Source organism: Frateuria sp. GZRe12 (genome assembly GCF_051900535.1).
Taxonomy (GTDB): Bacteria; Pseudomonadota; Gammaproteobacteria; order Xanthomonadales; family Rhodanobacteraceae; genus Frateuria_A.
This window is the reverse complement of sequence record NZ_JBHZGI010000001.1, coordinates 1-912,031: the sequence shown is the minus strand read 5'-3', so window position 1 is coordinate 912,031 and position 912,031 is coordinate 1. Positions and strand designations below refer to the sequence as shown.

The window sequence follows — 912,031 nt, the reverse complement described above, 5'->3', positions numbered from 1 at the left end:
CAGTGACGCCACCCACGTCGCGGGCTACGACGACCCGCTCGGCCTGCCGGCGACACCCGTGCGCGCCAGTTCCGGCCGCAGCGAGGCGTTCGGCTTCGCGCCGGCCATCGAATACAACTTCAACGCGAACGTCGGCGTGCTGCTCGGCGTGCGCGTGATCCCGGGTGGACACAACGTCACCCGCTCCGTCACGCCGGCGATCGCGGTCAACATCGTCCACTGAAAAGGACTGTCGCCATGAAACGCCTGCTGCTCCTCCTCGCGATGTGCGCCGCCGCTGCCGCGGCCTGTGCCATGACCACTCACACTGCCGCGCGCGATCCCCTGGCCGCGGCCCTCGCCGACCCCGCCCGGCCCGCGGCCGACCGGGCGCAGGACGCCGATCGCAAGCCAGGCGAGGTGCTGGCCTTCGCCGGTATCCATCGTGGCGACGTGGTGGTCGACCTGATGCCCGGCGCCGGCTACTACACGCGGCTGTTCAGCCGCCTAATCGGTCCCACTGGCAAGGTCTACGCGCTGGAGCCCGCCGAAATGGCGAAGGCCGCACCCGATCCGCTCAAATCATTGCAGGCCTTCGCCGGCAAGGGCGAGTACGCCAACGTGGTGGTGCTGGTGCAACCGGTGAACACACTCGCGGCGCCTGAGCCGGCCGATGTGGTGTGGACCTCGCAGAACTACCACGACCTGCACGACCCGTTCATGGGATCGCCGGACGTCAGTCGCGTCGACAAGAGCCTGCTCGCCATGCTCAAGCCCGGCGGCGCCTTCGTCGTGCTCGACCACGCCGCCGCCCCCGGCAGCGGCTTCGCGCGCACCGACGACCTTCACCGCATCGACCCGGCGGTGGTGAAGCAGGAAGTCATCGGCGCCGGCTTCCAGTTCGTCGCCGCCAGCAATGCGCTGCGTAACGTCGCCGACGACCACGCCGCCGCCGCCTTCGACCCGAAGATCAAAGGCCACACCGACAAGTTCCTGCTCAAATTCCGCAAACCACGCTGAGCCGACACGCCCGCCTCTGCTCCCTCTCCCCGCCGGGGAGAGGGCTGGGGTGAATGGCCAAGGCTTGCGGGCAAACCAGGCCGAAGCACGCCCTATCCGCTCCCTCTCCCGCCGGGGAGAGGGCTGGGGTGAATGGCCAAGGCTTGCGGGCAAATCCGGCCGAAGCGTGTTGTATTAGCTCCCTCTCCCCGCCGGGGAGAGGGCTGGGGTGAGGGGCCAAGGCTTGCGCGTAAACCCGGTCGAAGCGGGTCGTAAAGGGCCAGGTCGCGAGAACTCCCACGCAAACCGCGCCTGCTCCGCTGCCCGATCCACTCGTCTGAACGCCGCGCCCGCGGCCCCACCGACGCACCGCTGCCCGAGCTAGTGGCCACCCCGACTCCCCGCGCCCTTAACCCCGATCCACTAGAATCAAGCGGTTCAGAGCACACCGATGTCGGAGTCCCCATGAGTTCCCCCGCCAGCCACGTTCCCGCCACCGCCGCGCAGGCCGAAACCACCCCGCTGCGTTTCGTCACCGCCGCCAGCCTGTTCGATGGCCACGACGCGGCGATCAACATCATGCGCCGCATCATCCAGAGCCAGGGTGCCGAGGTGATCCACCTGGGCCACAACCGCTCGGTGGAAGACGTCGTGCGCGCCGCGCTGCAGGAAGACGCCGACGCCATCGCGCTGTCCTCCTACCAGGGCGGCCACGTCGAGTACTTCAAGTACATGGTGGACATGCTGCGGGAGCGCGGCGCCAGCCACATCCGCGTGTTCGGCGGTGGCGGCGGCACCATCACCCCGGAAGAAATCCGCGAGCTGCAGGCCTACGGCGTCGAGCGCATCTACCACCCCAACGACGGGATGAAGATGGGCCTGACCGAGATGATCGAGGACGTCATGCAGCGCACCCGCGCCGCCCAGGCCCAGCGCCTGAAGGCCGAGCAGCCGGGCGTGCCGCAGGTCGACATCGACGACGAGATCTCCGTCGGTCACATGCTCACCGACATCGAGGAAAGCCGCCTGGGCGAGCCGGAACTGACCCGCCTGCGCAAGGAATGGGACCTGGCCGGCCGCAAGACCCCGGTGCTCGGCCTCACCGGCACCGGCGGCGCCGGCAAGTCCTCGGTGGTGGACGAATTGCTGCTGCGCTTCCTGCACGCCTTCCCGGAAATGCGCATCGCCGTGCTCGCGGTGGACCCGACCCGCCGCCGCTCCGGCGGCGCGCTGCTGGGCGACCGCATCCGCATGAACTCGCTGCGCTCCCACCGCGTGTACATGCGCTCCATGGCCACCCGCCGCCAGCACATGGCCACCAACGAGGTGCTCAAGGACTGCATCGCCTTCCTCAAGAGCCAGCCCTACGACCTGGTCATCGTTGAAACCGCCGGCATCGGCCAGAGCGACTCGGAGATCGTCGACCTGGTCGACTTCCCGATGTACGTGATGACCTCCGACTACGGCGCCGCCAGCCAGCTCGAGAAGATCGACATGATCGACTTCGCCGAGCTGATCGTGCTCAACAAGTTCGACAAGCGCGGCGCCGAAGACGCCCTGCGCGACGTGCGCAAGCAGTGGAAGCGCAACCGCACCGCCTTCGCCCTGAAGGACGAGGACGTGCCGGTCTACCCGACCATCGCCAGCCAGTTCAACGACCCGGGCGTGACCTGGATGTTCGTCAACCTCTGTCGCCTGCTGCGCGAGAAGGTAAAGAAAGGAAAAGGGGGTCAGAGTCCCTTTTCGGACGAAGGTGCAAGCAAGAACGGGGCAGGCGGGCCGAAAAGGGACTCTGACCCCCTTTTCCTTTCCTCCCCGAACTGCGACTTCCAGCCGCAGCTCGACACCAGCCTCAAGGAACCGCGCGCCACCGTGCTCATCCCCGGCAGCCGCGTGCGCTACCTCGCCGAGATCGCCGAGCAGGGCAGGGGCATCAACAGCTCCATCGCCCGCCAGGCCGAAGCCGCCAGCAAGGCGCAGCACTACTACGAGTCGCTTAAAGAGTTGGGCGACGAAGCGCTGCCCAAGCCGCTGGACCGCTACCCGGTCGACCAGCTCAAGGCCGAGGGCGACCGCACCCTGACCCTGCTGCGCGAGCGCTACAACGAAGCGGTGAAGGAACTCTCCGCCGAATCCGTGCACCTGCTGCGCGACTGGCCGGCGCTCCGCGAATCGGTCACCAAGGACGTCAACGAATACCAGGTCCGCGGCAAAACCATCCGCGTCGAGAACTACCGCGAATCCCTGAGCCACCAGAAGATCCCCAAGGTCGCCCCGCCCAAGACCGACAGCTGGGGCGACCAGCTCCTCTTCCTCGGCAAGGAAAACCTCCCCGGCCACTACCCCTACACCGGCGGCGTCTACCCCTACCGCCGCACCGGCGAAGACCCCACCCGCATGTTCGCCGGCGAGGGCACCCCGGAGCGCACCAACCGCCGCTTCCACTACCTGAGCCAGGGCGGCGCCGCCACGCGCCTGTCCACCGCGTTCGACTCGGTCACCCTGTACGGCGAAGACCCGGCCCCGCGCCCGGACATCTACGGCAAGATCGGCAACTCCGGCGTCAACATCGCCACCCTGGACGACATGAAGAAGCTCTACTCCGGCTTCGACCTGTCCGCGCCGACCACCTCGGTCTCCATGACCATCAACGGCCCGGCGCCGATGATCCTGGCGATGTTCATGAACACCGCCATCGACCAGAACGTGGAGAAGCACCTCAAGGCCGACGCCGCCCGCTGGGCCGAGGCCGAGAAGGCCATCGCCAAGCTCTACGAAGGCCGCCAACGCCCGCGCTACTCCGGTGAGCTACCCAAGGGCAACGACGGGCTGGGCCTCGGCCTGCTCGGCGTCACCGGCGACCAGCTCGTCGACGCCGAGACCTACGCCCGCATCAAGCAGGAGACGCTGCAGGCCGTGCGCGGCACCGTGCAGGCCGACATCCTCAAGGAAGACCAGGCGCAGAACACCTGCATCTTCAGCACCGAATTCGCCCTGCGCATGATGGGCGACATCCAGCAGTACTTCGTCGAGCACAAGGTCCGCAACTTCTACTCGGTGTCGATCTCCGGCTACCACATCGCCGAAGCTGGCGCGAACCCGATCAGCCAGCTCGCCTTCACCCTCTCCAACGGCTTCACCATCGTCGAGTACTACCTCGCCAGGGGCATGCACATCGACGACTTCGCGCCGAACCTGAGCTTCTTCTTCAGTAACGGCATGGACCCGGAGTACACCGTCATCGGCCGCGTCGCCCGCCGCATCTGGGCCCGCGCCATGCGCGAGCGCTACGGCGCCAGCCCGCGCAGCCAGATGATGAAGTACCACATCCAGACCTCCGGCCGGTCGCTGCACGCGCAGGAGATCCAGTTCAACGACATCCGCACCACGCTGCAGGCGCTCTACGCGCTGTTCGACAACTGCAACAGCCTGCACACCAACGCCTACGACGAAGCCATCACCACGCCGACCGAGGAAAGCGTGCGCCGCGCCGTGGCGATCCAGATGATCATCAACAAGGAACTGGGCCTCAACTTCAACGAGAACCCCTGGCAGGGCAGCTACGTGGTCGAAGAGCTGACCGACCTGGTGGAGGAGGCGGTGTACAAGGAGTTCGAGGCGATCAGCGAGCGCGGTGGTGTGCTTGGCGCCATGGACACCATGTACCAGCGTGGGAAGATCCAGGAAGAATCGCTGTATTACGAGCACAAGAAGCATGATGGGTCGTTGCCGCTGATCGGGGTGAACACCTTCCTGGCCAAGGAGCACGGCGGGGAAGTGGCGACCGAGATCGAGCTAATTCGCTCCACGGAGGAGGAGAAGGGGCAGCAGATTGCGAACGTGCGGGCGTTCGGGGAGGCGCGGAATGGGTTGGCGCCGGAGAGCCTGAAGCGGTTGCAGCAGACGGCGCGGGAGCGGAGGAACGTGTTCGAGCAGTTGGTCGAGGCGGTGAAGTACAACTCTTTGGGGCAGATCAGTCACGCGTTGTATGACGTGGGTGGGGAGTATCGGCGGAATATGTGACGGTTGATCAGGATGTCTTCTGAATTAAATCCGAATAATGGAGCTGCGGTGAAGGCAACTAACGCAAAAATCGAAATTTCGCCGATCCAGAAGGATCTTGCGGACGCGCAAATTCGTGAGAAACAGAGCGAAGTTAAATACGATCTGCGCGACTTCACCGTTGAGCACATTGTCACAAAGTTCGTGGCTGATGAGTTCTACGTTCCCGAATATCAACGCGCACAGGTTTGGACAAACGACAAGCGTAGCCGCTTTGTTGAGTCGATCTTTCTAGGGCTTCCCATTCCCATGATGTTCCTGGCGGACATGGAAGATGGGAGGTTCGAAGTTGTTGATGGTGTTCAGCGCATGGGCGCACTTGAAGCTTTCACCAGCGGAGACCTTGAGCTTTCAAAACTGGAGCGTCTTCAAGCCTTGAATGGCTTCCGCTTTGCAGATGTTCCCTTGGCTCAACGACGCAAGTTTTTGGCTCGCGCGCTTCGTTTGGTCGTTCTGGAAGAATCTACGACTTTCGAAACTCGCCAGGACATCTTCAATCGCGTAAACACAGGGGGGGAATCCGCAAGGCCCAGCGAGGTAAGGAGGGGGGCGTACCAGGGCGCGTTCATGACCTTTCTTGAGGGCTGCGCCGAAGATCCAAGATTCCGGCGACTTTGTCCCATTACGCCGTCTCTGGTGTCGAGGCGTGAGCCGCTAGAGCTTGTACTGAGGTTTTTTGCGCTGTCTGAACGTTACAAAGCCTTCCGGCACGATGTTGCCGGTTTCCTTGATGAGTTTCTAAAGGACCATCGAGAGGAATTTGAAGAGCAAAGGTTTCGCTCTGAGTTCGACCGGATGCTTGACTTTGTACAAAAATTCTTTCCTTACGGATTTGCAAAATCCGCAATAGCAAAGACTACCCCAAGGGTAAGATTTGAGGCCATTGCGGTCGGCGTTAACCTCGCATTACGGGCACGGCCCGAGCTGATACCAACTTCCATGGATTGGCTGGAATCAGACGAGTTTAAGGAAAAGACAACTACGCACGCCAGTAATTCAGGGCCACGCATGCGCGGTCGCATCGAGTTTGTACGAGATAGCTTGCTTGCCGCTGCGGCATGAGTGGCCCGTTGCTAGATGAGTTTAAGCTTCGCAAGGTCGAGGTTGACCTGTGGTTCGGCGTACTTCGGTCTCAAGAGGCTCGTGCCACCGGGCGGCGTAAAAGCAATGCCGCGGAAGCGAAGTTTAAACTCTTAAAGGCGGGTACGTTCTTGGTTTTGTACAACTTGACCGAGGCGACTGTCCGCATCTGCGTAGACGCTTTATGGGATCGAATAAAGGAACAAGGGATCCCCGTGGTTGATCTCAAACCCGAGGTCAGAGAGTTGTGGGTTGGATCCAGGTTTCGGCAGGCAGGGGACGCGTTTTCCGCGTCTGGAAAAAAGTATCGCGATGAGGCGATAGCGATTCTGCGGGATGTTATCGGTAGTAAGCCGGCTGAGGCGCGGTTTCGCACGCTAAGTGGCGGCGGAAACTTGGATCAATTTGCAGTGCTCGAAATTTGCAGGTCGCATTGCCTTCGCTTTCGTCCACCTCTTCGATCACGTGCTGGGGCAGATTTAGCCACCATCAGAGACAGGCGCGTTCAATTGGCGCACGGCTTAATGACATTTGACGAGGTAGGCGCAGGCTACACGACCAGCGAGTTGGAACAATTGAAGTCGCGCACGGTGGCCTATCTAGAGTCGTTCGTCAGGCAGTTTGAGAGGCATGTTTCCCGAGAGGGGTTCAAGCTCTAGATGCCGAACTTGCCTGTTCCTTCCCAGCCAGCGAGCTGCCTGCGGGGGACCCTGGGGCATCGGTGCCGGAAATCGATGAAACCGGGTTGGTGGATTCCTAGAGGGTTGCCCAAGCGAAGGCGTGTATGAAGCTTTTCAGGTCCGCACAGCTTGCCGTGGCGCAGTACGTGGGTTCTCATCAAACGACCCGGTCCTGTCTGGATGCTCTGTCGCGTCTCTTGGCTTCGTCGGCTGCGATCGAACGTGCTCTTCTGCTGTCTGCCGAGGGACGCCACGGCTTCTATATTGCGGGCAACGATCCGGAGCCGATATTTGTGCGCTGCGGCTTCGCCTCTGGCTACTCCGGCGAAGGAACTGCCGGTCTTTCCATAGCACTGCATCTTCTCGAACGCTTCGGAGTCGATGTCGAAGAGGTTGTGGTGTCGTCGTACCTCTTGCATCGGCTGGACGAGAATCGCCTCACGAATGCGGACGTGAGGTCCATCTTGCAAGCGCCAATCGTCAGGCCGACTCGGATTTGGGACTATCGATACGAGGGGTTGCAGGGGCGAGGGCCTGCTGAGGCAGCGATGCGAGAGCAGTTCACACCGTGCGTCCCATGGTCAGTGGTCGACGAGCGCATTGTCGACTTGGCGCTGGCGTTGGAGCGAGACCCCGACAAGGCCGTTTTTGAAGCGTTCCGCAGGCTTGAGTCAATTGTCGCGAGGCGTGCCGGGCTACCTATCGGTACCTCTGGCAAAGAAGTGTTTCGTAAGGCTTTCCGGGGCTCCGGCGCTTGTCTTATATGGAACGGATTGCCTGCCGGTGAGGTCGAGGGGCGCGCTCAGCTGTTTGAAGCTTCATTTCTGGCTTTTCGCAATCCGCTTGCTCATCGTGAAGAGCAGCGCAACGTCTATCAAGCCTATCGAGAGTTCTATCTGGTCAACGAACTCTTCTTACTGGAAGGGGAAGCCGTTCCCGCGAGCGCTGTCGTTGGCGGCGATTAACCTGGGTCAAGTACGCCGCGGACCCGGTGGGCCGAACTGGCACGACAACGCTCGGGAAGGGGCGGTCTCCATTCCGGGGTCTGTTACCTTGGTAGTTATCACTTTTCCTCTCAGGAGGCGGCATGCTCGGCCCGCAAATTCTCGTCAGGACGCTCAGTATCCCAACGCGGCGAGGGAAAGCTCAGGGCGCGTGGCAGTATCACCCACGTAGTGACGTCCACTCGAAGATTGCGTGCTGGACGTTGCTTCTCGATTGCCTGCTCGAGTGTGATGCCCTTTACGAAGATGCGCGCGCTGGCAAGATCGGCTTTGCCATCAACCACCTGATGGTGGGGCCCATCAACAAGACACTCGATCTCGTGCTGACTCGGGTCCCGAGAAGCCGTGGAAGCCTAGGAGGTCGACGAACTTTCCTTGACGTAGGAAAGAGTTATGGCATCGCTCTGACAGCCGAAGAGGAAGGGCTGCTCGCCGAGGTAGTCAGCGTCCACGAAGAAACCAGGAGTGACGTTTCAGAGGTCGCGGTGGCGGTCGAAGCAAAGGCCTGCATGACCGATCACATCGGAGCGTTGCCGAGGCTGCATGCGGAGATCTTGGCGACGGGGTATCTGGCCAAGCGCGCGGCGCCGGAATGTACGGTTGTCTCGTATACGCTGGTCAACACTGCGGAAACCTTCAGGTCTGGTGCCGACAGTCCCAAGAAGATGCGTCAGCCCGAAAGCGCGAAGGCCGTACTGAACATGCTTGCCGCCGCGGTGCCGCTCTGCAGGGATCATCACGGTCTTCTTGGTTACGACGCGGTTGGAGCCTTATCGATTGCGTGCCGCAACGACGGTACGCCGGTGACTGTATCTACCGGCGAGTGCTCCCCTGCCACAGATAGCTCGATTCACTACGAACGAATGGTCCGTCAGATTTGTGCTGCTTATCGCAGAGGCGCAAGGCGGTAGCCCCAGCCCAGGATTCTCTTTTGCACCTTTGTGATGTAAATTGGTGCAAAGAGTGCTGGAGCGATGACGTGCAAAAAACTCGAATTGCAGCGAAGCCCCGAATCGGCACGGACGACATTACTCGAGCGTCCGTGAGCTTTCCTTCTGGCATCTACGCCGAGCTGGAGCGTATTGCAGCCGCTAAGAAGGTATCGGTCGCTTGGGTGGTCAGAGAGGCGGCCGAGCGTTACGTGGTCGGGGAGGCCGACCTATCGACGGCCAGCTCCCGAGGTCGCAAGTGAGCCGGCAGTCCGCCTCTCGTTCTTCCGTAAGCCAGGTCGAGTTGCCGCTTCGGCTTGAACAGAAGAAAAGTGGCGCCTCTGATGAGGTACCGGATGGGGTCGTACACCGCGTAGCCGGCCTCTTTGCCGGAATCGGCGGGGTGGAACGTGGTTTAGCTCGAGCCGGGCACGAGGCTTTGTTTTTTTGCGAAAACGACCCGGGCGCCATGGCGGTCCTGGAGGATCGCTTTTCGCATGTTTCGCTGCATGACGACATACGCACACTGAAGCGAGTCCCCGATGGCACCTCGCTCGTGGTTGCGGGCTTCCCTTGTCAGGATCTCTCGCAGGCTGGCACTACGAAAGGTTTGGCGGGTGCACGGTCCGGTCTTGTCGGTGAGGTGTTTCGTCTAATCGAGAAGCACCGTACGTCCTGGGTGCTCCTCGAGAATGTGCCGTTCATGCTTCAGCTCGGGCAGGGCGAGGCCATGCACGTAATTACTAGCCGCTTGGAGGCGCTGGGGTACCGATGGGCCTATCGGGTGGTGGACTCGCGTGCGTTCGGTCTCCCGCAAAGGCGCCGGCGTGTCTATCTCCTCGCAAGCTTAGAGGGGGATCCGCGCAACGTACTTTTCGCTGACGAAGCGGGAGCGCAACCTGAGCCGCTGCTCAACGGGCACCCTGTTGCCTGTGGCTTTTATTGGACGGAAGGGCTTCGAGGCCTTGGGTGGGCCGTAGACGCGGTGCCGACACTGAAGGGCGGGTCGGGGATAGGCATTCCGTCGCCACCGGCTATCTGGATGCCCGACGGAAGTTTGGTGACTCCAGACATCCGTGATGCCGAGCGGCTCCAGGGGTTTCCGGCGAACTGGACGCGCACAGCTGAAACAGTCGTCAAGAAGGGAGCGCGTTGGAAGCTGGTCGGTAACGCCGTGAGCGTGCCGGCAGCTGTCTGGATCGGTCGTCGAATGCGGAAACCCGGCCGACTGCTCGATCTCCCTGTGATGCCAATGCAAGGGCATCGAAAGTGGCCAACCGCCGCCTGGAACGTCGGGCAAGGTAGGCACGTCGTTTCGATTTCGGAATGGCCGATGCGGAGAGCCACGCCGCCACTCAACGAGTTCCTGAAATACGCTGTAGTACCGCTTTCGGCGAAGGCGACCGGGGGATTTCTTGAGAGGACACGCCGAGCCAAGTTGCGGTTCCCCCATGGTTTCATCCATGCGGTGGAGCGCCATTTGGCTACTGTCTCCGGGTGAGCTCGAAGGTTCCCCCTCGTGTCCCAGAAAAGACAAGACAGTCCGTTCAAAAATGCCGGTCTTCGTGTCCGGGGCCTACGGACGACTTTGGATCGTTCGGAGGTAATGTCGAAAGTCCGCCAAGCTGGGACAAAGCCGGAGCTCGCTGTTCGGGCAGCCCTGAAATCGCTGAGGGTTCGCTACACCATCGATAACCGTGACCTCCCCGGGTCGCCAGACTTGGCCAACCGTAGAAAACGGTTTGTAATCTTCGTACACGGATGCTTTTGGCATCGCCACATTGGATGTTCCCGTACCACAACTCCAACGCGTAACAGGGAGTTCTGGCTACAAAAGTTTGAGGCGAATGTTGATCGCGACGTACGAGCGACCGAAGCTTTAGCACACGCGGGCTTTCGGGTTCTGACCATCTGGGAGTGTGAAGCGCTGGACGCATCTAGGCTTCTTGAGATTTTGTCCAGGTTTTTCGACGCAGAGAGCGAGCTATAGATCAGCCGGCACGCGCTAACAACACGTGCGTACACTGCAAAAACCCGAGCCAGAGTGCACTTTCCTGACATCGCAAAAACCCGAGCCAGAGTGCACTTTCCTGACATCGTACGGCTGTCCTCGCTGATAGCGAGGCGCGAAGAGGATGCCGCAGTCTTAAGGCTTTCGCGTTTGGGGAGTGCCCATGCCACGCCAGCCAAGGCTCGATCTGCCGGGGATCCCTCAGCACGTCGTGCAGCGAGGCAACGATCGGCAACCCTGTTTCTTTGAGGAGACCGACTACCTGCGTTACCTGCAGGAGCTGAAGGAACTCGCCCTGCGCAGGCATTGCGCGGTGCATGCCTATGTGTTGATGACCAACCACGTGCATCTGCTGCTGACGCCCACCGGGTCCGGGCAGGTAGCGGCGCTGATGCAGGCGCTCGGGCGAAGGTACGTGCGCTATATCAACGATCGCCACCATCGCACTGGAACGCTGTGGGAGGGGCGCTACAAGGCGTGTCCCGTGGACCGCGAGAGCTATCTGCTGCACTGCTACCGCTACATCGAACTCAACCCGGTGCGCGCCCGCATGGTCGAGGGTCCCGATGGCTATCGCTGGTCGAGCTACGGCGCCAATGCGCACGGTAGACCTGACCCGCTGGTCACGCCGCACGCGAACTTTTTCTCCCTGGGCCGTGATGCGGAGTCCCGGCAGAGTGCTTATCGCGAACTGGTGAGGCAAGCCATCTCGGATGACGAACTGACGGCCATACGTCTGCACCTGCAGCGCCAGCATGCGTTAGGTACGGACCGCTTCCGCGCAGCCATCGAAGCGCAACTGGGGCGGCGTGCCGGCCCAGCGAAGAGTCGGTCGTCCAGGAAAAGGCTCGGAAAGTGCACTCTGACCCGGCTTTTGGCGTCAACGCGCGGCCTGCGTCACCCGCCACACCACGTTGCCCACGTCGTCGGCGATCAGCAGGGCCCCGTCCCGGTCCTGCGCCAGCCCCACCGGAGCGCCGTACAGCTCCGACTCGTCCGGCGAGTAGAAGCCGGTGACGACCGGCTGGGGCTTGCCGACCGGGCGGCCCTGCGGGAAGGCGACGAAGGTCACGCGATAGCCGCTCAATGGCCGGCGGTCCCAGCTCCCGTGTTCGCTGATGAAAGCACCGTCGTGGTACTGCGCGGGCAGGGCGTTGGCCTGCGTCATCAGCAGCCCGAGGGGCGCGACGTGCGAGCCGATCGCGTAGTCGGGCACGATCGCCTTTGCGACCAGGTCCGGCCGTGGCGGCTGCACCCGCCGGTCGACGTGCTGGCCCCAGTAGCTGTAGGGCCAGCCGTAGAAGCCGTGGTCCTGCACGGAGGTGAGGTAGTCGGGCACGAGGTCGGCGCCGATCTCGTCGCGCTCGTTGACGATCGTCCACAGCTTGCCGGTCTGCGGTTCCCACTGCAGACCGGTCGGGTTGCGCAGGCCCGAGGCATAGATGCGGCTGGCGCCGGTCGTCGCGTCGACCTCGAGGATGTCCGCGCGACGGTATTCCACCTCCAGGCCGTTCTCGGTGATGTTGCTGTTGGAGCCCACGCCGACGTAGAGCTTGCGACCGTCCGGGCTGGCGAGCAGCGCCTTGGTCCAGTGGTGGTTGACGGTGTCGGGCAGGTCGGTGAAGGGCTGGGCCGGCGCGGCGATGTGCGTTTCGCCCGTGGTGTAGGGGAAGGTCACGATGCCATCGGTATTGGCCACGTAGAGGGTGTTGCCGATCAGCTGCACGCCGAAAGGCGAGTTCAGGTGTTCGATGAAGACGTGCTTCTCCCACGCTCCATTGCCACCGGCGGGCCGCAGCAGCGTGATCCGGTTGCCGCCCTTGGCCCCCTTGCCCGAGCCGTTCTTGATCTTGCCGGCAATCAGTTGCTTGGGCGTGGTCAACTCCTCGGTTCCCGGGCTGTTGGACTCCACCACCAGCACGTCGCCATTGGGGAGGGTATAGAGCTGGCGCGGGTGCATCAGGCCGCTGGCGATCTTGGCGATCGCCAGGCCCTGCGCAACCTTGGGCGTCTGGCCTTCCTTCCAGCCCACGCCGTTGGGCACCTTCATCGGAGGCAGCAGGAAGTTGCGTGGCTCGGGCAAGGGGGGTTTGCCGTTGCCCGATTGCTCGGCCATGGAATAGGACGCCTTGTCGCCGCACCCGCCCAGCAGCCCCACGCAGGCGAGCGCGAGAAGGCCTGGACCCAGAAGCTTGTTCATGCCCGGACCTCCCCGGTGCGATAGGGGGCGAGCGCCGTGACCACCTGGGCGATCACCAGCAGCAGGACGGTGCATGCGGACAGCCATACGTTCGCGGGAACCACGCCGTAGGCGTCCCGCGAGTGGACGAAGGCGTTCAAGATGGCGAGCACGACCGCCACCAGGTTGAGCCAGAAGTCCAGCTTGTCGGCTGGCAGAGCGAACCGGCGACCGGTGATCCAGACCTGCACGAGGTTCACCAGCCGCGGAATGATCGCGAACAGAAGCCCGATGGTCACCAGCCAGGCGGCTGCGTGGACCCACAGGATGGTGGCGGTCTTCGCGTAAAGGATGTCGAAGATGAGCGTGGCGACGAAGCAGCCGTAGGGGATCGGGTTGAGTACGTCGTAGACGGCATTGGCCACGAAGGAGCGCTGGGGTGGGGCACGGTAGCTCATCGGCTGGGATCTCCTCGGGTGGCGCGATCCATCCTTGCGTACGGGCGACGGGCCGCGGGCATGGACAGTCGTGCGAGCGTAGACGCCACGACGTCGAGTGCATGGGAAGCCGACGTGAGCTGGCAGCGATATACGCCTTGGCCCAGGGCTCCTTTCCCGGGAGCGGGCTTCTCGACCAGACGTCGATACCAAAAAAGGGGGCAGGTTGGGCTGGCCCGCGGCGGCATCGACGTACGGGTCAACAACGCCAGTGGCTCCCATCGCGCACTCGGCAAGGCCATTGAGAGGATCACGCGCATCGCCGCTTAAGCAGCACATCAGTGCGTAAGAAAGAGGCCGGCTCAAGCTGGACTTTTTCCGGGCGAGCCGCCCAACCGGGATCGAGCACACGAAAACGGCGAGGCTTGCGCCTCGCCGTTTCCCATCAGGCCGCGGTTACGCCGCGAGGGCTTCCGGAACATTGACCTTGTCGATGCCGTGGATCACACCGTTGCTCGTGGCGATGTCCGGCGAGGTGATCTGGGCGCCGTCCACGCTGACCTTGTCGCCGGTCATCTTGATCGGAGCTTCCTTGCCGGCGATCGTCCTGGCGGACGTCCACTTGCCGATGTCGGCGAGGAGCTTGCTGCCCTTCAGGACGTGGTAGTTGAGCAGCGAAACGAGTTCTTCCTTGTTCCCGGGCTGGAAGAGCGTTTCCAGGCGGCCGGCCGGCATCTTGTCGAACGCGGCGTCGGTCGGCGCGAAGACGGTGAAGGGGCCGGTGCCGCGCAGGGTGTCGATCATGCCGGCGCGTTCGAGGGCCTTGCCGAAGGTCTTGAACGAGCCGTTGGCGGCGGCGGCGTCGACGATGTTCTGGTTGCTGTGGGTTTTGGTCATGGTGGTCATCAGGTTCATACCTTTGAGGAACGATCCGCAGAGACACGGAATCGCGGGCGGCCGAAGCCGGACTCCTGCCTGGGGCAGGGGGCGATAGGCTCAGTGCGGGTGGGGAATGGGACGTGCTGCGCGGCTGAGTGGCCGTTACGACCTTGCGTCGTAGTGCCAGTGCAGGATGCGCGCCGGGGCGTGAGGCGGGTGTTATCCGGGACCGCGGAGCATGAACGGGACGAGGGTCCTGTTCATCTGGGGTGCCAAACCAGAACTCGGGATCTGGTTCGCGCGGTGGGGACGATACCTGGCGAGTACCCCGATGGCTGAGCCGATCCCGATCACGTTGGCAGTCCGCGCAAGCAGTATCCGCGCCTTGGGCCTGCCCGGCCTCAAGGCTGCCGGCGTATCGGCGTTGTTCGATGAAGCCCTGACGCCCGGGCGGGACGAGGAGGTCCGCCCCTACCTGCAGCAGCGCGCCCTGGGGTGGCATGCGCGGGGTGGCCTAAAGCCTTCGTCGTGGGCGCGGCTCGAGCAGAAGGACGGCAGCGCCGCCGCCCGCTTTAAGGTTTGACCAGCCGCAGTGTCATCCGGTCCGATTCGCCGATCGCCCGCATCTTCGCGTGTTCGCTGTCATCCCCGGCGAGGTCGGGCAGCAGGCGGTGGACGTTGATGTCCTCCGGGTCCTTGGGGTTGGCGTTGATCTCGGAGACGCCGTCCAGGCGGAAGCCGGTCTTCAGGGCCAGCGCGATGAGGTAGTCCTCGGGGATCCGGTGCAGCTCGCGGGCGCTTTGCCGTGCATCGGCGAAGGGCCTGGCGCGGTGCTCGACGATGCCGAACACGCCTCCGGGCTTGAGTACGGCGAACGCGGCCTTGAAGGCCGCGGCGAGCGTGTCCGGTCCCTGGTTGAGCCAGTCATGGGTGTTGCGGAAGGTCAGGACCATGTCGGCCGAGCCGTCCGGGCCAAGCCGGACTTGCCCGGGCGGCGCGAAGTCCACCATGGGGCCGACCTTGCCGTACACGGTCGGCATGGCCTTGAGCTTGGCGGTGAACGCGCTGGCGCCCGGCGAGGTGGCCTCGATGAGATGCCCGTGCGCAGCCAGGTAAGGCGCGAGAATCTCGGTGTACCAGCCGCTGCCCGGTGCCAGTTCGACCACGGTCATGTCGGGCTTCAGACCGAAGAACTGCAGGGTCTGCACCGGATGCCGGTAGACGTCCCGTGCCTTGTTGGCGTCGGAGCGCCAGCTGCCGGCGGCTGCCTGCTGCAGCGAGGCTGCGGCGGGCGTGGCGGGTGCCGCAGCCACGGCGGTGGTGGCCACGGCGGCCAGCACCACGCTGGCCAGCCAGGGGATCGATCGGCGGTTGTGCAGCACCATGGCTCGGGCCTCCCTTGTTGGCATCGGGGCCGGAGCCTACTCCCTGGCGCGTGCGTACGAAGTGTCCGGCCGCCGCGCGGGTCGGACGCGAGCGCCACGCATGGAGGCGATCTCCGCTCAAGGGAAGCCGCCAGGGGTCACGTCGTTCACGCTGCTTGGAGCCGGCCCGGCCAGCCATGGACGTCGGTCGTGCTGGCTTGCCGTGGGTAAACCGGACCCCATTGGCGTGCCATGCACCAGCCGGGTCGGGGCGACCCCGGGTCAGATGGAGTGAGGGCCCTTCACCCCCAAGGCAAACTATTCGCGCAACAACTGCGCCGCCTGCACGCCCCACTGCGCCGCATCCTCGATACCGACGATCCGGTCCCCGCCGTCTTCCAGCGTCAGCACTTCGGGCTCGAGCGGCTCGCCCTCCGGCACGGTGCAGATCAGCCGCACGGTCGGGGTGAGCGAGCTGCCCGCGCTCTGGCCAAGCACCACGGCGAGCCGGTCGGAGGCCAGCCGCACCACGGTGCCGGCGGGATAGATGCCGACGAGCTTTACGAAGGCGTGGAAGATGTCGCGGTCGAAGTGGCCTTCCTGCCACTCGGCCATCCGGCGGATCGCGTCGGCCGGTTCCCAGCCGCGCTTGTACGGGCGGTCGGAGGTGATCGCGTCGTACACGTCGCAGATCGCGCCCATGCGGGCGACCTGGCTGATCGCGTCGCCGCCCAGCCTGTGCGGGTAGCCGCTGCCGTCGGTCTTCTCGTGGTGGTGCAGGCACACATCCAGCGCCACCGGGCCCGCCGCCGACTCGCGCCGCAGGATGTCCCAGCCGATCTCCGGGTGCTGGCGTACCGAGGCCCACTCCAGCGGCCCCAGCCGGCCGGGCTTGTTCAGCGTCGCATCGGGGACGCCGACCTTGCCGATGTCGTGCAGCAGCCCGGCGAGCCCGAGCTCCGCCAGCGCCGCGCCCTCGAAGCCGAGGCGCCGGCCCAGTGCCATCATCAGCGCGGCGACGGCGACCGAGTGCAGGTAGGTGTAGTCGTCCTTGTTCTTCAGGCGAAGCACGCTGAGCAGGGCGGCCGGGTTGTGCGCGATCGCGCGGTCCATCTCATCGATCACGCTGGCCAGGTTTTCGACGGGCAGCGCCCGGCCCATCCGCGCGTCGTCGAAGAGCGCCCGCGCGGCGGCCTTGGCGCGGTCGCGGAGGGCTTCGGCGCGGACGACATCGTCGCCGAAAGCCGTGCGCGGCGCGTCCGGTCGGGGCGGCTCGGGCGACCAAGGCGGCGGCTCATCCTCGGGTCGGGATACCGACGATGCCGGCGCCGGTTCGTCCGCTCCCTTGCTGGTATCGATCCAGATGCCTATCGGGCCCATCGCGTGCAGCCGTTCCAGCGTCGGCGCATCGGCCACGCGGAAGGCGCCGAGCCAGAACGGATGGTCCCGCCAGCGTCCATCGATCCGCCGTACGTACATGCCCAGCGTGGCCTGGGTGGCGGGAATCTTTGTCAGCGGCGACTTCATGTCTCTGGGTGCTTTCTGCGCTGGTCGGACGAGTGTCGGCATTCTGGGGAGCAGGGGCTGCCCTTTGCGGGAGGCAGGCCTTCGGTACGGAACGCCAAAGGCGGATATCGGCCGGACGCCGGCTAGCTTGAGCGCGGCGGGAAGGGCGGGCGCCTGTCGCGGGTCGTCGGTTGATGCGTGGCCCTCGGTTCCTGCGCACTGCACGAGCGGATGGCCCGCGGTTCGGTGACCCCGCCCATGGTTGACCGCGCCTGGAAAAGGCTAGGCCGTGCCCTGCGCCAGCGCGCCGCGGCGGGAAGCCGCCGCCACGAGATAGAGCGCCAGCCCCAGCTCCACCGCCTTGATCGCCCACTCCGCGCGCTGCAGCACCAGCGCACCCGCCGCTGCCTCGATGTTGGAGTACATGCTGGCCAGGTTGAGGATCATGTGCAGCCCGATGAGCAGCCACAGGCTGCCGGTGCTGGCGCGCGCCGCGGCGAACATCATGCCGGCGCACGAGCTCATCAGGGCCCACACCAGCGCATGGCCCCAGTTGCCGTCCATGTAGCCGTGGATGAGGTGCATCGAGCCGAACAGCAGGCCGTTGAGGGTGATGGCCTGCCACAGCGGAAGGCGAAGCAGGATCAGGAAAATGACACCGCGGAACAGCAGTTCCTCGCCGAACGCGTTGAAGAACTGGATCAGCAGGTCGCCGCCCAGTCCTCCCGCGGGCAGGCGCACGCCCATGGATGCGAACAGGAGCACCGGCAGCAGGCAGGCGGCGAAGAACCCGGTCGGCCTGATGCGATTGAAGCCGACCTCCCGCCACAACCCCAGCGCGTGGGTGAGCAGCAGCGGCAGGATCACCGTGGAGGCAAAGGCGAGCAGCTTGACCTTGCCGTAGGCCTCGGGCGGCGCGTACTGCTTGCCGAGCGCCAGGATGAGCAAGGTCAGGCCGACTTGCAGGCCCGCGCACAGGAGGGCGGCGGGAATCGGATGCCGGTCGGCGTACGGGCGAAGCGTCATGGCGTTCTCTCTCAGGCGGCGCTGCCCGGATGTCGGCACTGTAGCGACGCGCAAGAAGGGGGACCAGCGCCCCCTTGGGCACTTGACCTGCTGCCCCGCCGTCGATCAAGCACCTCAGATGCCCATGGCGCCGGTACTGGTCGCAACAGCAAGCGCGGACACCGCCGTGCGCCTGGCGACGGCACTGGGCGCCAGCGAGCGCTTCTGGCTGGGGCTGCAGGCGGACTACGACCTCGAGGAAGCCCATCGCGCGCTCGGCAAGGCCGTCGAACGGATCACGCGCATCACCGCTTGAGCAGGTACGACAAAATTACGCCTCATCCAGCGAGCGGTCTGAGCGCCGTGGCCGACCGCGGTCCCGTACATGGACTGGGTGGCCCATGGCCGCGCGGGCGGTAGGCGCGGCCGCTTGGCCGCGGACCCGCTTTACGGACTTCATTTAACGGCGCCCGGGCCGATAACACTGGGCCCTCGTTCGCGCCTGCCTCCAGAAATGGGGGAAACGCAATCTCGACTAGACTCGGAAGCGATCCCCTGGTCTCCCGGATGCCCGCGCAAGATCCAAACGATCACTACGTCCGCGTCGCGATGCTGGTCATGCTTTCGCTGGCGCTGCTCGCGGGCGTCTGTGCGACGGCCATCCATTGGCTGGGCCGGGTCCATCACCCCATGGACATGATCGTTCCACCGCTGGCGAGCTTGCTGTTCGGCGGACTGATCGTGGCGCTGTTGCGGCGACCGACATGGGTGCTCGGCATCACGCGGATCGCACTGGGCGCCTCGGCCCTGGCACTGATCGCGCCTGCGTGGCTCTACACCGCGCAAGCAAGCTTGTCGCCGGACGTGCGGTTGATTGACAACCTGCCACCGATCTCGTCGCTGTTCGTGGTGTACCTGGCGATGCTGATGATCTTTGTTCCCGGGCGGCGCGCGTTCCTCGCCGCCGCGCTGGGCTGGATGCTGATTGCGATGCCTGTGCTGCTCTACCTGTTGGGTCATCGCCAGGAGCTGTGGACGCCACGGGGCCAGGACCTCGTCATGGCGTTTGGGCCGGTCAGCATCATGGTGGTCGTCCTGCTGCCGGTGCAACGCGGGCTGGTGGGCAAGATCCGGCGGCTTGCCTCCGAGCGCGATGTCATGGAAGTCATGCTGCACCGGGACCCGTTGACGGGCGTGCATAGCCGCCTGCTCGGCGAGCGGGTCCTGCACGAAGCCCTAGCCAGTCACGCTACGGGCGGGGTGATCATGCTCGACCTCGACCGCTTCAAGGGGATCAACGATACCTACGGCCATCCGGTCGGCGACAGCGTCCTGCGAAAGGTGGCGGATGGCTGCAAGCGACGCCTGCGCGCGAACGAATGTATCGCGCGCTGGGGTGGGGAGGAGTTTCTGGTGATCGTGCCCAATGTCGATGCGGCGGGCCTGCAGCGCGTAGCTGAGCGGCTGCGCGCCGCGATCGCCGCCGTGCCGGTGGACCCGGTGCCGCAGGTGACCGCCTCGCTCGGCACCACCATGCTGCAAGCCGGCGATACCCTGGATACGGTGCTGCAACGCGCCGACCTGGCGCTTTATCGTGCCAAGGAACTGCGCGGCAACCGCGTCTGCTCCGGCGATCAGCAGGAAGCGGAAGGGGCACTCTGATCGGCTGCTGTAGCCGCCTTCCAAAACCGGGGACGGAGTGCGGGCCGGCCCGGCGAAGACAGGTCGCCCGTGGAATGATGCGAAAAGCGCACTCTGACCCGGCTTCAAACCGGACCCGGCTTCAAACCGCGGGGCGTGCAGGAAGTTGGCCGGGCGATTAGTTACGCAGTCGGGGAAGTGCGCTATCGCGGTCGGCTTCCGCCTGCGTACGTAATTTGCTCCTTCCCCGTCCCCTGCTGGTCTTGGCAGCATGCGCGAACCTGCCCCGTCCGGCCAAGCCTCCGTAAAGCTCCGGAGAGGCGTTCCTTCGTGCGGCCGCGTCATGGCTGAGGCTTGCGTCTGCGAGCAGCCCGAACGTTTCCCGGGCGCCCTTGACGCCCCCTCGCTGCGTCCAGACCGGCGACGGAAGAGTGCGCTCCGATCCTGGTCTTGCTCCGCCCCCCGTCTTGCGGGTGGTTTCCTCCTTGCACGCTCGCCGCACGTAGCGAACCCCAGAATGCTGCGCGTGGCGGCCGTGCCGCAGCGGCCTGAGTGAAGGCAGGCCTCGCTGAAGGCGCCGCCTATCGCCGCAATCGAAAAAAGCGAATGGGCTGCAGCCGGCCGCGACCACACACTTGCCCAACCCGCAATACGACCTGCCACTGGAGGAACGACCATGTCCGCGTCTGGAAAAAAGCCAAACGCCGGTTCGACCACGGGTGCCGGCGCCCCTGCCGTCAGCGACCGCAATGCGCTGACCATCGGCCCCGACGGCCCGATCGTCCTGCACGACGTGCATTTCCTGGAGCAGATGGCGCACTTCAACCGCGAGAAGGTGCCCGAGCGGCAACCGCACGCCAAGGGTGGCGGCGCGTTCGGGGTGCTGGAAGTCAGCGAGGACGTGTCGGCGTACACGAAGGCGGCGCTGTTCCAGAAAGGCGCATCCACCGAGGTGCTGGCGCGCTTCTCCACCGTCGCCGGTGAGATGGGAAGCCCGGATACCTGGCGCGACGTTCGCGGTTTCGCGCTGAAGTTCTACAGCGACGAGGGCAACTACGACCTGGTCGGCAACAACACGCCAATCTTCTTCCTGCGCGATCCGATGAAGTTCCCGCACTTCATCCGCAGCCAGAAGCGCCTGCCCGACTCCGGCCTGCGCGACAACCACATGCAATGGGACTTCTGGACGTCCAACCCGGAATCGGCCCACCAGGTCACCTACGTGATGGGCGAGCGTGGCCTGCCGCGTACCTGGCGCCACATGAACGGCTACGGCTCGCACACCTACATGTGGATCAACGCCGCCGGCGAGAAGTTCTGGGTGAAGTACCACTTCCACACCCGCCAGGGCATGGCGTTCTTCGACAATGCCGAGGCTGCCGCGATGTCCGGGCAGGATGCCGACTACCACCGGCGCGACCTGTTCGAGGCCATCAAGCGCGGCGAGTTCCCCTCGTGGGAACTGTCGGTGCAGGTGATGCCGTACGCCGAGGCAAAGGACTACCGCTTCAACCCGTTCGACCTGACCAAGGTCTGGCCGCATGGCGATTACCCGCTGATCAAGGTCGGCACGTTGACGCTCAACCGCAATCCGGAGAACTTCTTCGCGCAGATCGAGCAGGCCGCGTTCTCGCCGGGCAACACCGTGCCGGGCATCGGGCTGTCCCCGGACAAGATGCTGCTGGGCCGCGCCTTCGCCTATGCCGACGCCCAGCGCAACCGCATCGGCACGAATTTCCACCAGTTGCCGGTCAACCAGCCCAAGGTTCCGGTGAACAGTTACATGTTCGACGGGCAGATGGCTTACCAGCACAGCGGCGCGGCGCCGGTGTACGCACCCAACAGCGGAGGACGCAGCTGGTCGGACGAGAGCGGCCCGATGGAAAACGGCTGGGAGTCCGACGGCGACATGGTGCGTAGCGCCTACACGCTGCACGCCGCCGACGACGACTTCGGCCAGGCCGGCACGATGGTCCGCAGGGTGTGGAACGACGCCCAGCGCACGCAGTTCGTGGAGCAGGTCGCCGGCAGCCTGCTCGGCGGCGTGCGCAGTCCCGTGCTGGAGCGTGCCTTCGCCTACTGGAAGAGCGTCGACCCGGCGATCGGCCAGCGCATCGAAGACAAGGTCCGCGCCGGCGGCGCGCCGGAGCCGGCCGAGGGCATGGGCGAGGGTTGACCTCGCGAACTGCGAAAGCCCTTCGCCGTCGAGCGAGGGCGCACGGCCGACCCGGCTGATGCCTGATGCTCCTGGGCCGCCAGCGGGGTCAGCCGTGGCCGAGGACCTGACCGGTCAAAGCCCCTTCCTCGGTACTTCCGGCACACTCCCCGGCCCGCCATCGGGTCTAGCTTTCCCCCGCATCGATCATCGCGATCTGCCGAAGGCGAGGGGACCTCATGCCAACCATGGACCGCCGCCAATTCCTGAAGCTCTCCGCCACGCTCGGCGCGGCGCTGGCTTTGGGTTGTACGCCCGTGCGCCCGTCATCGAGCGGCTGGCGCGAGCGGCGGGAGCTGTACCCGCAGGGCGTCGCCTCGGGCGATCCGGACGACAACAGCGTCCTGCTTTGGACGCGTCGCCCGTATGCGGACGCGCGCAAGAGCGCCACGCTGCGGGTTGAAGTGGCCGAGGATCCGGACTTCACGAAGGTGATCGCGACGACGGCGGCGCGGGTGTCGGCCGCGTCGGACTGGACCTGCCGGGTGCTGGTCGGCCATCTGCCATCGGCCCGCGAATACTGGTACCGCTTCGTGGACGAGGAGGGCAACGGCAGTCGCATCGGCCGCACGATGACCGCCCCAGGCCCCGACGATCCGCGACCGGCGCGCTTCGCCTTCGTCAGTTGCCAGGACGTCTGCGAGGGCGCGCTGAACGCCTACCGGCGCATGATCTTCGAAGACGAGCGTGCCGCGCCCGAGGACCGCATCGGCTTCGTGCTGCACCTGGGCGATTTCGTCTACGAGGTCGTGCAATACCCCGACCAGGTCAAGGACGGCCATCGCTACGACCGCCGCATCACGTTCCCGGTCCACTACCCGACCGGCAAGACGGTGGCCGACAATCGTTACTGGGTGCCGGCCTCGCTGGAGGATTACCGCGCCCTCTACCACGGCTACCTGCAGGACCCGGACCTGCAGGATGCGCGTGCGCGTTGGCCGTTCGTGGCGGTCTGGGACAACCACGAATTCTCCTGGCTGGGCTGGCAGTCGATCCAGGAATTTCCCGGCACAGCAGGTTTGATTCCCGCGCAGACGCTCAAGGTCGCGGCCAACCAGGCCTGGTTCGAATTCCAGCCGGCGCGGGTCGCGGCGCCGGGCGCCCGACTGGACACCTTCGCCGCGCCGCACGTCGTCGATACCCCGGTCACCGCGTTCGATGACGATGGGCTAGGGCGCGAACCCAACAACCTCGCCGCCATCGACAGCCTGATCGTGTATCGCGCCTTGCGCTGGGGCCGGCACATCGACCTGATCCTCACCGACCAGCACAGCTTCCGCTCGCGCGACCCCGGTTCGCACGACGAGCTCGGCCCGCTGTTCGACGGCGACGCCCTGGGTTGGGTGCCGGAGGAGCTGGCGATGCAGCTCGACGCGGGTCGCGACTACGCCAACGGCCATCCGCCGGCGACGCTCTCCTTTCGCGGCAAGCGCGTGGCCAACTACCGCGCCGGCGAAGCCGCGCAGACGCTGCTGGGCGCGAAGCAGAAGGCCTGGTTCCTCGAACGCCTGCGCGGCGCGCAAGCCACCTGGAAGATCTGGGGCAATTCGCTGGGCACGCCCGACTGGCGCGTGGATCCGCAGCACCTTCCGCCCGCGCTGGGTCCATGGTCGGGGGCGGGCTATGCCGTCCTGGGCACCAGCGACTGGGGTGGCACGTACCACGAACGCGCCGAAATCTTCGACACCGTGCGCGATGCCGGCATCACCGGTTTCGCGATCGTCTCCGGCGACCGCCACAGCTTCTGGGCCGGCTACGCGGCCAAGGCCTTGCCACCCGCTGCGTTCGAGCCCGTGGGCGTCACCTTCGTGGGCGGATCGCTCATTTCCCCGGGCATGCTCGAAGCTTCCGAGCACAACCTGAAAAAGGACGACCCGCTGCGCCCGTTGTACGTCGCCAATCCGGGCGACGGACCCACGCAGCCCACCGTCAACCTGCTGATGCACCATGGCGTGCGCTCGGCGCTGGAGTTCGCCAAGAGCGGCGATCTGAAGAAGGCGCACGCCGTCAGCAACCCCGACCTGGCACCGCACCTGACCTTCGTCGACATGGGCGGCCACGGCTACGCGACCGTACGCGTCGACGCCGGCACGATGACGACCGATTTCGTATGCATCCCGCGCCCGATCGAGCGCAGCACGAGCCCGGACGGCGGACCGTTGCGCTACCGCGTCCGCCACGAAGTACCGCTGTGGCAAGCCGGCGAGCGGCCGCGGATGCGGCAGACGGTGGTGGAAGGCGATGCGGGACTGGCGCTGTGAAACCGGGTCGATCGCGCGGAGTCATTGCCGTGGGTCCGTTCGCCCCGCGCGAGCGGCAGGCAGCCAGAATTCGATGACGTCCGGCCCGCCATGCAGGCGTATCGGCAACGCCAGCGCACGGGGTGCGGAGTCCTGGAATGCCGGTTGCGCGGCCAGCCAGTGTGCCAGCGCACGCGCGCAGGTGGCCGCCTGTTCGCTGTAGCTGCTGTAGAGGAATACCGGCTTGTCCCACGCGGCTGGCCGGCTGCGTTCCGAACGGCTGGCACTGCTGACCACATTCTCGATGCCGGGCGTGGCCAGCCCGAAGCCGGCGAACTGGCGCAGCAGCGCGGCAGCCGGCGCGCGCTGTTCTTCGCTGTAGATCTGCGCGTAGAGCACCAGGTGTTGTGGCTGGTCGGTGCCCGCACCACTGCACGCCTGCGTGGCGGCGTCGCTCAGCGCCGATATGTCGGCCGACGGCGAGGCCGTTGCAGCCGGCACTGTGGTTATCGGCATCGGCGACGGTTCCGGTGGCGGTGGCGGTGGCGGCGGTGGCGGTTCGGCCGCGGCCGAGGGCTCCTCGGCCGGTGGCGCGGCGGCTGCATAGTCTTCCGCGGCTGGCGCCGCCGTCGTCGCTGCTGCGGGTGCCGGTGCGCTGGTCATCGGTGCGTCGACGGGTAACGGTTCGCTCGTGTCCGTCGTCACTGCGCCGTACTCGCCGGACGGCGGACCGAGCACGTCCGGCAGTGCCGAGGGAACCGCGTTGCGGTAATCCTGCATCGCCTTCTGCCAGGCCGTGGGCTCCGTCACCGCGCTACGCAGCGCAGCGTAGTCGGCCAGGCAGCGATCGATCAGCGCGCTCTCGGGAGGCAGCCGCCCGCAGGCGCGGTTCAGCGTGTCGGCCAACTGGTTCATCGTGCGGGTCATGCCTTCGGAATCGCGCACCTTGTCGTAGCCGCGCATCAACGCGTAGAGCTTGCCGTGCATGCCCGGGTCGTAAGCGAGGCCGGCATCGAGATCGGTCTGTACCGCGTCGGCGGCACCCTGTTGTACCTCCACGTCGCGCCCGCTGCTGGCACGTTGGGCCTGGTGCGAATCCCACGCCTGCCAGCTAGTCAGCGCCACGGTGGCCAGTGCGCCCAGGCTCAGCGATGCGCCGATGGTGGCGCCCATGCGTTGGCGCCGCGTCATCACGTTGGGCTGATCGGCAGCGGAGACGGCATTGGCACTGACCGCCGCGCCGCTCTCCGCAAGCCTGGGCAGCATATCCAGCAGGTGCGCGTCGATCGGCAGGCCGAGCACTTCGCCCAGTTGGCAATAACTCTCCCACTGCGACTCGTCGAAGAACTGCTGCGCGGTGCTTTGCTGCGGAAAGTCCCGGTTGCGATCGGCGTAGCCGGCGACGTCCAGCGGCAGCTCGCAATACAGCCGCGGCTTGACCACCAGCAGACAGCCGCTGACACCACTGGGATAGCGGATGCGTGCAAGCAGCAGATGCTGGTTGCCGGGGCTGGGCATGATGCTGTCGGGCGTGCCGAAACGCGCACGCAGTGCGGCCGGCAAATCGGTGGGCAGGCTGTCCGGATCGATGAACTCGATGTCGGTATCGAAGTCGATGCGTGCCTTGCGGGTTAGATTCTCCACGTCGCCGAAAACGTAGTTCGGGTCCGCGCCGCAGTCGGCCAGCACGATCAGCTTCAGTTCGCGCTTGAGCAGGCTGTAGACGCCGGTGTTGTCGAAATGGCCGCCATCGGACAGATACCAGACAGGGCTGCGCAGGCCCGGAAAGCGCGCCAGCATTTCCTGCAATGCCGCTCGCGACTTGCCCAGGCGCGACCACCAGAACCGCGACGGATTGAGTGTGTTGCGCCACCAGTAACCAAGCCGGAAGCCGCTCAGGAAAAACAGCGCCGAAATGCCGGCGCGCGTCATCGAACCCATGCCCGAGCCGGCGGCCGCGCCCGAGATCGCGATCCATTGGGACAGGGTGCTGCGCGCCAGCGGATCGTCGGCGCCGGTGCGCAACAGCGGCAGCTGGGCGCCGTTCTCCAATCCAAGCGAACTCACCGTCAGGCACACGCCCTTGCGGTCGGCGTTGTAGCTGTCGGTGCGGTCGTCGATGGTCTGGTTGATGCAGCAGTTGATCAGATGGATCGGCCCGCCATAGGCGTGCGGCGCGTAGTCGGGCAGCGCGATGTCGTCGCTTTGCAGAAGCTCGGTGAGCTTGATCACCGCATCGGCGTTGTCGCGGGTCTTCGGACTCAAGGGGGACATCGGAAAGCGCGTACGTCCGGCCGCCCGTTGCGCGCCTTCGTAATTGCCCACCGACACGTAGGTGCGCGCGATGCGCGAGCGGTAGAACGCATGCAGCGACGAGCGGTTGATCATCTGCAGGTTGTTGCCGGTCAGCATCACGTAGGCCAGGCTGGGGATGGCCACGGTCAGCCAGCGCAGCCAGTTGTCGGCGGCAGGCGGTTGGCCAATGCCAGGCACCAGCACGGCCAGCCAGTGCATCCATGTATCCAGTGCCGATACCCGCGCGACGAACACGAAATACTGCAGCGCGCTGAGCCAGAACAGCGAGAGCAGCACGAGCAGCAGCAGTCCGCACAGATTCGCCAGCAGCGCGAGTGGCAGCTGGGAGAGGCCGTTCTTGTGGTCGTGCGGCTGCAGCAGCGGCAACGCGAATCGCGCCACCGCGACCAGCATCGCCGCAAGGCCGGCACTGGTCAGCACCGAGCCGTGCTGGAAGGTAACGCCCACCTGGTCGGCGAGGAACCAGCTGAGCAGGTCCGCCGCGCCCAGCAGGAACAGCAGGGTCAGGTATTTCAGCGCTGTGCTGAGCGCGATCGTGTAACGCACGCGATCCTCGGCCGGACGCGACGGTCGCAGCAACAGCCACAGCCGCGACAGCGGCACCGCCAGCAAGATGCCGCCGACCACCGCCATGGCGACCTGGCCATGGCCGGCCAACGTGACGTGCCATAGCGGACTCAGCAGATAGACGGCCATCAACGAGGTCGATACGCAGATCGTGAGGTCGCTCCACACCGACCAGTCGTCCGCGTCGCGCGACCACCAGTAGGCGAATGCCATGAAGATGACGACCCACCCGGCCAGCGGTGTCGCCGCCCACCACAGCGTGCCGGTCGGCAGCGGTGCGGACGCGGCCTGCCAATGGAATCCCAGCAGATGCGGCAGGACGATCAAGCAGGACAGCAGCAGGATCAGCGCGGTGATCTCGAACTGGGTGGCGACGAAGCCGCGCAGTTGGCCTGCCCAGGTCTGCAGCAGGTCGCGCGGACCTGAAGGAATCAGGTAGCGGCCGTTGCTGCGCAGCCACCACAGCCAAAGCGAACGGTCGTCGGCCAGGCCCCGCTCGACCTCGCTGGCCCCGGCCTTGGTGCCGAACAGACGTCCAAACGCAGACCCCGCATAGCCGCCGCCCGACACGGTCGAGAGATAGTCGAAGCGATGCAGCACGCCGTTCTTCGCCAGTGCCCGCAGCACGCCCAGGCAGAACGTCGCGCTGCGCACTCCGCCGCCGGACAGCGCCAACCCGATCGTCGGCGCCGCGGCATCGATTCCGCCGATGGCGCGCCGCCGGTTCAATGCCTCGCTTTCGTGTGCGGGAATGCCGTCACGCTGCACGTGCGCTTGCGTCGTCTGATCCATGATCGGCCTCCCCGGCGCGCATGCATCGAAACCGCAGGTATGAAGCGGGCTTCTTATGGGCCAGTTCCGTCTGGCCGGCAAGTGCCGCGCCGTCGCCCCGGCCGCGCGGGCCGAATGGAACGATCCCGAACGGCGACTGGCGGCGAGCTGTTGGGACCGCCCGCGTCTGGCCGTCCAAAAGAAAAGCGCCCCCGGGCCGCAGTTCGCTGTCCGTAGCCGACGTATTTCCCGCCAGCCCGGACAGGCCGGGCTGGCCAGAAGCGTTCCTTCGTGCGCCTGTTTGCGCGTTGCTGCATGTCCTTGCCGCCCTCGGGGCAGGGCAGGGAGTGCCCGTGGGGACCGACCATTCGGCGTCGGGGCCATGCGATTCCAGTAGCGGCCGGTGATCTTCTTGCAGCATGCGCTCGTCGACTTGTGCCAATGCGCAATACATCGGCATCTCAAGGCAACGGCGGCAGAAAACTCACGAACGCATCACCCCGTTGAACAACCGAAAGCCGGGTAAAACCCGGGTGGGTAAAACCCGGGTCAGAGAGCACTTTCGCGACAGGCTGGTGCTGGCCAGGCAGTCAACCGAACTGCACGCTGAGCATCGAGATCGAGCCGCCGTCCATGCCCTCGACCGGGAAGCTCACCGCTTCGCCCGGCTCGCTCGCGCCCAACACGTACAGCAGCGGCAGGAAGTGGTCCGGCGTGGGCACCGACAGTTGGGCGTCGCGGCCGAGCGACTCGTAGTCCAGTAGTGGCCGGTGGTCGCCCTTGAGCATGAGCTCGCGGGCCTGGGCCTCGAAGCGAAGCGCCCAGTCGAACGGTTCGGCGGGGTGTCGACCCCAGGCGTAGGCGTGCAGGTTGTGCACCACGTCGCCGCTGCCGATCAGCAGGACGCCCTCGTCGCGCAACGGTCTCAGCCGGCGTCCCAGTTCGTAGTGGTACGCCGGCGGCTGCGCTTCGTCGATCGAGAGTTGCACGACCGGTACGTCTGCCTCGGGAAATACATGGTGCAGGACCGACCAGGTGCCGTGGTCCAGGCCCCATTCGAGGTCGGCGCGCACATCGAGCGGATCGAGCAGCTCCCGCACCCGGTGCGCCAGTTGCGGATCCCCTGGGGCCGGGTACTGCACAGCGAACAGCTCGCGCGGGAAGCCGCCGAAATCGTGGATGGTGCGCGGCGCGGGCATTGCGGTCACCGCCGTGCCGGGCAGGTACCAGTGGGCCGACACCGACAACACGGCGCGCGGACGAGGTAGCCGTCGCCCGAGCGAAGCCCAGCCCCGCGACCAGGCATTGTCGAGCAGGGCGTTCATCGGATTGCCGTGTCCGAAGAAGACTGCGGGCATGCGTGCGGTCGAGGCGGGCTGCGCGTTCATCGAGCGACCTTGCAGGGGAATGCCTGAGTATCGCCAACGGCATTTGGCCTGGGTGAAAAGGGGCGAAAGACCGGGTATGGAGTGCCTCTTCTGTCCGCTGACGTGCCCTGTGGCGAAGCGGGGCAGCCCCATGCCTTCGGGGTCGGTCGTGCAGTAGCCCTTCCCGGTGGAGTCTGGTGGCGTGCGAGCGGGCTGAACATTCCCGCAGGATCTTGACGTCCCCACTTCCGCGGGCAGGAAATCGGCATCGGAGACATCGCCGGCAGAAAACTCACGAACGCATCACCCGGTTGAAACAACCATCCCACCAAAAGCCGGACCTCGGGGTGGAACGATGAACACGATGTTGCGCTTGAACAAACGCCTGCTGGCGAGCCTGATCACCGGCTCGGTGGCCGCTTTCGCCGCCGCCCCGGACGTGTCCTGGGCGCAGACCGCCAACGCCACCCTGCGCGGCACCGGCCCGGCCAACGCCCAGGTCACCGCCCGCAACGTGGCGACCGGGTCGGTGCGACGCACGCGCACTGGCGCGGACGGCAGCTATGCGCTGCCCGGCCTGCAGCCGGGCACCTATCAGGTCGATGCCGGCCCCGGAACCAAGCAGACGGTGACGCTGACGGTGGCCTCCACCGCGACCTTGAACCTCCAGGCGCCGGTCGCGGCCGGTGCGCCGGTGGCCGCGGGTGCGCCTTCGCCGGCCGCCGCCACCACGCTTGGCGGCGTGTCGGTCACCGCGACCACGCTTACCGAGGTCAAGACGCCGGAAGTGGGCAACACCATTTCGCTGCGCCAGATCCAGACCATCCCGCAGATCTCGCGCAACTTCCTGGAGTTCGCCGACACCGTGCCCGGCATGGTCTTCACCGTCGACTCCAAGGGCAACACCTCGCTGCGCGGCGGCGCGATGAACAACAGCTCGGTCAACGTCTACATCGACGGCGTGGGCCAGAAGAGCTACGTCAAGGAAGGCGGCGTCAGCGGCCAGTTCGGCAGCCAGGGCAACCCGTTCCCGCAGCTGGCGATCGGCGAGTACAAGGTCATCACCTCCAACTACAAGGCCGAGTACGACCAGATCTCCTCGGCCGCGGTGACGGCGCAGACCAAGTCCGGCACCAACGAATTCCACGGCGAGACCTATTACCGCTATACCAACGATGCGTTCCGCGAGCGCACGCCGGCCGAGCGCGACTCCGGCACCAAGACGCCGTCGGAGGAAAAGGAATACGGCTTCGCCATCGGCGGTCCGATCATCAAGGACAAGATGCATTTCTTCGCGACGTACGAGGCCAAGCGCTTCGATACGCCGATCACCGTCGTGCCCAGCGCCGACGGCGCGCCGGGCGTGGCCTACCTGCCCGCCGACGTGGCCGGGCTGTTCGGCCCGGCCGGGCTGAACTTCAAGGAAGACCTCTACTTCGGCAAGCTCGACTGGGAGCCGACCGACCGCGACCGCTTCGAGGCCAGCGCACAGATCCGCAAGGAAAACCAGCTTGGCGGCATCGGCGACCAGAACGCTCCCTCCGTCGGCTACAGCACCCGCAACAACGACAAGCGCTACACGCTGCGCTGGCAGCACAGCGGCGAGGCGTACTTCAACGAGCTGCTGCTGACCTACGAGGACGCCTTCAACGCACCGACCGCGCTCAACTACGGCAACGGCCTGGTCTACACCTGGGAGCGCCCGACCGACGACCCGGTGATCATCCAGACCGGCGCGGCCAACCCGTTGGCCACGCAAAACAAGGGGCAGAAGGGTCCGGCCATCCAGGACGACTTCACCTTCAACGACCTGCAGTGGCACGGCGACCACGTGATCAAGCTGGGCTTCAAGAAGAAGATGGTCACGCTGAACGCGGCCGACGCGGCCGACGTCAACCCGCAGTTTTCCTACAACGTGACGACCGCCGGCACGGCGGCCACGCCGTACAAGGCCTTCTTCACCAAGCCGGTGACGGGGCTGGGACTCACGCCGTCGGTGTCCACCAAGAGCCACCAGTTCGGCGCCTATATCCAGGACGACTGGGACATCACCGACAAGTTCACGCTGAACCTTGGCGTGCGCTGGGACTACGAGCGCACGCCCTCGTACACCAACTTCGTCACCCCCGCGAACGTCGTGGCCGCGCTCAACAGCCAGGACCCGAACGGTCCCCCGGGCCAGACCTACGCGCAGTCGCTGGCGCTGGGCGGCATCGACGTCAACGACTACATCAGCACCGGTCGGAACCGCTCTGCCTACAAGGGCGAGTGGCAGCCTCGGCTGGGCTTCTCCTACGACCTGTTCGGCGACGAGGCGCACGTGATCTTCGGCGGCGCCGGCCGCGCCTACGACCGCGACCTGTACGACTACCTGCAGCTCGAAACGACCAAGTCGGCGCTGCCGCAGTACACGATCTACTTCCGTGACCCCGCGACCGGCCTGTGCCACCGCAACTCGACCCCCTGCTACGACTGGAACCCGAACTACCTCAACGGTCTGTCTAACCTGCAGGCGTTGCTTGGCCCCAGCAGCAATGCCGGGACCGAGGTCGACCTGATGAACAACCACCTGAAGGCGCCGTACTCCGACCAGTTCAGCCTCGGCATGCGCAACCAGGTGGGCGACTGGAACACGAGCGCGACGGTATCGCGCATCCTCAGCCACGACGGCTTCGCCTTCACGCTCGGCAACCGCTACCCGGACGGCGCGTTCTTCCAGAACAACAGCCAGCCGTGGGGCAACGGCGTGCCCGGCTTCGGCGCGCTGATCGTAGGCAACAACGGCATCGCCACCCGCACCACCCAGCTGCTGCTCTCGGCGGAAAAGCCGTACACGAAGGAATCACACTGGGGCGCGACGTTCGCCTACACCTTCACCCACGCCAAGCAGAACCGCGACATCAACGAGCATTACTCGTTCGACGAGGCAACCATCGGCGACTACCCGTTCATCACCTCCAATGCCGCGGCCAAGCATCGCTTCGTCGCCACCGGCAACGTCGACGGACCGTGGGGCACCACGCTGTCGGCGAAGCTGACCCTGGCCACGCCGCTGCCGTTCAACGGCATCGCCTGCTACGACGGCGCGGTGTTCCCAGCCGGCAACAACTGCATACCGCAGGCGGCGACGCCGGGTGGCTCGCGCTTCATCTTCGGCGGCAAGATCTGGGGCTACCGCGACATCGACTTCCAGGCGACCAAGAACTTCGACCTCGGCCACGGGGTGACGCTGTTCGGCCGGTTCGACGTGTTGAACGTGTTCAACTGGGACAACTTCGTCGACTACGTTCCGACCTACGCGAACGGGCAGGCGACGGTGGAGTACAACCGCCTGGGCAACATCACCTTCGTGCCGCGCACGTTCAAGTTCGAGGTCGGCCTGAACTTCTAGCGCGTATTCGCACTCCCTCACGGCCATGGCCGTGCGGGAGTGCAGCTCCCACCTGGCGCCTTCCATGAGCGGACCCATTCGCGACATCGTCATCGTCGGTGGCGGCACGGCAGGCTGGATGGCTGCCGCCGCCTTCGCCAAGGTGCTCGGCGGACGCTATGCGATCCGGCTGATCGAGTCTGACGAGATCGGCATCGTCGGCGTGGGCGAGTCGACCGTGCCGCACCTGAAGCTGTTCAACAACCTGCTCGGCATCGACGAAGCCGAGTTCGTACGGCGCACGCAGGGCACGTTCAAGCTCGGCATCCAGTTCAACGACTGGGGGCGCATCGGCGATCGCTACTTCCACAGCTTCGGCAACCTCGGCCCCGACCTGGGGCTGCTGCCGTTCCACCAGTACTGGCTGAAGGCACGCCGGCAGGGCAAGGCAGCCGACCTTGGTGCCTACTCGCTCAACGCGCTGGCGGCCGGGCAGGGCAGGTTCATGGTGTCGGCCAGCGACGTGCCGCCGACCTCGCCGCTGGCCAACATCGCCTATGCCTACCAGTTCGATGCCGGGCTGTACGCGCGCTTCCTGCACGACTACGCCGAACGCCACGGCGTGCAGCGCATCGAAGGCAAGATCGTCGATGTCGCGCTGCATCCGGACAACGGTTTCGTCGAGGCGGTCACGCTGGCCTCCGGTACGCGAATCGCAGGCGACCTGTTCGTCGACTGCTCCGGCTTCCGCGGCCTGCTGATCGAGCAGACGCTGCACGCCGGCTACGACGACTTCAGCCGCTGGCTGCCGTGCGACCGCGCGGTGGCGGTGGCCTGCGAGAAGGTTGGCCCGCCCACGCCGTACACGCGCGCCACCGCGCGTGCCGCCGGGTGGCAGTGGCGCATCCCGTTGCAGCATCGCACCGGCAACGGCCACGTCTATTCCAGCGCTCACCTGAGCGACGACGAGGCGGCGGCCACGTTGCTGAAGCATCTGGACGGCCGCCCGCTCGGCGAGCCGCGCGTGCTGCGCTTCACCGCGGGGATGCGGCGCAAGTTCTGGGACCGCAACGTGGTCGCACTGGGCCTGGCCAGCGGCTTCATGGAACCGCTCGAATCGACCAGCATCTACATGGTGCAGTCGGGCATCGCCCGGTTCCTCAACCTGTTCCCCTGGAACGACTTCGACCCGGTGCTGATGGAGCGCTACAACGCCCAGTCGGTGTTCGAGTACGAGCGCATCCGCGACTTCCTGATTCTGCATTACCACGCCACGACACGCACCGACAGCGCGTTCTGGAACGACTGCCGCACGATGGCGGTGCCGCCGGCGCTGGCCGAGACCATCCGCCTGTTCCGCGACAGCGGCCGCTTCTTCCGCCAGGGCGAGGAGATGTTCGCGCTGGTCAGCTGGGTGCAGGTGATGATCGGCCAGGGCATCGTGCCGGCGCAGTACCACCCGCTGGTGGACCAGGTCGCCCAGTCCGACGTGGACGGCTATATCGCCAACGTGGGACGTGTGATCGCCAGTTGCGTGCAGGCGATGCCCAGCCACGCCGCCTTCATCGAGCGCTGCTGCGCCGCCGTGCCGGTGCCAGCCTGAGTCGCATCTTCGGTCCGTTCCTCGCCGTTCGGCGGTGGCCGGTTGTCTCCCACCCCTCGACGGATGTCGTCCCCATGCCTTTCCGATTCTCCCAAGCACTGACGACCGCCTTCCTCGCCACCGCCCTCGCGGCCACCTCGCCGGTCCGCGCGGCGACACCCACGCCCGCGGCGACCACCTATGCGTCGCTGCCGCCCGCGCAGCAGAAACTCGTGGACGACCTGGAGCGACGCACCTTCGACTGGTTCTGGGACAGCGCCGATCCGAAGACCGGGCTGGTGCCCGATCACTATCCGGGCGAGTCATTCTCGAGCATCGCCGCCGTCGGCTTCGGTCTGACCGCCTACGGCGTGGGCGTCGAGCGCGGCTACATCACGCGCGAACAGGCGGCCGAGCGCACGCTCGCCACGCTGCGCTTCTTCCGGGACGCGCCGCAGAACGACAGCGAGGACGACACCGCCGGCTTCCACGGCTTCTACTACCACTTCCTGGACATGCAGACGGGCAAGCGCTTCGGGCGCTGGGTCGAACTGTCCAGCGTCGACACCACGCTGCTGCTCGGCGGCGTGCTGTTCGCGCAGTCCTACTATGACCGCGACACGCCCGCCGAACGCGAGATCCGCGCTCTGGCCGACGCGATCTACCGCCGCGTCGACTGGCCCTGGATGCAGGCGCGCGCGCCGCTGATCAGCATGGGCTGGACCCCGGGTGGCCAGTTCATCCCCGCCGACTGGAAGGGCTACAACGAAGGCATGCTGGTCTACATCCTCGCGCTGGGCTCGCCGACGCATCCGGTGCAACCGACGGCATGGAAGGCCTGGACATCGACCAACGACACCACCTGGGGTGCGTTCCACGGGCAGACCTTCCTCAACTTCGCGCCGATGTTCGGCCACCAGTACAGCCATGTGTGGGTGGATTTCCGCGGCATCCGCGACGACTGGAACCGCGAGCACGACCTGGACTACTTCCAGAACAGCCGGCGCGCTACCTACAGCCAGCGCAACTACGCCATCGCCAACCCCGGCCACTGGACCGGCTACGGCGCCAACGTGTGGGGCCTGACCGCCAGCAACGGGCCGGGCGGCATTGTCGTGGAGCAGGGCGACAAGACGCTGAAATTCGAAGGCTACACGGCGCGCGGCGCCGGGCTCGACTACATCTCCGACGACGGCACCATCGCCCCCACGGCGGCAGGCGGCTCGATCGCCTTCGCGCCGGAGATCGTGATTCCGGCGCTGGCGACGATGAAGCAGCGCTACGGCAAATCCATCTACGACCGCTACGGCTTCGTCGACGCCTTCAACCCGAGCTTCCATACGGACACCGAATTGCGCACGGGTCGGCTGGTGCCGGGGCTGGGCTGGGTCGACAGCGTGCAGCTGGGCATCGACCAGGGCCCGATCGTGCTGATGATCGAGAACTGGCGCAGCGACTTCGTCTGGAAGGTCATGCGGCGAAACCCGTACATCCGCAAGGGCCTGGAGAAGGCCGGCTTCACCGGCGGCTGGCTGGACGCGCCTGCGCCCTGATGTTCGTCAAGCCCACCTGGCGGAGCCTGTAGAAACGCGCCAGGGCGCGACCGGGAACCAGCTCCGCGGGTCGCACGGCGGTCGCAAACAGGGTGGGGTCCTACAACGAAACCAACCTGTCGGACGATGGCTCAGGGCTCGAGCGTCGCCACCCGCGAAAGCTTCGACACGCCGTGTTCGTCGAACGCCTCGACGGCCACCACGTAGCGCACGCCCTTGTTGAGCGAACGCAGCTGCAGGTGCGTCGGCTGGTCGGCGAAGCGCTGGTAGGTCTCGTGCAGGCGGTCGGCGGACAGTCCCCAGCGCACGTTGTAGCCCACGGCGCCCGGTACCGGCTTCCAGGCGATCTCGGCGTTGCGCGTGTCCGCATCGCGCTTGGCAGAGATCAGTTTCGGCGGTGGCGGCGGTGCGCCGTCCGCATTGCCGAACACGCGCAGGTCGGAGATCGCCAGGTGTTTTGCGCCGACGTGCCCGTGCACGTAGCGCACGTAGCGCACGTGCGCGGGCGCCTCGAGCTCCAGGTAGGCGTTGGGCCGGTCGCGCTGCTCGTGCGACAGATCGGCAAGCAGGGTCCAGTGCTTGCCGTCGGTGGAGCCTTCGAGCTTGAACCGCGTGACGATGTCCGGCGCGTCGCCGTAACGGCCGGCCTTGTAGTCGGTGAAGTTCACCTGCACGGCGCGCACGCTGCGCGTGTCACCAAGGTCGATGGCCAGCGTCTGGCCGGGATTGTCCTGCGCGGCGACCCAGTAGGTGCGCGGATTTTCGTCGGTGACCTCGGCCGGGCCGTGCCCGGGCAACTGCGACGAGGCGGTGGCGTGCTTGCGCCAGGACAGCAGCATCCAGCCGGTGAACGTGCTCTCGCCGGGCTTGAGCTTGTGGTCGGGCATGCGCTGCGGGAAATCGCCGAAGCGGGTATCGACCCACATCTGGCCGTCGTCGTGGTAGCCCGCGGGAAATAGATCGACGCGCCGCTCGAAGCGCCAGTTCACCGCGACCCACATCGTGCCGGTGTTCCATGTGTTGCCGTAGGCGTCGTCGAAGGTGGAACCGTGGCCGGCACCGACCACGAACCCGCCGGGCTTGTAGCCGATGGGGTTGTACGGTGCGTAGCGGAACGGACCGAGCGGCTTGTCGCTGGTGTAGAGGCCGGTGGCGTAGACGTTGAACTCGGTGCCGGGCGCGCCGTACTGCAGGTAGTAGGTGTCGCCGTGGCGGTTCATCCAGGCGCCCTCGACGTAGGGGTGGATGCTCTCGTCGGTATGGTCCTGGCCGAAGCGCTCCCAGCCGTGCTGGTCCGGATGCAGGCGCAGCAGCGCTTGCGGCTTGCCGACGAAGGTGACGCGCTTGCCTTCGCCTTCGGCCGCATGGTCCAGCGCCAGATCGATCTGCGCGCCGTAGAGCGGGAAGACGTTCGATGAATCCCAGTACAGGTAGGTCTTGCCATCCCGATCGCGGAACAGGCCCGGGTCCCACGGGCCGGGCGGCAGGTCGCCGGGCTTCATCTCGCTCTCGTGGCCGGCCCAGACGGCGCCGGGGACCGGCGGCAACAGGCGCGTCCAGAAATTCCAGTGGCCATGCGCGGGGTCGGTCGAGTACAGCAGCGGCACCGGCTGCATCGCCGACTGCATCAGGAACAGCTTGCCGTCGGCGACCAGCGTGGCCGGCGCCACCGGGCCGTCGAACGGCCAGCGGTCCGGCTTGACGAAGTCCCAGTGCACCAGGTCGGTGGAGCGCCAGTAGCCATCGGCCAGGGTCAGGAACAGGTAGTACGCGTCGCCGTAGCGCACCACCGCCGGATCGGCGCCGGTGCGGTAGGAGATGCCCTGGTTCATCTGTTCGTAGTTGTAGCGGTAGTCGACGTCGACCGGGTTGGCCCAGGTGCGCGCGTGGGGATTCACCGCGGCGTCGGCATCGGAGGCGGAGAGGCCGCCGACCACCATCAGAACGAGTGCGAGGCAGGAGCGGGCAGGGCAGGCGTGTGGCATGGCGTGCGGCCTCGGCCGGGTCGGGAACATCTGATCTTTTCACACCCGGTCGTGTAAACGTCTTCACGCTCAAGCGGGCGCTGCCGCTCGCATCCCGTGCTGCCATGAACCGATCATCGATCTTCCGTTTGCGCCCCGCCGTGTTGCTGCTCGCAAGCACGTTCACGTGCACAGTCGCCCTGGGGCAGGTCGCCGGTACTTTGCCGCACGCCACGGCACCCTCGAACGCGCAACTGGCCTCGCCGGAGATCGAACGGCGTGTCGATGCGCTGCTCAAGCAGATGACGCTGGAAGAAAAGATCGGCCAGCTCGTCCAGTACAACGACCAGGGCTTCAGCGCGCCGACCCCGTCCGCCGGCGACCAGGCGCTGGCCGCCAACCCGGAGACCAAGACCGAAGTCGACGCCATGGCGCTGGCGAAACAGGGCCGGCTGGGGTCGATGCTCAACGTGATCGGGGCGGAAAAGACGCGCGCCTTCCAGGAAGCGGCGATGCACAGCCGCCTGCACATCCCGATCCTGTTCGGCGCGGACGTGATCCACGGCTACCGCACCATCTATCCGGTGCCGCTGGGCCTGGCGGCATCGTGGGATACGGCGCTGGTCGAGGACCTTTCGCACATGGCCGCCACCGAAGCCACCACCGCCGGCGTGAAATGGTTCTACTCGCCGATGGTCGACATCTCGCGCGACGCGCGCTGGGGCCGCTCGACCGAAGGCGCGGGCGAGGACCCGTACCTGGGCTCGGCGATGGCGCGCGCCTACGTGCGCGGCTACCAGGGCAACGACCTTTCCCGGCCGGACCATGTCGCCGCCTCGGTCAAGCACTTCGCGGCGTACGGCGCGGCCGAGGCGGGGCGCGAGTACAACACCACCGACATGTCCGACATCCGCCTGCGGCAGGTCTACCTGCCGCCATACAAGGCCGCGGTGGAGGCGGGCGCGGCGACGATGATGAGTTCGTTCAACGCGCTCAACGGCGTACCGGCCACCGCCAACCCCTACGTGATGGACGAGATCCTGCGCAAGGAATGGGGCTTCAACGGCTTCGTGGTCAGCGACTACACGGCGGTGATGGAGCTGACCCACCACGGCATCGCGCTCGACGCCGCCACCGCGACGGAGAAAGCGCTGGAGGCGGGCGTGGAAGTGGACATGATGTCCCACTTCTACGACACGCAGATCCCCAGGCTGCTGGCCGAGCACAGGCTCTCGATGGCCACCGTGGACGAGGCCGTGCGGCGCGTGCTGCGGGTCAAGTTCGCACTGGGACTGTTCGAGCATCCCTATGCGCACGGCACCGAAGTGACGCACGCGGTGCCTGCCCATCGACCGCTGGTGCGCCGTGCCGCCGAGGAGTCGTTCGTGCTGTTGCGCAACGCGCCTGCCGGCGGCAAGCCGGTGCTGCCGCTGGGCAACCAGGTGAAGTCGGTGGCATTGATCGGCCCGCTCGCCGATGCTTCCAACGAGATGCAGGGCGCCTGGGGCGGCGCAACGCAGGCGTCCGACGTGGTGACGCTGCGGCAGGCGATGGAGCGCCGCATGCAGCAGCATGGCGGCCACGTGCTGTTCGCCCATGGCACGGACATCCTGGGCGACTCGGCGACGGGTTTCGATGCCGCGCTGCAGGCTGCGCGCCAGGCCGACGTGGTGGTCATGGCGCTGGGCGAGTCTTCGGAAATGAGCGGCGAGGCGGGCTCGCGTGCGCACCTCGACCTGCCGGGCAACCAGCAGCAACTGCTGGAGAAGATCGCGGCGACGGGCAAGCCAGTGGTGCTGCTGGTGTTCTCCGGTCGACCGCTGGTGCTGGACTGGGCGGCCCAACACGTGCCGGCAATCATGGCGGTGTGGTTCCCGGGGACCGAGGCGGGCAACGCGCTGGCCAACGTGCTGTTCGGCGACGCGGCGCCCAGCGGCAAGCTGCCGATGAGCTTCCCGCGCGCGGTCGGGCAGGAGCCGCTGTACTACGCGCAGTTCCCGACCGGGCGTCCCGCCGGCGACGCCGACTTGAGCAAGCCTCCCAGCGGCGGCGAAACGCGCTTCGTCTCGCGCTACATCGACGTGCCCAACGACGCGCTGTTCCCGTTCGGGTATGGCCTGGGTTACACGAGCTTCGCCTACTCCGACGTGCGCGTGTCGCGCGGCACGCTGCCGCTGGTCGAGGCGAACCGGCCCGGCGCCAGATCGCTGGTGACGGTCACGGCCACGCTGACCAACACCGGCAAGCGCGAAGGCACGGAAGTCGCGCAGCTCTACGTGCGCAACCTCGGCGCCAGCGTCGAGCAGCCGGTGCGCAGCCTCAAAGGCTTCCAGCGCGTGACCCTGAAGCCGGGCGAGTCGCGGCAGGTGCGCTTCGAGCTCGGCTTCCCCGAACTGTCGTTCTACGACGTGCACAGCCGTCAGGTGGTGGAACCGACGCACTACACGGTGTGGGTCGGCGGCAGCTCGCAGGCGAGGGAGCAGGCTGACTTCGACGTCACGCCGTAGAGGACGATCGCCGGTCGCCCAGGGACATCCGTGGCCGTTGCGTTGCCGGAAGGCACCGGTCCAGAATGCGGTCTTCAACGCCGGCACCGCTCCTGCTACCGGGAAGACGCCGTTTTTTCGGGACGTAACTCCCAGGGTTTGCAGCGACAAAGTTCCGTAGGTGCGCCTCTTGCGGGCGCATCTAGGGACGGTGGGCCCCCCGGACGTGCGTCCTGCCGCCAACCCAGGAAGGCAGATGACTCTTTCCGCTTCGTACTTGCGCCGCGCCGCGATGGCCCTGTCCATGGTGATATCGCTGGCCTGGGCGACCGCCACGCCAGCCCAGACCGCCGGCCCCGTCGTTTCGTTCGGCAACCTGCCGGTCCTGCAGCCGGCCACGCCCCAGCCGGGTCGCTCGCACATCCAGAGTGACTTCAATGGCGATGGCATGTCGGACGTGCTGTGGTTCAACCCGACGACGTCCCAGCTCGGTTACTGGACCATGTCCATCGGCGTGCCCACCGCAAGCGACCGCGCCATAAGCCATGTGGCCAGCCGCATATGGACGATCACCACGGGATATTTCGCCGGCGCAGTGGGCGATTTCAACGGGGATGGTTTCGCCGATATCGTCTTTACCAGCGCCGCGCGCGACCTTTGGTTGTGGACGAATAACAAGCAAGGTCGCTTCAAGTCCACGCGCATTTACAACTATCCCGCCGGGTGGCAGTTGGTGGGCTCCGGAGATATCGACGGTGACGGCTTCGACGATCTGCTGTGGCTGAACCCCGACGGATGCCAGTTCGCCTACTGGCGCATGCAGGGTGGGAAGCGCATCGGCAGCCAGATCATGCCGGTTGCCTGTGGTTACTATCCGGTCGGCGTCGGTTATTACACGCCGTCCAGCCGGCTGAGCATCCTGTGGACGAGCCCCGCGCACGACTTCTACGTGTGGGACGGCGCAGGCACAGGCTTCCGCAGCTACGACCTTTCCGCGTACGTGGACACCAGCACCGTGTGGGCTTTCGGCGGCGGATACGCCGGGGCCCAGATTGGCATCGAGCATTGGGACGCGGCGAACAACGTCTACGGTGACGCCCAGTTCATGACCCGGACGTTCGATGGCACGGGACGGCAGACAGGGGTCCAGGTCACCCGGTACTGGACGGGCGCGGAAGGACCGCTGGTGGGTGCTGCCGGCTACGCCATTCTCGGCAATGGCAAGAACCTGACGGGCCTGTACATGGTCGATCAGGGCACCTGGACGCTTTCCAACAGTGGCGTGACCGGCACGCTCTTCAGTGGAAATGCGCCGCTGCCCCATCATTACGCGGTGAACTGGAGCTATCCGGCTGGATGGTATGTCGTCGGTGCGCCCGCCAATGGGACCTCCGCGCCGCCGTGGGACTGACGCACGTCCGGATCATCGGAAAGGGAGGTCTGGCATGGAGCTGACAAGTAACGGAGTCTCGCGGGGAAGGTCCGTCATTGTCGCCGGCGCGGCGCGCACGCGGACGGGAATGCTTGCGGCGCTCGCAAGCGTCGCCTTGGCCGCCACGCCGGCGGCCCGGGCGAGCGGGCCCGTCGTCTCATTCCATACGTTGCCTGCCTTGCAGGCGCAGACGCCGATTCCAGGCAGCGACCGTATCCCGGGCGATTTCAACGGGGACGGCACCTCCGATCTGCTCTGGTTCAACCCGGCCGAAGCCACGCTCGGGTACTGGCTGATGCAGGCAGGCGTGCCGACGCTATTCGATCCTGGCGTCAGGAGGATCGGCATCCGCACCTACAAGATCACCCCCGGCTACTTCGTCGGCGCGGTCGGCGACCTGGATGGCGACGGTTTCGCCGATCTGGTGTTCACCAGCGGCGCGCATGACCTTTGGTTGTGGACCAATCACCGTAACGGGGCCTTCGCTTCGCGACGGATCTACGACTATCCGTCGGGCTGGCAGCTGATCGGCGCCGGCGACATCAACGGCGACGGTCGCGACGACCTGCTCTGGCTGAACCCGGAGGCCAGCCAGTTTGGTTACTGGCTGATGGACGGGCCGACACGAATCGGCAGCAAAGTGGTCGGCATGGCTCCGGGCTACTACCCGATCGGGCTGGGCTACTACACGCCGTCCAAACGGCTGAGCATCCTGTGGACGAGCGCGGCCGAGGACCTCTACGTCTGGGACAGCCAGGGCAACGGGTTCACGTCCTACGACCTCAGTCCGTATGTCGATCTGAACGGGGCCTGGGCTCTCGGCGGTGGCTTCATGGGAGCCTATATCGGGGTCGAGCACGTGTTGTATGACTCCGACGGGAAGGCTTACGCCGGAAGCGGGACCGTCTTCTCGCGCATCTTCGATGCGCGGGGAAAGCAGATTGGCGTGGAACCGGTGTCCGGAGGCTGGACGGGTGGATCGGCGGCCGATCCCCTCTCCGGCGGATACATCATCAAGGGTGGCACCACCCGCTTCACGGGCCTGTACGTGCTGGACAGGCATGCGCCGACCATCGGCGCCGCGGGCGTCATCGTGTCGCCGTACGGCGGGGAAACCGGTACGGCACCGGTGCCCGACGACCTGCGGCAGTGGACCTATCCGCAGGGCTGGTACGTGGTGGGCGCACCCTCGACAGCGACGCCCGCACCGGCGTCCTCCCGCTGATCGCGCCGCGGACGGGGCGCGAGGCAACCGCCATGATCCGCGTGATCCCAACCGGCGAGATCGCGCGCCGTTTACCAGCTGAAATCGGCGACCACGGGAAAATGGTCCGACGGGTAGACCTTGCCCTCGTGCGTGGTGATCGTGCGCACGTCGTCGGCCTTCAGGCCGCGGTACAGGATCCAGTCGATGCGCCTGGTCGCATGGCCGGTGAAGTCGTGGAAGCTGCCCGCCGGGCCTTCGCGTCGTGGCGCCGACGTCCGCGCATCGCGCAGGACTTCAGCCAGGGAAGCGTGCGTCCTGCTGTCCGGCGTCGTGTTGAAGTCACCGGTCAGGATGACGGGAACCGAGCCAGGCAGTTGCGCCAGGCGCTGCCGGATTTGCTCGGCGCAACGCTCGCGGGTCGCCTCGGCCTCCTCGCCGTCGCGGTAGGGAAAGTGCGTGTCGTAGTAGTAGAAATCCTTGCCGCTGCGCCGGTCGTGGAATTTCGCCCAGGTGACCATCCGGGGCATCAATAGGCCGGCTCCGATGCTTCCGGGCTTGTCCGGCGTCTGCGACAGCCAGAAGTTGCCGGACTCGAGCACTTGCAGGCGCGTGCTGTCGTAGAACACGCCCATGTGCTCGTTGCCGTTCTCGTCGATCTCGTTGCCGTTGCGCCCCATGCCGAACCACGTGTAGCCCGGCAGATGCTGCTGCAGGTAGTCGCCCTGGGGCGAGAGCAGTTCCTGCGTGCCCATGATGTCCGGGTGTTCCTGCCGGATGACCCGGACCATCAGGTCACGGCGTCGGGGCCAGGCGTTGATGCCGTCGTCGGCCGTGCCGTAGCGCACGTTGAAGGTCATCACGCGAAGGTCGTGTGGGGCACGCGAAGCGGCGGCGTTGGCCATGCCGGATGCGAGCGCAAGTCCGCAGACCAGGAAGATGTGTGACAGCAGACGCATGGAACAACTCCTGTTGGGGAAGCGAAGGACGCGCTGGGCGACAGCCGGGAGGGAGCTTGGCCTGCCACGGGTTCACGCGTTGCGAAAGGCATGGCGCCATTCGCGCGCTCCGCACACATGGTCGCGCCGTCCGGCGCCTTCCAGTATCCCCTCCATCTTTGCGCCCATCCACTTACACCCTTGGGGCGCAGACACAGCTTCCGACTGTCGCAGAAAAGACGGTTCCGGTCGTTGCGGCCATCACCCGCATCGCACGCAGCCGATCAAGACCACTGGACTGATACCGGAAGGATTGTCTGACAACAGACGGGTTGCCCGGATGACGGTGGGACGCGTGTTGCGCCGATCGTGGCGGTCACGGCATTGGGAGATCCTGTCGGACACGGCTCGACCTTTGCGTCCAGCTGCCATTGGATCGCAGCCCCGGGTGCAGCCCTAAGCATCATCTGCCGTGTCCCGGTGCGGCGGTCAAAGTTGGCGTTTCTCTCGTGAGCCTTGCGCCTGGCCTTGCAGCCAAAGTGTCGCGCTCACCAATGATCATCAAAGGAGATACACATGATCGGTTCGACCAGAAAGCGCTTGTTCGTGGTTGCCTTCGCATTGGCCATGTCCGGCTGCACTACGCTGGACCAACTGACGGGGCGTGGAGTGGTTACGGAACGTACCTCCGGCTTCGACAACGCCACTCTCATCGAAGCCTCGCCCAATGCGCTCGCCAACGTGGATGGAACATGGACAGAGCCGCTGGAGCTTGGAGCCCGTTGGTCGAGCGCTACGCCGGACAGCATCGCGCTTGTCATGGGTTGGGCTCCTGGGACTGGCGGCACGCTGGTTTTCAGCGACACGCGCGCCTTCTTCTTGAATATCGATGGCAAGATCTCGCAGTACTCGGCGGGCCAGCCAGCCAGCCCTGCCGCGGCAGGAGGCGGGGCAGCAGGCGCCGACCGGCTGTATGGCATCAACGAAGTCGTTATCCCGTACTCCGTGCTGGAGCAGATGACGGCGGCCAAGGACTGTCGGATCCGCGTTCAAACAAGCAACGGATTCGTGGATTTCGATTTCACTCGAGCGCATGCGTTGGGCGGCAAACCGACGGCGATCAACGCCATAAACCAGCTCATGGCCAAGGTCGCTGCCCTGCGCAACAAGGCCTGATCGAGGCCGCCAACGCCCGGCCCGAGTGCCGAATCCTTGATCGACCGACAACGGGGACAGGTTCCTTTTTTCGGGAGCCAGTCCCCGCCGCGCGATTCAGTTCAGGCTGGTCAGCAGCGCCTGGAAGCGAGGCTTGTCGCGCAGCGAGGCGAGGTCGCTGTCGTTCGCCATCCAGGCGCGGTCGCCCCAGCCGAGCTTGACCGCGCGTTCGAGCAGGTCGATGGCCCGGTCGTGTTCCTCCAGCACCGCGAACGTGCACGCCGCGTTGTAGAACACCATCGGCTCATCTTCGCTCGATCGCAGTGCCAGGTTGGCCCACTCGATCGCCTTGGCCTTGTCGCCCATCGCCGCGAAATTCGCGGCCCCCATGTAGCGGGCCCGGGCATCGTCGGGGTTCACGCTGAGGGCGCGTTCGATCAACTCGATCGCGCGATGGCGGGATTTGCGTTCGTCCTCCTTGCGGCCCATCTCGCTGTAGGCCTGGCTGAGGTAGACCAGCGGCAGGTAGTCGGCGGGACTGACTTCGGCGGCGCGCAGGTACAGCCAGGCGGCTTTCTGGAAGTTGCCCAGCGAGCTGCAGATCATGCCGTACAGGAAATAGGCTTCCAGCAGGTTCGGGTTGAGCATCATGGCCGTCTCGAATTCCCGCTCGGCCTGCTTGAACCGCTTGCTGACGTACAGCGCCAGGCCGCGCGAGGCATGCGCCTCGGCCGAGTCCGGATCCATCTGCAGGGCTCGCTCGCTGGCTTCCATGGCCTGCGCCACGTGTGCCGGGTTCGCATCCAGGAAGCGATGCCGCATGACGTACGCATCCGACAGGCCGGCCCAGGCCGCGGCGTACTTCGGATCCCGTGCAATGGCGCGCTCGTACATATCGATGGCGCGCAGCGAATCGCGCCGGTTCCACGCATAGAAATATTTGCGCCCGCGCAGGTAGTCGTCATAGGCCTGCACGTCGGCGGTGGCGACGTACTGGATCGCGCGGCGCTCCTTCGGCGACAGGGTGACCTTCAGCGCGTCGACGATGCTCTGGGCGATGTCGTCCTGGATGGCGAACACGTCGCGCAGTTCGCGGTCGTATGTCTCGGCCCACAGAGTCGAGTCCGACGCCACGTCGATCAGCTGCGCGGTGAGGCGCACCCGGCTGCCCGCCCGGCGCACGCTGCCTTCGAGCACGGTGCCGACGTCCAGCTTGGCCGCGATCGTCGGGAGGTCGATCTCCTTGCCCTTGAAGAAGAACGAGGAGGTCCGCGAGGAGACTTTCAGCTGCGGCAGCTTGGTGAGCAGGCTGAGGATCTCCTCGGCGATGCCGTCGCTGAAATATTCGTTCTCCACGTCGCCGCTCATGTTGACGAACGGCAGCACCGCGATGCTGCGCCGGTCGCGGTCGCCATCGGCCATGCGCGATGGCCGGACAACGTCGCCCCTGGCAACGGCAATCTCCGCGGGATCCTTCGCAGTGACGCCGGCGATCAGGCGATAGCCCAGGCCGTGCACGGTCTGGATGTAGCGCGGCTCGGACGCTTCATCGCCGAGCTTCTGGCGCAACAGCGAGATGACCCGGCTCAGCGATGCCGGGGTGACGCACTTGTGTCCCCACACGTGTTCCAGCAGATCGTCGTGCTGGATCAGTTCGCCCGGATGGGTCACGAACTGCAGCAACACCGAATACGCCTTCGGTTCCAGTTCGAGCTCGTGGCCGTCGCGCAACACGCGGTGGGCCGCCGGCTCGACGCGGATATCGCCGAACGCGTAGTCCATGCGCGGACTGTTCGATTCAGTGGCCACCGGGCCGCAATATCACAGCGAAGGTTAAGGATGGATCGAACTGGCCGGCGATGGTGGCGGTGGCGAAAAGCGAACCCGGCGCAGCAAGTCCCTGAAGATCAGGCGCGCGTGGGTGTGGGCGCCAATGCGGGGCGGGCGGGGTAGGCCATTAGTCATGCACGCGCGTAAATGCCGCAATGGTCGCATGCGTTTATCGCGGACCACTCGTTGGATCGCTATATCGCGAGCAGGTAGTTGCAGAGCCCTCGACCAAATGGAATGACCCGCCGGAAATCCTCATGGAATCCACGCGGATTCCTCCGAAGTTCCTCAAGCAAGTGCGCTGGCCGCCGGCCGAAAATCATCCCACGGACATTGGCGTCCGTCGGGAGGCTTCCATGAAACATCTGATCAATGCCACCACACTTGCATTCGGTCTTGTTCTTGCCGGCGGCGCCAGCGCAGCCCAGGACCAGACGCAGGCCACCAACCTGCGCGATGTCACCGTCACCGCGGTGCCGGGCCAGTACGAAACCTACGTGGCCAACCTGCATACGGGCTACACCTTGCACGCCCTTGTCGGCAACACGCACAGGCAGTACGTACAAGCACGACAGGCAGCCGACCGATCGGAGGCGATGCGTATGAGCGGCACGCCCGTGACGCATATCGCCGTCGCCATCGACAACTCCGCAGGCCCGGGCGTGGCGAAACAGATCCAGGTAATCGACCCCGCCCGGAACACGGTTTCCATCGTCAACGTGTACTGCAAGCGTGCGACGCCCTCGGGAACCGCACGTTGCGCTTTGGCGCCCCGGCTGATGCAAGGCGGCAACGAGGGCCAGCGCGTGGCATCGACGCAGCCAGCCTACCCGCAGGTCGCAGAGGTGAATCTGCGTGACTGAGCAGGATGTGCATGAAAACGCGCCGGATGCACTGATCGTACGGAGCTGGTGACTCCCCCACTTGCCGGCCCGCCCGAAAAACCGGGGCAGACTCGACCACCCACTCGAGTGCTGCCCCGGCCGGTCATGAAGACGCCTTCGCCTGACGCCATGGCCGGGTATCTCGACTCAAACCGCATACCCTAACTCGCGCAACGGCAGCCCATATGTTTCTGCCAGTTTCCGGTTTCCCTCGCGGTAGAGATCGCCCAGCCTTTCCGTCCACCCGGCAGGAAATTCGACCTGTTGCGCGCCGCCGCGCCTGAGCAATCCACCGCCGAGGGTGCGCACCCCGCCTGGCAGGCGCGCAGCCATGCGGCCGGCGGCGGGAAAGCGTTTGCACAGGCGGTCGTAGAGGACGAATCGCCCGGTCTCCTGCGCGTGGGTGCGCCGGTTGCCCAGCAACTGACGCGTGGTGGCGGCATCGATCCCCAGGATGGCCGACAGACGGTCGGCGAAAGCCTGGTGGTCGGCCGCCCACAGCTCCAGCGGCAGGATCGCGATGCGTTCGGCACCAAACAGCGTGCCGTAAATTTCGATAGTGCGCTGGTAGTCCGCAACGCCAAGCACGCCGGCGGGACGATTGCGGTAGGCATGTTCCAGCCAGGCGGCAAAACCCACGTGCCTGTCGGCATAGGGCGCCGGAACGTTGACGAGCACCCTGCCGTGACGGCCATAGAAGGACCGGATCATGTCCTCCTGGCGCCGGATGGTGAACAGGATCCGTGCCTCCGGAAAATGGCGATGCAGCCGCCGGGCAACGCTCGCGGTCAGGCGCGGATCGGCCGTGAGGGTCTCGTCGGAAAGGAGCGGTACGCGGCCGCCGGGGCAGGCTTGGAGCGCCATGGCCAGCGCGCTGCGCAATTCCTGCGGATCGTCATCGAAGCCTTCGATCCGTCGCAGCGCCTGCGAAAGGCGCATATCCACGCCCGCCCTGTGAGGATGGCCTAGCGCATGGATCCCGGGATGGACGAAGAACAGGAACTCCTGCAGCGATGTCGTCCCCGTCTTGATGAACCCGGGATGGATGATCATGGCGCCGGTCTCCAGCAGACGCCCCGGATGCTAGATCGTCCGGGGTATGCCGGGAACTGCCGGGCTCCCTTGAACGGGCGGCTCAGTTACCGATGCGCCGCCAGACCGAGACGGGCACGTCGCCGTCCGGACGCGGCGGCACCTGGTAGCTGAGCGTGTCGCCTTGCACCTCGAAGGCGCGGCGTTGTTCCTGCCCCTCCCAATTGGGGAAGGAGGCGCCTTCGATATGGAACACCAGCTGGTGCCGGCCCGGCTCGACCGCGACCGTGCCGTAGTGGGTGCTCGCACCCATCACCGCCGCCCGGTATTCCTGCGCGGTGGCCTTGGCCTTGCTCGGGTTGGCAAAGCGCGGGCGATCGGCGCGGTAAAGCTGCAGCGAGTAGTGTCCCGTGCGGTCGATCAGCAGCAGGCCCTTCGGCGCGTCCCCGTAGTCGTGCGAGCGCGAGCCGTCCGGATGCAGTACATCGGCTGCCACCAGTGTCCAGGTCCCGGCCAGCGAAACGTCGCCGGTGTCGGCCGCCCCTGCGCCGGATGACCAGGCCAGGCCGGGCAGCAGACAGGCGATGACGGCGAGACGGGAGAACGTGCGATGCAGGCTCATGGGGTTTTCCTCGTTTGATCGGGGGAGCTCGTGGATGAGGCCTCGCCGATCGTACGAGTTGCCTGCATGCCGAAAAATCGAATAATTCGAGGACAACACTTTCGAATTGCTTACTTATGTCGCTCCCCAATCTCGACATGGATGCGCTGCGCAGCCTGGTGGCGATCCTGCACACGGGCGGCCTGGCCCGTGCCGCGGAACGCATCGGGCGCTCACCTTCGGCGGTCAGCCAGCAGATGCGCAAGCTGGAGCTGCAGTTGGGCGAGCCGCTGTTCCGCAAGCAGGGCCGCCGCGTGGTGTTGACCGAGGCGGGCGACCGGGTCCACGCGTACGCGCGCCGCATCCTGGAACTGAACGATGAAGCGGTCCACGCGGTGCGCGGTGCGGCGATCGACGGCGTGGTGCGCTTCGGCCTGCCGGGCGACTTCGCCGAGTCCTGGTTGCCGGCGGCGCTGGGGCAATTCAGGAAGGCCTACCCGGCGGTACGGGTGGATGTGCTGGTCGAGCCGAACCGGCTGCTGCTCGAACGGCTCGATCGCGGCGAGCTCGATCTGGTGCTGGCCATGAACCAGGGCGGGCGCGCGGACGCCGAGCGCCTGGCCACGCTGCCGATGGCCTGGATCGGGCCGGCAGGAACGGTCGAGGTCGTGCGGCCGGGCACGGTACTGGATCTGGCGCTCTACCAGCCGCCGTGTTTCTTCCGGCAGGCGGGTACGGCCGCACTGGATCGGGCCGGCATCGCCTGGCGGCCGGCCTTTGTCACCGCGAGTCTGCAAAGCCTGTGGGCGGGCGTCGCCGCGGGGCTGGGCATCACCGTACGCACGGGGACCGACCTCCCGCCCCCGTTGATGCGACTGGACGAGCGCCACGGCTTGCCGCCGCTGCCGGGTGTGGATCTGTGCCTGCATGCCGCCTCCGGCCCACCTTCCGCGGCGCTGACACGGCTGCGCCAGGCAGTGGTGGAGCAGGCGCGAACGCATCTGGGTCGAACGGGTCCCCGCGGCTAGTGACCGGATGCCCGGCTCTGTCGCGCTACAGGAAAGAGAGTGCGACGCCGGTCCGGACGCCGCCCGGTCGCTTCGCTAGCGGAAGACAGCCCGGCACGTCGATTCCATCGACAACGCGGTGCCTCGGGTTACATGGGCGATCGGGGCTTTTCGCTTCGCTCCGGGCTTTTTCGTCGCCCACACGCCGCTGGGCGTAAGAAGCGATGATCCGTGTCTCTCACGTTCTGCCGATGACCAGCAAAGTTCTGCAGATCGATCTGCACGACGCCGGACGCGACGGCATTTATCGCGTCGTGCCCGACGACCCGATGACATTGGCGGACGACGCTGCCCGCGCCGGTCTGCGCCTCACGCGCATCGATCTGCGCGAGTGCGCGAGCCACGAGCGCGCGGTGCGGCGCCTGGCCGAGGCGTTCGACCTGGCGGTGTCGGGGGATGACTGGTCCGCGATCACGGCCAGCCTGCGCGATCCGGGCTGGCTGACGGCGCCGGGCTGCGTGCTGGTGCTCGATCATGCCGACGTCCTGCGCGCCGAGGCGCCCGACGTCTACGCAACACTTCGCGACCGCCTGGCTGGCGTGGCCAGGGAGTGGCACGCCCGCGGCGTGCCGTTTTTCGTTTTCATGGTGTTCCCGGACAGCGAAACACTGGATGCCGCAATAGATGCCTGAGCCGGATTGACGGGGCCGGGCCCTAGCGGGCGAGCCAACGATCCCGGTCCGCAAGAGACGGTCGAAAGCCCGGCGCAGGGCGCTTCCGTTGGAGTCTTTGACGTCCCACTTTGCCGTGGCGGTTTCGGCGCCACGGCGAGCTTGCCGGAGGTATCGCATGCCGATCGACGAGGTCTGGCCCGAACTCCCTTATGACGCATGGCGGGAGACCTATGCCACGTTGCACCTGTGGTCGCAGGTGGTGGGCAAGGTCGCGCTGGCGCTGGCGCCGCCGCTCAACCACTGCTGGGGCAGCGCGCTCCACGTCACGGCGCGCGGCCTGTCCACCCGGCTGCTGCCGTACGGAGCGCGGACCTTCACGCTGGCATTCGACTTCATCGACCACGCGCTGGTGATCGACTGCACCGATGGGCAAACCCGGCGGGTGCCGCTCGAGCCGCGCAGCGTCGCCGACTTCCATCGCGCACTGATGACCGCGTTGCGGGAGATGGGCTTGGCGGTGCGGATCTGGCCGGTCTCGGTGGAGATGCCAATGCCGGTACGGCTGGACGAGGACACCAGCCATTGCAGTTACGAGCCCGCATGGGCGCACCGGTTCTGGCGAATCCTGGTGCTCATCGAGCGCGAGTTCGCGCGCTGGCGTTGCGGTTACGTGGGCAAGAGCAGTCCGGTGAATTTCTTCTGGGGCAGCTTCGACCTGGCGGTGACACGCTTCTCGGGTCGCCGCGCGCCTTCGCGCGAGGGCCCGGCGTTCGAGCGCGACGCGTATTCGCACGAGGTGATCAGCCACGGGTTCTGGCCCGGCAGCGCGCCGTTGCTGGAACCGGCCTTCTACGCCTACGCGGTACCGCCACCGGATGGGTTGGCCACGGCGCCGGTCGAGCCGCGCGAGGCGTATTTCCATCCATCGCTCGGCGAATTCATCCTGCCGTATGAAGCGGTGCGCAAGGCGTCTTCGCCCGAGGCCGCGCTGCGAGCGTTCCTGCAAAGTACGTGGCACCAGGCGGCGACGCTTGGGCACTGGAACCTGGCCGAGCTGGAGCGGCATTGACCGCGCGGGCGGACGCGACATCCGGCAACGACATGCTTCGCGCGGACGCCGGCCGCAACGTCGCGCTTTCCGGTTCCTGCACCCGCCACCGGTAAACTGGGCGACCCCCCATGGCCCCGTAGTCAATCGATGATCAACAACGACGTCCTGCGCAGCATCCGTTACATGCTCGACCTCAGCGACAACAAGGTGGTCGAGATCGCCCACCTGGCCGATCCGGCGTTCGCCCTGGAGAAAGACGACGTGCGTGCCTTCCTGCTGAAGGAAGACGAGCCTGGCTACGTGGCCTGCCGCGATGCCGTGCTGGCGCATTTCCTCGACGGACTGATCATCCATCGCCGCGGCAGGGACGAAAGCCTGCCGCGGCGGCCGGTGGAGAAGCGCGTCAGCAACAACGTGGTGTTGAAGAAGCTGCGGGTGGCCTTCGAGCTCAAGGACGTGGACATGCACCAGGTTTTCGAGGACGCGGGATTGCCCGTATCCAAGCCGGAGCTGTCGGCCCTGTTCCGCCAACCCGGGCACAAGAACTACCGTCCGTGCGGCGACCAGCTGCTGCGCAATTTCCTCAAGGGTCTGACGCTGCGCGTGCGCGGCGCCTAGGTCGCCTTCTTCAGAAGCGCTCGCCGACGGGCAGGTAGCGCCACATGCCGACGGGCATCTTCGCCAAAGGCACCTTGCCGATGCGGATGCGCCGGATCGCCACCACGTCCAGGCCGACCTGTGCGCACATGTCGCGCAGTTGCCCCTCCTGCACGCCCTTGAGCGCGAAGCGCAGGCGGATCTCGTTCTGCCAGCTGACCTTGCACGGCCGCAGCGGACGGCCGCGATAGTGCAGGCCGTGGTTGAGCTTGTGCAGGCCGTAAGGCGCGATCCGGCCGTTGACCTCGACCACGAACTCCTGCTCGATCTCGTCGCGGTCCTCGGTCAGCCGGCGCCACACGCGGCCGTCCTGGGTCAGCACCATCAAGCCGCTGGCTTCGGTGTCCAGCGGCACCAGCGGCGTCAGGCGATGGAAGTGGCGCTCGAGCAGGCGCACGCCCGAGGGATCGTCCGGCCAGCGTGTCTGCGGTTGCACCAGCCCCGCCGCGGCCTTGCGGCCCTTGATCGCGTCATGGCCGACCGGCTTGTGCAGAAGGATCGTGGCCGGTTCGACGGCTTCCAGTTGCGCGGCCGGGTCGAGCGCGACGGCTTCGGTGGAGACCGGATACGCCGGGTCCTCGACCACGCGCCCGTCCACGGATACCCAGCCGTTCTTGATGTACTGCTCGGCCTCGATGCGGGAGCACCGGACCAGGTCGGCGACGTATTTCGCCAGTCGAACCGGATCGGACATGGGTCACTGCCAGGCAATCAGGGCACCCAGTGTATCAATCGCCCACCGCGGCACTTCCACGAGAAAGCAGGCAGGTCGGTGCGGCGGCCCCGGGTCACGCGGCCACGCCGTTACACCTGCGGGCAGCCTGTGTTGCGTCCCGAAGGGCATCGCTCAAAACGCGCCTTGAACGGCTTTGATCAATCCGCGCCGCAAGGTTCGCGAAGGATCGGCCTTACGCTTCCAATTGCCAGGCAACGGTGTCCCCCGCGCGCATCGGCACGCCGGGCACGCCCCCGAAATCGAGCTCCTCGGGCACCGTCCACGGTTGCTTGCGCAAGGTGATGGTGCCGGTGTTGCGGGGCAAACCGTAGAAATCCGCGCCATGGAAGCTTGCAAAGGCTTCCAGCTTGTCCAGCGCGCCAGCCGCTTCGAAGGCTTCGGCATACAGCTCGATGGCGGCGTGCGCGGAATAGATGCCGGCGCAGCCGCAACTGCTCTCCTTGGCGTGGCGCGGGTGCGGCGCGCTGTCGGTGCCCAGGAAAAAGCTCGGATCGCCGCTGGTGGCAACCTCGACGAGCGCCTGGCGGTGGCTTTCGCGTTTGAGCACCGGCAGGCAGTAGCTGTGTGGCCGCAGGCCGCCGGCGAAAATGGCGTTGCGGTTCATCAGCAGATGCTGGGGCGTGATGGTGGCGCCGACGTGCGCCGGCGCGTCGCGCACGAACTGCGCCGCCTCGCGCGTGGTGATGTGCTCGAGCACCATGCGCAGCGCCGGGAAATCGCGCAGCAGCGTGGTCAGGTGGCGCTCCACGAACACCGGCTCGCGGTCGAACACGTCGACGTCCGGGTCGGTGACCTCGCCGTGCATGAGCAAGGGCAGGTTGTGCTTCTGCATCGCCTCGAACACGGCGTAGCAGCGGCGCAGGTCGGTCACGCCGCTGGCCGCGTTGGTGGTCGCGCCGGCCGGGTAGTACTTGACCGCGTGGACGAAGCCGCTGGCGCGGGCCTCGGCGATGTCGTGGGGCGTGGTGGCTTCGGTCAGGTAGAGCGTCATCAACGGCTCGAAATCCGCACCGGCGGGAAGGGCTGCCAGGATGCGCTCGCGATAGCCGCGCGCCAGCGCCACCGTGGAGACCGGCGGCTTGAGGTTGGGCATGACGATGGCCCGCGCGAAGCGGCGCGCGGTATGCGGCAGCACCGCGGCCAGCATGGCGCCGTCGCGCAGATGCAGGTGCCAGTCGTCGGGGCGGGTCAGCGTGAGGTCGATCGTGCTCATCGGCAAAGTTTAGCGGGATTGACGTTACGTGGAGCGCGACCGGACCAGCGCCGCGGCGCCGGGCGGACTAGTACGGATGCTGCCGGTAGAACTGCTCGAGCTGTCGATACACCTCAGGCAACTGGGCGCGCAGGTTGGCCGGCTCCTCGAAAAACTGCTCGCTGGCCACTGCGAAGAACTCGGCCGGATTCTCCAGACCGTACGGATCGATCGGCAGGGGCAGTCCGTTGCGATGGTCATCGCGCAGGCGATCCCATGCTTCGGAGAAGACGCGCGTCCACGTGCGCCGGTCCATGCGCCGGTGCAGGGGCGGGAAGCCGTTGGCATCCCCGTTGAGCATGTCCAGCTTGTGGGCCATTTCATGGATGACCACGTTGTGCCCGGGCTTCCTTCCGGCGTCGAGCACGTCCGCCCACGACAGGATTACCGGACCGCGGCCCCAGGCCTCGCCTGCCATCACGGTGCGGGTCTGGTGGACCACGCCCGCCGCGTCGGTGTGCGTGCGCCGCGGAATGAAGGCATCCGGATAGACGATGACGCTGTGCCAGCCGTCGTACCAGTCCAGGCCCAATTTCAGGATCGGTATGCAGGCGTGGGCTGCGAGCAGCACCCGGTCGGCATCGTCGAGTTCGAGCCCCTGGGTCGGCTCCAGCGACTTGCGTTCCAGGAACAACGTGGCAAGCACGCGCAGCGTGGCCTGGTCCGAAGCGCCGAGGCGGCGGGCCGGCGCGCATCGGCGCAGCGCGTCCCGCCACAGCGGTTCGGCGATGGGGCGCCGGGCGACGATGCGTCGCTCGCGCCAGTTTTTGATTTTGGCGAACATGGCCCTCCGAGATGGGGTCTTGGCCTCTCCAGGCAATCAGGGCGATGGTCGCGTTCTCAACGACTCCGGGAAAAAAAGTGCAGCGCCCGGGTTCGTGTCGATCCACCGGGGGCTGGATCGTCGTGGGAATGAGTCGCCACGGGCGAGGGCCTGCAGGGATGCGATGGCAGGCAATCGCCCGCCGACCGGGCGGTATCCCTGACCGGCGGCGCAGCAGACAGATCCATCCACCAGCGAGGAGTTTCACGATGACCATCACCATCACCGCCTTCGAACGCTCGCCCGATGGCGGCAAGGGGCTGGCGCGCGATACGCGCGTGCGCTGGGCGCTGGAAGAGGTGGGCCAGCCTTACGACGTCCGCCTTGTTTCGTTCCAGGCCATGAAGGAGCCCGCGCATCTGGCGATCCATCCGTTCGGCCAGATTCCCACCTACGAGGAGGGCGGTCTCGCCCTGTTCGAGAGCGGCGCGATCGTTTTCCATATCGCCGAGCGCCATGCGGGCCTGCTGCCGGACGATGCGGACGCCCGGGCGCGTGCGATCACCTGGATGTTCGCCGCACTCAACACAGTCGAGGCACCAATCCTCGAACTGGTCATCGCCAAGTTCGTGGAGGGCGACAAGCCATGGACCCAGGAACGCCTGCCTCTGGTCGCCGAGCGCATACGCACCCGGCTGCGCCAGCTCTCCGCCAGGCTGGGCGATGCCGAATGGCTCGATGGTGCGTTCAGCGCGGGCGACCTGATGATGGTGTCGGTGCTGCTCAGGCTCAAACCCTCGGGCATGCTCGCCGAATTCCCAAGCCTGGCCAGCTACGTCGCCCGCGGCGAAGCGCGCCCGGCCTACCAGCGGGCCTACGCGGCCCAGGCGGCGGTGGCGGCCCGGGCTGAAAAGGTGAAGGGAGGGGCCTGAGTCTCGTCCCCGCAATCCGGGAACGGCTGGCCGGCGGGGAAGGCGGCGATCCAGCAGGCGGTGCCATCGGCACCCGGATACAAAGGTGCCTACGCCGCCATGGGTCATGCCCGCGGCCAGTCCTGGACGGTCGTGAACGGTCGTCACCCCGGGGGCCGGCTACCGGCCGTGAAGAAGAGGCCAACCCACCCCTAGCCAAGGGCCGGCCGTCGCCGCGTCGCATGGCGCGACCGGCGACGTTCCTTTTCTGCGCCCGTCACGCCCATCGGCGTAAGGAAACTCCGGTCCGCGCCATGCGGGATGGATGCCCGCCCGCATTCCCTGCGGCGCGGAAGGGTGTCCTGCCCATGAGAAGCCTCACGCCATCCATGCGCGGCCTGCTGCCCGGCGAACAAGCCACGGTGCTCGCCCAGTTGCGCGAGGGCGTGATACTCACCGACCGCGAGGGGCGGATCACCTTCATCAACGAAGCGGCCGGGCAGTTCCTCGGCGTGTCGCAACTGGGCGTGCTTCCGGTCGACTACAGCCGCGTCTTTCATCTCCTTACCGAGGACGGCCAACCCTATCCGGCCGTCGACCTGCCGCTGGCGCGCGCGGTGAGGGGGGAGACGATTCCCCATGCGCGCTGGAGCATCCAGCGCGACGACGGCACCCGGCGCATCGCCGGCGGGGCCGCGCAGCCGCTCTTCGACACCGAGGGCGTGATGACCGGCGCGGTGCTCACCTTCCACGACGACACCGCGCGGGTGCAGGCCGAGCGCGCGCTGAGCGACGCCGAGCAACGCTACCGGCTTGCCACCGAAGCCACGGAGGATGCGATCTGGGACTGGAATCCCCGGACCGATCGCACGGTCTGGAACGAGCGGCTGTTCGAAGCCTACGGCCATCGGCAGACGGAAACCTCCTACGCCTGGTTCATTTCGCAGATCCACCCGGACGATCGCGGGCGCATCGATGCAGGCCTGCGGGAGGTGGTACATGAGGGCGGCGGTACCCATTGGGTCGACGAGTACCGTTTCCGCCGTGCCGACGGTACCTACGCAAAGGTGTGCGACCGCGGCACCGTGGCGCGCGATGCCCAGGGCCGCGTCATTCGCATGATCGGCGCGATGGTCGACGTCACCGAGCGCAAGCGGGCCGAACGCGCGCTGCGCCGGCGCACGCGCACACTGGAGATACTCAACCGCACCGCCGCCGAAATGGCCGCCGAACTGGACCTCCCCCAGGTCGTGCATCTGGCCACGGAGGCCGGCGTCGAACTGACCCGGGCAAGCATGGGCGCGTTTGTCTCCGAAACCGTCGACGAGGCGGCTGGCGACACCCGGCTGTGTGCACTGGCCGGCATCGATCGCGATGCGTTCGGCAGCCCGTCCAGGACGTGCGTGGCGGAATTGTTCGGTCCGGTGATCGAGCATCGCCAGCTCTTTCGCTCGGACGACGTCACCATCGATCCACGCATCGCGCACGACGCCATGTCGGCGACGCCCGCGCCGATACGCAGCCTGCTCGCCGTTCCGGTGACATCGCGATCCGGCGAGCCGCTGGGCGCCCTGGTGTTCGCCCATCCGGAGCCGGCGCGCTTCAAGGCCCGGCATGAGCGCCTGATGGCCGGCGTGGCCGCGCACGCTGCGATCGCGATCGACAACGCACGACTGCTGGCCACCGCCAAGCGCGAAGTGGAGGAGCGCCGCATCGCGCAGGAGCGCCTGCGCGAACTGAACGAAACGCTCGAGGCCCGCGTCGAGGCGCGCACCCGCGAGCGTGACCGCGCCTGGGCCATGTCGCGCGACCTGCAACTGGTGATGGACGCCACCGGCATCATCCTTGCGGCGAACGAGGCATCCGACATCCTGGGCTATCGGCCTGACGAGCTGATCGGGCGCAGCGCCGAGGCGTTCGTGCACCCGGATGACGTGGCCATCCATCTGGAAGCGATGTCGATGGCCGCGCTCGATCGGTTCCCTCCCGAGGAGATCCGCTGCCTGCACAAGGACGGCGGCTATCGCTGGCTGTCCTGGGTCAAGTCCGCCGACCATGGCGTGCTCTACGCCAGCGGGCGCGACGTCACGCAGCAGAAGGAACAGGCCCAGGCGCTTGTCGCGGCGGAAGAGGCCCTGCGGCAGAGCCAGAAAATGGAGGCGGTCGGCCAGCTCACCGGGGGCATCGCGCACGACTTCAACAACATGCTGGCGGTGGTCATGGGGTCGCTCGACCTGCTCAAGCGGCGCGTGGGCGACAACCCCCGCGCGGTCCGGCAGATCGAGAGCGCGACCGATGCGGCCGGACGTGCCGCCCTGCTGACCAAGCGGCTGCTGGCCTTTTCCCGCCAGCAGGCGCTGAATCCGCAGCCGATCGATCCCAACCGGCTGGTCGGCGAGATGTCGGAGCTGCTGCGCCATTCGATCGGCGCGGGCATCCGCCTGCACACGACGCTGGCAGACGGGCTGTGGCGCACCCGGGTGGATGCCAACCAGCTGGAGAACGTGCTGCTCAACCTGGCGGTCAACGCGCGCGATGCCATGCCCGATGGTGGCTGCCTCACCATCGAGACGGGCAACGTGCAGCTGGACAGGCACTATGCCGCTGCCAACGGCATCCGTGCTGGCGACTACGTCGTCATCGCCGTGACCGACAACGGCAGCGGCATGCCCGCCGACGTGCTGGCGCGCGCCTTCGATCCCTTCTTCACGACCAAGGACGTCGGCAAAGGCACCGGCCTGGGATTGAGTCAGGTGTACGGGTTCGTGCGGCAATCCGGCGGCCACGTGAAGCTCTACTCGGAGCCGGGGCATGGCACCACGGTCAGGATCTATCTGCCGCGGCTGCGCGAAGAACCTTCTACAGGCTGGATTGCCGAGGACGATGCGGCCACCGCGCCCGGCGGGCTGCAGGAATTGATCCTGGTAGTGGAAGACGAACCGTCGGTGCGCCAGTTCAGCGTCGATGCGCTGGAAGAGCTCGGCTACCGGGTGCTGCAGGCCGACGGTGCGCCGGCCGCGTTGCGGTTGCTCGACCGGCACCCGGATGTCGCCCTGTTGTTCACCGACATCGTCATGCCCGAGGTCAACGGACGCAAACTCGCCGACGAAGTACGCCATCGCCGGCCGGAGCTGCCGATCCTGTTCACCACCGGCTACACCCGCAATGCGGTCGTCCATCAGGGCGTGCTCGATCCGGATGTCGAACTTCTCGGCAAGCCCTTCACCATCGACGAGCTGGCGCGGAAGGTGAGGGCGATGCTCGATGGAGGCGAGTGACTGCAGGGCGCGCGTCGCCCGTGCGGTGGGGTATCGACCGACCCCGCTTCCAATCACGCGATAATCCCAGGCTCCTTCGCCACGCCCAGCGCCGCATGTCCATCGTCCTCACCGACTTCGCCCTTCCGCGATTGTTCCCGCGCGAGCCTCGCCGCAACACGATCCAGGACTGCACGCCCGAGGCGTTCGAGCGCCACCTCGACACGGTCCCCCCGCTGAAGGTGCTCGACGGCTATGCGCCGTTCTGCAAGCTGCACGTGCATCGCAACTGGACGTCCACGCGCTGCCTGGCGGTGCCGGTCACCGACGCGAACCGGCACCTGCTGCGCTCGGACTACGAAGCGCGCACCCGCGACGAACTGCCCGTGCTGGTGCGCTGGTTCGAGGGACTGGAGCCGCCCGTGGCCGGCTACCTGATCCCGATCCTCTACAGCCGCGAACAGCTGGCGAAGGAGGGCACGTCGATCGCGGCCGACTGGGGCGTGGTCGGCTGCATGTACACCGCCGAGCCGGAAGAAACGCCGATGGCCCCGATCACGATGATGCGCAATGCATTGGGCGTGGAGGAAGGTGGCTCCGGCGTGCCGCTGGATCGGGAAGCCTATCGTCGCAGCGTTGAGTTCTGGCGCACGCACGCCAACTGGCGGGGGTAGCCGACGGCGGTACGGATGCAGCTGCGCGGCTATGGCTCGCCGTCCCGGGACGGTACGCTTCGGATTCCCTGCGGACCCATCGATATGGCAAGGAAGAAAGGCATTTTCCGATTCGACGCAAGGCTGTTGCGCCCGGCGCAGCCGCATAATGCGTCCTGGGCGTTCGTGGTCCTTCCCGAAGAAGCCAGCGCGCGATTCCCGCGGCGGGGAAGGACGACCGCGGAAGGCACGATCAACGGGCAGCCGTTCGAGGCCACGCTGGAGCCGGACGGCCGGCTGAGCCATTGGTTCAGGGTGGATGCGGCGCTGTGCAAGGCCGCGGGCGCGGGCGCCGGCGACATGGTCGCGCTGGAGATCGCGCCGGTCGCCAAAGAACCGGAGCCGGAACTTCCGCCAGACCTGCGCCAGGCGCTGGAAGACGCGCCCGAGGCGTTGGCGACCTGGCAGGGCACCACCACTTTGGCGCGCGTGGACTGGATCCACTGGCTGACGTCGGCCAGGCAATCCGCCACCCGCGCCAAGCGCGTCGCCGACGCCTGCGACATGCTTGCATCGGGCAAGCGACGGGTGTGTTGCTTCGACCCGTCCGGTTACTACAGCAAGGCGTTCGCGGCGCCGGAACCGGCGGGCGAGCCGTAAGCGGATACCCGCCGCGGGCGGCAGCGCCGGCTACCTCCCGGGCGGCGGGTTCGCTCCCTGCACACCAAGGCTAGCGCACGGGCTGGACCCGGATGATCTTGGGCTTGTGGTTGTGGGTCCTGGGTTTGTGGCTGGCCGGCGAGGGCTTCACCAACCCGAAGTTGCGCAGGCGCCTTTCCATTTCCGGATCCTCGGCCGCGCCTTTGAACTGGGTCGTGATCAACCACAGGTAGATCTCCGCCTGCGCCCGCTCGGCCTCGATCTCTTCTTTGCGGATTTCCGCAGGCGTCTGCTTGCGATGGGGTGGCAGCTTCTGTCGCGCCAGGACATGGACCGCCTCGTGGACCAGTTCACCTGTCGTCTGGATGATCTTCCCGCCGAAATCGCTGTTGATCCTGATGTAGGAGCCGTCCCAGTCCGCCCTGCCGCCTTCCAGGGTTCCGCCGTAGGTGATTCTCCCGGTGTCATTGAGCTTTTTGAGGACTTTCACGATCTCCTTGCCCTTGGGCGTCTGGCCCAACGGAGAGGTCTGGATCTTGGCGATGTCGTCCCCGAACATGGCTTTCATGGCTTCGTCGGCGAGGGGTGGTGCTGTTCCCATGGCGGGTTCCTTCCTTCCGGTGGGTGAGGGGGCGCGATGGAGCGCGTCGAGGATGGCATCTTCCGCGTGCGCCAGCCCAGGGTCGTGTGCTTGAAGTCGTGGTCGGCGCCGATCGGTAGCTCCCGCTCGCCGCAGGCGGGCAAACCCTGGCCGCCCCGGCTGCATGGCCCTGGAACGGCGTAGGCTTCGCGCATCCGGTGGCTGGAGGAGCGCACGCCATGCAGATGCCCGGCAACGACAGGCGGTTCGGTCAGGATATCGCCGCGCTTTACCAGGAGCTCCTGGTGCCGCTGATCTTTGCGCCGTATGCCGTGGATCTCGCGACCCGGCTTGCGCGGCTGCCGGTGGCCAGCGTGCTGGAACTGGCGGCGGGCACGGGCGTCGTGACGCGCGAACTGGACTCGCGCCTGCCGCCGGGCGTGCAACTGGTCGCCACGGATCTCAACGAGACCATGCTGGCCGTGGCGCAGAAGCAGGGCATGTCCAGGCCCGTGCTCTGGCGCCAGGCCGATGCGATGGCGGTGCCGTTCGGCGATGCGTCCTTCGATGCCGTGGTGTGCCAGTTCGGGGCGATGTTCTTTCCGGATCGGGCGCGCGCGTTTGCCGAGGCGCGCCGGGTGCTGCAACCTGGCGGCACGCTGTTGTTCAACGTGTGGGACCGCATCGAAACCAACGATTTCGCGCAGGTCGTCCAGGACGCCGTTGCCGGGCTCTTTCCCGACGATCCGCCGCGCTTCCTGGAGCGCCTGCCGCACGGGTATTTCTCCGGGTCGCAAATTGCGCGTGACCTGGCCGAGGCCGGGTTTGCCGGGAATCCCGTGATCGAAACCGTCGCCGCCGACAGCACGGCCGACACCCCCGCCATCGCTGCCGTGGCGTACTGCCAGGGCACGCCGTTGCGCAACGAGATCGTGGCCCGCGATGCGTCGCGACTGGAAGCGGCGACCGAAGCGGCCGCGGCGGCCATCGGCGCGCGGTTCGGCGCCGGCCCGGTCACCGGCCGGATCCAGGCGCTGGTGGTGCGTATCGAGCGTTGATGGATCGGCATCACGTTCGAGCCGGCTGGCAAAGGCGGTTGACCGGGATCAAGGCGGGAAAGCGCGCGCAACCGGACCATGCGCGGGCCGGCAGTTGCCGGGATCCCCCATTGGAGCCCCACGATGCAATTCGAACTGTCCACCGCCCACCACGATGCGGGCCTACTCACCACTGCCGTTCAGGCGTTGGATCCCCACGCCACGGTCGTGCTGGATGCCGGACGCGGTCGCCTGGAAGTGCTGGCCAGCGCGAGCAGCGCCCAGGTCCTCGACGCGCTGCTTGGCATCGGTTGCGTGGCCAGGCCGCTGGAGAAAGAGGTGCACATCAGCGGTGGAAGCACCTGTTGCGGCCACTGCGGCTAGCAGTAACGCGGCGAGGCGACAGCCGGCGTCTGGAACAATGGGCAGGCCGCATCCTGCGGTCCGCGCAGGCGGTTCTGCATGACGAACATTGGCCGCATCCCATGACGAGCTGGCGACGGCCATCGCGGTGAACCGGGTGGTTCAGGGAGTGGTCGCTTCGGTACGGGAATGCCTGCCGTGACGTGACCGGTCGACCGGGCGCGTCACGTCAAGGGGGGCGAGGAGGTGGAAGAGGGGCAGCGCTCCGGCTGGGGGATGGGGCGGGGGTCTCGCTTGCCATCGGCATGGTTCGGCAGGGTCTCGCGCGCATCCGCGCCGCGCTGCCGGCACCATCCCTCTTCCACCTGCGTGTTATGGGCCGGCGCGGAGCGGCGGATGTTGACCTCGATCAATTCGGACCGAGACCTTCGAGCGCCCGGGGCGTGTCGAGCAGCGTCACGCCGGGCGTGCCGCGCAAATGCCCGCGCAGCCAGTAACCGTGTTCGGCGCCGACGAGGACGACGATGCGCCGCCCCGGATTCTCCCGTGCCGCACGCTGGACGATCTCCAGGAAATGCCCGTTCCAGGCTTCCCATCCGGTGTGCTCGGCCGGCCCCATCAGCGCTTCCTGCAGCGCGTGCTTGGCGCGCAGCGCCTCGTCGGTGACGCGATCATTGACGGCGGCGGGCGACGTCCAGCGCGCCTTCAGCACCGTGTACAAGCCATCGACGTATTGGCCGAACGCCTTGGCCTGCGCCGGCTCGCGCTCGTTGAAAGCCATGGTGTTGGCGCGATAGGGCGCGAGCAGCGTGTCGTACAGCGGCTCGGCCGGCTCCATCGCGTAGACGCGCAAATGGTGGCGATCGATGAGCGGATAGATGACGGAGGGATATTCCTGCTTGGTCTTCTCCGGCGGCCGGGCGGTGAGGTCGTCCGGCTGCAGCTCGACACACAACACGTCCGGCTTGAGGTGTTCGATGGCGCGGCCGAGCGCCTTGTTGTCGTAGGCCGGCACCTCGGCATGCATCTGGTGCAGCGTGTCCAGCACGACCACCTTCGCCGGCGAGGTTTGTGCCACCGACGTCATCGGCAGAGTCACCAAGGCACCAAGAATCAGCCACCAACGCATTGCACGCTTCCGTAGTTTCGGGGTGCGTCAAGGTAGCGGGTGGCGTGCGGTCGCCGCAGTGCCGGAAGCCACGCGTCGGCGGGGCATGCGCCGGTATCCGATGCCTGGGAGGGCGGAAATGGGTCGCGCCGCACAGCCTGTTGATCTTCCGGTCACAGGGCGTAGTCATCGGCCGACAGACAGGCGCTAGATGCCGCGGCAAGCTTCGCTTTCGTAACCAAGCCAGGAGTTGCCATGGAACGCATCAGGATGACCGTCATCGCATTTGCTCTTTTCGCTTGCGTCTCGGCTGCAGGAGCGGTTGAGCGGCCGAGTGATCCGCTCCGGAACAATGCCCCGAAGGGGGTTGCTGAGGCTTTCTATGCATGCGTCGATCACGCGAACTTCAACGAGATTGAAGAGGCCTACTGCACGTCGCAAGAGCGTACACGGCAGGAAAAACGACTCAATACCTCCTATCAGGCTTTGCTGCGAAAGCTGAATGGAGGTCAGAAGAAGCGTCTCGTCGAAGCAGAGCGCGCCTGGATCAAGTTGCAAGACGCCACGGGGCCATTCGAGGAATCGCTTTACGGTCACGAGATCATCGACAACCTCCAATTGGCCCAAAACGAACTTTTTGCCGTCACGCGCCGTGCCGATCAGCTGGACGAGTACCTGGCGGTCGCCAGTGGTCTTTGACCATCGTTCTTGATTGCGTTGAAGGAGTAACGGCATGCAAGGACCTGACACGCACGACATCGATGCAATCGCCGGCGCCATGTATTTTGTCGTCGGGCGTGCTACCGAAGGCGGCCCTCATCCCTACCGGCTGTCCATCGCTGGCATTACGCAGCAGAGAGGCGACGAGTATTGGGGAATGGCGGAAAAGGTGATCGCGAACAGCGGTTACTCGCTAGGGGCAATCCAGATCGACCTTGGTCAACGTGGGACGTGGCCGCTGGGTGCAACGGAAGATGGACCGCTTAAGCCTGGTCAATCCACTTATGTGGATGCCCTCATCGCGCAGGCAGCAAAGTACGCCGAGGCGCATCGCTTGGAATTCACTTCGGACAGGGCGCAACTTCGTGAGCAGCTCTTGACCCATGGCAATGGGAAAGGGCACCACAGTGCGCTGCAATTCATGGACTCCGGAACCCGCGACAGCTTTAACGCATGGGCGGGATCCGAAGTAGGGAGTCAATGGATCCACAAGAATGTCGACTACCCACAGGTTCGCAATGCGGCCCAGCAGGCGCTGGATCTTCTGGACGCCGTCGGTAAGAACATTCCCGAGAACCGTCGGTTCGAAACACTGGCGCTCCTCACAAAGACTGCCAATCAAAGGCCATCGGAAATGGCCGAGTTCCGCAAGCTTCTCTCGGGCGGTGGCGGTTACGAAGATCTTGTGGCCAGAGCTCAAGAGATAGCGAGCCACCATCGCGGATACGCGGGCGCCGCGGCTGTCGCATCTGCGGGCCGTTACCTCAAGGCTTACGATGATCCGGCGAAAGCCGCCGCGCTTGCTCGCGCGCAAACCAAAGTGGGAAGCGCGGACTTCAATCCCGCAGACTTTTCCAGTGATCAGGATTTGCAGGTCGGATTGAGAGCCATCGGCCAAGGTCGTCCTGTGCACGTCCTCCGCCAAGGCTCCCACGGGGAGGAAGTCATCTCTCTGCAGACCGAGCTTGCCGGGTTGGGCATCACCGATGCCCGCGGCCACGGGTTGAAACCGGATGGCGATTTCGGCCCGAGCACCCGGCAAGCTGTCGTCGCGTTCCAGCAAGCGCATGGCCTGAAGGCTGACGGTCGCGCGGGCCCGACGACGCTCGGCATCCTGGGAGAGGCCATCCGGCAACAAGCCGCGAGCCTGGCCGATCGCAGCCATCCAGGGCATCCGCTGTTCTGCCAGGCGCTGGAAAAGGTCCATCTGATCGATGCGAAGTGTGGGCGCACGCCAGACGAGCTGTCGAACAACGTGGCCGGTTCACTGGCCGTGGCGGCGCAGGCGCACGGGCTCGTCCGCATCGACCACGTGGTGCTGGGCGAGAACGCCACGCGCGCTTTTGCCGTGCAGGGGGCGCTCGATTCGCCGTTCAGGCGATTTGCGGGTGTGGACATCCTGCAGGCGGTTGCCACGCCGCTTGCGCAAAGCAGCGCAGCCTTCCTTGCAGCGCCCCGGCCGCGCGCGGAGGAATCGCTGGCGGCGCTACCTCAACAGACGCTCTCCCCGCCCGCGCTGCAGGACGCCCATCGCTAGCAAACTGTTGCTTTGGATGGCGGAGGCGAAAGGGAGGGGCGGATAAGGTTTCATCCGGCCATTCCTATCCTTGGTAGTCGCTAAGCGATACATCGCAAGGCGAACGGTCGATGCGCAAGCCGTCGCAGCCGGCCGGCAAGAACCTGCGGCGCCGATTGCTGCTAAGTTCCGAGGCTGTCCATACGCCTGCCGGAGGTCTTCCATGTCCCGTGTCGCTCTCGCTGGTTCACCGGTCGCCGCGCACCACAGGCCATGGCGTCTCGCGCTGGCCGTATCGATGGCCCTTGCAGCCGGCGTGGCCAGTGCCCAGCAAACCTCGAGCGCCCACGTGCCACCGCCCCAGGACACGCCTTATCCGGGCACGGTCGAGATCCACGTCGATGCGGGCGACACCCGACAGGGCATCTTCCGCGTCCACGAGACCCTGCCGGTGCAGGCCGGTGCGCTGACGCTGCTGTATCCGCAATGGATCCCCGGCGACCATTCGCCGAGCGGTCCGGTCGCGATGCTTGCCGGCCTGAAGCTCAGCGCCGGTGGCAAGGCGATCAAGTGGACGCGGGACGAATACGACGAGTACGCGTTCCATGTCGACGTGCCGGCTGGCGTGTCCACGATCGATGCGGATTTCCAGTACCTGTCCAGCCGCGATGGCGGCTACGAAATGACCGACCGCATGCTGGACCTGGAATGGAACAAGATGGCGCTGTACCCGGCCGGCCATTTCTCGCGCGGCATCACCTTTGCGCCCAGCGTGACGTTGCCGCACGGCTGGCAGTTCGGCAGCGCCCTGGAACCGGCCGGCCAGGCGAAGCTGTCCTCCTCGGGCGACACCACGACCTTCAAGCCGGTGCCGTTCAACACGCTGGTCGATTCGCCGATCTATGCGGGCCAGTACTTCAAGCGCGTCGACCTTACGCCGAAGGGTGGCGCGCCGGTGCACCTGGATGTCGTCGCGGATGCTCAGAAATATCTGGAGATAACCCCCGAACAGCTGCAGGCGCACCGCGCGCTGGTGGCTGAGGCGGCGACGCTGTTCGGCTCCCACCACTACGACCACTACGACTTCCTGTTCTCGCTGTCGGACCAGTTGGGCGGCAACGGGCTTGAACATCACCAGTCCAGCGAGAACGGCCTGGAGTCGGACTACTTCACCGCGTGGAGGGAGGCCGCGCCCGGGCGCGACCTGCTCGCACACGAGTACACCCATTCCTGGAACGGCAAATTCCGCCGGCCGGCCGACCTGTGGACGCCCAACTTCAACGTGCCGATGGGCGACTCGCTGCTGTGGGTGTACGAGGGGCAGACGCAGTACTGGGGTTATGTGCTCACCGCGCGCGCCGGTCTGTGGACGCCCGAACAGTTCCGTGACGCACTGGCCATGACGGCCGCCAACTATGACCGCAACCGCGTGGGCTTCCACTGGCGCACGCTGGAGGACACCACCAACGACCCGACGGCGGCCCATCGCACCGGCCTGCCATATCGCAGTTGGCAGATGAGCGAGGAGTACTACAGCGCCGGGCAGATGATGTGGCTGGAAGTCGACGCCAAGCTTCGCGCGCTGACGCACGACAAGAGATCGCTGGACGACTTCGCGCGCGCGTTCTTCGGCGTGGACAACGGCAGCTTCGTGACGAAGACCTATACCTTCAACGACGTGGCGGCGGCCTTGAATGGCGTGGCGCCGTACGACTGGGCGGGCTTCCTGCGCGCGCGCGTCGATACGCTCGATCCGCCGCTGCTCGATGGCCTGGAAGGCACCGGCTGGAAGCTGGTCTACACCGACCAGCCGAGCGACTACGAAAAGCAGTACAACAGCCGGCCGCAGTCGCCCCGGCATCTGTACAACTTCGCCTGGTCGATCGGCCTGACGCTGGACGATCATGGGCAGGTCAACGACGTGCGCTGGGACGGTCCGGCCTTCAAGGCAGGCGTCAGCACTGGTGCCACCGTCGTCGCCGTGAACGGCAAGGACTATTCGACCGACGCGCTGAAGAGCGCGATCACCGCGGCGAAGGACGGCAACACGCCGATCCAGCTCATGCTGAAGTTCCAGGGCGGCTACCGCACCGTGCCGGTGGATTACCACGGCGGCCTGCAGTATCCGCATCTGGTGCGCGTCGAGGGCACGCCGGATTACCTGAGCCAGATCATCAGGCCGCGCACGAAATAGCAGCCTCGCAAGCGGTTGCCTGGCCGACTCTGAAGGCGGGACGGCCCGGCCCGCCTTCAACATGGCATAACCGACCGCGATCTACCCTGCCGCCATGAAAGGGCGGCGGGCCTTCCTCAAGCGATGGGGCCGCATCGCGTTGGGTGCGGTCGGAGGCATGGTCGTGCGTCGCGTACCCGCGGAGAAGGCGACGGGCCCGCCGGATCACGAAAGTCGAGCGCCAGTGACCTTGTTCCTTTGCGGCGACGTGATGCTCGGGCGGGGTATCGACCAGATCCTGGCCCACCCTTCCGATCCCGCGCTGCACGAAGGTTACGTACATGATGCGCGCGGGTACCTCGCGCTGGCCGAGCGTGCCAGCGGGCCGATCCCGCGGAAGGTCGCCGCCGACTACGTCTGGGGCGAGGCGCTGGCGCAGTGGCGGGCGCGCCGGCCGGCGCTGCGCATCATCAACCTGGAAACCAGCATCACGCGGTACGAGCGCGCCTGGCCGAAGGGCATCAACTACCGCATGAATCCGGCCAATGTCGATGTGCTCGCGGCCGCCGGCATCGACTGCTGCGAGCTGGCGAACAACCACGTGCTGGACTGGGGTTACCAGGGGCTGGCGCAAACCCTGGCGGTGCTGCGGGCGGCGAAGATCGCTGTCGCCGGGGCGGGCGAGCGGTTGGCAGCGGCGCAGGCGCCCGCAGTGCTGCCGCTGCCCCACGGTCGGCGCCTGCTGGTATTCGCCGCGGCCACCGATGATGCTGGGGTACCGGCGGACTGGGCGGCCGAAGCGACCCGCGGGGGCGTCTGGCGCCTGCCGGACCTTTCGGCGCAAACGGTCGCGCACATCTCGACCGAGTTGGCCCGGCACCGACGGGAGGGCGATCTGGTGGTGTTCTCCCTCCATTGGGGCGGCAACTGGGGTTACGAGATCGCCGCGGCGCAGCGTGCGTTCGCCCACGCGCTCGTCGACGAAGCGGGCGTGCATCTGCTCCATGGCCATTCCTCGCACCACCCCAAGGCGGTCGAGGTGCACCACGGGCATCTCGTGCTGTACGGCTGCGGCGACTTCCTGAACGACTACGAAGGCATCGGCGGCCACGAGGCTTTCCGCGGGGAACTTGGCCTGATGTATTTCCCTCAATTGGAGACCGCACACGGGCGTCTGTGTGAACTGGCGCTTGTGCCGACCCATGTGCGGGCCTTCCGCATCCAGCAGGCGACGCCGCAGGACCGACGCTGGCTGCTCGATGCGATGCGCCGCGAATACGGGCGCATGGGTTGTGACATCCAGGAGAACCCTGATGGCACTTGGGCGTTGGTGTGGTGATGGGAAGGTCGTGCGTTTTTGCGTGCCAGTGCACAGTACCGATGTAGGAAAAACCTGATCGATGCGCGGCTTGCCAGTGCCTTCACGAGAGGTGAAACACGCTTCACACAATTGGGCCGTCGACTCTCTGGACGGCAGTGCAGTGGTATCCCCGGCCACCGGTTCGCCTCCCCAGCGGACGAGCGCCGATACATACAGGAACCATGAATGGCCAGTTTCGTTGCTCGCGTAAAAAAAATAAGAAGAGCCATCGTCAAGAGAATGCCCGACCCGGTCTACTACCCTTACAGGTATTTCCAGATCTACGGCCGGGTCGGAAACCTCGCGCAGCCCAAACGGTATTCGGAAAAGATCTTCCACCGGATGTGGCACCCGCTGCCTGACTTCACGCGGCTTGCCGACAAGGTGGCGGTGCGCAGCTACATCGCCGATGCGGTGGGCGAGCAGTACCTGGTACCGGCCTTCTTTTCCTGCGACGAAGTCGCCCGCGAGACCTTCGACACGTTGCCCGACACCTTCGTCATGAAGGCGAACCACAGCGCAGGACAGACGCGAATCGTCCTGGACAAGGGGAACGAGGACCTGGACATGTTGGCCGACCTCGCCAACGGATGGCTCAAATCGGACTTCTCGATACGGCAGCGCGAAAAGCACTACCAGAAGATCCCCAGGAAGATCATTTTCGAGGAGGCGTTGCTTGGTCCCTCGGGCGAGCCGCCCGACGACTACAAGTTCTTCGTGTTCAACCCCGGTGGCGGGCAGGAACCGTTTCTTTTCGTACAGTACGTCCACGATCGCTTCAAGGACGAGATGACGCAGGACTTCTACCTGGACGATTACTCCCCCGCGCCCTTCCGCTTCCGTGGCCTCAAGTCCAGCGGCAAGCCCTTGCCGATAGTCGACGGGCTGGACGAAATGGTCAGCATCGCCAGGAAACTGGCCGAGCCGTTCGGCTTCATGCGCGTGGATTGCTATTACTACCAAAACAAGGTCTACGTCGGCGAACTGACCTTCACGCCAGGTGCCGGCATCTATGCGCTTTCGCCTCCGCATTGGGACGCGATGCTTGGAGGCAAGTTCCGCTGGCCGGAGACGGCCGGACGGGGCGGGTAACGCGCACAAAAAGAGGCGGCCTTTGCCGCCTCTTTTTTTGTGCTCGAAACGTCGGGCGCAGCGCCGGCCGCAGTGTGGTGCGCGCCTGTCGACAGGCGCACGCGGCGGGAAGGCCGGTGCGTGGCTCGAAGCTCGGCGCGCCGAGCCTCGAGCGGCGCTGCCTCAGTAGCGCGGACCGGTGTTGAGGTTGTTGCCCGTGGTTCCGCGGGTGGTGCCGAGCCCGGCGCCGGTGCCGGTGGCGATGTCCGCCGCGCCGTGGCGCTCGAAGATGGCACGGGCGCGGTCGCGTTCGGCCATGTCTTCGGTGCTTACGGTTATCAGCGCGTTCCCCTCGCGGACGCGCTCGTCGTAATGCTTGGCTTCCACCTCGGGAATGCCCATGCCGATCAGCGCGCCGACGATGCCGCCGGTCGCGCCGCCGACCGCTGCGCCGCCGAGCGCGGCCATGATCGGTCCTGCCGCGATGAACGGCCCCAGGCCCGGGATCGCCAGCGTACCGATGCCGACCAGCCAGCCCAGTCCGGCACCGACGCCCATGCCCGCGACGCCACCGGTGGTCGCACCTTCCGGCGCCTTGGTGTTGTGTTCGGTGGCGAACTCCCGCGTGCCGCGGCGGTTCTGCATCAGCACGGAAATGTCGTTGTTGGAAAAGCCGGCGTCCTTCAGGTCGTCGACGATGGCCTCGGCCTTGTCCTGGTCGCGGACGGTGCAATAGACGGATGCGTACATGGCGGTCTCCTCAATCGGAATCGGTGGCGATATCGAGCTGGTTGTCGACGCGGGTCACGCCGCGCACGCTGGCGGCATCGCGCTCCACGCGCGCCTTCTCCTGTGCGTTGGCCACCGGCCCACGCAGTGTCACCACGCCGCCGTTGGCGACGACCTTGACGTTGCGCGCCTTCACCGAAAGGCCGTCGTCGTCGACGATCGCCTTGCGGACGTTTGCGACCAGGTCGACGGCATTGGAGCTGTTGGACTGGTCCATGGGCGTGGTGGAGGCGTCATTGCGGTCACGTCGGTTCAAACGTGTGTTGTCGGCATCTTCGCCGGTCACGCCACCGGCCGACTGGCTGGCCGCAGGTGATGACTGCATGGGCGTGGCCTGCTGCGCGAAAGCGCCGGTGCTTGCCGCGAGCGCTGCGAACACGCCCACGGCCAGGGGTCTGGGCAATGCGACTTTCATGCGTTCCTCCTCATTGGGAGCCATGCGGGACGGTCCCGCACTCCAGGTCCGGCCGCGAGCCGGGCCGGAAAGCCCACGCTAGGGAGTCGGCGGTAAAAGGTCCGTGTCATCGAGGTGAGCAGACTCGACGATTACGCGCATGGGCGGGCACGCGGGCGTTCACTTCGCCGCGGTCGTCTGCTATGAGTTCCCCACCCGCGCGCGGCATGGACGATCCGGTGACCACCAGCCCTTCAGCAACGCAACTGCGCGACTTCGCGCGACTGCGCCGCGTGCGCGATCGCATCGACCGCGAGTACGCGCAGCCGCTCAACGTCGAGGCGCTCGCGCGCGGTGTCCACATGTCGGCCGGGCACCTCAGCCGGCAGTTCAAGGCCGCGTTCGGCGAGTCGCCGTACAGCTACCTGATGACGCGGCGCATCGAGCGCGCCATGGCGCTGCTGCGCCGGGGCGATCTCAGCGTCACCGAGGTCTGCTTCACCGTCGGCTGCGCCTCGCTGGGCACCTTCAGTACGCGCTTCACCGAGCTGGTGGGCGTGTCGCCAAGCGTCTACCGGAGGGATGCGGCCGACGCCACCGCGGGCATGCCTTCCTGCGTTGCGCGCCAGGTGACCAAACCGATCAGGAATCGAGAAGCGCCCGATCGCGAGCCCGACCTAGCATGAGCGCTCCTTCCACACCGAGCGTCACCGCCATGGACATCACCATCCACGCCAGTTTCCTCCCGCACACCGATCCGGAAGCTTCGCTGGCTTTCTACCGCGATGCCCTTGGCTTCGAGGTGCGCAACGATGTCGGCTACAACGGCATGCGCTGGATCACGGTCGGTCCGGCCGACCAGCCGGGCACGTCCATCGTGCTGTTCCCGCCGGCGGCGAGCCCGGGCGTCACCGAGGAAGAGAAGCAGACCATCGCCGGGATGATGGCCAAGGGCACCTACGCCATCATGCTGCTGGCCACGCCGGACCTCGATGCCGCCTTCGAGCGTCTCCAGGCCAGCGGCGCGGAGATCGTCGAAGAGCCGACCCGGCAGCCTTACGGCGTGCGCGACTGCGCCGTGCGCGATCCGGCCGGGAACCTGCTTCGCGTCCAGGAACGCGCGCCGTAAGGAAGACGTCGGTGCACCTTTTGCGCACCTGTGCCGGTGGGCTGGAGCCGAAGCCCACCGGCGTGACCGGGCAACACACCTGAAGAGGACGAACGATGGCGACCATGCGCGAACAGGCCACTGCTACGGCAGGCCCCTCGCCTTCCGAACGGATCGACGCGCGGATCGAGGAACTGGGCGATTGGCGAGGCGAAACCCTCGCCCGCGTCCGCGCGCTCATCAGACACGCCGATCCGGAGGTCGTCGAGGAATGGAAATGGCGCGGCGTGCCGGTGTGGTCGCACGCCGGCATCCTCTGCACGGGCGAAACCTACAAGAACGTCGTCAAGCTGACGTTCGCCAAGGGCGCCAGGCTGGACGATCCAGCGGGGCTGTTCAATTCCAGTCTCGAGGGCAATACGCGGCGCGCCATCGACATCCACGAAGGCGAAACCGTCGACGAGGCCGCCCTGGCGGCGCTGGTGCAAGCGGCCGTGGTCCTCAACACGCGCTGACGTCGGCGCATGGCCCGGGGCGACCTGGATATCGGGCCATGCAGCATGGCCGGGCGGGAAAAGCCAAAGAGCGCTGCCTTTCGATGTCCCGCCGGTGCGGACTATCGCTCGCTTGCCGAGGGCTTCGGGCCGCCCCGATCATTACGCCTCCGGCCGCGCGTGTCTTCTTGCGCGAGGTGACGATCCAGGGACGCCGTGCGATACCGCCGTGTCGAGCACGGCTTCACTCTCCGCCACGCGGATGTCACGCCCGGCTTACCGTCGGCGAGTAGGATCGCCGCCCGGGTGCGGGAGCAGCGAGCAAACGACCTTGCTGGCGAGGGCAGGTGGCATGTGTGCCGCGCCCGAAGCTGCGCCACCGTGTACGGACCGGGCGACGCAGCCACCCGCTTCGTACAACGCCGGCCCGGGTGGCCCGCGACCCACGAGGCGCACGCGGCACCGCCCGATCCTGCCGCACTCTCCCTGGAGGGTCCTCCCATGACTCCTCGCAAGCGACTCCTGGTCGGCGCACTGGCGCTTGGCCTCTGCCTGGGTGCCGCGCCGCCGGCGCGCGCCGCGGATACCGCCGCAATGCCCGGCACGCGGGACATCGCCAGCCTGGTGCAGACGCACACGGGTTATCCGGTGAAGATGTCGGTCTACGCCACGGGGCTCAACAACCCGCGTGGCCTGAAGTTCGGGCCCGACGGCTACCTCTACGTGGCCGAGGGTGGCCGCGGCGGCAGCCACACGACCACCGCCATGGATTGCACGCAGGTGCCGGAAGTGGGGCCGTACAGCGGCAGCTACACCGGCGGGCGCATCTCGCGGATCGACCACCACGGTCACCGCATCACGATCACCAACAAGTTCCCCTCGAGCCAGACCTCCGCCCAGACCGGTTCGCTGGTCAGCGGCGTAGCGGACGTCGCCTTCATCGGCCGTACCCTGTATGCCATCACCGCCGGGGCGGGTTGCTCCCATGGCCTGAAGGGCACCTACAACGGCATCGCGCGCGTCGATACGGACGGCTCGATCCACTGGATCGCCAACCTCAGCCGCTACCAGAAGAACCATCCGGTGCAGAACCCGGAGGAAGAGGATTTCGAGCCCGACGGCACCTGGTACAGCATGGTGGCGCTCCATGGCGAACTGTTCGCGCTCGAGCCCAACCACGGCGAACTGGTGAAGGTGAGTCTCGACGGCAAGGTGCGGCGCGTGGTCGATGTCTCGGCCAGCCAGGGCCACATCGTGCCGACGGCGTTGGCGCATCATGGGCAATTCTTCATCGGCAATCTCGGCACATTCCCGATCACGGCCGGTTCGTCGAAGGTGCTCAAGCTGACCCGCAACGGGCAACTGTGGCCGGTGGCGGACCGGTTGACCACGGTGCTCGGGATCGCCTTCGACCGGCGCGGATGCATGTACGTGCTGGAAGACACCACCGGCAAGGACAACCTGGCACCCACGCCGGGCACCGGGAAGGTGGTGCGCATCGAGCCATCCGGCGACCGCCACGCGGTGGTGACCGGGCTGGTGTTGCCCTCGGCGATGACTTTCGGGCCGGACGGCGCGCTGTATGTGTCGAACGCGGGCTTCGGCCTGCCGGCGGGCATGGGACAGGTGCTGCGCTTCGACTTCGATGGCTGGCGCCATTGACCCTGGCGTTACCGAGCTGGCGCGGTCCGGTTGGGCCGCGCCAGCCGTCGGCTGACGCAAGGATTCATGGTCGGGGAGATCCGGCCTCGCCCGCTTTTCCCGGGGCCGTGCGTCGGGCCTGCTGCTCGATGTATTTCAGTTCGGCCAGCGAGCGCGGCTCGTCCGGGATCAACTTCAGGCACGCACGGTAGGCGGCGCCCGCCTCATCGAAGCGATGCATCTCGGTCAGCGCGAAGCCCTGGCCGCGCAGGGCCTTGCAGGTCGTGTCGGGGACGTCCGCCGCGGTGATCGGGGCGTAGGCTTGCGCGGCCTGGTAGTGAGCCAGCGATTCGTCCCATTGGTGTTTGCCCTGGTAGGCGAAGCCGATCTCGATGTTGTACTGGCTGTCCATCGGCGCGCGCCGAAGCGCTTTTTGCAATTCGGCGATCGCATCGTCGTAGCGCGCCATCTCGTTGTAGGCGAAGCCGCGCGCCCAGTACGCCATCGCCCAGGCGGGTCCCAGGACGAGCACCTTTTTCGGTTGCCGCGGGGCGACCATCGCCGAGTAGAGCAGGGCGTCCGACGGGCCGCGGGCGCTGTAGACGATCTCGTCGGCGCGCGCATAGGCGGCCTCGTACTTCGCCACCACGGTGTCCAGCGGGCCGTCGATCGCCGCCATGATCTGTCCGTCCCGGATCATCTGCGCTGCTTTCACCACGAGCTGCACGTCGGCGTCGCCGTGGGTGTCGCCGGCCGTCGACTCGATGGAGGCGGCAGCAGGCGGCTTGTCGGGCGCGCCGGTGCAAGCGGCGAGCAGCAGCACGAGGCTCCATCCAGCGAGCCTCGCGGTGGTCCGCACAAGGGGGCTGGGCCCAAGGTGCGTTCCTGCAAGTTGGCGAGGGTGAAAAGTGCCGTTCCTTGCCAAGCACAGCATGGCCTTCCTCCCTGTGAACGATCGGGCCCGACCGGACGCCGGCCGGGCACGGGCTGCAACGGGACGGCGGTGGCTTATTTCTCCAACGCCTTCACCGCATCGAGCGTTTCCTGCACGTGCTTGTTCGGCTTGAGGTTCGAATAGACGTGGGCGATCTTGCCCGAGGGCGCGATCACGTAAGAGGTGCGGTCCGACCAGCCGGGCCGCATCGTCAGCAGGGCGTCGTATTCCTTGGCGATCTTCGCGTCGGCGTCCGCGGCGACCGGGAACTTGCCGCTGCAATGTTCGGTTTCCTTCGAGAAGTCGGACAGCTGGTCGGTATTGCCGGCGGTCACGCCGATGACCGTGGCGTGCAGCGCCTTGAACTGGTCGATGGCCTGGGAGAACAGGTGGGCTTCGAGGTTGCAGCCGGAGGTATGCGCGGCAGGGAAGAAGTACACCACCACCGGACCTTTCTTCAGCGCATCGGCCAGGTTGAAGGTGAAGGCCTTGCCGGCGAGATAGGCCGGCGCGGTGAAGTCTGGCGCCTGCGTGCCTTCCTTGAGGGCGGCGAAAGCCGGCGAGGCCAATGTGGCGGTACCGACGAGGGCGAGCGCGGCGAGCTTGAGCGGGGACTTCATGGCGGGGCTCCTGGGGCGTCGTGGAAGCAACGTTTATACGCTACAAAGGCGGCAGCGGATGTCGTTCGGGGAAACGCGTTCTCGTCGTCGACGACGGCCCAACCATTTTCCGCATTCGTGGCACCAACGGGATCGGCTTGCGCGCGATGCCGCGGCATGCGCAGGATTTCGACAGGGGAACAGGGGGATTTCGATGAGACTGAACGCACCTTCCAGGGCGCCGCTGCTGCACTTCGTCGACATCTACGGCCGTCGCGTCGATATCGGCGGCTCGGGGCGGCGCACGCTGCTGTGCTTCTTCCGCGACGCGGCGTGCCCGTTCTGCAATTTCCGCATCTACGAGCTGACCAACCACCATCCGGCGCTCTCGTCGCTGGGGCTGGACATCGTGGCCGTGTTCACTTCCTCGCCCGAAGCCGTGCAGCGCTTCGTCGCGCGCAAGCCGCGGCCGTTCAGCGTGGTGGCGGACCCGAGCTCGCACGCGCACGAAACCTACGGGATCGAGCGCTCGCTGTGGCGCAAGCTCAAGGGCATCCTCACCCGCGTGCCGACGCTGATCAAAGGCCTGCGTATCGTCGGCCTGGCCGGCCTGAACACCACCAACCTGATGCCTGCCGATTTCCTGATCGACGAGGAAGGCAATATCGCCGAGGCGTACTACGGCGGCGACGCGGGTGACCGCATTCCGCTGGAGCGGGTGGAGCTGTTCCTGGCCCGCGGCATGCTCGCCAGGGCCGGAGTGAAGCCCGCGCAGGCCGCTGCGCATTCCTGAGGCGCCGGATTGGGCAAAGAAAAAGGCGGGCTTGTGCCCGCCTTTCTGTTTCCTGTGGCCAACGCCGAAGATCGCTGAGGGGCGGTGGTGCGGTTTTTCGCAAGCCTTGGCCACTCGCCCGAACCCTCTCCCCGGTGGGAAGAGGGGGCAGGTCGCGGCGTGCTACTTGTGCGGATCGAAGTCGACTGCAGCTTCCACCGCGGCCGCGGAGTCCACGATGCCCGCGCCGATGGAGTACTTGCCCTCCGGCCGGATCATCGGCGTGTAGGCGGTCTTCTGCAGCAGCTTGAGCACCTGCTTGGGCTTGAGCAGCGGCAGGCACAGCTCCTTGCGTGCGCTCTGCATCAGCGCGACCGTGCCGGTGACGTGCGGGGCGGCCTGCGAGGTGCCGGCGAAGCCGCCGTACGTGGTGCCCTCGGGCACCGGCGTGGTGTCGCCGTTGTTGAGCGCCTGCCAGATGAAGCCGTCGTAGGAGATCACGCCGGTGTTCGGGTCGTCATCCTGGTAGACGCCGCCGCCGGGCGCGGCGATCTCCACCGCATGGCCCCAGTTGGAGTAGAAGGCGCGCTGGCTGGTGATGCCCGTGGCTGCCACGGTGATCACGCCGGGGCAGCCGGCGGGCGTGTACTTGGCAGCGTCGTCGCCGCTGTTGCCGGCCGAGACCACCACCACCGCGCCGAGCGAGTTCGCCTTGGCCACGGCCTTGGCGGTCACGTCGCTGGGATTGCAGCGGCCTTCGCCACCCAGGCTCAGGTTGATCACCTGCGCCGGATGGCGGTTGCGCGGCACGCCGTCCACCTTGCCGCCGGCCGCCCAGACGATCGCGTCGGCGATGTCACTGGTGTAGCCGCCGCAGTGGCCGAGCACGCGCACCGGCAGCACCCTTGCGTGGAACGCGATGCCGGCCATGCCCTGCGCGTTGTCGGTGATTTCGGCGCCGGCCGTGCTGGCCACGTGGGTGCCGTGCCAGGAGCTTGCTTCCGGCGGATTGTTCTCGTTGGTGCAGGCCGACAGCCACGGTTCGGTGGTGGTCCAGTCGCCCAGGTCCCAGCCGCCCGGCACGCGGTCGTCGGTGGCGCGGCCGGAGACGAAGGCGTCGGTGATGAAGTCGTAGCCCTGGTCGGCCAGGCCGGTGTTGACGTCCACGTGGCGGGTGATGCCGGTATCCAGCACGGCGATGATGACGCCCTTGCCGTCGGACAGGTCCCAGGCGTCATTGACGCGCGTGCCGCCGTGGTTGGCGTCGCCGAAGTAGGTGATGGTGCCGTCGGGTGCCTTCAGGTCCCACTGGTAGAACGGGTAGTAGGTGTCGCTGGGAGTGAACGTGTTCGGCGCTAGGCTGGCCGGCGCCTGGATGTCGCGCACGCGGTGCAGCATCACGTCCGGCGCCACGAAGGCGACCGCCGGATCGGCCGCGATCTGGCGGATCAGGGTGGCCGCTTCGCTGGTGTCGAGCTTGCGCGAGGTGTGGACCAGGTCCGCGCCGGTGGCGAGCTTGCGCTGGTAAGCCGCCTGCACCCCCGCGCCGCGGCCGCCGGCCGCGGTGGCGCGGTCCAGGCCCGCCCGGCTGATCGCCGCGCCCACGTTCTGCAACAGCGCGGCATGGTTGCTGCGCTCGGTGCTGCCGTCGCGATACGTCACGATGAAACGGTCGTAGTGGCCGCCGGGCGCGAGGCTGCTGATGTCGAATCGTGTGCCGGACGGCCCCTGCGGCGTGGCCGCGTGGGCGGAGAGGGACAGGGCAAGGGCGATGGAGGCGCCCAGCAGCGCCTTGATCGCGTAACGATGTGTCATGCGGTGGTCCTCCGGTGGTGGGCGCCACACATGCGGCGCGTCAAGCGACGACAGCGCCGGATGGCGCCGTCTTGTCACGGGAAACCTGGTGCCGGAGAGCCCCCGCCCCCAGCCAAAGCACTGACCGCGGCCTCCCCGCGGGAAAACTGGCGTAGACACTAGGCAGACGGTTGTGGGGCTGTCGTGAAAGTGGCAGGCGCAGTCCGGGCGGCGATTAGCGGGCCAATCAGCGGCCCGAAAGCTCCAACCGCTGCGTCCCGCAAGGTGGGCTCGAGCTCTCCAGCCGCATTTGCCGAGAACGTGGCGAGGTAACGCCCACCTTACGGACGCTCCTGGATGGGAGCGAACTCTTCCAAAAATACTGTGGCAAGCAGCCGAACCCGGGCGTATCGTCCGCGCACGCACACCCATGTGTGCGTACTTGCGTAGACGCTCGTCGGCCTGATCGACGGCGGCGCCTGTCAGGGGGACGCGGTCACCTAACCGACTCACGGATTGACAGGAGACCGTCCATGAAAACTCGACTGCTCATCGCCCTCGCGGCGATGGCGTTTGCCACCTGTGCGATGGGGGCAACCCCCGTCACGCTGAAGTTGCAGAAAGGCACAACCACCGTGCCACACACCACCCCCGTGGGCGGCGCGCCGCTCACGAGCCTGGAGCAGGATCCGGCGATGACGGCGGGCGACGCCGATTCCGGTGATGGCGAGGACGACCTCGGGCAGGAGCCGGTGGTGAACCGCACCATAAGCCACGGTCATCGCAACAACGGCTTGAACGTCATGGGCAATGCGACACGCGCGAAGTCGCATCCGCAGCTGGCGGGCGGCTTCGAAGGGCTGAACTTCCACGACCAGCGCTACGCCAACAACGGCAACCAGTTCTCGGTCGAGCCGCCGGACCAGGGTCTGTGTGCCGGCAACGGCTTCGTCGTGGAAAGCGTGAACGACGTGCTGTCTATCTACGACCGCGCGGGCAACGAGCTGGTCGGACCGGTCGACCTGAACACGTTCTACGGCTACCCGGCCGCGATCAACCGCACCACCGGCGCCTACGGACCGGACATCACCGACCCGTCGTGCTACTACGACGCCGACACCCGCCGCTGGTTCCACGTCGTGCTGACGCTCGATCGCGTCGGTACCACCTCGGCGCTGTCGGGCACCAACCACCTGGACATCGCGGTCAGCCAGACGGCCGATCCGACCGGGGCCTGGACGGTCTACCAGTTGCCGGTGCAGAACAACGGCACTGACGGCACGCCGGACCACGGATGCACGGATGGCTTCTGCCTGGGCGACTATCCGCACATCGGCGCCGACGCCAACGCGATCTTCCTGACCACCAACGAGTTCTCGCTGTTCGGTCCGGGCTTCTACGGCGCGCAGATCTATGCCATCTCCAAGCGCGCGCTGGTGGCGGGTGATCCCTCGCCCAACGTGGTGCTGTTCAATGCCGGCGACCCGAGCGTGCCGGCCCCCGCGTTCACGGTGTGGCCGGCCATTTCCACCGGCGGGCAGTACGCCGGCGCGCATGGTGGCACGGAATACCTGCTGAGCTCCGACGCGGTGTTCTACGATGAAGGCACGTCGAACACGATCTGGCTTTGGTCGGTGTCCCACACCGGCGCGATCGACAGCGCGCCCATGTCGCTGACGCTGGACGTTTCTGCGGTGGGCGTGCAGACCTACGCGGTGCCCACCAGCCTCGCGCAACAGAAGCCCGGCGACGCACCGCTGCGCGACTGCTTCGCACTCACCGGCTGTGCGCCGACCTACCTCGGCTATCCCAACATCGTGTACTCGACGCCGCGTGCGCTCGCGGTCAACGACTCGCGCATGCAGCAGGTCAGCTTCGCCAACGGCAAGCTGTGGGGCACGCTCGACACCGACGTGCTGCTTGAGGGCGGCAACCATGGATCGGGCGTTGCGTACTTCGTGATCGATCCGAAGTCCGGCGGCGTGTTCGCCAACGGAACGCTGGCGCTGCCGGATGCCAACCTCACCTACGGCACCTCCGCGGTGACGCAGAGCGGTCGCGGCGTGATCGCGTTCACCGTGGTCGGCCCGAACGACTGGCCCAGCGCGGGCTATGCCAGCTTCGACGCCAAGCTCGGCGCCGGCGACGTGCACATCGCCGCCGCGGGTGCGGCGCCGTGGGATGGCTTCACCGGCATTCCCTACCTGGGTGGCGGCCGTCCTCGCTGGGGTGACTACGGCGCGGCGGCGGCCGAGGGCAACACGATCTGGACCGCCTCGGAATACATCGCGCATTCGTGCACGCTGGCCCAGTACCTGACCCCGCCGCTGTTCCAGTGCGGTGGCACGCGTGGTGCGCTCGGCAACTGGTCCACGCGCATCTCGCGGCTCCAGCTCTGAGATAGAACGCGGCCGGCGATGGACGCGGGAACCGTATCCATCGCCGGCCACGCCGTCCAGTTCAGTTCACTTCCTGCGCCGGTGTGCCGTTGGTCCTGAGCGCACGCACGGCCAGCTGCTGGCGGCCGTTGATCCCGGCGCGCTCGAAGATGTTGTGCAAGTGGGTCTTCACCGTGGTCGGGCTGATCCCCAGGTGTCGGCCGATTTCCTTGTTGCTCATGCCCTGCGCCACCCAGCGCACGATCTCGCGCTGGCGATCGGTGAGCGGTCCGATGCCCGGTGCGCGCGGCGGGTCCAGTTGCAGCAGGTGCCTGAAGTCGGACAGGGCCGCGGCCATCAGTGCGCGGGGAATCCAGGCATCGCCCGCATGGATGGCCAGGATCGCGCGGCGCCATGCCGGCAGAAGCGCGTGGCGGGGCAGGCAACCGTGCACGCCCAGCTTCACGGTGGCCAGAACTTCCGGTCGCGCCAGCGTATCGGCGTAGGCGAGGATGCGCGGCGCGGCGGGGCGGGCCAGCAGGTAGCCGAGCAGTCCGGGACTGGCGTGGGCCCAGCACGCTTCGATCACCACCACCGAAGGACGGTGGGTGGCGACCAGCATCGACAAGTGCTCCGGCGCGCCGCTGTCGCCAAGCACCCGCAGCTCGTCGAAGTGTTCGAAACCGGCGGCGAGTGCACGCCGATTGGCAGGGTCCGGGCCACCTAGCACGATGCTGATCACGCGGCCCTCCCATGGTCCCGCGCCTTGTCCCCGCGCGAAGGATCGATTCGGTGGCGTGAGTGGGATGTGTAACGGCGGGACCGTGCCGCCGGCTCCGCTTGTCCCTTCCGCCGGACGGGACGTGGGCGTACTCCGTTCGGAGTATTCAACCGGCGTGGCGTGCACTGCATGCTGCGCTCCCCCGCTGCGGCGGTCCCCGGGAGTACACGCTCATGAAGTCCAGGCTCATGAAGATCACCCGCTTGCTCGGGATGCCCTTGCTGGCCCTGCTGCTGACCCTGGTCGGCGCCGCGCCGGCATGGGCGACCACGGTCGTCACCTATACCGGTCAGGGCTTCAGCTTCGACGGCAACACGCACAATCTCCAGGACGAGCGCTGCGGTCTCACGGGGCAGGACGATGCCGACGATGGCGGTACCGGCCTGTTCGCCAACTGGAATGGAACGGGCCAGCCCTACCAGACCGGGCAGGGTTATCTGGTCTGGGTGCTCACCGCCAATGGCGCGGTGTCGGCCACGTTGACCCTGCCGGATCGCACCGTGCAAATGATCCAGGTCGGCGGCACCTTCAAGTACGCGAGCAAGTACTACCGCTACAGCAAACTGGTCGGCCTGCCGGTGACGGCCACGTACGAGGGCGAGGTCGCCCACGGCAACGTGCAGCTGGTCGTCAGCCACGGTTGCCAGCCGATGAAGACCCCGGGCGCTTGGTGCTCGCCGGGCTTCTGGAAGAACGCCTCGCAGGATGCCTGGAACCTGGTCGGCGTGGACAAGTACGCCGCGTTCAACGACACCGTCGTACCCAGCTTCTACATCACGCCCTCGGCCGCCCAGCCGACGCTGTGGCAGGTGCTCACCACGCCCGGCGGCAATACCTTCGGCTCGGCCAAGCCGCCGTACGGGCTGAATGCCTACAAGGCGACGGCCGCCTATCTCACCAGCCGCATTCCGGGCTACCACTTCGCTCCCAAGCAAGTGGGTAACGAATGCGCCTGCCCGATCGACAACCACGGCAATTACAAGGTCCCGCTGGACTGACCGCACTGCCTGGCGCACGCCCCCGGTCCATGGCCGGGGGCGTGCGCGTGATTGAAGTCGGCCCGCCGCCGCGTCGGGTTTGCTTTACCATCACGCGATGGATACGTTCTCTGCGCTAGCGCACAAGACACGCGGCAGCCTGGCCTGCGTCGGCATGGGCATGACCCTCGGCTCGCACCTGACGCCGCTGGCGCGCAGCCACATCGAGCAAGCCGACGTGGTGTTCGCGGGGCTATCCGACGGCATCGTCGAGAAATGGCTCGAGCGCATGCACCCCGACGTCCGCAGCCTTCAGCCGTATTACCGCGAAGGCAAGTCGCGACTGAAGACCTATCGCGAGTGGGTGGAATTGATGATGGTCGAAGTGCGCGCCGGCAAGCGGGTGTGCGGGGTTTTCTATGGACACCCTGGCATTTTTGCCTGGTCGCCGCATAAGGCGATCGAGGTGGCGCGCGTGGAGGGATTCGAAGCGCACATGGAGCCGGGTGTCTCCGCCGAGGACTGCCTGTATGCGGACCTGGGCATCGATCCGGGCCGTTTCGGTTGCCAGCATTTCGAGGCGAGCCAATTGCTTTTCTACGAACGGCGGATCGATCCCGCCGGTTATGTGGTGCTTTGGCAGGTCGCCCTGGTCGGCGATCGCTCGCTCGGGCGTTTTGCCACCGGCCCGGCATACCGCCAGTTGATGGTGGAATTGCTGCGGCGGGACTACCCCGCCGACCACGAGGTCATCATCTACCGCGCGGCCACCTTGCCGATCGAGAAGCCGAGGGTGCGGCGCGTCGCCCTTCAGGACCTCCCGCGAGCCGCGTTGAGCGCCGAGGAGACCGTGGTGCTGCCGCCGGCATTCGCGCTCAAGCCGAACCGGGAAATGCAGGCGCGATTGGCCGAGCTGGACGAGTTGGACACCGTGGCGAGAGTCGGATAATCCTAGCCAAAGCCCCGCGCCGCTCCCGGGGTTCAGGCGTACAGAGCCGGTTGCAGGCCCAGGGCTTTGATCACCGTTGACGAACAGGGGAAGAAACATGAAGGACACGATCGATCTGCTGGAGACCATTGGCGGCAACGCCTCGTTGCGTCATGCGCCCGCGGACGAGATGGCGCGCCTGCTCGAGCAGGGGCAGGCATCCCCGGCGCTGGTGGCAGCGGTGGCCTCCCGCGACCGTTCGATGCTGTCCGCGGAATTTGGGCAACAGCCCAATCTGTCGCCCCAGTCCGTCCAGATGCCTGCCCACGAAGAGCAACCTCTCGAAGAGGAACCGCTCGACGGTCCTGCACCCGCCCAGTCGTAATACGGGCCTTTCGCCGTGCCACGGCTGCCAAGCCGCACTATCTCCTGGTCCGCATGGGTGGGCTTGGCTTGGTGCCTGCTTGCGCAGGCGAATCCGGCGGTTGCGACGATCGCGGACCCTGGACAGTTCCTCGACCGGGCCGAAAGTCTGCGGACCAAGGACCATGCCGTCTTCGTGGAGATGTTGGCCCGGATCCATCGTGAAGCGCCGCGCTTGACCCCAGCCGAACAATGGCAGCTGCGATATCTCGACGCCTGGGAAACGATGTTCCAGGGCGACTACGCCAAATCGGAATCGCAGCTGCGCGATGTGGCCGATCACTCCGGTAACGAGCTCCTGGCCGCCAAGGCGTCGGGCCTGCTCGTGAACAACCTGACGCTCAGCCGTCGCTATGAGGATGCCTTCACCCTGGCCAACAGCCTTGCGGCCAGCTTTCCCCGCATCAAGGATCCAGAGGCCCGGTACTACCTGGCGTCAGACCTCTCCCAGACGCTCAACTTCGCCGGCGAGGTCGATCTGGCGATCCAGTACGCAAAGATGGCCGAGGACGCCGTGCCACCGGGCGAGAACCTGTGCCGTCCGTTCTCGCGGGAGGTCGCGGCGCTCTACAACGGCAAGCGACTGACCTCCGCCAGTCCGGTGGTGCAGCACGCCATCGATATCTGCGAAACCGCGCATGAGCCGGTCATGTCCAATTCCATTTGGCTCCTCCTGGCGAGCCTTTACCTGGAGGAGAATCAGCCGGCCAAGGCGCTGGCCCTGATCGATCGGCGTGGCCCCAGCGTTCGGGCCAATGACTATTTCCCGCACCTGCTGTCCTCGCAAGTGGAGCGGGCGCAGGCCTACGCCCAGCTGGGCCGCGATGGCGCGGCCAGGAAAGCCGCCCTTGCCGCCGTGGCGATGGTCCCGCCGGGCAACTTCAACGATTGGCTGGCCGATGCTTACGACGTGCTCTACAAGATCGAAAAGCGCGAGGGCAACACAGCGGCCGCGCTTGCGTATTACGAAAAGTACGTCGCCCAGAACACCGGATACCTCGACGAAGTCAGAGCCAGGACGCTGGCCTACGAATCGGCCAAGCAGCACATGCTTGCCCAGAAGCTGAAAACCGAGAGCCTGAGCAGGCAGAACAAGATCCTGCGGCTGCAGCAGGCACTGGCCACCAAGGCGGTCGAAACCAGCCGGCTCTACAACATCCTGTTGCTGGTGGCCATCGCCTCCATCGTCTTCTGGATGTTCCGCCTGAAGCGTTCCCAGCTGCGCTTCAAGAAGCTTTCGCGGCTGGACGGCCTGACCGGCATCCTCAACCACCAGCACTTCATGTGCAGGGCAGAGCATGCCCTGCAGCAGCTCGACAGGAAGGTGGGGCATGCCTGCCTGATCGTGCTGGACCTGGATCACTTCAAGCTCATCAACGACAACCACGGCCATGCGATGGGCGATACGGTGCTCAAGCGCGCTGTCGCCGCCTGCCAGCACCAGTTGCGCCCCATCGACCTGTTCGGCCGCCTGGGCGGCGAGGAGTTCGGCATCCTGCTGTACGAATGTTCGCGAGAGCAGGGCATGGAAATCGCCAACCGCATCCGCGCGGCGATCGTCGCGACGCCGGTGGTCAAGGACGGCTGCGACATCACGGTGTCGGCCAGCGTCGGACTGGCCTCGACCGCCACCTCCGGCTACGGCGTGCAGCGCCTGTGCAGGGAAGCCGACGCGGCGCTCTATCGCGCCAAGCGCGCGGGGCGCAATTGCGTGATGGGCGATGTCGAAGTGGCCAGCGCGCTGGCCCATTTCTGATCTTCGCGGCGTTGCGGCTTCGCCGTCGCTTCGGCGTGCAAGTCCGAAGCCCGCCGCCGTGAAGACTACCGGCGCGTTGCCAGCACCCCGTCCAGCGCCAGGTGCGCGGTGAAACCCGCCTTCTCCAGCCGCTTGGCCACTTCGCGCGGCACGTCGCGGCCGCTGGTGAGCTTGTTCGGGCTGCCGGTGTAGTGGAACAGGCGGCCGCCGCGGTGGAGTACGCGCGCCAGCTGGTCGTAGAAAGCCTGCGAATAGAGCTCTCCGGCGATGCCGAAGCGGGGCGGGTCATGCAGCAGCGCGTCTATCGAGGCATCGGCGACCTGCGCAATCGCGACGGACACGTCGGCATGGTTCAGGTGCAGACGGCCGCCGCTCGCGGGCGCGTCGGGGTCCGGCGACCAGGGGTTGATCGTGCGCAGCCAGAGCACGTCCGGGTTCTTTTCGAACGACTGGATGCGCGCCACGCCTGCCTCGAGGCAACAGGCGGCGAAGTAGCCCAGCCCGCCGCAGGTGTCGAGCACCACCTTGCCCCGCGGTTCCACGAGCGCCACCTTGCGGCGCGCGTCCTCGACCGGCGAATCCTTCGCGGTGGGCAGCATCTTGATGCCGTCGATCTCGAATGTCGGCGCGCCCCATTCGGTCGGCACCAGCTTGATCAGCGAACCGGAGAAGCGCGACACGGGCGCGAACGCCTCGCCGTCCCAGTAATAGATCGTGCGGTCCTTGAGCTTCGCCGGATACGGGTAATACGAGCCCTGCCACTGCCAGGCGTCCGGCTGCAACGGCACGGCCGTGACCGAGCGGCCCAGGTCCAGCGATCCGTTCCAGGTGCCAGCGCCGGCGTCGCGTGCAGCGACCAGCGCCTCGGCAACCGAACGGGTAAGCAGGGGACCGCTGTAATGCGACACGGGAAGCTTCCTGGCGCGGCGGCGCCGCGGCGTGGAGCGCGACCATAGCGAATCGGCGCCAAAGCGGCCATTCCCGCCTTCTCCAGGAACGCACCCGCCGCGACCGCCATGCCCCAATGCCACGCCTTGCCCCAACATCCGGTGGCTCACAGGTGCGCTCCCGCAGGTTCGGTTACAACGCATCGGCCGCGGCGTGCATCCAAGGCAGTCCAACCGGAGCCGACCCATGCCGACCCAGCGCACAAACGAAGACACCCGCATTCCCTGGCGCTGGCTGGTCGCGCTGGTGCCGCTGGTCATGCTGGTGCATGAGGCGCACGAGTTCGCACACACGCTGACCGGGCGGCTGGTATGCGGGCGCTGGGCCGAACGCGATTTCAACCGCTGGTCCATCCAGGCTTGCGACAGTTGGCTGCCCACAGCGGCCGGTCCGCTGTTCTCGTACCTGCTGATGGCGATCGGCGCGCCGCTCGCACTGCGGCGCGGGCGCGCCTGGCCGGGGCTGGCGCTGGTGTTCGCCGCCAATCCCCTCGCGCGCCTGGTGACCGTACTCAGCGGGCATGGTGACGAGATGCTGGTGGCCCGCACCTGGGCCGGCACGCAGGCCGATGCCGCCTGGGTGCATGTCGCGGCGGCGGCGGTCGTGTCCGGGTTCTGCGTGATCGTGCTGGCGGTGGCCTGGCGGGCCCTCGCCGGTGCGCAACGGCGGCCCGGGATTTTCCTGCTGGCGCTGGCGGCGGGGATCGCCATCACCGGTCCGCTGCTGCCGCTGCTCAACCGGTTGCTGGAAGCCGGTATCCTGGCTGGGACGGTGGCTGGAGCGCCGTGGCTGGTGCACCTGGTGACGCTGGCCAGCGCGGCCGGCGTGCTGCTGGGAATGCGCTGGCTGGCACGCCCCACGCGCCCGTGACACTGCCGCTCCCTTGCGACGGATGGCGTCGGGTCCTCGTCAGCCGCCGAGCTTGTCGAACACCTTGCCCAGGCTCTGCCTGACCTCGTCGATGCCGGCCCACGGGTCCTTGCGCAGGCGCTTGAGCCGGGCAGGCAGGGTGCGGATGTCGAACTGCGCGCCGCTTTTGATCTTGCCCAGTTCTTCCCAGCGCAGCGGCACCGCCACCGGCGCGCCGGGACGACCGCGCAGCGAGTAGGAGGCCACCGCGGTCGCACCGCGGCCGTTGCGCAGGTAGTCGACGAAGATCTTCTGGTTGCGTATCGACTTGGTACTGACCGCGACGAACTCCAGCGGATGGATGCCCGCCAGCGCGCCTGCGAAACCCTGCGCGAACTGCTTGACCGTGCCCCAGTCCGACGGCGGATTGAGCGGCACCACCACGTGCAGACCCTTGCCGCCGGTGGTACGCAGGAACGATTCGAGCTCAAGGTCGGCGAGCAGCTTGCGTACCAGGCGCGCGGCGGTGACTACGCGCTCCCAGGCCACGTCCGGGCCGGGGTCCAGGTCGAACACCACGCGGTCGGCCAGGTCCGGCGTCTGTACCTTGGAACCCCAGGGATGGAACTCCAGCGTGCCGTACTGCACCAGTTCCATCACCGAATCGGCTGACTGCGGATAGAGGTAGACAGCGGCGGCGCCGGTTTCCTCCTTCAGTTTCACGCTGCCCACGTGTTTGAGGCCACCGGAAGGAATGTGCTTCTGGAAGAACGCGGGTTTCTCGATGCCATCCGGGAAGCGGATGACCGAGGTGGGTCGGTCGATCACGCCGGGCAGGAACCAGTCCATCACCGTGCGGTAGTAGTCCGCCACGTCCTGCTTGGTGTAGCCGTCGGCCGGATAGACCACGCGCTCGGGATGGGTGATGGTGATGCCCGCCGACTTGGGCGCCGACGGCGCGCGCGTGGAGGATTTGCGCCGGGTCGCGGCTGGCTTGGTGGCCGGCGCCGCACGGTCGCTGTCGTGCAGGTCCGCCGGCGTCTTGTCCGCGCGCATGGTCTTGAGGCTCGGCTGGCGCAGCAGGCCCTGGTTGCCGATGCCGCGGTAGTTCACTTCCGCCACCGCGGTGGGCTCGATCCACTTCACGCCGCGCGGGGCGTCTTCGGGATTGCGCACGGTCGGCTTGCTGCCTCCGCCGGTGGCCAGCGTGCGGCTGAGGTCCAGCAACTGCTTGTGGCTGAAGCCGCTGCCGACCTGGCCCATGAAATGCCAGCCGCCCTCCGGTGCCGGCTTCGCCAGCAGCAGTGCGCCGAAGCCCTGGCGTCCGCCCTTGGGTGCGGTGTAGCCGACCACCGCGAATTCGTCCGATTCCACGCGTTTGATCTTCAGCCAGTCGTCGCCGCGGCCAGCGCGGTAGTGCGATTCCACGCGCTTGCTGAGGATGCCTTCGAGCTTCTGCTCGCTGGCCATGGCGAACACCTGGTCGCCGTTGCCCACCACGTGGCTGCTGTAGGAAAGGTGCGTGGGCGGATCCTCGAGCAAGGCTTCCAGGATCGCCTTGCGCGCGTGCAGCGGCGTGCGGGAGAGGTCGTAGCCTTCCAGGTACGGCACGTCGAACAGCATGTAGGCGAGCGGTGCGCTGGCCTCGCCGGAGAGCGTTTTCTGCAGCGCGTTGAAATCGGCCTGGCCGTCCGCGTTCAGGGCGATCAGTTCGCCGTCGAAGCGGGCCGAATCCACGCCCAGCGATTCGATCGCCTGGCGGATGTCGGGGATCCTGTCCGTCCAGGACAGCCCGTTGCGCGACCACAACTGGACCTCGCCCTTGACCACCGTGGCGAGGATGCGATAGCCGTCCCACTTCACCTCGTGCAGCCACTGCTCGCCGAGCGGCGGGTTCTCGCGAAGGATGGCCAGCTCCGGCTTGAAGAAATCGGTGCTGGCCTTGGCCTTCTTCGCGCCCTCCGCGCCAGCGGCCAGCTTGCCGGCCTTGCTGGCCGGGTGACCGGCGACCGGGACCTTCTTGCGCTTGCGCGTGTCCAGCGTTGCGGCCACTTCCTTCGCGCCGCCGGAACGGCCAGCGGCGGCCCGGGTGCTGGCGATCATGCGCGCGTCGAGCAGGTCGTCGGCTTCCACGTCGCTGGCGTAGGCGTCCTTGTCGTGCATCAGGAACCACTGCGGTTGCTTTGCCGGCTTGCCGCTGCGCACCAGGTGCCAGCTGCCCTTCAGCCGCGTGCCGAACAGTTCGAAGCGCAGGTGGCCTTTCTCCAGTTGCGCCTCCGGGTCGTACTGCGTCGACCACACGCCGCTGTCGAAGGTGTCGACGTGGCCACCACCGTACGCGCCCTCGGGAATGTCACCCTGGAACTTGGCGTAGGAGATCGGGTGGTCTTCCACCTCCACGGCGAGGCGCTTGACGTTGGGGTCGTAGCTCGGTCCCTTGGGGCAGGCCCAGGATTTGAGCGTGTCGCCGACCTGTAGCCGGAAGTCGTAATGCCTCCGGCTGGCGTGATGCAACTGCACGACGAAGATCGGTCGCCCGCCCTGCGCCGCCGAACCCTCCGACCGGGGCTCGGGCGTGGTGTCGAAGCGACGCTTGCGATCGTATTCCCTGAGGCTCAACCGATGGCTCCGCGACGGTGGTCCGGATTCGTTGTGGCACCGGCGTCGTGAATCCCGGGTGGAGCGCAGTACCGATGCCACGCCTCCGACGCTCGTGCATGCAGGAGAGCCACTCGCGGGCGATGTTCCTGCTTTGGTGAAGCTCCGCCACAAGTGGAGCGCGTCTGTACTACCAACGGCACTTATCAGGCGGCGGCAACGGAAGGCAAAGTTGCGCGACCTGAATCGACGGAATATGTCATGCGCCTATTGTTCGCCGCCGCGCTTCTTGCCGGCCTGATCGCTCCGTCATCGCACGCGCGAGCCTCGGAGGCACGCCACGACGATGTGATCAACGGCGTCCGGCTCGCCTACTGGACCTCGCGGCCGATCCGGTCGACGGACGAGCCGGTGCTGTTCCTGCACGGTGGGCCGGGCTACAACTCCTACAGCTTCCGCATGACGGCCGGCAAGGCGCTCGATGCGCGTTATCCGATGGTCTACCTGGACGAACGCGGCAGCGGCGAGAGCGAGCGGCCGTGGCGGGGCGACTATGCGCTGGCGACGCTGGTCGAGGACATCGAGGGACTGCGGCATCAGCTGGGCGTCGAGCGGATGGTGGTGGCTGGGCACAGCTTCGGCGGCACGCTGGCGGTGGAGTACGCGCAGAGGTATCCCGATCACGTGGCGCGGCTGATCCTGATTGATGCCGCGGTGGATCTGCCGGGTGCGATGGAAGGCTGGATGCAGACGCTGGCCACGCAGTTTCCTGAAGCCTACGCAGCGGCCGAGCATTCCGATGCCGGCAAGGCGCTGCGTGCCGTCCCACCGGGCGATGCCTGCGCGCTGGCCCGCGCGCGCATGGCTTTCGTCGGGGCCGGGACGGCCATGCTGCCGGACGGACACGTGTTCCACGATCGCCAGCAGTTCCACGTGGTGGCCGCCAGGCGGGAACAGGAGCGGCTGGATGCACAGAGCGGCCTGCGCAACACCGGCGAAATCGGCGCAGCGCTGATGGCGCCCGAATCGAACTTCATCTGCTACTCGGTGCGCCATCCGGAGCGGCTGCGCATGCCCACGCTGGTGATGGTAGGCGCGCACGACCGGGCGGTCGGGGTGGCGCCGCAACGTGCGCTGGCGCGGCGTCTGCCACAGGCAACGCTGGTAGTTTTCCCCGGCAGTGCGCACTTCCCCTACCAGGAGGAGCCAGCGGCGTTCCTCCAGGCCATGGATACGTTCATGCAGCACCGCTGACCGGCGTAGCGGGCAGACGCGGATTTGCTTCGACGGGAGCGAAGCCACAGACTCGCGGGCCTTGCCTTGTCAGCCACCGCAAGTCCGTTCACAGCGGAAGCCGAAGCGGATGGTGGGCGCAGACCGATCGAACCATGCGGCACATCGTCGTTCATTACCATCTCTTCAAGAACGCAGGTACCACGCTGGACGCGGTACTGAAACAGCACTTCGGCGAAGCATGCGGCGCTATCGAGGGCGCCCATCCGTGGGAAACGCTCGCGCCGGACGATGTCGCCGGCTATGCGGTGGCCAACCCGGGCGTGCGGGCGATTTCGAGCCATCAGGCCCGCCTTCCCCTTCCGGAGGCGCAAGGGGTCGTCTTCCATCCGGTTGTCTTTCTCCGGCACCCGATCGACCGCGTGGGTTCGGTCTTCGAATTCGAGCGGCGCCAGCCACCGCAGAGCCCGAGCCTGGGCGCGCGCATCGCCAGGGAACAGGATTTTGCCGCGTATGTCCGGTGGCGCCTCACGCCGGGCAACGGCGCGGTGATCCGCAACTTCCAGACCACCCACCTGAGTGCGCGCGAGCGCGACATGCGCACGGCGCAGGCTACTCCGTCCGACCTGGCGCAGGCCCGCGACCGCCTGGCTGCGCTGCCGTTTTTCGGGTTGGTGGAGCGGTTCGAGCGATCGCTGGAGAAGATGCGCGACTGTCTTTCGCCCCACGTCGGTGACTTGTCGACCCGCCATACGGTGGCCAACAGCAGTGAAGGCAGGAAGGCTACGCTGGACGAGCGGTTGCGCGACATCGAGAGGGAACTCGGCAGTGGGCTTTATGCCCGGCTGCAGGAAGAAAACGCCCTGGACCTCGATCTCTACCGGCACGCCTCGCGGCTGTTCTGCGACGGGGAGCCCGCCACCGCGTCAGCGGATGCGTTTCTTTCCGTCCGGTAGCGGCCGCGGCGGCGGCGCACCCGGGTGGCCGGCCTCCCGTACCGAGAAGGATGCCTTGCGGTAAGTGGCCGAGCCTTCGCTCTTCGGAGCCGGGCGTTCGCCGCCGTAGATGTCATGCAGGTCGGCGACGGAAACGGGTCGTTGCTTGTGCGGCATAGGGCGCTCCTTGCAGCGGTAACGGAAAGGCCGCACGCATGCGGAAGACGGGCAACCATTCGGCAGGCGACCCGTGAAGGCATCGTTCCCGACCATGCGCTTGTTCGCGTTAGAAACAAGTAATCCATCCACGCCGTGGCGAGGCGGTCGCACCCGAGCGAGGCCAAGGACATCGAGGACCGGCGGCAGCCCCACGCGGCTCCAGCAGGGCCATCACGCCCAAGCCAGCAGCCAGGTAACTGGTGCGCGGGATGGTGGCGACCATGACGACAAGCGTCGGTAGCGATCCACCAGGTGGTCGCCCACGACAACGACAAGTGCGCCCGGCTTGAGCCCGGCCTACGGACGGCCGCCGTACTCGAGGCTGGGATACCAATCGGTGCCGCGTCCCTCGGGCGTGCAGTCGAACACGGTCCACAGCGGCATCAGGTCGGGCGCGCCGCGCGGATCCTGACCGGGGTCGGCCGATTCGAAGCCCATCTCGCCGCTCCAGAAGTGGCGGATGATGCCGTCTCGCCGGGTGAACACGTTGATGGCCGCCTGGTCGCCGTCGCTGCCGTCGGCGGCCGTGCCGAAATAGTCGCGGCTGTAGGCGCCGTCGACGTCCGAATAGAGCTTGAGGTGGCGCCAGCCACGTTCGCGCTTGAAGGCCACGAGTCGCTCGATCGGCGAGCGCGCCACCACCGCCAGCGCGATGCGCTGCTCCATGTCGCGCGCCTCGCCGTCCCATGCACCGAGCAGCGAGGTGCACATGGGGCAGGGACGCTTGCGTTGCGGGCCGAACATATAGCTGTAGACCACCAGTGTCTGTTTGTCGCCGAACAGGCCGGCGAAGCCGGTTGGCGCGCTCTCGCCATCGAAACGGTAGTTGCCGGTGACCGCCCCGCCGGGAGGCAGTGCGCGGCGAAGTTCCGCCACGCGCTCGATGTGGCGGCGAAGTTCGATTTCTTCCGCGAGCAGGGCCTGGCGCGCATGGCGGTAGGCGGCGCTTTCGTTGGGAAAGCGCAGAGGGTTGCGGGCGGCCAGTTCGCCGGCGGGCACGAGGTCTTGTGTCATCGGGATCTCCTTGGAGTCAGTCGCGATCGGGCGCGCCAAGCGGGAAATAGGCGCGATAGGGCCGGCCCTCGTCGACCGCGCGTGCGAACGAAGGCCGCGCCAGCAGCCGGGCGCGATACGCATGCACGTTGGCGAAGGCCGGGTCGATCGGATGGGTCCAGTCGGCGTAGAACAGGAAGGGTGCGGCGGCGCAGTCGGCCAGGCTGAAGTCTTCGCTGGCGGCCCACTCGCGTCCGGCCATGTGCCGGTCCAGCCAGGCGTAGGTGGTCTCCAGCATGGTCCTGGCCTCGGTCACGCCGTAGTCGTCGCGGCGTTCTGCCGGACGCAAGCTGTCGAATACCACCTTCTGTTGCGGCGTCGACACGTAGTTATCGAACACGCGATCGAGCATGCGCACCTCCAGCGCCGCCGAGGGATCGGCGGGGATCAGCCGCACCGGGCCGGGATAGTGGATTTCCAGGTACTCGACGATGCAGCTCGCCTCCAGGATCGTGCTGCCCCGGTCGACCAGGACCGGAAAGCGCCGCATCGGCCAAAGCGCGGCCAGTTCCTCGCGGGCTTCCGGCTGTTCCAGCGAGCGGTACTCGAAGGCGGTGTCGTTTTCGTAGAGGGCGATGAGCGCCTTCTGCGAATAGGAGGAGAACGGATGGGCGTAAAGGCGGGGCAGGTTCGACGGCATGGTGCGCTCCAGTGGTCTGCATCCACGACGAACCACCGGGGACGGAATCGACAAGGCCCGCTGGCACGCCGGACGCCGCAGGACTACCATCACCTGCGGAGGGCAACGAACCCCCGGAGGTCCTCATGAAACCGTTCTGTGCGTTCCTTCTGTTGGGCACGCTGGCCGCCGGTCAAGGCGCGTTGGCGACCTCGATGTCGATCAACCAGTTCACGCCCAAGGTCCTGCCCGTGCTGGTGCAGGTGGACAGCCACGGCAAGGTCACCCAGGTATCGCCCTCGGTCGAACTGGCGCCGCGCTATGACCGCCTGCTGCGCCAGACGCTGGACGAGATGATCACCAAGCCGGCGAACGATCACGGGCGTCCGGTGGCAAGCCAGTTCGTGATCAACCTCGGCCTGCAGACGATGGCGCGGCCCGACGGCAACTTCGACGCGAAGTTCGTGTACGTGTCCACTTCGCCGGTGCCACCGGGCTCCTGGTATTGGGTGCACGTCGATGGCCACCGGCTGGCACTGAGGAGCCAGAGCGCCGATTCGGCGCGGCAGCGCTTCTTCCGGCGGCCGCCCAGCTACTACTGGCCCACCCCGTCGCAGCGTTACTACCCACCGGTCCAGAACAGCGCCAGCAAGCCCGCCAGCCGTCCCCCGTCGCATCCGCCGGGTCATCGCTGAGCCCAGCAATCCTTTTCCGGGGGGATCGGAATCGACGGTGAAGCCCGGCCGTCGACCACGGCCGTGATTTGGCGACGCCGCCGTGCCGCCGGTTGCGATGGCGGGCCTGGATGCGGCGAAGACGGGCGTTGTCCTACATTGGCGCGATCCCGCCCCCATGGACGCCCCCATGCTCGACCAGCCCCGCCTCGTCGGCCGCAGCAGTTCCCATTTCACACGGCTTGCGCGGATGTTCGCCGAGGAGCTGGACATCGCCTATCTGTTTGCTCCCGTCTACGACCTGGCTTCGCGCGACCCGGCCGATTACGCCGGCAATCCGGCGCTGAAGCTGCCGGTCCTGGTGCTGCGGGAAGGGCCGGTGTTCGGCACCGAGAACATCTGCCGCACGTTCGCCGCGCGAGCGAGCGAGCCGCGACGCATCCTCTGGACCGAACAACTGCCCGACCTGCGTGCGCGCAACGCCCAGGAGCTCATCTGGCACGGCATGGGCGCGCAGGTGCAGCTGGTGTTCGGCATGCAGGTGGCGCGACTGCCGGCGCAAAGCGTGTACTTCGCCAAGGCCACCGACGGTTTCCGCAACGCCCTGGCGTGGCTGGATGCAAACCTGGAATCGGTGCTGCAGACGCTTCCGCCGCGCGACCTGAGCCTGCTCGAAACATCCCTGTTCTGCCTGCTTGAACACCTGGCGTTCCGCGACACGCTGCCGCTCGCCCCGCACGGCCACCTGGCCGCCTTCGCCGCGGCCTGGCGCGAGCGGCCCGCCGCGCAGCGCACGGCATACGCGTTCGACGTGGCGGCGCCCGGCTGACGGGGTTCGGGCCTGGCCTGCTGACACGATGCTGTCAGCAGGCCCATCCCATGCTGCGCGGCACTTTCCCCGGAGCCGCCCATGTCCGCCTCGAACCTGACCCTGTACGCCACCCGCGCCGGCTTCGACCTGCCCGACACCAGCCCGTTCGTGCTCAAGACCGAGGTGCAACTGCAGATGGCGCAGGTGGCCTACGAGCGCGCTTCCGCGATTCCGCCCGAGGCACCCAAGGGCAAGCTGCCCTACATCGACGATCACGGCGTGGTGGTGGCCGACTCGACCTTCATCCGCGCGTACATCGAGCGCACCCGGGGCGTGGATCTGGACGCCGGCCTCGATGCGCCGCAGCGCGCGCAGGCCTGGGCCATCGAACGCATGCTCGAAGACCACCTGTATTTCGCCATGGTGTGGTTCCGCTGGCTGGAACCGGCGAACTTCGCCAAGGGGCCGGCGCACTTCGCCGATACGGCGCCGGAGGATCAGCGCGAGCAACTGCGGCGCGACCTGCAAGCGCGCAAGCAGTCGGAGTTGTACGCGCAAGGCCTGGGCCGGCACGCGCCCGAGGGAATCGCCGAACTGGGCACGCGCTCGATCGACGCACTCGCCACGCTCCTGGACGACAAGCCCTGGCTGATGGGCGACGCGCCCAGCGGCGTCGATGCCACCGCTTTCGGCATGCTGGCCTGCGTGCTTACCCCGTTCTTCGACACCCCGCTGCGGCGCGTCGCCGAGGCGCACGCCAACCTGGCCGCGTATGTCGCCCGCATGATGCGGCGCCACTATCCCGGGCATCCGTGGCCGGAATGAGCTTGGCGCGCGCAGGCGACCCGGTCAGCGCGGATCGCGAACGCGCGCCGGATTGCCGACGGCCGTGGCGCCATCGGGTACGTCGCGGGTGACCACGCTGCCGGCACCGACCAGTGCATCGTCGCCGACGGTGACGCCGGGCAGGATGAGCGCGCCGGCACCGATCCAGACGTTGCTGCCGATCCGCACCGGCCGCCCGAATTCCAGGCCGGTGGAGCGTTTGGCCGGATCGCGCGGATGGTCGGCGGCGAGGATCTGCACGCCCGGGCCGATCTGCGTCCGCTCGCCGATGTGCACCGCCACCACGTCCAGGATCACGCAGTTGAAGTTGAGGAAGGCGCCGGCGCCCAGATGGATGTTGAAACCGTAGTCGCAGTGGAAGGGCGGACGGATCACCGCGCCATCGCCGACCGCGGCGAGGCGTTCTTTTAGCAGGGTGTGCCAGCGTTCCGCGCCCTCCGCCAGGGTGGCGTTGTAGCGGGCCAGCCAGCGGTGGTTCGCGGCCAGTTCCGCCTGCAGCTCCGGAGCGCTGGCGTCGTAGAGGTCGCCCGCCAGCATCTTTTCCTTTTCGCTGCGCACGCCGGTGGTCAGTCCTTCAATGCGCCTTCCTTCGGATCGGTCGCGGCGTAAACCGAATCCGGGTACTCGGCGGCATGCGGGTGCCTGAGGGCCTCGCGCACGGCCTGCGGCAGGTGGTCGACGTCCAGGATCACCTTGCCTTCGTGCACGTCGCGGATGGCATCGGCCGGCAGCGTGAAGTCGCCGCCGTTCTGGATGTTGACGATCAGCTCCCGGCTGCTGGGATGCACCTCCCGCACGGCGCCAACGCCCAGTTCGCCATCGGCGACGAACACCATGAAGCCCGGTTCGATCGGTTCTTGCATGAGGCTGACCTCGCTGTGGGACGATTCCAGTGTCGCCCCCGGCCCGTGCGGGCCGGGTGACGGTCAGGGCGTCACCTCGCGCACCCGCAGCAAGGCCAGCGCGCGGGCATCCGGCACGCCGATGCCGTTGGGATCGCCGCGCACGTAGTGGGTCACGTGTGGCACCGGATCGGCGAACCCCGGGCCGAGCTGGCGGGCAAGCTCGCCGCGGAAGGCGTGCATCGCGGGGAGGTCCAGGTGTTCGATCAGCGACCAGCAGTCGAGCATGCCGATATCGGTCGGCTTGGCCGTGTGCAGCAGGGCATAGCAGCCGGTGCGGCGGGGCGTCCATGGCAGCGATTCGTACAGCGCGCGGAGCGCGGCTTCGCCAGGGCCGTCGGCCGCCGCGCGCGACATGTCCCGGCTCAGCACGGTGACGTGGAACTCGGACTTGCGTCGCAACCGCACGCCGTCGATCTCGCATATGTCGCCGAAGGACGTGGCCATCCGCCCGGCCGGAAGCGGCAGCACGAATGCGCGTTCCGGCGAGAAGCCGGGCCAGGGAATCGCGGGGAGGCGGGTATCGTCCATGCAGCGCATGCTCGGGCGGCGGGCGTCGATGATGGGCGAACGCAACGCCTCCTGTCGCGTGTGGCCGACCCCGGACTGGAGCTGGCGGCATCCTGTACGCTCAGCGCATTTCACCTTGCCTGCCAGGAACCATGGACCCCAACACCTCCGCGCACATCGGCATCATCGGACTGGGTTACGTCGGCCTGCCGCTGGCAGTGGAATTCGGGCGCCATTTCGACACGCTGGGCTACGACATCGATGCCGCACGCGTGGCCGAATTGCGCGGCGGCAACGACCACACGCTGGAGACTTCGCCCGAACAGTTGCGCGCCGCCACCCGGTTGTCGTTCACCGACCGCGCGGGGGACCTGGCTCGCTGCAACGTCTACATCGTCACCGTGCCCACGCCGATCGACGAGGCGCAGCGGCCTGATCTCAAGCCGCTGGAAGCGGCCTGCCGCATGCTCGGGCCGCAGCTCAAGCGCGGTGACCTGGTGGTGTTCGAATCGACGGTCTATCCGGGCACCACCGAGGAAGTCTGCGTGCCGCTGCTGGCCGAGGGCTCGGGGCTGACCTTCAACACCGACTTCTTCTGCGGCTACAGCCCGGAGCGCATCAACCCAGGCGACCACGCGCGGCGCGTCACCGACATCGTCAAGCTCACCTCCGGTTCCACGCCGGAGGCGGCCGAACGGGTCGATGCGCTTTACCGCACGATCATCCGCGCCGGCACGCACAAGACCTCCTCGATCCGCGTGGCCGAGTCGGCCAAGGTCATCGAGAACGTGCAGCGCGACGTCAACATCGCGCTGGTCAACGAACTGGCGTTGATCTTCCACCGTCTCGGCATCGACACCGAGGAAGTGCTCACCGCGGCCGGCACCAAGTGGAACTTCCTGCCGTTCCGGCCGGGCCTGGTCGGCGGGCACTGCATCGGCGTGGACCCGTACTACCTCACCCACAAGGCCGAGGTCACTGGCTACCACCCGGAGTTGATCCTGGCGGCGCGGCGGATCAACAGCCGCATGGGCAGCGTCGTGGCCGACCGCGTGATCCGCCTGATGAGCGAACGACGCCTGCACATCGTCGACGCGCGCGTGCTGGTGCTGGGCTTCGCCTTCAAGGAGAACTGCCCGGACCTGCGCAACACGCGGGTGATCGACATCGTGCGCGAGCTGGAGTCCTCGGCCGCGAAGGTGGACGTGTACGACCCCTGGGTGGATGCGGCCGAGGCCGAACGTGCTTACCGCGTGCGGCCGGTGGAGCAGCCGGGCGAGGGCTACGACGCGATCATCGTGGCGGTGGCGCACCGGCAGTTCCAGGCGATGGGCGCCGAACGCATCCGCGCGCTGGGGAAGCCGGGCGCGGTGATCTACGACGTGAAGTCGGTGCTGCCGCAGCAGGCCGTGGACGGGCGGTTGTAGGGGCGCCTTTCAGAGTATCCGTGGCGTCCGGTTGACCTCGACTCGCCTAATCCGTACCATTTTGGTCTGGATTTGACGAGGCTTTCCCCATGCTCCGCGTCAGCCGCCTGACCGACTATGCCGCGGTGGTGATGACCTGCATCGCCGCCCACCCGCACGACGTGCTCAGCACGGCGCAGATCGCCGATGAAACGCGGCTGGAGCTGCCGACCGTGAGCAAGCTCCTGAAGTCGCTGGGCCACGCGGGCCTGGTCGAGTCGTTCCGCGGCGTCAATGGCGGTTATCGCCTGTCGCGTCCGGCGCGCGAGATCAGCCTGGCGCAGATCGTGGAGGCGATGGAAGGGCCGATCGGCATGACCGAATGCAGCGTCGAAGGGCAGTGTGACCGCGAGTCGCAGTGCGGCGTGCGCGGCAGCTGGCGGCGCATCAGCAGCGTGCTGGACAACGCGCTGCGCGCGGTCAGCCTGGCCGACATGCTGCAACCGCCGCGCCCGGCGGTCGCCACCGTGGCGCTGAGCGAACTGAAGGGCAGGACCCACGCGTGACTGAGAACACCGACAACACCGTGCTGCGCGACAACGCCGAGGTCGCCGAAGCCCTGGGCCGCAACTACGCGGCCGGCTTCGTCACCGAGATCGAAAGCGAAAGCCTGCCGCCGGGGCTCGACGAAGGCATCATCCGCCAGCTCTCCGCGATCAAGCGCGAGCCGGAGTGGATGACCGACTGGCGCCTGGCCGCGTTCCGCCACTGGCAGACCATGCCCGCGCCCGACTGGGCCAAGCTCAAGATCGACCCGATCGACTACCAGGCGGTCAGCTATTACTCCGCGCCCAAGGCCGGCCCCAAGTCGCTGGACGAGGTCGACCCGGCGCTGCTGGAAACCTACGAGAAGCTGGGCGTGCCGCTGCACGAGCGCGCCGCGCTGGCCGGCGTGGCGGTCGATGCGGTGTTCGACTCGGTGTCGGTGGGCACCACGTTTCGCAAGAAGCTCGCCGAGGCGGGCGTGATCTTCTGCTCGATGAGCGAGGCGATCCGCGAGCATCCGGAACTGGTCCAGAAGTACCTGGGCAGCGTGGTGCCGCAGGGCGACAACTATTTCGCCGCGCTCAACTCGGCGGTGTTCTCCGATGGCAGCTTCGTGTTCGTGCCCGAGGGCGTGCGTTGCCCGATGGAGCTGTCCACCTACTTCCGCATCAACGCGCAGAACACCGGCCAGTTCGAGCGCACGCTGATCGTCTGCGAGGACCGCGCGCAGGTCTCCTACCTGGAAGGCTGCACCGCTCCGCGGCGCGACGAGAACCAGTTGCACGCGGCGGTGGTCGAGCTGGTCGCGCTCGAGGGCGCGAACATCAAGTATTCGACCGTGCAGAACTGGTACCCCGGCGACGAGAACGGCGTCGGCGGCATCTACAACTTCGTGACCAAGCGCGGCGACTGCCGCGGTGCGGACAGCAAGATCAGCTGGACGCAGGTGGAGACCGGTTCGGCCGTGACCTGGAAGTATCCGTCCGTGGTGTTGCGCGGCGACCGCTCGGTCGGCGAGTTCTACTCGGTGGCGCTGACGCACCACTTCCAGCAGGCGGACACCGGCACCAAGATGATCCACATCGGCCACGACACCAAGTCGAAGATCGTCTCCAAGGGCATCTCGGCTGGGCGCAGCTCCAACAGCTACCGCGGCCTGGTGAAGGTGGAGAAGGGCGCCGAGCGCGCGCGCAACTACACCCAGTGCGACTCGCTGCTGATCGGCAAGAAATGCGGCGCGCACACCTTCCCGTACATGGAAGTGAAGAACCCCACTGCGATCGTGGAGCACGAGGCGACCACCTCGAAGATCTCCGACGACCAGCTGTTCTACTGCCGTTCGCGCGGCATCGGCGAGGAAGATGCCGTGTCGATGATCGTCGACGGCTTCTGCAAGCAGGTCTTCCGCGAGCTGCCGATGGAGTTCGCGGTCGAGGCGAAGAAGCTGCTGGAAGTCTCGCTCGAAGGTGCGGTCGGATGAATACCGCTGCCACCAGCTCGCATCCGGGCGGCACCGACCTGCGCGCCCTGCTCGCCGGACTGAGCCCACGCCTGCATCCGACGCCGCGCCGCTTCCTGTTCGTCTCGCACGACAAGGCGCTCGCGCGCATGCACGAGGCGCTGATGATGTTCCGCGAGGACGAGGGCGTCACGCTGATCGTCGACCACGACCTGGAAGGTACCGAGCTGGTCGCCGACCGGTTGTTGTGGGCGCAGATCACGCTGGGCGTGGAGTCGAGCCTCGACGCGGTCGGCATGATGGCCGCCGTGTCCGCCGCGCTGGCCGCGCGCGACATTTCCTGCAACCCGGTTTCCGCGTTCCTGCACGACCACGTGTTCGTGCCGTGGAACCGCCGCGAGGACGCGCTCGACGCGCTCGCGCACCTCTCTGCCTGATGGACACGACCATGCTCAAGATCGACAACCTGCACGCCCGCGTCGAGGGCAAGGACATCCTCAAGGGCCTCTCGCTCGAAGTGAAACCGGGCGAGGTGCACGCCATCATGGGGCCCAACGGCGCCGGCAAGTCCACGCTGGGCAACGTGCTGTCCGGGCGCGAGGGCTACGAGGTGACCGAGGGCTCGGTGCTGTTCGAAGGCCGCAATCTGCTGGAGCTCGAGCCCGAGGAGCGCGCCGCCGCGGGCGTGTTTCTGGCCTTCCAGTACCCGGTCGAGATCCCGGGTGTGAACAACACCTATTTCCTGCGCGCGGCCTTCAACGCGCAGCGCAAGGCGCGCGGCGAAGCCGAGCTGGACTCGATGCAGTTCCTCAAGCTGGTGCGCGAGAAGCTCAAGATCATGCAGCTCTCGCCGGACCTGTTGAACCGCGCGGTCAACGAGGGTTTTTCAGGCGGCGAGAAGAAGCGCAACGAGATCTTCCAGATGGCGCTGCTGGAACCGAAGCTCGCGATCCTGGACGAGACCGATTCGGGGCTGGACATCGACGCGCTCAAGCAGGTGGCCGAGGGCGTCAACGCGCTGCGCTCGCCGGAGCGTTCGTTCATCGTGGTGACGCATTACCAGCGACTGCTCGACTACATCGTGCCGGACTTCGTGCACGTGCTGGCCGGCGGGCGCATCGTCGAGAGCGGCGACCGCAGCCTGGCGCTCAAGCTCGAAGAACACGGCTACGCCTGGGTCGCCGAGCACGGCGAACCGGCCGGGGCGTCCGTATGAGCCAGCCGGCCCGTACGCCGTTCGTCGCCGCGCTGGCCGACGCGCCGCTGCCGGCCAGCGGCATCGCCTGGCTGGACCAGGCGCGGCGCGAGAACCTCGACGCCTTCGCGGATGCCGGCCTGCCGGATACGCGCGTGGAGGCGTGGAAATACACCGCGTTGCGCGCGCTCTCGCAGCGCAGCTTCGCCGCCGGCGACGCGCAGGCGGCCAGTCGCCCGGTCGATCCAGCCGCGCTGGCGCTGCCGGGCATCGACGGGCCCGTGCTGGTGTTCGTCAACGGCGCGTTTCGCGCGGACCTTTCCGCGCTCGACGCCCTGCCGGCCGGGCTGAGCCTGCAGCCGCTGTCGCGTGCGCTGGCCGAGGATGCGGAACCGTTGCGCTTCGCCCTGTCGCGGCACTTCCGCGAGCCGGGCGACGCGTTCGCGCGCCTCAACAGTGCCTTTGCCAACGATGGCGCGGTATTGCGCGTCGCCGCCGGGACCCGGGTCGCCACGCCGCTGCGCCTGCTGTTCGTCGGCGCCGCGGCGGACCAGGACGTGTCCTGGCACGTGCGCAACCACGTCGAGCTGGGCGAGGGCGCCGAACTCATCCTGATCGAGCAGTACCTCGATGCGGGCGCACAGGCGCACCTGGGCACGCAGCTCGCCGGGATCACCCTGCGGGCCGACGCGATCCTGCACCACACGGTGCTGCAGCAGGAAGGCACCGGCAGCAGCCTGGTGCGCCGCAGCCATTACCGGCTGGACGCGCGTGCGCAGGCGCACCTGCACGTGCTGGAACTCGGTGGCGCACTGGCGCGGCACGACCTGTGGGCCGAGCTGATGGGCGACGCGGCCGCCTTCCATACCCATGGAGCCTTTTTGCCTGATGGCCGCCAGCACATGGACACCCAGCTGGCGATCCACCACCGCGCGCGCGATACCGTGTCTTCCTCGACCTGGCGCGGCGTCGCCAGCGGCCGTGGGCGCGGCGTGTTCCGGGGCGCGATCCTGGTGGCCGCCGGGGCCGACGGCGCGGATGCCTCGCTGGGCAACAAGAACCTGTTGCTGTCGGCGCAGGCCGAGATCGACACCAAGCCGGAACTGGAGATCTACGCCGACGAGGTGAAGGCCGCGCACGGCGCCACCGTCGGCCAGCTGGACGAGCGCGCGCTGTTCTACCTGCGCTCGCGCGGCATTCCGGGCGCGCAGGCGCGCACGCTGCTGACCACCGCCTTCGCCCGCGCGCCGTTCGAGTCGCTGCCGCACGAGGCCCTGCGCCAGCATATCGACCAGTTGCTGCTGTCCCGGCTGCCCGCTTGACGGGAGCTCCACGCCGGGGAGATGGCCGGGGTGAGGGCCGGGGCTCGGCAGGCTTCCTTCGAAGCCCAACTTTCCTTCACATCCGGCAGGCTAAAAACCTCGTGATCCCTTCTTCACAAAGCGAGTCACCGATGTCCGCCACCGCCGCCCACGCACACCCGGCGCCTGCCCTCGACATCGAGCGCATCCGCTCCGATTTCCCATTGCTCGCCCGCAGCGTGCACGGCAAGCCGCTGGTCTACCTAGACAACGCCAACACCAGCCAGAAGCCCGCGGCGGTGATCGAGGCGGTGGACGCGCACTACCGCATGCACAACGCCAACGTCTCGCGCGCCGTGCACCAGCTCGGCGAGGAAGCGACGCTGGCCTACGAAGGCGCGCGCGACAAGCTGGCCCGTTTCATCAACGCCCCCTCGCGCAATGAGCTGGTACTGACCTCCGGTACCACCCAGGCGATCAACCTGGTGGCCTACAGCTACGCCTTGCCGCAGCTCAAGCCCGGCGACACGATCCTGACCACCTTGATGGAGCACCACGCCAACATCGTGCCGTGGCAACTGGTTGCCGGGCGCAGCGGCGCTTCGGTGAAGTTCGCGCCGATCGACGAGCGGGGCGAGCTGGACGTGGAGCGGTATCTGGAGATGCTCACCCCCGAGGTGAAACTCGCTTGCGTGGCGCACGTGTCCAATGTGCTCGGCACCGTGAACCCGGTGCGCGAGATCGCCCGCGAGTGCGCGCGCCGCGGCATCCCGCTGCTGGTCGACGGCTCGCAGGCGGTGCCGCATCGGCCGGTCGACGTGCAGGCGCTCGGTTGCGATTTCTATGCCTTCACCGGGCACAAGATGCTCGGCCCCACCGGCACCGGCGCGCTGTGGGCGAAGCGTACGCACCTGGACGCCATGCCGCCGTTCTTCGGCGGCGGCGACATGATCCGGCAGGTGCGCGTGGATGGCACCACGTTCGCCGATCCGCCGCACAAGTTCGAGGCGGGCACGCCCAACATCGCCGGTTTCGTCGGCCTGGGCGTGGCGGTGGACTACTACCGCGCGCTGGACCTGGAGGCCATCCACACCTGGGAGCAGCAGTTGCTCGCCTACGCCACCGAGCGCCTGCGCGACGTGCCGGGGGTGCGGCTGTTCGGCGATGCGGCGGAGAAGGAGCCGGTGATCTCCTTCCTCATCGAAGGCACGCAGTCGACCGACCTGGCGACGCTGCTGGACCTGGAAGGCGTAGCCGTGCGCTCGGGCCATCACTGCGCGCATCCCCTGATGCAGCACTACGGCGTGCCCGCGACTCTGCGTGCGTCGCTGGCGTTCTACAACACGATGGAAGAGGTCGACGTGTTCGTGGCCGCGCTGCAGAAGGTGCGCAAGCTGCTGATGTAACTGTGGGGTGGCTTCAGCCCACCGCTGCAACCGTTCACCGGAGCCGGTGGCCGAAGCCCGCCCTACGGGTTCGTCGGTGCCACCCGCCATACCGTATTGCCCACGTCGTCGGCGACCAGCAGTGCGCCGTCGCGCGCCACCGCCACGCCGACGGGGCGACCCTGCGCATGGCCGTCCTCGTCGACGAAGCCGGTAAGCACGTCCTGCGGCGGACCGGAGGGCTTGCCGTCGGCGAACGGTACGAAGATCACCCGGTAGCCGCTCAGCGGCTTGCGGTTCCATGAGCCGTGTTGGCCGACGAAGGCGCCATTGCGGTACTGCGGCATCAACGGGGCGTCGTAGAACGCCAGGCCCAGCGACGCGGTGTGCGGGCCCAGTGCGTAGTCGGGTACCACGGCGCGGGCGACCAGCGCCGGATCCTGCGGCTCGACGCGCTCGTCCACGTGCGCGCCGTAGTAGCTGTACGGCCAGCCGTAGAACGCGCCCTCGCGCACAGCGGTCATGTAGTCGGGCACCAGGTCGCTGCCCAGCTCGTCGCGCTCGTTGACGGCCACCCACAGCGCGCCACTCCGCGGTTGCCAGGCCATGCCGACCGGGTTGCGCAGGCCGGTGGCGTACGCATGCGTGGCGCCGGTGGCCGGATCGATTTCCAGGATGCGCGCGCGATCCTGCTCTACCGCCAGGCCGTTCTCGCCGACGTTGCTGTTCGAGCCGATGCTGACGTACAGCCGCTTGCCATCGGGACTGGCGACCACGTTCTTGGTCCAGTGGTGGTTGATCGGTCCGGCGGGCAGGTCGGCGACCTTGGCGCCGCTCGCCTGGATGTGCGTTTCGCCGTCGCGGTAGGGAAAGCGCAGGAGCGCGTCGGTGTCGGCTATGTACAGCGCGTCCCCGACCAGCACCATGCCGAAGGGCGAGTGCAAATGATCGAGCAGCACGCTGTGGGTTTCGGCCACGCCATCGCCGTCGGCGTCGCGCAGCAACGTGATGCGGTCGGCGCTGGGCACGGCGGCGCCCGCGCGTTTCTGCACCCGGCGCATGAACCAGCCCTTCAGTCCGTTGGCGTCCTCCGGCCGCTGCGGCGCATTGGTCTCGGCCACGAGCACATCGCCGTCGGGGAGCACGTAGAGCCAGCGCGGGTGGTCGAGATCGCGCGCGAAGGCCCGCACTGCCAAGCCGGGCGCGGCGTCGGGGCGGGCGTTGGCTGGCCAGCCGCTGGCCGGGGCGATGTTCACCGTCGGTATCAACGAGGCGTTGGGCGGCGGCAACGCAGGATCGGAACCGATGCCAGCCGTCACCGGCAGGCGCGCACGGACACCGCAGGCGGTCAGCGCCAGCAGGCAGGGAAGAAGCCATAGCGTGCGGCGAATGTGCGACACGGGAACGCCTCCACGGAAGTGGCCAGTGGAACCGTTGCGGCAGCAAGCCTGCGTGAACCGCCGGCCTGTCCCAGGTCATCGACCGCGGTACGTCCGTCGCTATCATGGGCGCATGACCACGCTCTCCACATGCACCTTTCGCGCGGCCACCGAGGCCGATGTCCCTGCCATCGTCGCGCTGGTCGAATCGGCCTATCGGGGCGATTCGGGCCGGCGCGGGTGGACCACCGAATCGGACCTGCTCGACGGCCAGCGCACCGACGCGGTCGATGTCGCCGATGCCGTCGCCCGCCCCGACAGCCGCATCCTGCTGCTGGAGCGCGACGGCCGGCTGCTCGCCAGCTGCCATCTCGAGCGCAAGGGTGAGGCCGCGTACTTCGGCATGTTCGCGGTCGATCCGGCACAGCAAGCCGGCGGCCTGGGCAAGCAGCTGCTGGGCGAGGCCGAGCGTCTCGCGCGAAAGGACTGGGGATGTCGCCTGATGGAGATGACAGTGATCGTGCAGCGCGCGGAGTTGATCGCCTGGTACGAACGCCGCGGCTATCGACGCACCGGCAGCTACAAGCCGTTCCCTTACGGCCAGGAGCGCTTCGGCATCCCGCGCCGCGACGACCTGCGCTTCGAGCTGCTGGTGAAGGAACTGGCGGGGGGCGCCGCATGAGCCTGGCAGCGCAGGGCTGGGTGCGCGTGTGCGGGCAGGGCGGGTTGCTGCCCGGCGAGTTCACCGTGGTGTTCGACGGCGACACGCCGATCGCGGTCTACAACATCGATGGCCAGCTTTACGCGATCGAGGACGTGTGCACCCATGACGGCGGTGATCTCGCCGGCGGCGAGGTGTTCGGCTTCGAGGTCGAGTGCCCCCGCCACGGCGCGCGCTTCGATGTGCGTACCGGCGCGGTCACCCGTCCGCCGGCCTACGAACCGATCGCCAGCTTTCCGGTACGCGAGGACGAAGGCGCTGTCTGGACACGCGACGACCGCTGAGGTTGCACCCACTTCGACTCCCGAAGAGGGCAACTGGGCCGCAGTGGCTCGCCGAACGCGCTTTGGAGATCTCTCCCCACGGGTGAGTGGCTGAGGCTCGCCTGGCAGGTCGTGCATGCAGGCGCAACGGAACCGCATCGGGGCGGTGGCGGGTTCCGCAAGCGCGCCCCTCACCCCGACCCTCGCCTGAAGGGGAGAGGGAGCGAGCGTTCCGCACCGCCGACCTCATCCCCAGCGCCTTTCATGAGCATGACCTTTGGCCTATGTGAGCCCGTCAACGGATGCCGCACGCTGCGCGCTTGCGGTGGCGCTTTGGGGATGGCCGCCAGCGTCTTGGATTGCGGTGGGCCCAGGGCCTGCCAGGACAGGGGGATCGTCAGATGAAACCGACCTTTACCGGGTGGCTGGGCGCGCTTGCACTGTGCAGCGCCACCGCCATGCCGGCGCTGTTGCATGCCCAGGCCCAGCCCGCGGTGCCAGCGCCCGCGACGAGCGTGGTGGCGCCACCCGCGCCGATCCTCTTCGCGCCAGCCCATGCCTCCGCGCCGCACGTACCCAGCGCGCCGGATGCGTGGGGCGGTCCGCGCACCGGCAGCGAACCGACGCTGTCCGATCGCGTGGTCGACTACCGCATCGACGCGGCCCTCGACGCGGCCAGGCACGCGGTGAGCGGCAAGGAACAGCTGATCTGGCGCAACCGTAGCAACCGCGAAATACGCAGCATCTACGTGCACCTGTACCTCAACGCCTTCCAGAACGAGGGCAGCACGTTCTTCACCGAGCGCGAGGTGCTCACCGCGCACAGCGGCTCGCGCGGCGCGGCCAAGCTGGAGAAGGGCCAGTGGGGCTGGATCGACCTCAAGCAGGTCAGCCAGGACGGCAACGCGCTCAAATGGACGTTCGTGCATCCGGACGGCGGCCCCACGACCGACCAGACGGTCGCGCGCATCGACCTGGCGCAGCCGGTGCCGGCCGGCGGCACGCTGACGCTGGACATCGACTTCCTCAGCCAGCTGCCGCGCGTGGTCGAGCGCACCGGCTGGTGGGGCGACTTCAACCTGGTCGCGCAGTGGTTCCCCAAGATCGGCGTGCTGGAACTGCCGGGCGAGCGCGGCGCGACGCAGGTGCGCTGGAACGTCCACGAGTTCCACTTCAACAGCGAGTTCTACGCCGACTTCGGCCGCTTCGACGTCACCATGACCGTGCCCAGCGACTACACCGTGGGCGCGGTAGGCGAGCAGCAGGGCGCGCCGGTGATCGCCAACGGCAAGACCACCTACCACTACGTGCAGGGCGATGTGCACGACTTCGCCTGGGTGGCGGCCAAGGGCTACAAGGTGCTCGACGCCAGCTGGCAGGGCCCGGGCAGCCCGAAGGTCGCCGTGCGCGTGCTCTACCCGCCGGAGTACGCCGCCAGCGCGCAGCCGGTGCTCAAGGCGAGCACCGATTCGCTGACGTACTTCTCCGACACGCTCGGCGCGTATCCATATCGCACGCTCACCGCGGTGGTGCCGCCGTACAACGCGGGCGAAGCCGGCGGCATGGAATACCCGACCTTCTTCACCGCCGAAGGCTACAAAGAGGTCACGCCAGGCACCATCAGCCAGTACGCGATCGACTTCGTGACCATCCACGAGTTCGGCCACGGCTACTTCTATGGCCTGCTCGCCTCGAACGAGTTCGAGGAGCCGATGCTCGACGAGGGGCTCAACGAGTACTGGGACCAGCGCATGCTGCGCGCGCGGGGCCAGGGCATCGATATCACCACCGAAGGCCTCAGGCGCCTGGGCTTCGCGCCCTCGATCAGCGGCTTCGCGATGGAACGGACGGCGGCGGGCCTCAAGCAGCCCTTCGACCCGCTCGGCGAGAACGCCTGGGACCGGCTCTCCAGCGGCAGCTACGGCACCGTCTACTCGCGCACCGCCACGGCCATGCATGACCTGGAAGAGCGCCTGGGCAAGGATGTCACCGAACGTGCCTTCCGCGAGTACTACAAGCGTTGGCATTTCCGCCACCCGTCGGCCGCCGACCTGCGCGCGACGCTGATCGACGTTTCGGGTGACGCGAAGAACGTCAACGAGGTGTTCGACCAGTACGTCTACGGCACCGCGCACATCGACGACCGCGTGGCCAACATCGACAGCGAGGAGGTACTGCCGCCGGCCGGCAGCACCATCGCCAATGGCAAGCGCACCGATGGGGACAGCACCGCGCTGGACAAGCGGATCGACAAGCAGCGCGAGGACTGGAAGAAGGCCCATCCGAACGCCAAGGCCGGCACCGGACCGTTCCCCTGGCACAGCACGGTGAGCGTGGTGCGCGAGGGTGCACCGGTACCGCAGACCCTGCGCGTGACGTTCGCCGACGGCAGCCACCAGGACCTGCGCTGGAATGACGACCGGCGCTGGGCGCGCTTCGAGTTCACCGGTCCGAGCAAGGTGGTGTCGGCCGAACTCGACCCCGAGCGGAAGATCTACCTCGACGCGAACAAGTTGAACGACAGTCGCACGGTCGAGTCCGACGGCGCCGCCTCGCGTCGCTGGAGCGCCGATTTCGCTGCCCTCGTGCAGGCCTTCTACTCCTTGCTGGTGTCGCTGTGATGATGACCTCGACCCGACGTACCGATGTGGGTGCCGTGATGCTCGCGCCCGTGGCGGCGCTGCAGTGGCGCCTGTTGTTGCTGTGGTTGCTGTTCCTGCTGCTGCCCACCGCGGTAGCCGCGCTGCCGGCATGGCGAACGCTGGCCGACCTGCTCGACCGTTCCGTGCACGCCGCCGACTGGGCGCAGCGTTTCGATGGACTGGCCTTCGGCGACGTGATCGGCAAGCTGGGCGACAGCGGCGCCGCGCTGCACGGCTCGCTGCTGCTGGCGACCGTGTTCGCGCTGCTGCTGGGCCCGTTCCTGACCGGCATGACGGTGGCCACCGGCCGCGCCGGTCGCGCGCTGGGCTTCGGCCAGCTGGTGCAGTCCGGCGTGATCGAGTACGGGCGTATGTTCCGCCTGATGCTGTGGTCGCTGCTGCCCTACGCGATCGCCATCGGCCTGGGGGCGATGGCGATCGGCGCCGCGCACAAGTCAAGCGAGCACGCGGTGCTGCAGAGTGCCGCCGACCGCTACACGCACACCGCACTGTGGGTCCTTGGGGTGCTGTTCGTGCTGGCCCATGCCGTGGTCGAGTCCGCCCGCGCGGCCTTCATCGTCGACCCTGGCCTGCGCTCGGCGACCCGCGCACTTGGACGTGGTTTCATGCAGCTCCTGCGCCGGCCGCTGGGCACGCTGCTGAGCTACCTGCTGATCGGCGCCATCGGCTCGGCGATCGCGTTGGCCTGTGGCGTGGGCCGCGTGCATACCCCGGCGGTGGGCCTTGGCGGCTTCCTGCTGGCGCTGCTGTTCGCCGAGCTGGCAGTGCTTGCGGTGGGCTGGATGCGCATCGCGCGATTGTTCGCGCTGGCCGCGGTGGGTCGTTCGCTGGTGTCGCGGCGCGGCGGCTTCGCGCCTGCCCTGTAGCGACGTGGTTGGAAGCGCGGCCCCGTGCGGGGCTGCGTTTTTCTTGGTCGATGGTCACCGCGCCCGGAGACTACTCGTCGTCCACCTCCGGCAGCGGCACCGCCATGTGGCAGGCCAGGCCGCTTTCGCGATAGTCGATGCTGACCGCGCCGTTGCGCGCGGGATTGAGGCTGCGTTCGACCAGGCGCGTGCCGAATCCCTTGCGGGCCGGCGGATGCACCGGCGGCCCGCCGTGCTCGATCCAGTCCAGATGCAGGATGCGCCGACCGTTGGCCTCGCCGGTGCGCCAGTGGATGCGCACGCCGCCGCCGCGGTCGCCCAGCGCGCCGTACTTGATCGCGTTGGTGGCCAGCTCGTGCAGGGCCATGGCGAAGGACAGGGCGTTCTGCGGCGACAACCGCACGCGCGGCCCCTCGATGTCGAAGCGCTCGCTGCCCCGGAAATTGTGGGAATGGGCCATCTGCTCGACCAGGTCGCTCAGCAGCGCGCTGCGCCAGTGCTCGCGGGTGAGTACGTCATGCGCGTGCGACAGCGAGATCAGGCGCGCGTTGAACACCTCCGCCGCGCTCTCCACCGACGGGGCGCCGTTGAACGATTGCGCGGCCAGCGACTGCACGATCGCCAGGGTGTTCTTCACGCGATGGTTGAGCTCGTTGATCATCGTGCGCTGCTGCTGTTCGGCCAGCTTGCGCTCCTGCACGTCGACCATCAGCCCGGGGAAACAGGTGGGCTTGCCATCCTCGTCGTACTCGCAGCGCCCGGATGCCTCCACCCACAGATAGCTTTCATCGGGCTGGCGGATGCGGTACTGGCAACGGTATGGCACGCCGTGATCGATGCTTTCCTGGATGCGCACCTCGACCTCCGGCAGATCCTGCGGATGGATGCGCTCGAGAAAGGTTTCGAGTGGCAGGCCGGTTGCGCCCTCCACGGGGTCCAACGAGAAGGCGCGGGCCAGGCGACAATCGACCACGACGCGATTGCCTGGAATGTCCCACAGCCAGGTGCCGATCGCCGCACCCGCATTGAGCGCCAGTTCGACCTGTTCGCGGGCGCGATGGTAGGCACGCTCGGCCTTCACCCGCGCGGTGGTTTCGACCACGGTCGCGAGGAAGCCACGCGGCACGCCGTCGGCATCGCGCACCGGGGTGTAGTCCAGGTCCATCCAGACGTCTTCGGCGTGGCCGTGGCGGAACAGCACCAGCGGCTGATCGGTGTAGGAAAGCGGCTGGCCCGCGAGCGTCACCTCCAGCACGTGCTGGTTGAACTCGGCGACCTCGGGCCAGGCGGCCAGCAGGTTCAGGCCGAGCAGGTACGGATGGCGCCCGCCGGCGAACACAGCGTAGGCGTCGTTGTAGATCAGCTGCGCGTCCGGTCCCCATGCCATCACCATCGGCAGGTTGGACGACAGAACGATGTCGACCACGGTGCGCAGCGGCTGTGGCCAGGTGTCCATCGAACCCATGGCGGTGGCGCCCCAGTCGTAGGCGCGCACGCGCTGGGCCATCTTCGGTTCGGCTTGCATCCGTTCGTCGTCCATGGGCCGCCATGCTTGTTGGTCTTGTTTTTCGCGACTGCAGGCACATCGATGTAAGGCGATGTCGTCGCCGCGCCCGCGGGGCGGAGTCTTGTCCGGTGCCGCGTGGTGCAAGGCGATGCCGGAGCTTAAAGCGGCGGCGTGTAGGCGTGGGCTGACACCGGCGCAGCCGGTCAGGTAGCGGCAGGTGGCGGCTGGCGCAGGTGAGTGTCGAGCTCGGCCAGGCGCCCGGGCGTGCCCACGTCGGTCCACGCGCCGTGGTGGTGCACCCCGTGCACGCGTCCGTCGTCCATGGCCGCGCGCAGCAACGGAGCAAGCTTGAAACGCGGCGGGTTGGCATCGACGCCGGTCGTGTCGCCGATCACGCGGCGCCAATGCTGCAGCAGTTCGCGCCGATACACGCCGATGCCGCTGAAGGTCAGCCGCGGCGCGCCCTGGGCGTGCAGCAGGCCGTGGACGTCGAGCAGGAAATCGCCGTCCGGGTGGTGCGCCGGGTTGTCGACCATCACCAGGTGCGCGTCGCCCCGGGGCTCGGCCGGCAGGGAAGCGTAGTCGACGTCGCTGTGGATGTCGCCGTTGACCGCGATGAAGGGCCTCTCGCCCAGCAGCGACAGCGCGTTGAGCATGCCGCCGCCGGTTTCCAGCGGCGTCGCGCCTTCGTAGGCATAGCGGATGCGCAGGCCCCAGCGGCTGCCGTCGCCGAGCATTTCGGGGAACCGGTCGGCCAGGTGAGAGGTGTTGATGACCACGTAATGCACGCCGGCGGCGGCGAGCTTTTCCAGATGCCAGGCGACCAGCGACTTGCCGCCGGCTTCGAGCAGCGGCTTGGGCGTGCGGTCGGTGAGCGGCCGCATGCGCTCGCCCAGGCCCGCGGCGAAGATCAGTGCGTGCCTCATGCGGCGGCCGGTGCGGTGATGTCGCGCTCGCCCACGCAGCGTTCGATCAGTGCCGCCAGGTCGGCCAGCTCGGGATAGCGATGCGCGACGGTGAGCACGTAACCGAGCACGCGCGGCAGGTCGGCGAGGTAACCGCGCTTACCGTCGCGATACCAGAGCCGGCAGAAAATGCCGAGTACCTTGATATGGCGCTGCAGGCCGATCAGGTCGAACCAGCGCTGGAAGCGCTCGCGGCCGACCGTGGCGTCGAGCAGGCCCGCCTGCTGCGCGCGCTGGCGGTACTGCTCGACCCACTGCGCCACGCGGGTTTCGTCCCAGGCGATGTAGCAATCGCGCAACAGCGAGGCCAGGTCGTAGGCGAGCGGGCCGTGCAGCGCGCCCTGGAAGTCGATGATGCCGGGGTTGCGCAACATCGGTTGTCCGCCAAGCTCGGCGCGCGGACCGGCCTCGATAAGCGTGGTCAGGCAAAGGGGGCGAAGCGCGCCGGACGGCTTGTCCTGGACCTGCATCAGGTTGCGGCTGTGAAAGTCGCGGTGCACGAACACGCGCGGCTGTTCGGCGGCGTTGTGCAGCAGCACGGTGAACGCCTGTTCGATCACGTCCCATTCCTCGCACTCGGGCGTGTAGCCCAGGTGGCGCTGGAGGAACCACTCGGGCATCAGTTCGAGTTCGCGCTGCAGGAAGGCACGGTTGTAGGGCGGCAGGTCGGAGCCGTCGACGTTGGCCTGGATGCGCAGCAGGGCGTCCATCGCCTGGGCGTAGAGCGCATCGGCCGTGTCGGGGTTCAGGCAGGACAGGTAGTCCTGCCGACCGAAATCCTCGATCACCAGGAAGCCCTGCGCCAGGTCGTGCGCGAGCACGACCGGCGCGTGCAGGCCGGCGTCGCGCAGGCGTTGGCCGATGGCCAGCCAGGGTGCGGGGTCTTCCAGCGCCGGCGGCGAGTCCATCACGATCCAGCCGTCCTCGCCCTGCGTGCGCCAGTAACTGCGGAAGCTGGCATCGGACGAGGCCGGCGTCAGGGTCAGCGTGTCGTCGTGCAGCGTGGCGCGGGCCCAGGCAAGCCGGGCGGCGGCGCGGTCGGAGGCGGTCATGGGCAGGTCGGTGGCAGGCATCGCATCAGCTTAGCGAGCCGGCGCGCACCCGGTCCATCGGCATGCGCAGGCGCCGGCCGGCGGTGGTTCATCCGGTGAGACGGCCGTTTGCGATACTCGAAACCCTGGGTTTCGCACCCTACCGACCGTATTTGCGCTGGAGTCCTCACATGACCCGACGATCCGGAAGCGCCGACCTGCCGCTGCATGGCGGGCGCGTGCCGCGCTGGCTGGCGGACCGCATGACGCGGCTGGGCGCCCTGATGGCCGAGGCGATCGTGCGCGAGTATGGCCGCGACGAGTTCCTGCGGCGGTTGGCGCATCCGTTCTGGTTCCAGTCCTTCGGCGCGGTGATGGGCATGGACTGGCATTCCTCCGGCATCACCACCAGCGTGATCGGTGCGCTCAAGCGTGGCCTCGCGCCGCTGTCGGGCGAGCTGGGCATTCACGTCTGCGGCGGGCGCGGCAAGCATTCGCGTGCAACCCCGGGCGAACTGGTGGCCATCGGCGAAAAGGTCGGCTTCGACGGCGCCGCGCTGGCGGGTGCGAGCCGGCTGGTGGCCAAGGTGGACAGCGCCGCGGTGCAGGATGGCTTCGATCTCTACCTGCACGGCTTCGTGGTGAGCGACGACGGCCACTGGGTCGTGGTGCAGCAGGGCATGAACGGAGAGCGCCGGCAGGCACGCCGCTACCACTGGCTGTCGCAGAACCTGAAGAGCTTCGTGGATGATCCGCACGCGGCGGTCGACGGGCCGGGGCAGGGGCGGATCGTGAACTTGGCCGACCACCGCGCGCAGGCCTCGCGCCTGGCGCAGATCGAACTGCTGCGGACGCTAGGTCCGGACGGCATCGCCCGCGAGATGGCGCAGATCGAGGGCATGGCCGCGCCCGTGCAGTCGCCGACCGACGGGCCGCTGCAACTCGGCCTGCTGCCGCATCTGGTGATGCCTGACCACCACGACGTGCGCGCCAGCGACGTCGTGACGCGCCGCCTGCACGGTGCGCTCGCCGCCGCGGCGGAAAACGGCCCGCGCGATTTCACCGAACTGTTGCAGGTGCCCGGCGTGGGTGCGCGCACGGTACGCGCGCTGGCGATGGTGGCCGAAGTGGTGCATGGCGCACCCTGCCGCTTCAGCGATCCGGCACGCTTCTCGCTGGCCCACGGCGGCAAGGACCGCCACCCGTTCCCGGTGCCCACGCGCGTCTACGACCACACCATAGGCGTGTTGAAGTCGGCGGTGGAGAACGCCAGGCTCGGCCGTGACGAACAACTGGCCGCGCTCAGGCGGCTCGACGAGCAGGCGCGTCGGTTGGAGCGGCACGCCAGGGGACCGTCGGTGGAGCAGTACATCGCCGAGGAGTGCCTGCGCTCGCACGAGTACGGCGGTCGCAGCGTGTTCGGCTGGGAGCCGCCCGCCACCGGTCCGATCGGGCAGAAGAAGGCCTCGTAGCGAGGCGTAGGCCGGGTTTTCGTCCGCCGCATTCAACGCGGTTTCGCCAAAGAGCCGGAGGGCTGAAGCCGACCCTGCGAGTTTCGGTCGTGGTCGCGTTTCAGGAGACCGGTTTCCGCAGGCTCAGCCCCGCGAGGCCTGCGCCAGGCAGCGCTGGTAGCGCCCGTCGACACGTTTGGCGAACCAGGCGGTGGTGAGCTTGCGGGTGATCTTGGGGCTTTCCAGCCGGATGCGCGGCAACATCTCGCGTGGCAGCGGCTTGCGCGCATTGGCGTCGGCAAGTTCGAACACGCGCGTGTACAGGGCGGTATGCGCGAAATCGGGGCCTTCGCCTTCGGCCAGCGCGTCGTGGATCTCGCCCGGCTCGAGGTCCAGGCGTCCGGCCAGCGTGCGCGCCGCCCGTTCGGTGGCACCCAGGCCGCCGTCGTAGCGGATCAGGTCGCCGTCGAAGTCCAGCGCAATGCCGGTGACCTCGCTCAGCGCATTCTGGAACGCCGCGTTGCGGCTGGCATACCAGCCGGCGTTGTAGTCCGCGAAACGGTAGAGCATCTGCGGGTAGTCGGCCGGGTAGGCGAGCAGGTGGGCGATGCCGAAGTACAGGCCGCCGCGACGGCTGAACACCTCGTGGCGGATCGAGCCGTCGACCGGGTAGGGATAGGTGTGGTCGTCGGCGTAATCCTCGGCGAACGCCACACTCACCTGCATCGGGCCGCCGGTGTGCACCGGGTTGTCGTCGCCCAGCAAGCGGCGGCCCAGCGGCACCATGCCGATGAAGTCCTCGTACAGGCGGCTCAGTTCGCGTTCGGTGCGCACGGCGGCCAGGCGGTCGCCATAACGCTTGCCGTCCGGCGACTTCAGCGCCAGCGCGGCACGTACCAGGAACTGCGGGACGTGGTGCAGCGCGGCGCGGCGATCGATCTCCTTGCGCGCAATGCGGCCCAGGCCCGGCACCGCGGGTTCCGCGTGGTAGTTCGATTCCTGCGCGGCGACGGCGAGGGCGGCGCAGAGGTTGCTGTCGGTCGGCGGGATGTCGAGCGCGGAGAACGCCGCGTACATGTCGGTCGCCCAACCGGCGCGGTCCGCGGTGTCGCCGGGCAACAGGCGCACGATCTGCGCGCGCACCTCGTCGGGTCGGCGCTGCGGCGCTTCCACGCGCGGACGCGCGCAGCCGGCGACCAGGGCCAGCAGCGCGAGCAGGACGACGGGACGGGCGGGCGTTCGGATACGCATCCGGCATAGGTTGCCGTAGCGCCCGCCAATGGCGACTGAAGCCATGACCGGCGGCGCCGTCACGAAACCCGCCGCGGATGGCGTCTTCCGAAGCCCACCCTAGCGCAACCGTCCGGCCCGGCGCCGGCGCCGCTTCCAGCGCAGCCACTGGCGCTCCAGCAGGATCAACGACCAGCGCGTAGGCCGGCGCAGGAACGGCAGGTCCTGGGCGAGCAGCAGCACGCCCAGCGGGAGCATCCACAACCCCAGCAGCGGCAGGAAACTGAAGAACCCGGCCACGATCAGCAGCACGCCCACTGGAATGCGCAGCCAGCGGGACGAGGGCGCGCGCAGCCAGCGCAGTGGTGTTGCGATCCAGCGTGGCAACCGTCGCTCGAATCGATCGAGATGGCGGTTGAGTCGGTCGATGTCCTTGATCACCCGGGACTCCGGTAGAGGCTGCCCGTCATTCGACTACGCGCCGGATCGAAAGGCCAGCACGCGTGCGGCATGCGGTTCAGCGACGACCGCGCATGAGGTGGATCAGCCAGCCCATGCCGGCGATCCCAAGCACGAGCCCGGCACCCGCGCCCCACAGCGCGCCCGGCGTGCCGTCGATGGCGTAACCGGTGCCCAAACCGAGCAACAGGAACAGCGGAACCGGTAGACAACCCATGGATCAGGGAAGTGGGTCCGACCGGGGTCATCTTCAGCCGCGTGTGCCCGCCGCCCGCGTAGGCGGGCCTGCGTCACGCCCGCGCGGCCGGGCAGTCGGAGCGTGCGCGGGGTTTGGTTAGTATCGGGACACTTTGCCGGGGAGATGCACTCATGAAGCGCCTGCTGGTGGGATCGATCGTCGTCGTGCTGGCCCTGGTCGTGCTCGGCGCCGCCGCGCTGCTGCTGGTGGACGCCAACCACTTCCGCCCGCAGATCCAGGCCTCGCTGGGCAAGGCGCTGGGTCGCGAGGTGAGCATCGGCAAGCTGCACATGGCGTTGTGGACCGGCTCGCTGGAGGCGGACGAGATCCGCATCGGTGACGATCCGGCGTTCGGCAAGCAGCCGTTCGTCAGCGCGCGTTCGCTGGACCTGGGCGTGGAGCTGTGGCCGTTGCTGATCCACCGCGAGCTGCACGTGACCTCGCTGACGCTGGACCAGCCGGTGGTGCGCCTGCTGCAAAACCGCAAGGGCGATTGGAACTTCGCCGGACTCGGCGGCGGTCCGGCGCCGTCGGAAGGCACCGGGGCCGGCGTGCCGGCCGGACTCACGGTCGACCGGCTGCGCATCGACGATGGCCGCATCGAACTCACCCGCATGGCCGGCGACCGCAAGGTTTACGACCACGTGCATCTGGGTGCGGATCATGTCGACACGCGGGCGGCTTTCCCGTTCGAACTCAAGGCCGATGTCGCCGGGGGCGGCACGCTGGCGCTGGAAGGCAAGCTAGGGCCATGGCACGCCGGCAATGCAGTGCTCACACCGGTGGACGCGCACCTGGTGATGCATGATCTGGACCTTGTAGGCGCTGGGCTGATGGCACGCGGAAGTGGCGTCGGCGGCGTGCTCGACCTGGACACGAAGATCGGCTCGGCCAAGGGCGTGCTGCGCTCGAAGGGGCGCATCGATGCACGCAAGCTGCAACTGGTCGCGTCAGGCTCGCCCTCGCCGCAGCCGCTGCGGATCGACTACCAGGCGAACTACCGGCTCGATGCCGGCACGGGACAGATCGCGAACACGGTGCTGCACGCCGGCGCGGCGCGGCTGTCCATCGCCGGCAGCTTCGACAACCGGCCTGCGGTGATGCGCATGGACCTGAAGGTGAAAGGCCTGCGCCAGCCCATCGACGACCTGCAGCCCCTGTTGCCGGTGTTCGGCGTGATCCTGCCGAAGGACTCACGCCTGAGCGGTGGCACCGCCAGCATGGACCTTGGCGTGCGCGGGCCGCTCGATGCGCTGGTCATCCAGGGACCGGTCTCGCTCGACGGCACGCGGCTGGCCGGCTACAGCCTCGGCGACAAGCTCGGCGGCGCGTTGGCGCTGGCCGGCATCAGCGCGCCGAAGGACACCGTGATCCGCCATGCCGAGGCCATGCTGACCATCTCGCCCAAGGGCATCGACGCCGACCCGGCCAAGGCGCAGATCGCGCAGCTCGGTAGCTTCACCGGCAAGGGCCGCATGGCCGCCGACGGCGCGCTCGACTTCCGCATGCTGGTCAAGCTCGATCAAGGCGTCACCGGCGCGGGCCAGGCGGGCCAGGGTCTCGCCGGCCTGCTGGGCGGATCGAAGGCCGGCGGCGCGCTCGGCGGCCTGATCAAGGGCATGAGTACCAACGGCGTAGGCGTGCGCGTGGGCGGCACGGCCAGCGCGCCCAGCTTCAGGCTCGATCCGAAGGCGGCGGTCGGCCTGCTGGACGTCGGCGCGCGCGGCAAGGGCACGCAGCCGGCGCCGAAGCAGCCTGCCAGCAACGAGGACGTGCTCAACAACCTGCTGCAGAACGCGCTCAAGCCCAAGCAGCCGACCTCGGGGCATTGAGCATGGGCGACGGGGAGAGCGCCGATTTCATCGTGGTCGGCGCCGGCCCGGCCGGCTGCGCGGTGGCCGCGCGACTGGCCGATGCGCCAGGTCGGCCGACCGTGTTCCTGGTCGAGACCGGTCCGGCCACGCCCTCGTGGCTGAGCCGCGTGCCGATGGGCATCGCCGCGCTGGTGCCCTTCCGCAGCCGGCACAACTACGCCTATCAAACGGTGCCGCAACCGCACCTGGACGGGCGCCGAGGCTACGTGCCGCGCGGGCGCGGTGTCGGTGGCAGCAGCCTGATCAACGCGATGATCTGCACCCGTGGCCAGCCCGAGGATTACGACGGCTGGTCGGCGCTCGGCTGCGCGGGATGGAGCTGGGACGACGTGCTGCCGGTGTTTCGCAGCATCGAGGACAACCAGCGCGGCGCCGATGCCTGGCACGGCGTCGGCGGGCCGCTGCCGGTGAGCGACCTGCGCTCGCCCAGCCCGATGAGCCGCGCGTTCGTGGAGGCGGCGGCGCAGTGTGGTTATCCGCGCAACGACGACTTCAACGGCCTGCGCCAGGAAGGCGTTGGCCTGTACCAGGTGTACCAGCGCGACGGCCGCCGGGTCGACGCCGGACGTGCGTATCTGGGCGATGGCCAGGCGCGGCCGAACCTGCGCGTGCTGGCCGGGCGGCCGGCGCAGCGCATCCTGTTCGAGGGGCTTCGCACGAGCGGGGTATTGCTCGGAGGAAAACGCCTGCTTGCGCGGCGCGAAGTCATCCTCTGCGGTGGCGCGATCGGCTCGCCACAGTTGCTGATGCTTTCCGGCATCGGCCCGGGAGCGCACCTGCGCGAGCTGGGCATCCCCGTTGTGCAGGACGCGCCGGACGTGGGCAGGCATCTGCAGGACCACATCGACTACACCGCCAACCTGCGTGTCCGCGCCAAGGGCCTGTTCGGCATGAACCCGGCGACGCTGGCACGGATGGTCGCCAGCGGCGGCGCCTACCGTCGGCGCGGCGAGGGCATGCTGACCAGCAACGCGGCCGAGGCCGGGGGCTTCATTCGCAGCCGGCCGGAGGTCACGCGGCCCGATCTGCAGCTCCACTTCTGCATCGGCATGGTCGACGACCACAACCGCCGCATGCACCTGTCCACCGGCTTGGCGCTGCATGTCTGCGTATTGCGGCCGGCGAGTCGGGGACGCGTGCGCCTGACGGGTGCGGACGTGGCGGCCGCACCGCTGATCGATCCGGATTTTCTCTCGGCGCCGGAAGACATGGAACTTCTGGTCGAGGGCGCGCGCATCGTCCGGCGCATCCTGGCGGCGCCCGCGCTGGCGGCGTACGGCGGGCGGCTGTTGTACGGCACCGGCAGCGAGGACGACGATGGCCTGCGCGCGCTGATACGCGCTCACGCCGACACCATCTACCACCCGGTGGGCACCTGCCGCATGGGCGCCGATAAGGGCGCGGTGGTCGATCCGCGGTTGCGCGTGCTTGGCATCCGGGGGCTGCGCGTCGCCGACGCCTCGATCATGCCCGCATTGATCAGCGGCAACACCGAGGCACCCTCGGCGATGATCGGCGAGATGGCCGCGCGGTTCGTGCTGGCCGATAACCCATAAACCGATCCGACGTGGGGCGAGGCCTTGTGGCACCCCCCGCAGGTGCGCCTACGGGGTTCGTGGCTCCTCACTTCGTCGTAATGGCATGCGCTAACCGAAGGTGGTCGCGCAACATCGGCAGGCCGTCCCGCGCGATCTGGCGCAATTTCGGATCGTGTCCATCCTTTGCGGCCCGTTCGTAGAGCGGGATGATCCTTTGGTGCTCCGCGACCATCATTCCGGCGAACGCCTGGTCCAGCGCGTCGCCGTGCAACCGCTGCAGGCGCAGCTTGTCCTCGGTGACGTCCTCCGGCGGCGTTCCGTGAGCCTGGCCGTGCGCCTTCCTGGCGACCGAAAAATCGGTGAACTTGCGATTCAGTGCCTCGTGGTCATCGATGATGTCCTTGGCCAGTTCGCGCACCTGCGCCGAGGAGGAGCGGTCCCGCGCAACCTTGGCCAGTTCGATCTGCATCGAGTTGTCGGCCGTGGCCTTGGCGACGAACGCCTGTTCCTGCTTGTCCAGCGTGGGATTGTTTGCGGCTGGCGCGGGCAGGGCGAGTGCGACTACCGCTAAACCGAGCAGGCCGCGGGCGAGGAAGGAAGGCAGGAAGGGCAGCTTCATGGCAGGTCCGGTCGATGCGGGGCCTACGACGCTAGCCGCCGTACCGGCAACGCGTGCTCTAGACGCCGTGAACGCGTGGGTAACGCCAAGCCACGGACGAGGCTTGTGCGGCCGCCACCGGGCCGATACGGTCGCACTTTCCAACCTCTCCGGAACTGCCATGTCCGTCCAGGTTCGCCAGGCCACCGTCCATGACCTCGACACGCTGGTGCCGTTGTTCGACGGCTACCGGCAGTTCTACGGCAAGCCGTCCGATCCCGAAGGCGCACGCGCCTTCCTCGGCGCGCGCTTCGCGCACCACCAGTCGGTGATCCTGCTGGCGCTGGATGCCGAAGGCGCGGGGCTGGGCTTTACCCAGCTCTATCCGCTGTTTTCCTCGGTGCGGATGGTGCGCACCTATCTGCTCAACGACATGTTCGTGGCGGCCCGGGCGCGCCGGCAGGGCGTGGCGGCAGCGTTGCTGCACGAAGCGGCGGCGCATGCGCGTGCGCTGGGGGCGGCCAGCCTGTCATTGTCGACCGCGCTCGACAATGCGCCTGCGCAGGCGCTGTACGAATCGCTGGGCTGGGAGCGCGATCGCCAGTTCTGCGAGTACTCGCTCACGCTTTAGCCGGCGATGCCGCCACGACGGCCGCTCGGCGGACCTGGTTGCGTCCCCCGCGCTTGGCCGCGAACAGTGCCTCGTCGGCGACGCGCAGCAGCTTTTCGCTGGCCAGCGTGGTGCCCGCGGCCATCACGGCCACGCCGGCGCTGATCGTGACCGCACCGTGGGCGGAGTTGATGTGGCGAACCTGCAGCGCTTCCACGCGCAGCCGCAACCGTTGCACGACCGCTTCGGCGCGGTCGATGTCCAGGTCGCTCAGCAGGATCACGAACTCCTCGCCGCCGTAGCGCGCCGCCACCACGCCCGGCTGCATGCCGGCCTCCTGGCGCAGCGTGTGGGCGACCAACGACAGGCAGTCGTCCCCGGCGAGGTGGCCGTAGGTGTCGTTGAAGGACTTGAAGTTGTCCACGTCCACCACGGCGATCCCGAACGCCCGTCGTGCACGCACCGCTTCCTGCCACGAGCGTCGAAGTACCTGCCGGAAACCGGCGCGGTTGAGCAGGCCGGTCAGCTCGTCGCGAACGCTCTTGTGGTGCAGGTCGCGGCGCAGGCTGCGCAGCTCGTCCTCCACCGCCTGGTGGTAACCCAGCAGCACGGTGGTCCGCACGCCATAGGCGGCGACGGCCAGGATCAGCGCGCCCATCGCCAGCGGCCGGTCCGCGCCGAGCTGGGCGAAGCCGAGCAGGCACAAGGCCAGACTCAGCATCAACGGGGCGATGCTGGCCGCCACCTGGCGGGTGCGCGGCGTTGGTCGGTAGCCGCGCAACCACACGGTTCGGCGTCGGCTGAGCAGTAGCCCCAGCATCACGAAGGGCCATCCGAGCAGCCACTCAGGCAGACACGATTCGCTTGCCAGGATGAAGCGGCTGTGGATTGCCGGCAGGATCGCATCCACCCAGGCGAAGGCGGCCAGCACGAAATGGAAGCGCCGTTCGTCGGCGCGCCGCGTGGCAACGAAGCGAAGCGTGGCGAACAGCGCCACGAACAATCCCATGCCGTCGAACATCCACATCACGTAACGGCCCGTGGCCTGCGCCGGATGGCCGGCGGCGAGCAATCGGACCAGCATCAGGTAGAACAGCGCCACGATGGCGCAGGCCAGCACGCCGTCGATGGCGGTGGTCCACCGACGCACCGGGGTCAGCGGGTTGTAGGCCGCCGCGGCGATCAGCCAGAAGCTTCCAAGGCAGAAGTAGAACGTGGGATCGAACGCCACCAGCGTGCCCTGAGGGTGATGCAGGGCATCGACCAGCAACAGTGCGAAGGCGGCCGATTGCGCGAGCAGCGCGCCGAGCAGCAGGCCCCACAGTGGCGTGTTGTGGTTGACGCTAAGGTGCAGCCGGCGCCAGCACAGCATTACGGTGAACGCCAGAATTGCCAGCACGAACGCGTAGCTGGACGCCAGGATCCAGCGCTCGCCGACGAACAGCAGCACGCCGAGATGGCCGAGCAGGAGCGGCGCGTAGATCCTGGGCGTCCAGCTCTGAAGTTTCACGAAGCCCCCGGTGGCAGCCGCGCATGTCGGGCAGGGAGGCTCGATTGTGGAAGCGGGCGGGGTCGGGCACAACGCCACCACGGCCGCAGTGCCGACTGGGTCGCGGTAAGTGCGCGCCCGGATGACGTTATGCTGGTTTCTTCGCCTCGTCCCGACACGCCATGCTTTATCTCGCCTCGCAATCTCCCCGCCGCCGCGAGCTGCTGCAGCAGCTCGGCGTTGCCCACACGACGCTGGACGTGGACGTACCCGAGATACGCGCCAGGGACGAGTCGCCGGAGCGCTACGTCGGCCGTGTCGCCCGCGACAAGGCGCAGGCCGGGCTCGCCCTGGTGGCGGATGTCGCGGGCGCGCTGGTAATCGGCTCGGATACCGAGGTCGTGCTGGAGGACGAGGTGTTCGGCAAGCCGTCGGACGCGGCGCAGGCTGCCGCAATGTTGCGACGCTTATCCGGTCGGACCCATGCGGTGATCTCGGCGGTATGGGGCGTCGATGCGCAGCAGGCGCGCTGCGAGCTCTGCATATCGAAGGTGCGTTTCGCACCGCTGGACGAGGCGGCCATCGCCACCTATGTCGCCACCGGGGAGCCGTTCGGCAAGGCCGGCGGCTATGCCATCCAGGGGCGCGGCGCCGCGCTGGTGGAACATCTGGAAGGGAGCTATTCCGGGGTGATGGGATTGCCGCTGTTCGAGACGGCGCGGCTGTTGCGCGGCTTCGGCGTCTTGCCGGGCTGAGCCTGCTCCCGGTCCGGCCAAGGATTGGCGCTGCTGGAATCATGCCGCGCGGTTGCTGCTCCCCATCGGTGGAAGACGGGATTCCTCTCGCCTGATTCAGTCCGGGCTCTCGACCGAAAGCGGCGGGGGGCTGGCAAGCGCCCATCCTTACGCTCTCCGATGGCAAAGGGCACCAGGGAACGTGGCGTCCTTCCCTGCCGGGGTACGCTCGTCTACGGCTGGACCACCAGATATTCGCCCCGGGCTCCGCTGCGGCGCGGCCGGGTACCCATCCTGACGCATAGCGAACGGCTGTCAGGGCAGCGTACGAGCGCGCCCGAGCGCACGGCCTCCAGCACGGCGCCACCAAGCGCGGCGCTGTGCATGTTGCGCCAGGCCAGGTAGCCGCTGCCGCCTGCCGCCAGCACCGATCCCACCAGCAGAGCGAGCAGTCCCCTGCGGACCAGTGACTGCTGCGCCTGGGTGAGCAGCTTGCGTTGTTCGGCCAGCGCGTCTGCCGCCCATTTCGCTGCGTCGGCGGCGTGGCGCAACTGCGCGTCCATAGGGGCCAGCGCCTGGCGGGTGGCGCCGGCGATGCTGTCGCGTGCCTGCGCGCCGAGGGTCTCCAGCACCTTGCGGGAAAACTCCTCGCCGCCTTCGGTCCAGCGTTGCGCGCTGCGATCGAGCGCCGTTGCGCTGGTATCGATGCGCTGCAGGGCACCGCGGCCGCGCGTGTCGAGCTGCTCGGCGATGACCGCGAGCTTGACCAGCAGTTGTTTCACGTCATCGATATTGCCGCCGTCCATGGCATCTCCTCGGGTTGGTTCAGCGTTGCATGTTGGTCGCCATCGCCGGCTCCGCCGCCTGTCCCTGATAAGCGAGTGCAGGCTCCGGGGCCTGCATCGCCTGGCTGTATTGCTGGATCTCGCGCCACCAGGCGGTCCCTTGGGGTGATTGCAGGTAATCGCCCGCCACGGCGTCCATTGCGCAGGCGTCCTGCTTCAGGGCGGCCTGGTAGAGCCGCTCGACCATCGCATCGACCGGGTCCGCAGCGGTGGCCCTGGCAGGCTCCCTGGCGGTTTCCGGGGTAGCGTCCGGCACGGAACTGATCGCCACGGCGCGAAAATCGAACTCGCCGCTGAGGGCCTCGTTGCGGGGTTCGGCGTTGTAGGGATCGCCCGTCACGCGACGACCGTGGTGATGGTGACGAGGTGCTTCCAGGGTGTTGTATCCCTCCGGCTTGAGCCGGTCGATCTTGTCCCATACCCGGTAGAGCCATAGGCCCTCGGTCGAGCGGTGCACGACGTTGAGGCGCGGGTCGGTCGGCTCGGGCGACTTTTCGAGGAAGGCGCGGTCGCTCAGCGAATTGAGGTAATCGACCATCAAATTGCCGCTGCGTATGGACAGGCCATTGCGCAGATAGCCTCCGCCGACGTCCGAGTGCGCGCCCGGCACCAGCACGCCGAGGAAGCGCCCGTCGGGGGTCAGGCCCGGATCGATGATGTGGTCGGACTTGAACAGACCGCGGTGCTCATCCTTGGAAAAGATCTGCACCCCCGAGATCACCGACGGCGGCAGTCGCCGGTCGTAGTCGTTCACCGGCGCGCCCGTGCCCACCGCGTCGAACAACCCGACGACCTGGGCCACCTTGCCTGGTTCGACCAGGGGCGGTTTGGTGTATTCGACGTGGGTGATGTTGCCGTGGGAGTCGCGGGTGTAGATCGCTCCACGAGGATCCTGGATGCCACGTTCGTGTACCAAGCGCGCGAAGCTCGCCGCTTCTTCCGCTCCACGGCTGAAGCCGATGTCGGCAAGTCTAATCGTTGCCCGCGGGTCCTCGCGAAGCCACTCCGCTGCCTTCACTACAAACTGTGCGTACATTGCCTCGACGCGTGCTTCATGTGTAAACCCGATCGCACCATCAAGGACACGCCTGATTGAGTGGGCCTCTGTGCCTGGCCCGGGCATATAGCCAACACTGATGTTTTGCCGACCACCATCAACTAGCTCTTCCATCTGAATGTCGATCTTGGCGACGTTGGTGGCGTGCAGCGGATCCTTGAATTTGTCGTTACCGGTGCCATCGAAAGCGGCGACGTACAACCGCTCATGAGGGTCATCCGAATGAAGGAATACAGGGGATTTGAAGCGAGAAAGCGCCACATTGGCATCCCGATACAGCTGCATGTCGCTGTTACTCGCGAGATAAGTGGAGACGCCGTCCTGCGGCAGATCGCCGGCGATATTTTCGTTGCCCATCCTTGGCTCCGGTCACTGCCGTCAGTAGGTGCGAGTCCAGGCCAGAACCAAATCCTCCCGGAAATTGCTGTATTTGTTGCCAGGCTCCTGCTCTTTCTTGGTGGGTATGAACGCCTTCATGAAGACGCTTATCGTGCGGTCATTCACTTCCAGGAAAATGCTGGGTTCGCCTGCGGGGCCGGGGCCGGGGTACAAGCCTTCGACGATTTCTTCGTTCGACACCGAGAATCGGATCAGCTCATCCTTGAAAATCGCACCGATATCAACCGAAGCCTCGTGAGCGACGCCGTCCAACGACTTCCACTTCACCTCTGCAGGTGGCGGAAAATTGGGTATTCCGAGGTAACTCGCCAGACCCCAGGCATCCCTGTAATCGGGGGAGCGCGGTGGCGGTGCCACCTTGTCGCCGTAGTAACGGCGAGTGAAGTTGTTGTTCGCGTAAATCACCTCGCATCCGATGGTGTTGTAGCAATAGGCGCGAAAATCATGCCGCTTGAACGTCAGCGGAAAATGGTTCGGCGCCGGATGCTTGGTCGAGGTATCGGAAGGAAATGCCATGGCAGATAGACATCCTGTCAGTGCGATAAGAATCAGCAAGGCGCGGGAGGCAAGGCGGGCGTGTCGCATGATCGGGCGTCCTGCTCGATGCGGAAAAGGGAAGGTCGAATCTAGGCGATGCCGGCGCGAGACCGCAATGGACGATCCCCTACAAACGGGACGGGGATTGCCGATCTTCTAATGGATGCCCGAGGCGGCCACGAACCAGGCGACCACCGCCAGCAGGTTGTTCACGCCATGCGCGACCACCGCGGGCCATAGCGAGCCCGATCGCAGCCGCAGCCAGGCCAGCGCCGCGGCCAGCAGGGCCAGGTTGGGCACCGCGTACCAGAGGAAGCCCAGGTCCGGCAGGTGCACGCAGGCGAACAGCAGGGAGCTGACCGCGATCGCCCAGCCGGCATGCATCCGCCGCAACAGCGCCGAGAGCAGGGCACCGCGGAAGAGCAGTTCCTCGACCAGCGGGCCCAGGCTGACCACCACCAGCGCCAGCGGCAGGCGCAGCAACAGCGAGGCGGCGCCGCCGATCTGCTTGACGTCCTGGGTGACCGGGTGGCCGTGCGCCACCCAGCGGGTCAGCCAGCCGCCGGCGATCGGCAGGGCTAGGCCGAGCAGCACCGCCGCCAGGTAGAACAGGGGGCGGCCCGGGCGCGTCAAACCCAGGCCGGGCGGTGCGCCATGCGACCAGGCCGCGGGCCACAGCCTTCGCACCAGCACGATGGTCACGCTGGCAGCCAGCAGCAGCGTCAGGATCACCATCAACGCATTGGTATCCGGCTGAGCCAGCACCGCCTTGATGCGCGCGGCCATGCCGGCCGCCGGCGCGCCGGAGACGCCCAGCGCAAAACCCAGCCCGACCCCGATCAGGCCGCTGGCGAGGAACTGCAGCGCGAAATAAAGAACGATCATGCCGATCGCGCTGCCCAAGTGGGGCAGCCGCGCATCGTGCAGCGATGGGTGGAGCGGGCGGGAGGGCATCGGCCGGAAACAACCTGCGGGAAAAGGACGGACGTGCGTGGCCCGATCGCCCACGCTAGCCGCGGGGCCGGGCGCGGCGCAATCCTGCGGACCGTTCAACCCACCAGCATCGCGCGACCCAGGCCGGTCAATGCCATGAGCAACGTCGCCGCCCATGCGGCCATGCCGAGCACGAAACCGCCGCCACGCCTGGCAGCCTCCTGCAGGTAGGCCAGCGCGTACCAGGTCCGCGCGACCAGCCAGACCAGGCCGGCGATACCCGCCCAGAAGGCGAAGCCGTAGTGCGCCGCCAGCCACAGCGTGGGCAGGAACAGCAGCGCGGCCTCGAGCGTGTTCATCTGCACGCGGAACGCCCGCTCGAATGCCGGGTGGCCGCTGGTCGCCGGCGCGTGGACCTGGTAACGGCCACGTGCCCGGCCCACCGCGAAGGCGGTGCCGAACATCAGCAGGACGGCGAGCAGGGTGACCAGGGCGGGCAGGTTTTCTTTCATGGAGGATTGCGCAGTTGAACGGTGGCCTACTGTAGCGGCAACGTCCACACGCGGGAGACGTGCCGGCGGTTAGGGTGCCCTGACCGCGCTGCGGCGCATGGCGAGGCGGACGGCATGGACTGGCAGAAAGGCGAGCGTAGCCGGAACGTGGAGGTCGACAGCGGGCGCGGTGGCGGCGGCGGTTTCGGCTTCGGTGGTGGTCGCGGGATGGGCATCGGCGGCCTGATCGTGCTGGCCATCCTGGGCTGGGTGTTCTTCAAGGATCCGACGGCGCTGCTCGACCAGGGCGGTCAGGCCGGCCCGACCACGACGCAGGTGAGCGAGCCGGCCCAGGTCGACCCGCAGCAACGCGACTTCGTCAGCGCGATCCTGGGGTCGACCGAGAAGACCTGGGGTGACATCTTTGCCGCCAACGGGCGCCAGTACGTCGATCCGACGCTGGACCTGTTCAGCGGCGGCGTGCGCACAGCGTGCGGGCTGGCTTCCACCGCGGTGGGTCCGTTCTACTGCCCGGGTGACCAGAAGGTCTATCTCGACCTCTCGTTTTTCCAGGAACTGCAGGATCGATTCGGCGCGGCCGGCGACTTCGCACGCGCATACGTGATCGCGCACGAGGTGGGCCATCACGTGCAGAAGTTGCTGGGCGTGTTCGACCAGGTGCAACAGGCGCGCGAACGGGGCGCGCCGATGGAGGGCGCCAACGGCCTTTCGGTTCGCCAGGAACTGCAGGCCGACTGCTTTGCAGGCGTGTGGGCCAACCGCAGCGAGCAGCGGTTGCACTGGCTGCAGGCCGGGGATGTCGAGGAGGCGTTGAACGCCGCCAGCAAGATCGGCGACGACACACTGCAGCGCGAGACCCGGGGAACGGTGGTGCCCGACTCGTTCACTCATGGCACCTCGGCGCAGCGGGTGAAGTGGTTCAAGGCGGGGCTGGAGAGCGGGCAGGTGTCCCGTTGCGACACGTTTTCCGGAGATATCTGATTTGGGTTGCCGCGGCATGCAGGCCGTTTGATTTCGGCCCCTTCGGGATCAGGGGCGGTTCGAAGTTGTCGTTCACCCCGAGCGTAGCCAGGCGAAGTCGGAGATTCCTCGCCGCCGAAACCCAACCCGCGCTAAACAACTGCCGGCAAAGCTTTTTTTGCCGCCATCGGCATCTTCCGCCAGAGCTCGCCACGCCCTAGAATCCGCGCGCTGCGCGCCAGGGGGTGCGCCTTCCCGTTCGGTCCATGGCCCATCCCTGCCTGAGTTGCGGCGCCTGCTGCGCCTTCTTCCGCATCGCCTTCCACTGGTCCGAAACCGATCCCTTCCTGGGCGGCACGGTGCCGGTGGAACTCACCGAAAAGCTGGACCCGCACCGCGTAGTGATGCGTGGTACGCAGGCCAGGCAGCCGCGCTGCGTGGCGCTGAAGGGAACCATCGGCGAGGCGGCCTATTGCGGCATCCATCCCATCAAACCCTCGGTGTGCCGGGAGGTCGAGCCGTCGTGGGAGTTCGGCCGGCACAGCCTGCAGTGCGACAAGGGCCGCATCGCCCATGGCCTGCGCCCGCTGACGCCGGAAGACTGGCTGGATCCCCCCGGTGACAGCGCGCCGCCGTTGCCGCAGAGCGCCTGAAAGTCTCAGCGCAGGGGCGCACCCTCGCGGAACTCGCGCACGAATTGCCGCAGTTCCGCCTCGTTGAGGTCCGAGACGGCGACGTAACGCATCCCCCCGCCGCTCCACTCGATCGCGGTGTAGCCATGCTGGCGATAGGGCTGCGGGTCGGCAGCGGCCTCTCCCGGCCACTGGAAAACGTTGATGACGTGCAGGTGCCGGCGGTACACCAGGGCCGCGACGGTGCGTCCGCCGACCACGTCCAGACGGCCGCCCGCCAGCGGGAAGCCCTCGCTGGCCAGGTCCTTCACTTCGGGCGAGAAATCCAGGCGGCCCTCGAACCATGGCTTGACCGTGTGCCGGTCGGTGGACGCCACGTCCATCAGATGTTGTGGCTGCAGCGAACGCAGGTGGCCGGAAACGGCCTGCGCGACCAGGATGTCGTCCGCCGTGCCGGGAGCGCGCAGGCTACCGATCCAGGCCGGGCTGGTGAGCAGCAGCGCGCCGGCAAAGCCCGCGGCCAGAGCGAACGCGAGCGGGCCACGTCGCGGCCTGGCCGCGGAAGAGGCCGGTGCGGCGACCGGTGCAGTCGCTCGCCACCGCGAACGCAGCGCATCCGGCGCGCGACGGTACAACCCCGGTTGCGCCAGTGCCGTGCGCAGCTGGGCGTGGTCTTCGTAACGGGCGGCGCAGGCGTTGCAGGTGCTCAGGTGTGCCAGCAACGACGCGCTTTGCGCCGCGTCCAGTTCGTCGTCCAGGTAGGCATGCAGCAGCAGCCGGATCTCATCGCACGTCATGGCGGCCTGCCTCCGTCGAGGATGGGGAAAGGTCGGCGCGCAGCCGTTCGCGCGCCCGCGCCAGCCGGGACATCACGGTGCCGATCTTCTGTCCGGTGACCGCCGCGATCTCCTTGTAGGAACACTCCTCGAGTTCGCGCAGCACGATCACCTCGCGCAGCGGCGGCGGCAGGCGTTCGAGCGCCTGCTGCAGCGAGCCGATGTCCACCGCCAACAGCGTGCGCGCCTCCGGCGAAGGCCCCTCGTCGGGCAATGCCAGGACCTCGTCGTCCAGGCTCTCGCGCTGGCCTTCGGGCGCGTGTCGGGCATGCAGGGTGTAGCAGGTGTTGCGCACGATCGCGAGCAGCCAGACGCGGGCATCGCCGCCGCGGAAGCTGCCGAAATAGCGCAACGCACGCAGCAGCGATTCCTGCACGACGTCCTGGGCGTCGGCGTCGTTGCGCACCAGCCACCGGGCCAGGTTGTAGGCCGCATCCAGCCAGGGCAATACCGCGGTTTCGAAGCGCGCCGTGACGACGGCGTCGTGGGGTGGGGCGGCGAACGAATCGGCGGACATAACGGTGGGTACCTCGCTCGCGGCGACTTTATTCCCGGCGCGTTATGGCCGGAATAGGCGGTCCGTCCGCGCGGTAACGCAGGGAGGAACGCGCGGATCCTCCATGCGTCCTGCGCGCGCCATCCGGCATGCGCTCCACCGGAGTACCCGACATGAACGATTCCCGCGACGACGCACCGATCGACCGGCGCCAGTTCCTCAAATGCATGGCCTGGGCCGGTACCGGCACCCTCTGGCTGATGAAGGGCGGCGTGCTGCATGCGCGCACGCTCGACGCCAGCGCCCGGCCGGACCCGGATGCCAGCTTCAGCTTCGTCCAGGTCAGCGACTCGCACATCGGCTTCCACAAGGCACCCAACCTCGACGTGGTCGGCTCGCTGCGCGCCTCGCTGGCGCTGGTCGATGCGCAGCCGCGGCGGCCGGATTTCCTGATCCACACCGGCGACCTCACCCACTTGTCCCGTCCCGAGGAGTTCGAGACGCTCGCCGGCGTGATGGGCGAGCGCCGTGCGCGCCAGGTGTTCTACGTGCCGGGCGAGCACGACGTGATCGGCGACAACGGCGCGGAATTCTTCCGCCGTTTCGGCCAGCATCAACAGCCCGGCGGCTGGTACAGCTTCGACCATCGGGGCGTGCACTTCGTCGGCCTGGTCAACGTGCTCAACCTGAAGGCAGGCGGGCTTGGGTTCCTCGGGCCTGACCAATTGGCCTGGCTGAAGAAGGATCTGGCGCCGCTGTCAGCGGAGGCGCCGGTGGTGGTGTTCGCGCACATGCCGATGTGGCCGCTGTACCCGCAGTGGGGATGGGGCACCGACGACAGCGCGCAGGCAATGGGTTACCTGCGCCGGTTCGGTTCGGTCAGTGTGCTCAACGGGCATATCCACCAGATCCAGCAGAAGGTCGAGGGCACGATCACTTTCCACACCGCGCGCTCCACGGCGTACCCGCAGCCGCCGCCCGGCATGGGGGCGGGACCGGGTCCGTTGCAGGACGTGCCGCCCGGCCGCTTGCACAGCTACATCGGTGTGCGGGAGGTGCGGCACGTGCGCGGCCGCCAGGCGCTTGCCGTCACCGAGGAGGTGTTGCCGTGAGCGGTCGGTGGCGTCTGCCCGGTGCGCTCGCCGTCGCCTTGGTGTCGGCCTTCCTGCCGGCGAGCGTCGGTGCAACGCAGGCTACGACCGTGAAAGTGGAGATACGAAACTTCGCGTTCGGCCCGAAAGCGCTCACCGTCCACGCCGGCACGCGCGTGGTATGGACCAACCTGGACGAGGAACCGCACACCGTCACCAGCGCGGGCGGGGCATTCAAATCCTCCGCGGCGCTGGACACCGACGACAGTTACGCGGTGACCTTCGCCAGGCCCGGCACCTACACCTATTACTGCGCCATCCATCCGATGATGGTCGGTACCGTGGTGGTGCAGTAGCGCCTCAACCGAAGCGGTAGATGTCCATCGCCAGGATGCCGTAATCGATACCAGCCTCGATGCGCTGCGCGCGCGGTTGCGCGCCCGCGGCGCCGAGCGCCACGAACAGCGGCAGCAGGTGTTCGTCGGTCGGATGGGCGCGCTGGGCGAAGGGCGCCTGCCGGCGGTAATCGAGCAGTGCATCCACGTCGCCTGCGGACAGGCGCTCTTCCACCCAGCCGATGAACGGACGCACGTACGGTGCTTCGCGCTCCGCGCCATAGCCCATGCGCAGGTCGCCCAGGTTGTGGGTAATGCTGCCCGAACCGATCACCAGCACGCCTTCGTCGCGCAACGATGCCAGCGCGCGGCCGACCGCGAGGTGGTGGGCCGGATCGCGTCCGGGCTGGATCGAGATCGGCACGACCGGTATGTCCGCTGCCGGATAGAGCAGGCGCAATGGCACCCAGGCGCCGTGGTCCAGCCCGTGTTGCGGGTCGAGGCGGGCGTCCAGGCCGGCTTGCGAGAGCATCCCCAGGACACGATCGGCCAGTGCGGGGGCGCCCGGGGCGGGATAGTGGATCTCATAGAGCTCGGCGGGAAAGCCGAAGAAGTCGTGCACCGTTTCGGGCTGCGCCGCGCCGCCCACCTGGGGGCCATCGCTCAGCCAGTGCGCGGTAGCGATCACGATCGCCTGCGGGCGCGGCAGCTGGGCGGCCAGTTCGCCCAGGCGCTCGCGCACGGGCCCCGGCTGGAGCGCGGTCATCGGCGAGCCGTGGGAGATGTAGAGGCTGGGCAGGGTGGTCATGATCCGGGAACCTGTGGCGCGCATTCGCGGGCGATGTCCTGGATAAATCGGGGCGAAACCCGCGCCCGCAAGCTGGCCGTTACGCCAGCGGCCTGCCCAATCCTAGGCGCAGCGGATCGAGCAGGCGGCCATAGTGCTCGGCGCGCGCGGTGTCGCGGCTGAGCGGCTGGCGGACCTGCGCGGCGCTGGGCGTGCGGATGGCGCGCATGGCGCGGTGGAAGTCGAGGCAGGCCGCATCGAACGGCAGGCCGCAGAAGTCGAGCAGGGCGCGGATCTCGCCTTCCGGATCGGCCAGCAACGCCTCGTAGCGCTGGGTGCGGATGCGCTCCGACGCCGTGGCCTGCCAGCGATCCAGCGCCGCCTCGTAGTCCCGCACGTAGGCTGCGATGTCCGACAGCGTGCAGGCGAAGTGCGGCAACCGGTAGAACTGCTGCTTGAAGCACGACCAGCCGGCCTCCAGCGCATCGCGCCGCACGTCGACGATGCGCGCGTCCGGCAGCATCGCGCCCAGCACGCCGGCGTAGAGCCAGTTTTCCGGCAGCTTGTCGGTGAATCGAGGGCGCTGCCGGCGCCATCGCGCGGTGCGCTCGAGGTAGCGCTGGCCCATGCGCTGCCAGTCCTGTGCCGTGGCGGACGGTACCCATCGGGGGAACGGCTGGCCGCGTCGGCTGGACTCCTCCACCAGCACCTCGCCCAGGTCCGGCAGTTCGCTGGCGCCCTCCACCATGGGATGCGCGGCGAGGATCTGTTCGAAAAGCGTGGAGCCCGAACGCGGCAGGCCGACGATGAATATCGCCTCGCCGCCCTGCGCGGGGTCGACCGGCGCCGGCAGCTTCGCACCGGCGGCGACCACCGATTCCACGAACGCATGGAAGCCGCCGGCGTGCCACGGGGCCAGTCGACGCTGGCGCGCGTTGGCGTCGCCCAGGGCGGCGAATGCGTCCTCGTAGCGACCCTGGTCTTCGCTGGCCTTGCCGAGCGCGAAACCCATGGCGATGCGATCGGGCTCGGGCACGTCAGCGCGTGCGAGCAGGGCAGCGAGCCGGGCCCGATCGTCTTCCGAAAGCGGCCGCGTCTTGATGTTTGCCAGCCCGCGCCAGGCGTCCCCGCAGGCCGGGTGCAGCGCGAGGGCCGCGCGGTAGCGCTGGTCGGCTTCCACGAAACGGCCCAGGTGCACGAGCGCATCGCCGAGCAGCACGTGGGCGGGAAGCAGGGTCGCCTCCAGCGAGCAGGCGCGTTCCAGCGCCTCCACCGCGGGTTCGGTGTAGCCCAGCACCTGCAGGTTGCGGCCCAGGTTGAACCAGCCCACCGGATAGTCCGGCGCCAGCGCGCAGGCCTTCCGCCAGTGCGCGAGCGCCGCCTCGATGTCGCCGGCCGCCTGCTCGGCATTGCCCAGGTCGGTGAGCGCCAGGGGATCGTCCTGCCACTGCCGCAGCACCGCGCCCAGCGCCTCGCGTGCGGCGTCGTACTGCCGGGCCCGGGTATGCAGGATGCCGAGCATGCGCAGGGCCTCCGGATGTTCCGGTGCGCCCGCCAGCACGGCGCCGAGCATCTGCTGCGCGGGCGCCAGTGCACCATCGCGGATCGCCCGCGCCGTCGTCTCGAGCTGCTGGCGCTGTCCCGGCGACAAACCGGCAACGCGCGTGGCCATGTCGGTCGGGTGCTCGGGACGGGGCCAGGAAGCAGACATCGGAAATCTCGCCGGGTGGAAAGGCGATGGTACCCGGGCCAGCTCCGCTCGCTGCGCAAACCTACGCTCAATCGGAACGGGTCGTGGGGGCCTGGGTAATCAAACCCTCCCCGCCCGAAACCATTGACCCTGAGCGTAGGTTGCAGGCTAGAGTCGAAGGGCCCGCCAGATGGCTACTCGGGCGGGCGAAGGACCCGCCCGACGCTTCATTTGTGTCGCGGCGGCTTCCCACCCTGGCGTGGCTTGAATCCGCCCGGCCGCGGCCGGCGCGGTGGTGCGGCGCCGGCCGGTTCTTCCGTGCCGTCCCATTCGCTGATGCGCAGCTGCTGCTGGCTTACCCAGACCTTCTTGAGGTGATCGAACACTTCCTTGGGCATGCCGTCGGGCAGGTCGATCAGGCTGTAGTCGCCGCGGATGCTGACGCGCCCGATGAATCCGCTTTCAAGACCAGCCTCGTTGGCAATCGCACCGACGATGTTGCCGGGCTTGACGCCATGTTCGTGGCCGACCTCGATGCGATAGGTGCGCTTGCCCGGCTCCGGTGCGTTGTGCGGGCGTGGCGGGCGGCTGTCGAAGCTCCGCGGCGGGGCGCCCTCGCGGGCCTCGCGCGGCTTGCGCTCGTGAGGCGGGCGGCGTTCGCCATCGCGCTCGCGCGCTTCACGCGGCGCCGGTTCGCGGCGCTCGTACTCGAGCTTGGGCGGCGGCGTCAGCAGCAGCGGGCGGTCGCCCTGAGCGATCCGCGCCAGCGCGGCGGCGATCTCGAGCGCCGGCACGTTGTGCTCCTGCTCGTACTGTTCGATCAGCTGCTGGAACTGGCCCAGTTCGCCCTGCGCCATGGTGTCGGTGATGCGCTGCTTGAAGCGGGCGATGCGCACGTCGTTGACTGCCTCGACGGTGGGCAGCTTCATCTCTTCGATCGGCTGGCGCGTGGCCCGCTCGATCGCGCGCAGCATGCCCTTCTCGCGCGGTGTGACGAACAGGATCGCCTCGCCGCTGCGGCCCGCGCGGCCGGTGCGGCCGATGCGGTGCACGTAGCTTTCGGTGTCGTAGGGGATGTCGTAGTTGAACACGTGGCTGATGCGCTCGACGTCCAGGCCGCGCGCGGCCACGTCGGTGGCGACCAGGATGTCCAGCTTGCCATCCTTGAGTTGCTGGATCACGCGCTCGCGCTGCGGCTGGGCGATGTCGCCGTTGATCGCGGCGGCGGCCAGACCGCGGGCGGTGAGTTTCTCGGCCAGCTCCTCGGTCGCCTGCTTGGTGCGCGCGAAGATGATCATCGCGTCGAACGGCTCGGCCTCAAGGATGCGGGTCAGCGCATCGAGCTTGTGCATGCCCGAAACGAACCAGTAGCGCTGGCGGATGTTGGCGGCGGTGGTGGTCGAGGACTTGATGGTGACCTCGACCGGCTCCTTCAGGTGGCGCTGCGCGATCTTGCGGATCGGCGCGGGCATGGTCGCGGAGAACAGCGCGACCTGGCGGGTCGGCGGCGTCGCTTCGAGGACTTTCTCGACGTCGTCGATGAAGCCCATGCGCAGCATCTCGTCGGCTTCGTCGAGCACCAGGTACTTGAGGTCGGAAAGGTCCAGCGTGCCCTTGTCCAGGTGGTCGATCACGCGACCGGGCGTGCCCACCACGACGTGCACGCCGCGGCGAAGCGCGTGCAACTGCGGGCCGTAGCTCTGGCCGCCATAGATCGGCAGCACCTGGAAGCCGGGGATGTGCGCGGCGTAGCGCTGGAACGCTTCGGCCACCTGGATGGCCAATTCGCGCGTGGGCGCCAGCACCAGCGCCTGCGGCTTGCCGGGCCTGGCCTCGATGCGCGAAAGGATCGGCAGCGCGAACGCGGCGGTCTTGCCGGTGCCGGTCTGCGCCTGGCCGAGCACGTCGCGGCCTTCGAGCAGCGGCGGGATCGTGGCGGCCTGGATCGGCGAGGGCGACTCATAGCCGACGTCGGCGAGTGCCTGCTGGATTTCGGGACGCAGCGCGAGCGCGGCAAAACCGGCCGGCGCCGGGTCGTGGTCGGCCGGCGTGGGACCTGGAACGGGGGATGACATGGGAACCTCGGATATGGGCAGCGGCGAGCAAGGGCGGCGCCGCGCAGCGCGGCATTCTAGCAGCCTCGCCGCAGTGGCGTCGGCGTCGAGTACACGTGGCGTGGGCGGGTCGTGGTTATGATCGGGCGCTTGTGTGGTTGGAGAGCGAAGGGATGGCAATGGTCGAAACGCTGTCGGAGCAGCGCTGCCACGGCGGCGTGCAGGGCTTCTACCGGCACGTGTCCGAGGCGTGTGGCCCGATGCGCTTCGCGGTCTTCCTGCCGCCGCAGGCGGAGCGCCAGGCCTGTCCGGTGCTGTACTTCCTCGCGGGGCTGACCTGTAACGAAGAGACCGCCACCATCAAGGCCGGCGCGCAACGCCTCGCGGTGGAGCTGGGCCTGGCGTTGGTGATGCCCGACACCAGCCCGCGCGATACCGGCTTCGCCGGCGCCACGGGTGACTGGGAGTTCGGCGAAGGTGCGGGGTTCTACCTCGATGCCATCCAGGCGCCATGGGCGTCGCGCTTCGCCATGCGGGGCTACATCGTCGATGAACTGCCTGCGCTGCTCGCGAAACGGTTTCCTCTGGACGTTGCTCGCGCGGGCGTGTGCGGCCATTCGATGGGCGGCCATGGCGCGCTCACCCTGGCCTTGGCCTACCCGCACCGTTACCACTCGGTGTCGGCCTTCGCGCCCATCGTGGCGCCATCCCGGGTGCCATGGGGACAGAAGGCGTTCGCCCGTTACCTGGGCGACGACCGGCAGTCCTGGACCGACTACGACGCCTGTGCGCTGGTGGAGCGGCGAACCTTTCCGGGCACGATCCTGATCGACCAGGGCGAGGCCGACCGCTTTCTCGCCGAGCAGTTGCGTCCGGAGCTGTTCGAGAAGGCCTGCGCCGCGGCCGGCCAGTCACTGGTCCTGCGCCGGCAGCCGGGCTATGACCACAGCTACTGGTTCGTCAGCACGTTCATCGAGGATCACTTGCGCCATCACGCGCAAGCACTGGTGTTGTAGTCGGTCACCGAGAGCCTGTCGGCACCTTCCCCCGCGTTGCGGGGGGAAGGGTCGGAGCGGATCGGGTCGAACGCTTCCGATCAGCCGCGCGTTTCCGGCCGCGTGGCGCCGCCGGCGGGGCGGCTGCGGCGACGGTTGTTGCGCCCGGCGTTGGCCGGCGCGCGGCCCTGCCCATGGTTGCCGCCATGGCCTGCATGACCGTTGCGCGCGGGGCGCGGCTGGCGCTGGCCCTGCACCGGACGCGGCGCACCGGCGTCGAGGCGCAGCGGGGTGGAGGGTTCGAAGCCGGCCACGTCGCTGATCGCGATTTCCTGCTTGAGCAGCTTGCGGATGTCGCGCAGCAGGCCCGATTCATCGTGGCTCACCAGCGACACGGCCATGCCCTCGGAGCCGGCACGACCGGTGCGCCCGATGCGGTGCACGTAATCTTCGGCGACCATCGGCAGGTCGTGGTTGATCACCATCGGCAACTGGTCGATGTCGATGCCGCGGGCGGCGATGTCGGTGGCGACCAGTACCGTGATGCGGCCGCTCTTGAAGTCGCCCAGGGCCTTGGTGCGCGCGTTCTGGCTTTTGTTGCCGTGGATCGCGGCGGCACGCAGGCCGGAGGTTTCCAGGAACTTCACCAGCTTGTCCGCGCCGTGCTTGGTGCGGCTGAACACCAGGCTCTGGCGGCGGCTGTCCTGCGAGAGCACGTGCAGCAGCAGGTCACGCTTGCGCGACGCATCGACCGGATGCACGTGGTGGGTGACGGTCGGCGCCACGGTATTGGGCGGCGTGACCGACACCTCGCGCGGCGAGCGCATGAACTGCATCGCCAGCGCCTTGATCGGCTCGGCGAAGGTGGCCGAGAACAGCAGCGTCTGGCGCTGCCTGGGCACGGACTGGAGGATGCGCTTGATCGCGGGCAGGAAGCCCATGTCGAGCATGCGGTCGGCTTCGTCCAGGATCAGCACCTCGACGCCGGAGAGGTCGACCGAACGCTGCTGCATGTGGTCGATCAGGCGGCCGGGAGTGGCGATCACCACGTCGACGCCGCGGCGCAGCGCCTGCATCTGCGGGCCCATGCCGACACCGCCGAAGATGGTGGTGCTGGAGACGCGAAGGTGCTTGCCATAGTCGCGCAGGTTGTCGTGCACCTGGGCGGCCAGTTCGCGCGTCGGGGTCAGCACCAGTGCGCGCGGACGGCGGGTTTGCGTGGCGCCGGCAGTGGAAAGGTGCTGCAGCAAGGGCAGCGCGAAGGCGGCGGTCTTGCCCGTGCCGGTTTGTGCGGCGGCGAGCAGGTCGTGGCCTTCCAGCACCAGCGGAATGGCGCCGGCCTGGATCGGGGTGGGCTGGGTGTAGCCCTGGTCGGCAAGCGCGCGCAACAACGCGGGCGCAAGGCCCAGCGATTCGAAAGACATGAAAACACTCCTGTGCAACCCGGAGCGTTCTTTCAGAACCGCGTTGCGATATGGGGAAGGGGCGGTTGGAGGCCGCAACGGCTTCGAAGCCGTCCGCACAGTATAGCGCAAGCGGCACGAGCCTGCCTGAGGGAGCCCCTGGCCTGACCTGGAGGCGGTCGCGCCCGGGGCGCCCTACACGGAAGGCGCGGCGGCGGGCCGCCTGGCCACGATCAGGTAGCTGTTGAAGGGCGTGCGGCCCCACAGCGGGGTGAGCGTGGTGACGAGGCCCGCGCGTTCGAGCGGCGCGGTCACCTCCTGTGCGGTCGGGTAATGGTCCGCGCCCACGCGCATCCAGCCAGTGGCATGCAGCACGTGCTCCTCGAGCACGGTGGCGTGGAAGCGCCAGTGCTTCGCCCGCAACACGTTGCGGATCATCAGCTGCGCTCCGGGCGCCACGTGGGTGGCCAGCTGTTCGAGCAGCGGTGACTGGCGGGCCGCCGGAAGGTAATGCAGGACGTCGAGCAGGCTGACATGGCCTCGGAAATCCGGCAGGTCGGCAACGTCGGCGCAGCGCAGGTCCAGCGCGTCGCCGATCGCCGCCGCGGCGCGGCGTCCGGTGGCGATCTTGCGCTCGTCGTGATCGATCCCGACATAGCTACGCAGCGCGCCGCAGCCATGCAGGTAGTGCCCGAGCAGGCCGATGCCGCAGCCGACGTCCAGCAGCGGGAAGGGCGGCGATTCCTGCAGCAACCGGGCGACGGCACCGTACACCGGGTCGCCCGCCAGTTTGCCGCGCACGTACTGGCGCTGGTTGAACCCGGTGAAGCGCGCCGACAACGTGGCGCGCATCGAGCGATCGAGATGATGCCGCGGGCGAACCGTCAAGGCTGGCGCTCCGGTGGCACGGCCGAGTGGCGGAACGCGTGTCGGGACGATCGTGGCATGGCCGGGCTCCGGGGGCGGGAAGCCAGTATAGGCAGGCTACGGACGCCGGATGTGCAAGGAGCGCATGCATGCGCGCGGGGCCCGTGAGCGACGAATGCGCGACGAAAAGAACGAGCCCGGCGCAGGGCCGGGCTCGTGGGTACAGCTAGGGATGACAGTTTTACTGGCAGGTCACGCCCACCGCATTGAACGCCGCCACTACGTCGCTGCGCGAATAGCCGTAGTCGTCCGCCGCGCTCTCAACGCCACAGGCGCCGGAGTTGAAGGTGGCGGTGGCGGTCCAGTACATCGCGTTGGCGCGCTCGAAAACTTCGAACGCCTTGCGCGTGTTCCAGGTCGACGTCTTGGCCAGCGTGCAGAACGCCTTGTTGTAGACGCCACTGGAGTAATGCACGTCAAGGCCGCTGTAGTACTGCGAGGCGTTGTCGATCGAGCCGCCGTCCTTGCTCGGCGTGCACATCCAGCGCAGCGCCGGATCGGTCTTGGTGATGTCGGCGCCGACCAGCCAGTCGTTCGCACCGCGGTCGTAGTACTCGGCCGCTTCGCCGGCCATGTCCGAGAAGGCCTCGTTCATGCCGCCGGACTGGCCGGAATACTGCAGGTTCGAGTGCTGCTCGGTGAAGCCGTGGCTGATCTCGTGGCTGGTCACGTCCAGCGCGGTGAGCGGGTAGAAGTAGCTCGCGCCGTCGCCGAAGTTCATCGACGAGCCGTTCCAGAACGCGTTCTCGTAGTTGCGGCTGTAGTGCACGTTCATCACCAGCTGCATGTTCAGCGGCGGCGCGCCGAACCAGGCGTTGTACATGTCGTGCACGACGGCGCCGAAGTGGTGCGCGTCGTTGATCGGCGAGTAGGCACCGTTGATGCCATCGCCGCTGCTGGTGGGGCAGGTGAAGGTCCACAGGGTCGCGCGGGTGCGACTCTGGTTCATGTTGTTGGTCTTCACGTTGGTGTTGACCATCGAGCAGGTGCTGCCCGACTGGGTGACCGCCAGCGCCGGATAATCGGTGCCGTAGAAGTACTGGCCGGTCTTCTGGTTGCCGCCCGGGCCGTTGGCCGAGGCCGGAGTTCCGCTGCCGCCACCGCCGCCGCCGGGCTTGCCCTTGGTGGTCAGGCCTTCCCAGCTCTTCACCACCGCGCCGGTGTTGGCGTCGATGATCGCCGTCGGACGGGCGGGACGGCCGTTGTGGTCGTCGAAGAACGAGGTCAGGTAGACCAGCCGCGCCTTCTTGCCTTCGGCATAGACGTAGAGCTCGTGCTTGACGTTCTGCAGGCTGGCGTCGGAGATCGCGTGGGCGCCGATGCCGTAGGGCAGGAAGCCGGCATGCTGGCGCAGCGCGGCCAGTGCCTGGGCGCCGCTCAGGCGCGGCGTGACCGAGGCCAGGTCGAAGCCCAGGCCATTGGACAGGCGGCCATCGACACTCCGGACGTTGCCTGCGGCATCGCGTTCGACCACCACGCTGCGGCCGTACACTGGCACGCCGCGGAACATCTGGTGCTCACGGGTTTTGATCGTGCCGTGGGCGGTACGCAGCTGCAGGCCCGGGGCCAGCGAGGCTTGCGGGTCCATGCCAAGACGCTGGGCAAGCGCGCCGGAACTCAGGTGGCCCAGCGCGGGCGCGTGGATGTGGCTCGGCGTGGCAGCCTGGGCAGCGGCGGCCACGAGCAGGCCGAGGGCGCCCAGCAGAGCGCCGGCAAGCGGTTTTTGCATCATTGGTGTTTCCCTCCCAAGGAAATGGATGGGCGGTCCGTGGCCTCCTGCCGCGTTCCGCCGTCACATCGGCACTCGCCGATCCTCCCCAGGAAGCGAATGTGCCGACAGGGCAACCTACGCCGTTCCGGGGAGCGTGTCATCCTGCCGCGCAGCATCCTGTCGGCGGCCCCCTGGAGACCGCGTGCTAGCCTGATGACCGGTCTCGATGCTGGGAGCGGCCGCATGAGTGTTCTGTCCACGTTGCGTGAGCTGGACCATGACCAGCGCCACACGGTGCTGGCCAGCTTCCTGGGCTGGACACTGGATGCCTTCGACTACTTCCTGCTGACCTTCGTGATCGTCGGCGTGGCCAACGAGTTCGGCGTGGACAAGACCGACGTCACGCTGGCGCTGCTGCTCACGCTGGCCGCACGGCCCCTCGGGGCGCTGATCTTCGGGCGGCTGGCCGACCGCTACGGCCGTCGGCCGATCCTGATGCTGGACGTGGTGCTGTTCTCGCTGTTCGAACTGGCCACCGCGTTTTCCACCTCGCTGACCATGCTGCTGGTGCTGCGCTTCCTGTTCGGCATCGCCATGGGTGGCGAATGGGGCATTGGCGCCTCGCTGGCGATGGAAGCGATACCACCGAAGGCGCGCGGCATCGTTTCCGGTCTTCTTCAGAGCGGCTATCCCTGCGGCTTCTTCCTCGGTGCGCTGGCCAATTGGCTGTTGATCGACCACATCGGCTGGCGCGGGCTGTTCGTCGTGGGCGCCGCACCGGCGTTGCTGGTGCTGTACATCCGTCGCAAGGTGCCCGAGTCGCCGGTATGGAAGCAGCAGCGTGCCGCACCACGGCGTGGCCTGCGCGAGGCCATGCGCGGGCATTGGAAGCTGGCGCTGTACCTGATGCTGCTGATGACCGCGTTCAACATGTTCAGCCACGGATCGCAGGACCTCTACCACACGTTCGAGGAGGTCAACCTGCACTTGCCCACCGGTTCCACCGCTGCGTTCGTGCTGGTGGCGCTGTTGAATCTGGGGGCTCTGGTGGGCGGGCTGTTCTTTGGAGCGCTGTCGGAGCGGATCGGGCGGCGGCGCGCGATCGTGATCGCCGCGCTGCTTTCGATCCCGGTGGTCCCGTTGTGGATGTACGGCGGCACGCTGGTGCTCTACGGCGCGGGCGCCTTCCTGATCCAGGTGATGGTGCAGGGCGCCTGGGGCGTGGTGCCCACGCATCTGAACGAACTGTCGCCGGGCCACGTGCGCGGCACGCTGCCGGGCTTTGCCTACCAGACCGGCAACCTGCTGGCTGCGGTCACCGCCACGGCGCAGGCGTGGATCGCCAAAGCGCACGGTGGCGACTACGCCTTCGCCATGGCGGCGTGGATCGCGGTGGTGGCGCTGGTGCTGGCGCTGCTCGCCTGGCTGGGTCCCGAGGCCCGTGGAGTAGGCTTCGGCCGGGCGCCGGACTGATAGAATCGCGCTCTTTGCACCCCAACGAGACAGGCAATGAAGGCAGGCAAGGACAAGGTCATCGCGTTCCACTACACGCTCACGGTGGATGGCGACAAGGTGGAGAGTTCGCACGACAACGGCGAGGCGCTGTGGATCCTGCTTGGCCACGGCCAACTCATTCCCGGCCTGGAAAAGGCGCTCGAAGGCCATGAGGCGGGCGGGACGCTTGCAGCGGACATCGCCCCCGCCGAGGGCTACGGCGAGCGCGAGGACGGACGCATCCAGCGCGTGCCCAAGAAGTACTTCCAGCAGGCCAACAAGCTCAAGCCGGGCATGGCCACGGTGCTGTCGCTGAAGGAAGGTGGCCATCGCGCCGTGACCGTGCACAAGGTGGGCATGAGCACGATCGACGTGGACCTCAACCATCCGATGGCCGGCAAGACGCTGCATTTCGACGTGGCGATCGAGGAAGTGCGCGACGCCACCGAGGACGAGATCAAGCACGGGCACGCGCATCCGCCGGGGCAGGAAGCGCACTGAAGTGCATCGAAGTGCGCTCCGGAACGATAACGAAAACGGCGTCCATGGGCGCCGTTTTCTTTGCACTATCCCCTGCAGGGAAAGGCCGGGGTGAAGGGCTGATCTGACTTCAGCCCGCTCCCCTCAATCCAGCAACCGCTTCCCGAACGCGAAGTGGTCCCGCCAGTACGGCCCGTCGATGTCGTCCAGCCGCACGGTGCCGCCGCTGTTGGGCGCGTGCACGAAGCGTCCCTTGCCGACATAGACGCCCACGTGGCTGATGTCCCCGCCGATGTCGAAGAACACCAGGTCGCCGCTGGCCAGGTCGGTCATGCGCCTGACCTTGCGGCCGTCCACACCGGACATGGCGCGCGAGCTGTGCGGCAGCAGGATGTCCGCCGCGTTGCGATAGATGTAGTCGACCAGCCCGCTGCAGTCGAAACCGCTCTCGGGAGTATTGCCGCCCCAGCGGTAGGGCGTACCTACCAGCGCGATCGCGCGGAACAGCACGTCGTTGGCGGTGCCGGCACTCGCCGCCGATGGCGCCTTTGCGGGCAGGTCGGCCAGCAACGAATGCGAAGTCTTGAACGTGGGCTCGCGCCGATGCGGATTGCCGGCACAGGCGGCCAGCAGCAACACACCCGTCCCGACCAGGGCCAGGCGCAGTCGCAGTCGCAGTCGCGTGGCGGCGATACGGCATCCGGACGCAGTCATGGCAACCTCGGCAGTGTTTTGCCGGAGCTTAGCCAATCAAGGGCTTGCGTCAAGCTCGTGAGGCAACGCAGCAAGTTTCAATTTGTCACGTCGACCTGCATGGGACGTTCGGTCAGCACCTTTCCAGCCGCATTCATGCTGCGCAGGCGATAGCGCCCAGGGCGCAGCCAGAGCGTGTTGTTGCTGCCGCCTTCCAGGAACACGTAACGGTCGGCGGCTACGGCGTCGTCCGCCTCATCGGCGTAACGGGCTTCCACCAGGCAGGGAAAGGCCCCTTCGCAAAGGCCGGAACTGACCGCGACCGCCACGCGCCTGCCGTACAGCGATAGCCAGTCCGGACGATGTCCGCCGGCGGCCGGAGGAAGCGCGATGGTGGCCTTGCCGTCGATCTGCAATGAAATGACGCGGTCGCGCACGTAGGAGCTGACATGCTCGTTGGCTGGCGGCAGGATCACGTTCATGTCGTAGAGCCGCGGGCGCGCGCTCCACAGTCGCCCGTCTCCCACGTGGCGCAGCACGATGGCCCGCTGCGGATGGAAGGCCGCGACAAGTTGGTGATAGGGCTCGCGCAAGGCGGCACGCGTGTCCAGTTGGGGCGTCAAGCCGTTCTGCGGCACGCCGCGAAGGGAGTCGTCGGTGCGCACCGCGTTCTTGACGGTCCGGTACGCTTCGAGCTCGTTGAAGGGCTCTTCCTCGCGAAGTTCGGTCTGGTCGATGTTGAGGATGTCCAGGCCGGTCAGCGCCTGCAGGCGTGCCGCCATCGGCAGGATGTCCCCTAGTCGCCCCTTCGCCTTGTCGATGTGCGCATAGCCGGCGTGGACGAACAGCTTTGCTTTCGGGTTCCCAGCCAGCACCTTCCGGTAGAGCGCGCGTGCCTGTTCCGCTTCGCGCTCCTGCCCGCCGGGCGTGGTCGACTCGTACGGCACCAGCACGTAGCCCAGTCGCAGTGCTTCGCGCACGATTTCGCCGTACACCGGCTCGCGCATGTATTCGGTGCCGCTATGGCCAGTCGGGTAGCCGCGCTGGCGCAGCGCGTCGCCGTCTTCCAGCAGCGCCTCGATGGCCAGATGGGTGAAGCCGAGCGCGCGCAACCGCGGCAGCAGCGCGAGCGTGAGCAGTCGTGTATGGGCGTCGTGGTGCGCCTCGTTGATCATCACCACGCGTCGCCGCGCGGCCAGGTCGACGATGGAGTCCACCGCATCGGCCGCCTGCCATTCGACGGGCGAGGGCAGCACGATGCCTGCGGGCAGGCGCGCCTTCAGCGGGAAATCGCGTACCGCCTCGCCATAAAGCCCAAGCTCGCTTTCGCTGAAGGCGAAGTATTGCTGCGCCGTCGGCCTGTCCCCCGCATCCAGCTGCGGGATGGCCTGCAGCAGGTAGCCGTAGCGACCCAGTTCGTTGGTGCCGCGCATTGCCTCCAGCAGCTGCCGCGAGGAGATTCCGCTGGCGCGCGCCGGCATGGCGTGGATCGACGCAGCGGCAAGCACGAGGGCAAGGACGGCGGACAGGCGGAACGGCATGCGGCTATCCCTCGAATGGGTCTGGGCCAGACTAGATTTCACCCGGCTTTCAGGCAAGGGGCACGTGGACGTGCCTGCTCGTGTCCGTCACCGTCAGACAGGCATGCTGGAGAAGCAAACCTAGGGAGGCGGCATGACTAGCGATTTCGACCTGATCGTGCTTGGCGCCGGGTCCGGCGGACTGACGGTGGCCCAGCGCGCGGCACGGTATGGCGCCAAGGTGGCGCTGATCGAACCGGGCCCGCCGGGCGGCACATGCGCGAATCTGGGCTGCGTACCGAAAAAGGCGCTGTGGTTTGCCTCGCAGCTGGCGCATGCGCAGGCGCTGGCGGTCGACTACGGTTTCGACCTTACGCCCGGCCGGCTGGACTGGAACCATTTCCGCCTGCTGCGCGATCGCTACATCGAGGGCATCCGCGAGCGCTATCTCGCACGGTTGCAGGAAGCCGGCGTGACGTGGATCGGCGCGGCGGGCCGCTTGCTGTCACGGGACACCGTGCAGGCAGGCGGCGCGCAGTACCGCGCGTCGCAGATCACCATCGCTACCGGAGCACGGCCGCGGCGGCTGCCCTTGCCGGGCTTCGAGCTGGGCATGGTGTCGGACGACATTTTCTCGATGCGCACCCTGCCGCGTTCGATCGGCATCGTCGGCGGCGGCTACGTCGCGACCGAATTTGCCTGCCTGCTGCGCGCGCTGGGCTGCGAGGTCGAGCTGCTGATCCGCAAGCAGTTGCTCGACGGCTTCGATGCCGAGGTGGTGCAGGCGCTCGCCGCGCAGATGCGCGCGCAGGGCATCCGCATCACGCCGCAGAGCAACGTCAACGGCGCTCGCGGCGAAGCGGACGCGCTGCTGCTGGATGATGCCCGCGGCGCCGCGCACGGGCCGTACGAGGCGGTGCTGTGGGCGGTCGGACGGGAGCCCAACAGCAATGCGCTCGGACTGGAGGAGGTCGGCGTGGCTCGCGACGGCAAGGGGTTCATCCAGGTCGACGCGCACCAGAACACCACGGTGGCCGGCATCACCGCCATCGGCGACGTCACCGCCTGTCCCGCGCTGACGCCGGTGGCGGTTTCGGCAGGATACGCGCTCGTCGAGCGGCTGTTCGGCGGCCAGCCGGAAGCCTTTTTCGATTATCAGGCGATTCCCACCGTGGTCTTCGCCGATCCGCCGCTGGGCAAGATCGGCCTGACCGAGAAGGAGGCGCGGGCGCGCCACGGCGATGCGGTGCGGGTCTACAGCAAGCGCTTCGTGCCGCTGCAGTTCGCGGTGGCGGGCCAGCGCGAGCCGACCGTGATGAAGCTCGTCTGCACGGGCGACGACGAGCGCGTGCTCGGGCTGCACGTCCTGGGACCCGGGGTGGACGAAATGCTGCAGGGCTTCGCCGTGGCGATGCGCCAGGGCCTCACCCGGCGCGAGTTGCGCAGCGCGGTGGCGATCCACCCGACCGCGTCGGAGGAACTGTTGCTGATGCACTGAGGGTCGCGATGCCGGCGTTACACTGCTCCGATGGACATCTTCCGCCTCGACCAGGGCAGCGCGCCGCTGCTGATCAGCCTGCCCCACGATGGCAGTCACATTCCCGACGACATTGCCGCGCGCATGCATCCGGCGGCGCGGCGTTCGCCAGATACGGACTGGCACGTCACGCGCCTGTACGCGCCGCTGGCGCAGGCGCTCGGGGCGAGCCTGCTGCGCCCGCTCGTTTCGCGCTACGTGGTCGACCTCAACCGGCCGGCCGACGGCCACGCGCTCTATCCGGGCAAGCGCGAAACAGGCCTTGTTTCGACCATCGGCTTCGACGGCGAGCCGTTGTACCTGGAGGGCGAGCCGGAGGCGTCGGAAGTTCAACGCCGCGTGAACGAATACTGGCGTCCCTACCACGCCGCGCTCCAGCAGGAACTTGCGAGGTTGCGCTCGTTGCACGGACGCGTGGTGCTGTGGGAAGGCCATTCGATCCGAAGCCGCGTGCCGATGCTGTTCGACGGGCGCCTGCCCGACCTGAACCTCGGTACCGCCGACGGTGCCAGTTGTTCGCCGTCGCTGCAGCAGCGGCTGGAGGATGTGCTGGGTGCGCAGGACCGCTTCGATTACGCGGTGAATGGCCGCTTCAAGGGCGGCTACATCACACGGCAGTATGGACGTCCAGACGACGGCGTCGATGCGGTGCAGCTGGAGATGACCCAGCGCAACTACATGGACGAGGACAGCTTCGCGTGGGACGAAAACAAGGCCGCCGTCCTGCGTAACGCGATCGAGCCGTTGTTGCGCGCCTGCGTGGCCTGACGCAAGTTTTTTCGCCGAAATAGCGGCGCGTCGCAAGTCAAGGGGCCGACGCGCGCGGCGTGCATGTCCGGGCGCTGGATGTTCAGTTGCCGTATCCGGCGGCCGCCGCATCGTGCATCCGCCGCGCCGCCCGCGATGCCGGGTTCCGGCCGGGTCCGCGGCTCATTCCAGTTCCGAGGTTTCCTTATGCGTAAGCTCGTGATCGCTTCCCTGCTCGTGGCGGGCGTGGCTCTTTCCGGTGTTGTGCTGGCCCAGGACGCTGCCCCGAAGGCGGCGACCAAGACCGAGCAGGCGGCCGCGGCCCCGAAGAAGACGATGACCCATCATCACGCCCACAAGGCGATGAGGAAGGCGGCCGAGAAGCCGGCCGCCGGCAAGTAATCCGGTCGGATGCGTCACTGGCCCCGCCGGCGTCGCCGGCGGGGCCTTTTGTTTCAGTGCTCGGCGGGCAGCGCCGCGATGCACTTGAGTTCGATCGCGATCGGCGTCGGCAAGGCGTCGATGCCAACGGTCGTGCGGCAGGCGTCGACGCCGGCGAAGTACTCGGCGTAAAGCTTGTTGTAGACAGCGAAGTCGCGCGCCATGTCGGTGAGGAACACGGTCACGTCGACCAGGTCCTCCCAGCGCGCGCCGCTCGCTTCCAGCACTGCGCGTACGTTGGCGAACACCTGCCGGCATTGCGCCTCGATGTCGTAGGCGGCGAGGCTGCCGTCGTGCTCGTGGACGTTTCCCGGCACCCGGTTCGTGCCCGGTTCGCGCGGGCCGACCCCGGAAAGGAACAGCAGGTTTCCCGCCCGTCGCGCGTGCGGATACGCACCCACCGGCGCCGGTGCGGCCTCGGTGCGGATGCCCCCGCTCACGCCTGGGCCTGCCAGCGCTCGGCCATGCCGTCCAGCGCCGTGCGGTAGGCCTCGGCCATGCCTTCGCGGCCGGTGACGACAAGTCCCAGGTCGTGCATATGCCCGTCGGTGAGACCGTAGATCCAGGCGTGCACGGCCAGCTTCTGGCCGCGCTCCCAGGCATCCTGCACGATGCTGGTGCCGCAGACGTTGAGCGCCTGCTCGATGGCGTTGAGTTCGCACAGGCGATCATGCCGGGCGGTGAAGGGAACCTGCGGCTGCAGCGAGGACTCGTGCTTGAAGGCGACGTCCTTGACGTGCCGCAGCCAGTTGTCGATCAGGCCGAGCCTGTCCTTGCGCAGCACCGCTGCCACGCCGCCGCAACCGTAGTGGCCGACCACCAGGATGTGTTCGACCTTGAGCACGTCGACCGCGAACTGGATGGTGCTCAACGCGTTGAGGTCGGTGTGCACCACCACGTTGGCCACGTTGCGGTGGACGAAGATCTCGCCCGGAGGCAGGTCGACGATCTGCGTGGCCGGCACGCGCGAGTCGGAGCAGCCGATCCACAGGTACTTGGGCGCCTGCTGTTGCGAAAGCTGTTCGAAGAAGTGCGGGTCCGCGGCGGTGACGCTGGCGGCCCAGCGGCGGTTGTTGGCAAGCAGGTCCTTCAGGGTGTGCGGCATGGTTTTTCCAGATCAGTAGCGGATGCAGATGTTCTTCGGCTCGGTGAAGAAGGCCAGCGCCTCGGTGCCGCCTTCGCGACCCAGGCCCGACTGTTTCACGCCGCCGAATGGCGTGCGCAGATCGCGCAGCAGCCAGCAGTTGGTCCAGACGATGCCGAAGTCGAGCGCGGCGGCGACGCGATGGGCGCGGGAAAGGTCCTGCGTCCACAGCGAGGCGGCCAGGCCATAGCGGCTGTCGTTGGCGAGGGCGACCGCTTCGGCCTCGTCCTCGAACGGGATGAGGCTCACCACCGGGCCGAAGATCTCGGTCTGGTTGGTCGCCGAGGCGTTGGACAACCCCTCGATCACGGTGGGAGCGACGAACCAGCCGTTGGCGCAGCGGCCTGGCATGGATATGGCTTCACCGCCACACAGTACGGTCGCGCCCTCGGCTCGCGCCTGGGCGATGCAACCCATCACCTTGTCGAAGTGCGGTTGGGAGACCAGCGCGCCGAGGTTCGTCGAGGGCTCGTCCGGATCGCCCACCACCAGTTCCCGCACGCGTTCCAGATAGCGTTCACGGAAACGCTCGTAAATCGAGCGCTGCACCAGCAGGCGCGAGCCGCACAGGCAGATCTCGCCCTGGTTGGCGAAGCCAGAGCGCACGATGGTGTCGAGATTGGCGTCGGAAAGATCCGCGTCGGCGAACACGAGGGCCGGGTTCTTGCCGCCCATCTCCAGCGACACTTTCTTGAAGCGCGGCGCCGCGGTGGCGGCGATGGCCGCACCGGTCGCGGTGCTGCCGGTGAAGGAAATCGCCTTGACCTGCGGGTGTTCGACCAGCGGCTGTCCCACGCTCGGACCACGACCCTGCACGATGTTGAGCACGCCGGGCGGGAAGCCCGCCTCGATGCTGAGCTCGGCCAGCCGTGCGGCGGTGCAGGGCGTGACTTCCGAGGGCTTGGCCACCACCGCGTTGCCGGCGGCGAGCGCGGGCGCGATTTTCCAGGTGAACAGATACAGCGGCAGGTTCCACGGGCTGATGCAGCCGACCACGCCCAGCGGCTGGCGCAGCGTGTAGTTGACCGCGCCGATGTCCGGCTGGCCGAGCGCCATGGCATGCGACTGGCTGTCCCAGCCCTGGATCGCGGCGGCGAAGTAGCGCAGGTTGCTGACCGCGCGCGGGATGTCGAGGTTGCGTGCCAGCGCGAGCGGCTTGCCGCTGTCGCGCGATTCGAGCGCGGCGAACGCGTCCAGGTCCTGCTCGATCAGGTCGGCCAGGCGGTTCATCAGCCGGGCGCGCTGCTCGAGCGGCGTGTGCGCCCAGGCGGGTGCGGCGCGATGTGCCGCGGTTACGGCATCAGCGACATCGTCGGCGTCGGAATCGGGGCAGTGCGCGAAGAGTTCGCCGGTGGCCGGTTCGTACACGTCGAGCCAGCGGTCGGCCCTGGGAACCACGAGGCGGCCGTCGATCAGGTTGGCGAGGCGCAAGGAAGGCATCCGGACAAGCTTACGACCTGCGACGAGGGATTGCACCGGACGGAGGCGTATGCACACGCCTTCGTGGGATGGGCATCACCCGGCCGTGCGGAGAGCGGATGGGCCGAAGCCCACCCGACAGGCTAGCTCAGCGCGCGCGTGCGACCGCCGTCGACGGCGATGCTGACGCCGTTGACGTAGGCGGCGGCAGGCGTGCACAGGAAGGCGATCACCGCGGCGACCTCGGCGGGTTCGCCGAAGCGGCGCGCGGGAACCGTCGCCATCAGCTCGTGCGCGATGTCATTCTCGCTGCGACCGCTGTTCTTCGCCTGCGTGCCCAGCAGGCTGTCCAGCCGACCGGTGCGGGTGTAGCCGGGCAGTACGTTGTTGACGGTGATTCCATCGGCGGCCAGTTCGCCGGAGAGCGTCTTGGCCCAGGCGGCGACCGCGGCGCGCACGGTGTTGGACACGCCCAGGTTCGGGATCGGTTCCTTCACCGAGGTCGAGATGACATTGACGATGCGGCCGTAGCCGGCTTCGCGCATGCCCGGCAGCAAGGCCTGCACCATCGCCTGGCCGGCGATCAGGTGCTGGCGGAAGGCGGCCTCGAACGCGGCCGGGTCGGCGGTGTTCGCCGGGCCGCCGGGCGGGCCGCCGCTATTGTTGACCAGGATGTGCACCGGGCCGGTCGCGGCGAGCTCGGTGACCACGCCCTGCAGGCGCGTGGTGTCGAGCATGTCAACCGCCTGCCAGCGATGATCCTGTTCGCGCGGGCGCGGCAACTGGCCGGCCAGCTCTTCCAGCGGGCCGGCCGAGCGTGAGAGCAGGGTGACGGTCGCGCCCAGTTCGGCCAGCTCGATGGCGCTGGCGCGGCCGATGCCCTGCGAGGCACCGCAGACCAGTGCGTGGCGGCCGGTGAGATCCAGTTGCATCGCATGCCTCCTTGGTTGGACGTGCCTTGGCGGGAGCCCGTTTGGGGCGATGCCCTTTCTCGCCCTGGTCCTGAAGCATCCCCGCAGACGGGTTCCCACGAAAGGCGGAACAGGGTCAGCGTGCCTTCCACTGCAGGAACATGGCGGCGAACCAGCAGCCCCAGGCCAGCCATGGAGATACCCGCCACAGGCCGAACCAGCGAGTGATCGCATCGTCCTGCAGCAGCTCCGGCAGGCGCGGTTGGGAGGAGCGCAGCACGTGCTGCATGCGCATCCAGGTGCGCATGCCGCTGGGTTTCCCCTGCTCGGGCTCGGCAATGATCTTCCACTGCTGCGGGTGACGCTCGCGCAACAGCCGGGCAATGCGGTACTGCGCCAGGTAATACAGCACGAAGCAGGCGATGCCGCCGGTCAGGAGCAACAGGTAGAGTTCGACGAGGGAGTTCACGTGCCGCTCTTGCTCCAGTGCGTGGGCAGGGCGGTGCGCAGCGTGTTGAGCAGGCCCTTGCCTTCGGGCGCCTTGTCACAGATGCCGTTCTCCACCGCCTTGGCGTAGGTCTCGTTCATCATGCCGATCCAGACCGTGCCGTCAGGCCCGTGCGGAATGCGGAAGCTGCCGTTGGACGTCATGCGCACCGGAGCCTCGGCCGAGAACGTGGCCGGCGACTGCTCCCAATAGGTGTCGCTGGCCTGCTGGTCGGCCGAGCTGTAGACCACCAGGTAGCGTGCCTTGTCGTTGGTCACCTTGAGCTGGCCGAAGGCGCCGGTGGTGGCGCTGCTCCAGCCCATGTACTCGCACAGCGGTATGTCCTGCGAGTCGACCGGCTGGAACGCGGCGTCCAGCAGCACGGTGGTAGGCGCGAACAGGTAGCTCGAGTGCAGCCAGCGGCCGTTCAATTCGGACTTCAACGCGACCCGGTAGGGCAGCTTGACGTCAGTGGGCAGGCGGAAGGCGAGGAAGTAGCTGCGCACGCCATTCAAGCTGGCCACCATGCTGCCAGGGCCCAGTTCGAATTTCTTCGGGCGCCACGGCAGCGGGGTCAGGTAGGAGAAGTCCGCGAAGCTGCCGCAGCATGGCGTGGCCTGCTGCAACTGCAGCTTGGCCTGCGCCAGCGCATTGCCGGTGTCGGTGGGCGCGCGCAGGTTCGGCGGGACCAGCACCTTGACGCTGTGGCATGCGCCAAGCAGCAGGGTGAGGGCGATCAGCAGGAAAGTCAGCGGAAGGCGACGGAGCATGGCGATCAGAAATCGGCGGATCCGGCGGCGCGCGGGTAGGGGATCGCGTCGCGGATGTTGGAGAGGCCGCACACATAGCACAGCAGGCGCTCGAAGCCCAGTCCGAAGCCGGCGTGCGGGACGGTGCCGTAGCGACGCAGGTCGCGGTACCAGCTATAGGTGTTGAGATCCAGGCTGAACTTGGTCATGCGCCGGTCCAGGTAGTCCAGGCGCTCCTCGCGCTGGCTGCCGCCGATGATCTCGCCGATGCCCGGCGCCAGCACGTCCATCGCCGCGACCGTCTTCTCGTCGTCGTTCAGGCGCATGTAGAAGGCCTTGATCGCCTCGGGATAGTTCATCACCACCACCGGACGGCCGACGTGCTTCTCGGCGAGATAGCGCTCGTGCTCGGTCTGCAGGTCCACGCCCCAGGCGACCGGGTATTCGAACTTCTGGCCGCAGTTCTTCAGGATATCGATCGCGTCGGTGTAGTCGATGCGCTCGAACGGCTGGGCGATGAAGTTCTCCAGGCGCGTGATGGCATCCGGCGTCACGCGCTCGGCGAAGAACGCCATGTCGTCGGCCCGCTCGTCCAGCACCGCCTTGAAGATCGCCTTGAGGAAACGTTCGGCGCAGTCGGCGTCGGCCGCCAGGTCGGCGAAGGCGATTTCCGGCTCGATCATCCAGAACTCGGCCAGGTGGCGCGGGGTGTTGGAGTTCTCCGCGCGGAAGGTCGGACCGAAGGTATAGACCTTGCTCATCGCCAGGCAATAGGCCTCGACGTTGAGCTGGCCGGACACGGTCAGGAACGCCTCGCGGCCGAAGAAGTCCTTGCGGAAATCGATCTTGCCTTCGGGCGTGCGCGGCAGGTTGGCCAGGTCCAGCGTGGACAGGCGGAACATGTCGCCGGCGCCCTCGGCATCGGAGGTGGTGATGATCGGCGTGTTGATCCAGAAGAAGCCTTCGGACGTCAGGTGGCGATGGATCGCCGTCATCATCGTGTGGCGCACGCGGGTGACCGCGCCGAACAGGTTGGTGCGCGGGCGCAGGTGGGCGACCTCGCGCAGGAACTCCATGGAGTGCTGCTTGGGCTGGATGGGGTAGGTTTCCGGGTCGTCCACCAGGCCGGTGACTTCCACGCCGGTCGCCTGGATCTCGAACGCCTGGCCCTTGCCTTGCGAGGGCACCAGCGTGCCGGTGACGATCACGCCGGCGCCGGCGGTCAGGTGCCGGATCTCGCTCTCGTAGTTGGCAAGCGTCGCCGGCGCCACCGCCTGGATCGGGTCGAAGCAGGAGCCGTCGCTGACGTTGACGAACGACAGGCCCGCCTTCGAATCGCGCCGCGTGCGCACCCAGCCGCGGACGGTCACGGTACTGCCGGCTTCGATGGCGCCCGAAAGGGCCTGCTTCACGCTAGACAAGGTCGGGCTGACTGCCGCCATGGGTTGAAACTCCTGCGCGCGCGCCGCATCTGGACGCTGTCGTGTTCGATTCGCACGCCGTACTTCGGCGCGTCGGGGCAAACCCACATGATAATGTAGGCCCGCGACCTTCTTCACCTTCAGGCGCCATGAGCATCTCGATCACTCCCCCCGCGCGCGAGCGCATCCGCCAGTTTCTCGCCCAGACGCCCGAGGCGGTGGGCGTGCGTTTCGGCGTCAAGCGCACCGGTTGTTCCGGCTTCGCCTACGTGGTGGACCTGGCCGAGGACGCGCGCCCGGATGACCAGGCGCTGGAAGTGGACGGCATCCGGCTGATCATCGATGCCAAGAGCCTGCCCATGGTGGAGGGCACGGTGATCGATTTCCGCCGCCAGGGCCTCAACGCCGCATTCGTGTTCCACAACCCCAATGCCACGGGGGAGTGCGGGTGCGGGGAGAGCTTCACCGTCGGCTGAACGGCCGCGTTTTACCGGGTAAGGTGCCATCGGCCGCGACCGCCACGCTTGGCCGGCCGCGCCGCAAAGGCCGGCCGAATCACGTTCGCTTTACGCCACCCCGCGCGTCGCGATACACTTCCGCTTCTGTCCATGCCCGATCGGCGTGGACAGGTACTTGCCTCACCGCCATGCGCGGGAGGCTGCGAGGCCCCTCGGGGCCGCATCCACAAGGAGCCAACACCACAATGACCATGCGTCATTACGAAATCGTGTTCCTGGTCCACCCTGACCAGAGCGAGCAGGTCCCGGCCATGATCGACCGCTACAAGGCGCTGATCGAGGCTGACGGCGGCAAGGTCCACCGTCTCGAGGATTGGGGTCGCCGCCAGCTGGCTTACCCGATCGAGAACCTGGCCAAGGCGCACTACGTCATGCTCAACATCGAAGTGGGCCAGAACGCGCTGAACGAGCTCGAGTCCGGTTTCCGCTTCAACGACGCGGTGCTGCGTCACCTGGTCGTCAAGCGCGACGAGGCCGACACCGAGCCGTCCTTCATCCTGAAGTCCAAGGAAAAGGATGACGCCAAGTCCTCGCGTCGCCGCGACGACGATGGCGACGGTGACGACCGTCCGGCGCGCCGCGAGCGCGATGACCGCGACAACGATCGCGACAGCGACTGATCCAGGAGCACACACCCATGTCCAAGTTCTTCCGCCGCCGCAAGTTCTGCCGCTTCACTGCCGAAGACGTGAAGGAGATCGACTACAAGGATCTCAACACGCTGCGCCAGTACGTCACCGAGAACGGCAAGATCGTTCCCAGCCGCATCACCGGCACGAAGGCGCGCTACCAGCGCCAGCTGGCCACCGCCATCAAGCGTGCCCGCTTCCTGGCGCTGCTGCCGTATACCGACAACCACGACGTCTGAGCTTGATCCTTCTTCCTTCCGGGGGAGAGGGGCAGACGCAACTTCGGACAACCGTCCACGGCTGCGCCGGCCTCACCGGCGCTAACGAAAGGAAAGACCCATGGAACTGATTCTTCTCGAGAAAGTCCGCAACCTCGGCAACCTGGGCGACAAGGTCAAGGTCAAGCCGGGTTATGGCCGCAACTACCTGCTGCCGCAGGGCAAGGCCGTGCCGGTCACCGCCGCCAACCTCGAAGCCTTCGAGAAGCGCCGCGCCGAGTACGAGGCCAAGGCCAACAACCTGCTGTCCGACGCCGAGGGCCGCAAGGCCAAGCTGGAAGGCGCCGAGGTGACCATCGCCGCGCACGCCAGCCCGGAAGGCAAGCTGTACGGCTCGGTCGGCCCGCGCGAAATCGCCGAGGCGCTGGAAGCGACCGGCCACAAGGTCGGCAAGGGTGAAGTGATCCAGGGCGAAGGCCCGATTCGCAACACCGGCGAGTACGACGTCGTGATCAGCCTGCACGCCGACGTGCAGACGCAGGTCAAGGTGATCGTGGTCGGCGAGAAGTAAGCCGATTCGTCACTGCGGTAAACGGACGGGCGCCTTCGGGCGCCCGTCTTGTTTTTGAGTTCCTCGCCAGCGCGCGAGAAAGCCCTTGGGCGCCGATGTGGCAAGGCGGTTGCGCCCCGACAGGGCGCTCCTCAAGTGTGTTGGCACCGAGCGACGCTCCGGAAGCAGCGCCGGCGCCCAGCGGTGTGATCACCTGTAGGACGGGTCGTCTGGTTCGATCGGCGCAACGCCGATACCCAACGGCTTTTCATCCATGCCGGGAGCGCCGGCCGTGGCCGCGTCACCCATGCGGTTGCCCCGCTCGGGCACTACCATCCCGCTGCCCAGGCTTGGATCGGCCGCGTCGCCAGTGCTGGCACCTTGGGCGGCATCGTTGACGGTGCCGGCCTGCACGCCGCCGACGACATCGGGGCCAGACGCGTTGTCGGCACCCATGCCGGTGCCGACACCGCTGATGGCGGGATTGCTGGTTGTCTTGCCTTGACCGGGACCGGTCGGCGTGGTCGATCGGGACATCGGGATTCCTCCTCGAAACTGGACCCCATGCTGCCTACCGGGCAGTGATCACGTCGTGGAACCGGCCGCAGCGGTGTGCCTGCCGTTCGGGCCGGTGCGTCAGATACAAGCGACCAGCGCCGTTTGGTCGAAGGCTGGCAACGGTATGCTCGCGTCACCCGCATCCGAGGAGTGCACATGCGCCGCCATCACCCCGAACGCCACCGGACCGGCCACATGGGCTGGCTGCGCGCCGCCGTGCTGGGCGCCAATGACGGTGTCGTCTCCACCGCCAGCCTGCTGATGGGCGTGGCGGCCGCGCACGCCGACCGTCACGCGGTGTTGCTTGCAGGCGTCGCCGCACTGGTGGCCGGAGCGATGTCGATGGCCGCCGGCGAGTATGTGTCCGTGCATTCGCAAGCCGACAGCGAACAGGCCGAGCTCGCCCGGGAACGCGAGGAACTGGCCACCGACACGGATGCCGAGCATCGCGAACTGGCGAACATCTACGTCGGCCGCGGACTGGAACCGGCGCTGGCGCGGCAGGTCGCCGAACAGCTGATGGCGCATGACGCGCTCGATGCCCACGCACGCGACGAGCTGGGCATCACCGAGGTATTCCGCGCCCGCCCACTGCAGGCGGCGGCGGCCTCGGCGGCGAGTTTCGCGATCGGCGCCCTGGTCCCGCTGCTGGTGGCGGCGCTCGTGCCGGCGTCGATGCAACTGGCCCTGGTGTTCGCCATATCGCTCGTCTGCCTCGCGCTGCTCGGTGCCGCGGCTGCGCGGATGGGTGGCGCCGCGGCCGGCGTCGGCGCGATGCGCATCGCCTTCTGGGGCGCGCTGGCGATGGGCGTAACGACCGGCGCGGGCATGCTGTTCGGCACGGTTCCCTGAGCGCCGGCCGCCATCGCGCGGCTTGCACATCGTGCCTACCGGCGTTATGCAGGGAGAAGGCAAATCACACGGCGGGATGCGCAATTGAAAAAGAAGCAGTCTTCGATCGGGACGTGGCTGGTCTCGGGCGTGGTGGTGATCGTGGCCATTGCGGTGGGCGTGTTCATCTGGCGAAAGGCCACCCAGGCGGGCGGCGAGCCCGCGCCGGTGGCGACGTCGCCGATGCCCGGCAATGCCGGTACCGGTCCGGCCGCTGCGTCCACCGCGATCCAGCATCCCATTGCACAGGCCGGTCCGGCGCCGGCCACGACCGCGCCGCTGCCGGCGCTGGACGCCAGCGATACCGACGTTGCCAGCGCGCTGCTGTCGCTGGGTGGCAACTCGCTCGGCGGGCTGCTGCAGCGCGACCAGATCGTCCGTCGCGTGGTGGCCACGGTGGACGCATTGCCGCGCCAGAGCGTGGGCACCAACATCCTGCCGCTGAAAACGCCCAAGAACGCGTTCCTGGTCGACCAGGCCAATGGCGCCATCACGCTCAGCCCGCGCAATGCCGAGCGCTATGCGCCGTACATGCAGGTGTTGCAGGGCACCGATCCCAAGGCGCTGGTGGCCTGGTATGTCGCGAACTATCCGCTGTTCCAGCAGGCCTACCGTGACCTGGGCTACCCGAAGGGCTATTTCAACGACCGGCTGGTGGTGGCCATCGACGACATGCTGGCCGCGCCGGTGCCGGATGCGCCGGTGACGCTTGTGCAGCCGAAGGTGTTCTACCGCTATGCCGATCCCGGCCTGGAGGCGCGCTCGGCGGGGCAGAAGCTGCTGATGCGCCTGGGCGCCGACGACGAGGCGAGGGTGAAGACGAAGCTGCGGCAAATCCGCGATCTGCTCACCGGCGCCACGCTGCCGGCCGGAGCCGCGTCGGCACGATGACGGGCAGGGTGGGCTTCGGCCCACCCTGCGTGGTCCCTAGCAGTGGTTGGGCGGAAGCCGCCGGTGGACGGTGGTTGCCGCGATAGCCGCATGGCCCACCGCAACGCTGATCTGGTTCAGCGCGCTGACCACGTCGCCGATGGCATAGATCCCCGGCACGCTGGTCTGAAGGTGATCGTCCACCACAAGCGCGCCCTCGTCGTCCAACCGGGCACCGAGCGCCGATGCGAGTTCCGATTGCGCGTCGGCGCCCAGCACGGGATAGAGCGTTTCCAGCCGCAGCCGGCGACCGTCGGCGAAGAACGCCTGGCAGGCCCCGTCGATTAGTTCCAGGCGCTGCGGGGCGGGCCATAGCTGCACGCCGCAGTCGGAGGCGCGCCGCTGCATCGGCTCGTCCAATGGTGAGTCGTCCGCGGCCAGTGCGCAGACATGGCGGGAGAACGTACGCAGGAACGCCGCGTGCCCGATCGCCGTGTCGGCCGGTCCCAACACGCCGATCACGTCGTCGCGCGCCTCGTAGGCGTCGCAGACCGCGCACAGGCGCACCGTGCCGGCGGCGATCGCGTCCTCCACGCCCGCCACCGACGGCAACCGGTCGACCACGCCGGTGGCCAGCATCACCGTGCGTGCGTGCCAGTGGCGCTTGCCGTCGCTGGCGGTAAAGCCGTCCGCGTGGCGCTCGAGCTGGGTGATGCGCGTGCGCACTTCCGGCACGTTGTAGGCCTGCGCCTGCAGCCGGAAGCGCGCCAGCAGTTCGTTGCCGGCCACGCCGAACGGAAACCCCGGGCAGTTGTGGCTGGCCGGGATCCATCGCGCACGGCTGGCTCCCGCGTCGGCCACCAGGATGTGGCGTCGGAAGCGGGCCAGATAGGTAGCCGCGGTGAGGCCAGCCGGGCCGGCTCCCACGATCAGGCAATCGAGCAGTTCGTCGGACATGCGGGTGTGCCATGGGGCGACAGCATGGGTGGCCGGAGCGTGAAGCGACGCCTCAACTGCAGCGGGCGCAACGAGACAGCGCCCTCACGGACCCTTGCCAACGCGGCGACAGTGGGAGGCCGATAGTGTGAATTGCGTCACAGGTTGAGCCCTGCGACGGGTCCCCGGACTGCCTTGGTGGTTCGCGCGGGGGGCGCGGGGAGCCGACACGGATCGCACGAACTGCCGGAACCGACACTTCCAATCACCAGCCCGGCGCGCACGGAGGCTCGCGAGGAGTGCGCTTGCCAGGATCCTCCACGCCAGCATCAACAGGGGGCGATTTCATAGCCGGCAGCGGCGAGATGGCGGCGAGCATCCGCGCTTTCGACTGGGCCACCACCCCGCTGGGCCCGTTCGACCAGTGGCCAGGTTCGCTGCGCACGCTCGTGTCGATGATGCTGGAGAGCGAATTGCCGATCGCACTCGGCTGGGGCCCGGAGCTCACCTGCCTCTACAACGATGCATACCGGCCGCTGCTGGGCAGCAAGCCGGAGGCGCTGGGGTGGCCCTTCCGCGAAGTCTGGCCGGAAGCGCCCGACATCACCGAGCCGGTGATCCATCACGTCCTGGAAGGCCGCCCCAGATGTTTTCGCGATGCGCGTTTCCTGCTGGAGCGGGACGGTTTTCGCGAGGTGGCCTATTTCGACTACTGGATCGGCCCGGTCCGCGACGAGGGCGGGCAGGTGCAGGGCCTGATCAACGAAGCGATCGAGACCACCCAGCGCGTGCTGGCGGACCGGCGCCTGCGCTTCCGCACGCGGCTGGGCGACACCTTGCGCGACCTGACCGACCCGCGGGAGGTGATGGCCGCTGCCGCGCGCAGGCTGGGCTGGCACCTGCGGGCCGATCGCGTGGGTTACTGCGAGGTGGACGAGACCGGCGAGTACTTCACCGTCGAGCGTGACTGGACCCGTGGCGGCATGCCCAGTGGCGTGGGCCGGCACCGCCTGTCCGAGTTCGGGCCCAGGTTGATCGCCGAAGCGCTGACCGGGGTGGCCATCCGTGTCAACGACCCCTTCGACGATCCGCGGGTCGAACTGGATGAGGCCAAGGTCCACCACGCACTCGGCGGCCTGCGTGCGAGCCTGACCGTGCCGCTGGTCAAGGGCGGCCGGCTGGCTGCCTTTCTTTCGGTGCAGCAGCGCGAGCCACGGCGCTGGACCGACGAGGACGAGGCGGTCGTGCGCGAGGTGGCCGAGCGCACCTGGGCCAACGTCGAGCGCGCGCGCGCCGAGTCGGCACTGCGCGCGACCAGCAACCGGCTCAAGCTGATCCTCGAAAGCACGACCGGCTACGGCATCCTGACGCTCGACCTGGAGGGCCGCGTCACCCTCTGGAATGCCGGCGCGCAGCGGCTCCTGGGATGGCGGGAAGACGAGGTGCTGGGCAAGCGCGCGGACATGGTCTTCTTCACGCCGGAGGACCGCAGGCAGGGCGTGCTGGAGGAGGAAATGGAATGCGCCGCAGAAACCGGGCGGGCGCAGACCGATCGCCAGCGCGTGCGCAAGGACGGCTCGCGTTTCTTCTCCAGCGGCTCGATGATGCCGCTGCGCAATGGGGGCGGTCGGCTGCTCGGCTATCTCAAGGTGTTGCGCGACCGCACGCTTGAACACCAGGCTCAGGAGGCGCTCGAGCGTGGCGTGGCCGAGCGTACCGCCGAGCTGGCCGCGACCAATCGCCAGTTGCTTGCGCAGATCGAGGAGCGCGAGCGGGTGGAGGCCACGCTGCGCCAGATGCAGCGACTCGAAGCGGTCGGCCAGCTCACCTCGGGCGTGGCGCACGACTTCAACAATCTGCTGACCGTCATCACCGGCAACATCAGCATGCTCGAGCGCGTGTGCGCCGAAAAGCTCGAAGACGATCCGCGGATTGGCCAACGGCTGACCTACATGAAGGACGCCGCCACGCGTGGCGCCAAGCTGACCGCGCAGCTGCTGGCGTTTTCGCGGCGGCAGCGGCTGGAGGCCAAGGCGGTGGACCTCAATGGCATCGTCACCAGCATGCGCGACCTGTTGCAAAGCTCGATGGGTGGTTCGGTCCAGCTGACCATGGAACTGCAGCCCGGCTTGTGGACTGCGCTGGTCGATCCGACCCAGATCGAACTGGTGATCCTCAACCTGGCGATCAACGCACGCGACGCGTCGGCCGTGGGCAGCGAGCTGATCGTCGAAACGGCAAACGTGTCCCTGGGCGACCTGGCCTCGCGGCCGGAAGAACCCGCGCCGGGCGATTATGTGATGGTCGCGGTGACCGACCATGGCAGTGGCATGGCGCCGGACGTGCTCGCGCGGGCGTTCGAGCCGTTCTTCACCACCAAGGAGGTCGGCAAGGGTTCCGGGCTCGGGCTGGCGCAGGTGTACGGCTTCGCCAAGCAGTCCGGCGGCGGCGTGCGCATTGCCACGCGGCTGGGCGAAGGCACCTCGGTCAAGGTGTACCTGCCGCGTGCGGTCGATGCCATCGTCCAGGCGGACGACCTGCCGCACGCGCCGGTGCACCCGGTCGGGAGTACGGTGCGGCAGTGCATCCTGTTGGTCGATGACGATACCGACGTGCGCGAGGTGACCGCGGCGATCCTCGCCGAGCGCGGCTACGAAGTGATCGAGGCCGGCAGTGGCGGCTCGGCGCTGGACGTGCTCGACCGCGAGGGAGGCGAGGTCGACCTCATGCTGATGGACTACGCCATGCCCGGCATGAACGGCTCGGAGGTGGCGCGCGAGGCGCACGCCAAGCGGCCGTCGCTGCCTGTCCTGTTCCTTACCGGCTATGCCGACTTCGGTGCCTTCAAGGACATCGGCGACGACCGCATCGTCAGCAAGCCGTTCCGCGACGAGGACCTGCTGGCCAAGGTGCGGAACATGCTCGGTGCCGACCGCCGGGACGTTCCGGCGCGCCGCGCATGAGCGTCACGCGCTCCTCAAGCCGATACCGCCACGCGCTGCTCGGCCACGACCGGGGCCGCACGGACGGTCGGGCCTGGCACCATTTCCAGATCCACCTCGCCGGCATCGCGCGCCTGGGCCAGGTCGCGAACCAGTCGCGAGGGCTCGACATCGGCCGAGACGCGAGTCAGGCAGAAGGCGCGATTGCGGCCGCTGGCCTTGGCCTGGTACAGCGCCAGGTCGGCCAGGCCCAGGGCGGCCTCCCAACCCTGGCCCGGGTTCGCCGGAAAGCTCACCGCGCCGATCGACGCGGTGACGATCACCGCGTGGCCTGCGACTGTCACCGGGGCGTCGCCGATCGCGTGCAGCACGTGACGGGCCAGCGCCGGCAACGCGCCGGCGGGCGTGTCGGGCAGCACCAGCACGAACTCCTCGCCACCCCAGCGCGCGATCGCATCGCCCTGGCGCAGCAGGCTGCGCAGGCGTTGCGCGACCGCCACCAGCACGGCATCGCCGGCGGCGTGTCCCCAGCTGTCGTTGATCTGCTTGAAGAAATCCAGGTCCAGGATCATCAGGCCGGTGCCGGCATTCCATCCGGTGTCGTCCGCGCGCCGTTGCACCGGCTGCTGCAGGCGCTCGAGCAGCCCTTGTGTATGGCGCCGGTTGTACGCGCCGGTCAACGGATCGATCGAGGACTGCCATGCCAGCCGGCGATTGGCCTGGCGGGCACGGCGAATCGAATGCATCAGCCACACCGAACCCAAGGCGAGCATCACGGCCAGCGCGATCCACAGGCGATTGCGCCAGCCCTCGGCCGCCAGCTGGGCCTGCTTGAGCTGGTTCTGCGCCGACAGTTGGGCGATCTGCTGGCTCTTGCGTTCGGCCGCATATTTTTCCTGCAGGTCCAGCACCGCCTTTTCGCGCTGCTGGCGGGTGAGATCGGCCTCCAGCGCGTCGGCCTTGTGCAACTGCGCCAGCGCCTCACGGTCGCGGCCGGCGCCCTCCAGTATCCGCACCAGCTCCTGCGTGATGCCGATGACGTAGGTCGTGTTGCCGTGGCGCTCGGCGATGTCGATGGCCTGCTGCAGGGTAGCCACGCTTTCATCGAGCTTGCCTTGTCGGCCAAGCGCGATGCCGATGTTGGCCAGCGGTGCGGCGCGGTCGATTTCGCTGCCGGCGGCGCGGGCGAGGGCATCGGCGCGGCGGGCATAGTCGAGCACGCGCTGGTTCTGCCCGGGTTGGCTGAGGTAGTAGTCGGAAAGATTGTTGAGCGCCAGGATCAGGGTATCGATCTGGTCGGGGTCGTGTTCGGAGATGGCCAGCGCGCGTTCCAGTGCGACCCGCTGGTGCGGACGATCGTCCAGCAGCGAGTAGGCGTGGCCCAGATCCAGGGCGATGGTGCCCATGAGCGCCCGGTAGTTCACCGCGTCGGCGCGGGCATAGGCCTCCTCGCCCATCTGGACGGCACGGCGGGGATCGCCCAGGTTGGCATTCGCGCCGATCATGCTGGCGAGCAGGCGGATCTGCGCGGCCTCGTCATGGTGGTCGGCCGCCAGCGCATAGGCCTCCAGGGACAGTTCGATGGCCTGGTTGAAACGTCCGTCCACTGCGCTGTTCCATGCTTGCGCGGACAACAGGGCCTCGCGCGCGCCATCGTCAGGCAATTGCGCCAGCAGCGCGGCGGCCTGGTCCAGATAGGTCTCGCCCGCGGCGGGCGTGGAGGCGCGCACGGCAAGCCGGGCCTTGGCCAGAAGCAGGTCGAAGCGGCAACGGGCGCAGTCTTCGCTGGTCGCCATGGCCTCCATGGCAGCCATGCCCGCCTTCAGCGGTGCAGCCCGATCGCCCCCCAAAGCGAGATCGAGCATGGCACTCTGGTAGCGCCAGCGACGCGCCAGTGGCGCATCCGCTCCTGGCACGTCGTCGACGTTGCGCAAGCGCTCCATCGCCGCGGCCACCGAGCGGAACCCGTGCAGACGCTGGTCACGCAGTGCCTCCTCCAGATGCTCGCCCGCGGCCGCGCGGACCGGCAGCACCAGGAACAGGCACAACAGGAGGAAGGTCTTCATCGCCCTGTATCGGCCGGTTCCGACGGGCGCTTGAGCCGTCGCGTGCGTGCAGTTGCGCCACGGCGCAGGCCGATTCAAGCTTGCGCGCGCATGGCCGATAAGCGATCAGGAGTCTTGTTGCCGAACGCGCCCGCCCACGGCGCGGAGAAACATGCTTGAACCTGTCCGTCGTCCCCGACTTCCTTGCCATTGGCGGCCTGGTGCTGGTGTTTGCCGGGCTGCTCAGGCGAACCCGGCAGATGCGGCCGCGCTTCTGGCTGGTCGGATGGGCGATGATCCTGGTGCACATCGTTGCGCAGTTCGTCGAACGCAATCTCGCGCCCGGACCCGCGGCGGACGCTGCGCTGGCCGTCTCGCTGTCGATGCTGCTGCTGGCCAGCGTCGCCTTCGTCTGGGCCGGCTCCGACGCGCGCCTGGCCTGGTGGCGGGACCTGGGCATCACGCTGTTGGCGGCGGCGCCGGACGTGGCGTTCTTCGTGCTGGCCGCCTATGGGGCGGACGTTCGCTTCCCGTATCTCCTGTGCACCGGGCTAGGCATGGCCTCGACCGCCTGGCTGTTCCGTCGCGATCGGCGCAAGCCGTCCTGGTGCGTGCCGGTGGTGGTCGGGATCTATGCGCTGCAAGGCATGTTCGCCTGGCAGGGCGCGATCGACCAGGCGCTCAACTGGATGCTGTTCTGGCACTACCTGGCGGTGGCGTTCTGCTTCTACCGCGGCGCGGCGGGTCCCTCGGTCGGCGTGGCGTTCACCACGGTGAGCTTCGTCGCGTGGGCGGCGGTGTTCCCGGTGGCCGCCGCGCTCGCTCCGTGGCTGGCCGGCTGGGGCATCGAGGACGAGGCCTGGAATTTGCCCAAGTTCCTGGTCGCCACCGGCATGATCTTCACCCTGCTGGAGGAGCAGATCGGCCATGCCGAGCATGCTTCCCAGCACGATGCATTGACCGGCCTGCCGAACCGGCGCGTGTTCGCGAACCGGCTGGAGCAGGCGCTGCGGCGTGCGCGCGAGAGCGGGGGGCGCGTCGCGATGCTGGTCATCGACCTCAACGATTTCAAGCGCATCAACGACACCCTCGGCCACGCCGCGGGCGACGCGCTGCTGCACTTCGTAGCGCAACGCCTGCAGCAGGGCATCCGTGCGGGCGACACGCTGGCGCGGCTGGGCGGCGACGAGTTCGCGGCGATTTTGCCCGACGTGGCCGATCGCGCCGCTGCGCAGGTGCGCGCCGAACGCCTGGCGCGCGCCTTCGATGCAAGCACCGACTTCCAGGACCTGCAGCTGTCCATCGGCGCGAGCATCGGCCTGGCGCTGTTCCCGGACGACGGCCAGGACGAGACCCGGCTGTACGCCGCCGCCGATCGCGCGATGTATGCCAGCAAGCTGGCCGAGCGAGGGGGCCAGGAGGATAGGGATCCGGAAATGGCATAAGGCAGGCCCCTCCCGGTTTTCACTCTCGAGGGAAGGGGAGAACCTGAGGACGTCCCGCTGAAGGAAGCGGTGCCCCGCTATGAGGCCTTCTTCCAGCGGGAGCGCACGGGCGCAATGGCCTAGCCTGCGCCCCGGAACCGATCAGTCCCCCGACAGGTTCCTGTCGCGCGAAGCCAGGTCGCGGGTTTCCGGCGCATCGGGTACGTTGCGTTGCGCCTGCGGCAGCGCGCGCGCCTGCTGGTGCTCGGCGAGCCAGCGGCGAAAGCCGGGCTCGTCCACCGGCCGGCATATCAGGAACCCCTGCAGGCCGTCGCAGCCGATCCGTTCCAGCGCAAGGCGCTGCGGCACGGTTTCCACGCCCTCGGCCACGGCGGCGATGCCCAGGCGATGTGCCACGTCGATGATGAAGCTGGCCAGCGGATTGGCCGCGTTCGGGCTCAGGCCGCTGACGAACGCCCGGTCGACCTTGAGCACATCCAGCGGAAGGCGCTGCAGGTAACTCAGTGAGGAGTAGCCGGTACCGAAGTCGTCCAGCGCAAGCCGGAAGCCGGTTTCGGACAGCTGGTTGAGGGTTTCCAGCGCGCTGTCGAAGTCCTGCAGCAGCGCGCTCTCGGTCAGTTCCAGGGTCAGCCGCGATGGCTCGATGCCGGCAGCGCGTACCTGTGCTTCCAGTTGCGCGGCGAAATGCGGATGGTTGAGCTGCCAGGCGCTCACGTTCACCGCCAGGCGGCCGCCGAAGGCCACGCCGTCACGGTCCCAGGCGCGGATGTGTGCGCAGGCCTGGCCAATTACCCAGGTGCCGAGCGCGTGGATCAGCCCGGTTTCCTCGGCCAGCGGAATGAACACCGACGGCGAAAGCTCGCCCAGTTGCGGATGCTGCCAGCGCAGCAACGCCTCCGCGCCCAGCAGTTCGCCGCGACGGTTGACCTGCGGCTGGAAGTGCAGGGCAAATTGCGTGGGCATGCGGTCCTGTTCCAGCGCGGTACGCAGGCCGCGTTCCAGCGTGAGCCGGGTATCCGCTTCCTGCTGCATTGGCTCCAGGAACAGGCGCACGGTGTTGCGCCCGGCGGCCTTGGCACGATAGAGCGCGATGTCGGCGCGGCGCAGCAGGTCGGCCACGCCCTCCTCGCCAGCGGGGAACATGGCCACGCCAACGCTGGCCCCGACCGCCAGGACGCGACTGTCCACCGTCACCGGCTCGGCCAGGCGCGCGACCATCCGTTCGGCCGCTTGCTCGGCCTGCGCCTGCACCGCCGCAGGCGCGCCCGCCAGCGGCCCCAGCACCAGCACGAACTCGTCGCCACCGAGCCGCGCGAGCATCGCGTCCGGTGGGGCGGCGGCGAGCAGGCGGTCGGCGATGGCCTCCAGCATGCGGTCGCCGATCGGATGACCGAGCGCGTCGTTGATGGTCTTGAAGTTGTCCAGGTCGATCAGCAGCACGGCGCCGTGCTGGCTCCGGGCCAGGGTGTCGGCATGCAGTTCGGCAAGGTGGTCGAGCGCACGCAGGCGGTTGGGCAGGCCGGTGAGGCTGTCGTGGTAGGCCACGTGGCGCAGGCTGAACTCGGCCTCGCGACGGGTGTGCGCCTCCGCTTCCAGCCGGCGCGTGGTCTGCTCCAGCTGCACCGTGCGCTGGTGCAGCTGGGCGGCAAGCGACAGGCCCATCAGCAGCACGAAGGGCAGGAACGAGAAGGCATCCAGGTAGGGATAGTGATGGTCGAGCGCGTCCACCACCACGTCGCCCCAGAGCAGCGCGGCGAATTGGGCCAACAGGCAGATGGCCAGTAGCGCGCCGCGCAGGCTCTCGCCTCCGCGCATCTGCTTCACCGCGCGCCCAAGCGCCCAGAGGAAGGCGACATAAGTCAGCGCGTGGAACAGCAAACCCCACGGCGAGGCGGTGCCGGCCACGTCGTACAGGCGCTCGCCCCAGGGCAGGGCGATGCCTGTTCCCGGCACCAGCCGGGTGAAGAACACGGTGCCGGGCAGTGCGAGGTTGAGCCAGACGAAAAAGCCGACCACGACGCTTACCGCCAGTTGCAGCCGTGGTTGCGGCGGGCCGCCGGTGTAGGCGCGGATGAAGATCACGAAAGGCAGGAAGGAAGTCGCCGCCGCGCCGATCATGGTGCGAAGCGCGCCGGTGGCCATGGCCAGGCTGGTCGCCGTATGCAGCAGGGCGTTGGCGAAGGCGAGGGTGGCGACGCACAGGCACAGCGACGCGTAGGAGAGATACATTGCCTCGCGCCGGCGCCAAAGCCCGACGACGGCGAACTGCGTGCCCGAGGCGAGCGCGATGCCGGCGGTCGCTACCAGCGCGGCTGTGTAGTAGCCGAACGTGATCGGGCTTGCGTCAACCACCATGCTCCCCTGCGCCTAAGGGCTGCCCGCGCACGATAACCGAACTGTGTCCACGCGCACAGCGGGCGCGGCCGGGCGGTCAGAAGCGGTCCAGCGGTTCCAGGCCATCCAGCGGCACCTCGATGGTGCAGACCACGCCCTCGGGCGCGAAACCCAGCGCCACGCGCCCGCCGATCTCGTGACGCAGGCCGCGTTCGATCAGCCGCGAACCAAAGCCGCGTCCCGTCGGCGGTTCGACCGGCGGCCCGCCGGATTCGGTCCACGTCAGACGCAACGTGCCGTTGGCCTGCCAATCGATGTCGATCCGGCCTTCCTGGTTGGAAAGCGCCCCGTACTTGACCGCGTTGGTGCCAAGTTCGTGCAGCACCATGGCAAAGGCCAGCGCGTGGCGTGGTGGAAGCCAGACCGGCGGCCCGGTCGCCTTCAGGCGCTCGTGGTGCTGGTCGCGGTAGGGCGCGATCGCCTCGCGCACGATCTCCGCCAGCGGCGCGCGACCCCAGCTCTCGCGGGTGAGGATGTCGTGCGCGCGCGACAGCGCCATCAGGCGCCCCTCGAACTGGAGCCGCGCCAGTTCCGGATCGACGCCGGGACGGTAGCTCTGCATCGCCATGGACTGCACCGTCACCAGCGTGTTTTTGACCCGGTGGTTGAGCTCGTGCAGCAACAGTCGCTGGTGCTGCTCGTGGCGTTTGCGTTCGGTAATGTCGTGGAAGAGCACCGCGACGCGCCGGTGCGTGCCGTCGTCCAGGCGACAGGCGTAGACGTCGAACACCCGCCCGCGGCTGACCATGCCGTGCTCGAAGCGGAAGGAATCGCCGCTGCCGATGACGCTGTCGAAGGTGTCGTACCAGAACGCCGAAGCGTCCGGGAACACCTCGCGCATGGTCCTGCCGACCACCCCGCCGATGCCGGTGTGCGTCACGAACGCCGGGTTGGTGACCAGGTAGCGGTAGTCCGACGGCTGGTCCGGCGCGGTGTCGACCCTTTCGAGCAGGCAGAATCCCTCGTCGAGCGCGTCGAACAGGGTGCGATAGCGCCGCTCGCTTTCGCGCAGCGCGCGCTCGGCGCGGGCCCGCGCCACCGCCGCCCAGATGCGTTCGGCCACTTCGCCCAGCAAGGCCACCTCTTCGTCGCGCCAGTGCCGCGGGCGGCTCTGGTGCACGTAGAAGGCAGCCACGAATCGGCCGCCCTTGAACAGCGGCACGCCCACGCCGGCACGCACGCGGCCCGTCTCGGCATAGCTTTGTTCGGCACCACGCGTGCGGGCGTCTTCCAGCGTGTCGTCGAGCACGACGGTCTGGCCCGCGCGGTACTGCTCCACCACCGCGGCCCCGAAATCCATCAGTCGCACGCGTCCGGCCAGGCTCGGCATCCGGCCGTCGGTCCAGTCGCGCTCGACCATGAAGAACTGCCCGCAATCGGTCACTTCGCCGTAGCCGCAACGGCCCACGTCCAGGTGGCGACCGACCATTTCGCCGACGGTGCTGGTGATCTGCGCGGCGTCGGTGAGCCCGCGGATGCGATCGCCCAACTGCAGCAGGAACGACTGCCGCGCCTCGCCCAGGCGCAGGCGCTCCTCCATGCGACGGCGCTCGCTGGTATCGCGCGAGACGCCCACTACCTGCTCGATGCGGCCGCTGTCGGCGCGTACCGGCCCCCACACGAACTGGAAGTAGGCCCGCGGTCCGGTCGGGCCGGTGAAGAAGACCTCGTCCTCGACCGTTTCGCCGGTCTCGAAGATATGCCGCAGGTGGCCGTCCAGCCGTTCCGCGAGCGCGGGCGGGTAACCAAGTTCCTGGAACGTCTTGCCGACGGGGTTGTCGGCGGCCCCGAACAACTGGTGCATGGCGCGATTGGCGTAAGCGAAGCGGTGTTCGCGATCGAATGCGTAGATGTAGTCGGGGATCGAGTCGAGCATCGCGGTGAACAGGCGCGATGGCCCCGGCGCGATTCCCTCGTAGCCGGCCACGCCCGAATCGCGCAGGCGCGCGATCAATACCTGCTGGTCGCGGTCCAGATGCGCTTGTGCTTCGCTGGCACTGCGCAGGCGCACCAGCTCGGTCACGTCCTCGCAGCGGTGGAGCACCAGCGCGACCTGGCCATGCGGGTCCATCACCGGGGTGTTCATGATGGTCCAGAAGCGCGGGCTGCGCTGGCCCGAGCGCCTTCGCTGGACCACCATCGGCAGGGTGTCCGGAACGCGGTGCAGGAGTACACGTCCCAGCGAAAGGCGCAACTGTTCCTCGACCTCGGCGCGATTGGGCCAGGAAGCGAGCAGGTCGAAGCCGGGACGGCCCAGCAGGTTCTCGCTCGACTGGCCGCTGGCGCGCAGCATGGCATCGTTGGCGGCGACCACGCGGAAGTCAGGCGGGGCGAGCATCAGCAATGGCGCCGGCGCTGCCTGGAACAGCGCACGAAAGCCTGCGCTCAGGCCGGCTTCGCCCATCACGTCGTGTAGGCGGTGTTCGGCGCTCAGCCGCGAGGTGTTTTCCACGGCGGTGTGAAAGGCGCCGGTCACCCGGCCGTAGCGGTCGCGGATGGCCGAGAAGGTGTAGGTGAAAAACCGTTCGGTCGCGGTGCCGGACTCGTTGTTCAGCAGGACCGGCCAGTTCTCCGCCTCGCTCGGTTCGCCGTGGGTGAACACCCGGTCCAGCATGGGGCCGATCAGTTCGCGCGCCTCGGTCCAGTTCTCCAGCACCGGCCGGCCCAGTATCGAAGGATGCCGGTGCCGCGCGATGGCGCAGTAGGCATCGTTGTAGATCTGCAGGCGCTGTTCGCCCCAAAGGATCGCAATCGGCAGCGGCGAGGCCAGGCAGATGTCGACCGCGGTGCGCAGGTGCGGCGGCCAGCCGGCGATCGGCCCCAGTGCGGTGGCGGCCCAGTCGTGCCGGCGAATGCACTCGGCCATCTCGCCTTGGCCCACCGGCCATGTGGATGAGTGCCGCGTGCTCTGGACCATGGAAAGCTCCAAGGTGTCGACCGCGCAGGCATCATGGCAGCAAGCTTTCCCGGCAAAAAGCTGACGCGGTAGGTACTTCCTGCGGCGATTTTCGCGGCCGTCCAGCCGCCCCGGGGGCGGTTCCGTTTGTCGATTCCAGGCCGGGTCGCGCGTCGGTTTCCATGCCGGCGCCGAGGGCGCCATCCATCGAAGGAGATCCCATGCGCATTCCATCCCGCCTTGCTCGCCGACTGCTGCCCGCCGCGCTGCTGCTGGCCGGCGCCGCCAGCGCCGCGCCGGTGCGCTACACGTTCGACAAGGACCACACCTACCCGAGCTTCGAGGCCGACCACATGGGCATCTCCACCTGGCGCGGCAAGTTCAACCATAGCGAGGGATGGGTGGAGCTGGACAAGGCGGCCGGCAGCGGCAGCGTCGAGGTGAGCATCGCGCTGGACAGCATCGATTTCGGCCAGGATGCGCTCAACACCTGGGCCCGCGGCAAGGATTTCCTCGACACCGCGCACCACCCTCGCGCGGTGTACCGGGGCCGGCTGACGGGCTTCGTCGACGGCGCGCCGACCCGGGTCGAAGGCAGCCTGACGCTGCAGGGGGTGACTCGGCCGATGGAGCTGCGCATCGACCACTTCAAGTGCATCCCGCACCCGCTGTTCAAGCGCGACTACTGCGGCGCCGACGCGCTGGGCAGTTTCGACCGCAGCGCGTTCGGGTTGGATGCGGGCAAGGACTACGGCTTCGACATGCGGGTCGCGTTGCGCATCCAGGTCGAAGCGCTGCGCGACAAGTGACGCACGCTGCGCGCTTCCTCGCCGGCGTCTTCACGCGCGGCTGGGCAAGCTCGCGTCCGCTGGCGCATCGCGCGTCCTTTGCCGGGTGGCACCCGGCTCCCGCCCCCGTTGCGGTGGCCCATGGCGGAGCCAGGGCAAGGAAGCGCGATGCGCCGCTTTGCTTCGAAGGATCGCAAGGCGCGCCGCCGGGTCAGTAGGGCGTGCCGTCCTTGTGGACGTAACCCCGGTCGCCTTCGACGTACAGGTCGATGTCCGGATAGTGGCAGGCATCGTCGGCAGAACGCGTGCCGACTTCGAGATAGACGGCCACTTCGCCGCCGCGGTTGATCAGATGGTGGCCATCGGCCACGTTCTTGGGAAAAGCGGCGCATTCGCCCGCACGCAACGGCTGCTCGCCCGCGTCGGTGACCAGCACCAGTTCGCCCGACAGCACGTAGACGAACTCGTCCTCGCGCTCGTGCCAATGGCGTTGGCTGGACCAGCCGCCGGACGGCAGCTGCGTGAGGTTGACGCCGAAGTCGGAGAGGCCGCCGGCATCGCCCAGCGCCTGCTTGACGCGATCCCCAGCGGCCGCCGCATAGGGCGCCGGATAGCCCGAGCCGCGGCGTTCGGGAACTTTCGGAACATCGATCTTGGGCATGGGATGCTCGCCATGGGAGGGCGCTCCATTGTGCACCGGCTCCTACAATGGTGTTTTTCCTCCCGACGACGCCATGCATCAGAGCTCCCTGGGCGGCTTTGCCGCGCCGCATCCCACCGACCGGCTGTTCTTTGCCGTCATGCCGCCTCCAGCGGTGGCCGAACGGGTCGCCTCGCTGGCGGGCGAGCTGCGCCAGCAGCTCCGGTTGCGTGGCCGACCGCGACCCACCGGGCACCTGCATGTGACGCTGCATCACCTGGGTGACTTTGCCGGGCTGCCGCAGCAGCGGGTGGATGAGGCCTGCGCGGCCGCGGCCAGCGTGGAGTTGTCGTCGTTCGAGGCGCATTTCGATCGCGTCGCCAGTTTCCGCGGACGCGCCGGCAAGCACCCGTTCGTCCTGCTTGGCGCCGACCGCGCGACGGGTCTGGCGGGGTTGTACGCAAATCTTGGGACGCGCCTGGCGGCGGCAGGCCTGGCGCGGCGCGAGCCGGCGTTCGTGCCGCATGTCACGCTGCTCTACGACGCCCTCACCATCGCCCCGCAGCCGATCGAGCCGTTCGAATGGACAGTGCAGGAGTTCGTGCTCATCCACAGCCTGCTGGGGCGCACCGAATATCGCGTGCTGGGCCGCTGGCCGCTGGCCGCCGGCGCGTAGGCATGCGCACGCGGCCACGACAACGGCACGGATAGCGTGGAGCAGTCGAACTCTGGGGGAATGCCATGAAGGGCAAACGTCGACTCGGATTGATTCTTCTGTTGGTAGCAACGCTCGTGCTGCTGGTGCTGGGTGCGCTGCGCTGGCGCCAGCAGTTCCAGCCCGCGCCCGCGGATCCGGGGCTCAGCCCGGCCGCGAGCGCGCCGATGCGCTGAGCTCAATCGTCGCTGTCGACCACGCGGCCGTTCGCCGGATCGATGACGAGCTTGACGCGGTGATCGGCCTTGTCGTCGGCCTTGGCGTGCCACACGCCGTCGTCGAAGTCGACGTCATGCACGTTGGTGTAGCCCTGCGTGGCGAGCGATGCGCGCACGTCGTCCTCGCTCAGGCGCGAGACCTTCTCGTCCGGATACACCTTGCCGCTCTCGGGGTCGATGCGCAGCGACACATCGTTGCCGTCGGCGCTCTCGGCCTCGGCGCGCCACATGCCGCCATCGAACTTCAGGTCGTCGATGTCGGTGTAGCCCTGGTGGATCAGCGACTCGCGCACCTGGGCCTCGGTCATCGCCTGCTGCGCCATCACTGCACCGGAGGCGCCCAGCGCCAGCGCGAGGGTCATCGAAGCGAGCTTTTTCATGGCCGTTTTCCGTGGGGGTGGTGCGCCCGAGTCTTCAAGCGCAGACGGCAATGGGTGATGAAAAGGCTGTGAGACGCGGCGGATTTGTTCAGGCAGACGGGTGTTCGAGCTTCGACCGTCCGCTCCGCCTGAACCCCCAACCGCCTTCGGTACCCTCTCCCGGGGGAGAGGGAGCTGTCTCGAGGCTCAGCGCCCCTGGTCCAGCCGATCGAAATGCGTCAGTGCATTGAGTACCAGCGGGTAACTCCCCAGGGTCTCGCCACGCCAGATCGGATTGCCAGCAAACAGCAACACATGTCCCTTGCCATAGCGAGCATCCACCACAGCCGCGCGCTCCGCCATTTCGCTGCCGCCATCGAGCAGGCCGGAAACCAGCAGCCGCCTGGCATCGGCAAAGCGCAGGATCACCCGCGGGCGGTGGTCTCGCGGGATCACCCACGGGTTGTTGTAGGCCTGGTCCTCGTTGAGCGGCAATGCCTGCCAGGGCTTGGCGTCGGGCAGGGCGGGCGGCTGGGCGAACGGGCGGCCCTCGGGCATGTCCTCGTCCTGCGGGCCACCGCGGCCGGTGGGTCGTTCGGCGTCGCGGGCGTTGGGCAGGCCGCGGTCGCCGGTGAGCAGGTTGGCGACGGTGAAGGACTGGCCTTCGGAGCTGTACAGCGCCAGATCGTCGCCATAGCCGGCGGCGACCGGGCTGTCGTGGTCGACGAAGTCGGCCTGCAACACGCTGCCGACCACCTTCAATTTCGTCTTGGGTGTGACGAACACGCCAGGCGCCAGGCCTGCGTCGATCGCGAACCGCGCGGTGTCCTCGGCGGTGACCAGCAGTCCACCCTCCTGCACGAAGCGCTTGAGGTTGGCCAGGCCGGCCTCGCCCAGGCCCGGGCGGATGTCGGGCGTGCTGTCGATGTGGCCGAGGTTCGGCGTCAGCGGGCCGGTCTGCCAGGGCAGCGGCGGGCCCCACATCGGCAGGCCGTCGACGATATGGCGCAGGCTGGCGCCGCCGACGGGAGCGAACAGGATCGCGTCGTACCTCGCGTGCAGATCCGGGATGCGCGCCACGTCCTGCGTGCTGATGTAGTCGTAGTGCACGCCCAGCTGGTCCAGCGCCATGCGCCACCAGCCCTCGGTCTGCGTGCTGAGCCAGGTGTGCATGAGCGCGACGCGGGGCAGCTTCGCGTCCGTCGCATCGACGCCGGCCAGGCCCGGCGGGACGCTGACCGGCTTGTCCAGCCGCGCCATCGATGCCTTCAGCACGTCCGGATCGGTGACGCGCACCACCTCGACGTCGAACAGATCGCCCATCGACCAGCCGGTGTCGTCGTAGGGATGCTGCTGCGGGTCCTTGGGTGACCAGTACTGGCGGTCCAGCAGGGTGTCGGCCACGCGCGAGTAGGGCTGGTCCATGCGCACCACGTAGCTGCCGGCGGGGAAGCGGCGCGTGTGCGTCTTCTTGCCGTCGCCGGTGGTGGGCAATGTAACGCTGAAGGACGCGCTGGCGCGGCTGATCTCCACGTGCTGGCGATCGAGCACGCGCAGCAACTGGGCCTGGGTGCCGGAGCGCTTGTCGTCGCCCGGCAGCACGTACGCGGCGGGGCCGGCTTCGGTGGGCTTCTCGATCGAGCGTTTGCCCTTCAGGTAAAAGTTCTTGAGGAACGCCTGGCCGTTGTGCGCGAAGTAGTCCAGCGCGGTGAGCACGCCGGTCTGCTCGTAATTGTTGTTGTTGCGCTGCGACCAGGTCACTTCCGGCATCGGCGGGTTCGGTCGGTACCAGGTGCGCGCGTATTCGGACGGGTCGAGGATGCGCTTGCGTGTGTCGGCGCCGCCGTTGCCGAACGTTTCATACAGGCGGCTGATGCCGTTGTGCATGGCCGCGATGAACATCAGGTACCCGGGGCTCCAGGTATCGAAATCGCCGTGGGTGAACACGCCGGGCAACCCGAGCTGAGTCATTTTCTGCACGTTGTCCCAGCCCAGCTGCTGCCATTCGCTGGTGAGGATCGGGTCGATCCAGGCGTTGTACGGGCCATCGCCCACGGTGTTGTCGTAGAGGAACGGCACCGATTCGTGCAGGTCGTGCAGCACCTGCGCATGCCAGCCGAGGTAAGTGTCGGCGACGTTGCGGGTGAGCGCGAGGGTCATGCCCATCGCATCGCGGTTGTTGTCGTGCGCGACGTAATGGCCCCAGTAGAGCAGGTCGGGATAATCCTGGCCCGGATGCGCCTTGTGCCAGTTGTAGAGATCGACCATGCGGTCGCGGCCGTCCACCTCGACGATCGGCGTGATCAGGGTGATCACGTGCGAGCGGATGTTCCTGATGTACGGCGCATCGTCCACCGCCAGCCGGTAGGCCAGCTCCATCAGCGCGGTGGGCGCGCCGGTTTCGTCGGAGTGGATCGAGCCGGTGACGTAGTAGACCGGGGTGGTTTCCCTGATGAGCGCATCGGCCTTGGCATCGTCCATGCCGATCGTGCGCGGATCGGCCAGTTGCGCCAGGCGTGCGTCGTTGGCCTGCAGGTTGGCCAGCAACGCTTCATCGGCGATGGCCACCGCGATCATCTCGCGGCCTTCTTCGGTCTTGCCGATGCTGAACACCTTCACCCGCGGACTGGCGGTGTCCAGCGCGCGGAAGTAGCGATACACGTCGGCCGAGTAGGGCAGCCAGTCCGCCGCGCCGGCAATGTGGCCGAGCAGCTGCAGGGGCGTGGGCACGCCGGGCGAGGCGGGCAGGTAGTCCGTCAGCGGCGTGTTGAACGCCGGATCGGTGGTGAACCGGGCGATCTGCGCGGTGTAGGCCTGGTCGACGGGTTGGGCCGGGTCGCGCGCGAAGGCGCTGGCGGCGAGGGTGTCGGCGGCCTGGCTGGCGAGGCAGGTGGCGGCCAGCGCGAGGCCGGCGAGGCAGGGCAAGAGGCGCATGGATTCCCCGAGGAGGGCGGACGGCCGCGCCACTTTGCCAGAAATGGGGCGCCGTGCATTTGTGGCATCGGGGAACCCATCTCTACCCAACGCTCCGCTGGAGGGCGGGTATAACCGCGCCGCGAGCCGCTCCCTTCATCCCTGGAAGGGCTGGTGAGGATGGGTTCTCCTGGAGCAATCCACCTACCGCCGCAACGAAATCCATGTGGGCGCGTGATCGCTAGGATGCGGCAACGCCCGCACCCACCGGTCCACCCCGGCATCCTTCAGCCGCGGCGCCAGCTCGCGGTTGAGCAGCAGATGGTCGATCCGCAGCCCCGAGTTGTGCTCCCAGTGCTGCCGGAAATAATCCCAGAACGTGTACACCCGCTCCTCGCCGAACTGCTCGCGCAGCGAGTCGGTCCAGCCCTGCGCCAGCAGGTCCGCGTAACGCTCGCGACTCTCCGGCTGCAGCAGCGCATCCTTGCGCCAGGAGCGCGGGTTGTAGATGTCCTCGTCGGTGGGTACCACGTTGTAGTCGCCGGCCAGCACCACCGGGTGTTCGCTCTCGACCAGGCCCTGCGCGTAGTCGATGAAGCGGTCGAACCAGGCCAGCTTGTAGTCGAACTTGGGACCCGGCTGCGGGTTGCCGTTGGGCAGGTACAGGCAGCCGACGATCAGGCCGTGCGCCGCCGCTTCCAGGTAGCGACTCTGCACGTCCTTCGGGTCGCCCGGCAGGCCGCGGCGGCTTTCCAGCGGATCGGCGCCGCGGGCCAGGATCGCCACGCCGTTCCACGAGCGCTGGCCATGCCAGATGGCGCCGTAGCCGGCATCGCGGATCGGCTCGACGGGAAAGGCCTCGTCCGGCGCCTTCAGTTCCTGCAAACAGACGACGTCGGGCGCCTCGCGCTCCAGCCAGGCTAGCAGCGAGGCCAGGCGCGTGCGCACGCCGTTGATGTTGAAGGTGGCGACCTTGAGCGGTTTTCGCGCGGCCATCGGGAGCCTGTCCTAGTACTGCGCCGCACCCAGCGCGGAGAGCCAGTCGAGCACGCGGCGGGTCCACGGGCGGTGTTGCCACTGTTCGAGCGACAGCTCCTTCGAGCGCCCGATGTCGCGATCGACGACCTCGGTCATGTGCGCCGCGAAAGCGTGGTCGAACACCAGCACGTTCGATTCGTCATTGAGGCTGAAGGAGCGGTTGTCGAAGTTGGCGCTGCCGGCGATGGTGAGGTAGCCGTCCACGATCATCAGCTTGTTGTGGAACAGCGCCGGCTGGAATTGGTAGATGCGTGCGCCTGCCTGGAGCATTTCGCCCCAGCGCGTCTGCGAGGCGCTGGTGATGATCTTGCTGTCGGTGTACGGGCCAGGCACCACCAGGCGGATGCGCACGCCGCGCGCGAGCGCGCGCTTGAGCGCGGCCATGGTGAGGTCGTCAGGCACGAAATAGGCCGCCTCCAGGTCGATCGCCTTGCGCGCGCCGTCGATCGCCATGAGGTACATCAGCTGCAGGTTCTCGCTGCCGCCTTCGGGCGAGCTGGCGACGGTCTGCACCGCGACGTCGCCGGCCGGCGCCACGTCGGGGTAGTACTCCGCGCCCAGCAGCGCCTGGCCGGTGGTGGTGATCCAGTTGTCCTCGAACACCGCCTGCATCTGCAACGCGCCGGGGCCGGTCACGCGGATCTGCATGTCGCGCCAGATGTCCGGCTTGTCGCCATGCCCGTTCCACTCGTCGGCGATGCCCACGCCGCCGGTGAAGGCGACGCGGCCATCGACGATCAGCAGCTTGCGGTGGGTGCGGTTGTTGAAGCGGTCGATGTCGTACCAGCGCAGCGGATGGAAGTACTCGAAATGCACGCCGCCGGCGCGCAACGCCTCGACCACGTCATCCTTCATCTTGGAAGAACCGACAGCATCGGCGATCACGTGCACGCGCACGCCGGCGCGGGCACGCTCGGTAAGCGCGTGCACGAACTCGTCGGCGATGTGGCCGGACCAGTAGATGTAGGTCTCCATGTCCACGCTGACCTTGGCCGCGCGGATCGACTCGAGCATCGCGGGGAAGATCTCCGCGCCGTTCTGGAAATCCGCGACCGCATTGCCGTCGACGATCGTCGGCCCGAGCAGGTTGCCGATTTCGCGGCGGAACTGCGGGCTCTCGACCGGGCTCAACGGACCCAGCGGATGGACCAGCTGCTGAGTCTGCGGGACCAGATTGAGCACCAGCACACCGATCACCACCGCCGCGAACGCGCCCAGGCCGGCCCACAGCAGGCGCCGCTTCCAGTGCGGCCTGGGCGGGGAGGCCTCGCCGTTGTCGCGGGTCGGGCGGGCGGGTTCGGCGGGCATCGTGTCTCCTGGCTGGTGGTTGCAGGGGCGCCCGTGGGCGCGACCGGGAGGTTCCGGGGCGCGCGCAAGGGCGCTCTACGAAAACCAGGCTCATCATCCGGCGCGTGCGTGCAGCGGGGGTCAACGCCTTCACTTGTCCGGCACCGCCGCGGTTGTCTGCTGTGCGTGGACGCCCCGGGAGAACCCATGACCGACAAGGCCGTACGCAAGGTCGAACGCCGCGCCGACGTGCGTCGCGCGCTGGCCACCAGCACCGCGACGCACCACAAGCACCAGCGCGCGGTGCGCTCGGGTCACAAGCTATGGCTGGTCATCTACGCCTTGGTACTGGCGGCGCTGGGCATGCTGTTCTACCTCTTGCGGCTGGAGTTCTTCGGCATCCTGGGCCGCTACCTGCCGATGGCACGGCGCGCGACCGTGGGCGCCATGGCTATCGTGCTGACGCTGGTGGCCTCGCGGATGGTGCGGGCGTTCGCCATCGAGCGCGCGCAGACGGCAGTGACGCGCTACAACCTCAAGCGCATCCTGCGGCTGGTGGTGTACGTGATCCTGGCGCTGATCGTGGTGTCGGTGCTGTTCGCCAACTGGTATGCCGCGGTGGCCTCGCTGGGACTGATCTCGCTGGTGCTCGGCTTCGCGCTGCAGACACCGATCACCAGCTTCATCGGCTGGGTGTACATCCTCGTGCGCGAGCCTTACCGCGTGGGCGACCGCATCCAGATCGGTGACGCCACCGGCGACGTGATCGACGTGACCTACCTGGACACCACGCTGTGGGAAGTCGGCGGGCCCTATCTTTCTTCGGACCACCCGAGCGGGCGGATCATCAAGTTTCCCAACGCCAACGTGCTGACCAGTCCGGTCTACAACTATTCCTGGCCGGTGTTTCCGTACGTCTGGAACGAGATCAAGTTCCAGGTGGCCTACAACAGCGACTTCGCCTTCGTGGCGCAGGTGATGCGCGAGGCGGCCGAGGACGAGCTGGGCGAGGCCATGCTCGAGCATGTGCGCATCTTCCGCGAGGTGCTCGCCAAGACGCCGGTGGACGAGCTGCAGGTCAACGAACGGCCGTCGGTGCTGTTCCGCATCGACGCCAACACCTGGGTGGACGCGATCGTGCGGTACGTGGTCGACCCGCGCCAGGCAGGCAGCGTCAAGACGCGACTGATCGGCACCATGCTGGCGCGGCTCAACGCCGAACCGGAGCGGGTGAAATTCCCCAGGGGCGACAACCGCTAGGCCATGTCCTTTGTGGGCCGCAGCCTCACCCCAGTTCTCTTCCCGGCGGAGACACGGGGCCGGACATCTCGGCGCTGTGGACGGCATGCGACCAGCGCTGGAGCGTCTGGTACAGGCGCTCCCGCCGCGTCAGTACGCCCTGGTGGCAACCCTTTGGCCGGGTCTGCTCGATCGGCTCGCGACTCAGTTCGCGCCAGCGCTTGACCAGTTCGGCCGGCGCCGGGTGCGATTCGACCAGCGCCCGCAGCACCAGCGACATCGCTTCCACTTCGTTCTTCAAGCCATCCAGCTCGTTGCCGACCTGGGTGAAGGACACCGGCCGGCTGCTCGAAATCTCCATGACAGCTCCCTTCGCTTGCCGGCGCCCCCGCACCGGACGTCCCGACGTTGCACCCACCGCCGTGGTCGCCATGTGCACGCGCACGAAAAAGCCGCCTTGCGGCGGCTTTTTCGTGTCCCGGTTGCGACGATGATCACGCTGCGCGCGAGGCGCGCTTGCGGTCGTTCTCGGTCAGGTGCTTCTTGCGCAGGCGGATTTCCTTCGGCGTGACCTCGACCAGCTCGTCGTCGTCGATGAAGTCCAGCGCCTGCTCCAGCGAGAACTTGATGGCGGGCGTGAGCTGGATTGCGTCGTCCTTGCCCGAGGCGCGCATGTTGGTCAGCGGCTTGGGCTTGATCGCGTTCACGGTCAGGTCGTTGTCCTTGGCGTGGATGCCGACCAGCTGGCCCTCATACACGTTGTCGCCCTCGGCGGCGAACAGCTTGCCGCGTTCCTGCAGCGGCCCCAGCGAGTAGGCGGGGGTGGTGCCGCCGGCGTTGGCGATCATCACGCCGTTCTGGCGCTTGGCGATCTGGCCTTCTTCCTTCGGGCCGTAGTGGTCGAACACGTGGAACAGCAGGCCCGAACCCTGGGTGAGGGTCTTGAACTGGTTCTGGAAGCCGATCAGGCCACGCGCCGGGATCATGTATTCCAGGCGCACGCGACCCTTGCCGTCCGGCTCCATGTTCTTGAGCTGGCCCTTGCGGACGCCCAGGCGCTCCATCACCGGGCCCTGGTGGATTTCTTCCACGTCGACCACCAGCTGCTCGATCGGCTCCATCTTCTGGCCGTCGATCTCCTTGATGATCACCTCCGGACGCGACACCGCGAGCTCGTAGCCTTCGCGGCGCATGTTCTCGATCAGTACCGACAGGTGCAGCTCGCCACGACCGGACACCAGGAACTTGTCCGCGTCCGAACCCTGCTCGACCTTCAGCGCGACGTTGTGCACCTGCTCGCGATCCAGGCGGTCCTTCAGCTGGCGGCTGGTGAGGAACTTGCCGCCGGAGAGGTCCTTGTTGCCGGCGAAGGGTGAGTTGTTCACCTGGAAGGTCATGCTGATGGTCGGCTCGTCGACGGTCAGCGCCGGCAGCGCCTCGGGGGTGTCGAGCGCACAGACGGTGTCGGAAATCGTGAGTTCCGCGATCCCCGAGATGGCGACGATGTCACCGGCCTCGGCGGTGTCCTGCTCGATGCGCTCCAGGCCCATGAAACCCAGCACCTGCAGTACCTTGCCCTGGCGCTTCTTGCCGTGGCGGTCGATCACCGCGACCGGCATGTTCTTCTTGAGCGTGCCGCGCTGGATGCGGCCGATGCCGATCACGCCGACGAAGTTGTTGTAGTCCAGCTGGCTGATGCGCATCTGGAACGGGCCTTCCGGATCGACCTCCGGCTTGGGCGCGTGCTGCATGATCGCTTCGTACAGCGGGGTCATGTCGCCTTCGCGGGCGTTCTCGTCCAGCGAAGCGTAGCCGTTCAAAGCCGAGGCGTAGACGATCGGGAAGTCCATCTGCTCCGGCGTGGCGCCCAGGCGGTCGAACAGGTCCCACACCTGCTCCACGACCCACTCGGGGCGCGAACCGGGGCGGTCGATCTTGTTGATGACCACGATCGGCTTGAAGCCCATCGCGAACGCCTTCTGCGTCACGAAGCGCGTCTGCGGCATCGGACCGTCCATCGCGTCGACCAGGATCAGCACGGTGTCGACCATCGACAGCACGCGCTCGACCTCGCCGCCGAAGTCGGCGTGTCCGGGCGTGTCGACGATGTTGATGCGGTTGCCCTGCCAGGTGATGGCCGTGTTCTTGGCCAGGATGGTGATGCCGCGTTCCTTTTCCTGGTCGTTGGAGTCCATCACGCGCTCGGCCAGCACGGTACGCTCGTTGAGCGTGCCCGACTGTTTGAGCAGCTGATCGACGAGGGTGGTCTTGCCGTGGTCGACGTGGGCGACGATGGCGATATTGCGCAGTTTTTCGATGGACATGGCACAGGCCCGGGCGGCGCTTGGTCAGCCGCCACGTAAGTTTCGGAGGGGTAAACTCCGCAATTATACGGATTTGCGGGGGTTTTTGCCCGTGCCGCGCATGAACGGCTAGCGCCAGCCCCGTTCGCAGGTGGGAAGCATCCCGCAGGGTGGGCTCAGCCCGCCCGCACCTGTCGGGAAAGGGGCGGTGGACTGGAGCCCGCCCGGCGTCAGGTCAGGCCGGTCAGTGTGAACAGCGCGATCACCACGAACACTGCCAGCGTCTTGATCACCGTGATGGCGAAGATGTCGCGATAGGACTGCCGGTGCGTCAGCCCGGTCACTGCCAGCAGGGTGATCACCGCGCCGTTGTGCGGCAGGGTGTCCATCCCGCCGGACGCCATCGCCGCCACGCGGTGCAGCACTTCCATCGGAATGCCGGCGGCCTGCGCGTTGGCGATGAACGTATGCGCCATCGCAGCCAGCGCGATGCCCATCCCGCCCGACGCCGAGCCGGTGATGCCGGCCAGCGCAGTGACCGTCACCGCTTCGTTGACCAGCGGGTTGGGAATCTCGTGCAGCGCGTCGGCGACCAGCCTGAAGCCGGGCAGGGCGGCGATCACCGCGCCGAAGCCGTACTCGGACGCGGTGTTCATCGAGGCGAGCAACGCGCCGCCCACGGCGCTGCGGCTACCCTCGGCGAAGCGCTCGACCACCGGCCGCCAGGCGGACGCGAGCACGCACAGGATGCCCACGAGCAACGCTCCCTCCACCGCCCAGATGGCGGCGAGCTTGGAGACTTCCTGCACCACGGGCTCGGCCTTGCCGACAACGCTGGGCGCGAATGAAGCGGTCTCGCCGTAGGCGCGTGGGATCCAGTCGGTGAACAGCTTGTTGGCCACGCCCACCAGCACCAGCGGCAGCAGCGCCACCAGCGGATGGGCGAGCTTGTCGTGCTCGAACGGCGCCGGCTCGTTGACCAGGTCGGTGCCGTAGCCCTCGCCCGCGGCGGCGGCCTTGCGCCGGCGCGATTCCAGGTAGGCCAGCCCCACGATCAGGATGAACACCGAGCCGATCGTGCCCAGCCACGGCGCCGCCCAGGCGGTGGTGCCGAAGAACGACGTCGGGATGATGTTCTGGATCTGCGGCGTGCCGGGCAGCGAGTCCATGGTGAAGGTGAACGCCCCCAGTGCGATGGTGCCGGGGATCAGCCGCTTGGGGATGTCGCTGGCGCGGAACAGCTCCGCCGCGAACGGGTAGACCGCGAACACCACCACGAACAGCGACACGCCGCCGTAGGTCAATAGCGCGCAGACCAGCACGATCGAGAGGATCGCGCGGCCGCGCCCGACCAGCCCGATGGTCGCCGCCACGATCGCCTTGGAGAAACCCGACAGCTCGATCAGCTTGCCGAACACCGCGCCGAGCATGAATACCGGGAAGTAGAGCTTGAGGAAGCCCACCATCCTGTCCATGAACAGGCCGGTGAACATCGGTGCCACCAGCGCCGGATCGGTCAGCAGCACCGCGCCCAGCGCCGCGATCGGCGCGAACAGGATGACGCTGTACCCGCGATACGCCGCCACCATCAGGAACGCCAGCGCGACCAGAACGATCAGGAAAGCCATCGACCTTTTTTCCCAGCGGCGCGCTGCCGCGCCGGAATGACCAGTGCCCGGCGAGTATCGGCAGCGCACCGGCGGCCGGGCACTGTACGAAGGTACAAGTGTCCCGCCGTCCCCTCGTGCCTAGGATCGATGCATCACAAGGCACCCATCGTCGATGGCTGCGTCCACAGGCAACCCTCGACGGTTGCGTCCAAAGGGGAGGGGAGTCATGCAACGCACGCATCTGAGTCTGGCCATCGGCATGGTGATCGGTCTGGCGTTCGCCATGCCGGCGCTGGCGCAGCAATCCGTCGGCGCGTCGCCGCAGGACAGCGGCAAACCGGTCAACGCCAAACAGCTGGAACAGGTGACGGTCACCGCCCGCAAGCGCGAGGAAACCCTGCAGGACGTGCCGATCGCGGTCAGCGCCTTCACCGCCCAGGCGCTGGAAAAGCAGAACGTGCAGAACCTGTCCGACCTGCAGGGCAAGGTGCCTTCGCTGCAGATCTACGCCGCACGCGGCTCCAACACCACGCTCACCGCCTACATCCGCGGCGTCGGCCAGGCCGATCCGACCTGGGGCTTCGATCCGGGCGTGGGCATCTATCTCGATGACGTGTACCTCGCCCGTCCGCAGGGCGCGGTGCTGGACGTGTTCGACGTCAGCCGCATCGAGGTGCTGCGCGGCCCGCAGGGCACGCTGTACGGCAAGAACACCATCGGCGGCGCGATCAAGTACGTCTCCAACCCGCTGCCGGTGAAGACCGAAGGCTCGGTGGAAGTGACCGCCGGCACGCACGGCGAGAAGGACATCAAGGCGAGCATCGGCGGCGCCAGCGCCGACCAGATGTGGCGCGGCCGCATCGCCTACGCCAGCGGCCACAACGACGGTTTCGGCGAGGACATCCTCACCGGCAGCCGCAACGGCAACAAGAACACCAACGCCGCGCGCGCGACGATCGGCTTCTTCCCCACCAGCACGTTCAACATGCAGCTGTCGGTCGACGGCGTGCGCGACAACTCCAACCCGCGCGGCGCCAAGATGCTCACCGTCAACGCGCTCGACCCGGCCTACCCGCCGCTGGAGAGCGACTTCGACACCCGCAGCGGATTCGCCCAGCTCAACCACACCAAGCTCTACGGCACCGCGCTGACGATGAACTGGATCGCCAGCCAGGACTGGTCGCTCAAGTCGGTCACCGCGGTGCGCGGCTCCTCGACCGACACCAACATCGACTTCGACACGCTGCCGGAAAAGATCGCGGACGTGAACGCGGTCTACACCGACCACCAGTTCAGCCAGGAATTCCAGGCCAACTACGACGCCGGCGGCACCGTGCACGGCGTGTTCGGCGCGTACTACTTCGACGGCAGCGCCAACGGCCACATCCACAACATCTTCCTGGGCTCGCCGCCGTACTCGACGCTGGGCCTGACCCAGTTCGGCGGCACCGGCGGCAGCATGGGCACCAAGAGCTGGGCCGGCTACGGCGACTTCACCTGGGACCTGACGCCCGACTGGAGCCTGGACGTGGGCCTGCGCTACACCCACGAGACCAAGACCGCGCTGATCCAGAACTACGGCTACTCCGACGACACCTTCACCACGCCGATCGCCACGCTGGCCGATTTCAGCGGCTCGCACGCCACCAGCAACTTCTCGCCCAAGGTCTCGCTGGACTGGAGCGCGAGCGACCACGTGAAGTTGTACGCCAGCTACTCGGAGGGCTTCCACTCCGGCGGCTACAACATCCGCGCCAACTGCGTGGCGGTGCCCACCTCGTGCCGTCCGATCGACGACGAGAAGGTGCAGTCCTACGAGGTGGGCAGCAAGATGACCTTCTTCGACGACGCGCTGATGATGAATACGGCGCTGTTCCGCAACGTCTACTCGAACATCCAGCTGTCGGTGTTCAGCTCCTACACGCTGCCCAACGGCAGCCAGGGCTTCTTCGGCGATTTCACCAACGCCGGCAAGGGGCACATCGACGGCCTGGAAGAGGAGTTCGCCTGGAAGCCGTCGGAAAACTGGACGCTGCGCGGCAACGTCGCCTACCTGCACACCAGGTACACCCAGTACATGACCGGCGGCGTCAACATCGCCGACCAGCAGAAGTTCACCAACGCGCCCAAGTGGTCCGGTGGCCTCTCGCTGGAAAACACCACGCCGCTGGCCAATGGCGGCAGCATCTCGGCGCGGATCAACTACACCTACCAGACCATGGTCTACCCGGAGACCACGCTGTCGCCGCTGATCGCGCAGCCGGCGTACGGCCTGTGGAACGCCGGCGTGATCTGGCAGGTCAACGACCCCTGGTCGCTCAGCCTGCAGGGCACCAACCTGGCCAACAAGTCCTATCGCGCCACCGGCTACAACGTCGGCGCGCTGGGCATCTACACCGGCTTCTACGGTGCGCCGCGGATGGTCACGCTGAGCGCGAAGTACAGGTTCTGACGCCGGGCCTTTTCCTTCTGCAGCAGGGGAGGCGCCGGGATGCCACCTCCCCGCCGCCCGGCTCCTTTCCTGCCTGCGGGGGAAACGGTGGACTTCCCGCCTATCCTGTAGGGGCGCACCTGAGCGACAGGGAAGACGACGGTCGCGCACAGGTGCGCTCCTGAAACGATCGCCGGAGATCGACATGCGCAAGACCCTCGGCCTGCTGGCCCTCCTGTTCGCCAGCGTGGTTGCCCATGCCGGCGACGCCTCGCCGCTGCCGAAGCTGAAGCTCGACCCCACGCGCGTCGCCGTGGCCGGCCTTTCCTCCGGCGCCTACATGGCCACCCAGGCGCAGCTCGCCTATCCGGAAATCTTCCACGGCGCCGCCATCGTCGCCGGCGGCCCGTACGGTTGCGCCGGCGGCCAGCTCGCCACGGCGCTCGGAAGCTGCATGAAAGGCACTCCGGCGCCCGACGTGGACGCGCTGGTCGCCCGCGCACGGAAACTGTCGGCCGACGGTCGCATCGGACCGCTCGCGGATCTGGCGGGATCGCACGTCTACCTGCTGCACGGCAGGGACGACGCCATGGTCGCGCCGTCGGTGGCCGGGGCAGGCGCGCGCTTCTACGAAACCCTGCGTGACAGCGTGCCGGGTCTCGCGAACATGCGGGTGCGCGACGATGGCGCACGCGCCTTCGCGCACAACCTGCCGGTGGCGGGGAAGGGCGACGATTGCGACAAGTCGGTGTCGCCGTTCCTCGGTCACTGCGGTTTCGATGCGGCGGGTGCGATCTTCGCCGAACTGTTCGGCAAACCCGCCCACGCCGTGGCCGCATCACGCGGCGAGCTGCACACCTTCGATCAGGACGCACTGCGCCCGGACGGCAAGGATGCTTTCCTCGCCGCCGAGGGCTATGTCTACCTGCCGCCCTCCTGCGCCGCCGGCAAACCCTGCGGCCTGCTGGTCGCGCTGCACGGCTGCAAGCAGAACGCCGAGGCGGTGGGCGAGGCGTTCGTGCGCGACGCCGGCTTCAACCGCTGGGCCGACGCGTACGACGTGGCCGTGCTGTACCCTCAGGCACGCGCGAGCTTTGCGCCCTTGAATCCGCAAGCATGCTGGGACTGGTGGGGATACTCCGGAGCCGACTACGACACCCGCCAGGGCGTGCAGCTGCGCTGGCTGGTCGACGCCGTGCACGCGCTGGGGCTGCCCGCCACCCGATGAGCCCACGCTCCGCTCCCTCTGCCCGGGAGAGGAGCGCACCGCGCAGCGTGTAACGCCATGCCCAGCCCCACCCTGATCGCCCTAGCCGCCGCCTGCTGGCTGGGCCTGCTGTTCGGCGTCGCCTTGCTCGGCGAGCGGCGCCCGCGGCTGTTCGAGAAGCGCTGGGCGGTCGTCTATGCGCTGTCGCTGGCGATCCATTGCACCTCCTGGACCTTCTACGGCACGGTGACCCAGGCCAGCCGCTCGGGCTGGTGGCTGCCGCCGACCTTCGTCGGCGCGATCCTGATGTACCTGCTGGCGATCGCCGTGCTGCGGCGGCTGGTGGAGCTGGCGCGCGAGTACAACGCCGGCTCGCTGGCCGACCTGATCGCGGTGAGGCTGGGGCGCCACTCGGGGCTGGCGGCGCTGGTCACCGCGGTGGTGGTGCTGGGCATCGTTCCCTACATCGCGCTGCAGCTGAAGGCCGTGGCGATGAGCTACATGCTGCTCAGCCACGGCCAGCTCGCCGAGTCCGAGCCATGGCAGGACAGCGCGCTCTACATCGCGCTGCTGATGGCGCTGTTCGCGATGCTGTTCGGCACCCGCCGCGCGTCCACCACGGCGCACAACCGCGGGCTGGTGCTGGCGATGGCGTTCGAATCGCTGTTCAAGCTAGGCGCGATGCTGGCGCTGGGCACGCTGCTGTTCACCCCGCTGCCCGCCGGCCTGCCGCCGGTGCCGGCGCTGCCACACGAGAGCACCGGCTTTCCGGCCCTGATCCTGCTGGGCGCACTGGCGATGTTCACCCTGCCGCACCAGTTCCATGCCGGCGTGGTCGAGTGTCGCGACGGCGGTCACCTGCGCACCGCGCGATGGTTGTTCCCGCTGTACATGCTGCTGATCGCCCTGCCGATCCTGCCGCTGGCGAAGCTCGGCGATGCGTGGCTCGGGCCCAGCGGCGTTCCGTCGGACCTCTACGTGCTTGCGTTGCCGCTGGCGCGCGGTCAGCACGCGCTGGCGCTGGTGGCGTTCCTCGGCGGCCTGAGCGCCGCCACCAGCATGGTGGTGGTCGCCACGCTGGCGCTCAGCCTGATGATCGTCAATCACTTCATCGCTCCGTTGCGCGTGCGCGCCGGCTGGGGCCGCGACGAGCGTGGCGACCTGCGTGGCGAGGTAATCAACCAGCGCCGCGTGGCGATCGTAGTGGTGATCCTGCTGGCCTGGGGCTACAGCCGCGTGCTGGCCAGCCATGAGGCGCTGGCCGACATCGGCGCAATCTCGTTCTCCGCGCTGGCGGGGCTGGCGCCGGCGCTGCTCGCGGCGGTGTACCGGCCGCAGGTCGGGCCGCGTGCGGTGACCGCGGGGCTGGCCTGCGGCACGCTCGTGTGGCTCTACGTGGTGCTGCCCTCGCTGTGGCCGGCGATGCCGGCGGGGTTGCTGCACGGTCCGATGGGCATCGCCTGGTTGTCGCCCGGCGGACTGCTCGGGCTGGGCGACTGGAGCCAGCTCGGCCGCGCCGTGGTGTTGAGCCTGGCGGCGAACGTGGCGGTGACGTGGCTGGTGGCCCAGTCGCGCTTTGGCCAGGCCACGCGCGTGGCGGGCGTCGGCGATGTCGGGGTGGTGGAGCTGCGCGCGCTGGCCGAGCGTTTCCTGCCGCCCGAGCGCGTGGGGCACCTGTTCGCCACCGCGCCGGCGCAGGGCGCCGCCGGCCATGCGCGGGTCGACGCGGTCGAGCATGAGCTGGCCGCGGTGATCGGTGCGGCGTCGGCGCGGCTGCTGCTGGAAGTGGTGCACAAGCAGGGCAGCGCGCAACTGGACACCGTCGCGGCGATCGTCGGCGAAGCCACCCAGGACCTGCGCTTCAACCAGCGCGTACTGGAGGCGGCGCTGGAGAACATGAGCCAGGGCATCTGCGTGGTCGACGCGGACCTGCGCGTGGTGGCCTGGAACCGCTGCTACGCGCGGCTGTTCCAGTACCCCGACGAGATGCTGCAGATCGGCCGCCCGGTCGCCGACCTCACGCGCTTCATCATTGGCGAGGGCCTGATCGGCGAAGGCGACGTCGAAACCCGCGTGCAGCGCCGGCTGACCCACATGCAGGCCGGCACGCGGCACCTGTCCGAGCGTCGTTTTCCCGACGGCACGATCGTGGAGATCCGCGGCAATCCGATGCCCGGCGGCGGCTTCGTCGCCACCTTCACCGACGTCACCGCATTCCGCCGCGCCGAGGACGCGCTGAAGAAGGTCAACGAGACGCTCGAATTGCGCGTGGAAGAGCGCACCCGTGCGCTGGCCGCCGCCAGCGCCGAGGCGCAACGCGCCAACGAGGCCAAGAGCCGCTTCCTGGCCGCCGTCACCCACGACCTGATGCAGCCGTTGCACGCGGCGCAGCTGTTCGCGCATACGCTGACCGAGCACGGGGCCGACGCAGCCATCGCCGGCAACCTCAATGGCGCGCTCACCGCGACCGAGGGCCTGCTCGCCGGCCTGCTCGACATCGCGCGGTTGGAGGGTGGTCGGCTGCAGCCGCAGCCGCGCGTCTTCGCGCTGGCCGAGGTACTCGATCCGCTTGCCGCCGAGTTCCGCGCCATCGCCCAGGACCGCGGCGTGCGGCTGGACGTAGTCGGCACGCGTGCCTGGGTGCATTCCGATCCGCAACTGCTGCGCCGGGTGCTGCAGAACTTCCTCTCCAACGCGTTGCGCTACGCCGAACACGGCCGCGTGCTGCTGGGTGTGCGCCGTTGCGGCGCGCAGCTGCGCGTGGAGGTGTGGGATACCGGTCCGGGCATCGCGCCGCAGGAGCGCGCGATGATCTTCCAGGAGTTCCGGCGCGGCAGCGCCGCGGGCGGGCAGGGGCTCGGCCTGGGGCTGTCGATCGCCCGGCGCATGGCCGGTCTGCTCGGGCATCCGCTGGGGCTGCGCTCGTGGCCGGGCCACGGCAGCGTGTTCGACCTGGCCGTGCCGGTGGCGCGAATGCCGGCGAGCGTGCCAGCGGCCACGGCGACGCTTCAGCCGCTGCCGGCCGGGCGAGCGCTGGTGCTGGACAACGAACCGGCGGCGCTGGCCGCGCTAAGCACGCTGCTCACCGGTTGGGGCTGGCAGGTGCATGCCGCCCGCGATGCGGCCCAGGCGCTCGCGGCACCGTGGCAGGCGGACCTGCACATCCTCGACTATCACCTCGACGCGGGGCGTACCGGCTGGGACGTTTGGCGCGAACTGAGCGGGCGCCACCCGGACGTGCCGACCGTGATGCTGACCGCCGACCGTGACGGCGAGCTGCGCCAGCGGCTGCTCGATGCGGGGATCGGCGTGCTCTACAAGCCGCTCAAGCCGCTGGCGTTGCGCCAGTTGCTGCAGCGCGTGACGGCTGACGTGCGAGTGTAGGAGCGCACCCGTGCGCGACCGCGGGACGCGGTAGTGAATGGCGGTCGCGCACAGCCGGGCTCCTGCGGGGCAACCCCATCGTCAGGCGGCGGCGTATTCGCCCATGCGTGCACGGGGGCGGATCGCGACCGTGGTGTCGCCGCTGATCAGCTGCAATTCGCCATCCTGGATCAGGCACTGCAGCCGCATGCCGCGGTCGCACAGGGCGGTGATCCCGCGCACGGTGGCTTCGTCGATGTCGAGCACGGTCAGGTTGTCGTTGCGCGAGAGCGCATTGCCGACCTTGTCCCACCAGATGTCAGCGACGCGGCCACCGTAGTTGACGACCACGACCTGCCGTGCGCGCCCGCAGGCCTTGCGGATGCGGGCCTCGTCCGGCTGGCCCAGTTCGATCCACTGCTCCACCTCGTCGGTGTACGCACGCCGCCACAGCGCGGGCTCGTCCTCGTCGCTCAGGCCCTTGCCGAACTCCAGCCGGTCGTCCGCGTGCAGCGCGAAGGCGAGCAACCGGACCATCAGTCGCTCCTCGGTTTCCGAGGGATGGCGGGCGAGGGTCAATGCGTGGGTCGCGTAGTAGTGCCGATCCATGTCGCTGATCGACAGCTCGGCTTTGTGGATGGTGGCGTTGAGGGCCATGGTCGTGCCTGCTGCGGGTAATCGGCCATTGTACGCCGCGGCCGGCGCTAAGCTGTCCGGATGATCCACGCGACCGCGCCCAGCACCGTGCACCTGCCCGAAGGCGACTGGGTGACCGCGCTCGACGGGCTGTGCGCATGCTTTCCACGGATCGGCCGCGCGCAGTGGCTGGACCGGATCCGCCGTGGCCGCGTGATGGATGCCAGCGACATCCCGATCGACGAACACACGCCCGGCCGCGCCGGCATGAAGCTGAAATATTTCCGCGAGGTCGAGAGCGAACCGGCGATTCCCGGCGAAGAGGTAGTGCTGCATGTCGACGAACACCTGGTAGTAGTCGACAAACCCCATTTCCTGCCGGTGGTCCCGGCCGGCGGCTATGTGCAGCAGACTTTGCTGGCGCGCCTGGTGCGCCGGCTGGGCAATCCGGCGTTGGTGCCGTTGCACCGGCTCGATCGCGAGACTGCCGGGCTGGTGCTGTTCTCGGCGCGGCCGGCTACGCGGGATGCCTATCTGTCACTGTTCCGCGAGCGGCGCATCGTCAAGCGTTACGAGGCACTGGCCGCGCCCTTGCCGCAACTTGCGCTACCGCACCTGCACCGTTCGCGGCTGGAGGCGGGCGAGCCGTTCTTCCGCATGCGCGAAGTGGAGGGCGAAGCGAACAGCCAGACGCGTGTGGATGTGCTCGAACGGGGCGCACAGCTGTGGCGCTACGCGTTGGAGCCGCACACCGGGCGCAAGCACCAGTTGCGCGTGCACATGGCGGCGCTTGGTGCGCCGATCCGCAACGACCGCTTTTATCCGCAGCTGCAGGAACGGGCAGAAGACGATTTCAGCCGGCCGCTGCAGTTGCTGGCGCGCGGGCTGGCGTTCGTCGATCCGTTGAGCGGGCAGGCGCGGGAGTTCCGCAGCAGGTTGTCGCTCGAACCCTTGTAGGCGTGCACCTGTGCGTGGGCCTGCGGTGCGGGTACGCCGCGGTCGCGCACCCGGTGCGCTCCTACAGGACGCGCGACGGCTCGCCCAGGTCCAGCGAACGCAGCAGCAAACCGGCCTGCGTGCGGTTGCGCACGCCGAGCTTTTCGAAGATCGCCGTCACGTGAGCCTTGACCGTGCGCTCCTGGATGGCCAGTCGATCGGCAATCTGCTTGTTGAGCAGGCCTTCGCCGATCAGCGCCAGCACGCGGTATTGCTGTTCGGTCAGGCGCGCCAGGCGGGCGGCGAGGTCGGCGTCTTTCGGATCGGGCGCGAGCGCGCTGACCGCGCTGGCCAGGCCCGGAGGGACCCAGCTGCCGCAGTCGAGCACGGTGCGGATCGCTTCGCCGATCTGGGCGGGCGTGGCGCTCTTGGGGATGAAGCCGGCCGCACCGTGGTCGAGCACCCGACGCACGGTGCGCGGCTCGTCGTGCGCCGACACCACCAGCACCGCCACGCCAGGATGCTGGCCGCGCAGCGCGGCCAGGCCGGACAGACCCTGGCTGCCGGGCATGTGCAGGTCCAGCAGCACCAGGTCGGTGTCGGGGGCGGCCGTCAACGCGGCGAGTGCGTCGGCGAGGTCGGCCGCTTCGCTGACCTGGCAGTCTGCGACACACGCGATGGCCGCCTGCCGCAAGGCGGCGCGGAACAGCGGATGGTCGTCGGCGATCAGCAGGGAAGGCATGGCCATGCAAACTAGCGGGTGCGCGCCGTGGCGTCGAGTTCGCCTCTGTGCAGGAGCGCAGCGGTGCGCGACCGCGCGTGACGCAATCGGGGCGCTCATCTGGAAAAGGCGCCAACATGGACCTTCGTACGATGGCGTCCGCGCGCGTGCTTGCTAAGGTGCCGCAATGAACGCGTTCGTGAAGCGCCTGACCCTGTTGCTGGTGCCGGTCCTGGCCGGCGGTGCCGCCCACGCCGCGGCCGCGGAGCCTGCCATGCCATCGATCGAATTCGTCCCGGGCGAGGTGCGGGTCACCACGCACCGCGACCATGACGACCTGCTCAGCGCCGGACTCGGCCTCACGGGCCTGGCCGGCGCGCCGGTGCCTTTCGCCGATCCAGCCCACCCCACGTCGCAGGAACTGCGTCGCCGCGCGATCCAGATGAGCTGGAAAGGCATCGCCGACCTCGGTCCGCTGGGCGGTTATGGCCAGGTCTACGGCGGCGTCCCGGCGGTGCCGGGACGCGAGTACGAGGCCTTCGCGTGGGTCCGCGGCGCGCACCAGCCCCACCGCGTGCTCTTGCAGGCGCCGGACGGCTTCGACAAGGACAAGCGTTGCCTGGTGGTCACCGCTTCGTCCGGCTCGCGCGGGATCTACGGCGCGATCGCACTGGCCGGCGCCTGGGCTCTGCCGAAGGGCTGCGCGGTGGCCTATACCGACAAGGGTGCCGGCAGCGGCTTCTTCGACTACGCCGACGACGGCGGCGTGGCGCTCGATGGCCGCCGCGCGAAGCGCGGCGAGGCGCCACTGGAGTTCACGCCGCCACCGCTGCCGGCCGGCGCGGGCATCGCGGTCAAGCACCTGCACTCGGGCGACAACCCGGAAGCCGACTGGGGTCGTCACGTGCTGCAGGCGGCCCGCTTCGGGCTGGCCATGCTCGACCGTGCCTATCCGGAGCTTGCGCCGTTCACGCCGAAGAACACGCGCATCATCGCGACCGGCCTTTCCAACGGTGGCGGCGCAGTACTGCAGGCCGCGGGCCTGGACGACGAGCGCCTGCTCGACGGTGTGGTCGCGCTGGAGCCCAACGTGCAACTGGCCGGGCAGGGCCGCAAGCTTTACGACTACGCCACCGAGGCGGCGATCTGGCTGCCTTGCGCACTGACCGGCGCGCGCTTCGATGCGGTGCCCTTCGCCCGCGCGCCGACGACCCACGGATGGCCGCGGCGCTGCGCCAGCCTGCACGCGCGGGGCCTGCTTGAGTCCGCCACGCCTGCGGCGCAGGCGGCTGAAGCGTACGACCATCTCCGCGCATCGGGCTGGACCGACGCGGCCATGGAGGTCGCGGCCACATCGACCGCGTTCGACCTGTGGCGCGCGATCACCGCCGGCTACGCCTCGGCCTATCTGCGCCGCGGCCCAGCCAACATGCCGTGCGGCTTCCACTACGCCGCGGCCAGGACGGACGGCACACCCGGCATCGCCGACGCGGCCACCCGCGCGGCGTGGTGGTCGGACAGCGCGGGCATTCCGCCTGGCAACGGCATCGGCCTGTTCGGTGGCACCGACGGCTCGGCCGATCCCACCCTCGTCGGCGAGCAATGCCTGCGCGCGCTCTGGGACGGCGACGACGCCACCGCGCGGGCGCTGCACGCGGGCGTCGAAACGACCGTGGCGCGACTGCCACGCGCGGACCTGCCACTGTGGGTCGTGCACGGTGCCGATGACGGCCTGCTGCCGACCGCTTTCACCTCCGAGCCGTACATCGCCTGGCTGCGCGCCGAAGGCCGCCGTCCGCTGTACTGGAAGGTGCCGCACGCGCAGCACTTCGACGCGTTCCTGCCGTTGCCCGGCTTCGGCGAACGGCACCTGCCGCTGCTGCCGTATGGCTATGCCGCGCTGGATCGTCTGTGGGCGCACCTGTTCGAAAGCGCGCCATGGATGGCCGATATCCGCACGCCGTCGGGGCATCCGCGGGGCGCGCAGGCGCTTACGCGGGCGGCGCTCGACCTGGAGTAGCCGTCCAACTTCTGCTTGTGCCCGGCCTGCGCAGCACGCATAGTCGACCGCCACCAGCTGTCGATGCAGGACGCGCCATGCGGGTACGCCTGGAAGATGTGGCACGCGCCGCGGGGGTGTCGCCCAAGACTGTCTCCCGCGTGCTCAACGACGAAGCGAACGTGCGTGGCCCCACGCGCGAGAAGGTGCTTGCCGCGATGGCGGCGATGGACTATCGCCCGCACCAGCCGGCGCGCAGCCTGGCAAGCAACCGCTCGTTCCTGATCGCGATGCTCTACGACAACCCTTCGTCCAACTACCTCACCGAGATCCAGGCTGGCGTGCTGGAGGCTTGCGACCTGCACCACTACAGCATGATGGTGCGGCCGCTGCACATGGAGGAGGCCGGCTTCGTCGATCGCGTCGACCGGCTGCTCTCGCACCACCATCCCGACGGCCTGCTGCTGACGCCGCCGATCACCGACAACCCCGCGCTGCTGCAGCGCCTGCGCGAGCGGCGCGTGCTCTACGCCAGCGTTTCGCCGATCGAGCGCGCCGGCACCATCGGCGCCTTCATCGACGAACCGGAAGCGGCGCGCCAGATGATGGCGACGCTGCTGGCGCTGGGGCACCGGCGCATCGCGCACGTCATCGGGCACCCGGACCACGGCGCGAGCCAGTGGCGCCTGGCCGGCTATCGCGCGGCGCTCGCCGAGGCCGGGCTGCAGCGCGACCCGGAGCTGGAGGTGCCTGGCGACTTCTCCTTCGGCAGTGGCGTGGCGGCGGCGAGGCGGTTGTTCTCGCTGCCACGAGGACGCGGGCCGACCGCGGTGTTCGCGGCCAACGACGACATGGCCGCCGGCGTGATCTGGGCGGCCGGCGAGCACGGCTTGTCGGTGCCCGGGGACGTTTCGGTCTGCGGCTTCGACGACACCCCGATCGCGCGCCAGATCTGGCCCACGCTCACCACCATCCACCAGCCCAGCCGCGAAATGGGCCGCATCGCCGCGCTGCAGTTGCTCGACACCCTGCGCGGGCGGCCCGGCGCGATGGTGCAGGCCACGTTCTCGCTGGAACTGCGCGAGTCCACCGCACAGGCGGCGTAAGGGAAAGAACGTGTAAGAAATTTGTTGCAAGGCAAATTGACAGCGCTGTCAAAGCAAGGCAAACATGTGCCCCGCTTGCGGCAACAGACCGCGGGTGCAAGGCACACAAGTGGGGCGCAACAAGGGCGAAGCGGCAGGCCGCGCGCGCGGTCCATGCCGTCTGAACATCACTTATGCGGGGAGCGAAGCTGATGAACAAGCACGTGCGACTGGCCTTATCCGCGGCGATTGCCGCCTGCCTGATGCCCAGCATCGCGCTGGCGCAGAACGATGATCAGGCGCAGAACACGGCGCCGCAAACGGACGCCACCCAACCGGCCGATGCCCAGGCGCAGCAACAGCCGCCCAGCAAGGCGAGCGCCAAGAACCTCGAGCAGGTCGTGGTGACGGGCAACACCGCCACCGGCGGCCTGCGCAAGATCGACACCAGCTATTCGGTCACCACGGCCACCGCCGAACAGATCAAGCTGGCCAATCCCAAGAGCACGGCCGACCTACTGAAGATCTCGCCCGGCCTGTGGCCCGAGTCCACCGGCGGCCAGACCGGCGCCAACATCGAAATCGCGGGCTTCCCCGGCGGCGGCGATGCGCCCTACTTCAGCACCCAGATGATGGGCTCGCCGCTGTACGGCATGCCCACGTTGTCGTTCTTCGAGACCACCTCGATCTTCCGCCTCGACGACACGGTCGATCGCGCCGAGATCGTGCAGGGTGGCCCGTCGGTCGTGTTCGGCGACGGCCAGATCGGCGCGACCGCCAACTTCATCCTCAAGCAGGGTACCGAGGTGCCTTCGGGCAGCATCGGCGTGACCTACGGCAACGAGAACCTCAAGCGTGTCGACGGCTTCTTCGGCTTCCCGATCGCCAAGAACACCTACGGCAGCATCGGCGGCTTCTACCGCGATTCCGACGGTGTGCGCGATCCGAAGTTCGCGGCGGACAAGGGCGGCCAGCTCACCGGCACGTTCACCCACGACAGCGACAACGGTTCGATGACGCTGTACGCGCGCTACCTCAACGACCGCAACCAGTTCATCACGCCGATCCCGCTGATCCAGAGCGGCACGGACAATTTCAGCGCCTACCCGGGCTTCGATCCGCTGACCGACACCTACAACGGCCCCGCCATCCAGCACGTGTTCCTGCGCGGCTATCCCGGCGGCGGGCGCGATGCCAACCTGGCCAATGGCCGCGGCGCCAAGGTCGGCTTCCTCGGCGGCAACTTCGACTACGACCTGGGCAATGGCTGGAACCTGTCGGACAAGTTTCTGATCGATGGCGGCGACGTCGACACCAACGCACTGTTCTCCGGCACCAACCCGGGCAGCCTCAACGACATGCTCTACACCGACCAGAGCCAGATCGGCGCGTTCAACCTGACGCCGGGCTCGGCCACCGCCACCTACGTGGGCGGCGGCGCGGTCGATCCCAACCAGAGCGTGATCCACCAGGGCTGGTGGTTCATCCACAAGCACCTGAAGAACATCAACAACGATTTCCGCCTGAGCAAGGAAATCTTCGAGGGCAACACGCTCACCGCCGGCCTCTACCTGGCGCATTACACGATGGACGACGAATGGGCGCTGGGCAACCAGATGCTCATGACCAACACGCCCAACGCGCGGCCGATCACGGTCACCTACGTCGATGCAAACGGCGTCAACCAGCTCACCGACAACCAGGGCTTCCTGGACTACGGCGGCTACAACATCGCCCAGCACGGCACCGCCAACAACAAGGCGTTCTACCTGTCGGACATCTGGCGCATCGGAAAGTGGCTCATCGACCTCTCCGGCCGCGTGGAGAACCAGAACGCCGTCAACGACGTCTGCAACCTGACCAACCAGAACCTGGACGGCAACGACAACACGATCTACGACAACAACGTGCCGGTGTGTAACGGCACCTTCGCCCATACCCGCTACGACAAGACCCACCCGTCGTGGACCTTCGGCGTGAACTACGAGCTCGCCGACAACATGAGCGTGTACTTCCGCGCCAACCGCGGCGCGCACTTCGACGACTTCGACAACGGCATCCGCGGCAACACCACGGGCAACACCGCGCCGATCCAGAAGATCCAGAACTTCGAAGGCGGCTTCAAGTACCAGAGCGAGCAGTTCTACGCCGACATCAGCGTGTACCACCGCCAGTTCAACGGCCTGCTGTACCAGCCGACCGACGAGCAGGGCGTGCCGAACGGGCCGCAGAGCACCTACGGTTCGGATTCGAAGGGCGTGAACATCAACACGGCCTGGAGTCCGATCGAGCACCTGAAGTTCCAGCTGGTCGGCAACTACCTGGACGGTGTGTACTCGCACAACCGCTCGTGCCTTCCCTACACCAACCCGGTCGCCGGCGACGGTTGCGCGAACATCAACGGCGTGCAGCTGCAGCGACAGCCGAAGGTGCGCTACATGTTCACGCCCAGCTACGACATGCCGTTCAGCTGGGGCGACGTGCTGGCGTTCGTGACCTTCACGCATGTCGGCCCGCACACCCAGGACATTTCCGGCCTGCAGCAACTGGGCAGCTACCACACCTGGGACTTCGGCATCGTGGCCAACATCCAGCAGAGCTGGCAGGTGCGCCTGCAGGGCACCAATATGACCAACGAGCTGGGCCTGACCGAAAGCAACTCGCGCATCTTCGGTTCGGCCGCCGGCACCACCGGCGTGATCCTGGCCCGTCCGCTGGAGGGTCGCGAGGTCAACCTGCAAGTGAAGTACATGTTCTGAGGCACCCCGGATTGCCTGCGCCCTGCCGATGGCGGGCGCAGGCGCCTTTTTTGGGTTCCCGGGATGGAACCCGGAAAGGCCCGGGCGTCGTTCCAGTGAGAACGGCAAATCCAGGGCCGCCCTCGACGAGGGCGGTATCGAAGTCCCGCAGTCGCTGTTGAAAGGCGCCTCCCGCTTCCGCGGGAATGACGGCCAGGCGGTGCCGCCTTCGCACTAAGCCCGGCAGCAAAGAGGAGTGCCCATGAAGCGCTTTCCCGTCGGACTCGCGGTGTTCCCGCTCGTCATTGCGTTGGTTGCCGCGCCGGCCTTCGCCGCCACCGATCCGAGCTTCCAGTTCACCGCGTCAGCCAAGGATTTCGGCAACTACTTCCCGAGCTATCTGGCCAACGGCTACTTCTCCACCATGACCTCGCCACGCGGCACCGAGCCCAGTGCCGCGTACATGGTCGCCTTCATGGACTACAAGCCCGGCGACATTTCGCGCCCGGCGGCGATTCCCGGCTGGAGCGAGATCGACTACAACCCCGGCGGCGGCTGGCTCAACCGCACGCGGCTGGACGCGGGCATCTTCCAGGACTACGCGCAGACGCTGGACATGCAGGGCGCCACGCTGACCACGCGCTACCGCTTCGCCTATGCGAACAAGGCCAGCGACATCCAGGTCACCTCGTTCGTCAGCCAGGCCTCGCCGCACCTGGCGGCCACGCAGATCGCCATCACGCCGCGGTTCGACGGCCCGGTGCAGCTGAGCTTCCCGCTGCGGCTGTGGTCCGAGCACCAGCCGCGTTTCCCGATCGCCAGCATGGGCGGCGAGGAGATGATCGCGGCGGTGATCGCCAGCGGTCAGAACCTGGACAACAAGCCGGTGCCGACGCCCGACCGTGCCCCGGTCTGGTATCCGGGCTACACGCAGGTGCTTTCCGCCGATGGCGATGCCAAGGCGCTGACGCTCGGACTGAAGGGCAGGGCGCAGCATGGGCTCGGAATGGCGGAGGCCGCCGCGATCGGCCTACCCGAAGGCCTTTCGCCCGACGCGGTGAAGCTCGAGCGGACACCGACCCGGCTTTCGCTGGAGATCACCGCCACGCTGCACAAGGGGCAGCGCTACGTCTTCACCAAATACCTGGCGCTCTCGCGTGAGGGCTGGAGCGACGACCAGGACGTGCTTGCCCTGGCGAGCGCCGCGCGCACTACCGGGTTCGACCGCCTTCTGGCCGAGCACCAGGCCGCCTGGCACGCGCTGTGGCAATCCGACATCGTGATCGACGGCAACCCGGCGGTGCAGAAGGCGGTGCATTCGGACCTCTACTACCTCTTGTCCAACAGTACCGTCGGCACCGCCTGGCCGATGGGCGCCTGCGCGCTGACGCCCAACTACGCGGGTCATGCGTTCTGGGACAGCGATTCGTGGGTGTTACCGGCGCTGTTGCTGCTGCATCCGGAGCGCGCCAAGCCGATCGTGATGTTCCGCGACCGCACCACGGAACCCGCACGGGCGCGGGCACGCCAGTACGGCGTGAAGGGCATCATGTACCCGTGGGAGGCCGATCCGCAGACCGGCGTGGACGTTACGCCGCACTTCGCCTGGGAGGTCTACCGCGAGGTGCACGTCAACGCCGACATCGCCATCGCGCAGTGGCAGTACTACCTCGCCACCGGGGACGAGGCGTGGCTGAAGACGCAGGCCTGGCCGGTGCTGGAGGGCATCGCCACCTTCTGGACCAGCCGCGTCACCTACGACAAGGCGCACGACCGCTACGAGATCCACCACGTCACCTCGCCCGACGAGGCCTACAACGATGTGCCGAATGACTCGTTCACCAATGCCGCCGCGCGCAAGGCGCTGCAGATCGCGGTGAAGGCGGCGCGCGTGGTCGGCGCCGCGGCCGACCCGCGCTGGAGCGAGATCGCTTCGAAGATGTACATCCCCTTCGACGAGGCCGAGCAGCGCCACCTGGACTTCGACAAGTCGGTGCCGCACGACAAGATCACCTGGATGGGTTCCTCGCTGGTCTGGTTGATGTATCCGAACCTCGACCTTGCGATGTCGCCGCAGGTGCGCCGCAACGACTTCCAGTTCCAGTTGCAGGAACTGAAGAGCCACGGTGACGACCCGAACGAGATGATGATGGTGATGATGGCCGTCGGCGCCGCGGAACTGGGCGATGCGGCCGCCGCCGGTGCATGGATCGAGCGCAACCTGGTCGGCTTCCTCAAGGCCCCGTTCAACGTGCGCACCGAGACCGCCGCCAACAACGCCGGCTACATCCTCGCGACCTCGTCCGGTTTCCTGCAGAGCATGCTTTACGGCCTCACCGGCCTGCGCATCGACGATGGCGGTTTGAGCGAAAAGTACGCGCCAGTGCTGCCGCCGGGCTGGAGCGGCCTGACGCTCAAGGGCGTGCACTTCCGCGGGAAGCGCTTCGACATCCACGTCGGGCGCGGCGCCGACGGCAAGGTGCAGCTGGTGCGCAAGGCGGCGCCATGAACCGCGATCCCTGCAGGAGCGCCCTTGGGCGCGACCGCCATGCCCGGGTCGCGCCGGGGGGCGCTCCTGCAGCCACGCTGTTCGGCAAGGGATCGCTCGAGGGCATCGCCCTGTGGATGCTGTGGCTGATCGCCTGCGCCGCCCTCGCACTTTCCGCGCCGGCCGCCGCCACCGACCCGAGCTTCCTGCTCACCGCCACCGCCCGCGACTTCCCCACGTACTTTCCGACCCAGCTCGGCAATGGCTATGTCGCCACGCTCAGCGCCCCGCGCGGCACCGAGGACAACCTGTCCTACATGGCCGCCTTCATGGACTACGCCGAGGGCGACGTCTCCCGTCCCGCGGCAATACCCGGATGGAGCGGCATCGACTACAGCACCGGCACGTCGTCTTCCGGGCATTTCTGGCTCAACCAGGTCGCGCTCGATCCGGCCGTGTTCGGCGACTACCGCCAGGTGCTGGACCTGCACGACGGCACGCTGACCACGCGCTACCGCTACGACGACCACGGCCGCGCCACGCGCATCGAGGTGGTCTCGCTGGTCAGCCAGGCCTCGCCGCACCTGGCGGCGACGCAGCTGTCGATCACGCCCGAGTTCGACGGCGAGGTGGAGCTGTCCTTTCCGCTCGCGTTGTGGGCGCCGCACCAGCCGCGCTTCGACCTGGCCCGCCTCACCGGCGAGCAGATGCAGGAGGCGGTGGCGGCGAACAACCTCAAGCTCGAGCCTATCCCGCCGGCCACGCCCGACCGCGCGCCGCTGTGGTACCACGGCGACACCCACGTGCTCGACGCGCATGGCGATGCCAAGGGGCTGACCCTGTCGCTGGACGGCCGCGCCGAACAGGGACTGTCGATGGCCGAGGCGGTCGCCGTGGCGCTGCCCGAAGGCCTCGCGCCGAGCGGTGCCCGCGTCTACCGCAGCCCTTGGCGGCTTTCCCTCGAACTGAAGGCCAGGGTGCGCAAGGGCCACACCTACACCTTCGGCAAGTTCGTGGCGCTGTCGCGCGAGGGCTGGGGAGGTGACGCCAGCGCAGATCTGGCGCTGGTGCGGCAGGCGCGCGCGAACGGCTTCGCGCGCCTGCGCGCGGACCACGTCGCCGCGTGGCACGACCTGTGGCGCTCGGACATCCGGATCGAGGGCGATCCCGAATCCCAGCGCATGGTGCACTCGGACCTGTACTACCTGCTGTCGAACGTCACGCCCGGCACCGCCTGGCCGAGCGGCGCCTGCGGCCTGACTCCTGGCTATGCCGGGCACGTGTTCTGGGACAACGACACCTGGGTGTTCCCGGCGCTGCTGCTGTTGCATCCGGAGCGCGCGCGATCGCTGGTCGACTTCCGCAGCCGCACGTTGCCGGCTGCCGAAGCGCGCGCCCGGGAAAGGGGACTGCGCGGGGCGATGTATCCGTGGGAGTCCGATCCGCAGCACGGCACCGAGCAGACGCCGCACCCGGCTTATGTGCTCGGCGAGCGCGAGATCCATGTCACGGCGGACGTGGCCATCGCGCAATGGCAGTACTGGCTGGCCAGTGGCGACAAGGGCTGGCTGCGCGACCATGGCTGGCCGGTGATCCACGCGGTCGCCGACTTCTGGGCCAGCCGCGCGACCTGGGTGCCCGAACGCAAGCGCTACGAAATCCCGCACGTCACCTCGGTGGACGAGGACTACAACGACGTGCCCAACGACACCTTCACCAACGTCTCGGCCCGCAAGGCGCTACAGCTGGCGGCGCGGGCCGCCGCGGTCCTGGGCGAGAAGGCCGATCCGCGCTGGGCGGAGGTCGCGGACAAGCTGTTCGTCCCCTTCGACGCGAGGGCCGGGCATCACCTGGACTTCGACCCGTCAGTGCCGCACGACATCGATTCCTGGGGCGGCAGCTCGTTGCCGATGCTGGTCCTGCCTTCGCTGGACCTGCCGATGGAGCCGGGCGTGCGGCGGCGCGACTATGACTACGCGCTGGCGCCGATCACGCAATCGCATCGCGATCCGAACAGCATGGGCCTGGCGCCGCTGGCGATCTACGCGGCCACGCTGGGCGATGCCGCCGGGGCCAATGCGTGGTTCCAGCGCAACCTCCACGCCGGCGTGATGCAGCCCCCATTCAACGTGCGCACCGAGACGCCGAACAACAACACCGGATACTTCATCACCGCCGCCGGGGGGCTGCTGCAGACCATCGAGTACGGTTTCACCGGCCTTCGCCTGCAACCCGGCGGCCTGGTCGCAGCCTATCCGCCGGTGCTGCCGCCGACGTGGCACGCCTTCACGCTGACCCACGTAGCGTTGCGTGGTGCGTACTACGACATCACCGTGAGCCGCGATCGGAACGGACGCGTCGCGCTCACGCGCCGACCCGCGGAGGACCGGCCATGAATGCCCGCGCCTTGTTCACGGTTATGGCTTGCCTGTTCGCGGTCGCGGCCGGGGCCGATGAGCAGGCCGGGGTAAGGCCCGACGGCACGGTGACCGCCGCTTCGGTGGCGATCCCGTATTCGCAGTTCGCTTCGCCGCCGGCGCGCGCGTTCTTCCCCGGGATGCTGGCGGCGGGTGCTCAGTCGCCGCCTCTCAGCGCGCCGATCGAGCGGAGCCGGCGCTTCTACGATCGCCTCAACAGCGACCGCGCCGCGCGCATGCGCAAGCTCTATCCGGTCACCGTCCGGCACGAAACCATCGCCGGCGTCGGCGCCGACGTGGTGCTGCCCGAACAAGGCGTCAGCGCGGCCAATCGTCATCGCGTGCTGGTCAACCTGCACGGTGGCGCTTTCCTTTGGGGCGCCGGCAGTGGCGGCCTCGTCGAAGCGATTCCGGTCGCCAGCCTGGGCCGGATCGAGGTCATCACGCTGGATTACCGGCAGGGGCCCGAGCACACCTTCCCCGCCGCCAGCGAAGACGTCGAGGCCGTCTACCGCAAGCTGCTCCAAACCCATCGGCCAAGCGAGATCGGCATCTACGGCTGCTCGGCCGGCGGCATCCTGACCGGCGAGGCGGTGGCCCGCTTCATCGCCGACAAGGTGCCCGTGCCCGGCGCGATCGGCACCTTCTGCGGCTCGCTGGTAACCATCGCCGGCGACTCGGCCTACGTCGGGCCGTTGCTCAACGGGCAGGGCGTGCCGGCGGAGCCGCTGGACCTCGCTACGTTGCCGTATTTCCACGGCATCGACGCCAGCGACCCCAGGGTGCAACCGGGCCTCTCGCCCGAATTGCTCAAACATTTCCCGCCGACCCTGCTGATCACCGGCACGCGCGACATGGCGATGAGCTCGGTGGTGCACAGCCAGACGCTACTGACCGAGGCCGGCGTCGAGGCCGAGCTGCACGTGTGGGAAGGCATGTGGCATTCGTTCTTCTCCGACCCCGAACTGCCCGAGTCGCGGCAGGCCTACCGCACTATCGTGGCGTTCTTCGAGCGCCACCTCGCCCCACCGCAAGAGGAAGCCCATCCATGAAGACCCGTCCGCGGATCGTTTCCCTGCTCGGCGCCACGGCGCTCGTCCTTTCCACCGTGGCGAGTGCCGCCACTCCCGACCCTGCGAAGACACAGGCCTACATCCACAAGGCCTGGGACACGCTCACCCGCTCGCTCGATGACTGCTCCGCGCTGCACGATCCGAAGATGGACGCGCGCCCCGTGCTCTACCTGCCGGCGGACCTGGACAAGCCCGCGGGGATCGACGACATCGCCCGGCGCTGCAAGGTCGAGGTGCGCACGCTGCCCCGGCGCATCGAACGGCTGGGCGAGCTGATGCCATCGAAGCTTCCGGCCGAAGGCCTGCTCTACCTGCCCAGGCCGTACGTGGTTCCGGGTGGCCAGTTCAACGAGATGTACGGCTGGGACAGCTACTTCATCCAGTTAGGCCTGCTCGCCGACCACCGCGATGACCTGGCGCGCGACATGACCGACAACATGCTGTTCGAGGTCGAGCACTACGGCGGCGTGCTCAACGCCAACCGCACCTACTACCTGACGCGCTCGCAGCCGCCGTTCCTGAGCCGGATGGTCTCGGACGTATTGGCCGCGCCCGGCGCCTTCAAGGATGAGGCCGAACGCCACGCCTGGCTGGCCCGCGCGTATCCGCTGGTGGTTGCCAACTACCACATCTGGACGCGGCCGGAGCATCGCGCGGGCGACACGGGCCTGGCGCGCTACTTCGACCTGGGCGCCGGGCCGGTGCCGGAGATGCACGGCAGCGAGTACTACCAGGGCGTGATCAATTGGGTGCTGGCCCACCCCAAGCAGGATCCCGGCTATCTGGTGAAGGCGTCCGAGCATCCGGACTCGGCTGAAACGGCGAAACTGAAATCCAGCAGTTGCGACCTGCAGGCGTCGACCGTCTGCGCCGGCGCGTGGGCCCAGGGCTATCGGCTGAGCGCCGACTATTACCTGGGTGATCGCGCGATGCGCGAGTCCGGCTTCGACACCAACTTCCACTTCGGTCCCTACGGCGGCACCACTCACCACTACGCGGGCGTGGGCCTGAACAGCCTGCTCTATCGCTACGAGCGCGACCTGCACGACCTTGCCCTGCAACTGGGCAAGGTGGCCGAGGCGCAGCAGTGGGCCGATGCCGCGGCGCGCCGCAAGGCCGCCATGGGCAAGTACCTGTGGAACGAGCAGCGCGGCATGTTCATGGACTACGACGTCGTCCACCGCAAATCCTCGGATCAGCCCTATGTCACCACGTACTGGCCGTTGTGGGCGGGGCTTGCCTCCAGGGAACAGGCTGCCTCGCTGGACAAGCACCTGGCCGTGTTCGAGCGCAAGGGCGGCCTGTCGATGGACAACCTGAGCAGCGGCGCGCAGTGGGACGAGCCGTTCGGCTGGGCGCCCACCAATTGGCTGGCGGTCTCGGGCCTGGACGCCTACGGCTTCCATGACGATGCGCAGCGCCTGGCGCACAAGTTCATGGCCACCGTGGAAACCGGCTTCGCCCACGACGGCACGATCCGCGAGAAATACAACATGGCGCTGGGCAACGCGGACGTAAAGATCACCGCCGGCTACACCACCAACGTGATCGGTTTCGGCTGGACCAACGCGGTCTACCTCAAGCTGCACCAGCTGCTGCAGAACGCACCCGCAAGGGCGCCTGCCACCGCGGGCAGCGCCGAGGCGCCGGCGGTGCACTGATCAGACGGTTCACGGGCGACGGCCGGCTGCTGCGCTATCCTTGCCGGCCTTTTCGCCCACGTCCCAAGGGATTGCCATGACCATCAACGTCACGTTCGAGACCAACCGCGGCCCGATCCACCTGCGCCTGCACGAGGACAAGGCGCCGGTGACCGTCGCCAATTTCGTCAACCTGGCCCGCCGCGGCTATTACGACGGGCTGTCGTTCCACCGCGTCATCAACGACTTCATGATCCAGGGCGGTTGCCCGCTGGGCACCGGCACCGGCGGCCCGGGCTACAAGTTCGAGGACGAGTTCCACTCCTCGCTGCGCCATGACAAGCCGGGCGTGCTGTCCATGGCCAACGCCGGCCCGCGCACCAACGGCAGCCAGTTCTTCATCACCCACGGCCCGACCCCGTGGCTGGACGGCAAGCACAGCGTGTTCGGCGAAGTGGTCGGCGGTGACGACCAGAAGGTCGTCAACGCGATCCGTCAGGGCGACACCATCGAGCGTGTGGCCGTCGAGGGCGACGTCGATGCGCTGATGGCCGCGCAGGCCGACCGCATCAGGGAATGGAACGAGAAGCTCGACCAGCGCGGTTGAGCAAACCGGCCCTTCCCCCGCCCGGCGGGGGAAGGCGCCCGCAGGGCGGATGGGGCGGTCGGAGCGCGGCCGCCACGCACCGGGGGGTTCCGGCCTACCGCTCGCGCCGAGCGGCTTCGAGTCGCGTGCTAAAATCCGCCGGTTACCTCACCCACACCCCCCGAGGAAGCCATGCCCCAGCTCGCCCAGCGTGTCGGTCGCGCCAAACCCAGCGCGATCATGGTCATCGCCGAAAAGGCGAAGCAGTTGAAGGCGCAGGGCAGGGACATCATCAGCTTTTCCATAGGCGTGCCCAATTTCCTGCCCGGCGAGCACGTCTACGCCGCGGCGCGCGAGTCGCTCAGCCACGACTCGGGCCAGTACGGCAGCAATCGCGGCGCCGAGCCGCTGCTGGATGCCTTCCTCAAGCACATTGAGGCGCTGGGTTTCTCCGGTTACGGCCGCATGAACCTCTCGATCGGCATCGGCGCCAAACAGGTGCTCTACAACCTGGCCGAGGCGCTGCTGGACGAGGGCGACGAAATCTGCTTCGCCGCGCCGTACTGGACCACCTACCGCGACATCGCCGACATCGTCGGCGCGAAGATGAACGTGCTGCCGTGCCCGTCGACGCAGAACTACAAGCTCGCGCCGGCGCAGCTCGAAGAAGCCCTGAAGCGCAAGCCGAAGGTGTTTCTCTTCAACAACCCGTCCAACCCGACCGGCATGGTCTACACGGCCGAGGAAATCGCCGCACTGGCCGACGTGCTCGTGCGCTATCCGGACACCTGGATTGTCACCGACGACATCTACAACTCGATGGTGTTCGACGGTATCGGCTACCACAACTTCGTGTTCGCCCGGCCCGAGCTGCGCGAGCGGCTGGTGTTCGTGGACTCGGTGTCCAAGACCTACGGCATGCCGGGCTGGCGCGTGGGCATGCTCGCGGGCCCCGAGCCGGTGGCCAAGGCGGTCACCACGCTCAACTCCAACCACATCACCAGCGTGCCGGAAGTGATCACCGCCGCCGCGGTGGCCGCCTTCAGTGGACCGCAGGACGTGCCGCAGGCCAAGTGCGCCGAGTTCGCCGCCAAGCGCGACGTCGTGGTTGCCGCGCTGCGCGCGATCCCCGGCGTGATCTGCCCGCGCCCGCAGGGTGCGTTCTACGCCTTCCCGGACATCTCCGTCGCCTTCGGCAAGTCGCACAACGGCACGCCCATCAACAGCGACGTGGACGTCTGCGCGGCGTTGCTCGAAGCGAAGGGTGTCGCCTGCGTGCCCGGCTCCGCCTTCGGTGAACCGCGTTCGCTGCGCATTTCCTATACCTGCCCGACGGCGCAGCTGGAGCCGGGCTTGAAGCGCATCCAGGAATTCTTCGCCGAACTGGCCTGAACCTTTTCGTTTACCTGCCTTGGTGGGCCGCACGTCCACCTCTTGAACTTTAGGAGTGAAGTGATGAAAGCCCCCGTCCGAGTTGCCGTCACCGGCGCCGCTGGCCAGATCGGCTACGCGCTGCTGTTCCGCATCGCCGCCGGCGACATGCTGGGCAAGGACCAGCCGGTCATCCTGCACCTGCTGGAAATCACCCCGGCGCTGCCCGCGCTGCAGGGCGTGGTGATGGAGCTCAACGATTGCGCGTTCCCGACGCTCGCCGGCGTGGTCGCCACCGACGACCTCAACGTCGCCTTCAAGGACGTCGACTACGCGCTGCTGGTCGGCGCCCGTCCGCGCGGCCCGGGCATGGAACGCAAGGATCTGCTCGAAGCCAATGGCGCCATCTTCGGCCCGCAGGGCAAGGCGCTGAATGACCACGCCAAGCGCGACGTGAAGGTGCTGGTGGTCGGCAACCCCGCCAACACCAACGCGCTGATCGCCCAGCAGAACGCGCCGGACCTGGATCCGAAGTGCTTCACCGCGATGGTGCGCCTGGACCACAACCGCGCTCTGTCGCAGCTGGCGGAGAAGACCGGCAAGCACTCGACCGACATCAAGAAGATGACCATCTGGGGCAACCACAGCTCCACCCAGTATCCGGACATCCACCACGCCACCGTGGACGGCAAGCCGGCGCTGTCGCTGGTCGACCAGGCCTGGTACGAAAGCGACTTCATCCCGACCGTGCAGCAGCGCGGCGCGGCCATCATCAAGGCCCGCGGTGCTTCGTCGGCCGCCTCGGCCGCTTCGGCCGCGATCGACCACATGCGCTCGTGGGCGCTGGGTACGGAAGAGGGCGACTGGGTCTCGATGGGCATTCCGTCGGACGGCTCGTACGGCATCGCGCCGGGCGTGATCTACGGCTATCCGGTGACCGTGAAGGATGGCAAGTACGCCATCGTGCAGGGTCTGGAGATCGGCGATTTCTCGCGCGCCCGCATGGACGCGACCGACAAGGAGCTGCGCGAGGAGCGTGGCGGCGTCGAGCACCTGTTTGCCAAGAAGTAAGAGCACCTTTGGTGGCGCGGAAAAGGGCGGCCTTGGAGCCGCCCTTTTTTTGCGGGCTTCAACCCGGGTTCCCCGCAAGCCTTGGCCCCTCACCCCAGCCCTCTCCCCGGAGGGAGAGGGAGCGAATCGGCGAACCGTAGCATCTGCCAGGTCGCCCCAGGGCCGGCTCCCTCTCCCCTTCGGGGAGAGGGTTGGGGTGAGGGGCCACTCTTGCGACAGTGCATGGATGAACTGCGCAGGCCCTTGGCACCCAAGAGGCCTTCCATCCCTGCGCAGGGGGGAAGGTTGGCTCGCGCTATCCCATCGCTTCTATCGCCGAGCGCACGTAGGCCAGCATCGCCGGATCCACCGAACTGCCGCTGCGCAGGTCCGGCTCGTTCGCGTAGGCCTCGCGGATGCGCGCGTGCGTGGCCGGATCATCGCCGGCATAGGCGCGGAAAAGTTCCATCCAGCGCCGCGCCAACCCCCGGGCATGGGGATCGGTCGGCGGTACGCCCTCGTTGATGGCGTCGCGCACTTCCGCAATGAGTGGCGGCCATTCGTACATCCCCGCGCCGTAGTTCGTGCGCATGCGCTCCATGTCCGAGGGATCCAGGTAGCGCTCGAAGATCACCAGGCGTGCGTCGACCAGCGCCCGCTCGATGAATCGCTCCAGGGCCGGCGTGATGCCGTTGCGTTCGCGCATCCCCGGCTCATTGTCCTGCATGGTTTTCAGGCGGGTGATGAAGCCGGGGTTGTTGCCCGTGCCGCGCTGGACCATCTCCATCCACTGCAATGCAAGCGCATGGGCATACGGCGACTCGGGCGTGACACCTCGATCCATCGCGGCCTGGACCTCGCCGATCAGCGCATCCCACTGCGCCACGACGTCCGGATCGTTATGCAACGGCAGGTTTTTCAGTTCCTCGGGCGAGAAATACTTTTCGTACATGGTCATCAGCTCCAGCGTGTCCAGCCACTCGGCCAGGTCGGGGGATTGTCCGGCGGCGAGCTGCCCACGCAGCGCGACCAGGCGTCCGCGCAGCCGGGCGGCTCGCTCGAGCTCGTGGTCCAACTGGGCGATCTGGCGGTCGATGACCTCGCCCAGCGGCTGCTCGGGTCCGGACAGGACGGTTCCGATGTCGGCCAGCGACAGGCCGAGCTGGCGCAGCGCCTGGATACGGTGCAGGCGTTCCACGTTGGTCCGGTCGTACAAGCGATAGCCGGCATCGGAGCGCAGCGAGGGCTTGAGCAGGCCGATGGCGTCGTAGTGGTGCAGCGTGCGGACGGTCAGTCCACAGCGGCTGGCGAGTTCGCCGACGGTTAGCGGCATGGGAGGTCTCCTCGGTGCGTGCCGGCAGGTTCCGGCCTCACGTTACGTGAGGGTCAAGTCCCGGGACAGGGGGGCAGGGCTGGCGGTGCGCTAAAATGGCGCTTTTCCCGCGGAGCCTTCCATGTCCCCCACCGCATCCCCCGGCGCCCGCTTTCGCGCCGCGCTGGCCGCAGAACAACCCTTGCAGGTGATGGGCGCGATCACCGCCTACGCCGGACTGATGGCCAAGCGCGTCGGCTACAAGGCGCTTTACCTTTCCGGCGGCGGCGTGGCGGCCAATTCGCTGGGCATGCCCGACCTCGGCATCAGCACGATGGAGGACGTACTCACCGACGCGCGCCGCATCGTCGATGCCACCCAGCTACCGTTGCTCGTGGACATCGATACCGGCTGGGGCGGCGCGTTCAACATCGCGCGCACGATCCGCTCCTTCATCAACGTCGGCGTGGCCGCCGTGCACATGGAGGACCAGGTGGGCCAGAAGCGTTGCGGCCATCGCCCCGGCAAGGAAGTCGTGCCCAAGGCCGAGATGGTCGACCGGGTCAAGGCGGCGGTGGACGCGCGCACCGATGCGGGGTTCGTGATCATGGCGCGCACCGACGCGGCGGCGGTGGAAGGCATCGACGCGGCGATCGAGCGCGCCTGCGCCTATGTCGAGGCGGGCGCCGACATGATCTTCCCCGAGGCGATGAAGACGCTGGACGATTACCGCCGGTTCAAGGCCGCGGTAAAGGTTCCGATCCTGGCCAACCTCACCGAATTCGGCTCCACCCCGTTCTTCACCACCGACGAGCTGCGCTCGGCCGGCGTGGATATCGCGCTGTACTGCTGCGGCGCCTATCGCGCGATGAACAAGGCCGCGCTCAACTTCTACGAGACCGTCCGCCGCGAAGGCACGCAGAAGGGCATCATCGATACCTTGCAGACCCGCGAGGAGCTGTACGACTTCCTGGGCTACCACGCCTACGAGGACAAGCTCGACGCCCTGTTTTCCAAAGAGAGCTGATCAGGCTCCCTGTAGAGCGCACCCTGTGCGCGACCGCTTTGCCACACATCCGGTCGCCGCACAGGGTGCAGTCCTACAGAGTCCCCGCCTGGCACCCAACCCTTGCATCCAGGAGATACCCGATGACCGAGCAAGTCCTTCCCAAGGCCAAGAAATCCGTCGCGCTGTCCGGCGTGCCGGCCGGCAACACCGCGTTGTGCACGGTCGGCCGCAGTGGCAACGACCTGCACTATCGCGGCTACGACATACATGACCTGGCGGCCAAGGGCAGCTTCGAGGAGGTGGCCTACCTGCTGGTCCACGGCGTGTTGCCGAGCTGGACGGAACTGCAGAACTACAAGGCCAAGCTCAAGCGCCTGCGCGGCCTGCCGGCGCCGGTCAAGTGCGCGCTGGAGCTGTTGCCGGCGGCGACCCACCCGATGGACGTGCTGCGCACGGGCTGCTCGGTTCTGGGCACGGTGTTGCCGGAAAAGGAAGATCACAACGTCACCGGCGCGCGCGACATCGCCGACCGCCTGATGGCGAGCTTCGGCTCCATGCTGCTGTACTGGTATCACTTCAGCCACAACGGCAAGCGGGTGGAAACGGAGACCGACGACGAGTCGATCGCCGCGCACTTCCTGCATGTGCTGCATGGCAAGGCACCGAGCGAGCTGCACGCGCAGGCGCTGGACAAGTCGCTGGTGCTGTACGCGGAGCACGAGTTCAACGCCTCGACCTTCACCGCCCGCGTGATCGCCGGTACCGGTTCGGACATGTATTCGGCCCTCACCGGCGCGATCGGCGCGCTGCGCGGTCCCAAACACGGCGGCGCCAACGAGGTGGCGATGGAGATCATCGCGCGCTACCGCAACGCCGACGAGGCCGAGGCGGACATCCGCGCGCGCGTGGAACGCAAGGAAATCATCATCGGCTTCGGCCATCCGGTCTACACGGTGTCCGATCCGCGCAACGAGATCATCAAGGAGATCTCGCGCAAGCTCTGCACCGATGGCGGCAATCCGACCCTGTTCGAGGTCTCCGAGCGCATCGAGAAACTGATGGGGGATCTCAAGAAGATGTTCCCCAACCTCGACTGGTACTCGGCCAGCGCCTACCACATGATGGGCGTGCCGACCGCCATGTTCACGCCGCTGTTCGTCATCGCGCGCACTTCCGGCTGGAGCGCGCACGTGATCGAGCAGCGCCAGGACGGCAAGATCATCCGCCCGAGCGCGAATTACACCGGTCCGGAAGACCAGACCTACGTGCCGATCGAGAAGCGCTGAGGCGCCCGGCTGGAAGTCCCCTCCCACCGGGAGGGGCGCTTCAGCGGAAGGGGCTTGCGGCGGATGCGCGCATCCCTTGCATGAACTACTAGGGTGCGATGCGCCGAAAGCGCTGGCCCACGAGTGCACTTCCGCAACAAGCATGCGATGGCCGTGGATGGGCGCTGTCCACGGCCTGTCCACGGGGGCGCTGGCTACCATGGCCCGCCATCCCGAGAGAGCCTCCGCATGCGACATCCCGCCAAGCGTCCGTCGTGGTCCCTGCTTCCTGTCCTGGTCACGCTCGCGTTGGTGAGTACCGCCGCTTTGGCACAGGATTCCACTCCGGCCCTGGACCGCGCCAGCGTGCGGCTGGGTGGCTACTACGCCGGCGTGGACACGGACGTGAGGATCGCCGACCCGAGCGACACCCTCGGCGGCACCATCAATCTCGAGGACGACCTTGGCTTTGACAAGAACAAGGCCGTGCCGCGCGTGCGCGCCGACTTCCTGTTCGGCGAACACCAGGGCCTGGCGCTCGACTACTACAACATCGACCGCGCCAGCCACCAGGTACTCGCGCGCGACATCACCTATGACGGCGTGACCTACAGCGCCAACGCGGACGTCCGCGCCAAGCTCGATTTCAACTTCGGCAGCGTCGCCTGGCGCTGGTGGTTCGGACAAGGCAACGACGCCTATGGCATCGGCCTGGGCGCGGGCTGGTATCGGGTGAAGACCGCGCTGGCGGGCGATGGCGCCTACGACCTGGGGCAGGGCGGCGAGCAGGTGGTATCGGTCGCCACCACCAGCAACGACAGCGCCTGGGCGCCGATGCTGCAGCTCGGTTGGCGCCACATGTTCAACGACCAGCTGCGCATGTACCTGGACGCCTCGGGCGTGCGCAAGAACGGTGGCCGCATCAGCGGGCATATCTACAACGCCGCGCTGGGCGTGGAATGGTTGCCGTGGCGGAACCTCGGCTTCGGCGTCGAATACGGCTACAGCCAGATCAAGCTGCACTGGAACCGCAGTGCCTACGACGCCGACCTGGACATGACCCTGAGCGGACCGTCGGCATTCGCCAAGCTGCGCTGGTAACGGTAGGACCGCAACCGTTCCGGCTGCGGTCCTTAGCATTCATCCCAGCCGGGCCCTGCGACGCTGGGCGAGCCAGCCGCCGCCGCAGACCAGCGTGATCAGCAGGATGTCCAGTGCGTAGCCCTGCCAGGGGTGAGCATCGAACCAGCCGCGCAGCAGGTGGTCATGGGCGATCATGCGGCCAGCGGTCCAGGCGATCGCGCCCGCGCCCAGGTAGACGATGAACGAGAAGCGCTCGATGAGCTTCAGGATCAGCGTCGAGCCCCACACCACCAGCGGCACGCTGATCAGCAGGCCAAGCACGACCAGTCCCAGGTGGCCTTTCGACGCGCCGGCGATCGCCAGCACGTTATCCAGGCCCATCAATGCGTCGGCCACCACGATCGTGCGCAGCGCGGCCCAGAAGCTGTCGGCCGCGCTTACTTCGTGTCCGCTTTCCGCCTCGGGCTTGATCAGCTTCCAGGCGATCGGCAACAGCAGCACGCCGCCGGCCAGCATCAGGCCGGGCAACTTGAGCAGGTAGACGACGACCGCGGTCAACGCCACGCGTACGGCCACCGCGCCAAAGGTGCCCCAGAACACCGCTTTCCTCTGCAGCGCCTTGGGCAGGTTGCGCGCGGCCAGCGCGATCACGATCGCGTTGTCGCCGGCGAGCACCAGGTCGAGCAGCACGATGGCCAGGAGGCCGGAGACGAAATCGGTACCGCTGATATCCATGCAAAGCTCCCGCGCGTGACTCATGGCGATGACGGCGGACACGCGCACAGGCCCGTCGCCACCGCAAAAGTCTCGTTCGCGAAAGGCCTCGCCGGGGTGACCGGGACGCGAAGGCGTCCGTGATGACGATCACCGCACGGCACCGCGTGGGAAACCGCGGTGCCGGAACTACTCCCCTTTGGGTGTGCGGCGATTGTCGAGGTGGCGCCGGCGACGGTCAAGCACGGCATTGCCATGCAGGGGCGCACCTGTGCGCGATCGTCATTCCAGGCAGCCGAGCACGGGGTCCTCCTGCCGGGAATGGAGCAGCCATACGGTCGGCCGGATACAATGGCCGTTTTTCCTCCCGCGAGAAGCCCTCCATGAGCGCCCACGACATCCGTTCCGCCGTTCGCCCCGATCCCGACCAGCCGATGGTCGACATCGCCAACTACGTGGCCGACTACCGGATCGAGTCGAAGGAAGCCTACGACACCGCCCGGTACATGCTGCTCGATTCGCTGGGCACCGCGATGCTGGCGATGAAGTTCCCCGAGTGCGTCAAGCACCTTGGACCGCTGGTGCCGGGCGCCAACCTGCCGGGCGGCACGCGCGTGCCGGGCACCAGCCATGAGCTCGATCCGGTGCAGGGCGCCTTCGCCATCGGCACCCAGATCCGCTGGCTCGACTTCAACGACACCTGGCTGGCGGCCGAATGGGGCCATCCGTCGGACAACCTGGGCGCGATCCTGTCGGTGGCCGATTATCTCAGCCGCAAGGCCGAGCGCGAGGGCGGCCAGCCGTTCACCGTGCGCGACGTCCTCGGCTACGCCATCAAGGCCCATGAGATCCAGGGCTGCTACGCGCTCAAGAACAGCTTCAACCGCGTCGGCCAGGACCACGTGATCCTGGTGCGCCTGGCCTCCACCGCGGTCTCCACCGCGATGCTGGGCGGCTCCAAGGAGCAGATCACCACCGCCGTGTCGCACAGCTGGATCGACAACGGCGCGCTGCGCACCTACCGCCACGCGCCGAATACCGGGCCGCGCAAGAGCTGGGCCGCCGGCGACGCCTGCCGCCGCGCCGTGACCCACGCGATCAATGCGGTCTACCGCGGCGTCGTCGGGTACCCGTCGGCGCTCAGCGCCAAGACCTGGGGCTATTACGACGTCGCCTTCAAGGGCAATGCGTTCGAGTTCGAGCGGCCCTTCGGCAGCTACGTGATGGAGAACGTGCTGTTCAAGATCAGCTTTCCCGCCGAGTTCCACGCGCAGACCGCGGTGGAATGCGCCATGCAACTGCACGCGCAGGTGGCCGGCAAGCTCGACCAGATCGAGAAGATCGTGCTGGAGACGCAGGAAGCGGGCGTGCGCATCATCGACAAGACCGGTCCGCTGGCCAATTACGCCGACCGCGACCACTGCATCCAGTACATGGTGGCGGTGCCGCTCATCTTCGGCCGCCTGACCGCAGAGGACTACAACGACGACGTCGCGGCCGACCCGCGCATCGATGCGCTGCGCGACAAGATGGAAGTGCGTGAGAACCCGCAGTTCACGAAGGACTATTTCGATCCGGACAAGCGTTACATCGGCAACTCGGTGCAGGTGTTCTTCAAGGACGGTACGTCCACCGAGAAAGTCTCCATCGACTATCCGATCGGTCACCGCAAGCGTCGCGCAGAGGGCATCCCGGTATTGCTCAAGAAGTTCGAGGCGGCCCTGCGCGGTCACCTGCCGGCGCATCGTGTGAAGGCCATCCTGGAAGCCACTGCCGATCCGAAGGTGCTGGACGGCATGCCGATCCAGCGTTTCCTCGGGCTTTTCACGCTTTAACTACAATTAGCCGTACCCATGGCATTGGGCGGCAATGAAAACAGGCTAACGCCTGCAATGTCCCCGACGAGAAAACCCGGCCCAAGCGGCCGGGTTTTCTCGTATTCACGCCATTTCGACGCCATTCGGGCGGCAATGGAGATGGGGCTTTGCTGAACAAGGCCTCACCGGGGGACCTGCGCCGTTGTGAGAACGGCTTAACGGTTTTGCTACACTCGTGCCGCTTGCCCGTAGGGACTAAAAGCGAGGGGGCGGCTCAAGCTTCCGGAAGTCAAAGTGAGTTTGACGCGCGGTCCGTATGAGGTGAAACGGCTGCGAACACCAATAATTGAAGGAGACACCTGATGAAACGTAAGGGCTTGTATTTCCTTATTGCCTTGGCCCTGGGCGGCGTAGGTGCCGTTCACGCGCAGGACAATACCGCTGACGCCGCCGCCGATACCGCCCCGATGACCACCACGGGCGATTATGACGGCCGTTGGTATATCGCCCCGACCCTTGGCGGCTACTACAACGATTCCGGTCGCAACACCAACAGCCGCCAGTTCTATTACGGGCTCGGTGTTGGCCGTTTCATCGCTCCGAACGCCTCGATCGATCTGTTCATCGACCGCACCAACCGCGACCGCGATACCGCGGTGGGCGGCGGCAACTGGTCGAGCACCAACTATGGCGTGGCCGCGCGTTTCTACGGCGGCGATTGGAATGCCTGGCGTCCGTACGTGCTCGCCGGCGTGATGGGCAGCTACCACAAGAACGCGGCTGACCACGGCTTCTCGCCGGCTGCCGAGCTGGGCGTGGGCGTGTCCAAGAGCGTTGCCGAGAGTTCGGACATCCGCATCGAGACCGGTTACCGCTACGACTGGGACGACAAGAGCCAGCCGACGGAAGATGGCTACGGCGACTGGTTCCTGGGCTTCAGCATCGTGTCCCGCTTCGGCGAGCCGGCTGCAGCGCCGGAACAGGCTGCCCCGCCGCCGCCCCCGCCGGCCACCGACTGCTCGGCGCAGGACAGCGACAACGATGGCGTGAACGACTGCGAAGACAAGTGCCCGGCCACCGCCGCCGGCACGATCGTCGGTCCGGACGGTTGCCCGCAGAAGGTCGTCATCGACCTGCGCGGCGTCAACTTCAAGTTCGACCGCCCGTCGAAGGGCGAGACGGACATCAGCAAGGCGCTGGCCGAGCCGACCTCCGACTCGCTGGCCATCCTCGACCAGGCTGTCGACACCCTGCAGCGCTACCCGCAGGTGCACGTGACTGTTGCCGGCTACACCGACTCGGTCGGTACCGACGCCTACAACCAGTCGCTGTCGGAGCGTCGCGCGAAAATCGTGTACGACTACCTGACCTCGCACGGCATCGACGCCAGCCGCCTGGAAGGCCCGATCGGCCACGGCGAGGCCGACCCGATCGATTCGAACGACACCAACGATGGCCGCGCGCGCAACCGCCGCACGGAGCTGCAGGTCCAGCAGTAAGCGGAGCTGCCATGCAACAGGAAAAGCCCGGCGCAAGCCGGGCTTTTTTTTTTGATTCTTCATCGAAATGGGGAAGCGCGGTCATCTCCACGCATCCACGCATCCACGCATCCGCGCGCCGCAACCACTCACCTGCAGGAGCGCACTTGGGCGCGACCGCATGCCACCTGCAAGCACATGGAAGCGCCCAACGGTGCCCTTGGAAGATGCGAGTCCAGGCCGGGCAGGTGTCGGCTCGCATTGCGGCTGCAGCAACAAGGAAGCCGGAAGGTATGCCCAAGCCCGCCCTATGGGCGCATCATTCGCGCCGGCTGAAACGGTAATGGCCGACCAGCCATTCGTTTCCGTCGTCGTAACCGAACAATTCTGCGCAAGCCATCCAGAACATCCGCCAGCGCTGGTGCCACAACGGGGCGGCGGGCTTGCCGTAAACCTCGCCAAGCACACGCAGCACCTGCCCGCGGTTTGCATCCTGGCGTTCCAGCCAGGCGTTGGCGGTGCGCTGGTAATGGGTGCCGGGCAGACGCCATTGGTGCTCGATGGCGAGGTGCTGCTGGAAATGCAGGAAGGTATCGGCCGCCGGCATCAGTCCACCGGTAAAGAAGTGCCGACCCATCCAGTTGTCGCTACCCGCCGTCTCGAACGGATACATCAGTTCGCGATGGCAGAAGATGTGCACGAACAGCTTGCCGTCAGGCCGCAGCCATCGCGCGATCTGCTCGAACAGCCGCTGGTAGTTGCGCACGTGCTCGAACATCTCCACGGACACGACGCGGTCGAAGGCCGCCCCTTGCAGCGCCAGGCGGTTGACGTCGCAGGTGACCACCGTGACGTTGGTCAGCCCCCGCTCACGGCAGCGCGCCTCGATGTGCTCGCGCTGCAGGCGCGAGTTAGAGACGGCGGTAATGCGCGCGGCAGGATAGCGTTCGGCCATCCACAACGTCAGCGAGCCCCAACCGCAGCCCAGCTCCAGGATGTCCTGGCCGTCGGCCAGCTGCGCGCGGCGCCCGTACAGCCCGAGCATCGCTTCTTCGGCCTGGTCCAGGTTCTCGGTGCCGAGCGGGTAATAGCAACTGGAGTACTTCAGCCGCTTGCCCAGGCAGAGCTGGAAGAAGGGCGGGGGCAATTCGTAGTGCTGCGCGTTGGCCGCGTCGGTGTGCAGTGCCAGCGGGCTGTGGCGCAGCTCATCCAGCAGGGCGCGGAAGCGCTCCCAGCTGGCCTCCGCGCCGCCCTGGCGCTCCTCACGCAATCGCTGGGTGCACAGGCGGCGGATGCCCCATCGCAGCAGGGCATCGGGAACCAGCCCGCGCTCGGCGAGCTGGATCAGGCCGCGCTCGGGGACGGCGGCGGTAGGCGCGTCGAGCACGAGACTATCGGTCATGGCGGGGATCCTCGGGAAACCACGGAAAGAACGGGCTGGTGCGGCGCTGGTAGTCGCGGTAGTCATCACCGCGGCTGCGCAGGGCCTGCGCTTCGGTGAAGGGGATGCCGGTGATCCAGTACAGCGACACCAGCATCAATACGGGACCCAGCAGCGCCAGCCACCAGAGCGTCGAGCCGACCGCGAGCAACAGGTAGGCGAACCAGTGCAGCCACTCGAAGAAATAGTTTGGATGCCGCGAGTAGCGCCACAGGCCCTCCCGGCAGGTGAGGCCGTGGTGGGCAGGATCGGCGCGGAAGCGCGCCAATTGGCGATCGGCGAGGCTTTCGCCGCCGATGGCGAGGAGCCACACGGCGATACCCAAGTTGTCCCAGCCCGACCAGGGGGCGCGATTGGCCGCCGCCGCCAGCAACGGCAACGAGAACAGCGCGGCCAGCCAGGCCTGCGCCTGGAAGAACAGGAAGAACTTCACCTGGTTGTCGTGCCAGTGCCTGCGCAGATGGCGATAGCGGCCATCCTCCGCTTCACCAAGGATGCGCAGGCCCAGATGCAGCCCCAGACGGGCGGCCCACAGGCTGCCGAGCAGCGCCGCGGCGAGGCGGCGGTCGGGCAGTCCTTCGCCCAACGCAGCGTAATAGAGCGCGCTGCCGCCCAGGCCGGCCGTCCAGATCGCATCGACGACACCCGCGTTGCGCGTTCGCCACTGCACCACCCAACCCAGCGTCATCGCGAGGGCGCTTGCCGCCCAGACCCAAGCGGGCTGATACCAGAGTTCAGCCATGGACATGCGTTGCCGTCCGCGGGTGCGCCTGATGTTCGATGGCCATGGCCAGGCGCAGCAGCAGGGGAAGTACGACCGCCCAGCCGAGGGCAAGCGCCCCGATCGCGACCACGACCCCCTGCGGGAATCCGACCGCCTGCCAGCTGCGGGCTGCTGCAACGTATGCCAGTGGCGCTCCGGCGGCGCCGAATGCCATCGCCAGCAGCCAGCGTCCCTGCAGGAATCGCAGGCTGTGCCGCAACGTCAGGGCGAACGCGGCCCACAGGGTGATGATCCACGCCGGGGCGGCGTATCCCGACGGGAACGGCGACGCATAGTCGATCGTCCCGGTGGCCGCGTAGAGCGAATCGAGCACCGTTCCGGCGCCCGCGGCGGCAAGCAGCAGCCATGCATCCAGCCGTCCGTCGCGGCGGTGCAGATGGATCGCCGCGAACGGCAGGAGCGCCAGCGGACCCAGCCAGGCCCGGTCGTGCGTGGCGCCCCAGACGGTGGCCAGCCACACAAGCTGGTAACCGACGGCGTTGAACCAGATGTTCATCGCAGGCCCAGGTCCGGCAGGTAGGAGTCGCGCCGGCAACCGGGTCGGGTCAGCAGCATCTGCACATCGCCGATGGAACGCTCGCGGAAACCGCCCTCGCAATAGGCGAGGTAGAACTCCCACATGCGGATGAAACGCGCGTCGTAGCCGGCCGCCAGCACGTCGGCGCGGCGAGCCATGAAGCGTTCGCGCCACGCCTTCAGCGTGAGGGCGTAGCTTGGGCCGATGTCCTCCAGGTGGAACAGGCGCAAGTCGCTCGAGCGGCGCGCGGCCTCCAGCATCGCGCTCACCGCCGGGATGAAACTGCCCGGGAAGACGTAGCGCTTGATGTAATCGACCGACTTCAGCGCCTGCTCGTAGCGGTGGTCCTCGATGGTGATTGCCTGGATGAGCGCCAGGCCGTCGTCTTCCAGCAGACGCGTGATGGCGGCGAAGTAGGCCGGCATGTACGCCGCGCCGATCGCCTCGATCATCTCGATCGAGACGAGCTTGTCGTACTTGCCGGTGAGGTCCCGGTAGTCCTTGAGCAGCACGGTGACCCGGTCATCGAGCCCGGCGGCGTGTACGCGCTGGCGCGCCAGGTCGAACTGCTCCTGCGAGATGGTCGTGGTGGTGACGCGGCAGCCATGTTGCGCGGCCGCATGGACCGCGAGGCCGCCCCACCCGGTGCCGATCTCCAGCAGGTGGTCGTCGGGGCCGAGCGCGAGCTTCTGGCAGATGCGCTCCAGCTTGCGGCGCGATGCCGATTCGAGCGATTCGTCCGGCCGGGCGAAGATTGCCGAGGAGTACATGAGATCCTCGGAGAGGAACAGGCCGAACAGCTTGTTGCCCAGGTCGTAGTGCGCGGCGATGTTGCGCCGGCTGCCGTTCTTCGTGTTGCGGTTGAGCGCGTGCCACGCCTTCAGCGCCAACCCGCCAAGCCGCGCCAGCCCGCGCTCCATGCCGTCGAGCAGATCGCGGTTGCGCACCATGATGCGGACCAGCGCCACCGGATCGTCGCATCGCCACAGGCCCTCGATGTAGGCCTCGCCCGCGCCGACGCTGCCGTTGGCCGCGACCAGGCGATAGAAGCGCGGATCGTCGACGTGCAGTTGCACCCGCAGCGGCGATTTGCCTTCGACCGGGGAGCCCAGTTCGACGCGGCCGAGCGCATCGGCGAGCACGAGCTGGCAGCCGCGCAGTCGCGCCATCTGCGCGAGCAGGCGGGAGCGCAAGACGCGGTCGAGTGCGCCGTAAGTCCCGGTCGGCACCCGCTCCGCTTCCGTTGCCTCGGTCGGCAGGTCGGCAGAGCGGAGCGCCGGGTCGATGGTGCCGGCGGCAGCGCGCTCGTCGGATGGACGCAGTTCCAGATCCATGTCAGGTCCCGTGGTGGCGTGGATGGTCGTAAACCGGATTGCGCTTGAGCCAGAGCCTGAGCGCCTCCCAGTGGATGGCGGCGACGACCTTCAGGGTCATCAGCGGGAAGCGCCACAGCACGCGGGCCAGCTGCGTGCCGTCGAAGGGGCGGCGCTGAAGCACGAGCGTGGCGTCGAAGTCGCGAGCGCCGCTGTGCAGCACGTTCATGTGCACGCGCAAAGCTTGATCCGGCTCGGAGAAACGCCAGTCGTAGGCGCGCTCCATCGGCATGAACGGCGATACGTGGAAGATCTTGTCGAAACGCCAGGCGTGCACGGTGCCATGATGTTCGCCCTCGTCCAGCGGAAGCACGTAGGCATGGCGCTCCTTCCAGGGCGTGTTTGTGATTTCGGCGAGGATGGCTTCGAGCGTGCGACCGTCCGCGCCGTAGCAGTAGTAGAAGCTGACCGGGTTGAAGCAGTGTCCGGCGTAGCACAGGTGGGTGAGCAGGCGGATCGGTCCCTCGGGACGATGTCCGGTGTGCTCTGCCACGCGGCGCCGAACCGCCTCGTCGAGCGAAAGATCGGTGGGTCCGAGGTAATCGCTGCGGCGGAACTGGGCCACGTTGGCGCGACCGTACGACCACAACCAACGACCCTCGAACAACCGGGGCAATTCGGTCAAATCCAGGTAGAGCATTGCGATGCGGTAACGGAACGCGTGCGGCCGCGGCGCGAAGCGGCGGTGGCGCACCCATCCTTCGTAGACCGCGCTGGCGAGCGGTGCGTCCATCACCAGTGCACTCCAAGCGCTTCGGCCACGGCGACCGCGCTGCGCATGCCGTCTTCGTGGAAGCCCCAACCCCAGTACGCGCCCGCGTACCAGAGCCGGTCGACACCCTGGATCTCGGCTTTGCGCCGCTGGGCGGCGACCGAGGCATGGGTGTACTCCGGGTGCGCGTAAGTGAGCCGGCGCAGGATCTTCGCCGGGTCGATCCGGTCGGTGCAGTTGAGCGACACGCAGAAGGTTTCCGGTGCCTGGAGCGACTGCAGCAGGTTCATGCAGTAGGTGACCGTGCAGGCATCGTCCCTGCCGCCTGGCACCAGCGCGTTCCAGGCCGACCATGCGCTGCGCCGGCGCGGCAGCAGGCGCGTGTCGGTGTGCAGTACCGTATCGTTGGACCGGTAGGTGATTGCACCGAGCACCTCGCGTTCGGCCGCGCTCGGCTGGGCCAGCAAAGCCAGTGCCTGGTCGCTGTGGCAGGCCAGCACGGCCTGGTCGAAGCGTTCGGATCCGGCCACGCTCTGCACCTCTACGCCGCCGACCGCCGGCCGGTGCACGGCCAGCACCGGGCAGGCGATCCGCTCGCGCACCCGCCAGCGCATGCGCAGCGCGTCGACGTAGCGGCGGGAGCCGCCACTGACCACCCGCCATTGCGGCCGGCCTTCCACTTGCAGCATGTGGTGGTTGGCCATGAAGGCGACCAGGTACTTGGCGGGGAAGGCGAGGATCTGCCGCGAGGGCGAGGACCACAACGCCGAGGCCATCGGCACCAGGTGGTCGTTGCGGAACATCGCGCCATAGCCTTGCCCGGCCAGGTAGTCGCCGAGCGTCGGGCCTTCGCCTGCCTGGTCGAGCAAGGCAGGTGCCTCGCGGTAAAAGCGGAAGATGTCGCGCACCATGGCGAGGAAGCGGGGCGAGACCAGGTTGCGACGCTGACAGAAAAGGCTGCGCAACGAGGCGGCGCCGTATTCAAGACCGCTGCGCTCGTTGCGCACGGCGAAGCTCATCGCGGTCGGTTGCGTGAGCACGTCCAGCTCCTCGAGCAGGCGGCTGAGCAACGGGTAGTGCTGCCGGTTGAAGACGATGAAACCCGTATCCACCGCGTAGCGGCGCCCGCCCAGCGGTACGTCATGCGTGTGCGTGTGGCCGCCGATATAGGCGTTGGCCTCGTAAAGCGTGACCTCGTGCTGGCGCGAGAGCAGCCATGCGCTGGCCATCCCGGCGATGCCTGACCCGATGACCGCGATACGCATGGTCAGTCCCCGCGGCGCTTGAGGCCGGCCGGGACCGCCTTCAGTTGGCTCACCAACCCGACGAGGGCAAGCAACCGCAGCAGGTAGAAGGTCAGGTCCACCTCCCACCAGCGGAAGCCCTGCCGCGCGGAGCCGGGAAAGAAGTGATGGTTGTTGTGCCAACCTTCGCCAAAGGTAAGCAGTGCCAGCAGCCAGTTGTTGCGGCTGTTGTCGCGCGTGACGAAACGCCGGCTGCCGAAGCGGTGCGCCAGCGAGTTGATCGTCACGGTGACGTGGAAAAGCACGATGGTCGACACGAAGAAGCCCCACACCAGCAACTGCGGGCCGTCAGTTCCCAGCTCCGGGCGCGTCGTGCGCAGCCGGTCCCCGAGCAGGAACAGGCCCACCGCCAACGCTACCGGTACCAGCAGGTCGAAGCGGTCGAGCAACCGCAGTTCGGGGAAGCGCGCCAGGTCCGGGATCACTTTCCAGTCGGTGCGGAAGCCGTTGCGGCTCAGGAACCAACCGACGTGGCTGCGGAAGAAACCGTGCTGCACCGGTGAGTGCACGTCCGCCGGGGTATCGGCGTGGCGATGATGGTTGCGGTGGTGCGCGGCCCACCACAGCGGCCCGCGCTGGACGGCGCTGGCGCCGATCACCGCAAACACGAACTGCACCAGACGCGGGGCACGGAAGGCATGGTGCGAGAAATAGCGGTGGTAGAACGCAGTGACCGCGAACATCCTGAGCGCGTAGAGGCCCACCGCCACCCAGAACGCGAACCACGAGAAGCCCACCCAGAGCACGCCGATGCAAGCCACGTGCATGCCGATGAACGGCAGCACGCGAGCCCAGTCGATGCGGTCGTCGCCGGAGGTCTCGACGGCACTGGTGTCGAACCAGCGAAGCACGCCGGTAGCCAGGCGTCGGGTAAATCCGGGTACGGCAGCTTGAGCGGTTTCGTTCATGGGTGGCCCTGTCGATGCGTCTTGCCCATGTGAATACGGACGAACCGCACGGGCAGATGCACCACCAGGCTTGCCGCGGTTCCTGCGCGGTCGATACGCTTCGCCGATGCCAACTACGCGCCGCCCCTCGACTACATCGGTCTCTACCGGTCCCCGCTACGGGTTGGCGCGGGTCTTGTCCAAGCGTGGCGTGTGTTCGCGCAGCCAAGCCGAGCAGTGGGTGCGCGCGGGAAGGGTGGCGATGGGTGGTCGCGTGGTGCGCGATCCGGAATACCCGACCGCGCCGGGGCAGGGCGGCATTACCGTCGATGGCCAGCCGATCGGCGAGGCGGCGCCGGTCTACGTGATGTTCAACAAGCCGCGCGGGTTGGTCGTCAGTGCGGCGGACGAGCGTGGGCGAACTACTGTCTACGACGCGCTGGCTGCGGCGGGACTGCCCTGGCTCGGACCGGTCGGACGGCTGGACAAGGCCAGCGAAGGCCTGCTTTTGCTGAGCAACGACACGGTGTGGGCGGCCGGCATTACCGATCCGGCCACGCACCGCGAGAAGACCTATCACGTGCAGGTCGACTGCGTGCCCGACGCGGCGCTGCTGACTCGCTTGGGTGAGGGCGTGATCGACCAGGGCGAGCGGCTTGTCGCTCGGCGGGTCGACCTGCTGCGCACGGGCGAGAAGAACGCATGGCTTCATGTCGTGCTGGACGAGGGGCGCAACCGGCACATCCGGCGCCTGCTGGCGGCCCACGGCATCGGCGTGCTGCGGTTGGTGCGCGTGGCGATCGGCAACCTTGCTCTGGGCGAGCTGCCCAAGGGCCAGTGGCGCCATCTTTCAGCCGAGGAAGTCCGGGCGCTGCGGCTCGCTTGAGCCGTCTCCCATTTCAAGGAGAGGGCTACCCCTCCCAAAGGAGGGAGGGAGTCACAAGCTCAGATCACGCCCAGCTGCTTGCCGATCTTGGTGAATGCCGCGATCGCCCGGTCCAGGTGCTCGCGTGTGTGCGCCGCGCTCATCTGCGTGCGGATGCGGGCCTGGCCTTGCGGCACCACCGGGTAGAAGAAGCCGGTGACGTAGATGCCTTCCTCCAGCAGCGCCGCGGCCATCGCCTGCGCCTTGGGCGCGTCGTAGATCATGACCGGAACGATCGGATGCACGCCCGGCTTGATGTCGAAGCCAGCATCGGTCATCGCCTTGCGGAAGTAGGCCGTGTTCTCCTGCACGCGCGTGCGCAGCTCGCCGGCCGAAACCAGCATGTCGAACACCTTGATCGCGGCGGCGACCACGTGCGGTGGCAGCGAGTTGGAGAACAAATAGGGCCGCGAGCGCTGGCGCAGCAGTTCGATCACTTCCTTCGGTCCGGTGGTGAAACCGCCCAGCGCGCCGCCGAGTGCCTTGCCCAGCGTGCCGGTGAAGATGTCGATCCTGTCCATCACGCCGTGCACCTCGGCCGAACCACGGCCGGTGGCGCCCAGGAAACCGGTGGCATGGCATTCGTCGATGTGCACCATCGCACCGTACTTCTCGGCCAGGGCGGTGATCTTGTCCAGCGGCGCGATGAATCCATCCATCGAGAACGACCCGTCGGAAGTGATCAGCTTGGTGCGCGCGCCGGCGGCGTCGGCCGCCTGCAACTGCTGCTCCAGGTCGGCCATGTCGCTGTTGGCATAGCGGAAGCGCTTGGCCTTGCACAGGCGGATGCCGTCGATGATCGAGGCATGGTTGAGCGCGTCGGAGATGATCGCGTCCTCCTCGCCCAGCAGAGGCTCGTACAGGCCCCCGTTGGCGTCGAAGCAGGCGGCGTAGAGGATGGTGTCCTCGGTACCGAAGAACTCGGCGATCTTCGCCTCCAACTGCTTGTGCAGGTCCTGCGTGCCGCAGATGAAGCGAACCGAGGCCATGCCGAAACCGTGTGTGTCCAGCGCTTCCTTGGCGGCGGCGATCACGTCCGGGTGGTCGGCCAGCCCGAGGTAATTGTTGGCGCAGAAGTTGAGCACCTTGCGGCCGTTGGCCAGCGTGATCTCCGAGGACTGCGGCGACACGATGATGCGCTCGCCCTTGAACAGGCCCTGGTCACGGATGGAGTCCAGCTCGGCGGCGTAGCGGTCACGGGCGGTGTAGGTCACGAGTGGTCTCCGATCTGAGGTGGGTGGCCCGTGGCTTGCGAAGCCGCTCGGCCGTCATTCCCGCGAACGCGGGAAATGACATGGTGAAGGGGAGGGCGCGGCCGGCGCCGGCGTTGCCACCTGTGCCGGTGCCTGCGTCAACGCTGACGACCACTTTGTGGTGGCCGACGCGCCGGTTAGGTCCAGCTGCAAACCACCTTGCCGCAGGTGCCCGCGTCCATCAGGTCGAAACCCCGCTGGAAATCGTCGATGGCGATCTGGTGGGTCAGCACCTTCTGGAGCGGGAAGCCGGTCAGCACCATCTGCGTCATCTTGTACCAGGTCTCGTACATGCGACGGCCATAGATGCCCTGCAGGGTCAGGCCCTTGAAGATCACCTTGTCCCAGTCGATGCCGGCGCCCTTGGGCTGGATGCCGAGCAGGGCGATCTTGCCGCCGTGGTACATCACGTCGAGCATGTCGTTGAAGGCGCGCGGGTTGCCGCTCATTTCCAGGCCCACGTCGAAGCCTTCCATATGCAGGTCCTTGACCACCTCGCGCAGCGACTGGTTGGCCACGTTGACGACGCGGGTGGCGCCCATGTCGGCGGCGAGCTTCAGACGGTAGTCGTTGACGTCGGTGACTACGACGTTGCGCGCGCCCACGTGCTTGGCGATGCCCGCGGCGATGATGCCGATCGGGCCGGCGCCGGTGATCAGCACGTCCTCGCCGATCAGGTCGAATTCCAGCGCGCAGTGTGCGGCGTTGCCGTAGGGGTCGAAGAAGGCGGCCAGTTCGCTCGGGATCTGGTCGGGGATCGGCCACAGATTCGACGCCGGTACCGCCACGAATTCGGCGAAGGCGCCGTTGCGATTGACGCCGATGCCCACGGTATTGGGACACAGGTGCTGGCGTCCGGCGCGGCAGTTGCGGCAATGCCCGCAGACGATATGGCCTTCAGCCGAGACGCGGTCGCCCACCTTGTAGCCGGTCACGGCACTGCCGAGCTCGGCGATACGGCCGACGAACTCGTGTCCGATGGTCAGGCCCTGGGGAATCGTGCGCTGGGACCATTCGTCCCACTTGTAGATGTGCAGATCGGTGCCGCAGATGGCGGTCTTCTCGACCTTGATCAGCACCTCGTTGGGGCCGATCAGGGGAACCGGCACCTCTTCCATCCAGATGCCCTGTTCGGGCTTGCGCTTGACCAGGGCTTTCATCGTCTGCGGCATGGGACCACCATCGTCTGGCCCGCAAAGGCGGGCGGGGAAGCTGACGATTATAGGGCCTCGCCGCGGGGTAGGGCCGCGCCGCAGGGGAGGCCGAGCCTCAGCCGATGGCGTGCCAGGCGATCGAGAAGACGAAGCTGATGAGGATGCACACCGTCAGCCAGAAACCGAAGTTGTCCTTGTCCCACACCGGCTTGCGAGCCACCGGAGGCTTTCCATGCGGCTGACGCGACGGAGCCGGTTGGGTCGCCGGGCGGACGCGCGGCAGGGACGTGGCGGCGGCTGGCCGCAGCATCACGACTGCCCCGTGACCACCGTCCTGGTCGTGTTCCGCGTCGATCGAGTGCACCATCGCGTGAATTCTATGTGGTCGCCTGCCAGCATGGTGCGCCCGCGGTCGTTCATAGGCAAGTCACAAAGGGTCGCACGTGGCCTGCGAATGTGACCGGCGTCACTAACTGGCCGCAGTCGGTCCCTCTGACTGTCAGGCGCCCGTGCCGCCTACAATGGCCGGAATGCCGGCCGATGCGCGCCCCCTTGCCGTATTTCTCATGGGCCCCACCGCCTCGGGCAAGACCGCGCTCGCCTGTGCGTTGCGCGAACGCTTTGCCCTCGAGCTGGTAAGCGTGGATTCGGCCCTGGTCTACCGCGGACTGGATATCGGCGCAGCCAAGCCAGATGCGGCCACGCTGGCGCTGCATCCGCACGCGCTACTGGACCTGCGCGATCCGTCCGAACCGTATTCCGCTGCCGATTTCCGGGCCGATGCGCTGGCCGCCATGGCGCGTATCCATGCGCAAGGGCGGGTCCCGCTTCTGGTGGGCGGCACCGGGCTGTATTTCCGTGCGCTGCAGCGCGGTCTTTCAGCGCTGCCCGACGCGGCGCCCGCGATCCGCGCGCGGTTGGCCGACGAAGCGGCGGCGCACGGCTGGCCCGCGCTGCACGCGCGGCTGGCCGGGTGCGATCCGACCGCCGCCAGTCGCATCGGTCCCAACGATGCCCAGCGGCTGCAGCGCGCGCTGGAGGTCATCGAGCTGACGGGACGGCCGCTCTCCGAGCAGCAGACCGGAGGCAGCGGCGAGCGCTTTCCCTGGCGCGTGCTCAAGCTGGCGCTGCTGCCGGCCGACCGAGGCGAGCTGCACGCCCGCATCGCGCGGCGTTTCGACGCGATGCTGGCGGCCGGCTTCCTCGACGAGGTGCGCGGCTTGCGTGACCGCGGAGACCTCGCCCCGGACCTGCCGGCGCTGCGCGCCGTCGGATATCGCCAGGCGTGGGAGCACCTGGATGGCGCCATCGATGCGACCCTCTTTCGCGACAAAGGCATCTTTGCCACCCGGCAGCTGGCCAAGCGGCAGATGACCTGGCTGCGCGCGGAGCTTGATGCGCGGACGCTCGATCCAGATCGGGCCGGTCTGCTCGATCGTGCAAGCGGCGCCCTGGAACTGTTCCTGTAGTGCCCGCTGCGGAAGCGCATCCTGCAAGCGCCCAGTGGTGGGCGATGTCTCAACGCCGCTGCTTATTCGGAGCAAAAGCCCCGCCCACAGGTGGGCTCCAGCGTCGAAGCGGCGTTCCCGCGACGCATGTCGTGGTTCCCGCGCTTCCGCCCATCATTTAAAAGCGGTTAATATCCCTTCGACTTGGGCCGGCGCGTCATGCGCGCGTTTTTTCTCCGGCCCGCGCAGGTTCGCGAGGGGGTACAACAACATGTCCAAAGGGCAGTCATTGCAGGATCCGTTTCTCAACGCACTTCGCCGTGAGCGCGTTCCGGTGGCCATCTATCTCGTCAACGGCATCAAGCTGCAGGGCACGATCGAGTCGTTCGACCAGTTCGTGGTGCTGCTGCGCAACCAGGTGAGCCAGATGGTCTACAAGCACGCCATCTCCACCGTCGTGCCCAGCCGCAACGTGCGCATGGGCAATGGCCATGAAGGCCATGTCGATGCCCACGCGCCCGCCGAGGGCGAAGACTGATTTCACGGATGGTTTGACGTGCCGCAGGCGGGCCGCCCGGTCCGCCGGCGGCCGTCGCCCGTAGGGGCTTGCCGTCGACCGCCTGCCGATGGGCATACAATGCCGATCCCATGCCACCGGCACGCTGCCGGCGGCGCGAATCCGTTCCCCCAGGCCACGCCAACCCAGTGTTCGATAGACAGAAGAAGGGCGAGCGCGCCGTACTGGTGCTGCCGCACTCCCGCGGCGAGGGCGACACCGCCCGCCGCGGGGAAGAATTCGCCGAGCTCGTGCGTTCGGCCGGCGCCGAAGTGCTCGCCAGTGTTTCCGCGCGCGTGGAAGACCCCAATCCCCGCTATTACATCGGCACCGGCAAGGCTGAGGAGGTGGCCGAGGCCGTGCGCGCCACCGAAGCCGACGTGGTGCTGATCGACCACCTGCTCACGCCGGTGCAGGAACGCAACCTGGAAAAGCTGCTCGCCGTGCGCGTGGTCGACCGCGCCGGACTGATCCTGGACATCTTCGCCCAGCGCGCCCGCTCGCACGAAGGCAAGCTGGAAGTGGAGCTGGCGCAGCTCAAGCACCTTGCCACGCGCCTGGTACGCGGCTGGACCCATCTGGAGCGCCAGCGCGGCGGCGCCATCGGGCTGCGCGGTCCCGGCGAAACCCAGCTGGAAACCGACCGCCGCCTGCTCGGCGAACGGGTCAAGATGCTCACCCGGCGCCTCGAGAAAGTGCAGGTACAGCGCACGCAGCAGCGCCGTGCGCGCTTGCGCAATACGGTGCCGCGGGTCGCGCTGGTGGGCTACACCAACGCAGGCAAGTCCACGCTTTTCAATGCGCTGACCGAAGGCGAGGTGTTTGCCGCGAACCTGCTGTTCGCCACGCTCGATCCGACAGTGCACAAGATCGAGGACCTCTCCTGCGGCCCGGCCGTGCTGGCCGATACCGTGGGCTTCATCCGCGAGCTGCCACACGACCTGGTCGCCGCCTTCCGCGCGACCCTGGCCGAGGCGCGCGACGCCGACCTGCTGCTGCACGTCAGCGACGCCGCCGACGACGAACGCGTGCGGCTGCACCGCGTGGTCGATGGCGTGCTGGAGGAGATCGGCGCTGGCGACGTGCCGCAACTGCACGTCATGAACAAGATCGACATGCTGCGCGAAGGCGAGGACGAGCCGCGCGCCGGCACCGAACCACGCATCGTGCGCGATGGCGAGGGGCGGCCGACGCAGGTCTGGCTGTCGGCCCACACCGGCGAGGGGCTGGACCTGCTGCGCCAGGCGCTGGGCGAACTGCTCGGCGGCGAACGTGTGCAGACCGAACTGCAGCTGCCGCTTTCCGCCGGCCGTCTGCACGCGCGCCTGCGTGCGGCCGGCGCCATTGCCGGTGAGTCGGTCGACGAACACGGCTGGCGCCTGCAGATCGATGCGCCGCGGAGCGTGATCGCGCCGCTGGGTGGCGGCCATCCGCAGGACGCGGCGTTGCTGCGGAGCGTGCTCGGCTCGCCGGACGGCCTGTAGGCCGATCCATTCCCAGGCAACCCTTTCCTTGAAGGGAAGGGCTTCGCTCCTGGCTTGCTCTATCACACGGGAGTGGCTGGGATGGGAATGGGTCTTGCGCCTGGACCCGACAGGCGCCCAGGCCATCCCCCAGCCAGGCCACGCCCGAATTCACCTCTGCTAGACTAAGCGGCGTTTGTGCGGCGTTTTTCCCGCCCGCACCGAGATCGATCGCGGCGCGCCGCGGTTCACCCATCCCCGACCTCGACGCCGCGTTCCATGACCCTCATCCCGCATTACACCCACCGGCTCGTCCCGCCGGCCTGCCCCTTGTCCCAAGGAGACTGACATGGCCTGGAACGAACCCGGCAACGGCCAACGCGATCCCTGGAACAGCAAGCGTCCCGGCGGCAACGGCCACGGCCTGGATGACGCCCTGCGCCGCCTGCGCGCGCGCCTGGGCAAGCACGGCGGCCCCAGCGGCATCATCACCATCGTGCTGGCACTGGTGCTGGCCTGGCTGCTGCTGAGCAGCTACACCATCGTCGACGCGCGCCAGGCCGGCGTGGTACTGCGCTTTGGTCAGTACAGCCGCACGCTGCCGCCGGGCTTCCATTTCAAGCTGCCGCAGCCGGTCGAGACCGTCACCAAGGTCGAGACCACCCGCGTGCGCTCGCTGCAGGACAGCGTGCGCATGCTGACCCGCGACGAGAACATCATCACCATCGATTTCACCGTGCAGTACCAGGTGTCCGATGCACGTGCCTATCTGTTTGCAGTGGACGACGTGGAAGACACCATCGCCGCCTCCTCCGAGGCCGCGGTGCGCTCGGTGATCGGCCGCAGCGACATGGATACGATTCTCTCCGGCGAAGGCGCCGCGCTGGTCAGCGAGGCCGGCCAGGCCCTCCAGAAGACGCTGGACAGCTACCACTGCGGCCTGCAGGTGACCGCCGTGAGCTTCCAGAACGTCTCGCCGCCGGCCGAGGTGAAGGACGCCTTCGACGACGTCAACAAGGCGCGCGAGGACAAGCAGAGCATCGAGAACAATGCGCTGGCCTACGCCAACAAGGTCGTGCCGGTCGCGCGCGGCGACGCTTCGCGCATCGCCGCGGAGGCTGCCGGCTACAAGGCCGAGCGTATCGCCCGCGCAAACGGCGACGCCGCGCGTTTCGATCTGCTGCTCAAGGAATACAAGGCGGCGCCGGAAGTCACCCGCAAGCGCCTGTGGCTGGAGACGATGGAGCAGGTGATGGCCGGCAACCGCAAGGTCATCGACGCCTCCAACGGCCGCACCATCATCAACCTGCCGCCGGCCACCCCGGCGAGCCCGCCGGCCGCGGCCGCCGTGACCACCGATGACGCCAGCGACAAGGGGAACCAGCCATGAAGATCGTCTGGACCGTGATCGTGGTGCTGCTGGTGCTGCTGGGCCTCAACAGCGCGTTCGTGGTGCGTGAAGGTCAGAGCGCGCTGCTGCTGCAGTTCGGCCGCATCGTGCAGACCGACTACACGCCCGGGCTGCACTTCAAGGCACCGGTGATCCAGCAGGTCATGCGTTTCGACAGCCGCATCCAGGGTCTGGACGCGCCACCGGAGCGTTACTTCACCTCCGAGAAGAAGAGCGTCAACGTCGACTTCTACGTGAAGTGGCGCATCGCCGACAACGCCGCCTACTACCGCGCCACCAGCGGTGACGCCAACCAGGCGGCACAACGGCTGAGCCCGGTGGTGAAGGATGCGCTGCGCTTCGAGTTCAATTCGCGCAGCCTGCAGGACCTGATCGCCGGCGGCCGCAAGGACATCACCGAGCGCGTGCGCAAGCAGACCGACGCCGCCGCCCGCAAGAATCTCGGCATCGCCGTGGTCGACGTGCGCATCAAGCGCATCGACCTGCCCGAGGAGGTCAGCGAATCGGTCTACAAGCGCATGCGCGCCGAGCGCCTGCAACTGGCCAACGAGCTGCGCTACACCGGCCAGGAACAAGCCGAAAAGATCCGCGCCGATGCCGACCGCCAGGGCCAGGTGCTGCGCGCCGACGCCGATCGGGACGCCGCAACCGTGCGCGGCCAGGGCGACGCCCAGGCAGCCGCCATCTATGCGGGCGCCTACGGCCAGGATCCGGAGTTCTTCGCGTTCTATCGAAGCCTGTCGGCGTACAAGACCGGTTTCGCCGATGGCCACGGCACCCTGGTGCTCAAGCCGGACTCGGAACTGCTGCGTTATTTCGAGGACAGCGCCAAGCGCTGAAGCCATGCCGCACGAATTGTCCGTCGCACTTTGCCTGGTGCTGGTGATCGAAGGCCTGATGCTGTTCGCCGCCCCGGCCCACTGGCAGTCGATGGTGCGCCAGGCGCTGGAACTGCAGCCGCGCACGCTGCGCGTGTTCGGCGCGGTGGCAGTGATCGCGGGGCTGGCCGTCCTGCAGCTGGTGCGCTGAAGCTTTCCTGTTTCCCACACTCACGGCTCCCGAAGGGAGCACCCAACGAGCGAGAACTTTCATGGGCAAGTCAGTCGTCATCCTTGGAGCCCAGTGGGGCGACGAAGGCAAGGGCAAGATCGTCGACCTGCTGACCGAGCGGGTCAGTGCCGTGGCGCGCTTCCAGGGCGGCCACAATGCCGGCCACACGCTGGTGATCAAGGGCAAGAAGACCGTGCTGCACCTGATCCCATCGGGCATCCTGCGCGACGACGCGTTGTGCCTGATCGGCAACGGCGTGGTGCTATCGCCGGCGGCGCTGATGGAAGAGATCGCCGAGCTCGAAGGCAACGGCGTGGACGTGCGCTCGCGCGTGAAGATCAGCCCGGCGACGCCGCTGATCATGCCCTACCACATCGCTGTCGATAAGGCGCGCGAGGCGGCCGCCGGCAAGAGCGCGATCGGCACCACCGGCCGCGGAATCGGCCCGGCCTACGAGGACAAGGTCGCCCGCCGTTCGATCCGCGTGGCGGATCTCATGTACCCGCACGAGCTGCCGGCGCAGATCAAGGCGGCGGTCGAGTACCACAACTTCATCCTGACCCAGTGGCTGAAGGCCGAGCCGGTCGACTACCAGAAGGTGCTCGACGACGCGCTGGCCTGGGGCGAATACATCCGTCCGATGGTCGACGACGTCGCCACGATCCTGCACGACGTGCGCGCCGAGGGCGGCAACATCCTGTACGAAGGCGCGCAGGGCGCGCTGCTGGACATCGACCACGGCACCTATCCATACGTCACCTCGTCCAACACCACCGTGGGCGGCGCGCTGGCCGGCACCGGCGTGGGCGCCTGCGACATCGACTACGTGCTGGGCATCTGCAAGGCCTATGCGACGCGCGTGGGTGGTGGGCCGTTCCCGACCGAGCTCAACGACGAGATGGGCGAGCGCCTGCGCAAGGTCGGCAATGAATTCGGCGCCAGCACCGGCCGCCCGCGTCGCTGTGGCTGGATCGACCTGGTGGCGTTGAAGCGTGCCGTCCAGATCAACGGCATCAGCGGCCTGGCCATCACAAAGCTCGATGTGCTCGACGGCCTGCCGTCGATCAAGGTCTGCGTGGCCTACGAATACCGCGGCAAGCGTCGCGAGCTCGCCCCGCTGGACGCTGATGGGTGGGCCGAGTGCAAGCCGGTGTACCTGGAATTCCCCGGTTGGGAGGAATCCACCGCCGGCATCCGCGACTGGAACAAGCTGCCGGCCGCGGCCCGCGCCTACCTGCGTGCGGTCGAGGAGCTCTCCGGCTGCCGCCTGGCCATCGTCGCCACCGGCGCCGACCGCGACGACACCATCGTGCTGGATGATCCGTTCGCCTGAGTGATCGTTCGCAGGGATTTCGACAGAAAAAGCCCGCCTCGGCGGGCTTCTTCGTTTGAGCGCCTGTGGCAGCCGCTGGCGGCTGGATGCCCTCGCGATGGGTTGGAGGGCGGCTCATTTTCAACACAAGCATTGATTTTGCGCATTTCAATCCGTATGTTGATTCATGTCGCATCAATGCAAGAGTTGATTTTGCCATGGATATCATCCGCGTACCGGATCAGCTGGGCCCGAAACTGCGTGCCGTGCGCATGCAGCGAGGGCTTACCCAAGCCGACGTTGCACGCCAGCTCGGCGTGACCGTGCAGGCGGTCTCCCGGCTGGAGGCCAACGCGGGCCGTGCTTCCTTTGACCGCATTCACCGACTGTGCCTCCTGCTTGGCATGGACCTGGCCTTGCAACCGAGGGATCGACGCACGGCTGAGATGGCCGAGCCGCAGGCGGAGTGGTAGGTGGTGGTCTCGCGAATTCCTGCGCTGGACATATGGATGAATGGCCTCCACGTGGGCCGCTGGGAGCGCACACGCGGCGGTATGGACCAACTGGTCTACGACCCGGCCTGGATGACCGCGCCGGAGGGGCGTCCGCTGTCGCTGTCGCTGCCTTTCACCGGCGTGCCATTGCGCTCGCCACGGGTGGCCTCGTACTTCGAGAACCTGATTCCCGACAACGAGCGTATCCTGCGTCGCCTTCGCGACCGCTACCACGCCCGTTCCAGCTCCGCGTTCGACCTGCTGGCGACCATCGGTCGCGACTGCGCCGGTGCCGTGCAACTGGTTCCGACCGGGGAGGAGCCGGGCGATCCGCGCCGTATCGAGGCCTTCGCGCTCGACGAGGCTGGTGTTGCCCAGCTCCTGCGCGACGCGACGACCGGCGGCCCTCTCGACGCGAGGGAGGCTGACGCGTTTCGCCTCTCGATCGCCGGCGCCCAGGAAAAAACCGCGCTCCTCCGACATCGCGGCCGCTGGTGCATCCCGCGCGGCGCTACGCCCAGCACGCACATCTTCAAGTTGCCACTCGGGCTGGTCGGGAACGTTCGTGCAGACCTTGGCGCCTCGGTCGAACTGGAATGGCTGTGCATGGAGATCGCCCGCGAGTGCGGCTTACCGGTAGCCAGAGTGGAGATTGGCCGCTTCGAGGACCAGAAAGCGCTGATCGTCGAGCGTTTCGACCGGGCTCTGTCGCGCGATGGAAAATGGTGGCAGCGCGTTCCCCAGGAGGATTGCTGCCAGGCCTTCGGCCTGCCGCCTTCGCAGAAATACGAGACCGATGGCGGCCCTGGCATACGGCGCATCATGGAATTGTTGCGTGGCTCGGAAGCCGCCACCGAAGATCGCGCAACCTTCTTCAGAACCCAGATTTTGTTCTGGTTGCTCGCCGCCACCGACGGCCACGCCAAGAACTTCAGCTTGCGTCTGCTTCCCGGCGGCGCTTACCGCCTCGCGCCGTTGTACGACATCCTCTCGATCTACCCGTTGATGGGACGGGGAGCCGGCAAGCTGGATCCACGCAAGGCCAAGCTCGCGATGGCGGTGGAGGGCCGCAACCGGCACTACGTGCCGCACGACATCCACCGCTGGCACTGGGTGGCAATGGGCGAGCAACTGGGTTTTGCGGACGTCGAATGGCTGGAAGGCTTTCCCGCCGCGGTGGTGGCCGCTCTTGACCGCGTAGCGCAACGTCTGCCCGAGGACGTTCCCGGGTCCCTGTTCGAAAGCGTGGCCGAGGGCGTCCGACAGGCCGCCCGGCGACTGGCTGGCGAACCGGATCGACGCGCATAACAAGCCGCCGGGAAGTGACTGCTCCCGGCTAGTACAGCCGCATCGACGAAGCGCGAATCACGAACGGCGCCTGCTCCGCATCCGGGCCGGAGGCGATGCGTGCCAGTTCATCATCGAGGCGCTGCACCGACTGGCCAGCTCCCTGCATCCGTTCGCGCAACATGGCGTTCTCACGCATAAGGCGGTCGCATTCGTCGTGCAGGGCGCGCATCGAGCGCTCCAACTGGTTGCAGCGCAGTTGCAGGGGGTTTCGCATGGCTTGGGTCTCGTTCGACGGTCAGGCGCGGGTGGGCTGGCATGCGTTGCGAGGGGGCGGCCAAAAGGCCGCCACTCAAGGGCGATGTTGGCCGACGGACCGTGAGGCCATCGTCTAACTGACGCTAGGAAAAGCTCAGGCGGGGCGCCCAGGGGCAGCGTGATGCCTGCCCGCCGCCGGTCGACCGGCCATTCACGCGCTGCGTGCCAAAGCTCGCGTTGTTGCAACGTGGGAGAGCGGCGTGGGAGCAGCGGTCATGCAGGGCAATGTGGGCTGGCCTCAGCGGTTATGGGTGATTCGCCACGGCGAGAGCGCGGGGAACATCGCGCGCGACCATGCGGAATCTTCCGGCGCGACGCTGATCGACCTGAAGCACCGCGATGCCGACGTGCCGCTGTCGCCGCTGGGCCTGGAGCAATCGCAGGCGCTGGGCGCCTGGGTGCGCGCGCTGCGGGAGGACGATCGGCCGACGACCTTCATGGCCTCGCCCTACAAGCGTGCGCGCGAGACCGCCGTGGCGGTCGCCGCGGCGCTGGGCCGCGCGCACGAGGACGTGATGGTCGACGAGCGCCTGCGCGAGAAAGAGTTCGGCGTGCTCGACCGTTACACCCGCGCCGGCATCCGCAGCAAGTTTCCCGAGCTGGCCGAGCAGCGGCTGCTGGTCGGCAAGTTCTATTTCCGCCCGCCCGGCGGCGAGAGCTGGTGCGACGTGGTGCTGCGGCTGCGCAGCATGCTCGGCGACCTGCAGCGCAACCATGCGGGCGAGCGCGTGATGATCGTCGCCCACCAGGTGATCGTGAACTGTTTTCGCTATCTGCTGGAGCGGATGGACGAGGACACCATCCTCGCGATCGATCGCAACGGGGACGTGCCCAATTGCGGCATCACCGAATATGCCGAAGCCCCGGACGGTTGCGGCCTGCTGCTCCAGCGCACCAACTTCGTGGCGCCGCTGGTGGAGGCCGGCTCGCCGGTGACGATCGAGTCGGACCGGCCCAAGGGCGCGCGATGAGCGAGCCAGGCGCGAAGCCGCAGCGTCTCACGGCGCGGCTCCTGCGCGGCATGCCATTGCCCGACCCGGACGGCGGCAAGGAACGGCGGGGGCGCGTGCTGGTCATCGGCGGTTCCAGCCGCGTGCCCGGCGCGGTGTTGCTTGCCGGCACCGGCGCGCTGCGCGCCGGTGCCGGCAAGCTGCAGGTCGCGACCGCCGATGAGGTGGCTCTGCCGCTCGCGGTGGCGATGCCAGAGGCGCTGGTCATCGGCCTTCCGGTGAATTCCCGCGGTGAGATCGTGCGTGGCAACGCGGCACTGGAGGAGGCGATCGAGGGCTGCGACGCAGCGCTGATCGGATCGGGAATGAACCCCGCATCGGCCAGCGCCCCGCTGGTTCAGCGGGTGCTGCGGCAGGCCGGCGGCACGCTGGTCATCGATGCCGGGGCACTCTCGGCGGACTTGCGCGCGCCGCCGGGACGGCCGTACGTGCTCACTCCGCATGCCGGCGAAATGGCCAAGCTGTCCGGACGGGAGAAGGCGCGGGTCGAGCAGGAACCTCAGGCGCTGGCGTGCGCGTTCTCGCGGCGCACGCGCAGCGTGCTGGTCCTCAAGGGCGCCACCACGTGGATCGCTGCACCGGACGGCCGCCTGTGGATCCATCCAGGGGGTTGCCACGGGCTGGGCACCTCCGGTTCCGGCGACGTGCTGGCAGGCGTGATCGCGGGCCTGGCGGCGCGCTGCGGGGATGCCCTCCAGGCCGCGTTGTGGGGCGTGTTCGTGCACGCCCAGGCCGGGCGCGCGCTGGAAGCCTCGGTCGGCTCGCTGGGTTTCCTGGCGCGGGAGATTCCCGGACCAATACCGGGCATTCTGGATCGCCTCCGGCCCCGATCCGCCTAACGGCGACCAGGTGTCAGGTCTCCGATGGCTGGCTCCAGCATGCAAGCATCGGCCCTTGTTCACCGCTGACTGGATCGCAAGCCGGGAAGGGGAGTTGCGCGATGCGATCGAGCATCTCCTGCGTGGGCGCCTCGCGGCGGATGTCCCACTTCTGTCCGGGCGGATAAGCGCCGACCACCAGGAACCCGTCGCTCGATTCGACGCTGCAGTGGCCGGTGCCGGCAGGCAGCAACACCACGTCGCCCGCGCCTACCCCGACCTCGCGTCCGCCCGGTCCGCCCAGCACGAGTCGTGCCGTGCCCCTGGCCACGCCGAGCACCTCATGCGCGGTGGAGTGGTAGTGGTGGAAGTCGTAGATGCCTGCGCGCCACTGCGGAGGCCAGCCGTTGCCATCGAAGCGCGCTTCGAACGTGGTCGCGGCGTCGTTCCCCGGATCATCGAGCGCCTGGTGGTAGAGCAACACGGGCAGGTGCGGGTGGTTGGGAACCCATTCGTGGCGAGCAAGCCGGAAGGCTTCGGTCTGCATCATCGTTGGCCTGTGCGTGGCGTCGCGGAAGCTTGCCCCGGTCCATGTGCACGAAGCGACTAACGCTGCGGCCATTGTCGCTGCACGCCCTGCAGACCTTCGCTCGGGCACGATCGCTTCTAGCAACCGGAACTGGAGAACCCCATGGGCAGCATCGACGATCCGCGCGGTCGCACCAACGAGAACCTGCAGGACGCCATCGGCAAGCGCGCCGGGCAGAACCAGGTTCAGGTTCAGGGCGAAACCGGCGAAGCGGTCGAGCCGGCAGGCGGCACCGGCGGAGAAAGCGGCAACGGCCAGATGCGTCCGCATCATGGCTTCGGCGACCCGCATGGGCAGAAGGCGATGGGCGAACCGGTCGATCCGGAATCGATCGTGCCGATGCCAGAAACCGGTCCCACATACCAGACCGGTGGCGTGGGCCAGGATCGCGCGCAGCACATCCAGGAACGCAAGAACCGCGAAAGCGGCATGGGTTCGACCAAGGGCCACGGGGTCGGCGGCAAGGGCGATGGCGGGCTCGATCCGCCGCCGGGCGCGCCGAGCAACGGCGGTCGCGTCTGACGGACCAGCCTGCAAGGGGCGGCCCCCCCCCGCAACCGGCGGGTGGAGGCCCCGCGGGCGTGTTGGCGTCCCCTTGCCACCACCCATACGCCCACTGCACTGGCTCCCAGGCATGGTGGCGTGACCGAGACACCGGAACCCGCCATGCACATCGACGAGTCCCTGCCCAGTTCCCGCCCGCCGTCGAGCGACGGCAGCGCCCACGCCGACATCAAGCCTCCCGTGATGGCGAAAGGATCGGCCATGCACGGAGGCGTGCCACCGATGTTCGCCAGTCCCGACGCGAGGCCTGCCCCGCGCGGCGATGCGCCGGAATATTGATCCGTCGGTCCATGCCCGCCTGCAACCCCGCCTGGGTGACAGGCGGCAACCCATCGACACTGCGGCCGTACGGTGCAGGCGCAGGCGTTAAGCCTGATCCTTTTCGGATATTGCCATGTCATGCGCAGCGACCCGACGGCCGCCTCCCTGGAAGTCGGTGAGGCAATCGAGGAGGCGGACGGGCGACTGATGCCGCCCCCTGGATGCCAACCGGCTGACCGGGGGGGAGGGAGGAACTGATCCGGCGCACGACCGGGCCAGCGGTCACGCTGGAGGTCGATCACGCCGACGAACTGTGGATCACCCTGGCCGTCACCGTGTTCGGCTGCGGCCAGCTCGCTGACCAAGCCGTTCGTGATCGATCAGCTGGCGGGGAGGGTCAAGAGCCTGGTCGAGGCGGGCGGGGACTGAGCAAGTGCAGGCGCGCGGAAGCGGAATGCGCGTTCGCACCCGCTGGTTGGTACTAAAGAAATACGCCACGCGGCCGCTAGTACCGGAGATTGCCGGCTGGTCGGCTTCGAGTACGCCATGGTCGGTAGCTATCGCCTCAGTCTGGAGCTGTTCTCCCTGCTCATCGGCGGCCTGGTCGCCTATCAGGCGACCGATGCCACCGGACGCATCGCCGCGTCGCGCACGGCCGCGCATCGCGTGATCTGGTACGGCGTGGGCGCCTGGATGCTGGGGCTCGGCCTGTGGTCGGTACATTTCGTGGGCATGCTGGCGCGCCTGCCACGGGCGGTGGGCGCGTTCGATCCGGTATTGAGCACGGCGTCCGCGTTCGCGGCGCTGGCCGTGGGATTGGGCCTGTTGTGGGTGGCCGACTGCCAGGTCATGGGCCGGCTGCGCTGGCTGGGCGGTTCGCTTGCGCTTGGCGTGGGCGTGGCGCTCATCCACATGTTCAGCGAGGGAGCGCTGCACGTCGCCGGTGGCATCAGCTACCAGCCGCGGGTCTGGTTGTACTGGGTGCTGCTGTGCACCTTCGGGGTGGCGTGTGGCCTGCGCCTGATGCATGCGTTCCGCCCGCGTCCGATGCGCGGGCTTTACGGTCGCCGGGCATGCCTGTCGATGCTGATGGGCGTGTTGATCGTGGTGTTGCTGGACCTCTCCACGCGGCTTTCCTACGGCGACCGGCCGGTGCTGTCGCTGGTGGCGTCCCCGGGGACGGTGTGGCTAGGCAGCGTGGTCAGCATGGTCGCGGTGCTGGCGATCGGGGCGACACTGGCCCTGTCCGAGATCGTCGCGAGGCTGTATGTGCGCGCACAACGACTTTCCGGATCGCTGGACCATCTCAACAACCGCCTGCACCATCTGGCCACGCATGACGCACTGACCGGTCTGCCCAACCGCCATCTCCTGGCCGAGCGCATGGAGCGCGCACTGGCGCGCGCGCGCGGCGGGCACGGCCACCTGGCCGTGCTGTACATCGACCTGGACGGCTTCAAGGCCATCAACGACACGCTGGGCCACGGTTTCGGCGACGAGCTGTTGCGCGCCGTGGCCGGGCGGCTGTCCGGCGTGCTGCACATCAACAGCCTGGCGCGCATGGGCGGCGACGAATTCGTGGTGGTGCTGGAACACATGCGCAGCCCCGACTCGGCGCTGCGCATCGCACAGCAACTGATCGGGCTCATGCAGGAAAGCTTCGACGTGCGCGACACCCCGCTTCGGGTCACCCCGAGCATCGGGGTGGCCTATTACCCGCGCGACGGCGAGAGCGTGGAAGAACTGGTCGCGCACGCCGACGCGGCGATGTACGAAGCCAAGGAGGGCGGCCGCAACGGCTACCGTTGCTACGACCGCTCCATGCGAGATCGTGCGATGCGCATACTGGCGATCCAGCGCGGCCTGCAGACCGCGCTCGATGACGGCAGCCTCTCGCTGCACTTCCAGCCCAAGCACCACGGCGACACCGGCGCCCTCGTCGGCGCCGAGGCGCTGCTGCGCTGGTGCCATCCCGAGCTCGGTTCGGTCCCGCCGCTGGAATTCATCGGCGTGGCCGAACGCAGCGGGCAGATCGCGCGGCTCGGTGAATGGGTGATCCGCGAAGCGTGCCGGCAACTGCGCGACTGGCACGACCGCGGCCTGGCGCCGGTGCGCATCGCGATCAACCTTTCGCCCATGCAGATCCAGCAGCCCGGGCTGGTAGAGACCGCGGCCGGCATCGTCGGCGCGGCTGGGCTGGACACGTCACAGATCATGTTCGAAGTGACCGAGAGCATGGCCATGCGCGACGCCGAGCGCACCACCGCGATCCTCCAGGACTTCCGCGCGCACGGCTTCGAATTCGCCATCGACGACTTCGGCACGGGCTATTCCAGCCTGGCGTACCTGCAGAAGTTCCAGGTGCGCCAGCTGAAGATCGACCAATTCTTCGTGCAGGCGCTGGACCAGGGCGGACACGAGCCACGGGCGATCATCGCCGCGATCATCGAATTGGCGCACACCCTGGGCATGGAAGTGGTGGCCGAAGGCGTCGAAACGCCCGCACAGGCCGCCGCACTGCGCGCGCTGGGTTGTGACCAGATACAGGGTTACCTGCTGGCCAGGCCGATGCCGGCTTCCGAGTTCGAACGCCGCTGTTTGCCCGCGGTGATGGCAGCGAGCTGACCTTTAGCGGGGCCCCAAGGCCGGGGTATGCGCGTGCCGAGCCATCCCGTACGGGATACGCTCGAGGTCAGTTGGTGATTGACGCTCTCGGATTTACAGGACAGGAGTTCGCCCATGCCGATCCAGCTCGACCACGTCATCGTTCCCTCGCGCGACCGGAAGGCTGCCGCCAGGCTGCTCGCCAGCCTGCTGGACGTACCCTGGTCGGAGGACACCCCGACGGGCCCGTTCTCCCCGGTCTACGTGAACGACGGGCTTACCCTGGACGTGGGCCAGATCGGCGAGTTCACGATGCAGCACTACTGCTTCCGCGTCAGCGAGGCCGAGTTCGATGCCATCTTCGCCCGGTTGCAGGCCAAGGGCATCGCCTACCGCAGCACGCCGATGGGCGAGGTCGACATGCAGGTGCGGAGCCAGCCGGGCGGCGGTCGCAACGTGTACTGGAGCGAGCCGGATGGGCATGCCTGGGAGATGCTGACGGTGAGCTACGCCCGGATGCCCGCGCCGGAGTCGTGAGCGAAGGCCGCCGTCGGGAGAAAAAACGCCGCCGGTGATACCGGCGGCGTTTTCGCTTGCGATCCTGCCGAGGTGTCAGGACACGTTCGGTTCGCTGAATGCCTCGATCTCTTCCTTGAAGTCGTTGATCGGCACGCAGCTGCAGAACACGTTCTTGTCGCCGTAGATGTTGTCCACGCGGGCCACCGGCGACCAGTACTTCTGGAACTTCAGGCTCGGCAGCGGGAAAGCGGCCAGTTCGCGCGGATAGGCGTGGGTCCACTCCGTGGCCGACACCTGGGTAGCGGTGTGCGGGGCGTGCTTGAGCGGGTTGTCCTCGCGGTCCAGGCGGCCGTCCTCGATCGCGCGGATCTCGTCGCGGATCTGGATCATCGCGTCGATGAAGCGGTCCAGCTCCTGCTGCGATTCGGACTCGGTCGGCTCGACCATCAGGGTGCCCGCGACTGGGAAGCTCAGCGTCGGCGCATGGAAGCCGAAGTCGATCAGGCGCTTGGCGACGTCCTCGGCGCTGATGCCGGTAGCGTCCTTCAGCGGTCGCAGGTCGAGGATGCACTCGTGCGCCACCAGGCCGTTGCGGCCGGTGTAGAGCGTCTCGTAGTGGTCGGCCAGACGCTTCGCGATGTAGTTGGCGTTGAGCAGCGCGACCTGGGTGGCGCGGCGCAGGCCCTCGCTGCCCATCAGCGTGATGTACATCCAGCTGATCGGGAGGATGCTCGCGCTGCCGAAGCTCGCCGCGGAGACCATGCCCACGGGGGTGTCTTCGCCCAGCTTGCGTGGCAGGAACGGCGCCAGGTGCGACTTGACCGCGCACGGGCCCACGCCCGGGCCGCCGCCGCCGTGGGGGATGCAGAAGGTCTTGTGCAGGTTGAGGTGCGAGACGTCCGAACCCCACTTGCCCGGCTTGGCCACGCCGACCAGCGCGTTCATGTTGGCGCCGTCGGTGTACACCTGGCCGCCGTGCTGGTGGACGATGTCGCAGATGGCGACGATGTCCTCCTCGAACACGCCGTGCGTGGACGGGTAGGTGATCATCAGCGCGGCGAGGCGGTCGGAATACTTCTCCGCGTTGCGGCGGATGTCCTCCACGTCCACGTTGCCGTTGGCGTCGCACCTGGTCACCACCACCTGCATGCCGCACATCTGCGCGGAGGCCGGGTTGGTGCCGTGGGCCGACTCGGGGATCAGGCAGATGTCGCGATGGCCTTCGCCGCGCGAGCGGTGGTATGCGCGGATCGCGAGCAGGCCGGCGTATTCGCCCTGCGCGCCGGAGTTCGGCTGCAGGCTGACCGCGTCGTAGCCGGTGCATTCGACCAGCATGGCTTCCAGGCCATCGATCAGTTCCTGGTAGCCCTGGGTCTGCGCGGCCGGCGCCAGCGGGTGGATCTGGCCGAACTCGGGCCAGGTCACAGGGATCATCTCCGCGGTCGCATTGAGCTTCATGGTGCACGAACCCAGCGGGATCATCGTGCGATCCATCGCCAGGTCCTTGTCGGCCAGCGCGCGCATGTAGCGCAGCAGCTCGTGCTCGCTGTGGTGGGTGTTGAACACCGGATGGGTGAGGAAGTCGCTCTGGCGCAGCAGCGTCCGCGGCAGCGCGTCGTGCACGGCCGCATCCAGCGCGTCGATGTCGGCCTCGGCGCCGAACAGGCCCGCCAGCGCGACAACATCGGCGCGGGTGGTGGTCTCGTCCAGGCTGATGCACAGGCTGCCGGCGTCCACTTCGCGCAGGTTGATGCCGTTGGCGCGCGCCTTGGCATGGATGGCCGCGGCGTCGACGCCGGTGACGTGCAGGGTGTCGAAGAAGTCGTTGCCGACCTTCACCCCGGCCCGGCGCAGCGCGACGGTCAGGATGACCGCCAGGCGATGCACCCGGCGGGCGATGCGGGTCAGTCCTTCGGGGCCGTGGTAGACGGCGTACATGCTCGCCATCACCGCCAGCAGCACCTGCGCGGTGCAGATGTTGGAGGTCGCCTTCTCGCGGCGGATGTGCTGCTCGCGGGTCTGCAGGGTCAGGCGGTAGGCCTTCTTGCCTTCGGCGTCGATCGAGACGCCGATCAGGCGGCCCGGCATCGAGCGCTTGTAGGCGTCGCGGCAGGCCATGAAGGCGGCGTGCGGACCGCCGAAGCCGTAGGGCACGCCGAAACGCTGCGTGTTGCCGACCACGATGTCCGCGCCCCAGTCGCCGGGCGCGGCGATGAGCGTCAGCGCCAGCAGATCGGTGGCCACGCAGACGATGCCGCCGCGCGCGTGCACGCTGTCGGCCAGCGCCTTGTAATCGCCGATGTGGCCAAGCGTGTCGGGGTACTGCAGCAGCACGCCGTAGCTGTCGACCGTAGCGGCGTCCTGGTCGCTACCGACGTGCAGGTCGATGCCCATCGCCTCGGCGCGCGTCTTGAGCACTTCGAGCGTCTGCGGGTGCACGCGGTCGGAAACGAAGAACACGTTCGACCTGGACTTGCCCGAGCGCTTGGCTAGCGTCATCGCCTCGGCGGCCGCGGTGCCCTCGTCCAGCAGGGAGGCGTTGGCGATTTCCATGCCGGTGAGGTCGGCGCACATCGTCTGGAAGTTGATCAGCGCTTCCATGCGGCCTTGCGAGATTTCCGCCTGGTAGGGCGTGTAGGCCGTGTACCAGGCCGGGTTCTCCAGGATGTTGCGCAGGATGACGTTAGGCGTGTGGGTGCCGTAGTAGCCCTGGCCGATGAAGCTCCTGAAGACCTTGTTCTTGTCGGCGATCGCGCGGATCTTGGCGAGCGCCTCGACTTCGCTGACCGCCATCGGCAGGTCCAGCGGCGCAGGCGACTTGATCTTGCCCGGCACGATGGCGTCGGTCATCGCCTCGAGCGAGTCGTAGCCGATCGTGCGCAGCATCTGCGCGATCTCGGCATCGTTGGGGCCGATGTGCCGCGCGATGAAGGCGTCGTGGTTTTCCAGGTCGCGCAGCGAAGGAGTGGGGTTGTGGCTCATGACGGGCGTCCGAAGGCAACGCGTGCGTGCCGCACGCGGGGCGCCCCTCTGTCCTTTTGCCTGAGAGTTTGGAAGCGGAACGCTTCGTGCCCCTTCGGCGGCGGATCGAACCGCTCTCTCCAGAGTTTTTGCACGCGGCGGTATCGGGCCTGAGCGATTACGGGCGTTGCGTCTTCGGCAGCGGGCTGTTCCCCGCTTCTCCCGCCGCGTGCGAAGGGTCGATTATACAGGCAGGCCATCCACGCGCGTGGAATCGGGCTTAACGACGGACACGCACGGACGTGTGTCCGGCCGGTGCCTGTACCATCGAATTTCCCCACCTGGCAGGAGCCTCCATGCCTCCCTTCCGACTCCGGCAAATAGACCACCTAGTGCTGCGCGTTTACGACCTGGCCGCGATGCAGGCGTTCTATTGCGGCGTGCTCGGCTGTACGGAGGAGCGGCGCCAGGAGGCCATCGGGCTGGTGCAATTGCGCGCCGGCGATTCGCTGATCGACCTGGTGCCGGTGGACGGCAAGCTCGGCCGCCTGGGCGGTGCCGGGCCGGGCAGGGAGGGGCACAACGTGGACCACCTGTGCCTGAGCGTGGAGAACTACGACGAGGCGGCCATCGTGGCGCATCTGAAGGCGCACGGCGTGCGCGTGGGTGATATCGGCTCGCGTTATGGCGCGCAGGGCGAGGGGCCGTCGATCTACTGCTACGACCCGCAGGGGAACATGGTGGAACTGAAAGGCCCGCCAGCCACCTCGGACTGAGCCTACTTTCCCTGCGGGGAGAGGGCGTAGAAGCCCGAAGCTTGCGAGCGAACGCCGGAAACGAAAAAGCCCGCCTTGCGGCGGGCTTCATCTACAATTGGTGCCCAGGAGAGGACTCGAACCTCCACGGTTTTACCCGCTAGTACCTGAAACTAGTGCGTCTACCAATTCCGCCACCTGGGCAGGTGTCGCGCAAGCCGTTCGGGCTGCGCGAGCCGCGTAGAGTAGGCACCTCCCCCCAGCTTGTCAACACTTCGTTGATAGGAAATTCATTGCACCGTGCGGCATGCTGCGCGGCGCTCCACCACAAGGACATTTCGTGACCAGAAAGAAGACATCCCGCACCGGCAAGGGCGGCGATACGGGCGCTGGCCCGCGCACTCCGAAGCCCGGCGCACGAAGCGGTTCGCGGCGCACGCCGCCGGCCGGCGCGCCCCCGCACGCCAAGGGCGGACGCGATCCGTTCGCCGACCGCGAGGCGCAGCGCTACGAGCGGCCGATCCCCAGCCGCGAGGCGATCCTGGCGCTGCTGGACGACCGTGGCGAGATGCTGAGCGAAGCTCGCATCGCCGAGGCGCTTGAGCTCCACGACGAGAGCGACATCAGCGCTCTGCGCAAGCGGCTCGGCGCGATGGTGCGCGACGGCCAATTGCTGCAGGGCCGCCGCGGCGACTACGCCCCGGTGCGCAAACTGGACCTGATCCCCGGCGTGGTGCTGGCCAACGCCGAAGGCTACGGCTTCCTGCGCCCGGACGAGGGCGGTGACGATCTTTACCTTTCGCCGCAGCAGATGCGCATGGTGCTGCACGGTGACCGCGTGCTCGCCAGCGTGGTCGGCATCGACCGGCGCGGGCGGCGCCAGGGCGCGATCGCCGAGGTACTGCAGCGGCGTTCGCCACGGCTGGTCGGACGCGTCGTGGTCGAGAACGGGGTGACCCTGGTCTCGCCGGACGACCGGCGCCTGCATCAGGACGTGATGATCCCGCCGGGGCAGGAGCAGGGCGCACACGCCGGACAGATCGTGGTCGCCGAGATCACCGATCCGCCGACGCCGCATCGTGGCCCGCTCGGCCGCATCGTGTCGGTGCTGGGCGAACGGCTGCAGCCCTCGCTGCTGGTCGAGATGGCCATTGCCAGCTACGACCTGCCGCACGAATGGCCCACTGAAGTGCTGCGCGACGCCGCGCATATCGAGCCCGAGGTGACGGCCGCGGAGCGCCAGGGCCGTGCCGACCTTCGCAAGCTGCCGCTGGTGACCATCGACGGCGCCGACGCGCGCGACTTCGACGATGCGGTCTACGCCGAGCCCCGCCGCGGTGGCGGCTGGCGGTTGATCGTGGCGATCGCCGACGTGTCGCATTACGTCAAGGTCGGCAATGCGCTGGACCGCGAGGCCTACGAGCGCAGCACGTCGACCTACTTCCCGGGCTTCGTGGTGCCGATGCTGCCGGAGACGCTGTCCAACGGCATCTGCTCGCTCAATCCCAAGGTCGAACGGTTGTGCATGGTCTGCGACATGCAGATCACCGACGATGGCGAGGTCGTGAAGTCGAAGTTCTACGACGCGGTGATGCGCTCGCACGCGCGCCTGACCTACGACATCGTGTGGCAGGCGGTCGGGCTGCTCGATCCGGAGGCGCGCGAGCAGGTTTCCGACGTGCTGCCGCAACTGGAACACCTGCACACGCTGTACAAGGCGATGGCCGCCCAGCGCAAGCGCCGCGGCGCGATCGACTTCGAGACGCCGGAGGTCAAGTTCCGGCTCGACCAGCGCGGCGAAGTCGAGGCGATGGGCGCGACCGAACGCAACGACGCGCACAAGCTGATCGAGGAATGCATGATCGCCGCCAACGTGCAGGCGGCCACGTTCCTGACGAAGAAGAAGATTCCCGCGCTGTTCCGCGCGCACGAGCCGCCGCCGGCCGAGAAGTACGAGGACCTGCAGCAGTTCCTTCGCGAGTTCAAGCTGCGCATGCCGCCGGTGGAGGAAGTCACTCCCGGCGACTTCGCGGACGTCCTGCGGATGGTGCGAGACCGCCCCGAGAGCGAGCTGATCCAGTCGGTGCTGTTGCGCTCGCAGAGCCTGGCGGCCTACCAGCCGGAGAACCGCGGCCATTTCGGCCTCTCGCTGGATGCCTATGCGCACTTCACTTCGCCGATCCGCCGCTACCCCGACCTGCTGGTACACCGCGCGATCCGCTACGCGCTGACCGGGGGCAAGCCGAGCGACTACGTCTATTCCCCCAGCGACATGGCTTCGATGGCGGTGCATTGTTCGCAACGCGAACGCCGTGCCGAAGAGGCCGAGCGCGACGTCGACGAGCGCTTCAAGACCGCCTGGCTGTCCAAGCACATCGGCAGCGAGTTCGACGGCGTGATCACCGGTGTCACTTCCTTCGGGCTGTTCGTGGAGCTGGAGGAATCGCGCGTGTCGGGTCTGGTGCACATCAGCCAGCTGGCCAACGACTACTACCACTTCGACCCGATCCGGAAACTCCTCAAGGGAGAGCGCACCGGCGAGCAGTTCCGCCTGGGCGACCACGTGCGGGTGCAGGTGCTGCGTGCGAGCATCGAGGATCGCAAGATCGACTTCCGGTTGGCGCCGCGGCGCGAGCAGGCCAAGCCGCCCACCCCATCCCGCAAGGCCTACGACTACAGCGCCAGCGGTGAGCGTTACTCGCTGCCCAAGCCGGCCGGGGCGCCGGCCGCCAAGCCGCCCGGCATGTTCGGCCGTGCCGCCAGGGCCGTCGGTCGGGCGTTCGGACGCGGTGTGCCGGCACCGGTCGAGGCAGCGCCACCGGCGCCAGTGATGAGCGATAATCGCGCGCCGCGCGGCAAAGCGGCCAAGGTGGCGTCCGAAGCCATGGGGCGGCAGGCGCTTCCGTCCGAGGCCGGCGTGCCGAAACCACGCAGCAAGGCGACCAAGCTTGCATCCGAGGCGTTGGGCCGCTCGGCGCTCCCGCCTGAGTCCAAGCGGCAGCGCAGGGGTGGCCAGGCCGCGATCGGCCAAGCCGGGAGCGCCAAGGGCAACCGAGCACAGGGCAATCCTGCTGCGGCGGCCAAGAGCGGGGGCAAACGCAAGGCGTTGGAGGCTGCTTCCGCGGCCGCCAAACGATCGGATCGCCGGGGCAAACCGAAGGGCAAGGCATGAGCGAGAGTTGGATCGTCGGTATCAACCCGGTCGAGGGCGCGCTGGCCAACGACGCCTCGCGCGTACGCGAACTGCTGGTCGATATCGCCACTGCGCAGCGCAATGCGCGCATCAAGGAATTGATCGACCAGGCGCGCAGCCACCACATCCCGGTGCACCACCGTCCGCGCGAGCAGCTGGACAAGCTGGCCGGGGAGGCACGCCACCAGGGCATCGTCGCGCTTTACGAACCGCCCCCGATGACCCACGAGGACGACCTGGCCGCACTGATCGAGCGCGACGGCATGGAAACGCTGGTGCTGGTGCTCGACGGCATCACGGACCCGCACAACCTGGGCGCCTGCCTGCGTTCGGCGGCGGCGGCCAAGGTGACCGCGGTGATCGTGCCGAAGGATCGTGCGGTCGGCCTGACGCCCGTGGTGCGCCGTGCTTCGGCCGGCGGCGCGGACCGCGTGCCGCTGGTGGCGGTCACCAACCTGGCCCGCACCCTGCGCGAGCTCAAGGATGCCGGCGTCTGGATCACCGGGCTGGCCGGCGACACGGAGACGTCCGTGTATGAGGTCGACTTCCGCGGGCCCGTGGCGCTGGTGCTGGGAAGCGAGGGCGAAGGCATGCGCCGGCTCACCCGCGAGCTGTGCGATTTCGTGGCGAAGATCCCCATGCCGGGCGTGATGGAGAGCCTCAACGTGTCGGTCGCCACCGGGGTGGTGCTGTTCGAGGCGTTGCGCCAGCGCGGAGCGAAGCGATGAGCACGCTGTTCTGGTACGACTGGGCGGGCTTCGCCGGGGTGCTGCTGGTGCTGCTGGCGTTCCTCCTCCTGCAGGCCCACAAGCTGCACGGCAACGGGCTTACCTATCAGTTGATGAACGTCTTCGGCGCGTTGGGAGTGACGCTGTCGTTGCTGTTCGGCAGCTTCAACGTGTCGGCGTTTGCGCTGGAAATCGCGTGGATGGCCATCGGCATCTTCGGCATCGTGCGGAGCGCGCGACAACGGCGGGCGGAGAAATTGGCGGGGCCGGACCTCTAGTCAGCGGCAAGATTGTCCCAGGCCCCCTGTCGGTCCCTCCCTCGCGAACGAGGGAGGGACGGGTCCCAAAAGGAGGGTGCCGTTGCCTCAACCTCCCAGCTTCGGCATCTCCGGATTCGACGTCAGGTCGCGCTTGTCCCTCTGCTTGTCCAGCGGCTCGCCGTACACCTGGTACCACAGGTTCTCGGCGATGTTGGTCGCGTGGTCGCCGATGCGCTCGATGTTCTTGGCCATGAACAGCAGGTGCGTGCAGGGCGTGATGTTGCGCGGATCTTCCATCATGTAAGTCAGCAACTGGCGGAAGTAGCCGGTGTATGCCTCGTCCAGCCCCGCATCGCGCTTCCACACCTGGTAGCCCTGCTCGGCGTCCTGCCGCGCGTAGGCGGTCAGCACGTCGCGTACCTCGGCGGCGGCCAGCTTGGCGAGCAGCCCCAGGCCGCTGGTGGGCGTCACCGGCGCCACCATCGAGAGCGGGATCGAACGCTTGGCCACGTTGGCGGCGTAGTCGCCGATGCGTTCGATGTCGGAGGCGATGCGCAGCGCCGCGAACACATTGCGCAGATCGCCGGCCATCGGGGCGCGCAGGGCGAGCAGGCGCACCACGTCGTGGCTGATCTCCTGCTCCAGCGCGTCGATGGCATCGTCGTTGGCGACCACGCGCTGGGCCGCACGGTCGTCGCGGCGTTCGACGACGTCGATCGCCGCCTCCAGCTGCGCGGCGGCCAGTTCGCCCATGCGCACGATCTCGCCGGTCAGGCGCGCCAGCTCGCTGTCGTAGCTCTTGATGATGTGGTCTTTGCTGCTCATGGGAGTCTCGTGGTGTTCGCGCTGTTTGCAGTGTCCGTGCGCCATCCCCGCTGCGCGGGGACGACGTCAGGGCAGGGTGCAGGTACCAGGGATCAGCCGAAGCGTCCGGTGATGTAATCCTCGGTCTGCTTCTTGCCCGGCTTGGTGAAGATCTTCTCGGTCTCGTCGAACTCGATCAACTCGCCCAGGTACATGAAGGCGGTGCGGTCGGATACGCGCGCGGCCTGCTGCATGTTGTGGGTCACGATCACGATGGTGAACTGGCTCTTGAGTTCCTCGATCAACTGCTCGATGCGACCGGTGGCGATCGGGTCGAGCGCGGAGGTCGGTTCGTCCAGCAGCAGCACCTCGGGACGCAGCGCGATCGCGCGCGCGATGCACAGTCGCTGCTGCTGGCCGCCGGAAAGGCCAAGCGCATTCTGCTTGAGCTTGTCCTTCACCTCGTCCCACAGCGCCGCGCCGCGCAGGGCCTGCTCCACGCGCGCCTCCATGTCGGCCTTGGACAGCCGCTCGTGGTGGCGGATGCCATAGGCGACGTTCTCGAAGATCGTCATCGGGAACGGCACCGGCTTCTGGAACACCATGCCGACCTTGCTGCGCAGGCGGTTGAGCGAATAGCGCGGGTCGAGGATGTTCTCGCCATCAAGTTCGATGGAACCGGTCGCCTTGAGCTTCGGATAGATCGCGTAGATGCGGTTGAAGATGCGCAGCAGCGTGGACTTGCCGCAGCCGGAAGGGCCGATGATCGCCGTGACCTGCTTCTCGGGGACGTCCATGGCGATGTTCTTCAGCGCATGGAAGCTGTCGTAATGGAAATTCAGGTCGCGGACCTTGAGCTTGGGCTCGGTCGCGGGCGGCGCCATCGAAGGCGCAAGGGCGAGGGCGGCCGAATTCATGGAACCACTAGTCATGTGACACCTTGCGGGTAAACAGCAGGCGGGAGGCGAGGCTGAGCAGCAGCACGAACAGCGTGACCACGAAGGCGCCGGCCCAGGCCAGCGCATGCATCGCCTCGCCGGGGTCGTTGGCGTACTGGTAGATCACCTGGGGCAGGCTGGACATCTTGTCCAGCGGGTTGAGCGTCATGAAGTTGTTGCCGAAGGCGGTGAACAGCAGCGGCGCGGTTTCGCCGCTGATGCGCGCCAGGGCCAGCAGCACGCCGGTGACGATGCCCGAACGCGCGGCGCGCAGCAGGATCTGCGAGGTCAGCTTCCACTGCGGCACGCCCAGCGAGAGCGCCGCCTCGCGGAGCGTCGAGGGCACCAGCCGCAGCATCTCGTCGGTGGTGCGCACGATCACCGGCAACGCGATCAGCGCCAGCGCCATGCCGCCGGCAAACCCGGAGAACGTGGTGTTGCCGTGGGTCAGCGCGGTGCTCGGCAACACGATGATGGTGTAGACGAACAGGCCCATCACGATCGAGGGAGCGGAAAGCAGGATGTCGTTCAGGAAGCGGACGGTCTCGCCCAGTCGCGTGCGATTGGCGTACTCGGCCAGCCACGTTCCGGCAAGCACGCCGATCGGCGTGGCGATGGCGATGCCGACGAAGTTGATGATCAGGCTGCCGACCATCGCATTGGCCAGGCCGCCCTGGTCGCCGTAGGCGGTGATCTTGGTGAACAGCTTCAGATCGAGCGCGGCGATCCCCTGGCGCAGGGTTTCCCACAGGATCCAGGCGAGGAACGCCAGGCCGATCAGCGTGGCGAGCGTGCTGAGGATGAGCGCCAGCGCGTTGGTCAGGCGGCGACGCAGGTACAGCATGTCCATCAGCGGCCCTCCCGGCTGGCCAGTCGGCGCAGCATCAGCCGCGCGATCAGCAGCACGAAGAAGGTCACCACGAACAGCAGGAAGGCCAGCGCCATCAGCGCGGATTTCTGCAGGCCCACCGCCTCGCTGAACTGGTTGGCGATGGTCGAGGCGATCGAGGCGCCCGGGTCGAGCAGCGAGGCCGAAAGGTCCATCGCGTTGCCGAGCACGAAGGTCACCGCCATCGTCTCGCCCAACGCGCGGCCCAGCCCCAGGAAGATGCCGCCGATCACCGCCGAGCGCGTGTACGGCAACACGATGTCCCAGGACACCTCCCAGGTGCTCGAGCCCAGTGCATAGGCCGACTCCTTCAGGCGCGTGGGCACGGTCTGGAACACCTCGCGCATCACCGATGAAATGAACGGGATGATCATGATCGCCAACACGATGCCGGCCACCAGGATGCTGGCGCCGAACGGGTAGTCGCTGGCGAACATCTTGCCAACGAACGGCACATGCGTGGCGATCCAGGAAGGATTGTTGTCATCGGGGTTGTTGCCCAGGTAATTGGTCAGCCAGGGCTTGATGTGTTCGGCGAAGAAGGGCGCGAAGACGAACAGGCCCCACATGCCGTAGATGATCGAAGGGATGCCTGCCAGCAGCTCGATCGCCGAGGCGACCGGCGTGCGCAGCCAGCGCGGCGCGACTTCCGAAAGATACAGGGCGATGCCGAAGCTCACGGGCACCGCAATCAGCAGCGCGATGAACGAGGTCGCCAGCGTGCCGTAGACCGGCACCAGTGCGCCGTACTCCTGGCTGCTGGGGTCCCACGCGGAGCTGGTGAGGAAGTGCCAGCCGAACGTGCCGAACGCCTCGCGGCCACCCCACAGCGTAGCGAACGCCGCGCCCAGCAGCGCCGCCAGGACGATCATCGCGCAGGCCTTGAGCAGGCCGGCGAACAGGCGATCGTGGCGGGCGTCGTGGCTTGCCCGTTGTTCGGGCGCGACGGAAGCGGGGATAGTGGACATCAGTAGGGATCAGCCGTGCGGGTCAAAGGCGAAGGGTGCTGTTGCGTCCCCCGCGTTGGGGGCAGGAAGACCGATGGGGGCGTATCGCCAGGATCGCCCCCATCGGCCTTGCCGGCGCCCTCCCCGCGGAACAGGGGAGGGCAACGGTCATCGCTCAGTGCTTGTATTCCGACGCCCAGTAGGCCTCGATCTTCTGCACCAGGCTCTGCGGCAGCGGCACGTAGTCCAGCGCGGCGGCCTGGTCCTGGCCGTTCTCCAGCGCCCACTTGAAGAAGTCGAAGGCGACCTTGCTGTGCTCGGCGTTCTTCGGCTGCTTGTACATGATCACCCAGGTGGTCGCGGTGATCGGCCATGCCTTGGCGCCCGGGGCGTTGGTCATGATCAGGTTGAAGTCCTTCGCGCTGGCCCAGTCGGCGGTGCTGGCCGCGGCGGCGAAGCTGTCGGCGCTGGGAGCGACCACATTGCCGGCGGCGTTCTTCAGGTCGACCCAGCTGATCTTGTTCTTCACCGCGTAGGCGTATTCGACGTAGCCGATCGAACCCTTGATCTGCTTGACGTACTGCGACACGCCCTCGTTGCCCTTGCCGCCTACGCCGGTCGGCCAGTCGACCGAGGTGCCGAACTTGACCTGGCTGGCCCACTCGGTGCTGACCTTGGACAGGTAGTTGGTGAAGTTGAACGAGGTGCCTGAACCGTCGGAGCGGTGCACGACGGTGATCTTGCCGGCCGGCAACTTGAGCCCGCTGTTGAGCGCGGCGATCTTCGGGTCGTTCCAGTTCCTGATCTTGCCCAGGAAGATGTCAGCCAGCGTCGCGCCGTCGAGCTTGACCTGGCCGGCCTGCACACCGGCGATGTTGACCACCGGCACGATGCCGCCGACCACTACCGGGAACTGGCCCAGTCCGAATTTCTGCAGGTCCTCGGCCTTCATCGGCGCATCGGAGGCGCCGAAATCGATGGTGCCTTCCTTGATCTGCGCGATGCCGGCGCCGGAGCCGACCGACTGGTAGTTCAGGTGGTTGCCGGTCTTCTCGGCATAGCTCGCCGACCAGCGCGACAGCACCGGGTAGACGAAGCTCGAACCGGCGCCGGTGATGTCGGTCGCCTGGGCGCCGTTGGCACCCAGCAGCGTGGCGGCAGCCAGTACGGCAGCCGTACCGAAGCGGGAAACGGTGGTGGTTGCTTTCAACACGGTCGGTCCTCTTGGAAGTGTGCGTCGCGGGCGGATTCCCGGCGGCCGCATTTGAGGTCAGCGGTGTTGCAATGAGATGAGATGAATGTTTCAGCGTGATGACACGCCGCATCCGGCTGTCATGAAAGCGGTCAGATCAGCGTCAGTCCGACCCGGTCGCGCTCGAGCGTTTCCAGCCGCCGCCAGCGGTTGACGATCGAGCAGAACAGTTCCGCCGTGCGCTCGGCGTCATAGATGGCCGAATGCGCCTCGCGACCGTCGAACGCGTGGCCAGCTGCCTGCACCGCCTTGCTCAGCACGGTCTGTCCGTAGGCCAGGCCGCTCAGGGTGGCCGTGTCGAAACAGCTGAAGGGATGGAACGGGTTGCGCTTGTGCCCGCAGCGGCGCACGGCCGCGTTGAGGAAGGCCAGGTCGAAAGCCGCGTTGTGGCCGACCAGCACGGCGCGCTGGCACTCGCTCTCGCGCATGGCCTGGCGGACCGGATTGAACACGTGGTCCAGCGCCTGCCGTTCGGAGAGCGCGCCGCGCAACGGGTTGTCCGGGTCGATACCGGTGATCTCCAGTGAGCGCGGGTCGATGCGGGCGCCGGGGAAAGGCTCGACGTGCGTGAACACCGGGGCGCGCGGGTGCAGGTAGCCTTCGCCGTCCATCGCCAGGGTGACCACGGCGATCTCCAGCAGTGCGTCGTGCTCGGCATCGAAGCCGCCGGTCTCCACGTCCACGATCACCGGCATGAAGCCGCGGAACCGCTGGCACATGCGGGCGGCCATGCTGTTGCTTACGTATTCCATCGACGAAGCATATCAGCGCCCGGCGGGGCTCTCGCGAAGTCCGCGTCTGCATTCCGATGCGCACTGTCTTCGTTCTGTCATGCAACCGGCACGGAACCGTAAACGAAGGGCCGCATCCTGCCGCCTGTCCCTGCTTGGCCATCCAGGATCGAAGGGGGCGGTCGAGTGGTTCCTACCAACAGTGGAGAGAATTACATGCGTTCGAAGATGCTCGTGGTGGCGATCGCCGCCGGTCTGGGCCTGGCAGCCGCCGGCGTGCACGCGGCACCGGTCCCGCAGGATGCGCAGTCCTCTGCGCGCAGCGCCGAGGTCGAGCAGCTCAAGGCCCAGCTGGCCGCCTTGCAGGCCAAGATGGACGAGCTGGAACAGCGCACCGATGCGCAGTCCGACATCAATGTGAGTACCGGCCAGAACATCGAGGCGCTGCAAAAGACGCAGGCCAGCTCGGCCTCGTCGCTGGACAAGGCGCTGGCCGACACCAAGTTCTCCGGCAAGATGTATTTCGATTTCAGCAACATCGACCAGAAGAACAGCGACACGGGCAAGACCGACGCTTCCGGCACGGGCCTGGACGTCAAGCGCTTCTACCTGGGCGTGGACCACCAGTTCAACGACATCTGGTCGGCCAACCTCACCACCGACTTCAACTACGTCAGCGCCGACGGCGAGACCAACCTGTTCGTCAAGAAGGCCTACGTGCAGGGCAAGTTCGACCAGGCGGCGGTGCTGCGCATCGGTTCGGCGGACATGCCCTGGATTCCGTTCGTGGAGAGCTACTACGGCTTCCGCTACGTCGAGAACACCCTGACCGACCGCCTGAAGTACGGCAACTCGGCCGACTGGGGCCTGCACCTGGGTGGTGACCTGGGCGCGAACAAGGTCGCCAACTACGCGGTGTCGGTGGTCAACGGCGGCGGCTACAAGAACCCCAGCCGCAGCAAGGGCGTGGACATCGAAGGTCGCGTGGGCTTCGTTCCGTTCGACGGCATGATCGTCGCCGTCGGCGGCTACAGCGGCCACCTGGGCAAGGAAACCGAGAACCTCAACGCCCCGCAGACCGCCCAGCGCGGCGACGTGATGGTGGCCTACCAGGACAAGAAGGTGCGCGTGGGTGCCGAGTACTTCACCGCGAAGAACTGGGGCAACCTGGTTCTGAGCCCGGTCGAGGACAAGGCCGACGGCTACTCGCTGTGGGGCTCGGTGGCGCTCACCGACGACGTCGCACTGTTCGCCCGCTACGACAACGCCAAGCTGAGCAAGGACCTGGACGACGGCGCCAAGGACGTCTACTACAACCTCGGCCTGCAGTACCAGGTCACCAAGGGCTTCAAGCTGGCCGCGGTGTGGAAGCACGAGAAGGCCGAACACTCGGTCGCCGATCCGGTGCCGCCGCATGTACAAAACGTCAAGACGAACGAAATCGGCGTGTTCGGCGAGGTCGCGTTCTAGGCGGGCGCTACGTTTGGCGCATCTTGAACAAACCTTCACGCGGCCCGTGGATCATTAGCCGCGTGTCAAGGAGTGGTTATCGGAAGGGAGTTCTACCCAGGGAGGGACAACGGCGGGCCGCAAGCCCGCCGTTATTTTTTTGAGGGTTGCCAGGTTGTCTTCGCAGGAGCCGCGCGTGGCGATTCGCTGATGCGCCAACGGAGCCCGGGGTATCACCACGCAAGCGGGTTCCTGCGAGAAGCGACTTGCCTTCATCGTCGACCACAGGAGCGCTCGATGCATATCCGCAAGCTGACCGACCAGATCAGCGTGTCGCCGCAGGTCCTGCCCGGCGAAATGGCCGACCTCGAAGCTGCGGGGTTCCGCAGCGTGATCAACAACCGGCCGGACGGGGAAGCGGACGATCAACCGTCCGGTGTCGAGATGGCGCAGGCCGCCGCCGCGCACGGACTGGCCTATCGCGACATCCCCGTCGTGCCCGGGCAGTACGGGGCCGCTGTCATCGAGGCCATGGCCCAGGCGATGGCGGAACTGCCCATGCCGGTGCTGGCGTTCTGCCGCACCGGCACGCGTTCGACCACGCTGTGGGCGCTGCAGGCGGCGCGCGCCGGCGACGCCGATGCGATCGTGAAGGCGGCCGGCGGGGCGGGCTATGACATCGCGGCCCTCGCGCCACGGCTGCGGGCGATGCGGCATGCCTGATCCGACGAGCTCCGGCCACCTGACCTGTTGTTGGACGACCCCGTGAGCCTGGTGCCGGGGATCGGCGAACTGCTGGCCGTGCTGTGCGGCTCTGCCGTGGGGTTTTCGCTTGCGCTCATCGGCGGAGGCGGGTCGATTTTGGCCACGCCGCTGCTGCTGTACGTCGTCGGCGTGCGCGATCCGCACCTGGCGATCGGCACCAGCGCGGTGGCCGTATCGGCCAACGCCTTCGCCAACCTGCTGCCGCACGCGCGCGCCGGCCACGTGCGCTGGCGTGCGGGATTCGTGTTCGCCGCGGCCGGCGTGCTCGGCGCCTGGCTGGGATCGAGCGTGGGCAAGGCGATGGACGGCCACCGGCTGCTGGCGTTGTTCGCGTTGCTGATGCTGGTGGTGGCGTTCCTGATGTTGCGCGGGCGACGCGACGGGGCGGCGGATCGCTATCCATTGCCCAATACCCTGCCGCGGCTGGGCGCAGTCGGCATCGGCGCTGGCGGCCTGGCCGGGTTCTTCGGGATCGGCGGCGGCTTCCTGATCGTGCCCGGGCTGATGTTCGCCAGCGGCATGGAGATCATCAACGCGATCGGCACCTCGCTGTTCTCCGTCGGCACCTTCGCGGCGACCACCGCGGGCAACTACGCGGCATCGGGCCTGGTCGACTGGCGCATCGCGGCGGAGTTCATCGGCGGTGGCGTGATCGGCGGCTGGCTGGGCGCCCTGGGCGCGCGTCGCCTGGCCGGTACGCGCGGTGCGCTCAACATGGTCTTCGCCGGCGTGATCGTGGTCGTGGCGATCTACATGCTCTACCGCTCGCTGACGCACGTCGCCTGAGCCGGCTTTCGCAGCCGACCCTATGGCCTACTGCGCGGGAGGCGTTTTGTGCCTGTATTTGCAGAGGTCGCGGATCGGGCAGATCGGGCAGTCAGGCTTGCGTGCCTTGCACACGTAGCGGCCGTGCAGGATCAGCCAGTGATGGGCGTCCTTCTTGAACTCGGCCGGCACCACTTTTTCCAGCTTGTCCTCGACCGCGCGCACGTCCTTGCCGGGCGCGAGGCCGGTGCGGTTGGAGACGCGGAAGATGTGCGTGTCCACCGCGATGGTGGGCTCGCCGAAGGCGGTATTGAGCACCACGTTGGCGGTCTTGCGGCCAACACCCGGAAGGGCTTCCAGCGCTTCGCGCGTGCGCGGCACCTCGCCGCCATGCTGCTCGATGAGGATACGGCACAGCGCGATCACGTTCTTCGCCTTGGCGTTGAACAGGCCGATCGTGCTGATGTAGCGCTTCAGGCCTTCCTCGCCCAGCGCCAGGATCGCCTGCGGTGTATTGGCTTTCGGGTACAGCTTGCGGGTCGCCTTGTTGACACCCACGTCGGTGGCCTGCGCCGAGAGCACCACCGCCACCAGTAGTTCGAAGGGCGTGCGGTATTCCAGCTCCGTGGTGGGGTGGGGATTGAGCTCGCGCAGGCGCGTGAACAGTTCGACGATATCGGCGCGCTTCATTCGGAGCCTTGTTTGGCGCGGGCGCGGGCGCGGGCGAGTGCGGCCAGCACGGGGTTTGTCGGCGTGGCAAGTGTATCGACAACAGCCTTGCGCGCCGCCAGCTCGGCCTCGCGCTCGGCGCGTTCGCGGACAAGGCGTGCCTCGCGGCGCAGGAAATGCGCGCGGGAAGCATCGGCGTGAGCCGGATCCTCGACCTGCGCCAGCGGCATGGGCTCGAGCACGATGCAGTCGACGGGGCAGGCCGGCACGCACAGTTCGCAGCCGGTGCAGTGGTCGGGCATCACGGTGTGCATCAGCTTAGCTGCGCCGACGATCGCATCGACCGGACACGCCTGGATGCACTTGGTGCAGCCGATGCAGTCGGCTTCGACCACGCGTGCGAGCATGCGCGGCTTCTCCACGCCGTGATCGGGATCGAGCGGCAATACCGGTGTGTCCAGCAGCGCGGCCAGCCTGGCGATGCCGGCCGCGCCGCCGGGCGGACAGCGGTTGATCGGTGCGTCGCCGCGCGCCATCGCCTCGGCATACGGGCGACAGCCATGGAAGCCGCACTGCTCGCACTGGGTCTGCGGCAGCAGGGCGTCGATGCGGTTGGCGAGATCGGTGACGTCGTTCATGGTGTTCCGGGCGCGGTGCCGGACGGGCATCGGCATAATCAGCGCTCTATTGTCCCGCAAGTCGGCAGGAGCTTCCCATGACCTTTTCCCGTCCGTCCGTACGCGTCGCCTCGCTGCTGCTCGCCGCAGCGATCGGCATGACCGGCACGCTGCTGCTCACCCATGCCGCGCCGGTGCGGGCGGAGACCGTGCCGGGCGATACCGTCACGGTGTTCGTCGACGCCACGCTGGGTTTCCGCAAGAACCACATGGCGAAGAAGTTGACCGAGACGCACGCTGAATACGCCGCGCGCGGCTATCACGTGGTGGATCTGTCGGCGTACAACGAGAACGGCGACCTGGTGGGGTTCTTCGTCACCTACGCGCGCTGAGTCTTCCTGCGGGACATCCAGCCTAGCGGACGGTGGCGCCGGGCCTGGCGCCCTGGTCGGCGTCCAGCAGGAACAGGTCGCCGCCGCCGTCACCGGCCGACAGGATCATGCCCTCGGACAGGCCGAAGCGCATCTTGCGCGGCGCCAGGTTGGCGATGAACACCACATTGCGGCCGACCAGCTTTTCCGGTTCCTGGTAGGCGGCGCGGATGCCGGAGAAGATCTGGCGCGTGCCTAGCGGGCCGGCGTCCAGCTCGAAGCGAAGCAGTTTGTCCGAGCCTTCCACGAACTCGCAGGCGACGACCTTGCCGATGCGCAGGTCGAGCCTGGCGAAGTCGTCGGTGGAAATGGTGGCGGGCGTGGCGGAAGGCTGGTTTGCGGCGGGCGCGGCAGGGTCGGTCATGGGCTTGCGGTTTTCCCTGGAAGGCTTGGGTGCGGCCGCCTGGGCGGGCGCGAGGGATTCTCTGGATGCATCGACCATCGACTCGATGCGCTTGGGATCGATGCGGCCGAGCAGCGGCTCGAACGGACCGATCGAATGGTTGTGCAGCTCCGCGCGGGCATCGTCGAAATCGGCGATGGGCGCGTCGAGGAAGGCCTCGGCCGCGGCCACGGTGGCCGGCAGGATCGGCTTCAGCAATCCCGCCAGCAGGCGGAAGGCGGCCAGGGCGAACGAACACACCTGGTGCAGCTCGACGCGGCGCGACTCGTCCTTGGCCATGGTCCACGGCGCGGTGGCGGCGATGTGGCCGTTGACCAGGTCCGCCATCAGCACGAAGCGGCGGGTGACTTCGGCGAAATCGCCCGCGTCGTAGAGCGCGTCGATGCCGTCGTAGTGCTCCAGCAGCGTGTTCCACAGGGCCTGTTCGGCGGCGCCGTGGCGCGTGGCGAGGCGACCGTCGAAGAACTTGTGCACGAAGCCCGCGGTGCGGCTGGCGATGTTCACCCACTTGCCGACCAGGTGCGAGTTGACGCGCTCCTCGAAGGCCTTCAGGTCCAGGTCCACGTCTACCGGCGCGTCGTCCAGCATGCTGGCGAAGTAGTAGCGCAGGAACTCGGGGTTGAGGCCGGCGTCCAGATAGGTGCGCGCCTGGATGAAGGTGCCGCGCGACTTGGACATCTTCGCGCCGTTGACGGTGAGGTAGCCGTTGACGTGCAGCGCGGTCGGGGTGCGGAAGCCGGCGCCGTGCAGCATCGCCGGCCAGAACAGGCCATGGAAGTTGATGATGTCCTTGCCGATGAAGTGGTGCATCTCGGCATGGCTGGACGGGGCGAGGAAATCGTCGAACTTCAGGCCCCGCCTGTCGCATAGCGCCTTGAAGCTGGCCAGGTAGCCGACCGGCGCGTCCAGCCACACGTAGAAGAACTTGCCCGGCGCATCGGGGATCGGAAAACCGAAGTAAGGAGCGTCGCGCGAGATGTCCCAGTCCTTCAGCCCGCCGTCCAGCCACTCCCGCAGCTTCGCCGCGACGCCCGCATTGGCGACCGGCTTGCCGTCGGTGTAGCGGCCGGCGAACCAGTCGCGCAGCAGCGCCTCGAACTTGGACAGCTCGAAGAAATAGTGCTCCGAATCGCGCAGCACCGGCGCGGCGCCGGAAACCACCGAGTAAGGCTCGATCAGGTCGGTCGGTGCGTAGGTCGCGCCGCAGTTCTCGCAGTTGTCGCCGTACTGGTCGGGCGTGCCGCAGCGCGGGCAGGTGCCCTTGATGTAGCGGTCCGGCAGGAACATTTCCTTCTCCGGATCGAACAGCTGCTTGATGCTGCGCCGCGCGATGGAACCGCCGTCGCGCAGTCGCGTGTAGATCAGCGTCGCCAGTGCGCGGTTCTCTTCCGAGTGGGTCGAGTGGTAGTGGTCGAAGTCCACGCCGAAGTCGGCGAAGTCGGCCTCGTGCCCGGCGCGGATGCCCTCGATGAAGGCCTCCGGCGTCATGCCGGCCTTCTGCGCGGCGAGCATGATCGGCGTGCCGTGCGCGTCGTCCGCGCAGACGTACACCACCTCGTTGCCGGCCATGCGCTGCGCGCGCACCCAAATGTCGGCCTGGATGTAGCCCAGCAGGTGGCCCATGTGCAGCGGGCCGTTGGCGTAGGGCAGGGCATTGGTGACGAGCAGGCGGCGGGTCATGGCGGGTGGCGTTGCGACGGGATCGCGCATTATGGCATGCATGGTTTGGATGGCTGAACGCGCAGCAGCGCCGGTAGGAGCGCACCCAGGGCGTGGAGGGGAACGCGCGGTCGCGTACCGAATGCTCTGCTGCCGCAGCGGCTCGATGTTGCAGCGCAGCGTCAGGGGTTCGATAATTGGCAAACGCAGGCTGTTCCTGCCGGAAACACATCTGTCATGCACCTGAACATGCTCAAGGCCAAGATCCACCGCGCCACGGTGACCCACGCGGAGCTGCACTACGAGGGCTCGATCGCGATCGACGGCCTGTTGCTGGATGCCTCGGGCATCCGCGAGTACGAGCAGATCCACGCGTGGAACATCAACAGCGGGCAGCGCTTCGTGACCTACGCGCTGCGCGCCGAGGAAGGCTCGGGGATCATCTCGGTCAACGGCAGTGCCGCGCGAAGCGCGCAGGCCGGCGACCTGATCATCATCGCCGCCTTCGTGCAGCTCAGCGAAGCGGAACTGGAGAAGTTTCAGCCGACGCTGGTGTACGTGGGCGCCGGCAACCGGATCAGCCACACCAACCGGTCGATCCCCAAGCAGATGGCGGTCGCCTGATTCGCGTCAGACAGTAGGGTGGGCGCCAGCCCACCCGCAAGGGTGCGACAAGGTACGGGGCTGAGGCCCACCCTGCGTGCGTCCTACGTGTTCCTCACGCTTGCACGGCTTAAGATGCAAGGCTTCCCTTGCCAGCGCGTCTGCCCATGCCAGCCAACGTCCCGACGTACGCCTCGCTGTTCGCCGACCACGCCCGCCGCCTTTCTCAGACCCACCTGCGCACGCTGATCGCAGACCCGGCCCGCGGTGAGCGCTTGCGGCGCCGCGCAGGTCCTCTGCTGCTCGATCTGAGCCGGCAGAAGCTGGACGTGGCGGCGCTCGATGCGCTTGGCGCGCAGCTGGAAGCCGGTGGCTGGCAGGCCGCGCGGGACGCGATGTTCGCCGGTGAGCCGATCAATGCCTCCGAAGGGCGCGCGGTGCTCCACACGGCGTTGCGTGCCGGTGGCTCGTCCATGCCTTCACCCGCGCCTGCCGAGGCGCGCAGCGAGATCGAGGCGACGCTCGAGCGCATCGGCGAACTGGTCGATGCCATCCATGACGGTCGCCAGGAGGCGCTCGGACTGCCCGGGACGGTGACCGACATCGTCAACATAGGCATCGGCGGCTCGGACCTGGGCCCGCGCCTGGCGGTGGCCGCACTGGCACCGTTCCGCACGCCGAAGGTGCGCAGCCATTTCCTGACCAACGTCGATGGCCAGGCCGCCTACGACCTGACCAACCGACTGGATCCGAAGACCACGCTGGTTGTGATGGTCTCCAAGACCTTCACCACGCAGGAGACGCTGCTCAACGGCAACGTGCTGCGTGGCTGGATTTCGGAAGCCTGCGGCGGCGACGAGCGCGCAGTGGCGCGGCACTTCCTGGCGGTCAGCGCCAATACCGAGGTGGCGGGTAGCTGGGGCGTGCCGCTCAGGCAGATCTTCCCGATGTGGGATTACGTCGGCGGGCGCTATTCGCTGTGGTCGGCGGTCGGGCTTTCGCTGGCGCTGGCGATCGGCATGCAAGGCTTCCGCGACGTCCTGGCCGGCGGCGCGCGCATGGACGATCACTTCCGCAGCGCGCCCTGGCGGGAAAACCTGCCGGCGTTGCTGGCGCTGACCGAAATATGGAATCGCGACGTGCTGGGGTTCCCCACGCGCGCGGTGGTGCCTTACGCGGACCTGCTCGGCGACCTGCCGAGCTACCTGCAGCAGCTGGAGATGGAGAGCCTGGGCAAGTCAGTCACGCCGCAGGGCGCGCCGGTGGGACAGCCGACCGTGCCGGTGGTGTGGGGCAGCGTCGGCACCAACGCGCAGCACGCCTATTTCCAGGCGCTGCACCAGGGCACCGAGGTGGTGCCGCTGGACCTGATCGGTGTCGTCAACCCGGCGCATCCGCTGCACGGCAACCACGATGCGCTGCTGTCCAACCTGCTTGCGCAGGCGGCCGCGCTCGCGCTGGGCAAGACCGCGGACGAGGCGCTGGCCGAGAACCCCGCCGGTGGTCGCGAACTGGCCGCACAGCGCACGTTCCCGGGCGATCGCCCCAGTTCGGTGATCCTGCTCGATGCACTCACGCCCGAAAGCCTCGGCGCACTGATCGCGATGTACGAGCACAAGGTGTTCCTGCTGGGCCACCTGTGGGGCATCAACGCGTTCGACCAGTGGGGCGTGGAGCTGGGCAAGAGCATCGCGCGTCAGATCCTGCCAGCGCTGCGCGGCGAAGAGTCGGACGTGCCGCCGTTGGATGCGGCGACCTGCGCCTTGATCGCAGCGATCCGCGAGCGCCGCAGCTGACCTTGTAGGAGCGCACCTTGTGCGCGACCGGTAGCGCCATGCATGCCGGTAATGCCCGGATGGCGGTCGCGCACAAGGTGCGCTGCTACAGAGGCCCGGCTCCGTGGCGGGCCAATGCCCAGGCAACGTGTTCGCGGACGACGGGCGAAGGGTGGCTCTCCCGCGCATGCAGGGCGGTGATGACTTGCGTGGACGAAGGCGCATTGCCCAACGCCACCGCGATGTTCCGCAACCAACCCTCGTAACCGGTGCGCCGTATCGCCATGCCTTCGGTGCGGCGCAGGAATTCCTCTTCGCTCCACGCGAACAGCTCCACCAGCTTCGCGCCGTCCAGGCTGTGCCGCGGCGCGAAGTCCGGCTCGGTCGCGTCCTGTGCGAACTTGTTCCAGGGGCAGACCAGCTGGCAGTCGTCGCAGCCGAAGATGCGGTTGCCCATGGGTGCGCGCAGTTCCTCGGGGATCGAGCCCTTGAGCTCGATCGTGAGGTAGGAAATGCACCGCCGCGCGTCGAGCCGGTAAGGTCCCAGGATCGCCTGGGTCGGGCATACGTCGATGCAACGCGCGCAGGTACCGCAGTGAGCGGTGGCGGGCGGATCGACCGGTAACGGCAGGTCGGTGTAGAGCTCGCCGAGGAAGAAATACGACCCCGCATCCTTGTTGATCAGCACCGTGTGCTTGCCGATCCAGCCCAGGCCCGCGTTGCGCGCAAGCGCCTTCTCCAGCACCGGCGCCGAGTCCACGTAGGCGCGATAGCCGAACTCGCCGATGGCCTCGCGGATGCGTTCGGCAAGCTTCTGCAGCCGGTTGCGCATCAGCTTGTGGTAATCGCGGCCCAGCGCGTAGCGTGCGACGTAGCCGGCTTCCCCGTCGTTGATCACGTCCCAGGCGTGCCGGGTGCCGGGTGCAAGGTAGTCCATGCGCACCGAGATCACCCGAAAGGTGCCCGGTTCCAGCTCGGCCGGGCGGCTGCGGCGAGTGCCGTGGCGAGCCATGTAATCCATCTGGCCGTGCAGGCCATCGCCCAGCCACTGTTCGAGGTGCGACTCGTCCTCGCCCAGTTCGATGCCGCTGATGGCGGTCTGGGAAAACCCCAGCTCGCGCGCCCACTGCTTGATGTCACGGGCCAGCGCGGCGTAGTCGGGGGAAGGGACAGCGGACATGACGCCATTGTAAGGGCGAGCCCGCACCTATAATCACCCGATGACCGCGCCGCATCGCCACGCCCTCTATACCGTCGCCCAGGTGCGCGCACTGGATCGGCGCGCGATCGGGGAGCTGGGCATTCCCGGCCATGAGCTCATGCGCCGCGCGGCCGCCGCAGCATTCGCCAGCCTTCGCCGCCACTGGCCTCAGGCGCGGCGCATCGCGGTGTACTGCGGGCCCGGCAACAACGGTGGCGACGGCTACCTGCTCGCGCTGCTGGCGCATGAGGCCGGCCTGGTCGCCGACGTGCACGCACTGGAAGAGTCCCCGGGCGAAGGCGATGCCGCCAGCGCCCGGACCGCCTGTGAGCAGGCGGGTGTGCCGGTGCACCGCTGGCAGGGAACATCTTCGTTGCCGGACGCTGACGTCCATGTCGATGCGCTCTATGGCACCGGCCTGAACCGGCCGCCCCAACCGGCCGCGGCCGAGTTGATCGAACGCCTCAACGCCAGCGGCAAGCCGGTCCTGGCGCTGGATGTGCCCTCGGGCCTGAATGCCGACACCGGGCACTGCCCGGGCGCGGCGATCCGGGCAAGCTTCACGGTGAGTTTCATCGCCGCCAAGCGCGGCCTGCACACCGGGCAGGCCAGCGCGCATACGGGGCGCGTGGAGCTGGCCACATTGGGCCTTCCCGACAGCCTGTGGCAGGAGGCGCCCGATGCTTATCTGCTCGAAGCGGGCGCGTTGGGACCTCGCCGGCGCGATGACCACAAGGGGCGCAATGGCCATGTGCTCGCCGTCGGCGGCGACCACGGCACGGCTGGCGCGATCCGCCTGTGCGGCGAGGCCGCCTTGCGTGGTGGCGCGGGCCTGGTCAGCGTGGCGACGCGGACCGAACACCTGGTCGCGCTCAACGCCGCCCGCCCCGAACTGATGGCGCACGCGGTCAACGGTCCCCAGGCATTGGAGCCGCTGCTCGAGCGCGCCACCGTGCTGGCGGTCGGCCCGGGCCTGGGACAGGGCGCGTGGGGCCACGCGCTCTGGCTGACCGCCCTGGACAGCCCGCTGCCACTGGTGCTGGACGCCGACGGCCTCAATCTGCTCGTGGCCGAGCCGCGGCGCTTCGATCAGTCCCGGCCGGTGGTACTCACGCCGCATCCGGGCGAGGCCGCACGGCTGCTCGGTTGCTCCGTTGGCGAGGTCGAGGATGACCGCTTCGCCGCTGCCCGCGCGCTTGCGCTGCGCTTCGGGGCGGTGGCGGTGCTCAAGGGTGCAGGCTCGCTGATCGCCGATCCGGATGGCCGTCTGGACGTCTGTCCATGGGGCAATCCGGGCATGGCCTCCGGCGGCATGGGTGACCTGCTGACGGGCCTCGTCGCCGCCTTGCTGGCGCAGGGTTGTACCGCCTCGGCTGCCGCCCGCCTCGGCGTGGGACTGCACGCGCGCGCCGGCGACCATGCCGCGCGCGGGGGCGAGCGCGGCCTCGTCGCCAGCGATTTGCTGTTCCCGCTGCGTCGCCTGCTGAACGGACTGGATGGATGAGCTACTGGACCCTCCCCGACGAAACCGCCACCTCGGCGCTGGCCCAACGCTTCGCTGCTGCGATCGACGGCGGCATGGTGCTCTACCTGCACGGCGACCTGGGCGCCGGCAAGACCAGCTTCGCCCGTGCGCTGCTTACCGCCCTGGGCGTGGGTGAGCGGGTCAAGAGCCCGACCTACAGCCTGGTCGAGTCCTATCGCGCCGGCGAACTTATCGCCTGGCACCTGGACCTCTACCGCATCGCCGACCCTGGCGAACTGGAATGGCTGGGCCTGGACGCCCTCGGCGATCCGGCTGCACTGGTGCTGGTCGAGTGGCCCGAGCGGGGCACCGGTGCCTTGCCGGCGCCGGACTTGGTCCTGGAGCTGGAGCATGCCAACTCCGGACGGTGTGCCAGGGCCGTCCCGCACAGCGACCGCGGAAGGGACTTGTTGAGGCGTTTGGCCGAGTCCTAAGTTACGGTTCCGTAAGAAAAAAGTGCTACTGGCGGTTTTGCGCCGGGAAAGCGCGGCTTGCTGGCCATACCTTGGACAGTCATGACAAATGCGATGCAGGTTATGGATATCCAAGGGAAAAACCCTTGCAATCGCATTTTTGCTGCGTTTCAATGCGACGCCATGACACGTACGTTTGCGCGCCTGGGAAGTCTCGGCCTGGTGGCTCTTGCCGCCGCGCTTCCGTTGCGCCCGGTGCAGGCGGCCGATGTCCAGGGCGCCCGCGTCTGGGCGGGCCCGGATTACACCCGCGTCGTGTTCGATCTGTCCGGCCCGGTGGATTACAGGCTGCGCCGCGACGGCGACACCGTCGAGCTGGAGCTGCCCGGCGGTGGCCTGGCGCGCGGTTTCGCCGCACCGGCGGCGCAAGGCCTCTACAAGAGCCTGGACAGCCGCGCTTCCGGTGGGCAATTGCATCTGTTGGCCCAAGCTGCCGAGGGCTCCCGGCCCAAGACCTTCCTGCTCAAGCCTGCCGGCGGGCACGGCTACCGCCTGGTGCTGGATCTCTATCCTCGCAAGGACGGGGCCATCGCGGATACGACGGACGACCCTGCGCCGGGCGTGCTGGCCAGCGTCAAGCCGACTTCCAGCGTGGGCAAGGGCGCCAGGCAGGCTGCCGCGTTGCTCGGCGGCGAGCGCAAGGTGATCGTCGCGATCGACGCCGGCCACGGCGGCAAGGATCCCGGCTCGCACGGCCCCAGCGGCACGCAGGAAAAGGACGTCACTTTGGCGGTGGCGCGCGCCCTGGCCGCCGAGATCAACCGCCAGCCTGGCATGAAAGCCGTGCTGACCCGTGACGGCGATTATTTCATCCCGCTCAAGCGTCGCTACCAGATCGCCCGCGAGCAGAACGCGGACATGTTCGTCTCGGTCCACGCCGACGCCTTCACCAGCAGCGATGCCAAGGGCTCGTCGGTGTGGGTGCTGTCGCCGCGCGGCAAGACGTCCGAGGCGGCACGCTGGCTGGCCGACCGCGAAAACCGCGCCGACCTGATCGGCGGCGTCTCGCTGGACGACAAGGACGACAGCTTGGCCGCGGTACTGCTGGACCTGCAGCAGGGCTACGCCATCCAGGCCAGCGAGTCGATCGCCGGCAACGTGCTCAAGGCATTGGCCAGCCTGGGGCCGACCCACCGCGGCCACGTGGAGCACGCCAATTTCGTGGTGCTGCGCTCGCCGGACGTGCCCTCGATCCTGGTCGAGACCGCCTTCATCAGTAATCCGGCCGAGGAGCGCAAGTTGCGCGATCCGGCTCACCAGCGCCAGCTGGCCGAAGCGGTGACCGGTGGCGTGCGCAACTACTTCGAGTCGACTCCGCCGCAGGGCACCTGGTTTGCTGCGCAAGCCATGCGCCGCAGCGGCGCGCTCGCTTCGGCCACCGAGGCGTCCACGCCGGTGGCGGACACGCGCGCAGACGCCAACGTGCGCGACTTGCACCGGGTCGAGCGCGGCGAGAGCCTGGGCAGCATTGCGCGCCAGTACGGCGTCAGCGTGAATGCGCTCAAGAGCGCCAATCGCATGAGCAGCGATACCGTGCAGACAGGCGCGGTGCTGGCCATTCCCGCCGGCTGAGCCAGCCTGACCTTCCCGTAGGGACGCTCCCGCGGGAAACGTCGCGGCATGGGCAACGCCACCGCCACCCTTTAAGCTTGCGCGATGCCCGTCATCCGCCAGCTTCCTCCCGACCTTATCAACCAGATCGCCGCCGGCGAGGTGATCGAGCGGCCGTCCTCGGTGGTGAAGGAACTGGTCGAGAACAGCCTCGACGCCGGCGCTACCCGCATCGAGGTGGACATCGAACAGGGTGGCGCCCGGCTGATCCGCGTGCGCGACGATGGCGGTGGCATCGGGCCGGACGACCTGCCCTTGGCGGTGGCGTCCCATGCCACCAGCAAGATTGGCAGCTTCGACGATCTCGAGCACGTCGCCAGCATGGGTTTCCGCGGTGAGGCGCTGGCGTCGGTCGCCTCGGTGGCGCGTTTCGCGCTGACGTCGCGCCTGCGCGATGCCGACAGCGCGTTCCGGCTGGAAGTCGACGGCGGGCGCATGCAGCCGGTGCGTCCGGCGCAGCATCCGGCGGGCACCAGCGTCGAGGTGCGTGACCTGTTCTTCAACGTGCCTGCCCGGCGGAAGTTCCTGCGCGCCGAGCGCACGGAACTGGCGCACATCGACGATTTGCTCAAATCCCTCTCGCTCGCGCGCCGCTCGGTGGAGTTCCGCCTGAGCCATAACGGCAAGCCGCTGCGCCTGTTCAGGGCCTGCCAGGACCAATCGGCCGCACTGGCCCGTGTGGGCGAGGTCCTGGGCGAAAACTTCCCGGCGCAGAGCCTGCACATCGACCACGCAGCGGCGGGCATGCAGCTGTCCGGTTGGGTCGGCTTGCCGACCGCTTCGCGCGGGCAGAACGATGGCCAGTATTTCTATGTCAACGGGCGGCTGGTGCGCGACCGCGTGGTCGCCCATGCGGTGCGCCAGGCCTATGCGGACGTGCTGTTCCACGGTCGCCATCCCGCCTTCGTGCTGTACCTGGAACTCGATCCGGCCGGCGTGGACGTCAACGTGCATCCGGCCAAGCACGAGGTGCGTTTCCGCGAGCAGCGGCTGGTGCACGATTTTCTCTTTCGCAGCCTGCACGAGGCGCTGGCGCAAACGCGGGCAGGGCTGGCAGCGCAGCCGTCGTCGCTCGAACCGGAGACGGCGTCGGCACCGTCGTATTCCTACGGTGGCCAGGCGAGTGGACGCCCCGCGCAGTTCGCGCAAAGCCGGCTCAGCCTCGGCCTGCGTGACGAGCCGCTGGCCGATTACGCCACGCTGCTGGGCGAGCCATCGGCGCGGATGGACGCTGCCGTGGCCACGGCGATGCCCGAGACCGACGAGCGCGAGGCGCCGCCGCTGGGCTTCGCCATCGCCCAGCTCAAGAGCATCTACATCCTCGCCGAGAATGCGCACGGCCTGGTGCTGGTAGACATGCATGCGGCGCACGAGCGCATCACCTACGAAAAGCTCAAGAACGGTCGCGCCTGCAGCAACCTGCGCTCGCAGATGCTGCTGGTGCCGCTGAGCCTGTCCGTGAGCGCGAAGGAAGCCGCGGCCGCCGAGGAACACGCCGAAGCATTGGCCGATTGGGGTCTGGAGCTCTCGCGTAGCGGTCCGTCGACCGTGGTGGTGCGGCGCATCCCGGCGTTGCTCGAGGGCGCCGACGTCGGCCAGCTCACCACCGACGTGCTGGCCGAGCTGGCCCAGCACGGCAGTTCGCGACGGTTGCAGGAGCTGGAGAACGAACTGCTATCGACGATGGCCTGCCACGGTTCGGTGCGCGCGGGGCGGCGGCTGACGCTGCCGGAGATGAATGCGCTGCTGCGCGAGATGGAGGCGACCGAGCGCTCCGGCCAGTGCAACCACGGGCGGCCGACCTGGGTGCAGCTGTCGGTGGGCGAACTCGATCGGCTGTTCCTGCGCGGTCGCTGATCCTGCAGGAGCGCACCTGTGGGCGAGCGCCCTGCGTCCCGGTCGCACAGGCGCGATCCACGGGGCACGCATGCGGGCTCGTCTATACTCGAACGCCACCCCACGCTGGAGAGCCCCATGCTTCGCGCCAGCCTGTTCCTCGCCGCCATCACCCTGGGAGCCGTTGCCGTGCACGCCGCCGATACCGATCCGTATTCCCGCCAGGTCGAGCAATGGCGCGCCGACCGCGTGGCACGGCTGACCGCTCCGGACGGCTGGTTGAGCCTGATCGGACTGGAGTGGCTGCATGAAGGCGCCAACCGCATCGGCAGCGGCGCCGACAACGACATCGTGCTCTCTGCCGGTCCGGCCCGCCTGGGCACGGTCACGCTCGCGGCGGACGGCAGCCAGCGCATCGCGCTCGACAAGGATGCGGGCGCCACCATCGACGGCAAGAGCGTCACCGAGGCGACGCTGGTCGACGACATGCACGCCGGCGCCGCGGGTCCCACCCTCGTGCGTTTCGGCAGCGCGAGCTTCTACGTGATCGACCGCGACGGCCGCAAGGCGCTGCGCGTCAAGGATCCCCAAGCGCCGACCCGCGCGCACTTCGCGGGCATCGACTATTTCCCGATCGATCCGTCCTGGCGCGTCCAGGCCGACTGGGTACCGTTCGCGCCCGGACACAAGCTGGAGATCGGTTCGGTGATCGGCACCATCGAGGCGGTGGACGTTCCCGGCAAGGCGGTGTTCCAGCGCGACGGCCACACCTTCGAACTGATGCCCTACCAGGAAGAACCGGGCGGCGAGCTGTTCTTCGTGATTGCCGACCGCACGTCCGGGAAGGAAACCTACGGCGCCGCGCGGTTCTTCTACGCGGCGTTGCCCAAGGGCGGCCTGTGGCAGCCGGGCAAGGTGGAGCTGGATTTCAACAAGGCCTACAACCCGCCGTGCGCGTTCACGCCATTCGCCACCTGTCCGCTGGCGCCGCCGGAGAACCGGCTGGATCTCGCCGTGACGGCCGGTGAGAAGAAGTATCGCGGCGGACACTGACGCCGCTGTTGCAGGAGCGCCCGAAGGCGCTCCTGCAGAAGGTCTCAGCGACCCTTGAACTCCGCCTTGCGCTTGGCAAGAAACGCGTTCGTCCCTTCGCGCATGTCCTCGGTGGCAAAGGCCAGCGCGAAGCCCTGTGTCTCGAACTCCAGGCCCTGGTCCAGCGCCGTCTCGCCGCCGAGCAGAATCGCATCGAGGATGCCCGCGGCGGCCAGCGGCGCGGCGGCGGCCAACTGGTTGGCCAGCGCGTCGACGGTTTCGTCCAGCGCCTCGGGCACCACTACGCGGTTGACGATGCCAAGCTCATAGGCTCGCGGCGCGCCGATCGGCGCGCCGGTCAGGCACAGCTCCAGCGCGGCGCTGCGGCCGGCCAGCCGTACCAGGCGCTGGGTGCCGCCGAAGCCGGGGATCAGGCCCAGGTTGATTTCCGGTTGGCCGAACTTCGCCTTCTCGCTGGCCACGCGCAGGTGGCAGGCCATCGCCAATTCCATTCCGCCACCCAGCGCGAAACCCTGGATGCGCGCGATCACCGGCTTGCCCAGCCGCTCGATCGTGCTCATCAGGCGCTGCCCGGTGCGCGAGAACGACTGCGCCTGCACCGGCGTATAGCCATTCATCTCGGCTATGTCGGCGCCCGCGACGAAAGCCTTTTCGCCCGCGCCGGTGAGCACCAACGCGCGCACCGCGTCGTCCTGCGCCGCCTGGGTGAAGGCGAGGGTCAGTTCGTTGAGCGTGTCGCGGTTGAGCGCGTTGAGCTTGTCGGGGCGGTTGACGGTGATGATGCGCACCGCGTCGCGGTTGGCGATTTCCAGATTGCGATAGGCCATGACAAGCGCTCCGGCGGAGGGAAAACGCGCATGGTAGCGCGGGAACCTTTGCCGTCGCGCGGGTTCGAAGCAACGCCGGCTGCGACGCTGCATGGCGTCGCCATAGCGCTTAGCATGTCGGTACCGTCGACGATGGAGGCAAGGCATGACACGACTGGGTGGGCTGGCGCTTGGCATGCTGCTGCTGGGAAGCGTGGCACATGCGCAGGATCGCGCCGCCGCGCCGTCGTCGCAGGTCAAGCTGGACAAGCACAAGCTGTCCTACGCGATCGGCTACCAGATCGGCAGCCAGTTCGCCGGCGGTGAACCCGACGTGGACCTGGCCACCGTGCAGAAGGCCATGGCCGACGCCTATGCCAAGCGCCATCCGGCCGTCCCGATGCAGGACATGCACGCGCAGCTCGAGCGCCTGGAGCAGCAACTGCATGCCAACGCGGTGGACGAGTTCAAGCACATCGCGGCGGCCAACGCGCGCAAGAGCGCGCAATTCATGGCACAGAACCGCAAGCGCCCGGGTGTGGTGCAATTGCCCTCGGGCATCCAGTACGCGGTGATCGCCGCGGGCGCGGGCACGCAGACGCCCAAGGTCACCAGCACCGTGACGGTCAACTACCGCGGCATGCTGGTCGACGGTACCGAGTTCGACAGTTCCTGGGCGCACGGTGCACCGGTGACGTTCCAGGTCGACAAGGTCATCCCCGGCTGGCAGGACGTGATCCCGCGCATGCACGTGGGCGATCGCTGGAAGGTGGTGATCCCGCCGCAACTGGCCTACGGCGAACGCGGGCAACTGCCGCGGATCGGGCCGAACGAGGCGCTGGTGTTCGAGATCGAGTTGCTGGATATCGCCAAGTAGCGAGCAGGTCCATTGATTCCGGCGCGTTGCGCCAGCGCTCAGGGTGAAGTCGAGGTACTTGCCGCACAGCCAGGCGTCCGCGCATCGGCTAAAATCGTGCGAATGCCGCACGACCCCCCCGTTCCCGTTGCCCCCTTGACCCCCTGCATCGGCATCTGTCGCCTGGATGCACGCGGCTGGTGCGAGGGCTGCCTGCGCAGCGGCGAGGAAATCGCGCGCTGGCGGACCATGGACGACGCCGAGCGCCTGCGCTACATGCGCGAGATCCTGCCGTCGCGCGCGAGGGCGTGATGGACGGCGCGCCGGAGCGTCCGGACGAGGGCGTGTTCGACGCGCTGCCTCGTATTCTGCGGCCACTCTCCGATCCGCCCGCGGCCCCGGGCTGGAATCACGCACAGATGGCCGACCTGCTCGGCGACACACCGAGGCGCCCCGCAGCCGTGCTGGTCGGCGTGCGCGAAGGCGTGCAACCGCGACTGGTCCTCACCGTGCGCACCGCCCACCTGCAATCGCATGCGGGGCAGGTAGCCTTTCCCGGAGGCCGGCAGGATCCGGGCGACCTCGATGCAATCGACACCGCCCTGCGCGAAAGCGAGGAAGAGATCGGGCTGGAGCGCGCGCTGGTGCAACCGTTGGGTTTCCTCGACTGCTTCGAGACGATCAGCGGCTATTGCGTCACGCCGGTGGTCGCGCGCATCGCCGAGCGCGCGATGCTCTACCCGACCCCGGCAGAAGTGGCCGAAGTCTTCGAGGTGCCGTTCGCGTTCTTCCTTGAACCGGCAAACCTCAGGCGCTACGTGATGGATTACCGCGGGCACCGGCGGGCGATGGCGGAATTCGTCCACGGCGGCCATCGCATCTGGGGAGCGACCGCCGCGATGCTCCTCAACCTGCTCGAGAGGATGGAAAACGCATGAGCCTGCACACCACGCTGATCGATGCGGCCACGCTGGCAGCGATACCGCCGGACCAGGTCCTGATCGTCGATTGCCGGGCGGATCCAGCCGGCGCCGGCGCGGCCGATCCGGACAAGCCCGAGCGCGAGTACCGCGAGGCCCATATTCCGGGCGCCGTGCATGCCAGCCTGGAACACGACCTTTCCGACCTCGGCCGCAAGGGCCAGGGACTGGGCCGCCATCCGCTGCCGCTGGAGCGGGCGTTTTCCGCCGTGCTCGGCCGCTGGGGCTGGCGTCCGGGCCTGCAGGTGGTGGCCTACGATGCCGGCAGCAGTGCGCTTGCGGCGGCCCGCCTCTGGTGGCTGCTTCGCCTGGCCGGCGTGCGCGAGGTTGCCGTCCTCGATGGTGGCTTCGCCGCCTGGCGCGAGGCCGGGTTGCCGGTCGAAAGCGGTGCCGTCGAGCGCACGCCGAGCCAGCTCGACGTGCACTTCGATCCCACCCAGGCGATCACCGATCACGCCGCGTTGCACGCCGATCCTGCCCCGGTGTTGCTGGATGCGCGCGCGGCCGCGCGTTATCGCGGCGACACCGAGCCGCTGGATCGCGCCGCCGGCCACGTCCCCGGCGCGCTCAACCGTCCTTATGCGGACAACCTCGACGCCAGCGGGCGGTTCAAGCCGCCGGCACGACTGCGCGCGGAGTTTGCGGCGGTGCTGGGCGACACGCGGCCACAGGACGTCGTGCACATGTGCGGCTCGGGCGTCACCGCCTGCCACAACCTCTTGGCGATGGAGCATGCCGGGCTGAAGGGTTCGCGTCTTTATGCGCCCTCATGGAGCGGCTGGGTGAGCGACCCGTCGCGACCGATCGCCACCGGCTGAGCTGACTGTGGAGCCCATTCGTGGGCGATGCCTTTTCCCCGGACGGGTTGAAGAGCGTCACCCGCGGATGGCCTCCGAAGAAGAGGATCGGCGGCTCAGGCGCCCTTGGCCTTCAGCCGCGCGACCAGTCCCTGCAGCGTCGCCTGTGTTTCCGCGTGGAAGTAGGCGTCCATGAAGGCGTCCAGCGGCAGGGCATCGACATCCTTCCATGCCGCGCGCAGGTCAGCGCGGGCCAGCTCGCGGGTGGCCAGCATCGCGTGGCGCGGGAGCGCCAGCAGTTCGGTGAGCCAGTGCACCGCGCGGGTGACCACCTGGTCCACGCCGGTCAGCTCGTCCACGAACCCGCAGGCCAGCGCCTGCTCGGCCTCGATCATGGCGCCGGCGACCAGCAGCCGCTCGGCGCGGTAAGTGCCGACCACGCGACGCAGCGCGAGCTGGATGCAGTCGGGCACCATCAGGCCGACCTGGACCTCGTTGAGGCCGATGCGGAACGGGCCCTGCGCCATCACGCGGTAGTCGCAGAACAACGCCAGCACGGCGCCGCCGGCGGGGCTGTGGCCGGTGATCGCCGCCACCGCCGGGACCGGCAAATGGGCGAGGTCCGCGCACAGGTCGAACAGCGCGCGCCAATAAGCCCGCACGCCGGCGCGGTCGCGTTGCAGCAGCTCGGGCACGTCCACGCCAGCGGAGAACAGGCCTTGCGCGCCGGAGATCACCAACCCGCGCGCGCCGTCGCGTGGCGCCTGTGCGAGGGCATCGCGCAGCGCCGCGATCAGGTCCAAGTTCAACGCATTGACCGGCGGGCGGGCCAGGCGGATCTCGGCGATGTCGCCGTCGTGCGGGAGGATGTCGAGCATGGCGTGATCCTTGGCTTGTTTGTTGAACGCGACGAATCGGCCGCTGCAGGAGCGCCCCTGTGCATGACCGTACGGATGGCGGTCGCGCACAGGAGCGCTCTGCAGCGATATGTCGTGGCTACTGGTCCGCGGCCCAGCGGTAATGCACCGCGTAGTCCAGTGTCGCCTTGCCCCCGGCTGGCACATTCACCTTGAACTCCAGCACGTCCGGCGACTGCTTGTCCGGCTTGACCGACGAGGACACCAGCGTCCATTCTCGCCAGCGGCTCGGGTGCTCGCGCACGGTCACCACGCGCGCAGACTCGCCAGCGTTGGTGAGGGTGATGCGGAACGCTTCATCCATCGCGCGCGCGGCCTTGTCCACCTTGAACGAGGTGCGCTCGCGCTCGGCACGCAGGTCGAAGGCAGTGCCGAGCGAGAGGGTGGCGTCGCTGCCCTTGGGCGTGTCGTCGATGCGGCCTTCGCCAAGGAATTGCGGCGTGCCCTGGTTGTCGTTGCCCAGTACGCGCAGATAGCCGGCCGGCAGGCTGTCGAAGGCGGTGAAACGCAAGGTGCTTTCGATGGTGTTGCCACCGCCGGTGTTGAAGTCGGGAGCAAGCATGGGCTCGGGCGGTGTCCAGGCGTTGCCGTTCTCGTACAGCGCGGTGCGCTCGCACGCCAGCGTCCGGGTCGCGTAGAGCGGCACCTGGCTGACACTGCCGTCGGGCAGGTCGACCGGCTGGGGCAGCGTGTAGAGGCGGTAATCTCCGAGCGAGGACTGCTGCGGCATGTCGGCTGCCCCGGCCTTGTAGGCACGGGCCATCGACATCGCCATAGGCTGCGGCGCTTCCAGTTTGGCGAAGCGCGGTTCGCCGGCGACCAGCTTCAGCGTGGCATCGTGCCAGTCGCGTCCGCTGCGGTTGGCGATGCTGGCGCGCGATTCGAACTGCATGCGGCACGTGCCGCCCGGCACAAGCGTGGCGACGTAGGCGGCGCGCCAACCCAGGCCGGCGGTGGGATAGCTCAATGTTGCAATAGCGGTGCCGGCACGCGCGGCGTCCACGCGCAGGCGCAGGCTGGCGCCGGTGGGGAAACTCCCGCCGGCGCTGCGCACCGCGGCGTAGTCGCGTACCAGCGTCGTGCCCATTGCGCCCTTGACGAGCAGGCCGGTGCCGGCGCGCAGCAGGGTGCCTTGCGCCAGCGACTCGCCGTTGTCGCCGAGCACCGTGATCTCCTGGCCGACCAGCCCGGCGAGTGCCGCCTCGTTGCCCTGGCCGAGCAACAGCCGTTGGGAAACCAGCACGGCCTGGTCTTTGCCGAATGAGAGCGCAATGGCTTCGGGATCGAGGTAGAGCGGCAGGTCGCCGACGGCGACGTCCTGCGTGCCGGCCTTGAGCTGCAACGTGCGCTGCTCGCGCACCACCGCATGGCCCTCACCCACGCTGCCGTCGCCGGAGGACGCGAACAGGGCGGCGCTGTCGCTTCGGTAAAGGGTAAGCGCGGTGCCGGCGTCTGCCGCCTGCGCCGTGGACATCGCCATGAAGGCAGCGCAAGCGGTGGCGAGAACCGTGGAACGGGGGAGTGTCGTCATGGGGCACCTTCCGTTTTGGGGAGCGCTCATCATAGCGACCGTTCCGCCGCCCGCGTGGCCACCGCCGCGCAGCCCGGCTCGCGCCGGTCAGGTCTGTCCAAGCCAGGTGCCCGCCACCCGGCTATGGTGGCTCCAGCCCTTTCGGATGACAGGCCATGCCAGCTCCTTCGATCATCGACATTGCGCCCGCGCGCCTGCCCGAGGATCTTGAACTCGTGCGCGGGCTTTTCGAGGAATACGTGGCCAGCCTGGATATCGATCTTTCCTTCCAGGACATTGATGCGGAACTTGCGCACCTGCCGGGAAAGTACGTGCCGCCGCGAGGGGTCGTGCTGCTCGCCCGCGACACGACGGGCGCCGCCTTGGGCTGCGTCGCGCTGCGGCCGTGGTCAGTGCAGGGCGAGTGCGAGATCAAGCGTCTGTACGTGCGGCCCGCGGCGCGAGGACGATCTCTGGGGCGACTGTTGGCAGAGGCGGCGATCGCCTGGGCGATCCAGGCGGGCCATCACCGCGTGTTGCTGGATACGCTCGCCTCGATGCACGCCGCACGCGAGCTTTATGCCTCGCTCGGGTTCCAGCCCGTCGAGCCGTACTACGTGAACCCGGTGCCCGGCACGCTGTACATGGCGCTCGGTCTTCCGCCCGGCACGGTCTGAGCGGTCAGCCGGCGACCCAGCCGGCACGGAAGGTGGCCGGCGTCATGCCAAACGTCCTCACGAACTCCCGGTTGAGATGGGCCTGGTCGTAAAAGCCGGCATCGAGCGCCGCCTCGCTGACGGGCGCATGCTGGCGCAGCCGCGCCTTGGCGTGGTGCAAGGCCAGCAGGACGTGGAAGTTGTGCAGGCCGGTGCCGGTCTCGCGGCGGAACGCACGTGCAAGATGGCCGGCCGAAACCCCGCATGCCTGCGCCACGCTTTCCACGTCGGTATGCAGCGATGAACGGTGCATCAGCAGCTCGCGCGCTTGCGCGCCGAGCGTGTTGCCGACCTCCGTGGCGACAGGAGCGCACGGGTTCGGCATGAACTCGGAAACGAAGGCCCAGCCGTATCGGTCGACCGGTTCGAAGCGATGGACCGTGCCCGCCGGCACCGTGACCGTGTCGCCGGCGCTCACCATGCGGCAGCCGGCTGGGAGCCACAGCCGCGCGCGGCCGGCAAGCATCCGTACGACCTCGTCGCCGGCATGGAAATGAGGGCGGAAGCGCCAGGCATGCCGGTCGCCGGCGATGCTTTCGACCGCGCCCGCTCCGCTGCGCTGCACCCGGAAGGCCGTGCGTGGTGCATGGGCGCGGGCGCGCATGGTCAGTCCTGCGCGGCCGCCTGGCGGATCGCGTCGGGCAACGGCACCGGCTTGCCGGTGGCCGGGTCCATCCAGACCATCACCACGTGGCCGTCGCCGTACAGGCGCTCGGGGTTCTCGACATCCAGGATGCGGTGGGCGATGGTCATCGAACTGGTGCCCAGCCGCTCGCAGAAGAGCTCCACGCTCAATTGCGCCGGCCACTCGATCGGCCGGCGGTAGTTGAGCTGGACGGCCGCCATCACCGGCATCGCGTTTTCGTCGAACCACGGGCCCGGCACATGGCTGAGCCACTGCAGCCGCGCCTCTTCCAGGTAGGTGAGGTAGTTGGAATTGTTGACGTGGTTGAACGCGTCCAGGTCGCGCCAGCGGACCGGCAACGCTGCGGTGAACAGCGGCGTGGGCGTGGCCGGCGGCGCCTGTTCGGCAAGGCGTTCGTCCGCGGCCTTCTTCGTCGACTTGCGCGGGCTCATTGGGCCTTCTTCTTGCGCGGCATGGGCCTGTGCTTGTCGGCCGAGGCGATGTGCTTGAGCGTGTTCTTGGTGCGCTTGGCCGCCGGCTTTTCCTCGGCAGGCGCCGGTGCCTTGAGATGCGGCACCAGGAAGCGTCCGGTGTGTGACTCGGACGAAGCGGCCACCTCTTCCGGCGTGCCGGCGATAAGGATACGCCCGCCGCCGGCGCCGCCCTCCGGGCCGAGGTCAACGATCCAGTCGGCGGTCTTGATCACGTCGAGGTTGTGCTCGATCACCACCACGGTGTTGCCCTGGTCGACCAGCTGGTGCAGCACGTCGAGCAACTGCTCGATGTCGTGGAAGTGCAGGCCGGTGGTGGGCTCGTCCAGGATGTACAGCGTGCGGCCGGTGTCGCGCTTGGACAGCTCCTTGGAGAGCTTCACGCGCTGGGCCTCGCCGCCGGAAAGCGTGGTCGCGCTCTGGCCGAGCTTGATGTAGTCCAGGCCTACGGCGCGCAGCGTGTCGAGCTTGCGCGCGATGGTCGGCACGTTCTCGAACAGCTTCAGCGCGTCCTCGACCGTCATGTCGAGCACGTCCGCGATCGTGTTGCCCTTGTAGTGGATCTCCAGCGTCTCGCGGTTGTAGCGCTTGCCATGGCAGACGTCGCAGGGCACGTACACGTCCGGGAGAAAGTGCATCTCCACCTTGATCATGCCGTCGCCTTCGCACGCCTCGCAGCGGCCACCGCGTACGTTGAAGCTGAAGCGGCCGGGGGTGTAGCCGCGCGCACGCGCCTCGGGCACCTGCGCGAACAGTTCGCGCAGCGGCGTGAACAGCCCGGTGTAGGTGGCCGGGTTGGAGCGCGGCGTGCGGCCGATCGGCGATTGGTCGATGTCGACCACCTTGTCGAACAGGTCCATGCCACTGACCGACTCGAACGGCGCCGGCTGCGCGCTGGCGCCATTCAACTCGGAGGCGGCCAGGCGGAACAGCGTGTCGTTGACCAGCGTGGACTTGCCCGAGCCGGACACGCCAGTCACGCAGGTGAACAGCTTGGCCGGGATCGCCAGGTCGACGTGCTTGAGGTTGTTGCCGCGCGCGCCCTTCAGGCGCAGCCAGGCGTCCTCGTCGACCGGCTTGCGCCGCTCGGCGGGAACCTCGATGGCGCGCGTGCCCGAGAGGTACTGGCCGGTGATCGAGCGCTCGGAGCCGAGGATGTCCTTGAGCGTGCCCTGCGCAACCACCTCGCCGCCGTGCACGCCGGCGCCAGGGCCGATGTCGAGCACGTGGTCGGCCATGCGGATGGCGTCCTCGTCGTGTTCGACCACGATCACCGTGTTGCCCAGGTCGCGCAGGCGGGTGAGGGTGCCCAGCAGGCGCTCGTTGTCGCGCTGATGCAGGCCGATCGAGGGCTCGTCCAGCACGTACATCACGCCGACCAGGCCGGCGCCGATCTGGCTGGCCAGGCGGATGCGCTGGGCTTCGCCGCCGGAAAGGGAGTCAGCCTGGCGGTCCAGCGTGAGGTAGTTGAGGCCGACGTCGTTGAGGAAGGTCAGCCGCTCGCGGATTTCCTTGACGATCTTGGCCGCGATCTCGCCGCGCCAGCCGGCGAGCTTCAGGTCGTCGAAGAATCCCAGTGCATCGTCGATCGAGCGGTTGGTCAGCGCGGGCAGCGGCTGGTCGGACACGAAAACGTTGCGCGCCGAGCGGTTCAGGCGCTGGCCTTCGCAGGTCGGACAGGGATGGTCGCTGATGTACTTGGCAAGCTCCTCGCGCACCGCGGACGATTCGGTTTCCTTGTAGCGCCGCTCGAGGTTGGGGAGGATGCCCTCGAAGGCATGCTCGCGGGTCACCCGGCCGCCGCGCTCGGTGAGGTAGCGGAAGGCGATCTTTTCCTTGCCGCTGCCGTAGAGGATCGCCTGCTGGATGTGCGGAGGCAGGTCGCGCCAGCGCGTATCGGCCTCGAAGCCGTAGTGCGCGGCCAGCGAGAGCAGCATCTGGAAGTAGTGCGGGTTGCGCCGGTCCCAACCACGGATCGCGCCGTTGGAGAGCGGCAGTTCGGGATGGCCGACCACGCGCGCCGGGTCGAACACCTGGGTCACGCCCAGGCCGTCGCAGCTGGGGCAGGCGCCGATCGGCGAGTTGAACGAGAACAGGCGCGGTTCCAGCTCCGGCAGCGAGTAATCGCAGACCGGGCAGGAGTAGCGCGAGGACAGCAGTTGCTCTGGCGCGCTGTCGTCGTCCATGTCGACCACGATCACCAGGCCGTCGCCGAGGCGCAGCGCGGTTTCGAACGACTCGGCCAGGCGCTGCTTGAGGTCCTCGCGCGGGCGGAAGCGGTCGATCACCACTTCGATGGTGTGCTTCTGGCGCAGCGTCAGCGGCGGCACCGCGTCGAGTTCGTACACCACTCCGTCGACGCGGGCGCGCACGAAACCCTGCGCGCGCAGTTGGTCGAACACCTGCACGTGTTCGCCCTTGCGCTCGCGGATGACTGGCGCGAGCAGCATCCAGCGCTTGTCGGCGTCCAGCGCCAGCGTGGCGTCGACCATCTGGCTGACGGTCTGTGCCTCCAGCGGAATGGCGTGGTCCGGACAGCGCGGCGTGCCGACGCGGGCGTAGAGCAGGCGAAGGTAGTCGTAGATCTCGGTGATCGTGCCGACGGTCGAGCGCGGGTTGTGCGAGGTCGACTTCTGTTCGATCGAGATCGCCGGGGACAGGCCCTCGATATGGTCGACGTCGGGCTTCTCCATCATCGACAGGAACTGCCGCGCGTACGCCGAGAGCGACTCCACGTAGCGGCGCTGGCCTTCGGCGTAGATCGTGTCGAAGGCGAGCGAGGATTTGCCCGAGCCGGACAGGCCGGTGATCACGATCAGGCGATCGCGCGGCAGGTCCAGGTCGATGTTCTTGAGGTTGTGCGTGCGGGCGCCGCGGATGCGTATGGTTTCCATGCGCGCTGGGATATGGGGGAGACCGGCCACTATACCAACCTGCCGAGGTCAGAAATTGAGTGCCCGGTAGGGTGGGCTTCAGCCCGCCGTTCTTTCGGACACCGCCGGTGGGCGGGAGCGCGTCCTCCGCGGACCTACGCAAAGGCTGGCGGCTGTGGCCAAATACCCGGCTCGGGACACGATGAGGAGACGCACATGCGCAAGTGGAGCCTGACGGGCATGGCCCTGCTGCTGGCGACCGGCGCCGCGGTGGCAGCCACGCCCAAACCGCCCAGCGAGGCGCAGGTACGCCAGCTGATGGACGTGTTTGGCGTGGATCGGATGCTGGGCCAGATGAACAGCCAGATGGCTGCGATGATGCAGCAACAACTGCCCTGCGTGCCGGCCGATTACTGGCAGGGGTTCATCGACGCCAAGGGGGCGCGGGAGCTCACCGAGCGCATGGTGCCGATCTACCAGCGCCACTTCAGCGCGGCCGATATCCAGGGGCTGTTGAAGTTCTACCGCTCGCCGCTGGGCAAGAAGGTCATTACCGAGATGCCCGCGACCATGGCCGAAGGCATGCAACTGGGTCAGGAGTGGGGCCGCGAACGCGCCCAGGCGATGCTGGCCGACCTGCAAAAGGGCGGCAGGATCGATGCCCAGGGTCGCTGCCCGGCCGCGCCGGCGGCGGCACCGGCGACGCGGCTGGTCGCGCCTGCCGCGGGCAGCTCTTCGGCGGGTCACTGAGCGTCCTGCTCAAAGATTGACCAGCCCCGGACGGCGTCGTTATACTTTGCCGTTCACCACGGCCGGTACGCGCGCGGTGAAACCCAAGAGAATAACGACAGAAGGGACAATCCCATGAGTTATGCAGTCATCAAGACCGGCGGCAAGCAGTACCGCGTCCAGCAGGGCGACGTGCTGCGCGTGGAGCTGCTGGATGCCGAGGAAGGCGCCAACGTGAGCTTCGACCAGGTCCTGCTGGTCGGCTCGGGCGATTCGGTCAACGTCGGCGTGCCGACCGTTGCCGGCGCCACCGTTTCGGCCACCGTGCGCCGCCACGGCCGTGCGGACAAGATCCGCATCATCAAGTTCCGCCGCCGCAAGCACCACAAGAAGCAGATGGGGCACCGGCAGCATTTCACCGAAGTCGAGATCACGGGCATCAACGCCTGATACACAGCCGAGGATTTAAGTCATGGCACATAAAAAAGGCGTAGGTTCGTCCCGCAACGGTCGCGACTCGAACCCGAAGTACCTGGGCGTGAAGATCTATGGTGGCCAGGCCATCGAGGCTGGCAACATCATCGTCCGCCAGCGTGGCACCAAGTTCCATGCCGGTACCGGCGTGGGCCTGGGCCGCGACCACACCCTGTTCGCGTTGACCGACGGCGTGGTCGAGTTCAAGACCCGCGGCGAGAACAACCGCAAGTTCGTCAGCGTCGTCAAGGGCTGATCGCTCCCGGCGCTGCAGCGAAAGCCCCGCTCCGGCGGGGCTTTTGTTTTTTGTGAAGCAAGGATCGGCGAGCGAGGAACGGGGAGCATGCAGCTTCCCGGTTAACCTTGAGCTTCGCGGTCACCTGTCACCCCTCCTGTTGCGGCTCCCTACACCATGAAATTCGTCGACGAAGCGATCATCAAAGTCCAGGCCGGTGACGGCGGCAACGGCTGCGTCAGCTTCCGTCGCGAGAAGTTCATCCCGTTTGGCGGTCCCAACGGCGGTGATGGCGGCCACGGCGGTTCGGTCTGGCTGGTGGCCGACGAGGGCCTCAACACGCTGATCGACTTCCGCCACCAGCGCAGCTTCAAGGCCCAGCGCGGCGAGAACGGCATGGGTTCGGACATGTACGGCAAGGGCGGCGAAGACACCGCCATCCGCGTGCCGGTCGGCACCGTCGTCACCAACGTCGATACCGATGAGGTGATCGGCGATCTCACCCAGCATGGCCAGCGTCTGCTGGTGGCCGAGGGTGGCAAGGGCGGGCTGGGCAACATCCATTTCAAGAGCTCGGTCAACCGGGCGCCGCGCAAGTCCACGCCGGGCACGCCTGGCGAGGTGCGCGAGCTCAAGCTCGAGCTCAAGCTGTTGGCGGACGTTGGCCTGCTGGGCTTCCCCAATGCCGGCAAGTCGACCTTCATCCGCGCCGTTTCGGCAGCGACGCCGCGGGTGGCCGATTACCCGTTCACCACGCTTCATCCGAACCTGGGCGTGGTCAGCCTGGGCACCGACCAGAGCTTCGTGATCGCCGACATTCCCGGCCTGATCGAGGGCGCCGCCGAGGGTGCGGGGCTGGGTATCCAGTTCCTGCGCCACGTTTCGCGCACCCGGTTGCTGCTGCATCTGGTGGACATCGCGCCGATCGATGGCACCGATCCGGTCGAGCAGGTGCGGGCGATCGAAGAGGAACTGGCCAAGTTCGACCCCGAGCTGCTGGAGCGTCCGCGCTGGCTGGTGCTCAACAAGGCCGACGTGCTGCCGGAGGACGAGCGCCAGGCGATCGCCGAGGACATCGTGGCCCGGCTTGAATGGAAGGAGCCGTGGTTCCTGGTGTCGGCGATCGCGCGCGACAACACCATGGCGGTCTGCCAGCAGGTGCAGCGATTCTTCGAGTCACAGCGCCAGGTACGCGACGAGCGCGTCGATATGCAACCGGGTGACGTGCGGCTGCGCGGCGAGCTGTAGCCGAACTTCTAGCGAGGTTTTCCACATCCGCCCTGTCGGTGCCCGTGAACGGGGGACAGTTTCGATAGGAAGCACCGCGCGTTCCTTCCCGGTTACGGGGCACGGGTCGGATTGAGAAGCCCTGCAGGAACCTCAAGTTCGCCTGCCCAGTCCGATTCGCGCATCATGCGGAGCTTCTGTCCGAAGAGTCTCTGCCATGCCCTCTCGCCGCGAATTCCTGAAGACCTCCGTGTTGGCCGCCGGTGCGCTTGCCGCGCCTCGCTTCGCGACCGCCGCCGCAGCCCCCTCGAAGGGCGCGCTGCCGGGCACCGACGGAGCCCGCGTGATCTCGACCTGGGATTTCGGCGTGCCCGCCAACCGGGCGGCCTGGGCTGTACTTGCTCGCGGCGGCAAGGCGCTGGACGCGGTGGAGCAGGGCGCGCAGGTGCCCGAGTCGGACCTGGCCAATCACAGCGTCGGCAAGGGCGGCTATCCGGATCGGGATGGCCACGTCACCTTGGATGCCAGCATCATGGACAGCGACGGCCGTTGTGGCGCGGTCGCATGCCTGGAACGCATCGCTCACCCGATCCGCGTGGCGCGGCGGGTGATGGAGGCCACGCCGCACGTGCTGCTGGTCGGCGATGGCGCGCTGCAGTTCGCCCGGGAGCAGGGTTTCCACGAGGAAAACTTGCTCACGCCCGAGGCCGAAAAGGCCTGGCGCGAGTGGCTGAAGACGGCGAAATACCAGCCGGTGGCCAACAGCGAGAACCTCGATTACCACCGCAGCCTGCCTGGCGGACACGACAATCACGACACCATCGGCATGCTCGCCGTAGACGCGCACGGGCGACTGGCCGGCGCCTGCACCACCAGTGGCATGGCGTGGAAGCTGCACGGTCGTGTCGGCGACAGCCCGATCATCGGCGCGGGCCTCTACGTGGACGGCGAGGTGGGTGGCGCCACGTCCACGGGCGTGGGCGAGGAGGTCATCCGCAATGCGGGCAGCTTCCTGGTGGTCGAGCTGATGCGCCAGGGGCGCAGCCCACAGGAAGCCTGCGAGGAGGCGGTGCGGCGCATAGTCAGGAAGCGTCCGGACGCGGCGAAGGAAATGCAGGTGGGCTTCCTTGCGCTGCGACGCGACGGTGCCGTAGGCGCGCACGCGATCCAGCGCGGGTTTACCTACGCCGTGTGCGATGCGAAGAAGCAGGACGGCCTGTTCGCCTCGCCCAGCGTGTACACGACCAGCTTCTCCTGACCCGGGAGCAGGGACACGGCCGGGTGGCTGCCTGCTTTTCTTACGAGCATACGAAAAGGCCGGCTTGCGCCGGCCTTCCCTTCAACCCTTGGATACGCGAGGCCGGCTTACGCCAGCTCGTGAATCTTCGCGTTGAGACGGCTCTTGTGACGAGCAGCCTTGTTCTTGTGGATGAGACCGCGCGCGGCGTAGCGGTCCATGACCGGCTGGGCGGCGGCGAAGGCTTCCACGGCGGCGGCCTTGTCCTTCGCCTCGATGGCCTTGACGACCTTCTTCAGGGCGGTGCGCACCATGGAACGGGCGCTGACGTTGCGCAGGCGGCGCTGCTCGGACTGGCGCGCGCGCTTCTTCGCGGACTTGATGTTGGCCAAGGTAGAACTCCAGAGAAGGCTTGGGTTGGAAAAAGACGGGCAATTATGCGGGCAATGCGCTGCCCGGTCAACTGTTTAGGCGGTCTCGACCGCGTGGGCATGCACGCCTCATGCGGGCCGCGGTCGCGCACAGGTGCGTTCCTGCGAACGACTCCATTTCCCCTTGTCGCCATATCGAGGCTACCGGCGCGCCCCGGCGGGCTGTCACACTAGGCCTTTGGCCGCGCCAGGTTCCGTTCCACGCATGAAATCCCCCAGCATGTTCCGCGGGCTGCTGTCCTTCAGCAGCATGACCATGATCTCCCGCGTGCTCGGCCTGGTGCGCGACATGGCGATCAACTCGGCGTTCGGCGCGAACGCGGCCACCGATGCCTTCTGGGTGGCCTTCCGCATTCCCAATTTCATGCGCCGGTTGTTCGCCGAGGGTTCCTTCTCCACAGCGTTCGTGCCCGTGTTCACGGAGGTGAAGGAGAAGGGGAGCCACGCCGATCTCAAGGAGTTGATGGCGCGGGTGTCGGGTACGCTGGGTGGCGTGTTGCTGGTGGTCACGGCGATCGGGCTGATCTTCGCACCCGAGGTCACCATGCTGTTCTCGCCCGGTGCGCTGGACGAACCGAAGAAGTTCGCCCTCACCGTGGAACTGCTGCGGCTGACCTTCCCGTTCCTGCTGTTCGTGTCGCTGACCGCGCTGTCCGGTGGCGCGCTCAACAGTTTCCACCGTTTCGGGTTGCCGGCACTGACGCCGGTGATCCTCAACCTGTGCATGATCGCCGGTGCGCTGTGGCTGTCGAAGTGGCTGGAAACGCCGATCCTTGCGTTGGGCTGGGCGATCCTGGCCGCCGGCATCCTCCAGTTGCTGTTCCAGTTGCCGGCGCTGCGCGGACTGGACCTGCTGTCACTGCCGCGCTGGGGCTGGAGCCATCCGCAGGTGCGCCGGATCATGCGGCTGATGGTGCCGACGCTGTTCGGTTCCTCGGTGGCGCAGATCAACCTGTTGCTGGACACCGTGATCGCCTCGCTGCTGATTGCCGGCTCGCAAAGCTGGCTATCGCAGGCGGACCGGTTCCTGGAACTGCCGCTGGGCGTGTTCGGCGTGGCGCTGGGCACGGTGATCCTGCCCTCGCTGTCGCGTCATCACGTCACCACCGACCGCACCGGCTTCTCGCATGCGCTGGACTGGGGCCTGCGCACGACGCTGCTGATCGCGGTGCCGGCCATGTTCGGCCTGATGTTGCTGGCCGAGCCACTGGTGGCGACGTTGTTCCAGCATGGCCGATTCGATGCGTTCGATACCCGGATGGCCACGCTGTCGATCACCGCATTGAGTTTCGGGTTGCCGGCCTTCGCGCTGGTCAAGGTACTGTTGCCGGCGTTCTACGCGAGGCAGGACACGCGCACGCCCGTGCGAGCCGGCGTGGCGTCGCTCATCGCCAACATGGCGTTGAACGTGCTGTTCGTGGCGGTGCTGTTCGCACTGTGGGCCACCCCGGCGCAGAAGCAGGCGCCCTGGCTGCAGGCGCTGGCCGAAGTGCCGGGCCTGCACATGGCGTTGGGCATGGCCAGCGCGCTGGCCAGCTACATCAACCTGGGTCTTTTGTGGCGTTGGCTCAAGCAGGCCGGGGTCTACGAACGCCAACACGGCTGGACGCGGCATTTCCTGCGGCTGGCGGTGGCGTGCGCCGCGATGGTGGCCGTGCTGTTGCTCGGGCGCTGGCTGTGGCAGGACTGGACCTCGGTATCGACCTTCACGCGCGTCTGGCACCTGGCCGTGCTGGTGGGGGCGGGCGGGATCACCTACGTCGTGGCGCTGTTTGCCATGGGTTTCCGCTTGCGCGAATTGCGTGGGGTCTGATGCCAGTGGGGCGCCCGGGACGCTCCGGCAGCGCGTGAACAGTCCGCCACAGGCGTCCGCTTATACTGGCCGGATGACAAGACTTTCCCGGGACCTTGCGGGCCCCTGCCTGGCCCCCGAGGGCAGCGTGGTGGCCATTGGCGCCTTCGACGGACTGCATCGGGGGCACCAGGCCCTGCTGGCCGAGGTGCACATCCGCGCCGCCGCACTGCGGGCGCAGCCGGCGGTGGTCAGTTTCGAACCCCTGCCGCGGGCGTACTTCTCGCCCGAGCCGGTTCCGCGGCTCTCCAGCGTGCGCGAAAAACTCAAGGGTTTCGCGGCCGCGGGGATGGCGCAGGCACTGATGCTGCGTTTCAACGCGGCGTTGACTGCCATGCCCGCCGGGGATTTCGTGCGGCGCGTACTGATCGATCGGCTGGCGGCGCGGGAAGTCTGGGTCGGCGAGGATTTTCGCTTCGGTCACAAGCGCACAGGCGACGTGGCCATGCTCGAGCGCATGGGCGCGGAGCTGGGGTTCACCACGCGCGTGATGCCACCGGTCCTGCTCGACGGTGCACGTGTGTCGGCCACGCGCGTGCGGGCGCTGCTCGCGGCCGGCGAGTTCGCCGGCGCCACGCCACTGCTCGGCCGGCCGTTCGTGATCGATGGGCGGGTCGAGCGCGGCAACCAGCTGGGCCGAACGCTGGGCTTTCCCACGGCCAACATCCACTTGCGTGGTCGGGTCAGCCCCATCCAGGGCATTTTCGCGGTGCGCGTCGGGCTCGGCGAGGCCCCGTGCAGCTGGCCGGGCGTGGCATCGCTCGGGCTGCGGCCGACGGTCAACGAGGTTGCGCAGCCGGTACTGGAGGTGTGCCTGTTCGACTTCGAGGGCGATCTTTATGGCCGGCGCATGGCGGTCGAGTTCGTCGCCAAGCTGCGCGAGGAGCAGAAGTTCGACGGCCTGGAGTCGCTGACGGTGCAGATGCACGAGGACGCGCGCCAGGCGCGCGAGCTGCTGGGCATGAATCCGCGTTTGGCGGAAGCCTGAATGTAGAGCGCACCTGGCGGCGACGGCGGTATGCCCGCGCCGCCGGTGGCGCACAGGTAAGCCCCCTGCGAGACTTCCTCTACCGCAACGCAGCAATTTCCACTATTTTCAACGGTTCGCCGGCGCGTATCGCGCCTTTCCGGCGTCGCCCCACGGACAGCCCTACATGACGCACGACTACAAGAGCACGATCAACCTGCCGCAGACGGATTTCCCGATGCGCGGCGACCTGCCCAAGCGCGAGCCGCAGTGGCTGGCCGAGTGGGAAAAGGCCGGCCGCTACGTGCAGATCCAGCAGAAGGTGGCCGGTCGAGACAAGGCGTTCGTGCTGCACGACGGCCCGCCCTACGCCAACGGCGCGATCCACATCGGCCACGCGGTCAACAAGATTCTCAAGGACATGGTGGTCAAGTCGAAGCTGCTGGCCGGCTACCGCTCGCCGTACGTGCCTGGCTGGGACTGCCACGGACTTCCCATCGAGATCGCGGTGGAGAAGAAGCACGGCAAGCCGGGCGAGAAGCTCGACGCGCGCGCGTTCCGCCAGAAGTGCCGCGAGTACGCGCAGGAACAGGTCGACGCGCAGCGCGCCGACTTCAAGCGGCTTGGCGTGCTGGGCGACTGGTCGCATCCGTACAAGACGATGGACTTCCGTTACGAGGCCGACATGCTGCGCGCGCTGGCGCGCATCGTCGCCAATGGCCACGTGGTGCGCGGCGCCAAGCCGGTGTATTGGTGCTTCGACTGCGGCTCGGCGCTGGCCGAGGCGGAGATCGAGTACGGCGACAAGCAGTCGCCCGCCGTGGACGTGGCTTACGACGCGGTCGATTCGAAGGCATTGGCGGACAGGTTCGGCGCCGATGCGGGTGACGCAATCGTGTCCGTGCCGATCTGGACCACCACGCCGTGGACGTTGCCGTCCAGCCAGGCGGTCGCGCTGGGTGCGGAGCTGGAATACGCCCTGGTCGAAGGGCCCGTGCGCGATGGGCGGCGGGTGCTGCTCGTGATCGCCAGCGCGCTGGTCGAGCCGGCCCTCAAGCGCTACGGCGTCGACTCTCCGAAGGTGCTCGGTCACGCCAAGGGCACGGATCTCGACGGTCTCAATCTGCACCATCCGTTCTACCCGCGCGAAGTCCCTGTCCTGCTGGGCGAGCACGTCTCCGCCGAGGACGGTACAGGCGCCGTGCATACCGCGCCTGACCATGGCATGGAGGACTTCATCGTCGGTCGCGAGAACGGCCTGGGAACGCTCAACTACGTCGGTCCGCGCGGAGCCTACCGCGAGGACGTGCCGGTGGCGGGTGACCTTTCGCTGGCGGGCATGCACATCTGGAAGGCCAACGACGCCATCGTCGAACTGCTGCGCGGCCGGGGTGTGCTGCTGGCGCACGCGAAGATCGAACACAGCTACCCCAACTGCTGGCGCCACAAGACGCCGGTGATCTTCCGCGCCACGCCGCAGTGGTTCATCGGCATGGAACAGGCGGACCTGCGCGCCACCGCGCTCAGGGCGATCAAGGACGTGCGCTGGGTGCCGACCTGGGGCGAGGAGCGCATCGCCGGCATGGTGGCGGGACGCCCCGATTGGTGCATCAGCCGCCAGCGCACCTGGGGCGTGCCGATCGCGTTGTTCGTGCACAAGGCTACGCAGGAGCCACATCCCGATTCGGTCGCGTTGCTGGAGCAGGTGGCGAAGAAGATCGAGCAGGGCGGTGTCGACGCGTGGTACGAGCTGGACGCGGCTGAACTGCTCGGCGAGGCGGCCGGCGACTACGAAAAGGTCACCGACATCCTCGACGTGTGGTTCGATTCGGGCGTCACCCATTTCTGCGTGATCGGCCAGCGGCCGGAACTGCAGCAGGGCGATGCGGCGCAATACAAGGTGATGTATCTGGAAGGCTCGGACCAGCATCGCGGCTGGTTCCAGTCGTCCTTGCTCACTTCCTCGGCGATCCACGGCCGCGCGCCGTACGACGAAGTGCTGACGCACGGCTTCACGGTCGACGCGTCCGGCCGCAAGATGTCCAAATCGCTGGGCAACGTGGTCGCGCCGCAGAAGGTGATGGACACGCTCGGCGCCGACGTGCTGCGCCTGTGGGTGGCCTCGGCCGACTACCGCAACGAGATGACCGTCTCCGACGAAATCCTCAAGCGCGTCTCCGACAGCTACCGGCGCATCCGCAACACCGCGCGGTTCCTGCTCGGCAACCTGGACGGCTTCGACCCGGCCACGCATCTGCTGCCGGTGGAGCAGACGCTGCCGTTGGACCAGTGGGCGGTGCAGCAGGCGTGCGACGTGCAGCAGGCGGTGATCGCTGCCTACGAGCGCTACGACTTTCCTGACGTGGTCGCCCGCGTGCAGAACTTCTGCACCAACGAGATGGGCGCGTTGTACCTGGACATCACCAAGGACCGGCTCTACACCATGCCGACCGACAGCCACGGACGGCGCAGCGCGCAGAGCGCGATGTTCCGCATCGCCGAGGCCCTGGTGCGCTGGCTGGCGCCGATCCTGGCCTTCACCGCCGAAGAGATCTGGCAGCAATTGCCCGGCGAGCGTGGCCAGAGCGTGTTGTTCGAGACCTGGTACGACGGGCTGGCCGCGACGCAGGGGTCGCCCGCACAGCGCGGTTGGTGGGCCGACCTGCTGGCGATCCGCGAAACCGGCGCACGGGTCCTGGAGAGCATGCGCAAGGATGGCAAGATCGGTGCGTCGCTTGAGGCGAACCTTGCGATCCAGGCCGATCCGGCCCTAGTCGAGCGGTATGCGGCCGCACGGGACGAGCTGCGTTTCTTCTTCATCACGTCCGACGCTTCGCTGGCGCCGTTGGCCCCGCGCCCCGACGAGGCCGCGAAGGTGGAACTGGCCGGCGGCGAAGCCTGGGTGTCGGCCACGGCGAGCGACGCGGCCAAATGCGTACGCTGCTGGCACCGTCGTTCCGACGTCGGCAGCCACCCGGACCATCCGGAGCTGTGCGGCCGCTGCGTCGAAAACGTGGCGGGGCAGGGCGAGACGCGCCGCTGGTTCTGATCGGAAAAAGACGTTCACCCTGAGCGTAGGCTCGTGGTGCCGGACTCGAAGGGCCGCCAAAAAGCTGGCCCTTCGCCTCCGCTGCGCTCAGGACGAACGGTGTTGGATAACTCGCTCTGGACTGGCACATGCATCCCAAACCCAACGCCTTGCCGTGGCTGCTTCTTTCCCTGCTGGTCATCGGCCTCGACCAGGTCACCAAGATATGGGCGCTGCACGCCCTGCAGCCGGCCGGCATGCCACATCCGGTGATCCCGGGTTTCCTCAACTGGACGCTGGCGTTCAATACGGGCGCTGCCTTCAGCTTCCTTGCGCAGGGCGACGGCTGGCAGCGCTGGTTCTTCGTCGTGCTGGCGCTGATGATCAGTGGCGCACTGGTCGTATGGCTGGCGCGCACCGCACGCCGCGACTGGCGCACGGCGCTCCCATTGGCCCTGATCGTCGGCGGCGCGCTTGGCAATCTGATCGATCGGCTGCATGCGGCGCAGGTGACCGACTTCATCCAGGTCTACTACCAGCAGTGGAGCTATCCGGTGTTCAACGTGGCCGACTGCGGCATCTCGGTCGGCGCGGTGCTGCTGATCCTGTTCGGCTTCAGGAGCGGCAAGGCCGGCGTGCGATAATGCCCAGTGCAGGAGCGCCCAGATGCGCTCCTGCAGCCATCCGTCCCACTTCTGCGAAACGCCCATGGACATCCTGCTCGCCAATCCCCGCGGCTTCTGCGCAGGCGTCGACCGCGCCATCGCCATCGTCGAGCGCGCGCTGGAATCCTACGGCGCGCCGATCTACGTCCGTCACGAGGTGGTGCACAACCGCTACGTGGTGGAAAAACTGCGTGCCGATGGCGCCATCTTCGTCGAGGAGTTGCACGAGGTTCCCGACGGCGCCACCGTGATCTTCAGTGCCCACGGCGTATCGCAGGCCGTGCGCGAGGAAGCCGGCCAGCGCGCGCTCAAGGTGTTCGACGCGACCTGTCCGTTGGTCACCAAGGTCCACATGGAAGTCGCACGCCTGGGTCGCACCGGCCGCAGCGTGGTACTGATCGGTCACGCCGGCCATCCGGAAGTCGAAGGTACGATGGGCCAGTGGAATCCGGCCAACAGCGGCGAAATCCTGCTGGTCGAGTCGGTCGAGGATGTGGCCGCGCTCACGCCCCGATTCCCGCACGAGCTGTCCTATGTCACCCAGACCACGCTTTCTGTGGACGACACCAAGGCGATCATCGCGGCGCTGCGCGCGCGCTTCCCCGATATCGAAGGACCGCGCAAGGACGACATCTGCTACGCCACGCAGAACCGCCAGGACGCGGTGCGCCGGCTGGCCGAAGCGGTCGACCTGGTGCTGGTGGTCGGTTCGGTCAACAGTTCCAATTCCAACCGCCTGCGCGAGCTGGCCGAGAAGCAGGGCGTGCGCGCGTTCCTGATCGACGGCGCCGAACACATCGACCGTGCCTGGCTCTATGGTGTCGCGCGCATCGGCATCACCGCCGGCGCGTCGGCGCCGGACAAGCTGGTGCGCGACGTGATCGCCCGGCTGCAGTCCTGGGGCGCCGGCCAGGTGAGCGAGCTGCAGGGCGAGGCCGAAACGATCACCTTCGCGCTGCCACGCGAACTGCGCCTTGACGGCGGCAACGTCCCAGCCAGCCTCTGATGCGGAGGCGCCGGCCCCAAGAAAAAGGCCCGCTTGCGCGGGCCTTTTTCTTGGGTCTGGTGCCGGAAATAGGAATCGAACCTACGACCTACGCATTACGAATGCGCCGCTCTACCAACTGAGCTATTCCGGCAAAGAGGCGGGAATTCTACGGATCGATCGGGATGCACGCAAGCGCGTCAGGCGTGGCAAGCTTGACGACCGCGGTGGATGGCGTATGGATGGAGGGGACGCCGCCCACTACAGTTTTCGGGTCTCCTGCCGTTACGAGAGGAGGCATACCGCCTAGAGCTCGCCAGGGAAGGGCGCCCAACGGATTCCTCAGCCTTGCCCATAGCCACTGCCAGAGCAAAACCGCTGCTGCGGGCAGTGTCGATATTGATCCTCGCCCTTTTCCTGGGGAGGGCGTTTGCGGCGGTGCCGCCCGACCAGGCAGCAGCGTTCGACCAGTACGCCGGCCGGCTGGAGCGCGGCGAAATCTCGCCCGACACCCAGGCGGGCGTGCTCGAAGCGCTGGAGCACATGAAAAGCCTGGTGCCGGCGGGCGATGCGCGTCGCGAGCTTCGCTACCGCTACATGTATTGCATCCTCGGGCTGGACACCTCGCCCGAACAGGCCATCGCATACGCGGACAAGGGCATCGAAGATGCCCGTCGCCTCGGCTACGTCGAGGCCGAAGTCAACTTCCACTTCTGCCGCGGCGCCAACCAGGAAGCGCTGACCACGCCACGCGATGCGCTGGCCGACTACGACGCCGGCATCACGCTGGCGCGCCAGCATGAAGACCAGCGACTGGTCGCCGATGGGCTGACCTGGCGCGGCAGCGTCCAATCGCTGCTCGGCGAACATGCCCTGGCGCTCGTGGATTTTCTCGAGGCGCAGAAGTTCTACGCCACCAGCGGCGCGCCGGTCGAGAGCGAGGACAACCTGTTCAACATCGCCGTGGCCTATCGCCGGTTGGGCGAGGAGGCGCAGGCGCGCGGGTACCTGGACAAGCTGCTTGTGCTGGGCGAACAGCGACACGATCGCGCGCAGCAACTCGCTGCGCACATGGAGCTGGGCTTCCTCGAAAGCGAAGCCGGCAACCAGCCGGCGGCCGAGCGGCACCTGCGCAAGGCGCTGGCATTGGCGCACGCGGTCGACAGCCGTTCGCGCGGCGCAAGCATCCACCTGGGACTGGCGCAGGTCGACAATCTGCAAGGTCGTTATCAGGAGGCGCTGAAAGAGCTCGCCCTGGCCAAGCCGGGGTTCGCCCGCATGGGCGACCGTTCCAACCGCGACATGATCCTGCTGCAGACCGCCGAGGCGCACGCGGGCCTGGGCAAGCAGGCCGAGGCGATCGACGAATACAACCAGGCCGAAAAGCTGCTGCAGGAAAGCGGCAACCTGCGCTACCTGGCCGAGTTGCTCGATGCGCGCGCGCGCAGCTACCAGGCGCTCGATCATCTGGATCTCGCGGTGGCGGACCTGCGCCGGCTGGTCACGGTGCACGAGGCGCTGGACCGCAAGGCGCACTCGGACAACGCCACGCTGATGAACTACCAGTTCCAGACGGCCCAGCGCGAGCAGGAAAACCGCCGTCTGGCGGCGGACCGTGCACTGAAGGAGCAGCAACTGGAGTCGCTCGAGCGGGTGCGGCACTGGCAGCGCCTGGCGCTGGTGCTCGGCGGCGTGTTGATCGTGTTGCTGTTGTGGCTCGCAGCGCGTCAGTTCCGGCGCTCGCGCAAGCTGCACAGGTTGGCGATGACCGATCCGCTCACCGGGATCGCGAATCGCCGGCACATCGAGCAACTGGCCCAGCAGGCGCTCGCCCATGCCGGCGCCAACGGCGAGTCGCTGTGCGTGCTGGTGCTGGACGTGGACCACTTCAAGGGAGTCAACGACGCCTTTGGGCATGCGGTCGGCGACCAGGTGCTGGTGCGCGTTGCCCAGGCCTGCAAGCAGGCGCTGCGCCGCTTCGACATGATCGGGCGAATGGGCGGCGAGGAATTCCTGGTGGTGCTGCCGGACACCACGCCGGACGTCGCCCTGCAGATCGCCGAGCGCCTGCGGCGGAAAGTCGAGTCGCTGCCGCTGGCCAATCTGGCACCCGGACTGCACATCACCGCCAGCGTCGGCGCGGCCGTGGCCGACCACGACACCGACGACCTTGCCGAACTGGTTCGGCGCGCCGACAACGCGATGTACCGCGCCAAGGATGCCGGGCGCAATCGCGTGGAGGTCGGCAGCCGGGCCCAGTTGGTGTGACGCAGGCCGCATCCGCCCAGGGGCCGGGTGCCGCTCGTCGGGAAAAACCTGCCTTTCGTCCGCCCGGGTCTGGCGGCCGATGCACGGTCGCCTATGCTGGGATTGGCGTGATCCGGAAGGGGGCTGGAATGAATCGTTACGCGCGCAGCCAGCGCGGTGTGTCGCTGGTCGAGGTAATGGTCGCGATCGTCGTGTTCGGCATCGGCATGCTCGGCCTGGCACTGCTGCAGACCAAGGGCGCCCAGTTCACCAAGGAATCGAGTTCGCGTACCAACGCGATCATCCAGGCGCGCAGCCTGGCCGACGCCATGCGCGCCAACCCGCAAGGCGTCGATCCAGCCGATGGCAGCAGCAGCTATTACATCTACGATGGCACGGTTGCGCCGGATCCGACGGGCTGCGCCAGCAATCTGCCATGTTTCCAGGCCAAGACCGACCTGAAGAACTGGCTGGACAGCCTGAAAAGCAGCACGATCGCTGCCAAGGGCGTGCCGGTGGCCAAGGTGGCACGCGACGCCAGCCTCGGAACGTTTACCATCACCGTGTCCTGGAACGGCCTGGATCTCAACGGCGACAAGCAGTTGACCTCCGCCGACAACGGCACCTACAGCTTCAGCATGCTGCCGTGAGGACGCCACGTATGGGATCGAACCGTTCCCGCCGGGCCGCCGGCGGCTTTTCGCTGGTGGAGATGATGATCGCGGTGGTGCTGGGCCTGATCGTGGTCGCGGGCCTGATCCAGGTGCTTCTGGCCAACCGCAAGTCCTATCAGCTGCAGCAAGGCACCAACATCCTTCAGCAGAACATGCGCTTCGCTTCCGATCGCATCGGCTGGTCGTTGCGAATGGCCGATTTCTGGGGGGGGAATTCGGGCAGCGTGGTCACAGGCTCCCCCGCGGTGACTGCGCGCGGCGATTGCAAGAGCGACTGGATCCTCGATACCCGGGAAGGCGTGTACGGCTATGAAGGCGGCGCTACGTTCCCGATTTCCGGTTGCGTAGACGACAAGGACTACATAAAGGGCTCCGACGTGCTGGTGGCTCGCTACGTCGACGCCGACGGCATGGACCCGGCCGCCAGTTCGACGATTTCCGCCGAGCCCAAGCAGGTGTACCTGGTGTCGGCGATCGGCCAGCAGGCCGCATTGTTTCTGGGCAGCGATTCGGTGCCAACCACGCCGCCGGCGTCCGCTATCGGTCGCTACGTCTACCCGTATCGGCTGGACATGTACTACCTACGCCCGTGCAGCAACCCGGATGGCGGGTCCGACACGTCCCACTGCGACGCCGGCGATGACGACGGCAATCCGGTTCCCACGCTCATGCGCATGCGCCTGGACAGCACCGGCAACCTCACCGAGGAGCCGCTGGTGGAAGGCATCGAACAACTGCAGTTCCGCTACGGCATCACCGGTACCGACGTCAGCCAGATGGTGCCGTCGGCCTACAAGGACGCCAGTGCAGTAGCAGCCGACGAGTGGTCGCGCGTGATTACCGTCAATGTCGGCCTGGTCGCGGTGTCGCAACAGCGCGACGTATCGATGCCACACACCGGCACGTTCCGCGTCGGCAACTGCACCTACGAAATTGGCGCAGCATCCACGACCACAACCGGCTGCACCGGCTTCTCCGTAGCCGGGACCCAGCCGTGGCAGTTCGCACGCACCCCGTTGACCCAGGTGGTGCAATTACGCAACCGCGTTCGCATGCTGGTGGCATCCCGATGAACGTTTTCCCGACACGCTCTCGCCAGCGCGGTATCGCCCTTTTTGTCGGCCTCGTGTTTCTTGTGGTGCTCTCGCTGGTGGCGGTGATCGCCATGCGAGGCACGCTCATGGAAATGCGTCTGGTCACCAACGTGGCCAATCACCAGCGGGCCTTCGAAACGTCCGAAACCCTGCGTGCGGTGCCGGTTGCCCTGTTCGACGAACACGTGTTCCAGCGGGGCTGGCCCGAACAGCTCGGTGGCACGCTGCCAGATGATGACTTCGATTTCGACCTCACCGAGGACATGCTGACCGTCGTCAAGAACGGCCTGCAGACAAACTGCGCCGGTGATGTGGATCTGTTCTACGGCAACCTGGAGCCGACCTGCGGCACTCTGCCGGCGGAAGTGCGGTACGACACAAGTACCTGGCATCCGGATGCGATCCTGTCGATGTGCGACGTGACCAGCACCGGGTGCTCGCGCGACGTTACCGCCACGGTCTCGATCGTCCCCGACGGCACGGTGCTGGCAGAAGGCTCCGGCGGCGCCCAGGCGGCCGGCTACCGCGGCATCGGCGGCGGGGCCGCGGCGGGTGGGGGCAGCATGTATTTCGAAGTGATGAGCGTTGGCACCGTACCGGGGGACGGCCGCGCCGTCACCATGGCCCAGTACCGCCAATCGATCCGCAACTGAAGCAATAGGGAACCATCCCATGCGAACCCTCCACGCATCCTTGCGCACGATCGCGGCGCTGTTTCTCATCACGCTGACCGCGGGCATCAGCGTCGTGCCGGTGGCGCGCGCGGCCAACGGCTCCGGCGGAAACGGCAACGGTGGCGGCACCACTTCCACGCCGGTAGGGCTGGACGCGCCGATTTCGACCACCAGCAACGGCGACAAGTCCAACGCCGACAACTACACCGCGTATCCGCTGCTCAACGTCGGCGCCGTGCCGCCGCTGGTGATGCTGGTGATGTCGCGCGACGAGCAGCTCTACATCAAGGCGTATACCGACTACACCGACCTGAACAACGACGGTGTCGTCGATATCACTTACCAGGACAAGTTCGACTACTCCGGCTACTTCGATTCCAACCTCTGCTACGGCTACGGCAGCGGCCAGTTCAAGGCCTCCGCGGCGGCCACGGATGCCAACGGCAACGGCGAGGCGCACGAGTGCGACGGCAAGACCTGGAGCGGCAACTTCCTCAACTGGGCCGCGATGAGCCGCATCGACGTGTTGCGCTACGTGCTGTACGGCGGCAACCGGTCCACCGACGATGCCGACCGGACCGTGCTCGAACGCGCCTACATCCCCAGCGACCTGCACGCCTGGTCGAAGGTGTACCTGGGTGCCGACGTCAATTCGTTCACCCCGTTCACCACTTCGGACACCAGCAGCAAGGGCCTGTCCATGTGCAACGTGACGCCGACCCTTACCGGCGCGCCGCAGTTGCGCGTGGCCAAGGGCGCGTATTCGGAATGGGCCTCCACTGCCCGTGAGCAGTGCCGCTGGCGCGAGGACATCACCCAGAGCGGCGCGGACATCAACAAGTCCGACTCGCCCTCCAAGACTAGCGACGGCCTGGGCAACTACGTCTACACCGTGCGCGTGGAAGTCTGTGACCCCAGCAGCAGCGCGGTGCGCGAAAGCTTCTGCAAGGCGTACGTCGAGACCAAGAGCGACGGCACCACGGCAACCCACTACAAGCCCTACGGGCTGCTGCAGCGCTACGGCCAGAACGGCGAGATGCGCTTCGGCCTTATCACAGGCACCTACAGCGCGCCCCGCGCGGGCGGCATGCTGCGCCGGAACATCGGCCTGCTGGCCGGCAACGTGCCCGGCACCGCGTGCTCCAACACTGCCGGCAAGGTCGACGAGATCAACCTGCAGACGGGCCAGTTCTGCAACCAGGCGGACGGCAACGAAGGCATCATCAATACGCTCCGGCGCTTCCGCCTCACCTCGTGGGATCCGTCCAACGACGTCTACTCCGACTGCAACACCTACGGCATCCTGCAGCGCGACGTGAAGGGCGCAAACGGCCACCTGCTCGATCCGGATGGCGCCAGCGGCAACACGACGGCCTACAAGTGCAAGGATTCGGGCAACCCGCTCGCGGAGATGTACGCCGAGGCTTTGCGCTACATCAAGGGCAAGTCGGCGACCAGTACGTTCAACGTCAGCGACGCGAGCATCGTCACCGGCCTGCCGCAGGCGAGCTGGCTCGACCCCTACCGCGACCCCGGCGAGGGCGGCAACGCCTACTGCGCCAACTGCAGCATCGTGCTGATTTCGACCGGCCTGAACTCTTTCGACAGCGACCAGATACCCACGGTCGAGGGCCTGCCCAAGCAGGCGAACGCAGCGACGACCGACGTGGGCGTCAACGAGGATCTTTCCGGTACGCTGAGCGGCAAGCCGCCCAAGTACCTGGTCGGTCGCGTCGGCGCGCTCGACTCGACCACCTACCAGGACGTCTGCACGCCGAAGTTCATCGCGGACCTTTCGACGACCTTCGGCATCTGCCCGGACATTCCGTCGCTGGAGGGCGGCTACCAACTCGCCGGTCTGGCCTACGAGGCCTGGACCAATGACATGCGCCCGGACTTGCGTCCGTCCAAGCCTGGCAAGACCAAGGTGCAGACCTACGCGATCGCGTTGGCCGAAACGCTCCCCACGTTCCAGATCAAGGTGCGCGCCAGTTCGGACACCACCGACCTGATCACCATCACGCCCGCGTGCCAGGCGAACAACGACGGTTCGGCCAGTCTCAACAGTGCCAGCGGCTGGCGCAGCTGCTATCTGGGCAACCTGACCATTGGCACCAAAACCTCCACCACGCTCTCTCAGAGTGACTGGCTAAGGGTCGTGGGCAACCTGGCGCCCAAGAACGCCGGTAGTTGCGGCGGCTCCAGCGCGCCCTGTCACGTGTTCGGCCTGCCGTACACACTTGACGCCAACGGCGAGCCGATCAGCGGCAGCTTCACCATCACCTGGGAGGACTCCCAGTGGGGTAACGATCACGACAACGACGTGGTCGAGATGCTGACCTTCTGCAAGGGTAGCGGCTGCAGCTACGACGGTAACAAGGATGGCACGGCCGACATCTGCGAAGGCACGTCGTCGAACGCCTGCAACAACGTCAAGTCGATCCAGGAAAGCCAGATCCTGGTCCGGACCGAGTCGCTGTCGGCCTACGCAGGCAACGCGCTGCAGGTCGGCTACACCACCGCCGGCGCCTTCAACAGCGGCAACCAGGACGTGAGCGGCGTGAAGTTCACCGTGCTGCGTCCGGGCAATACCAACGGCAGCCTGCTGTTCGGCGATTACGGCGGCGCGCGCAGCTGGACGCAGCCTTCCGTGGAGAAGTACAGCACCGGTCCGGCTGAACAGCTGCCGCTGGAGAACCCGCTGTTCTTCGCGGCCAAGTACGGCGGTTTTGCCGACCAGAACGCCGACAATAAGCCCGACCGTGCCGATTCGGCCGAATGGGATGCCATCGTCAATGACACGGGCGCGGCCGGGCAGGACGGCATTCCCGACAATTACTTCCTGGTGCGCAACCCCGCGCAGCTCTCTGATCGCCTGTCGCGCACGTTCGACGCGATCCTCAAGCGCGCCGGTTCCGGTACGGCAGCGGCGGTAGTGGCCAACAGCGCCAAGGGCGTGGGCCTGGTCTACCAGGCGCTCTACCAGGCCGAGCGCAAGGATTCCAACGAGCGATCTGCCGACTGGAACGGCACGCTCAACGGCTTGTGGACCGACAGCTTCGGCCGGCTGCGCGAGAACGGCAACGGTCTCTCCAGCGGCGTCGCGACGCTCGATGGCTACGACGTCGATCCCGTGATCGAGTTCTACTACGACCCCAACGACGGGCAGACGAAGTTCCACCGGGAAATCATGCCCGGTAGCGCGGATGGCTCGCCGGTGACGATCTTCGACAAGACCAAGGCCACCATCACCGATCATGGGCTCGATGAGCTGAGGACCGTGTGGAGCGCGCAGGAGCAACTGTGGGACATCGGTTTCAGCACCGGCGTGAACACCACCGACCTCACCAGCAGCAACCGCAGCTATACAGGGTTGACCAGCAGCGGGCGCTACATCTTTACCTGGATCGATGCGGACCACGACGGCGTGGTCGATGGTACCGAGCAGCAGCCTTTCGTTTTCAGCGGCACCACTGCCGGCAGCGGTTTCTACGGCAGCCAGAGCACCAGCAAATCCGGCGGAACCACTACCACGACCAGTACCGGCAACTTCCGCTACCTCAACACGGCCGATCCGGCGGTGGCCAAGCGCATCGTGGCCTGGATCCGTGGTTACGAAGTGGCCGACAAGGATAGCCAGGGCGCCGCGCTGTGGCGCTCCCGCACGGTCGACTACAACAACGATGGCACGCTGCGGACCCTGCGTTTGGGCGACATCGTCGACTCGACGCCGGTCGTGGTGGGTACCCCGTCCGAGGCGTTCGACCTGCTGTACGGCGACACCAGCTACGGCACCTTCCGCGACCACTACCGCAGTCGCCGCCAGGTGGTGTACGTGGGCGCCAACGACGGCATGCTGCACGCCTTCAACGGCGGCTTCTACAACGCGAAGGCGCAGAAGCTGCAGCTGACCCCGACCGACACCACCCAGACGGTGACGGCCGATCCCCTGGGCGGCGAGCTGTGGGCCTATGTGCCGGGCAACCTGTTGCCGCACCTTCGCTGGCTGGCCGATCCCGACTACAAGCACAATTTCTACGTCGACGGCAGCCCGATCGCCCAGGACGTCAAGGTGTTTGCCGACGACACCGACCACCCTGACGGCTGGGGCACGATCCTGATCGTGCCGTTCCGCTTCGGCGGCGGTCCCATCTCGGTCAATACCGCTACCGATGGCACCACTGCCACGCAGAACTCGTTCTCGGCGTACGTGGTGCTGGACGTGACCAACCCGGAGAAGGCGCCGGTGCTGTTGGCCGAGCTGACCAATACCGCGCTCTCGGATACCGACCTCAAGTGCGGCACGAATGCTGCCGTGCCGTCGTGCGCGGACATCACCAAGGTGGTCGATACGTACACCTCGTCGATCCCCGCGGCGGCGATCTTCCGCGACAACACCTCCGGCAGCCCGAACAAGTTCTTCCTCTTTACCGGGTCGGGTACGACGGACAACGGCGGCGTGGGCAAGACCGAGGGCGGCAACGCCGTGGCGACCACTTCGGTGAAGATCCGCGCTTACGACCTGGAGGATCTGACCGCTACCCTGCGTTCGGCCTCACCCGTCAAGACGTTCGACCTCACCTCCATCGGGGGTACGACGGACAACACGACGCCGGGCGCCAAGAGTTTTACAGGCGACCTGATCGCCTCGGACTACAACCTCGACGGGCGATCCGAGGGCATTTATTTCGGTAGCGTGCAGGACAAGGGCGCCAACGGCTTCGGTGGCTCGCTTTGGAAACTGAGCTTTATGAGTGATGGCGCGCCCGATCCGGATCCGGACAACTGGACGCCGCAACGGGTCATCTCGGACCTGGAGCTGCCGATAACGATCCGCCCGACGGTCGGTCGCAACGACCGCGGCGCGCCCATGGTGTTCTTCGGCACCGGACGTGCCTACACCAAGAGCGATCTGGCCTCGACGGCGCAACAAAAGATCGTCGGCCTGATCGACACGTCACTGCTGTCGACGAGCGACCAGCAATACAAGTTGCTGCCACTGTCCATGTCCGATCTGCTGGACGTCACCGACGTCGACGTGTTCACCGACAATTCGGTAACTGGTGGCGGCAGCGATGCCGACGGCAACAGCATCGACACTTTCAACAAGTTGCTGGGCAGTTTCGATTCGGCCACACGCCTGGGCTGGTACCAGGACTTGACCGCGCCGACCTCCACGACCGACAAGACGCCGGCCGAGCGCGTGGTCAGCGCACAGGGCCTGCTGGGCGGCGTGCTGCTCACCACTACATTCTTCCCGGGTACGGACACCTGTACCGACGTGGGCCGCGGCGCGCTCTATGGCCTCAACTACAAGAGCGGCACGGCCAGCCCGACGGAACAGTTCTTTGGCACCACGTCCAGTGGTGGCAAGGAAGCGGTGAACAAGTCGACCGATCTGGGGCCGGGCTTGCCTGCGCCGCCGAGCCTGCACGTGGGCGAGGGCACCGGCAAGAGCAAGGTGACCGCCTGCGTGCAGACGTCTACGGGCGCGATCATCTGCAAGGAGATCACCACGCTCAAGTCAGTGCTCAGTAGCGAGATATCCTGGCATGAACCGCTGGACAAGTAAGGAGCATTACATGCGCAGGCAAGGTGGTTTTTCGCTGATCGAGCTGATGATCGTGGTGCTTATTGTCTCCATATTGGCGGCGGTAGCGATCCCTTCCTACCGCAAGTACGTGGTGCGCTCCCACCGCGTGGACGCGCAACGTGCGCTGACCGAACTGGCGGCCAGGCAGGAGCGTTTCCTCTACAGCAACAATGCCTACGCCGACAGCGTATCCTCGCTGGGCGGCACCAGTTCGATGGCTGGAAGCTACTACACGGTTGCCGTCGATCCGGCCAGCGCTTCCACCACCACCTATACGGTGGTGGCTACGGCTGTGGGCTCGCAGCACGACGACGACAAGTTGTGCCAGACGCTCAGCCTCGATCAGGCCGGTCGCCAGGAATCGACCGGCTCCACCACCAATGATCCGGCATGTTGGGGACGCTGAGCATGGCGCGCGGCAGGTTACTGGCGGGATGTATCGCCGCGAGCCTCTGCCTGGCGGCGACCGCTCAGGAGGGCTCCTATTACAAGTGGACCGATGCCAGCGGCACGGTCCATTTCAGCGCCACGCCTCCGCCTGGGCAAAAAGCCGAGGCGCTTAAGCTGCAGGGGCAGGAAGGCGAGCAGGCCGCGCCCGCCCCGCCAGCGCCGGCGACAGAGCCGACGGCTCAGCTGGAAGAGGCACAGGCGGCCTATCGCAAGAACGCCTGTGACGCAGCGCGCAACGACCTGGGGTTGCTCGAAAAGAACCACATGATAGTCAGCGGCGATAGCCCCGATGCAGCTACCAAGCTCGATGCGGAACAGCGCAACCAAGCCAAACTTCGCGCCAAGCAGCGCATCACGCAGTTCTGCGGGACGGGGACCAAGCCATGAATATGCATGTGTCCAGGCTATCGCGCGGCTTCACATTGATCGAGCTGATGGTGACAGTAGTCGTGCTGGCCATCCTGGCGGGCATCGCCTTGCCCAACTTGCGCGATTTCACGCGCCGCAGCGCGGTGACCTCGCAATCGAACGCCGTGCTTGCTGACCTTCAATACGCCCGCAACGATGCCATCACCCGCCGGGTGATCACGGAGATTTGCGGCAGCACCGACGGTACCGCCTGCACGGGCACGAACGCTTTCGAGGGGGGCTGGGTGGTCTATCGTGAAACCGCGCCTGGTCCCACCGCCACGTTCACCTCGGCCGATGAGGTGCAGCGGGTTACCCAGGCCAAGTCGGGGATCAGCATCCGTCTGGTGGACGACACAGGCGCAGCGGTGAACGATGTTGGATTTAGCCAGGACGGTTCGACGACCAGCGACAAGCCGCTGAGCTTTCTGGTTTGCGCCAAGTCCAACGGCGACAGTGTGGGCGAAAGTGCCGGTCGGGTGCTCGGGGCGGAGGTCCTGTTGTCCACTTCCGGGCGTGCGTCTATCCGCAAGATCGAATCGGGTGGCAGTTGCGGCTAGCAGCAGGCACTACGCCAAGAAAAAACCCGGCGCGAGGCCGGGTTTTTTTTCATGCGTGGTGGGCGATGCAAGGATCGAACTTGCGACACCTGCCGTGTGAAGGCAGTGCTCTACCGCTGAGCTAATCGCCCGCCGAGAGCGCGCAACTATACGGGGGCTTGCAGGTGTGGTCAATGGCCACGTCGAACCAAGGCGGCGTTGGTTAGAATGCCCGCCTTTCAGGCAGGCGCCGACCCCATGGACCTTTTCGCCCCCATCCTGCACGCGCTGCAGCATTTCCAACTAACGCCATGGAAACTGGTCGGTTTCGCCGGCACCTTCATGTTCACCAGCCGCTGGTTCGTGCAGCTGTATTACACGCGCAAATACAAGCGGGTCGTGATGCCCCTGGCGTTCTGGTGGCTGTCGGTGGTCGGGAGTGCGCTGCTGCTTGCGTACTTCACGGTCGGCAAGAACGACTCGGTAGGCATCCTTTCCAATTTCTTCCCCGTGTTCGTGTCGGTCTACAACCTGGTTGTGCACCTGCGCCAGCGCAGGCACGGCATCGCGGAAGGAACCTGAAGTACTGGCCTCGGCGCGCCATCGCACACGGGACCCATCGACGCGGCAGACCTGCCCCCTGGGCCCGGTCCCGGTAGAAGCGAACCCTCTGTGCGACCGCCATGCGCGGCAGTTCTTCGGGACGCCGCGCTCGCGCCCGAGGGCGCTCCTGCAAGGGGCTAATCGGGATCGTAGTCGAGGTTGGAGGCGAGCCAGCGTTCGGCTTCCGCGCGACTCCAGCCCTTGCGCCCGGCGTAATCCTCGACCTGTTCACGGGTGAGGCGGCCGACCACGAAATACTGGCTGGACGGGTGGGAGAAGTACCAGCCCGAGACGGCGGCGGCCGGGTACATCGAGAAGCCTTCGGTGAGTTCGATGCCAGCGTTGGCCTGGGCGTCGAGCAGGCGGAACAGGGTGGTCTTCTCGGTGTGGTCGGGGCAGGCGGGGTAACCCGGAGCCGGGCGGATGCCCTGGTACTTCTCGGCGATCAAGGCCTGGTTGTCCAGCGATTCATCACGGGCGTAGCCCCAGAACTCGCGGCGCACGCGTTCGTGCATGCGTTCGGCGAACGCTTCGGCGAGGCGGTCGGCCAAGGCCTTGAGGATGATCGACGAATAGTCGTCGTGCTCGGCATGGAAGCGTTGCAGGTGTGGCTCGATGCCGAGCCCCGCGGTGACGGCGAAGCCGCCGATCCAGTCGCGCTTGCCGTATTCGCTGGGTGCGATGAAATCGGACAGGCAGAGGTTCGGGCGTTCGACGGGCTTGTCGGCCTGCTGGCGCAAGTGGTGGAGCATGATCGACTGGCCCGTCTCTTGCGTCGGAGAGGGGAGAAGTTCGATGTCGTCGCCCACGCTCGCGGCAGGCCAGAAGCCGATGACGGCGCGGGCGGTCAGCCACTTCTCGGCGACGACACGGTCGAGCATCTTCTGCGCGTCATTGAACAGCTCGGTCGCCTGTGGGCCAACCACTTCGTCGGTGAGGATCGCCGGGTAGTGACCGGCGAGTTCCCACGCCTGGAAGAACGGCGTCCAGTCGATGTACTCGCGCAGTTCGGCCAGGTCGTAGTCGTCGAACACGGTGAGGCCGGGCCTGGCCGGTTGCGGCGGGTCATAAGTGGCCCAGTCACAGGTGAAGCGCTGAGCGCGGGCCTTCTCCAGTGGCACCAGCTGCTTGCCGGGGCCGCGATGGCGATGGCGCTCGCGCACCTCGGCGTACTCGGCGCGGATCCTGGCCATGAAGCCGTCCACCAGTTCCCTGCTCACCAACGATTGCGCCACGCCCACCGCGCGCGAGGCGTCCTTCACCCACACGGTCGGCGCCTTGTAATGCGGCTCGATCTTCAGCGCGGTATGCGCGCGCGAGGTGGTGGCGCCGCCGATCAGCAAGGGCACGGTGAAGCCCTGGCGCTGCATCTCGCGGGCGACGTGGCCCATCTCCTCCAGCGAAGGGGTGATCAGGCCCGATAGGCCAATCATGTCGGCCTTCTCGGCGATGGCGGTTTCCAGGATCTTCTGCGCGGGCACCATCACGCCCAGGTCGATGACGTCGAAGTTGTTGCAGCGGAGCACCACACCGACGATGTTCTTGCCGATGTCGTGCACGTCGCCCTTGACCGTGGCCATCACGATCTTGCCGTTGTTCTTGCCGGTGTCGCCGGTGCGCGCCTTTTCCTCCTCGATGTAGGGCAGCAGATAGGCCACAGCCTTCTTCATCACGCGGGCCGACTTGACCACCTGGGGCAGGAACATCTTGCCTGCGCCGAACAGGTCGCCAACCACGTTCATGCCATCCATCAGCGGACCCTCGATGACATCGAGCGGGCGCGTGCATTGCTGGCGTGCCTCCTCGGTGTCTTCCACCACGAACTGGTCGATGCCATGGACCAGGGCATGGCTTAGCCGTTCGCGCACGGGCCTGTCGCGCCAGGCGAGGTTCTCGACGACGGCCTCGCCTTTTTTCTTCTTGTAATTGTCGGCGATGTCCAGCAATCGTTCGGTGGCATCGGCGCGCCGATTGAGCACGACGTCTTCCACGCGCTCGCGCAACATCGGATCGAGATCGTCGTAGATCGCCAGCGCACCGGCATTGACGATGCCCATGTCCATGCCGGCCTTGATCGCGTGGTACAGGAACACCGAATGGATCGCCTCGCGCACCGTGTCGTTGCCGCGGAACGAGAACGACACGTTGGAAACGCCGCCGGAAACGTGGCTTGCCGGAAAGCGCCTCTTCAGCTCGCGGGTGGCCTCGATGAAGTCCACCGCGTAATTGTTGTGTTCCTCGATGCCGGTGGCGATGGCGAAGATGTTGGGATCGAAGATGATGTCTTCGGGAGGAAAGTCGAGTTGTCTGGTGAGCAGCCAATAGGCACGCGCGCAGATGGCCACCTTGCGCTCGGCGGTGTCGGCCTGGCCTTCCTCGTCGAAGGCCATCACTACCGCAGCTGCGCCGTACTGGCGCACCTTGCGAGCCTGTTCCAGGAATGCTTCCTCGCCTTCCTTCATCGAGATCGAGTTGACGATGCCCTTGCCCTGCAGGCAGCGCAGGCCAGCCTCGATCACGCTCCACTTGGAGGAGTCGACCATCACCGGCACGCGGGCGATGTCGGGCTCGGCGGCGATAAGGTTGAGGAAGCGCACCATCGCCGCTTCCGAATCGATCAGGCCCTCGTCCATGTTGACGTCGATGATCTGCGCGCCGTTGGCGACCTGCTGGCGCGCGACTTCCACCGCTTCTTCGTAACGGTCTTCCTTGATCAGCTTCTTGAACTGCGCCGAGCCGGTGACGTTGGTGCGCTCGCCGACGTTGACGAAGAGCAGGTCGGGGGTGATGACCAGCGGTTCGAGGCCCGAGAGACGGGTGTGGCGGATGGTGGTCATGCGTTTGCTTTCGCTTTTGCTTCTTCTCTCCCGGCCCTTATCAAGGATGGGGGAGAGGATTGAGGTGAGGGGATGGCGCTTGCGGGGAAGCTGAAAAGAGCCGGCCGTGATGCTGGGCCGTCGCCGGGCCGGCCGCTCACCTCAACCCTGTCCCCGCAGGGAAGAGGGAGCTGATTGGAGGTATTCATGCGGCTTGCCGCGACGCATCGGGCAACCTGCGTGGCGCACAACCGCGCACCGCCTCGGCGATCGCCGCGATGTGCGCCGGCGTGGTCCCGCAGCAGCCGCCGACCAGGTTCAGCAGCCCGTCGCGGGCGAACCCGGCGACGACGCTGGCCATCTGCGCGGGTGTCTCGTCGTATTCGGCGAAGGCGTTGGGCAACCCCGCATTCGGATGCGTGCTGACGTAGCAGTCGGCGATGTCGGCCAGGGTCTGCACGTGCGGGCGCAGGTCGGCGGCGCCGAGTGCGCAGTTCAGGCCCACCGCGAGCGGGCGGGCGTGCGCGATCGAATAGTAGAAAGCCTCGGCGGTCTGGCCGGAGAGCGTGCGACCGGAGCGGTCGGTGATGGTGCCGGAAATCATGATCGGCACGCGCGCGCCCCGTTCGATGAAGAGTTCGGAAAGGGCGAACAGCGCTGCCTTGGCGTTGAGCGTGTCAAAGATGGTTTCCACCATCACGACGTCGGCGCCACCGTCGATCAGGCCGGCAGCGGACTCCCGGTAATTGCGCGCGAGTTCCTCGAACGTGACGTTGCGGAAGCCCGGGTCGTTGACGTCCGGCGACAGTGAAGCGGTCCGGCTGGTCGGTCCGAGCACGCCGATCACGAAGCGGGGCCGGTCCGGCGTTTTCGAGGTCCAGGCATCGCAGGCGGCGCGCGCCAACCGTGCGCCTTCGAGGTTCAGTTCGTAGGCGAGGTGTTCGAGGTGGTAATCGGCCTGGCTGATGCGGGTGGAATTGAACGTGTTGGTCTCGACCAGGTCGGCGCCGGCATCGAGATAGGCCTCGTGCACGCCACGGATCAGGTCCGGGCGGGTAAGCGAAAGCAGGTCGTTGTTGCCCTTGAGGTCGCATCCGCCGGGGCGCGAGTGGTCGTGCTTGTTGTCGTGCCCATGCGCGAAGCGCTCGCCGCGGAAGCCGGACTCGTCCAGCGCATGGCCCTGCAGCATGGTGCCCATGGCGCCGTCGAGGATCAGGATGCGCTCGCGCAGCGCCTGCTCGAGTTGGGCGACGCGATGGGGATGGAGCCAGGGCAGGGTGCTCATGGTGTTTCCTCGACTGTGCGGGCGGCAGACGGGTGTGCCTGACTGCCCCTGGGCAGCTTCCCCCGCACGCGGGGGAAGGATCGATTACGGCTTGCGCGCCAGCAGGCTGATCACTTCGAAGTGCGGCGCCTTGCGCTCGCGGCTCAGGCGCACGCAACTGGATACGGTCAGGCCGGCGTCGGTGGCCAGACGCGACAGGTCTTCGCGCGTGAACCCGAGGTTGCGGTGGTCGAACGGCTCGACCGCGGTGCGATGGTCGTGCTTGCCCAGCGTCACCGCCAACAGCCGGCCTCCGCTGCGAAGCAGGCGCGCGGCTTCGGCCACGGCCTGGGACGGGCGTTCGGCATAGGTCAGCGCGTGCAGCATCAGCACCAGGTCGAAGCGACGCTTGCCCAGGTCCAGCGCGTGCATGTCGCCCTCGCGCACTTCCACGTTGGGGAAGGCCTTGAGCCTTTGCGCAGCGGCGGCAACCACGCGGTCGCTCGAATCCACGCAGACGATCGAGCGCGCGTGCGGCGCCAGCAGCTCGGCGGTGATGCCATCGCCCGAGGCGATGTCCAGTACGTCGCCGGTTTCCAGCAGCTGTAGCAGCGAGCGGGCAAGGGTTTCCCAGGTGCGGCCGGGCGAGTAGTGGCGCTCCATGTCGCCGGCGACGGTGTCGGCCCAGCCTTCCGCGCGGGCGCGATTGGCCAGCACGGACGGGAGGCGGGCGGCGTCCTCGCGCAGCAGGGCATCGTCGATGCTCTCGCGCAGCGAGTGGAGCAGGGCGTGCTGGTGCGCGCCGCCCTCGTTGTTGGCGCGGTAGTAGGCCGACACGCCGGCGCGGCGATCGCGCACCAGCTCGGCTTCCTTGAGCTTGGCCAGGTGCGTAGACACGCGCGGCTGGGCCAGGTGCAGCACCTGCGCCAGCTCGGCCACGGTCAGTTCCTCGCGCTCCAGCAATGCCAGCAGCCGCACGCGGGTGGGATCGGCCAGCAGGCGCAGGACGCCGGAGGCGGTCGCCAGATCCATTTTCATCCTTTCATCGCGATGCGAAGATGGATAGGCTAGGCGGCGGTAGCGTGGGCGTCAAGAGTGAACCCTACGGGCCCGCGTGAGGGTCGGTTAAACTAGCGGGCTTCGCCAAGCCTTGGAGCCCCCCATGGATTTCCGTTTCACCGAAGACCAGCTCTCGATCCAGTCGATCGCCCGCGATTTTGCGCAGAAGCGGATCGCGCCGGTTGCCGCCGAGTTGGATGCCAAGGGTGAGTTCCCGCTGCAGAACATCCAGGAGATGGGCCAGCTGGGCCTGATGGGCATCGAAGTGCCGACCGAATACGGCGGCGCGGGCATGGACCCGATCGCCTACGTGCTGGCGATGATCGAGATCGCCGCAGCCGATGCGGCCACCTCGACCATCATGTCGGTCAACAATTCGCTGTTCTGCAATGGCATCCTCAAGCACGGTACCGAGGAGCAGAAGCAGACCTATGTGCGCGCCATCGCCTCGGGCGAGGCCATCGGCGCCTATGCGCTGACCGAGCCGCAGTCGGGCTCCGACGCCTCGGCCATGCATACGCGCGCGACGAAGAATGCCGATGGCAACTGGGTGATCAACGGCAAGAAGAGCTGGATCACGTCCGGTCCGGTGGCACGCTACATCGTGCTGTTCGCGATCACCACGCCGGGCATCGGCGCCAAGGGCGTGTCGGCCTTCATCATCGACACCAAGCGGCCGGGCTTCCACGCCGGCAAGACCGAGCCGAAGCTCGGCATCCGCGCCTCGGCGACCTGCGAGATCGAATTCAACGATTACGTGTGCCCGAAGGAAAACCTGCTGGGCGCGGAAGGCAAGGGTTTCGCCATTGCGATGGGCGTGCTGGACGCCGGCCGCATCGGCATCGCCTCGCAGGCGGTGGGCATCGCCCGCGCCGCGTACGAGGCCACGCTGCAGTGGTCGCGCGACCGCAAGGCGTTCGGCGCGCCGATAGGCACGTTCCAGATGACCCAGGCAAAGATCGCCGACATGAAGTGCAAGCTGGACGCTGCCACGCTGCTTACCCTGCGCGCAGCGTGGGCCAAGGGCGAGGCGGAGAAGAACGGCGGGCGTTTCGGCACCGAGGCGGCGATCGCCAAGCTCACCGCTTCGGAGGCGGCGATGTGGATCAGCCACCAGGCGGTGCAGATCCACGGCGGCATGGGCTACTCGAAGGAGATGCCGCTGGAACGCTACTTCCGCGACGCCAAGATCACCGAGATCTACGAAGGCACCAGCGAGATCCAGCGCATCGTGATCGCCCGTAACGAGACTGGTCTGCGCTGAACTTCTGGCTCCCTCTCCCCTTTCGGGGAGAGGGCTGGGGTGAGGGGCCGAAACTCGCGGGGAAGTTGCCAGCGATGCTCTTCGGAAGAATCGCCGGCGCTGCGGACAGCACTTCCCTCAAACAAAAAAAGCCCGGGCGTTGCCCGGGCTTTTTTTGTGGCCCGAGGCGAGCCCCGGCCCCTCACCCCAACCCTCTCCCCGGAGGGGAGAGGGAGCAGGTGTTCGGCTAGTGCCCGCGGCGCGGATCCGAATCGAACGTATGCGGTCCATGGCCGATCCCCGGCTGCGCCGTGCCGTCGCCATCGAGCTTGTCGCCCAGCAACCGGCGCACCACCACGTAGAACACCGGGATCAGCAGCACGCCAAGGAACGTGGCGAACAGCATGCCGCCGACCACGCCGGTGCCGATCGCATGGCGTGCGTTGGCGCCGGCGCCCGAGGAAACGAACAGCGGGAACACGCCCAGGATGAAAGCCAGCGAGGTCATCAGGATCGGCCGCAGTCGCAGGCGTGCCGCCTCGATCACGCCTTCGCGCAACGTACGGCCGTGCGCCTGCTGCTCCACCGCGAACTCCACGATCAGGATCGCGTTCTTCGCCGCCAGGCCGATCACCGTGATGAGGCCGACCTTGAAGTAGATGTCGTTGGGCAGCCCGCGCAACAGCGTGAACACCACCGCGCCCAGGAGACCCAGCGGCAACACCAGCAGCACCGAGACCGGGATCGACCAACTCTCGTAGAGCGCCGCCAGCGCCAGGAACACGATCACGATCGACAGCACCATCAGCAGCGTGGCGGCGTTGCCGGAAAGGATTTCCTGGTAGGACTGGCCGGTCCAGTCGAAGCCGTAGCCCTGCGGCAGGTCGTTGGTGACGATGTTCTCCATCTCGGCCATCGCCTCGCCCGAGGCATGGCCCGGGGTCGGCGAGCCGACGATCTCGACCGCGGCGTAACCGTTGTAGCGGTTCAACGAGGGCGAGCCCATCTGCCAGTCCGCGTGCACCACGTTGGACAGCGGGATCATCTCCGGCGTGCCCGCGCCAGTGGTTTGCGTGCTGCTGGGGGTGAAGAAGTGCTGCAGCGCATCCGGACTCATGCGGTAGGGCGCGTCGGCCTGCATGATCACGCGCTTGACGCGCCCGCCGTAGGTGAAGTCGTTGACGTACACCGGCGCCAGCATCAGGCCGACCGCGTTGTAGATGTCGCCCACCGACAGGCCCATCGATTGCGCCTGTACGCGGTCCACGTCCAGGTGCAACTGCGGCGCGTCTTCGAGCGCATTGGGGCGCACGCCGGTCAGCACCGGATCCTGGCTGGCCTTGCCCAGCAGCGTGTTGCGCGCCTGCGTGAGCGCTTCGCGGCCGGCGCCGCTGCGATCCTGCAGGTACATGTCGAAGCCGCCGAACTGGCCCAGGCCCTGTACCGTCGGGATATTGACCACGAAGATGCGCGCATCGTGGATCTGGAACAGCGACATGTTCGCCCGCTGGATGAATTCCGCGGCGGTAACGTCGCGATCCGACCAGTCCTTGAGCTTGATGAACGCCATACCGGCGTTCTCGCCGGAACCGATGAAGCTGAAGCCGGCGACCTGCAGCACGGTGTCGACCGCCGGATCCTTCTTCAGGACCTTCAGCATTTCCGCCATCACCTCTTCGGTGCGCTGCCGGGTCGCGCCCGGTGGCAGCTGGATGATCGACATCGCGTAACCCTGGTCCTCCTCGGGCAGGAAGCTGCCGGGCAGGCGGGTGTACAGGAAGCCGGCCAGCACCGCGACCAGCACGAACACGAACATCCAGCGCGGCGCGTGCCGCACGGCGCCACCAACGTGGCCGGTGTAGGTGCGCGTGGTCCAGTCGAAGAACTGGTTGAACTTGCGGAAGACGACGTTCTTCTTCTTGTGGTGCTCGGGCTTGAGGAAGCTCGCGCACAACGCCGGCGTGAAGGAAAGCGCCAGGAAGGCCGAGAAGCCCATCGACACCGCAATGGTCAGCGCGAACTGCTTGTAGATGATGCCCGAGGCGCCCGGCTGCAGCGCCGAGGGCACGAACACCGCCGTCAGCACCACGGTGATCGCCACCACTGCGCCGGTGATCTGGCCCATCGCCTTGCGCGTGGCCTCCTTCGGCGACAGGTTCTCCTCGGTCATGATGCGTTCGACGTTCTCGATCACCACGATCGCGTCGTCGACCACGATGCCGATGGCCAGCACCATGCCGAACAGGGTCAGCTGGTTGATGGTGAAGCCCAGCACGAGCATGCCCAGAAACGTGCCCAGCAGGGCGACCGGGATCACCAGCGTCGGAATGATGGTGGCGCGGATGTTCTGCAGGAACAGCAGCATCACCAGGAAGACGAGGATGATCGCCTCGATCAGCGTGTGCACCACCTCATCGATGGAGATCCTCACGAAGGTGGTGCTGTCGTACGGGCTGAACCAGGTCACGCCCGGCGGAAAGCTGGGCGCCAGCTCGTCCATCTTGCCGCGCACGGCGGTGGCCACGTTGAGCGCGTTGGCGCCGGGCAGCAGCTGGATCGCGAAGGCGCCGATCGGCTTGCCGTCCACCGTGGTGTTGAAGCCGTAGTTGCCGGGACCGAAACTGATCCGGGCCACGTCGCCCAGCTTGACCGTGGTGCCATCCGGGTTGGCGCGCAGGATGATGCCGGCGAACTGCTCGGGCGTGGTGAAGCGTCCTTCGGTCGACACCGTCGCGGTGAAGCCCTGGCCGGGCAACGCCGGATCGGCACCGATCGAGCCCGCGGCGAACTGCACGTTCTGCGCGCGGATCGCGTTCAGCACTTCGGTGGCCGAGAGGTCATAGCCGTGCAGCTTGTCCGGGTCGAGCCAGATGCGCATGGCGTACTCGGAGCCGAACTGGTTGGTGCTGCCCACGCCCGGCACGCGGGCGATCTGGTCGAGCACCTGCGAGCCGACGATGTCGCTCAGGCGGTCGCGGTCGATGCTGGGGTTGTCGGACTTCAGCGCGACCACCATCAGGAAGCCGGCGTTGGCCTTGGCCACCACCACGCCCTGCTGGGTCACTTCCGAGGGCAGGCGGGGCGTGGCCAGCGAGACCTTGTTCTGCACCTGCACCTGGGCGATGTCCGGGTCGGTGCCGCTCTCGAAGGTCAGCGTGATGCTGGCGCGGCCGCTGGCGCTGGAGGAGGAACTGAAGTACAGCAGGTGGTCGATGCCCGTCAGCTGCTGTTCGATGACCTGGGTGACGGCCTTCTCGGTGGTCTCGGCGCTGGCGCCCGGATAGGACGCGCTGACCGTCACCGAGGGCGGCGCGATGTTGGGGTAGGACTCCACGCCCAGGTTGAGGATGGCCAGCACGCCGCCCAGCGAAATCAGGATGGCCACCACCCAGGCAAAGATCGGGCGGTCGATGAAGAAACTCGGCATGAGGGCGCTCCGTTACTTGCCGCGCGCGGTCGCGGCGGCGGCCGGCGCCTTCGCGGCAGCCGGAGCCTGGCCGGCAGGAGCCGGCGGCTGCCACGGGGACGGGTTGGCCGGGGCGCCTTCCTTGACGTTCTGCACCCCCGAGACGATCACCTTCTCGCCGGCCTTCAGGCCGCTTGTGACAACCCAGTTGCCCTCCTGCATGGAGGCAGTGGTGACATCGTGGCGCGCGACCTTGCCATCGGGGCCGACCACGAAGACGTAAGCACCGACGGTGTCACGCAGCACCGCCGCCTGTGGCACCACGAACACGTTGTGGCGCTGGCCGAGCGACGCTTCGATCGTGACGTACATGCCGGGCAGCAGGGCGTGCTCGGGGTTGGGGATGCGCGCGCGCAGCGTCACCGCGCCGGTCGCCGGGTCCACCGAGGTGGAGGAGAAGTCGACCGCGCCCGGCTGCGCGTAGGCAGTGCCGTCGGGAAGGCTGACGCGCACGCTGGCGTCCTGACCGCTCTTGCCGGCGACGGCCAGCGAGACGTTGCCCTGGCCCTGCGCCTGGCGCAGCTGCTCCAGCTCGGAGACGCTCATGTTGAAGTTCACGTACAGCGGATCGATCTGCTCCACGGTGGTCAGCAGCGTGGCCTCGCCCTGGCCGACCAGCGCGCCCTCGGTGACCTGCTGCTGGCCAGCGCGGCCGTCGATCGGCGAGCGCACGTCGGCATAGCCGAGGTTGATCTGCGCCGACTGCACCGAGGCGCGTGCCTGCTGCACGGCGGCCGCTGCGCTGCGCTCGGTGGCCAGTGCGTTGTCCAGGTCGGACTTGGAGACATAACCCTTGGGCGCGAGCTCGCGTGCGCGGCTGGCGTTGACCTTCGCATTGGTATAGCTGGCCTGCGCCTGCGCCAGGCTGGCCTGGGCGGCACCCAGCGTGGCTTTCAGCGGCGCCGGGTCGATCTGGAAGAGAAGCTGGCCCTTCTCGACATCGGTGCCTTCGTCGTAGGCACGCTTGAGCAGTACGCCCGGTACGCGGGCGCGCACGTCGGCGCTGCGGAACGGGGACAGGCGTCCGACCAGGTCCTTGGTCAGCGGCACGGTCTGCGCCTTGAGGGTGATCACACCTACCTGCGGCGGCGGCATCTGCTGCTGCCCCTGCGGCTGGTCCTTGCCGCCGCAGGCGGCGAGGGCGAGCATGCCGAGGCACAGGGCCAGGGTGCGCGTTGTCGTGGACTTCATGGGAACTCCATTCTTATGAGGCGTGACCGGGGACGCGGCGGGGAAGCCGGGGAGCATACGAGTGCCGACGTGGCCGACCAGTGCCAGTGGTCGTGACACGGCGTGCCGGCGGGGGGGGCACCGTCGGCTGAAACGCGCAACTATACCGGCGAGTTTACATTTTGCGAACTGTCGCGGCCAAGATCTTGCGCGCCGCCGGATGTTGTGGACAAAGGCCGGTCACTGAGTCGCGCTTGGGCGCAGGAACGCAGTCTTTGCGCGACCGTGTTGCATTGTCGCGACCATGCGGCAGCGCACGGGCTTCGCTCCCGCGCCGGTATCGCCTTGCCATGCATGCATGACCAGCCTGAACGTGGCTACGGCAACAGGCCCGGGCACTCGCCTCAACGGGCCTCATCGGTGGAATCGACCTGACGCGAGGCGTATCCTTTTCGGGCTTTACGCCTCCCCAGCGTGGGCACCACTCGTTTCCACTGACAAGCAGATGCCATGAATGCCATTCGCGCGACCAGCGACAGCACGGTTCCCCCGGCTGTCTTCGAGGAACTGAAGAAAAGCGGCTTTGCGACCGGGCGCCTTGATGAGGCGCAATTTTTTATCGGCGCCTTCTTCGCGCGCATGGCGCACAGCGACGTGGACCTGCATACCCCGGCCGAGTGGGCCGGCCTGATCGGCGGGATTCTCGATTTCATCCAGCAGCGTGAACCGGGTCGCGCCAAGGTGCGCGTGTTCAACCCCGAGCGCGGTCATGCCGGGCGCAGCGTGATCGAGGTCGTTACCGACGACATGCCGTTCCTGGTCGACACGGTCAGCATGGTCGCTTCGGACGACCTGCAGATCCATGCGGTGATCCACCCGGTGGTCGGCGCCACGCGCGACGCCAAGGGGCAGCTGCAACAGCTGGGCGGCGACGGTGGCAAGCCGGAATCGGTGATGCATTTCGAGGTCGACCGGGTGGCCGACGAAGCGGCGCAGGCCGCGCTCAAGGCGCGCGTCGAGGCGGCGCTGGAAGATGTACGCGTCGCCGTCGACGACTGGGCGACCATGCGCGACAAGGCGCTGGCGATCGCCGCCGAGCTGCCGCAGCGCAAGCTGCCGCTGGGCGAGAGCGCGGTGGGCGAGGCTTCGTCGTTCCTGCACTGGCTGGCCGACGACAACTTCACCTTCCTGGGCTATCGCGAATACGAGGTGACCGAGGCCGATGGCGAGGAAGTGCTGCGCGCCATCAACGATTCGGGGCTGGGCATCCTGCGCGGCAGCGAGCGTTCGATGGCGCCGCGTTCGCTACGCAGCCTGGCCGCCTCGTCGCTGCCGCAGTCCGGTTCGACCGACGCGATCATCCTGACCAAGACCAACGCCCGTTCGCACGTGCACCGGCCCGGCTACATGGATTACGTGGGCGTGCTCAAGTTCGACGCCAACGGCAAGCCGATCGCCGAGCAACGCTTCCTGGGCCTGTTCTCCTCCAACGCCTACATGGCCCGCCCGCAGGACGTGCCTCTGGTGCGCCAGAAGGTCGAGGCGGTGATGTGCCGCTCGGGCCTCAAGCGCGATTCCTACTCGGGCAAGTCGCTGCGCCACATCCTGGAGACGCTGCCGCGCGACGAGCTGTTCCAGAGCAGCGAGGACGAACTGTCCAGCACTGCCAGCGGAATCCTGGAGCTGCGCCAGCGCGCGCGCACGCGCCTGTTCGTGCGCCGCGATCGCTATGGACGCTTCTACACGTGCCTGGTCTACGTGCCGCGGGAGCGCTTCAACACCACGGTGCGCGAGCGCATCGAGAACCTGCTGCGCGATGCGCTGCACGGCGAGCACGTCGACTCCGCCGTATTGATGGGCGAGGCCGCACTGGCCCGCCTGCATGTGGTGGTGCGTCCGAAGATCGGCGATCGCGCGACCTATGACAGCGCCGCGCTGGAGCAGGCGGTGGCTGCCATCGTGCGCAACTGGCACGACGATGTGCGCGACGCGCTGGTCCAGGCCCGCGGCGACCACGAGGGCGTGGTGCTGGCCAACCGCTACGTCAAGGCGCTGCCGGTCGGCTACGTCGACGAGGTGAGCGCGGAAGTGGCGGCCGAGGACGTCTACGAGCTTTCGCAGCTCGAAGGCGACGACGCCGTACGCATGTCCTTCTACCATCCGCCGCGGCGCCCGGACGAACTGCGCTTCAAGGTCTACCGTTCCGGCAGCGACATCGCGCTGTCGGAGGTGCTGCCGCAGCTTGAAAACCTCGGCCTGCGCGTGCTCACCGAGCACGTCTACGACGTACGCACCGGCGGCACGCCGCTGTTCATCCAGGACTTCGAGGTGCAGCCGGTCGGCCACCTCACTTTCAGCGTCGAACAGGTCGGCACCCTGTTCGAGGACGCCTTCGAGCAGATCTGGCGCGGCAACGCGGAAAACGACGGTTTCAACCGGCTGGTGCTGGGCGCCAAGCTCAACTGGCGCCAGGTCGCCGTGCTGCGCGGCTACTGCAAGTACCTGCTGCAGACCGGCGTGTCGTTCTCGCAGGCCTACATGGAAGACGCGCTCAACCGCTATCCGGCCATTGCCGGCGTGCTGGTGGAACTGTTCAACGCGAAGTTCGACCCGCGTCGCGAAAGCCTCTCGGCCGACGAACTGCAGACCGCGGGCGAGTTGCTGAACGCCGAGATGCGCGTGCTGATCCCGGGCAACGTGCAGGCCGCGCAACCGGCCCTGGTCGACAATCTGGTCGGCATGCTTTCGCGTCCGCGCGCCGAGCAGGTGGCGATCCTCGAAGACGCCGTCGCGACGCTGCTGGAAAACGTCTCCAGCCTCGACGACGACCGCATCCTGCGCAGCTTCCTGAACGTGATCCGCGCCACCCTGCGCACGAGCTTCTTCCAGCAGTGGGACGGCGCGTTCCGCCCGTACATCAGCTACAAGTTCGATTCGCACAAGGTGCCGGAGCTGCCCAAGCCGGTGCCCTACCGCGAGATCTTCGTGTCGGCCGCGCGCGTGGAAGGCATCCACCTGCGCTTCGGCGCGGTCGCGCGTGGCGGCCTGCGCTGGTCCGACCGCCGCGAGGACTTCCGCACCGAGGTGCTGGGCCTGGTCAAGGCGCAGATGGTGAAGAACACCGTCATCGTGCCGGTCGGTTCCAAGGGCGGCTTCTTCGTCAAGCGCCCGCCGGTCGGCGGCGACCGCGACGCGCAGCAGGCCGAGGGCATCGCCTGCTACAAGATGTTCATCAACGGCCTGCTCGACATCACCGACAACCTGGTCGAGGGCAAGGTCGTTCCGCCGCACGAGGTGGTGCGCCACGACCAGGACGATCCGTACCTGGTGGTCGCGGCCGACAAGGGCACGGCGACGTTCTCCGACATCGCCAACGCCATCTCCATCGAGCACAACTTCTGGCTGGGCGACGCGTTCGCCTCCGGCGGCTCGAACGGCTACGACCACAAGGGCATGGGCATCACCGCCAAGGGTGCGTGGGAATCGGTCAAGCGCCATTTCCGCGCGCTCGGACGCGATTCGCAGACGCAGGACTTCACCTGCGTGGGCATCGGCGACATGTCCGGTGACGTGTTCGGTAACGGCATGATGCTCTCCGAGCACATCCGGCTGCTGGCCGCGTTCGACCATCGCCACATCTTCCTGGACCCGAACCCGGATGCGGCGAAGTCCTTCGCCGAGCGCCAGCGCATGTTCAAGATCCCGCGCTCTAGCTGGGAGGACTACGACAAGTCGCTGATTTCCGAAGGTGGCGGCATCTATCCGCGCAGCGCCAAGTCGATCCCGGTCTCGCCGCAGGTGCGCCAGGCGCTGGGCCTTAAGGAGGACGTGACACAGCTTAATCCGAACGAGCTGATGAGCGCGATCCTCAAGGCGCCGGTCGACCTGCTGTGGAACGGCGGTATCGGCACCTACGTGAAATCCTCGCAGGAGACCAACGCCGACGTGGGCGACCGCGCCAACAACGCGCTGCGCATCAACGGTGGCGAACTGCGCTGCAAGGTGGTGGGCGAGGGCGGCAACCTGGGCTTCACCCAGAAGGGCCGCATCGAGGCCGCCCAGCACGGCGTGCTGCTCAACACCGACTTCATCGACAACTCCGCCGGCGTGGACACCTCCGACCACGAGGTGAACATCAAGATCCTCCTCAACGACGCCGTGCGCCGCGGCGAGCTGACCGAGGAGGGCCGCAACAAGCAGCTCGCCGCGATGACCGACGAGGTTGGCCAGCTGGTGCTGTGGGACAACTACCGCCAGAACCAGGCGATCACGCTCATGGAGCACCAGTCGGTCAAGCGGCTGGGCTCGATGGCGCACTTCATCCGCCAGCTGGAGGCCGAGGGCCTGCTCGATCGCCAGGTCGAGAACCTGCCGTCCGACGCCGAGCTGACCGAGCGCAAGGCGCGCCACCAGGGCCTGACCCGGCCGGAGCTTTCGGTGCTGCTGTCCTACGACAAGATCAAGCTGTTCCAGCAGCTGCTCGAGTCGGACGTGCCGGAAGACCCGTACCTGTCCAAGGAGCTGGTGCGCTACTTCCCCGAGCCGCTGCACGAGAAGTACGCGGCCAACATGCAGCGCCATCGCCTGAAGCGCGAGATCATCGCCACCGCGGTGACCAACTCGACGATCAACCGCATGGGCGCCACCTTCATGATGCGCATGCAGGAGGACACCGGGCAGGGCCCGGCGTCGATCGCCAAGGCGTACACCGCCGCGCGCGAGATCCTTGATGCGCGTGAGCTGTGGGCCGAGATCGAGGCGCTCGACGGCAAGGTCGCCGAGGACACCCAGATCGACGCGATCATGCAGATCTGGTCGCAGCTGCGGCACATGACGCGCTGGCTGCTCAACCGTCCCGGCGCCAGCCTGGACATCGCCGCCAACGTCGAGCGCTACCAGGCCGGCGTCACCGCCCTGCGCCAGGGCCTGCCCGAGGTGCTGACCGAGACCGGCAAGGCCGATTTCGAGCTCAGCTGCGAGAAGTGGGAAGGCCTCGGCGTGCCGGCCGAGCTGGCGGTGCGCCTTGCCCGCATGCCGGTGTTGCGCGCAGTGCTGGACATGGTCGAGGTGGCGCGCCAGAGCAACCAGCCCGTTCCCGCGGTCGCGAAGGTGTTCTACGAACTGGGCGAGACGCTGGACCTGGAATGGCTGCGCGGCCAGATCGAGGCGCTGCCGGTGGAAGGCCACTGGCATGCGCAGGCGCGCGGTTCGCTGCTGGATGAGCTCAACCACCAGCATCGCGCACTGGCCCAGCAGGTGCTGGCGCTGGCCGGCGCCCGGAAGGACGTCTCGCCGGTACAGGCATGGCTGCAGCGTGACGATGCGACGCTCAACTACACCCGCAGCATGCTCGCCGAGATCCTGACCCAGAACGCGGACTACCCGATCGCCTCGGTCGCCGTCCGCCGCCTGGCGCAACTGGCGCAGGTGCCGGTGGGTTGATGCAAGTGCCCGGGACTCCACGTCCCGGGCTCCCTGTAGGAGCGCACCTTGTGCGCGACCGCGCGTCCCGATGGGGCGTGGTCGCGCACAGGGTGCGCTCCTACATCGTTCTGGGCTGCGCTAAGCTCGAAACATCCCTCGCCACGCCGGATGCCCATGCGCTTCGCCTTCGTCGCCAGCGACACCCCGGTCGCCCAGCAGGCCCGCCGCAAGCTGGCCGAACGCTACGGCGATCTGCCACCGCTGGAGGCGGATGTCATCGTGGCGCTGGGCGGCGACGGCTTCATGCTGCGCACCCTGCACGCGCATCGCGCGCTGGACCTGCCGGTCTACGGCATGAAGCTCGGCCGCGTCGGCTTCCTGATGAACAAGCATCAGCTGGACGATCTGCCCGGGCGCATCGAACGCGCTCACGCCGCCGTGCTGTACCCGCTGCAGATGCGCACCGTCGACGGCGCGGGCAACGAGCAGTTCGCGCTCGCATTCAACGAGGTGTCGCTGCTGCGCCAGACCAACCAGGCCGCGCACCTGGAAGTGAAGCTCAACGACACGGTCAAGCTCGCGGCGTTGGTCTGCGACGGCATCATGGTCGCCACGCCGGCCGGTTCCACCGCCTACAACCTCTCGGCCCATGGTCCGATCCTGCCATTGGACGCAAACGTGCTGGCGCTCACCCCGATCAGCCCGTTCCGCCCGCGCCGCTGGCGTGGCGCGATCCTGCCGCACCGTACCCTGGTGACCCTGCGCGTGCTCGAACCGGGCAAGCGGCCGGTCAGTGCCACTGCCGACTTCCTGGAAGTGCGCGACGTGCGCTCGGTGAAGATCTGCCAGGCGCAGGAGTGCGGCGTGAAGCTTCTGTTCGATCCGGAGCACAACCTGGAGCAGCGGATCCTGGACGAGCAGTTCGCCGCGGAATGAGCGCGGGGCAGTGGAAGGCGCCGCGGGCCGCCCTGACGCGCCGCTCGCCCGTCCCGCCCCTTGCCCCTGGCCGTTTTGCTAGATTGCGCGCATGAATCCCGCGACTCCCAGCGCCCACGATCCTGGCGCCAGTACCGACAACCGCCTGGTCGTCGCCATCTCTTCGCGTGCGCTGTTCGACCTGGGTGACAGCCACGCACTGTTCGAGCGCGACGGCCTGGACGCCTACCGCCGCTTCCAGATCGCGCACGAGAACGAGCTGCTGCAGCCAGGCGTCGCTTTTCCGCTGGTGCAGAAGCTGCTGGGCCTCAACAAGCTGGCGGGCGACGTGCCGCCGGTGGAGGTGATCCTGCTGTCGCGCAACTCGGGCGACACCGGACTGCGCATCTTCAACGCGATCCAGCACCATGGCCTGGAGATCAGCCGCGCCGCCTTCACCAGCGGCGCGCCTACCTCCGACTACATCGCCCCGTTCAGGGCCGACCTGTTCCTCTCGGCCAATGCCGAGGACGTCGGCCGTGCTCTGGCCGCCGGCGTGGCCGCGGCCACCATCCTGCCCAGCACCGCGCCGCCGCGCGCCAGCGAGCAATTGCGCATCGCCTTCGACGGCGATGCGGTGATTTTCGGCGACGAAGGCGAACGCGTGTCGCGCGAGGAGGGTCTGGAAGCCTTCCACCGCCGCGAGACGGAGCAGGCGGGCGAGCCATTGTCGGTCGGTCCGTTCCGCGGCTTCCTCACCGCGCTGCACCGGCTGCAGACCGCCTTCCCGGCGGAGGACTCGCCGATCCGCACCGCGCTGGTCACCGCGCGCTCCGCGCCGGCGCACAAGCGGGTGATCCTGACCCTGCGCCGCTGGGGCGTGCGCATCGACGAGGCCCTGTTCCTGGGCGGCCGGGACAAGGGGCCGTTCCTGGATGCCTTCGGCGCCGACATCTTCTTCGACGATTCGCCCGCCAACGTGGAGTCCGCGCGCCGGCACGTCGCCACCGGGCACGTGCCGCACGGCGTCAGCAACCGCTGACCTCACACGCGGCGGCACCGGTGCTAGGCTCGCGCCCGGACAACCGGAGGGTACGGCGGTGGGCAAGCACGCGATGGGCACCTGCGTCGTCTGCGGCAAGGAACTGCCGGCGCGCGAACTCGTTCCCGGCGAACTGATCCGTCCCGAGGTCGCCGAGGAACTGGCCAGGCTGGCGCCGGATTGGGCGCCGGACCGGCCGGTGTGCCGCGCGGACCTGGCCCGAGCGCGGGCCGCCTACGTGCATGACCTGCTCGAATCGGAGAAGGGCGAACTGAGCTCGCTCGAAAACGACGTGCTGCGCAGCCTGCGCGAGCACGAACTTGTGTCGACCGACATCGAGCGCGAATTCGATCGCCAATGGAGTTTCGGCGAGCGCCTGGCCGACCGCATTGCCACCTTCGGCGGCAGTTGGACCTTCCTGTCTTTTTTCGCCGTGTTCCTGCTGGGCTGGGTCGGCGTCAATTCGTTCGCGCTCTGGCGCCATCCGCCCGATCCGTATCCCTACATCTTCCTGAACCTGTTGCTCTCCTGCCTGGCGGCGGTGCAGGCCCCGGTGATCATGATGAGCCAGAACCGGCAGGAGGCGAAGGACCGCCTGCGCTCGCAACACGACTACAAGATCAACCTGAAAGCCGAGCTGGAGATCCGCCACCTCCACGAGAAGGTCGATCACCTGCTGTCGCACCAGTGGGAGCGGCTGGTGCGGATCCAGGAACTGCAGGTCGAGTTGCTTTCGGATCTTGCCCGGAGCCGGTAATCGCGTCGCCGCGCCGGTTTCACTAGACCAGCTTCATCCGGCGCCACCAACCGGTCACCTGCTCCTCCCGCACCAGGGTGAACAGTCCGGCGCCCAGGATCAGCACGATGCCGGCCAGCATCGGCCAGTCCAGCGTGTCGCCGAACAGCCAGTAACCGAAACCGATCGCCCACAGCATCTGGCTGTACTGGGTCGGCGCCACCCGGTTGGCGGGGACGAGCTGGGTGGCGAGCATCAGCAGCACGCCGGCCAGCCCCGCCAGCAGGCCGTAGCCGGCCAGCAGTTCCCACTGGTGCAGGGTCGGCCAGGTGAACGAGGGCAGCATCAGCAGGCCGCCGGCCACCAAGGGGCCGATCACCCCGGCGCCGTACAGGCTGACGCGCTTCTCGTGCGCCCCGGCCATGCGCAGCGCGACCACCGACACGGCGCCGGCCATGCCGCAGCTGATCGCGGCGAGGTGGCCCACGCCCAACGGGCGAAGACCCGGGCGCAACACCACCAGCACCCCGGCGAAACCGGCAACCACCGCCGACCAGCGTCGCCAGCCCACGTGCTCCTTCAGGAACACCACCGAGAGCATCGTCACGAAGATCGGCATCAGGAAGATCAGCGTGAAGGTCTCGGCCATCGGCAGGTGGGTGAACGCCACGACGGCCGACACGTTGCAGACCGCGCCGGTCACCGCGCGAATCCACCACAGCGAGGGACGATTGGCCACGAACACCTCGTGCCAGCGGTCGCCCGGCTTGCGGATGAACGGGATGGCCACCAGCCCCAGCACCGCGCCGAAAAACACCGCCTCGAACGCCGGCAGCGTGCCGCGCAGGGATTTGACGAAGGCGTCGCTGATCGCATAGGCCGCATAGCAGGCAAAGCCAAGTAGTACGCCCTTGAACATGGGTGGTCCGGTTGGGTGGGGGCAGGGTGGCGGGTGGGCAGTTGCCCCGGCATGACCTCCCGCCACCGCGGGCGGTAGAATGCCGGGCTTGTCCCTCCAACGGAACCCAAGCATGGCCGCCCGCCTCGATCCGCTCGATCTGTACGACGTCCGCTCGCTGCTCAGCGACGAGGAGCGCATGGTGCAGGACACCGTCGGCCGCTTCGTCGACGAGAAGGTGCTGCCGATCATCGGCGACTGCTTCGACCAGGGCCGCTTTCCGAAGGAACTGGTGCCGGAGATCGCGAACCTGGGCCTGCTCGGCGCGACCATCCCGGAAAAGTACGGTTGCGCCGGTATGAACGGCGTGAGCTACGGGCTGATCTGCCAGGAGCTGGAGCGCGGCGACTCGGGCCTGCGCAGCTTCGCCTCGGTGCAGAGCTCGCTGTGCATGTATCCGATCTACGCCTACGGTACCGAAGAGCAGAAGATGCACTACCTGCCGAAGATGGCGGCGGGCGAGATCATCGGCTGCTTCGGCCTGACCGAGCCGCATGGCGGTTCCGATCCGGCCAACATGAGGACCAACGCCAGGAAGGACGGCGGCGACTGGGTCATCAACGGCGCCAAGATGTGGATCACCAACGGTAACCTGGCCCACATCGCGATCGTCTGGGCGCAGACCGAGGACGGCATCCAGGGCTTCATCGTGCCGACCGACACCGCCGGCTTCACCGCCCAGGAAGTGCACAAGAAGATGAGCCTGCGCGCCTCGGTCACTTCCGCGCTGTTCTTCGACAACGTGCGCGTGCCCGAAGCCAACCGCCTGCCCAACGTGAAAGGCCTCAAGGGCCCACTGGGCTGCCTCACCCAGGCGCGTTATGGCATCACCTGGGGCCCGATCGGCGCGGCGCAGGCCTGCCTGAAGGAAGTGCTCGACTACACCGCCGAGCGCATCCTGTTCGGCCGTCCGCTTGCCTCGAACCAGGCCGTGCAGCTGAAGATGGCCGACATGGCCCGGCGCATCACCACGGCGCAGCTGCTGTCGCTGCAACTGGGTCGCCTGAAGGACGCCGGCACCATGCAGCCGACCCAGGTCTCGCTGGCCAAGTGGAACAACTGCCGCATGGCGATCGACATCGCCCGCGAGTGCCGCGACATCCTCGGCGGCGCCGGCATCACCACCGAGCATTCGGCCATCCGTCACGCGCTGAACCTCGAATCGGTGATCACCTACGAGGGCACCGAGACCGTGCACCAGCTCGTGGTCGGTCGCGAGCTGACCGGCATCAACGCGTTCTGATCGGCGTTTCGTCCGGGGCGGCATCTGCACCACCGCCCCTCATCCCCGCGAAAGCGGGATCCACTTTTGACTGTGTGTTTCAGGGCAAGATGGATTTCCGCTTTCGCGGGAATGACGCCAGTCAGGCTTGTACGGCGGGGAATAACGAGGAGCAAGGCTTTGCACGTTCCGGACATCCGCATCGAAACCGACCGCCTGATCCTGCGCCCGCCGCGCATCGAGGACTTCGAGGCCTACGCGGCGAACATGGCCGACCTGGAGGCCGCCCGCTTCATCGGCGGACAGCAGCCGCGGGCGCTGGCCTGGCGCGGTTTCCTGTCTTCGGCCGGCGCCTGGATGATCCAGGGTTTTTCCATGTTCTCGGTGATCGAGAAGGCCAGCGGCCAGTGGGTCGGCCGCCTCGGTCCCTGGTTCCCGGAGGGCTGGCCCGGTACCGAGGTCGGCTGGGGACTGGCCCGGGCCGCCTGGGGCAAGGGTTACGCCGTCGAAGGCGCCACCGCCGCGATCGACTGGGCATTCGAGAACCTCGGCTGGGACGAAGTCATCCACTCGATCCATCCGGACAATGCTCCGTCGCAGGCACTCGCGCGGCGACTCGGGTCCACCTGTCGCGGCCCGGGCAAGCTGCCAGCGCCGTACGAAGATTCACCCACCGAGATCTGGGGCCAGACCCGCGAACAGTGGCGCACGCGCCGGTCGGTGGCATGAGCCTGTTTTCCATCCGCGAAGTTGCTGCGCCGCTTCGCCATACCCTGGCCGCGTGCGTGCCGGACCTGCATCGCCATTGCGCGGACCCGTGGGTGGTGATCGGGAGCGCGTCGATCTACCTCGCGGATAACACGTTGCCCGTGGCCGATCTCGATGTGCTGACCAGCACACGCGATGCCCATGCACTACTCGCGCTCTGGCACGACAAGCGGTTGCCAACCGAACACGCTGCCGGCGGCGAGCGGTTCCGCTCGCACTTCGCGCGCTTCGCGTTCCCGGGCGTGCCGGTGGAAGTCATGGGCGACCTGGAAGTAAACGACGGCAACCAATGGCGTCGCGTGCGGGTCGAGGAAACGCGCATGGCGCAGATCGACGGCCTCGTGATTCCCATTCCCTCGCAGGCCGAACAGCTGCGCCTGTTGCGTCTGTTCGGCCGCGACAAAGACCTGCAGCGCGCCGATTGGCTGGCCACCAGGAACAACATCGCATGATCACCCTCTACGGCATGCGTGCCTCCGGCAACTGTTACAAGCTGCAGTTGCTGCTCGACCAGCTCGGCCGCGACTACCGCTGGGTCGATGTGGACAGTGCGGGCGGCGCGACGCGCACGCCCGAATTCCTGGCCAAGAATCCCAACGGCAAGGTGCCTTTGCTGGAGCTGGACGACGGGCGCCGGCTGGCCGAGTCGGACGCCATCCTGTGCTACCTCGCCGAAGGCACTTCGTTCTGGCCCGAGGATGCCTGGTTGCGCGCGCAGACGCTGCAATGGCTGTTCTTCGAGCAATACAGCCACGAACCGTGCATCGCGGTGGCGCGCTTCATCCGCGGCTGGCTGCCGGCCGCGCACCCGCGCCAGGCCGAGGTGCCCGCTCTGATCGAGCGCGGCAAGGCGGTGCTCGCGGTGATGGAGCAGCATCTGGCCGGGCGCGAATGGTTCGTGGGCGAGCGCTACGGGCTTGCGGACATCGCGCTGTATGCCTACACCCACTGTGCCGGCGACGGCGGTTTCGATCTGTCGCCGTACCCGAACGTCCTGGCCTGGCTGGACCGCGTGCGGGCGCAGCCGGGGCACTCGCCCATGCAGGCCTGATCGCGATCGGAGGGTTGGGGCATCCGCTCCTCATTCCCGGCCGCGGCAGGCGCGGTGGGCTGAAGCCCACCCTACAATTGCAACCTCAACCTCTCGAAGAACCGTCATGTCCCTGCCATTCCCCAACACTGCCCGCCACAAAGGCTTCAATCGCGCCGAGATCGTCGACCAGAACTTCAGCGAGTTCGTGACGCTGTGGGACGGTCAGGTGCGCGGCGCGGCGCGGGATGACCAGCCCGTGCTGCCGGGTAGCGCGCTGGATGCGCAGGGCTTCCGGGAACTGTTCGAATCGCAGCTGATAAGCCGCCACCTGGACCTGATGGCGCGCGTGCTGCGGGTGCAGAACAAGGTGTTCTACACGATCGGCTCGTCGGGCCATGAGGGCAACGCGATGGTGGCGCGGCTGACGCGGCACACCGATCCGGCCTTCCTGCACTACCGCTCCGGCGGATTCATGGCCGAGCGCTTCCGCAAACTGCCGGGCATGGACCCGGTGATGGATTCGGCGCTCTCCTTTGCCGCGAGCAAGGACGATCCGGCCTCGGGCGGCCGCCACAAGGTGTGGGGCTCCAAGCCACTGTGGGTACTTCCGCAGACCTCGACCATCGCCTCGCACCTGCCCAAGGCGCTCGGCACGGCGATCGCCATCGACCACGCGCGACGCATCGGCCACACGCTGCCGGTGCCGGACGACTCCATCGCCATCTGCTCCTTCGGCGACGCCTCCTCCAACCACGCCACCGCGCAGACCGCCTTCAACGCGGCCGGATGGACCGCGTACCAGAAGCTGCCCGCGCCGGTGCTGTTCGTGTGCGAGGACAACGGCATCGGCATCTCGGTGAAGACACCGACCGACTGGGTCGCGTCCAACTACCGTTCGCGCTCCAACCTCGACTACTTCTTCGCCGACGGACTGGACCTGGCCGAAGGCTACGCCCAGGTGCAGCGCGCGGTCGAGCACTGCCGCAGCACGCGCCGGCCGACTTTCCTGCACCTGAAGACCACCCGCGTGATGGGCCACGCCGGCACCGACTTCGAGATCGAGTGGCGCAGCATCGAGGAGCTGTGCGCGGTGGAGGCGACCGATCCGCTGCTGCGTTCGGCTGCGATCGCGCTCGAATCGGGCCTTTACACCAAGGACGAACTTCTGGCGCTGTACGAAGCTACCCGCAAGCGCTGCTTCGCGGCCGCCGAGGACGCCGACCGCCGGCCCAGGCTCGAGCGCCTGGACGACGTGATGGCTCCGCTCGCACCGTACACGCCCGCCAAGGTGAAGGCCGAAGCCGAGCGCACCGACTACGCCGACGCACGCCTGAAGGCTTTCGGTAGCGAAGAGAAGCTGCCGGAGAACCAGCCGCCGCGTCACCTGGCCATCCAGATCGGCCAGGCGCTGCACGACATCATGACCAAGTATCCCGAGTCGCTGCTGTTCGGCGAGGACGTGGCGCAGAAGGGCGGCGTCTACACGGTCACCAAGGGCCTGCATAAAACCTTCAGGAACACCCGCGTGTTCAACACACTGCTGGACGAGACGGTGATCCTGGGTCTGGCCCAGGGCTACGCCAACATGGGCATGCTGCCGATCCCGGAGATCCAGTACCTGGCCTACTTCCACAATGCGGGCGACCAGATCCGCGGCGAGGCGGCCAGCCTGCAGTTCTTCTCCAACGACCAGTACCGCAACCCGCTGGTGATGCGCGTGGCGTCGCTGGGCTACCAGCGCGGATTCGGCGGCCACTTCCACAACGACAACTCGATCGCCGCGCTGCGCGACATCCCGGGCCTCGTTGTCGGCTGCCCCAGCCGCGGCGACGATGCGGCGACCATGCTGCGCACGCTGACCGCGCTGGCGAAGGTGGACGGGCGCGTGTGCGCGTTCCTGGAACCGATCGCGCTGTACATGACCAAGGATCTGTACGAGCCCGGCGACGGCCAGTGGCAGTTCGCCTATCCGGCGCCGGGCGAAGCCATGGTGCTGGGCGAGGGCAGGGTCTATGGCGAGGGTGCGTACGACCTGGTCGTGTTCACCTTCGGCAACGGCGTGCCGATGGCGCTGCGCGCCGCGCGCACCATCGAGGCGCAATTGCAGTGGAAGGTGCGCGTGGTCGACCTGCGCTGGCTCGCGCCGCTCAATGACGCCTTCATCGCGGCGCAGGCGAAGACGGCCAAGCGGATCCTGGTGCTGGACGAGGGCCGCAAGAGCGCCGGCGTGGGCGAGGGCGTGATCACCGCCATCGTGGAGGCGGGTCTCGGCGCCACGCCGCTGGAGCGCGTGGTCGGTGCCGATACGTTCACGCCGCTGGCGGGGGCGGCATTCCTGGTGCTGCCGGGCGAGGCGGACGTGGTGGCCGCGGCGCGGCGTTTGGCCGGCTGACGAAACGCCGGGGCGAAGGGGGCGGAGGGGGCGAGAAAAGTTTCCCCCGTCCGTGTCTGGACGCCTTTACGCGCAAGCGGGGGATTCAGCCGACCGAGGAAAGAAGATCCCAGCCGGAACGCTTCCAGCGAGGCTTCCCAGCTAATGGAAAAAGGTACCCACAAGCGGATGGGCAAAGCGCGACCGCGCTATTTCTCCACCTCGGTCACCCGCGGCCAGATCTGGTCGGGAATGGCACGCGGCCGGTCGTACAGGCGCGCCTGGTTACGGCCGTTCACCTTGGCCTGGTACATCGCCTGGTCCGCGCGTTCGATCAGCGTTTCCACCGTATCGGCCAGCGTGCGCATGGCCACGCCGATGCTTACGCTCAACATGAACTCGCCGTTGACCGGAATCTCCAGTCGATGCACCCGTCGGCACAGACGGGTGGCGACCTGCATGGCCTGTTCTTCCACCACGCCATCCAGCATGGCGATGAATTCCTCGCCGCCGTAGCGACCGAGCAGGTCGGAGGGGCGCAACTCGGCGCGCAGCGCCTCGGCCACTTCGATCAAGGCGCGGTCGCCCGCGCGATGGCCCTGCTGGTCGTTGAGCAGCTTGAAGCGGTCAAGGTCCAGGAACAGCAGCGCCACCGGGCGGCCGGTGCTTTCCTCCAGCATGGTCTCGGCAGCTTCGTTCCATGCACGGCGGTTGAGCACGCCGGTGAGCGAATCGTTGTCGGCCAACGCGCGCACCATGTCGCGGTCGCGCCGCATTGTCAGCGCGCGGTCGCCCAGGCCGATCGAAAGCACGATCGCCTCGAACGCGCCGGCCACCACGCTGGCGTCGCTGATCCAGCCCATGTCGGGCAGGGCGCCGCTGAGCTGCGCGGTGGAAAGCGCGGTGAGCGCAAGCAGCGGCGTCCAGCCGATCAGGAAGAACCAGGCGTGGCGGGAACCGTGCGAGGCGGCCACGATGGCGGTGAGCAGCATGAGCAAGGCGCCCAGGATCAGCAGTGGATCGACCAGCGCCTGTGCCACGTCCATCAGCAGGCCGATCGAACTGCTGCGCATCAGCACCAGCAGCGGCATCCCGATCGCCAGCGCCAGCACCGGCGCGCGCAGCAGGGGAGCAAAGCGCTGCAGCTCGCAGAAGCGCGCCATGAAGAGCGCCGCGAAAGCCACCGACAATGCGATCGATGCCGACTCGAGCAGGCTGGCCGATGGCGCCAGCCAGCTCGCCTCCAGCGGATGGAACAGGAAGCCGGTCTGGATGCTCTGGATCAGTGCGTAGCAGAAGATATAGCCGGCGTACCAGAAGAACGTGTTGTCGCGCAGCATCAGCGCGAAGCAGAGCGCCATGAGCGCCATCGCCAGCATCACCGCGAAGCAGGCGCTGAACAGCGTCAGCCAGTGCGCATCATGCGCGAGGAAAGCGGTCAGCGATTCCAGGTGGAAGCTCAGTGGCGGCGAAAGTCCGTCCACCGGCTCGAGCTTCAGCAGGATGACGGTGGAGGCGGGCACGCTGGCCGGATAGCGGAACGCCAGCCGTCCATGGCCCAGCGGCGGGCCGCTGACGTCGTCCAGCGCCAGGCGGCTGATCGGCCCTTTCTGGTCGTAGACGGTGATCCGCCCCAGCGCGGGCGGGTAGATGGTAAGCACCCGCTCCTCGTCCACCCAGGGCGGCTGCGGGCGCAGTACTACCCAGGTACCCAGCCCTTCGCGTGGAAAACCGTGCAGCAGGGAGGGGTCGAACGCGGCCAGCTGGCCCTTGCGGAATTGCTCCAGCACCATGGCCGGGGTGTCGCCGGCGCGCGCCTCGCGCCAACCGCCGTCCAGCAGCATGGCCGCGTGCACCACGCCAAACCACAGCCACAGCAGACCGAGCACGCTGCCGATCAACGGGAGCCTGCACCGGTTCCAGATCCTTGCTGTGGACAGTGTTCGCATCCCCTTGTCCCCGCTTGGCGACGGCTGCAAAGTCCCTGCGGTCCGCAGCCCCTCCTCTCGAACAGGCAAGCCGGGACTCTCCGACGGTGTGCCTGCGTTGAAGACGATCCTACGCGAATCGTCCGGTCCGTCGCCCGTTTTTTATAGGCGGGCCAAGGGCTGGACTAGCAGGCTCCGTGCCAAGGCCACGGAAGGCTTCCTGCGCTCACGGGTCCTTGCCGGCGTGGGCGGCATGCTCAGCCGAATCGCGGCCGTGTCTGACCTTGTGGGGTAGCTATGGACCCATACGAGCAGTCGCGCCGTGGCCTTTCACGAAACGCTGACGCCCGGCAGGGCGCGCACCATGCGGAGGTCCCCCATGAGCATCAAAGTGACCGTCCTGGTCGGCAGTCTGCGCAAGGACTCTTTCAATCGCCGCCTCGCTCGCGCGGTCGAAAAACTGGCTCCGGGTGAACTGGCGTTCGAACACATCGCCATCGGTGACCTGCCGTTGTACGACCAGGACCTCGACGGCAATTACCCGGCGCCATGGAAGGCGCTGAAGCAACAGATCCAGGCTGCGGACGCTCTGCTGTTCGTGACGCCGGAGTACAACCGGTCCGTGCCGGGCGTGCTGAAGAACGCCATCGACATCGCCTCGCGCCCCTATGGCACCAATGCCTTCGCCGGCAAGCCGGGGGCGGTGATCGGTGCGTCGATCGGTTCCACCGGCAGCGCGCTGGCGCAGCAGCATTTGCGCAACACGCTGGCTTATCTGGACGTCCCATTGCTGGGACAGCCGGAGGTGTTCGTGCAGTTCAAGGACCACGGTCCGGTAGATGCGGACGGCAACATCACCGTGGACAGCACGCGCAAGTTCCTGCAGGGGTTCGTCGACCGATACGTCGAGTGGGTGCAAACCTTCCTCAAGCGCTGAGCGAACCGGAGGGTGGCCTTCAGCCCACCGCTTTTAGGATCGACTTATCTTCGGTGGGCTGAAGCCGAGCCTGCCGACACGTAAGGGCTTGACTCTAGACCTGGATCAAAGGTCTAGACTTACCCCATGAACACCCACACCCCGCTCACCATCGGTGCCGTCGCCAAGCGCGCCGGCGTAGCCATCGACACCATCCGCTATTACGAGCGCGAAGGGCTGTTGCCCGAGCCGCTGCGACGTCCCTCCGGCTACCGCAGTTATGGCGAAGGCATCGTTGCCCAGCTGCGCTTCATCCGGCGCGCCAAGACCCTGGGTTTCACGCTGGAGGAAATCCGCGACCTGCTCGCGCTTTCCACCGACCGGCAGCGCGGGGTGAAGGCGGTCAAGCAGCGCGCGAAGCAGCGCCTGGCCGACATCGAGGCGCGCATCGCCGAGCTGGAGCGCGTGCGCGCCGGCCTGGCCGAACTGGTCGAAGCCTGCCCTGGCCACGGCTCGCCGGACGCGTGTCCGATCCTGCGCGCGCTGGGTGGGGAGGAGCGGCCATGAGCGGTTGCTGCCACGCGCCCACGACGGCGGGCGAGCGCGATCCGGTATGTGGCATGACAGTGGACCCGGCAGGTACGCCCCATCATGCCGACCACGATGGCCGCACCTACCATTTCTGTGGCGCACGCTGCCGCGAGCGATTCCTGGACGCGCCCGGCGATTTCGTCGACGACACGCCATCGCAGGCTGCCGCCTGTTGCCAGGGAGAGGCCAACGTCCCGGAGGAGGGGCATGCACACCTCGCCAAGGATCCGGTTTGTGGCATGGATGTCGATCCGCACACGACGAAACACCGCGCCGGGCATGGCGGCAGGACCTGGTATTTCTGCAGCGCGCGATGTCGCGAACGCTTCATCGAAGCGCCCGAGCAGTTCCTGGGCGAGCGCCCAACGCCGCCCGCCGACCCCGGCGCCATCTACACCTGTCCGATGCACCCGGAGGTGCGCCAGGTCGGCCCGGGCGACTGCCCCAAGTGCGGCATGGCACTGGAACCGCTCACGCCCAGCGCGGAGGCCGACGACGCTGGCGAGGTGAGCGCACTGGCGCGTCGATTCGGCTGGCTGGTCGCGCTGACACTGCCGGCGCTGGTGGTGGAGATGGGGCCCCACCTGACCGGTCGCCCCTGGCCGATGAACTGGGCGGGTGCCCTGGGCTGGATCGAGGCGGTGCTCGCCAGCGTCGTGGTGCTGTGGGGTGGCGCGCCGTTCTTCCGGCGCGGCTGGCGCTCGCTGCGGCCATGGTCGCCGAACATGTACACGCTGATTGCACTGGGCACCGGTGTGGCCTGGCTGTACAGCGTGGTCGCGCTGCTCGCGCCGGACCTGTTCCCGGCCGGCTTCCGCATCCACGGACGCGTGGGCCTGTACTTCGAATCGGCCGCCGTGATCGTCACCCTCGTCACGCTGGGCGACCTGCTGGAGCTTCGCGCACGCCGCCGGACCGGTGAAGCACTCAAGGCCCTGCTCGGACTGGCGCCAAAGACCGCCCGCCGCCTGGAGCACGGCCACGAACACGACGTGCCGCTGGATGCGGTGCGCGTGGGCGACCTGCTGCGCGTGCGTCCCGGCGAGAAAGTGCCGGTCGACGGCATCGCCACCGAGGGCGAGAGCCACGTCGACGAATCGATGCTCACCGGCGAGCCGATGCCCGTTGCCAAGACGGCCGGCGACCGCCTCACCGCGGGTACGGTGAACCGGGACGGCACGCTGTTGCTGCGCGCCCAGAAGGTCGGCGGCGAGACCATGCTGGCGCAGATCGTCGCGCTGGTCGCGCAGGCCCAGCGCAGTCGCGCGCCGTTGCAGCGGGTGGCCGACCGCGTCGCCGCGTGGTTCGTGCCGGCGGTCGTGGCGGTTGCGGTGCTGGCGTTCGCCGCCTGGGCGGTGGCCGGGCCGCAGCCGCGAATGGCACATGCGCTCATCGCCGCCGTGTCGGTGTTGATCATCGCCTGTCCATGCGCGCTGGGACTGGCCACGCCGATCTCGATCATGGTCGCCAGCGGACGCGGCGCGCAGGCGGGCGTGCTGTTCCGCGACGCCGCGGCCATCGAGGCGCTGCACCGGGTCGACACACTGGTCGTGGACAAGACCGGCACGCTCACCGAAGGGCGTCCGCTGCTGAGGGACGTGCTTGCCTTCGGCGACCGGACTCGCGCGCAGTTGCTGGGCCTGGCCGCCGCACTGGAGCAGGCGAGCGAGCATCCGCTGGCACGCGCGATCGTCGCCGGCGCTGCGGCGGAGGGCTTGGCCATCCCGGCGGCGACCGGCTTTCGTGCGCTCACCGGCCGGGGCGTGCGCGCGCAGGTCGAAGGCCGCGACGTGGCGTTGGGCAACGCGCGCCTGCTCGATGAACTTCATGTCGCGCTGGATGAACCCGCCGCGCATCAGGCCGAGCGCCTGCGTGGCGATGGCGCCACCGTGATGTTCCTGGCGGTCGACGGCTCGTTGGCCGGTCTGGTGGCGGTGGCCGATCGCATCAAGCCCGATACGCCCGCCGCGCTCGACACGCTGCGACGCGAGGGCCTGCGCATCGTGATGCTCACCGGTGACAACGCGACCACGGCGCGGGCGGTGTCGCACCAGTTGCGCATCGACGAGGTGCATGCGGACGTCTCGCCCGCGGACAAGGCCGCGGTGGTCGAGCGGCTCCGGCGCGAAGGACGCCGGGTGGCGATGGCGGGCGATGGCGTCAACGATGCGCCGGCGCTGGCTGCGGCCGATGTCGGTATTGCCATGGGCACTGGCACGGACGTGGCGATGGAAAGCGCGCAGGTAACGCTGGTCAAGGGCGAACTGTCCGCGATCGGGCGGGCGCGGGCGCTGTCGCAGGCGACGGTGCGGAACATTCGCCAGAACCTGTTCTTTGCCTTCGTCTACAACGCGGTGGGAGTGCCGTTGGCGGCCGGCCTGCTGTATCCGGTTTTCGGTGTGGTGCTGTCGCCGATGGTCGCGGCACTGGCGATGAGCTTGTCGTCGGTGTCGGTGGTGACCAATGCGTTGCGGTTGCGGGGCGTGAAGCTTTGACCCGTCGCGGTGCGTGTGAGTCGCGGGAAAGCCAGGAAATGGCGACAAGGCACCCGATCCGGTGATGCCTTAAGCTGCGCGCCGCCCCGCCACGAAGGACCCCCATGCCCCGCACGCTCGCCCAATGGCTGGCCTACCAGGAAGGCGTCAACCCCCACAGTATCGAGCTTGGCCTGGAGCGTGTGCGCAAGGTATGGCAACGCATGGGCGCTCCGGCGCCGGCGCGGCGCGTCATCACCGTCGGCGGCACCAACGGCAAAGGCTCCACCGTCGCGTTGCTCGAAGCGATGCTGGCCGCGGCCGGCAGGCGGGTCGGCTGCTACACCTCGCCGCATCTGCTGCATTACAACGAGCGCATTCGCATCGACCGCCACGAGGCCACGGACGACGCGCTGATCGCCGCGTTCGAGCGCATCGAAGCGGCGCGCGGCAGCGGTGCGGAAACGGTCCCGCTGACCTATTTCGAATACGGCACGCTGGCCGCGCTCGATCTGTTCGCCCGCGCCGACCTCGACGTGGCGGTACTCGAAGTCGGCCTCGGCGGGCGACTGGACGCGGTCAACATCGTCGATGCCGACGCCGTGGTCGTCACCACCATCGACATGGACCACACGGATTGGCTGGGCAACGACCGCGACAGCATCGGCCGCGAAAAGGCCGGCATCGCGCGGCCCGGGCGCCCGGCCATCGTGGGCGAGCTCGAACCACCGGCGGGCCTGCTCGATGCGCTGGCCGCCAGCGGCGCGCAGGTGCAGCGGGCGGGGCAGGACTTCCGTGTGGAACGGCACGCCCAGGGCTGGCGCTGGCAGCACCGCGACGGCACCGCATTCGAACTGCCCGATCCGGCGCTGGCCGCACCGGTGCAGTACGCCAACGCCGCGTCCGCGATTGCCGCCCTGCATGCGCTCGATGCCGCCGGCAGCCTTGAATCACCGATCGCGCTCGGCCAGGCGGCGTCCGATGGCCTCACGGCCGTGCAGGTGCCGGCGCGCCTGCAATCGCTGGGCGGCGACCCTGCGGTGGTGATCGACGTCGGGCACAACCCCCAGGCGGCGCGCGCGCTGGCCGATTGGCTGAAACTTCGCCGGTTTCCGCGGGTGCACGCGGTCTACGGTGTCCTCGCGGACAAGGACGTGGCCGGCGTACTGGCCGCGTTGGGAGCACAGGTCGACCACTGGCACCTGGCCGGGCTGGACCGGGACTCGCCCCGGGGGCTGCCAATCGGCGCGTTGACCGAGGCGTTGCGCCAGACCCTGCCGGAGGCGACGTTCGACGCGCATTCGACTGTCACCGACGCACTGGCCGCCGCGCGCGCGCAGGCGCGGCCCGGCGAGTGCATCCTGGCGTTCGGCTCGTTCTTCGTCGCGGGCGCGGTGCTGGCTGAACCGGACGCCTGAGCGAACCGTGCCGGTGGCACGGGCAGGTATAATCGTCCTGTTGCATGCCGTGCCGCCTTGGAGTTCCAGTCTTGAAAACACGCCTGCTGGGTGCCTTCGTCCTGATTGCGTTGGCGGTGCTGTTCGTGCCGATGTTCTTTTCCAGCACGCCGCCCACGGCCGCGGGCGACCAGGCGGTGAGCCTGGCGATCCCGCCGGCGCCCGATCGCGACCTGCAGACGCGCACGATGAGCCTGGACCCGAATGCCCCGGTCAGCGCCGGCACGACCGCGCCGGTGATTCCGGCCCGCGCCCAGTCGAGCGCGTCGGCCTCGTCGGACCGCCTGGCCACGGTCGACATCGCCTCGCGCCGCCCGCACGACGTCGAAATGGAGCCCGATGCGGCCACGCCGCCTGCGCCGGCCCCGCAACCGGAAACGCCGGCCATCCCCGCACCGGTTGCGCAGCAGACGGCCGCGAAACCGGTCGGTGAACCGCAGGCCGCCAGCGTACCGGCCGACACCGCCGGTACGGCCGCGCGCGGCAGCTACACGCTCAACCTCAGCGCCTATTCGAACGAGGGCGCGCAGCGATTGATGCAGAAGGTGCGCGCGCTTGGCTATCCCGTCAGCGGTGCGCCGATCCGCCAGAGCGGCCGCGCGCTCACGCTGGTCACCGCCGGGCCGTTCCAGACGCGCACGGCAGCCGAAGCCGCGCGCCTGAAGATCACCCAGAGCGTTCCCGGCGCACCGGCGCACCTTGAAAGTGGCGCCAGCGACCAGCATGGTGACGTCGCCGCCGCGCCCGCGACGCCCACGGCAGCTCCGGCTCGTGCCGGCGGTTACGCGGTACAGGTGGCCGCGATGGGCAGCCAGGCCGACGCCAACGCGCTGCGCGACAAGTTGCGCGCGGCTGGCTTCGATGGCTTTACCGACTCGGTGAGCAGCGGTGGTCGCACGTTGTGGCGCGTGCGCGCCGGTCCGCAGATCCAGCGGACGGACGCCGAGCGCGTGCGCGACCAGATCAAGGCCAAGCTCGGGATGGCTGGCAATGTGGTGAGCGTGCCGTAAGGCGCGGTCCACCGGGGGGCGGCATGAACTGGATCGACTTCACCATCCTCGGCGTGCTGGCCCTGTCCGTGCTGGTCGGGCTGTGGCGCGGGCTGGTGTCGGAGGTGCTGTCGCTGGTCGCCTGGGTTGCCGCGTTCTGGGTCGCCTGGACGTTCGGGCCGGTGGTCGCGGCGCACTTCGAGCACAGCATTTCGCTGCCTGCGGCGCGGATCCTGCTCGGCTACGGATTGTGCTTCTTGGTCGTGTTGATCGTCGGTGCGCTGCTGCGTTTCGTGGCGCGGCGGCTGTTGTCGGGCATCGGCCTGGGCGGGCTGGACCGGTTGCTGGGCATGTTCTTCGGCTTTGCGCGCGGGGTGCTGCTGGTGACGCTTGCGGTGTTCCTGGCCAGCTTCACCGGCCTCACCCGCGAGGCCGGCTGGCAGCATTCGCTGTTGCTGCCGCAGTTCGCCGGCGCGGCTGCATGGCTGGGTGACCGGGTGCCGGAAAGCGTGCGCCGTTACCTGCACCCGCCGGCCCAGTTGCCCAAGTTGCCGCCGGTCACCTTGCCGGTACTTCCGGGCGGTTCACCCGCACCGGCGCAATCTGTCGTTTCGGCCGCGCAATCGGCCACGCTCACCTGAAACACGCTTAACGAAATCAGGGCATCAAACCATGTGCGGAATCATCGGCATCGTCGGTCCCACCGAAGTGGCATCGGCGCTTTATGACGGACTCACGGTGCTGCAGCACCGGGGCCAGGACGCGGCCGGCATCGTCACCGTCGATGGCGCACACCTGCGCTTGCACAAGGGCAACGGCCTGGTGCGCGATGTATTCAACCAGGCCTCGATGAGCCGCTTGCGCGGAAGCATCGGCATCGGCCATTGCCGCTACCCGACCGCCGGCTCGGACAACGCCGACGAGGCACAACCGTTCTACGTGAACTCGCCCTACGGCATCGCCTTCGCGCACAACGGCAACCTGGTGAACACCGAGGCATTGCGCCGCGAGATGTTCCAGGACGACCGCCGGCACATCAACACCGATTCGGATTCGGAGGTGCTGCTGAACGTGCTCGCGCACGAGCTGCAGATCCAGGATCGCATGGCGCTGACGCCCGACCAGATCTTCAAGGCGGTGGCCGGCGTGCACGCCCGCGCGCGCGGCGGCTACGCCTGCCTGGCGCTGATCCAGGGCTATGGCCTGCTGGCTTTCCGCGATCCGCACGGAATCCGCCCGCTCGTGCTGGGCGAGCGCGTGACGCCGGAGGGCCGCGAATACGCGGTGGCTTCCGAATCGGTCGCGTTCGACGTGCTCGGCTTCAAGCGCGTGCGCGACGTGGCGCCGGGCGAGGCGGTCTACATCACCGTGGACGGCCAGTTGCACGCGCGCCGCTGCGCCGAAGCCGCGGTACATGCGCCGTGCATCTTCGAGTACGTCTACCTGGCGCGGCCCGATTCGATGATCGAGGACGTTTCGGTGTACAAGGCACGCCTGCGCATGGGCGAGAAGCTCGCCCAGAAGATCATGCGCGAATGCCCCGACCACGGCATCGACGCGGTGATCCCGATCCCGGACACCGCACGTACCGCCGCCAGCTCGCTGGCCACCGCGCTCGGCGTGCCGTTCCGCGAGGGCTTCGTCAAGAATCGCTACGTGGGCCGCACCTTCATCATGCCGGGACAGGGCGACCGCGTGAAATCGGTGCGCCGCAAGTTGAACGCGATCGATCTGGAGTTCCGCAACAAGACCGTGCTGCTGGTGGACGATTCGATCGTGCGCGGCACCACGTCCAGGCAGATCATCCAGATGGCCCGCGATGCGGGAGCGAAGAAGGTGTATTTCGCCTCGGCCGCGCCGCCCGTGCGCTATCCGAACGTGTACGGCATCGACATGCCTTCGGCCAGCGAACTGGTCGCCGCCGGCAAGACCGAGAAGGAAGTGGAGCAGTTGCTCGGCGCCGACTGGCTGATCTACCAGGACCTGGCCGACCTCGTATGGGCGGTGCAGGACGGCAACGAGGAGCTCAAGCAGTTCGATACGTCCTGCTTCTCCGGGGAGTACGTCACCGGCCTGGACCGCAACTACCTGCAGCAGATAGAGATGCTGCGCTCGGACGACGCCAAGGCCGCCCGCCGCAGCGCGTAAATCGCGGTCACCGGATGTTGTGGCCGATGTGCCACAACACGCCGGAGGGGTCGATCAGGTGGAAATCGCGGATACGCCACGGGCGGTCCGCCGGGGCGGTCATCCGCACGTTGTGTTCGCGATAGCGGCCGACGATATCCTGTTCGACCAGGTGGCGGTGCCACGCGTCGGCATCGTCCACCAGCAGGTGCATCATGAAGTTTTCGGCGTGCGCCTGCTCGTAGAAGCGCTGCAGCAGGAAGCTGCATTCGCCCTGCGCGAAATAGGCCACGCCATCGAAATTGGACCGTTCCTCGAAGCCCACGTCGGCGTAGAAGCGTCGCGACAGGTCGTAGTCGCGTGCTGGTACGAACGCCTTGATCTCGACCGCATGAAGGTTGGACATGTCCTGTTCCCTGGAAGACGTGGAGCGCCACTATGCGGTCGATGGGGTGGCGTTGCAACGCAGGCCACGACGTAGACTTGCCGCATGACCGATCTGCACCAAGCCGCCCGGCGCTGCCTCGACGCCAGCGATCCGGAAGAGAAGCTGCGCCTGACCCACGACACATGGCGGGCGCTGCAGGCGGGCGAGCTGCATCCGGATTCCAAGGCGTTGCCCCCGGAGCCGATCGCAACCCCGGGCCGACCGCCTCGTCCCGGCCTGGTCGAAGCGCGGCGCGTCCCGCAGCGCGGGCTGGGTACGTCCGAAGGCCGGGCCGCGCTGGTCCATGCCATCGCGCATATCGAGTTCAACGCGATCAATCTGGCATGGGATGCGGTCTACCGTTTCCGCGGCTTCCCCGATGACTTCTACCGCGACTGGGCCAGCTGCGCGTCCGACGAGGCGCGCCATTTCGCCATGCTCAGGGACCGGCTGGCCGAGCTCGGCCATACATACGGCGACTTCGATGCCCACAACGGCCTGTGGGAGATGGCCGCAAAGACCGCGCACAGCGACCTTGCCCGCATGGCGCTGGTGCCGCGCGTGCTGGAAGCGCGCGGGTTGGATGTGACGCCCGGCATGATCGAGCGCCTGCGCGGCGTCGGCGACGGGCGCACCATCGCCATCCTGGACATCATCCTGCGCGAGGAGGTTGCCCACGTGGCGGCAGGCACGCGCTGGTTCCGCTGGTGCTGCGAGCGCGACGGACTGGAACCGCGCGCAACGTTCGTGCAGCTGCTGCGCGATCACATGGGGGGAAACCTGCGCGGGCCGTTCAATCGTCCTGCGCGGCTGGCCGCCGGTTTCGACGCCGAGGAAATGGATCAGCTCGCCGCACTGGCGATCCGACCGTAGGGCGCAACCTGTGCGCGACCGCCATGCATCTTGTCGCGCACAGGGTGCGCTCCTGCGGGAACCCGCCAAAGAAAAAGGCCACCGCTAGCGGTGGCCTTTCCTCGAACCTTGGTCGGGGTGACATGATTCGAACATGCGACTTCTACGTCCCGAACGTAGCGCTCTACCAGGCTGAGCTACACCCCGTGGAGCCGCGTATCTTAGTGAGCCGGCGCGGGCTTGGCAACATCCCCGCGGCTTTTTTTCGCGCACCGCGCGCCGGGGCGGGCTTGCCCTTCTGCTAACCTAGGCGGCTGCCGTTGCGCGGCCTTCAGCGCCGCTCCCGTTACCCGCAAGCAGAGGATTCCATGGCGCTTACCCCGGCCCGCACCATGCCCGGCGTGCTCGAGTTGCTGCCGCTGGACCAGATCGCGTTCCAGCGCATGCTCGACACCATCCGCCGCAACTTCGAGCGCTTCGGTTTCCTGCCGGTGGAAACGCCGGTGATCGAGTTCTCCGACGTGCTGCTGACCAAGAGCGGCGGCGAGACCGAGCGACAGGTGTACTTCGTGCAATCCACTGGTGCGCTTGCCAAGGAGGGCACGCCTGAACTGGCGTTGCGCTTCGACCTCACGGTGCCGCTCGCGCGCTACGTCGCCGAGCACGAACACGACCTGTCGTTCCCGTTCCGCCGCTACCAGATGCAGCGCGTGTACCGCGGCGAGCGCGCGCAGCGTGGCCGGTTCCGCGAGTTCTACCAGTGCGACATCGACGTGATCGGCAAGGACAGCCTGACCACCCGCTACGACGCCGAGCTGCCGGCGGTGATCTACAGCACTTTCCGCGAGCTGGACATCGGCGCCTTCACCATCCAGCTCAACAATCGCAAGCTGATGCGCGGCTATTTCGAGAGCCTGGGCGTGGCCGACAGCGAGCATCAGATGCTGGTGCTGCGCGAGGTGGACAAGCTGGACAAGCGCGGCGCCGACTACGTGCGCGAGACGCTGACCGGCGAGGCCTTCGGCCTGTCGGCCGACGTCGCGGCAAAAATCCTGGACTTCGTGCAGGTGCGCTCGACCTCGCTCGAGGACGCCTTCGCCAAACTCGACGCGCTGGGCAGCGGCTGCGAGGCGCTTGAACAGGGCAGGGCGGAACTGAAGGAAGTGCTCGGCCTGATCCGCGACTTCGGCGTGCCGGAAACACACTTCGCGCTGAACCTTTCCATCGCCCGCGGCCTGGACTACTACACCGGCACCGTCTACGAGACCACGCTCAACGACCACCCGCAGATCGGCTCGATCTGCTCGGGCGGCCGCTACGACAACCTGGCCAGCCAGTACACCAAGTCAAGGCTGCCTGGCGTGGGCATATCGATCGGCCTGACGCGCCTGTTCTGGCAGTTGCGCGACGCCGGCCTGCTGGGCAACGCGCGCAGCACCGTCGACGTGCTGGTGACGCAGATGGACCCCGCGCAGCTGCCGGCCTACCTCGCCATCGCCAGCGAACTGCGCACTGCCGGCATCGCCACCGAGGTGGTGCTGGAAAGCGGCAAGCTCGGCAAGCAGTTCAAGTACGCCGATCGCGCCGGCATCCGCTTCGCCGTGGTGCTGGGCGAAGACGAGCTGGCCAAGGGTGTGGTCACGGTCAAGGACCTGCGTCGCGGCGACCAGTTCGAAGTGGCGCGCGGCGAGCTGGTCAAGGCGTTGCGGGTGGAACTGGAACAGGCAGCGGCGATGGGGCAGTGAGCCACGGCTCACCCACGAATACGACGGAGCACCGGTGGACAAGATCATTCTCGATGGCCGCAGTCTCACCCGCGCGCAGCTGGTTGCCGCGGCGCGCCGCAGCGTGCCGGTGGCACTGGACGCGACCCAGTTGGAGCGAGTGCAGCACGCGGCCGATTTCCTGGCCGACAAGGTCAGCTGCGGCGAACCGACCTACGGCGTGACCACCGGCTTCGGCAGCAATGCCGACAAGCTGCTTGGCGGGCACCGCATGCGCGACGAGCTGGCGATCCAGGACGCGCCCCGGGGCGGCGCGAGCCTCATGGAGGAGCTGCAGCACAACCTGATCGTCACCCACGCCGTCTGCGTGGGCAAACCCTTCGCGCCCGAAGTGGTGCGGGCGATGCTGGTGATCCGGATCAACACGCTCATGCGCGGCCATTCCGGTATCCGCGTGTCCACGCTCCAGGCGCTCACCGCGATGCTCAACCGCGGCGTGGTACCGGTGGTGCCGGAGAAGGGTTCGGTCGGCGCCAGCGGCGATCTTGCGCCGCTCTCGCACCTGGCGATCGTGCTGCTGGGCGGCGGCGAGGCTTTCTTCGGCGGCGAACGCCTGCCGGGCGACGAAGCGCTGAAGCGTGCGGGCCTGGAGCCGATCCGCCTGTCCTTCAAGGAAGGCCTGGCGCTCAACAACGGCACCGCGCAGATGCTGGCCACCGCGGTGCTGGCGCTGGACGATCTGGAATACCTGCTCGGCGTGGCGGATCTCGCCGGGTCGATGACGCTGGATGCCTTCGCCGGCCGCAGTGGCGCGCTGAGGCCGGAAGTGCATGCGCTGCGTCCGCATCCTGGGCAGGTCGAGGCGGCGTCGCACGTGCGCCAACTGCTGGGCGGATCCACGCTGGTCGACATCCCCTACCACCTGGTACCCCGGTTCAAACCGTGGTCGGCCGAAGCGTGGGCGCTGCCGGAAGACCAGGCGCTGTCCTTCGACATCGGCTGGGACTGGGTGCCGGCCAACCAGCGTCACGGCCGCGAAGCGTTCTACGACCGCTTCCTGCCGTTCAAGGGAGGCAAGAAGCACCAGCCGCAGGACGCCTACTGCCTGCGCTGCATGCCACAGGTGCACGGCGCGGTGCGCGATGCCTGGGCGCAGGCCTGCCGCGTGATCGACGTCGAGCTCAACTCGGTGACCGACAATCCGCTGATCTTTCCCGATGCCGAGGGTGCGCAATTCATCGAGGAGCAGGTGATCTCCGCCGGCCACTTCCACGGCATGCCACTGGCGCTGGCGATGAGCTACGTCAAGGCCGCGATCCCCGTGCTGGCCTCGATCTCCGAGCGCCGACTAAACAAGCTGGTCGACCCGGCCACCAACGATGGCCTGCCGGCCTTCCTGACCGGCAACGAGGACGGCACCGATTCCGGCTTCATGATCGTGCAGTACACCGCCGCCGCGCTGGTCAACGACCTGGCCACCCGCGCGCATCCGGCCAGCGTGTATTCGATCCCCACCAGCGCGAACGCCGAGGACCACGTCTCGATGGGCGCCAACGAGGCGCGCCACGTGCTCGAGATGATGGAGGACCTGGGCCACGTGCTGGCGCTGGAGCTCTACACCGCGGCGCAGGCGCTCGATTACCGCCGTGAAATGCTCAACGCCGCGCGCCGGCTGGCCGCGCGCGGCGATTGGCTCGCGCTGGCCGCCAAGATCGGCAACGCGCCGCGCGAAGGCCATCCCCACTGCGCCCAGTTCGAGCGGGAAGTGCGCCAGCTGATGGCGGCGCTCGCCGGTAGCGAGGAGTTCCACGCCGGCACCGCCGTGCAGACCGCCCACGCCCTGCTGCGCGAGCGGATCGCCTTCATGCATCGCGACCGCGCGATGGACGGCGACATCCGTTCCGCCTGTGACATGCAGCAACAACGTGCGTTCGCTGCCGCGGCCCATCCGTGGCTGGTCGCCGACGTCGTCGATTACCCCTGATTCCCCGGAGTTCCCATGAGCCTCATCCAAGTCCCGGTTTCCTATGGCGAGCTGATCGACAAGATCACCATCCTGGAGATCAAATCGCGCCAGATCAGCGATCCGGCCAAGCTGGCCAACGTGCGCAACGAGCTGGAGCTGCTCAACGCGACCTGGGCCAACGATGCCGCCTCGCAGACCGACATCGGTGATGAGCGCGCGCGGCTGCTCGCGGTCAACGAGGCGCTGTGGGATATCGAGGATCGCATCCGGCTCAAGGAGAAGGCGCAGGCGTTCGACGCCGAGTTCGTCGAGCTGGCGCGTTCGGTGTATTTCCGCAACGATGTGCGCGCGGCGGTCAAGCGCGAGATCAACCTCAAGCTGGGTTCGCAGCTCGTCGAGGAAAAGTCCTACCAGGATTACCGCTCGACGGGCGCGTGAGCTGCCTTTCGACTGCGGCGCTGCGCGCCCACGCTCAAGGGAAAGGCTTCAAAGAGCCGTCAGCGCCGACGTACGCTCCAAATCCGAAATCCCTCGCCCTTCGGGCGAGGGCGCCGCATCAGGCAAGCCCGTGCGACGAGGCGAATGCCTCGAACCGCCCGATCACATCGTCCACGCCGATCAGGCCCATCACGCCGGGACGCTCGATCTTCGTTCCCCAGGCCAGCTCGCTTGCCGGCTTGCCCAGGAAACGGCGCGCCGCCTCGTCATATTTGTCTACGCACCAGCTGCGATCCGAGTAGGGTCCGGAGCGGTTCGGATTGCTCGCCGCATGTAGCCCCAACACCTTGGTGCCGACCGCATTGGCCATGTGCATCGGCCCGGAATCCGGCGTAAGCAGCAACTGCGCTCGACCACACAGGGCGAGCATCCGCTTGAGCGTGTCCTTGCCGGTGAGGTCCAGCGGCAGACGCTTGCAGGCGGCCAGCACCGCATCGGCCATCGTGCGCTCGCCGGGGGACGGGCCACCCACCAACACCACGCGCCAGCCGTGCGCCATCGCGTGGTCGACCACCGCCGCGTAGCGTTCCGGATACCAGTTACGCAAGGCATGGCTGGACGTGGGGCTGACCAGCAGGGTTGGCGTGTCGCTCGGAAGTTGTTGCTCGGCCCAGGCATGCGCCTCTTCGGCCACCGGGATGTCCCAGCGCACCTGCGTCTGTTTGAGTCCCAACGGTTCGCAGAAGCTGCCGATGGCATCGAGCACGTGCTCGCCGGTGCGCGCGGGAATGCGCTCGTTGATCACCAGGCTGTGCAGGTCTTTTGAACGCGCGCGGTCGTAACCGATACGACGCGCCGCCCGTACGCCCAGGCTCAGCAGGTTCGAGCGAGCCGCCACCTGCATCTGCAGCAATGCGTCGAAGCGCCGTCCGCGCAGTGCCCCCCACACGCCGCGCATCCCGGTCCAGCCCGCACCTTTGTCGAACGTAACGAACTCGACCCCCTCGATGTCGCCGACCAGCTTGCGCTCGAGCTTGCCCACCACCCAGGTGAGTGCCGTCTGCGGCCAGGCCCGTTGCAGCGTGCGCACCAGCGGTACCACGTGGGTGACATCGCCGAGCGCCGAAGTGCGCAGCAGGCACAGTGCGGCGGGAGCGGGCAGGGGGCTTGGGCTAGAATCGACCGGCATGAATGTCTCCTTCGACCGCACATGATGATGCAGGAGCAGATCCGCGAGGAAGCCGGCGGCGCGGTGCTGTTCGATGCCTCGCTGGCGAGCGGCGTGGACAACGACTGGTTCGACCCCGGTTTCTGGCGCGCCCGCGGCGCGTTGAAGGCGCAAGGCGGCGGGCGCGGCGGCGTGGCCATGATCGACACGACCGCGGGCACGTGTGTATTGCGCCATTACCACCGCGGCGGCCTGGTCGCCCGCTTCAACCGCGACCGCTATCTCTGGACCGGTGCCGCGCGCACGCGCAGCTTCGCCGAGTTTCGCCTGCTGGCCCAGATTGCCGCGCTGGAGCTGCCGGCGCCGCAGCCGGTAGCCGCACGCTGGTGTCGCCACGGGCTGTTTTACACCGGCGACCTGATCACCCGCCGCATTGAAGGCGCGCACACGCTGGCGCAATGCCTTGCCGACGGGCGGCTGGATGCGGACCTGGCGCGCGAGACCGGCGCCCTGGTCGCGCGCTTCCATCGCGAGGGAATCTGGCACGCCGACCTCAACGCACATAACGTGCTGGTCACCTCCGAGGCGCTCTACCTGATCGACTTCGATCGCGGCGCGCTGCGCAAGCCGGCAGAGGCCTGGCGGCTGGCGAACCTGGCGCGACTGCGCCGCTCGCTGGTCAAGCTCGGTGCCGCGGAGCGGATCCCCGATTTCCAGGCGGCCATCTGGGGGCCGCTGGTCTACGGCTACGAACGGACGATGGGCGCATGAACTGGTCGCTGCGTTTCCTCGGTGTCGGCGCCGCCCATGCGGTGGAACTGGGTTCCTCTGCCGCGGTGCTCGAACAGGGCGGCAAGCCCATGTTGCTGATCGATTGCGGCCCGGACACGCTGGATCGCTACCAGGCGGCGTACGGCGAGTTGCCGCGGGCGATCTACGTCACCCATACCCACCTCGATCATGTCGGCGGCATGGAACGGCTGTTCACCCGGCTGTGGTTCGACGAGACCGTGCGGGGCAAAGTCCGCATTTTCATCCACGCGGCGCTGGTGCCGTGGCTGCAGGCGCGCGTGGCCGACTACCCGGGCGTATTGGCCGAGGGCGGCGTCAATTTCTGGGAGGCGTTCCGCCTGGTGCCCTGCAGCCGCGGCTTCTGGCTGGACGGATGGTGGTTCGATGTTTTCCCCACGCGGCACCATCGACCGAACACGTCCTTCGGCCTGGCCCTGCACGGCAGCTTCGTGTTCACCGGCGATACCCGCCCGGTACCGGAGATGCTGGCGCAGTTTGCGGCGGGCGGCGAACGCGTGCTGCACGACTGCGGGCTGGTCGGCAATCCCTCGCACAGCGGTGTGGACGACCTCGAGCGCGAGTACGACGAAAGATTGCGGCAACAGCTGGTGCTCTACCACTACGGCAGCGCCGCCGACGGCGAGGCGCTCCGGGCGCGTGGCCATGCGATCGCCCAGCGCGGCGGCAGCCTGGTGCTGCCCCCGCCATCGCCGCCCCACCCGGACGCCGGTTGATTCGCGCAGGTTGTGTCGGTCGGGGGAGATCGCTATCCTTCCGCTTCTTTGCCGGCCCCCTGGGCGGCAAGAAGATCCGGAGAGGTGTCCGAGTGGTTGAAGGAGCACGCCTGGAAAGTGTGTATACGGCTTATACCCGTATCGCGGGTTCGAATCCCGCCCTCTCCGCCAGTTTCAAGTAGGGCCTGAAAAGCCCACGTCCATGGTGGCCCCGTCGGTCCCCCCGCGACGATAGTCCGCAAACTCCGCCAGGTCCGGAAGGAAGCAACGGTAGTGGATGATTCGGGTGCCGGGGTGTGGCTGGCGGGGCCGCCGCCATTTCGGGGTTCCGACGCGCTCGGCTGACTTGCCGGCGTCGACTTGGCACAATCGACCTTCGCCCCAAGGTAGTCACGCATGTCCTATCAGGTCCTCGCCCGCAAATGGCGCCCGCGCAAGTTCGTCGAGCTGGTCGGGCAGGAACACGTGGTGCGCGCGCTGACCAACGCGCTGGACACCGGGCGCATGCATCACGCCTACCTCTTCACCGGCACCCGCGGCGTGGGCAAGACCACCATCGCACGCATCTTCGCCAAGTCGCTCAACTGCGAGCGCGGCGAATCGGCCGATCCCTGCGGCGAATGCGCCGTCTGCACGGCGGTGGACGCCGGCCGCTTCGTCGACCTGCTTGAAATCGACGCGGCCAGCAACACGGGCGTGGACGACGTGCGCGAGGTGATCGAGAACGCGCAATACGCACCGGCGCGCGGCCGCTTCAAGGTGTACCTGGTGGACGAGGTGCACATGCTTTCCAAGCCGGCCTTCAATGCGTTGCTGAAGACGCTGGAAGAGCCGCCGCCGCACGTGAAATTCCTGCTGGCGACGACGGACCCGCAGAAGCTGCCGGTGACGGTGCTGTCGCGCTGCCTGAAGTTCAACTTGAAGCGCCTGTTGCCTGAACAGATCTCCGGGCAGATGCGCCACATCCTCGAAGCGGAAAAGATCGCTTACGAGGATGCCGCCATCGGCGAACTGGCGCGCGGCGCCGACGGCTCGCTGCGCGACGGCCTCTCGTTGCTGGACCAGGCGATCGCCTACGGCGGCGGCGCGCTCAAGGCTGAGGACGTGCGCGCGATGCTCGGCAGCGTGGCGCGCGGTCAGGTACTGGGTGTGCTCGATGCGCTGGCCGACGGCGATGGCTCGCGGTTGATGGCCGAGTGCGAGCGCATCGCGTCGTACTCGCCCGACTTCGGCGGCGTACTCGACGACCTGGCTGCCACGCTGCATCGCGTCCAGCTGATGCAGCTGGTGCCGGGCTACCACGCCGAGAGCGATGGCGAGGGTACGGAAAGCCTCGCGGCGCTCTCCGAACGCATGCAGCCGGAAGACGTGCAGCTCTACTACCAGATCGCCACCACCGGTCGACGCGATCTCGCGGTGGCGCCGGACGCGCGCACCGGTTTCGAGATGGCGCTGCTGCGCATGCTGGCGTTCCGCCCGGGCGGAACGGACGAACCTGCGCCGCCCGAACGCATGCCGCGACCGGCGCCCGCGGCGCGACCGCCATCGCCCGCCGGGCGCGCCGAGCCGCCCGTGCGCGATGCCTCGCCAGGCGCTTCGGTGGCATCCGCGCCCGCACCGGTCACGCCTGCAGCTCCCGCCGCGCGTGCGCCGGTGCCGACTGATGCCCGCGGCCTGCCGCGCTGGGACGCACTGATCGAACAGGCTGGCCTGCGTGGCCCGCTCGGCCAGCTGGCGCAGAACGCTGCGTTGCGCGAGCGCGATGGCAACACGCTGGTGCTGGCGCTGCAGCCGGCGCACATGCACCTGGCGGTCGAGCCGATGGTCGGCCAGATGGCCGACCGCATCGGCGACGTGCTTGGCGAGCGCATCAAGCTGCGCTTCGTCGCCGATAGCCAGGGCGCCACCCAGACGCCCGCCGCCCGTGCCGCCTCGGCCCGCGAAAGCGCGCAGAGCGCCGCCGAGCAGGCGATCGAGGACGATCCGCTGGTGCAGTCGCTAAAGCGCGAGTTCGGCGCCCGCGTGGTGCCGCAGTCCATCAAACCCATCGAAAGTTGAGCGGAGCAGAATCATGAGAGGCCAGATCGGTCAGCTGATGCAGCAGGCCCAGCGCATGCAGGAAGACATGAAGCGTGCGCAGGAGGAAATCGCGAAGATGGAAGTCACCGGCAGCTCCGGGGGCGGCCTGGTCACCGTGCTGATGACCGGCGCGCACGAGGTGCGCCGCGTGCAGATTGACCGCAAGCTGTTCGCGGATGATCCGGAGATGGCCGAGGACCTGGTTGCGGCCGCCGTCAACGACGCGGTCAACAAGGTGGCGGAGGCCAGCCGCAACAAGCTCGGCGGCGTGACTGCCGGGATGAACCTGCCGGCTGGCTTCAAGATGCCGTTCTGACCACGACTCTTGTAGGAGCCCACTTGCGGCGGCCATTCGGAACAGTAGCTCCGCCCCGCTTCCTACCGTTGTCGATACCCAACCCATGACAGGCTCGCCCTTACTCGCCAATCTCATCGAAGCCCTGCGCTGCCTGCCCGGCGTGGGTGGCAAGAGCGCGCAGCGGATGGCCTTCCACCTGCTCGAACGCGAGCGCACGCGCGGCCTGAAGCTTGCCGACGCGCTGCGCGAGGCGATGGAACGCATTGGCAACTGCACGCGCTGCCGCAATTTCAGCGAGGAGCCGGTCTGCGCGCTGTGCGCCAGCGCCAGCCGCGACCGCCACGTGCTGTGCGTGGTGGAAACGCCGACCGACCTTGCCGCCATCGAGCAGGCCACCGGTTATCGCGGACAGTACTTCGTGCTGCTCGGCCGCCTGTCGCCGCTGGACGGACTGGGTCCGGAAGAACTCGGCCTGGCGCAGCTGAGCGCGCGCCTGGGTGAGGGCGAGATCGAGGAGATGATCATCGCCACCAACCCCACCGTCGAAGGCGAGGCGACCGCGCACTACCTGGCACAGCTGGCGCACGCCGGCGGCGTAAGGCCGACGCGGCTGGCCCACGGCGTACCGCTGGGCGGCGAACTGGAATACGTCGATCGCGGCACCCTGGCGCACGCCTTCGGCAGCCGCCAGACGCTGGAATGAGCGACCGCACCTGGCCTCCGCGCCGCCCGCGCCGGCCGAGTACTGCGCGCTGCGGCTTGCCGCGGGCCTCAGTCCCATGGACGAGGCGGCCGCCATCGCGGGATTGCCAGCGAGCCGGCTGAGCACGCCGCGCTCGCAGGGTATGCTGCTGCGCCTGTGAATCCACGCGAGGGCTCGGGCATGGGCGACACCATCTTCGGCAAGATCATCCGGCGCGAGATCCCGGCCGACATCGTTTTCGAGAACGACGACGTGGTCGGCTTCCGCGACCTCAATCCGCAGGCGCCGGTGCACGTGCTCTTTATCCCGAAGAAGCCGCTGCCGACGCTCGACGACGCGCAACCGGCTGATGCCGAACTGCTCGGCAAGGTGTTGCTCGCCGCGGCCGATTACGCCAGGCAGGAAGGGCTTGCCGGGCAGGGCTACCGCACGGTGATCAACTGCAACGAACATGGCGGCCAGACCGTGTTCCACCTGCACGTGCACCTGCTGGCCGGTCGCCGGATGGCTTGGCCGCCCGGCTGAGCGGATTCTTGTGGGCGCGTACGCCGCGACTGAACGCGGCGGACCTTCGCAGCCTGTTCGCTCCTGCAGGCACGTCCGCGAAGCGGTTAGCGGAAACAGAAACGCCGGCCCCGGGCCGGCGTTTCCGAGATCGGACCGCGCTTACTTGTGCGCCGGCTTCGGCGCCGGCGCCGGCGGCGGGCGCACGATGATCACCCGCGGGCGGTTCCAGAACGGGTCGCCCCACGGACCCCAGTAGGGACTGCCCCAGCCCGGGCCCCAGAACGGGTCGTAGTAACCCGGCGGGTAGCGCACCGTTACCGGGCGCTTGGGCCACAGGTAGACCACGTCGGCCGCAACGCGGGGGTAGGCATAGTCGTAATCGCCCACCTTCTTCGTCACGGTGCCCTGCAGCGTGCCCGTCACCGTGAGTTCGCGGCCACGGGTGAACACCTCAGGATCGTAGAAGCCTTCGTGGCAGGCAACGAAGCGGCCCTCGGTGGCGCCGCTGGTGTCGCTCTCCGGCCGCGCCTGCTTGTCCAGCGGACGGGACAGCAGATAGAAGCAGGTTTCCTGCGGACCCGGTTCGGTCTTGATGATCTCGCCGCCCCAGCGCACCTTCGCGCCGCCGGCACCACCTTGCTGGGCGCCTGCCGTGCTCACGTCGGAGTAAGTGCCCTGCAGCGGCTGGGGCACCGTTGCACAGGCGGTCAGCAGGCCGAAGGCGGTTGCCAGGGCCAGAGGACGGTAAGGAAAGGACATGGTGGTTCTCCCTGGAACAGCGGCTGACCTGGCAGCCGCATGGATATTCATTTGACCACGCGCCGGGGCCGGAATTCCCGTACCGCCCGCTGGAATTCCCGCAGCAGTTCAGGCACCGGTTCGTCGTGTGCATAGCGCAGTTCAAGGTAGCGGGCCATCAGTCGCTCCAGTTCATCGCGCTGCGCCGGCAGAGCCCGAGCGGCGCGGCGCAGGTAATGCTGCGGCCCTTCACTGCGACGCCGCGTGATGCCGGCGCGCGCAAGCCTGGCCTCCAGCCGGCGTAGCGCCTGACGCACCGGCTCGGGCCGTTCACGCCGCCACAACGCCCAGCCCACGCCGATCAACACGAACAGCGCGGTGCCGATCGCCAGCAGGATGCCCAGCATCGCCGTGCCGGTGTCATGGATGCCGAACGGGGTCAGCAGGCCGCGCTGGCGCAACGCATCGAAACCGATAACGCCCTGGGTCCACCAGTGGTTGACTACATCCCACTGGTTGCGCAGCGACGCCAGCCAGCTGGTTTGCGCCCAGCCGAGCTGGTCGCCCGCCGCGGCCGCTGCGCCCTGGCTGACCCGCTCCGGCCGCACGGCGGCGGTGGGGTCGACACGGGTCCAGCCGCGACCTTCCAGCCACACCTCGCTCCAGGCGTGCGCATCGGACTGGCGTACCAGCAGGTAGTTGCCGAGCGGGCTCCAGTATCCGCCCTGGTAGCCGGTGACTACGCGTGCGGGTATGCCGGCGGCGCGCATCAGCACGGTGAAAGACGATGCGTAGTGCTCGCAGAAGCCCTCGCGCGTGCCGAACAGGAAATCGTCCACCGAGTCACGCCCCAGTGGTGCCGGCGCCAGCGTGTAGCGGAAACCGCCGTTGTGGAACAGCGTCAGCGCGGCACCCACGATGGCTTGGTCGTCACCTCCGTAACGTGCGCGCCACTGCGCGGCCAGAGCGTGCGAGCGCGGGTTGTATCCCTTCGGCAGGCGCAGGGCGAGGTGCCTGGCTCCCGCAGGCAGGGTGGCCTGGAGGCGGTAGTGGAGCGCGGAGCGCGATTCATAATGGAGCGGCACGCGCACAGGTTTGTCGCTAAACACTTCGCGATCCGGGCTGAGCCATGCGTCGGCCGGCGCCTCCAGCGGCACGTCAAGCGCCGGCAGGACGCGGCGGTTCGTGGGTTCCAGGTCGATTTCATAGCGGGTGGCTGCGTTCCCTTCCACGGTTTCCAGCGGTCGGGCCTGACCGTCGGCGCGTCGCAGGTCCGCGTGCTCCCAGGTGCGTCCGTCATAAAGCCACATGACGTATGCGCGGAAGTAGCGCAGTTCGGGCGCCGGAGGCGTTCCGTCGAAGCTGACCCGCATGGCAGGGCGGTCATCGGTCAGCAGCTCGGTGAAATTGCCCGGTGACATCCGATCGCTGAGGCCGGTTCGCGCTTCAGCGTTATTTGCGGCTCCCCACAGCGGCGAGCTCAGTCGCGGCACCAGGGCGAAGGCGAGCAGAGCCAGCGGCACGGCGGCGGCGAGCAGGGCAAGGCCCGGCAGCAAGGCGCGCGGCAGGCTGACCGATGCCTGCGCCGGTTCCAGCGCACGCAGGGTGGCCAGGGCGGGCAACAGGCCCAGCGCCACCACGAAGGTGGCCACCAGTCCCTGGTCGAACAGCAGCGCGGCCATCAGCCCGAAACAAGCGAAGCTCACGCCGACCTTGGCATCGCGCGGCGCCTCGCTTTCCAGCAGCTTGAGCACCAGCAGGCCGACGGCAAGTGCGGAGCCGGGTTCCTGGCCGAAGATCGTGCCGTAGGTGAAGACGACGGCGACCGCCAGCAAGGCCAGCAACGGCAACTTGAGCAGCAGTGGCGGTCGCTTGCCCTGCCGGCGCCGCTGCCACCAGCGCAGCACGAGCACCAGCGACAACCCGGCCACCAGCCACCAGGGCAGGTGTGGCGCGTGTACGCCGAGGACGCAGGCCATGGTCAGGCAAAGCAGGTCGAATGCGTGGCTGTCCAGCGTGGGCTCGTTGGTGCGACGCTTGACGCCGATCATGGCAATGCCGCCAGTGCGCTCATGCAGCGCGCGTAATGGCCTGGGCCGCTCCCCACCTCGATGGGCAACCCCGGCAGCCAAAGGCTGTGACGGCGTCCCCCGGCATGCGCCTCGCCCAGCCAGCGGGCGAGACGGGCGATGCGCGCCTCGTTGTCCATGCCCTCCAGTTCCCGCCAGTCCAGGCGCCATTCGGGACGCGATTCGGGCTGCTCGAAGTCCTTGCTCAGCAATTGGCCCAGTCGTGCGCTGGCCTTCCATGCAATGTGCTTGCGCGGGTCACCGCTGCGGTAGTCGCGCAGGGCGGCCAGGTCCTCGCCGCGGTGCAGCCGCGGGCGCAGCCCTTCGTCGGCGGGCAGCAGCGGCGGTGGGCCGCTGCTTTCGGGGCGCGGCCAGACCAGCACGGACTGTTCCGGGTGCATCCAGCTCCAGGCGCGGAACAACCCCAACGGCCACGTCGTCCACACGCGCACGCGCGGCAGGGGCAGCCAGCCACGCTGACGGGTGGCTAGCGGCAAGGTGACGTCGGCCTTGCCCGAGGCGTCGATGGCGAACGCCTGGCAGGCATCGCCCAGGTCGATCCGGATCGCGCTGCGTGGCCGGGTCGATTCGAATTCGAGCGTCAACGCCAGTGGCTGGCCGGCAATCGCCTGGCCCGCGCGGATGCTGGCCAGTGCAAGCCCGTCGAGCGCGCGGAACGCGATCAGCATGCTGGCTGCGCCGGCCGCGCCCAGCACGCAGGTAAGCAGCAGGGCGGCGTTGTTGGAGTAGTTGAGCGAGCCGACCAGCATCACCAGCAGCAACACGGTAAAGCCGATGCCGAAGCCCGTCGGCACGATATAAATGCGTCGCCGGTTCAGCTCGATCGGCATCGGTTCCGGCCGGCGGAAGCGGGTCAGCGCGGGCAGCCGCCGCTCGGCCAGTTGCTGCAGGCGGCGCAGCGCGTCGCGCATGGTCAGTCGACCGCTGTGTCGGCCAGCAGGGCGCGGGCCAGCGCATCCCCGCTGGCGCCGCGCGAAGGCACCAGCCGGTGCGCGGCCAGCGGTACGAACAGTGCCTGGATGTCCTCCGGCAACACGTGGCCGCGGCCGCTCAGCAGGGCCCAGGCGCGCGCCGCGCCGAGCAGCGCGATGCCGGCGCGGGGCGACAGGCCGACGCGGATGTCGGCGTGGCGGCGGCTGGCCGCAAGCAGCGCCTGGAGATAATCGAGTAAGGCGCTGCTGGCAGTGATGCCCTGCGCCTGGCGGTGCAGGGCGGCCAGGCTCGGCGCGTCCAGCTGCGGCGTGAGCTGGGCGAGCAGGTCACGGCGATCGCTGCCGCAAAGCAGCGCGCGCTCGGCGGCGGCGTCGGGATAGTCGAGCGAGATGCGCAGCATGAAACGGTCCAGCTGCGAATCGGGCAGCGGGAAGGTGCCATGCAGGTCCAGCGGGTTCTGGGTGGCGACGACGAAAAACGGTTGCGCGAGCGTGTGCGTCTGGCCGTCTACCGTCACCTGGCCCTCGGCCATCGCCTCCAGCAGTGCGCTTTGCGTCTTGGGAGTGGCGCGGTTGATCTCGTCGGCGAGCATCAGGCCGGTGAAGATCGGACCCGGATGGAAGCGGAACTGGCCCGTCTCGCGCTCGAACACGCTGACCCCGATAATGTCCGACGGCAACAGGTCGCTGGTGAACTGCACGCGCTGGAAGTCCAGCGTGAAGCTCGCTGCCAGCGCATGCGCCAGCGTGGTCTTGCCCACGCCGGGCACGTCCTCCAGCAGCAGGTGGCCGCCGGCGACCAGGCAGGTAAAGGCGAGCTTTACCTGGCGCGGCTTGCCCAGCAGCACGCGGTTGACCTGGGCCATCGCCGCCTCCAGGCGCGGGTGGAGCGTTTCTTCGGACAGGGGAGTGGTGGCGGACATGGGTTCCTGGCAGTCGGCACGGGCGGAACGCGGGGAGGGCCGGTCGAGTGTAGCGGCCGGTCTCGCGCGCTGGCGAGGCGCGTTCCTCATTGCGTTCGTCGCTTTGCTCGTTCTCAAGTGCATCGTCGCCGCCACGATGTCGCCGTTTGGCGACGAGGCCTTCTACTGGCTGGAAAGCCGGCATCCCGCCTGGGGCTACAGCGACCTGCCGCCGCTGACCGCGTGGCTGATCTGGCTGGGCGAGCGTGTCGCCGGGCATGGGCTGCTCGGCATGCGCTGGCCGTTCCTGGTGCTGGGCAGTGCGCTGCCATGGGTGATGGTGGCGTTCGGGCGGTGGGCCTTCGATGCGCGTATCGGCTGGCAGGCGGGCCTGTTGTGTCTTGCGCTGCCGCTGGCCGGCACGTTCGGGGTAATGGCCATGCCCGACGTGCCGCTGACCCTGGCGATCGCGGCCGCGCTGTATGCGTTGTTGCGCGCGATGGACGAGAACCAGCTGCGCGACTGGGTGCTGCTAGGCATCGCGCTGGCGGTGGCGTGGCTGACCCACTACCGCGCCGCGATGGCGATGCTTGCCGGACTGTTGCTGCTGGTCTTCACGTCCCGCGGCCGTGCGCAGTGGCGCAGGCCGGGCCTGTGGCTAGCGCTTGCCGTGGCGGCGCTGGGACTGGTCCCGTTGATCGTGTCGAACTGGCGCCAGCATGGCGCGGGGCTCGCGTTCCAGCTGGTCGATCGCAACCCGTGGAGTTTCCATGCCGATGCGCTGGTGCAACCGCTGGAACAGGCGATCGCCTGCACGCCCATGCTCTACGTCGCGTTGCTGTGGGCCTTGTGGCGCAGCTGGCGCCGGCGCGGTGAAGGGACGCCGTGGGACCTGCTGGCCTGGACGTCGCTGGGCTTCCTCGTGCCGTACTTCGTGTTCGGGTTGTTCGCCGACGACCTTCGCTTCCGCGCGCACTGGCCGTTGCCCGGCTACCTGCCTTTGCTGGCGGCGCTGCCGGCGTTGTGCCGCGAGGCGGGCCGGGGATGGCGCGTGGTCACGGTGGCCGGTGGTGTGCTTGGCGGCATGGGAACATTGCTTGGACTGGCTTACCTGGCGCTGGCGGCCAGCCCGCAAGGCGTCGACATGCTGGCTGCCAGCAAGGCTTTCCCGACCAACTTCGTGGGCTGGCGCGAAAGCGCGGCGCAGGCGCGCACGCTGCTGGAGCGAAAGGATGCGGTGCTGGTCGCCGACAATTTCATGCTCGCCGCGGAGCTCGAGTTCCAGCTCGGCGACCGTCCGGTGTATTCGCTGGACAGCACGCTCAACGTCAAGCACGGCCGCGCACCACAGTTGGCGGTCTGGGGACGCGACGAGGCTGGACTACGCGCCACCCATGCGGGCGCACCGATGTTGCTGGTGGTGAGCGAGGTGATGCGCGAGCGTGAGAAGCTGGCTCGACTCGGTGCAATCTGCGGAAGCATCCAGTCGCCGGAGTTCGTCACACGGTCGGTGCTGTTCGACGGGCGAAAGAGCTTTGCGTATTACCGCGGTCAGGTGCCGGCGGAGCCATCGCCGCGCATTGCCGATCCGGCGTCCTGCCTGTTCTGGCGCAATGCGCAAGCATCGCCGCGACCGTAGGGCAGGCTTCGGCCACCGGCCGTCACGGGACGAAGCCCATCAGGCGCTCTACGGAATGGCGAGGCCGGCCTCGCGTAGCAACCGCGCCAGCGCGATCAATGGCAGGCCTACCAGCGCCGTCGGGTCGCTGCTGTCGATGCGGTCGAACAGCGAGATCCCCAGGCCCTCGCACTTGAAGCTGCCAGCGCAATCCAGCGGCATCTCGCGCTCGACGTAGCGGGCGATCTCGGCTTCCGTGAGCTGCCGGAACCGCACGCGCGTGGTGTCCAGGTGCGTGAGGCGACGCCCATCGCGGGTGTCGAGCAGGCATAAGCCTGTGTGGAAGCGCACCTCGCGGCCGGCACAATCGGCCAGTTGGGCCCGCGCGCCATCGACGCTGCCGGGCTTGCCCAGGGCGCAACCGTGGAGTTCGGCGATCTGGTCCGAGCCAATCACCAGCGCTCCGTCCAGCCCATGAGCCGCGCCTTCTGCCTTGGCAATCGCCAGCCGCAGGGCGCCTTCGGCAGGGCCTTCGCCGGGGGCCAGCGTTTCGTCCGTTCCGGGCGCCCGCTGTTCGAAGTCCGACGCAAGCCGGCGCAGCAGCTCCGCGCGGTAGCGTGAGGTGGAGCCCAGGACCAGCCGCGTCATACGTCCGATTCGCGGCGGATGTGTTCGCGCATCGCGTCGTCCAGCTCGTGGTGCGCGCGCTCCAGTGCCCGCACCAGCGGGCGCAGCCGGGCGCGGGTCTGGCTCATGTCGGCGGCCGCCTCGTCCAGGCCCTGCTGGCTGGCGTCGGGCGCACAGTCGCGGATCCACAAACGCTGCTGCAGAAGCGAGCGCAGGCCGGCGTCGATCGCCTGCTTGGCTTCCGGCTCGCCGGCGGCCGGCTGGTCGGGGTTGAAGGACATCACCGCATGGGCCTGCTTGAGGCCCTTGCGGCAGGTTTTCAGGTCCGCTTCCAGCTGGTCGGCCAGCTCCAGCAACCGGTGCATGCTGTGGCGCCGCCGTTCCAGCCTGCGCCGCCGACCCACCAGCACGAGCGCACCGGCGCCCACCAGCAGCAGGCACATCGCGGCGAGGCCAAAGGCGAGGGAAGCGGGCACGAGGAGAACCGGTTACGATTGGAAGGGCAGTCTGCCGCAGTCCCGACGGCAGGCAAAGCCCGGGTGGCGCGGTTGACTTGGACCCCCGTCAACCCTAAGATTTCGCGATTATGTCCGTGACACTGCCAGAGTCCGTGGACGCTTGGCGCATGGTCTCGGCGCGGCGTTCGTTCGCCGGAGCGCTTCCCGTGGCCGCCATGTCCCGCCTGTGCGGGATGCTGGCCGGCAACGAAGGGGCGGCCCAGTTCGCACTGGATTTTGGTCGCGACGATTTCGGCACGGCCTACCTCCAGGTGCACGTCGAGGCGCCGCTGACGCTGACCTGTCAGCGTACGCTGGAACCGTTCGTACTGCCCTTGACGGTGGACAGCCGGCTTGGCCTGATCCGCAACGAGCGCGAGGAGGCGGCCCTGCCGCCGGGCTGCGAGCCGCTGCTGGTCGAGGATGACGGCAAGCTGGATCTGGCGGCCGTGATCGAGGACGAATTGCTGTTGGCAGTGCCGCTGGTGCCGGTCAATCCGGACAGCAGCCTGCCACCCGAAGTGACTGGCCCCGGCCCGGAGCAATCCGAGCCGGAGTCCAACGACAACCCGTTCGCGGTTCTGCGCGAACTCAAGAAAACCGATTGAAGCCGGAGATACACCCATGGCCGTTGCCAAGAGCCGCAAGACCCCGTCCACCCGCGGCATGCGTCGTTCGCACGACAAGCTCAAGACCGTGCAGCTGGCGACCGATCCGACCAGCGGCGAGGTGCACCTGCGCCACCACGTCACCAAGGACGGCTACTACCGCGGCAAGAAGGTGATCGACACCGCCGCGGCCGTCGACGCCGAGTAAGCGGCTTCCATCGGACGCGACAGGGCGGCGCGGCGACGCGCCGCTTTGCGTTTCGGCGTCCGCGAACGTAACGTTGCGGTTTCGGCGTGGCTGGACCCGGGTGCGGAAGCCCCGGCTTCGGTCCGTCGCCTCCGCATGAGATGGAAAGTCCATGGCTTCGATCTACGCCCGCATCACCGGCACCGGCAGTGCGCTCCCCGAACGCGTGCTGACAAACTTCGACCTGGAGAAGTTTGTCGAGACCAGCGACGAGTGGATCCAATCCCGCACCGGCATTCGCCAGCGCCACATAGCCGCCGAGGGCGAAACCACAGGTGACCTGGCCTTTCTCGCCGCCGAGCGCGCACTCGCCGCCGCTGGCGTCAAGGCTTCGGAGCTCGACCTGATCGTCTTGGGCACCACCACGCCGGATCTGATCTTCCCGTCGACCGCCTGCCTGGTGCAGCACCGCCTGGGCGCCAACGGGTGCGCCGCATTCGACGTCAATGCGGCTTGCTCCGGTTTTGTCTACGCGCTGGGCGTGGCGGACAAGTTCATACGCAGCGGCCAGACGAAGAAGGCGCTCGTGATCGGCGCCGAAACGCTGACGCGCATGATCGACTGGAAGGAGCGCGAGACCTGCGTGCTGTTCGGCGACGGCGCCGGTGCGGTGGTGCTGGAAGCCAGCGACGAGCCGGGCATCTACGCCACCTGCATGCATGCCGACGGCGGCCACAAGGAGTTGCTTTGGAATCCGGTGGGCGTGTCGGTCGGATTCCGCGACGAGCCCAACCATGGCGTACGCATCAAGATGGCCGGTCGCGAGGTATTCAAGGTCGCGGTCAAGACGCTCGACTCCCTCGTCGAGCAGACCCTGAAGGCCGCCGGCATGGAGGCTTCGCAGCTCGACTGGCTGATCCCGCATCAGGCCAACCTGCGCATCATCGAGGCCACTGCCAAGCGGCTGAACATGTCGATGGACCAGGTGATCGTGACCGTCGACAAGCACGCCAATACCTCCTCGGGTTCGGTGCCGCTGGCGCTGGATTACGCGGTGCGCTCGGGCAAGGTGCAGCGCGGGCAGAACCTGCTGCTGGAAGCCTTCGGCGGCGGCTTCACCTGGGCTTCGGCGCTCCTGCGCTACTGAGTCCGACTGCCCCTCCCGCGATGCCGCCTTCGGGCGGCATCGTCGTTTCCGGCATGGCGGATGGGCTAGGTCCGCGGACGCCACCCGTCGCGCGCAACACCTATACGGCTGCGTACGCGCGCCGCTGCTGGCATCATCGCTTTTTTGCCTTTGATGGATCGACACCGATGACCGATACCTCCGCCTCGCTCGCCTTCGTCTTCCCCGGTCAGGGTTCGCAATCGGTCGGCATGCTGGCTGACTTGGCCGCCGCGCACGCGGAAGTGCGGACGACCTTCGAGGAGGCTTCGCACGGCGCCGGCGTCGACCTGTGGCAGCTCAGCCAGCAAGGTCCGGAGGGTCAACTGAACCGCACCGAGAACACGCAGCCGGCGCTGCTGGCGGCGAGCGTGGCGGTGTGGCGCGTGTGGTCCATGCTCGGTGGCGCGCGGCCTGCGCAGCTGTCCGGCCACAGCCTGGGCGAGTACAGCGCGCTGGTTTGCGCCGGCGCGCTGTCGCTGCACGATGCCGCCGCGCTGGTGGCCGAGCGCGGTCGCCTGATGCAGGCGGCGGTGCCGCCGGGCGTGGGCGCGATGGCGGCGATTCTTGGCGGTGACGACGCGCAGATTGCGCAGGTCTGCGAGGAGGTCGCGCAAGGCCAGGTTGTTTCGCCGGCCAACTACAACTCGCCGGGGCAGCTGGTGATCGCCGGCAACGCGGAGGCGGTCGACCGCGCGCTGGCGAAACTCGCCGAGCTGGGCGTGAAGAAGGCCGTCAAGCTGGCCGTCTCGGTGCCTTCCCACTGCGCGCTGATGCGCGAGGCCGCCGACCGGCTTGGCGAGCGCATGGCGGCGATCGATTGGTCGTTGCCCGCCATCCCCGTTGTGCAGAATGCCGAGGCGCGCAGCCACGGCAGCGTCGAGGAAATCCGCGGCGCGCTGCAACGCCAGCTCTACCTCCCGGTGCGCTGGACCGAATGCGTGCAGGCCCTTGCCGGCAACGGTGCCACCCGCGTGCTCGAGTGCGGGCCGGGCAAGGTGCTCTCGGGCCTCATCAAGCGCATCGACAAGGGCCTGGACGCGCGCGCCATCGGCTCGCCGACCGAACTCGAAGCGGCGCTGGCGTAAACCACCTCTGACGGGACGGGCCCCGCGTCCGTTCCACGATTCCTGCAAAAGGGCATGACGATGAGCAAGATCCTGGAAGGAGAAATCGCGTTGGTCACCGGCGCCAGCCGAGGCATCGGCGCGGCGATCGCCGATGAGTTGGCGGCCATGGGCGCCACCGTGATCGGTACCGCCACCAGCGAGAACGGCGCCAAGGCCATCGGCGAGCGCCTGGCGGCTAACGGTGGACATGGCCGCGTGCTGGACGTGACCGATGGCGGCGCGGTCGAGGCACTGATCGATGCGATCGGCAAGGACTTCGGCGCCGTCTCGATACTTGTCAACAACGCCGGTATCACGCGCGACCAGCTGCTGATGCGCATGAAGGACGAGGACTGGCAGGCGATCATGGACACCAACCTGACCTCGGTCTATCGCACCTCCAAGGCCGTGATGCGGGGCATGATGAAGGCGCGCAAGGGCCGCATCATCTCGATCGCCTCGGTGATCGGCCTGACCGGCAATCCGGGCCAGGCCAACTACGCCGCGGCCAAGGCCGGCATCATCGCCTTCTCCAAATCGCTGGCGCGCGAGATCGGTTCGCGCGGCATCACCGTCAACGTGGTCGCGCCCGGTTTCATCGATACCGACATGACCCGCGCGCTGCCGGAAGAATCGAAGCAGGCGCTGCTGGGCCAGATCGCGCTGGGCCGCCTGGGCGAGGCGGGCGATATCGCCAAGGCCGTCGGTTTCCTCGCTTCGCCGGCTGCCGCCTACATCACCGGCGAAACGCTGCACGTCAATGGCGGCATGTACATGCCCTGACGTATGGCGCGGTTGTCGCCAAGAAACCGTTTTTAGGCGACAATTGACCTTTCGCGCCGGTCGGAAAGCCTGCGCGTTTGAACCTGTCGGCGGAGCAATGGCGGCCTGGTCGCTTAGCCACTACAATTCGCCGTCCTTTGCCGGACCCGTGCCGGCCCGACAAAAAAGCACACCCCTTGGGAGGTTTGGCAACATGAGCACCATCGAAGAGCGCGTCAAGAAGATCGTCATCGAGCAGCTGGGCGTGAAGGAAGACGAAGTCACGGCGAACGCTTCGTTCGTGGACGACCTGGGCGCCGATTCGCTGGACACGGTGGAGCTGGTGATGGCTCTCGAGGAAGAGTTCGAGACCGAGATCCCGGACGAAGAGGCCGAGAAGATCACCACCGTTCAGCAGGCCGTGGACTACATCAAGGCCCACACCAAGGACTGATCGGTTTCGTGGCCGGTGTCTGCGCCCATGGCGGCGCGGGTTCCGTTCACGTGGCGATACTGAAAGCTGCGCCACCTTGGCGCAGTTTTCGTTTCTGCGTTTTGAAACGTCCGATACCGTATGGTGGCTGGACGTGAGGCCGTTGCGCGGCAGCGAGCCCAGAGAACACGTAAGGATTAAAATCCATGAGCAAACGACGCGTCGTAGTGACCGGCATGGGCATCATCTCGCCGGTCGGCAATGACATCGCCACCGCCTGGGACAACATCCTCAAGGGCAACAGCGGCATCGGACAGGTGACCCACTTCGACGCCACCGGCTATGCCACGCGCATTGCCGGGCAGGTACGCGACTTCGACCCGGCACAGTGGATGCCGCCGAAGGACGTCAAGAAGATGGACCCGTTCATCCACTACGGCATCGCTGCCGGCACGCAGGCGCTGCGCGATTCCGGGCTTGAGATCACCGAGGCGAACGCGCCGCGCATCGGCGTGGCCGTCGGCGCCGGCATCGGCGGCCTCAATACCATCGAGGACACCTCGATCGAGCTGCACGAAAAGGGTCCGCGTCGCGTGTCGCCGTTCTTCGTGCCCAGCTCGATCATCAACATGGTCTCGGGCCACCTGTCGATCATGTTCGGACTGAAGGGCCCGAACATCGCCTGTGTCACCGCCTGCACCACGGCCACGCACAACATTGGCCTGGCCATGCGCATGATCCAGTACGGCGACGCGGACGTGATGATCGCCGGCGGTGCCGAATTCGCCACCACCGGCACCGCGATGGCAGGCTTCTGCTCGGCCAAGGCCATGTCCACCCGCAACGACGAGCCGACCAAGGCCAGTCGCCCGTGGGACAAGGACCGCGACGGTTTCGTGCTGTCCGACGGCGCAGGCGTGCTGATGCTGGAAGAGTACGAGCACGCCAAGGCACGTGGCGCGAAGATCTACGCCGAGCTGGTCGGCTTCGGCATGAGCGGCGACGCGTATCACATCACCGCGCCCAGCGAGGGTGGCGAGGGTGCTGCGCGTTGCATGCAGGCGGCGCTGGACGACGCCGGCGTCAAGCCGACCGAAGTGCAATACATCAATGCGCATGGCACCTCCACGCCGTTGGGCGACCTCGGCGAGGTGATGGCGGCCAAGAAGGTGTTCGGAGAGCACGCCTACAAGCTGGCGATGAGCTCGACCAAGTCGACCACGGGCCACCTGCTGGGCGCTGCGGGCGGCGTCGAAGCGATCTTCACCATCCTGGCGCTGCGCGATCAGGTGCTGCCTCCGACGATCAACCTGGACGAGCCGGGCGAGGGCTGCGACCTGGACTTCGTGCCGCACACGGCGCGCAAGGCCGACGTGGACGTGGCGATTTCCAACTCCTTCGGCTTCGGCGGGACCAACGGCACGCTCGTCTTCCGCCGCCACTGAGCGGAAGCGTGGACGGCCATCTGAGGGTCCTTGACGGCCGGCGCGACCTGCTCGCGCCGGCCGCTGCTTTTGCGGACCGCTATCCGTGCCTTCTTGAAAGCGTGGTGCGCGGTAGCGCACAGGCGCGCTACGACATCCTGTTCGCGTTTCCGCGCGAGAAGCTTGCCCTCCACCCGGACGGCCACCTTTGCACGAGTCCACTTGGGGGCGATGAGCCGGAGGCATCGCACACCAGCGGGCTCCCGCCGGAGCGCCGATTCCTCGACGCGCTCGACGCCGCCTGGCAGGCCGAGCGCGTACCGCGGCAGAACGACGGGTTGCCGTTCCACGGGGGCTGGGTACTGATGCTGGCTTACGAACTGGCCGGCGAAATCGAGCCGCGCCTCCGCCTGCCATCCGGCGATGATCTGCCCGTGGCGTTGGCGTTGCGCTGCCCGGCGGCGATCATCGTCGACCACGCCCGCGACCGCACGCTGCTGGTGGCCGAGGCAGGACACGCCGACCTGCTCGATGCGATGGAGGCCGACCTCACCGTCCCCCTCGCGTTGCCCGCGCTGGTTCCGCCGATCGCCATCGAAGAGGATCCGCCCGGGCGTTTCCTGGATGGCGTCGCCCGCGTCCACGAACACCTGCACGCCGGCGACATTTTCCAGGCCAATCTCTCGCGCGCCTGGCGCGCGCGCTATGCGATGCCGCCGTCGCCGGCGGCCTTGTACGGGGCGTTGCGGGCGGCCAATCCGGCGCCGTTCGCGGGTCTGTTGCAACAGCCTGGCTGGGCCGTGGCCAGCTCCTCGCCAGAGCGGCTGGTCGAGGTGCGCGACGGCGTGGCGCAGACGCGTCCCATCGCGGGCACCCGTCCGCGCGTGGCCGGCGACGATGACGCGGCGCGCATCCGCGAACTCGCCACGCATCCGAAGGAGCGCGCCGAACACGTCATGTTGATTGACCTGGAGCGCAACGATCTCGGCCGTGTCTGCGTGCCGGGCACGGTCGTGGTCGACGAGCTTATGGTGGTGGAGAGCTACGCCCACGTGCACCACATCGTTTCCAACGTGCGCGGGCGACTGCGCGAAGGGGTCACGCCAGGGCAGGTGATCGCCGCGACCTTTCCGGGCGGCACCATCACCGGCTGCCCCAAGGTGCGCTGCATGGAGATCGTCGCCGCGATCGAGGACGAGCCGCGCGGCGCCTACACCGGTGCGCTGGGTTACCTCGACCTGAGCGGTGAGCTCGACCTCAACATCCTGATACGCACGTTCACCCAGACCGGTTCCGACGTCACGCTGCGCGCCGGCGCCGGCATCGTGGCCGACTCGATCGCCGAGCACGAGCTGGACGAAACCCGCGCCAAGGCCCGGGGCCTGCTGCGCGCGCTGGGAGTGCCCGGTTGATTGCGCGCGTACTGGTCGATGGCCAGGCAGGCGACCGGATTTCGGTCATGGACCGTGGACTCGGTTATGGCGACGGCCTGTTCGAGACCATCCGCTTCCTCGGCGCCGATGCGCCACTGTGGTCGCGCCACATGCACCGCCTGGAGAATGGTTGCCGCCGGTTGGGGTTGCCGATGCCCGGTGCGGGCGCGCTGCTTGCCGAGGCGCGCGCCGTGTCGCGGGAGCTGGCGCAATCGGTCGTGCGCATTACCCTGACGCGGGGAATCGGAGCACGCGGCTACAAACCGCCCACGAAGCCACAGCCTACCCGCATCGTTGCCGCCTTCGATGTTCCACCGTGCGACGAGCCCGCGCAGGCCGAGGGCATCCGCGTGCGTCTGTGCACCCTGCGCCTGGGAGTGCAGCCGGCGCTTGCCGGCCTCAAGCATCTCAATCGCCTGGAACAGGTGCTGGCCCGTGCCGAGTGGGATGACCCGACCATCGCCGAAGGTTTGTTGTGCGACGCTGACGGATTGGCGATTTCGGCCACCGCGGCCAATCTTTTTGCGGTCTTCGCCGGCGTGGCTGCCACGCCGGCGGTCGATCGTTGCGGCGTCGCCGGCGTGGCCAGGGCACAAGTGCTGGCCGCCTGGCCGCACGTGCAGGTGCGCCCGATCCCGCTTGACGAACTTCGTGGCGCCGACGAGCTCTTTTTATCCTCGAGCGTGCGCGGCATCCTGCCGGTTCGCGAACTGGACGGCCGCGCTCTTGCCGTTGGCCCGGTCACACGCGCGCTGCAGTCGCATTGGCGCGAACTGGGTTTTTAGGATGCCCTGATCGATGTTGTGCAGGCGGCACCAAGCCTCTTCGTGTTATTTCGCGCGCCAGTGAGGCCTGCGTAGAATGGATCGGATCATCCTTGGGAGTCGTCGATGGGGCGCAAGAAGAGAAAGGGGCGAGCCGCCTGGCGCATCCTGACCTGGGTGCTGCTGCTGGGCGTGCTGGCCGCCGTGGTGGCGGGCTGGTACGACTTCGAACGCTTCAGCCGCGCACCGCTGGCGATCGGCCCGCAGCGCCAGACGATCGACGTCGCGCGAGGCACCTCCCTGCGCGGCATCGTGGCGCAATTGCGTGCGCGCAACCTTACCCATGCGCCCTCGCTGTACTGGCGCGTGCTGGCCGAACGCATGCGGGTGGCCGACCGGCTGCATGCCGGCGAGTACGCGCTCGATCCGGGCGTCACGCCCGGCCAACTGCTCGACGCCATGGCTGCGGGCCGCGTCTTGCAGCGCGACTTCACCATCGTCGACGGCTGGACCTTCCGGCAACTGCGCGATGCCCTGGCGGATGTACCCACGCTGCGCCACGAAGGCGCTTCGCTGGACGACGCCAGCCTGATGCAACACATCGGGGCAGCCGGCGAGATGCCCGAAGGCCGCTTCCTGCCCGAGACCTATGCCTACGTCAAAGGCGACAGCGACCTGGACATCCTCAAGCGCGCGCACCAGGCCATGGTGCACACGCTGGCCGAACTCTGGCCTGGGCGCGACAAGGACCTGCCGCTGGCCACGCCTTACGATGCGTTGATCCTGGCCTCCATCGTGGAGAAGGAAACCGGGCGCTCCGACGAACGGCCGAAGATTGCCGGGGTATTCGTACGCAGGTTGGAAAATCACATGCTGCTGCAGACCGACCCGGCGGTGATCTACGGCATGGGCGCGACCTACGCCGGCAACATCCGCCGCAGCGATCTGCTTGCGGATACCCCCTACAACACCTACCTGCACGCGGGCCTGCCGCCCACGCCGATCGCGCTGCCAGGGCAGCCGGCGATACAGGCCGCGCTGCATCCGGCACCAGGCAAGGCGCTGTACTTCGTTGCCCGCGGCGACGGCAGCCACGTGTTCGCCAGCTCGCTCGCCGAGCACAACCGCAATGTCGCCTGCTATCAGCTGAAGCGCTGCCATGACTGATGCGCGACGCGGACGCTTCATCTCGCTCGAGGGCGGCGAAGGTGCCGGCAAGAGCACGTTGCTGGCTGCCCTGCGTGGACATATCGCAGGGCAGGGCATCGATCTGGTGCAGACCCGCGAGCCGGGTGGCACGACGGTGGGGGAGGCGGTCCGCGCGATCGTGCTCGACCCGCAAACGCACCGGATGGCCGCCGAAACCGAACTGCTGCTGATGTTCGCCTCGCGCGCCCAGCTCGTGCGCGAAACGATTGCCCCAGCCCTTGCGGCCGGCCAATGGGTACTGTGCGATCGCTATGTCGATGCCAGCTATGCCTACCAAGGCGGCGGCCGCGGCCAGCCGCTGGAACGTATCGCGGAACTCGAACGCTGGGCCTGCGCCGGAGTCGTGCCGGACCTGACTCTGTTGCTCGACCTTCCGGTGGCGACCGGCCGGGCACGCGCCGCCGGCCGGGGCGAAGCGGACCGCATCGAGACCGAAGCCGACGCATTCTTCGAGCGCGTGCGTGCGAGCTATCGCGCGCGTGCCGCGGCAGAGCCCCACCGGTTCCGCGTGATCGACGCCGGTCAGTCGCCCGAGGCCGTGCTGCAGGCGGCCGTCTCGGCGCTCGCGTCCCTGTTTGCGCAGGGCCCGGCATGAGTACGCCGCCGCCCTGGCACGAGGCGCACTGGCAACGGCTGCAATCGCGCCTGGCACGCGAGGCCTTGCCGCACGCGCTGCTGCTATGCGGTCCCGCAGGCTTGGGCAAGCGCGCCTTCATGCATCGGTTCGTGCGTGGCCTCCTGTGCGAGCGCCCGCGCGAGGGCGAAGCCTGCGGCCAGTGTCGCGCCTGCCTGTTGCTCGGCGCCGGCACGCACCCGGACTTCGTTACCATCAGCTATGGCCTGCGCAAAGACGGTGTCCAGCGCAAGGAGATCGTCGTCGAGCAGATCCGCGAACTGTCCGCGCGGCTGGCCATGGCCAGCCAGTTCGGCGGCTGGCAGGTCGTGGTGATCGACCCGGCCGATGCGATGAACGCATCCGCCGCCAACGCCCTGCTCAAGACACTCGAGGAGCCCTCGCCGCAGACGCTCCTGCTGCTGGTCGCCGACGCCCCCTGGCGGCTACCGCAGACGATCCGCAGCCGTTGCCAGCGGATCGAGTTCCAGTTGCCGCCGTCGGACGAGGCGATGGCCTGGCTGGCGGCGCAGGGCGTTGCCGATCCCTCCGCCGCGCTGCAGGCGGCCGGGGGCAATCCCGGCCTGGCCCAGGCTTGGGCGGAGCAGGGTGCGCTGGCACGCCGGCAAGCGGTACGCAAGGACCTGGCCGCGTTGGCCGCCGGTCGCGCCGAACCGATGGAAGTGGCGCGCCGCTGGCTCGACACCGAACCGGAGCAGTGCCTGTGGTTTGCCGCGCAGGCGGCCGTGGACGAAGCGCGGGCGCGCGCGACCGGCGGCGCCGCGCCGCTTGGCAGCCAGCTCGAACCCGACGCGCTGGCCGACTGGTTCGCCGCCGCCAGCCGAACGCGCGACGCCTTGCGCGGTCCGCTGCGTGGCGACCTGCTGCTGCTAGAGTTGCTCGCTGGCTGGCACTGACGCGATGAACCACGGAACCGTGCGGCCACCTGCCTGACGCTACACGTAGTGCGAACGCGCGCTGCCGCAAGCTGCGCGCAACGATTCGCTTGCGGCCCGAAGCCCCAGGCGTTCCCCATACCCTGGCGCGGGAGGCGCCACGACATGCCGTTGAGCCCGGAGCTGTACAGCCCCGACGCGCGGACCCGCCTGCTGGTGGTGGCTCCGCATCCCGACGACGAAACCATAGGCACCGGCGAACTGCTGCAACTCGTGCGTGCGGCGGGCGGCGAGGTGCGCGTGCTGCTGCTCAGCGACGGTGACGACAACCCCTGGCCGCAACGCTGGATCGAACGTCGCCTGCGTATCGGCGATGCCGAACGCGCGCGCTGGGGGCGGCGGCGACGCGGCGAGGTCGCCGAGGCCCTGCGCCGGCTCGACGTGCCGTTCGATGCCCTGCATGCGATGGGCTGGCCCGACATGGGCCTCACTGCGCTGGTGCGCGAGGATGCCTCGATGGCACGCGCACGGCTGGTCGAGGAGCTGGTGGATTTCCGCCCGAACGTGGTCGCCTTGCCGGCATTGCCCGATCGCCATCCCGACCACGGCAGCGCGCATGTACTGATGCGACTGGCCCTGGCCGACTGGGACGCCGAGCCGCCGCTGCTGCTCAGTTACCTGGTGCACGGTCGCGGAGAGGCGTCGCCCGACGTCGCTCTGCCTGCCGCCGCCGGGCGGCACGAGGCCAAGCTCGCGGCGTTGACGGCCCACGGCAGCCAGATGGCGTTGAGCGCAGGCCGCATGCGCCGCCTGACCGATCGCCCCGAGCGCTACGACCGCGTCGCCCGGCCCCCGGCCGACCGCGAGGCGGGCGCGCTGCCCTGGCATCCCAGGGCCTGGCGCTCGCAATTGCGCCTGACCATCGCCAGCCCGGACGGCGTACGTCACTGGCCCTGGGCCGACGCGCCGCTGCAGCGTGACGGGCAGGGCCGCTGGCGCCTGGCCGAGGTGTCCACGGCGCCATGCTTTGCCCGGCTGGACATGGACGTGCCGTCGCCGTGGATCTTCGATCGCTGGGGCTGGTGCGAGCTGTAGTCGCCGGGTCGGGCGGGGGTGGGCTGGGCCACCGCCCTTTCCGGCAATGTGGGCCGGTGGGCCGAAGCCCACCCTGCGCGATCCGTCCGCTTTGCGCCCGCCCATCGCGCTCGCTACGATGCCCGGGCGCCGGCCGAAACCGGCCGTTCGCCCCGGAGCCCACGCATGACCCCCACCGCCGCCCGTCAGGGCATCATCTCGCTGAAGATCAAGGACGCCGCGTCGCTCTACAACGCGTACATGCCGTTCCTGAAGAACGGCGGCCTGTTCGCGCCGACCGCGCAACGCTACGCGCTGGGCGACGAGGTGGTGCTGCTGATCACGCTGATGGACGAGACCGAGCGCCTGTCGGTGGTCGGAAAGGTGGCTTGGATCAGCCCGCTCGGTGCGCAGGGCAACCGCACCGCCGGAATCGGCGTGCACTTCAACGAGTCCGGTGATGCCGAAGTGGCGCGCCAGCGCATCGAGAACATCCTCGCCGGCGTGCTTTCGTCAGAGCGTCCGACCCACACCATGTAGCGCAAGGCCCTTCCGCGCACTGGTCGCATCATCACCTGCCATTTGTGAGAACGGGCGCCACTAACCAATAACTGTCGCGTCCGCAATACTTGGCGTAGTCCCCGCGCGCGCTGATACAATGCCGCGGTTACACGAAGGGATTTCGTGGAAATCGGGCGCTCGCGGCCCCCACGCGTGCGATCGTGGCTGGACAGCCCCTGCCGTGCGCGGCCTGCCGAATCGAACCAGCCTGACCGCCAATGCTGGCGGTCACTGATGCGTCCGAAGGGCGCGGAGGTACGTTGCATCGTGCTTGCTCAATACTGGCCCATTTTGCTGTTCATCGGCGTTGCCGCCGGCCTGGGCGTGGTGCTGCTGATCATCGGCATGCTCGCCGGCCCGCGCCGCCCCGAGGCGATCAAGCTCGCACCGTACGAATGCGGCTTCGAGGCCTTCGAGGACGCCCGCATGCGCTTCGACGTCCGCTATTACCTGCTGGCGATCCTTTTCATCATCTTCGACCTGGAAATCGCCTTCCTGTTTCCGTGGGCGGTGGTGTTCCAGCAGATCGGCATCGTTGCGCTGATCGAGATGGCGCTGTTCCTGCTGCTGCTGGTGGTCGGGTTCGCGTACGTGTGGAAGAAGGGCGCACTGGAATGGGACTGATCTAATGGGAATGCTGTCTTCCATCGACCGGGTGATGCACAACCCGGAACCGCTGAACCTGGTCGACGACATCCTGCGCCCGGCCGAGGACAACCCGGTCGTGCAGCGCGGCTTCGCCACCACGTCGGTCGACGCACTGATGAACTGGGCACGCACCGGCTCGATGTGGCCGATGACCTTCGGCCTGGCCTGCTGCGCGGTCGAGATGATGCACGCCGGTGCGGCGCGACTGGACCTGGACCGCTACGGCGTGATCTTCCGCCCGAGTCCGCGCCAGTCCGACGTGATGATCGTGGCGGGCACGCTGGTCAACAAGATGGCGCCGGCACTGCGCCGCGTCTACGACCAGATGCCCGACCCGAAGTGGGTGATCTCGATGGGTAGCTGCGCCAACGGTGGCGGCTACTACCACTACTCGTACTCGGTGGTGCGCGGCTGCGATCGCATCGTGCCGGTGGACATCTACGTGCCCGGCTGCCCGCCGACGGCCGAAGCGCTTATCCACGGCATCCTGCAATTGCAGAAGAAGATCCGCCGCACCAGCACCATCGCCCGCGGCTAAGGCCAATAAGCCCATGACCGATACGCAAAACACTTCGCTCGCCGCGCGCCTTGCGGCGCGGTTCGGCGACACACTGTCGCTGCTGCCCGCGCGCGGCGGCGAGACGACCGCCGAGCTGACCGCCGCCGATCTGCTGAGCGTCGCCACTGCGCTCCGCGACGAGCCGGATTTCCGCTTCGAGCAGCTGATCGACGTCTGCGGTGTCGACTACCTCGGCTATGGCCAGGACGAGTGGGCCACCGAAACGGTCACGGCCACCGGCTTCTCGCGAGGCGTCGAAGGCCAGGCCATGGGCCGCTTCAATTGGGCCGAACGCCCGCGCGATGCCAACATGCCGCGCCGCTTTGCCGTCGTCGTGCATCTGCTTTCGCTCACGCACAACCGGCGCCTGCGCCTGCGCGTGTTCTGCGAGGACGACGCGCTGCCGATGGTGCCCTCGCTCACCGGCATCTGGCCGGTGGCCAACTGGTTCGAGCGCGAGACGTTCGACCTGTACGGCATCATCTTCGATGGCCACCCGGACCTGCGCCGCATCCTCACCGACTACGGTTTCGTCGGCCATCCGTTCCGCAAGGATTTTCCGCTGATCGGCAACGTCGAGGTCCGCTATGACGCCGAGCAGCAGCGCGTGGTCTACCAGCCGGTGACCATCGAACCGCGCGTGCTGGTGCCGCGCGTGATCCGCGACGATGCCGATCTTGTCCAGGCCAGAGCCGAGGCCGCCGACGACTGGCGGAAGAACTGACATGCAGGAAATCCGCAACTACACGATGAACTTCGGCCCGCAGCATCCGGCCGCGCACGGCGTGCTGCGCCTGGTGCTGGAGATGGATGGCGAGACCGTGGTACGCGCCGACCCCCACGTGGGCCTGCTCCATCGCGGCACCGAAAAACTGGCCGAGTCCAAGCCGTTCAACCAGTCGATCGGCTACATGGATCGGCTGGACTACGTGTCGATGATGTGCAACGAGCACGCCTATGTGCGCGCGATCGAGACCCTGCTGGGCATCGAGGCGCCGGAGCGTGCGCAGTACATCCGCACGATGTTCGACGAGATCACCCGCATCCTGAACCACCTGATGTGGATCGGTTCGAACGCGCTCGACCTCGGCGCGATGGCGGTGTTCCTGTACGCGTTCCGCGAGCGCGAGGAACTGATGGACGTCTACGAGGCGGTCTCGGGCGCGCGCATGCACGCGACCTACTACCGTCCGGGCGGCGTCTACCGCGACCTGCCCGACCGCATGCCGCAGTACAAGGAATCGCCCTGGCACAAGGGCGCGGACCTCAAGCGCATCAATTCCGCACGCGAAGGCTCGATGCTGGACTTCATCGAGGAGTTCACCCGCATCTTCCCCAGCCGCGTGGACGAGTACGAAGACCTGCTCACCACCAACCGCATCTGGAAGCAGCGCACGGTCGGCATCGGCGTGATCAGCCCCGACATGGCCAAGGCCTGGGGCATGACCGGCGCGATGCTCCGCGGTTCGGGCGTGGAATGGGACCTGCGCAAGAAGCAGCCCTACGCCAGGTACGCGCAGATGGACTTCGACATTCCGGTCGGCGTCAACGGCGACTGCTACGACCGTTACCTGGTGCGCGTGGAAGAGATGCGCCAGTCCAACCGCATCATCAAGCAGTGCGTGGACTGGCTGCGCGCCAATCCCGGTCCGGTGATGGTGACGAATTTCAAGGTCGCGCCGCCCTCGCGCGAAGAGATGAAGGAGAGCATGGAAGCGCTTATCCACCATTTCAAATTGTTCACCGAGGGCTACGGCGTGCCGGCCGGTGAAACCTACTGCGCGGTCGAGGCCCCCAAGGGCGAGTTCGGCTGCTACCTGGTTTCGGACGGGGCCAACAAGCCTTTCCGCGTGCACCTGCGCGCGCCGGGCTTCGCCCACCTCTCGTCGATGGACGCCACCGTCAGCGGCCACATGCTGGCCGACGTGGTGGCGATGATCGGCACCTACGATCTCGTGTTCGGCGAAGTCGACCGCTAAGCCGGCACCGAGGAGATTCACATGAAGGCCACCGGAAATTACGAGCAGGTCAAGCACGTCGATCCGCTCGTCGTGCTGAGCGAGCACACCCGCCACCACATCGACGAATGGGTCGCCAAGTTCCCGGCCGACCGCAAGCGGTCGGCCCTGATCCAGGCCTTGTTTGCCGCGCAGGAGCAGAACCAGGGCTTCCTCACCGACGACCTGATCGTGGCGGTGACCAAGTACCTGGACCTGCCTGCCGTGTGGGGCTACGAGGTGGCGAGCTTCTACTCGATGCTCGAGACCAAGCCGGTCGGGCGCAACAACGTGGCCATCTGCACCAACATCTCGTGCTGGCTCAATGGCGCCGAGGGCCTGGTGCGCCATTGCGAGAAGAAGCTGGGCGTGAAGCTTGGCGAGAGCACGCCGGATGGACGTGTCTACCTCAAGCGTGAGGAGGAGTGCATCGCCGCCTGCGTGTACGCGCCGGCGATGACGGTGAACGGTCACTACCACGAGCGGCTCACGCCCGAGAAGCTCGACGAAATTCTCGACGGTCTGGAGTGAGGCAGGGCATGGCTAGCAGCAACGGTCCGGTCGGACCCGCACCGCAAGACCACCAGGTCGTCTACACGACGCTGCACTTCGACACGCCGTGGTCGATGGACAGCTACGAGAAGGTCGACGGCTACAAGGCGTGGCGCAAGATTCTCGCCGAGAAGCCCGATCCCGCCGGCCTGATCGACGAGGTCAAGAAGTCGAGCCTGCGCGGCCGCGGCGGCGCGGGCTTCCCGACCGGCCTGAAGTGGTCGTTCATGCCCAAGGGCACGATGCAGAAGTACATCCTCTGCAATTCGGACGAATCCGAGCCCGGCACGGCCAAGGACCGCGACATCCTGCGCTACAACCCGCACGCGGTCATCGAAGGCCTGGCGATCGCCTGCTACTGCACCGGCTCGACCGTCGCTTACAACTACCTGCGCGGCGAGTTCCACCACGAGCCGTATGAGCATTTCGAGGCGGCGCTGAAGGAAGCCTATGCGGCCGGCCTGCTGGGCAGGAACATCGGCGGCTCAGGTATCGACGTGGACATCTACACGGCGCTCGGCGCCGGCGCCTACATCTGCGGCGAGGAAACCGCGCTGATGGAGTCGCTGGAAGGCAAGAAGGGCCAGCCGCGCTTCAAGCCGCCGTTCCCGGCCAACTTCGGCCTGTACGGCAAGCCGACCACGATCAACAACACCGAGACCTACGCCTCGGTGCCGGCGATCCTGCGCAACGGCGCCGACTGGTTCCTCAACCTAGGCAAGCCGAACAACGGCGGCCCGAAGATCTTCTCGGTCTCCGGCCACGTAAACAACCCGGGCAACTTCGAGATCCGCCTGGGCACACCGTTCAAGGACCTGCTGGCCATGGCCGGCGGCGTGCGCAATGGCCACCAGCTCAAGGCGGTGATTCCGGGTGGCTCCTCGATGAAGGTGTTGCCCGCATCGACCATGCTCGAGTGCACCATGGACTACGACAGCCTGCAGAAGGCCGGTTCGGGCCTGGGCTCGGGTGCCGTGATCGTGATGGACGACACCACCTGCATGGTGCGCGCCTGCCACCGCATCTCGCGCTTCTACATGGCCGAGTCCTGCGGCCAGTGCACGCCATGCCGCGAAGGCACAGGTTGGATGTACCGCGTGCTCGACCGCATTGTCGCGGGCAAGGGCACCGAGGACGACCTGCATCGCCTCAAGGCGGTCGCCGGGCAGATCGAAGGTCACACGATCTGTGCCTTCGGCGAAGCCGCTGCCTGGCCGGTGCAGGGTTTCCTGCACCACTTCTGGAACGAATTCGAATATTTCGTCGAGCACGGTCGCTCGATGACCGACGACAAGCTTGGAGTCGCCGCCTGATGAGCGCGCAGCCGACCACCACTGCCCCCGACCTGGTCAACATCGAGGTCGACGGCAAGCCCACGCAGATCCGCAAGGGCGCGATGATCATCGAAGCCGCCGATGCGATCGGCGTGGCGATCCCGCGCTTCTGCTACCACCGCAAGCTCCCCATCGCCGCCAACTGCCGCATGTGCCTGGTCGACGTGGAGATGGGCGGCAAGCTGATGCCCAAGCCGCAGCCGGCCTGCGCCACTCCGGTGGCCGAAGGCATGAAGGTGATGACGCGCTCGGACAAGGCGCTGAAGTTCCAGAAGGACGTGATGGAATTCCTTCTGATCAACCACCCGCTGGACTGCCCGATCTGCGACCAGGGCGGCGAGTGCGAGCTGCAGGACGTGGCGCTGGGCTATGGCCGCAGCGTGTCGCGCTACACCGAGCGCAAGCGCACCATCGCCGACGAGAACATCGGGCCGCTGGTCGCCACCGAGATGACCCGCTGCATCCAGTGCACGCGCTGCGTGCGCTTCACCAGCGAGATCGCCGGCACCTACGAGCTCGGCGGCATGAACCGCGGCGAGAACCTGCAGATCGGCACGTACATCGGCAAGACGGTCGAGACCGAGCTCTCGGGCAACATCATCGACGTCTGCCCGGTCGGTGCGCTGACCAACAAGCCGTTCCAGTTCAAGGCGCGCGCCTGGGAACTGATCGCGCGGCCGTCGATCGCCTACCACGATGCGCTGGGCTCCAACCTGTGGCTGCACACGCGCCGTGGCGAGGTGCTGCGCACGGTCCCGCGTGACAACGAGGCGGTCAACGAGTGCTGGTTGTCCGACCGTGACCGCTTCAGCTACGAGGGCCTGTACGCCGCCGACCGCCTGCATGCGCCGCAGATCAAGCGCAACGGTCAGTGGCAGCAAGCCAGCTGGGAAGAGGCGCTCTCGGTTGCCGCCGAGGCGCTGAAGTCGGTGCCCGGCAGCGACATGGGCATCCTTGCCTCGCCCGCCACCACCAACGAGGAAGGCGATTTGCTGGTGCGCCTGGCCCGCGGGTTGGGCAGCGCGCACGTCGACCATCGCCTGCGCCAGCTGGACCTGTCCGATCGCCCGGTCGCCGCTCGCTTCGAGGTGCCGGTGGCCGAGGTCAGCCAGGTCAAGGGAGCGCTGCTGGTCGGCTCGGACCTGCGCTACGAAATGCCGCTGCTCAACCATCGCCTGCACCAGGCGGTCAAGCGCGGCGCGAAGGCCTATGCGGTCAACCCGGCGCGCTTCGGTTTCAACTACGCGCTGGCTGGCGAGTCGATCGTGTCGCCGTCCGCGCTGGTCGACGCGCTGCTGGCGCTGGCCAAGGCCGCGGTCGCCGATGGCGCCACCGCGCCAGTTGCGCTCGCCGATGCCATCGACGCTGCCCGACATGACGAGGGCGACCGCGATGCGATCGCCGTGCTCAAGGCGGGCAAGGCCGTGGTGATCTTGGGTGAGGTGGCCGCCACGCATCCGCAGGCGTCCTGGCTGCGTGCCATCGCGCGCTTCGTCGCGCAGGCCACCAGTGCCGGCTACAACGAGCTGCCGGTCGGCGCCAACGCGCTCGGACTGGGGCAGGGCGGCGTGCTGCCGGGCAACGGTGGCCTGGACGCGCAGGCGATGCTTGCCCAGCCGCGAAAGGGCTACGTGCTCTACGGTGTCGAGCCGCCGCACGACTTTGCCGACGGCGCCAAGGCGCTAGCGGCGTTGCGTGGCGCGCAGGCGGTAGTGGCGTTCAGCGCCTACGCCAGCCCGGCGCTGCGCGAAGTGGCCAACGTGCTCCTGCCGATCGCGCTGCTACCGGAAAACGACGGCACGCTGGTCAACGTTGATGGCCTGGCGCAGAGCGCCATCGCTGGCGCCAAGGCGCCGGGCGAGGCTCGCGCGGGATGGAAGGTGCTGCGCGCCCTGGGCGGCATGCTGCAGCTGAGTGGCTTCGAGTTTGACGATCTGGCCGGCCTGCGCGAAGGCATCACCGACCGTTTGCAGGCCTCGCATGGTGCCACGCTCGCCCCACGCCAGCCGTCGGTCGCCGGCACGCTGGTGCGCCTGGCAACCTGGCCGATATATCGCAGTGACGCCGTGCTGCGCCGGGCCAACGCGCTCAATGCCCACCCGATCAACCGCCCGGCCGCCGTCCGCATGAACGCCAACGACGCCATGCATCACGGTCTGACCGCAGGCGTGCAGGTGCGAATCGCCGATGCGTTGCTGCCGGTGGCGATCGACGCGTCCGTCCCGGATGGCGCCGTGTGGATCGAGGCCGCGCACGACCTGACCGCCACGCTGCCGCCGTACGGCGCGGCCATCACCCTGAGCAAGGCGTAACCCATGGGCGAACAACTCCTCAACGAGCTGGTCTGGCCGGTCGTCTACATCCTGTGCATCGCGGTGCCGCTGATCCTGGCGGTGGCCATGTTCGTGTACTGGGAACGCAAGGTCATCGGCTGGATGCACGTGCGCATGGGGCCGAACAAGATCGGCCCCTGGGGCGTCCTGCAGGCTTTCGCAGACGTGGTCAAGCTGTTGATCAAGGAAGTGATCCTTCCCTCCAGCGCCAACCGCTTCCTGTACTACATCGCGCCGTTGCTGGCGCTGGTGCCGGCGTTCGCGGCCTGGGCGGTGGTGCCGTTCGACGACAGGATGGTGCTGGCCAACGTCAATGCCGGCCTGCTGTACCTGCTGGCGATGACCTCACTGGGCGTGTACGGCATCATCCTGGCCGGCTGGGCGTCTAACTCGCGCTATGCGCTGCTCGGCGCCATGCGCTCGGCGGCGCAGGTCATCTCCTATGAGCTCGCCATGGGCCTGTCGCTGGTCTGCGTGCTGGTGCTTGCCGGCTCGCTCAATCTGACCGACATCGTGCACGCGCAGGGGGGCAACAAGGGCTTCCTGGACTGGTTCTGGCTGCCGTTGCTGCCGGTGTTCATCGTCTACTTCATCTCCGGCGTGGCCGAAACCAATCGCGCACCGTTCGACGTGGCCGAGGGCGAGTCGGAGATCGTCGCCGGTTTCCACGTGGAGTATTCCGGCTCGGCCTTCGCGATCTTCTTCCTGGCCGAGTACGCCAACATGATCCTGGTGAGTTTCCTCGCCTCGATCTTCTTCCTCGGCGGCTGGCTGAGCCCGTTGCAAGGCTGGATCACCGCGGACGTCTCGCCCTGGGTCAACTGGATCTGGACCGGCAGCATCGTCTGGCTGCTGATCAAGGCCTTCCTGATGTCCTTCCTGTTCCTGTGGTTTCGCGCGACGTTTCCGCGCTACCGCTACGACCAGATCATGCGGCTGGGCTGGAAGGTGTTCATTCCCATCACGATCGTGTGGGTCCTCGTGGCCGGCTGCATGAAGTATTTCGGCTGGGTCATCGCCGGAACGGGGGCATAAGGCATCTCATGAACCGCATTACCGACTACTTCAAAAGCCTGCTGCTCATCGAGCTGCTCAAGGGCATGGCGCTGACCCTGCGCTACATGTTCAAGCCCAAGTACACCGTGCGCTTCCCGATGGAGCACATTCCGCGTTCGAACCGCTTCCGCGGGCTGCACGCGCTGCGCCGGTATCCGAACGGCGAAGAGCGGTGCATCGCCTGCAAGCTGTGTGAAGCGGTGTGCCCGGCGCTGGCGATCACGATCGATTCCGCGCCCCGCGAGGGCGACGGCCAGCGCCGCACCACGCGTTACGACATCGACCTGTTCAAGTGCATCTTCTGCGGTTTCTGCGAGGAGAGCTGCCCGGTCGACTCGATCGTCGAGACCTCGGTGATGGAATACCACTTCGAACAGCGTGGCCAGAACGTGGTGACCAAGGCACAGCTGCTCGCCATCGGCGACCGCTTCGAGCCGGAGATCGCCGCGGCCCGCGCGCAAGACGCGGCGTACCGCTAAAAGGCCACCGACATGATCGATACCAACCTTCTGCAATTGATCTGCTTCTACGGCTTCGCGGCCGTGACCGTGACCGCCGCCCTGGCGGTGATCACGGTAAAGAACTCGGTGCACGCGGTGCTCTCGCTGGTGCTGGCCTTCTTCAGCACTGCCTGCATCTGGCTGCTGGCCGAGGCCGAATTCCTGGCCATCGCGCTGATCGTGGTCTACGTGGGCGCGGTGATGGTGCTGTTCCTGTTCGTGGTGATGATGCTCGACATCAAGATGGAACAGGTGCGCGAAGGCTTCATCCGCTACCTGCCGGTCGGCATCATCGTGGCGTTGGTCATGCTCGGCGAGATGCTGGCGCTGATCGGCGTGCGCGCCATGCACGCGCACGTGATGGGCGCCGATCCTGCCGCTGCCATGGGCCTCTCCAACACCGCCTGGCTGGGCGGGGCGCTGTACACGACCTACCTGCTGCCGTTCGAGATCGCCGCGCTGATTCTGACCGTGGGCGTGGTCGTGGCGGTCGCGCTGACCTTGCGTCATCGCGGCGACAAGCGGCACGAATCGGCCAGCGAGCAGGTGCGCGTCAACCCGCGCGACCGCATCCGCGTGGTCAAGATGGCGCCTTCGCGCCCGGATGAACCGACCGCCTCGCAGGAGCCGCTGCAATGATCACGCTGTCGCATTTCATCGTGCTGGGCGCGGTGCTGTTCTGCATCGCCGTCGCGGGGCTTTTCATCAACCGCAAGAACGTCATCGTGCTGCTGATGGCGATCGAGCTGATGCTGCTTGCGGTGAACATGAACTTCGTGGCGTTCTCGCGCTTCCTGGGCGACGTGTCCGGCCAGGTGTTCGTGTTCTTCATTCTCACCGTCGCGGCGGCCGAGTCCGCGATCGGCCTGGCGATCCTGGTGCTGCTGTTCCGCAACCGCAGCACGGTCAACGTCGCCGAAATCGACTCGATGAAGGGCTGAGCCGATGCAACTTTCGACCTCCATCCTGCTGACCATCGCGCTGGCTCCGCTCGTCGGCTGCCTGCTCGCGGGCTTCCTCGGCAAGCAGATCGGCCGCGTGGGCGCGCACAGCGTGACCATCCTCGGCCTGCTGGTTTCCTGCGCGCTGTCGTTCTACGTGCTCTACCAGATCACCGCGGGCGGTGCGCCGTCCTACAACCAGGACATCTACACCTGGTTCGAGATAGGCCGCCTGCACGTCAGCGTCGGCTTCCTGGTCGACCGCCTGACCGCCATGATGATGGTGGTGGTGACCTTCGTGTCGCTGCTGGTGCACGTCTACACCATCGGCTACATGGCCGACGACCCGGGCTACCAGCGCTTCTTCAGTTACATCTCGCTGTTCACCTTCGCGATGTTGATGCTCGTGATGAGCAACAACTTCATGCAGCTGTTCTTCGGCTGGGAAGGCGTGGGCCTGGTGTCCTACCTGCTGATCGGCTTCTGGTACAAGCGCCCGACGGCGATCTTCGCCAACCTCAAGGCATTCCTGGTCAACCGAGTGGGCGACTTCGGCTTCCTGCTCGGCATTGCCGCGGTGCTGTACTTCCTCAATACGCTGGACTACGCCACCGCGTTTGCCGGTGCGCCGAGCTTGATCGGCAAGTCGCTGGCGCTGACCGCGAATACGCACTGGGATGCGGCCACGGTGATCTGCGTGCTGCTGTTCGTGGGCGCGATGGGCAAATCCGCGCAGGTGCCGCTGCACGTATGGCTGCCCGACTCGATGGAAGGCCCGACCCCGATCTCCGCGCTGATCCACGCGGCGACGATGGTGACCGCGGGCATCTTCATGGTCGCGCGCATGTCGCCGTTCTTCGAGTTGTCCGAGGGCGCGCTCAGCTTCGTGATGATCATCGGCGCCACCGGCGCGCTCTTCACCGGCCTGATCGGCATCGTGCAGAACGACATCAAGCGGGTGGTCGCGTATTCCACGCTGTCGCAGTTGGGTTACATGACGGTCGCGCTGGGCGTATCCGCGTACGCCGGCGCAGTGTTCCACCTGATGACTCACGCCTTTTTCAAGGCGCTGCTGTTCCTCGGCGCCGGTTCGGTGATCATCGCCATGCACCACGAGCAGGACATGCGCTACATGGGTGGCCTGCGCAAGTACATGCCGATCACCTGGATCACCATGTGGATCGGTTCGCTGGCGTTGGTGGCGATCCCGTTCACCTCGGGCTTCTACTCCAAGGACGCGATCATCGAGGCCGTCGGCGAGTCGCATCGCTGGGGTTCGGGCTATGCCTACGTCTGCGTGCTGGTCGGCGCGTTCGTCACTGCGCTGTACACCTTCCGGCAGATGTACCTGACCTTTCACGGCAAGGAACGCTTCGTGGTGGTGGGGCCCCATGCCCACGCGCATGAGCCGCACGCCGTCCACCACGATGTCCACGATGCCCATGGCGACGAGAGTCACGCGCACTCGGACGATCCGCACCACGGCCATAAGCCGGGGGAGCTGGAGCATGCGCCGCACGAGTCGCCCTGGGTCGTGACGCTGCCGCTGATCCTCTTGGCGATCCCGTCGCTGCTGGTCGGTTTCTTCACGATCGGGCCGATGCTGTTCGGCGACTGGTTCGGTCAGGCGATCCACGTGGAGGAGGCCAACAATGTGCTGGGCGAGCTCGGTCACGAGTTCCACGGCGCCGCGGCCATGGCACTGCATGGGTTCGCCAGCTGGCCGTTCGCTCTGGTGGCACTGGCCTTCGTGATCACCACCTACATCTACCTGTTCAACCCAGCCATGGCTGGCAGGATCAAGAGCGCGCTCAAGCCGCTGTGGACGGTGCTCGACCGCAAGTACTGGGTCGACGACGTCTACTTCGCGATCTTCGCCCGCGGCGGCGTGAAGCTGGGCCGGCTGTTCTGGAAGGCTGGCGACGCGGCCGTGATCGACGGCGTACTGGTCGACGGCTCGGCCGGACTGGTTCAGCGCATCGCCGCCGGCGTGCGCCGCCTGCAGTCCGGCTACCTCTACCACTACGCCTTCGCGATGATTCTCGGCCTGATCCTGCTGCTGGGCGGGTTCTGGGTCTTCGGGTCCGGGCAGATCGGGCAATAAGGAAGCACGCTCCATGTTCAATCATTTGCTCAGCCTGCTGATCTGGCTTCCCATCGTCGGCGCGATTCCGGTACTGCTGGCCGGTTCCGGCCGCCGGGGCCTCGCGCGCTGGATCTCGCTGCTGGTGGCCGTGCTGGCCTTCGTGGCCAGCCTGTTCCTGCTGACCGGCTACAACCCGGCCGACAGCGCCATGCAGCTGGTGGAAAGCCACGTGTGGATCGCTTCGCTCGGCGTGCATTACGGCCTGGCCGTGGACGGCATCTCCGTGGCACTGATCCTGCTCACCAGCTTCGTCACGATCCTGGTGATCGTCGGCGCCTGGGAGGTGATCCAGGACAAGCCGCACCAGTACATGGCCGCCATGCTGGTGCTCGAGGGCCTGATGATCGGCGTGTTCTGCGCCACCGACGCGTTGCTGTTCTACGTGTTCTTCGAGGCGATGCTGATCCCGATGTTCATCCTGATCGGCATCTGGGGTGGCCCGCGGCGCGTGTATGCCACGCTGAAGTTCTTCATCTATACCTTCCTCGGCTCGATCTTCATGCTGATCGGGCTGATCTACCTGTACCTGAAGGCCGGCACTTTCGATTTGCACACGCTGGCGGCGCTGCCGCTGACGATGAAGGAGCAGACCTGGCTGTTCTTCGCCTTCCTGATCGCCTTCGCGGTGAAGGTCCCGATGGTGCCGGTGCACACATGGTTGCCGGATGCCCACGTGGAGGCGCCGACCGGCGGTTCGGTAGTGCTGGCGGCGGTGATGCTGAAGATCGGCGGATACGGTTTCCTGCGCTTCTCGCTGCCGATCGTGCCGGATGCCTCCGAGCATTTCGGCTGGCTGATCATCGTGCTCAGCCTGATCGCGGTGGTCTATATCGGCTACGTGGCGCTGGTGCAGGAGGACATGAAGAAGCTGGTGGCGTATTCGTCCGTGGCGCACATGGGCTTCGTCACGCTGGGCATCTTCATCGCCTTCATGCTGGTACGCGATACCAACAACCTGGACGCGGCCAAGCTCGGCATGCAGGGTGCGATGGTGCAGATGATTTCGCACGGTTTCGTTTCCGGCGCGATGTTCTCCTGCATCGGTGTCATGTACGACCGCATGCATACGCGACTGATCAAGGACTACGGCGGCGTTATCAACGTGATGCCGTGGTTCGGCTTCTTCTATGTGTTCTTCGCCATGGCCAACTCCGGCCTGCCGGGCACCAGCGGTTTCGTCGGCGAGTTCATGGTGGTGCTGGCCAGCTTCGCGGCCAACCCGTGGATCGCGCTGTTCGCCGCCTTCACCCTGATCATCGGCGCGGCGTACACGCTGTGGATGGTCAAGCGCGTGCTGTGGGGCGACATCACCAACCCGCACGTGCGCGAGATGAAGGAAATCAACGGACGCGAGACGTTCGTGCTGGCCGCCTTCGCACTCGCCGTACTGGCGCTGGGCATCTGGCCGCAGCCGCTGATCCACCTGATGGACGCTTCGGTGTCCCAGTTGGTGCAGCAGCTCGCCGTTCACAAGATCTAAGCGGAATTACACGCTAATGCCCAATCTCAACGACATCATGATCATGCTGCCGGAGTTCTATCTGGTGGCGGCGGCGTGCCTCCTGTTGCTGCTGGATGCCTGGATGAAACCCGAGCAGCGGAACATCCTGCACTGGGTTTCCATCCTGGTAGTGCTGGTCGGCATCTACCTGGTGGTAGCCGGCCAGCCGGACGTGACGGTGACCGCCTTCGGTGGCATGTTCGTGCGCGACCAGGCTGCCGAGATCCTCAAGGTCTTCGCACTGCTGTGCACTGGCCTTATTTTCGTCTTCTCGCGCCCGTACCTTGTCGACCGCAAGCTGTTCCAGGGCGAGTTCTACACGCTGATGATCTTCGCCAGCATCGGCGCCATGTTGCTGGTCTCGGCCGGCAACCTGGTGATGGTGTACCTGGGCCTGGAGCTGCTGACGCTGTGCTCGTACGGCCTGGTGGCGCTGAACCGCGATTCGCCGCTGTCGTCCGAGGCGGCGATGAAATACTTCGTGCTGGGCGCGCTGTCCTCGGGCATGCTGCTGTACGGCATGTCGATGGTTTATGGCGCCACCGGCACGCTGGCGCTGGCGCAACTGCACGGCGCGGTGGTGCAAGCGGGCATGTCCAACCTGATGGTGTTCGGGCTGATCTTCATGATCGTCGGGATCAGCTTCAAGCTGGGCGTGGCGCCGTTCCACATGTGGATTCCGGACGTCTACCAGGGCGCGCCCACGGCGGTCACCACGTTCGTCGCCTCGACCTCCAAGATCGCCGCCTTCGGCATGGCCTACCGTCTGCTCGAATCGGGCATGGGCGGACTGGCGGGGCAGTGGCAGTTGATGCTGGCGGTGCTGGCGGTAGCCTCGCTGGCGATCGGCAACCTGGTCGCGATCGTGCAGACCAACCTCAAGCGCCTGCTGGCCTATTCGACCATTTCGCACATGGGCTTCCTGCTGCTGGGCCTGGTCAATGCGGGGCCCGAGGGCTACGCGGCCGCAATGTTCTATGCCATCTGCTACGCGCTGATGAGCACCGCCGCCTTCGGCGTGATCCTGGCGCTGGCGCGGGCCGGTTTCGAGTGCGAGGAAATCGACGACTTCAAGGGCCTAAACCAGCGCTCGCCGTGGATGGCATTCCTGATGATGCTGGCCATGTTCTCGCTGGCCGGCGTGCCGCCGATGTTCGGCTTCTTCGCCAAACTGCTGGTGCTGCAGGCGGCGATCCACGCCGGCATGCTGTGGCTGGCGATCGTCGGTGCCGTCTTCGCGATCATCGGCCTGTATTACTACCTGCGCGTGGTCAAGGTCATGTACTTCGACAAGCCCGCCGAAGGTCTGGAAGTGCGCCCACAGTCGGATGGATTCCTGCGCACCGCGCTGTCGCTCAACGCGCTGGTGCTGCTGGCGCTGGGCTTGTACTGGGGCCCGCTGCTGGGCTGGTGCCGCTCGGCCTTCGCGGGCTGATGGTTTTCGCAGGGGGGGCTTCGGCCCACCGTTCGAGAAGACGGGCTGAAGTCCATCCTGCGAAGAAAAACGGTACGGAAAAGCTTGCAAGAAACCGGCCATGCCGCTATAGTTTGCGGACTCTGATGCGGGGTGGAGCAGTCTGGCAGCTCGTCGGGCTCATAACCCGAAGGTCGCAGGTTCGAATCCTGCCCCCGCTACCAGATCTTTCTTAGAACAAGAAAGCCTCCTCGTGAGGCTTTTTTGTTGGGCGCAAGGATGCGTCGCGATGCGTCGACCGTTAGAGGTATCGACGTGCCGCCGGAAAGAGCCTGGACGAGTCGGCACATCGTCGGGGTAAGGGAATGGGCCGTTGTGCCCTTTTTTTGTTTCTGGAACCACGCAAACGACGACTATGGATACGCAGGCACTCGCACAGCGCTTCACCGACGTCCTGGCTGATCTAGGCCTGGAATGCCTCGGTGTGGAGTTTTCCCCGTCGCAAGGGCAGAGTACCCTGCGCGTTTATCTGGACGTGCTCGACCGCGCCGAAGGGCGTGAGGTCACGCTGGACGATTGCGAGGCGGCCAGTCGCGAGCTCTCGGCGATGCTGGACGTGGAAGATCCGATTCCGGGCCACTACGTGCTCGAGGTTTCCTCGCCAGGCATCGATCGTCCGCTGTTTACCGCGGCCCAGTTCGCCGGGGTGGTGGGGCAGGAAGTGAAGGTGCTGCTGAAGGCGCCGATCGAGGGCCGCCGCCGTTTGCGTGGCAGGCTCGTCGCGGTCGATGGCGACAAGCTGGCCTTCGAAGCCGAGGGCAAGACGTTCGAATTCGACCATGCCGACGTGGAAAGCGCGCGCGTGGTGCCGGACTGGGCGGCGCTGGGCTACGTGCCGCAGCCCAAGCCGGGCGGCAGGAAATCCGCAAAAAAGACCGGCGAATAAGCACCAGCGAAGCCGGAACAAATTTGAGAGTGCGTCCATGGAGGGCCGCTTCTTGATCCTCGCGTCATGGATGGGCGCACAAATACCGAGGTTGCTGCAATGAGCAAAGAACTGTTGCTGGTCGTCGACGCGGTCGCCAATGAAAAAGGCGTGCCGCGCGAAGTGATCTTCGAGGCGATGGAAGCCGCGCTGGCTTCGGCCGCCAAGAAGCGCTACCCGGAAGAGGATCCGGACATTCGCGTTGCGATCGACCGCACGAGCGGCGATTACGAGACGTTCCGTCGCTGGGAAGTCATCGCCGACGACGGCGAGATGGAGTCCCCGTTCCACCAGCTGCGCCTGATGGACGCGCTGGACGAGAAGGAGGACTCCGAGGTCGGCGACTACATCGAGCAGCAGATCGAGAACGCCGAGTTCGGCCGCATCGCCGCGCAGGCCGCCAAGCAGGTGATCGTGCAGCGCGTGCGCGAGGCCGAGCGCCAGCAGGTGGTCGATGCGTACAAGGATCGCATCGGCGAGCTGATCACCGGCATCGTCAAGCGCGTCGAGCGTGGCAACGTGTACCTGGACCTGGGCGGCAACGCCGAGGCATTCATCCCGCGCGACAAGACCATCCCGCGCGAATCGGCGCGCGTGGGCGATCGCGTGCGCGGGTACCTCTACGAGGTCCGCTCGGAAGTTCGCGGCCCGCAGCTGTTCGTCTCGCGCGCCGCACCGGAATTCATGATCGAGCTGTTCAAGCTCGAGGTCCCGGAAGTCGGCCAGGGCCTGGTCGAGATCAAGGGCTGCGCCCGCGACCCGGGCGATCGCGCGAAGATCGCCGTTATCGCGCACGACAGCCGCACCGATCCCATCGGCGCCTGCATCGGCATGCGCGGCTCGCGCGTGCAGGCGGTCTCCAACGAGCTGAACGGCGAGCGCGTCGACATCATCCTGTGGCACGACAACCAGGCGCAGTTCGTCATCAACGCGATGGCGCCGGCCGAGGTGCAGTCCATCATCATGGACGAGGAAAAGCACTCGATGGACATCGCGGTGGCCGAGGACAAGCTGTCCCAGGCGATCGGTCGCGGCGGCCAGAACGTGCGTCTGGCGAGCAAGCTCACCGGCTGGCAGCTTAACGTGATGACCCAGGACCAGGTCACCGCCAAGAGTGAGTCCGAGCAGGCGGCCGCGCGCCAGCTGTTCATGGACAAGCTGGAAGTGGACGAGGAGATCGCCAACATCCTGGTGCAGGAAGGTTTCTCCAGCGTCGAGGAAATCGCCTACGTGCCGAGCGCCGAGCTGCTGGCGGTCGAGGGCTTCGACGAGGACATCGTCGAGGAGCTTCGCGCCCGCGCCCGCGACGCGCTGCTTACCGAAGCGCTGGCTGTCGAGGAAGGCATCGCCGAACCGTCCGAGGAACTGCTCGGCCTGCCCGGCATGGACGAAGCCACCGCCTATGCGCTGGCTGCACGTGAAATCAGTACGGTGGATGACTTGGCCGACCTCGCGGTCGACGACCTGATCGACATCGATGGCATGGACGAGGAACGCGCCGCCGGTTTGATCATGGCGGCCCGCGCACCGATGATCGAGCGACTGGAGAAGGGCGGCTAACCGCGGACGGCGGCGCCTTTGGAAGGGCGCGCCGAGGAAGACCCACGGGTCTTCCGCCATGGATGGAGGTGGACGTGCAGGCCTGGGCCGCACGGACGATAAGCGCGGGAACGGCGGAGAAAGAACACGATGTCGGATATCACGATCAAACAACTTGCCGAGCAAGTGAAAATGCCGGTTGACAAGCTGCTCGGTCAGCTTGCCGAGGCTGGCATGAACTTCTCTGCCCCCGAGCAGTTCATCAGCACGACCGAAAGGATGAAGCTGCTGGGCTTCCTGCGCCGTACCCATGGCAAGGGTGAGGCTGCGCCAGAGGCGGAAGACAGTGCTCCGCGCCAGATCACGCTGAAGCGCCGCAAGGTCAGCGAGCTGAAGGTCGCCACGCCTGGTGGCCGCGGTGCGGCCAGCAGCGCCAAGACGGTGAACGTCGAGGTGCGCGCCAAGCGCACCTACGTCAAGCGCAGCGTGATCGCAGAAGAAGCCAGTGCCGAGCCCGAGCGCGAGGAAGCCGTGCGCAAGCTGGCCGAATCGCAGCAGCAGCGCGAGCACGAGGAGCGCGAGCGCCACGAAGCCGAGCAGCGTCGCCAGCAGGAGGCGCAGCAGCGCGCGCTGGACGAGCAGCACCGGGCCGAGGAAGCAAAGCGCCAGAGCGAGCTGGTGGCTATCGAGCAGCCTGCCGAGGTGTCGGCTCCCATGGAAGCCTCCGCCCAGGAAGTCGCCTCCGAGGCGCCGGCGGCCGCCACCGCCAGGAATGTTGCCGCCCCCGTGCCGGCGCCGTCCTCCGGCACCGACCACAGTGCGTTCGGCATGATCGTGCCGCGTATCCATGAGCCGCGTAAGCGAGAAAAGAAGGTCGTCGCGGCGCCCGCGCCGGCACCCGCACCCGCGCCGGCCCCGGCCCCCGCGGATGCACGTGGCGCCGCCAAGGCGCGGTATGGCCGCGATCGCGACGAAGGTCCTGGCGGCAAGCGCTTCGCCGGTGGCGAGCTGCACCTGTCCGATGCCGATCGCGCGCGCCGTTCCAGCAAGCGCGGCAAGCCGGGCAAGGGCGGCCGCGAGATGACCCGTGGCGGCACGGCTGCGGCTTCGGGGCCACACGGCTTCTCCCGCCCGACCGCGCCGGTCGTGCGCGAAGTGGTAGTCGGCGAGGCCAACGTGGTTGCCGACCTCGCCCAGAAGATGGCGGTCAAGGGTTCGGAGGTGGTCAAGGCGCTCTTCAAGATGGGCGTGATGGCCACCATCAACCAGACGATCGACCGCGATACCGCGACGCTGGTGGTCGAGGAGCTCGGCCATACGCCGGTCGAAGCAAGCGAGAACAACGCCGAGGCCGCGCTGGCTGCGCACACGCAGAATGCCGAGCTGGAAGGCGAGAAGTCCGCTCGTCCGCCGGTGGTCACCATCATGGGCCACGTCGACCACGGCAAGACCTCGCTGCTGGACTACATCCGTCGCACCAAGGTGGCGGCGGGCGAGGCCGGCGGCATCACCCAGCACATCGGCGCGTACCACGTGGAGACGCCCAAGGGCGTCATCACGTTCCTGGACACTCCGGGCCACGCCGCGTTCACCTCGATGCGCGCCCGCGGCGCGCAGTCGACGGACATCGTGGTGCTGGTGGTGGCGGCCGACGACGGTGTCATGCCGCAGACGGCCGAGGCCGTGCAGCATGCACGCGCCGCCAAGGTGCCGCTGATCGTGGCGCTCAACAAGATGGACAAGTCCGACGCCAATCCGGACCACGTCAAGCAGGGCCTTGGCAACCTCGAGGTCATCCCGGAAGAGTGGGGCGGCGATACGCCGTTCATCCCGGTGTCTGCAAAGACCGGCATGGGCATCGACGACCTGCTGGACGCCCTTTCCGTGCAGGCCGAGGTGATGGAACTGACCGCGGTGTTCGACGGCCCCGCCTCCGGCGTGGTGATCGAATCCAGCCTGGACAAGGGCCGTGGCCCGGTCGCCACCGTACTGGTGCAGCAAGGCACGTTGAAGCGCGGCGATTTCGTCGTCTGCGGCGTCGAGTATGGCCGCATGCGCGCGCTGGTCGATGAAAACGGCAAGACCGTGCAGGAAGCCGGTCCGTCGATTCCCGTACAGGTGCTTGGCTTGTCCGGCGTGCCGGAGGCCGGTGACGACTTCGTGGTGGTCGCCGACGAACGTCTGGCCCGCGAAGTGGCCGCCGAGCGCCAGCAGAAGCGCCGCGAGACGCGCATGGTCAGCAAGGCCAACCGCCTCGAGGACATCATGGCGCTGATGGGTCAGGGCGCCGAGCAGCAGACGCTCAACATCCTGGTCAAGGCAGACGTGCAGGGTTCGGTGCAGGCGCTGCGCGATTCGCTCAGCCAGATCGGCAACGAGAACGTGAAGGTCAACGTGATCGCCGCCGGCGTCGGTGGCATCACCGAGTCCGATGCGACCCTGGCGGCCGCCTCCAAGGCACTGGTCATCGGCTTCAACGTCCGTGCCGATGCTTCGGCGCGCAAGGTGATCGATACCGCCGGCCTGGATGTCCGCTACTTCTCGATCATCTACGACGTCATCGACCAGGTGAAGCAGGCCGCTTCGGGTCTTCTGGGCATGGAAGTGCGCGAGGAGATCATCGGCGTGGCGCAGGTCCGCGAGGTCTTCCGCAGCTCCAAGTTCGGCGCGGTGGCCGGCTGCATGATCACCGAGGGCACGGTCAAGCGGAACAAGCCGATCCGCGTGCTGCGCGACAACACGGTGATCTTCCAGGGCGAGCTGGAATCGCTGCGCCGCTTCAAGGAACTCGTCGACGAGGTGCGCAACGGCATGGAATGCGGTATCGCCGTGAAGCAGTACAACGACGTGAAGGTGGGCGACCAGATCGAGTGCTTCGAGCGCATCGAGGTTGCCCGGACGCTGTAACGCTGTGCTCCGCTCTCTCCTTCCGCTCGACGAGCTCAGGGCGAGAGCTGGGGTGAGGGCCCGCTCTGGTGCCAGCGCCTGCTGGCCTGACGCGGGCTCGCCCCTCACCCATCCTCTCCCGGATGGGTGAGGGACAACGAGGCTGCCGCTACGCGGCAGTCCGCTATTGATTGGAGCCTTCATGCCCTCACGCGACTTCAAACGCACCGACCGCGTAGGCGCCGAGCTCCGTCGCGAACTCGGTTTGCTCGTCCACGCCGCCGTGCGTGACCACGCGCTGCCGTCGGTGAGCGTTTCCGACGTGGAAGTCACCCGCGACCTCGACTTCGCCACGGTGTGGGTCACCGCACTTCAGGCCGAGCGCGCGAAGGAGGCCGTCAAGGCGCTCAACGAACTGGCGATCGAATTCCGTCGCACGCTCTCGCGCAGCATGCGCCTGCGGCGCGTGCCGGAACTGCGTTTCAAGTACGACGATTCGGTCGACAAGAGCGAGCGAATCGAGCGCCTGCTGCGCGACTCGGGCGACATCCAGCCGAATCCCGATGGCGAAGGCAAGTCGTAGGTCCCACGCTTCCCGCCAGGACCCGGCGCGCCGGCTGCGCGACCTGCACGGGATCCTGCTGCTCGACAAGCCGCTGGGCATGAGTTCGAACCAGGCCCTGCAGGCAGCGCGCCGCCTGGTGCGCGCGGCCAAGGGCGGCCATACCGGCGCGCTCGATCCGCTGGCGACCGGCCTGCTGCCGCTGTGCTTTGGCGAGGGCACCAAGATCGCCGGGATGCTGCTGGGGGCGCGCAAGGCGTATCTGGCCGAATGCCGGTTCGGCGTGACGACCACCACGGCCGACCTCGAAGGCGATGTCCTGGAGCAGCGGCACGTGCCAGCGTTCGAGGCGGCCGTCATCGAACAGGCGCTCGCCACCCTGCGCGGGCGCATCATGCAGGTTCCGCCGGTGTATTCGGCCCTCAAGCAGGGCGGCGAGCCGTTGTACGTGAAAGCCCGTCGCGGCGAGATCGTCGACGTGCCGCCGCGCGAAGTGGAAATCCACCGGCTGGAATGTATCGCCCACGAAGGCGACTGCCTGAGCCTGCTGGTGGAGTGTGGCTCGGGCACCTACATCCGCAGCCTGGCGGTGGATCTGGGCGAACGCCTGGGCTGCGGCGCCCATCTGACCGCGTTGCGCAGGCTATGGGTCGAACCGTTCCGCGAACCGGCCATGGTCACGCTGGCCGATCTCGAGGCGGCGGCCGGGCAGGGCGAGGCCGCGTTGGACGCGCTGTTGTTGCCGCTGTCGGCCGGGTTGGCCGATCTGCCGGCGCTGGCGCTGGACGAAGGCCAGGCTTTCGCGGTCGCCCAGGGCCAGCAGATCCCCTGGCCGGGCGCCCCGGACCAGGGACGCAGCGCCGCCTTTGCACCGGACGGACGCCTGCTGGCAATGGTCGAGCCGGATCAATCGGGCCGGGTGCGTATCGTCCGTGGTTTCAACCTGCCCGGTGGCGCGCTCGCGTCGGATAAACCTCCCCCGGCGGCGATAGGTCCGTAAACGGCACCATTTCGCGCTCTTGTTGCCAACCGCTCCGCCTCGCTACAATAGCGAGCTTGTTCCAGAGCTTTACATTCAACCAGCGGAGCTTGTGCAACTTCACCGCCCGGTGAGGTTGCACAAGTTCCGCATCCGCATTTTGAAGGAAGAGATACCCATGTCCCTTACCGCAGAACAGACCAGCAAGATCATTGCTGACTACGGCCGCGTGCCGAACGACACCGGTTCGCCGGAGGTGCAGGTGGCCCTGCTGTCCGCCCGCATCGACCACCTCACCGGTCATTTCAAGGAACACAAGCAGGACCACCATTCGCGTCGTGGCCTGCTGCAGCTGGTGAATCGCCGCAAGAGCCTGCTTGCCTACCTCAAGGATCGTGACCTTGGCCGCTACCAGGCCCTGATCGAACGCCTCGGCCTCCGCCGTTAATCGGACAAGGACACAACACAGTGGCGAAAGTAACCAAGTCATTCCAGTACGGTAATCACGAAGTCACACTGGAGACGGGCGAAATCGCCCGCCAGGCGTCCGGTGCGGTCATGGTCAGCATGGGCGGCACCGTCGTGCTGGTCACCGCTGTCGCCGCGGCCAAGCCGCGCGAGGGGCAGGATTTCTTCCCGCTCACCGTCGACTACGTCGAGAAGTTCTACTCGGCCGGCCGCATCCCGGGCGGCTTCTTCAAGCGCGAAGGCCGTCCGACCGAGAAGGAAACGCTGACCTCGCGCCTGATCGACCGCCCGGTCCGCCCGCTGTTCCCGGACGACTACAAGAACGAAGTGCAGGTCATCGCCCAGGTTGTCTCGCTCAACCCCGAGGTTGACGGCGACATCGTCGCGATGCTGGGCGCCTCCGCTGCGCTGTCGCTGGCCGGCATCCCCTTTAAGGGCCCCATCGGCGCCGCCCGCGTCGGCTATGTCAACGGCCAGTACGTGCTCAACCCGACGCACACCGAGCTGAAGACGTCCGACCTGGACCTCGTCGTCGCAGGTACCGCCGGTGCCGTGCTGATGGTCGAGTCCGAGGCCAAGCTGCTGTCCGAGGAGGTCATGCTCGGCGCGGTGATGTTCGGCCACAAGCACATGCAGGCTGCGATCAACGCGATCGCCGAGCTCGCCACCGAAGCGGCCAAGCCCGCGTCAACCTGGCAAGCGCCGGCACGCAACGAGTCGCTGGTCGCAGCGCTCAAGGGCGGCGTCGGCAACAAGCTCGAAGAAGCCTTCCAGGTGCGCGACAAGCTGCAGCGCCGCGACGCGATCGCCGCGATCAAGGCCGACGTGCTCGAATCCCTGAAGGGCCAGGCCGAGGCGAACGCCTGGTCGAGCGCCGAGCTGTCGAAGGAATTCGGCGAGCTCGAGTACCGCACCATGCGTGACAGCGTGCTCAAGACCAAGGTGCGCATCGACGGCCGCCAGCTCGACGACATCCGCCCGATCAGCGTGCGCGTCGGCGTGCTGCCGCGTACCCACGGCTCGGCGCTGTTCACCCGCGGCGAGACCCAGGCACTGGTCGTGGCCACGCTGGGCACCACTCGCGACGCGCAGATCATCGACGCGCCGGAAGGCGAGTCGAAGGATCCGTTCCTGTTCCATTACAACTTCCCGCCGTTCTCGGTGGGCGAGGCCGGCCGTTTCGGCGCCCCGAAGCGTCGTGAGATCGGCCACGGTCGCCTTGCCAAGCGCGGCGTGCAGGCGGTCAAGCCCTCGATCGAGGAATTCCCGTACGTGCTGCGCGTGGTCTCGGAGATCACCGAGTCCAACGGCTCGTCCTCGATGGCCTCGGTGTGCGGTTCCTCGCTGGCCATGATGGACGCCGGTGTGCCGCTCAAGGCGCCGGTGGCCGGCATCGCCATGGGCCTGGTCAAGGAAGGCGGCGACTTCGTCGTGCTGTCGGACATCCTGGGCGACGAGGACCACCTCGGCGACATGGACTTCAAGGTGGCCGGTAGCGCCGATGGCATCTCCGCGCTGCAGATGGACATCAAGATCGACGGCATCACCGAAGAGATCATGAAGGTGGCGCTGGAGCAGGCCAAGCGTGGCCGCCTGCACATCCTGGGCGAGATGGCCAAGGTCATCAGCACGCCGCGTTCGGAGATGAGCGAGTACGCCCCGCGCCTGCTCACCATCAAGATCCATCCGGACAAGATCCGCGAGGTCATCGGCAAGGGCGGCGCAACCATCCGCTCGATTACCGAAGAGACCGGCACCACGATCGATATCAGCGACGACGGCACCGTGATCATCGCCTCGGTCAACCGCCTGGCGGCCGACGAGGCCAAGAAGCGCATCGAACAGATCGTCTCCGACGTCGAGCCGGGCCGCATCTACGAGGGCAAGGTCGCCAAGCTGATGGACTTCGGCGCGTTCGTGACCATCATGCCGGGCAAGGACGGCCTGGTGCACGTCTCGCAGATCTCTTCCGAGCGCGTGGAGAAGGTCTCCGACAAGCTCAAGGAAGGCGACATCGTGAAGGTCAAGGTGCTCGAAGTGGACAAGCAGGGCCGCATCCGCCTGTCCATGAAGGCCGTGGCCGAGGATGAAGCCGCCAACGGCTGAGTTTCCGAGGTGCGATAGCGCATCCGATCCAGCAGAAAGAAAAAGCGGGCCCATCGGCCCGCTTTTTTTTTTGTGCTCGCCGCAAGCACACCCCTGCTCTTGCAGGATCCCCCATCGAGGCGATGTTCTTTCAACCGGATGGCAACAGAACGTCGCCCACGAGTGTGCCTGGCAAGGCACCCCGGCGGCCGCTTCGCAAAGTCACTGCCATACCGTTTTGGTACGATCCCTGCGATTCCCCGCAAGGCGCACCCGTGACCGCGCACAACCCTGCCAGCGATTTTGAAACCCTGAGCCGCCAGGTATGGGAGGCCTGGGGCCGCCAGTGGCCCAGTCCTGCCACCGCGCCCGCCAGCATGCCCGGCACGGACGGCCTCAAGGGTTACCTCGACTGGATGCAGCAGGCTGCCGCGGCCATGACCGGGCAGGGCGCCCATGTCCCCCCGCCGGTACCGCCGTTCGCTGGCTGGACCATGCCTGGCATGTGGACCATGCCTGGCATGGACGCCGCTCCCAGCGGCCTCGATGCGCTGCGCGGGCTGCTCGACACTCCTGCTTTCGGCCACACTCGCGAGCAGCAGGCCCAGCAGCAGGCGCTCCTGGGCGCGTTGCTCGACCACCAGCAGGCGAACGCGCGTTACCAGGAATTGCTTGCCCGCGCCCAAGCCCAGGGCGCCGAACGAATGCAGCGCAAGCTGGCCGAACCCGGCTTCCAGATCGATTCGCTCAAGTCCATGTACGACCTGTGGGTCGATGCCGTGGAGGAGTCTTATGCGGAGATCGCTTTGTCGGACGAGTTCCGCGAAGCCTACGCTGCGCAGGGCAACACGCAGATGCGTGTGCGCCAGTTACAACGGCAGCAGGTCGAGCAATGGTGCCGCGACGTCGGCCTGCCGACGCGCAGCGAGGTCGATACACTGGGCGAGCGCCTGCAGGCGCTTCGCCGTGAGCTGAAACGCATGCAGGCGGCCGGTCGCGATGCTGCCGCTGGGCCGGCAGTAAAGACGCCCAAACGCAAGACGGCTACCACTCGGGCCAAGGCCAAGCCCGCTCCCGCCGCCGGTCGCGCGCCACGTAAGCCCCGCTGAGACATTCCATGCATACGCTGGATCCCGCCCGCATCCTCGACGAAATCACCGCGTTCCAGCGCAAGCTCGCCGCCGGTGCTGCCAGCCTGCGCGGCCTGACGGAACCGGCCTATGCCGACACCCCTCGTGAGGTGGTCTACCGCGAGGACAAGCTCACCCTCTGGCGCATGCGCGGCGGGCGCGGGCCGACGTCGAAGACGCCATTGCTGATCGTCTACGCGTTGGTCAACACGGTATGGATGACCGACCTGCAGAGCGACCGCTCGCTGGTGCGCAACCTGCTCGAGCAGGGTGAGGACGTCTACCTCATCGACTGGGGTTACCCGGACGGCGCCGACCGATGGTTGACCCTGGAAGACTACATAGACGGCTATCTCGATCGCTGCGTCGATGCCGTTCGCGCGCAGGCCGGCGTGGATGCCATCGACCTGCTTGGGATCTGCCAGGGTGGTGCGTTCTCGCTGTGCTACACGGCGCTGTATCCAGCCAAGGTGCGCAACCTGGTCACCATGGTCACGCCGGTGGACTACCACACGCCCGACAACATGCTCTCGCACTGGGCGCGCGACATCGACGTCGACCTGTTCGTGGACACGCTGGGCAATATCCCGGCGGCACTGATGAACTGGGTCTACCTGACGCTCAAGCCGGTGCGCCTGCTGCAGCAGAAGTACGTGAACCTGGTCGACATCCTGGACAACCCGAAGGAACTGGAGAATTTCCTGCGCATGGAGCGTTGGATCTTCGATTCGCCCGACCAGGCCGGCGAGGCGTTCCGCGAATTCGTCAAGGATTTCTTCCAGGCCAACAAGCTCGTCAAGGGTGGCCTCGCGATTGGCGGCAAGCCGGTGGACCTGGCGCGCATCACCCAGCCCATCCTCAACATCTACGCCGAACAGGATCACCTGGTCCCACCCGATGCCTCACGCGCGCTCGGACTCCACGTGGGCAGCGACGACTACACGGAACTCGCGTTCAAGGGCGGCCACATCGGCATCTACGTGTCGGGTCGTGCGCAGCGCGAGGTGCCACCGGCCATCCATCGCTGGCTGCGCGAGCACGGATAGTCGTAGGACGGGCCTCAGCCCGTTCCGCGCAAGGGTGGTGGGCCAAACCCATCCTGCGCGCGGTGCTCGAGCCGCGTGCTAGGCTTTTCGATTACGCCGGAACCGCCTGCCCATGAACACCTCCATCGAATCCCTCCGCGAGCACGACACCATTCGCGCCGTGCAGTGGCGTGGCGATTGCCTGTGCCTGCTCGACCAGCGCCTGTTGCCAGCCGAGGAGCGCTGGATCGAGTGTCGCGATGCCCACCAGGTCACCCAGGCCATTCGCGACCTGGCCGTGCGCGGCGCGCCGGCGATCGGCATCGCTGCCGCGTGGGGCGTGGTGCTGGCGGCACAACAAGGTGCGCCGCTCGATGATGTGCTGGCCACACTGCGGGCCGCCCGACCGACCGCAGTGAACCTGATGTGGGCGCTGGATCGCATGAAGACCCGCATCGCCGCCGGCGCGGATGCCACCGCGCTCGAGCGCGAAGCGCAGGCGATCCAGGACGAGGATCTGGCCGCCAACCGCCACATGGGCGAGCTGGGTGCGGCGCTGATCGCGCCCGGCTCGGGCGTGCTGACTCATTGCAACACCGGCTCGCTCGCCACCGCCGGTTACGGCACCGCGCTGGGCGTGATCCGCGCGGGTGTCGCAAGTGGGCGCATCGACGAGGTGTTCGCCGGGGAGACACGCCCGTGGCAGCAGGGCGCACGCCTGACCATGTACGAACTGGTGCGCGACAGGATTCCCGCGCACCTGATCGCCGACTCGGCCGCGGCGCATCTGATGCGCTCGGGCAAGGTGCAATGGGTGATCGTCGGCGCCGACCGCATCGCCGCCAACGGCGACACCGCCAACAAGATCGGCACCTATCAACTGGCCATCGCCGCGCGCCACCACGGTGTCCGTTTCATGGTGGTCGCACCGTCCTCGACGGTCGACATGGCCACGTCCGACGGCGAGGCGATCGAGATCGAACTGCGCCACGCCGACGAGTTGCTCGCCACCGGCGGACGCCGCACCGTAGTCGAGGGAGCGCAGGCCTGGAACCCGGTGTTCGACGTCACACCCGCGGAGTTGATCGATGCAATCGTTACCGAGCGTGGGGTGATCGAGCGGCCCAACGCGGTAGCCATGCAGGCGATGTTCGGCCGGTGAGGTTGCGTCGCGAAGCCGGGCTGTTTGCGATCGGCGGCGTGCTCGGCCTGCTGGTGGACGCCGGCACAGTGCAGGCGCTGGTCGGCTGGGGCCAGTGGGATCCGTACCTGGCCCGCGTGCTGTCCTTCCTGCTGGCGGCCACGGTGACGTGGGCCTGGAACCGGCGGCACACCTTCGCCCATCGCGCGAGTGGTCACTCGCCACTGTCCGAATGGCTGCACTGGATGGGACTGATGGGGCTGGGCGCGTGCGTGAACTACGCCGTTTACGTGGCCCTGCTGCTGTCCTTCGAAACGCTCGGGCGATGGCCGGCGCTGGCCGCGGCGGCCGGGTCGGCGGTGGCTGCGCTGGTCAATTTTTATACGGCGCGGGGCGTGCTTTTCCGGCGGTCAAAACAGGCTGGCTAACCAGCTGATTTCAAAGGTAAAAATAAGGGCCTTCCAAACGCATTCGTGATACAATTTCACGATTGCTTGAGGGCCGCGCAACCGCGCGCATGCAGCGTCCGTTGCGCGGCCTTTTTTGGTTCCACGGAAGCCACTGGGAAGCCGATTGATGGCAGAACTCGCCAAAGAAGTCATCCGCGTCAACATCGAAGACGAGATGCGCCAGAGCTACCTCGATTACGCCATGAGCGTGATCGTGGGACGCGCCCTTCCGGATGTACGCGACGGCCTCAAGCCCGTGCATCGCCGCGTGCTTTTTGCGATGAACGAGCTGGGCAACGTCTGGAACAAGCCCTACAAGAAATCCGCCCGCGTGGTCGGTGACGTGATTGGTAAGTACCACCCGCACGGCGACGCGTCGGTGTACGACGCCATCGTGCGCATGGCCCAGCCGTTCTCGCTGCGCTACATGCTGGTCGATGGCCAAGGCAATTTCGGTTCTGTCGACGGCGACAACGCGGCGGCCATGCGATACACCGAGGTGCGCATGTCGCGCCTCACGCACGAACTGCTGGCCGACATCGACAAGGACACGGTCGACTTCGGGCCGAACTACGACGAGAGCGAAAGCGAGCCGCTGGTGTTGCCCACCCGCGTACCGAACCTGCTGATCAACGGTTCGGCAGGCATCGCGGTCGGCATGGCCACCAACGTGCCGCCGCACAACCTCAACGAGGTGATCGCCGGCACCATCGCGCTGATCGACGAGCCTTCGCTGTCGGTCGACGAGCTGATGCAGTACATCCCGGGCCCGGACTTCCCGACCGCCGGCATCATCAATGGCGCCGCCGGCATCGTCGAGGCCTACCGCACCGGCCGCGGCCGTATCCTGGTGCGCGCGCGCACCGAGATCGAGACCGAAGCCAACGGCCGCGAGACGATCCTCGTCCACGAGTTGCCCTACCAGGTGAACAAGGCGCGGCTGATCGAAAAGATCGCCGAGCTGGTCAAGGAAAAGAAGATCGAGGGGATCAGCGAGCTGCGCGACGAGTCCGACAAGGACGGCATGCGCATCGTGATCGAGGTGCGCCGCGACGCCATGGGCGACGTCGTGCTCAACAACCTGTTCCTGCAAACGCAGTTGCAGGTGACCTTCGGCATCAACATGGTGGCGCTGCTCGATGGCCAGCCGCGCCTGCTCAACCTTAAGGAAATTCTCGAGGCGTTCATCCGCCACCGTCGCGAGGTGGTGACCCGTCGCACCATCTTCGAGCTGCGCAAGGCCCGCGCCCGCGCGCATATCCTCGAAGGCCTGACCGTCGCGCTGGCCAATATCGAGGAGATGATCGAGCTGATCCGCAGCTCTGCCTCGCCCGCCGAGGCACGCGAGCGCATGCTGGAGCGCAAGTGGCAGCCAGGCATGGTCAGCACGCTGCTGGCCGCCGCCGGCGCCGAAGCGTCGCGGCCGGAAGAGATGGATCCGCGCGATGGCCTCAAGGGCGATGGCTACCAGTTGTCCGAGGTGCAGGCGCAGGAAATCCTGGCCATGCGCCTGCATCGCCTGACCGGGTTGGAGCAGGAGAAGCTTTCCGACGAATACCGGCAGATCCTGGAAACCATCCGCGGCCTGATCGAGATTCTGGAGAATCCCGAGGTCCTGCTGAAGGTGATCCGCGAGGAACTGGAAGTCATCAAGGCCGAGTACGGCGACGCGCGCCGCACCGAGATCCAGCACTCGCAGGAGGATCTCAACGTCCTCGACCTGATCGCGCCGGAGGACATGGTCGTCACGCTGTCGCACACCGGTTACGTCAAGCGCCAGCCGGCCAGCACGTACCGTGCGCAGAAGCGCGGTGGCAAGGGCCGCTCGGCCTCGGCGCTCAAGGATGAAGACGTCGTCGAGCAGCTGTGGGTGGTCAACACCCATGACACGCTGCTCACCTTCACCAGCACCGGTCGCGTCTACTGGCTCAAGGTCTACCAGATGCCGGAGGCGGGCCCGGGCGCGCGCGGCAAACCGATCGTCAACCTGCTGCCGCTGACCGAAGGCGAAAAGGTGCAGGCGGTGCTGCCGATCCGCGAATACAGCCCGGACTGCTACGTATTCTTCGCCACCCGCAGCGGCACGGTGAAGAAGACCCCGCTCACCGAGTTCGCCTTCCAGCTGCAGCGCGGCAAGATCGCGATCAACCTGGACGAAGGCGATGCGCTGGTCGACGTCGCGATCACCAACGGCAACAGCGACATTCTGCTGTTCGCCTCCAACGGCAAGGTGAATCGCTTCGACGAGAACACCGTGCGTTCGATGGGTCGCACCGCTACCGGTGTGCGTGGCATGCGCCTGGCCGAGGGCGCCGACGTGGTGTCGCTGATCGTGGCAGCCGAAGGCGACATCCTCACGGCCACCGAGCGTGGCTACGGCAAGCGCACGCCGCTGGAGGAGTTCACCAAGAAGGGCCGCGGCACTCAGGGCGTGATCGGCATCCAGTGCTCCGAGCGCAACGGCGCGCTGGTGGCCGCGGTGCAGGTCACCGAGGGCCACGAGCTCATGCTGATCTCCAACCAGGGCACGCTGGTGCGCACCCGTGTCGGGGAAGTTTCGCAGCTGGGGCGCAATACCCAGGGCGTCACCCTGATCCGCCTGCCCGCGGATGAGAACCTGGTCAGCGTGGTGCGGCTGGATGCCGAGGAAGCCAACGGCGAGGACACCGAGACTGCCGAGGGTGCCCCGCCGGAAGGGCCGGCGCCCGCACAGGAGGGGCCGGAGGCCTGATGGAATGAAGAAAGCCCCGGTTCGCCGGGGCTTTCTTTTTTGGTGCGCTTGCAGGAGTCGCAGGCTAGCGTCGGTCGATCGAGTACTTCCCCGGGCCGGTGACGCACAACAACAGCAGGCCGCCGACGATCGAGATGTTCTTGTAGAAGTTGATCATGTTGGCCATGCGATCGGCGCCTTCCATCGTCCAGTAGTGGTGCCCGATCAACGCGGTGCCAAGCGTGTACAGGGCCAGCAGCAGGGCGAGCGGCCGCGTGCAGAAGCCGAGCACGATCGCCAGGCCCACGAAGAACTCCATGAGGACGACCACGGCGGCCGCCAGCGTCGGCACGGGCAAGCTTAGGCTCGCCATGTAGCCGACCGTTCCCGAAAAGTCGGTCAGCTTGCTCCAGCCGAACAGCACGAACAGGACCACCAGAAGGATCCGGGCGAGCAGGATCACTTCGTTACTGACCTTGTCGAACAATACGTACCGCATGGCAGCGCTCCTTTGGCGATCGGACGGATATGGCCAGGACTTGCTGGTGTTGCGTACCGCGGGCGGATCGTAACTCCTCCACCCACCGCGCGTCGCGATCGCGCGGCGGTCGCCGATCCGAACGCGTCAACCGGCCGTTTTCGCCTCGGACGCCGTGATCGCCTGCAGCATCGCTTCGGCGGTCGACACTCGGAATTCGCCCGGCGCTTCCACGTGCAGCTGCCGCACCACGCCGTCTTCGGCATACAACGCGAAGCGGCGGGCGCGCAGGCCCATGCCGTAGGCGGTGCCGTCGAACTCAAGTCCCAGCGCGCGCGTGAAGCTTCCGTTGCCGTCAGCCACCAGTTTCAGGCCCGGCGGCACCTGTTGCACGGCCGCCCAGGCCTGCATCACATAGGCGTCATTCACGGCCATGCCGACCACGTCGATACCACGTTCCTGGAACGCCCGGTAGTGCTGCACGTAGCCGGGCAGGTGGTGGTCCGAGCAGGTGGGCGTGAAGGCGCCGGGTACGGCGAACAGCACCACCCGGCCTTGCTTGAACAAGCTTGCGGTGGGCAGGCGCCGCACCGGAGCGCCGTCCTCGATCACGGCCACTTCGAGGTCCGGCAGGGCCTGGCCGATCTGGATAGTCATGGGGTTTGTCCGTGGGGTGGGGCCGGCATCGTAAACCCGGCCAGCGACGCCTGTCGCCTTGAATCGGCGGCGCGCGCACCTACTTTTGGGGCAAGCGGCGGCTGCCGTGACCCCTTTTCTGGAGGACCAAGCCCATGAGTTCGAACCGCAATCCGATGTGGAACGCCGCCAATGCGTTTCCCGAGGAGATCCGCCACGCCTTCGACCGCTTCTTCCAGCAGGACGAGGCCGACCCGTCCAACGTGGTGACCAGCCAGTGGGCGCCGCGCGTGGACATCAAGGAAGAAGACAGGCGCTTCGTGATTTTCGTCGACGTCCCCGGTGTCGATCCGGCGAACATCGAGGTCAGCATGGAAAAGGGGATCCTGACCATCAAGGGCGAGCGCACCGTGCAGAACCAGGAGCAGACCGGTCGCTTCACCCGGATCGAGCGGGCACACGGCACCTTCCATCGCCGCTTCGCGCTGCCGGACAGCGCCGATCCGGAGGGCATCACCGCGGTCGGCCGGCACGGCGTGCTCGAAATCCTGATACCCAAGCGTGCGGAGACCACGCCGCGGCGGATTTCCATTTCCACCGAACACGGTGGCGGCTCGAGTGGCGGCTCCAGCAGCGGCAACCACTGAGCGGCTACCGTAGCGTGATCCGGGCGGCCCCTCGCGGAGTGCATCCGCGGTGGGCCGCCTGCCTGCGCAGTTTTGCCGAGGAAGGCCAGTGGAATTCAAAGACTATTACGACATTCTCGGGGTAAAGCCCGACGCCACCGAGGCCGAGATCAAGTCGGCCTACCGCAAGCTGGCGCGGCAGTACCACCCGGACAAGAACAAGGAACCGGGCGCGGAGGAGAGGTTCAAGGCGATCAACGAGGCCAACGAGGCATTGCGCGACCCGGAAAAACGTCGCACATACGACCAACTGCGCGCCGGTGGCTACCGTGGGGGCGAGCAGTTCCGTCCGCCGCCGGGTTGGGGGCAGGGCGGCGGCTTCGAGTTTGGCGGAGCCGGCGACGGCGATTTCAGCGATTTCTTCGAGAGCCTGTTCGGCCGTGCCGGAGGCGGGGCGCGTGGTCAGTCGAGGCCGCGCCGCGGCCGTGACGTGCAGGCGCAGGTGCAGATCGACCTGCAGACCGCCTTTGACGGCGGACGCACACGTCTGGCGCTGCAGGATGGCGGCAGCGAGCGCGTGCTGGAGGTGAAGATTCCGGCCGGCATCCTGCCCGGTCAGGTGATACGCCTGACTGGCCAAGGCCAGCCGGGCGCCGCCGGCGGCCCGAACGGCGACCTGATGCTGGAAGTGATGCTCCGCGAAGACCCGCGGTTCAAGCTGGACGGCCGGAACGTATCGCACGTGTTGCCGTTGGCGCCATGGGAGGCGGCGTTGGGAGCCACGGTGCCGGTACCGACGCTGGCGGGAACCGTGGACCTGCGGATTCCGGCAGGCTCGCAATCGGGGCGCAAGTTGCGCCTGAAAGGCCGTGGCCTACCGGGCAACCCGGCGGGAGACCAGTTTGTGGAGCTGTCGATCCGTACGCCCGCCGCCGAAAGCGACGCCCAGCGCGAGGCCTACGAGGCCCTGCACAAGCAGTTCCAGGGCTACGACCCGCGCGCCTGACGCTTTGGCGCCCCCTCTCCTCTCGGGGAAGAGGGCTGGGTGAGAGGCCGGTCTCGCGGGAAGCTGACGATCGAAAGATTGAACGTGAAATCCGCTCGCGCCCCGGTGAACGATGGTCGCGAGTGGCCCTGCTCGACCCTCCCTTCCGGGAGGGCTAAAGGCCCTGACAGGAAACATCGGACGGATTCCGACTCGCGGCGATCTTCTTCCTTTCCCTCCGTGAGTGGACTAGGGAAAAGGTCGATCTTGCGGGATAGCTGCTTTCGGCCTTGGGGAAGCCGGTCGCGCGTGGGAGAGCGGTACTTGCAACCCTTCGCGAGAGGCGAAGGGCCAAAGGAAGTGTCAGACGGGCAGCAACGGCTTGATGGTGGCGACCAACTCGTCTTCCTTGATCGGCTTGGTCACGTAGGCCTTGGCGCCCTGGCGCATGCCCCACACGCGGTCGGTTTCCTGGTCCTTGGTGGTCACGAGCACGACCGGGATGTGCGCGGTGTCCGGATCCTTGCTGATGATGCGAGTGGCCTGGAAACCGTTGAGGTTGGGCATGACCACGTCCATCAGGATGAGGTCGGGACGTTCCCGCTTGGCCGCTTCGACGCCCGCAGCGCCGTCTTCGGCGGTCAGCGACTCATGGCCGAGCTTCTCGACGATGCGCTTGAGGCCCAGCAGCTGCGACGGGGAGTCGTCGACGATCAGGATTCGTGCCATGAGGTGGGGGTTCCTAGTAGTTGTCGTGGATTCTATGCCGCGAGCGGGGTGCTTCCAAGCGCGGGCTTCATCCGCCGCCGACGCGCACGACGGTGCGGCCGAAGGACTGGCCGGCCAGCATGCGCTCGAACACGGCCGGCAACTGCTCCAGCGTGACTTCGTCGGTGGCGATGCGGTCGAGGTGACGGGGCTTCCAGTCGTCGGCCAGGCGTTGCCAGATGGATTCGCGCAGGTCGCGGGCGGTACCGGCCGATGCGATGCCGAGCAGACTCACGCCGCGGATGATGAAGGGCATGACGGTGCTGTCGAAGGCGATGCCGCCGGCGTTGCCGCAGATCGCCACGTTGCCGTAGGGTGCGATGAGCGGCAGCAGGCCGGCCAGCATCGGACCGCCGACATTGTCCAGCGCGCCGCCGAAACGGGCCGAATCCATCGGCTTGCCGCTGAAGGCGAGCTGGTGGCGGTCGATGCACTGGCTGGCGCCGAGGCTTCTAAGGAAGTCGAAATGGTCGGCCTTGCCGCTGATCGCGTGAACTTCGTACCCGGCGCGGCTGAAGATGTCGATCGCAAGTTGACCTACGCCACCGCTGGCGCCAGTGACGGCAATCGGGCCGATAGCCGGCGTCTGCCGATTGTCCTGCATGCGCAACAGGGCCAGCGCCGCGGTGAATCCGGCGGTGCCCAGGATCATGCTCTCGCGCAGGGTCAGGCCGGGGGGCAGCGGGATGGTCCAGCTTGCATCCAGCCGGGCATACTCGGCATAACCGCCGTCGCGCGTCTCGGACAGGCCGCTGCCGGTGCACAACACGGCGTCGCCTTCCCTGAACGCCGGATCGGTCGAGGCGACCACATGGCCGGCCACGTCGATGCCGCCGTTGAGCGGGTACTGACGCAGGATCTTGCCCTTGCCGGTGCCGGCCAGCGCGTCCTTGTAGTTGACCGAGGACCAGGCGGCCTGTACCAGCACCTGGCCCGGCGTGAGTGCATCCGTGCCCATGGTTTCGATGCTGCTGCGGTAGCCGGCCGGGTCGTTTTGGATGCGCATGGCGCGGAACGCGTTGGTCGGGCTCATCCTGCCTCCTGCACTCAGGCGTCGATGCTGCGGTCGTCCACCCATTTGGGCAGGTAGCGACCCTCGTAGCTTGCCATCCAGTCGAACAGCGCGCCCATGTCCTGACCGAACCAGACGTCCTCGCGCTGCTCCGGCCGCACGAAGCGCTCGGCGACCATGTGGTCCATCATCGCGCTCAGTTGCGTGTAGTAGCCGCGTACGTCGAGGAAGCCACAGGGGTAGCGGTGCAGGCCCAACTGGGCCCAGGTGAGCATTTCGAACATCTCGTCCATGGTGCCGAAACCGCCGGGCAGGGCGACGAAGGCGTCGGAGAGCTCATACATGCGCGTCTTGCGCTGGTGCATGGTCTCGACCACCACCAGTTCGGTCAGCTCCGGATGGGCGACCTCCAGGTCGACCAGTTGGCGCGGGATAACGCCGATCGCCTTGCCACCGGCGGCAAGCACCGCGTCGGCCACGGTGCCCATCAGCCCGACCTTGCCGCCGCCGTAGACCAGGGCGATACCGCGCCGGGCCATCTCGGTGCCGAAGGCGCGGGCCTGCTCGACGTAATCGGGATGGTTGCCGCTGCTGGAACCGCAGTAGACGCAGATGGCGGTGGGTTGGGGCATGGGTATCCGGTTGGCAGGTGCTGTGCTGTTTCTTTGTTCGTCATTCCCGCGAAAGCGGGAATCCATCTTGCTCTGGTATCGAAGCCAAATGGATTCTCGCTTTCGCGGAATGACGCCTTCGAGGTACGGAGGGCATCCATTCAACGGAACGGCCCGCCCATGTCGCCACGAGCGGGCCGTTCGGCCGTCCGGCGGGCAGTCAGTTGCCCTTGTGGATGGCGCGCTTGTCGACCGACAGCGCGGCCTCGTGCACGGCCTCGGACAGCGTCGGATGGGCGTGGACGATGCGCGCGAGATCCTCGGACGAACCCTTGAACTCCATCGCCACGACGCACTCGGCGATCAACTCGGACACGCCCGGGCCAACCATGTGCACACCCAGGATGCGGTCGGTCTCGGCATGGGCGAGCATCTTCACCTGGCCGATCGCTTCGTTCATCGCCACGGCACGGCCGATGGCGGCGAACGGGAACGTGCCGACCTTGTAGGGCACGCCTTCGTCCTTGAGTTGCTTTTCGGTCTTGCCGGCCCAGGCGATTTCCGGCTCGGTGTAGATCACCCACGGCACGGTATCGAGGTTGATGTGGCCGGCCTTGCCAGCGATCCACTCAGCCACCGCCACGCCTTCCTCGGAACCCTTGTGCGCGAGCATCGGGCCGCGCACGGCATCGCCGATCGCCCACACGCCATCGACGCCGGTGTGGTTGTGCTCGTCGACCACGATGCGGCCGCGCTCGTCAAGCTTGACGCCGGTGTCGGCGGCCAGCAGCCCGTCGGTGTAGGCGCGGCGGCCCACGGCCACGAGCAGCTTGTCGACGACGAGCGACTGCTCGCCGTCCTTGTCGGTGTAGCTCAGGTGCACGCCGTCCTTCTTCACCTCGGCCTTGGAGACCTTGGCGCCGAGCTTGATGGCCAGGCCCTGCTTGGTGAATTCCTTCAGCGCGATCTTGGCGACGTCGGCGTCGGCGGCGCCCAGGAAGTCGGGCAGCGCTTCGAGCACGGTCACGTCGGAGCCCATGCGCTTCCACACGCTGCCGAGTTCCAGGCCGATCACGCCGGCGCCGATCACACCCAGGCGCTTGGGCACCTCGGTGAAGTCAAGGGCACCCGCATTATCGACAATCGTCTTGCCGTCGAACTTGGCGAACGGCAGCTCGATCGGCACCGAGCCGGAAGCCAGAATCACGTTGGTGGCAGCGAGCGTCTGCTTGGAGCCGTCCTTGCCGGTCACCTCGACCTGGTTGCCCTTGAGCAGCTTGCCCTTGCCGTAGAAGGCGGTGACCTTGTTGGCCTTGAACAGCTGGCCGATGCCGCCGGTGAACTGCTTGACGATCTTGTCCTTGCGGCCGATGAAGGTGCCCAGGTCGACCTTGGCGCCCTCCACGCTGATGCCGTGGACCGGGAAGTTGTGCGAAATGTTCCAGAACTGGCGCGACGAATCGAGCAGCGCCTTGGACGGGATGCAGCCCACGTTGAGGCAGGTGCCGCCGAGGGCCTGCTTGCCGTCCTTGCCGGTGAAGTCGTCGACACAGGCGGTCTTCAGGCCCAGCTGCGCGGCGCGGATCGCGGCCACGTAGCCGGCCGGACCGGCGCCGATGACGATGACGTCGAATTGTTGGTCACTCATGCGAGGTTCCTTGCTGCATGTCGCGACCAAGTGAATCGCGGCATGGAATGAAGCGGAAAGTTACGGTGAGCGGGCTTCAACTGCACCGCCCACCATTAGAACTCCGTACCTATTTTGTCTTTGAGCGAGGGCGCTCAAAGACCGAGCAGCATCCGCTGCGGGTTCTCCAGCTGGTCCTTGATGTCTACCAGGAACAGCACCGCGTCCTTGCCGTCGATGATGCGGTGATCGTAGGAGATGGCGATGTACATCATCGGCGCGGCGATGACCTGGCCGTTCTCGACGATCGCGCGCTCCTTGATCGTGTGCATGCCCAGGATCGCGCTCTGCGGCGGGTTGACGATCGGCGTGGAGAGCAGCGAGCCGAAGGTGCCGCCGTTGGTGATGGTGAACGTGCCGCCTTGCAGGTCGTCCAGAGCGAGCTTGCCGTCACGCGCCTTCTTGGCGTAGTCGGCGATGCCCTGCTCGATGTCGGCGAAGCCCATGTCCTGCACGTCGCGCAGCACCGGCGTCACCAGGCCCTTGTCGGTGGACACGGCAATCGAGATGTCCTGGTAGCCGTGGTAGATGATGTCGTTGCCGTCGACCGACGCGTTGACGATCGGGTGGCGCTTGAGCGCCTCGGCGGCCGCCTTGACGAAGAAGCTCATGAAGCCGAGCTTGATGCCGTGGGTCTTCTGGAACTGCTCGCCCAGGGACTTGCGCATCTTCACGACCTCGGCCAGGTTCACCTCGTTGAACGAGGTGAGCATGGCGATCGAGTTCTTCGACTGCATCAGGCGCTCGGCGATCTTGGCGCGCATGCGGGTCATCGGCACGCGCTCTTCGGGGCGGGCACCCGGGGTCGGCCTGGCAGCCGGTGCGGCCGGAGCCGGGGCAGCGCCGCCTTTCCCATAGTTGACCAGGTCTTCCTTGGTCACGCGGCCATCGCGACCGGTGCCGGCGACCTTGGACGGGTCGATGTTTTCCTCGCTGGCGACGCGACGGCCGGCCGGGGACAGTTCGTCCACGCCCTTGCCGGTCTTCGGCGCCTCGGCCTTGGCGGGCGCGGCGGCTTTCGGTTCTTCCTTCGCAGCGGGCGCGGGGGCTGGCGCGGCAGCGCCTTCCTCCAGAATGGCGATCACCTGCTGGCTGTTCACCGTGTCGCCGGCCTGGTGCCTGATCTCCTTGAGCACGCCGTCGACCGGCGAGGGCACCTCCAGCACCACCTTGTCGGTTTCAAGGTCGACCAGGTTCTCGTCGCGCTTGACCGCCTCGCCGACCTTCTTGTGCCAGCTGGCGATGGTGGCGTCGGAAACCGACTCGGGCAGGACGGGGACTTTGACTTCGATGGACATGACGGGTCCTTAAGGGTGAGCGCCGATCCGGGCGCGGCACATAGCGGCCATCCTGGCCGCATTGATCCGGAAAAGCTTACTCCGCCGCCTGGTCGTCGCCGATCGGCGCAACCAGCGCCTGCTCGACGAGCGCCGTCTGTTCGGCGGTATGGGTGTTCAGGTGCCCGGCGGCGGGGGCCGGTGAGCGGCCGCGGCCCGCGTAGGACAGGCTGTGCTTCGGGCCGGCGCACGCCTGCAGGTGGTGGCGGATCTGGAACCAGGCGCCCTGGTTCATCGGTTCCTCCTGGCACCACACCACTTCCTTGGCGGAGGGATACTTGGCCAGCTCCTCGACCACGCGCGGGCGCGGGAACGGGTAGAGCTGCTCGACGCGCACGATGGCGACGTCCGTGAGTCCGCGCTTCTCCGCGTCCTCCAGCAGGTCGTAATAGACCTTGCCCGAGCAGAGCACTACGCGCTTGACCTTCTTGGGTGCCAGGTCGCGGTGCTCGCCGATCACCAGCTGGAACTCGCCACTGGCCAGCTCGTCCAGCGAGGAGACCGCGAGCTTGTGGCGCAGCAGCGACTTGGGCGTCATCACGATCAGCGGCTTGCGCACCGGGCGCACCATCTGGCGGCGGATCATGTGGAAGGCCTGCGCCGGCGTGGTCGGCACGCACACCTGCATGTTGTCCATCGCGCACAGCTGCAGGAAGCGCTCCAGGCGGGCGGAAGAATGCTCCGGGCCCTGGCCTTCGTAGCCGTGCGGCAGGAACAGCGCCAGGCCGCACAGCCGGTTCCACTTGGCCTCGCCAGAGCTGATGAACTGGTCGATGACCACCTGCGCGCCGTTGGCAAAGTCGCCGAACTGTCCTTCCCAGATGTCCAGCGTCTGCGGGTCGGTCGTGGCATGGCCGTACTCGAACGCCATCACCGCTTCCTCGGAGAGCAGCGAGTCGATGATCTCGACGTCGGCACCCGCGCGCACGGTGGCCAGCGGCATGTAGGTGTGGCCATCCTTCTGGTCGTGCAGCACTGCGTGGCGATGGAAGAAGGTGCCGCGGCCGGAATCCTGGCCGACCAGGCGCAGGTTATAGTCCTGGTCGATCAGCGTGGCGTAGGCCAGGTTTTCGGCGAAGCCCCAGTCGGCCGGATGCTCGCCCGCGGCCATCTTGCGGCGGTCGTCATAGATCTTGGCCACGCGCGGCTGCAGCGTCACGTCGGAAGGCAGTTCCAGGATGCGATTGGCCAGCTCCAGCAGCTTCTGCTTCGGCACGCCGGTATCGGTCCTGGTGGACAGCTTGCCGCCGATGAAGCGGCTCCAGTCCACGTGCACATCGCGTCTCGGATCCGGATCGAGCGCGGTCATCGACCCACCGGCTTCCAGGCGGTCGCGGTAGGTGTCGAGCTCCTTCTGTGCGTCGCCTTCGGCCAGCACGCCCTCCTTCACCAGTTGCTGCTGATAGAGATCGCGGGTGGTCGGACGCTTGCGGATGATCTGGTACATCACCGGCTGCGTCGCCGCGGGCTCGTCGGCCTCGTTGTGGCCATGACGGCGGTAGCACACCAGGTCGATCACCACGTCCTTGCGGAACTGCTTGCGGAAGTCGTAAGCCAGGCGGGTGACTTCGATCACCGCTTCGGGGTCGTCGCCGTTCACGTGCAGCACCGGCGCGTTGACCATCTTGGCCAGGTCGGTGCAGTACAGCGTGGAGCGCGCGTCCTGCGGGTTGGAGGTGGTGAAGCCCACCTGGTTGTTGATCACGATGTGCAGGCTGCCGCCGATCTTGAAACCGCGCGCCTGCGACATCTGGAACAGCTCCATGTTGACGCCCTGGCCGGCGAAGGCCGCGTCACCATGGATCAGCACCGCCATCGACTGGGCGTGCTCGCCGTCGTGGCGGCGGATCTGCCGCGCATGCACGGAGCCGGCGACCACCGGGTTGACGATCTCCAGGTGCGAGGGGTTGAACGCCAGCGCCACATGCACGCCGTTGCCCTTGGGCGTCCTCACGTCGGCGGAGAAGCCCATGTGGTATTTCACGTCGCCCGAGTGGGCCGGGTCATCCGGGTGCTCGAACTTGCCCTCAAACTCGTCGAACAGGGTCTTGGGCGGCTTGCCGAGGATGTTGACCAGCACGTTCAGGCGCCCGCGATGGGCCATGCCGATGACCACGTCCTTTACGCCGCTGTCCCCGGCGGAGCTGACGACGTCGTCGACCATCGGGATCAGGCTGTCGCCGCCTTCCAGCGAGAAGCGCTTCTGGCCGACGTATTTGGTGTGCAGGTAGCGCTCCAGGCCTTCCGCGGCGGTCAGGCCCGCCAGCACGCGCTTCTTGCCGGTAGCGTCCAGGCCGGCGCTGCCGTTGGCCTGCTCCAGCCGGGAGTAGATCCACGCGCGCTGCGCGTGGTCGGAGATGTACATGAACTCCGCGCCGATCGTGCTGGCGTAGATCTTCTTCAGGCGCGCAAGCAGTTCGCGCAGCTTCATGCGCTGGCCGCCGCCGGCGAACGTGCCGCAGTCGAACTCGGTGTCCAGATCCGCGTCGGACAGGCCGTGGAAGGCCAGCCCCAGGTCCGGTGCATCCATCTTGTTGGCCAGGCCCAGCGGGTCCAGGTTGGCGGCCAGATGGCCGCGCGAACGGTAGGCGGTCAGCAGGCGCAGCACGCCGGCCTGCTTGCGGGCATGGGTGTCGTCGACCGGGGCGCCTGCGGCGCGGCGTTGCTTCTGCGCCGCCTCGATGCGCGCGATGACGGACGAATGTGGGGTGTCGCTGCCACGACCCTTGAACGATTCGAAGTAACCGGCCCAGTCGGCGGTGACCGACGCGGGGTCGGCCAGCCAGGACTCGTACAACTGTTCGACGTAATCGGCGTTGCCGCCAGCGAGTTGGGAGGACTCGGAAAACTCGCGAATCAGGTTCGTGCTCACGTCACCACCGGCAGGGAAGGGAGGCTTTGCGGCCGTCCGACTGGGGAAGGGCGGAGGGCCGTATGCAATCTTAACGATTATACGCCGGGCCTGCTGCGCCGCGGCAAGCCGGACAACGCTTCGGAGGTCGCGCTGCGGGCGCGGATTTCAAGGGCCGGCACGCGCGGATTGGCATGGGGTGGTGCCTGTGGGCATCCGAAGGCCCGGGCGTTGCTTCGAGCAAGGATGCAGTGTTTGTTCAGTTGGCTGCCCACGACGCCGGCTTGTGTCCGGTGCGGTTGGCGACAGCGCCGGGGCTACGACGGCGGCACCCTCGAACTTTTGTCCCGAGCGGCCGACGGAAGCGGGATTACGTCCGGACGTGCGCCGCGGCGACAATCGCGTCCTGCAACTGCGTGGGCGTGAACGGTTTGGACACCACGATCACCCCTTCGGGCGCGCCGGAAATCGCGTCCTTGTCGGCATAGCCGCTGATGATGATGCCCGGCAGCCCCGGCTTGACCGTGCGCAGCTTGCGGATCACTTCCGAACCCGACACCAGTGGCATGGCGTAGTCGCTGATGATGAAGTCGATCGCCTGAAGGTGGTCGGCCTGGATCAACTGGCTGACGTGTTCGCCATCGGCGGCCGTGACGACGCGGTGGCCCAGGTCCTCCAGCATCGCCGCGGTCGTGGCGCGCACGCCTTCGTGGTCGTCGACGAGCAGGATGTGGCGCCCGCGGCTGCTCGCGGACGCGCCGTCGATCGCAAGGGGGGGCGGGCGGCGCGCGGCCTCGGGCGCGCGCGGCAACCACACCTCGACGACGGTGCCCTGGTCCAGATGGCTTTCGATGCGCATGGTGCCGCCGGACTGCTGGGCGAAGCCGTAGACCATGGACAGGCCCAGGCCCGTGCCCTTGCCGACGGCCTTGGTGGTAAAGAACGGCTCGGTGACGCGCTCGAGCATGTCGGGGGGAATGCCGCAACCGGTGTCGGAGACCGCCAGCACCACGTAGTCGCCTGCGGCGGCCTCGTTGCCGTCGCCGATGCTCACGTTGCGGCATGCGATGCGGATCTTGCCGCCTTCGGGCATGGCGTCGCGAGCGTTGATCGCCAGGTTCATCAGCGCCAGTTCGAGTTGGGTCTCATCGGCGTAGGGCGACCACAGGTCGTCCTGCAGCTCCCATTCCAGCGCGACCAGTCCGCCCAGCGTGTATCCCAGCAGCTGCGTGACGCTGCTGGACAGCTCGGCCATGTCGATGTGCGCGGGCTCGAGCTTCTGCTTGCGGGCGAAAGCCAGCAGCCGGGAGACCAGCTCGGCGCCCTGCTGGGCGGCGTGCCGGGTCATGTCCAGCACCTTGCGCTGGTCATCGGCGAGCGTGACGCGCCGCTCGATCAGGCCCAGGCCGCCGAGCACGGCGGCCAGCAGGTTGTTGAAGTCGTGCGCGATGCCGCCGGTCAGCTGGCCCAGCGCGTCCATCTTGCGCACGTGCAGCAGCTGCGTTTCGAGGTTCTTGCGGTCGGTGACGTCGAGCAGGGTGCCGGCGTACTCCAGCGGGCGGCCATCGGCGTCACGCAGCAGCACGGCCTGGTCGAGGAAATGCTTGTAGGTGCCATCGGCGCATTGCCAGCGGTACTCGACCGCATAGGCACGGCCCTGGCGTCGCGCACTCAGGGCGTCGGCGACGCGACCGCGGTCCTCCGGATGCAGCCGGTCCAGCCACAGCGTCGGCGTGGCGACCACGTCGTCGTAGCTGAATCCCGTGACCGCGGTGAAATTGCCGCTGACGAACTTGGGCATCCGTGGCGTTGCATCCTGGTCCTCCAGGTAGAGCACCAGCGGCAGCGAATGGATGATCGCCGCCTGGCGCTGTTCGGCCAGCCGCAATTCCTGCTCGGCGCGCAGGCGCTCGGCGTTCGCACGCAGGTTGGCATCGAGCAGTTCCTGCTCCTGCCTGGCCTTGCGGCGCACCTCGCGGGTCATCATGTATAGATCGACGAACACTGCCGCCTTGGAGCGCAGCACCACCGGCTCGACCGGCTTGAACACATAGTCGACCGCGCCCATGGAATAGCCGCGGATCAGGTGTTCGGTCTCCTTGTTGACCGCCGACAGGAAGATGATCGGTATGCGCTTGGTTTGCTCGCGCGCGCGGATGATCTGCGCGGTCTCGTAGCCGTCCATGCCGGGCATGTAGACGTCCAGCAGGATCACCGCGAACTCGCCCTTGAGCAGTTGCCTGAGCGCGTCCTCGCCGGAACGGGCGAGCACCACGTCGGCGATGTCTTCCAGCACGGTCCGGATGGCCAGCAGGTTGCGCTCGTCGTCGTCGACGATGAGGATGCGCGCGCGCTCCGGCGGTTCGGCCGGGCGGCCGCGCCGCGTGGCGGACGGGGATTGGCGGGAAACAGGTACGTTCATGGGTTTCCTGGGCTCCGCGCTACAGCGCGATGGCGGGCGACCGCTCGCGCGAGCGGGCAAGCCACACGCGAAGCAGCGCCAGCAGCAGTTCGATGTCGACCGGCTTGGCGATGTAGTCAGAAGCGCCCGCGTCCAGGCACTTCTGGCGATCGCCCTTCATCGCCTTCGCGGTGACCGCGATCAGCGGCACCTCGGCCAGCGCCGGCTGCGCGCGGATCTGCTGCATGGTTTCGTAGCCGTCCATCTCCGGCATCATGATGTCGATCAGCGCGATGTCGATCCCGGGCGTCTGTTCCAGAATCGCGATGCCCTCGCGGCCGCCCTCGGCATGCATGACTTCCACGCCGTGGCTTTCCAGCACGCTGGTCAGCGAATAGATGTTGCGGATGTCGTCGTCCACGATGAGGATGCGCGCGCCAGCCAGCTCAGGCACGGGACGCATGCCGCCGGCGGCTTCCGGCATCGCCTGCGGTGCGGGCGCCTGGTGGATGTGGCCGGCCAGACGCTTGAACACGTCGGCCAGTTGCTCGGGTGCGGCCGGCTTTTCGGTGACGCCGAACGCGCCCAGGCTGAGCGCCGAGCCAAGCTTGTCCGCGCCGGAGATCACCTGGATCGGCATGTGCATGGTCTGCGGATCGTGCTTGAGCAGGTCCAGCAGCACGAAGCCGTCGATGTCGGACAGGCCAAGGTCCAGCGTGATCGCGTGCGGCTGCAGCTTGCGCGCGAGCGTCAGCGTGCCGGCGCCGGCGGTGGAGACCACGCCCTTGAGGCCGGCGTCGCGGGCGATGTCCAGCAGGATCGAGGCGAAGGTCGGGTCGTCCTCCACGATCAGCACGAACGGCGAGTCGCCCAATGCGTCGCGGTCGTCGGTGACTTCCATCGGCGCGGGCAGGGCGCCCGGCACCGTGGCGCCGCTGTTGTCGTAGCGGGCGTTGCTGGTCCCCAATGGCACGGATACGGGCGAGAGCGCCTCCATCGGCACGAACAGGGTGAAGGTCGAGCCCACGCCCGGAGTCGAGCGCACCTGCAGTTCGCCGCCGATCAGGCGCGCGATCTCGCGGCTGATCGACAGGCCCAGGCCGGTGCCGCCGTACTTGCGGCTGGTGGTGCCGTCGGCCTGCTGGAACGCCTCGAAGATGAGTTTCTGCTTTTCCTTTGGAATGCCGATGCCGGTATCGGTGACGGCGATCTCGATCGCGTGTTCGGCATAGCGCAACACCGGGTGGTTGGTACTCCAGCCGCCGGACACCGGCCGCACGGCCAGCGTGACGCTGCCCTCGCCGGTGAACTTGAAGGCGTTGGAGAGCAGGTTCAGCACCACCTGCTGCAGGCGCTTCTCGTCGGTGCGGATCGAGGCGGGCAGGGCCGGGTCGAACTCCACCTTGAAATCCAGGTTCTTGTCGCTGGCCAGCTGCCGGAAGGTGCGCTCCATGTGCTGCTTGAGCCCGCTCAAGGGCATGTCGCCGATCTCGATCGACACCGTGCCGGACTCGATCTTGGAAAGGTCCAGGATGTCGTTGATCAGGCTCAGCAGGTCCGAGCCGGCCGAATGGATCGTGCGGGCGAACTCGGTCTGCTTCTCGCTCAGGTTGCCCTGCGGATTGTCCGCCAGCAGGCGCGAGAGGATCAGCAGCGAGTTGAGCGGCGTGCGCAGCTCGTGGCTCATGTTGGCCAGGAACTCGGACTTGTACTTGGAGGTGAGGGCCAGCTGCTCGGCCTTTTCCTCCACCGCGCGGCGGGCCATGTCGATCTCGAAGTTCTTGGCCTCCACCTGCTTCTTTTCGTTCTCGAGCAGCTGGGCTTTTTCCTGCAGCTCCTCGTTGGTGGCGTGCAGCTCTTCCTGCTTGGTGGTGAGCTCGGTCTGGCGCGCCTGCAGTTCCTGGGTGAGGAGCTGGGACTGCTTGAGCAGGCCCTCGGTGCGCATCGTCGCGGCGATCGTGTTGAGCACGATGCCGACCGATTCCATCAGCTGGTCGAGGAAGTTCTGGTGGGTCTCGTTGAAGCGGTTGAACGAAGCCAGTTCGATGACCGCCTTGACGTCGTCCTCGAACAGCGCCGGCAGGATCGCCACGTTGGCCGGCGGCGCGTGGCCCAGGCCCGAGCCGATGCGGATGAAGTTGTCGGGGATGTCGGTCATCAGCATCGCCCGCTTGTCGGCCGCGCATTGGCCGACGAGGCCCTCGCGCAGCTTGAAGGTGGGCTTGAGCTGGTCGCGGCTTTCGGCGCCGTAGCTGGCGACGAGATCGAGCACCGTCTCGTTGTCCTCGCGACGGGCCACGTAGAACACGCCGTACTGCGCGTTCACCAGCGGCGCGAGCTCGGACATGATCAGGTTGGACACCGTCGCCAGGTCGCGCACGCCCTGCAGCATGCGCGAGAAGCGGGCGAGGTTCGTCTTGAGCCAATCCTGTTCCGCGTTCTTCAAGGTCTGGTCCTTGAGGTTGCGGATCATCTCGTTGATGTTGTCCTTCAGCGCGGCCATTTCGCCGGAGGCCGCCACCGCGATCGAGCGGGAGAGGTCGCCCTTGGTCACCGCGGTCGCCACGTCGGCGATCGAGCGCACCTGGTTGGTGAGGTTCGCCGCCAACTGGTTCACGTTGTCGGTGAGGTCGCGCCACAGGCCCGCTGCGCCGGGCACGCGCGCCTGGCCGCCGAGCTTGCCCTCGATACCCACCTCGCGCGCCATGTTGGTCACCTGGTCGGCGAAGGTGGCGAGCGTGTCGATCATGCCGTTGAAGGTATCGGCCAGCGCGGCGATCTCGCCCTTGGCGTCCACCGACAGCTTGCGCTTGAGGTTGCCCTGCGCCACCGCGGTCACCACGTCGGCGATGCCGCGCACCTGGCTGGTCAGGTTGCCGGCCATCAGGTTCACGTTGTCGGTGAGGTCCTTCCAGGTACCGGCCACGCCGGGCACCTGCGCCTGGCCGCCGAGCTTGCCTTCGGTGCCCACCTCGCGCGCCACGCGGGTCACTTCCGAGGCGAAAGAGTTGAGCTGGTCCACCATCACGTTGATGGTGTCCTTCAGGGCGGCGATCTCGCCCTTGACGTCCACGGTGATCTTCTTGGAAAGGTCGCCACGGGCCACCGCCACCGTCACCTCGGCGATGTTTCGCACCTGGCCGGTGAGGTTGTCGGCCATCAGGTTCACGTTGTCGGTGAGGTCGGCCCAGGTGCCCGCCACGCCGCGCACCTGCGCCTGGCCGCCGAGCTTGCCCTCGGTACCCACCTCGCGCGCCACGCGAGTCACTTCCGAGGCGAAGGAGTTGAGCTGGTCCACCATCGTGTTGATGGTGTTCTTGAGCTCGAGGATTTCGCCCTTGACGTCCACCGTGATCTTCTTGGACAAGTCGCCCAGCGCCACCGCGGTGGTTACCTCGGCGATGTTTCGCACCTGGCCGGTGAGGTTGGCGGCCATTGCATTCACGTTGTCGGTGAGGTCCTTCCAGGTACCGCCCACGCCGGGTACCTGCGCCTGTCCGCCGAGCTTGCCTTCGGAACCCACCTCGCGCGCCACGCGCGTCACCTCCGAGGCGAAGGAGTTGAGCTGATCGACCATCACGTTGATGGTGTTCTTCAACTCCAGGATTTCTCCCTTGACGTCCACGGTGATCTTCTTGGAAAGATCGCCGCGCGCCACGGCGGTGGTCACCTCGGCGATGTTTCGCACCTGGCCGGTCAGGTTGCCGGCCATCAGGTTCACGTTGTCGGTGAGGTCCTTCCAGGTGCCGGCGACGCCCGGCACCTGGGCCTGGCCGCCGAGCTTGCCTTCCGAGCCCACCTCGCGCGCCACGCGCGTCACCTCGGAGGCGAAGGAGTTCAACTGGTCGACCATCACGTTGATGGTGTCCTTGAGGGTGAGGATCTCGCCCTTGACGTCCACGGTGATTTTCTTGGAAAGATCGCCGCGCGCCACCGCCACCGTCACCTCGGCGATGTTTCGCACCTGGCCGGTGAGGTTGTCGGCCATCAGGTTTACGTTGTCGGTGAGGTCGGCCCAGGTGCCGGCCACGCCGGGCACCGTGGCCTGGCCGCCCAGCTTGCCTTCCGTACCCACTTCGCGCGCCACGCGGGTCACTTCCGAGGCGAACGCGTTCAGCTGGTCCACCATCACGTTGATGGTGTTCTTCAGTTCCAGGATCTCGCCCTTGACCTCCACCGTGATCTTCTTGGAAAGGTCGCCGCGGGCCACCGCGGTGGTCACCTCGGCGATGTTTCGCACCTGGCCGGTGAGGTTGTCGGCCATCAGGTTCACGTTGTCGGTCAGGTCCTTCCAGGTGCCGGCGACGCCCGGCACCTGCGCCTGGCCACCGAGCTTGCCTTCGGTACCCACCTCGCGCGCCACGCGTGTCACTTCCGAGGCGAAGGCATTCAGCTGGTCCACCATCACGTTGATGGTGTTCTTGAGCTCCAGGATCTCGCCCTTGACCTCCACCGTGATCTTCTTGGAAAGGTCGCCCGAAGCCACCGCCGTGGTCACCTCGGCGATGTTTCGCACCTGGCCGGTAAGGTTGTCGGCCATCAGGTTCACGTTGTCGGTCAGGTCCTTCCAGGTACCTGCGACGCCCGGCACCTGCGCCTGACCGCCAAGCTTGCCTTCGGTACCCACCTCGCGTGCCACGCGCGTCACTTCCGAGGCGAAGGAGTTGAGCTGGTCGACCATCGTATTGATGGTGTTCTTGAGCTCCAGGATCTCGCCCTTGACCTCCACCGTGATCTTCTTGGAAAGGTCGCCGGAGGCCACGGCGGTGGTCACCTCGGCGATGTTGCGTACCTGGCCGGTGAGGTTCGTGGCCATGGCGTTGACGTTATCGGTGAGGTCCTTCCAGGTGCCGGCCACGCCCTTCACGGTCGCCTGACCACCCAGCTTGCCCTCGGTACCCACTTCGCGCGCCACGCGCGTCACCTCGGAGGCGAACGAGGCGAGCTGCGCCACCATCGTGTTCACCACCTTGCCGATGCGCAGGAACTCGCCACGCAGCGGGCGTCCATCGATCTCCACCGTCATGGTCTGGGACAGGTCGCCCTTGGCCACCGCGCCGATGACGCGCGCCACTTCGGCAGTGGGCTGGACCATGTCCTCGATCAGGTCGTTGACCGAGCGGATGGCGCTTTCCCAGCCGCCCGTGGCCGCCTTGACGCGGCCGCGCTGGTTGATGCGGCCTTCCTTGCCGACCACGATCGACAGGCGTTCCAGTTCGTCGGTGAGCTGCCGGTTGAAACCGACGACTTCATTGAAGAGGCGCGCCACTTCGACGTCGGCGCCGGGGCCACTCTCGGGCAGGCGCACACTGAAGTCGCCGCTGCGAAGGCTGCGCAGGGCAGCGATGAGCTGGGCACGGTCCAGCGATTCCAGGCGAATTTCGGCGCTCACATGAGTCTCCTGTGGTGACAGCACGTCCTGTCCAGGGTCGAATCATGGATACGTGGCTGGCACCCGGCATTCGAGGGGCAAGCTGCCGAGGGTGCACGTCCCACGCTGAACCCATGCTTCAACCGGCCAACGCGGTGGGCAGGCGGCGATCGGGCACGCACGTCCCATGGCGCGGCCGGCGCCATGGTGCCCAGGTCAACGCTTCTCCACCGACGCCCCTCCTGGTGCCGTATACGGCTTCCGACGCCGCCGAACCATAGCATGCGGCCGGGTTGGCTTCGCGAGAAAGAGTCCATAGAATGCGGGCGGCTGCTACAGCAGGTCGCTCCGCTTCGGGATCGGCTTTTGGGGGTTTGAGGGGGCCCACGTGATCCGCCAGACAAGGGGGCGAACTTCGGCATGCCATTGGAGAAGGATGTAGCCGGTTTTCTGCGGTCGACATTCCGGTCCATCTGGTCGATGGAACTGTTGTTCCTGCTGCTGCGCGATCCCGCGCGCTGCTGGTCCTCCCCGGAACTGGTCGATGCGCTGCGAGCCAGCGAACTGGTTGTGAGCCAGGCCGTGGAATCGCTCCACGCCGCAGGCCTGATCGTGCGCGAGAGCGACGATCTGGTCCGCTACGGCCCAGCCTCCGAAGATCTCCACGACCTCGTCGAAGCCTCCCAGACACTGTACGTGCGCTCGCCCGACGCCGTGCTGCGGCTGATCATGCGGTCGCGATCCGACAACCTCGTCGCGTTCGCCGACGCCTTCCGATTCCGTAAGGACTAGCGCGTGTCCCAATACTTCGCACCCGCGGTTTACCTGTTGTGTTTCCTGGCCAGCACGGTCTGTGCGGTGATGCTCGGTCGCAGCTTCCATCGGACCCGCGCCGGGCTGCTCTTCTGGAGCGCGCTGTGTTTCCTGCTGCTTGCGATGCAAAACCTGCTGCTGGTGCTTGACCTGATCGTCTTTCCCGGCTCGGTCGACCTGGCCGTCCCGCGCGCCCTGTTGTCGCTGGCGGCGGTGGCGACGCTGTTGTTCGGCTTCATCTGGAACGGAGAAGGCGAATGACGCTGTTGATCTATTTCCTCTCCGGTGCCGTCACGCTCGGCTTCTTCGTCGGGGGGCTGTTCTTCCTGCGTTTCTGGCGGCGCACCGGCGACAAGCTGTTCCTAGCGTTTTCGCTGGCATTCGGCTTGCTGGGCGTGGCCCAGATAGTGATCGCGATGACGAACGTGTATTTCGAGGACCGGAGTGCTGCCTATCTGGTCCGCCTGGCGGCGTTCGCGATCATCATCGTGGCGATCGGCCGCAAGAACCGGAAGGTCCTGTAGGGGGCTCCAGCCTCCCGCTTTTTCTCCGGGCGTGATCGGAGGTGGGTTGAACCCCACCTTGTGTCGTCCTACAGATCCAGCGGCTGCAACGCGCGCGCACGTTCGGCGCGCTCCCACATCTCGTCGAACTGTTGCCGAAGCGGTGCCCAGCCGGGGCGATCGGTCAGTGCGGCTCGACCCTGCGGGCGTTCGGCGTCGGGCTGGAACAGATAGCCGCCACCATCATTCAGCAGGCAGGCCGACGGATTGCCCAGGTCGATCTCCTCGACCGGCACGCGTACCTGGATCACGCTCGGAAGCCGCTGCATCAGGAGAATCAGGCGGTGCCCATCGCGCAGGGCAGTCGCCGGTTCTTTGAGCAGCAGGCGGATCTGCGCGCCACGGCCGGCGGTCGCGATGCGGCGCAGCTCGGCGATCTCTTCCGCGCTGGCGTAAAGCGAGTCGTCCAGGCGTGGGAGGCGGATGTCCAGCTGGCGTCGCGTCGCGACCAGCAGGGCGTGCCGAGCCGATGCCAGTTCGGCCGTGCTACCGACCGGCAAGGATTCGTCCGGGCCGGGCTGGCCCGTCACAGGCGTCCCTTGTGCGGCACGAGGTGGCCGTCGTTCACCAGGGTCAGCAGCAGCGTCAGGGCGTCGTCGCCGGGCGCGTCATCGAAGGCGAGCGCGCGTTCGGCGCACAGGCGCCGGGCCAGATCGGACGGAGCGGCATACGCATGGCCATTGGCGAACAGCACCGCCGCGCGCCGACCGCGGCTCCACGCCAGCCGTGACCACGGATGGCGCAGCAGCCTTGCACCGCCGTCCAGGCTTTTGCGCAGGGCAGCCAGGGTCATCGGCCTGGCCGGCATCGCGGGTGTCTGGGCGTTGCGGTAGCGGGTGATGAATCGCCCGAACCAGTCGCGCAGGCTTTCCTCCTCGAGCGCGCTGGCGAAGGGCAGTGCGATGCGCAGGCGCTCCAGGGCAGCGTTGTCGATCTCGCCCGTCGAGCGTGCGGGGGCGAGGTCGGGGTCGGTGTAGCGCTGCGATTCGTCCAGTCGCTCAGCGAGGTAATCGGCCAGGTCGCCGGTGAGTTCCGCCTGCGAAGGCGCGCGCATGCCGACCGAGAAGGTCATGCACGGGCCGCCGAAAGCCACGCCGTCGTGCGGCACACCCGGCGGCAAATAAAGCATGTCGCCCGGTTCGAGCAGCCATTCGTGGGTGGGCTCGAAATGCGCCAACTGCTTCAGTTCGACGTCGGGACGGATATCCGTCGGCGCCGCCGGGTCGGTGCTGATCGCCCAATGCCGCGAGCCCAGGCCCTGCAGCAGGAATACGTCGTACTGGTCCACGTGCGCGCCGACGCCGCCACCCGGTTCGGCGTAGGACACCATCACATCGTCGATCCGCCAGCTCGGCAGGAAGCGGAAATGCTCCAGCAGCTGCGCCACGTCCGCGTCCCACTTGTCCACGTCCTGCACCAGCAGCGTCCAGTTGCGGTCGGGCGTGCGCGAAAAATCGGCTTCGTCGAGCGGCCCGGTCTTCACCGACCAGCGGTCGCGCGCTTCGTCGTGGATGATCAACCGCGACAGCGCACCGTCCTCGCAGGCCAGGCCGCCCAGGTCATCCGGCCGCAGTGGTGGCTGGAAATCGGGGAAGGCGCCGCGGATCAGCAGCGGGCGTTTTTGCCAGTAGTCGCGCAGGAATTGTGCTGGCGGCATGCCCAGCGGTTGTTTCGCCGAACCGCGGACTTCGATGGGGAATGGCTTGTTCATCCGCGCATTGTAAGGCGCGGGTAGCCGGCTGCATGCCGGAACGTTCCTGTCGGGGCGTTGCCTAACCGAACGCCTTGACCACGTTGTTCACGCCCAGCCCCAGCACGGCGAGCGCCGCCAGCACCGTCGCCACACGAGCCGGCATGCGCCGGGCGAATATCGCACCCACCGGGGCAGCGACGACGCCGCCGGCGATCAGCCCGAGTACGGCCGTGCCGTGGCTGAGGCCGATCATCAGCAGGAAGCTGATGCTGGCGGCGATGCTGACCACGCACTTGGCCAGGTGCACCGTGCCGATCACCATCCGAGGCGTGGCACCGCGGGCGACGAGCGTGGTCACAGTAAGCGCGCTCCAGCCACCGCCGGCCACCGCGTCGGCGAAGCCCGCGCCGAGCCCGAGCACGGGCGTGCCGCGAGGGACATCCGGCCCGGGCGGGCGACCCAGTGCGCCACGCATAAGCAGGAACACTCCCATCCCGAGCAGGTAAGGCGTAAGCGCCAACCGCATCCACTGCGCCGGCACGTGCACCACGACCGCGGCTCCGATCACGGCGCCGATCACGCCCGGGATCGCCAGCATACAGAACAGCGGCCAGCGCACGTTGCCGGCGAGCCAGTGGCTAAGGCCCGATGCGCCGCAGGTGAAAGCCTCGGCCTGGTGCACGCTCGCGGTCGCGGTGACCGGGGGGACGCCCAGGCCCAGCAACATCGCCGCCGACGTCACGCCATAGGCCATGCCCAGCGCGCCGTCGACCAGCTGGGCCAGGACGCCGACGGCGGCAAAGGTAAGGAACTCGGCGGGGATCATCATCGATGCGCGCGGGCGTAGGGATGTCTGGAGTATCCAGAGCGCTGCCCATGCGCGGAAATAAGGGCCTGGTATATCCACATGCCGAGCTGTCCTTTCCCTGGCGCGACCACCGCGCCTAGATTGTCCGGGCCACACATTTGGACGTCCAAAAGGACAAAATTACGTGAACGCCCTGGTTGCACCGGAGCCCCTGCCACCCATCCTGGCGCCGGAAAAAACGGCCTTGCTCGCCCGATTGGCCGAAGGCCTGGCGCCGGAAGAATTGTACTGGGTGGCTGCCTGGAGCGCGGCCCGCGCCGGCCTGGCGCAACGTGGTGCCGCGCCTATCGATACGCATGCCGGTGCGGCCGAAGCGCCGCGACTGACCATCCTCTACGGCAGCCAGACCGGCAATGCCAGGCGGCTGGCCGAGCAGTTGGCCGCGCGCAGCGAGTCGGCCGGCCTGCCGGTGAGGCTGGTGCGCGCGGATGCGTACGTGCTGCGCGAACTGGCCAGGGAAACCCATCTGCTGGTCGTGATCAGCACCCAGGGCGATGGCGAACCACCGGATGACGCCCGCGGTTTCGTCGAATTCGTCGCGGGCAAGCGCGCACCCCGGATGCCCGGGCTTCACTATGCGGTACTGGGATTGGGCGATTCGAGCTACCCGCAGTTCTGCGCGATCGGTCGCCAGCTCGACGCGCGCCTGGCCGAGCTGGGCGCCAGCCGCCTCGCGGCACTGGGGGAGGCCGACGTCGACATCGACCAGATTGCCATCCCATGGTCGACCAGGGTGGTGGAACAGGCGCGCGATGCGCTGGGCAGGACCCGATCCGTCATTCGAAACGCCACGGTCCACGCCTTGCACGCGCGCAGCCCGCACTCGCGCGAGCATCCCTTCGCCGCCACCGTGCTGGCCAACCAGCGCATCGTGTCGCGTGAAAGCGAACGCGCCGTGCATCACCTGGAGCTGTCGCTGGAAGGCTCGGGCTTGCGCTATGCACCCGGCGACGCCATCGGCATCTGGCCGGTCAATCCACCGGCGCTGGTCGAACAATTCCTGCAGGCGTTGCGCCTGGACGGGTCGGACGAGGTGGCGCACGACGGCCGCACGCTGCCGCTCGCGCAGTGGCTGGGCCGCGAGCGCGAACTGACCCGGCTCACCCGCGCCTTCGTCACCACCCTTGCGACCGCCAGCGGTCATGCGGACCTGATGCGCGTACTGCGCAAGGAAAATGCGGCATCGTTCGCCGAATTGCTCGCCAGCCACCAGCCGATCGACCTGCTGCGCCGCTACCGCGCGGCCTGGCGGAAAGAGGAACTGGTCGCCGCGCTACGGCCGCTCACGCCGCGCCTGTATTCCATTGCCTCCAGTCCCCGGGTCGTGGGTGAGGAGGAAGCCCATCTCACGGTCGCACGGGTGGAATACGAGGCGTTCGGCATGCCGCACTGGGGCGCGGCCTCGGCCTTCCTCTCGGCGACGGAGGAAGAGGCCGCGGTGCCGGTGTTCATCGAAACCAACGACCGCTTTCGCCCCCCCGCCGACGACAGCCGCGACATCATCATGATCGGCCCGGGCACGGGCGTGGCGCCCTTTCGCGCCTTCGTGCAGGACCGCCGCGAAACCGGCGCGCGCGGCCGCAACTGGCTGGTGTTCGGCAACCGTCATTTCACCCGCGACTTCCTCTACCAGGTCGAGTGGCAGGAAGCGTTGAAAGCGGGCGCTCTGCACCGCCTCGACCTGGCTTTCTCGCGTGACGGCGCGCGAAAGGTCTACGTGCAGGACCGACTGCGCGAGCAGGGCAAAGAGTTGTACGCCTGGCTCGAAGGCGGCGCGCACCTGTACGTATGCGGCGACGCGATGCACATGGCGAAGGACGTTCACGCCACGCTGCTCGACATCGCCGTCGCCCATGGCGGCCATTCTCCCGACACAGCCAGGGAATGGCTCACCGACCTTCTCACCCAGGGCCGCTACGCCCGCGACGTGTACTGACATGCCCGTGCTTTCCGAACTCGAACACATCAAGGATCAAAGCCGGCAGTTGCGCGGCTCCATCGCCGAAGGCCTGGCCGATCCAGTCACCGGCGCCATCGGCGAGGCCGATACGAAGCTGCTCAAGTTCCACGGCAGCTACCAGCAGGACGATCGCGATCTGCGCGAGGAACGACGCCGCCAGAAACTGGAGCCGCTCTACAGTTTCATGCTGCGCGCGCGGCTGCCCGGCGGCGTGGTCACGCCGGCGCAATGGCTGGTGTTCGACCGGCTCGCTCGCGATTACGCCAGCAGCGGCCTGCGTATCACCACGCGCCAGACCTTCCAGTGGCACGGCATCCTCAAGCACGACCTCAAGCCCACCATCGCGGCGATCAACCACGCCATGGCCAGCACCATTGCCGCCTGCGGCGACGTGCTGCGCAACGTGGTGAGTACCCCGCTGCCGGTGCAGTCGCAGGCGCATGCCGAGGCCTATGCCTGGGCAGCGAAGCTGTCCGACGAGCTGGCGCCGAAGACGACCGCGTATCACGAACTCTGGCTCGATGGGGAAAAACTGGTCGGCGAGCCTGAACCCGAGCCGCTCTACGGCCGCACCTACCTGCCGCGCAAGTTCAAGATCGGACTGGCGATCCCGCCACTCAACGATATCGACGTGTTCGCGCAGGACCTGGGATTGATCGCCATTGCCGAGGAAGGCCGCCTCGTGGGCTTCAACCTCGCCATCGGCGGCGGCATGGGCGCCACCCACGGCGATCCGACCACCTATCCGCGCCTGGCCGAGGTGATCGGCTTCGTCGCGCCCGCGCAGTTGCGCGACGCCGCCGAACAGGTCATCGCCCTCCAGCGCGACTGGGGCGACCGCGGCGAGCGCAAGCATGCGCGGCTGAAGTACACGCTGGACCGGCGCGGCACCGATGCGTTCAAGACCGAACTGGAGCGGCGCCTGGGCTTCCCACTGCAGGCGGCGCGCCCGTACCGCTTCGAGCACAACGGCGACCGCTACGGCTGGCTGCAGGGCAGCGACGGGCGCTGGCATCTGACCCTGCATGTCGAATCCGGCCGCTTGCTCGACCTCGATGAGCGCCGGCTCCTCAGCGGCATGCGCGAACTGGCTACGGTGCACACCGGCGACTTCCGCCTCACCTGCAACCAGAACGTGATCGTCGCGAACGTCGAAGCAGCCGACCGCGAACGCATCGATGCCATCGTCGCCGCCCACAACCTGGACGGCTACCGCGAGCAAAGCGGGATCCGCCGCCACGCGATCGCCTGCGTGGCGCTGCCGACGTGCGGCCTGGCCATGGCCGAGAGCGAGCGCTACCTGCCGACGATCCTGGACAAGCTCGAGACACGACTGGCGCGCCACGGCCTGCTGGATGCACCGATCCTGCTGCGCCTCTCCGGTTGCCCGAACGGCTGCTCGCGGCCGTATCTTGGCGAAATCGCGCTGGTCGGCCGCGCGCCCGGCCGCTACGACCTGCGCCTGGGCGCCGACTTCGCCGGCCAGCGGCTGAACTCCCTCTACCGTGAGAACGTGGACGAAAAGGCGATTCTGGACGCACTCGACCCCCTGTTCGCCGGCTATGCCGCCGAGCGGGCGGTCGGCGAGGGCTTCGGCGATTTCCTGCTGCGCAGCGGTGTCCTCGCGCCGCCGTCGCCTGCGCGCCGCATCCCCGCGGAGGTGATCGCGTGAACGCGGCGCTGCTTCGCCAGGCCGCCGGCGAGCCGCAGGCGCTGGCGGACGTCAACGCCCATCTGGCCCGGCTCGACGCCGAGGCGCGCGTGGCCTGGGCACTGGAACACGTGCCGGGCGAGCACGTGTTGTCCTCCAGCTTCGGCGCGCAGGCGGCGGTGTCGCTGCACATGGTCACGCTGCAACGTCCATGGATCCCGGTGGTCCTGATCGACACCGGCTACCTGTTCCCCGAAACCTACCGCTTCGTCGATGAGCTCACGGGCCGACTCAAGCTCAACCTCAAGGTCTACCGCGCCGCGCTGAGCCCGGCCTGGATGGAGGCCCGCCATGGCCGACTGTGGGAGCAGGGCGTGGCGGGGATCGACCGCTACAACCAGATGCGCAAGCTCGAACCGATGCAGCGCGCGCTGGCGGAACTGGGCGCGGCCGGCTGGTTTGCCGGCCTGCGGCGCAGCCAGGCGAGCACGCGCGCCGGCGTGGAGTTCGCAGAACACCGCAACGGCCGGTGGAAATTCCACCCGCTGGCCGACTGGACCGACCGCGACGTCGGCCTTTACCTCAAGCGCCACGATCTCCCCTACCACCCGCTGTGGGAGCAGGGCTACACCTCGATCGGCGACGTGCACACCAGCCATCGCTGGAAGCCGGGCATGGATCCGGAGGACACGCGCTTCTTCGGGCTCAAGCGTGAATGCGGCCTGCACAACATCCTTTGAGCCTTGGACTAGCCTGATCACCAGCGACTGGAGGAGAGCCACATGAACGTGACTGCGCTCGCTGCCGATACGGCCGTCACCGACCGCTTGATCGCCCCGCATGGCGGCGTGCTCAAGGACCTGTACCTGCCGCCGGCGGAAGCCGAGGCGCGCGGCGCGCGCATCGGCGACTGGCCGTCGCTGGTGCTCAACACGCGCCAGCTGTGCGACCTGGAACTGCTGCTTTCGGGCGCGTTCTCGCCGCTGGAGGGCTTTCTCGGCCGCAACGATTACAACGGCGTCGTGCAGGACATGCGCATGGCCGACGGCACGCTATGGCCGATGCCGATCACGCTGGACGTGAACGAGGCGTTCTCGGCGACGCTTTCCATCGGCAGCGAGGTGGTGCTGCGCGACGAGGAAGGCATGCCGCTGGCGATCCTCGAGGTGCAGGACATCTACTGGCCAGACCGCCTGCACGAAGCGCTGCACGTGTTCGGAACCAGCGACCGCACGCACCCGGGCGTGGCCGAGCTGTTCGACCGTACCGGGCCGGTGTACCTGGGTGGCCGCGTGCGTGGCCTGCAGCCGCCCGCGCACCCGGATTTCGCCGAGCTGCGCGATACGCCGCGCAGCCTGCGCGCCTGGTTCGAAGCCAATGGCTGGAGCCGCATCGTCGCCTTCCAGACGCGCAATCCCATGCACCGCGCGCACCGGGAACTCACGCTGCGCGCCGCCGAGCAGGTCGGCGCCAGGCTGCTGATCCAGCCCTCGGTCGGGCGCACCAAGCCGGACGACGTCGACTACTCCACCCGTGTGCGCTGCTACCGTGCGCTGCTCTCGCATTACCCGGAGGGCCAGGCCAGGTTGTCGCTGCTGCCGCTGGCCATGCGCATGGGCGGGCCGCGCGAGGCGATGTGGCACGCGATCATTCGCAAGAACTATGGCGCCAGCCATTTCATCGTGGGGCGCGACCACGCCGGCCCGGGCAAGGACGCCAGTGGCAAACCGTTCTACGACCCATACGAGGCGCAGCAGCTCCTGGAGCAACACCAGGCGGAACTCGGCATCCGGATCGTGCCGTTCCCGGCCATGGTCTACGCGGTCAACCGCGATGCCTACATCCCGGCCACCGAGGTTCAGCCCACGGACGAAGTGCGCGACATCTCCGGGACCGAACTGCGCCGGCGCCTGCGCGAAGGCAGCGAAATTCCCGACTGGTTCTCCTTCCCCGACGTGGTGAAGATCCTGCGCGAGCGGCATCCGACCCAGGCGCCATAGCCCGCCTCGGCCCCCTCCGCCCGGAGGGGGAGGAGGGCAACGCGGGTGGTATTCTTGTGCATTGCCGCAGCCAGCGCGGCGCAATACCCATTCGATCTATGAGCGATTCCGATTCCCAGCAGCCGCGTCCGGCAGGTCCCGCAGTGCGCCGGCCAAGCGTGGGCGTGCGTGTGGGCAAGGTGATGGTGGGTGGCGGCGCGCCGGTTGTGGTGCAGTCGATGACCAATACCGACACCGAGGATCCGGCCAGCACCGCCAAGCAGATCGCCGAGCTTGCACGCGCGGGCTCCGAGGTCGTGCGCATCACGGTGAACACGCCGGCCGCGGCGGCGGCGGTGCCGCGCATCGCCGAACGGTTGGCGATGATGGGCGTGGATGTGCCGATCGTGGGCGACTTCCACTACAACGGCCATCAGTTGCTCGAAGCCGAGCCGGCCTGCGCCGAAGTGCTGGCGAAATACCGCATCAACCCCGGCAACGTCGGCTTCGGCAAGAAGAAGGACACCCAGTTCGCCTCGATCATCGAGAAGGCGATCCAGTACGGCAAACCGGTGCGCATCGGCGCCAACTGGGGGTCGCTGGACCAGGGCATGGTCGCCACGCTGATGGATGAGAACGCCCGACGCGCGCAGCCGTGGGATGCCGGCGTGGTCGCACGCGAGGCGCTGATCCGCTCGGCGCTCGATTCGGCCGCGCGCGCCGAACAGCTCGGCCTGCCGCGCGACCGCATCATTCTTTCCTGCAAGGTTTCCGGCGTGCAGGAGTTGATCGCCGTCTACCGCGACCTGGCCGCCCGTTGCGACTACGCGCTGCACCTGGGCCTGACCGAGGCCGGCATGGGCTCCAAGGGCATCACCGCCTCGGCCGCCGCGCTGGCCGTGCTGCTGCAGGAGGGCATCGGCGACACGATCCGCATCTCGCTGACGCCCGAGCCCGGCGGCTCGCGCACGCAGGAGGTGATCGTTGCGCAGGAACTGCTGCAGACCATGGGCCTGCGCGCGTTCACCCCGCTGGTTACCGCCTGCCCGGGCTGCGGCCGCACCACGAGCGAGTTCTTCCAGGAACTGGCCAAGACCGTGCAAAGCCACGTGCGCGCCAAGATGCCCGAATGGCGCGTGATGTACGACGGCGTGGAGAACCTCACCCTAGCGGTGATGGGTTGCGTCGTGAACGGGCCGGGCGAGTCCAAGCACGCCAACATCGGCATCTCGCTGCCCGGTAACGGCGAGGCGCCCTCGGCGCCGGTATTCATCGACGGCGAAAAGGCGATGACCCTGCGCGGCGACCGCATCGCCGAGGAATTCGTCGGCATCCTGGACGATTACGTCGCTCGCAAGTACACCGTCCGGACCGCCTGACCCCCCCTTTTTTCCCTCGGCAGCCGCCAGGTTGCCGGGATGTGCGCTGGATCACGCGTTTCACATCCGGCTGTACAGCCGGAGGACAGGCTGTCGACAGTCCTCCTCAGGGCACGGAAGAATGCGCTCCGTGCCATCCCGGTGCCTGGAGTCCGGCGTGTCCATAAGCCCGCAGTTCCGAATCGCATTCCTGTACGTGGCGCTGGCGTCCCTTTGGATCTGGCTCTCCGACCGTGCGCTCGCGTCGCTGGTCCTGGATCCATCGCAACGCGTCTGGGCGCAAAGCGTCAAGGGCTGGTTCTTCGTCATGCTGACCGGCGTGATGCTGTATTGGCTGATCGGCAAGGACCTCCGCCGCCTGGCCGCGATCAACCGCCGGCTGGTGCGAGGACACGAGCAGACCTTGCGCGTGCTCGTGTCGGCGATGGACATCCGCCACAAGGAGACCCGCGACCACTCCGACCGCGTGATGCGGATGGCGATGGGGCTGGCGCGGCTGGCCGGCATGCATGGCGAGGCGTTGCTCGCGGTGAAGTTCGGCGCGCTGTTGCACGACATCGGCAAGCTCGCGATTCCCGACGCCATCCTGATCAAGCCGGGCAAGCTCGACGAGGCCGAGATGGCGCATATGCGCCGGCACCCGGAGATCGGTCGCGAGCTGATGGAGCAGGTCGACTTCCTGCGCGGCGCCATCGACATCCCCTACGCGCATCACGAGCGCTGGGATGGCGGCGGATATCCGCGCGGCCTGCGTGGCGAGGAGATACCGCTCGCCGCGCGCGTCTTCAGCATCGTGGATGTGTGGGATGCCCTGAGCTTTCCGCGCGTCTACAAGCCGGCCTGGCCGGAGGAGGAGGTGCTGGACTACCTGCGCCAGGCCGCCGGCAGCCAGCTCGATCCGCAGCTGATCGAGTTGTTCCTCGCCAATTACCCTTCCATCAAGGCATTGGGCATGGCGAGCCCGCCGCCGGAACTGGCGCAGGCCTAGAGGTAATCGCTCGCGGGCCGCGCGGCGACCTTGCGCCAGCACCTCGGGTCGAACGGTTGCGCGACGAGCGTGCGCACCTGGGCCAGGAACGCATCGCGCGGCATCTCGCGGGCGCCGAGTCCCAGCAGATGCGGGTTGCTGACCTGCGCATCGAGCAGCGGAAACCGCCACTCGCGCAATAACGACGCGAGCGCGACCAGCGCCAATTTCGACCCGCCGCTGCGTGCGCTGAACATCGACTCGCCGCAGAACAGCCGGCCCACGCTCACGCCGTACACGCCGCCGATCAGCGCGTCGCCCTCCCATACCTCCACGCTGTGCGCATGGCCTTGCGTGTGCAGCGAGGCATAGGCGTCGATGATGGCCTGGCCGATCCAGGTGCCCTGCTGGTCCGGCCGCGGTGCGGCGCAGGCGCGCATCACGCGCAGGAACGCCTCGTCCACCGTGACCCGCCAGTCCTTGCCGGCCAGAGCCCGGCGCAGGCTGCGGTTGGCGTGGAACGTCGCGGTATCGAACACGCAGCGAGGATCGGGGGACCACCACAGGATCGGCTCGCCCGGATTGAACCAGGGAAAGATGCCGCGCTGGTAGGCCGCCAGCAGTCGGCGCGGCGAGAGGTCGCCGCCGAACGCGAGCAGGCCATTGGGTTCGGCCAGCGCATGCCGGGGATCAGGAAAGCGCTCGGGCGACGCCGGGTCGAGCAGTGGCAGGCGGATCACCGGCAGGCCCCGGCGTAGGGCGCGTGCGTGGCCAGCTCGGCGGCGTAGTCGTCCATGGCCTGCGCTTCGTGGACGAGCGCCTCGCGCACGGCACGGCGAAACTGCGGGTGGGCCAGGTAATGGCGTGAATGCGTACGTACCGGCACGAAGCCGCGCGCGAGCTTGTGTTCGCCCTGCGCGCCGGGCTCGAAACGTCCAAGGCCGCGGGCGATCGCATGCTCGATGCCGCGGTAGTAGCAAAGCTCGAAATGCAGCCCCGGCACTTCCACGCGGGCGCCCCAGTAACGACCGTAGAGCGCCGTGTCGCTTTGCAGGAACAGCGCCATGGCCTCGATGCGTTCACCGTCCATCGCGCAGGCAACCTGCACGGCGTCGTCCAGGTCGCCCAGCGCCTCGAAGAACGCCCGCGTCAACGCGGCGTGGTTCCCCTTGGCGTCGAAGGTGCCGGCGTAGAGCGCATGGATCTGGCGCCAGGTGTCCTTGTCCAGGCTGGCGCCATCGCGGATGCGGATGTCCAGGCCGGAGGCCCGTACCTGTGCCCGTTCATGCCGGATGTTCTTGCGTTTCTTGGCCTTGAGCGTCGCGAGAAAGTCGTCGAAGCCGCGGTAGCCGTGGTTGTGCCAGTGGAACTGCACGTCCGATCGCGGCAGCCAGTCGCCGCCGAAGGCGCCCAGTTCCGCGTCCTCCAGAAAATTGGCGTGCGCCGACGACAAGCCCATGCGTTCGGTCTCCGCGCGCATCGCCTCCACCAGCGCCTGGCGAAGGTGCGGCGCGCGCGCATCCTGGCCGGCGAGCAACCGCGGGCCGGGTACGGGCGAGTAAGGAACGGCATTGAGCAGCTTCGGGTAGTAATCGCCGCCGGCACGCTCCCAGGCACTGGCCCAGCTCCAGTCGAACACAAACTCCCCGTGCGAATTGCCCTTCAGGTACAGCGGCGCGGCGGCGACCAGGCGGTCGTCCTCGTACAGGCCCAGGTGGTGGGCCTGCCAGCCCCAGTCCGGGCGAATGCATCCGGTGCGTTCGAGCAGGTGCAGGAAGGCGTGCGAGACAAACGGGTTGGCGCTCGCCCGCAGCGCATCCCAGGTCGCCGCGGGAAGCTCGGCGATGGCAGGGTGGAAGCGGGCGGTGAGCATCGACTTTGGGGGCTGCGGGCTTGGCGAGATGCGAGTGGCAAGACTAGCGAAGTTGTCCATCCGACCCAACCGCACGGCAGCGCAACGGATGATTTGACGACGCCATGTTGCACCGCGCCATAATGCGTGCTCACCCGATGAGGATGCGCGCAGTGACCAGGGTCTGGAACTTCAGTGCGGGACCGGCGGCCTTGCCGCAGGCGGTGCTCGAGCAGGCACAGCGCGAACTGCTGGACTGGCAGGGTAGCGGTGCCTCGGTGATGGAGCAGTCCCACCGCGGCAAGCGCTTCATCGCCATGGCCGAACAGGCCGAGGCCGACCTGCGCGAACTGCTCGAGGTCCCGGACGACTACGCGGTGCTGTTCCTGCAGGGCGGCGCGACGCAGCACTTCGCGCAGATCCCGATGAACCTGGCCGGCCCGGGCGAAACGGCCGATTACGTCCTGAGCGGGCACTGGAGCGAGAAGGCCGCCGACGAGGCGGCGCCTTACCTGCGCGTCAACATGGCCGCCAGCAGCAAGGCCGACGGCTTCCTGCACCTGCCGCCTCGCCGCGAGTGGCGGCTGGATCCGCAGGCTGCCTACGTGCACTACACGCCCAACGAGACCATCCATGGCGTCGAATTCCACGACGCGCCCGACGTCGGCGAGGTGCCGCTGGTCGCGGACATGTCGTCGAACATCCTGTCCGGGCCGCTGGACGTGCGCCGCTTCGGACTGATCTACGCCGGCGCGCAGAAAAACATCGGCCCGTCCGGCCTGGTGCTCATGATCGTCCGCCGCGACCTGCTGGCGCGACCGGGCCGACCGATGGCGCGCATCTTCCGTTACGCCGAACATGCCGCGGCCGGTTCCATGCTCAACACGCCCAATACCTTTGGCTGGTACCTGGCCCGGCTGACGTTCCAGTGGCTGAAGGGGCAGGGCGGTCTGGCGGTGATGGGCGAGCGCAACCGCGCAAAGGCAGCGCTGCTGTACGGAACCATCGACGGCTCGAATGGCTTCTACCGCAACCCGATCGAGCCAGCTTCGCGCTCGCGCATGAACGTGCCTTTCACCCTGCACGACGGCACGCTCGATGCTGCCTTCCTGGCCGAATCGGAAGCCGCAGGCCTGCTCGCTCTGAAGGGCCACAAGGCATTGGGCGGCATGCGGGCCTCGCTCTACAACGCGGTGCCGGTGGAGGCCGTCGAGGCGCTGGTGGCCTTCATGCGCGACTTCGCGCGTCGCCACGGCTAGGCGTCCCCTGTTAACGTTTGGACTTCTTTACTTCTGGACAGCCAGATGACCGATCCCAAGGAATCGCTGGGCAAGGTGCGCGATCGCATCGACAGCATCGACCGCCATATCCAGGAGCTGATCTCCGAGCGCGCCAACTGGGCGCGGGAGGTTGCCCGGGTCAAGGGCGAGGGCCTGTCGGCGATCGACTATTACCGGCCCGAGCGCGAGGCGCACGTGCTGCGCATGGTCGTCGACCGCAACAAGGGTCCGCTGTCCGACACCGAGATGGTGCGCCTGTTCCGCGAGATCATGTCCTCGTGTCTGGCCCAGGAGGACCCGCTCAAGGTCGGCTTCCTCGGGCCCGAGGGCACCTTCAGCGAGCAGGCGGTGCGCAAGCATTTCGGCCACGCGGCCTATGGCTTGCCACTGGGCAGCATCGAGGAGGTGTTCCAGGAGGTCGCCGCCGGTCATGCAGATTTCGGCGTGGTACCGGTGGAGAACTCCGGACAGGGCATGATCCAGGTGACCCTGGATATGTTCCTGACCTCCGAAGCACGCATCTGCGGCGAGATCGAGCTGCGCGTGCATCAGTGCCTGCTGTCGAAGGCCGGTGCGCTGGGTGACATCCGGCGGATATTCGCGCACGCGCAGTCGCTGCAGCAGTGCAAGACCTGGCTGCGGATCAACCTGCCGGAGGTCGAGTGCGTGGCGGTCAGCAGCAACGCCGAAGCGGCGCGATTGGCCCGGCATGCCGACGACGCGGCAGCCATCGCGGGCAAGACGGCCGGCAAGATCTACGGCCTGAAGCCGCTCGCCGAAGGCATCGAGGACCGCGCCGACAACACCACCCGCTTCCTGGTGATCGGCCGTTCGCTGTTCCCGCCCTCGGGCAACGACCGCACTTCGCTCCTTATCACCGTCAACGACAAGCCCGGCGCGCTTTACGACGTGCTGAACCCGTTCGCCAAGCACGGCGTGAGCATGAACCGCATCGAGTCACGGCCGGCGCACACGGGCAAGTGGCAGTACGCGTTCTTCATCGACGTTTCCGGCCACATCGACGACGCACCGCTGCAGGCAGCGCTCGGGGACATGGGGCCGGTCGCCACGCAGTTACGCGTGCTCGGTTCCTACCCGGTGGCGTTGCCGTGAGCGGCGCCAGCGACACGGCCGGCCGCCTCGACTGGATCAGTCGCCCGGCGGGCCCTCTGCGTGGCACGCTCACGGTGCCGGGCGACAAGTCCGTTTCCCATCGCGCGCTGATGCTCGCTGCGCTGGCGGAGGGCGATTCGCGCATCCGCGGCTTCCTCGAGGGTGAAGACACGCGCGCCACGGCCGCGGTGCTCGCGCAGCTGGGCGTGTCGATCGAAACGCCGGGGCCAGGCGAGCGGCTGGTGCATGGCGTGGGCCTGCATGGGCTGCGCGGCGCCAACCGTCCACTTGACTGCGGCAACGCCGGCACCGGCATGCGCCTGCTCGCCGGCCTGCTGGCGGGGCAGGCGTTCGACGCCACGTTGGTCGGCGACGAGTCGCTCTCGCGCCGGCCGATGCGCCGTGTTACCGAACCGCTCGCCTCGATGGGCGCCCGCATCGATTCGCAGGCGGGCTTGCCGCCCTTGCAGGTGCACGGGGGACAACGGTTGCGCGGCATTCGTTACGAGCTGCCGGTGGCCAGTGCGCAGGTGAAGTCGGCGCTGCTTCTGGCCGGTCTGTACGCCGAAGGCGAAACCGAAATCCTGGAGCCGCATCCGACCCGCGACTACACCGAACGCATGCTGGCCGCATTCGGCTGGCCGATCGAATTCGCACCGGGGCACGCTCGCCTCACGGGCGGCCATGCGCTGTGCGCCATCGACGTGCAGGTGCCCGCCGATTTCTCCTCAGCAGCGTTCTTCCTGGTGGCCGCAAGCCTGGTGCCTGGATCCGACCTGACGTTGTGCGCGGTTGGCCTGAATCCTCGCCGCACCGGGTTGTTGCAGGCCTTGCGCCTGATGGGCGCCGACATCGAGGTGCTGGACGAGCGCCACAGTGGCGGCGAGCCGGTGGCCGACCTGCGAGTGCGCCACGCGCCGCTGCGCGGCATCGAGCTTCCCGGCGAACTGGTGCCGGACATGATCGACGAGTTTCCGGCTCTGTTCGTTGCCGCGGCAACGGCGCAGGGCACCACCGTGATATGCGGTGCGGCCGAGCTGCGCGTGAAGGAGTCCGACCGCATCGCCAGCATGGCGACAGGCCTGCGCGCGTTGGGTGCACAGGTGGAAGAGACGCCGGATGGCGCGATCATCACCGGCGGCCGATTGGGGCCGGGCGCGATCGAAAGCCACGGCGACCATCGCGTGGCCATGAGCTTCGCCGTCGCCGGCCTCGTGGCGAAGGGCAGCGTGCGCATCGGGGATTGCCGCAACGTCGCGACCTCGTTCCCCGGGTTCGTGGAGCTGGCCAACGGTTGCGGGTTCGCACTGGCGGACGCGTAGTTGCGCCCGTTTGGCGATGGGACAAGCGCGCGCTCCTGCCCACCCGATGCTAGGCTCGCCGCTTTCCCGAGCCCACCACGCCATGTCTGACGTTCCGCCCTTCATCGTCGCCATCCCCGCCCGCTACGGTTCCACCCGTTTGCCGGCCAAGCCGCTGCGTGCCATCGGCGGCGTGCCGATGGTCGTGCGCGTGGCCCAGCGGGCGTTGCAGGCCGGCGCCGGCCGGGTCGTGGTGGCGGTGGATGATGCGCGCGTCGCCGAAGCCCTGGACGGGCAGGGCGTCGATGTCTGCATGACCCGCGCCGACCACGCCTCCGGCAGCGACAGGCTGGCCGAAGTGGCCGAGCACTATGGCTGGGCTGCTGACGCCATCGTCGTGAACCTCCAGGGCGACGAGCCGTTCGCACCCGCCGCAGGCATCCGCGAAGTGGCCCTTGCGCTGGCCGAGGACGATGCGCCGATGGCCACGCTGGCCACGCCCGTCACCGCCGCGCACGAACTGTTCGATCCGAACGTGGTCAAGCTGGTGCGCAGGGCGGATGGGCGCGCGCTGTACTTCAGCCGGGCGCCGCTGCCGTGGGCGCGCGATGCCTTCGTCAGCGACCGCCAGGTACTGCCGGAAGGCGTGCCGTTCCTGCGCCACATCGGCATCTATGCCTACCGCGCGGGCTTCCTGGGCCGCTACACCGGCCTGCCGCGTACGCCGCTCGAACAGGCCGAATCGCTCGAACAGCTGCGGGTGCTGGAACACGGCTTTCCGATCGCCGTGAGGCTGACGCCCGAGCCGTTCCCGCCCGGCATCGATACCGAAGCGGACGTCGAACGCGCGGAGCGCTGGCTGGCCACCCAGCCGTAAACGGCAGGTAGGCTCCGGCCCACCAGGTTTTGTCGCGGAAAAGGAGGCTGGGCTGAAGACCACCCCATGCCGGCCTGGCGGCCTGTTCGGCATCCGGTCACGGCTACCCTTGCCGGAACGGCTAGAATCGCCTTCATGCAGTCGTCCCAGACGCCGCCGTTCGACGGCAAGGCCTTCGTCCAGACCCTGACCACCTCGCCCGGCGTCTACCGCTACTTCGACGCCGACGGTGAGCTGTTGTACGTGGGCAAGGCGGGCAGCCTCAAGAAGCGCGTCGGCAGCTACTTCCTCAAGCCGCGCATGGAACCGCGGATCAACGCGATGGTTTCGCAGATCGCGCGCTGCGAGGTCACCGTCACGCGCACCGAGGGCGAGGCGCTGCTGCTCGAATCGCAGCTGATCAAGTCACTCAAGCCGCGCTACAACATCCTGCTGCGGGACGACAAAAGCTACCCGTACATCTATCTCTCCAGTGGCGAGGACTATCCGCGCCTGGCGTTCCATCGCGGCGCCAAGAACCTGAAAGGCCGCTTTTTCGGACCGTACCCGAGCGCCTTCGCCGTGCGCGAAAGCCTCAACCTGATGCAGAAGCTGTTCAAGGTCCGCCAGTGCGAGGACAGCTACTTCCGCAACCGCTCGCGTCCGTGCCTGCAACACCAGATCGGCCGCTGCACGGCGCCTTGCGTGGGCCTGGTCTCGGTGGAGGACTATCGCAGCGATGTGCGCCATGCCGAGATGTTCCTGGAAGGGCGCAGCAGCGCGGTGATCGATGAACTGGCCACGTCGATGGAACAGGCAGCGATCGCGCTCAACTTCGAACGCGCTGCGGCGTTGCGCGACCAGGTCGCCGCCTTGCGCAAGCTGCAGGCGCAGCACCACGTGCAGGGCGCCAGCGCCGACATGGACGTGGTTGCCTGCCGTATCGAGGGCGGCATGGCGTGCGTCAGCGTGCTGTTCTTCCGCAACGGCATCAGCTTGGGCACGCGCGACTTCTTCCCGCGCCTGCCGCTGGATGCCGAGCCGGCGGACGTGCTGGCCCAGTTCATCGCCCAGTACTACCTGGAGCGGCCGGTGCCGCGCGAGATCATTCTGTGCGAGACGATCCCCGACCAGGCCTTGCTGGCGCAGGTGCTCTTCGAGCAGGCGGGGCATGCGGTGGAGATCAAGTCCAGCGTGCGCGGCGAGCGCGCGCGGTTCCTGCAGATGGCCGAGCGTAACGCGCAGGCCTCGCTCACCTCGCGCCTGGCCAGCCGGCAGACCCTGGGCGCACGCTTTGACGACCTGCAGAAATTGCTGGAGTTGTCCGGGCCGCCGCGCCGGATCGAGTGCTTCGACATCAGCCACACCATGGGCGAGGCGACCGTCGCCTCCTGCGTGGTGTTCGGGCCGGAAGGGCCGGAGAAGTCGCACTACCGACGCTTCAATATCGCCGGCATCACCCCGGGCGACGACTACGCAGCGATGCACCAGGCGCTCACCCGACGCTTCCGCAAGGTGGCGGCGGGCGAGGGCGCAAAGCCCGATGTGCTGCTGATCGACGGTGGTGGTGGTCAGGTTGCGCAGGCGATGGACGTGCTGGCGGAACTTGGTGTCACCGGCATCGAGGTGGTGGGCGTCGCCAAGGGCCCGGGTCGCCGCGCCGGCGAGGAAACCCTGGTGCTGGCCAACTCCGGCCGCGAGATCCACCCCGGCTCGGCCTCGCCCGCGCTGCACCTGGTCGCCGCCGTGCGCGACGAGGCGCACCGCTTCGCCATCAGCGGGCACCGCAAACGCCGGGAAAAGGCGCGCGAGCGCAGCATCCTGGAAGACGTGCCGGGCATCGGCGCGCGGCGGCGCGCGGCGCTGCTCAAGGCCTTCGGCGGCCTGGCCGGGGTCGAGGCCGCCGGCGTCGAGGAACTGGCTTCGATCAAGGGCATCGATCGCGGCCTGGCCGAGCGCATCTATGCCACCCTGCACGGCTAGCCCGCCAGCTCCCGTGCGACACTGATAACGACAACCGACGGAAAGGACGATGCGCATCAACCTCCCCACCTGGCTGACCCTGTTCCGTGTGGCGCTGCTACCGGTCATGGTGGTCGTGTTCTACCTGCCGTTCCGCGGACACAACATCACCGCCGCCATCGTCTTCGTGCTGGCCGCCTTCACCGACTGGCTCGACGGCTACCTGGCGCGCCGGCTCAATCAGACCTCGGCGTTCGGCGCCTTCCTGGATCCGGTGGCCGACAAGCTGATGGTCGCGGTGACGCTGTTCCTGCTGGTCGAATCCCACCGCGGCGGCTGGCCAGGCATCCTGATGGCGGTGACCGCCGCGGTCATCGTGGGCCGCGAGATCAGCATCTCGGCGCTGCGCGAATGGATGGCCGAGATCGGCATGCGGGCCACGGTGAAAGTGGCCTTCGTCGGCAAGCTCAAGACCGTGATGCAGATGATCGCGCTGGTCGTGCTGATCGTTCAGCACGAGAAGGAGGCAGAGGCGTTGCGCCTGTACCACATCGGTGAAGGGCTGCTGGTGATCGCCGGTGGACTGACCATCTGGTCGGGCATGCACTACCTGCGCGCCGCCTGGCCGATGCTGCGCGGCGACCCGCCGAAGCAGCCCGGTATCGACAAGGCTTGACGAGCCTGTTTTCGCCGCTAAAATGCGCGGCTCCGATGCGGGAATAGCTCAGTTGGTAGAGCACGACCTTGCCAAGGTCGGGGTCGCGAGTTCGAGTCTCGTTTCCCGCTCCAGTTTCTCTCGAAGCCCCGGCCATGCCGGGGCTTCGTCGTTTACGGCGGGCGCTACGGAAACATGCAAAAACCGCGGCGAGGCCTTCACATCCCGCCCGGTTCTGCTATCCTTTCCGACTCTGATGCGGGAATAGCTCAGTTGGTAGAGCACGACCTTGCCAAGGTCGGGGTCGCGAGTTCGAGTCTCGTTTCCCGCTCCAGTTTCAAGAAACCTCGGACCACCGGGGTTTTGTTTTTTAAGCGGACCGCAACCATGCGTTCCGTGCGCGATGGCCAGGTGGCAGAGTGGTCATGCAGCGGCCTGCAAAGCCGTGTACGCCGGTTCGATTCCGACCCTGGCCTCCATTGCGCGATCCTCGAAGGCCCGCCACCAGCGGGCCTTTTCGTTTGGTGCGTTTCGAAGCCGCAGGGACTGCTTGCGGGCGATGCATTCTCCGAGTTCGCCGGCCTCTCGCGAGGCGCGCTCCAGCAAAGGCAGGCGGGTGCTACGATCCTTGGCCTTATGCCCGGATGGCGAAACTGGTAGACGCAAGGGACTTAAAATCCCTCACCCTCGCGGGTATGCGGGTTCGACCCCCGCTCCGGGCACCATCGACGATCACGCCATGTCCAATCCGCACATTTCCGATGCCTCGGGCGACCACGATGCCGTCGCCCCGGGGGCGTGCAAGCCCGCTCCTGCGGCCGATTCGCGGACGCTGACGGTACTGCTGGTAGAGGATGACGCTCTCATCCGCATGGACGCGGCCGACATGCTGCGCGAACTGGGACATGAGGTTGTTGAGGCCGACTACGGCCCCGATGCGTTGGCGGTGCTTCAGGCGCGCCACGTCGACGTACTGGTCACCGACGTAGGGTTGCCCGGGATGTCGGGTACCGAGCTGGCCGAACTCGCCCGCCAGGTGCACCCGCGCATCGGCCTTGTGTTCGCTACCGGCGACACGGAGCTGGCGAATCGGGAAGGGCGACCAAGCGGCGCGATCCTGTGCAAGCCCTACGATGGCGCCAGCCTTGCCGAAAGCCTGCGTCGAGCGTTTGCGCTGCCATAGGCGGGCACCGGTCGGCCAAAAGAAAAGCCGGCATCCTGCTTGCGCTGGAATGCCGGCTATTCGGGCATCGCATGGATGCCGGATTGGTGGAGGTGGCGGGAGTCGAACCCGCGTCCGAAGGCGCTTGACGCCCGGTACTACATGCTTAGCTCACCGTTGGATCTCGTCCCGCGACAGCACGATGTGCGAAGCGCATCGAAGGACCAGCCCGCTTGATTTGACCCTAAGCCGACAGGCGGCAGCTTTGGGCGATCCCGTGATAATGACCCTACATCCACGAGCACAGGCACAAGTGGGTTCGGGGCTAGGCCTTAAGCGGCCAGAGCGTAGTTGTCGTCGTTGGCAACTATGAGTTTGCGGCTGGATTTACGAGGAAAGCTGCCCCCTCGGCATGCACCAAGCCATCTCACTACCCCCGTCGAAGCCAGGACACCCCCGGGGAAAACCTGAGCTGGTCAGTCGAACAAGTATATGGGGCCGACATGGCGCGCTTCAATGCGCGCGTGCGTAAGGATCGTTCAGGCCTCGCGATTGTGGGCGCGCATGGTGCGCTGTTTCTCGCGCTGCCAGTCGCGTTCCTTCTCCGCGTCGCGCTTGTCGTGCGCCTGCTTGCCGCGGGCCAGGCCGATCTCGACCTTCACCTTGTTGCCTTTCCAGTACATGGCGATCGGCACCAGGGTGTAGCCCTTGCGCTCGACTGCGCCGATCAGCTGGTCGATCTCCTGCTTGTGCAGCAGCAGCTTTCGCGTGCGGCGGTCCTCGGCGATGACGTGTGTGGAGGCGCTGATCAGTGGCGGGATCGAGGTCCCCACCAGGAAGATCTCGCCCTTCAGCACGACCGCGTAGCCGTCGCCGAAATTGATGCGCCCGGCACGCAGTGCCTTCAGTTCCCAACCCTGCAGCGCAATGCCGGCTTCGTACCGTTGGTCGATGTGGTACTCGTGGCGGGCGCGCTTGTTGAGCGCGATGGTCCCGCCGGCGTGCTTGTCCTTGTCCTTCGCTTTTGCCATGTCCGCTAGACTTGCGCCTTTGCGGTGCGCCGGAAGCCGTCGCACCGAATGATGGAAGAGGTAGCCGTGATCGAAATCCGACGAAGCGCCCTGGTCAATTACACGCCGGCGCAAATGTTCGATCTGGTCAACGACGTCGAAGCATACCCAAAGCGCTTCTCCTGGTGTGCCGGTGCGCGGGTGCTCGAGCGCGAGGGCGACGTGCTGGTGGCGCGGCTGGATCTGAAATACGCCGGCCTCAAACAGGGTTTCACGACCCGCAACACCACCGAACCGCCAAAGCGCCTGCGCATGCAACTGGTGGAAGGGCCGTTCCGCAGTCTGGACGGCCTATGGGAATTCATTCCGCTAGGCGAGCATGGCTGCAAGATCGCCTTCGCGCTGGACTTCGACTATGTGGGCCTGGGCGCCACCGCAATCAAGCTCGGGTTCCAGGCGCTGGCGAGCAAGATGGTCGAGGACTTCGGTCGCGAGGCCCAGCGCACGTATGGCTGAGATCACGGTAGAAGTGGTGCTGGCGCTGCCCGGGCGCACGTTGCTAAAGCGGCTGGTGCTTGGCGCAAACGCGACGGTGGCCGACGCGATCGCGGCGACTGACCTGGGCCGGAACGGCGCGCTGGTCGATATGCAACGACTGGGCATCTTCGGTCGCCGCGTGCCACCCGAACATCGGCTGCGCGACGGCGATCGCGTGGAGCTGTACCGGATGCTGGTGCTCGATCCGAAGGAGGCGCGCCGGCGCCGCGCCCGCTGAAATCAGCGACTGCCGTTGTCCGGCGGCGTCGAGCCGCTGTCGTCGGTGCCGTTGGTGTTCTTGTCGCCCTGGTTTTCGTCGACGGGGTAGGTGACGTGGTACTTCTTGCTTTCCTCGAGCATCTTCTCGGGATCCTGCGCGAAGAAGTCGCCGTCGGTGCGCACCAGCGTGTCGTTGTTGAAAGTGAGCGTGAAGGTGCGGATCTTGATCTTGCCGCCGCGGTGCTGCTGGGTGGACACGTAGTCCCAGCGGTTCTGGTTGAACGGCGTATGCACGGACGGCGAGCCCAGCAGCACCAGCACCTGATGCTTGGTCATGCCTGGCTTGAGCTGATCGACGTCCTTCTTGTCAAGGAAGTTGCCTTGCTGCACGTTGGGGACATAGACGAGTCCGCAACCCACCAGCGTAAGCGCCAGCATGGCGGAACCGAGCGTGCGAATCAGCTTGTGCATGCGTGTTTTGCGTCCGGATCGTGAAGGGGGCGATGATACACTAATGGCCTTGATACGCCGTGCGTGGAGCGAGCCATGGAACAGGAAACCAGAGAGCTGCGCCGGGTCGGCCTGAAGGTCACCCACCCGCGCATGCGGATCCTGCAGATCTTCGAAGAAGAGGGTGTCCAGCACCTCACCGCCGAAGACGTCTACAAGAAGCTGCTGGCCGAACAGGAAGACATCGGCCTGGCAACGGTGTACCGCGTGCTTACCCAGTTCGAGGCCGCGGGCATCGTGGTCAAGCACAACTTCGAAGGCGGCCAGGCCGTCTACGAGCTTGACCGCGGCAAGCACCACGACCACATGATCGACGTAGACAGCGGCAAGGTCATCGAGTTCGTCAGCGAAGAGATCGAGCGGCTGCAGAAGGAAATCGCCGCCAAGCACGGTTACGTGCTGGAGGATCACAGTCTGGTGCTGTACGTGCGGCCCAAGAACAAGGCCCGCTGATCCGAACCGCATGAGCGCGCCTGCGGCGGATGCTCTGCCGGGCCGGGAGAAGGCAGAGCCGCGCAAGCTGGCTCCCACCATTGAAATGCGGCGTACGGGGCGGGCATAAAAAAAGCCGCGGGAGGACTCCTGTCCACCCACGGCTGATCCGTTACCACATAGCGCTTCGGCAGTGCGAATTGCTCGCTGGCCGGGTGGCGCCGTTGGTACCGGCGGAACGGCATCCTGCCGTTCTTCGTGGCCACCGTCCCCACGGTGACCACGGCACGCCATCTTGCGACGGCGGCTCCCCCACATCGATGGACCGATGCTAACGAGCTGTTCACGACTCCGGTATTGGAAAAATTCCTATGCCAGCCGACCGGGTTCACGGCCGGACGTGCTGCTCCGCAGCAAAATCCGCAGGTGGACGCCTTGGCGGTCGGGCCTCAGCCGGAACAGGCCACCCAGCGAGGTGACGCGGTCGCGCATGCCCTGCAGGCCGCGGCCGCCGCGGGGCAGGCGGCTGGGCAGGCCCACGCCGTCGTCGCGGATGTCGAGCAGGGCCAGCACCACCCCATGGCGCTCGCCGATGCGCAGACGCAGGCGGAATTCGCTGGCCTGGGCGTGCTTGACCGCATTGGTGGCGCTTTCCTGTACCAGGCGGTACACCGCGATGCGGGTGTCTTCGTCCAGCAACCGCGGGTCGCCGCGCATGTCGGTGTGGAAGACGATGCCGGCGGTGGTCAGCAGGTCGCGGATCGGACCTTCGTCCAGCGCCCGCAGCAGGCCGAACTCGTCCAGCACCGCGGGACGCAGGTCGTCCAGCAGGCGATGCAGGGCGCGGCGCATGTAGCCGAGGATGGTGTTGATCGAGACGCTGATGTCTTCCAGCCCCGCCTGACGCAGGCGCACCTGCGCGAGTTTCATGTGGGTCTGGATGGCCGTGATGTTCTGGCCGAGCTCGTCGTGCAGCTCGGCGGCCATATGCCGGCGCTGGTTTTCCTCGGCCTGCAGGTTGCCGCGGGCCGCGTCGCGCAACTGTCGGGCGAGTTGGTCCAATCGACGGTTGACCGCGCCCAGGTAGACGTTCTGTTCGGCCACCCGTTCGCTGCTGCGGCGCAGGGCGTCGGTTGCCGCGCCGAGCATGAGCGCTCCGGTGCCAGCGACAGCCAGGAACAGATAGCCAGCGGCGCTCTGCGCATGCCCCGGCTGATGGTCGACCGCCGTCATGCCCAAGCACGAGATCAACATCGCCAGCGTGGCGCCGCGCCAGCCGTGGCGGAAGGCGAAGAACAATACCGGTGCCAGCGACAGCACTCGGGCGAATTCCGGCTGGGGCGCGGCGTGCTCCGATAGCATCAGCAACAGCGCCATCGCCGGCAGCATCACCAGCAGCCCGTCCATCACCAGGCTGGCCACCATCTTTCGGTTCGGTCGCGCACGCAGCAGCATGATCGACAGCGGCGCCACCAGCAGTACGCCCAGGTAATTCCCCAGCAACTCGCGGCCGAGCGCGCGCACCATCGCCGCGGGGGCCGCGCTTTCATGCAGCAGCGCCAGCAACACCGCATCGGCGGCCGCCACCGCACCGACCACCAGCACGGCCGAAAGCAGCAGGCGGGTGGCTTCCTCCGGGTCGCGCAGGCTGGCGTGCAGATTCACCCGGCGCAACAGCCACAGGCTTACCGCCATGATCAGCGGCTCGGGCAGGTCGCCGATCACGAAGGTCTCCCACCCCATGGGCAGGCCCGAACGCAGGTCCAGGATGGCGGTCACGGCCAGCTCGAGCCCCAGCAGCCAGAACCACTGCCGCACCGGCACGATCAGCAGCGCGGCGAAGCGCAGGCCGAAGGGCAACATCCAGTAAGGCTGTTGCGTAGGCAGCAGCGCCAGCCACAGCAGCGCGTAGACCACGCCGAGCAGCGGACCGGATTCGGGCAGGGAAAAAGGCTTCGATCGCATGCTGGCGATGGTACATGCGACTGTTGCCTGCCCAGCGCTCGGCGGATGGTTGGGCAGGGGCGGCCGGTCTCTTATAGACTCGGTGAGGCAGGGCCGGACGCGGGGGCGTCCGAAGCGGTTGAGCCGCGTACGGCGTACCGCCCGAAACAAGCAAGTCAGCGGGGCATCATGTACAGCATCGTTCTGGTCGACGACCACGCCATCGTCCGCGAAGGTTTCAAGCGGCTCATCGAACTGGAGCCGGATCTGGAAGTGATTGCCGAATGCCGTTGCGCCGACGATGCAGTGGACGCGATCAACCAGCGTCGCCCCGATCTCGTCGCGCTGGACCTGTCGCTTCCCGATGGCAGTGGCTTGCCACTGATCGAGCACCTGCACAGCCTGGCGCCGGATACGCATATCGTCGTGCTGAGCATGCACGACGGCGAACCCTACGTATCCGAGGCGCTACGTCGTGGCGCCAGCGGCTACGTCACCAAGGGCGCGGCGCCGGAGGAACTGGTGGCAGGTCTGCGCCAGGTGATGCAGGGCGAGACGTTCCTGAGTTCCGACCTGCGCCAGCGTCGTGCCGAGCGGCCCAGCGAGGCGCTCGATCCGGTCAACCGGCTTACCGCGCGCGAGCGCGAGGTGTTCCTGCTGCTGGCGGCAGGCAAGGCGCCCAAGCAGGTCGCGGCAGTGCTCGGGGTGGGCCAGAAGACCATCTATATCCATCGCGCCAGCCTGATGGGCAAGCTGGGCGCGGGTTCGGAACTGGACCTGTATCGGATGGCGAGCGAGCGCGGGCTGTTGTCCGAGCGCAAGAACTGACGGACCGGATGACGCAGGGTGGGCTTGTGTCCACCCTGACGCGCCCCGATGGTGAGCCGAAGCCCACCCTACGGGGCTCCTGTCAGGCGCTTTGCGCGCGCTCCAGCATCTGCTTGGCGTGGGCGCGTGTTTCGCGGGAGATCTCGACGCCGCCCAGCATGCGCGCCAGTTCGTCGCGGCGACCGGCTGCGTCCAGCTTCTCGATCTGCGTGCGCGTGGTGTCCCCGTCGCTGTGCTTGCTGACGCGCAGGTGCGCGTGGCCCTGCGCAGCGACCTGCGGCAGGTGAGTGACGCACAGCACCTGACGCTCGCCGCCGAGTGCACGCAACTTCTGCCCTACCACCTCGGCCACGGCGCCGCCGATGCCGGTGTCGACCTCGTCGAACACCATGCAGCCGATCGTGTCCTTGCCCAGCGTGGCGACCTCGATGGCCAGGCTGATGCGCGCCAGTTCACCGCCCGAGGCGACCTTGCGCAGCGCACGCGGCGGCTGGCCAGGATTGGCGCTGACAAGCAGTTCGCAGCGCTCGCGGCCCTGCGCATCCGGCTCGCCGTCGTCGACCGGCTCGAGGTCGACGACCAGCCGGCCGCCGGCCATGCCCAGTTCGCTCATAAGGGCGCTGACTTCCTCGCCCAGGCGAGCGGCGGCGGTGCGGCGGGCCCTGCTCAGCTCATCGGCCGCTTTCGCATAGCCGCTTTCCAGCCGCGCGCGATCGCTGGCGAGTCGCTCCAGCGCATCGCCGGCGCCTTCCAGTTCGACCAGTTCGGCCTGCAACGAGCCCAAGCGATCGTGCAATTCGGCGACGGGCAGGCGGTGTCGGCGCGCCAATTCGTGCAGGCGGGTGAGGTGGGTGTCGACGTCGGCATAGCGCTCAGGATCGAGGTCGACGTCCTGTGCGTAGCGCGATAGGCCGTCGGAGGCTTCGCCCAGCTGTATCTCTGCGTTGTCCAGCAGTTCCAGCAGGGGTGTGAGGCGCGGGTCCAGGGCGGCCAGCTTGCCCAACTCGCCGTGCGCGCGGCCGAGCGCACGGCGTAACGCGAATTCGCTGTCGCCGTCGAGCAGTTCCACCACGCCGGAGGCGCCTTCGGCCAGCCGGCCGGCATTGGCCAGGCGCTTGTGGCTGGCCTCGAGTTCGGACAATTCCTGAGCCGGCAGGGCCCACCGTTCGAGTTCGCCGACCTCGTGGCGCAGCAGTTCGAGCCGCTGCTCGCGGTCATCGCCACCACTGAGCTTGCGGATGCGCGCGCCCAACTCGCGCCACTGTGCGGCCAGCGCGCGCAACTGTCCCACCAGTTCCTCGTTGCAGGCGTAGGCATCGAGCAGATCGAGCTGGTGGCCGCGCGAGAGCAGCGCCTGGTGCTCATGCTGGCCATGGATCTCCACCAGCAGCGTGGCCAGCTCGCCGAGCTGGCTGGCGTTGGCCGGGCGGCCGTTGATCCACGCGCGCGAACTGCCCTCGGCGCGGATCACGCGGCGCAGCTGGCAGGCGCCTTCATCGTCCAGCTCTTCCCGTTCCAGCCAGGCGCGCGCCTCCGGCAGCGCCGTCAGGTCGAATTCGGCGATGAGTTCGGCGCGGTCGCAGCCCTCGCGCACCATGCCGCTGTCGGCGCGCGCGCCGGCCAGCAACATCAGCGCGTCGACCAGGAGCGACTTGCCGGCGCCCGTTTCGCCGCTGACCACGGTGAGACCCGGACCGAAGGCGACTTCGGCTTCTTCGACGACGGCGAAATGGCGGACGTACAGGGAAGTGAGCATGGCGTGGAATTGTACGGGCAGAAGGGGCGCGCAAGCGCGGCTACCGTCGCGACCGGCGTTCTTGCAAACTCGGCGGCGACACCTTATTTCTGTCCCGTCTCACCGTTTGTTACAGCGAATGACCCGACCCCACGACCTCGATGCCCGCGCCCGCCGCCTGCTGCGCACGCTGATTGCGCAGTACCTGGCCGATGGCGAGCCCGTCGGGTCGCGCACGCTGTCCCGATCGTCGGGGCTGGATGTAAGCCCGGCGACGATCCGCAACATCATGGCGGACCTGGAAGACGCCGGCCTCGTCGCCTCGCCGCATACGTCCGCCGGACGCATACCCACGCCACGCGGCCTGCGCCTGTTCGTCGACAGCCTGATCGAGTTGCAGCCGCTGCCGCGCGAGGACATGGCCCGGCTCAAGCGTGAGTTGCCACCCGGGCCCACGACCACCCGCGACCTGCTCGGCAATGTGTCCACGCTGCTTTCGGCGATGACCCACTTCGCCGGCGTGGTGACGGTGCCGCGCCAAGGTGACTTCCCCCTGCGCCACATCGATTTCGTGCCGCTGCCGGACGCGCGCGTGCTGGTGATCCTGGTGTTTTCCGACAACCAGGTGCAGAACCGCATCGTGCAGCTGGCCAGGCCGCTGGACAGCCGTGAACTGGAACAGGCCGCCAACTACCTCAACACCCATTTTGCCGGTCTGCGCGTGGACGATATCCGCGCCCACCTCTTGCGCGAGCTGCGCGAGGCCGGCAGCGAGCTCAACCGCCTTGTCGCCAGCGCGACGGAACTCGCGGCCGCCTCCTTCGCGCCGCAAGGTGGCGGGGAGGATGTCCTGGTGAGCGGCCAGACCAACCTGATGGGGTACGCCGAACTCGCCGACCTGGACCGTCTGCGCGAGCTGTTCGAGGCTTTCCAGAAGAAAAACGAATTGCTGCAGCTGATGGAGGTGTGCGCCCGGGCCCCGGGCGTGCGCCTGTTCATCGGCGAGGAATCGGGTTTTGCCGCGCTGGACGGGTGCAGCGTGGTGACCGCCAGTTACGGCGTGCAGGGGCGGGTCCTGGGCGCGGTCGGCGTGATCGGACCTACCCGCATGGCCTACGACCGGGTGATCCCGGTGGTGCAGGCGACTGCCGGATTGCTCAGCGACGCCTTGAATCGCGCCGCGACGTCCCTATAACCGCCCCCGGAGGGCGGGTTTCCCGCAGTTATCGGTGGCCGGCACGGATGTGCCGGTCAGGACTTTTGTTTGGGAGTAATGCATGCAGAACAACGAGCAGACGCCGGATCAGGTGCAGGAATCCGGTTCGCCCGGAACGCAGGGGTCCGATGCCCTGCAGGCGCGGATCGCCGAGCTGGAAGCGAGCAACGCCGAGTTGCGCGAGTCCGTGCTGCGCGAACACGCGGAACTGGAGAACCAGCGCCGCCGCCTGCATCGCGACCTCGAACAGGCACGCCGCTTTGCCAACGAAAAGCTGCTCAACGAACTGCTCCCGGTCTACGACAGCCTAGAACGCGGCCTGGCCATCGAGGGCGGTGACGCCGCCGCCGTGCGCGAAGGCCTGGCGCTGACCCTGAAGGCGCTGCTTAAGGTCGCCGAGACCCACGGACTGGTGCAGGTCGATCCGGTCGACCAGCCGCTCGACCCGGAGCGCCACCATGCCGTGAGCATGGTCGAAGCGTCCGGCAAGGCGCCCGGCACCGTAGTCAACGTGCTGCAGAAGGGGTACGTGCTCAATGACCGGCTGCTGCGTCCTGCGCTGGTGGCCGTCGCGAGGGATTGACGCATCGTTCGCTGAACACACAGGCGGGCCCGCGGCATTGAATCGCCGGAAGCGGGCCACCATCTGGAAAACCATCGCGGCCGCGGGGGCCGCCTAGAAAGCATTGGAGCTGAACACTATGGGCAAGATCATCGGCATCGACCTGGGTACCACCAATTCCTGCGTCGCCGTGATGGACGGCAGCACCGCGAAGGTGATCGAGAACGCCGAGGGCGATCGCACCACGCCATCCATCGTCGCCTTCAGCAAGGACAACGAAGTCCTGGTGGGCGCGCCGGCCAAGCGCCAGAGCGTGACCAACCCGAAGAACACCTTTTATGCGGTCAAGCGCCTGATCGGCCGCAAGTTCACCGACGCCGAGGTCCAGAAGGACCTGCACATCGTGCCCTACGGCATCGTCGCGCATGAGAATGGCGACGCCTGGGTGGAGACCTCCGACGGCAAGAAGATGGCGCCGCAGGAGATCTCGGCCAAGGTCCTCATGAAGATGAAGAAGACCGCCGAGGACTATCTCGGCGAGCCGGTCACCGAAGCCGTCATCACGGTGCCGGCCTACTTCAACGACAGCCAGCGCCAGGCGACCAAGGACGCCGGCCGCATCGCGGGGCTGGAGGTCAAGCGCATCATCAACGAGCCGACCGCGGCCGCGCTGGCCTATGGCCTGGACAAGAAGGGCGGTGACCGCAAGATCGCGGTGTACGACCTGGGCGGCGGCACCTTCGACGTGTCGATCATCGAGATCGCGGAAGTCGACGGCGAGAAGCAGTTCGAGGTGCTGGCCACCAACGGCGACACTTTCCTCGGCGGCGAGGACTTCGACAAGCGCGTGATCGATTACCTCGTCGACGAATTCCAGAAGGACCAGGGCATCGACCTGCGCAAGGATCCGCTGGCGCTGCAGCGCCTGAAGGACGCGGCCGAGCGCGCCAAGATCGAGCTGTCCTCCGCGCACCAGACCGAGGTGAACCTGCCGTACGTGACGGCTGACGCCTCCGGTCCGAAACACCTCAACATCAAGCTGACCCGCGCCAAGCTCGAGGCGCTGGTGGAAGACCTGGTCAAGCGCACCATCGAGCCGTGCCGGATCGCGCTCAATGACGCCGGCCTGCGCGTATCCGACGTCAACGAGGTGATCCTCGTCGGCGGCCAGACTCGCATGCCCAAGGTGCAGGAGTCGGTCAAGGATTTCTTCGGCAAGGAGCCGCGCAAGGACGTCAACCCGGACGAGGCCGTGGCCGTGGGCGCGGCGATCCAGGGCGGCGTGCTGGGCGGTTCGGTCAAGGACGTGCTGCTGCTGGACGTCACCCCGCTGTCGCTCGGCATCGAGACGATGGGCGGCGTGATGACCAAGCTGATCGAGAAGAACACCACCGTGCCGACCAAGGCCGCGCAGACCTTCTCCACCGCCGACGACAACCAGACCGCGGTGACCGTGCACGTGCTGCAGGGTGAGCGCGAGCGTGCCAGCGCCAACAAGTCGCTGGGCCGCTTCGATCTGTCGGGCATCGATGCGGCGCCGCGAGGCATGCCGCAGATCGAGGTCACCTTCGACATCGACGCCAACGGCATCCTGCACGTGTCGGCCAAGGACAAGAAGACCGGCAAGGAACAGAAGATCGAGATCAAGGCCGGCTCGGGCCTGTCCGAGGAGGAGATCCAGCGGATGGTCGCCGACGCCGAGGCAAACAAGGAAGAGGACAAGAAGTTCCACGAGCTGGTGGCCACCCGCAACAAGGCCGACCAGATGGTGCATTCCACCCGCAGCGCCCTGAAGGAGCATGGCGGCAAGGTCGGTGGGCAGATCGGTTCGATCGAAGAGGCGCTGTCGGAACTGGAAAAGGTCAAGGACGGCGACGACAAGGCGCAGATCGAAGCCAAGATGCAGAAGCTCGAGCAGGCCGCACAGGCGCTCTATGCCGCGGCCCAGGGCGGCGGCGGGGAAGCGGGTCCTCAAGCGGCGCCGGGCGGCGGTTCGGCGCAGCCCGACGACGTGGTCGATGCCGAGTTCACCGAGGTCAAGGACGAGAAGAAGTAACCCAAGGAAGTCGGCGTCGCCGATCCAGGCCCAGCCCGCGCCGGCTATCATGGCTGACGCGGGCTGCTTGTTGATCGGGCAGCCACGTGGATCGGTGCAGGACAGAGCAGGGGTTTGGTTCAAGTCATGAATGCAGCAACGGGAAAGCGCGATTACTACGAGGTGCTCGGCGTCGAGCGCACCGTCACCGAAGTCGAGCTGAAGAAATCCTTCCGCCGCCTGGCGATGAAATACCACCCGGACCGCTGCCCGGACGATCCCTCCGCGCAGGAGAAATTCAAGGAGGCCAAGGAGGCCTACGAAGTCCTGTCCGACACCCAGAAACGCGCCATGTACGACCAGCACGGCCATGCCGCTTTCGAAGGCGGCATGGGTGGCCGTGGGGGTGGTTTTGGCGACATGGGCGACATCTTCGGAGACATCTTCGGCGACATCTTCGGTATGGGTGGCGGCGGTCGCGCCCGGCAGCGTCGTGGTGCGGACCTGCGCTACGTGATGGAGCTGGACCTGGAGGAGGCGGTCTTCGGCGTCGGGAAAACGATCGAGATCCCGACCCAGGTCAACTGCCACCACTGCAACGGCTCGGGTTCGGCCGACGGCAAGACGACCCAGTGCAAGACCTGCCACGGCCACGGCCGCGTGCGCATGCAGAACGGCATCTTCTCGATCCAGCAGGCATGCCCGCATTGCGGCGGCAGCGGCCAGACCATCGAGAAGCCCTGCAAGGCCTGCCGCGGCGAAGGGCTGCTTGAAGAAAGGCGCACGTTGTCGGTGCAGATTCCCGCTGGCGTGGATAACGGCGACCGCATCCGCCTTTCGGGGCAGGGCGAGCCCGGCCCGGCCGGTGCCGAAGCGGGCGACCTTTACGTGGATGTGCGCGTACGCGAACACGCGATCTTCCAGCGCGAAGGCAACGACCTGCATTGCGAGGTGCCGATCCGTTTCGCGCAAGCCGCGCTGGGTGCCGAACTCAAGGTGCCCACGCTGGAAGGCGAGGTGGCGGTGTCGATCCCGCCGGAAACCCAGACTGGCCAGACCTTCCGCCTGCGCGGGCGCGGCGTGAAATCCGTCCGTTCCGGCCGCGTCGGCGACCTGATCTGCCGCGTCATGGTGGAAACCCCGGTACGCCTGACCCGCGAGCAGCGTGAGCTCCTGGAGAAGCTCGAGGCGACCTTCAGCGAAGGCGAGCCTGACGCGCACACCCCGCGCGCCAAGAGCTGGGTCGACGGGGTCAAGGAATTCCTTTCCCGCGTCACTTCGTAAACCGGGTCTTCTGAAGGCCCCTACGCGCACCTGGTCCTTCTCCCCGGAGCAGATAGGGAGCAAAGCCGTGCGCATGCGCGCCTTCGCCCTCCCGGTTACGCTACGCGCTCCCAGGAAACGCGGACCCAAGCGATGACCCAACCGTTACGCCTCGCCATCAACGGCGCCAACGGCCGTATGGGTCGGGTGTTGCTCGATCTGTTGCGCGACGACGCACGCTTCGAGATCGTCGCGGCACTCACCGCGCCGGGCATGCCACAGGTGGGCGAACGTGCCTGGCATGACCGCGCCACGCCCTGTTTTCGCGCGGACTGGCCGCAGGAAGCACTCGACGCGGTGATCGACTTCAGTGGCCCCGATGGGCTCGCCTCCGCGCTCGACTACTGCATCCACCACGGTGCGGCGCTGGTCAGCGGCACCACCGGCATCGATGCCGCGCTGAAGGCTCGCGTGGTGGACGCGTCCTCGCAGATTCCGCTGATGCACGCGAGCAACTTCAGCCTCGGCGTGGCGGTGCTTACGCGCCTGCTTCGCCAGGCCGCCTCCGCGTTGCCGGAGTGGGACCTGGAGATCGTCGAAGCACACCACCAGCGCAAGACGGACGCGCCCTCGGGTACCGCGATTTCGCTTGGCGAGGTGGCTGCCGCGGCGCGCGGTACCACGCTCGCGCGGGATGGTGTCACCGGCTCGCGCGAAGGGGCACGGCGCAACGGCAGCATCGGCTTCGCCGTGGTGCGCGGTGGCGACATCGTGGGGGAACATACGGCGATGCTGATCGGCACCGGCGAGCGGATCGAATTGGGCCACCGTGCCACCGATCGCAGCATCTTCGCCCGCGGTGCGATCGAGGCGGCGCGGTGGCTGCATGCCCAACCGCCGGGCGCCTACGATCTCCAGGCGATGCTGGCCGCGCGACTCGATGCGTAGTGGCGGGCAGGGCCCGGCCTGCCGTCGCCTGTACGACTGTGTCCAATGGCCGGGTGCCCACACGGGACTGGCGATGCTTGTCCCTACCGTGCCCCGCCCGTTACCATGATCGTTATTGTCATTGGGGAGTAGCCATCCTCACCCGCGAAGGCCGTCCGCCTTCGTTCCCCGAGGAATCCGCGTCAACAGACTTGGAGCCAACGCTCCATGGCGTGGATGGCCGCACCGCCGTACATCGGCGAAGCGCGTGCCCGGCGAGACCTTTGGCCACGATGTGCTCGAACCCTTGCCGGGCGGGCCGCATCGTCGCGCCATTGGTTTTCCGCTCGCCCGGCCGGATACGCGTTGATGCTCACCGCCTTGTGGTTCCTGCTTTCCGCCGGCGCGATCTATGCCGCCTGCGAGTACTTCGTCAACGGTATCGAATGGCTGGGCCGTAAATTCCGGTTGGATGCCACCGCCACCGGGACCGTGCTTGCTGCCTTCGGCACCGCGCTGCCCGAAAGCGCCGTGACCTTTATCGCCGTGGTGTTCGGGCACACGCCCGAGCAGCGTGGCATTGGCGTCGGTGCGGCCCTGGGCGGACCACTGGTGCTGGGCACCATCGCCTATGCGGTGGTCGGCATCGCCCTCTGGAGCAATCGGCACCGGTTGCGACGCCCGGACGCGGTGGTGAAGGTCGATCACGCGCGACTTGCACGCGACCAGCGGTGGTTCCTTTCGATTTTCGTGGTCAAGTGCACGCTGGGCCTGGTCGCGTTCGCATTGAAGCCCTGGCTGGGGGTGTTGTTCATCGGCGCCTATGGCCTGTACGTCTGGCGTGAGCTGAAGACCGGCGACATGGCGGCGGACGAGGAGGAACTCGAACCGCTGAAATTCCAGCCACGCGCGGCCGACCCGGCAATGTGGCGCGTGGTCGCCCAGAGTGGAGTTGCGCTGGTGGTGATCGCCATCGCCTCGCGCATTTTCGTGACGCAGATCGAGGTCATCGGGCTGGCATTTGGCCTGTCGGCGCACGTGGTGGCGCTGGTCCTGAGCCCGGTGGCGACCGAACTGCCCGAAACCGTCAACGCGCTGATCTGGGTCCGCCAGGGCAAGGAGCGGCTGGCGCTGGCGAACATCTCAGGCGCCATGATGATCCAGGCGACGATTCCCAGCTCGCTGGCCCTGTTCTTCACGCCGTGGCTGTTCGACCTGCCACTGATCGTGGCCGGAGTGCTGACCACGGTGGCGGTGGGTTACCTGTGGTGGCTGTTCCAGCGCGGGCATGTCAACGCGCGCTGGCTGATGCCGGTGGGCTTGCTATACGGCGTGTTCGCCGCGTTCGTGGCCTGGCACCTGGCCTGACGGTCAGTCCCGGTGCGCGGCGTTGCGGGCGCGTCGCGCACCGAAGCGGCGATCCAGTGCGCCGACCAGTTTCTTGAATCCGCGCGAGAACTTGCCGCGTCGTGTCTTGCGCAGCTTTTCTTCCTCGCTGGTCAGCCAGGCGACCTGGATGACCCGGCGCTCGCCCTCGAAGGGAAGGTGGCCGTGGAAAGAATTGTCGCAACGCTTGAATACTGCGAACTCGCCGTACAGCGGCGTCAATTCCGGTGCAACCAGATCGTCGATATCGTCGATGCGGCGAAGGAAGCGCAGGCAGCCCTCGCTCGTGTCCGGCCACTGGTGATTCAGATAGAGCAGGGCGGTGGCGACCTTGGACTTGCTGTCGGTGTGGATGGTGCCGTGGCGCTTGTTGAGATGGCGGCACAGCGTCACCAGCGTCGGGTACTGGGCAAGGTCCGCGATGCCCAGCCGTTCGCCGATCGCGCTGGCGAAGGCCGGTGCCGTCAGGTCGGTCACCAGCGCGTTTATCGACGGGCCACAATCGACCGGGTCGTAGGGAAAGAATCCCGCGCTGGTGTAGCGTGGGAAGTCGCGCTCCAGGTCGTTCCGCGCATCATCCGGCAACTGGCCGTGGGCGATCAGGAAGGGGAACGGATCCTGCCGCACGTCGGTGTCGGGACGATCTAGGCGGGCGGGATCGAGCAGGACGGTGGCTTTCATGGACTGCTTCGTGGACCGGATGCCAGCCAGTTTAGCGCGCGTCGACCACGCACAGAGGCCCCCGGGTAGAGGCGTTGTTCACGCGCCACGCGGTGGACAGAATCGCCCGTCCCTCCTATCATTGCGTCCCGCCCGAGACTTCTTCCGACCCAAGGTCCACAAGCCTGCTTGCAGCGGCTTGCGGACTTTGCTGCACCTAAAGGCGGCCCCCATGCCCATTCCCGCTCTGCTTGCCCTCGAAGATGGCAGCGTGTTCCACGGCCACGCCGTGGGCGCGACTGGCGAAACCGTCGGCGAGGTGGTTTTCAATACGGCGATGACGGGCTATCAGGAGATCCTCACCGATCCTTCCTACGCCCGCCAGATCGTCACTCTCACGTATCCGCATGTCGGCAACACCGGCGTGAATCCCGCCGATGCCGAGTCCACCCGCGTGCAGGCCGCCGGCCTGATCGTGCGTGATGTGCCGCGTCGGCCGAGCAACTGGCGCAGCACCGAAAGCCTGCCCGACTACCTGGCGCGCCAGAACATCGTGGCGATCGCCGGCATCGATACGCGTCGCCTGACCCGCATCCTGCGCGACAAGGGCGCGCTGAACGGCTGCATCCTGGCCGGCGAAGGCGCCGACGCCGAGACCGCGCTGGAAAAGGCACGCGCCTTCCCGGGCCTGAACGGCATGGACCTGGCCAAGGTGGTCAGCGTGCGCGAGTCCTACCGCTGGACCGAGGGCGTGTACGACCTCGACCGCGCGGCGTTCACCGAGCCAGATGCCCGTTACAAGGTCGTCGCCTACGACTACGGCACCAAGCTCAACATCCTGCGGCTGCTGGCCAGCCACGGCTGCGACATCACGGTGGTTCCGGCGCAGACGCCCGCCGCCGAGGTGCTGGCGATGAAGCCCGATGGCGTGTTCCTGTCCAACGGTCCGGGCGACCCGGCCGCCTGTGACTACGCCATCGCGGCGACGAAGGCTTTCCTGGAGGCGAAGATTCCGCTGTTCGGCATCTGCCTGGGCCATCAGTTGATGGGCCTGGCGCTGGGCGCGAAGACCATCAAGATGAAGTTCGGCCACCATGGCGCCAACCATCCGGTGAAGGACCATGACGACGGTCGCGTGCTGATCACCAGCCAGAACCACGGTTTCGCGGTGGACCCGGCGACGCTGCCGGCCAACGTACGCGTCACCCACACCTCGTTGTTCGACGGCTCGCTGCAGGGCTTCGCGCTAACCGACCGCCCGGCGTTCTGCTTCCAAGGCCACCCCGAAGCGGCGCCCGGGCCGCATGACGTCGGCTATCTCTTTGCGCGCTTCGCGCAGCTCATGCAGGAGGCCCGCTAATGCCCAAGCGCACCGACATCAAGAGCGTGCTGATCATCGGCGCCGGCCCGATCGTGATCGGCCAGGCCTGCGAATTCGACTATTCCGGCGCGCAGGCGTGCAAGGCGCTGCGGGAAGAAGGCTACCGGGTCATCCTGGTGAACTCCAACCCGGCCACCATCATGACCGACCCGGAGATGGCCGACGCGGTCTACATCGAGCCGATCAACTGGCAGACTGTCGAGCGCATCATCGCCAAGGAAAAGCCCGACGCGGTGCTGCCGACCATGGGCGGCCAGACCGCGCTCAACTGCGCACTGGATCTGGCCGACAACGGCGTGCTGGAAAAGCATGGCGTGGAGCTGATCGGCGCTTCGCGCGAAGCGATCCGCATGGCCGAGGACCGCGAGCTGTTCAAGCAGGCGATGGCCGAGATCGGCCTGGACTGCCCGAAGGCGGAAGTGGCGAAGAGCTACGAGCAGGCCGTCGACATCCAGACCCGGGTCGGCTTCCCGACCATCATCCGCCCGAGCTTCACGCTCGGCGGCTCCGGCGGCGGCATTGCCTACAACGTCGAGGAGTTCGAGGAGATCGTCAAGCGTGGCCTCGATCTGTCGCCGGTGCACGAGGTGCTGGTCGAGGAATCGGTGCTCGGCTGGAAGGAATTCGAGATGGAAGTGGTCCGCGACCATGCGGACAACTGCATCATCGTCTGCTCGATCGAGAACCTCGATCCTATGGGCGTGCACACGGGTGACTCGATCACCGTGGCGCCTGCGCAGACGCTCACCGACAAGGAATACCAGCGCCTGCGCGATGCCAGCCTGGCCGTGCTGCGCAAGATCGGCGTGGATACCGGCGGCTCCAACGTGCAGTTCGGCATCAACGCCGAGAACGGCCGCGTGGTGGTGATCGAGATGAACCCGCGCGTGTCGCGTTCGTCGGCGCTGGCCTCCAAGGCGACCGGCTTTCCGATCGCCAAGGTCGCCGCGAAGCTCGCCGTGGGCTACACGCTGGACGAGCTCAAGAACGACATCACCGGCGGCCTCACGCCGGCCTCGTTCGAGCCAACCATCGATTACGTCGTCACCAAGATCCCGCGCTTCGCATTCGAGAAGTTCCCTTCGGCGGATGCGCGCCTGACCACGCAGATGAAGTCGGTGGGCGAGGTGATGGCGATGGGCCGCACCTTCCACGAATCGTTGCAGAAGGCGCTGCGCGGATTGGAGATCGGCAAGACGGGCCTCAACCCCACGGGCCTGGACCTGGCCAGCGCCGAGGGGCAGGCCAGGGTCCGGCGCGAATTGCGCGAGCCGCGGCCCGAGCGCGTGTTCTATGTGGCCGATGCGTTCCGTGCAGGCCTTTCGCTGGAAGAAATCTTCGACTGCAGCCGCATCGATCCGTGGTTCCTGGCCGCCTTCGAGGACATCGTCCTGACGGAGAAAGAGGTCAAGGCCCAAGGCATGACCGCGCTCAACGCGCCGCGCATGCGTGAATTGAAGCGCATGGGCTTCGCCGACGCGCGCATCGCGCAGTTGCTCAATACCGACGAGGCAGCCGTGCGCCATCTGCGCCACACGCTGGGTGTCCGTCCGGTGTACAAGCGCGTGGATTCCTGCGCGGCGGAATTCGCCACCAGCACCGCCTACATGTACTCGACCTACGAGGAAGAGTGCGAGGCCAATCCGACCAACCGCGAAAAGATCGTGGTGCTCGGCGGTGGCCCGAACCGCATCGGCCAGGGCATCGAGTTCGACTACTGCTGCGTGCATGCAGCGCTGGCACTGCGCGAAGACGGGTTCGAGACCATAATGGTCAACTGCAACCCGGAAACCGTTTCGACCGATTACGACACCTCCGACCGCCTGTACTTCGAGCCGCTGACGCTCGAGGACGTGCTGGAGATCGTCGATCTGGAGAAGCCCAAGGGCGTGATCGTGCAGTACGGCGGCCAGACGCCGCTCAAGCTCGCGCGCGCACTGGAGGCTGCCGGCGTGCCGGTGATCGGTACCTCGCCCGACTCGATCGACCTGGCCGAGGACCGCGAGCGCTTCCAGCAGATGATCCACAAGCTGGGCCTGCGCCAGCCGCCCAACCGCACGGCGCGCAATGCCGACGAGGCGCTCGCGCTGGCGCGCGAGATCGGTTACCCGATGGTGGTGCGCCCGAGCTACGTGCTCGGCGGCCGCGCGATGGAAGTGGTCTACGACGACGCCGACCTCGCCCGTTACATCCGTGAAGCGGTGCAGGTGTCCAACGACTCGCCGGTGCTGCTGGACCGCTTCCTCGACCATGCGGTCGAAGTGGACGTGGACATCATCGCCGACGCCGAGGGCAACGTGCTGGTCGGCGGCATCATGGAGCACATCGAGGAGGCCGGCGTGCATTCGGGCGACTCGTCCTGCTCGCTGCCGCCGTACTCGCTTTCGACCGAGATCCAGGACGAACTGCGCCGCCAGGCCGCCGCGATGGCCCGGGAATTGAAGGTCATCGGCCTGATGAACACGCAGTTCGCCATTCAGGGCGACACGGTCTTCATCCTTGAGGTGAACCCGCGCGCCTCGCGTACGGTGCCGTTCGTCTCCAAGGCGACGGGGATGCCGCTGGCCAAGATCGCCGCGCGCTGCATGGCCGGCCGCACGCTGGCCAGCCAGGGTGCGACGCGCGAGATCATTCCCGACTATTTCTCGGTCAAGGAGGCGATCTTCCCGTTCCTGAAGTTCCAGAACGTCGATCCGATCCTCGGCCCGGAGATGCGCTCGACCGGCGAGGTGATGGGCGTGGGACGCCAGTTCGGCGCGGCCTTCGCGCGGGGCCATGAGGCTGCGGGTATCCGCTCACCGAACACGGGCAAGATCTTCCTGTCGGTGCGCGACGCAGACAAGGAGCGCCTGCTGCCGGTGGCCAAGGAAGTGCTGGCGCGCGGTTTCAGCCTGGTCGCCACCGGCGGCACGGCGGCCTTCCTCACCGAACACGACGTGCCATGCGAGCGCATCAACAAGGTGCTCGAGGGGCGGCCACACATCGTCGACCTGATCAAGAACGGCGAGATCGTCTATATCGTCAATACAACCGAGGGCAAGCAGGCGATCGCCGATTCGTTCTCGATCCGACGCGAGGCCCTGCAGCACCGGGTCACCTACTCGACCACCGTGGCAGGCGCGCGTGCGCTCGTCCACTCGCTGGATTTCCATGGCGAGGCGGACGTGCACAGCCTGCAGGAACTGCACAAGGAGCTGAACGCATGAGTCGCGCCCCCATGACCAAGGCCGGTTCGGAGCGCCTGCGTGGCGAGCTGGACCGCCTCAAGTCGGTCGAGCGCCCGCGGATCATCGCGGCGATCGCCGAGGCCCGCGCCCACGGCGACCTGAAGGAAAACGCCGAGTACCACGCTGCACGCGAACAGCAGAGTTTCGTCGAGGGAAGGATAGGCGAACTGGAGGCCGCACTGTCGACTGCCGACGTCATCGACGTGTCCAGGCTGGGCGCCGGCAGCAAGGTGGTGTTCGGTGCGACCGTCGATCTGGAGGACGAGGACTCCGGCGAGCCGGTGACCTACCAGATCGTGGGCGACCTGGAAGCGGACATCAAACAGCGGCTGATCGCGGTGTCCTCGCCGATCGCCCGTGCGCTGATCGGCAAGAGCGAAGGCGACAGCTTCGAGTTCAGGGCGCCCAACGGCGTCAAGCACTACGAGATCACCGGCGTGCGCTACGAGTAACAATCGTGGAGGCAGGGTGGGCTTTACCCACCTTGCCCGCGCTGGTCCGATAGGTTGAATCGGACACGCAGGCAACAAAAAAGGCCGCATCGAGCGGCCTTTTTCGTCCAACCCGGGCGGCTTAGCGCTGGCGCGCCTTGAAACGCGGGTTGCTCTTGCAGATCACGAAGACCTTGCCGCGACGGCGCACGACCTTGCAGTCACGGTGCCGCTGCTTGGCGGACTTCAAAGAGGAAAGCACCTTCACGGCAGGCTCCTGGAAACAGATCGGGAAATTCAAGCCGCCAAGTTTATCCGGTTCCATTGGCGCTCACAAGTCCACATCTTCGACGCCCTTGACGATCTGCAGGAACTTGGCCAGCACCGGGGACGGGTTGTCCCTGCGACTGGCGACCGCCAGCAGCAGGTAGGCGTCCGGATCCTCGAGCGAGACGTAGCTGACGCCGCCCAGCTGCACCGCCCGCATGCTGGCCGGAACCAGCGCGAGCCCGATGCCCGCCGCGACCAGGGCCAGCAGGCCATTGATCTGCTGCGCCTGCTGGCCGATCAGTGGATGAAAGCCCGCCTTGCCCGCCAGCTGTACCAGCCGGTCATACAGGGTCGCGGCAAGCTCACGCGGCTGGCTGACGAAGACCTCGTTCGACAGCGCGCCGAACTGCACGCTGTCGTGTCTGGACAGCGGGTGGCCGCTGGGCACGGCCAACACCAGCGCTTCGTAGTCGATCACGTCGATCCGCAGCGTACGGGCATCGGACTCGTGGCGGGGCTCGTCGCGCACGAAACCCACGTCGATCTGGCCGGCGCGCAGCGCGGTGAACTGCGGTTCGCTGTACATCTCCTGCAACTGCATCCGCACCTTCGGCACGTGCTGGCGAAAGCGCAGCAGGGTCTGCGGCAACGCGCGATGGAAGGTGACCGAGATCGTGTAGGCCAGGCGCAGCACGCCGCTGAAGCCGGCCGCCGCATCGCTGACGTGGGCACGCGCCTGCTCGGCCTGGATGAGGATCTGCCGCGCCTGCTCCAGCAAGATGCGCCCGGGCTCGGTCAGCGCCACGTTGCGCTTGTCGCGATCGAACAGGCGCGTACCCAGATCCTGCTCCAGGGCCTGGATCTGCTGCGACAGCGGCGGTTGGGAAATGTGCAGGCGCTGGGCGGCCCGGGTGAAGCTCAGCTCCTCGGCCACGGCGACGAAATAGCGGAGCTGGCGGAAGTCGAACATAGTCGATTTACGAATAAATAGGGCTGCAAATATATATTGGAAGGGCGTTTGTGACGAGGGTATCGTTTGCCTCGTCCCGCCACCTTCCCCCTCCCCCCAGGTGGCGGTGACCCTCGCTCCGCAGCGACGCTATCCCCGCGGTACCGGCCTCCTCCCCCAGAGCCGCTACCGACGCGTCGTTCGCGGAGCGCTTTCTTTTTCTGGTGTCCTGCGAAATTCCTCGCGGAACCTCCCTTGCCTACGATGTCTGCCTGCCTCGCAGGAGGCCGCTTGCGGATGGTGGGTGCTGCGCTAGCCTGCAGAAAGGCGCTGTTGGCCGCTTTTACAGCATCGCCGCCAGTCGAGTGCCTTGCGCAATCGCCCGCTTGGCATCGAGTTCGGCAGCCACGTCGGCGCCGCCGATGACGTGCGGCGTCAAGCCAGCCTGGATCAGAACATCGGCCAGGCCTCGGGCCGGCTCCTGGCCGGCGCAGATCACCACGTGGTCGACCGGCAGGACTTGCGGTTGCCCGTCGAGCAGGATATGCAGCCCTTCGTCGTCGAAGCGCTGGTACTGCACGCTGCCCAGCATGCGCACCTGATGGGCTTTGAGCGTGGCCCGATGCACCCAGCCGGTGGTTTTGTTGAGGCGGGCGCCCAGGCGGCCTTCGCTTCGCTGCAACAGCCAGACCTGCCGAGCGGGCGGCTCGGGCGAGGGGGGCGCCAGGCCGCCGCGGGCGGTGAGCGTGCGATCCACGCCCCAGGCCTTCGCCCACCGGACCGGATCCAGCGTTGGGGAGGGCGGTTGCTCGGTCAGAAATTCGGCCACGTCGAAGCCGATCCCGCCAGCGCCGACGATCGCGACGCGCGAACCGACGGGGTGATCGTGCGCGAGTACGTCCAGGTAACCCAGCACGCGTGGATCGTCGCTTCCTGGGAAATGCACCTTCCGAGGCAGTACGCCTGTCGCCACCACGATTTCGTCGAAGCCGCGCAGCGCCTCCACGTCCGCCCGACAACCCAACTGCACATGCACGCCAAGTTCCGCCATGCGGCGGCGGTAATAGCGCAGCGTCTCGTGGAACTCTTCCTTGCCAGGAATGCGCTTGGCGTAGTTGAACTGGCCGCCGATGTCGGCCGCCTGCTCGAACAGTGTCACCGCATGGCCGCGTTCGGCCAACGTTGTCGCGCAGGCCAATCCCGCCGGGCCCGCACCCACCACGGCGATGCGCTTCAGGTGGGGCGCCAGCCCGACGACGAGTTCCGTCTCGTGGCATGCACGCGGATTGACCAGGCAACTGGCGCGCTTGTTCTGGAATACATGGTCCAGGCAGGCCTGGTTGCAGGCGATGCAGGTATTGATGGCCGCGCTGCGGCCGGAACGCGCCTTGGCCGCCCAGTTCGGGTCAGCCAGAAGCGGGCGGGCCATCGAGACCATGTCCGCTTCGCCCGTGACCAGCACGCGCTCGGCCACCTCGGGCATGTTGATGCGATTGGTGGCCACCAGCGGAAGGCCAACCTCGCGTTTGAGCCGCTGGGTGACCCAGGCGAAGGCTGCACGCGGCACCGAAGTGACGATCGTCGGCACGCGCGCCTCGTGCCAGCCGATGCCGGTGTTGATGATGCTGGCGCCTGCCGCCTCGATGGCCTTGGCCAGCATCACGATCTCGTCCCAGGATTGGCCGCCCTCGACCAGTTCCAGCATGGACAGTCGGTAAATGATGATGAAGTCGCGCCCGACCGCCTCGCGCGTGCGCCGCACGATCTCGACCGGAAAGCGCATGCGCCGGGTGACGTCGCCGCCCCAGGCATCCTCTCGCTGGTTGGTGCGCGCGGCCAGGAACTGGTTGATCAGGTAGCCCTCCGAGCCCATCACCTCGACGCCGTCGTAGCCGGCTTCGCGGGCGAGCCGCGCGCAGCGCACGAAATCGTCGATGGTGCGCTCGACGCCGCGGGCGGACAGGGCGCGTGGCGTGAACGGCGTGATCGGCGACTTGATCTTCGAGGGCGCTACCGATAGCGGGTGATAGCCGTACCTGCCCGCATGCAGGATCTGCAGGCAGATGCGTCCGCCCTCGGCGTGCACTGCCCGGGTTAGCTTGCAATGTCGCGCCACGTGCCACGGCATCGACAGGCGTCCGCCGAACGGTTTGAGCCAGCCCTCGATACTGGGCGCGATACCGCCGGTCACCATCAGGGCCACGCCGCCCCGCGCACGCTCGGCGAAATAGGCCGCCAGCTTGTCGTAGTCCGCCGCGCGATCCTCCAGCCCCGTATGCATCGAGCCCATCAGGATGCGGTTGGGCAGGGTGACATGGCCCAGGTCCAAGGGGGCGAACAGGTGCGGGTAATGCATGCCGGCGTCCATTCAAACGATCGTATGAATGTGCCGGGTGGGCGTGATGAAAGCAAGTCGCCTTACGCTGCACTTAAGGAATCAGGGAAGGTTTCGGCACCGTTGCGCACCCCGGAGGGTGAGGCTGGAAATGGGGTTGGGCGAAATGTCGATTCGACCAGGGATCTTCCGGATCGGTGACAGGCTCAGGCGAGGAGCTGGCGCACCAGCGCGACGTAGCGGCGCATCGCTTCTTCCTGCGGCATGCCGGACAGCTGTGCCCACGCCTCGTGCTTGGCCGTGCCGACGAAATCGAAAAAACCGGGAGGATGGGCCTGGATGTCGCCCAGCGAGCCTTGCTTGTACAGAGCGTACAGCCTGAGCAAAGTGTCGTTGTCGGGCCGGGCGCCGAGTCGCTTGACGTCCTCGGCGGCTTGTTCGAACTCGCGGCGAAGATCGGTCATGGCAGAGGGCGCTGCAAACGGCGGTGCGCGGCTAGATAGCACGCGCCTCGGGGGTGGTCAACGCGCTACCATGGCGTTTTTGCAGATCCCCGGGAGTCCCATGATCCGCACGCAGCCGGTCCCAGTCCTCACCATCGACGGACCGTCCGGGTCGGGCAAGGGCACCATCAGCCGGCTGGTCGCCGAGCAACTGGGCTGGCGCCTGCTCGACTCGGGCGCGCTCTACCGGGCGGTCGGCTACGCGGCGGGAGCGGAAGGGTTGGACCTGTCCGACGCCGATGCGGTGACCCGCTGCGCCCAGACCACGAAGATCCGCTTCCAGGCGGCTGCCGACGGCGGTGACACGCGGGTGATCGTCAATGGACACGACGCCACCGACGAACTGCGCACGGAAACCGCGGGCGCGGCAGCCTCGGCGATTGCCTCGATCCCGTCGGTACGGCAAGCCCTGGTCGACCTGCAGCTGGGTTTTCGCAAGAGCCCGGGCCTGGTCGCCGACGGGCGCGACATGGGCACGGTGATCTTCCCGGACGCGTCCTTCAAGGTCTTCCTCACCGCCAGCGCCGCCGAACGGGCGAAAAGGCGCTATAAGCAGTTGAAGGAAAAGGGACTGAACGTTACACTTGCATCCCTTCAGCGCGAGATCGAGGCGCGCGACGAACGCGATGCGTCGCGTACGGTCGCCCCGCTTCGCCCGGCCGAGGATGCGGTTCTGGTGGATACCACCGGCATGCCCATCGAAGTCGTCGTCGCGAAAGTTTTTGCCGTCGTGCAGCCCCGATAAAGGCTGCACGCGGCTTTAGGCGCCTCCGCCGCGGCGGGGGTTTTGGTCAACGGTGCCGACAGGGCGGTCCATCACAGGGCGCGTTTTCTGCGACACCCACAACCGGTGGGCCGGTTAGCCCGTGCGCAATTGCTCCGACGACGCGCACAAGGGGCTTTAGGCCTTTTCCCATTTCTGGAATCAACATGACTGAAAGTTTTGCCGAGCTGTTTGAACAGAGCCAGCAGGCCATCGCCAAGCTGAAGCCGGGTGCCATCGTCACCGGCATCGTTGTGGAAATCCGCAACGACGTCGTCGTGATCAACGCCGGCCTCAAGAGCGAAGGCATCGTCCCGATCGAGCAGTTCAAGGACGAAGAGGGCACGCTGGAAGTGCAGGTAGGCGACGAGGTGAAGGTTGCCCTCGACGCCCTGGAAGACGGCTTCGGCGAGACCAAGCTCTCCCGTGAGAAGGCCAAGCGTTCGATGGTGTGGGACGACCTCGAGCAGGCTTTCGACAAGGAAGAGACCATCACCGGCAAGATTTCCGGCAAGGTCAAGGGCGGCTTCACCGTCGACATCAAGGACGTCCGCGCGTTCCTGCCGGGCTCCCTGGTCGACGTGCGCCCGGTCCGTGACCCGGTGTACCTCGAGGGCAAAGACCTCGAGTTCAAGATCATCAAGCTGGACCGCAAGCGCAACAACGTGGTCGTCAGCCGCCGCGCCGTCGTCGAGACCGAGTTCTCCGAGGAGCGCGAGAAGCTGCTGGAGCGCCTGACCGAGGGCGCGGTGGTCAAGGGTACGGTCAAGAATCTGACCGACTACGGCGCGTTCGTGGATCTGGGCGGCATCGACGGCCTGCTGCACATCACCGATATGGCCTGGAAGCGCGTGCGTCATCCGTCCGAAGTTGTCAACGTTGGCGACGAGCTGGACGTGCGCGTGCTCAAGTACGATCGCGAGCGCAACCGCGTGTCGCTGGGCCTCAAGCAGCTGGGCGACGATCCGTGGGTCGCGATTTCGCGTCGCTATCCGGTCGGCAGCCGCATCTTCGGCAAGGTCTCCAACGTCACCGATTACGGTTGCTTCGTCGAGATCGAGCCGGGCGTCGAGGGCCTGGTCCACGTGTCCGAGATGGACTGGACCAACAAGAACGTCAACCCGGCCAAGGTCGTGCAGGTCGGTGACGAGACCGAAGTCATGGTGCTGGACGTGGATGAAGAGCGTCGCCGCATCTCGCTCGGCATCAAGCAGACCCGCTCCAACCCGTGGGAAGCCTTCGCCGCCATGCACAAGAAGGGCGACAAGGTGTCCGGCCAGATCAAGTCGATCACCGACTTCGGCATCTTCATCGGCCTGGACGGCGGCATCGATGGCCTGGTCCACCTGTCGGACATCTCCTGGCAGGCATCGGGCGAGGATCTCGTGCGCAACTTCAAGAAGGGCGACGAGATCGAGGCGGTGGTGCTGGCGGTTGATCCGGAGCGCGAGCGCATCTCCCTCGGCATCAAGCAGATGGAGCAGGATCCGTTCGGCCAGTTCATGGCCAACAATCCGCGCGGCACGATCGTCAACGGCACCGTCAAGGAAGTGGACGCGAAGGGTGCGGTGATCGACCTGGGCGAGGGCGTGGAGGGTTACCTGCGCGCCAACGACATCGCCAAGGAGCGCATCGACGACGCGACCCAGCACCTGAAGGTGGGCGACAAGGTGGAAGCCAAGTTCACCGGCATGGACCGCAAGGGTCGCCAGCTGGCGCTTTCGATCCGCGCCAAGGACGAGGAAGATCTGCACGACGCGATGGCCGAGTACGGCTCCGCGGCCGGCGGCACCACCAAGCTGGGCGCGCTGCTCAAGGAGCAGCTCAACAAGTCCGAGTAATTCCTTTAGGATTACAATGACTTGAGTACGAAGCGGGGCGGCACCTAGCCGCCCCGCCGTTTAACGTCACGGACATTGGGGACCCATGACCAAATCCGAACTGATCGAGGCGCTGGCCAGGCGTCAGACCCATCTCGCGTTCAGCGACGTGGAGCTCGCGGTCAAGAGCGTGATCGAACAGATGAGCCACGCCCTGGCACAGGGCGAGCGCATCGAGGTCCGCGGCTTTGGCAGCTTCGCGCTGCATTACCGGCCGCCACGCATGGGGCGCAATCCCAAGACCGGCGACGCGGTGGCCCTGCCGGGCAAGCACGTGCCGCATTTCAAGCCGGGCAAGGAGTTGCGTGAACGCGTGAATCTGTCGCTTCAGGCCGAAGCCGAACTGGCCTGAGTCGACAAGCGGGCATCGTCTGGAGGCAGGCGGCACAAGCCGATCCTGCCTTTTTTTATTCCCATGCGCGGCTGCTCGATTCCTTCCTTTCGAACGAGACGGGGAGCGGCGGCTACGCCAGTCGCATCACGAGCGCCATCCAACGCCTCCCTGAAGGGGGCAGTCCGTGCCAGCTCAAGCGGATTCCGGTAAAGTCGCGCGATGCGATTGATTGCCTTGCTCATCCTGGCGCTTTTTGTCGTCATCGGCGTGGTCGTCGGCGCGCTCAACGCCGATCCGGTGAGCTACGACCTGGCCTTTTTCACGGTCACCCTGCCCAAGGGGGCCGGATTGCTGGTCGCGCTGCTGATCGGCTGGCTGCTGGGCGGTCTGACCGCTTGGTTGGGCATGAGCCTGCGCCATCGGCGCGTACTGCGTCGCGCGCGGCCGTCCAACGGGAAGACGCCGGCCCGCGCATGAACATCCTCTACGTGCTGGTTCTGCTGGTGCCTGCCGCCTTCGCCAGCGGCTGGTTCGCGGCCCGCCGGGCGGCGGTCCATCGCTCGGGCATGCGGGTGAGCGAGCTTTCGTCCGATTACTTCCGCGGCCTCAATTACCTGCTGAACGAAGAGCAGGACAAGGCAATCGAAGTCTTCCTCAAGCTCGCCGAGTACAACCGCGACACCGTGGAAACCCATCTTGCCCTGGGCAACTTGTTCCGCCGGCGCGGCGAAGTCGATCGCGCCATCCGCCTGCACCAGCACCTGGTTTCCCGACCGGGCCTGACCGAGGCGATGAAGACGGTCGCCTTGCTGGAACTGGGCGAGGACTACATGCGGGCAGGCCTGCTCGATCGCGCCGAGGCGCTGTTCTCCGATCTGGTCGCCATGAATGCGCACGCACCGTCGGCGCTGAGGCATCTCGTGGCCATCTACCAGCACGAGCGCGACTGGCACAAGGCGATCGATCATGCGCGCCGTCTCGAGACGATGACCGGTGACGACGAATCGCCCATGATCGCCCAGTTCTATTGCGAACTGGCCGAGCAGGCTCGCCAGCATGGCGCGCGATCGGAAGCGCGCGACTACCTGCGCCAGGCGTTCGGATGCCAGGCCGACTGCGTGCGAGCCTTCATGCTCACCGGCCGCCTGCATGCCGAGGCTGGTGAGCACGCCGAAGCCGTGGAGGCCTACGAGGCCGCCGTCGGCGCGGACATAGCCTTCGTGCCGGAGATCCTGCCCCCTCTGCTCAACAGCTACGCACGCACCGGACAGATGGAGCGCGCCGAGCATTTCCTGCGCGACATCCTCGCCCGCTACAACGGCATCTCGCCGGTGCTGGCGTTGACCAAGCTGTACAACCAGCGCGATGGCGAACGGGCCGGCATCGAATTCCTGACGTCGCAGCTGCGCCAGCGCCCCTCGGTGCGCGGGCTGATGGCGTTGATCGATGCGACCATGGACAAGATCGAAGGCGAGGCACGCGAGAATTTCCTTATCCTGCGAGACCTCACGCGCAAGCTGCTCGAGGGCCAGGCGATGTATCGCTGCAGTCGTTGCGGTTTCGGCGCCAAGGCCCATCACTGGCAATGCCCCAGTTGCAAGGGCTGGAGCACCATCCGCCCGATCCACGGCGTCGCCAACGAGTGATCCGTCCGGAATTCACCATCGTGCTGGGATGGAGCCTGGTCGCGCTGGTCATCGCGGCGGTGGTTGCCCATGGCGCCATCGCGTATGCGCACCGGCGCGGAATGCTGGACCAGCCCGGCCAGCGCCGCTCGCATTCGCTGCCCACACCGCGCGGCGGTGGCATCGGTATCGTGCTGGCCTGCCTGGTCGGGCTGCCCGGTGCGCTCCTGAGCTTGCCCGGTGCCTGGCCAGTGCTGACGATCGCCAGCCTGGCGCTGGCCTTGTTGCTGGTGGCGTCCATAGGGTGGTGGGACGACCATCGGCCGCTGGCGCAATGGCCAAGACTGGGCGTCCAATTGCTGGCGACCGCGCTTTTCGGCGCAGCGCTGCTCGCCAGCGCGGGTCTTGCCTGGGGCTGGCTGCCACTGCTGGTGCTGGCGGGCGCCTGGAGTATCAATCTGCACAACTTCATGGACGGCATCGACGCGTTGCTGGCACAGCAGTGCATCTTCGTGGCGACAGGGCTCGGCTGCCTCGCCGCGAGTGCGGCGCAACCCTCGCTGACGGGTGCTTGCTTCGTCGTGGCATTCGCCTGCCTGGGATTCTGGTTCTACAACCGGCCACCGGCACGCATCTTCATGGGCGACGTGGGAAGTGGCAGCGTCGGCCTGCTGCTGTTCGCGCTGACGGCCATGCTCTGGCGGGTTGAACCGGCGCTGCTTTGGCCGGCACTCATCCTCGTGTCCGGTTTCGTTGCCGATGCCAGCTTGACGTTGCTGAACCGCTTCCTACGCGGCAGGCGCTGGTATGCTCCGCATCGCGAGCATCTCTACCAGTGGCTGGTACGATCCGGCCGCACGCATGCGCGCGCTACCGCGTGGTACCTGGGGTGGAACCTGCTCGTCGCCGCACCCGCGGCGGTTGTCGCGAGGCAACTCCCGGCCATGGCATTGCCCGCCTGTGCCGCCGTCTATACGGTGGCCGGCGCAACATGGATCGTTACCAAGCGCCGCTGTCTGCGACGTGCACCATTGAAGGACCGTCATGTCGCCACGTAAATGGATCGCTCTCATCCACCCGCGGATCGCCGTCGTCGCGCACGACCTGGCGATGGCCGGCTTCGCCTGGTGGATCGCCAAGGCACTGCGCTATGCCACGGTGCAGGGCCAGGATGGGAGCTTCGATGTCCTCGAATTCCCCATCGTGCTGGCGATGCAGGGACTGATGTTCACCTGGACCGGCCTCTACAAGGGCGTATGGCGCTTCGCCAGCCTGCCCGATCTGTGGAACATCCTGAAGGCGGCGATCTTCGGCACGCTCGCGATCGGCCTGGCGCTGTTCCTCTATGAGCGCATGGAAGGCGTGCCTCGGTCGGTCCTGCTGCTGTACCCGGTCGCCTTGACCCTGTTGCTGGGCCTGCCACGCCTGGCGTATCGGTTCTGGAAGGACAGCCGGCTCGACCTTTTCAGCACGCGCTCCTCCAAGCGGGTGCTGATCGTGGGCGCCGATCGCGCTGGCGAGGCGCTTTCGCGCGACCTGCGCCACGACGGTCGCTTCAGCGTCATCGGCTTCGTCGACGACAAGGCCAGCCTGCGCGGTGCCTCGATCAATGGTCACCCGGTGCTGGGATGCATCGACCAGCTGCCGGAACTGGCCCGCGAGGCGGCGGTGGAGATGTTGCTCATCGCGCTACCTGGCGCCACGACGGGGCAGATGCGCCGGGTGGTGGAGTTGTGCGACCAGACTGGCCTGCCGTACCGCACCGTGCCGCGGCTCGAGGACGTGGTCGCCGGCCGCGCGCAATTCAACGAGATCAAAGAGGTGGCGATCGAGGACCTGTTGGGCCGCGACGCGGTCGAGCTGGACTGGACCGCCATCCGCGAGACGCTCACAGGTCGCCGGGTGCTGATCACCGGCGGCGGCGGTTCGATCGGTTCGGAACTTTGCCGCCAGGTTGCAAGGCTCGGCGCGCAGTCGCTGATCATCGTCGAGCAGAGCGAATACAACCTGTACCGCATCGGCAAGGAACTGCGCAGCGACTATCCCGAACTGCTGCTCGAATGCGTGCTGTGCGACTGCGGCGACCGCATCGCCTTGCAGAAGACCTTTGCCGAAACCAAGCCGCAGGTGGTTTTCCATGCGGCTGCCTACAAGCACGTGCCGATGCTGCAGAAGCAGCTCCGGGCGGGTTTCCGCAACAACGTGCTGGGTACGCGTACGGTGGCGGACCTGGCCAACGAGTTCCAGGTCGAGTGCTTCGTGCTGATCTCGACCGACAAGGCGGTCAACCCCACCAGCGTGATGGGCGCCTGCAAGCGCGTGGCCGAGATCTATTGCCAGAACCTCAACGCCCATTCGGCCACGCACTACATCACGGTGCGCTTCGGCAACGTGCTCGATTCGGCCGGCTCCGTGGTGCCTCTGTTCCGCCAGCAGATCCGCGACGGCGGTCCGGTGACCATCACCCATCCGGAGATCACCCGCTACTTCATGACGATCCCGGAGGCCTGCCAGTTGATCCTGCAGGCGGCCTGCCTGGGGCAGGGGGGCGAGATCTTCGCGCTGGACATGGGCGAGCCGGTGAAGATTCGTGATCTCGCGGAGCAGATGATCCGCCTCGCCGGCAAGAAGCCGGGCACCGAGGTGCCCATCGTCTACACCGGCCTGCGCGCGGGCGAGAAGCTGTTCGAGGAACTCTTCCACCAGCTCGAGAACTACAGCGCCACGGCGCACGCCAAGATCTTTCTCGCGCAGCACCGCGAGGTCTCGTGGGAGTTGTTGCAGGCGCTGCTCAACAAGGCCAGCGAGGCCACCGCGATCTTCAATGAAGACGAACTCCGCCGCTGCGTGTCCAGTTTGCTGCCATCGTTCCGCTGGAGCGAGACGGCGCAACCGGACAACGTAGTGTCGATCCGCCGCGAGGCGGGACGTATCGAACAGGGTCGTATCGAAACAGGAGAAAGCTGAGTGACCAAGCCGTTGCGCAAGGTGGTGTTCCCCGTGGCCGGCCTCGGCACCCGTTTCCTGCCCGCGACCAAGGTGGTCGCCAAGGAAATGCTGCCGGTGCTGGACAAACCGCTGATCCAGTATGCGGTCGACGAGGCGGTGGACGCTGGCGCCGATACCCTGGTGTTCGTCACCAACCGTTACAAGCACGCCATCGCCGATTACTTCGACAAGGCCTACGAGCTGGAGGCGAAGCTCGAGGAGAAAGGCAAGGACGAGCTGCTGGCGCTGGTACAGGGCACGCTGCCGTCCAACGTGCGCGCGATTTTCGTCACCCAGCCCGAGGCACACGGCCTGGGCCATGCGGTGCTTTGCGCCAAGCCGGTGGTGGGCAACGAGCCCTTCGGCATCATCCTGCCCGACGATCTGATCTGGAATCGCGGCAAGGGTGCGTTGGGCCAGATGGCGGCGCTGGCCGAATCGGAACATGCCGGCGTGATCGCGGTCGAGGAAGTGCCGCACGACCAGACCGACAAATACGGCATCGTCGACGCCGAGCCGATCGACCAGCGCAGTGCGCGCATCCGCTACATGGTGGAGAAGCCCAAGCCCGCCGATGCGCCATCGAACCTTGCCGTAGTGGGCCGATACGTATTGCCCGGCCGCATCTTCGAGCTGCTGGAGCAGACCGAGCCGGGCGCGGGCGGCGAGATCCAGCTCACCGACGCCATCGAGGCGCTGCTGATGGAGCAGGGCAAGGTGCTCGCCTACCGCTTCGAGGGCACCCGCTTCGACTGCGGCAACAAGGCCGGGCTGGTCCGCGCCACCATGCACATGGCCATGCAGGATCCCAAGCTCGCGCCGGTCGTGCGCGAGTTCGCCAGCCAGCTCTGATCCGTATCCGATGAACCTGTAGGAGCCCGCTTGCGGGCGATGCTCTCGGGCAACCCGTGCCGAGCATCATCCGCAAGCCGGGCTGCGGCGCAGACTGTGCATCGGCGGGTTTTCCGCCCCACGGCGGCCCGTTCGAATAGCGCCGGCCACCGCGATATGCTCAGCCGTCGCCCGACTGGCCCGCTTCCCCATGCCGCCGTCCGTTCCGTCCTACTACCGCGCCACGGCAACGCCGTACGCCCCGTATGCGCCGCTCGACGGCCTGCAGGAGGCACGCGTGGTCGTCATCGGGGGCGGCTTCGCTGGACTCAACACAGCGTTGGGACTGGCCGAGCGTGGACTGCGCGACGTCCTGCTGCTGGAGCGCGAGCAGGTCGGCCATGGCGCTTCCGGGCGCAACGGCGGCTTCGTATTTGCCGGCTATTCGCTGGGCGAGCAGGCATTGTTGGACCAGTTGGGGGAGATGCGGGCGCGGGCCTTGTTCGGGCGGACCATCGAGGGTGTGCACCGCATCCGCCAACGCATTGCCGAATACGCGATTGCCTGCGACGCAGTGGATGCGGGCGTGATATGGGCCAACTGGTTCCGTGATCCGGGCGTACTGCGCACGCGACAGCACTTGCTGGCCGAGCGCTATGGCGTGGAGTGGGAATGGCTGCCCGAAGCCAGGCTCCGCGAGCTTGTCCGCAGCACGCGCTACCACGACGGCCTGTTCGAACGCGACGCCCTGCACCTGCACCCGCTCAACTATGCGATCGGACTGGCTGCGGCCGCAGCCGGGCGGGGTGTGCGCATCCACGAACACAGCGGGGTGCGCCGCCTGCAGCGCGACGGCAATCGCTGGCGCGTGCAGACCGCCGCCGGCGAAGTACTCGCCGAGCAGGTCGTGCTGGCGTGCGGGGGCTACCTGGCGGGCCTGGAACGTCGGATCGACCGGGCGATCCTGCCGATCGCCACCTACGTGATGGTGACCGAACCGCTGGGCGATCGCCTTGACGAATGCCTGGCCACGCGCGCGGCCATCTACGACACGCGCTTCGCCTTCGACTATTACCGTCCCCTGCCGGACACGCGGCTGCTCTGGGGCGGCCGCATTTCGGTACTCGACCGTTCGCCGCACTCCTTGCAGCGGTTGTTGCGGCGTGACTTGCTGCGCGTGTTCCCGCAGTTGGGCGAGGTGCGCATCGATTACGCCTGGTCGGGCCTGATGAGCTATGCGCGCCACCAGATGCCCCAGATAGGTGGGCGCGAGGATGGCCTGTGGTGGGCGCAGGCGTTCGGCGGCCACGGGCTGAGCTCGACCTGCGCGGCCGGCGAACTGCTGGCGGCTGCCATCGCCGAGGGTGATCCCGCGTGGCGGGAATTCAATGATTATGGGCTCGCCTCCACTTACCGCCCATTGGGCTTCATGGCGGCGCAGGCCAGCTACTGGCGCGCCGAACTGCAGGATTGGCTGAAAACGAGACTGGAAGGATGAGCGTGGAAGAAATCAGTTGGTCGGACTTCGAGAAGGTGCTGATCGTGGCCGGCACCATCGTCCGCGTGGAGCCGTTTCCCGAGGCGCGCAAACCGGCATGGAAGGTGTGGGCGGACTTCGGCCCCTACGGTGAGCGCAAGACCAGCGCGCAAATCGCCGCGCTCTATACGCCCGAGCAGTTGATCGGCAGGCAGATCGTGGGCGTGCTCAATTTTCCGGAGAAGCAGATCGGCCCGTTCCGGTCGCAGTTCCTGTTGACCGGCTTCCACACCGACGAGGGTGTCGTTGTCACCGCGGTCGAGCGACCGGTGCCCAACGGGTCGCGGCTGGCGTGAGCGCGCCGCGCGCCGCACGCACCTCCGACGCTGCCGAGATGGCGCGGCTGGCGGGCGAATTGGGCTACCCGGTCGGCCCGGACAACATGGCCGAGCGGCTCGATGCGTTGCTTGGCAATCCGCGTCAGTGCGTGCGCGTGATCGACGATGAAGGGCGTCTGGCCGGTTGGATCGCCGCTGAGCGACGCCTGAGTCTGGAGGTTGGCGAACGTGTGGAGATCACGGGCCTGGTGGTCGACGGCATGGCCCGTCGTGGCGGTGTGGGGCGCGCCCTGGTCGGCGCGGCCGAAGCCTGGGCGGCGGAGCAGGGCATCGACATGGTCGTCGTGCGATCCAACGTGCAGCGCCAGGCTTCGCATCCGTTCTACGAACATTTGGGCTTCGCGCGGCAGAAGAGCCAGCACGTCTACGGCAAGCGCCTCGCTCCGTAGGGCGGGTTTCAGCCCACCATCGTCCGGCACGGAACCGTTGGGCTGAAGCCCGTCTTACGCGGTCAACGCGATCACCTGCACGGCAACGGTCCCGTCCGGAAGCGCCGCCTCGACACCGGAAGTCAGGCGGGCCTTCGTATCGTCGTGCACCACAGCCAGCGCTTCGGCCGCACCATCCACCGACACCACGTCCAGCAACTGGATCGTCTGGCCGTCCACTTCAAACATGCTTCCCGGTTCAAGTAGGCGCGACAGCCGAACGCGGTGCAGATGCCGCTTGCTGCCGCCGCGGTAATGCATGCGCGCGACGATCTCCTGGCCCGGGTAGCAGCCTTTGTCCAGCGCCGTCGCGCCCAGCGAACCCAGGTTGAGCCAGGCCGGCAGCAGCTCGCCCGTGGTGTTCCGCACAAGCCACGGCCAGCCGGCGCGCACTTGCGGCAGGCGCCATTCGTTGTCGCCCCGAGTGGCCAGCTTCAGTGCGTGCGAACCACAACCGATCACCAGCGAGTCGCCCTGTTCCATGACGGCATGCAGTGGCATGCGCTCGACGGTTGCCAGCTCCTGCGATGGCAACGCCAGGACGCGCAGCCTGGCGCGAAACACGTAGCGCTGCAATTCGCCTGCCATCGCCTGCGCCTCCCCGCCGCGCAGCAGCAGGCGCAGGCGTTGCCCGTCAAGCCGCATCAGATGGAACAACGCGCGCACGCGCCCCTGCGCATCGAGCCAGGCGCTGAACTGCCACTGGCCATCGGCCAGCAGGGTGAGGTTGCTGCTGAACTGCGCTTGCGCGAACGCTATCGCGTCCGGGCCTTCGAGCGCGACGAGCTCGGCGGAATAGGTGTTGGGCATGGCGCATGAAATAAGGGAACGGACGCGTGAAGGCAAGGTGCGGACAGGTTTTTACGCACCAGTCAAGGTTGTGTTGCTTGGTCAGCGCGTATTACGCTTCTGCGGCTTTACTTATGTCCGAGTCCTCCTCCAAGAACGAACCCGCCCCTGCTTCCGCGCCCGCGGAGCAGCCCGCCGTGCCCGCGCGGCCGGCCGAGGGCGAGGCGCGACCGGAGCGGCCGGCGCCGGATCCCACCCGCTACGGCGACTGGGAAAAGAACGGACGCTGCATCGACTTCTGAGTCGCCCGTGGCGGCGCAAGCCGGCACAGGCATCAGGGGTGGGCGACTCGGGCGAGACGCGAATCCACTACACGGACAGCCGCCATGGCAGACACGCGACGACCGCTCTCACCGCATCTTTCCGTCTACAAGTGGCAAGTGCAGATGGTGACCTCCATCCTGCACCGCGCCACCGGCATCGCCCTGTCCGTGGGCCTGCTGCTGGTCGCCTGGGGTCTGCTCGCGCTGGCCGGCGGACAAGATCGCTTTAACCAGTTCAGCGCGTTCGTCGGAAGCCCTATCGGCATGATTCTTCTGATCGGCTTCAGCTGGTCGCTGTTCTATCACCTGTGCAACGGTATCCGTCACCTGGTTCAGGACGGCGGCTACGGCTACGAGATCGTGCAGTTCGTTCGCTCGAGCTGGGCCTCGATCATCGTCAGCCTGTTGCTGACCGCGGCCGTGTGGGCCTACGTGCTGACCCTGGGAGCCGCCGCATGAGCGCCTATCCGAAGGAATACCGCAACCCGCTGAAGAAGGCCCGCGGCCTGGGCTCGGCCCAGCACGGCGTGAGCCACTGGTGGGTGCAGCGCGTCACCGCCGTTGCCCTTGTCGGCCTCGGCATCTGGCTGGCCGCGCTGGTGTTGCGCGTGCTGCATGCCGACTACGCCACCGCCCGCGAGCTGGTCGCCCGTCCCTGGAACGCGGTGCTGCTGATCGCCTTCGTGGTCACGTCGTTCTGGCACGCCGTGCTCGGACTGCAGGTGGTAATCGAGGACTACGTGCACACGCGCTGGAAGGAGGCCACGCTCCTGATGGCGATCAAGTTCATAGCCGTGCTCGCCACCCTGGCGGGCGTGCTCGCGGTGCTGCGCATCGCCCTGGGAGCCTGAGTTCGATGGAAGCCTACAAGGTTCAGCAACACAAGTACGACGTGATCGTGGTCGGCGCCGGCGGCGCCGGCCTGCGCGCCACCTTCGGCCTGGCCGAGAAGGGCCTGAAGGCCGCGTGCATCACCAAGGTTTTCCCGACCCGCTCGCACACCGTGGCGGCACAGGGCGGCATCTCCGCCGCGCTGGGCAACATGGGCGAGGACGACTGGCGCTTCCACTTCTACGACACCATCAAGGGCTCCGACTGGCTCGGCGACCAGGATGCGATCGAGTACATGTGCAAGGAAGCGCCGGCCGCGATCATCGAGCTGGAGCACTACGGCGTGCCGTTCTCGCGCACCGAGGAGGGCAAGATCTACCAGCGCCCGTTCGGCGGCATGACCACGCACTACGGCAAGGGCACGGCGCAGCGCACCTGCGCCGCGGCCGATCGCACCGGCCACGCGATCCTGCACACGCTCTACCAGCAGGCGCTGGCACATGACGCGGCGTTCTTCATCGAGTACTTCGCGATCGACCTGATCTTCGACGAGCAGGGCGTCTGCCGCGGCGTGCTCGCGCTGGACATGAACGAGGGCACGCTGCACTTCTTCCGCGGCCACGCGGTGGTGCTGGCGACCGGTGGCTACGGCCGCGCCTACTTCAGCGCGACTTCCGCGCACACCTGCACGGGCGACGGCGGCGGCATGGTGCTGCGCGCGGGGCTGGCGCTGCAGGACATGGAGTTCGTGCAGTTCCATCCGACCGGCATCTACGGCGCTGGCTGCCTGATCACCGAAGGCGTGCGCGGCGAGGGTGGGTACCTCACCAATTCCGAGGGCGAGCGCTTCATGGAGCGCTACGCGCCCAGCGCCAAGGACCTGGCCTCGCGCGACGTGGTCAGCCGTGCGATGACGATCGAGATCCGCGAGGGCAGGGGCGTCGGTCCCGAAAAGGACCACATCCACCTCAACCTGATGCATCTGGGCGCGGACGTGATCCACGAGCGGCTACCGGGCATCGCCGAATCGGCGCGCATCTTCGCCGGTGTGGACGTGACCAAAGAGCCGATCCCGGTCATCCCGACCGTGCACTACAACATGGGCGGCATCCCGACCAACTACCACGGCGAAGTGGTGCAGAAGAAGGGCGACGATGTCGATGCCGTGGTGCCGGGACTCTTCGCCATCGGCGAGGCGGCCTGCGTGTCGGTGCACGGCGCCAACCGCCTGGGATCCAACTCGCTGCTCGACCTGGTGGTGTTCGGCCGCGCTGTCGCGGGTCGCTGCGCCGAGCTGATCCAGCCGGGCACGCTGCACAAGGATCTTCCCGGCAGCATCCTGGATAGCGCGCTGGGCCGTTTCGATGCGCTGCGCCATGCCAAGGGCAACAAGCCAACCGCCCAGATCCGCGCCGAGATGCAGAAGACCATGCAGAAGGACGCGGCGGTGTTCCGCACCGGCGAGACGCTTGCCGAAGGCAAGCGCCGCATCTCCGAGGTGTTCGACTCGTTCAAGGACGTCAGCGTCACCGACCGCTCGCTGGTCTGGAACTCCGACCTGATCGAGACGCTGGAGCTGTCCAACCTGCTCGCGCAGGCGGTGGTCACCATGCACTCGGCCGAGCAGCGGTTGGAGAGCCGCGGCGCCCACGCGCGCGAGGACTTCCCCGACCGCGACGACGAGCACTGGATGAAGCACACCCTGGTCAGCCTGAGCGACGCGGGCCAGACCAGCTTCGACTTCCGCCCGGTGCACATGTACACGCTGACCGACGAGGTCGACGTGGTGCCGCCGAAGAAGCGCGTTTACTGAGCAACCGGACCGGAGACACATCGTGGCAGAGTTCACGCTACCGAAGAATTCCAAGATCCAGTCCGGCAAGCACTATCCGGCCAAGGGCGCCACCAAGCCGCGCACCTTCAAGGTCTACCGCTGGAGTCCGGACGACGATCAGAACCCGCGCGTCGATACCTACGAGGTCGACATGGCCGCGTGCGGCCCGATGGTTCTGGACGCGCTGCTGAAGATCAAGAACGAGATCGACCCCACGCTCACGTTGCGCCGCTCCTGCCGCGAAGGCATCTGCGGTTCCTGCGCGATGAACATCGACGGCACCAATACGCTGGCCTGCACCAAGGCGATCGACGATTGCGCCTCGGGCGAGGTGAAGATCTACCCGCTGCCGCACATGCCGGTGGTCAAGGACCTGGTGCCGGACCTGACGCACTTCTACGCGCAGTACGCCTCGATCAAACCGTGGATCCGCACGCAGAGTCCGGCGCCGGCGCGCGAGCGCCTGCAGTCGCCGGAAGACCGCAAGCAGCTGGATGGCTACTACGAGTGCATCCTGTGCGCCTGCTGCTCGACCAGCTGCCCGAGCTACTGGTGGAACGGCGACCGCTACCTCGGCCCGGCCATCCTGCTGCAGGCCTACCGCTGGATCGCCGACAGCCGCGACGAGGACACCGGCGGCCGCCTGGACGACCTGGAAGACCCGTTCAAGCTTTATCGCTGCCACACCATCATGAATTGCGCGCGCACCTGCCCGAAGGGTCTGAACCCGGCCAAGGCGATCGCGGAGATCAAGAAGCTGATGGTCGAGCGCCGTTCGTAAGAGCCGCGTGTGAGCTCCCTCTCCCTCCGGGGAGAGGGCTGGGGTGAGGGAACACTCTTGCGACGTACTTTCATCGGAGCCGCCGTCATGCTGGAAGCCAAGCACGTCTTGCACCGGCATCTTGCAAAACACGTCGAGGCGTTGTTTCGGCCTTCCCGCGAACGCCACCCCCGACCCTCTCCCCGGGGGGGAGAGGGAGCTGGAACAGGTGCGTCGCCGTGACTCTTTCCCGCCTGCGTTGGCGTGCCCGCCGCGGTACGCGCGAACTCGATGCGTTGCTGGGTGGCTGGCTCGACGAGCGTTACGAAGCGGCGGATTCTGCCACGCGCCAGGCCTTCGACGAACTGCTGGACACGCAGGACCCGGACCTGTGGGACTGGATCATGGGCCACGCGAAGTCCCCGCGCGCCGACTGGCAGGCGATCATCGATGACATCCGCGCCCGCCATCGGCTTTGACTACCGACCTTCGCGGCTGACGGGCCGGCTGATGGCCATCGTCACCGCGCTGGCCCTCGTTGCCATTGCACTCAGCGGTGCACTTCTCTGGCTCAAGCTCGTGCTGGCGGTCGGCACCTTGACACTGACGTTCACCGCCGCGCGGCGCTCGACGCTCTCGCGGATTGCCGGCGTAGGTTACGGTCCCGATGGTTGGACCCTCTACCAGCCCGACCGTACCCCCCTCCCGGTTAGGTTGCTCTCCCATCGCGTGATCGGTGGCTGCGTGCTGCTGCGGCTTAAGACCGACCACGCGACCGAAGTCCTGCTGCTGGCACCGGACAATTGCGACGCCGACATTCGCCGCCGTCTGCGCATGCGCCTGGCCGCGCAATCCGCGGTTGCCGAAGTCCTGTAGGAGCACCCTGGGCGCGCGACCGCCATCTCCATGCCTGCGGTCGCGCCGAGGACGCTCCGGCAATACCGCGCGGCACTTTTCCTCATGGGCACGGTCCGAGCGAATACCCGATAATGCTCCGATAGGGCGGCCCGCCCATCGATTGGAAGAAGCGACTGCCCATGTTCCGACCGCTCGAACTGTTCATCGGCCTGCGCTACACGCGCGCCAAGCGCCGCAATCAGTTCATCTCCTTCATCTCCACCGTTTCCATCGTCTGCATCGCCATCAGCGTCACCGCGCTGATCACGGTGATGTCGGTGATGAACGGCTTCGACTCGGAACTGCGCACGCGCATTCTGGGCGCCATCTCGCACGCCACCGTGTCAGGCCTGCCCGGCGAAGCGGTGCGCGACTGGCCTCGGGCAGTGCAGATCGCCGAGGCCAATCCGCACGTCAAGGGCGCCGCGCCCTACGTCGAAATGGAAGCCTTCCTGCAGGCCCGTCGCCCCAGCGGTGCGCTGGTGCGCGGCGTCGACCCGTCGCAGGAGCCGAAGGTCTCTGACATCAATACCCACATGGTCGAGGGTCGTCTCGACGCGCTGAAACCCGACAGCTGGAACATCGTGCTGGGCAAGGAACTGGCGCTGACGCTCGGCGTGACGGTCGGCGACCGCGTGACCATGGCGGTGCCGGAGTTCCGCGCCACGCCGATGGGCAGCGTGCCGCGCCTGCGGGGCTTCCACGTCGTTGGCATCTTCGAGCTCGGCATGCAGGAGTTCGACTCGGGCCTGGCGCTGGTCAACATGCGCGACGCCGAGAAGCTCGGCAGTCTGGATGGTCCCAGCGGCATCCGCCTCAAGCTCGACGACATGTTCAACGCGGGGCCGGTCGCCAGGGAGCTGGCCAATGCGCTCGGCCAGTTCTATATGGTGCAGACCTGGATGGACAGCCACGCCAACTTCTTCTCCGCCATTTCGATGGAGAAGCACGTGATGTTCATCATCCTGTCGCTGATCATCCTGGTGGCGGTGATCAACCTGATTTCGATGCTGATGATGCTGGTCACCGACAAGCAGGCGGACATCGCCATCCTGCGCACGCTCGGTTCGACCCCGCGCAGCATCATGGGCATGTTCATGGTGCAGGGCGTGCTGGTCGGCGTGGTCGGCATCGGCTTCGGCGTGGGCCTGGGCTCGCTGCTGTCGTGGAAGTTGCCGGCGATCGTCAAGTGGATCGAGCACGTCACCGGCGTGACCTTTCTCTCGCCGGACGTCTATTACATCAGCGAAGTGCCGAGCAAGCTGGTCGCCAGCGACGTGGGCTGGGTCACGCTGGTCACCTTCCTCTTCTCGCTGCTGGCCACGCTCTATCCAGCGTGGCGCGCCTCGCGGACCCAGCCGGCACAGGCGCTGCGCTATGAATAAGCCTTCGACCATGGACAAGAACGTCGTGCTGCGTGCCAGCGGGATCGCCAAGACCTACGAGGAAGGTGATCTCAAGACCGAGGTACTGACTGACGTCAACTTCACCCTAAAGCGTGGCGAGACGCTGGCCATCGTCGGCGCCTCCGGCTCGGGCAAGAGCACGCTGCTGCACATTATCGGCGGGCTGGACACGCTGACCCGCGGCGAGGTGGAGGTCGACGGGCGCATCCTCTCCAAGCTCTCGGACGCCGAGCGCGGGCGCGTGCGCAACCGCTCGCTGGGTTTCATCTACCAGTTCCACCACCTGCTGCCCGAGTTCACCGCACTTGAGAACGTGTGCATGCCGCTGCTGATCCGCGGCGTGTCGATTGCCGATGCGCAGCGTCAGGCACGCGTGCTGCTGGAGCGGGTGGGGCTGGGCAAGCGCGAAGAACACAAGCCGGCCGAACTCTCCGGCGGCGAGCGCCAGCGCTGCGCGGTGGCGCGTGCGCTGGTCACGCGACCGGCCTGCGTGCTCGGCGACGAACCGACCGGCAACCTCGATGAGGGTAACGCCGCGCACGTCTACGAGTTGATGCTCGAACTCAACCGTGAGGTCGGCACCAGCTTCATCCTGGTGACGCACGACCACCGCCTGGCGGCGAAGATGGATCGCACGCTCGAGCTGCACAATGGCGTGTTGCGGGAGAAAGCCCGCACACCTTTGGGCTGACAGCCAGCACGCCGTAGGGTGGGCGTCAGCCCACTGCATGCCAGCGATGGTGGACTGACGTCCACCCTACGAGATCGCCTCGTTCGCGTCGTACCCCTACACGCATTTCAGCCATTCCACTGGCGGGCCGCATTTAAACTGGCACCTTCCCACGGGAGGGTGGAATGCGCGAGGCACGGATGCCCGGTGCGGCGACAACCGGCGCCGCCTTGCTGTGCGGCGTGGCGGCCGTGCAATGGTTGCCCGCCTTGCCGCCATCGGCGTGGATTGCGTTGCCCGGTTTGCTCGTTCTGTGGTCCAGCCTGCGCTGGCCCCGCCTGCGCCTGCCCGCGCTGGTCCTGCTCGGCGCCGCCTGGGCGATCTGGCGCGGCACGCTCGCGCTCGACCTGCGCCTGCCACGTGACCTGGATGGTCGCGACTTCGATGTGACCGGCACGCTGTCCGGGATGTCGCAGGTGCGCAGCGATGCCACCCGCTTCGTGTTCGACGTCGACCATGCAACCCTGGGTGGAAAGCCGGTGCCGCTGCACGGCCAAGTGCGCCTGAGCTGGTACGACGATGCACCGGCGCTACCGGCATGCTCGCGCTGGCGATTGCACGTGCGACTGCGCCGGCCGCGCGGCCTGCTCAACCCAGGCGGCTTCGATGGGGAGCGCAGCGCACTGGAAAAGCGCATCGCCGCCACCGGCTACGTACGTGAGGACATAGCCAATCACCTGGTGCAGCCGGGCCACTGCGTCGACGGCATCCGCGACCGGATTTCCCGTGGCATCGCCGCCCGCGTGTCCGATCCGCACGATGCCGCGCTGCTGCAGGCGTTCTCCATCGGCGATACGCGTGGACTGGACCAGGACGACTGGGAAGTCGCCCGTGCCAACGGCGTGCCGCATCTGATCGCCATTTCGGGCTTCCACGTGGGCGTGGCTGCGCTGTTCGGCGTAGGGCTGTTGCGCTTGCTGTATTGGGCTTGGCCCGGTCTGGCGCTGCGCCTGCCGCGGCTGCCTGCGCAGGCGGCCGCAGCGTTGCTGGCCGCGGGGCTGTATGGCGCACTGGCTGGCTTCGGGCTGCCAACGGTGCGTACCTTGTTGATGATTGCGGTCGTGGCGCTGGCCCGGTGCAGCCGACGGGCGATCGGCGGCGCACAGACACTCGGCCTGGCACTGATCGCGATGTTGCTGGCCGACCCGCTTGCAGTGCTGTCGGCGGGCTTTTGGCTCTCGTTCGTGGGCGTGGCATTCCTGATGCTGTGCCTGGAGGCACGCCCGCGCGGGCTGCGCGGTTTCCTGCACGAACTGTCCGCAGGCCAGCTGGTGATGACGGTGGCCCTGTTGCCGCTGACGCTGTGGTTCTTCGGCGAAGCGTCCCTGGTGGGCGCGCTCTCGAACCTCATCGCGGTGCCGTTCGTCAGTTTCGTGATCGTCCCCTGCGCGCTGATGGGCATGTTGCTGCTCCTGCTCGCGCCCGCCGTGGCAACGCCCGTGCTGAAACTGGCCGCCGTCTTCGCGCATGCCCAATGGTGGTTGCTTGAGCGGATGGCGGCCTGGCCCGGCGCGCACTGGTACTTGCCCGAAGTGGGGCCATGGGCGCTCGTACTGGCCACGTTGGGAGCGTTGTGGCTGTTCGCACCGCGTGGCCTGCCGCTGCGGGGGCTGGGGTTGGTGCTGTTCCTGCCGCTGGTCTGGCCGGTGTCGCAGCTGCCGGCGGTCGGCGGGTTCCAGGCCTGGGTGCTGGATGTGGGGCAGGGATTGTCGGTGGTGGTGCGCACCCGCGGGCATGCGCTGGTCTACGATGCCGGTGCGCGCTATCCGTCAGGTTTCGACCTGGGCGAAGCCGTGGTGGTGCCGGCACTGCACGCGCTCGGAATCGACCGGCTGGACATTCTCATGATCAGCCATGCCGACAACGACCACGCCGGCGGTGCTACGGCAGTGGCGGAGGCCTTTCCGCATACTGCGCGCTACGCAGGCGAACCCGGACGCATGCCCCTCCCGATGCAGTCGTGCCGGGCAGGGCAGGCGTGGCGCTGGGATGGGGTGAGCTTCCGCGTGCTGTCGCCCGGTCCTGCAGAAACAGCGCGGCGCAATGACCGATCCTGCGTGCTGGTCATCGACGGCGAGGGCGGGCGCCTGCTGCTCACCGGAGACATCAGCAGCCAGGTGGAACCCGCCGTGGCCTCGGCCCTCGGGATCGCTCGTCCCACGGTGCTGGTGGTGCCGCACCACGGCAGTCGCTACTCGTCCGACCCTTCGTTCATCGCCGCGATCGCACCGCATGTGGCATTGGTATCGGCAGGCTGGCACAACCGGTTTGGCCATCCGCACCCGCTCGTGCTCGTGCGCTACGCCCAGGCGGGCGTGCCGCTGCTGAACACAGCTACGCGCGGTGCCATCGAGGTCGACGCGCCTGCCACTGCCGAGCCCGCCATCAAGGCCACCTGGCGCCAGCGCAGACCCCGCTACTGGCGCCAATGAACGGCCGTTTTTGCAACTGCCAAGCGCACCGCGGAACGATGTGAAGGGACTGCTATGATTCGGCGTCCCCTGAGAAGTTGCCCTGGCGGGAGTTAGGCAGTGCTTGAAATTCTGATGGCTGGCGGATGGGCGTTGGCCCCCATCCTGATCTGTTCGGCGGTAGCCCTGGCGATCGTGCTGGAGCGCTGGTGGTCCCTGCGCCGCAAGGCCGTCCTGCCCGACGGGCTGGGCGAGGAAGTGCGCAAGTGGGCGCGCAGCGGCCAGCTCGATCCGGCCCACCTGGACGCGCTCGCCGCCGGCTCGCCGCTGGGTGAACTGCTGGCCGGCGCCCTGGCCGTGCGCAACCGTCCGCGCGAGCAGATCAAGGAACGCATCGAGGACACCGGTCGCCACGTCGTGCATCGCATGGAGCGCTACCTCAACACGCTCGGCACCATCGCCCTGATCGGTCCGCTGCTGGGCCTGCTCGGCACCGTGATCGGCCTGATCCGCATGTTCATGCAGGTCATGGCCGGCGGCATGGCCGACCCGACCAAGATGGCAGGCGGCATCGGCGAGGCGCTGATCTGTACCGCCATGGGCCTGGTGGTGGCGATCCCTGCCTACGTGCTGCATCGCTACTTCCGCTCGAAAGTGGCCGGCTATTGCGTCGACATGGAAAAGCAGGCCACGGCGCTGCTCGATGACCTGACCGGCACGCCGGCCCCGGCGGCGCGCCCGCGCCGCGCGGCGACGACCGCCGCGACCAGCGCCTGAGGGTAAGCATGCGTATCGGTTCCGACCGTCGGCAGGACGACTTCGAGATCAACGTGATCTCGCTGATCGACGTGCTGCTGACGCTTCTGATGTTCTTCGTGCTGACCACGACTTTCGTCCAGCACTCGCGCCTGCAGGTCACGCTGCCTCAGGCCAGCGCCGAAGAGCGCGACATGCAGGCGCCCGCGCTGACCGTGATGATCGACCGCGACGGGCACTTCTACGTCGGTAGCGATGCGGTGACGGGCGAAGGTGTCGATTCGCTCAAGCAGGCCATCGCCCGCGTGGCCGGCGACGACCGCGACCGCCCGGTGACGATCCGCGCCGACGCGAAGACGGCGCACCAGGACGTCGTGACCGCCATGGATGCGCTCGGCCAGCTCGGCTTCACCCGGCTGGCTATCGCGACCACGCCCAGCCAGGAAGCTGCACGTTGACACCCACCCGCAAGGCGGCCATCTGGGACGCCGAGACGCTGCGCGTCTATAAACGGCTGCTCGGCTATACGCGGCGATGGTGGGTAGTGGGTGTGATCGCCATTGTCGGCATGGCTGTCGACGGCGGAGCGTTGGCGGCCTTCACGCAGAAGCTGCGTCCGATGATCGACGAGCTTTTCGCCAAGAAGGACGCCTACCTGATCTTCTGGATGCCGATCTGGATCGTGCTGATCTTTGCCGCGCGCGGCGTCGGGACGTTCATCAGCAGCTATGGCATTTCGTACGTCGGCCGCAACGTCGTGCAAGCGATGCAGGCTGACGTGTTCGCGGCCTATCTCCGACTGCCGGCTGCCTTCTTCGGCAAAGAGCCCTCGGGCCAGCAGATCTCCCGCATCACCTACACCAGCGAACAGGTGGCGTCGGCTTCCACCGATGCGCTGAAGGTCGTGGTGACCGAAGGCGTCACGGTTATCGGCATGCTGTACGTGATGTTGGCCAACAGCGCCTATCTTTCGCTTACGTTGCTGATGATGGCGCCGGGTATCGCCCTGGTCGCCACGATGGTCGGCCGGCGCTATCGGCAGATAAGCCGCCGCATCCAGGGTTCGATGGGCTCGGTGACCGGCGCCGTGGACGAGTCGGTCCATGCGCACCGCGAGGTGCGAGTCTACGGCGGGCAGCAGCACGAGGCCGCGCGCTTCGGCGAGGTCTCGCACCGGGCGCGCCGCCTGAACATGAAGATCGCCACCACGGCCGCCAGTTCGAGTACGGCCATCCAGACCGTCGCCGCGCTCGCGCTCGCGCTGCTGGTTTACCTGGCCACGCGGCCACAGGTCATCGACGGCATCTCCCCCGGCGTGTTCGTCACCGTGCTGACCGCCATGGGCGCCATGATGCCCTCGCTCAAGCGGCTGGCGAACGTACAGGGCACGATCCAGCGCGGTATCTCTGCGGCCGAGGACCTGTTCGACGTCATCGATATGCCGCCGGAACAGGACACCGGCCGGCTCGAGCTCGAGCGCACCCGCGGCGACCTGCGTTTCGAAGGCATACGCCTGCGCTACCCGCGTAGCGAGGTCGACACCCTGCGCGGCATCGACCTGCACTGCGCCCCCGGAACCGTCACCGCCCTGGTCGGCCGCTCCGGCAGTGGCAAAAGCAGCCTCGTCAGCCTGCTGCCGCGCTTCCAGGAACCCAGCGCCGGACGCATCGTGCTCGATGGCCATGACTACCAGGAGTACACGCTGGCATCGCTGCGGCGCCAAATTGGTTGGGTCGGGCAGAGCGTGGTGCTGTTCGACGGCACCATCGCCCAGAACATCGCCTATGGCGAGTTGGCCGGTGCCAGCGAGGCGGACATCGTCGCCGCGGCCGAGGCGGCCAACGCGATGGAGTTCATCCAGCGCATGCCCGAAGGCATCCACAGCCCGATCGGGCAGGGCGGCGGCATGCTTTCGGGCGGCCAGCGCCAGCGCCTGGCGATCGCCCGCGCGATCCTGAAGAACGCCCCGATCCTGGTGCTGGACGAAGCCACCAGCGCACTCGACACCGAGTCCGAGCGGCTGATCCAGCAGGCGCTGCAGCGCCTGATGCGCGACCGCACCACGCTGGTGATCGCGCACCGGCTGTCCACCATCGAACACGCCGATCAGATTGCTGTGATGGACCAGGGCCGCATCGTTGAACGCGGCACTCACGCGGAGTTGGTAGCCTTGGGCGGTCAGTACGCCGCGCTCCACCGCATGCAGTTCCACGAACAGGAAGAAGGCTGAGCCGTCCTCATGGCGCTCGCGCAGAAGCTGGAAGAAGCCTGGTACAGCGATGGCCCCGCCCCGTTGTGGGTGCACCCGCTGTCATGGCTTTACGCCTGCGTGACCGGCGTGCGCCGGTTTCTCTACCGCCATGGCTGGCGGCGCAGCGTACGCCTGCACGTTCCGGTCATCGTGATCGGCAACATCACCGCCGGCGGCACCGGCAAGACGCCGCTGGCCATTGCCGTCGCCCAGGCATTGCGCGAGCGTGGCTTCAACCCCGGCGTGGTCAGCCGCGGCTACGGCGGCACCCAGCGCGAGCCGTTGCTGCTCGGTGACGCCCCCAACCCGCAGCGGGTGGGCGACGAACCCAGCCTGATCCGCACCCAGGGCATTCCCGTGGCGGTCGGCCGCGACCGCCCCGCGGCCGCCCGCCTGCTGATCAATGCCGGCTGCGACGTGGTCATTGCCGATGACGGCCTGCAGCACTACCGCCTCGCCCGCGACGTGGAAGTGTGCGTGATCGACGCCCTGCGCGGCTTCGGCAACGGCCGCCTGCTGCCGGCCGGCCCGCTGCGCGAGCCGCTGATGCGCCTGGCCACCGCGGACATCCGCGTTTGCAACGGTGGCGAACGCATGGGCGCCTATCCCATGCAATTGCGTGGCGGCGAGGCCTGCTCGCTCACCGACGGCACCTGCCAGCCGCTGACCGCCTTCACCGGCCAGCGCGTGCACGCGGTGGCTGCCATTGGCCATCCGGCCCGCTTCTTCGACAGCCTGCGCGCTTACGGCATCCTGCCGGTCGAGCACGCCTTCGCCGACCATCATGCCTTCGTACCCGCCGACTTCAATTTCGGCGAGGACCTGCCGGTACTGATGACTGACAAGGACGCGATCAAATGCCGGAGGTTCGCGCAGCCGGGATGGTGGCGGGTGCCGGTGCGGGCCGAGTTGCCTGCGGAGTTCTTTGACGCGTTGGCGAGCCGTATCCGGGCCGCCTCGGGGCGCGGGGCTAGCTGATTTCGGCCGATTCCTTACGCGACCGGCCAATCTCAAGTCGGGGCACGCTGGCGGCGCCTAGCAGCCTCGACTTGAAGTAGCTGTCCTCGTAGTAGCGGACCTTGTTGCAGCGGATCGGGTGCGGCGTGCCCTCGATGAAAACGATCTCCCTCTTCGGGTCGAGTGCCTTCAGCTCCTGCGGCAGTAACAGCGCGCGTTTCTCCTCCACTTCGGCCAAGGACACGCTGCTGCCTTGACCGAGTCCTCCCTTGGAGCGTGTGCGCTGACGCTTGCGCTCCGTGGTGTATCCGAGCATTTCGCTGTACTCGTTGGCGTCACGCTGCTCGCGCGGCGTGTAGATCACCTGGCAGGCCAGGTTGGTGATCATGCTGCGGGCCTTGTCCGGGCCGTACACGGCGTCCAGTTGTGAGAGTGACTGGATAACGCAGAACACGCGTACGTTGTAGCCTGCGAAGTAGGCCACGCCGTCGACCATCACGTCGATCCGGCCCAGCGCGGTGAACTCGTCCAGCATGAACAGGCAGGGATGTCGAAGGGTCGCGTCCTTGTCCGGGGTGACGTCCACGTTGAGCTTGATCGCCTGGTTGAAGAACAGGTTCAACAGGGCGGACGCTTCGCTGAGCTTGCTTGGCGAAATTCCCACGTAGATCGATTGCACCCGGCGACGCAGGTCGGGCAGCCAGAAGTCGTTGCCCGAGGTGGCCTTGTCCAGGATCGGGTTGGCGAGGACGAGAAGAGGAGCTTGCGTGCTGGCGATCACGGAGGTGAAGGTCTGTTCCGCCAACGCGGTGATATTGGCAAAGGCAGTGCGTGTCTGGTTGCTGACGTGGGGAAGCATGAGCACGGACTTCAGGTGCGCCTTGAGGTCACTCCCGTCCCCGGAAAGCAGGCGGTAGATCGCGCCAAGCGTGGGATAGCCATCGTCCTTGGCGAACCCCTTGTCCAGGCCATCTGTCCAGCAATCGAACAGGAGGCTGGCGGATGCAACGAATGTCGAGCGCGCCATGTTCGCCCAGAACGGGTCCTGGTTTGGCGGATCCTTGTACAGGCAATCGGCGATGGCCTGCAGGTCGGACGTGCGATAGGTAACCTCGGTCCTCACGTACGCGAACGGGTTCCAGCGATGGGTTCGCAGGTCCTCGGCAAATGGATTGAACAGGAATGTCGGCCCAAGCTTTGAACGCCATTTCGAGGTGATGTCGAAGGCTTCCTGCTTGATGTCCAGAACGACCATCGAACCCTGGTAGCTGAGCAGGTTGGGAATGACCGCGCCGACGCCCTTGCCGCTTCGGGTTGGTGCGGCGAGCAAGGCGTGCCGAGTGCCGGGGAGGCGCAGGAAGCTGCGCCCGAGCCTGCCCACGATGATGCCGGTAGGATCTTCGTTGAGCAGGCCGAGCCGGTCCAGGTCGCCACGGGTAGCGAAGCGGGCGTCGCCGTGGGTGGAACGCGCGCGCGTCCTGAACATGAAATAGAGCAGCCCGGCCCAAGCGGCCACGGGCAGGCCGAAACCCGCAACCCCGGCCAGCTTGATCCGGGCCAAATAGGGCCGGACCTCTGGCCTGGAGGCAGCGGCCAGGTAACGTAGGTAGGTTGCAGGATCAAGGGGAGTCTGCAGATGCAGGAGGGCCAACGCCAGCCATCCGGATGCGTAAAGACCCGCGCCCAAGACCAGTAGCAGAGCCAAAGAGGCGGCGACCGCCTTGTTGCGAAACGTCATGGGCTCACCTTTCCGTGTGAGTTTTGGATCCGACCGATCTCGCCAGTAATCAGGGCACCGAACCCCACTCGACAATAATGGCGTTCAGTAGGACCGCGTTGGTCGCGGCGCTCGCGCCGGGACAGGTCATCAGATATGTCCTGCGCAGTTGGGAGGTCGCGGGGGCATCGAACCAAGGGTCGAAAACGACAAGGCTGAAAAAGTAAGTGGTCGCGGGCACACAGGAAGCGCCGCCGCTTGCGCCCGCGCCGGAAACGCCGGCCATGCACGTATAGACGCTGCAGGGATCCACACTCTGGGCGTGAACGGGTGCTATGGTCAGGCCAGCGGCGGCGATGGTGAATGCAAGAAGCGCAGAACGGGCGTGTCGTATCAAGGCGACCTCCATCGAGTTGGGCAAGGCACTTGCGCGGAACTGCTAGGACTCTTGATCAGGTCCGGTCTCTCGGATGCGAACGAGCGGGGATTGCTTCCGTCTGCTGCGGGGACGACATGACCACCGTGCGCGCGCCGGTCATGGGCAGCCCACCGCCGTGCGGACCACTGCCGCCTTGCGGATGGTGGTTTGGCTGCCTTGCCTGCTGGGGATAGTGCGAAGGCGATACGCCGTACCCGTAGGATCCGGGCGGTTGTCCCTGTGGCCCTGGGCGATTGCCGGTGCCGGCTCCGAAAGCGGAGTAGTGCATGAAACTCCCCACGGTGCCTTGGAAGAAAGCGGCGGCCAGCGGGGGCACACTGACGATCAGGACGGTCATCAACAAGCCGATGCCACCTTGCTGCAGGGCCTGGTTGGAGAGGCCTTCGGCTCCGAAGCCGGTCATCTGGGTGATCAGGTTCGCGGTCCAGAGTGCTGCTGCCACGCGCAATGTCAGCTGCAACACGAGAGAGCTGATGAAGCTGAGCGCGGCCATGGAAAAGAGCGTGCCGACGCCGTAAAGCAGCCACTTGCGGAAGAGATCCCTGGTCTGGTCGAAGATCAGGCAAAGAATGAACAGCGGCCCCATGCCGATGAACAGGGCAATGGTGGCCTGGTAGAGCAATAGCATGGCACCGGCAGCCATCGGTGGACTGGCCGTGCCCAGTCCGGCGATGAGCATGGCGTGCGCCTTGCGTTGGGCGTTCTCGATGTCGCCGGGGGCGACCTGCACGGCATCGATCGCGCCCAGTGCGAGCTGGGTCCAGGCCAGGTTCTGGTCGATGGTCTCCGCAGCGGTGTCGTCGCTGCCGGTGAACAGCTGATTGATACCGGTACTCAGGTCGGTCGTGAACAACTGCTGCAGGTTGGAGCCGAAGACCGACATCGTGGTTGCGGCGCTGACGATGATGGCGATGCGCGTCATGTTCATCACCATCGCCATCAGCGATTCGCGCGACTGTCCGGTAATCAGCCGATAACCCTGGATCATGATCCATAGCGTGACCATGAGCAGCGCCAGTGCGCTCGCCCAGGTCATAAAGGACGCCATGAGGTCCATTCCGAATATATTGATTTGTTTACTCAGGTAGTCGTACACCAGCCTGAAGTAAACGAAGTCGGCGAGGTTAGTTGGCATTGCGCCTGATTCCATTCTTGCGCGCTTGGCGACTTATCCCTTTGCCTTGCAATGTCGCGCGATACGTCAGTCGATCGAGAATGCCGATTTCAAGGCTGCTGCCTGAACTACGGTCCCGATCACGCTGCTTCCCTTTAGCGCTTTTTTTGCCAGGATGGATTGTTGCTGGTCGAGTGCCTGAATAAGCGCCTCGTCTCCAGCAATGGCTGTCTGCCATCCCTGCATGGCATAGGCCGTGGTCGCGCTGTAAGTGGCAGCCTGCGTAGTGGCGCCGCTCGTTGTGCCTAGCGTTTTGACCTCGTTTGCCAGCTTGTTCAGCTTTTGCAAAGTTTCGCCGTACTGATCGAGCTTGCCGAGAATAGCCACCGTACGGTTGTACTCATCAATATGAAGCATTGTGATATTTGCGCAGATCTGCTGCTGTGCGACGGTAATGGGTGTCTCAGGACTGAAAGATGATGCAACCGATGTCACCAGGTTGCCAACTATCGAGCCGCCTGACGCACTCGGACAATTCTGGTCGATGAGCTCAGTCGGGTCGTCAATTGGCTCCAGCTTGTTCGACGACAAAGAAATATTGATGCCGAGGCCTTTGATGGTCATGAGCAACTGTTTGTACTGCTCGACTTGTTGATAATATTGTTCAAGCTGCTTTGCGTACTCCATCCCTTGCCTGGTGTATTGCGCCATGCTTTGCGCAAGCTGTGATTTAAAACCTTCTTCACTCGCCGCAATTGCCGTGGGGTCGGTGACCAGCACTTGGGCCCGGGCGGGCTCAACGGAGATGCCGAGCAAGGCCACGATGAGTGGGACCTGGCCCCAAAGGTGCGGGCGCATCGGGTGACGGAGCACATGGGTCATGGTGTATTCCTCTGGCGAGCGACGTTGAATTACCCTGCCGTCGCGCAACTCGCGCGGGCGGCAGGTGGTGCGACGGAGCAGGACTTGCCGCTCCCCTTGCGGGTCTCATAAAACAGGTCAAGCCATTGTTCGGGGCACAGGGCATCGACGGGCATGCCTTCGACGGCAGCGCACTCACGCAGGACGCGATGCATGATTTCGATGTTGTCGGTGGATGCCGAGATCACAGCCAAGGCGTCATCCATGCCGCGCAGGTTGAGCTGGCAGACGGCGCTGGCGTGGCCCTGCTTGACCAGGAAACAGCGGGACCGCTCGTCCAGACTCACGACGACCTGGTACTCGGCCTCGGTGAGCTTCAGTCCGTTGATGTAGTCCTCGCGGCTGGCATTGGGATTGGGCAGCAGGATCATCGTGGCCGTCTGTTCGACCAAGGCGGCGGCGATGTCGCTGGCCAGCGCGTCCTCCGGGCTCTGAGTGGCGAAGATGCCCAGGCCGTTCTGCTTGCGGATGGTCTTCTGCTTGTTCTTGGCGAAGTCCTTCAGACCGCCCTTGCCGTCGAGGATCTTCCAGAACTCGTCCATCACGTAGATCAGCGGTCGGCCATCGATCAGCGCTTCCAGACGATGCAGGAGGTAGTTGATCACCGGCGCGCGGACTTCCGGGTTGTCGATGATGTCGGTGTAGTCGAAGCCGATGATGTTGGCCTTCTCCAGGTCGATCGTGTCGACCGGGTTGTCGAACACCCAGCCGAGCGAGTTGCCGGCGGTCCACTTGCGCATGCGGATGAACAGTCCGTCGTCGCCCAGGTTCGGCAGGCTCTTCTGGAGGTTGGTCATGTTGCGCAGGCGCATGGGGGTGTCGAGCATGTTCTCGACGGCGCGGAAGATGTCCGTCTCCTCGCGCGGGCTGTACACGCTCTTGCCTGCCAGCACCTTGACCAGATCCGCCAGAAACTGGACGTTGGCCTCGGTTCGCTCGCAATGGAACGGGTTGAAGCCGGTGGGTTTGCCGTTCTCCAGCGCGAGGTAGTTACCTCCGCAGGCGCGCACGAAGATTTCGGCGCCGCGGTCCTTGTCGAAGAAAAAGATGGTGGGTGCAGGTTCGAGCTTCTGCACCTGGCTCAGCAGGAAGTTGATCAGCGCGGTCTTGCCGGTACCCGATTTGCCGATGACCATCGTGTTGGCGATGGCCTTCTCGCCCAGCGAGTTCTCGGCCGGGTGGGTGGCGTGGAAGTTGAAGTAATAAGGCTGCCCGTTGGTGCTCTGCAGGGTGGTGATGCAGTCGCCCCAGGGATTGTTCTCCCGCTTGCCCATGGCGAAATTGTGCAGTGGACTCAAGCCCAGAAAGTTGAGCGAGCTGACATTGGCCAGACGGGTGCGGTACTTCCAGTTGCCCGGCAACTGCGCGTAGAAGGCGGCGGTGACGGCGAGGTCCTCCTTGACCGATACGAAACCTGCGTTGGACAACTCGGCGCGGGTTGCCGCGATCTGCTGCGACAGCGCTTCCTGGCTCGGTGCATAGACGGCGATGGTGAAGTGGTACTCGCCGAGCACGAAATTGCCCGAAGCCAACTGGTCCATCGCGAGGTCCAGTTCGGCGATCTGGCTGAACGCCTTGTCGCCTGAGGACACCATCATGCCCTTGGTGCGGTCCAGTGCCTTTAGCGCGTCCTGGCGTCCCATCGGGCTGAAGGAGTGCGAGATCACGTACTCGAAGCCGAGGTACTTCAGGCCGTTGAGGATGCCGGGGTAAGTGCCGTCGGTGTATTCCTTGATGTTGAGGATCGCGCCGAAGTGGTTGGCCCCCTGTGGCGTGGTGATGACGAAGTCGCCAGTCTTGGCGGAAAAGCGCTGCTTGCTTACCGGCAGGTAGTTGTAGACCGGCGCGGGCAGCACCGGCACCGGTTCGTCCAGCCGGTTGAGCAGGTAGCCGTAGAACTCCAGCGCTTCGGAGAACACCACGCCGTTAGCGGCCTCGTACATGCCCAGGCGATGCGGTGCGTAGTCCTTGAGCACCGCCTCGACGTTGGCCGCCAGCTCAAGGATGGCGGCTACGGCCTGCTGCTGCTCGGCCTCGAGCCGGGTGACGTCGCCCGACTTCTCGGACAGCTTCTTCCCACCGACGATTGGGCGGTAAAGCATGGTGAGGTAAAGCTCGTTCTGCATGAGCTTCTGGCTCGATAGCGCCTCGTAATACGCCTCGGAAAGGGTCTGGTTGAACGGCTGGGCGAAACGGGCCCGGTCGGCGATCCGGCGCTGGCGGCGTACGTCGTGGACCCAGAACGCGACATTGACGAAATCGGGCGCGCGCAGGGTCTGCAGCATGCGGTTGAAGGTGGCGTGGCGATGTTCCAGCTCCCATTCCTCGCGCCCCACGAACGGCAGGCCACCCAGGCGCCAGACCATCAGGAAATCGCCGCCAGTGGTTTTGATCACCGTGGGCGAGACGTGGGTGGACAGCGGCACGAGTTCGCTGATCGGGGTGTCGGGCAGGAAGACGGGCTTGGACATGCGCAGATTCCGGTGGCCACCCTGGCGATGGGGCCAGGGCGGCTGTGGCGTTACGGATTGGCCTTGGACTGGCCGCGGTGGATGCTGGGTGTGAATACCCACATGCCGTTGTTCTCCCCGAGGTTCCTGACCCGGGTGCGAAACTGCAGGCGCAGTCCGAGCAGTCGGAAGATCATTTCGTCGCGTCGCGCCATCTGGCGCATCACGAAGATCACCGGCGGTATCAGCAGCAGGAAGAACAGGTTGGAATACATCGCCAGCAGCATGCATCCGCCGGCCGCCATGAAAAACGGCACGTAGGGGACGCCCATGAACATGGGCGGTCGGGTGCAGCCACGGAACAATGCATCCTTATGCATAGAAATTGAGCACATGGGTGACCAGGCTCGCGGTGCACGCTGTCGCGCCCGAAGCGCTGGTGCTGCCGGCCAGGAACATTTTGGCGATCTGCCCTGCTGCGCCGATCAGGACGGCGCCGATCAGCACCGGCGAAATGTCCGAAATGCGCTTGTGCGCGAAGGCGATCTGGTAGCCGGAGAAAACGATCGCGATTGTCACCACAATGATCGAGATGGCATTCAGGATCTTGTTGACGTTGCTGGCGAATCCGCAAGTGGTGGCGATGGTGTCGGTGACGTCCTGGCCGAATGCGATGCTCGGCAGCACGAGCGCCAGGCACATCGCCAGTGCCATGAATACGGTAGTCCTGCTGCGGATGGGGTGGCGGGTGTTAGGGTTTGCGGACAGGTTCTTGGCCATCTTGTTTTTCCTTATGGACGGTTGGAAAGCAGCGACCATCGGGCAATGGACGCTTCATGGATGGCCGCACGGAAGGCAGCCGGATTTGGTGGAGACGCCGGCGTTTGCCGGCGCGGCCGGTCAGAAGACGAACGCAGCATCAGCAGTCTCCTGGTTGGGGGCGGTCTGGCTGCCAGTGGCGGAGGTGGCTGGCGTGGGCTCGCTACTTGGCGCCCCGCCAGGACCGCTCACGCGCGGCACGAACGCCGATGCGGTCGTCTCGGTGGGTTCCTGGGGCGCAGGTAGCGGCTGCCTGTCGGGCGGCTTGGCGGGGCCCGGCTTCGACACCGCGGCCACCAGCGCGTGCCCAGCCGCATCCATCGCCACCGAGCGGATTGGCACGCGATAGGCGGAGCTGCCGGCCCGGGCAGGACGCGCCGCCGGAGCCCACTCGCCGGCAGGGTGTTCGGTTGTCTGCGGACGTACGGTTATTGGTTCGGAGGTCCGCAGCGGGTCGACGTCGAACGAGGCGATGATTCGTTGTACGTAGCCATCGCGGTAGCCCGTGGTGAAGTTGCCTGAGTAGTAACAGCTGAACGCCTTGCCCCAGTCGTCGCCCGAGCGGCCATAGCATTCGGCCAGGATGCGCGCGCCCGCGGTGAGGTTGGCGCAGGCGTCGAAGGCCTGCTCGTAGGTGCTCAGCCCGTAGCGGGGCAGGTTGCTGCGGTTGATCTGGGCTATGCCGAGCGAAAAGTCATATCCCTTCGTTTCGAGCATGCGCGCGGTGGCGATCGCCTCGCCGAGGTTGCGGGGCTGGCGTTCCAGACGGCTGCCGACGATGCCGATGGCGAAGCGATTGCCGCCGGATTCGGCTTGGATCACATGCTCCATTACCCCAGCCGAAACGGCCAGGTGAGGGCAGGACATCGGGTTGAATGCGAAGACCATCCTTTGGTTCCTCGTCGTCAGCACGCTTGCGGCGGTGGGTCTTGCAGGAAACTGCGGGCAGGGTCGAAGTCGATGCCGGTGATGTGCCGCTGCCCTGCATGCGCCTTGATGTGCACGACGATGTCGATCGTGAGCCGAAGCAACCGCTTGATGGTCGCGAACTCGAGCCCGGCGCCCTCCGCCGAGGCCTTGACCATCAGCGCAAGCTGGTCCCAGGTCTGCTCGGTGCTGCCCGCGTGACAGCTGGTGATCGATCCGGGATGGCCCGATGCGCAGTTGCGGATGAAGTAGAACGCCTCGTCGCCGCGCAGCTCGGCCAGGATGATGCGGTCGGGCTTCATGCGCAGGCAGGTTTCCATGCAGCTCTTGGCCGTGACGTTGCTGGCGCTCTGGCTGCCTTTGGAATACAGCAGGTGCACCACGTTGGGTTGGCTGATGAAAAGCTCGCGGGCATCCTCGATGGTGACCAATCGCTCCTCGGACGGGATGTGGTGGACCAGCGACTTCATGAACGTGGTCTTGCCGCTGCCGGTGGCGCCGGATACCACGATGTTCTTTTTGCTGCACACGGCTGCCTTGAAGAACTCGGCATAGTCACGCCGGGCACGCAGGTCGAGCAGGTGGCGATCCTCGTCACCGAGGGCGCTTGCGTCCTCCAGGATCTGATCGAAGAATCCATCTGCCTGGTACTGGTCCAGCGTCCTGGCCTGTTTCGATGGCAGACGGATGGTGATCGACACGTTGCCGGCCTCGCAGGCGGGCGGGATGACGAACTGGGCGCGCTGGCCGGTCGGAAATGTCAGCGAGACGACAGGATCGATGTCGGTGATGCGCTGGCCGGTATTGCTTTCGTTGACCACGGCAGTGCAGAACTGGCGCGCGCGCTCGTAGGTCAGCGTCGGTACTTGCACTCGCTGCCAGCCGGCGCGACTTTCCAGGTAGAGCTCGCCCGGCCGGTTGATGCAAATCTCGGTGACTTCGGGTGAAGCCATGAATTCGCGCAAGCCCAGCACCTCGTACTGGTAGTCGAGGAATTCGTTCGAGACGAGGGCGAGGGAATCTTCCATGAGCCTGTTCAGAAGCGCGCGACGACGTCGCTGAAGTCAACGTCGCGGGCGACGTACACGTAGATCACCGTGCCCTGGTTGATGGTCACCGTCGCCGGCCGGTTGGCGGCCTCGCGCACGGCCATGTCGGCCAGGTTCTGGACGGTGCGGGCGGTATTGCTCTCGAAAGGTTCCTGCACGACCACGCCGCCTGCGGCGATCGAGGAAGTGGTGGGACCGTGCTCGGCGGACTCGTACTTGAATGCGTCGCTGAGCATGCTGATGAGCAGTGCGGCGCTGATGCGGCTGCCCCAGTGCGCGTCGTAGTGCCCGGGGAGGCCGGCGCCGCCCAGGCTGTCGATGCCGGGGCTCGGCTTGCTGCTCATGTCCACGTCGATGCCGGTTGGCGTGATGATACGGTCCCACACCACGGCGACACGCCGTCCTTTCGGCCCGCTCGAATAGGCGCCAAGCACCTTCGAACCTTTGGGCAGCAGGAGCTTGCGGCCGTTGAATGAATACACCGGCTCGGTGACGAGGCAGGAGGTGTAGCCCGGGACATCCGTGACGATCCGGGTCTCCAGCACGCAGCGGATGTAGGTCCCGCGCTGCATCAGCGCATCGGCGTGTTCCAGCGGCTTGGCCTGGGTCGCCGTGGCTCGACTGGAAAGCAAGGGTCCGCCGACGCCTGGAGGCGGTGCGCTGGCAGGTGTCGTTGAAAGATTCCCCGCCGGGTCCGACGTGCCGGCGATGCGGCGCTCGACCAGCGTGGGCTCGCGAGGTGTATAAGCCAAGGGCACCTGTGTGGCTTGTTCGGCGCGCGGGTGCGGTAGCGGAAGGGCCGGCAAGGCGGGTTGCGCGGCCAGCGGAATCGGTTCGGGTTCAGGGCGGCGCGCAGGCGGCAGGGCCAAGGCCGGCGGTGCATCGGCCACGGTGACCTTTTCCTCCCTCGGTTTGCTTGGTTCGCGATGCGAGGTGGCGCTGCTTATCATCCAGTACGAGACGAACAACAACAGTACGACAGCCGAACCTAGCATCAGCAGCACGCGCCGGTTCATCCGTCGCAGTTCGTTCGATTTCAGCAGTGGCGCGCCGGCGTCCAAGTCGGGCGAGGCGGACTGCTGGTGATGCACTGAATATGGATTGTGGGTCAACGCTTCGCCATGACCGGTGTCCGCGTCATCGGCGGGCTGGTAGGGGGTGTATGTGCTCACTTGGCGGCGTTCCTTCGCAGGCCGATGACGTCGTTGCCGTGGCGAATGACGAGGTACGGGTACGTTCCGTGGACGATGATGGTGTTGCCCTCGACGGTCGTGTTAACGAGGGAGTCTTCGCCGTGTTCCGTCTCGCGCATGAAGACCGCCGGGAAGTTGCCAGTGGGAAAGCGCTTGAAGTCGCTCATGCGGATGTAAGTGAAGCGGCCATCGTCATAGACGTGCGCCGGCACCAGCCAAGGCGCGCGCTTGCACCGCGTGGCGTAGTCGTAGTCGAAGTTGTAGCTGCGTCCCGGGACCAGCCGGGTATCCAGCGGAGGTGCTTCGGCGGCTTTCTTCTTTTCCGTCGAGAAGCTGGTGTCGGCGGGATAGCCGAAGGTGATCTTGTACTGCACGCCCTCGCGCTTGGCCTGGTCCAGCGCCTTCCAGTCGGTCGCGACGACCTTCAGTTCGAAGATGTAGGAGTGCGTGGCCGTGCGCACCATCATGTTGGTATCGACGTCCACGTTTTTGGGCTTGAGGTAGAACACGTTGTCCCGGCGGGTGAGTTCCCACCCGCTGCTGAAGCCGGTGCTGTAATCGAGGATTTGCTCGTTCGGGCTGATCTCGATCTGCGTGGTAATGCCCAGGCCCGTGCGCACGGGATAGATATGGTCCGGCTGGTATTCGTACTGCTGCACGACCTGGGCCTGTGCCTGGCTCGGCATGCCGATGGCGGCCACGCACGTCAGGATCGCCACGAACGCAGGGTGGTACCGGGTCATCGAGCGGCTCCCGTTGGGGCATTTGCTGCCGCATCGAGCCGTGGTGGAGAACCCTGAGCTTGGATGGGCGCGGGCGCAGCCGGGAAGTTTGGCGTGTAAAACTGCGTCATGGGCTGAGCATTGGCAGCACCCGGGATCTCGGCAGGTGCCGGCGTGGCGTAGTCGTTGTCCACGCGATAGCTGGTTACCCAGAAACCCAATGGGTTCTCGATGCGGTTGCGGTCGTCCATTTGCAGGTTCGCCTTGTAGGTGAATTCCATCGTGGCGATCTTGCTGTCCAGCGGCTGCGTGGTGCCGCTCTGCTTGTCGTAGAGGCTGCGCTGGAAGCGGACGGTGGCGCCGGTTGGCGCGCGCCCGGCACCGCCCCCAACAAGGACGATGCTGAGCAACCTCACTCGGATGGCTTTGTCCTTTCCGTAGGCCTTGTAGGGGTTGTGCGGATTCATCGGCGAGTAGAGCCGCGTGTAGTCCGCCTTGACGCCGGGTGAGGCCATGGTCTGTACGGTCGTCCAGTCGCCGAGGTTGAGCAGGGCCAGGTCGTAGGACTCGCGGGCCATGACGAAATGGGCGACGTTGCTGCGGTTGATCGCCTCGCTGGTGCTAATCTGGCGATGCGTGAGGTCTTCGGTGAGCCGCGCCACAGTGCTGGTGCCGGTGTAGGCATCAGCCATTACCAGGTAGGGCACTTTTTGCTTGAGCGGCAGCAGGTAGAAATAGCCGCCGGCGAGGATCAGCGACATGCCGAGTGCGGAGAACGCCACCCACCATGCGCGCCGCTCGCTGCGGCGGGCGATGTCGGCGATCGAAAGTTCGTAGTTGACCGCCTTGGCGACGGCTTCCTCGACCTTGCGGGAGCTGGCTTTACTGGCAAGCATCAGCGCACCCCGCCGGTGGCGTCGGGTGAGGCCGGCTTTGCCGCTGCGCCGGACGACGGCATCGATGGTTGCTGCGTCCCCGAAGGCCTGATGTCGGAGCCGAGGCTCTTTACGCGGTCGACTTGGAGCCTTTCACCTGCAACGGTAACCGACACGCCCTGCACCGCGTAGAGCGCGCTCAGTTCGCTGGCCGCTTGCTGGATATCTGTCGTGCGCACCTTGGTGACTGGTGCGAAAAGCGTGTAATCGGAAGCAATGCGATAGACCAGCGTCATGCCGGTGTCGGTGGTCCAGCGGACAAGCATGTTGCGCAGCGTTTCATCCATCGGCGCGGCGTAGTAGGTGTACGGGCGATTGAGCGGAATCTCGGTGGTGGACGGCTGGAAGCGGTTGACAGGTCGCCAGCGCCCGCCGAAATCCTTGGCAGCGGGCGTTCCGCAGCCTGCCAGCAGAAGGGTTGGCAGCAGCAGAGCGCTCAGGATCTGGTTCGGAGAAGCCTTGTTCACGTGGAGCTCGCAGGTCGAAGTGGTCGTCAGCCGCGTGGCGTAGGGGCGTGTACGCGCGCACCGGCACGGTGCGACACGCCGCACCCTGTTCGATGCCGGGCAGATCAGTAGTGGCGAAAGCCTGGGATGCGCTGGTGTGCCGGCAGGTGACCGACACTGCGTACGCATCCGCGCAAGGCGTGTCGGAACCCGCTTTCCGGCTTCAGCTCGTCGAGCAAGAAAAATTGCACCGCACACGCGGCACGAGATGGCGATTCCATTCCGAGTCCCCTGTCCATTCCGTCTTCAAGCAGGTCTTCGGATGCAAGATGAGAGACCTGTTGGCAGTAGCGTTCACGGCATTGAACGCGGTGCTTATTGGAACCGCGGCCCACTACGAGCGACAAGCCCCGATGCGTCAGTGCGTCGCGTCATCCGCGTGACATCTTCACTGTGGGTGAAGTCTTACGAATGGTTAGGTGGGTTGCCGTCAGCCTGCTTGTCCAGGCTTCCCGTGTTGGTAAACAGCTGCCTGCTGCCGGCTTGCGCTGCGGATCAAGTGCATCTATATTGGTAAGTCGTGTGTTAGCGCGTTAGTACATTATGAAGCGACGAACGATCGATCCCGAGACCCCGAACGAGTCGGTGGAGCGCAGCCTGTGCGAGGCGCTGCTGGCGCTGCGCGACGTGGACGAGATGCAGGCGTTCCTGCATGACCTGTGCACGCCGGCGGAGCTGGAGGCGATGGTGGATCGCTGGCGGGTGGTGCCGTACCTGCAGGAGGGGCTGCCGTACCGGGAGATCCACGAGCGCACGGGGGTGAGCATCACCACCATCGGGCGGGTGGCGCGCTACCTCAACCAGGGCAACGGCGGCTATCTCGCCGCGGCGGCGCGCGCGGCACGCAAGCGCAAGAGCGCGAAGGCACCGGCGTGAGGCCGCGCGATCGACTGCGCATCGCGATGCAGAAGTCCGGTCGGCTCACCGAGCCGGCGCAGGAACTGCTCACGCGCTGCGGGCTGACCTTCCGCCAGAGCCGCGACAAGCTGTTCTGCTTCGGCGAGGGCGAGCCGGTGGACCTGTTGCTGGTGCGCGATGACGACATTCCCGGTCTGATCGCGCAGGGCGTGTGCGATCTGGGCATCGTCGGGCGCAACGTGCTCAACGAGTACGAGCTCACCGCCGGGCGCGGGGATGACGTGGCGCTGGCGGAGTGGCGCGGGCTGGGCTTCGGGCGTTGCCGCCTGTCGCTGGCGGTGCCGCAGGAGATGGACTATGCCGGTGCGGCGGACCTCGCCGGGCGTCGCATCGCCACGTCCTATCCGGGGCTGCTCGGTCGCTGGCTGCGCGAGCAGGGCATCGAGGCGGGCGTGGTGACGCTGGCCGGCTCCGTGGAGATCGCGCCGAGGCTGGGCACGGCCGAGGCGATCTGCGACCTGGTGCAGAGCGGCGGCACGCTGGTGGCCAACCAGTTGCGCGAGGTCGAGGTGGTGCTGGACAGCGAGGCGCTGCTGGTGGGCCCGCAGGTGCTGCCGGCGGACGAGCGTGGCGACCTGGTCGAGCTGCTGCTCAAGCGCATCGATGGCGTGATCCAGGTGCGCGAGTCGCGGCTGCTGTTGTTGCAGGCGGCGCGCGGCTCGCTGGAGGCGATCACGCGGCTGTTGCCGGGTGGCCCGCAGCCGACGCTGCTGCCGCTTGCCGGCCAGCCGGACCAGGTGATGCTGCAGGCGCTGTGCGCCGGCGAGGTGAGCTGGCGCCAGCTCGAAGAGATCAAGAAGGCCGGTGCGCGCGAGATGTTCGTGCTGCCGGTGGAAAGGATGCTGGCATGAAGCGGCTTGTGTGGAATGCATTGGACGAACAGGGTCGCGCCGCGGCCCTGGCGCGGCCGGTGCAGGCGCGTAGCGATGAGCTGCGGGACGGCGTCGCGGGAATCATGGCCCAGGTGCGCGGGCGGGGCGATGAGGCGCTGCTGCGCTTCGCCGCGCAGTACGACCGGTGCACGCTTCGACAGTTGGAGGTCGAACCGGCTGAATTCGACGAGGCCGAGGCGACGCTCGATCCGGCATTGAAGGCGGCGATGGGCGAGGCGGCCGCGCGCATCGAAGCGTTTCATCGTGCCGCCGCGCCTCGACCGGTGACGGTGGAGACCGCGCCAGGCGTGCGTGTCGAACGCGTGCTGCGACCGATCGCCCGCGTCGGGTTGTACGTCCCGGCCGGCACCGCTCCGCTACCGTCCACGGCGTTGATGCTGGGCATGCCGGCGCGTATCGCCGGCTGCGCCGAGATCGTGTTGTGCTCGCCGGCGCGTGCGGATGGCCGTTGCGATCCGGCCGTTCTCCATGCGGCGCGCGTGGTCGGTGCGCACCGGGTGTTCAAGCTCGGCGGTGCGCAGGCGATTGCCGCAATGGCGTACGGCACGGCAAGCGTGCCCCGCTGCGACAAGCTGTTCGGGCCGGGCAACGCGTGGGTCACCGAGGCCAAGGTGCAGGTTTCAACCGACCCGCAGGGGGCGGCGATCGACATGCCGGCCGGTCCGTCGGAGGTGCTGGTGGTGGCCGATGCGCAGGCCGAGCCCGCGTTCGTGGCGGCAGATCTCTTGTCCCAGGCCGAACACGGACCCGATTCGCAGGTATTGCTGGTAAGCCCGTCGGCCGGCTTGCTCGATGCCGTGGCGGCCGAGGTCGAGCGCCAGTGCGCGGCATTGCCGCGAGCGGATATCGCGCGCCGGGCGCTGGCGAACAGCCGGTTGATCGAGGTCGAATCGTTGGAGCAGGCGATCGAAGTGAGCAACCGCTACGCGCCGGAACACCTCATCCTGCAAGTGATCGAGCCGCGAGCCTGGCTGGCGCGGGTGGAGAGTGCCGGCTCGGTGTTCCTGGGTGCGTGGACGCCCGAGTCGGTCGGCGATTATTCGAGCGGCAGCAACCACGTACTGCCGACCTACGGCTATGCGCGCAGCCACAGCGGCGTCTCGGTGGCCAGTTTCCAGAAGCAGATCAGCGTGCAGGAGCTGACCCCGGAGGGCCTGCGGGCGATCGGTCCGTGCACCGCCACGCTGGCTGCCGCCGAGCAACTGGAGGCGCACCGCCGCGCGGTGACGCTGCGGCTGGCGGCGCTCGATGCGGAGGTATCCGTCGCATGAGCGTGCTGGAACTCGCGCGCGCGGAGATCCGCGCGCTGGTACCGTATTCCTCCGCGCGCATGGAGGCCACGGGTGGTGCCTTGATGCTCAACGCGAACGAGTCGGCCTGGGCGCCGTACGGCGACGCGGGATTGGACTGCCATCGCTACCCGGATCCCCAGCCGGCGGTGCTGGTCGAACGGCTGGCTGCACTGTATGGCGTACGGCCCGATCAGGTGCTGGTCGGGCGCGGCAGTGACGAGGCGATCGATCTGCTGGTGCGCGCGTTCTGCCGCGCCGGTGAGGACGCGATCCTCGTGCAGCCGCCGACTTTCGGGATGTACGCGGTCTGCGCCCGCGTACAGAACGCGGAGGTGATCGAGCTGCCGCTGTCGGCGGATTTCGCGCTCGATGTCCATTCGCTGCTGGCGGCGATGACGCCAGCGGTCAAGCTGGTTTTCGTATGCGCGCCGAACAACCCGACCGGAGCGGGTGTGCCGCTGGAGGCGGTCGAAGAGCTGGCGCGACGACTGGCCGGGCGCGCGCTGCTGGTAGTGGACGAGGCTTACGTGGAGTTCGCCGACAGTGCCAGCGCTGCGTCGTTGCTCGATCGCTACGAACACCTGGCGGTGCTGCGCACGCTGTCCAAGGCGTGGGCGCTGGCCGGTGCGCGCATCGGTTGCCTGTTGGCGAATTCCGAAGTGGTGGCCCTGCTGCGGCGCATCCTGCCGCCCTATCCGCTGCCGCGCCCCTGCGTGGCCGCTGCGCTGGATGCTTTGTCGTCGGCAGGGCAGGCGACGGCGTGCGAACGCATCGGCGTGGTGCGCGCCGAGCGTACGCGGATGGCGTCGGCACTCGTGGCCGCGCCGGGCGTGCGCGCGGTGCTTCCCTCGCAGGCGAACTTCCTCGCCGTGCGTTTCGATGATCCCGCAACCGTGTACCGGCGGCTGCTGGATGACGGCATCGTCGTGCGCGACATTCGCCGCTATCCGGGACTGGACGACGCGCTGCGCATCACGATCGGCACGCCCCAGGAGAATGACCGGGTGCTGGGCGTGCTGGGGGCGCAGGCATGAGCCGGAAGATCCTCTTCATCGACCGCGACGGCTGCCTGATCGTCGAGCCGCCGGACGAGCAGATCGACAGCTACGCCAAGCTCGACTTGCTACCGGGCGTGATCGGTGCGCTGCAGCGCTGCGTCGCGGCGGGCTACGAGCTGGTGATGGTCACCAACCAGGACGGGCTGGGGACGGCGAGTTTCCCCGAGGAGGCCTTCCGCGGGCCCCAGGAGTTGCTGCTGCGCCTCCTCGCCTCGCAGGGCATCACCTTCCGCGAGGTGCTGGTCGATCGCAGCTTCCCGCACGAGGGTCTGGATACGCGCAAGCCCGGGATCGGCATGCTGCGCCATTACCTGGCCGACGACGGATGGAGCCGCGCCGCATCGGCGGTGATCGGCGATCGCGAGACGGACATGCAGCTGGCCGCCAACCTGGGCGTGCGCGGTTTGCGGGTCGGGCCGCGGGGCGTTGACTGGGAGGAAATCGCGCATGGTTTGCTTGATGGCCCGAGAGTCGGCGCGGTGACCCGACGCACCCGCGAGACGGCGATCGAGGTGCGCGTCGATCTGGATCGCGCCGCGGAGCCCTCGGTGCGCACCGGGCTTGCCTTCTTCGACCACATGCTCGAGCAGCTCGGCAAGCACGGCGGCTTCGCGCTCACGCTTGCCTGCGACGGCGATACGCAGGTGGACGAGCACCACACGGTGGAGGATTGCGCGCTGGCATTGGGCCAGGCGCTGCGGCAGGCGCTCGGCGACAAGCGCGGGATCGCCCGCTACGGCTTCACCTTGCCGATGGACGAGGCGCTCGCGACGGCGGCGCTCGACCTCTCCGGGCGGCCGTGGTTCGTGTTCGATGGCGGCTTTCCGCGCGAACGCGTGGGCGACCTGCCGACAGAGCTGGTGGCGCATTTCTTCCGCTCGCTGTGCGAGACGCTGGGCGCCAACCTGCACCTGTCGGTGCGGGGTGACAACGCGCACCACATGGTCGAGGCCTGCTTCAAGGTCGTCGCCCGTGCGTTGCGCCAGGCCCTGCGCAGGGAGGGCAGCGAACTGCCCAGCACCAAGGGGGCGCTATGAGCACGGCAATCGCTACGTCCGCCCGAGTTCTTACGGAACGGTCCGTGGGCGTAGCCAGCCCGTCCGTCGTGTTGGTCGACGCCGGCGGTACCAACATCGGCTCGGTGCGTTATGCCCTGCAGCGACTGGGCGTGGAAGCGCCGCTGACCTCCGATCCGGCGACGATCCGCGCAGCCGGCAAGGTGATCCTTCCCGGCGTCGGCGCGGCGGGCCCGGCGATGGCGCGGTTGCGTGCGCTTGGCCTGGTCGACGTGCTGCGCGGGCTTACCCAGCCTGTGCTTGGCGTGTGCCTGGGCATGCAACTGCTTTGCTCGCGCTCGGAAGAGGGCAAGGTGGATTGCCTGGGTGTCATCCCGGCCGCGGTGCAGCGGCTGCGGGCTGCGCCAGGCCTGAGGGTTCCGCACATGGGTTGGAACCGGCTGCATGCGTGCGCCGACCACCCCCTGCTCGAGGGCGTGCCCACCGACGCGCAGGCCTATTTCGTGCACAGCTATGCGGTGCCGGCAGGCGATTACACGCTTGCGTCAACCCATCACGGCGAGGCGTTCTCGGCGGTAATGGCACGCGGCAATTTCTTCGGCATGCAGTTCCATCCGGAACGCTCGGCTGCAGTGGGCGCTCGCCTGTTGCGCAATTTCCTGGACCTATGAAAGCTGAAATCCTCCCCGCCATCGATTTGCGCGAAGGCCGTGTCGTCCGGCTCGCGCAAGGCGACTATGCCCGTCAGAAGACTTATCGCGACGATCCCGTTGCGCTGGCTGCCGGTTACGCGGCGGCCGGTGCGCGCTGGTTGCATGTGGTCGACCTCGACGGGGCGAAGTCGGGTGGATTCGCCAACCTGCCGGTGATCGAAGCGTTGGCGCGCGCCGGCCTGCGCGTACAGGCCGGCGGCGGCGTGCGTGGCATCGCCGACGTGCATCGGCTGCTGGACGCGGGCGTGGAGCGGGTAGTGGTCGGCAGCGTGGCGATCCGCGATCCGGAAAGGGTGGCCGACTGGCTGCGGCGCCATGGCGCGGACCGCTTCACGATCGCGCTGGATACACGCTGGCTGGAGGATCGCTGGACGTTGCCGAGCGCCGGGTGGACCCGGGCCGAAACGCGCACGCTTGACGACCTGGCGCCCTGGTTCGCCGCACATGGCGCCCGCCATCTGCTGTGCACCGACATCGATCGGGATGGCATGTTGGCGGGCCCCAACCTGGCGCTGTACCGCCACCTGGCGGCCATTGCCCCCGCGCTTGCCGTGCAGGCGTCCGGTGGCGTGCGTTCGGTCGACGACATCCGCGATGCGCGGATTGCCGGCGCGAGCGGCGTGATTCTCGGGCGAGGGTTGCTCGAAGGCTGCTTTGGGCTGGCGGAGGCGATGGCCGCATGAGTCGTTCCTTCGGAATGGACGGCGGGGCGCCTCGATGGTCACGCGGGAGGTCCCCGTGCTGAGCCGTCGCATCATTCCCTGCCTGGACGTCCGCGACGGGCAAGTCGTCAAGGGCGTGCGCTTTCGCGACCACGCGGTGGTCGGCGGCATCGTCGAGCTGGCGTTGCGGTATCGCGACGCGGGAGCGGACGAGCTGGTGTTCTACGACATCACCGCAAGCCCGGAAGGGCGCGCGGTCGACAGGACCTGGGTCGAACGGGTGGCGCGAAAGATCGACATCCCCTTCTGCGTGGCCGGTGGCATCCGCAGCGTCGACGAGGCGCGCGCGGTACTGCATGCCGGGGCGGACAAGGTGTCGATCAATTCGCCGGCGCTGGAGCGGCCGGCGCTGATTGCCGAACTGGCCGCGGCGTTCGGTGTGCAATGCGTCGTCGTCGGCATCGATTCGCTGCGCGATGCCGACGGGCAGTGGCGGGTGCGCCAGTACACCGGCGATCCGTCGCGCACGCAGGCGCTGCCACGGCGCACGCTGGACTGGATCGCGGAGGCGCAGCGCCTGGGTGCCGGCGAGATCGTGCTCAATTGCATGGGCAGCGACGGCGTGCGTGGTGGCTACGACCTGGCGCAACTGGCCGAGGCGCGCGCGGTCTGTGCGGTGCCGCTCGTGGCCTCCGGTGGTGCCGGGTCGGCCGAGCATTTCCGCGACGTCTTTGCCCAGGCCGATGTCGACGGTGCACTGGCGGCCAGCGTGTTTCATTCCGGCGCGATCGAGGTCTCGGCATTGAAGCGGTGGCTTTCCGCGCAGGGCATTGAGGTACGCGTGACGATGGAAGCCGGAGGTGTGCGATGACCGACGATCTGGATTTCGCCAAGGGCGGTGGCCTGGTGCCCGCGATCGTGCAGCACTGGCTGACCGGCGAAGTGCTGATGCTGGGCTATATGGATGCCCAAGCGCTTGCGGCCACGCAAGTGAGCGGCCTGGTGACCTTCCATAGCCGCAGCAAGGCGCGCCTGTGGACCAAGGGCGAGAGTTCGGGAAACGTGCTCCGGCTGAGGAGCCTGCACGTCGACTGCGACGCCGATACGCTGCTGCTGCTCGCCGAACCGGCCGGGCCGACCTGCCATCGCGGCACGTCCAGCTGCTTCGACGGAGCACGGCCGCCGCTGGGCTTTCTCGCCGAACTCGATGCGCTGGTCGCCCGGCGGGCTGTCGAGCGGCCCGCCGGCAGCTACACCACGCAACTGTTCGAGGGCGGCATTCGCCGCATCGCCCAGAAAGTTGGCGAGGAAGGCGTGGAGACAGCGCTTGCCGCCGTTGCGCAGGACGATGTGGAGTTTCTTGGTGAAGCTGCCGACCTGCTGTTCCACCTCACCGTGGCCCTGCATGCGCGCGGACTGGGGCTCACGCACGTCACTGCCCTGCTGGCGGATCGGCACGTGCAGCAGTCGGTGGAGTGATCGGGCCGCATGGCGATGATCTTTTCGCTGACGCCACGATCTGTTGGTCATCTTGCGGCGACCCCGCATGCGATCAGATTGGGGATGGCCGAAGCAACCATGGTGTTGGCTGACCGCCACGCGCAGCGTTCCGAGGGCTGATTCAACCAACTCCGCATGAGCGCACCCTGTGCGCGACCGCCAAGAACGCAGTGGCCGAGGCGCGTACCGTTACCGGTCGCGCGTGTGGTGCGCTTCCAGGGGATGCCTCAGTGACGAGCAGCCAGCGGAGCACGTTGCCGTGGCTGCTGGAACGGCACGGCCGGGCCCGGCTTCAGACCCTCGCGCCATCGTGCCAACTGCTCGGCGATGCCTTTGCCGATGGCCATCTGTGGCTGGGACGGAAGCAGTCGCTCCTGTCGTTCCCACTTCGCGATCTCGCCTTTCGCTTGCGCGAAGGCGGCGACGAAGTCGGGCGTGCGGTTCAGCGCATCGATCAGCCATGCACGGCCGAAGTAGGTCGCCGCCGAATCGTTGCCACAGCCGAACGAACTGCGATCGCTGCGCGCGGCGGTGAGTACCAGAGTACCGTCGCCCTGCAGCGACGGGATGAAGCCGCCGGAATAGCAGGCGTTGACCACAACCACCTTCCACTTGAACGGGCGTGCCGCGAGGATTGCGCCGAGATCCTGCGCGCCGATCTGGTCCAGCGGCAGCGGGTCCATGTCCACCAGCAGGGTATGGTCTTCGCTGCCGTGAGTGGACATGTAGAGGAGCAGGACGTCCTGCCGTGGGTCCATGGCGTCGGCCAGGCCGTCGAGCGCGCTTTCCAGGTTGCTCCAGGTGGCCAGCGGCCGGGTGGTCAGCGTGTCCGGGGAGTTCTCGAGCACCAGCGCGTGCGCCGTGGCGCCGAAGCGCCGGGTAAACAGGCGCGCGGCGAACTCTGCTTCATTGTGGAAGACGTCCTCGCTGCCGTCGCCGGCGAAGGCGAGCAGGTAGAGATTTGGCTTGCCCGGGACGCGTGGACCGAGCCGGGCGAGCGCGGCATCCAGCAGTTGCGGTTGGGTGTAGAGCACCTGCTCGGGCGTCGGGGCCTGTTCCGGCCAGTCATCCTGCGGCAACGCCGGGGCTTCGGCGTCGTCGAGCGGCGGCTGCGTGGCGACTCTGGCGACCGGCTGCACGTGCGATGCCTGCCCGGTCGGGTGGCGAGGCAGCCAGCCCTGGACCAGCAGCATCGCCAGGATGCCGCCGGCAAACGCGAGCAGGGCGATCAGGCTTGCGCGCATCGCAGGTCTCAGGGTTCGATGGCGTTGAAGTCCGCGTAGGCGCGATGGCGCGGCTGCGCAGGCATCGCCTGTGGTGCGCGCACCAGCCAGCCGGTCTCCATGCCGGCGGTACGCGCGGCATCCAGTTCTTCGACGATGTCGGACAGGAACAGGACGTGCTCCGGGCGTTCGCCGATCGTCTCGGCGATCCTGGTGTATGAACCGGCTTCGCGCTTGGGGCCGGTTTCGGTGTCGAAGTAGCCCGCAAACAGCGGCGTCAGGTCGCCCGCGTCGCTGTAGCGGAAGAACAATCGCTGCGCCGGCACCGAACCGGAGGAATAAACGTACAGGTGCAGGCCGTCGGCGCGCCAGCCATGCAGGCGCGCGGATACTTCAGGATAGACGTGCGCGCGGTATTCGCCTGCCTCGTAGCCTTCCTTCCAGATCATTCCCTGCAGCGCCTTGAGCGCGGTGGATTTGCGATCCTGGTCGATCCAGCCCAGCAACAGTTCGATGATCTCCTGGCGGCTGGCCTCGATGATGCCTGCTTCTTTCGCCGCCTCGTGCAGCCAGTGCTGCACTTCCGGCCGGTCGGCATGTGTTTCGACGAAGGCCGGCAGGCGCTTGCGCGCATACGGGAAGAGCACGTCCTTGACGAAATCGATCGAACTGGTGGTGCCTTCGATGTCGGTGACGATGGCGCGGATGGTGGTCATGGGCGGCACGTGTTCGGGAGGACGGCAAGGATAGCCGAGCTTCCGTAGGGTGGGCTTCAGCCCACCGAAGCCTCGCGCCGAAACCAAGAAGGGCTGAAGCCCACCCTACGGGTTCAGCGCGCGGCCGGATCCATTCGCGGGAACTGGTCGGCGATGTCGGTGCCGGTGAAGTTGGCGACCCAGCCATCCTTGTTGGTGAACAGACGGATGGCGACGAAGTAGGGCGATTCGCTCATGTCGAACCAGTGCGGCGTGCCGTCGGGTACGCCTATCAGGTCGCCCGCCTCGCACAGCACGTCGTACACCTTGCCGGCCACGTGCAGGGTGAACTGGCCGCTGCCGGCGACGAAGAAGCGTACTTCGTCCTCGCTGTGCGTGTGTTCGCTGAGAAATTTCTTTCGCAGCATCGCGCGGTCCGGGTTGTCGGGCGCTAGGCTGATGACGTCGACTGACTGGTAGCTCTCCTCGCGCATCAGGCGATCGATGTCGTCGCGGTAGGCGGCCACGACTTCCTCCTGACTGGCGCCCGGAGCGATGGGGGCGTTGGCCTCCCACTGCTCGAAGCGCACGCCGACCTGGCGGAGCTCACGGGCGATATCGGACGGGGCGGTATGCACGGAAACGGGCGTGGACGGCTGGGCGTCCTCGTAGATGCGCAGGCGGCTCATGCGGACAGTCTCCTCAGGTCGAGCTCGCAGCCGAGCAGGAATTCGAGCGCCTCGAGATGACGGCGCGCCTCGGCCATGTCGGCGCCCCAGGTGTAGATGCCGTGGCCGTCGATCAGGTAGGCATGCAGCGGCTTGCCGGCATCCAGCCAGGCGTCGATGCGCGCGACCAGCTCGGGCATGTGTTGGGTATTGGGGAATACCGGGATCTCCAGCACGCTCTCGTGCGTGGTGTAGCCGGTGATGGCTTTCTGCAGTTCCCAGCCTTCCAGACGCACCGCGCCCTCGCGCGCGAAAAGTCGAGACGCCACGCTCTGCGTGCGCGAATGGGTATGCAGGACCACCTGCGCCTGGGGCAGGCGACGGTAGGCCTGCGTGTGAAGCTCGGTCTCGGCGCTGGGGCGGGCGCGCGTGCCGACCGCATGTCCGGCCATGTCGACCAGCATGATGTCCTCGCGCCCGAGGCGACCTTTGTCACGGCCGGAGATGGTGATGGCAACCACCTCCTCGTTCACGCGCATGGAGAAATTGCTGCTGGTGGCCGGCGTCCAGCCCAGGGAGGCGAGCTCGCGCGCAGCCTCGGCGACGGCGTCCGCGCAAAGCGCGAAATGGGATGGATCGACGGAAGAGGGCAATTCCTGCATGGGTATTTGGACGTCCAAACGGTGCGTGACTATAGCATGCGGGCCGGTGCGACCAACGGCAAATGCGAGTCGTTCTCGCAAGTCAGGTGGAATTGACGTTCGCGGCGTACCATCGCGACAGGCTGCCGCGTCCGCGGTGGCGGAAACAACGGAGGTTCAACCATGTCGCAAGAAAAAGACATCGAATCGCGTCGACGCTTCCTGAAGGTCGCGGCCGGCACGGCGGCGGCCGCCGCGGTGGTCGGCGGAATGCCACGCTTCGCGCGCGCCGCTGATCTGCCGCACGTGGCCGAATCCGATCCGACCGCGAAGGCGCTCGATTACGTCGAGGATGCCAGCAAGTCGAAGAATCCGAAGCATACGGCGGGCGCCGTGTGTTCGAACTGCCAGTTCTTCACCGACCCGGCCGCCAAGGCTTACGGCCCCTGCCAGCTGTTTCCCGGCAAGGCGGTGAACGCCAAGGGCTGGTGCGTCTCGCACACCACCAGGAAGGCCTGAGCACGCAGACACGCGTTCGATGCGCGAGGCGCACTGAAAGATTTGCGTGTGTGGGGAGTGGCCGAATGGCCGGTCTGAAAAATGCTGCCCAGACGCGTCAGGCTGAGGAGCTGACCCGCCTGACGCGCCGGGCGGCGATCCGGGGCCCACTGCCAAGTGATCAACCCTCGGAGCACGGATGATACTCCCGTGAGGAGCGGTTCGGGCGATCGGAGCCAGCTTTTTTCTCGAAAAACTTCCGTTAAAGCCAGTATTTTCAGTGGCTTAGGAAGAAAAATTGTTTGCGAACCACAACTGGGACGCTTGTAATAATATTGTTAAATGCAGCGTCCGCCTGCGAACGTCGCCCAACGGTCGGGTTCGTGACTTCGCCAGGCAGTGTCCGGGATCAAGGCTGGCGCGATTGCGGGCTCGCCGCAGGGAGGCGCGGGGGTGGCCACAAGCCCACCCTTGCGACGGGGACGGGACTTACAGTCGCTTTCAATCGGCCGCTGATGCCGATTCCTTGCGCAGCCGGCTGTGCCGACGGCCGTAGGCGAAGTAGATCACCATGCCGATCACCGTCCAGATGCCCAGCATCAGCCACTGATACCAGTTCTCCCAATACAGCAGCATCAGGCAGCTCAGCACGCCCAGCGTGCAGACCACCGGCGCCCATGGCACGCGGAACGTGCGCGGCAGTTCCGGCTGGGTGTGGCGCAGGATCAGCACGCCGGCGCAGACCGCAACAAACGCGATCAGCGTGCCCATCGAGACCAGGTCGCCCAGGATGTCGAGCGGAAATACCGCGGCCAGCGCGGCGATGCCCAGGCCGGTGATCACCGTGTTGATGTGCGGTGTGCGATAGCGCGGATGGATCTTGGCGAACACCGGCGGCAACAGGCCGTCGCGACCCATGATCATGAAGATGCGCGGCTGCGCGATGATCATCACCAGCACCACCGATGACAGGCCGATCAGCGCACCGACCTCGACCAGCCAGCGCAGCCATTCCAGTTCGGCATGTGCCTTGACCGCGGTGACCACGGGTTCGGCCGTGCCCAGCAGTTTGAACGGCAGCAGGCCGGTGATCACCGCCGCCATGCCCACATATAGAACCGTGCAGATGGCCAGCGAGGCAATCGTGGCGATCGGCAGGTCGCGCTGCGGGTTTTTCGCTTCCTGCGCCGCGGTCGAGGTGGCCTCGAAGCCGATATAGGCGAAGAACACGAGCGTGGACGCCCGCATGATGCCCGACCAGCCGTAGGTTTCCGGTCCCTCGTTGGCCGGGATGAACGGGTGCCACAGCTCCGGATTCACGTAGCGCCAGCCGGCGACGATGACTACCACGATCAGGCCGACCTTGAGCAGCACCATGGCGACGTTGGCGCCGCTGGATTCGCGGATGCCCACATAGCAAAGCCAGGTCAGCGCCAGCACGATCGCGACCGCGGGCAGGTTGAACAAGGCGCCGGTGCTCACCAGGTGTCCGCCCGTGTAGGCCAGGGGCGCGGTGGTGAGCGCGGCGGGCAGGTGGATGCCGATATGGTCGAGCAGGCTGACGAAATACCCAGTCCAGCTGACCGCCACCGCGGAGGCCGACACGCCGTACTCGAGCACCATGTTCCAGCCGATGAACCAGGCCACCAGTTCGCCCAGTGTCGCGTAGGCATACGAATACGAGCTGCCCGACATCGGGATCAGCGTGGCGAATTCGGCGTAGCACAGCGCGGTGAAGCTGCAGCAGACCGCCGCGATGATGAAGGCGAGGATCACCGCCGGACCAGCGTGCTCGGCTGCGGCCTGGCCGGTAATCACGAAAATGCCGCCGCCGATCACCGCGCCGATGCCCAGCGCGGTGAGCCCCCAGGGGCCCAGCGTGCGGCGAAGGCCGGGACTGTGCGCGTCCTCGACGTCGGAAAAATCGGTCTTGCGGGCGAGCAGTTGCTTCAGCATGGGCATTCCGGACATGAAACCGGCACGGTTTTCACCGTGCCGGCGGGGTTTTCACTGGATAAGCGACGCCAACCGTCAGGCCGGTTCGGTACCGTTGGCCAGATGGCTCTTGCGGTGGCCGTAGAGGTAGTAGACCACCAGGCCGATGGCGCCCCACACGAAGAAGGTGATCTTGGCTTCCTTCGACAGGTTCAGGAACAGCAGCAGGCAACCGATGATGGCCAGCGGGCAGATCAGCCAAGGCATCGGCGTGCGGAACGGGCGCGGGCGCTCGGGCTGCGTGCGGCGAAGGATCAGCACGCCGATCGACACCATGATGAATGCGAACAGCGTGCCCGAGTTGGTGATGTCGGCCAGGATGCCCACCGGGAACAGCGCGCCGAAGAGCGACACGAAGGTACCGGTGATCAGCGTGATCACGTGGGGGGTGTGGTAGCGCGGGTGGATCTTGGCCAGCGAGCCCGGCAGCAGGCCGTCGCGCGACATGGTGAAGAAGATGCGCGTCTGGCCGTAGGTCATCGTCAGGATCACCGACGGCAGTGCGATGCCTGCCGCGAAGGCGATGAAGGCGCCGATGGTGTTGTGGTCGAGCATGCGAACCACGTGGGCCAGCGCTTCCTTGCTGCAGACCAGTGCGTCGGAACCGACGCAGGCCGCCGCGAACGCCGGCGTACCCGGCTCCAGCGCCACGCCATCCGGGCCCAGCATGGGCTGCGCGCCCACCGAACCGACCGCGCCGTAGCTGACCAGCAGGTAATAGATGGTGCAGACGCCCAGCGAACCGATCAGGGCGATCGGAATGCTGCGGTTCGGGTTCTTGGTCTCTTCGGCCGCGGTGGAGATGGCGTCGAAACCGATGTAGGCGAACACGATCGATGCAGCGGCGCCGAGCACGCCGATGCCGCCCATCGGGCTGCCCCAGCCGTTGGGTACGAACGGCGTGAAGTTCTGGTCCTTCACCGCCGGCACGGCGACGAAGATGAAGGCGGTGAGGGCAGCGATCTTGATCAGCACCAGCACGGTGTTGACCTTGGCCGACTTGGAGGTGCCGAGCACCAGCAGCAGGGTGATCGCCAGACCGATTGCGCAGGCCAGCAGGTTGAAGCTGCCTCCGTCCATCGGACCCACCTGCAGGAAGTGCGGCAGGCCCCACCCGGCGTGCGTGAGCAGGCCGTTGACGTAACCCGCCCAGCCGACGCAGACCGTACTGGCGGCGATGGTGTATTCCAGCACCAGCGCCCAGCCCACGATCCAGGCAATCCCCTCGCCGAGAACCCCATAGGTGTAGGTGTAGGCCGATCCGGCCACCGGCACCATCGACGCGAGTTCGGCGTAGGCCAACGCGGCGAGGGCGCAAACGACGGCAGCGATGACGAACGCGATCATCATGCCCGGGCCGGCTTTCTGGCCGGCTTCGGCGGTGAGCACGAAAATGCCGGTGCCGATGATCGCGCCGATGCCCAGCATGGTGAGCTGGAACGGACCGAGCTGGCGGACGAGGGATTTCTTTTCGGCGGTAGCGAGAATCTGGTCGAGCGGCTTGACGCGCTTAAACAGCATAGCGTTCCCCATGGAAAGACGGCGTGCTCCCCGACCCTTGCGTTAGCCACGCGTCGAGCCGATGTGACGGGCAACCTTAGCCGAGCGTGACTGGGGGTACAAGCGCCACAAGACATGCGTGGACGCCGCTAGAATCGCGGTTTGACCGCCGCTCGAACGATCATGCCCGAAACATCGACCCGCCGGCTTGGCGACGCGCTGCACCGGCATGGACAGGCCTTTCCGGATGATCCGTGCACGAGTGGGTTCCTGCAGTTCCTGGCCAGCGCGGATGAGGTGTTCGAGCGCTCGCACCCGCCCGGGCATTTCACCGGTTCGGCCTGGCTGGTGAGCGCCGATGGCGAGCGCGTGTTGTTGACCCACCACCGCAAGCTCGGCCGCTGGTTGCAACTGGGCGGCCATGCCGACGGTGATCGCGACCTGGCGCGTGTCGCGTTGCGCGAGGCGGAGGAGGAATCCGGTCTGGGCGACCTGGTCGTCGAACCGGAGATCTTCGATCTGGATCGCCACCTGATTCCCGCTCGCGGCGAGGTACCGGCGCACTGGCACTTCGACGTGCGCTACGTCGTGCGCGCGACAGGCAGCGAAGCGTTTGCCGTCAGCGAGGAGTCTCTGGATCTGGCCTGGCGATCCATCCGGACCGTCGCACAGGACCCGCAGGTGGACGCATCGCTGCGGCGCATGGCGCAACGATGGCTCGCCCGCTAGATCGGCCGTAGGGTGGGCTTCAGCCCACCGTTCCGGGCGCCCGCGAGGGACTTTTTCGAGCGGAGAAAGGCGGGGCTCAGGCCCACCCGCGAGCTCAGGCCGACTCGTAGCGTGCAGGCGCTGGATTGAGATGCCCGCAGGCCTCGCAGGTGCGGGCCTCGCGCGACCCGTAGAAGCGATCGAACACCGGCGGGAAATCCTGCTCGATGCTCTGCAGGGTAAAATATTCCTCGTACAGTTTGTGGTTGCAGCGTTCGCAGAACCACAGCAGGCCATCCTGTTCCCCGACGACGCGCCGGCGCTCGATCACCAGGCCGACCGACTCGGGCATGCGCTGCGGCGAGTGCGGCACGCGCGGCGGCAGATAAAACACCTCGCCCGCGCGAATGGGGATGTCGCGCGCGACACCCTCGTCCTGCACCTTGAGCACCATCTCACCCTCGAGCTGGTAGAAGAATTCGGGACCTTCGTCGTGGTGGTAGTCGGTGCGTGCGTTCGGGCCGCCGACGATCATCACGATGAAATCGCCGTCCACGATGCACTTGTTGCCGACGGGCGGCTTGAGCAGGTGGCGGTGTTCGTCGATCCAGCGTTGCAGGTCGATGGGCGGAAGCAAGGCCATGGCTGAGCTCGGCGTGTGGAGAGGTCTACCTTAGCGCCGGAGGGCGGCGCGCGCGCGATGGCCACCCGCCGCGGACGGTCGAGAAGCTGGATGGCGCAGCGCCGGACTGGCATGCCTTGCAGCATGCTGGCCGTGGCGCCTGCCAGCAAACAGTCAGACCTCCAGCGTGGCCAGGTCGCCTTTTTCCTCCAGCCAGCTCTTGCGGTCGCCGGCGCGTTTCTTGGCCAGCAGCATGTCCATCAGCCTGGCCGTGCCTTCGCTGTCGTCTACGGTCAGCTGCACGAGGCGGCGCGTGTCCGGATGGATGGTCGATTCGCGCAGCTGCGCCGGATTCATTTCGCCCAGGCCCTTGAAACGGGTGACCGAGACAGCGCCCTTCATCTTCTCGCGCTCGATCTTCTGCAGCATCGACTGCTTCTCGGCCTCATCCAGGCAATAGAACACCTGCTTGCCCACGTCCACGCGGAACAGCGGAGGCATCGCCACGAACACATGCCCCTCCCGCACCAGCGAAGGGAAGTGGCGCAGGAACAGTGCCGAGAGCAGGGTGGCGATGTGCAGGCCGTCGGAGTCGGCATCGGCCAGAACGACCACCTTGCCGTAACGCAACCCGGACAGGTCGTCCTTGCCCGGATCGCAGCCGATGGCCACGGCAAGGTTGTGCACTTCCTCGGAGGCGAGCACGGAGGTGGATTCGACCTCCCAGGTGTTCAGGATCTTGCCGCGCAACGGCAGGATCGCCTGGAATTCCTTGTCGCGCGCCTGCTTGGCGCTGCCGCCGGCCGAGTCGCCCTCCACCAGGAAAAGCTCGGTGCGGGTGAGGTCGGTCGCCGTGCAATCGGCCAGCTTGCCGGGCAGGGCGGGACCCTGGGTGATCTTCTTGCGCACCACCTGCTTGGCCGCCTTGAGGCGGGCGCTGGCGCGCTCGATGGCCAGTTGAGCGATCTTTTCGCCCAGGTCCACGTGCTGGTTGAGCCACAAACTGAAGGCGTCATGGACCACGTTCTCGCACAGCGCGGCGGCGTTGCGCGAGGACAGGCGTTCCTTGGTCTGGCCGGCGAATTGCGGGTCCTCCAGCTTGGCCGAGAGCACGAAGGCCAGGCGCTCCCACACGTCCTCGGGCGCCAGTTTGACGCCGCGCGGCAGCAGGTTGCGGATGTCGCAGAACTCGCGGATGGCGTTGGTCAGGCCACTACGCAGGCCGTTGACGTGGGTGCCGCCCTGCGCGGTGGGGATCAGGTTGACGTAACTCTCCTGCACCAGCTCGCCTTCGGGCAGCCAGGTGAGGGCGACATCCAGGCCTTCGGTGTCGCGGGCGACGTGGTGGACGAACAGGTCGGCCGGGATCGCCTCGGCGCCATCGAGCTCGCCACGCAGGTAATCACGCAGGCCGTCTTCGTAGTACCACTCGCTGGTTTCGCCGCTGGCCTCGTCGACCAGCTTCACGCTCAGGCCGGCACAGAGCACCGCCTTGGCACGAAGAAGATGCTTGAGCTTCGGCAGCGAGATTTTCGGCGAATCGAAATACTTCGGATCGGCCCAGAAGCGCACGGTGGTGCCGGTCTTGCGCTTGGGTACCGAGCCGATGACTTCCAGCTCGCTGACGCGGTCGCCATGCTCGAAGGCCATCCGGTATTCGTTGCCATCGCGGCGGATGGTCACTTCCACGCGCTGCGACAGTGCGTTGACCACCGACACGCCCACGCCGTGCAGGCCGCCGGAGAAGTTGTAGTTCTTGCCGCTGAACTTGCCGCCGGCGTGCAGGCGGGTGAGGATCAGTTCCACGCCTGGCACGCCTTCCTCGGGATGGATGTCCACCGGCATGCCGCGGCCATCGTCGCTGACCTCGACCGAGCCGTCACCGCGCAGCACCACTTCGATGGCCTTGGCGTGCCCGGCCAGCGCCTCGTCCACCGAGTTGTCGATGACTTCCTGCGCCAGATGGTTCGGGCGCGAGGTGTCGGTGTACATGCCGGGGCGGCGTTTGACGGGATCGAGGCCGGAAAGGACTTCGATGTCGGCGGCGTTGTAGCGACTGCTCATGCGTAGGTCGGTCAGGGGCGGGAACGTTGCAGGATGGCGAGAGCCGGGCGCGGCGGTCAAGCGGGCTTGCCGCAAGATGCGCCCCATCCGTCTTCTGCACCTTCCCCCTGCGTTGCGGGCGGAGGCGCGATAGGAGGCACCGCAGCGGTTGTGTCTTTCACACGGGGAGAGTGCCCCGAGGCGGCGGATGGAAGTGCTCCTGGCGGGACATCACAAAGGCGCGCAATGCCGCTCCAGCCACGCCAGATCCGCATCCTCCAGCAGCGGCGCCAGCGCCGCCCGCACCGTGGCGTGATAGTCGTCAAGCCAGGCGCGTTCTTCAGGATTGAGCAGGCCCGGTTCCAGTGCGCGGCGATCGAACGGGCACAGCGTCAGTGTTTCGAAAGCCAGGAACTCGCCGAACTCGGTCTGGTCCGCCTGCACCACCACGGCCAGGTTCTCGTGCCGGACGCCGTGGCGGGCCGGCTTGTACAGGCCCGGCTCGATCGAGGTGATCATCCCCGGCTCCAGCGGCACCAGCGCGCCGCTGGGGGAGGGCGGCCGGATCGAGTGCGGGCCTTCGTGCACGTTGAGAAAGTAGCCCACGCCGTGGCCGGTGCCGTGTCCGTAGTCCATGCCACTGGCCCACAGCGGTGCGCGGGCGAGCGCATCAAGCTGGGGGCCACTGGCACCCTTGGGAAAGCGCACGCGCGAGAGCGCGATCAGGCCCTTCATTACCAGCGTGGCGTCGCGACGCTGCTCGGCGGAGGTTTCGCCCAGTGCCAGCACGCGCGTGATGTCGGTGGTGCCGCCCAGGTACTGGCCACCCGAGTCGACCAGCAGCAGGCCCCTGCGCTGCAGGGTGCTGTGCGCCTCGGGCGTGGCGCGGTAGTGCGGCAGGGCGCCGTTGGCCTGGTAGCCGGCGATGGTCGCGAAACTTTCGCCGATGAAGTCTGGTTGTGCCGAGCGTTCTTCGCGCAGAAGCACGTCGACGTCCAGCTCGGTCTGGGTCATGCCCGCGGCCAGGCGCTCTTCCAGCCGGCGGAAGGCGCGTACCAGCGCGGCGCCGTCGCGGCGCATCACCTCGCGGATGTGTTCGAGTTCGGATTCGGTCTTGCGGGCCTTGAGGGCAGTGGACGGGTTGGCCGCCTCCACGCGGTCGGCCGCCGCTCCGATGGCGTCGGCCACGTTGCAGACGACGCGCGCCGGGTCAAGCAGCAGCCGTGCGCCCTTGGCCAGTTCGGCCAAGGCATCGGTGACAGTGGCGTACTCGGCGATGCGCACTTCGTCGGCCTTGAGTGCGGCCACCAGCGCATCGGACAGCTTGCCGCGGTCGATGAACAGTGTGGCCGGTCCGTCCGTCTCGACCAGCAGATGGGCGAGGAACACCGGGTTGCATTCCACATCACTGCCGCGCAGGTTGGTCAGCCAGGCGATGTCGTCCAAGCTGGAGACCAGGTGATGGGTGGCCTGCTGGCGGCGCAGGTTTGCGCGCAGGCGCTCCAGCTTTTCCGCGCGGGTGCTGCCCGGGTAGCCAGGCGGGTGCTCGAACACCGGTGCCCTGGGCAGGGAGGGGCGCTCGGCCCAGGCCTCGCCAGGCAAGTCCAGGTCGGTGCGCACGCGTGCGCCGGTCTCGTCCAGCAGGCCCTCGACCTGCTTGCGGGCGGCGACGGACAGGCTGTCCCCTGCCACCGCCAGCACGTCACCGTCTTGCAGGTGCTGCTGCAGCCACTGCAGGTGCTCGGGGGCGTGCGAGACCTTCTGCTTCTTCAGCGACACGCCCGTGCCGGCCAGTTGCTGCTCGGCCTGGGAGAAATAGCGCGAATCGGTCCACAGGTCGGCGGTGTCGGCGGTGACCACCAGCGTGCCGGCCGAGCCGGTAAAGCCGCACAGCCACTCGCGCGCGGCCCAGTGGGCCGGCAGGTATTCGGACAGGTGGGGATCGGCGGAAGGGACCAGGCAGGCGGCGACGCCGTGCTTCTGCATGGCCTGGCGCAGGGCGACCAGGCGGGAAGGGATGGGGTTGGTCATTCGCCCATGCTATCGCCTTCCATCCCCGACCGGTCACACCGTACGTGGGCGCGCGACACCGGCGACGAAGCGCTGCCGTGGCTGAGGTTATGAGTGGACCTGTACGTGGTTCCGCGACGCCGGACAGGCCCAAGCGTGAACCGCACCACCGGAATGTCTCGCCGCCGGGCCCGTCACCCGCTAAAATGCCGAATTTCCAGCACGGCTGCATTCCATGACCCCCCTGATTTTCGTCACCGGCGGTGTGGTGTCCTCGCTCGGCAAGGGCATCGCGGCGGCGTCGCTTGCGTCCATCCTCGAAGCGCGCGGGCTCTCGGTCACCCTGATGAAGCTCGATCCCTACATCAATGTGGATCCGGGCACCATGAGCCCCTTCCAGCACGGTGAGGTCTACGTCACCGACGACGGCGCCGAAACCGACCTGGATCTGGGTCATTACGAGCGCTACGTCCATACGCGGCTGACCGGCAAGAATTCGATCACCACCGGCAAGATCTACGAGAGCGTGATCCGCAAGGAGCGCCGCGGCGACTACCTGGGCGCCACCGTGCAGGTGATCCCGCACATCACCGACGAGATCAAGCACTGCGTGCACGAGGCCACCCGCGGCTTCGACGTGGCGCTGGTGGAGATCGGCGGCACGGTGGGCGACATCGAATCGCTGCCGTTCCTGGAGGCGATCCGCCAGTTGCGCATCGAACACGGTCCGGAAAAGTGCCTGTTCATGCACCTGACGCTGGTCCCCTTCATCAAGGCTGCCGGCGAGATCAAGACCAAGCCGACCCAGCATTCGGTCAAGGAATTGCGATCGATCGGCATTCAGCCGGACATCCTGCTGTGCCGCTGCGAGGAGCCGCTGCCGGAAAGCGAACGGCGCAAGATCGCCCTATTCACCAACGTCCCCGAGAACGCGGTGATCAGCGCGATCGACGTGGACGTGATCTACAAAACCCCGCTCTGGCTGCATAGCCAGGGTCTGGACGACATCGTGGTCAAGCGTCTCGGGCTCGACGCCAAGCCTGCCGACCTTTCCAGCTGGCGCCGCACCGTCGAGGCAGTCGAGCACCCGAAGGACGAGGTCACCATCGCGATCGTCGGTAAATACGTCGAGCACAAGGACGCCTACAAGTCGCTCGGCGAGGCGTTGCGCCATGGCGGCATCAAGCAGCAGACCCGGGTCAACCTGGACTGGATCGACTCGGAACAGGTCGAGGCCGAGGGCGCGCAGAAGGTACTGGGCAAGGCCGACGCGATCCTGGTGCCGGGTGGTTTCGGCAAGCGCGGTTTCGAAGGCAAGGTGCTTTCGGCCAAATACGCCCGCGAGAACGGCGTGCCTTATTTCGGTATCTGCTACGGCATGCACGCGGCGGTGGTCGACTTCGCGCGCAACGTGGCGGGCCTGAAGGACGCCGATTCCAGCGAGAATGACCGCAACACCGCCAATCCGGTCATCGCGCTGATCACCGAATGGACCACTGCCGCCGGCGAAACCGAGCAGCGCAGCGAGCATTCGGACCTGGGCGGCACCATGCGCCTGGGTTCGCAGGAGGCCCGCCTGAAAACCGGCACGCTGGCGCGCGAGACCTACGGTCAGGAAGTCGTGCGCGAGCGCCATCGCCACCGCTACGAGTTCAACAACCGCTACCGGCAGGATTTCGAGGATCTGGGCCTGGTGGTGTCCGGCAAGTCGATGGACGATCTGCTGGTCGAGATCGTCGAGCTGCCGCAGCAGAAGCATCCGTGGTTCCTGGCCTGCCAGGCGCACCCGGAATTCACATCCACGCCGCGCGACGGGCATCCGCTGTTCATCGGCTTCGTCGAGGCGGCTCGCGAGTTCAAGGCGATGCGCGAAGGCGAGAAGCTCGCCAGTGCGCAGGCGAGTGCGTGACCTCGCGGTAGTGCGTCAATCCATGGGGCGCCGTTCCGCTCGGGACGGCGCCTCCAGCGGTAGCGGCTCGCCGCCGCGGCAGGCCCCTGACAGGAAACATCCATGAAGCTTTGCGGTTTCGAAGTCGGTCTCGACCAGCCCCTGTTCCTCATCGCCGGCCCTTGCGTGGTCGAGTCCGAACAGTTGCAGCTGGACGTCGCCGGCAAGCTCAAGGAGATCACTGGCCGGCTCGGCGTGAACTTCATTTTCAAGTCCAGCTTCGACAAGGCCAACCGTTCGTCCGGCCAGAGCTTCCGCGGGCCGGGCCTGGAGGAAGGGCTGCGGGTGTTGGCCGAGGTCAAGCGCCAGATCGGCGTGCCGGTGCTCACTGATGTGCACGAATACACGCCGATGAACGAGGTCGCGGCCGTGGTCGACGTGCTGCAGACGCCGGCGTTCCTTTGCCGGCAGACTGACTTCATCCAGAACGTGGCCCGCGCCGGAAAGCCGGTGAATATCAAGAAGGGCCAGTTCCTGGCGCCGTGGGACATGAAGCACGTGGTCGCCAAGGCCAAGGCGGTCGGCAACGACGACATCATGGTCTGCGAGCGCGGCGCGAGCTTCGGCTACAACAACCTCGTCTCGGACATGCGCTCCCTGAGCGTGATGCGCGAGACGGATTGCCCGGTGGTCTTCGACGCCACGCACTCGGTGCAGTTGCCCGGCGGCCAGGGGGCGAGCTCTGGCGGCCAGCGCGAGTTCGTGCCGGTGCTGGCGCGCGCGGCGGTTGCCGTCGGCGTCGCCGGCCTGTTCGCCGAAACGCATCCGGACCCGAGCAAGGCGCTATCCGACGGCCCGAATGCCTGGCCGCTGGCCAAGATGGAAGCGCTGCTGGAAACCCTCATGGAACTGGACGCCGCGACCAAGCGGCACGGCTTCCTCGAACAGACGCTCTAATCGCCCGCGAGGCATCGCCCGCGCAAAGACATCGACGCCATTCTCGACAGACGGACTCCCCATGACCACGACGATCACCCGCATCCACGCCCGTGAAATCCTCGACTCGCGCGGCAACCCCACGCTGGAAGCCGAAGTTACCCTGGACGGCGGCGCGTTCGGCCGCGCGGCGGTGCCCAGCGGCGCTTCGACCGGTTCGCGCGAGGCGGTCGAGCTGCGCGACGGCGACAAGGCGCGCTACGGCGGCAAGGGCGTGACCAAGGCGGTGGCCAACGTCAACGGCGCGATCGCCGATGCGCTGAAGGGTTTCGACGCGGCCGACCAGAAGGGCCTGGACGACAAGTTGATCGCGCTGGACGGCACCCCGAACAAGGGCAAGCTCGGTGCCAACGCGCTGCTGGGCGTCTCCATGGCCGCGGCTCACGCGGTGGCCGCCTCGCGCGGCGAGCCGCTGTGGAAGTACCTCTCGCACGGCAAGCCGGGTAGCCTGCCAGTGCCGATGATGAACATCGTCAACGGCGGCGCGCATGCCGACAACAACGTCGACGTGCAGGAATTCATGATCCTGCCGGTGGGCGTGCCGAACTTTGCCGAGGCGCTGCGCGCCGGCGCGGAAATTTTCCACGCGCTCAAGGCCGTGCTCAAGGGCAAGGGCCTCAACACGGCGGTCGGCGACGAGGGCGGCTTCGCGCCGAACCTGCGCTCCAACATCGAGGCGCTGGACACCATCCTTGAGGCGGTCGGCAAGGCCGGCTACAAGGTCGGCAGCGAGATCCTGCTGGGCCTGGACGTGGCCAGTTCCGAGTTCTTCAAGAACGGCAAGTACGACCTGGAAGGCGAGGGCAAGGTCTACGCGCCCGAGCAGTTCGTCGACCTCCTGGCAAGCTGGGCGAAGCAGTATCCGATCGTCACCATCGAGGACGGCATGGCCGAGGGCGACTGGGACGGCTGGAAGCTGCTTACCGACAGGATCGGCAAGGAAGTGCAGCTGGTCGGCGACGATCTGTTCGTCACCAACCCGTCGATCTTCCGCGAGGGCATCGAGAAGCACATCGCCAACGCGATCCTGATCAAGGTCAACCAGATCGGCACGCTGTCCGAGACGCTGGAAGCCATCGCCATGGCCGACGCGGCAAAGTACGCCGCCGTGGTCTCCCATCGTTCGGGCGAAACCGAGGACACCACCATCTCGGACATCGCGGTGGCGACCACTGCGACCCAGATCAAGACCGGCTCGCTCTGCCGCACCGACCGCGTGGCCAAGTACAACCAGCTGCTGCGCATCGAGGAGGCTCTGGGCAGTGCCGCCCGCTACGCCGGCCGAGACGCGTTCCCCAACCTCGCCCGCCTGCCGGGCTGACGCGGAGTCTGCAACGTCCATGCTGCGCTGGATCGCCCTGGTCTTGCTCGTGGTCCTGATCGGTCTGCAGCTCAAACTGTGGACCGGCAGCGGCGGCATGCGCGAAGTGCAGACGCTGCGCGCGGCCGTGCAGAAGCAATCAGGCGAAAACGACAAGCTGCTTCAGCGCAACCAGGCGCTGGCGGCCGACGTCAGCGACCTCAAGCACGGCGAGCAGGCGGTCGAAGCCCGCGCCCGCGCGGAGCTGGGCCTGATCAAGCCCGGCGAGACCTTCTACCAAGTGGTCGAACGGCCGGCCGTCAGCGCAAGTGCGCCGCCGGCCAGCGGCGGCGGCGGGCACTGACATGGCCCCGCTGTGGTGCGTGATACCGGCCGCCGGGCGCGGCACCCGGGTCGGCGGCGACTGCCCCAAGCAGTACCTGCCGCTGGCCGGACGGGCCTTGATCCTCCATACGCTGGAACGGCTGGCGGCGCACCCGCGCATTGCCGGCCTGTTGGTGGCGCTGGCGGCCGATGACGTCCATTGGCCGGGCATCGACAGCCTGGGCGGCAAGCCGGTGCTCACCGTGACGGGTGGCGGCGAGCGCGCCGATTCCGTTCTGGCCGGCCTGCGCGCGCTGCCGGCCGGGGTCGGCCAGGATGACTTTGTGCTGGTGCACGACGCGGCCCGCCCCTGCGTCCGTGCCGCCGACATCGAACGGTTGGTCGAACAGGCCTCCGCAGGCTTGGGCGGCCTGCTCGGTGCGCCGCTCAGGGATACCTTGAAGCGCGCTGACGAGAGCCAGTGCAGCATCCTCACCGAGCCACGCGAGCAGCGCTGGCGCGCCTTCACGCCGCAGATGTTTCGTCGCGGGCAGCTTGTGGCTGCGCTCGAGGCGGCCAGCCGCCAGGGTGTGACCGTGAGCGATGAGGCGATGGCGATGGAAAGGGCAGGCTACGCGCCGCGGCTGGTTGAAGGCGCGGAGGACAATATCAAGGTGACGACGGCCGCGGATTTCGCGCTGGCCGAGTTCCTGCTGACGAGGACGGCATGGTGCGCATAGGGCAGGGTTTCGACGTGCACGCGTTCGGCGAGGGCGACTTCGTCGTACTCGGCGGCGTGCGTGTCCCGCACCGCAGCGGCGTGCTCGCGCATTCGGACGGCGACGTAATCATTCACGCGTTGTGCGACGCCATCTTTGGTGCCCTTGCGCTGGGCGACATCGGCAAGCATTTTCCGCCTTCGGACGAGCGTTGGCGCGACGCCGACAGCCGCCAGTTCCTTCGCCACGCGGCACTCCTGATGTCGCAGCACAACTACACGCTCGGCAACGCGGACATCACCGTGATTTGCGAGGCGCCCAAGGTGGGCCCGCACGCCGAGGCAATGCGCGCGAATCTGGCCGAGGACCTCGCCTGCGAGGTGGGCCGCATCAGCATCAAGGCCACTACCACCGAAAAGCTCGGCTTTACCGGCCGCGGCGAAGGCATCGCGGCGCAAGCCTGCGTGCTGCTGGAGCGCGCGTGAGCGAGGCCGAAGCCCGCGGCGCCAACCGTCTGCACGAGCAGCTGGAGGCCATCACCGAGCTGCTGGCGCGGCTGGTCGAGGATCCGACGCCCGAGCACCAGGCCGAGCTGCAGCAGCGGCTCGATGAGCTGCACCCGGCCGACATCGCCTTCGTACTCGAGTCGTTGCCACTGGACGAACGCCTGGCCGTCTGGCAGCGGGTGAAAGCCGATCGCGACGGCGAAATCCTGCTGGAAGTCTCGGACGCCGTCCGCGAATCGCTGATCGCGGACATGGACCAGCGAGAGATCCTCGCCGCGGTCGAGCCCCTGGACGCCGACGAGCTCGCCGACCTGGTCGAGGACCTGCCGACCGAGGTGCTGCCCGAACTGATGGCCAGCCTCGACGCGCAGCAGCGCGAGCGGGTGCAGTCGGCGCTGTCCTGGGAAGAGGACCAGATCGGCTCGCTGATGGACTTCGAGATGGTCACGATCCGCGAGGACGTGAGCCTGGAGACCGTGCTGCGTTATTTGCGCCGCTTCGATGAGCTGCCCGCGCAGACCGACAAGCTGTTCGTGATCAACCACGAGAACGTGCTCACCGGGGTGCTGCCGGTGCACTGGCTGTTGGTCAATCCGCCCGAGAAGATGGTCAGCGAGGTGATGGCGCCGGACGTCAACACCTTCCATCCCGCCGACGACGCTTACGAGGTGGCGCAGGCATTCGAGCGCTACGATTTGGTGACTGCGCCGGTCGTGGACGACGGTGGTCGGCTGATTGGCCGCATCACCGTCGATGCGATGGTCGACGTGATCCGCGAGGAGAGCGAGAGCGACGCCCTGAACCGCGTCGGTTTGCGCGAGGAAGAGGACATCTTCGCCTCGGTGTGGGCCAGCTTGCGCAACCGCTGGTCGTGGCTGGCGATCAATCTGGTCACGGCCTTCATCGCCTCGCGCGTGATCGGGCTCTTCGAAGGCGCGATCGAGAAGCTGGTGGCGCTGGCCACGCTGATGCCGATCGTGGCCGGCATCGGCGGCAACTCCGGCAACCAGACCATCACCATGATCGTTCGCGCGCTGGCGCTCAACCAGATCACGCCCGACAGCGCCAAGCGGCTGTGGCGCAAGGAACTGGCCGTGTCGCTTTTCAACGGCCTGGTCTGGGGCGGAGTGATCGGCGTCGTGGCCTGGCTGCTCTACGAGAACATCGCCCTTGGCGTGGTGATGACCGCTGCCATGACGCTCAATCTGCTGCTTGCGGCGTTCTGCGGCGTCGGCATCCCGATGCTGATGATGAAGTTCGGGCGCGACCCGGCGTTGGGTTCGAGCGTGCTGATCACGGCCATGACCGACAGCGGCGGGTTTTTCATTTTTCTGGGGCTCGCCTCGCTCTTCCTCATGTAACGCGGCCTCTGCAGCAGCCCACTTGCCGGCGGCCCACAAGCATCGCCCACAAGTGACTCCACAGGGCCGGAAGAACCCATCGATCAAAGGACCGCAGTGCACGAACTTCCCTACGCCCACGGCACCCCACCGCTCACCGCGCGCCTGCGCGCCGCGCCTGAGGACTTCCTCGTCGAGGAAATCCTCGGCTACGACGCCGAGGGCTCGGGCGAGCATGCGCTGCTGTGGGTGGAGAAGCGCGGCGCCAACACTGACTGGGTGGCGCGCGAGCTGGCCCGCTTCGCCGGCGTGCCGCCGGTGGCCGTCGGTTACGCCGGCCTGAAGGACCGCCACGCGGTGACCCGGCAGGCCTTCACCGTGCAGTTGGCGGGCAAGCCGGACCCGGACTGGTCGGCCATCCCGCATGCGGAAGTGAAGGTGCTCGCCGCCACCCGGCACAACCGCAAACTCAAGCGCGGCGCGTTGCGCGGCAACCGCTTCGTACTGGTATTGCGTGAGGTGCAGGGCGATCGCACGGACGCCGAAAAGGTGCTGGCCGCCATCGCCGCGCGCGGCGTGCCCAACTACTTCGGCGAACAACGCTTCGGCCGCGAGGGCGGCAACGTGGCGCAGGCGCGGGCGATGTTCGCCGGTCGCCGTGTGGATCGGGACAAGCGCAGCTTCCTGCTTTCGGCGGCCCGCTCGCACATTTTCAATGGCGTGCTTGCGGCGCGGGTGGACCTGGGTACGTGGGACACCCCGATGGAGGGCGAGATTTGGTCGCTCGCCGGCTCGCGCTCGTGGTTCGGGCCGGAGCCGTTCGATGCCGCGCTGGCCGGGCGCCTGGCCAGCGGCGATATCCATCCGTCAGGCCCGCTCTGGGGCCAGGGCGAACCGCCGACCACCGCTGACGTCGGCGCCCTGGAGCGCGAGGCTGCCGCGCGCGACAGTGATCTGGCCGAAGGCCTCGCGGCAGCCCGCATGGACCAGGAACGGCGCCCCTTGCGCCTGATTCCCCGCCAACTGTCCTGGCGCTGGCTCGGCGAGGATGCGCTGGAACTGGCCTTCGAGTTGCCTGCCGGCGCCTACGCCACCGTCGTGGTACGCGAACTGGCGCAAGCCTGACATGGGCTGACGCCGGCCGCTCCTACAGAGCTCAGGCGTTTCTTAGCAGGACGACGACGGCACCGGTGCCACCCTGGGCGGGCTTGGCCGAAGCAAACGCCACCACGTCGTCGCGCCGGCGCAACAGGCGGTCCGTGAGCACCTTGAGCACCGGGCCGGCGGCCTTCGAGCGCAGGCCCTTGCCGTGCACGATGCGTACGCAGCGCAGGCCGTGCTGGCGGGCTTGGGCGAGGAAACTGGCGATGCTGGCCTGTGCGGCGGCGGCATTCATGTGGTGCAGGTCCAGTTCGTCCTGGATGCTGAACTGTCCGCGCTTGAGCTGGCGCAGCAGGCGCGGCGGATAGCCTTCGCGCAGGTAGCTGAGCTCCTCACCGATTTCCATCAAGGCGGGATCGAAGGCCAGCTCCAACAATTCACCAGGCACGGCGGCCTCGTCCGCTTCGAACATGTGCGCGCGCGGCTCCGGCCGGGGCGCGGGCGGCGGGGTCGCATCCACGCGGATCTCGCGCACTGGCCCGATTGCATCGCGGAACAGGCGGATGTCGTCCTCGTCGGGTTCGGCAGGGACTCGGCGCTTCTTCATGAGGCCATGCTAGAGACTTGCACGCGATTCGGGCAAACACACCGTATCAGCCGCCGGAGCGGTGAGGTGTCATATCGCGCGGCCGTGAAAGCGGGGCCCCGCTCCGGTAGACTCCAGAGGATTCGGAGCGCGCCTTCGGGGCCGCGCTCGTGCATCTGTTGACGGAACATCATGCGAGTCCTGGTAAGCAACGACGACGGCGTGGATGCCCCCGGCATCCGCGTATTGGCCGACTGTCTGGCAGCGGTGGGGCAGGTGACGGTGGTGGCACCTGATCGCGACCGTTCCGGCGCCAGCAATTCGCTCACCCTGGATGCGCCGATCCGTGCGTTGAAGATGGATGATGGGCGTTACCGCGTCGCCGGCACGCCGACCGATTGCGTACACCTGGCACTGGCCGGCCTGCTCGACCATGAGCCGGACATCGTGGTGTCAGGCATCAACAACTCGGCCAACCTCGGTGACGACGTCATCTATTCGGGCACCGTATCGGCGGCGATGGAAGGCCGTTTCCTCGGTCTGCCGGCGATCGCCGTGTCGCTGGCGAGCCGTGATCACAAGGGCGAGCACTACGACTCGGCCGCGCAGGCCGTCCTTATCCTGATGCGGCGCCTGCTGGTCGACCCGTTGCCGGCGGACACCATCCTCAACGTCAACGTGCCCGACCGGCCCTGGCACGAGATCCTCGGCTTCGAGGTCACGCGGCTGGGCAAACGGCACCGTTCCGCGCCTTGCATCGCGCAGACCGATCCGCGCGGCAAGCCGATCTGGTGGATCGGTCCTTCCGGTGGCGCCGAAGACGATGGTCCCGGAACCGACTTCGACGCGGTGCGCCGCGGCTACGTTTCGGTGACGCCGATCCACGTGGACCTCACCCGTTACGAGGCGCTGGAGAAAATCAGCGGCTGGATGCAGGCGATGACCGAGGCCATGGACGAGAAGGCGGCCTGACGATGACGATGAACATCCACCCGCTGCCGCCGTCGGCGTTCAAGGGCGAGGGAATGACCTCCCAGCGCGCGCGCGACCGGCTCGCCACCACACTCAAGGAAAGCGGCATTCGCGACCCGCGCGTGATCGAGGTGATCCGCAACACGCCGCGCCATCACTTCATCGACCAGGCGCTGCACTCGCGCGCCTACGAGAACACCGCGCTGCCGATCGGCCATGGCCAGACCATCTCCCAGCCGTGGGTGGTCGCGCGCATGACCGAGGCACTGCTGGAACACTTCAACGGTGGCGTGCCGCAGAAGGTGCTGGAGATCGGAACCGGCTCGGGTTACCAGGCGGTCGTACTGGCGGCACTGGTCGGGCAGGTGTTTACCGTCGAGCGCATCGAGGAGTTGCTGCGCCAGGCGCGGCGGCGCTTCCGTCAACTGGGCCTGGTCAACGTGCGCTCGCGCCACGACGACGGCAAGCTCGGCTGGCCGGACCAGGCGCCTTTCGACGCGATCATCCTCACTGCCGCAGGGGACGCGATCCCCAGCCAGGTACTCGACCAGCTTTCGCCCGAAGGCGTGCTGGTCGCCCCGGTCGGCTCGCCCAGCAGCCAGATGCTGTTGCGCATCCGCGGCAATGGGCAGGGTGACTTCATACAGGAAGAACTCGGCGCGGTCAGTTTCGTGCCGCTGCTCGGCGGCATCGGCTGATGCCACCTCTCCGGCGACAAGGAACCCACTAGATGCGCTTGTTTGGAACGCTCTACTCGCGTGCACTGATCTGGGCACGCGACCCGCGGGCTGTGTACTACCTCTGCGGACTGAGCTTCGTCGAAGCCTTCATCTTTCCGATCATGCCGGAGGTGATGCTGGCGCCGATGATGCTGGGCAAGCGGCAGAAGGCATTCTTCTACGCCAACATCAGCCTGCTGTTTTCGCTGCTCGGTTCGCTCGTGGGATACGCGCTGGGCCACTGGGCGTTCCAGGCGCTGCAGCCGCTGCTGGCTTCGCTGCACCTGCTGGAGCCGATCGAGCAGGGCGTAGCCAGCCTGCGCGCGCAGATGAACCAGCATTGGCTGGGCCTGCTGCTGGTGCTGGCGCTGGCCGCGCTGCAACCGGTGGTGCCGATGAAGTTCGTTACCTGGGCGTCGGGCATCGTGGGCGTGCCGGTGATCCCGTTCCTGCTCTGCATGGCGGTCGGGCGCGGCAAGCGCGTGTGGCTGCTGGCGCTCCTGATCCGCCTGTTCGGCGAGCGCGCCGAGCGGGTATTGCACAAGCACATCGAGCGCATCGGCTGGGCGGCGATCGTCGTGTTGGCGCTGCTGCTGGTGTGGTGGATCTGGCTGCGTTGAGCGGCGTGGCGCTTTTCGTGAAATCGGTGTGTCGGCTGGGTATGCTGGCCGGCATGACGAAATGGACGCGCTTCGCGGCGGCATGCTCGGCCGCGCTTCTCCTTGCCGCCTGTGGCCGGTCGGTCGTGGTCCAGCCCAATCGCGGCGCCACGACCCCGCGCACGCCGGCCGCCCCGACGCGGGTGGCCTCGGACAGCTATCGGGTGATGCGCGGAGACACGCTTTACTCGATCGCGTTCCGCCATGGAGTGGATTTCCGCGACCTGGCCGGATGGAACGGGATCGCGTCGCCGTACACGATCTGGCCCGGTCAGGTACTGCGGCTTTCGCCCGCCAGGGATCGCGTTGCAGGCACGCGAGGCTCGGTCACCTCCGCTCCCACGCGCCTGCCGGCACCGGTGGTCAAGCCGGTTCCCACACCGTCGCATCCGAGCGCGAGCGTGGTCGGGCCGGCTCCGGTTGCCGCCGTTCCTGTACCGCCAGTCGTGCCGGCGCCGAAGGGAGCGACCCGTACGGCGAGCGGGGTCAACTGGCGCTGGCCGGCCGACGGCACGCTGATCAAGAAATTCCAGGGCGGTGACGCGATCCCGGGCATCGAACTGGCCGGCAAGGCAGGCGATCCGGTGCGCGCCGCCGCCGATGGCGTGGTCGTCTACAGCGGCAATGGGCTGGTTGGTTACGGCGAGCTGATCATCATCAAGCACAACGACGACTTCCTGTCGGCGTACGGCCACAACCGCAAGCGGCTGGTGAAGGAAGGCCAACGGGTGAGCGCGGGGCAGCTGATCGCGGAGATGGGTTCGACCGGTGCATCGCGGGATGAATTGCAGTTCCAGATCCGGCGCGATGGCAACCCGGTCGATCCGCTCGACTACCTGCCGGCAAGGTAAATGTTGGTGGGCTGAAGCCCACCCAGCAATGTGCGCTCAGGGCGGGCTTCAGCCCGACGATTTGATCCCTGGCAGGATGAACGCGGCGACCACTCGCCGCCCCTCGCCAGCCAGCAGGTCGTAGGTGCGTGCCGCCGCCGCGTTGTCCATCACCTCGATGCCGATTCCCTTGCGCAGGAATCCGGCCATGAACGCGGCCGACGGAAATCGCTGCCGGTTGCCGGTGCCCAGGAGCACTACTTCCGGCTGGAGCTCGCGTACGGCGTCGCCGGCGCTTTCATCCAATGCCATGACATCGTCGATCGGCCAGGTTTCGACCACCCGGTCCGGCGCCAGCAGGAAACTCGCATCCAGCTCCCGGTCCATCACCGTGATCGACCGCTCGCTCACGCGGCGGATGAACAGGTAGCCCTCGGGGCGCTCGAGCGAAAGGTCCATCAGCGGGGCAGGGCGAGCTTGGGCTCGTCCTCGTTGCGGCGGAACAGGGTGACGGTATGGCCGATCTGCTGCACGCTCTCGGCACCGGTGCCCTCGGTGAGGAAGACGATCTGCGCCTCGCGCTCTTCCTTGTCCCCGCCGGAAAGCTTCACCTTGACCAGCTCGTGATGGCTGAGCGCCAGATCCAGTTCCTTGACCACGGCCGGTGTCGCCCCCTTGGCCCCGAGCAGGATCACCGGGTGCAGGTCGTGGGCGAGGCTGCGCAGGTAGCGGCGCTGGGAAGGGGAGATCGGCATGCGGGAAGCGTCCACAGTTCGCGGTCGGGGGGCCGTAAAGGGTATCATGCGGGCGTCTCCCCCCATCGGTGCCCCTGCCGCATGTCCCGCAGCAAAAGCAGCTCCCGATGGCTCCGGGAGCACTTCGACGATGTCTACGTGAAGAAGGCGCAAGCCGAAGGACTGCGCTCGCGCGCGGTATTCAAGCTGGAGGAGCTGATCGAACGCGACCGTCTGCTCAAACCGGGCATGCGCGTGGTCGACCTCGGCGCGGCGCCGGGCGGCTGGTCGCAACTGGTGCGTCAGCGCCTGGGCGACAACGGTACGGTGATCGCGCTGGACATCCTCCCTATGCAAGGCATTGCGGGCGTCGATTTCATCGAGGGCGACTTCCGCGAGGAAACGGTGTTGCGCCAGCTGGAAGAGCGCCTGGGCGGCCAGCCGCTCGATCTTGTACTGTCGGACATGGCCCCCAATATGAGTGGCGTGGCGTTGGCCGACCAGATTCGTGCGATGGACCTGGCCGAACTGGCGCTGGATTTCTCCCGGCAGTGGCTCAAGCCGGGCGGGGCGTTCCTGATCAAGCTGTTCCAGGGCGCCGGCTTCGACGACTACCTGCGCAACTTGCGCGCGCAGTTCGCGCGCGTAACCATGCGTAAACCCAAGGCTTCGCGCGCGCGTTCGCGCGAGGTTTATGCGCTCGCCACCGGCAAGAAGGCCGTGGGCGGGCAAACGGACGAGACCCGCGCATGAACGAAATGGCGAAAAACCTGTTGCTCTGGCTGATCATCGCGGTGGTCCTGCTGACGGTCTTCCAGAGCTTCAATCCGCACGGCGGCTCTTCGTCAGACCTGCCTTACTCGAGCTTCGTGCAGAGCGTGGACAGCGGCAACGTCGCGAGCGCCACGATCAGCGCCGACAACCCCGCCACCATCACCGGCAAGCTGAAAGACGGCAGCGCCTTCCGCACCGTCGCGCCCGTGCTCGGCTTTTCCACCAACGGGGTGGTCAAGCAGATGCAGGATAAAAACGTGGTGGTGACCCAGGAGCCGTCGAACAACGGCTTCTCGCTGCTGGGCCTGCTGGTCAACTGGCTGCCGATCATCCTGATCGTGGGCGTGTTCATCTGGTTCATGCGCCAGATGCAGGCCGGTGCGGGCGGGCGCGGGGCGATGAGCTTCGGTCGTTCGCGCGCCAAGCTGCAGGGCGAGGACCAGGTGAAGGTCAATTTCAGCGACGTCGCCGGTTGCGATGAAGCGAAGGAGGAAGTCGGCGAACTGGTCGAGTTCCTGCGCGACCCGGGCAAGTTCCAGAAGTTGGGCGGCAAGATTCCCCGCGGCGTGCTGATGGTCGGTCCGCCTGGCACCGGCAAGACATTGCTGGCCAAGGCGATCGCCGGCGAGGCCAAGGTGCCGTTCTTCTCTATCTCCGGCTCGGACTTTGTAGAGATGTTCGTGGGCGTGGGCGCCAGCCGCGTGCGCGACATGTTCGAACAAGCCAAGAAGCATGCGCCTTGCATCATCTTCATCGACGAGATCGACGCGGTCGGCCGCCATCGCGGCGCCGGCCTGGGCGGCGGCCACGACGAGCGCGAGCAGACCTTGAACCAGTTGCTGGTCGAGATGGACGGCTTCGAGGGCACCGAGGGCATCATCGTCATTGCCGCGACCAATCGCCCCGACGTGCTCGACCCGGCGCTGCTGCGCCCGGGCCGCTTCGACCGCCAGGTGGTGGTGGGACTGCCGGACGTGAAGGGCCGCGAGCAAATCCTCAAGGTGCACTTGCGCAAGGTCCCGACGGCCAGCGACGTCAACCCGATGGTGATTGCGCGCGGTACTCCCGGGTTCTCTGGTGCAGATTTAGCGAACCTGGTCAACGAGGCGGCCCTGTTCGCCGCACGCGAGAACGCGCGCGAAGTGCGCATGAGCCATCTGGACAAGGCTCGCGACAAGATCCTGATGGGCACCGAGCGCCGCTCGATGGCCATGAGCGAGGACGAGAAGCGCCTGACCGCCTTCCACGAGGCAGGCCACGCCATCGTCGGTCGCCTGGTGCCCGAGCATGACCCGGTCTACAAGGTCACCATCATCCCGCGCGGTCGCGCGTTGGGCGTGACCATGTACTTGCCGGAGGCGGACAAGTATTCGATCAACCGCGTGGCGATCGAATCGCAGCTCTGCTCGCTCTACGGTGGTCGCGTGGCAGAGGAGCTGATCTTCGGAGCCGACAAGGTCACCACCGGCGCTTCCAACGACATCGAGCGGGCCACCAAGATGGCGCGCAACATGGTCACCAAGTGGGGTCTTTCCGACGAGCTCGGCCCGGTCACCTACGGCGAGGACGAGGATGAAGTGTTCCTGGGGCGCTCGGTCACGCAGCACAAGAACGTTTCCAACGAGACGGCCCGGCGCATCGACGAAGTGGTGCGCGACATCCTCGATCGCGCCTACGCGCGTAGCAAGCGGCTGCTGACCGACAACCTGGACAAGCTGCATGTGATGGCTGACGCGCTGCTGCAGTACGAGACCATCGACGCACGCCAGATCGACGACATCATGGCCGGCCGCGAGCCGGGCGAGCCAGCCGATTGGTCCAAGCCGACCTCGGGTGGTCCGGTGCCGCCGAACCTGCCGCCGCGCGGCGACGCCGGCTCGCCCAAGCTCGGTGATCCGGCCACCCAGCCACACGGCTGACGGCAATCGCTTCCTCTCCTGCGTAGCAGGGGCAGGGATGATGCTGGTGCAGCAGCCTGCTCTGTTTGGACGTCCAAACATTTGCGGGTTGGCGAGAGACGAAAAATCCTCGCTTCGATGAAGCGAAGATTTTTTGAAAAAGGTGTTGACGCAACCGCGTCGAATCTGAATAATTCCGCTTCTTGCTTCGGCACCCACCGCTTCGGCGGCGATGCCACGGCAAACCAGTTTTACCGCGCGCCCGTAGCTCAGTTGGATAGAGTACCAGGCTACGAACTTGGTGGTCGGGAGTTCGAATCTCTCCGGGCGCGCCACTTGTACCGCAAGTCATGGTGTTTGTCGTGACTTGTCCATCGGCGCCGAAGGCACGGATGGGACCGGAAGGGAATCTCCGGTGCGCTGGATACGGATTGACGAGGTGAAGCGTCGCCCGTAGCATTCGAGGGCTTCGGTACGCGAAAAGCGTTCCACGGATCTGCTACGGGGTATAGCTCAGTCTGGTAGAGCGCCAGCTTTGGGAGCTGGATGTCGGGGGTTCGAATCCCTCTGCCCCGACCAGCAGGCGTTATGCTTTCGACATGCGCCTGTAGCTCAACCGGATAGAGCATCGGCCTTCTAAGCCGACGGTTGCAGGTTCGATTCCTGTCGGGCGCGCCAGCTTCCTTAGAGTTTTATGGTGGGCGTAGCTCAGCTGGTTAGAGTCCCGGATTGTGATTCCGGATGTCGTGGGTTCGAATCCCATCGCTCACCCCAATTTGCAAGTTTCAAGGGCCGTTAGCTCAGCTGGTAGAGCAGTTGACTCTTAATCAATTGGTCGTAGGTTCGAATCCTACACGGCCCACCAATCAAAACAGGCGCTCGGGGAACCGGGCGCCTGTTTTCTTTTGGGGCGGGCGTTGTCCCACCAGGGGAAAAGGACCGGGGTTGGGAGGGTGTCTCGATCGAACGTTTCGCTCCGGTTGCGGGCCGATTCTTGGCGCTGGCCCCGACCCTCGCCTCTGTGCGAGGTGAAGAGCGAACCTTGCCCTGCGGGCGGCGCCATCATCCAAAGCCGCGCTTGTGCTGCCCCGCCGCGCAACCGTAAAATGCCCTGCTTTGGCGCAAGGGAATCATCGACTTAGCGGGGCGGGGCGCTTGGGCCGATTTCCGTTCGGAATCCGCCGCTTCCAGTCCGCGGGCGCGACGCGAAAGTGGCGGAACTGGTAGACGCACCAGATTTAGGTTCTGGCGGGTAACCCCCGTGAGGGTTCGAGTCCCTCCTTTCGCACCATTCCCTTTCAGTTTATGCAAGGCCGGCCCGCACGCCGGCCCATCACGAGAGTCACCAGGAGTCGTCATGCAGTTTTCGGTTGAGAACGTCGGCAAGCTCGAGCGCAAGCTCACGGTGCGGTTCCCGGCGGACCAGTTGGAGTCGCAGGTCAGTGCGCGCATCGCCGAGATGGGCCGCACGGTGCGCCTGAAAGGTTTCCGTCCGGGCAAGGTGCCGGCGACCGTGATCCAGCAGCGCTTCGGTTCGCAGGTCCGCGGCGAAGTGTTGTCCGACATGATCGGCAGCACCCTGCGCGAGGCCTTCGAAAAGGAAAACCTGCGCCCGGTTGCCAACCCCTCGATCGACACCACTGGCAAGCCGGAGAACGGCGAGATCGCCTATACCGCCACCTTTGAAGTGATGCCGGAGTTCCCCGAGATCGATGTTGCCGGGCTGGAAGTCAGCCGCCCGGTCGCCGAAGTGACCGACGCCGACATCGAGAAGATGATCGAAACCCTGCGCCTGCAGCGCCGCAGTTTCGATGAGGTCGAACGCGCCTCGGCCGAGGGTGACTTCGTGATGTTCGAGTACGCCGCCACCGCGGGCGACTACCGCTTCCCGGCCGAAGGTCTGGAGCGGGCCGGCAGCGTGCTCGGTTCGGGCACGCTGTTCAAGGCGCTGGATGAGGCGCTCACCGGTCGCACGGCAGGCGATGAGTTCGAGAGCGAAATCACCTTCCCGGAAGACTTCGGCAATCCCCAACTTGCCGGCAAGACCACGCAAGTCAACTTCAAGATCATCAAGGTGCAGGCGCCGCAGCTGCCCGAGGTGAACGAGGAGTTCGCCCAACTGTTCGGCATCGCAGACGGCAACCTGGACACCTTCCGCAAGGAAGTCCGCGCCAACCTCGAGCGTGAGCTCAAGGCTACCCTGATGGGTCGTCTGAAGGCCGAGGTGGCCGAAAAGCTGGCCGACGCCCATGGTGAACTGGACGTCCCGCACCTGATGGTCCAGTCCGAGGCGCGCAACCTCGCCGCCGGCAGCGTGCCGCGTGGTCAGCAGCCGCCGCCGCAGCTCGTCGAGGCGGCTGTCCCGATGGCTCGCAAGCGCGTGATCGCGGGTCTCCTGATGGGTGAGATCGCCCGCAAGCAGGAACTGAAGATCGACCGCAAGCGAGTGGCCGAACAGCTGGCCGCCATCGCCTCGACCTACGAGGAGCCGGAGAAGGTCGTTGAACTCTACAACGCCGACCCCCAATTGATGTCTGGGCTGCAAAACCGCGTCATGGAAGACCAGGTGGCCGAGTGGGTGGCGGAACATGCCAAGACCACCGAAAAGCACTTGGGCTTCGACGAAGTGATGCGCCCGGCCGGCGCCTGAGCGACACTGCCAGGCACCATCATCAGGCCCGCCTGAAGGCGGGCCTCATCCGGAGAACAAGCACGCATGGCCATGGCCCCGATCCAGAACCTCAACCTGGTGCCGATCGTCGTCGAGCAGACCGCTCGCGGCGAGCGGTCCTATGACATCTATTCGCGCCTGCTGAAGGAGCGGGTGATCTTCCTGGTCGGCGAGGTCAATGACCAGGTCGCCAACGTGCTGATCGCGCAGATGCTGTTCCTGGAGTCGGAAAATCCGGACAAGGACATCCATTTGTACATCAACAGTCCCGGTGGCGCGGTCACCGCGGGCTTGGCGATCTACGACACGATGCAGTTCATCAAGCCCGACGTCAGCACCATGTGCATCGGCCAGGCGTGCAGCGCTGGCTCGCTGCTGCTGATGGCTGGCGCCAAGGGTAAGCGTTTCTCACTGCCCAACTCGCGCATCATGATCCACCAGCCTTCCGGCGGTGCCCAGGGACAGGCAACCGACATCGAGATCCAGGCGCGCGAGATCCTCTACATTCGCCAGCGCCTGAACCAGCTCTACGTTGACCACACCGGCCAGCCGCTGGAGAAGATCGAGCGCGACATGGAGCGCGACCGTTTCATGAATCCGGTGGAGGCCAGAGACTACGGCCTGATCGACCAGGTGCTCGACCGCCGCGGCGTCGAAACCGTCAAGTCTGCCTGACTTCAGTCCACCTGATTCTGGCCGATTAGATCGCCAGGAAGCATGCTCCGCGCAGGCGCAAGCAGGCGCGGAGCCCTGTGCTATTCTGGCGCCGCAACCGAAACACAGCAGGACCTGATATGAGCGACGAGCGGCAGGGCCGTTCCAACGACAGCGGCAAGATTCTCTACTGCTCCTTCTGCGGCAAGAGCCAGCATGAAGTGCGCAAGCTGATCGCGGGTCCATCCGTGTTCATCTGCGACGAGTGCGTGGAGCTCTGCAACGACATCATCCGCGAGGAACTGGAGGAGAAGGCCGCCTCCGGGCGCAGCCATCTGCCCAAACCCCGCGAGATCATGGAAACCCTCGACCAGTATGTGGTCGGCCAGACTCGCGCCAAGAAGGCGCTGGCAGTGGCCGTGTATAACCACTACAAGCGCATGGAATCGCGCCAGAAGAGCGATGAGGTCGAGCTTGGCAAGTCCAACATCCTCCTTATCGGCCCGACCGGTTCGGGCAAGACGCTGCTGGCTGAAACGCTGGCGCGCCTGCTCAATGTGCCGTTCACCATCGCCGACGCGACCACGCTGACCGAAGCGGGCTACGTGGGCGAGGATGTCGAGAACATCATCCAGAAGCTCCTGCAGAAGTGCGACTACGACGTCGACAAGGCGCAGTCGGGCATCGTCTACATCGACGAGATCGACAAGATCTCGCGCAAGAGCGAAAACCCGTCGATCACCCGGGACGTTTCGGGCGAAGGCGTGCAGCAGGCGCTGCTTAAGCTGATCGAGGGCACGCTGGCCTCGGTGCCGCCGCAAGGTGGGCGCAAGCATCCGCAGCAGGAGTTCCTGCAGGTGGACACCAAGAACATCCTGTTCATCTGTGGTGGCGCGTTCGCGGGCCTCGAGAAACTGATCCAGCAGCGTTCGGAGACCACCGGCATCGGCTTCTCGGCCGAAGTCCGTTCGAAGGAGCGCACTGAGAACCTGGGCAAAGTACTGGCCGAAGTCGAGCCGTCCGACCTGGTCAAGTTCGGCCTGATCCCGGAATTCGTCGGCCGCTTGCCGGTCGTGGCGACGTTGGACGAGCTGGACGAGCCAGCGCTGGTGAAGATCCTCACCGAGCCGAAGAATGCGGTTACCAAGCAGTTCCGCCGCCTGTTCGAGATGGAAGGCGTCGAGCTCGAGTTCCGTCCGGAGGCGCTGCAGGCGATCGCCAAGAAGGCGCTCAAGCGCAAGACCGGCGCGCGCGGCCTGCGCACCATCCTGGAGCAGGTGCTGCTGGACACCATGTACGAGCTGCCGTCGCTGGAGCACGTCAGCAAGGTGGTGGTGGACGATGCGGTGATCGAAGGCCAGGCGGAGCCCTACCTGATCTATCGCGGCAATCTGCAGCAGCAGCGCGTGGCAGGTGAGGGCGGCGACGCTGCCTGACCGAGGCGAAGCGTCAAAAATCAGCGGCCCCGGCAATTGCCGGGGCCGTTTGTTTTTTGGCGGCAGGCACACAGGCGCCTGCTTCGGCTTGATTTGCGCAGGACGCGTTGAGCCGTGGTTCTCACCGAGTTCGGCGTGTGCTGCGTAGCCTTGGCCTGGAAACTGCAAGACCGTATTACAGCCGCTTCGGAAGGTCGATTTGACTTGACGGCGGCGCGGGTCGACTCCACTTGACCTGTCGGAGGCCTCGGCGCAGTGTCGAGGTAACCCTTACAAACCCTCGGGGATTTTTCGATGGCAAAACACGCCTCCGTTACCGCTACCGGCGCCACGCTCGACGCACTCCCGGTGCTGCCGCTGCGCGACGTGGTGGTTTACCCCCACATGGTGATTCCGCTCTTCGTCGGACGCGACAAGTCGATGCGCGCGCTAGAACATGCGATGGAAGGCGAACGGCAGATCCTGCTGGTGGCGCAGAAGAGTCCCGATATAGACGATCCCGCCTCGGACGACCTGCATGAGGTCGGCACCCTGGCAGGCGTGCTGCAGCTGCTCAAGCTGCCCGATGGCACCGTCAAGGTGCTGGTCGAGGGCCAGGCGCGCGTATCCATCGAGGAATATCGCAACGAGAGCGGCATGCTGATGGCCCGCTCGCGCGTGATCGAGCCGGTCTACAGTGCCAAGGAGCGCGAACTCGACGTCATCTCGCGTACGCTGGTCTCGCTGTTCGAGCAGTTGGTCAAACAAAGCCGCAAGCTACCGCCGGAAGTGCTCGCCACGCTATCGGGCATCGACGATCCTTCGCGCCTGGCCGATTCGATTGCAGCGCACCTGACGGTGCGCATGTCCGAAAAACAGAAAGTGCTGGAAACGGCCGACGTCGGCCAGCGGCTGGAGCTTTTGATCGGCCTGGTCGATGGCGAGATGGACCTGCAGCAAGTGGAAAAGCGCATTCGCGGTCGCGTTAAGTCGCAGATGGAAAAGAGCCAGCGCGAGTACTACCTCAACGAGCAGATGAAGGCGATCCAGAAGGAACTGGGCGAGGGCGAGGAAGGCGTCAACGAACTGGAGGAACTACAGAGGAAGATCGAGGACGCCGGCATGCCCAAGCCGGTGCTGGCCAAGGCCAAGCAGGAACTGTCCAAGCTCAAGCAGATGTCGCCGATGTCGGCCGAAGCTACCGTGGTGCGCAACTACCTCGACTGGCTGACCGGCGTACCGTGGAAGAAGAAGACCAAGGTGCGCAAGGACCTCGCCGTCGCGCAGGAAGTGCTCGATGCCGACCACTTCGGCTTGGAGAAGGTCAAGGACCGCATCCTCGAATACCTGGCCGTCCAGCAGCGCGTGAACACCATGAAGGGCCCGATCCTGTGCCTGGTCGGCCCGCCCGGCGTGGGCAAGACCTCGCTCGGCCAGTCGATCGCCAAGGCGACCAACCGCAAGTTCGTCCGCATGAGCCTGGGCGGCGTGCGCGACGAAGCCGAGATCCGTGGCCACCGGCGCACCTACATCGGCTCGATGCCGGGGCGCATCGTGCAGAACCTCAACAAGGTCGCTACGCGCAACCCGCTGTTCGTGCTCGACGAGATCGACAAGATGTCGATGGACTTCCGCGGTGATCCCTCCTCGGCGCTGCTCGAGGTGCTCGACCCGGAACAGAATCATGCTTTCAACGATCACTACCTGGAAGTGGACCTGGATCTCTCCGAGGTGATGTGGATCGCCACCGCCAACTCGCTCAACATTCCCGGCCCGCTGCTGGACCGCATGGAAGTCATCCGCGTGCCCGGCTACACCGAGGATGAGAAACTGGCGATCGCACAGCGCTACCTGTTGCCCAAGCAGCTGAAGGCCAACGGCCTGAAATCAGAAGAGCTGAGCATCGCCTCCGAAGCCGTGCGCGACATCGTTCGCTACTACACGCGTGAGTCGGGCGTACGCAACCTGGAGCGCGAGATCGCCAAGATCTGCCGCAAGGTGGTCAAGGAACTCACCCTGGGCCAGGTCAAGCAGGCCAAGGCCAAGCCGGCCGCGAAGGCCGCGACCAAGACGAAGAAGAAGCCGGGTGCGACACAAGTGACCGTCACGCCCGAGAACATCGAGCATTACCTGGGCGTGCGCCGCTTTGACTTCGGCCGTGCCGAGCAGGAGAACGAGGTCGGCCTGGTGACTGGCCTGGCGTGGACCTCGGTCGGCGGCGACCTGCTCAGCATCGAAGCTTCGGTGGTGCAGGGCAAGGGTAGGCTGGTGCACACCGGCCAGCTCGGCGACGTCATGAAGGAATCGATCCAGGCGGCCATGTCGGTCGTACGCGCCCGCGCGGACCAGCTTGGCATCGACCCGGACTTCTACCAGAACCTGGATGTGCACATCCACGTGCCCGAGGGCGCGACGCCGAAGGACGGTCCGAGCGCAGGCATTGCCATGTGCACCGCACTGGTCTCGGTGTTGACCAAGGTGCCGGTGCGTTCGGAAGTGGCGATGACCGGCGAGATCACGCTGCGCGGTCGCGTCCTGCCGATCGGTGGCCTCAAGGAGAAATTGCTGGCTGCACACCGCGGCGGGATCACCACGGTGATCATTCCCGAGGAGAACAAGAAGGACCTTGCAGACATTCCGGCGAACGTCACCTCTTCGCTGGACATCCACGCGGTGCGCTGGATCGACGAAGTGCTCGGCATCGCACTCGAGCAGCCGTTGCGTCCGGCCAAACCGGCGGTAGAGAGCGCGGGCGAGGAACATGCGCCGGTCGAGCCGGCGACCGAGGAATCGGCTGAGAACCGTACTCGCGCACACTGATACACAAGGTTTTTTCCCCAAGGCCGCCCTCTCCCGGGCGGCCTTTTTTTCATGTTCACGAAGCACCTTTCGAGGGGCTTCCGGCCGTAGCCGTTCCGGTCGCCATTTGCAAGTGGTCCGGGTTGGCAAGGAACCGCCGGAACCGTTGGTATTGCTTGTGTTGCGGACCGCCGTGAGGCGCTGGTATAAAGACGGCACCGCAGTCAAAGCGCCGTGCATTTGGCGTAGCGATGCGGGGTTGCGGGGGATGCCGATCATGCCATTCCATGGCGGCATTTCCCGTCCCAGACCGATCACGCGGGCAGCAAACCGTTTAAGGGAGTGTCTCAATGAATAAAACCGATCTGATCAATGCCGTCGCCGAAAAGGCCGAGCTGACCAAGGCCGACGCCGGCCGTGCCCTCGAAGCGTTCTTCGAGACGGTGCAGAAGGCGCTGAAGAAGGGCGACGATGTGTCGGTCGTCGGCTTCGGCACGTTCACCGTGCGCAAGCGCGCCGCTCGCACCGGTCGCAACCCGCGCACCAACGAGACGATCAAGATCAAGGCTTCCAAGGTGCCGGCGTTCAAGGCTGGCAAGACGCTCAAGGATGCCCTAAACTGAGCGGCTAGTTCGCTCGGTTTCGGGTGCTTAGCTCAGCGGTAGAGCGTCGCCCTTACAAGGCGAGGGTCGTAGGTTCGATCCCTACAGCACCCACCAGAATCGCGGAGTGGTAGTTCAGTCGGTTAGAATGCTGGCCTGTCACGCCGGAGGTCGCGGGTTCGAGTCCCGTCCACTCCGCCAGTAGTTCCAAGGGCGCCCGCGTGGCGCCCTTGTCGTTTATGCTTTGCCGCTTGCAAAGCTTTCGAATCGCGGGAATCCATATGCTGCAGTCGTTGAGAGACAAGATGCACGGCTGGCCGTCCATCGTCGTGCTGGGCGTGGCGGTGTTCGCCATGTCCTTCTTCGGCATCGAGGGCTATTTCACTGCCAACACCGAAACCTTCGTGGCCAAGGTCGGAAAGCAGGAGATCAGCCAGCAGGATTTCCAGAACCGCATGAACCAGCTGCGCCAGCAGGCCAGCGAGCAAATGGGTGACCAGTTCGATCCGAGCGTCTACGAGCAGCCGGAAACGAAGGAGCGCGTGCTCGATGCCATGGTCGACCAGCAGTTGCTGCTCAAGGCCAACGACGATCTGGGACTTCGCGTTTCCGATGGCGCGGTGCGCGATGCGATCGCTGCGATCCCCGCCTTCCAGGTAAACGGCCAGTTCGATGCGGCCACTTACCAGGCCGTGCTTGCCGCCCAGCGCAAGTCGCCGGCGATGTTCGAGGACGAGGTTCGCTCCTCGATGGCGATCAGCCTGGTCCCGGATGCACTTGCGGCCAGCACCATCGTCACGGCGGATGAGGTCGACCGTTTCCTGAAGCTGCGCCTGCAGCGCCGTGACGTGCGGTACGTGATGCTGCCGCGCCCGGCACTTACCGACAGCAAGGTCACCGACGCCCAGGTCCAGGCCTACTACAAGGAGCACCAGGCCGAATTCATGTCGCCAGAGCAGGTAGCCATTCGCTACGTCGAGGTGAGTGCAGCCGGCCTCAAGGCGGACAACCCGCCGACCGAGGAGGACCTGCGCAAGCGTTACGAAGACGAGAAGCAGCGTTTCGTGCAGCCGGAGCAGCGCCTGGTTTCGCACATCCTGATCGACGTGCCAAAGAACGCCACCCCGCAGCAGCAGAAGGCCGCGCTGGCCAAGGCCGAGCAGATTGCCGCCGAAGCGACGCCGCAGAACTTCGCCAACCTGGCCGAGAAGGACTCGACCGACCTTGGCTCCAGGCGCCAGGGCGGTGACCTGGGCTGGCTGGAGCAGGGGGTCACGAACAAGGCCTTCGACGAAGCGCTGTTCTCGCTGCAGAAGGGACAGATCTCCAAGCCGGTGCTGTCGGACGAGGGCTATCACGTGATCTGGCTGCGCGACGTTCGCAGTGGCCAGGCCAAGCCGTTCGAGGAAGTGCGCGGCCAACTCGAGCAAGAGGCCGTCGCCGCCGAGCGCGAACGCAAGTACAACGACGTGGCCGGCAAGCTGGCTGACAAGACCTACCAGAACCCGACCTCGCTGGAGCCCGCGGCGCAGGCACTGGACCTGCCGGTCAAGAGCACCGGCCTGTTCACCCGCGAGGGTGACAAGAGCGGCATCGCCGCCGATCCCAAGGTGGCCAAGGCGGCGTTTTCAGACGACGTACTGGTGCAGGGCAACAACTCCGGCCTGATCGACCTGGGCAATGACCACTCGCTGGTGATTCACGTCGACAAGCACGTTGCCGCGGCGGTGAAGCCGCTGGCCGAAGTGCGCGACGCCATCGAGAAGGACATCCTCGACGAGCGCACCGCCGCGGCGGCCAGGCAGCGTGCCGATGGGTTGCTGGCGCGCCTGCAGAAGGGCGAGGCGATGGACGTCGTGGCCGCCTCGGCTGGCGCCGCCGTCCAGAACGTGCCGGAGACGCTGCGTGTGCAGGAAGGCCTCCCCGAGCAATTGCGCGATGAGGCCTTCCTGTTGCCGCACCCGAAGGATGGCAAGCCGCAGTTCGCCGCGGTGGCCCTGCCGGAGGGCGCCTACGCGCTGCTCGCGGTGGACAAGGTGCAGGACGGCGACTTGTCCAAGGTGACGCCCGAACAGCGCAAGATGCTGCGCCAGAGCATGATGGCCGCGTATGGCAACGTGGCCACCGAAGGTTTCATCGACGCTCTGAAGGCAAAGACCGAGATCAAGATCGCCAAGGACCGGATGTAAGCGCCCGGCCACCGTTGCAAACCAGAGAGGCGGCCTCCGGGCCGCCTCTTTGCTTTTCGTCCTTTCCGCTTTACGGGGGGAATGCCCACAGCGTGATAGAGGGCAGGCCGCGTTCTCCTGTCGCCTGGTGTGCTGCCAGGCTTCCACCTGGCGCCATCCTGCAGGTACGAAGCGGAATGCCCAGTGCTCCGGCAAAAAAAAGGCGGCCTGAAAGGCCGCCTTGTTCATTTGTGATCCGGTTCGGTGTCAGATACCGGTCATACCCAGGATGTTGTAGCCGGCGTCCACGTAGGTGATCTCGCCGGTCACGCCCGAAGCCAGGTCGGAGCACAGGAACGCGCCGACGTTGCCAACCTCGTCGATGGTCACACTGCGCCGCAGCGGCGCATTCTCGTCCACGTGGTCGAGCATCTTGCGGAAATTGGAGATGCCCGCGGCGGCCAGGGTCTTGATCGGGCCGGCCGAGATCGCATTGACGCGCGTGCCTTCCGGGCCCAGGTTGAATGCCAGGTAGCGCACGTTCGCTTCGAGACTGGCCTTGGCCAGACCCATCACGTTGTAGTTGTTGAGCGCGCGTTCGGCGCCGAGGTAAGTCAACGTGAGGATGGCGCCGCCGCGGCCGGCCATCATCGGGCGTGCGGCCTTGGCCAGTGCGGCCAGGCTGTAGCTGGAGATGTCGTGCGCAATGGTGAAGTTCTCGCGCGTGAGGTTGTCCAGATACTGGCCCTGCAGCGCCTCGCGCGGCGCGAAGCCGACCGAGTGCACCAGGATGTCGAAACCGTCCCAGTGCTTGCCCAACTCCCCGAACATCTGTTCGATCTGGCCGTCCTGGGCGACGTCGCAGGGCAGCACGATGTTGGAGCCGAACGCATTGGCGGCTTCGTCGACGCGGTCCTTCAGCCGCTCGTTCTGATAGGTGAAGGCGAGTTGTGCGCCCTCACGATGCATCGCGTTGGCAATGCCCCAGGCGATCGAGCGCTGGCTGGCGATGCCGACGATCAGGGCACGCTTGCCGTGCAGGAATCCCATGCGTCCTCCAAGAAGTTGATGGCGCGCCAGGCGGCGCAGCCGGGTGATTTTAGCAGCGTGCCGGCTCCCATAGGTCCATGGTGTTATCGGTCGCAACCGGCCGCGGCGGTTCTTGTCTCTTTCCCCACATGGCGTAGACCAGGGCCGGAATAGGGTGGGTTGCATGCGCCTGCCGTCCAGCACGCCACCTTTCCAGGGAAAACCATGAGCGCGTCCGCCATGCGGCCTTGGAATGCCATTGCAGCGGTCGCTGCCGCACCGCTTTTGCTGGCGATCATCGAGATTTTTCACCCGCATCCCCACGATCTGTTCGAGCTGGACGTGCAACGGTGGATGCTCATCCACTACGCGCAGATCCCGCTGTTTCCGCTTGCCGCGCTGTCGATGGCGCTGCTGGTGCGCGACCGCACCGATTGGGCGGCGCGATTGTGCAAGGCCGGCATGTTCGTCTTCGCAGTGGCCTTCACCTCGTTCGACACGGCGGCCGGACTGGCGATCGGCCTGCTGGTGAAGGGAGCGGTGGCGTCCGGTCACCCCGAATCGTGGCGCGACATGATCGATGCGTTGTGGTTCGACCCCATACTCGGGGGCAAAGGCTTCACCGATGCGCCGCTGATGGGCCTGATCGGGCGTCTATCGTTATCGTTTGGCGCGGTGGCCGGCGCAATCTCCCTCAAGCGGGCGGGGCACGGCTGGCTGCCTGTGCTGCTGCTGGCCGTCGCCAGCTTCGGCATCAACGTGTTCAAGTCGCATTCCTGGCCGGGCGGACCGCTCACCTTCGGTGGCATGGCGCTGGCGGCCGGCTGGATCCGCTGGGAAAGCCTGCGCTGGCAGGCGCGTGCGGTGGCTTCCATGCAGGAGGGGGCGGATGCCTCCGTCGGCAAGGTGGCCGGGATCAAATCCCGCGTCGGCGTGCCCTGAGGGCGATCCTCCCGGGCTCTGCCTCCCAAGACTTTTCCGGACGTTCCTGAACCGGCGCGGCGTCCGCTGACCTGTATCAATGCGAAGTCCCGCCACGGCGCGCATCGTGGCTCCGTTGCAACGCGGTAACACCGGGCCGGCCAACATCATGTAGCCGCCGTCCGTGACCGGCGCGCATCCGCCACGTCCGCGAGGAGCCCGCCATGAATCAGCCCGTCAAACGCACGCCGTCCACAGAGACCAGCGGCTTGCGCCAGGTCGCCGAGCGCAGGATCGACGACGAACTGGCGCAGAGCTTCCCGGCCAGCGATCCGCCGAGCTGGACCCTTGGCGCCGCGGACCCGGGCGACGCCGGCGACACCGACAGGAGGACACCGTGACCCAGCCGCTCTACCCCGAACCGACTGCCGCGCTCGCGCGCAAGCGCAGGGAGCTCGCACCGGAACCCTTGCAGGCCTTCAAGGCTTTCAGCGCGGCGGTCTTCGCCGAGGGCGCGTTGCCGGCGCAGACCAAGCAGCTGATCGCGGTGGCGGTGGCACATGTCACCCAATGCCCGTATTGCATCAAGGGCCACACCGCCGAAGCGCTCAGGCACGGCGCCAGCGAGCAGCAGGTCATGGAGGCCATCTGGGTGGCTGCCGAGATGCGCGCCGGCGGCGCCTACGCGCATTCCGCGCTGGCGCTGGATGCCATGCAGCAGCACGCCCATCCGGGCGAGGGTGCCTGACTGCCATGGCGACGCGGTTCGAAGGAGTGTCGGCCAACGTACTCGATGCGGTGGGCGACACGCCCCTGATCGAGATCGAAGGCATTTACGCCAAGCTCGAGTTCCTCAATCCGTCCGGCTCGATCAAGGCGCGTATCGCCAAGTACATGATCGAGCGGGCCGAGCAGGAAGGCCTGCTCAAGCCTGGCGACACCATCGTCGAGGCGACCAGCGGCAATACCGGCAACGCCCTGTCGATGGTCGCCGCGGTCAAGGGTTACCGCATGCTGGTGGTGATGCCCGAGGGCCTGTCCAGCGAGCGCGTGGCGATCTCGCGCGCCTATGGTGCGGACGTGTTGTTCTGCGGCAACTTCCACGTCGACCAGGCGCTGCAGCGAGCGCGGGAGCTGGGGCGGCAGCCGGGGTTCTTCTTTCCCGGCCAGTTCGAGTCCGAGTGGAACGTGGAGGAGAACCGGCTGATCCTCGGGCCGGAGATCCTGTCCCAATTGCCGTCGGGGCGGCTGCCCGATGCGCTGGTGCTGGGCGTGGGTACCGGCGGCACGCTAGTCGGCGTCGGCCAGGCCTTCCGCGAGATCAACCCGCAGGTGCGCTTGTTCGCGATGGAACCCAGCGAGTCGCGAACCATCCTTTGCGGCGAAATCGCCGCGCACACCATCGAGGGCATCTCCGACGGCTTCGTCCCCGGCATCTTCCAGCGCAACGCCGGCCTGGTGAACGACGTCCTCAGTGTGTCCAGCGAGGATGCGGTGGCCGCGATGCGCCACCTGGCCCGCCACCACGGCCTGCTGTGCGGTCCCAGCTCGGGCGCTCACCTGCTGGCGGCCAAGCGGGTGCGCGAGCGTTTCCCGGAACTCACGACGGTGGTGACCGCGTTTTGCGACGAGGGCGAAAAGTACCTGCACGATTACTTCATGCCGGGGCAGGAAGCGGCGTCGACGACACCGCAGTTTGGATGATTTTCGTAGGCGGCCGGACCGGTGGTAGGCGCCGCACCGAATGGTGACCGGCATGGCGAGTAGCGGACGGGAGGCAGTCGCGCGCGCAGGCTTCACTCCTGCTGCTACGCGAGGCCGTTGCACTAGGCGCGGGCAATCCCCATGTTGCCGGGTTGGCCCCCAGGAACAATCACCGTGCCTGATCTCTCCGCCTTCCCCATCACCGCGCGCTGGCCGGCACGACATCCGGACCGCATCCAGCTCTATTCGCTCAACACGCCCAATGGCGTGAAGGCTTCGATCATGCTGGAGGAGACCGGGCTGGCGTACGAGCCGCACCTGGTCGACATCATGCGCGACGAGAACAAGACGCCGGAGTTCCTCTCACTCAACCCGAACGGCAAGATCCCCGCCATCATCGATCCGGACGGGCCCGGCGGCGAACCGATCGGGCTGTTCGAGTCCGGTGCGATCCTGCTCTATCTTGCAGAGAAGACGGGCATGTTCCTGTCGCCCGATCCGGCGTTGCGCTGGGAGACCATCCAGTGGGTTTTTTTCCAGATGGCGGCGATCGGGCCCATGTTCGGACAGGTCGGTTTCTTCCATAAATTCGCCGGGCGCGAGTATGAAGACAAGCGTCCGCTCGAACGCTACGTGGACGAATCGCGGCGACTGCTCGGCGTGCTGGAAGCGCGCCTGGACGAGCGACCGTGGCTGATGGGCGAGGACTACAGCATCGCAGACATCGCCACGCTGGGCTGGGTGCGCAATCTGGTCGGTTTCTACGAGGCGCGCGATCTGGTGCATTTCGACGAATTGTCGAACGTGCCTGCGTGGCTGGAGCGAGGGCTGGCGCGCCCGGCGGTGGAACGCGGCCTGCAGATCCCCAGCCGCGGTTAGTTCCCGATGTGCGCTTTGGGCTGGGTTGGTTTCGATCCGGCCGTTTCCGCCCGGGCCGGTTCCGCTCGGGCCGGGTTCACTGGAGCCGGATTCACTCGGGCCGGATTCACTCGGGCCGAGTCCAGTCGTGCATGTTCCAGCAGCGTGGTCGCCGCCGGCGACCACAAGGTCCAGTTGTGGTGTCCCGGCAGCTCGAAGGCGTGGCCCGGCGGCAACTGCGCGGCCAGCAGGCCGATGCGGTCGCGAAAGCGTTCCTTGTCGCCGTAGGCCACCCATATCGATCCGGCCCGTCCGGGGTCGCCAGACCAGCGCTGGATGTAGCGCCACAGTTCGCGCTGGTAGGTTTCCGCCGTGAATGCCTGCGACGGTCCCGGTTGCCAGCGATCGAGACCGCCCGCGGCCTGGATCTCGCGATAGAGCGGTTTGTCGCCGAGGTAGGGCGAGATCAGCAGCATGCCGTCGATCTCGCCCGGATACGCCCGGTCATACATCAGGGCGCCCATCCCACCGAGCGAGATCCCTGCCAGCCAGACCTGGTCGTAGTGCCGCACGCGAGCCGGGACGAGAACCTCCTCATGCAGGCGCTCGGCCGCTCGCCCCTCGCGATAGAAGGGCATGGTGAGGCCGGTCAGGATGACGTCGGCGTCGGGCCACTGCCGATGGATCGTCTGCGCGATGCCGCGCCTGCCCAGCGACTGCAGATCGTCGCCGCGTCCGGGCAGCATCACCACCAGCCGGTGCGGCGGTTGCGCGGCAGGTACCCATCGGGTCGGAATCGGACGGGTGATGTCCCCGCCCGCGCTACAGGCGGCCAGCAACAGGACGACCAGGGGACTCAACAGGGACGACGGATGCAGGCGCATGGAAGGATGTCCAATGAGCGGCAAGGCGCCAGCGTGCGCCGGCGGAGATGAAGGGCGCGCCCCCGGACGGGGGGACGATCTTCATAAAGCCTTGTACGCAACAGAAAGCGCGTTAGATGCTTCGCCTTGCCTTGCCTTGCCTTGCCTTGCCGTTACCTGGTCGCGACCGCGTGCGAGGTGACCTGGCTGCCGGCGCCTGATCAGCGGTTCGCCGACGCGGCGATTTCGCGCAACGCCTGCTCGAACACCTCCGGTGGCTGCCCGCCTGGGATCAGGTGCGAGCCGTTGACGATCGTCGCCGGTACCGAGCGGATGCCGCGCTGCTGGAAGAAGTGCTCCTGCGCGCGCACGTCGTCGGCATAGGCGCCGCTTTCCAGGATGCCGCGGGCCTCGTCGCCATCCAGTCCCGTCTCGCCGGCCAGGCGCACCAGCACCTCGTGCGATGCGACGTCCTGGCCGTCCGTGAAGTAGGCGCGCAGCAGCGCCTTCTTGAGCGCCAGGTGATGGCCCAGCAACTCGGCCCAGTGCAACAGGCGATGGGCATCGAAGGTGTTGTGGACGCGGCTGCCCACGCCCATGTTGAACGCGAAACCCACCGCCGCCGCCCGCTCGCGGATCACCGCTCGGTTGGCTTCCACCTGCGTCATGTCGATGCCGTACTTGCGCATCAGATGTTCCGTGGCGTCCTCGCCTTCGGCCGGCAATTGCGGGTTGAGCTCGAACGGTTGCAGATGGATGTCCGCCTCCACGATGCCGTCCAGTCGCCCGAGCGCCTGTTCGAGTGACGCGAGGCCGACGGCGCACCACGGACAGGAGACGTCCGAGACGAAATCGATGCGGAGCGGGGTCGGGGCGGTCATGGGCGGTTCCGGAGTCTGTTCGGACGTTAGATGGAGCGCGGCGATCGACATCTCAACGGCCCATGGTTTGTAGAAGCACACCTTGTGCGCGACCGCCATGCCGGCGGTGGAGCACGCGGTCGCGCACAGGGTGCGCTCCTGCAGTCGTGCGGTCATAGAACGTTCTTGCCGGCGCCTGGGTGATAGACCTGTTCGGTATGGCCCTTGAGCTGCTCGGGCCAGTAGTAGACCTCGCGCAGGTTGCCGGTGGTGTAGCGCTCGGCCTCGTCGTTGAAGTGGGGCGACTCGGGATGCCCGCTCTCCCCGCCGGCGGTGATCGCGCGCGCGCTGACCTTGGGGCCGAACTCCACTACTGCCACGAAGCTGTTGCCGCTGGTGCCGTAGTAGCGCTTGGTGCCTGGCCAGCGGTGCGCGCCGAAGGAAGCCAGCGAGCCCCAGCGCGAGGAGGTGAAGGGCACCGGGATGCTCGGCTTGCTGTCGTCGAACGGCTGCACGAGGTCGCCGTTGATGCGCTGGAAACGGTTGATTTCGCCCCATGACACGCCCCAGTGGCCAAAGTCTTTTTCCAGCCGGTCGACGGCCTCGACCAGTGCGCCAAGGCGCGCTTTCGAGCCGGCCTTCTCGGCCATGGCGTCGTAGATGGACAGCCCCTCGGCGGTATCGGCCTTGCTAACTTCGTCCCACAACGTGTCGCCCCAAAACACCGCCAGCGAGGTCGGCATCGAGGCGACGCCCCAGCGGTAGTCCCAGTGGCGGAGCAGGGAGATCGGGCCTGCAAGCTTCTTCTTCAGTGGGTCGCTTGCGGGCAATGCGTCGTAATCGGCCACGAGGATCGGGATCTGCCGTGCGAACGCCGGCAGGTAGGAGTCGAACGCGGCGGTGATCAGCGAGGCTCGCGTGAAGTTGTCCTTTCCGGTCAGCACGCGGGTGGCGTGCAGGCCGCGCGGGTTCTCGCCGAAGGTATCCATGTAGCGCGGGAAGTCTTCCTTCTTCGGGCTGTACTTGCCGGCGGCGGAGTAGGGCCAGTCGTTGGTATTGAACACCCAGCCATTGGGCGGATTGACCACATGCGGCGCCTGGTCCAGCGGCGTGAGGCCTTGCCAGTCGGTGGCCGGGTTGGAGCCATCGACGGGCCTGGTGTAGTCGAAACGATCGTCGCGCTTGGGAATGAACTGCGGGTGCAGATAGGCGATCTCGCCCTTGTCGTCGGCGAACAGCGTGTTGTTGGACGAGTTGGCCTTGAGCTCGGCCACCTTCATGTAGCTGGCGTAGTCGTGCGCCCTGGTGCGCAACCAGCTCTGCTCCAGCGCGGGGATCGGCCGGTTCATCAGCGCCATGGCGATCCATTTGTCGCCCACCTCGCGCACGATCGGGCCGTGATGGGTGAAGTACGCGGTGAAGGTGCGTTTGGCCATCGAGCCGTCCGCGGCGCGGTAGGGCACGGTGATCTCGCGCTCGGTGACGGGGCGGAGCTCCTTGCCGTAGCGGTAGTAAGGCTTCCCGTCCTTGCGCACGATGGTTTCGGCGAACTCGTCCACGACGTCCGCGCCGGTGGAGGTATGCATCCAGCCAATGTGGTGATTGAAGCCCTGGTAGACGAAGAACTGGCCCCAGGTCACCGCGCCGTAGGCGTCCAGCCCCGCGTCGGAGCTCATCTGCAATTCGGAGCGGAAGAAGAACGAGGTGTGCGGATTGATCAGCAACAGCGCGTGGCCGTCGGCGGTGAGCTTCGGTGCGATGGCGATGCCGTTGGAACCGGTCGGCTCGACCCAACTCGGATGCGCCTGGGCCATGGCCACCGGCGCCGGCGGGTCGTCGGGCTTTCCGTAGAACGCCTGCAGTTGCTCGAGCGAAACCCGCTCGATGTCACCGCCGATGCTGCCCTCGGTGAAGCTCAACGCCATCCACGGTTCGAAGTGGGCGATCACCCGCGGGTGCGCGTCCGGATGGGTGGCCAGGTAATAGTTGAGGCCGTCGGCCCACGCGTCCATCAGCTGCTTGAGCCAATCGGGACTTTGCGCGTAGAGCTTCTTCAGCTCCACCGGGTCGATGAAGAGCTTCTGGCGCAAGTCCGACCAGATCGCCTTCTCGCCTTCGGCCTCGGCCAGCCGACCCATGGAGTTGAGGTAGTTGGTCTCGACGCGGTTGAAGTCGTCCTCGGCCTGCGCGTAGACCATGCCGAACACGGCGTCGGCGTCGGTCTTGCCGTGCACATGCGCGATGCCCCAGTCGTCGCGGGCGATCGTCACGGCCTGGGCTTTTTGTTTCCAGCGCGTCTGCTCGCCCGAATCGGCATGCGCGGTGCCGACCAGGCCAAGCGCAAGCAACGTGGCCAGTGGCAGGGCGCGCAGCGCGTGATGGAGCCTCGGGCGGACCGGCATGGACGAAATGGTGGCAGGCATCATGGGCTCCCTTGCGTGGCTGGGCCGAGGGGACCGCGAGCAACCGGGTCCGCCGGACGTCGCCGGCAACCATAGCAGGCACGGTCGCCGTGCGAATCCGGCGACCGGTTGGCCGTCACGAATCGGGCCCCCCCGCTCTTGACGCCTACCAAGCTGCTGCGGCAGGTTCGGGTGATGCCTTCCCCACTGGCGACCGCCGTGTCCTTTTTCCGCTCCGGGCGCGCGACCCTGTTTCGCGTGAGCCGCCTGCTTCCGCTGGCCGTGCTGTTGACCGCCTGCGGCCCCGTGCGCAACCCCATGGCGCACTGGGTGCCCTCGCCCAACTACGACCAGCGCCGGCCGGTGGCGATCGTGATCCATTTCACCGACCAGGGCTCGGTGCAGGAGAGCCTGGATACGCTGCGCACGGCCAACAGCGGCGGGCCGGTGAGCGCGCACTACCTGATCGGCAGCGATGGCGGGATCTACCAGCTGGTCGCCGACGACAAGCGCGCCTGGCAGGCCGGACCGGGGCGCTGGGGCACCATCACCGACCTCAACTCGTCCTCGATCGGCATCGAGCTGGACAACAACGGGCATTCGCCCTTCGCCCCGGCGCAGATCGACAGCCTGCTGCGCCTGCTGGCCGACCTCACCACGCGCCTGCACATCCCGCCGACACAGATCATCGGTCACGAAGACCTGGCGCCCGGCCGCAAGGATGACCCCGGTCCGCTGTTCCCCTGGCAGCGCCTGGCCGAGGCGGGCTTCGGGCTGTGGCCGCGAGGGCCGCTGGCCGACCCGCCGCCTGGCTTCGATCCGTGGATGGCGCTGGCACTGGTGGGCTACCCGCTGGACGATCGTCCGGCCGCGGTGCGCTCCTTCCACCATCATTTCCGCGGCATGGACGGCGATGCGCTGGATGCGCAGGACTTGCGCGTGCTTTACGCGCTGTCGTGCCAACTGACCGGGACGAAGGAACTGGTGCCGGTCCCGACCCGCTAGATCGCCTTGCTCCCTCCCTCGGGGCCTGTCGCCAGGTGTCGAAATCCGGCCGGCCCGCTCGTCGGAATGATGCAAGCCCACCCGTTCCCGACGAGGAAATGCCCATGCAAGTCCAGCCCTACCTGTTTTTCGAAGGCCGCTGCGAAGAAGCCGTGGCGTTCTACCGCGATGCGCTCGGTGCGCAAGTGATCGCGCTGATGCACTACGCCGACGCGCCGCCAGGCGACGCTGGCTGCCCCGACGGGCAGATGCCGCCCGCGGACAAGGTGATGCACGCCGCGCTGCAGATCGGCCAGACCGTGGTCATGGCCTCGGACGGTTTCGCCGCCGGTCGACCGGAGTTCAAGGGGGTGTCGCTTTCCATCGCGGCCGACGACGACGCGCAGGCGCGCAAGCTGTTCGACGCGCTGGCCGCCGGCGGCCAGGTGCAGCAGCCGCTGGGCCCCAGCTTCTTCGCCTCCAGCTTCGGCATGGTGCTCGATCGCTTCGGCGTGTCCTGGATGGTGGTGGCGGGCGCGCAGGGTTGATCTCGGGTACGGAACTGTCGCTCACCGCTGTAGCGCACTGCCGAGGTCTGTAATCGAAGCCGGTGCCGCCTGACAGGACAGCGCACGGCGGCGGCTCGCCCCTCGCAGGTGACGAAATCCACGTTTTTCACTCCTCCTGCGTCGGTGATGCCGCCCGAGCATCACTGCCGTGTCCCCCAGCGGTCGGCCAGCCGTCAAGGACCAGCTGGCTGGTCGCCGAATGGCCGAGATCGAGGCGGCGCGATGCCGGCCTCGCCGGTATGCCCAACCGCGCAAGCGTAATCAACTGTCACCAACCCGGCCTTGGACGCCGCGCGCCTGCACGTCATGTCTTCGCGCTGAGGGGTGGGCCGAAGGCGTGCGGCGACCTTCCGCTTTGCGCTGGAGGCGGTCGCGCCGCCGTTGTCCGGTTACGCGGCGGCCCGCTTTGCCGGCCAGGTGCAGACGGTCGGAGCTGAGGCCGGCGCCGCGGCCACGGTACGCCCTGGCGCGGCGGGGCTGGACCTTGTCTCCTGGTCATGGTGGCGCCGCTTGCTGCCGCGGGTCTGCTGCGCCTGTCGCGCACCACCCGCACCTACGCACGCGACGTGGCCTCGGCGCGTGCTGCCGAGCGGCGCACCCGCCATCGATCCCGGACATCCGGCCACGCACACCGTCTTGACGCAAGCGCGCCCGTTCGGCGCGAAGATCGGGATATGGCAATGTTGATTCCTTCTCGGGCGTGAACGGCCCACACGGGCGCGTGCGCATTCGCCATTCATGAGACGACCGATTGAAACCATGGATTTCCCCGGCGCGCTGCGAACCGGGGGAGCGGGCGCCCGTGCCTGGGCGACCTGGATCGAACGCTTCGCAGCACACCCCGAGAGGAGCAACGCAATGAACAATCGTTTTGAACGGACCGGTCCCCTGACCGAAATTTCCAGCTATCCGCAGTGGGCGCAGGACATGGTCGGCGCCTGCGAGGAGACCAAGCAGAGCGTGATCCGCCACGAGTTGTGGGACCTGATGCGCGAGGTCAAGCTAGGGCGGCAGGGCACCCGCGACTTCATGGCGGGCATCTGGCCGGTGATCGAGCGCTTTCCGGCCTACATGGCGCGCAACCTGCTCAAGACCCAGTACGGGCGCAGTCCCGGCGACAACATGGCCAGGCGCTGGCTGGTGCGCAACATCCGCGTCGAGCAGAACCACGCCGACCACTGGCTCAACTGGTCCGAGGGTGCCGGCGTGCCGCGCTGGGACGTCCTTTACGGCGAGCGCGCGCAGGGCACCCAGGTCCTGGCCGACTGGTGCGAGGAGGTCAGCGAGCATGACAGCCTGGCCGCCGGCATCGTGGCGACCAACTATGCGGTCGAAGGCGCCACCGGCGAGTGGTCGCAGCTGATCTACGACAGCGCCAGCTACGCCCAGAGCATGCCCTCGGACAAGCGCGTGCAGAGCCTGCGCTGGTTGCAGTTGCATGCCGCTTATGACGACACCCACCCCTGGGAGGCCCTGGAGATCGTGTGTACCCTCAAGGGAACCGCACCGGCTGCCGATGAAGTGGACCACCTGACCGAGTGCGTCAAGCGCAGTTACACCGGCATGCGGATCCTTGCCGATCGTTGCATCGGGCAGGCACGCGTTTACGGAACCGTGAACGAGGCAGCGGCTTGATGGCGCATGAAAGTTGAACAATCACCCGTAGAATTGCGCGGGTCAGCCACAGGATAAGGGACCAGATGCCTGCTGCCGTGCCCAGCTTGTCCTCACTGCCCCGGCGTCTGTTGCCGTTGGCATGGGGACTTGCGGCCGTCATCGGGCTGATCCTGGCCTTTACCTGGGGCGCATTGCAGGTCCAGGTTGCTCTCGCCGGGTTCCTCAACGGCGAGAGCATCTGGTCGAAAGCGCAGAAACAGGCGGTCATCGACCTGCGCAACTATGCCGCCAGCGGCAGTCCGGCGGACCTTGCCGCCTACCGCCGCAACTACGACATCCTCCGCATCGATCGCTGGACGCGCGACGTGGTGGCCACCGGCGACTATGATCGCGCGGCCGTGGCCGACGCGCTGGTGCAGGTCAACACCATGCAGTCGGCCGTGCCCGGCGTGATCTTCATGCTCGACCATTTCGCTTCCGGGCCCTACATGGAGGAGGCGCTCGCGGCGTGGCGGTCGGTCGATCGCCAGGTCGCCGAACTGGACACGATCGCCCACGAGTTGCAGGCGGCCCACGCGCGCGGCGCGATGGACCCGGCCAGCATCGCGCGCCAGCAGGCGCGCATCCGCGCGTTGAACGATTACATCGAACCCCGCGCCAAGGTGTTTTCGCAGGAAGTGGCCCACGGTGCCGTCTGGATGGGCCGGGTGCTGTACTCGACCATCTTCGGAGCCACCTGCCTGGCGACGCTGCTGTGGCTGTGGATGGCCAGGCGCGTTCTGGCCAACGTGCGTGGCACCGAAGAGCGCTACCGGCTGCTGTTCGATCGCGCACCGGACGCCATCGTCATGGTGGACGAGCAGGGCGGCCGCATCCTGGATGCCAACCACAAGGCGGTCGAATGGACCGGGCGCGGGCAACAGGAACTCCTGGGCATGCCGTTTGCCGCACTGTTCGAGCGCGGCCAGCCACACGGGGAGGGCGTGACGCAGGGCGCGTTGCGCAGCGGCGGGGAGTCTTCCCGGCCGGTGGAAACGCAGAGCAGCCTGGTCCGTTGGGGCGAACGCCAGGTGCGGCAGGCGATCATCCGCGACATTTCCGAACGCATCAGCCTGGAGCAGGAGCGGCGCATTGCCGCCGAGGCACTGGCCAGCATCGCCGAAGGCGTGATCATCGCCGACGCCGGGCGCAGGGTGCTCTCGATCAACGCGGCGCACGTCGCCATTACCGGCCTGTCCTTGCAGGAGATGCTGGGCCGCCGCTTCGACGAAACCCGCCGCCTGCCCGACGACAGCCCGCTGCCGCCCTCGGTATGGGAAACCCTTGAAGCCGGCGGCAATTGGCTGGGCGAGGTGCACAGCCAGCGTGCCGATGGCAGCGTCTATCCCGAACTGCTCAGCATCAGCGTGATCCGCGACATGGACGAGCGCGTGCAGCACTACGTCGCGGTGTTCACCAATATCAGCACCACCAAGGCGAACCAGCGTCGGCTGGAGCACCTCGCAACCCATGACCCGTTGACCGGGCTGGCCAATCGCGCCGAGTTCGAGCGCCAGTGCGCGCTCGCGCTCAACACGGCCGACCGCGAGCACGGCGCGGTGGCAGTGCTGTTCATCGATTTGGACGCCTTCAAGGTCGTCAACGACAGCTATAGCCACGCCATCGGCGACCGCCTGCTGGTGCACGTTGCCGAGCGCATCAGCCGCGACCTGGGCGAGCACGACGTCGCCGGGCGCATCGGCGGCGACGAGTTCACCGTGCTGATCGGCAAGCTGGTCTCGCGCGAACAGGCCAGCACGCTGGCGCAACGGCTGCTGGCCGTGCTGGGCGAACCGATGAAGGTGGGCGAGTACGAAGTGGCGCTGAGCGCCAGTATCGGCATCGCCGGCTATCCGCTCGACGGCAGCGATCCGGTCACCCTGATCGCCAACGCCGACGCCGCCATGTACGCGGCCAAGACGCAGGAGCGCAACACCTACCGTTTCTATTCGCCGATGATGCAGGCCGATGCGCGCAAGCGCCTGGCGCTGGCGGCGGAATTGCGCCAGGCGCTCGCGCGCGGCGAGTTCCGGCTGGTGTACCAACCGAGCGTGGATCTGCGCAACGGCAAGGTGGTCGCGGTCGAGGCGCTGCTGCGCTGGCGCCATCCGGCACGCGGCGAGGTGTCGCCGGCCGAGTTCATCCCGATGGCCGAGAAGCTGGGCCTGATCCGCCACGTGGACGATTGGGTGCTGCAGGCCGTGGCCCGGCAGATGCGCCAATGGGACGCGGAAGGCATGCCGCCGATCCGCGTCGCGGTGAACATTTCCGCCGGCTCCTACGGTGCGCCGCATTTCGTCGAGGACGTGCGTCGTTGGCTGGTCGCCGAGCAGGTCGCGCCGCAGCGCCTGCTGCTGGAGATCACCGAGGGCGCGATCCTGCGCCTGGGCGACGAGATGGAGCGCACCATGAATGCGCTGCATGCATTGGGCGTGGGCGTGGCGATCGACGACTTCGGTACCGGCTATTCCTCGATGGCCTACCTCAAATTGCCGGCGATCGCCTTCCTCAAGATCGACAAGAGCTTCGTCGACGGCTTACCGGGCAGCTCGCACGACGCGGCCATCGTCGAGGCGATGCTGGCGCTGTCCAAGCGGCTGGGGCTGTGCGCCATCGCCGAAGGCATCGAGACCGAGGCGCAGCACGAGTTCCTGCTGCGCGCCGGCTGCACCGAGGGCCAAGGCTACCTGTATGCGCGTGCGCTGGAAGTGCAGGAGATCGAGCGCATGCTGCGTCCCGGCCACCGCCCCGGTTCCGCCAAGCTGCGGCTGGTGCCCCCCGCGCACTGATCGCGCGCCCGCAGGGAGGCCTTCCTGCGACACTCCAGACGCGCGCCCGTCAACCCACCGGCCTGATGCACCTGAGAGCGGTGGGCGGAAACCCACCCTATGGCATCGGTGAGCGGCGCTTTGGGCGCCGATCGGTTCCCTGTCAGCGCAGGCGCACCTGGACCCTCTGCTGCTGCGGTCGGTACAGCGTCGGCAGCCATTGTTTCAGGTGCGCCACCTTGGGTGCGTCGTTGTAGACGATGTAGGTGTTGTCGGGGTGCTGCGCGGCAAAGTTCTGGTGGTAGCCCTCGGCTGCGTAGAACATCTTCAGCGGCACCACCTGGGTGACGATCGGCGCGGCGAAGGCATGCGCCGCGGTGAGCTGGGCGATATAGGCATCGGCCACCCGTTGCTGCTGGGGCGTGGCGTAGAAAACCACCGAGCGGTACTGGTTGCCCACGTCCGGTCCCTGGCGGTCGAGTTGGGTGGGATCGTGGGCGACGGAGAAGAACACCTTCAGCAGCTGCCCGTAGCTGACCTTGGCCGGGTCGTAGATCACCTTGACCGATTCGGCATGTCCCGTATCGCCGTCGCTGACCTGCTCGTAAGTGGCAGTGTCGGCGGCGCCGCCGGCGTAACCGGACCAGGCCTCGCGCACGCCGCGGACATGATCGAACACGGCTTCGACACCCCAGAAGCAGCCGCCTGCAAACACCGCGACCTGCTCACCGGATTGGGACGGCGCGGGATCCAGGCGTGGATCGGGTAGGTGGGCTGCGTCGGCCGATGCCGGACCGGGGACGCCGCAGCCGGCCAGCATGGCGCCGGCCAGGGGGAGAAGGGCAAGCCATCGAGCTGGCATGTAAACACCTCGCAACGGTCAGAAATAGCTACGGATGCATGCCGGGAACGGGTGCGCGTGGCTTACCGGTTGTTCGCTGGAGGGGGCGTCGGAGTTACAGGCTGTACCCACGAAGAGCATCGCCCACAAGCGGGCTCCTGCACGGAAGGTTTTCAGGACACGTGGATTTCCACGTCGCCCAGGCTCACGGTCTGTCCCGCGTGGATCTTGCAGGTCTTGCGCAGTTCCTGCTGTCCATCGACGTGGACCTCCCCACTGGCGACCAGCATCTTGCCGGCGCCGCCGCTGTCGCACAGCCCCACGAGTTTCAGCAACTGGTTGAGCTCGACGTGGTCGCGGTCAAGCTGGAAGGTAAGCGTTTGCATGGATGGCGTGCGGCAGGCTGGGGGGCGGGCAGTGTAATGGGGGGCGCACGCGACGAGGGCGCCGCGATCGCGACGCCCTCGTGAGAAGCCAGGCTCGACGCCTTAGTGGTAGTAGCTGCTGATGCGGTTGGTGAAGGTGGTATCGGCGAAGTCCGGCCAGTTGTCCTGGTCGAAACCCGGCGCGTCTTTCAGACGGTCCTTGGAAACGTCGAGTACCAGGCAATGGTTCTCGGTGTCCAGACGCATCGCGTTCCACGGCACGGCGAACAGCTTGTTGCCCATGCCGAGAACGCCGCCGAAGGTCAGCACGGCGTACTGGATGGTGCCGCTGGCGGTGTCGATCATGAGGTCCTTGATCTCTCCCAGGTCCTCGCCCGAGGCGTTGCGAACGTTCTCGCCGCTGAGCGTGCTCGAAGCCAGCACGGGGCCAGTACCCATGCCTGCGCGGGTGGTGTTGGCCGAGTTGAAACCGGTCGATTGGATGGTCATGGCGGATCTCCTGGGCAGTGGGGGAAATCGTCGTCGTCGCGACGGTTTCCAGCCTGCCTCAACCGCCGTGACGCGAGGGGCAAACGACCGTAAACATCCTCTCAGGCAGCTTTTCGGCGCGCGTCGACGCGCGCCTGCAAAGCCATGGCGGCCGCGGGGTTGCGCTCCTTCGCGCTGCTGATGAAGAAGATGAACACTTCCCGCAGTGCAGTGTCCGGTTGCGGCGAACCCGCGTGCGGCAGCTCGGTCAGGTCCTTGCCCTGCGCCCAGCCGTGCGCGCGTTCGGCCCAGGTGTCCAGCGCCGAGGCGGGATAGCCGTCCGGCTCGTCGGTGGCACTACGCATCAGTCGCGCGTAGACGAAGTCGCCGGTGAGGTCGGCGAACGACGGGTATTGCGTCGCATCGGTGAACACGGTGGGCACGCCGTGCGCGCGGGCGAGCTCGACATAGCGTTCGCAGGCAAAGCTGCGATGGCGCACCTCCAGCACGTGGCGCAGTGGCCGGCCGTCGAGTTCACGGGGCAACGCGTCGAGGAAGCCGGCGATATCGTCCTCGTCGAACGGCCGCGAGGGGCCGAGCTGCCAGTTGATCGGTCCCAGCCGTTCGCCCATTTCCGCGATGCCGCCGGACACGAACGCCTCGATGCCCTTGCCGGCACCGGCGAGCTTCTTGCTCTCGACCACGTAACGCGGCGCCTTGAGCGCGAACACGAAGCCCTCGGGGGTTTCGGCCGCCCACTTGGCGTAGGTAGCCGGCTTCTGCGCGCCGTAGAACGTACCGTTGATCTCGATCGCGCGGAGCTGACGGCTGGCGTATTCCAACTCGCGCCGCTGCACCAGGCCCGCGGGGTAGAAGTTGTTGCGCCAGGGCGCGAACGTCCAGCCGCCGATGCCGACTCGGATGGGCCCGGCGGGCGGTGCGGTGCGGGACGGTGTCATTGGGGTGCTCCTTCGGCGGACGTAAATCCTGGCATGCCTCCCGGATCAGGCGCGTGAGCGGCGTGACTTGCGGCACGCGCACGGTGTTCATGGGCCGGCGTATCTGTGCAGGGCTTCCTCCCCGCGCTACAAGGATCGAGCATGTCCCGACTGACCGGTAGTGTGCTGGCCGTCTTCCTCGTCTGTGGCCTGGTTCCGTTTTCGCTTCGAGCCGCATCGTCGTCGCAGCAACCTGAAATTTTCGCCCCGGGCATCGTTTCGGGCCCGGCCGCCGAAGACTCGGCGGCGTTTGCGCCCGACGGGCAAACCGTTTTCTTCGATCGCATCCGCTGGCCCAACGCCGCGATCCTGGTGTCGCACCGGACCACGACGGGCTGGTCGTCGCCCGAGATCGCGCCGTTTTCCGGCCGCTGGCTCGACCACGATCCGGCGATGTCGCCGGACGGCTCGTTCCTCGTCTTCACCTCCAACCGTCCCGATCGGCCGGGCGGCGAGGCGGTGGATGCGGTGATGGCCAACGGCAAGCTCGCGCCGGGCTCCGGCGGGCATCTGTGGCGGGTCGACCGGAAGGGCAGTGGCTGGGGCGAACCGGTGCGCTTGCCCGATGCGGTCAACGCCAGCAGCCGGACCTACGCGCCGAGCGTGGTCGCGGACGGCAGCGTGTATTTCCAGGCACCGGGTATGGGCGGCGATTTCCGGCTCTATCGGGCGCAGTACCGCGGCGGGAGCTACCGGGCGCCGGTGGAGGTGTCGTTGGGTGACGAGGCAGCGCACAAGCTCGACCCGGCCGTCGCGCCGGACGAATCGTTCATCGTGTTCGACGCCAACTTTGGCGACAAGGCCCAGCCCGACCGCCTATATATCGCCTTCCGCGAAGGCGACCACTGGGGCACGCCGGTCGACCTGGGCGACGAAGTGAACAAGGGTTCGCCCTGGGGTTCGCACCTCGGTCCGGACCATCGCACGCTGTATTTCTCCAGCACGCGCGGCGTGCCCGTGCATTACCCGCGCAACGACGCGCAAGGCCACCACGACATGGCGCGCATGGATGCCTGGGACAACGGCCTGGAGAACCTGTGGTCGATCTCCCTGGCGCCCTGGATCGAGGCCCATGCCCGAGGCGCCGAGCGGACGCGGCATGCTGGCGTCGTGCCGGTTTTGCCGCGATAGTGGGGCGATCTCAAAGCGGAGTCCGTTCGATGACCCAGCCTGTTTTCTCCACCCGCCTGGCGGTCGCCTGCGCCCTGTTGTTCGCGACCACCGGAGCGCTGGCCCAGACGCCCGCGGAGCGGCCGCTGCCGCCACCGGTGTCCACCGGCGACACCGCACGGCCGATGCAGCCCGCGCAACTGGCCGACTTTGGCGCCTACGTGGACAGTGCGCGCAAGACCTTCGACGTGCCGGGCATCGCCGTGGCGATCGTCAAGGACGGCCACGTGGTGATGGAGCAAGGCTTCGGCCTGCGCGAGCTGGGCAAGGCCGACAAGGTGGATGCGAACACGCTGTTCGCGATCGCCTCCAACACCAAGGCCTTCACCGCCGCCGCGCTGCAGCAGCTTGCGGAGCAGGGCAAGCTGGACATGGACGACCGGGTGATCGAACACCTGCCGTGGTTCCGCATGTCCGATGCCTACGTCACGCACGAGATGCGCATCCGCGACCTGCTGGCGCATCGCAGCGGCCTGTCGCTGGGCGCCGGCGACCTGCTGTACTGGCCGCCGACCAACTACACGACCAAGGACGTCGTCGAGCGCCTGGCCAAGGTGCCGATCAAGAACGGCTTCCGCGCCGGCTACGCCTACGACAACATCCTGTTCGCGGTGGCCACGCTGGTGATCGAGCATGCGTCCGGCCAGAGCTACGCCGATTACGTGCGCACGCATATCTTCCAGCCGGTCGGCATGGACCAGTCGCTGATCGACAAGACCTACCTCAATAGTGGCATGGACGTGGCCACCGGCCACGCCAAGGCCGACTTCAAGGACCTCGAACCCGTACCGCCGATGGCCTGGCTCAACGACCCGGGCGCCGGTGGCATCTATTCCAGCGTGCACGACCTGGCCAAGTGGATGAACGTGCAGCTGGCCGGCGGCGAGCTGCCCACGACCGGCGCCGACGGCAAGCCCAAGCGGCTTTTCTCGGAGGACAGCCAGCGCCAGATGTGGTCGATGCTCACGCCGATCGAGATCCACAAGGCACAGGTGCCCGAGCTCGCCTCGCTGACGCCCAACTTCTTCGGCTACGGCGAAAGCTGGTTCCTGTCCGATTACCAGGGCAAAAAGCTGGTCTGGCACACCGGCGGCTGGCCGGGCATGGTTTCGCGCGTGACGCTGGTGCCCGAGCTCAAGCTGGGCGTGGTGGTGCTGACCAACGCCGAGTCGGGCGCGGCCTTCAATGCGGTCACCTACCGCGTGCTCGACGCCTACCTCAACGCTGGCAAGAAGACCGACTGGGTGGCCGTCTACGACAAGGCGGTGAAGAAGGCGCAGGCCAAGGCCGACGACAGCATGGCCAGGCACGAGGCCGCGCGCGACAAGGACAGCAAGCCGTCGCTGCCGTTGGCCGGTTACGCTGGCACCTACCGTGACCCGTGGTACGGCGACGTCATCGTCAGTCGCGAGGACGGCAAGCTGCGCATGCGCTTCAGCCACACGTCGCAGCTGGTCGGCACCATGACGCCCTGGCAGCACGACACCTTCACCGTTCGCTGGGACGACCGCACGCTCAACGCCGATGCCTTCGTGACCTTCGCGCTGGACGAGGACGGCCACGTGCGCGAGGCACGCATGGACCCGATCTCGCCGCTGACCGATTTCAGCTTCGACTTCCAGGACCTGCGCCTGGCGCCGGTGGCGAAGGACGGCAAGGGCTCGGACGATTGACCTCCAGGGGGCCGGGCAACCGGCCCTTTTTTTCGTTCACCTGACCGTCTTGCAGGAGGACCCTTGAGCGCGACCGGAATGCCAACCATCAACTCGTTGCCAGGCATGCCGGTCGCGCCCCGAGGGCGCTCCAGCAAAAGATCGCGCAGTTCCCGCTAACCTGCGACGGATCGCTTTTCCCAGGAGTGCTTGCCATGTCGAACCCCATCCGCGGCGCACTGGCGCTGCTGTTCACCGGCCTGCTTGCCTCCAGCGCCTGCGCGCGTGGGGCGGCGCCGGTCACGCATCAGTTCTTCCAGGTCGACCTGCCGGCGTCGGCGGGCAAGCCGACGACCGGGCGGTTGCTGCTGTTTGCCACCGAGGCGAAGGCCGCCAGGGCCGCCGCCAAGGACGGCAAGGTCACCGAGGTGGAGAGCAGCCCGTTCGCGCCAAAGGAAACCGCGGTGGCCGCGCGCGAGGTCGAGCGCCTGGCGCCCGGTGGCGCCGTGCTTCTGGACGCGGACGACCAGGCCTTTCCGTCGGCGTTTTCGAAGCTGCCGCCGGGCGACTACCTCGTGCAGGCGGTGCTGGATACCCAGCACGACTACAACTACCACGGGCGCAACGGTGGCGATCTGGTGAGCCCGGTGGTTGAGGTTCACCTGCCCAGCGCCGCGGCGCCGGCGCTGGCGCTCACCGAAACCCTGCCCACGGCCGCGCTGTGGGATCTCCCTACGCGCTACATGAGCGAGACGACTAAGAAGCATCTGGCGCAGGCGCGCGAGCAGGTGCAGCCGATCGATTTCGTCAGTCCGGTGCTCAGCGCTTTCTGGGGGCGGCCGATCCACATGCGCGGCTGGGTGGTATTGCCGCCGGGATATGACAAGTCCGGCAAGACCACGTATCCGACCGTCTTCCAGACCCACGGCTACGGTGGCGACCTCCACACGCAGGCTGGCACCGCGGCGATGGTGTTCGGCGCGATGGCCGAGAAGCAGCTGCCGCCGATGATCTGGGTGGTGCTGGACGAGTCCAGCGCAACCGGCACCCACGAGTTCGCCGACTCCGTCAACAACGGCCCGTGGGGCAGTGCGCTCACCACCGAGCTGATCCCGTCACTGGAAGGCAAGTTCCGCATGGATGCGCGCCCCTCGGGCCGATTCCTCACTGGCCATTCCTCCGGTGGCTGGGCCACGCTGTGGCTGCAGACGCGCTATCCGAAGGTGTTCGGCGGCACCTGGTCGACTTCGCCCGACCCGAGCGACTTCCACGACTTCACCGGGGTCGATCTGTACGCGCCGCATGCCAACGTCTACCACCGCGCCGACGGCACGCCGTATCCGCTGGTGCGTGATGAGGGCAAGGTGCTGGCCACCTACGAGACCTTCGCTCGGCTGGAACGCGTGCTGGGACCCTACGGCGGGCAGATGGCCTCGTTCGAGTGGGTATTTTCGCCGCGCGGCGCGGACGGCCGTCCGGTGCCGATGTTCGACCGCGACACCGGTGCGGTAGACCCGGCCGTGGTCGCCTACTGGAGCGAGCACTACGACATCGCACGCCGCCTGAAGGCGCACTGGCCCGAGCTCAAGGGCGACCTGGACGGCAAGATCCACCTGGTCGTCGGCACCGCGGACACGTTTTACCTCGATGGCGCCGCGCACAGGCTCAAGGCCGTGCTCGACGGCCTGGGCGCGAAGTCGGACTTCCACTTCCTGCCCGGTCGCACGCACATGGATCTTTACACCCAGGGCAAGGACCACCAGGGCCTGCTCAAGCAGATGGCCTGGGAAATGTACGCCGTGGCGCGGCCCCAGTCCGAGCTCAAGCGCGTCGCCGTGAATCCATAGCTGGCGCGATCTGCTCCCTCTCCCGTCCGGGGAGAGGGAGCTGGAATTTATCCCGCCCAGGGGTCGTAGCTGCCGAACCACCACAGGTGGCCTTCCGGGTCACGGCAGCCATAGCCGGCCCCGCCGTAGTCCTTCTCCGCATACTCGTCCACGATCTCGGCACCGGCCGCCTTCGCCCGCTCGTAGTGCGCGCGGCAATCGGCCACTGTCACGCAGGCGCACTGGGTCTCGCGGCCGCCCAGCGCATCGGGTTGGGCCAGGAACCGGCCGAAGCCATCCTCGCGCACGCTGCCGAGCATCAGCATGCCGCCACCGTAGACCAGCTGGGCGTGCGCCACGCCACCTTGGTCGTCCTCGTACACCGCATGCTTCTGGAAGCCGAACGCGTGGCACAGCCAGTCGATCATCCGGCGGGCGTCGCGGTAGCGCAGGCATGGAATGATGGTGCTGGTTCCTTGGCTCATCAGGAGTTTCTCCAGGTTGGGAGCCATGAATCTAGCCTCGTCCAGCCACCGCGGTCTTGTAGATTTTCGAGCGCTCAGTCGAGCGGCAGGTGGTTGAGGTAGGGCCCCCGCCGGGCCAGGAATTCGCCCGGGGTGACGCCGGCGAAGCGGCGGAACTCATGCCCCAGGTGGGCCTGGTCGCAATAGCCGCCATCGGCCGCCACGCCCGCCCAATCGACGCGCGCAATCCCATGCACCCGGGCCACCACGGCGCGGAAGCGAAGCAGCCGCGCGTACTCCTTCGGACCGTAGCCGACCTGCCGACGGAACAGCAGCGCCAGCCGCCGTTCGGATACCCCGACCTCTCGCACCAGCCAGCCGATGCGTACGGCCTGCGGCGTCCGCTCAAGCCAGGCCAGCGCGTGGGCGACGCAGGACTCGAGCCGTGACAGGCGCATGCGCGCGTGCAGCCATCGTTCCAGCATTGCCAAGCGGTCGCTTGGATCGGCCGTTTCCAGCAGGCACTGGCGCAGTGCGGTCGCATCGCTACCGAACAGGCCGGCCAGGTCGACGTCGCAACCGGCGATGGCGCCCATGTCCTCGCCTGTAAACGCACCAGCGCCGCCTGGGCGGAACACCACGCCCATCACGCGCACCTGCTCGGCCGTATCGATGATCTGGCTGAGCAACTGTGGGCCACCCAGCACGCTGCCCGAGGACGTCAGGCAGCGGCGTTCGGCGTCGTCCGTGTAAACGCGCGTCTGGTCCTCATGCAGGTTGATGATCAGTTGAGCGCCGGGTTGTGGCAGTACCCGCTCGTACCGATGCGCGGCGGGCGGCATGTCCCAGTCCCACAGCGTATCGACGAGCACGTCCAGAGGCGGGGCAGGCAGGCGCTGGTGGAATGCCATGACCGCCGCCGCTCAGCCTGTTTCGCCCGGATCGGGCAGGCGATGGATGCGCATGTCCTGCGGACGGATGAGCGACAACCCTTCGCCGCGCAGCTGCTCCAGGATCGCCAGCAGCAATTCGCTGCGCACGCCGCCGACTTCGCGCGGGCTGGGCACGTAGCCGGTGGCGACGAAGTGGATGCCCAGCGTGTCCACATGCTCCAGCTGCACGCTGGTCGCGGGCGTGTCGAGAATCGTCGGATGGCCCAGGAATGCATCCAGGATGATCTGGCGCGCGCGCCTGGCATTGGTATCCAGTGGCATCGGCAACTTGATCTGCACGCGACCCTGCGCGTTGGCCAGGGTTACGTTGCGCACGTTCTGCGTGATCAGCTGCGAGTTGGGCACGATGACCGTGGACCGGTCCCACATCTGGATCTCGGTGGCGCGCACGTTGATGCGGCGGATGTCGCCCTCGACGTCGGCCAGGCTCACCCAGTCGCCCACCTTCACCGGCCGCTCCGCCAGCAGGATCAGGCCTGAGATGAAGTTCTGCACGATCGCCTGCAGGCCGAAGCCGATGCCCACGGACAGCGCGCTGGCGATCCAGGCGATGCTCTGCAGGCTCACGTTGAGCGCCGCCAGCGCCAGCGCGAACACCAGCACGCCGCCGACGTAGCCGAGCAGCGTGACCACCGAGTTCTGCATGCCCGGTTCGAGCGTGGTCTTGGGCAGCAGCTGGTCGCCCAGCCAGCGCTTGAGCACGCGCACCGCAATCAACCCGAGGACGAATACCGCCAGTGCCTCGAACACCGTGCTGGGGTCGATGGTGAGCTGGCCCAGGGTGAGGTTGCCGAAGCGCTGGCCCATCCGTGCGGCGAGCTCTTGCGGGTCGGTACCGAAGGGCGCCAGCAGCGCGCCGATGGCCAGCAGCAGGATCAGCACGCGGCTGATGCCCGACAGCACGGTGGCGGTCTGTTCCAGCGTACGGGGTGGCAGCCCGAAGGCCGCCTGCAGCCGCTGCCCGCTGCGGCCGTTCGGGGCGAGCAGGGTGGCGATCAGGTCGTGCACCAGATGCAACAGCAGGTAGAGCGAGCCGATCAGCACGCCGATCCACAGCATCTGCGTGGCCAGGAAGAACGCCAGCGCGATGTAGCCCAGCGCCACGGCGATCCAGCTCAGCACCACGCCCAGCGCGGCCGCCCCGGCCAGCAGCCCGACCCAGAGCGGTCGCTGCGCCGGCGCGGTGCCCGAGGCGATCAGGGCGCGCCGGGCCTGGCCCAGCCGCAGCAGGGCGGCGCCGACCAGGCCGCTGACCACCAGCGCGATCACGCCACGCGTGGCCACGGTCGCCGGGAGGCTGGCGCCGATCGTGCTGTTGATCCGTTCGACCACGCTCAGCAACAGGGTTGCCGCGGCCAGCAGGCCAGGGAACAGGCGCAACCGGCGCGCCGCGGCGTCGGACAGCGTCGGCAGGCGCCAGGACGGGTGCCGTACCGCAAGCAGCGCCCGCCCGAGTCCGGCGACAAAGGCCGCGAAGCTCACGCGCCGCACCAGCGACAGGGCCAGTTCGTCCAGACCCGGGTCGAGCGTGTCGTTCCAGTCCAGCCCCAAGCGCACCAGCTGGGCGGCCAGGCCGAACACCAGCACGGCGCCGAGCGCGATGCCGAACGCCGTGGCGCTGCGGCGCAGGTGGCTGTCGGGCATCACGCGAGCGGCGAGGAAGATCACGAAGCGCTCGAGCAAGAGCCGGCCCGTGACGAGCAGCAACAGCGCTGCGCCCAGGCAGCACAGGAGCGGCAGGCGGTTGGGCGGTTGCCAGGCGTCCTTCCATGCATCGGCGACGTGCGCCCTGAGTCGTTTCAGCCGCGCGAGGTCGTCGGGCAGCGAGCGCGCAGGCTCCGTCCAGAACGCGCCGCTCAGCGGTGTCGCGGTGCGCGAGGCAAGTTGCGCCTGGAACTGGTCGCGGCGAAGGCCGGACACCTGCGCGGCCAGTTGCATGCCTTCCTCGCCCAGCAGCTGCGCCTGCTTGATTTGCGCGTCCAGGCTCGTCTTGGACTTGTCCAGCTGCCGGCGCTGCGCGGCCACCTCGGCCGCTTCGGGCGGCGCGCCCTTGGCCGGGGTGGGACCGAGCACGGCCAGCCGCGCGTCGAGGCTGGCCATCTGCGGCGTCAGCGTCGCGGCCAGTTGCTCGGCCTGGTCCTGAACGGACAGCGCGGTGGTGCGCAGGTCGGCCAGCGTGCGGTCGTCCGGCTTCTTCTTGAGTTCGGACTTGATCGAATCGAGCTGGTCGCGAAGGTCGTCCAGCGTCTGCGCCGGCGATACCACCGGCGTCGTGGCGTTGGTCGGAGCGTCCTGCGCATGGAGCGCGGGAAGGGCGGTCAGCAGCAGGCAGAGCAGGAGACGTCGTAGAAGAGGCATCCGGCCATGATCCGGTGGCGTCCGCAGGCGGTCAATCGGGAACGCGGCGCGGCCACCGTCGCGTCGAATGCGCACCCAACGAAGCTTTGCCCGCCGTTTCACGCCGCGCTGCGCAGCATGCCCCTCCCAACCAGCACAGGGTGGCATCGCATGGTGGCAAAGGCAGGTTCGAAGCGCGCAGGCGATCCCGGTCGGAAGGCGATCGGCATCGGCGGGCGAGCGCGTCGGGGGGCGGACGGCCGGCACGTGCTTCCGGGCGAGAGCGCGACACGCGGCACGCTGCCGACGATGCATGCGTCGGCGCGTCGGAACAGCGCGGCGCCCAATGCCAGGAGACCACGCAAGGGCAAGCAGACGCGCCTGCCAGGCGGGCGCCTGGCCGCGGCGATTCGTACCGCCCGGCTGCGCGCCGGGCGGGCGGCCGAAGAGTTCGGGTTGAGGCGTTAGGTGTTCGCTTCGGTGCGCTGAGGCGAGCCTTCCCCCATCCGGCCGACGACATACTCCCCGCGTAGGCGCGGGCGCGATCGGTTTCCCGCGTGCGGGGAAGGTGCCCAAGGGCGCATGGAAAGCCCAGTGCGGAACCCGGAAAGCCGCCCCGAATCGGCCGCAAGCGGGTATACGAACGACCGCCTCACGCTCTAGAGTGCGCGCCGCGGCTCCAGGCCGCGCTCCCCCGGACCCCGCCCGATGCAGACCCGCGCCGAACCCGTCGCCGCCGCCTTGCCCGCGGAGCCGCGCACCGCCTTTGCCGTGCTCGGCGCCATCAGCTTCTCGCACCTGCTCAACGACATGATCCAGTCGCTGATCGTGGCGATCTATCCGATCCTCAAGAGCGGCTTCGCCTTGAGCTTCGGCCAGGTCGGCCTGATCACGCTGACCTACCAGCTCACCGCGTCACTGCTGCAGCCGCTGGTGGGCGTGGCGAGTGACCGGCGGCCGATGCCGTATTCGCTGCCGGTCGGCATGGGTTTCACCCTGTGCGGCCTGTTGCTGCTCGCGGTGGCGCCCGACTTCTCCGTGCTGCTGGTCGCCGCCGCGCTCGTGGGTACCGGCTCGTCGGTGTTCCATCCGGAAGCCTCGCGGGTGGCGCGGATGGCCTCAGGCGGGAGACACGGGCTGGCGCAGTCGTTGTTCCAGGTCGGCGGCAACACCGGCTCCTCGCTGGGACCGTTGCTGGCGGCCTGGATCATCGTGCCCCATGGGCGCGGCAGCGTGGCCTGGTTCTCGCTGGCGGCATTGCTGGCCATCACCGTGCTGCTGCGCGTGAGTGGCTGGTACCGCGTCCACCATGCCAGCCGGAACGGCAGTCGCCGGCACCATGCGCTGGTGATTCCCTCGCGCAATCGCGTGGTGCTTTCTCTGCTGATCCTGGGCTTGCTGATCTTCTCCAAGTATTTCTACCTGGCGAGCCTTTCCAGCTATTACACCTTCTACCTGATCCACCGATTCGGCGTGTCGGTGCAGAGCGCGCAGACGCACCTGTTCGTGTTCCTGGCTGCGGTGGCTGCCGGCTCGCTGATCGGCGGTCCGGTAGGCGACCGGATCGGGCGCAAGTCGGTGATCTGGATCTCGATCCTGGGCGTGGCGCCGTTCTCGCTGCTGCTTCCGCACGCCAGCCTGTTCTGGACAGGCGTGCTGAGCGTGGTGATCGGGTTGGTGCTGTCCTCGGCGTTCTCGGCGATCCTGGTCTACGCGCAGGAGCTGCTGCCCGGGCGCGTGGGCATGGTTTCGGGACTGTTCTTCGGGCTCGCCTTCGGGATGGGCGGCATCGGCGCGGCGGTGCTGGGCCAGCTGGCCGACGCGCACGGCATCGAGTACGTCTACCGCCTGTGCGCGTTCCTGCCACTGATGGGCCTGATCACGGTGTTCCTGCCGGAGCTGGACCGGCCGAAGCCGCGGGATACGCAGCGCGGAGGTCTTCCGGCGCGCTAGGATGACGGCATCCGCGCACCGCGCGAACTGACGAACGAGGGAATCCATGCGCTCCAGCAACCCGGTACTGCGCGAGAACACCTTCCAGGGCCTGTTCGCCGAAGGCGACCGCATGACGCTGAACGGCACCGTGGCCAAGACCGGCCTGCTGCTCCTGCTGGCGTTGGTCACCGGTGGCTGGACCTGGCACCGCTTCGACACGCTGGTCGCCACCGGCGACGTCGCCGGCGCCTTCGCGGCCATCGCGCCCTTCATGTGGGGCGGCCTGATCGTCGGCTTCGTGCTGGCACTCGCCAGCACCTTCCTTCGCCAGTGGTCGGGCATCACCGCGCCGCTGTACGCGATCGCCGAGGGCTTCGCACTCGGCGGCATTTCGGCCTTCATGGAGCTGCGCTACCCCGGCATCGTGCTGCAGGCGGTTATGCTGACCGCGGGCGTGCTGGCGGTGATGCTGGTGCTCTACCGCACCCGGGTGATCAAGGTCACCGACCGGTTCCGCACGGGCGTGGTCGCGGCGACCGGTGCCATCGTGCTGCTGTACCTGGTGGACATCGGGCTTCGCGCGTTCACCAGCATCCAGATGCCTTTCATCCACGAGTCCGGCCTGCTGGGCATCGGCTTCAGCCTGCTGGTCGTCGGCCTGGCGGCGCTCAACCTGACGCTGGATTTCGACCTGATCGAGCGCGGCACGCAGGCGGGCGCACCGAAGTACATGGAGTGGTACGGCGCGTTCGCGCTGATGGTGACGCTGGTATGGCTGTACATGGAGCTCCTGCGGCTGCTGTCCAAGGCGCGCCGTTAAGCGCGCTCGATAGGCAATAAAAAAGGCCACGCGTTGCGTGGCCTTTTCTTTCCCGCGGAAGATCGCCTCAGACCACGACCGGCTCCGGCTCGAGCCTGACGCCGAATTTCGCCTCCACGCCCGCGATCACCTTCTGCGCCAATGTCCACAGTTCGGCGCCGCTGGCGTGGCCGTGGTTGACCAGCACCAGGGCGTGGCGGTTGGAGATGCCGGCGTCGCCGTCACGGCAGCCCTTGAAGCCTGCGGCTTCGATCAGCCAGGCGGCGGAGAGTTTCCAGCGGCTGTCGCCGCCGGGCCAGGCGACCAGCTCGGGGTGCCCTCGCTTGAGCGAGTCGCCCAGCGCGGCATCGACGACCGGATTCTTGAAGAAACTGCCCGCGTTCCCGATCACGGCGGGGTCGGGAAGCTTGCGGGTGCGCAGGTGCACCACGGCTTCGGCCACGTGGAAGGGCGCGGGCTTGTCCACACCCATGCGCGCCAGTTCCTCGCGGATGCCGGCGTAGTCCAGCCGCAACGCGTGCGCGCGGGGCAGGGCGAACCGCACCGCGGTAACGATGTAGCGGCCGGGCTCGCGCTTGAACAGCGAATTGCGGTAGGCGAAGGCACAGGCGGCGTTGTCGAGCGAGACGACGCGGCGCTCATTGATGTCCCAGGCCTCCACGCTCTGGATGAACTCGGCGACCTCGGTGCCGTAGGCGCCGATGTTCTGGATCGGCGCGGCGCCGACCGTGCCCGGGATCAGGATAAGGTTTTCCAGGCCCGCGAAACCCTGGCCCAACGTCCAGCGCACGAAGTCGTCCCAGCGCTCGCCGGCGGCGACCGCGATGTGTGCGACCTCGCCGTCCTGTTCGACCTGCACGCCACGGGTGGCCATGGCGATGACCGTGCCGTCGAAATCCCCGGTGAGCAGCAGGTTGCTCCCTTCGCCCAGCACCAGCAGCGGGTCGCCGCGCACGGCCGGGAAATCCAGCAGTTCGGGCAACTTGGTCGCGTCGCGGACTTCGGCCAGCAGCCGCGCGCGAGCCGCCACGCGCAGCGTGTTGCGCGCGACCAGCGGCGCGTTCTCGATCAGTGTGTAGCCGCCCATGTCGATGCGCTCAGCCAGCATGGAATGCTCCACGCTGGCGACGGATTTCATCGACACATTCGGCGACCAGGCGCGGACCTCGGTAGATCAGGCCCGAGTACACCTGCACCAGGTTCGCGCCGGCGTCGAGCTTCTCCACCGCGTCGCTGCCATCGAGGATGCCGCCGACGCCGACGATCGGCACGGCCGGGCCCAATCGCGCCCGCATGCCGCGCAGTACTTCGGTCGACCGGGCAAACAGCGGCTTGCCGGAGAGACCACCCGCCTCCTGCCCGTGCGGGTCGCCCGCCACCGCGCTGTGGTCGATCGTGGTGTTGGTGCAGATCAAGCCGTCGATGCCGGCGGTGCGCAGCACCTCGGCCATGCCGTCGAGTTCGGTCTCGGCGAGATCGGGCGCGATCTTCAGCAGCATCGGCTTGCGCGCACCGGCCTGGCTGCCCAGCCGCTCCTGCGCCTCGCGCAGCGTTTCGATGAAGCGCCGCAGCGTGGCCTCTTCCTGCAGGTCGCGCAGGCCCTGGGTGTTGGGCGAGGAAATGTTGACCGTGATGTAGCTGGCGTGCCGGTACGCGCGTTCGAGGCAGAACAGGTAGTCGTCGACCGCGCGCTCGTTGGGCGTGTCCTTGTTCTTGCCGATGTTGATCCCCAGCACGCCGCGGTAGCGGGACGACTCCACGTTGCGCACCAGCGCATCGACGCCTTCGTTGTTGAAGCCCAGCCGGTTGATGATCGCCTCGTGGTCGCGCAGACGGAACATGCGCGGCTTGGGGTTGCCTGGCTGCGGGCGCGGCGTGACCGTGCCTACCTCGAGGAAGCCGAACCCCAGCGCGCCCAGCTCGTCGATATGCGCGGCATTCTTGTCCAGGCCGGCGGCCAGCCCCACCGGGTTCGGGAAGCGGATGCCGAACGCCGTGACCGGCAGGTCCTCCGGCGCCTTGGCGACGAAGCGGCCGAGGTTGCTGCGATGGGCCACGCCCAGCGCGTAGAGGGTAAGCCGGTGCGCGGTCTCGGCATCGAGCGCGAACAGCAGCGGGCGAATGTGGTCGTACATGGCTTATCCGTTGAGGCCCTGGCCGCCGTCCACGCACAACGTCTGCCCGGTGATCCATGCGGCGTAGGGCGAGGCGAGGAACAGGGCGGCGTGGGCGATTTCTTCCGGCGCGCCGAAGCGTCCGAACGGGATCTTCGCGAGCGTGGACTGGTAGATCGCCGGTTCTTCGCGGCGGCGGCGATCCCACAATCCGTCCGGGAACTCGATGGAACCGGGCGCGATGGCGTTGACGCGAACGCGCTTCCCGGCAAGGGCCAGCGCTTGCGAGGTGGTGTACTGGCTGAGCGCCGCCTTCACCGCGGCATACGGCGCACCGTTGCGCCGCGGGTGGAAGGCGGCGATGGAGCTGGTGTGCAGGATCGAGGCGTGCGGCGAAGTTTCGAGGTGGGGCAGGGCGGCGCGCGAGGCCCGCACGGCGGCCATCAGGTCCACTTCGAAACCGCGGACCCAGCTTTCGTCGTCGTCGCTGAAACCGTAGCCACTGGCGTTGTTGACCAGTACATCGATGCCGCCCAGCGTTTCGGCAGCGCCGGCGACGTAGGTGGCGATGTCGTGCGCGTGGGAAAGGTCGCAGCGGGCCGCGTGCGTGGCGTGGCCGAAGGCCGCCAGCTCCTGCCGCGTCGCCTCCAGCGCCCGTTCGCCGCGAGCGCAGATCGATACCGCCGCGCCGGCCTGGGCGAAACCCAGCGCGATGCTGCGGCCGATGCCCTTGCTGCCGCCGGCGACCAGCACGCGGTAGCCGGCGAAATCGAAGGCGCAATCGCGCATGTCAGTGGAAGAGCGAGGCGCCGAAGCCGATCGACAGGCCGAGCACGATCGCGGCGATGGCGAACAGCAGCACGATGAAACCGAAAGCCAGCTGCACATAGCCGAGCACCAGGCCAGCGACCGCCAGGCCGTCGCCTTCGATCTGGCCCTGCGAACGGCGGATCTCGCCACGCGCGAGGTGGCCGCAGACGATCGCCACGATGGCGCCGACCAGCGGCAGCACGCTCCAGGCAGCTATCCCGGAAACCAGGCTGACCACGGCCATGGCGCTGGTGGTGCGATGGACGGGAGGCAGTGCGTTCATGGCGTCGGTCCTCGCTGTTGTGCCGGCTTGACGGCAAAGCCGCCGGCGTTTTTCCCGCAAAAGCGGGAATCCATTGTGCTCTGGAATCAAGGGTAGCGAAGGCGGATTCCCGCCTTCGCGGGAATGACGTCCGGTCCTGTCAAACCTTTGCCCCCGGCCGGGGCCGGGGGCAAACGTGCTTCTACACCGTGAACTTGATGCCCTGCGCCAGCGGCAATGCGTCGGAATAGTTGATGGTGTTGGTCTGGCGACGCATGTAGGCCTTCCACGCATCGGAGCCCGATTCGCGACCGCCGCCGGTTTCCTTCTCGCCGCCGAAGGCGCCGCCGATCTCGGCGCCGGAGGTACCGATGTTGACGTTGGCGATGCCGCAATCCGAACCGGCCGCCGAGAGGAACTGCTCGCCCGCGCGCAGGTTGTTGGTGAAGATCGCCGAGGACAGGCCCTGCGGCACGTCGTTCTGCATCTCGATGGCTTCATCGAGCGTCTTGAACGGCATCACGTAGAGGATCGGCGCGAAGGTCTCGGTCTGCACCACCTCATCGGAATTCTTCACCCCGGTGATGATGGTCGGCAGCACGAAGTTGCCCTTGCGGTCGGTCAGCGCCGCGCCACCGGTGCGGACGGTACCGCCGGCGGCCTTGGCCTTCTCGATCGCGGCCAGGTAACCCTGCACGGCCTCGGGGCTGTTGAGCGGGCCCATCAGCGTGGTGGCCTGGGTAGGGTCGCCGATCTTGCCTTCGACCTGCTTGTACGCGCCGATGAGCGTGTCCAGCACGTTGTCGAAGATCGCCTCGTGCACGAACAGGCGGCGCGTGGTCGTGCAGCGCTGGCCGGCTGTGCCGACGGCGCCGAACACGATGCCCGGGATCGCCAGCTTCAGGTCCGCGCTTTCGTCGAGGATGATCGCGTTGTTGCCGCCGAGCTCAAGCAGCGAACGGCCCAGGCGGCGCGCCACGCGCTCGCCGACCTGGCGGCCGACCTTGGTCGAGCCGGTGAAGCTGATCAGCGGGATGCGCTTGTCGTCGACGAACGCCTGCGACAGCTCGGTGCCCGCGTCGTTGAACAGGAAGAAGATGTCCGGGAAGCCGCCGGCCTTCAGCGCCTCGTTGCAGATCTTCATCGTGGCGACCGCCGAGAGCGGGGTCTTGGGCGAGGGCTTCCAGATGCAGACGTCGCCGCAGACCGCGGCCAGCATGGCGTTCCAGGCCCACACGGCGACCGGGAAGTTGAACGCGCTGATGATGCCGACCAGGCCCAGCGGCTGGTACTGCTCGTACATGCGGTGGCCGGGGCGCTCCGAATGCATGGTGTAGCCGTGCAGCATGCGGCTCTGGCCGACCGCGAAGTCGGCGATGTCGATCATTTCCTGCACTTCGCCGTCGCCCTCGGGCTTGATCTTGCCCATCTCCAGGGCGACCAGCGAACCCAGCGCATCCTTGTGCTTGCGCAGCGCCTCGCCACACAGGCGCACGGCTTCGCCACGCTGCGGCGCCGGGGTTGTGCGCCAGACCTTGAAGGCATCCTGCGCGCGCTTGACGATGGTCTCGTAGTCGGCCGCGCTGGAGGCATGCACGCTGGCGATCACCTCGCCCGTGGCCGGATTCAGCGGCTTGAGCGTGCCGGCGTCGGTCGTCTTCGACCATTCGCCATTGCCGAGGTAGGTGCCGGACTGCGAATCGCCCAGGCCGAGCGCCTTGAGAATATCGTGGGACATGCGTGACTCCTTGGGGTCGGGCGACGTGGGGCGCCGGACAATTGCGAAACGCCCATTCTAGCAGGGTGGGTCCGGGGGCTCTTTCCCACTGTCTGCAGGAGCGCACCCTGTGCGCGACCCGCGCGTGGCAGTCGCGCGCAGGGGCGCACTCCTGCAGGCTCTCGCCGCTTTCGGTTTGGTGACACTCCGATGGCGGGAATCGCGCCGCGGGGGCCATCCATGCCAGAATCCGCGCCGCGCCCCCGTAGCTCAGCTGGATAGAGCGTCCCCCTCCTAAGGGGAAGGTCGTACGTTCGAATCGTATCGGGGGCACCATTCCAGGGCCGGCATCGCCGGCCTTTTTTTATGGGGTTCGAAACGGCCATGGCGGCCGCGTCGAGGCCCTGGGGATGAGTGATGACCTGGTTTCGGACCCACTGAACGAGCGGCGTCCGCAAGTGGGCTTTCGCACACCGTAGTCTGACGAACCGCGGTTTTCCCCCGCACGGCCGACCGCAATCAACAAAGCCTAGGCGGAGCCGGTGCTATATCGGGATCTCCATTGCGGCGCTTGCCGCGCTTCCGGGAGAAAGCCCTTGGCTCGCCTGTCGCGTTCCGGCCCGCTGCTGTTCGTCACTGGCGTCGTCTTCATGCTCCTGGGCCTGGCGCTCGCCATCGGTGGCATCTGGCTGATCGCGCTCGGCGGCTCCTGGTATTACCTGTTCGCCGGATCGGCCCTGGTGGCGACCGGTGTGCTGTTGGCGCTGGGGCGCACGCTGGCGTTGTGGCTGTACGCCCTGGTGCTGCTGGCAAGCACGGTATGGGCCCTGGTCGAAGTGAGGCTGGACTGGTGGCAACTGCTGCCCAGGCTGGACGTGTGGTTCGCCCTGGCGTTGTGGTTGTGGTTGCCGTTCGTCAACCGTCGATTGGGTTCCGTCGACGCGGCAAACCGCGCGGTGGCGGACGGGTCACTGCGCGGCGGGCGCTGGGCGATCGGCATCACCGTGGCGCTCGCGCTGGCCGTCGGGGGAATCTCGCTGTTCCGTTCCCCGCATGACCACCCGGGCACGATCGCCGCCGCCCGCATGAACGCCACCGGCACCGCGCCGGCGCCGCTCGCCAAACCGGGCGACTGGACGGCCTATGGCCACTCCGGCTACGGCGACCGCTACTCGCCTGCGTCGCAGGTCACGCCGCAGAACGTCGGCAAGCTGCAGGTGGCCTGGACGTTCCACACCGGCGATTTTCCCGGCCCCGGCGATCCGCAGGAGATCGCCAATGAGGTCACGCCGCTGAAAGCCAACGGCATGCTGTACCTGTGCACGCCGCACGACATCGTGATCGCGCTGGACCCCGACACCGGCCGCCAGATCTGGCGCTTCGATCCGAAGATCGATCGCCACGCGAAGGGTTACCAGCACATGATCTGCCGGGGCGTGGCCTACTACGACTCCGGCGCCTATGCCGCGCAGGCCGCGGCGATGGGGCTGGCCGCCGACCCGAACGTGGCGGCCGCGGCCTCGGCTCCCACGCCGCCGGGCGCGGTCGCACCCACCGCGATCAAGGTCGATACCTGCCCGCGGCGCATCTTCGTCCCCACCGCGGACGCGACCATCGTGGCGGTCAATGCCGACAACGGCCAGCCATGCCGTGATTTCGGCGTCGACGGCGTCATCCACCTGTACAACGACCAGCCCGTCAAGAAGCCGGGCTTCCTCAATCCGACCTCGCCGCCGACGGTGACGCGGCACGTGCTCATCGCCAGCGCCAGCGTCACCGACAACGCATCGACCAACGAACCTTCCGGCGTGATCCGCGGCTACGACATCGACACCGGCCGCTTGTTGTGGAATTTCGATCCGTCGGAGCCAAGTCAGACCAACCCGCTGCCGCCAGGCCAGACCTACATCCGCAATTCGCCCAATGCGTGGAGCGTGTTCAGCGTCGACGAGAAGCTGGGGCTGGTATACCTGCCGACGGGCAACCAGACGCCCGACATCTGGGGCGGCCGCCGCGACCCCAATGCCGAGAAATACAGCAGCGCGATCGTGGCGCTGGATATCGCGACCGGGCAGGCGCGCTGGGTCTACCAGACGGTGCACCACGACCTGTGGGACATGGACGTTGGCGGCCAGCCGACGCTGGTCGACCTGGACATGCGGCAAGGCAAGGTGCCGGCGCTGGTTGCCTCGACCAAGCGCGGCGACATCTACGTGCTGGACCGGCGCGACGGGCGCCTGCTGGTGCCCGCGCCCGAGCGCCCGGTGCCGCAGGGGGCGGCCCGTGGCGACCATGTCTCGTCGACCCAGCCGTTCTCGGCGCTCACCTTCATGCCCGAGCGCAAGCTGCGCGAAGCGGACATGTGGGGCACCACGCCATTCGACCAGCTGGTCTGCCGCATCACCTTCCGCAAATACCGCTACGAGGGCATCTTCACGCCACCGTCGGTGCAGGGGTCGCTGATCTATCCCGGCAACTACGGCATCTTCGATTGGGGTGGCATCGCGGTCGACCCGGTGCGGCAGGTGGCGATCCTCAATCCGAGCTACATGGCGTTCGTGTCCAGGCTGGTCCCACGCGAGAAGGCGCGGGCAGCGCAGGGCGGGGGAAGCGAACAGGGCCTGCAGCCGATGAAAGGCACGCCCTTCGCGGTCGACCTGCATCCCTTGCTGTCGCCCGTCGGCGTGCCATGCCAGGCGCCGCCGTGGGGTTACCTGGCCGCGGTGGACCTCACCACCATGAAGAGGGTCTGGATGCACAGGAACGGCACCATCGAAGACCAGGCGCCGTTCGGCATCCCGCTGCCGTTGGGTGTGCCCAGCCTTGGCGGGCCGATGGTGACGGCGGGTGGCGTGGCGTTCCTCAGCGGCACGCTGGACTCCTACCTGCGCGCCTACGACGTGCGCACCGGGAAGAAACTGTGGCAGGCGCGTTTGCCGGCCGGTGGGCAGGCGACGCCGATGACGTACGTGTCCGAGCGAACCGGCCGCCAGTACGTGGTGGTGATGGCCGGCGGACACCGGTCACTAGGGACGAAGATCGGTGACTCGCTGATCGCCTACGCACTGCCGAAGTGAGATTTCCCGCCCATGCGCACCTTGTGCGCGACCCCCGCATGGGCGGTCGCGCACAGGGTTTTCGTCAGCCCGGCATGTCCTCCAGCTCCATGCCCTTGGTCTCGCGTACCGCGAACACCACGAACAGCAGGGAGATCAGCGCGAACGCGGCATACAGGCCGTAGGCGAAGCTCAGTCCGATCTCGGCCAGGGCCGGGAAGGTGGACGTGATCAGGAAGTTCGCCAGCCACTGCGCCGCGGCCGCCACCGCCAGCGCGACCGCGCGGATGCGGTTGGGGAACATCTCGCCCAGCAGCACCCACACCATCGGGCCCCAGCTCAGGCCGAAGAACACCACGTAGGCGTTGGCCGCGACCAGCGCGACCATGTTCCATGGCGCCGGCAGGCTGAGGCTCGCACCGGCGCCGATCGACTGCGAGAAGCACCAAGCCATCAGTCCCAGGGTCACGGTCATGCCTGCCGAGCCGATCGCCAGCAGCGGCTTGCGGCCAACCTTGTCGACCAGCGCGATGGCGACCAGCGTCACCAGGACGTTGACGATCGAGGTGATCACCGTGATCGAGAACGAATCGGCCTCGCTGAAGCCGACCGAGTGCCACAGCGCCGAGGAGTAATAGAAGATCACGTTGATGCCGACGAACTGCTGGAAGACCGAGAGCAGGATGCCGACCCACACCACCGGCAGCAGACCGAAGCTCGCCCCGCGCAGGTCGCGCAGTCGCGGGCGGTATTCCATTTTCAGGCTGCGCTCGATTTCGCCCAGCTTGTAATCCAGCGCGGTATCGCTGCGCATCGCCAGCACCTGGCGCAATACCTCGCGCGCTTCGGCGATGCGTCCGCGGGCGACCAGGTGGCGCGGCGACTCGGGTACGCCCAGCACCAGCGCGCCGTAGACCAGCGCCGGCACGACCGCCACCAGGAACATCCAGCGCCAGGCCTCCAGCCCGAACCAGAGTTTCGCCGAGGCGCCACCGGCGGTGGCGGCAAGCCATGCATCGCTCAGCAACGCGGCGAAGATGCCCAGCACGATCGCCAGCTGCTGCAGCGAACCGAGTCGTCCGCGCACATGCGCCGGCGACACCTCGGCGATGTACGTGGGCGCAATCACCGAAGCCATGCCCACGCCGATGCCGCCGATCACGCGCCACAGGATCAGGTCCCACATGCCGGTGACCAGCCCCGAGCCCACCGCGCTGATCGCCAGCAGCAGCGCGGCCACCTGCATGGCGCGTACGCGACCCAGCCGGTCGGCCAGGGTGCCGGCGTACCACGCGCCCGCCGCCGATCCGAGCAGCGCACAGGAGACGGCCAGGCCGATGCGTCCCGCGTCCAGCTGGAAGCCGCCGCGGATCGCTTCCACCGCACCGTTGATGACGGCCGTGTCGAAACCGAAGAGAAAGCCACCGAGGGCCGCTGCGGCGGCGATCAGGACGATGCGTGCCGTCGCACGTTGTTCCAGTGCCAGGTCGACTGGCGTCTGCTGCGTACTCATCCGTTCTTCCCCCGAAGGTCCCCAGGACGACGATGGAGCGAGTCTGGCTGCTGTCGCGGTCGCCGTCCGGCTGAATACGTATGCATGGCGCACCGGCACGCCGCGACCGCCCGATGGTAATGTTGTCCGAGTCGGCCGTTCCAGAGGTTTTCGAAGCAGTGAGCAAGGCCAAAGCGACGTCGATCGACATCGCCCACCTGGCGGGGGTTTCGCAGGCGACGGTTTCGCGCGCCCTGCGCGGCAGCCCGCTGGTCAGCGAGGAAACCCGCGAGCGCATCCGCGCCGCCGCCGAACAACTGCGCTACAAGGTCGACAAGAACGCCTCGAACCTGCGCCTGCAGCACTCGGGCACGCTGGCGCTGCTGCTCTTCGAGGACCCGACCACCGACGGCTCGAACATCAACCCATTCTTCCTCTCGATGCTGGGGTCGATCACCCGCGCCTGCGCCCAGCAGGGCTACGACCTGCTGGTCTCGTTCCAGCAGTTTTCCACCGACTGGCATGCCGACTACGCCGACAGCAAGAAGGCCGACGGCATCATCCTGCTCGGCTACGGCGACTACCTCGCCTACCGCGCGCGGCTGGAAAAGCTGGTGGCGATCGGTACCCGCTTCGTGCGCTGGGGCGCGGTGCAGTCGGACCAGCCGGGCGTTTCGGTCGGCTGCGACAACTTCAGCGGCGGCCAGGCGGTGGCGCGGCATTTCATCGAGCAGGGATGCCGCCGGATCGCCTTCCTAGGTGACGCTTCCACCCACTATCCCGAATTTTTCGAGCGCTATCGCGGCTATGCCCAGGCCCTGCAGCAGGCCGGGCTGGACGTCGACGAGACGTTGCAGGTGGACGCCGAAAGCACGCAGCTGTGCGGGCACACGGCCATGTCCGCGCTCATCGCCCGCGGCGTGGCGTTCGACGCGGTGTTCGCCGCCAGCGACCTGATCGCCATCGGCGCCATGAGCGCCCTGGTCGAACACGGCTACAAGGTGCCGGCGGACGTGCCGGTGGCCGGCTTCGACGACATTCCCATGGCCCGCTTCGCCAGCCCGCCGCTCACCACCGTGCTCCAGGACACGCGCAGTGCAGGCGAAGTGCTGGTGGAGAATCTGCTGAAGATGATCCGCGGGGAGCCGACCGAAAGCGTGATGCTGCCGGTGAAGCTGATGGTGCGGCAGTCGAGCCTGCGTCCGTAAGCACGGTTCCTGCACTCTGTCCCCGCCGCGGCGAGCGAGGGGCGAGGGGCGAGGGGCGAGGGGCGAGGGGCGAGGGGCAGGGGCTCGCGGAAAACCAGGGCCGCACCGAAACCGGAAAGGCCCAGTGCAGGAACACCGGCAGCATCTTCGCCCACGAGGCTTGCTGGTGGTGCCCGCCCGTCAGCAGGAAGACGGTCACGTCGGCATCGGCACCTACCGTCGAATAGCCGAGCTGGCGCAAGCCACCCTTCTGCACGCCGTCGCCGCGGTAGCCATTCACCATGTCGTTCAGGTCGTCGATCACGTCGATCACGCCGTCATGGTCACGATCGTTGGTTTCCTCGGCTGTCCCGGCGGCGAACCAGAACTTCAGCCCTTCGCGCCTGGGTCCGCGATCCACCATCGCCTGCGCCAGCCGGCTGCGCTGCACGGCCGCCCCATCGCTGCGATCGCCCGCCAGCCAGAACGAGGGCGACATGGCGCCCACCTTGCCGAACACCTCCGGATACTCCCAGCCCAGGTTGAACGCGTTGAGCGCGCCGAGCGACCAGCCCATCACCGCGCGCTGCCCCACGTCGGCGCGCGTGCGGTAATGCGCGTCGATATACGGCACCAGCGAGGTGGCGACCCAGGACGAGTAGTCCGCGGCCCTCAGGCCGATTGGACCGATCCGCGATCCACCGACCACGCTCTGCCCGCGCGGGCGGTCGGAAAGCCCGTAGCCACTGGCGCGGTCGTGCAGCATGTCGATGGCGACGACGATGACCGGTTCGATGGCCTTTTCGCGGTACAGCGAGGCCAGCGTCGCCTCGAGCCCCACCGCCTGCATGTCCTGGCCGTCGTTGGCGTAGAGCACCGGGTAGCGCGCGGTCGAATGGGTATAGCCCGGCGGGAGATACACCGTGACGTGGATGCGTTCGGGCGCAAGGGCCGGCGCATCCAGCGCAAACTTCTGCACCTGGGCGTGCACGGCGCAGGGAAGCAGGAGCACCGCAAGCCAACAACGTGCGAGGAACCGCCAAGGGCGGGTCCGTGGTGGATGCGGCGAGGGGCTGTGGGCTGAAGCCGAGCCGGCGAAACGCTCAGTCATGCGGGTGGCCCTTGTCGCTCATCAGGCGGGTGAGTTCGGCGACAAGGTCGGCCCGAGTGGCCGGAGCGTCGAGCACATACACCGCCACGTCGTGCGGTCCGACGCTCGCATCCAGCGCACCGCCGTCCGACACGTCGATCGCCGCGCCGCCCAGCGCCGCCTGCCAGCGACCCGGCTGCAGGTGTTTCGTCAGATGGAACCGCGCGGCCTTGTCGCCCTTGTTGAGCAGCACCAGCGCGATCTGGTGCGCGCCTGCCTTCTGGTACACGCGATAGAACGCCGCCTGGTCGCCGCCCATGTGTTCGACCAGCATCAGGCCGCGCTGCAATGCCGGCGTGCGTGCGCGCAGGTTGGCGATGCGCTGGAGCTGTCGATAGATCGGGCTCTTGCCGGCAGCATCGATGCGTGCCTGGCCGTAATAGTTGCGGTTGCCCTGGTGCTCGGCGCGGCCGCGCTCGAAGCCGGTTTCGGAGCCGTAGTACACGGCCGGAATGCCACGCGTGGTGAACAACCAATTGTTGGCGTCGATGAAGCCAAGGTCGCTGGCGTCCATGCGCGCCATGTCGTGGTTGTCATAAAAGACCACCAGCTCGTACGGGTTTTCGTACGGCCCGCTGGTCAGGTAGAGCTTCGACTGCAGCTGCGCGTAATCGCTGCCAGGGTGCTCGAACACTGCCTTGATCGCCGCTTGCTGGGGGAAGTCGAGCAAGCTGATACCGCCATTCTCGGGCCAGGTGTATTTGCCGATGTTGTCCGGGCTGTAGTCGAACGCCTCGCCGTACATGAAGAAACCGGGATGCTTCGCGCGGATGCGCGCGGAGAACTGCTTCCAGAAGCGGGTCGACATGTGGCTGATGGTGTCGATGCGGAAAGCGTCCGCCCCCTGGCCGATCCACTTCAGATACGCGCCCGTGAAGTAATCCAGCACCGCCGGGTCGGACTCGTCGATGTTGGACAGCTGCGCCAGGTCTTCGTACGCGTGGTAGAAGCGGTGCAGCGGGTTGTGGCGCGGGTCGAGCTGCCACGGCGACAGGTTCTGCTCGTCGGCGACCAGCTTGCCGCGTTCGTCGAAGATCTGCCCGAACTGCGGCTGGCGCACCGGCATGGTGAACGCGGGCGAGCCGTGGTTGAGCACGATGTCCTGCACGACCTTCAACCCCGCCTTGTGCATGCCGGCGGTGAACTGCGCGAAGTCCAGATCCTTGCTCGGCAGGTGTTCGTCGAGCTCGTAGAAGTTGGTGCCCCAGTAGCCGTGGAAGCCGGTCTTGCCGCGGTCGGAGAACTTCGAGCCCCAGTAGACCGGGTCGCCGCCGGTGAAGGCCTGGTCGGGGTTGTCCACGATCGGCGTGATCCACACGGCGCCGAAACCCATGCCACGGACGTAGCCGGCGTTGTGCAGCACGCCCTGGAAGTCGCCGCCGAGGTAGCCGATGTTGGCGCTCTGTCCCCCGGGCGCGCCCGGCACCGGAATGTCGAACGTGGGATGCGCGCCGCCCTGGTCTCGATGGTCGTTGGCCGGATCGCCATTGACGAAGCGGTCGGTCATCACGAAGTAGATGGCGTCGGAGGCGAAGGGCGCGGCCGTGCCGTAGAACTCCGGCTGCGGCGTGGCCGCCTGGGCCAGGCCGACGGCCAGCGTGAGGGCCAGACCGATGGATGCGTGCATGACTTTCATCTGTGAAGCCTTGTGCAGGGGATGCATTTCCGCAGGTGCCTCTGGCGGGCGTCGCACTTGAAGGACATCGCCCGCAAGCGGGCTCCTACAGGGGCGAGGCGACCGGTTGGGCTGTCGCTTCGGGCTCGCGCACGCGCAGCGTGCAAAGGCCGGCGACGATCAGGCTGGCGCCGCCGAGTGCCAGCGCCCAGATCGGTTGGCCGTGGAAGAAGGTCTTCAGCAGCAGCCCGAGCACGCTGGCCGCCAGCAGCTGCGGGATGACGATGAAGAAATTGAAGATGCCCATGTACACGCCCATCTTCGCTGCCGGCAGGTTGTCCGACAGCAGCGCGTAGGGCAGCGACAGGATCGAGGCCCAGGCGAAGCCCACGCCGATCATGGAGCCGATGAGCCAGCGTGCGTCGTGCAGCAGCACGAACGACAGCAATCCGGCCCCGCCCAGGCACAGGTTCACCAGATGGCTGACGCGCAAGCCCCAGCGGCGCACCATCCAGGGGATCAGCAGGGCCGCCGGGACGGTCACGCCGTTGTAGACGGCAAACAGGACGCCGGCCCAATTGGCACCTTCGTTGTAGGCCGCGCTGGTCGTGTCGGTGCTGCCGAAGAAACTCTGCGCGACGCCCTGGGTGGTGTAGATCCACATCGCGAACAGCGCGAACCACGAGAAGAACTGCACCCAGGCCAGCCGGCGCATCGGCGCGGGCATCGCATACAGGTCGCTCATCACCTGCTGGGCCATGCCGTGTCCGCGGGTGAAGGCGACCCAGACGAACAGCAGGCCGAACACGACCAGGCCACCGCCCAGGAGGTACAGCTCCTTCTCCAGCCCGAAGTGCGCGATGGCCACCAGCAGCGCGACGCCCAGCGCCAGCAACAACGCGCCGAAGCGCCACGCGCCGGAAGTATCGGCCGGCATGTCGGTGGGGGCCTCGTCAGCCTGCTCGCGCAGCTGCCGCGGCGGGTATTCCGGGCTGGTGATGATGGTCCACAGCACCGCGCCAAGCAGCACCACGCCTCCGGCATAGAAGGCGTACTTCACCGTGTCGGGCACGCCGCCGGCGGGGGCGACGTTGGCCACGCCCAGCTTCGCCAGCAGCCAGGGCAGGGCCGAGGCGACCACCGCGCCGACGCCGATGAAGAAGCTCTGCATGGCATAGCCAAGCGGACGCTGGCGCGGTGGCAGTTGGTCGCCGACGAAGGCGCGGAACGGCTCCATCGACACATTGATCGAGGCGTCCATGATCCACAGCAGGCCGGCGGCGATCCACAGGGAAGGTGCGTTGGGCATCCACAACAGCGCCAGCGTGGTCAGCACCGCGCCGATCAGGAAATAGGGCCGGCGCCGGCCCAGCCGGTTCCAGGTGTGGTCGGACAGATGGCCGACGATCGGCTGCACGATCAGGCCGGTCAGCGGCGCGGCCACCCACAGGATCGGGATGTCGGCCACGTCCGCGCCCAGCGTCTGGAAGATGCGGCTGACGTTGGCGTTTTGCAGGGCGAAGCCGAACTGGATCCCCAGGAAGCCGAAACACATGTTCCAGATCTGCCAGAAGGACAGGGTGGGTTTGTTGCTCATCCAAGTGGTCCGTCAGAAAGCGTGTTCCGTAGGAGCGCACCCTGTGCGCGCCCGGCAGCATGGCCGTCGCGCACAGGGTGCGCTCCTGCAAGGGAGATGTGGTTCAAAGCGGTGCGATCAGCAGGTCGCCGACGTCGGCCTCGTTCAGCGGCCCCGCATCGCCACCCTCGCCGCCGGTGTAATGGGCGTTGTGGCGCAGGTAGCTCATGTTGAAGCCGTCCTGGAGTTCAAAGCGGCAGCGTGCGCCGGCTTTTGCCGTGAAGTCGCCCCAGGTGGATGCCTGGCGGCCGTCGCTGTGTGGCATCACCAGCGGCAGGCGCTGCGGCGCGCCATCGCCGCAATCGACCAGCAGCCATTTCACTGCGGCGGTGATGCCGGTGTTGATCGGGCCGTGCGGATTGGCGTAATCCAGCATGGCGCGGTAGCTGCCGTTGGCCGGCGCCGTCCAGTGGCGGGGCCAGGCGCCGGCCACGTGCATGCGATCGCCAGCGCAGGCCTCGGGGCTGGGCAGCGATTCGATGCCATGACCGTCCACATGCGTCACGCGGATGCATTGCAGCGATGCGTTGCGCGCGAGCGTCGCGCTGCCGTCGATGTCGCCATGGCGACGGCCGTTGACGTAGAGCACGCCTTTGCCCGGGCTGCGTACCCGCCAGTGGTCGCCATCCGCCTCGACGGTGGGCGCCGCCGGCGTGGCGGGCGCGTACAGCGGTGCGTCGGTACGCAGGGGGCGCTCGGGGACCTTGATCGCCTTGAGCATCACCACGGTGTGGCGTCCGTCCTGCTGCGTCGATGCGGCGACCAACAGGTTGCCGTCCAGCGCCCCCGGCCGGCGCAGGGTGATGCGGCGATCGTGCAGTTGCAGGTCGATGTGGTCGGTCTCGCCGAACAGCATGGGGACGAGCGACACGGGCAGCTTGGGCTCCACGCGACCGTCGTCGGTCAGTCCGAATACGCCCTCGATCGCCACGTCCAGGAAGCCAGCCACCGACCACAACTGGCGCGGCGAATTGACGACCGGGCCGCTCAGCGGGCCGTCGTCGACGTGGACGCCCTGGGTCACTAGCTCGTAGTTCTCCATGTTGGAACCGGCGAGTGCCGCGCCGCGTATGACCGAGCGGATTTCATGTGCAATGCGCAGCGGATCGTCGACTGCCCGCGCCGCGCGCAGCGCGTACGCGCTGACGAAGGGCCAGATCGCGCGGTTGTGGTAGATCGGCTGGTCGGCGCGCTCGGGCCAGATCACCGGGCTGCCCGAGGGCCAGGTCGGGTAGTTCGCCAGCGCCTGGCGCGCGCGCGCCGGATCGGCCACGCCGCTGGTGATCGCCAGCGACAGGCCGAGCAGGTCGTACGCCTCCACCGGCAGGCCGTCGCCGCCGAGGTAGCTCATGTAGAGGCCGCGGTCGGTGCGCCAGAAATGCTGGTTGATCGCCGATTTCAATGCCGCGGCCTGGGCATGGTAGTCGGCCGCGTGCGCGTCGCCGTGCCGGTCCGCGAGTGCGGCGGCCAACTGCAGTGCCTGGTAATGCAGGACGTTGGTGGAGAGCGCGAAGGACTGCGCGATGAATCCCACGTTGTCGGCGGTCCAGGACGGATAGGTCTGCTCGCGCCAGTCCAGGAACGAGGTTTCTCCGCGGTAGAGCCCGAGCGCGGCGTCGAAGGCGTACTGGCGGTCCTGCGCGAGCGTGCCGTCCAGTGCCTTGCTTACCCTGGCGGCGAAGGCGGCATCGTCCAGCAGATGTCGTGCGCCGAGGAACCACACGATGCGATCTGTGCTGATCGGCCAGCTGCCGCCCGAACCGGTGTCCTGCATCACGTACAGGCCTTGCGGCGAGGAGGGTACGCGCACGTCTGACAGCTTGAATTCCAGGCCGTTGCGCGAGCGTGTCGGATCGAAGCGCCACAGCCCCAGGTCGATCGCATACGAGAGATCGCGCGTCCACACGTAGGGCCACTTCTCGCCCGTCTCGAAGCACACGCAGGGGATCGGCTGGCCGTGGTCGAACGCCCCATCACGGATCGCTTCCACCGAGTCCCGTTTCAGGTCGTCCTGCGCCATCGCGTAGAGGCCGTCGAACAGGCTGCTGCCGGTGGCCGCCTCGAGCGGGGGCGCGGGAATCACGCGCTGGCCGGTCGGCCAGCCGAGCACATAGCCGTCCTTGTCGCTTTTCTGCATCGACACGTGCACGCCGTGCCAGTCGAAACCGTCGCGCCATGCGGTTTCGGAGACGTTGGGGGCGGCTGCCATCGAGGCCATCAGCAAAAGGCTCAGCATGGTGTTCGAGGCTCCCGGCAGGCGTGGGTTTGCTTCGGCGCCGCTCCGGGTGGGGAAGGCGCCCTGGTGAAAGGGCCGTGCGATCACGGCCCGCGCAGCGATACGTCGCTTACTTCACCACGTCAAGCGTGACGGTCTGGCCCTTGCCGGCAGCTACGCGTACCCAGGTTACCGGGCCGAAGCGGTCTTCGCCCACGGCCCAGCCGTCGTCGCCGGAGGCGCGCAGGGCGTCGGCGCTGGCGAACGCCTCCAGCGCGCGGCCGTTGCTGCGCACGGCATGCGCCGGTTTGCCGTGGAACTTCAGCAACCAGGACTTCAGGACAGGCTGGTAGCTGCCCTGGGGCGATGCGATGGCGAAGGCCACGCTGTCCCCGTGCGCCTCCAGCTGCATCGACTGCACGAAATACTCGCCCTGCTCGTAGCCGTACGTCTTGCCGTCGTCGTCGTAATAGTCGAAGCGCGTCGCGTGGTTGGCGGGAAACAATTCCACCGCCAGCTCGGTGAGCGGGTGCTGGCCCACGTAGTCCATCGCCGGGGCGACCGGGATGATGGCGCCTTCGCGGATGTACAGCGGGATGTCGCTCCAGTGCGTGGCATCGGCCTGGTGCTCGATCGTCTGGCCACCGGCGTAGTGCTTGCCGCTGAACCAGTCGATCCATTCGCCGGCGGGCAGGTAAACCGGCTTGGCCGTCTGGCCCTGCTCGACCACCGGCGATACCAGCAGGCTGTCGCCGAACAGCCAGGCGTCGACGTCGTTGCGCAGGTTGGCATCGGTCGGCCAGTCGAACATCAGCGGGCGGACCAGGCCGACGCCGTTGGCGCGGCGCTGGTGCTCGTAGCTGTAGATGTAGGGAATCAGCGACTGGCGCAGGCGGATCGCGTCGGTGGCGGCTTTCTCCGCGACCGGGCCGTAGACCCACGGCTGGCGCTTCTGGTTGAAGTCTCCGTGCACGCGGAATACCGGCGTGAATGCACCGAACTGGATCCACCGCGCATAGTTCTCCGGCGACGGCGGGCCCTTCTTGAAGCCGCCGCCGTCCATGCCCCACTGCATCGCGCCGACGTTGATGGCACTCAGCATGCGCTGGCGCTGGCCGGCCATGCTTTCGAAGCCGGTGAGGATGTCCCCCGACCACAGCCCGTAGGCGTAGCGCTGGGCGCCCAGGTAGAAGTTGCGGTTGAGCGACCACACGCGCAGGTCGGAGATCGCGCGCTGACCGTCGTAGAGCGCGCGTTGCATATCCATGTGCTGCAGGTCGACGGCGACGTCGTCGGCCTCGTCGTTCCACCAGCCGACCATGCCGGTCTCGAACGAATGCTTGAGCGCCTTGTTGAAGAACCAGGCACGCGCGGCCGGATCGGCGAAATCGATCTCGCGCACGGTCTGGTGCGAGAAATAATCCGGCGCCGGATCGCTCTGCGCCAGCCAGTAGCCGTGCTCGGTGGCCTCGCGACCCTCGACGGTGTCGACATGGATGCGCGGCTTCATGATGCCGGTCAGGTGCACGCCCTGGGCATCGAGCAGCGTCTTGAGCTTGCCGCTGTCGCCGTCGGGGAACTTGTGCTCGTTCCAGCGGAACTCGCCGTAGTTGTCCTCGCCCCAGGCCTTCCAGTCGAAGTCGAGGGTGAAGTTGTCCAGCGGGATGTGGCGTTCGCGGTAGCCTTCGACGATGTCCAGCAGTTCCTTCTGGTCGATGCCCCACTGGCTGTTGGTGAAGCCCATCGCCCACTTGGGGAACAACGGGCTGCGGCCGCTGACCTGCGCCAGTGCGCCGAAGATCGCGTGCGGGTCGCCGAGGAAAACGTAGTAGTCCAGCCCGCCATCGAACATGCGCGCGTCGATGCGGGTGTCGCCCAGCGCGATCTGGCCGCCGACGCCATCGATCAGCACGCCGTAGCCGGCGGTGGTCCACACGAACGGCGCGCCGGCGTGGCCCTGCTCGCCGGCGGTGACCGGGCGGTAGCCATCACGCAGCAGGCCGGCGGTAGCCGGCTCCGTGGCATCGAAGCCGCCGATGCCGTACATCGGCTCGCCCTTGGCGTGGATCAGGCTCAGGCGTCCGTGATTCAGCGAGGACAGCGCGAACTGGCGCAGCAGCGGCGCCTGGCCCGGCACGCCGATGCGCAGCTCGCCGTGCTCCTTGTCCCACACCGCTTCCAACTGGGCCGAATGCAGGCGCGCACCGGCGGCATCCTGGGAGACGTCCGCGCCGGGCCGGGCCGAAGCGTGCAGCGCCGGATCGATGACGATCGTCGGCGCCGACGCGTGCCCGGCCTTGCGCATTTGCACGTGCAGCGTGCCGGGGGCGATCAATTCGACGCGAAGGGTGTCGGCACCGAGCGGAATATCGAAGCCGGGCGCGGCCGGCGCGACGGAAGCGGGCCTGGCCAGCGCAGCGTGCGCCCGGACCTGGGAAAGCGATGCAGCAGCGGAAGAAGGGGACACCAGCAATACTCCGACAACGAACAACGTGATCGGCCCCATCGACGCGCGCTTGAGCTTTGTGAAGAGCGCGTGCAGGCGACCGGGGCCGGGCCCATAGTAGGGGCCAGTGCGCACGTCGCGACACCCGGTTGCATACGTATTCATCTGTGACATGGCGCGGTTTTCCGATGATGCAGTGCACGATCCGGACGTGCGGGCGGCGGGCGTGAAAACGGACTCATCCGTACCGCAGCGCCGGGCAATTTCACCTTCCATGGACGTCGGCCGGAGCGGTTCGACATGGCGCCTCACTGCAGCACCACGGACGCGTAAGCCGGCAATAGCAATTGTCCGGAATCGATGCGCGCGCCGGGCATGCTGGCCAGGCGCACCCGGCCGAATCGGGCGAGCGCGCCGGCCAGTTTCAGTGTCTGCGGCTCGCGGGAAAGGTTGTGTACGACGAGCACGTCAGTGCCGGCGTGAGCCAGCTCCCAGGCCGCGAGGTGGGGATTGGACACGGCCGGGACGCTCAGGACGCCGTCGCGAAGCGCAGGCACTTCCTGGCGCCAGCCGATCAGCATGCGGTAGCGGGCGAGCAGGGAATGCGCATCGTCCTGCTGGGCCTGGACCGATACGTCGGGGCCATCGCTGGCGCTGAAGCGCTTCCAGCGGCTCTCGCCGGCGGCGCGCGGGTCACGATGCCAGCGCATCGGCTCGCGCAGGTCCGGGTCGGGCTTGGTGCCCCGCATGCCCAGCTCCTCGCCGTAGTAGATGAACGGTTCGCCGGGCAGGGTGAGCAGCATCGCGGCGGCCATGCGCATGTGTTGCGCGTTGCCGGCGAGCTGGCTCATCACGCGTTCCTGGTCGTGGTTCGACAGGAAGGGGGCATCCTGCCCGGCCGGGATGGCGGCTGCGACACGCTGGAGCAGGGCGGCCAACGCTCCCGAGCGCTCGTCTCGCGCACTGGCGACGAGGCGGCTGGCAAGCGGGAAATCGAACACGGCATCCAGCGGGCCGAACCAGGGGCCGAGCTCGCCCGGCTGCTCCCGCGTGACCTCGCCGATCAGGTAGACGTCCGGATCGGCTTTCTTCATCGCCCGGTGGAAGGATGACCACCATTGAAGGTTCCTGCGCAGCACGGCCGGGTCGTCCGCCTGCGTGGCGAGGTCGTAATAGACGTGCTGGGCCGCATCGAGGCGGAAGCCGTCGACGCCCTGCGCGAGCCAGTAGCGGCCGACGTCATCGACCGCTTCGCGCACGGCGGGAGAGTCGAAGTCGAGGTCCGGCATGGCGCCGGTGAAGGTGCCCAGGTAATGCTGCTTGCCCAGCACATGCCAGGCCGGTCCGCCGGTGGCGCTGGTCGCCCGCAGGTCGGTGTGCGGCCCGGCCCAGGTATACCAGGCGTGGTGAGGATCGGCCGGATCGCGGGCGGCGAGGAACCATGGATGCCTGTCGCTGGTGTGGTTGACCACCAGGTCCATGATCACGCGGATGCCGCGCGCGTGGGCCGCATCGATCAATCGATGGAAGTCAGCCAGCGTGCCGTATTCGGGGTTGATCGCGCGGTAATCGGTGACGTCGTAGCCGTGGTAACTGGGCGACGGGTTGATCGGCATCAGCCAGATGCCGTCGATGCCGAGCGACTTGAGGTAGTCGAGCTTGGCGGTGACGCCGTTGAGATCTCCGACCCCGTTGCCGTCGGTGTCGTACCAGGCGCGCACGAAGATCTCGTACCACACGCCGCTGCGCGCGGCCGGCTGCGCCGCCTTCGACGAGGGCGCGGCGGCCTGGAGGTTGCCGACGCCGCAAAGGAGGGCCAGGCAGGTGGCGAGGCGGATCGCGAGTCGGTTCGGCTTCATGCAGGCTTCCCGTAGGCAAAAAAAAGGACCCGCCAGGTCGCGCGGGTCCGGGGAGAATGACGCGCCGGGCGGGCGGGGAGGTGCATGCCCGGCGCGAGGCTTACAGCGCGTAGGTGAAGCCGACCAGATACTGCCGGCCGAACCACTGCAGCGTGCCCGTCTGCGCCTCGTTGCCGAAGTAGGTGCGGGTCGGTTCGTCGGTCAGGTTGTTCACCTGGAACAGGACGCTCAGGCCGTTCTTGAACGCATAGGAGGCCTGGTAGTCGACCACCGTCTCCGGCGCGTAGTAGACGATCTGCGTGTCGACGGCCATCTGGTTGGACACGAACGCGCTGCGATGGCGCACCGACAGGCGCGTGTCGAAGCCGTGGTAGCCATAGAACAGCGTGCTGTTGATCACGCGCGGCGACAGGCCGGGCAGGCCCATCTTCTGAGGTGCGCCACCGAGCGTCGAGGTCGAGGTGACCTGGCTTTGCGAGTACGAATAGCTGCCCGTGAAGCCCAGGCCCGACCAGGCGCCCGGCAGGAAGTTGAACACGCGCGAGTAGGAAAGCTCCACGCCGCGCACGAAGCCGCCCTTGTCGTTGTTCACGGCCGTCTGGTACTGGCCGTTCTCGTACGGGAGGCCCGTCGCCGGGTTGATCGGCACCTGGATGCCGTTGCCCGCGAAGTCGTACGGGTTGATCGTGTAGTCCTCGATGAACGAGTCGATGTGCTTGAAGAACAGCGCCGCTGCGAACGCGCCGGTCGAATCGGGCGAGTAGTGCTCGAACGACAGGTCGTACTGCTTGGCGTAGAACGGATCGAGGAACGGGCTGGTGTTGCCCCACATGTTGTAGGTGTTGCCGTCGATCCACGAGCCCGAGCCGGTCAGCAGCTTGTTCAGCGGCGGCCGCGACATCACCTTGGCCGCCGCGAAGCGCAACTGGTTGGACTCGTCGAAGTGCCAGTTGAGGTTCAGCGAGGGCAGGTAGTCGGTGTAGGACTTGCCGCGGCGCACGTGGATGTAGTCGGTGCTAGTGACACCAAGCTCGTCGGTGATCGGCTCGCCCTGGCCGCTGCCGATCTGCTGCAGACCGTTGGAGTACTGCGAGGTGTGCACCACGCGCACGCCGACGTTGCCGGTGAGGTTGTGGTCGGCGACGTTGGTGTCGATGTCGGCCATCACGTAGCCGGAGGAGACGTGCTCGTCGACCTCGGCGCTCTGGATCATCGTCCAGTTGGCGTTCCAGTTCTTGGTCGGCGTCGGCGTGATGCCATTAGCGGCAAGCACGGCCAGCGTGTTGATCGACAGGAAGCACGGGAACGAGGAGAGATTGCCCTCGAAGCAGACCTTGTGCGCGTTGGACGGATCGAGCGCCAGTGGCGGCTGGCCAGCCGGGTACTGGCCGAAGTCGTTGCCATATTCGAACGCGCTGCGGTCGGCGTTGTAGGTGCGGCGCGAGTAGCGCACGCCCATCTCCAGCGCCGAGAGGAAGCCGTTGTCGACGAAGTCGTAGCGCACGTCCGTGCGGAACGCCTTGCTCTTGTCGTCGTAGACGTACGGGTACACGCCCACCTTGCCCAGGCCCATGCGGGAGAGGTCGGTGTAGTCGTGGTTGAAGCCGACCGTGCCCGGCTGCATGCCGTTCAAGTGGTAGTCGACCACTTCATCGTTGGCCGCCACCGGGTTGGCCGCGCCCATGTCGTTGTAGAGCAGGCCCCAGGACACGCCGTTGTTGAAGTCGCTCTTGGCGCGCGAGTAAGAAACGTCCGAGCTGATGGTCCAGCCGCCGAGCATCCACTTCGCGTTCAGGCCACCGGACAGCACGCTGTTCTTCAGCGAGTTGTCGTCATTGGTGGTCTGCACGACGAAGTAGGGGTTGGCTGGATCCTGCGTGATGGTGCCGCCGGTCACCGCGCCGTTGGGCAGGATCACCGGGTTGGTAATGATGCCGTTGTTGAGCGTCTTGACGCGGAAGCCGTGGCCTTCGCTGGTGGTGTCGAACTTGGAATAGAAACCGTCGGCCTTCAGCTCGAAACTATCGCTCGGACGCCACTGCAACACGCCCATGTAGCCGTTGCGGCGGAGCATGCCGCCGTTCTGCTGCAGCTCGAAGCCCTCGCTGGTGTACTCGTTGGCGCCATCGCCGTTGACGTCCTTGGTGCCATTGAAGGCCAGGCCGTTGAACTGGTCGGCCACGTGCGGCTGGTAGAGCGAGGCGAAGCCAGCGGCCAGGCCCAGCGTGTCGTGCAGGAACTTGCCCTGGAACGAAGCGCTCACGCGATAGCCGCGGGCGTTGGCGCCCTCGGTCTCGTTGGCGCGGTCGTTGTAGCTCCCACGCACGTTCAGCACGCCGGAGTACTGCTTGGCGTTGTCCAGCGGATTGGCGGTCTGCATTTCCACCGTGCCGGCGACGCCGCCCTCGATCAGCGAGGCCTTGGGCGACTTGTAGATCGCCGCCTGGCTGATCAGCTCCGACGGATACTGGTCGAACTGGGTCACGCGGCTGCCGCTGGTCGCGGCCTGTTCGCGGCCGTCGAGCGTGGTCTCGACGAAATCGCCGGACAAGCCGCGGATGTTGATCGCGCTCGATTCGCCGTCGATGCGCTCGGCGGCCACGCCGGGAAGGCGGGTCAGTGCATCGGAAATCGACACGTCGGGCAAGCCGCCGATGTCTGCGGCAGTCACGACTTCCTTGATGGTATCGGCGTCGCGCTTGACGTCGATGGAGGTTTCCACGCTCTTGCGGAAGCCCGTGACGGTGACACCCGTCAGTTCGGTGGCCTGCACCTTGGCCTTTTTCTGCCTGGCCTTCTGCGTGCTGGTGCTGTCGGTCGATGGCGTAGCCTGGTCGCCCGTGTCCTGCACGCCGGCCGCATGGGCGGCGGTTGCCGCGCACAGCGCCGATGCAAGCGCAAAGGCAAGCACATTGCGTTTGAGTATCACCGTTTTCTCCCCCGGACTTCGGTTGTTCTGTTGGCATCTGTACCGATGCGTGTGCGGCCTGGGCCGGTGCCTGCCTGGCAAGCCGGCGCGATGGGCATGGTAGGTCGCCCCCTGGAGAGCGCACAGCCGTATGCATACGTATTCATTGTTGTGCTTTGCATCGAAAACCGCGGCGGCACGGCTCCCCGCGAGGTCGCTGCCAGGCAGCTGCTTTCGTTGGACAGCAATGGTCCAGCCGGCTCATGGACGCTTCGGCAGACTGCATTGTTGCGATGCGATGGCAGGCAGGCATGAATACGTATGCACGTTCGCCGGTGGCCGCGCAGGGAGCCGTTAAGCTGCCCGCCACGCTGCGGCGCGCGCCCTTGCGCGGTGCAGGAAAGGAACAGGGACCGGTAATGAGTGATGCACCCTGGTGGCGCGGCGCCGTCACCTACCAGATCTATCCGCGCAGCTTCCTGGATACCAACGGCGACGGTGTAGGCGATCTGCCGGGGATCATCGAAAAGCTCGACTACGTGGCGAGCCTGGGAGTCGACGCGATCTGGATCTCCCCGTTCTTCAAGTCGCCGATGGCCGACTACGGCTACGACATCGCCGACTACTGCGACGTCGATCCGATGTTCGGCAAGCTGGAGGATTTCGACCGGCTGCTGGCCAAGGCGCACGGCCTGGGTATCCGCGTGATGATCGACCAGGTGCTCAGCCACACGTCGGTCGACCACGCCTGGTTCCAGGAGAGCCGGTCCAGCCGCGACAACCCCAAGGCCGACTGGTATGTCTGGGCGGACGCGAAGGACGATGGCTCACCGCCGAACAACTGGCTGTCGATCTTCGGCGGCGTCGCCTGGCAGTGGGAGCCGCGGCGCGGTCAGTATTTTTTGCACAACTTCCTGGGCTCGCAGCCGGACCTCAACTTCCACAATCCCGCGGTGCGCGCGGCGATCCTCGAGTGCGTGCGTTTCTGGCTCGAGCGCGGCGTCGACGGCCTGCGCCTGGACGCGATCAACTTCTGCTTCCACGACGCGCAGCTGCGCGACAACCCGCCCAAGCCGAAGGAGCAGCGCGTCGGCCGCGGCTTCAGCCCGGACAACCCGTACGCCTTCCAGTACCACTGGTACAACAACACGCAGCCGGAAAACCTGGCCTTCCTGGCCGAGCTGCGCGCGCTGCTCGATCAATACCCCGGCACGGTGGCGCTGGGCGAGATTTCCTCCGAAGACTCATTGGTGACCATGGCCGAATACACCGGGGCCGGGCGCCTGCACATGGGCTACAGCTTCGAGTTGCTCACCGACGATTTCAGTGCCGCGCACATCCGCGGAACGGTGGGGCAGCTTGAGACGCAAATGCGCGAAGGCTGGCCGTGCTGGGCGATCTCCAACCACGACGTCGAGCGCGTGCTCAGCCGCTGGGGCAGGGCGAGGCCGACCGCGGCGCTGGCCAACCTGTTCACCGCGCTGGTCTGCTCGCTGCGCGGCTCGGTGTGCATCTATCAGGGCGAAGAGCTGGGCCTGACCGAAGCGCAGGTCCCGTACGAGTCGCTCAAGGATCCCTACGGCATCGCCTTCTGGCCACAGTTCAAAGGCCGCGACGGTTGCCGTACGCCAATGCCATGGAATGGCGACGCCCACGCAGGCTTCAGTCGCGGTGAACCGTGGTTGCCGGTGCCTGCCGAGCACCGCGCGTTGGCCGTGGCGCGGCAGGAGGACGATCCGGCATCCGCGTTGCACGGCTTCCGCCGCATCCTGCGCTGGCGCCAGGGCCAGCCCGCCCTGCGCTGGGGCGACATCCGTTTTCTCGACACCACCGAGCCCGTGCTCGCGTTCACCCGTAGCCACGGCGACGAGACGGTATTGGTGGCCTTCAACCTCGGCGTCGACGCGCTCGAGGCCAAATTGGCACTCGACGGTAGTTGGCGAGCCATCGATGGCCACGGTCTCCCGCAAGGCGCGTTTGCCGCGGGGCGGTTGCGGTTGCCTGCCCATGGAGTGGTGTTCGCGCGACTGGACTGAGCACGCGCGGGCCTCTGGACAGAGTCCTCGCCCACCGGCTTGGGGGATGCAATGCCTCGGCGGGCGGGATCACGCAACGCTGAGCGCGCGGCGCGTAGGGTGGCGATCGTTCCTTTCCTCCGGAGTCATCGCATGCCCAATCCCATGCCCCCTGCCAACCGCCCGCACGGCACCGGCGACCGCAACGACAATGACATCGCGCGGATGGACCGCAAGCTGCAGGAAAAGCGCGACGACAAGGAAGCACGCGATAGCAGGGAAGCCGATCGCGAGGCCAAGCGCGAAGAAGGGTTCGACCACCCGTAGCCGGTGCAGGAAACAGAAAGCCCCGGGGGCCTGCGCCGCCGGGGCTTTCGTCTGGAACGGATTGGTGGAGTGGAGGAGGATCGAACTCCCGACCTTCGCATTGCGAACGCGACGCTCTCCCAGCTGAGCTACCACCCCACGCGAGCCGCGCATGTTAGCAGCGTCGCGTGGCGTTCGCCAAGAGGTTCGAGCCTCGTCAGTCCGGCATCAAGCCCGTCAGCGGCCCGTGCAGCACTTCGCGGCGCCAGCCTTCGAGGAAGTCCGGCCATTCCCGCGTGGTGAGGTATTCCTCGAGCACCTTGCGCGGACACAGCAGTCCGGGCGGCAGATCGAGTTCGCCGGCCAGGCGATCGACGGTGTCCTTCATCGCGGCGAGCGATTTCTTGACGGCGCCCATCACAGGCGCGGGAATCGCGGCGGTCGTCGCCAGTTCGTGCGCATCCGGGGCGGGTTTGAGCAGTTCGAACAGTTCCGCCCGTTGGGGCGAACGGAGCGCACGCTGGCCGCGGCTGCGCTGGTCCAGTTCGGCGAGACTGGACGGCGGGTTCTGTGCGAAACCGAGTGCCAGCGCATCCTCCAGCAGCCACGAGCGGGGGCGGTCGAGAGTGCGTGCGCTGCGGTCGCGCCATAGCAGGATGCGACGCAGCAGTGCCTGCTGTTCGCGCGACCATTCCGCGGCGGCGCGAAAGCTGCGCTGCGGTTGAGGGTCGCCCTCGTGTGCGTTGGCGCGGCGCTTCAGTCGCTCGCAATCCTCGGCGTGCCATTCCGCGCGGCCACGTTCGGCGAGGCGCGCCGCGAGGTGTGCATGTACGGGTTCCAGGTACACCACATCCAGGGTGGCGTACAACCGTTGCGACTCGGTGAGCGGTCGCTGCAGCCAGTCCGAGCGGGTTTCGCCCTTGTCCAGCTCGACGCCGACCAGTTCGGCAACCAATGCGCGGTAGCTCATCCCCAGCCCCATGCCGACGAAGGCCGCCGCGATCTGGGTGTCGAACAGCGTGCCGGGACCTTCGGGCAGCAGCGGGGCGAGGGCTTCGAGGTCCTCGCCGGCGCTGTGCATGATCGTTACCGTCGGCCCCGTAGCCAGGCGCGGGTGCAGCGCATCGCCGATATCGAAAGCCCGCGGGTCGACCAGTGCGTAGCGGCCGTTCCAGCCCAGCTGCAGCAGCGCGAGCTGGGGGTGGAACGTGTTGCGGCGCATGAACTCGGTGTCCACACCTAACGCCGCGTCGGCCGGCAGCTGGGCCAGCCACGCGTCCAGCGTGTCGCGGCTATCGATCCATGTGGCGGCGGCCGCGATGGGCACGGACATGCGGAAGATTCCTCGGTGTCGGGTTCGGCGGGCGTCCGGGGCGCGCGATGCGCATTGCCCTGTCATCGGCCCTGCCATAAGGTGAGCGGCGCACGATAACAGCCTTGGGACCTTCATGCCGAGCAACGAAACCGTCCGCCTCCAGCGCACTCTCGGTGGCGCACTGGGCGTGCTCGTGCTCGGTGCGGCGCTGGTCTACCACTTCTTCCCGCGGGTGTTCCATGTGGACCCCGCCACGATGACGACCCGCCGGCCGGCCTCGATGGGAGTCGCCCCGCCGGCCGGGCAGCGCGCGTCGCGCACGCCGCTTGACGCCGAAGCCGATGCTGGCCCGCCGCTTACGCTGGCCCCGGCCGCGGTGATCGCGTCGAGGATGAACAAGGGCAACCAGCATCTTCCCGAACAGCTCAGCGCCGACACGCCGGAGGTCCAGGCACTGCTTGCGCGCGCCGACAAGGCCATGCAGGGCGGGCGGCTGGTCGGCGGCGAGGACAGCGCCGCCGCGTTCTACGCGCAGGCGTTGAAGGACAAGCCCGACAGCCGTGCCGCCGCACAGGGCCTCAACCAGGTGCGGGCGCAGGTGGTGGCACAGATCGGCCAGGACATTGCGGTCGGCGATGCCGACTCGGCCCAGGACCTGCTCGAGGGCCTGCGCGGCCTGCCCAACGCGGCTGACGACGTGACGCAGTTGGAGCAGGGGCTGAAGACCCTGGCCAAGGTTCGGCCCATGCTGGCTCAGGCAGCCTCGCTGCTCCAGCAAGGCAAGGCCGACCAGCCACAGGGCGCCAGCGCCCTGGACGTTTACCGCCAGGTGCAGGCGCTCGATCCCCAGAACGCGATGGCGGAGCAGGGCATCTTCCAGGTGCAGCGAGCCGTGCTGGACCGCGCCCTCGCGGCCGTGGCGCAAAACGATTTCGCCGCCGCCGACCGGGCGCTGGCGGAAGCGGAAACCATCCGCCCGGGCGCGCAGCAACTTAAGGACGTGCGCAACCGTGTCGAGGGCATCCGCCGCCAGCGCGCCAGCGGACTGTTGGCACAGGCGCGCTCGGCGCTGGACGCCGGCAACCTGGACCTGGCGCAGCGGCTTGCGGGCCAGGCGCAGGCCCTGCAGCCGGACCTGAAGGGCATCGACGTGTTCCAGCAACAGCTCACCAACGCCCGGCTGTATGCCAGCTACAAGCCGGGACAGGTGTTCAGCGACCGGTTCGTGGACCTGCCGGGCCATACGCCAGCGATGGTCGTGGTTCCCACCGGCAGCTTCCGCATGGGCGCACCGGACGGGGAAGAGGACCATGCCGACGCCGAGACGCCCATGCACCAGGTCGCGCTGGACAAGGGTTTTGCGATGGCGCGTGCCGAGGTCACGGTGGGCCAGTTCCGCGAATTCGTTCGGGCCAGTGGCTATCAGCCCGACTCGGTCAGGCTGGGGGGCGCCAGCGTGTACGACGAGCGCAGCGGTGCCCTGCGCGACGACTCGCACGCCACCTGGCAGGACGATTACGCCGGTCGACCGGCACCGGACGATCTGCCGGTAGTCAACGTGTCCTGGCGCGATGCCAGGGCCTACGCTGCCTGGCTCGGTGAGCGCACGGGCAAGCGCTACCGCCTGCCGAGCGAGGCCGAGTTCGAGTACGCCCTGCGTGGCGGTACCCAGACCCGCTTCTGGTGGGGCGGGCAGGCGCCTACGCGCAAGGTGGAGAACCTCACCGGCAGCGGCGATCGGTCACCCAGCGGACGGCGCTGGAGCAACGCCTTTCCCAGTTACCGCGATGGTTATTGGGGACCGGCGCCGGGGGCGAGCTTCGTGGCGAATCCGTTCGGCTTGTACGACATCGACGGCAACGTTTCCGAATGGGTCGCCGACTGCTGGCACGACAATTACGTGCGCGCACCAGTCGACGGCAGCGCCTGGCTCAACCCGGGCTGCAGCGTGCACGTCGTGCGCGGCGGTTCGTGGGGCAGTTCGCCCGACCAGGTGCGCTCGGCCTACCGGCAGGGCGCGGATGGAAACGTGCGCAGCGCGCGCGTGGGTTTCCGCGTCGTTCGCGAACTGTAGACACGCGCCTGAAGAGGATGCCCAAAGGTCGGAGCGCGCGCCCGCAAGGGGCGCGCGAAACGACCTACCCAAGCCACGCGACATCTGCAAGACTGCATATCCGGCCAGCGGTTGCGCGTTGCTCGCCGGATTCCCGGCAGGCGGAGCCATCCGGGGGGAGGGCGCAATGAATCCCGAAACCGTACGCTTGTTCGTGCCGTTCAGCGGTGAGGCTCCCTGGATCGTGAAAGGGGACGCCTCTCGTGTGGGAACTTATCCCACGCGCGCCGAGGCGATCTCGGCGGCCGTGCGGGTGCGTGCCAAGCTGGCGCGCGCCTGGGGCCTCCAGCATCCGCCGGTGCGCGTGCAGGAGAGCGATGGCAGCTGGCACGAACTGGCCGATCCGGACTCCACGACTCTGTTGCAATAGGTAGCCCAATGGAAAAGACGTCCGGCCCCTGGCGGATCCTGCTGGTCGAAGACGAGATGCTGGTGGCCATGTTGCTGGAAGACATGCTTTCGGAGGCCGGCCACACCATCATCGGCCCGATGGCGCGGATCGAACAGGCGGTCGAGGCCGCTCGCACGGAGGCCATCGACCTGGCGATCCTCGACGTGAACGTCGGTGGCGACGAGGTCTACCCCGTCGCGGAGGCCTTGGCGGCCCGCGAGATTCCCTTCGCCTTCGCCACCGGCTATGGGGCCCATGGCCTGCGCGAACCCTGGCAGGAACGCCCCACACTGCAGAAGCCCTTCCACCGGAACGACCTGTTCCGAATGGTGGCCGAGCTTGCATCGTCCTATTCTTGCTAGGGGCTCGATTTTTTCGCTGGCGCACGTGGAAGCAATGGAGCCTTGCTTCGGTTAGGATCGGGAAAGGCCGGATTTCACCGCGATTTCACGCGAAATTCGGTTGATTTGTAGGGATGAACGCTCTGAGCAGGTGGGGCTCGGAATGCCGGGGGAAGGGAAGATGCCACGGGAACTATGGAAGCGCGCCTGGATGCGCCAGGTCGCCGTAGCCGCCGCCTACGTGCTTGCATATAGCGCAGCACACCATCTGTCCTTCTCCCACTGGGCGGTGTTCGCCGGGGTCCGGCTCAGCGCGTTGCTGTTCGTTCCGTATCGCTACTGGCCCGCGCTCGCCGTCGGCGAGGGAGCGGCACTGGTTGGCAATGCCGTGGATTGCGCAAGCGTATACGGCTGGCTGTGGGGCAGCACTTACATGGTGCCGCCGATGCTGTTCGCCATGCCGGTCGCGCGCTGGTGCCGGGAGCGCCGGCGTCTTTTCCCGACGCCATCCACGACGAATACCAATGTCCTGCTGCTGACGATCTTCCTGGTCGCCCTCATCGGAACGACCGTGAACATGGCCACGTATTCGATGATGCGTGGCGTGGAGGTCGATCACTTCCAGGTCAAGATGCTGGTGGTCGCCGGTTGGTACTTCGTGGGCAACTACATGGGCATGCTCGCCCTCGTACCTGTTGTCCTGCTTGTGCGCGAGGCGTTGGCTGCAAGCGATGGAACCGGGCTTTGGGCACGCTTTCCGGAAAGCCGGCTGGCCATGGACACGGCGTGCTTGCTGCTTCCGTCGCTGGCATTGCTGGTCTGGCTGGCATCGAGTGTCCCGGGCGAGGCCGGGGAGGAAGCCAGGGTTGCGATGTTCCTGCCCGTGGCATGGCTCTCGCTGCGACATGGCTGGCGGGGCGCTGCCGTGGGTGGGACCGTAGCCAGTATCGCGGTCGTGCTTTCGATGCCGGCAGTCGAAGATAGCGACACGCTGCACGCGCAGGTGTTCGTTGCCTTCACTACCACCACCATGCTGATGCTTGGGGGACGCATTGCCGCGCTGCACGAAAGAGAGGATCGCAGGTTGATGGACGCCCGCATGGCGTTTGCGGTGGCCCAGCGCAACATTTCCCTGGGCGAATTGCAGCTGCGGCAAACCTCCCACGCCCTGGAGCAGATGGGCGGCCTCATCCAGGCTTCCTATACCCAGTTGCTCGGCCGGCTGCGCTGTCTTATGCCTGGGACGGACGAGCGCAGCTACTGCCGGCAAGCCGCGATCACGCAGCATCAGATGTACCGGCTCGCTGATTCGCTTTATCCGTTGGCCTGGCAGGAGCGTGGCTTGAGGGCCGCGCTGCGCGAGGGTGCGATGCCACGCGCGCTGGACGAGGCGGGCATTGCCTACTGGTGCAACATACGGGGCGCCGAACTCGACGCGTTGTCCAATGGTTTGCGCATCGCCCTGTACCGCCTGTCATGCGAGGCGGTAAGCCTCGCCTGTTCAAAGCGAAACGTCAGTCGCATCAACCTGCAATTGCGATGCGGGTCCTTTGGAGGACGTCGCTGGGCGGTACTCTGCGTGGATGCCCAAGTCGACTACGCTCAGCTCGGTAAGGTGCGCTGGGACGACCTGTTTCCCGCACTGGGGGGCAGTGGACTCGGCTTGGGAGCCATCAAGGACAGGGCGATCATCTTCGAGGGAAGGGCGCGGGCACGAGCGTTGGGGGGCGGCCAACGCGTCAGCGTCATACTCTATGATCCCGACATTTCGTAACTCAAAAAAAACCGCCTTTTGAGGCGGTTTTTTTTGGCTGTCAATTCAGATGGCCATTGCATTCGGCCGGATTATCGCATGGGGACAAAAGGCTGGTCGTCGTAAGCGGTGAGACCGAGAAACGCGTGGTTCCATCACTCATCGGTACGGCGTCAATCTGGGTATCGCCGTCCCGGTACACGGTTTCGGTGTAGGAGGTCAGCGGCACCGCCGTGGTCTCTGCGGCCAGTGACTGCTGTGGCGTGGAGACATGCTGGGCATCGCGCCCCATGGGAAGAACCAGGAACTGGCCACCGGCGGTGCCGAATGCGAGACGAACATTACCGCTGATGTCGTTGACCTGAATGTAGCGAATTCCGTTATTGGCGAATACATATACATGCCAATGTCCATTTGCGCTTACATCCTGTGCATTGGGCCAAGCCTGTCCCAGACCTCCATCGAATGGCGCCGCCGACACGGCAGTGCCCGCAATCCCCATGGCGATCAGGCTCGCACAGATGGCGCGACGAAACGAAGATTTGCTCATGACAATTTTCCCCTAGTTGATTGCTCACTGATTGAGCTTCGCCACTCTATCAGCAGCAAAAGTGATATTTTTGAGAAGTCGCGAGTCCTAATTCAATCCTGTGCGGCGGTTGTCGCGGAGTAGTGCGTCGCGGGTTTTCGACTGCAGCGCTCGCCACGCCGACTCTTGGAATGACTGTTCTTTCGCAACGCCGGGCAAAAAAAAGCCCGCGCGTGGCGGGCTCTTTCGATACGGTTCTTGTGGTACCGGTGATAGGACTCGAACCTACACTCTGTCGCCAGAAGCGGATTTTGAGTCCGCCGCGTCTACCATTCCGCCACACCGGCACAAGAAAGGGGATTATGCCCGTCTCAGTGCACCGGGTCGAGCCCCAGTTGGCGCTCGCAACGCTCGTAGCCGTGATCTTCGGGCAGCGGCCGAAAGATCGCGCAGCGGGTCATGTTGCCCGAATAGATGTGCAGGCTGACCGCGATGGCGTCTTCGCTTGGGTTGCGGATCGTGTGATATTCGTGCGGCGGGATCAGGCTTCCCGCCGAGCCAGGACCAGCCTGGATCGAGCCGACGGGCTGGAAGCGGCAATGGCCGTTTTCGTCGGCGAGGCGCTCGTATTGCACCACCTCCAGCGCGCCACTCCAGACGCCCTCGACGCACCACATGCCGCAGTGGTCGTGGATCGGCGTCCCCTGGCCCGGACCCCAGGTCATTGCCACCACGCAGTAGCCGTGTTTCTCGCTGCGGTAGAGCTCACGTCGCGCGTAGCGGCCCTCGGCGGTCTCGAACACGCAATCGGGCAGCTTGACTGCGCCGGTGCGCATCAGCTTGCACAGGCCGTTGCGCAGGGTATCGGTGACGGCAAAGGTGGTTTCCATGCCGACGGCATGATCGATCGCATCGATCAGTTCGCGGCAGCCGGGAAATTCCGTGGTGAGCATGGGGATTCTCGCGGTGCGACTTCACGCGGAGTTTAGCGCACGACTGTTAGCCAGCCGAGACGGGCTCGTCAGGAATTCACACACGGGCCAGAAAGCCACCGATGGCGCGGCTGTAGTTGGGGATGTCCACGAGGAAGGCGTCGTGGCCCTGAGGCGAGTCCAGCGCCACGAATTCCACTTCGGCACCGGCGGCTGCAAGCCCGGTGGCGATCTGTTCCTGCTGTTCGAGCGGAAACAGGATGTCGGTGCTGACGCCGATCACCAGCGCTCGCTCGATGCGGATGCGCTTGAGGCCTTCCATGATGTCGCCGCCGCCGTACTCGCCGATGTCGAACCAGTCGCTGGCGCGCGACAGATAGAGGTAGGAGTTGGGGTCGAAGCTGCGCACGAAGCGTTGCGCATGGCCCTGAAGGTAGGACTCGACCTGGAATTCGAAACCGAACGGCTCCTCCTCGCGCTTTTCCGGATCCAGCCGGATGCGCGCGAAGCGGCCGTTCCACTCCATCGCGGAACGGTAGGTGATCACGCCCAGCTTGCGCGCGATGCTCATGCCCATTTCGGGATAGCGGCCGCCGTCGCCGTCGTGCCCGCTGTCCAGGTGAATGTCGTAGTCACCGCCGTTCCACTGCGGGTCAAGCCGGATCGCCTCGCGCTGCAGCGAGCGGATGGCGATGGCGAAAGGTTGCGCCTGCGGCGCGGTATCCACGCTGACGTGCGCGCGCACGCTGTCCGGGTGCAGGACCATATACGCCAGTGCGCCCATGCCGCCCATCGAGCAGCCAATGAGGCAGGCCAGCCGTTCGATACCCAGGCCGTGGCGTACCAGCTCGAAGGCGGCGTTGGCGACATCTTCCAGCGCCAGCTCCGGAAAGCGCAGACGGTAGGGTTCGCCGGTGGCCGGGTCGATCGAGGCAGGGCAGGTCGAGCCCTTGTCGCTGCCCAGCGAGTTCACGCAGATCACGAACCAGCGATCGGTGTCGATCGCCTTGCCCGGGCCGAGCATCTCCTCCCACCACCCGGGCGTCGGGTCCTTTGCATTGGACGCGGCGTGCGCACTGGGCGAAAGACCGGTGAGGATCAATATGGCGTTGTCGCAAGTCCGGCTCAGCTGACCCCAGGTTTCGTACGCCACCCGCGCCCCGTGAAGCTGACCGCCGCGCTTCATCGCGAACGGCGAGGGCAGGGCGTAGTAGCTGCGGGCGTCGGGCGCGTCCGTGGTCATGGGTGGACCTTGTCGATGACGATCCGTATCGGCGCAGTCTGGTCCACTGCCACCACGCCGGCATCACCCTCCAGGTCGCCGGCCTGGGCGATCGCCTGTCCGCTGGCGCTGATCCTCGCGCCCACGAGCACCTTGTCCGCCGAGGAGAGCTTCAATTGCGGCGCCATCGCCATGGCGTCGGTCAGCGTGACCGTGGCCGGCAGTTGCGAAGCATCCAGCCGTGCCACGGCAAGCGGCATCGGCGGTCCTTGTTCGGCGCGCGCGTAGACGAAAAGCGCGGCGCTGGGCTTGAGCTTGTCGCGCAACGCGGGGGCCAACTGCACCTGCACCGTGAGGTGGGGACCTTCGACATTGGTGGCGGAGGCCGGTTTCCCGCCGGCGCGCGCTTCGGCCACGGCGATCTGCTCGGTCACCGCCTTGGCCACGTTCGAGCCAGGCTTCAGCAACGGCAGCAGGCGGCGCCAGGTGGCGGCCGAAGCGGCGTAATCCTCGTGCTGGAACTGGCTGATGCCGAGCAACCACAGACCGCGCTGGTTGGCCGGATCGGACTGCACTGCCTGCTTGAGCAGATCCAGGGCACGGCCCTCGATGCGGTGGTCGTCGCGAACCATCGAATCGGCCTCGGCCCATCCCACCATCGCCGCGCCATTCTTCGGATCCAGGCGCAGTGCCTGGTCGTAGGCATCGCGCGCTTGCGGGTTCTGGTGGAGGGCGGCCTCGGTCTGTGCCAGCAACATCCAGCCCTGCAGGTCGTCCGGCTGCTGCTTGAGGTGGTCGCGCAGCTCGGTTACGGCCTGGTCGATGTCCATCGCCGGCTGTGCCGCAACGCCGTCGAGCGCCACCGGCGTTCCAACCAGCAGATAGAGCCCGCCCGTGGCCAGGGGCACGACGAAGGCGACCGCCAGCACAAGGGCGAACAGGCCACCCGGGCGGCCCTGGCAACGACCGTGCCGCACCAGTGGCCAGAGCAGCAGCGCGAGCGCCGCCGCGATCATCGCGGCAGCGATCAGGTAGAACGCGAGCTTCACCAATCGTCCCCTTGTTCGATCGTGGCGTTGTCGACCAGCCGGCTGTCGATGCGCGCAGCGCGGCCGCGCTTGCGGATGGTCAGCAGTACGACCGCCGCACCCATCAGCAGGAACAGCGCCGGACCGAACCAGAGCAGCCAGGTGGCTGGCTTGACCGGCGGGTCGTACAGCACGAAGTCGGAGTAGCGGTCGACCAGGTATTGCTTGATCTGGTCATCCGTCTTGCCCTGCTGCATCAGGCCGAACACCTCATGGCGCAGATCGCGCGCCAGGTCGGCGTTGGAATCGGCGAGATTCTCGTTCTGGCAGACCAGGCAGCGCAGCTGGCGTGTCAGGTTCTGGAAGCGGATTTCCTGGGCATGGTCCTTGAAGGGCAGCGGGTCGATCGCCTGGGCGTTGGCCATGCCCGAGAACGCGATGAACAGCGCGAAGAGCACCTGCAGGAGCGGGCGCGACCCGGATGCCGCGCGCTCGCGCCCGAGGGTGGCCCTACAGGGAAGCATGACGCTCATGGCGCCTCCTGCTTGAGCTGTGCGATCAGCGGCTTGAGCTCGCGCTCGATCACTTCAGGCGTGAACGGCCCGATGTGCTTGTAGCGGATCGTGCCCCTGGCGTCGATCAGGAAGCTTTCCGGCGCGCCGTATACGCCGAAGTCGATGGCGGTGCGGCCGGGCTGGTCGGCGATCACCATGTCGTACGGATTGCCGTGCTGGGCGAGCCAGGCCTTTGCGTCCTCGGGCGCATCCTTGTAGTCGTAGCCGACCAACGGAATCCCCAGCGTGCGGCCATCGGCCATCAGCACCGGATGCTCCTCGCCGCAGGCGATGCACCAACTGGCGAAAACGTTGACCAGGTAAGGCTTGCCCAGCATCGAGGCCTTGCTGACCATCCTGGCGGGATCTTCGAGCAACGGCAGCACGAACTCGGGGGCCGGCTTGCCGATCAGTGGCGAGGGCACCTCGCGCGGGTCGTGCCGGGTGTTCCACCAGATGCCGAAGCCGAACAGACCCACCAGCACCAGGAAACCTATCAGCGGCAGCGAACGGCTCATGCGCGCGATTCCTCAACCGGAAGGATCGGCTCGGCCGCAACCTTCGCGGCCGGGCGTCTGGCGCGGAAGCGCTTGTCCGCACCGGCCACGAAACCGCCCAGCATCATGAACAGGCCACCGGCCCAGATCCAGCGCACGAACGGCTTGGCGTAAAGCCGCAGCGCCCAGGCGCCTTCGAGCTTGTTCGGATCCATCGGCTCGCCGAGGGCCACATAGAGATCGCGGGTGACGCCCGGGTCGATCGCCGATTCGGTCTGCACCTGGCCGCGTGGATAGGTGCGCTTCTGCGGATGCATGACGTCGATCGTCTTGCCGTCACGCATCACCGTGACCGTGCCTTGCTCGGCATGCCAGTTGGGACCGCGGGTGGCGTCCACGCCGTCGAAGCGGAAGGTGTAGGCGCCCACGGTCTGCGTGTCGCCGGGCGCCATGCGCACATCGCGGGTGACGCTCAGCGACTCGGACAGCAGCACGCCGACCAGGAACACGCCCAACCCGAAATGCGCCAGCAGCATGCCGGCCATCTCGGCAGGGTAGCGCCGCCCGCGCGGCATCTCGCGCCAACGCTTGTAGACATAAAGCAGTGTCCCGACGCCGCACCACACCGCCGCCGCCACCCCGGCGATCGCCTTTGCCTGACCCTGCACGAAGAACGCGGCCACGATCGCGCAGGCGACCGCAGCGATGGTCACCCGCAGCAACACGCTCTTGAGCGGCGAGGTCTCGCTCTTGCCCCAGCGCAGGAATGGCCCGAACGGCAAGAGCAGCACGACCGGCAGCATCAGCAGCGGGAACAGGAAGCCGAAGTAGGGTGGGCCGACCGAGATCTTGCCCAGGTGCAGCGCGTCGCCGATCAGCGGGAACAGCGTGCCCAGCAGCACCATGGCCGCGGCCACGGTGAACATCAGGTTGGCGATCAGGATCACCGTCTCGCGCGAGAGCAGCGCGAACGACTTGCCGCCGGCGACCTTCGGAGCACGCACCGCGTACAGCAGCAGCGAACCGCCGATCACGATCGCGAGGAAGGCCAGGATGTACAGGCCGCGGCGCGGATCGGAGGCGAACGCATGCACGCTGGTCAGCACGCCCGAGCGCACCAGGAAGGTGCCCAGCAGCGACAGCGAGAAAGCGAAGATCGACAAGAGGATGGTCCAGGCACGCAGGGAACCGCGCTTCTCGGTCACCGCCTGCGCGTGGATCAGCGCCACGCCCACCAGCCACGGCATGAAACTGGCGTTCTCGACCGGATCCCAGAACCACCAGCCACCCCAGCCCAGCTCCGCGTAGGCCCACCAGCTGCCAGCGACGATGCCGCAGGTGAGAAAGGCCCAGGCCGCGTTGGTCCACGGTCGGGCCCAACGCACCCAGCCCTGCTCCAGCGAGCCGCCAAGCAGCGCGGCGATGGAGAAGGCGAAGGCCACCGAGAAGCCCACGTAGCCCATGTACAGCACGGGCGGGTGGAAGGTCATGCCCGGGTCCTGCAGCACCGGGTTCAGGTCGCCGCCGTCCGGCGGCATCGGCAACAGGCGCGCGAAGGGGTTGGAGGTAAAGATGATGAAGGCCAGGAAGCCGACCGCCACGATGCCGAGCACGCCTAGCACGCGTGCCAGGAACTCCTCGGGCAACTGGCGGCTGAAGGCGGCCAGTGCCACCGTCCAGACGTTGAGGATCAGCACCCACAGCAGCATCGAGCCCTCGTGCGCGCCCCACACGGCAGCGATGCGGTAGTACCAGGGCAGGGCAAGGTTCGAGTTGTCGGCCACGTACTGGACCGAGAAATCGAACCTCAGGAAGGCCCACACCAGCAGGCCGAATGCCAGCGCCACGAACACCGCCTGGCCTGCAGCGGCCGGGCGTGCGGTCGCCATCAGCGCACGGTTGCCGCGCCAGGCGCCGATCAGCGGCAGCACGCCCTGCGCCAGGGCGAGCAGCATGGCGAGGATGAGGGCGAGCTGGCCGAGTTCGGGAGTCATTGCGGAGCCTCGTTGGCAGCCACGGTCTTTCCGTGGTGCGCCTTTTCCATGGCGTCCTTCAGTTCCTTCGGCATGTAGGTTTCATCGTGCTTGGCCAGCACCTCGGTCGCCACGAAATGCCCGCCAGCCATGTGTCCCGTGGCGATTACCGACTGGTTGTCGCGGAACAGGTCCGGAAGGATGCCGGTGTACTCGACCGGCATCGCGCCGTCCGCGTCGATGACGGTAAAGCCGACCTTTAGCGACTCGCCCGAGCGTTCGATCGATCCGGCCTTGACCATGCCGCCAAGGCGGAAGGTCTTGTACGCCTCGGCCTGGCCGGCGCGCACCTGGCTCGGAGTGAACAGGTAGTTCATGTTCTGCTGCAGGGCGAACACGGTCAGGCCTACCGCCACCACGGCGGCGGCGAGCACGAGCAGGACGATGATCAGGCGGCGTTTGCGGGTCGGGTTCATGGATTCACGGCGGGCGAGGCGGCGCGTTGCTGGCGCGCCGTTTGACGCGCCAGTCGGGCGCGAAGTTCACGCAGGTTGCGGCGGCGGCGCAGCAGCGGGGAAATGAAATCGGCGAGCAGGACGAGGAAAAACACGGCATAAGCCGGCCACACGTATCCGGCGTAGCCACCCATGGCGAGGAATTGGCTCATGCCTGTTCTCCCGAGGACTGTCCGCCGGTGGCGATCCTGCGCACCCAGTCCTTGCCGCCCTCGAGCTCCAGCAGGTCCGCGCGCACGCGTCCGAACAGGCTGGCGACGTAGTACAGCTTGGTCGCCACCATCATGGTCAGCAGCGGCCACAGCATGTCCATGCTGATCTTGGAGGGGCCAAGGATGCGCACGGTCGAGCCCTGGTGCAGCGTGTTCCACCAATTCACCGAGAAGTGCACGATCGGCACGTTGATGATGCCGATGATCGCCAGGAACGCGGCGGCCCTGGCGCCTTGCCGGCGGTCCTCGAAGGCGTGATACAGCCCGATCACGCCCAGGTATAGGAACAGCAGCACCAGTTCGGAGGTCAGCCGCGCGTCCCAGGTCCACCAGGTGCCCCACATCGGCTTGCCCCACAACGAGCCGGTGACCAGGGTGATGAAGGTGAAGGCCGCGCCGACCGGCGCCGATTCCAAGGCCACGGCTTCAGCCAGCTTGATGCGCCAGACCAGCGCGATGAACGAGGCCACCGCCATCACGCCATAGATGAACAGCCCCATCCACGCGCTGGGCACGTGGATGAAGATGATCCGGTAGGCGTCGCCCTGCTGGTAATCGGCAGGCGCCAATACCAGTCCGCCGTACAGGCCGATGGCGCCGGCGATCAGCGCCAGCGCCAAAAACCATGGCCGCAGCGTGCCGGCGAAGCGGTAGAAGATCGGCGGCGAGCCGAGCTTGTGCAGCCAGAGGGGAATCCACTTGGACATGGGGTCAGGCGTCCAAAGCAATGCGAAGGGCGGCCGCACAGGCGAGCGGCGCAAGTACCAGAGCCAGGGCGAGCGCCGCACCGAGCCAGGCGATCGGGGCAACCCACGGTAACCCCTGTTGCGCGGCCGCGACCGCACCTGCGGCAAAGATGACCACCGGCACGCAAAGTGGCAGCAGCATCAAGGCGAGCAGCATACCAGAGCGCCGCGTTCCGGCCGTCAGCGCGACCAGAACGGCACCCAGCAGGCTGAGCATCGGCGTGGCCAGCAGCAAAGCCAGCACGAGCACGCCCATCACCGGCACGGGCAGGTGCAGCATGCCGGCCAGCAGCGGCGCGATCACGATCAGCGGAAGCGCGGTGGTGAGCCAGTGGGCGAGAATCTTCATCGCCAGCATCATCGCCAGCGGCTGGGGTGCAAGGACCAGTTGCTCCAGCGAACCATCCTCTATGTCGCTGCGGAACATGGCGTCGAGCGCCAGTAGCATGGCCAGCAGTACGGTGACCAGCACTACACCGCCGGCGATGCGCTGGAGCAGGGCATCTTCCGGCCCAAGCGCGAACGGAAAAAGCGTGGCCACGATCAACGCGTACAGCACCGGCATGGCGATGTCGCCGCGGCGGCGCCATGCGAGCGTGAGGTCTCGCCGCAGCACGGCCGCGCAGGCGACCGCAAGCGAGGCCCGGCTCATGCAGGCAGCTCCGGCTTCGGCGACGAAACAGCAATCTCACGCATGCATGCGGATCCGCTTCGGTTCGCCACCGTGGAAGCTCACCGCGCCATGGCTGGTGACGAGCGCCGCGCCGCCCTCGGCGACGTGTGCTTCCAGCAGCCGGTTGACCAGCGCAATGCCCGCGCGATCCAGGTTCGCGTACGGCTCGTCCAGCAACCACAGGATCGCCGGCAACAGCAACAGCCGCGCCAGTGCGGCGCGCTTCTTCTGGCCCGCGGACAGGCGACGCACAGGTTCATCCTCATAGCCGGCCAGGCCGACCTCGGCCAGCACGGACGCCGCGCTGCGGCCCGCGCGCGCGCCATGCAGGCCGGCGACGATGTGCAGGTTCTCGCGCGGACTCATGTCCATCTTCAGGCCGAGCTGGTGGCCCAGGAACAGCACCTCGCTCGCGCATGCGTCGCGGCTCCAGCGCTGCCCGCGCCAGTGAAGTTCGCCCTCGCCGATGTGCAGCAGGCCGGCCAGCAGGCGCAGCAGGGTGGTCTTGCCGCTGCCGTTGTCGCCCTCGACCAGCGCCAGTTCGCCTGCGTGCAGGGCGAAATCCAGCGGGCCGAAAACAGGCTCGTCGGCGCGCAGAAAGGAGAGGCCCCGCGCTTGCAGCAGCGGGATGGCGTGGGCGGAGGTCATTCCGGGGATTGTCCGCAATGGGTGCGTGGCTTGTCCATGCGGTGTGGCGGCGCACCCGGGGCAGGTTGGGGCAAGGCTCCACCATCCGCCCTTCGAGAACCATCCACCCTGCGGACCGAGGGAGGGATGCGCATACCACTGCCGCCCGCGGGGGAGGAGCCGACAGGCGAATGGGGAATCCTTGGCGGGACCGGCAATCAGCTCAATCGCAACTCCGCCAAACCCGCCCCGTGCCCGAACAGCCACGCGTTCTGTCCGTACCGGTCGCCCAGGCGCTCCAGCGCCTCCGGACCGATACCCACGATCCAGAAGCTCGGCTCGCGCCAGCCGTCGGTGCCCTTGCCGAGCGCCGGATGGACATCGAGTGAGGCGTCGGCCCGCAGGTCGGCTAGCAGGCGCCGTTCGGCCTCGCGGTTGACTGTCGGCGGGAGTGGCCTGGAACGCGGGTTCCATGCCGTGAAAAAGCCCCAGTCGCGGCTGCCGGCCAGCGGCCGTAGCGCGACCGGCAACGGCTCGCCGATCCGGATCGTGGCGGCGCCGCCCGAACGCAGGCGCACGCGATAGGCGCTGCGGCAGTAGGCCTTCAGCAGTTCCTCATCCATGGCGCAGCGGCGGCAGGGTCGGCAGCGTGGCTTTGAGGGTGGCGACGGCGGCGTCCAGGTCGACCGAGGCCGCATTGTTGGAGTCGCGCAGCAATTGCTCGAGCAGCACATCCTGCGCACGCCCGCGCTCGAGCGCGTAGGCGTAGGGCAGATGGGTGAAGGTGACCATGCGGTAGCGCGCCATGAAGTGCTCCGGCGCCCGCGCAGCCAGGCGCGAGCCGAGTTCGCGCTTGGCCAGGTAGCGGGGATCGGCCACCGAATCGCGCATCTCGACGTAGTTTTCCAATGCCATGGCGGCGATCGCGTCGGCGTTGGGCTGGCGGATGCGCTGGAATTCGGCGAAGGCTTCGGCCGAATCGTTTTCCTGCAGCAGCCCGGCCAGCACCACCGTGTCCTCGAATCCGCAATTCATGCCCTGGCCGTGGAAAGGCACGATGGCGTGGGCAGCGTCACCCACCAGTAACGCGCGGCCGCCGAGGTGCCAGCGTTCCAGGTAAAGCGTGGCAAGCGTGCCGACCGGATGGGCTTCGTAATCGTCCGCGAAGTCGGGTAGCAGGGGCAGCAGATCCGCGAAGTCGTCTCGGAAGAACCCCTCGGCCGCGCGCGCATCCGGCACCGTGGCGAAGCTCGGGTGCGCTCCTTGCGTGGGCAAAAACAACGTGACGGTAAAGCTGCCCTCGGTGTTGGGCAAGGCAATGCACATGTAGCCGCCACGGGGCCAGATGTGCAGGGCGTTGGGCTCGATGGCGTATTGGTCGCGGCCGCCACTGTTCCGCAGCAGCGCGGGCGGCAACCGGGAAGCGGGCGGGATCTCAAGTTCCTTGTAGCCATGCCCAAGCCACTCGGTGTGCTCACCCAACGGGTGGTGGGCATTCATCGCCATGCGCAGCGCGGAGCCCGCGCCGTCGGCGCCGATCACTACCGGAGCATCGAGCTCACGTTCGATGCCGTCGAGATCGGCCACGCGCACGCGGCCGGCATCGAAGTCGGCCGAGACCAGGCCCTGGCCGAAATGGAAGCGGACGCCAGCCGCCTCGGCGGCGTCCAGCAGCAGCATGTTGAGCCCGCCGCGAGAGACCGACCAGATCACCTCGCTGTCGTCCACGCCGTAGCGCTGCAGGGCGCTGCGGCCGTCCGTGGTATGCACCATTCGACCGCGCATCATCACGGCGTGCTGCAGCACGTCTTCGGCCAGCCCGGCACTGCGCAACGCCTGCAGGCCGCGTTCGGCCAGGGCCAGGTTGATCGAACGGCCGCCGAGGAAGCCGGCAACGCGCGGGTCGGGGCGCTTCTCGAACACATCCACGGCGAAACCGCGGCGCGCCAGCTGCTGGGCCAGCAGCGCGCCGACCAGGCCGCCGCCAATCAGGGTGAGGGAAGGTTTGCTGCTCATGGGCGATCCGTTGCGGGCATCGCCGAACTGTTCCGCAAGCGGCGCGGGGTTGCAATGCCTTGTCCCTCTCCCGGCTGGGGTGAGGGAGGGCTCTTGCGGGGAGAGTTGTCGAGCCGGACCGTTTGTCCGGCGACCATTGGAGCTTGGCACTCCGCCAGCCCCGGCCCCTCATCCCACCCTTCTCCCGAAGGGTAGAAGGAGCGAACCCCGTCCCTTGCGGACGGTGATCGCTTGGTAAGAGGGGCTCAGCCCTTGCGGTTCTTGTTCGGCGGAGCCTGCGCGGCGGCGTCCAGGAAGCCGCGCTGCATGGTCTTCCAGGCGTCCAGGTTGCGCTCGGTCAGCTCGTTGAGCATCGACCAGGGCGTCTGCCCCATCAGGCTGTTGAGCTGGGCGCGGAACTGCTGCTGCTGGTCAAGGAACACCTGCAGGCTGCGCTCCAGGTACGGCCCCATGAAGCCCTGCAGCGAATCGCCGTAGAAACGGATGATCTGGCTCAGCAGCTGGGGCGACAGCATCGGCTGCCCCTTCTCCTCGTGCTCGGAGATGATCTGCAGCAGCACCGAGCGGGTCAGGTCCTCGCCGCTCTTGGCATCGCGGACCTCGAAGGTTTCGCCGTCCAGTACCAGCTGACGCACTTCTTCCAGCGTGATGTAGCTGGAAATCTCCGTGTCGTAGAGCCGGCGGTTCGGATACTTCTTGATGATGCGCAGTTTTTGTGCCATGCGGCACACGCTAGCAGAACGTATTGCGCTGCACCAGACATCCATGCTGCACCCGCCGGTGCAGCAAAGAAACCCATGCCGCTACGCGTCAATGCCCCACTGCGCCACCCGCGCTGCCGAACGGCGGCCGGGCGAACCACAGGATCGGGATCAGCAGCACGAACAGCACTGCGCAGGCGAGGAATACATCGTTCACGGCCAGGGTCAGCGATTCGCGGGTGACTAGCTGGTTGAGCAGCCCAAGGCCTTGCGTGTGCGACATGCCCATGTGCGATACCTGCTGCAGGAAGCCGGTGGCCGCCGTGTGGGTGGCGTCGATGTTTTCGGTCAGCGTGGCGTGGTGCGTCTCACCCCGGTGCTGCCAGAGGGTCACCGTCGCCGCGGTGGAGATGCTCGATCCCATCGTGCGGCAGAAGTTGGACAGGCCGGTCGCACTGGCGATCTGCTCCGGCGGCAGGCCGGAGAGGTAGATCTGGTTGAGCGGAATGAAGAAGCAGGGGATGGCGATGCCCATGACGAAGCGCGGCCATACCAGCGACGAGAACGAGGCCAGGCTGTTGAACGTGGAGAACCAGTAGGACGTGATCGCGAAGACGATGAAGGAGAACGTCACCACGCCGCGCAGGTCGAGCCGGTGCATGTTGCGGCCCAATATGGGCGCCATCAGGAAGGCAAGCACCCCCACCGGCGCGGTCGCCAGACCCGCCCAGGTGGCGGTGTAGCCCAGCGTCACCTGCAGCCACAGCGGGAACACCACGTTGATGCCGAAGAACGCGAACATGCCGAGGGTCAGGGCGATCACGCCCACGCTGAAGTTGCGCTCCTTGAACAGCGCCAGTTCCACCACCGGGTGCCTGGCATGCAATTCCCAGACGATCAGAAAGGTCAGGCAGACCAGCGCGATGATGCCCAGCGTGGTGATCATCGGGGAGGCGAACCAGTCGTGGTCGTTGCCGTTGTCGAGCATGAACTGCAGCGCGCCCACGCCGACCACCAGCAGCGCGAGGCCGACTGCGTCGATCGGCGTCTTGGCGGTCTTCGTCTCGCGCTTGTGCAGCAGGCCCCAGGTGATCACCGCCGCGGCCAGGCCCACCGGAAGATTGATGTAGAAAATCCACGGCCAGGAGAAGTTGTCGGTCAGCCAGCCGCCCAGGATGGGGCCGAAGATCGGCGCCACCACCACGGTCATCGCCCACAGCGCCAGCGCGATGCCCTGTTTGGCTTTCGGATAGCTCGACAGCAGCAGGGTAAGCGAAAGCGCCACCATCGGGCCGGAGCCGGCGCCCTGCAGCAGGCGCGCGATCACCAGCAGCGGCATCGAGGTGGCCAGTCCGCACACCATCGAGAAGGTGACGAACAGCAGTACCGACACGACGAAGCTGCGCACCTCGCCGAAGCGCCGCGCGATCCAGCCGGTCAACGGCTGCATGATCGCGCTGGCCAGGGCGTAGGAGCTGATCGTCCAGGTGCCCTCGCTCGGGCTCACGCCGAGGCTGCCTGCGATGTGCGGCACGGCCACGTTGACGATGGTCATGTCCAGCACTTCCATGAAGGTGCTGAACGCGACGGCGATGGTGAGCAGTACCAGCGCGCTGCCGTGCAGGGGCGGCAGCGGCTTGGTGTCGTTGGGTGTGGCGGCCATGGGGCGGGGCCTTCAGGTTATTGGGCGGCGCGGGGCAGGTTGGCCTGGATGATGCGCCGGGCCTCGTCATCGGCCTGGCCCGTCAGGCGGTCGTACACGCTCGTCTGGGCGACCGGCTGTTGCGTCGGCGCCTGCGCCAGCACCCGGCCGCGATCGTCGGAGATGTCCACGGTCACGTCGGTCGACAGGCCCACGCGCAGCGGGTGCTTGTCCAGCTCCTTGTTGTCCAGTGCGATGCGCACCGGCACGCGCTGCACCACCTTGATCCAGTTGCCGGTGGCGTTCTGCGCCGGCAGCAGCGAGAAGGCGCTGCCGGTACCTGCGCCCAGTCCGACCACTTTGCCGTGGTATTCGACGTCGCCGCCGTAGATGTCGGCTTCGACGGTCGCCGGCTGGCCGATGCGGATGTGCTGCAACTGGCCTTCCTTGAAGTTCGCATCGATCCACAGGTCATGCAGCGGCACTACGGTCATCAGCTGCTGGCCGGGCGCGATGCTGTTGCCCAACTGCACGCTGCGTTGGGCCACGTAGCCGGAGACCGGCGCCAGAATCGCGTTGCGTTGCGCGGCGATCCAGGCGGCGCGGAAGTTGGCGCGGGCCTGCAGCACGGCCGGGTTCTCGGCCACGTCAGTGCCTTCGACTGCGGCATGCGCGGCGGCGGCCTGCGCCTTGGCCGCTTCCAGCCCGGCACGGGCCTGCGCCACGCCATCGCGCAGGTGCTGCACGATCTCCGGCGATTCGGCGTGCGCGGCAACCAGCGGCAGGTGGCGTTTCAAGTCGGCCTCCAGCTTGTCCAGTTCCAGCTTGCGTGCGGTCACCTGCGCATCGGCGACGCTGGCCGAGCTGGTCTGCTGGCGCACGCCGCGCACAGCCTGGGCCAGCGCGCTGCGCGCTTGCGCGAGCCGAACCTGGGCATCGGTCGGATCGAGCCTGACCAATACCTGGCCGGCCTCCACGCGCTGTGTGTCGTCGGCCATGATCGCTACCACGGTGCCGGGCACCTGCGCGGAGATCGTCACCTGGTTGCCGCCGACGTAGGCGTTGTCGGTCTTCTCGCGGTGCGAGAACACGAACAGCCATAGCAGCAGCCAGATGAGCGCGGCCAGGAGGAACACGGCGGCCACGATGATCAGTACGCGGCGGCGCTTGGCCGGATCCTTGGCGGCCAGGCCGCTGTCGTTGTCGGCTGGCTTGTCGGCTTCAGTGGCGCTCATGGTCGACTCCGGGGGAAGGGGAGGTGGATGCGGTTTCGGAATGGAATTCGCTGCGGTAGCCGCCGCCTAGCGCCTTGATCAGCGCCAGATCGGTCGCCAATGCCTGCGCGTGGAGCTGGGTAGCCGCGTCGCGCTGCTGCAGCAGGACGAGTTCGGCGGCAAGGCTTTCGCGACCATCGCGCACACCCTGGTGCAGGCGCGCCTGGGCGTTGGCGAGCAGGCGTCCGTCCGCGGTCAGTTGCGCTTGTTGCTGCTCGCGCTGCGCGGCCAGCTGCTCGGCTCCCAGCGCCTGCGTGGCGACGTCGCGCACTGCCGCCAGCACGGTGCTGCGGTACTGCGCCACGGCACTGTCGAGCTGGGCGCGACTGAGGCCATAGTTCGCCTCGAGCGCGCCGCCTTCGAAGATCGGCAGGTGCAGCGCCGGCGTCACCGCAAAGACGCGGCTGCCGGCGGTGAACAGCTTGCCCATGTCGATGCTGGACAGCCCGGCCAGCGCGGTCAGGCTCAGGTCCGGAAAAAACTGCGCGCGCGCCACGTCGGTCTGCTTGAGGGCCGCCTCGACCTGCCAGCGGCTGGCTGCGATGTCCGGACGACGGGCGATGAGGTCCAGGCTCGCGTTTTCAGGAAGCCCCGGTGCCACGCCGGGAAGCGGGCGGACCTTGAGCTGAGGCAATTCGGCGGGTGCGACACCCAGCAGCGAGGCGAGCACCACGCGGCGCACCCTGGCCGAGCCTTCGAGCGCAGTGCGCATCTGTTTCAGCTGCGCCAGTTGTACTTGCGCCTGCTCGGCGGTGTCCGCCAGGTCCACGCCCTGGCGAACCCGCAGCTGGGCGATGTGCAGTAGCTGTTCCCCGGCTGCGAGCGACCGGTCGGCGAGCGCAAGCCTGGCCTGGTCGGCCTGCCAACCGAAGTAGGTGCTGGCGACCGCGTACTGCAACGCGAGTGCGGCCGCGCTGCGCTGCGCCTCGGCGGCGTGCGCCTGGTCCAGCGCCGCTTCCACCGTCGCCCGCTTCTTGCCCCACCAGTCGAATTCGTACTTCAACTGCACGCCGAGGTCGGCCTGGCTGTACCAGGTGAAGCCGAGGAATTGCGCAGGAATGAGGCCGTGCTCGCTCATGCGCTGGCGCGAGTACTGGACGTTGCCGTTGACCGTCAGCCCCATTTGCGCCGCAGCCAGCCGTGCGGATTGCTCGGCGCTCTGTACACGGCTCTGCGCCAGTGCGAGATCCGGTGCCTGGCGCAAGGCGCGGTCCATCAGATCGTCGAGCTGCGGATCGCCATAGGCGTGCCACCACTGCGCGTCGGGCCAGCCGGCGCGCGTGGCGGTTTCCAGACCGGCGAGCGGCACGTCGTCGCGAAGCTGCGGCGAGGACAGCTTCGCCGGCGGCGTGGCACATGCGACCAGCGCCAGCGCGGTTGCCGCGGCCAGCGCGGTGCGAAGGCGGAGCAGGGCAGGTTTCATGGAACGTCCTTCGGGGAGATGGGCTCGTCCAGCTGATCGAGGTTGTCCGCGAGCTTGCGCAGCAGGCGGCCGAAACTGCGCTTGTCGACCTCGTTGAATCCGACGAATGCCGCGCTGACGCGCGGAAACAGAGGCGGCAGCAGCTTCTGCACGAAGCGCCGCCCGGCGGGGGTGATACGGATGACCACGCGACGGCGGTCTTCCTCGCTGGCGCCGCGGGTGATCAGCCCGCGCTTGACCAGCGCGTTGGCGATGCGGGTCATGTTGGTCGCGCCCTGCGAGGTGTATTCGCAGAGTTCGCCCGGCGTGGAACTGCCGTCGGGGCGGCTGTACAGGATCATCAGCGTGAGGAAATCGCTGTGGTTGATCTTGTTGGGTTTGAGCGCTTCTTCCACGGCTTCGTCGAAGGCATGGCCCACCATGAGCAGCAGGCGGGTGAGACGCGCCTCGGTCGCTGGCATGTCGGGGATAACCTGGCTCACGCGGCCGATCCCCTCGTCCATCATCGCGATGCAGTCGCCCAGACGTGCCATTTCACCAGCTCATATTTCACCAGTGAACAAAAATAGCGCGGGCGCGAAAGACAGGCAAGTGCCGGTAGCTCCAGGAGCGGGCTCCTACGACAGCTCCGGGGGCGGCAGGCCGAACAGGCGGCAGGCGTTCGCCGTGGTGGCCGCGGCAATGGCCTCGGGTGTCTCGCCGCGCAGCTCGGCAACCGCCTGCAGCGTTTCCAGCATGCGAACCGGCTCGTTGCGCGTGCCCTGGTGCCCCGCGTTAGGCTGGTCGGGCGCGTCCGTTTCCAGCAACAGGCAATCGATCGGCATGTCCGACACCAGGCGTCGCAACCGCTTTGCGCGCGGGTAGGTGATCGGACCGCCGATGCCGAGCATGAAACCCATTTCGTAAAGCCGCTCGGCCTGCTGCTCGCTCCCTGCGAAACTGTGCACGACGCCACGAAGGCCCGGGAATCGCCGCAAGGCAAGCACGATCTCCTCCACCGCGCGGCGGGCGTGCACGATCACCGGCAAGCCGAACTCCTCGGCCAGCGCCAATTGTTCCTCGAAGTAATGCTGCTGAACGTCGCGGTCGAGCTCCTCCACGTAGAAGTCCAGCCCGATCTCGCCCAGTGCGACGGCGGTACCGTGACCAAGGCGTTCGCGCAGCAGTCGTAGATGCTCGGGACGGTGTCGCGAGAGGAACAGCGGATGCAGGCCGTAGGCCGGGTAGAGTTCCTCGTGCCCCTGGCACAGCGCGTCGATGCGCGGCCAGCTCGAGGCGTCGACGCCGGGCACGATCATCTGCCGCACGCCCGCGGCGGCTGCGCACGCGAGGACTTGCGCGCGATCGCCGTCGAAGCTTGCGTCGTCGATGTGCACATGGCTGTCGACCAGCCAGGGGCCGGGCCGGGACAGGGGCGGATGTGAGTGTTCCGTCACGCGTTCGTCACCTGGGGTTGCGCGTAGGTAAGAATGTCTAGGCCGGATTCAGTATGGCGAAGGTTCAATGGTTCCGCAGGTGAATGGTGGACGCATGGCGCGCCCGCTGCGCCGCAATGAAACGAAGGAGAGGTAAGTCATGAACAGGTTGATAGTCAATGCGCTTCAGGTGGGAATCGCGGCATCGCTCGCGATGGGCATTTCGGCTTGCAACCGCGACGCCAGCGCCGATGCCGGCCTGGCCAATGCCGAGTCCAGCGCCACGGCCGCGGACAACGGCGTCAAGTACGCGCGCGTGGTGAGCGTGGATCCGGTACGCAAGACGGTGAACAACCCCCACCAGGTGTGCCACGACGAAGCGGTCACGCACAGCGAACCGCCCAAGGACCAGCACCAGATCGCCGGCACGGCAATCGGTGCCGTCGCCGGTGGCCTCCTAGGCCACCAGGTCGGCGGCGGCAAGGGCAAGACCCTTGCAACGGTCGCTGGCGCGGTCGCGGGCGGCTACGCCGGCAAGAAGATCCAGGAGAAGCGCCAGCAGCCGACCGTCACCACGACGACCGAGCGCAAGTGCGAGACGGTCAACGACAGCAGCACCAAGGTGGTCGGTTACAACGTGCGTTACGAGTACAACGGCGTCACCCGCACCGTGCGGATGGACCATGACCCGGGTGATCGGGTCCAGGTGCAGGAGGGCGTCGTCGCCGTTTCCGACGCGCATTGACAAGCTGACACAACCTATGCGGTCCATGGACGGACCGCGCGCGATGATCTGCTCACCCCACACCGAGGAGTCGCGCCATGACGTTCGAACGCAATCGCAACTTTGCGCTGGCCGCCGCACTGGCGGGCAGCCTGGTCCTCGGTGGCTGCGCCACGGGACCCAGTGACAACGGTGGCTACAACAACCGGGGCTACCAGAGCTCCGGTTACGGCAGTACGCGCTGCGAGAACTGCGGGGTGGTACAGGACGTGCAACAGGTCCCCATCGAAGGAAACAACAATGCGACGCTCGGTACCGTCATTGGCGCTGTCGCCGGAGGCGTGCTTGGGCATCAGGTGGGAGGAGGCAAGGGCAAGCAGGCGGCCACCGTGGCGGGCGCCGTCGCGGGTGGCGTGGTCGGTCATGAGGTAGGGAAGCGATCCGGTGGCGGGCAAATGGGTTGGCGCGTCACGCTTCGGCTCAACAACGGCCAGTACGCGACCGTTACCCAGAAGGAAGACCCTGGACTTCGTGTCGGGGATTATGCCGAGATCCGCGGCGATCACGTCTACGGCATGTAACCGTTCGGACGTAAAAATGGCCAAAAAAAAGACCCTCTCGCGAGGGTCTTTTTTTTTGCTGCCGCACGAAATCAGTTGACGGCGTAGAAGCGATGCTCGCCGATGGTCGTGCTTGTGTGGTTGAGCGACCAGGCCGGTGCGATCGCCACGGTGGCGAAGTGATCCGCGTGCGGCACGAGCAGCTGGCGCTGGGCCAGCGGGAGGGCCCAGTTTTCCATCGAATCGCCGGCGATCTTCCAGGCCTTGGTGAAGGCCTTGAAGTTGGCGATGTCGTAGGAACCGGGCGTGGCGGTGATGGCGAACTGGTGCGGCGCGGCCACCACCTTGCAGACGGTATCGCCCCAGCGGCCGCGTTCGCGGCGACGGAGCGCGACTTCCGCGACAGCAAGCTGACCGATGGTCGACTCGCTGCGCGCCTCCAGGTACACGGTCGTCGCCAGGCAGGCCTGGTCGGCGATCGGCTGGGGCAGTACGGACGTCAGCCACAACAGCATGGAAAGTTTCATTGTCTGCCTCCAGCGTGCTGTACGCGCGGGATGAAACTTCCATCTCGAGCGCCGTTGCGGTGGACGGGCGGGCAGGCCGTTACCACCTGGATTGATCGCCGCGACCGAAACAGGAGTCGCGACGCTTTGCCACGGGAGTGTGGCGTTGGAGCCGGCTGGTCCGGAGCCGGCGTGATCGTTTGCGCGCGCACTGTCAATCGCGACCGGCGGCGGTCTGCGAGATTGCGGCTGCTGCTTGGATTGTTTCCGCTTACAGCGGTGGTTCCATCCGGCGATCTTTCTGCCGGGTCGCGCCGATCCGGACCCCTCCGGTTCGTCGCGTGCAGATGCCCGTGAGCGATGGGCATCATTTTCGATTCGGCGGGAGCGTAGTGGCGGTGATGCCTGCTGGCAAGTGCCGTATTGGTGCAATTTAAAGTTGGCTCACGTTCATCCAGCGAGCATCGCGAGCGGGTGAAGAGTGTGGATCACGCGGCGTTGTGGATTTGTCGCGACGCAAGAGGAGTGGCCGATCATGCACCAAAGTCATTGTGAAGGCGCGTCGCGTGAACGAGGTGTCATTTGCGCCGCACCGGATCGATGCATCCGGCACGGTTTGGGCGAAGCCCTTCCGCACACTGATCACCGAGTGTCGCCGCGCTCATGCATGACAAGTCGTCGGCGCGACTGGAAGACATAAAGCCGCGGACTGCCGCTTGCGCATGAGTGCACGCTACCCGGCTGCATCGTGAAAGATGATGCCTAGCGTATGGCGCGTGCCGCTGCGCAACCGGCTCACGCCGTGCCGCAGGTTCACCCGATAGCAACCGCGGGCGCCCTGCACGGGACGGTGGTGAACCGCGAAGATCACCGCATCGCCTTGCGCGAGCGGTACCACTTCGGCACGCGACTGCATGCGCGGGCGCTGCTCGGTGAGTACGAACTCGCCTCCGCTGAAATCGACACCAGGCGCAGACAGGAGCACGGCGACCTGCAGCGGGAAAGCGTGCTCGCCATACAGGTCCTGGTGCAGGCAGTTGTAGTCGCCCGACTGGTAGCGCAGCAGCAGGGCGTGGGTCGCACCTGGCCGGCCGCATGGCAGCGCGCCAGGTAGTCGGCATGGGCCAGCGGATAGCGAACGTCAATTCCCATCGCTTCGTTCCACCGGTTGGCAAGCGGTACCAGCCGGGGATAGATGCCGGTGCGCAGTGCCTCGACCTGCGCAGGCAGGGGGTAGGCAAAGTACTGGTATTCGCCCTGGCCGAAGCCGTGCCGGGCCATGACGACCCGGCTGCGGAAGTGTTCGCGACGGGAATAGAGCGCAGCCACTTCGCGGCAGATCCTCGGTGCCAGCAGGCCTGGCAACAGGGCGTGACCGTGCGCATCGAGCGCGGCGTGGACGGTTGGCCAGTCGATGGCATGACACGCATCGGCGCGAGGGTCGTTGGCGAGCAGGTCGTCGGTCATGCCCTCAGGATCGCCCGTTGCGCGTTCCGGCACCCTCCGTATCTTGCGCTTCCTCCTCGGCCTCGTCGCCGCGCACCTGCGCATGGCTGATGAGCGCGAAGATGCAGCTTCCGCCGACGATGTTGCCGGCCAGCGTCGGCAGCGCGAAGTCCGTGACGAAGCCCTCGATGGACAGTCCCCCGGCGAACACCAGGTAGAACGTCTCCACCGATCCCACGATGATGTGGGTGAAGCCACCCAGCGCGATCAGGTAGGTGGTGAGCACGATCACGGTGATCTTCGCGTACTCCGCTGCCGGCAACAGCCATACCATCGTGGCAATCAGCCAGCCGGCAACGATGCCCTTGGTGAACATCTGCCACGGCGTGTTGCCCATAACCTCGGCACCAATGTCCAACAGGGCCGTCCGGGTAGCCTCGTCGAACAACTGCATGTGCAGAATGCCGTAAGCGAACAGCGCGGTGCCGACCAGGTTGCCCGCGAACACCACCGACCACAGCCGCAGCAGCGAGCCGAGCTTGCGCAGGCTCGGATGCGTCATCAGCGGCAGCACCGCGGTCATGGTGTTTTCGGTGAACAACTGCTGCCTCGCCAGGATCACCACCAGGAAGCCAAACGGGTAACCCAGGCTTTCGACGAGGAAGGCACCCGGCACGCCTTCCAGGTGCCGATGCAGCAGCCCACGCGCCAGCATCGAAAAGCCCATCGACAGCCCTGCCGCCAGCGCGGAGAGGCTCAGCGCGAGCAGGCCCCGGCTGAGTTCCTCCTCGCCTTCCAGGCGGATCGTTTCATGCAGCACCGCCACGCGTGGCGGGCGCTTCTGCTCGACTTCGCCCCGCTCCTCGCGCGAGAGCGAGAAGCCGTCGCGGGCGTCGACCTCGTTCGGATCTTCCGCGGCGTTGGCGCGCTGGCGTCCGGTTGGTTGGGGCATGCAGTGGTCCTCCGACGGCCACGGCACGCTACGACGGCTTCCGTATGCGAAGCGTCGCTTCAGGCGGACACGTCGACCAGCACCAGTTCGGCATCCTCCAGTGCGGTCACGCGCAACGAAGGTTCGTTCTTGATCGCTGCGCCGTCCCGCGCATCGAGCCGCACGCCGTTGACCTCCACGGCGCCCCTGGCGGGCACCAGGTACGCATGGCGGCCCGCGCCCAGCGGATAGTCCGTCTGTTCGCCCGCATGCAGAGTCGCGCCCAGGACACGAGCTTGCGCGCGCAGCGGCAGCGCGTCGGTGTCTCCGGGGAAGCCGCTGGCCAGCGCCACGAAGCGGCCGGCCCGCTCCCCGGTGGGGAAGGGCCGCGCGCCCCAGGCCGGCGCGCCGCCCGGTCGGTCCGGGATGATCCAGATCTGGAAGATGCGGGTGGATTCGGCCTCCAGGTTGTATTCGGCATGGGTGATGCCGGTGCCCGCGCTCATCACCTGCACGTCGCCGGCAACGGTGCGGCCCTCGTTGCCCAGGTTGTCGCGATGGCTGATCGCACCCTCTCGCACGTAGGTGATGATTTCCATGTCGGCGTGCGGGTGCGGCGGGAACCCGCTGCGCGGGGCGATCGTGTCGTCGTTCCACACGCGCAGCGCGCCCCAGCCCATGCGGGCGGGGTCGTGGTAGCCGGCGAAGGAAAAGTGGTGCTTGGCGTCGAGCCAGCCATGGTTGGCGCCGCCCAAGGTGTCAAAAGCCCTACGTTCGATCATGTTGACCTCCTGCCGCGCGTGGATGCGGCCAGGCATGCAAGGTAAGGGTGCGCTCCGCGCTGCCAAATAGGCGTGGATTGAACGGATCGTTCGCGAACCGACACCCATTGACCGGGGCGCGGATGCATGGGTTAGGCTAGCGCCGGGGACATCCAGGAGTGCTCGTCATGCGCTGGCGACTTTTGTTGGCTTGCCTGCTGGCCGGCTGCGCGGGCGCGTCGTGGGCCGGCCAACTGGTGGTGCGGGTCAGCGACAGTGACGGACATGCCGTCGGCGACGCGGTGGTGACCGTGACCCCGGCCAATCCTTCGACCGAACCATCGCCCTCGGCGGTCACCCGCTACGTCGACCAGCGGGACGAGACCTTCATCCCTTACGTGCAGGTGGTCCACCCGGGTGACCGCGTGGTGTTCCGCAACAGCGACGGTACCCGCCACCACGTCTATTCGTTTTCCGAAGCCAAGGCGTTCGAGTTCCTGCTGCGTCCGGGCGAGAGTTCGCCGCCGCTGACGCTGGACAAGCCCGGCTTGGTCGCGGTCGGCTGCAACATCCACGACCACATGATCGCCTACCTGCTGATCACCTCCGGGCGTGCCAAGGTGACGCCCTCGCAAGGCCAGGCCGTGTTCGAACAGCTGCCGCCGGGAAGTTACACCGTGACGGTATGGCACCCGCAGCTGCGGCCAGGCCAGGCGCAACCGAGCCAAGTGGCCGTGGTGGGCGAGGGGACGCAAGCGCAGCACGCCGACTTCACCCTGTCGCTGATTCCCGACCCGCGCGGGTTCACCGATCGCGAGCACCTGGATTACTGACCCATGCGCGCCGCCGTCGGCTTCCGCCTCCGCTTGGCTCTGTTCTTCGTCGCCACCCTGGTGACCGTACAGCTGCTGACGGCCGCGCTGGTCTACGGCGTGACCCGGCGCGCGATGGTCAGCGAGGGCGAACGCCAGCTAGCGGTCAACGCGCAGGCTTTCGTGGCGCAGATGGACGATCTTTCCGCACGCGTGGCCGGCAACGTCGAAGTGATGGCGCTGGACTACGCCCTGCGCTCGGCGATCGCCGAACGTGATCACGGCACGGTGTTTTCCGTGCTGCGCAACCACGGCCGCCGCGTAGGCGCCTCGCGCATGCAGTTGGTTGGCCTGGACGGGGTGGTCGAGGTGGATACGGCCGACGCGCACGCCAACGGCAAGCGTTTCGCCTTTCCCGATCTTGTCGAGCATGCCTTCGACCGGCGCGTCGCCGCCGTGGTGGCGCTGCAGGCCAAGGCGTACTGGGTGGTGGTGGTGCCGATCTACGCGCCCCAGCCAGTCGGGCTGGTGGTGGTTTACGTACCGCTGGACGACGCGCTGCTGGCGCACCTGCGCGAACTGTCCGCGCTGCCTGGCGACATCGAGCTCGCGGTGCGGCCGGACGCATCGGGCTGGGTGGCCGCCGCGCAGGGACTGAGGCATACCGGGCTGGTCGTCAGCCTGGCCGGGCAGCAGCTGCCGACGAGCCCGGCGGTGCGCCGCATCCAGGGGCACGAATACCTCGTGCTGGCGCAGCCGCTCAGCCAGGCGCGCAGCAGCGCTCCGGTGGTGGCGGTGCTCGGCTACTCGCTGGGCGACGCCTTGAGGCCGTTCCGCGCGGTGGTGATCGCCTGGGCGTTCCTGCTGGGGTTGGGGCTGGTGGTCGGCCTGATCGGCGCGTGGCTGACCGCGCGCAGCGTGTCGCGCCCGGTGGAGTCCCTCGCCGGCGCGGCGCGGCGCATCGAGGCGGGCGACTACCGTGCGCTGCCCAGCCTCGGCCGTCGCGACGAGCTGGGCGAGCTCGCGGCGGCCTTCGGCACCATGGCCGAAGCGGTCCGCCAGCGCGAGGAGCGCATCCGGCAGCAGGCATTGCACGACCAGGTCACCGACCTGCCCAACCGCGTGGCCGCCGAGGCCGCGATCGATCGCGCGCGGGACGCCGGCACGACCCACGGCGCTCTGCTGATGGTCGGCCTCACGCGCGTGCCCGACATCATCAAGACCATGGGCCATGGTCTTTACGACCGGCTGATGCGCGAGGTCGGGATCCGTCTGGGGCGCGTGGCCGCGAAGGCCTACCTGGCGCGCGCCACCGACACCCAGTTCGTCGCCTGGCTGCCTGACGCGGACCGCACCGAGGCGGTCGCCGCTGCGCTGCGCATTCTCGATGCGTTGAACGCCTCCTACGTCGAGGCGGACGTCAGTGTCGATACCCTGCCGGCGATCGGCATCGCCATGTACCCGGAGGACGGAGCGCTGGCGTCGGTGCTGCTGCGCCACGGCGAAGTGGCCCAGTTCGCGGCCACCGGTTCGACCCGCCCGCTTGCCTTCTACGACGCGGCGACCGATCCCCATCGCACCGAGCGCTTGTCGCTGATGGGCGAGCTGCGCGAGGCGCTCGATCACGATCACCTGCTGCTGCACTACCAGCCCAAACTCGCCCTGGACACGCGTCGCGTGGACGGTGTCGAGGCGCTGGTGCGCTGGCATCATCCGCGCCGCGGAATCGTGCCGCCGCAGGACTTCATCGGCATGGCCGAAGACACTGGCAACATCCAGCGGCTTACCCGCTGGGCGCTGGCCTCCGGCATCGCCCAGGCCAGCCGCTGGCACGCGCGCGGGCTCGACCTGAACGTGGCGGTGAATCTCTCGGCACGGGATCTGGGGGAACCGGAACTGCCGCTGCGCATCGGGCGCCTGCTCTCCATCCACGGACTTCCGCCGGGCAAGCTGACTGTCGAAATCACCGAACGCGCCGTGATCGGCGAGCCGGAAACCGCGATCCGCGTGCTGCGCGGGCTGGCCGACCTGGGCGTCGGCATTGCGGTGGACGATTTCGGCGTAGGCCAGTCCGCCTTTGCGTATCTGCGCCACTTGCCGGTGAGCGAGCTGAAGATCGACCAGACCTTCGTCCGCCACCTGGCTCGCGACGCGAGCGACCAGACCATCGTGCGCTCGATCGTGGAACTCGGACATCGCCTCGGTTTCCAGGTCACCGCCGAAGGAGTGGAAGACGAGGGGGCAATGGAACAACTCGCGGCGATCGGCTGCGACCATGCACAGGGCTTTTTCATCGCGCGTCCGCTGCCGGCGACCGAACTGGCGGGCTTCGCCTTCGAGCGGGCCGGGGTGGCATGAGCCACGGTCTCCGTCTCCGCCCGCTTGCTTTGGCCTGCCTGGCCGCGCTGCCGCTGGCGGGCCACGCCCAGGATTTCAGCCTGCACGGCTACGTCGACGGCCGCCTGGTGGCCGCGCCGGCCGAGCGCAGCTGGGTCGAGGGCGGGCTCGGCAAGACGCGCTACGGCGGCGGAGGCGTCGAGGCCCGCTTCGGCGGCGCCGCGCTGGCCGGCACCGCGCAGCTCACGCCCTCGCTGCTCGCCTTCGCCGGCGTGCAACTGCAGGATGGTGACCGCGCCGGCATCGACATGCTGGAGGCCTACCTGCGCTGGCGACCGGTATCGACCACGCGCTGGCGCGGGTCAGTGCAGGCTGGCGCGTTCTTCCCGCCGGTCTCGCTGGAGAACGACGCGATCGGCTGGACCAGTCCGTGGACGCTCACGCCTTCGGCGATCAACAGCTGGGTCGGCGAGGAGCTGCGCGCCGTCGGTGCTGAGGGTCGCATCGAGCGGCGCGGCGAGATCGCCAGTTGGGAACTGCGCGGCGCGCTGTTCCAGCGCAACGATCCGGCCGGCAACCTGCTGGCGGTCCGCGGCTGGTCGCTCAGCGACCTGGCCTATGGCATCGGCAGCCGTCTGCGCGAACCCGATGCCTATGTGCGCGACGATGGCGAGGAGCCGCCGATGCGCTACGACCCGTTCCGGCGCATCGGCCACCAGTGGGGCAACTACGCCCAGCTCACGTGGCGCGCGCGCGGCTGGGGCCGCATCAGCCTGATGCACTACGACAATCACGCCGACCCCCAGGCCTGGCAACCCTACGAAGGCGGTGAGCGCCTGTACGCCTGGCGCACGCGCTTCTGGAGCCTGGGCGCCAGCGCGGACACCGGGCCGATCACCTGGCTGGCCCAGGCGATGGATGGCGACACCGTGATAGAGCCGTTGCCGAACCTGGTGTTCACCACCCGCTACCGGGCCGCGTACCTTCTGGCCGGCTGGAATCGCGGCGCTTGGCGGCCCGCACTGCGACTGGATCACTTCAGTACGCGTGAACTGCCCGAAACCCCGGGGTTGCATGAAGGCGAGCACGGCAATGCGATAACCGCGGCCCTCAACTGGCGACCCCACGACTGGTTGCGCCTGACCTTCGAGGTGCTGCACATCGACAGCACGCGCACCGCCCGCGCCGATTACGGATTGCAGCCCCACACTGGCGGAACGCAGATGCAGTTGAGCGCGCGCCTGTTCTACTGAAGGTCGGTTTCGCGGGAATCGGTCGCCGCCGCGTATCCGACCGCCGCGGCGCTTTGCTATCCTTCGCCGTTCTCGCCAGCGTCCGTCCGGGCGCCACAACCACGGCCATACGTTTTCATGATCGAGACCAATCCGATCCATGCGCAGATCGCGGACCTCACGGACCGCGTCGAGTCGCTTAGGGGGTATCTTTGACTACGCCACCAAGCGTGAGCGTCTCGAAGAAGTAAGCCGCGAACTGGAAAGTCCCACCGTCTGGGACGATCCGCCGCGCGCGCAGGAACTGGGCCGCGAACGCGCCCGCCTGGACACCGTCGTCACCGGCATCGACGAGCTCACCGCCGGCCTGTCCGACGCGAAGGAGTTGCTCGACATGGCGGCTTCGGACGGCGACGAAGACACCGTCCAGTCCGTCGCCGATGACGTGCAGAAACTCGAGGCCCGAGTGGGCAAGCTCGAGTTCCAGCGCATGTTCTCCGGCAAGATGGATTCGAACAATGCCTTCGTCGACATCCAGGCCGGCGCCGGCGGCACCGAGGCGCAGGACTGGGCCGAGATGCTGCTGCGCATGTATCTGCGTTGGGCCGAGTCGCGTGGCTGGAAGGTCGAGCTGATGGAAGTTTCCGGTGGCGAAGTGGCGGGCATCAAGTCCGCCACGTTCCGCGTCGAAGGCGACTATGCCTATGGCTGGCTCAAGACCGAAATCGGCGTGCATCGCCTGGTGCGCAAGAGCCCGTTCGACTCGGACAACCGTCGCCATACGAGCTTCACCTCCGTCTTCGTCTCGCCCGAAGTCGACGACGACATCGACATCGAGATCAATCCGGCGGACCTGAAGACCGACGTCTACCGCTCCTCCGGCGCCGGCGGCCAGCACGTCAACAAGACCGAGTCGGCCGTGCGCATCACCCACATGCCCAGCGGCGTGGTGGTGGCCTGCCAGACCGAGCGCAGCCAGCACGCCAACCGCGACCGCGCCATGAAGATGCTGGCCGCGAAGCTGTACGAACTGGAAGTACAGAAGCGCAATGCCGAGAAGGACGCGCTCGAAGCGAGCAAGTCCGACATCGGCTGGGGCAGCCAGATCCGCAACTACGTGCTCGACCAGAGTCGCATCAAGGACCTGCGCACGGGCGTGGAGCGCTCTGATACGCAGAAGGTGCTCGACGGCGACCTGGACGAGTTCATCGAGGCAAGCCTCAAGTCCGGCCTGGACGCCGGCGCCAAGCGCATCGACGCGTGAGTCCAGGCCCCGGAACCTCCGTGCGGACGGTCCGGGGCCTGCCTCTGCATCAGGGGCCGGACATGGGCGTGGAAAGGTCGGGGCGGTACAGGTAGATCGTGTACGTGCTCTTCTCGATGCCGCTGTCGAACTTGTTCATGGCCTCCTTCGCGCGCTCCTTGGAGCCGAGGGAGCGGGCAAGCACGTCCATCAGGGTCGGTTTGGGCTCCGCCATATCCGCGTAGCTCTTCATCGGTTCGACGATGAGCAGCGACCCGCGACCGCCGATCGACGTGTCGATTTCATACGGGTAGGGCCACTTGGCCGCCTCGACGGCCGTGTGGACCTTGGCGATCGCGTCTTCCACGCCTTCGTTTCCTCCGGGTTTGACCTGGAAGTCGTAGACGCCGAAGTACTTGTAGTCCTTGCTCTCGATCCAGTGGCTGTGCTCCGTGTCGGACTTGACGAAATAGTGCTCGGCCCGTTGCACGTAGCGGCCGGCATCGCGATCGAAATCAGCCGCGCCATGCTCGCGCTCCCATGTCTCGTTGGCATCGATTTGCTGCCAGGTGTGGTCGCCCGAGCGGATCACGTAGTGTCCGAGATCCTTGCCGACCACCGGCTGGTAGATCGACCAGACAAAGCCTTCACCGTTCTGCTTGCGCCACGCGGCGTGCGCCTTGAGCGCGGTCTCGAAGGGCCGGGCCTGGCCATCTTTCGGCCAGATGAACCAGACCGATGCGATGGAACCGGTGGAGGTGGCCGGCGCTGGCGCCGCGGCACGGGTCAGGCCGGCAGACAGTAGCGAACCCAGCGCCAGCATGGCTGCCAGCGCCCATTTCGGAGAGGTGGGAAACATGAGGGTGCTCCTTGCTCGTCGGACCCCTGCAGGCGCGCCGATAACACGACTGGCGTGAAGACCGGGCATGCCGGGCTCCATGCCTGGCGGACCGGGCGCCCACGCCGCCCCTTTGTGCGGCAGTGACGGTCGCATACACTGGGCAACTGGCATCGGAATGCCTGGCCTGCATGGCAGAGCGCCCGGCACGTCCACCGGCAAGGGGGCACTGGCTCGCGGTCATCGCGGCAAGGGCGGCTCCTGCGTCCGTTTTGGCCGCGGGCGCCTTGTTTCCGTCGGGAAGCGTCCAGGCCGGTTCGACATCGCCTCCAGCCAAGAAATAACCAAGTGTTCCGGGTCGAAACGACACCGGCTGCAGCTCACGGAAACCTACGCATGATCGACCACCCCGCGCCCGCTACCGCCAACGACGCCACGGCACCCGACGAGAACAAGCTCATCGCCGAGCGTCGCGAGAAGCTCAAGGAGCTGCGCGGGCAGGGCATCGCCTTCCCGAACGACTTCAAGGTCGACGCCTTCGCCGGCGACCTGCGCACCGAGTTCGCCGACCACGACGCCGAAGCGGTCGACGCCGCCGCACGTCGCGTCAAGGTCGCCGGCCGCATCGTGCTCAAGCGCGTGCAGGGCAAGGTGAGCTTCGTGCAGATGCAGGACTTCACCGGCCGCATCCAGCTGTTCATCCACCAGGGCACGGTGGGCGAGGAAACCTACGAGTCGTTCAAGGGCTGGGACGTGGGCGACATCGTTGGCGCGGAAGGGCAGGTGATGCGCACCAAGACCGGCGAGCTGTCGGTCAAGGTCGATAGTCTGCGCCTGCTGACCAAGAGCCTGCGCCCGCTGCCGGACAAGTTCCACGGCCTGGCCGACGTCGAACAGCGCTACCGCCAGCGCTACGTCGACCTGATCGTGACCGAGGAGGCGCGCCGCACCTTCGCGCTGCGCTCGCGCATCATCGGCTTCATGCGCAAGTGGCTGGAAGCCGAGCCGCGCCGCTTCATGGAAGTGGAGACGCCGATGATGCACATCATCCCCGGCGGCGCCACGGCCAAGCCCTTCGTCACCCACCACAACGCGCTGGGGCTTGACCTGTACCTGCGCGTGGCGCCGGAGCTTTATCTCAAGCGCCTGGTCGTGGGCGGCTTCGACCGCGTCTACGAAATCAACCGCAACTTCCGCAACGAAGGTGTGTCGACCCGGCACAATCCCGAGTTCACGATGCTCGAGCTGTACCAGGCCTACGCGACCTATCACGAGATCATGGACCTCACCGAGTCGGTGATCCGCGAGACGGCCAGGAACGTGCTCGGTACTACCGAACTGGCCTGGGAGGACGCGCAGATCGACGTCGGCCCGGCGTTCCGCCGCTGGCGCATGGAAGACGCCGTACTGGAGCACAACCCAGAGATCAGGCGCGAGGAACTGCGCGACCGCGAAGCGATGGCGGCGCACGCGAAGCGTCTTGGCGTCCAGGTCAAGCCGGGCTACGGCTGGGGCAAGCTGCTGCTGGAAATCTTCGAGAAGACCGTCGAGCACACGCTGGTCCAGCCGACCTTCATCACCGACCACCCGGTCGAGGTTTCGCCGCTGGCGCGCGAGAGCGACACGGACCCGGGCATCACCGACCGCTTCGAACTCTTCATCAACGGCAAGGAGATCGCCAACGGCTTCTCCGAGCTCAACGACCCGGAAGACCAGGCGGCGCGCTTCAAGGCCCAGGTCGAGGCCAAGGATTCGGGCGACGACGAAGCGATGCACTTCGACGCCGACTACATCCGCGCGCTGGAAGTCGGCCTGCCGCCGACCGGCGGTCTCGGCATCGGTATCGATCGCCTGGTGATGCTGATGACCGGCTCGGCCTCGATCCGTGACGTGCTGCTGTTCCCGTACATGCGTCCGGAAGCCTGAGGCGATCTACCCAATCCGCCTGTCGGCACCTTCCCCGTGTTCGCGGGGGAGGCTTGGCACGGGCGCCCAGCGCTCCAAGACACGTCCTTCCCCATTCCACGGGGAAGTGCCCGAAGGGCTGAGGTGGGACGCTCTGGCGGGAAACTACCGTACGCCCGCACCCGGCGAGCGCGCGCGCCGCCGCAGCACGGCCATCTGCAGCAGGTTCACCGCGCTGGACCCGGTCCAGTACAGCCCCAGCCCCGCGGCCAGGTGCCACACCATCAGCGCTGAAACCGCCACGGGCAGCCAGTGCAGCAGCGTGCGCGTCTGTTCGGTCATGGCCGGATTGAGCAGCAGCGCCGCGAAACTCAGCAGCCCGACCACCAGCGCCAGCCAGGCATCCGGACGCGCGAGCTTCGGGATCCACAGGAACGAATCGGCGCCCGCGACGCCCTGGCGGATGGCCGCATAGATGCCGGCCCCCAGAGGCGCCTGCACCAGCGCGACCAGCAGGCTGCTGCCGAGTCCCCCGCCGATGCCGTGCTCCCGATAAAGCGCCTGCATGGCCTGCGCCTGTGCCGCGGGATTGCCGGCGTGCCGCTCGCGCAACTGCGCAAGCTTCGGCTTGAGCGTCAGCAACTGCTGCTGTCGCAACCAGCCCTGTTCGGCGGTCTTCAACGTCATCGGCAGCATCGCCAACCGCACCACAAGTGCCAGCACGATTACCGCCATGCCATAGCTGCCATCCATCCAGGTGGCCAGCTGCGCCAGCAACTCCGAAAGTCCATCCACGAAAGTCGACCACATCCCCGTCAGCTCCCTGCTGTCATGTGAACTGCACAGATGGGACTGCGGACTGGGCAGTTCAAGCGTCGTTGCGCGTGACGACGGCAGAAACAAAACGATCGGCAACCTCCGGCGCCCGATCGCGCTGTCGGCTAAACTTGCCGGTTTATCGCTGGAGCAACGAGCCATGTGGTTTGCCATCGTCGGCACCGACGTCCTCGATTCGCTGGAAAAGCGCAAGAGCGCGCGGCCGGAGCACCTCGCGCGCCTGGAAAAGCTGCATGCCGAAGGCCGCCTGCTGCTGGCCGGCCCGTTTCCGGCGATTGAATCGGAAGACCCGGGCCCGGCTGGCTTCACCGGCAGCCTGATCGTTGCCGAGTTCCCCTCGCAGGCAGATGCCCGGCGCTGGGCGGATGCGGACCCTTATGTCGCTGCGGGCGTCTACGCCAGTGTCGAGGTCAAACCGTTCCGCAAGACCCTGCCGTGAGCGCGATGGTCGAGCAGATCCGCCGGCGCCTTGCCGATGCCCTGGCGCCGGTGGAACTGGAAGTGCTCGACGAGGGCCACAAGCACGCCGGCCACGCCAACGCCGGCAAGGGCCACTTCCACGTGCGCATCGTCAGTCCGGCCTTTGCCGGCGTGCTGCCGATCAAGCGGCATCGCATGGTGTATGCGGCGCTGGATGGGCTGATGGACCAGGGCATCCATGCACTCTCGATAGATGCCAAGGCGCCATAATTAGCAATTTCAAGTAGTTGTAGTGCTTCGTTCCAGTTACTTGTCACGCCTGATTCGCATTGCGACCACGCCCGGCGTTTGGCACAGTGACCTGTCGCCCGATTCACCGCGGGCCCGTCCCTACTGTTGAGCCCGCATGCGCCTTACCACGATCAAACTCGCCGGATTCAAGTCCTTCGTCGACCCGACCACGCTGCACCTGCCGACCAACATGACCGGCGTGGTCGGCCCGAACGGCTGCGGCAAGTCCAACATCATCGACGCGATCCGCTGGGTGATGGGCGAAAGCGCGGCCAGCCGCCTGCGCGGCGACTCGCTGACCGACGTGATCTTCTCCGGCTCCAACGCGCGCAAGCCGGTGGGGCAGGCCACCGTCGAGCTGATCTTCGACAACGGTGACGGCACCATCCAGGGCGAGTACGCGCAATACGCGGAGATCTCGGTCAAGCGCCAGGTCACCCGTGACGGGCAGTCCTCGTACTTCCTCAACGGCGCACGTTGCCGCCGCCGCGACATCACCGACCTGTTCCTGGGCACCGGCCTGGGGCCGCGCAGCTACTCGATCATCGAGCAGGGCATGATCAGCCAGATCATCGAGGCGCACCCGGAAGAACTGCGCACGCACCTGGAGGAGGCCGCCGGCATCTCCAAGTACAAGGAGCGCCGCAAGGAGACCGAGAGCCGCATCAAGTCCACCCGCGAGAATCTCGATCGCGTCAAGGACGTGCGCGACGAGGTCGACAAGCAGCTCGAACACCTCAACCGCCAGGCCCGCGCCGCCGAGCGCTGGAAGGCGCTGAAGGAAGAGCAGACACGCAAGGAAGCCGAGCTGCGCGCCCTCGAATACCGCGCGCTGAAGGGCCAGCACGAGGGCGAAGGGCAGGGGCTGTCCGCGGCCGAGATCGAGATCGAGAAGCAGCTCGCCGGCCAGCGCCAGATCGAGGCGCAACTGGAGTCCGTCCGCGAACGTCACACCGGTGCCACCGAACACCTCAACGAAGTGCAGGCCGAGGTCTACAAGGTCGGCGCCGAGATTGCCCGCGTCGAGCAGCAGGTGCGCTTCAACCGCGAGACCGCCGATCGCCTGCAGCGCGCCCAGGGCGAGGCCGAGCGCGAGCACGGTGAGCTTTCCGCGCACATCGCCAACGACCGCGAACAGATCGAAACCCTGCGCATGGCTTTGGCCGAAGGCGAGCCTAAGCTCGAAGCCCTGCAGCAGATGCAGGACGACACCGCCGAAGCCGCGCGCAGCACCGAATCCAAGCTGGCCGACTGGCAGCAGCGCTGGGACGCCTACACGCGCACCGCCGGCGAATCCAGCCGCGCCGCCGAAGTCGAACGCACCAAGCTCAACTATCTGGACCGCCAGGCCATCGACCTGTCCAAGCGCCGCGAAGCGCTCGAAGCGGAGCAGAAGGCCACCGACGTGGCCGCGCTGGACGCCGCCGCCGAACAGTTGCACGTCGAGCACGACACCCAGCGCGAGCGCGTTGAATCACTCGGCAGTCTGCTCGACCAGCACAAGCTCGCCCACGAGAAGGTGCTCGACGAGGAACGCCAGGTGCAGTCCTCGCTCAACGAAGCGCGCCAGCAATTGCAGAGCGCGCGTGGCCGTCTGTCCTCGCTCGAAGCCCTGCAGCACGCCGCTCTGGGCCAGGAGGAAAGCGCCGCCAGTGGCTGGCTCGCAAGCCTGGGCCTGGACAAGGCGCGCCGCCTCGGCGAGGCCCTGCAGGTCGATGGCGGTTGGGAATCGGCCGTGGAAACCGTGCTGGCCGGCCTGCTCGATGGTGTTCTGGTCGACAACCCGCTGAGCCTCGCCGGCGACTTCGGCTCGCTGGGCGAGGCCGACCTGGCGTTGCTCGCCTCGTCCGAAGGCGGGCAGGGCACCGAAGGCACGCTCGCCGCCAAGGTGCGCGGCCCGGCCGCCGCCATGCAGTTGCTTGCGCAGGTGCGCACCGCCGAGACGCTGGATGAGGCGCGCAACCGCGTGGGCTCGCTCGCCGATGGCCAATCCATCATCACCCGCAGCGGCGAGTGGCTTGCGCCGCAGTGGGCGCGCATCCGCCGTGCCCAGGGCAACCAGGTGGGCGTGCTGGCGCGCGAGCGCGACATCCGCCTGCTGACCGAACAGATCGAGACGCTGGAAGCGCAGTTGGAGGAATCGGCTGCCCGCCTGGACGAACTGCGCACCGCCAAGTTCGAGGCCGAACGCGCCCGCGACGATGCCCAGCGCGAGCTCTACAACGCGCACCGCCGCCAGTCCGAACTCGCCGGCCAGTTGCAGAGCCACCGCGGCAAGGTGGAAACCGCCCGGGCCCGGGCCGAGAAGGTCGCCGGGGAGCTGTCCACGCTGATCGAGCAACTGGACGAACTGCAGGTGCAGACCCGCGAGGCCCGCGCGCGCCTGGACGAGTCGGTCAACCACATGGGCGACCTGGAGGACCAGCGCCGCGAGCTGGAGAACGAGCGCCGCTCGCTGCTCGAGGCCCGCGAGGAAGCCCGCATGAACGCCCGCGAGGCCGCCGACCAGGCGCACGCGCTGGCGTTGTCGATGGAATCCAAGCGCTCCTCGCTGGCCTCGCTGGAGCAGGCGCTGGCCCGTCTCGACACGCAATTGCGACAGGTCGAGGCACGCCGCAACGAGGTCGCCGAGCAGCTGGCCGCCGGTTCCGACCCCATCGCCGAGCTGGAAGCCGAGCGCCAGACCTACCTCGACCAGCGCTTGCTGGTCGACAAGCAGTTGGTCGAGGCGCGCCGCGCGCTGGAAGACTGCGACATCGAATTCCGCAAGCTTGAACAGCAGCGCCACCTGGCCGAACAGGGCCTCGCCACGCTGCGCGAAAGCATCTCGGAAAAGCGCCTCGCCGCGCAGGCCCTGCAGATGCGCGCCGACCAGCTCGCCGAGGCCATCACCGCCTCGGGGCTGGAACTCGAACCGCTGCTGGCCGAGCTCCCCGAAGCCGCCGACGCCAACCAGTGGCGCACGCAGCTGGGTGACCTGGCGCAGAAGATCGTGCGGCTGGAACCGGTCAACCTGGCCGCGATCCAGGAACACGCTGAGCAGAGCGAGCGCAAGACGTATCTCGACAACCAGCTCGCCGACCTGGCCAGCGCGATGGAAACGCTCGAAGGCGCGATCAAGAAGATCGACCGCGAGACCCGCCAGCGCTTCAAGGAAACCTTCGACAAGGTCAACGCCGGCGTGCAGGAGTTGTTCCCGCGCCTGTTCGGCGGCGGCCATGCCTATCTGGAGCTGACCGGCGACGACCTGCTCAACACCGGCGTGTCGATCATGGCGCGCCCGCCGGGCAAGCGACCTTCCAACATCTCGCTGCTGTCCGGCGGCGAGAAGGCGCTGACCGCCGTATCGCTGGTGTTCGCGATCTTCAACCTGAACCCGGCGCCGTTCTGCCTGCTCGACGAGGTCGACGCGCCGCTGGACGAAGCCAACGTCGGCCGCTTCTCCAACATGGTCCGCGAGATGAGCGAGAAAGTGCAGTTCATCTTCGTCAGCCACAACAAGGCCACGATGGAAGCGGCCAGCCAGCTCTGCGGCGTGACCATGCGCGAACCGGGCGTTTCGCGCCTGGTGCAGGTGGACCTGGCCGAAGCGGCTAAACTTGCCGGAGCTGCGTGAGGATCCATCGATGACCGTGCTCGCCTTTGCCTGGAACCCTGCCGTCGGCATACCGCTGGCGATCGTCGGCGCCATTGCGCTGGCGTTGCTCTGGCTGTTCGGCCAGCCCAGGAAGGAGCAGGGCAGGCGACGCATGCCGACCGGGCAGGGCGGCGGCGAACGCCGCGAACCCACGCTGGGCGATGGCGACGCCAACGACATGCTGCTGGACGATACCGATCCGCACATGCATCGCGACGAGCCGTTGCCGCACCAGGGCGAACTCGAAATCGGCCTGCGCCAGGAACTGGAAAAGCTCGGCGCCACCCTGGCTGGCGAACGGACCACGCCGACCAAGCCCTCCGGGCGCGCCGCTTCGATCATCGACGCGCTGCGTGCGCCTTCCGGCGCACCCGAAGCTGTTGAGCCGGCGCCTGTCCCGATGGTGGCCGCGCCTGCCCCCGTCCCTGCACCGGCACCTGCCGCGAAGGCTCCGCCGCCTTCGGACCTTGGCCGCCGCCCATCCCAACTGCCGATGGAGCGCATCGTCACGGTGTTCGTCATGGCCCGCGACGGCGGGGTTTTCAATGGTGCGGACCTAATCGTCGCGGCCGAAAAGGCCGGCCTCGAATACGGTCACCTGGGCATCTATCACCGGCTGGTCGATGGCAAGCGCGAACAGGGCCCGATCTTCAGCGTCGCCAACATGCTCAAGCCCGGCAACTTCGACCTGACCCGGCTCGATGGCTTGCGTACGCCCGGCCTGAGCTTCTTCATGACCCTGCCGGGCCCGCTGTCCGCGCTGGATGCCTGGGATGCCATGCTGCCCACCGCGCAACGCATGGCCGAACTGCTCGACGGCCAGGTCCTGGACGAGGAACGCAACGCCCTGGGCCGCCAGCGCATCGCGCACATCCGGGACGAACTGCGCGGCTGGGACCGCGATCACGAAGGCCAGGAAATCATCTTCGGCCGCTGAGCCCTCCCACGGTCGCGGGAACGCCCTTGCAGGAGCGCACCTGTGCGCGGCCGCCATGCATCCGGTCGCGCACATGTACTCACCGCCAACCCATCCGCCCGGATCAGCGCGCCATGTACACGCCCTCCGCCTTCCGCGAAACGCGCCTGCGCGAACTGCATGCAGCGATCGACGCGAATGCCTTTGCCAGCCTGATCAGCACCACCACCAACGGTCTCCAGGTCAGCCACATCCCGCTGCTGCTGGCGCCGGAAGAGGGTACGTACGGCACCCTCTACGGCCACGTCGCCCGCGCCAACGCCCACGCGCTATGCAACGGTGCACCGTCGCTGGCGATCTTCCTGGGACCGCACGCCTACATATCGGCCGGCTGGTACCCCGGCAAGCAGACCCACGGAAAGGAAGTGCCCACCTGGAACTACATCGCCGTCCACGACCACGGCACACTGGAAGTGTTTGAAGACCCGGCCGCCTTGCGCGAACTCCTGCGCAAACTCACCGATCGCCACGAACAACCCATGCCCAGGCCCTGGCGCCTGGACGACGCCCCGACCGAGTACATCGACCGCAACCTCGGAGCCATCACCGGCTTGCGCCTGCCGATCGAGCGCATCGAGGGCAAATGGAAACTGAGCCAGAACCGCACCGAAGCCGATCGCGAAGGTGTGCTGGCTGGCTTGGACAACCTTGGGAGTGATGAAGCCCGTGATATGGCCGCAGCGATCCGTGCCGCCAACGGGTCAGCCCGAAAACCGTAGTCTGCCTGGCGGCAACGTACCGCTTTGCTGCCGCCAGCGTCCCGGATCAGTTCGCTTCCAAAGAAGCCTGCAGCGCGGTGGCCAGCGCCGCATCGCCGCTGACCAGATCCTTCCAGAGCAACTCGACACCGCGCCGCCGGCCTTTCTCCGTCAACTTCAATCCGTCCGGATCGATCGCCAGCGTGTAGGTGGCATCCCCGATTGTCAGTTCACGTTTCAGCGGTTTGTCGAGCGGTGTCATGGGCGACTCCTGGGGGTAAAAAAGGGTGCGGGGCGTAATACCGAGGGCGGCTGACGCTGCGTAGTTGGTTTGTCCTTAATTGCGCATAATGTCTATTATGTAAAATCAAGTAATGACGCTTATGGCACAGCTGTGAGCGCTGCGCGGTCCTACTTCCGCCGTGTCACCTGCTTCAGCTCTTCGGCTTGTCGATCACAGATCCGTTGGAGCTCGTCCAGTTGATGTACCAGATCCGCGCGCATCGCGTGGCTGTCCTGCAATTGGCTATCCAGGATGGCGCAGGCGTTCTGGGCGAGGTCCCGTTCCGTCCGCGCCCGGGCGACATCGGCTTCCGCGGCCTGCAGGCGCGCATCCCAGGATTCGCGTTCCTGCGCCAGCCGGTGAGCCAGCATGGTTTCCAGCTCGGAACGCTCGTCCTCGAAACGGCTGGTCAGCACACGCTCGGCGTGCTCGGTTGCCAGTCGCCACATCTCAGTCATCGCGCGCCCTACGGAACCCGGGATATCGGGAAAGGCATTGCGTTGCTGCAACCGCTCCCCGACCTGGCTGCGCCACGCATCCAGCATGCGGATGATCGTATTCGGCGAGCCTGTACCCAGTTGGACGCGGATCTTCTCGACCGTGGGATTCTTGCCGGTGCCCAAGATCGCATCCGCTGCCGCGTTGACCTGCTCTTGGGTGATGCCACGAGGCATGCGGTTCTCCCGGGTCGCGCTTCACCGCTGGTTTGCCACGGGTGGTAAGTGATGACTATCGTGGCCAGACTCACTAGGTGTGTAATACACAAGCTGAAAGATAATTCCGCCTCTCTGGCACGGGGACGCGCCGGGCGTAACGGACACCCGCGCCCTCCCCCGACGACCTGCCTAATAGGGCGGTGCCTTGCGTTGGCGCTGTGTTTTTGCTGCCTCCGTCCACCAGGCCAGGTCGTCCGCGAAGCGTGAGAACGAACGTTCCAGGAACGTGCCGGCTTCGCCTATCGGCTCGCCGGACGTGTCCAGTGTCTGTGCGATCGGCCCCACGGTCACCGTGCTTGAGATGACGACCATGCCCATCTCCGACAACGTGCCGTGCCAGAGCAGGTTGGAGCGGGCGCCGCCGATGCGGCCGGCCGAATAGCTGACAATGCCGGCCGGGCGCCAGAACCACTCTTCCAGGAAGTGGTCGGTCAGGTTCTTCAGGCCCGGTTGCACGCCCCAGTTGTATTCGCCGGCGATGAAGACGAACCCATCAGCTGACCGGATCTGTCGCGCAAGCATTTCCATGGCCGCGGGCGCCCCGCCCGGTGGGTATTCCTTGTACATCCGGTCCAGCATTGGCAGGCCGATGCGCCGGGCGTCGATCAGCTCCGCATCGGCGCCCCGGGCGGCCAGGCGACGGGTGACGTAGTCGGCGAGGCGGATGCCTGCACGGTCCTCACGATAGGACCCATAGAAGACGAGGATGCGATCGGGCATGGCGCGTGGCTCCCGGCACTGGTTCGCCTCGGCAGCCGGGCGAGTCCGTGGCGGATCCACCACGTGCCCGACGGCGTTCCGTTGACCGATGGTTGATTGGCATCTGGCTGCTGCTGGGCATGTTACGGCCTCTGTTTTCCCGGATGCGCTGGGGGCAAAAAGATCGCCGAAAGCCCTGGGCGGTCGCGGCAAACAGCCCCGAGTGGTGTCACTCGCGCCGTGCGGGCGGATGACGGGAACTTGGTGACAAAAATACGCCCCTTCCGGACTGGCAGACGCCACCGGCGAGCCGCGAAAGAGACGGCGCGCCGGCTCGCCGCCGTGCGTCGCGATCGCGGCCGTCTCAGCGGAAGCAGCAGGCGCTTGAGCACGGCCCCGATCTTCGAGTGGATGAGCTGCAGGCCATTGGCCTCCGAGAACGCCGACGCCGACCCGATCCCAGGACGAATCCAGATGGACGAATTGGGCGACAGGCTCACCAGCGCGCCTGCACCGAAAAACCATCCGAGCCACCGCCCGAGAGCACCACGTAGTCGATCGTCCCCTCGGTGCGGAAAGGGCGCGGAAAGATCGCCCGGCTAGCGTCTCTTCCAGCCTGACTACCGATGCGACTCGATGAGCGCGACCGGCTGGACTATTCTGTGTGACTTTGACGGGACCGTTTCCGTCGAGGACGTCATCGACTCCCTTCTCGACCGCTTCGGCCGACCGGGCTGGGAACAGCTCGAGCGCGACTGGCGGGCCGGCCGCATCGGCTCGGGCGCCTGCATGCGTGGCCAGGTGGCGCTGCTGGACATGAGCCGCGACGAGCTCGACGCGCACCTGGACGATCTGTCCATCGACCACGGCTTCGCCCGTTTCGTGGAAGTCACCCGCGAGCGCGGTCTTCCCCTGCGTATTGTCAGCGACGGCCTGGACCACGCGATCGGACATCTCCTTCGCCGCCAGGGCCTGGACGACCTGCCGGTCGCGGCCAACCGGCTTTTCCCGGCCACGCCGCCGCAGCGCTGGCAGCTGGCCTCGCCTTACGGCGCACCGGGCTGCACCAGCGGCACCTGCAAATGCGCGTGCGCCGAGGCGGCCTCCGCCGGCGGCACGCGAAAGGTCCTGCTGATCGGCGATGGCGCCTCGGATTTCTGCGTCGCCGACTGCGTGGACTTCGTCTTCGCCAAGCACCGCCTGATCGAGCACTGCCGCGCCGCCGGCATCCCGTATGCGCCGATCACCGGCTTCGACGACGCCCTCGCCCTGCTGCCCGCGCTGCTGGACGGCAGCCTCGCCGAGTCGCACGTCGTGCCCTTACCCGCTCCCCTGCCTGCCTGACCTTCCGGAACGCCCCCGATGACCGCTTTCGACAAGCTCGCTTCCCTGGTGATCGACGACGCGCAACTGCTGGCCGACGAAGCGCGCTACAGCTCCTTCGGCGACACCGTCCATTACGTCGATCCGCCCAAGATCTTCCGCCGCTGCGAAGGCAGCTACATGTACGACAGCGCGGAGGTGCCGTTCCTCGACCTGCAGATGTGGTATTCGGCGGTCAATTTCGGCTACGCCAACCCGCGCCTCAACGGCGTGCTCAAGCAGCAGATCGACCTGCTGCCGCAGGTGGCCAGCCAGTATCTGCACCAGACGCGCATCGAACTGGCCAAGGCGATTGCGCTGGACGTGGAAGGCAAGTTCGGGCACCGGGGGCGCGTGCACTTCAACGTGGGTGGCGCGCAGGCGATCGAGGACTCGCTGAAGATCGTGCGCAACGCCCGCAACGGCAAGAGCCTGATGTTCGCCTTCGAAGGCGGCTACCACGGCCGCACGCTGGGCGCCTCCTCGATCACCTCCAGTTACCGCTACCGCCGCCGCTTCGGCCACTTCGGCGAGCGCGCGATGTTCATCCCCTTCCCCTACCCGTTCCGCCGGCCCAGGGGAATGACGGCGGACGAGTACTCGGACGCCTGCGTGCGCCAGTTCGCGCGATTGTTCGAGACCGAATACAACGGCGTGTGGGATCCGAAGGTCGGCCAGGCCGAGTACGCCGCCTTCTACGTCGAGCCGATCCAGGGCACCGGCGGCTACGTGATCCCGCCGATGAACTTCTTCCGCGACCTGAAGAAGGTGCTGGACCAGTACGGCATCCTGCTGGTGGTCGACGAGATCCAGATGGGTTTCTGGCGCACCGGCAAGCTGTGGTCGATCGAGCATTTCGGCGTGACGCCGGACGTGCTGGTGTTCGGCAAGGCGCTGACCAACGGCCTCAACCCGCTCTCGGGCCTGTGGGCGCGCGAGGAGCTGATCAACCCGACCGTGTTCCCGCCCGGCTCCACGCATTCGACCTTCAACTCCAATCCACTGGGCACTTCGCTCGGCCTGGAGGTGCTCCGCATGGGCTACGAACTCGACTACGAGACCACCGTGCCAACCAAGGGTGTGCACTTCCTCGACGGCCTGCGCGACTTGCAGAAGCGGCACAAGGAGATCGGCGACGTCGACGGCCTCGGCCTGGCGCTGCGCGCCGAGATATGCACCGAGGACGGCTTCACCCCGAACAAGGCCCTTCTCGACCGGATGGTCGACATCGGCCTGGCCGGCGACCTGCGCCACGACGGCAAGCCGATCGGCCTCGTCCTGGACGTGGGTGGTTGGTACAAGAACGTGATCACGCTCGCGCCGTCGCTGGACATCACCCATGCCGAGATCGACCTGGCCATCGCGTTGCTCGACCAGCTCCTGACCCGCGCCAAGCGGGGCTGAGTCGTCAACTACCGCTTTTCACACGGAGGCCGTCATGAACAGCCCTCTTTCCGACGAAGCCATTCGTCAACAGGTGTACGACATCATCGTCAAGGAGGCACGCGTCGAAGCCCCCGCGCTGCGTCCGGATGCGACGTTGAAGGACCTTGGTGTCGGCTCGCTCGAGGCGATCGAGCTGATCTTCGATCTCGAGGAGCATTTCGACATCACCTTCCCCGAGTCGCAGGCGAGCTTCGATACCGACACGGTGCAGAACCTGCTGGACGCGATCCGGTCGGCACTGGACGAAAAGTCCGGTGGCGCGGAGGCCGCTGCGTGAACGAGTCGCGGCGCGTCGCCATCACCGGCATGGGCGCGGTAAGCGCTTTCGGCGAAGGTGCGCACGTGCTTTGGCAAGGGCTGCGTGCCGGTACCAGCGCGATCCGCCCGCTGCGTCACGAGCGTGCCGCGGACGTTCGCGTCCGCGTCGCGGCGCAGGTGCCCGAGTGTTTTGACGCCACCGCGCATTTCGACGAACGCACCCTGCCGCTGCTCGACCGCACGGCCCAGTTTGCGCTGCTGGCTGCGCGCGAGGCGGTGGCGCAGTCGGGCATGTCCTGGGACGACGACGCGGCGAAGCGGCGCGCGGCCGTGGTGATCGGTACCGGTGTCGGCGGCGAGAACACGCAGAACGAGCAGGCGCGCCGCCTTTATGCGGAAAACGCCACCCGGCTGAACCCACTGACCATCGTGCGCGTGATGCCCAATGCGCCGGCGAGCCAGGTCAGCATCGCCTTCGGGCTGCGCGGGCCGGCTTTCGGCGTGGTGAGCGCCTGCGCCTCCTCGAACCATGCGATCGCCCAGGCCGCCCTGCTGATCCGCGCGGGCCTGGCGGACGTGGCGATCGCGGGCGGCACTGAGGCCTGCTTCACCTACGGTGCCTTGCGCGCATGGGAGGCCATGCGGGTACTCGCGGACGACACCTGCCGTCCGTTCAGCGCGAACCGGCGCGGACTCGTGCTGGGCGAAGGCGCCGGCGTATTCGTGCTGGAGGCGATGGAGCACGCGCAGGCACGCGGCGCACAGCCGCTGGCCGAACTGGCGGGGGTCGGCATGAGCGCGGATGCCGGCGACATCGTGGCGCCCGACCCCGCCGGCGCCGCCGCCGCGATGGCGCAGGCGCTGGACGATGCCGGACTCTCTCCCGAGGACGTCGATTACATCAACGCGCACGGCACTGGCACGCTGGCCAACGATCCGGGCGAGACGCGCGCGATCCGCCAGGTGTTCGGGCCACATGCGGACCGGCTCGCGGTGTCCTCGACCAAATCCATGCACGGGCACGCGCTGGGCGCTTCCGGCGCACTCGAGCTGGTCGCCGTGCTCGGCGCCCTGCGCGAAGGCGTGGTGCCGCCGACCGCCAACTTCAGCACGCCCGACCCGGCATGCGACCTCGACTACGTGCCCAACGCCGCACGGGAAATGCCGGTGCGCGCGGCACTCAGCAACTCGTTCGCCTTCGGCGGGCTCAACGCGGTACTGGCGCTCAAGCAGGCCTGAGGCGGTTCCCATGCCGTACTCCACTGCCCTGGAGCCTGACGCACTGGTCGGCCACTTCCTCGCGCATCCACCGCGCGGCTTCACGGTGCGCTGCACGGCGTCGGGCCTGCCCTCCTTCCTGGCCCCGTTCGACCTGCTGACCACCGCGGACGAGGCCCTGCGTCGGCGCATCTGCCGCCTGCCCCTCTACTCCTGGTGGGGGCGGTTGCTGTGCTGGCGCACCCGCTTCGTCGGTTGCACCGTCAGCGAGTACGCGCCGCTGCCGGCGCAAGTCTCGCCCGACACCCTCGCGCGCGAGCTGATCGACGCCTACGGCCGCGAGCGCGCCCTACTGGTCGTCAAGGACCTGCCGCAGGACTCGCCCCTGCTCGATGCCGCCGCCAACGCCCAGGCCACGGCGCTCGCGACGGCGCTGGCGGCCCGCGGTTTCGTATTGCTGGAAGGCATGCCGCTGGCCTGGGTGCCGATCGACTTCGCGTCCATTGACGAGTACCTGGGCCGGCTGTCGGCCGCGCGCCGCAAGGACATCCGCCGCAAGCTGCGCGCCCGCGTGAACCTCGAGGTCGAGGCGCTGCCCACCGGCGCGCCTCCGTTCTCCGACCCGAACGTGGTCGCCCAGTACTACGCGCTGTACCTCAACGTCCACGCGCAGAGCGCCATCCATTTCGACCTGCTCGGACAGGATTTCTTCGCCCGCGTACTGCAGGACGCATCCAGTGCCGGCGTGGTGTTCGCCTACTGCCACGACGGACGCCTGATCGGCTGGAATCTCTGCTACGTCCACGCCGGCAAGCTGGTGGACAAGTACGTCGGCTTCGCCTATCCGGACGCACGCGACCACAATCTCTACGCGGTCAGCTGGATGCACAACCTCGAGTACGCGCGCACACACGGGCTCACCCATTACGTGGCGGGCTGGACCGATCCGCAGGTCAAGGCATACCTGGGCGCGCGGCTCAATCTCACGCGACATGCGGTGTACCTGCGCAACCCGCTGTTGCGCGCCCTGTTCCGCCACCTCGCCACGCGCTTCGAAGGCGAGGCGGCCAGCCCCGCGGGGATCCGCCCGTGAACCGGCCGCTCGTGCTGGATATCGACCACTCGGTCGGACCGCTCGCGGAGCGGCTGGTGATCCCGCTGTCGCACTGGCAGGAGTCGGTGCGGTTCGGCTGCTCGCTGGGCACGCTGGCGCGGTTCCGGCGAGGCCTGGAGGACGCCTGGCCGGAAGGGAACGCCACCGCCATGCTCGGCAGCGGGGACTTCCATCACCTGAGCTGGCCGCTGATCGGGCGCGTGCCTGCGACCCGCCCGTTCCAGGTGGTGGTGCTGGACAACCATCCGGACAACATGCGCTTTCCCTTCGGCGTGCACTGCGGCTCCTGGGTGCGGCGCGTGGCGGAGCTGCCGCAGGTCGGGCACGTGCACGTGGTGGGCATCAGCTCGCGCGACATCGGCGTCGCCCACGCGTGGGAAAACTACCTGGCGCCGCTGCGCCGGGGCCGGCTGAGCTACTGGAGCGTGGGCGTGGACGTCTCCTGGGCGGCGCGGGTGGGCCTGGCCGGCGCCTTCCACGGCTTCGACAACGTCGCCGCGATGGTCGAGGCTTTCGGCAGCCTGCAACATGCGCAGCCCCGCCCGACCTACCTGTCGATCGACAAGGACGTGTTCGCGCCCGAAGTAGCCAGGACCAACTGGGACCAGGGACAACTGCAACTGGACGACGCACTGGCCATCATCGCAAGCCTGCGCGGCGGGCTGGTGGGAAGCGACATCACCGGCGAAATTTCAGCCTACCGCTACCGCAGCTGGTGGAAGCGCCGGCTGTCCGCGATGGACGGCCAGCCGGCGGTCGACGGGCACGACCTCGGTCGTTGGCAGGCACAGCAGCATGCGCTCAACGAGCGGCTGCTGGAGGCCATCGCCCGCCGTATCGCGCCCGATCCATCCGGCGACTGATTTCAGCTGGCCGCGCGTTCGATGACGCTGGCGATGCGCTCGAACGTCGCGTCGTCCAGCCAGGGACTGTTGCCGATGGTCAATGTCCGTTGCGCGAATGCGCGTGCGTTCGGCACGTATGCCGGCGGCACGCGATCGGCAAGGTAGGCGTAGTCGGGCAACGCGTGGATGAACAGCCGGCTGACCCCGAGCCCGCGGGTCCAGAGCTGGGCCAGCACCTGGTCGCGGCAGCGTTCGTCCGGAAGCTGCAGGAGCAGGCAGGGCCAGGTGCCCTGCGTGCCCGGCGCGTCGTCGAAGACTTCCACGCCGGCGATGGCGCGCAACCATTCCACCCGCGCCTGGGCTTGCCGCCGCAGCATGGCGAGGAAGCCGGGCAGGCGCGCGGCGGCGTTCGCGCCAACCGCTTGCCGCCAGCGGCCGACCCGATGCAGCGGGAGGGTCGCCGGGAAGGCATCGCCCACCGCGTCGACGGGATCGCCCCGGCGCATGGCGCGGCGCAGCGGGCGGCCGTAGGCAAAGACCAGTCCGCGCGGCCGGTACAGTGCGGCCAGCCCCAGCAGCTCCGCGCTTCGCCGGGCCTCCCAGGCGGGACGCCGGGGAACCAGTCGTTCGCCCGCGTCGCGCAAGGACTCGCGAAGCGAGGCGTCGCGCGACAGCAGCAGTCCGCCCTCGAAGATCGACAAGCCCTTGCCGGCGGCGAGGCTGAAGAAACCCACGTCGCCGCGCAGCCCCACGCTCGCACCGTCGCTGCGGGCACCCAGTGCCTGAGCGGCATCCTCGATCACGAAGGCTCCCGACCGGGCGGCAACCGCCACGGCCGTGTCCACATCCGCCACGCGCCCGGCCAGGTGCGTGGGCAGCACGGCCAGCGTGTCCTCGCGGCAGGCCGTGGCAAGCGCCTGCGGGTCCATGTCGAAGTGGCCCGGGCGCAGGTCGCACAGCCGCAGTTGCAGGCCCGCCTGGTGCACGGCGATCGCCACCAGCGGACAGGTGTAGGCCGGCACCACCACCACCGACCGGCGTGGCTGGCGCGCGTGCAGCACGCGCAGCGCGAGCAGCAGGGCCGCGGTGCCCGAGCAGGTCAACTGCAGCGGTGGCGTCTGCAACTGCCCGGCGAGGATGGCCGCCAGGTTGGCGCGGCCGGGCCGCAGGTCCGCCAGCCGCAGCGGCAGGCCGGCGGTCGGCGGCAGCTCGCGCGGCAGGCCACGCATGGTCAACCCGTGTGTGGCAGCGGCCGATCGCCGGGGACCTCGCCCGTGGCGATGCGCGCTTCGGCCAGTCCCAGGCACACGATGCCCGCCACGATGGCGCAGGCGCCGACGACACGTGGCATCGTCAGCGGTTCGTGGAACAGCCACACCGAGAGCAGCATCACGCTCACCACTTCCAGATGCGAGGCGGCGAACGCCGGCCCGATCGGCGCATGCCTGAGCAGGCTCATCCAGGTGAAGAAGGCGCCGAGGTAGCCCACCACCGCGCCGTAGATCCACGGCCCGTCGAGCAGCCGCAGCACCCAGGCCAGGCTGGCCGCCACCGGCAAGGCGTGCGTGCCGGCCAGCTTGAAGGAGATCTGCGAGAGCGTGTCGAACGCCATCAGCAGCAGGAACCCGGAAAGGTACGCGCGCCTCATGCGCCCGCGCCCACGATCGCCACGCCCAGGCTGACCAGCGCGATGCCGAGCAGGCGCAGGCGGGTGAGCTTCTCGGCGAAGAACCAGCGGCCCGCGAGCATGATCGCGACAATGTTGATCGAGCCGAGCAGCACGCCCTCGGACAGCGGCAACAGCGACAGGAAGGCGACCCAGACCAGGAACTCGAGCAAGTAGCAGCCGACTCCGAGCCACAGCCACGGTCGCGTCGCCATCCGACGCCAGCGTGCCATTCCTTCCCCCGCATGCGGGTCGGCCGCCGCCGCCTTGAAGGCAAGCTGGCCGGTGCTGTCCAGCACGATGTTCGCCATCCACAAGGCCAGGACGAGCGGGCTCATGACGACACGGGATCGGCATGGCGCTGCTCGGCCACTGCACGGAAGAATTGCGCCGATCGCTCGATCAGCGTGCGCCGCTGCTTGTCGATCGTGATCATGTGGTAGCTGTCCTCCAGCAGCAGCAGCTCGGACGGCGCGCTCACCCCGCGCAGCACCAGCTCGGCGTTGCGCACGCTCGCCACGTCGTCGTCGCTGGCGTGCGCGACCAGGCATGGCGAGGTGACCTGGTGCAATTGCCGGCGCACGCGCCGCGACAGCAGATAGAGGTCGGCCAGCGAATGCCACGGGTTGCCGAGCAGCCCGGCAATGGTGCTGTCGCCGCTGCGCATGGCGGCGCTGACCTGTTCGCGCAGGCGCTCGTCGCGCAAGCCGTAGGGCGGTTGCTCGAGGAAGACCCGATCGCGGCCGAGCCCCACCCGCTTGGCGAACGGCAGCAGGAACGACAGCCGCGCCAGCCACGGAATGCTCCAGCCGTCGTAGCGGAAGGTCGCGCCGTACACACCTACGCCGGCGACCTGGCCGGGCCGGTCGGCGGCGAGCTTGAGCGCCAGCAGCGCGCCCATCGACAGGCCGCCGACGAACAGGCGGTCGACCTTGCCGCGCAATGCATCGGCGGCTGCTTCCACGCTTGCGTACCAGTCGCGCCAGCCGGTGGCGAGCAGGTCGTCGGTGTCGCCGCAATGACCGGCCAGCTGCATGCCGTGCACCGTGAAGCCGGCGCCGTGGAGTCCCTTGCCGAGCAGCCGCATCTCCATCGGCGTGCCGGTCAGGCCATGGATCAGCAGGACGCCGAGCGGGCCGCCCTCCAGGTAGAAGTCGGTCTTGCGGATCACGTCGCCTGCCCGGGAAAGTCCAGTGATGAGCGTCGCATCGGCCCGTTTCAGCGGGCTTTCGCGCTCGTCGGGGCCGGCGCGCCGAAGCGCACCATCACCCGCTGGCCCACGCGCAGCGGCGTCGGCACGTCGAAGGCCAGCACGCACTCCACCGTGCGCGAATTGATCCGCTGCTGCGGGTCGTCCTCGAGCGTGGACGGGCCGACCAGCTGGCCGACTCGCAGCACGTGCGCACGCCAGGGGCCTCCCTGCGGGTCGCCGTCGGCGGTGACCTGCGCGGTCATGCCGGGCTTGACCGCATCCATGTAGGCCTCGCTGAGGTCCGCCCGCACCAGGCGCGGCACGTGCGGCAACAGCACGAAGAGCGGAGCGGACTGCGCGGTCGCCAGCGTGCCCGGCTGCGCGGCGACGTGGATCACGTCGGCATCCAGCGGCGCGCGCAACGTGTGCTGCTCCAGCTCGAAGCGCGCGGCAGCCAGCTTCTGCCCGGCAACGTTCACGGCCGCGCGCGCGGCCTGCTGCTGCGCGGCCAGTTCGCCCGCGGCCGCCTCCGCGTCGTCCGCGCTCTGGCCGTCGCCCGCGCCGGCGCTGGCCGCGGCGGCCAGCCGCCGGGCGCGCAGCCGCGCGGCATCGAGCCGTGCACCGATCAGCGAGACCTGCGCACGCGCCTGGTCTACTTCCGCCTGCGCCGAGGCGACGGCAAGCCGCGCGGGCTCGGCGTCCAGCGAGGCCAGCACCTGGCCCCGGCGCACCGATTGCCCTTCGTGCACGTCGACTTCGGCGAGCAGGCCTTCGCGTGGCATGCCGAGGTTGAGCAGGCCCCCATCGACGTCGATGCGCCCGCGCGCCACGGCCGCATAGGCGGGCGCCGGCGCCGCGGGCGCCGGGTCATCGTGCTGGGTGCAGGCGGCGAGCCACAGGCAGGCCGGTACCGCAAGGACGAACAGGCGCCGCTGGTTCCATCCGGTCATGGTCCGACTCCGTGCAGGGCGTGCGCTGGCGCGAGGCGCCGGTCGCTGAGGATGCGCCCATCTTCCATGGCCAGCACGCGGTCGGCGTGGCCGATCAGGCGGGGGTCGTGGCTTACGCAGAGCACGGTGGTGCCGTGGTCGTGGGCGATGCGATGGAGGATGTCGATGATCGTTTGCCCGTTGCTGGCATCGAGCGCACTGGTCGGTTCGTCGGCGAACAGCAGCTGCGGCTGCTTGGCCAGCGCGCGGGCGATCGCCACGCGTTGCTTTTCCCCGCCGGACAGTTCCGCGGGCTTGAGTTTCATGCGATGCGACAAGCCCACCTCCTCCAGCGAGCGTTCCGCCTGTTCGCGCGCCTGCCGGCGGGACAGGCCCAGGTAATCCAGCGGCAGTTCCACCTGTTCGAGCGCGGTGAGTGCCGGGAAAAGGTTGAAGCCCTGGAACACGAAGCCCGTGTGCCGCAGGCGGAAGCGTTCCAGCGCGCCGCCGTCCAGGCCGCTCAGCTCCGTGCCGAGCGCGAAGACGCGCCCGGCATCGACTGGCTGCAGGCCGCTGAGGATCGCCAGCAAGGTGCTCTTGCCGCAGCCGGACGGACCCGAGATAAGGGTCAGTTCGCCGGCATGGATCGATAGCGACAGGCCGTCGAGCACCTGCGTGCGCGTGGCGCCGGAAGCAAAGGCCTTGGCGATGCCCTCGGCGCGCAAGGCAGGAAGCATGGCAGTTGGCGCGTTCATCGCAGCAGGCTCGCCGGATCGGTGCGCCGCAGGCTGCGAATCGCGGCCAACCCGGACACCGCCGCGAGGCCCAGCGCGAGCACGACGCAGGCGAGCGTGACCGGCAGGTTCAGCACCACCGGCACGTCCTGCTCCCGCGCCAACGCGAGCAGCATGGCGCCGAGCATGGTCGCCCCGGCGAGGCCGAGTGCGCCCACCCACAGCGCCTGCTCCAGCACCACCCAGCGCAGCGCCCCCACGCCCACGCCGAGCGCGTTGAGCGTGGCGTACTCGCGCATCGAGCCGGCCACCGCCGCGACCAGCGTCTGGCTGGTGATGACGGCGCCGACCAGGAACACGATGCCGGCGAGGAACAACACCCCTGCCCCGGCGCCGGTATCGAACATCCAGTACAGCACCGAGCGCCGGGCGAACGCCTGGGCGGTCCATACGTCGTAGGGGCCGAAGGCGCCGTCGCCGTGCAGGCGCCTGGCTGCCGCATCGGCCTGCGCCGGATCGCGCAGGCCGGCGACCAGGTAGGTGGGCTGGCCGCTGTCGCCTGGGTCGGTATCGAGTTCCCGCGCGGTCGCCAGCGAGCTGAGGACGTTGACGCCGCCGAGCGCGCGCAAGCCGCTGCTCACGCCGACCACTCGCACGGTATGCCCGTTGATCGCGGCGGTACCGCCGACCGCCACGCCGAGCTTGTCGATGTCCGCCCGGTCGACGATCACCGCGTCGGGCTCGTATAGCCGGGCGCGCAAGGCTGGCGACAGCGCGCGCGCGAACAGCAGCCCATCCGCGCGCGGGTCGATGCCGGAGACGAACACCGATTCGCCGCCGGTGTCGGTCGCGCCGCGCCAGTCGGCATCCAGCCAGATGAAAGGTTCCACCCGCGCGACGGCCGGGTCCATCAGCAGCCGCGCCTGGATGTTGGGGTCGATCGCGCGGCCGAGGTTGACGCTTTGTGTGCCCGGGTAACCGACCCACAGGTCGGCGTTCGAGCCGGTGATGTACACGCTGGCGCTGCCGAAGATGCCCAGCACCAGCGCGGCCTGCAGCAACTGCAGCAAGCCGGCGAAGCCAACCGCCAGCATCGCCGGCAGGAAGCGCCGCCACTCGTGCAACAGAGTCTTGCGGGCCAGGGCGACCATCAGTCCCGGTGCTCCGGTTGAGCGGCCAGTTCCGTGGTCGGCGGCGGTGCGCCGCCCAGCGCCTTGAACACCGCGACGAACGCCAGATCGCGGCGGGCCCGGGCCTGGATCGCCGCCTGCTCGGCCTGCCCGCGTGCGATGCGGCTCTCCTCGCGGTCGATCGGGCTGGCGAGCCTCAGCTCCACGCGCCTGGCCACGACCGCATCGGCACGCGTGAGTGCGGCCAGGGCATCGGCGCACCTGCGCTCGTCGCCGGTGCGTTCCTCGAGCCCGCCCAGGGCTGTCTCGGTCTCGGCGACCGCCTGCAGCACCGATTGGCGATACGCGAACACGCTGGCCTGGAGCTCGTGCCGCTTGGCATGGTCCTGGGCCGCGCGCATGCCCCAGTCGAACAACGGGATATCGATGATGGGGCCGGTCGAAAACAAGGCGTTGTCGTTGGTCCGACGGTGCGTCTGCAGGTTGGTCGACCACACCAGCGAGCCGCCCAGCGCGAGGCTGGGAAACCGGTTGGCGTGGGCCAGGCCGGCTTCTCCCGCCGCGCGCAACACATCGGCTTCCGCACGCAGGATGTCCGCGCGCGCGCGCAGCAGGTCGGATGGGACGGAGGCGGCGTGCCAGCGGCCGAGCGACGGCAGCGGGTGGGGCCGGGACCAGGCCGGGTCGGGCTCGGGGCGCCCGAGCAGCACGGCCAGTTGCTGCGCGCTTGCGTCCGCCGCGTCGCGCGACTCCGCCAACGCAGACCCGGCCTGGTCGAGCGCCGCCCTCCCCCGCTCCACCTCATCCGTGCCGGCCAGCTTCAGTCGCCGACGAACCTGCAGCAGGGCGTATTCGTGACGGCGCGCGTCGCGGATGGAACTGGATACCCGGAACTGCTGCTGGGCCGCCCGCAAGCCGATCCAGTCGCGCACCACTTCGCCCGCCAGCGAGAGGCGCGCAGCGCGCAGGTCGGCATCGGCGGTGGCGACGTCGGCGCGCGCAAGGCGTTGCGTGGCCCGGCCCCGGCCGAACAGGTTCAACTCCCAGGTCGCGTCGAATCCCGCGACGAAGAAGGAGGCGCTGGCATCCGGGTCGATGGCGTCGATCGTGGTGGCGCGCAATTGCGGTCGGAAGCGTGCCGCCTCGGCTTCGTGCATGGCGCGGGCGGCGCGCACGTGCTCGACCGCCTGCGCGACGTCCAGGTTGTCCGCCAGCGCCAGGTCGACCAGGGCGTCGAGCTGCCGGTCGCCGAACGCGCGCCACCAATGGTGCAGATCGGTCGGCACCGCAGCGTCCGTCCCGACGGTCGAGTGCCGCCAGTGGTCGGGCAACGGTGGCCGCAGGGGCGGCTCCTTGACGCCGGCACAGCCGGCCAGTGCGACCGCGAGCACGGCGCGCGGCAGCCAGCGCATGCCGCCGGCGGTACGGCGGGACGGGAGCGGTCGGGTCATGGACGAAAGTCCCGGGAAGCGGTAGCCGGAAACACGATCACGACGCACAGGCCGCGCGGCTCGGCGCGTCGATAGGCCACCCGGGCGCCATGGCGCTCGGCGATGCGCTGGACAATCGCCAGGCCGAGCCCGGTGCCCTCCTGCGCCGTTCCCGGCACGCGGAAGAAACGCTCGCCGAGGCGCGGAAGCAGGTCGTCGGGCACGCCGGGACCATCGTCCTCGACGTGCAGGCGCACGCCGTCGGGGGCGGCAGCGAGGCCCACGGTGAGGTTGGTTCCGCGCCCGGCGTAGCGCAGTCCGTTGTCGATCAGGTTGTCGAGCATTTCGTGCAGCGCGCCGGCGTCGCCCGTGACGTACAGCGGCACGTGCTCACCCTGGAAGCCAAGGTCCACGCCTGCGGCGAGGGCGTCGCGAAGACGCAGGCCGATGACCTCGGGCACCAGGCGGGCCATGTCCACCGCGGTCCACGCCGTGGGCGTACCCAGCGGTGACTGGGCACGCGTCAGCGCAAGCAGCTGCGCCGACGTCCGCGCCGTGCGCAGGGTGAGCTGGCGGATATGACCCAGCGCCTCCTTAACGGCCTGGGGCGTGCCGTCCGCCAGTGCGCTCTCGACGTTGAGGCTGAGCCCGGCCAGCGGCGTGCGCAGCTGGTGCGCGGCATCGGCGATGAAGCGCTCCTGTACTTCGAGGACGCACCGCAGCCGGGCGAACAGGCCGTCGATGGTCCGCGTCAGCGGCAGGATCTCGCGCGGCACGTCGGTCTCGCCGATCGGCGTGATTTCGTGTTCGCGCGCGGCCAGCCGGGAGGTGAGCGGGTTGAGTACGCGCAGGCCGTAGTCCACGCCGAACCACACCAGCGAAAGCACGCCCAGGATCAGCAGCGTCTGCAGCGGCACGGCCATCATCAGGATCTCGCGTGCGCGGCGGTGTCGGTCGCTCAGTGTCTCGGCCACGCTGACGGTCAGCATGTCCGACGGTTCGGCGTCCGGATGCAGGCTGGCCACCGCCGCGCGCAACGGGCGCGGGCCGAGCACGGTATCGAACAGCAGGGGCGGCCTCCCCGGCGGCGGCGCCGGGGGCTGGTCGAACCGCGCATTGTCCGCGAGCACGCCGCGGCGCTGGCTGCGGACGCTGAAATAGGCGCGGCCGTCGGGATCGTATTCGAGCAGGAACCGTGCCTGCGGCGTGATCCCGTCCTGCATCGGATCGGTACGCAGCATCTGGGCGAGCGCCTGCGCATCGTCGGCCAGATCGCGGTCGTGCACGCGGTTGGAGTAGGCGAGCGCCACGCCGTAGGTCAGCATGGCATCGAGCACCAGCAGCACCCCGACCGGGATCAGCAGGAAGGCGAGCAGGCGCCGGCGCAGGCTGGGTTGCCACCGGGCGGCGACCAGCGCCTGGTCAGCCACAAGCCTCCTCCTCCAGCATGTAGCCCAGCCCGCGGATCGTGCGCACGCCCGTGCCGCAGCCGCGCAGCTTGCGCCTCAGGCGGTGAATCGCGATGTCCAGGCCGTTGTCCGTGAGGTCCTGGTCCCAACTGCACAGGGAGTCGACCAGTTGCGGTCGGCTGGTCAGCCTGCCGACGCGCACGGCGAGCGCCGCGAGGACGCCGAATTCGCGAGCGGTCAGGTCGAGCGCATCCTCGTCGATCCAGGCCCGATGCCCGGGTAGATCCACACGCAACCGCCCTACCCTCAGCTCCGGCGTGCCCTTGCTGGCCATCCGTCGCAACAGCGCGCGCACCCGGGCGTTGAACTCGTCGAGCGCGAAGGGTTTGATCAGGTAGTCGTCCGCGCCGAGGTCGAGCACCCGCACGCGTTCGCGCAGTCCCTCGCGCGCGGTGATGACCAGCACCGGCATTTCACCGCCGCGCCCGCGCAGTCGCTGGAGCACATCGGCGCCGTCCATCCGCGGCAGGCCCAGGTCCAGCACCAGCATGTCGTAGGGGGCGTCGTGCAGGGCCGAGTCGGCGCGGGTTCCGTCATCGACGGTATCGACGGCATGGCCGCCGTGGCGCAGCGCTGCCGCCACGCCTGCAGCGATGGCCACGTCGTCTTCCGCAATCAGGATGCGCATGGTCGTTTCCGGAAAAGCAATCGGGCCACATCGGGCGGATCTTCTGGGGGCTGCCTTTCACCACGGTTCCATCGAATGACGCGCGCTTTCGTTCCGAATCGTGAGCGGCTTTGTCTTCAAATGTCCTTACGGCGCCATTGGTTTTTCGTTTGGCCCACTCGCGGGTCCAGGCGTGCGTTTGCGAGGATCCTCCGCGCCGTTGCTTAGCCTGGACTTACATCCGGCGATGCCAGGTGCGGGTCACGGACCAAAGGTGCGCCACTGCGCCGACGGCGTCGCGGCTCACGGCTTGAAATGGTGCACATAGCCCACGCTGAAGCCGCCGGGCAGCCAACCCAGGATCAGCGGGGAGTCCCGGTGCGAAGCCCATATCCCTATGCCGGTGCCGATGGCGGCGCCGACGAGCACATCGCTTTGCCAGTGCCCGTGAACCTTCACGCGTGCGACCGCGTCGTACGCCGGCAGCAGCGCCAGTGCATAGACGGCAGGATGGTCGTTTCCATAGCGGACCATGAAGGGCGTCACCGCCGCCGAGATCGCCGCGACCTCGCCGCTGGGAAAGCTCTGTCCGTGCTTGAAGAAGCGGTTCGGGTCGCTCGTCTGCGAGGGTCGCTCGCGACCGAAGGCGTACTTGAGCGCCTGTGTGCCGACGCCGCTCACCACCATGGCGTCGACCGAACGCCAGAAGGTGTCGCCGAGCTCGTCCTGGTCGCCGAAAACCAGGGCGCCCGCTCCGATCGTGACGATACTGCCGTAGATGAGCGCCTTCTGGTCGCTGCGCTTCCAGATGCCGCTGTTGTCGTAGTGCACGCGGTGATCGATGCCAAGCGGCCCCCCGCTAGCCATTGAGTTTCCGAGCGGCGCCAGGGCGAGCAGGAGCATCAGGAACAAGCGCATCGCCGAAAGCCTCCAGGCAGGGATGTCTCGAAGCGTAGGAACCTGCTCTTTCGGCTTCCTTTCGGAAGCGGCATCAGCGCCCGGGGATCGACCGCCTCACGCAATGCGCCTGGGTTACCGGCATCCGCAGGTCCAGGCGCCTGCTTGCCTGTTCATGACCGGCGCGTAGGCCTCCAGCCACAAGTCCATGCCTTGCTCCAGGTCAGGAACAGATCCTGCCGTGCCGGCACCACCAGCCAGTGCGGGCCGGCCGCGAGCGTCCATCGGGACGCTGGAACCCCGCCGTCCACGCTTGCCTGGAGCGGATGCATGCCGTCGCTCAATGCATAGGTGCCGGGAAGCCTGATGGTGATGCGCTGCCGGTTACCGCTGGCGGGCAGCCGCATCCCGGCCATGTAGACGCCCGCGGTGCCCGGCAGATAGTTGCGCAGGGTGAAAGCCTGGTCTGCCGGAGGCAGGCGTTCGGGAAGGACCACCTTGGTGTCGTGCGCCACCAGCGTCGCCGCGATCCGGTCGGGTGCGATGCCACGCTCCAGGCGGCGCAGCTGCAGGCTTTCCAGTACCGGGTAATAGGGGCGCGGGCGATAGATGGCACCGCTCTTGGCGTCCATGACCGGATCGGAGGGCGCCGTGCAACGGAGGACCACGGCCAGGCGCGAGCGTTCGGCCGCCAGCGCGTCCCGCCATGGCGGCGCGTGATGCACGAGTAACACAAGCTCGAGCACAACCATCAGCGCCACCAATGCCGATGAACGCGGCAGGCCCAGCCACCGGACAGACGGCCGCGCGGCCGCTGCAACCAGCGAAAGCATCGCCGTCGGGATTACCGGCAGGAAATCCTGCGGCGTGGACAAAGGCCAGGCCACCCAGATGAGCAGCATGTACAGCACGGCCTGCAGGCCGAGGAAGACGCGCCAGCGCATGGCGGCGTCCGCCGCGCGTTCCCGCCGCAGCCGGACAGCCGCGGCGGTCACGATGGCTGCAGCCACCAACGCGTACGTGACCTGGCGCCACAGATGGCTGGGACCGCCGGTTGGACCCAGTCCGTAGGCCACGATGTCGTCGTACGCCGGTCCGAGGTCATGCCGGCCTGCCAGCCACGCCACCATCGCCAACGGAATCGCCACGCTGCCGGCGATCGCGGCCAGCGCAGGGCTGAGCATGGCTTCCTGCATCACGGGACGGGCAACGCCCGCAGCCATGCCGGCGACGAGCGCCGTGGCGAGCAGCGGCAAGGCTTTCTGCGATACCGCCAGCGCCGCGCCGAGGCAAAGGCCCGCGATGAACCAGCGCCCGACAGACCGGTGCGCCCCGACCACCAGGGCCAAGCCGGCGAGCCAGAGCGCGGCCCACAGGGCATCGGTGCGGAATTCGCCCATCTTCACGAAGAAGATCTGCATGAGCGCGGCGAGCAGTACGCCCGCAGCGGCGACCCGCACCGTGTAAAGCCGCCTGGCCATCGTCCAGGCGGACCAGAGTGCGAGCGCATACCAGGGGATCACGGCCAGCCGCAGCCACCACAGGATGTCCGCCCGCGGTCCAAGCCAGCGCATGTACTGCGCATACAGCAGTCCGAACAGTGGGCCGTGGTTGTCGAACGCATCGCGATACGGCGTGCCGCCAGTCGCGAGGTTCCACGCCACGTGGGCGTGCTGGGGTTCGTCCGAGTTGACCGGATAGGCCTCCAGCCACAGCACGCGCATGGCGAGCAAGGCGACGACGCCTGCAAACCACAGAAGCCGCGTCGATGGATGAACAAAAGTGCGCATGCGGCCCAAGCTAGCCGCGCGACTTTTCGGCGGGCTTTCCGACCCGTCGGGTTTTTGCAGGTGCGACCATCCTCCCCCGCGCACGGTCGGAAACACGAGTCTTTGCGGCACTGGAGATCCCGCCGAGCCACCCTCTTCGGAGGGGCCGGCGATACCCTGCGACAAATCGCCCGCGCTCCAGCTTGCTGCCCGCCTGACATGAATCAAGGGCGCCCCCTGCCCCTCCCCTGACCATGCGCGCGTCCTCAAGGAGACGCGCAATGAGTACCACCCGAAAACTCTGGCTGGGGCTGGCGGCTTTGCTGCTGGCCTCGTTCGCCGTCCTGCTATGGGTCGGCAAGGAAGTCCATCAGCAGGCGCCGCCGCTGCCATCGGCCGTGGTCACCGCGGACGGCCATGCGCTCTACACGCGGGCCGACATCGAGCTTGGCCGGCAGGTGTGGCAGAGCATCGGTGGCCAGCAGCTGGGTTCGATCTGGGGCCACGGCGCACTGGTGGCGCCGGACTGGAGCGCGGACTGGCTGCACCGCGAAGCGACCACCATGCTGGAGCTGCTCGCCCGCGACGAAGGCGCCGCCTCGTTCGCCTCGCTCGATGCCGGCCGCCAGGCCGCGCTGAAGGCGCGCGTGCAGCAGGAGGAGCGCGCCAATACCTACGACGCGGCCAGGGGCACGATCACCGTGTCGCCGCTGCGCGCGCAGGCGATGGAAGTGGTTGCGCTGCACTACGACAGCCTGTTCAGCAATGACCCGGCCACGCACAAGCTGCGCGAGGGCTATGCGATGCGCGAGAACACCATCGCCGAGATGGAGCATCGCCGCGTCGTCACCGCCTTCTTCTTCTGGACCAGCTGGGCCGCCGCGGCCGAGCGCCCCGGCCACAGCGTGAGCTACACGCAGAACTGGCCGTTCGATCCGCTGGTGGGCAACCAGCCCAGCGGCACCACCTTCATCTGGTCGATCTTCAGCATCCTGTTCCTGATCCTCGGCATCGGCCTGCTCGGCTGGCACCACGCGGTGCAGAGCCACAAGGAAAGCCCGGCCGTGCCGCCGGCGCGCGACCCGCTGGCCGACTTCAAGCCCACGCCCTCGATGAAGGCCACCGCCAAGTACTTCTGGACGGTGATGGGCCTGTTCCTGACGCAGATCCTGCTCGGCGCGACCACCGCGCACTACCAGGTCGAAGGCCAGCAGGCCTACGGCTTCGCGCTGGCCAACATCCTGCCCTATGCGCTCACGCGCACCTGGCACACCGAGCTGGCCGTGCTGTGGATCGCCACCGCGTGGCTGGCCACCGGCCTGTACATCGCGCCGGTGATCGGCGGGCATGAACCGAAGTTCCAGCGCCTGGGCGTCAACTTCCTGTGGGTGTGCCTGATCCTGATCGTGGTCGGTTCCTTCGCCGGCCAGTGGTTCGCGGTGATGGACAAGATGGGTCTGAAGTACAACTTCTGGTTCGGCCACCAGGGCTGGGAATACACCGACATCGGTCGCTTCTGGCAGATATTCCTGTTCATCGGGCTGATGCTGTGGCTGTTCCTGGTCGGCCGCGCGCTGTGGCCGGCGATCAAGCGTCGCGACGAGACATCCAACATCGTGGGCCTTTTGTTCCTCTCCACCATCGCGATCGGCCTGCTCTACGGCGCCGGCCTGATGTGGGGCGAGCACACCCACATCGCGATGGTCGAGTACTGGCGCTGGTGGGTGGTGCACCTGTGGGTGGAAGGCTTCTTCGAGGTGTTCGCCACCGCGGTGATCAGCTACCTGTTCGTACGCCTGGGCCTGCTGCGCGTGCACAGCGCCACGGTGAACGTGCTCTTCGCCACCATCGTGTTCATGGCCGGCGGCGTGCTCGGCACCCTGCACCACCTGTACTTCACCGGCACGACGACCGCCGTCATCGCGCTGGGCGCGAGCTTCTCGGCGCTGGAAGTGGTGCCGCTGGCGCTGATCGGCCTGGAGGCCTACGACAACTGGAAGAAGCAGCACGCCGCGCCGTGGATGGCCCGCTACCGCTGGCCGATCATCTTCTTCGTGGCGGTGAGCTTCTGGAACCTGATCGGTGCCGGCCTGTTCGGCTTCCTGGTCAACACGCCGATCGCGCTGTACTACATGCAGGGCCTGAACCTGACGGCGACGCACGGCCACACCGCGCTGATGGGCGTGTACGGCATGCTCGGCCTGGGGCTGATGCTGTTCTGCCTGCGCGGCATCAAGCCGGAGGCGCAATGGCGCGAAGGCTGGCTCAAGGGTGCGTTCTGGTCGCTCAACATCGGCCTGTCGATGATGGCCCTGCTGACCTTGTTGCCGCTGGGCATCCTGCAGCTCGACGCGGTGCTCGACCACGGCTACTGGTTCGCCCGCTCGGAGCACTTCATGGACCGTCCGCTGATCCACTTGCTTGTTTGGATGCGCGTGCCGGGCGACACGCTGTTCGCGGTGGGTGCGCTGCTGACCTCCGTGTTCGTGGCCTCGCTGTGGCTGCGCGGGAAACGCGAGCCCAGGGCGGTGCCGCTGCCGCAGGCGGCGCGCGAGAACGCTTGACCGACATCAGGGCGCGCCGCGAGGCGCGCCCTGATCCTTCCAGGTGAAGGGTGCGCCCGGTGAGCGACAGGCTTTCCGGTCGCGCATCGGGTGCGCTCTTACGAGGAATGCCGAACCCCATGTTCGAGTTCTATCCCCAGATCAAGGCCGTTCACATCGCCTGCGTCCTGCTCAGCGGCGCGCTGTTCGCGCTGCGCGGGCTGCTGGTGCAAGCCGGCCGTGCAGGTGCGGCGCACTGGGCGCCGCTGCGCTATCTCAGCTACACGATCGACACCACGCTGCTTACCGCCGCGCTGATGCTGCTCACCATCCTTCCGGGCGCCTACTTCGCCAACGGCTGGCTGACAGTGAAGCTGGTGCTGGTGGTGGCCTACGTCGTGCTCGGCAGCCTCGCGCTCAAGCGTGCGCGCACATCGCAGGCACGACGCATCTTCCTGCTCGCCGCGGTGGCGGCCTACGTATTCATCCTGGGTATCGCACGCATGCATCATCCGCTCGGCTGGTTGCACGGTTGGATCGCATGAGCGCCGCCTTCGACCTGCCTCCCGAAGCGCCGCGCGACCACGCGCTGGACGCCTGCTTCCTCGGCCCCTACGGCGAGAACGACACGCTGCTGGAGAAGCTGCTGGTCGAGTTCCTGCGCGACCACGTCTACTGGCGGCGCAACTTCCATCCGGAAGACCCGCCGGCGATCGCCACCTCGGCGGCCCGCCATCCGGATTACCTCGCCTTCGAATCGCGCATGCGCCGCGAGCTGCATCAGCTCTCGGCGGCGCTGAAGAAGTCGGTGCCGTTCCACAGCCCGCGCTACATCGGCCACATGGCCTCGGACCTGCTGCTGCCCGGACTGGCCGCGCAGATGCTCACCCTGCCCTACAACCCGAACAACGTCAGCGAGGACGCCGCGCCGGTCACCGTCGACCTGGAAGTGCAGGCAGGCCTGCAGCTGGCGCGCATGCTCGGTTACCCGCACGACCCCGCGCGGCCCGACTGCGCGTTCGGCCATCTCACCTCCGGCGGCACCGTCGCCAACTACCAGGCGCTGCGCCTGGCGCTCGCGCTGAAGGCGTTCCCGGTCGCGCTGCGCGCCGCAAGGGTGCCGGATCTGATCCTGCCCGAAGACGACTGGAGCGCCTTCAATCTTTCGCCCGCCGCGTCGATCGATCTGCTTGAACAGTGGCAGCGCTGGCTGGCCACGCTGGCGTCGCCGGTACGCGCGCAATGGCGCGCCTGGGTCGAGGCCGAAAGGATCGAACACCGAGGCCTGGCCGGCTTCTTCGCCGCGCACCCGCAGTTGCGCGTGCCCCGCGTGCTGGCGCCGATCACCGCGCACTACTCCTGGAGCAAGGGCGTCAAGCTGCTGGGACTGGGCCGCGAGAACCTCGAACTGCTGCCCACGCGCGACATGCGGCTGGACGCCGACGCCCTGGGCGAGCGGTTGCAGCGCCTGGCCCGGGCGCGCGAGCCGGTGCTGCTGTGCGTGGCCGTACTGGGCGGGACCGAGTACGGCACCATCGACCCGGTACACGAAGTGTTGCAGGCACGCGAGGCGAGTCGCGCAAACGGTCTGGACTTCGCGGTGCACGTCGATGCCGCCTGGGGCGGTTACCTCGCCACGGTGTTCCGCCGCGAGGACGGCAGCCTGCGCCCGCGTGAGGAAGTGGCTGCCGACTACGTGCACTTCCCGACGCCCGACGTGCATGCCGCTTTCGCCGCACTGGGCGGTACCGACTCGGTCACCGTCGATCCGCACAAGCTCGGCTACCTGCCCTACGGCGCCGGCGCCTTCGTCTGTCGCGACCACCGCGCCATGGCGCTGCTCGCCGAACGTGCCGACTACGTCTTCCACGGCGCGACGCCGGCCGACTACCTCGCGCGCTACCGCAACCTCGGCCAGTACATTCCCGAAGGCTCCAAGCCCGGCGCGACCGCAGCCGCGGTCTACGTCACGCACAAGGTGCTGCCGCTGGACCACGTTCACTTCGGCCGCCTGCCACGCGCCACGCTGCAGGCGGCCGAAGCCTTCCACGCGCGGGCACGGCAATGCGCGGACGCACTGGCCGGCTGCGTGCACGTGCTGGTGCCCTTTGCGCCCGACAGCAACCTCGTGTGCCTGGCGCTGAACCCACGCGGCAACCGCGACGCGGCGGCGGCCAACGCCTTCGTGCGCGCGCTGCACGACGAACTGCGCTGCGACGTGCACCAGCCGTTGCAGGTGAAGGAGTTCTTCGGCTCGGTCACCAGCCTTCGCCCGGACGTGCTCGGCCAGGCGCAGACGCGGCGCATCCTCGACGCGCTGGGGCTGGACCCCCTCACGCTCGACGGCAGTGAAGACTCCCTGCTGATCCTGCGCCACACGCTGATGAACCCGTTCCTGATCGACCACGAAAACGGCATCAGCTACATCGACCGCTATTTCGACTACCTGGGCCGGCGCCTGCGCGCGCTGGCCGCAGCACGGTGATACCCGCATGAACCAGCCCATCGCCTTGCAGCCGCACCACACCAGCCACGACCGCGCGTGGGTGCACGACGCCCTCGCCGCGCTTGCGCAGGAAGCGGCGCGCTCGGCCGACACGCACCTGCTCAAGCTTGCCTTGCCCGGCTTTCCCGGCATCGACTTCTACTTCAAGGACGAGGCCGCCCATCCCAGCGGCAGCCTGAAGCACCGCCTGGCCCGCTCGCTGTTCCTCTATGCGCTGTGCAACGGCCGGCTGCACGAAGGCCAGCCCGTGGTCGACGCATCCTCCGGCAGTACCGCGATCTCCGAGGCCTGGTTCGCGCGCATGCTGGGCCTGTCGTTCACCGCGGTGATGCCAGCCTGCACGGCGCCACGCAAGATCCGCGACGTGCAGGCGCTCGGCGGCCACTGCGATCTGGTGGACGACCCGTCGCAGGTGCACGCGCGGGCCGCCGAACACGCCGCGCGCGGCGCTTGCCACCTGGACCAGTTCGGACTGGCCGAGCGCGCCACCGACTGGCGCGGCAACAACAACATCGCCGAGTCGATCATCCAGCAGATGGCGCGCGAGCCGCAGCCGATGCCTGCGTGGATCGTCTGCGGCGCGGGTACCGGCGGCACCTCCGCCACCATCGGCCGCTATCTGCGCTACCGCCGCCTGGAGACCCGCCTTTGCGTGGCCGAACCCACCGGCAGTGGCTTCGTGCAGGGCTGGCGTACGCTCGATCGCGGCGCCGTCGCCAGGCGGCCCACGGTGATCGAGGGGATCGGTCGCCCGCGGGTCGAGGCAGGCTTCCTGTTCGAGGTGGTCGACCACGTGGTCGAGGTGCCGGACACCGCCTCGGTGGCCGCGGCGTGGATGCTCGAGGACCTGCTCGGTCGTCGCTACGGCGGCTCGTCGGGCACCAACCTGGTGGCCTGCCTGCAACTGGCCGCGTCCATGCGTGCGCGGGGCGAACGCGGCAGCATCGTCAGCCTGCTGTGCGATCCGGGCGAACGCTACACCGAAACCCTGTTCGACCCGGCCTGGCTCGCTGCCCGTTCGATCGAAATCGCCCCTGCGCGTGCCGCGCTGGAACGCTGCCTGGCCACCGGTACGTGGACGCACCCACTCGCCTGATCACGCTCCGCGGACTCCCCGCGACGCTCGCGGCCGGTGGCCGCATACCGCCCGAATGCCGGACCCACGTCGAAGCCCTGGTGCGCCTGCGCACAGCGACCTTCGCGCGGCTGCTGGCGCCGCTCACGCTGGCCTGGATTCCGCTGGACATGCTGGCGCTCGGCGCCGCCGACGCCATGTCCGCACTGGTCCTGCGCCTGGGGCTCGCCGGCGGGTTGTTCGCCCTGTCGCGACACGCCTGGCGACTGCCGCGCTTCACCGCCATGGCGCTGCTGCTCGCGCTGCAGGCGGTCGGCTTCGGTCTGCTGCAGTGGCGGGTTCTGCCGCACGACGACGCGCTGCGGATCGGCTATGGCCTGTTTCCCTACTTGATGGCCGCGCAGCTCGCGCTGTTCCCGCTGCCGTGGTGGCGCAATCTGCTGGCGGCACTGGTCGCAGCCAGCCAGCTTGCCTTGCTGCTTGCGCTGGAAGGCGCGCCTGCCGATGCGTTGCTGTGGAACCGGGTCTGGCTGTTCGGCCTGATCGTGACCGTCGGCACGTGGACCGGCCAGGCCCAGCTGCGGCTGCTGGTGCGCCTGCTCGCCGCCCGACGCGACGCCGCGCACGATCCACTCACCGGCCTTGCCAACCGGCGCCACGCCACCGCACGCCTGCAGGCGGCCTGTGCCGCGGCCGATCGGCGCAACGAGCCGTTGTCGGTATTGATGCTCGACCTGGATCGCTTCAAGCGCGTCAACGACCATCATGGCCACGCCGGCGGCGACTGCGTGCTGGTGGCGCTTGCCCAGGTGCTCCGGCGGGAGCTGCGCGCCTCCGACCTGGCCGCGCGCCACGGCGGCGAGGAATTTCTCGCCGTGCTGCCTGACTGTGACCGGATCGATGCGCTGGCGACCGCCGAACGCATCCGCCTGGCTGTCGCGGCGATGCACGTGCCGGTACCCGACGGCGTGGCACAGGTCACGCTGAGTATCGGACTGGCGACCCGCCATGCAGGCGAAGCCCCGGACGCCCTGGTCGCCCGCGCCGATGCGGCGCTGTATCGCGCCAAGGCGTCCGGGCGCAACCGGTGCATGGTCGGATAGCCGGCGCGCACCGCTCTTTGCCGAGGCACGTCTTTCCAGCCGGCGCTTCAACGCCCCGCCTGACGCGCGTCAAGGCATCCGGCTCCCATGCCGGCGAGCCTCGCACCACCACACGCCACCGACGCCGCCATGAGCCACCACGACCTGCGCTCCTTCCTCGCCCAGCTCGAACGCCAGCACCAGCTCGCCCGCGTGCAGGCGCCGGTCGATCCGCACCTGGAAACCACCGCGCTCTGCCACCGCGCCCTGCGCGAAGGCGGCCCGGCGCTGCTGATGGAACACCCGGTCGGTTCCGACCACGCCTTCCTCGGCAACCTGTTCGGCCATCGCCGCCGCATCGAGCTGGCCCTCGCCGGCCGGCCGATCGCCAGCCTGCGCGAGCTGGGCCAGTTGCTCGCCTCGATCAAGGAGCCGCGCTGGCCGGCCAACCTGCGCCAGGCGCTCGCCAACTGGCCGGAATTGGCGCAACTGGCGCACGTCGCGCCGCGGCACGTCGACGAGGCGGCCTTCCTGCACGAAACGGTCGCGGGCGAGGATGTCGATCTCGCCCGCCTGCCCATCCAGCACTGCTGGCCGGGCGACGCGGGACGGCTGGTCACGCTCGGGCTGGTGGTCACCCGCGGCACCGCCAAGCGCCGGCAGAACGTGGCGATCTACCGCCAGCAGGTGATCGGCCGCAATCGCGTGATCATGCGCTGGCTGCCACACCGCGGCGGTGCGCTGGACTACGCCGACTGGCGCATCGACCGCCCGGGGCAGCCCTTCCCCGTGCTGGTCGCGATCGGCGCTGATCCCGCCACGCTGCTTGCCGCCGTGGCGCCGGTGCCCGACACGCTTTCCGAATACGAATTCGCCGGCCTGCTGCGCGCCGAACGCACGCGCCTGTGGCGCAGCGAATTGACCGGCCTGGACGCGCCGGCCGGCGCCGAGGTCCTGCTCGAAGGCTTCATCCACCCGGACGACACCGCGCTGGAAGGCCCGTTCGGTGACCACACCGGGTACTACAACGCGCAGGACCACTTTCCCGTTCTTACCATCGAGCGCATGCACCTGCGCCAGGGGGCGATCTACCACGGCAGCTACATGGGCCGCGCGCCGTTCGACGAACCGTCGGTGCTGGCGATGGCGTTGAACGAGGTGTTCGTGCCGATCCTGCAGAAGGTGTTCCCCGAGATCGTCGACTTCCACCTGCCGCCGGAAGCCTGCTCCTACCGCGTCGCAGTGGTCGCCATCGGCAAGCAGTACGCAGGCCACGCGCGGCGCGTGATGATGGGCGTGTGGTCGTACCTGCGCCAGTTCACCTACACGAAGTTCGTGATCGTGGTCGATGCCGACGTCGACGTGCGCGACTGGTCGCAAGTGATCTGGGCCATCGCCACGCGCGTCGATCCGGCGCGCGACACGATGCTGGTGGAGAACACCCCGATCGACTACCTCGATTTCGCCAGCCCGGTCGCCGGCATGGGATCCAAGCTCGGCATCGACGCGACCAACAAGTGGCCGGGTGAAACAAGCCGCGCCTGGGGCATGCCGATCGCGCCGGATGCGGGGGTGGAGGCACGCGTCGAAGCCCTGTGGCGCGCGCTGGGACCGCGCGCCGAGGCGTGCCAGGGCGGCCAGTGACCGCCTCGATGCGCGCCGGTGGGATGAATCCCACGCTACGGTTTGCGCCTTGCCGGGGGTCTTCAGCCCACCCTTCCCCAGCTTGAAACGCTCAGTGCGCGTGGCCGACGGCCGCCGCCCAACCCGGGTCATCGAAGTACCGCGGATAGTCCGCCACCGCGTTGCGCATGGCCTGCACCTGCGCCATGTCCTGCGGATCGGCCTTGAGCTTCTGCGCGGCGCCCAACAGCGGCACCAGCATGCCGTGCAGCACGGCATCCTGCTCCGGCGCGAGCTTGCACTTGGCGAAGATATCGGTCGCCGCCTGTTCGATCAGGCCGACGCGATCCAGCGCCATGGTCGCGTCCATGTGGCCCATCTCGTAGTGGCGCAGTTCCTCCAGCGCGGTGTGGATGCGGCCCATGCCATCGCGCAGCGCCGCGTCGGCCGCCCAGCGCTGCGCGGGCGGCGGCACCGGCCGGGTGACGTGCGCGTGCGCGGCGTGGTCGTGCTGCGCGCGGGCGGCGCCCGGTGCCACCGCGAGGACACCGAGCAGGACGACGGACAGTTTGATCGGAAACATGAGGCCAGCTCCTTCCATGCGGCGAATGCGCCGCCCAGGCAACGATGGTAGCGACGGTCCCCGGGCGTGCCTTGATCCGCGACAAACTGATCCACGTCAACGCCGCGCCCGCTTGCGGCGACCACGATGCGCGCACTTCCACGGATACCGAGGTGCACATGCAACTGGTCTGTCCCGCCGGCAACCTGCCGGCACTGCAGGCGGCGATCGCCGCTGGCGCCGACGCGGTCTATGTCGGGCTGCGCGACGAAACCAACGCGCGCGCCTTTCCCGGCCTCAACTTCTCCGATGCGGAGCTGCACCAGGGCGTCGCCCATGCCCACGCGCACGGCCGCAAGGTCTACCTGGCGCTCAACACCTACCCCGACAGCGCGCGCCTGGCGCAGTGGCACGCGGCGGTGGACAAGGCCGCGGCGCTGGGCTGCGACGCGATCATCGCGGCCGAACTGGCGGTGCTGGACTACGCCTCGCGCACGCACCCGACGATGGCGCGGCACCTTTCCGTGCAGGGCTCGGCCACCACCGCGCCGGCGCTGCGCTACATGCACGAGCGCTTCGGCATCAGCCGCGCGGTGCTGCCGCGCGTGCTCTCCATCCAGCAGGTCGAACGCTTGTGCGAGACCAGCCCGGTGCCGCTGGAGGTGTTCGCCTTCGGCAGCCTGTGCATCATGGTCGAAGGACGCTGCCAGCTCTCCAGCTACGTCACCGGCGCTTCGCCCAACCGCCACGGCGTGTGCTCGCCGGCGAAATACGTGCGCTGGAACGAACACGACGACGGACGCCGCAGCGTGCGTCTCAACGACGTGCTGATCGACAGGTTCGAGCCGTCCGAACCGGCCGGCTACCCGACCGTGTGCAAGGGCCGCTTCGAAGTCGGTGGCGAAACCTTCCACGCGCTGGAGGAGCCGACCAGTCTCAACACGCTCGAACTGCTCCCGCGCCTGGCGAGGGCCGGCGTCGCCGCCCTGAAGATCGAGGGCCGCCAGCGCGGCGTTGCCTATGTCACCGCCGTCACCCACACCTGGCGCGATGCGCTGGATCGCTACCGCGCCGCTCCCGATGCCTGGTCGGCGCAGCCCGCATGGCAAACGGCACTGACCCGCCATGCCGAAGGCCACCAGACCACCCTCGGTCCCTACCACCGCCGCTGGCACTGACGCAGGAGCACCGCATGAAACTCAGCCTCGGGCCGCTGCAGTATTTCTGGCCGCGCGAACGCACGCTGGCCTTCTATCGGGAAGCCGCGCAGTGGCCGGTCGACGTGATCTACCTGGGCGAGACGGTGTGCAGCAAGCGCCGGGAACTGGCTACCCGCGACTGGATCGACCTGGCCACGGAACTGGCCCGAAGCGGCAAGCAGGTCGTGCTTTCCTCGCTCGCGCTGATCGAGGCCGAATCGGAAGTAGGCGTGGTCAAGCGACTGGTGGCCGAAGGCTACGGCTGGATCGAAGCCAACGACCTGTCCGCCGTGCAGGTCTGCCGCGAGCGCGGCGTGCCGTTCGTCGCCGGTCCCACGCTCAACGTCTACAACCACCGCGCACTCGCGCTGTTGATGGACGACGGCCTGCGCCGCTGGGTGCCGGGCGTCGAACAGGGCCATGCGCTGATCGGCGAACTGCGCGACGCGATGCTGGCCGAAGGCGGCGCGATGCCGGAGATCGAAGTGATCGCCTTCGGCCGCTTGCCGCTCTCCTTCTCCGCACGCTGTTTCACCGCCCGCGCGCTGGACGTGCCCAAGGACCAGTGCGGCTTCCGCTGCATCGACTACCCCGACGGCCTGCCCCTTGCCACCCGCGAAGGCAGGCCCTTCCTGCGCATCAACGGGATCCAGATCCAGGGCGAGGAAATCACGGACCTCGGCCCGGAGTTGCCGATGCTGCGCGAGCTGGGCGTGGACGTGTTGCGGCTCTATCCGCAGGCCGAAGGGATGGCCGAGGTGGTGGCGCACTTCCACCTGGCGCGGCGTTCGCCGCAACCGCCGCCGCGGATCGGGGCGCGCAACGGGTACTGGTTCGGGGAGCCGGGGATGCGGGTGACGGGATAGCGCGGTCCGGCCTGCCCATCCGCCGGTCGGGACCTTCCCCCGCGCCGCGGGGGAAGGCTCGGTGGCCTGCATCGCGCGAAGCTTTTCCTCTCCCGCTTGCGGGATGCGGAGGGGAGCGCCTGCCGGAAGCTACACCCTGGCAAACACCAAACTCGCGTTCGTACCGCCAAACCCGAAGCTGTTCGACATCACCGTCGCCAACCGCGCCGGGCGGCTGTCGCGCAGGATCGGGAAGCCTTCGGCGCGCTCGTCGAGCGTGTCGATATTCGCCGAGCCGGCGACGAATCCGCCCCGCATCATCAGCAGGCTGTAGATCGCCTCGTGCACGCTGGCGGCGCCGAGCGAGTGGCCGGTCAACGCCTTGGTCGAGGACAGTGGCGGCATGGCCTCGCCGAACACTTCGCGCACGGCGTTGAGTTCGATGATGTCGCCCAGCGGCGTGGCGGTGCCGTGGGTGTTGAGGTAATCGATCGGGCGTTCCAGGCCGGCCAGTGCCATCCGCATGCAGCGCACCGCGCCCTCCCCGCTCGGCGCCACCATGTCGGCGCCGTCGGAGGTCACGCCATAGCCGACCAGCTCGGCGTGGATATGCGCGCCGCGCGACTTGGCGTGTTCGTACTCCTCCAGCACCAGCATGCCGCCGCCACCAGCGATGACGAAGCCGTCGCGGCCGGCGTCGTACGGCCGCGAGGCGGCGGTGGGCACCTCGTTGTGGCCGCTGGAAAGCGCGCCCATCGCGTCGAACTGCGCGGTCATGCCCCAGTGCTCCTCCTCGCCGCCGCCGGCGAAGACCACGTCCTGTGCGCCATGGCGGATCAGGTCGGCGGCCGTGCCGATGCAATGGGCCGAGGTGGCACACGCGGCCGCGAGCGAGTAGCTCAGGCCGAGGATGCCGAACGCGGTGGCCAGCGTGGCCGATACGGTGGAGCACATCGTGCGCGGCACCATGTAGGGGCCCACGCGGCGCACGCCCTTCTCGCGCAGCAGGTCCGCCGTCTCGATCTGCCAGTGCGCCGAGCCGCCACCGGAACCGGCCACCACGCCGGTGCGTGGATGGCTGACCTGCTCATGCGTCAGGCCTGCGTCGGCGATCGCCGAGCGCATCGACACGTAGGCGTAGGCGGCGGCATCGCCCATGAAGCGGCGCAGCTTGCGGTCGATCGCCGCTTCCAGGTCGATGTGCGGCACGCCGGCGACCTGGCTGCGCAGGCCGCGGGTAGCATAGTCGGGCATCGCGCGGATGCCGCTTTTCATGTCGCGCAGGGCACGCGCGACGGTGTCCGCCACATTGCCCAGGCAGGAGACGATGCCCATGCCGGTGACCACGACGCGGCGCATCAGAAGTTCTCCGTCGTCTGGAACAGGCCCACGCGCATGTCGGTGGCCACGTAGATCAGGCGGTCGTCTACGAAGGTCTTGCCGTCGCTCACCACCAGGTTGAGCTTGCCGCGAATCACGCGGCGGACGTCGATCTCGTAGCGCACCAGCTTCGCGCTCGGCAGCACCTGGCCGGTGAACTTCACCTGCCCCACGCCCAGCGCGCGACCGCGGCCGGGCTCGCCCAGCCACGGCAGGAAGAAGCCGGAGAGCTGCCACATCGCATCGAGCCCGAGACAGCCAGGCATCACCGGGTCGCCGGCGAAATGGCAGCCGAAGAACCAGAGCTCCGGATGGATGTCCAGTTCCGCGCGCAACACGCCCTTGCCATGTGCGCCGCCGTGGTCGTCGACGTGCGTGATCCGGTCGAACATGAGCATCGGCGGCGACGGCAGGCGGGCATTGCCGGGGCCGAACAGTTCGCCGCGGGCGCAGGCAAGCAGTTGTTCGCGGTCGAACGAGGAAGGACGGGTCATGGGGAGTTCTTCAGTGGAGGTGCGGGGAGTCTGGTCAGCGGCCTGCACGGCGGCCTTGATTCGGGTCAAGCGGGCGCCCGGTGCGCGGTTTGGTCGCATGGGGTGGCGTCCCGCTTTCTTCCTTCGGCTGCCTCCCATCGTGGACGGCTCGGATCCGAGATTCCGCCTTGTCCGCTCCTCCCGGCACGACGCGAGGCCGCGTTATCGATCCCCCGCTTGCGGGCGGGGGCGCCCGAAGGGCGAAAGAGGGATGCCTTGCCGGAGCGCTACGCCGCCAGCGCATCCCACCGGCAGTGCGCGCCAAGGCTTTCCGTCCGCCGCAGGGCTGCCAGCAACAGCGCCTCGGCCAACCGCGCCTGCCAGCCATGCCAGAGCCCGCTCTGGAGCAGCGCGTCACGCAACGCGCCGGCATCGCGCTGCGGGCCGGCTGCGGTCCACATGCGTTGGCGCAGCACCGTCAGGGTATCGGCATCGAGAGACGGACCCCGCTCGATCCAGCGCATCGTCCCCTGCCCGCGCTTTGCCCACGGCAGCGTAGCCAGTCGCGTGCCCAGCCGTCGTCCGCAGGCCACACCTTCGAGCAGTGAATTGCTGGCGAGCCGGTTGGCGCCGTGCACGCCATTGCAGGCCACCTCGCCTACCGCGTGCAGGCTTGGCACGCCGGTGCCTCCATCGAGGTCGGTGGCCAGGCCGCCCATGTGGAAGTGCGCTGCGGGTGTCACCGGAATCGGTGCGGTACGTGGATCGATACCGTGCTCCAGGCAGGCGGCGAATACGGTCGGAAAGCACCCGGGCCAGTTGGTGACGGCGGTCGCATCGAGCCAGGCGCCGCCCTCCTGGCAGGCCCGCCACACGCGCCGGGCGACCACGTCGCGCGGCGCGAGATCGCCCAGCGGGTGCACGCCATCCATCAGCGGGCGGCCGTGCGCGTCGCGCAGCCGCGCGCCGGCGCCGCGCAACGCCTCGGTGACCAGCGGCAGGCGCTGCCGCCGCGGCAGGTCGAGTGCGGTCGGGTGGAACTGTACGAACTCCAGGTCGCGCGCCGCGGCCCCGGCGGCCAGGCCGAGCGCGAGGCCCGCACCATCGGCGCCGGACGGATTGCTGGTGCGTGCGAACAGGCTGCCGATGCCGCCGGTGGCAAGCACCACGTGGGCAGCGTGATGGGTTTCCTCGCGACCACGCTCGTCGCGCGTGCGCAGGCCGGCCACGCGGCCGTCACGCCACAACAGGGCTTCGACCTCGACGCCGCCGCGCCACTGGATGTGCGACGCGCGTTGCGCCTGCGTGCGCAACGCACGGACCAGAGCCGCGCCGGTGGCGTCGCCGCCGGCATGCACGATGCGCGGCACGCCGTGGCCGCCTTCGCGGCCGAGCCGCAGCGTGCCGTCCTGGTCGCGATCGAATGCCACGCCCTGCGCGGCGAGCCAGTCGATGGTCCGTGGCGCCGTTTCGGTGAGCCATTGCACCGCGACCGCATCGTTGTGGTGGGCGCCGGCCTGCAGCGTGTCGCGTGCATGCGCCGCGGGACTGTCGGCCGCGTCCATCGCCGCGGCGATACCACCTTGGGCCAGCGCGCTGGCGCTGCCCGTGCCATCGTGCGAACGGCACAGCAGGCGCACCGGACGTGGCGCCGCGGCGAGCGCGGTGGAAAGGCCGGCGACGCCCGCTCCGACGACCAGCAACGGTGCGTCGGCGCGCATCACACGGTCTCGCGCCGACCCACTGCCAGCATGCGCTCCAGCGCGCGGCGGGCGCGTGCGGCGATGTCGGCGGGCACCTCGACCGCATGCTTCATGTCGCACAGCGCGGCATGGATGGCGGGCAGCGTGATGCGCTGCATGTGCGGGCACAGGTTGCAGGGCTTGATGAACTGCGTCGCCGGGAACCGCGTGCGCAGGTTGTCGGCCAGCGAGCATTCGGTGATCAGCGCCACGCGCTCGGGCTTCTCGCGCTCCAGCCAGCGACCCATGGCGCTGGTGGAACCGACGAAGTCGGCCTCGGCCAGCACATCGGGCGGGCATTCGGGATGCGCCACCAGCTTGGCGTCGAAGCGCTCCCGCGCATGGCGCGCCTCCTGCGCGGTGAACTTCTCGTGGACCTCGCACTGGCCGTGCCAAAGGATCAGCTCGACGTTGGTCTGCGTGGCGACGTGGCGACCCAGGTAACGGTCGGGCAGGAAGATCACCCGCTCGCTGTCCATCGCTTCAACCACCTGCACCGCGTTCGCGGAGGTGCAGCAGGCGTCGGACTCGGCCTTCACCGCGGCGGAGGTGTTGACGTAGCTGACCACCGGCACGCCGGGGTATTGCTCGCGCAGCGCGCGCACGTCGGCGGCGGTGATCGAGGAGGCAAGCGAGCAGCCGGCTTCGAGGTCGGGGATCAGCACGGTCTTGTGCGGCGCCAGGATCTTCGCGCTCTCGGCCATGAAGTGGACGCCGCACAGCACGATCAGCTCGGCCTTGCAGTCCGCCGCCGCCTGCGCCAGGGCCAGCGAATCGCCGGTGATGTCGGCCACGCCGTGGAAGATCTCCGGCGACTGGTAGCTGTGCGCCATGATCACCGCGCCGCGCTCGCGCTTGAGCGCGTTGATCGCGTCGATCCACGGCAGGTGGAGCGGCAGCTCCAGGCAGGGCAGCAGCGGTTCGAGCCGCTGCACCAGTTCGGCGTACTCGTGTTCCAGGCCGTCGCGCCAGGCAGGCGCGGTGGCGGCGGTTCGCGGGGACATTGGCGATCCTCGTGGGGTCAGGCGTGGCGATGCGCGTCGCGCGCGGCGCGTGCCAGGCGGGCGCCGCGGTTGAGTGCGATGCGCAGGCCCAGCTGCACCGATTCCCACGGCAGGCGATCGAGCAGGTTGCGCGCGGTCAGCCCCAGCTCGGTGTCGCCGGTGAGTACCAGCGTGCGCTGGAAGAACAGTGTGTCGGCATCTTCCAGACGGCTGGCGAGCAACAGCAGGTCGGTGGCGCTGCCGCGCACGCTGGCCTCGGGTGCGTCGTCGATGACTACGAGCCGGCCCTCGCGCAGGGTCAGCACCCAGCGCAACCCGAGATCGGTGACTTCGATGCCGAGTCGGCGGCCGTCCATGAAATCGAGAGCATGTTCGGCCAGCGGCGCGGCAAGCACGCGCGCCATGGCGCGTTCGAGCAGTGCGTGCTGCCAGCGCGCCGGGACCACGCGGAACAAGGGGGCGAGGTGTCGCGGCGGCGGCAGCAGGCGCAGCATCGGCGCGGCGCGGGCAGGGTCGAGGTTCATGTCGGCGAGGATGACCGGCGGACCGTCGGGCTCGCTCTGATCCAGGTCAACCGCCAGGCCCTGCTGCTTGCAGGCATCGCTGATGGCCAGCTCGAGCAGCCGCGTCGCGGTGGCCGACGGGACGCCCAGGCGTCGGGCCATCGCCTGCGCGCGCTGGCGGACGGCATGCTCACGTTGCGGATCGCGCGGTGGCATGCCCGCACGTGGCTTGAGCCGCGCCACCACGTCGACCAGCCGACGACGCATCGCGAGCAGCACGAGCAAACCATCGTCCACTGCATCGATGGCCGCGCGGGTACGCGCCAGGGCAAAACGCGGCGGGATGGCTTCCCATCGGGCGGGCCGCGGTCCGGCGTCCAGCGCGCCGCGGATCACAGATGCGCACAAGCCCACACTGCGTGCGTCCTGGCGGCCGCGGCTCATGCAAGTTGCCCGGCGCGGCGAAGGAAAGCGCGGCCGGCAAGCAGCGCGCTCGCCAGCGTGTGGCCGTGGACGCTCCAGGCGACCAGTTGTCCCAAGGCGGCCAGCCGCGCGAGCCATGGCGTCGGCCATAGCGTGGCCGCCACCAGCAATGGCGCAGCGACGGTGTGCGCGATCAACGCGCGGCGCCTGGATGCATCGGGCAACAGGCGCTGCACGCCCGGCAACTGCACGCCACGCGGCACGCGTCGGCGCAGCACGATCCAGTCGACAAACGGGACGATCTCCAGCGTCATGCCGCCGACCAGCAATGGCAGGCCGACGCCCAGCGCAAGGACGCCGGCGACCATTCCCTGCCCCCCGGCGAGCGCCAGCGCGGCGACGAAGAGCGCAAGTAGTCCGGCGCGCCAGTGCAGGAAGAGCGCGTTATGGCGTGCAGGCGGCACGCGTCGCTGCAGCCAGAGCGCTGCGAGCGCGAAGCTCGCAGCGCCGCCGGCCACTGCAAGGGCAAGCGTGCGATCGCCTGAAAAGCGCAGATGCACCGCCGCCGTCGTGAGCAACGCGATCACGACGACCGCGAGCCATGCCGCCTGGATGCGTGGCGGCACGCTGCCGGTGCCCTGGAACATCGGCATGACCACCCGCGCCACGGTCGCCAGCAACAGCACCATCCAGCCCAGGACGCCGAGGCCTGCGTGCACGTCCACCGCCACAGGCGGCCACGCGATGCGTCGGGCCAGCAACAGGGCCAGCCCGCCACCCACCAGCGCGGCGAGCATGCCGAAGCCGAGCGCCAGGCCGATGCCCGAACGCAGCAATCGCTCACCGGCGGCGGTCACAAGGCCGGGAACCGTCATCGCACCCAGCCAGAGGAAACTCGCCGGCAACACCACGCCAGCGATCCACAGCGGCCAGCGCGCCTGCGTGTAGAGCCCGGCCACCAGCAGCAGCGCACCGAGGTTGAACGCTGCATGCAGCGCCGGCACGCCCCGCCAGCCACGCAGGTGGGCACCAACGGCGGCAGGCAGGAACTGCAGCAGGCTGCCGAGCATCGCGTTGCCGAGCACGCCCAGCGTCCACACGTGCACCAACGCCAGCGTGGCCGGGTGCCAGCGGCTCAGCAGCGCGGCATCGCCATCGACCAGCAGCAGCGCGGCGCCGACCACGCCCCAGCATGGCATGGCGAGCAGGAAGCGCAGCGGCAGCGTGGCCGGCGGCGCCTGGTCAAGCCGCAGCTTCGGCATCGTCCGGGCGGCGGATCTGCACGCGCACGCTGCCGTCGGCTTGCGGCTCGCCCGGCTCGGCCTCGAAGCCGAGCTGGGCCAGCTCCATCAGCAACGGGCGCGGGAGCATCGGGGCGACAACGATGAGCCGTTCGCCAGGTGCCAGGGTCTCGGCGGCCTCGAGCGCGCGCAGCATGGGCTGCGGCGCCGGGAGGTGGCGCAGGTCAAGTTCGATGGGTGGGGTCATGCCCGCGATTGGAGCGCTTATGGGACATCCGGTGCGCTGATGCAGGTCAACCGTGCGGCGCTTTTGGACTCCCTCTCCCTTCGGGGGAGAGGGATCCAGCGCCTGAGCCTTTGGGCGAATCGCCTCACCGCAACGCCTGCACGCCCTTCCATTCCACCTGCAGCCACAGCTTGGTGTCGTCGCGGCCGAAGCCGTCGGCTTGATAGCGGGCGAGCTTGAGCAACCCACTCACCGCCGGGCTGAACGCATAGCCCAGCGAGCCATCCCACTCGCTGCCGTAGCGGCCACCGCGGTCGGCGCGATAGTCGTGCCATGCGAGCACCCAGCCGAACCGTGCCTGTACACCAAAGCCGCCGTTGACCGCGGCGTAGCGATCTTCCAGCCCACCCGGGGGCGTCACGGCGAACTGGTCATCCCAGCCGTTGAAGGCGTGCAGCGTGGCCAGCGGTGTCTGCAGCGCGTGATGACCGTTGCCGCCCAGGTGTTCCCACCCGAGCTTGCCGGTGATGCCGTGCAGCGTCCACGCCGGTTCGGCCAGCCAGTAGGCGTGCGAGAAGCGGTCGGGATTGTTGGCGTAGTCGGCTTGATGCGCCGCTTCCAGCGTCCAGCCGAAGCCGTCCGCGGTGGGCTTGCCCATCCAGCGCGCGCCGTAGGTGGCGCTGGACGCGGTGGCGACGTCACGGTCCTCGTGCAGGTACGCGTAACCGGTCCACTGCTGCATGCCGCGTTTGAAGGCGGCGTTGAGCAGATGCGTATCGAGCTGGCGCTCGCGCGCCACAGGCAGGAGCGCATCGCGCCCGGCCACGCGATGCACGCGATCGAGCCAGGCGTAGCGCACAGTCCAATCGGGGGCGGGCTGCCACTGCAGGGCCACGGCATCGAAGGTCTGCTCGTGCTGGCGCCAGCCCACGTTGCCGATCCAGCGCTGGTTGTCGAACAGCAGGCGCTGGCGACCGGCGATGGCGCCGAAGGTGCCGCCCTGCCAGGCGAGATAGACCTGGTTGAGCTCACTGCCTTTCGGATCGGTGATGCCCGGATATTGCGTGTGACCGTTGGCACCGCTGTTGTATCGCCCGCCGGCGGCGGCCACGCCGGCACCTTCGAGGTAACCGCTGAAACCGGAGGCAAACTGGGCACGCAGGCCCAACCGCAGGCGCAGGGTGTCCGCGCGGGCGTCGCGCGCGAACGCGTCGTTGTCGACCTGCTCGTGCCGGACACGCGCATCCCATTCCAGTTGCAGCGGGGCGGGCGTATCGGCGGGCCAGGCCGGGGCGCTGGCGAGGGCCAGCAGGCAGGCAGTGGCGAGGCGCGTATGCATGGTGTTGCTCCTTGGGGAATGCGCGCAGTGTCCGGAGCGCGAACGAGAGGCAGGTTGACGCGCGTCAAGCGGCCGGGACGGTGCGTCAACCCGCCGCGGACGTCCAGCCGTCCGTTTGATACGAAAAAAAAGAGGCGGGCCACCGGCCCACCTCGAAAACAGGCCGACGGCAGGTTGGCTGCCGCCGGCCGGATCGTGCGACGCGATGTGCCGTTCAGTGCTCCGCGGCCGGCGCCGGGGCCGGCTGCGCGCGAACCTTGGCCACCTCTTCCTTGGTCACCTGCCCGCCCGGGTTGTCCCAGCTGTTGAGCACGTAGGTGAGCAGGTTGGCGACCTCGTCGTCGGTCAGTTGCGTCATCGGCGGCATCACCGAGTCGTATTCCTTGCCGTTGACCGTGACCTTGCCGGTCAGACCGTGCAGCGGGATCGCGATCAGCTTGTCCTTGTCTTCCTTCACCAGCTTCGCCACGAGGTCCGACTTGGCCAGCGGCGGGAACACGCCCGGCAGGCCTTCGCCGTTGGCCTGGTGGCAGACCGAGCAGGTGCCGGTGAACAGCTGCTTGCCGGCGGCGACCTGGTCGGCCTTGCTCAGCGTGCCGGCGGCGTTGGCCTTGGCCGCGGTGCTCACCGCATGCAGGTTCGGTTCGGCGCGATCGCCCAGGTACACCGAGTCGACTTCCTTGCCCGAGTAAATCGCCTTGTTCTCCGGGCCGTCCACTTTCAGGATGCCCAGCGCGCCCTTGTTGAACGCGCGGAAGATCGAGTGATCGACCAGCACGTAGCTGCCCGGCACGTCGGTGTGGAACTCGACGATGGCCGCGCCGCCGGAGGGGATCAGCGTGGTCTGCACGTTCTCCTGCGGATGCAGGCCGCCCTCCTGCTGCACGCGGTCGAAGATCTCGCCGATCACGTGGAAGCTGGAGACCAGGTTGGGGCCGCCGTTGCCCACGAACAGGCGCACCGATTCGCCGACCTTCGCGGTGAGCGCCTTGTCGCCAGTGAGCGCGCCTTCGTGGCCGTTGAACAGCACGTAGGTCGGGCGCTCGTCGATCGCCTTGTCCATGTCGAAGGGCTGGTGGCCCTTCTCGCGGTACTTGCCCGTCGTATAGAAATCGCCCTGCATCACGTAGTACTCGTGGTCGACCTTGGGCAGGCCTTCCGGCGGCTCGACCAGGATCAGGCCGTACATGCCGTTGGCGATGTGCATGCCCACCGGCGCGGTGGCGCAGTGGTAGACGTAGATGCCGGCGTTGAGCGCCTTGAAGGTGAACTGCGACTCGTGCCCCGGCGCGGTGAAGCTCGAAGCCGCGCCGCCGCCCGGACCGGTCACGCCGTGCAGGTCGATGTTGTGCGGCATCTTGCTGGTCGGCGAATTCTTCAGGTGGAACTCGACCGTGTCGCCCTGGCGCACGCGGATGAAGCTGCCCGGGACGGTGCCGCCGAAGGTCCAGTAGGTGTAGGTGACGCCCTCGGAGATCGGCATCTCCTTCTCGATCACTTCCAGCTCGACGATCACCTTGGCCGGATAGTTGCGGTGGATCGGCGGCGGCACGTGCGGCGGGCTGGTCAGCACCGCGTGGATCGGCTCGCCCTGCGGCGGACCGAAGTCGGTCGGTGCCGGCAGCGGCGCGGGCGCCGCATAGGCGGCGGGACTGGCGGACAGGGCCGCGTCGGCGGCCTGCTTTCCGGAGCAGGCGGCGAGGGCCAGCATGCTGGCGGCCGCGAGCACGGTGGACAGCATTCGTGACATGGGGTGTCTCCTGTGGTGTCGGCGCCAGCGTAGGTTTGGGCCTTTACCCGCGCTTGACTTGCGTCAGGCGCGCCACAGGAAACGAGCGGCTGCGTCAGCCTGCCACACCGACCGCGCCCGCCGGGGCGCGTGCGTCCCGGCGGGACTCGACCGGAAGGCTCAGTCGGCTTCCACCCAGAGGCGGTCGATCACCATCGCATCGCCCGTTGGCGCGCCGGCCGCATCGACGCGCACGAAGCTGAGCGTCAGTGCGTCCAGCGGCGCGGGCCAGATCCGTGCGAGCACGTCCTGGGCCGGGAGCACGATCCTCACCGGCGCGTGCATGGCGGCCATGCCGCCGCCGGCCATCATCCGTGCGTGGCGTGCAACGCTGACTTCGAAGGGGCCCAACGTACCGACCAGGTAGGTTTGTTCCGGTTGTGCCAGGCCTTCGGCCGGCAGGTTCAACAGGATCTTGTAGAAATAGCCACCCTGCGCACCCGCACCGGTAAGGGCGACGCCATCGAGCACGATGCGCAGTGCCTTGCCGGGCGACGCCGCACCCTGCCCTTGCGCCGTGGCGAGGCTGCGCACGCGGTTGCGCCCGTCCGTGGTCAACGGAATCCGCACGCGCGTGGACTGTTGCCCCAGCGCCAGCCCGCCCACGCCACCCAGCGACGCGCCCTGCACCGGCAGCGGCGAGGCAAAGGCGTCCTGGATCGAGGGCAGCGGCGCGGCGTATGCGGTCGGCTGAGCCGCCGGGAGAGTCGTATCGTCGTAGCCATAGCCCAGGATGCTCGGCGCGTAGGTGTCGACCCGCTTCATGCCCGACACCGCGGCGCCATACGAGAACGATCCGGACCAGTAGCTGGCCGTCTTGGCGGGCATGTGCCGTCCGTCGCCGGCCAGCACCCAGGCCTCCCACAGGCGGTCGATGTTCGCGTGGTGGACCCAGAAGATCGGATCGCGCGGTGACACGGCGATGTTGTCCATGGTCCCGCCGATCAGGTTGTGCACGCCGTTGTGGGGCGCGGTCTCCACCGCCGGCTCGAAGGCGTAGGGTTTGCCCTGCTGGAAGTAGGTCAGGCTGGGATCGAAGGCGCCCAGGGTGCATGCGCCGGAAACGTCGGTGCCGGTGCGGTTGCGCAGGTAGAGCGGCGAGCTCGAGTCCTGGAATTCGGCGGGCATGACCGGATACTCGTAGTAGTTCCAGTAGGGCAGCACCAGCGCACTGTTGCCCGAGGCCTTGCGCAGCTGCGCCTCGAAGCGAGCGAGGAAGCCGCGATGCCAGGCAAGGAAATAGGGTTTGCCGTGCGGGCAGAAAGTGCCGTGCACGTTGGTCCAGTAGGCCCAGCTGCCCGGTCTCGTGGAGTCCAGGTTGGCGCGCATCTTGGCGACCGCGTCGAGAAAGGCCTGGTATAGCGGACCGTCGCGGAACTGCGGCCACGATGGCCGCGTGCGCAAGCTGGTCGCCGCCATGACCCCGCGAGGGAGCATGGGGACCAGTGCCAGTGATGCCGACGCCTGCAGGAATTGTCTCCGGTTGATCATGGTGTCCTCCATTTCGGTGCGTGGCTGGCGGCGCAGCGTCACCGCAGCCCTCGGTCTAGCCGCGCGCATCGGCGCGCAACGGAAAGCTAGGGCGGTGGCGACACCCGGCGTTGACGCACGTCAATCCATCGGAAGGCGCGTGACCCGGCGTGCTGAAGGGACTCGACGGCGGCAAGCGGGCTGGAGCGACGGCCTAGCGGCGCGATGCGATGGGGCGCTGGCGGGCCGCGCTTGATCGCCTGCGCTTGCAGCAGACCATGCCGCGGAGCGAGCGGCTCATGCGGTCGTGCCGTGCGGGCGCCGGTTGACCGAGATCAAGTGTCCCGGCAGCGCGCCGTCACACGCTTCACGGAAGCCACGGGAGCCCGCCATGCAGGTCCACGAGATATGCACGCACGAGGTGGTTTCGATCGGCCCGGCCGCGACCGTGGTGGATGCGGCGCGGTTGATGCGCACGCGGCACGTGGGCGCGCTGGTGGTGGTGGAGCAACCCAACGGCGAACGCATCCCGGTCGGCATGCTGACCGATCGCGACATCGTGCTGGAAGTGGTCGCCACCGAAGCGCCCTGCCGTCAGTTGCGCGTCGACGATGTGATGAGCCGCGAGCCGGTCACCTGTTCGCAGGATGAGCATCTGCTCGACGTGGTGGCGCGCATGCGCACCTACGGCGTCCGGCGCCTGCCGGTGCTCAACGCCAAGGGTGGCCTGTGCGGGCTGCTCAGCCTGGACGACATCTACGGCGCGCTGGGCACCTGCCTGGAAACGATGAGCCGGGCGTTGACCCGCGGCCAGGTGCGCGAGATGGAAGCGCGTCCGTGAGCCCTGACGTGCCCGGCGCGGCCGGCGCGGCCAAGGCGTCCGTGGCCGTCGCCGCCATCGGTTCCTACTTGCCGCGCACCCACATCGCCTACTTCTCGATGGAGATCGCGCTGGAGCCCGGCATGCACACGTACGCCGGCGGCCTCGGCGTGCTCGCAGGCGACACCGCCCGGGCGGCGGCCGACCTTGAACTGCCGATGGTGTTTGTCACCCTGGCCTCGCGCCAGGGGTACCTGCGCCAGTCGTTCGATGCGCAGGGCAACCAGCTGGAGTCGGCCGATCCATGGACGCCGGAGGCCTTCGCCCGCCCGCTGCGCGCCAAGGTCGCCGTGCTGATCGAATGCCGGGAGGTATGGGTGAGGCCATGGCTGTACCGGTTGCAGGGCCGCCTCGGCCACGCGCTACCGGTGCTGCTGCTCGACACCGACCTGCCGGAGAACGCACCTGAAGACCGCTGCATCACCGATGCGCTCTACGGCGGCGATGCGACGTACCGGCTCAAGCAGGAGATCGTGCTCGGCATCGCCGGCGTGCGCGTGCTTCACGCGCTGGGCTTCGAGATCGCCACCTATCACCTCAACGAAGGGCACGCCGCGCTGCTCGGCCTGGAACTGCTGCGCCGTAATCCGTTGCCGCCGGACACGGTGGGACCGGGCGAACTGCGCTTCGATGCCGGTCCGGTACGCAGGTCCTGCGTCTTCACCACGCACACGCCGGTCGACGCCGGCCACGATCGTTTCCCTTACGCGCTGTACGAACGCCTGCTGCCGGGCTACCTCCAAAGCGCGCAGGTAGGCCTGCTGGCCGGTACCGCCGTACTCAACCTCACCCAGCTCGCGCTCAACCTGGCCGGCTTCATCAACGGCGTCGCGGTGCGCCATGCCGAGGTGACCACGCGCATGTTCCCGGGGTATGAAGTTCACGCGGTGACAAATGGGGTGTATCTGCCGGACTGGGTGCATCCGGCGTTCGCCGCGCTTTACCACCGCTGCTCCGGCTCCTGGGTCCACGATCCGGAGACGCTGGCACGGTTCGACCAGTTGCCCGACGCCGACGTATGGCAGGCCCACGAACGGGCGCGCGCCGACCTGATCGCCTTCCTGGCCGACCGCACCGGCGTGACGCTGGATACCCGGTGGCCGATCCTGGGCTTCGCGCGCCGCATGACCGCCTACAAGCGGCCGGCATTGCTGTTCACCGACCTGGGACGGCTGCGCGCTATCCACGCGGCATCGCCCTTCCAGGTGATCGTGGCGGGCAAGGCGCATCCGCGCGACGCGGCTGGCAAGGCGCTGGTGCGCCGGCTTCATGCGCTGGCACGCGAACTGGCGCCGCAGATCCGGCTGGTGTTCCTGCCCGACTACGACCTTGCCGCGGCAAGGGCGCTGGTGGCAGGGTGCGACATCTGGCTCAACACGCCGCTGCCGCCGCTGGAGGCGTCGGGCACCAGCGGCATGAAGGCCGCGGCCAATGGCGTGCTCAATCTCAGCGTGTTGGACGGCTGGTGGATCGAGGGTTGCATCGACGGCGTCACCGGCTGGTCGCTGGGCGAGGCGCACGACGACGCGAGCGCGAGCGGAAAGCTCTACGACTGCCTGGAGCAGCTCGTGCTGCCGCTCTACCACCGCGACCGCGCCGGCTGGGTCGCGATGATGAAGCAATCGGTGGCCAAGCTCGCCAGTTACTTCAACGCGCACCGGATGATGCGCCGCTATGCCGCCGAGGCCTACCTGCAGCACCGCGGATCGGCGCTGCGCGGAACGATGCGCTGACGGGCCTGCACCACTCGGGAGCGATGGACATATCGTCCCTTCCGGGCTCATGCGCGTGCTGGCACGCGAGGGGGCAGGAACGCATCCGATGCGCGAAAGGCCTGGCGCTCCGGGCGGTCTCGCATGGGTGCGCTCCTGCAAGCGATCGCATTGGCGGCGCGTGCGATCGACTTCAGCCGACCTTGATGCGGCGCTGCTGGCCGTTCCCCTTCTTGGGCAAGTGCAGGCTCAGCACGCCGTTCTCGTAACGGGCCTGCGCCTTGGCGTCATCGACGTCGGTCGGCAGGCTGAACGAGCGGAAGACCTGGCCGTAGTAGCGTTCGGTACACACCTCTCGGTGGCCGTTCTTCTTCTCCGACTCGCGCTTGGCTTCGGCGGTGATCGACACCTGGTTGCCGTCGATGGTGATGTCGATGTCTTCCTTGCGCACGCCCGGAACGTCCGCCTGAATGTCGTAGGCTTCGTCGTTCTCGCTGACATCGACCCGGATTTCCGGCGCCACTTCCAGGTCCCTGAACATGGCGCGCAGCCCGAAGTTGCGGAACAGGTCGTCGAAGTCGTTCGGTTCGGTCCGCGACAGCGGCTTCAACGGATTCCAGCGGGTAAGCATGGTCATGATGGCAAGTCTCCGATCGATTTGGGGAAGCCCGAAGGTGCGCCCCCGGGGCCAGCGTCGACGCTACGCCGCGCCGCCGGAGGGGAATTGATCGACGTCAAACCCCGGACGCCTCATGCACGGTCGAGCGGCGCGCGGCCGTGCCGTTGACGTGCATCAAAGTCGCGGGACGGCGCAGACCTATGCTCCGCAGCGAACGGTTCGGTGCGCTCGGAAGGGCCCCCGCACCGGTTCGCCGGAGCCTGCCGCATGCCAAACGATGCACCCCATGCCCCACCGGCAGCGGCCGTCCGCGCCGTGTCGCCGCGCCCGGCGCGACACCGCCATGTGCTTGCATGGGTCGTCAGTGTCGCGCTCGTCCTCGCGATCATCGCGGTCGCGACCTGGCGGATGCTTCCCCCGCGGGTGGACGTGGTGCATGCGCACCGCGGCACGGCGATCGAGGCGGTCTACGCGACCGGCACGGTGGAGCCGACCATCATGCTGCCGATCGCCGCGCGCATCACCGCACGGCTGGCAGAACTGGACGTCGACGAGGGCGACCGCGTGCGCGCCGGCCAGCAACTGGCCAGGCTCGAGGACACGGACCTGGCCAGCAACCTCGCCCAGCTGCGTTCGCAGGAAGCCTTCGCGCACGCCGAGTACCGCCGCTACGCCGCCCTGCTCCCGCGCGGCGTCATCGCGCGCACGCAGTACGACAAGGCGCATTCGGACTGGCTGTCGGCGCGATCGGCCGCCGGCCGCGCTGCCGCCGAGTTGCGGTACGCCCGGTTGCTGGCGCCGACGGCGGGCATGGTGATCCGTCGCGACGGCGAGATCGGCCAGTTGATGACGCCGGGGAGCACGGTGTTCTGGCTGGCCGTCGATTCGCCGCCGCGGGTGACCGCCGACGTCGACGAGGAAGACATCGCGCGGGTGGCATCCGGGCAGGCGGTGCTGATCCGCGCCGACGCCTTACCCGGCCAGGTGTTCCAGGGCCGGGTGCACGGCATCACGCCCAAGGGCGATCCGACCGGCCGCAGCTACCGTGTGCGGATCGCGTTCGTGGGCCGCACGCCGTTGCAGGTGGGCATGACCGCGGAGGTCAACATCATCGTGCGCCGCCACGAGCGCGCGCTGCTGCTGCCCGATGGCGCGCTGGCCGGCGACCAGGTGTGGGTCGTGCGCGATGGACGGCTGCAGCCGCGGCGGGTCGGCATCGGGATCCGCGGCGAGCGTCAGGTCGAGATCACGTCGGGCTTGTCCGGCGACGAGGCAGTCGTCGCGACGCCGGCGGAAGACTTTCGCGCCAACGCGAAGGTGCGTGCGGTGGATAACGGAGCCGGCCGATGATCCGCTTGCTCGTGGACGTTGCCGCACGCCACCTGCTCGCACGCAGGCGGCAAAGCATCGTCTCGCTGCTGGGGGTGGTGCTGGGCGTGTCCTTCTTCCTGTCGATCTCCGCGATGATGCGCGGCTCGGAGCAGGACATCATCCACCGCCTGGTGGACAACGCGCCGCACATCACCATCGAGGACGAATACCGCAACCCGACCCTGCAGCCGGTGAGCCAGCTGTTCCCGGACGCTGCCGTGCAGCTGCATCACCTGGTCCCGCAGACCGAGACGCGTGGCATCCGCGGCTATCCGCAGATCCTGGATTTCCTGCGGCGCACGCCGGGCCTGCGCGCATCGGCGGTGCTGAGCGGCCAGGCGCTGGCGAGCTTTGCCGGCAAGGACCGCGCGATCGGCCTGTACGGCATCGTCGCCAGCGAGTACGCGCAGGTTTCCACCATCCGCCGCTACATGGTGCAGGGCTCGCTGGACGAACTGGAGGCCAATCCCAACGGCATCGTCATCGGTGACGAACTGGCGCGGCGGATGAGCCTGGCCATGGGCAACAACCTGCGCGTGGCCAGCACCACCGGCCAGGTGCGCACGTTCAAGATCATCGGCCTGTTCCACACCGGGCGATCGGACTTCGACGCCGGGCAGGCCTTCGTCGCGCTCAAGCGCGTGCAGTCGATGCTCGACCGGCCCAACCGCATCAACACCATCGTGATCCGGCTGGCCGATCCCAACGCGGCGCGCACCGAGGCGGCACGTATCGAGGCGCGCGTGCGCTACAAGACGGTGTCCTGGCAGGAGCGCTCCGAGGACCTGATGAGCGCGCTGGCGATCCGCAGCGTGATCATGTACGCGGTGGTCGGCGCGGTGCTGGTGGTGGCCGCGTTCGGCATCTACAACGTCATCTCCACCGTGGTGCTGGAGAAGCAGCGCGACATCGCCATCCTGCGCGCGATGGGTTTCCAGGCGCGCGACATCGAGGGCATGTTCCTCGCCCAGGGCGCGCTGATCGGCGCGGTCGGCAACGTGTTCGGCATCGGGCTGGGCTGCGGGCTGATGGCCGGGCTGATGCGCATCCACTTCCGCGTCCCCGGCAGCACCGACGTCAACTACCTGGCGATCGACTGGAGCCTGTTCCAGTTCGTCCTGGCCGGCGGCGTGGCCATGCTCGCGGCGATGATCGCGGCCTACCTGCCGGCGCGGCGCGCGGCCAAGGTCGAGCCGGTCGACGTGCTGCGCGGTGGCACCTGATGGCCGAGGCGATCCGCCTGGAACACGTGACGCGCCGGCTCGAGGGCGAAGTGCCGGTCACGCTGGTGGACGACGCCAGCCTGTGCATCGACGGCGGCGAGTGCGTGGCGATCTCCGGCCCGTCCGGTTCGGGCAAATCCTCCCTGCTCTACCTCATGGGCCTGCTCGACCTGCCCAGTGCGGGACGCATCTGGCTGGGCGGCGCGGACACGGCCGACTATGGCGAGGCCGAGCGCTCCGAAGCACGGCTGCAGGCGATCGGCTTCGTGTTCCAGTCGCACTTCCTGCTGCCCGAGTTCAGCGCCTGCGAGAACGTGATGCTGCCGATGCGCCGCCTCGGCGCCTACGACGAGGCGACGATCCGCGAGCGGGCGTGCGCCCTGCTTTCCGGACTGGACCTGGGCTCGCAGTTCGACAAGGTGCCGCGCCAGCTGTCCGGCGGCCAGAGCCAGCGCGTGGCGATCGCCCGCGCGTTGGCCAACGACCCGATGCTGGTGCTGGCCGACGAGCCGACCGGCAACCTGGACAGCGTGGCCAGCCGCAACGTCCAGCGCACCATCCTCGCGCTGGCGCACGAGCAGGGGCGCGCGGTGGCGGTGGTGACGCACGATCCGGATTTCGCGGCCCAGGCGGACCGGCGCATCCGCATCGTCGACGGACGTATCCAGTCGTAGCGGTAGTTGGGCAAAGAGGCGGCGCGCCCGGGACCATGCGGCATCCATGGCTCGCATGTCTGCTTCAGCGAAGAGCGGCGCCGGCTTCGCTGCGCCTAGCCGGCCAGGCGATCCGTATACCGTCCGCCCGTCGGCTTCCGGCGCGGTGGGCGGGCGCGGGCGCCCAGCCAGCGGGCGAACCAGTCGCGGGCGAGCTTCGAGGCGGCCTCGAGGGTGCCGGGCTCCTTGAACAGGTGGGTCGCTCCGGGCACCACGGCCAGTTCGTTCTTGCCGGGTATGCGGCGCTGCGCGGCGCGATTGAGCGAGAGCACCTGGCGGTCTTCGCCGGCGACGACCAGCAGGGTCGGTGCGGTCACGCGGGCCAATGTGCCCGCTCCGGCCAAGTCGGGTCGCCCGCTGCGCAGGACCACCGCGACGATGTCGCGCGGCCGCTGCGCCGCGACGACAAGCGCCGCAGCGGCGCCGGTACCGGCGCCGAACAATCCCAGCGGCAACTGGCCGAGTGCCGGATCGACCCGCACCTTCGCCACCACCGAGGCGAGCCGGCAGGCGAGCGTCGCGATGTCGAAGACCGCGGCGCGCGACAGCTCCTCTTCCGGCGTCAGCAGGTTGAATAGCAACGTGCCCATCCCCGCCTGCTGGAGGAACTGCGCGAGGCGGCGGTCGCGCGGGCTATCACGGTCGGCGCCGCTGCCGTGGGCGAAGATCACCAGGCCGCGCGCATGCGGCGGCATCGCCAGGTCGCCGGGCAGGCACGCATCCGGCAGGTCGAACGTGACCGGTTCGGCCACAGGCAACCCGGCGGCGGCCCTGGGCGGGGCCGACAGCAGCCGCATCACCTCCGTGTCATCGACCGGATGGAAGTCCTCGTAGAAGGCACCGACCGCCCGGAAATGCGCCGGCGCGTGCAGGCACACGACATCGTCGGCCAGGTCCTCCAGGCTCTGCAGGCTGTCCGGCGCCGCCACCGGCACGGCCGCCACCAGCGCGGCCGGATGATGCTGGCGCAGGGCGTGCAGCGCCGCGCGCATGGTCGCGCCGGTCGCCAGACCGTCATCGACCACGATCACCACGCGGCCGGTCGGATCGGCCGGATGCGCATTCGGGCTGTAGCAGGCGCGGCGCTTGCGGATCACCGCCAGCTGCCGGGCCGCCTCGGCGCGCACGTAGTTCATGCCCGCGCCGACCATCTCGGAGCGGGCCGTGAGCTGGACGCGTCCCTGCTCGTCGACGGCGCCGATGGCAACCTCGCAGTTGATGGGCGAACCGAGCTTGCGCACCAGCATCACGTCGAGGTCGCCGTCCAGCGCGTCGGCAACGATGCGCCCGATCGGCACGCCTCCGCGTGGAATGGCCAGTACCAATGGGCGCTGGCCGCGGTAACTGTCCAACGCCGTGGCCAATTGGCGGCCGGCATCGCCGCGGTCGGCGTAGCGCCGGGTCCTCGATGGAAGAAAGCCCTTCATGACGGTTACTCCCGCCGCAACGGAAACGTGCGGCGACTTGCGATTTCGCAGCGTTCAGCCGATCACGAAGCTGACCCGCATGCACACGCGCCAGGCCGTGATCTTGCCGTCGGGCCCGGTGACGACCTTGGTCTCGCTGATCCAGGCGCCCTTGATCCCGTCCAGCGTCTGGGCCGCCCGTTCCAGGCCCTGCCGCACGGCATCTTCCACGCTGTCGGGTGATTCGGAAATGATTTCGATGACCTTTGCGACGCTCATGGCGTGTTCTCCGGATTGGCTGGCAGTCCGGACCGGTCGGTCGCCGGACACGCTCACCCTAGGCGCACCGGCGCAGGCGGCTTTGATCGGGATCAACTCGCCGGCACGGATGCCGCGCGCAAGGGCAAGGCCGTTCCCGCCGGATCGAGCACGCGGACGTCGACCTCGATGCCCTGGCGCACGCTGCCGGTGACCACGCAGAAGTCCTCGAACTGCGCCAGCACGCGATCCAGGTGCTCGAGCGAGGCGGCCGCGTCGGCCAATTGCAGGTCGACCTCGATGCGCGGCACGCGCCAGCGTCCGCCCGCGTTGCGCGCGATGGTCGCGCGGGCCTTGGCCGTGATCGGAGCCGGTGCGTTGCCGAACTTGCGCAACGCGAACAGCAGGCTCGCCGCCAGGCAGTTGGCCACCGCGGTGGCCAGCAGGCGCGACGGGTTGGGACCGTGGCCCTGCCCCAGCGGCGGCGGCTCGTCGGTGGCCAGGTCGGCGATGGCGGTGCCGTCGAAACGCACGTTGAACTCGTAGTCGCCCACCTGGGTCAGGCTCACCTCGACCGTCTGCGCCTCGCTCACGTCACGTCTCCTTCGATGTGCGGCGCCCGGTGCGCCAGCCATGCGTAGTAAAGCAGCGGGATCACCAGCAGGGTGAGCACCGTGGACACCAGGATGCCGAAGATCAGCGACACCGCCAGGCCCTGGAAGATCGGGTCGTCGATGATGAAGAAGCCGCCGACCATCGCCGCCACGCCGGTGAGCACGATCGGCTTGGCGCGCACCGCGGCCGCCTCGACCACCGCCTCGCCCAGCGGCCGCCCGGCGGCCAGCGCGTGGTTGATGAAATCGATCAAGAGGATCGAGTTGCGCACGATGATGCCGGCCAGCGCGATCATGCCGATCATCGACGTGGCGGTGTACTGCGCGCCGACCAGTGCATGGCCCGGCATTACGCCGATCACGGTCAGCGGGATCGGCGCCATGATGATCAGTGGCACCAGGTAGCTCCTGAACTGGCCGACCACCAGCAGGTAGATCAGCAACAGGCCCACCGAGTAGGCCAGGCCCATGTCGCGGAAAGTCTCGTAGGTGATCTGCCACTCGCCGTCCCACTTCACCGAAGGCGCGGAAGTGTCTTCCGGCTGCGCGATGTAGTGCTGGCCCAGTCGCGCGCCGGCGACGTCGTGGTCGCGCAGCTCGCCGACCAGGCCGAACATGCCGTACAGCGGGCTGTCGGTGGCGCCGGCATCGTCGCCGGTGACGTAGGCGTAGGGCAGCAGGTCCTTGTGGTAGATCGCCCGCTCCCAGCTGGCCTGGCGCACGCTCACCACTTCGGACAGCGGCACCAGCGCGCCGTTCTGCGCGCGCACTTCGAGTGCGAGAAACTGCGCCTGTGAAGCCTGGTCGCCAGCCGGCAGGCGCAGGCGCACCGGCACGGCGTAGCGGGCGTGGCCGTCCATCAGCCAGGTGGCATCCTCGCCGGAGAGCGCGGTGCGCAGGGCCTGCGCGATGCCGGCCTGGTCCAGGCCCAGGCGTGCGGCGCGCTCGCGGTCGACCACCAGCACCTCGCGCGGCGCGGCGTCCTCCACGCTGGAGTCGACGTCGACCACGTCCGCATTGGCCTTGAAGCGTTCCTCCAACGCCTTTGCCGTGCGCCGCACCGTGTCGTAGTCCGGCCCGTAAACCTCGGCCACGATCGGCGCGAGCACCGGCGGACCGGGCGGCACCTCGACGATCTTCACCGACGCGCCGTAGCGGGCGCCGATCTTCGCCAGCGTCGGGCGGATGGCCAGCGCGATGGCGTGGCTCTGGCGGTCGCGCAGCGCCTTGTCCACCAGGTTCACCTGCAGGTCGCCGACGTTGGCGCCGCCGCGCAGGTAGTACTGGCGCACCAGCCCGTTGAAGGTGATCGGCGCGGCGGTGCCGGCGTAGCCTTGCCAGTTCGCCACCTCGGGCAGCGTCGACACCGCCGCCGCCAGCTCGCCGAGCACCCGGTTGGTGCGCTCCAGCGTGCTGCCCTCGGGCATGTCCAGCACCACCTGGAACTCGGACTTGTTGTCGAACGGCAGCATCTTCAGGACCACCGCCTTGACCACCACCAGCCCGACCGCGGCCAGCACCAGCACGCCCATCGCGGCGAACAGCAGGCGCCGGCGACGGCGCGACTTTTCGCCGGCGATGAACGGCGTCATCACCCGCCCGAACAGGCGATGCAGGCGGCTGTCGGACGGCGCGTGGCCGCCTTCGCCGCTGTGCTTGTGGTGGCCCAGCAGCTTGAGCGCCAGCCACGGCGTGACGACCAGCGCGACCGCCAGCGACAGCAGCATGCCGGCCGAGGCGTTGATCGGGATCGGCCGCATGTACGGCCCCATCAACCCTGATACGAACGCCATCGGCAGCAAGGCGGCGATCACCGTGAAGGTCGCCAGGATGGTCGGCCCGCCCACCTCGCTCACCGCCTCGGGGATCGCTTCGCGCAGCGTGCGTCCGCCCAGTGCCATGTGCCGATGGATGTTCTCCACCACCACGATCGCATCGTCGACCAGGATACCGATCGAGAAGATCAGTGCGAACAGCGACACGCGGTTGAGCGTGAAGCCCATGGCCCAGGAGGCGAACAGCGTGAGCATCAGCGTGATGACCACCGCGCTGCCGACCACGATCGCCTCGCGCCATCCCAGCGCGAACAGCACCAGCAATACCACCGAGCCGGTCGCGAAAATCAGCTTGTGGATCAGCTTGTTCGCCTTGTCGGTGGCGGTCTGGCCGTAGTCGCGGGTCACCGTGACGTGCACGTCGGCGGGGATCGTCACGTTGCGCAGCGCGGCCAGCCGCGCATCGATGGCGCGGGTGATGTCGGCGGCGTTGGCGCCCGGCTTCTTGGCCACCGCGAGGGTGACTGCCGGCGCATCGCCGGCCGGGCCGCCCTTGCCCACCGGCGCGCCGAACCAGACGTAGCGGCTCGGCAGGTCGGCGCCGGCATGGATGCGCGCCACGTCGGAGAGGAACACCGGCTGGCCGTGCTTGAGGCCGATCACCAGGTTGGCCACGTCGCCGGCGTTGGCCAGGAAGGTACCGGCCGTCACCGGCACGTCGCGGTCGCCGGCCACCCGGTCGCCTGCCTGGGCGACCACGTTCGCCGCCTTGAGTGCACCGGCAAGGTCGCCGACCGCCATGCCGTAGGCGGCCAGCCGCGCGGCATCCAGCTCCACCACCACCGCGCGCGTCGGCGCGCCCAGCGTGTAGACATCGCGCGTGCCGGGCACGCGCTTCAGGTCGGTTTCCAGCGTGTGCGCCACTTCGGCGAGGCGCGTGGGGTTTTGCGCCGCCGCATCGCTCCACAGCGTGATCGCCATCACCGGCACGTCGTCGATCCCCATCGGCCGGATCAGCGGCGGGCCGACGCCCAGCCCGGGCGGCACGAAGTCCTGGTTCTCGAAGACCTGGTTGTACAGCCGCACGATCGCGCTCTGGCGCGGCACGCCGACCTGGAACTCGACCGTCAGCACAGCCATGCCCGGCTGGCTCACCGAGTAGACATGCTTGACGCCCTCGATCTCGGAGAGCTTCTGCTCCAGCGGGAAGGCCACCAGGTTTTCCACATCGCGCACGTCGGCGCCGGGGAACGGCACCATCACATTGGCCATGGTCACGTCGATCTGCGGCTCTTCCTCGCGCGGCGTGATCGCCGCCGCGGCGAGGCCCAGCAGCAGCGCGGCCAGCGCCAGGATCGGGGTGAGCGGGGAGGCCTGGAAGGCGCGGGCGATGCGTCCGGAGAAGCCGAGCGTCGGCTCGCTCATGGCGCCGCCTCGGTGCGGTGCGTGCCGATCCAGCGCGCCGCCGCGGCCGGGTCGAGCGCGATGCGCTCGCCATCGTCCAGGCCGGCCAGCACCTCGACCGCGTCGCCGTAGCGCGCGCCGGTCCGCACCTGGCGCAACTGCGGCGCGCCCTGCCCCAGCACGTAGACGCCCTGCAGCTCGCCGCGCTGCACCAGTGCCGATGCCGGCACCAGCAACCGGCGCTCGCGCCCGACCGCGAAAGCGACCTTGACGGTCATGCCCGGGTACAGGCCGGTGTCGTCGCCGGGCAGTTCCAGCCGCACGCTGAAGGTGTGCGTGTCCGGGTCGGCATAGGGAAAGACCGTCAGCTTCGTGGCAACCACGCGGCGCGCACCATCGGCCAGCAACACCTCGGCATGGTTGAGCCGGCGGATGGCGTCGACCGCGCTCTGCGGCACCTGCACGGTGACGCGCAGGTCCTTCAGCGAAACGCCGGCCATCAGCGGCTGGCCCGGCTGCACCGATTCACCGACCTGCACGAAGCGGCGCGTGACGATGCCGGCGTAGGGCGCGCGCACCACGGTGTAGTCGAGCTGCTGGCCGATCTCGCGCATCTGCGCCTGCGCTGCCTGCAACGCGGCCCGCGCCGCATCGCGCCGCGCACGCTCCTGGTCCAGTTGCTGTCGTGCGACCAGGCCGCGTTCGGCAATGGCCGCGACGCGCCGGTACGAGGCCTCAGCCTCGTCGTAGGAAGCCTGCGCGGCGGCGATCTGCGCCTGCGCGCGGTTGTGTGCGGACTTCTGCTCGACATCGGTGAATCGCACGATCACCGCGCCCTCGGGCACGGTGTCGTTGACGTCGTACGGCAGCTCGACCACGCGGCCGGCGGTCTGCGCCGACACGGTGGCCTGGTTGACCGCCTCGACCACGCCGTCCCATGCCTGTTCGCGCGACGCCTCCTGCAGCCGCACCACGCGGCTGGCCAGGTCGGCCGGCGCGGATGGCTCGCGGTGCGTCGGCGCCTCGCCGCTGCGGCACCCGGCCAGCAGCGCGATGGCGAGCGCCAGCGCGGACAATGGCCGGGAGTGGCGCATCAGCGAGCCTCGTCGATCATCTGGCGCATCTGCGTTTCGACCTCGTTGGCGATCGGGCGCAATGCGGGGTCGTCCGACAACATGCCCAGCAGGTGGTCGGGCTCGATCATGCCCAGGACGGTGCGCCCTCCGTCGGTGTAGACCGAGATGCGGCAAGGCAGCGCCATGTTCAGCCGCATGTCCGCCTCCATCACCTTGGCCGCCTGCCGCGGATTGCACACCTCGAACACCTTGCATTCGCGCTCGAACGGCACGCCCTTGCCGCGCAGCGTCGCGCCGATGTCGTGCACATGCAGCACGCCGAAGTTGTGGCGGCGCACGGCGGCATCCAGGTCCTCGACGGCCTGGGCAAAGGGCTTTGCGGTTTCGGTCATGTAGTACACGGCAATGGCCTCGATGGAGTGGTCAGCGGGGAAAGGCGCAGCCGGGCTTGAACCCGAGCCCCTTGAGGATCATCGCCAGCGGGCAGAAGCCCGTGAACGAGGACTGCAGCAGGTTGGCGCCGACGAACACGGCCAGCCACAGCCACGCCGGCGACACCCACCAGCCCAGCGTGACGGACAGCAGCACCATGCTTCCGGCAAAGCCGAGCACGACGCGATCGATGTTCATGGAAGGTCTCCTTGCGAATGCCTGACCGGTGGCTTGAGCCGCTCGATGCCGAGCAGCTTGAGCACGTATTTCTCGTAGACCGGCTCGGTGTTGCCGGTGCGGATCTTGTGCAGGTAGTACTTCTCGAAGGCGAGCTTGGCCAGGTGCACCCACTTGCCCTGCTTCGCCCAGGTGACGTTGCGCGGCGGGATCTGCGGCAACGCCACGAAGGCCGCGCCGGTGTCGCCCATGTCGGCCAGGCACACCGCGTTCCAGGTCGCGCGCGCGTCGGGCTGGCGCCCGGCGATCTCCTCGCGCAGGTTGTGCGCGATGGCGGTGACCATCGACTCGATCATGAAGCCGGTCTTGGGCGCGCCGGTCGGCACCGGCGTGGCTTCCACCGGCGGGATCGCCACGCACACGCCGGCGGCGAAGATGTTGCGGAAGCGCGGGTTGCGCTGGTGCTCGTCGATCAGGATGAAGCCGCGCGGGTTGGTGAGGCCTTCGATGCCGCGCACGGCGTCCACGCCGGTGAAGGCCGGCAGCAGCATGGCGTAGGCGAACGGTAGTTCGCTCTCGCCCACCGCCGTGCCCTTCGCATCGACCTCCTGCAGCTTCAGCTTGCCCGCCTCGGCGCCGAGCACCTTCGCGCTCGTGATCCACCGGATCTCGCGCTGGCGCAGCTCGTGTTCTAGCAAACCCTTCGAATCGCCCACGCCGCCCAGGCCCATGTGGCCGATGTACGGCTCGGGCGTGACGTAGGTCATCGGCACGTGTTCGCGCAATTTGCGCTTGCGCAGGTCGGCATCCAGCAGCAGCGCGAACTCGTAGGCCGGGCCGAAACAGCTGGCGCCCGGCGCGGCGCCGACCACCACCGGACCCGGTGCATCCAGGAATGCCTGGTAGGCCTCCCAGGCGCGCTGCGCGTGTTCGGCGGTGCAGACCGACTGCGTATGGCCGTCCGGGCCCGAACCGGGCACCTCGTCGAAGGCCAGCCGCGGGCCGGTCGCGATCACCAGGTAGTCGTAGTCCAGCACCTGCCCGTCGCGCAGACGCACGCGGCTCTCCGCCGCAAGCACCTTCTCGGCGGGTACCTCGACGAAGCGGATGTCGTGGTGCGCCATCGGCTCGGCGATGGGGAAGCCGATGTCCTCGCGCCTGCGCGAGCCGAGCGCCAGCCACGGATTGGACGGGGTGAAGTTGAAGCGCGGCCCGTCGCCGACCAGCGTGACGGTGTGCTCCCTGCCGAGCGCGGCGCGGATTTCGTAGGCTGCGGCAGTGCCGCCCAGCCCCGCGCCCAGAACGATGATGTTGGCCATGTCGATCGCTCCTGGTGGATGCCGCGGCAGGGTCGCCCCTGCCAGTCCGGCGCCGTTTGACCGGCATCAATCCCGGCGTATATTAGATGTGCCTAATGTTAGACAACGCTAATATTCAGACCTGCTAAAGTCAAGCCATCATGTCCGCTGACCCGTCACTCGACCTTTCCGCCATGCACGCGCGCGCCGACGAAGCCGCACGCCTGCTCAAGGCCTTGGGGAATCCGCAACGACTGCGCGTGCTGTGCCTGCTGGTCGGCGGCGAGCTGTCGGTGGGCGAGATCCACAAGGCGCTGCCGGACCTGAGCCAGTCAGCCCTGTCGCAGCACCTGGCGCGGTTGCGCGAGGAAGGCCTGGTGAGCACGCGCCGCGAGGCGCAGTCGATCCACTACGCGCTCGAGCCCGGCCCCGCGCAGGCAGTGATCGAAACCCTCCATGGCGCCTATTGCGCACCCTCGGCCAGGCGCAAGGCCAGCCGCCGCTAGCCGCGCCGCACGCGGTGACGGTTCGGATTGATCCCGGTCAACAGCAGCACCGCGCCGGCTGCGCATGCTTTGCGCACACGTTTGCGGAAAGCCGGGCCGATGACCGAACTGATCGTTACCGTGGGTGAACCCGAACGCGAGGCGCCCTTGCTGGATTACGCGTTCTCACTGGCCCGCCAATGGCATGCCTGGGTCACCGGGCTGTGCGTTATCCCGCTGGATGCGGTGGTGATGGCCCTGCCCGACGCGGCGGGCCTGCTGGCTGCCGAGGAACGCGATGCGCTGGCCGACGAAGCCTGGTGGCGAGGGCGCTGCAAGGCGGCGGGCGTGGACGGCGGCTGGGAAGTGGTCTGCGGCGTCTATCGCAAGGTGGTGGCCGAACGCGCGAGCCTGGCCGACCTGGTCATCGGGCGCCTGCCGGGCTGGCCCGCCAGCCTGCAGGACGCCTCGCGCCGGCTGGCCGAAACTCTGGTGCACGGCGGCTGCCCGATCGTCCTGGTGCCGGACGACTGGGTCGCGCGGCCGGCGGTCGGGCACGTGCTGCTGGCCTGGAACGGCAGCGCGCCGGCCGCCCGCGCGGCGCGTGCGGCGCTGCCGCTGCTGCGGATGGCTCAACGGGTGACGGTGCTGGATGGCACGCACGGCCCGGGCGGCAAGACCGCGGCACCGCTGCGCGAGTGGCTGGCTCGTCAGAAGGTGTCGTGCGACTGGTTGCCGTTCCAGCCCCGGGTCGGCGTTGGCGAGGCCATCCACGCTGAAGCAGGCCGCCTCGGGGTCGACCTGCTGGTGCTAGGTGCCTGGGGACGCCGGCGGACCAGCGAACGGCTGCTCGGCGGCGCGACGCGCCATTCGCTGCGCCACAGTCGCGTCCCGCTGCTGCTCGCGCCTTGATGTGCGAAGGACGGTGCGCGGCGGATTGCTCCCTAGGCTGCGTCGGCGCCAAGGATTGCCAGCGCCTGTGCGACGCGGGCGCTGACGTCGATCGCCGCCAGTTCGCCCGGCACGGTGTTGGTGGTCACCAGGCGGGCGATCCCGGCGCCGCGCAATGCCTCCCGCGAGCGACGCCCCAGCAATCCATGCACCACCACCGCGACCGGCGAGGCCTGCGGCAGTTGTTCGCGCACGCCCCTGGCGGTGTCGATGAGCGTGTGCCCGGACGCCGCGATGTCGTCCAGCAGCACCGGCGTGTGCCCGCGCCAGCGTGCCAATGACGGCAGCCGCACGCTGACGTCGCGGTCGCCGCGGCGCTGCTTGCGCGCCACCACGCACGGCGCGCCGAGCCGGTCCGCCACCGCCTCCACCCATTGCGCGCTCTCCCCGTCCGGCCCGACCAGCAGCGGCGAGCGCACGTTCGCCCTGATCCAGGCCGCCAGCTCCGGCGCCGCCTGGACGACCGTGGTGCGGCAGGCGAACACCTCGGCGAGGTCGTGGATGCGATGCAGGTGCGGGTCGACCGTCACGACCCAGTCGAAGCCGCTGCCCAGCAGGTTGCCGATGACCCGCGCCGAGATCGCTTCGCCCGGCCGGAAGCGCGCGTCCTGCCGCATGTAGGCCAGGTAGGGCGCGACCAGGCCGACCTGCGTCGCCCCGAGCTCGCGGGCGGTGGCCGCCGCGGCAAGCAGCGCGAACAGCTTGGCATCGGGCCGTTGCAGCGAGCAGGTCATGGCCACGACGCCGCGCGGCGGCGTGGCGAGCCGCAGCAGCGATTCGCCGTCCGGGAAACGGTGCAGTTCCAGTTGGCCCCGCTGCCAGCCGGTGTGGCGGCACAGCGCGCGGGCGAACGCGGCGTTGCCCGGCAACGCGTAGAGGAGACTCATGGGCCGTTTCCGAGGCGGACGATGTCCGGATGGCGCGAGACGTATTCCATGGCGTAGGCAAGTTCGCCCGGGCTCTGCGCATGCAGGGTGAAGAGCGGCTGGCCGGCGGTTACCGGATCGCCCACGCGCACGTCGATCTCCAGCCCGGCCAGCGGCGAGAGCGGTGCACCGGCGAGCTTGGCGGCCTGCGCGAGGCGGCGGTTGTCGATCGCCTCGACGCGCCCCTCCCGCGCGGCCGCCAGTGGATGCCGGTACGGCGCGACGCCGGGGGCGCGCAGGCCACCCTGGGCTTCGCAGATCGCCTGGAACTGGCGCCATGCGCAGCCGGAGTCCAGGCATTCGCGCGCCGCCGCGAGCGCGTCCGTTCCCGCCGCCAGGCCACCGGCCTCGATCACCGCGGCCGCGAGCACCAGCGCGCGCTCGCGAAGATCGCGCGGCTGCATCGGCCGGTTTTGCAGCACGGCCAGCACGTCGTGGGCCTCTAGCGCCGGCCCTACCCCGCGGCCGACCGGCTGCAGCCCGTCCGTGCGCAGCACCGTCAGTTGGAGGCCGAAGCGCCCGGCCACCGTGCGCAGCATCCGTTCCAGCGTGCGCGCGTGGCGCAGTTCGCGCACCTTTGCGGTCGGGCCGACCGGCACGTCGATCACCACGCGGTTGGAACCGGCGGCGATTTTCTTGGAGAGGATCGAGGCAACCAGCTGCCCGGGACTGTCGATGTCCAGCGCACGCTCGATGCGGATCAGCGTGTCGTCCACCGGCGCCAGGTTGATCGCCCCACCCCACACGATGCAGCCGCCGGTGCGCTCGACGGTGCGACGCATCCGCGCGAGATCCAGGTCCACCGGCGCCAGCATCGCCATGGTGTCGGCGGTGCCTGCCGGCGAGGTGATCGCGCGCGAGGAGGTCTTGGGCATGGTCAGTCCCAGCGCCGTGCAGATGGCGACCAGGATGGGCGTCGTGCGGTTGCCCGGCAGCCCGCCGACGCAATGCTTGTCCACGATGACCGCGCCCGGCCAGTGCAGCCGCGCGCCGCTGTCGACCATCGCGCCGGTCAGCGCGACCACTTCATCAAGGGCCAGGTGATCGTTGCTGCAGGCGGCGATGAAGGTCGCCAGTTCGAGATTCGAATAGCGTTGCGCGGCGATGTCCGTGACGATCGCCCGTATCTCGCCATCGGCGAGGGTGCGGCCATAGAGCTTCGCGCGGACGCTGGAGAGCGACTCGACACTCGGCGGATGCGCCAGCGTCACGTGCTCGTGCGCGGTCGGCTGCAGACGCAGCCAGGCCGATTCGGACAGTCCCACCTCGTCCGGCGCCAGCGCGTCGCCGTGCACGATCGCCAGCGTCGCCATCAGCCCACGGCTGCCCACGCTCACCTGCAGTCGCGAGTGCGGCCCGAAACCCTCGCCATGGCAGGCGGGCGAACCCAGCGGGAGGTAGGCCACGTGCTCGCCGCCGGTGTCGATGCCGATACGGCGCGGGCGCAGGCGTTCGCCCGGGAACGGCAACTCAGGCAACGGGGCGACTGACACGCATGGCTCCTAGAGATAGGCCCGGTCGAGCATCGGCTGGACGTTGAGCGTCTGGTTGACCCGGTCCGCCAGTTCGGCGAGCGCCGCCAGGACGTCGTCGGTGCTCACGATGCCCACGAGCGCGCCGCCGGCATCGATCAGGGGCAGCCGGCGCACGCCGCGCTGCTGCATGGTGTCGACGATTTCGTCGATCGGCGCGTCCGGCCGGCAGCACAGCAGCGGCGCGGACATCACGCATTCCAGCGGCGTCGTGGCCGGATCGAAATGCGCGGCGATGCAGCGCGTGACCAGGTCGCGGTCGGTGATGATGCCGACCGACGCCAGCCGGTCGTCCTGCTCGCGGGTCACCACCAGGCAGCCGGCCTGTTGCCTGCGCATGATGCCGGCAGCCTCGGAGACCGTCGCCGTAGCGCCGGCCTGGATGACGCGCCGGGTGCCGATGTCGATTGCGCGCATGGACGTCTCCTCGGCCGCCGCTGATGGCACAGGATGACGGCTCGTACGTTCGCCCGGTTGACCAGGATCAACTGGCGCGGCAGTGGCTTTGTTGACCGGCATCAAGTGGCCTTCCCGCGGGCTCGCTACCCTGTCCTTGCATGTCCCTGCCCGGTCGGAGAAAGAGCCATGAACAAGACGTGGGTGCTGGTGGCCGACAGCGAGAAGGCGCGGCTGTTCGAGTACGAGCGCTGCCGCGGGCCATGGTCCGAAACGGCCTGCTTCGTCAACGCCGACACCGCGCAAGGGCCGCTTCACGAGCGCCCGCCACGAGTGCAGGAAAGCGTGGGCGGGGCACGGCACGCGATCGAGCCGCGCACCGATCCGAAGGACAAGGCCTGTGCGCGCTTCGCCTCGACACTCGCCGCCGCGCTGCGCACCGCCCACGACGCGCAACGCTTCACCTCGCTCGTGATCGCCGCGTCGCCGCGCTTCCTGGGCACCCTGCACGGCGAGCTGGACAAGTCGCTCCTGCACTGCGTGAGCCGCGAGATCAGGCGCAACCTGACGACCCTGGACAGCGACGGGATCCGCAACTACCTGCTCGACTGACCGATCGGTCGCCGACGGCGCGTGGGCGTCGGCTCAGTGCGAAAGCAGGATCGGCCGGTCGATGTGGCTGAGCAGCGTCTGGGTCATCTGGCTGCGCCCGAAGGCGCTGGTCCAGTGATGCCCGTAGGCGCCCATCACGAGCAGGTCCGCGCCCATGCGACGGGCGACGTCGGCGATGGACAGTTCGCGCTGGCGCGCGGGGTCGAGCGATTCCCACTGCGCCTGGATGCCGTGCCGGCTCATCCACGCCTGCAGCGGCAATGGCGAAGGGGTGATGCCCGGCAGGCAGGCCTGCTCGCCGTCGAGCACGCAGATGTCGGTGGCTCGCGCCAGCAGCGGCATCGCGGCGCGGATGGCATTGGCCGCCTCGGCAGAGCCGTTCCACGCCACCAGCACGCGCGTGGCGGTCGGCCCGTTCCAGACGGAGGGCACCAGGAGCAACGGACCGGCGCTCTGCACCAGCGCGCGGTCGGGTTCGGGCGAGAGCACATCGCGCGCACCGCCTGCCACGGAGACTTCCAGGCAGACCAGGTCGGCCAGCCGCGAGCGCTTGGCGATGGCCGGGGCAACCTCGCCGCGCAGGATTTCCCATTCGCCTTCGACGCCCGCCTGCGTGCACTGCGTCAGCCACCAGTCGCGCCGCGCCCGGGCGCTCTGCTCTTCGGCCTCCAGCAAGGCCGTCTCGAAGGACAACGCCACGGGCGGCTGCAGCGGCAATACCTGGAAGCCGCACGCGAAGGCATCCACGCGACTGGCCAGCGACAGCGCCGTTGCCAGGAAGGGCTCCCCCGCATGGGAGCCGGCATCGACAAGCATCTCGAACATGGCGGCATTCCTCCATCGGGGCCGGTACCAGCATCACGCGAGGCGCGCGGGACCTGTTGACGAGGATCAAACAGGTCCGCCGGTCGTTTCGACGCACCCTGGAGGCCTTCGCGCGGACTGGACCTCATCTGGTATATAGCCAACGGTTGCGCCATGGAGCGGGTCCGCCCGGTTTCTGGCGACTGCCACGCCACACCAGCATGCGATGGGGCTCTCGTGTCGGCTCAGGACCATGACAAGACCGCGCTGCTCCGGCAGGCCCACCTGCTGGTCGTCGACGACGACGTCGACGTCGCGACGCTGCTCAAGCGTTACCTCGCCGCCCAGGGTTTCCAGATAAGCACGGCCGGCAACGGCCAGGACATGCTCGCGCTGCTGGCAACCGATTCGATCGACCTGGTGCTGCTCGACCTCGGCCTGCCCGGCGAGGATGGCCTGGAACTGACCCGCCACCTGCACGAGCACTGGCGCGGGCCGGTGATCATCGTCACCGGGCGCGGCGACTCGGTCGACCGCATCGTGGGACTCGAAGTGGGCGCCGACGACTACGTGACCAAACCGTTCGAGTTGCGCGAACTGCTGGCGCGCATCCGCAGCGTGCTGCGCCGCACCGGCGAGCGTCCGCGCCAGGCGATGTCGCGACCGGTGGTCTACCGCTTCGCCGGCTACTGCCTGGAATTGGACAGCCGCACCCTGGTGGCACCGTCGGGCGAAACCGTACCGCTCACCAGCGGCGAGTTCGGGCTGCTGCGCGTGCTGGTCACCCACGCCAACCGGGTGCTGTCGCGCGACGAACTGATGAACCACCTGTACGGACGGGATTCGGGTCCCTTCGACCGCGCGGTGGACGTGCAGATCGGCCGCCTGCGGCGAAAGATCGAACCGGACCCTGCCGCCCCTGTACTCATCAAGTCGGTGCGCGGGGCCGGCTATATCTTCAGCGACACGGTACGTTCGGAGTAGCGCCATGCCATCCCCGCACGCCGCCGGCGACGAAAGCCTGTTCCGCACGCTTTTCGAAACCGCGCCGGACGCGATGGTGGTGGTCGATGCGGCGGGCGACATCGTGCTGGCCAATCCGCAGGCGCACCGGTTGTTCGGTTACGCCCCCGGCGCGCTGCTGGGCCTGCGGGTGGAAAACCTGCTGCCGGAAGCCGCGCGTGCCGCGCATGTCGTCCACCGCGCGGGCTACATGGCCCATCCCCGGATGCGCCCGATGGGCGCGGGCTATGAACTGACCGGCGTGCGCAGCGACGGCGCCACCTTCCCCATGGAAATCGCGCTGAGCCCGGCAGGCAGCGGACGATATTCCGCCTCCATCCGCGACATCTCCGAAACACACCGCACGCGACAGGCCCTGCGGCGTGCGCAGCGCGACGGTTACCTTGCCGAGTTGGGCCGACTGGTGCTCGAAGCCGGCAACGATGGTTCCCTGCGGGCGGCGGTGTCCGGACTGATCGCACAGGCATTGGGTGTCGACGCCGTGGCCGTGGCGGTGGGTCTGGCCGGTGCCAAGGCGCTGCCAATCCGATCGGCCGCCGGCCTTCCGAGCGACGTGCTCGACGACCTGGGCGATGCGTTCGCGCGCGACGGTCTTGGGGCGCGGCTTGGCGAAAGGCAGCCGATGGGCGCGTGGATGCTGTCGGACGGCCCCGCCGAAGCCTTGCCCGCGCTACGCGACGCGCTCGCCATGCATGGGTTCGCCGACGCGGCGATCGTGCCGCTGCTGGACCGTCACGAAGTCACCGGTGCGTTGCTCGCGCTCGTTCGCGAGCCGTGCGAATGGGACGGCGACCAGCTCAGCTTCATGCAACTGACCGCCAACATGCTCGCCGCGGCGGTCCTGCGCGGGCGCAGCCAGGAACAGCTAGCGCACGCGCATCGGCTGGATGCGCTGGGCCAGCTCACCGGCGGGATCGCACACGACTTCAACAACCTGCTGACCGTGGTCTCGGGCAACCTGCAGATCCTTGACGCCGAGTACGGCGAGGTGGCCGATGCGCGCGAACTGATCGACGGCGCCTCGCGCGCGGTCGACCGCTGCATCAACCTGACCCGCAAGCTGCTGGGCTTCTCGCGCCGCCGCACCTTGACGCCGCGAGGCGTGCGGCCGCATCAGATCTTCGACGAGCTGGGCGAGATGCTGGCGCGCACGCTGGGCGCGCGCATCCACGTCGCCCTGGACTGTCCTGCCCACATTCCGCCCGTGTATGCCGACCCGGGCGAACTGGAGACGGCGCTGGTCAACCTCGCGATCAATGCGCGCGACGCCATGCCCGAGGGTGGTTCACTGCGCATCAGCGCCCGCGCGCGCGCGATCGGGCCGGGCGAGGCGGGCGCCCTGCGGCCGGGCAAGTACGTCGTGTTCCTGGTCGAGGACAGCGGCACCGGCATGACGCAGGACGTGCTCGACCATGCGCTGGAACCGTTCTTCACGACCAAGGACGCCGGCAAGGGCAGCGGCCTGGGACTGAGCATGGTTTACGGCTTCGTCAGGCAATCGGGCGGACGCGTGACCATCGGCAGCCAGCCCGGTCGCGGCACCCGCGTGGAGATTCTGCTGCCCACCGCGCCGGCGGAAGACGAGGCCGGCGAGGCCCGCACCCCCGGCAGCGTCAGTCCCGGGCACGCACGGGTGCTGGTAGTCGAGGACGAGCCGGACGTGCGCAAGGTCGCCGTCCGTTTCCTCCATGCGCTCGGCTACGACACCCTGGAGGCCGGGGACGCGAAGCAGGCGCTGGAGTTGCTGCGTATCGACCGAGGCATCCAGCTGCTGTTCTCGGACGTGGCGCTGGGCAACGGCTCCAACGGCTTCAAACTGGTGCGCGAGGCCCGCCGGCTGCGCCCGGGACTGCCGGCACTGCTGACCTCCGGCTACGAGCGTTCCACCGAGGGTGCCGACGAGGCGCTGCGGAGCGGCGTCGGCCTGTTGCGAAAGCCGTACCGCCGGGAGCAACTGGGCGAGGCGCTGGCGCAGGCGCTGGAAGGTCGCTTCGACTGACCGCCCTCAGTGGAGGGTCGCGCCCTGCCCGGCCATGCGGCGCAAGCCGTCCGTATCGAGCAGCCGGATCTCGCGTCGCTGCACGTCGATGCACTGCAGCCGGTCGAGCCTGGACAGCGCGCGGGTCACCGTCTCGTGCTTGATCCCCAGGAAACTGGCGATGTCGGCGCGGCCCATGCGCAGCAGGAAATGGCGCGGGCTGAAGCCCAGCCGCATGTGGCGCTCGGCCATGTCCAGCAGGAACGCGGCCACGCGCTGCTCGGCGGTGAGCGTGCCCAGGGCCAGCATCCACGCGCGGTCGTTGCGGATCTCCCCCGCCAGCGCCGCGGTCAGCCGGATCTGCAGCTCCGGCATCCGCAGGCAGGCGTGCAGCACAGGCGGGTAAGGCAGCTCCCAGATCTCGCTGTCGTCCAGCGCCACCACGTCGCAGGCGTAGTGCGCAAGTCCGATGGACTCCACGCCGACTAGGTCGCCGCGCATGCGGAAGCTGGTCACCCGTTCGCGGCCGTCCTCGGACAGCTCGCAGGTCTTGAGGAAGCCGGCATGCACGAGGTAGATCGCATGGAACGGTTGCCCCGCCCGGTAGACATGCTGGCCGGGCGCGAGCTTGCGGCGCAGCACCTGCACGTGGCGCGAGAGCTGTTCGATGTCGATCGGCCCGGCCGAAGCCATTCCTTGCTGCACGGCGACAGGGGCGGGCATCGGAATGTGGGTGGCAAGGGCGTTCATGGCGGTCTTCCCGGATGGCGACGGGTCCACGTTAGCCAGCCATTGCCACGGGACGACGTCGGCCGCGCAACCCCGTGTAACGGTCCGTAACGGTCTTGCCTGCGACGGTTACGGCACCAGCACGGCGGCGCCGTCGAGCCTGCCGTGGCGCAGGTCGTCGAGCGCCTTGTTCGCCGCTTCGAGCGGGTAGCGTCTGGTCGTGGCGTGCACGGCCGCGCTGGCGGCTTCGGCGAAGAATGCAGGGGCGTCGGCGCGGGTGAGGTTGGCCACCGAAACCAGCTCGCGTTCCTCCCACAACAGCCGGTAGGGAAACGCCGGGATGTCGGACATGTGGATGCCGCCGCACACCACCCGGCCGCCCTTGCGCACCGCCTTCAGCGCGATGGGCACCAGCTCGCCGGCAGGGGCGAAGATGATCGCCGCATCCAGCCGCTCCGGCGCGTTCGCGTCGGCGTCGCCCGCCCATGCGGCGCCCTGCGTGCGGGCGAAGGCTTGCGCTGCCACGTCCCCGTTCCGGGTGAACGCGTACACCCGCCGACCCTGGTGTCGCGCGACCTGGGCCAGCAGGTGGGCGGCCGCGCCGAAACCGTAGATGCCCAGGGTGCGCGCCTGTCCCGTCCGGCAAAGCGCGCGCCAGCCGATCAACCCCGCGCACAGCAGCGGCGCGGTCGCGACCGGATCGGCGGCCTCCGCGAGCGGGATGCAGAAGTCGGCGCGCGCGACCAAATGGCTGGCGAAACCGCCGGGCCGGGTGTAGCCGGTGAAGCCTGCCGCATCACACAGGTTCTCGCGGCCGCCCAGGCAGTACTCGCAGGTGCCACAGGCGGAGCCCAGCCAGGGCACGCCCACGCGTTGGCCGGGGCCGAGCCGGTGCACGCCCTCGCCGAGCCGGTCGATCAGGCCGACGACTTCGTGCCCGGGTATGACCGGCGTGGCGACGGCAGGCAGCTCGCCGTCGATCACGTGCAGATCGGTGCGGCACACGCCGCAGGCTTCCACGCGCAAGCGGACCTCGCCGGGACCTGGGTCGGGGTCTGCCAACTCCCTCATCACGAGCGGCTGCCCCACGGTTTCGAGCGCCATCGCACGCATGGCGAGGCTCAGTGGCGGAACAGCACCGGCAACCGCGCATGCCACAGCACATGCCGCGTAGCGCCACCGAGCGCCCACTCGCTGAAGCGGCTGCGGCCATAGGCGCCCATCACCAGCAGATCGGCGTGGAAGCGGTCGGCCTGTTCGAGCAGCGCCTCGCCGGCGTCGTGCTCGTTGGTGAGCAGGTCCTGCGAGCGGGCGCGGATGCCATGGCGCTGGAGATAGGCATCGATGTCGAACGGCGGCTTCCAGGTGACGTCGTGGAACGCCTCCTTGGGCGCACCGCGCAGCAGCAACACCTCGTCGGCCCGCTGCAGCAGCGGCAAGGCCGAATGCACGGCGCGGATCGCCTCGGGCGCGCCATTCCATGCGATGGCCACGCGGGACAAGCCGACGCCACGCACCGGCTGCGGTGGCACTACGATGCACGGCAGGCCCACCGCGAGGATCAGCTCGGCCAGGTCGGTGGGCGATGCCCAGGTCCGCGTCGGATCGCGCTCGAGCACCAGCAGGTCGTGCCAGCAGGCGATCTGCACCAGCGCGTCGGACAGGTTGCCCTGCCCCACCACCCAGGAGGCGTGCTCGATGCCCATGCCGCTGGCCCAGCTGACGAACGGACGCTCGGCCGACAGCGCGCTCGCTTCGAGCGTGCGCGCGGTTTCCAGCACCGCCTCGATCAGCTCCGGCGTGCTGAAGCTCGGCGTGGCGTAGAGCGGCGAGGGGTAGATGTACGCGCCGGTGACCGACGCCTGCATCAGGGTCGCCAGCTGCGTGCCGTACTGGACGCCGCGGGACCAGTCCTCGTAATTGAGCGAGTTGACCAGGATGTCGTACATGGCGATGGCTCCGGGGTGCGCCGCGGGTAGCGGCCGGGGTTGCGGCGACACTAGGCCACCGGCCGCGGCGCGAGGTGACGCAGGTCAACTGCGCGCATGGCCTTCGAGTCGCCCCGTGCTGACCTAGGTCAAATCCGCGCCCGGGCGTTGGATCACGCTTCGTCCGCGGATCGGATCCGCGATCGAGGAGCCTGTCGTGCGCGACATCGTGGTCCACAGCCCGGGATACCGGACCTGGCATGGCAGCGTGCGTTACGCGGCGCAGCTGGCCGCCTCGATGCGCGCCACGCTGACCGGCCTCTTCATCGCACCTCGCGGCGGCGCAACGCCCGGACCGGCGAAGCTGGCCGCGGAAATGGCCGCCTATGCGCAGGACGAGCTGCACCAGGCGATGCTTGCCGGACGTGATTTCGCGGCGTGGGCGAGCCAGCTGGGAGTCACCGACACATGCTGGCAAGTTGCGATCGGACAGGCGTCCGATGCCCTGGCGACGATCGGGGACTGGCACGACCTGCTCGTGTTGCAGGGCAATGCATCGCCTGGATTCCGGTACGAGCGCCTGGTCGGCGAGGCCGTGCGTTCAGGTGCCCCCTGCATCGTCGTGCCCGAGGCCAACCACGCCCCCGGCCCGGTGATGCATGCAATGGTGGCCTGGAACGGGTCGGCGGCATCCAGCCGTGCCCTGCACGCCGCACTGCCCCTGCTGCGCGGTGCGAAGGTCGTCTCCCTGCTGCAACAGGGTGCCGTCCACGACGGCGGCGGCATGCCGGACGCGCTGGCGCACCTGCGCGCGCATGGCGTCCCTGTCGCCGCGATCGAAACCGTGGCCGGCACCGACGAGGACGCCAGCGACCAGGTGCTTGCCTACGCCAGCGACACGCGGGCCGACCTGATCGTCATGGGCGCCAGCGGGCGCCGCCGCCCGGGCGAGCGTCCGCTCGGTTCCACCACGAGCGCGGTGCTGGCGCGCAGTCGCCTGCCGGTGTTGCTCAAGCACTGAACAAGGGTCCGTGCTAGTGACCGTGCAGGAGCGCACCCGTGCGCCACGCTGCACGTCAACGCCGCGCGGTCGCGTCCAGGTGCGCTCCTGCAGGAGCGAGTGGGTTTTCGGACGTGGGGTTCACCCGCGGCCGTGACGGGGCAGCATGCGCAGCAGCGTGTTGTCCCGCATGAAGTAGTGGTGGAACAACGCGGCGGCGGCATGCAGGCCGATGAGGTAGTAGCCGGCGGTGCCGATGGTCTCGTGGACCTCTTCGAGGCTGTGGCTGAGTGCACGATCCGGCGCGGCCAGGGGCGGCAGTTGCATGCCGAAGAACGGCACGGGTTCGTTTTCCGTGCTCAGGATGAGCCATCCGAGCAGCGGCATCGCCAGGAGAAAGGCATACAGGGCCAGGTGCACCAGGCCCGCCAGGCGCTGCTGCCAGCGGGGTGGCGGCGGCTGGATCGGCGGCGTGCGCCCGGCGGCGCGGAACGCCAGTCGCAGGAAGACCAGCGCGAACGTGGCCAACCCGAGCATGTAGTGCCAGTTCGCCAGGGCCTGGCGGGTGCCGCTGCCGCGGGGAAACAACTCGCGCAACTCGATGCACGCGTAGACGCCCACCAGCAGCGCCAGCGTCAGCCAGTGCACGCCGATCGACAGGTCGGTGTAGCGTTCGCCGGCGCGTTTGCCCTGTTTGCTCATGTGAAGTTTCCTGTTTGAGTTGATCTGTCGCCGGGTGCGTGCACCGCTTCCCTGCGCTTCGTCGATGGCCCGGGCTCAGTGCTGCAGGAAGATCGGGATCTGCGCGTGCTCGAGCACGTAGCGCGTCGCGCAACCTATCGTGTGTTCGCGCAAGCGCGAGTGAGCGAAAGCGCCCATCACGATCAGGTCGGCGCCCACCTGTTCGGCTTTCTTCAGCAGGGCCGCGCCGGCGGTGCGCGCCGGTACGCCTACGCACATCGGGTCCGCTTCGATACCGTGTCGGGCCATGTACACGAAAGGTTCGAAGTGCGGCAGGTAGCACTCGCTTTCCGGGCTGTGCGGACGGCCACCATCGAGCAGCACCACGCGCCGGGCGCCCTGCAGGAAGGGCAAAGCCGCATGGATCGCACGTACGGCCTCGGTGCTGCCATCCCAGGCCACCAGCACGCGCTGGAACGGGGTGTCGCGGTTCCAGTCCGGCGGCAGTATCAGGCTGGGGAGCCTGCAGGTGAGCAACACTTCGCCGAGAAGTTCGGTCAACGCTTCCCCGTCCACGACGTCGCGTTCCAGCACGGCCAGGCTGTGCCAGGCGCCCAGCTCGCGCAGTACGCGGGCAAGTCCGCTGTGGGCGACCACCCACGAGGCGTGCGGCACCCCCCTGGACCGGGCGAAGGCACGGAATCCATCGGCCGCTTCGAAATCCTGCACGGGGGTATCCAGCAGCAGGCCGAGCACGGAAGGTTCGCTTTCGGAGCCGCGCAGCATCCGCAACGACTCGTCCACGAAACAGCCCGTGAGCAGGCTCTGCCAGCGCGCGGCCAGCGCCGTTGCCACCTGCACGGCGGAATTCCAGGGCGCCGTGGAGGTAGCTATCGCCACGATGTCGGAGGGCTTGTTCACCACCGGCAATGAGGGCACGGCCGTGCCTTCGGAAATACGGTTCGGGGTGGGGACTACCGCGTTCATGGTGCGCTCCTCACAGGGCCAGCGTATGGATGACCTGCGCGGGATCGCCCGGATCCAGCGAACGCTTGAATCCCAGGTAAGAGGCGAGCTCCTGCATGGGCTGGTTGTCGGCCGAGTCGACCGAGTACATCTGTTTGAACCCATGCTGGCGGGCCATGTCGATGAGGTGGCGCATCAGCACCACGGCCAGGCCGCGATGGCGCCAGTGATCGGCCACGGTGACCGCGCATTCGCAGCGCGTCTGGTCGCCGTTGGTGCTGTAGCGGCTGACGCCGACCTCGCGCAGTTCGCCGTCCTCGTGCGCCAGCGCGACGAAGGCCATGCGCTTGTCGTAGTCGACGTCCATCAACTGGTCGACCAGTTCCTCGCTGGCTTCGCGGAAACTGCACATGAAGCGCATGCGCTTGGCATCCGGGGACATGGCGCGCAGGAAGTCCTCTTCCCGCTCGCGGTCTTCCGGCCGCAGCGGGCGGATCAGCACCACGGTGCCGTCGCGCAGATGGTCGATCCAGTGCGTTCCCTCCAGCAGCACGGGTCCGCTGGCGTTGGAGGTCGGGGTGATTCCGGTGGGTAGCGTGGCCATGGACGAACCTCGTCGCGTGTGATGCCCCTGGGCACTCATTGGGGCATGCCGGATGCGGTGCCGGATTGATCCGCATCAATTCGCGGTGCGTTCGGCACCGACGGGCCGCCCCGTCCCTTTGCAGGGAACTCAACGGCAGACCAGCACCGGCAGCTGGCTGCGCACGAGCACCTTCTGCGTTTCGCTGCCCAGCAACAGCTTGGTGAAGCCGTGCCAGCCATGCGAGCCCATCACGATCAGGTCGCACTCGCGCTTCTTCGCGATGTCGAGGATCGCGTCGCAGGGATGCTTGTCGAACACGTAGTCGCTGTCGCAGGGCACGCCGGCGCGCATGGCCTTGTCGCGCACTTCGCCGAGATAGCGTTCGGCCCAGCGCACCGACTCCTCGGTGTAGCTGGTCTCGCTTTCGGGAATGATCTGCGTCATGTAGGAAAGCGCCTGGAACGGCAGGATCACGTGCAGCGCATACACGCTCGCCTTGAGCGCCCGGGCCAGGTCAAGGCCCATGTCCACCGCCCGCTTGGACACTTCCGAACCGTCGGTCGGCAACAGGATGTGCTTGTACATGCGCTTCTCCTTCGGCGGCGGCAGCCGCGGCTATGGGCGGTGACTGCGGAGCAGGCTAGGCGGTCGGCGTCGGCGCGACTTGATTTCGGTCAACGCGGGAGCGGTTCGGGCTAAGCGTCGCCGTCGCAACTTCTCAGGTCCGCGAGAACGTCGGTAGGCCCGCGCCTGCCCGGCCGGCTGCGATCCGCCGGCCGGCAACCCGCGCGCGGTTGATCCTGATCAAGCGCGACACCTGCGGCCCGCCCGAGGATGGCGCCATGCCGGAGGAACGCCCATGTACGAAATGATCATCGACGTCGACCAGATGCGCGAGGATCTGCCCGCCATCCGGCTCGGCCTGGCCGTCGCGCGGCAGCAGCAGGCGTTCGTGGCGGGCGTCCATATCGTCACGCAGATGCCCTCGGTAACGGCGATCCCCGATGCGCTGGCGATCCTGGAAGCGGAGGAGGAATCGGCGCGCCGACGCGCGCCCTGGTGGCAGGAGCTGTGCCGGCGCGCGAACGTCGAAGGCAGCTGGGAGGTCTTCCGGGGTCTGTACGTGCCCGTGCTTGCCACCCGCTCGCGGATGGCCGACCTGCTCGTGTGCAGCGCACCGGCGGGCAACCGGGATCTGCCGGTCGGCTGGGACAACGTCACGCGCACCCTGTTTGCCGGCGGCGTGCCGATGCTGCTGGCGCCCGATGACTATGAAGTACGCGGCGCCCCCGAGCGCGTGCTGGTGGCGTGGAACGGGTCGGGCGAATCGACCGAGGCGATCCGTGCCGCGTTGCCGCTGCTGCGCAAGGCGTCGGAGGTTCACCTGCTCGATGGGTGGCACGAGACTTTGCCCGGCTTCGGTCCGCCCACCCTCGCCGTGGGCGAATGGCTGGCGCGCCAGGGCGTGACGGTGCAGCAGCGGTGCCCGTTCCACCCCGTCGAGGACGCCGGTGTACACCTGCTGCGCGAAGCCGAAGCGATGCGCGCGGACCTCTTGGTCATGGGCGCGTGGGGGCGCTCCCGGATCAGCGAACTGGTGCTCGGCGGCACCACCCATCACGTGCTCTCGCACGCACGGCTGCCGTTGCTGCTCGCGCACTGAGCGCCGGTCATTCACCCCATCCACGCGGAGGCGGAGCCATGTTCACCGACGACCCAGCGCGAGTCCCGGAGCCTGCCATGCCCATGCCGCTGTCCGACGAGCTGCTCGGCCGTATGGACGCCTATTGGCGCGCGGCCAACTACCTCACGGTCGGCCAGATCTACCTGCAGGACAACCCGCTGCTGGAGGTGCCGCTGGAACGCAGGCACATCAAGCCGCGCCTGCTCGGCCACTGGGGCACCACCACCGGGCTCAACTTCATCTACGTGCACCTCAACCGGCTGATCAAGGCGCACGACCTGTCCATGATCTACGTGATCGGCCCGGGGCACGGCGGTCCCGGGCTGGTTGCGCAGTCGTACCTGGAAGGCACTTACACCGAGACGTACCCGGATATCGAGCGCGACAGCAACGGCATGCGCCGGCTGTTCCGCCAGTTCTCCTGGCCCTACGGCGTGCCCAGCCACGTGGCGCCGGAAACACCGGGCTCGATCCACGAAGGCGGCGAGCTCGGCTACTCGCTGGCGCGTGCCTACGGCGCCGCGTTCGACAACCCCGACCTGATCGTCGCGTGCATCGTGGGCGACGGCGAGGCCGAGACCGGCGCGCTGGCGACGAGCTGGCACTCGAACAAATTCCTCGACCCGGTGCGCGACGGCGCAGTGCTGCCGATCCTGCATCTGAACGGCTACAAGATCGCCAACCCAACGCTGCTGGCGCGCATCACCCCCGAGGAACTGGACGCGCTGTTCCGCGGTTACGGCTACGAGCCGCTGCTGGTCGAGGGCGACGATCCGGCCACGGTGCATCAGCAGCTCGCCGCCGCGTTGGACCGCGCGCTCGCGCGCATCGTCGAGGTCCAGCGCAACGCCCGGGCGGCCACCGACGGCCACCCACCGGAACGGCCGCGCTGGCCGATGATCGTGTTCCGCACGCCCAAGGGCTGGACCGGGCCGAAAGTGGTCGACGGCTTGCCGGTGGAGGGCACCTGGCGCGCGCACCAGGTGCCGCTGAAGGACTTCGACAAGCCCGGGCACGTGAAGCTGCTCGAGGACTGGTTGCTGAGCTACCGGCCGCGCGAGCTGTTCGATGCCGAGGGCCGCCTCAAGCCCGAACTGGCCGAACTCGCGCCGACCGGGCGCCGGCGCATGGGCGCCAATCCACACGCCAACGGCGGCACGCTGCTGCAACCGCTCACCCTGCCCCCGTTCCGCGACCACGCCGTCGCCGTTTCGTCACCGGGCGCGGTGGAAATGGAATCCACGCGCGCGCTTGGCCGCTACCTGCGCGACGTGATGCGACTGAACGCGGACGCACGCAACTTCCGCCTGTTCGGTCCGGACGAGACCGCCTCCAACCGGCTGCAGGACGTGTTCGAGGCCACCTCCAAGACCTGGATGGCGGCGATCGAACCGGTGGACGTGAACCTCGCGCCGGAGGGGCGCGTGATGGAGGTGCTGAGCGAGCACCTGTGCCAGGGCTGGCTGGAGGGCTACCTGCTGACCGGCCGGCACGGGCTGTTCTCCTGCTACGAAGCGTTCATCCACATCATCGATTCGATGTTCAACCAGCATGCCAAGTGGCTCAAGACCACGCGTCAGATTCCCTGGCGTGCCCCGATCGCGTCGCTGAACTACCTGCTCAGCTCGCACGTGTGGCGGCAGGACCACAACGGCTTCTCGCACCAGGACCCGGGCTTCCTCGACCACGTCGCCAACAAGAAGGCGGACGTGGTGCGCATCTATCTGCCGCCGGATGCCAATTGCCTGTTGTCGGTAGCCGACCATTGCCTGCGCAGCCGCAACTACGTGAACGTGATCGTGGCCGGCAAACAGCCGGCTCCGCAATGGCTGGACATCGACGCGGCGGCCCGCCACTGCAGCGTCGGCGCGGGCATCTGGGCATGGGCCGGCAACGCGGGCGACGCCGAGCCGGACGTGGTGATGGCCTGTGCCGGTGACGTGCCCACGCTGGAAACGCTCGCCGCCGTCACGCTGTTGCGCGAGTACGCGCCGGACCTGCGCGTGCGCGTGGTCAACGTGGTCGACCTGATGGTGCTGCAGCCGCCGGGCGAGCACCCGCACGCGCTGAGCGACCACGACTTCGATGCGCTGTTCACCCGCGACAAGCCGGTGATCTTCGCCTTCCACGGCTACCCCGGCCTGATCCATCGCCTGGCCTACCGCCGCCACAACCACGACAACCTGCACGTGCGCGGCTACAAGGAAGAAGGCACCACCACCACGCCGTTCGACATGACGGTGATGAACAACCTGGACCGTTACCAGCTTGCACTGGACGCGATCCTTCGAGTGCCGCGGCTGGCGCACCTCGCCTCGGACGCGACCGACCGCTACTGGACCACGATGGAACGCCACCGCCTGTACATCAGCGAGCACGGCGAGGACCTGCCGGAAGTGGCCACGTGGCAATGGACGCCCGGGACGCAATCGACGTGAACCCTGGCGGCTTCCACGTACTGGCGCTCAACTGCGGCTCGTCCTCGCTGAAGTTCGGGCTGTTCGCGGCGCGCGGGTGCGAGATGCATCCGCGCGTCACCGGCGAGGCGCAGGCGATCGGCAGCTCGGCGGGCCTGCTGCGCGTGCGCGACGGCCGCGGCGGCACCACCCTGCACGAGGAGACCGTCGCGATCGCCGACAGCGTGCAGGCCTTCACGCGCATCGCCCGGTTGCTGGCGGGCCTGGACGTGCCGGCGCCCGATGCTGTCGGCCACCGGATCGTGCACGGGGGGCCGCAGTTGCGCACGCACGCACGCATCGATGCGGCGGCGATGGCGCAGCTGGAAGCGGCCAGCATCTTCGCGCCGCTGCACGTGCCGGCGGCGTTGTCGGTGGTCCGCGCCGCGCAGGTGCGCTATCCGTCGCTGCCGCAGGTGGCCTGCCTCGACACCGCGTTTCATGCCGGCCTTCCGGAAGCGGCACGCACCCTGCCCATCGACCGCGCGCTGCAGGCCGATGGCGTGCAGCGCTACGGCTTCCACGGGCTGTCTTGTGCCTCGGTCCTGGCGCAATGGCCGGAGGCGCCGCCGCGGCTGGTGATCGCCCACCTGGGCAGCGGCGCCAGCGTCACCGCGGTACGTGATGGCCGCTCCGTCGACACCAGCATGGGCATGACGCCCAACGGCGGCGTGGTGATGGCCACGCGCAGCGGCGACCTGGACCCGGGCGTGCTGGCCTGGCTGGTCCGCGAGAAAGGCATGGACGCGCGCGGCCTCGAACGGCTGGTCGACCACCGCTCCGGCCTGCTCGGCGTGTCCGGGATCAGCGGCGACCTGCGCCGGCTGCGCCAGCTCGAACGCAAGGACCCGGCCGCGAAGCTGGCCCTCGAGATGTTCGTGCTCTCGGTGCGCAAGCAGATCGCCGCGATGGCGGCGGTGCTGCATGGCATCGACGCACTGGTGTTCACCGGCGGGATCGGCGAACACGACGCGCAGGCGCGTGCCGATATCTGCGAGGGGCTGGGGTGGACGGGAATCCGCCTGGACGAATCACGCAACCGCGGCGGCGCGCTGCGCATCGGCACGCGCGACGCCGCTTGCGAGGTGCGCGTCATGCCCTCGGAAGAGGAGCGCCAGATCTGCCGCCACGTGCACGTGCTGCTGGCCGGCGCAGGCGATCAGCGCGAGGACAGCGCCTCGCCGCTACCGCAACCACCCAGCAATTTCGACGCCTGCAACCAAGCCTGATCGGGGTAGTAGGCAAAGACCACCGAGTGGTCGGCGATCGCGTCGATCAACTTGTGCGCCACGCCTGCACGCACTGCCGGACAGCCCCAGCTGCGGCCCAGCCTGCCTTGGCTGCGCGCGAAGGCCTGGTTCACGTAGCTGGCGCCATGGATCACGATCGCGCGCTCTTCGGCGCGGTCGTTAAAGCGTCCGTCGATGCCCTTGAGCCGCAGCGAATAACCGTTGTGCCCGGTGTAGGTGCCATCGGTGACGAAGGTGCCCAGGCTCGACATCAGGCTGCCCGGCTGGTTGGAAAAACGGGTGGCCAGGTTGTCGCCGCTGTTGCGGCCGTGCGCGACCCATTCGTGGAACAGCAGGCGCGGCTGCTGGCCGAGTTCGAACACCCACAACCGGGGCGTGGTGGAGGGCAGCGAATAGTCGATCACGCTGAGCGTGTTCGTCGGCATGGTCCGCTGCACGCAAGTCAGCGCCTGCGACGCCAGCGCCAGCACCTTGGGATTGGCCTTGGGGGCCGCCTGGCTCAGGGCCTGGGCCAGGACGTCGGCGGTGGTGGGAGACGCGCCGGCCGCCAGGGGGGCGAGCAGCAGCGCGGCGACGGCAAGGCGTCGGAGAAAAGCGGTGAGCATGGACGGCACGGCTTAGCAAAAAAAACAAGCTTGCCGCGCTCCGCCTTAACAAAGTGCTAGGGGTGTCCGGGCGCTTTCCGGGGAACCGCTTCCCGCGCCTCCAGCAGCGTGCCATAGGGCACCGGCTGGCCGCCCCGCGCCGGGAGATCCATGACCAGCACCGTGGTCCCGACCGCGATGCGCGCACGCAGCTGTGCGCCAAACGCGTCGGGGACGCTGAGTTCATCGGCCAGCGCGCGGGGCGCGGTAGCCGGCCCCTGGCCGAGCACACGGTAGGCCGACCACAGTCCGCCGTCACCTTCGGCGGCGCTCGCGGAAGCTCCGGCGCGCCTGACATAGAGCAGCATGCCGCCCACGGAGAAACCTTCCGGCACCTCCAGCGGCGTGCTCGCGATCAGCCTTCCCGACTGCAGCACGTAGAGCGCCCGGTCGTGCGTGCTTGCCACGACGCTGACCGGTCCGCCGTCATCGGGCGGCCAGAGCGAGCCTTCCCCGTCTGGCCGCGCCGCGCCCTCCAGCCCGAGCGGGGCGATGGCCGCGGGGTGGTTGATCTCCGGCGGCGCCACGCGCTGGTCGGTCACGACCACCACGGTTCCACGCGGGCTGATTTCGAAAAGGCGCTCGGCGAAGCTCTCCGGCAGGCGGATGCACCCGTGCGAGGCGGGATGCCCTGGCAGCGTGCCGGCGTGAAGCGCCAGCCCGTCCCAGGTCAGGCGCTGCATGTAGGGCATCGGCGCGTTGTCGTACAGGTTGGAATGATGGACGCGTTCCTTCTGCAGGATCGTGTAGACACCGGTCGGGGTCTCGTAGCCGCTGCGTCCGGAGCTGATGCGGCTTGCGCCGATCGCCACGCCGTTGCGGTAGACGTAGATGCGCTGTTCGTCGAGGCTGACCAGCATCACCATCGGACCCACCGGGGCAAGCTCGGGGCGCCAGAACGGCTTGTCCCCGACACGGCCCGCAGCCGGCCACGCCAGGAGCGCCACGACGCCCCACAGGAACATGAGCAGGCCGCGGCGAACCGGTGCGCGGCGCCGCCACGTCGCTCGCTCGAGCTCGTCGAAACGTTCCACAGGCATCTCGCGTTGGGCCGGACTCATCCTCGTCAATGGAGGTCAGGTCCGGTTGACCAGGATCAACAGGGGACCGCACCAGTCGCCGCGGGTTCAGCCCGTCCGGCATCCAGGTGGACGGTTCAGCCGTGCCTGTCCGCATCCGGCGGCCGGGCGACCGGCAGCCGCCAGCCATAACGGATGGCCATAAAGCGCAGCCCGAAACACAGGCCGGCACCGGTCAGCGTGGTCGCCGTGGGCGGCATGTGCAGCAGGTCGCCCAACACCACCACGCCAGCGCCCGCCAGCGCGGCAACCGCGTAGAGCTCGGCACGCAACACCGCGGGGATGTCCGACACCAGCACGTCGCGCAGCATGCCGCCGCCGATGCCGGTGAGCATGCCCAGCAGGGCGGCCATGCCCGGTGGAAGATCGTAGGCGAGCGCCTTCTGCGCCCCCGCCACCGCGAACAAGGCGAGCCCGGCCGCGTCCGACAGCTGCATCGGGTTGCGCATGCGCTCGATGTCGGCGTAACGGTAGAAGGTCAGCAGGCCGGCCAGCAGCGATACGCCCAGGTAGCGCCAGTCCTCGATGGCCGCCGGCGGCGTGGCGCCGATCAGCAGGTCGCGGGTGATGCCGCCGGCGCTACTCGCGGCGAACGAGAGCACCAGTACGCCGAACAGGTCCAGCCCGCGCCGCACGGCGACCAGCGCGCCGCTGAGCGCGAACACGAACGTGCCGAACAGGTCCAGGACCAGAAGCAGCGTGTGGAGCGCCCGCGTCGTGTCGATCATCTGCTGTCGTGCCTCGGTGCCATGCGCGGTGCAGCTTAAAGCAGGCAGACAGGACCGTCCTCCCTCGACGTTGCGCACGGCCGAAGCGGACACGAGCGCGTCGGCCCGCATTTCCGGTTCCTACACATGAACCGCCGGATGCTTCGATCTCGTTCCGACCGAGGAGGTCACCATGAAGACGTTCGCGCACCATCCGCTGACCGGACTGCTCGCTGCCCTGACCCTCGCACTGGCGAGCGGGGGCGTGGCCCTGGCCCAGAACACCATGCCGACCGACAGTGCCCACGATCCGGACACCATGGGCAGCATGCACGGCGGGCACGACCAGATGAAGAGCATGCACATGAACATGATGGGCATGCATGCGATGCCCGCGACGGTCAGTTCGGTGGACAAACAGACCGGCCTGGTGGACGTCAATGCCGAGGGCATGTCGCTCAAGGTGCATTTCCCGCCCGCGGCTGTGGCGAACCTCGCCGTCGGCGACAAGATCACGGTGCACATGGGTTACACCAAGCCGTAAGACCGCATGGAGCATCCTCCAGGGTTGAGGGGGTGCAATCGTGTCGGTACGCTGGCGGCATGTCCCCGTCGCTACGCCTGATTGCACGTTCCCGTGGCTTTCGCGCCCTGGGCCTGCTGGCGTGGCTGATGCTGGTGCTGAGCTCGCTCGGCACCGCGTCCCTGGGTATCGCGCACGCACACGCGGCGCCGGCTTCGCACGCGGGTGCGATGGCCGCCGCGCCCACGCATCCGGGCATGGCGCACATGCTGTCGCAGGATGACTGCCACCACGCGCACGACCACTGCTGCGGCGACGCCCTCGGGCACGCCTGCGGTTGCGCCGGCCTGTGCGCCAGCGCCGTGCCGCCGATGCCCGGCGTGATCACCGCCCTGCCCGCCACGCTGGCCTACGCTCCACCCTTGCGGGTGCGCGCACCTTCGACGCCGTGGGCGCCGCCGCTGCGTCCACCGTTGGCCTGACTCTCCGTCGTCCCTGACTTGCGCGGCCGCAACGCCTGTTGCGGTCGGCACCGTGATGTGTCGCGCCGGCGTTGCCGGCGCCTCTGGAGAGTTTCCATGAAGTGGTTTCCCCCCTCCCCCGCGGCCGACTTGTCGCGTCGGCGTTTTGTCCAGGGCGTGGCCGTGGGCGGTGCGGTCGCCGGCCTGGGTCTGCTGCGCCCGTCCAGCGCCCGGGCCCTGACCAGCCCCGGCCAGCCCAGCGTGCTCCGTGGCACCGATTTCCACCTGGAGGTTGCCGAAACGCCGGTCAACTACACCGGCGTGGTGCGTCCGGCCACCACCGTCAATGGCAGCGTGCCCGGCCCGACCCTGCACTGGAAGGAAGGCACCACCGTCACCCTGCGCGTGACCAACCGTCTGCGTAGTCCCACCTCGATCCACTGGCACGGCATCCTGCTGCCCTTCCAGATGGACGGCGTGCCCGGCCTGGCCTTCGACGGCATCGCGCCGGGAGAGACCTTCGTCTACCGCTTCGAGGTGCGTCAGTCGGGCACCTACTGGTACCACTCGCACTCGGGCTTCCAGGAACAGACCGGATTGTTCGGGCCGCTGGTGATAGAACCGGCCGGGCCGGAGCGCTACCCCACCGACCGCGACTACGTGGTCATGCTCAACGACTGGACCGACGAGGATCCCGAACGCATCTTCGCCCGGCTCAAGAAGCGCAGCGACTACTACAACTTCCGCCAGCCCACCGTGCCGGACTTCTTCCGCGACGCGCGGGAACACGGAGTGGGCCAGGCGCTGGCCATGCGCCGGATGTGGAACCGGATGCGCATGAACCCGACCGACCTGTCCGATGTCGGCGGCTACACCTATACCTACCTGATGAACGGCGCGGTGCCGGCCGCCAACTGGACGGGACTCTTCAGGCCCGGCGAGAAGATTCGCCTGCGCTTCATCAACGGCTCGTCCTCGACGATCTTCGACGTCCGCATCCCGGGTCTGAAGATGACGGTGATCTCCGCTGACGGGCAGGACATCCACCCTGTGCCGGTGGACGAGTTCCGGATTTCGGTGGCAGAGACCTACGACGTGATCGTCGAGCCGCAGGACGAGCGCGCCTACACCGTGTTCGCCCAGTCGATCGACCGCACCGGCTACGCCCGCGGCACGCTGGCGCCGCGCCTCGGAATGGAAGCCGAGGTGCCCGCCATGGACCCGCGCATGTGGCTGACCATGCGGGACATGATGGGTGGCATGCCGATGGAAGCCGCGCACGACCATCATGGCACGACGCATGCGCCTGGCATGGCCATGTCCCAGTCACCTGAGGTCCATCACGCGCGCACCGAATACGGTGCCGGCGTCGACATGCGCGTGGACGCGCCGCGCACCAACCTGGACGATCCAGGCGTCGGCCTGCGCGACAACGGCCGCCGGGTGCTGACCTACGCCGACCTGCGTTCGCTGGATGGTCCGATCGACCCGCGCGAACCAGAGCGCGAAATCGAGCTGCACCTGACCGGCAACATGGAACGCTTCATGTGGTCGTTCGACGGCCTGGAGTTCTCGCAGGCCAAGCCGATGCACTTCAACTTCGGCGAGCGCCTGCGCATCGTGCTGGTCAACGACACCATGATGAATCACCCGATCCACCTGCACGGCATGTTCAGTGAACTGGAGGATCCGGACGGGCGATTCCTGGCCCGCAAACACACCATCAACGTCCAGCCGGCGCAGCGGGTTTCCTATCGCGTCAGCGCCGACGCCCCCGGCCGCTGGGCCTACCACTGCCACCTGATGTACCACATGGAAGCGGGCATGTTCCGCGAGGTGGTGGTGTCATGAGTCGCCGCATCCTTTCCTTGCGCGCACTCGCGCTGGCGCTCGTCGGCGCCCTGCTGCCGCTGGCGCCGGTCACGGCGTTAGCCCAGGAAGCCCCGGCCGCCGCCGGCAGCACGGCAGGCGCGAACCCGGGCCTCGCTTCGCCCGCGCCGGCGACTACCACCAACTCGCCGGCCAGCCCGACCGTGGCGCCTCCGTCGCGGGCGGGCGCAACGAAGCCATCCGGGAACATGGATGACAGCTCGATGGAAGGCATGGATCACGGCTCGATGGAGGGCATGGATCACGGCTCGATGAAAGGCATGGGTCATGGCTCGAGACAGTCGTTGGACCACGGTTCCATGCATGGCGGCAGCCCGCCGCCCGACGGCCGCAGCCCGGACTACTCCGACGGCATCGCCTACGGCCCCATCCACGGCATGGGCATGGCGATGGAAGGCAACGCCCGCTACGGCATGCTGCTGGTCGATCAGCTGGAAGCGTTCCACGGCCGCGACGGCAACGGCCAGCAGTGGGACATCGAGGGATGGTACGGCAACGATTACGACAAGCTGTGGTTGCGTACCGAGGGCGAGCGGCGCAGTGGCCGGCTGGAGGACGCCAGTGGGGAGGTGCTGTGGAGCCACGCGGTGGCGGCCTTCTGGAACACACAGCTCGGTCTGCGCACCGATGCCGGCGAAGGACCGGACCGCTCATGGGCCGCCTTCGGCCTGCAGGGCCTGGCGCCGTACTGGTTCGAACTGGAGGCGACCGGCTATGTGGGTCCGGCCGGTCGAACCGCGGCACGCTTCCGAGCCGAGTACGAACTGATGTTCACCCAGCGGCTGGTCCTGCAGCCGGAATTGGAGGCCAACGTCTACGGCAAGGCCGACCCGGCGCGCGGGCTTGGCCGCGGCCTGACCGACATGTCGCTGGGTTTGCGCCTACGCTATGAATTCCACCGGCAGTTCGCGCCCTACGTGGGCGTCGTCTGGACCCGCCGCTTCGGCGGCACGGCAGACCTGGCCCGCCAGCGCGGGCAAGACCGGCTCGACCGGCAGTGGGTGGCCGGCGTCCGCATCTGGTTCTGAGGAATCGCCATGAAACGAAACATCACGCAGTACGGCATCGGCGCCGCGGTCCTGCTCGCCATCCTGGTCGCCGGCGGCGCGGTTTTCGTCTACTCCGGGCTCTACAACATCGGCGCGGACGACCATCACACGCGCCCCGTGTTCGCGCTCATGCAGGCGCTGCGGGAGCGCTCGATCGCCGCGCGGTCGAAGGACATCGCCGTGCCCGATCTCGAGGACCCGCAACGGATCCTCAAGGGTGCCGGCCAGTACGCCGCGATGTGCACGGACTGCCACCTCAAGCCCGGCATGGAAGACTCGGAGATCCGCCCCGGCCTCTATCCGCAACCGCCCAACCTGTCGCGGGTGCGGGTCGAGCCACAGGCGGCGTTCTGGACCATCAAGCACGGCGTCAAGATGAGCGCGATGCCGGCCTGGGGCACGACGCACGACGACCCGACCATCTGGAGCATGGTCGCCTTCCTGCAGAAGCTGCCCGACATGACGGCGCAGGAATACGAGGCCATGGTCGCCAAGGCTCCGCCGGATGAGGACATGGACATGGGCGAGGAGGACGGCGGCCATCAGCACGGCGACGAAGCCGGGCACGTGCATCACCAGGGCGAGGCCGGCAGCATGGCCGACGATCCGGCAAGCACCTCGTTCGCGCACGCGGACGCAACGGTCTCGCTCGACGGACTCATTCCACGCGCGGCGCCGGATGCGGAAGCCACTGCGCAGGCCTTCCACGGCGCGCTGGAGCACGGCGACCGTGCGGTGGTGCTGGGGATCCTGGCGCCGGAGGCGACCATTACCGAAGCGGGCCAGACCCGGTCGCGCGACGCCTACGCGACGCACCAACTGGACGAAGACCTGGCCTTCATGAAAAAGGCCGAGGTCACGCCGCTCTGGATGGGTTCGGTGTCCATGGGCGGGACGGCCATGGTCGGCAGCGCGATGCGCATCGTCGCCACCGACGCAGGCAAACCTCGGACCTTGCACGGCAAGGAACGGCTCACCCTGAAAAAGCTCGGCTCGGCCTGGAAGATCACCGCCGTGCAGTGGCAGACCACCCCGGAGACCCGACCATGAACACCCGCACCATCTTGCTGCGCCGCCTGTTTTTCGCCCTGGCCCTGGCACTGCCGCTCGCCGCGGCCGCCGCGCCCGTCGCCGAGGTCTACCGCGATCCTTCCTGCGGTTGCTGCAAGGCGTGGATCGCGTACCTGCGCGACCACGGGTACACCGTGGTCGACCATGAGGAAGCCGCCATGGCCTCGCTCAAACAGCGCCTGGGCGTACCGGCCGACGCGGCCTCGTGCCACACGGCGCGGATCGGCGGCTACGTCATCGAAGGCCACGTCCCGGCGGAGGACATCCGCAAGCTGCTCGCCGAGCATCCGCATGCCCGCGGCCTGGCTGCACCAGGCATGCCGATGGGCTCGCCCGGCATGGAGATGGGAACGGCCCAGCGCTATCCGGTGCTGCTGATCGAAACCGATGGCCGCACGCGGGTGTTCGCCATGCACGGTCCGGACGCCTGAACCCGGTGGCCATGCCGGCCTCCGCGTCTCACGGACCTGCCGCCTCGCCTGATCATCCGGCAGCATCACGCCATGCCCCGGGGCCGTCGGCGCCGCTCGGTGGCATCGGTCCGCAGCCGGTCCGGGGCGATGGCAGCGCGCAACGGCGTTCCGTTGGATGATGTGGCTCCGCATCCGACGTGAGCCCGCATGAACCGATCCACCACGACTGGACTGCTCGGCGACACCGCGGCCCGCGACTACGTGGGCAAGCTGCGTCGGTTCAACGCGTTCGCGGCGCCGGAGCTTCGCCAGGCCGTGGCGAGCCTCGCACTGCGGCCAGGCATGCGGGTACTGGATGCCGGTTGCGGTAGCGGAGAGGCAATGGCCTGGTTGTCTTCCGAAGCAGGACCCGACGGCATCGTCGTGGGCATCGACCTGGCACTGGCCCACGCAAGGGCGGCGCGGGCGATCGCGCCACCGGGCGCGTCGGTCGTTCAAGCGAACCTCGCGCAATTGCCGCTGGCGCACGCCAGCGTGGACCTGGTCTGGTCGGTCAACACCCTCAACCACCTGCGCGACCCGGTCGACGCGCTGCAGACCCTGGCCACCCTGCTCCGCCCCGGCGGGCGTGTCGCGCTGGGCCAGAGCTCGCTGCTGCCGGACATGTATTTCGCCTGGGATGCTCGGCTGGAGCGGCTGGTCAACGAAGCGGTGCGCCAGTACTACCGCGACCGGTATCAGGTGAGCGAACGCGAACTGGCCGACGTTCGCGCCCTGGTCGGCCGCCTGCGCCATGCGGGGCTGCGCAACGTTACGGCGCGTACCTTCATGATCGAGCGCGTGGCACCGTTGGACCCGGCGAGCGCGGACTACCTGCTGGAGACGATCTTCAGCGGCACCTGGGGCGAGCGGCTGCAGCCGTACCTGGACGCGGACGACTACACGGCGCTGGTGCGGTTGTGCGATCCGCGACACCCGGACTTCGCGCTGCGCCGACCGGACTTCCATTTCCTGCAGAGCTTCACCCTGGCGGTCGGCGAGGCCTGACGAAAAACTGGCGACCGCGGGGATTGAAGTGAGCGTGACTGCACCCTCTGGAGCAAGCCCCGGTGACCCCGCCAATATGTTTGCCCGGGCACGGCACCCCGTGCTGCCGAGAGGAATGGAGGATCGACGATGAACCTTAAAGTCTGCCTTGCCGGCGCGACGGGCTGGGCCGGGTCGGAACTGGCCCGGGCGATGGCGCAGGCGCACGACATGGCCCTGGTGGCAGCGGTATCGCGCCGGCATGCCGGGCAGGATCTTGGCGTTGCGCTAGGCGATGGACCGTTCGCCTGTCCAGTCTTCGCCAGCGCCGCCGAGGCGCTCGCGCATCCCTGCGACGTGTTCGTCGAGTACACCGGCGTGGCGGCCGCCAAGGCCAATGTCCTTGCCGCGCTCGAACATGGCGCGCATGTCGTCGTCGGCTCCTCTGGCCTGAGCGACGAGGACTACGCGCAGATCGACGCGCTTGCCCGATCGCAGGGCCTGGGCGTGCTCGCCTGCGGCAACTTCGCGCTGACGGTGGTGCTGTTGCAGAAATTCGCCGAGATGGCGGCCCGCTACATTCCGCAATGGGAAATCATCGACTACGCGCACGACGGCAAACGCGATGCTCCCAGCGGCACCGCGCGCGAGCTGGCCAGCCGGCTCGGTCGCGTGCAGGCGCCGCAGCCGACGGTGCCGCTCGAACAGACCGCCGGCGTGCGCGAGGCGCGGGGCGCGACGCTGGCCGGATCACAGGTGCATTCGATCCGGCTGCCGGGATTCGTGATCAGCGCAGAAGTCATCTTCGGCATGCCCGACCAGAAGCTGACCCTGCGGCACGACGCAGGCAACAGCGCCCTTCCCTACGTGGACGGCGCGTTGCTGGCGGTACGCAAGGTGCCGGCGCTGGTCGGGCTGCACCGGGGGCTGGACCATGTGCTCGAGCTTTGAACGGAGCCTGCCTGCACGCCGTCCGACCGACTCGTTAAAGCCCGGATAGCCTTACTTTCGCATCCCGTAGACAGGGGCGACAAGAAACTACATCCAGTTGTTTTGGAACGTGTTTCGAGCGATGAACATGAACGCCTGCAGCCCCTCGACCCTCCGCCGCCATCCCGGCTTCAGCCGCGACCACGACTGGACCATCAATGGTCCGGCGGTCGGCCCCGAGCAGACACCCCGCTGGCCGACCGACCAGGACGCGCCGCTCGATCGTCGCCACAGCGACATCGAATGGCCGACCGAAGATCGCCGTACCCCGCGCATGCCGGTGCCCACGCCGGAACCGGACGAGGATGACCAGTTCCCCTGGATCTCGCCCACGCAGCCGGCCACCTGCTGGCTGATCTGACAGGCGAGCGGCAGATCTGCCGTATCTCTCCAAAGGGCGCGTTCCACGGACGCGCCCTTTCGCTTGCCCGATCCGGCGTTGACCCGGCACCGATGCGTTGCGCGCCACCCGTCACGTGCAACCCCTCTTCCATCAAGGTGAGCGGGTTCGGCAGGTAAAAAGCGTCACGCAGACCGGAAGCACATGGGTCATGCACTCGGCCATTGAGCGGAACCCCGCCCGACGCTAGGCTGCACCATGCCTTTGTCCACACTGGGCGGCGCTTGCCGCCCCTTTCCCTGCCTGCCATGACGACCGCGCTGGTGCTCTTCCGGCGCGACCTGCGCCTTGCCGACAATCCGGCCCTGAGCGCGGCCTGCGCATCGCACGCACGCGTGCTGCCCGTCTACATCCATGCGCCCGACGAGGAGGGCGATTTCGCTCCCGGGGCCGCCAGTCGTTGGTGGTTGCACCATTCGCTGGACGCCCTGGATCGGGACCTGCGCGAACGCCAGTCCGGTCTGCACCTGGCCCAGGCGCCGACACTGGAAACCCTGCTCGACCTGATCGCCCGCAGCGGCGCGGGGACGGTGCACTGGAATCGTCGTTACGAACCGGACGCCATCGCCCACGACACCCGCCTGAAGACCGCATTGCGGGAACGCGGCATCGAGGTGCATACCCACAACGCCGCGCTCTGGTGCGAGCCCTGGTCCATCGCTACCCAGGCCGGCGATCCGTACCGCGTATTCACTCCCTACTGGCGCAACCTGCGCACGCAACTGGCCGTGCAGGAGCCCTTGCCCGTGCCAGCTTTCCGCGAATGGGTCGCGCTGCCGGGCGCGCAGCCGCTGGCCGCGCTGGATCTGTTGCCGTCCATAGCCTGGTACCGCGGCCTGGCGGCCACATGGCGACCCGGCGAGGCCGGCGCGCACGAATGGCTCGAGGTCTTCGCGGACGATGCTCTGGGACACTATGCCCAGGCGCGCGACCTGCCTGCGCGGCACGGCACCTCGCGGCTGTCGCCCCACCTGCACTTCGGCGAGATCTCGCCGCGGCAGATCCACTACCTGCTGGAACGGCGCAACGCGCGCGTCGACGTACGACGCCGGGCGGACCTCGAACCCTTCCTGCGCGAGCTCGGCTGGCGCGAGTTCGCGCACCACCTGTTGTTCCACTTTCCCGACACGCCCAGCCGCAACTTCAACCCGCGTTTCGACGACCGGTTGTGGGAGCCCCAGGACGAGCCGGCGCTGGAGCGCTGGCGACGCGGCCGCACCGGCATACCGCTGGTGGACGCAGGGATGCGGGAGCTGTGGCACACCGGCTGGATGCACAATCGCGTGCGCATGATCGTCGCCAGCTTCCTGACCAAGAATCTTCGCCAGCACTGGCACCACGGGGCGCGCTGGTTCTGGGACACGCTGGTGGACGCCGACCTGGCCAACAACACGATGGGTTGGCAATGGGTGGCCGGCTGCGGTGCGGACGCGGCGCCCTACTTCCGTGTGTTCAATCCCGTCACGCAGGCGCAGCGCTTCGATCCGCAAGGCGCCTACCTGTCCCGCTGGCTACCGGAACTGGCCGACGCGCCGCCGGCGCTGATGCACGAACCCTGGAAGGATCCGGCGCTGCTTCGACGCAGCGGGTATCCCGCGCCGATGGTGGACCTGGGCCAGTCGCGCCAGCGCGCGCTCGACGCCTACCAGCGCCTCAAGGGCTGAGCGGACGGCTCATCCCAGGGCCAGTGGATTAAGCTGCCACACGGTCCAGTTGAGCGCGGCGGCAAAGCTGACCCAGGCCAGGTAAGGCAGCAGCAACGCACCGGCGATCGCGTGCACCCGCCAGAACGCGACGACCGTGGCCGCCAGCAACAACCACAGCGCCACGATGTCGGCGAAAGCCCATCCACCCAGGTGCCAGGCGAAGAACAACCAGCTCCATGCGGCGTTGAGAACCAGTTGGACTACGAACAGGACCAGTGCCTGTTGTCGTCCCGGACGGCCGAGCTGGCGCCAGACGCACCATGCGGCCAGGCCCATCAGGGCGTACAGCACAGTCCACACCGGCCCGAACACCGACGATGGCGGGGCCCACGACGGTTGCACCAGCCGCCCGTAGAACGCCGCGGCCTGGATCGAGGCCAGCGCTCCGACGGCAGCCGCGGCAAAGCTCAGCAGCCACCAGCCGGCCAGGCCGAGCCAGGGGTGGGAAGGTCTCGTCGATGGCATGGGAGAACTCCTGTGGGGTAGTGACAAGGCATACCGCGGCGCATGTCTTGCAGATGCAATGCCGGCGCGCGGGTGGGCGTCCCGGTTGTACGGCAGGCACCGCCGAACGGATCAGCGGCGATCCTGCATCCGTTTGCAGCGACGCCTGCGTACAACGACGGTCCGCCCGGCCAGGCCGGCTTTCGATGTCGTCTTCCAGCAGTGGATCCGCGATGAAGTCACCCATGCTGTATTGCCTGCTGGCGGCCATCGGCCTGCCCGGATGCACCCGGGCCGACCAGCCGCCCATCATGCCGGTCGCCCACGTCGACATGCCGCGCTACATGGGCCGCTGGTACGTGATCGCCACCATCCCCACCCGCCCCGAACGGAACAGCTACAACGCCGTCGAGCTGTACCGGCTCACGCCCGATGGGGAGATATGCACCCGCTACGTCCACCGCCAGGGCGGCTTCGACGGGACGATCGACACCATCGGTTCGGTCGCCACGGTGGACGCCGATCGCAGCCAGGCACGCTGGCACGTCCACTTCGCCTGGTTCTTCAAGACCCAGTACCTGGTCGCCTGGCTCGCGCCGGATTACGGACAGGTCATCGTCGCCCGCGACAAGCGCGATTACCTCTGGTACATGGCGCGCACGCCGCAGGTGGCTGCCGCCGACTACCAGGCGATGCTCACGCGGGTGGCGGCACTGGGCTACGACCCCGCGCAGGTGGTCAAGGTACCGCAGCGATGGCCGGACGCCGGCATGGCGCAGGCCATCGACGGTGCGATCGCTGAGTGCCGATAGCTCGGCGAGCGCTCGGCTAGCCGCGCATCAGCGCGGGCCTCCACCGGGTCACGCATGGCAAAGCCGGCGATGCGCGAGCGCGTGACTGCCTGCGGAACGCCCGCCGCCTAGAGTCCGAACAGCGGCTGCAGCGTCCGCGCGACCCAGCCCTCGAAGCGCAGCGTGCCGTCCAGGGCGGCCACGCAGATGCACGCCCCGCCAGGCGCGGTGACCGGCTGGTGCCGGATCTCGTCATCCAGGTCCGCCATGTCGCCCGGAGCGAAGTGTCCCAGCTGGTCGTTGTAGGCGCCCTGGAGAATCTGGGTCAGTTCGCTGCCGTTGTGGCCGTGCACCGGCATGCTCTTGCCCGGACCGATGCGCAGCATGAACAGGTTGCCCTCGTCGACGCTGGCGCGGATCAGATGGACGCCAGGCGCCAGCCAGCGCCAGCGCAGCCCGCTCAGCGACCGGCCGAAGTAGGGATGGAGTGGCGCGGGCAGCGCATCGGGATCGTCCGCCAGGCTGGCCGGCGGCAACAACGACGCGCCCGCGGGCGGTGGCGTGTCGTCGAGCCTGGCGAGCATGGCCCGCCGCGCCTGTTCCGGCGAAGGCCGGTCACGCTGCATCTCGATCAGCCCGCCGCCGATGCGTTCGGCCAGGCGCAACTGCTGCCGGCATGCGGCGCAGATGCTCAGGTGCGCGGCGGCAACCACGCCCAGCGCGGTAGGCAGTGCACCCGCGGCGTAGCTGAGCAGCGTCGCTTCACCCAGGTGATGGCGTGGATTCATCGGTCTCATCGGAGCTCGTTCTGCAGCTTGAGGAAGGCCCGGCGCAAATGGGACTTGACGGTCCCCAACGGCATGCCGAGTTCGTCGGCGATGACCTGATGGCTCTTGGCTTCGAAGTAGGACATGCGGATCAATCTCGCCTGCACTGCGGGCAGTTGCCCGATGGCGCGGCGGATGTTGGCTTCCTCGGTGAGCGCCTCGGTGCCGGGCGGCTCGTTTTCGCCACCGGCGCCATCGAGCACGCCCATGTCTTCGAGATATTCCTGTGTCTGGCTCCACACCGGCTCCTTGCGGGTGCGGTCGATGAACAGGTTGCGGGCGATGCGGAACAACCAGGTGCTCAGGCTGCTGCGCGCGGCGTCGTACTGCGCGGCCCGCTGCCACAGGCGCAGCAACGCCTCCTGGGAAAGCTCCTCGGCCACGCCGTCGTCGCCGCCCAGGCCCAGCAGGTAGCGGCGCAGTCGCGGCGCGAAGTAGTCGTAGATGTGCAGGAAGCTGTCGCGGTCGCGCCGGCGCGCCACCGCCTCCACCAGCACGGCCCAGTCGTGTCGTGCGGCGGATGGGGGTCTTTGCAAGAGTCTCGCAGCCTCGAAACGCGCCACCGACTTGGTGGGGTAATCCAGGTCCATCATAGCCATGGTCGCCGGGGTGGTCGGCAACCTTTACGCAGCCTTGGACCAAATGGATGCAGGCAGGGGCGCGACCGCCGCTGAGCACCAGCGCGGACTCAGGATGCCAGCGGCTCCAGCACGGCAATCGGCAGCGGCGACAGCCAGTGCGCGGGCGACAGCGCGTGGGCAACCGTTCCCTCGCGCCCGCCGAGCAGATTGCGGTAACTGCCCGGAGCCACGCCGCTCAAGCGCACTTCCTGCGGCATCAGCGCGGACGTTGCCGCGGCGTCCCAGCGCGGTTCGCGCGCGTCCAGCAGCACACCGGCCGTGTGCCGCAACGCCAGCACCACGATGGCATGGCCGTCGAGCTTGCGCTGGAACGCCAGCAACCGGTCCGCGGCGGCCCCATCGGGGTTCTCCACCGCCAACTGGCGGTAGCAGCCCTGCGCGAACAAGGACGGATGGCGGCTCCGCAACTGAAGCAGTTCATGAAGCACGCGTTGCTTGAGCGCACCATCGCGCCATCGGTCGAGCAGTGCTTCCCACGGAGCGTCGCTGGCCAGTGCCGCGCGGCGTGCGTCGAAGTCGACCGGATGGCGGTTGTCCGGATCGACCAGGCTGAAATCCCAGAACTCGGTGCCCTGGTAGGTGTCCGGCACGCCCGGCGTGGTCAGCCGCAGCGTGGCCTGCACCAGGCTGTTGGCGGCGCCCGCGGCCTCGATGCGCTGCACGAAGGCGTGCAGCTCCGAGGCGAATCCGTTGGCAGGCGCCAGCAGCGCGTCGAGGAAAGCCTCGCAGGCATCTTCGTAAGGCTCGTTGGGAAGGCTCCAGCGGGATCGGCGCTTGGCTTCGCGCAGCGCCTTGCGCTGCCACTGGGCGATGCGCTCGCGGAAGGCGGCCAGCCCTTGCCGATCATCCGGTGCGAGTGTCGGCGGCCAGGCGCCGACGAGGCTCTGGTAGAGCATGTACTCGTCGGCCGCGGACGGGGCCGTGCCGCCATCGATCGCCACGCGCAGGCCGGCATGGCGGTCGCGCCAGCGTTCGACCGTGCCTGCCCACTGCGGCGCCACAGCGGCCTGCGAGAGCACTGCCAGGCGTGCGCGGGCATCCTCGCCGCGCTTGTGGTCGTGGGTGGCGGTGGCGAGGAGGTTGTGCGGATAGTCGCGGGCGCGCTCGGCGCACAGCGCGTGGAAGGTGGGGATGTCCAGCGCCAGGTGACCCGGATCGGCGCCGACCTCGTTGCGCGAAAGCAGGCGGCCGTAGCGATAGCAGGCGGTGTCCTCCACCGCCTTGGCGGCCATCGGCGAGGTGGCCTGCTGGAAGATCCGCATCGCCCGTTCGCGCGCGTGCCGCACCCGACCCGGCGGCAGGCCGCGCGGCGCCTGGCCGCCCAGCCACGCGGCCACTTCGGCGAGCAGTTCGCGATCCTCGATGCGCACCTGGTGGCGCGCGTGTGCGTAGGCCTGCTGGAACACGCTCTCGTCCACGGCATCGCGGCCCAGGCCGCCGGCGTAGGTGCGATACACGGGGAAATGCACCAGCAGTTCGACCAGCACGCGGCGGATCGCCGGCAGGCTGACGTCACGGGTGGAGACGTCGGCGCGGGCGGCATCGAACAGGGCGCGCGCGGTGCGGTCCAGTTCCGCCTCGAAACTGTCGACCAGGATCTGCCGCCGCGCGGTGCGCGCCACCGTGGCGAAGTCGGCGCGCTCGCCGCTGATCGCCTGCCACAGTTCGGTCAGCATCGCTTCGCCGGCGCCGTCGTGCAGCAGCGCCCCGACCTGGTCCATGAACTCGTAGCCGGTGGTGCCGTCCATGCGCCAGTCCGGGCGCAGCCGCTCGCCCTTGGCCAGGATTTTTTCCACCACGAGGTAGGCCGGGCCGCGTGGCGCACCGGCGGGGCGCTGGCGCTGCAGGCGACGCAGGCGATGGCGAAGCTGGCGGCAATAGCGGTGCGGGTCGGCCAGGCCATCGATGTGGTCCACGCGCAGGCCGTCGATCAGTCCCTCGGCGTAGAGCCGGAAAACCAGCGCATGGCTGTCCTCGAACACCCGCGTGCGGTCCATGCGCAGGCCGACCAGTTCGTTGATGTCGAAAAAGCGCCGGTAGTCGACCATGTCGTTGGCGATCTTCCAAAGCGCCAGGCGGTAGTGCTGTTCCTCCAGCAGGGCGTGCAGCCGGTGGAAGCCGGCCTCCTGCCTGCCGTCGTGCGCGCCCAGCACGGTGGAGAACTCCCCTGCCCCGCGCAATGCGTCGAGCGTGGATGGCGAGAGCGGCAAGGGGTTGTCGTGCACGCGCAATGCGTAGTCCCGGCCTTCGCGGTCCAGGCGCACGTCGCCGTCGCGCAGCGCCTGCGCGTAGGGCTTGCCCAGAATGGGCAGCAGCACATGCCCGCGCACCAGCGGATCGGGGCTGCGCCAGTCGATGTCGAAGTAGCCCGCATGCGGGCTGGCGCGGCCGTGGCGCAACACATCCATCCACCAGGCGTTGCCTGGGCCGGCGAACATGTGGTTCGGCACGATGTCCAGCACCAGGCCCATCCCGTGCGAGCGCAGTTTGCGCACCAGCCGATGCAGCGCCGGCTCGCCGCCCAGTTCGGGATTGACGTGGTGGTAGTCGATGACGTCATAGCCGTGCGTCGAGCCGGGGCGCGCGGTGAACAGCGGCGAGGCGTAGAGATGGCTCACGCCCAGGCGGGCGTAGTAGTCGACCTGCGCAGCGGCATCGTCCAGCGTGAAGCCGGCATGGAGTTGCAGGCGCGCGAGCGCACGCGGCGAGACGGGCGCGGCGTCGCTCACCGCGAGGAGTCTCGACTTCGCTTCGCTGCGCTCGGGGCGAACGGCGCTGGTCCGGCGCGATGAGGTTTTCTCCCCGGCCGGCAGAGCGCCGCCCTGGGCCCGTCGAAGGGTTTCCGGTTGAGAGTCGGAGTCCGCATGGAGTTCCGAAGGCGCCTCGGTGCGAGCCACGCCGGAACTGGCCCCCGCCTTTCTCACGACGCGTCGCGCGCCGCGGCGACAGCGGCGCAACACGCCTGCGCCACCGCACCGTCGAACATCAGCGCTGCCGATTCGGGCAACCGCCGACGCCAGTTCGGATGCATCGCGTCGGTGGGCCCGGGCAGGTTGGGTTGCTCCGGCAACGCCAGCAGGTCCTCGGCCGGGATCACCACCAGCGGCGCCGGCGCGCGCGCCACGTGGCCGGCCGCGGCGATGGCCACCGGCGCCACGTCCTCCGGCGAGGGCGGTCGATCCTCGTCCGGCGGGCCGCCGGCGCCCTGCGCCGCGCCCGAGGCGCACAGCGCGCGCCACAGCCGGTTGCGGTCGAGCGCACGCTCGGCGATCTCATCGACGCCCGGCTCCGCCAGGCCAGCGCGAGCACGCCATTCGATGTCGCGCCCGCTCCACCAGCCGGCCACCGTCGGCACGTCGTGGGTCGAGGTGGTCGCCATCGCGTCGGGCGACCAGTGCTTCGGTGCGATGAAGCCGCGGTCGGCCGCGCGCTCGAACCACAGCACGCGGATGCCGAGCACGCCGGTCTCGCCGATGCGCTGGCGGAAGTCGGCCGGCACCGTGCCCAGGTCCTCGCCGATCACCACTGCGCGGTTGCGATGCGATTCGATCGCCAGCAGCCGCAACATGTCCTGGAGGGGATAACGCACATAGGCGCCATCGGTGGCGCCGTGACCATGCGGCACCAGCCACAGTCGCTTGAGGCCAAGCACGTGGTCGATGCGAACGCCTCCGGCATGCGCCAGCGCGGCGCGCAGCATGGCGAGGTAGCCGGCGTAGCCGCCGCGCTTCAATCCCGCCGGCGAGAACGTGGTCAGCCCCCAGTCCTGCCCGTTGCGGTTGAGCAGGTCCGGCGGCGCACCCACCGACAGGCCGTGCAGCAGTTCGCCCTTGTGGCTCCAGGCCTGGCTGCCGCCGGAGTCGGTGCCCACCGCCAGGTCCGAGATCAGCCCGATCGCCATGCCCGAGGCGCGCGCCGCGTGCTGCGCATCTTCCAGGCCTCGCATGGCAAGCCATTGGAGGAAGGCGTGGAACGCCACCTCGCGGCTGTGCTCGCGCGCGAAGGTGGCGACCGCGGGGCTGGCCGGGTCGTGGTACCCGACAGGCCAGGCCTGCCACCCGCCCGGCGTATCGTGCGCGCGGAAGTGAACCTGCAACGCCTCGAAGCGCGCATGGCGTTCGAGCGCCTCGCCCTGTTCGCGACGGAAGGCGCACAGGGCCTGGGTGAGCTTGGAATCGGCGGTGGACCATTCGAACAGCGTGCGCAGCAGCGTCATGCGCGCGCGCGCCGCGCGCGGCCAGTCGATCAGTTCCAGCCATTCCAGCTCGGCCAGTTCCTGGCGAAGGTTGTGCGCGTCGGTCACGGTGCGCAACGCCGACGCACCGCCCACGCGGCCCGGGTCGACGTAGAGGGGGTTGAGGAACAGCCGGCTGGATGGCGCGTACGGGCTGTAGCGCTCCGGTGCCGCGGCGAACAGCGCATGCACCGGGCTGATCGCCAGCGCATCGGCGCCGCGCGAGGCCGCGGCGCGGGCGCATTGCTCCAGCGCGGTGAAGTCGCCGATGCCGCCGTCGCCCGGCCGGCGCAGGCTGGACAGCTGCACCGCCACGCCCCAGGGGCGGCGATGGGCGCCGGCGATGTCGCCCACGCCGAACGCGCGCGGCGGGGCGGCGGCGAGCGTGCATTCGTCATCGCCGAGCAGCAGGCGGTAGTAGCCCCAGGAAGCCGGTGCCTGCAGCACCCGTTCGTCCGGCCCCACGGTGCCTTCGTCGACCGGGAGGCCCTGCTCGTCTTCGATGCGGTAACGGCGCGATGCGTCCGCCGGCGGCAGCGGGAACGAACTGCCGGCGTCGGCTACCAGCAACCGCGGCAGCTGCGTGCCCCCGCGCTCGCGGCGCAACCGTTCGAGGCTGGCGTCGATGTCGGCTTCGTTGGCGCATGGCAGGCCGAGCGCGTCGAGCACCGCGCGCAGCGTGGGCGGGGCGACCTGTTGCGGACGGTCGTTCGCATCGCGCCACTGCACGTCCACGCCGGCCTGCCCGGCGAGTTCGGCGAGACGGGTGTCGAGGTCGCTCACGACCGCGCTCGCCGGAAGCCGCAGGCGTGCGCGGTCATGCAAGGGCGGCCGGTACAGGCAGGTTCATGCCAAGCGGTCGCGCTGCCACGCAGGTCGCGCACAGGATGCGCTCCTGCCGGGGCGCTGGGGATGACGCTCAAGCTCATGCCGAAGGTTCCAGGCAAACCAGGGTGCGGGCGGGATCGAGGCGGCCTTCGGCCAAGGCGGCGATCGCCGACGCCTCGCCGTACAACCATCGCGCAGCGGGTGTCGGCTTGGCGTCGACGTGGGCCGCGCGTTCGCCCAGGTTGCAATAGACGTGCAGCCGCGCATCGCCCAGTTGCCAGTGCGCCTGCAACGCGCGCTCGCCGATGGCACGCGCGCCCAACGGCCGTGCCTGCTCCAGCCGCGGCGCCAAGTGCTCCCGGCGCTGCGCCAGGAGCAGGCGGACCAGGGTCAGCCGTGCGACGCCGTCCGCGCTGGCGGCTTCGGTCGGATCCAGCGTGGATGTTTCGAAGGTGGCCGGCGCATTCGGGTCGGGCACATCGCCCTTGCCATGGCTTTCGAACTCGGCGAATTCCTTGCGCCTGCCCTCGCGCACGGCGGTGCGCAGTTGTTCGCTCTGGTGGTCGGTGAAAAACAGGAACGGCCGGCGACTGCCCCACTCCTCGCCCATGAACAACATCGGCACCGACGGCGTCAGCAGCAGCAACGCATACGCCGCCTCGAGCCTGTCCGCGCCAGTCAGTGCGGTAAGGCGTTCGCCCAGGGCACGATTGCCGATCTGGTCGTGGTTCTGCAGGAAGTCGACGAAGCACAGCGGGCTCAGGTGTGCGCTCGACTCGCCGCGCGGCTTGCCGCGCATCGGTTCACCCTGCCAGGCGAAGCCCTCGGCCAGGCAGCGCACGAGCTTGTCGAGCGGATCGTTGGCGTAGGCGCCGTAGTAGCCGGCGTGCTCGCCCGTGAGCAGGACATGCAGCGCATTGTGGAAGTCATCGTTCCATTGCGCGTCGAAACGATACGGACCCAGCAGGTGCGCCAGGTTGGCTTCGTTCTCCAGGACCAGGTGCACCTGTCGCCCGTCCATCGCCGCACGCACGCGGGCGGCGAGCGAGAGCAGCCATGCCGGGTTGTGCAGCGCATGCACCGCGTCCAGGCGCAGGCCGTCGAAGCGGTACTCGTGGAGCCAGTACAACGCGTTGTGCACGAAGAAGTCGCCCACCGGCGGCTGCGCCACGTCGATCGCCGCGCCCCAGGGCGTCGGCGGCCCGTCCTTGCGGAAGAACGGCGAGGCGTAGGCGCCCAGGTAATTCCCGTCCGGGCCGAAGTGGTTGTAGACCACGTCCAGGATCATCGTGAGGCCCAACCCGTGCGCCGCATCGACCAGCGCCTTGAGCTCGTCGGGCGTTCCGTAGGCCGCGGCCGGCGCGAACGGCAGTACGCCGTCGTAGCCCCAGTTGCGGTCGCCGGGGAACTGCGCGATCGGCATCAGCTCGACCGCGGTGAAGCCCAAAGCGTGCAGGCGTGGCAGCATGGCCTGCACGCCGCGAAAGCCGCCGCACGCACCCACGTGCAGTTCGTAGACCACGGCCTCGTGCCACGGTCGCCCGCACCAGTCGTCGTGTTGCCAGGCGAATGCCGCAGGGTCGACCACGACGCTGGCGCCGTGCACATCGCCCGCCTCCTGCAACCGCGAGGCCGGGTCGGGGACGCGCAGGTCCCTGCCGACGTGGAAGCGATAGCGCGTGCCGGCGGGCGCCTCGCGGATGCACTCGTGCCAGCCATCATCCAGTGCGCGCATCGGGTGCGTGGCCGCCGATTCGAGTTCCAGCTGCACCTGCGCGACATCGGGCGCCCACAACCGGAAGCGCGTGCGTCCGTCGCCATGCAGCTCGGCGCCGTAGGGCATGGCGTGGCGGAAGCGCCCGCTCATGCACCGTCCTGCCGCGGCGCGGCGGAAAGCAGCATGACGCTCAGGCCCTTGAGCTCGAGCGTGGCATCGTCGACGGTGCGCTCGGCCGCTTCGGGGTTGCCGGTGTCGACGCGCAGGCGCCATGGCAGCTTCGGCTCGGGAAGCGCGAAGGCGTGGGGCTCGCCGGTGCCGTTGATCAACAACAGGGTCACGTCGAGGTGGCGCCGCCCCTTGGGCAGCGCGCGGCGGAGCATCAGCAGGCGGCCCTGGGCATCGTTCCAGTCGCTCTGCTTCATCGCGCTGGCGCGTTCGTTGTACCAGGACACCGGCGGCAGGCCCGGCAGCAGGTCGGCGCCGCCGTGCATGAAGCAGTCCGCGCGCAGGGTCGGGTGCTGCTCGCGCAGGCGGATCAGCCGCGCGACGAAATCGATGAACGCACGGCCGCCGTCGGATTGCGCCAGCTTCCAGTCGAGCCAGGAGATCTCGTTGTCCTGGCAGTAGGCGTTGTTGTTGCCGCCCTGGCTGCGGCCGAACTCGTCGCCACCCAGCAGCATGGGCGTGCCGTGCGAGAACAGCAGCGTCGCCAGCATGGCGCGTTTGGCACGGCCGCGCGCGTCGAGGATGGCGGCGTCCTCGGTGGGGCCCTCGGCGCCGTGGTTGTTGCTCTCGTTGTCGTTGGCGCCGTCGCGGTTGTCCTCGCCGTTGGCCTCGTTGTGCTTCTGCTCGTAGCTGACCAGGTCCTGCAGGGTGTAGCCGTCGTGCGCGGTGACGAAGTTGAGCGAGGCCCAGGGCCGCCGGTGCTGGTGGTCGAACAGGTCGGCCGAGCCCTGCAGCCGCCCGGCGAGCGCGCCGCGCAGGCCAGCGTCGCCTTTCCAGAAGCGCCGCACGTCGTCGCGGAACTGGCCGTTCCATTCGCCGAAGCCGGGCGGATGGTTGCCCAGCTGGTAGCCGCCGGGGCCGACGTCCCACGGCTCGGAAATCAGTTTGACGCCGTTGAGCACCGGGTCCTGGCGCATGGCGTCGAACAGGCCACCGTTCGGATCGAAACCGCTCGCCTCGCGGCCTAGCGTGACGCCAAGGTCGAAGCGGAAGCCGTCGATGTGGAAGGTCTGCACCCAGTAGCGCAGCGAGTCCATCACCAGCTGCAGCACGCGCGGGTGCGCGGTGTTGACGGTGTTGCCGGTACCGGTGTCGTTGATGCAGTGGCGCGGGTTGTCCGCGACAAGGCGGTAGTAGCTGGCGTTGTCCAGGCCGCGGAAGGACAGCGTGGGTCCGAGTTCGCTGCCTTCGCCGGTGTGGTTGTAGACCACGTCGAGGATCACCTCGATGCCGGCCGCGTGCAGCGCCTGCACCGCGGCGCGCAACTCGTTGAGCGCGCCCTCCGCCATGTACGAGGGCTCCGGCGCGAAGAAGGCCAGCGTGTTGTAGCCCCAGTAATTGCGCAGCTTCATTTCGGTCAGCCGGCGGTCCTGCACGAAGGCGTGGATCGGCAGCAGCTCGATCGCGGTGACGCCCAGATGCACCAGGTGGTCGATCACGTAAGGATCGGCCAGCGCCAGGAAGGTGCCGCGCTCGTGCGGGCGGATGCGCTTGAGCGTGCGGGTCAGGCCCTTGACGTGTGCCTCGTAGACGATGGTCTTCGGCCAGGGCGTGCGCGGGCGCTGCGTGCGGCCCTCCCAGTGCATCGGCTCGTCGACCACCACCGCCTTGGGCATCGCCGCGGCGCTGTCGCGGCGATCGAAGGACAGGTCCGCGCGCGGGGAGGTCACGCGGTAGCCGTGCAACACGTCCGACCAGCGCAACTGCCCGGCAAGCTGGCGCGCATAGGGATCGAGCAGCAGCTTGTTCGGGTTGAAGCGGTGGCCCTGCTCCGGCTCGTACGGACCGTAGGCACGGTATCCGTAGAGCTGTCCGCCGCGCAGGCGCGGCAGGTAACCGTGCCAGATCTCGTCCGTGCACTCGGGCAGTACGTAGCGGGCGATCTCGCGCCGGCCGGAGGGATCGAACAGGCACAGTTCGATGCGCTCGGCGTGGGCGGAGAACACCGCGAAGTTGGTGCCGATGCCATCGCAGTGCGCACCCAACGGGTACGGCGAACCCGGTTGCATGCGTTCGGGGAGGGTGGGCATCAACGGAGCTCCGGAAGTCCAGGACGCATCCTGCGCGCGCTCGCGTGGTTGCGATGTGGTCAGGCGGGCACGCCTTGGGTGCGTTGCACTGGGGGACCGCTCACGGCTGGCCGGCCAGATAGATCACCGTGGCCAGGGGCGGCAGCGTCAGTGCGAGCGAATGCGACTGCCCGTGGATCGACACCGGCTCGGCGTGCGCCTCGCCCTGCCCCATGCCGGAGCCGCCGTAGGCTGCGTCATCGGTGTTGATCGCCAGCTCCCAGCGCCCTTCGCGTGGCACGCCGATGCGGTAATCGTGCAGCGGTGTCGGCGTGAGGTTGCTCACCACCAGCGCGGGACGCGCGTCCTGGCCAAAGCGCAGCCAGGCGAACACGCTGTTGCCGGCGTCGTCGCCGATCGCCCAGCGAAAGCCGCGTGGGTCGCTGTCCCACGCATGCAGCGCCGGCTCGCGCGCGAGCAGGTGGTTCAAGTCGCGCAACAGGTGCTGTACGCCACGGTGGCGCGGATCGTCCAGCAGTTCCCACGGCAGTTGCGCATCGTGGTTCCACTCGGTCGGCTGTGCCACCTCGCCGCCGGCGAACAGCAGCTTCTTGCCCGGATGCGCCCACATGAAACCGTAGTAGGCACGCAGGTTGGCGAAGCGTTGCCAGTCGTCGCCAGGCATGCGGCCCAGCAGCGACCGCTTGCCATGTACCACCTCGTCGTGGGACAGCGGCAGCACGTAGTGCTCCGAATAGGCGTAGACCATCGAGAAAGTCATCTCGTGGTGGTGCCAGCGCCGGTGGATGGGATCGCGCGACATGTATTCGAGCGTGTCGTGCATCCAGCCCATGTTCCACTTGTAGTCGAAGCCCAGGCCGCCTTCGGTGGGCGCGCGCGTGACGCCGGGCCAGGCGGTCGATTCCTCGGCGATGGTGAGCACGCCGGGATGGTGCTGGTGCACGACCGTGTTGAAGCGCTTGAGGAAGGCGATCGACTCGAGGTTCTCGCGCCCGCCGTGGATGTTGGGCACCCATTCGTCGTGCTTGCGGCTGTAGTCGCGGTAGAGCATGGAAGCGACCGCATCCACGCGCAGGCCATCGATGTGGAAGCGTTCGAGCCACGCCAGCGCGCTGCCGATCAGGAAGCCGGAGACCTCGTTGCGGCCCAGGTTGTAGATCAGCGTGTTCCAGTCCTGGTGGAAGCCCTCGCGCGGGTCGGCGTGTTCGTACAGTTCGGTGCCGTCGAAGTGCGCCAGGCCGTGCGTATCGGTCGGGAAGTGCGCAGGTACCCAGTCGACGATGACGCCAAGTCCCGCTTCATGGCAGCGATCGACGAAACGGGCGAAGGCCTCGGGTGGGCCGAAGCGTGCGGTCGGCGCGTACTGGCCCAGCGGCTGGTAGCCCCAGGACCCGCCGAACGGGTGCTCGGCGATCGGAAGCAGTTCGAGATGGGTGAAGCCCATGCCGATGAGGTAGGGAATCAGGCGCTCGGCCAGCGCATCCCAGCCGGGCGATTGGCCCCGGTCGTCGCGCCACCAGGAACCGGCGTGCAGTTCGTAGATCGACAAGGGCGCGTCCAGCCGCTGGCGTGCGGCGCGATCGGCCATCCAGGCGTGGTCGGTCCAGCGGAACGGCGCATCGGCGGCAACCACCGACGCGGTGGCCGGCGGCGTCTCGGTGGCCAGCGCCACCGGATCGGCTTTCTGCTGCACCGAAAAATCCGCGCCGAGGATCTCGTACTTGTAGCGTGCGCCGGCGCGAAGACCCGGTACGAACAGTTCCCACACACCGTGCGGCAAACGCAGGCGCATCGGGTGGCGGCGGCCGTCCCAGTGGTTGAAGTCGCCGACCACGCTGACCCGCCGTGCATTGGGCGCCCATACGGCGAAGCGGACGCCCGCCACGCCATCGCGTTCGATCGGATGCGCGCCGAGCTGGCGCCAGAGCTCCGGATGCTGGCCCTGGGCGAGCAGATCCAGGTCGTGCTCGGCCAGCAACGCGCCGAAGGCGTAGGGATCGTCCAGCTCCTGCACCGCCGTAGGCCAGTGCACGCGCAGGCGATAGGCGCCCTGGCCCGGCACCGCACCGGCGAAAAGTCCATCGGCAACCGGTTCCAGCGAAGCGAGCAGCCGGCCCTGTCCGTCGATCGCCTCGACGTCGAGCGCTCCCGGTTGCAGCGTGCGCACCAGGCGCTGTCCGTCGACCTGGTGGGGTCCGAGTACGGCGAACGGATCGGCGTGGCGCGCATGCAACAGCGCATCCACCACGCCGGGATCGAGTCGGCCTGGGCCGTTCACGGGATCGCCTCGCCGATGGCGGCCTCGTCGGTCAGCCGCAGCAGCCCCTGCAAGGGCACGCCGAACCAGCCCGGCCGGTTGGCGGCTTCATAGGCGATCTCGTAGGCGGCCTTGTCGAGCAGGAACAGTTCGAGCATCGGCGCCAGTGCCCCGGCGCTGATCCAACGCACCGGCGCCTGTTCGAGCACCGCGACATAGGCGCCCAGGAACACCTCCGAGGCGCGCAGACGGAAGCGTTCCAGGAAAGGCGCGAACAACGGGTCCTCGATCGGCGCCACGCCTTCCTCGCCGCGCTGCGCCACCGCGGCGACATAGTCCAGCGAGCGCAGGAAGCCTGCCACGTCACGCAGCGGCGTGGTCTTTATACGGCGGTCCTCCAGCGGTCGCGCCGGTTCGCCTTCGAAGTCGATCAGCCAGGCGTCGCCCTGCACCACCAGCACCTGGCCCAGGTGGAAGTCGCCATGCACGCGCGTGCGCAGCGCACCCGCGCCAAGCCGCGCCAGCGTATCGATGCGCTGGCACAGCGCCGCGCGGCGCGCGAACAGGCGATCGCGCTGCGCGCGCAGGGCACCGTCCTCCGGGTCGAGGCCTTCCAGGGCATCGAGCGCGCGCTGGAGTTGCGCGCGGGCGTCGGCGGCCCAGCCGTCCAGGTGGGTGGCGTCGGCGGTCTCGGGCCGGAAGGCGTCATCCTCGCTCGGCTGCGCGAGTACGGCGTGCAGCTCGCCCAGGCGCGTGCCCACCGCTGCGGCAAAGCTGTCGTAGTCCGCCAGGATCTCCGCGCGCGCGGCATCGTCCTCGGCGTGGCTGAACTCGTCCCAGGTGCGCTGCAGGTAATCCAGCGTCCAACGCCAGGCGTCGCCCTGGTTGCGCACGAAGCCCTGCAGCACCGCCAGCGCCGAGGGGATGCCGTCGGCCCCGACGTGCAGTACTTCACCCAGCAGCGGCGGCGTGTTGGCGTAACCGACGCGGGTCAGGTGCCGGCCCATCTCCAGTTCGGGGTTGATGCCGTGCGCGATGTGCCGGTAGAGCTTGAGCATGCCGCGTTCGTGCACGATCACGGAACTGTTGGACTGCTCGGCCGACAGCCAGCGGTTCTCCGCATCGGGCGGAAACTCCAGCGCGTCGAACGCGGCCGTCGCGGTGAACTGGATCGCCCCGCCGCGCTTGAGCGGAAGCTCCTGGCGATTGCGCAGGCCGCGCAGCAGGCCCGAGACGAAGGCATCGAGCACGAACCCATCGGTGAGGTAGCCCACGCGCCGCCCGCGGCGCACGCGCGCCAGCGCCAGTTGCTGGGCGCGCGCGGGCGGGTTCTCGTCCTCCCAGATGATGCCCAGCGGCAGGCAGTAGCGCTCGATGCCGCCGTCGTTGAGGGTGGCGATGATCTCGGTGATCACCAGGTCTTCGCCACGGTCCGGCCAGGGCTGGCCATACATCACGCTGATCGAGGCGATGCCGCGGTCCTTGGCGCCGAACCAGCGTCGCCGGCCCAAGTAGGTGGGCAGCACGTCGCGTTCCAGCGCGCCGCGGTGGTGCGCCATGACCGGGCCTTCCACCAGCGGACCGCGCAGCACCAGGGTTTCGAAGTCGGGCATCGGCTCCGCCGGCGGCTGGTGCCAGGCCGGCATCTGCGCGTTGGCGCAGAGCTGGAAGGCATAGAAGCCGAACGGTGGGAGCGTGAGCAGGTAAGGCAGGCGCCCGATCGGCGGGAACGAGGTGCCGCCGAGGATCTCCACCGGCACGCGGCCATCGAACGCGCCCAGATCCAGTTCCACCGCCTGCAGCGTGCGCGACATGTTGGCCACGCACAGCACCTGCTCGTCCTCGTATTCGCGCAGATACGCGAGGATCTTGCGGTTGCCGGGGAACAGGAACCGGATGCCGCCGCGCCCGAACGCCCGGTAGCGCTTGCGCACGGCCAGCACGCGGCGGGTCCAGTTGAGCAGCGAATGGGGATCGCGCGCCTGCGCCTCGGCGTTGACCGCCTGGTAGCCGTACAGCGGATCCATGATCGGCGGCAGCACCAGCTTGGCCGGATCGGCCTTGGAGAAGCCGCCGTTGCGGTCCATCGACCATTGCATGGGCGTGCGCACGCCGTCGCGGTCGCCCAGGTGGATGTTGTCGCCCATCCCCAGCTCGTCGCCGTAGTACAGCACCGGCGTGCCGGGCATGGTGATGACCAGCGAATTCATCAGCTCGATGCGTCGGCGGTCGCGCTCGAGCAGCGGCGACAGGCGACGGCGGATGCCCAGGTTGATGCGGGCGCGACGGTCGGCGGCGTAGGTCTCCCACAGGTAATCGCGCTCGGCGTCGGTGACCATTTCCAGCGTCAGCTCGTCGTGGTTGCGCAGGAAGATCGCCCACTGGCAGTTGTCCGGGATCGCCGGGGTCTGGCGCATGATGTCGGTGATCGGGAAGCGGTCCTCGCGCGCGATGGCCATGTACATGCGCGGCATCAGCGGGAAATGGAACGCCATGTGGCATTCGTCGCCGTCGCCGAAGTAGTCCTGGGTGTCTTCCGGCCACTGGTTGGCCTCGGCCAGCAGCATGCGGTCGGGATAGTGCTCGTCGATCTCCTTGCGGATCAGCTTGAGGATGTCGTGCGTCTCGGGAAGGTTCTCGTTGTTGGTGCCCTCGCGCTCGATCAGGTAGGGCACCGCGTCCAGTCGCAGTCCGTCGACGCCCAGGTCGAGCCAGAAGCGCATCACGCCGAGCACGGCCTTTAGCACCGCCGGGTTGTCGAAGTTGAGATCGGGCTGGTGCGAGAAAAAGCGATGCCAGAAGTACTGGCCGGCGACCGCGTCCCAGGTCCAGTTCGACTTCTCGGTATCCAGGAAGATGATGCGCGTGCCCGAATAGGCCTGGTCGGTGTCCGACCACACGTAGAAGTTGCGCGCGGCTGAACCGGGCTTGGCCAGGCGGGCGCGCTGGAACCAGGGGTGCTGGTCGGAGGTGTGGTTGATGACCAGCTCGGTGATCACGCGCAAGCCGCGCGCATGCGCGGCGGCGATGAAGCGCTTGGCGTCGCCGAGCCGCCCGTAGTCCGGATGGACGTCCTTGTATTCGGAGATGTCGTAGCCGTCGTCGCGCCGGGGGCTGGGGTAGAACGGCAGCAGCCAGAGCGTGTTGACGCCCAGCTCGGCGATGTAGTCGAGCTTGTCGATCAGGCCCTGGAAGTCGCCCACGCCGTCGTCGTTGGAGTCGAAGAACGACTTGACGTGCACCTGGTAGATGATCGCGTCCTTGTACCAGAGCGGGTCGCTGGTAAAGCTGCGCTTGGGGGTTCGGGGATGGGCGCTCATGCGCGGGTTCCTTCCTGCGCAACCGCAGGTCGACATGCAGGAGCGCACCCAGTGCGCGACCGCAACGCAACGACGCGGCTGCACGGTCGCGCACGGGGTGCGCTCCTGCGGAGGTGCCGCGCGGACGTGGGGGAAGGCATGCTCATGCCTCCACCCGCCAGATCGCATAGGGCATCCCCTGCCCCAGCCATACGTGCTGGCGTCCGCCGCGCCAGGTCTGCGTGGCGTCGTGCAGCAGGTCCTCGACGGTGATCGGCGTGTGCTCGCCCACGCCCCAATCGGCCAGCGGCAGATGCAGATCGGTCGCCTGCGCGTGGTGCGGGTCGAGGTTGATCGCCACGAGCACGCGGTCGCGTCCGCGCGCGGTCTTCTCGAAGAACAGCACCTGCTCGTTGTCGGCATGCAGGAAGCGCACGCCCAGGTGGCTCTGCAGCGCGGGCTGCTCGCGGCGGATCATGTTGAGCCGGGTGATCTCGGCAATGATGTTGCCGGGCGCTTCCCAGTCGCGTGGCTTGATCTCGTACTTCTCCGAATCGAAGTATTCCTCCTTGCCCGGGACCGGTATCGACTCGCACAGCTCGAAACCCGAGTACATGCCCCACAGGCCCGACAGCGTGGTCGCCAGCGCCGCGCGGATCAGGAACCCGCTGCGGCCGGAATGCTGCAGGAAGTGGGGATTGATGTCCGGCGTGTTGACGAAGAAGTTGGGGCGGAAGAAATCGCGCGGCGGGCCCTGCGTCAGCTCGGTCAGGTACTCGGTAAATTCCTGCCTGGTGTGGCGCCAGGTGAAATAGGTGTAGGACTGGCTGAAGCCGAGCTTGGCCAGCCGGTACATCGGCTTGGGCCGGGTGAACGCTTCGGACAGGAACAGCGCGTCCGGATACTGGCTGCGCACACGGCCGATCATCCACTCCCAGAACGGGAACGGCTTGGTGTGCGGGTTGTCCACGCGGAAGATGCGCACACCCTCGCCCGCCCAGTACAGCACCACGTCGCACAGCGCCTGCCACAGGGAGGGGACCGCGTCTTCCTGGTAGAAGTCGACGTTGACGATGTCCTGGTATTTCTTCGGCGGGTTCTCCGCGTAGCGCAGGCTGCCATCCGGGCGCCAGTCGAACCACTCCGGGTGTTCGGTGAGCCAGGGATGGTCGGGCGAGCACTGGATGGCGAAGTCCAGCGCCAATTCCAGCCCGTGTTCCGCCGCCGCATCACGCAGCGCTCGGAAATCCTCGATCGTGCCCAGCTCCGGATGGATGTCCGCATGGCCGCCCTCGGCCGAGCCGATCGCGTAGGGGCTGCCCGGATCGTGCTCGCCCGGCGTCAGGGTGTTGTTGCGGCCCTTGCGGAAGGCGCGGCCGATCGGATGGATGGGCGGGAAATACAGCACGTCGAAGCCCATCGCCTGGATCGCGGGCAAGCGCCCGATGACGTCGCGGAAGGTGCCGTGGCGCGCGGGGTCGTCGGTGATGGAGCGCGGGAACAGTTCGTACCAGCTGGCGAAGTGCGCGGCGCGGCGATCGATTTCCAGCCGCAGCGGCGGATGCTCCGCAGCGAACGCGCGCAGATCGCCATCGGTCATCGCCTGCGCGGTGTCCTGTGCGGTCATCAGCCGGTAGCGCGTCTCGTCGTCTTCGGCCTTGGCCAGGGCGGCTGCCAGGGCGCGCAGGGGTTTGCGTTTCGCCGGCATGGTGCCGGCCGCGGTCTGTTCGACCAGGTGCTGGCCTTCGCGCATTTCCAGCGCGATCGGCACGCCGGCGTCGTGCTTGGCGACGATCTCGTGGCGATAACTCGCGTATGCGTCGCGCCACGCCAGCACGGTGTACTCGTGGCGACCCATGCGGGTGGGCACGAAGCGGCCGCGGTAACGGTCGTTGCCCAATGGCTCCATGCGTTGCTCGTGCCACTGCTTCTCGTCCAGCGCGCGCCAGCGCAGCGCCACGGCGAGCTTGTCGTGGCCGTCCATGAAGACGTCCGCCTCGACCTCGACGACGTCGCCGACCACGCGCTTGACCGCGAAGCGGCCGTCGTCCACGCAGGGGGTGATGGCTTCGATGGCGATGCGCGGCGCCTGCGTGGCCGCAGCGAGGGCCTGCTTGTACGCGGTGGCGCTACCGCGGATGGCGACCGGCTGCGTGCGCGTGCCCTCCAGGACGCGCGCCTCGCCAGGGCCGAGCAGGACCGGTCCGGCCATGGGCGCGCCATCGGGAGCCGTCCAGTCGGCATAGTCACTGGCCGCGCCGCCGGCGATGGCGCCCAGGTCCACCGGGGTGCCGTCATCCAGCCGCGCGTTGAAGAGCGACAGCCACGCGCGTTCGCCCTGGCGTCGCAGCACGCCGACCCAGGCATCGTCGATGTGGATCACCGCCGGCTCGCGCGCCTGCGGGCCGAGGTCGCGCAGCCAGTCGTTGACGGCGCGGATCTCGCCCGTCACGTCCAGCGCCTGTTGCTCGTCGCGGGCGAAGCCGGCCGGCATCAGCCAGCCGGTGGCGCAGGCCGCGGCAAACCAGGCGGCGCGGCGGCGATGGTGATCGGCATGGTCGCGCTCGCCGAAGCCCAGGTCGGCATCGGGATCGCCAAAAGGCGCCGCGGCGCAGGCCAGCGGCGGCGCCACCTCGGCCACGCGGCGCAACTCGCGACCGAGCCAGCCGGCGCGGAAATCCCACCACTCGGCCGAGCAGAAGGCGTAGTCGAAGGCGACGTCGGTGAGGCCGGAAAGCTCGGCAGGCGCCAGGCCCTGTGTCCACCCCAGAAACCGTGCCTGCGGTGTCTTGCCGCGCAGGCCATCGACCAAGTGGGCCCACCATGCGGCAGGCGCCGCGTCGAGCGACAGCAGCCGCAGTCCTGCCGCTCCGGCATGCAGTGCCTCGCGCAGACGCTCGCACCACCAGGCCAACGCCTCCGGCGCCACCGCATCGTCGTGGAAGCGCCAGCGCACGCCGGCCTCCGCCGCGGGGCGACGCGGATCGGGCAGCACGGACGGGTCGGGCAGCGCGTGGAACCAATCCGGATGCTCGGCGCGCAGCGTCGCATCGGCCGGCATCGGTCGCGCAACGTCCACGTCGAGCAGCAAACCCAGCCCGTGATCGCGGCAGATGCGGGCGAAGGCGCCGATCGCGCTGGCGCCTTCGTCGAGCAAGGTCACGGGTGCGAGCACATGGTTGAAGCCGAGCTCGGCGGCATGCGTCAGCCAGCGCGTACGCGCGCCGCTGTCGGCGGCGAACCCGGCGGGAAGACTGAAGATGCAAGGCGGCGCGGCCGCTTGTGCCGACATGGTGGCTCCCGGGTTCGAGGATGGAGCTGCCGCGGCGGCTGCCGGGCGGCGCTTGCGCTGGCCGCGGGCGCCGGAGCGGGCGGGTACGTCGGCTGTCCCCTGGCGCCGGGCCATCAGTCGCCGCGTCGGCGGCTGGCGCCGCGCGGCCTGTCCGCATGGCTGGCCTGCGGCCGGTTGGTGTACTGGCGCACCGCCTGGGTGTTGGTGCCGACCACGGCGATCGCCTCGCGCAGGTCGTGTTCGGAAATACGCAGTTGCTTGGACCAGTACCGCATCGCGAACGGATCTCTGTCGTTGATCGTGCTCAGGGTCCGGTCCGACTGGCTCATGATTCACCCGTGGCCGCGCGGTGCTGCGGCAGCGCTTGCATCTTGGTGGTCGCGCATTGAAGGCGCCGTCACGGAAAGATGAGGCACTCGTAAAGCGTTCCGTGAAACCGCGCTGGGGCGCGCCCTGCGCGGTCGCAAGGCTAAGGTCGCAGCGCGCGCTCGCGCGCAGGTGCGCTCCTGTAGAAAGCCTCGTGGCGGCATACTTGCCGGCATGCACCCTGCCCCGCTCGCCGGTTTCATCGCTACCCACCCGCGCCTGTTCGTGCTGACCGGCGCCGGCTGCAGCACGGACTCGGGCATTCCCGATTACCGCGACAGCGACGGCGCCTGGAAGCGCACGCCGCCGGTGACCTACCAGGCCTTCATGGGCGAGGAATGCACACGCAGGCGCTACTGGGCGCGCAGCCTGGTCGGCTGGCGCCACTTCGGCCGCGCCCAGCCCAATGGCACCCACCACGCATTGCAGCGGCTGGAAGCGCAGGGGCGGCTGGAACTGCTGGTCACGCAGAATGTGGACGGCCTGCACCAGCGTGCCGGCCAGCGCCAGGTGGTCGACCTGCACGGACGGCTGGACGAGGTGCGTTGCATGGGCTGCGCGTGGCGGCAGTCACGCGCGGCCTTCCAGCAGGAACTCGACCGCCTCAATCCGGGCTGGGCGGAACTCGACGCCAGCGAAGCGCCGGACGGTGATGCCGACCTGGAAGCGGCGCACTTCAACGATTTCGTGATACCGCCGTGCCCGGCCTGCGGCGGCGTGCTCAAGCCGGACGTGGTGTTCTTCGGCGAGAACGTACCGCGCGAGCGGGTCATGCAGGCGATGCAGGCGCTGGAAGTCGCCGACGCGGTGCTGGTGGTCGGCTCCTCGCTGATGGTGTTCTCCGGCTACCGCTTCGTGCATGCGGCGGCGCGCGCCGGCAAGCCGGTGGCGGCGGTGAATCTTGGAAGGACGCGCGCTGATCCGTTGCTGAGCCTGAAAGTGGAGCAGCCGTGCGCGGAGGCGCTGGCGTTCCTGCTGGATTGAGCCAGGCAGGCTTGCAGCGTCGCGTCCGGGTTTATCGCCGCGAGCGGAAGAACTCGCGCAGCATCCCGCCCGACTCGGCCGCCAGCAAGCCGCCCTGCACCAGCACGCGATGGTTGTGCCGGTCGGAAACCAGCGTGTCGAACACGCTGCCGGCGGCGCCGGTCTTGGGATCGGTCGCCGCATACACCACGCGACCGATCCGCGCATGCACCAGCGCCATGGCGCACATCGCACACGGCTCCAGCGTGACGTAAAGCGTGGCGCCGACGATGCGATGGTTGGCCAGTTTCTCGCCCGCCGCGCGTAAGGCCATGATCTCGGCATGCGCGGTCGGATCGTGAAGGGTGATGTTGCGGTTCCAGCCCAGTCCGACGATCTGGCCTTCGTGCACCAGCACGGCGCCCACCGGCACCTCGTTCTCCGCATCGCGCGCGTGCGCTGCCAGCTGCAGCGCGCGGCGCATGTATTGGGCGTCCTCGTCGGTGAAGGACACGGCGGGCAGTTCGCTGTTCATCCGGACCGAAGGCGCTGCCGCCTTACTCCCACTCGATGGTGGCAGGCGGCTTGCCGCTGATGTCGTAGACCACGCGCGAGACGCCGCGCAGCTCGTTGATGATGCGGTTGGAGACCTTGCCCAGGAACTCGTACGGCAGGTGCGCCCAGTGCGCCGTCATGAAGTCGATGGTCTCGACCGCGCGCAGCGCGATCACCCATTCGTAGGCGCGTGCGTCGCCGACCACGCCCACCGACCTGACCGGCAGGAACACGGCGAAGGCCTGGCTCGTCCTGTCGTAGAGGTCCGCCTTGCGCAGCTCTTCGATGAAGATCGCATCGGCACGGGCAAGCAGTTCGGCGTACTCGCGCTTCACTTCGCCCAGGATGCGCACGCCCAGGCCGGGCCCCGGGAACGGGTGGCGGTAGACCATCTCGCGCGGCAGGCCGAGCGCCACGCCGATGCGGCGCACCTCGTCCTTGAAGAGCTCGCGCAGCGGCTCGACGAGCCCGAGCTTCATGTCCTCGGGCAGGCCGCCGACGTTGTGGTGGCTCTTGATGACGTGTGCCTTGCCGGTCTTGCTGCCGGCCGACTCGATCACGTCCGGGTAGATGGTGCCCTGTGCCAGCCACTTGACCTGGCCATGGCCGGCCTCGGTGACCTTGGCCGATTCCTCGTCGAAGATCTCCACGAACAGGCGGCCGATGATCTTGCGCTTGGCCTCGGGATCGGCCACGCCTTCGAGCGCCTTGAAGTAGCGGTCGGCGGCATCGACGCGGATCATCTTGACGCCCATGTGCTGCGCCATCGTGGCCATCACCTGGTCGCCTTCCTGGAAGCGCAGCAGGCCGGTGTCGACGAACACGCAGGTGAGCTGGTCGCCGATCGCCTTGTGCAGCAGCGCGGCGACCACCGACGAATCCACGCCTCCGGAGAGGCCCAGCAGCACGTGGTCGCGACCGACCTTCGCGCGCACGCGCTCGATCTGGTCGTCGATGATGTTGTCGGCGGTCCACAGCGTGGCGCAGCCGCAGATGTCGACCACGAAGCGCTTCAGCAGCGCGCTGCCCTGCTTCGTATGCGTGACTTCCGGGTGGAACTGGACGCCGTACCAGCGCTTGTCCTCGTTCTCCATTACCGCGACCGGAATGCGGTCGGTGGTGCCGGTAATGGCGAAGCCCGGCGGGGCCTTGCTGACGTGGTCGCCGTGGCTCATCCACACGTCGAGCTTGTGCGCGCCGGCATGGTCGGTCAGGCCTTCGAACAGGCGGCTGCCGCCGGCGATGTCCACCTGGGCGTGGCCGAACTCGCGCTGATCGGCCGCCTCGGTGGCGCCGCCGAGCTGCGCGGCCAGGGTCTGCATGCCGTAGCAGATGCCCAGGATCGGCAGGCCCGAATCGAACACTTCCTGCGGCGCCGCGGGCGCGCCCGGCAGCGTCGTGGATTCGGGTCCGCCGGACAGAATGATGCCCTTGGCGCCGAAGCCGGCGATCTGCGAGGGATCGTGGTCCCACGCCCAGATCTCGCAATAGACGCCGAGCTCGCGCACGCGGCGCGCGATCAGCTGGGTGTACTGCGCGCCGAAGTCGAGGATGAGGATCTTGTCGGAGTGGATGTTCTGCATCGGACCGGACTCTTTGGGCTGTCGCCAGAAACGGGCCGGAGCCATTCCCGGGAACGCGGGAATCCACTACCGACCCGGAGTGGATTCCACCGTTGCGGAAATGGCGCCATGAAAAATCCGGGGCCCGATGCCGGGCCCCGTGTCATGTCACGAATTCAGCCGGTAATTCGGCGCTTCCTTGGTGATCTGGATGTCGTGCGGGTGCGCCTCGGTCACGCCGGCGGACGTCACCTTCACGAACTGCGCGTTGTGGCGCACGTCCTCGACCGTGGCGGCGCCCAGATACCCCATCGAAGCACGCAGGCCGCCGATCAGCTGGTGGATGATGTTGCGCAGCGGGCCGCGGTACGGCACGCGGCCTTCGATGCCTTCGGGCACCAGCTTGTCCGCGTCCGCTTCGTCCTGGAAGTAGCGGTCCTTGGAGCCCAGCGCCATCGCGCCCAGCGAGCCCATGCCGCGGTAGCTCTTGTAGGAGCGGCCCTGGAACAGCTCGACCTCGCCCGGCGATTCCTCGGTGCCGGCGAACATCGAGCCCAGCATCACGGTGGACGCGCCGGCGGCCAGCGCCTTGGGGATGTCGCCCGAATAGCGGATGCCGCCGTCCGCGATCAGCGGGATCTCGTCCTTGAGCGCGGTGGCGACCAGGTCGATCGCGGTGATCTGCGGCACACCGACGCCGGCGACCACACGGGTGGTGCAGATCGAGCCCGGGCCCACGCCCACCTTGACCGCGTCCACGCCGGCGTCGAGCAGCGCGCGAGCCGCCTCTCCGGTGACGATGTTGCCCGCAATCACCTGCACCTGCGGATAGCGCTTCTTGACCCAGCCGGCACGCTCGATCACCCCCTGCGAATGGCCGTGCGCGGTGTCGACCACCAGCACGTCCACGCCGGCGTCGACCAGCGCCTCGATGCGCTGCTCGGTGTCGCCCCCCACGCCGACCGCGGCGCCAACCACCAGGCGCTCGTGCGCGTCCTTGGCGGCATGCGGATTGTCGCGCGCCTTCTGGATGTCCTTGACGGTGATCAGCCCACGCAGCTGGAAGTCGTCGTTGACCACCAGCACCTTCTCGATGCGGAACTTGTGCAGCAGCTGCAGCACTTCGTCCTGGCTGGCGCCCTCGCGCACGGTGACCAGCTTGTCCTGGCGGGTCATGATGTTGCGCACCGGGTCTTCCAGCTTGCGCTCGAAACGCAGGTCGCGACTGGTGACGATGCCGATGAGCTTCTCGCCGTCGACCACCGGCACGCCGGAGATGTTGTGCGCGCGGGTCAGCTGCAGCACTTCGCGGATGGAAGTGTTGGGGCCGACGCTGATCGGGCTGCGAATCACGCCTGCCTCGAACTTCTTCACCAGGCGCACTTCGGCGGCCTGCTGCGCGGCAGTCATGTTCTTGTGGATGATGCCGATGCCGCCCTGCTGGGCCATGGTGATCGCCAGGCGCGCCTCGGTCACGGTGTCCATGGCGGCGGACACGATGGGGATGTTCAGGCGCAGGTTGCGGGTCAACCGGGTGGAGGTGTCGACGTCGCGTGGCAGGACGGCCGAATGGGCCGGAACGAGGAACACGTCGTCGTAGGTCAGAGCCTCGGCGAGGATGCGCATGCGGGTGGGTCTCGCTGCAAAGATGGGATTATACGCGCGTGGGTGTGGTGCTCGCCAGATGCGCCAATCCCGGAAGCCGGCAGGAACCCGCTCCTGGCTCCCGCATGCGCTATGCGCGGGCTTCGGCAGCTTCGAGGGTGTTCTCGATCAGCGTCGCGACGGTCATGGGCCCCACGCCGCCGGGCACCGGCGTGATCCAGCTTGCACGCTCGGCCGCGGGAGCGAACTCGACGTCACCTACGAGGCGGCCGTCATCGAGCCGGTTGATGCCCACATCGATGACGACTGCACCCGGCTTGATCCACTCGCCCCTGACCAGGCCCGGCCGGCCCACCGCGACGATCACGATGTCGGCCTGGCGCACGAACGATTCGAGGTCGCGGGTGAAGCGGTGGCAGCAGGTGGTGGTGCAGCCGGCGATCAGCAGCTCCAGCGCGAGCGGTCGTCCGACGTGGTTGGACACGCCCACGACAACCGCGTGCTGGCCGCGTACCGGGCGGTCGGTGTGCCCGAGCAGCGTCATCACGCCCTTGGGCGTGCACGGCCGCAGGCCGAAACGGCGCAATGCCAGGCGACCCACGTTCACCGCCTGGAAACCATCAACGTCTTTCAGAGCATCGATGCGATCGACCAGCGCGTCCTCGTCGATGTGCGGCGGCAGCGGCGATTGCACCAGGATGCCGTGCACGGCCGGGTCGGCGTTGAGCTTGTCGATCAGCGCGAACAACTCCGCCTGCGTGGTGTGGGCCGGCAGGTCGTAATCGAAGGAACGGAACCCGACCTGGTGGCAGGCTTTGCGCTTGTTGCGCACGTAGACGGACGACGCCGCATCCTCGCCTACCAGCACGACTGCCAGGCCCGGTTCGGGCAGGCCCTGCGCCCTGCGATCGGTCACGCGCCGCCCTACCCGCTCGAGCAGTTCCTGCGCGATGCGTTTGCCGTCGAGGATGCGTGCGGTCATGGGGCTGCCTGCTCTGCAAAGGCATCTATTATCCCGTCGCCACCGACCGTGCACAAACACGACGGGCATCGTAGGGCGGGTATCAGCCGATCTGCGTTGACCGAACCAGGCGCGGTGGCTGTAACAACCAAAGACAAAAAGGGAAGCACCGTGGCTCTGCCCGCCGACATGGAACTTGCCCAAGGTCCACTGCTTTTGCGTTGGCGACCGGCCGACGCACCCGCGCTGCACATGGCGGTCCAGGAGTCGCTGGAAACCGTCGGCCACTGGCTGCCCTGGTGCCACGCCAGCTACGGCCTCGATGAAGCACAGGCGTGGATACGCCATTGCCGCGAGGGCTGGGCAAAAGACGAGCACTTCGCGTTCGGCGTGTTCGAACGGGTCAGCGGAACCTTGCTGGGCAGCGTCGGGCTGAACCAGCGCAATCGCATGCATCGCAGCGCGGCGCTGGGCTATTGGATACGGCAGTCGCGCCAGGGCGCGGGGATCGCGCGCCGGGCAGCGAAGCTCGCGGCGGGATTCGGCTTCGAGAAGCTGGGCCTGGTGCGCATCGAAATCGTCGCCCTGGTCGACAACCAGGCGAGCCGGCGGACCGCCGAGCAGGCCGGGGCACGGTTCGAGTGCATCGCGCGGCATCGGCTGTGGATGCGCGACGAGGCCTGCGACGCGGCGGTGTACGCGCTGGTGCCTGGGGATCTAGTCGACAGCCACGCGGTGGGCTGATTCGATCCTGCAAGGGACACGAAGCCCCGCTTCAAGGGGCTGGAAGGGATGGGTGTCGCGCGGGGAAACCAGGGGGCGAGCATCCGTCTCCCGGTCCTCCCCTTGAAGATGATGGGCCAGGGCGAAGCCGTTTGCTGGTACGGACGGGAACCGAAGCGGCTACTTCTTGCGCTTCTTCATCTCGCGGATCATCCGCTGGCGCTTGCGCTGCTGGCCTTCGGTGAGGACGTTCTTGCGCCCGGCGAACGGGTTGTCGCCATCGCGGAAGTCGATCCGGATCGGCGTGCCTTCCAGCCTGTAGCGCTTGCGGAAGAAGTTCTCGAGGTAGCGGCGGTAGGCCGGCGCGATGTGCTTGGTGCGGCTGCCGTGGATGACGATGGTCGGCGGATTGGAGCCGCCCGGATGCGCGAACCGGAGCTTGGGCGCGTGGCCGCGGACCAGCGGCGGCTGGTAGGCCTCATAGGCCTTTTCCAGCGTGCGGGTGAGGTCGGAGGAGCCCAGTTCATGGGTGGCCGAGGTGTGCGCGCGTACGACCGCACGCATCAGCTCGCGCAGGCCCGAACCGTGCAAGGCCGAGATGAAGACCGTCTTGGCCCAGTCGACGAAAACCAGCTTGCGCTCGAGCGTGCGCTGGCACTGCTCGCGCTGGTAAGCGTCCATGCCGTCCCACTTGTTGACGGCGATCACCAGTGCGCGGCCCTCTTCGACCGCGTGGCCGATCAGGGTGAGGTCCTGGTCGGCCAGGTTCTCGCGGGCGTCGATCATCAGCACGACGACCTGGCTCGCGGCCATCGACTGCAGCGTCTTGATGACGCTGAACTTCTCCACGGCTTCTTCCACGCGCGCCCTGCGGCGCACGCCAGCGGTGTCGATCAGCGTGTAGCGCTTGCCGTCACGCTCCAGCGGCACGCGGATGGGATCGCGCGTGGTGCCGGCGACGTCGGACACGATCAGCCGGTTCTCGCCCAGCAGACGGTTGATCAGGGTGGACTTGCCGGCATTCGGACGGCCGACGATGGCGACGCGGATGCTGTCGTCCTCGACGTGCGACCCGGATTCGTCCTCGTCCGGGGGCAGCAGCGGCAAGGCGGCCGCAATCAGCTCCTCGGTGCCACGGTTGTGTGCGGCCGACAGCGGCAACATCGCGGCAATGCCGAAACGGGCGAATTCGCCAAGGGCGTCCTGTTCTTCCAGGCCGTCGGTCTTGTTCACCGCCAGCAGGATCGGCTTGCCGCTGCGGCGCAGCTCGCCCAGGATGCCCTGGTCCTGCGGCAGCAGGCCGTCGCGGGCATCGACCACGAACACCAGTACCTGCGCCTCGTCGATCGCCAGGCGCACCTGCTGCGCGGTGAGTGCGTCGAGGCCTTCCTCGACGCCGGACAGGCCGCCGGTGTCGACCACCACGAACGGGCGCGGTCCCAGGTGGCACACGCCGTAGTGGCGATCGCGGGTGACACCCGGCATGTCGGCCACCAGGGCGTCGCGGCTGCGCGTCATTGCATTGAAGAGGGTCGATTTACCGACGTTGGGACGACCGACCAGGGCGACGACAGGCAGCATGATTCAGCATCTTCCTTGCGGGCGATCAGCGCGCGCCGCCGAGACGGTAGGCGCCGATGCGGCCCTCCACGTCTTCGACGTACACGACATCACCGACCACAAGCGGTTGGGCGCGGATGGCGTGCTTGGACAGCCGCTCGCGCGCTGCCAGTGCACCGTCGCCGGTCTGCAGCCAGTGCACGTAGCCTTCGATGTCGCCGACCACCACATAGTCGCCCTGCACCGCCGGCCCGGTCAGCCAGCGGTACTTGAGCTTGTCGTTCTTCCACATCTCGGCGCCGGAGCTCTTGTCGAACGCCCACGCCTGCGAGTCTTCGTCCACCGCGTAGAGCGCGTTGCCCTTGGTCGCCAGCGAGGTGTAGGTGGAGAACGGATGCGCCCAGATCGGCCGGCCGCTGGGGCCGTCGATGGACACGAGGTTGCCGTGGTACGCGCCGCCGTAAAGCGTGCGACCATCAAGCAGGATCGAGCCGTCGGCATCGTCCAGGCGCTCGATCTCGGTGCGGCCTTCGCCGCTGGCAAGGTTCTGTTCCCACAGCTTCTCGCCGTTGTCCAGCCGCAACGCGACCAGCTTGCCGCCGTCGCTGCCGAAGAACACGACGCCGTTTGCCACCAGCAGCGGACCGTTGCCGCGCAGGCTGAGCAGCGGCACCTCACTCTGGTCGTAGACCCAGCGACGCTCCCCCGTGGCGGTATCGAGCCCATAGACGCGACCGTCGCCGGTGCGCACCACCACTAGGTCGCCCACGATCACCGGGGAGGCCAGCACCTCGGACTTGAGCGCGGCTTCCCAGCGCGGGCTGCCGTCCTTCGCATTGACGCCGTAGAGGTGGCCATCGAGCGTCCCGACGGCGAGCAGGTCGCCGCTGACCGCCGGGCCGCCGGCGTAGAAAGCGTCCTTGCGCTTCTTGTCGCCCCAGCCGAACCAGCCATGGGTGCGCGAGCTCTTCGACCAGATCGTCTTGCCGGTATTGGCATCGAGCGCGACCAGCTTGCCGTCGGCGCTGTCGGCATAGAGCACGCCGTCCACCACCGTCGGACGCAGGCGCACGCCGGTGTCCTTGGCGCCGTCGCCGATGGTCTCGCGCCACAGGCGGGTGACCTGCACCGTGGGCTTGAAGTCCTTGGACAGCGGCGTCGGCGGCTGGACGTTTTCCTTCTTGGCGTTATGGCAACCGGCCAATGCGACCAGGCCGACCAGCGCCACCATTACCGCCCGCTTCATGCCAATCACCTTCATGCGCCCTGCTTCCCGGCCACGGCCAGATCGTCGAGTTTGAGTTGCAAGGCTGCGCGCTGCGGCGCGTCTTCAGCCATGGCGGCCAGCGCCGCCTGGTAGGCCTTGCGCGCTTCGTCCGCGCGACCAAGCTTGACCAGCGCATCGCCCCGTAGTTCCTGGCGCAGCGCCTCATAACCCTTCGCGGTGACCGCATCGAGGGTGGCCAGCGCGTCCTTGGCCTTGTCGGCTGCCATCTGAACCTTGGCCGTGCGCAGTTCCACCAGCGGCTTGAGCGCGTTGTCGCCGACGTGGCTGCGCGCCCACTGGAGGGAGGCAAGCGCCTTGTCCAGCTGCCTGGCCTCGACCAGCCGTTGCGCCTGGTCGCTCGCCGCGAACACGGCATAAGTGGACTTGGCGAAGTCCTTCTCCAGGCGATCGACCAGCTTGTCGGCTTCGCCGGTATTGCCGGAGGCCAGCGCGGTCTGCAGCTGCTGGTAGAGGTTGGAGGCCTCCATCTCGCGCGTGGCCTGGTGGTTGCGCCACTGCTGCCAGCCGAAGATCGCGACCAAACCGATGACGATGCCGATGACGATGGACAGGCCGTTCTGGCGCAGCCATTGCTGTACGCGTTCGCCTTGTTCGTAATCGTCGTATGCGTCGAATGCCATGCATTTGTCCGTCAAAAGCGCGCGCCGCGACGGCATGGGCCGACCCGGCGCTGGGAAAAAGGAGGTTGGAATGCCATGACCGCGGGTGCACCGCGGTCAATGGACAAGCATAACCGAAGCGCCGCGGGGACGGGCAAAATCCACGGGGCCCATATGGAAACGCACCCGGCTCGACCGGCATGGCGGTCGCGCGGGTGCGCTCCTGCAACCGATGGCCGGATCAGGCGCCGCTGGGCGCTGGCTTGCCGTCCTGGACGCGGAAGTGCGCCACGTTGGCGCGGCGGTAGGCGTCCAGCGGCAACGGCTGGCCGTCGATGCTGACCTGCGCGCCGCCGGCGTTGCCGATGCGCACGTCCAGCGGTTGCGCGCTGCTCCAGGTCTTGCTGGCGCCGGCGGGCAGCAGGCCGTATTCCAGGCGGGAACCGTCGGCGGCGACCACTTCGACCCAACTGGCTTCATCCAGCGCGAGGCTCACGCTGTGCCCGCCAGGAACGGCGGCCACGGGGGCCGGCACGGCGGGCGCGGGCTTAGGCTTGGCGACGGCCAGGCTGCCGCTGTCCAGACCCGGGAACGGTGCCATCGAGGCGAGCAACGGTTGCTCCTCGGCCGGTGCAGCGGCATCCGCCTTGCGGGCGGGTGCCGCCACCGTGGTCTGGGCATTGCTGGCGACGTGCGCCGGGACGTCCTGTTGGGCGACCGGCGTGGCGTCGAGCGGCGCCAGGTGGCTGAGATCGCGGTCGAGCGTGCCGCGCACACCGAGCCACACCATCGGCACCACGATCACCGCGGTCAGCACTACGTACGTCGCGGCGGTGGCATAGCGCTCGAGCAGGTAGCGCGAGTGCGACATGCCACCGGTGGCGACCAGCGTGGGCTCGGCGCGCTTGAGGCTCGCGAGCTCCGCCTGGATGGCGTCCTCGTCCACGCCCAGGTGGCGCGCGTACTTGGTGATGTAGCTGGCCATGTAGACGGCGTAGTCGATGCCCTCGCGCTGGTTGCTCTCCAGCTGGCGCAGCACGCGCGCCGGAAGCTTGAGGGCATGTGCGCAGGCGTCGATGTCCAGGCCACGCGCTTCGCGCGCGGCACGCAAACGGCTGCCGAAATTGGGGGACTGATCGTTCGACGGGCCATCCGTGATCGCCGCGACGGCGAACAGATCAATCGCACGATGGCCGGGATTGGACTGCTGGAAGGTCATGGGCTAGCGGTTGCGTCGAGGGCGCGGGCCTGATCCGAATCCGGGAACTGGCTCTGCAGTCGCCTGCGGTAGTTTTGGGCAGCGTCCGTGTTACCCAGGCGGGTTTCGATGTCGTGGCCGAGCTTGAGGGCGTCGGCGCTAGGCTGTCCCAGCGCGTCGAAGCGCTGGATGAACGCACGGGCGCGGAATGCGTCGTTGTTCAGGTACAAGGCTTTGGCCAGGTGCAACAGGGCATCGCCGTTCTGCGGGTTGGCATCCAGCGCCTTGCGCAGGGTGCCTTCGGCACCGGCCACATCGTTCATGCCCAGCTGGCAGATGCCCTTGTTGGTCAGCGCGATGTCCGGGGTCTGGTAGAACGGGTCCTTCAACGCGGTATCGAAGTACCTGAGCGCCTCGGCGCCCTTGCCGACTCGGCAGAGGAAGGTGCCGAGGTTGTTGTTCGGCATGCCCTTGTCCGGCTCCAGCTGGACCGCGCGGCGGTAGTGCTGCTCGGCCTGCTCCGGGCGATTGATGCGCTCGTCGAGCACGGCGATGACGGTGTGCGCCGGCGCGTAGTCCTCGTCGAACTGCAGCGCCTTGTTGAGCTTGTCCAGCGCCGTCTTCAGGTCGCCGTTGGCCATGTACTGCTGGCCGAGCTCGGTATGGACGCGCGCGGCATCCTGTGCTTCCTGGCTCTGGCTCGAATGCGGCACCCTGCCAAGGCTGCCTTCCTCGGTGGTCGTGGTGACGCACCCCGCGAGCACCAGCGCCAGCGCTGCCCCCATCCAGCGTTCAAGACGCATGCACGACTCCTTGTCCCTGATCCAGGCGTCTGCGGAACTCGGCCTGCCGGCGCGTGCGGTCCAGCACCTGGCCCTTCAACTGGCCACAGGCGGCATCGATGTCGTCGCCGCGCGTGCGGCGCAGCATGGTGAGGACGTTCGCGTTGAGCAGCAGGGTCTGGAACGCGCGGATGGTGTCGGCGTCAGAGCGCTCGAAGCGCGTGCCCGGGAAGGGGTTGAACGGGATCAGGTTCACTTTCGCGCTGCCGGTGGGCAGCTTGCGCATCAGCTTGATCAGCTGCTTCGCATGCTCGGGCTGGTCGTTCACGCCCTTCATCAGGGTGTATTCGAAGGTGATCGAAGTGCGCGGCCGGCGCTCGATCCAGCGCAGGCAGGCGCCCAGCAGTTCGGCGATCGGGTAGCGCTTGTTGAGCGGGACCAGTTCCGTGCGCAGCTCATCGTTGGCCGCGTGCAGCGAGACCGCCAGCGAGACATCGATCGTTTCGGACAGCTTGTCGATCATCGGCACCAGGCCGGCGGTCGAGAGCGTTACGCGCTTGGACGCCAGGCCGAAGCCCAAATCATCGCGCATCAGGCTCATCGCGGTGACCACGTTGTCGAAGTTCAGCAGCGGCTCGCCCATGCCCATCATCACCACGTTGGTGATGCGGCGGTTCTGGTGCGTGACGTTGCCCAGGTGCTTGGCCGCCACCCACATCTGCCCGATCACTTCGGACGCGGCGAGGTTGCGGTTGAAGCCCTGCGTGGCTGTCGAGCAGAACTGGCAGTTCAAGCCGCAGCCGACCTGCGAGGACACGCACAGCGTGCCGCGGGTCGGTTCGGGAATGTAGACCGCCTCGATGGCGTTGCCGCCATCCATGCCGAGCAGCCACTTGTGCGTGCCGTCGGCGGCGGCCTTGTCGAACAGTGTCTTCGGGGGACCGACGTAGCACGTGGCCTCGAGCTTGGCGCGCAGCGCCTTGCCCACGTCGGTCATCCTGCCGAAGTCATCTTCCAGGCGATGGTAGATCCACTTCATCACCTGCTCGGCGCGATAAGGCTTCTCGCCCAGCTGCGCGAAGAAATCACGCAGGCCCTGGCGATCGAAATCGAGCAGGTTGACCTTGTCGCTTGTAGCTTTCGGGTCGATGGAAGGAGTGGCTACAACCTGGTTCACAACTTATCTCACCGCGGGGAGACTTCCGTCTCCGCAAAGAAGTAGGCAATTTCGACCTTGGCGGTCTCGGCGGCATCGGAGCCGTGCACCGCGTTGGCGTCGATCGAATCGGCGAAGTCGGCGCGGATCGTGCCCGGCGCAGCGTCCTTCGGGTTGGTGGCGCCCATCAGATCGCGATGCTTCAGCACGGCGTTCTCGCCCTGCAGCACCTGGATCATCACCGGACCGGAAATCATGAACTCGACCAGCGCATTGAAGAACGGGCGCTCCTTGTGCACCGCGTAGAAGCCCTCGGCCTCCTTGCGGGACAGCTGCTTCATCTTCGCGGCGACGACTTTCAGGCCGGCCTGCTCGAAACGGGAGTAGATCTGGCCGATCACGTTCTTGGCGACGGCGTCGGGCTTGATGATGGAAAGGGTGCGCTCCAGCGCCATGGTCTGCTCCGGGAATACTGGTATCTGAGTGGGCTATCGGCTGTCTTGCCGATCAATGTAGGGCTAAATCCGACACGAAATGCGGATTTAGCTCACGAAAGTTTGACAGATTCTAGCCTGATCGCAAGCGGACACGGCGTGAACCAAACGGCCGTTTGACGGGCCCGAAGCGCCCCGCGTATGCTCAAACGATCGTTTGATTCCTGTCCTGCGAGCGAGCCCAAGCGTGAACAGTTCCGCCTCGACCAAGGAACGCATCCTCTGTGCCGCCGAGGTGCTGTTCGCCCAGCGCGGCTTCGATGGCGCGTCGTTGCGCCAGTTGACGGCCGCCGCCGGCGTCAACCTGGCCGCAGTGAACTACCACTTCGGGTCCAAGGACAAGCTGGTCGAGGAGGTGTTCCGCCGCCGTCTCGACACGCTGAACGCGCACCGACTGGCCGCGCTGGCGAAGGTGGCGGACGAACCGGATACCACGCTCGAGGACGTGCTCGACGCGTTCATCCGCCCGGCCCTGGCGCTCTCGGGCGACGGCAGCGGTTCGCTGTTCATGCGCGTGCTGGCGCGCGCCTTCGCCGAGCACGACGACCATCTGCGCCAGTTCATGTCCGAGAACTACGGCCACGTCATGCGCCAGTTCACCGCCGAGTTCGCCCGCCTGCTGCCCGGGCTGAGCCGCGAGGAGCTGTACTGGCGCATCGATCTGGTGACCGGCGCGCTGACCCATGCCATGTCCGGCTTCGGCATGATCCAGCGCAAGGGCGGCGTCAGTGAGGCCGCCCACCGCGAGCAGACGATCGCGCACCTGATCCGCTTCGCCAGCGCCGGCCTTAGCCATCCCTGATCCCTTTACGAACTCACCGGCCAGCCACGGCTGGCTGCCTAGCCTCTTTCCGTTTCGCTGTCCGCATCCCCCTGGAGAAGCCAATGCCCGCAACACTACGCATCCGCAAGGCCGCCGTGCTGGGCGCCGGCGTCATGGGCGCGCAGATCGCCGCGCACCTGACCAACGCCGGTGTCGAAACCGTGCTGTTCGACCTTCCCGCCAAGGAAGGTCCCAAGAGCGGCATCGCGCTCAAGGCGATCGCCAACCTCGCCAAGCTCTCGCCGGCCCCGCTGGCGGACAAGAATCTCGCCGCCGCGATCATCCCTGCCAACTACGACGAGGATCTCGATCACCTCAGGGAAGTGGACCTGGTCATCGAGGCGATCGCCGAGCGGATGGACTGGAAGCTCGATCTCTACAGGAAGATCGCCTCGCACCTGTCGAAGACCGCGGTCATCGCCTCCAATACCTCCGGCCTGTCGATCAATACGCTCGCCGAAGCGTTGCCCGAGGAAATGCGCCACCGCTTCTGCGGCGTGCACTTCTTCAACCCGCCGCGCTACATGCACCTGGTCGAGCTGATCCCGACCCGCCTCACCGACGCCAGCGTGATCGAAGGCCTGGAAGCCTTCCTCGCCACCACGGTCGGCAAGGGCGTGGTGATCGCCAAGGACACCCCGAACTTCATCGGCAACCGCATCGGCGTGTTCTCGATGCTGGCGACCATGCACCACACGGAGCAGTTCAAGCTCGGCTTCGATACGGTCGACGCGCTGACCGGGCCCGCGATCGGCCGCCCCAAGAGCGCTACCTACCGCACCGCGGACGTGGTCGGCCTGGACACCATGGCGCACGTCATCAAGACCATGGGCGACACGCTCGCGGATGATCCGTGGCACAAGTACTTCAAGACGCCGGCCGTGCTGCAGGGCCTGATCGACGCCGGCGCGCTCGGCCAGAAGAGCGGCGCCGGCTTCTACAAGAAGGTGGGCAAGGACATCCTGGTCCTCGACCCGGCCAAGCGCGACTACGTGCCTTCCGAACAGAAGGCGTCCGATGAAGTCGCCACCATCCTCGCGATCAAGGACCCGGCCGAGAAGTTCGCGAAGCTGCGCGCGTCCACCGATCCACAGGCACAGTTCCTGTGGGCGATCTTCCGCGACCTGTTCCACTACACCGCCTACCACCTGGCCGACGTTGCCGACACCGCGCGCGACGTCGACTTCGCGATCCGCTGGGGCTACGGCTGGAAGCTCGGTCCCTTCGAGACCTGGCAGGCGGCCGGCTGGCAGCAGGTCGCGAGCTGGATCGCCGAGGACATCAAGGCAGGCAAGGCCATGAGTGACGCGCCGCTGCCCGCCTGGGTCACCGACGGACGTACCGGCGTGCACGGCAAGGCCGGCTCGTACTCGGCCGCGTCGAACACCGACAAGCCGCGCTCGACCCACGACGTCTACGCGCGCCAGCTGTTCCCCGACGCGATCCTGGGCGAGAAGTTCGACCCGGGCACCACCGTGTGGGAGAACGACGGCGTGCGCCTGTGGACGCTGGGCGACGACGGCGTCGGCATCCTCTCGTTCAAGACCAAGATGAACACGGTCAACGATCATGTGCTCGATGGCATCCAGCATGCGATCGGCGTGGCCGAGGAAAAGCTCAAGGCGGTAGTGATCTGGCAGACCGGCGAGCCGTTCTCCGCCGGCGCGGATCTGAAGGGTGCGCTCGGCCTGCTGAAGGACGGCAAGTTCGACGCCTTCGAGTCGATGGTGGAGAACTTCCAGCGCACCAGCATGCGCATCAAGCACTCGCTGGTTCCTGTCGTAGCTGCGGTGCGCGGACTGTGCCTGGGCGGCGGCTGCGAATTCCAGATGCACTCGGCGCGCACCGTGGCGGCGCTGGAAAGCTACATCGGCCTCGTCGAAGCCGGCGTGGGTCTGCTGCCTGCGGGCGGCGGCCTGAAGGAGCTGGCCGTGCGTGCGGCGAACGCCAACCCGGCCGATCCGTTCGAATCGCTCAAGAAGGTATTCGAGACAGTGGCGATGGCCAAGGTTTCCGCCAGTGCGTTCGAAGCGAAGCAGCTGGGCCTGCTGCGCGAATCCGACGTCGTGGTGTTCAACGCCTACGAGTTGCTCTATGTGGCCAAGAAGGTCGCCTCGGCGCTCGCCGAAAGCGGCTGGCGCCCGCCCCTGCCCGCCCGTGCGATCCCGGTCGCCGGCGACACCGGCACCGCGACCTTCAAGGCATCGCTGGTCAACCTCCAGGCCGGCTACTTCGCCTCCGAGCACGACGTGGCTATTGCCAGCCGCATCGCGGACACGCTGTGCGGCGGTGGCATCGAGCGCGGCTCGCTCGTCGACGAAGCCTGGTTGCTCAAGCTCGAGCGCAAGCACTTCGTCGAGCTGGCCAGGACCGAGAAGACCCAGGCCCGCATCGCCCACACCATGACCACTGGCAAGCCACTGCGCAACTGATCGCGCCGACAAGCCCACGAACGCAACCACAACGCGTCGCCGCTCATCAGCGCGACGCGACGGAGTCAACACGATGACCAAGCAAATCCAGGACGCCTACATCGTCGCCGCCACGCGCACGCCGGTCGGCAAGGCGCCGCGCGGCGTCTTCAGGAACACCCGCCCGGACGACATGCTCGCCCACGTGATCCGCGCCGTGATGGCGCAGGCGCCGGGCATCGACCCGCACCGCATCGGCGACGCCGTGATCGGCTGCGCCATGCCCGAGGCCGAGCAAGGCATGAACGTGGCGCGCATCGGTGTGCTGCTGGCCGGCCTGCCGCACACCGTGCCCGGCGTGACCATCAACCGCTTCTGCTCGTCGGGCCTGCAGGCCGTGGCCTACGCCGCCGATGCGATCCGCCTGGGCGAGGCCGACCTGATGATCGCCGGCGGTACCGAGAGCATGAGCATGGTGCCGATGATGGGCCACAAGGTCGCGATGAATCCGGCGATCTTCGACAACGAGCACATCGGCATCGCCTACGGCATGGGCATCACCGCCGAGAACGTTGCCAAGCAATGGAAGGTCAGCCGCGAGGAGCAGGACGCCTTCGCCGCGCGCAGCCACGAGCGCGCGCTGGCCGCCCAGGCCGCCGGCGAGTTCAAGGACGAGATCACCCCGTTCCGGCTCGACGACCATTACCCGGACCTGGCCAACGACACGATCGTCACCGACAGCCGCCTGATCAGCCAGGACGAGGGCCCGCGTCCGGGCAGCACGCCCGAGGTGCTGGCCAAGCTCAAAGCGGTTTTCCGCAACGGCCAGTTCGGTGGCAGCGTTACCGCGGGCAACTCCAGCCAGATGTCCGACGGCGCCGGCGCGGTGTTGATCGCCAGCGAGAAGGCGGTCAAGGAATACAACCTGCAACCGCTCGCCCGTTTCGTCGGTTACGCGGTCGCCGGCGTGCCGCCCGAAGTGATGGGCATCGGCCCCAAGGAAGCGATTCCGCTCGCACTCAAGCGCACCGGCATAACCCGCGACCAGCTCGACTGGATCGAGCTCAACGAAGCCTTCGCCGCCCAGGCGCTGGCGGTGATGAAGGACCTCGAGCTCGACCCGGCCAAGGTCAACCCACTGGGCGGCGCCATCGCGCTCGGCCACCCGCTCGGCGCCACGGGTGCCGTGCGCGTGGCGACGCTGGTGCACGGCCTGCGCCGGCACAAGCAGAAGTACGGCATGGTCACCATGTGCATCGGCACCGGCATGGGCGCGGCGGGCATCTTCGAAGCGCTCTGATGGCCCGGTTCCTCCCGGGAGGAACCAGCCACCTTTGCAGGAGCGACCTTCGGAACGACAGCCATTCGGCGATCGCCACGTCGGACACCTGGGTCGCCCCCGAGGCTCCACAAAAAAAGCCAGCGCCTTGCGGCGCTGGCTTTTTGTTTTGTCGGACGCGTTGGCGCCCGGCTCGACGTCTTACTGCTGGCCGATGGCCGAAGCCTGACCGTCGAAGTCCACCTTGATGCCACGACCCACCACCACCGGCACGTTGACGTGCTTGGCGACCGGCTGGCCATTCTCCGACAGCGTCACCGTGTAGACGCCGATCGGCAGCGCGCGGATCGCGTAGCGGCCATTCTCTGCCACCTGGACCTCGCGCTGGGTGCCGTTGGTCGTGCTCTTGGCCAGGATGGTGCTGCCGGCCGGCGCGTTGCCGAACACTTCGCCGGCGGTGGCCTGCGCGTGGACCGCGGCGGAACCGGCCATGCCGAAGAGGGCGACAGCGGCCGCCATCGCGAACGACTGGAGATTCTTCATCGGGGAATTCCTTTGTTTTTCGATGTGGGGAGAACCACGGGCCGCCAGGGGTTTGACGTTGTGCCCATGGGTCATGCGGATCGTGCATCCGGCGCCCAACGGGAACCGGGGGGGGAAACACTCTCCGCAGCCGCGCACCTGGGCATGCGCCTTCGTGCGGGCGTGCGCAAGGTATCCGATTCGCGTGGGCCGGCTAAGGGTCAGAAGTCATTGGTTCGCCGGTGCGACCGTCGCCGGAGGGAACTGGGCGCGAGCGGAGATGGCGGTCGCGCCCAGGTGCGCTCGTGCAGGAAGGACGCTGGCCAAGGAAGGGGCAACCACGGCGGCGCCTTCCTAGGAGCGCAGCCATGCGCGGCCTCCACCTCCCAGCCGCGTCCTGCCAGCTCCGGGGCAGAGCCAGGCATCAGCGACGGCTCGCCCGTGCTCGGCCCGAAAAAGAAAGCGCCCGGCGCTTCCACGCCGGGCGCCGATCGCCGGAACGGAAGACCACCGGCTCGCGAAGTTCGCCCGCTAATTGGCAGCGAGTTCCGGGCACTGCCCGTTGGCGCAACTGAAGTCCACCCGCGAGCCGCGGTCCACGAAAACCTGCACGCTCGGATGCCGGACCAGAGCCTGGCCATTGTCGATCACCGTGACCTCGTACACGCCGATCGGCAACCAACTGGCCATGTACCGGCCGTCGGTGCCCACCGGGATTTTGCGCTGGAGGGCATACTCGGGGCTGCTGACCAGCACCGTGGCACCTGACGGCGCCTGTCCGAATACCCTGCCTGTCGTCTCCGCAGCGCGGGCCGTGGATATGCCCGCCGTGGCGCAGATGCCAGCAACCGCCACCAATGCCAGGTTCCGGATCATCGAGCGGCGTGCTGCGCCGGACTGGGTCGAGATGCATGCGTTCATGGGGATACCTGCTTTTCATCGACGTGGGGGACCTCATGAGCGGCCAGGGGTTTGGCTTAGCGCTCATGAGGGTTCGGACGGTCCGCCTGCGACACGCACGGATGATCGCCTGCTACAGGCACCGCCCACGGCCGTCCAATCAATGAAAGAGCCATCCATCAGACGGCGCGATCAGCGTATTCCCACGAGCGGGATCGGCTAGGGCCAGAGGTCATGCCGGTGTAGGGAATTTCGTCAACGCCCGATCAAGGCAGGCGATCACCCGCCAGTGAGGCTGGCGCGCCCGCGGCACGCAAAGAAAAAGGCCCCGCAATGCGGGGCCTTTCTTTCTCATCGGTACGCCAGGATCAGCCGGCGTGCTTGTCCAGCCACGCGTCGATTTCCGACAGGCGATCCTTGCGGATCATCATGCGGTACTTGATGTTCGCGACCACCTGCTCGGCCACGCGGCGCGAGGTTGGCGCGATGTACTTCTGCGCGTAGTCCTGGATCTTCTCGATCATCTCCGGCTTGGTCGAGCTCGCGCCGAGCACCGGGTAGTAGCGGCTGCTGGAAGTCGAATCGACCAGCTTGTTGACCTGCTCGCGGTGAGACACGGCGAAGTCGAACGCCATCTCCGGATGGTAGTAACCCACCGCGCGGATCATGCCCGCGCTGTTGGTCGCGCCCGGCTCGTCGGTGAGCGCCAGGTCGAGCGCACGCTGGGCCAGCGCATCGTTCTCCGGGATCGAGAGCATGCTGTAGAGCTGGTCCTTGATCAGCGGCGTGGTCTCGGCCTTCGCCTGGGCGTGCAGCTGGTCCCACGTCGCGGTGTCGGCCTTCTGCGCGACGATCGCGGTGATGGTCTTGCGCAGCGCCACCGGCACGGCGTTCGGGTCGGTCTTCTGCGCGGCGAAGCGGCGACGGGCCTCGTTGATCACCTGCTCATCGCCCAGAGCGGCCATCGTGCCGATCAGTTCCTGGCGCAGGTTCGCAGTCGGCGCGCTTTCGCCGGCCCTGGCCTCCCAGCCGACCTTTGCGAACACCGGCTGCAGCTGGCCCAGCGCGAACGTGCGCAGGCGCTGCTGGCGGGCCTGGTCGCCGCGGTAGTAGTTGTCCAGCGCCGACAGGTAGCCGGCCACTTCGGACCACACCTGCGGATCGGCGTCGGCGGGGGTCGCGGTGATCAGAGCCAGCACGTTGGACACCGGCTCGTTCCCGGCCATGCCCAGCGCCCAGGTGTCGCCCATCAAGCCAAGCTGGTCGATCGGCGCGAGCTTTGCGAACTGCCCCTTCAGTGCATCGAAGTTGTTCTGCGCGTACAGCGTGCGGTAGTAGCCGGTCTGGCCCGCGTTGACCAGCACCGGGCCACAGCCCGGCACGGTGAGCGTGGCCTTGCCGTCGACGACGGTACGCACTGTCTCGCCGCCGACCGTCTTGGCGATCACCGGCACGTGCCAGCGCAGCGGCTTCTTCTCCGGCCGGTCACGGGTGAACTCGCCCTGGCGCAGCGCGATCGTGGTCTTGCCGTTGGAACATGCCGCCGCGCGCACTTCGATCATCGGAATGCCCGGCTGCAGCGTGAAGTCGTGCGCGATCTGCGTGATCGGCTTGCCGGCCGCGGCCTGCACCGACGTCCACAGGTCGTCCGACACCGTGTTGCCGTGCTCGTGCGCCTTGATGTAGTTGCGCACGCCGGTCTGCCAGGCTTCCGGACCCACGTAGCCTTCCAGCATGTGGATCACCGCCTCGCCCTTGGAATAGGTGATCGCGTCGAACGCCTGGCTGGCCTGCTCCACCGTCTCCACGTGCTGCACCACCGGGTGCGTGGTGACGACCGAATCCTGGCTCATCGCGCCTTCGCGCACGCCGACCGCGTCCAGCTCGGTATGCCATTCCGGATGCAGCTTCTGGGTGGTGCGCGCCGCCATCCACGAGGCGAAGCCCTCGTTGAGCCACAGGTCGTCCCACCAGCTCATCGTCACCAGGTCGCCGAACCACTGGTGCGCCATCTCGTGCGCGGCGACGTTGAACACGCGCTCCTTGTCCCGCTGCGTGGAGATGTGCGGGTTCATCAGCAGCGAATACTCGAAGGTGAAGATCGCGCCCCAGTTCTCCATCGCCGAGAAGAACTGGCTCTGGCCCGGCGCGGCGATGTTGTCCAGCTTCGGCAGCGGGTACGGCACGCCGAAGTAGTCGTTGTATTCCTTCAGCACGAGCTTGGACGAATCCAGCGCGAACTGCGCCTGGTCGATCATGCCCTTCTGCGTGATCACGCCGATCTCGGTGCCTTCGGCGTTGAGCGTCGCGCGCTCGAAATCGCCCAGGCCGAAGAACAGCAGGTAGGTCGACATCTTCGGCGACTGCCCGAAGTGCACCTCGGTCATGCCGTTGCCCAGGTCCTTCTTCGAAGCGATCGGCAGGTTGCTCACCGCCATCTCGCCGGTCGGCACGGTGGCGGTCAGGGTGAAGGTGGCCTTGTAGTTGGGCTCGTCCCACGAGGGGATGAAGCGGCGGGCGTCGGAATTCTCGAACTGCGTGTACAGCGCGCGCTTCTTGCCGGCCTTGGTGTCGTAATCCAGCGCGAACAGCCCGTTGGCCTGCGTGCCGATCTTGCCGGCGTAGGTCATCGCCAGGCGGTAGGTGCCGGCGGGGATCGGATGGTCGAAGGTGAACGTCGCCGTCTGCGCCTTCTCGTCCACCGAAATCTTCGGCGCGGCGAACGCCATCTTGCCCTTCTCCGCCGTCAGCGACGCCTTGGAGAAGGTCAGATCCGCGGCATTGAGCGTGATCGAAGACGTCGGCTTGGTCACCACCAGCGTGATCGTCACCTGGCCATCGAACGTCATCTTGTCCGCATGCGGCGTCACCGCCACGTCGTAGTGCGAAGGCACCACCCCACGCGGCAACTGCGTCGTCGCCTCCCGCACCTCGGCCGCCGAAGCGACCCCCAGCGGAGCCATGGAAAGCCCGGCCAGGGCCAGGCAGATTGCGGTGGAGAGATGACGGCGCATAGGGGTCCTTGTGGGATTAGCGGAGCGAGGGGCCGTGCGGGTGGCACCACGAGGGTGACGAACGGCACATAACTGCGCGAGTGTTGCCCGAGGCGGCCGTCGGGGGACACGGCCGGAAGTCATGGAATGGGCAAGCGCACGCCTACCGCCTTCAAACTAGCGTCCGCGGCGCTAAGCCAACTCCCTGGTTACCTGAGGTCTAGGCGATCTCGAGATCTGCTGCCACCGTTGTTCCGGTGACGCGGCAGATGTGCCTCCAAAAGAAGGCCTGCCTTGCGGCCAAAAACCCCTCAAAGTCGTCACGCAAGAGCGGTGAGTCCGGCTCGGAGGGCATGCCATGTGATGCCAGGACTGCATCGAAGGGGAAGCCGGCCGTGCTGCGGATTTCGGCCAGGTAATCGGATGGAGCGCGGTCGCTGATCAGTTGATTAGTGGTGCGGTCGATCAACGTTCGGTTGAGGATGTTGTCCCGCGCCCTTGCCTGTGTCACCCCCGTCCGCTCCAAATATGCCGCGGGGAAAATGTGATGGTCATCGATCCCTTCATCGGCCATGAGCTTGCTAGTGATCGCCGCCTGGGTGTGAAAATCTCGCGCCTGCGCCAGTAAGAGGCAGATGGCGCCTCGATAGATCGAGCGCTGACGAGGGGTTATGTCAGCCAGGGCACGCGGATCAAACCGAAACGAGGCAACCGTCTCCGGCGGATCCCCACCTGCGAGCCAAGGAAGAGTTTCCGCAACGTCCTTAGCCGATCGGCTGTTGGGGGCGCTCTCGTATGCCTGACCGAAAACCGCGCACCAGAACCATCGCTTGATCATCTCTCGGTGTGCGCCAACCTGCGGCCCCTTGGTGGGATTAGCTCGGGCGAGGATTGCAGCCAGCGGTGGCAGCATGGTCTGGTAAGGCAACCACTTCGGCAAGATGACTTTGCAATCATCACGAAGTATTTCCAGGCCACGAGCAAGGCCCCCAACGACTCGATCCCACCACTCAGAGATATCGGCCGCCGCCAGTTTGAGAATGTCGTTGCGTTTGCACGTGGGTGCTTTCCGGCAGGCCAGGGAGATGCCCTGCAGAACGTAATAGGGATCGATGTCGAATGCTTCGATGATAGGGTGGTCTTCCAGCGCTTGATGCCAAAGACCGCGCAGATTGATGTCCTGTGGCCAAAACCGTGCCGTCAGCAACTCGAAAACGCTAAGCTTCACCCCTGTCCGATTGAGCGTCTCGAAGATTGTGCACAGCGCATCCGGCTGCGTCTGGTCGGCGAGCGTAACCACAGGAAAATGGTAATCGTCGATGACGTGAATCCATTGCTGTTCGATTACGTCTAGTGCGTTCTCTAGTTCGATACGCTCATCGTTCTCCAGTTGCCGGGCTACCTTCCGGCTCCACTGGGTGAACCCGCCAGCCCCACCTTTGAGCACGGAAAGAGGCAAAACCAGCTCACTCGCCTGGACCGCAAAATTCTCACGGCTCTGACATCGCTTGGTGGTCGCGCGCTCGTGAAAAATAGCTTCCTCAAAGTCTGCACCGTCTATGAGCTTCCTCAAGTCCAGGAAGTATCGATGCTCCCCTACCCCATAGAACGCCTGGTATAGAGAGGTGAGTCGCTGCTGGCCGTCCAGCACCAGGAAAGTATGCTTGGTCAAGCCCAAGTCTGGCGCGCCCTCGAACTCACGCACCGCAAACAGGCCACCATTGTCCCGGACTCGTAGGATGCTACCGGCCGGATAGTTGTTTGCAATGGAGACGATCAACTCCTGGGTAGCCCCTGGCTCCCACACGAAATCGCGCTGAAAGTCCGGTAGCACGGCGGTGCGGCTATGGATCTCCGCCAGGAGCTCCTTGAGCGCACGTGGGTTGGTGTCTTCAAACAGACTCATGGGTGTCCCCTGCAAACTCAGCCCACGTTGACCGGCAATAGAGTCATGGTGTCATTACCGAAGATGTCGACCACCTTCACGGCAACCATGTAGCGGCCGGGGCGTTCGTAGGTGTGATCGGCGGTGACCAGTTCCAGCTCACGGTTCTTGCGTGTGCGGAAGCTCTGCCACTCGTTCTCGAAGATGTAGCCGCCGGTCCAGCGTTCCTCGAACTCCATGACCGCGTTGGCGGACGTGGCATCGGCCGATGCCACCACACCGGCCGCATCGGCACCGACGGGCACCTTGATGATTTCCTTGCGCGACTGGTAATCGAAGTCCACGGCCCAGTAGTCGACCCAGTCGGTCCAGGTCTTGGTGAGCACGTCGCGGGTAGTCACGCCTTCCTTGGACTTGCTGATTTTCACCAGCTGGCCGCGGTCGCAGATCACCTCGCTCTTGCCATCCTTCACCGCCGCAATGGCGGCCTCGGCCGCCCCCTGGCTGTAGAATACGGAGAAGTCGGTTAGCTCGATCTTCACCGTGAGCTTGTCGCGTGCGGTCTTGCCCTTGGCGTACCGCGGGGTGGCCTCGACGAAGCTGATGTCGTGGAACACCACCTGGCCGCGATCCACCGCGCGCTTGTCGAACACGTCGTTGGGGATGTACTTGGGCGTGAGGTCGATGCCCTTGGCCTTCGCCTCCTCGAGCACCGCCGGGAACAGGCCCATCTCGAACTCGAACGCCAGCACGTCGACGCGGGTCGCACCGCGCTTGCGCGTTTCCATGATCACCTCTTCCACGAACAGCCGGCCCACCGGCAGGTTGATCGGCCCCACCACCACCAGTCGCCCACCCTGCTTGCCGTCGAAGAAGGCATCGCTGTCGAACGCCTCGGCCTTGTACGCGCGCAGGATCAGCTCGCGGAACTCGCGCTCCTTAGCCGCCAGCGCCTGTTCCTTCTGCGCGCCGCTGAGGCGACCGCCCACGTTGAGATAGGCCTGCCGCTCGTAGCGGCCCAAGTTAAGCACCTCGAACGCGCGAAAATCTTTCTCAGCAGCCTTTAACTCGCGTTGCACGCCGATCAGGCGTTTGCGCGTGGTATGGATGCCAAATTTTCCAAGGTCGGTGGCGATCCAACGACGACCAAGCTTTTCAGCCACAGCAGCGGTCGTTCCGGACCCAGAAAAAAAGTCTGCCACCAAGTCGCCCTGCCTGCTGCTCGCATTGAGGATTCGCTCAATTAAGGATTCCGGCTTTTGAGTCGGAAAGAACAAATTCTCGGTCTTGTCTGCTGGTTGCAGCATCGACAGCCGCCAAACGTTGTCGACCACCCGCTCGGTGCGATTCGTATAAATCACGTTTCCATCGCTATCCCTTGCGTTGATCATACGGCCGCCGACCTTGACACGCTGCAATTGCTTTACGGCCTTTTCTCTGGCCTCTTCGAGCGGATTGAAGCAATAGCCTTTACCTCGGTCTTTCACATACCAAAGAATCGTGTCAGTGGATCGCGGAAAAACGCCCTTACGCGTATCCGGCATCTTGTTGTAGTAGTACCAGTACAGCTCGTTACGGAAGTTTTCCCTGCCAAAAATCTCATCTAGCGCCAAACGAAGATAGGGTGAAACGCGCCAGTCGCAGTGAAGAAAAAGGCTTCCGTCCTCAGCCAGCAAATCCCTCATCAAAATTAGCCGCTCATAGATCATGCTGATAAACGAATCCGCCCCGCGTCCCCACGTATCGCGATAAGCGATCTGCTCCAGCAGGTTGGGCTCCTTGTGGAAGGTCTCGCCGCCGATCTCGATATCCATCGAGAAGTCGGCGCCCACGTCGAACGGTGGGTCGATGTAGATCAACTTGAGGCCGCCGGCGTCCTCGATCTGGCGGCGCAGCGCGCCGGCCTTGAGGGATGACAGAATCAGCTTGTTGTCGCCCCAGATCAGCTTATTGGTCCAGCCCTTGGACTGACGACCGCGCGAATCGAACAGCTGCTCCTGCACGCGGGTTTCCGCGCGGGGCTCGTCGATGTGCTCCAGCGTTTGGAACGGCAGCACGGTGGTGCAGACGTCGCGGGTCTTGCCGTTCCACACTAGCTCCACTTCGCGCCGGTCCTCGAACAGGACGAAGCGGTACTTCTCCGGCAGCGGGCGGCCGGCCTGGATCAGTTGTACGAGATCGCGCTTCTCGGCGTCGGTGAGATCGTAGGCAGGAGGCTTGGCCATGGGTCAGCTCTTTTTCTTGGTGCGCGGCGGCTTGGCCGGCAAGTGTTGGATGTCTTGCTCGAAGGCGGCCAGCTGGGTCTGGCTTAGCCACAGCGTGCGGTCCTCAAAGCGGCATTCGATGCGCCTGCGGCCGTCCTCGCTCTGATAGAGCAGCGATTCGCCGGTGGGCCGTGGCAGATTCTCGTCCATGAGGTTCAACCCGGTTGAAAATCGCGGAAACTAGCCGGCAGCGCGGCGAACGTGGTGGGCCGATGCTTCTCGAAGCCGGTCTGATCGACGTAGACGAACCGATACACCGCGCCGCCTTCTGCCGCGCAGGCCTCGGTTGCGTCGATGCACCACTGCGCCAGGCGCTGCATCTTCTGGGGAAGATCGAGTTCGGCGCGGCCCTTGGTCTCGACGATCCACACGGTCCCGTCGGTGGTGCGGACGATGAAGTCTGGGATGTAGTTCGACAGCTCGCCACTGGCCTTGACGTAATCCATTTTGAAGCCGACGGCGAGGTAGTTCTTGGCGAACGCGGCGACGTCGCCCGCACCATCGAGGAATGCCGCGAAAGCCAGCTCGAATCCACCTGCGTTCGGTTCGCCCACGATCTTGTTAAACAGCGAACGCTTCGGCACCAGGTAGGCGCGGTTCTCGGTACGGAACGGGCGCATGTCGGACAGACGGATGTAGCCGTCGACTGTCGCTGCCCCTGTATCCCGGATGGTGAGCGCGTTGATGCCTTTGGTGAAGTTGTCGACGATCAACTTGGCCGCGGCCGGTTCGGCAAGGTTGCGCAGCACCTGTGCATCCTGCAGATCGACCGGGGCGCCCTCGAAGAGATGGTCACGCATGAAGTCCCTTACCCGCGGATAAAGCTCCTCGTAGCCGCCGACCAACTTGAGATCCTTGATCAACTGGCGCGCGAAAAACGCCACCACCGAGCGGTAATCCGCCACGCCGCCAGCATCGAGCTCGATGGTGTGGTGAGCGCTATCGTCCAACATCGTCTTGAAGACGATTTCGCGCGTGTCCTCGGGCGGGAACGCCTTGAGCGCCAGTGGCTGGTGGTAGAACGCGCCGGGATCGAGCGTTGACAACGCTCCGTATTCGCGGTGGTAGCGGCGTGCGAGCCGCGGCAGGGCAATATCCAGCGCCGCGATGTCCTTGGCCGGGTTGTCGGTATCCACTTCGACCACGAGCGAGTCCTTACGCTCGGCGGCCTTGCCCATCGGCACATGTTCCAGCTCGACACCTTCGCTCTTGATGGTCTCGACAAAGTCCATGAAGGCTTGGGTACCCATGACCGACACGTACTCCGGCGCGCCGCTGCCGAAGTACATGCGGCGCAGGCCTCGACCCAGGGTTTGTTCGGGCAGGATCTTGCTGTTGGAGGTGTAGGCACGCAGGCCGACGATGGTGGTGACGTTACGCACGTCCCAGCCCTCCTTGAGCATCAGTACCGAGACGATAGCCTTGTAGGGGCTCTCCCAGCCGTCGATATCGTTCGAGGCTTTGCGCAGGGCCTCCAACTCCTCGCGCTTCTTGCCCGACGCTGCCTCGGAAATTTCGCCGTTGGCCTTGGTATGAATGACCAACACGGAGCCTTCCAGCTCCGGGCAAATCTTCTCCAGGTAGCTGCCGACTTCGTCGCAGTTGCGGGTGTCATCCACCATGACGAAGAGTACCGCCTTCTTCCCGAGTTTCTCGTGCTCCGCATAGGCCTTGCGCCACTCTTCCACACCGAGCTGCAGGTAATCAGCGTAGCGCTCAGTGAACAGCGCGCTTTGCTGCTCGTGGAGACGCGCGACACTCTCCCTGTCTGGCAACACCGGATGCTTGACCACGTTCTGATGAATCGCCTCCACCAGCGGATAGTCCGATACCGTCTGCACGAAGATCGAGCCGCTGTTGTGCTTGGGCGTGGCTGTCACGTCGATTTGCAGCGATAGGCGTCCGTCCTTATGCAGCATGCGATGGTGGATGTCCTGTATAGACTTGAACCACACCATCCGCTCGTCGTGGACGTGGTGGGCCTCGTCATTGAAGACGGCCAACTCGTCGATCTCGCGGATGATCTCGCCCAGATCGGTGTTGCTGTCGGTAGTCTTGCCGACTGGCTTGGGACCGAACGGGCTGAGGAAATAGTCGCGGAGATCTTCGTCGCCGAGGGAAGGCTCGGCCACATCCCCCAGATAGACCCGGTGGATATTGGTCAGGAACAGGTTGCCCGTGGGCCGCACGATGCGAACGTCATCTTGCACGTGCAAAGTGAGCTGAAAATCATCGCGCCAGTTGCGACCGTCGTGGCCGTTGTCGGGCAGCACCGGATCATTGAAAAAGATCTTGAGGCCGTCGAAGTCGGCGCGCAGTCGATCCAGCACGATGATGTTGGGCGCGATCAGCAGAACATTGCGCGCCAGCTTGGAATCGGGCTCGTAAAGCTTGTGGAAGTAGCACCAGGCGATGAGGAGCGACAACACCTTCGTCTTGCCAGACCCCGTCGCCATCTTGGTGACGTAGCGCGGCCAGTCTTCAGGAAACATATTGGCCGATATGGACCCCGACGCATCGAAGCGCATCAGGTCGTACTTGTCCCGCGCCTGCTTGGCGTCATACAGCCAAATGACCGTTTCCACTGCTTCACGCTGAGCGAAGTAGTAGTGGAAGTTGGCTAGGGAACCGTCCGCCTGTTCGATTTGGTGTGGGGAATGGAACCACCACTGGAGCAATGCCTTCGAGGTTGCCGACGCCCCTTGGTAGCCACCGTCCCGCCAGTTGCTGACCTCCTCGCGAACTTTGGCCACCAGTGGGGGAAGCAGATTTTCGTAAGCAGTGCTGCGCAATTCCTCTGAGGCGGGGAACCATCGCTGATCAGGACGTACAACGACGTACGGAGAGGTGGGGAATTCCGGGTGAAGAGCCATTTGGTTGTTGTCCCATTTGTTGCGCCAACGCTGCGCACAATCCTCTGCATTGTATGCATTGCCAAAACAGGAGGCTGTAGTGCGCTCGGGTTGTAGGGGTAGCTTTACCTCGCGACCGCCTGCTGAGTCTGAAATACCCTGCGCAGCTTTGGATCGAGCACATCCACCTGCCGCTTTGGCTGCAAAAGCGCCCGCTCACCTTCGGCTAGTTGGCAGTTGCGCGAGAGGGTGTCGGCGCCCTCGAAGGTTGTGGCAGTGGCGTCCTGCAGGTTGACCACCACGGCGAGGGTGTCACCAAGGGGTTCCAGCGCAAGGCACACCCGGTCGATGGTCTCCATGCTGCGGTAACGGCTTCCACCAACCATCACGAGCAGATTGGTGCGGTCGACCCAGATACTTGAGCGCACACCCGGTAGCGGATGGACGGCAGCGCGGGCGGCTTCATGGTCGATGGGCTGCGCTGGATCCGGCACACGCATGGAACGGAGCATGTCCTTCTGCATAGCCTGGGTGTGTGTCTGAATGGCGCGCTGGTCGCCGGCAAGTGCGGCAGCATCGATGACGGCCAAATGGCCGGCAGTCACCAGTGGATCGATTGGTTGGCCAGCCTGTTGTGGCCGACGTGCGGCAATTGCGGTGCCGTCCTCTGGCGCCTCGGTGCAACCTATGAGAGCTGCGTAGGCGACAGCGGCGGCGATAAGCCAGCGCTGCATGATTGTCCTTTCCCCCGAAAGCTCAGGGCAGGATAACCCCTACGGAACGGTAGGCAACTTCCACTCGCAAAAAGGGAAGCTATCTACTCGCTCGTAGGCACCAGGCAAAAGAAAGCCCCGCGACGCGGGGCTCCTCGGAGCTAAACGCCTGGGCGTGCTTACGCCGGTTCGGGCGTGGGTACAGCCTCGACCACACCTGTTTGAACGAACGGGGTCAGGTTGACTTCCCTGGCGTCCTGAGCGCGAGAAACCCGCCACAGCTTGGATCAAGCATGTCCGCACGCCGCTCGGCTGCAACGGTCCTCAACCTTCAGATCGTAGGGAAGCGGCGAAGCGTTGCGCCTGCAGGCTTTTGCCCAGGCCACGATGTTTGACCTGCATCAAAAGCCCCTCACCCACGGGTGCGAGCATCGACCTCCCCCACCTGCGGAGCACTACGATGCCCACCTTCATCACCCAAGGCCGTTACACCACGGACGCCATCCGGAGCATGGTGAGCCATCCGCAGGACCGCTCGAAGGAAGTGGAGAAGCTGTTCGCCGCCACGGGCGGCAAGCTGCTTGGCTACTACATGACGTTCGGTGACTACGATTTCCTGGTCGTGTCCGAAGGGCCCGACGAGGGCGTGGCCGTGTCAACGATCGCCGCCGCCGCGGCCGGTGGCGTCACCGACCTGAAAACCGTGCTGGCGATTCCGGGGACTGCAATGGCCGATGCCTTCCGCCGGGCGGCCTCGGTTGCGAGTGGTTTTCGTGGCCCGATGCAGGGTGAACAGGCGCAGATGCATCAGGCGCACTGACCGTGTGGCAGGCGATCGTGCCGCATGCACGGCTGCCGCTCGTGCCGGGAGCCCGACTTCGCCCGATGCCCCTCCCCGCCCCAACGCCCACAGGTTGCCTGCCTCCGTGCGCCACTCGGCGTTGGCTGCGGGGCCGCCGACGTCGTCAGTGATTCTTCCAGTCGAACATTGGCGCATGCGACGCACGGCCGGCCTCGTAGCGCAAGCAGGCAGACGGGCGCGCTCGCGGTTCAAGGTGGCGAGTGCGACCTCCCTTCCGAGACAGGCCGTACTAGACGGAGTCGACCTCGGCCGCAGCGGGCGGAGACTGGATAGGCTTGATCGGCAGCAGCACCCGCACACAATGCCCGCGTGGTTGATGCACGCGTTCGACGTGTCCGCCCAGGTGCGATGCAAGCAGTTGCACCAGGCGGGTGCCCAGGCCGTCCTTCTTTGTCGGCGGGATGCCCACGCCGTCGTCTTCCACGCTCAGGACGACGCCGTCACTTGAGGGTTGCAAGGTGATCTGCACGGTGCCGCCCTGCCCGTCCGGGAAGGCGTACTTGAAGGCGTTGGTGACCAGTTCGTTGGCTATGAGGCCGATGGACACGGCGACCGGGGCGTCGACAGACATGGGAGTGGCCAGGACGCGTACGCGGATCGGGCGGACGTCGCGCAGCAGTTCGGCCAGGCCGTGGCCGAGCGCGCGCAGGTAGGCGGCCACTTCCACTTCGCCCTGCTTGCCGGATTTGCGCAGGCGCTCCTGGGCTTCGGCGATCACGCGCACGCGCGCTACCGCTGACTCGAGCGCTTCACGCGCGTGCGGGTCGCTCTGGCGCATGGCCTGCAGGTTGAGCACCGAGGAGATCATCATCAGGTCGTTGCGGGTGCGGTGGGCCAGTTCGTCCAGCAGCAGCGAGGTTTCCTCCTCTGCGTCGAGCAGCTTGCAGACGGCTGAGCGCAGCGCTTCGATCAGCCACGCGGTGGCGCAGCCGACCGAGACGTACAGCACGATAAACAGCGTTTCGGTCGGCTGCGGCGCGACACCGTCCCGCAGGAGGCTGATCACGTCGTCGCCGAGAGCGGCGCTGAGGAAAGTGGCGAAGAGACCGGCGGGGCGCCCGAAAAACAGCGCCGACACGAACACCACCGGCAGGAACGGCAGGTAGCGGTGCAACGCGGGGCGATACATGTACTCGAACAGCAGTACCGCAAGCACCAGCCCGAGCGCCACGACGTAGCCCACGGCGGCGGGAGGCCGCTTGCGGGACAGTACCCTGACGATCAGGTTTTCCATGCGCCGCTACCTACATCACGACGCAAGGTATGTGACTTCAACGTTAGGTGTCCGCACATGATTCGTTAATAAATCGATAGAGCCACGGACATCCTTGTCGGTGGCGAACGGCGGCGCGCGGCGCGGGCGCGCCGTTCCGTGGCCGCGGATGCCCAGCGTCGGGATGACCGACAAATCGGGCCGGCTGCTAGACGCCCGTCATGCTCGCGGCGTTATCGAATCCATGCGCACACATACCCGCCGCAGCGAAGGGCGTAGCGTGCCTCCGCCGCAGCAGCAGTTGCGAGGAGACGACGGTGAACGACGGACAGCGAATCCAGTGTGCGCGTCTGCGCGGGAAGGTGATGGACGCCGACCAGGCGGCGCGCTTCATCGCGCCGGGCAGTGCGGTGGGGATGAGCGGCTTCACCGGCTCGGGCTATCCAAAGGCCGTGCCGATGGCGCTGGCGGCGCGTATCGAGGCCGAGCATGCGGCCGGGCGGCCGTTCCGCGTGCGGGTGTGGACCGGGGCGTCGACCGGGCCGGAGCTGGACGGCGCGCTGGCGCGGGCCGAGGGTATCGAGTTTCGCCTGCCGTACAACTCCGATCCGCTGGTACGCGAGCAGATCAATTCCGGGCGCATGGAGTATTTCGACCTGCACCTGAGCCAGGTCGCGCCGATGGCCTGGCAGGGTTTCCTGGGGCCGCTGGACACGGCGGTGATCGAGGTCAGCGGCATCACGGCCGACGGGGCGCTGGTGCCCTCGTCCTCGGTCGGCAACAACAAGACCTGGATCGACCAGGCGCGCCAGGTGATCGTGGAGGTCAACCGCTGGCAGAGCGCGGCGCTCGACGGAATGCACGACATCTACTACGGCACCGCGCTGCCGCCGAACCGCGTACCCATTCCTATCGTCCGGCCAGGCGACCGCATCGGCGAGCCGTACCTGCGCTGCGATCCGGACAAGGTGGTCGCGGTGGTGGAAACCGATGCGCCGGATCGCAACCTCCCCTTCCGGGCGCCGGACGCGGCTGCCCGCGCGATTGCCGGCCACCTGCTCGAATTCCTGCGCCACGAGGTGAAGGTCGGGCGCCTGCCGGCCGCGCTACTGCCGATCCAGTCGGGCGTGGGCAACATTCCCAACGCGGTGCTGGGTGGCCTGCTCGACAGCCCGTTCGAGCGCATGAACGCCTACACCGAGGTGATCCAGGACGGCATGCTCGACCTGCTGGCGGCCGGCCGGCTGGGCGTGATCTCGGCAACCGGTTTCTCGCTCAGCCCGGAGGCGGCGGCCAACTTCAACGCCAACGTGGCCCGCTATCGCGACCACATCCTGCTGCGCCCGCAGGAGATCAGCAATCACCCCGAAGTGATCCGCCGGCTCGGTTGCCTGGCAATGAACGGGCTGATCGAGGCGGACATCTACGGCGCGGTCAATTCCACCCACGTGATGGGTTCGCGCATCCAGAACGGCATCGGCGGATCGGGCGACTTCGCGCGCAACGCCTACATCTCGATCTTCATGACGCCTTCGACCGCCAAGGACGGGCGCATCTCCGCGATCGTGCCGCAGGCCAGCCACGTGGACCACATCCCGCAGGACGTGCAGGTGATCGTCACCGAGCAAGGGCTGGCCGACCTGCGCGGGCTCTCGCCCAAACAGCGTGCGCGGTTGATCATCGACCGCTGTGCGCATCCCGACTACCGACCGGCGCTGGCCGACTACTTCGAGCGCGCACGGGCGCATTCCTACGGACAGCAGTCGCCCTCGCTGCTGACCGAGGCACTGTCCTGGCATCAGCGCTACCTGGACACCGGCAGCATGCGGGCCTAGCGCCAGCGCACGCGGGCCCGCCGCCTCTCGCACGCATCTCATGCCGATCCGTGTCCACCGCGCATGATGTCCCGTGTCGCCAGAGGAAAAGGCCTGACGTCGGGAAGAATCACCCCTCCAGCGTGCCGACAGTGATGGCTGCGGTGGCCGACGGCATCAGTTCCTCCAGCGCGGCCGCGATGTCGGCCTGGCGGAAGGGCTTGGCCAGGCGCGACAGCCCGTGGGTGTCGTCCGCATGGCCGCTGTAGCCGGTGATCAGCAGGACAGGCAGGCTCGGCTGCACGCTGCGCAGTCGGCGCGCGAGTTCCGCGCCGTCCATGCGCGGCATCTTGTAGTCGGTCACGACCACGTCGATCTGCAGGCCATCCTGGAGTTTTTCGAGTGCTTCGCCTGCGCCGCCGACCTCCACCACGCGGTGGCCGAGTTCGCGCAGCATCGCAGCCGTGCCATCGCGCACCAGCTGTTCGTCGTCCACGAGCAGCACATCGAGGGCACGGATAGGCGCACGGAGTCGCTCCGGCTGCGTCTCGCGCCTGGCCGACGCGGTGGCTCCCGATGCCTTGGGCAGCCACAGCTCCACGCGCGTGCCCTTGCCGGGCGTGCTGGAGATCGCGAAGTGGCCGCCGAGTTGTCCGGCCAGTCCATGCACCATGGACAGGCCCAGGCCGGTGCCGCGGCCGGTTTCCTTGGTCGAGAAGAACGGTTCGATGGCACGCGCCAGGGTCTGCTGGTCCATGCCGGTACCCGTATCGGTCACGGACACGCGCACGTATTCGCGCTGGGTCAGTTCCGACTGTTCCGGGCCCGGCGCCACCACATCGGCCGCGACGGTGAGCGTGCCGCCCTTGGGCATGGCGTCGCGCGCGTTGACGCAGAGGTTGAGGAGCGCCAGCTCCAACTGGTTGGGATCGGCCACGGCCTGTGGCAGGTGGGCCGGGCAGACCGTGTGCAATTCGATGGTCGATCCGACCGAACTCCTGATCAGGTCGTGCATGCCCTCCAGCAGCCTCTCCAGATCGACGGCCTGCGTCTGCAGGGTCTGGCGCCGCGCAAAACCCAGCAAACGCTGCACCAGGGTCTTCGCACGCTCGGCCGATTGCAGGGCGCCGTCGATCAACCGTCCGGCACGTGCATCCACATCGGCGAAGCGCCTCTGCAGCAGGTCCAGCGCGCCGGTGATCGGCATCAGCAGGTTGTTGAAGTCGTGCGCGACGCCGCCGGTGAGCTGGCCGATGGTTTCGAGCTTCTGCGCCTCGTGCAGCTTGGCCAGCGCTTCCTGGCGGGCAGCGGTTTCCTCGCGCACGCGCTGTTCGAGCGTCGCGGTGAGCTCGCGCAGCGACTGTTCGGTCGCCCGTTGCTCGGTGACATCGGTATGCACGCCGACCCATTCACGGATCTTGCCTTCGCGGTCGAACGTGGGAATAGCCCTGACGCTGAAGGTTCGCCACTGGCCCTGGGCCGTACGCAGGCGGTGCTCGACCTGGAACGTGTGCTGCGCAGCCAGTGCCTGCTCCCAGGTCGCCAAGGTGCGAGGCACATCGTCGGGGTGCACGGCCGCGACCCAGCCGTAGCCGAGGTATTCCCCGAGGCTCTGTCCGGTCAGCGCGGACCATCCGGGCTGCTCACCCTCCATCCGGCCGGCGGCGTTGTTGGTCCACAGCACGCCCTGCACCGCCCGGATCGCCGCGCGGAAACGCTGCTCGCTGTCGTATAGGGCCGTTAGCCTTTCCCGGGCCTCGTATTGCCTGCGGCGGCCACGCAAGGCGGCTTGCGCCAGGCTGACCAGCGTCGTCGGGTGGAACGGTCGCTCGAGGAAGGTGACGTTGCCCAGCACGGTGAGCAGGCGGCCCGCCGCCGGATTGCGCTCGATGCCGCCGCGGCTGGTCACCAGGATGAACGGGAAATCAGACCATTGCGGCTGCGCTTCCAGCCATGCCGATAGCGGATGCAGATTCGCTTCGAGCAGGCTTTCCTCGGTCACCAGTGCGGTGCCCGCGCCGGCAGCCATGCCTTCCACCAGCGCTTCGAGCGTCGGGCAGGCAACCGAGCGCAGATGGGCCTCGGCCAGGATGGCCGCAGCGATCTGCGCGTCGCGCCCACGCGGCGCGTGGACCAGGATGCGTTCGGAGAGGTGGGGAATCACGACGCGTCCGGCATCAGGCGGCGCTCGTGTTCGTCGCCGGTCATGGTGGGTACACCCCGAAGGACGCCCTGGAACTGGGTCAGGGGTTCGCCCAGCTGGAAACCGTCCGATGCGATGCGGTATTCGCGAATGGTGTCCTCGTGCGCGCTCGCGCGCTTCTTCACTACCGAGATCGCGCGGCGGACACGCCCGGCCGCCTCGAAGTAGCGCAGCAGCACGACCGTGTCGGCGAGGTAGGTAACGTCCACGGGCGATTTCATGTCACCCACCAGGCCATGCTGGGCCACGGTGAGGAAGGAGGTGACGCCTCGCCGATTGAGGTATTGCAGGAGCTCGTGGATGTGGAGCACCAGCGCCTGCTCCTCCGGCATCGCGGACTGATAGCCGTTGAGGCTATCGATCGCCACGGTACGCACGCCGGCCTCCACGTGCTGGCGGACTCGCGCGGAGAATTCGCCCGGCGTCATCTGCGCCGCGTCAACCTGCTCGACCACAAGTTGTCCCTGGTCGACCATGCGCTGCATGTCGATGCCGACGCCCAGCGCGCGCTGGAACAGCAAGGCGCGCTCCTCGTCGAAGATGAACATGCCCACGCGCTCGCCGCGCTCGACGGCTCCTAACAGGAAGGTCAATGCGAGCAGCGACTTGCCGGTGCCCGCAGGCCCCAGCAGCAGCACGCTCGATCCGCGCTCGATGCCTCCCCCGAGCAGCGCGTTCAGCCTGGGCAACCGGGTCGCCACCACGTCGTGGGAATAGCCCTCGTGATGCTCGCCGGACACAAGCCGGGGATAGACCTGCACGCCGCCGGGGCGGATCACGAAATCGTGGTAGCCGCCGCGGAAATGCCGCCCGCGGTATTTCAGGACGCGCATGCGCCGGCGCTCGGCGCCGTAGTCCGGGGAAAGTTCCTCCAGGCGCAGGACTCCATGCGCCACGCTGTGCACCGTCTTGTCGTTGCTATCGCTGGTCAGGTCATCGAGCATCAGCACGGTGGCCCTGGCCTTCGCGAAATAATGCTTGAGCGTGAGGATCTGGCGTCGATAACGCAGCGAGCCCTGGGCGAGCAAGCGGATCTCCGAGAGGCTGTCGAGCACCACGCGGTCGGGTTTGATCCGCTCGAACACCTCGAAAATTCGGCTGGTGGTTTCGCCGAGCTCCAGATCGGACGAGTACAGCAGGCTCTGCTGTTGCGCCTCGTCCAGCAGGTTTTCCGGCGGCACCAGTTCGAAGATGTCCACCCCGTCCAGCGACCATCCGTGGGACGCGGCGGTAGCGCGCAGCTCGTCCTCGGTTTCGGACATGGTCACGTAAAGCACGCGTTCCTTCGCGTCCCGGCCGGCCAGCAGGAATTGCAGTCCTATGGTGGTCTTTCCCGTGCCAGGGCTGCCTTCGAGCAGGAACAGCCGGCCTCTCGAAAGCCCGCCATTCATGATGTCATCGAGCCCCGTCACGCCCATGGATAGTTGCTCGGCCAAACGATCGTCCAAAGGCGTCATCCCCTAAAAATGAAAGCCGACGTCATACCACAGGTCGGCTTTCCGCTGCGCGAAAGCACGCCGGCTGGCCGTGCTGCCGTCCGACCGCCCCCGCCGGGCCGGCGACCGCCCTTCCACGCGACGGCAACGAGGCATGGCTCATGGTTCCGCTGCGGGTCGGCGGAGCGGTCCATGCGCGCCAGGCCCTGAAGGCTGCGACAGGCATTCCCATGACTCAGGTTTCCAACGCCAATCGCCAGCTCACCCTGGCCTCCCGCCCGGTCGGCGCGCCGACGGCCACCGACTTCAGGCTCGCGGAGCAGCCGGTGCCAGCCCCGGGCGAGGGGCAGGTCCTGCTGCGCAACCTCTACCTGTCGCTCGACCCCTACATGCGCGGGCGCATAAGCGATGCGGAGTCGTATGCCGCGCCGGTGGCGCTGGGCGACGTGATGGTGGGCGCCACGGTCGCGCGGGTGGCGGCCTCCCGGCATCCCGACTGGCAGGCCGGCGACCTGGTGCTGGCCTATGGTGGATGGCAGGACTACACGCTGTCGGACGGCGGGAGCTTGAGCCGGCTGGACCCGGGCATGGCGCAGCCATCGCTGGCGCTGGGCGTGCTGGGGATGCCGGGATTCACCGCGTACATGGGGTTGCTGGACATTGGCCAGCCCAGGGCGGGCGAAACGGTGGTAGTGGCCGCGGCCAGCGGTGCGGTGGGCTCCGTGGTCGGGCGGATCGCCAAACTCAAGGGCTGCCATGTCGTCGGCATCGCCGGCGGCAACGAGAAGTGCGGCTACGTGGTGGACGAGCTGGGCTTCGACGCCTGCGCCGACCACCATGCCGAGGGTTTCCCACAGCAGTTGGAGGCCGCCTGCCGCCAGGGTATCGACGTCTATTTCGAAAGCGTGGGCGGCGCGGTGTTCGACGCGGTGCTGCCGCTGCTCAACGCCAAGGCGCGCGTGCCGCTGTGCGGGCTGATCGCGCAATACAACGATACCGAGCTGCCTCCCGGCCCCGACCGACTGGGCCTGCTCATGCGCACGCTGCTGACCAAGCGCATCAGGATGCAGGGCTTCATCATCTTCGACGACTACGGGTCACGCTTCGGCGAATTCCTGGCGGCCATGGGCGAATGGGTCCGGCAGGGGAAGATCAAGTACCGCGAGGATGTGGTCGAAGGCCTGGAGAACGCGCCGCGTGCCTTCATCGGCATGCTCGAGGGCCGGAACTTCGGCAAGCTGGTGGTACGCATCGCCGAGGAATAAGCGTGGGCGGTCAGCGCGTGGTTGGCTGCGTCCCGGCCCCTCGCACCGCCAGCATCACCAGCGGGAACATCAGCGCGGTGATTGCCATGGCGGCGTAGTCGAACCGCGCGCCTTCGATGACATGCTCCAGCCGGGGTACGCCCCGGCCGTCGAAACCCGACATGAAGCGGTAGCAGACATTGCTGCCCCAATGGATGCCGATGCTCATCCACAGCGCGCCGGTCTTGAACACGGTCCAGGCAAGCGAGAGGCCGAGGATGGCCGAGAACAGCAGGTTGCCCGGGTCGATGCCCTCGTTCCAGCTGTCGTCCAGCGCATAGACGAGCACAGTGAGCGGTACGTACCAGCGCATGAACCCGAAGCGACGGCAGTAGGCCAGGCCGTAACCGCGGATCATCAGGTCGTTGATCGCCGAAGCGAAGAACATGGCGAACAGGGCCTGGCCCAGCAGCGGCAGCGCGAAGCCGATATCGCGCCAACCGACCACCTCGAACTTGCCCATGGCGAGGAGGACCAGGTTCTTCAGCGCCCAGATGCCAAAGCCAATGGCGAAACCGGTCCACAGCCAGCGCGACCAACCGCCCGGCCGGCCCAGGCCCAGCGGCTCGGCACGGGTGATTCCCAGCCCATGGCGGCACACGACGAAGACGAGCACGAAGAAGCCCGCGACGTACGCCAGCCACACCGGCACCGCCACGCCGACCAGCCGGGGCACCAGGTTGACGTACAGGTCCAGCGCAACGAAACCCAGCAACCAGGCAAGGATGGCGAGGGGTTGTCTCATCGGGGTATCCCGCAGCGGCATGCCGCTCACTCGCGGCGGCGCATGGTAATACGCCGACGGGCGCAAGCGACGCCCGCATCACGAGTGCGGATACAGGCTCGGGCCTTCACTCATCCGCTGATCTGCAGGGATTCCTCATGACCCAGGCCCCCGCCATCCACGACTACGACGCATGGCCGCTCAGCGAACGCGTGGTGCTGGTCACCGGCGGCGCCCAAGGCATCGGGCGCGGCATCGCCCAGGCGGTGCTGGGTGCGGGCGGGCGGGTGATGATCGGTGACCTGGACAAGGAGGCCGGCCTCGCCTGCCTGGCCGAATGGGACGTCGGCGCGCGCGCTGCCTTCACGTTGCTGGACGTGGCGCGCGAGGCCAGCGTGCAGCGCTGGGTGCAGGCGGCGCTCTCGCGGTTCGGACGCATCGACGGCCTGGTCAACAATGCCGGCATCGCCGATCCGCATCGCGCGCCGCTCGCATCGCTGTCGCTGGCGGACTGGAACCGCTACCTCGCCACCAACCTCACTGGCACCTTCCTCTGCAGCAAGCACGCCCTGCCCGCGCTGGCCGAAGCCACCGGCGCGATCGTCAACATCGCCTCGACCCGCGCGCTGCAATCCGAACCGGACACCGAGGCCTACGCCGCGAGCAAGGGCGGCATGCTGGCCTTCACCCATGCGTTGGCGGTCAGCGCCGGGCCATCGGTACGGGTGAACGCGATCCTGCCGGGGTGGATCGCCACGGACGCGTGGCAGAAGCCCGCCGAGCGACACGCGCCGAGACTCAGCCGGAAGGATCACACGCAGCACCCTGCCGGCCGCGTGGGCACGCCGAGGGATATCGGCGCGCTGGCGGTCTACCTGTTGTCCGCGCAATCGGCGTTTGTCACCGGCCAGCACTTCGTGATCGACGGTGGCATGACGATCAAGATGCAGTACGCCTGACGTGCGCGACGGGCGCCGCACCTGGCGGCGTCCGTCGCGAGCAGCGCTCGTGGTCCGGAATTGCGCGCGCCGGCTCACCGGCGCGCCACGGGGTCACCTCGAGGGGTCGGCCTCGACACGGAACCCGTCGACCTTCATCACCACGCCTTTGGTCGGGTGCCGGCTGCCATCGACACGCACGAAGGACACGCTGAGCTTGTCCAGGTTGTCCGGCCAGATCCTCTGCAGCACCTCGGTCGCCGGGAAGACCAGCCGTACGCCGTGGCCGGAAGATGCCGCCGTGCCAGCCATGTCCGACATGCCATGCATGCCCTTCATGCTCGCCTTCATCTGCGCCACGCTGATCTCGAAAGCGCCCACCGAACCCAGCAGATAGGCGCCGGCGGCCTGGCCGGTACCAGGCTGCGCGGGCAGGTTGAGATAGACGTTGTAGAAGTAACCGCCCTTGTGGCCAAGGCCGGTCAGGTGCACACCATCGAGGACCACGCGCACCGGGCCGTTCTCGGCCGAACTGGCGGCCGTCGGCTTCAACATGAGCGAACGCACGCGGGCGGCATCGGTCGCGCTAAGCGCCACATCCACGTTCAGGGACTGCTCGTCGAGCGACAGCGCGCGCGACTTGCCGAAGGGGACGCTCACGCGCGTGGCAGGACGCAGCGGCGCGCCGCTGGTGGCCATCGCACTGGCGGCCATCACGGAGCTGCTGGACTGGGTGGGCATGGTTTCGTTGTCGTATTGGTAACCGAGGTAGCTGGTGGTATCCGCGGTCCAAACCCGCGGCATGCCGTCCACGGCCGGCCCGTAATAGAGGTCGCCCGACCAGTAGGTATTGGTCGTCAGCGGCTCCTTGCGCCCGCCGCCGGCCTTGAGCCAGGCGACCCAGAGGCGATCGATGTTCGCGTGGTGCACCCAGAACACCGGATCCCGGGGCGAGATCCTGATCGAGGCCATCGAGCCGCCGATCAGATTGTGTACCGGATTATGCGGACGCGACTCGAGGATGGTCTCGAACGCGTGCGACTTGCCCCGCTGGAAGCGGATGACCGTGTCGGCGAACGCGTCGTAGCTGAGCGCTCCGGTGACGTCGGTGCCGGTGCGGTCGCTGCGGTACAGCGGCGAGGAAGGATCCAGGAACTCCGGCGGGATGCTCGGCGAGTCGTAGTAGTTCCAGTACGGCAGCACCAGGCTGGCGTCGCCGGAAATTTCCCGCAGCTTCGCTTCGAAGCGATAGAGGAAGCCGCGGTGCCACGCCAGGAAGTACGACACGCCGTGGGGGCAATTGGCACGATGCGTCTCGACCCAATACGCCCAGCTGTTCGGGTTGGTGCTGTCCTTGACGGCCTTCATCGTGGCGACCGCGTTGTAGAAGGACTGCAGCTGGGGAGTGAGGCAGAACACCGGCCAGCTGGGCCGCACGCTCAGGGTGGTAGACATGGCCACGCGTGGCAACAGCGGGACCAATGCCAACGATAGCGAAGACTGAAGAAAACGCCTTCTGGAAATCATGATCTTCTCCGTGGAGACCAGGGCTTCGCGCCCGGTCGGTGCGACATCCAGGTCGGCCGAACGGTCGTGGGACGAGGCCCATGACACGCAATCAACGTCTGTGCTTCGGGCGTGAGGCACGCAAAAACGGCAGCCGGGCATCTGGCCCACACACTGCCGTTTCCTCTCGCCCGGGCTCCTGCCTTTGGGGGCCCGCGCAGTGAATAGCTGGGCGCGTCAATGGGCAGTCAACGCGACCGTCGAACCCGCCAGTCGGGATGAATGCAGCATGCAGGCACGGCCGTGATGCCAGCGGACCGGAGATGGCCCAGACCTCGCTCGCTCCACGGAACGTCGCTTGGGACTACCATGCACAGTTCGTCTACGCCGGAACGTACGAGCAGAGCCGGGCAGGCCCAATGGGGGAGTGGATAGTGATCGAAAAATTCTCGACCGGCATCGAAGGGCTGGACCAGCTGACCGATGGCGGTTTTCTCCGCGGCTCGGCCTACATCGTCCAAGGGCCGCCCGGAGCGGGCAAAACGATCCTGGCCAACCAGTTCTGCTATGCCCACGTACGAGCAGGCGGGCGGGCGCTCTACATGACGCTATTGGCCGAATCGAGCGCGCGGATGCTGGCCTACGTCAGCCAGATGGAATTTTTCGAGGGCAGCGCGTTGCCCGACGCGATGCAGTACATCAGCGGCTATGGCGTGCTCGAGCGCGAAGGCCTGCCCGGACTGCTCAAGCTCGTCCAGCACGAGCTCAAGCGGCATCGCGCCACTGCGATGGTGCTCGATGGAACGTTCGTGGCCCAGTCGGTCGCTTCGGAACAGGAGTTCCGCGCGTTCATCCATGCGTTGCAGGGCGTGGCGGGAATGGCCGACGCCGTGCTGGTCATGCTCACCCACCAGAACCGCGATTCCAGCTGCCCCGAACACACCATGGTGGACGGCTGGATCGAGTTGAGCGACGAGACGCACGGCTTTCGCGCCTATCGCACGATCCAGGTCAGGAAACACCGCGGCGCGGCGATTCTCCCGGGCAAGCACCGCGTGCGTATTACCGGGAAGGGCATCGCGGTGTTCCCGCGCGTCGAAAGCGCACTGGAAGCGGCGCCCGCCGCCCGTGCCGAGGCCCATCGCGTGACCTCCGGGCACGACGGGCTGGACACGCTCCTGCAAGGCGGCCTGCCAGCCGGTTCGGCCACCTTGCTGGTGGGGCCCACGGGTGCGGGCAAGACCACGCTGGGCTTGCACTATCTCTCGTTGTCCAGTGCGCAGGAGCCCGGACTGATGTTCGGCTTCTACGAAACGCCCGCGCACCTGCGCCAGAAGGCGCGCAGCATCGGCCTCGACCTGGATACGCCGCTCGGCGACGGCACGCTGGAAATTTCCTGGATGCCGCCGGCGGAGAACATCGTCGACGAACTGGTGCGCGACATCGTCACCCGTGCCCGCGCGCGCAAGGCCAAGCGTGTCTTCGTCGACGGCCTGGTGGCGATTCGCGACAGCCTGGTGATCTCCGAGCGCATGCCCTACGTGATCAACGCGCTGAGCATGCAACTGGGTGCGATCGGCGCAAGCGTCGTCTACACCTCGGAGATCCCGGAACTGCAGCTGGACCAGGCGATGATGCCCAGCGACGAGTTGTCGGCAATGGTCGACAACGTGCTCCTGCTCAACACCGGGCGGCGCGGGCATGCGTTCCGGCGCTACCTGTCGGTAATCAAGCTGCGCGACAGCGACTTCGACCCGCGCACGCACGAGTTCCACGTCAACGCCCGCGGCATCGCCTTCGGACCGGACCCCAGGGTTGCCGGGTCCCGGGAAGCAGGCTGACATGCTGCGCGTACTTCTGGTCGAGGACGAGCCCGACGTCGCCCTGGTAGCCGCCACCGTGCTGGAGGAGGCGGGCTACCACGTGACAGTCGCCACCGACGGATGCGAGGGCCTGGAGATCGCGCAGCAGGAATTGCCCGAGCTCATCGTCACCGACTTCATGATGCCGTGCCTGAGCGGCCTGGAAATGATCGAGCGCCTGCGCGGGGCCGGCTACGAGCATCCGATCATCCTCACCACTGCCATCCCTGAAGAGCGCCTTCCCCGCCAACCGGGCTACGACGCCTACCTGGCCAAGCCCTATGGCACGCGCGCGCTGCTGACGCTGGTCGAAGCCTTCCGCGTGCAGCTGGGCCGCTAGGTCTGATAGTTGCGATGGCGCCGTTGAAGGGTCGCGCACAACGTGCGCTCCTACGAGGTGGCGAGGGAAGCGGGCGACAAGGACTGGGTGTGTATGCCCTGCACGGCGCGCCCTGACGGGTCGGCGCTGCCGGCGAAGGACGGATCCCACGCCAGCGCCGCCGGTGAGGAACAGGCGATCGACTTGCCGCCGGGCACCGTTGCCGCGCAGGCCTCGCCCGGGAAAAACTTCTCGAACAAAGCGCGGTAGAAATAGGCCTCCCTGGTCGCCGGCGTGTTGTGGGGCCAGCGTGCGGCCGCGGCGGCGAATTCGCGGTCGCTCACTGCCTGTTCGGCGTGCGACTTGAGCCCGTCGATCCAGCCATAGCCGACGCCGTCGCTGAACTGCTCCTTCTGCCGCCACAGGATGGCGTCGGGCAGTGCGCCGACGAACGCTTCGCGCAGCACCGCTTTCTCGATGCGGCCGTGTCCGGCCATCTTGTGGCGTGCGTCGAAGGCCATGGCCGTTTCGACGAAAGCCAGGTCCAGGAACGGCACGCGCGCCTCCACGCCCCAGGCCATCATCGCCTTGTTCGCGCGCAGGCAGTCGTAACGGTGCAGCGCGTCGAGCTTGCGCACGGTTTCCTCGTGGAAGGCTTCGGCCGAAGGCGCCTTGTGAAAGTAGAGATAGCCGCCGAACAACTCGTCCGAACCCTCGCCCGAGAGCACCATCTTCACGCCCATCGCCTTGATGCGCCGGGCCAGCAGGAACATCGGCGTGGAAGCGCGCACGGTGGTCACGTCGTAGCTTTCGATGTGGCGGATCACTTCCGGCAACACGTCCAGCCCTTCCCAGAAGGTGTAGACGAAACCGTGGTGCACGGTGCCCAGCGCCTCGGCGGCCAATTGCGCGGCGGCGAGGTCCGGCGAGCCTTCCATCCCGATCGCGAAGGAGTGCAGGCGCGGCCACCAGGCTTCGCTCTGGCCGCCGTCCTCGACGCGTTCGCGGGCAAAGCGCGCGGCGCAGGCGGCGACCAGCGAGGAATCCAGCCCGCCAGAGAGCAGGACGCCGTAAGGCACATCGGTCATCAGCTGGCGCTTCACCGCCTGTTCCAGCGCCACGCGCAGGTTGCCCGGTGCCCTGCCCTGCGTCGCCTCGTACTCGCGCCACGGGCGCTGGTAATAGCATCGCAGGTCGCCGCTGACGCCGTCATAGACATGGCCGGGCGGGAATACCGCCACATCGGCGCACACACCCACCAGCGCCTTCATCTCGGAGGCCACGCAGAGCCGTCCGGCCGCATCGTGGCCCCAGTAGAGCGGGCACACGCCGAGCGGATCGCGTGCGACGAGGTAGCGCTGCTCGACGCCGTCCCACAGCGCAAAGGCGAAGATGCCGTTGAGACGGGCGATCCACTCGGCGGGATCGGCGCCATCACGGTAGAGCGCGTTGATCACTTCGCAATCCGAGCCGGTGGTGAAGTCGTAGCCACTGCCCAGGCGCAATTCGCCGTGGTTGTAGATCTCGCCGTTGACCGCCAGCGCCAGCGCGCCGTCGCGCGAACGCAGCGGCTGCGCGCCGCTGGCCGGATCGACGATGGCAAGGCGCTCGTGCACCAGGATCGCTCCGGCATCGATGAACACGCCGGACCAGTCCGGTCCGCGGTGACGCTGGCGCTGCGAAAGCTCCAGCGCCTGACGGCGCAGCGCGACCAGGTCGTCGCCCGGCGCAAGATCGAACATCCCGAAGATGGCGCACATGATTTGTCTCCTTCGCGTTTTCCATGACCCGAAAACGACGAAGGCCCGCACGGGGCGGGCCTTCGTCGCGTAGTTGTTGCTCGAACTAGCGGCTACGCGCCGGCCCCCTGGTGCAGGCGACGATTATTGTTCGAGCGGTTGTCCAGGGCCGGCCGCACGCGTGCCGCGCAGGGCGCGGTGGCGATGACGGAACGGATGGTCGGCATGGACATGGCGCGAGTGGAGCAGTTTTTCAAAAGGCGCGCAAGCGGGTGTGTCTGCCGCTCAGGCGTGGTGTTCGCGGAACGATTCGCTGATCCAGGCCTTGGCCTCCATCAACTGGTCGTTGCGGTACAGGCGGAACTCGCCCGGAACGGTGAATCCCATGGTGCGGGCGACCAGCCGCAGCCAGTTGACGTCGGTGACCAGCGCGATGCGCTCCCAGCCGCTCCAGTGGCGAAAGCCCAGCTTGGTGTCGTCCCACATGGCACCTGGCTCGAAACCGGTGAAGTCGGGACCGACGTGGTAGAGCAGGCGCAATTTGCGGTTGAGCGCGAAGGCGGCCTCCACGTCCGGCACGAACACGTTCTCGTAGTCGGCCGCGGTCACCTTGCCGCGCGCGGTGAAGCCCAGCGCGCCGGCGGGGAGGTCGGTCATCTGCTCGATCATGGGGTGTCTCCGCGTGGTCGGACCCCCATCCAAGCGCGGCGGGCGCGGCTATGCAAGCTTGGGTGCGTGAAAGCCCGGCTTGGCGGCAACGCCGCAGTAGCCCGCTTGCGGGCGATGTTCCTGGCTTGGACCGCAGATGAAACCATCGCCCGCACGCGGGCTCTACAAAAAGCCGGCCGGTCAGGCAGGTTCGACGTGGCGCACCAGCAGACGCGCGCTCTCCCTGCCCTGCCATTCGTTGATCGTCAGCTCGTACACCGCACGCAACCGCGGCGGCGGCGCGGCGGCGCGCACGTTGAACATCACCGCTTCGTGCACGGCGCCATCGCGCGGATCGCGCAGGCTCAGCCGCCAGTGCCGCTCGCCCATCAGGCGCCACTGCGCGCACTCGAACAGGTTGTCGAACAGCGGCTCCGGGAAGCCCTGCCCCCACGGTCCGCCGTCACGCAGCTGGCGCGCGAGGTCGAGCGTGAAGGTACCCGGCGGCAGTTCGCCGTCGGTGTAGAGAACGGCCTGCAGGCGTTCCTCGTCCAGCCATTCGCGCGCGATCGCATCGAACGCGTCGGCAAAGCGCGCGTAGTCGGCAGCCTTCAGGCTCAGTCCGGCCGCCATGGCGTGGCCACCGAAGCGTTCGATCAGGCCAGGGAGGCGTGCGTCGATCGCGGCCAGTGCGTCCCGCACGTGGAAGCCGGCGATGGAGCGCGCGGAGCCACGCAGTTCGTCGGGTCGGTCCTCGTCGGCCGGCGCAAAGGCGATCACCGGGCGGTGCAACCGTTCCTTGAGCTTGGACGCTACCAGTCCGACCACGCCCGCGTGCCAGGTGGGCTCGTACAGACTCACGCCGGTGCGCTCGCCCAGGCCTTCCAATCCGAGCGCGCCGATCATCGCCTCGGCTTCGGCGACCATGGCCTCCTGCAGCTCGCGGCGTTCCTGGTTGATGGCACTGAGCCGCTCGGCCAGCGTGAGCGCCTGTCCAGGATCGTCCGTGAGCAGGCATTCGACGCCCAGGCGCATGTCTTCCAGCCGTCCCGCGGCGTTCAGGCGCGGGCCGACGGCGTAGCCCAGGTCGCTGGCGCAAACGCCGGACAGGCTGCGCTTGCCGGCCTCCACCAGCGCGGTGATGCCCGGGCATGCGCGACCACTGCGGATGCGATTGATGCCCGCCTCGACCAGCACGCGATTGTTGAAATCCAGCGGCACCAGGTCGGCCACCGTGCCGAGCGCCACCAGATCGAGCAGGTTGGCCAGATCCGGTTCCTCGCGCCCGGCGAAAGCCCCCCGCCCGCGCAACTCCGCACGCACGGCCAGCAGCAGGTAGAACATCACGCCGACGCCAGCCAGCGCGCGACTGGCGAAAGCCTGGTTCCTTCGCGCATCGCCGGCGCATGACTCGCAGGCGGGCTCGCCATGCCCGCACGCGCGCACTTCGAGCACGTTGGGATTGACCAGCGCGTCGGCGGCCGGCAACTGATCGCCCGGCAGATGATGGTCGGTGACGATCACGCGGATGCCGCGCGCCCTGGCGGCGGCCACGCCGGCGATGCTGGCCACGCCGTTGTCGACGGTAACGATCAGCTGTGGCGCGGGCTCGAGCGAGGCGACCAGCGCGGGACTCAAGCCGTAGCCGTGCGCGAACCGGTTGGGAATCACGTAATCCACGTGCCGCGCGCCGAGCAGGCGCAGGCCGCGCACGGCCAGGGCGGTGCCGGTGGCGCCGTCGCAGTCGTAGTCGCCGGCGATGACGATGGACCAGTCGCCGGTGATCGCCTCGATCAGCAGCGCGACCGCACGATCGAGACCGCCCAGCGCCTGCGGCGCCAGCAAGTGGCGCAAGCGGTGCTCGGCCTGCGCCGGATGCAGGACGCCGCGGGCCGCGTAAACCTGGCGCAGCACCGGGTGTACCGTTTCGCTCCAGCCCTCGGGCGCACCCGTAGCCAGCCGACGGCGCAACGTCGGTGCGCTCATGCGCGCATCCCGCGCCAGAAGCGCCAGCGATGCCAGGGACGCAGTTCCCAGCGCTCGCCACTGGCGAAGGTCAGGCGCAAGGGCCGCTGGCGGGCAAGCGTGTCGATCATGGACCACCAGTGGGTGGCGATGAGCTGGGCCGGCAAGTCCTGCAGGTCGATCAGCCAATGGGAGGTGAACTCGCCCGCCGGCGTCGGCACCGCGGAAGTGGCATGGGTTTCGCGGGCCGGTGTCCGCAGGCGATGCGCAATGCCGGCCCGCGCCGCCAGCGCCCGCAGCAGCGGATCGTCGCTGACCACGCCGCGAAGCGAGGTCGCCACGGTCGCGGGCAACTTCCCCGCCCCCCACAGCCACAGGCTGTTGACCGGTGGTTGACCGGCAGCGCGACGCTGCGCGTTCAGCGGATGCTGATGCAGCAGCACCTGGATATCGTTCTGCAGGATTCGCCAGCGGCGCCCATCCGCACCCTGCGGCAGATGCTGCAGCAGGTTTTCGCCCAGCGCCTGCTCGGGCGCCGGGAACGTCGGCACGACCGTGCCCGGCGGCAGGCGCAAGTGCCAGCGATCGGACGAGGTCAGTTCCAGCCGCATGCCCTGCTCTTCGAACACAGGCGCGAGGGGCTCGGCCAGCGCGGCGGCCTCGCCGGCGGTCAATTGCATCTGCCCGCAGGCGAGCAGGCGCGCACCGTTCATGTCCGGCTCCACCCAAGCCGGATCGGCGCTCATCCACAAGGCGTCATCGGCATCGCCGGCCGCCAGCTGCCGGGTGAGCGCACCGGCGGGAAGCGGTTGCGGGGCATCGAACCAGTTGGTCAGCCCGGCCAGGTAGCCCCTTGGGCCATCCTGGAGGTGATCGGCACGGACCAACAGGCGCCTCACCGGATGCGCGGACTCGAAGCGCGCGAGCGCGGGCAGCCACAGCTCCACGCTCATGCGCTGGCGGACTCCAGCTGCTCGTACAGCTCCAACCATTCGGCCTCGAGCGTTTCCTTTTCGCGACGCAGGTCGGCCTGGCGCTGGCCCAGCTTCATCAACTCGGCGGTGGAACCGTTGTAGGTTGCGGGGTCGGCCAGCTTCGCCTCGAGGGCAGCCAGGTCCGCATCGATCGCCGCGACGCGCGCTTCGATCTTCCTGACCCGGGCTTTCGCGGTCTTGTCCTGTTCGCGCTGTGCGGCGGCGGCGCGGCGGCGGTCGGCGGCGGATTCGGTGGACGCGACCGGCTCGTTGGCCTTCTTTACGGCTGCACCGCGCGAGCGCAACCAGCGCGCGTAGTCGTCCAGGTCGCCGTCGAACGATTCCACCGCGCCGTCCGCGACACGCCAGAAGCTGTCGCAGACCAGGCCGAGCAGATGGCGATCGTGCGACACCAGCACCAGCGCGCCGTCGAAGTCGGCCAGCGCATCGGCGAGCGCCTCGCGCATGTCGAGGTCCAGGTGGTTGGTCGGCTCGTCGAGCAGCAGCAGGTTGGGCTTGTCCCAGGCGATCAGCGCCAGCGCCAGGCGCGCGCGCTCGCCGCCGGAGAAACCGTCGACCGACTCGAACGCGCGGTCGCCGGCGAAATTCCAGCCGCCGAGGAAGTCGCGCAGCACCTGCGCGGCCACGCCCGGTGCCTTGTCCTGCAAGTGGTCAAACGGGCTGGCGCCCTCGCGCAGGCTCTCGACCGTGTGCTGGGCGAAGTATCCGATCTTGAGGTCCTTGTGCGCCTTGCGCTCGCCGCCCAGCGGCGGCAGCTCGCCGACCAGCGTCTTTACCAGAGTCGACTTGCCGGCGCCGTTGGGGCCGAGCAGGCCGATGCGTTCGCCGGCTTCGAGGCGGAAGCGGACGTCTGTAAGGACCGTCTTTTGATGAGGGCGCCCGTCCGCAAGGACGATGTTCGCTCCCTCTCCCCCCAGGGGAGGGGATTGGGGTGAGGGGTCAAGGCTTGCCCCGAACTCGATCGAAGCGTGCTCTGAACCAACATCCCCGCCAGCCCCGCCCCTCACCTCAGCCCTCTCCTCGGAGGGGAGAGGGAGCGAGTGTGCGTAACCGGCCGCCACCTCTTCCAACTGCAACATCGAATCGGGCAACCGATCCGGCACTGCGAACTGGAACCGGAACGGCCGCTCGGCGCGCACCGCTTCGGTGCCGGCCAGCTTCTCCAGCCGCTTCATGCGCGACTGCGCCTGCTTGGCCTTGCTCGCCTTCGCCTTGAAGCGATCGACGAACGACTGCAGGTGCGCGCGCTCGGCCTGCTCGCGCTCGTGCGTGATCTGCTGCTGGCGCAGCTGCTCGGCGCGCAGGCGTTCGAAGGCGGTGTAGTTGCCCGTATACAGCCGCGCGCCACCTTCGTGCAGATGCAGCGTGTGCGAGGTGACTGCATCGAGGAACTCGCGGTCGTGCGAGATGACCAGCAGCGTGCCCTGGTAGCGGCGCAGCCATTCCTCCAGCCACAGCACGGCATCCAGATCCAGATGGTTGGTCGGTTCGTCGAGCAGCAGGAGGTCGGACGGCGCCATCAGCGCACGCGCCAGGTTCAGGCGCACGCGCCAGCCGCCCGAGAATTCCTTCACCGCCCGCTCGTGGGTTTCCGGCGCGAAGCCCAGGCCATGCATCAGGCGGCCGGCGCGGGCGCGGGCGTCATAGCCGTGCAGCTCTTCGATGCGGTGGTGGGCGTGGGCCATCGCCTCGGCGTCGCCGCGTGCCTGGGCTTCGGCCTCCTCGCGCAGGACGGCCGCGACTTCCTCGTCGCCGCCGAGTACGTAGTCAAGCGCGGCGTCCGGCAGCGCGGGCGTCTCCTGTGCCACCGATGCCAGTCGCAGCTTCGCCGGCAGGTCCAGTTCGCCTGCGTCGGACTCCAGCCGTCCCTGCAGGGCGGCGAACAGGCTGGACTTGCCGCAGCCGTTGCGGCCGATCACGCCCAGGCGCCAGCCGCTCTGGATGGTGAGATCGATATCGGACAGCAGCAAACGGCTGCCACGGCGGAGGGCGAAATGGCGGAACGCGATCATCGGTAGGAAACGTGCACGGGCGACCCGCCATGATAGCCGGCCTTGGAATGCCTAGCCCATCGCAGACGCCAGCGGTCGCCGTGGCGCCGTTGCCGCACATCTGCTACAACGGCGCCGCACAGGGCCTTTGCGAACGAGGGGAATCATGGTCAAGCTCACTGGCGGTCTGGCGATGCTCGCCGCGATCGCGTTCGGCGCGCCGGCGGCCGCGCAGGCGGGCGACAGCCTGCTGATCAACCGCGTGCAGCAGGAACAGGGCATGAACCTGCCCACCCGCGGCATGACCATGGCGCAGGTGGAAAAGCGCTATGGCGCGCCAGAGCGCAAGCTTCAGCCGCGCGGTGGCGACAGCCAGAAGCACCCGGTAATCAACCGCTGGGACTACAAGACCTTCATCGTGTATTTCGAGCACGATCACGTGATCCATTCGGTGCTCAATACACCGGCCGGCAACAACCACGATCCCGCGTCTGCGCAGTAAGCCCCTGCAGCACACGACAACGGATCCCCGCGATGGCGAGGGTCCGTTTTTGTTTGGGCCTCATCGCCCGGTGTCGCCCGCTCGACTACACTCCGCCGCTTTCCGACTTCAAGCGAGCGCGCGATGACCTCCTCTCCCAACCTGCGCCTGCCAGCCGAATGGGAACCGCAGGATGCGGTGCTGATCGCCTGGCCGCACGAAGGCACCGACTGGGCCGCGCGCCTGGCCGAGGTGGAGACCACCTATACCGCGCTGGCCGCTGCGGTCACCCGCTTCCAGCCGCTGGTCGTGATCGTTGCCGACGAGGGCGTGCGCGCGACCGCCGAACGCGCACTCCGTGGCGCGGGCGTTGACCTGGAGCGCGTGCGCTTCGTCGAACTTTCCTACGACGACACCTGGTTGCGCGACTCCGGACCGATCACGCTGGTCTCCGCGCAGGGCTTCCAGCTCACCGATTTCCGCTTCACCGGCTGGGGCGGCAAGTTCGGCGCCGAACAGGACGACGCGCTGGTCGCCGGCCTGGTCGCCGCCGGCGTGTTCGGCCCGGCCGCACACGAGCGCGTGGATTGGGCGCTGGAAGGTGGTGGCATCGAGAGCGATGGCGGCAGCACCGTGCTGACCACCTGGCGCTGCCTGCACCAGCGCCATCCGGAGCAGTCGCGCGAGGCGATGGAGGCGATCCTGCGCGAAAGCCTGCATGCCCCGCGCGTGGTGTGGCTGGACCATGGCTACCTCGAAGGCGACGACACCGACGCCCACATCGACACCCTCGCCCGCTTTGCGCCGGGCCAGCGCATCGTGTTCCAGGCCTGCGACGATCCGGCGGATCCGCATCACCAGGAACTGGGCCGAATGGCCGCCGAGCTCGCTTCGCTGCGCACGCCCGAGGGCAAGCCCTACCGCCTTTCGCCGCTACCCTGGGCGCATCCCATCATGGACGAGGGCCGCCGGCTGGCCGCCTCCTACGCCAACTACCTGGTCATCAACGGCGCCGTGCTGGTGCCCGCCTACGGCGACGCGTCCGACGACGAGGCCGCCCGCATCATCGGCGCCGCCTATCCCGGTCGCGAGGTCGTGCAGGTGCCGTGCCGTCCGCTGATCTGGCAGAACGGCAGCCTGCACTGCATCACCATGCAGCTGCCGGCCGGCTTGCTGGGCTGAACACACGCCGCCCGGCAACACTTTGGCGACAACCGCGACACCCTGCTCCGCTAAACTGCCTGTCTCGACTCAGGGCAAGAGACAGGCATGACCGGCAAGACACTCAAGGTGGCACTGCTGCAGGAAATCAACCGCGGCAACCGCGACGCGAACCTCGACGCGATCGAGGCCGGCCTGCGCGAAGCCGCCGCGGCCGGCGCGCGACTTGTGCTGCTGCAGGAGCTGCACAACGGCCCGTACTTCTGCCAGCGCGAATGTGTGGACGAGTTCGAACTGGCCGAAACCATCCCTGGGCCCGGCACCGAGCGCATCGGCAAGCTGGCGGAGGAACTCAAGCTCGTCGTGGTCGCCTCGATCTTTGAGAAGCGCGCTACGGGCCTGTATCACAACACCGCCGTGGTCTTCGATCGGTCCGCGGCGATCGCGGGCAAGTACCGCAAGATGCACATCCCGGACGATCCGGCGTTCTACGAGAAGTTCTACTTCACGCCGGGCGACATGGGCTTCGAGCCCATCGATACTTCGGTCGGTCGCCTGGGCGTATTGGTGTGCTGGGACCAGTGGTATCCGGAGGCCGCGCGGATGATGGCGCTGGCCGGCGCGCAGATGCTGCTCTATCCGACGGCGATCGGCTGGGATCCGAACGACGAACAGGCCGAGAAGGATCGCCAGCGCGAGGCCTGGGTCACCGTGCAACGCGGCCACGCGATCGCCAACGGGTTGCCTTTGCTCGCCTGCAACCGCACCGGTTACGAACCCGACCCCTCTGGCGTGGGCGCGGGCATCCAGTTCTGGGGCACCAGTTTCGTGGCCGGGCCGCAGGGCGAGTTCCTGGCCAAGGCGGGCACCGACGGGCGCGAGCTGCTGCTGGTCGACATCGACCTGGAGCGCAGCGAGCACGTGCGGCGGATCTGGCCGTTCCTGCGCGACCGGCGCATCGATGCGTACGGCGATCTCCTCAAACGCTATCGGGATTGAAAACGGTGGGCGCAAGCCCACCCTACGAACACCCCTGTAGGGTGGGCTTGCGCCCACCACCCGCATCCCGGACACCGCATGACCCTTCCCGATTCCGACGTCGCCTTGCCCAACGCCCTGCTCGACCAGCCGCTGGAGCGCGTCACCCGTGATGGCGTGGAATACGTCGTGCTGGGCACGGCGCATGTCTCCCGCGCCAGCGTGGCGGCGGTCGAGGCGCTGGTGGCCAACGAATCATTCGACGCGATCGCGGTCGAGCTGTGCCCGAGCCGCGCCGAAGGCATGCGCAACCCGGATGCGTTCAAGCAAATGGACCTTTTCCAGGTGATCCGCCAGGGCAAGGTCGGCATGGTGGCGGCAAGCCTGGTGCTGTCGTCCTTCCAGCAACGGCTGGCCGCGCAGTACGGCATCCAGCCTGGTGCCGAGATGAAGGCGGCGATGGACGGCGCCGAGCGCGCCAACCTGCCGGTCTGGCTGATCGACCGCGAGGTCGGCACCACGCTCAAGCGCGCCTGGCGCAGCGTCGGCACGTGGGCGCGCTTCGGCCTGGCCGGCGGCCTGGTCGCCAGCGTGTTCGAGCGCGAGCAGGTCGACGAGAAGGAGATTGAAAAGCTCAAGGAGGGCGACCTGCTGGAGAGCGCGTTCGGCGAGTTCGCGCAGAACTCGGCCCCGCTCTACAACAGCCTGATCGGCGAACGCGACGAATACATGGCCGCCCGCCTGCGCGAGCAGGCGCAGGGCGCGCCGGCCGTGCGCCGCGTGCTGGTAGTGATCGGTGCCGGCCACCTCAAGGGCCTGTGTGGCTACCTGCGCGAGCAGCGGGAGCCGCCAGCTGGACGCATCGTCGAGCTGGCGCAACTACCGCCCAAGGCGCGCTGGCCCAAATGGCTCGCGCTGGGCCTGGTGCTGCTGGTGTTCGCGGCGATCGCCTATGCGTTCCATCGCAACCCCTCGCTCGGCGCGCTGGCACTGCGCAACTGGGTGCTGTTCACCGGCGGCTGCGCCGCACTGGGCGCACTGGCGGCGGGCGGGCATCCGCTGAGCATCCTTGCGGCCTTCATCGCCGCGCCGATCAAGCCATTCCGGCCCGGCATTCCGGCTGGCGGCATCAGCGCGATGGCCGAGGCCTGGATCCGCCGTCCTCGCGTGGCCGATTTCGAAACGTTGCGCGACGACATCGCCGACTGGAAGGGCTGGTGGAAGAACCGCGTGGCGCGCACGCTGCTCAACTTCATCCTGGTAAGCGCAGGCACGGTGATCGGCGAATACGCCGCCGGCATCCAGATCGTCAAGAGCCTGTTCTGAGAGTGCGCCCGCGGGCGCCTGTCGGGGCGCCTGATTTCGATCAGGCCGATGCGTCAAGTTGTCCGTCGCCTGACGCAGACACTATACTTCCGCGACTTTGTACCCCAAGCGTGGGAATGACTCGATGATTCGACTGCAACTGCTCGGCCTGACCGTGGCCGCAGCCCTCCTCGCCGCCGGCAACGCACATGCCGCGGGCGACAAGGCCAACGGCCGCAAGCTGGTCTATACCTGCAACGGTTGCCACGGTGTCGATGGCTACACCAACGCCTACCCGGACTACCCCGTGCCGAAGATCGCCGGGCAGAACGAGCAGTACATCATCAACGCGCTGCATGGCTACAAGGCCGGCGACCGCACGCATCCGACCATGATGGCGCAGGCACAGAGTCTGTCCGACCAGGACATCGACGACATCGCCGCCTATCTTTCCAGCCTCGCCAAGTAAGTCTCGAAGGAATCCCGCATGAAGCGTGCGCTCACCCTGCTCATCTTCGGCGCCGTGCTGGCGTTGTCCTCCACCGCGCTGCTGGCCGAAGGCACGGCCGCCGACGGCAAGACCAAGGCTGCGGCCTGTTTTGCCTGCCACGGCGCCGACGGCAACGCGGTCGACCCGCAGTACCCGCGCCTGGCCGGCCAGTACAACATGTACCTGCAGCAGGCGCTGCACGAATACAAGGACGGCCGGCGCAGCAACCCGATCATGAAGGGCTTCGTCGCCACCCTGTCCGACCAGGACATCGAGGACGTCGCCGCCTACTTTTCCAGCCTGCCGACCAAGCTGCACACGCTGGACGGGCATATCCAGGGCGACAAGTAAGACCCGCTCCAATCAGGCAATAGCAAAAGGCCCGCTGCAGCGGGCCTTTTTCGTTTGCTCCCTCTTCCTGCGCGGAGAGGTTGGGGGTGAGGGCCAAGGCTGACGGGGAACCCTGCAGGAGCGCACCTGTGCGCGCCCGCCATGCACACTCCAGCCGTGCGGTCGCCGCGCAGGTGGCTCCCGCAACGACGCACGCTCACCCCATTGCCGAGCTGCCGGCCTTTTCCTTGTAATAGGGATTGCGCCCGCCAGCGTGGTCGGTCGCATCGCGCACCGCGGTAATCTCCGGCACTCGCTCGCGCAGCGTCTTCTCCACGCCGTTCTTGAGCGTCACGTCCACCATGCTGCAGCCGTGGCAGCCGCCACCGAACTGGAGCAGCACGGCACCGTCCGAGGTCACTTCGAGCAAGCTCACACGCCCGCCATGCGAGGCGATCCGCGGATTGATCTCCGCCTCCAGCACGTAACGCACCCGCTCGATCAGGCCCGCGTCCGCGCCGGGAACCTCGCCCTTGATCCGCGGCGCGCGGATGTTGAGCTGGCCGCCAGTCGGATTGGGTTCGTAGTCGATGCTCGCGCCATCCAGCCAGCGCGCGCTATCGCCTTCCAGGTAGAAATTGAAGCCTTCGCACTCAACCAGCCACTCGTTGCCGGCCAAGTCGCGTGGCTCGCAAAATTCCAGCTCGCAGTTGGCCGCCGGCGTGCCCGGCTCGGTCACGCGCAACAGGATGCCAAACCCATCGCCCTGCTGCGCGAGCAGGCGCCGGAAATGCTGTTGTGCGCGGTCGGAAATATCGATCATCTGGGCGAACTCTCCAGCGCCGGCGGGGACGTCCGGCGAAAGAGCACCATTTTAGTCCTGTTTCACGCAAAAGTCCGGCCATCCGCTCTTCGCAGGGGCTCACTCGTGCGCGATGCGTTGGCGTTCGCACCGGGCTGTTTTGACTTTTTCCGGTGCAACTCGGACGCTTCGCCTTTTCCATGGCCGGAGTCCGCAATGAACCGCAACGATCTCTCCAACCAGCACTGCCAGCCGCGCAAGGGCAAGGAACACGCGATCGCACCAAACCATGTGCAGGAACTGCTGGCGCAACTACCCGGCTGGGAGCTGGCCAACGACGGCAAGGCCATCGTCAAGGACTTCCGTTTCGAGGACTTCCACCGCACCTTGGGTTTCATCAACGCGGTCGGCTTCATGGCCAACCGTGAGGACCACCACCCCGACCTCGAGGCCGGTTACGGGCATTGCCAGGTGCTGTGGTCGACGCACGACGTGGGCGGTCTTTCACTCAACGATTTTGTTTGCGCGGCCCGGGTCGAGGCGCTGCTGGCCTGAGCCAGCGGTTGCTTTTCCCTTTGTCGCCAAGGGCATCGAGGAAATTCTTCAAGTCGTCCGGTAAAGGTGCGGAGAAGCCATAGGCGCGCCCCTCCAACTCGAATCCCATATGCGCGGCATGAAGGAACAGCCGCTGCAGACCCTTTTCGCGGAAGCGCTTGTTGGCCTCGCGATCGCCGTATTTGGTATCCCCGGCCAACGGATGGCCGATGTGGGCGGCATGCACGCGAATCTGGTGGGTGCGCCCAGTGCCCAGCGTCGCCTGCATCAGGCGGGCGCCCGTGAGCTGCTCCATCTCACGGAAAAAAGTCAATGATGGCTTGCCGTTATCGGACACTCTTACCATTCGTTCTCCGCCTTGGAGCACCGATTTCAGCAGGGGCGCGTTGACGTCGAAACGCGCCTTGGGCGGGTGGCCGACCATCAGGCAGAGGTATTGCTTGGTGACCTCGCCGGCGCGGATCGCCGCTTGCAGCCCGGTAAGCCCGGCCCGGGTCTTGGCGAACACCAGCACGCCGCTGGTATCCCGGTCGAGACGGTGAACCAGCTCCAAGTGCTGGTCCGGGCGTGCGGCGCGCAGCAGTTCGATGGCACCGTGGCTCACGCCGGAACCGCCGTGACTGGCAATCCCGGAGGGTTTGTCGATCGCCAGGAAGTGCTTGTCCTCGAAAATGACCGCTTCGGCGACCGCGGCCACCATGTCGGCGGACGGCCCGCGGTCGGGCGCCTTCTCGGCCGTGCGCACAGGCGGGATGCGCAGCGTATCGCCAGCGCTGAGACGGGTGTCCGGCTTGGCCCGCTTGCCGTTCACTCGCACCTGCCCTGTCCGCAGCAGGCGGTAGATCATGCTCTTGGGCACGCCTTTGAGCAGGGTCACCAAGGCATTGTCGATCCGCTGGCCGTCGCGCTCGGGGCCGATATCGACTTGACGCACACCTTGAGGTGCGTCATGGGAAGTTACCGTCTGCATTGAAAAAAACCTGGGGTAATAGGATACTCGGCGGGCGCTTTATGTCCCTCTATCGAGCTCGATTTGGTGGGGGACGCCCGTCCGCGACGTCGGCGAGGATTGCGCCGGTGGCCACCCCGGCAGCCGGCCGTAAACTCCCTTTCATCGTAACGGTTCGGGGTGTCGTTGTCCGCCGCCAGGGGGTAGCGAGACGGCAGGAGCGCGTGCCCGAATCACCCCGGCGTCGGACGATGCCGGTTTTATTTGCCGCCACCCGCAGCGGCGCGATCCCGGCAGGCAGCCCATCTAGGCGCCACCGTGGCACGCGACGCGCGGCCAGGCCGAAGGAAGATAACTACAATGAAACGCATGTTGATCAACGCAACTCAGCGTGAAGAGTTGCGCGTGGCCATTGTCGATGGCCAGACCTTGTACGACCTCGATATCGAGATCCCCTCCCGCGAGCAGAAAAAGGCCAATATCTACAAGGGCCGCATCACCCGCGTCGAGCAATCGCTCGAAGCCTGTTTCGTCGATTACGGCGCCGAGCGCCACGGCTTCCTTCCGCTGAAGGAAATCGCCGACCAGTACTTCACTCCGGGCCTGAACCCGAACAAGTCCAGCATCCGCGAGCTGCTCAAGGAAGGCCAGGAACTGGTCGTCCAGGTCGAGAAGGAAGAGCGCGGCAACAAGGGTGCGGCGCTGACGACGTTCATCTCCCTGGCCGGCCGCTACATGGTGCTGATGCCGAACAACCCCAAGGCCGGCGGCGTCTCGCGCCGGATCGAGGGCGAGGACCGGCAGGCGCTGAAGGAAGCGCTCGACCATCTGACCGTCCCCGATGACGTCGGCCTGATCGTGCGCACCGCCGGCATGGGCCGCGATGCCGAAGAGCTGCAGTGGGACCTGGACTACCTGCTGACCCTGTGGCGCTCGATTTCCGAGGCCGCGGCCAAGCAGAAGGCCCCGTTCCTGATCTACCAGGAATCCAAGCTATTCATCCGCGCCCTGCGCGACTACCTGCGCACCGACATCGGCGAGATCCTCATCGACGAGGAATCGCTGTACAACGACGCGCGCGAGTTCATGCAGCAGGTCATGCCGACCTCCCTGCGCAAGCTCAAGCTGTACAAGGATGACACCCCGCTCTTCTCGCGCTACCAGATCGAAACCCAGATCGAGAGCGCGTTCGACCGCCAGGTGCGTCTGCCCTCGGGCGGCTCGATCGTGATCGACCAGACCGAGGCGCTGACCGCGATCGACATCAACTCCTCCAAGGCCACCAAGGGCTCGGACATCGAGGAGACCGCGTTCAACACCAACGTCGAGGCGGCGGTCGAGATCGCCCGCCAGCTGCGTATCCGCGATGCCGGCGGCCTGATCGTCATCGACTTCATCGACATGGACAGCCCGCGCCACCAGCGCGAGGTCGAGGAAAAGCTCAAGGACGCGCTCAAGCTCGACCGCGCCCGTGTGCAGATCGGCCGGATCAGCCGCTTTGGCCTGCTGGAGATGTCGCGCCAGCGCCTGCGTCCGAGCCTGGGCGAGGCGACCCAGATCGTCTGCCCGCGTTGCGAGGGTCACGGCCACATCCGCGGCATCGAATCGCTCGCGCTCTCGACGCTGCGACTGATCGAAGAGCACGCCATGAAGGACAACACCGGCCAGGTGCTGGTGCAGGCCCCGCCGGCGGTGGCCAACTTCATGCTCAACGAGAAGCGCGCCAGCGTGGTCGAGATCGAGCTGCGCAACAAGGTGCACGTGGTCATCGTCGCCGACGACAGGCTCGAGACCCCGCACATCGAGATCCAGCGCATCCGTGAAGCGGACATGGGCGAACACAGCAAGCCCAGCTACGAGCGGCTGACCGCAGTCGAGGCCGCGCCGATCCCGAAGATGGGCCAGGCGCTGGGTAGTTCCGAACAGCCCGCGGTCAGTGGCATCGTGCCAGCCACCCCGGCGCCGGTGCGCGAGGAAGCCCCGGCTCCGGCGCCCGCGCCCGCCGCCGCGCAGCGTCCGCGTCCGGCAAGCGCCCCTGCCCCGCAGGGCGGCGTGATTTCGCGCTTGCTGGGATGGTTCCGCGGCACCGCCGAACCGGCACCCGTCGCAACCAGCGAACGCAAACGGACTGAGCAGCCGGCCGCCCGCCAGGGTCGTCGTGACGACCGCAACCGACCGCAGCAGCAGGGCCAGAACGGCCAGCGCCCGGGACGTCGCGACCAGGCCCAATCGCAGCAGCAACCGAAGGGCGGCGCGGGGAAGAACAACAACCCGCGCCAGCGTGGCAACGAGTCGGGTTCGCGCCAATCGCAGCAGCAGCCGGCCAAGGAGCAACAACCGCGCCAGCCCAAACCCGTCCCCGAGGTCTCCGCCAACAACGAGAACCAGGAGCCGCGCAAGCAGACGCCAGCCAGGCCGGAACGCGCCCCGCGTCCGCCACGGGCGGAGCAGCCGGCGGCAGCCTCCGCTCCGACGCCGGCCAGCGAGCCGGTCAAGGAGATCGAGGCACCGGTCGTGACCCAGGCCGACACCGGTATCGTCGCTCCGGAAGCCAAGCCCGAGTCGGAAGGCAGTCAGCCGCGTCGCCGCCGTGGTCGTCGTGGTGGCCGTCGCCGTCGCCGTCATGAGGATGGCACGGTCGCCCAGGATGGAGCGTCGGCACAGCTCGAAGAGCTGGATGACGAGGATCGCGAGGGTGGCGAATCCGAAGCGCCGGCGGGCCGGGCAGATCAGGCGCCGTCGAGTGCACCGGTAGCTGCGGCCGTCACTGCCGCCGTGACCGCTGGCCTGACCCAGCAGTCGATCCAGGTCGAGACCGATGCCATGCCGGCGGTCACATCGCGGGTCGAGTTCCAGCGAGGCGAATCCGCGGTGCCGGAGGCGGTCACTCCCGCGCCGACGCCCACTGCATTCAACCTGCCCCCGCTTCCGCCGATCCCGGCGGCGACCGAGGTCGAGGAGTCCGCACCTGCGCCGGCTGCTCCCGCGGCAGCGGCGCCGGTCCAGGAATCCGTGCCGGAGGCCCCGCTGGCCATTTCCGCACCGGAACCGGTGCAGGATTCGCCCGCAACGCCGGTCGCGGCCGCCGAACCCACGACGGAGGCGGAAACGTCAGCTCGCGTGGAAGCCGAACAACAGCCGGCTCCGCCCGAAGCTGCCGCTACGGCACCGCTGCCGAAGCAGGGCGATCTGCTTGGTCAGGCAACACCGCGCGCGACGGTCGTCCCGCCCACGGAAGCCCCGCATGAGCCGGCACCGTCACATGACCAGCATCCGCCCAGGGATGCTGCGCAGGGCTGAGACCCCGCCGAACCTGGAGCAAGAAAAAAAGCCGGACGCAAGTCCGGCTTTTTTTCGTCCCCGGCCAGAGCGAACGTCGATTGCAAGAGCGCAGCTGCGACCGGACATGATGGTCGCGCGCAGATGCTCTCCCGCAATCAGTCTGGAATGGCCGTGCCTGCCTGCCGGTAGCCGTGCGCGCAGGCCTCAGCCCACCTGCAGGCCTCAGCCCACCTGGTTGGGTGCGTCCAGCAGGCCGTGCACCGTCATCAGGTGCGCCAGGCCGATCACGTGCTCCACCTGCAGCTTCTCCATCAGCCGCTGCTTGTAGGTGGACACGGTCTTCGGGCTGAGGTTGAGCTGGTCGCCGATCACCGTCAACGGCTTGCCGCGAACCAGCATCATGGCGACCTCCAGCTCGCGACTGGACAGCGCGTCGAACGGCGAGCCGCTGTTGCCGTCGAGCGTGGCCAGCGCCAGTTGTTGCGCGACCGCCGGCGCCAGGTAACGCCGCCCACTGGCCACCTGGCGTACCGCCACCAGCAATTCGTCGGCCGAGCAACCCTTGGTGAGATATCCCAGCGCGCCGGCGTCGAGCAGCCGCTTGGGAAAGCGCGCGTCGTCGACCACGGTGATGATGATGATGTGAGTGTTGAGCTTTGCGCGGATGACCCGCTCGGTCAGCTCAATGCCGCTCATGCCCGGCATGTGTACGTCGACCAGCGCCACGTCCGGCGCCAGCGTGCGGATAAGCCGCAACCCCTCTTCCGCCGTCCCTGCCTCGCCCTTGATGCGTACGTCCGGCTGCTGCTGCAGGATCATGCGAAAGCCGGTACGTACCAGTTCGTGATCGTCCACGAGCACGATGTTGATCACTTCAAGCCCTCCTTGGGAATAGTCAACGAAAAGTAGGCGGGCGCTCTCCGCAATGCAAGCATTCACGCGCCACGCAAACAAAAAACCCGCCTTACGGCGGGTCTCTCGGGAAACGCACGAATCGTCCGCTTCCGATGTTGGTGCCAAGGGGAGACCCGAGCATCATTGTACGTCATTGATTGATATAAGCTTTTATGGCATCCAGCTCGTTATATACCCAGTTTTGTACCCAACTTCGAGCCATTGCTTAAGACTGTTGGCCATCACACGCGCAACGTCTCACAGAGTCTATGTGAGTCTCCAAGTGGGCATCGAACCACAGCAGAAGAGCTACCCGCGACGGGCTCACAGCGGGGCTCAGGACGCCGCCAAACAGGCGCGCCGTTGCCTCTTGCCTTACCGCGTTGGATACATCGGTCGTGAATACCCAATGCGACGCCGAGCGGCTCGGCCCCTACGCTGCCCGCCGCCCTCAATCTGGTTAAAATGGGCCGGCGAGCATGGGACCGTTCAGTTAGTGTTTTGAGCGCCCGACCACGCCCTCAATGTGGCAACCAACGGTGTGGTACACCCGCAGAAAAGAAGGAGGCGCCAATGTCCAATAAGCATCTGCTTGCGCTCCTTAATTCGCACATTGAGGGCGACGAAGAGCAGTTTTTGTCTATCGTCCTCCAAGCGGCCGCTCAGGAGGCTCGCCAGGGGCGTGTGGACGAAGCGGAAAAACTCAAGCGCCTGGTGCAAAGGGCACGGGACCAGCAACGAAATGGCCGACCGGCCAGTGGTCAAACGCCGATTCCGCTGGCTCGCCCGCGAGGTGAGCTGCAGGGACTGATCGAGAGCGCGTACCCCAAGGTTACGCTTTCGAGCATGGTGCTCTCTGATGAGGTGCTGGACCGGCTGGTTCGCGTGGTCAATCAGCAAAAGCAGCGCGCCATGCTCAGGGACCACGGGCAGACGCCGACCACGCATATGCTGCTGGTCGGTCCTCCGGGCACCGGCAAGACGATGACCGCCGCCGCACTGGCAGGCGAGTTGCACCTACCGTTGTTCACGGTTCGACTTGAATCACTATTTAGCCGATTCTTGGGTGAAACCGCCGGAAAACTCCGGTTGATCTTTGACCAGATGGCGCAGACGCGCGGCGTCTATCTGTTTGACGAGTTCGACGCGATAGGCGCACGCCGCGGTGACCCGAATGATGTCGGCGAGATCCGACGCGTCCTTAATTCCGTGCTCGCCTTCATGGAAGAGCCGAACAGCACGGACAGCCTCGTTCTTGCGGCCACGAACCACGTGGAAATACTGGATGAAGCCCTCGCACGCCGATTTGACGACGTGATCGGGTACGAACTTCCCGACCGAGCTGCGGCACTCGCGATCATCGAACGTCGACTGGGCAAGTTAAAGCCAAGTACGCGCTCCTGGTCCTCGATTACGCCTGCCCTCGGCGGACTGAGCCAGGGCGAGCTTGTTCGCGCTGCTGACGCGGTGGTTAAGGACGCCATCCTCGAAGGATCGCCAAAGATCTCGGCCACAGCCCTCAAGCAAGCGCTTGAGAATCGCCAAACATTGAAGAATAGGTTCCGCCGTCATACACACAGCTAGGAGGCGTTGGCGTGAAGAGGACAGGGTCGTTCGGAACTAGGCTGGCATGACAGAACCCGAGGATTTTGGGGCGCGCGATCGCCAGCACCTTTCGATCAACGCGTTTCGTGAGAGAGCACAATACGAGTTCCCTTCGCGACAGATGCGGCGCAGGCCGCTTCGCGACGATTACGCTGCGCACGCCAACGCGTTGCTTGATCAGCTAACCCGGGCATTTGGCGATATCCCTGCTCTCACGGACGACCCCCGCCTTCATGTGGATGGGCTAAAGCCGGGCACGATGGTCGAACTGACGACTCTACCGCCTGCGGCAGGATCCCGGTCGAAGGCGGTGAAGATCCCGGCGAACCTGGACTTCCCCACCCAACAGATTGCTGTGCTTCGTACGGATCGCCGAGACGACGGGTCAGAAGGTGCGGTCCTGTTCGTGCCCGACGATGCACGCGCCTTTCTTCAGCAGCGCATTGTCGCCTACGGCAACGACCCGGGCGAGGCGGCCAGGACCGATCTCGAACGTTTCGAGGCCATCGAAACGATTGCAGCGGCGCCCATCACCTCCTTGTTTGTCGGCCACGTCGATTTCAGCGATACCACCATCGCCTGGTGGGAACTCTGGCTCCCTGGTGGCCACGACCGCGCGGCGCGCATGGGGACACTCGCGCGAGACGCCAACTTGGACGTTCACTCCGACCAACTCGTTTTTCCCGAGACAACCGTCGTCTTTATTCACGCCTCGGCAGGAAATATCGCCGCGTTTGCGGAGCGTTTGCCTGGCGCCGTCACCGAGATTCGTCCGGCAACGGGCAGTATCGAGCCCTTCCTTGATCATTCAACCGAAGGCACAGAACCGGCCGACTGGATCGCGGAGCTCGCTCGGCGTGTGGTGCCGCCGCCTCACGATGCTCCCGTTGTTTGCGCACTGGACACCGGTGTGGCCGGCGCTCACCCACTCGTACAACCGGGTCTCCGAGGCGCATGGGCTTATGACGCCGCTTGGGGAACCGACGACCATGATCCCGATGGCGGCCACGGAACGGCGATTGCGGGGCTGGCCCTTTATGGCGACCTCGAACCTCACATGAACACGACAGGCCCCGTGGTCCTCAGCCATGGGGTGGAATCCATGAAGCTGCTTCCACCTCATGGATTTCCCGCCACAAAACCTCCGAGCTACGGCGTCGTGACTCAAGGCGCCGTGGCACTTGTGGAAGCTGAACAACCGGGTGCCAGGCGATCTTTCTGCCTCGCCACATCCGCCACCGACTTCTCGCCTGCTAGGCCATCCAGCTGGAGCGGCGCGCTCGATCAGATTGCGGCAGGCTCCCTGCCCGGTGACGTGGCTGAAGATGTTTCGTCAAGCCAATCGCCCAAACGGCTGCTCCTCGTTGCAACGGGAAATGTCGGTGGCGGCATGTTGGTGGACGTCATGGCATCACAGCCCATCGAAGATCCATCGCAGAGCTGGAATGCCCTGACCATTGGTGGTTTCACGCGCAAAGAGCAAGTCCCTACCCCGCCGCCGACCTACCGGCCAGTGGTGCCGGCGAACCACCGCAGCCCCTATAGTCGCGGCTCTCAAGCACTACCCGACGACTTGACCCCGATTAAACCGGAAGTCTTGTTCGAAGCCGGCAACATGGTCTCGGACAACACTGGCTTCTGCGCATGGCACCCGGCCGTTTCGCTGCTTGCACCTGGCTCGGATGTGACTAACGAGCCGCTCGTTCCGTTTTGGGCGACGAGCGCCGCAGCCGGTATGGCAGCACACTTCATCGGTCGCCTGCATGCGGCCCATCCCGATCTATGGCCGGAAACCCTGCGCGCTTTGACCGTGGATGCCGCCGCATGGCCGCAGCCCATTCGCAAACAATTGATCGGCACGGGCGCGCATTGGAAAACGGGAACGAAGCGTCAAAAGCAGAAGATTCTTCGCGAAGTCGGCTACGGCGTCCCCGATATTGAGCGGGCGATGTGGTCAGCTCGCAACGACATGAGCATGATCGCTCAAGCAGAGATTCAACCGTTCGCCGTCAGCGCGGATGGTCGCTCCGCCGTGTACAACGAGATGCACTTCTATGACTTACCTTGGCCAAGGCAAGCCTTAGAACAACTGGAGAATGAGGTCGTCACCATGAAGGTGACACTCTCCTACTTTATCGAACCCAACCTCACCGGCAAGGCCGCGACACGCCCCAACACCTATCGCTCGTTCGGCCTGCGATTCGCGATGAAGAAGCGTACCGAAACGGATGCCGCGTTTCGGGCACGCGTCAATGCAGCCCAAGAGCGCGATGAATCCACGAGCGAAGGTGAATCGGATTTCTGGCTGCTCGGATCCAAGGCCATACAGGCAGGATCCCTTCACAGCGACCTCTGGCGTGGTCATGCGATCGACCTGGCCGGTCACGATGCGATTGCAATCTACCCCGTCGGAGGCTGGTGGAAATCACACATTGGCCAGCGCCGCATGGAAGACAAGGGTCGCTATTCGCTGATCATTTCGATTTCTGCCCCGGGGTTGGCCATCGATCTCCACACGGAAGTAGCCAACCTCGTGACCACCAAGGAGATTGCGATCGACCTTGGTTGAGTGTGGCATCACCCACCAGCCACCGCCCTCTAGCCAAGACGCTCCGTGCGCACGCCTTTTTCCAAGCCACCCATCTGATACGAGCTCTCGCGCATCAAGGACATTAAGATCAATGATTTATAGAAAATCAGCGACAGATCTAGGCAGCGACCGAGCGACGAACGTTGGCCCACGAATTCATGCGAGGCCAACGCCAATAGGGTTGGAGAAAGCCCTGTCGGGACCGCCACGTGATCGAAACACTACTGCTGAATAGCCATCACCACGTATGGACACATCCTCTCGTCGCCGAACAAGCACATCGACCGAACCATCGTTGGGATGGACGTGGCTTTCACGCGAGGCGCTATCTCGCGCCAAAGCGCAGATGGATGACGAGTCCTCAGGCGTGCGCGATGAGGTGGGTTTCCTAGTTATCCAGCAACGATATGCCGATCACTTCTTCCCTGGCACATCGGTACTTCACGCACGCGCTCGGTATGCACTGTTCGTGCCTTGGTTACTCGAAGACCTCCAAGGTTTGACAGTGACAGCGGCGAAACGTGCACTGAGGGATCGCGAAAAAGAAATCGCCGGGCGCCTTCGGGAAGCGAAGGAGCACAAAGTGATCGGAGGGCGGGTCCACCCTCGCCCGGCGAGCCAGCCGCCATCGGTGGTCTACTGGAATGCGCTTGCGGTGTGGGGCATTCTTCGACAAGGCCGGAACGGGCGGACGCTATCCCGAACGGAGGTGCTTCAGCGGCTGAGTAGGATGAGCGCGACGAAAGACGATGATGGCCAACCACTTCATGGGCTGGATCCGCCGTTTATTCGGCTTCCCGAACGACCTCGCGAGTGGCGTTCCGGTGATCTCACACTCCGCCTGACAGCATCCGAAGCGGATTTTCTTCGTGATCGGTTATCGCGCCTACGTCCCAAAGGGTGTGATCAGCTGTCGTTACTCGCCCGCCTGGCAGGTAGCCCAATCAGAACACCATCGAGTATGTGGGCCCAAGACATTCGCGCGGTGGCCGGTCCGGACAAAGGCGCTTTAGTACAAGCGGAACGCGCCGCCAGCCTCGCTTGCATCGGTCGGTCGATTTATGACGCGCTTGTTCAACACCTCGTTGGCCACCAGGATAAACGCATCAGTACGGAGGTGTATCGAGAACACCTCCAACGTGCACTGGAAGCGCATGGCTCGACGGCCTCTCAACTGGACGTGGACAAGCTCGAAGATGACATCGGCGCGCTGCCGCCTCCCTTGCGCATTGTCCTAACGGAAACGCTGAACTGGATGACGAAGCGCGCAACGGACGTCACATCGCTCCTCGAGGTTTATACGGTGGCGGAGTCGCGCAAAGGGGCTCGCGCGCGTCTTGCCTTGACCCCTGACGGACGGGCAAGGCGCCTGGAGTGGTCGGCCGACCTACATGGTTTCGCTGGGCCGCTTCACTACCGATGGGAGCAGGTACGCACGCTGCTCGACGACTTGGCGGATGCCGCATGAAAGATACCTCCCGTCATTGGCCAGCCATCTCTTTTTTGGAGTGTCTGCGTCCTGGCCCGGACGAGAGCGTCGATCTGGCCCTCCTCGCGTCTTATTCGGCAGATCTTGGGACGATGGGTGCAACGTTGCTTGCCTTGGCCAGAAAAGCCACGGATTCAGGCCGAGGCAGTCCATCCGATTTTGCAGAAGCCGTTGAGCGCTTACGCGGAAAGGTCCGCCTCGTCATTCAACGTGGCCGTTTGGCCACGATGCGGAAAACGCCGCGCATCGCGTCCGTGTTAGATCAATTCGTGCGGGAAGTCAGCTTCGATGAAGCTGTGCAAAGTTGGCACCCCAAAGTCGCTCTTGTTCGCTTGCGGAACTCGCACGGTACAACGAGCTGGCGCCTCTGGCTCGGGAGCCGGAACCTCACGGAATGTGCAAATCGCGACCTTGGCCTCCTTCTGGTGTCGGGCGACAAGCGTGGCGATCGCATTCCAGGCGTCGACGATTTGGCCCGCGATCTGGCCTCTAGGGCTTCGCTCAAGGGCGCACGCCCTGCGACCCTGGCGTCGGCCATCGCGAAAGTCACCTGGGTAGCACCCCCTGGCGTAAGCGTCGAGCGTATCCATTGGTCAGGTGGCAGCGGACGCCAAACGATTCCCATACCCACGGAAAGCACGACCGAAATCATCGTGGTGAGCCCTTTCGTCGATGTCACGTTCCTAGCGTTGCAAGCGAAAAAGGGGGCGCGAAATGTAAGTCGAACGCTCCTGACCACGATGAGTGAAATCGAGCGTGTGGGTCCAGAGATGGGCATGTTCGATGAGTTGCTGGCCCTTGATGCGCCGAATTATCCAGCCGCCTTCCAGCGGGGGGAGCCGAACATTGAATCGTTCGAAGACGCCTCGAGCCCGCCGAATGATGAAGAGGAGGCGGATCTCGGCAGCGGTCTTCACGCAAAACTGCTGTTCATGAGAACAGGTCGTGAGCGCCGACTGTGGATGGGAAGTGCGAACGCGACGATGCGCGCATGGACTGGGCGCAATGCCGAAGTCGTCGCTGAACTCCTAATCAAGGAGTCCGTTGAAAACGGCCTGAAGGCCTTGCTTGGCGCGGCCCGCGTGACGACGGCCCCCGAACTCATCCATGCCCCGGATGACTCCGAGCAGGAGGCGAAGGCCCTCGAGAAGGCTCGCGCGCAAGTGGCGGCACGATGGGGCGCGACCTTACATCAAGAAGGCGAACGGACCCTCCTTACCCATCATGTTGTTGGTCATCCGCAGGGCCCGCATCCTGATGCGCCGGATATCCTGCTCGAGGTGGGCTCGCTTCATGGCGAACTCCTGACGTGGCCGCGCGAGCAGGTTGTCGTTGATCTTGGGTCCATGGAAGCGGCCGATCGGAGCGAGTTTGTCCGTCTACAGGTACGTCGGGGCGATCGACGCCTTTCATGGTTGCAGCGTGCCCCGGCCGATCCACCGTTCGGGGAGGATCGGGACCGCACCGCGTTTGTACGTTTCTTGGGCTCCCGCGGGTTCTTTCTCTGGCTGGGAGGGTTGCTCGCGGACGATGGGCGTGAGGGAGAGGGCGACTGGGCCGCTGACGGGACGAATGGGGAGCTTGCACCAGCACCCAATGTGGGTGCCGATATCGAGCTTCCCACGCTCGAGGAAATGCTAACGGCATGGGCGCGCGACCCTGCCCGATTTGGTGATATCGATCGACGGATCTCGCGATATCTGCCGGCGATTCTTGAGCAGGTCAGGCATGAAGAACCACTGGCCGCAGAAACGCTTCGCAGCTTCGAAGACCTGTGGCGAAAGATCCGGCATGGACTTAGTGTGGCGACTACAGAAGGAAAGCATCAGTGAGTGCGCCCCGGCCGTTTCAGGAAGCAACGATCGGCGCTGCGATCAGCGCGTTTTCGAGTCACCAAGGGCGTCGCCGCTTTCTAGTCGCCGATGAGGTGGGCCTCGGAAAGACGGTGGTGGCCAGAGAGCTGGTACGCCAACTGTCTGACGATGGACAGCGCCCCTTGGTGGTCTATTACATCGCCAACGGGCACTCTGTTGCCCACCAGAATAAGAGCCGTATCGTTGGCTTTCTGGATAGCGAGCACATTAAGAAGGCGACCAAGACGCCGGACCGGCTTTCCCTAATCGCGATTGAGAAGCGACCGGACGAGCCGGTCGTTATCTATGCGCTTACACCGACCACTTCATTTCCGGGCCAACGTGCTCGCCTCACCGGCGGACGCAAGGAAGAACGGGCATTCCTGAGTCTGCTCCTCGAAAAAGCCTATCCGGCCCTCTCTCGTGCACTTGATCCTGATCTCTTGCGACTCAACGCTCGGGGTTCTTGGGGCTGGGCCGTCGACGATGCAAGAAGGCGATTCGATGCGGCTCCAGCCGGGCTCGTGCACCGATTTCGGGATGCACTTTTAGCCGAGTTTGGTGGCCCCGTGCGCACTACGCTCGAACAGGCCGTACAAGACCTGCGACCAACGGCGTTTGTCGGACGTCTCCGCCGGGCGCTCGCCATGGCTACCCTTCTTCACCAGCCGCCCGATGTTGTCATCCTTGATGAGTTTCAACGCTATCGAGACCTCCTTGAAGAAAGCGAAACAAACCCTCTCCTCAAAGCTCTTTTTCAGAAAAAGGGTTTACGGCCACCTCCGGCCATCCTTCTACTGAGTGCTACGCCGTACCCCCACCTGACCACGCGCTGGGAAGAGTCCCGGGGTGCGCTGGCGCACGTGGAACTCTTGAAATTGATCGGATTCCTCGGTGGGCCTAAGCTGCAAGATGAGGCTGGCGCCCTCTTCTCCGCATTCGGCAACAAGTTACGCGATATCGCCACTCGCGTGGACAGACATCACCCAGAGCTGAAGGCCCAAGTCTTGGACGCGGAGGAGCTCGGGGATCGTCTTCGCCGCCTGCTAACGCCGCTGATGTCACGCACGGAACGAGACAGCGTGGCATCGCCAGACTCCTCAGCCAGCACCGATATCCTTAAGGCCGACCCGTCCCCTGAGGATTTTGCCATCTATAAACATCTGGCGGAGGGTTTCGGGGAGCGCCAGCGCCATGAGGCTTTGCCCTATTGGTCGTCTGTCCCTCTTCCGGCCCAGTCCCTCGGTCACGGTTACGTTGCCTGGAAACATGCCACGTTTACGGCGGGTCAGAAGCTCGTGCGCATGACCCTTGAGCGTCGCAATCGGATCCACGCGCCGGCCGCGTGGCCGGATGCCAAGCTCCGTGCGATACGTCGTGTTGCGCCACCGGAGGTATTGTCACTGCCGTGGGTCGCGCCGTCACTCCCTTGGTGGCCGATGGCGGGAGCCTGGCAAAAGGTCGCCGCTGATCCGAAGCTCCTGATGTTTAGCCGCTTTCGCGCAACACCGCCGAGCGTCGCGTCCTTGCTCAGTTTCGATGTCGAGAGCTATTGCCTGCACCGCCGCGGCAACTACACGAAGGTGATGCGCCGTCGCCGCTTTAAACTGGCGGCAGTTCCCGGACCCGTAATGGTGGCGTTCCATCCGTCGCCATGGCTGATCCTCCATACGGACCCTCTCGCTAAGGCCGGATCGTCGATGGCCGCGATTCGCAAGGAAGTTCAGCGCCAGATTCTTGCCGCGCTGCCTAAGGGCATCGTTGACCGTAGTACTGCCAAGGCGCGAAAGCGCCACCGATCAGGTGCGGCGGTGCTCGCGTCGATCGAGCGTTCTGCGGAGCTGGCGACGCGATCGACTAGGGCTTGGAAGTTGACCCTTGGTGATGATCGCGCCGCGCAATCGGCGGCAGCACGGTGGGGAAAGGCGCGACCGATCGATCGCTTATCACCCATGGAGTTGGCAGACCTCGTCGATTACGCCATTGGAGCACCTGGCGTGGCGCTGGGGCGAGCGCTATTCCGGCACGATCGAACGATACTGGACGAGGCTCGGTACCCTGAACTCGTCCAACTAAGCTGGCAAGGGCTGCGTGCCTATCTCGATAATCCCATCATCCTTGCAACGCTGCCAGGTAAAACCGCCGTTGACCAGGTCATGAAGGCCGTGGTGGACGGGGGCCTGGAGAGCGTGCTCGATGAGCACTTCTGGCTTCGGACGCCGCAGTTGCAAGAGGGTTCTGCGGGACTCGCGAAGGATCTCAAGGCGGCACTGGGCTTACGTGCCGGCGGCTTTACCTTCCATGGCCTGGGACGAAGTGCTGAGAAGGTTTCCGTTCGATGCCACGTCGCTATGCCGTTTGGTGACGCCGAAGCGGAGCCCTCGACAACGGCAGGCAGCGGCGCGGCGCCTACAGCGCCGGCGCGTCCGGACGAAGTCCGTCGCAGCTTCAACACACCGTTCTGGCCCCATGTACTCACGACAACCTCCGTCGGACAAGAAGGCCTGGACTTCCATCCTTGGTGCTCGCGCGTGGTTCACTGGGATCTGTCGTCAAACCCGCTGGACTTAGAACAGCGTGAGGGCCGAATACAGCGCTATGCGGGATTGGTCATCCGTCGCCGGCTGAAAGAACTCTTGTGGGACGACGTTGTTCGCGATCTCACCGTGCTTCATGGTTCCCCCTGGCAATGCGTCGCGCGTCACGCGGAACGTTTGGCGGATACGAGCGGCCTTCGGCCATGGTGGGTGCTCGATGGCGCGCAGATCCAGCGCCACATCTTCCAGCGACCTTTTGGCAGGGATCAGGTGCGATTTGCACAGCTCCGAGAACAACGGATGATCTACCGCTTGGCGCTTGGTCAGCCGAACCAAGAGGACTTCATTGCCGTTCTTTCGCGGGGCGGGGAAGCAACGCATCGATTGCTACAACCGTTGGTTCTTGATCTTTCATCGATGGGCCTGCGAAAGCTGGCGCGGCCAACTGGCGATGCGTCCGAGGAAAATTTCGACATCTAAAGTGAAGCGCATGACGAGAGGTCGCGGGAGCAATTCAGGCATGCCAGCCAGTGCCCGAAGGGAGTCAAGCAGTTGGCTGCAGAGATGCTCAATGTTGTTACGAGGCGTCTTAAATCCACGCAGCAAGCCAGCCCGTAGCCTTGATGGCACCTTCAAGCCGAAGCTGGTCCGAGCACAGGGCTCGATGCGAGGCTCAAGCGATTGAGTTCAAGGAAGTCGCCTGGCGACCGTTCGACATTTATACCCAAGCTTGTACCCATCCGAGCTCGGTGCGGCCTGCCTTGAGCTGATCCAAGTAATCAGCCCATGCCTGCATGACCTCTCGGCGCTTTTCGCGAAATTTGACGCGCGCATAGGCAGCTTCGACCTCGTCCTTCGGGGCATGCGCGAGCTGGGCCTCGAGCACGTCCACATCAATGCCGAGTCGCTCACGGCCAAGTGTCCGCAGTGATGCCCGGAAGCCATGGGTAGTGTGTTCGCCCTGAAAGCCCATCTCGCGCAAGGCCTTGCTCAAGGCATCTCGACTGAGATGCGCCGATTTCTGGCGAGCTTGGGGAGGGAACACGTATTCGCTTCCCATGTTCCGCTCCCGCATCTCACGCAACACTTGGAGAGCCTGCCGAGGCAGCGACGTGCTGTAGTCCTTCCCCGTCTTCATGCGATGGGTGCCATCCGGATTCTTCCCCGGTACACGCCATTCGGCGGCCTCCAAGTCGATCTCATCCCATCGAGCGCTGGCCACTACGCCTGATCGCATCGCGGTCAAGGCGGCCAAGACCAGAGCGGCACGTACGACACGGTTTTCGTGCGAATCGATCGCCCGCATGACATCGCCCAGTTTGCTGGCGTTGTCGGTTACCGCGGGCATATAGCCGCTGCGATGGGTCGGCAGGATGCGGTCCAGCCGCAGCCGGCTGTCGTCGGGGCGCAGGCCTTCGTTGATGGCATGCTCCACGATGCTGGCCATGTATTGCCGTGCCTTCCGGGCAAGCTGCGGGGTTTCCTTGGCCATCTCGACCAGCAAAGGGCGGACATCCTTCGTCTCCATCGTTCGAACGTCGAGGTCGCCGACCTTGGGTACGAGGTAGGACTCCACCACCAAGCGGGCCTTGCGGTAGGTCTCCATCGCCCAAGTTGCACGCTTTTCCGCCATCCATCGGGCCGACACAGCACGCAAGGACGCGTGCTCAATTTCAGAGCGCTCTTGCGCTACGGCATCCTGTCGGGCCCCGAGTGCAGCCCTCGCCTCCTGCTGCGCCTTTCGAATTCCCGCCGCAGTTTTGCCTTGCTTGGCCGCGCGCTGTATCTCGATCGCCTTGATGCGCGCCTGGCTCAACGACACCTCTGGGTAGTGCCCGATCGTCGCGGGAGCGGGTCTGGAGCCATCTGGAAGGCGATAGCGCACCCGCCAAGCCTTGAGGCCAGCCGGGCTCACCCAAAGCACCAGCCCGTTGCCATCGGACATGCGGTAAGGCTTGTTGCCTGGCTTGGCCCGACGAACTTGTAGCTCTGTCAGTGAGACGGCGAGGCGGGGCATGGCTTGGGACCTACTTGGGTACAAACGATGCAAATTGTACCCAAATTTATACCCAAAATTCTCGGACACCCTCGGACACGATCGGACGACTTCGGATAGTTCAGGCATAAAAAACCCCGCGAATCGCGGGGTTGTGTGCAATTCCGAACGATAGAGGACTGTTCAGAATCTAGTGTTGGTGCCCAAGGGGGGACTCGAACCCCCACGCCTCTCGGCGCTACCACCTCAAGGTAGTGCGTCTACCAATTCCGCCACCTGGGCAGGTGTGTTGCCTGTTACTTCGTCGAGCCCGCCGGGGCGGGAACGTCAGACTTCGCGGGAGCGCCGGCAGCCGGCACATCGCTATTGTTCTTGGCCGGGGCCTGCGGCACGTCACTGCCGGCCGGAGCCGCGGGCTGCGCATTCTGGGCGGGCGCGGGCTTCTTGGCAAGACCGGACATCACGCCGAGATCGGCCTGCGTCGCCTGCGGCGCGCCGTTGCGGCTCAGGTAGATACCCATGCCGAGGCTCAGCACGAAGAACAGCGCGGCCAGCACCGCGGTTGCGCGGGTGAGGAAGCTGGCCGAGCCGCGCGCACCGAACACCGTCGCCGATGCACCGCCGCCGAAACCGGAGCCTGCGTCGGCACCGGCGCCGCGCTGCATCAGGATCAGCACGATCATCGCCGCGGCGATCAGGATGTAAAACACGCTGAAGATGACGAACATGTTCTTTAGGGATCCGTAGGCTTCAATGCGCTGCGGCGCAGATGCCGAGGAAATCGTCTGCGGTGAGCGAAGCACCGCCGATCAGGCCCCCATCCACGTCCGGCTGCGCGAACAATGCCGCGGCATTCGCCGCCTTGACGCTGCCGCCGTAAAGCAGCCGGGTCAGACGGGCAATCATACCATCCTCACGTTCCAGTTGGCTACGAATGAACGCATGCGCCTGCTGCGCCTGTTCCGGCGAAGCGGTCTGGCCGGTGCCGATCGCCCACACCGGTTCGTAGGCGATCACGGCGGTATAGAACGGCGCAACGCCGCATTGCGCGATGACGGCGCCTAGTTGGCGCGAGAGCACCGCTTCGGTCTGGCCGGCCTGCCGTTCGTCGAGCGTTTCGCCGATGCACAGGACAGGAGTGAGGCCGGCCGCGCAGGCGGCAGCGAACTTGCGCGCTACCAGCTCGTCGCTCTCGCCATGGTACTGGCGGCGCTCGGAATGGCCGACCAGCACCCACTGCGCACCCACGTCTGCCAGCATGGCCGCGGAGACTTCGCCGGTATAGGCACCCTGCCCTTCGTGTTCGCTGACGTCCTGTGCGCCGAAACCCACCCCGGCGGTCCCATGGCGAGCGGTGAGCTCGGCCAGATAGGGAAACGGCGGGAACACGACGACGTCGGCATCCTGCGGTCGCTGCGCGGCGATCTCGGCCACCAGGGCCTGCGCCATCGAGCGGCTGCCATGCATCTTCCAGTTGCCTGCGATGAGTTTCCTGCGCATCCGGAGTCGTCCGATGAAAAACGGCAAGCATAGCGATCGCCCTGCAGGCCGGCAAACGGGTGCTGGCCGCCACGTTCGCGCTCGGCGATCATGGCCTGGTCCTTCTCCCGGAAGCCGTGATGCCTGCCCATCGTCCCTTGAGCCTGGTCACCGGCGCTTCTGCCGGCATCGGTGCGGCCTTCGCGAGGCAACTCGCGGCACGCGGGCATGACCTTATCCTGGTGGCGCGCCGCACCGAGCGCCTGCACGCCTTGGCGGCGGAACTGCACGAGCACCGCGGCGTGCAGGCGCACGTCCTGCCCGCCGACCTGGCCGATCCGACCGCGCCGCGCCAGCTCGTCGACGTCCTGCACGAGCAAAAGCTCCAGGTGGACTGGCTGGTCAACAACGCCGGCTACGGCGTGCCGGGCACCTTCGAGGCCAGCGACTGGCCGGTCCATGCCGACTTCCTGCAGGTGCTGCTCACCGCGCCGACGGAGCTCGCGTGGCGACTGCTGCCGGGAATGCGCGGTCGGGGCTACGGCCGCATTGTCAACGTCGCATCGCTGGCAGGCCATGTGCCGGGTTCAGCTGGTCACACGCTGTACGCGGCGAGCAAGGCGTACCTGATCAAGTTCTCGCAATCGCTCGCCCTGGAAAACCGGCACCGGGGCGTGCACGTGTGCGCGCTGTGCCCGGGATTTACCTGGTCGGAATTCCATGACGTCACCGGCACTCGCGCGCTGGTCGGCAAGTTGCCGCGTTTCATGTGGCAGGACGCGCAGGCGGTCGTGCGCGAGGGCATCGAGGCGGTCGAGCGCGGTGAAGCGGTGCACGTCACCGGGCGCGTGAACCGCGCGATCAAGGCGCTTACCAAGCTGACGCCCGATCGCCTCGCACTTTGGCTTTCGGCCCGCGAGTCCAGGCGCTATCGCCAACTCGATTGACGCGGACACGCCCCGACTGCGCTAACGTCACCCGCCTGCCGCTCGCGAGCCCACCATGAGCCTGTTTCCTACCCAGATGCGCCCGCTGCCCTACCGCAAGCCCACCGAGGGGCGCGACTACTGGGTGATCGACGATGCCTTGCCCGACCCAATGGCAGTGCGAGAACGCTGCCTGGCCAGGACGGACTGGGAGTATGGCTTCCCCACCACCGGCGAAGTCTGGCCGGGCATGCGGACCATGCCCGCGCTGGAGCTGGACGAACTGGCGACCATCGAGGCGAAGGTACGCCAGGCCACGGGCGCGAAGAAGCTGTGGGTCGGCGAGACCGAGGCCGGGCAAAAGCTCAACCACAACTGCGTGCAGGTGGTCGGTGCGGTCGAAGGGGCGGTCAAGCCGCACACCGATTCGCTCAACCTCTGCCGCTACGCGGCCGTGCTCTACCTCAACCCGGCGGTCCCGGACAGCTGTGGCACCAGTTTCTTCCGACAGCGCATGCCCAATGGCCAGCTGGGCGGGAACATGGTGGCGCCGCCGCACCGCAACCTGGTCGACGCGCTCGGCAATCGCTTCGTGATGCCCAACGCTTTTGCCGAAGACGTGCGCGTGGCACACCGCTTCAACCGACTGTTGGTCTACAAGGCGAACATCGTGCACAGCGCCAGCGCCTACTGGGGACTGGAGGATGCGGCCAGCAAGCGGATGACGGCGGTATTTTTCTGGATGGCATGAACGCGATCGTCCGGTCGCGCGACGCGCGCGCACCGCGCGATTATCGTCCGCGCGTGCAGGTCAGCGTATCGCCGACCACGAAGCTCTTGCCGTCGCGCTCGATCTTCCAATCAACCCGATAGCGCTGTCCGTCCAGCCGGGTGTAGACGAAACGTTGAGCCGGCATCACGTCCGCGGCCGATTCCCAGGTCAGCACTTCATGCTGCCAGCCGGGCGACTGGAAGCGGCGCACGCCGCCGAAGTTGTCCAGCAGCGTGGCGACGTAATGCATGCCCTTGGTGTCGTAGCCCCAGCTTTCGATGGCGCTGTAGCTTGCCGGCGCCACATCGTCGTGATGCTTGACCATCGCGGCGCCATGCAGGTCGGACGCGTAACGCATGTCCGAGGCGATGATCTTTCCGCTTGCCGGAAAGAAGCCTTCGCAATGCCAGCCGCCCCGGAAATAATCCAGGGCGCGCATGGGGGAGACTTCAGCGGCGCTTGTCGTCGTTGTCGCAAGCAGGAGCCACAGCAAGCTCTGGCGCATGGGATCACCGCGTCGTGGGAGAGCCAACGCTAGGTGGGAAGATGCGGCGACGCATCGACCGGAAGTCATGTTTCCGGAATGAAGGAACACGACTTCCGGCCTGTCTGCACCGACTCCGTCCCGGAGGGGGATGCGCCCGGCTTCAGATGAGCTTGATCTCGCGCAGCCGCTGCATCAGGTATTCATGCGACGTCAGCGAGGTGTCGTAGCGGCTCGGATTGTCGGGCGTGACGCATCCGGGCAACGGGTCGAGCACCACGTCCGGGTTCGGATGCAGGAAGAACGGCACCGAGTAGCGTGGCTTGCGCGCGTTTTCGTTCTGCGGGTTGACCACGCGGTGCGAGGTCGACGGATACACGTGGTTGGTGAGCCGCTGCAGCATGTCGCCGATGTTGACCACGATGGCATCGCCCTCGGTGGTGATCGGCAACCACTCGCCCTCGCTCAACACCTCCAGGCCCTCGGCGCTGGCGCCAACCAGCAGGGTGATGAAGTTGATGTCCTCGTGGGCACCGGCGCGCACGTTGGGAATGTTTTCCTGGGTGATCGGCGGATAGTGGATCGGACGCAGGATCGAGTTGCCCTGGTCGGTCTTGTCCTCGAAATAGTTCTCGGGCAGGTCGATGTGCAGCGCCAGCGCGCGCAGCACGCGGGTCCCGAGCTGGTCCAGCGCTTCGTACAAGCCGTAGCCGCAGGGTTTGAACTGCGGCACTTCCTCCGGCCACAGGTTCGGCGGCATCACCTCGGCGAATTTCGAATCGCGCGGGATCTCGCGGCCGACGTGCCAGAACTCCTTGAGATCCGGATAACGGCTGTCCTTGGCCGTTTCGACCTTGAACGGTGTGTAGCCACGCGCGCCGCCGGACCCGGGCACGTGGTACTTCATCTTGGTGTCGGCAGGCAGCGCGAAGAACTGCTCGAATGCCTGATAGGCGCCGTCGATCAGCTCGCGCGGAATGCCGTGGCCGCTGATACAGCAGAAGCCGAACTGGCGGTAGGCCGCGCCCAATTCGGCGACGAAAGCGTCGCGGTCGGTGTCGTAGCGGCGGATGTCGAGCGTGGGGACCTGCTTCATGGGTTTTCCGTCATGTGCACATGCGCGGCGGATTTTACGGCGTCGGCCAGCCAACCCGCCAACTGCTGCACCTCGCCCGCATCGGCGCCCTCGATGGTGACGCGCACCAACGGCTCGGTGCCGGACGCGCGCAACACGACGCGCCCGCGTCCCTGCAGGGTGCGCTCGACCTCGGTCAGCGCGTGGCGCACGGTATCGCTCGCCAGCGCCTCGCGCGCACCGGGCGCGCGCACGTTGACCATCACCTGCGGCAGCTTCTGCAGGCCGCGGCGCGCCAGCGCCAGGTCCTGATCGGACGCTGCCAGCGTCTCCAGCACGGCCAGCGCGGCGATGATGCCGTCGCCGGTGGTGGCGCGGTCCAGGCACAGGATGTGGCCGGAGGTCTCCCCACCGAGCATGCCGCCGTTGGCCTTCAGCTGCTGCAGCACGTAACGGTCGCCCACGTTGGCGCGGATCAGTGGCACTTCCAGCTCGGCCAACGCCTGCTCCAGGCCGTAGTTGCTCATCAGCGTGCCGACCACCGGCCCGCGCAGGCAGCCGCGCGCGAACAGGCTGCGCGCCAGCACGTAAAGGATATCGTCGCCGTCGGCGATGGTGCCGTTGCGATCGACCAGGATGACGCGATCGCCGTCGCCGTCGAAGGCGATGCCGACGTCGGCGCGCTGCGCCAGCACGGCCTGCTGCAGCGCCTGGGGATGGGTCGAGCCCACGTCGCGATTGATGTTGAAACCGTCCGGCCGGTCGCCGATGGCAGTGACGTCGGCGCCGAGTTCGGCGAAGACCTTGGGCGCCACCTGGTAGGTCGCGCCGTGCGCACAGTCGAGCACGATCTTCGTGCCGCGCAGAGTGAATTCCTCCGGCACCGTTGCCTTGCAGTACTCGGCGTAGCGAGCCACCGCATCGGCCACCCGTGTCGCCTTGCCGAGCTGTTCGGAGGACACCGTGACGAACTCCGCGTCCAGTTCTTCCTCGATCGCCTGCTCCACCTCGTCGGAAAACTTCTCGCCCATCGCCGAGAAGAACTTGATGCCGTTATCGGTATGCGGATTGTGCGAGGCGCTGATCACGATGCCCGCGGCCGCCCGCATCGAGCGCGTAAGGAAGGCCACGGCCGGCGTGGGCATCGGGCCGAGCAGCCCCACGTCAACTCCGGCGGCGACCAGGCCCGCTTCCAGCGCGGACTCGAACATGTAGCCCGATACGCGGGTGTCCTTGCCGATCAACACCATCGGCTTGCGGCTTGATCCGCGGGCCAGCACCGCGCCCGCGGCGCGACCGAGGCGCAGCATGAAATCGGCACTGATCGGCCACTCCCCGACCTGGCCACGGATTCCATCGGTGCCGAAATACTTGCGTGTGCTCATCATCTTTCCTTGTGGTGGCGCCACGGGGTGGGCGTCACCTAGATAACTCAGTCTTCGTCTGGCCAGCGTGGAGCCGGCGGACGCGTGTCACGTCGTGGTGGCGTGTCGCCTTCGTGCACCGCACGCCAGACAGCCAGGGCGTCGACGGTGGCGGCGACGTCGTGTACACGCACCATGCGCGCGCCACGCTGTACGGCGATCAACGCCGCGGCGGCGGAGCCGGCGGCGCGCGCTTCGCCGGAAGGACGGCCGGTCAGCATACCGATCATCGACTTGCGCGACAGGCCCACATAGACGCCCGCGCCAAGCTCGGCGAAACGCTCCAGCGCACGCAGCAGCGCGAGGTTGTGTTCCAGCGCCTTGCCGAAACCGAAGCCGGGATCGACCAGCACGCGCCGCTTGTCGATGCCGGCCAGTTCGCATGCGAACAGGCGGTCGGTGAGGAAACGGTGGACTTCGCCCACCACGTCGTCGTACTGCGGATCGTCCTGCATCCCGCGCGGCTCGCCCTGCATGTGCATCAGGCAGACCGGCACGCGCAGCTCGGCAGCGGCATCCAGCGCGCCCTCTCTGCGCAACGCGTAGACGTCGTTGATCATGCCCGCGCCTGCAGCCACCGCCGCACGCATCACTTCGGGCTTTGACGTGTCGATGGCAATCGGGAGCGCGGTGCGTGTGACCAGTTGCTCGATGACCGGGATCACACGGCGCAATTCCTCGTCGACCGGGACATCGTCCGCACCGGGCCGCGTGGACTCGCCACCGACATCCAGCATGTCGGCGCCCCGCTCCGCCATCGCCAGGCCATGCGCCACGGCCGCGTCGGTGTTGGCGTAAGCGCCGCCGTCGGAGAACGAATCGGGCGTCACGTTGAGGATGCCGACCACGCGCGGGCGGTCGAGCACGAGCCGCCGGCCGGCGCAGTCCAGGACGGTGGCGAAGGGATCGTCGAACATCGTCTGGCTCAGGCCTGGCCGCCCAACGCGCCCATGTGCTGGCGGTAGTAGCGCAACTCGTCGATCGAATCGCGGATGTCCGACAGCGCGGTGTGCGCCGATTCCTTGCTCAGGCCGCGCGCGATCGTCGGCGACCAGCGGCGCGACAGCTCCTTGAGCGTGGAGACGTCCAGGTTGCGATAGTGGAAATGCCGCTCCAGCCGAGGCATCTGGCGATGCAGGAAACGCCGGTCCTGGCAGATCGAGTTGCCGCACATCGGCGACTTGCCGGCCGGCGTCCACGCCTTGAGGAACTCCAGTGTGGCCTGCTCGGCCTGCGCGTGATCGGTGGTCGAATCGAGCACCTGCTGCCACAGGCCGGACTTGCTGTGCTGGTTGCGGTTCCAGCTGTCCATCGATTCCAGCCGGTCGACCTCGTGACGGATCGCGAAGACCGGCCCTTCGGCCAGCAGGTTCAGTTCCTTGTCCGTCACGATCGTGGCGATTTCCAGGATGGAATCGTTGTCCGTATCCAGGCCGGTCATCTCCAGATCGATCCAGATCAGGTTGTCGTCGTTCGCTTGGTTCATGCATCCTCCTTGGAGCGCGCAGTCTAGCGCAGGAGCCCGTCCGCAGCCCCGTGCCATGCGATGATCGAAGCCATGCAGACCTTCCTCTGGCACGACTACGAAACCTTCGGCGCCGACAGCCGGCGCGACCGGCCGGCGCAGTTCGCCGGCATCCGCACCACGGCCGAACTGGAGATCGTCGGCGAACCGGTGATGTTCTTCGCGCGGCCTCCGCGCGACATGGCGCCGGACCCGGACGCCTGCCTGATCACCGGCATCACGCCGCAGCAGGCCGAGCGCGAAGGCGTATCCGAGGCCGAGTTCGCCGCCCGCGTGCACGAACAGATGGCCCTGCCCGGCACCTGCGGCGTGGGCTACAACTCGCTGCGCTTCGATGACGAGTTCACCCGGCAGCTCCTGTACCGCAACTTTTTCGATCCGTACGGGCGCGAATGGGAGAACGGCAACTCGCGTTGGGACCTGATCGACCTGGTGCGTATGTGCCAGGCGCTGCGGCCCGAGGGCATCGCCTGGCCCACGCGCGAGGACGGCACGCCCAGCTTCAGGCTCGAACACCTGGCCGCGGCCAACCACCTCAAGCAGGAGCGCGCGCACGACGCACTGTCCGACGTCTACGCGCTGATCGACCTGGCGCGGCTGATCCGCGTGCGCCAGCCGCGGCTGTGGGACTGGCACTTCGACCTGCGCCGCAAGCAGAAGGTATTCGGCCTGCTCGACGTGGCGGGCATGACGCCGCTGGTGCACGTGTCCTCGCGCTACCCGGCCAGCCGCCATTGCCTGGCGGTGATCGCGCCGCTGGCGCCGCATCCCTCGCGGCCCGGCGAGGTGATCGTCTACGACCTGGACACCGATCCTGCGACGTGGCTCGACCTGGACGAGGACGACATCGCCGACCGCATCTTCACCGCCCGCGCCGACCTGCCCGAAGGCATCGAACGCATTCCGCTGCGCACGGTGCGCGCCAACCGCGCGCCCGCGCTGGCACCCTTGTCGGTCCTGCGCGACCTGGACCGCGGCCGCCTGAAACTCGACCTGGAGCGCTGCCTGCGCCACCACGCGCTGCTGCGCGCCACCGAGGGCCTAGTCGACAAACTGCGCCACGTGTTCGCCCGTGCCGCCGAGATGGCCGCGCCGGAGGATCCGGAGCTCGCCCTCTACAGCGGCTTCCTGCCCGATGCCGACAAGCGCCTGCTGGCCGAGGTCCGTGCCACGCCCCCGGAGCAACTGGGCCGGCGCAGCTTTCCGTTCCGCGACCCGCGTTACCCGGAACTGCTGTTCCGCTACCGCGCGCGCAACTGGCCCGATAGCCTGGATGCCGCGGAACACGCCCGCTGGGAAACCTTCCGGCTGGCGCGCCTCACTCGCCCCACCGCGCTCACCGCACGCACGCTCGATGACTATTTCGCGCGCATCGCCACCCTGCGGACCGAACGCCCCGACCAGGCCGCCCTGCTCGACCAGCTCGAAGCCTGGGGCCGCGAACTCGCCCCGCTCCCGGCCATGGCGGCAGACCTCCTGTAGGAGCACCCTTGGGCGCGACCGTGGGTCATCCCTGTCGTGCACGCCAGCATCGGCAGGAGCGCATCTGTGCGCAGCCGCCAGCCGCGTCATGCACAGGGTGCGCTTCTGCCGGCGAGCGCGGATGACCGATAATCGACAGATGCCACAGCCTTATTTCACCCCCGCCACCTTCCGCTTCCTGCGTGCCCTCGGCCGCAACAACAGCCGCGAGTGGTTCGCGGGACACAAGCCCGATTACGAGCGCCACGTGCGCGAGCCGTTCCTGGCGCTGATCGCGGACATGGCCGCGCCGCTGGGAAAGATCAGCCCGCACTATCGCGCCGACGCACGCAAGAACGGCGGCTCGCTGTTCCGCATCCACCGCGATACGCGGTTTTCCAACAACAAGCTGCCGTACAAGACCTGGCAAGGCTCCCGCTTCTTCCACGCGCGCCGCCACGAAATCCCGGCGCCGTCGTTTTATCTGCACATCGAGCCGGGCGACTGCTTCGCCGGCGGCGGCATGTGGCATCCGGAAGCGGATACGCTCAAGAACATCCGCGGCTTCCTTGCCGACAACCCCGAAGCCTGGAAGCGGGCCACTCGTGGCAAGTCATTCCAGGGTCTGAGCTTTTGGGGCGAGAGCCTGACTCGCCCGCCGCGGGGCTTCGATCCGGATCACGAGCTGATCGACGATCTCAAGCGCAAGGATTTTGCCGCCGGCGAGAACTTCGACGACGTCTTCGCCTGCTCGTCCGAACTACTGCCGTGGGCGGTGGAGAGCTTTCGTCGTGTGGCGCCGATGGTCGACTACCTGTGCGCCGCCCAGGAACTCGAGTTCTAGCCCAAGCTCCTGTGGGAGGCCCGCTGGCGACGCAGCAGCACGAGCGCCACCACCATCCCGAGCACCGCCGTCGCCGCCACGTAGTGAGCCGGCGCCAGTACGCCGAAACGCCTCACCAGCAGCCCGATCAGCGGCGGCGTCAGTCCGCCAAACAGTGCGTAGGCTACGTTGTACGAGGCCGACAATCCGGAAAAGCGCACCGCGGGCGGAAACGCCAGCACCATCAGCACCGGCACTACGCCGACCACGCCCACGGCGAATCCAGCCAGGGCGTACAACACTACGAAGTGCGTGCCCCCCGCCGCCAGGTCCAGGTACAACGCGTACGAGGCCAGCAGCAGCCCCGCGGCACCAAACAACAGCGCCCTCGCCGGACCGATCCGGTCGGACAGGCCGCCGTAGAACAGGCAGCCCACCGCCAGTGCGAACGACGCCACGTTGTTGCCAAGGAACGCCCGTGCCGGCGCGACGTGGAACACCGACTGCACCAGCGAAGGCGTCATCAGAATCAGCACCACGATCGCCGCGGTGAGCATCCAGGTCACCAGCAGCGACAGCAGGATGGCCCGCTGGTGACGTGCCGCCACTTGCGCCAGCGGTACCCCGGCGACCAGCTCGTGCCGCGCCTGCATTGCCTCGAACACCGGCGTCTCGCTGAGCCAGCGTCGCAGCCACACCGCCAGGAAGCCGAACACGCCGCCGACGAGGAACGGCAACCGCCAACCGTAGTCGAGCATCGCCTCCGGCGAGAGCGACCGGTTGAGGCCCGCGGCAACCAGCGAGCCGATCAGGATGCCCACGGTGAGTCCCGAGGTCAGGCTGGCGCAGGCAAAGCCCACCCTTTGCGGCGGGACGTGTTCGGCGACGAACACCCACGCCCCCGGCACCTCGCCACCCACGGCGATCCCCTGCACCACCCGCAACAGCAACAGCAGCAACGGCGCCAGCATGCCGATCTGCGCATAGGCCGGCAGCAGGCCGATACCCAGCGTGGGCAGCGCCATCAGGAACACGCTCAGTGTGAACATCCGCTTGCGCCCGAGCTTGTCGCCGTAGTGCGCCATCACGATGCCGCCGAGTGGCCGCGCGAGATAGCCGGCCGCGAAAATGCCGTAGATCTTCACCTGCGCCAGCCAGGCCACGCTGTCGGGCGGAAAGAACAGCTTGCTGAGCGGAATCGCGAAGAACACGAAGACCACGAAGTCGTAGAACTCCAGCGCCCCGCCGAGTGCTGCCAGCGCCAGCGTACGCACATCGCTCGAACGCAGGCGTTCGGTTCCAGCCGGCGAGGAGATGGGATTCGGGTTCGACATGCGGGTAACCCCGGGAATGGAACGGTCAATTGTGGAGCCCGAGGCCGGATCGGCTCGCGCGTGCGTGTCGCGAATGAAGCGCGACACGCACGCGGCGGCGGTCAGTCGCCGAGATACTTGGCCAGGAAGGCCTGCATGTGCCGGTACATGTCGGCGCGGTCCTCCTCGGTATAGAAGCCGTGCCCTTCCTTCGGCTTGCTCAACCACTCGTAGGACTTGCCCGCCTTCTCCAGCGCACTGCGCAGAACCTTCGCGTTTTCGTAGGGAACGCGCGGGTCGTCCTCGCCGTGCGCGATCAGCACCGGCACGTTGAACCTGTCCAGTTGGTACAGCGGCGAGATGGCGCGAGCGGCGGTCTCGTCACCGATCGCCTCGGCGAAGTACTTGCGCCCTAGCTTCAGGTGCGAGGTATCGCTCTTGCGAAAACCGATGCTCCAGTCGGACACGCCGGCATAGTCGATCGCGCACTTGAACAGACCCGGCGAAAGGATCGGCTGCATCAGCGACGAATAGCCGCCGAAGCTGCCTCCGTACACACACAGGCGCGCCTGGTCCACGTAACCCTGCCCGATCGCCCAGTTCAATCCATCGAGCAGGTCCTGCTGGATGCGGTCGCCGAAGTGGCGGTAACCGGCCTGCTGGAAATCCGGCCCGCGACCGCCGGAACCGCGATAATTGATCTGCACCACCGCATAGCCAAGGCTGGCCAGGAACTGCGAATCCGGATCGTAATTCCAGCCGTCGCTGGGACCGATCGGCCCGCCATGGGGCAGCAGGATGGTCGGCAACTTCTTCGGCGCCCTGCCTTGGGGCAGCGTGATGTAACCGGCCAGCTCCATGCCGTCGCTGGCCTTGAACCGGAACGGCCGGCGCTCGGCCATCTGTTCAGGATGGACCCAGTCCTCGACCTGATAGAGCGGGCGCAGGTTCATCGTGCGGGTATCGAACAGCGCCACGCTGCCGGGATCACGGTCGCTGGTGGCGACCACCAGCATGCTCTTGCCGCTCTGGTCCATGCTGCCGATGGTGACCAGGTGGTCGGCGAACTTGTCGTTCAGCGCCTTGAGCACCTGCGCGTGGACGCTCTGGTCCAGGTATGCCAGATGCGGGCGACCGTCGGCGAAGACGGCTGCATAGGGCGTATCGGTGGCTTCGTCCCACAACACCTCGTCCACCGCCGCGAATGCGTCGCTGGCGAGCACCTGGCGATCGCTGCCATCGGGGCGGGTGACGACCAGCGCTTCGGGACCGCCGTCGGCGCTGTAGAGCGACCACAACTTGCTGCCGTCGCGGCTCATCCTTAGCGGCGTCATCTCGCGTCCGGTGACGCTGGCGTCGAGCTTGCGCCAAGGCTGCGAAGCAGCCTCGCGCGCGTACACATCCATCGTGTGGGCGTCGACCAGCCCATAGGCATAGCGGGCGACGCCATCGTGGAGCACGAACGCCATGTTGCCCTTGTCGATACTGCCGACCAGGCTGGCCTTCCCGTTGGACGCATCGACGTCGTACACCTCGCTGCGCACGGCATCCCAGTCGTTGGTGATCTGGCGCTCGGGCCAGCGCGACAGGTGCAGGTAGATATGGCCGTTGCGCGGGTATGGCAGCCCGGCGATCGAGGCGAGGCCGCGCGGCATGTCCATCGAATGGATGCCGCTACCTGCCGCGCCGCGTTCGCGCGCGCTGTAAAGCGTTTGCTTGTGGCTGCCGTCGTAGTCCACCGCGATGACTTCGCCGGTCTGCTGCGGCACTTCGAGCGAGCCGGAGGTATAGGCGAGTGACACGGCCAGCCGCGTGTTGCTGACCCAGACGATCTGCGCCGGCTGGTAATGCGGCGCCATGTCGAGTCGGCTGACGCCCTTGAGGTCGGGGAGGTGGAACACCACCAACTGGTAGTCGGCCTCATCCCACCTGGCGTTGTTGTTGTGGAGCGAAAGCGCCAGGTACTGGCCATCCGGCGACAGGCTCGGCGAACGCAGCATCGGAAGCTTGGCGAAGCTCTCCACATCGGGCGGTGCGGCAAGCGCTCCGCTGGCACACGACAGCAACACAGCGGACATCAAGGCCCGCAACCACAGACGTACTGACACGGTGTTTCCCCCTTCGGCAATGCTTCCTGCATGACCCGGACGTCCACGCCGGCCGGCCTGCGGCACGCCCGAGGAACGGTCCAGTTCCATGCCCCCACTACGCAGTATAAGTCAGCCCGAATCCATGCCCGTAGGGGCGGCATCACGCCCCGGCGAACGGAAACGCCAGCACGTCGGCGATGGCGTCGGTGCCGGCCAGGCACATCAGCAATCGCTCGACGCCCAGCGCAACGCCGGCGCAGTCGGGCATCGCATCGAGAACGGCCAGCAGGCGCTCGTCGACCGGCACCTCGCGCTGGTTGCGGGCGTGGCGCAACGAGTTGTCACGTTCGAAGCGCGCTCGCTGCTCGGCGGCATCGTTGAGTTCGTGGTAACCGTTGGCCAGCTCGTAGGGGCCGAGGTACAGCTCGAAACGCTCGGCCACCGGCGGATCGTCGCGACGGATCCTGGCCAGCGCGCACTGGTTGGCCGGATAGTCGTGGATGACCGTCATGCGATCGCGCGGAAAATCCGGTTGCAGGCGATGGGTGATGAGCAGGTCCAGCCAGTCGTCGCGGTTGAGCCCTTCCGGATCGATGCTGGACTGGGCCAGCGCCTGTTGCAGCGCTTCGAGCGGCGCGGTGAGCGGGTCCAGGCCCAGCGCATCGAGGAACAGTTCGCGATAGCTGCACTCCCGCACGTCGGCGCGTCGGCCAACGAGGGCGAGCGCGGCCTGCACCAGTTCGATGACTTCTCCCGCCAGTCGCCGATGGTCCCAACCGACGCGGTACCACTCCAGCATGGTGAACTCGGGATTGTGCCGGCCGCCTGCCTCGCCGTTGCGGAACACCCGGCCCAACTCGTAGCAGTCGCCTACGCCGGCGGCAAGCAGGCGTTTCAATGGATATTCGGGCGACGTGCGCAGCCACCGCTCGCGCGCGCCGGCGTCGACATGCCCGTGGAATACCGTGGTGAAGCTTTCGATGTTGGGCTCGGTATTGCCGGCGGCGGAAAGGATGGGCGTTTCGACCTCGAGCACGTCGCGTTCGAAGAAGAAGGTTCGCAGCAGCCGGTAGAGCCCGGCACGCAGGTGCAACGCCGTCTGCTGGGAATGCACGTTCATCGGGGCCAGGCACCGCGATGCAGCACCACGCGGCCGCCTTCCATATCCATGAACGTGCGCCCATGGCGCTCCCAGAACGGGTTGGTGTTCTGCACGACGGTGAAATCTGCCGCAAGCATCGCGTCGCAGCGGCGCTGCCAGTCCGCCACGTCCTCCAGATAGAAGACCAGCAGATGTTCCTCGTGCGGCGATGGCGGAGGCGTCGCCCGGCGATCGCGGATGAACTCCAGGTGGTAGGGCCCACCCGGGTGTCCGAGGATGATGCCGTCGAAGCCTTCGTGATCCCCAAACGCGGAAAGCAAGTCGAAACCGAGTCCGCCGACGTATTGGGCGGCGATCGCTTCGATATCGCGGCATGCTCGCGCAACGCGCATGACTGCGCCCTTCATGACGCCTCATGCTCCGCCAGCAACGCCAGAAGCTGCGACTCGTCCCACACCGGCACGCCGAGCTCGTGCGCCTTGTCGAGCTTGGAACCGGCCGCCTCGCCCGCCACCACGAACGAGGTCTTCTTCGACACCGACCCCGCAACCTTGGCACCGAGCGCCTCCAGCCGTTGCTTGGCTTCGTCGCGACTCAAGGTCGGCAGCGTGCCGGTAAGGACGACGGTCTGCCCTTCCAGCGGTGCGGCACTGACGTCGGCCAAGGGGACGGTGGCAAGCAGGCGCTGGATGGCCGCTGCGGCTTCGCGCAACGGCGCAACGCTGGCTTCGTCGGCCAGGAAGGCCGCAAGGTTGGTGGCGGCGGCCTGCGGCAGACCATGGGTGATCCATTGCGCCTCACCCGCCGCGAGAAGGCGCTCGAGCGTCGGGAAGTGCTCCACCAGCAGTTGCGTGCTCTTGGGCCCGAGTTTGGACACCTTCGCTTGGTCGAGCAGCGCGGCCAGGCCCAGTTTCTCGCGCAGGCGCGGTGATGGCGACGCCTCGTCAGCGAAGGTGATGCCCGCGGCCAGCAGTGCATCGACCACGCGCTGATTGCCCTCCTGCGCGAAGAACCCGGCAATGGAAGACGCCACTTCCTCGCCGATGTCCGGCAGTACGCGCAGCACGGCGGCCGGCATGCTGCGCACCATGTCCAGGCTGCCGAGCCAGGTGGCCAGAGTGCGCGCGGTGCTCTCGCCGATGTGCATGATGCCCAGCGCGAACAGAAACCGCGGCAGCGTGGTGCGGCGGCTCGCGTCGATGCCCTCGACCAGGTTTTCCGCCCACTTGGTGGCGATCTTGCCGGCCTTGACCGTCTCCGGCGTGGTGCCATCACGCTCGTCGATCGCCTGCTTCATGGTCACGAAGCGTTCGACCGTCAGGTCGTAGAGATCGGCCGGCGTGCGCACCATGTCCAGTTCGACCAGGGCATCGACGAAGCGGTTGCCCAGACCCTCAATGTCCATCGCGCGGCGCGACGCGAAGTGGATCAGCGCTTCCTTGCGTTGTGCCGGGCAGACCAGGCCGCCGCTGCAGCGCCAGGCCGCCTCGCCCTCTTCGCGCATCAGCGCCGAGCCGCATACCGGGCATTGCGCGGGCATCGTCCACGGTTGCGTGCCGGCAGGGCGATGTTCGGTCTGCACGCGCACGACCTCGGGGATCACGTCGCCGGCGCGGCGCACGATCACCGTGTCGCCCACGCGCACGTCCAGCCGCGCGATCTGGTCGGCGTTGTGGAGCGTGGCGTTGGTCACCGTGACGCCCGCCACCTGCACGGGCGTGAGCCGCGCGACCGGCGTGGCTGCGCCGGTACGCCCGATCTGGATCTCGATCGCCTCGACCTGGGTGCTCTGTTCCTGCGCCGGAAACTTGTGCGCGATGGCCCAGCGCGGCGCGCGCGAGACAAAGCCCATCTCGCGCTGGCCCTCGTAGTCGTCCAGCTTGTAGACCACGCCGTCGATGTCGTAAGGCAGTGTGTCGCGCTTGGCGCCGATGCGCCTGTAGTAGGCGATCAGCCCGTCGAAGCCGCGCGCCACGTCCGCCTCGGGCGAGACCGGGAAACCCCAGTCGCGCAAGCGTGCGAGCGTCTGCGAGTGGGTCGCGGGCAGCTCCCCACCTTCGACCACGCCGACCGCATAGGCGAAGAAGCTCAGCCTGCGCTTGGCGGTGATCGCGGGATCGAGCTGGCGCAGCGAGCCGGCCGCGCCGTTGCGCGGGTTCGCCAGTGGTCTCTCGCCGCGCGTGCGGGAGTAATCGTTGAACGCCTCGAAATCCTTCCGCAGCATGATCACCTCGCCACGCACCTCCAGCACGCCGGGCCAGCCGGTGCCGCGCAACCTGAGCGGAATTGCCCGCACCGTGCGCAGGTTGGCAGTGACATCCTCGCCGGTCTCGCCGTCGCCACGCGTGGCGCCCTGCACGAACGTGCCCTGTTCGTAACGCAGGCTGATCGCCAGGCCATCCAGCTTCGGCTCGACCGAGAACACCGGCTGGCGCCGGTCGAGCGTCTGCTCGACGCGCCGCTCGAATTCGGCGATCTCGCGGAAACGCTCGCGCTCGGTGTCGCCCTCCTGCTCGAAGGCGTTGCCCAGCGACAGCATCGGCAACGCGTGGCGCACCTCGGCGAAGCCGCCGTGCGCGCGGGCGCCGACGCGTCGGGTGGGCGAATCGGGCGTGGCCAGCTCGGGGTGCGCGACTTCGAGCGCTTCCAGTTCGCGCATCAGCGCGTCGTACTCGGCGTCGGTGATCTCCGGCTCGTCGAGGACGTGGTAGCAGTAGTTGGCCTGTTCGATGCGCTCGCGCAGTTCAGCGGCGCGGGCCCGCCAGTGGGGAGTGTTCGGATGCATGGCGCGAGTGTAGCGACAGGCCCGTGCGGGCGGCAGGCGGTCGCTAAGGGAACTTAAAGGGCGCGGCGTTAGCGTGCCGGTGCCGGCGACCCCGAATCGCCGCGGGAGATAGGTCATGCGCCCGTTCCGATGGTTTGCCTGCCTGCTTTTTCTCGCCTCCGGCGCCGCCTTCGCAAGCGGCGGCCCGCTCGGCATCGACCACCGCCTGCACTACGACAACAGCGGCATCTGGAAGCGCAGCAACCAGAAAGTGTTGTTGTACGGCAGCATCGTCACGATCGGCGCCGGCGCCATCGCCTTCGGCGACAACGACAAGCTCGGCGATACGTTCTGGCGCTCGGTCGATGCCATGGTCATCACCGGCGTCGGTACGCAGGCAATGAAGTACACCTTCCGTCGCGAGCGTCCTTCGCAGACCGACGATCCGAACCGCTTTTTCACCCACGGCCAGAGCTTCCCCAGTGGCGAAGTGGCCGCGCTCTCCGCCGCGGTCACGCCCTTCATCGCCAACTACGGCGACGAACATCCTGCGGTCTGGGCACTGGCCCTGCTGCCGGCCTATGACGCCGTCGCACGCATGAAAGTGCACGCGCATTGGCAGAGCGACGTGCTGGTCGGCGCACTTGTCGGCACCGGGGTTGGCCTGTGGGCCACCCGGCGCGACTCGCCGCTGGTCGTGGGCTGGCTACCCGGCGGTTTCAGCGTGGGCTACGTGCACCATTTCAAACCATGACACCGGATCGGCCTACGCTCAGCGATGCAGGTGGCCGGAGGCCTCGGGCTGGTAGTCCACTTCCATGACGCGCAAGTGCCGGGGCCGCCCGCCCGGCATCGGCCAGTCGATCTCCTGGCCGCGCGCCAGTCCCAGCAAGGCACTGCCCACCGGAGCGAGGATCGACACCGTGCCGGGCTTGCCCGCGGCGCCGGGATACACCAGCGACATGGTGATGCGCTCGCCGGTGCCCTCCTCGCTGAAGGTCACCGTGGAGTTCATGGTGACCACATCGGCCGGCATCTGCGCCGGCTCACGCACTTCCGCCCGTTCCAGTTCCGACCGCAGCGACGCGTGCTTCTGCGCCTCCCCGGCTGGCAGGCGATCGAGCAGGTTCTCGATGCGTTCGACATCCAGGCGGGACAGGACGATGGCGGGCCGGCTCATGGGGTTCTCCACGGAAAAAGCCGGCGGTCATGCCGGCGCGCTTAAAACAGACGGACGGCGATGCGCGAAAAAGCGCAGGCCTGGGTGAAATCTGGTGACGCCAGCACGAAAAGGCAAGCCCGTCACGGACTGGCGATCATGCACGCACCAAAGGCAGGCGGGCCCGTATCATGCGCCCCCATGCCGAACGATGCCGTCACGCCCGCCCCTCTCCTGCACGCGGGCGAGCCGGTCGGGGAATCCTCGCGCGAACGGTTTCGCGGCCTGATCTGGCTGGTCGCGGCCGCCTTCTTCATGCAGGCGCTGGACTCGACCATCGTCAATACCGCCGTGCCCGCCATGGCCAATGCCCTGGGCGTCACACCGCTGGGCATGCGAAGCGCGCTTACCAGCTACGTGCTGACCCTGGCGATCCTGATCCCGGCCAGCCCGTGGCTGTGCGACCGCTTCGGCACGCGCAAGGTCTTTGGCGCCGCCATTGCGGTGTTCGGCGTGGGCTCGCTGTTTTGCGGGGTTGCGCAGACGTTGCCTCAACTGGTCGCCGCGCGCGTCATGCAGGGCGTCGGCGGCGCGGCGTTGATGCCGGTGGGCCGCTATGTGCTGGTGCGCAGCATCGCCAAGCACGAGTTCGTGGCGGTGATGAGCACGGTGGCCACCTTCGGCCTGCTCGGTTCGGTGCTGGGGCCGCTGCTGGGCGGCGCGCTGGTGGAGTTCACGTCCTGGCGGCTGATCTTCCTGATCAACGTGCCGGTGGGCATCTGCGGGTTGTGGATGAACAAGCAGGACATGCCCGAGTACCGGATGCACCACGCCAACCGCTTCGACCTGCTTGGGTTTCTGCTGTTCGCGGCCGCATCGGCACTGCTGCTGACGGCCTCGGAGCTCGTCGGCGCCGCACACGTGGCCTGGGCGCGCATCGTCGAATGCACGGCGCTGGCGCTGCTGATCGGCGTGATCTACGTCTGGCACAGCCGGCGCACGGCGTTCCCGGTAGCCGACCTGTCGCTGCTGAAGGTACGTAGCGTGTGGGTGGCGCTGGCCGGCAACCTGTTCACCCGCCTGGGCATCTCCGGCATGTTCCTGCTGCTGGTGTTGTTCCTGCAGGTCGGCTGCGGCTGGTCTGCGCTGATGGCGGGCCTGATGATGGTGCCGCAGGCCCTGGGTTCGATCAGCGCCAAGTGGATCGTCAATCGCGCACTGGCGAGGCTGGGCTATCGCCGCCTGCTGATCGGCAACACGCTGATCGTGGCGGTGCTGCTGGCCTCGTTCGCCACCTTCGGTCGGGACACGCCGGGGTGGTTGATCGCGGTGATGGTGTTCCTCTACGGCAGCTTCGGCGGCCTTCAGTACACGGCGATGAACACGCTGATCTACCACGACCTCGACATCGAGCACGCCTCGATGGCCTCGTCGATGGCATCCACCGCACAGTACCTGTCGATGAGCTTCGGCATTGCGCTGGCCACGCTGCTGATGGAGTCGCTATTGCAAGGCCATGCGCACTCGGATTACGTCGCCGCGTTCCGCTGGACGGTGCTGATCCTGGCGGTGGTCACAGCCTCGGCCAGCCGGGTGTTCAGCCGCCTGCGGGTCGATCGTCCGGCACGCAGGGAACTTTCCGCCTGAGGCACGGCCGCCGAGCACTCGCCTGATAGGCTTGTCCGGCGTTCCCCAGGAAAGCGACCCATGCGTTCGACCTTGCTCCTCGCCATCCTGGCCGGGGTTTTCCCGGTCTCGGCCGTCGCCGCCGACACCGGCGCGAATTTCCATCTGACCGACCATCCGGTCGGCTGGCTGGCGCTTGCGCTATTCGTGCTCGCCTACGTGGCAGTGGTGCTGGAGGAACGCATCCAGATCGCCAAGTCCAAGCCGGTGATGCTGGCCGCGGCGCTGATCTGGGGCCTCATCGCCTGGGAAACGCGCGATGCCGGCGGCGGCTCGGCTGCCGCACGCGATGCTTTCCAGGCGGTGTTCCTGGAGTACGCGGAAATCTTCTTTTTCCTGGTAGTGGCGATGACTTACGTCACCGCGATGGGCGAGCGCAACGTGTTCGAAGCCCTGCGCGCGCAGTTGACGCGACGGCGGCTGGGTTACCGCGCGCTGTTCTGGATCACCGGCACCATCGCCTTCTTCCTGTCGCCCGTGCTGGACAACCTCACCACCGCGCTGGTGATGTCGGCGGTCGTGTTGGCGGTGGGCGGCGGGCAGGCGCGCTTCGCCACGCTCTCGCTGATCAACCTGGTGGTCGCGGCGAACGCCGGTGGCGCGTGGAGCGCCTTCGGCGACATCACCACGTTGATGGTGTGGCAGGCGCACAAGGCCGAATTCTTCGATTTCTTCCGCCTGTTCCTGCCTGCGCTGGTCAACTGGCTGGTGCCCGCCGTCGCGTTGCATTTCGCAGTACCCAAAGGGCTGCCCGAGCCCGTACCCGGGAGCGTGCGCGTCAAACCCGGTGGCATCGGCATCTGCCTGACCTTCGCGCTGACTATCGCGATCACGGTGCTTGGCAAGCAGTGGCTGGGCATGCCGGCCGCCTACGGCATGCTCACGGGGCTGGCGCTGCTCAACCTGCTCGCTTCGCGCATCGATCGCAGCCAGCGCCGATATGCGCTGGCGCAAGGCGTGGAAGAGGAGCCGTACTCGATCTTCCGCATCATCGCCAACGCCGAATGGGACACGCTGCTGTTTTTCTACGGCGTGTTCGGCTGCGTCGGCGGGCTGGCCGCGCTGGGCTACCTGGAACTGGCTTCGCACACGCTCTACGGCGCGCTCGGTGCAACCTTGGCCAACACCGCCATGGGCGTACTCTCGGCGGTGATCGACAACATCCCGATCATGTACGCGGTGCTGCAGATGAACCCGCCGATGGACGCGTCGCAGTGGTTGCTGATCACCCTTACCGCCGGCGTCGGCGGCAGCCTGCTCTCCGTCGGCTCCGCCGCCGGCGTGGCATTGATGGGAGCTTCCAGCGGCCGCTACACCTTCATGAGCCACCTGCGCTGGAGCTGGGCGATCGCGCTCGGCTACGGGGCGAGCATCGCCCTTCACCTTGCGCTCAACGGCGCGTAAAGCCCTGTAGCGGCGCATCCCGTGCGCGGCCGTCATGCGCCGGTCGTCGCGTGCGCACAGGCGCATGCAATTGTCACCAAAGGAACGTCATGCACCACGCCAGCGACATCCTGCTCACCTTGTTCCTGGTCTTCGTCGCCGCCCAGATCGGCGCCGAGATCGCCCAGCGACTCAGGCTTCCCGGCGTCGTCGGGGAGATCGCGGCGGGCTGCGTGATCGGGCCTTCCCTGCTCGGCTGGATCAGTCCGGACCAGGTCCTGCCCGGCACGCCGCTGGACGTGCTGGCCGAAATCGGTGTCGTGCTGTTGTTGTTTTCCGTGGGCCTGGAAACGCGGCTGGACGACTTGAAGAAGGTCGGCAAGGTCGCCTTCCTGGTCGGATTGCTGGGAGTGCTGATTCCCTTCGCCATGGGCGGGATCTGGGCGCACGGCAGCGGCTTCCCCTGGGGCAAGTCGATGTTCATCGCCGCCGCCTTCGTCGCCACCTCCGCGGGTATTACCGCGCGCGTGCTGCAGGAGCTGGGTGCGCTGCAGCGGGTGGAAAGCAAGGTGATCCTGGGCGCCGCGGTGATCGATGACATCCTGGCCATGCTGCTGCTCGGCGTGGTGGTGTCGCTGCAGGGCGGCCCGGGCTTCGAGCCGGTCAAGCTGCTGGTCGTGCTGGGCAGCGCGGTCGGCTTCATCGTGCTGGTCGGGCTCGGCGGCGCACGCGTGATGCGCTGGAACTCCGGATGGCTTGAGAAACCGCACAGCGCGCACTCGCCGCTGGCAATCGTGCTGGCGATTTGCCTGGGCCTGGCGTGGCTCTCCACCCTGTTGGGCCTCGCCGCGATCATCGGCGCTTTCCTGGCTGGCATGATTGCCTCGGAAACGCGCCAGCAGCACACGCTGGAAAAACAGACCCAGCCGCTGCTGGCCCTGCTCACGCCGTTCTTCTTCGTCATCACCGGCAGCAAGATCGACCTGGCCCAGCTGGCCAATGCCGAGGCCATGGGAATGCTGGCGATCGTCACCGTGATCGCGATCGTTTCCAAGCTTGTTGGCGGATGGCTCGGCTCGCTGGCGCTGGGCCGACGCGCCGCGACCATCATCGGCTTCGGCATGGTGCCGCGCGGCGAGGTGGGTGTGGTGGTGGCCAGCCTGGGTCTCGCGGCCGGCGTGTTCAGCGACCGCATCTACGCGGTGATCGTGGCCATGTCACTGCTCACCGCGATGGTCACGCCGCCGGTGCTGGCTTGGCTGTTGGAACGTTATCCGGTGGCGGTCAACCCGTCCGGAGCCGAATGATCGGATGGTGCCGTGCAAGCACCTGCTGGATGCGCTCGATGCAGGCCTGTCGCAGCCGGACGGCCTTCTCCGCATCCGAGTCGTCCAGGCGTGCTGCCCGCACCCGGTCGCGATGCTCGATCTCGAGAGCCAAAAGGCGATGCGCCTGCGCCAACCTTTCCTGGATCTTCTCGTCAATGGCCATGGTCATGACACCGAGCGGCCCGCGGGAGGCCCATGCTACGCCGTATTTGTGACAGGAAGCGGTCGCCGCTGCGGGCGAGGCTTGTCGGCAACCCCTGACGCCTGTCGGCGTGCACCGGCTCCGATTGGCGCGAAGTATGAGGGTCCACCCTATTGGCCGCCGTAGGGGAAATCTGATCATGCTGTGGGCGCAGGCAGCCGCCGGATCGTTCGGAGATTCGCAAGTCACGCCAGCGTGGCCGATGCCGCACAAGCGAGCCAACCAAGAACCAGCGCAACGAACACGAGGGTTGCCAACGCACCCACCCAGTCGAAAAGTTCTTCGATTCGCATGCGCCGACCCGAGCTGAAAGGCGACGGCAGCTTGCCGGAGATTTCTTGCCCGGCGATGACAGAGGAGATAGGCCGACGACCGCGGGCCTGCAAACGAACCGCGGGACGCCCCCGCTTTCCGTCGCAGCGTGCGTCATCCAGCGGAAAGGTCCGATGCCATCAACCAGGCATGCGCGACCCAGGCTGCAGGTCACCGGCACTTGCCTTGATCGCGTCGCTTTCTTCCTCCCCCGGATACACCCCACGCAGCACGTCGTCGAAGTGCGATCGAACCGCCCGGTTGCAGCCGCAGGCGATGCGGTCCAGCCCGCCGGCCTCGGTGACGCGCACGCCACCGCGGCGGGTTTCCAGGATGCCTCGGTCCTTCAGCTGCTTGATCACGCGGCTGATGTAGCTGCGCCCGACACCGAGCATGGAAGCGAGCTGCTCCTGCGTGAGGGGCACGTCGTGGTCGCCCGTGCGATCAAGCGCCGCGATCAGCCATTTTGCCGTCCGCTGCTCGATGGAGTGAGCCGCGTTGCAGGCCACGGACTGGAACACCTGGGCCATAAGGCAGTCCGCGTAGCGGGCGAACAGATGACGCAGGCTCGGCGACTGCATCTTGGCCTGTTCGAGCTCCAGCGCCCCCATCCTGAGCAAAGGGCCGGGAAATTGCACCACGGTGCGCGAATAGGCGGGCAGCCTACCCTGGCTGACGATGCCACCCACCGCCCCCTCCCGCCCCACCAGCGCGGTTTCGATGCCGCGACCGTCCTCCAGCAACACCATGAAGGAGATCAGCGTCGGACCACAAGGGAAGTAGACGTACCGCACCTGATCGCCGGGCTCGAAAAGCACGCGACCCACCTCCACCCGCTGGGACTCGAGGTGAGGCTGGAGCAAGACAAGATCGTCCTGGTGCAGCGCACGCAGCAGGTTGTTCGGCGGTGCGATCTCGCTCGTCTCGCCGGGTGTCTGCACACGCTCGTATTGGCTAGCCATAAACCCCCTGATGGCCGTGGCCATGCACACGACGAGAGGGCCGTTTGCCCACGGTCTTATGACATTATCTCAAGGCGCGGCACGTAACTTTCGCGTGAGTACCTCGTCAGTTCTATGTCCACAATTGGACATACTTCCACGCGCAACTCACCTACAGTCGGGAAGCACTCTCGCGCCACGCCCATCGTCGAAGCACCCGGCGAAGCGTACGCCCGCAACCCACGCCGCAAACGCCAAGCGGCCTTACCGGCCAGTCCATGGGTTATTCCCCCGAAGAGCACCACCACATCCTGTTCGATCGGGAACCCATCCATGTTCCCGCCGCGATACAGCCACACGGCGCCCTGCTCTGGCTCGACGGCCTGGGCGTGGTTACCCGGCTTGCCGGCGATACATCGCGGGCTGTCGGCATGGCCCCCGAAGCCTTGCTTGGGCAGTCGATCGACGCGCTGATCGACAGCAAGGGCTACGGGCTCGCGCAGATGATGGAAAGATTCGATTCGCCGCTGCAGGGCTACGTGGCAAGGTGGCATCCCGAGCCTCCGGGAAACGGTGCGTGGGATATCACGGCGCACTCCAACCAGGAGGGCGCCATCATCGAATTCGAGCCAGCTGCGGCGCCACCCGCCGAGGCCGCCGATAGCATGGCGCAACTGGCGCGCGCCATTGCCTCGCTCGATCTTCCGCGGAAACCGGATGAGTTGTTCGGCACCATGGCGGCCGAGATGCGCCGACTGTCGGGCTACGATCGCGTCCTGGTCTACCGGTTCCTGGACGACGAGGTCGGCGAGGTGGTCGGCGAGTCTCGTTCCGGCGCCCTGCCCCCGCTGATCAACCATCGCTTCCAGGGTTCCGACATTTCGGGCCAGGCCCGCCGGCTCTATCTCAGGAACCGATTCAGAATCATCCCCGATGCGAACTACGTTCCTGCCCCCCTGCGCACGCGGGGGTTCCGGGAAGCAGAAGCGCTCGACATGAGCGATTGCAACTTGCGCAGCGCTTCACCCGTGCACCTGCAGTCTTTGAGGGACATGGGCGCGGCATCGTCGATGTCCATTTCGATCGTGGTGAAAAACGAACTCTGGGGCCTGGTCGCTTGCCATCACGGCGCCCCCAGGCATATCTCCTACGAGGTGCGCGAGGCGTGTCGGCACTTGGGACGGGCGTTCTCCTGCCAGATCGAGGCGCGCGAAGAAACCCGTCACCACCGTCAGAGCGCCGGCCTGCGACATCTCAGGACCGTCTGGCTCGAGGATCTGCGCGTGGCGCTCGAAGGCGACCGTCCGCTGGAGCTCGATCCGGCCCGGCTGGCCGGGATGGTTCCGTGCGACGGGGTCGCGCTGGTGTCGCCAGGACGGATCGAGCTGCGCGGACATACGCCCGACCAAACGGAAACCGCGGCACTCGCCCATTGGCTAAAGGATCGGCTGCGCCGCGACGTGTTCGCCACCCACCATCTGTCCGGTGAGTTGGCGGCAGCGGCGTCGTATGCGACGGAAGCGAGCGGCGTGCTGGCAACGTCGATCGACGCGCCCGATCCTCTCGTGGTGTTGTGGTTTCGCAGCGAGGAAAGCACCCATGTCCGGTGGGCCGGTAACCCGCACGAGTTCCGCGGCAACGGGCATTCGCCGGTAGGGCCGACGCCACCGGCCTCCTTCGCCACGTGGAAAGAGACCGTTCGCCAGACGGCGCGCAGCTGGTCGCGGGCCGAAGTCAACGCCGCGCGCCAGTTGGGACGATCCTTGACCGCACTGTTCCAGCAACAGGCGCTTCGGGAACTGAACCACCGACTGCGCGACACGTTGGCCGAACAACAATCATTGGTCGCCCAGAAGAACGTGCTGATGCAGGAAGTGCATCACCGGGTGCAGAACAGCCTGCAGATCGTGAACTCCATGCTGCAGTTGCAGGCGCGCCAGACCACCGATCGCGAAGTGCGCGGGCAGTTCGAGGGCGCCGTCAACCGGTTGATGGCGGTGAGCGCCGTGCATCGGCACCTGTGGCGATCCAGCGACGCGCAAAATGTTCGCCTGGGACCGTATCTCAAGGAGCTCTGCGCCGATCTCATGTTCTCGTGGGGCGATGGCTGGTCTGGCCGCGTGGCGGTCGAAGCCACGGATGCGGCCATTCCAAGCCAGACTGCCGTCACCCTTGCGTTGCTGGTCACCGAACTGCTGACCAACGCGGCCAAGTACGCCTACGCCGGTTCACCCGGTCCAGTCGAAGTACGGGCAGATCGCGCAAGCGACGGGCTGCGGCTCGTGGTCCGGGATTACGGGCTCGGCATGCAAGGCAAGGTCCAGGGCGGAGGGCTTGGTTCGAAGCTGATCCGCATCTTCACCGCCCAGCTTGGCGGTCAGGCGGAAACCCTGACCGGCGCTAGCGGCACGACCGTGACGATCACGGTGCCGCTGACAAAATGCGCGCAACGCCATACCACGCCGGCGTAGCAGGATCTGCCCGCATCTCGGCTCGACCAAACCGTTGCACCGGAAGGACCGCCGGTAACATTAGACGCGGCAGGCTCCATCGAGGCATCCACCGCGAATGCCGACGCCGAACCAAGACATGCGCCTGCAGTCTTTCCCCGACCCAGCCAACACGCTCAAGGATGCCAATGTACGTCCCGATGCAAACCGCCCCACCCGAAACGGCGTGCGGCCAACATTCCGTTCGCGGATACCTTCGGGACTCGACGGCGGCAATACACACCCGCCTGGAAAGCTTGCCAATCTTCTCCCCGGTCCTGGCTGGCGGGGCGGAAACGGAAGATGTCGTCAGGTTGTTGGGGGCCTATCACGATTTTTATACGTGCGCTTCGCTAAATCTTGAGCTTGGCTACCAAGAGCTGGAGGGCCTGGGAGTCCGCGCTCCCGCTAGTTCCCCTCTGGCTCTGCTCGCCGGAGATCTAGGCGCGCTGGGCGGTTCGTCCCCTGTGCACCTCACAGTGGCGCGGGCCAGCACCAGGCCGCAGACCGTAGGTTGGGTCTGGGTCGTGGAGGGTTCCGTCCTGGGGGCCCGCGTCATTCACCGCGCGCTGGATTCGCTCTTTGGCGAGACCACGGAAGGCCGTCGGTTCTTCCAGCCCCTGCCGGACAGTGCAATGCGATGGCGAGCGGTGTGCTCGGGCATCGAGATCTATGGACGAGGACAAGACGCTCTCGCATGCATGGCGGAAGGCGCGCACCAAGCCTTCGCCTGCATGGAGCGCAGCCTCAAACATGCATACGACAAATGTACGAAATGAACGCTGCCCCCAATACACCAGCCCTGCTCGATCTCGACGCCTGCGCGCGCGAACAGATCCACACCCCCGGCTTCATCCAACCCAACGGCCTGTTGCTCGTGATCGAACCGGAAAGCGGGGCGATCGTTCAGAGCGCCATTCCACGCACGCCGCCGTCGAAGGATTACGGTACGGCGCTCGGGCTCACGCTCGAGCGCGTCCTGGGTGGGGCGCTTTCCGATCTGGCGCCATCTGTCCTGGCCACACCCGACCGCGGGACGATCCATCTTGGCGTCGTTTCGCTGGATGGCGTTGCGCACCACGCGACGGCCCATCGTGCCCAGGGCATGATCCTGCTTGAATTGGAGGAAGCCCGACCCACTGAACTGGGATCGCTCGAAGACCTCTACCCTCTCATCCGGGAGTTCATGGCCGACCTGGAGCGCGCGCCCGACACGGTCGCGCTGTGCGATCTGGCAGCCCGGCAGTTGCACCGGATCACTGGCCTCGACCGCGTGCTGATCTACCGCTTCGATGCCGCATGGAACGGAACGGTCATTGCCGAGGCGCGCAACGAGCAGCTGCCTTCCTACCTCGACCTGCGTTTCCCGGCGTCGGACATTCCTGCCCAGGCGCGCGAACTGTATCGCACGAGTCGGTTGCGCCTGATCGCAAACTGCGACTACACGCCGGTACCGATCGAGCCGGCAATCAATCCATCGACCGGTCAACCCATCGACCTCGGCCAGGCCCTTCTTCGCAGCGTCTCTCCGGTGCACCTGCAGTACATGCGCAACATGGGCACCGGGACGTCCATGTCCATTTCCCTCCTGCGCGAAGGGCGGCTGTGGGGTCTGGTTTCCTGCCACAACCGGGCTCCGTGTCGAGTGCCATACAACGTTCGAACTGCCTGCGATCTCCTGGGCCAGGTCCTTGCGCTGCAGATCGCGGCCAAGGAGCACGCGGCCGACGTGGAGCAGCGTGTGGCCAGGCGTGCCATTCAGGCGCGGCTGCTGGCGCTTATGGCCTCGGAGGACGATTTCCAGAAGGGGCTATCCAGGGAACCAGGGCAATTGCTGTCGGTCACCCAGTCGGAGGGCGCGGCGATCGTCCACCTCGGCCGCTGCATCCTGCTCGGGCGCACGCCGGGCGAGCACGAGGTGATGGAGCTGGTGAACTGGCTGGATTCGGCCAGGCAAGAAGAGTTGTTTTCGAGTGACAGCCTCGCCAGCGAGTTGCCGGCCACCATGGGCTACAAGGATGTGGCCAGTGGCCTGCTTGCCGTTTCGATCTCGCAGATGCATGCAAGCTATGTGCTGTGGTTCCGTCCCGAAATCGTCCACACGGTCAAATGGGGCGGCGACCCACGCAAACAGGCCGATCACTCGCAGCTGAACCCGCGCACGTCTTTCGAAGCCTGGAAGGAGACCGTGCGTCTGCGGTCCCTCCCGTGGTCGCAGGCAGATGTGGAAGCTGCGCTGGAGCTGCGCACGGCGATCGTGGACATCGTGCTCCGCAAGGCCGAGGAAATGGCGGACCTCAACGAGCAGCTGGTCCGCAGCAACAAGGAACTCGAGGCCTTCTCCTATTCGGTGAGCCACGATCTGCGGGCACCGTTCAGGCACATCGTGGGTTATTCCGAACTGCTGTTGCAGTCCGCTGGCGAGAATCTCGGGGACCAGGAAAAGCGGTTCGTGGCAACGATCATCGAATCCGCCAATTCGGCGGGCGTCCTGGTGGACAACCTGCTGAGCTTCTCGCAAATGGGCCGAACCACGCTCGGCAAGATCAAGGTGAACATGCACCACCTTCTGGACGAAGTCCGCCGGCTGCTCGAGGTGGACACCACCGGGCGAGACATCGAATGGAAGATTGCCCCGCTGCCGACAGTCGAGGCCGACCCCATGATGCTTCGCCTGGTGTTTCAGAACCTCCTTTCAAACGCGATCAAGTTCACCCGCGAGGCCGACAGGGCTGTCATCCAGGTCAGTAGCGAAAAGAATGGGGAGGAGCACGTGTTTTGCGTGAGGGACAACGGATGCGGCTTCGACATGCGTTACGTGCACAAGCTTTTCGGCGTGTTCCAGCGACTGCATCATGTCGAAGAGTTCGAAGGCACGGGCATCGGATTGGCGAACGTGCGGCGAATCATCGAGCGACACGGAGGGCGCACATGGGCCGAGGGCGATGTCGGGAAGGGTGCAAGCGTCTATTTCACGCTTCCGACGGCACCGGGTGCACAGCCATGAAGGCATTGAGGCCCATATTGCTCGTGGAGGACAACCCGAAGGACGCGGAGCTTACCCTCGCGGCGCTCGAGCGTTGCAAGCTTTGCAACGACGTGATCCTCGTGCGCGACGGCGCCGAGGCACTGGACTTCCTTCGCAGCGAGGGCAGCTACGCGGGGCGGGAGGATCCCGGCCCGGTCGTGATGCTGATGGACATCAAGATGCCCAAGATGAACGGCCTGGAGGTACTGGAGGAGATCCGGCGCGATGCGCATCTGCGCAGCACTCCGATCGTCATGCTGACCTCCTCGCGGGAAGAGCAGGATCTGATCCGAAGCTACGAACTTGGTGTCAATGCCTTCGTCGTCAAGCCGGTCGACTTTCGCGAGTTCTTCGAAGCGATCCAGGGACTTGGCATGTTCTGGGGCATCACCAACGAACCACCACCGCACCGCGCGAAAAGGAACCCGGCTGAATGACGACAGCGCAAGCCGAAACTCTGGATCCTGCGTCCTGCATCCGCATCCTGCTGCTGGAAGACAGCGCACTGGATGCCGAACTGGTCACCAGCCAGCTTGGCGCAGCCGGCCTGCGTTATACCCTGCACAGGGTTTGGAACCGCGAGCAGTTCCTGCAGGCGCTCGATGATCGTCCCGATGTGATCCTCGCCGACCACGTGCTGCCACAATTCGATGGCGACAGCGCACTTGCCTTAGCCCAGGAACGGACGCCGGAAACTCCCTTCATTTTTGTCTCCGGCACCCTTACCGAAGAGTTGGCCGTGCAGGCTTTGAAGCGGGGCGCCACCGATTACGTGGTGAAGCAGAGGCTGCATCGACTGCCGGAGGCGGTGCGCCGCGCGATCACCGAAACGCGCGAGCGCCAAGCGCTGCGCGCAACCGAGGTCGAGTTGCACCAGAGCCGGAACCGGCTTAGGCAGATTGCCGATGCCTTGCCCGTGTTGATTGCCTACGTGGATACGGATCAGCATTACCGCTTCGCAAACAGGGCTTACGAAGAGTGGTTCGCGCTGACGCCGCGGGAGATCGTCGGCCAACACGTGAACCATGTCGTCGGCGAAGCCACTTACCAACGTGTGCGGCCGGCCATCGAGCGCGTGCTGGCCGGCGAACGCCAGAGTTTCGAAACGTCGGTTTCGTACAGGAACGCTGCCGTGCGGCAGATGCAGATCGACTACGTACCCGAGTGCGAGCCCGACGGCACGATCACCGGGTATTACGCCCTGGGCACGGACATCAGCAAGCGGAAGGCGGCCGAGGCGGCACTTCGTGAGCTGAACGAGACGCTCGAAAGCCAGGTGCGCGAGCGTACCTGGGCGTTGCTGCAAAGCGAGGCGAGGCTGCGTGCGATGTTCGAGACCAGCCTGCAGCATCATGGCCTGGTTTCACCGGAAGGCCTGCTGCTGGACGCAAACTCGACCTCTCTCGAAAGCATTCTTTGCACCCGCGAGGAAATCGTCGGTCGCGCATTCTGGGAAACCCCCTGGTTTTCGGGCACTCCGGGCGCACCCGAGGTTGCCCGCGCCATGGTGGAGCGCGCCGCGGCGGGCGAGACCGTGCGACAGGAGCTGACGCTCGTGCTCCCGACAGGGGAACGCTCGTTCGATTACTCCATGCGCCCGTTGCGCGACCAGAACGAAAAACTCATCGCCATCGTTCCCGAGGCGGTAGAGACGACTGCCCGTCGCCAGGCCGAGGAGGCATTGCGCCAGTCGCAAAAGATGGAGGCGGTAGGACAGCTCACCGGCGGGATCGCCCACGACTTCAATAATCTGCTGACGGTCATTGGGGGCAACATCGACATGGCAAAATCCAGGGCCGAACGCGCCGGCCAGTTGGAGCCACGCGTCGCCGCCGCCCTGGAAAACGCCCAACGGGGTGCCGAGCGGGCCGCTGCGCTCACCCAGCGACTGCTTGCCTTTTCCCGTCGCCAGCCTCTGCAGCCGCGACCATTGGACCTCAACAAACTGGTCCTCGGCATGTGCGAATTGCTGCGCCGCTCGCTTGGGGAAACCATCGAACTCGAGGTTTCAACCGGTCCCGGGTTGTGGCGGGTCGAAGCCGATCCGAACCAGTTGGAGGCAGCCATCCTCAACCTGGTCGTCAACGCCCGCGACGCCATGCCGTCCGGTGGCCGCATGATCATCGAGACTTCCAACGCATACCTCGACGCGTCCTACGTGGGGAACAACGGCGAGACCACGCCCGGGCGCCATGCTGTCGTCTGCGTCACCGATACCGGCTGCGGGATGTCCGAGGAAACGCGCGCACGCGTGTTCGAACCCTTCTTCACCACCAAGGAGGTCGGTCGAGGCACGGGACTCGGACTATCGATGGTCTACGGTTTCATCAAGCAGTCCGGTGGCCACGTGCAGATCGAATCGGAGCCTGGGCGGGGAACCAGCGTAAAGCTCTACCTCCCGCGGCTCGATCGAGAAGCCGAGTACGAGTGTGAATCTCCTTGCGGCACCGAGCCGCAAGAAAGCCTCCGCGAGGAAACCGTGCTGGTCGCCGAAGACGACGACGACGTGCGCGCCTACACGGTCGAATGCCTGCGCGGTCTTGGATACCGGGTACTTGAAGCACACGACGGTGCTTCGGCTCTGCGCTTGCTGGAACGCCAGGAGGGCTCGGTGCAATTGCTGTTCACCGATGTGGTGATGCCGGGCATGTCCGGTCGGGAATTGGCGGATCGCGCTCGAGAAACCCATCCCGGGCTGCAGATCCTCTTCACCTCCGGCTATACCCGGGATGCAATAGCCAGCGGCGGACGATTGGAGGCCGGCATCACGATCATTCCCAAACCCTTCACCTCCGCCGGGCTCGCAAGCAAGGTCCGCGACGTTCTCGAGGGACGTGGGGAGCCCTTGCAGTAGGCGTTCCTCCAGGGGGCTCGCAGCCGCCATGCGGCCGAAACCGGTGCCTGCCCAAGCGGGAGGCCTGCCGGATGGCCGCTTCGCTTGTCGGCGCGGCGTGGCGCCCGCACGCTTGCGCGCGTTGCAGCCGACCATGGGCGGCGCTCCGAAACGATCAGCTCGATACGCGGATCAAACGCTGTTTCCCCTCGATGGCAGCCGACAGTGCGTTTCCGTGGCGGCCATACGAAATCCGTCCCTTGTGTCCACAAGTGGATAGGCAGGACGTTGCCTTGCAGGCAAGCTCTTGCGGATCAATACCTGCCGATGCCTGCAAGGCATCATCCATGACGATAGCGGCGCGAGCATGCTGCATGGACCGTGTTTCTACGGGAGGTCGCACAGCTTCGAGAGCGGATACGGAACACGGTGGCGTTACCCGGCACTTCAGCACCCAACTGGTCGGCAAACAGCCTTCTTGGCTCGTTGTGTCCGGATGACATCGCGCTCCTGGCGACCCATCTTTCGCCTTGGCTGGGCGAGTCCGGGGCGGCGCTGTACGCACCCGGCGACCACGTCGGCACGGTTTACTTCCCTTGCGGCCCGAGCCTCGTTTCCTACCGGGTCATGCTTGACGACGGCCGTGGGGTGGAAACGGCCCTGGTGGGCCGGGAGGGTGCCGTGGGCGGCATCGTCAGCCAGGGGCGGCTACCGGCCTATGCACATGCGCTGGTCCAGTTCCCTGGGTTGTTCTATCGCATGGGAACTCGCCAACTGGAGCTGGCGAAGATCAGTTCGCCGACGCTTCGCCTGCAGTTCGCCCGGTATGCCGACTGCATGGTGGCGCAGGTATTCCAGTCGGTGGCCTGCAACGCCGCGCACACCATCGAGCAGCGGGCGGCCAAATGGTTGATCGCGGCACTCGACCGCACCGGCGATGGCGACGTACCGATGACCCAGGAGCAACTGGCATCGATGCTCGGCGTCGGGCGGAGCTACATCAGCCGCGTCGTGCAGAACATGAAGGCGCGGGGCGTTCTCGAGACGCGACGCGGGGCCGTGAAAGTCCATGACCTGTCCGAACTCCGGCGGCTGTCGTGTCGATGCAATGAAACCGTTCGCCGTCACTTCGACGATGTCCTCAAAGGTGTCTACCCGTCCGAGGATGGCAGCCGTACCCAGGCTGGCCTGCCCCGGTGGGGTACCGAGGTGTCGGGTCGAATTACCTGACCGTTGCCAGCAGGCCGGCATGATCGCAGCGGTGGCCGGAACCCAGCCGCGTGGGTCGGAAACTGGCGGTAACGGCGCCTGTAGCGGAATTGGCGGAGAGAGTGGGATTCGAACCCACGGAAGGTTTGACCCTTCGCCGGTTTTCAAGACCGGTGCCTTAAACCGCTCGGCCATCTCTCCGTTTGACTTGGTCTGCGCGCGGTGCGCGTCAGGCGAGGCGATCGAGGCCCCGCAGGTAGGGCTTGAGTGCGTCGGGTACGGTAATCGAACCGTCCGCGTTCTGGTAGTTCTCCATGACCGCGATCAGGGTCCGGCCGATAGCGAGGCCGGAGCCGTTCAAGGTATGGACGAGCTCGGGCTTGCCCGTTTCCGGATTGCGCACGCGCGCCTGCAAGCGGCGGGCCTGGAAATCCTCGCAGTTGGAGCAGCTGGAGATTTCCCTGTAGGTGTTCTGGCTGGGCAGCCACACTTCCAGGTCATAGGTTTTGGCAGCAGTGAAACCCATGTCCCCGCTGCACAGGAGCATCTTGCGGTACGGCAGGCCGAGCTTCTGCAGCACGGCTTCGGCGTGTCCGACCATTTCTTCCAGCTGCTCGTGCGACTGGTCGGGACGGGCGATCTGCACCATCTCGACCTTCTCGAATTGATGCTGGCGGATCATGCCGCGGGTGTCGCGGCCATAGCTGCCAGCCTCGGCGCGGAAGCACGGCGTGTGCGCGGTCATGCGCAGCGGCAGCGCTTCGACATCCTGGATGGTGTCGCGCACCAGGTTGGTCAGCGGCACTTCGGCGGTGGGAATCAGATAGCGCCGGGTCTCGCCGACTTCGGTGGCGAACAGGTCTTCCTCGAACTTGGGCAACTGGCCGGTGCCCTGCATGCTGTCGGCGTTGACGATCACCGGCACGTTGCACTCGAGGTAGCCGTGCTCGCCGGTGTGGAGGTCGAGCATGAACTGACCCAGCGCGCGGTGCAGGTGGGCCAGCTGGCCGCGCAGCACGGTGAAGCGGGCGCCGGAGAGCTTGGCTCCGGCGTCGCCGTCGAGCCAGCCGTGGCGCTCGCCCAGTTCGACGTGGTCGCTGACCGGGAAGTCGAAAGTTCGCGGCTGGCCCCAGCGGCTGATCTCGACGTTGTCGCGCTCGTCCTTGCCGACCGGCACCGACTCGTGCGGGATGTTGGGGATGCCCAGCGCAATGCCGGCAAGCTTGCACTGCACCTCGCCCAGCGCCTGCTCGTTGGCCTTGAGCCTGTCGCCGATACCGGCGACCTCGGCCATCAGCGGCGCGACGTCCTCGCCCTTGGCCTTGGCCTGCCCGATTGCCTTGGAGCGGGTGTTGCGCAGGTTCTGCAGCTCCTGCGTCTCGGTGGACAGGCGCTTGCGCTCGGCCTCCAGCGCTTCGACGGCGGCAACGTCCAGATCGAAACCACGGGTTTGCTTGAGGCGCGCGGCCGTGTCGGCCAGGCGCGAGCGCAGGAGGGCGGGGTCCAGCATGGGAGCGTTCCGTCGAAGTGCTTGAACCGCCGATTATCGCCGTGGGGGCCACGCGCTAGCAAACGCGCGGCCGCTTCGGAAGCCGGCAAGAGCCCGAAAGGGAATCAGGTTTCGGCGGGTCTGCGTTCGCGGCGGCCAAGCCACCAGGCCATCGCGGCACCGGCGAGCAGCCAGCCGATCACCTGCTCGATCAGCGCCGCCGCCGTGAAGCTGGCCGGGAAGCGGTACCAGTTCCAGTAAGGCACCATGGTGCTCAGCCAGGCGAACACCGCCGCCGCGCCGGCCAGGCCAAAGCGCCGACCGAATCCCAGGCCCGGCACGCTCATCAGGCTCGCCAGCACGAGCGCCGCCAGCGTATCGCCCGCCCACTGAGTGGCCAACTGGGGACCCATGTGGGTCATGTCGTCGCCCTGCGGGAGGTAGACCACCCAGGCATACGGAGTCGTTCTGGCCTTGGCCCCGTAGGCCTTGACGGCTGCCTCGTCGCCCATGGCGTCAGGGCCGAGCCAGGGAAGGATGTAGACGCCCGGCTCGTTGCCCAGGCCTTCGTGCAGGCTGGACAGCACCACGTCCTCGTGGACCGGCGGGCGTATGCCAGGATTGCCCAGCCCCAGCGCCATGTGCGCCACGGCGCCCCAGATGAACATCACGATGCCGCCGATCAATGCCGCGATCAGGATACGCATGGTCTCCCCTCCCCGGTTGGTGGGCCGACTCTAGGCAGGCGGCAGGCCGCAGATCAAGCGCCGCCGATATCGGACCGGCGTTGCGGAACCACTACTTGCGCGCCTGGCTGCGGGCTTCGCGCAGGGCCAGCAGCTTCTCGCGCAGCTTCTGCTCCAGTCCGCGGTCGACCGGTTCGTAGAACACCGCGCCATCGAGGGCGTCGGGCAGGCACTGCTGGCCCAGCGCGATGCCGCCGCTGGCATCGTGGTCGTACTGGTAGCCCTTGCCGTAACCCAGCCCCTTCATCAGCTTGGTAGGGGCGTTGCGCAGGTGCATCGGGACTTCGAGCGTGCCCGAGTCGCGCACGGCGGCGCGGGCCTTGTTGTAGGCCATGTAGGCGGCGTTGCTCTTGGGGGCGATGGCCAGCCAGATGGCCAGTTGCGCCAGGCCCAGTTCGCCCTCCGGGCTCCCAAGGCGCTCGTAGGTGTCCCAGGCATCCAGCGCCATGCGCCAGGCGCGCGGCTCGGCCAGGCCGACGTCCTCGACCGCCATGCGAGTCATGCGGCGCGCCAGGTAGAGCGGGTCGCACCCGCCATCGAGCATGCGGCACAACCAGTACACCGCGGCGTCCGGATCGGAGGAACGCACCGATTTGTGCAGGGCGGAAATCTGGTCGTAGAACTGTTCGCCGCCCTTGTCGAAACGTCGCGTGCGATCGGCGAGTACCTGGGTCAGGGTGGATTCGTCGATGTGTCCTTCGTGGGCCAGTTCCGCAGCGATCTCCAGCAGCGTGAGTGCGCGGCGCACGTCGCCGTCGGCCGCCTGTGCGATCAGCCTCAGCGACTCGGCTTCGATCTGCAGGTGCAGGCGGCCCAGGCCGCGTTCCTCATCGGCCAGCGCCCGTTCGAGCGCCGCCACGATGGCGTCCGCCGACACCGCCTCCAGCACGTGCACGCGGCAGCGTGACAGGAGCGCGGAGTTGAGCTCGAACGACGGGTTCTCTGTGGTGGCGCCGATGAACACGATCACGCCGCGTTCGATGTGCGGCAGGAAGGCATCCTGCTGGGCCTTGTTGAAGCGGTGCACCTCATCCACGAACAGCACGGTGCGCCGGCCCTGGGCGAAGTTCGCCTCCGCCTCGGCCAACGCCTTGCGGACGTCCGGCAAGCCGGAAAGCACCGCCGAGATGGCGCGGAAGTCGGCATCGGCGTAGCGCGCCACCAGCAGCGCCAGCGTGGTCTTGCCACAGCCCGGCGGCCCCCACAGCACCATCGAATGCACCTTGCCCGCCTGCAGCGCACGGCGTAGCGGCGATCCGGTGGCGGTCAGCCGCGGCTGGCCGACGATCTCGCCGAAACTTTGCGGGCGCATGCGTTCGGCCAGCGGCTTGAGCGCATCGGACTCGGGGAACAGGGAGGCGGTCTCGGGCATCGGCGGATGATACCGCCCGCCGCGTGGCGGGCGCTGGCGGCCGGGCGCGCGCCTACTGGGTTGCCGTGCGCTGGCGGTAGAGGCTGTAGAGCGTGCCGCACAGACCGGTCAAGATTGCCGGGATCAGCAGGCTGCGCTCGCGCAGGTGTGCAAACAGGAGGGCGCCGGCGACGCCACCGAACAGAAAGCTGCCGATCACCAGCAGGCAGACGCGCACGCGCAAAATATCGACCTCCAGCCCACGCAGGCGATGCCCGAGGTAGATGCCGAGGTCGGTGAACATGCCCGAGACGTGGGTGGTGCGGAACACGGCGCCACTGTAGGCACTGACCATGCCGTTCTGCAGGCCGCAGGCCATCGAGGCCAGCCACAATCCGATCGACCATTCGTGCTGGAGCAGTGGCACGGCGGCGAACAGCAGCAGCGATTCGAGCAGCAGCGCCACGCCATAGGGACGTCCGAGCTTGAGTGTGCTTTTCTGCACGATCGCGCCACTGGCCATCGCGCCGAACACGAACGCCAGCAGCGACAAGGCCCAATGAAACGCCTCGCCGCGGTCGCCGGTGCCGAGGGAAATGCCGAGCAGCGTGGTCGAGCCGGTCAGGTTGCTGATCGACTGGTGGCGGAACCCCATGTAGCCCGCGGCATTGATCAGGCCCGCGATGAAAGCGAGCACGCCGCCGCCCACCCACGCCCAGCGCGGCAGCTGGCGCAGCACGGGCATGGCCGGATCAGTCCTTCAGCGGATGGGTGGTCATCACCGGCAGGTCGCCGATCACGTCGGCGCCCGGCGGCGGGGTGAAGTTGAAGGTCGAGGGCGGCAGATCGACGTTGCGTTGCCAGTCGGAGAAGCGGATGTCGGTGACTGCGCCGAGCTGGTCGCGAAACATCATGCGCTTGAGGCCTTGCGCGTCGAAACCGAGGTCCGCGTAGTCGAATTGCGGATCCTTGGCCCTGGAACTGAGGCGCAGCCAGACCAGGCCATCACGCTCGCCCCGCTCGGCCACGCTGAAGTCCTTGTCGAGCTGCTTCAGGTCCGTGATGACGGTGAGCGGGCTGTGCGCCTCCTCGGTGCTCTGCACGCGCACCGTGACCTGCTCCAGTTCCGGGTCGTACAGCCACACGCGGCTGCCGTCGGCCACGATGGTCTGCTTGTACGGTTCGAGCGTGTCCCAGCGGAACTGGCGCGGAGCCTGCAGCGCAAGCGTGCCGGAACTCGTCTTGGCGCCCTGCCCGCTGGCATCGGCGAGGGTCTGGGTGAAGTGGCCCTTGAGCGAATGCAGGTCGGTGGCAAAGGCGTCCAGGCGCTGCCGGGCTGGGCCGGTGGCGGCGTGGACCAAGCTCGCCAAAGACAGGACGAGCGAGGCGAGAAGGATGACGGCAAGACGGTTCATGGAGGCCCTGTTCCTGGAGAACGTGCAGGAAAGTCTGAGTGGCTGCGGCTTAATAGCGACACAAGGTCCATTGTAGGGGCGCGGCGCGAGGCTCACAGTGGCCGACTGTCGCATGAGGGGTATATCCGGCGAGAGTGCCCCCTCACCCCATCCCACTCCCCGGACGGAGGAGGGATCTAGATCCGGGAGGCCCAGCGGCGCGGGCTCGCGAGACCCCGTGCGACAAGGCTACTTCGGAGGCGGCGGCGCGAGAACCTCACGGTTGCCGTTGTGCTGCGGGGCGCTGACCACGCCGTCCTGCTCCATCTGTTCGATCAGCCGCGCCGCGCGGTTGTAGCCGATGCGCAGGTGGCGCTGCACGCCAGAGATCGAGGCACGGCGGGTCTGGGTCACCACGGCGACCGCTTTGTCGTACAGCTGCGCGTCGGCGTCGCCGCCTTCCTCGCCATCCTGCGGCAGGCCCGAATCGTTGATGAACTTGCCGTCGCTGGTGGCCTGCACCTCCTCCAGCACGCCTTCGATGTACTGCGGCGCGCCCTGAGCCTTGAGCCAGGCCACCACGCCATGGACCTCGTGATCGTCGACGAAGGCGCCGTGCACGCGCTCGGGGGTGGCGGTTCCCGGCGGCAGGTACAGCATGTCGCCGTGGCCGAGCAGCGCCTCGGCGCCGGACTGGTCGAGGATCGTCCGGGAGTCGATCTTCGAGGACACCTGGAAGGCGATGCGGGTCGGGATGTTGGCCTTGATCAGGCCGGTGATCACGTCCACCGAGGGACGCTGCGTGGCCAGCACCAGGTGCACGCCGGCGGCGCGCGCCTTCTGCGCAAGGCGGGCGATCAGCTCCTCCACCTTCTTGCCGACGATCATCATCATGTCGGCGAATTCGTCGATGATGATGACGATGTAGGGCAACGGCTCCAGCGGCTCGGCCGCCAGGTTGGGCATGTCGGGATTCGGGCGGAACAGCGGGTCGAGCAACGGTTGGCCGGCCGCCTCGGCGTCCTTGACCTTCTTGTTGAATCCGCCCAGGTTGCGCACGCCCACCGCGGCCATCAGCTTGTAGCGGCGTTCCATCTCGGCGACACACCAACGCAGGGCGTTGGCGGCCTCCTTCATATCGGTGACGACCGGCGCGAGCAGATGCGGGATGCCCTCGTAGACCGAAAGCTCCAGCATCTTCGGGTCGATCATGATCATGCGCACGTCTTTCGGGCTCGCCTTGTAGAGCAGCGAAAGCACCATCGCGTTGACCGCGACCGACTTGCCCGAACCGGTGGTGCCGGCAACCAGCAGGTGCGGCATCTTGGCCAGGTCGGTGACCACCGGCTTGCCGCCGATGTCCTTGCCCAGCGCCAGCGCCAGCGGCGACTTCATCTGGTCGTACTTGTCCGAGCGCAGGATCTCGGACAGGTACACGATCTGCTTGCGGGTGTTGGGGATTTCCAGGCCGATGACGTTCTTGCCCGGGATCACGTCGACCACGCGCACGCTGACCACCGAAAGGCCGCGGGCAATGTCCTTGTCCAGGCTGGACACCTGCGAACCGCGAACGCCGGCGGCAGGCTCCAGCTCGAAGCGGGTGATCACCGGGCCGGGGTAAACGCCGACCACCTTGGCCTCGATGCGGAAATCCTTGAGCTTCAGCTCGACCTGGCGCGAGAGCACTTCGAGGGTTTCATCCGAGTAACCCGGGCCCTGCTCCGGTGCTTCGTCCAGCAGCGACAGCGGCGGCAATTCGCCGGGCTGCGAAGCGCCGACGAACAGCGGGATCTGCGTTTCGAGCCTGGCGCGCTCGCTCTTGGCCACGGGCGCGGGCGGCGTCTCGATGCGCACCGGCTCGCGCTTGGCCTGCTTGACCGCCTCGGCCTTCTTGACGACCTCGCGCTCGGCGCGCGCCTGCTGGGCCTTGGCCACTTCGGGCGCCTGCTTGAGCTTGCCGCGCAACCAGGCCACCAGCATGAGCGTGCCCTGCCCCGTCCAGTCCATCACCTTGAACCAGGACAGGCCGGTGGCCAGCGTCACCGCGATCAGGAACAGCGCCAGCAGCAACAGCGGCGCGCCTTTCTCGCCGAAGGCCTGCAGTAGGCCGTGGCCCGCCCACTGCCCGATGATGCCGCCGGTTCCCTGCGGCAGCACGGGCTCGCTGAAGTTGAGGTACATCAACGCCGGCGCGGTGATGAAGAAGAATACGAAGCCGATCAACCGCAGCGAGGACTCCCACGGATGCTCGGCGTTCTCTCCGCGCTGGCGCAGCACCTGCACGCCCAGCAACAGGAGCAGCAGCGGAAAACAATAGGAAACCCAGCCGAAGATGTAGCGCAGCAGGTTGGCGATGTTGGCACCGACTGCGCCACCGAAATTTCGCGCGTGTTCGACCGTGCCGACGTGACCCCAGCTCGGGTCCTGATCGTTGTAGCTGGCCAGGCAGACCAGCAGGTAGACCGCGAGTGGCAGAAGCAGCAGCGCGCCGGCTTCGCGCAGGCGGCGCTTGGCTTCTTCGCTGAGACCGGCCGATTCGGGTGCCTTCTTTACGTTTGCTGCGCTTCGCGCCACCAGAGTGGATTCCCCTCGAGATTTCGCCCCAAGTCTACACAGGGCGCGGAGGGGGTAGTAGCTTGATTTTTCTGGAAAGGCGCAGGTGTCCGGAAGCACCCATCTCCCGCTGGAAGAGGGGCTGGTGGCTAGGGTACGGGCAGAGCGCAAATGCCGCGCTCCGCCCGTCCCTCACCCGCCAGTCGGCACCCTCTCCCGGGAGGGAGAGGCGCCAGGCGTCAAGGTTCAGACCATGCCCTGCAACGCCGGATGCACCAGCTTGCCGCCATCGACGTTGATGCCACCGGCCAACGGCGCATGCTCGCGCCACTGGTTGCCGGCCGCCAGGCGCTGCACATACGGCAGGATGGCGGCGGAAATCGCCACCGACGAGGTCTGCGGCACGGCGCCCGGCATGTTGGTCACGCAGAAGTGCGTCACGCCGTGCACGTCATAGGTCGGCTCCTTCCAGGTGGTCGGCTTGGAGGTCTCGAAGCAGCCGCCCTGGTCGATCGAGATGTCGACCAGCACCGAGCCCTTCTCCATGGTCTTGACCATGTCTTCGGTGACCACGCGCGGGGCCTTGGCGCTGGGGATCAGCACAGCGCCGACGACCAGGTCGGCGTCGCGCACTTCCTGAGCCACCGACGACTCGTAGGCGTACAGCGCGGTCACGTTCGGACCCATCGCCATCATCTCGGCGAGGCGGTCCTGGCGCTTGTCGAACACCACCACGTTGGCGCCGGCGGCCGCGGCCAGGGCTGCAGCGTTGCCACCGGCAGCGCCGGCGCCCAGCACGACGACCTTGCCGCGCGGGGTGGAAGCCATGCCGCCCAGCAGCTTGCCCTTGCCACCCTGCGGACGGTGCAGCAGCGTGGTGCCGATCTGGGTGGCAATCCGGCCGGCGATCACCGACATCGGCAGCAGCAGCGGCAGGCCGCCGTTCTCTTCCACCGACTCGAACGCCACGCCGGTCAGGCCGATATCGAGCAGCGACTTGGTCAGCGCCGGCTCGGCCGCCAGATGCAGATAGCAGAACAGCAAGTGATGCTTCTTGAGCAGGGCCAGGTCGCCGGCGATCGGCTCCTTGACCTTGACGATCAGCTCGCCCTTCTCGTACAGCGCTGCGGCGTCGGGAACGACGGTGATGCCTTCCTTGGTGTAGGCCTCGTCGGAGAAGCCGCTCTTCTCGCCGGCGCCAGCCTGGATGAACACCTCATGGCCGCGGCGGACCAGGTCGGCGGCAGCAGCGGGGACGAGGGCGACACGCCCTTCGAGGGTCTTGGTTTCGGAAGGAATACCGATACGCATGGCAGTTAGCAATCCTGTGGGGTTGGGCCGGCGCAAACGCGTCGACGGGTGGGAAACCGGAAAGCGGAAAGCCTTGAATCGCCCGTCGCCCTTCCCCATCCTTGCGGGTTCCAAGCGCCGGCTTTCGGCGCGGCAGCATCCATGTCGCGCCCGGCGCAGGGCAAATAACGATCAAAGCCGCCAGCAAACCCAAGGATTATAACGATGACCACCCCCAAGCACAGCCGCCTGCTGATCCTCGGCTCGGGCCCCGCCGGCTACACCGCTGCGGTGTACGCCGCGCGCGCCAACCTCAAGCCGACGCTGATCACCGGCCTGCAGCAGGGTGGCCAGCTGATGACCACCACGGAAGTGGACAACTGGCCGGGTGACGTGGAGGGCCTGCAGGGCCCGGCGCTGATGCAGCGCATGGCCGAGCACGCCGAACGCTTCCACACGGAAATGATCTTCGACCACATCCACGTGGTGGACCTCAACCAGCGCCCGTTCCGCCTGAAGGGCGATTCCGGCGAATACACCGCCGACGCGCTGATCATTGCCACGGGCGCCACCGCCAAGTACCTGGGCATTGCCAGCGAGGAGAAGTTCAAGGGCCGCGGCGTGTCCGCCTGCGCCACCTGCGACGGCTTCTTCTTCCGCGAGCAGGATGTGGTGGTGGTCGGCGGCGGCAACACTGCCGTGGAGGAGGCGCTGTACCTGGCCAACATCGCGCGCAAGGTCACCCTGGTGCATCGCCGCGACAAGCTGCGCGCTGAAAAGATCATGCAGGACAAGCTGTTCGAGAAGGCCGCTGCCGGCAAGATCGAGCTGGTCTGGAACAGCACCATCGACGAAGTGCTGGGTGACCAGTCCGGCGTGACCGGCGTGCGCGTGAAGGACGTCAATTCCGGCGCCACCCGCGATATCGAGGCCACCGGTTTCTTCGTCGCCATCGGCCATACGCCCAATACCGGCATTTTCGAAGGCCAGCTGGAAATGCACGATGGCTATATCAAGATCCGCAGCGGGACCAGCGGCATGGCCACGCTGACCTCCGTGCCGGGCGTATTCGCGGCCGGCGACGTGGCCGACCACGTCTACCGCCAGGCGATCACGTCGGCCGGTTTCGGCTGCATGGCCGCGCTGGATGCCGAGCGCTGGCTGGACCAGCAGCACATGCTCGGCTGATCCGGGCTCCGGCTCGCGTGGAGGCCACTGCGGGCCTCTGCATCAGGCAGAAAAAAAGCCCCATGCGCGAGCATGGGGCTTTTCTTTCATCATGATGCGCTAAGCGCGGATCAGGCTGCGATTTCCACGCCCGAAGCCTGGGCGCCTTTCGGACCCGTGGTGACTTCGAACTTCACGCGCTGACCTTCCTGCAGGCTACGAAAGCCCTTGGAGTTGATGGCCGAGAAATGGACGAACACGTCCTCCCCACCGTCCTCGGGTGCGATGAAGCCGAAACCCTTGGCGTCGTTAAACCACTTGACCGTACCGAAACGCATTGCGTGAACCTCTGACTAGGACTGGATGCACCAGGGCTTTGGAGCCTGACCGCCATTTCCCCTGGTCGGCCGCCCCTGGCACGGGCAAAAGTATCAGCATGTTTACCGGTAAAGCGCAATATGTCGGATTAATTTTTTGCGCTCATCCATGAGCGCACAATCTCGCGGATCGCAGTAATGTCACCGGTTCGCGCCCGGCAGCACCAATAGCGACCATCCATGGCCGCACTGCTCACAAAACCCCGCTGAAAATAGCTGATTAGGACAGCATTGCCTTCAGCAACACCGGAACCTGCGCCGTGGCCGCGGCCAGGTGGGCAAAGATCTCTTCGATGCTGATTTCCGCCTCGTCACCGCAGCCGGCGGCAAAATTGGCCACCAGCGCCAGGCAGGCGTATTCGAGCTCCAGTTCGCGCGCCAGGGCCGCTTCGGGCATGCCGGTCATGCCAACCAGGTCGCAGCCGTCGCGTTTCATGCGTGCGATTTCGGCACGGGTTTCCAGCCGCGGGCCCTGGGTGGCGCCATAGCAGCCGCCGTCGATCACGGCGATGCCCGCCCTGCCCGCCGCGGCCAGCAGCTCCTGCCGCAGCGAGGCGGTATAGGGCTCGCTGAAGTCGATGTGCCTGACCTCGCTGCCCTCGACGTCACAGAAGCTGGTGACGCGGCCGTGCGTGTAATCGACCAACTGGTCGGGTACCACCAGCACACGCGGGCCCATGTCGGCGCGGATGCCGCCGACTGCGTTGACGCCGATCACCCGCCGGGCCCCCAGCGCATGCAGCGCCCACAGGTTGGCGCGGTAATTGACCCGGTGCGGCGCCAGCGTGTGGCTTTCGCCATGGCGCGCCAGGAAGGCCAGCCGCTTGCCGGCGAAGTCGCCAAGCACCACCTCGCCCGAGGCCGGGCCGTAGGGGGTTTCGGTCGTGCGCCGGCTGATGTTTTCCAGGCCGGGGAACTGGTACAGGCCGCTGCCGCCGATAACGGCCAGGTCGATGGTCGGTTCGGTCATGGTCGTTCCCGGGCTCATTCGCCCCTCAGTGCATAGATGGCCGGCAGGTTGCGGCCCTGCTCGTAGTAGTCCATGCCGTAGCCGAACACGTAACGGTCCGGCAGTTCCACGCCATTGAAGTCCGAGGCGATGCCTTCCACGCAGCGGTCGTGCAGCTTGCGGCAGAGGCTGGCGATCAGCACGCGCTTCGCACCGCGCTTCATGCAATCGTCGCGCACGGCCTTGAGCGTGTGGCCCTCGTCCAGGATGTCGTCGACCAGTAGTACGGTGCGGCCGGCCAGCGCCGCCTGCGGCTCGCGCAGCCAGCACAGGTCGCGCCCGGCGGTGGCGCCGCGGTAGCGGGTGGCATGGACATAGTCGAACTCAAGGTCGGTGCGGATCGACAGCGCCAGCTGGCCGGCGAACATCAGCGCACCGTTCATCACGGTCAGGAACACCGCCCGCTCGCCATCGAGCGAGGCATCGATACGCCGGCCAAGATCGGCGATCACGGTTTCCAGTTCTTCGCGCTCGAACAGCACGTCGGCATTGGCGAGCGCCTGCGCCAGCGGGGGAAGCGGAGTGGTCATGCGTTTCCTTCAGGTTCGTCCAGCGCGGTGATCCGCGCGATGAAACGGTCGCGTTGCGGGTTGTCCAACAGGCCCGCCCAGGTCGCGCCAATGGCGCCACGCAGCGGCGCGAGGCGCTCGAGGGCGTCGTCGGATGGCGGTGGCAGCGCGGCGATCGCCTCGTCCACGACCTCCGGAAAGCACGCCAGCACCAGGTCGCACCCGGCAGCCAGGTGCGCCCTGACCCGCGCGCCCACGCCGCCGGCGGCGCCCGCCGCGGCCATGCTGATGTCGTCGCTGATGACAATGCCGGCGAAGCCCAGCTCGTCCCGCAGGATGTCCTCGATCCACACCGGTGAGAAGCCGGCCGGACGTTCGTCGACGGCCGGATAGATCACGTGCGCCATCATGACCGCCTCGGCATGCGCCTCGATGGCTTCGACGAACGGACGCAGGTCGGCGTCGCGGATGGCTTCCAGCGGGCGCGGGTCGATCGCCTGCGCCTTGTGCGTATCGGCCGCGACCGAACCATGGCCGGGAAAATGCTTGAGCACCGCCGCCATACCACCCAGGTGCATGCCGCGCACGTAGCCCTGCGCCAGCTCGCCGGCGATGCCCGGGTCGTCGTGGAAGGCGCGCGGGCCGATCGCGGTGTTGCCGCGGGCCAGGTCCACCACCGGCGCGAAGCTGAAATCCACGCCGCAGGCGCGCAGCTCGCTGGACATTACCCAGGCATGTTCCTCGGCCAGGCGGACGGCGTTTTCAGGGTCGCGCTCGTACGTCGCGCCGATTTTCGACAGGGCCGGCAGGCGCGTGAATCCCTCGCGGAATCGCTGCACCGGACCGCCTTCCTGGTCGACCGCGATCAGCAGGTGCTCTCCGCCGATCTCGCGGATGGATTCGGCCAGCGCCATCAGCTGCGCGCGATTGGCGTAGTTTCGCGCAAATAGAATCACCCCGGCCACGCCGGGCGCGACGAGCCAGTCGCGCTCGCGCGGTTCGATTTCCAGTCCGGCGAGGCCGATCAGCAGCATGCCCGCTCTCCTGCGGCTTCCGCGCCGTCGGCGGCGATGCGCTCGGCGTCCGACCAGCGGGCGAACGGATGCGCGATCAGGTTGACGTTGTAGTAGCGGCCGAGCGCGCTCACTTCGCGACCCAGCCAGGCTGGGCGCGGGAACGCTGCGTCGGCGGCGGGTAACTCGACCTCGGCAACCACGAGCCCAGTGTTGTCGCCGAGGAACTCGTCGATTTCGAACAGCGTGCCGTCGACCTCGACGTGGTGGCGAACCTTCTCCAGCAGGCCGTCGCAAAGCGAGGTCAGCATGGCCTCGGCATCCTGCAGCGGTATCGGGTACTCGAACTCCGCGCGCTCGATGCCGAGCGTGGCGCTCTTGATGTTCAACCACGCCCGCTCGCCCGCGCGACGCACGCGCACCGAGGCGCGCGCGTGACCATCGTGCAGCGCCTGCGCGCCAATCAGGTAGCCCTGGGCGATCCGTTCGCTATGCACGATCGCGTGGCGCCACGCATCGCTTGCGAGCAGGAACTTGCGTTCGATTTCGACGGCCATGACGAAAGATCGGCAAAAGGGAACGGGAAGGATAGCGCGGCCGGTGCGAGGTTATGTCGACACACACTGCCGTTCGCAGGAGCCACTCGTGGGCGACGCGTACAGCAAGGTCATCGCCCGCACATGACCCTGCGGAGGGTGCGGAAGGCTCAGCGGCGCTCGAACAGTGCGATGGATTCCACGTGCGCGGTATGCGGGAACATGTCCATCACGCCGGCCGCGGTGAGGTCGAAGCCGTGACGATGCACGAGCAGACCGGCGTCGCGCGCAAGCGAGGCCGGGTGGCAGGAGACGTAGACGATGCGGTCGGTGCCCTTGCGCGGCAGGTACTCGAGTACGTGCTCGGCGCCGGCGCGCGGCGGGTCGAGCAGGATCTTGTCCCACCCGGCGCGTGCCCACGCGCTGCCGCGCTGGTCCTCGAACAGGTTGGCGACGTGAAACCGCGCGTTGGCGATGTCGTTGCGGGCGGCGTTGGCGGCGGCACGCTCGACCAGCCCGTGCTCGCCTTCCACGCCGGCGACCTCGGCCACGCGCCGTGCGAGCGGCAGCGTGAAGTTGCCCAGGCCACAGAACAGGTCGAGCACGCGGTCGGTCGGCTGCGGATCGAGCAGTTCCATCGTGAGCGCCAGCATGCGCCGGTTCATGCCGGCGTTGACCTGCACGAAATCCAGCGGCTGGAACTCCAGTTCCACATCGGCCACGCCCTCGCCCGCCGGCAGCCGGAAGGCCAGGCGCGGCTGCTCGGGCCAAAGCGGGTGGACACTGCTGACGCCGCCGGGCTGCAGATAGATCGCAAAGCCATGCGCCTGGCCGAACGCCACCAGCGCCTGGGCATCGCGCTCACTGAGCGGCTTCAGGTGACGGAACACCAGCGCCACAGTGTCGTCGCCCGCGGCGAATTCGATCTGCGGGATGTCGTTGGCCGCATCCATGCCGCCGATCAGCTCGGCGATCTGGCCGATCCGGCCGCCGAGCATCGGATGCACGACGTCGCAGTGGCTGATGTCGGCCACGAAGCGTGGATTGGACTCCTCGCGAAAACCCACCAGCACGCGACCCTTCTTGGCCACAGCGCGCACCGACAGGCGCCCCTTGCGGCGATAACCCCAGGGCGCGTCGGTCAGCGGCTCCAGCCAGCGTCGGGGCTCGACCTTGCCAATGCGCGCGAAGTTGTCCGACAGCACGCGCTGCTTGGCCTGGATCTGCGCCGGCGCGTCCAGGTGCTGCAGCGAGCAACCGCCGCACTGGCCGAAATGCGCGCAACGCGGTTCGACCCGATGCGGCGAGCGCTCCAGCACCTCGAGGGTCTCCGCCTCGTCGAAGTTTCGGTGGCGCTTGCGGATCCCGAGGCGAACCTGTTCGCCCAGCAGCGCGCCGCTGACGAAGACGGTCTTCCCGTCGATGCGGGCGACGCCCCGGCCGTCATGGCCCAGGTCGGTAATGGTGGCTTCGAATTCTTTCATGGCACTCGCAAAACGCCTGCGCCCGGATCGGCGACCCGGGCGCAGCGGTCAAAGCTTTGAAGGACGGGCGCGGCTTACTTGCGCTTCCAGGCGCCCGAAGCGTCCTGATAATACCAGCCGGCGTGCGCGCGCTCGATCCAGCCCTTGGCGAAGGTGGCGCGGATCCGCGACTCCCACTCGGGATGACCGTTGGCGCGGGCGATCTCGCGATACAGCGCATTGCGGTCGCCGTTCTCGTCGGCCACCGCGGCGGTGGCCTGCGCGCGCTTGCTGAGCGGGATCTTGCCGGCGTCGTGCACGGCCACCAGACCGTCCTTCGTGAAGCCGATCGCGCCCGAGTCGAGCAAGCCCTGGAGAATGGTCTGGAAGCGCGCCTGCATGCGGCCGCGGATCGCTTCGGTGGCCGGCGTTTGCACGCGGATATCGGGCGTATCGGCGGCATAGGCGGCCGGCACCAGCAGGTCGAGCAGCATGGCCGAAGGTTGGCCGGGCTCGTGCGCAGGCGGGGCTGGCTTGGCGTCCTGGGCCGGCGCGCTGCCCTGGTCGATCACCGTGCCGATGAAGCGGTCGGCCGCCTTTTGCGCGGCAGCTTCGGGGAAATAGACGTTGATCGTTACGCAACCGACGAGCGCGACCATTGCGGTGGTCAGCAGGACGTAGACGAGCTTGCGCATGGAGGGCTCCTGAGGGTGTGGACGTCAGCGGATCTGCGGGCCGCCGCCTTCGGTGGCCGCCTTCAGCCGGCTCACCAGCGTAGGCCAGTCGACCTCGTGCTGGTGGCCGATGACCTTCAGATGCGGCAAGCCGCTGCCGTCGACGATAGTGTAACCGTCCCCGGTATTCTCCAGCCCGCTCATGTGGCAGACCGTGCCGGCCAGTGCACAGTTGAGGCCGATGCGGGCGTAGCCGAAGGTCTTGAAGAGCTTGAGCACCGCGCCCTGCAGGCCCGCGGCGATGCCGCCGCCGCCCACCGCGGTGAGGTTGTTGACCGCACGCTGGCTGATCCGTCCGCCTTCGTCGGCGAGCAGGTGCGCCTCGAACGCGACCGGCTGCCAGTCGACCAGGCGCAGGTTGTCGATGCTGCCGTGCAGGGGGCCGGTGATGCTGCCGAAGTCGAAAACGCTGGTGATCGAGCCCAGATCCAGCTGGCGGAGACCCACATTCGCCGCCAATACCGGGCTGGGGCCGAACGGTTGCGTCAACGCGAGCTGGGTGATGTCCACGAAGCCGTTGAAGACATTGACGGACAGCCCGCCGGCCAGTTCCACCGTGTCGTCCACGAGGCGCAATGAAGGAATCGCGCCACCCAGCGTGCCGGGGAACTGCGGCCAGCCCATCGCCTTGCTGAAAGACGCCATGTCCACGCCCGTGACAGCCAGCGAGGTCTCCAGTCGCTGACCCCGGGCGGCAGCGGGACGCCAGTCGAGCTGGCCCATCTGCACCGTTCCTCCCAGCAGTGCCACCGCTAGCGGCTGGGTCAGCCCGAGCGTGCCGTTCCGACTGCGCCATTGCGCTTTGGCGGGACCGAACGGCAGGCGATAGATACGCAGCGAGCGCCAGCCGAGGTTGGTGGTCGGCCGATCGTCGTCGGCGGACCAGTCCAGGCCACCGTTGAGGTCGTCGATCGCCAGCCGGCCGTCGGCCGTCGCGAGGTTGAGATGGTCGGCGGTGAAAGCGAACCCGCGCGGGCCGCCTTCACGCAAATCCAGGTTGCCGCTCAATGCCCCGGTGACCTTCATCCCATGCAGACCCAACGTGTCCAGCCAGGCGGCGCCATAGCGGTCGTAGGCGGCGGGGAAGCGGGCCTGGAAGCGCTCCAGGCGCAATCTGTCCAGATTGCCCTTCGCATCGAAGGCGAGCGCGCCGTCCAACTGCAGCGCATCGGCATCGTTGACGCGCAGGCGGCTGATCGCCAGCACGCCACCCTGCCCGACCGCCGCCACGTTGAGCTGCACGGCGTGGTCCGGCAATTTCGCGTAGATCGGGCCGAGCAGCAGTTCACCGCCGCGCAGGGTGGCGTCCACGGTAAAGCGGGCCGGCCCGCCTTCCGTATCGATGCCCAGCCGGCCCGTGCCATCGACCCCCTGCCCGGCCAGCGTACCGGTGGGGGTATCGAAACCCACGCCATCCAGGCTGAACTCCCCGGAGGACTGGATGCCGTTGCCGTGCACATCCAGCGCCAGCTCGGCGTCCAGTCGCCCGCCCGTGGGCTTGCCTGACCAGACGGTACCGAGCAACCCGGCCAGCCATTGCGCTGGCAGGTTTTTCAGGGTGATCTGCGCATGACTGGTCTGGTCCAGCGGAACCCAGGCACTGGCGGTCGCCGTGGCCTGGGCGATATCCGCCTGCAGTGTGTTGGCGCGCTCGTCGATCACCAGGTGCACGTCGGAGTTGCCCAGCGCCCCGCCCGGGGCGCCTCGCAGCGCGATCGAGCCATCCAGCAGCCAGCGCATCTGCAGGTCGCGCGACAGCGCACCTTCCAGGTCCAGCCCGACGCGGCGCCAGCCCATCGCCGCGATGTCCGCCCGCGCAGCGTGGAGCTTGAGCGCCAACCTGCCCTTGCCGTCCTCGCCGATGTGCAAACTCACCTGCTGCAGGCGCACGCCTGGCACCGCGACCACCCTGGCGGTCAGGTCGACGTCCGCCCAGGCCGGCTTCGTCCACAGGGTGACGAGTAGCAGGCCAAGGCACAGCAGGAGGCGGCGGGAGGGGGAGGCCATGTACCATCATTCTGCCAAAGCCAGCTGAACGACATGGATTCGTCAATGAACACAGCCGCCTTCCTGCGCCATCCGCCGCCTGACAATCTTCCCCTGCCCTACGTGCTGGTGGCCGACGACGACGCGGCCAGCCGCCGCTTTCTCGGCGACGGCCTGCGCGCGCTGGGCGCACAGGTTCACGAGTGCGTCGACGGTCAGATGGCGCTGGCGCGTGCCGCCATCGAGACCTTCGACCTGCTGCTGCTGGACTGCCGCATGCCCGGGGCCGGTGCCCGCGACGTGTTGCTCGCCTTGCGCGCCGATGCCCAGGCCCGTTCCGCCGACGCGCCCGCCGTGGCAACCAGCGCCGAGGTCTCGACCGAGGACCGCCAGCAGCTGCTGGCCGCCGGCTTCAGCGACGTGCTGCTCAAGCCCTGCGAGCTGGACGCGCTGCGTGCGCTTGTCACGCTCGCCCGCAACAGCGGCCGGAACGCGCCGCTGCTGGACGATGCGGCCGGGCTGGCCAGCAGCGGTGACGCGCGCACCATGCAGGCCCTGCGAGGCCTGCTGCGCGAGGAACTGGTGACGTTACTCAAGGAACTGGCGCACCTGTGCGGCGAGCCGACCCGACTGGTCGAGCGGCTGCACCGGTTGCGTTCGGCCTGCGGCTTTTGCGGCGCGCCGGCACTGGCGCTGCAGGCGAAGCATCTGCAGCGCCAGGTGGAGACCGACGCTTGCGTGGGCGACGGCGCGCGGGAAAGGTTCCGGCAGGCGCTCGTCGCTACGTTGGCGGTGCTCGATCGCTGAATGCCACTGAAGGCAACGTATTCAGCCGGGCAGACTTCCCCATGTAGTGCAACATCGGGTGCTCGGCTCAGTCTGGCTGCCGGCGTGACATGGCGGTCGCGAGCACGCGCCAGGCGTGCAGCTCGCCACCGCCCAGATGGAAGCGGATGACCTCGCGCATGAGCCGGCGCAACGCCGCCAGGCCAGCGGCATCGGGGCATTGGTCCGCGGCGAGCGCCAGCAGGTCGGCACCGCGGATCGCCCGCGGTGCGTCCACCGGACAGGCCACCGGGCCATGTTCGACCTGATAGCGGTACGAGCCTTCAGGCGCGAGCGGCTCGCCGCTGTCGGCCTCGGTCTCCAGTTGCAAGGCATAACCGATCGCCATGAGCAGGTCGCGCTCGAAGCGGCGAAGTTGCCAGGCCAGCGTCCCCGGCCCGGCAAGGCGCGGCAGGGTACGCGCGTACGCCTCGAAAAGATCGGGCATCGGATCCTGGCGGCCGGTCAGGCGTACCACCAGCTCATTGAGATACAACCCCGCCAGGCCAGCGTCACCGGTCAGGCGACCGGGAGCACCGGCTGGCTCGGCACCGCGCAGGGTGGCCAGTTCACCACGTAACAGCAGATCCAGCGCCAGCGGCTGGAAAGGTTCGAGTTGCGCGCGTTGCAAACGCGCCCGCTCACGCCGCACGCCGCGCGCGACCACGCCCAATCGGCCGTGGTCGCGGGTGAGGCATTCAAGCAGCAGCGAAGTTTCGCGGTAGGGCCGCGCGTGCAGGACGTAGGCGGGCTGCTGGTCCAGGAGCATGCATCAGGGGCCGGGGCGGCAACAGGATTCGGAAGCCACAGATCGTACCCCGGCGATCGGCTGTCAGTCGGTGTATCCAAGCTTCTTCAGCATCGCCTCGTCATCCACCCAGCCCTCGCGCACCTTCACCCAGAGCTTGAGGAAGACCTTGCGCTCGAACAACCGCTCCATGTGTCGACGCGCGGCGCTGCCGATGGCCTTGAGCTGGGCACCGCCCTGCCCGATCACGATCGCCTTCTGGCCATCGCGCTCCACCCAGACGATGGCATGGATTTCGGCCACGCCGTCCTCGCGATCCGTGAACTGCTCGATCTCCACCGTGGTGGCATACGGCAGCTCCTGGTCGAGTCGAAGCATCAGTTGCTCGCGCACCATCTCGGCGGCCAGGAAGCGTTCGCTGCGGTCGGTGATCTCATCCTCGCCAAATACGGGCGGGCGCACCGGCAGGCGTTTGAGGATCGCACTCTCCAGTTCCTTGAGGCCCTTCTGCTTGAGGGCACTGACGTAGTGGATGTCCTCGAACTGGTGCCTGGCGGTCAGCTCGGCGACGAAGGGCAGCAGCGCGCCCTTGTCCTTGGCCAGGTCGACCTTGTTGATGGCCAGCAGGCGCGGCACGTTCTGCTCGACCAGCGCGGCGTACAGCGCCTCGTCCTCGTCGGTCCAGCGCCCCGCTTCGATGAGCTGCACGGCCAGGTCGACCTCGGCCATCGCCGTGCGCGCGGCACGATTGAGGCTGCGGTTCATGGCGCGCTTGGCGCCGCGATGCAGGCCGGGCGTGTCCACGTACATCACCTGCCCCGCCTCGCTGGTGGCGATGCCCAGGATGCGGTGGCGGGTGGTCTGGGGGCGCGGGCTGACGATGGACAGGCGAAAGCCGATCAGGGCGTTGAGCAGGGTCGACTTGCCCACGTTGGGGCGGCCTACCAGCGCTACCGCGCCGCAGCGATAGTTCTCGTGCGGCAGATCGCCGGCGGATTCGGTTTCGACGTTCATGGCAGAAGGTTTTCCGGCGGGCAGAGGGCAAAGCATGGCGCCGCCGCGCCAATGGCGCCAGCGGCGGGGGATGAAGGGTTCAGGCGGGTGGCAGCGGCTCGGTCAGCTGGCCGAGCACGATCTCGGCCGCGTCCTGCTCGGCGGCGCGACGGCTGGGGCCGCTTGCGGCGGCGCTCAGCGGCACCGGCTCGACGATGCTGCAGTTGACTTCGAATACCTTGGCGTGGTCTTCGCCGTGGCTGCCGGCCAGTTCGTAGATCGGCAGCGGCAGGCCTCGCGCCTGCAACCATTCCTGCAGGCGGGTCTTGGCGTCCTTGGACGATTTGGGCAAATCGGCCACGCGCTGGGCAAACAGCCCTCGCACGACATCCCGGCAGGCATCGAAACCTCCGTCGAGATAGACCGCCGCGACCAGCGCCTCGAACGCATCGGCGAGGATCGAATCGCGACGGAACCCGCCACTTTTCAATTCACCCGAACCCAGCTTGAGCCCCTCGCCCAGTTCCAGCTCGCGCGCGACCAATGCAAGGGCCTGGCCGTTGACCAACTGCGCGCGCAACCGCGAAAGCTCGCCCTCGCTGGCGCGAGGGTGGGCATCGAAGAGCATTTCCCCGACCATCGCGCCGAGCAGCGCATCGCCCAGGAACTCCATCCGTTCGTTGTTCGGCCGGCCAGCGCTACGATGGGTCAGTGCCAGCTCGGCCAGCGCGGGGTCCCGGAAACGGTAATCCAAGTTCACTGGTATCAGAGCGTGGGTACGTTGCCCTGCAACGGCACGCTCTTTTCGAAGTGCAGCAGGAAATCGATGTTGTAGATGAAGGGAACCTGCTTGTCGTAGGCCACGTGCAGCTGCGTGCCGTTGGTGCGGTCGATGGTGATGTCCTGCGGCTGGATGGTGGCGTCATCCACGTACTGGAAACCCATCTTGAACATCAGGTCGCGGCGGATCTCGTCCAGCGACTTGCCCTCCGCGCCCTCGGTCGAAACCTGCGTCATCGCCTTGGCCACACCCATGTACTCGGTGTAGGCCGGCACCAGCTTCATCGCCATGTAGCCGAAGAAGGCTACGACGACCAGGACGACCAAAAACCCGATCAGGGTGATACCTGCTTGCTTGCTTTTCATAGTCCCCTCGCTATGCCGCTGCGGCGGCTACCTCGTCTGTATTCTGCGCGCCGCCCTGGCCGCGGGTCACGGGTGCCGCAGGTGGCGCCCGTCACGTCCTTCGTCAGTGGATGATCTTGCCAATACGGCCGAAATCGATCCAGCCGTCCTGGGTCCCCTTCCAGCTCAGCCAGATCAAAAAGGCCTTGCCTGCCAGGTTCTGCTCCGGCAGGCAGCCCCACCAGCGGCTGTCCGTACTGTTGTAGCGGTTGTCGCCCATCACGATATAGCAGCCGTGCGGCACCCTGGCCGGCACCTTGTCGTTGGGGATCGAAAGCGGGACCGAGTAGGCCGGCATGCGCGCGATCATGTGGTCGATGTTGCCCTGGCCTTCCGAGCGGGGCAGGTGCTCGGTCCACATTGCGGCGCCATAATCGCGCATCAACCGCGACTCGTCGCCGTTGGGGCGGCCCTGGAATGGCCCGATCAGGTCGGCCGGCACCGGTTTGCCGTTGATCACCAACTGGTCGCCGTGCGACTCGATGGTGTCGCCGGGCAGTCCGATCACGCGCTTGATCCAGTTCTGGTTCGGCACCGGCGCATGCGGGTCGGAGCAGCTGATGTCGCCGCTGCGCACCCACTTGCCCCCCTCGTCCTGGCACAGGTAGCCGGGGAACCGGAACACCACCACGTCGCCGCGCTTGGGCTCGCCCAGGTCCAGGAACTTGTTGTTGAAGGCCGGCATGCGCAGGCCGTAAGCGAACTTGTTGACCAGGATGAAATCGCCCACGTCCAGCGTGGGCATCATCGAGCCGGAAGGAATGCGAAACGGCTCTGCGACGAACGAGCGCAGCACCAGCACCACCAGCACCACCGGGAACAGCGAACGCGCCCAGTCCACCGGTACCGGGTCGTGGTACTCCTCGCCGGCCGCATCCAGGCGTGCCTTGCGCTTGTTGTACAGGAACAGCCGATCCAGACCCCACACCACGCCGAAAAGCACGGTGAGGGCGAGCAGGATGGCGGAGAAATCGAATTCCATGGTGACTCCCTTTGGACGCGGCATCGGCTCCGGATCCAGGGATCGAAGCGCAGGCCGCACCTCGAATCCGGATCCCGATCCCGATCCCGGCGCGACTATTTATCCACTTTCAGGACGGCAAGGAAGGCCTCTTGCGGGATTTCCACGCGGCCCACCTGCTTCATGCGCTTCTTGCCTTCCTTCTGCTTCTCCAGAAGCTTCTTCTTGCGGCTCACGTCACCGCCGTAGCATTTGGCGAGCACGTTCTTGCGCAGCGCCTTGACCGTGGAACGGGCGATGACCTGCGCGCCGATGGCGGCCTGGATCGCCACGTCGAACTGCTGGCGCGGGATCAGGTCCTTCATGCGTTCGACCAGGTCGCGACCGCGACGGTCGGCGTGGCTGCGATGCACGATCAGGCTGAGCGCGTCGACGCGATCGCCGTTGATCAGCACGTCCACGCGCACGAACGGACCGGCTTCGAAGCGCTCGTGGTGGTAATCCATCGAGGCGTAGCCGCGCGAGACGGACTTCAGCCGATCGAAGAAGTCGAGCACGACTTCGGCCAGCGGCATCTCGTAGCTGATCTGCACCTGCGTGGCCATGTACTGGATGGAGCGCTGCACGCCGCGCTTCTCCTCGCACAGGGTGATGATGTTGCCGATGTAATCGGGCGGCGTGAGGATGTTCGCTACGATGATGGGCTCGCGGATCTCCTGGATCTGCGGCACGGGCGGCAGTTTGGCCGGATTGTCCAGATCCATCACGCTGCCGTCGGTCTTGAGCACCTCGTACACCACGGTCGGCGCGGTGGTGATCAGGTCCAGGTCGTACTCGCGCTCCAGGCGCTCCTGCACGATTTCCATGTGCAGCATGCCGAGGAAACCGCAGCGGAAGCCGAAACCCATGGCCTCGGAGGACTCGGGCTCGAAGAACAGCGCCGCATCGTTCAGGCGCAGCTTGTCCAGCGCCTCGCGCATCGCCGGATAGTCGTCCGCCGACACCGGAAACAGGCCCGCGAACACGCGCGGCTGCATGGTCTGGAAGCCCGGCAGCGGCTTGTCCGCCGGCTTGGCGGCCAGGGTCAGCGTGTCGCCCACAGGCGCACCATGCACGTCCTTGATCGAAGCGTTGATCCAGCCCACTTCACCGGCGCCGAGCTTTTCCAGCTTCTTGCGCTTGGGCGTGAACACGCCGACGTCGTCGACCTCGTGCACGCGGCCGGTGGACATCACCAGCAGCTTGTCCCCTGGCTTGATCTCGCCCTGCATCACGCGCACCAGCGAGATCACGCCCAGGTAGTTGTCGAACCAGGAGTCGATGATCAGAGCCTGCAAGCGGTCGGTATCGCGCGGCTTGGGCGGCGGGATGCGCGCGACGATGGCTTCCAGCACCTCGGTGACGTTCTGGCCGGTCTTGGCGCTGATCGCCACGGCGTCGTCGGCGTGGATGCCGATCACGGCCTCGATCTCGCCCTTGACCTTTTCCGGGTCGGCGGTGGGCAGATCGATCTTGTTCAGCACCGGCACGACTTCCAGCCCCTGCTCCACCGCGGTGTAGCAGTTGGCGACCGATTGCGCCTCCACACCTTGGGCAGCGTCGACGACCAGCAGCGCACCCTCGCAGGCGGCAAGCGAACGCGACACTTCGTAGGAGAAGTCGACGTGGCCGGGCGTGTCGATGAAATTGAGCTGGTACGTCTTGCCGTCGCGCGCCGTGTACGGCAGCGATACGGACTGGGCCTTGATGGTGATGCCACGCTCGCGCTCGATCGGGTTGTTGTCGAGCACCTGGGCTTCCATCTCGCGTTCGCTCAGGCCGCCGCAGATCTGGATGATCCGGTCGGCAAGCGTCGACTTGCCATGGTCGATGTGGGCAATGATGGAGAAGTTGCGGATCAGTTCCATGGAATACGCTGGTCGGGCTTGGCGGCCTGCAAAGGCCGCGCATCGCCGGGATGGCGATACGAACCCGGTATTGTCGCATGGAATCGGACGTTAGCCCTGCCTCGGCAGGAGCCCACGTGTGGGCTCCTGCCGAGGCAGTCGGGCGCCTACTTGTCCGAAGGCACCGTCAGCGCAATGAAGCGGGTGTCGTCACCCCGCCGCACCAGCAACAGCACGGTGTCGCCCGGCTTGACGCCCTTGGTCGCCGCACGGAAGGCCGCCACGCTGCCGACGTTCTGCTGGCCCACGCGCAGCACCACGTCCCCCGGCTGCAGGCCGGCGCGCGCAGCCACCGGGCCGGTGATGTCGGCGATCAGCACGCCCTCGCCCCTTTTCAGGTCAAGTTGCTGGCGGGCGTCCTCGTCCAACTCGCGCACGCTCAGGCCCAACGCGTCGGAACCGGACTGCACCGACGAATGGTCGTTGCCGGTGGCACCGGCCTTGTCGTGCGGCGCCTCGCCAACCGTTACCTGGATGGTCTGCTTCTTGCCGTTGCGCAGGATCTCCACCGGCACCTTGGTGCCCGGTTTGGTCATGCCCACCGCGGGTGGCAGATCGCCGGCATCCATGATCGGCTGGCCGTTGTACCCGGTGATGATGTCGCCAACCTCGATGCCTGCCTTGGCGGCCGCGCTACCGTCCTGCACCACGCCGACGATGGCGCCGCGCGGATTGTCCATGTTGAGCGCCTTGGCGATCTGGCTGTCCACGCCGCGCACCTGCACGCCAAGCTGGCCGCGGGTGACGTAGCCGTGGTCCTTGATCTGCTGCACGGCGTTCATCGCCACGTCGATCGGGATCGAGAACGACACGCCCAGGTAGCCGCCGGTGTTGGAATAGATCTGCGAATTGATGCCGACCACCTGTCCCTGCAGGTTGAACAGCGGTCCGCCGGAGTTGCCGCGGTTGATCGGCACGTCGGTCTGGATGAAGGAGGTGTAGGGCTGGTCGCCGCTGCCCAGGTTGCGGCCCACGGCGCTGACGATGCCCTGCGTGACGGTGTAGTCCAGGCCGAACGGCGAGCCGATCGCGAGCACCCATTGGCCCGGCTCGAGCGAGCGCGATTCGCCGATCGACACGGCGGGCAGCCCGCCCTGGTCCACCTTGAGCAGTGCGATGTCATAACTCGGATCGGTGCCGACCACCTTGGCGGTGAGCGTTCGCCGGTCCTGCAGCCGCACGGTCACCGCGTCGGCGCCATCGACCACGTGGTTGTTGGTCAGGATGTAGCCGTCACTGGAAATGATGAACCCCGAGCCCAGCGAGGTGTGTTCCTGCTCTTCCGGTGAAGGCATCATCGGCATGCCGAAGAAGCGACGGAACAGCTCCATCTGCGGATCGTCCGGCATGCCCGCCTGCGTGCGCGACTCGCGGCGCTGACCGTTGTACTTGGCCTCCACGTGCACCACCGCTGGCGCATTCTTCTTAACGATCTGGGTGAAGTCCGGCAAGCTGGCCATCGCTGGCACTGAAGCGCTCCTGGCCGCCGGCGCGTTCGCCTGTGCTGTCGGTGGTTCGGCCTGCGCGCAGCCGGCCGTCACAAGGCCCATCAGCACGCAACAGGCCAGGGTGCGCAAGGGAATTCGATACATGGACTCTCCTCCTTCAGGCAAAAAACCAAGGACGCGACCGCGCACGGCCCGCAGGACGGGCCGGCCGATGGCTAGAGGGAAGACGTCCGCGGTAAGGACACGCGGACGCTGATCACTGGGCGCCGGCAGCCGCCTGGCGCGGATAACGGGTATTGGCCGCCCGCTGCGGGTCGATCAGCAGGAAGTAACCGGGTTCCTCGCTGGGAGTGCGCACCGGCTGCACGCGATAGGGCGACAGGCTGCGCGCATAGGGCATCAACGCTTCGCCGTAACTCTCCCCGAGGGTCGCGGCAGCCTGCTGGCTGTAGCGCGACGCGGTATCTCCGCTCAGCCACGGCGGCACGGCGGCCGGAGCGGCCGGCTCGGTCGGAAGGGTGACTTCGGCGGCAGGCGCGCTCTGCGCCAGCCCTGTCGATGCGCGATCGTCGTCCGTCACCGGGCGGGCGATCATCAACGCCGCCACGGCAACGCTGGCCGCAATCGCGCCGCCGGCCGACCACCGCAACCAGTGCGGCGCGCGGCGCCCACCCCTGGTCTCGGACTCCTGCGCGATTGCCTGTGCCACGCGTGCCGCGAACCCAGCCGATGCCACGGCCGGCAATTGCCGGCGCAGGCCGTCACGCGCCAGGTGGTAGCGCGCCCAGGCTTCTCCCAGTTCGGCATCGTGCTCGAACCGGCGAAGCAGGAAACGCAGCTCCTCGCGGGCGAGTTCGCCGTCGATGCCGGCCGAAAGATGTTCACGTTGGTCTTGGGTCATGTCGGTTGATCCTCGCGGTCCGAGAGCAGTGGCCGCAGTTGCTGATCGATCGCTTCGCGCGCACGGAAGATTCGCGAACGCACGGTGCCGATGGGACAGCCCATCGCCTCGGCGATTTCCTCGTAGCTGAGGCCATCCACCTCGCGCAGCGTGATGGCGGTCCGCAGTTCCTCTGGCAGCGCTTGGACAGTGGCGAAGACGGTTTGTTCAATTTCCTGGCGAAGCAATTCACGCTCGGGCGTGGCGCCCTCCTGCATCCGCTCGGCGCCGGTCAGGAAAACCGCGTCCTCGGCCGCGATGTCGTCCATCGGCGGGCGCCGCCCCATCGCCACCAGGTGGTTCTTGGCCGTGTTGACCGCGATCTTGTACATCCAGGTATAGAACTGGCTGTCGCCGCGGAACGAGCCGATCGCCCGCCAGGCGCGCACGAAGGCCTCCTGCGCCACGTCCTCGCACTCGGCGTAATTGTTGACGTAGCGGGAGATCAGCCCGATCACCTTGTGCTGGTACTTGCGCACCAGCAGGTCGAAAGCGCGCCGGTCGCCGTTTTGAACACGCTCGACCAGGGCGCTATCCAGTTCGTTTTCGCCCATCCGGGCCGTCTCCTTCGATAACCGCTTCAGTGGCGCCAGCCGGATGGTAACGCGCCGCCCTCAGACAAGCGGGGCACGCGCAAGTTCACACGGGCATCACCACGGCAGGCCGGTCCAAAAAAAACCGTCGACAAGCGACGGCACATGTTCCAGATGCGGCTTGGATCGCGCGGATCAAGGTGGGTTGCAGGGACCTCCAGCCCGCCCTTGCCCGGTGCCGCGGAGAGCGGTGGGCTCAGGCCCGTCCTACGCCCGGCGATCAGGCGACATTGGCCTGCGGCTCGACCAGCAGGCGCTGTCGTTCGGCCAGCAGGCGGTCGAAGCTGGCATGCGGCAGCGGACGGCAGAACAGGTAGCCCTGCAGCTCGTCGCAGTGGTTGGCGCGCAGGAATTTCAGGTGCTGCTCGATCTCCACGCCCTCGGCCACCACGCCACGCTTCAGGCGGTGCGCCATCTCGATGGTGGCGCGTACGATGGCCTCATCGTCCGGGTCGATGCCGATGTTGCGCACGAAGCTCTGGTCGATCTTGATGCGGTCGGCCGGCAGCTTGCGCAGGTAGTCCAGCGAAGCGGCGCCGGTCCCGAAGTCGTCGATGGCGATGCGGCAGCCGAGCCGGTGCAAACCGTGCAGGTTTTCCACCAGGTTGGGCACCGCCTTGATGCTGATGCTCTCGGTGACTTCCAGCTCCAGCAAGCGCGGATCCAGCCCGGTCTCGGCCAGCGCGGCGGTCACGGTGTCCAGAAGGTCAGGTTCCATCAGCTGCACGGCCGAGAGGTTGACGCCCAGGCGCAGGCGCAGGCCGTACTTCTCCTCCCACTCGTGCGCCTGGCGGCAGGCGGTGCGCAGCACCCAGGCGCCGAGCGAGACGATCAGACCAGTCTCCTCCGCCAGCGGGATGAACACGCCGGGGCTGATCGGGCCCAGTTCCGGGTGTTCCCAGCGCACCAGCGCTTCCATGCCGACGATGTCCTCGCTCTCGGCATCCACCTGCGGCTGGTAGAACACGCGCAGTTCGCCGTTGCCTTCGGCGTGGCGCAGGCGGGTCTTGAGCAGCACATCGTGCTGCTGCGCCTGTTCCGGGCTGATCTCGTAGAACTGGAAGTTGTTTCGGCCCTGGCGCTTGGCCGCATACATCGCCTCGTCGGCGTGCTTGAGCAGAGTCTCGGCATCGAGCGCGTCGTCCGGGTAAAAGCTCACGCCGATCGAGGCGGTGACTTTCAGCGGAGCTTCCTCGCCGGCGATCTTCAGCGGCGCTTCCATCACCTGCACGATTTTCTCCGCCACGCGCAGGACGTCGTCGTTCTTGATGATGTGACGCAGCACGACCACGAACTCGTCGCCGGCGTAGCGGGCCACCGTGTCGGAGGCGCGCACGCTGGAGCAAAGGCGATGGGTGACCGTTTTCAGCACATGGTCCCCGGCGGCGTGGCCCAGCGTGTCGTTGATGTCCTTGAAGCGGTCCAGGTCGACGAACAGCACGGCGAAGGTTTCACGGGTGCGGTGCGCCTCGCGGATGATGGTGTCCAGGCGGTCGTTGAACAGCAGGCGATTGGGCAGGCCGGTGAGCGAATCGATCAAGCCTTCGGCGCGGCCCTGTTCACGGGTCAGGCGCAGCTCCTGCGCATGCGCGAAGCGCGCCGCCGCGCAACGCAGCACCGGCTCGACCAGGCCCATGTCGCCGAACGGCGTGCGGCTGCCGACCAGCAGGGCACCCAGGACCGAGCGCCGCTCGTCGAACAGCGGCAGGCCCGCGAAACCGGAGACGCCCAGCATTTCGATCAGCGGGTCGTTTGCACCGAGCTTGCGCGCGTCGACCGGATGCAGGATCGCCTTGCCGTCCAGCACCTGGCGCAGCACACCCTGCTGGGCGGGCGCGGGCCAGGGCTGGTCCTCGCCGCGCCACAGCTGGATCAACAGGCCAGGTCCGGAAGCACCCTCCGCGGGTCGGGACGACCACAGGGCCAGATAGTCCAGGCCCAGCTCGTCCACCAGCAGACGGGCAGCCACCTTCTGCGTATCGATGCCGCTGGCCGAGGCGAACATGCGCGAGAGCAGGCTGAGCGCCGCCTCGGCGCGGATGTCGGCCCGGTCGCTACGGAACAGCAGCGCGATCGCGTCCTGTCCGCCATGGCGGACCCGCCGCGCGCTGGCCTGGCCGGTGTCCGCACCGCGGCTGGAGCGCCGCTGGCAGGCGTACCAGCGCCGGTCGGCCTGCTGCAGCACGTGCTCGATCGCGATGCCCTCGAAAGCCAGCAGCTCCCGCAGGCCGCGGCCGACCAGTTGCTCGACCTCGAGGTGGCTGTGCCGGACAACGGCCGAACTGGTTTCCAGCACGCGCTCGGTCTGCGGATCGACGATCAACCATTCGCTCGCGTCCTCTTCGAATGCGAAGCGGTATTGGTCCGGCCCGGCCAGCATCGGCAGGGCCGCCTGCGGACGGGTCCGGCGCCAGCGGGCAACCAGTTCCAGCTCCACCTGCGAGGCGTACAGCCAGTCCGAGACGCCAGGCGGAAGCTGACCGGGCTTGACCGTGGCGCCCTCGCCCAGCACCGCGATCATGGGAGCGTCGACACAGGCGGGAATGCGCCGCAGTTGCTCGCAGGCCGTTTGCGCATCGATTTCGTCGCCGTCGAAGGCCACCACTACCAGCACCAGCGGGGGGCGACCGTCCAGCAGCAACTCGGCGTGCGGCACCCCACGGGCGGTATGAATGGTCGGGTGGCCGGCGCCGTCCAGGGCGTCGAACACGTTCCGGCGCAAATCGCGCTGGGCAGCGACCACCAGGATGCCGGCGCTCACGTGGTCCTCAGGCAACCAGCCAGCGGCCGTCGCGCAAGCGTGGGCGCAGCGGCGCATCGGGCTGGCCTTTCATGCGCATGGCCATGTCGCCCAGGTGGTCGATCAGCGCGGGCGAGGCGTCCAGCAATACGACCCGGCGCACGTGCCCGGTCGGCGGCTTGGCCAGCTGGCGCAGCAGGGTGCTGTCCATTGCCGACAACGGTGGCTCCAGGCCCATCAGAAGGTAGACGCCGAAGTGCATGCTCTGCTGCATGTAGCGCAGGGCCGCCCCCAGGCGCTGGCTGCCTGGCACGCGTGCATGGGCGTCGATCAGATTGCCCAGGCCCAGGTCCGGCTGCCACAGATACACCGTCTGCCCGCTCCGGCGCACGACCGCCCGGAACTGCTCGATCAGCGCCTGGCTGTCGCAGCCCTCGAGCAGGATCAGCCCGGCCGGCGCGGCCAGGATGCGCTCGAAGATCTCGATGCCGGGAGGGGGCGGGGCGGAGGCCAGCAAGGGGTTCATCGAGCGTAAGTTACGGACTTGCGGGCGAAGCGCAATAGCGCCAGGTCACCGTTCCGGAAGATCGGCCCCGATCGCGACCCGCCCCTCAACTCGCATTCATCCGCACGCAGCGGTATGGTTCAACGCTCCCCGGCCACCCTCCCAACGCCATGTTCGAAGGATTGCGCTTCAATCACTGGAAGACGAGTGTGGACGAGGGCGGCATCGTCACCCTGACGCTCGATCGCGCCGACAGCAGCGTCAACGCCATTTCGCGCGAGGTGCTGGACGAACTGGCGCAGATCGTCGAGCGCCTGGCGATCGAGAAGCCCGCCGGCGTGATCCTCCATTCGGCCAAGGCCTCGGGCTTCGCCGTGGGTGCGGACATCAAGGAATTCGTACGCTACGCCGCGCAGGACACGGTGCTGGAGAACATCCGGCACGGCCAGCAGGTGTTCGAATCGCTCGCCCGCCTGCCCTGCCCGACCGTGGCAGCGGTGCACGGCGCCTGCATGGGCGGCGGGGCGGAGCTGATCCTGGCCTGCCGTCAACGCATCGCCGCCGACGACGAGCAGACGAAAATCGGTTTGCCGGAGGTGATGCTGGGCATCCATCCCGGCTGGGGCGGCACCGCGCGCCTGCCGCGCCTGATCGGCGCCACCGAGGCACTGCCGATCATGCTCACTGGCAGGCCGCTCTCGGCCCGGCGAGCGCTGGCGCTGGGCGTGGTCGACCGGGTGGCGCCGCCAGCCGAACTGCTGGCCGAGGCCCGCGCCCTGCTGCGCCGCCCGCATGCGCGGCCGTTCGCCCAGCGTGCCAAGGCTTGGGCGACCAACTGGTGGCCGGTACGCCAGATCCTGGCGCCGATGGTGGTCAAGCAGACCGCGGCCAAGGTGCGCAAGGAGCACTACCCGGCGCCGTTCGCGCTGATCGACGTCTGGCAGAACGGCGGCTCTGGCATCCAGCAGCGATTGAAGCTCGAAGCCCGCTCGGTGGCGAAACTGGCGCAGACGCCCACGGCGCACAATCTGATCCGCGTGTTCCTGCTGCAGGAGCGCCTCAAGGGCGCCGGCGGCGGCGTCGACCCGGGCATCCGACGCGTGCACGTGGTCGGTGCCGGCGTAATGGGCGGTGACATTGCCGCCTGGGCGGCCTACAAGGGCTTCGACGTGACCTTGCAGGACCGCGAGATGAAGTTCGTCCAGCCCGCGCTGGATCGCGCCCGCAACTTCTACGAGAAGAAACTCAAGACGCCGGAGAAGGTGGAAGCCGCGATGGGCCGCCTGCGGGCGGATGTCGAAGGCGCCGGCGTGGCTACGGCCGATCTCGCGATCGAGGCGATCTACGAAAACCCCGAGGCCAAGCGCGAGCTCTACGCGAAGATCGAGCCTCAGTTCAGGGCGCAGGAAATACTCGCCACCAACACCTCCAGCATTCCGCTGGACGAACTGCGTCCGGGACTGGCCGCCCCGCAACGGTTCCTGGGCCTGCACTTCTTCAATCCGGTGGCTCAGATGCCGCTGATCGAGGTCGTGCGCCATGACCAGCTGAACCCGACCGTCGAAAAGCGCGCACTGGCGTTCTGCAAGGCGCTGGGCAAGGTGCCCGTGGCCGTCAAGGGCACGCCTGGGTTCCTGGTCAACCGCATCCTGATGCCCTACCTACTCGAAGCCCTGCGCCTGTACAGCGAAGGCGTCCCTTGTCCGGTGCTCGACCGCGAGGCGAAGAAATTCGGCATGCCGATGGGGCCGATCGAGCTGGCCGACACGGTCGGCCTTGACGTGTGCGCCTCGGTCGGCAAGGAACTGGCACCGTTCCTGGGGCTGGAGCTGCCGCCCGGCATCGAGGACAAGCTCGAAGCCGGCAAGCGTGGCAAGAAGGATGGCCAGGGCCTGTACGTGTGGCAGGACGGCAAGCCGGTCAAACCGGAAGTCGATCCGGACTACACGCCGCCGCCTGACCTCCAGGACCGCATGATCCTGCCGATGGTCAACGAGGCGGTCGCCTGCCTCGCCGATGGCGTGGTGGACGATGCCGAGCTTCTGGACGCAGGCGTGATCTTCGGCACGGGCTTCGCCCCTTTCCGCGGCGGCCCGATCCAGTACATCCGAAGCGAGGGTGCCGCCAACGTCCGCGGCCGCCTGGAACAACTGGCGCATCGGCATGGCGAACGGTTCCTGCCCAAGCAGGGTTGGGACTCGCCGGCGCTCAGCCAGCCGATGACGCCGTAGCCCTCATTGGGTGGGCTTCGGCCCTCCTTCGAGCGCTCCCGACCGACGTGGTGGGCTTCAGGCTGCCCCACGTCACCACATCAGGTCGTCGGGCACGCCGTCATCGTCGGTCACCGCCTGCGGATCGACCAATAGAGCAAGCAGGTGCGGATCGATCCCGCGCACCTGCTCGGCGATCCCCTGACTGACCAGCAGATAGCGGCCGTTCTGCTGCACGACGCCAAGCCGCCCGTCGTTGATCGCCGATAGCTGGTCCGCATCCACGTGCACGCGCCGGATCTTGCCGCCGTATTCGAAGTGACGCACCTGGTCGGCCTCGGCCTTGTTCAGCGCCTGGCCTTCCAGCAGTTTCTGGATCTTCGCCTTGCGCTCGCGCTTGATGCGCGCCTGCTCGGCGGCCTCCTGTTCGGCGCGCTTGCGCTCGGCAGCCTCCGCTTGCGCGCGGATGGCGTAAGCCTTGGCCAGGTCCACCTCGCCGTTGTCGCGCCGCGGCTTCGGCACGTGCGCCTTGCCCTTGCCCTGCGGCGGACGTCCGCCCCGGGGTACCGGGGACGGCGACTTCGCGCGCTGTTCCTCGCGCACCTGCTTGACGATGCCGCTCTTGAGCAGCTGGTCACGAAGAGAGTCGGCCATGATCCGGCTCCAGTGTTGCGTTGGTCTTCCGGAAGCGCCACGCGCCTCCGGTGCTTGTCAGTAGTGGGGCGGCGGTGGCTCGCTATGCGGATCGCTGCCCTGCGACGTGCGCATCGAGGCGAGTTCCGCGCGCAGATCGTGCAGCACGCGCTCCAGCGCCACCAGCCGCATGGCCTGCTCGGCGTCTGCGGTGGCCAGCGCGGTCACCGTGTCATCGAGGAAGGTGAGACGCACCTCGAGTTCTTCCAGGCGGCGCTCGATGTCAGACATTCGCTGGCCTCAGCGAACGCCCTCGCCCGATGCCGTAATAAGCCAGTCCCGCCTCCTCCACCTGCGCCGGGTCGTACAGGTTGCGTCCGTCGAAGATCGCCGGGTCCTTCAACGCGCCGCGGATGCGCGCGAAGTCCGGCGCGCGGAACGCCTTCCACTCGGTCACGATCGCCA

Annotated in this window: 789 protein-coding genes, 23 tRNA genes, 2 other RNA genes, 7 pseudogenes and 2 riboswitches (1 of these 823 cut by a window edge); of the genes and pseudogenes, 450 read left to right on the top strand and 371 right to left on the bottom strand. The window is 67.3% G+C overall.

The features are described 5' to 3' along the window. The 11 genes and pseudogenes from ACFWZ4_RS04105 to ACFWZ4_RS04055 all read left to right on the top strand — a co-directional run. A protein-coding gene (locus ACFWZ4_RS04105; RefSeq protein ID WP_439703445.1) for a transporter crosses the window boundary here: on the top strand, nt 1–223 show its 3' end. It extends 749 nt beyond the left edge of the window; 223 of the gene's 972 nt are visible here — the last part of the coding sequence; its start codon lies beyond the left edge, outside the window; the stop codon is at nt 221–223. Between the two features lie 14 nt (nt 224–237). Next, entirely contained in the window at nt 238–999 is a 762-nt protein-coding gene (locus ACFWZ4_RS04100; protein WP_439703444.1) for a class I SAM-dependent methyltransferase, read from the top strand. 444 nt (nt 1,000–1,443) lie between these two features. Further along, the gene (locus tag ACFWZ4_RS04095; RefSeq protein ID WP_439703443.1) at nt 1,444–5,001 is read left to right on the top strand and encodes a methylmalonyl-CoA mutase family protein; all 3,558 of its coding nucleotides are present in this window, start codon (nt 1,444–1,446) and stop codon (nt 4,999–5,001) included. A 12-nt stretch (nt 5,002–5,013) separates the two neighbouring features. After that, a complete protein-coding gene (locus ACFWZ4_RS04090) occupies nt 5,014–6,102 on the top strand; it encodes a DUF262 domain-containing protein (RefSeq protein ID WP_439703442.1) in 1,089 nt (362 codons plus the stop codon). Next, the gene (locus ACFWZ4_RS04085; protein WP_439703441.1) at nt 6,099–6,779 is read left to right on the top strand and encodes an MAE_28990/MAE_18760 family HEPN-like nuclease; all 681 of its coding nucleotides are present in this window, start codon (nt 6,099–6,101) and stop codon (nt 6,777–6,779) included. Before ACFWZ4_RS04090 ends, ACFWZ4_RS04085 begins: the two co-directional genes overlap by 4 nt. A gap of 125 nt (nt 6,780–6,904) precedes the next feature. Beyond that, nucleotides 6,905–7,765 carry a TIGR02391 family protein gene (locus tag ACFWZ4_RS04080; protein ID WP_439703439.1) on the top strand — a complete coding sequence of 287 codons (861 nt, stop codon included), beginning with the start codon at nt 6,905–6,907 and terminating at the stop codon, nt 7,763–7,765. Between the two features lie 122 nt (nt 7,766–7,887). After that, nucleotides 7,888–8,715 carry a hypothetical protein gene (locus ACFWZ4_RS04075; protein ID WP_439703438.1) on the top strand — a complete coding sequence of 276 codons (828 nt, stop codon included), beginning with the start codon at nt 7,888–7,890 and terminating at the stop codon, nt 8,713–8,715. Between the two features lie 68 nt (nt 8,716–8,783). Then, nucleotides 8,784–8,996, top strand: a complete 213-nt coding sequence (locus tag ACFWZ4_RS04070) for a ribbon-helix-helix protein, CopG family (RefSeq protein ID WP_439703437.1) — start codon at nt 8,784–8,786, stop codon at nt 8,994–8,996. Continuing rightward, nucleotides 8,993–10,234 (top strand): DNA cytosine methyltransferase, encoded by a 1,242-nt coding sequence (locus ACFWZ4_RS04065; RefSeq protein ID WP_439703436.1) that lies wholly within the window; start codon nt 8,993–8,995, stop codon nt 10,232–10,234. The genes ACFWZ4_RS04070 and ACFWZ4_RS04065 overlap by 4 nt, the downstream gene beginning before the upstream one ends. A gap of 18 nt (nt 10,235–10,252) precedes the next feature. Further along, nucleotides 10,253–10,723, top strand: a complete 471-nt coding sequence (locus ACFWZ4_RS04060; protein ID WP_439703435.1) for a very short patch repair endonuclease — start codon at nt 10,253–10,255, stop codon at nt 10,721–10,723. 184 nt (nt 10,724–10,907) lie between these two features. Then, a pseudogene (locus ACFWZ4_RS04055) lies at nt 10,908–11,213 on the top strand (transposase); the annotation flags it as partial. A gap of 411 nt (nt 11,214–11,624) precedes the next feature. On the opposite strand, the gene ACFWZ4_RS04050 reads toward ACFWZ4_RS04055, so the two are convergent. The 3 genes from ACFWZ4_RS04050 to ACFWZ4_RS04040 all read right to left on the bottom strand — a co-directional run bounded on the left by ACFWZ4_RS04050 (nt 11,625) and on the right by ACFWZ4_RS04040 (nt 14,266). Then, on the bottom strand, nt 11,625–12,944 hold the full coding sequence (locus tag ACFWZ4_RS04050; protein WP_439703434.1) for a PQQ-dependent sugar dehydrogenase: 1,320 nt from the start codon (nt 12,942–12,944) through the stop codon (nt 11,625–11,627). Further along, nucleotides 12,941–13,381, bottom strand: a complete 441-nt coding sequence (locus tag ACFWZ4_RS04045; protein ID WP_439703433.1) for a DUF2231 domain-containing protein — start codon at nt 13,379–13,381, stop codon at nt 12,941–12,943. The genes ACFWZ4_RS04050 and ACFWZ4_RS04045 overlap by 4 nt, the downstream gene beginning before the upstream one ends. A 435-nt stretch (nt 13,382–13,816) precedes the next feature. After that, nucleotides 13,817–14,266: a fasciclin domain-containing protein gene (locus ACFWZ4_RS04040; protein WP_439703432.1), complete on the bottom strand. Its 450-nt coding sequence runs from the start codon at nt 14,264–14,266 to the stop codon at nt 13,817–13,819. Nucleotides 14,267–14,570: 304 nt separating this feature from the next. Between ACFWZ4_RS04040 and ACFWZ4_RS04035 the strand changes: the two genes are divergently transcribed. Further along, on the top strand, nt 14,571–14,822 hold the full coding sequence (locus ACFWZ4_RS04035) for a hypothetical protein (RefSeq protein WP_439703431.1): 252 nt from the start codon (nt 14,571–14,573) through the stop codon (nt 14,820–14,822). Here ACFWZ4_RS04035 and ACFWZ4_RS04030 read toward each other — a convergent pair. The 3 genes from ACFWZ4_RS04030 to ACFWZ4_RS04020 form a co-directional block, all read right to left on the bottom strand. Beyond that, nucleotides 14,812–15,624, bottom strand: coding sequence for a class I SAM-dependent methyltransferase (locus ACFWZ4_RS04030; protein WP_439703430.1), 813 nt, complete (start codon nt 15,622–15,624; stop codon nt 14,812–14,814). The two genes, ACFWZ4_RS04035 and ACFWZ4_RS04030, sit on opposite strands and share 11 nt — an antisense overlap. A gap of 297 nt (nt 15,625–15,921) precedes the next feature. Continuing rightward, nucleotides 15,922–17,130 carry an HD-GYP domain-containing protein gene (locus tag ACFWZ4_RS04025; protein WP_439703429.1) on the bottom strand — a complete coding sequence of 403 codons (1,209 nt, stop codon included), beginning with the start codon at nt 17,128–17,130 and terminating at the stop codon, nt 15,922–15,924. 261 nt (nt 17,131–17,391) lie between these two features. Next, nucleotides 17,392–18,135: a lysostaphin resistance A-like protein gene (locus ACFWZ4_RS04020; protein WP_439703428.1), complete on the bottom strand. Its 744-nt coding sequence runs from the start codon at nt 18,133–18,135 to the stop codon at nt 17,392–17,394. A gap of 151 nt (nt 18,136–18,286) precedes the next feature. Here ACFWZ4_RS04020 and ACFWZ4_RS04015 point away from each other — a divergent pair. The 4 genes and pseudogenes from ACFWZ4_RS04015 to ACFWZ4_RS04000 form a co-directional block, all read left to right on the top strand. Next, nucleotides 18,287–18,430 (top strand): annotated as a pseudogene (locus ACFWZ4_RS04015) (helix-turn-helix transcriptional regulator); the annotation flags it as partial. 251 nt (nt 18,431–18,681) lie between these two features. Further along, complete coding sequence (locus ACFWZ4_RS04010; RefSeq protein ID WP_439703427.1) at nt 18,682–19,776, top strand: diguanylate cyclase domain-containing protein; 1,095 nt, start codon at nt 18,682–18,684, stop codon at nt 19,774–19,776. Nucleotides 19,777–20,431: 655 nt separating this feature from the next. Then, nucleotides 20,432–21,931, top strand: a complete 1,500-nt coding sequence (locus tag ACFWZ4_RS04005) for a catalase (RefSeq protein ID WP_439703426.1) — start codon at nt 20,432–20,434, stop codon at nt 21,929–21,931. A 218-nt stretch (nt 21,932–22,149) separates the two neighbouring features. Further along, the gene (locus ACFWZ4_RS04000) at nt 22,150–24,231 is read left to right on the top strand and encodes an alkaline phosphatase D family protein (RefSeq protein WP_439703425.1); all 2,082 of its coding nucleotides are present in this window, start codon (nt 22,150–22,152) and stop codon (nt 24,229–24,231) included. A 21-nt stretch (nt 24,232–24,252) separates the two neighbouring features. On the opposite strand, the gene ACFWZ4_RS03995 is transcribed toward ACFWZ4_RS04000, so the two are convergent. Both ACFWZ4_RS03995 and ygiD read right to left on the bottom strand, forming a co-directional pair. Beyond that, nucleotides 24,253–27,885 (bottom strand): patatin-like phospholipase family protein, encoded by a 3,633-nt coding sequence (locus ACFWZ4_RS03995; RefSeq protein WP_439703424.1) that lies wholly within the window; start codon nt 27,883–27,885, stop codon nt 24,253–24,255. Between the two features lie 569 nt (nt 27,886–28,454). Then, nucleotides 28,455–29,252: a 4,5-DOPA dioxygenase extradiol gene (gene ygiD / locus ACFWZ4_RS03990; RefSeq protein ID WP_439703423.1), complete on the bottom strand. Its 798-nt coding sequence runs from the start codon at nt 29,250–29,252 to the stop codon at nt 28,455–28,457. Nucleotides 29,253–29,595: 343 nt separating this feature from the next. On the opposite strand from ygiD, the gene ACFWZ4_RS03985 reads away from it, so the two are divergent. The 3 genes from ACFWZ4_RS03985 (at nt 29,596) to ACFWZ4_RS03975 (ending at nt 35,736) form a co-directional block, all read left to right on the top strand. Further along, on the top strand, nt 29,596–32,622 hold the full coding sequence (locus ACFWZ4_RS03985; RefSeq protein WP_439703774.1) for a TonB-dependent receptor: 3,027 nt from the start codon (nt 29,596–29,598) through the stop codon (nt 32,620–32,622). 64 nt (nt 32,623–32,686) lie between these two features. Then, nucleotides 32,687–34,204, top strand: a complete 1,518-nt coding sequence (locus ACFWZ4_RS03980; protein ID WP_439703422.1) for a tryptophan halogenase family protein — start codon at nt 32,687–32,689, stop codon at nt 34,202–34,204. Nucleotides 34,205–34,278: 74 nt separating this feature from the next. Continuing rightward, nucleotides 34,279–35,736: a glucoamylase family protein gene (locus ACFWZ4_RS03975; protein WP_439703421.1), complete on the top strand. Its 1,458-nt coding sequence runs from the start codon at nt 34,279–34,281 to the stop codon at nt 35,734–35,736. 131 nt (nt 35,737–35,867) lie between these two features. Here the strand turns inward: ACFWZ4_RS03975 and ACFWZ4_RS03970 are convergent, their stop codons facing one another. Further along, nucleotides 35,868–37,721 carry a family 43 glycosylhydrolase gene (locus ACFWZ4_RS03970; protein WP_439703420.1) on the bottom strand — a complete coding sequence of 618 codons (1,854 nt, stop codon included), beginning with the start codon at nt 37,719–37,721 and terminating at the stop codon, nt 35,868–35,870. A 104-nt stretch (nt 37,722–37,825) separates the two neighbouring features. Here ACFWZ4_RS03970 and ACFWZ4_RS03965 point away from each other — a divergent pair, with 104 nt between their 5' ends. From ACFWZ4_RS03965 to ACFWZ4_RS03955, 3 genes are all read left to right on the top strand, one after another. Further along, a complete protein-coding gene (locus ACFWZ4_RS03965; protein WP_439703419.1) occupies nt 37,826–40,207 on the top strand; it encodes a glycoside hydrolase family 3 N-terminal domain-containing protein in 2,382 nt (793 codons plus the stop codon). A gap of 235 nt (nt 40,208–40,442) precedes the next feature. Next, entirely contained in the window at nt 40,443–41,597 is a 1,155-nt protein-coding gene (locus ACFWZ4_RS03960) for an FG-GAP repeat domain-containing protein (protein ID WP_439703418.1), read from the top strand. Between the two features lie 34 nt (nt 41,598–41,631). Next, complete coding sequence (locus ACFWZ4_RS03955) at nt 41,632–42,843, top strand: FG-GAP repeat domain-containing protein (protein ID WP_439703417.1); 1,212 nt, start codon at nt 41,632–41,634, stop codon at nt 42,841–42,843. A gap of 71 nt (nt 42,844–42,914) precedes the next feature. Here the strand turns inward: ACFWZ4_RS03955 and ACFWZ4_RS03950 are convergent, their stop codons facing one another. Beyond that, nucleotides 42,915–43,781, bottom strand: a complete 867-nt coding sequence (locus ACFWZ4_RS03950) for an endonuclease/exonuclease/phosphatase family protein (protein ID WP_439703416.1) — start codon at nt 43,779–43,781, stop codon at nt 42,915–42,917. A gap of 555 nt (nt 43,782–44,336) precedes the next feature. On the opposite strand from ACFWZ4_RS03950, the gene ACFWZ4_RS03945 reads away from it, so the two are divergent. Continuing rightward, nucleotides 44,337–44,936, top strand: a complete 600-nt coding sequence (locus ACFWZ4_RS03945; RefSeq protein ID WP_439703415.1) for a hypothetical protein — start codon at nt 44,337–44,339, stop codon at nt 44,934–44,936. Nucleotides 44,937–45,032: 96 nt separating this feature from the next. Here ACFWZ4_RS03945 and ACFWZ4_RS03940 read toward each other — a convergent pair whose 3' ends face one another. After that, complete coding sequence (locus ACFWZ4_RS03940) at nt 45,033–46,697, bottom strand: TPR end-of-group domain-containing protein (protein ID WP_439703414.1); 1,665 nt, start codon at nt 46,695–46,697, stop codon at nt 45,033–45,035. 404 nt (nt 46,698–47,101) lie between these two features. Here ACFWZ4_RS03940 and ACFWZ4_RS03935 point away from each other — a divergent pair, with 404 nt between their 5' ends. Then, entirely contained in the window at nt 47,102–47,608 is a 507-nt protein-coding gene (locus ACFWZ4_RS03935; RefSeq protein ID WP_439703413.1) for a hypothetical protein, read from the top strand. A gap of 168 nt (nt 47,609–47,776) precedes the next feature. Here the strand turns inward: ACFWZ4_RS03935 and ACFWZ4_RS03930 are convergent, their stop codons facing one another. Both ACFWZ4_RS03930 and ACFWZ4_RS03925 read right to left on the bottom strand, forming a co-directional pair. Continuing rightward, nucleotides 47,777–48,682, bottom strand: coding sequence for a hypothetical protein (locus ACFWZ4_RS03930; protein WP_439703412.1), 906 nt, complete (start codon nt 48,680–48,682; stop codon nt 47,777–47,779). Nucleotides 48,683–48,764: 82 nt separating this feature from the next. Then, entirely contained in the window at nt 48,765–49,283 is a 519-nt protein-coding gene (locus ACFWZ4_RS03925) for a lipocalin-like domain-containing protein (RefSeq protein ID WP_439703411.1), read from the bottom strand. Nucleotides 49,284–49,399: 116 nt separating this feature from the next. On the opposite strand from ACFWZ4_RS03925, the gene ACFWZ4_RS03920 reads away from it, so the two are divergent. From ACFWZ4_RS03920 to ACFWZ4_RS03905, 4 genes are all read left to right on the top strand, one after another. Further along, nucleotides 49,400–50,290 (top strand): LysR substrate-binding domain-containing protein, encoded by an 891-nt coding sequence (locus tag ACFWZ4_RS03920; RefSeq protein ID WP_439703410.1) that lies wholly within the window; start codon nt 49,400–49,402, stop codon nt 50,288–50,290. Nucleotides 50,291–50,520: 230 nt separating this feature from the next. Beyond that, nucleotides 50,521–50,961: a barstar family protein gene (locus ACFWZ4_RS03915; RefSeq protein WP_439703409.1), complete on the top strand. Its 441-nt coding sequence runs from the start codon at nt 50,521–50,523 to the stop codon at nt 50,959–50,961. Nucleotides 50,962–51,118: 157 nt separating this feature from the next. Next, complete coding sequence (locus tag ACFWZ4_RS03910) at nt 51,119–52,012, top strand: DUF5996 family protein (protein ID WP_439703408.1); 894 nt, start codon at nt 51,119–51,121, stop codon at nt 52,010–52,012. Between the two features lie 129 nt (nt 52,013–52,141). After that, nucleotides 52,142–52,612, top strand: coding sequence for a DUF1456 family protein (locus ACFWZ4_RS03905; RefSeq protein ID WP_439703407.1), 471 nt, complete (start codon nt 52,142–52,144; stop codon nt 52,610–52,612). 10 nt (nt 52,613–52,622) lie between these two features. On the opposite strand, the gene ACFWZ4_RS03900 is transcribed toward ACFWZ4_RS03905, so the two are convergent. The 3 genes from ACFWZ4_RS03900 to ACFWZ4_RS03890 all read right to left on the bottom strand — a co-directional run bounded on the left by ACFWZ4_RS03900 (nt 52,623) and on the right by ACFWZ4_RS03890 (nt 55,423). Further along, the gene (locus ACFWZ4_RS03900) at nt 52,623–53,345 is read right to left on the bottom strand and encodes an rRNA pseudouridine synthase (protein ID WP_439703406.1); all 723 of its coding nucleotides are present in this window, start codon (nt 53,343–53,345) and stop codon (nt 52,623–52,625) included. A gap of 214 nt (nt 53,346–53,559) precedes the next feature. Next, nucleotides 53,560–54,600, bottom strand: coding sequence for a dihydroorotase (pyrC, locus tag ACFWZ4_RS03895; protein ID WP_439703405.1), 1,041 nt, complete (start codon nt 54,598–54,600; stop codon nt 53,560–53,562). Between the two features lie 67 nt (nt 54,601–54,667). Next, entirely contained in the window at nt 54,668–55,423 is a 756-nt protein-coding gene (locus ACFWZ4_RS03890) for a zinc-dependent peptidase (protein ID WP_439703404.1), read from the bottom strand. Nucleotides 55,424–55,671: 248 nt separating this feature from the next. Here ACFWZ4_RS03890 and ACFWZ4_RS03885 point away from each other — a divergent pair, with 248 nt between their 5' ends. The 4 genes from ACFWZ4_RS03885 (at nt 55,672) to ACFWZ4_RS03870 (ending at nt 60,883) form a co-directional block, all read left to right on the top strand. Further along, nucleotides 55,672–56,334, top strand: coding sequence for a glutathione S-transferase family protein (locus tag ACFWZ4_RS03885; RefSeq protein WP_439703403.1), 663 nt, complete (start codon nt 55,672–55,674; stop codon nt 56,332–56,334). Nucleotides 56,335–56,681: 347 nt separating this feature from the next. Beyond that, nucleotides 56,682–59,591, top strand: coding sequence for a PAS domain S-box protein (locus tag ACFWZ4_RS03880; protein ID WP_439703402.1), 2,910 nt, complete (start codon nt 56,682–56,684; stop codon nt 59,589–59,591). A 95-nt stretch (nt 59,592–59,686) separates the two neighbouring features. Next, nucleotides 59,687–60,244: a DUF3228 family protein gene (locus ACFWZ4_RS03875; protein ID WP_439703401.1), complete on the top strand. Its 558-nt coding sequence runs from the start codon at nt 59,687–59,689 to the stop codon at nt 60,242–60,244. Between the two features lie 84 nt (nt 60,245–60,328). Then, nucleotides 60,329–60,883, top strand: coding sequence for a YdeI/OmpD-associated family protein (locus ACFWZ4_RS03870; RefSeq protein WP_439703773.1), 555 nt, complete (start codon nt 60,329–60,331; stop codon nt 60,881–60,883). 70 nt (nt 60,884–60,953) lie between these two features. Here ACFWZ4_RS03870 and ACFWZ4_RS03865 read toward each other — a convergent pair whose 3' ends face one another. Then, complete coding sequence (locus ACFWZ4_RS03865) at nt 60,954–61,451, bottom strand: hypothetical protein (protein ID WP_439703400.1); 498 nt, start codon at nt 61,449–61,451, stop codon at nt 60,954–60,956. Between the two features lie 251 nt (nt 61,452–61,702). Between ACFWZ4_RS03865 and ACFWZ4_RS03860 the strand changes: the two genes are divergently transcribed. Further along, nucleotides 61,703–62,521 (top strand): class I SAM-dependent methyltransferase, encoded by an 819-nt coding sequence (locus tag ACFWZ4_RS03860; RefSeq protein WP_439703399.1) that lies wholly within the window; start codon nt 61,703–61,705, stop codon nt 62,519–62,521. Between the two features lie 123 nt (nt 62,522–62,644). Next, on the top strand, nt 62,645–62,884 hold the full coding sequence (locus ACFWZ4_RS03855) for a hypothetical protein (RefSeq protein ID WP_439703398.1): 240 nt from the start codon (nt 62,645–62,647) through the stop codon (nt 62,882–62,884). A gap of 388 nt (nt 62,885–63,272) precedes the next feature. Here the strand turns inward: ACFWZ4_RS03855 and ACFWZ4_RS03850 are convergent, their stop codons facing one another. Next, on the bottom strand, nt 63,273–63,992 hold the full coding sequence (locus ACFWZ4_RS03850; protein WP_439703397.1) for a hypothetical protein: 720 nt from the start codon (nt 63,990–63,992) through the stop codon (nt 63,273–63,275). 234 nt (nt 63,993–64,226) lie between these two features. Here ACFWZ4_RS03850 and ACFWZ4_RS03845 point away from each other — a divergent pair, with 234 nt between their 5' ends. The 5 genes from ACFWZ4_RS03845 (at nt 64,227) to ACFWZ4_RS03825 (ending at nt 70,832) form a co-directional block, all read left to right on the top strand. Then, the gene (locus tag ACFWZ4_RS03845; RefSeq protein WP_439703396.1) at nt 64,227–64,670 is read left to right on the top strand and encodes a lysozyme inhibitor LprI family protein; all 444 of its coding nucleotides are present in this window, start codon (nt 64,227–64,229) and stop codon (nt 64,668–64,670) included. A gap of 34 nt (nt 64,671–64,704) precedes the next feature. Continuing rightward, a complete protein-coding gene (locus ACFWZ4_RS03840; RefSeq protein WP_439703395.1) occupies nt 64,705–66,228 on the top strand; it encodes an XVIPCD domain-containing protein in 1,524 nt (507 codons plus the stop codon). Nucleotides 66,229–66,430: 202 nt separating this feature from the next. Continuing rightward, nucleotides 66,431–68,401, top strand: a complete 1,971-nt coding sequence (locus tag ACFWZ4_RS03835; RefSeq protein WP_439703394.1) for a M61 family metallopeptidase — start codon at nt 66,431–66,433, stop codon at nt 68,399–68,401. A 223-nt stretch (nt 68,402–68,624) separates the two neighbouring features. Then, nucleotides 68,625–69,719 (top strand): CapA family protein, encoded by a 1,095-nt coding sequence (locus ACFWZ4_RS03830; protein ID WP_439703393.1) that lies wholly within the window; start codon nt 68,625–68,627, stop codon nt 69,717–69,719. Nucleotides 69,720–69,926: 207 nt separating this feature from the next. Next, nucleotides 69,927–70,832, top strand: coding sequence for an ATP-grasp fold amidoligase family protein (locus ACFWZ4_RS03825; RefSeq protein ID WP_439703392.1), 906 nt, complete (start codon nt 69,927–69,929; stop codon nt 70,830–70,832). A gap of 162 nt (nt 70,833–70,994) precedes the next feature. Here the strand turns inward: ACFWZ4_RS03825 and ACFWZ4_RS03820 are convergent, their stop codons facing one another. Both ACFWZ4_RS03820 and ACFWZ4_RS03815 read right to left on the bottom strand, forming a co-directional pair. Next, on the bottom strand, nt 70,995–71,561 hold the full coding sequence (locus ACFWZ4_RS03820) for a hypothetical protein (RefSeq protein WP_439703391.1): 567 nt from the start codon (nt 71,559–71,561) through the stop codon (nt 70,995–70,997). Between the two features lie 10 nt (nt 71,562–71,571). After that, nucleotides 71,572–72,015 carry a BON domain-containing protein gene (locus ACFWZ4_RS03815; protein WP_439703390.1) on the bottom strand — a complete coding sequence of 148 codons (444 nt, stop codon included), beginning with the start codon at nt 72,013–72,015 and terminating at the stop codon, nt 71,572–71,574. A 182-nt stretch (nt 72,016–72,197) separates the two neighbouring features. Between ACFWZ4_RS03815 and ACFWZ4_RS03810 the strand changes: the two genes are divergently transcribed. From ACFWZ4_RS03810 to ACFWZ4_RS03795, 4 genes are all read left to right on the top strand, one after another. Beyond that, nucleotides 72,198–72,680, top strand: a complete 483-nt coding sequence (locus ACFWZ4_RS03810) for a helix-turn-helix transcriptional regulator (RefSeq protein ID WP_439703389.1) — start codon at nt 72,198–72,200, stop codon at nt 72,678–72,680. After that, nucleotides 72,677–73,123, top strand: a complete 447-nt coding sequence (locus ACFWZ4_RS03805) for a VOC family protein (protein WP_439703388.1) — start codon at nt 72,677–72,679, stop codon at nt 73,121–73,123. Before ACFWZ4_RS03810 ends, ACFWZ4_RS03805 begins: the two co-directional genes overlap by 4 nt. Nucleotides 73,124–73,227: 104 nt before the next feature. Next, nucleotides 73,228–73,617: a DUF1801 domain-containing protein gene (locus ACFWZ4_RS03800; RefSeq protein WP_439703387.1), complete on the top strand. Its 390-nt coding sequence runs from the start codon at nt 73,228–73,230 to the stop codon at nt 73,615–73,617. Between the two features lie 480 nt (nt 73,618–74,097). Then, nucleotides 74,098–75,258 carry a ScyD/ScyE family protein gene (locus ACFWZ4_RS03795; RefSeq protein WP_439703386.1) on the top strand — a complete coding sequence of 387 codons (1,161 nt, stop codon included), beginning with the start codon at nt 74,098–74,100 and terminating at the stop codon, nt 75,256–75,258. A 64-nt stretch (nt 75,259–75,322) separates the two neighbouring features. Here ACFWZ4_RS03795 and ACFWZ4_RS03790 read toward each other — a convergent pair whose 3' ends face one another. Further along, nucleotides 75,323–76,060: a tetratricopeptide repeat protein gene (locus ACFWZ4_RS03790; RefSeq protein WP_439703385.1), complete on the bottom strand. Its 738-nt coding sequence runs from the start codon at nt 76,058–76,060 to the stop codon at nt 75,323–75,325. A 185-nt stretch (nt 76,061–76,245) separates the two neighbouring features. Next, nucleotides 76,246–76,791, bottom strand: a complete 546-nt coding sequence (locus ACFWZ4_RS03785) for a peroxiredoxin (protein ID WP_439703384.1) — start codon at nt 76,789–76,791, stop codon at nt 76,246–76,248. Between the two features lie 193 nt (nt 76,792–76,984). Here ACFWZ4_RS03785 and ACFWZ4_RS03780 point away from each other — a divergent pair, with 193 nt between their 5' ends. After that, the gene (locus ACFWZ4_RS03780) at nt 76,985–77,563 is read left to right on the top strand and encodes a redoxin domain-containing protein (RefSeq protein WP_439703383.1); all 579 of its coding nucleotides are present in this window, start codon (nt 76,985–76,987) and stop codon (nt 77,561–77,563) included. A 162-nt stretch (nt 77,564–77,725) separates the two neighbouring features. On the opposite strand, the gene ACFWZ4_RS03775 is transcribed toward ACFWZ4_RS03780, so the two are convergent. Continuing rightward, entirely contained in the window at nt 77,726–79,357 is a 1,632-nt protein-coding gene (locus ACFWZ4_RS03775; protein ID WP_439703382.1) for a S8 family peptidase, read from the bottom strand. Nucleotides 79,358–79,869: 512 nt separating this feature from the next. On the opposite strand from ACFWZ4_RS03775, the gene ACFWZ4_RS03770 reads away from it, so the two are divergent. Further along, a complete protein-coding gene (locus tag ACFWZ4_RS03770; protein ID WP_439703381.1) occupies nt 79,870–81,735 on the top strand; it encodes a hypothetical protein in 1,866 nt (621 codons plus the stop codon). Between the two features lie 61 nt (nt 81,736–81,796). Here ACFWZ4_RS03770 and ACFWZ4_RS03765 read toward each other — a convergent pair whose 3' ends face one another. Further along, the gene (locus tag ACFWZ4_RS03765) at nt 81,797–82,456 is read right to left on the bottom strand and encodes a helix-turn-helix transcriptional regulator (RefSeq protein WP_439703380.1); all 660 of its coding nucleotides are present in this window, start codon (nt 82,454–82,456) and stop codon (nt 81,797–81,799) included. A gap of 227 nt (nt 82,457–82,683) precedes the next feature. On the opposite strand from ACFWZ4_RS03765, the gene ACFWZ4_RS03760 reads away from it, so the two are divergent. The 4 genes from ACFWZ4_RS03760 (at nt 82,684) to ACFWZ4_RS03745 (ending at nt 86,579) form a co-directional block, all read left to right on the top strand. Beyond that, complete coding sequence (locus ACFWZ4_RS03760) at nt 82,684–83,493, top strand: hypothetical protein (RefSeq protein WP_439703379.1); 810 nt, start codon at nt 82,684–82,686, stop codon at nt 83,491–83,493. Nucleotides 83,494–83,590: 97 nt separating this feature from the next. Then, on the top strand, nt 83,591–84,421 hold the full coding sequence (locus ACFWZ4_RS03755; RefSeq protein ID WP_439703378.1) for an SAM-dependent methyltransferase: 831 nt from the start codon (nt 83,591–83,593) through the stop codon (nt 84,419–84,421). A 97-nt stretch (nt 84,422–84,518) separates the two neighbouring features. Beyond that, entirely contained in the window at nt 84,519–84,785 is a 267-nt protein-coding gene (locus tag ACFWZ4_RS03750) for a hypothetical protein (protein WP_439703377.1), read from the top strand. Nucleotides 84,786–84,998: 213 nt separating this feature from the next. Next, nucleotides 84,999–86,579 (top strand): tetratricopeptide repeat-containing diguanylate cyclase, encoded by a 1,581-nt coding sequence (locus ACFWZ4_RS03745; protein WP_439703376.1) that lies wholly within the window; start codon nt 84,999–85,001, stop codon nt 86,577–86,579. 65 nt (nt 86,580–86,644) lie between these two features. On the opposite strand, the gene ACFWZ4_RS03740 is transcribed toward ACFWZ4_RS03745, so the two are convergent. Further along, a complete protein-coding gene (locus tag ACFWZ4_RS03740) occupies nt 86,645–87,487 on the bottom strand; it encodes a class I SAM-dependent methyltransferase (protein ID WP_439703375.1) in 843 nt (280 codons plus the stop codon). A gap of 226 nt (nt 87,488–87,713) precedes the next feature. Here ACFWZ4_RS03740 and ACFWZ4_RS03735 point away from each other — a divergent pair, with 226 nt between their 5' ends. After that, on the top strand, nt 87,714–88,397 hold the full coding sequence (locus tag ACFWZ4_RS03735; protein ID WP_439703374.1) for a hypothetical protein: 684 nt from the start codon (nt 87,714–87,716) through the stop codon (nt 88,395–88,397). A 39-nt stretch (nt 88,398–88,436) separates the two neighbouring features. Here the strand turns inward: ACFWZ4_RS03735 and ligD are convergent, their stop codons facing one another. After that, nucleotides 88,437–90,995, bottom strand: coding sequence for a DNA ligase D (ligD, locus tag ACFWZ4_RS03730; protein WP_439703373.1), 2,559 nt, complete (start codon nt 90,993–90,995; stop codon nt 88,437–88,439). A 240-nt stretch (nt 90,996–91,235) separates the two neighbouring features. Here ligD and ACFWZ4_RS03725 point away from each other — a divergent pair, with 240 nt between their 5' ends. Further along, the gene (locus ACFWZ4_RS03725; RefSeq protein ID WP_439703372.1) at nt 91,236–92,228 is read left to right on the top strand and encodes an alpha/beta fold hydrolase; all 993 of its coding nucleotides are present in this window, start codon (nt 91,236–91,238) and stop codon (nt 92,226–92,228) included. 134 nt (nt 92,229–92,362) lie between these two features. Then, nucleotides 92,363–93,163 (top strand): hypothetical protein, encoded by an 801-nt coding sequence (locus ACFWZ4_RS03720; protein ID WP_439703371.1) that lies wholly within the window; start codon nt 92,363–92,365, stop codon nt 93,161–93,163. Here ACFWZ4_RS03720 and ACFWZ4_RS03715 read toward each other — a convergent pair. The 3 genes from ACFWZ4_RS03715 to ACFWZ4_RS03705 all read right to left on the bottom strand — a co-directional run bounded on the left by ACFWZ4_RS03715 (nt 93,134) and on the right by ACFWZ4_RS03705 (nt 95,054). Next, nucleotides 93,134–93,319: a hypothetical protein gene (locus ACFWZ4_RS03715; protein WP_439703370.1), complete on the bottom strand. Its 186-nt coding sequence runs from the start codon at nt 93,317–93,319 to the stop codon at nt 93,134–93,136. The genes ACFWZ4_RS03720 and ACFWZ4_RS03715 overlap by 30 nt on opposite strands. 339 nt (nt 93,320–93,658) lie before the next feature. Next, nucleotides 93,659–94,375 (bottom strand): DUF899 family protein, encoded by a 717-nt coding sequence (locus ACFWZ4_RS03710; protein ID WP_439703369.1) that lies wholly within the window; start codon nt 94,373–94,375, stop codon nt 93,659–93,661. Between the two features lie 16 nt (nt 94,376–94,391). Beyond that, entirely contained in the window at nt 94,392–95,054 is a 663-nt protein-coding gene (locus ACFWZ4_RS03705) for a glutathione S-transferase family protein (RefSeq protein WP_439703368.1), read from the bottom strand. Between the two features lie 125 nt (nt 95,055–95,179). Between ACFWZ4_RS03705 and ACFWZ4_RS03700 the strand changes: the two genes are divergently transcribed. The 3 genes from ACFWZ4_RS03700 to ACFWZ4_RS03690 all read left to right on the top strand — a co-directional run bounded on the left by ACFWZ4_RS03700 (nt 95,180) and on the right by ACFWZ4_RS03690 (nt 97,343). Beyond that, nucleotides 95,180–95,728, top strand: coding sequence for a hypothetical protein (locus ACFWZ4_RS03700; RefSeq protein WP_439703367.1), 549 nt, complete (start codon nt 95,180–95,182; stop codon nt 95,726–95,728). 169 nt (nt 95,729–95,897) lie between these two features. Further along, nucleotides 95,898–96,536, top strand: coding sequence for a glutathione S-transferase family protein (locus ACFWZ4_RS03695; RefSeq protein WP_439703366.1), 639 nt, complete (start codon nt 95,898–95,900; stop codon nt 96,534–96,536). 81 nt (nt 96,537–96,617) lie between these two features. Continuing rightward, nucleotides 96,618–97,343 (top strand): glutathione S-transferase family protein, encoded by a 726-nt coding sequence (locus ACFWZ4_RS03690; protein WP_439703365.1) that lies wholly within the window; start codon nt 96,618–96,620, stop codon nt 97,341–97,343. 24 nt (nt 97,344–97,367) lie between these two features. On the opposite strand, the gene ACFWZ4_RS03685 is transcribed toward ACFWZ4_RS03690, so the two are convergent. From ACFWZ4_RS03685 to ACFWZ4_RS03675, 3 genes are all read right to left on the bottom strand, one after another. After that, nucleotides 97,368–97,922 carry a sugar O-acetyltransferase gene (locus ACFWZ4_RS03685; RefSeq protein WP_439703364.1) on the bottom strand — a complete coding sequence of 185 codons (555 nt, stop codon included), beginning with the start codon at nt 97,920–97,922 and terminating at the stop codon, nt 97,368–97,370. An 8-nt stretch (nt 97,923–97,930) separates the two neighbouring features. After that, entirely contained in the window at nt 97,931–98,227 is a 297-nt protein-coding gene (locus ACFWZ4_RS03680; protein WP_439703363.1) for a hypothetical protein, read from the bottom strand. 63 nt (nt 98,228–98,290) lie between these two features. Then, nucleotides 98,291–98,797 (bottom strand): hypothetical protein, encoded by a 507-nt coding sequence (locus tag ACFWZ4_RS03675; protein WP_439703362.1) that lies wholly within the window; start codon nt 98,795–98,797, stop codon nt 98,291–98,293. A 131-nt stretch (nt 98,798–98,928) separates the two neighbouring features. On the opposite strand from ACFWZ4_RS03675, the gene ACFWZ4_RS03670 reads away from it, so the two are divergent. The 7 genes from ACFWZ4_RS03670 to ACFWZ4_RS03640 all read left to right on the top strand — a co-directional run bounded on the left by ACFWZ4_RS03670 (nt 98,929) and on the right by ACFWZ4_RS03640 (nt 106,089). After that, nucleotides 98,929–100,203 (top strand): nucleotide sugar dehydrogenase, encoded by a 1,275-nt coding sequence (locus ACFWZ4_RS03670; RefSeq protein WP_439703361.1) that lies wholly within the window; start codon nt 98,929–98,931, stop codon nt 100,201–100,203. An 89-nt stretch (nt 100,204–100,292) separates the two neighbouring features. After that, a complete protein-coding gene (locus ACFWZ4_RS03665; RefSeq protein ID WP_439701349.1) occupies nt 100,293–100,748 on the top strand; it encodes an SUF system Fe-S cluster assembly regulator in 456 nt (151 codons plus the stop codon). A 20-nt stretch (nt 100,749–100,768) separates the two neighbouring features. Beyond that, entirely contained in the window at nt 100,769–102,208 is a 1,440-nt protein-coding gene (gene sufB / locus ACFWZ4_RS03660; RefSeq protein ID WP_439703772.1) for a Fe-S cluster assembly protein SufB, read from the top strand. Then, a complete protein-coding gene (locus ACFWZ4_RS03655) occupies nt 102,205–102,624 on the top strand; it encodes an ACT domain-containing protein (RefSeq protein WP_439703360.1) in 420 nt (139 codons plus the stop codon). The genes sufB and ACFWZ4_RS03655 overlap by 4 nt, the downstream gene beginning before the upstream one ends. A gap of 11 nt (nt 102,625–102,635) precedes the next feature. Then, the gene (gene sufC / locus ACFWZ4_RS03650; RefSeq protein ID WP_439703359.1) at nt 102,636–103,403 is read left to right on the top strand and encodes a Fe-S cluster assembly ATPase SufC; all 768 of its coding nucleotides are present in this window, start codon (nt 102,636–102,638) and stop codon (nt 103,401–103,403) included. After that, complete coding sequence (gene sufD / locus ACFWZ4_RS03645) at nt 103,400–104,704, top strand: Fe-S cluster assembly protein SufD (RefSeq protein WP_439703358.1); 1,305 nt, start codon at nt 103,400–103,402, stop codon at nt 104,702–104,704. Before sufC ends, sufD begins: the two co-directional genes overlap by 4 nt. Nucleotides 104,705–104,835: 131 nt before the next feature. Beyond that, nucleotides 104,836–106,089 (top strand): cysteine desulfurase, encoded by a 1,254-nt coding sequence (locus ACFWZ4_RS03640; protein WP_439703357.1) that lies wholly within the window; start codon nt 104,836–104,838, stop codon nt 106,087–106,089. Between the two features lie 62 nt (nt 106,090–106,151). Here the strand turns inward: ACFWZ4_RS03640 and ACFWZ4_RS03635 are convergent, their stop codons facing one another. Continuing rightward, nucleotides 106,152–107,459, bottom strand: coding sequence for a PQQ-dependent sugar dehydrogenase (locus ACFWZ4_RS03635; RefSeq protein ID WP_439703771.1), 1,308 nt, complete (start codon nt 107,457–107,459; stop codon nt 106,152–106,154). A 121-nt stretch (nt 107,460–107,580) separates the two neighbouring features. Here ACFWZ4_RS03635 and ACFWZ4_RS03630 point away from each other — a divergent pair, with 121 nt between their 5' ends. The 4 genes from ACFWZ4_RS03630 (at nt 107,581) to ACFWZ4_RS03615 (ending at nt 111,960) form a co-directional block, all read left to right on the top strand. Continuing rightward, nucleotides 107,581–108,129 (top strand): GNAT family N-acetyltransferase, encoded by a 549-nt coding sequence (locus ACFWZ4_RS03630; protein WP_439703356.1) that lies wholly within the window; start codon nt 107,581–107,583, stop codon nt 108,127–108,129. Next, on the top strand, nt 108,126–108,452 hold the full coding sequence (locus ACFWZ4_RS03625; protein WP_231320878.1) for a non-heme iron oxygenase ferredoxin subunit: 327 nt from the start codon (nt 108,126–108,128) through the stop codon (nt 108,450–108,452). Before ACFWZ4_RS03630 ends, ACFWZ4_RS03625 begins: the two co-directional genes overlap by 4 nt. A 380-nt stretch (nt 108,453–108,832) precedes the next feature. After that, a complete protein-coding gene (locus ACFWZ4_RS03620; protein ID WP_439703355.1) occupies nt 108,833–111,052 on the top strand; it encodes a M1 family aminopeptidase in 2,220 nt (739 codons plus the stop codon). Then, the gene (locus ACFWZ4_RS03615) at nt 111,052–111,960 is read left to right on the top strand and encodes a hypothetical protein (protein ID WP_439703354.1); all 909 of its coding nucleotides are present in this window, start codon (nt 111,052–111,054) and stop codon (nt 111,958–111,960) included. The genes ACFWZ4_RS03620 and ACFWZ4_RS03615 overlap by 1 nt, the downstream gene beginning before the upstream one ends. Nucleotides 111,961–112,030: 70 nt before the next feature. Here the strand turns inward: ACFWZ4_RS03615 and ACFWZ4_RS03610 are convergent, their stop codons facing one another. From ACFWZ4_RS03610 to ACFWZ4_RS03600, 3 genes are all read right to left on the bottom strand, one after another. Then, a complete protein-coding gene (locus ACFWZ4_RS03610) occupies nt 112,031–113,500 on the bottom strand; it encodes a sensor histidine kinase (protein WP_439703353.1) in 1,470 nt (489 codons plus the stop codon). 170 nt (nt 113,501–113,670) lie between these two features. Continuing rightward, nucleotides 113,671–114,393 (bottom strand): N-acetylmuramate alpha-1-phosphate uridylyltransferase MurU, encoded by a 723-nt coding sequence (gene murU, locus ACFWZ4_RS03605; RefSeq protein ID WP_439703352.1) that lies wholly within the window; start codon nt 114,391–114,393, stop codon nt 113,671–113,673. Continuing rightward, the gene (locus ACFWZ4_RS03600; protein ID WP_439703351.1) at nt 114,390–115,484 is read right to left on the bottom strand and encodes an aminoglycoside phosphotransferase family protein; all 1,095 of its coding nucleotides are present in this window, start codon (nt 115,482–115,484) and stop codon (nt 114,390–114,392) included. The genes murU and ACFWZ4_RS03600 overlap by 4 nt, the downstream gene beginning before the upstream one ends. A 170-nt stretch (nt 115,485–115,654) precedes the next feature. Between ACFWZ4_RS03600 and ACFWZ4_RS03595 the strand changes: the two genes are divergently transcribed. Further along, complete coding sequence (locus tag ACFWZ4_RS03595) at nt 115,655–116,935, top strand: DUF763 domain-containing protein (protein WP_439703350.1); 1,281 nt, start codon at nt 115,655–115,657, stop codon at nt 116,933–116,935. A 123-nt stretch (nt 116,936–117,058) separates the two neighbouring features. Here ACFWZ4_RS03595 and ACFWZ4_RS03590 read toward each other — a convergent pair whose 3' ends face one another. The 3 genes from ACFWZ4_RS03590 to ACFWZ4_RS03580 all read right to left on the bottom strand — a co-directional run bounded on the left by ACFWZ4_RS03590 (nt 117,059) and on the right by ACFWZ4_RS03580 (nt 118,820). Further along, entirely contained in the window at nt 117,059–118,165 is a 1,107-nt protein-coding gene (locus tag ACFWZ4_RS03590; RefSeq protein ID WP_439703349.1) for a DUF1615 domain-containing protein, read from the bottom strand. Nucleotides 118,166–118,264: 99 nt separating this feature from the next. After that, complete coding sequence (locus ACFWZ4_RS03585; RefSeq protein WP_439703348.1) at nt 118,265–118,585, bottom strand: hypothetical protein; 321 nt, start codon at nt 118,583–118,585, stop codon at nt 118,265–118,267. Between the two features lie 76 nt (nt 118,586–118,661). After that, nucleotides 118,662–118,820 (bottom strand): hypothetical protein, encoded by a 159-nt coding sequence (locus ACFWZ4_RS03580; RefSeq protein WP_439703347.1) that lies wholly within the window; start codon nt 118,818–118,820, stop codon nt 118,662–118,664. 152 nt (nt 118,821–118,972) lie between these two features. Here ACFWZ4_RS03580 and ACFWZ4_RS03575 point away from each other — a divergent pair, with 152 nt between their 5' ends. Next, on the top strand, nt 118,973–120,673 hold the full coding sequence (locus tag ACFWZ4_RS03575; RefSeq protein WP_439703346.1) for an AsmA family protein: 1,701 nt from the start codon (nt 118,973–118,975) through the stop codon (nt 120,671–120,673). A 2-nt stretch (nt 120,674–120,675) separates the two neighbouring features. Next, entirely contained in the window at nt 120,676–122,271 is a 1,596-nt protein-coding gene (locus ACFWZ4_RS03570) for a GMC family oxidoreductase (protein ID WP_439703345.1), read from the top strand. 67 nt (nt 122,272–122,338) lie between these two features. Here the strand turns inward: ACFWZ4_RS03570 and ACFWZ4_RS03565 are convergent, their stop codons facing one another. Continuing rightward, nucleotides 122,339–122,872 carry a DUF4142 domain-containing protein gene (locus ACFWZ4_RS03565; RefSeq protein WP_439703344.1) on the bottom strand — a complete coding sequence of 178 codons (534 nt, stop codon included), beginning with the start codon at nt 122,870–122,872 and terminating at the stop codon, nt 122,339–122,341. Nucleotides 122,873–123,032: 160 nt separating this feature from the next. Between ACFWZ4_RS03565 and ACFWZ4_RS03560 the strand changes: the two genes are divergently transcribed. Next, nucleotides 123,033–123,482, top strand: coding sequence for a GNAT family N-acetyltransferase (locus tag ACFWZ4_RS03560; protein WP_439703343.1), 450 nt, complete (start codon nt 123,033–123,035; stop codon nt 123,480–123,482). Here ACFWZ4_RS03560 and ACFWZ4_RS03555 read toward each other — a convergent pair. Further along, nucleotides 123,472–124,971, bottom strand: a complete 1,500-nt coding sequence (locus ACFWZ4_RS03555) for a diguanylate cyclase (RefSeq protein ID WP_439703342.1) — start codon at nt 124,969–124,971, stop codon at nt 123,472–123,474. The two genes, ACFWZ4_RS03560 and ACFWZ4_RS03555, sit on opposite strands and share 11 nt — an antisense overlap. A 161-nt stretch (nt 124,972–125,132) precedes the next feature. On the opposite strand from ACFWZ4_RS03555, the gene ACFWZ4_RS03550 reads away from it, so the two are divergent. Then, nucleotides 125,133–125,705: a Maf family protein gene (locus ACFWZ4_RS03550; RefSeq protein WP_439703341.1), complete on the top strand. Its 573-nt coding sequence runs from the start codon at nt 125,133–125,135 to the stop codon at nt 125,703–125,705. 212 nt (nt 125,706–125,917) lie between these two features. Here the strand turns inward: ACFWZ4_RS03550 and ACFWZ4_RS03545 are convergent, their stop codons facing one another. The 5 genes from ACFWZ4_RS03545 to ACFWZ4_RS03525 form a co-directional block, all read right to left on the bottom strand. After that, nucleotides 125,918–126,490 carry a hypothetical protein gene (locus ACFWZ4_RS03545; RefSeq protein WP_439703340.1) on the bottom strand — a complete coding sequence of 191 codons (573 nt, stop codon included), beginning with the start codon at nt 126,488–126,490 and terminating at the stop codon, nt 125,918–125,920. 19 nt (nt 126,491–126,509) lie between these two features. Further along, entirely contained in the window at nt 126,510–127,943 is a 1,434-nt protein-coding gene (locus ACFWZ4_RS03540) for a phospholipase effector Tle1 domain-containing protein (protein WP_439703339.1), read from the bottom strand. Between the two features lie 21 nt (nt 127,944–127,964). Next, a complete protein-coding gene (locus tag ACFWZ4_RS03535; RefSeq protein WP_439703338.1) occupies nt 127,965–128,570 on the bottom strand; it encodes a hypothetical protein in 606 nt (201 codons plus the stop codon). Nucleotides 128,571–128,678: 108 nt separating this feature from the next. Next, complete coding sequence (locus tag ACFWZ4_RS03530) at nt 128,679–129,407, bottom strand: lysostaphin resistance A-like protein (RefSeq protein ID WP_439703337.1); 729 nt, start codon at nt 129,405–129,407, stop codon at nt 128,679–128,681. 164 nt (nt 129,408–129,571) lie between these two features. Then, entirely contained in the window at nt 129,572–129,967 is a 396-nt protein-coding gene (locus ACFWZ4_RS03525) for an MAPEG family protein (protein ID WP_439703336.1), read from the bottom strand. A gap of 114 nt (nt 129,968–130,081) precedes the next feature. On the opposite strand from ACFWZ4_RS03525, the gene ypfJ reads away from it, so the two are divergent. Both ypfJ and ACFWZ4_RS03515 read left to right on the top strand, forming a co-directional pair. Beyond that, on the top strand, nt 130,082–130,948 hold the full coding sequence (gene ypfJ, locus ACFWZ4_RS03520) for a KPN_02809 family neutral zinc metallopeptidase (protein WP_439703335.1): 867 nt from the start codon (nt 130,082–130,084) through the stop codon (nt 130,946–130,948). 245 nt (nt 130,949–131,193) lie between these two features. Next, a complete protein-coding gene (locus ACFWZ4_RS03515; protein ID WP_439703334.1) occupies nt 131,194–131,580 on the top strand; it encodes a YkgJ family cysteine cluster protein in 387 nt (128 codons plus the stop codon). Nucleotides 131,581–131,585: 5 nt separating this feature from the next. On the opposite strand, the gene ACFWZ4_RS03510 is transcribed toward ACFWZ4_RS03515, so the two are convergent. Then, on the bottom strand, nt 131,586–132,356 hold the full coding sequence (locus ACFWZ4_RS03510) for an anti-sigma factor family protein (protein ID WP_439703333.1): 771 nt from the start codon (nt 132,354–132,356) through the stop codon (nt 131,586–131,588). After that, a complete protein-coding gene (locus ACFWZ4_RS03505) occupies nt 132,343–132,912 on the bottom strand; it encodes a sigma-70 family RNA polymerase sigma factor (RefSeq protein WP_439703332.1) in 570 nt (189 codons plus the stop codon). Before ACFWZ4_RS03505 ends, ACFWZ4_RS03510 begins: the two co-directional genes overlap by 14 nt. A gap of 152 nt (nt 132,913–133,064) precedes the next feature. Between ACFWZ4_RS03505 and ACFWZ4_RS03500 the strand changes: the two genes are divergently transcribed. Next, the gene (locus tag ACFWZ4_RS03500; RefSeq protein ID WP_439703331.1) at nt 133,065–134,003 is read left to right on the top strand and encodes a metallophosphoesterase family protein; all 939 of its coding nucleotides are present in this window, start codon (nt 133,065–133,067) and stop codon (nt 134,001–134,003) included. After that, nucleotides 134,000–134,338: a cupredoxin domain-containing protein gene (locus ACFWZ4_RS03495; RefSeq protein WP_439703330.1), complete on the top strand. Its 339-nt coding sequence runs from the start codon at nt 134,000–134,002 to the stop codon at nt 134,336–134,338. Before ACFWZ4_RS03500 ends, ACFWZ4_RS03495 begins: the two co-directional genes overlap by 4 nt. A gap of 4 nt (nt 134,339–134,342) precedes the next feature. Here ACFWZ4_RS03495 and ACFWZ4_RS03490 read toward each other — a convergent pair whose 3' ends face one another. The 3 genes from ACFWZ4_RS03490 to ACFWZ4_RS03480 form a co-directional block, all read right to left on the bottom strand. Then, nucleotides 134,343–135,125, bottom strand: coding sequence for a dioxygenase family protein (locus ACFWZ4_RS03490; RefSeq protein ID WP_439703329.1), 783 nt, complete (start codon nt 135,123–135,125; stop codon nt 134,343–134,345). Nucleotides 135,126–135,204: 79 nt separating this feature from the next. Then, nucleotides 135,205–136,815, bottom strand: a complete 1,611-nt coding sequence (locus ACFWZ4_RS03485) for a sulfotransferase (protein ID WP_439703328.1) — start codon at nt 136,813–136,815, stop codon at nt 135,205–135,207. A 206-nt stretch (nt 136,816–137,021) separates the two neighbouring features. Continuing rightward, nucleotides 137,022–138,869: a DEAD/DEAH box helicase gene (locus ACFWZ4_RS03480; RefSeq protein ID WP_439703327.1), complete on the bottom strand. Its 1,848-nt coding sequence runs from the start codon at nt 138,867–138,869 to the stop codon at nt 137,022–137,024. Between the two features lie 152 nt (nt 138,870–139,021). On the opposite strand from ACFWZ4_RS03480, the gene fghA reads away from it, so the two are divergent. After that, nucleotides 139,022–139,864 carry an S-formylglutathione hydrolase gene (gene fghA, locus ACFWZ4_RS03475; protein WP_439703326.1) on the top strand — a complete coding sequence of 281 codons (843 nt, stop codon included), beginning with the start codon at nt 139,022–139,024 and terminating at the stop codon, nt 139,862–139,864. An 80-nt stretch (nt 139,865–139,944) separates the two neighbouring features. On the opposite strand, the gene ACFWZ4_RS03470 is transcribed toward fghA, so the two are convergent. The 3 genes from ACFWZ4_RS03470 to ACFWZ4_RS03460 all read right to left on the bottom strand — a co-directional run bounded on the left by ACFWZ4_RS03470 (nt 139,945) and on the right by ACFWZ4_RS03460 (nt 143,905). Continuing rightward, nucleotides 139,945–141,267: a DEAD/DEAH box helicase gene (locus tag ACFWZ4_RS03470; RefSeq protein WP_439703325.1), complete on the bottom strand. Its 1,323-nt coding sequence runs from the start codon at nt 141,265–141,267 to the stop codon at nt 139,945–139,947. Between the two features lie 174 nt (nt 141,268–141,441). After that, complete coding sequence (locus tag ACFWZ4_RS03465) at nt 141,442–142,134, bottom strand: class I SAM-dependent methyltransferase (protein WP_439703324.1); 693 nt, start codon at nt 142,132–142,134, stop codon at nt 141,442–141,444. Between the two features lie 220 nt (nt 142,135–142,354). Further along, nucleotides 142,355–143,905: a M4 family metallopeptidase gene (locus tag ACFWZ4_RS03460; protein ID WP_439703323.1), complete on the bottom strand. Its 1,551-nt coding sequence runs from the start codon at nt 143,903–143,905 to the stop codon at nt 142,355–142,357. 222 nt (nt 143,906–144,127) lie between these two features. Here ACFWZ4_RS03460 and ACFWZ4_RS03455 point away from each other — a divergent pair, with 222 nt between their 5' ends. Continuing rightward, entirely contained in the window at nt 144,128–145,357 is a 1,230-nt protein-coding gene (locus ACFWZ4_RS03455; RefSeq protein ID WP_439703322.1) for an MFS transporter, read from the top strand. 36 nt (nt 145,358–145,393) lie between these two features. After that, a complete protein-coding gene (locus tag ACFWZ4_RS03450) occupies nt 145,394–145,879 on the top strand; it encodes an FKBP-type peptidyl-prolyl cis-trans isomerase (protein ID WP_439703321.1) in 486 nt (161 codons plus the stop codon). 123 nt (nt 145,880–146,002) lie between these two features. Here the strand turns inward: ACFWZ4_RS03450 and ACFWZ4_RS03445 are convergent, their stop codons facing one another. After that, nucleotides 146,003–146,572: a C40 family peptidase gene (locus ACFWZ4_RS03445; RefSeq protein ID WP_439703320.1), complete on the bottom strand. Its 570-nt coding sequence runs from the start codon at nt 146,570–146,572 to the stop codon at nt 146,003–146,005. Between the two features lie 77 nt (nt 146,573–146,649). Next, the gene (locus ACFWZ4_RS03440; protein WP_439703319.1) at nt 146,650–148,092 is read right to left on the bottom strand and encodes a hypothetical protein; all 1,443 of its coding nucleotides are present in this window, start codon (nt 148,090–148,092) and stop codon (nt 146,650–146,652) included. 133 nt (nt 148,093–148,225) lie between these two features. Here ACFWZ4_RS03440 and gorA point away from each other — a divergent pair, with 133 nt between their 5' ends. The 3 genes from gorA (at nt 148,226) to ACFWZ4_RS03425 (ending at nt 150,757) form a co-directional block, all read left to right on the top strand. Further along, nucleotides 148,226–149,569, top strand: coding sequence for a glutathione-disulfide reductase (gene gorA, locus ACFWZ4_RS03435; protein ID WP_439703318.1), 1,344 nt, complete (start codon nt 148,226–148,228; stop codon nt 149,567–149,569). A 30-nt stretch (nt 149,570–149,599) separates the two neighbouring features. Then, nucleotides 149,600–150,376, top strand: coding sequence for an N-formylglutamate deformylase (gene hutG / locus ACFWZ4_RS03430; protein ID WP_439703317.1), 777 nt, complete (start codon nt 149,600–149,602; stop codon nt 150,374–150,376). Between the two features lie 186 nt (nt 150,377–150,562). Beyond that, nucleotides 150,563–150,757 (top strand): hypothetical protein, encoded by a 195-nt coding sequence (locus ACFWZ4_RS03425; RefSeq protein ID WP_439703316.1) that lies wholly within the window; start codon nt 150,563–150,565, stop codon nt 150,755–150,757. A gap of 53 nt (nt 150,758–150,810) precedes the next feature. On the opposite strand, the gene ACFWZ4_RS03420 is transcribed toward ACFWZ4_RS03425, so the two are convergent. The 7 genes from ACFWZ4_RS03420 to asnS all read right to left on the bottom strand — a co-directional run bounded on the left by ACFWZ4_RS03420 (nt 150,811) and on the right by asnS (nt 156,948). Then, nucleotides 150,811–151,236: a RidA family protein gene (locus ACFWZ4_RS03420; RefSeq protein WP_439703315.1), complete on the bottom strand. Its 426-nt coding sequence runs from the start codon at nt 151,234–151,236 to the stop codon at nt 150,811–150,813. After that, nucleotides 151,233–151,901 carry a carbonate dehydratase gene (can, locus tag ACFWZ4_RS03415; protein WP_439703314.1) on the bottom strand — a complete coding sequence of 223 codons (669 nt, stop codon included), beginning with the start codon at nt 151,899–151,901 and terminating at the stop codon, nt 151,233–151,235. The genes ACFWZ4_RS03420 and can overlap by 4 nt, the downstream gene beginning before the upstream one ends. A gap of 12 nt (nt 151,902–151,913) precedes the next feature. Continuing rightward, nucleotides 151,914–153,380, bottom strand: a complete 1,467-nt coding sequence (locus ACFWZ4_RS03410) for an aldehyde dehydrogenase (RefSeq protein ID WP_439703313.1) — start codon at nt 153,378–153,380, stop codon at nt 151,914–151,916. 122 nt (nt 153,381–153,502) lie between these two features. Beyond that, on the bottom strand, nt 153,503–154,291 hold the full coding sequence (locus ACFWZ4_RS03405) for an SDR family oxidoreductase (RefSeq protein ID WP_439703312.1): 789 nt from the start codon (nt 154,289–154,291) through the stop codon (nt 153,503–153,505). Between the two features lie 115 nt (nt 154,292–154,406). Next, a complete protein-coding gene (locus tag ACFWZ4_RS03400; RefSeq protein ID WP_439703311.1) occupies nt 154,407–154,739 on the bottom strand; it encodes a hypothetical protein in 333 nt (110 codons plus the stop codon). Continuing rightward, nucleotides 154,736–155,527, bottom strand: coding sequence for a hypothetical protein (locus ACFWZ4_RS03395; RefSeq protein WP_439703310.1), 792 nt, complete (start codon nt 155,525–155,527; stop codon nt 154,736–154,738). Before ACFWZ4_RS03395 ends, ACFWZ4_RS03400 begins: the two co-directional genes overlap by 4 nt. A gap of 5 nt (nt 155,528–155,532) precedes the next feature. Continuing rightward, on the bottom strand, nt 155,533–156,948 hold the full coding sequence (gene asnS / locus ACFWZ4_RS03390) for an asparagine--tRNA ligase (RefSeq protein WP_439703309.1): 1,416 nt from the start codon (nt 156,946–156,948) through the stop codon (nt 155,533–155,535). A gap of 128 nt (nt 156,949–157,076) precedes the next feature. Here asnS and ACFWZ4_RS03385 point away from each other — a divergent pair, with 128 nt between their 5' ends. The 4 genes from ACFWZ4_RS03385 (at nt 157,077) to rplI (ending at nt 158,863) form a co-directional block, all read left to right on the top strand. After that, nucleotides 157,077–157,403: a HesB/IscA family protein gene (locus tag ACFWZ4_RS03385; RefSeq protein ID WP_439703308.1), complete on the top strand. Its 327-nt coding sequence runs from the start codon at nt 157,077–157,079 to the stop codon at nt 157,401–157,403. 227 nt (nt 157,404–157,630) lie between these two features. After that, nucleotides 157,631–158,065 (top strand): 30S ribosomal protein S6, encoded by a 435-nt coding sequence (gene rpsF / locus ACFWZ4_RS03380; protein ID WP_439703307.1) that lies wholly within the window; start codon nt 157,631–157,633, stop codon nt 158,063–158,065. Between the two features lie 17 nt (nt 158,066–158,082). Continuing rightward, nucleotides 158,083–158,313, top strand: coding sequence for a 30S ribosomal protein S18 (rpsR, locus tag ACFWZ4_RS03375; RefSeq protein WP_209619137.1), 231 nt, complete (start codon nt 158,083–158,085; stop codon nt 158,311–158,313). 100 nt (nt 158,314–158,413) lie between these two features. Beyond that, a complete protein-coding gene (gene rplI / locus ACFWZ4_RS03370; protein ID WP_424683635.1) occupies nt 158,414–158,863 on the top strand; it encodes a 50S ribosomal protein L9 in 450 nt (149 codons plus the stop codon). 189 nt (nt 158,864–159,052) lie between these two features. Here rplI and ACFWZ4_RS03365 read toward each other — a convergent pair whose 3' ends face one another. After that, nucleotides 159,053–159,379 (bottom strand): hypothetical protein, encoded by a 327-nt coding sequence (locus ACFWZ4_RS03365; protein WP_439703306.1) that lies wholly within the window; start codon nt 159,377–159,379, stop codon nt 159,053–159,055. Between the two features lie 177 nt (nt 159,380–159,556). Here ACFWZ4_RS03365 and ACFWZ4_RS03360 point away from each other — a divergent pair, with 177 nt between their 5' ends. Both ACFWZ4_RS03360 and ACFWZ4_RS03355 read left to right on the top strand, forming a co-directional pair. Then, a complete protein-coding gene (locus tag ACFWZ4_RS03360) occupies nt 159,557–160,252 on the top strand; it encodes a VIT1/CCC1 transporter family protein (RefSeq protein WP_439703305.1) in 696 nt (231 codons plus the stop codon). A gap of 84 nt (nt 160,253–160,336) precedes the next feature. Then, nucleotides 160,337–161,182 carry a DUF3014 domain-containing protein gene (locus tag ACFWZ4_RS03355; RefSeq protein ID WP_439703304.1) on the top strand — a complete coding sequence of 282 codons (846 nt, stop codon included), beginning with the start codon at nt 160,337–160,339 and terminating at the stop codon, nt 161,180–161,182. A 36-nt stretch (nt 161,183–161,218) separates the two neighbouring features. Here the strand turns inward: ACFWZ4_RS03355 and ACFWZ4_RS03350 are convergent, their stop codons facing one another. After that, nucleotides 161,219–162,118, bottom strand: a complete 900-nt coding sequence (locus ACFWZ4_RS03350) for an NAD(P)/FAD-dependent oxidoreductase (protein WP_439703303.1) — start codon at nt 162,116–162,118, stop codon at nt 161,219–161,221. A gap of 344 nt (nt 162,119–162,462) precedes the next feature. Here ACFWZ4_RS03350 and ACFWZ4_RS03345 point away from each other — a divergent pair, with 344 nt between their 5' ends. Further along, on the top strand, nt 162,463–165,060 hold the full coding sequence (locus tag ACFWZ4_RS03345) for a response regulator (protein WP_439703302.1): 2,598 nt from the start codon (nt 162,463–162,465) through the stop codon (nt 165,058–165,060). Nucleotides 165,061–165,074: 14 nt separating this feature from the next. Here the strand turns inward: ACFWZ4_RS03345 and ACFWZ4_RS03340 are convergent, their stop codons facing one another. Beyond that, nucleotides 165,075–167,105, bottom strand: coding sequence for a diguanylate cyclase (locus ACFWZ4_RS03340; protein WP_439703301.1), 2,031 nt, complete (start codon nt 167,103–167,105; stop codon nt 165,075–165,077). Nucleotides 167,106–167,260: 155 nt separating this feature from the next. Here ACFWZ4_RS03340 and ACFWZ4_RS03335 point away from each other — a divergent pair, with 155 nt between their 5' ends. Continuing rightward, nucleotides 167,261–168,529 carry a diguanylate cyclase domain-containing protein gene (locus ACFWZ4_RS03335; protein WP_439703300.1) on the top strand — a complete coding sequence of 423 codons (1,269 nt, stop codon included), beginning with the start codon at nt 167,261–167,263 and terminating at the stop codon, nt 168,527–168,529. A 141-nt stretch (nt 168,530–168,670) separates the two neighbouring features. Here the strand turns inward: ACFWZ4_RS03335 and ACFWZ4_RS03330 are convergent, their stop codons facing one another. Together ACFWZ4_RS03330 and ACFWZ4_RS03325 are read right to left on the bottom strand one after the other, a co-directional pair. Further along, entirely contained in the window at nt 168,671–170,884 is a 2,214-nt protein-coding gene (locus ACFWZ4_RS03330) for a putative bifunctional diguanylate cyclase/phosphodiesterase (protein ID WP_439703299.1), read from the bottom strand. 76 nt (nt 170,885–170,960) lie between these two features. Then, complete coding sequence (locus ACFWZ4_RS03325) at nt 170,961–173,789, bottom strand: PAS domain-containing protein (protein WP_439703298.1); 2,829 nt, start codon at nt 173,787–173,789, stop codon at nt 170,961–170,963. A 251-nt stretch (nt 173,790–174,040) separates the two neighbouring features. On the opposite strand from ACFWZ4_RS03325, the gene ACFWZ4_RS03320 reads away from it, so the two are divergent. Further along, nucleotides 174,041–174,628: a YceI family protein gene (locus ACFWZ4_RS03320; RefSeq protein WP_439703297.1), complete on the top strand. Its 588-nt coding sequence runs from the start codon at nt 174,041–174,043 to the stop codon at nt 174,626–174,628. Between the two features lie 190 nt (nt 174,629–174,818). Here ACFWZ4_RS03320 and ACFWZ4_RS03315 read toward each other — a convergent pair whose 3' ends face one another. Further along, nucleotides 174,819–175,268, bottom strand: a complete 450-nt coding sequence (locus tag ACFWZ4_RS03315) for a cupin domain-containing protein (protein ID WP_439703296.1) — start codon at nt 175,266–175,268, stop codon at nt 174,819–174,821. Between the two features lie 73 nt (nt 175,269–175,341). On the opposite strand from ACFWZ4_RS03315, the gene thpR reads away from it, so the two are divergent. Beyond that, nucleotides 175,342–175,923, top strand: coding sequence for an RNA 2',3'-cyclic phosphodiesterase (gene thpR / locus ACFWZ4_RS03310; RefSeq protein WP_439703295.1), 582 nt, complete (start codon nt 175,342–175,344; stop codon nt 175,921–175,923). A gap of 65 nt (nt 175,924–175,988) precedes the next feature. After that, on the top strand, nt 175,989–176,138 hold the full coding sequence (locus tag ACFWZ4_RS03305; protein WP_231320793.1) for a hypothetical protein: 150 nt from the start codon (nt 175,989–175,991) through the stop codon (nt 176,136–176,138). A gap of 2 nt (nt 176,139–176,140) precedes the next feature. Here ACFWZ4_RS03305 and ACFWZ4_RS03300 read toward each other — a convergent pair whose 3' ends face one another. The 4 genes and pseudogenes from ACFWZ4_RS03300 to ACFWZ4_RS03285 all read right to left on the bottom strand — a co-directional run bounded on the left by ACFWZ4_RS03300 (nt 176,141) and on the right by ACFWZ4_RS03285 (nt 181,798). Next, nucleotides 176,141–176,560, bottom strand: a complete 420-nt coding sequence (locus ACFWZ4_RS03300) for a PepSY domain-containing protein (protein ID WP_439703294.1) — start codon at nt 176,558–176,560, stop codon at nt 176,141–176,143. Nucleotides 176,561–176,746: 186 nt separating this feature from the next. Continuing rightward, nucleotides 176,747–179,473: a M14 family zinc carboxypeptidase gene (locus ACFWZ4_RS03295; protein ID WP_439703293.1), complete on the bottom strand. Its 2,727-nt coding sequence runs from the start codon at nt 179,471–179,473 to the stop codon at nt 176,747–176,749. 189 nt (nt 179,474–179,662) lie between these two features. Next, nucleotides 179,663–180,448 (bottom strand): annotated as a pseudogene (xth, locus tag ACFWZ4_RS03290) (exodeoxyribonuclease III); the annotation flags it as partial. Nucleotides 180,449–180,460: 12 nt separating this feature from the next. Further along, nucleotides 180,461–181,798 (bottom strand): phospholipase D-like domain-containing protein, encoded by a 1,338-nt coding sequence (locus ACFWZ4_RS03285; RefSeq protein ID WP_439703292.1) that lies wholly within the window; start codon nt 181,796–181,798, stop codon nt 180,461–180,463. Nucleotides 181,799–181,984: 186 nt separating this feature from the next. Between ACFWZ4_RS03285 and ACFWZ4_RS03280 the strand changes: the two genes are divergently transcribed. Continuing rightward, nucleotides 181,985–183,037 carry a mechanosensitive ion channel family protein gene (locus ACFWZ4_RS03280; protein WP_439703291.1) on the top strand — a complete coding sequence of 351 codons (1,053 nt, stop codon included), beginning with the start codon at nt 181,985–181,987 and terminating at the stop codon, nt 183,035–183,037. 25 nt (nt 183,038–183,062) lie between these two features. Here the strand turns inward: ACFWZ4_RS03280 and ACFWZ4_RS03275 are convergent, their stop codons facing one another. The 3 genes from ACFWZ4_RS03275 to ACFWZ4_RS03265 form a co-directional block, all read right to left on the bottom strand. Then, nucleotides 183,063–183,377, bottom strand: coding sequence for a hypothetical protein (locus ACFWZ4_RS03275; RefSeq protein WP_439703290.1), 315 nt, complete (start codon nt 183,375–183,377; stop codon nt 183,063–183,065). Nucleotides 183,378–183,510: 133 nt separating this feature from the next. After that, entirely contained in the window at nt 183,511–185,340 is a 1,830-nt protein-coding gene (gene typA, locus ACFWZ4_RS03270; RefSeq protein WP_439703289.1) for a translational GTPase TypA, read from the bottom strand. Nucleotides 185,341–185,549: 209 nt separating this feature from the next. Then, nucleotides 185,550–186,947: a GntP family permease gene (locus tag ACFWZ4_RS03265; RefSeq protein ID WP_439703288.1), complete on the bottom strand. Its 1,398-nt coding sequence runs from the start codon at nt 186,945–186,947 to the stop codon at nt 185,550–185,552. Between the two features lie 208 nt (nt 186,948–187,155). Between ACFWZ4_RS03265 and ACFWZ4_RS03260 the strand changes: the two genes are divergently transcribed. The 3 genes from ACFWZ4_RS03260 (at nt 187,156) to ACFWZ4_RS03250 (ending at nt 193,951) form a co-directional block, all read left to right on the top strand. Next, entirely contained in the window at nt 187,156–189,381 is a 2,226-nt protein-coding gene (locus ACFWZ4_RS03260; RefSeq protein WP_439703287.1) for a TonB-dependent receptor, read from the top strand. Between the two features lie 184 nt (nt 189,382–189,565). After that, on the top strand, nt 189,566–190,588 hold the full coding sequence (locus ACFWZ4_RS03255; RefSeq protein WP_439703286.1) for an extracellular catalytic domain type 2 short-chain-length polyhydroxyalkanoate depolymerase: 1,023 nt from the start codon (nt 189,566–189,568) through the stop codon (nt 190,586–190,588). Nucleotides 190,589–190,645: 57 nt separating this feature from the next. Then, a complete protein-coding gene (locus ACFWZ4_RS03250) occupies nt 190,646–193,951 on the top strand; it encodes a PAS-domain containing protein (protein WP_439703285.1) in 3,306 nt (1,101 codons plus the stop codon). An 81-nt stretch (nt 193,952–194,032) separates the two neighbouring features. Here the strand turns inward: ACFWZ4_RS03250 and ACFWZ4_RS03245 are convergent, their stop codons facing one another. Continuing rightward, nucleotides 194,033–194,587: a YaeQ family protein gene (locus ACFWZ4_RS03245; RefSeq protein WP_439703284.1), complete on the bottom strand. Its 555-nt coding sequence runs from the start codon at nt 194,585–194,587 to the stop codon at nt 194,033–194,035. A gap of 60 nt (nt 194,588–194,647) precedes the next feature. Between ACFWZ4_RS03245 and ACFWZ4_RS03240 the strand changes: the two genes are divergently transcribed. After that, entirely contained in the window at nt 194,648–195,523 is an 876-nt protein-coding gene (locus ACFWZ4_RS03240) for a pseudouridine synthase (protein WP_439703283.1), read from the top strand. Nucleotides 195,524–195,584: 61 nt separating this feature from the next. Here ACFWZ4_RS03240 and ACFWZ4_RS03235 read toward each other — a convergent pair whose 3' ends face one another. Next, on the bottom strand, nt 195,585–196,244 hold the full coding sequence (locus ACFWZ4_RS03235) for a response regulator transcription factor (protein ID WP_439703770.1): 660 nt from the start codon (nt 196,242–196,244) through the stop codon (nt 195,585–195,587). Nucleotides 196,245–196,410: 166 nt separating this feature from the next. Here ACFWZ4_RS03235 and ACFWZ4_RS03230 point away from each other — a divergent pair, with 166 nt between their 5' ends. The 10 genes from ACFWZ4_RS03230 (at nt 196,411) to ACFWZ4_RS03185 (ending at nt 212,691) form a co-directional block, all read left to right on the top strand. Further along, nucleotides 196,411–198,243, top strand: a complete 1,833-nt coding sequence (locus ACFWZ4_RS03230) for a 3-hydroxybutyrate oligomer hydrolase family protein (RefSeq protein ID WP_439703282.1) — start codon at nt 196,411–196,413, stop codon at nt 198,241–198,243. 77 nt (nt 198,244–198,320) lie between these two features. Beyond that, the gene (locus ACFWZ4_RS03225) at nt 198,321–199,328 is read left to right on the top strand and encodes a LacI family DNA-binding transcriptional regulator (RefSeq protein WP_439703281.1); all 1,008 of its coding nucleotides are present in this window, start codon (nt 198,321–198,323) and stop codon (nt 199,326–199,328) included. Nucleotides 199,329–199,519: 191 nt separating this feature from the next. Continuing rightward, nucleotides 199,520–202,066: a TonB-dependent receptor gene (locus ACFWZ4_RS03220; RefSeq protein WP_439703280.1), complete on the top strand. Its 2,547-nt coding sequence runs from the start codon at nt 199,520–199,522 to the stop codon at nt 202,064–202,066. 241 nt (nt 202,067–202,307) lie between these two features. Next, the gene (locus ACFWZ4_RS03215; RefSeq protein ID WP_439703279.1) at nt 202,308–204,554 is read left to right on the top strand and encodes a glycosyl hydrolase family 95 catalytic domain-containing protein; all 2,247 of its coding nucleotides are present in this window, start codon (nt 202,308–202,310) and stop codon (nt 204,552–204,554) included. Then, nucleotides 204,551–206,929, top strand: coding sequence for a glycoside hydrolase family 65 protein (locus tag ACFWZ4_RS03210; protein ID WP_439703278.1), 2,379 nt, complete (start codon nt 204,551–204,553; stop codon nt 206,927–206,929). Before ACFWZ4_RS03215 ends, ACFWZ4_RS03210 begins: the two co-directional genes overlap by 4 nt. After that, the gene (locus tag ACFWZ4_RS03205; protein WP_439703277.1) at nt 206,926–208,002 is read left to right on the top strand and encodes an alpha/beta hydrolase; all 1,077 of its coding nucleotides are present in this window, start codon (nt 206,926–206,928) and stop codon (nt 208,000–208,002) included. The genes ACFWZ4_RS03210 and ACFWZ4_RS03205 overlap by 4 nt, the downstream gene beginning before the upstream one ends. Beyond that, nucleotides 207,999–209,684 (top strand): trehalase family glycosidase, encoded by a 1,686-nt coding sequence (locus ACFWZ4_RS03200; protein ID WP_439703276.1) that lies wholly within the window; start codon nt 207,999–208,001, stop codon nt 209,682–209,684. The genes ACFWZ4_RS03205 and ACFWZ4_RS03200 overlap by 4 nt, the downstream gene beginning before the upstream one ends. A gap of 76 nt (nt 209,685–209,760) precedes the next feature. After that, entirely contained in the window at nt 209,761–210,270 is a 510-nt protein-coding gene (locus ACFWZ4_RS03195; protein ID WP_439703275.1) for a peptidylprolyl isomerase, read from the top strand. A 171-nt stretch (nt 210,271–210,441) separates the two neighbouring features. Further along, a complete protein-coding gene (locus tag ACFWZ4_RS03190; protein WP_439703274.1) occupies nt 210,442–211,641 on the top strand; it encodes a pyridoxal phosphate-dependent aminotransferase in 1,200 nt (399 codons plus the stop codon). A gap of 63 nt (nt 211,642–211,704) precedes the next feature. Beyond that, nucleotides 211,705–212,691, top strand: coding sequence for a malate dehydrogenase (locus ACFWZ4_RS03185; protein ID WP_439666506.1), 987 nt, complete (start codon nt 211,705–211,707; stop codon nt 212,689–212,691). A gap of 295 nt (nt 212,692–212,986) precedes the next feature. On the opposite strand, the gene ACFWZ4_RS03180 is transcribed toward ACFWZ4_RS03185, so the two are convergent. Continuing rightward, nucleotides 212,987–214,003, bottom strand: a complete 1,017-nt coding sequence (locus ACFWZ4_RS03180; RefSeq protein ID WP_439703273.1) for a MerR family transcriptional regulator — start codon at nt 214,001–214,003, stop codon at nt 212,987–212,989. Nucleotides 214,004–214,124: 121 nt separating this feature from the next. Between ACFWZ4_RS03180 and prpB the strand changes: the two genes are divergently transcribed. From prpB to ACFWZ4_RS03165, 3 genes are all read left to right on the top strand, one after another. After that, entirely contained in the window at nt 214,125–215,009 is an 885-nt protein-coding gene (gene prpB, locus ACFWZ4_RS03175; RefSeq protein WP_439703272.1) for a methylisocitrate lyase, read from the top strand. 122 nt (nt 215,010–215,131) lie between these two features. Then, nucleotides 215,132–216,277, top strand: coding sequence for a bifunctional 2-methylcitrate synthase/citrate synthase (gene prpC, locus ACFWZ4_RS03170; protein WP_231320752.1), 1,146 nt, complete (start codon nt 215,132–215,134; stop codon nt 216,275–216,277). A 228-nt stretch (nt 216,278–216,505) separates the two neighbouring features. Then, a complete protein-coding gene (locus ACFWZ4_RS03165) occupies nt 216,506–217,357 on the top strand; it encodes a hypothetical protein (protein ID WP_439703271.1) in 852 nt (283 codons plus the stop codon). 39 nt (nt 217,358–217,396) lie between these two features. Here the strand turns inward: ACFWZ4_RS03165 and ACFWZ4_RS03160 are convergent, their stop codons facing one another. Next, a complete protein-coding gene (locus tag ACFWZ4_RS03160) occupies nt 217,397–218,074 on the bottom strand; it encodes a TerC family protein (RefSeq protein ID WP_439703270.1) in 678 nt (225 codons plus the stop codon). A 362-nt stretch (nt 218,075–218,436) separates the two neighbouring features. Between ACFWZ4_RS03160 and ACFWZ4_RS03155 the strand changes: the two genes are divergently transcribed. Both ACFWZ4_RS03155 and ACFWZ4_RS03150 read left to right on the top strand, forming a co-directional pair. Then, nucleotides 218,437–219,888: a bifunctional 2-methylcitrate dehydratase/aconitate hydratase gene (locus ACFWZ4_RS03155; RefSeq protein ID WP_439703269.1), complete on the top strand. Its 1,452-nt coding sequence runs from the start codon at nt 218,437–218,439 to the stop codon at nt 219,886–219,888. 344 nt (nt 219,889–220,232) lie between these two features. After that, nucleotides 220,233–221,369: an OmpA family protein gene (locus tag ACFWZ4_RS03150; RefSeq protein WP_439703268.1), complete on the top strand. Its 1,137-nt coding sequence runs from the start codon at nt 220,233–220,235 to the stop codon at nt 221,367–221,369. Nucleotides 221,370–221,667: 298 nt separating this feature from the next. Here the strand turns inward: ACFWZ4_RS03150 and ACFWZ4_RS03145 are convergent, their stop codons facing one another. Genes ACFWZ4_RS03145 through ACFWZ4_RS03115 form a run of 7 tightly spaced genes read right to left on the bottom strand, consistent with a single transcriptional unit; the run spans nt 221,668 to nt 228,387 of the window. Next, entirely contained in the window at nt 221,668–222,750 is a 1,083-nt protein-coding gene (locus ACFWZ4_RS03145; protein ID WP_439703267.1) for an SAM-dependent methyltransferase, read from the bottom strand. Next, a complete protein-coding gene (locus tag ACFWZ4_RS03140; RefSeq protein WP_439703769.1) occupies nt 222,740–223,531 on the bottom strand; it encodes a DUF1295 domain-containing protein in 792 nt (263 codons plus the stop codon). The genes ACFWZ4_RS03145 and ACFWZ4_RS03140 overlap by 11 nt, the downstream gene beginning before the upstream one ends. Further along, complete coding sequence (locus ACFWZ4_RS03135) at nt 223,524–224,069, bottom strand: DUF2878 domain-containing protein (RefSeq protein WP_439703266.1); 546 nt, start codon at nt 224,067–224,069, stop codon at nt 223,524–223,526. The genes ACFWZ4_RS03140 and ACFWZ4_RS03135 overlap by 8 nt, the downstream gene beginning before the upstream one ends. Then, nucleotides 224,066–225,424 carry a class I SAM-dependent methyltransferase gene (locus ACFWZ4_RS03130; RefSeq protein ID WP_439703265.1) on the bottom strand — a complete coding sequence of 453 codons (1,359 nt, stop codon included), beginning with the start codon at nt 225,422–225,424 and terminating at the stop codon, nt 224,066–224,068. Before ACFWZ4_RS03130 ends, ACFWZ4_RS03135 begins: the two co-directional genes overlap by 4 nt. A 1-nt stretch (nt 225,425) precedes the next feature. Continuing rightward, nucleotides 225,426–226,196: a DUF1365 domain-containing protein gene (locus ACFWZ4_RS03125; protein ID WP_439703264.1), complete on the bottom strand. Its 771-nt coding sequence runs from the start codon at nt 226,194–226,196 to the stop codon at nt 225,426–225,428. Beyond that, on the bottom strand, nt 226,196–227,440 hold the full coding sequence (locus ACFWZ4_RS03120; RefSeq protein ID WP_439703263.1) for an NAD(P)/FAD-dependent oxidoreductase: 1,245 nt from the start codon (nt 227,438–227,440) through the stop codon (nt 226,196–226,198). The genes ACFWZ4_RS03125 and ACFWZ4_RS03120 overlap by 1 nt, the downstream gene beginning before the upstream one ends. Nucleotides 227,441–227,442: 2 nt before the next feature. Continuing rightward, on the bottom strand, nt 227,443–228,387 hold the full coding sequence (locus tag ACFWZ4_RS03115) for an acyl-CoA desaturase (protein ID WP_439703262.1): 945 nt from the start codon (nt 228,385–228,387) through the stop codon (nt 227,443–227,445). 106 nt (nt 228,388–228,493) lie between these two features. Here ACFWZ4_RS03115 and ACFWZ4_RS03110 point away from each other — a divergent pair, with 106 nt between their 5' ends. Beyond that, nucleotides 228,494–229,252, top strand: a complete 759-nt coding sequence (locus tag ACFWZ4_RS03110) for a pseudouridine synthase (RefSeq protein ID WP_439703261.1) — start codon at nt 228,494–228,496, stop codon at nt 229,250–229,252. Nucleotides 229,253–229,311: 59 nt separating this feature from the next. Here the strand turns inward: ACFWZ4_RS03110 and kbl are convergent, their stop codons facing one another. Both kbl and tdh read right to left on the bottom strand, forming a co-directional pair. Beyond that, a complete protein-coding gene (kbl, locus tag ACFWZ4_RS03105) occupies nt 229,312–230,505 on the bottom strand; it encodes a glycine C-acetyltransferase (RefSeq protein WP_439703260.1) in 1,194 nt (397 codons plus the stop codon). A 176-nt stretch (nt 230,506–230,681) separates the two neighbouring features. Continuing rightward, the gene (gene tdh, locus ACFWZ4_RS03100) at nt 230,682–231,716 is read right to left on the bottom strand and encodes an L-threonine 3-dehydrogenase (protein ID WP_439703259.1); all 1,035 of its coding nucleotides are present in this window, start codon (nt 231,714–231,716) and stop codon (nt 230,682–230,684) included. Nucleotides 231,717–232,228: 512 nt separating this feature from the next. Between tdh and miaA the strand changes: the two genes are divergently transcribed. From miaA to ACFWZ4_RS03055, 9 genes are all read left to right on the top strand, one after another. After that, a complete protein-coding gene (gene miaA / locus ACFWZ4_RS03095; protein WP_439703768.1) occupies nt 232,229–233,167 on the top strand; it encodes a tRNA (adenosine(37)-N6)-dimethylallyltransferase MiaA in 939 nt (312 codons plus the stop codon). Between the two features lie 250 nt (nt 233,168–233,417). Continuing rightward, the gene (gene hfq / locus ACFWZ4_RS03090; RefSeq protein WP_231320735.1) at nt 233,418–233,684 is read left to right on the top strand and encodes an RNA chaperone Hfq; all 267 of its coding nucleotides are present in this window, start codon (nt 233,418–233,420) and stop codon (nt 233,682–233,684) included. Between the two features lie 167 nt (nt 233,685–233,851). After that, nucleotides 233,852–235,186 carry a ribosome rescue GTPase HflX gene (gene hflX / locus ACFWZ4_RS03085; protein WP_439703258.1) on the top strand — a complete coding sequence of 445 codons (1,335 nt, stop codon included), beginning with the start codon at nt 233,852–233,854 and terminating at the stop codon, nt 235,184–235,186. A gap of 328 nt (nt 235,187–235,514) precedes the next feature. Beyond that, nucleotides 235,515–236,555, top strand: coding sequence for an FtsH protease activity modulator HflK (gene hflK, locus ACFWZ4_RS03080; protein WP_439703257.1), 1,041 nt, complete (start codon nt 235,515–235,517; stop codon nt 236,553–236,555). Next, nucleotides 236,552–237,415, top strand: coding sequence for a protease modulator HflC (gene hflC / locus ACFWZ4_RS03075; RefSeq protein WP_231320729.1), 864 nt, complete (start codon nt 236,552–236,554; stop codon nt 237,413–237,415). Before hflK ends, hflC begins: the two co-directional genes overlap by 4 nt. Nucleotides 237,416–237,419: 4 nt before the next feature. Continuing rightward, nucleotides 237,420–237,605 carry a DUF2065 domain-containing protein gene (locus ACFWZ4_RS03070; RefSeq protein ID WP_439703256.1) on the top strand — a complete coding sequence of 62 codons (186 nt, stop codon included), beginning with the start codon at nt 237,420–237,422 and terminating at the stop codon, nt 237,603–237,605. Between the two features lie 61 nt (nt 237,606–237,666). Further along, nucleotides 237,667–238,959 carry an adenylosuccinate synthase gene (locus ACFWZ4_RS03065; RefSeq protein ID WP_439703255.1) on the top strand — a complete coding sequence of 431 codons (1,293 nt, stop codon included), beginning with the start codon at nt 237,667–237,669 and terminating at the stop codon, nt 238,957–238,959. A 197-nt stretch (nt 238,960–239,156) separates the two neighbouring features. After that, on the top strand, nt 239,157–239,411 hold the full coding sequence (locus ACFWZ4_RS03060; protein WP_439703254.1) for a helix-turn-helix domain-containing protein: 255 nt from the start codon (nt 239,157–239,159) through the stop codon (nt 239,409–239,411). A 36-nt stretch (nt 239,412–239,447) separates the two neighbouring features. Beyond that, a complete protein-coding gene (locus tag ACFWZ4_RS03055; protein WP_439703767.1) occupies nt 239,448–240,740 on the top strand; it encodes a type II toxin-antitoxin system HipA family toxin in 1,293 nt (430 codons plus the stop codon). 28 nt (nt 240,741–240,768) lie between these two features. On the opposite strand, the gene ACFWZ4_RS03050 is transcribed toward ACFWZ4_RS03055, so the two are convergent. Next, on the bottom strand, nt 240,769–240,996 hold the full coding sequence (locus tag ACFWZ4_RS03050; RefSeq protein WP_439703253.1) for a hypothetical protein: 228 nt from the start codon (nt 240,994–240,996) through the stop codon (nt 240,769–240,771). A gap of 256 nt (nt 240,997–241,252) precedes the next feature. Here ACFWZ4_RS03050 and ACFWZ4_RS03045 point away from each other — a divergent pair, with 256 nt between their 5' ends. Next, the gene (locus tag ACFWZ4_RS03045) at nt 241,253–242,008 is read left to right on the top strand and encodes a histidine phosphatase family protein (RefSeq protein ID WP_439703252.1); all 756 of its coding nucleotides are present in this window, start codon (nt 241,253–241,255) and stop codon (nt 242,006–242,008) included. After that, nucleotides 242,005–242,886 carry an NAD(P)H-hydrate dehydratase gene (locus ACFWZ4_RS03040; RefSeq protein WP_439703251.1) on the top strand — a complete coding sequence of 294 codons (882 nt, stop codon included), beginning with the start codon at nt 242,005–242,007 and terminating at the stop codon, nt 242,884–242,886. The genes ACFWZ4_RS03045 and ACFWZ4_RS03040 overlap by 4 nt, the downstream gene beginning before the upstream one ends. Before the next feature lie 13 nt (nt 242,887–242,899). On the opposite strand, the gene ACFWZ4_RS03035 is transcribed toward ACFWZ4_RS03040, so the two are convergent. Then, a complete protein-coding gene (locus tag ACFWZ4_RS03035; protein WP_439703250.1) occupies nt 242,900–243,415 on the bottom strand; it encodes a cupin domain-containing protein in 516 nt (171 codons plus the stop codon). Between the two features lie 141 nt (nt 243,416–243,556). Between ACFWZ4_RS03035 and ACFWZ4_RS03030 the strand changes: the two genes are divergently transcribed. From ACFWZ4_RS03030 to ACFWZ4_RS03015, 4 genes are all read left to right on the top strand, one after another. After that, on the top strand, nt 243,557–243,976 hold the full coding sequence (locus ACFWZ4_RS03030; protein ID WP_439703249.1) for a hypothetical protein: 420 nt from the start codon (nt 243,557–243,559) through the stop codon (nt 243,974–243,976). A 120-nt stretch (nt 243,977–244,096) separates the two neighbouring features. After that, nucleotides 244,097–244,297, top strand: coding sequence for a hypothetical protein (locus ACFWZ4_RS03025; RefSeq protein ID WP_439703248.1), 201 nt, complete (start codon nt 244,097–244,099; stop codon nt 244,295–244,297). 528 nt (nt 244,298–244,825) lie between these two features. After that, nucleotides 244,826–246,904, top strand: coding sequence for a putative bifunctional diguanylate cyclase/phosphodiesterase (locus tag ACFWZ4_RS03020; protein WP_439703247.1), 2,079 nt, complete (start codon nt 244,826–244,828; stop codon nt 246,902–246,904). 114 nt (nt 246,905–247,018) lie between these two features. Next, on the top strand, nt 247,019–247,420 hold the full coding sequence (locus ACFWZ4_RS03015; protein ID WP_439703246.1) for a hypothetical protein: 402 nt from the start codon (nt 247,019–247,021) through the stop codon (nt 247,418–247,420). A gap of 75 nt (nt 247,421–247,495) precedes the next feature. Here ACFWZ4_RS03015 and gcvP read toward each other — a convergent pair whose 3' ends face one another. Then, nucleotides 247,496–250,384, bottom strand: coding sequence for an aminomethyl-transferring glycine dehydrogenase (gene gcvP / locus ACFWZ4_RS03010; RefSeq protein WP_439703245.1), 2,889 nt, complete (start codon nt 250,382–250,384; stop codon nt 247,496–247,498). A 38-nt stretch (nt 250,385–250,422) separates the two neighbouring features. Then, nucleotides 250,423–250,517: riboswitch (glycine riboswitch) on the bottom strand. Nucleotides 250,518–250,719: 202 nt separating this feature from the next. On the opposite strand from gcvP, the gene ACFWZ4_RS03005 reads away from it, so the two are divergent. Beyond that, on the top strand, nt 250,720–251,139 hold the full coding sequence (locus tag ACFWZ4_RS03005) for a VOC family protein (protein ID WP_439703244.1): 420 nt from the start codon (nt 250,720–250,722) through the stop codon (nt 251,137–251,139). A gap of 98 nt (nt 251,140–251,237) precedes the next feature. Here the strand turns inward: ACFWZ4_RS03005 and ACFWZ4_RS03000 are convergent. Then, nucleotides 251,238–251,322, bottom strand: a tRNA-Leu gene (locus ACFWZ4_RS03000). A gap of 136 nt (nt 251,323–251,458) precedes the next feature. On the opposite strand from ACFWZ4_RS03000, the gene rnr reads away from it, so the two are divergent. The 3 genes from rnr to ACFWZ4_RS02985 are packed head-to-tail and all read left to right on the top strand — an operon-like array spanning nt 251,459 to nt 255,317. Next, nucleotides 251,459–254,290, top strand: a complete 2,832-nt coding sequence (gene rnr, locus ACFWZ4_RS02995; protein ID WP_439703243.1) for a ribonuclease R — start codon at nt 251,459–251,461, stop codon at nt 254,288–254,290. Next, nucleotides 254,287–255,039 (top strand): 23S rRNA (guanosine(2251)-2'-O)-methyltransferase RlmB, encoded by a 753-nt coding sequence (gene rlmB / locus ACFWZ4_RS02990; RefSeq protein ID WP_231320713.1) that lies wholly within the window; start codon nt 254,287–254,289, stop codon nt 255,037–255,039. The genes rnr and rlmB overlap by 4 nt, the downstream gene beginning before the upstream one ends. Further along, complete coding sequence (locus ACFWZ4_RS02985) at nt 255,036–255,317, top strand: CBU_0592 family membrane protein (RefSeq protein WP_439703242.1); 282 nt, start codon at nt 255,036–255,038, stop codon at nt 255,315–255,317. Before rlmB ends, ACFWZ4_RS02985 begins: the two co-directional genes overlap by 4 nt. Before the next feature lie 87 nt (nt 255,318–255,404). Here the strand turns inward: ACFWZ4_RS02985 and phoU are convergent, their stop codons facing one another. From phoU to rnt, 6 genes are all read right to left on the bottom strand, one after another. Continuing rightward, nucleotides 255,405–256,124 (bottom strand): phosphate signaling complex protein PhoU, encoded by a 720-nt coding sequence (phoU, locus tag ACFWZ4_RS02980; protein ID WP_231320711.1) that lies wholly within the window; start codon nt 256,122–256,124, stop codon nt 255,405–255,407. Nucleotides 256,125–256,216: 92 nt separating this feature from the next. Next, on the bottom strand, nt 256,217–257,020 hold the full coding sequence (pstB, locus tag ACFWZ4_RS02975) for a phosphate ABC transporter ATP-binding protein PstB (protein ID WP_439703241.1): 804 nt from the start codon (nt 257,018–257,020) through the stop codon (nt 256,217–256,219). Nucleotides 257,021–257,027: 7 nt separating this feature from the next. Then, nucleotides 257,028–257,891: a phosphate ABC transporter permease PstA gene (gene pstA, locus ACFWZ4_RS02970; protein ID WP_439703240.1), complete on the bottom strand. Its 864-nt coding sequence runs from the start codon at nt 257,889–257,891 to the stop codon at nt 257,028–257,030. Further along, nucleotides 257,891–258,898 carry a phosphate ABC transporter permease subunit PstC gene (pstC, locus tag ACFWZ4_RS02965; RefSeq protein ID WP_439703239.1) on the bottom strand — a complete coding sequence of 336 codons (1,008 nt, stop codon included), beginning with the start codon at nt 258,896–258,898 and terminating at the stop codon, nt 257,891–257,893. The genes pstA and pstC overlap by 1 nt, the downstream gene beginning before the upstream one ends. 154 nt (nt 258,899–259,052) lie before the next feature. Next, on the bottom strand, nt 259,053–260,087 hold the full coding sequence (gene pstS / locus ACFWZ4_RS02960) for a phosphate ABC transporter substrate-binding protein PstS (RefSeq protein WP_439703766.1): 1,035 nt from the start codon (nt 260,085–260,087) through the stop codon (nt 259,053–259,055). Between the two features lie 134 nt (nt 260,088–260,221). Continuing rightward, on the bottom strand, nt 260,222–260,881 hold the full coding sequence (gene rnt / locus ACFWZ4_RS02955) for a ribonuclease T (protein ID WP_439703238.1): 660 nt from the start codon (nt 260,879–260,881) through the stop codon (nt 260,222–260,224). A gap of 195 nt (nt 260,882–261,076) precedes the next feature. Between rnt and ACFWZ4_RS02950 the strand changes: the two genes are divergently transcribed. From ACFWZ4_RS02950 to ACFWZ4_RS02940, 3 genes are all read left to right on the top strand, one after another. Then, nucleotides 261,077–262,330 carry a porin gene (locus ACFWZ4_RS02950; protein WP_439703237.1) on the top strand — a complete coding sequence of 418 codons (1,254 nt, stop codon included), beginning with the start codon at nt 261,077–261,079 and terminating at the stop codon, nt 262,328–262,330. A 276-nt stretch (nt 262,331–262,606) separates the two neighbouring features. After that, on the top strand, nt 262,607–263,032 hold the full coding sequence (locus ACFWZ4_RS02945) for a TIGR01244 family sulfur transferase (protein WP_439703236.1): 426 nt from the start codon (nt 262,607–262,609) through the stop codon (nt 263,030–263,032). A 51-nt stretch (nt 263,033–263,083) separates the two neighbouring features. Next, nucleotides 263,084–263,860, top strand: coding sequence for a sulfite exporter TauE/SafE family protein (locus ACFWZ4_RS02940; protein ID WP_439703765.1), 777 nt, complete (start codon nt 263,084–263,086; stop codon nt 263,858–263,860). A gap of 27 nt (nt 263,861–263,887) precedes the next feature. Here ACFWZ4_RS02940 and nth read toward each other — a convergent pair whose 3' ends face one another. Both nth and ACFWZ4_RS02930 read right to left on the bottom strand, forming a co-directional pair. Then, entirely contained in the window at nt 263,888–264,529 is a 642-nt protein-coding gene (nth, locus tag ACFWZ4_RS02935) for an endonuclease III (protein WP_439703235.1), read from the bottom strand. Next, nucleotides 264,526–265,146 carry an RnfABCDGE type electron transport complex subunit B gene (locus ACFWZ4_RS02930; protein ID WP_439703234.1) on the bottom strand — a complete coding sequence of 207 codons (621 nt, stop codon included), beginning with the start codon at nt 265,144–265,146 and terminating at the stop codon, nt 264,526–264,528. The genes nth and ACFWZ4_RS02930 overlap by 4 nt, the downstream gene beginning before the upstream one ends. Nucleotides 265,147–265,223: 77 nt before the next feature. On the opposite strand from ACFWZ4_RS02930, the gene ACFWZ4_RS02925 reads away from it, so the two are divergent. Beyond that, the gene (locus ACFWZ4_RS02925; RefSeq protein ID WP_439703233.1) at nt 265,224–265,517 is read left to right on the top strand and encodes a hypothetical protein; all 294 of its coding nucleotides are present in this window, start codon (nt 265,224–265,226) and stop codon (nt 265,515–265,517) included. A 22-nt stretch (nt 265,518–265,539) separates the two neighbouring features. On the opposite strand, the gene metG is transcribed toward ACFWZ4_RS02925, so the two are convergent. Then, nucleotides 265,540–267,639, bottom strand: a complete 2,100-nt coding sequence (gene metG / locus ACFWZ4_RS02920) for a methionine--tRNA ligase (RefSeq protein ID WP_439703764.1) — start codon at nt 267,637–267,639, stop codon at nt 265,540–265,542. Nucleotides 267,640–267,855: 216 nt separating this feature from the next. On the opposite strand from metG, the gene panD reads away from it, so the two are divergent. Then, on the top strand, nt 267,856–268,242 hold the full coding sequence (gene panD, locus ACFWZ4_RS02915; protein WP_231320697.1) for an aspartate 1-decarboxylase: 387 nt from the start codon (nt 267,856–267,858) through the stop codon (nt 268,240–268,242). A 146-nt stretch (nt 268,243–268,388) separates the two neighbouring features. Next, on the top strand, nt 268,389–270,017 hold the full coding sequence (gene pgi, locus ACFWZ4_RS02910) for a glucose-6-phosphate isomerase (RefSeq protein ID WP_439703232.1): 1,629 nt from the start codon (nt 268,389–268,391) through the stop codon (nt 270,015–270,017). 85 nt (nt 270,018–270,102) lie between these two features. On the opposite strand, the gene queG is transcribed toward pgi, so the two are convergent. Then, nucleotides 270,103–271,176: a tRNA epoxyqueuosine(34) reductase QueG gene (gene queG / locus ACFWZ4_RS02905; RefSeq protein WP_439703231.1), complete on the bottom strand. Its 1,074-nt coding sequence runs from the start codon at nt 271,174–271,176 to the stop codon at nt 270,103–270,105. Between the two features lie 40 nt (nt 271,177–271,216). Here queG and ACFWZ4_RS02900 point away from each other — a divergent pair, with 40 nt between their 5' ends. The 5 genes from ACFWZ4_RS02900 to ACFWZ4_RS02880 all read left to right on the top strand — a co-directional run bounded on the left by ACFWZ4_RS02900 (nt 271,217) and on the right by ACFWZ4_RS02880 (nt 277,695). Next, nucleotides 271,217–272,701, top strand: coding sequence for an NAD(P)H-hydrate dehydratase (locus ACFWZ4_RS02900; RefSeq protein WP_439703230.1), 1,485 nt, complete (start codon nt 271,217–271,219; stop codon nt 272,699–272,701). After that, entirely contained in the window at nt 272,698–273,156 is a 459-nt protein-coding gene (gene tsaE / locus ACFWZ4_RS02895; protein ID WP_439703229.1) for a tRNA (adenosine(37)-N6)-threonylcarbamoyltransferase complex ATPase subunit type 1 TsaE, read from the top strand. Before ACFWZ4_RS02900 ends, tsaE begins: the two co-directional genes overlap by 4 nt. Nucleotides 273,157–273,318: 162 nt before the next feature. Then, nucleotides 273,319–274,767, top strand: coding sequence for an N-acetylmuramoyl-L-alanine amidase (locus ACFWZ4_RS02890; RefSeq protein ID WP_439703228.1), 1,449 nt, complete (start codon nt 273,319–273,321; stop codon nt 274,765–274,767). Nucleotides 274,768–274,851: 84 nt separating this feature from the next. Beyond that, entirely contained in the window at nt 274,852–276,663 is a 1,812-nt protein-coding gene (gene mutL / locus ACFWZ4_RS02885; protein ID WP_439703227.1) for a DNA mismatch repair endonuclease MutL, read from the top strand. A gap of 117 nt (nt 276,664–276,780) precedes the next feature. Next, nucleotides 276,781–277,695 carry a DUF1684 domain-containing protein gene (locus ACFWZ4_RS02880; protein WP_439703226.1) on the top strand — a complete coding sequence of 305 codons (915 nt, stop codon included), beginning with the start codon at nt 276,781–276,783 and terminating at the stop codon, nt 277,693–277,695. Between the two features lie 44 nt (nt 277,696–277,739). On the opposite strand, the gene ACFWZ4_RS02875 is transcribed toward ACFWZ4_RS02880, so the two are convergent. Then, a complete protein-coding gene (locus ACFWZ4_RS02875) occupies nt 277,740–278,522 on the bottom strand; it encodes an enoyl-CoA hydratase/isomerase family protein (protein ID WP_439703225.1) in 783 nt (260 codons plus the stop codon). A gap of 145 nt (nt 278,523–278,667) precedes the next feature. Between ACFWZ4_RS02875 and ACFWZ4_RS02870 the strand changes: the two genes are divergently transcribed. From ACFWZ4_RS02870 to ACFWZ4_RS02860, 3 genes and pseudogenes are all read left to right on the top strand, one after another. Continuing rightward, nucleotides 278,668–279,378, top strand: coding sequence for an FKBP-type peptidyl-prolyl cis-trans isomerase (locus ACFWZ4_RS02870; protein WP_439703224.1), 711 nt, complete (start codon nt 278,668–278,670; stop codon nt 279,376–279,378). Nucleotides 279,379–279,480: 102 nt separating this feature from the next. Further along, a pseudogene (locus tag ACFWZ4_RS02865) lies at nt 279,481–280,295 on the top strand (NUDIX hydrolase). Further along, on the top strand, nt 280,292–281,155 hold the full coding sequence (locus ACFWZ4_RS02860; protein WP_439703223.1) for a sulfurtransferase: 864 nt from the start codon (nt 280,292–280,294) through the stop codon (nt 281,153–281,155). Before ACFWZ4_RS02865 ends, ACFWZ4_RS02860 begins: the two are co-directional and overlap by 4 nt. A 95-nt stretch (nt 281,156–281,250) precedes the next feature. Here ACFWZ4_RS02860 and ACFWZ4_RS02855 read toward each other — a convergent pair whose 3' ends face one another. Together ACFWZ4_RS02855 and ACFWZ4_RS02850 are read right to left on the bottom strand one after the other, a co-directional pair. Continuing rightward, nucleotides 281,251–282,012 carry an enoyl-CoA hydratase/isomerase family protein gene (locus ACFWZ4_RS02855; RefSeq protein WP_439703222.1) on the bottom strand — a complete coding sequence of 254 codons (762 nt, stop codon included), beginning with the start codon at nt 282,010–282,012 and terminating at the stop codon, nt 281,251–281,253. Nucleotides 282,013–282,130: 118 nt separating this feature from the next. Continuing rightward, nucleotides 282,131–283,582 (bottom strand): DUF4139 domain-containing protein, encoded by a 1,452-nt coding sequence (locus ACFWZ4_RS02850; protein ID WP_439703221.1) that lies wholly within the window; start codon nt 283,580–283,582, stop codon nt 282,131–282,133. Between the two features lie 155 nt (nt 283,583–283,737). Between ACFWZ4_RS02850 and ACFWZ4_RS02845 the strand changes: the two genes are divergently transcribed. Further along, nucleotides 283,738–284,238 carry a GNAT family N-acetyltransferase gene (locus tag ACFWZ4_RS02845; protein WP_439703220.1) on the top strand — a complete coding sequence of 167 codons (501 nt, stop codon included), beginning with the start codon at nt 283,738–283,740 and terminating at the stop codon, nt 284,236–284,238. 4 nt (nt 284,239–284,242) lie between these two features. On the opposite strand, the gene ACFWZ4_RS02840 is transcribed toward ACFWZ4_RS02845, so the two are convergent. From ACFWZ4_RS02840 to uvrA, 3 genes are read right to left on the bottom strand one after another with little or no spacing between them, the layout of a single operon-like run. Then, the gene (locus tag ACFWZ4_RS02840; protein WP_439703219.1) at nt 284,243–284,881 is read right to left on the bottom strand and encodes an AraC family transcriptional regulator; all 639 of its coding nucleotides are present in this window, start codon (nt 284,879–284,881) and stop codon (nt 284,243–284,245) included. A gap of 2 nt (nt 284,882–284,883) precedes the next feature. Further along, nucleotides 284,884–285,354 (bottom strand): acyl-CoA thioesterase, encoded by a 471-nt coding sequence (locus tag ACFWZ4_RS02835; protein WP_439703218.1) that lies wholly within the window; start codon nt 285,352–285,354, stop codon nt 284,884–284,886. Further along, nucleotides 285,351–288,287 (bottom strand): excinuclease ABC subunit UvrA, encoded by a 2,937-nt coding sequence (gene uvrA, locus ACFWZ4_RS02830; protein ID WP_439703217.1) that lies wholly within the window; start codon nt 288,285–288,287, stop codon nt 285,351–285,353. Before uvrA ends, ACFWZ4_RS02835 begins: the two co-directional genes overlap by 4 nt. A 195-nt stretch (nt 288,288–288,482) precedes the next feature. Between uvrA and ACFWZ4_RS02825 the strand changes: the two genes are divergently transcribed. The 5 genes from ACFWZ4_RS02825 to ACFWZ4_RS02805 all read left to right on the top strand — a co-directional run bounded on the left by ACFWZ4_RS02825 (nt 288,483) and on the right by ACFWZ4_RS02805 (nt 292,189). After that, entirely contained in the window at nt 288,483–289,016 is a 534-nt protein-coding gene (locus ACFWZ4_RS02825) for a DUF2059 domain-containing protein (RefSeq protein WP_439703216.1), read from the top strand. A gap of 114 nt (nt 289,017–289,130) precedes the next feature. Continuing rightward, nucleotides 289,131–289,445, top strand: a complete 315-nt coding sequence (rplU, locus tag ACFWZ4_RS02820; RefSeq protein WP_209614596.1) for a 50S ribosomal protein L21 — start codon at nt 289,131–289,133, stop codon at nt 289,443–289,445. 22 nt (nt 289,446–289,467) lie between these two features. Then, nucleotides 289,468–289,725 (top strand): 50S ribosomal protein L27, encoded by a 258-nt coding sequence (rpmA, locus tag ACFWZ4_RS02815; protein WP_091336927.1) that lies wholly within the window; start codon nt 289,468–289,470, stop codon nt 289,723–289,725. Nucleotides 289,726–289,881: 156 nt separating this feature from the next. Continuing rightward, complete coding sequence (gene cgtA / locus ACFWZ4_RS02810) at nt 289,882–290,952, top strand: Obg family GTPase CgtA (RefSeq protein WP_439703215.1); 1,071 nt, start codon at nt 289,882–289,884, stop codon at nt 290,950–290,952. A 196-nt stretch (nt 290,953–291,148) separates the two neighbouring features. Next, the gene (locus ACFWZ4_RS02805; RefSeq protein WP_439703214.1) at nt 291,149–292,189 is read left to right on the top strand and encodes a N(4)-(beta-N-acetylglucosaminyl)-L-asparaginase; all 1,041 of its coding nucleotides are present in this window, start codon (nt 291,149–291,151) and stop codon (nt 292,187–292,189) included. Between the two features lie 107 nt (nt 292,190–292,296). Here the strand turns inward: ACFWZ4_RS02805 and rpsT are convergent, their stop codons facing one another. Further along, the gene (gene rpsT, locus ACFWZ4_RS02800; protein WP_008213299.1) at nt 292,297–292,560 is read right to left on the bottom strand and encodes a 30S ribosomal protein S20; all 264 of its coding nucleotides are present in this window, start codon (nt 292,558–292,560) and stop codon (nt 292,297–292,299) included. Between the two features lie 244 nt (nt 292,561–292,804). Here rpsT and murJ point away from each other — a divergent pair, with 244 nt between their 5' ends. From murJ to ispH, 5 genes are all read left to right on the top strand, one after another. Then, nucleotides 292,805–294,412 (top strand): murein biosynthesis integral membrane protein MurJ, encoded by a 1,608-nt coding sequence (gene murJ, locus ACFWZ4_RS02795; protein ID WP_439703213.1) that lies wholly within the window; start codon nt 292,805–292,807, stop codon nt 294,410–294,412. Between the two features lie 73 nt (nt 294,413–294,485). Continuing rightward, nucleotides 294,486–295,439: a bifunctional riboflavin kinase/FAD synthetase gene (locus ACFWZ4_RS02790; protein WP_439703212.1), complete on the top strand. Its 954-nt coding sequence runs from the start codon at nt 294,486–294,488 to the stop codon at nt 295,437–295,439. A 166-nt stretch (nt 295,440–295,605) separates the two neighbouring features. Further along, the gene (gene ileS, locus ACFWZ4_RS02785) at nt 295,606–298,467 is read left to right on the top strand and encodes an isoleucine--tRNA ligase (protein ID WP_439703211.1); all 2,862 of its coding nucleotides are present in this window, start codon (nt 295,606–295,608) and stop codon (nt 298,465–298,467) included. A 128-nt stretch (nt 298,468–298,595) separates the two neighbouring features. Further along, the gene (lspA, locus tag ACFWZ4_RS02780; protein WP_439703210.1) at nt 298,596–299,090 is read left to right on the top strand and encodes a signal peptidase II; all 495 of its coding nucleotides are present in this window, start codon (nt 298,596–298,598) and stop codon (nt 299,088–299,090) included. A 64-nt stretch (nt 299,091–299,154) separates the two neighbouring features. Beyond that, nucleotides 299,155–300,117 carry a 4-hydroxy-3-methylbut-2-enyl diphosphate reductase gene (ispH, locus tag ACFWZ4_RS02775; protein ID WP_439703209.1) on the top strand — a complete coding sequence of 321 codons (963 nt, stop codon included), beginning with the start codon at nt 299,155–299,157 and terminating at the stop codon, nt 300,115–300,117. A 57-nt stretch (nt 300,118–300,174) separates the two neighbouring features. On the opposite strand, the gene ACFWZ4_RS02770 is transcribed toward ispH, so the two are convergent. After that, nucleotides 300,175–300,250: transfer RNA gene (locus ACFWZ4_RS02770), tRNA-Thr, on the bottom strand. Nucleotides 300,251–300,486: 236 nt separating this feature from the next. Between ACFWZ4_RS02770 and ACFWZ4_RS02765 the strand changes: the two genes are divergently transcribed. From ACFWZ4_RS02765 to ACFWZ4_RS02730, 8 genes are all read left to right on the top strand, one after another. After that, complete coding sequence (locus ACFWZ4_RS02765) at nt 300,487–302,364, top strand: diguanylate cyclase (RefSeq protein WP_439703208.1); 1,878 nt, start codon at nt 300,487–300,489, stop codon at nt 302,362–302,364. A 128-nt stretch (nt 302,365–302,492) separates the two neighbouring features. Next, nucleotides 302,493–302,993 carry a type IV pilus modification protein PilV gene (pilV, locus tag ACFWZ4_RS02760; protein ID WP_439703207.1) on the top strand — a complete coding sequence of 167 codons (501 nt, stop codon included), beginning with the start codon at nt 302,493–302,495 and terminating at the stop codon, nt 302,991–302,993. An 11-nt stretch (nt 302,994–303,004) separates the two neighbouring features. Beyond that, nucleotides 303,005–304,090 (top strand): PilW family protein, encoded by a 1,086-nt coding sequence (locus tag ACFWZ4_RS02755; RefSeq protein ID WP_439703206.1) that lies wholly within the window; start codon nt 303,005–303,007, stop codon nt 304,088–304,090. Then, nucleotides 304,087–304,764 carry a PilX N-terminal domain-containing pilus assembly protein gene (locus tag ACFWZ4_RS02750; RefSeq protein WP_439703205.1) on the top strand — a complete coding sequence of 226 codons (678 nt, stop codon included), beginning with the start codon at nt 304,087–304,089 and terminating at the stop codon, nt 304,762–304,764. The genes ACFWZ4_RS02755 and ACFWZ4_RS02750 overlap by 4 nt, the downstream gene beginning before the upstream one ends. 19 nt (nt 304,765–304,783) lie before the next feature. Next, on the top strand, nt 304,784–310,357 hold the full coding sequence (locus ACFWZ4_RS02745) for a pilus assembly protein (RefSeq protein WP_439703204.1): 5,574 nt from the start codon (nt 304,784–304,786) through the stop codon (nt 310,355–310,357). 10 nt (nt 310,358–310,367) lie between these two features. Next, nucleotides 310,368–310,784, top strand: coding sequence for a type IV pilin protein (locus ACFWZ4_RS02740; protein ID WP_439703203.1), 417 nt, complete (start codon nt 310,368–310,370; stop codon nt 310,782–310,784). Next, nucleotides 310,769–311,215, top strand: a complete 447-nt coding sequence (locus ACFWZ4_RS02735) for a DUF4124 domain-containing protein (protein WP_439703202.1) — start codon at nt 310,769–310,771, stop codon at nt 311,213–311,215. The genes ACFWZ4_RS02740 and ACFWZ4_RS02735 overlap by 16 nt, the downstream gene beginning before the upstream one ends. Further along, the gene (locus ACFWZ4_RS02730; RefSeq protein WP_439703201.1) at nt 311,212–311,796 is read left to right on the top strand and encodes a GspH/FimT family pseudopilin; all 585 of its coding nucleotides are present in this window, start codon (nt 311,212–311,214) and stop codon (nt 311,794–311,796) included. Before ACFWZ4_RS02735 ends, ACFWZ4_RS02730 begins: the two co-directional genes overlap by 4 nt. Nucleotides 311,797–311,852: 56 nt before the next feature. On the opposite strand, the gene ACFWZ4_RS02725 is transcribed toward ACFWZ4_RS02730, so the two are convergent. Next, nucleotides 311,853–311,927, bottom strand: a tRNA-Val gene (locus ACFWZ4_RS02725). A 106-nt stretch (nt 311,928–312,033) separates the two neighbouring features. Here ACFWZ4_RS02725 and ACFWZ4_RS02720 point away from each other — a divergent pair. After that, nucleotides 312,034–312,357, top strand: a complete 324-nt coding sequence (locus tag ACFWZ4_RS02720) for a lipid-A-disaccharide synthase N-terminal domain-containing protein (protein ID WP_439703200.1) — start codon at nt 312,034–312,036, stop codon at nt 312,355–312,357. A 158-nt stretch (nt 312,358–312,515) separates the two neighbouring features. Here the strand turns inward: ACFWZ4_RS02720 and metH are convergent, their stop codons facing one another. The 3 genes from metH to ACFWZ4_RS02705 form a co-directional block, all read right to left on the bottom strand. Beyond that, nucleotides 312,516–315,215, bottom strand: a complete 2,700-nt coding sequence (gene metH / locus ACFWZ4_RS02715; RefSeq protein ID WP_439703199.1) for a methionine synthase — start codon at nt 315,213–315,215, stop codon at nt 312,516–312,518. 184 nt (nt 315,216–315,399) lie between these two features. Next, nucleotides 315,400–316,479: a homocysteine S-methyltransferase family protein gene (locus ACFWZ4_RS02710; RefSeq protein WP_439703198.1), complete on the bottom strand. Its 1,080-nt coding sequence runs from the start codon at nt 316,477–316,479 to the stop codon at nt 315,400–315,402. A gap of 84 nt (nt 316,480–316,563) precedes the next feature. Continuing rightward, complete coding sequence (locus tag ACFWZ4_RS02705) at nt 316,564–317,490, bottom strand: ArsR/SmtB family transcription factor (protein ID WP_439703197.1); 927 nt, start codon at nt 317,488–317,490, stop codon at nt 316,564–316,566. Between the two features lie 130 nt (nt 317,491–317,620). Between ACFWZ4_RS02705 and ACFWZ4_RS02700 the strand changes: the two genes are divergently transcribed. Further along, nucleotides 317,621–318,781, top strand: a complete 1,161-nt coding sequence (locus ACFWZ4_RS02700; RefSeq protein ID WP_439703196.1) for an acyl-CoA dehydrogenase family protein — start codon at nt 317,621–317,623, stop codon at nt 318,779–318,781. A 226-nt stretch (nt 318,782–319,007) separates the two neighbouring features. On the opposite strand, the gene ACFWZ4_RS02695 is transcribed toward ACFWZ4_RS02700, so the two are convergent. Then, a complete protein-coding gene (locus tag ACFWZ4_RS02695) occupies nt 319,008–322,187 on the bottom strand; it encodes a multidrug efflux RND transporter permease subunit (protein WP_439703195.1) in 3,180 nt (1,059 codons plus the stop codon). 12 nt (nt 322,188–322,199) lie between these two features. Further along, nucleotides 322,200–323,417: an efflux RND transporter periplasmic adaptor subunit gene (locus tag ACFWZ4_RS02690; protein ID WP_439703194.1), complete on the bottom strand. Its 1,218-nt coding sequence runs from the start codon at nt 323,415–323,417 to the stop codon at nt 322,200–322,202. 489 nt (nt 323,418–323,906) lie between these two features. Between ACFWZ4_RS02690 and ACFWZ4_RS02685 the strand changes: the two genes are divergently transcribed. From ACFWZ4_RS02685 to ACFWZ4_RS02670, 4 genes are all read left to right on the top strand, one after another. Then, nucleotides 323,907–328,838 (top strand): NAD-glutamate dehydrogenase, encoded by a 4,932-nt coding sequence (locus ACFWZ4_RS02685; protein ID WP_439703193.1) that lies wholly within the window; start codon nt 323,907–323,909, stop codon nt 328,836–328,838. 156 nt (nt 328,839–328,994) lie between these two features. Further along, a complete protein-coding gene (locus ACFWZ4_RS02680; RefSeq protein ID WP_439703192.1) occupies nt 328,995–329,756 on the top strand; it encodes an NAD kinase in 762 nt (253 codons plus the stop codon). Nucleotides 329,757–329,847: 91 nt separating this feature from the next. Further along, entirely contained in the window at nt 329,848–330,777 is a 930-nt protein-coding gene (locus tag ACFWZ4_RS02675; RefSeq protein ID WP_439703191.1) for a 5'-nucleotidase, read from the top strand. Between the two features lie 58 nt (nt 330,778–330,835). After that, the gene (locus tag ACFWZ4_RS02670; protein ID WP_439703190.1) at nt 330,836–331,534 is read left to right on the top strand and encodes a DUF1003 domain-containing protein; all 699 of its coding nucleotides are present in this window, start codon (nt 330,836–330,838) and stop codon (nt 331,532–331,534) included. Between the two features lie 22 nt (nt 331,535–331,556). Here the strand turns inward: ACFWZ4_RS02670 and ACFWZ4_RS02665 are convergent, their stop codons facing one another. After that, entirely contained in the window at nt 331,557–332,432 is an 876-nt protein-coding gene (locus ACFWZ4_RS02665; protein WP_439703189.1) for a DMT family transporter, read from the bottom strand. A 112-nt stretch (nt 332,433–332,544) separates the two neighbouring features. Here ACFWZ4_RS02665 and ACFWZ4_RS02660 point away from each other — a divergent pair, with 112 nt between their 5' ends. The 5 genes from ACFWZ4_RS02660 (at nt 332,545) to ACFWZ4_RS02640 (ending at nt 337,886) form a co-directional block, all read left to right on the top strand. Beyond that, complete coding sequence (locus ACFWZ4_RS02660) at nt 332,545–333,714, top strand: acyl-CoA dehydrogenase family protein (protein WP_439703187.1); 1,170 nt, start codon at nt 332,545–332,547, stop codon at nt 333,712–333,714. Between the two features lie 159 nt (nt 333,715–333,873). Continuing rightward, complete coding sequence (locus ACFWZ4_RS02655; protein ID WP_439703186.1) at nt 333,874–334,422, top strand: GNAT family N-acetyltransferase; 549 nt, start codon at nt 333,874–333,876, stop codon at nt 334,420–334,422. Next, nucleotides 334,395–334,913, top strand: a complete 519-nt coding sequence (locus ACFWZ4_RS02650; protein WP_439703185.1) for a hypothetical protein — start codon at nt 334,395–334,397, stop codon at nt 334,911–334,913. The genes ACFWZ4_RS02655 and ACFWZ4_RS02650 overlap by 28 nt, the downstream gene beginning before the upstream one ends. Next, complete coding sequence (locus tag ACFWZ4_RS02645; RefSeq protein ID WP_439703184.1) at nt 334,910–335,512, top strand: glutathione S-transferase family protein; 603 nt, start codon at nt 334,910–334,912, stop codon at nt 335,510–335,512. Before ACFWZ4_RS02650 ends, ACFWZ4_RS02645 begins: the two co-directional genes overlap by 4 nt. 106 nt (nt 335,513–335,618) lie before the next feature. Further along, a complete protein-coding gene (locus ACFWZ4_RS02640; protein WP_439703183.1) occupies nt 335,619–337,886 on the top strand; it encodes a thiamine pyrophosphate-dependent enzyme in 2,268 nt (755 codons plus the stop codon). A 188-nt stretch (nt 337,887–338,074) separates the two neighbouring features. On the opposite strand, the gene ACFWZ4_RS02635 is transcribed toward ACFWZ4_RS02640, so the two are convergent. Next, the gene (locus tag ACFWZ4_RS02635) at nt 338,075–339,754 is read right to left on the bottom strand and encodes a diguanylate cyclase domain-containing protein (RefSeq protein WP_439703182.1); all 1,680 of its coding nucleotides are present in this window, start codon (nt 339,752–339,754) and stop codon (nt 338,075–338,077) included. A gap of 418 nt (nt 339,755–340,172) precedes the next feature. On the opposite strand from ACFWZ4_RS02635, the gene ACFWZ4_RS02630 reads away from it, so the two are divergent. The 7 genes from ACFWZ4_RS02630 (at nt 340,173) to purF (ending at nt 348,368) form a co-directional block, all read left to right on the top strand. Further along, entirely contained in the window at nt 340,173–340,730 is a 558-nt protein-coding gene (locus ACFWZ4_RS02630; protein ID WP_439703180.1) for an NADPH-dependent FMN reductase, read from the top strand. A 126-nt stretch (nt 340,731–340,856) separates the two neighbouring features. Next, nucleotides 340,857–341,276 (top strand): heavy metal-responsive transcriptional regulator, encoded by a 420-nt coding sequence (locus tag ACFWZ4_RS02625; protein WP_439703178.1) that lies wholly within the window; start codon nt 340,857–340,859, stop codon nt 341,274–341,276. After that, nucleotides 341,273–343,795, top strand: a complete 2,523-nt coding sequence (locus tag ACFWZ4_RS02620) for a heavy metal translocating P-type ATPase (RefSeq protein WP_439703177.1) — start codon at nt 341,273–341,275, stop codon at nt 343,793–343,795. Before ACFWZ4_RS02625 ends, ACFWZ4_RS02620 begins: the two co-directional genes overlap by 4 nt. Nucleotides 343,796–343,899: 104 nt before the next feature. After that, on the top strand, nt 343,900–345,192 hold the full coding sequence (gene folC, locus ACFWZ4_RS02615; protein WP_439703176.1) for a bifunctional tetrahydrofolate synthase/dihydrofolate synthase: 1,293 nt from the start codon (nt 343,900–343,902) through the stop codon (nt 345,190–345,192). 71 nt (nt 345,193–345,263) lie between these two features. Further along, nucleotides 345,264–346,241, top strand: a complete 978-nt coding sequence (locus ACFWZ4_RS02610; protein WP_439703175.1) for an SPOR domain-containing protein — start codon at nt 345,264–345,266, stop codon at nt 346,239–346,241. A 23-nt stretch (nt 346,242–346,264) separates the two neighbouring features. Further along, nucleotides 346,265–346,861, top strand: a complete 597-nt coding sequence (locus tag ACFWZ4_RS02605) for a CvpA family protein (protein WP_439703174.1) — start codon at nt 346,265–346,267, stop codon at nt 346,859–346,861. A 31-nt stretch (nt 346,862–346,892) separates the two neighbouring features. Next, nucleotides 346,893–348,368, top strand: coding sequence for an amidophosphoribosyltransferase (purF, locus tag ACFWZ4_RS02600; RefSeq protein WP_439703173.1), 1,476 nt, complete (start codon nt 346,893–346,895; stop codon nt 348,366–348,368). Between the two features lie 7 nt (nt 348,369–348,375). On the opposite strand, the gene ACFWZ4_RS02595 is transcribed toward purF, so the two are convergent. Next, nucleotides 348,376–348,753 (bottom strand): VOC family protein, encoded by a 378-nt coding sequence (locus tag ACFWZ4_RS02595; RefSeq protein WP_439703172.1) that lies wholly within the window; start codon nt 348,751–348,753, stop codon nt 348,376–348,378. An 84-nt stretch (nt 348,754–348,837) separates the two neighbouring features. Between ACFWZ4_RS02595 and ACFWZ4_RS02590 the strand changes: the two genes are divergently transcribed. Then, nucleotides 348,838–349,647 (top strand): ferritin-like domain-containing protein, encoded by an 810-nt coding sequence (locus ACFWZ4_RS02590; protein ID WP_439703171.1) that lies wholly within the window; start codon nt 348,838–348,840, stop codon nt 349,645–349,647. Between the two features lie 109 nt (nt 349,648–349,756). On the opposite strand, the gene ACFWZ4_RS02585 is transcribed toward ACFWZ4_RS02590, so the two are convergent. Then, nucleotides 349,757–349,833, bottom strand: a tRNA-Pro gene (locus ACFWZ4_RS02585). Between the two features lie 161 nt (nt 349,834–349,994). Here ACFWZ4_RS02585 and hisS point away from each other — a divergent pair. Genes hisS through ACFWZ4_RS02570 form a run of 3 tightly spaced genes read left to right on the top strand, consistent with a single transcriptional unit; the run spans nt 349,995 to nt 353,754 of the window. Next, a complete protein-coding gene (gene hisS / locus ACFWZ4_RS02580; RefSeq protein ID WP_439703170.1) occupies nt 349,995–351,371 on the top strand; it encodes a histidine--tRNA ligase in 1,377 nt (458 codons plus the stop codon). Nucleotides 351,372–351,405: 34 nt separating this feature from the next. Then, nucleotides 351,406–353,334, top strand: a complete 1,929-nt coding sequence (locus tag ACFWZ4_RS02575) for an HAL/PAL/TAL family ammonia-lyase (RefSeq protein WP_439703169.1) — start codon at nt 351,406–351,408, stop codon at nt 353,332–353,334. Between the two features lie 15 nt (nt 353,335–353,349). Then, entirely contained in the window at nt 353,350–353,754 is a 405-nt protein-coding gene (locus tag ACFWZ4_RS02570) for a DUF6165 family protein (protein ID WP_439703168.1), read from the top strand. Nucleotides 353,755–353,872: 118 nt separating this feature from the next. On the opposite strand, the gene ACFWZ4_RS02565 is transcribed toward ACFWZ4_RS02570, so the two are convergent. Continuing rightward, on the bottom strand, nt 353,873–354,943 hold the full coding sequence (locus tag ACFWZ4_RS02565) for a glycosyltransferase family 9 protein (RefSeq protein WP_439703167.1): 1,071 nt from the start codon (nt 354,941–354,943) through the stop codon (nt 353,873–353,875). A 21-nt stretch (nt 354,944–354,964) separates the two neighbouring features. Between ACFWZ4_RS02565 and ACFWZ4_RS02560 the strand changes: the two genes are divergently transcribed. The 8 genes from ACFWZ4_RS02560 to ACFWZ4_RS02525 all read left to right on the top strand — a co-directional run bounded on the left by ACFWZ4_RS02560 (nt 354,965) and on the right by ACFWZ4_RS02525 (nt 360,053). Beyond that, on the top strand, nt 354,965–355,693 hold the full coding sequence (locus ACFWZ4_RS02560) for a 3-deoxy-D-manno-octulosonic acid kinase (protein WP_439703166.1): 729 nt from the start codon (nt 354,965–354,967) through the stop codon (nt 355,691–355,693). After that, nucleotides 355,690–356,448: an MBL fold metallo-hydrolase gene (locus tag ACFWZ4_RS02555; protein WP_439703165.1), complete on the top strand. Its 759-nt coding sequence runs from the start codon at nt 355,690–355,692 to the stop codon at nt 356,446–356,448. The genes ACFWZ4_RS02560 and ACFWZ4_RS02555 overlap by 4 nt, the downstream gene beginning before the upstream one ends. A gap of 78 nt (nt 356,449–356,526) precedes the next feature. Then, nucleotides 356,527–356,619 (top strand) — tRNA-Ser (locus ACFWZ4_RS02550). A gap of 41 nt (nt 356,620–356,660) precedes the next feature. Further along, nucleotides 356,661–356,757, top strand: an RNA gene (ffs, locus tag ACFWZ4_RS02545) — signal recognition particle sRNA small type. Nucleotides 356,758–356,844: 87 nt separating this feature from the next. Further along, the gene (gene dnaX / locus ACFWZ4_RS02540; protein WP_439703164.1) at nt 356,845–358,506 is read left to right on the top strand and encodes a DNA polymerase III subunit gamma/tau; all 1,662 of its coding nucleotides are present in this window, start codon (nt 356,845–356,847) and stop codon (nt 358,504–358,506) included. 13 nt (nt 358,507–358,519) lie between these two features. Next, complete coding sequence (locus tag ACFWZ4_RS02535) at nt 358,520–358,843, top strand: YbaB/EbfC family nucleoid-associated protein (RefSeq protein ID WP_439666430.1); 324 nt, start codon at nt 358,520–358,522, stop codon at nt 358,841–358,843. Between the two features lie 85 nt (nt 358,844–358,928). Continuing rightward, nucleotides 358,929–359,528 carry a recombination mediator RecR gene (gene recR, locus ACFWZ4_RS02530; RefSeq protein WP_439703163.1) on the top strand — a complete coding sequence of 200 codons (600 nt, stop codon included), beginning with the start codon at nt 358,929–358,931 and terminating at the stop codon, nt 359,526–359,528. A gap of 180 nt (nt 359,529–359,708) precedes the next feature. Further along, nucleotides 359,709–360,053, top strand: coding sequence for a histidine triad nucleotide-binding protein (locus ACFWZ4_RS02525; RefSeq protein WP_439703162.1), 345 nt, complete (start codon nt 359,709–359,711; stop codon nt 360,051–360,053). 141 nt (nt 360,054–360,194) lie between these two features. Here the strand turns inward: ACFWZ4_RS02525 and ACFWZ4_RS02520 are convergent, their stop codons facing one another. The 4 genes from ACFWZ4_RS02520 to ACFWZ4_RS02505 are packed head-to-tail and all read right to left on the bottom strand — an operon-like array spanning nt 360,195 to nt 364,718. Beyond that, nucleotides 360,195–360,794 carry a Slp family lipoprotein gene (locus ACFWZ4_RS02520; RefSeq protein ID WP_439703161.1) on the bottom strand — a complete coding sequence of 200 codons (600 nt, stop codon included), beginning with the start codon at nt 360,792–360,794 and terminating at the stop codon, nt 360,195–360,197. Between the two features lie 47 nt (nt 360,795–360,841). Then, nucleotides 360,842–362,824, bottom strand: a complete 1,983-nt coding sequence (locus tag ACFWZ4_RS02515; RefSeq protein WP_439703160.1) for a transglutaminase TgpA family protein — start codon at nt 362,822–362,824, stop codon at nt 360,842–360,844. Continuing rightward, nucleotides 362,821–363,774: a DUF58 domain-containing protein gene (locus ACFWZ4_RS02510; RefSeq protein WP_439703159.1), complete on the bottom strand. Its 954-nt coding sequence runs from the start codon at nt 363,772–363,774 to the stop codon at nt 362,821–362,823. The genes ACFWZ4_RS02515 and ACFWZ4_RS02510 overlap by 4 nt, the downstream gene beginning before the upstream one ends. 2 nt (nt 363,775–363,776) lie before the next feature. Further along, nucleotides 363,777–364,718, bottom strand: a complete 942-nt coding sequence (locus tag ACFWZ4_RS02505) for an AAA family ATPase (RefSeq protein WP_439703158.1) — start codon at nt 364,716–364,718, stop codon at nt 363,777–363,779. 103 nt (nt 364,719–364,821) lie between these two features. On the opposite strand from ACFWZ4_RS02505, the gene ACFWZ4_RS02500 reads away from it, so the two are divergent. Continuing rightward, nucleotides 364,822–366,336 (top strand): ArnT family glycosyltransferase, encoded by a 1,515-nt coding sequence (locus ACFWZ4_RS02500; RefSeq protein WP_439703157.1) that lies wholly within the window; start codon nt 364,822–364,824, stop codon nt 366,334–366,336. 48 nt (nt 366,337–366,384) lie between these two features. Here the strand turns inward: ACFWZ4_RS02500 and ACFWZ4_RS02495 are convergent, their stop codons facing one another. Together ACFWZ4_RS02495 and ACFWZ4_RS02490 are read right to left on the bottom strand one after the other, a co-directional pair. Then, complete coding sequence (locus tag ACFWZ4_RS02495; RefSeq protein ID WP_439703156.1) at nt 366,385–366,963, bottom strand: Maf family protein; 579 nt, start codon at nt 366,961–366,963, stop codon at nt 366,385–366,387. Then, the gene (locus tag ACFWZ4_RS02490) at nt 366,960–367,418 is read right to left on the bottom strand and encodes a hypothetical protein (protein WP_439703155.1); all 459 of its coding nucleotides are present in this window, start codon (nt 367,416–367,418) and stop codon (nt 366,960–366,962) included. Before ACFWZ4_RS02490 ends, ACFWZ4_RS02495 begins: the two co-directional genes overlap by 4 nt. A 110-nt stretch (nt 367,419–367,528) precedes the next feature. Here ACFWZ4_RS02490 and ACFWZ4_RS02485 point away from each other — a divergent pair, with 110 nt between their 5' ends. The 41 genes from ACFWZ4_RS02485 to gyrA all read left to right on the top strand — a co-directional run bounded on the left by ACFWZ4_RS02485 (nt 367,529) and on the right by gyrA (nt 410,638). Continuing rightward, nucleotides 367,529–368,047, top strand: coding sequence for a YceD family protein (locus ACFWZ4_RS02485; protein WP_439703154.1), 519 nt, complete (start codon nt 367,529–367,531; stop codon nt 368,045–368,047). A 16-nt stretch (nt 368,048–368,063) separates the two neighbouring features. Next, nucleotides 368,064–368,255, top strand: coding sequence for a 50S ribosomal protein L32 (gene rpmF / locus ACFWZ4_RS02480; protein ID WP_091336642.1), 192 nt, complete (start codon nt 368,064–368,066; stop codon nt 368,253–368,255). A gap of 151 nt (nt 368,256–368,406) precedes the next feature. Continuing rightward, nucleotides 368,407–369,381 carry a beta-ketoacyl-ACP synthase III gene (locus ACFWZ4_RS02475; protein ID WP_439703153.1) on the top strand — a complete coding sequence of 325 codons (975 nt, stop codon included), beginning with the start codon at nt 368,407–368,409 and terminating at the stop codon, nt 369,379–369,381. 167 nt (nt 369,382–369,548) lie between these two features. Further along, nucleotides 369,549–370,487: an ACP S-malonyltransferase gene (fabD, locus tag ACFWZ4_RS02470; protein ID WP_439703152.1), complete on the top strand. Its 939-nt coding sequence runs from the start codon at nt 369,549–369,551 to the stop codon at nt 370,485–370,487. Between the two features lie 60 nt (nt 370,488–370,547). Further along, complete coding sequence (gene fabG, locus ACFWZ4_RS02465) at nt 370,548–371,291, top strand: 3-oxoacyl-ACP reductase FabG (protein WP_439703151.1); 744 nt, start codon at nt 370,548–370,550, stop codon at nt 371,289–371,291. A 193-nt stretch (nt 371,292–371,484) separates the two neighbouring features. Beyond that, nucleotides 371,485–371,724 carry an acyl carrier protein gene (gene acpP, locus ACFWZ4_RS02460; RefSeq protein WP_091336635.1) on the top strand — a complete coding sequence of 80 codons (240 nt, stop codon included), beginning with the start codon at nt 371,485–371,487 and terminating at the stop codon, nt 371,722–371,724. Between the two features lie 185 nt (nt 371,725–371,909). Then, nucleotides 371,910–373,148, top strand: a complete 1,239-nt coding sequence (fabF, locus tag ACFWZ4_RS02455; RefSeq protein WP_439703150.1) for a beta-ketoacyl-ACP synthase II — start codon at nt 371,910–371,912, stop codon at nt 373,146–373,148. A gap of 8 nt (nt 373,149–373,156) precedes the next feature. Next, a complete protein-coding gene (locus ACFWZ4_RS02450) occupies nt 373,157–374,539 on the top strand; it encodes an aminodeoxychorismate synthase component I (protein ID WP_439703149.1) in 1,383 nt (460 codons plus the stop codon). Further along, a complete protein-coding gene (pabC, locus tag ACFWZ4_RS02445) occupies nt 374,536–375,345 on the top strand; it encodes an aminodeoxychorismate lyase (protein WP_439703148.1) in 810 nt (269 codons plus the stop codon). The genes ACFWZ4_RS02450 and pabC overlap by 4 nt, the downstream gene beginning before the upstream one ends. A 105-nt stretch (nt 375,346–375,450) precedes the next feature. Continuing rightward, a complete protein-coding gene (gene mltG, locus ACFWZ4_RS02440; RefSeq protein WP_439703147.1) occupies nt 375,451–376,491 on the top strand; it encodes an endolytic transglycosylase MltG in 1,041 nt (346 codons plus the stop codon). Beyond that, the gene (gene tmk, locus ACFWZ4_RS02435) at nt 376,484–377,128 is read left to right on the top strand and encodes a dTMP kinase (RefSeq protein WP_439703146.1); all 645 of its coding nucleotides are present in this window, start codon (nt 376,484–376,486) and stop codon (nt 377,126–377,128) included. Before mltG ends, tmk begins: the two co-directional genes overlap by 8 nt. After that, complete coding sequence (holB, locus tag ACFWZ4_RS02430) at nt 377,125–378,063, top strand: DNA polymerase III subunit delta' (protein ID WP_439703145.1); 939 nt, start codon at nt 377,125–377,127, stop codon at nt 378,061–378,063. The genes tmk and holB overlap by 4 nt, the downstream gene beginning before the upstream one ends. Nucleotides 378,064–378,207: 144 nt before the next feature. Beyond that, nucleotides 378,208–379,137, top strand: a complete 930-nt coding sequence (locus ACFWZ4_RS02425; RefSeq protein WP_439703144.1) for a PIG-L deacetylase family protein — start codon at nt 378,208–378,210, stop codon at nt 379,135–379,137. Between the two features lie 165 nt (nt 379,138–379,302). After that, on the top strand, nt 379,303–379,656 hold the full coding sequence (locus ACFWZ4_RS02420; RefSeq protein WP_231320571.1) for a PilZ domain-containing protein: 354 nt from the start codon (nt 379,303–379,305) through the stop codon (nt 379,654–379,656). Between the two features lie 288 nt (nt 379,657–379,944). Next, on the top strand, nt 379,945–380,301 hold the full coding sequence (locus ACFWZ4_RS02415; RefSeq protein WP_231326002.1) for an NADH-quinone oxidoreductase subunit A: 357 nt from the start codon (nt 379,945–379,947) through the stop codon (nt 380,299–380,301). 4 nt (nt 380,302–380,305) lie between these two features. Continuing rightward, nucleotides 380,306–380,863: a NuoB/complex I 20 kDa subunit family protein gene (locus tag ACFWZ4_RS02410; RefSeq protein WP_231320569.1), complete on the top strand. Its 558-nt coding sequence runs from the start codon at nt 380,306–380,308 to the stop codon at nt 380,861–380,863. Between the two features lie 13 nt (nt 380,864–380,876). After that, a complete protein-coding gene (locus tag ACFWZ4_RS02405) occupies nt 380,877–381,608 on the top strand; it encodes an NADH-quinone oxidoreductase subunit C (protein ID WP_439703143.1) in 732 nt (243 codons plus the stop codon). Nucleotide 381,609: 1 nt separating this feature from the next. Further along, nucleotides 381,610–382,863 (top strand): NADH-quinone oxidoreductase subunit D, encoded by a 1,254-nt coding sequence (locus tag ACFWZ4_RS02400; RefSeq protein ID WP_231320567.1) that lies wholly within the window; start codon nt 381,610–381,612, stop codon nt 382,861–382,863. Nucleotides 382,864–382,884: 21 nt separating this feature from the next. Then, entirely contained in the window at nt 382,885–383,412 is a 528-nt protein-coding gene (gene nuoE / locus ACFWZ4_RS02395) for an NADH-quinone oxidoreductase subunit NuoE (RefSeq protein ID WP_231320566.1), read from the top strand. An 8-nt stretch (nt 383,413–383,420) separates the two neighbouring features. Beyond that, nucleotides 383,421–384,746 (top strand): NADH-quinone oxidoreductase subunit NuoF, encoded by a 1,326-nt coding sequence (gene nuoF / locus ACFWZ4_RS02390; protein WP_439703142.1) that lies wholly within the window; start codon nt 383,421–383,423, stop codon nt 384,744–384,746. Continuing rightward, the gene (gene nuoG, locus ACFWZ4_RS02385; protein WP_439703141.1) at nt 384,746–387,079 is read left to right on the top strand and encodes an NADH-quinone oxidoreductase subunit NuoG; all 2,334 of its coding nucleotides are present in this window, start codon (nt 384,746–384,748) and stop codon (nt 387,077–387,079) included. The genes nuoF and nuoG overlap by 1 nt, the downstream gene beginning before the upstream one ends. Nucleotides 387,080–387,082: 3 nt before the next feature. Beyond that, a complete protein-coding gene (nuoH, locus tag ACFWZ4_RS02380; protein WP_439703140.1) occupies nt 387,083–388,135 on the top strand; it encodes an NADH-quinone oxidoreductase subunit NuoH in 1,053 nt (350 codons plus the stop codon). A gap of 8 nt (nt 388,136–388,143) precedes the next feature. Continuing rightward, nucleotides 388,144–388,635 (top strand): NADH-quinone oxidoreductase subunit NuoI, encoded by a 492-nt coding sequence (gene nuoI, locus ACFWZ4_RS02375; protein WP_231320562.1) that lies wholly within the window; start codon nt 388,144–388,146, stop codon nt 388,633–388,635. A gap of 12 nt (nt 388,636–388,647) precedes the next feature. Beyond that, entirely contained in the window at nt 388,648–389,295 is a 648-nt protein-coding gene (locus tag ACFWZ4_RS02370; RefSeq protein ID WP_439703139.1) for an NADH-quinone oxidoreductase subunit J, read from the top strand. Beyond that, nucleotides 389,292–389,597 carry an NADH-quinone oxidoreductase subunit NuoK gene (gene nuoK, locus ACFWZ4_RS02365; RefSeq protein WP_091336603.1) on the top strand — a complete coding sequence of 102 codons (306 nt, stop codon included), beginning with the start codon at nt 389,292–389,294 and terminating at the stop codon, nt 389,595–389,597. The genes ACFWZ4_RS02370 and nuoK overlap by 4 nt, the downstream gene beginning before the upstream one ends. A 4-nt stretch (nt 389,598–389,601) precedes the next feature. Continuing rightward, nucleotides 389,602–391,701: an NADH-quinone oxidoreductase subunit L gene (nuoL, locus tag ACFWZ4_RS02360; RefSeq protein ID WP_439703138.1), complete on the top strand. Its 2,100-nt coding sequence runs from the start codon at nt 389,602–389,604 to the stop codon at nt 391,699–391,701. Between the two features lie 13 nt (nt 391,702–391,714). Next, nucleotides 391,715–393,223: an NADH-quinone oxidoreductase subunit M gene (locus ACFWZ4_RS02355; RefSeq protein WP_439703137.1), complete on the top strand. Its 1,509-nt coding sequence runs from the start codon at nt 391,715–391,717 to the stop codon at nt 393,221–393,223. 16 nt (nt 393,224–393,239) lie between these two features. Then, nucleotides 393,240–394,679 (top strand): NADH-quinone oxidoreductase subunit NuoN, encoded by a 1,440-nt coding sequence (gene nuoN, locus ACFWZ4_RS02350; protein WP_439703136.1) that lies wholly within the window; start codon nt 393,240–393,242, stop codon nt 394,677–394,679. Nucleotides 394,680–394,805: 126 nt separating this feature from the next. Then, nucleotides 394,806–394,882, top strand: a tRNA-Met gene (locus tag ACFWZ4_RS02345). A 191-nt stretch (nt 394,883–395,073) separates the two neighbouring features. Next, a complete protein-coding gene (gene rimP / locus ACFWZ4_RS02340) occupies nt 395,074–395,604 on the top strand; it encodes a ribosome maturation factor RimP (protein ID WP_439703135.1) in 531 nt (176 codons plus the stop codon). Nucleotides 395,605–395,703: 99 nt separating this feature from the next. Further along, nucleotides 395,704–397,203, top strand: coding sequence for a transcription termination factor NusA (nusA, locus tag ACFWZ4_RS02335; protein ID WP_439703134.1), 1,500 nt, complete (start codon nt 395,704–395,706; stop codon nt 397,201–397,203). 129 nt (nt 397,204–397,332) lie between these two features. After that, complete coding sequence (gene infB, locus ACFWZ4_RS02330; protein ID WP_439703133.1) at nt 397,333–400,089, top strand: translation initiation factor IF-2; 2,757 nt, start codon at nt 397,333–397,335, stop codon at nt 400,087–400,089. 181 nt (nt 400,090–400,270) lie between these two features. After that, a complete protein-coding gene (gene rbfA / locus ACFWZ4_RS02325; RefSeq protein WP_439703132.1) occupies nt 400,271–400,651 on the top strand; it encodes a 30S ribosome-binding factor RbfA in 381 nt (126 codons plus the stop codon). Then, on the top strand, nt 400,632–401,630 hold the full coding sequence (truB, locus tag ACFWZ4_RS02320) for a tRNA pseudouridine(55) synthase TruB (protein WP_439703131.1): 999 nt from the start codon (nt 400,632–400,634) through the stop codon (nt 401,628–401,630). The genes rbfA and truB overlap by 20 nt, the downstream gene beginning before the upstream one ends. A 157-nt stretch (nt 401,631–401,787) precedes the next feature. Continuing rightward, complete coding sequence (gene rpsO, locus ACFWZ4_RS02315; RefSeq protein WP_231320547.1) at nt 401,788–402,057, top strand: 30S ribosomal protein S15; 270 nt, start codon at nt 401,788–401,790, stop codon at nt 402,055–402,057. 20 nt (nt 402,058–402,077) lie between these two features. After that, complete coding sequence (gene pnp, locus ACFWZ4_RS02310) at nt 402,078–404,183, top strand: polyribonucleotide nucleotidyltransferase (RefSeq protein WP_439703130.1); 2,106 nt, start codon at nt 402,078–402,080, stop codon at nt 404,181–404,183. A gap of 254 nt (nt 404,184–404,437) precedes the next feature. Beyond that, nucleotides 404,438–405,271 (top strand): poly(R)-hydroxyalkanoic acid synthase subunit PhaE, encoded by an 834-nt coding sequence (locus ACFWZ4_RS02305; RefSeq protein ID WP_439703129.1) that lies wholly within the window; start codon nt 404,438–404,440, stop codon nt 405,269–405,271. Nucleotides 405,272–405,279: 8 nt separating this feature from the next. Beyond that, on the top strand, nt 405,280–406,338 hold the full coding sequence (gene phaC / locus ACFWZ4_RS02300; RefSeq protein ID WP_439703128.1) for a class III poly(R)-hydroxyalkanoic acid synthase subunit PhaC: 1,059 nt from the start codon (nt 405,280–405,282) through the stop codon (nt 406,336–406,338). A gap of 112 nt (nt 406,339–406,450) precedes the next feature. Then, nucleotides 406,451–407,479: an S-methyl-5-thioribose-1-phosphate isomerase gene (gene mtnA, locus ACFWZ4_RS02295; protein WP_439703127.1), complete on the top strand. Its 1,029-nt coding sequence runs from the start codon at nt 406,451–406,453 to the stop codon at nt 407,477–407,479. After that, nucleotides 407,476–407,886 carry a GtrA family protein gene (locus tag ACFWZ4_RS02290; RefSeq protein WP_439703126.1) on the top strand — a complete coding sequence of 137 codons (411 nt, stop codon included), beginning with the start codon at nt 407,476–407,478 and terminating at the stop codon, nt 407,884–407,886. The genes mtnA and ACFWZ4_RS02290 overlap by 4 nt, the downstream gene beginning before the upstream one ends. 148 nt (nt 407,887–408,034) lie before the next feature. After that, on the top strand, nt 408,035–410,638 hold the full coding sequence (gene gyrA, locus ACFWZ4_RS02285; RefSeq protein WP_439703125.1) for a DNA gyrase subunit A: 2,604 nt from the start codon (nt 408,035–408,037) through the stop codon (nt 410,636–410,638). Between the two features lie 64 nt (nt 410,639–410,702). Here gyrA and ACFWZ4_RS02280 read toward each other — a convergent pair whose 3' ends face one another. Next, nucleotides 410,703–411,116 carry a DoxX family protein gene (locus ACFWZ4_RS02280; RefSeq protein ID WP_439703124.1) on the bottom strand — a complete coding sequence of 138 codons (414 nt, stop codon included), beginning with the start codon at nt 411,114–411,116 and terminating at the stop codon, nt 410,703–410,705. 126 nt (nt 411,117–411,242) lie between these two features. After that, nucleotides 411,243–411,752 carry a peroxiredoxin gene (locus ACFWZ4_RS02275; protein ID WP_439703123.1) on the bottom strand — a complete coding sequence of 170 codons (510 nt, stop codon included), beginning with the start codon at nt 411,750–411,752 and terminating at the stop codon, nt 411,243–411,245. A gap of 134 nt (nt 411,753–411,886) precedes the next feature. On the opposite strand from ACFWZ4_RS02275, the gene ACFWZ4_RS02270 reads away from it, so the two are divergent. Both ACFWZ4_RS02270 and ACFWZ4_RS02265 read left to right on the top strand, forming a co-directional pair. Continuing rightward, a complete protein-coding gene (locus ACFWZ4_RS02270) occupies nt 411,887–412,378 on the top strand; it encodes an Hsp20/alpha crystallin family protein (protein WP_439703122.1) in 492 nt (163 codons plus the stop codon). A gap of 88 nt (nt 412,379–412,466) precedes the next feature. After that, nucleotides 412,467–413,363, top strand: a complete 897-nt coding sequence (locus ACFWZ4_RS02265; protein ID WP_439703763.1) for a DnaJ C-terminal domain-containing protein — start codon at nt 412,467–412,469, stop codon at nt 413,361–413,363. Nucleotides 413,364–413,705: 342 nt separating this feature from the next. Here the strand turns inward: ACFWZ4_RS02265 and pilH are convergent, their stop codons facing one another. The 8 genes from pilH to ACFWZ4_RS02225 all read right to left on the bottom strand — a co-directional run bounded on the left by pilH (nt 413,706) and on the right by ACFWZ4_RS02225 (nt 429,401). Then, the gene (gene pilH, locus ACFWZ4_RS02260) at nt 413,706–414,071 is read right to left on the bottom strand and encodes a twitching motility response regulator PilH (protein ID WP_231320527.1); all 366 of its coding nucleotides are present in this window, start codon (nt 414,069–414,071) and stop codon (nt 413,706–413,708) included. A 67-nt stretch (nt 414,072–414,138) separates the two neighbouring features. Further along, nucleotides 414,139–415,143, bottom strand: a complete 1,005-nt coding sequence (locus tag ACFWZ4_RS02255) for a YhdH/YhfP family quinone oxidoreductase (protein ID WP_439703121.1) — start codon at nt 415,141–415,143, stop codon at nt 414,139–414,141. A gap of 14 nt (nt 415,144–415,157) precedes the next feature. Next, nucleotides 415,158–415,754, bottom strand: coding sequence for a TIGR00730 family Rossman fold protein (locus ACFWZ4_RS02250; RefSeq protein WP_439703120.1), 597 nt, complete (start codon nt 415,752–415,754; stop codon nt 415,158–415,160). 199 nt (nt 415,755–415,953) lie between these two features. Continuing rightward, nucleotides 415,954–417,381, bottom strand: a complete 1,428-nt coding sequence (lpdA, locus tag ACFWZ4_RS02245) for a dihydrolipoyl dehydrogenase (RefSeq protein ID WP_439703119.1) — start codon at nt 417,379–417,381, stop codon at nt 415,954–415,956. Nucleotides 417,382–417,515: 134 nt separating this feature from the next. After that, a complete protein-coding gene (gene odhB, locus ACFWZ4_RS02240) occupies nt 417,516–418,718 on the bottom strand; it encodes a 2-oxoglutarate dehydrogenase complex dihydrolipoyllysine-residue succinyltransferase (protein WP_439703118.1) in 1,203 nt (400 codons plus the stop codon). Between the two features lie 76 nt (nt 418,719–418,794). Then, nucleotides 418,795–421,629 carry a 2-oxoglutarate dehydrogenase E1 component gene (locus tag ACFWZ4_RS02235; RefSeq protein WP_439703117.1) on the bottom strand — a complete coding sequence of 945 codons (2,835 nt, stop codon included), beginning with the start codon at nt 421,627–421,629 and terminating at the stop codon, nt 418,795–418,797. 349 nt (nt 421,630–421,978) lie between these two features. After that, the gene (locus ACFWZ4_RS02230; protein WP_439703116.1) at nt 421,979–424,030 is read right to left on the bottom strand and encodes a response regulator; all 2,052 of its coding nucleotides are present in this window, start codon (nt 424,028–424,030) and stop codon (nt 421,979–421,981) included. A 19-nt stretch (nt 424,031–424,049) separates the two neighbouring features. Further along, nucleotides 424,050–429,401 carry a HAMP domain-containing protein gene (locus tag ACFWZ4_RS02225; RefSeq protein WP_439703115.1) on the bottom strand — a complete coding sequence of 1,784 codons (5,352 nt, stop codon included), beginning with the start codon at nt 429,399–429,401 and terminating at the stop codon, nt 424,050–424,052. 459 nt (nt 429,402–429,860) lie between these two features. Between ACFWZ4_RS02225 and ACFWZ4_RS02220 the strand changes: the two genes are divergently transcribed. From ACFWZ4_RS02220 to ACFWZ4_RS02210, 3 genes are read left to right on the top strand one after another with little or no spacing between them, the layout of a single operon-like run. Continuing rightward, the gene (locus ACFWZ4_RS02220; protein ID WP_439703114.1) at nt 429,861–430,172 is read left to right on the top strand and encodes a hypothetical protein; all 312 of its coding nucleotides are present in this window, start codon (nt 429,861–429,863) and stop codon (nt 430,170–430,172) included. A 3-nt stretch (nt 430,173–430,175) separates the two neighbouring features. After that, nucleotides 430,176–430,454: a DUF5985 family protein gene (locus ACFWZ4_RS02215; RefSeq protein ID WP_231320509.1), complete on the top strand. Its 279-nt coding sequence runs from the start codon at nt 430,176–430,178 to the stop codon at nt 430,452–430,454. Continuing rightward, entirely contained in the window at nt 430,451–430,717 is a 267-nt protein-coding gene (locus ACFWZ4_RS02210) for a DUF5985 family protein (protein ID WP_231320507.1), read from the top strand. Before ACFWZ4_RS02215 ends, ACFWZ4_RS02210 begins: the two co-directional genes overlap by 4 nt. Nucleotides 430,718–430,785: 68 nt before the next feature. Here the strand turns inward: ACFWZ4_RS02210 and ACFWZ4_RS02205 are convergent, their stop codons facing one another. From ACFWZ4_RS02205 to ACFWZ4_RS02195, 3 genes are all read right to left on the bottom strand, one after another. Further along, a complete protein-coding gene (locus ACFWZ4_RS02205; protein WP_439703113.1) occupies nt 430,786–431,286 on the bottom strand; it encodes a hypothetical protein in 501 nt (166 codons plus the stop codon). Continuing rightward, a complete protein-coding gene (locus ACFWZ4_RS02200; protein ID WP_439703112.1) occupies nt 431,283–432,467 on the bottom strand; it encodes a JmjC domain-containing protein in 1,185 nt (394 codons plus the stop codon). Before ACFWZ4_RS02200 ends, ACFWZ4_RS02205 begins: the two co-directional genes overlap by 4 nt. Nucleotides 432,468–432,528: 61 nt before the next feature. Beyond that, nucleotides 432,529–433,278 (bottom strand): sulfite exporter TauE/SafE family protein, encoded by a 750-nt coding sequence (locus ACFWZ4_RS02195; RefSeq protein ID WP_439703111.1) that lies wholly within the window; start codon nt 433,276–433,278, stop codon nt 432,529–432,531. A 163-nt stretch (nt 433,279–433,441) separates the two neighbouring features. Between ACFWZ4_RS02195 and ACFWZ4_RS02190 the strand changes: the two genes are divergently transcribed. From ACFWZ4_RS02190 to ACFWZ4_RS02165, 6 genes are all read left to right on the top strand, one after another. Then, a complete protein-coding gene (locus ACFWZ4_RS02190; RefSeq protein WP_439703110.1) occupies nt 433,442–435,253 on the top strand; it encodes an assimilatory sulfite reductase (NADPH) flavoprotein subunit in 1,812 nt (603 codons plus the stop codon). 1 nt (nt 435,254) lies between these two features. Continuing rightward, the gene (gene cysI, locus ACFWZ4_RS02185) at nt 435,255–436,949 is read left to right on the top strand and encodes an assimilatory sulfite reductase (NADPH) hemoprotein subunit (RefSeq protein ID WP_439703109.1); all 1,695 of its coding nucleotides are present in this window, start codon (nt 435,255–435,257) and stop codon (nt 436,947–436,949) included. Beyond that, nucleotides 436,946–437,668, top strand: coding sequence for a phosphoadenylyl-sulfate reductase (locus tag ACFWZ4_RS02180; RefSeq protein WP_439703108.1), 723 nt, complete (start codon nt 436,946–436,948; stop codon nt 437,666–437,668). The genes cysI and ACFWZ4_RS02180 overlap by 4 nt, the downstream gene beginning before the upstream one ends. Before the next feature lie 42 nt (nt 437,669–437,710). Next, nucleotides 437,711–438,928: a sulfate adenylyltransferase gene (sat, locus tag ACFWZ4_RS02175; RefSeq protein WP_439703107.1), complete on the top strand. Its 1,218-nt coding sequence runs from the start codon at nt 437,711–437,713 to the stop codon at nt 438,926–438,928. A 98-nt stretch (nt 438,929–439,026) separates the two neighbouring features. Further along, nucleotides 439,027–440,286 carry a flavodoxin-dependent (E)-4-hydroxy-3-methylbut-2-enyl-diphosphate synthase gene (ispG, locus tag ACFWZ4_RS02170; protein ID WP_439703106.1) on the top strand — a complete coding sequence of 420 codons (1,260 nt, stop codon included), beginning with the start codon at nt 439,027–439,029 and terminating at the stop codon, nt 440,284–440,286. Between the two features lie 157 nt (nt 440,287–440,443). Next, the gene (locus tag ACFWZ4_RS02165; protein WP_439703105.1) at nt 440,444–441,274 is read left to right on the top strand and encodes an HD-GYP domain-containing protein; all 831 of its coding nucleotides are present in this window, start codon (nt 440,444–440,446) and stop codon (nt 441,272–441,274) included. Here the strand turns inward: ACFWZ4_RS02165 and aat are convergent. Together aat and ACFWZ4_RS02155 are read right to left on the bottom strand one after the other, a co-directional pair. Next, nucleotides 441,271–441,993, bottom strand: a complete 723-nt coding sequence (gene aat, locus ACFWZ4_RS02160) for a leucyl/phenylalanyl-tRNA--protein transferase (protein WP_439703104.1) — start codon at nt 441,991–441,993, stop codon at nt 441,271–441,273. The two genes, ACFWZ4_RS02165 and aat, sit on opposite strands and share 4 nt — an antisense overlap. Next, nucleotides 441,990–443,126, bottom strand: a complete 1,137-nt coding sequence (locus tag ACFWZ4_RS02155) for a GNAT family N-acetyltransferase (protein WP_439703103.1) — start codon at nt 443,124–443,126, stop codon at nt 441,990–441,992. The genes aat and ACFWZ4_RS02155 overlap by 4 nt, the downstream gene beginning before the upstream one ends. A 152-nt stretch (nt 443,127–443,278) precedes the next feature. Between ACFWZ4_RS02155 and serC the strand changes: the two genes are divergently transcribed. The 11 genes from serC to ACFWZ4_RS02100 all read left to right on the top strand — a co-directional run bounded on the left by serC (nt 443,279) and on the right by ACFWZ4_RS02100 (nt 451,455). Further along, on the top strand, nt 443,279–444,364 hold the full coding sequence (serC, locus tag ACFWZ4_RS02150) for a 3-phosphoserine/phosphohydroxythreonine transaminase (protein WP_439703102.1): 1,086 nt from the start codon (nt 443,279–443,281) through the stop codon (nt 444,362–444,364). Nucleotides 444,365–444,409: 45 nt separating this feature from the next. Next, nucleotides 444,410–445,498 carry a prephenate dehydratase gene (pheA, locus tag ACFWZ4_RS02145; protein ID WP_439703101.1) on the top strand — a complete coding sequence of 363 codons (1,089 nt, stop codon included), beginning with the start codon at nt 444,410–444,412 and terminating at the stop codon, nt 445,496–445,498. Further along, nucleotides 445,495–446,820 carry a 3-phosphoshikimate 1-carboxyvinyltransferase gene (gene aroA / locus ACFWZ4_RS02140; protein ID WP_439703100.1) on the top strand — a complete coding sequence of 442 codons (1,326 nt, stop codon included), beginning with the start codon at nt 445,495–445,497 and terminating at the stop codon, nt 446,818–446,820. The genes pheA and aroA overlap by 4 nt, the downstream gene beginning before the upstream one ends. A gap of 82 nt (nt 446,821–446,902) precedes the next feature. Beyond that, a complete protein-coding gene (kdsB, locus tag ACFWZ4_RS02135) occupies nt 446,903–447,676 on the top strand; it encodes a 3-deoxy-manno-octulosonate cytidylyltransferase (RefSeq protein ID WP_439703099.1) in 774 nt (257 codons plus the stop codon). A 135-nt stretch (nt 447,677–447,811) separates the two neighbouring features. Beyond that, complete coding sequence (gene uvrC, locus ACFWZ4_RS02130) at nt 447,812–449,638, top strand: excinuclease ABC subunit UvrC (RefSeq protein ID WP_439703098.1); 1,827 nt, start codon at nt 447,812–447,814, stop codon at nt 449,636–449,638. Between the two features lie 49 nt (nt 449,639–449,687). Beyond that, nucleotides 449,688–450,293, top strand: coding sequence for a CDP-diacylglycerol--glycerol-3-phosphate 3-phosphatidyltransferase (pgsA, locus tag ACFWZ4_RS02125; protein ID WP_231325114.1), 606 nt, complete (start codon nt 449,688–449,690; stop codon nt 450,291–450,293). 37 nt (nt 450,294–450,330) lie between these two features. Then, a tRNA-Gly gene (locus ACFWZ4_RS02120) sits at nt 450,331–450,406 on the top strand. 124 nt (nt 450,407–450,530) lie between these two features. Next, a tRNA-Gly gene (locus tag ACFWZ4_RS02115) sits at nt 450,531–450,606 on the top strand. A 71-nt stretch (nt 450,607–450,677) separates the two neighbouring features. Beyond that, nucleotides 450,678–450,751 (top strand) — tRNA-Cys (locus ACFWZ4_RS02110). A gap of 159 nt (nt 450,752–450,910) precedes the next feature. After that, nucleotides 450,911–450,997: transfer RNA gene (locus ACFWZ4_RS02105), tRNA-Leu, on the top strand. Nucleotides 450,998–451,011: 14 nt separating this feature from the next. Further along, nucleotides 451,012–451,455, top strand: a complete 444-nt coding sequence (locus tag ACFWZ4_RS02100; RefSeq protein WP_439703097.1) for a response regulator — start codon at nt 451,012–451,014, stop codon at nt 451,453–451,455. An 84-nt stretch (nt 451,456–451,539) separates the two neighbouring features. Here the strand turns inward: ACFWZ4_RS02100 and ssrA are convergent. Both ssrA and smpB read right to left on the bottom strand, forming a co-directional pair. Next, nucleotides 451,540–451,892: a transfer-messenger RNA gene (gene ssrA / locus ACFWZ4_RS02095) on the bottom strand. An 81-nt stretch (nt 451,893–451,973) separates the two neighbouring features. Continuing rightward, nucleotides 451,974–452,465, bottom strand: coding sequence for an SsrA-binding protein SmpB (smpB, locus tag ACFWZ4_RS02090; protein ID WP_091336452.1), 492 nt, complete (start codon nt 452,463–452,465; stop codon nt 451,974–451,976). Nucleotides 452,466–452,531: 66 nt separating this feature from the next. On the opposite strand from smpB, the gene ACFWZ4_RS02085 reads away from it, so the two are divergent. Next, nucleotides 452,532–452,960 carry a type II toxin-antitoxin system RatA family toxin gene (locus tag ACFWZ4_RS02085; RefSeq protein WP_439703096.1) on the top strand — a complete coding sequence of 143 codons (429 nt, stop codon included), beginning with the start codon at nt 452,532–452,534 and terminating at the stop codon, nt 452,958–452,960. After that, nucleotides 452,953–453,219: an RnfH family protein gene (locus tag ACFWZ4_RS02080; RefSeq protein WP_439703095.1), complete on the top strand. Its 267-nt coding sequence runs from the start codon at nt 452,953–452,955 to the stop codon at nt 453,217–453,219. The genes ACFWZ4_RS02085 and ACFWZ4_RS02080 overlap by 8 nt, the downstream gene beginning before the upstream one ends. Nucleotides 453,220–453,221: 2 nt before the next feature. On the opposite strand, the gene ACFWZ4_RS02075 is transcribed toward ACFWZ4_RS02080, so the two are convergent. Next, nucleotides 453,222–453,671 carry an outer membrane protein assembly factor BamE gene (locus ACFWZ4_RS02075; RefSeq protein WP_439703094.1) on the bottom strand — a complete coding sequence of 150 codons (450 nt, stop codon included), beginning with the start codon at nt 453,669–453,671 and terminating at the stop codon, nt 453,222–453,224. Nucleotides 453,672–453,746: 75 nt separating this feature from the next. Here ACFWZ4_RS02075 and fur point away from each other — a divergent pair, with 75 nt between their 5' ends. Next, a complete protein-coding gene (gene fur / locus ACFWZ4_RS02070; protein WP_439665965.1) occupies nt 453,747–454,163 on the top strand; it encodes a ferric iron uptake transcriptional regulator in 417 nt (138 codons plus the stop codon). A 348-nt stretch (nt 454,164–454,511) separates the two neighbouring features. On the opposite strand, the gene ACFWZ4_RS02065 is transcribed toward fur, so the two are convergent. Next, on the bottom strand, nt 454,512–456,107 hold the full coding sequence (locus ACFWZ4_RS02065) for an MASE1 domain-containing sensor histidine kinase (RefSeq protein WP_439703093.1): 1,596 nt from the start codon (nt 456,105–456,107) through the stop codon (nt 454,512–454,514). Nucleotides 456,108–456,275: 168 nt separating this feature from the next. Here ACFWZ4_RS02065 and ACFWZ4_RS02060 point away from each other — a divergent pair, with 168 nt between their 5' ends. Continuing rightward, nucleotides 456,276–456,914, top strand: a complete 639-nt coding sequence (locus ACFWZ4_RS02060; RefSeq protein WP_231325262.1) for a response regulator transcription factor — start codon at nt 456,276–456,278, stop codon at nt 456,912–456,914. 82 nt (nt 456,915–456,996) lie between these two features. On the opposite strand, the gene recN is transcribed toward ACFWZ4_RS02060, so the two are convergent. Continuing rightward, nucleotides 456,997–458,670 (bottom strand): DNA repair protein RecN, encoded by a 1,674-nt coding sequence (gene recN, locus ACFWZ4_RS02055; protein WP_439703092.1) that lies wholly within the window; start codon nt 458,668–458,670, stop codon nt 456,997–456,999. Nucleotides 458,671–458,788: 118 nt separating this feature from the next. Between recN and hrcA the strand changes: the two genes are divergently transcribed. The 6 genes from hrcA (at nt 458,789) to ACFWZ4_RS02025 (ending at nt 466,020) form a co-directional block, all read left to right on the top strand. Then, complete coding sequence (gene hrcA, locus ACFWZ4_RS02050; RefSeq protein ID WP_439665968.1) at nt 458,789–459,844, top strand: heat-inducible transcriptional repressor HrcA; 1,056 nt, start codon at nt 458,789–458,791, stop codon at nt 459,842–459,844. 82 nt (nt 459,845–459,926) lie between these two features. Then, entirely contained in the window at nt 459,927–460,448 is a 522-nt protein-coding gene (gene grpE / locus ACFWZ4_RS02045; protein ID WP_439703091.1) for a nucleotide exchange factor GrpE, read from the top strand. Nucleotides 460,449–460,566: 118 nt separating this feature from the next. Beyond that, the gene (gene dnaK, locus ACFWZ4_RS02040; protein ID WP_439703090.1) at nt 460,567–462,483 is read left to right on the top strand and encodes a molecular chaperone DnaK; all 1,917 of its coding nucleotides are present in this window, start codon (nt 460,567–460,569) and stop codon (nt 462,481–462,483) included. Between the two features lie 126 nt (nt 462,484–462,609). After that, complete coding sequence (gene dnaJ, locus ACFWZ4_RS02035) at nt 462,610–463,746, top strand: molecular chaperone DnaJ (RefSeq protein WP_439703089.1); 1,137 nt, start codon at nt 462,610–462,612, stop codon at nt 463,744–463,746. Nucleotides 463,747–463,878: 132 nt separating this feature from the next. Next, the gene (gene dapB / locus ACFWZ4_RS02030) at nt 463,879–464,673 is read left to right on the top strand and encodes a 4-hydroxy-tetrahydrodipicolinate reductase (protein WP_439703088.1); all 795 of its coding nucleotides are present in this window, start codon (nt 463,879–463,881) and stop codon (nt 464,671–464,673) included. Between the two features lie 103 nt (nt 464,674–464,776). Continuing rightward, a riboswitch (yybP-ykoY riboswitch) is annotated at nt 464,777–464,963 on the top strand. Nucleotides 464,964–465,021: 58 nt separating this feature from the next. Then, on the top strand, nt 465,022–466,020 hold the full coding sequence (locus ACFWZ4_RS02025; protein WP_439703087.1) for a sodium:calcium antiporter: 999 nt from the start codon (nt 465,022–465,024) through the stop codon (nt 466,018–466,020). A gap of 3 nt (nt 466,021–466,023) precedes the next feature. Here ACFWZ4_RS02025 and ACFWZ4_RS02020 read toward each other — a convergent pair whose 3' ends face one another. After that, nucleotides 466,024–466,719: a 2OG-Fe(II) oxygenase gene (locus ACFWZ4_RS02020; protein ID WP_439703086.1), complete on the bottom strand. Its 696-nt coding sequence runs from the start codon at nt 466,717–466,719 to the stop codon at nt 466,024–466,026. Nucleotides 466,720–466,930: 211 nt separating this feature from the next. On the opposite strand from ACFWZ4_RS02020, the gene carA reads away from it, so the two are divergent. From carA to greA, 3 genes are read left to right on the top strand one after another with little or no spacing between them, the layout of a single operon-like run. Beyond that, nucleotides 466,931–468,058 carry a glutamine-hydrolyzing carbamoyl-phosphate synthase small subunit gene (gene carA, locus ACFWZ4_RS02015; RefSeq protein ID WP_439703085.1) on the top strand — a complete coding sequence of 376 codons (1,128 nt, stop codon included), beginning with the start codon at nt 466,931–466,933 and terminating at the stop codon, nt 468,056–468,058. Next, a complete protein-coding gene (gene carB / locus ACFWZ4_RS02010) occupies nt 468,058–471,285 on the top strand; it encodes a carbamoyl-phosphate synthase large subunit (protein ID WP_439703084.1) in 3,228 nt (1,075 codons plus the stop codon). The genes carA and carB overlap by 1 nt, the downstream gene beginning before the upstream one ends. Further along, on the top strand, nt 471,282–471,758 hold the full coding sequence (gene greA / locus ACFWZ4_RS02005; protein ID WP_439703083.1) for a transcription elongation factor GreA: 477 nt from the start codon (nt 471,282–471,284) through the stop codon (nt 471,756–471,758). The genes carB and greA overlap by 4 nt, the downstream gene beginning before the upstream one ends. A 121-nt stretch (nt 471,759–471,879) precedes the next feature. On the opposite strand, the gene ykgO is transcribed toward greA, so the two are convergent. From ykgO to ACFWZ4_RS01985, 4 genes are all read right to left on the bottom strand, one after another. Continuing rightward, entirely contained in the window at nt 471,880–472,005 is a 126-nt protein-coding gene (gene ykgO / locus ACFWZ4_RS02000) for a type B 50S ribosomal protein L36 (RefSeq protein WP_008215056.1), read from the bottom strand. Between the two features lie 63 nt (nt 472,006–472,068). Continuing rightward, nucleotides 472,069–472,977 (bottom strand): LysR substrate-binding domain-containing protein, encoded by a 909-nt coding sequence (locus tag ACFWZ4_RS01995; protein WP_439703082.1) that lies wholly within the window; start codon nt 472,975–472,977, stop codon nt 472,069–472,071. A 322-nt stretch (nt 472,978–473,299) separates the two neighbouring features. Beyond that, nucleotides 473,300–475,312 carry an FAD-dependent oxidoreductase gene (locus ACFWZ4_RS01990; protein ID WP_439703081.1) on the bottom strand — a complete coding sequence of 671 codons (2,013 nt, stop codon included), beginning with the start codon at nt 475,310–475,312 and terminating at the stop codon, nt 473,300–473,302. Between the two features lie 185 nt (nt 475,313–475,497). Continuing rightward, nucleotides 475,498–475,755, bottom strand: coding sequence for an acyl-CoA-binding protein (locus ACFWZ4_RS01985; protein WP_439703080.1), 258 nt, complete (start codon nt 475,753–475,755; stop codon nt 475,498–475,500). Between the two features lie 100 nt (nt 475,756–475,855). Between ACFWZ4_RS01985 and cmk the strand changes: the two genes are divergently transcribed. From cmk to ACFWZ4_RS01930, 11 genes are all read left to right on the top strand, one after another. Then, nucleotides 475,856–476,539, top strand: coding sequence for a (d)CMP kinase (gene cmk, locus ACFWZ4_RS01980; protein ID WP_439703079.1), 684 nt, complete (start codon nt 475,856–475,858; stop codon nt 476,537–476,539). A 185-nt stretch (nt 476,540–476,724) separates the two neighbouring features. Further along, nucleotides 476,725–478,398, top strand: a complete 1,674-nt coding sequence (gene rpsA, locus ACFWZ4_RS01975; protein ID WP_439703078.1) for a 30S ribosomal protein S1 — start codon at nt 476,725–476,727, stop codon at nt 478,396–478,398. Between the two features lie 85 nt (nt 478,399–478,483). Continuing rightward, nucleotides 478,484–478,789, top strand: coding sequence for an integration host factor subunit beta (locus ACFWZ4_RS01970; protein ID WP_231325293.1), 306 nt, complete (start codon nt 478,484–478,486; stop codon nt 478,787–478,789). Nucleotides 478,790–478,990: 201 nt separating this feature from the next. Next, complete coding sequence (locus tag ACFWZ4_RS01965) at nt 478,991–479,248, top strand: lipopolysaccharide assembly protein LapA domain-containing protein (protein WP_439703077.1); 258 nt, start codon at nt 478,991–478,993, stop codon at nt 479,246–479,248. Then, nucleotides 479,245–480,417, top strand: a complete 1,173-nt coding sequence (gene lapB / locus ACFWZ4_RS01960; RefSeq protein WP_439703076.1) for a lipopolysaccharide assembly protein LapB — start codon at nt 479,245–479,247, stop codon at nt 480,415–480,417. The genes ACFWZ4_RS01965 and lapB overlap by 4 nt, the downstream gene beginning before the upstream one ends. Further along, entirely contained in the window at nt 480,357–481,454 is a 1,098-nt protein-coding gene (locus ACFWZ4_RS01955) for an MraY family glycosyltransferase (protein ID WP_439703075.1), read from the top strand. Before lapB ends, ACFWZ4_RS01955 begins: the two co-directional genes overlap by 61 nt. Next, nucleotides 481,441–483,363, top strand: a complete 1,923-nt coding sequence (locus ACFWZ4_RS01950; RefSeq protein ID WP_439703074.1) for a polysaccharide biosynthesis protein — start codon at nt 481,441–481,443, stop codon at nt 483,361–483,363. The genes ACFWZ4_RS01955 and ACFWZ4_RS01950 overlap by 14 nt, the downstream gene beginning before the upstream one ends. After that, nucleotides 483,364–484,236, top strand: coding sequence for a UTP--glucose-1-phosphate uridylyltransferase GalU (galU, locus tag ACFWZ4_RS01945; RefSeq protein ID WP_231325303.1), 873 nt, complete (start codon nt 483,364–483,366; stop codon nt 484,234–484,236). It abuts the gene before it with no gap. Nucleotides 484,237–484,426: 190 nt separating this feature from the next. Further along, complete coding sequence (locus ACFWZ4_RS01940) at nt 484,427–485,713, top strand: NAD(P)/FAD-dependent oxidoreductase (RefSeq protein ID WP_439703073.1); 1,287 nt, start codon at nt 484,427–484,429, stop codon at nt 485,711–485,713. Beyond that, the gene (locus ACFWZ4_RS01935; protein ID WP_439703072.1) at nt 485,710–486,048 is read left to right on the top strand and encodes a tRNA-binding protein; all 339 of its coding nucleotides are present in this window, start codon (nt 485,710–485,712) and stop codon (nt 486,046–486,048) included. Before ACFWZ4_RS01940 ends, ACFWZ4_RS01935 begins: the two co-directional genes overlap by 4 nt. After that, the gene (locus ACFWZ4_RS01930; RefSeq protein WP_439703071.1) at nt 486,045–486,479 is read left to right on the top strand and encodes a GNAT family N-acetyltransferase; all 435 of its coding nucleotides are present in this window, start codon (nt 486,045–486,047) and stop codon (nt 486,477–486,479) included. The genes ACFWZ4_RS01935 and ACFWZ4_RS01930 overlap by 4 nt, the downstream gene beginning before the upstream one ends. A gap of 54 nt (nt 486,480–486,533) precedes the next feature. Here the strand turns inward: ACFWZ4_RS01930 and ygfZ are convergent, their stop codons facing one another. Next, a complete protein-coding gene (ygfZ, locus tag ACFWZ4_RS01925) occupies nt 486,534–487,328 on the bottom strand; it encodes a CAF17-like 4Fe-4S cluster assembly/insertion protein YgfZ (RefSeq protein WP_439703070.1) in 795 nt (264 codons plus the stop codon). Nucleotides 487,329–487,441: 113 nt separating this feature from the next. Here ygfZ and ACFWZ4_RS01920 point away from each other — a divergent pair, with 113 nt between their 5' ends. The 14 genes from ACFWZ4_RS01920 (at nt 487,442) to lpxK (ending at nt 500,484) form a co-directional block, all read left to right on the top strand. Further along, a complete protein-coding gene (locus ACFWZ4_RS01920) occupies nt 487,442–487,609 on the top strand; it encodes a DUF1674 domain-containing protein (RefSeq protein WP_231325310.1) in 168 nt (55 codons plus the stop codon). Between the two features lie 84 nt (nt 487,610–487,693). Then, nucleotides 487,694–488,089, top strand: coding sequence for a succinate dehydrogenase, cytochrome b556 subunit (gene sdhC, locus ACFWZ4_RS01915; protein WP_439703069.1), 396 nt, complete (start codon nt 487,694–487,696; stop codon nt 488,087–488,089). Beyond that, nucleotides 488,086–488,481: a succinate dehydrogenase, hydrophobic membrane anchor protein gene (gene sdhD, locus ACFWZ4_RS01910; protein WP_439703068.1), complete on the top strand. Its 396-nt coding sequence runs from the start codon at nt 488,086–488,088 to the stop codon at nt 488,479–488,481. Before sdhC ends, sdhD begins: the two co-directional genes overlap by 4 nt. Nucleotides 488,482–488,486: 5 nt before the next feature. Further along, complete coding sequence (gene sdhA, locus ACFWZ4_RS01905; RefSeq protein WP_439703067.1) at nt 488,487–490,274, top strand: succinate dehydrogenase flavoprotein subunit; 1,788 nt, start codon at nt 488,487–488,489, stop codon at nt 490,272–490,274. A 22-nt stretch (nt 490,275–490,296) separates the two neighbouring features. Then, a complete protein-coding gene (locus tag ACFWZ4_RS01900) occupies nt 490,297–491,076 on the top strand; it encodes a succinate dehydrogenase iron-sulfur subunit (RefSeq protein ID WP_439703066.1) in 780 nt (259 codons plus the stop codon). Between the two features lie 218 nt (nt 491,077–491,294). Next, on the top strand, nt 491,295–491,534 hold the full coding sequence (locus ACFWZ4_RS01895) for a succinate dehydrogenase assembly factor 2 (RefSeq protein WP_439703065.1): 240 nt from the start codon (nt 491,295–491,297) through the stop codon (nt 491,532–491,534). A gap of 31 nt (nt 491,535–491,565) precedes the next feature. Next, nucleotides 491,566–491,931: a protein YgfX gene (locus tag ACFWZ4_RS01890; RefSeq protein ID WP_439703064.1), complete on the top strand. Its 366-nt coding sequence runs from the start codon at nt 491,566–491,568 to the stop codon at nt 491,929–491,931. Between the two features lie 161 nt (nt 491,932–492,092). Then, nucleotides 492,093–493,337, top strand: a complete 1,245-nt coding sequence (locus ACFWZ4_RS01885; protein WP_439703063.1) for a lipoprotein-releasing ABC transporter permease subunit — start codon at nt 492,093–492,095, stop codon at nt 493,335–493,337. Beyond that, nucleotides 493,330–494,049 carry a lipoprotein-releasing ABC transporter ATP-binding protein LolD gene (gene lolD, locus ACFWZ4_RS01880; protein WP_439703062.1) on the top strand — a complete coding sequence of 240 codons (720 nt, stop codon included), beginning with the start codon at nt 493,330–493,332 and terminating at the stop codon, nt 494,047–494,049. The genes ACFWZ4_RS01885 and lolD overlap by 8 nt, the downstream gene beginning before the upstream one ends. Before the next feature lie 164 nt (nt 494,050–494,213). Continuing rightward, the gene (locus ACFWZ4_RS01875) at nt 494,214–496,520 is read left to right on the top strand and encodes a DNA internalization-related competence protein ComEC/Rec2 (RefSeq protein WP_439703061.1); all 2,307 of its coding nucleotides are present in this window, start codon (nt 494,214–494,216) and stop codon (nt 496,518–496,520) included. A 99-nt stretch (nt 496,521–496,619) separates the two neighbouring features. Continuing rightward, the gene (locus ACFWZ4_RS01870) at nt 496,620–497,276 is read left to right on the top strand and encodes a MotA/TolQ/ExbB proton channel family protein (RefSeq protein WP_439703060.1); all 657 of its coding nucleotides are present in this window, start codon (nt 496,620–496,622) and stop codon (nt 497,274–497,276) included. 8 nt (nt 497,277–497,284) lie between these two features. Beyond that, nucleotides 497,285–497,713, top strand: a complete 429-nt coding sequence (locus tag ACFWZ4_RS01865; protein WP_439703059.1) for an ExbD/TolR family protein — start codon at nt 497,285–497,287, stop codon at nt 497,711–497,713. Then, the gene (gene msbA, locus ACFWZ4_RS01860) at nt 497,710–499,485 is read left to right on the top strand and encodes a lipid A export permease/ATP-binding protein MsbA (RefSeq protein WP_439703058.1); all 1,776 of its coding nucleotides are present in this window, start codon (nt 497,710–497,712) and stop codon (nt 499,483–499,485) included. Before ACFWZ4_RS01865 ends, msbA begins: the two co-directional genes overlap by 4 nt. 9 nt (nt 499,486–499,494) lie before the next feature. Beyond that, nucleotides 499,495–500,484: a tetraacyldisaccharide 4'-kinase gene (lpxK, locus tag ACFWZ4_RS01855; protein WP_439703057.1), complete on the top strand. Its 990-nt coding sequence runs from the start codon at nt 499,495–499,497 to the stop codon at nt 500,482–500,484. Here lpxK and ACFWZ4_RS01850 read toward each other — a convergent pair. The 13 genes from ACFWZ4_RS01850 to ACFWZ4_RS01790 form a co-directional block, all read right to left on the bottom strand. After that, nucleotides 500,477–502,201, bottom strand: coding sequence for a type IV secretory system conjugative DNA transfer family protein (locus tag ACFWZ4_RS01850; protein WP_439703056.1), 1,725 nt, complete (start codon nt 502,199–502,201; stop codon nt 500,477–500,479). The genes lpxK and ACFWZ4_RS01850 overlap by 8 nt on opposite strands. A 49-nt stretch (nt 502,202–502,250) precedes the next feature. Then, nucleotides 502,251–502,577 carry a hypothetical protein gene (locus ACFWZ4_RS01845; RefSeq protein ID WP_439703055.1) on the bottom strand — a complete coding sequence of 109 codons (327 nt, stop codon included), beginning with the start codon at nt 502,575–502,577 and terminating at the stop codon, nt 502,251–502,253. Between the two features lie 55 nt (nt 502,578–502,632). Next, a complete protein-coding gene (locus tag ACFWZ4_RS01840; protein WP_439703054.1) occupies nt 502,633–503,754 on the bottom strand; it encodes a type IV secretion system protein in 1,122 nt (373 codons plus the stop codon). A gap of 66 nt (nt 503,755–503,820) precedes the next feature. After that, entirely contained in the window at nt 503,821–504,615 is a 795-nt protein-coding gene (locus tag ACFWZ4_RS01835) for a hypothetical protein (RefSeq protein WP_439703053.1), read from the bottom strand. A 29-nt stretch (nt 504,616–504,644) separates the two neighbouring features. Continuing rightward, a complete protein-coding gene (locus ACFWZ4_RS01830; RefSeq protein ID WP_439703052.1) occupies nt 504,645–507,125 on the bottom strand; it encodes a VirB4 family type IV secretion/conjugal transfer ATPase in 2,481 nt (826 codons plus the stop codon). A gap of 50 nt (nt 507,126–507,175) precedes the next feature. After that, nucleotides 507,176–507,484 carry a type IV secretion system protein VirB3 gene (locus ACFWZ4_RS01825; RefSeq protein ID WP_439703051.1) on the bottom strand — a complete coding sequence of 103 codons (309 nt, stop codon included), beginning with the start codon at nt 507,482–507,484 and terminating at the stop codon, nt 507,176–507,178. After that, nucleotides 507,477–507,884, bottom strand: coding sequence for a TrbC/VirB2 family protein (locus ACFWZ4_RS01820; RefSeq protein WP_439703050.1), 408 nt, complete (start codon nt 507,882–507,884; stop codon nt 507,477–507,479). The genes ACFWZ4_RS01825 and ACFWZ4_RS01820 overlap by 8 nt, the downstream gene beginning before the upstream one ends. A gap of 120 nt (nt 507,885–508,004) precedes the next feature. Beyond that, nucleotides 508,005–508,811, bottom strand: a complete 807-nt coding sequence (locus ACFWZ4_RS01815; RefSeq protein WP_439703049.1) for a transglycosylase SLT domain-containing protein — start codon at nt 508,809–508,811, stop codon at nt 508,005–508,007. Between the two features lie 17 nt (nt 508,812–508,828). Continuing rightward, nucleotides 508,829–509,878, bottom strand: a complete 1,050-nt coding sequence (gene virB11, locus ACFWZ4_RS01810) for a P-type DNA transfer ATPase VirB11 (RefSeq protein ID WP_439703048.1) — start codon at nt 509,876–509,878, stop codon at nt 508,829–508,831. An 8-nt stretch (nt 509,879–509,886) separates the two neighbouring features. Beyond that, nucleotides 509,887–511,071, bottom strand: coding sequence for a TrbI/VirB10 family protein (locus tag ACFWZ4_RS01805; protein ID WP_439703047.1), 1,185 nt, complete (start codon nt 511,069–511,071; stop codon nt 509,887–509,889). Next, complete coding sequence (locus tag ACFWZ4_RS01800; protein WP_439703762.1) at nt 511,068–511,778, bottom strand: TrbG/VirB9 family P-type conjugative transfer protein; 711 nt, start codon at nt 511,776–511,778, stop codon at nt 511,068–511,070. The genes ACFWZ4_RS01805 and ACFWZ4_RS01800 overlap by 4 nt, the downstream gene beginning before the upstream one ends. 53 nt (nt 511,779–511,831) lie before the next feature. Then, nucleotides 511,832–512,710, bottom strand: a complete 879-nt coding sequence (locus tag ACFWZ4_RS01795) for a virB8 family protein (RefSeq protein ID WP_439703046.1) — start codon at nt 512,708–512,710, stop codon at nt 511,832–511,834. After that, nucleotides 512,710–513,216 (bottom strand): hypothetical protein, encoded by a 507-nt coding sequence (locus tag ACFWZ4_RS01790; RefSeq protein ID WP_439703045.1) that lies wholly within the window; start codon nt 513,214–513,216, stop codon nt 512,710–512,712. The genes ACFWZ4_RS01795 and ACFWZ4_RS01790 overlap by 1 nt, the downstream gene beginning before the upstream one ends. 582 nt (nt 513,217–513,798) lie before the next feature. On the opposite strand from ACFWZ4_RS01790, the gene ACFWZ4_RS01785 reads away from it, so the two are divergent. The 9 genes from ACFWZ4_RS01785 to hisIE are packed head-to-tail and all read left to right on the top strand — an operon-like array spanning nt 513,799 to nt 521,286. Beyond that, nucleotides 513,799–514,131, top strand: a complete 333-nt coding sequence (locus ACFWZ4_RS01785; protein WP_439703044.1) for a YerC/YecD family TrpR-related protein — start codon at nt 513,799–513,801, stop codon at nt 514,129–514,131. Between the two features lie 26 nt (nt 514,132–514,157). Next, nucleotides 514,158–515,024 carry an ATP phosphoribosyltransferase gene (gene hisG / locus ACFWZ4_RS01780; protein ID WP_439703761.1) on the top strand — a complete coding sequence of 289 codons (867 nt, stop codon included), beginning with the start codon at nt 514,158–514,160 and terminating at the stop codon, nt 515,022–515,024. Beyond that, entirely contained in the window at nt 515,021–516,337 is a 1,317-nt protein-coding gene (hisD, locus tag ACFWZ4_RS01775) for a histidinol dehydrogenase (protein ID WP_439703043.1), read from the top strand. Before hisG ends, hisD begins: the two co-directional genes overlap by 4 nt. Then, entirely contained in the window at nt 516,334–517,392 is a 1,059-nt protein-coding gene (gene hisC, locus ACFWZ4_RS01770; RefSeq protein ID WP_439703042.1) for a histidinol-phosphate transaminase, read from the top strand. The genes hisD and hisC overlap by 4 nt, the downstream gene beginning before the upstream one ends. After that, nucleotides 517,389–518,453: a bifunctional histidinol-phosphatase/imidazoleglycerol-phosphate dehydratase HisB gene (gene hisB / locus ACFWZ4_RS01765; protein WP_439703041.1), complete on the top strand. Its 1,065-nt coding sequence runs from the start codon at nt 517,389–517,391 to the stop codon at nt 518,451–518,453. The genes hisC and hisB overlap by 4 nt, the downstream gene beginning before the upstream one ends. Nucleotides 518,454–518,497: 44 nt before the next feature. Then, nucleotides 518,498–519,103 carry an imidazole glycerol phosphate synthase subunit HisH gene (gene hisH / locus ACFWZ4_RS01760; protein WP_439703040.1) on the top strand — a complete coding sequence of 202 codons (606 nt, stop codon included), beginning with the start codon at nt 518,498–518,500 and terminating at the stop codon, nt 519,101–519,103. Then, complete coding sequence (locus ACFWZ4_RS01755; protein ID WP_439703039.1) at nt 519,100–519,828, top strand: HisA/HisF-related TIM barrel protein; 729 nt, start codon at nt 519,100–519,102, stop codon at nt 519,826–519,828. The genes hisH and ACFWZ4_RS01755 overlap by 4 nt, the downstream gene beginning before the upstream one ends. A gap of 55 nt (nt 519,829–519,883) precedes the next feature. Next, nucleotides 519,884–520,678 (top strand): imidazole glycerol phosphate synthase subunit HisF, encoded by a 795-nt coding sequence (gene hisF / locus ACFWZ4_RS01750; RefSeq protein WP_439703038.1) that lies wholly within the window; start codon nt 519,884–519,886, stop codon nt 520,676–520,678. Next, entirely contained in the window at nt 520,675–521,286 is a 612-nt protein-coding gene (gene hisIE / locus ACFWZ4_RS01745; RefSeq protein WP_439703037.1) for a bifunctional phosphoribosyl-AMP cyclohydrolase/phosphoribosyl-ATP diphosphatase HisIE, read from the top strand. Before hisF ends, hisIE begins: the two co-directional genes overlap by 4 nt. Before the next feature lie 248 nt (nt 521,287–521,534). On the opposite strand, the gene ACFWZ4_RS01740 is transcribed toward hisIE, so the two are convergent. The 4 genes from ACFWZ4_RS01740 to ACFWZ4_RS01725 all read right to left on the bottom strand — a co-directional run bounded on the left by ACFWZ4_RS01740 (nt 521,535) and on the right by ACFWZ4_RS01725 (nt 524,555). Beyond that, nucleotides 521,535–522,551, bottom strand: coding sequence for a C13 family peptidase (locus ACFWZ4_RS01740; RefSeq protein WP_439703036.1), 1,017 nt, complete (start codon nt 522,549–522,551; stop codon nt 521,535–521,537). Nucleotides 522,552–522,559: 8 nt separating this feature from the next. Continuing rightward, nucleotides 522,560–523,246: an acireductone synthase gene (gene mtnC, locus ACFWZ4_RS01735; RefSeq protein WP_439703035.1), complete on the bottom strand. Its 687-nt coding sequence runs from the start codon at nt 523,244–523,246 to the stop codon at nt 522,560–522,562. Between the two features lie 113 nt (nt 523,247–523,359). After that, on the bottom strand, nt 523,360–523,914 hold the full coding sequence (locus tag ACFWZ4_RS01730) for a 1,2-dihydroxy-3-keto-5-methylthiopentene dioxygenase (RefSeq protein WP_439703034.1): 555 nt from the start codon (nt 523,912–523,914) through the stop codon (nt 523,360–523,362). Continuing rightward, nucleotides 523,911–524,555: a methylthioribulose 1-phosphate dehydratase gene (locus ACFWZ4_RS01725; protein ID WP_439703033.1), complete on the bottom strand. Its 645-nt coding sequence runs from the start codon at nt 524,553–524,555 to the stop codon at nt 523,911–523,913. The genes ACFWZ4_RS01730 and ACFWZ4_RS01725 overlap by 4 nt, the downstream gene beginning before the upstream one ends. A 162-nt stretch (nt 524,556–524,717) precedes the next feature. Here ACFWZ4_RS01725 and ACFWZ4_RS01720 point away from each other — a divergent pair, with 162 nt between their 5' ends. Continuing rightward, nucleotides 524,718–525,053, top strand: a complete 336-nt coding sequence (locus tag ACFWZ4_RS01720; protein WP_439703032.1) for a high-potential iron-sulfur protein — start codon at nt 524,718–524,720, stop codon at nt 525,051–525,053. Nucleotides 525,054–525,533: 480 nt separating this feature from the next. On the opposite strand, the gene ACFWZ4_RS01715 is transcribed toward ACFWZ4_RS01720, so the two are convergent. Together ACFWZ4_RS01715 and ACFWZ4_RS01710 are read right to left on the bottom strand one after the other, a co-directional pair. Continuing rightward, the gene (locus ACFWZ4_RS01715; protein WP_439703031.1) at nt 525,534–526,988 is read right to left on the bottom strand and encodes an amino acid permease; all 1,455 of its coding nucleotides are present in this window, start codon (nt 526,986–526,988) and stop codon (nt 525,534–525,536) included. 75 nt (nt 526,989–527,063) lie between these two features. Then, nucleotides 527,064–528,548 (bottom strand): amino acid permease, encoded by a 1,485-nt coding sequence (locus tag ACFWZ4_RS01710; RefSeq protein ID WP_439703030.1) that lies wholly within the window; start codon nt 528,546–528,548, stop codon nt 527,064–527,066. Nucleotides 528,549–528,710: 162 nt separating this feature from the next. Between ACFWZ4_RS01710 and ACFWZ4_RS01705 the strand changes: the two genes are divergently transcribed. Continuing rightward, nucleotides 528,711–529,256, top strand: a complete 546-nt coding sequence (locus tag ACFWZ4_RS01705) for an NUDIX hydrolase (RefSeq protein ID WP_439703029.1) — start codon at nt 528,711–528,713, stop codon at nt 529,254–529,256. Nucleotides 529,257–529,350: 94 nt separating this feature from the next. Here the strand turns inward: ACFWZ4_RS01705 and ACFWZ4_RS01700 are convergent, their stop codons facing one another. The 3 genes from ACFWZ4_RS01700 to ACFWZ4_RS01690 form a co-directional block, all read right to left on the bottom strand. Next, on the bottom strand, nt 529,351–529,878 hold the full coding sequence (locus ACFWZ4_RS01700; RefSeq protein ID WP_439703028.1) for a 3-hydroxyanthranilate 3,4-dioxygenase: 528 nt from the start codon (nt 529,876–529,878) through the stop codon (nt 529,351–529,353). 153 nt (nt 529,879–530,031) lie between these two features. Beyond that, nucleotides 530,032–531,921 carry a DNA topoisomerase IV subunit B gene (gene parE, locus ACFWZ4_RS01695; protein WP_439703027.1) on the bottom strand — a complete coding sequence of 630 codons (1,890 nt, stop codon included), beginning with the start codon at nt 531,919–531,921 and terminating at the stop codon, nt 530,032–530,034. A gap of 210 nt (nt 531,922–532,131) precedes the next feature. Continuing rightward, a complete protein-coding gene (locus ACFWZ4_RS01690) occupies nt 532,132–533,931 on the bottom strand; it encodes an aminopeptidase P family protein (protein WP_439703026.1) in 1,800 nt (599 codons plus the stop codon). A gap of 214 nt (nt 533,932–534,145) precedes the next feature. Between ACFWZ4_RS01690 and ACFWZ4_RS01685 the strand changes: the two genes are divergently transcribed. The 8 genes from ACFWZ4_RS01685 (at nt 534,146) to truD (ending at nt 542,108) form a co-directional block, all read left to right on the top strand. Further along, nucleotides 534,146–535,819 (top strand): CTP synthase, encoded by a 1,674-nt coding sequence (locus ACFWZ4_RS01685; protein ID WP_439703025.1) that lies wholly within the window; start codon nt 534,146–534,148, stop codon nt 535,817–535,819. 102 nt (nt 535,820–535,921) lie between these two features. Next, a complete protein-coding gene (gene kdsA, locus ACFWZ4_RS01680; RefSeq protein ID WP_439703024.1) occupies nt 535,922–536,755 on the top strand; it encodes a 3-deoxy-8-phosphooctulonate synthase in 834 nt (277 codons plus the stop codon). 61 nt (nt 536,756–536,816) lie between these two features. Further along, the gene (gene eno / locus ACFWZ4_RS01675) at nt 536,817–538,115 is read left to right on the top strand and encodes a phosphopyruvate hydratase (protein ID WP_439703023.1); all 1,299 of its coding nucleotides are present in this window, start codon (nt 536,817–536,819) and stop codon (nt 538,113–538,115) included. Nucleotides 538,116–538,134: 19 nt separating this feature from the next. Continuing rightward, complete coding sequence (gene ftsB, locus ACFWZ4_RS01670) at nt 538,135–538,458, top strand: cell division protein FtsB (protein ID WP_439703022.1); 324 nt, start codon at nt 538,135–538,137, stop codon at nt 538,456–538,458. Between the two features lies 1 nt (nt 538,459). Beyond that, nucleotides 538,460–539,158: a 2-C-methyl-D-erythritol 4-phosphate cytidylyltransferase gene (ispD, locus tag ACFWZ4_RS01665; RefSeq protein ID WP_439703021.1), complete on the top strand. Its 699-nt coding sequence runs from the start codon at nt 538,460–538,462 to the stop codon at nt 539,156–539,158. Next, nucleotides 539,146–539,622, top strand: a complete 477-nt coding sequence (gene ispF / locus ACFWZ4_RS01660) for a 2-C-methyl-D-erythritol 2,4-cyclodiphosphate synthase (RefSeq protein WP_439703020.1) — start codon at nt 539,146–539,148, stop codon at nt 539,620–539,622. Before ispD ends, ispF begins: the two co-directional genes overlap by 13 nt. Next, the gene (gene mgtE, locus ACFWZ4_RS01655; RefSeq protein WP_439703019.1) at nt 539,619–541,004 is read left to right on the top strand and encodes a magnesium transporter; all 1,386 of its coding nucleotides are present in this window, start codon (nt 539,619–539,621) and stop codon (nt 541,002–541,004) included. The genes ispF and mgtE overlap by 4 nt, the downstream gene beginning before the upstream one ends. Before the next feature lie 96 nt (nt 541,005–541,100). After that, on the top strand, nt 541,101–542,108 hold the full coding sequence (gene truD, locus ACFWZ4_RS01650) for a tRNA pseudouridine(13) synthase TruD (protein WP_439703018.1): 1,008 nt from the start codon (nt 541,101–541,103) through the stop codon (nt 542,106–542,108). Nucleotides 542,109–542,139: 31 nt separating this feature from the next. Here truD and ACFWZ4_RS01645 read toward each other — a convergent pair whose 3' ends face one another. Beyond that, nucleotides 542,140–542,691, bottom strand: a complete 552-nt coding sequence (locus ACFWZ4_RS01645) for a Smr/MutS family protein (RefSeq protein ID WP_439703017.1) — start codon at nt 542,689–542,691, stop codon at nt 542,140–542,142. 171 nt (nt 542,692–542,862) lie between these two features. Between ACFWZ4_RS01645 and surE the strand changes: the two genes are divergently transcribed. Genes surE through ACFWZ4_RS01625 form a run of 4 tightly spaced genes read left to right on the top strand, consistent with a single transcriptional unit; the run spans nt 542,863 to nt 545,871 of the window. Further along, nucleotides 542,863–543,642: a 5'/3'-nucleotidase SurE gene (gene surE / locus ACFWZ4_RS01640; RefSeq protein ID WP_439703016.1), complete on the top strand. Its 780-nt coding sequence runs from the start codon at nt 542,863–542,865 to the stop codon at nt 543,640–543,642. Between the two features lie 8 nt (nt 543,643–543,650). Further along, the gene (locus ACFWZ4_RS01635; RefSeq protein WP_439703760.1) at nt 543,651–544,340 is read left to right on the top strand and encodes a protein-L-isoaspartate(D-aspartate) O-methyltransferase; all 690 of its coding nucleotides are present in this window, start codon (nt 543,651–543,653) and stop codon (nt 544,338–544,340) included. Nucleotides 544,341–544,372: 32 nt separating this feature from the next. Then, the gene (locus ACFWZ4_RS01630) at nt 544,373–544,981 is read left to right on the top strand and encodes a YqaA family protein (protein WP_439703015.1); all 609 of its coding nucleotides are present in this window, start codon (nt 544,373–544,375) and stop codon (nt 544,979–544,981) included. A 41-nt stretch (nt 544,982–545,022) separates the two neighbouring features. Continuing rightward, nucleotides 545,023–545,871: a peptidoglycan DD-metalloendopeptidase family protein gene (locus ACFWZ4_RS01625; protein WP_439703759.1), complete on the top strand. Its 849-nt coding sequence runs from the start codon at nt 545,023–545,025 to the stop codon at nt 545,869–545,871. A gap of 48 nt (nt 545,872–545,919) precedes the next feature. On the opposite strand, the gene ACFWZ4_RS01620 is transcribed toward ACFWZ4_RS01625, so the two are convergent. Continuing rightward, complete coding sequence (locus ACFWZ4_RS01620; protein WP_439703014.1) at nt 545,920–546,309, bottom strand: Mth938-like domain-containing protein; 390 nt, start codon at nt 546,307–546,309, stop codon at nt 545,920–545,922. Next, nucleotides 546,309–546,605 carry a ribosome assembly RNA-binding protein YhbY gene (gene yhbY, locus ACFWZ4_RS01615; RefSeq protein WP_231325401.1) on the bottom strand — a complete coding sequence of 99 codons (297 nt, stop codon included), beginning with the start codon at nt 546,603–546,605 and terminating at the stop codon, nt 546,309–546,311. The genes ACFWZ4_RS01620 and yhbY overlap by 1 nt, the downstream gene beginning before the upstream one ends. A gap of 81 nt (nt 546,606–546,686) precedes the next feature. On the opposite strand from yhbY, the gene rlmE reads away from it, so the two are divergent. The 16 genes from rlmE to ACFWZ4_RS01535 all read left to right on the top strand — a co-directional run bounded on the left by rlmE (nt 546,687) and on the right by ACFWZ4_RS01535 (nt 559,586). Then, nucleotides 546,687–547,337: a 23S rRNA (uridine(2552)-2'-O)-methyltransferase RlmE gene (rlmE, locus tag ACFWZ4_RS01610; RefSeq protein WP_439703013.1), complete on the top strand. Its 651-nt coding sequence runs from the start codon at nt 546,687–546,689 to the stop codon at nt 547,335–547,337. Further along, on the top strand, nt 547,334–549,277 hold the full coding sequence (gene ftsH, locus ACFWZ4_RS01605; protein WP_231325405.1) for an ATP-dependent zinc metalloprotease FtsH: 1,944 nt from the start codon (nt 547,334–547,336) through the stop codon (nt 549,275–549,277). The genes rlmE and ftsH overlap by 4 nt, the downstream gene beginning before the upstream one ends. 237 nt (nt 549,278–549,514) lie before the next feature. Beyond that, nucleotides 549,515–549,591: transfer RNA gene (locus ACFWZ4_RS01600), tRNA-Arg, on the top strand. Nucleotides 549,592–549,758: 167 nt separating this feature from the next. Beyond that, a tRNA-Pro gene (locus ACFWZ4_RS01595) sits at nt 549,759–549,835 on the top strand. Nucleotides 549,836–549,857: 22 nt separating this feature from the next. Beyond that, a tRNA-Arg gene (locus ACFWZ4_RS01590) sits at nt 549,858–549,934 on the top strand. Nucleotides 549,935–549,953: 19 nt separating this feature from the next. Next, nucleotides 549,954–550,030, top strand: a tRNA-His gene (locus ACFWZ4_RS01585). Between the two features lie 15 nt (nt 550,031–550,045). After that, nucleotides 550,046–550,121, top strand: a tRNA-Lys gene (locus ACFWZ4_RS01580). Between the two features lie 340 nt (nt 550,122–550,461). Beyond that, nucleotides 550,462–550,547, top strand: a tRNA-Leu gene (locus ACFWZ4_RS01575). Between the two features lie 66 nt (nt 550,548–550,613). Continuing rightward, nucleotides 550,614–551,906: a trigger factor gene (gene tig, locus ACFWZ4_RS01570; protein WP_439703012.1), complete on the top strand. Its 1,293-nt coding sequence runs from the start codon at nt 550,614–550,616 to the stop codon at nt 551,904–551,906. Between the two features lie 66 nt (nt 551,907–551,972). After that, nucleotides 551,973–552,602: an ATP-dependent Clp endopeptidase proteolytic subunit ClpP gene (gene clpP / locus ACFWZ4_RS01565; RefSeq protein WP_231325409.1), complete on the top strand. Its 630-nt coding sequence runs from the start codon at nt 551,973–551,975 to the stop codon at nt 552,600–552,602. A 119-nt stretch (nt 552,603–552,721) separates the two neighbouring features. After that, a complete protein-coding gene (clpX, locus tag ACFWZ4_RS01560) occupies nt 552,722–554,017 on the top strand; it encodes an ATP-dependent Clp protease ATP-binding subunit ClpX (RefSeq protein ID WP_209623092.1) in 1,296 nt (431 codons plus the stop codon). A gap of 294 nt (nt 554,018–554,311) precedes the next feature. Then, on the top strand, nt 554,312–556,816 hold the full coding sequence (lon, locus tag ACFWZ4_RS01555) for an endopeptidase La (RefSeq protein ID WP_439703011.1): 2,505 nt from the start codon (nt 554,312–554,314) through the stop codon (nt 556,814–556,816). A 329-nt stretch (nt 556,817–557,145) separates the two neighbouring features. After that, nucleotides 557,146–557,418 (top strand): HU family DNA-binding protein, encoded by a 273-nt coding sequence (locus ACFWZ4_RS01550; RefSeq protein WP_209623098.1) that lies wholly within the window; start codon nt 557,146–557,148, stop codon nt 557,416–557,418. A gap of 21 nt (nt 557,419–557,439) precedes the next feature. Beyond that, nucleotides 557,440–557,514, top strand: a tRNA-Val gene (locus ACFWZ4_RS01545). Between the two features lie 7 nt (nt 557,515–557,521). Beyond that, nucleotides 557,522–557,598 (top strand) — tRNA-Asp (locus ACFWZ4_RS01540). 80 nt (nt 557,599–557,678) lie between these two features. Continuing rightward, the gene (locus tag ACFWZ4_RS01535; RefSeq protein WP_439703010.1) at nt 557,679–559,586 is read left to right on the top strand and encodes a SurA N-terminal domain-containing protein; all 1,908 of its coding nucleotides are present in this window, start codon (nt 557,679–557,681) and stop codon (nt 559,584–559,586) included. A 246-nt stretch (nt 559,587–559,832) separates the two neighbouring features. On the opposite strand, the gene ACFWZ4_RS01530 is transcribed toward ACFWZ4_RS01535, so the two are convergent. Next, a complete protein-coding gene (locus ACFWZ4_RS01530) occupies nt 559,833–560,615 on the bottom strand; it encodes an enoyl-ACP reductase FabI (protein WP_231325415.1) in 783 nt (260 codons plus the stop codon). 204 nt (nt 560,616–560,819) lie between these two features. On the opposite strand from ACFWZ4_RS01530, the gene ACFWZ4_RS01525 reads away from it, so the two are divergent. The 5 genes from ACFWZ4_RS01525 to ACFWZ4_RS01505 all read left to right on the top strand — a co-directional run bounded on the left by ACFWZ4_RS01525 (nt 560,820) and on the right by ACFWZ4_RS01505 (nt 564,098). Next, nucleotides 560,820–561,536, top strand: coding sequence for a hypothetical protein (locus tag ACFWZ4_RS01525; protein ID WP_439703009.1), 717 nt, complete (start codon nt 560,820–560,822; stop codon nt 561,534–561,536). Nucleotides 561,537–561,739: 203 nt separating this feature from the next. After that, a complete protein-coding gene (locus ACFWZ4_RS01520; protein ID WP_439703008.1) occupies nt 561,740–561,916 on the top strand; it encodes a hypothetical protein in 177 nt (58 codons plus the stop codon). Further along, the gene (locus ACFWZ4_RS01515) at nt 561,913–562,263 is read left to right on the top strand and encodes a carboxymuconolactone decarboxylase family protein (protein WP_439703007.1); all 351 of its coding nucleotides are present in this window, start codon (nt 561,913–561,915) and stop codon (nt 562,261–562,263) included. Before ACFWZ4_RS01520 ends, ACFWZ4_RS01515 begins: the two co-directional genes overlap by 4 nt. 5 nt (nt 562,264–562,268) lie before the next feature. Continuing rightward, nucleotides 562,269–563,219, top strand: coding sequence for a PLP-dependent cysteine synthase family protein (locus ACFWZ4_RS01510; protein ID WP_439703006.1), 951 nt, complete (start codon nt 562,269–562,271; stop codon nt 563,217–563,219). A 174-nt stretch (nt 563,220–563,393) separates the two neighbouring features. Next, a complete protein-coding gene (locus tag ACFWZ4_RS01505; protein WP_439703005.1) occupies nt 563,394–564,098 on the top strand; it encodes a glutathione S-transferase N-terminal domain-containing protein in 705 nt (234 codons plus the stop codon). Here the strand turns inward: ACFWZ4_RS01505 and ACFWZ4_RS01500 are convergent. The 3 genes from ACFWZ4_RS01500 to ACFWZ4_RS01490 all read right to left on the bottom strand — a co-directional run bounded on the left by ACFWZ4_RS01500 (nt 564,095) and on the right by ACFWZ4_RS01490 (nt 568,202). Continuing rightward, entirely contained in the window at nt 564,095–564,961 is an 867-nt protein-coding gene (locus ACFWZ4_RS01500; protein ID WP_439703004.1) for an alpha/beta hydrolase, read from the bottom strand. The two genes, ACFWZ4_RS01505 and ACFWZ4_RS01500, sit on opposite strands and share 4 nt — an antisense overlap. A gap of 200 nt (nt 564,962–565,161) precedes the next feature. Continuing rightward, nucleotides 565,162–565,821: a DsbA family oxidoreductase gene (locus ACFWZ4_RS01495; RefSeq protein ID WP_439703003.1), complete on the bottom strand. Its 660-nt coding sequence runs from the start codon at nt 565,819–565,821 to the stop codon at nt 565,162–565,164. Between the two features lie 152 nt (nt 565,822–565,973). After that, a complete protein-coding gene (locus ACFWZ4_RS01490) occupies nt 565,974–568,202 on the bottom strand; it encodes a penicillin acylase family protein (RefSeq protein ID WP_439703758.1) in 2,229 nt (742 codons plus the stop codon). Nucleotides 568,203–568,397: 195 nt separating this feature from the next. Here ACFWZ4_RS01490 and ACFWZ4_RS01485 point away from each other — a divergent pair, with 195 nt between their 5' ends. The 4 genes from ACFWZ4_RS01485 to ACFWZ4_RS01470 all read left to right on the top strand — a co-directional run bounded on the left by ACFWZ4_RS01485 (nt 568,398) and on the right by ACFWZ4_RS01470 (nt 574,200). Further along, nucleotides 568,398–569,207, top strand: coding sequence for an N-acetylmuramoyl-L-alanine amidase (locus ACFWZ4_RS01485; RefSeq protein WP_439703002.1), 810 nt, complete (start codon nt 568,398–568,400; stop codon nt 569,205–569,207). Between the two features lie 104 nt (nt 569,208–569,311). Beyond that, nucleotides 569,312–569,734 (top strand): VOC family protein, encoded by a 423-nt coding sequence (locus ACFWZ4_RS01480; protein WP_439703001.1) that lies wholly within the window; start codon nt 569,312–569,314, stop codon nt 569,732–569,734. 879 nt (nt 569,735–570,613) lie between these two features. Continuing rightward, on the top strand, nt 570,614–571,390 hold the full coding sequence (locus ACFWZ4_RS01475) for a TenA family transcriptional regulator (RefSeq protein ID WP_439703000.1): 777 nt from the start codon (nt 570,614–570,616) through the stop codon (nt 571,388–571,390). A 65-nt stretch (nt 571,391–571,455) separates the two neighbouring features. Further along, nucleotides 571,456–574,200 (top strand): putative bifunctional diguanylate cyclase/phosphodiesterase, encoded by a 2,745-nt coding sequence (locus ACFWZ4_RS01470; protein ID WP_439702999.1) that lies wholly within the window; start codon nt 571,456–571,458, stop codon nt 574,198–574,200. A 142-nt stretch (nt 574,201–574,342) separates the two neighbouring features. On the opposite strand, the gene msrA is transcribed toward ACFWZ4_RS01470, so the two are convergent. The 4 genes from msrA to ACFWZ4_RS01450 form a co-directional block, all read right to left on the bottom strand. Beyond that, complete coding sequence (gene msrA, locus ACFWZ4_RS01465; protein WP_439702998.1) at nt 574,343–575,041, bottom strand: peptide-methionine (S)-S-oxide reductase MsrA; 699 nt, start codon at nt 575,039–575,041, stop codon at nt 574,343–574,345. A gap of 152 nt (nt 575,042–575,193) precedes the next feature. Beyond that, a complete protein-coding gene (locus tag ACFWZ4_RS01460; RefSeq protein ID WP_439702997.1) occupies nt 575,194–575,406 on the bottom strand; it encodes an RNA-binding S4 domain-containing protein in 213 nt (70 codons plus the stop codon). 102 nt (nt 575,407–575,508) lie between these two features. Continuing rightward, complete coding sequence (locus ACFWZ4_RS01455; protein WP_439702996.1) at nt 575,509–575,895, bottom strand: PRC-barrel domain-containing protein; 387 nt, start codon at nt 575,893–575,895, stop codon at nt 575,509–575,511. 101 nt (nt 575,896–575,996) lie between these two features. After that, the gene (locus tag ACFWZ4_RS01450; RefSeq protein WP_439702995.1) at nt 575,997–576,833 is read right to left on the bottom strand and encodes a DUF72 domain-containing protein; all 837 of its coding nucleotides are present in this window, start codon (nt 576,831–576,833) and stop codon (nt 575,997–575,999) included. A 141-nt stretch (nt 576,834–576,974) separates the two neighbouring features. Between ACFWZ4_RS01450 and ACFWZ4_RS01445 the strand changes: the two genes are divergently transcribed. The 3 genes from ACFWZ4_RS01445 (at nt 576,975) to ACFWZ4_RS01435 (ending at nt 581,541) form a co-directional block, all read left to right on the top strand. Next, nucleotides 576,975–578,003 (top strand): TolB family protein, encoded by a 1,029-nt coding sequence (locus ACFWZ4_RS01445; protein WP_439702994.1) that lies wholly within the window; start codon nt 576,975–576,977, stop codon nt 578,001–578,003. Nucleotides 578,004–578,032: 29 nt separating this feature from the next. Then, the gene (locus ACFWZ4_RS01440) at nt 578,033–579,715 is read left to right on the top strand and encodes a serine hydrolase (RefSeq protein WP_439702993.1); all 1,683 of its coding nucleotides are present in this window, start codon (nt 578,033–578,035) and stop codon (nt 579,713–579,715) included. Between the two features lie 194 nt (nt 579,716–579,909). Next, the gene (locus ACFWZ4_RS01435; RefSeq protein ID WP_439702992.1) at nt 579,910–581,541 is read left to right on the top strand and encodes an alpha/beta hydrolase; all 1,632 of its coding nucleotides are present in this window, start codon (nt 579,910–579,912) and stop codon (nt 581,539–581,541) included. 47 nt (nt 581,542–581,588) lie between these two features. On the opposite strand, the gene ACFWZ4_RS01430 is transcribed toward ACFWZ4_RS01435, so the two are convergent. The 3 genes from ACFWZ4_RS01430 to ACFWZ4_RS01420 form a co-directional block, all read right to left on the bottom strand. Further along, nucleotides 581,589–582,005 (bottom strand): VOC family protein, encoded by a 417-nt coding sequence (locus ACFWZ4_RS01430; RefSeq protein WP_439702991.1) that lies wholly within the window; start codon nt 582,003–582,005, stop codon nt 581,589–581,591. A 74-nt stretch (nt 582,006–582,079) separates the two neighbouring features. Then, nucleotides 582,080–582,895 (bottom strand): helix-turn-helix domain-containing protein, encoded by an 816-nt coding sequence (locus tag ACFWZ4_RS01425; protein ID WP_439702990.1) that lies wholly within the window; start codon nt 582,893–582,895, stop codon nt 582,080–582,082. A 12-nt stretch (nt 582,896–582,907) separates the two neighbouring features. Continuing rightward, nucleotides 582,908–585,295, bottom strand: coding sequence for a DUF3772 domain-containing protein (locus ACFWZ4_RS01420; RefSeq protein ID WP_439702989.1), 2,388 nt, complete (start codon nt 585,293–585,295; stop codon nt 582,908–582,910). Between the two features lie 687 nt (nt 585,296–585,982). Between ACFWZ4_RS01420 and ACFWZ4_RS01415 the strand changes: the two genes are divergently transcribed. Together ACFWZ4_RS01415 and ACFWZ4_RS01410 are read left to right on the top strand one after the other, a co-directional pair. Continuing rightward, nucleotides 585,983–587,227 carry an MFS transporter gene (locus tag ACFWZ4_RS01415; protein WP_439702988.1) on the top strand — a complete coding sequence of 415 codons (1,245 nt, stop codon included), beginning with the start codon at nt 585,983–585,985 and terminating at the stop codon, nt 587,225–587,227. 46 nt (nt 587,228–587,273) lie between these two features. After that, nucleotides 587,274–588,029, top strand: coding sequence for a Bax inhibitor-1/YccA family protein (locus tag ACFWZ4_RS01410; protein ID WP_439702987.1), 756 nt, complete (start codon nt 587,274–587,276; stop codon nt 588,027–588,029). A gap of 67 nt (nt 588,030–588,096) precedes the next feature. On the opposite strand, the gene murB is transcribed toward ACFWZ4_RS01410, so the two are convergent. The 5 genes from murB to amaB all read right to left on the bottom strand — a co-directional run bounded on the left by murB (nt 588,097) and on the right by amaB (nt 592,953). Then, on the bottom strand, nt 588,097–589,116 hold the full coding sequence (gene murB / locus ACFWZ4_RS01405) for a UDP-N-acetylmuramate dehydrogenase (RefSeq protein ID WP_439703757.1): 1,020 nt from the start codon (nt 589,114–589,116) through the stop codon (nt 588,097–588,099). A gap of 10 nt (nt 589,117–589,126) precedes the next feature. Further along, nucleotides 589,127–590,164: a quinone-dependent dihydroorotate dehydrogenase gene (locus tag ACFWZ4_RS01400; protein ID WP_439702986.1), complete on the bottom strand. Its 1,038-nt coding sequence runs from the start codon at nt 590,162–590,164 to the stop codon at nt 589,127–589,129. A 3-nt stretch (nt 590,165–590,167) separates the two neighbouring features. Further along, a complete protein-coding gene (locus ACFWZ4_RS01395; RefSeq protein WP_439702985.1) occupies nt 590,168–590,932 on the bottom strand; it encodes an SDR family NAD(P)-dependent oxidoreductase in 765 nt (254 codons plus the stop codon). A gap of 1 nt (nt 590,933) precedes the next feature. Beyond that, complete coding sequence (locus ACFWZ4_RS01390; protein ID WP_439702984.1) at nt 590,934–591,236, bottom strand: DUF4190 domain-containing protein; 303 nt, start codon at nt 591,234–591,236, stop codon at nt 590,934–590,936. Between the two features lie 181 nt (nt 591,237–591,417). Then, nucleotides 591,418–592,953, bottom strand: coding sequence for an L-piperidine-6-carboxylate dehydrogenase (gene amaB / locus ACFWZ4_RS01385; protein ID WP_439702983.1), 1,536 nt, complete (start codon nt 592,951–592,953; stop codon nt 591,418–591,420). 238 nt (nt 592,954–593,191) lie between these two features. Between amaB and ACFWZ4_RS01380 the strand changes: the two genes are divergently transcribed. Both ACFWZ4_RS01380 and ACFWZ4_RS01375 read left to right on the top strand, forming a co-directional pair. Then, nucleotides 593,192–593,268, top strand: a tRNA-Arg gene (locus tag ACFWZ4_RS01380). A gap of 260 nt (nt 593,269–593,528) precedes the next feature. Beyond that, on the top strand, nt 593,529–596,009 hold the full coding sequence (locus ACFWZ4_RS01375) for a glucose/quinate/shikimate family membrane-bound PQQ-dependent dehydrogenase (RefSeq protein WP_439702982.1): 2,481 nt from the start codon (nt 593,529–593,531) through the stop codon (nt 596,007–596,009). A gap of 64 nt (nt 596,010–596,073) precedes the next feature. On the opposite strand, the gene ACFWZ4_RS01370 is transcribed toward ACFWZ4_RS01375, so the two are convergent. Then, nucleotides 596,074–597,501: a sugar porter family MFS transporter gene (locus ACFWZ4_RS01370; protein ID WP_439702981.1), complete on the bottom strand. Its 1,428-nt coding sequence runs from the start codon at nt 597,499–597,501 to the stop codon at nt 596,074–596,076. A gap of 119 nt (nt 597,502–597,620) precedes the next feature. On the opposite strand from ACFWZ4_RS01370, the gene ACFWZ4_RS01365 reads away from it, so the two are divergent. Continuing rightward, nucleotides 597,621–598,688: a LacI family DNA-binding transcriptional regulator gene (locus ACFWZ4_RS01365; RefSeq protein WP_439703756.1), complete on the top strand. Its 1,068-nt coding sequence runs from the start codon at nt 597,621–597,623 to the stop codon at nt 598,686–598,688. Nucleotides 598,689–599,031: 343 nt separating this feature from the next. Here ACFWZ4_RS01365 and ACFWZ4_RS01360 read toward each other — a convergent pair. From ACFWZ4_RS01360 to ACFWZ4_RS01330, 7 genes and pseudogenes are all read right to left on the bottom strand, one after another. Then, nucleotides 599,032–599,778 (bottom strand): annotated as a pseudogene (locus tag ACFWZ4_RS01360) (alpha/beta hydrolase); the annotation flags it as partial. Further along, a complete protein-coding gene (locus ACFWZ4_RS01355; RefSeq protein WP_439702980.1) occupies nt 599,771–601,444 on the bottom strand; it encodes an alpha-amylase family glycosyl hydrolase in 1,674 nt (557 codons plus the stop codon). The gene ACFWZ4_RS01355 and the pseudogene ACFWZ4_RS01360, both read right to left, overlap by 8 nt. A gap of 94 nt (nt 601,445–601,538) precedes the next feature. Beyond that, on the bottom strand, nt 601,539–603,029 hold the full coding sequence (locus ACFWZ4_RS01350; protein WP_439702979.1) for an MFS transporter: 1,491 nt from the start codon (nt 603,027–603,029) through the stop codon (nt 601,539–601,541). Between the two features lie 103 nt (nt 603,030–603,132). Then, the gene (locus ACFWZ4_RS01345; protein ID WP_439702978.1) at nt 603,133–605,304 is read right to left on the bottom strand and encodes a Six-hairpin glycosidase-like protein; all 2,172 of its coding nucleotides are present in this window, start codon (nt 605,302–605,304) and stop codon (nt 603,133–603,135) included. Between the two features lie 109 nt (nt 605,305–605,413). After that, entirely contained in the window at nt 605,414–607,750 is a 2,337-nt protein-coding gene (locus ACFWZ4_RS01340; protein ID WP_439702977.1) for a glycoside hydrolase family 31 protein, read from the bottom strand. A 287-nt stretch (nt 607,751–608,037) separates the two neighbouring features. Continuing rightward, nucleotides 608,038–609,588, bottom strand: coding sequence for an alpha-amylase family glycosyl hydrolase (locus ACFWZ4_RS01335; protein WP_439702976.1), 1,551 nt, complete (start codon nt 609,586–609,588; stop codon nt 608,038–608,040). 100 nt (nt 609,589–609,688) lie between these two features. Further along, complete coding sequence (locus tag ACFWZ4_RS01330) at nt 609,689–612,517, bottom strand: TonB-dependent receptor (protein ID WP_439702974.1); 2,829 nt, start codon at nt 612,515–612,517, stop codon at nt 609,689–609,691. A 398-nt stretch (nt 612,518–612,915) separates the two neighbouring features. Between ACFWZ4_RS01330 and ACFWZ4_RS01325 the strand changes: the two genes are divergently transcribed. Together ACFWZ4_RS01325 and ACFWZ4_RS01320 are read left to right on the top strand one after the other, a co-directional pair. Then, nucleotides 612,916–614,532, top strand: coding sequence for an alpha-glucosidase family protein (locus ACFWZ4_RS01325; RefSeq protein WP_439702973.1), 1,617 nt, complete (start codon nt 612,916–612,918; stop codon nt 614,530–614,532). A 132-nt stretch (nt 614,533–614,664) separates the two neighbouring features. Next, on the top strand, nt 614,665–614,838 hold the full coding sequence (locus tag ACFWZ4_RS01320) for a hypothetical protein (RefSeq protein WP_439702972.1): 174 nt from the start codon (nt 614,665–614,667) through the stop codon (nt 614,836–614,838). Nucleotides 614,839–614,900: 62 nt separating this feature from the next. Here the strand turns inward: ACFWZ4_RS01320 and ACFWZ4_RS01315 are convergent. Both ACFWZ4_RS01315 and ACFWZ4_RS01310 read right to left on the bottom strand, forming a co-directional pair. Further along, nucleotides 614,901–614,976, bottom strand: a tRNA-Ala gene (locus ACFWZ4_RS01315). A 58-nt stretch (nt 614,977–615,034) separates the two neighbouring features. Next, the gene (locus ACFWZ4_RS01310; RefSeq protein WP_439702971.1) at nt 615,035–616,150 is read right to left on the bottom strand and encodes a ribonuclease D; all 1,116 of its coding nucleotides are present in this window, start codon (nt 616,148–616,150) and stop codon (nt 615,035–615,037) included. A gap of 115 nt (nt 616,151–616,265) precedes the next feature. On the opposite strand from ACFWZ4_RS01310, the gene ACFWZ4_RS01305 reads away from it, so the two are divergent. The 4 genes from ACFWZ4_RS01305 to ACFWZ4_RS01290 all read left to right on the top strand — a co-directional run bounded on the left by ACFWZ4_RS01305 (nt 616,266) and on the right by ACFWZ4_RS01290 (nt 620,751). Next, nucleotides 616,266–618,206, top strand: coding sequence for an SUMF1/EgtB/PvdO family nonheme iron enzyme (locus ACFWZ4_RS01305; RefSeq protein ID WP_439702970.1), 1,941 nt, complete (start codon nt 616,266–616,268; stop codon nt 618,204–618,206). A gap of 166 nt (nt 618,207–618,372) precedes the next feature. Beyond that, nucleotides 618,373–618,615 (top strand): DUF2188 domain-containing protein, encoded by a 243-nt coding sequence (locus ACFWZ4_RS01300; RefSeq protein ID WP_231325494.1) that lies wholly within the window; start codon nt 618,373–618,375, stop codon nt 618,613–618,615. 8 nt (nt 618,616–618,623) lie between these two features. Then, nucleotides 618,624–618,998 (top strand): response regulator, encoded by a 375-nt coding sequence (locus tag ACFWZ4_RS01295; protein ID WP_439666056.1) that lies wholly within the window; start codon nt 618,624–618,626, stop codon nt 618,996–618,998. Between the two features lie 190 nt (nt 618,999–619,188). Continuing rightward, nucleotides 619,189–620,751 (top strand): MASE1 domain-containing protein, encoded by a 1,563-nt coding sequence (locus tag ACFWZ4_RS01290; RefSeq protein WP_439702969.1) that lies wholly within the window; start codon nt 619,189–619,191, stop codon nt 620,749–620,751. 40 nt (nt 620,752–620,791) lie between these two features. Here the strand turns inward: ACFWZ4_RS01290 and ACFWZ4_RS01285 are convergent, their stop codons facing one another. From ACFWZ4_RS01285 to ACFWZ4_RS01185, 21 genes are all read right to left on the bottom strand, one after another. Continuing rightward, on the bottom strand, nt 620,792–621,280 hold the full coding sequence (locus ACFWZ4_RS01285; RefSeq protein ID WP_439702968.1) for a hypothetical protein: 489 nt from the start codon (nt 621,278–621,280) through the stop codon (nt 620,792–620,794). A gap of 240 nt (nt 621,281–621,520) precedes the next feature. Further along, nucleotides 621,521–621,606, bottom strand: a tRNA-Leu gene (locus tag ACFWZ4_RS01280). 24 nt (nt 621,607–621,630) lie between these two features. Next, the gene (locus ACFWZ4_RS01275; protein ID WP_439702967.1) at nt 621,631–622,212 is read right to left on the bottom strand and encodes a cysteine dioxygenase; all 582 of its coding nucleotides are present in this window, start codon (nt 622,210–622,212) and stop codon (nt 621,631–621,633) included. A 76-nt stretch (nt 622,213–622,288) separates the two neighbouring features. Further along, on the bottom strand, nt 622,289–623,434 hold the full coding sequence (gene metX / locus ACFWZ4_RS01270; protein ID WP_439702965.1) for a homoserine O-acetyltransferase MetX: 1,146 nt from the start codon (nt 623,432–623,434) through the stop codon (nt 622,289–622,291). Then, nucleotides 623,431–624,462 (bottom strand): tetratricopeptide repeat protein, encoded by a 1,032-nt coding sequence (locus ACFWZ4_RS01265; protein ID WP_439702964.1) that lies wholly within the window; start codon nt 624,460–624,462, stop codon nt 623,431–623,433. The genes metX and ACFWZ4_RS01265 overlap by 4 nt, the downstream gene beginning before the upstream one ends. Continuing rightward, nucleotides 624,459–624,866, bottom strand: a complete 408-nt coding sequence (locus ACFWZ4_RS01260; RefSeq protein WP_439703755.1) for a cytochrome c-type biogenesis protein — start codon at nt 624,864–624,866, stop codon at nt 624,459–624,461. Before ACFWZ4_RS01260 ends, ACFWZ4_RS01265 begins: the two co-directional genes overlap by 4 nt. A 104-nt stretch (nt 624,867–624,970) precedes the next feature. Continuing rightward, nucleotides 624,971–625,513 carry a DsbE family thiol:disulfide interchange protein gene (locus ACFWZ4_RS01255; RefSeq protein WP_439702963.1) on the bottom strand — a complete coding sequence of 181 codons (543 nt, stop codon included), beginning with the start codon at nt 625,511–625,513 and terminating at the stop codon, nt 624,971–624,973. Beyond that, a complete protein-coding gene (locus ACFWZ4_RS01250; protein WP_439702962.1) occupies nt 625,510–627,486 on the bottom strand; it encodes a heme lyase CcmF/NrfE family subunit in 1,977 nt (658 codons plus the stop codon). The genes ACFWZ4_RS01255 and ACFWZ4_RS01250 overlap by 4 nt, the downstream gene beginning before the upstream one ends. Next, on the bottom strand, nt 627,483–627,941 hold the full coding sequence (gene ccmE / locus ACFWZ4_RS01245) for a cytochrome c maturation protein CcmE (protein ID WP_439702961.1): 459 nt from the start codon (nt 627,939–627,941) through the stop codon (nt 627,483–627,485). The genes ACFWZ4_RS01250 and ccmE overlap by 4 nt, the downstream gene beginning before the upstream one ends. After that, nucleotides 627,938–628,132, bottom strand: a complete 195-nt coding sequence (gene ccmD / locus ACFWZ4_RS01240; RefSeq protein ID WP_439702960.1) for a heme exporter protein CcmD — start codon at nt 628,130–628,132, stop codon at nt 627,938–627,940. The genes ccmE and ccmD overlap by 4 nt, the downstream gene beginning before the upstream one ends. Continuing rightward, nucleotides 628,129–628,899 (bottom strand): heme ABC transporter permease, encoded by a 771-nt coding sequence (locus ACFWZ4_RS01235; RefSeq protein WP_439702959.1) that lies wholly within the window; start codon nt 628,897–628,899, stop codon nt 628,129–628,131. The genes ccmD and ACFWZ4_RS01235 overlap by 4 nt, the downstream gene beginning before the upstream one ends. A gap of 4 nt (nt 628,900–628,903) precedes the next feature. After that, entirely contained in the window at nt 628,904–629,590 is a 687-nt protein-coding gene (gene ccmB, locus ACFWZ4_RS01230) for a heme exporter protein CcmB (protein WP_439702958.1), read from the bottom strand. A 36-nt stretch (nt 629,591–629,626) separates the two neighbouring features. Further along, complete coding sequence (gene ccmA / locus ACFWZ4_RS01225) at nt 629,627–630,259, bottom strand: cytochrome c biogenesis heme-transporting ATPase CcmA (protein ID WP_439702957.1); 633 nt, start codon at nt 630,257–630,259, stop codon at nt 629,627–629,629. 197 nt (nt 630,260–630,456) lie between these two features. Further along, a complete protein-coding gene (locus tag ACFWZ4_RS01220) occupies nt 630,457–630,861 on the bottom strand; it encodes a DUF3293 domain-containing protein (protein WP_439702956.1) in 405 nt (134 codons plus the stop codon). Then, entirely contained in the window at nt 630,854–632,254 is a 1,401-nt protein-coding gene (locus ACFWZ4_RS01215; protein WP_439702955.1) for an FAD-dependent oxidoreductase, read from the bottom strand. The genes ACFWZ4_RS01220 and ACFWZ4_RS01215 overlap by 8 nt, the downstream gene beginning before the upstream one ends. Before the next feature lie 245 nt (nt 632,255–632,499). Then, nucleotides 632,500–632,976, bottom strand: coding sequence for a polyhydroxyalkanoate synthesis repressor PhaR (gene phaR, locus ACFWZ4_RS01210; RefSeq protein ID WP_439702954.1), 477 nt, complete (start codon nt 632,974–632,976; stop codon nt 632,500–632,502). Between the two features lie 88 nt (nt 632,977–633,064). Beyond that, nucleotides 633,065–634,618 (bottom strand): DHA2 family efflux MFS transporter permease subunit, encoded by a 1,554-nt coding sequence (locus tag ACFWZ4_RS01205; protein WP_439702953.1) that lies wholly within the window; start codon nt 634,616–634,618, stop codon nt 633,065–633,067. A gap of 17 nt (nt 634,619–634,635) precedes the next feature. Then, nucleotides 634,636–635,832 (bottom strand): HlyD family secretion protein, encoded by a 1,197-nt coding sequence (locus ACFWZ4_RS01200; protein ID WP_439702952.1) that lies wholly within the window; start codon nt 635,830–635,832, stop codon nt 634,636–634,638. After that, nucleotides 635,819–637,294, bottom strand: coding sequence for an efflux transporter outer membrane subunit (locus tag ACFWZ4_RS01195; RefSeq protein ID WP_439702951.1), 1,476 nt, complete (start codon nt 637,292–637,294; stop codon nt 635,819–635,821). Before ACFWZ4_RS01195 ends, ACFWZ4_RS01200 begins: the two co-directional genes overlap by 14 nt. Next, on the bottom strand, nt 637,291–637,827 hold the full coding sequence (locus ACFWZ4_RS01190) for a MarR family winged helix-turn-helix transcriptional regulator (protein ID WP_439702950.1): 537 nt from the start codon (nt 637,825–637,827) through the stop codon (nt 637,291–637,293). Before ACFWZ4_RS01190 ends, ACFWZ4_RS01195 begins: the two co-directional genes overlap by 4 nt. An 84-nt stretch (nt 637,828–637,911) precedes the next feature. Then, on the bottom strand, nt 637,912–638,730 hold the full coding sequence (locus ACFWZ4_RS01185) for a TatD family hydrolase (RefSeq protein WP_439702949.1): 819 nt from the start codon (nt 638,728–638,730) through the stop codon (nt 637,912–637,914). 139 nt (nt 638,731–638,869) lie between these two features. Here ACFWZ4_RS01185 and ACFWZ4_RS01180 point away from each other — a divergent pair, with 139 nt between their 5' ends. Both ACFWZ4_RS01180 and ACFWZ4_RS01175 read left to right on the top strand, forming a co-directional pair. Further along, on the top strand, nt 638,870–639,454 hold the full coding sequence (locus ACFWZ4_RS01180; protein ID WP_439702948.1) for a glycine zipper 2TM domain-containing protein: 585 nt from the start codon (nt 638,870–638,872) through the stop codon (nt 639,452–639,454). A gap of 77 nt (nt 639,455–639,531) precedes the next feature. Next, nucleotides 639,532–640,014, top strand: coding sequence for a glycine zipper 2TM domain-containing protein (locus ACFWZ4_RS01175; protein ID WP_439702947.1), 483 nt, complete (start codon nt 639,532–639,534; stop codon nt 640,012–640,014). Nucleotides 640,015–640,085: 71 nt separating this feature from the next. On the opposite strand, the gene ACFWZ4_RS01170 is transcribed toward ACFWZ4_RS01175, so the two are convergent. From ACFWZ4_RS01170 to ACFWZ4_RS01155, 4 genes and pseudogenes are all read right to left on the bottom strand, one after another. Beyond that, nucleotides 640,086–640,520: a cell wall hydrolase gene (locus ACFWZ4_RS01170; RefSeq protein WP_439702946.1), complete on the bottom strand. Its 435-nt coding sequence runs from the start codon at nt 640,518–640,520 to the stop codon at nt 640,086–640,088. Nucleotides 640,521–641,232: 712 nt separating this feature from the next. Further along, a pseudogene (locus ACFWZ4_RS01165) lies at nt 641,233–641,780 on the bottom strand (2OG-Fe(II) oxygenase). A 190-nt stretch (nt 641,781–641,970) separates the two neighbouring features. Then, nucleotides 641,971–642,897, bottom strand: coding sequence for a formate/nitrite transporter family protein (locus tag ACFWZ4_RS01160; RefSeq protein ID WP_439702945.1), 927 nt, complete (start codon nt 642,895–642,897; stop codon nt 641,971–641,973). A gap of 59 nt (nt 642,898–642,956) precedes the next feature. Then, on the bottom strand, nt 642,957–643,658 hold the full coding sequence (locus ACFWZ4_RS01155; RefSeq protein ID WP_439702944.1) for a pirin family protein: 702 nt from the start codon (nt 643,656–643,658) through the stop codon (nt 642,957–642,959). 167 nt (nt 643,659–643,825) lie between these two features. Between ACFWZ4_RS01155 and ACFWZ4_RS01150 the strand changes: the two genes are divergently transcribed. The 4 genes from ACFWZ4_RS01150 (at nt 643,826) to prfB (ending at nt 649,282) form a co-directional block, all read left to right on the top strand. Further along, nucleotides 643,826–644,470, top strand: a complete 645-nt coding sequence (locus ACFWZ4_RS01150) for a methylamine utilization protein (protein WP_439702943.1) — start codon at nt 643,826–643,828, stop codon at nt 644,468–644,470. 3 nt (nt 644,471–644,473) lie between these two features. Beyond that, complete coding sequence (locus tag ACFWZ4_RS01145; protein ID WP_439702942.1) at nt 644,474–646,807, top strand: putative bifunctional diguanylate cyclase/phosphodiesterase; 2,334 nt, start codon at nt 644,474–644,476, stop codon at nt 646,805–646,807. Further along, nucleotides 646,804–648,039: a hypothetical protein gene (locus ACFWZ4_RS01140; RefSeq protein ID WP_439702941.1), complete on the top strand. Its 1,236-nt coding sequence runs from the start codon at nt 646,804–646,806 to the stop codon at nt 648,037–648,039. Before ACFWZ4_RS01145 ends, ACFWZ4_RS01140 begins: the two co-directional genes overlap by 4 nt. Nucleotides 648,040–648,156: 117 nt before the next feature. Further along, nucleotides 648,157–649,282 (top strand): peptide chain release factor 2 gene (gene prfB, locus ACFWZ4_RS01135; RefSeq protein WP_439702940.1). Its coding sequence is split into 2 segments (ribosomal slippage): nt 648,157–648,231 and nt 648,233–649,282, totalling 1,125 coding nucleotides; the frame shifts between segments, so codons are not numbered across the junction. 49 nt (nt 649,283–649,331) lie between these two features. On the opposite strand, the gene ACFWZ4_RS01130 is transcribed toward prfB, so the two are convergent. After that, the gene (locus tag ACFWZ4_RS01130; RefSeq protein WP_439702939.1) at nt 649,332–650,120 is read right to left on the bottom strand and encodes a hypothetical protein; all 789 of its coding nucleotides are present in this window, start codon (nt 650,118–650,120) and stop codon (nt 649,332–649,334) included. A 375-nt stretch (nt 650,121–650,495) separates the two neighbouring features. Here ACFWZ4_RS01130 and lysS point away from each other — a divergent pair, with 375 nt between their 5' ends. Next, nucleotides 650,496–652,025: a lysine--tRNA ligase gene (gene lysS, locus ACFWZ4_RS01125; RefSeq protein WP_439702938.1), complete on the top strand. Its 1,530-nt coding sequence runs from the start codon at nt 650,496–650,498 to the stop codon at nt 652,023–652,025. 144 nt (nt 652,026–652,169) lie between these two features. Here the strand turns inward: lysS and ACFWZ4_RS01120 are convergent, their stop codons facing one another. Further along, entirely contained in the window at nt 652,170–652,814 is a 645-nt protein-coding gene (locus ACFWZ4_RS01120) for a YidC/Oxa1 family membrane protein insertase (protein WP_439702937.1), read from the bottom strand. A 166-nt stretch (nt 652,815–652,980) separates the two neighbouring features. Here ACFWZ4_RS01120 and ACFWZ4_RS01115 point away from each other — a divergent pair, with 166 nt between their 5' ends. The 5 genes from ACFWZ4_RS01115 (at nt 652,981) to ACFWZ4_RS01095 (ending at nt 658,884) form a co-directional block, all read left to right on the top strand. Next, nucleotides 652,981–653,280 (top strand): YciI family protein, encoded by a 300-nt coding sequence (locus ACFWZ4_RS01115; RefSeq protein WP_439702936.1) that lies wholly within the window; start codon nt 652,981–652,983, stop codon nt 653,278–653,280. Between the two features lie 5 nt (nt 653,281–653,285). Further along, on the top strand, nt 653,286–653,531 hold the full coding sequence (locus ACFWZ4_RS01110) for a BolA family protein (protein WP_439703754.1): 246 nt from the start codon (nt 653,286–653,288) through the stop codon (nt 653,529–653,531). 136 nt (nt 653,532–653,667) lie between these two features. Further along, entirely contained in the window at nt 653,668–657,168 is a 3,501-nt protein-coding gene (smc, locus tag ACFWZ4_RS01105) for a chromosome segregation protein SMC (protein WP_439702935.1), read from the top strand. Nucleotides 657,169–657,178: 10 nt separating this feature from the next. After that, nucleotides 657,179–658,126 carry a cell division protein ZipA gene (gene zipA / locus ACFWZ4_RS01100; protein ID WP_439702934.1) on the top strand — a complete coding sequence of 316 codons (948 nt, stop codon included), beginning with the start codon at nt 657,179–657,181 and terminating at the stop codon, nt 658,124–658,126. Between the two features lie 113 nt (nt 658,127–658,239). Further along, complete coding sequence (locus ACFWZ4_RS01095; protein ID WP_439702933.1) at nt 658,240–658,884, top strand: FMN-binding negative transcriptional regulator; 645 nt, start codon at nt 658,240–658,242, stop codon at nt 658,882–658,884. A gap of 46 nt (nt 658,885–658,930) precedes the next feature. Here the strand turns inward: ACFWZ4_RS01095 and ACFWZ4_RS01090 are convergent, their stop codons facing one another. The 3 genes from ACFWZ4_RS01090 to ACFWZ4_RS01080 all read right to left on the bottom strand — a co-directional run bounded on the left by ACFWZ4_RS01090 (nt 658,931) and on the right by ACFWZ4_RS01080 (nt 660,582). Beyond that, nucleotides 658,931–659,125, bottom strand: a complete 195-nt coding sequence (locus ACFWZ4_RS01090) for a hypothetical protein (RefSeq protein WP_439702932.1) — start codon at nt 659,123–659,125, stop codon at nt 658,931–658,933. A gap of 149 nt (nt 659,126–659,274) precedes the next feature. Then, on the bottom strand, nt 659,275–659,820 hold the full coding sequence (locus ACFWZ4_RS01085) for a DNA-binding protein (RefSeq protein WP_439702931.1): 546 nt from the start codon (nt 659,818–659,820) through the stop codon (nt 659,275–659,277). A gap of 171 nt (nt 659,821–659,991) precedes the next feature. Next, nucleotides 659,992–660,582 (bottom strand): NADPH-dependent FMN reductase, encoded by a 591-nt coding sequence (locus tag ACFWZ4_RS01080; protein WP_439702930.1) that lies wholly within the window; start codon nt 660,580–660,582, stop codon nt 659,992–659,994. Between the two features lie 615 nt (nt 660,583–661,197). Here ACFWZ4_RS01080 and ACFWZ4_RS01075 point away from each other — a divergent pair. Genes ACFWZ4_RS01075 through ACFWZ4_RS01050 form a run of 6 tightly spaced genes read left to right on the top strand, consistent with a single transcriptional unit; the run spans nt 661,198 to nt 666,822 of the window. Further along, nucleotides 661,198–661,905 (top strand): MtnX-like HAD-IB family phosphatase, encoded by a 708-nt coding sequence (locus ACFWZ4_RS01075; RefSeq protein WP_439702929.1) that lies wholly within the window; start codon nt 661,198–661,200, stop codon nt 661,903–661,905. An 18-nt stretch (nt 661,906–661,923) separates the two neighbouring features. After that, nucleotides 661,924–663,327 (top strand): aspartate aminotransferase family protein, encoded by a 1,404-nt coding sequence (locus tag ACFWZ4_RS01070; protein WP_439702928.1) that lies wholly within the window; start codon nt 661,924–661,926, stop codon nt 663,325–663,327. A 34-nt stretch (nt 663,328–663,361) separates the two neighbouring features. Further along, complete coding sequence (locus tag ACFWZ4_RS01065; RefSeq protein ID WP_439702927.1) at nt 663,362–663,646, top strand: acyl carrier protein; 285 nt, start codon at nt 663,362–663,364, stop codon at nt 663,644–663,646. Beyond that, entirely contained in the window at nt 663,643–664,866 is a 1,224-nt protein-coding gene (locus tag ACFWZ4_RS01060) for a beta-ketoacyl-[acyl-carrier-protein] synthase family protein (protein WP_439702926.1), read from the top strand. The genes ACFWZ4_RS01065 and ACFWZ4_RS01060 overlap by 4 nt, the downstream gene beginning before the upstream one ends. Before the next feature lie 10 nt (nt 664,867–664,876). Then, the gene (locus tag ACFWZ4_RS01055) at nt 664,877–665,938 is read left to right on the top strand and encodes a GNAT family N-acetyltransferase (protein ID WP_439702925.1); all 1,062 of its coding nucleotides are present in this window, start codon (nt 664,877–664,879) and stop codon (nt 665,936–665,938) included. Next, a complete protein-coding gene (locus ACFWZ4_RS01050; RefSeq protein WP_439702924.1) occupies nt 665,935–666,822 on the top strand; it encodes an arginase family protein in 888 nt (295 codons plus the stop codon). The genes ACFWZ4_RS01055 and ACFWZ4_RS01050 overlap by 4 nt, the downstream gene beginning before the upstream one ends. 2 nt (nt 666,823–666,824) lie before the next feature. Here ACFWZ4_RS01050 and ACFWZ4_RS01045 read toward each other — a convergent pair whose 3' ends face one another. The 12 genes from ACFWZ4_RS01045 to ACFWZ4_RS00990 all read right to left on the bottom strand — a co-directional run bounded on the left by ACFWZ4_RS01045 (nt 666,825) and on the right by ACFWZ4_RS00990 (nt 678,744). Next, nucleotides 666,825–668,033 (bottom strand): DegT/DnrJ/EryC1/StrS family aminotransferase, encoded by a 1,209-nt coding sequence (locus ACFWZ4_RS01045; RefSeq protein WP_439702923.1) that lies wholly within the window; start codon nt 668,031–668,033, stop codon nt 666,825–666,827. Nucleotides 668,034–668,035: 2 nt separating this feature from the next. Then, a complete protein-coding gene (locus tag ACFWZ4_RS01040) occupies nt 668,036–668,452 on the bottom strand; it encodes a DMT family transporter (protein ID WP_439702922.1) in 417 nt (138 codons plus the stop codon). Next, nucleotides 668,449–668,808, bottom strand: coding sequence for an EamA family transporter (locus ACFWZ4_RS01035; RefSeq protein ID WP_439702921.1), 360 nt, complete (start codon nt 668,806–668,808; stop codon nt 668,449–668,451). The genes ACFWZ4_RS01040 and ACFWZ4_RS01035 overlap by 4 nt, the downstream gene beginning before the upstream one ends. Then, complete coding sequence (locus ACFWZ4_RS01030; RefSeq protein WP_439702920.1) at nt 668,805–669,641, bottom strand: alpha/beta hydrolase; 837 nt, start codon at nt 669,639–669,641, stop codon at nt 668,805–668,807. The genes ACFWZ4_RS01035 and ACFWZ4_RS01030 overlap by 4 nt, the downstream gene beginning before the upstream one ends. 47 nt (nt 669,642–669,688) lie before the next feature. Next, complete coding sequence (locus tag ACFWZ4_RS01025; protein WP_439702919.1) at nt 669,689–670,612, bottom strand: HlyD family secretion protein; 924 nt, start codon at nt 670,610–670,612, stop codon at nt 669,689–669,691. Then, complete coding sequence (locus ACFWZ4_RS01020) at nt 670,609–671,346, bottom strand: ABC transporter ATP-binding protein (protein ID WP_439702918.1); 738 nt, start codon at nt 671,344–671,346, stop codon at nt 670,609–670,611. Before ACFWZ4_RS01020 ends, ACFWZ4_RS01025 begins: the two co-directional genes overlap by 4 nt. Next, nucleotides 671,343–672,476 carry an ABC transporter permease gene (locus ACFWZ4_RS01015; protein ID WP_439702917.1) on the bottom strand — a complete coding sequence of 378 codons (1,134 nt, stop codon included), beginning with the start codon at nt 672,474–672,476 and terminating at the stop codon, nt 671,343–671,345. Before ACFWZ4_RS01015 ends, ACFWZ4_RS01020 begins: the two co-directional genes overlap by 4 nt. Then, nucleotides 672,476–673,867, bottom strand: a complete 1,392-nt coding sequence (locus ACFWZ4_RS01010) for an efflux transporter outer membrane subunit (RefSeq protein ID WP_439702916.1) — start codon at nt 673,865–673,867, stop codon at nt 672,476–672,478. Before ACFWZ4_RS01010 ends, ACFWZ4_RS01015 begins: the two co-directional genes overlap by 1 nt. Before the next feature lie 35 nt (nt 673,868–673,902). Then, nucleotides 673,903–675,315: a sensor histidine kinase gene (locus ACFWZ4_RS01005; protein ID WP_439702915.1), complete on the bottom strand. Its 1,413-nt coding sequence runs from the start codon at nt 675,313–675,315 to the stop codon at nt 673,903–673,905. Continuing rightward, entirely contained in the window at nt 675,308–675,982 is a 675-nt protein-coding gene (locus ACFWZ4_RS01000; protein WP_439702914.1) for a response regulator, read from the bottom strand. Before ACFWZ4_RS01000 ends, ACFWZ4_RS01005 begins: the two co-directional genes overlap by 8 nt. A gap of 282 nt (nt 675,983–676,264) precedes the next feature. Then, the gene (locus tag ACFWZ4_RS00995; RefSeq protein ID WP_439702913.1) at nt 676,265–676,879 is read right to left on the bottom strand and encodes a phosphatase PAP2 family protein; all 615 of its coding nucleotides are present in this window, start codon (nt 676,877–676,879) and stop codon (nt 676,265–676,267) included. A 152-nt stretch (nt 676,880–677,031) separates the two neighbouring features. After that, entirely contained in the window at nt 677,032–678,744 is a 1,713-nt protein-coding gene (locus tag ACFWZ4_RS00990) for a glycosyltransferase family 39 protein (protein ID WP_439702912.1), read from the bottom strand. Nucleotides 678,745–678,908: 164 nt separating this feature from the next. Here ACFWZ4_RS00990 and ACFWZ4_RS00985 point away from each other — a divergent pair, with 164 nt between their 5' ends. The 6 genes from ACFWZ4_RS00985 (at nt 678,909) to ACFWZ4_RS00960 (ending at nt 687,477) form a co-directional block, all read left to right on the top strand. Next, nucleotides 678,909–681,191 (top strand): nitric-oxide reductase large subunit, encoded by a 2,283-nt coding sequence (locus tag ACFWZ4_RS00985; RefSeq protein ID WP_439702911.1) that lies wholly within the window; start codon nt 678,909–678,911, stop codon nt 681,189–681,191. A 119-nt stretch (nt 681,192–681,310) separates the two neighbouring features. Next, nucleotides 681,311–681,715 carry a SirB2 family protein gene (locus ACFWZ4_RS00980; protein WP_439702910.1) on the top strand — a complete coding sequence of 135 codons (405 nt, stop codon included), beginning with the start codon at nt 681,311–681,313 and terminating at the stop codon, nt 681,713–681,715. Further along, nucleotides 681,712–683,655 carry a pyridoxal phosphate-dependent decarboxylase family protein gene (locus ACFWZ4_RS00975; RefSeq protein ID WP_439702909.1) on the top strand — a complete coding sequence of 648 codons (1,944 nt, stop codon included), beginning with the start codon at nt 681,712–681,714 and terminating at the stop codon, nt 683,653–683,655. The genes ACFWZ4_RS00980 and ACFWZ4_RS00975 overlap by 4 nt, the downstream gene beginning before the upstream one ends. Before the next feature lie 7 nt (nt 683,656–683,662). Beyond that, nucleotides 683,663–684,772: a PLP-dependent cysteine synthase family protein gene (locus ACFWZ4_RS00970; RefSeq protein ID WP_439702908.1), complete on the top strand. Its 1,110-nt coding sequence runs from the start codon at nt 683,663–683,665 to the stop codon at nt 684,770–684,772. A gap of 80 nt (nt 684,773–684,852) precedes the next feature. Next, nucleotides 684,853–685,854 carry a diguanylate cyclase gene (locus ACFWZ4_RS00965; protein ID WP_439702907.1) on the top strand — a complete coding sequence of 334 codons (1,002 nt, stop codon included), beginning with the start codon at nt 684,853–684,855 and terminating at the stop codon, nt 685,852–685,854. A 129-nt stretch (nt 685,855–685,983) separates the two neighbouring features. After that, nucleotides 685,984–687,477: a UbiD family decarboxylase gene (locus ACFWZ4_RS00960; protein ID WP_439702906.1), complete on the top strand. Its 1,494-nt coding sequence runs from the start codon at nt 685,984–685,986 to the stop codon at nt 687,475–687,477. 91 nt (nt 687,478–687,568) lie between these two features. On the opposite strand, the gene ACFWZ4_RS00955 is transcribed toward ACFWZ4_RS00960, so the two are convergent. Beyond that, on the bottom strand, nt 687,569–688,039 hold the full coding sequence (locus tag ACFWZ4_RS00955; RefSeq protein WP_439702905.1) for a DnrO protein: 471 nt from the start codon (nt 688,037–688,039) through the stop codon (nt 687,569–687,571). 71 nt (nt 688,040–688,110) lie between these two features. On the opposite strand from ACFWZ4_RS00955, the gene ubiU reads away from it, so the two are divergent. Both ubiU and ACFWZ4_RS00945 read left to right on the top strand, forming a co-directional pair. Next, nucleotides 688,111–689,196, top strand: coding sequence for a ubiquinone anaerobic biosynthesis protein UbiU (gene ubiU, locus ACFWZ4_RS00950; protein WP_439702904.1), 1,086 nt, complete (start codon nt 688,111–688,113; stop codon nt 689,194–689,196). Nucleotides 689,197–689,210: 14 nt separating this feature from the next. Further along, nucleotides 689,211–690,083, top strand: coding sequence for a U32 family peptidase (locus ACFWZ4_RS00945; protein WP_439702903.1), 873 nt, complete (start codon nt 689,211–689,213; stop codon nt 690,081–690,083). A gap of 129 nt (nt 690,084–690,212) precedes the next feature. Here the strand turns inward: ACFWZ4_RS00945 and fabB are convergent, their stop codons facing one another. From fabB to ACFWZ4_RS00895, 10 genes are all read right to left on the bottom strand, one after another. Further along, nucleotides 690,213–691,421: a beta-ketoacyl-ACP synthase I gene (gene fabB, locus ACFWZ4_RS00940; protein ID WP_439702902.1), complete on the bottom strand. Its 1,209-nt coding sequence runs from the start codon at nt 691,419–691,421 to the stop codon at nt 690,213–690,215. After that, a complete protein-coding gene (gene fabA, locus ACFWZ4_RS00935; RefSeq protein WP_439702901.1) occupies nt 691,421–691,936 on the bottom strand; it encodes a 3-hydroxyacyl-[acyl-carrier-protein] dehydratase FabA in 516 nt (171 codons plus the stop codon). The genes fabB and fabA overlap by 1 nt, the downstream gene beginning before the upstream one ends. Before the next feature lie 266 nt (nt 691,937–692,202). Beyond that, complete coding sequence (locus tag ACFWZ4_RS00930) at nt 692,203–693,636, bottom strand: L-aspartate oxidase (RefSeq protein WP_439702900.1); 1,434 nt, start codon at nt 693,634–693,636, stop codon at nt 692,203–692,205. Next, a complete protein-coding gene (gene nadA / locus ACFWZ4_RS00925) occupies nt 693,636–694,661 on the bottom strand; it encodes a quinolinate synthase NadA (protein ID WP_439702899.1) in 1,026 nt (341 codons plus the stop codon). Before nadA ends, ACFWZ4_RS00930 begins: the two co-directional genes overlap by 1 nt. A 17-nt stretch (nt 694,662–694,678) precedes the next feature. Further along, a complete protein-coding gene (gene ubiT / locus ACFWZ4_RS00920; RefSeq protein WP_439702898.1) occupies nt 694,679–695,608 on the bottom strand; it encodes a ubiquinone anaerobic biosynthesis accessory factor UbiT in 930 nt (309 codons plus the stop codon). After that, a complete protein-coding gene (locus ACFWZ4_RS00915) occupies nt 695,605–696,849 on the bottom strand; it encodes a hypothetical protein (RefSeq protein WP_439702897.1) in 1,245 nt (414 codons plus the stop codon). The genes ubiT and ACFWZ4_RS00915 overlap by 4 nt, the downstream gene beginning before the upstream one ends. Continuing rightward, on the bottom strand, nt 696,830–697,075 hold the full coding sequence (locus ACFWZ4_RS00910; protein WP_439702896.1) for a DUF2249 domain-containing protein: 246 nt from the start codon (nt 697,073–697,075) through the stop codon (nt 696,830–696,832). Before ACFWZ4_RS00910 ends, ACFWZ4_RS00915 begins: the two co-directional genes overlap by 20 nt. Nucleotides 697,076–697,199: 124 nt before the next feature. Continuing rightward, complete coding sequence (locus tag ACFWZ4_RS00905) at nt 697,200–698,393, bottom strand: alginate export family protein (RefSeq protein WP_439702895.1); 1,194 nt, start codon at nt 698,391–698,393, stop codon at nt 697,200–697,202. A gap of 214 nt (nt 698,394–698,607) precedes the next feature. Continuing rightward, complete coding sequence (nirK, locus tag ACFWZ4_RS00900; RefSeq protein ID WP_439702894.1) at nt 698,608–700,143, bottom strand: copper-containing nitrite reductase; 1,536 nt, start codon at nt 700,141–700,143, stop codon at nt 698,608–698,610. A 159-nt stretch (nt 700,144–700,302) separates the two neighbouring features. Beyond that, a complete protein-coding gene (locus tag ACFWZ4_RS00895; protein WP_439702893.1) occupies nt 700,303–701,673 on the bottom strand; it encodes a tyrosinase family protein in 1,371 nt (456 codons plus the stop codon). Nucleotides 701,674–702,043: 370 nt separating this feature from the next. Between ACFWZ4_RS00895 and ACFWZ4_RS00890 the strand changes: the two genes are divergently transcribed. Beyond that, nucleotides 702,044–702,493, top strand: coding sequence for a CBS domain-containing protein (locus tag ACFWZ4_RS00890; RefSeq protein WP_439702892.1), 450 nt, complete (start codon nt 702,044–702,046; stop codon nt 702,491–702,493). Next, nucleotides 702,490–704,265 carry an alpha-glucan family phosphorylase gene (gene glgP / locus ACFWZ4_RS00885; RefSeq protein WP_439702891.1) on the top strand — a complete coding sequence of 592 codons (1,776 nt, stop codon included), beginning with the start codon at nt 702,490–702,492 and terminating at the stop codon, nt 704,263–704,265. The genes ACFWZ4_RS00890 and glgP overlap by 4 nt, the downstream gene beginning before the upstream one ends. A 172-nt stretch (nt 704,266–704,437) precedes the next feature. On the opposite strand, the gene ACFWZ4_RS00880 is transcribed toward glgP, so the two are convergent. After that, nucleotides 704,438–704,881 (bottom strand): Hsp20/alpha crystallin family protein, encoded by a 444-nt coding sequence (locus ACFWZ4_RS00880; protein ID WP_439702890.1) that lies wholly within the window; start codon nt 704,879–704,881, stop codon nt 704,438–704,440. Nucleotides 704,882–705,130: 249 nt separating this feature from the next. Between ACFWZ4_RS00880 and ACFWZ4_RS00875 the strand changes: the two genes are divergently transcribed. The 3 genes from ACFWZ4_RS00875 to ACFWZ4_RS00865 are packed head-to-tail and all read left to right on the top strand — an operon-like array spanning nt 705,131 to nt 708,131. Next, nucleotides 705,131–706,213, top strand: coding sequence for an efflux RND transporter periplasmic adaptor subunit (locus ACFWZ4_RS00875; protein WP_439702889.1), 1,083 nt, complete (start codon nt 705,131–705,133; stop codon nt 706,211–706,213). Continuing rightward, nucleotides 706,210–707,457: an ABC transporter permease gene (locus ACFWZ4_RS00870; protein ID WP_439702888.1), complete on the top strand. Its 1,248-nt coding sequence runs from the start codon at nt 706,210–706,212 to the stop codon at nt 707,455–707,457. Before ACFWZ4_RS00875 ends, ACFWZ4_RS00870 begins: the two co-directional genes overlap by 4 nt. Continuing rightward, nucleotides 707,457–708,131: an ABC transporter ATP-binding protein gene (locus ACFWZ4_RS00865; RefSeq protein WP_439702887.1), complete on the top strand. Its 675-nt coding sequence runs from the start codon at nt 707,457–707,459 to the stop codon at nt 708,129–708,131. The genes ACFWZ4_RS00870 and ACFWZ4_RS00865 overlap by 1 nt, the downstream gene beginning before the upstream one ends. A 95-nt stretch (nt 708,132–708,226) precedes the next feature. Here ACFWZ4_RS00865 and ACFWZ4_RS00860 read toward each other — a convergent pair whose 3' ends face one another. The 8 genes from ACFWZ4_RS00860 to ACFWZ4_RS00825 form a co-directional block, all read right to left on the bottom strand. Further along, complete coding sequence (locus tag ACFWZ4_RS00860; protein WP_439702886.1) at nt 708,227–709,597, bottom strand: alpha/beta family hydrolase; 1,371 nt, start codon at nt 709,595–709,597, stop codon at nt 708,227–708,229. Between the two features lie 54 nt (nt 709,598–709,651). Then, nucleotides 709,652–709,855 (bottom strand): dodecin family protein, encoded by a 204-nt coding sequence (locus ACFWZ4_RS00855; protein WP_231325692.1) that lies wholly within the window; start codon nt 709,853–709,855, stop codon nt 709,652–709,654. A gap of 92 nt (nt 709,856–709,947) precedes the next feature. Then, nucleotides 709,948–710,427, bottom strand: coding sequence for an OsmC family protein (locus tag ACFWZ4_RS00850; RefSeq protein WP_439702885.1), 480 nt, complete (start codon nt 710,425–710,427; stop codon nt 709,948–709,950). Beyond that, nucleotides 710,424–713,648, bottom strand: coding sequence for an efflux RND transporter permease subunit (locus ACFWZ4_RS00845; RefSeq protein WP_439702884.1), 3,225 nt, complete (start codon nt 713,646–713,648; stop codon nt 710,424–710,426). Before ACFWZ4_RS00845 ends, ACFWZ4_RS00850 begins: the two co-directional genes overlap by 4 nt. Next, entirely contained in the window at nt 713,645–714,721 is a 1,077-nt protein-coding gene (locus ACFWZ4_RS00840) for an efflux RND transporter periplasmic adaptor subunit (protein WP_439702883.1), read from the bottom strand. The genes ACFWZ4_RS00845 and ACFWZ4_RS00840 overlap by 4 nt, the downstream gene beginning before the upstream one ends. Beyond that, a complete protein-coding gene (locus tag ACFWZ4_RS00835; protein ID WP_439702882.1) occupies nt 714,721–715,095 on the bottom strand; it encodes a DUF302 domain-containing protein in 375 nt (124 codons plus the stop codon). The genes ACFWZ4_RS00840 and ACFWZ4_RS00835 overlap by 1 nt, the downstream gene beginning before the upstream one ends. A 31-nt stretch (nt 715,096–715,126) precedes the next feature. Beyond that, complete coding sequence (locus ACFWZ4_RS00830; RefSeq protein WP_439702881.1) at nt 715,127–715,333, bottom strand: YgaP family membrane protein; 207 nt, start codon at nt 715,331–715,333, stop codon at nt 715,127–715,129. Continuing rightward, nucleotides 715,330–716,631: an NAD(P)/FAD-dependent oxidoreductase gene (locus ACFWZ4_RS00825; RefSeq protein WP_439702880.1), complete on the bottom strand. Its 1,302-nt coding sequence runs from the start codon at nt 716,629–716,631 to the stop codon at nt 715,330–715,332. The genes ACFWZ4_RS00830 and ACFWZ4_RS00825 overlap by 4 nt, the downstream gene beginning before the upstream one ends. A gap of 140 nt (nt 716,632–716,771) precedes the next feature. Between ACFWZ4_RS00825 and ACFWZ4_RS00820 the strand changes: the two genes are divergently transcribed. Both ACFWZ4_RS00820 and ACFWZ4_RS00815 read left to right on the top strand, forming a co-directional pair. Then, nucleotides 716,772–717,116 (top strand): ArsR/SmtB family transcription factor, encoded by a 345-nt coding sequence (locus ACFWZ4_RS00820; protein ID WP_439702879.1) that lies wholly within the window; start codon nt 716,772–716,774, stop codon nt 717,114–717,116. 99 nt (nt 717,117–717,215) lie between these two features. Then, the gene (locus ACFWZ4_RS00815; RefSeq protein WP_439702878.1) at nt 717,216–718,007 is read left to right on the top strand and encodes a universal stress protein; all 792 of its coding nucleotides are present in this window, start codon (nt 717,216–717,218) and stop codon (nt 718,005–718,007) included. A 32-nt stretch (nt 718,008–718,039) separates the two neighbouring features. On the opposite strand, the gene ACFWZ4_RS00810 is transcribed toward ACFWZ4_RS00815, so the two are convergent. From ACFWZ4_RS00810 to ACFWZ4_RS00800, 3 genes are read right to left on the bottom strand one after another with little or no spacing between them, the layout of a single operon-like run. Next, nucleotides 718,040–718,933, bottom strand: a complete 894-nt coding sequence (locus ACFWZ4_RS00810) for a ribose-phosphate diphosphokinase (RefSeq protein ID WP_439702877.1) — start codon at nt 718,931–718,933, stop codon at nt 718,040–718,042. Next, nucleotides 718,930–720,465 (bottom strand): thymidine phosphorylase family protein, encoded by a 1,536-nt coding sequence (locus ACFWZ4_RS00805; protein WP_439702876.1) that lies wholly within the window; start codon nt 720,463–720,465, stop codon nt 718,930–718,932. Before ACFWZ4_RS00805 ends, ACFWZ4_RS00810 begins: the two co-directional genes overlap by 4 nt. Before the next feature lie 9 nt (nt 720,466–720,474). After that, a complete protein-coding gene (locus ACFWZ4_RS00800; RefSeq protein ID WP_439702875.1) occupies nt 720,475–720,921 on the bottom strand; it encodes a CBS domain-containing protein in 447 nt (148 codons plus the stop codon). 168 nt (nt 720,922–721,089) lie between these two features. Here ACFWZ4_RS00800 and ACFWZ4_RS00795 point away from each other — a divergent pair, with 168 nt between their 5' ends. Further along, nucleotides 721,090–721,512, top strand: a complete 423-nt coding sequence (locus ACFWZ4_RS00795; protein ID WP_439702874.1) for a host attachment protein — start codon at nt 721,090–721,092, stop codon at nt 721,510–721,512. 33 nt (nt 721,513–721,545) lie between these two features. Here the strand turns inward: ACFWZ4_RS00795 and ACFWZ4_RS00790 are convergent, their stop codons facing one another. Then, a complete protein-coding gene (locus ACFWZ4_RS00790; RefSeq protein WP_439702873.1) occupies nt 721,546–722,337 on the bottom strand; it encodes a hypothetical protein in 792 nt (263 codons plus the stop codon). A 216-nt stretch (nt 722,338–722,553) separates the two neighbouring features. Here ACFWZ4_RS00790 and ACFWZ4_RS00785 point away from each other — a divergent pair, with 216 nt between their 5' ends. Both ACFWZ4_RS00785 and ACFWZ4_RS00780 read left to right on the top strand, forming a co-directional pair. Next, on the top strand, nt 722,554–723,300 hold the full coding sequence (locus ACFWZ4_RS00785) for a response regulator (protein WP_439702872.1): 747 nt from the start codon (nt 722,554–722,556) through the stop codon (nt 723,298–723,300). A gap of 4 nt (nt 723,301–723,304) precedes the next feature. Further along, nucleotides 723,305–725,338, top strand: coding sequence for an ATP-binding protein (locus ACFWZ4_RS00780; protein WP_439702871.1), 2,034 nt, complete (start codon nt 723,305–723,307; stop codon nt 725,336–725,338). A 6-nt stretch (nt 725,339–725,344) separates the two neighbouring features. Here ACFWZ4_RS00780 and ACFWZ4_RS00775 read toward each other — a convergent pair whose 3' ends face one another. From ACFWZ4_RS00775 to ACFWZ4_RS00765, 3 genes are all read right to left on the bottom strand, one after another. After that, nucleotides 725,345–726,067, bottom strand: coding sequence for a Crp/Fnr family transcriptional regulator (locus ACFWZ4_RS00775; protein ID WP_439702870.1), 723 nt, complete (start codon nt 726,065–726,067; stop codon nt 725,345–725,347). A gap of 108 nt (nt 726,068–726,175) precedes the next feature. After that, nucleotides 726,176–727,159 (bottom strand): zinc-dependent alcohol dehydrogenase family protein, encoded by a 984-nt coding sequence (locus tag ACFWZ4_RS00770; RefSeq protein WP_439702869.1) that lies wholly within the window; start codon nt 727,157–727,159, stop codon nt 726,176–726,178. Between the two features lie 8 nt (nt 727,160–727,167). After that, nucleotides 727,168–727,995, bottom strand: a complete 828-nt coding sequence (locus tag ACFWZ4_RS00765; protein ID WP_439702868.1) for a universal stress protein — start codon at nt 727,993–727,995, stop codon at nt 727,168–727,170. 196 nt (nt 727,996–728,191) lie between these two features. On the opposite strand from ACFWZ4_RS00765, the gene ACFWZ4_RS00760 reads away from it, so the two are divergent. Next, a complete protein-coding gene (locus tag ACFWZ4_RS00760; RefSeq protein ID WP_439702867.1) occupies nt 728,192–728,995 on the top strand; it encodes a universal stress protein in 804 nt (267 codons plus the stop codon). Between the two features lie 120 nt (nt 728,996–729,115). On the opposite strand, the gene ACFWZ4_RS00755 is transcribed toward ACFWZ4_RS00760, so the two are convergent. The 4 genes from ACFWZ4_RS00755 to ACFWZ4_RS00740 form a co-directional block, all read right to left on the bottom strand. Then, the gene (locus ACFWZ4_RS00755) at nt 729,116–729,676 is read right to left on the bottom strand and encodes a cytochrome b (protein WP_439702866.1); all 561 of its coding nucleotides are present in this window, start codon (nt 729,674–729,676) and stop codon (nt 729,116–729,118) included. Nucleotides 729,677–729,751: 75 nt separating this feature from the next. Beyond that, a complete protein-coding gene (locus ACFWZ4_RS00750; RefSeq protein ID WP_439702865.1) occupies nt 729,752–730,642 on the bottom strand; it encodes a universal stress protein in 891 nt (296 codons plus the stop codon). Nucleotides 730,643–730,652: 10 nt separating this feature from the next. Continuing rightward, entirely contained in the window at nt 730,653–731,225 is a 573-nt protein-coding gene (locus ACFWZ4_RS00745) for a GNAT family N-acetyltransferase (RefSeq protein WP_439702864.1), read from the bottom strand. A 129-nt stretch (nt 731,226–731,354) separates the two neighbouring features. After that, nucleotides 731,355–731,792 (bottom strand): universal stress protein, encoded by a 438-nt coding sequence (locus ACFWZ4_RS00740; protein ID WP_439702863.1) that lies wholly within the window; start codon nt 731,790–731,792, stop codon nt 731,355–731,357. A 274-nt stretch (nt 731,793–732,066) separates the two neighbouring features. On the opposite strand from ACFWZ4_RS00740, the gene ACFWZ4_RS00735 reads away from it, so the two are divergent. The 3 genes from ACFWZ4_RS00735 (at nt 732,067) to ACFWZ4_RS00725 (ending at nt 736,576) form a co-directional block, all read left to right on the top strand. Further along, complete coding sequence (locus ACFWZ4_RS00735; RefSeq protein ID WP_439702862.1) at nt 732,067–732,870, top strand: universal stress protein; 804 nt, start codon at nt 732,067–732,069, stop codon at nt 732,868–732,870. 77 nt (nt 732,871–732,947) lie between these two features. Next, nucleotides 732,948–735,329 (top strand): phosphoketolase family protein, encoded by a 2,382-nt coding sequence (locus ACFWZ4_RS00730; protein ID WP_439702861.1) that lies wholly within the window; start codon nt 732,948–732,950, stop codon nt 735,327–735,329. Next, nucleotides 735,302–736,576: an acetate/propionate family kinase gene (locus ACFWZ4_RS00725; RefSeq protein WP_439703753.1), complete on the top strand. Its 1,275-nt coding sequence runs from the start codon at nt 735,302–735,304 to the stop codon at nt 736,574–736,576. Before ACFWZ4_RS00730 ends, ACFWZ4_RS00725 begins: the two co-directional genes overlap by 28 nt. Here the strand turns inward: ACFWZ4_RS00725 and ACFWZ4_RS00720 are convergent. From ACFWZ4_RS00720 to ACFWZ4_RS00710, 3 genes are all read right to left on the bottom strand, one after another. Next, a complete protein-coding gene (locus ACFWZ4_RS00720; protein ID WP_439702860.1) occupies nt 736,507–737,202 on the bottom strand; it encodes a murein L,D-transpeptidase catalytic domain family protein in 696 nt (231 codons plus the stop codon). The two genes, ACFWZ4_RS00725 and ACFWZ4_RS00720, sit on opposite strands and share 70 nt — an antisense overlap. Nucleotides 737,203–737,258: 56 nt before the next feature. Further along, nucleotides 737,259–738,275, bottom strand: coding sequence for a L,D-transpeptidase family protein (locus ACFWZ4_RS00715; protein ID WP_439702859.1), 1,017 nt, complete (start codon nt 738,273–738,275; stop codon nt 737,259–737,261). 122 nt (nt 738,276–738,397) lie between these two features. After that, entirely contained in the window at nt 738,398–739,048 is a 651-nt protein-coding gene (locus tag ACFWZ4_RS00710; RefSeq protein ID WP_439702858.1) for a trimeric intracellular cation channel family protein, read from the bottom strand. Between the two features lie 172 nt (nt 739,049–739,220). On the opposite strand from ACFWZ4_RS00710, the gene ACFWZ4_RS00705 reads away from it, so the two are divergent. The 10 genes from ACFWZ4_RS00705 (at nt 739,221) to ACFWZ4_RS00660 (ending at nt 748,514) form a co-directional block, all read left to right on the top strand. Then, nucleotides 739,221–739,571, top strand: a complete 351-nt coding sequence (locus ACFWZ4_RS00705) for a hypothetical protein (RefSeq protein WP_439702857.1) — start codon at nt 739,221–739,223, stop codon at nt 739,569–739,571. A 59-nt stretch (nt 739,572–739,630) separates the two neighbouring features. Beyond that, the gene (locus ACFWZ4_RS00700) at nt 739,631–740,032 is read left to right on the top strand and encodes a hypothetical protein (RefSeq protein WP_439702856.1); all 402 of its coding nucleotides are present in this window, start codon (nt 739,631–739,633) and stop codon (nt 740,030–740,032) included. A gap of 96 nt (nt 740,033–740,128) precedes the next feature. Further along, the gene (locus ACFWZ4_RS00695; protein ID WP_439702855.1) at nt 740,129–741,862 is read left to right on the top strand and encodes a copper resistance system multicopper oxidase; all 1,734 of its coding nucleotides are present in this window, start codon (nt 740,129–740,131) and stop codon (nt 741,860–741,862) included. Then, a complete protein-coding gene (locus ACFWZ4_RS00690) occupies nt 741,859–742,929 on the top strand; it encodes a copper resistance protein B (protein ID WP_439702854.1) in 1,071 nt (356 codons plus the stop codon). The genes ACFWZ4_RS00695 and ACFWZ4_RS00690 overlap by 4 nt, the downstream gene beginning before the upstream one ends. A gap of 9 nt (nt 742,930–742,938) precedes the next feature. After that, nucleotides 742,939–744,000, top strand: coding sequence for a c-type cytochrome (locus ACFWZ4_RS00685; RefSeq protein WP_439702853.1), 1,062 nt, complete (start codon nt 742,939–742,941; stop codon nt 743,998–744,000). Continuing rightward, entirely contained in the window at nt 743,997–744,452 is a 456-nt protein-coding gene (locus ACFWZ4_RS00680; RefSeq protein WP_439702852.1) for a DUF411 domain-containing protein, read from the top strand. Before ACFWZ4_RS00685 ends, ACFWZ4_RS00680 begins: the two co-directional genes overlap by 4 nt. Nucleotides 744,453–744,641: 189 nt before the next feature. Continuing rightward, complete coding sequence (locus ACFWZ4_RS00675; RefSeq protein WP_439702850.1) at nt 744,642–745,481, top strand: class I SAM-dependent methyltransferase; 840 nt, start codon at nt 744,642–744,644, stop codon at nt 745,479–745,481. 129 nt (nt 745,482–745,610) lie between these two features. Further along, nucleotides 745,611–746,411: a 4-hydroxy-tetrahydrodipicolinate reductase gene (gene dapB / locus ACFWZ4_RS00670; protein ID WP_439702849.1), complete on the top strand. Its 801-nt coding sequence runs from the start codon at nt 745,611–745,613 to the stop codon at nt 746,409–746,411. 127 nt (nt 746,412–746,538) lie between these two features. Beyond that, nucleotides 746,539–746,811, top strand: a complete 273-nt coding sequence (locus ACFWZ4_RS00665; protein WP_231325746.1) for a hypothetical protein — start codon at nt 746,539–746,541, stop codon at nt 746,809–746,811. Between the two features lie 287 nt (nt 746,812–747,098). After that, nucleotides 747,099–748,514, top strand: a complete 1,416-nt coding sequence (locus tag ACFWZ4_RS00660; RefSeq protein WP_439702848.1) for a cryptochrome/photolyase family protein — start codon at nt 747,099–747,101, stop codon at nt 748,512–748,514. Between the two features lie 9 nt (nt 748,515–748,523). Here ACFWZ4_RS00660 and ACFWZ4_RS00655 read toward each other — a convergent pair whose 3' ends face one another. Continuing rightward, nucleotides 748,524–749,021 (bottom strand): TspO/MBR family protein, encoded by a 498-nt coding sequence (locus ACFWZ4_RS00655; RefSeq protein WP_439702847.1) that lies wholly within the window; start codon nt 749,019–749,021, stop codon nt 748,524–748,526. 212 nt (nt 749,022–749,233) lie between these two features. Here ACFWZ4_RS00655 and ACFWZ4_RS00650 point away from each other — a divergent pair, with 212 nt between their 5' ends. Continuing rightward, nucleotides 749,234–749,812, top strand: a complete 579-nt coding sequence (locus tag ACFWZ4_RS00650; RefSeq protein ID WP_439702846.1) for a lipocalin family protein — start codon at nt 749,234–749,236, stop codon at nt 749,810–749,812. Between the two features lie 107 nt (nt 749,813–749,919). Here the strand turns inward: ACFWZ4_RS00650 and ACFWZ4_RS00645 are convergent, their stop codons facing one another. The 10 genes from ACFWZ4_RS00645 to ACFWZ4_RS00600 form a co-directional block, all read right to left on the bottom strand. Beyond that, the gene (locus ACFWZ4_RS00645; protein ID WP_439703752.1) at nt 749,920–750,579 is read right to left on the bottom strand and encodes a ChrR family anti-sigma-E factor; all 660 of its coding nucleotides are present in this window, start codon (nt 750,577–750,579) and stop codon (nt 749,920–749,922) included. A 5-nt stretch (nt 750,580–750,584) separates the two neighbouring features. After that, a complete protein-coding gene (locus ACFWZ4_RS00640; protein ID WP_439703751.1) occupies nt 750,585–751,211 on the bottom strand; it encodes a sigma-70 family RNA polymerase sigma factor in 627 nt (208 codons plus the stop codon). A gap of 95 nt (nt 751,212–751,306) precedes the next feature. After that, on the bottom strand, nt 751,307–753,988 hold the full coding sequence (treY, locus tag ACFWZ4_RS00635) for a malto-oligosyltrehalose synthase (protein WP_439702845.1): 2,682 nt from the start codon (nt 753,986–753,988) through the stop codon (nt 751,307–751,309). Between the two features lie 191 nt (nt 753,989–754,179). Next, nucleotides 754,180–756,276, bottom strand: a complete 2,097-nt coding sequence (gene malQ, locus ACFWZ4_RS00630; protein WP_439702844.1) for a 4-alpha-glucanotransferase — start codon at nt 756,274–756,276, stop codon at nt 754,180–754,182. 142 nt (nt 756,277–756,418) lie between these two features. Further along, on the bottom strand, nt 756,419–758,188 hold the full coding sequence (gene treZ, locus ACFWZ4_RS00625) for a malto-oligosyltrehalose trehalohydrolase (RefSeq protein WP_439702843.1): 1,770 nt from the start codon (nt 758,186–758,188) through the stop codon (nt 756,419–756,421). Continuing rightward, a complete protein-coding gene (gene glgX / locus ACFWZ4_RS00620) occupies nt 758,185–760,296 on the bottom strand; it encodes a glycogen debranching protein GlgX (RefSeq protein WP_439702842.1) in 2,112 nt (703 codons plus the stop codon). The genes treZ and glgX overlap by 4 nt, the downstream gene beginning before the upstream one ends. 100 nt (nt 760,297–760,396) lie before the next feature. Further along, nucleotides 760,397–762,574, bottom strand: a complete 2,178-nt coding sequence (gene glgB / locus ACFWZ4_RS00615) for a 1,4-alpha-glucan branching protein GlgB (protein WP_439702840.1) — start codon at nt 762,572–762,574, stop codon at nt 760,397–760,399. Then, nucleotides 762,571–765,873, bottom strand: a complete 3,303-nt coding sequence (gene treS / locus ACFWZ4_RS00610) for a maltose alpha-D-glucosyltransferase (RefSeq protein WP_439702838.1) — start codon at nt 765,871–765,873, stop codon at nt 762,571–762,573. The genes glgB and treS overlap by 4 nt, the downstream gene beginning before the upstream one ends. 142 nt (nt 765,874–766,015) lie before the next feature. After that, on the bottom strand, nt 766,016–769,144 hold the full coding sequence (locus tag ACFWZ4_RS00605) for a maltotransferase domain-containing protein (RefSeq protein ID WP_439702836.1): 3,129 nt from the start codon (nt 769,142–769,144) through the stop codon (nt 766,016–766,018). A gap of 113 nt (nt 769,145–769,257) precedes the next feature. After that, nucleotides 769,258–769,473, bottom strand: a complete 216-nt coding sequence (locus ACFWZ4_RS00600) for a DUF3606 domain-containing protein (RefSeq protein ID WP_439702834.1) — start codon at nt 769,471–769,473, stop codon at nt 769,258–769,260. Between the two features lie 211 nt (nt 769,474–769,684). On the opposite strand from ACFWZ4_RS00600, the gene ACFWZ4_RS00595 reads away from it, so the two are divergent. After that, nucleotides 769,685–770,494 (top strand): NAD-dependent protein deacetylase, encoded by an 810-nt coding sequence (locus ACFWZ4_RS00595; protein WP_439702832.1) that lies wholly within the window; start codon nt 769,685–769,687, stop codon nt 770,492–770,494. A 31-nt stretch (nt 770,495–770,525) separates the two neighbouring features. On the opposite strand, the gene tadA is transcribed toward ACFWZ4_RS00595, so the two are convergent. From tadA to folD, 4 genes are all read right to left on the bottom strand, one after another. Further along, nucleotides 770,526–771,008, bottom strand: a complete 483-nt coding sequence (gene tadA, locus ACFWZ4_RS00590; protein WP_439702831.1) for a tRNA adenosine(34) deaminase TadA — start codon at nt 771,006–771,008, stop codon at nt 770,526–770,528. A 22-nt stretch (nt 771,009–771,030) separates the two neighbouring features. Further along, nucleotides 771,031–772,611, bottom strand: coding sequence for a glutamine-hydrolyzing GMP synthase (gene guaA, locus ACFWZ4_RS00585; protein WP_439702830.1), 1,581 nt, complete (start codon nt 772,609–772,611; stop codon nt 771,031–771,033). Nucleotides 772,612–772,758: 147 nt separating this feature from the next. Further along, nucleotides 772,759–774,216, bottom strand: a complete 1,458-nt coding sequence (gene guaB, locus ACFWZ4_RS00580) for an IMP dehydrogenase (protein WP_439702829.1) — start codon at nt 774,214–774,216, stop codon at nt 772,759–772,761. 109 nt (nt 774,217–774,325) lie between these two features. Next, nucleotides 774,326–775,177 carry a bifunctional methylenetetrahydrofolate dehydrogenase/methenyltetrahydrofolate cyclohydrolase FolD gene (gene folD / locus ACFWZ4_RS00575; protein WP_439702828.1) on the bottom strand — a complete coding sequence of 284 codons (852 nt, stop codon included), beginning with the start codon at nt 775,175–775,177 and terminating at the stop codon, nt 774,326–774,328. A gap of 150 nt (nt 775,178–775,327) precedes the next feature. Here folD and ACFWZ4_RS00570 point away from each other — a divergent pair, with 150 nt between their 5' ends. After that, a complete protein-coding gene (locus tag ACFWZ4_RS00570) occupies nt 775,328–775,900 on the top strand; it encodes a GNAT family N-acetyltransferase (RefSeq protein WP_439702827.1) in 573 nt (190 codons plus the stop codon). Between the two features lie 159 nt (nt 775,901–776,059). On the opposite strand, the gene der is transcribed toward ACFWZ4_RS00570, so the two are convergent. The 7 genes from der to ndk form a co-directional block, all read right to left on the bottom strand. Beyond that, complete coding sequence (gene der, locus ACFWZ4_RS00565) at nt 776,060–777,460, bottom strand: ribosome biogenesis GTPase Der (protein ID WP_439702826.1); 1,401 nt, start codon at nt 777,458–777,460, stop codon at nt 776,060–776,062. 25 nt (nt 777,461–777,485) lie between these two features. Beyond that, nucleotides 777,486–778,700: an outer membrane protein assembly factor BamB gene (gene bamB, locus ACFWZ4_RS00560; protein ID WP_439702825.1), complete on the bottom strand. Its 1,215-nt coding sequence runs from the start codon at nt 778,698–778,700 to the stop codon at nt 777,486–777,488. Beyond that, nucleotides 778,697–779,347: a YfgM family protein gene (locus ACFWZ4_RS00555; protein ID WP_439702824.1), complete on the bottom strand. Its 651-nt coding sequence runs from the start codon at nt 779,345–779,347 to the stop codon at nt 778,697–778,699. Before ACFWZ4_RS00555 ends, bamB begins: the two co-directional genes overlap by 4 nt. 220 nt (nt 779,348–779,567) lie before the next feature. Beyond that, nucleotides 779,568–780,545, bottom strand: coding sequence for a helix-turn-helix domain-containing protein (locus ACFWZ4_RS00550; protein WP_439702823.1), 978 nt, complete (start codon nt 780,543–780,545; stop codon nt 779,568–779,570). Beyond that, nucleotides 780,542–781,327, bottom strand: coding sequence for a type IV pilus biogenesis/stability protein PilW (pilW, locus tag ACFWZ4_RS00545; protein WP_439702822.1), 786 nt, complete (start codon nt 781,325–781,327; stop codon nt 780,542–780,544). Before pilW ends, ACFWZ4_RS00550 begins: the two co-directional genes overlap by 4 nt. Further along, entirely contained in the window at nt 781,317–782,483 is a 1,167-nt protein-coding gene (gene rlmN / locus ACFWZ4_RS00540) for a 23S rRNA (adenine(2503)-C(2))-methyltransferase RlmN (RefSeq protein WP_439702821.1), read from the bottom strand. The genes pilW and rlmN overlap by 11 nt, the downstream gene beginning before the upstream one ends. An 8-nt stretch (nt 782,484–782,491) precedes the next feature. After that, complete coding sequence (ndk, locus tag ACFWZ4_RS00535; RefSeq protein WP_439702820.1) at nt 782,492–782,917, bottom strand: nucleoside-diphosphate kinase; 426 nt, start codon at nt 782,915–782,917, stop codon at nt 782,492–782,494. Between the two features lie 226 nt (nt 782,918–783,143). Between ndk and ACFWZ4_RS00530 the strand changes: the two genes are divergently transcribed. From ACFWZ4_RS00530 to ACFWZ4_RS00520, 3 genes are all read left to right on the top strand, one after another. After that, complete coding sequence (locus ACFWZ4_RS00530; protein ID WP_439702819.1) at nt 783,144–783,758, top strand: TetR/AcrR family transcriptional regulator; 615 nt, start codon at nt 783,144–783,146, stop codon at nt 783,756–783,758. 83 nt (nt 783,759–783,841) lie between these two features. Next, on the top strand, nt 783,842–786,211 hold the full coding sequence (locus tag ACFWZ4_RS00525; RefSeq protein ID WP_439702818.1) for a 3-hydroxyacyl-CoA dehydrogenase/enoyl-CoA hydratase family protein: 2,370 nt from the start codon (nt 783,842–783,844) through the stop codon (nt 786,209–786,211). A gap of 73 nt (nt 786,212–786,284) precedes the next feature. Next, nucleotides 786,285–787,490, top strand: a complete 1,206-nt coding sequence (locus ACFWZ4_RS00520; RefSeq protein WP_439702817.1) for an acetyl-CoA C-acyltransferase — start codon at nt 786,285–786,287, stop codon at nt 787,488–787,490. 180 nt (nt 787,491–787,670) lie between these two features. Here the strand turns inward: ACFWZ4_RS00520 and ACFWZ4_RS00515 are convergent, their stop codons facing one another. The 8 genes from ACFWZ4_RS00515 to ACFWZ4_RS00480 form a co-directional block, all read right to left on the bottom strand. Then, nucleotides 787,671–788,012 (bottom strand): carboxypeptidase-like regulatory domain-containing protein, encoded by a 342-nt coding sequence (locus ACFWZ4_RS00515; RefSeq protein WP_439702816.1) that lies wholly within the window; start codon nt 788,010–788,012, stop codon nt 787,671–787,673. Nucleotides 788,013–788,522: 510 nt separating this feature from the next. After that, nucleotides 788,523–788,912, bottom strand: coding sequence for a carboxypeptidase-like regulatory domain-containing protein (locus ACFWZ4_RS00510; protein WP_439702815.1), 390 nt, complete (start codon nt 788,910–788,912; stop codon nt 788,523–788,525). 347 nt (nt 788,913–789,259) lie between these two features. Continuing rightward, nucleotides 789,260–791,905: a M1 family metallopeptidase gene (locus ACFWZ4_RS00505; RefSeq protein ID WP_439702814.1), complete on the bottom strand. Its 2,646-nt coding sequence runs from the start codon at nt 791,903–791,905 to the stop codon at nt 789,260–789,262. 199 nt (nt 791,906–792,104) lie between these two features. Beyond that, entirely contained in the window at nt 792,105–793,790 is a 1,686-nt protein-coding gene (locus ACFWZ4_RS00500) for a GmrSD restriction endonuclease domain-containing protein (RefSeq protein WP_439702813.1), read from the bottom strand. 17 nt (nt 793,791–793,807) lie between these two features. Continuing rightward, the gene (locus ACFWZ4_RS00495) at nt 793,808–795,994 is read right to left on the bottom strand and encodes a site-specific DNA-methyltransferase (protein ID WP_439702812.1); all 2,187 of its coding nucleotides are present in this window, start codon (nt 795,992–795,994) and stop codon (nt 793,808–793,810) included. 3 nt (nt 795,995–795,997) lie between these two features. After that, on the bottom strand, nt 795,998–796,183 hold the full coding sequence (locus ACFWZ4_RS00490) for a hypothetical protein (protein WP_439702811.1): 186 nt from the start codon (nt 796,181–796,183) through the stop codon (nt 795,998–796,000). A gap of 5 nt (nt 796,184–796,188) precedes the next feature. After that, entirely contained in the window at nt 796,189–798,786 is a 2,598-nt protein-coding gene (locus tag ACFWZ4_RS00485; RefSeq protein WP_439702810.1) for a DEAD/DEAH box helicase, read from the bottom strand. A gap of 224 nt (nt 798,787–799,010) precedes the next feature. Then, the gene (locus tag ACFWZ4_RS00480; RefSeq protein WP_439702809.1) at nt 799,011–799,619 is read right to left on the bottom strand and encodes a hypothetical protein; all 609 of its coding nucleotides are present in this window, start codon (nt 799,617–799,619) and stop codon (nt 799,011–799,013) included. 439 nt (nt 799,620–800,058) lie between these two features. Between ACFWZ4_RS00480 and ACFWZ4_RS00475 the strand changes: the two genes are divergently transcribed. Further along, complete coding sequence (locus tag ACFWZ4_RS00475) at nt 800,059–800,418, top strand: GYD domain-containing protein (RefSeq protein WP_439702808.1); 360 nt, start codon at nt 800,059–800,061, stop codon at nt 800,416–800,418. 271 nt (nt 800,419–800,689) lie between these two features. On the opposite strand, the gene ACFWZ4_RS00470 is transcribed toward ACFWZ4_RS00475, so the two are convergent. Then, nucleotides 800,690–801,694: a sensor histidine kinase gene (locus ACFWZ4_RS00470; protein WP_439702807.1), complete on the bottom strand. Its 1,005-nt coding sequence runs from the start codon at nt 801,692–801,694 to the stop codon at nt 800,690–800,692. A gap of 344 nt (nt 801,695–802,038) precedes the next feature. Here ACFWZ4_RS00470 and ACFWZ4_RS00465 point away from each other — a divergent pair, with 344 nt between their 5' ends. Continuing rightward, complete coding sequence (locus ACFWZ4_RS00465; protein ID WP_439703750.1) at nt 802,039–803,508, top strand: acetyl-CoA hydrolase/transferase family protein; 1,470 nt, start codon at nt 802,039–802,041, stop codon at nt 803,506–803,508. A gap of 109 nt (nt 803,509–803,617) precedes the next feature. Here the strand turns inward: ACFWZ4_RS00465 and ACFWZ4_RS00460 are convergent, their stop codons facing one another. Together ACFWZ4_RS00460 and ACFWZ4_RS00455 are read right to left on the bottom strand one after the other, a co-directional pair. Further along, the gene (locus tag ACFWZ4_RS00460) at nt 803,618–805,651 is read right to left on the bottom strand and encodes an ATP-binding protein (RefSeq protein WP_439702806.1); all 2,034 of its coding nucleotides are present in this window, start codon (nt 805,649–805,651) and stop codon (nt 803,618–803,620) included. Beyond that, nucleotides 805,648–807,147, bottom strand: a complete 1,500-nt coding sequence (locus ACFWZ4_RS00455; protein ID WP_439702805.1) for an ATPase domain-containing protein — start codon at nt 807,145–807,147, stop codon at nt 805,648–805,650. The genes ACFWZ4_RS00460 and ACFWZ4_RS00455 overlap by 4 nt, the downstream gene beginning before the upstream one ends. 209 nt (nt 807,148–807,356) lie before the next feature. On the opposite strand from ACFWZ4_RS00455, the gene ACFWZ4_RS00450 reads away from it, so the two are divergent. After that, nucleotides 807,357–808,391, top strand: a complete 1,035-nt coding sequence (locus ACFWZ4_RS00450; RefSeq protein WP_439702804.1) for an NADP-dependent oxidoreductase — start codon at nt 807,357–807,359, stop codon at nt 808,389–808,391. A 10-nt stretch (nt 808,392–808,401) separates the two neighbouring features. On the opposite strand, the gene ACFWZ4_RS00445 is transcribed toward ACFWZ4_RS00450, so the two are convergent. Then, entirely contained in the window at nt 808,402–809,175 is a 774-nt protein-coding gene (locus ACFWZ4_RS00445) for a CPBP family intramembrane glutamic endopeptidase (protein ID WP_439702803.1), read from the bottom strand. Between the two features lie 137 nt (nt 809,176–809,312). On the opposite strand from ACFWZ4_RS00445, the gene ACFWZ4_RS00440 reads away from it, so the two are divergent. Next, nucleotides 809,313–810,113, top strand: a complete 801-nt coding sequence (locus tag ACFWZ4_RS00440) for a glucose 1-dehydrogenase (protein WP_439702802.1) — start codon at nt 809,313–809,315, stop codon at nt 810,111–810,113. A 93-nt stretch (nt 810,114–810,206) separates the two neighbouring features. Here the strand turns inward: ACFWZ4_RS00440 and ACFWZ4_RS00435 are convergent, their stop codons facing one another. Then, nucleotides 810,207–811,547 carry a tyrosinase family protein gene (locus ACFWZ4_RS00435; RefSeq protein ID WP_439702801.1) on the bottom strand — a complete coding sequence of 447 codons (1,341 nt, stop codon included), beginning with the start codon at nt 811,545–811,547 and terminating at the stop codon, nt 810,207–810,209. 485 nt (nt 811,548–812,032) lie between these two features. On the opposite strand from ACFWZ4_RS00435, the gene ACFWZ4_RS00430 reads away from it, so the two are divergent. Both ACFWZ4_RS00430 and ACFWZ4_RS00425 read left to right on the top strand, forming a co-directional pair. Beyond that, entirely contained in the window at nt 812,033–813,439 is a 1,407-nt protein-coding gene (locus tag ACFWZ4_RS00430) for an RAD55 family ATPase (protein WP_439702800.1), read from the top strand. Nucleotide 813,440: 1 nt separating this feature from the next. After that, on the top strand, nt 813,441–813,800 hold the full coding sequence (locus ACFWZ4_RS00425) for a response regulator (RefSeq protein ID WP_439702799.1): 360 nt from the start codon (nt 813,441–813,443) through the stop codon (nt 813,798–813,800). A 50-nt stretch (nt 813,801–813,850) separates the two neighbouring features. Here the strand turns inward: ACFWZ4_RS00425 and asnB are convergent, their stop codons facing one another. The 5 genes from asnB to ACFWZ4_RS00400 all read right to left on the bottom strand — a co-directional run bounded on the left by asnB (nt 813,851) and on the right by ACFWZ4_RS00400 (nt 821,138). Next, the gene (asnB, locus tag ACFWZ4_RS00420) at nt 813,851–815,539 is read right to left on the bottom strand and encodes an asparagine synthase B (protein ID WP_439702798.1); all 1,689 of its coding nucleotides are present in this window, start codon (nt 815,537–815,539) and stop codon (nt 813,851–813,853) included. Nucleotides 815,540–815,803: 264 nt separating this feature from the next. After that, nucleotides 815,804–816,187 carry an STAS/SEC14 domain-containing protein gene (locus ACFWZ4_RS00415; protein WP_231325798.1) on the bottom strand — a complete coding sequence of 128 codons (384 nt, stop codon included), beginning with the start codon at nt 816,185–816,187 and terminating at the stop codon, nt 815,804–815,806. 180 nt (nt 816,188–816,367) lie between these two features. Next, nucleotides 816,368–818,152, bottom strand: coding sequence for a DHH family phosphoesterase (locus ACFWZ4_RS00410; protein ID WP_439702797.1), 1,785 nt, complete (start codon nt 818,150–818,152; stop codon nt 816,368–816,370). Beyond that, nucleotides 818,149–819,084, bottom strand: coding sequence for a phosphoglycerate mutase (locus tag ACFWZ4_RS00405; protein ID WP_439702796.1), 936 nt, complete (start codon nt 819,082–819,084; stop codon nt 818,149–818,151). Before ACFWZ4_RS00405 ends, ACFWZ4_RS00410 begins: the two co-directional genes overlap by 4 nt. After that, nucleotides 819,081–821,138, bottom strand: a complete 2,058-nt coding sequence (locus tag ACFWZ4_RS00400) for an ABC-F family ATP-binding cassette domain-containing protein (protein WP_439702795.1) — start codon at nt 821,136–821,138, stop codon at nt 819,081–819,083. Before ACFWZ4_RS00400 ends, ACFWZ4_RS00405 begins: the two co-directional genes overlap by 4 nt. Nucleotides 821,139–821,283: 145 nt before the next feature. On the opposite strand from ACFWZ4_RS00400, the gene ACFWZ4_RS00395 reads away from it, so the two are divergent. The 6 genes from ACFWZ4_RS00395 to ACFWZ4_RS00370 all read left to right on the top strand — a co-directional run bounded on the left by ACFWZ4_RS00395 (nt 821,284) and on the right by ACFWZ4_RS00370 (nt 825,883). Next, nucleotides 821,284–821,619 (top strand): hypothetical protein, encoded by a 336-nt coding sequence (locus ACFWZ4_RS00395; protein WP_439702794.1) that lies wholly within the window; start codon nt 821,284–821,286, stop codon nt 821,617–821,619. A 123-nt stretch (nt 821,620–821,742) separates the two neighbouring features. Next, nucleotides 821,743–822,780 (top strand): agmatine deiminase family protein, encoded by a 1,038-nt coding sequence (locus ACFWZ4_RS00390; RefSeq protein WP_439702793.1) that lies wholly within the window; start codon nt 821,743–821,745, stop codon nt 822,778–822,780. An 87-nt stretch (nt 822,781–822,867) separates the two neighbouring features. Continuing rightward, nucleotides 822,868–823,758 (top strand): carbon-nitrogen hydrolase, encoded by an 891-nt coding sequence (locus ACFWZ4_RS00385; protein ID WP_439702792.1) that lies wholly within the window; start codon nt 822,868–822,870, stop codon nt 823,756–823,758. Nucleotides 823,759–823,836: 78 nt separating this feature from the next. Beyond that, entirely contained in the window at nt 823,837–825,063 is a 1,227-nt protein-coding gene (locus ACFWZ4_RS00380; protein WP_439702791.1) for a TraB/GumN family protein, read from the top strand. 124 nt (nt 825,064–825,187) lie between these two features. Next, nucleotides 825,188–825,511, top strand: a complete 324-nt coding sequence (locus tag ACFWZ4_RS00375; RefSeq protein ID WP_439702790.1) for a c-type cytochrome — start codon at nt 825,188–825,190, stop codon at nt 825,509–825,511. Between the two features lie 18 nt (nt 825,512–825,529). Next, nucleotides 825,530–825,883, top strand: coding sequence for a c-type cytochrome (locus tag ACFWZ4_RS00370; protein WP_439702789.1), 354 nt, complete (start codon nt 825,530–825,532; stop codon nt 825,881–825,883). 196 nt (nt 825,884–826,079) lie between these two features. On the opposite strand, the gene ACFWZ4_RS00365 is transcribed toward ACFWZ4_RS00370, so the two are convergent. Then, entirely contained in the window at nt 826,080–826,685 is a 606-nt protein-coding gene (locus ACFWZ4_RS00365) for an NfuA family Fe-S biogenesis protein (RefSeq protein WP_439702788.1), read from the bottom strand. A 195-nt stretch (nt 826,686–826,880) separates the two neighbouring features. Between ACFWZ4_RS00365 and ACFWZ4_RS00360 the strand changes: the two genes are divergently transcribed. Then, on the top strand, nt 826,881–827,219 hold the full coding sequence (locus tag ACFWZ4_RS00360; RefSeq protein ID WP_439702787.1) for a 4a-hydroxytetrahydrobiopterin dehydratase: 339 nt from the start codon (nt 826,881–826,883) through the stop codon (nt 827,217–827,219). On the opposite strand, the gene ACFWZ4_RS00355 is transcribed toward ACFWZ4_RS00360, so the two are convergent. Continuing rightward, nucleotides 827,173–828,189, bottom strand: coding sequence for an RluA family pseudouridine synthase (locus tag ACFWZ4_RS00355; protein ID WP_439702786.1), 1,017 nt, complete (start codon nt 828,187–828,189; stop codon nt 827,173–827,175). The two genes, ACFWZ4_RS00360 and ACFWZ4_RS00355, sit on opposite strands and share 47 nt — an antisense overlap. 339 nt (nt 828,190–828,528) lie before the next feature. Between ACFWZ4_RS00355 and ACFWZ4_RS00350 the strand changes: the two genes are divergently transcribed. Beyond that, on the top strand, nt 828,529–831,468 hold the full coding sequence (locus ACFWZ4_RS00350; protein ID WP_439702785.1) for an Rne/Rng family ribonuclease: 2,940 nt from the start codon (nt 828,529–828,531) through the stop codon (nt 831,466–831,468). Between the two features lie 204 nt (nt 831,469–831,672). Here the strand turns inward: ACFWZ4_RS00350 and ACFWZ4_RS00345 are convergent, their stop codons facing one another. Next, entirely contained in the window at nt 831,673–832,323 is a 651-nt protein-coding gene (locus tag ACFWZ4_RS00345; RefSeq protein ID WP_231325814.1) for a response regulator, read from the bottom strand. 594 nt (nt 832,324–832,917) lie between these two features. On the opposite strand from ACFWZ4_RS00345, the gene ACFWZ4_RS00340 reads away from it, so the two are divergent. The 5 genes from ACFWZ4_RS00340 to ACFWZ4_RS00320 all read left to right on the top strand — a co-directional run bounded on the left by ACFWZ4_RS00340 (nt 832,918) and on the right by ACFWZ4_RS00320 (nt 842,898). Then, nucleotides 832,918–833,928, top strand: coding sequence for an AAA family ATPase (locus ACFWZ4_RS00340; RefSeq protein ID WP_439702784.1), 1,011 nt, complete (start codon nt 832,918–832,920; stop codon nt 833,926–833,928). A 46-nt stretch (nt 833,929–833,974) separates the two neighbouring features. Continuing rightward, nucleotides 833,975–836,518 carry a S8 family serine peptidase gene (locus tag ACFWZ4_RS00335; protein ID WP_439702783.1) on the top strand — a complete coding sequence of 848 codons (2,544 nt, stop codon included), beginning with the start codon at nt 833,975–833,977 and terminating at the stop codon, nt 836,516–836,518. Nucleotides 836,519–836,786: 268 nt separating this feature from the next. Beyond that, nucleotides 836,787–838,007, top strand: coding sequence for a DUF6361 family protein (locus tag ACFWZ4_RS00330; protein ID WP_439702782.1), 1,221 nt, complete (start codon nt 836,787–836,789; stop codon nt 838,005–838,007). Then, nucleotides 838,004–839,860, top strand: a complete 1,857-nt coding sequence (locus ACFWZ4_RS00325) for a hypothetical protein (protein WP_439702781.1) — start codon at nt 838,004–838,006, stop codon at nt 839,858–839,860. Before ACFWZ4_RS00330 ends, ACFWZ4_RS00325 begins: the two co-directional genes overlap by 4 nt. After that, complete coding sequence (locus ACFWZ4_RS00320; RefSeq protein ID WP_439702780.1) at nt 839,857–842,898, top strand: helicase-related protein; 3,042 nt, start codon at nt 839,857–839,859, stop codon at nt 842,896–842,898. The genes ACFWZ4_RS00325 and ACFWZ4_RS00320 overlap by 4 nt, the downstream gene beginning before the upstream one ends. Before the next feature lie 238 nt (nt 842,899–843,136). Here ACFWZ4_RS00320 and ACFWZ4_RS00315 read toward each other — a convergent pair whose 3' ends face one another. The 4 genes from ACFWZ4_RS00315 to tpiA all read right to left on the bottom strand — a co-directional run bounded on the left by ACFWZ4_RS00315 (nt 843,137) and on the right by tpiA (nt 845,914). Next, nucleotides 843,137–844,435, bottom strand: a complete 1,299-nt coding sequence (locus ACFWZ4_RS00315; RefSeq protein ID WP_439702779.1) for a tyrosine-type recombinase/integrase — start codon at nt 844,433–844,435, stop codon at nt 843,137–843,139. A gap of 176 nt (nt 844,436–844,611) precedes the next feature. Next, nucleotides 844,612–844,696 (bottom strand) — tRNA-Leu (locus tag ACFWZ4_RS00310). Between the two features lie 14 nt (nt 844,697–844,710). Continuing rightward, nucleotides 844,711–845,142, bottom strand: coding sequence for a preprotein translocase subunit SecG (gene secG, locus ACFWZ4_RS00305; protein WP_439702778.1), 432 nt, complete (start codon nt 845,140–845,142; stop codon nt 844,711–844,713). Between the two features lie 22 nt (nt 845,143–845,164). After that, the gene (tpiA, locus tag ACFWZ4_RS00300; RefSeq protein ID WP_439702777.1) at nt 845,165–845,914 is read right to left on the bottom strand and encodes a triose-phosphate isomerase; all 750 of its coding nucleotides are present in this window, start codon (nt 845,912–845,914) and stop codon (nt 845,165–845,167) included. Nucleotides 845,915–846,033: 119 nt separating this feature from the next. Between tpiA and ACFWZ4_RS00295 the strand changes: the two genes are divergently transcribed. Further along, nucleotides 846,034–846,840: an SDR family NAD(P)-dependent oxidoreductase gene (locus ACFWZ4_RS00295; RefSeq protein WP_439702776.1), complete on the top strand. Its 807-nt coding sequence runs from the start codon at nt 846,034–846,036 to the stop codon at nt 846,838–846,840. 55 nt (nt 846,841–846,895) lie between these two features. Then, nucleotides 846,896–847,570 (top strand): DUF6445 family protein, encoded by a 675-nt coding sequence (locus ACFWZ4_RS00290; protein WP_439702775.1) that lies wholly within the window; start codon nt 846,896–846,898, stop codon nt 847,568–847,570. Nucleotides 847,571–847,610: 40 nt separating this feature from the next. Here ACFWZ4_RS00290 and ACFWZ4_RS00285 read toward each other — a convergent pair whose 3' ends face one another. The 5 genes from ACFWZ4_RS00285 to orn form a co-directional block, all read right to left on the bottom strand. Then, the gene (locus tag ACFWZ4_RS00285; RefSeq protein ID WP_439702774.1) at nt 847,611–848,030 is read right to left on the bottom strand and encodes a hypothetical protein; all 420 of its coding nucleotides are present in this window, start codon (nt 848,028–848,030) and stop codon (nt 847,611–847,613) included. A 208-nt stretch (nt 848,031–848,238) separates the two neighbouring features. Further along, entirely contained in the window at nt 848,239–849,171 is a 933-nt protein-coding gene (locus ACFWZ4_RS00280; protein WP_439702773.1) for an isopenicillin N synthase family dioxygenase, read from the bottom strand. Further along, nucleotides 849,168–850,535 carry a phosphoglucosamine mutase gene (glmM, locus tag ACFWZ4_RS00275; RefSeq protein WP_439702772.1) on the bottom strand — a complete coding sequence of 456 codons (1,368 nt, stop codon included), beginning with the start codon at nt 850,533–850,535 and terminating at the stop codon, nt 849,168–849,170. The genes ACFWZ4_RS00280 and glmM overlap by 4 nt, the downstream gene beginning before the upstream one ends. 47 nt (nt 850,536–850,582) lie before the next feature. Further along, nucleotides 850,583–851,491, bottom strand: coding sequence for a dihydropteroate synthase (gene folP / locus ACFWZ4_RS00270; protein ID WP_439702771.1), 909 nt, complete (start codon nt 851,489–851,491; stop codon nt 850,583–850,585). A gap of 8 nt (nt 851,492–851,499) precedes the next feature. Beyond that, nucleotides 851,500–852,060 (bottom strand): oligoribonuclease, encoded by a 561-nt coding sequence (gene orn / locus ACFWZ4_RS00265; RefSeq protein WP_439702770.1) that lies wholly within the window; start codon nt 852,058–852,060, stop codon nt 851,500–851,502. Between the two features lie 72 nt (nt 852,061–852,132). On the opposite strand from orn, the gene sbcB reads away from it, so the two are divergent. Then, nucleotides 852,133–853,581 (top strand): exodeoxyribonuclease I, encoded by a 1,449-nt coding sequence (sbcB, locus tag ACFWZ4_RS00260; RefSeq protein ID WP_439702769.1) that lies wholly within the window; start codon nt 852,133–852,135, stop codon nt 853,579–853,581. A gap of 139 nt (nt 853,582–853,720) precedes the next feature. Beyond that, nucleotides 853,721–854,404, top strand: coding sequence for a DUF2461 domain-containing protein (locus tag ACFWZ4_RS00255; protein WP_439703749.1), 684 nt, complete (start codon nt 853,721–853,723; stop codon nt 854,402–854,404). Here the strand turns inward: ACFWZ4_RS00255 and ACFWZ4_RS00250 are convergent. The 5 genes from ACFWZ4_RS00250 to ligA all read right to left on the bottom strand — a co-directional run bounded on the left by ACFWZ4_RS00250 (nt 854,401) and on the right by ligA (nt 861,673). Continuing rightward, nucleotides 854,401–855,717, bottom strand: a complete 1,317-nt coding sequence (locus tag ACFWZ4_RS00250) for an MFS transporter (protein WP_439702768.1) — start codon at nt 855,715–855,717, stop codon at nt 854,401–854,403. The two genes, ACFWZ4_RS00255 and ACFWZ4_RS00250, sit on opposite strands and share 4 nt — an antisense overlap. Before the next feature lie 101 nt (nt 855,718–855,818). Then, nucleotides 855,819–857,774 (bottom strand): prolyl oligopeptidase family serine peptidase, encoded by a 1,956-nt coding sequence (locus ACFWZ4_RS00245; protein ID WP_439702767.1) that lies wholly within the window; start codon nt 857,772–857,774, stop codon nt 855,819–855,821. Between the two features lie 172 nt (nt 857,775–857,946). After that, entirely contained in the window at nt 857,947–858,906 is a 960-nt protein-coding gene (epmA, locus tag ACFWZ4_RS00240) for an EF-P lysine aminoacylase EpmA (protein ID WP_439702766.1), read from the bottom strand. After that, complete coding sequence (locus ACFWZ4_RS00235; RefSeq protein WP_439702765.1) at nt 858,903–859,280, bottom strand: VOC family protein; 378 nt, start codon at nt 859,278–859,280, stop codon at nt 858,903–858,905. Before ACFWZ4_RS00235 ends, epmA begins: the two co-directional genes overlap by 4 nt. 11 nt (nt 859,281–859,291) lie before the next feature. After that, on the bottom strand, nt 859,292–861,673 hold the full coding sequence (gene ligA, locus ACFWZ4_RS00230) for an NAD-dependent DNA ligase LigA (protein ID WP_439702764.1): 2,382 nt from the start codon (nt 861,671–861,673) through the stop codon (nt 859,292–859,294). Nucleotides 861,674–861,788: 115 nt separating this feature from the next. Between ligA and ACFWZ4_RS00225 the strand changes: the two genes are divergently transcribed. After that, the gene (locus tag ACFWZ4_RS00225) at nt 861,789–862,406 is read left to right on the top strand and encodes a phosphatase PAP2 family protein (RefSeq protein ID WP_439702763.1); all 618 of its coding nucleotides are present in this window, start codon (nt 861,789–861,791) and stop codon (nt 862,404–862,406) included. An 18-nt stretch (nt 862,407–862,424) separates the two neighbouring features. On the opposite strand, the gene rnk is transcribed toward ACFWZ4_RS00225, so the two are convergent. Continuing rightward, nucleotides 862,425–862,832, bottom strand: a complete 408-nt coding sequence (rnk, locus tag ACFWZ4_RS00220; RefSeq protein WP_231320290.1) for a nucleoside diphosphate kinase regulator — start codon at nt 862,830–862,832, stop codon at nt 862,425–862,427. 180 nt (nt 862,833–863,012) lie between these two features. Here rnk and ACFWZ4_RS00215 point away from each other — a divergent pair, with 180 nt between their 5' ends. The 3 genes from ACFWZ4_RS00215 (at nt 863,013) to ACFWZ4_RS00205 (ending at nt 867,187) form a co-directional block, all read left to right on the top strand. After that, a complete protein-coding gene (locus tag ACFWZ4_RS00215) occupies nt 863,013–864,458 on the top strand; it encodes an MFS transporter (protein ID WP_439702762.1) in 1,446 nt (481 codons plus the stop codon). Nucleotides 864,459–864,518: 60 nt separating this feature from the next. Beyond that, nucleotides 864,519–865,901, top strand: coding sequence for a sodium:proton antiporter NhaD (gene nhaD / locus ACFWZ4_RS00210; protein WP_439702761.1), 1,383 nt, complete (start codon nt 864,519–864,521; stop codon nt 865,899–865,901). A gap of 89 nt (nt 865,902–865,990) precedes the next feature. After that, the gene (locus ACFWZ4_RS00205; RefSeq protein ID WP_439702760.1) at nt 865,991–867,187 is read left to right on the top strand and encodes a cation:proton antiporter; all 1,197 of its coding nucleotides are present in this window, start codon (nt 865,991–865,993) and stop codon (nt 867,185–867,187) included. On the opposite strand, the gene ACFWZ4_RS00200 is transcribed toward ACFWZ4_RS00205, so the two are convergent. Further along, a complete protein-coding gene (locus ACFWZ4_RS00200; protein WP_439702759.1) occupies nt 867,165–867,377 on the bottom strand; it encodes a hypothetical protein in 213 nt (70 codons plus the stop codon). The two genes, ACFWZ4_RS00205 and ACFWZ4_RS00200, sit on opposite strands and share 23 nt — an antisense overlap. Nucleotides 867,378–867,862: 485 nt before the next feature. Further along, a complete protein-coding gene (locus ACFWZ4_RS00195; RefSeq protein ID WP_439702758.1) occupies nt 867,863–868,708 on the bottom strand; it encodes a Crp/Fnr family transcriptional regulator in 846 nt (281 codons plus the stop codon). Nucleotides 868,709–868,941: 233 nt separating this feature from the next. On the opposite strand from ACFWZ4_RS00195, the gene ACFWZ4_RS00190 reads away from it, so the two are divergent. The 5 genes from ACFWZ4_RS00190 to ACFWZ4_RS00170 all read left to right on the top strand — a co-directional run bounded on the left by ACFWZ4_RS00190 (nt 868,942) and on the right by ACFWZ4_RS00170 (nt 878,243). Next, nucleotides 868,942–871,134 carry a histidine kinase dimerization/phosphoacceptor domain -containing protein gene (locus ACFWZ4_RS00190; RefSeq protein ID WP_439702757.1) on the top strand — a complete coding sequence of 731 codons (2,193 nt, stop codon included), beginning with the start codon at nt 868,942–868,944 and terminating at the stop codon, nt 871,132–871,134. A 784-nt stretch (nt 871,135–871,918) separates the two neighbouring features. Further along, the gene (locus ACFWZ4_RS00185; protein ID WP_439702756.1) at nt 871,919–874,159 is read left to right on the top strand and encodes an ATP-binding protein; all 2,241 of its coding nucleotides are present in this window, start codon (nt 871,919–871,921) and stop codon (nt 874,157–874,159) included. Then, a complete protein-coding gene (locus ACFWZ4_RS00180; protein ID WP_439702755.1) occupies nt 874,156–874,617 on the top strand; it encodes a response regulator in 462 nt (153 codons plus the stop codon). Before ACFWZ4_RS00185 ends, ACFWZ4_RS00180 begins: the two co-directional genes overlap by 4 nt. Beyond that, the gene (locus ACFWZ4_RS00175) at nt 874,614–877,034 is read left to right on the top strand and encodes a PAS domain-containing protein (RefSeq protein WP_439702754.1); all 2,421 of its coding nucleotides are present in this window, start codon (nt 874,614–874,616) and stop codon (nt 877,032–877,034) included. Before ACFWZ4_RS00180 ends, ACFWZ4_RS00175 begins: the two co-directional genes overlap by 4 nt. Nucleotides 877,035–877,442: 408 nt before the next feature. Further along, nucleotides 877,443–878,243: a Crp/Fnr family transcriptional regulator gene (locus ACFWZ4_RS00170; RefSeq protein ID WP_439702753.1), complete on the top strand. Its 801-nt coding sequence runs from the start codon at nt 877,443–877,445 to the stop codon at nt 878,241–878,243. 90 nt (nt 878,244–878,333) lie between these two features. On the opposite strand, the gene ACFWZ4_RS00165 is transcribed toward ACFWZ4_RS00170, so the two are convergent. The 8 genes from ACFWZ4_RS00165 to ald form a co-directional block, all read right to left on the bottom strand. Beyond that, nucleotides 878,334–878,423: transfer RNA gene (locus ACFWZ4_RS00165), tRNA-Ser, on the bottom strand. Nucleotides 878,424–878,451: 28 nt separating this feature from the next. Continuing rightward, nucleotides 878,452–879,732: a serine--tRNA ligase gene (gene serS, locus ACFWZ4_RS00160; protein WP_439702752.1), complete on the bottom strand. Its 1,281-nt coding sequence runs from the start codon at nt 879,730–879,732 to the stop codon at nt 878,452–878,454. Between the two features lie 104 nt (nt 879,733–879,836). Then, nucleotides 879,837–880,418 (bottom strand): hypothetical protein, encoded by a 582-nt coding sequence (locus ACFWZ4_RS00155; protein WP_439702751.1) that lies wholly within the window; start codon nt 880,416–880,418, stop codon nt 879,837–879,839. A gap of 91 nt (nt 880,419–880,509) precedes the next feature. Next, nucleotides 880,510–881,829: a replication-associated recombination protein A gene (locus ACFWZ4_RS00150; protein WP_439702750.1), complete on the bottom strand. Its 1,320-nt coding sequence runs from the start codon at nt 881,827–881,829 to the stop codon at nt 880,510–880,512. Between the two features lie 52 nt (nt 881,830–881,881). After that, entirely contained in the window at nt 881,882–882,553 is a 672-nt protein-coding gene (locus tag ACFWZ4_RS00145; RefSeq protein ID WP_439702749.1) for a YoaK family protein, read from the bottom strand. A gap of 7 nt (nt 882,554–882,560) precedes the next feature. Beyond that, nucleotides 882,561–883,223 (bottom strand): outer membrane lipoprotein chaperone LolA, encoded by a 663-nt coding sequence (gene lolA / locus ACFWZ4_RS00140; protein ID WP_439702748.1) that lies wholly within the window; start codon nt 883,221–883,223, stop codon nt 882,561–882,563. A gap of 228 nt (nt 883,224–883,451) precedes the next feature. Further along, nucleotides 883,452–885,776: a DNA translocase FtsK gene (locus ACFWZ4_RS00135; protein WP_439702747.1), complete on the bottom strand. Its 2,325-nt coding sequence runs from the start codon at nt 885,774–885,776 to the stop codon at nt 883,452–883,454. Nucleotides 885,777–886,001: 225 nt separating this feature from the next. Beyond that, a complete protein-coding gene (gene ald / locus ACFWZ4_RS00130) occupies nt 886,002–887,066 on the bottom strand; it encodes an alanine dehydrogenase (protein ID WP_439702746.1) in 1,065 nt (354 codons plus the stop codon). A 204-nt stretch (nt 887,067–887,270) separates the two neighbouring features. On the opposite strand from ald, the gene trxB reads away from it, so the two are divergent. After that, nucleotides 887,271–888,233 (top strand): thioredoxin-disulfide reductase, encoded by a 963-nt coding sequence (trxB, locus tag ACFWZ4_RS00125; protein ID WP_439702745.1) that lies wholly within the window; start codon nt 887,271–887,273, stop codon nt 888,231–888,233. Nucleotides 888,234–888,343: 110 nt separating this feature from the next. On the opposite strand, the gene ACFWZ4_RS00120 is transcribed toward trxB, so the two are convergent. The 8 genes from ACFWZ4_RS00120 to ACFWZ4_RS00085 form a co-directional block, all read right to left on the bottom strand. Continuing rightward, complete coding sequence (locus tag ACFWZ4_RS00120) at nt 888,344–888,550, bottom strand: cold-shock protein (protein ID WP_036117760.1); 207 nt, start codon at nt 888,548–888,550, stop codon at nt 888,344–888,346. A gap of 259 nt (nt 888,551–888,809) precedes the next feature. Continuing rightward, entirely contained in the window at nt 888,810–889,559 is a 750-nt protein-coding gene (locus ACFWZ4_RS00115; protein ID WP_439702744.1) for an S-methyl-5'-thioinosine phosphorylase, read from the bottom strand. A 14-nt stretch (nt 889,560–889,573) separates the two neighbouring features. Further along, nucleotides 889,574–890,128, bottom strand: coding sequence for a hypoxanthine-guanine phosphoribosyltransferase (locus ACFWZ4_RS00110; protein ID WP_439702743.1), 555 nt, complete (start codon nt 890,126–890,128; stop codon nt 889,574–889,576). Then, complete coding sequence (nagZ, locus tag ACFWZ4_RS00105) at nt 890,125–891,141, bottom strand: beta-N-acetylhexosaminidase (RefSeq protein ID WP_439702742.1); 1,017 nt, start codon at nt 891,139–891,141, stop codon at nt 890,125–890,127. The genes ACFWZ4_RS00110 and nagZ overlap by 4 nt, the downstream gene beginning before the upstream one ends. Beyond that, the gene (locus tag ACFWZ4_RS00100; RefSeq protein ID WP_439702741.1) at nt 891,132–891,677 is read right to left on the bottom strand and encodes a CYTH domain-containing protein; all 546 of its coding nucleotides are present in this window, start codon (nt 891,675–891,677) and stop codon (nt 891,132–891,134) included. Before ACFWZ4_RS00100 ends, nagZ begins: the two co-directional genes overlap by 10 nt. A 149-nt stretch (nt 891,678–891,826) precedes the next feature. Beyond that, nucleotides 891,827–893,140 (bottom strand): 23S rRNA (uracil(1939)-C(5))-methyltransferase RlmD, encoded by a 1,314-nt coding sequence (gene rlmD, locus ACFWZ4_RS00095; protein WP_439702740.1) that lies wholly within the window; start codon nt 893,138–893,140, stop codon nt 891,827–891,829. A gap of 74 nt (nt 893,141–893,214) precedes the next feature. Further along, entirely contained in the window at nt 893,215–893,814 is a 600-nt protein-coding gene (locus tag ACFWZ4_RS00090; protein WP_439702739.1) for a YdbL family protein, read from the bottom strand. Nucleotides 893,815–893,838: 24 nt separating this feature from the next. Further along, complete coding sequence (locus ACFWZ4_RS00085) at nt 893,839–895,860, bottom strand: hypothetical protein (RefSeq protein ID WP_439702738.1); 2,022 nt, start codon at nt 895,858–895,860, stop codon at nt 893,839–893,841. 45 nt (nt 895,861–895,905) lie between these two features. Between ACFWZ4_RS00085 and ACFWZ4_RS00080 the strand changes: the two genes are divergently transcribed. Then, nucleotides 895,906–896,646, top strand: coding sequence for a response regulator (locus ACFWZ4_RS00080; RefSeq protein ID WP_439702737.1), 741 nt, complete (start codon nt 895,906–895,908; stop codon nt 896,644–896,646). A gap of 67 nt (nt 896,647–896,713) precedes the next feature. Here the strand turns inward: ACFWZ4_RS00080 and recO are convergent, their stop codons facing one another. The 11 genes from recO to ACFWZ4_RS00025 all read right to left on the bottom strand — a co-directional run bounded on the left by recO (nt 896,714) and on the right by ACFWZ4_RS00025 (nt 908,744). After that, a complete protein-coding gene (gene recO, locus ACFWZ4_RS00075; RefSeq protein ID WP_439702736.1) occupies nt 896,714–897,433 on the bottom strand; it encodes a DNA repair protein RecO in 720 nt (239 codons plus the stop codon). 63 nt (nt 897,434–897,496) lie between these two features. Then, nucleotides 897,497–898,426 carry a GTPase Era gene (gene era / locus ACFWZ4_RS00070; RefSeq protein ID WP_439702735.1) on the bottom strand — a complete coding sequence of 310 codons (930 nt, stop codon included), beginning with the start codon at nt 898,424–898,426 and terminating at the stop codon, nt 897,497–897,499. 79 nt (nt 898,427–898,505) lie between these two features. Continuing rightward, on the bottom strand, nt 898,506–899,165 hold the full coding sequence (gene rnc / locus ACFWZ4_RS00065) for a ribonuclease III (protein ID WP_439702734.1): 660 nt from the start codon (nt 899,163–899,165) through the stop codon (nt 898,506–898,508). A gap of 5 nt (nt 899,166–899,170) precedes the next feature. Next, on the bottom strand, nt 899,171–899,551 hold the full coding sequence (locus ACFWZ4_RS00060) for a DUF4845 domain-containing protein (RefSeq protein ID WP_439702733.1): 381 nt from the start codon (nt 899,549–899,551) through the stop codon (nt 899,171–899,173). Nucleotides 899,552–899,654: 103 nt separating this feature from the next. Further along, nucleotides 899,655–900,572 (bottom strand): signal peptidase I, encoded by a 918-nt coding sequence (gene lepB, locus ACFWZ4_RS00055; protein ID WP_439702732.1) that lies wholly within the window; start codon nt 900,570–900,572, stop codon nt 899,655–899,657. A gap of 95 nt (nt 900,573–900,667) precedes the next feature. Next, nucleotides 900,668–902,458, bottom strand: coding sequence for a translation elongation factor 4 (gene lepA, locus ACFWZ4_RS00050; protein ID WP_439702731.1), 1,791 nt, complete (start codon nt 902,456–902,458; stop codon nt 900,668–900,670). Between the two features lie 146 nt (nt 902,459–902,604). Then, nucleotides 902,605–904,089: a DegQ family serine endoprotease gene (locus tag ACFWZ4_RS00045; RefSeq protein ID WP_439702730.1), complete on the bottom strand. Its 1,485-nt coding sequence runs from the start codon at nt 904,087–904,089 to the stop codon at nt 902,605–902,607. A gap of 112 nt (nt 904,090–904,201) precedes the next feature. Next, complete coding sequence (locus ACFWZ4_RS00040; protein WP_439702729.1) at nt 904,202–904,846, bottom strand: sigma-E factor negative regulatory protein; 645 nt, start codon at nt 904,844–904,846, stop codon at nt 904,202–904,204. After that, nucleotides 904,843–905,439 (bottom strand): RNA polymerase sigma factor RpoE, encoded by a 597-nt coding sequence (gene rpoE / locus ACFWZ4_RS00035; RefSeq protein WP_209621599.1) that lies wholly within the window; start codon nt 905,437–905,439, stop codon nt 904,843–904,845. Before rpoE ends, ACFWZ4_RS00040 begins: the two co-directional genes overlap by 4 nt. Nucleotides 905,440–905,698: 259 nt before the next feature. After that, on the bottom strand, nt 905,699–908,239 hold the full coding sequence (locus ACFWZ4_RS00030; RefSeq protein WP_439702728.1) for a putative bifunctional diguanylate cyclase/phosphodiesterase: 2,541 nt from the start codon (nt 908,237–908,239) through the stop codon (nt 905,699–905,701). 7 nt (nt 908,240–908,246) lie between these two features. Next, nucleotides 908,247–908,744 carry a hypothetical protein gene (locus tag ACFWZ4_RS00025; protein ID WP_231320334.1) on the bottom strand — a complete coding sequence of 166 codons (498 nt, stop codon included), beginning with the start codon at nt 908,742–908,744 and terminating at the stop codon, nt 908,247–908,249. Nucleotides 908,745–908,893: 149 nt separating this feature from the next. Here ACFWZ4_RS00025 and ACFWZ4_RS00020 point away from each other — a divergent pair, with 149 nt between their 5' ends. Beyond that, a complete protein-coding gene (locus tag ACFWZ4_RS00020; protein WP_439702727.1) occupies nt 908,894–910,954 on the top strand; it encodes a 3-hydroxyacyl-CoA dehydrogenase NAD-binding domain-containing protein in 2,061 nt (686 codons plus the stop codon). Nucleotides 910,955–911,026: 72 nt separating this feature from the next. Here ACFWZ4_RS00020 and ACFWZ4_RS00015 read toward each other — a convergent pair whose 3' ends face one another. From ACFWZ4_RS00015 to ACFWZ4_RS00005, 3 genes and pseudogenes are all read right to left on the bottom strand, one after another. Beyond that, nucleotides 911,027–911,587, bottom strand: a complete 561-nt coding sequence (locus ACFWZ4_RS00015; protein ID WP_439702726.1) for a DUF2058 domain-containing protein — start codon at nt 911,585–911,587, stop codon at nt 911,027–911,029. A 57-nt stretch (nt 911,588–911,644) separates the two neighbouring features. Then, entirely contained in the window at nt 911,645–911,857 is a 213-nt protein-coding gene (locus ACFWZ4_RS00010) for a SlyX family protein (protein ID WP_439702725.1), read from the bottom strand. Beyond that, nucleotides 911,850–912,031: pseudogene (locus tag ACFWZ4_RS00005) on the bottom strand (UDP-glucose 6-dehydrogenase); the annotation flags it as partial. The gene ACFWZ4_RS00010 and the pseudogene ACFWZ4_RS00005, both read right to left, overlap by 8 nt.

Coding starts and splice junctions, on each gene's coding strand:
- ACFWZ4_RS04100 (WP_439703444.1), top strand. CDS start 238: ATGAAACGCCTGCTGCTCCTCCTCGCGATGTGCGCCGCCGCTGCCGCG.
- ACFWZ4_RS04095 (WP_439703443.1), top strand. CDS start 1,444: ATGAGTTCCCCCGCCAGCCACGTTCCCGCCACCGCCGCGCAGGCCGAA.
- ACFWZ4_RS04090 (WP_439703442.1), top strand. CDS start 5,014: ATGTCTTCTGAATTAAATCCGAATAATGGAGCTGCGGTGAAGGCAACT.
- ACFWZ4_RS04085 (WP_439703441.1), top strand. CDS start 6,099: ATGAGTGGCCCGTTGCTAGATGAGTTTAAGCTTCGCAAGGTCGAGGTT.
- ACFWZ4_RS04080 (WP_439703439.1), top strand. CDS start 6,905: ATGAAGCTTTTCAGGTCCGCACAGCTTGCCGTGGCGCAGTACGTGGGT.
- ACFWZ4_RS04075 (WP_439703438.1), top strand. CDS start 7,888: ATGCTCGGCCCGCAAATTCTCGTCAGGACGCTCAGTATCCCAACGCGG.
- ACFWZ4_RS04050 (WP_439703434.1), bottom strand. CDS start 12,944: ATGAACAAGCTTCTGGGTCCAGGCCTTCTCGCGCTCGCCTGCGTGGGG.
- ACFWZ4_RS04045 (WP_439703433.1), bottom strand. CDS start 13,381: ATGAGCTACCGTGCCCCACCCCAGCGCTCCTTCGTGGCCAATGCCGTC.
- ACFWZ4_RS04040 (WP_439703432.1), bottom strand. CDS start 14,266: ATGACCACCATGACCAAAACCCACAGCAACCAGAACATCGTCGACGCC.
- ACFWZ4_RS04035 (WP_439703431.1), top strand. CDS start 14,571: ATGGCTGAGCCGATCCCGATCACGTTGGCAGTCCGCGCAAGCAGTATC.
- ACFWZ4_RS04030 (WP_439703430.1), bottom strand. CDS start 15,624: ATGGTGCTGCACAACCGCCGATCGATCCCCTGGCTGGCCAGCGTGGTG.
- ACFWZ4_RS04025 (WP_439703429.1), bottom strand. CDS start 17,130: ATGAAGTCGCCGCTGACAAAGATTCCCGCCACCCAGGCCACGCTGGGC.
- ACFWZ4_RS04020 (WP_439703428.1), bottom strand. CDS start 18,135: ATGACGCTTCGCCCGTACGCCGACCGGCATCCGATTCCCGCCGCCCTC.
- ACFWZ4_RS04010 (WP_439703427.1), top strand. CDS start 18,682: ATGCCCGCGCAAGATCCAAACGATCACTACGTCCGCGTCGCGATGCTG.
- ACFWZ4_RS04005 (WP_439703426.1), top strand. CDS start 20,432: ATGTCCGCGTCTGGAAAAAAGCCAAACGCCGGTTCGACCACGGGTGCC.
- ACFWZ4_RS04000 (WP_439703425.1), top strand. CDS start 22,150: ATGCCAACCATGGACCGCCGCCAATTCCTGAAGCTCTCCGCCACGCTC.
- ACFWZ4_RS03995 (WP_439703424.1), bottom strand. CDS start 27,885: ATGGATCAGACGACGCAAGCGCACGTGCAGCGTGACGGCATTCCCGCA.
- ygiD (WP_439703423.1), bottom strand. CDS start 29,252: ATGAACGCGCAGCCCGCCTCGACCGCACGCATGCCCGCAGTCTTCTTC.
- ACFWZ4_RS03985 (WP_439703774.1), top strand. CDS start 29,596: ATGTTGCGCTTGAACAAACGCCTGCTGGCGAGCCTGATCACCGGCTCG.
- ACFWZ4_RS03980 (WP_439703422.1), top strand. CDS start 32,687: ATGAGCGGACCCATTCGCGACATCGTCATCGTCGGTGGCGGCACGGCA.
- ACFWZ4_RS03975 (WP_439703421.1), top strand. CDS start 34,279: ATGCCTTTCCGATTCTCCCAAGCACTGACGACCGCCTTCCTCGCCACC.
- ACFWZ4_RS03970 (WP_439703420.1), bottom strand. CDS start 37,721: ATGCCACACGCCTGCCCTGCCCGCTCCTGCCTCGCACTCGTTCTGATG.
- ACFWZ4_RS03965 (WP_439703419.1), top strand. CDS start 37,826: ATGAACCGATCATCGATCTTCCGTTTGCGCCCCGCCGTGTTGCTGCTC.
- ACFWZ4_RS03960 (WP_439703418.1), top strand. CDS start 40,443: ATGACTCTTTCCGCTTCGTACTTGCGCCGCGCCGCGATGGCCCTGTCC.
- ACFWZ4_RS03955 (WP_439703417.1), top strand. CDS start 41,632: ATGGAGCTGACAAGTAACGGAGTCTCGCGGGGAAGGTCCGTCATTGTC.
- ACFWZ4_RS03950 (WP_439703416.1), bottom strand. CDS start 43,781: ATGCGTCTGCTGTCACACATCTTCCTGGTCTGCGGACTTGCGCTCGCA.
- ACFWZ4_RS03945 (WP_439703415.1), top strand. CDS start 44,337: ATGATCGGTTCGACCAGAAAGCGCTTGTTCGTGGTTGCCTTCGCATTG.
- ACFWZ4_RS03940 (WP_439703414.1), bottom strand. CDS start 46,697: ATGGACTACGCGTTCGGCGATATCCGCGTCGAGCCGGCGGCCCACCGC.
- ACFWZ4_RS03935 (WP_439703413.1), top strand. CDS start 47,102: ATGAAACATCTGATCAATGCCACCACACTTGCATTCGGTCTTGTTCTT.
- ACFWZ4_RS03930 (WP_439703412.1), bottom strand. CDS start 48,682: ATGATCATCCATCCCGGGTTCATCAAGACGGGGACGACATCGCTGCAG.
- ACFWZ4_RS03925 (WP_439703411.1), bottom strand. CDS start 49,283: ATGAGCCTGCATCGCACGTTCTCCCGTCTCGCCGTCATCGCCTGTCTG.
- ACFWZ4_RS03920 (WP_439703410.1), top strand. CDS start 49,400: ATGTCGCTCCCCAATCTCGACATGGATGCGCTGCGCAGCCTGGTGGCG.
- ACFWZ4_RS03915 (WP_439703409.1), top strand. CDS start 50,521: ATGACCAGCAAAGTTCTGCAGATCGATCTGCACGACGCCGGACGCGAC.
- ACFWZ4_RS03910 (WP_439703408.1), top strand. CDS start 51,119: ATGCCGATCGACGAGGTCTGGCCCGAACTCCCTTATGACGCATGGCGG.
- ACFWZ4_RS03905 (WP_439703407.1), top strand. CDS start 52,142: ATGATCAACAACGACGTCCTGCGCAGCATCCGTTACATGCTCGACCTC.
- ACFWZ4_RS03900 (WP_439703406.1), bottom strand. CDS start 53,345: ATGTCCGATCCGGTTCGACTGGCGAAATACGTCGCCGACCTGGTCCGG.
- pyrC (WP_439703405.1), bottom strand. CDS start 54,600: ATGAGCACGATCGACCTCACGCTGACCCGCCCCGACGACTGGCACCTG.
- ACFWZ4_RS03890 (WP_439703404.1), bottom strand. CDS start 55,423: ATGTTCGCCAAAATCAAAAACTGGCGCGAGCGACGCATCGTCGCCCGG.
- ACFWZ4_RS03885 (WP_439703403.1), top strand. CDS start 55,672: ATGACCATCACCATCACCGCCTTCGAACGCTCGCCCGATGGCGGCAAG.
- ACFWZ4_RS03880 (WP_439703402.1), top strand. CDS start 56,682: ATGAGAAGCCTCACGCCATCCATGCGCGGCCTGCTGCCCGGCGAACAA.
- ACFWZ4_RS03875 (WP_439703401.1), top strand. CDS start 59,687: ATGTCCATCGTCCTCACCGACTTCGCCCTTCCGCGATTGTTCCCGCGC.
- ACFWZ4_RS03870 (WP_439703773.1), top strand. CDS start 60,329: ATGGCAAGGAAGAAAGGCATTTTCCGATTCGACGCAAGGCTGTTGCGC.
- ACFWZ4_RS03865 (WP_439703400.1), bottom strand. CDS start 61,451: ATGAAAGCCATGTTCGGGGACGACATCGCCAAGATCCAGACCTCTCCG.
- ACFWZ4_RS03860 (WP_439703399.1), top strand. CDS start 61,703: ATGCAGATGCCCGGCAACGACAGGCGGTTCGGTCAGGATATCGCCGCG.
- ACFWZ4_RS03855 (WP_439703398.1), top strand. CDS start 62,645: ATGCAATTCGAACTGTCCACCGCCCACCACGATGCGGGCCTACTCACC.
- ACFWZ4_RS03850 (WP_439703397.1), bottom strand. CDS start 63,992: ATGCGTTGGTGGCTGATTCTTGGTGCCTTGGTGACTCTGCCGATGACG.
- ACFWZ4_RS03845 (WP_439703396.1), top strand. CDS start 64,227: ATGGAACGCATCAGGATGACCGTCATCGCATTTGCTCTTTTCGCTTGC.
- ACFWZ4_RS03840 (WP_439703395.1), top strand. CDS start 64,705: ATGCAAGGACCTGACACGCACGACATCGATGCAATCGCCGGCGCCATG.
- ACFWZ4_RS03835 (WP_439703394.1), top strand. CDS start 66,431: ATGTCCCGTGTCGCTCTCGCTGGTTCACCGGTCGCCGCGCACCACAGG.
- ACFWZ4_RS03825 (WP_439703392.1), top strand. CDS start 69,927: ATGGCCAGTTTCGTTGCTCGCGTAAAAAAAATAAGAAGAGCCATCGTC.
- ACFWZ4_RS03820 (WP_439703391.1), bottom strand. CDS start 71,561: ATGTACGCATCCGTCTATTGCACCGTCCGCGACCAGGACAAGGCCGAG.
- ACFWZ4_RS03815 (WP_439703390.1), bottom strand. CDS start 72,015: ATGAAAGTCGCATTGCCCAGACCCCTGGCCGTGGGCGTGTTCGCAGCG.
- ACFWZ4_RS03810 (WP_439703389.1), top strand. CDS start 72,198: ATGAGTTCCCCACCCGCGCGCGGCATGGACGATCCGGTGACCACCAGC.
- ACFWZ4_RS03805 (WP_439703388.1), top strand. CDS start 72,677: ATGAGCGCTCCTTCCACACCGAGCGTCACCGCCATGGACATCACCATC.
- ACFWZ4_RS03800 (WP_439703387.1), top strand. CDS start 73,228: ATGCGCGAACAGGCCACTGCTACGGCAGGCCCCTCGCCTTCCGAACGG.
- ACFWZ4_RS03795 (WP_439703386.1), top strand. CDS start 74,098: ATGACTCCTCGCAAGCGACTCCTGGTCGGCGCACTGGCGCTTGGCCTC.
- ACFWZ4_RS03785 (WP_439703384.1), bottom strand. CDS start 76,791: ATGAAGTCCCCGCTCAAGCTCGCCGCGCTCGCCCTCGTCGGTACCGCC.
- ACFWZ4_RS03780 (WP_439703383.1), top strand. CDS start 76,985: ATGAGACTGAACGCACCTTCCAGGGCGCCGCTGCTGCACTTCGTCGAC.
- ACFWZ4_RS03775 (WP_439703382.1), bottom strand. CDS start 79,357: ATGACACATCGTTACGCGATCAAGGCGCTGCTGGGCGCCTCCATCGCC.
- ACFWZ4_RS03770 (WP_439703381.1), top strand. CDS start 79,870: ATGAAAACTCGACTGCTCATCGCCCTCGCGGCGATGGCGTTTGCCACC.
- ACFWZ4_RS03760 (WP_439703379.1), top strand. CDS start 82,684: ATGAAGATCACCCGCTTGCTCGGGATGCCCTTGCTGGCCCTGCTGCTG.
- ACFWZ4_RS03755 (WP_439703378.1), top strand. CDS start 83,591: ATGGATACGTTCTCTGCGCTAGCGCACAAGACACGCGGCAGCCTGGCC.
- ACFWZ4_RS03750 (WP_439703377.1), top strand. CDS start 84,519: ATGAAGGACACGATCGATCTGCTGGAGACCATTGGCGGCAACGCCTCG.
- ACFWZ4_RS03735 (WP_439703374.1), top strand. CDS start 87,714: ATGCCGACCCAGCGCACAAACGAAGACACCCGCATTCCCTGGCGCTGG.
- ACFWZ4_RS03725 (WP_439703372.1), top strand. CDS start 91,236: ATGCGCCTATTGTTCGCCGCCGCGCTTCTTGCCGGCCTGATCGCTCCG.
- ACFWZ4_RS03720 (WP_439703371.1), top strand. CDS start 92,363: ATGCGGCACATCGTCGTTCATTACCATCTCTTCAAGAACGCAGGTACC.
- ACFWZ4_RS03715 (WP_439703370.1), bottom strand. CDS start 93,319: ATGCCGCACAAGCAACGACCCGTTTCCGTCGCCGACCTGCATGACATC.
- ACFWZ4_RS03710 (WP_439703369.1), bottom strand. CDS start 94,375: ATGACACAAGACCTCGTGCCCGCCGGCGAACTGGCCGCCCGCAACCCT.
- ACFWZ4_RS03705 (WP_439703368.1), bottom strand. CDS start 95,054: ATGCCGTCGAACCTGCCCCGCCTTTACGCCCATCCGTTCTCCTCCTAT.
- ACFWZ4_RS03700 (WP_439703367.1), top strand. CDS start 95,180: ATGAAACCGTTCTGTGCGTTCCTTCTGTTGGGCACGCTGGCCGCCGGT.
- ACFWZ4_RS03695 (WP_439703366.1), top strand. CDS start 95,898: ATGCTCGACCAGCCCCGCCTCGTCGGCCGCAGCAGTTCCCATTTCACA.
- ACFWZ4_RS03690 (WP_439703365.1), top strand. CDS start 96,618: ATGTCCGCCTCGAACCTGACCCTGTACGCCACCCGCGCCGGCTTCGAC.
- ACFWZ4_RS03680 (WP_439703363.1), bottom strand. CDS start 98,227: ATGCAAGAACCGATCGAACCGGGCTTCATGGTGTTCGTCGCCGATGGC.
- ACFWZ4_RS03675 (WP_439703362.1), bottom strand. CDS start 98,797: ATGGACGATACCCGCCTCCCCGCGATTCCCTGGCCCGGCTTCTCGCCG.
- ACFWZ4_RS03670 (WP_439703361.1), top strand. CDS start 98,929: ATGGACCCCAACACCTCCGCGCACATCGGCATCATCGGACTGGGTTAC.
- ACFWZ4_RS03665 (WP_439701349.1), top strand. CDS start 100,293: ATGCTCCGCGTCAGCCGCCTGACCGACTATGCCGCGGTGGTGATGACC.
- ACFWZ4_RS03655 (WP_439703360.1), top strand. CDS start 102,205: ATGAATACCGCTGCCACCAGCTCGCATCCGGGCGGCACCGACCTGCGC.
- sufC (WP_439703359.1), top strand. CDS start 102,636: ATGCTCAAGATCGACAACCTGCACGCCCGCGTCGAGGGCAAGGACATC.
- sufD (WP_439703358.1), top strand. CDS start 103,400: ATGAGCCAGCCGGCCCGTACGCCGTTCGTCGCCGCGCTGGCCGACGCG.
- ACFWZ4_RS03640 (WP_439703357.1), top strand. CDS start 104,836: ATGTCCGCCACCGCCGCCCACGCACACCCGGCGCCTGCCCTCGACATC.
- ACFWZ4_RS03630 (WP_439703356.1), top strand. CDS start 107,581: ATGACCACGCTCTCCACATGCACCTTTCGCGCGGCCACCGAGGCCGAT.
- ACFWZ4_RS03625 (WP_231320878.1), top strand. CDS start 108,126: ATGAGCCTGGCAGCGCAGGGCTGGGTGCGCGTGTGCGGGCAGGGCGGG.
- ACFWZ4_RS03620 (WP_439703355.1), top strand. CDS start 108,833: ATGAAACCGACCTTTACCGGGTGGCTGGGCGCGCTTGCACTGTGCAGC.
- ACFWZ4_RS03615 (WP_439703354.1), top strand. CDS start 111,052: ATGATGACCTCGACCCGACGTACCGATGTGGGTGCCGTGATGCTCGCG.
- ACFWZ4_RS03610 (WP_439703353.1), bottom strand. CDS start 113,500: ATGGACGACGAACGGATGCAAGCCGAACCGAAGATGGCCCAGCGCGTG.
- murU (WP_439703352.1), bottom strand. CDS start 114,393: ATGAGGCACGCACTGATCTTCGCCGCGGGCCTGGGCGAGCGCATGCGG.
- ACFWZ4_RS03600 (WP_439703351.1), bottom strand. CDS start 115,484: ATGACCGCCTCCGACCGCGCCGCCGCCCGGCTTGCCTGGGCCCGCGCC.
- ACFWZ4_RS03595 (WP_439703350.1), top strand. CDS start 115,655: ATGACCCGACGATCCGGAAGCGCCGACCTGCCGCTGCATGGCGGGCGC.
- ACFWZ4_RS03590 (WP_439703349.1), bottom strand. CDS start 118,165: ATGCGTATCCGAACGCCCGCCCGTCCCGTCGTCCTGCTCGCGCTGCTG.
- ACFWZ4_RS03580 (WP_439703347.1), bottom strand. CDS start 118,820: ATGGGTTGTCTACCGGTTCCGCTGTTCCTGTTGCTCGGTTTGGGCACC.
- ACFWZ4_RS03575 (WP_439703346.1), top strand. CDS start 118,973: ATGAAGCGCCTGCTGGTGGGATCGATCGTCGTCGTGCTGGCCCTGGTC.
- ACFWZ4_RS03570 (WP_439703345.1), top strand. CDS start 120,676: ATGGGCGACGGGGAGAGCGCCGATTTCATCGTGGTCGGCGCCGGCCCG.
- ACFWZ4_RS03565 (WP_439703344.1), bottom strand. CDS start 122,872: ATGAAGCTGCCCTTCCTGCCTTCCTTCCTCGCCCGCGGCCTGCTCGGT.
- ACFWZ4_RS03560 (WP_439703343.1), top strand. CDS start 123,033: ATGTCCGTCCAGGTTCGCCAGGCCACCGTCCATGACCTCGACACGCTG.
- ACFWZ4_RS03550 (WP_439703341.1), top strand. CDS start 125,133: ATGCTTTATCTCGCCTCGCAATCTCCCCGCCGCCGCGAGCTGCTGCAG.
- ACFWZ4_RS03545 (WP_439703340.1), bottom strand. CDS start 126,490: ATGGACGGCGGCAATATCGATGACGTGAAACAACTGCTGGTCAAGCTC.
- ACFWZ4_RS03540 (WP_439703339.1), bottom strand. CDS start 127,943: ATGGGCAACGAAAATATCGCCGGCGATCTGCCGCAGGACGGCGTCTCC.
- ACFWZ4_RS03535 (WP_439703338.1), bottom strand. CDS start 128,570: ATGCGACACGCCCGCCTTGCCTCCCGCGCCTTGCTGATTCTTATCGCA.
- ACFWZ4_RS03530 (WP_439703337.1), bottom strand. CDS start 129,407: ATGATCGTTCTTTATTTCGCGCTGCAGTTCCTCGCCAGCGGCCTGATC.
- ACFWZ4_RS03525 (WP_439703336.1), bottom strand. CDS start 129,967: ATGAAAGAAAACCTGCCCGCCCTGGTCACCCTGCTCGCCGTCCTGCTG.
- ypfJ (WP_439703335.1), top strand. CDS start 130,082: ATGGACTGGCAGAAAGGCGAGCGTAGCCGGAACGTGGAGGTCGACAGC.
- ACFWZ4_RS03515 (WP_439703334.1), top strand. CDS start 131,194: ATGGCCCATCCCTGCCTGAGTTGCGGCGCCTGCTGCGCCTTCTTCCGC.
- ACFWZ4_RS03510 (WP_439703333.1), bottom strand. CDS start 132,356: ATGACGTGCGATGAGATCCGGCTGCTGCTGCATGCCTACCTGGACGAC.
- ACFWZ4_RS03505 (WP_439703332.1), bottom strand. CDS start 132,912: ATGTCCGCCGATTCGTTCGCCGCCCCACCCCACGACGCCGTCGTCACG.
- ACFWZ4_RS03500 (WP_439703331.1), top strand. CDS start 133,065: ATGAACGATTCCCGCGACGACGCACCGATCGACCGGCGCCAGTTCCTC.
- ACFWZ4_RS03490 (WP_439703329.1), bottom strand. CDS start 135,125: ATGACCACCCTGCCCAGCCTCTACATCTCCCACGGCTCGCCGATGACC.
- ACFWZ4_RS03485 (WP_439703328.1), bottom strand. CDS start 136,815: ATGTCTGCTTCCTGGCCCCGTCCCGAGCACCCGACCGACATGGCCACG.
- ACFWZ4_RS03480 (WP_439703327.1), bottom strand. CDS start 138,869: ATGTCATCCCCCGTTCCAGGTCCCACGCCGGCCGACCACGACCCGGCG.
- fghA (WP_439703326.1), top strand. CDS start 139,022: ATGGCAATGGTCGAAACGCTGTCGGAGCAGCGCTGCCACGGCGGCGTG.
- ACFWZ4_RS03470 (WP_439703325.1), bottom strand. CDS start 141,267: ATGTCTTTCGAATCGCTGGGCCTTGCGCCCGCGTTGTTGCGCGCGCTT.
- ACFWZ4_RS03460 (WP_439703323.1), bottom strand. CDS start 143,905: ATGATGCAAAAACCGCTTGCCGGCGCTCTGCTGGGCGCCCTCGGCCTG.
- ACFWZ4_RS03455 (WP_439703322.1), top strand. CDS start 144,128: ATGAGTGTTCTGTCCACGTTGCGTGAGCTGGACCATGACCAGCGCCAC.
- ACFWZ4_RS03450 (WP_439703321.1), top strand. CDS start 145,394: ATGAAGGCAGGCAAGGACAAGGTCATCGCGTTCCACTACACGCTCACG.
- ACFWZ4_RS03445 (WP_439703320.1), bottom strand. CDS start 146,572: ATGACTGCGTCCGGATGCCGTATCGCCGCCACGCGACTGCGACTGCGA.
- ACFWZ4_RS03440 (WP_439703319.1), bottom strand. CDS start 148,092: ATGCCGTTCCGCCTGTCCGCCGTCCTTGCCCTCGTGCTTGCCGCTGCG.
- gorA (WP_439703318.1), top strand. CDS start 148,226: ATGACTAGCGATTTCGACCTGATCGTGCTTGGCGCCGGGTCCGGCGGA.
- hutG (WP_439703317.1), top strand. CDS start 149,600: ATGGACATCTTCCGCCTCGACCAGGGCAGCGCGCCGCTGCTGATCAGC.
- ACFWZ4_RS03425 (WP_439703316.1), top strand. CDS start 150,563: ATGCGTAAGCTCGTGATCGCTTCCCTGCTCGTGGCGGGCGTGGCTCTT.
- can (WP_439703314.1), bottom strand. CDS start 151,901: ATGCCGCACACCCTGAAGGACCTGCTTGCCAACAACCGCCGCTGGGCC.
- ACFWZ4_RS03410 (WP_439703313.1), bottom strand. CDS start 153,380: ATGCCTTCCTTGCGCCTCGCCAACCTGATCGACGGCCGCCTCGTGGTT.
- ACFWZ4_RS03405 (WP_439703312.1), bottom strand. CDS start 154,291: ATGCAACTGGATCTCACCGGCCGCCACGCACTGGTCTGCGGTGCCTCG.
- ACFWZ4_RS03395 (WP_439703310.1), bottom strand. CDS start 155,527: ATGCTCCGTCGCCTTCCGCTGACTTTCCTGCTGATCGCCCTCACCCTG.
- asnS (WP_439703309.1), bottom strand. CDS start 156,948: ATGGCGGCAGTCAGCCCGACCTTGTCTAGCGTGAAGCAGGCCCTTTCG.
- ACFWZ4_RS03385 (WP_439703308.1), top strand. CDS start 157,077: ATGAGCATCTCGATCACTCCCCCCGCGCGCGAGCGCATCCGCCAGTTT.
- rpsF (WP_439703307.1), top strand. CDS start 157,631: ATGACCATGCGTCATTACGAAATCGTGTTCCTGGTCCACCCTGACCAG.
- rpsR (WP_209619137.1), top strand. CDS start 158,083: ATGTCCAAGTTCTTCCGCCGCCGCAAGTTCTGCCGCTTCACTGCCGAA.
- rplI (WP_424683635.1), top strand. CDS start 158,414: ATGGAACTGATTCTTCTCGAGAAAGTCCGCAACCTCGGCAACCTGGGC.
- ACFWZ4_RS03365 (WP_439703306.1), bottom strand. CDS start 159,379: ATGTCCCGATCGACCACGCCGACCGGTCCCGGTCAAGGCAAGACAACC.
- ACFWZ4_RS03360 (WP_439703305.1), top strand. CDS start 159,557: ATGCGCCGCCATCACCCCGAACGCCACCGGACCGGCCACATGGGCTGG.
- ACFWZ4_RS03350 (WP_439703303.1), bottom strand. CDS start 162,118: ATGTCCGACGAACTGCTCGATTGCCTGATCGTGGGAGCCGGCCCGGCT.
- ACFWZ4_RS03345 (WP_439703302.1), top strand. CDS start 162,463: ATGGCGGCGAGCATCCGCGCTTTCGACTGGGCCACCACCCCGCTGGGC.
- ACFWZ4_RS03340 (WP_439703301.1), bottom strand. CDS start 167,105: ATGAAGACCTTCCTCCTGTTGTGCCTGTTCCTGGTGCTGCCGGTCCGC.
- ACFWZ4_RS03330 (WP_439703299.1), bottom strand. CDS start 170,884: ATGGTGGTTGACGCAAGCCCGATCACGTTCGGCTACTACACAGCCGCG.
- ACFWZ4_RS03325 (WP_439703298.1), bottom strand. CDS start 173,789: ATGGCCGAGTGCATTCGCCGGCACGACTGGGCCGCCACCGCACTGGGG.
- ACFWZ4_RS03320 (WP_439703297.1), top strand. CDS start 174,041: ATGCGCATTCCATCCCGCCTTGCTCGCCGACTGCTGCCCGCCGCGCTG.
- ACFWZ4_RS03315 (WP_439703296.1), bottom strand. CDS start 175,268: ATGCCCAAGATCGATGTTCCGAAAGTTCCCGAACGCCGCGGCTCGGGC.
- thpR (WP_439703295.1), top strand. CDS start 175,342: ATGCATCAGAGCTCCCTGGGCGGCTTTGCCGCGCCGCATCCCACCGAC.
- ACFWZ4_RS03305 (WP_231320793.1), top strand. CDS start 175,989: ATGAAGGGCAAACGTCGACTCGGATTGATTCTTCTGTTGGTAGCAACG.
- ACFWZ4_RS03300 (WP_439703294.1), bottom strand. CDS start 176,560: ATGAAAAAGCTCGCTTCGATGACCCTCGCGCTGGCGCTGGGCGCCTCC.
- ACFWZ4_RS03295 (WP_439703293.1), bottom strand. CDS start 179,473: ATGCGCCTCTTGCCCTGCCTCGCCGGCCTCGCGCTGGCCGCCACCTGC.
- ACFWZ4_RS03285 (WP_439703292.1), bottom strand. CDS start 181,798: ATGCCCGCCGAACCCGCCCGCCCGACCCGCGACAACGGCGAGGCCTCC.
- ACFWZ4_RS03280 (WP_439703291.1), top strand. CDS start 181,985: ATGACCGACAAGGCCGTACGCAAGGTCGAACGCCGCGCCGACGTGCGT.
- ACFWZ4_RS03275 (WP_439703290.1), bottom strand. CDS start 183,377: ATGGAGATTTCGAGCAGCCGGCCGGTGTCCTTCACCCAGGTCGGCAAC.
- typA (WP_439703289.1), bottom strand. CDS start 185,340: ATGTCCATCGAAAAACTGCGCAATATCGCCATCGTCGCCCACGTCGAC.
- ACFWZ4_RS03265 (WP_439703288.1), bottom strand. CDS start 186,947: ATGGCTTTCCTGATCGTTCTGGTCGCGCTGGCGTTCCTGATGGTGGCG.
- ACFWZ4_RS03260 (WP_439703287.1), top strand. CDS start 187,156: ATGCAACGCACGCATCTGAGTCTGGCCATCGGCATGGTGATCGGTCTG.
- ACFWZ4_RS03255 (WP_439703286.1), top strand. CDS start 189,566: ATGCGCAAGACCCTCGGCCTGCTGGCCCTCCTGTTCGCCAGCGTGGTT.
- ACFWZ4_RS03250 (WP_439703285.1), top strand. CDS start 190,646: ATGCCCAGCCCCACCCTGATCGCCCTAGCCGCCGCCTGCTGGCTGGGC.
- ACFWZ4_RS03245 (WP_439703284.1), bottom strand. CDS start 194,587: ATGGCCCTCAACGCCACCATCCACAAAGCCGAGCTGTCGATCAGCGAC.
- ACFWZ4_RS03240 (WP_439703283.1), top strand. CDS start 194,648: ATGATCCACGCGACCGCGCCCAGCACCGTGCACCTGCCCGAAGGCGAC.
- ACFWZ4_RS03235 (WP_439703770.1), bottom strand. CDS start 196,244: ATGCCTTCCCTGCTGATCGCCGACGACCATCCGCTGTTCCGCGCCGCC.
- ACFWZ4_RS03230 (WP_439703282.1), top strand. CDS start 196,411: ATGAACGCGTTCGTGAAGCGCCTGACCCTGTTGCTGGTGCCGGTCCTG.
- ACFWZ4_RS03225 (WP_439703281.1), top strand. CDS start 198,321: ATGCGGGTACGCCTGGAAGATGTGGCACGCGCCGCGGGGGTGTCGCCC.
- ACFWZ4_RS03220 (WP_439703280.1), top strand. CDS start 199,520: ATGAACAAGCACGTGCGACTGGCCTTATCCGCGGCGATTGCCGCCTGC.
- ACFWZ4_RS03215 (WP_439703279.1), top strand. CDS start 202,308: ATGAAGCGCTTTCCCGTCGGACTCGCGGTGTTCCCGCTCGTCATTGCG.
- ACFWZ4_RS03210 (WP_439703278.1), top strand. CDS start 204,551: ATGAACCGCGATCCCTGCAGGAGCGCCCTTGGGCGCGACCGCCATGCC.
- ACFWZ4_RS03205 (WP_439703277.1), top strand. CDS start 206,926: ATGAATGCCCGCGCCTTGTTCACGGTTATGGCTTGCCTGTTCGCGGTC.
- ACFWZ4_RS03200 (WP_439703276.1), top strand. CDS start 207,999: ATGAAGACCCGTCCGCGGATCGTTTCCCTGCTCGGCGCCACGGCGCTC.
- ACFWZ4_RS03195 (WP_439703275.1), top strand. CDS start 209,761: ATGACCATCAACGTCACGTTCGAGACCAACCGCGGCCCGATCCACCTG.
- ACFWZ4_RS03190 (WP_439703274.1), top strand. CDS start 210,442: ATGCCCCAGCTCGCCCAGCGTGTCGGTCGCGCCAAACCCAGCGCGATC.
- ACFWZ4_RS03185 (WP_439666506.1), top strand. CDS start 211,705: ATGAAAGCCCCCGTCCGAGTTGCCGTCACCGGCGCCGCTGGCCAGATC.
- ACFWZ4_RS03180 (WP_439703273.1), bottom strand. CDS start 214,003: ATGCCGCTAACCGTCGGCGAACTCGCCAGCCGCTGTGGACTGACCGTC.
- prpB (WP_439703272.1), top strand. CDS start 214,125: ATGTCCCCCACCGCATCCCCCGGCGCCCGCTTTCGCGCCGCGCTGGCC.
- prpC (WP_231320752.1), top strand. CDS start 215,132: ATGACCGAGCAAGTCCTTCCCAAGGCCAAGAAATCCGTCGCGCTGTCC.
- ACFWZ4_RS03165 (WP_439703271.1), top strand. CDS start 216,506: ATGCGACATCCCGCCAAGCGTCCGTCGTGGTCCCTGCTTCCTGTCCTG.
- ACFWZ4_RS03160 (WP_439703270.1), bottom strand. CDS start 218,074: ATGGATATCAGCGGTACCGATTTCGTCTCCGGCCTCCTGGCCATCGTG.
- ACFWZ4_RS03155 (WP_439703269.1), top strand. CDS start 218,437: ATGAGCGCCCACGACATCCGTTCCGCCGTTCGCCCCGATCCCGACCAG.
- ACFWZ4_RS03150 (WP_439703268.1), top strand. CDS start 220,233: ATGAAACGTAAGGGCTTGTATTTCCTTATTGCCTTGGCCCTGGGCGGC.
- ACFWZ4_RS03145 (WP_439703267.1), bottom strand. CDS start 222,750: ATGACCGATAGTCTCGTGCTCGACGCGCCTACCGCCGCCGTCCCCGAG.
- ACFWZ4_RS03140 (WP_439703769.1), bottom strand. CDS start 223,531: ATGGCTGAACTCTGGTATCAGCCCGCTTGGGTCTGGGCGGCAAGCGCC.
- ACFWZ4_RS03135 (WP_439703266.1), bottom strand. CDS start 224,069: ATGAACATCTGGTTCAACGCCGTCGGTTACCAGCTTGTGTGGCTGGCC.
- ACFWZ4_RS03130 (WP_439703265.1), bottom strand. CDS start 225,424: ATGGATCTGGAACTGCGTCCATCCGACGAGCGCGCTGCCGCCGGCACC.
- ACFWZ4_RS03125 (WP_439703264.1), bottom strand. CDS start 226,196: ATGGACGCACCGCTCGCCAGCGCGGTCTACGAAGGATGGGTGCGCCAC.
- ACFWZ4_RS03120 (WP_439703263.1), bottom strand. CDS start 227,440: ATGCGTATCGCGGTCATCGGGTCAGGCATCGCCGGGATGGCCAGCGCA.
- ACFWZ4_RS03115 (WP_439703262.1), bottom strand. CDS start 228,387: ATGAACGAAACCGCTCAAGCTGCCGTACCCGGATTTACCCGACGCCTG.
- ACFWZ4_RS03110 (WP_439703261.1), top strand. CDS start 228,494: ATGCCAACTACGCGCCGCCCCTCGACTACATCGGTCTCTACCGGTCCC.
- tdh (WP_439703259.1), bottom strand. CDS start 231,716: ATGCCGCAGACGATGAAAGCCCTGGTCAAGCGCAAGCCCGAACAGGGC.
- miaA (WP_439703768.1), top strand. CDS start 232,229: ATGCCGGCCGATGCGCGCCCCCTTGCCGTATTTCTCATGGGCCCCACC.
- hfq (WP_231320735.1), top strand. CDS start 233,418: ATGTCCAAAGGGCAGTCATTGCAGGATCCGTTTCTCAACGCACTTCGC.
- hflK (WP_439703257.1), top strand. CDS start 235,515: ATGGCCTGGAACGAACCCGGCAACGGCCAACGCGATCCCTGGAACAGC.
- hflC (WP_231320729.1), top strand. CDS start 236,552: ATGAAGATCGTCTGGACCGTGATCGTGGTGCTGCTGGTGCTGCTGGGC.
- ACFWZ4_RS03070 (WP_439703256.1), top strand. CDS start 237,420: ATGCCGCACGAATTGTCCGTCGCACTTTGCCTGGTGCTGGTGATCGAA.
- ACFWZ4_RS03065 (WP_439703255.1), top strand. CDS start 237,667: ATGGGCAAGTCAGTCGTCATCCTTGGAGCCCAGTGGGGCGACGAAGGC.
- ACFWZ4_RS03060 (WP_439703254.1), top strand. CDS start 239,157: ATGGATATCATCCGCGTACCGGATCAGCTGGGCCCGAAACTGCGTGCC.
- ACFWZ4_RS03055 (WP_439703767.1), top strand. CDS start 239,448: ATGAATGGCCTCCACGTGGGCCGCTGGGAGCGCACACGCGGCGGTATG.
- ACFWZ4_RS03050 (WP_439703253.1), bottom strand. CDS start 240,996: ATGCGAAACCCCCTGCAACTGCGCTGCAACCAGTTGGAGCGCTCGATG.
- ACFWZ4_RS03045 (WP_439703252.1), top strand. CDS start 241,253: ATGCAGGGCAATGTGGGCTGGCCTCAGCGGTTATGGGTGATTCGCCAC.
- ACFWZ4_RS03040 (WP_439703251.1), top strand. CDS start 242,005: ATGAGCGAGCCAGGCGCGAAGCCGCAGCGTCTCACGGCGCGGCTCCTG.
- ACFWZ4_RS03035 (WP_439703250.1), bottom strand. CDS start 243,415: ATGATGCAGACCGAAGCCTTCCGGCTTGCTCGCCACGAATGGGTTCCC.
- ACFWZ4_RS03030 (WP_439703249.1), top strand. CDS start 243,557: ATGGGCAGCATCGACGATCCGCGCGGTCGCACCAACGAGAACCTGCAG.
- ACFWZ4_RS03020 (WP_439703247.1), top strand. CDS start 244,826: ATGGTCGGTAGCTATCGCCTCAGTCTGGAGCTGTTCTCCCTGCTCATC.
- ACFWZ4_RS03015 (WP_439703246.1), top strand. CDS start 247,019: ATGCCGATCCAGCTCGACCACGTCATCGTTCCCTCGCGCGACCGGAAG.
- gcvP (WP_439703245.1), bottom strand. CDS start 250,384: ATGAGCCACAACCCCACTCCTTCGCTGCGCGACCTGGAAAACCACGAC.
- ACFWZ4_RS03005 (WP_439703244.1), top strand. CDS start 250,720: ATGCCTCCCTTCCGACTCCGGCAAATAGACCACCTAGTGCTGCGCGTT.
- rlmB (WP_231320713.1), top strand. CDS start 254,287: ATGAGCGAGAGTTGGATCGTCGGTATCAACCCGGTCGAGGGCGCGCTG.
- ACFWZ4_RS02985 (WP_439703242.1), top strand. CDS start 255,036: ATGAGCACGCTGTTCTGGTACGACTGGGCGGGCTTCGCCGGGGTGCTG.
- phoU (WP_231320711.1), bottom strand. CDS start 256,124: ATGAGCAGCAAAGACCACATCATCAAGAGCTACGACAGCGAGCTGGCG.
- pstB (WP_439703241.1), bottom strand. CDS start 257,020: ATGAATTCGGCCGCCCTCGCCCTTGCGCCTTCGATGGCGCCGCCCGCG.
- pstA (WP_439703240.1), bottom strand. CDS start 257,891: ATGGACATGCTGTACCTGCGTCGCCGCCTGACCAACGCGCTGGCGCTC.
- pstC (WP_439703239.1), bottom strand. CDS start 258,898: ATGTCCACTATCCCCGCTTCCGTCGCGCCCGAACAACGGGCAAGCCAC.
- rnt (WP_439703238.1), bottom strand. CDS start 260,881: ATGGAATACGTAAGCAACAGCATGGCCGCCCGCATGTGCCAGCGGTTC.
- ACFWZ4_RS02950 (WP_439703237.1), top strand. CDS start 261,077: ATGCGTTCGAAGATGCTCGTGGTGGCGATCGCCGCCGGTCTGGGCCTG.
- ACFWZ4_RS02945 (WP_439703236.1), top strand. CDS start 262,607: ATGCATATCCGCAAGCTGACCGACCAGATCAGCGTGTCGCCGCAGGTC.
- nth (WP_439703235.1), bottom strand. CDS start 264,529: ATGAAGCGCGCCGATATCGTCGAACTGTTCACGCGCCTGCGCGAGCTC.
- ACFWZ4_RS02930 (WP_439703234.1), bottom strand. CDS start 265,146: ATGAACGACGTCACCGATCTCGCCAACCGCATCGACGCCCTGCTGCCG.
- ACFWZ4_RS02925 (WP_439703233.1), top strand. CDS start 265,224: ATGACCTTTTCCCGTCCGTCCGTACGCGTCGCCTCGCTGCTGCTCGCC.
- metG (WP_439703764.1), bottom strand. CDS start 267,639: ATGACCCGCCGCCTGCTCGTCACCAATGCCCTGCCCTACGCCAACGGC.
- panD (WP_231320697.1), top strand. CDS start 267,856: ATGCACCTGAACATGCTCAAGGCCAAGATCCACCGCGCCACGGTGACC.
- pgi (WP_439703232.1), top strand. CDS start 268,389: ATGCCAGCCAACGTCCCGACGTACGCCTCGCTGTTCGCCGACCACGCC.
- queG (WP_439703231.1), bottom strand. CDS start 271,176: ATGTCCGCTGTCCCTTCCCCCGACTACGCCGCGCTGGCCCGTGACATC.
- ACFWZ4_RS02900 (WP_439703230.1), top strand. CDS start 271,217: ATGACCGCGCCGCATCGCCACGCCCTCTATACCGTCGCCCAGGTGCGC.
- tsaE (WP_439703229.1), top strand. CDS start 272,698: ATGAGCTACTGGACCCTCCCCGACGAAACCGCCACCTCGGCGCTGGCC.
- ACFWZ4_RS02890 (WP_439703228.1), top strand. CDS start 273,319: ATGACACGTACGTTTGCGCGCCTGGGAAGTCTCGGCCTGGTGGCTCTT.
- mutL (WP_439703227.1), top strand. CDS start 274,852: ATGCCCGTCATCCGCCAGCTTCCTCCCGACCTTATCAACCAGATCGCC.
- ACFWZ4_RS02880 (WP_439703226.1), top strand. CDS start 276,781: ATGCTTCGCGCCAGCCTGTTCCTCGCCGCCATCACCCTGGGAGCCGTT.
- ACFWZ4_RS02875 (WP_439703225.1), bottom strand. CDS start 278,522: ATGGCCTATCGCAATCTGGAAATCGCCAACCGCGACGCGGTGCGCATC.
- ACFWZ4_RS02870 (WP_439703224.1), top strand. CDS start 278,668: ATGACACGACTGGGTGGGCTGGCGCTTGGCATGCTGCTGCTGGGAAGC.
- ACFWZ4_RS02860 (WP_439703223.1), top strand. CDS start 280,292: ATGAGCCTGCACACCACGCTGATCGATGCGGCCACGCTGGCAGCGATA.
- ACFWZ4_RS02855 (WP_439703222.1), bottom strand. CDS start 282,012: ATGCTCGACATCCTCCCGCACGACGGCGACATCGCCGAGATCCGCCTG.
- ACFWZ4_RS02850 (WP_439703221.1), bottom strand. CDS start 283,582: ATGACGACACTCCCCCGTTCCACGGTTCTCGCCACCGCTTGCGCTGCC.
- ACFWZ4_RS02845 (WP_439703220.1), top strand. CDS start 283,738: ATGCCAGCTCCTTCGATCATCGACATTGCGCCCGCGCGCCTGCCCGAG.
- ACFWZ4_RS02840 (WP_439703219.1), bottom strand. CDS start 284,881: ATGCGCGCCCGCGCCCATGCACCACGCACGGCCTTCCGGGTGCAGCGC.
- ACFWZ4_RS02835 (WP_439703218.1), bottom strand. CDS start 285,354: ATGAGCCCGCGCAAGTCGACGAAGAAGGCCGCGGACGAACGCCTTGCC.
- uvrA (WP_439703217.1), bottom strand. CDS start 288,287: ATGGAAACCATACGCATCCGCGGCGCCCGCACGCACAACCTCAAGAAC.
- ACFWZ4_RS02825 (WP_439703216.1), top strand. CDS start 288,483: ATGCGCAAGTGGAGCCTGACGGGCATGGCCCTGCTGCTGGCGACCGGC.
- rplU (WP_209614596.1), top strand. CDS start 289,131: ATGAGTTATGCAGTCATCAAGACCGGCGGCAAGCAGTACCGCGTCCAG.
- rpmA (WP_091336927.1), top strand. CDS start 289,468: ATGGCACATAAAAAAGGCGTAGGTTCGTCCCGCAACGGTCGCGACTCG.
- cgtA (WP_439703215.1), top strand. CDS start 289,882: ATGAAATTCGTCGACGAAGCGATCATCAAAGTCCAGGCCGGTGACGGC.
- ACFWZ4_RS02805 (WP_439703214.1), top strand. CDS start 291,149: ATGCCCTCTCGCCGCGAATTCCTGAAGACCTCCGTGTTGGCCGCCGGT.
- murJ (WP_439703213.1), top strand. CDS start 292,805: ATGAAATCCCCCAGCATGTTCCGCGGGCTGCTGTCCTTCAGCAGCATG.
- ACFWZ4_RS02790 (WP_439703212.1), top strand. CDS start 294,486: ATGACAAGACTTTCCCGGGACCTTGCGGGCCCCTGCCTGGCCCCCGAG.
- ileS (WP_439703211.1), top strand. CDS start 295,606: ATGACGCACGACTACAAGAGCACGATCAACCTGCCGCAGACGGATTTC.
- lspA (WP_439703210.1), top strand. CDS start 298,596: ATGCATCCCAAACCCAACGCCTTGCCGTGGCTGCTTCTTTCCCTGCTG.
- ispH (WP_439703209.1), top strand. CDS start 299,155: ATGGACATCCTGCTCGCCAATCCCCGCGGCTTCTGCGCAGGCGTCGAC.
- pilV (WP_439703207.1), top strand. CDS start 302,493: ATGAATCGTTACGCGCGCAGCCAGCGCGGTGTGTCGCTGGTCGAGGTA.
- ACFWZ4_RS02755 (WP_439703206.1), top strand. CDS start 303,005: ATGGGATCGAACCGTTCCCGCCGGGCCGCCGGCGGCTTTTCGCTGGTG.
- ACFWZ4_RS02750 (WP_439703205.1), top strand. CDS start 304,087: ATGAACGTTTTCCCGACACGCTCTCGCCAGCGCGGTATCGCCCTTTTT.
- ACFWZ4_RS02745 (WP_439703204.1), top strand. CDS start 304,784: ATGCGAACCCTCCACGCATCCTTGCGCACGATCGCGGCGCTGTTTCTC.
- ACFWZ4_RS02740 (WP_439703203.1), top strand. CDS start 310,368: ATGCGCAGGCAAGGTGGTTTTTCGCTGATCGAGCTGATGATCGTGGTG.
- ACFWZ4_RS02735 (WP_439703202.1), top strand. CDS start 310,769: ATGTTGGGGACGCTGAGCATGGCGCGCGGCAGGTTACTGGCGGGATGT.
- ACFWZ4_RS02730 (WP_439703201.1), top strand. CDS start 311,212: ATGAATATGCATGTGTCCAGGCTATCGCGCGGCTTCACATTGATCGAG.
- ACFWZ4_RS02720 (WP_439703200.1), top strand. CDS start 312,034: ATGGACCTTTTCGCCCCCATCCTGCACGCGCTGCAGCATTTCCAACTA.
- metH (WP_439703199.1), bottom strand. CDS start 315,215: ATGACCACCATCCGCCACACCCGTCTCTCGGGCCTCGAACCGCTGGTC.
- ACFWZ4_RS02710 (WP_439703198.1), bottom strand. CDS start 316,479: ATGAGCACCCTGCCCTGGCTCCATCCCCATCGCGTCGCCCAACTCGAG.
- ACFWZ4_RS02705 (WP_439703197.1), bottom strand. CDS start 317,490: ATGGATCTGGCGACCGCCTCCGGCGTCCTGCGCCTGCTGGCCGATCCC.
- ACFWZ4_RS02700 (WP_439703196.1), top strand. CDS start 317,621: ATGGATTTCCGTTTCACCGAAGACCAGCTCTCGATCCAGTCGATCGCC.
- ACFWZ4_RS02695 (WP_439703195.1), bottom strand. CDS start 322,187: ATGCCGAGTTTCTTCATCGACCGCCCGATCTTTGCCTGGGTGGTGGCC.
- ACFWZ4_RS02690 (WP_439703194.1), bottom strand. CDS start 323,417: ATGAAGTCCACGACAACGCGCACCCTGGCCCTGTGCCTCGGCATGCTC.
- ACFWZ4_RS02685 (WP_439703193.1), top strand. CDS start 323,907: ATGAATGCCATTCGCGCGACCAGCGACAGCACGGTTCCCCCGGCTGTC.
- ACFWZ4_RS02680 (WP_439703192.1), top strand. CDS start 328,995: ATGCGCTTCGCCTTCGTCGCCAGCGACACCCCGGTCGCCCAGCAGGCC.
- ACFWZ4_RS02675 (WP_439703191.1), top strand. CDS start 329,848: ATGAATCCCGCGACTCCCAGCGCCCACGATCCTGGCGCCAGTACCGAC.
- ACFWZ4_RS02665 (WP_439703189.1), bottom strand. CDS start 332,432: ATGTTCAAGGGCGTACTACTTGGCTTTGCCTGCTATGCGGCCTATGCG.
- ACFWZ4_RS02660 (WP_439703187.1), top strand. CDS start 332,545: ATGGCCGCCCGCCTCGATCCGCTCGATCTGTACGACGTCCGCTCGCTG.
- ACFWZ4_RS02645 (WP_439703184.1), top strand. CDS start 334,910: ATGATCACCCTCTACGGCATGCGTGCCTCCGGCAACTGTTACAAGCTG.
- ACFWZ4_RS02640 (WP_439703183.1), top strand. CDS start 335,619: ATGTCCCTGCCATTCCCCAACACTGCCCGCCACAAAGGCTTCAATCGC.
- ACFWZ4_RS02630 (WP_439703180.1), top strand. CDS start 340,173: ATGAGCATCAAAGTGACCGTCCTGGTCGGCAGTCTGCGCAAGGACTCT.
- ACFWZ4_RS02625 (WP_439703178.1), top strand. CDS start 340,857: ATGAACACCCACACCCCGCTCACCATCGGTGCCGTCGCCAAGCGCGCC.
- ACFWZ4_RS02620 (WP_439703177.1), top strand. CDS start 341,273: ATGAGCGGTTGCTGCCACGCGCCCACGACGGCGGGCGAGCGCGATCCG.
- folC (WP_439703176.1), top strand. CDS start 343,900: ATGCCCCGCACGCTCGCCCAATGGCTGGCCTACCAGGAAGGCGTCAAC.
- ACFWZ4_RS02605 (WP_439703174.1), top strand. CDS start 346,265: ATGAACTGGATCGACTTCACCATCCTCGGCGTGCTGGCCCTGTCCGTG.
- purF (WP_439703173.1), top strand. CDS start 346,893: ATGTGCGGAATCATCGGCATCGTCGGTCCCACCGAAGTGGCATCGGCG.
- ACFWZ4_RS02595 (WP_439703172.1), bottom strand. CDS start 348,753: ATGTCCAACCTTCATGCGGTCGAGATCAAGGCGTTCGTACCAGCACGC.
- ACFWZ4_RS02590 (WP_439703171.1), top strand. CDS start 348,838: ATGACCGATCTGCACCAAGCCGCCCGGCGCTGCCTCGACGCCAGCGAT.
- hisS (WP_439703170.1), top strand. CDS start 349,995: ATGGCGCTTACCCCGGCCCGCACCATGCCCGGCGTGCTCGAGTTGCTG.
- ACFWZ4_RS02570 (WP_439703168.1), top strand. CDS start 353,350: ATGAGCCTCATCCAAGTCCCGGTTTCCTATGGCGAGCTGATCGACAAG.
- ACFWZ4_RS02565 (WP_439703167.1), bottom strand. CDS start 354,943: ATGCCGGTCGATTCTAGCCCAAGCCCCCTGCCCGCTCCCGCCGCACTG.
- ACFWZ4_RS02560 (WP_439703166.1), top strand. CDS start 354,965: ATGATGATGCAGGAGCAGATCCGCGAGGAAGCCGGCGGCGCGGTGCTG.
- ACFWZ4_RS02555 (WP_439703165.1), top strand. CDS start 355,690: ATGAACTGGTCGCTGCGTTTCCTCGGTGTCGGCGCCGCCCATGCGGTG.
- dnaX (WP_439703164.1), top strand. CDS start 356,845: ATGTCCTATCAGGTCCTCGCCCGCAAATGGCGCCCGCGCAAGTTCGTC.
- ACFWZ4_RS02535 (WP_439666430.1), top strand. CDS start 358,520: ATGAGAGGCCAGATCGGTCAGCTGATGCAGCAGGCCCAGCGCATGCAG.
- recR (WP_439703163.1), top strand. CDS start 358,929: ATGACAGGCTCGCCCTTACTCGCCAATCTCATCGAAGCCCTGCGCTGC.
- ACFWZ4_RS02525 (WP_439703162.1), top strand. CDS start 359,709: ATGGGCGACACCATCTTCGGCAAGATCATCCGGCGCGAGATCCCGGCC.
- ACFWZ4_RS02520 (WP_439703161.1), bottom strand. CDS start 360,794: ATGTCCTTTCCTTACCGTCCTCTGGCCCTGGCAACCGCCTTCGGCCTG.
- ACFWZ4_RS02515 (WP_439703160.1), bottom strand. CDS start 362,824: ATGATCGGCGTCAAGCGTCGCACCAACGAGCCCACGCTGGACAGCCAC.
- ACFWZ4_RS02510 (WP_439703159.1), bottom strand. CDS start 363,774: ATGCGCGACGCGCTGCGCCGCCTGCAGCAACTGGCCGAGCGGCGGCTG.
- ACFWZ4_RS02505 (WP_439703158.1), bottom strand. CDS start 364,718: ATGTCCGCCACCACTCCCCTGTCCGAAGAAACGCTCCACCCGCGCCTG.
- ACFWZ4_RS02495 (WP_439703156.1), bottom strand. CDS start 366,963: ATGACGCGGCTGGTCCTGGGCTCCACCTCACGCTACCGCGCGGAGCTG.
- ACFWZ4_RS02485 (WP_439703154.1), top strand. CDS start 367,529: ATGTCCGTGACACTGCCAGAGTCCGTGGACGCTTGGCGCATGGTCTCG.
- rpmF (WP_091336642.1), top strand. CDS start 368,064: ATGGCCGTTGCCAAGAGCCGCAAGACCCCGTCCACCCGCGGCATGCGT.
- ACFWZ4_RS02475 (WP_439703153.1), top strand. CDS start 368,407: ATGGCTTCGATCTACGCCCGCATCACCGGCACCGGCAGTGCGCTCCCC.
- fabD (WP_439703152.1), top strand. CDS start 369,549: ATGACCGATACCTCCGCCTCGCTCGCCTTCGTCTTCCCCGGTCAGGGT.
- fabG (WP_439703151.1), top strand. CDS start 370,548: ATGAGCAAGATCCTGGAAGGAGAAATCGCGTTGGTCACCGGCGCCAGC.
- acpP (WP_091336635.1), top strand. CDS start 371,485: ATGAGCACCATCGAAGAGCGCGTCAAGAAGATCGTCATCGAGCAGCTG.
- fabF (WP_439703150.1), top strand. CDS start 371,910: ATGAGCAAACGACGCGTCGTAGTGACCGGCATGGGCATCATCTCGCCG.
- mltG (WP_439703147.1), top strand. CDS start 375,451: ATGGGGCGCAAGAAGAGAAAGGGGCGAGCCGCCTGGCGCATCCTGACC.
- tmk (WP_439703146.1), top strand. CDS start 376,484: ATGACTGATGCGCGACGCGGACGCTTCATCTCGCTCGAGGGCGGCGAA.
- holB (WP_439703145.1), top strand. CDS start 377,125: ATGAGTACGCCGCCGCCCTGGCACGAGGCGCACTGGCAACGGCTGCAA.
- ACFWZ4_RS02425 (WP_439703144.1), top strand. CDS start 378,208: ATGCCGTTGAGCCCGGAGCTGTACAGCCCCGACGCGCGGACCCGCCTG.
- ACFWZ4_RS02420 (WP_231320571.1), top strand. CDS start 379,303: ATGACCCCCACCGCCGCCCGTCAGGGCATCATCTCGCTGAAGATCAAG.
- ACFWZ4_RS02410 (WP_231320569.1), top strand. CDS start 380,306: ATGGGAATGCTGTCTTCCATCGACCGGGTGATGCACAACCCGGAACCG.
- ACFWZ4_RS02405 (WP_439703143.1), top strand. CDS start 380,877: ATGACCGATACGCAAAACACTTCGCTCGCCGCGCGCCTTGCGGCGCGG.
- ACFWZ4_RS02400 (WP_231320567.1), top strand. CDS start 381,610: ATGCAGGAAATCCGCAACTACACGATGAACTTCGGCCCGCAGCATCCG.
- nuoE (WP_231320566.1), top strand. CDS start 382,885: ATGAAGGCCACCGGAAATTACGAGCAGGTCAAGCACGTCGATCCGCTC.
- nuoF (WP_439703142.1), top strand. CDS start 383,421: ATGGCTAGCAGCAACGGTCCGGTCGGACCCGCACCGCAAGACCACCAG.
- nuoG (WP_439703141.1), top strand. CDS start 384,746: ATGAGCGCGCAGCCGACCACCACTGCCCCCGACCTGGTCAACATCGAG.
- nuoH (WP_439703140.1), top strand. CDS start 387,083: ATGGGCGAACAACTCCTCAACGAGCTGGTCTGGCCGGTCGTCTACATC.
- nuoI (WP_231320562.1), top strand. CDS start 388,144: ATGAACCGCATTACCGACTACTTCAAAAGCCTGCTGCTCATCGAGCTG.
- ACFWZ4_RS02370 (WP_439703139.1), top strand. CDS start 388,648: ATGATCGATACCAACCTTCTGCAATTGATCTGCTTCTACGGCTTCGCG.
- nuoK (WP_091336603.1), top strand. CDS start 389,292: ATGATCACGCTGTCGCATTTCATCGTGCTGGGCGCGGTGCTGTTCTGC.
- nuoL (WP_439703138.1), top strand. CDS start 389,602: ATGCAACTTTCGACCTCCATCCTGCTGACCATCGCGCTGGCTCCGCTC.
- ACFWZ4_RS02355 (WP_439703137.1), top strand. CDS start 391,715: ATGTTCAATCATTTGCTCAGCCTGCTGATCTGGCTTCCCATCGTCGGC.
- nuoN (WP_439703136.1), top strand. CDS start 393,240: ATGCCCAATCTCAACGACATCATGATCATGCTGCCGGAGTTCTATCTG.
- rimP (WP_439703135.1), top strand. CDS start 395,074: ATGGATACGCAGGCACTCGCACAGCGCTTCACCGACGTCCTGGCTGAT.
- nusA (WP_439703134.1), top strand. CDS start 395,704: ATGAGCAAAGAACTGTTGCTGGTCGTCGACGCGGTCGCCAATGAAAAA.
- infB (WP_439703133.1), top strand. CDS start 397,333: ATGTCGGATATCACGATCAAACAACTTGCCGAGCAAGTGAAAATGCCG.
- rbfA (WP_439703132.1), top strand. CDS start 400,271: ATGCCCTCACGCGACTTCAAACGCACCGACCGCGTAGGCGCCGAGCTC.
- truB (WP_439703131.1), top strand. CDS start 400,632: ATGGCGAAGGCAAGTCGTAGGTCCCACGCTTCCCGCCAGGACCCGGCG.
- rpsO (WP_231320547.1), top strand. CDS start 401,788: ATGTCCCTTACCGCAGAACAGACCAGCAAGATCATTGCTGACTACGGC.
- phaC (WP_439703128.1), top strand. CDS start 405,280: ATGCATACGCTGGATCCCGCCCGCATCCTCGACGAAATCACCGCGTTC.
- mtnA (WP_439703127.1), top strand. CDS start 406,451: ATGAACACCTCCATCGAATCCCTCCGCGAGCACGACACCATTCGCGCC.
- gyrA (WP_439703125.1), top strand. CDS start 408,035: ATGGCAGAACTCGCCAAAGAAGTCATCCGCGTCAACATCGAAGACGAG.
- ACFWZ4_RS02280 (WP_439703124.1), bottom strand. CDS start 411,116: ATGCGGTACGTATTGTTCGACAAGGTCAGTAACGAAGTGATCCTGCTC.
- ACFWZ4_RS02275 (WP_439703123.1), bottom strand. CDS start 411,752: ATGACTATCCAGATCGGCCAGGCCCTGCCGGACCTCGAAGTGGCCGTG.
- ACFWZ4_RS02270 (WP_439703122.1), top strand. CDS start 411,887: ATGAGTTCGAACCGCAATCCGATGTGGAACGCCGCCAATGCGTTTCCC.
- pilH (WP_231320527.1), bottom strand. CDS start 414,071: ATGGCACGAATCCTGATCGTCGACGACTCCCCGTCGCAGCTGCTGGGC.
- ACFWZ4_RS02255 (WP_439703121.1), bottom strand. CDS start 415,143: ATGAGCCCGACCAACGCGTTCCGCGCCATGCGCATCCAAAACGACCCG.
- ACFWZ4_RS02250 (WP_439703120.1), bottom strand. CDS start 415,754: ATGCCCCAACCCACCGCCATCTGCGTCTACTGCGGTTCCAGCAGCGGC.
- lpdA (WP_439703119.1), bottom strand. CDS start 417,381: ATGAGTGACCAACAATTCGACGTCATCGTCATCGGCGCCGGTCCGGCC.
- odhB (WP_439703118.1), bottom strand. CDS start 418,718: ATGTCCATCGAAGTCAAAGTCCCCGTCCTGCCCGAGTCGGTTTCCGAC.
- ACFWZ4_RS02230 (WP_439703116.1), bottom strand. CDS start 424,030: ATGAACGTACCTGTTTCCCGCCAATCCCCGTCCGCCACGCGGCGCGGC.
- ACFWZ4_RS02220 (WP_439703114.1), top strand. CDS start 429,861: ATGGAACTGTTGTTCCTGCTGCTGCGCGATCCCGCGCGCTGCTGGTCC.
- ACFWZ4_RS02210 (WP_231320507.1), top strand. CDS start 430,451: ATGACGCTGTTGATCTATTTCCTCTCCGGTGCCGTCACGCTCGGCTTC.
- ACFWZ4_RS02200 (WP_439703112.1), bottom strand. CDS start 432,467: ATGAACAAGCCATTCCCCATCGAAGTCCGCGGTTCGGCGAAACAACCG.
- ACFWZ4_RS02195 (WP_439703111.1), bottom strand. CDS start 433,278: ATGATGATCCCCGCCGAGTTCCTTACCTTTGCCGCCGTCGGCGTCCTG.
- cysI (WP_439703109.1), top strand. CDS start 435,255: ATGCCCGTGCTTTCCGAACTCGAACACATCAAGGATCAAAGCCGGCAG.
- sat (WP_439703107.1), top strand. CDS start 437,711: ATGAACGTGACTGCGCTCGCTGCCGATACGGCCGTCACCGACCGCTTG.
- ispG (WP_439703106.1), top strand. CDS start 439,027: ATGAGCGATTCCGATTCCCAGCAGCCGCGTCCGGCAGGTCCCGCAGTG.
- ACFWZ4_RS02155 (WP_439703103.1), bottom strand. CDS start 443,126: ATGCTCACCGCCCGCTTCCACCCTGCCATCGCCGAGCTTCCCGCGGCG.
- pheA (WP_439703101.1), top strand. CDS start 444,410: ATGACCGATCCCAAGGAATCGCTGGGCAAGGTGCGCGATCGCATCGAC.
- kdsB (WP_439703099.1), top strand. CDS start 446,903: ATGTCTGACGTTCCGCCCTTCATCGTCGCCATCCCCGCCCGCTACGGT.
- uvrC (WP_439703098.1), top strand. CDS start 447,812: ATGCAGTCGTCCCAGACGCCGCCGTTCGACGGCAAGGCCTTCGTCCAG.
- pgsA (WP_231325114.1), top strand. CDS start 449,688: ATGCGCATCAACCTCCCCACCTGGCTGACCCTGTTCCGTGTGGCGCTG.
- ACFWZ4_RS02100 (WP_439703097.1), top strand. CDS start 451,012: ATGTCCAATCCGCACATTTCCGATGCCTCGGGCGACCACGATGCCGTC.
- smpB (WP_091336452.1), bottom strand. CDS start 452,465: ATGGCAAAAGCGAAGGACAAGGACAAGCACGCCGGCGGGACCATCGCG.
- ACFWZ4_RS02080 (WP_439703095.1), top strand. CDS start 452,953: ATGGCTGAGATCACGGTAGAAGTGGTGCTGGCGCTGCCCGGGCGCACG.
- ACFWZ4_RS02075 (WP_439703094.1), bottom strand. CDS start 453,671: ATGCACAAGCTGATTCGCACGCTCGGTTCCGCCATGCTGGCGCTTACG.
- fur (WP_439665965.1), top strand. CDS start 453,747: ATGGAACAGGAAACCAGAGAGCTGCGCCGGGTCGGCCTGAAGGTCACC.
- ACFWZ4_RS02065 (WP_439703093.1), bottom strand. CDS start 456,107: ATGCGATCGAAGCCTTTTTCCCTGCCCGAATCCGGTCCGCTGCTCGGC.
- ACFWZ4_RS02060 (WP_231325262.1), top strand. CDS start 456,276: ATGTACAGCATCGTTCTGGTCGACGACCACGCCATCGTCCGCGAAGGT.
- recN (WP_439703092.1), bottom strand. CDS start 458,670: ATGCTCACTTCCCTGTACGTCCGCCATTTCGCCGTCGTCGAAGAAGCC.
- hrcA (WP_439665968.1), top strand. CDS start 458,789: ATGACCCGACCCCACGACCTCGATGCCCGCGCCCGCCGCCTGCTGCGC.
- grpE (WP_439703091.1), top strand. CDS start 459,927: ATGCAGAACAACGAGCAGACGCCGGATCAGGTGCAGGAATCCGGTTCG.
- dnaK (WP_439703090.1), top strand. CDS start 460,567: ATGGGCAAGATCATCGGCATCGACCTGGGTACCACCAATTCCTGCGTC.
- dnaJ (WP_439703089.1), top strand. CDS start 462,610: ATGAATGCAGCAACGGGAAAGCGCGATTACTACGAGGTGCTCGGCGTC.
- dapB (WP_439703088.1), top strand. CDS start 463,879: ATGACCCAACCGTTACGCCTCGCCATCAACGGCGCCAACGGCCGTATG.
- ACFWZ4_RS02025 (WP_439703087.1), top strand. CDS start 465,022: ATGCTCACCGCCTTGTGGTTCCTGCTTTCCGCCGGCGCGATCTATGCC.
- ACFWZ4_RS02020 (WP_439703086.1), bottom strand. CDS start 466,719: ATGAAAGCCACCGTCCTGCTCGATCCCGCCCGCCTAGATCGTCCCGAC.
- carA (WP_439703085.1), top strand. CDS start 466,931: ATGCCCATTCCCGCTCTGCTTGCCCTCGAAGATGGCAGCGTGTTCCAC.
- carB (WP_439703084.1), top strand. CDS start 468,058: ATGCCCAAGCGCACCGACATCAAGAGCGTGCTGATCATCGGCGCCGGC.
- greA (WP_439703083.1), top strand. CDS start 471,282: ATGAGTCGCGCCCCCATGACCAAGGCCGGTTCGGAGCGCCTGCGTGGC.
- ACFWZ4_RS01995 (WP_439703082.1), bottom strand. CDS start 472,977: ATGTTCGACTTCCGCCAGCTCCGCTATTTCGTCGCCGTGGCCGAGGAG.
- ACFWZ4_RS01990 (WP_439703081.1), bottom strand. CDS start 475,312: ATGCATTACCCGCACCTGTTCGCCCCCTTGGACCTGGGCCATGTCACC.
- ACFWZ4_RS01985 (WP_439703080.1), bottom strand. CDS start 475,755: ATGACCGATCTTCGCCGCGAGTTCGAACAAGCCGCCGAGGACGTCAAG.
- cmk (WP_439703079.1), top strand. CDS start 475,856: ATGATCCGCACGCAGCCGGTCCCAGTCCTCACCATCGACGGACCGTCC.
- rpsA (WP_439703078.1), top strand. CDS start 476,725: ATGACTGAAAGTTTTGCCGAGCTGTTTGAACAGAGCCAGCAGGCCATC.
- ACFWZ4_RS01970 (WP_231325293.1), top strand. CDS start 478,484: ATGACCAAATCCGAACTGATCGAGGCGCTGGCCAGGCGTCAGACCCAT.
- ACFWZ4_RS01965 (WP_439703077.1), top strand. CDS start 478,991: ATGCGATTGATTGCCTTGCTCATCCTGGCGCTTTTTGTCGTCATCGGC.
- lapB (WP_439703076.1), top strand. CDS start 479,245: ATGAACATCCTCTACGTGCTGGTTCTGCTGGTGCCTGCCGCCTTCGCC.
- ACFWZ4_RS01955 (WP_439703075.1), top strand. CDS start 480,357: ATGCCCCAGTTGCAAGGGCTGGAGCACCATCCGCCCGATCCACGGCGT.
- ACFWZ4_RS01950 (WP_439703074.1), top strand. CDS start 481,441: ATGTCGCCACGTAAATGGATCGCTCTCATCCACCCGCGGATCGCCGTC.
- ACFWZ4_RS01940 (WP_439703073.1), top strand. CDS start 484,427: ATGCCGCCGTCCGTTCCGTCCTACTACCGCGCCACGGCAACGCCGTAC.
- ACFWZ4_RS01935 (WP_439703072.1), top strand. CDS start 485,710: ATGAGCGTGGAAGAAATCAGTTGGTCGGACTTCGAGAAGGTGCTGATC.
- ygfZ (WP_439703070.1), bottom strand. CDS start 487,328: ATGCCCAACACCTATTCCGCCGAGCTCGTCGCGCTCGAAGGCCCGGAC.
- ACFWZ4_RS01920 (WP_231325310.1), top strand. CDS start 487,442: ATGTCCGAGTCCTCCTCCAAGAACGAACCCGCCCCTGCTTCCGCGCCC.
- sdhC (WP_439703069.1), top strand. CDS start 487,694: ATGGCAGACACGCGACGACCGCTCTCACCGCATCTTTCCGTCTACAAG.
- sdhD (WP_439703068.1), top strand. CDS start 488,086: ATGAGCGCCTATCCGAAGGAATACCGCAACCCGCTGAAGAAGGCCCGC.
- sdhA (WP_439703067.1), top strand. CDS start 488,487: ATGGAAGCCTACAAGGTTCAGCAACACAAGTACGACGTGATCGTGGTC.
- ACFWZ4_RS01890 (WP_439703064.1), top strand. CDS start 491,566: ATGGCCATCGTCACCGCGCTGGCCCTCGTTGCCATTGCACTCAGCGGT.
- ACFWZ4_RS01885 (WP_439703063.1), top strand. CDS start 492,093: ATGTTCCGACCGCTCGAACTGTTCATCGGCCTGCGCTACACGCGCGCC.
- lolD (WP_439703062.1), top strand. CDS start 493,330: ATGAATAAGCCTTCGACCATGGACAAGAACGTCGTGCTGCGTGCCAGC.
- ACFWZ4_RS01875 (WP_439703061.1), top strand. CDS start 494,214: ATGCGCGAGGCACGGATGCCCGGTGCGGCGACAACCGGCGCCGCCTTG.
- ACFWZ4_RS01865 (WP_439703059.1), top strand. CDS start 497,285: ATGCGTATCGGTTCCGACCGTCGGCAGGACGACTTCGAGATCAACGTG.
- lpxK (WP_439703057.1), top strand. CDS start 499,495: ATGGCGCTCGCGCAGAAGCTGGAAGAAGCCTGGTACAGCGATGGCCCC.
- ACFWZ4_RS01850 (WP_439703056.1), bottom strand. CDS start 502,201: ATGACGTTTCGCAACAAGGCGGTCGCCGCCTCTTTGGCTCTGCTACTG.
- ACFWZ4_RS01840 (WP_439703054.1), bottom strand. CDS start 503,754: ATGCCAACTAACCTCGCCGACTTCGTTTACTTCAGGCTGGTGTACGAC.
- ACFWZ4_RS01835 (WP_439703053.1), bottom strand. CDS start 504,615: ATGACCCATGTGCTCCGTCACCCGATGCGCCCGCACCTTTGGGGCCAG.
- ACFWZ4_RS01830 (WP_439703052.1), bottom strand. CDS start 507,125: ATGTCCAAGCCCGTCTTCCTGCCCGACACCCCGATCAGCGAACTCGTG.
- ACFWZ4_RS01825 (WP_439703051.1), bottom strand. CDS start 507,484: ATGCATAAGGATGCATTGTTCCGTGGCTGCACCCGACCGCCCATGTTC.
- ACFWZ4_RS01820 (WP_439703050.1), bottom strand. CDS start 507,884: ATGGCCAAGAACCTGTCCGCAAACCCTAACACCCGCCACCCCATCCGC.
- ACFWZ4_RS01815 (WP_439703049.1), bottom strand. CDS start 508,811: ATGGTCTTCGCATTCAACCCGATGTCCTGCCCTCACCTGGCCGTTTCG.
- virB11 (WP_439703048.1), bottom strand. CDS start 509,878: ATGGAAGATTCCCTCGCCCTCGTCTCGAACGAATTCCTCGACTACCAG.
- ACFWZ4_RS01800 (WP_439703762.1), bottom strand. CDS start 511,778: ATGCCGAGCCAGGCACAGGCCCAGGTCGTGCAGCAGTACGAATACCAG.
- ACFWZ4_RS01795 (WP_439703046.1), bottom strand. CDS start 512,710: ATGCTTGCCAGTAAAGCCAGCTCCCGCAAGGTCGAGGAAGCCGTCGCC.
- ACFWZ4_RS01785 (WP_439703044.1), top strand. CDS start 513,799: ATGAAGCGACGAACGATCGATCCCGAGACCCCGAACGAGTCGGTGGAG.
- hisG (WP_439703761.1), top strand. CDS start 514,158: ATGCAGAAGTCCGGTCGGCTCACCGAGCCGGCGCAGGAACTGCTCACG.
- hisD (WP_439703043.1), top strand. CDS start 515,021: ATGAAGCGGCTTGTGTGGAATGCATTGGACGAACAGGGTCGCGCCGCG.
- hisC (WP_439703042.1), top strand. CDS start 516,334: ATGAGCGTGCTGGAACTCGCGCGCGCGGAGATCCGCGCGCTGGTACCG.
- hisB (WP_439703041.1), top strand. CDS start 517,389: ATGAGCCGGAAGATCCTCTTCATCGACCGCGACGGCTGCCTGATCGTC.
- ACFWZ4_RS01755 (WP_439703039.1), top strand. CDS start 519,100: ATGAAAGCTGAAATCCTCCCCGCCATCGATTTGCGCGAAGGCCGTGTC.
- hisIE (WP_439703037.1), top strand. CDS start 520,675: ATGACCGACGATCTGGATTTCGCCAAGGGCGGTGGCCTGGTGCCCGCG.
- ACFWZ4_RS01740 (WP_439703036.1), bottom strand. CDS start 522,551: ATGCGCGCAAGCCTGATCGCCCTGCTCGCGTTTGCCGGCGGCATCCTG.
- mtnC (WP_439703035.1), bottom strand. CDS start 523,246: ATGACCACCATCCGCGCCATCGTCACCGACATCGAAGGCACCACCAGT.
- ACFWZ4_RS01730 (WP_439703034.1), bottom strand. CDS start 523,914: ATGAGCCGCCTGCGCATCTACGAGGACGCCCAGCCGTCCACGCCCGTT.
- ACFWZ4_RS01725 (WP_439703033.1), bottom strand. CDS start 524,555: ATGCAGGAATTGCCCTCTTCCGTCGATCCATCCCATTTCGCGCTTTGC.
- ACFWZ4_RS01720 (WP_439703032.1), top strand. CDS start 524,718: ATGTCGCAAGAAAAAGACATCGAATCGCGTCGACGCTTCCTGAAGGTC.
- ACFWZ4_RS01715 (WP_439703031.1), bottom strand. CDS start 526,988: ATGCTGAAGCAACTGCTCGCCCGCAAGACCGATTTTTCCGACGTCGAG.
- ACFWZ4_RS01710 (WP_439703030.1), bottom strand. CDS start 528,548: ATGCTGTTTAAGCGCGTCAAGCCGCTCGACCAGATTCTCGCTACCGCC.
- ACFWZ4_RS01705 (WP_439703029.1), top strand. CDS start 528,711: ATGCCCGAAACATCGACCCGCCGGCTTGGCGACGCGCTGCACCGGCAT.
- ACFWZ4_RS01700 (WP_439703028.1), bottom strand. CDS start 529,878: ATGGCCTTGCTTCCGCCCATCGACCTGCAACGCTGGATCGACGAACAC.
- parE (WP_439703027.1), bottom strand. CDS start 531,921: ATGAGCAGTCGCTACAACGCCGCCGACATCGAAGTCCTTTCCGGCCTC.
- ACFWZ4_RS01690 (WP_439703026.1), bottom strand. CDS start 533,931: ATGACCAACCCCATCCCTTCCCGCCTGGTCGCCCTGCGCCAGGCCATG.
- ACFWZ4_RS01685 (WP_439703025.1), top strand. CDS start 534,146: ATGACCCCCCTGATTTTCGTCACCGGCGGTGTGGTGTCCTCGCTCGGC.
- kdsA (WP_439703024.1), top strand. CDS start 535,922: ATGAAGCTTTGCGGTTTCGAAGTCGGTCTCGACCAGCCCCTGTTCCTC.
- eno (WP_439703023.1), top strand. CDS start 536,817: ATGACCACGACGATCACCCGCATCCACGCCCGTGAAATCCTCGACTCG.
- ftsB (WP_439703022.1), top strand. CDS start 538,135: ATGCTGCGCTGGATCGCCCTGGTCTTGCTCGTGGTCCTGATCGGTCTG.
- ispD (WP_439703021.1), top strand. CDS start 538,460: ATGGCCCCGCTGTGGTGCGTGATACCGGCCGCCGGGCGCGGCACCCGG.
- ispF (WP_439703020.1), top strand. CDS start 539,146: ATGGTGCGCATAGGGCAGGGTTTCGACGTGCACGCGTTCGGCGAGGGC.
- ACFWZ4_RS01645 (WP_439703017.1), bottom strand. CDS start 542,691: ATGAAGAAGCGCCGAGTCCCTGCCGAACCCGACGAGGACGACATCCGC.
- surE (WP_439703016.1), top strand. CDS start 542,863: ATGCGAGTCCTGGTAAGCAACGACGACGGCGTGGATGCCCCCGGCATC.
- ACFWZ4_RS01635 (WP_439703760.1), top strand. CDS start 543,651: ATGAACATCCACCCGCTGCCGCCGTCGGCGTTCAAGGGCGAGGGAATG.
- ACFWZ4_RS01630 (WP_439703015.1), top strand. CDS start 544,373: ATGCGCTTGTTTGGAACGCTCTACTCGCGTGCACTGATCTGGGCACGC.
- ACFWZ4_RS01625 (WP_439703759.1), top strand. CDS start 545,023: ATGCTGGCCGGCATGACGAAATGGACGCGCTTCGCGGCGGCATGCTCG.
- ACFWZ4_RS01620 (WP_439703014.1), bottom strand. CDS start 546,309: ATGGACCTTTCGCTCGAGCGCCCCGAGGGCTACCTGTTCATCCGCCGC.
- yhbY (WP_231325401.1), bottom strand. CDS start 546,605: ATGCCGATCTCCCCTTCCCAGCGCCGCTACCTGCGCAGCCTCGCCCAC.
- rlmE (WP_439703013.1), top strand. CDS start 546,687: ATGTCCCGCAGCAAAAGCAGCTCCCGATGGCTCCGGGAGCACTTCGAC.
- ftsH (WP_231325405.1), top strand. CDS start 547,334: ATGAACGAAATGGCGAAAAACCTGTTGCTCTGGCTGATCATCGCGGTG.
- tig (WP_439703012.1), top strand. CDS start 550,614: ATGCAGTTTTCGGTTGAGAACGTCGGCAAGCTCGAGCGCAAGCTCACG.
- clpP (WP_231325409.1), top strand. CDS start 551,973: ATGGCCATGGCCCCGATCCAGAACCTCAACCTGGTGCCGATCGTCGTC.
- clpX (WP_209623092.1), top strand. CDS start 552,722: ATGAGCGACGAGCGGCAGGGCCGTTCCAACGACAGCGGCAAGATTCTC.
- lon (WP_439703011.1), top strand. CDS start 554,312: ATGGCAAAACACGCCTCCGTTACCGCTACCGGCGCCACGCTCGACGCA.
- ACFWZ4_RS01550 (WP_209623098.1), top strand. CDS start 557,146: ATGAATAAAACCGATCTGATCAATGCCGTCGCCGAAAAGGCCGAGCTG.
- ACFWZ4_RS01535 (WP_439703010.1), top strand. CDS start 557,679: ATGCTGCAGTCGTTGAGAGACAAGATGCACGGCTGGCCGTCCATCGTC.
- ACFWZ4_RS01530 (WP_231325415.1), bottom strand. CDS start 560,615: ATGGGATTCCTGCACGGCAAGCGTGCCCTGATCGTCGGCATCGCCAGC.
- ACFWZ4_RS01525 (WP_439703009.1), top strand. CDS start 560,820: ATGAGCGCGTCCGCCATGCGGCCTTGGAATGCCATTGCAGCGGTCGCT.
- ACFWZ4_RS01520 (WP_439703008.1), top strand. CDS start 561,740: ATGAATCAGCCCGTCAAACGCACGCCGTCCACAGAGACCAGCGGCTTG.
- ACFWZ4_RS01510 (WP_439703006.1), top strand. CDS start 562,269: ATGGCGACGCGGTTCGAAGGAGTGTCGGCCAACGTACTCGATGCGGTG.
- ACFWZ4_RS01500 (WP_439703004.1), bottom strand. CDS start 564,961: ATGCGCCTGCATCCGTCGTCCCTGTTGAGTCCCCTGGTCGTCCTGTTG.
- ACFWZ4_RS01495 (WP_439703003.1), bottom strand. CDS start 565,821: ATGACCGCCCCGACCCCGCTCCGCATCGATTTCGTCTCGGACGTCTCC.
- ACFWZ4_RS01490 (WP_439703758.1), bottom strand. CDS start 568,202: ATGCCGGTCCGCCCGAGGCTCCATCACGCGCTGCGCGCCCTGCCACTG.
- ACFWZ4_RS01485 (WP_439703002.1), top strand. CDS start 568,398: ATGCCTTCCCCACTGGCGACCGCCGTGTCCTTTTTCCGCTCCGGGCGC.
- ACFWZ4_RS01480 (WP_439703001.1), top strand. CDS start 569,312: ATGCAAGTCCAGCCCTACCTGTTTTTCGAAGGCCGCTGCGAAGAAGCC.
- ACFWZ4_RS01475 (WP_439703000.1), top strand. CDS start 570,614: ATGAACAATCGTTTTGAACGGACCGGTCCCCTGACCGAAATTTCCAGC.
- ACFWZ4_RS01470 (WP_439702999.1), top strand. CDS start 571,456: ATGCCTGCTGCCGTGCCCAGCTTGTCCTCACTGCCCCGGCGTCTGTTG.
- msrA (WP_439702998.1), bottom strand. CDS start 575,041: ATGCCAGCTCGATGGCTTGCCCTTCTCCCCCTGGCCGGCGCCATGCTG.
- ACFWZ4_RS01460 (WP_439702997.1), bottom strand. CDS start 575,406: ATGCAAACGCTTACCTTCCAGCTTGACCGCGACCACGTCGAGCTCAAC.
- ACFWZ4_RS01455 (WP_439702996.1), bottom strand. CDS start 575,895: ATGACCATCCAATCGACCGGTTTCAACTCGGCCAACACCACCCGCGCA.
- ACFWZ4_RS01450 (WP_439702995.1), bottom strand. CDS start 576,833: ATGACACCGTCCCGCACCGCACCGCCCGCCGGGCCCATCCGAGTCGGC.
- ACFWZ4_RS01445 (WP_439702994.1), top strand. CDS start 576,975: ATGTCCCGACTGACCGGTAGTGTGCTGGCCGTCTTCCTCGTCTGTGGC.
- ACFWZ4_RS01440 (WP_439702993.1), top strand. CDS start 578,033: ATGACCCAGCCTGTTTTCTCCACCCGCCTGGCGGTCGCCTGCGCCCTG.
- ACFWZ4_RS01435 (WP_439702992.1), top strand. CDS start 579,910: ATGTCGAACCCCATCCGCGGCGCACTGGCGCTGCTGTTCACCGGCCTG.
- ACFWZ4_RS01430 (WP_439702991.1), bottom strand. CDS start 582,005: ATGAGCCAAGGAACCAGCACCATCATTCCATGCCTGCGCTACCGCGAC.
- ACFWZ4_RS01425 (WP_439702990.1), bottom strand. CDS start 582,895: ATGGCATTCCACCAGCGCCTGCCTGCCCCGCCTCTGGACGTGCTCGTC.
- ACFWZ4_RS01420 (WP_439702989.1), bottom strand. CDS start 585,295: ATGCCTCTTCTACGACGTCTCCTGCTCTGCCTGCTGCTGACCGCCCTT.
- ACFWZ4_RS01415 (WP_439702988.1), top strand. CDS start 585,983: ATGCAGACCCGCGCCGAACCCGTCGCCGCCGCCTTGCCCGCGGAGCCG.
- ACFWZ4_RS01410 (WP_439702987.1), top strand. CDS start 587,274: ATGCGCTCCAGCAACCCGGTACTGCGCGAGAACACCTTCCAGGGCCTG.
- murB (WP_439703757.1), bottom strand. CDS start 589,116: ATGGGCGGCTACACACTGATCGAGAACGCGCCGCTGGTCGCGCGCAAC.
- ACFWZ4_RS01400 (WP_439702986.1), bottom strand. CDS start 590,164: ATGTACGACCACATTCGCCCGCTGCTGTTCGCGCTCGATGCCGAGACC.
- ACFWZ4_RS01395 (WP_439702985.1), bottom strand. CDS start 590,932: ATGCGCGATTGCGCCTTCGATTTCGCCGGCTACCGCGTGCTGGTCGCC.
- ACFWZ4_RS01390 (WP_439702984.1), bottom strand. CDS start 591,236: ATGAACGCACTGCCTCCCGTCCATCGCACCACCAGCGCCATGGCCGTG.
- amaB (WP_439702983.1), bottom strand. CDS start 592,953: ATGTCCCACGATATTCTCAAGGCGCTCGGCCTGGGCGATTCGCAGTCC.
- ACFWZ4_RS01370 (WP_439702981.1), bottom strand. CDS start 597,501: ATGAGTACGCAGCAGACGCCAGTCGACCTGGCACTGGAACAACGTGCG.
- ACFWZ4_RS01365 (WP_439703756.1), top strand. CDS start 597,621: ATGTTGTCCGAGTCGGCCGTTCCAGAGGTTTTCGAAGCAGTGAGCAAG.
- ACFWZ4_RS01355 (WP_439702980.1), bottom strand. CDS start 601,444: ATGCACGCATCCATCGGTCTGGCCCTCACGCTGGCCGTCGGCCTGGCC.
- ACFWZ4_RS01350 (WP_439702979.1), bottom strand. CDS start 603,029: ATGAGCAACAAACCCACCCTGTCCTTCTGGCAGATCTGGAACATGTGT.
- ACFWZ4_RS01345 (WP_439702978.1), bottom strand. CDS start 605,304: ATGCTGAGCCTTTTGCTGATGGCCTCGATGGCAGCCGCCCCCAACGTC.
- ACFWZ4_RS01335 (WP_439702976.1), bottom strand. CDS start 609,588: ATGAAGCCGAACCGACTCGCGATCCGCCTCGCCACCTGCCTGGCCCTC.
- ACFWZ4_RS01325 (WP_439702973.1), top strand. CDS start 612,916: ATGAGTGATGCACCCTGGTGGCGCGGCGCCGTCACCTACCAGATCTAT.
- ACFWZ4_RS01320 (WP_439702972.1), top strand. CDS start 614,665: ATGCCCAATCCCATGCCCCCTGCCAACCGCCCGCACGGCACCGGCGAC.
- ACFWZ4_RS01310 (WP_439702971.1), bottom strand. CDS start 616,150: ATGTCCGTGCCCATCGCGGCCGCCGCCACATGGATCGATAGCCGCGAC.
- ACFWZ4_RS01305 (WP_439702970.1), top strand. CDS start 616,266: ATGCCGAGCAACGAAACCGTCCGCCTCCAGCGCACTCTCGGTGGCGCA.
- ACFWZ4_RS01300 (WP_231325494.1), top strand. CDS start 618,373: ATGAATCCCGAAACCGTACGCTTGTTCGTGCCGTTCAGCGGTGAGGCT.
- ACFWZ4_RS01295 (WP_439666056.1), top strand. CDS start 618,624: ATGGAAAAGACGTCCGGCCCCTGGCGGATCCTGCTGGTCGAAGACGAG.
- ACFWZ4_RS01290 (WP_439702969.1), top strand. CDS start 619,189: ATGCGCCAGGTCGCCGTAGCCGCCGCCTACGTGCTTGCATATAGCGCA.
- ACFWZ4_RS01285 (WP_439702968.1), bottom strand. CDS start 621,280: ATGAGCAAATCTTCGTTTCGTCGCGCCATCTGTGCGAGCCTGATCGCC.
- ACFWZ4_RS01275 (WP_439702967.1), bottom strand. CDS start 622,212: ATGCTCACCACGGAATTTCCCGGCTGCCGCGAACTGATCGATGCGATC.
- metX (WP_439702965.1), bottom strand. CDS start 623,434: ATGACCACGGACGCGCCCGACGCCCGCAGCTACTACGCCCTGCCCTCG.
- ACFWZ4_RS01260 (WP_439703755.1), bottom strand. CDS start 624,866: ATGGCCAACGCCCAGGCGATCGACCCGCTGCCCTTCAAGGACCATGCC.
- ACFWZ4_RS01255 (WP_439702963.1), bottom strand. CDS start 625,513: ATGAGCCGTTCGCTGCCGCTGATAGGTTTCCTGGTGCTGGTGGGTCTG.
- ACFWZ4_RS01250 (WP_439702962.1), bottom strand. CDS start 627,486: ATGACTCCCGAACTCGGCCAGCTCGCCCTCATCCTCGCCATGCTGCTC.
- ccmE (WP_439702961.1), bottom strand. CDS start 627,941: ATGAACCCGACCCGCAAACGCCGCCTGATCATCGTCCTGCTCGTGCTC.
- ccmD (WP_439702960.1), bottom strand. CDS start 628,132: ATGAGCCAATTCCTCGCCATGGGTGGCTACGCCGGATACGTGTGGCCG.
- ACFWZ4_RS01235 (WP_439702959.1), bottom strand. CDS start 628,899: ATGTCCAAGTGGATTCCCCTCTGGCTGCACAAGCTCGGCTCGCCGCCG.
- ccmB (WP_439702958.1), bottom strand. CDS start 629,590: ATGAGCCGGGCCTCGCTTGCGGTCGCCTGCGCGGCCGTGCTGCGGCGA.
- ccmA (WP_439702957.1), bottom strand. CDS start 630,259: ATGACCTCCGCCCACGCCATCCCGCTGCTGCAAGCGCGGGGCCTCTCC.
- ACFWZ4_RS01220 (WP_439702956.1), bottom strand. CDS start 630,861: ATGGATGAGGAACTGCTGAAGGCCTACTGCCGCAGCGCCTATCGCGTG.
- ACFWZ4_RS01215 (WP_439702955.1), bottom strand. CDS start 632,254: ATGAGCAGCAAACCTTCCCTCACCCTGATTGGCGGCGGCCTGGTCGGC.
- phaR (WP_439702954.1), bottom strand. CDS start 632,976: ATGGCACAAAAACTGCGCATCATCAAGAAGTATCCGAACCGCCGGCTC.
- ACFWZ4_RS01205 (WP_439702953.1), bottom strand. CDS start 634,618: ATGGCCGCCACACCCAACGACACCAAGCCGCTGCCGCCCCTGCACGGC.
- ACFWZ4_RS01200 (WP_439702952.1), bottom strand. CDS start 635,832: ATGAGCGCCACTGAAGCCGACAAGCCAGCCGACAACGACAGCGGCCTG.
- ACFWZ4_RS01195 (WP_439702951.1), bottom strand. CDS start 637,294: ATGAAACCTGCCCTGCTCCGCCTTCGCACCGCGCTGGCCGCGGCAACC.
- ACFWZ4_RS01190 (WP_439702950.1), bottom strand. CDS start 637,827: ATGGCACGTCTGGGCGACTGCATCGCGATGATGGACGAGGGGATCGGC.
- ACFWZ4_RS01180 (WP_439702948.1), top strand. CDS start 638,870: ATGAACAGGTTGATAGTCAATGCGCTTCAGGTGGGAATCGCGGCATCG.
- ACFWZ4_RS01175 (WP_439702947.1), top strand. CDS start 639,532: ATGACGTTCGAACGCAATCGCAACTTTGCGCTGGCCGCCGCACTGGCG.
- ACFWZ4_RS01170 (WP_439702946.1), bottom strand. CDS start 640,520: ATGAAACTTTCCATGCTGTTGTGGCTGACGTCCGTACTGCCCCAGCCG.
- ACFWZ4_RS01160 (WP_439702945.1), bottom strand. CDS start 642,897: ATGCCCCAACCAACCGGACGCCAGCGCGCCAACGCCGCGGAAGATCCG.
- ACFWZ4_RS01155 (WP_439702944.1), bottom strand. CDS start 643,658: ATGATCGAACGTAGGGCTTTTGACACCTTGGGCGGCGCCAACCATGGC.
- ACFWZ4_RS01150 (WP_439702943.1), top strand. CDS start 643,826: ATGCGCTGGCGACTTTTGTTGGCTTGCCTGCTGGCCGGCTGCGCGGGC.
- ACFWZ4_RS01145 (WP_439702942.1), top strand. CDS start 644,474: ATGCGCGCCGCCGTCGGCTTCCGCCTCCGCTTGGCTCTGTTCTTCGTC.
- ACFWZ4_RS01140 (WP_439702941.1), top strand. CDS start 646,804: ATGAGCCACGGTCTCCGTCTCCGCCCGCTTGCTTTGGCCTGCCTGGCC.
- ACFWZ4_RS01130 (WP_439702939.1), bottom strand. CDS start 650,120: ATGTTTCCCACCTCTCCGAAATGGGCGCTGGCAGCCATGCTGGCGCTG.
- lysS (WP_439702938.1), top strand. CDS start 650,496: ATGATCGACCACCCCGCGCCCGCTACCGCCAACGACGCCACGGCACCC.
- ACFWZ4_RS01120 (WP_439702937.1), bottom strand. CDS start 652,814: ATGTGGTCGACTTTCGTGGATGGACTTTCGGAGTTGCTGGCGCAGCTG.
- ACFWZ4_RS01115 (WP_439702936.1), top strand. CDS start 652,981: ATGTGGTTTGCCATCGTCGGCACCGACGTCCTCGATTCGCTGGAAAAG.
- ACFWZ4_RS01110 (WP_439703754.1), top strand. CDS start 653,286: ATGGTCGAGCAGATCCGCCGGCGCCTTGCCGATGCCCTGGCGCCGGTG.
- smc (WP_439702935.1), top strand. CDS start 653,668: ATGCGCCTTACCACGATCAAACTCGCCGGATTCAAGTCCTTCGTCGAC.
- zipA (WP_439702934.1), top strand. CDS start 657,179: ATGACCGTGCTCGCCTTTGCCTGGAACCCTGCCGTCGGCATACCGCTG.
- ACFWZ4_RS01095 (WP_439702933.1), top strand. CDS start 658,240: ATGTACACGCCCTCCGCCTTCCGCGAAACGCGCCTGCGCGAACTGCAT.
- ACFWZ4_RS01090 (WP_439702932.1), bottom strand. CDS start 659,125: ATGACACCGCTCGACAAACCGCTGAAACGTGAACTGACAATCGGGGAT.
- ACFWZ4_RS01085 (WP_439702931.1), bottom strand. CDS start 659,820: ATGCCTCGTGGCATCACCCAAGAGCAGGTCAACGCGGCAGCGGATGCG.
- ACFWZ4_RS01080 (WP_439702930.1), bottom strand. CDS start 660,582: ATGCCCGATCGCATCCTCGTCTTCTATGGGTCCTATCGTGAGGACCGT.
- ACFWZ4_RS01075 (WP_439702929.1), top strand. CDS start 661,198: ATGAGCGCGACCGGCTGGACTATTCTGTGTGACTTTGACGGGACCGTT.
- ACFWZ4_RS01070 (WP_439702928.1), top strand. CDS start 661,924: ATGACCGCTTTCGACAAGCTCGCTTCCCTGGTGATCGACGACGCGCAA.
- ACFWZ4_RS01065 (WP_439702927.1), top strand. CDS start 663,362: ATGAACAGCCCTCTTTCCGACGAAGCCATTCGTCAACAGGTGTACGAC.
- ACFWZ4_RS01055 (WP_439702925.1), top strand. CDS start 664,877: ATGCCGTACTCCACTGCCCTGGAGCCTGACGCACTGGTCGGCCACTTC.
- ACFWZ4_RS01045 (WP_439702923.1), bottom strand. CDS start 668,033: ATGCGTGGCCTGCCGCGCGAGCTGCCGCCGACCGCCGGCCTGCCGCTG.
- ACFWZ4_RS01040 (WP_439702922.1), bottom strand. CDS start 668,452: ATGAGGCGCGCGTACCTTTCCGGGTTCCTGCTGCTGATGGCGTTCGAC.
- ACFWZ4_RS01035 (WP_439702921.1), bottom strand. CDS start 668,808: ATGAGCCCGCTCGTCCTGGCCTTGTGGATGGCGAACATCGTGCTGGAC.
- ACFWZ4_RS01025 (WP_439702919.1), bottom strand. CDS start 670,612: ATGACCGGATGGAACCAGCGGCGCCTGTTCGTCCTTGCGGTACCGGCC.
- ACFWZ4_RS01020 (WP_439702918.1), bottom strand. CDS start 671,346: ATGAACGCGCCAACTGCCATGCTTCCTGCCTTGCGCGCCGAGGGCATC.
- ACFWZ4_RS01015 (WP_439702917.1), bottom strand. CDS start 672,476: ATGGTCGCCCTGGCCCGCAAGACTCTGTTGCACGAGTGGCGGCGCTTC.
- ACFWZ4_RS01010 (WP_439702916.1), bottom strand. CDS start 673,867: ATGCGCTGGCTGCCGCGCGCCGTGCTCGCGGTCGCACTGGCCGGCTGT.
- ACFWZ4_RS01000 (WP_439702914.1), bottom strand. CDS start 675,982: ATGCGCATCCTGATTGCGGAAGACGACGTGGCCATCGCTGCAGGCGTG.
- ACFWZ4_RS00995 (WP_439702913.1), bottom strand. CDS start 676,879: ATGCGCTTGTTCCTGATGCTCCTGCTCGCCCTGGCGCCGCTCGGAAAC.
- ACFWZ4_RS00985 (WP_439702911.1), top strand. CDS start 678,909: ATGAGTACCACCCGAAAACTCTGGCTGGGGCTGGCGGCTTTGCTGCTG.
- ACFWZ4_RS00980 (WP_439702910.1), top strand. CDS start 681,311: ATGTTCGAGTTCTATCCCCAGATCAAGGCCGTTCACATCGCCTGCGTC.
- ACFWZ4_RS00975 (WP_439702909.1), top strand. CDS start 681,712: ATGAGCGCCGCCTTCGACCTGCCTCCCGAAGCGCCGCGCGACCACGCG.
- ACFWZ4_RS00970 (WP_439702908.1), top strand. CDS start 683,663: ATGAACCAGCCCATCGCCTTGCAGCCGCACCACACCAGCCACGACCGC.
- ACFWZ4_RS00960 (WP_439702906.1), top strand. CDS start 685,984: ATGAGCCACCACGACCTGCGCTCCTTCCTCGCCCAGCTCGAACGCCAG.
- ACFWZ4_RS00955 (WP_439702905.1), bottom strand. CDS start 688,039: ATGTTTCCGATCAAACTGTCCGTCGTCCTGCTCGGTGTCCTCGCGGTG.
- ACFWZ4_RS00945 (WP_439702903.1), top strand. CDS start 689,211: ATGAAACTCAGCCTCGGGCCGCTGCAGTATTTCTGGCCGCGCGAACGC.
- fabB (WP_439702902.1), bottom strand. CDS start 691,421: ATGCGCCGCGTCGTGGTCACCGGCATGGGCATCGTCTCCTGCCTGGGC.
- fabA (WP_439702901.1), bottom strand. CDS start 691,936: ATGACCCGTCCTTCCTCGTTCGACCGCGAACAACTGCTTGCCTGCGCC.
- ACFWZ4_RS00930 (WP_439702900.1), bottom strand. CDS start 693,636: ATGCGCGCCGACGCACCGTTGCTGGTCGTCGGAGCGGGCGTCGCCGGC.
- nadA (WP_439702899.1), bottom strand. CDS start 694,661: ATGTCCCCGCGAACCGCCGCCACCGCGCCTGCCTGGCGCGACGGCCTG.
- ubiT (WP_439702898.1), bottom strand. CDS start 695,608: ATGAGCCGCGGCCGCCAGGACGCACGCAGTGTGGGCTTGTGCGCATCT.
- ACFWZ4_RS00915 (WP_439702897.1), bottom strand. CDS start 696,849: ATGCCGAAGCTGCGGCTTGACCAGGCGCCGCCGGCCACGCTGCCGCTG.
- ACFWZ4_RS00910 (WP_439702896.1), bottom strand. CDS start 697,075: ATGACCCCACCCATCGAACTTGACCTGCGCCACCTCCCGGCGCCGCAG.
- ACFWZ4_RS00905 (WP_439702895.1), bottom strand. CDS start 698,393: ATGCATACGCGCCTCGCCACTGCCTGCCTGCTGGCCCTCGCCAGCGCC.
- nirK (WP_439702894.1), bottom strand. CDS start 700,143: ATGTCACGAATGCTGTCCACCGTGCTCGCGGCCGCCAGCATGCTGGCC.
- ACFWZ4_RS00895 (WP_439702893.1), bottom strand. CDS start 701,673: ATGATCAACCGGAGACAATTCCTGCAGGCGTCGGCATCACTGGCACTG.
- ACFWZ4_RS00890 (WP_439702892.1), top strand. CDS start 702,044: ATGCAGGTCCACGAGATATGCACGCACGAGGTGGTTTCGATCGGCCCG.
- ACFWZ4_RS00880 (WP_439702890.1), bottom strand. CDS start 704,881: ATGACCATGCTTACCCGCTGGAATCCGTTGAAGCCGCTGTCGCGGACC.
- ACFWZ4_RS00875 (WP_439702889.1), top strand. CDS start 705,131: ATGCCAAACGATGCACCCCATGCCCCACCGGCAGCGGCCGTCCGCGCC.
- ACFWZ4_RS00870 (WP_439702888.1), top strand. CDS start 706,210: ATGATCCGCTTGCTCGTGGACGTTGCCGCACGCCACCTGCTCGCACGC.
- ACFWZ4_RS00865 (WP_439702887.1), top strand. CDS start 707,457: ATGGCCGAGGCGATCCGCCTGGAACACGTGACGCGCCGGCTCGAGGGC.
- ACFWZ4_RS00860 (WP_439702886.1), bottom strand. CDS start 709,597: ATGAAGGGCTTTCTTCCATCGAGGACCCGGCGCTACGCCGACCGCGGC.
- ACFWZ4_RS00855 (WP_231325692.1), bottom strand. CDS start 709,855: ATGAGCGTCGCAAAGGTCATCGAAATCATTTCCGAATCACCCGACAGC.
- ACFWZ4_RS00845 (WP_439702884.1), bottom strand. CDS start 713,648: ATGAGCGAGCCGACGCTCGGCTTCTCCGGACGCATCGCCCGCGCCTTC.
- ACFWZ4_RS00840 (WP_439702883.1), bottom strand. CDS start 714,721: ATGCGCCACTCCCGGCCATTGTCCGCGCTGGCGCTCGCCATCGCGCTG.
- ACFWZ4_RS00835 (WP_439702882.1), bottom strand. CDS start 715,095: ATGACCGAAACCGCAAAGCCCTTTGCCCAGGCCGTCGAGGACCTGGAT.
- ACFWZ4_RS00830 (WP_439702881.1), bottom strand. CDS start 715,333: ATGAACATCGATCGCGTCGTGCTCGGCTTTGCCGGAAGCATGGTGCTG.
- ACFWZ4_RS00825 (WP_439702880.1), bottom strand. CDS start 716,631: ATGGCCAACATCATCGTTCTGGGCGCGGGGCTGGGCGGCACTGCCGCA.
- ACFWZ4_RS00820 (WP_439702879.1), top strand. CDS start 716,772: ATGTCCGCTGACCCGTCACTCGACCTTTCCGCCATGCACGCGCGCGCC.
- ACFWZ4_RS00815 (WP_439702878.1), top strand. CDS start 717,216: ATGACCGAACTGATCGTTACCGTGGGTGAACCCGAACGCGAGGCGCCC.
- ACFWZ4_RS00810 (WP_439702877.1), bottom strand. CDS start 718,933: ATGAGTCTCCTCTACGCGTTGCCGGGCAACGCCGCGTTCGCCCGCGCG.
- ACFWZ4_RS00800 (WP_439702875.1), bottom strand. CDS start 720,921: ATGCGCGCAATCGACATCGGCACCCGGCGCGTCATCCAGGCCGGCGCT.
- ACFWZ4_RS00795 (WP_439702874.1), top strand. CDS start 721,090: ATGAACAAGACGTGGGTGCTGGTGGCCGACAGCGAGAAGGCGCGGCTG.
- ACFWZ4_RS00790 (WP_439702873.1), bottom strand. CDS start 722,337: ATGTTCGAGATGCTTGTCGATGCCGGCTCCCATGCGGGGGAGCCCTTC.
- ACFWZ4_RS00780 (WP_439702871.1), top strand. CDS start 723,305: ATGCCATCCCCGCACGCCGCCGGCGACGAAAGCCTGTTCCGCACGCTT.
- ACFWZ4_RS00775 (WP_439702870.1), bottom strand. CDS start 726,067: ATGAACGCCCTTGCCACCCACATTCCGATGCCCGCCCCTGTCGCCGTG.
- ACFWZ4_RS00770 (WP_439702869.1), bottom strand. CDS start 727,159: ATGCGTGCGATGGCGCTCGAAACCGTGGGGCAGCCGCTCGTGATGAGG.
- ACFWZ4_RS00765 (WP_439702868.1), bottom strand. CDS start 727,995: ATGTACGACATCCTGGTCAACTCGCTCAATTACGAGGACTGGTCCCGC.
- ACFWZ4_RS00755 (WP_439702866.1), bottom strand. CDS start 729,676: ATGAGCAAACAGGGCAAACGCGCCGGCGAACGCTACACCGACCTGTCG.
- ACFWZ4_RS00750 (WP_439702865.1), bottom strand. CDS start 730,642: ATGAACGCGGTAGTCCCCACCCCGAACCGTATTTCCGAAGGCACGGCC.
- ACFWZ4_RS00745 (WP_439702864.1), bottom strand. CDS start 731,225: ATGGCCACGCTACCCACCGGAATCACCCCGACCTCCAACGCCAGCGGA.
- ACFWZ4_RS00740 (WP_439702863.1), bottom strand. CDS start 731,792: ATGTACAAGCACATCCTGTTGCCGACCGACGGTTCGGAAGTGTCCAAG.
- ACFWZ4_RS00735 (WP_439702862.1), top strand. CDS start 732,067: ATGTACGAAATGATCATCGACGTCGACCAGATGCGCGAGGATCTGCCC.
- ACFWZ4_RS00730 (WP_439702861.1), top strand. CDS start 732,948: ATGCCCATGCCGCTGTCCGACGAGCTGCTCGGCCGTATGGACGCCTAT.
- ACFWZ4_RS00725 (WP_439703753.1), top strand. CDS start 735,302: ATGGACGCCCGGGACGCAATCGACGTGAACCCTGGCGGCTTCCACGTA.
- ACFWZ4_RS00720 (WP_439702860.1), bottom strand. CDS start 737,202: ATGCTCACCGCTTTTCTCCGACGCCTTGCCGTCGCCGCGCTGCTGCTC.
- ACFWZ4_RS00710 (WP_439702858.1), bottom strand. CDS start 739,048: ATGATCGACACGACGCGGGCGCTCCACACGCTGCTTCTGGTCCTGGAC.
- ACFWZ4_RS00705 (WP_439702857.1), top strand. CDS start 739,221: ATGAAGACGTTCGCGCACCATCCGCTGACCGGACTGCTCGCTGCCCTG.
- ACFWZ4_RS00700 (WP_439702856.1), top strand. CDS start 739,631: ATGTCCCCGTCGCTACGCCTGATTGCACGTTCCCGTGGCTTTCGCGCC.
- ACFWZ4_RS00695 (WP_439702855.1), top strand. CDS start 740,129: ATGAAGTGGTTTCCCCCCTCCCCCGCGGCCGACTTGTCGCGTCGGCGT.
- ACFWZ4_RS00690 (WP_439702854.1), top strand. CDS start 741,859: ATGAGTCGCCGCATCCTTTCCTTGCGCGCACTCGCGCTGGCGCTCGTC.
- ACFWZ4_RS00685 (WP_439702853.1), top strand. CDS start 742,939: ATGAAACGAAACATCACGCAGTACGGCATCGGCGCCGCGGTCCTGCTC.
- ACFWZ4_RS00680 (WP_439702852.1), top strand. CDS start 743,997: ATGAACACCCGCACCATCTTGCTGCGCCGCCTGTTTTTCGCCCTGGCC.
- ACFWZ4_RS00675 (WP_439702850.1), top strand. CDS start 744,642: ATGAACCGATCCACCACGACTGGACTGCTCGGCGACACCGCGGCCCGC.
- dapB (WP_439702849.1), top strand. CDS start 745,611: ATGAACCTTAAAGTCTGCCTTGCCGGCGCGACGGGCTGGGCCGGGTCG.
- ACFWZ4_RS00665 (WP_231325746.1), top strand. CDS start 746,539: ATGAACGCCTGCAGCCCCTCGACCCTCCGCCGCCATCCCGGCTTCAGC.
- ACFWZ4_RS00660 (WP_439702848.1), top strand. CDS start 747,099: ATGACGACCGCGCTGGTGCTCTTCCGGCGCGACCTGCGCCTTGCCGAC.
- ACFWZ4_RS00655 (WP_439702847.1), bottom strand. CDS start 749,021: ATGCCATCGACGAGACCTTCCCACCCCTGGCTCGGCCTGGCCGGCTGG.
- ACFWZ4_RS00650 (WP_439702846.1), top strand. CDS start 749,234: ATGAAGTCACCCATGCTGTATTGCCTGCTGGCGGCCATCGGCCTGCCC.
- ACFWZ4_RS00645 (WP_439703752.1), bottom strand. CDS start 750,579: ATGAATCCACGCCATCACCTGGGTGAAGCGACGCTGCTCAGCTACGCC.
- ACFWZ4_RS00640 (WP_439703751.1), bottom strand. CDS start 751,211: ATGATGGACCTGGATTACCCCACCAAGTCGGTGGCGCGTTTCGAGGCT.
- treZ (WP_439702843.1), bottom strand. CDS start 758,188: ATGAGCGGGCGCTTCCGCCACGCCATGCCCTACGGCGCCGAGCTGCAT.
- glgX (WP_439702842.1), bottom strand. CDS start 760,296: ATGCCCACCCTCCCCGAACGCATGCAACCGGGTTCGCCGTACCCGTTG.
- treS (WP_439702838.1), bottom strand. CDS start 765,873: ATGAGCGCCCATCCCCGAACCCCCAAGCGCAGCTTTACCAGCGACCCG.
- ACFWZ4_RS00605 (WP_439702836.1), bottom strand. CDS start 769,144: ATGTCGGCACAAGCGGCCGCGCCGCCTTGCATCTTCAGTCTTCCCGCC.
- ACFWZ4_RS00600 (WP_439702834.1), bottom strand. CDS start 769,473: ATGAGCCAGTCGGACCGGACCCTGAGCACGATCAACGACAGAGATCCG.
- ACFWZ4_RS00595 (WP_439702832.1), top strand. CDS start 769,685: ATGCACCCTGCCCCGCTCGCCGGTTTCATCGCTACCCACCCGCGCCTG.
- tadA (WP_439702831.1), bottom strand. CDS start 771,008: ATGAACAGCGAACTGCCCGCCGTGTCCTTCACCGACGAGGACGCCCAA.
- guaA (WP_439702830.1), bottom strand. CDS start 772,611: ATGCAGAACATCCACTCCGACAAGATCCTCATCCTCGACTTCGGCGCG.
- guaB (WP_439702829.1), bottom strand. CDS start 774,216: ATGCGCATCCTCGCCGAGGCTCTGACCTACGACGACGTGTTCCTCGTT.
- folD (WP_439702828.1), bottom strand. CDS start 775,177: ATGACCGCACGCATCCTCGACGGCAAACGCATCGCGCAGGAACTGCTC.
- der (WP_439702826.1), bottom strand. CDS start 777,460: ATGCTGCCTGTCGTCGCCCTGGTCGGTCGTCCCAACGTCGGTAAATCG.
- bamB (WP_439702825.1), bottom strand. CDS start 778,700: ATGAAGGTGATTGGCATGAAGCGGGCGGTAATGGTGGCGCTGGTCGGC.
- ACFWZ4_RS00555 (WP_439702824.1), bottom strand. CDS start 779,347: ATGGCATTCGACGCATACGACGATTACGAACAAGGCGAACGCGTACAG.
- ACFWZ4_RS00550 (WP_439702823.1), bottom strand. CDS start 780,545: ATGACCTTCCAGCAGTCCAATCCCGGCCATCGTGCGATTGATCTGTTC.
- pilW (WP_439702822.1), bottom strand. CDS start 781,327: ATGCGTCTTGAACGCTGGATGGGGGCAGCGCTGGCGCTGGTGCTCGCG.
- ndk (WP_439702820.1), bottom strand. CDS start 782,917: ATGGCGCTGGAGCGCACCCTTTCCATCATCAAGCCCGACGCCGTCGCC.
- ACFWZ4_RS00525 (WP_439702818.1), top strand. CDS start 783,842: ATGCCCGCAACACTACGCATCCGCAAGGCCGCCGTGCTGGGCGCCGGC.
- ACFWZ4_RS00520 (WP_439702817.1), top strand. CDS start 786,285: ATGACCAAGCAAATCCAGGACGCCTACATCGTCGCCGCCACGCGCACG.
- ACFWZ4_RS00515 (WP_439702816.1), bottom strand. CDS start 788,012: ATGAAGAATCTCCAGTCGTTCGCGATGGCGGCCGCTGTCGCCCTCTTC.
- ACFWZ4_RS00510 (WP_439702815.1), bottom strand. CDS start 788,912: ATGAACGCATGCATCTCGACCCAGTCCGGCGCAGCACGCCGCTCGATG.
- ACFWZ4_RS00505 (WP_439702814.1), bottom strand. CDS start 791,905: ATGCGCCGTCATCTCTCCACCGCAATCTGCCTGGCCCTGGCCGGGCTT.
- ACFWZ4_RS00500 (WP_439702813.1), bottom strand. CDS start 793,790: ATGAGTCTGTTTGAAGACACCAACCCACGTGCGCTCAAGGAGCTCCTG.
- ACFWZ4_RS00495 (WP_439702812.1), bottom strand. CDS start 795,994: ATGGCCAAGCCTCCTGCCTACGATCTCACCGACGCCGAGAAGCGCGAT.
- ACFWZ4_RS00490 (WP_439702811.1), bottom strand. CDS start 796,183: ATGGACGAGAATCTGCCACGGCCCACCGGCGAATCGCTGCTCTATCAG.
- ACFWZ4_RS00480 (WP_439702809.1), bottom strand. CDS start 799,619: ATGCAGCGCTGGCTTATCGCCGCCGCTGTCGCCTACGCAGCTCTCATA.
- ACFWZ4_RS00475 (WP_439702808.1), top strand. CDS start 800,059: ATGCCCACCTTCATCACCCAAGGCCGTTACACCACGGACGCCATCCGG.
- ACFWZ4_RS00470 (WP_439702807.1), bottom strand. CDS start 801,694: ATGGAAAACCTGATCGTCAGGGTACTGTCCCGCAAGCGGCCTCCCGCC.
- ACFWZ4_RS00465 (WP_439703750.1), top strand. CDS start 802,039: ATGGACGCCGACCAGGCGGCGCGCTTCATCGCGCCGGGCAGTGCGGTG.
- ACFWZ4_RS00455 (WP_439702805.1), bottom strand. CDS start 807,147: ATGACGCCTTTGGACGATCGTTTGGCCGAGCAACTATCCATGGGCGTG.
- ACFWZ4_RS00450 (WP_439702804.1), top strand. CDS start 807,357: ATGACTCAGGTTTCCAACGCCAATCGCCAGCTCACCCTGGCCTCCCGC.
- ACFWZ4_RS00445 (WP_439702803.1), bottom strand. CDS start 809,175: ATGAGACAACCCCTCGCCATCCTTGCCTGGTTGCTGGGTTTCGTTGCG.
- ACFWZ4_RS00440 (WP_439702802.1), top strand. CDS start 809,313: ATGACCCAGGCCCCCGCCATCCACGACTACGACGCATGGCCGCTCAGC.
- ACFWZ4_RS00435 (WP_439702801.1), bottom strand. CDS start 811,547: ATGTCTACCACCCTGAGCGTGCGGCCCAGCTGGCCGGTGTTCTGCCTC.
- ACFWZ4_RS00425 (WP_439702799.1), top strand. CDS start 813,441: ATGCTGCGCGTACTTCTGGTCGAGGACGAGCCCGACGTCGCCCTGGTA.
- asnB (WP_439702798.1), bottom strand. CDS start 815,539: ATGTGCGCCATCTTCGGGATGTTCGATCTTGCGCCGGGCGACGACCTG.
- ACFWZ4_RS00415 (WP_231325798.1), bottom strand. CDS start 816,187: ATGATCGAGCAGATGACCGACCTCCCCGCCGGCGCGCTGGGCTTCACC.
- ACFWZ4_RS00410 (WP_439702797.1), bottom strand. CDS start 818,152: ATGAGCGCACCGACGTTGCGCCGTCGGCTGGCTACGGGTGCGCCCGAG.
- ACFWZ4_RS00405 (WP_439702796.1), bottom strand. CDS start 819,084: ATGAGCGTGGAGCTGTGGCTGCCCGCGCTCGCGCGCTTCGAGTCCGCG.
- ACFWZ4_RS00400 (WP_439702795.1), bottom strand. CDS start 821,138: ATGATCGCGTTCCGCCATTTCGCCCTCCGCCGTGGCAGCCGTTTGCTG.
- ACFWZ4_RS00395 (WP_439702794.1), top strand. CDS start 821,284: ATGGTCAAGCTCACTGGCGGTCTGGCGATGCTCGCCGCGATCGCGTTC.
- ACFWZ4_RS00390 (WP_439702793.1), top strand. CDS start 821,743: ATGACCTCCTCTCCCAACCTGCGCCTGCCAGCCGAATGGGAACCGCAG.
- ACFWZ4_RS00385 (WP_439702792.1), top strand. CDS start 822,868: ATGACCGGCAAGACACTCAAGGTGGCACTGCTGCAGGAAATCAACCGC.
- ACFWZ4_RS00380 (WP_439702791.1), top strand. CDS start 823,837: ATGACCCTTCCCGATTCCGACGTCGCCTTGCCCAACGCCCTGCTCGAC.
- ACFWZ4_RS00375 (WP_439702790.1), top strand. CDS start 825,188: ATGATTCGACTGCAACTGCTCGGCCTGACCGTGGCCGCAGCCCTCCTC.
- ACFWZ4_RS00370 (WP_439702789.1), top strand. CDS start 825,530: ATGAAGCGTGCGCTCACCCTGCTCATCTTCGGCGCCGTGCTGGCGTTG.
- ACFWZ4_RS00365 (WP_439702788.1), bottom strand. CDS start 826,685: ATGATCGATATTTCCGACCGCGCACAACAGCATTTCCGGCGCCTGCTC.
- ACFWZ4_RS00360 (WP_439702787.1), top strand. CDS start 826,881: ATGAACCGCAACGATCTCTCCAACCAGCACTGCCAGCCGCGCAAGGGC.
- ACFWZ4_RS00355 (WP_439702786.1), bottom strand. CDS start 828,189: ATGCAGACGGTAACTTCCCATGACGCACCTCAAGGTGTGCGTCAAGTC.
- ACFWZ4_RS00350 (WP_439702785.1), top strand. CDS start 828,529: ATGAAACGCATGTTGATCAACGCAACTCAGCGTGAAGAGTTGCGCGTG.
- ACFWZ4_RS00340 (WP_439702784.1), top strand. CDS start 832,918: ATGTCCAATAAGCATCTGCTTGCGCTCCTTAATTCGCACATTGAGGGC.
- ACFWZ4_RS00335 (WP_439702783.1), top strand. CDS start 833,975: ATGACAGAACCCGAGGATTTTGGGGCGCGCGATCGCCAGCACCTTTCG.
- ACFWZ4_RS00330 (WP_439702782.1), top strand. CDS start 836,787: ATGGACACATCCTCTCGTCGCCGAACAAGCACATCGACCGAACCATCG.
- ACFWZ4_RS00325 (WP_439702781.1), top strand. CDS start 838,004: ATGAAAGATACCTCCCGTCATTGGCCAGCCATCTCTTTTTTGGAGTGT.
- ACFWZ4_RS00315 (WP_439702779.1), bottom strand. CDS start 844,435: ATGCCCCGCCTCGCCGTCTCACTGACAGAGCTACAAGTTCGTCGGGCC.
- secG (WP_439702778.1), bottom strand. CDS start 845,142: ATGTTCGTCATCTTCAGCGTGTTTTACATCCTGATCGCCGCGGCGATG.
- tpiA (WP_439702777.1), bottom strand. CDS start 845,914: ATGCGCAGGAAACTCATCGCAGGCAACTGGAAGATGCATGGCAGCCGC.
- ACFWZ4_RS00295 (WP_439702776.1), top strand. CDS start 846,034: ATGCCTGCCCATCGTCCCTTGAGCCTGGTCACCGGCGCTTCTGCCGGC.
- ACFWZ4_RS00290 (WP_439702775.1), top strand. CDS start 846,896: ATGAGCCTGTTTCCTACCCAGATGCGCCCGCTGCCCTACCGCAAGCCC.
- ACFWZ4_RS00285 (WP_439702774.1), bottom strand. CDS start 848,030: ATGCGCGCCCTGGATTATTTCCGGGGCGGCTGGCATTGCGAAGGCTTC.
- ACFWZ4_RS00280 (WP_439702773.1), bottom strand. CDS start 849,171: ATGAAGCAGGTCCCCACGCTCGACATCCGCCGCTACGACACCGACCGC.
- glmM (WP_439702772.1), bottom strand. CDS start 850,535: ATGAGCACACGCAAGTATTTCGGCACCGATGGAATCCGTGGCCAGGTC.
- folP (WP_439702771.1), bottom strand. CDS start 851,491: ATGTTCGACGATCCCTTCGCCACCGTCCTGGACTGCGCCGGCCGGCGG.
- orn (WP_439702770.1), bottom strand. CDS start 852,060: ATGAACCAAGCGAACGACGACAACCTGATCTGGATCGATCTGGAGATG.
- sbcB (WP_439702769.1), top strand. CDS start 852,133: ATGCAGACCTTCCTCTGGCACGACTACGAAACCTTCGGCGCCGACAGC.
- ACFWZ4_RS00255 (WP_439703749.1), top strand. CDS start 853,721: ATGCCACAGCCTTATTTCACCCCCGCCACCTTCCGCTTCCTGCGTGCC.
- ACFWZ4_RS00250 (WP_439702768.1), bottom strand. CDS start 855,717: ATGTCGAACCCGAATCCCATCTCCTCGCCGGCTGGAACCGAACGCCTG.
- ACFWZ4_RS00245 (WP_439702767.1), bottom strand. CDS start 857,774: ATGTCCGCTGTGTTGCTGTCGTGTGCCAGCGGAGCGCTTGCCGCACCG.
- epmA (WP_439702766.1), bottom strand. CDS start 858,906: ATGAACGTGCATTCCCAGCAGACGGCGTTGCACCTGCGTGCCGGGCTC.
- ACFWZ4_RS00235 (WP_439702765.1), bottom strand. CDS start 859,280: ATGCGCGTTGCGCGAGCATGCCGCGATATCGAAGCGATCGCCGCCCAA.
- ligA (WP_439702764.1), bottom strand. CDS start 861,673: ATGCATCCGAACACTCCCCACTGGCGGGCCCGCGCCGCTGAACTGCGC.
- ACFWZ4_RS00225 (WP_439702763.1), top strand. CDS start 861,789: ATGCGCCCGTTCCGATGGTTTGCCTGCCTGCTTTTTCTCGCCTCCGGC.
- rnk (WP_231320290.1), bottom strand. CDS start 862,832: ATGAGCCGGCCCGCCATCGTCCTGTCCCGCCTGGATGTCGAACGCATC.
- ACFWZ4_RS00215 (WP_439702762.1), top strand. CDS start 863,013: ATGCCGAACGATGCCGTCACGCCCGCCCCTCTCCTGCACGCGGGCGAG.
- nhaD (WP_439702761.1), top strand. CDS start 864,519: ATGCGTTCGACCTTGCTCCTCGCCATCCTGGCCGGGGTTTTCCCGGTC.
- ACFWZ4_RS00205 (WP_439702760.1), top strand. CDS start 865,991: ATGCACCACGCCAGCGACATCCTGCTCACCTTGTTCCTGGTCTTCGTC.
- ACFWZ4_RS00200 (WP_439702759.1), bottom strand. CDS start 867,377: ATGACCATGGCCATTGACGAGAAGATCCAGGAAAGGTTGGCGCAGGCG.
- ACFWZ4_RS00195 (WP_439702758.1), bottom strand. CDS start 868,708: ATGGCCACGGCCATCAGGGGGTTTATGGCTAGCCAATACGAGCGTGTG.
- ACFWZ4_RS00190 (WP_439702757.1), top strand. CDS start 868,942: ATGGGTTATTCCCCCGAAGAGCACCACCACATCCTGTTCGATCGGGAA.
- ACFWZ4_RS00185 (WP_439702756.1), top strand. CDS start 871,919: ATGTACGAAATGAACGCTGCCCCCAATACACCAGCCCTGCTCGATCTC.
- ACFWZ4_RS00180 (WP_439702755.1), top strand. CDS start 874,156: ATGAAGGCATTGAGGCCCATATTGCTCGTGGAGGACAACCCGAAGGAC.
- ACFWZ4_RS00175 (WP_439702754.1), top strand. CDS start 874,614: ATGACGACAGCGCAAGCCGAAACTCTGGATCCTGCGTCCTGCATCCGC.
- serS (WP_439702752.1), bottom strand. CDS start 879,732: ATGCTGGACCCCGCCCTCCTGCGCTCGCGCCTGGCCGACACGGCCGCG.
- ACFWZ4_RS00155 (WP_439702751.1), bottom strand. CDS start 880,418: ATGCGTATCCTGATCGCGGCATTGATCGGCGGCATCGTGATGTTCATC.
- ACFWZ4_RS00150 (WP_439702750.1), bottom strand. CDS start 881,829: ATGCCCGAGACCGCCTCCCTGTTCCCCGAGTCCGATGCGCTCAAGCCG.
- ACFWZ4_RS00145 (WP_439702749.1), bottom strand. CDS start 882,553: ATGCCCGTGCTGCGCCAGCTGCCGCGCTGGGCGTGGGTGGGCGGCGGC.
- lolA (WP_439702748.1), bottom strand. CDS start 883,223: ATGAACCGTCTTGCCGTCATCCTTCTCGCCTCGCTCGTCCTGTCTTTG.
- ald (WP_439702746.1), bottom strand. CDS start 887,066: ATGCGTATCGGTATTCCTTCCGAAACCAAGACCCTCGAAGGGCGTGTC.
- trxB (WP_439702745.1), top strand. CDS start 887,271: ATGACCACCCCCAAGCACAGCCGCCTGCTGATCCTCGGCTCGGGCCCC.
- ACFWZ4_RS00120 (WP_036117760.1), bottom strand. CDS start 888,550: ATGCGTTTCGGTACGGTCAAGTGGTTTAACGACGCCAAGGGTTTCGGC.
- ACFWZ4_RS00115 (WP_439702744.1), bottom strand. CDS start 889,559: ATGACCGAACCGACCATCGACCTGGCCGTTATCGGCGGCAGCGGCCTG.
- ACFWZ4_RS00110 (WP_439702743.1), bottom strand. CDS start 890,128: ATGACCACTCCGCTTCCCCCGCTGGCGCAGGCGCTCGCCAATGCCGAC.
- nagZ (WP_439702742.1), bottom strand. CDS start 891,141: ATGCTGCTGATCGGCCTCGCCGGACTGGAAATCGAACCGCGCGAGCGC.
- ACFWZ4_RS00100 (WP_439702741.1), bottom strand. CDS start 891,677: ATGGCCGTCGAAATCGAACGCAAGTTCCTGCTCGCAAGCGATGCGTGG.
- rlmD (WP_439702740.1), bottom strand. CDS start 893,140: ATGAAAGAATTCGAAGCCACCATTACCGACCTGGGCCATGACGGCCGG.
- ACFWZ4_RS00090 (WP_439702739.1), bottom strand. CDS start 893,814: ATGCGCAAGCTCGTCTACGTCCTGCTGACCACCGCAATGGTCGCGCTC.
- ACFWZ4_RS00085 (WP_439702738.1), bottom strand. CDS start 895,860: ATGGCCTCCCCCTCCCGCCGCCTCCTGCTGTGCCTTGGCCTGCTACTC.
- ACFWZ4_RS00080 (WP_439702737.1), top strand. CDS start 895,906: ATGAACACAGCCGCCTTCCTGCGCCATCCGCCGCCTGACAATCTTCCC.
- recO (WP_439702736.1), bottom strand. CDS start 897,433: ATGCTCCTGGACCAGCAGCCCGCCTACGTCCTGCACGCGCGGCCCTAC.
- era (WP_439702735.1), bottom strand. CDS start 898,426: ATGAACGTCGAAACCGAATCCGCCGGCGATCTGCCGCACGAGAACTAT.
- ACFWZ4_RS00060 (WP_439702733.1), bottom strand. CDS start 899,551: ATGAAAAGCAAGCAAGCAGGTATCACCCTGATCGGGTTTTTGGTCGTC.
- lepB (WP_439702732.1), bottom strand. CDS start 900,572: ATGGAATTCGATTTCTCCGCCATCCTGCTCGCCCTCACCGTGCTTTTC.
- lepA (WP_439702731.1), bottom strand. CDS start 902,458: ATGGAACTGATCCGCAACTTCTCCATCATTGCCCACATCGACCATGGC.
- ACFWZ4_RS00045 (WP_439702730.1), bottom strand. CDS start 904,089: ATGTATCGAATTCCCTTGCGCACCCTGGCCTGTTGCGTGCTGATGGGC.
- ACFWZ4_RS00040 (WP_439702729.1), bottom strand. CDS start 904,846: ATGACCCAAGACCAACGTGAACATCTTTCGGCCGGCATCGACGGCGAA.
- rpoE (WP_209621599.1), bottom strand. CDS start 905,439: ATGGGCGAAAACGAACTGGATAGCGCCCTGGTCGAGCGTGTTCAAAAC.
- ACFWZ4_RS00025 (WP_231320334.1), bottom strand. CDS start 908,744: ATGAACCCCTTGCTGGCCTCCGCCCCGCCCCCTCCCGGCATCGAGATC.
- ACFWZ4_RS00020 (WP_439702727.1), top strand. CDS start 908,894: ATGTTCGAAGGATTGCGCTTCAATCACTGGAAGACGAGTGTGGACGAG.
- ACFWZ4_RS00015 (WP_439702726.1), bottom strand. CDS start 911,587: ATGGCCGACTCTCTTCGTGACCAGCTGCTCAAGAGCGGCATCGTCAAG.
- ACFWZ4_RS00010 (WP_439702725.1), bottom strand. CDS start 911,857: ATGTCTGACATCGAGCGCCGCCTGGAAGAACTCGAGGTGCGTCTCACC.